This window comes from Actinocorallia herbida, from assembly GCF_003751225.1.
In the GTDB taxonomy this organism is placed as follows: domain Bacteria; phylum Actinomycetota; class Actinomycetes; order Streptosporangiales; family Streptosporangiaceae; genus Actinocorallia; species Actinocorallia herbida.
Genome location: NZ_RJKE01000001.1, coordinates 6636041 through 7540602, shown reverse-complemented (window position 1 = coordinate 7540602; position 904562 = coordinate 6636041). Strand labels below are relative to the sequence as shown.

At 72.2% G+C, this 904562-nt stretch carries 829 protein-coding genes, 8 tRNA genes, 3 rRNA genes, 1 other RNA gene, 2 pseudogenes and 1 riboswitch (2 of these 844 running past the window's edge); of the genes and pseudogenes, 445 read left to right on the top strand and 398 right to left on the bottom strand.

Going from position 1 to position 904562, the window contains the following annotated elements; genetic code table 11:
• The 3 genes from EDD29_RS34390 to EDD29_RS34380 all read left to right on the top strand — a co-directional run.
• Positions 1–2009, top strand: partial view of a helix-turn-helix transcriptional regulator gene (locus EDD29_RS34390; RefSeq protein WP_246053149.1) — the 3' portion only. It extends 832 nt beyond the left edge of the window; only the last 2009 of its 2841 coding nucleotides appear in the window; the start codon falls outside the window, past its left edge; the stop codon is at positions 2007–2009.
• 139 nt (positions 2010–2148) lie between these two features.
• Complete coding sequence (locus EDD29_RS34385; protein WP_123668424.1) at positions 2149–3231, top strand: alpha/beta fold hydrolase; 1083 nt, start codon at positions 2149–2151, stop codon at positions 3229–3231.
• Positions 3232–3236: 5 nt separating this feature from the next.
• On the top strand, positions 3237–5570 hold the full coding sequence (locus EDD29_RS34380; RefSeq protein ID WP_123668423.1) for a GMC oxidoreductase: 2334 nt from the start codon (positions 3237–3239) through the stop codon (positions 5568–5570).
• Positions 5571–5576: 6 nt separating this feature from the next.
• Here the strand turns inward: EDD29_RS34380 and EDD29_RS34375 are convergent, their stop codons facing one another.
• The 3 genes from EDD29_RS34375 to EDD29_RS34365 are packed head-to-tail and all read right to left on the bottom strand — an operon-like array spanning position 5577 to position 9635.
• Positions 5577–6695 (bottom strand): hypothetical protein, encoded by a 1119-nt coding sequence (locus EDD29_RS34375; RefSeq protein ID WP_123668422.1) that lies wholly within the window; start codon positions 6693–6695, stop codon positions 5577–5579.
• A gap of 33 nt (positions 6696–6728) precedes the next feature.
• Positions 6729–7826 carry a hypothetical protein gene (locus EDD29_RS34370; RefSeq protein WP_123668421.1) on the bottom strand — a complete coding sequence of 366 codons (1098 nt, stop codon included), beginning with the start codon at positions 7824–7826 and terminating at the stop codon, positions 6729–6731.
• 42 nt (positions 7827–7868) lie between these two features.
• The gene (locus tag EDD29_RS34365) at positions 7869–9635 is read right to left on the bottom strand and encodes a RelA/SpoT family protein (protein WP_246053148.1); all 1767 of its coding nucleotides are present in this window, start codon (positions 9633–9635) and stop codon (positions 7869–7871) included.
• 284 nt (positions 9636–9919) lie between these two features.
• Between EDD29_RS34365 and EDD29_RS34360 the strand changes: the two genes are divergently transcribed.
• Positions 9920–11011, top strand: a complete 1092-nt coding sequence (locus EDD29_RS34360; protein WP_123668419.1) for an alpha/beta fold hydrolase — start codon at positions 9920–9922, stop codon at positions 11009–11011.
• Between the two features lie 94 nt (positions 11012–11105).
• On the opposite strand, the gene EDD29_RS34355 is transcribed toward EDD29_RS34360, so the two are convergent.
• On the bottom strand, positions 11106–11483 hold the full coding sequence (locus tag EDD29_RS34355; RefSeq protein ID WP_123670850.1) for a DUF6191 domain-containing protein: 378 nt from the start codon (positions 11481–11483) through the stop codon (positions 11106–11108).
• A 137-nt stretch (positions 11484–11620) separates the two neighbouring features.
• Here EDD29_RS34355 and EDD29_RS34350 point away from each other — a divergent pair, with 137 nt between their 5' ends.
• The 4 genes from EDD29_RS34350 to EDD29_RS34340 all read left to right on the top strand — a co-directional run bounded on the left by EDD29_RS34350 (position 11621) and on the right by EDD29_RS34340 (position 14694).
• Complete coding sequence (locus EDD29_RS34350; protein ID WP_123668418.1) at positions 11621–12424, top strand: Nif3-like dinuclear metal center hexameric protein; 804 nt, start codon at positions 11621–11623, stop codon at positions 12422–12424.
• Positions 12421–13164: a zinc ribbon domain-containing protein gene (locus tag EDD29_RS47335; RefSeq protein ID WP_246053147.1), complete on the top strand. Its 744-nt coding sequence runs from the start codon at positions 12421–12423 to the stop codon at positions 13162–13164. Before EDD29_RS34350 ends, EDD29_RS47335 begins: the two co-directional genes overlap by 4 nt.
• Positions 13161–14273, top strand: a complete 1113-nt coding sequence (locus EDD29_RS47330; protein WP_246053146.1) for a bifunctional RNase H/acid phosphatase — start codon at positions 13161–13163, stop codon at positions 14271–14273. Before EDD29_RS47335 ends, EDD29_RS47330 begins: the two co-directional genes overlap by 4 nt.
• A 97-nt stretch (positions 14274–14370) precedes the next feature.
• Entirely contained in the window at positions 14371–14694 is a 324-nt protein-coding gene (locus tag EDD29_RS34340; protein ID WP_123668417.1) for a hypothetical protein, read from the top strand.
• Positions 14695–14775: 81 nt separating this feature from the next.
• Here EDD29_RS34340 and EDD29_RS34335 read toward each other — a convergent pair whose 3' ends face one another.
• The 3 genes from EDD29_RS34335 to EDD29_RS34325 are packed head-to-tail and all read right to left on the bottom strand — an operon-like array spanning position 14776 to position 19108.
• The gene (locus EDD29_RS34335) at positions 14776–18459 is read right to left on the bottom strand and encodes a Scr1 family TA system antitoxin-like transcriptional regulator (RefSeq protein WP_123668416.1); all 3684 of its coding nucleotides are present in this window, start codon (positions 18457–18459) and stop codon (positions 14776–14778) included.
• Positions 18450–18743 carry a helix-turn-helix domain-containing protein gene (locus EDD29_RS34330; RefSeq protein ID WP_148086188.1) on the bottom strand — a complete coding sequence of 98 codons (294 nt, stop codon included), beginning with the start codon at positions 18741–18743 and terminating at the stop codon, positions 18450–18452. The genes EDD29_RS34335 and EDD29_RS34330 overlap by 10 nt, the downstream gene beginning before the upstream one ends.
• Positions 18740–19108, bottom strand: a complete 369-nt coding sequence (locus tag EDD29_RS34325) for a hypothetical protein (RefSeq protein WP_148086187.1) — start codon at positions 19106–19108, stop codon at positions 18740–18742. Before EDD29_RS34325 ends, EDD29_RS34330 begins: the two co-directional genes overlap by 4 nt.
• Before the next feature lie 512 nt (positions 19109–19620).
• Here EDD29_RS34325 and EDD29_RS34320 point away from each other — a divergent pair.
• The 3 genes from EDD29_RS34320 to EDD29_RS34310 all read left to right on the top strand — a co-directional run bounded on the left by EDD29_RS34320 (position 19621) and on the right by EDD29_RS34310 (position 21411).
• Positions 19621–20133 (top strand): SigE family RNA polymerase sigma factor, encoded by a 513-nt coding sequence (locus tag EDD29_RS34320; RefSeq protein ID WP_123670848.1) that lies wholly within the window; start codon positions 19621–19623, stop codon positions 20131–20133.
• Positions 20130–20699, top strand: coding sequence for a permease-like cell division protein FtsX (locus tag EDD29_RS34315; protein WP_123668413.1), 570 nt, complete (start codon positions 20130–20132; stop codon positions 20697–20699). The genes EDD29_RS34320 and EDD29_RS34315 overlap by 4 nt, the downstream gene beginning before the upstream one ends.
• 172 nt (positions 20700–20871) lie before the next feature.
• The gene (locus EDD29_RS34310) at positions 20872–21411 is read left to right on the top strand and encodes a hypothetical protein (protein WP_148086186.1); all 540 of its coding nucleotides are present in this window, start codon (positions 20872–20874) and stop codon (positions 21409–21411) included.
• An 85-nt stretch (positions 21412–21496) separates the two neighbouring features.
• Here EDD29_RS34310 and EDD29_RS34305 read toward each other — a convergent pair whose 3' ends face one another.
• Positions 21497–21775, bottom strand: a complete 279-nt coding sequence (locus EDD29_RS34305; protein WP_123668411.1) for a hypothetical protein — start codon at positions 21773–21775, stop codon at positions 21497–21499.
• A gap of 156 nt (positions 21776–21931) precedes the next feature.
• On the bottom strand, positions 21932–22735 hold the full coding sequence (locus EDD29_RS47325) for a pentapeptide repeat-containing protein (RefSeq protein ID WP_148086185.1): 804 nt from the start codon (positions 22733–22735) through the stop codon (positions 21932–21934).
• Positions 22736–23356: 621 nt separating this feature from the next.
• Between EDD29_RS47325 and EDD29_RS45035 the strand changes: the two genes are divergently transcribed.
• Positions 23357–23794 carry a hypothetical protein gene (locus tag EDD29_RS45035; RefSeq protein ID WP_148086184.1) on the top strand — a complete coding sequence of 146 codons (438 nt, stop codon included), beginning with the start codon at positions 23357–23359 and terminating at the stop codon, positions 23792–23794.
• A 339-nt stretch (positions 23795–24133) separates the two neighbouring features.
• On the top strand, positions 24134–24442 hold the full coding sequence (locus EDD29_RS34295) for a hypothetical protein (RefSeq protein WP_148086183.1): 309 nt from the start codon (positions 24134–24136) through the stop codon (positions 24440–24442).
• Positions 24443–24687: 245 nt separating this feature from the next.
• Here the strand turns inward: EDD29_RS34295 and EDD29_RS34290 are convergent, their stop codons facing one another.
• Positions 24688–24891 carry a hypothetical protein gene (locus EDD29_RS34290; protein ID WP_123668408.1) on the bottom strand — a complete coding sequence of 68 codons (204 nt, stop codon included), beginning with the start codon at positions 24889–24891 and terminating at the stop codon, positions 24688–24690.
• A 434-nt stretch (positions 24892–25325) separates the two neighbouring features.
• Here EDD29_RS34290 and EDD29_RS45030 point away from each other — a divergent pair, with 434 nt between their 5' ends.
• On the top strand, positions 25326–27047 hold the full coding sequence (locus tag EDD29_RS45030) for a hypothetical protein (RefSeq protein ID WP_148086182.1): 1722 nt from the start codon (positions 25326–25328) through the stop codon (positions 27045–27047).
• Between the two features lie 45 nt (positions 27048–27092).
• Positions 27093–27755, top strand: coding sequence for an HAD family hydrolase (locus tag EDD29_RS34285; protein ID WP_123668407.1), 663 nt, complete (start codon positions 27093–27095; stop codon positions 27753–27755).
• On the opposite strand, the gene EDD29_RS34280 is transcribed toward EDD29_RS34285, so the two are convergent.
• Positions 27736–29007: an NsdA family TPR-like regulatory protein gene (locus tag EDD29_RS34280; protein WP_123668406.1), complete on the bottom strand. Its 1272-nt coding sequence runs from the start codon at positions 29005–29007 to the stop codon at positions 27736–27738. The genes EDD29_RS34285 and EDD29_RS34280 overlap by 20 nt on opposite strands.
• Positions 29008–29489: 482 nt before the next feature.
• Between EDD29_RS34280 and EDD29_RS34275 the strand changes: the two genes are divergently transcribed.
• Positions 29490–29753, top strand: coding sequence for a hypothetical protein (locus tag EDD29_RS34275; RefSeq protein WP_123668405.1), 264 nt, complete (start codon positions 29490–29492; stop codon positions 29751–29753).
• A gap of 351 nt (positions 29754–30104) precedes the next feature.
• On the opposite strand, the gene rnpB is transcribed toward EDD29_RS34275, so the two are convergent.
• An RNA gene (gene rnpB, locus EDD29_RS34265) (RNase P RNA component class A) lies at positions 30105–30491 on the bottom strand.
• 222 nt (positions 30492–30713) lie between these two features.
• Entirely contained in the window at positions 30714–32093 is a 1380-nt protein-coding gene (locus EDD29_RS34260; RefSeq protein WP_123668403.1) for an NAD(P)/FAD-dependent oxidoreductase, read from the bottom strand.
• A 296-nt stretch (positions 32094–32389) separates the two neighbouring features.
• On the opposite strand from EDD29_RS34260, the gene EDD29_RS34255 reads away from it, so the two are divergent.
• The 3 genes from EDD29_RS34255 (at position 32390) to EDD29_RS47860 (ending at position 37353) form a co-directional block, all read left to right on the top strand.
• Positions 32390–32971 carry a YbhB/YbcL family Raf kinase inhibitor-like protein gene (locus tag EDD29_RS34255; protein ID WP_123668402.1) on the top strand — a complete coding sequence of 194 codons (582 nt, stop codon included), beginning with the start codon at positions 32390–32392 and terminating at the stop codon, positions 32969–32971.
• Between the two features lie 185 nt (positions 32972–33156).
• Positions 33157–35040 (top strand): hypothetical protein, encoded by a 1884-nt coding sequence (locus EDD29_RS34250; RefSeq protein ID WP_123668401.1) that lies wholly within the window; start codon positions 33157–33159, stop codon positions 35038–35040.
• 84 nt (positions 35041–35124) lie between these two features.
• Entirely contained in the window at positions 35125–37353 is a 2229-nt protein-coding gene (locus tag EDD29_RS47860; protein WP_211360093.1) for a SulP family inorganic anion transporter, read from the top strand.
• Here the strand turns inward: EDD29_RS47860 and EDD29_RS34240 are convergent.
• The 5 genes from EDD29_RS34240 to EDD29_RS34220 all read right to left on the bottom strand — a co-directional run bounded on the left by EDD29_RS34240 (position 37350) and on the right by EDD29_RS34220 (position 43944).
• Positions 37350–38987, bottom strand: a complete 1638-nt coding sequence (locus tag EDD29_RS34240) for a PH domain-containing protein (RefSeq protein WP_123668400.1) — start codon at positions 38985–38987, stop codon at positions 37350–37352. The genes EDD29_RS47860 and EDD29_RS34240 overlap by 4 nt on opposite strands.
• Positions 38984–39478 (bottom strand): PH domain-containing protein, encoded by a 495-nt coding sequence (locus tag EDD29_RS34235; RefSeq protein WP_246053145.1) that lies wholly within the window; start codon positions 39476–39478, stop codon positions 38984–38986. Before EDD29_RS34235 ends, EDD29_RS34240 begins: the two co-directional genes overlap by 4 nt.
• A gap of 58 nt (positions 39479–39536) precedes the next feature.
• Positions 39537–40973, bottom strand: a complete 1437-nt coding sequence (sepH, locus tag EDD29_RS34230) for a septation protein SepH (protein WP_123668398.1) — start codon at positions 40971–40973, stop codon at positions 39537–39539.
• A 422-nt stretch (positions 40974–41395) separates the two neighbouring features.
• On the bottom strand, positions 41396–42697 hold the full coding sequence (locus tag EDD29_RS34225) for a D-arabinono-1,4-lactone oxidase (protein ID WP_123668397.1): 1302 nt from the start codon (positions 42695–42697) through the stop codon (positions 41396–41398).
• A gap of 23 nt (positions 42698–42720) precedes the next feature.
• Positions 42721–43944 (bottom strand): MFS transporter, encoded by a 1224-nt coding sequence (locus tag EDD29_RS34220; protein ID WP_123668396.1) that lies wholly within the window; start codon positions 43942–43944, stop codon positions 42721–42723.
• A 79-nt stretch (positions 43945–44023) separates the two neighbouring features.
• Between EDD29_RS34220 and EDD29_RS46570 the strand changes: the two genes are divergently transcribed.
• The 3 genes from EDD29_RS46570 to EDD29_RS34205 are packed head-to-tail and all read left to right on the top strand — an operon-like array spanning position 44024 to position 46836.
• Entirely contained in the window at positions 44024–45100 is a 1077-nt protein-coding gene (locus tag EDD29_RS46570; RefSeq protein ID WP_211360092.1) for a lytic transglycosylase domain-containing protein, read from the top strand.
• 55 nt (positions 45101–45155) lie between these two features.
• The gene (hemH, locus tag EDD29_RS34210; RefSeq protein ID WP_123668395.1) at positions 45156–46028 is read left to right on the top strand and encodes a ferrochelatase; all 873 of its coding nucleotides are present in this window, start codon (positions 45156–45158) and stop codon (positions 46026–46028) included.
• Position 46029: 1 nt separating this feature from the next.
• Positions 46030–46836 (top strand): inositol monophosphatase family protein, encoded by an 807-nt coding sequence (locus EDD29_RS34205; RefSeq protein ID WP_281280969.1) that lies wholly within the window; start codon positions 46030–46032, stop codon positions 46834–46836.
• A 38-nt stretch (positions 46837–46874) separates the two neighbouring features.
• Here the strand turns inward: EDD29_RS34205 and EDD29_RS45920 are convergent, their stop codons facing one another.
• Entirely contained in the window at positions 46875–47036 is a 162-nt protein-coding gene (locus EDD29_RS45920) for a hypothetical protein (RefSeq protein ID WP_170201695.1), read from the bottom strand.
• A 176-nt stretch (positions 47037–47212) separates the two neighbouring features.
• On the opposite strand from EDD29_RS45920, the gene EDD29_RS34200 reads away from it, so the two are divergent.
• Together EDD29_RS34200 and EDD29_RS34195 are read left to right on the top strand one after the other, a co-directional pair.
• A complete protein-coding gene (locus EDD29_RS34200) occupies positions 47213–47866 on the top strand; it encodes a response regulator transcription factor (protein WP_123668393.1) in 654 nt (217 codons plus the stop codon).
• Positions 47863–49035, top strand: coding sequence for a sensor histidine kinase (locus EDD29_RS34195; RefSeq protein WP_246053144.1), 1173 nt, complete (start codon positions 47863–47865; stop codon positions 49033–49035). The genes EDD29_RS34200 and EDD29_RS34195 overlap by 4 nt, the downstream gene beginning before the upstream one ends.
• Positions 49036–49063: 28 nt before the next feature.
• On the opposite strand, the gene EDD29_RS34190 is transcribed toward EDD29_RS34195, so the two are convergent.
• Both EDD29_RS34190 and EDD29_RS34185 read right to left on the bottom strand, forming a co-directional pair.
• Positions 49064–49612: a hypothetical protein gene (locus tag EDD29_RS34190; protein ID WP_123668392.1), complete on the bottom strand. Its 549-nt coding sequence runs from the start codon at positions 49610–49612 to the stop codon at positions 49064–49066.
• Positions 49613–49717: 105 nt separating this feature from the next.
• Positions 49718–51601, bottom strand: a complete 1884-nt coding sequence (locus EDD29_RS34185; RefSeq protein WP_123668391.1) for a serine/threonine protein kinase — start codon at positions 51599–51601, stop codon at positions 49718–49720.
• 568 nt (positions 51602–52169) lie between these two features.
• Here EDD29_RS34185 and EDD29_RS34180 point away from each other — a divergent pair.
• Both EDD29_RS34180 and EDD29_RS34175 read left to right on the top strand, forming a co-directional pair.
• Positions 52170–52466 (top strand): DUF4193 domain-containing protein, encoded by a 297-nt coding sequence (locus tag EDD29_RS34180; protein WP_123668390.1) that lies wholly within the window; start codon positions 52170–52172, stop codon positions 52464–52466.
• A 35-nt stretch (positions 52467–52501) separates the two neighbouring features.
• Positions 52502–53356 (top strand): hypothetical protein, encoded by an 855-nt coding sequence (locus EDD29_RS34175; RefSeq protein ID WP_211360091.1) that lies wholly within the window; start codon positions 52502–52504, stop codon positions 53354–53356.
• Between the two features lie 48 nt (positions 53357–53404).
• Here EDD29_RS34175 and EDD29_RS34170 read toward each other — a convergent pair whose 3' ends face one another.
• Entirely contained in the window at positions 53405–53710 is a 306-nt protein-coding gene (locus EDD29_RS34170; RefSeq protein WP_123668389.1) for a DUF4235 domain-containing protein, read from the bottom strand.
• 126 nt (positions 53711–53836) lie between these two features.
• Here EDD29_RS34170 and valS point away from each other — a divergent pair, with 126 nt between their 5' ends.
• A complete protein-coding gene (gene valS, locus EDD29_RS34165; RefSeq protein ID WP_123668388.1) occupies positions 53837–56344 on the top strand; it encodes a valine--tRNA ligase in 2508 nt (835 codons plus the stop codon).
• A 21-nt stretch (positions 56345–56365) separates the two neighbouring features.
• Here valS and EDD29_RS34160 read toward each other — a convergent pair whose 3' ends face one another.
• A complete protein-coding gene (locus EDD29_RS34160) occupies positions 56366–57328 on the bottom strand; it encodes a hypothetical protein (protein WP_211360090.1) in 963 nt (320 codons plus the stop codon).
• A 36-nt stretch (positions 57329–57364) separates the two neighbouring features.
• Between EDD29_RS34160 and EDD29_RS34155 the strand changes: the two genes are divergently transcribed.
• From EDD29_RS34155 to EDD29_RS34145, 3 genes are all read left to right on the top strand, one after another.
• Entirely contained in the window at positions 57365–58060 is a 696-nt protein-coding gene (locus EDD29_RS34155) for a PIG-L deacetylase family protein (RefSeq protein WP_123668387.1), read from the top strand.
• A 94-nt stretch (positions 58061–58154) separates the two neighbouring features.
• Positions 58155–58619 (top strand): dUTP diphosphatase, encoded by a 465-nt coding sequence (dut, locus tag EDD29_RS34150; protein ID WP_123668386.1) that lies wholly within the window; start codon positions 58155–58157, stop codon positions 58617–58619.
• Positions 58620–58648: 29 nt separating this feature from the next.
• The gene (locus tag EDD29_RS34145) at positions 58649–59452 is read left to right on the top strand and encodes a DUF3710 domain-containing protein (protein WP_123668385.1); all 804 of its coding nucleotides are present in this window, start codon (positions 58649–58651) and stop codon (positions 59450–59452) included.
• A 70-nt stretch (positions 59453–59522) separates the two neighbouring features.
• On the opposite strand, the gene EDD29_RS34140 is transcribed toward EDD29_RS34145, so the two are convergent.
• A complete protein-coding gene (locus EDD29_RS34140) occupies positions 59523–60494 on the bottom strand; it encodes a LacI family DNA-binding transcriptional regulator (RefSeq protein ID WP_211360089.1) in 972 nt (323 codons plus the stop codon).
• 99 nt (positions 60495–60593) lie between these two features.
• On the opposite strand from EDD29_RS34140, the gene EDD29_RS34135 reads away from it, so the two are divergent.
• Genes EDD29_RS34135 through EDD29_RS34125 form a run of 3 tightly spaced genes read left to right on the top strand, consistent with a single transcriptional unit; the run spans position 60594 to position 62903 of the window.
• Positions 60594–61787 (top strand): MFS transporter, encoded by a 1194-nt coding sequence (locus EDD29_RS34135; protein WP_123668383.1) that lies wholly within the window; start codon positions 60594–60596, stop codon positions 61785–61787.
• Between the two features lie 10 nt (positions 61788–61797).
• Entirely contained in the window at positions 61798–62175 is a 378-nt protein-coding gene (locus EDD29_RS34130; protein ID WP_123668382.1) for an OB-fold nucleic acid binding domain-containing protein, read from the top strand.
• On the top strand, positions 62172–62903 hold the full coding sequence (locus tag EDD29_RS34125) for a DUF3159 domain-containing protein (RefSeq protein WP_123668381.1): 732 nt from the start codon (positions 62172–62174) through the stop codon (positions 62901–62903). Before EDD29_RS34130 ends, EDD29_RS34125 begins: the two co-directional genes overlap by 4 nt.
• A 96-nt stretch (positions 62904–62999) precedes the next feature.
• Here the strand turns inward: EDD29_RS34125 and EDD29_RS34120 are convergent, their stop codons facing one another.
• From EDD29_RS34120 to EDD29_RS34105, 4 genes are read right to left on the bottom strand one after another with little or no spacing between them, the layout of a single operon-like run.
• Positions 63000–63569, bottom strand: coding sequence for a GTP-binding protein (locus tag EDD29_RS34120; RefSeq protein ID WP_123668380.1), 570 nt, complete (start codon positions 63567–63569; stop codon positions 63000–63002).
• Positions 63550–63921 carry a DUF742 domain-containing protein gene (locus tag EDD29_RS34115; protein WP_123668379.1) on the bottom strand — a complete coding sequence of 124 codons (372 nt, stop codon included), beginning with the start codon at positions 63919–63921 and terminating at the stop codon, positions 63550–63552. The genes EDD29_RS34120 and EDD29_RS34115 overlap by 20 nt, the downstream gene beginning before the upstream one ends.
• Positions 63918–64316 carry a roadblock/LC7 domain-containing protein gene (locus tag EDD29_RS34110; protein WP_123668378.1) on the bottom strand — a complete coding sequence of 133 codons (399 nt, stop codon included), beginning with the start codon at positions 64314–64316 and terminating at the stop codon, positions 63918–63920. The genes EDD29_RS34115 and EDD29_RS34110 overlap by 4 nt, the downstream gene beginning before the upstream one ends.
• Positions 64313–66673 carry a sensor histidine kinase gene (locus tag EDD29_RS34105; protein ID WP_123668377.1) on the bottom strand — a complete coding sequence of 787 codons (2361 nt, stop codon included), beginning with the start codon at positions 66671–66673 and terminating at the stop codon, positions 64313–64315. The genes EDD29_RS34110 and EDD29_RS34105 overlap by 4 nt, the downstream gene beginning before the upstream one ends.
• A gap of 287 nt (positions 66674–66960) precedes the next feature.
• Here EDD29_RS34105 and EDD29_RS45915 point away from each other — a divergent pair, with 287 nt between their 5' ends.
• Positions 66961–67590 carry a sirohydrochlorin chelatase gene (locus EDD29_RS45915; RefSeq protein WP_246053143.1) on the top strand — a complete coding sequence of 210 codons (630 nt, stop codon included), beginning with the start codon at positions 66961–66963 and terminating at the stop codon, positions 67588–67590.
• Between the two features lie 99 nt (positions 67591–67689).
• Here EDD29_RS45915 and EDD29_RS34095 read toward each other — a convergent pair whose 3' ends face one another.
• Together EDD29_RS34095 and EDD29_RS34090 are read right to left on the bottom strand one after the other, a co-directional pair.
• Complete coding sequence (locus tag EDD29_RS34095; protein WP_123668376.1) at positions 67690–68349, bottom strand: potassium channel family protein; 660 nt, start codon at positions 68347–68349, stop codon at positions 67690–67692.
• Between the two features lies 1 nt (position 68350).
• On the bottom strand, positions 68351–69019 hold the full coding sequence (locus tag EDD29_RS34090; RefSeq protein WP_123668375.1) for a potassium channel family protein: 669 nt from the start codon (positions 69017–69019) through the stop codon (positions 68351–68353).
• A 183-nt stretch (positions 69020–69202) separates the two neighbouring features.
• Here EDD29_RS34090 and EDD29_RS34085 point away from each other — a divergent pair, with 183 nt between their 5' ends.
• The 3 genes from EDD29_RS34085 to EDD29_RS34075 all read left to right on the top strand — a co-directional run bounded on the left by EDD29_RS34085 (position 69203) and on the right by EDD29_RS34075 (position 73986).
• The gene (locus EDD29_RS34085) at positions 69203–71200 is read left to right on the top strand and encodes an APC family permease (protein WP_123668374.1); all 1998 of its coding nucleotides are present in this window, start codon (positions 69203–69205) and stop codon (positions 71198–71200) included.
• Positions 71201–71219: 19 nt separating this feature from the next.
• Positions 71220–72635, top strand: coding sequence for a class I SAM-dependent RNA methyltransferase (locus EDD29_RS34080; RefSeq protein ID WP_123668373.1), 1416 nt, complete (start codon positions 71220–71222; stop codon positions 72633–72635).
• A gap of 64 nt (positions 72636–72699) precedes the next feature.
• Positions 72700–73986, top strand: coding sequence for a GH1 family beta-glucosidase (locus EDD29_RS34075; protein ID WP_123668372.1), 1287 nt, complete (start codon positions 72700–72702; stop codon positions 73984–73986).
• A gap of 232 nt (positions 73987–74218) precedes the next feature.
• On the opposite strand, the gene EDD29_RS34070 is transcribed toward EDD29_RS34075, so the two are convergent.
• From EDD29_RS34070 to EDD29_RS34060, 3 genes are all read right to left on the bottom strand, one after another.
• Complete coding sequence (locus tag EDD29_RS34070; RefSeq protein ID WP_123668371.1) at positions 74219–74677, bottom strand: lamin tail domain-containing protein; 459 nt, start codon at positions 74675–74677, stop codon at positions 74219–74221.
• 171 nt (positions 74678–74848) lie between these two features.
• Positions 74849–75067 carry a TFIIB-type zinc ribbon-containing protein gene (locus tag EDD29_RS34065; RefSeq protein ID WP_246053142.1) on the bottom strand — a complete coding sequence of 73 codons (219 nt, stop codon included), beginning with the start codon at positions 75065–75067 and terminating at the stop codon, positions 74849–74851.
• Positions 75068–75175: 108 nt separating this feature from the next.
• Complete coding sequence (locus EDD29_RS34060) at positions 75176–76015, bottom strand: phosphotransferase family protein (protein WP_246053141.1); 840 nt, start codon at positions 76013–76015, stop codon at positions 75176–75178.
• Positions 76016–76208: 193 nt separating this feature from the next.
• On the opposite strand from EDD29_RS34060, the gene EDD29_RS34055 reads away from it, so the two are divergent.
• The 3 genes from EDD29_RS34055 to EDD29_RS34045 all read left to right on the top strand — a co-directional run bounded on the left by EDD29_RS34055 (position 76209) and on the right by EDD29_RS34045 (position 78605).
• Positions 76209–76850, top strand: a complete 642-nt coding sequence (locus EDD29_RS34055) for a phosphatidylserine decarboxylase (protein ID WP_123668368.1) — start codon at positions 76209–76211, stop codon at positions 76848–76850.
• The gene (locus EDD29_RS34050; RefSeq protein WP_170201694.1) at positions 76837–77679 is read left to right on the top strand and encodes a CDP-alcohol phosphatidyltransferase family protein; all 843 of its coding nucleotides are present in this window, start codon (positions 76837–76839) and stop codon (positions 77677–77679) included. Before EDD29_RS34055 ends, EDD29_RS34050 begins: the two co-directional genes overlap by 14 nt.
• A gap of 143 nt (positions 77680–77822) precedes the next feature.
• On the top strand, positions 77823–78605 hold the full coding sequence (locus EDD29_RS34045; protein WP_170201693.1) for a dioxygenase family protein: 783 nt from the start codon (positions 77823–77825) through the stop codon (positions 78603–78605).
• Here the strand turns inward: EDD29_RS34045 and EDD29_RS34040 are convergent.
• From EDD29_RS34040 to EDD29_RS34015, 6 genes are all read right to left on the bottom strand, one after another.
• Positions 78602–79636 carry a LacI family DNA-binding transcriptional regulator gene (locus tag EDD29_RS34040; protein WP_123668366.1) on the bottom strand — a complete coding sequence of 345 codons (1035 nt, stop codon included), beginning with the start codon at positions 79634–79636 and terminating at the stop codon, positions 78602–78604. The genes EDD29_RS34045 and EDD29_RS34040 overlap by 4 nt on opposite strands.
• A gap of 10 nt (positions 79637–79646) precedes the next feature.
• Positions 79647–81251, bottom strand: coding sequence for a glycoside hydrolase family 13 protein (locus EDD29_RS34035; RefSeq protein ID WP_123668365.1), 1605 nt, complete (start codon positions 81249–81251; stop codon positions 79647–79649).
• 68 nt (positions 81252–81319) lie between these two features.
• Entirely contained in the window at positions 81320–82135 is an 816-nt protein-coding gene (locus EDD29_RS34030) for a carbohydrate ABC transporter permease (protein WP_123668364.1), read from the bottom strand.
• Positions 82132–83121, bottom strand: coding sequence for a carbohydrate ABC transporter permease (locus EDD29_RS34025; RefSeq protein ID WP_123668363.1), 990 nt, complete (start codon positions 83119–83121; stop codon positions 82132–82134). The genes EDD29_RS34030 and EDD29_RS34025 overlap by 4 nt, the downstream gene beginning before the upstream one ends.
• Positions 83122–83191: 70 nt before the next feature.
• On the bottom strand, positions 83192–84481 hold the full coding sequence (locus tag EDD29_RS34020) for an ABC transporter substrate-binding protein (RefSeq protein ID WP_123668362.1): 1290 nt from the start codon (positions 84479–84481) through the stop codon (positions 83192–83194).
• A gap of 220 nt (positions 84482–84701) precedes the next feature.
• On the bottom strand, positions 84702–85754 hold the full coding sequence (locus EDD29_RS34015) for an ROK family transcriptional regulator (RefSeq protein WP_123668361.1): 1053 nt from the start codon (positions 85752–85754) through the stop codon (positions 84702–84704).
• A gap of 137 nt (positions 85755–85891) precedes the next feature.
• Between EDD29_RS34015 and edd the strand changes: the two genes are divergently transcribed.
• On the top strand, positions 85892–87688 hold the full coding sequence (edd, locus tag EDD29_RS34010; RefSeq protein WP_123668360.1) for a phosphogluconate dehydratase: 1797 nt from the start codon (positions 85892–85894) through the stop codon (positions 87686–87688).
• A gap of 331 nt (positions 87689–88019) precedes the next feature.
• A complete protein-coding gene (eda, locus tag EDD29_RS34005) occupies positions 88020–88643 on the top strand; it encodes a bifunctional 4-hydroxy-2-oxoglutarate aldolase/2-dehydro-3-deoxy-phosphogluconate aldolase (RefSeq protein WP_123668359.1) in 624 nt (207 codons plus the stop codon).
• A gap of 140 nt (positions 88644–88783) precedes the next feature.
• Here eda and EDD29_RS34000 read toward each other — a convergent pair whose 3' ends face one another.
• Both EDD29_RS34000 and EDD29_RS33995 read right to left on the bottom strand, forming a co-directional pair.
• Entirely contained in the window at positions 88784–89320 is a 537-nt protein-coding gene (locus EDD29_RS34000) for a DUF1707 SHOCT-like domain-containing protein (RefSeq protein ID WP_123668358.1), read from the bottom strand.
• The gene (locus tag EDD29_RS33995; protein ID WP_123668357.1) at positions 89320–89934 is read right to left on the bottom strand and encodes a PadR family transcriptional regulator; all 615 of its coding nucleotides are present in this window, start codon (positions 89932–89934) and stop codon (positions 89320–89322) included. The genes EDD29_RS34000 and EDD29_RS33995 overlap by 1 nt, the downstream gene beginning before the upstream one ends.
• 388 nt (positions 89935–90322) lie before the next feature.
• On the opposite strand from EDD29_RS33995, the gene acnA reads away from it, so the two are divergent.
• Both acnA and EDD29_RS33985 read left to right on the top strand, forming a co-directional pair.
• On the top strand, positions 90323–93040 hold the full coding sequence (gene acnA / locus EDD29_RS33990; protein WP_123668356.1) for an aconitate hydratase AcnA: 2718 nt from the start codon (positions 90323–90325) through the stop codon (positions 93038–93040).
• A gap of 229 nt (positions 93041–93269) precedes the next feature.
• On the top strand, positions 93270–93719 hold the full coding sequence (locus EDD29_RS33985) for an ASCH domain-containing protein (RefSeq protein WP_123668355.1): 450 nt from the start codon (positions 93270–93272) through the stop codon (positions 93717–93719).
• A 12-nt stretch (positions 93720–93731) separates the two neighbouring features.
• On the opposite strand, the gene idi is transcribed toward EDD29_RS33985, so the two are convergent.
• Entirely contained in the window at positions 93732–94298 is a 567-nt protein-coding gene (gene idi / locus EDD29_RS33980) for an isopentenyl-diphosphate Delta-isomerase (RefSeq protein WP_123668354.1), read from the bottom strand.
• A 142-nt stretch (positions 94299–94440) separates the two neighbouring features.
• On the opposite strand from idi, the gene dxs reads away from it, so the two are divergent.
• The 6 genes from dxs to EDD29_RS33950 all read left to right on the top strand — a co-directional run bounded on the left by dxs (position 94441) and on the right by EDD29_RS33950 (position 102705).
• Positions 94441–96315 (top strand): 1-deoxy-D-xylulose-5-phosphate synthase, encoded by a 1875-nt coding sequence (dxs, locus tag EDD29_RS33975; RefSeq protein ID WP_123668353.1) that lies wholly within the window; start codon positions 94441–94443, stop codon positions 96313–96315.
• Between the two features lie 102 nt (positions 96316–96417).
• Positions 96418–97911, top strand: a complete 1494-nt coding sequence (locus EDD29_RS33970; RefSeq protein ID WP_281280967.1) for an amino acid permease — start codon at positions 96418–96420, stop codon at positions 97909–97911.
• Between the two features lie 34 nt (positions 97912–97945).
• Entirely contained in the window at positions 97946–99262 is a 1317-nt protein-coding gene (locus tag EDD29_RS33965) for an FAD-dependent oxidoreductase (RefSeq protein WP_123668351.1), read from the top strand.
• Between the two features lie 114 nt (positions 99263–99376).
• On the top strand, positions 99377–99745 hold the full coding sequence (locus EDD29_RS33960) for a hypothetical protein (RefSeq protein ID WP_123668350.1): 369 nt from the start codon (positions 99377–99379) through the stop codon (positions 99743–99745).
• 122 nt (positions 99746–99867) lie between these two features.
• The gene (locus EDD29_RS33955) at positions 99868–101037 is read left to right on the top strand and encodes a baeRF3 domain-containing protein (RefSeq protein ID WP_123668349.1); all 1170 of its coding nucleotides are present in this window, start codon (positions 99868–99870) and stop codon (positions 101035–101037) included.
• 105 nt (positions 101038–101142) lie between these two features.
• Positions 101143–102705 carry a serine/threonine-protein kinase gene (locus EDD29_RS33950; RefSeq protein ID WP_170201692.1) on the top strand — a complete coding sequence of 521 codons (1563 nt, stop codon included), beginning with the start codon at positions 101143–101145 and terminating at the stop codon, positions 102703–102705.
• Between the two features lie 65 nt (positions 102706–102770).
• Here the strand turns inward: EDD29_RS33950 and EDD29_RS33945 are convergent, their stop codons facing one another.
• From EDD29_RS33945 to EDD29_RS33915, 7 genes are all read right to left on the bottom strand, one after another.
• The gene (locus tag EDD29_RS33945) at positions 102771–103163 is read right to left on the bottom strand and encodes a DUF779 domain-containing protein (RefSeq protein WP_123668347.1); all 393 of its coding nucleotides are present in this window, start codon (positions 103161–103163) and stop codon (positions 102771–102773) included.
• A 10-nt stretch (positions 103164–103173) separates the two neighbouring features.
• A complete protein-coding gene (gene exaC / locus EDD29_RS33940) occupies positions 103174–104691 on the bottom strand; it encodes an acetaldehyde dehydrogenase ExaC (protein ID WP_123670843.1) in 1518 nt (505 codons plus the stop codon).
• A gap of 84 nt (positions 104692–104775) precedes the next feature.
• Entirely contained in the window at positions 104776–105948 is a 1173-nt protein-coding gene (locus tag EDD29_RS33935) for a sigma-54-dependent transcriptional regulator family protein (RefSeq protein ID WP_123668346.1), read from the bottom strand.
• Positions 105949–106086: 138 nt separating this feature from the next.
• Positions 106087–107565, bottom strand: a complete 1479-nt coding sequence (locus EDD29_RS45910) for an FxLYD domain-containing protein (protein ID WP_170201691.1) — start codon at positions 107563–107565, stop codon at positions 106087–106089.
• 94 nt (positions 107566–107659) lie between these two features.
• Complete coding sequence (locus EDD29_RS33925; protein WP_123668344.1) at positions 107660–108445, bottom strand: VIT1/CCC1 transporter family protein; 786 nt, start codon at positions 108443–108445, stop codon at positions 107660–107662.
• A gap of 129 nt (positions 108446–108574) precedes the next feature.
• Positions 108575–110653, bottom strand: coding sequence for a 3-hydroxyacyl-CoA dehydrogenase NAD-binding domain-containing protein (locus EDD29_RS33920; RefSeq protein WP_246053139.1), 2079 nt, complete (start codon positions 110651–110653; stop codon positions 108575–108577).
• Positions 110650–111852 carry a thiolase family protein gene (locus tag EDD29_RS33915; RefSeq protein WP_123668343.1) on the bottom strand — a complete coding sequence of 401 codons (1203 nt, stop codon included), beginning with the start codon at positions 111850–111852 and terminating at the stop codon, positions 110650–110652. Before EDD29_RS33915 ends, EDD29_RS33920 begins: the two co-directional genes overlap by 4 nt.
• A gap of 195 nt (positions 111853–112047) precedes the next feature.
• Here EDD29_RS33915 and EDD29_RS33910 point away from each other — a divergent pair, with 195 nt between their 5' ends.
• On the top strand, positions 112048–113784 hold the full coding sequence (locus EDD29_RS33910; protein ID WP_123668342.1) for an AMP-binding protein: 1737 nt from the start codon (positions 112048–112050) through the stop codon (positions 113782–113784).
• A gap of 525 nt (positions 113785–114309) precedes the next feature.
• Complete coding sequence (locus EDD29_RS33905; RefSeq protein WP_123668341.1) at positions 114310–115695, top strand: AMP-binding protein; 1386 nt, start codon at positions 114310–114312, stop codon at positions 115693–115695.
• 1410 nt (positions 115696–117105) lie between these two features.
• Here the strand turns inward: EDD29_RS33905 and EDD29_RS33900 are convergent.
• The 4 genes from EDD29_RS33900 to EDD29_RS33885 all read right to left on the bottom strand — a co-directional run bounded on the left by EDD29_RS33900 (position 117106) and on the right by EDD29_RS33885 (position 120811).
• Positions 117106–118125 (bottom strand): TerC family protein, encoded by a 1020-nt coding sequence (locus EDD29_RS33900; RefSeq protein WP_211360088.1) that lies wholly within the window; start codon positions 118123–118125, stop codon positions 117106–117108.
• A gap of 198 nt (positions 118126–118323) precedes the next feature.
• Positions 118324–118908, bottom strand: a complete 585-nt coding sequence (locus EDD29_RS33895) for a hypothetical protein (protein ID WP_123668339.1) — start codon at positions 118906–118908, stop codon at positions 118324–118326.
• A gap of 93 nt (positions 118909–119001) precedes the next feature.
• Positions 119002–120246, bottom strand: a complete 1245-nt coding sequence (locus tag EDD29_RS33890; protein ID WP_123668338.1) for a ribonuclease D — start codon at positions 120244–120246, stop codon at positions 119002–119004.
• A 4-nt stretch (positions 120247–120250) separates the two neighbouring features.
• Complete coding sequence (locus EDD29_RS33885; protein ID WP_123668337.1) at positions 120251–120811, bottom strand: DUF3000 domain-containing protein; 561 nt, start codon at positions 120809–120811, stop codon at positions 120251–120253.
• Positions 120812–121089: 278 nt separating this feature from the next.
• Here EDD29_RS33885 and hemE point away from each other — a divergent pair, with 278 nt between their 5' ends.
• The 6 genes from hemE (at position 121090) to EDD29_RS33855 (ending at position 126281) form a co-directional block, all read left to right on the top strand.
• On the top strand, positions 121090–122115 hold the full coding sequence (gene hemE, locus EDD29_RS33880; protein WP_123670841.1) for a uroporphyrinogen decarboxylase: 1026 nt from the start codon (positions 121090–121092) through the stop codon (positions 122113–122115).
• Positions 122116–122241: 126 nt separating this feature from the next.
• The gene (locus tag EDD29_RS33875) at positions 122242–122538 is read left to right on the top strand and encodes a hypothetical protein (RefSeq protein WP_123668336.1); all 297 of its coding nucleotides are present in this window, start codon (positions 122242–122244) and stop codon (positions 122536–122538) included.
• A gap of 9 nt (positions 122539–122547) precedes the next feature.
• Positions 122548–123930: a sensor histidine kinase gene (locus EDD29_RS33870; protein ID WP_123668335.1), complete on the top strand. Its 1383-nt coding sequence runs from the start codon at positions 122548–122550 to the stop codon at positions 123928–123930.
• Positions 123908–124588, top strand: coding sequence for a response regulator transcription factor (locus EDD29_RS33865; RefSeq protein ID WP_123668334.1), 681 nt, complete (start codon positions 123908–123910; stop codon positions 124586–124588). The genes EDD29_RS33870 and EDD29_RS33865 overlap by 23 nt, the downstream gene beginning before the upstream one ends.
• 112 nt (positions 124589–124700) lie before the next feature.
• Positions 124701–125387, top strand: coding sequence for a hypothetical protein (locus EDD29_RS33860; RefSeq protein WP_123668333.1), 687 nt, complete (start codon positions 124701–124703; stop codon positions 125385–125387).
• A gap of 285 nt (positions 125388–125672) precedes the next feature.
• Positions 125673–126281: a sortase domain-containing protein gene (locus EDD29_RS33855; RefSeq protein WP_211360087.1), complete on the top strand. Its 609-nt coding sequence runs from the start codon at positions 125673–125675 to the stop codon at positions 126279–126281.
• Positions 126282–126536: 255 nt separating this feature from the next.
• Here the strand turns inward: EDD29_RS33855 and EDD29_RS33850 are convergent, their stop codons facing one another.
• A complete protein-coding gene (locus tag EDD29_RS33850) occupies positions 126537–127322 on the bottom strand; it encodes a DeoR/GlpR family DNA-binding transcription regulator (protein ID WP_246053138.1) in 786 nt (261 codons plus the stop codon).
• A gap of 72 nt (positions 127323–127394) precedes the next feature.
• Here EDD29_RS33850 and EDD29_RS33845 point away from each other — a divergent pair, with 72 nt between their 5' ends.
• The 3 genes from EDD29_RS33845 (at position 127395) to hemQ (ending at position 130942) form a co-directional block, all read left to right on the top strand.
• Positions 127395–128708: an MFS transporter gene (locus tag EDD29_RS33845; RefSeq protein WP_123668332.1), complete on the top strand. Its 1314-nt coding sequence runs from the start codon at positions 127395–127397 to the stop codon at positions 128706–128708.
• 138 nt (positions 128709–128846) lie between these two features.
• Positions 128847–130253 (top strand): protoporphyrinogen oxidase, encoded by a 1407-nt coding sequence (gene hemG, locus EDD29_RS33840; protein ID WP_123668331.1) that lies wholly within the window; start codon positions 128847–128849, stop codon positions 130251–130253.
• A 47-nt stretch (positions 130254–130300) separates the two neighbouring features.
• A complete protein-coding gene (gene hemQ, locus EDD29_RS33835) occupies positions 130301–130942 on the top strand; it encodes a hydrogen peroxide-dependent heme synthase (RefSeq protein ID WP_123670838.1) in 642 nt (213 codons plus the stop codon).
• Between the two features lie 382 nt (positions 130943–131324).
• Here the strand turns inward: hemQ and EDD29_RS33830 are convergent, their stop codons facing one another.
• The gene (locus tag EDD29_RS33830; RefSeq protein ID WP_246053137.1) at positions 131325–131936 is read right to left on the bottom strand and encodes a VanZ family protein; all 612 of its coding nucleotides are present in this window, start codon (positions 131934–131936) and stop codon (positions 131325–131327) included.
• Positions 131937–132044: 108 nt separating this feature from the next.
• Positions 132045–132443 (bottom strand): peptide-methionine (R)-S-oxide reductase MsrB, encoded by a 399-nt coding sequence (gene msrB / locus EDD29_RS33825; protein WP_123668329.1) that lies wholly within the window; start codon positions 132441–132443, stop codon positions 132045–132047.
• Positions 132444–132535: 92 nt separating this feature from the next.
• On the opposite strand from msrB, the gene ligD reads away from it, so the two are divergent.
• Positions 132536–133579 (top strand): non-homologous end-joining DNA ligase, encoded by a 1044-nt coding sequence (ligD, locus tag EDD29_RS33820; RefSeq protein ID WP_123668328.1) that lies wholly within the window; start codon positions 132536–132538, stop codon positions 133577–133579.
• Here the strand turns inward: ligD and EDD29_RS33815 are convergent.
• Positions 133576–133782, bottom strand: coding sequence for a hypervirulence associated TUDOR domain-containing protein (locus EDD29_RS33815; protein WP_123668327.1), 207 nt, complete (start codon positions 133780–133782; stop codon positions 133576–133578). The genes ligD and EDD29_RS33815 overlap by 4 nt on opposite strands.
• Before the next feature lie 58 nt (positions 133783–133840).
• Between EDD29_RS33815 and EDD29_RS33810 the strand changes: the two genes are divergently transcribed.
• The gene (locus tag EDD29_RS33810; RefSeq protein ID WP_123668326.1) at positions 133841–135127 is read left to right on the top strand and encodes an NAD(P)/FAD-dependent oxidoreductase; all 1287 of its coding nucleotides are present in this window, start codon (positions 133841–133843) and stop codon (positions 135125–135127) included.
• Positions 135128–135148: 21 nt separating this feature from the next.
• Here the strand turns inward: EDD29_RS33810 and EDD29_RS33805 are convergent, their stop codons facing one another.
• The 4 genes from EDD29_RS33805 to EDD29_RS33790 form a co-directional block, all read right to left on the bottom strand.
• Positions 135149–135682 carry a hypothetical protein gene (locus tag EDD29_RS33805; RefSeq protein WP_123668325.1) on the bottom strand — a complete coding sequence of 178 codons (534 nt, stop codon included), beginning with the start codon at positions 135680–135682 and terminating at the stop codon, positions 135149–135151.
• A 153-nt stretch (positions 135683–135835) separates the two neighbouring features.
• A complete protein-coding gene (locus tag EDD29_RS33800) occupies positions 135836–137281 on the bottom strand; it encodes an aldehyde dehydrogenase family protein (RefSeq protein WP_123668324.1) in 1446 nt (481 codons plus the stop codon).
• Positions 137282–137350: 69 nt separating this feature from the next.
• Complete coding sequence (locus tag EDD29_RS33795; RefSeq protein ID WP_123668323.1) at positions 137351–137863, bottom strand: hypothetical protein; 513 nt, start codon at positions 137861–137863, stop codon at positions 137351–137353.
• Positions 137864–137965: 102 nt separating this feature from the next.
• Positions 137966–139021 carry an ATP-dependent DNA ligase gene (locus tag EDD29_RS33790; protein ID WP_123668322.1) on the bottom strand — a complete coding sequence of 352 codons (1056 nt, stop codon included), beginning with the start codon at positions 139019–139021 and terminating at the stop codon, positions 137966–137968.
• 22 nt (positions 139022–139043) lie between these two features.
• Between EDD29_RS33790 and EDD29_RS33785 the strand changes: the two genes are divergently transcribed.
• The 4 genes from EDD29_RS33785 (at position 139044) to EDD29_RS33770 (ending at position 142153) form a co-directional block, all read left to right on the top strand.
• The gene (locus EDD29_RS33785; RefSeq protein WP_123668321.1) at positions 139044–139751 is read left to right on the top strand and encodes a dihydrofolate reductase family protein; all 708 of its coding nucleotides are present in this window, start codon (positions 139044–139046) and stop codon (positions 139749–139751) included.
• Between the two features lie 142 nt (positions 139752–139893).
• The gene (locus tag EDD29_RS33780) at positions 139894–140859 is read left to right on the top strand and encodes a peptidoglycan-binding domain-containing protein (RefSeq protein WP_123668320.1); all 966 of its coding nucleotides are present in this window, start codon (positions 139894–139896) and stop codon (positions 140857–140859) included.
• A gap of 119 nt (positions 140860–140978) precedes the next feature.
• Positions 140979–141515 carry a SigE family RNA polymerase sigma factor gene (locus EDD29_RS33775; RefSeq protein ID WP_123668319.1) on the top strand — a complete coding sequence of 179 codons (537 nt, stop codon included), beginning with the start codon at positions 140979–140981 and terminating at the stop codon, positions 141513–141515.
• Positions 141512–142153 carry a hypothetical protein gene (locus EDD29_RS33770; protein WP_123668318.1) on the top strand — a complete coding sequence of 214 codons (642 nt, stop codon included), beginning with the start codon at positions 141512–141514 and terminating at the stop codon, positions 142151–142153. Before EDD29_RS33775 ends, EDD29_RS33770 begins: the two co-directional genes overlap by 4 nt.
• 148 nt (positions 142154–142301) lie before the next feature.
• On the opposite strand, the gene leuC is transcribed toward EDD29_RS33770, so the two are convergent.
• The 3 genes from leuC to purB all read right to left on the bottom strand — a co-directional run bounded on the left by leuC (position 142302) and on the right by purB (position 145976).
• Positions 142302–143699 (bottom strand): 3-isopropylmalate dehydratase large subunit, encoded by a 1398-nt coding sequence (gene leuC / locus EDD29_RS33765; protein WP_123668317.1) that lies wholly within the window; start codon positions 143697–143699, stop codon positions 142302–142304.
• A gap of 128 nt (positions 143700–143827) precedes the next feature.
• Positions 143828–144460: a TetR/AcrR family transcriptional regulator gene (locus EDD29_RS33760; protein ID WP_123668316.1), complete on the bottom strand. Its 633-nt coding sequence runs from the start codon at positions 144458–144460 to the stop codon at positions 143828–143830.
• 82 nt (positions 144461–144542) lie between these two features.
• A complete protein-coding gene (gene purB, locus EDD29_RS33755; protein ID WP_123668315.1) occupies positions 144543–145976 on the bottom strand; it encodes an adenylosuccinate lyase in 1434 nt (477 codons plus the stop codon).
• Positions 145977–146194: 218 nt separating this feature from the next.
• On the opposite strand from purB, the gene EDD29_RS45905 reads away from it, so the two are divergent.
• Positions 146195–146365: a hypothetical protein gene (locus EDD29_RS45905; RefSeq protein ID WP_170201690.1), complete on the top strand. Its 171-nt coding sequence runs from the start codon at positions 146195–146197 to the stop codon at positions 146363–146365.
• 4 nt (positions 146366–146369) lie between these two features.
• On the opposite strand, the gene EDD29_RS33750 is transcribed toward EDD29_RS45905, so the two are convergent.
• From EDD29_RS33750 to EDD29_RS33740, 3 genes are all read right to left on the bottom strand, one after another.
• Entirely contained in the window at positions 146370–147509 is a 1140-nt protein-coding gene (locus tag EDD29_RS33750) for an alpha/beta hydrolase family protein (protein ID WP_123668314.1), read from the bottom strand.
• A gap of 241 nt (positions 147510–147750) precedes the next feature.
• Complete coding sequence (locus tag EDD29_RS33745; protein ID WP_123668313.1) at positions 147751–148578, bottom strand: alpha/beta fold hydrolase; 828 nt, start codon at positions 148576–148578, stop codon at positions 147751–147753.
• Positions 148579–148764: 186 nt separating this feature from the next.
• A complete protein-coding gene (locus EDD29_RS33740; protein ID WP_123668312.1) occupies positions 148765–149100 on the bottom strand; it encodes a plasmid stabilization protein in 336 nt (111 codons plus the stop codon).
• A gap of 149 nt (positions 149101–149249) precedes the next feature.
• Here EDD29_RS33740 and EDD29_RS33735 point away from each other — a divergent pair, with 149 nt between their 5' ends.
• Positions 149250–149483, top strand: coding sequence for a hypothetical protein (locus tag EDD29_RS33735; protein WP_123668311.1), 234 nt, complete (start codon positions 149250–149252; stop codon positions 149481–149483).
• Here EDD29_RS33735 and EDD29_RS33730 read toward each other — a convergent pair.
• From EDD29_RS33730 to EDD29_RS33700, 7 genes are all read right to left on the bottom strand, one after another.
• The gene (locus EDD29_RS33730; protein ID WP_211360086.1) at positions 149450–149992 is read right to left on the bottom strand and encodes a DUF6328 family protein; all 543 of its coding nucleotides are present in this window, start codon (positions 149990–149992) and stop codon (positions 149450–149452) included. The genes EDD29_RS33735 and EDD29_RS33730 overlap by 34 nt on opposite strands.
• 14 nt (positions 149993–150006) lie before the next feature.
• The gene (locus EDD29_RS33725) at positions 150007–151353 is read right to left on the bottom strand and encodes a cytochrome P450 (protein ID WP_123668310.1); all 1347 of its coding nucleotides are present in this window, start codon (positions 151351–151353) and stop codon (positions 150007–150009) included.
• Positions 151354–151462: 109 nt separating this feature from the next.
• A complete protein-coding gene (locus EDD29_RS33720) occupies positions 151463–152725 on the bottom strand; it encodes an ABC transporter substrate-binding protein (RefSeq protein WP_123668309.1) in 1263 nt (420 codons plus the stop codon).
• On the bottom strand, positions 152722–153825 hold the full coding sequence (locus EDD29_RS33715) for a branched-chain amino acid ABC transporter permease (protein WP_246053136.1): 1104 nt from the start codon (positions 153823–153825) through the stop codon (positions 152722–152724). The genes EDD29_RS33720 and EDD29_RS33715 overlap by 4 nt, the downstream gene beginning before the upstream one ends.
• Positions 153818–154708, bottom strand: coding sequence for a branched-chain amino acid ABC transporter permease (locus tag EDD29_RS33710; protein ID WP_123668308.1), 891 nt, complete (start codon positions 154706–154708; stop codon positions 153818–153820). Before EDD29_RS33710 ends, EDD29_RS33715 begins: the two co-directional genes overlap by 8 nt.
• Positions 154705–155523 (bottom strand): ABC transporter ATP-binding protein, encoded by an 819-nt coding sequence (locus EDD29_RS33705; RefSeq protein WP_123668307.1) that lies wholly within the window; start codon positions 155521–155523, stop codon positions 154705–154707. Before EDD29_RS33705 ends, EDD29_RS33710 begins: the two co-directional genes overlap by 4 nt.
• A complete protein-coding gene (locus EDD29_RS33700; protein WP_123668306.1) occupies positions 155520–156365 on the bottom strand; it encodes an ABC transporter ATP-binding protein in 846 nt (281 codons plus the stop codon). Before EDD29_RS33700 ends, EDD29_RS33705 begins: the two co-directional genes overlap by 4 nt.
• A 191-nt stretch (positions 156366–156556) precedes the next feature.
• Here EDD29_RS33700 and EDD29_RS33695 point away from each other — a divergent pair, with 191 nt between their 5' ends.
• Complete coding sequence (locus EDD29_RS33695; protein ID WP_246053135.1) at positions 156557–157735, top strand: PucR family transcriptional regulator; 1179 nt, start codon at positions 156557–156559, stop codon at positions 157733–157735.
• Positions 157736–157966: 231 nt separating this feature from the next.
• Positions 157967–159139: an MFS transporter gene (locus EDD29_RS33690; protein WP_211360085.1), complete on the top strand. Its 1173-nt coding sequence runs from the start codon at positions 157967–157969 to the stop codon at positions 159137–159139.
• Here EDD29_RS33690 and EDD29_RS33685 read toward each other — a convergent pair.
• A complete protein-coding gene (locus EDD29_RS33685) occupies positions 159082–160020 on the bottom strand; it encodes a LysR family transcriptional regulator (protein ID WP_123668305.1) in 939 nt (312 codons plus the stop codon). The two genes, EDD29_RS33690 and EDD29_RS33685, sit on opposite strands and share 58 nt — an antisense overlap.
• Before the next feature lie 71 nt (positions 160021–160091).
• Here EDD29_RS33685 and EDD29_RS33680 point away from each other — a divergent pair, with 71 nt between their 5' ends.
• Positions 160092–161015, top strand: a complete 924-nt coding sequence (locus EDD29_RS33680) for an EamA family transporter (protein ID WP_123668304.1) — start codon at positions 160092–160094, stop codon at positions 161013–161015.
• On the opposite strand, the gene EDD29_RS33675 is transcribed toward EDD29_RS33680, so the two are convergent.
• Positions 160972–161514 (bottom strand): hypothetical protein, encoded by a 543-nt coding sequence (locus EDD29_RS33675; RefSeq protein WP_148086181.1) that lies wholly within the window; start codon positions 161512–161514, stop codon positions 160972–160974. The two genes, EDD29_RS33680 and EDD29_RS33675, sit on opposite strands and share 44 nt — an antisense overlap.
• Before the next feature lie 539 nt (positions 161515–162053).
• On the opposite strand from EDD29_RS33675, the gene EDD29_RS33670 reads away from it, so the two are divergent.
• Complete coding sequence (locus EDD29_RS33670) at positions 162054–163397, top strand: APC family permease (protein ID WP_211360084.1); 1344 nt, start codon at positions 162054–162056, stop codon at positions 163395–163397.
• A 136-nt stretch (positions 163398–163533) separates the two neighbouring features.
• Complete coding sequence (locus EDD29_RS33665) at positions 163534–163959, top strand: VOC family protein (RefSeq protein ID WP_123668301.1); 426 nt, start codon at positions 163534–163536, stop codon at positions 163957–163959.
• Positions 163960–164271: 312 nt separating this feature from the next.
• Here the strand turns inward: EDD29_RS33665 and EDD29_RS33660 are convergent, their stop codons facing one another.
• The 4 genes from EDD29_RS33660 to EDD29_RS33645 form a co-directional block, all read right to left on the bottom strand.
• Entirely contained in the window at positions 164272–164613 is a 342-nt protein-coding gene (locus tag EDD29_RS33660; protein WP_123668300.1) for a DUF5713 family protein, read from the bottom strand.
• 140 nt (positions 164614–164753) lie between these two features.
• Positions 164754–164936, bottom strand: a complete 183-nt coding sequence (locus tag EDD29_RS33655; RefSeq protein WP_123668299.1) for a hypothetical protein — start codon at positions 164934–164936, stop codon at positions 164754–164756.
• Between the two features lie 608 nt (positions 164937–165544).
• On the bottom strand, positions 165545–165997 hold the full coding sequence (locus EDD29_RS33650; RefSeq protein WP_123668298.1) for a MarR family winged helix-turn-helix transcriptional regulator: 453 nt from the start codon (positions 165995–165997) through the stop codon (positions 165545–165547).
• Positions 165994–166623 (bottom strand): DJ-1/PfpI family protein, encoded by a 630-nt coding sequence (locus EDD29_RS33645; protein WP_123668297.1) that lies wholly within the window; start codon positions 166621–166623, stop codon positions 165994–165996. Before EDD29_RS33645 ends, EDD29_RS33650 begins: the two co-directional genes overlap by 4 nt.
• Positions 166624–167152: 529 nt before the next feature.
• Between EDD29_RS33645 and EDD29_RS33640 the strand changes: the two genes are divergently transcribed.
• Entirely contained in the window at positions 167153–167917 is a 765-nt protein-coding gene (locus EDD29_RS33640) for an SDR family NAD(P)-dependent oxidoreductase (protein ID WP_123668296.1), read from the top strand.
• An 8-nt stretch (positions 167918–167925) separates the two neighbouring features.
• On the opposite strand, the gene EDD29_RS33635 is transcribed toward EDD29_RS33640, so the two are convergent.
• The 3 genes from EDD29_RS33635 to EDD29_RS45900 are packed head-to-tail and all read right to left on the bottom strand — an operon-like array spanning position 167926 to position 170043.
• Complete coding sequence (locus EDD29_RS33635; RefSeq protein WP_123668295.1) at positions 167926–169182, bottom strand: multidrug effflux MFS transporter; 1257 nt, start codon at positions 169180–169182, stop codon at positions 167926–167928.
• A 52-nt stretch (positions 169183–169234) separates the two neighbouring features.
• Positions 169235–169876, bottom strand: a complete 642-nt coding sequence (locus tag EDD29_RS33630) for a PucR family transcriptional regulator (RefSeq protein ID WP_123668294.1) — start codon at positions 169874–169876, stop codon at positions 169235–169237.
• Positions 169877–169881: 5 nt separating this feature from the next.
• Positions 169882–170043 (bottom strand): hypothetical protein, encoded by a 162-nt coding sequence (locus tag EDD29_RS45900; RefSeq protein WP_170201689.1) that lies wholly within the window; start codon positions 170041–170043, stop codon positions 169882–169884.
• A 443-nt stretch (positions 170044–170486) separates the two neighbouring features.
• Between EDD29_RS45900 and EDD29_RS33625 the strand changes: the two genes are divergently transcribed.
• Entirely contained in the window at positions 170487–170876 is a 390-nt protein-coding gene (locus tag EDD29_RS33625) for a YidB family protein (RefSeq protein ID WP_211360083.1), read from the top strand.
• Positions 170877–170965: 89 nt separating this feature from the next.
• Here the strand turns inward: EDD29_RS33625 and EDD29_RS33620 are convergent, their stop codons facing one another.
• From EDD29_RS33620 to EDD29_RS33605, 4 genes are all read right to left on the bottom strand, one after another.
• A complete protein-coding gene (locus tag EDD29_RS33620) occupies positions 170966–171787 on the bottom strand; it encodes an SAM-dependent methyltransferase (protein ID WP_211360082.1) in 822 nt (273 codons plus the stop codon).
• Positions 171777–172616 (bottom strand): alpha/beta fold hydrolase, encoded by an 840-nt coding sequence (locus tag EDD29_RS33615; protein WP_211360081.1) that lies wholly within the window; start codon positions 172614–172616, stop codon positions 171777–171779. Before EDD29_RS33615 ends, EDD29_RS33620 begins: the two co-directional genes overlap by 11 nt.
• A 101-nt stretch (positions 172617–172717) precedes the next feature.
• Positions 172718–174094, bottom strand: coding sequence for a sensor histidine kinase (locus EDD29_RS33610; RefSeq protein ID WP_123668290.1), 1377 nt, complete (start codon positions 174092–174094; stop codon positions 172718–172720).
• Between the two features lie 4 nt (positions 174095–174098).
• Positions 174099–174776, bottom strand: a complete 678-nt coding sequence (locus EDD29_RS33605) for a response regulator (protein ID WP_123668289.1) — start codon at positions 174774–174776, stop codon at positions 174099–174101.
• Positions 174777–174894: 118 nt separating this feature from the next.
• On the opposite strand from EDD29_RS33605, the gene EDD29_RS33600 reads away from it, so the two are divergent.
• Positions 174895–175527: a PepSY domain-containing protein gene (locus tag EDD29_RS33600; RefSeq protein WP_123668288.1), complete on the top strand. Its 633-nt coding sequence runs from the start codon at positions 174895–174897 to the stop codon at positions 175525–175527.
• Between the two features lie 113 nt (positions 175528–175640).
• Here the strand turns inward: EDD29_RS33600 and EDD29_RS33595 are convergent, their stop codons facing one another.
• From EDD29_RS33595 to EDD29_RS33575, 5 genes are all read right to left on the bottom strand, one after another.
• Positions 175641–176372, bottom strand: a complete 732-nt coding sequence (locus EDD29_RS33595) for an SIR2 family NAD-dependent protein deacylase (RefSeq protein ID WP_123668287.1) — start codon at positions 176370–176372, stop codon at positions 175641–175643.
• 81 nt (positions 176373–176453) lie between these two features.
• Positions 176454–176963 carry a hypothetical protein gene (locus tag EDD29_RS33590; protein ID WP_123668286.1) on the bottom strand — a complete coding sequence of 170 codons (510 nt, stop codon included), beginning with the start codon at positions 176961–176963 and terminating at the stop codon, positions 176454–176456.
• 78 nt (positions 176964–177041) lie between these two features.
• A complete protein-coding gene (locus EDD29_RS33585; RefSeq protein ID WP_123668285.1) occupies positions 177042–177656 on the bottom strand; it encodes a GyrI-like domain-containing protein in 615 nt (204 codons plus the stop codon).
• The gene (locus EDD29_RS33580) at positions 177653–178486 is read right to left on the bottom strand and encodes a MerR family transcriptional regulator (RefSeq protein WP_123668284.1); all 834 of its coding nucleotides are present in this window, start codon (positions 178484–178486) and stop codon (positions 177653–177655) included. Before EDD29_RS33580 ends, EDD29_RS33585 begins: the two co-directional genes overlap by 4 nt.
• A gap of 52 nt (positions 178487–178538) precedes the next feature.
• Positions 178539–179699 (bottom strand): metallophosphoesterase, encoded by a 1161-nt coding sequence (locus EDD29_RS33575; RefSeq protein ID WP_123668283.1) that lies wholly within the window; start codon positions 179697–179699, stop codon positions 178539–178541.
• A gap of 209 nt (positions 179700–179908) precedes the next feature.
• Here EDD29_RS33575 and EDD29_RS33570 point away from each other — a divergent pair, with 209 nt between their 5' ends.
• From EDD29_RS33570 to EDD29_RS33555, 4 genes are all read left to right on the top strand, one after another.
• A complete protein-coding gene (locus tag EDD29_RS33570; RefSeq protein WP_211360079.1) occupies positions 179909–181429 on the top strand; it encodes a class I adenylate-forming enzyme family protein in 1521 nt (506 codons plus the stop codon).
• Between the two features lie 126 nt (positions 181430–181555).
• A complete protein-coding gene (locus EDD29_RS33565) occupies positions 181556–181957 on the top strand; it encodes a carboxymuconolactone decarboxylase family protein (protein ID WP_123668281.1) in 402 nt (133 codons plus the stop codon).
• Positions 181958–182154: 197 nt separating this feature from the next.
• Positions 182155–183123, top strand: a complete 969-nt coding sequence (gene speB / locus EDD29_RS33560) for an agmatinase (RefSeq protein WP_123668280.1) — start codon at positions 182155–182157, stop codon at positions 183121–183123.
• Positions 183120–184550 carry an aminobutyraldehyde dehydrogenase gene (locus EDD29_RS33555; RefSeq protein ID WP_123668279.1) on the top strand — a complete coding sequence of 477 codons (1431 nt, stop codon included), beginning with the start codon at positions 183120–183122 and terminating at the stop codon, positions 184548–184550. Before speB ends, EDD29_RS33555 begins: the two co-directional genes overlap by 4 nt.
• Before the next feature lie 108 nt (positions 184551–184658).
• Here the strand turns inward: EDD29_RS33555 and EDD29_RS33550 are convergent, their stop codons facing one another.
• Positions 184659–185993, bottom strand: a complete 1335-nt coding sequence (locus EDD29_RS33550; protein ID WP_211360078.1) for a cation:proton antiporter — start codon at positions 185991–185993, stop codon at positions 184659–184661.
• Between the two features lie 274 nt (positions 185994–186267).
• Between EDD29_RS33550 and EDD29_RS33545 the strand changes: the two genes are divergently transcribed.
• The 8 genes from EDD29_RS33545 (at position 186268) to EDD29_RS33510 (ending at position 193425) form a co-directional block, all read left to right on the top strand.
• The gene (locus EDD29_RS33545) at positions 186268–186912 is read left to right on the top strand and encodes a cyclase family protein (protein WP_211360077.1); all 645 of its coding nucleotides are present in this window, start codon (positions 186268–186270) and stop codon (positions 186910–186912) included.
• Positions 186909–187922, top strand: coding sequence for a phosphotriesterase family protein (locus EDD29_RS33540; RefSeq protein WP_123668277.1), 1014 nt, complete (start codon positions 186909–186911; stop codon positions 187920–187922). The genes EDD29_RS33545 and EDD29_RS33540 overlap by 4 nt, the downstream gene beginning before the upstream one ends.
• A 90-nt stretch (positions 187923–188012) precedes the next feature.
• Positions 188013–189137 (top strand): extracellular solute-binding protein, encoded by a 1125-nt coding sequence (locus tag EDD29_RS33535; protein ID WP_148086180.1) that lies wholly within the window; start codon positions 188013–188015, stop codon positions 189135–189137.
• Positions 189119–189985, top strand: coding sequence for an ABC transporter permease (locus tag EDD29_RS33530; protein WP_148086179.1), 867 nt, complete (start codon positions 189119–189121; stop codon positions 189983–189985). The genes EDD29_RS33535 and EDD29_RS33530 overlap by 19 nt, the downstream gene beginning before the upstream one ends.
• Before the next feature lie 4 nt (positions 189986–189989).
• Entirely contained in the window at positions 189990–190802 is an 813-nt protein-coding gene (locus EDD29_RS33525; protein WP_123668274.1) for an ABC transporter permease, read from the top strand.
• The gene (locus tag EDD29_RS33520) at positions 190799–191821 is read left to right on the top strand and encodes an ABC transporter ATP-binding protein (protein WP_123668273.1); all 1023 of its coding nucleotides are present in this window, start codon (positions 190799–190801) and stop codon (positions 191819–191821) included. The genes EDD29_RS33525 and EDD29_RS33520 overlap by 4 nt, the downstream gene beginning before the upstream one ends.
• Position 191822: 1 nt before the next feature.
• Positions 191823–192635: an N-acyl homoserine lactonase family protein gene (locus EDD29_RS33515; protein WP_123668272.1), complete on the top strand. Its 813-nt coding sequence runs from the start codon at positions 191823–191825 to the stop codon at positions 192633–192635.
• Between the two features lie 19 nt (positions 192636–192654).
• Positions 192655–193425 (top strand): amidohydrolase family protein, encoded by a 771-nt coding sequence (locus tag EDD29_RS33510; RefSeq protein ID WP_123668271.1) that lies wholly within the window; start codon positions 192655–192657, stop codon positions 193423–193425.
• Between the two features lie 58 nt (positions 193426–193483).
• Here the strand turns inward: EDD29_RS33510 and EDD29_RS33505 are convergent, their stop codons facing one another.
• Positions 193484–193939: a cytidine/deoxycytidylate deaminase family protein gene (locus EDD29_RS33505; RefSeq protein ID WP_211360076.1), complete on the bottom strand. Its 456-nt coding sequence runs from the start codon at positions 193937–193939 to the stop codon at positions 193484–193486.
• Between the two features lie 50 nt (positions 193940–193989).
• On the opposite strand from EDD29_RS33505, the gene EDD29_RS33500 reads away from it, so the two are divergent.
• The gene (locus EDD29_RS33500) at positions 193990–194799 is read left to right on the top strand and encodes a creatininase family protein (protein ID WP_211360075.1); all 810 of its coding nucleotides are present in this window, start codon (positions 193990–193992) and stop codon (positions 194797–194799) included.
• 56 nt (positions 194800–194855) lie between these two features.
• On the opposite strand, the gene EDD29_RS33495 is transcribed toward EDD29_RS33500, so the two are convergent.
• Positions 194856–195455, bottom strand: coding sequence for a cysteine hydrolase family protein (locus tag EDD29_RS33495; protein ID WP_211360074.1), 600 nt, complete (start codon positions 195453–195455; stop codon positions 194856–194858).
• A gap of 106 nt (positions 195456–195561) precedes the next feature.
• On the opposite strand from EDD29_RS33495, the gene EDD29_RS33490 reads away from it, so the two are divergent.
• The 4 genes from EDD29_RS33490 (at position 195562) to solA (ending at position 200588) form a co-directional block, all read left to right on the top strand.
• The gene (locus EDD29_RS33490; protein WP_123668267.1) at positions 195562–196581 is read left to right on the top strand and encodes a phosphotriesterase family protein; all 1020 of its coding nucleotides are present in this window, start codon (positions 195562–195564) and stop codon (positions 196579–196581) included.
• A 67-nt stretch (positions 196582–196648) separates the two neighbouring features.
• Positions 196649–198115: an aldehyde dehydrogenase family protein gene (locus EDD29_RS33485; RefSeq protein ID WP_123668266.1), complete on the top strand. Its 1467-nt coding sequence runs from the start codon at positions 196649–196651 to the stop codon at positions 198113–198115.
• A complete protein-coding gene (locus EDD29_RS33480; RefSeq protein WP_123668265.1) occupies positions 198112–199311 on the top strand; it encodes an aminotransferase class V-fold PLP-dependent enzyme in 1200 nt (399 codons plus the stop codon). Before EDD29_RS33485 ends, EDD29_RS33480 begins: the two co-directional genes overlap by 4 nt.
• Before the next feature lie 143 nt (positions 199312–199454).
• Entirely contained in the window at positions 199455–200588 is a 1134-nt protein-coding gene (solA, locus tag EDD29_RS33475; RefSeq protein ID WP_148086178.1) for an N-methyl-L-tryptophan oxidase, read from the top strand.
• Positions 200589–200681: 93 nt separating this feature from the next.
• Here the strand turns inward: solA and EDD29_RS33470 are convergent, their stop codons facing one another.
• Entirely contained in the window at positions 200682–202217 is a 1536-nt protein-coding gene (locus EDD29_RS33470; protein ID WP_148086177.1) for an IS200/IS605 family element transposase accessory protein TnpB, read from the bottom strand.
• Between the two features lie 305 nt (positions 202218–202522).
• Here EDD29_RS33470 and EDD29_RS45895 point away from each other — a divergent pair, with 305 nt between their 5' ends.
• Positions 202523–202672, top strand: coding sequence for a hypothetical protein (locus EDD29_RS45895; RefSeq protein ID WP_170201688.1), 150 nt, complete (start codon positions 202523–202525; stop codon positions 202670–202672).
• Between the two features lie 82 nt (positions 202673–202754).
• Here EDD29_RS45895 and EDD29_RS33465 read toward each other — a convergent pair whose 3' ends face one another.
• The gene (locus EDD29_RS33465) at positions 202755–203468 is read right to left on the bottom strand and encodes a GntR family transcriptional regulator (RefSeq protein ID WP_211360073.1); all 714 of its coding nucleotides are present in this window, start codon (positions 203466–203468) and stop codon (positions 202755–202757) included.
• A gap of 608 nt (positions 203469–204076) precedes the next feature.
• Between EDD29_RS33465 and EDD29_RS33460 the strand changes: the two genes are divergently transcribed.
• The 3 genes from EDD29_RS33460 to EDD29_RS45025 are packed head-to-tail and all read left to right on the top strand — an operon-like array spanning position 204077 to position 207519.
• A complete protein-coding gene (locus tag EDD29_RS33460) occupies positions 204077–205408 on the top strand; it encodes a Rieske 2Fe-2S domain-containing protein (RefSeq protein ID WP_123668261.1) in 1332 nt (443 codons plus the stop codon).
• Positions 205401–206924, top strand: a complete 1524-nt coding sequence (locus EDD29_RS33455; RefSeq protein WP_211360072.1) for a glutamine synthetase family protein — start codon at positions 205401–205403, stop codon at positions 206922–206924. The genes EDD29_RS33460 and EDD29_RS33455 overlap by 8 nt, the downstream gene beginning before the upstream one ends.
• Entirely contained in the window at positions 206902–207519 is a 618-nt protein-coding gene (locus EDD29_RS45025) for a hypothetical protein (RefSeq protein WP_148086176.1), read from the top strand. Before EDD29_RS33455 ends, EDD29_RS45025 begins: the two co-directional genes overlap by 23 nt.
• Here the strand turns inward: EDD29_RS45025 and EDD29_RS33450 are convergent.
• A complete protein-coding gene (locus EDD29_RS33450; protein WP_123668260.1) occupies positions 207435–207806 on the bottom strand; it encodes a DUF1330 domain-containing protein in 372 nt (123 codons plus the stop codon). The two genes, EDD29_RS45025 and EDD29_RS33450, sit on opposite strands and share 85 nt — an antisense overlap.
• Before the next feature lie 169 nt (positions 207807–207975).
• Here EDD29_RS33450 and EDD29_RS33445 point away from each other — a divergent pair, with 169 nt between their 5' ends.
• The 10 genes from EDD29_RS33445 (at position 207976) to EDD29_RS33400 (ending at position 221273) form a co-directional block, all read left to right on the top strand.
• Positions 207976–209016: a LacI family DNA-binding transcriptional regulator gene (locus EDD29_RS33445; protein ID WP_342774483.1), complete on the top strand. Its 1041-nt coding sequence runs from the start codon at positions 207976–207978 to the stop codon at positions 209014–209016.
• Between the two features lie 164 nt (positions 209017–209180).
• Positions 209181–211307, top strand: coding sequence for a glycoside hydrolase family 36 protein (locus EDD29_RS33440; RefSeq protein WP_246053525.1), 2127 nt, complete (start codon positions 209181–209183; stop codon positions 211305–211307).
• Between the two features lie 64 nt (positions 211308–211371).
• Positions 211372–212685, top strand: a complete 1314-nt coding sequence (locus EDD29_RS33435) for an ABC transporter substrate-binding protein (RefSeq protein ID WP_123668257.1) — start codon at positions 211372–211374, stop codon at positions 212683–212685.
• A gap of 77 nt (positions 212686–212762) precedes the next feature.
• The gene (locus EDD29_RS33430; RefSeq protein ID WP_123668256.1) at positions 212763–213737 is read left to right on the top strand and encodes a carbohydrate ABC transporter permease; all 975 of its coding nucleotides are present in this window, start codon (positions 212763–212765) and stop codon (positions 213735–213737) included.
• Positions 213734–214591, top strand: coding sequence for a carbohydrate ABC transporter permease (locus EDD29_RS33425; RefSeq protein WP_123668255.1), 858 nt, complete (start codon positions 213734–213736; stop codon positions 214589–214591). The genes EDD29_RS33430 and EDD29_RS33425 overlap by 4 nt, the downstream gene beginning before the upstream one ends.
• 77 nt (positions 214592–214668) lie before the next feature.
• On the top strand, positions 214669–215340 hold the full coding sequence (locus EDD29_RS33420; RefSeq protein WP_425454993.1) for an L-ribulose-5-phosphate 4-epimerase: 672 nt from the start codon (positions 214669–214671) through the stop codon (positions 215338–215340).
• A gap of 26 nt (positions 215341–215366) precedes the next feature.
• Positions 215367–216857 (top strand): L-arabinose isomerase, encoded by a 1491-nt coding sequence (gene araA / locus EDD29_RS33415; RefSeq protein ID WP_123668254.1) that lies wholly within the window; start codon positions 215367–215369, stop codon positions 216855–216857.
• Between the two features lie 71 nt (positions 216858–216928).
• Entirely contained in the window at positions 216929–218572 is a 1644-nt protein-coding gene (gene araB, locus EDD29_RS33410; RefSeq protein ID WP_123668253.1) for a ribulokinase, read from the top strand.
• A 119-nt stretch (positions 218573–218691) separates the two neighbouring features.
• Complete coding sequence (locus tag EDD29_RS33405) at positions 218692–219861, top strand: FHA domain-containing protein (protein WP_123668252.1); 1170 nt, start codon at positions 218692–218694, stop codon at positions 219859–219861.
• Entirely contained in the window at positions 219858–221273 is a 1416-nt protein-coding gene (locus tag EDD29_RS33400) for a serine/threonine-protein kinase (protein WP_123668251.1), read from the top strand. The genes EDD29_RS33405 and EDD29_RS33400 overlap by 4 nt, the downstream gene beginning before the upstream one ends.
• Before the next feature lie 32 nt (positions 221274–221305).
• Here the strand turns inward: EDD29_RS33400 and EDD29_RS33395 are convergent, their stop codons facing one another.
• From EDD29_RS33395 to EDD29_RS33385, 3 genes are all read right to left on the bottom strand, one after another.
• Complete coding sequence (locus tag EDD29_RS33395) at positions 221306–221776, bottom strand: FHA domain-containing protein (RefSeq protein WP_123668250.1); 471 nt, start codon at positions 221774–221776, stop codon at positions 221306–221308.
• 86 nt (positions 221777–221862) lie between these two features.
• Entirely contained in the window at positions 221863–222930 is a 1068-nt protein-coding gene (locus tag EDD29_RS33390) for a dipeptidase (protein WP_123668249.1), read from the bottom strand.
• The gene (locus EDD29_RS33385; protein WP_211360069.1) at positions 222927–224249 is read right to left on the bottom strand and encodes an amidohydrolase family protein; all 1323 of its coding nucleotides are present in this window, start codon (positions 224247–224249) and stop codon (positions 222927–222929) included. Before EDD29_RS33385 ends, EDD29_RS33390 begins: the two co-directional genes overlap by 4 nt.
• A gap of 115 nt (positions 224250–224364) precedes the next feature.
• Here EDD29_RS33385 and EDD29_RS33380 point away from each other — a divergent pair, with 115 nt between their 5' ends.
• Together EDD29_RS33380 and EDD29_RS33375 are read left to right on the top strand one after the other, a co-directional pair.
• Positions 224365–225105 (top strand): IclR family transcriptional regulator, encoded by a 741-nt coding sequence (locus EDD29_RS33380; protein ID WP_211360068.1) that lies wholly within the window; start codon positions 224365–224367, stop codon positions 225103–225105.
• 46 nt (positions 225106–225151) lie between these two features.
• The gene (locus tag EDD29_RS33375; protein WP_123668246.1) at positions 225152–226090 is read left to right on the top strand and encodes an ornithine cyclodeaminase family protein; all 939 of its coding nucleotides are present in this window, start codon (positions 225152–225154) and stop codon (positions 226088–226090) included.
• 8 nt (positions 226091–226098) lie between these two features.
• Here EDD29_RS33375 and EDD29_RS33370 read toward each other — a convergent pair whose 3' ends face one another.
• Complete coding sequence (locus tag EDD29_RS33370; protein WP_246053134.1) at positions 226099–227547, bottom strand: serine/threonine-protein kinase; 1449 nt, start codon at positions 227545–227547, stop codon at positions 226099–226101.
• Positions 227548–227659: 112 nt separating this feature from the next.
• Between EDD29_RS33370 and EDD29_RS33365 the strand changes: the two genes are divergently transcribed.
• Positions 227660–228139: a hypothetical protein gene (locus EDD29_RS33365; RefSeq protein WP_123668245.1), complete on the top strand. Its 480-nt coding sequence runs from the start codon at positions 227660–227662 to the stop codon at positions 228137–228139.
• A 43-nt stretch (positions 228140–228182) separates the two neighbouring features.
• Here EDD29_RS33365 and EDD29_RS33360 read toward each other — a convergent pair whose 3' ends face one another.
• Positions 228183–230111: a primary-amine oxidase gene (locus tag EDD29_RS33360; RefSeq protein WP_123668244.1), complete on the bottom strand. Its 1929-nt coding sequence runs from the start codon at positions 230109–230111 to the stop codon at positions 228183–228185.
• A gap of 50 nt (positions 230112–230161) precedes the next feature.
• Positions 230162–231697 carry a gamma-glutamyltransferase gene (locus tag EDD29_RS33355; RefSeq protein WP_170201686.1) on the bottom strand — a complete coding sequence of 512 codons (1536 nt, stop codon included), beginning with the start codon at positions 231695–231697 and terminating at the stop codon, positions 230162–230164.
• Between the two features lie 329 nt (positions 231698–232026).
• Between EDD29_RS33355 and EDD29_RS33350 the strand changes: the two genes are divergently transcribed.
• Complete coding sequence (locus EDD29_RS33350) at positions 232027–232917, top strand: hypothetical protein (RefSeq protein WP_123668242.1); 891 nt, start codon at positions 232027–232029, stop codon at positions 232915–232917.
• Between the two features lie 37 nt (positions 232918–232954).
• On the opposite strand, the gene EDD29_RS33345 is transcribed toward EDD29_RS33350, so the two are convergent.
• Positions 232955–234304, bottom strand: coding sequence for a type I glutamate--ammonia ligase (locus EDD29_RS33345; protein WP_211360067.1), 1350 nt, complete (start codon positions 234302–234304; stop codon positions 232955–232957).
• Positions 234305–234645: 341 nt separating this feature from the next.
• On the opposite strand from EDD29_RS33345, the gene EDD29_RS33340 reads away from it, so the two are divergent.
• Both EDD29_RS33340 and EDD29_RS33335 read left to right on the top strand, forming a co-directional pair.
• Positions 234646–235791 (top strand): NDMA-dependent alcohol dehydrogenase, encoded by a 1146-nt coding sequence (locus EDD29_RS33340; RefSeq protein WP_123668241.1) that lies wholly within the window; start codon positions 234646–234648, stop codon positions 235789–235791.
• Positions 235792–236080: 289 nt separating this feature from the next.
• Positions 236081–237661: an acyl-CoA synthetase gene (locus EDD29_RS33335; RefSeq protein WP_123668240.1), complete on the top strand. Its 1581-nt coding sequence runs from the start codon at positions 236081–236083 to the stop codon at positions 237659–237661.
• Here the strand turns inward: EDD29_RS33335 and EDD29_RS33330 are convergent.
• On the bottom strand, positions 237658–238443 hold the full coding sequence (locus EDD29_RS33330; RefSeq protein ID WP_123668239.1) for an IclR family transcriptional regulator: 786 nt from the start codon (positions 238441–238443) through the stop codon (positions 237658–237660). The two genes, EDD29_RS33335 and EDD29_RS33330, sit on opposite strands and share 4 nt — an antisense overlap.
• A 94-nt stretch (positions 238444–238537) precedes the next feature.
• Entirely contained in the window at positions 238538–239194 is a 657-nt protein-coding gene (locus EDD29_RS33325; protein WP_123668238.1) for a TetR/AcrR family transcriptional regulator, read from the bottom strand.
• Between the two features lie 222 nt (positions 239195–239416).
• Between EDD29_RS33325 and EDD29_RS33320 the strand changes: the two genes are divergently transcribed.
• Positions 239417–240448: a class I SAM-dependent methyltransferase gene (locus EDD29_RS33320; RefSeq protein ID WP_170201685.1), complete on the top strand. Its 1032-nt coding sequence runs from the start codon at positions 239417–239419 to the stop codon at positions 240446–240448.
• Between the two features lie 4 nt (positions 240449–240452).
• Here EDD29_RS33320 and EDD29_RS33315 read toward each other — a convergent pair whose 3' ends face one another.
• Both EDD29_RS33315 and EDD29_RS33310 read right to left on the bottom strand, forming a co-directional pair.
• Complete coding sequence (locus tag EDD29_RS33315) at positions 240453–240905, bottom strand: MerR family transcriptional regulator (protein WP_246053133.1); 453 nt, start codon at positions 240903–240905, stop codon at positions 240453–240455.
• Positions 240906–241127: 222 nt separating this feature from the next.
• On the bottom strand, positions 241128–241661 hold the full coding sequence (locus EDD29_RS33310) for a MarR family winged helix-turn-helix transcriptional regulator (RefSeq protein ID WP_123668236.1): 534 nt from the start codon (positions 241659–241661) through the stop codon (positions 241128–241130).
• A 151-nt stretch (positions 241662–241812) separates the two neighbouring features.
• Between EDD29_RS33310 and EDD29_RS33305 the strand changes: the two genes are divergently transcribed.
• From EDD29_RS33305 to EDD29_RS33270, 8 genes are all read left to right on the top strand, one after another.
• Positions 241813–242706 (top strand): FAD binding domain-containing protein, encoded by an 894-nt coding sequence (locus tag EDD29_RS33305; RefSeq protein WP_246053132.1) that lies wholly within the window; start codon positions 241813–241815, stop codon positions 242704–242706.
• Entirely contained in the window at positions 242699–243211 is a 513-nt protein-coding gene (locus tag EDD29_RS33300; protein WP_123668234.1) for a (2Fe-2S)-binding protein, read from the top strand. The genes EDD29_RS33305 and EDD29_RS33300 overlap by 8 nt, the downstream gene beginning before the upstream one ends.
• The gene (locus EDD29_RS33295; protein WP_123668233.1) at positions 243208–245595 is read left to right on the top strand and encodes a xanthine dehydrogenase family protein molybdopterin-binding subunit; all 2388 of its coding nucleotides are present in this window, start codon (positions 243208–243210) and stop codon (positions 245593–245595) included. Before EDD29_RS33300 ends, EDD29_RS33295 begins: the two co-directional genes overlap by 4 nt.
• Positions 245596–245607: 12 nt before the next feature.
• Positions 245608–246267 carry an SRPBCC family protein gene (locus tag EDD29_RS33290; protein ID WP_123668232.1) on the top strand — a complete coding sequence of 220 codons (660 nt, stop codon included), beginning with the start codon at positions 245608–245610 and terminating at the stop codon, positions 246265–246267.
• Between the two features lie 166 nt (positions 246268–246433).
• On the top strand, positions 246434–247447 hold the full coding sequence (locus tag EDD29_RS33285; protein ID WP_123668231.1) for an ABC transporter substrate-binding protein: 1014 nt from the start codon (positions 246434–246436) through the stop codon (positions 247445–247447).
• A 38-nt stretch (positions 247448–247485) separates the two neighbouring features.
• Positions 247486–248355, top strand: a complete 870-nt coding sequence (locus EDD29_RS33280) for an ABC transporter ATP-binding protein (RefSeq protein WP_211360065.1) — start codon at positions 247486–247488, stop codon at positions 248353–248355.
• Between the two features lie 2 nt (positions 248356–248357).
• The gene (locus tag EDD29_RS33275; RefSeq protein WP_123668229.1) at positions 248358–249251 is read left to right on the top strand and encodes an ABC transporter permease; all 894 of its coding nucleotides are present in this window, start codon (positions 248358–248360) and stop codon (positions 249249–249251) included.
• 10 nt (positions 249252–249261) lie between these two features.
• Positions 249262–250734 carry an aldehyde dehydrogenase gene (locus EDD29_RS33270; protein WP_123668228.1) on the top strand — a complete coding sequence of 491 codons (1473 nt, stop codon included), beginning with the start codon at positions 249262–249264 and terminating at the stop codon, positions 250732–250734.
• A 67-nt stretch (positions 250735–250801) separates the two neighbouring features.
• On the opposite strand, the gene EDD29_RS33265 is transcribed toward EDD29_RS33270, so the two are convergent.
• Entirely contained in the window at positions 250802–251605 is an 804-nt protein-coding gene (locus EDD29_RS33265) for an aspartate dehydrogenase domain-containing protein (protein ID WP_123668227.1), read from the bottom strand.
• 121 nt (positions 251606–251726) lie between these two features.
• On the opposite strand from EDD29_RS33265, the gene EDD29_RS33260 reads away from it, so the two are divergent.
• The 5 genes from EDD29_RS33260 to EDD29_RS33240 are packed head-to-tail and all read left to right on the top strand — an operon-like array spanning position 251727 to position 256508.
• Positions 251727–252527 carry an SDR family oxidoreductase gene (locus tag EDD29_RS33260; RefSeq protein ID WP_123670828.1) on the top strand — a complete coding sequence of 267 codons (801 nt, stop codon included), beginning with the start codon at positions 251727–251729 and terminating at the stop codon, positions 252525–252527.
• The gene (locus EDD29_RS33255) at positions 252520–254193 is read left to right on the top strand and encodes a thiamine pyrophosphate-binding protein (protein WP_123668226.1); all 1674 of its coding nucleotides are present in this window, start codon (positions 252520–252522) and stop codon (positions 254191–254193) included. Before EDD29_RS33260 ends, EDD29_RS33255 begins: the two co-directional genes overlap by 8 nt.
• A 52-nt stretch (positions 254194–254245) precedes the next feature.
• Positions 254246–255151, top strand: coding sequence for a VOC family protein (locus tag EDD29_RS33250; protein ID WP_123668225.1), 906 nt, complete (start codon positions 254246–254248; stop codon positions 255149–255151).
• A 44-nt stretch (positions 255152–255195) separates the two neighbouring features.
• The gene (locus tag EDD29_RS33245; protein ID WP_123668224.1) at positions 255196–255720 is read left to right on the top strand and encodes a cupin domain-containing protein; all 525 of its coding nucleotides are present in this window, start codon (positions 255196–255198) and stop codon (positions 255718–255720) included.
• Positions 255720–256508, top strand: coding sequence for an alpha/beta fold hydrolase (locus EDD29_RS33240; RefSeq protein ID WP_123668223.1), 789 nt, complete (start codon positions 255720–255722; stop codon positions 256506–256508). The genes EDD29_RS33245 and EDD29_RS33240 overlap by 1 nt, the downstream gene beginning before the upstream one ends.
• 149 nt (positions 256509–256657) lie before the next feature.
• On the opposite strand, the gene EDD29_RS33235 is transcribed toward EDD29_RS33240, so the two are convergent.
• The 4 genes and pseudogenes from EDD29_RS33235 to EDD29_RS33220 all read right to left on the bottom strand — a co-directional run bounded on the left by EDD29_RS33235 (position 256658) and on the right by EDD29_RS33220 (position 259281).
• Positions 256658–257137: an NUDIX domain-containing protein gene (locus EDD29_RS33235; RefSeq protein WP_123668222.1), complete on the bottom strand. Its 480-nt coding sequence runs from the start codon at positions 257135–257137 to the stop codon at positions 256658–256660.
• Positions 257138–257180: 43 nt separating this feature from the next.
• Positions 257181–257609, bottom strand: a pseudogene (locus tag EDD29_RS33230) (YdcF family protein); the annotation flags it as partial.
• Between the two features lie 182 nt (positions 257610–257791).
• Positions 257792–258322, bottom strand: coding sequence for an NUDIX domain-containing protein (locus EDD29_RS33225; protein WP_148086175.1), 531 nt, complete (start codon positions 258320–258322; stop codon positions 257792–257794).
• Positions 258319–259281, bottom strand: a complete 963-nt coding sequence (locus EDD29_RS33220) for a hypothetical protein (RefSeq protein WP_148086174.1) — start codon at positions 259279–259281, stop codon at positions 258319–258321. The genes EDD29_RS33225 and EDD29_RS33220 overlap by 4 nt, the downstream gene beginning before the upstream one ends.
• 425 nt (positions 259282–259706) lie before the next feature.
• Between EDD29_RS33220 and EDD29_RS33215 the strand changes: the two genes are divergently transcribed.
• Positions 259707–259928, top strand: a complete 222-nt coding sequence (locus tag EDD29_RS33215) for a hypothetical protein (protein ID WP_123668219.1) — start codon at positions 259707–259709, stop codon at positions 259926–259928.
• A gap of 108 nt (positions 259929–260036) precedes the next feature.
• Here EDD29_RS33215 and EDD29_RS47855 read toward each other — a convergent pair whose 3' ends face one another.
• Entirely contained in the window at positions 260037–260705 is a 669-nt protein-coding gene (locus tag EDD29_RS47855) for an IclR family transcriptional regulator (protein ID WP_211360064.1), read from the bottom strand.
• The gene (locus EDD29_RS33205) at positions 260702–261829 is read right to left on the bottom strand and encodes an FAD-dependent monooxygenase (RefSeq protein ID WP_123668217.1); all 1128 of its coding nucleotides are present in this window, start codon (positions 261827–261829) and stop codon (positions 260702–260704) included. The genes EDD29_RS47855 and EDD29_RS33205 overlap by 4 nt, the downstream gene beginning before the upstream one ends.
• Positions 261830–261913: 84 nt before the next feature.
• Here EDD29_RS33205 and EDD29_RS33200 point away from each other — a divergent pair, with 84 nt between their 5' ends.
• Positions 261914–262999 (top strand): XdhC family protein, encoded by a 1086-nt coding sequence (locus EDD29_RS33200; protein WP_123670826.1) that lies wholly within the window; start codon positions 261914–261916, stop codon positions 262997–262999.
• 417 nt (positions 263000–263416) lie between these two features.
• On the opposite strand, the gene EDD29_RS33195 is transcribed toward EDD29_RS33200, so the two are convergent.
• Complete coding sequence (locus EDD29_RS33195; protein WP_170201684.1) at positions 263417–265012, bottom strand: pentapeptide repeat-containing protein; 1596 nt, start codon at positions 265010–265012, stop codon at positions 263417–263419.
• A gap of 243 nt (positions 265013–265255) precedes the next feature.
• Here EDD29_RS33195 and cynS point away from each other — a divergent pair, with 243 nt between their 5' ends.
• On the top strand, positions 265256–265699 hold the full coding sequence (gene cynS, locus EDD29_RS33190; protein WP_123668216.1) for a cyanase: 444 nt from the start codon (positions 265256–265258) through the stop codon (positions 265697–265699).
• A 6-nt stretch (positions 265700–265705) separates the two neighbouring features.
• Here cynS and EDD29_RS33185 read toward each other — a convergent pair whose 3' ends face one another.
• From EDD29_RS33185 to EDD29_RS33170, 4 genes are read right to left on the bottom strand one after another with little or no spacing between them, the layout of a single operon-like run.
• Complete coding sequence (locus tag EDD29_RS33185; protein WP_123668215.1) at positions 265706–266458, bottom strand: sirohydrochlorin chelatase; 753 nt, start codon at positions 266456–266458, stop codon at positions 265706–265708.
• Complete coding sequence (locus tag EDD29_RS33180; protein WP_425455016.1) at positions 266440–267156, bottom strand: phosphoadenylyl-sulfate reductase; 717 nt, start codon at positions 267154–267156, stop codon at positions 266440–266442. The genes EDD29_RS33185 and EDD29_RS33180 overlap by 19 nt, the downstream gene beginning before the upstream one ends.
• A gap of 2 nt (positions 267157–267158) precedes the next feature.
• Positions 267159–267302 (bottom strand): Insertion element protein, encoded by a 144-nt coding sequence (locus EDD29_RS47300; protein WP_123668213.1) that lies wholly within the window; start codon positions 267300–267302, stop codon positions 267159–267161.
• Between the two features lie 6 nt (positions 267303–267308).
• Positions 267309–268952 carry a nitrite/sulfite reductase gene (locus EDD29_RS33170; protein ID WP_123668212.1) on the bottom strand — a complete coding sequence of 548 codons (1644 nt, stop codon included), beginning with the start codon at positions 268950–268952 and terminating at the stop codon, positions 267309–267311.
• 568 nt (positions 268953–269520) lie between these two features.
• On the opposite strand from EDD29_RS33170, the gene EDD29_RS33165 reads away from it, so the two are divergent.
• On the top strand, positions 269521–270477 hold the full coding sequence (locus EDD29_RS33165) for a YihY/virulence factor BrkB family protein (protein WP_246053131.1): 957 nt from the start codon (positions 269521–269523) through the stop codon (positions 270475–270477).
• 30 nt (positions 270478–270507) lie between these two features.
• A complete protein-coding gene (locus EDD29_RS33160) occupies positions 270508–271452 on the top strand; it encodes a phosphotriesterase family protein (protein ID WP_123668211.1) in 945 nt (314 codons plus the stop codon).
• A gap of 277 nt (positions 271453–271729) precedes the next feature.
• Here the strand turns inward: EDD29_RS33160 and EDD29_RS33155 are convergent, their stop codons facing one another.
• The 4 genes from EDD29_RS33155 to EDD29_RS33140 form a co-directional block, all read right to left on the bottom strand.
• On the bottom strand, positions 271730–272026 hold the full coding sequence (locus EDD29_RS33155; RefSeq protein WP_123668210.1) for a WhiB family transcriptional regulator: 297 nt from the start codon (positions 272024–272026) through the stop codon (positions 271730–271732).
• A 157-nt stretch (positions 272027–272183) separates the two neighbouring features.
• Positions 272184–273011, bottom strand: coding sequence for a ferredoxin family protein (locus tag EDD29_RS33150; protein ID WP_246053130.1), 828 nt, complete (start codon positions 273009–273011; stop codon positions 272184–272186).
• A gap of 159 nt (positions 273012–273170) precedes the next feature.
• Positions 273171–274664: a glycerol-3-phosphate dehydrogenase/oxidase gene (locus EDD29_RS33145; RefSeq protein ID WP_123668208.1), complete on the bottom strand. Its 1494-nt coding sequence runs from the start codon at positions 274662–274664 to the stop codon at positions 273171–273173.
• Between the two features lie 17 nt (positions 274665–274681).
• The gene (locus EDD29_RS33140; protein WP_123668207.1) at positions 274682–275296 is read right to left on the bottom strand and encodes a TetR/AcrR family transcriptional regulator; all 615 of its coding nucleotides are present in this window, start codon (positions 275294–275296) and stop codon (positions 274682–274684) included.
• 48 nt (positions 275297–275344) lie between these two features.
• On the opposite strand from EDD29_RS33140, the gene EDD29_RS33135 reads away from it, so the two are divergent.
• The 6 genes from EDD29_RS33135 to EDD29_RS33110 all read left to right on the top strand — a co-directional run bounded on the left by EDD29_RS33135 (position 275345) and on the right by EDD29_RS33110 (position 282381).
• Positions 275345–276889, top strand: coding sequence for an FAD-binding oxidoreductase (locus EDD29_RS33135; RefSeq protein ID WP_123668206.1), 1545 nt, complete (start codon positions 275345–275347; stop codon positions 276887–276889).
• The gene (locus EDD29_RS33130) at positions 276886–277752 is read left to right on the top strand and encodes a diacylglycerol/lipid kinase family protein (protein WP_123668205.1); all 867 of its coding nucleotides are present in this window, start codon (positions 276886–276888) and stop codon (positions 277750–277752) included. The genes EDD29_RS33135 and EDD29_RS33130 overlap by 4 nt, the downstream gene beginning before the upstream one ends.
• A 227-nt stretch (positions 277753–277979) precedes the next feature.
• Positions 277980–279407 (top strand): MFS transporter, encoded by a 1428-nt coding sequence (locus EDD29_RS33125; RefSeq protein ID WP_170201683.1) that lies wholly within the window; start codon positions 277980–277982, stop codon positions 279405–279407.
• A gap of 109 nt (positions 279408–279516) precedes the next feature.
• Entirely contained in the window at positions 279517–279918 is a 402-nt protein-coding gene (locus tag EDD29_RS33120) for a YccF domain-containing protein (protein ID WP_123668203.1), read from the top strand.
• A 122-nt stretch (positions 279919–280040) separates the two neighbouring features.
• On the top strand, positions 280041–281528 hold the full coding sequence (locus EDD29_RS33115; RefSeq protein WP_123668202.1) for a metallophosphoesterase family protein: 1488 nt from the start codon (positions 280041–280043) through the stop codon (positions 281526–281528).
• 64 nt (positions 281529–281592) lie between these two features.
• Positions 281593–282381, top strand: coding sequence for an SGNH/GDSL hydrolase family protein (locus EDD29_RS33110; RefSeq protein ID WP_425454992.1), 789 nt, complete (start codon positions 281593–281595; stop codon positions 282379–282381).
• Positions 282382–282676: 295 nt separating this feature from the next.
• On the opposite strand, the gene EDD29_RS33105 is transcribed toward EDD29_RS33110, so the two are convergent.
• Together EDD29_RS33105 and EDD29_RS33100 are read right to left on the bottom strand one after the other, a co-directional pair.
• Complete coding sequence (locus EDD29_RS33105; RefSeq protein WP_123668200.1) at positions 282677–283639, bottom strand: ornithine cyclodeaminase family protein; 963 nt, start codon at positions 283637–283639, stop codon at positions 282677–282679.
• Positions 283639–284523, bottom strand: coding sequence for a PhzF family phenazine biosynthesis protein (locus tag EDD29_RS33100; RefSeq protein WP_123668199.1), 885 nt, complete (start codon positions 284521–284523; stop codon positions 283639–283641). Before EDD29_RS33100 ends, EDD29_RS33105 begins: the two co-directional genes overlap by 1 nt.
• Before the next feature lie 95 nt (positions 284524–284618).
• Here EDD29_RS33100 and EDD29_RS33095 point away from each other — a divergent pair, with 95 nt between their 5' ends.
• The gene (locus EDD29_RS33095) at positions 284619–286034 is read left to right on the top strand and encodes an aminotransferase-like domain-containing protein (protein ID WP_123668198.1); all 1416 of its coding nucleotides are present in this window, start codon (positions 284619–284621) and stop codon (positions 286032–286034) included.
• 387 nt (positions 286035–286421) lie between these two features.
• Here the strand turns inward: EDD29_RS33095 and rsgA are convergent, their stop codons facing one another.
• Positions 286422–287486 (bottom strand): ribosome small subunit-dependent GTPase A, encoded by a 1065-nt coding sequence (gene rsgA / locus EDD29_RS33090; protein WP_123668197.1) that lies wholly within the window; start codon positions 287484–287486, stop codon positions 286422–286424.
• 245 nt (positions 287487–287731) lie between these two features.
• Here rsgA and EDD29_RS33085 point away from each other — a divergent pair, with 245 nt between their 5' ends.
• The 3 genes from EDD29_RS33085 (at position 287732) to EDD29_RS33075 (ending at position 290779) form a co-directional block, all read left to right on the top strand.
• On the top strand, positions 287732–288793 hold the full coding sequence (locus tag EDD29_RS33085; protein WP_123668196.1) for a hypothetical protein: 1062 nt from the start codon (positions 287732–287734) through the stop codon (positions 288791–288793).
• Between the two features lie 75 nt (positions 288794–288868).
• A complete protein-coding gene (locus EDD29_RS33080; protein ID WP_123668195.1) occupies positions 288869–290476 on the top strand; it encodes a bifunctional 3'-5' exonuclease/DNA polymerase in 1608 nt (535 codons plus the stop codon).
• Positions 290477–290512: 36 nt separating this feature from the next.
• On the top strand, positions 290513–290779 hold the full coding sequence (locus EDD29_RS33075) for a hypothetical protein (RefSeq protein ID WP_123668194.1): 267 nt from the start codon (positions 290513–290515) through the stop codon (positions 290777–290779).
• A 20-nt stretch (positions 290780–290799) separates the two neighbouring features.
• Here the strand turns inward: EDD29_RS33075 and EDD29_RS33070 are convergent, their stop codons facing one another.
• A complete protein-coding gene (locus EDD29_RS33070) occupies positions 290800–291615 on the bottom strand; it encodes a class I SAM-dependent methyltransferase (protein WP_211360063.1) in 816 nt (271 codons plus the stop codon).
• Positions 291616–291739: 124 nt separating this feature from the next.
• Here EDD29_RS33070 and EDD29_RS33065 point away from each other — a divergent pair, with 124 nt between their 5' ends.
• A complete protein-coding gene (locus tag EDD29_RS33065) occupies positions 291740–292906 on the top strand; it encodes an MFS transporter (protein ID WP_211360062.1) in 1167 nt (388 codons plus the stop codon).
• 98 nt (positions 292907–293004) lie between these two features.
• Positions 293005–293376, top strand: a complete 372-nt coding sequence (locus EDD29_RS46565) for a hypothetical protein (RefSeq protein WP_211360061.1) — start codon at positions 293005–293007, stop codon at positions 293374–293376.
• On the opposite strand, the gene EDD29_RS33055 is transcribed toward EDD29_RS46565, so the two are convergent.
• The 3 genes from EDD29_RS33055 to EDD29_RS33045 are packed head-to-tail and all read right to left on the bottom strand — an operon-like array spanning position 293366 to position 295433.
• Positions 293366–294211: an ion transporter gene (locus EDD29_RS33055; RefSeq protein WP_123668191.1), complete on the bottom strand. Its 846-nt coding sequence runs from the start codon at positions 294209–294211 to the stop codon at positions 293366–293368. The two genes, EDD29_RS46565 and EDD29_RS33055, sit on opposite strands and share 11 nt — an antisense overlap.
• Positions 294208–295083 (bottom strand): M56 family metallopeptidase, encoded by an 876-nt coding sequence (locus EDD29_RS33050; RefSeq protein WP_123668190.1) that lies wholly within the window; start codon positions 295081–295083, stop codon positions 294208–294210. Before EDD29_RS33050 ends, EDD29_RS33055 begins: the two co-directional genes overlap by 4 nt.
• A complete protein-coding gene (locus EDD29_RS33045; RefSeq protein WP_123668189.1) occupies positions 295080–295433 on the bottom strand; it encodes a BlaI/MecI/CopY family transcriptional regulator in 354 nt (117 codons plus the stop codon). The genes EDD29_RS33050 and EDD29_RS33045 overlap by 4 nt, the downstream gene beginning before the upstream one ends.
• A gap of 134 nt (positions 295434–295567) precedes the next feature.
• Here EDD29_RS33045 and EDD29_RS33040 point away from each other — a divergent pair, with 134 nt between their 5' ends.
• On the top strand, positions 295568–296539 hold the full coding sequence (locus EDD29_RS33040) for a sporulation protein (RefSeq protein WP_123668188.1): 972 nt from the start codon (positions 295568–295570) through the stop codon (positions 296537–296539).
• A gap of 7 nt (positions 296540–296546) precedes the next feature.
• Here EDD29_RS33040 and EDD29_RS33035 read toward each other — a convergent pair whose 3' ends face one another.
• The 4 genes from EDD29_RS33035 to EDD29_RS33020 form a co-directional block, all read right to left on the bottom strand.
• The gene (locus EDD29_RS33035; RefSeq protein ID WP_246053128.1) at positions 296547–297368 is read right to left on the bottom strand and encodes an ion transporter; all 822 of its coding nucleotides are present in this window, start codon (positions 297366–297368) and stop codon (positions 296547–296549) included.
• Between the two features lie 347 nt (positions 297369–297715).
• Positions 297716–298918 carry a DNA polymerase IV gene (gene dinB, locus EDD29_RS33030; protein WP_123668186.1) on the bottom strand — a complete coding sequence of 401 codons (1203 nt, stop codon included), beginning with the start codon at positions 298916–298918 and terminating at the stop codon, positions 297716–297718.
• Between the two features lie 221 nt (positions 298919–299139).
• On the bottom strand, positions 299140–302631 hold the full coding sequence (locus tag EDD29_RS33025) for an AAA family ATPase (RefSeq protein WP_123668185.1): 3492 nt from the start codon (positions 302629–302631) through the stop codon (positions 299140–299142).
• Positions 302632–302666: 35 nt separating this feature from the next.
• Entirely contained in the window at positions 302667–304616 is a 1950-nt protein-coding gene (locus tag EDD29_RS33020; RefSeq protein ID WP_123668184.1) for an ABC transporter ATP-binding protein, read from the bottom strand.
• 169 nt (positions 304617–304785) lie between these two features.
• On the opposite strand from EDD29_RS33020, the gene EDD29_RS33015 reads away from it, so the two are divergent.
• The 6 genes from EDD29_RS33015 to ddaH all read left to right on the top strand — a co-directional run bounded on the left by EDD29_RS33015 (position 304786) and on the right by ddaH (position 308804).
• Positions 304786–305778: an LCP family protein gene (locus EDD29_RS33015; RefSeq protein ID WP_246053127.1), complete on the top strand. Its 993-nt coding sequence runs from the start codon at positions 304786–304788 to the stop codon at positions 305776–305778.
• Positions 305779–305862: 84 nt separating this feature from the next.
• Complete coding sequence (locus tag EDD29_RS45890; protein ID WP_170201682.1) at positions 305863–306021, top strand: hypothetical protein; 159 nt, start codon at positions 305863–305865, stop codon at positions 306019–306021.
• A 185-nt stretch (positions 306022–306206) separates the two neighbouring features.
• Positions 306207–306368 carry a hypothetical protein gene (locus tag EDD29_RS45885; protein WP_170201681.1) on the top strand — a complete coding sequence of 54 codons (162 nt, stop codon included), beginning with the start codon at positions 306207–306209 and terminating at the stop codon, positions 306366–306368.
• Positions 306369–306420: 52 nt separating this feature from the next.
• Positions 306421–306906 carry a glutathione peroxidase gene (locus EDD29_RS33010; RefSeq protein ID WP_123668182.1) on the top strand — a complete coding sequence of 162 codons (486 nt, stop codon included), beginning with the start codon at positions 306421–306423 and terminating at the stop codon, positions 306904–306906.
• Positions 306907–307017: 111 nt separating this feature from the next.
• Complete coding sequence (locus EDD29_RS33005; protein WP_123668181.1) at positions 307018–307914, top strand: oxidoreductase; 897 nt, start codon at positions 307018–307020, stop codon at positions 307912–307914.
• Between the two features lie 98 nt (positions 307915–308012).
• The gene (gene ddaH / locus EDD29_RS33000; protein WP_246053126.1) at positions 308013–308804 is read left to right on the top strand and encodes a dimethylargininase; all 792 of its coding nucleotides are present in this window, start codon (positions 308013–308015) and stop codon (positions 308802–308804) included.
• A 4-nt stretch (positions 308805–308808) separates the two neighbouring features.
• On the opposite strand, the gene EDD29_RS32995 is transcribed toward ddaH, so the two are convergent.
• From EDD29_RS32995 to EDD29_RS32980, 4 genes are all read right to left on the bottom strand, one after another.
• Complete coding sequence (locus EDD29_RS32995) at positions 308809–309393, bottom strand: TetR/AcrR family transcriptional regulator (protein WP_123668180.1); 585 nt, start codon at positions 309391–309393, stop codon at positions 308809–308811.
• Between the two features lie 9 nt (positions 309394–309402).
• Positions 309403–310098 carry an ABC transporter ATP-binding protein gene (locus tag EDD29_RS32990; RefSeq protein WP_123668179.1) on the bottom strand — a complete coding sequence of 232 codons (696 nt, stop codon included), beginning with the start codon at positions 310096–310098 and terminating at the stop codon, positions 309403–309405.
• On the bottom strand, positions 310095–311216 hold the full coding sequence (locus tag EDD29_RS32985; protein WP_123668178.1) for an FtsX-like permease family protein: 1122 nt from the start codon (positions 311214–311216) through the stop codon (positions 310095–310097). Before EDD29_RS32985 ends, EDD29_RS32990 begins: the two co-directional genes overlap by 4 nt.
• Positions 311217–311361: 145 nt before the next feature.
• Positions 311362–312750: an MFS transporter gene (locus EDD29_RS32980; protein ID WP_123668177.1), complete on the bottom strand. Its 1389-nt coding sequence runs from the start codon at positions 312748–312750 to the stop codon at positions 311362–311364.
• A 262-nt stretch (positions 312751–313012) separates the two neighbouring features.
• Between EDD29_RS32980 and EDD29_RS32975 the strand changes: the two genes are divergently transcribed.
• Genes EDD29_RS32975 through EDD29_RS32955 form a run of 5 tightly spaced genes read left to right on the top strand, consistent with a single transcriptional unit; the run spans position 313013 to position 316618 of the window.
• Positions 313013–314086, top strand: coding sequence for a glycosyltransferase family 4 protein (locus tag EDD29_RS32975; RefSeq protein WP_246053125.1), 1074 nt, complete (start codon positions 313013–313015; stop codon positions 314084–314086).
• Positions 314073–314807 carry a DUF2334 domain-containing protein gene (locus EDD29_RS32970; protein WP_123668176.1) on the top strand — a complete coding sequence of 245 codons (735 nt, stop codon included), beginning with the start codon at positions 314073–314075 and terminating at the stop codon, positions 314805–314807. The genes EDD29_RS32975 and EDD29_RS32970 overlap by 14 nt, the downstream gene beginning before the upstream one ends.
• Positions 314804–315889 (top strand): glycosyltransferase, encoded by a 1086-nt coding sequence (locus EDD29_RS32965; RefSeq protein ID WP_123668175.1) that lies wholly within the window; start codon positions 314804–314806, stop codon positions 315887–315889. The genes EDD29_RS32970 and EDD29_RS32965 overlap by 4 nt, the downstream gene beginning before the upstream one ends.
• Before the next feature lie 30 nt (positions 315890–315919).
• Positions 315920–316282: a hypothetical protein gene (locus EDD29_RS32960; protein WP_123668174.1), complete on the top strand. Its 363-nt coding sequence runs from the start codon at positions 315920–315922 to the stop codon at positions 316280–316282.
• Positions 316283–316294: 12 nt separating this feature from the next.
• Positions 316295–316618, top strand: coding sequence for a DUF3817 domain-containing protein (locus EDD29_RS32955; RefSeq protein WP_123668173.1), 324 nt, complete (start codon positions 316295–316297; stop codon positions 316616–316618).
• Positions 316619–316720: 102 nt separating this feature from the next.
• On the opposite strand, the gene EDD29_RS32950 is transcribed toward EDD29_RS32955, so the two are convergent.
• Genes EDD29_RS32950 through EDD29_RS32915 form a run of 8 tightly spaced genes read right to left on the bottom strand, consistent with a single transcriptional unit; the run spans position 316721 to position 324829 of the window.
• Positions 316721–317602 (bottom strand): LLM class flavin-dependent oxidoreductase, encoded by an 882-nt coding sequence (locus tag EDD29_RS32950; RefSeq protein ID WP_123668172.1) that lies wholly within the window; start codon positions 317600–317602, stop codon positions 316721–316723.
• Positions 317599–318447, bottom strand: coding sequence for a sulfurtransferase (locus EDD29_RS32945; RefSeq protein WP_246053124.1), 849 nt, complete (start codon positions 318445–318447; stop codon positions 317599–317601). The genes EDD29_RS32950 and EDD29_RS32945 overlap by 4 nt, the downstream gene beginning before the upstream one ends.
• A gap of 2 nt (positions 318448–318449) precedes the next feature.
• The gene (locus EDD29_RS32940) at positions 318450–318836 is read right to left on the bottom strand and encodes a TIGR03618 family F420-dependent PPOX class oxidoreductase (RefSeq protein WP_123668171.1); all 387 of its coding nucleotides are present in this window, start codon (positions 318834–318836) and stop codon (positions 318450–318452) included.
• Positions 318829–319845, bottom strand: coding sequence for an LLM class flavin-dependent oxidoreductase (locus EDD29_RS32935; protein ID WP_123668170.1), 1017 nt, complete (start codon positions 319843–319845; stop codon positions 318829–318831). The genes EDD29_RS32940 and EDD29_RS32935 overlap by 8 nt, the downstream gene beginning before the upstream one ends.
• Positions 319836–321515: a dipeptide ABC transporter ATP-binding protein gene (locus tag EDD29_RS32930; RefSeq protein WP_123668169.1), complete on the bottom strand. Its 1680-nt coding sequence runs from the start codon at positions 321513–321515 to the stop codon at positions 319836–319838. The genes EDD29_RS32935 and EDD29_RS32930 overlap by 10 nt, the downstream gene beginning before the upstream one ends.
• Positions 321512–322309 carry an ABC transporter permease gene (locus EDD29_RS32925; protein WP_123668168.1) on the bottom strand — a complete coding sequence of 266 codons (798 nt, stop codon included), beginning with the start codon at positions 322307–322309 and terminating at the stop codon, positions 321512–321514. The genes EDD29_RS32930 and EDD29_RS32925 overlap by 4 nt, the downstream gene beginning before the upstream one ends.
• Positions 322306–323292, bottom strand: coding sequence for an ABC transporter permease (locus EDD29_RS32920; RefSeq protein WP_123670821.1), 987 nt, complete (start codon positions 323290–323292; stop codon positions 322306–322308). The genes EDD29_RS32925 and EDD29_RS32920 overlap by 4 nt, the downstream gene beginning before the upstream one ends.
• Positions 323276–324829 carry an ABC transporter substrate-binding protein gene (locus tag EDD29_RS32915; protein WP_123668167.1) on the bottom strand — a complete coding sequence of 518 codons (1554 nt, stop codon included), beginning with the start codon at positions 324827–324829 and terminating at the stop codon, positions 323276–323278. Before EDD29_RS32915 ends, EDD29_RS32920 begins: the two co-directional genes overlap by 17 nt.
• Positions 324830–325000: 171 nt before the next feature.
• On the opposite strand from EDD29_RS32915, the gene EDD29_RS32910 reads away from it, so the two are divergent.
• Positions 325001–325474: a MarR family winged helix-turn-helix transcriptional regulator gene (locus tag EDD29_RS32910; RefSeq protein WP_123668166.1), complete on the top strand. Its 474-nt coding sequence runs from the start codon at positions 325001–325003 to the stop codon at positions 325472–325474.
• A 67-nt stretch (positions 325475–325541) separates the two neighbouring features.
• Here the strand turns inward: EDD29_RS32910 and EDD29_RS32905 are convergent, their stop codons facing one another.
• Together EDD29_RS32905 and EDD29_RS32900 are read right to left on the bottom strand one after the other, a co-directional pair.
• Positions 325542–326150, bottom strand: a complete 609-nt coding sequence (locus EDD29_RS32905; protein WP_123668165.1) for a Uma2 family endonuclease — start codon at positions 326148–326150, stop codon at positions 325542–325544.
• A gap of 39 nt (positions 326151–326189) precedes the next feature.
• Entirely contained in the window at positions 326190–326789 is a 600-nt protein-coding gene (locus tag EDD29_RS32900; RefSeq protein WP_123668164.1) for a GNAT family N-acetyltransferase, read from the bottom strand.
• 229 nt (positions 326790–327018) lie between these two features.
• Between EDD29_RS32900 and lon the strand changes: the two genes are divergently transcribed.
• From lon to EDD29_RS32885, 3 genes are all read left to right on the top strand, one after another.
• On the top strand, positions 327019–329388 hold the full coding sequence (gene lon, locus EDD29_RS32895; protein ID WP_123668163.1) for an endopeptidase La: 2370 nt from the start codon (positions 327019–327021) through the stop codon (positions 329386–329388).
• A 339-nt stretch (positions 329389–329727) separates the two neighbouring features.
• Entirely contained in the window at positions 329728–331593 is a 1866-nt protein-coding gene (locus EDD29_RS47850; RefSeq protein WP_281280965.1) for a phosphatase PAP2 family protein, read from the top strand.
• Between the two features lie 213 nt (positions 331594–331806).
• Positions 331807–333033, top strand: a complete 1227-nt coding sequence (locus EDD29_RS32885; protein ID WP_123668161.1) for a cytochrome P450 — start codon at positions 331807–331809, stop codon at positions 333031–333033.
• Positions 333034–333093: 60 nt separating this feature from the next.
• Here the strand turns inward: EDD29_RS32885 and EDD29_RS32880 are convergent, their stop codons facing one another.
• Positions 333094–333618 carry a hypothetical protein gene (locus EDD29_RS32880; RefSeq protein WP_148086173.1) on the bottom strand — a complete coding sequence of 175 codons (525 nt, stop codon included), beginning with the start codon at positions 333616–333618 and terminating at the stop codon, positions 333094–333096.
• A 114-nt stretch (positions 333619–333732) separates the two neighbouring features.
• On the bottom strand, positions 333733–334428 hold the full coding sequence (locus EDD29_RS32875) for an alpha/beta fold hydrolase (RefSeq protein WP_123668159.1): 696 nt from the start codon (positions 334426–334428) through the stop codon (positions 333733–333735).
• A gap of 331 nt (positions 334429–334759) precedes the next feature.
• Here EDD29_RS32875 and EDD29_RS32870 point away from each other — a divergent pair, with 331 nt between their 5' ends.
• Complete coding sequence (locus EDD29_RS32870; RefSeq protein WP_148086172.1) at positions 334760–335542, top strand: hypothetical protein; 783 nt, start codon at positions 334760–334762, stop codon at positions 335540–335542.
• Between the two features lie 41 nt (positions 335543–335583).
• Here EDD29_RS32870 and EDD29_RS32865 read toward each other — a convergent pair whose 3' ends face one another.
• The 4 genes from EDD29_RS32865 to EDD29_RS32850 all read right to left on the bottom strand — a co-directional run bounded on the left by EDD29_RS32865 (position 335584) and on the right by EDD29_RS32850 (position 341124).
• Positions 335584–336123 (bottom strand): GNAT family N-acetyltransferase, encoded by a 540-nt coding sequence (locus EDD29_RS32865; protein WP_123668157.1) that lies wholly within the window; start codon positions 336121–336123, stop codon positions 335584–335586.
• 133 nt (positions 336124–336256) lie between these two features.
• Positions 336257–336745, bottom strand: coding sequence for a nitroreductase family deazaflavin-dependent oxidoreductase (locus EDD29_RS32860; protein ID WP_123668156.1), 489 nt, complete (start codon positions 336743–336745; stop codon positions 336257–336259).
• A gap of 99 nt (positions 336746–336844) precedes the next feature.
• Entirely contained in the window at positions 336845–339949 is a 3105-nt protein-coding gene (locus EDD29_RS32855) for an AAA family ATPase (RefSeq protein ID WP_123668155.1), read from the bottom strand.
• Entirely contained in the window at positions 339946–341124 is a 1179-nt protein-coding gene (locus EDD29_RS32850; RefSeq protein WP_123668154.1) for an exonuclease SbcCD subunit D, read from the bottom strand. The genes EDD29_RS32855 and EDD29_RS32850 overlap by 4 nt, the downstream gene beginning before the upstream one ends.
• Positions 341125–341369: 245 nt before the next feature.
• Between EDD29_RS32850 and EDD29_RS32845 the strand changes: the two genes are divergently transcribed.
• The 5 genes from EDD29_RS32845 (at position 341370) to EDD29_RS32830 (ending at position 347712) form a co-directional block, all read left to right on the top strand.
• Entirely contained in the window at positions 341370–343919 is a 2550-nt protein-coding gene (locus tag EDD29_RS32845; protein ID WP_123668153.1) for a helix-turn-helix transcriptional regulator, read from the top strand.
• Between the two features lie 167 nt (positions 343920–344086).
• Positions 344087–344749 carry an esterase/lipase family protein gene (locus EDD29_RS32840; RefSeq protein WP_123668152.1) on the top strand — a complete coding sequence of 221 codons (663 nt, stop codon included), beginning with the start codon at positions 344087–344089 and terminating at the stop codon, positions 344747–344749.
• Positions 344750–344929: 180 nt separating this feature from the next.
• Positions 344930–345622: a RibD family protein gene (locus tag EDD29_RS45880; protein WP_170201680.1), complete on the top strand. Its 693-nt coding sequence runs from the start codon at positions 344930–344932 to the stop codon at positions 345620–345622.
• Between the two features lie 94 nt (positions 345623–345716).
• Positions 345717–346157: a cytidine/deoxycytidylate deaminase family protein gene (locus EDD29_RS45875; RefSeq protein ID WP_170201679.1), complete on the top strand. Its 441-nt coding sequence runs from the start codon at positions 345717–345719 to the stop codon at positions 346155–346157.
• A 112-nt stretch (positions 346158–346269) separates the two neighbouring features.
• The gene (locus EDD29_RS32830; RefSeq protein WP_123668151.1) at positions 346270–347712 is read left to right on the top strand and encodes an aldehyde dehydrogenase; all 1443 of its coding nucleotides are present in this window, start codon (positions 346270–346272) and stop codon (positions 347710–347712) included.
• A 70-nt stretch (positions 347713–347782) separates the two neighbouring features.
• On the opposite strand, the gene EDD29_RS32825 is transcribed toward EDD29_RS32830, so the two are convergent.
• Positions 347783–348736, bottom strand: coding sequence for a cation diffusion facilitator family transporter (locus EDD29_RS32825; RefSeq protein ID WP_123668150.1), 954 nt, complete (start codon positions 348734–348736; stop codon positions 347783–347785).
• Between the two features lie 134 nt (positions 348737–348870).
• Here EDD29_RS32825 and EDD29_RS32820 point away from each other — a divergent pair, with 134 nt between their 5' ends.
• Positions 348871–349443 (top strand): XRE family transcriptional regulator, encoded by a 573-nt coding sequence (locus EDD29_RS32820; RefSeq protein WP_123668149.1) that lies wholly within the window; start codon positions 348871–348873, stop codon positions 349441–349443.
• Between the two features lie 19 nt (positions 349444–349462).
• Here EDD29_RS32820 and EDD29_RS32815 read toward each other — a convergent pair whose 3' ends face one another.
• The 6 genes from EDD29_RS32815 to EDD29_RS32790 all read right to left on the bottom strand — a co-directional run bounded on the left by EDD29_RS32815 (position 349463) and on the right by EDD29_RS32790 (position 357094).
• The gene (locus tag EDD29_RS32815) at positions 349463–349822 is read right to left on the bottom strand and encodes a hypothetical protein (RefSeq protein ID WP_123668148.1); all 360 of its coding nucleotides are present in this window, start codon (positions 349820–349822) and stop codon (positions 349463–349465) included.
• A gap of 107 nt (positions 349823–349929) precedes the next feature.
• On the bottom strand, positions 349930–351732 hold the full coding sequence (locus EDD29_RS32810) for an ABC transporter ATP-binding protein (protein ID WP_211360060.1): 1803 nt from the start codon (positions 351730–351732) through the stop codon (positions 349930–349932).
• The gene (locus EDD29_RS32805) at positions 351729–352553 is read right to left on the bottom strand and encodes an ABC transporter permease (protein WP_123668147.1); all 825 of its coding nucleotides are present in this window, start codon (positions 352551–352553) and stop codon (positions 351729–351731) included. The genes EDD29_RS32810 and EDD29_RS32805 overlap by 4 nt, the downstream gene beginning before the upstream one ends.
• Entirely contained in the window at positions 352550–353497 is a 948-nt protein-coding gene (locus EDD29_RS32800; RefSeq protein WP_123670819.1) for an ABC transporter permease, read from the bottom strand. The genes EDD29_RS32805 and EDD29_RS32800 overlap by 4 nt, the downstream gene beginning before the upstream one ends.
• 52 nt (positions 353498–353549) lie before the next feature.
• Positions 353550–355478 (bottom strand): S9 family peptidase, encoded by a 1929-nt coding sequence (locus tag EDD29_RS32795; protein ID WP_123668146.1) that lies wholly within the window; start codon positions 355476–355478, stop codon positions 353550–353552.
• Positions 355475–357094: an ABC transporter substrate-binding protein gene (locus EDD29_RS32790; RefSeq protein WP_123668145.1), complete on the bottom strand. Its 1620-nt coding sequence runs from the start codon at positions 357092–357094 to the stop codon at positions 355475–355477. Before EDD29_RS32790 ends, EDD29_RS32795 begins: the two co-directional genes overlap by 4 nt.
• Positions 357095–357353: 259 nt before the next feature.
• Here EDD29_RS32790 and EDD29_RS32785 point away from each other — a divergent pair, with 259 nt between their 5' ends.
• Complete coding sequence (locus tag EDD29_RS32785; RefSeq protein WP_123668144.1) at positions 357354–358508, top strand: DUF3089 domain-containing protein; 1155 nt, start codon at positions 357354–357356, stop codon at positions 358506–358508.
• Positions 358509–358534: 26 nt separating this feature from the next.
• On the opposite strand, the gene EDD29_RS32780 is transcribed toward EDD29_RS32785, so the two are convergent.
• Complete coding sequence (locus tag EDD29_RS32780) at positions 358535–359161, bottom strand: DUF305 domain-containing protein (protein ID WP_123668143.1); 627 nt, start codon at positions 359159–359161, stop codon at positions 358535–358537.
• A gap of 160 nt (positions 359162–359321) precedes the next feature.
• Between EDD29_RS32780 and EDD29_RS32775 the strand changes: the two genes are divergently transcribed.
• Together EDD29_RS32775 and EDD29_RS32770 are read left to right on the top strand one after the other, a co-directional pair.
• Positions 359322–359684, top strand: a complete 363-nt coding sequence (locus EDD29_RS32775) for a BlaI/MecI/CopY family transcriptional regulator (protein ID WP_123668142.1) — start codon at positions 359322–359324, stop codon at positions 359682–359684.
• 2 nt (positions 359685–359686) lie between these two features.
• Entirely contained in the window at positions 359687–360616 is a 930-nt protein-coding gene (locus EDD29_RS32770) for a M56 family metallopeptidase (protein WP_123668141.1), read from the top strand.
• On the opposite strand, the gene EDD29_RS32765 is transcribed toward EDD29_RS32770, so the two are convergent.
• The 4 genes from EDD29_RS32765 to EDD29_RS32750 all read right to left on the bottom strand — a co-directional run bounded on the left by EDD29_RS32765 (position 360617) and on the right by EDD29_RS32750 (position 363315).
• A complete protein-coding gene (locus EDD29_RS32765) occupies positions 360617–361267 on the bottom strand; it encodes a thioredoxin-like domain-containing protein (RefSeq protein WP_123668140.1) in 651 nt (216 codons plus the stop codon). It abuts the gene before it with no gap.
• 129 nt (positions 361268–361396) lie between these two features.
• Positions 361397–362284 (bottom strand): carbohydrate kinase family protein, encoded by an 888-nt coding sequence (locus tag EDD29_RS32760; protein WP_123668139.1) that lies wholly within the window; start codon positions 362282–362284, stop codon positions 361397–361399.
• A 48-nt stretch (positions 362285–362332) separates the two neighbouring features.
• Positions 362333–362989 (bottom strand): permease prefix domain 1-containing protein, encoded by a 657-nt coding sequence (locus tag EDD29_RS32755; protein WP_123668138.1) that lies wholly within the window; start codon positions 362987–362989, stop codon positions 362333–362335.
• Positions 362986–363315 carry a PadR family transcriptional regulator gene (locus EDD29_RS32750; protein WP_123668137.1) on the bottom strand — a complete coding sequence of 110 codons (330 nt, stop codon included), beginning with the start codon at positions 363313–363315 and terminating at the stop codon, positions 362986–362988. Before EDD29_RS32750 ends, EDD29_RS32755 begins: the two co-directional genes overlap by 4 nt.
• Positions 363316–363399: 84 nt before the next feature.
• On the opposite strand from EDD29_RS32750, the gene EDD29_RS32745 reads away from it, so the two are divergent.
• From EDD29_RS32745 to EDD29_RS32725, 5 genes are all read left to right on the top strand, one after another.
• Positions 363400–363813 carry a hypothetical protein gene (locus EDD29_RS32745; RefSeq protein WP_123668136.1) on the top strand — a complete coding sequence of 138 codons (414 nt, stop codon included), beginning with the start codon at positions 363400–363402 and terminating at the stop codon, positions 363811–363813.
• Between the two features lie 162 nt (positions 363814–363975).
• Entirely contained in the window at positions 363976–365460 is a 1485-nt protein-coding gene (locus EDD29_RS32740; RefSeq protein ID WP_170201678.1) for a serine/threonine-protein kinase, read from the top strand.
• Between the two features lie 50 nt (positions 365461–365510).
• Positions 365511–366341 carry a LysR family transcriptional regulator gene (locus EDD29_RS32735; protein WP_123668134.1) on the top strand — a complete coding sequence of 277 codons (831 nt, stop codon included), beginning with the start codon at positions 365511–365513 and terminating at the stop codon, positions 366339–366341.
• Between the two features lie 91 nt (positions 366342–366432).
• Positions 366433–366618: a tautomerase family protein gene (locus tag EDD29_RS32730; protein WP_123668133.1), complete on the top strand. Its 186-nt coding sequence runs from the start codon at positions 366433–366435 to the stop codon at positions 366616–366618.
• A 102-nt stretch (positions 366619–366720) separates the two neighbouring features.
• Positions 366721–366924: a hypothetical protein gene (locus EDD29_RS32725; protein WP_123668132.1), complete on the top strand. Its 204-nt coding sequence runs from the start codon at positions 366721–366723 to the stop codon at positions 366922–366924.
• Positions 366925–366959: 35 nt separating this feature from the next.
• Here EDD29_RS32725 and EDD29_RS32720 read toward each other — a convergent pair whose 3' ends face one another.
• The 3 genes from EDD29_RS32720 to EDD29_RS32710 are packed head-to-tail and all read right to left on the bottom strand — an operon-like array spanning position 366960 to position 368556.
• On the bottom strand, positions 366960–367181 hold the full coding sequence (locus EDD29_RS32720; protein WP_123668131.1) for a hypothetical protein: 222 nt from the start codon (positions 367179–367181) through the stop codon (positions 366960–366962).
• Positions 367182–367190: 9 nt separating this feature from the next.
• Complete coding sequence (locus EDD29_RS32715) at positions 367191–368114, bottom strand: hypothetical protein (RefSeq protein ID WP_148086171.1); 924 nt, start codon at positions 368112–368114, stop codon at positions 367191–367193.
• Positions 368115–368169: 55 nt separating this feature from the next.
• Positions 368170–368556 (bottom strand): hypothetical protein, encoded by a 387-nt coding sequence (locus tag EDD29_RS32710; protein WP_123668129.1) that lies wholly within the window; start codon positions 368554–368556, stop codon positions 368170–368172.
• A 51-nt stretch (positions 368557–368607) separates the two neighbouring features.
• On the opposite strand from EDD29_RS32710, the gene EDD29_RS45020 reads away from it, so the two are divergent.
• Together EDD29_RS45020 and EDD29_RS32705 are read left to right on the top strand one after the other, a co-directional pair.
• Positions 368608–368787: a hypothetical protein gene (locus EDD29_RS45020; RefSeq protein ID WP_148086170.1), complete on the top strand. Its 180-nt coding sequence runs from the start codon at positions 368608–368610 to the stop codon at positions 368785–368787.
• A complete protein-coding gene (locus EDD29_RS32705) occupies positions 368784–370064 on the top strand; it encodes a fibronectin type III domain-containing protein (RefSeq protein WP_148086169.1) in 1281 nt (426 codons plus the stop codon). The genes EDD29_RS45020 and EDD29_RS32705 overlap by 4 nt, the downstream gene beginning before the upstream one ends.
• Positions 370065–370162: 98 nt before the next feature.
• Here EDD29_RS32705 and EDD29_RS32700 read toward each other — a convergent pair whose 3' ends face one another.
• Entirely contained in the window at positions 370163–370663 is a 501-nt protein-coding gene (locus EDD29_RS32700) for a hypothetical protein (protein ID WP_123668127.1), read from the bottom strand.
• A gap of 618 nt (positions 370664–371281) precedes the next feature.
• On the opposite strand from EDD29_RS32700, the gene EDD29_RS47280 reads away from it, so the two are divergent.
• Together EDD29_RS47280 and EDD29_RS47275 are read left to right on the top strand one after the other, a co-directional pair.
• Positions 371282–372130 carry a hypothetical protein gene (locus tag EDD29_RS47280; protein ID WP_246053123.1) on the top strand — a complete coding sequence of 283 codons (849 nt, stop codon included), beginning with the start codon at positions 371282–371284 and terminating at the stop codon, positions 372128–372130.
• Positions 372131–372147: 17 nt separating this feature from the next.
• Positions 372148–372765: a DUF1287 domain-containing protein gene (locus EDD29_RS47275; RefSeq protein ID WP_342774482.1), complete on the top strand. Its 618-nt coding sequence runs from the start codon at positions 372148–372150 to the stop codon at positions 372763–372765.
• A gap of 207 nt (positions 372766–372972) precedes the next feature.
• Here the strand turns inward: EDD29_RS47275 and EDD29_RS32690 are convergent, their stop codons facing one another.
• The 4 genes from EDD29_RS32690 to EDD29_RS32675 all read right to left on the bottom strand — a co-directional run bounded on the left by EDD29_RS32690 (position 372973) and on the right by EDD29_RS32675 (position 376638).
• The gene (locus tag EDD29_RS32690) at positions 372973–373290 is read right to left on the bottom strand and encodes a GroES family chaperonin (protein WP_211360059.1); all 318 of its coding nucleotides are present in this window, start codon (positions 373288–373290) and stop codon (positions 372973–372975) included.
• A gap of 99 nt (positions 373291–373389) precedes the next feature.
• Entirely contained in the window at positions 373390–374148 is a 759-nt protein-coding gene (locus EDD29_RS32685; RefSeq protein WP_123668125.1) for an SDR family NAD(P)-dependent oxidoreductase, read from the bottom strand.
• Positions 374149–374152: 4 nt separating this feature from the next.
• Complete coding sequence (locus EDD29_RS32680) at positions 374153–375640, bottom strand: flavin-containing monooxygenase (protein ID WP_123668124.1); 1488 nt, start codon at positions 375638–375640, stop codon at positions 374153–374155.
• A gap of 50 nt (positions 375641–375690) precedes the next feature.
• The gene (locus tag EDD29_RS32675) at positions 375691–376638 is read right to left on the bottom strand and encodes a diacylglycerol/lipid kinase family protein (RefSeq protein WP_123668123.1); all 948 of its coding nucleotides are present in this window, start codon (positions 376636–376638) and stop codon (positions 375691–375693) included.
• A gap of 156 nt (positions 376639–376794) precedes the next feature.
• Here EDD29_RS32675 and EDD29_RS32670 point away from each other — a divergent pair, with 156 nt between their 5' ends.
• Positions 376795–377817, top strand: coding sequence for an alpha/beta hydrolase (locus EDD29_RS32670; RefSeq protein ID WP_123668122.1), 1023 nt, complete (start codon positions 376795–376797; stop codon positions 377815–377817).
• Between the two features lie 77 nt (positions 377818–377894).
• Here EDD29_RS32670 and EDD29_RS32665 read toward each other — a convergent pair whose 3' ends face one another.
• The 5 genes from EDD29_RS32665 to EDD29_RS32645 all read right to left on the bottom strand — a co-directional run bounded on the left by EDD29_RS32665 (position 377895) and on the right by EDD29_RS32645 (position 386727).
• Positions 377895–379016 carry a VWA domain-containing protein gene (locus EDD29_RS32665; protein ID WP_123668121.1) on the bottom strand — a complete coding sequence of 374 codons (1122 nt, stop codon included), beginning with the start codon at positions 379014–379016 and terminating at the stop codon, positions 377895–377897.
• Positions 379017–379143: 127 nt separating this feature from the next.
• Complete coding sequence (locus EDD29_RS32660) at positions 379144–381378, bottom strand: DUF5682 family protein (RefSeq protein WP_123668120.1); 2235 nt, start codon at positions 381376–381378, stop codon at positions 379144–379146.
• A 49-nt stretch (positions 381379–381427) separates the two neighbouring features.
• Positions 381428–382510, bottom strand: coding sequence for an ATP-binding protein (locus EDD29_RS32655; RefSeq protein WP_123668119.1), 1083 nt, complete (start codon positions 382508–382510; stop codon positions 381428–381430).
• 292 nt (positions 382511–382802) lie between these two features.
• Positions 382803–384317, bottom strand: coding sequence for a DUF5691 domain-containing protein (locus EDD29_RS32650; protein WP_148086168.1), 1515 nt, complete (start codon positions 384315–384317; stop codon positions 382803–382805).
• Positions 384318–385380: 1063 nt separating this feature from the next.
• Positions 385381–386727, bottom strand: coding sequence for an SWIM zinc finger family protein (locus EDD29_RS32645; RefSeq protein WP_246053122.1), 1347 nt, complete (start codon positions 386725–386727; stop codon positions 385381–385383).
• Between the two features lie 291 nt (positions 386728–387018).
• Here EDD29_RS32645 and EDD29_RS47270 point away from each other — a divergent pair, with 291 nt between their 5' ends.
• Positions 387019–387408, top strand: a complete 390-nt coding sequence (locus EDD29_RS47270; RefSeq protein WP_246053121.1) for a hypothetical protein — start codon at positions 387019–387021, stop codon at positions 387406–387408.
• Between the two features lie 11 nt (positions 387409–387419).
• On the top strand, positions 387420–388262 hold the full coding sequence (locus EDD29_RS32640; protein ID WP_246053120.1) for a cation diffusion facilitator family transporter: 843 nt from the start codon (positions 387420–387422) through the stop codon (positions 388260–388262).
• Between the two features lie 27 nt (positions 388263–388289).
• Here the strand turns inward: EDD29_RS32640 and EDD29_RS46555 are convergent, their stop codons facing one another.
• Entirely contained in the window at positions 388290–389963 is a 1674-nt protein-coding gene (locus EDD29_RS46555) for a serine/threonine-protein kinase (RefSeq protein WP_211360058.1), read from the bottom strand.
• Positions 389964–390083: 120 nt separating this feature from the next.
• On the opposite strand from EDD29_RS46555, the gene EDD29_RS32630 reads away from it, so the two are divergent.
• On the top strand, positions 390084–391148 hold the full coding sequence (locus tag EDD29_RS32630) for a DUF6777 domain-containing protein (RefSeq protein WP_123668115.1): 1065 nt from the start codon (positions 390084–390086) through the stop codon (positions 391146–391148).
• 93 nt (positions 391149–391241) lie between these two features.
• Here the strand turns inward: EDD29_RS32630 and EDD29_RS47265 are convergent, their stop codons facing one another.
• Positions 391242–391958 carry a M50 family metallopeptidase gene (locus EDD29_RS47265; RefSeq protein ID WP_246053119.1) on the bottom strand — a complete coding sequence of 239 codons (717 nt, stop codon included), beginning with the start codon at positions 391956–391958 and terminating at the stop codon, positions 391242–391244.
• 67 nt (positions 391959–392025) lie between these two features.
• A complete protein-coding gene (locus EDD29_RS47260; protein WP_246053118.1) occupies positions 392026–392925 on the bottom strand; it encodes a phosphorothioated DNA-binding restriction endonuclease in 900 nt (299 codons plus the stop codon).
• A gap of 178 nt (positions 392926–393103) precedes the next feature.
• On the opposite strand from EDD29_RS47260, the gene EDD29_RS32620 reads away from it, so the two are divergent.
• The 8 genes from EDD29_RS32620 (at position 393104) to EDD29_RS32585 (ending at position 403706) form a co-directional block, all read left to right on the top strand.
• Positions 393104–394054 carry a hypothetical protein gene (locus tag EDD29_RS32620; RefSeq protein WP_123668114.1) on the top strand — a complete coding sequence of 317 codons (951 nt, stop codon included), beginning with the start codon at positions 393104–393106 and terminating at the stop codon, positions 394052–394054.
• 76 nt (positions 394055–394130) lie between these two features.
• Complete coding sequence (locus tag EDD29_RS32615) at positions 394131–395273, top strand: CaiB/BaiF CoA transferase family protein (protein ID WP_123668113.1); 1143 nt, start codon at positions 394131–394133, stop codon at positions 395271–395273.
• A 37-nt stretch (positions 395274–395310) separates the two neighbouring features.
• A complete protein-coding gene (locus EDD29_RS32610) occupies positions 395311–396453 on the top strand; it encodes a CoA transferase (RefSeq protein WP_246053117.1) in 1143 nt (380 codons plus the stop codon).
• Positions 396450–397277, top strand: coding sequence for an HTD2 family dehydratase (locus EDD29_RS32605; protein ID WP_170201676.1), 828 nt, complete (start codon positions 396450–396452; stop codon positions 397275–397277). The genes EDD29_RS32610 and EDD29_RS32605 overlap by 4 nt, the downstream gene beginning before the upstream one ends.
• Positions 397278–397361: 84 nt before the next feature.
• Complete coding sequence (locus EDD29_RS32600; RefSeq protein ID WP_123668111.1) at positions 397362–399188, top strand: substrate-binding and VWA domain-containing protein; 1827 nt, start codon at positions 397362–397364, stop codon at positions 399186–399188.
• A 150-nt stretch (positions 399189–399338) separates the two neighbouring features.
• Positions 399339–402365, top strand: coding sequence for an ATP-binding protein (locus tag EDD29_RS32595; protein ID WP_148086167.1), 3027 nt, complete (start codon positions 399339–399341; stop codon positions 402363–402365).
• Positions 402366–402413: 48 nt separating this feature from the next.
• The gene (locus EDD29_RS32590; RefSeq protein ID WP_123668109.1) at positions 402414–402896 is read left to right on the top strand and encodes a hypothetical protein; all 483 of its coding nucleotides are present in this window, start codon (positions 402414–402416) and stop codon (positions 402894–402896) included.
• Between the two features lie 45 nt (positions 402897–402941).
• Positions 402942–403706 (top strand): hypothetical protein, encoded by a 765-nt coding sequence (locus EDD29_RS32585; RefSeq protein ID WP_123668108.1) that lies wholly within the window; start codon positions 402942–402944, stop codon positions 403704–403706.
• Between the two features lie 198 nt (positions 403707–403904).
• On the opposite strand, the gene EDD29_RS32580 is transcribed toward EDD29_RS32585, so the two are convergent.
• Entirely contained in the window at positions 403905–404264 is a 360-nt protein-coding gene (locus EDD29_RS32580; protein ID WP_123670815.1) for an ATP-binding protein, read from the bottom strand.
• Between the two features lie 266 nt (positions 404265–404530).
• On the opposite strand from EDD29_RS32580, the gene EDD29_RS32575 reads away from it, so the two are divergent.
• Together EDD29_RS32575 and EDD29_RS32570 are read left to right on the top strand one after the other, a co-directional pair.
• Positions 404531–405343 carry a helix-turn-helix domain-containing protein gene (locus tag EDD29_RS32575; RefSeq protein ID WP_123668107.1) on the top strand — a complete coding sequence of 271 codons (813 nt, stop codon included), beginning with the start codon at positions 404531–404533 and terminating at the stop codon, positions 405341–405343.
• Positions 405340–405522, top strand: coding sequence for a DUF397 domain-containing protein (locus EDD29_RS32570; protein ID WP_123668106.1), 183 nt, complete (start codon positions 405340–405342; stop codon positions 405520–405522). Before EDD29_RS32575 ends, EDD29_RS32570 begins: the two co-directional genes overlap by 4 nt.
• Positions 405523–405568: 46 nt before the next feature.
• On the opposite strand, the gene EDD29_RS32565 is transcribed toward EDD29_RS32570, so the two are convergent.
• Complete coding sequence (locus EDD29_RS32565; protein ID WP_123668105.1) at positions 405569–406744, bottom strand: cytochrome P450; 1176 nt, start codon at positions 406742–406744, stop codon at positions 405569–405571.
• Between the two features lie 106 nt (positions 406745–406850).
• Positions 406851–407789: a LysR family transcriptional regulator gene (locus EDD29_RS32560; RefSeq protein WP_123670814.1), complete on the bottom strand. Its 939-nt coding sequence runs from the start codon at positions 407787–407789 to the stop codon at positions 406851–406853.
• A gap of 93 nt (positions 407790–407882) precedes the next feature.
• Here EDD29_RS32560 and EDD29_RS32555 point away from each other — a divergent pair, with 93 nt between their 5' ends.
• Together EDD29_RS32555 and EDD29_RS32550 are read left to right on the top strand one after the other, a co-directional pair.
• Entirely contained in the window at positions 407883–408071 is a 189-nt protein-coding gene (locus tag EDD29_RS32555; RefSeq protein WP_123668104.1) for a ferredoxin, read from the top strand.
• Positions 408068–409207, top strand: coding sequence for an NAD(P)/FAD-dependent oxidoreductase (locus EDD29_RS32550; RefSeq protein WP_123668103.1), 1140 nt, complete (start codon positions 408068–408070; stop codon positions 409205–409207). The genes EDD29_RS32555 and EDD29_RS32550 overlap by 4 nt, the downstream gene beginning before the upstream one ends.
• Positions 409208–409426: 219 nt before the next feature.
• Here the strand turns inward: EDD29_RS32550 and EDD29_RS32545 are convergent, their stop codons facing one another.
• Positions 409427–411250 (bottom strand): phosphoenolpyruvate carboxykinase (GTP), encoded by a 1824-nt coding sequence (locus EDD29_RS32545; RefSeq protein WP_123668102.1) that lies wholly within the window; start codon positions 411248–411250, stop codon positions 409427–409429.
• A gap of 484 nt (positions 411251–411734) precedes the next feature.
• On the bottom strand, positions 411735–412676 hold the full coding sequence (locus EDD29_RS32540) for a TIGR03621 family F420-dependent LLM class oxidoreductase (protein ID WP_123668101.1): 942 nt from the start codon (positions 412674–412676) through the stop codon (positions 411735–411737).
• A 78-nt stretch (positions 412677–412754) separates the two neighbouring features.
• Between EDD29_RS32540 and EDD29_RS32535 the strand changes: the two genes are divergently transcribed.
• From EDD29_RS32535 to EDD29_RS32520, 4 genes are read left to right on the top strand one after another with little or no spacing between them, the layout of a single operon-like run.
• Entirely contained in the window at positions 412755–413531 is a 777-nt protein-coding gene (locus EDD29_RS32535; RefSeq protein ID WP_123668100.1) for a phytanoyl-CoA dioxygenase family protein, read from the top strand.
• Positions 413528–414514, top strand: a complete 987-nt coding sequence (locus EDD29_RS32530; protein ID WP_246053116.1) for a phosphotriesterase family protein — start codon at positions 413528–413530, stop codon at positions 414512–414514. Before EDD29_RS32535 ends, EDD29_RS32530 begins: the two co-directional genes overlap by 4 nt.
• A gap of 11 nt (positions 414515–414525) precedes the next feature.
• Entirely contained in the window at positions 414526–415779 is a 1254-nt protein-coding gene (locus EDD29_RS32525) for a cytochrome P450 (RefSeq protein WP_123668099.1), read from the top strand.
• Positions 415776–416561, top strand: a complete 786-nt coding sequence (locus EDD29_RS32520) for an SDR family NAD(P)-dependent oxidoreductase (protein ID WP_123668098.1) — start codon at positions 415776–415778, stop codon at positions 416559–416561. The genes EDD29_RS32525 and EDD29_RS32520 overlap by 4 nt, the downstream gene beginning before the upstream one ends.
• Before the next feature lie 174 nt (positions 416562–416735).
• Here the strand turns inward: EDD29_RS32520 and EDD29_RS32515 are convergent, their stop codons facing one another.
• A complete protein-coding gene (locus EDD29_RS32515) occupies positions 416736–417938 on the bottom strand; it encodes an MFS transporter (protein WP_170201675.1) in 1203 nt (400 codons plus the stop codon).
• A 62-nt stretch (positions 417939–418000) separates the two neighbouring features.
• Here EDD29_RS32515 and EDD29_RS32510 point away from each other — a divergent pair, with 62 nt between their 5' ends.
• The 11 genes from EDD29_RS32510 (at position 418001) to EDD29_RS32460 (ending at position 428342) form a co-directional block, all read left to right on the top strand.
• Positions 418001–418357, top strand: a complete 357-nt coding sequence (locus EDD29_RS32510) for a MerR family transcriptional regulator (protein WP_123668097.1) — start codon at positions 418001–418003, stop codon at positions 418355–418357.
• Positions 418358–418461: 104 nt separating this feature from the next.
• Positions 418462–419055, top strand: coding sequence for a malonic semialdehyde reductase (locus EDD29_RS32505; protein ID WP_123668096.1), 594 nt, complete (start codon positions 418462–418464; stop codon positions 419053–419055).
• A gap of 166 nt (positions 419056–419221) precedes the next feature.
• Complete coding sequence (locus EDD29_RS32500; protein ID WP_123668095.1) at positions 419222–420094, top strand: Gfo/Idh/MocA family protein; 873 nt, start codon at positions 419222–419224, stop codon at positions 420092–420094.
• Between the two features lie 126 nt (positions 420095–420220).
• Entirely contained in the window at positions 420221–421402 is a 1182-nt protein-coding gene (locus EDD29_RS32495) for a low temperature requirement protein A (RefSeq protein WP_123668094.1), read from the top strand.
• Positions 421403–421818: 416 nt separating this feature from the next.
• Positions 421819–422259, top strand: coding sequence for a hypothetical protein (locus EDD29_RS32490; protein WP_123668093.1), 441 nt, complete (start codon positions 421819–421821; stop codon positions 422257–422259).
• Between the two features lie 140 nt (positions 422260–422399).
• On the top strand, positions 422400–422858 hold the full coding sequence (locus tag EDD29_RS32485; protein ID WP_123668092.1) for a flavodoxin family protein: 459 nt from the start codon (positions 422400–422402) through the stop codon (positions 422856–422858).
• A 103-nt stretch (positions 422859–422961) separates the two neighbouring features.
• Positions 422962–423777, top strand: coding sequence for a hypothetical protein (locus tag EDD29_RS32480; RefSeq protein WP_123668091.1), 816 nt, complete (start codon positions 422962–422964; stop codon positions 423775–423777).
• Positions 423774–424667, top strand: coding sequence for a P-loop NTPase family protein (locus EDD29_RS32475; protein ID WP_123668090.1), 894 nt, complete (start codon positions 423774–423776; stop codon positions 424665–424667). The genes EDD29_RS32480 and EDD29_RS32475 overlap by 4 nt, the downstream gene beginning before the upstream one ends.
• Complete coding sequence (locus EDD29_RS32470) at positions 424664–426898, top strand: hypothetical protein (RefSeq protein ID WP_123668089.1); 2235 nt, start codon at positions 424664–424666, stop codon at positions 426896–426898. Before EDD29_RS32475 ends, EDD29_RS32470 begins: the two co-directional genes overlap by 4 nt.
• Positions 426899–427023: 125 nt before the next feature.
• Positions 427024–427152, top strand: coding sequence for a hypothetical protein (locus tag EDD29_RS47845; protein WP_281280964.1), 129 nt, complete (start codon positions 427024–427026; stop codon positions 427150–427152).
• A 50-nt stretch (positions 427153–427202) separates the two neighbouring features.
• Positions 427203–428342 (top strand): epoxide hydrolase family protein, encoded by a 1140-nt coding sequence (locus tag EDD29_RS32460; RefSeq protein ID WP_123668087.1) that lies wholly within the window; start codon positions 427203–427205, stop codon positions 428340–428342.
• A 63-nt stretch (positions 428343–428405) separates the two neighbouring features.
• On the opposite strand, the gene EDD29_RS46550 is transcribed toward EDD29_RS32460, so the two are convergent.
• The 8 genes from EDD29_RS46550 to EDD29_RS32420 form a co-directional block, all read right to left on the bottom strand.
• The gene (locus EDD29_RS46550) at positions 428406–429983 is read right to left on the bottom strand and encodes a serine/threonine-protein kinase (protein WP_211360057.1); all 1578 of its coding nucleotides are present in this window, start codon (positions 429981–429983) and stop codon (positions 428406–428408) included.
• A 9-nt stretch (positions 429984–429992) separates the two neighbouring features.
• Positions 429993–431447 carry a zinc ribbon domain-containing protein gene (locus EDD29_RS32450; RefSeq protein ID WP_123668086.1) on the bottom strand — a complete coding sequence of 485 codons (1455 nt, stop codon included), beginning with the start codon at positions 431445–431447 and terminating at the stop codon, positions 429993–429995.
• Positions 431448–431586: 139 nt separating this feature from the next.
• Positions 431587–432198, bottom strand: a complete 612-nt coding sequence (locus EDD29_RS32445; RefSeq protein ID WP_123668085.1) for a PASTA domain-containing protein — start codon at positions 432196–432198, stop codon at positions 431587–431589.
• A 170-nt stretch (positions 432199–432368) separates the two neighbouring features.
• Positions 432369–434072, bottom strand: coding sequence for a TRAFAC clade GTPase domain-containing protein (locus EDD29_RS45870; RefSeq protein ID WP_246053115.1), 1704 nt, complete (start codon positions 434070–434072; stop codon positions 432369–432371).
• Positions 434073–434078: 6 nt separating this feature from the next.
• Positions 434079–436631 (bottom strand): GAP1-N2 domain-containing protein, encoded by a 2553-nt coding sequence (locus EDD29_RS47840; RefSeq protein WP_123668084.1) that lies wholly within the window; start codon positions 436629–436631, stop codon positions 434079–434081.
• The gene (locus EDD29_RS32430; protein ID WP_123668083.1) at positions 436631–437806 is read right to left on the bottom strand and encodes a TRAFAC clade GTPase domain-containing protein; all 1176 of its coding nucleotides are present in this window, start codon (positions 437804–437806) and stop codon (positions 436631–436633) included. Before EDD29_RS32430 ends, EDD29_RS47840 begins: the two co-directional genes overlap by 1 nt.
• A gap of 2 nt (positions 437807–437808) precedes the next feature.
• On the bottom strand, positions 437809–440382 hold the full coding sequence (locus tag EDD29_RS32425) for a SaeA-related protein (protein WP_123668082.1): 2574 nt from the start codon (positions 440380–440382) through the stop codon (positions 437809–437811).
• A 15-nt stretch (positions 440383–440397) separates the two neighbouring features.
• Entirely contained in the window at positions 440398–441981 is a 1584-nt protein-coding gene (locus EDD29_RS32420; RefSeq protein ID WP_123668081.1) for an Hsp70 family protein, read from the bottom strand.
• 109 nt (positions 441982–442090) lie between these two features.
• Here EDD29_RS32420 and EDD29_RS32415 point away from each other — a divergent pair, with 109 nt between their 5' ends.
• Positions 442091–442555 carry a helix-turn-helix domain-containing protein gene (locus tag EDD29_RS32415; protein ID WP_148086166.1) on the top strand — a complete coding sequence of 155 codons (465 nt, stop codon included), beginning with the start codon at positions 442091–442093 and terminating at the stop codon, positions 442553–442555.
• Positions 442556–442757: 202 nt separating this feature from the next.
• Here the strand turns inward: EDD29_RS32415 and grpE are convergent, their stop codons facing one another.
• Positions 442758–443300, bottom strand: coding sequence for a nucleotide exchange factor GrpE (gene grpE / locus EDD29_RS32410; RefSeq protein WP_170201674.1), 543 nt, complete (start codon positions 443298–443300; stop codon positions 442758–442760).
• Between the two features lie 127 nt (positions 443301–443427).
• On the opposite strand from grpE, the gene EDD29_RS32405 reads away from it, so the two are divergent.
• A complete protein-coding gene (locus tag EDD29_RS32405) occupies positions 443428–444057 on the top strand; it encodes an ACT domain-containing protein (protein ID WP_123668079.1) in 630 nt (209 codons plus the stop codon).
• A gap of 23 nt (positions 444058–444080) precedes the next feature.
• On the opposite strand, the gene EDD29_RS32400 is transcribed toward EDD29_RS32405, so the two are convergent.
• A complete protein-coding gene (locus EDD29_RS32400) occupies positions 444081–444863 on the bottom strand; it encodes an acyl-CoA thioesterase domain-containing protein (protein WP_123670811.1) in 783 nt (260 codons plus the stop codon).
• 263 nt (positions 444864–445126) lie between these two features.
• Between EDD29_RS32400 and EDD29_RS32395 the strand changes: the two genes are divergently transcribed.
• Positions 445127–446233: an acyl-CoA dehydrogenase family protein gene (locus tag EDD29_RS32395; protein WP_123668078.1), complete on the top strand. Its 1107-nt coding sequence runs from the start codon at positions 445127–445129 to the stop codon at positions 446231–446233.
• Here the strand turns inward: EDD29_RS32395 and EDD29_RS32390 are convergent.
• The 4 genes from EDD29_RS32390 to sbnA all read right to left on the bottom strand — a co-directional run bounded on the left by EDD29_RS32390 (position 446230) and on the right by sbnA (position 450319).
• Positions 446230–446562 (bottom strand): YnfA family protein, encoded by a 333-nt coding sequence (locus EDD29_RS32390; RefSeq protein WP_123668077.1) that lies wholly within the window; start codon positions 446560–446562, stop codon positions 446230–446232. The two genes, EDD29_RS32395 and EDD29_RS32390, sit on opposite strands and share 4 nt — an antisense overlap.
• A 20-nt stretch (positions 446563–446582) precedes the next feature.
• Positions 446583–448115: an OmpA family protein gene (locus EDD29_RS32385; protein WP_123668076.1), complete on the bottom strand. Its 1533-nt coding sequence runs from the start codon at positions 448113–448115 to the stop codon at positions 446583–446585.
• A 109-nt stretch (positions 448116–448224) separates the two neighbouring features.
• Entirely contained in the window at positions 448225–449250 is a 1026-nt protein-coding gene (gene sbnB, locus EDD29_RS32380) for a 2,3-diaminopropionate biosynthesis protein SbnB (RefSeq protein ID WP_123668075.1), read from the bottom strand.
• Between the two features lie 112 nt (positions 449251–449362).
• Positions 449363–450319, bottom strand: coding sequence for a 2,3-diaminopropionate biosynthesis protein SbnA (gene sbnA, locus EDD29_RS32375; protein WP_123668074.1), 957 nt, complete (start codon positions 450317–450319; stop codon positions 449363–449365).
• Between the two features lie 322 nt (positions 450320–450641).
• Here sbnA and EDD29_RS32370 point away from each other — a divergent pair, with 322 nt between their 5' ends.
• The 8 genes from EDD29_RS32370 to EDD29_RS32335 all read left to right on the top strand — a co-directional run bounded on the left by EDD29_RS32370 (position 450642) and on the right by EDD29_RS32335 (position 476306).
• On the top strand, positions 450642–452114 hold the full coding sequence (locus tag EDD29_RS32370) for an amino acid adenylation domain-containing protein (RefSeq protein WP_123668073.1): 1473 nt from the start codon (positions 450642–450644) through the stop codon (positions 452112–452114).
• Positions 452115–452459: 345 nt separating this feature from the next.
• On the top strand, positions 452460–461987 hold the full coding sequence (locus EDD29_RS32365) for a non-ribosomal peptide synthetase (protein WP_123668072.1): 9528 nt from the start codon (positions 452460–452462) through the stop codon (positions 461985–461987).
• Complete coding sequence (locus EDD29_RS32360) at positions 461984–469699, top strand: non-ribosomal peptide synthetase (protein WP_123668071.1); 7716 nt, start codon at positions 461984–461986, stop codon at positions 469697–469699. The genes EDD29_RS32365 and EDD29_RS32360 overlap by 4 nt, the downstream gene beginning before the upstream one ends.
• Before the next feature lie 39 nt (positions 469700–469738).
• Positions 469739–473557: a non-ribosomal peptide synthetase gene (locus EDD29_RS32355; protein ID WP_123668070.1), complete on the top strand. Its 3819-nt coding sequence runs from the start codon at positions 469739–469741 to the stop codon at positions 473555–473557.
• 44 nt (positions 473558–473601) lie between these two features.
• Positions 473602–473814 (top strand): MbtH family protein, encoded by a 213-nt coding sequence (locus EDD29_RS32350; RefSeq protein ID WP_123668069.1) that lies wholly within the window; start codon positions 473602–473604, stop codon positions 473812–473814.
• Between the two features lie 2 nt (positions 473815–473816).
• Positions 473817–474440, top strand: a complete 624-nt coding sequence (locus EDD29_RS32345; RefSeq protein ID WP_246053113.1) for a GNAT family N-acetyltransferase — start codon at positions 473817–473819, stop codon at positions 474438–474440.
• A gap of 41 nt (positions 474441–474481) precedes the next feature.
• Positions 474482–475225, top strand: coding sequence for a thioesterase II family protein (locus EDD29_RS32340; RefSeq protein ID WP_123668068.1), 744 nt, complete (start codon positions 474482–474484; stop codon positions 475223–475225).
• Between the two features lie 109 nt (positions 475226–475334).
• Complete coding sequence (locus EDD29_RS32335) at positions 475335–476306, top strand: ABC transporter ATP-binding protein (protein ID WP_123668067.1); 972 nt, start codon at positions 475335–475337, stop codon at positions 476304–476306.
• Between the two features lie 238 nt (positions 476307–476544).
• On the opposite strand, the gene EDD29_RS32330 is transcribed toward EDD29_RS32335, so the two are convergent.
• Positions 476545–477444 (bottom strand): formylglycine-generating enzyme family protein, encoded by a 900-nt coding sequence (locus EDD29_RS32330; protein ID WP_123668066.1) that lies wholly within the window; start codon positions 477442–477444, stop codon positions 476545–476547.
• Positions 477445–477485: 41 nt separating this feature from the next.
• On the opposite strand from EDD29_RS32330, the gene EDD29_RS32325 reads away from it, so the two are divergent.
• From EDD29_RS32325 to EDD29_RS32300, 6 genes are all read left to right on the top strand, one after another.
• Complete coding sequence (locus tag EDD29_RS32325; protein ID WP_211360056.1) at positions 477486–478616, top strand: sensor histidine kinase; 1131 nt, start codon at positions 477486–477488, stop codon at positions 478614–478616.
• Between the two features lie 88 nt (positions 478617–478704).
• Complete coding sequence (locus EDD29_RS32320) at positions 478705–479430, top strand: LytR/AlgR family response regulator transcription factor (protein ID WP_123668064.1); 726 nt, start codon at positions 478705–478707, stop codon at positions 479428–479430.
• Positions 479427–479807 (top strand): hypothetical protein, encoded by a 381-nt coding sequence (locus EDD29_RS32315; RefSeq protein WP_123668063.1) that lies wholly within the window; start codon positions 479427–479429, stop codon positions 479805–479807. Before EDD29_RS32320 ends, EDD29_RS32315 begins: the two co-directional genes overlap by 4 nt.
• Positions 479808–479814: 7 nt before the next feature.
• A complete protein-coding gene (locus EDD29_RS32310; protein ID WP_123668062.1) occupies positions 479815–481281 on the top strand; it encodes a sodium/solute symporter in 1467 nt (488 codons plus the stop codon).
• A gap of 175 nt (positions 481282–481456) precedes the next feature.
• Positions 481457–481777, top strand: a complete 321-nt coding sequence (locus tag EDD29_RS32305; protein ID WP_123668061.1) for a DUF485 domain-containing protein — start codon at positions 481457–481459, stop codon at positions 481775–481777.
• Complete coding sequence (locus EDD29_RS32300) at positions 481774–483408, top strand: solute symporter family protein (RefSeq protein WP_123668060.1); 1635 nt, start codon at positions 481774–481776, stop codon at positions 483406–483408. The genes EDD29_RS32305 and EDD29_RS32300 overlap by 4 nt, the downstream gene beginning before the upstream one ends.
• Positions 483409–483806: 398 nt before the next feature.
• Here EDD29_RS32300 and EDD29_RS32295 read toward each other — a convergent pair whose 3' ends face one another.
• The 3 genes from EDD29_RS32295 to EDD29_RS32285 form a co-directional block, all read right to left on the bottom strand.
• On the bottom strand, positions 483807–484691 hold the full coding sequence (locus EDD29_RS32295) for a phosphotransferase (protein WP_246053516.1): 885 nt from the start codon (positions 484689–484691) through the stop codon (positions 483807–483809).
• A 77-nt stretch (positions 484692–484768) separates the two neighbouring features.
• Positions 484769–485560, bottom strand: coding sequence for an ABC transporter permease (locus tag EDD29_RS32290; RefSeq protein ID WP_123668058.1), 792 nt, complete (start codon positions 485558–485560; stop codon positions 484769–484771).
• The gene (locus EDD29_RS32285) at positions 485557–486504 is read right to left on the bottom strand and encodes an ATP-binding cassette domain-containing protein (protein WP_123668057.1); all 948 of its coding nucleotides are present in this window, start codon (positions 486502–486504) and stop codon (positions 485557–485559) included. The genes EDD29_RS32290 and EDD29_RS32285 overlap by 4 nt, the downstream gene beginning before the upstream one ends.
• Before the next feature lie 87 nt (positions 486505–486591).
• Between EDD29_RS32285 and EDD29_RS32280 the strand changes: the two genes are divergently transcribed.
• Both EDD29_RS32280 and EDD29_RS32275 read left to right on the top strand, forming a co-directional pair.
• On the top strand, positions 486592–487320 hold the full coding sequence (locus EDD29_RS32280) for a TetR/AcrR family transcriptional regulator (RefSeq protein ID WP_170201673.1): 729 nt from the start codon (positions 486592–486594) through the stop codon (positions 487318–487320).
• 41 nt (positions 487321–487361) lie between these two features.
• Positions 487362–489536, top strand: a complete 2175-nt coding sequence (locus EDD29_RS32275) for a TerD family protein (RefSeq protein ID WP_123668055.1) — start codon at positions 487362–487364, stop codon at positions 489534–489536.
• A 590-nt stretch (positions 489537–490126) separates the two neighbouring features.
• Here EDD29_RS32275 and EDD29_RS32270 read toward each other — a convergent pair.
• The gene (locus EDD29_RS32270) at positions 490127–490663 is read right to left on the bottom strand and encodes a hypothetical protein (protein ID WP_123668054.1); all 537 of its coding nucleotides are present in this window, start codon (positions 490661–490663) and stop codon (positions 490127–490129) included.
• 134 nt (positions 490664–490797) lie between these two features.
• Here EDD29_RS32270 and EDD29_RS32265 point away from each other — a divergent pair, with 134 nt between their 5' ends.
• The 3 genes from EDD29_RS32265 (at position 490798) to EDD29_RS32255 (ending at position 493651) form a co-directional block, all read left to right on the top strand.
• Positions 490798–492339: an FUSC family protein gene (locus EDD29_RS32265; protein WP_123668053.1), complete on the top strand. Its 1542-nt coding sequence runs from the start codon at positions 490798–490800 to the stop codon at positions 492337–492339.
• Positions 492340–492362: 23 nt separating this feature from the next.
• Positions 492363–492860 carry a MarR family winged helix-turn-helix transcriptional regulator gene (locus EDD29_RS32260; RefSeq protein WP_211360055.1) on the top strand — a complete coding sequence of 166 codons (498 nt, stop codon included), beginning with the start codon at positions 492363–492365 and terminating at the stop codon, positions 492858–492860.
• 116 nt (positions 492861–492976) lie between these two features.
• Positions 492977–493651, top strand: a complete 675-nt coding sequence (locus tag EDD29_RS32255; protein ID WP_123668051.1) for a hypothetical protein — start codon at positions 492977–492979, stop codon at positions 493649–493651.
• 6 nt (positions 493652–493657) lie between these two features.
• Here EDD29_RS32255 and EDD29_RS32250 read toward each other — a convergent pair whose 3' ends face one another.
• From EDD29_RS32250 to EDD29_RS32240, 3 genes are all read right to left on the bottom strand, one after another.
• Complete coding sequence (locus EDD29_RS32250; protein WP_123668050.1) at positions 493658–494557, bottom strand: lysylphosphatidylglycerol synthase transmembrane domain-containing protein; 900 nt, start codon at positions 494555–494557, stop codon at positions 493658–493660.
• 115 nt (positions 494558–494672) lie between these two features.
• Complete coding sequence (locus tag EDD29_RS32245) at positions 494673–495959, bottom strand: ArsB/NhaD family transporter (RefSeq protein ID WP_123668049.1); 1287 nt, start codon at positions 495957–495959, stop codon at positions 494673–494675.
• A gap of 144 nt (positions 495960–496103) precedes the next feature.
• Positions 496104–496595 carry a CBS domain-containing protein gene (locus EDD29_RS32240; protein WP_246053112.1) on the bottom strand — a complete coding sequence of 164 codons (492 nt, stop codon included), beginning with the start codon at positions 496593–496595 and terminating at the stop codon, positions 496104–496106.
• 207 nt (positions 496596–496802) lie between these two features.
• Between EDD29_RS32240 and EDD29_RS32235 the strand changes: the two genes are divergently transcribed.
• Both EDD29_RS32235 and EDD29_RS32230 read left to right on the top strand, forming a co-directional pair.
• Positions 496803–497783 carry a HAMP domain-containing sensor histidine kinase gene (locus EDD29_RS32235; RefSeq protein WP_246053111.1) on the top strand — a complete coding sequence of 327 codons (981 nt, stop codon included), beginning with the start codon at positions 496803–496805 and terminating at the stop codon, positions 497781–497783.
• Between the two features lie 2 nt (positions 497784–497785).
• Entirely contained in the window at positions 497786–498451 is a 666-nt protein-coding gene (locus EDD29_RS32230) for a response regulator (RefSeq protein ID WP_211360054.1), read from the top strand.
• 18 nt (positions 498452–498469) lie between these two features.
• Here the strand turns inward: EDD29_RS32230 and EDD29_RS32225 are convergent, their stop codons facing one another.
• Together EDD29_RS32225 and EDD29_RS32220 are read right to left on the bottom strand one after the other, a co-directional pair.
• Positions 498470–499336 carry a hypothetical protein gene (locus EDD29_RS32225; RefSeq protein ID WP_123668045.1) on the bottom strand — a complete coding sequence of 289 codons (867 nt, stop codon included), beginning with the start codon at positions 499334–499336 and terminating at the stop codon, positions 498470–498472.
• Positions 499337–499588: 252 nt separating this feature from the next.
• Positions 499589–500116, bottom strand: coding sequence for an ATP-binding protein (locus EDD29_RS32220; protein WP_170201672.1), 528 nt, complete (start codon positions 500114–500116; stop codon positions 499589–499591).
• Between the two features lie 139 nt (positions 500117–500255).
• On the opposite strand from EDD29_RS32220, the gene EDD29_RS32215 reads away from it, so the two are divergent.
• The 6 genes from EDD29_RS32215 (at position 500256) to pyk (ending at position 509284) form a co-directional block, all read left to right on the top strand.
• The gene (locus tag EDD29_RS32215) at positions 500256–500492 is read left to right on the top strand and encodes a DUF397 domain-containing protein (RefSeq protein WP_123668043.1); all 237 of its coding nucleotides are present in this window, start codon (positions 500256–500258) and stop codon (positions 500490–500492) included.
• 206 nt (positions 500493–500698) lie between these two features.
• Entirely contained in the window at positions 500699–501595 is an 897-nt protein-coding gene (locus EDD29_RS32210) for a helix-turn-helix domain-containing protein (RefSeq protein ID WP_123668042.1), read from the top strand.
• Positions 501596–501994: 399 nt separating this feature from the next.
• The gene (locus tag EDD29_RS32205; RefSeq protein WP_123668041.1) at positions 501995–503839 is read left to right on the top strand and encodes an AfsA-related hotdog domain-containing protein; all 1845 of its coding nucleotides are present in this window, start codon (positions 501995–501997) and stop codon (positions 503837–503839) included.
• Positions 503836–506430, top strand: a complete 2595-nt coding sequence (locus EDD29_RS32200; RefSeq protein WP_170201671.1) for a phosphoenolpyruvate synthase — start codon at positions 503836–503838, stop codon at positions 506428–506430. The genes EDD29_RS32205 and EDD29_RS32200 overlap by 4 nt, the downstream gene beginning before the upstream one ends.
• A gap of 122 nt (positions 506431–506552) precedes the next feature.
• Positions 506553–507803: an MFS transporter gene (locus EDD29_RS32195; RefSeq protein WP_148086165.1), complete on the top strand. Its 1251-nt coding sequence runs from the start codon at positions 506553–506555 to the stop codon at positions 507801–507803.
• A 53-nt stretch (positions 507804–507856) separates the two neighbouring features.
• Positions 507857–509284: a pyruvate kinase gene (pyk, locus tag EDD29_RS32190; RefSeq protein WP_123668038.1), complete on the top strand. Its 1428-nt coding sequence runs from the start codon at positions 507857–507859 to the stop codon at positions 509282–509284.
• A gap of 106 nt (positions 509285–509390) precedes the next feature.
• On the opposite strand, the gene EDD29_RS32185 is transcribed toward pyk, so the two are convergent.
• Positions 509391–509464, bottom strand: a tRNA-Leu gene (locus EDD29_RS32185).
• Positions 509465–509559: 95 nt separating this feature from the next.
• Here EDD29_RS32185 and EDD29_RS32180 point away from each other — a divergent pair.
• From EDD29_RS32180 to EDD29_RS32140, 9 genes are all read left to right on the top strand, one after another.
• Complete coding sequence (locus tag EDD29_RS32180) at positions 509560–510168, top strand: ANTAR domain-containing response regulator (protein WP_246053110.1); 609 nt, start codon at positions 509560–509562, stop codon at positions 510166–510168.
• A 194-nt stretch (positions 510169–510362) separates the two neighbouring features.
• Positions 510363–511538: a branched-chain amino acid ABC transporter substrate-binding protein gene (locus EDD29_RS32175; RefSeq protein WP_123668036.1), complete on the top strand. Its 1176-nt coding sequence runs from the start codon at positions 510363–510365 to the stop codon at positions 511536–511538.
• 80 nt (positions 511539–511618) lie between these two features.
• Positions 511619–512584: a branched-chain amino acid ABC transporter permease gene (locus EDD29_RS32170; RefSeq protein ID WP_123668035.1), complete on the top strand. Its 966-nt coding sequence runs from the start codon at positions 511619–511621 to the stop codon at positions 512582–512584.
• The gene (locus EDD29_RS32165) at positions 512581–513795 is read left to right on the top strand and encodes a branched-chain amino acid ABC transporter permease (RefSeq protein ID WP_123668034.1); all 1215 of its coding nucleotides are present in this window, start codon (positions 512581–512583) and stop codon (positions 513793–513795) included. The genes EDD29_RS32170 and EDD29_RS32165 overlap by 4 nt, the downstream gene beginning before the upstream one ends.
• Positions 513792–514595, top strand: coding sequence for an ABC transporter ATP-binding protein (locus tag EDD29_RS32160; RefSeq protein ID WP_123668033.1), 804 nt, complete (start codon positions 513792–513794; stop codon positions 514593–514595). Before EDD29_RS32165 ends, EDD29_RS32160 begins: the two co-directional genes overlap by 4 nt.
• A complete protein-coding gene (locus tag EDD29_RS32155) occupies positions 514585–515352 on the top strand; it encodes an ABC transporter ATP-binding protein (RefSeq protein WP_123668032.1) in 768 nt (255 codons plus the stop codon). Before EDD29_RS32160 ends, EDD29_RS32155 begins: the two co-directional genes overlap by 11 nt.
• 83 nt (positions 515353–515435) lie before the next feature.
• A complete protein-coding gene (locus tag EDD29_RS32150) occupies positions 515436–516332 on the top strand; it encodes an ABC transporter substrate-binding protein (RefSeq protein WP_123668031.1) in 897 nt (298 codons plus the stop codon).
• The gene (locus EDD29_RS32145) at positions 516332–517273 is read left to right on the top strand and encodes an amino acid ABC transporter permease (RefSeq protein WP_123668030.1); all 942 of its coding nucleotides are present in this window, start codon (positions 516332–516334) and stop codon (positions 517271–517273) included. The genes EDD29_RS32150 and EDD29_RS32145 overlap by 1 nt, the downstream gene beginning before the upstream one ends.
• Positions 517273–518070, top strand: a complete 798-nt coding sequence (locus EDD29_RS32140) for an amino acid ABC transporter ATP-binding protein (protein WP_123668029.1) — start codon at positions 517273–517275, stop codon at positions 518068–518070. Before EDD29_RS32145 ends, EDD29_RS32140 begins: the two co-directional genes overlap by 1 nt.
• Before the next feature lie 4 nt (positions 518071–518074).
• Here EDD29_RS32140 and EDD29_RS47835 read toward each other — a convergent pair whose 3' ends face one another.
• From EDD29_RS47835 to polA, 4 genes are all read right to left on the bottom strand, one after another.
• Positions 518075–519271, bottom strand: coding sequence for a cytochrome P450 (locus EDD29_RS47835; protein ID WP_123668028.1), 1197 nt, complete (start codon positions 519269–519271; stop codon positions 518075–518077).
• A gap of 288 nt (positions 519272–519559) precedes the next feature.
• A complete protein-coding gene (locus EDD29_RS32130) occupies positions 519560–519730 on the bottom strand; it encodes an ROK family protein (protein WP_123668027.1) in 171 nt (56 codons plus the stop codon).
• Positions 519731–519742: 12 nt separating this feature from the next.
• Positions 519743–520285: a DUF4352 domain-containing protein gene (locus EDD29_RS32125; protein ID WP_123668026.1), complete on the bottom strand. Its 543-nt coding sequence runs from the start codon at positions 520283–520285 to the stop codon at positions 519743–519745.
• 213 nt (positions 520286–520498) lie between these two features.
• The gene (gene polA / locus EDD29_RS32120) at positions 520499–523177 is read right to left on the bottom strand and encodes a DNA polymerase I (protein ID WP_246053109.1); all 2679 of its coding nucleotides are present in this window, start codon (positions 523175–523177) and stop codon (positions 520499–520501) included.
• A 140-nt stretch (positions 523178–523317) separates the two neighbouring features.
• Between polA and EDD29_RS32115 the strand changes: the two genes are divergently transcribed.
• Positions 523318–523671, top strand: a complete 354-nt coding sequence (locus EDD29_RS32115; protein WP_123670808.1) for a PaaI family thioesterase — start codon at positions 523318–523320, stop codon at positions 523669–523671.
• 41 nt (positions 523672–523712) lie between these two features.
• On the opposite strand, the gene EDD29_RS32110 is transcribed toward EDD29_RS32115, so the two are convergent.
• Positions 523713–524483, bottom strand: coding sequence for a serine hydrolase (locus EDD29_RS32110; RefSeq protein ID WP_123668025.1), 771 nt, complete (start codon positions 524481–524483; stop codon positions 523713–523715).
• A 139-nt stretch (positions 524484–524622) separates the two neighbouring features.
• Here EDD29_RS32110 and EDD29_RS32105 point away from each other — a divergent pair, with 139 nt between their 5' ends.
• The 8 genes from EDD29_RS32105 to EDD29_RS32070 all read left to right on the top strand — a co-directional run bounded on the left by EDD29_RS32105 (position 524623) and on the right by EDD29_RS32070 (position 531928).
• Entirely contained in the window at positions 524623–525774 is a 1152-nt protein-coding gene (locus EDD29_RS32105; RefSeq protein ID WP_123668024.1) for an efflux RND transporter periplasmic adaptor subunit, read from the top strand.
• Positions 525771–526505 carry an ABC transporter ATP-binding protein gene (locus tag EDD29_RS32100; RefSeq protein ID WP_123668023.1) on the top strand — a complete coding sequence of 245 codons (735 nt, stop codon included), beginning with the start codon at positions 525771–525773 and terminating at the stop codon, positions 526503–526505. Before EDD29_RS32105 ends, EDD29_RS32100 begins: the two co-directional genes overlap by 4 nt.
• Entirely contained in the window at positions 526502–527776 is a 1275-nt protein-coding gene (locus EDD29_RS32095) for an ABC transporter permease (protein ID WP_123668022.1), read from the top strand. The genes EDD29_RS32100 and EDD29_RS32095 overlap by 4 nt, the downstream gene beginning before the upstream one ends.
• 10 nt (positions 527777–527786) lie before the next feature.
• A complete protein-coding gene (locus EDD29_RS32090) occupies positions 527787–528392 on the top strand; it encodes a hypothetical protein (protein ID WP_123668021.1) in 606 nt (201 codons plus the stop codon).
• Between the two features lie 11 nt (positions 528393–528403).
• On the top strand, positions 528404–528832 hold the full coding sequence (locus EDD29_RS46545; protein ID WP_211360053.1) for a PT domain-containing protein: 429 nt from the start codon (positions 528404–528406) through the stop codon (positions 528830–528832).
• Between the two features lie 5 nt (positions 528833–528837).
• Entirely contained in the window at positions 528838–529689 is an 852-nt protein-coding gene (locus tag EDD29_RS32080) for an efflux RND transporter periplasmic adaptor subunit (RefSeq protein ID WP_123668020.1), read from the top strand.
• A 62-nt stretch (positions 529690–529751) separates the two neighbouring features.
• The gene (locus EDD29_RS46540) at positions 529752–530303 is read left to right on the top strand and encodes a hypothetical protein (RefSeq protein ID WP_211360052.1); all 552 of its coding nucleotides are present in this window, start codon (positions 529752–529754) and stop codon (positions 530301–530303) included.
• Positions 530304–530323: 20 nt separating this feature from the next.
• The gene (locus EDD29_RS32070) at positions 530324–531928 is read left to right on the top strand and encodes a CocE/NonD family hydrolase (RefSeq protein ID WP_123668019.1); all 1605 of its coding nucleotides are present in this window, start codon (positions 530324–530326) and stop codon (positions 531926–531928) included.
• Between the two features lie 109 nt (positions 531929–532037).
• Here the strand turns inward: EDD29_RS32070 and EDD29_RS32065 are convergent, their stop codons facing one another.
• Positions 532038–532364, bottom strand: coding sequence for a PLD nuclease N-terminal domain-containing protein (locus EDD29_RS32065; protein WP_123668018.1), 327 nt, complete (start codon positions 532362–532364; stop codon positions 532038–532040).
• A 90-nt stretch (positions 532365–532454) separates the two neighbouring features.
• Here EDD29_RS32065 and EDD29_RS32060 point away from each other — a divergent pair, with 90 nt between their 5' ends.
• From EDD29_RS32060 to EDD29_RS32050, 3 genes are all read left to right on the top strand, one after another.
• Positions 532455–533171 (top strand): protein phosphatase 2C domain-containing protein, encoded by a 717-nt coding sequence (locus EDD29_RS32060; protein WP_123668017.1) that lies wholly within the window; start codon positions 532455–532457, stop codon positions 533169–533171.
• 56 nt (positions 533172–533227) lie between these two features.
• Positions 533228–533440, top strand: coding sequence for a DUF2277 family protein (locus EDD29_RS32055; RefSeq protein WP_123668016.1), 213 nt, complete (start codon positions 533228–533230; stop codon positions 533438–533440).
• Between the two features lie 112 nt (positions 533441–533552).
• Positions 533553–534158, top strand: coding sequence for a hypothetical protein (locus EDD29_RS32050; protein WP_148086164.1), 606 nt, complete (start codon positions 533553–533555; stop codon positions 534156–534158).
• Here EDD29_RS32050 and EDD29_RS32045 read toward each other — a convergent pair.
• From EDD29_RS32045 to EDD29_RS32025, 5 genes are read right to left on the bottom strand one after another with little or no spacing between them, the layout of a single operon-like run.
• Positions 534110–535222, bottom strand: coding sequence for a hypothetical protein (locus EDD29_RS32045; protein ID WP_123668014.1), 1113 nt, complete (start codon positions 535220–535222; stop codon positions 534110–534112). The genes EDD29_RS32050 and EDD29_RS32045 overlap by 49 nt on opposite strands.
• A gap of 30 nt (positions 535223–535252) precedes the next feature.
• Entirely contained in the window at positions 535253–535960 is a 708-nt protein-coding gene (locus EDD29_RS32040; protein WP_246053108.1) for an adenosylcobinamide amidohydrolase, read from the bottom strand.
• On the bottom strand, positions 535957–536718 hold the full coding sequence (locus EDD29_RS32035) for an ABC transporter ATP-binding protein (protein WP_123668013.1): 762 nt from the start codon (positions 536716–536718) through the stop codon (positions 535957–535959). Before EDD29_RS32035 ends, EDD29_RS32040 begins: the two co-directional genes overlap by 4 nt.
• The gene (locus EDD29_RS32030) at positions 536715–537722 is read right to left on the bottom strand and encodes a FecCD family ABC transporter permease (RefSeq protein ID WP_123668012.1); all 1008 of its coding nucleotides are present in this window, start codon (positions 537720–537722) and stop codon (positions 536715–536717) included. The genes EDD29_RS32035 and EDD29_RS32030 overlap by 4 nt, the downstream gene beginning before the upstream one ends.
• A 4-nt stretch (positions 537723–537726) precedes the next feature.
• Complete coding sequence (locus EDD29_RS32025) at positions 537727–538647, bottom strand: ABC transporter substrate-binding protein (protein ID WP_123668011.1); 921 nt, start codon at positions 538645–538647, stop codon at positions 537727–537729.
• A gap of 266 nt (positions 538648–538913) precedes the next feature.
• Here EDD29_RS32025 and EDD29_RS32020 point away from each other — a divergent pair, with 266 nt between their 5' ends.
• Positions 538914–540221 carry a threonine/serine exporter family protein gene (locus EDD29_RS32020; RefSeq protein ID WP_123668010.1) on the top strand — a complete coding sequence of 436 codons (1308 nt, stop codon included), beginning with the start codon at positions 538914–538916 and terminating at the stop codon, positions 540219–540221.
• A 38-nt stretch (positions 540222–540259) separates the two neighbouring features.
• Here EDD29_RS32020 and EDD29_RS32015 read toward each other — a convergent pair whose 3' ends face one another.
• Genes EDD29_RS32015 through EDD29_RS32000 form a run of 4 tightly spaced genes read right to left on the bottom strand, consistent with a single transcriptional unit; the run spans position 540260 to position 545004 of the window.
• On the bottom strand, positions 540260–541567 hold the full coding sequence (locus EDD29_RS32015) for an AAA domain-containing protein (protein WP_123668009.1): 1308 nt from the start codon (positions 541565–541567) through the stop codon (positions 540260–540262).
• On the bottom strand, positions 541554–543086 hold the full coding sequence (locus tag EDD29_RS32010) for a hypothetical protein (protein WP_123668008.1): 1533 nt from the start codon (positions 543084–543086) through the stop codon (positions 541554–541556). The genes EDD29_RS32015 and EDD29_RS32010 overlap by 14 nt, the downstream gene beginning before the upstream one ends.
• Entirely contained in the window at positions 543083–544174 is a 1092-nt protein-coding gene (locus EDD29_RS32005; protein ID WP_211360051.1) for a hypothetical protein, read from the bottom strand. Before EDD29_RS32005 ends, EDD29_RS32010 begins: the two co-directional genes overlap by 4 nt.
• On the bottom strand, positions 544171–545004 hold the full coding sequence (locus EDD29_RS32000) for a hypothetical protein (RefSeq protein WP_123668007.1): 834 nt from the start codon (positions 545002–545004) through the stop codon (positions 544171–544173). Before EDD29_RS32000 ends, EDD29_RS32005 begins: the two co-directional genes overlap by 4 nt.
• A gap of 156 nt (positions 545005–545160) precedes the next feature.
• On the opposite strand from EDD29_RS32000, the gene EDD29_RS31995 reads away from it, so the two are divergent.
• The 4 genes from EDD29_RS31995 to EDD29_RS31980 all read left to right on the top strand — a co-directional run bounded on the left by EDD29_RS31995 (position 545161) and on the right by EDD29_RS31980 (position 550895).
• Positions 545161–546765: an alkaline phosphatase D family protein gene (locus EDD29_RS31995; RefSeq protein ID WP_211360050.1), complete on the top strand. Its 1605-nt coding sequence runs from the start codon at positions 545161–545163 to the stop codon at positions 546763–546765.
• Between the two features lie 316 nt (positions 546766–547081).
• On the top strand, positions 547082–549277 hold the full coding sequence (locus EDD29_RS31990; protein WP_123668006.1) for a carbohydrate-binding module family 20 domain-containing protein: 2196 nt from the start codon (positions 547082–547084) through the stop codon (positions 549275–549277).
• 83 nt (positions 549278–549360) lie between these two features.
• Entirely contained in the window at positions 549361–549801 is a 441-nt protein-coding gene (locus tag EDD29_RS31985; protein ID WP_246053106.1) for an NUDIX hydrolase, read from the top strand.
• A 155-nt stretch (positions 549802–549956) separates the two neighbouring features.
• Positions 549957–550895 (top strand): hypothetical protein, encoded by a 939-nt coding sequence (locus tag EDD29_RS31980; RefSeq protein ID WP_123668005.1) that lies wholly within the window; start codon positions 549957–549959, stop codon positions 550893–550895.
• 9 nt (positions 550896–550904) lie between these two features.
• Here EDD29_RS31980 and EDD29_RS31975 read toward each other — a convergent pair whose 3' ends face one another.
• Positions 550905–551909 (bottom strand): Swt1 family HEPN domain-containing protein, encoded by a 1005-nt coding sequence (locus tag EDD29_RS31975; protein ID WP_148086163.1) that lies wholly within the window; start codon positions 551907–551909, stop codon positions 550905–550907.
• 86 nt (positions 551910–551995) lie between these two features.
• Positions 551996–553987, bottom strand: a complete 1992-nt coding sequence (locus tag EDD29_RS31970; RefSeq protein WP_123668003.1) for a hypothetical protein — start codon at positions 553985–553987, stop codon at positions 551996–551998.
• A 141-nt stretch (positions 553988–554128) separates the two neighbouring features.
• Here EDD29_RS31970 and EDD29_RS31965 point away from each other — a divergent pair, with 141 nt between their 5' ends.
• Genes EDD29_RS31965 through EDD29_RS31955 form a run of 3 tightly spaced genes read left to right on the top strand, consistent with a single transcriptional unit; the run spans position 554129 to position 556302 of the window.
• Positions 554129–554674, top strand: coding sequence for a hypothetical protein (locus EDD29_RS31965; protein ID WP_123668002.1), 546 nt, complete (start codon positions 554129–554131; stop codon positions 554672–554674).
• Positions 554671–554931, top strand: coding sequence for a hypothetical protein (locus EDD29_RS31960; protein WP_123668001.1), 261 nt, complete (start codon positions 554671–554673; stop codon positions 554929–554931). Before EDD29_RS31965 ends, EDD29_RS31960 begins: the two co-directional genes overlap by 4 nt.
• 27 nt (positions 554932–554958) lie before the next feature.
• The gene (locus EDD29_RS31955; RefSeq protein ID WP_211360049.1) at positions 554959–556302 is read left to right on the top strand and encodes a cytochrome P450; all 1344 of its coding nucleotides are present in this window, start codon (positions 554959–554961) and stop codon (positions 556300–556302) included.
• On the opposite strand, the gene EDD29_RS31950 is transcribed toward EDD29_RS31955, so the two are convergent.
• From EDD29_RS31950 to EDD29_RS31940, 3 genes are all read right to left on the bottom strand, one after another.
• Positions 556299–556949, bottom strand: coding sequence for an O-methyltransferase (locus EDD29_RS31950; protein WP_123668000.1), 651 nt, complete (start codon positions 556947–556949; stop codon positions 556299–556301). The genes EDD29_RS31955 and EDD29_RS31950 overlap by 4 nt on opposite strands.
• Before the next feature lie 77 nt (positions 556950–557026).
• Positions 557027–557458, bottom strand: coding sequence for a hypothetical protein (locus tag EDD29_RS31945; protein WP_123667999.1), 432 nt, complete (start codon positions 557456–557458; stop codon positions 557027–557029).
• Between the two features lie 223 nt (positions 557459–557681).
• Positions 557682–557969 carry a DUF397 domain-containing protein gene (locus EDD29_RS31940; RefSeq protein ID WP_123667998.1) on the bottom strand — a complete coding sequence of 96 codons (288 nt, stop codon included), beginning with the start codon at positions 557967–557969 and terminating at the stop codon, positions 557682–557684.
• A 145-nt stretch (positions 557970–558114) separates the two neighbouring features.
• Here EDD29_RS31940 and EDD29_RS31935 point away from each other — a divergent pair, with 145 nt between their 5' ends.
• The 8 genes from EDD29_RS31935 to EDD29_RS31900 all read left to right on the top strand — a co-directional run bounded on the left by EDD29_RS31935 (position 558115) and on the right by EDD29_RS31900 (position 566040).
• Positions 558115–558987, top strand: a complete 873-nt coding sequence (locus tag EDD29_RS31935) for a 3-methyladenine DNA glycosylase (RefSeq protein WP_123667997.1) — start codon at positions 558115–558117, stop codon at positions 558985–558987.
• 190 nt (positions 558988–559177) lie between these two features.
• Positions 559178–560017, top strand: a complete 840-nt coding sequence (locus tag EDD29_RS31930) for a nitrilase-related carbon-nitrogen hydrolase (protein ID WP_123667996.1) — start codon at positions 559178–559180, stop codon at positions 560015–560017.
• 27 nt (positions 560018–560044) lie between these two features.
• On the top strand, positions 560045–561448 hold the full coding sequence (gene hydA / locus EDD29_RS31925) for a dihydropyrimidinase (RefSeq protein ID WP_123667995.1): 1404 nt from the start codon (positions 560045–560047) through the stop codon (positions 561446–561448).
• A 46-nt stretch (positions 561449–561494) separates the two neighbouring features.
• Complete coding sequence (locus EDD29_RS31920) at positions 561495–562499, top strand: TIGR03842 family LLM class F420-dependent oxidoreductase (protein ID WP_123667994.1); 1005 nt, start codon at positions 561495–561497, stop codon at positions 562497–562499.
• The gene (locus EDD29_RS31915) at positions 562496–563320 is read left to right on the top strand and encodes an ABC transporter permease (protein WP_123667993.1); all 825 of its coding nucleotides are present in this window, start codon (positions 562496–562498) and stop codon (positions 563318–563320) included. Before EDD29_RS31920 ends, EDD29_RS31915 begins: the two co-directional genes overlap by 4 nt.
• Positions 563317–564111 carry an ABC transporter ATP-binding protein gene (locus tag EDD29_RS31910; RefSeq protein WP_123667992.1) on the top strand — a complete coding sequence of 265 codons (795 nt, stop codon included), beginning with the start codon at positions 563317–563319 and terminating at the stop codon, positions 564109–564111. The genes EDD29_RS31915 and EDD29_RS31910 overlap by 4 nt, the downstream gene beginning before the upstream one ends.
• Complete coding sequence (locus EDD29_RS31905) at positions 564108–564869, top strand: ABC transporter permease (RefSeq protein ID WP_211360048.1); 762 nt, start codon at positions 564108–564110, stop codon at positions 564867–564869. Before EDD29_RS31910 ends, EDD29_RS31905 begins: the two co-directional genes overlap by 4 nt.
• A gap of 55 nt (positions 564870–564924) precedes the next feature.
• Positions 564925–566040: an ABC transporter substrate-binding protein gene (locus EDD29_RS31900; protein WP_123667991.1), complete on the top strand. Its 1116-nt coding sequence runs from the start codon at positions 564925–564927 to the stop codon at positions 566038–566040.
• Between the two features lie 64 nt (positions 566041–566104).
• Here EDD29_RS31900 and EDD29_RS31895 read toward each other — a convergent pair whose 3' ends face one another.
• The 3 genes from EDD29_RS31895 to EDD29_RS31885 all read right to left on the bottom strand — a co-directional run bounded on the left by EDD29_RS31895 (position 566105) and on the right by EDD29_RS31885 (position 568308).
• Positions 566105–566899 carry a hypothetical protein gene (locus EDD29_RS31895; RefSeq protein ID WP_123667990.1) on the bottom strand — a complete coding sequence of 265 codons (795 nt, stop codon included), beginning with the start codon at positions 566897–566899 and terminating at the stop codon, positions 566105–566107.
• A complete protein-coding gene (locus EDD29_RS31890) occupies positions 566896–567549 on the bottom strand; it encodes an RNA polymerase sigma factor (protein WP_123667989.1) in 654 nt (217 codons plus the stop codon). The genes EDD29_RS31895 and EDD29_RS31890 overlap by 4 nt, the downstream gene beginning before the upstream one ends.
• Positions 567550–567675: 126 nt before the next feature.
• Positions 567676–568308 carry an HNH endonuclease family protein gene (locus tag EDD29_RS31885; RefSeq protein ID WP_123667988.1) on the bottom strand — a complete coding sequence of 211 codons (633 nt, stop codon included), beginning with the start codon at positions 568306–568308 and terminating at the stop codon, positions 567676–567678.
• A gap of 506 nt (positions 568309–568814) precedes the next feature.
• Here EDD29_RS31885 and EDD29_RS31880 point away from each other — a divergent pair.
• Both EDD29_RS31880 and EDD29_RS31875 read left to right on the top strand, forming a co-directional pair.
• Positions 568815–570002 carry a PucR family transcriptional regulator gene (locus EDD29_RS31880; protein WP_123667987.1) on the top strand — a complete coding sequence of 396 codons (1188 nt, stop codon included), beginning with the start codon at positions 568815–568817 and terminating at the stop codon, positions 570000–570002.
• A 76-nt stretch (positions 570003–570078) separates the two neighbouring features.
• Positions 570079–570579, top strand: coding sequence for a potassium channel family protein (locus tag EDD29_RS31875; RefSeq protein WP_123667986.1), 501 nt, complete (start codon positions 570079–570081; stop codon positions 570577–570579).
• Here EDD29_RS31875 and EDD29_RS31870 read toward each other — a convergent pair.
• From EDD29_RS31870 to EDD29_RS31850, 5 genes are all read right to left on the bottom strand, one after another.
• Positions 570539–571780, bottom strand: a complete 1242-nt coding sequence (locus EDD29_RS31870) for an ion channel protein (RefSeq protein ID WP_123667985.1) — start codon at positions 571778–571780, stop codon at positions 570539–570541. The two genes, EDD29_RS31875 and EDD29_RS31870, sit on opposite strands and share 41 nt — an antisense overlap.
• A complete protein-coding gene (locus EDD29_RS31865) occupies positions 571777–572157 on the bottom strand; it encodes a phage holin family protein (RefSeq protein ID WP_123667984.1) in 381 nt (126 codons plus the stop codon). The genes EDD29_RS31870 and EDD29_RS31865 overlap by 4 nt, the downstream gene beginning before the upstream one ends.
• Positions 572158–572234: 77 nt before the next feature.
• Positions 572235–572618, bottom strand: a complete 384-nt coding sequence (locus tag EDD29_RS31860; protein ID WP_123667983.1) for an RNA-binding S4 domain-containing protein — start codon at positions 572616–572618, stop codon at positions 572235–572237.
• Between the two features lie 84 nt (positions 572619–572702).
• Positions 572703–573539, bottom strand: coding sequence for an alpha/beta hydrolase family protein (locus tag EDD29_RS31855; protein WP_246053105.1), 837 nt, complete (start codon positions 573537–573539; stop codon positions 572703–572705).
• Between the two features lie 188 nt (positions 573540–573727).
• Positions 573728–574423: an SDR family NAD(P)-dependent oxidoreductase gene (locus tag EDD29_RS31850; RefSeq protein WP_123667982.1), complete on the bottom strand. Its 696-nt coding sequence runs from the start codon at positions 574421–574423 to the stop codon at positions 573728–573730.
• Positions 574424–574502: 79 nt separating this feature from the next.
• On the opposite strand from EDD29_RS31850, the gene EDD29_RS31845 reads away from it, so the two are divergent.
• Positions 574503–574922 carry a winged helix-turn-helix transcriptional regulator gene (locus EDD29_RS31845; RefSeq protein WP_123667981.1) on the top strand — a complete coding sequence of 140 codons (420 nt, stop codon included), beginning with the start codon at positions 574503–574505 and terminating at the stop codon, positions 574920–574922.
• Positions 574923–575233: 311 nt separating this feature from the next.
• Here the strand turns inward: EDD29_RS31845 and EDD29_RS31840 are convergent.
• From EDD29_RS31840 to EDD29_RS31820, 5 genes are all read right to left on the bottom strand, one after another.
• A tRNA-Val gene (locus EDD29_RS31840) sits at positions 575234–575308 on the bottom strand.
• Between the two features lies 1 nt (position 575309).
• Positions 575310–575383, bottom strand: a tRNA-Cys gene (locus tag EDD29_RS31835).
• 20 nt (positions 575384–575403) lie between these two features.
• Positions 575404–575475 (bottom strand) — tRNA-Gly (locus tag EDD29_RS31830).
• A gap of 78 nt (positions 575476–575553) precedes the next feature.
• Positions 575554–576345 carry a TIGR03084 family metal-binding protein gene (locus EDD29_RS31825; RefSeq protein WP_123667980.1) on the bottom strand — a complete coding sequence of 264 codons (792 nt, stop codon included), beginning with the start codon at positions 576343–576345 and terminating at the stop codon, positions 575554–575556.
• Entirely contained in the window at positions 576342–577325 is a 984-nt protein-coding gene (locus tag EDD29_RS31820) for an alpha/beta hydrolase (protein ID WP_123667979.1), read from the bottom strand. Before EDD29_RS31820 ends, EDD29_RS31825 begins: the two co-directional genes overlap by 4 nt.
• A gap of 180 nt (positions 577326–577505) precedes the next feature.
• Between EDD29_RS31820 and EDD29_RS31815 the strand changes: the two genes are divergently transcribed.
• Entirely contained in the window at positions 577506–580424 is a 2919-nt protein-coding gene (locus tag EDD29_RS31815; RefSeq protein WP_123667978.1) for an AMP-binding protein, read from the top strand.
• Between the two features lie 6 nt (positions 580425–580430).
• On the opposite strand, the gene EDD29_RS31810 is transcribed toward EDD29_RS31815, so the two are convergent.
• The 6 genes from EDD29_RS31810 to EDD29_RS48250 form a co-directional block, all read right to left on the bottom strand.
• Complete coding sequence (locus tag EDD29_RS31810; RefSeq protein ID WP_123667977.1) at positions 580431–581072, bottom strand: Crp/Fnr family transcriptional regulator; 642 nt, start codon at positions 581070–581072, stop codon at positions 580431–580433.
• Positions 581073–581078: 6 nt separating this feature from the next.
• Positions 581079–584696 (bottom strand): tetratricopeptide repeat protein, encoded by a 3618-nt coding sequence (locus EDD29_RS31805; RefSeq protein ID WP_148086162.1) that lies wholly within the window; start codon positions 584694–584696, stop codon positions 581079–581081.
• Between the two features lie 105 nt (positions 584697–584801).
• Positions 584802–585854, bottom strand: coding sequence for an ADP-ribosylglycohydrolase family protein (locus EDD29_RS31800; protein WP_123667975.1), 1053 nt, complete (start codon positions 585852–585854; stop codon positions 584802–584804).
• 15 nt (positions 585855–585869) lie between these two features.
• Complete coding sequence (locus EDD29_RS31795; RefSeq protein WP_123667974.1) at positions 585870–586301, bottom strand: NUDIX domain-containing protein; 432 nt, start codon at positions 586299–586301, stop codon at positions 585870–585872.
• A complete protein-coding gene (locus EDD29_RS31790; RefSeq protein WP_211360047.1) occupies positions 586298–586810 on the bottom strand; it encodes a hypothetical protein in 513 nt (170 codons plus the stop codon). Before EDD29_RS31790 ends, EDD29_RS31795 begins: the two co-directional genes overlap by 4 nt.
• On the bottom strand, positions 586807–589374 hold the full coding sequence (locus tag EDD29_RS48250; protein ID WP_425455015.1) for an HD domain-containing protein: 2568 nt from the start codon (positions 589372–589374) through the stop codon (positions 586807–586809). The genes EDD29_RS31790 and EDD29_RS48250 overlap by 4 nt, the downstream gene beginning before the upstream one ends.
• 511 nt (positions 589375–589885) lie before the next feature.
• Here EDD29_RS48250 and EDD29_RS31780 point away from each other — a divergent pair.
• The 3 genes from EDD29_RS31780 (at position 589886) to EDD29_RS31770 (ending at position 593120) form a co-directional block, all read left to right on the top strand.
• Positions 589886–590773, top strand: a complete 888-nt coding sequence (locus EDD29_RS31780; protein WP_246053489.1) for an amidase family protein — start codon at positions 589886–589888, stop codon at positions 590771–590773.
• A 91-nt stretch (positions 590774–590864) separates the two neighbouring features.
• Positions 590865–591491, top strand: coding sequence for a pyridoxamine 5'-phosphate oxidase family protein (locus tag EDD29_RS31775; protein ID WP_211360046.1), 627 nt, complete (start codon positions 590865–590867; stop codon positions 591489–591491).
• A 36-nt stretch (positions 591492–591527) separates the two neighbouring features.
• Positions 591528–593120: a DHA2 family efflux MFS transporter permease subunit gene (locus tag EDD29_RS31770; protein WP_246053104.1), complete on the top strand. Its 1593-nt coding sequence runs from the start codon at positions 591528–591530 to the stop codon at positions 593118–593120.
• Between the two features lie 4 nt (positions 593121–593124).
• On the opposite strand, the gene EDD29_RS31765 is transcribed toward EDD29_RS31770, so the two are convergent.
• Both EDD29_RS31765 and cobN read right to left on the bottom strand, forming a co-directional pair.
• Positions 593125–594192, bottom strand: coding sequence for an MBL fold metallo-hydrolase (locus EDD29_RS31765; RefSeq protein WP_246053103.1), 1068 nt, complete (start codon positions 594190–594192; stop codon positions 593125–593127).
• A gap of 53 nt (positions 594193–594245) precedes the next feature.
• On the bottom strand, positions 594246–597839 hold the full coding sequence (gene cobN, locus EDD29_RS31760) for a cobaltochelatase subunit CobN (protein ID WP_123667972.1): 3594 nt from the start codon (positions 597837–597839) through the stop codon (positions 594246–594248).
• A 55-nt stretch (positions 597840–597894) separates the two neighbouring features.
• Positions 597895–597970: riboswitch (cobalamin riboswitch) on the bottom strand.
• A 66-nt stretch (positions 597971–598036) separates the two neighbouring features.
• Here cobN and EDD29_RS31755 point away from each other — a divergent pair.
• Genes EDD29_RS31755 through EDD29_RS31745 form a run of 3 tightly spaced genes read left to right on the top strand, consistent with a single transcriptional unit; the run spans position 598037 to position 601578 of the window.
• Positions 598037–599443, top strand: a complete 1407-nt coding sequence (locus EDD29_RS31755) for a precorrin-3B synthase (RefSeq protein ID WP_123670795.1) — start codon at positions 598037–598039, stop codon at positions 599441–599443.
• Positions 599444–599446: 3 nt separating this feature from the next.
• Complete coding sequence (locus EDD29_RS31750) at positions 599447–600064, top strand: precorrin-8X methylmutase (RefSeq protein WP_123670794.1); 618 nt, start codon at positions 599447–599449, stop codon at positions 600062–600064.
• Positions 600064–601578, top strand: a complete 1515-nt coding sequence (locus EDD29_RS31745; protein WP_123667971.1) for a precorrin-2 C(20)-methyltransferase — start codon at positions 600064–600066, stop codon at positions 601576–601578. Before EDD29_RS31750 ends, EDD29_RS31745 begins: the two co-directional genes overlap by 1 nt.
• A 13-nt stretch (positions 601579–601591) precedes the next feature.
• Here EDD29_RS31745 and EDD29_RS31740 read toward each other — a convergent pair whose 3' ends face one another.
• A complete protein-coding gene (locus tag EDD29_RS31740) occupies positions 601592–602329 on the bottom strand; it encodes a cobalt-precorrin-6A reductase (RefSeq protein ID WP_123667970.1) in 738 nt (245 codons plus the stop codon).
• On the opposite strand from EDD29_RS31740, the gene EDD29_RS31735 reads away from it, so the two are divergent.
• On the top strand, positions 602328–603407 hold the full coding sequence (locus EDD29_RS31735) for a cobalt-precorrin-5B (C(1))-methyltransferase (protein ID WP_123667969.1): 1080 nt from the start codon (positions 602328–602330) through the stop codon (positions 603405–603407). The genes EDD29_RS31740 and EDD29_RS31735 overlap by 2 nt on opposite strands.
• A 103-nt stretch (positions 603408–603510) precedes the next feature.
• Here EDD29_RS31735 and cobM read toward each other — a convergent pair whose 3' ends face one another.
• Together cobM and EDD29_RS31725 are read right to left on the bottom strand one after the other, a co-directional pair.
• A complete protein-coding gene (gene cobM, locus EDD29_RS31730) occupies positions 603511–604254 on the bottom strand; it encodes a precorrin-4 C(11)-methyltransferase (RefSeq protein ID WP_123667968.1) in 744 nt (247 codons plus the stop codon).
• The gene (locus EDD29_RS31725; RefSeq protein ID WP_123667967.1) at positions 604251–604634 is read right to left on the bottom strand and encodes a pyridoxamine 5'-phosphate oxidase family protein; all 384 of its coding nucleotides are present in this window, start codon (positions 604632–604634) and stop codon (positions 604251–604253) included. The genes cobM and EDD29_RS31725 overlap by 4 nt, the downstream gene beginning before the upstream one ends.
• A 477-nt stretch (positions 604635–605111) precedes the next feature.
• Between EDD29_RS31725 and EDD29_RS46535 the strand changes: the two genes are divergently transcribed.
• The 5 genes from EDD29_RS46535 (at position 605112) to EDD29_RS31700 (ending at position 607650) form a co-directional block, all read left to right on the top strand.
• The gene (locus EDD29_RS46535; RefSeq protein WP_211360044.1) at positions 605112–605492 is read left to right on the top strand and encodes a hypothetical protein; all 381 of its coding nucleotides are present in this window, start codon (positions 605112–605114) and stop codon (positions 605490–605492) included.
• Positions 605461–606003 carry a DUF6879 family protein gene (locus tag EDD29_RS31715; RefSeq protein WP_342774453.1) on the top strand — a complete coding sequence of 181 codons (543 nt, stop codon included), beginning with the start codon at positions 605461–605463 and terminating at the stop codon, positions 606001–606003. The genes EDD29_RS46535 and EDD29_RS31715 overlap by 32 nt, the downstream gene beginning before the upstream one ends.
• A gap of 32 nt (positions 606004–606035) precedes the next feature.
• A complete protein-coding gene (locus tag EDD29_RS31710; RefSeq protein ID WP_123667965.1) occupies positions 606036–606893 on the top strand; it encodes a helix-turn-helix domain-containing protein in 858 nt (285 codons plus the stop codon).
• Between the two features lie 90 nt (positions 606894–606983).
• Positions 606984–607316, top strand: coding sequence for a hypothetical protein (locus EDD29_RS31705; RefSeq protein ID WP_123667964.1), 333 nt, complete (start codon positions 606984–606986; stop codon positions 607314–607316).
• Entirely contained in the window at positions 607306–607650 is a 345-nt protein-coding gene (locus tag EDD29_RS31700; RefSeq protein WP_123667963.1) for a hypothetical protein, read from the top strand. Before EDD29_RS31705 ends, EDD29_RS31700 begins: the two co-directional genes overlap by 11 nt.
• Positions 607651–607934: 284 nt before the next feature.
• Here EDD29_RS31700 and EDD29_RS31690 read toward each other — a convergent pair whose 3' ends face one another.
• From EDD29_RS31690 to EDD29_RS31660, 7 genes are all read right to left on the bottom strand, one after another.
• Complete coding sequence (locus EDD29_RS31690) at positions 607935–608378, bottom strand: hypothetical protein (protein WP_123667961.1); 444 nt, start codon at positions 608376–608378, stop codon at positions 607935–607937.
• A gap of 138 nt (positions 608379–608516) precedes the next feature.
• Positions 608517–608843, bottom strand: a complete 327-nt coding sequence (locus tag EDD29_RS31685; protein ID WP_123667960.1) for a hypothetical protein — start codon at positions 608841–608843, stop codon at positions 608517–608519.
• Between the two features lie 152 nt (positions 608844–608995).
• Entirely contained in the window at positions 608996–609847 is an 852-nt protein-coding gene (locus EDD29_RS31680; RefSeq protein ID WP_170201670.1) for a phage major capsid protein, read from the bottom strand.
• 174 nt (positions 609848–610021) lie between these two features.
• The gene (locus tag EDD29_RS31675) at positions 610022–610480 is read right to left on the bottom strand and encodes a hypothetical protein (protein ID WP_123667958.1); all 459 of its coding nucleotides are present in this window, start codon (positions 610478–610480) and stop codon (positions 610022–610024) included.
• Positions 610481–610505: 25 nt separating this feature from the next.
• Positions 610506–611348 (bottom strand): hypothetical protein, encoded by an 843-nt coding sequence (locus EDD29_RS31670; RefSeq protein WP_148086161.1) that lies wholly within the window; start codon positions 611346–611348, stop codon positions 610506–610508.
• A 301-nt stretch (positions 611349–611649) separates the two neighbouring features.
• Positions 611650–611862: a MerR family transcriptional regulator gene (locus tag EDD29_RS31665; protein WP_123667956.1), complete on the bottom strand. Its 213-nt coding sequence runs from the start codon at positions 611860–611862 to the stop codon at positions 611650–611652.
• Between the two features lie 358 nt (positions 611863–612220).
• Positions 612221–613393: a tyrosine-type recombinase/integrase gene (locus EDD29_RS31660; protein WP_123667955.1), complete on the bottom strand. Its 1173-nt coding sequence runs from the start codon at positions 613391–613393 to the stop codon at positions 612221–612223.
• Between the two features lie 990 nt (positions 613394–614383).
• Between EDD29_RS31660 and EDD29_RS31655 the strand changes: the two genes are divergently transcribed.
• Positions 614384–614764, top strand: coding sequence for a hypothetical protein (locus EDD29_RS31655; protein ID WP_123667954.1), 381 nt, complete (start codon positions 614384–614386; stop codon positions 614762–614764).
• Between the two features lie 3 nt (positions 614765–614767).
• Here the strand turns inward: EDD29_RS31655 and EDD29_RS31650 are convergent, their stop codons facing one another.
• The 3 genes from EDD29_RS31650 to EDD29_RS31640 all read right to left on the bottom strand — a co-directional run bounded on the left by EDD29_RS31650 (position 614768) and on the right by EDD29_RS31640 (position 616539).
• Positions 614768–614977, bottom strand: a complete 210-nt coding sequence (locus EDD29_RS31650; protein ID WP_123667953.1) for a hypothetical protein — start codon at positions 614975–614977, stop codon at positions 614768–614770.
• Positions 614978–615454: 477 nt separating this feature from the next.
• Entirely contained in the window at positions 615455–615655 is a 201-nt protein-coding gene (locus EDD29_RS31645) for a DUF397 domain-containing protein (RefSeq protein ID WP_123667952.1), read from the bottom strand.
• 14 nt (positions 615656–615669) lie between these two features.
• Positions 615670–616539 carry a helix-turn-helix domain-containing protein gene (locus EDD29_RS31640; protein ID WP_123667951.1) on the bottom strand — a complete coding sequence of 290 codons (870 nt, stop codon included), beginning with the start codon at positions 616537–616539 and terminating at the stop codon, positions 615670–615672.
• A 254-nt stretch (positions 616540–616793) separates the two neighbouring features.
• Here EDD29_RS31640 and EDD29_RS31635 point away from each other — a divergent pair, with 254 nt between their 5' ends.
• The 4 genes from EDD29_RS31635 (at position 616794) to EDD29_RS31620 (ending at position 618290) form a co-directional block, all read left to right on the top strand.
• On the top strand, positions 616794–617177 hold the full coding sequence (locus EDD29_RS31635; protein WP_123667950.1) for a hypothetical protein: 384 nt from the start codon (positions 616794–616796) through the stop codon (positions 617175–617177).
• Positions 617174–617482 carry a hypothetical protein gene (locus EDD29_RS31630; RefSeq protein ID WP_123667949.1) on the top strand — a complete coding sequence of 103 codons (309 nt, stop codon included), beginning with the start codon at positions 617174–617176 and terminating at the stop codon, positions 617480–617482. The genes EDD29_RS31635 and EDD29_RS31630 overlap by 4 nt, the downstream gene beginning before the upstream one ends.
• Positions 617479–617724 carry a hypothetical protein gene (locus EDD29_RS31625; RefSeq protein ID WP_123667948.1) on the top strand — a complete coding sequence of 82 codons (246 nt, stop codon included), beginning with the start codon at positions 617479–617481 and terminating at the stop codon, positions 617722–617724. The genes EDD29_RS31630 and EDD29_RS31625 overlap by 4 nt, the downstream gene beginning before the upstream one ends.
• Positions 617725–617861: 137 nt before the next feature.
• The gene (locus EDD29_RS31620) at positions 617862–618290 is read left to right on the top strand and encodes a hypothetical protein (protein ID WP_123667947.1); all 429 of its coding nucleotides are present in this window, start codon (positions 617862–617864) and stop codon (positions 618288–618290) included.
• Between the two features lie 747 nt (positions 618291–619037).
• On the opposite strand, the gene EDD29_RS31610 is transcribed toward EDD29_RS31620, so the two are convergent.
• Both EDD29_RS31610 and EDD29_RS45865 read right to left on the bottom strand, forming a co-directional pair.
• Positions 619038–620975: a serine/threonine-protein kinase gene (locus EDD29_RS31610; RefSeq protein ID WP_170201669.1), complete on the bottom strand. Its 1938-nt coding sequence runs from the start codon at positions 620973–620975 to the stop codon at positions 619038–619040.
• Positions 620972–621439 (bottom strand): hypothetical protein, encoded by a 468-nt coding sequence (locus tag EDD29_RS45865; RefSeq protein WP_170201668.1) that lies wholly within the window; start codon positions 621437–621439, stop codon positions 620972–620974. The genes EDD29_RS31610 and EDD29_RS45865 overlap by 4 nt, the downstream gene beginning before the upstream one ends.
• Positions 621440–621767: 328 nt before the next feature.
• Between EDD29_RS45865 and EDD29_RS31605 the strand changes: the two genes are divergently transcribed.
• The 9 genes from EDD29_RS31605 (at position 621768) to EDD29_RS31560 (ending at position 629093) form a co-directional block, all read left to right on the top strand.
• Positions 621768–622121 carry a hypothetical protein gene (locus tag EDD29_RS31605; RefSeq protein WP_123667944.1) on the top strand — a complete coding sequence of 118 codons (354 nt, stop codon included), beginning with the start codon at positions 621768–621770 and terminating at the stop codon, positions 622119–622121.
• Between the two features lie 5 nt (positions 622122–622126).
• Positions 622127–622606 carry a hypothetical protein gene (locus EDD29_RS31600; protein WP_148086160.1) on the top strand — a complete coding sequence of 160 codons (480 nt, stop codon included), beginning with the start codon at positions 622127–622129 and terminating at the stop codon, positions 622604–622606.
• Between the two features lie 29 nt (positions 622607–622635).
• Positions 622636–623985 carry an FtsK/SpoIIIE domain-containing protein gene (locus tag EDD29_RS31595; RefSeq protein WP_123667942.1) on the top strand — a complete coding sequence of 450 codons (1350 nt, stop codon included), beginning with the start codon at positions 622636–622638 and terminating at the stop codon, positions 623983–623985.
• A 64-nt stretch (positions 623986–624049) separates the two neighbouring features.
• On the top strand, positions 624050–624301 hold the full coding sequence (locus EDD29_RS31590; protein WP_123667941.1) for a hypothetical protein: 252 nt from the start codon (positions 624050–624052) through the stop codon (positions 624299–624301).
• Between the two features lie 14 nt (positions 624302–624315).
• A complete protein-coding gene (locus tag EDD29_RS31585) occupies positions 624316–625740 on the top strand; it encodes a replication initiator (RefSeq protein ID WP_123667940.1) in 1425 nt (474 codons plus the stop codon).
• Positions 625734–625922 carry a hypothetical protein gene (locus EDD29_RS31580; protein ID WP_123667939.1) on the top strand — a complete coding sequence of 63 codons (189 nt, stop codon included), beginning with the start codon at positions 625734–625736 and terminating at the stop codon, positions 625920–625922. The genes EDD29_RS31585 and EDD29_RS31580 overlap by 7 nt, the downstream gene beginning before the upstream one ends.
• Positions 625923–626834: 912 nt before the next feature.
• Complete coding sequence (locus tag EDD29_RS47830) at positions 626835–627032, top strand: helix-turn-helix transcriptional regulator (RefSeq protein ID WP_342774452.1); 198 nt, start codon at positions 626835–626837, stop codon at positions 627030–627032.
• A gap of 101 nt (positions 627033–627133) precedes the next feature.
• Complete coding sequence (locus EDD29_RS31565; protein WP_170201667.1) at positions 627134–628432, top strand: tyrosine-type recombinase/integrase; 1299 nt, start codon at positions 627134–627136, stop codon at positions 628430–628432.
• A 187-nt stretch (positions 628433–628619) separates the two neighbouring features.
• Positions 628620–629093, top strand: coding sequence for a hypothetical protein (locus tag EDD29_RS31560; RefSeq protein WP_148086159.1), 474 nt, complete (start codon positions 628620–628622; stop codon positions 629091–629093).
• A 21-nt stretch (positions 629094–629114) separates the two neighbouring features.
• On the opposite strand, the gene def is transcribed toward EDD29_RS31560, so the two are convergent.
• Positions 629115–629648 carry a peptide deformylase gene (gene def, locus EDD29_RS31555; protein ID WP_123667935.1) on the bottom strand — a complete coding sequence of 178 codons (534 nt, stop codon included), beginning with the start codon at positions 629646–629648 and terminating at the stop codon, positions 629115–629117.
• A gap of 160 nt (positions 629649–629808) precedes the next feature.
• Here def and EDD29_RS31550 point away from each other — a divergent pair, with 160 nt between their 5' ends.
• Positions 629809–631314: a penicillin-binding transpeptidase domain-containing protein gene (locus tag EDD29_RS31550; RefSeq protein ID WP_123667934.1), complete on the top strand. Its 1506-nt coding sequence runs from the start codon at positions 629809–629811 to the stop codon at positions 631312–631314.
• A 266-nt stretch (positions 631315–631580) separates the two neighbouring features.
• On the opposite strand, the gene EDD29_RS31545 is transcribed toward EDD29_RS31550, so the two are convergent.
• Positions 631581–632441, bottom strand: a complete 861-nt coding sequence (locus EDD29_RS31545) for an SDR family NAD(P)-dependent oxidoreductase (protein WP_123667933.1) — start codon at positions 632439–632441, stop codon at positions 631581–631583.
• Between the two features lie 118 nt (positions 632442–632559).
• On the opposite strand from EDD29_RS31545, the gene EDD29_RS31540 reads away from it, so the two are divergent.
• From EDD29_RS31540 to EDD29_RS31525, 4 genes are all read left to right on the top strand, one after another.
• Positions 632560–633084, top strand: coding sequence for a DoxX family protein (locus EDD29_RS31540; protein ID WP_123667932.1), 525 nt, complete (start codon positions 632560–632562; stop codon positions 633082–633084).
• A 433-nt stretch (positions 633085–633517) separates the two neighbouring features.
• Positions 633518–633736 carry a hypothetical protein gene (locus EDD29_RS31535; RefSeq protein ID WP_148086158.1) on the top strand — a complete coding sequence of 73 codons (219 nt, stop codon included), beginning with the start codon at positions 633518–633520 and terminating at the stop codon, positions 633734–633736.
• Positions 633737–633964: 228 nt separating this feature from the next.
• Complete coding sequence (locus tag EDD29_RS31530; RefSeq protein WP_123667930.1) at positions 633965–634159, top strand: hypothetical protein; 195 nt, start codon at positions 633965–633967, stop codon at positions 634157–634159.
• Between the two features lie 146 nt (positions 634160–634305).
• Positions 634306–635214 (top strand): hypothetical protein, encoded by a 909-nt coding sequence (locus EDD29_RS31525; protein WP_123667929.1) that lies wholly within the window; start codon positions 634306–634308, stop codon positions 635212–635214.
• Positions 635215–635218: 4 nt separating this feature from the next.
• Here the strand turns inward: EDD29_RS31525 and EDD29_RS31520 are convergent, their stop codons facing one another.
• The 3 genes from EDD29_RS31520 to EDD29_RS31510 all read right to left on the bottom strand — a co-directional run bounded on the left by EDD29_RS31520 (position 635219) and on the right by EDD29_RS31510 (position 638960).
• On the bottom strand, positions 635219–636076 hold the full coding sequence (locus tag EDD29_RS31520) for an acyl-CoA thioesterase (protein WP_123667928.1): 858 nt from the start codon (positions 636074–636076) through the stop codon (positions 635219–635221).
• A 124-nt stretch (positions 636077–636200) separates the two neighbouring features.
• Positions 636201–637592, bottom strand: a complete 1392-nt coding sequence (locus tag EDD29_RS31515; protein ID WP_123667927.1) for an amidohydrolase family protein — start codon at positions 637590–637592, stop codon at positions 636201–636203.
• A gap of 150 nt (positions 637593–637742) precedes the next feature.
• Complete coding sequence (locus tag EDD29_RS31510; RefSeq protein WP_211360042.1) at positions 637743–638960, bottom strand: CoA transferase; 1218 nt, start codon at positions 638958–638960, stop codon at positions 637743–637745.
• Positions 638961–639184: 224 nt separating this feature from the next.
• Between EDD29_RS31510 and EDD29_RS31505 the strand changes: the two genes are divergently transcribed.
• The 7 genes from EDD29_RS31505 to EDD29_RS31475 all read left to right on the top strand — a co-directional run bounded on the left by EDD29_RS31505 (position 639185) and on the right by EDD29_RS31475 (position 646663).
• A complete protein-coding gene (locus EDD29_RS31505) occupies positions 639185–640234 on the top strand; it encodes an enoyl-CoA hydratase/isomerase family protein (protein WP_211360040.1) in 1050 nt (349 codons plus the stop codon).
• Between the two features lie 224 nt (positions 640235–640458).
• Complete coding sequence (locus EDD29_RS31500; RefSeq protein WP_123667926.1) at positions 640459–642615, top strand: sensor histidine kinase; 2157 nt, start codon at positions 640459–640461, stop codon at positions 642613–642615.
• Complete coding sequence (locus EDD29_RS31495) at positions 642612–642995, top strand: roadblock/LC7 domain-containing protein (RefSeq protein ID WP_123667925.1); 384 nt, start codon at positions 642612–642614, stop codon at positions 642993–642995. Before EDD29_RS31500 ends, EDD29_RS31495 begins: the two co-directional genes overlap by 4 nt.
• 209 nt (positions 642996–643204) lie before the next feature.
• Positions 643205–643537 carry a hypothetical protein gene (locus EDD29_RS31490; protein WP_148086157.1) on the top strand — a complete coding sequence of 111 codons (333 nt, stop codon included), beginning with the start codon at positions 643205–643207 and terminating at the stop codon, positions 643535–643537.
• A gap of 114 nt (positions 643538–643651) precedes the next feature.
• Positions 643652–643723: transfer RNA gene (locus EDD29_RS31485), tRNA-Val, on the top strand.
• A 269-nt stretch (positions 643724–643992) separates the two neighbouring features.
• Positions 643993–644460 carry a hypothetical protein gene (locus tag EDD29_RS31480; protein ID WP_148086156.1) on the top strand — a complete coding sequence of 156 codons (468 nt, stop codon included), beginning with the start codon at positions 643993–643995 and terminating at the stop codon, positions 644458–644460.
• A 49-nt stretch (positions 644461–644509) separates the two neighbouring features.
• On the top strand, positions 644510–646663 hold the full coding sequence (locus EDD29_RS31475) for a galactose oxidase early set domain-containing protein (RefSeq protein WP_170201666.1): 2154 nt from the start codon (positions 644510–644512) through the stop codon (positions 646661–646663).
• A gap of 125 nt (positions 646664–646788) precedes the next feature.
• Here EDD29_RS31475 and EDD29_RS31470 read toward each other — a convergent pair whose 3' ends face one another.
• Both EDD29_RS31470 and EDD29_RS31465 read right to left on the bottom strand, forming a co-directional pair.
• A complete protein-coding gene (locus EDD29_RS31470) occupies positions 646789–647883 on the bottom strand; it encodes a sensor histidine kinase (RefSeq protein ID WP_123667921.1) in 1095 nt (364 codons plus the stop codon).
• Entirely contained in the window at positions 647876–648571 is a 696-nt protein-coding gene (locus EDD29_RS31465; protein WP_123667920.1) for a response regulator transcription factor, read from the bottom strand. Before EDD29_RS31465 ends, EDD29_RS31470 begins: the two co-directional genes overlap by 8 nt.
• A gap of 87 nt (positions 648572–648658) precedes the next feature.
• Here EDD29_RS31465 and EDD29_RS31460 point away from each other — a divergent pair, with 87 nt between their 5' ends.
• Entirely contained in the window at positions 648659–649726 is a 1068-nt protein-coding gene (locus EDD29_RS31460) for an endonuclease/exonuclease/phosphatase family protein (protein ID WP_123667919.1), read from the top strand.
• A gap of 15 nt (positions 649727–649741) precedes the next feature.
• Here the strand turns inward: EDD29_RS31460 and EDD29_RS31455 are convergent, their stop codons facing one another.
• The gene (locus EDD29_RS31455) at positions 649742–650101 is read right to left on the bottom strand and encodes a TIGR02611 family protein (protein WP_123667918.1); all 360 of its coding nucleotides are present in this window, start codon (positions 650099–650101) and stop codon (positions 649742–649744) included.
• A gap of 346 nt (positions 650102–650447) precedes the next feature.
• On the opposite strand from EDD29_RS31455, the gene EDD29_RS31450 reads away from it, so the two are divergent.
• Entirely contained in the window at positions 650448–650867 is a 420-nt protein-coding gene (locus EDD29_RS31450) for an SsgA family sporulation/cell division regulator (RefSeq protein ID WP_123667917.1), read from the top strand.
• Positions 650868–650949: 82 nt separating this feature from the next.
• Here the strand turns inward: EDD29_RS31450 and sthA are convergent, their stop codons facing one another.
• From sthA to EDD29_RS31435, 3 genes are all read right to left on the bottom strand, one after another.
• Complete coding sequence (sthA, locus tag EDD29_RS31445) at positions 650950–652353, bottom strand: Si-specific NAD(P)(+) transhydrogenase (RefSeq protein ID WP_123667916.1); 1404 nt, start codon at positions 652351–652353, stop codon at positions 650950–650952.
• A gap of 86 nt (positions 652354–652439) precedes the next feature.
• Complete coding sequence (locus EDD29_RS31440; RefSeq protein WP_123667915.1) at positions 652440–653249, bottom strand: aminotransferase class IV; 810 nt, start codon at positions 653247–653249, stop codon at positions 652440–652442.
• A complete protein-coding gene (locus EDD29_RS31435; protein ID WP_123667914.1) occupies positions 653233–654207 on the bottom strand; it encodes a chorismate-binding protein in 975 nt (324 codons plus the stop codon). Before EDD29_RS31435 ends, EDD29_RS31440 begins: the two co-directional genes overlap by 17 nt.
• 158 nt (positions 654208–654365) lie before the next feature.
• Here EDD29_RS31435 and EDD29_RS31430 point away from each other — a divergent pair.
• From EDD29_RS31430 to EDD29_RS31405, 6 genes are all read left to right on the top strand, one after another.
• Positions 654366–654437 (top strand) — tRNA-Gly (locus tag EDD29_RS31430).
• A gap of 26 nt (positions 654438–654463) precedes the next feature.
• A tRNA-Cys gene (locus EDD29_RS31425) sits at positions 654464–654534 on the top strand.
• A 12-nt stretch (positions 654535–654546) separates the two neighbouring features.
• A tRNA-Val gene (locus EDD29_RS31420) sits at positions 654547–654621 on the top strand.
• A 352-nt stretch (positions 654622–654973) separates the two neighbouring features.
• Entirely contained in the window at positions 654974–655684 is a 711-nt protein-coding gene (locus EDD29_RS31415; RefSeq protein WP_246053101.1) for a response regulator transcription factor, read from the top strand.
• Positions 655681–657174, top strand: a complete 1494-nt coding sequence (locus tag EDD29_RS31410; RefSeq protein WP_123667912.1) for a HAMP domain-containing sensor histidine kinase — start codon at positions 655681–655683, stop codon at positions 657172–657174. Before EDD29_RS31415 ends, EDD29_RS31410 begins: the two co-directional genes overlap by 4 nt.
• A gap of 45 nt (positions 657175–657219) precedes the next feature.
• Positions 657220–658569 (top strand): lysylphosphatidylglycerol synthase transmembrane domain-containing protein, encoded by a 1350-nt coding sequence (locus EDD29_RS31405; protein ID WP_123667911.1) that lies wholly within the window; start codon positions 657220–657222, stop codon positions 658567–658569.
• A 40-nt stretch (positions 658570–658609) separates the two neighbouring features.
• Here EDD29_RS31405 and EDD29_RS31400 read toward each other — a convergent pair whose 3' ends face one another.
• Positions 658610–659134, bottom strand: coding sequence for an NUDIX hydrolase (locus EDD29_RS31400; protein WP_123667910.1), 525 nt, complete (start codon positions 659132–659134; stop codon positions 658610–658612).
• A 184-nt stretch (positions 659135–659318) separates the two neighbouring features.
• On the opposite strand from EDD29_RS31400, the gene EDD29_RS31395 reads away from it, so the two are divergent.
• The 3 genes from EDD29_RS31395 to EDD29_RS31385 are packed head-to-tail and all read left to right on the top strand — an operon-like array spanning position 659319 to position 661222.
• Entirely contained in the window at positions 659319–660119 is an 801-nt protein-coding gene (locus EDD29_RS31395) for a universal stress protein (RefSeq protein ID WP_170201664.1), read from the top strand.
• A 52-nt stretch (positions 660120–660171) separates the two neighbouring features.
• Positions 660172–660780, top strand: coding sequence for a TetR family transcriptional regulator (locus EDD29_RS31390; protein ID WP_211360038.1), 609 nt, complete (start codon positions 660172–660174; stop codon positions 660778–660780).
• Between the two features lie 43 nt (positions 660781–660823).
• Complete coding sequence (locus EDD29_RS31385; protein WP_123670788.1) at positions 660824–661222, top strand: VOC family protein; 399 nt, start codon at positions 660824–660826, stop codon at positions 661220–661222.
• Between the two features lie 418 nt (positions 661223–661640).
• Here EDD29_RS31385 and EDD29_RS46530 read toward each other — a convergent pair whose 3' ends face one another.
• Together EDD29_RS46530 and EDD29_RS31375 are read right to left on the bottom strand one after the other, a co-directional pair.
• Positions 661641–662171, bottom strand: a complete 531-nt coding sequence (locus EDD29_RS46530) for a hypothetical protein (protein ID WP_211360037.1) — start codon at positions 662169–662171, stop codon at positions 661641–661643.
• Positions 662172–663076: 905 nt separating this feature from the next.
• Entirely contained in the window at positions 663077–664048 is a 972-nt protein-coding gene (locus EDD29_RS31375; protein WP_123667908.1) for a GlxA family transcriptional regulator, read from the bottom strand.
• A gap of 85 nt (positions 664049–664133) precedes the next feature.
• Here EDD29_RS31375 and EDD29_RS31370 point away from each other — a divergent pair, with 85 nt between their 5' ends.
• A complete protein-coding gene (locus EDD29_RS31370; protein WP_123667907.1) occupies positions 664134–665378 on the top strand; it encodes an MFS transporter in 1245 nt (414 codons plus the stop codon).
• Positions 665379–665385: 7 nt separating this feature from the next.
• On the opposite strand, the gene EDD29_RS31365 is transcribed toward EDD29_RS31370, so the two are convergent.
• The 4 genes from EDD29_RS31365 to EDD29_RS31350 form a co-directional block, all read right to left on the bottom strand.
• A complete protein-coding gene (locus EDD29_RS31365) occupies positions 665386–666117 on the bottom strand; it encodes a trimeric intracellular cation channel family protein (RefSeq protein ID WP_211360035.1) in 732 nt (243 codons plus the stop codon).
• 51 nt (positions 666118–666168) lie between these two features.
• Complete coding sequence (locus tag EDD29_RS47825; RefSeq protein ID WP_123667905.1) at positions 666169–666789, bottom strand: TetR/AcrR family transcriptional regulator; 621 nt, start codon at positions 666787–666789, stop codon at positions 666169–666171.
• A 62-nt stretch (positions 666790–666851) separates the two neighbouring features.
• Positions 666852–667301 (bottom strand): MarR family winged helix-turn-helix transcriptional regulator, encoded by a 450-nt coding sequence (locus tag EDD29_RS31355; protein ID WP_123667904.1) that lies wholly within the window; start codon positions 667299–667301, stop codon positions 666852–666854.
• Between the two features lie 157 nt (positions 667302–667458).
• On the bottom strand, positions 667459–668430 hold the full coding sequence (locus EDD29_RS31350) for a TIGR03557 family F420-dependent LLM class oxidoreductase (protein WP_123667903.1): 972 nt from the start codon (positions 668428–668430) through the stop codon (positions 667459–667461).
• A gap of 86 nt (positions 668431–668516) precedes the next feature.
• Here EDD29_RS31350 and EDD29_RS31345 point away from each other — a divergent pair, with 86 nt between their 5' ends.
• The gene (locus EDD29_RS31345; RefSeq protein WP_123667902.1) at positions 668517–669152 is read left to right on the top strand and encodes a class I SAM-dependent methyltransferase; all 636 of its coding nucleotides are present in this window, start codon (positions 668517–668519) and stop codon (positions 669150–669152) included.
• A 9-nt stretch (positions 669153–669161) separates the two neighbouring features.
• Here the strand turns inward: EDD29_RS31345 and EDD29_RS31340 are convergent, their stop codons facing one another.
• The 3 genes from EDD29_RS31340 to EDD29_RS31330 form a co-directional block, all read right to left on the bottom strand.
• Positions 669162–669854 (bottom strand): YqjF family protein, encoded by a 693-nt coding sequence (locus EDD29_RS31340; protein ID WP_123667901.1) that lies wholly within the window; start codon positions 669852–669854, stop codon positions 669162–669164.
• Between the two features lie 10 nt (positions 669855–669864).
• On the bottom strand, positions 669865–671142 hold the full coding sequence (locus EDD29_RS31335) for a phosphoribosyltransferase family protein (RefSeq protein WP_123667900.1): 1278 nt from the start codon (positions 671140–671142) through the stop codon (positions 669865–669867).
• 158 nt (positions 671143–671300) lie between these two features.
• A complete protein-coding gene (locus EDD29_RS31330) occupies positions 671301–671915 on the bottom strand; it encodes a TetR/AcrR family transcriptional regulator (protein ID WP_123667899.1) in 615 nt (204 codons plus the stop codon).
• 92 nt (positions 671916–672007) lie between these two features.
• Here EDD29_RS31330 and EDD29_RS31325 point away from each other — a divergent pair, with 92 nt between their 5' ends.
• Together EDD29_RS31325 and EDD29_RS31320 are read left to right on the top strand one after the other, a co-directional pair.
• Entirely contained in the window at positions 672008–672973 is a 966-nt protein-coding gene (locus EDD29_RS31325) for an AurF N-oxygenase family protein (RefSeq protein WP_123667898.1), read from the top strand.
• Between the two features lie 18 nt (positions 672974–672991).
• Positions 672992–674359 (top strand): FAD-dependent oxidoreductase, encoded by a 1368-nt coding sequence (locus EDD29_RS31320; protein WP_123667897.1) that lies wholly within the window; start codon positions 672992–672994, stop codon positions 674357–674359.
• A 49-nt stretch (positions 674360–674408) separates the two neighbouring features.
• Here EDD29_RS31320 and gndA read toward each other — a convergent pair whose 3' ends face one another.
• Positions 674409–675848, bottom strand: coding sequence for an NADP-dependent phosphogluconate dehydrogenase (gene gndA / locus EDD29_RS31315; RefSeq protein WP_123667896.1), 1440 nt, complete (start codon positions 675846–675848; stop codon positions 674409–674411).
• An 88-nt stretch (positions 675849–675936) separates the two neighbouring features.
• Positions 675937–676926 (bottom strand): hypothetical protein, encoded by a 990-nt coding sequence (locus EDD29_RS31310; RefSeq protein WP_123667895.1) that lies wholly within the window; start codon positions 676924–676926, stop codon positions 675937–675939.
• A gap of 105 nt (positions 676927–677031) precedes the next feature.
• Here EDD29_RS31310 and EDD29_RS31305 point away from each other — a divergent pair, with 105 nt between their 5' ends.
• Positions 677032–677622, top strand: coding sequence for a TetR/AcrR family transcriptional regulator (locus tag EDD29_RS31305; protein ID WP_123667894.1), 591 nt, complete (start codon positions 677032–677034; stop codon positions 677620–677622).
• 5 nt (positions 677623–677627) lie between these two features.
• Here the strand turns inward: EDD29_RS31305 and EDD29_RS31300 are convergent, their stop codons facing one another.
• A complete protein-coding gene (locus tag EDD29_RS31300; RefSeq protein ID WP_123667893.1) occupies positions 677628–678326 on the bottom strand; it encodes a type 1 glutamine amidotransferase domain-containing protein in 699 nt (232 codons plus the stop codon).
• 144 nt (positions 678327–678470) lie between these two features.
• On the opposite strand from EDD29_RS31300, the gene EDD29_RS31295 reads away from it, so the two are divergent.
• The 4 genes from EDD29_RS31295 to EDD29_RS31280 all read left to right on the top strand — a co-directional run bounded on the left by EDD29_RS31295 (position 678471) and on the right by EDD29_RS31280 (position 684365).
• On the top strand, positions 678471–679304 hold the full coding sequence (locus EDD29_RS31295; RefSeq protein ID WP_123670787.1) for a class I SAM-dependent methyltransferase: 834 nt from the start codon (positions 678471–678473) through the stop codon (positions 679302–679304).
• A gap of 136 nt (positions 679305–679440) precedes the next feature.
• Positions 679441–680340 (top strand): metal-dependent hydrolase, encoded by a 900-nt coding sequence (locus tag EDD29_RS31290; protein WP_123667892.1) that lies wholly within the window; start codon positions 679441–679443, stop codon positions 680338–680340.
• Positions 680341–680432: 92 nt separating this feature from the next.
• The gene (locus EDD29_RS31285; protein ID WP_123667891.1) at positions 680433–681197 is read left to right on the top strand and encodes a VOC family protein; all 765 of its coding nucleotides are present in this window, start codon (positions 680433–680435) and stop codon (positions 681195–681197) included.
• Between the two features lie 183 nt (positions 681198–681380).
• Positions 681381–684365 carry a glycosyl hydrolase gene (locus EDD29_RS31280; protein WP_123667890.1) on the top strand — a complete coding sequence of 995 codons (2985 nt, stop codon included), beginning with the start codon at positions 681381–681383 and terminating at the stop codon, positions 684363–684365.
• A gap of 49 nt (positions 684366–684414) precedes the next feature.
• Here the strand turns inward: EDD29_RS31280 and EDD29_RS31275 are convergent, their stop codons facing one another.
• From EDD29_RS31275 to EDD29_RS31245, 7 genes are all read right to left on the bottom strand, one after another.
• Positions 684415–685260 carry an endonuclease/exonuclease/phosphatase family protein gene (locus EDD29_RS31275; RefSeq protein WP_246053485.1) on the bottom strand — a complete coding sequence of 282 codons (846 nt, stop codon included), beginning with the start codon at positions 685258–685260 and terminating at the stop codon, positions 684415–684417.
• A gap of 147 nt (positions 685261–685407) precedes the next feature.
• Positions 685408–686091, bottom strand: a complete 684-nt coding sequence (locus EDD29_RS31270; RefSeq protein WP_211360033.1) for a phosphotransferase — start codon at positions 686089–686091, stop codon at positions 685408–685410.
• A gap of 132 nt (positions 686092–686223) precedes the next feature.
• Positions 686224–689292 carry a M14 family metallopeptidase gene (locus tag EDD29_RS31265; protein ID WP_123667888.1) on the bottom strand — a complete coding sequence of 1023 codons (3069 nt, stop codon included), beginning with the start codon at positions 689290–689292 and terminating at the stop codon, positions 686224–686226.
• Positions 689293–689557: 265 nt separating this feature from the next.
• On the bottom strand, positions 689558–690766 hold the full coding sequence (locus EDD29_RS31260) for a cytochrome P450 (protein WP_123667887.1): 1209 nt from the start codon (positions 690764–690766) through the stop codon (positions 689558–689560).
• Between the two features lie 23 nt (positions 690767–690789).
• Positions 690790–692163, bottom strand: coding sequence for an NAD(P)/FAD-dependent oxidoreductase (locus EDD29_RS31255; RefSeq protein WP_246053099.1), 1374 nt, complete (start codon positions 692161–692163; stop codon positions 690790–690792).
• Positions 692153–692374, bottom strand: a complete 222-nt coding sequence (locus tag EDD29_RS31250) for a ferredoxin (RefSeq protein ID WP_123667886.1) — start codon at positions 692372–692374, stop codon at positions 692153–692155. Before EDD29_RS31250 ends, EDD29_RS31255 begins: the two co-directional genes overlap by 11 nt.
• A 146-nt stretch (positions 692375–692520) precedes the next feature.
• Complete coding sequence (locus EDD29_RS31245; RefSeq protein WP_123667885.1) at positions 692521–692907, bottom strand: SCO5389 family protein; 387 nt, start codon at positions 692905–692907, stop codon at positions 692521–692523.
• A gap of 398 nt (positions 692908–693305) precedes the next feature.
• Here EDD29_RS31245 and EDD29_RS31240 point away from each other — a divergent pair, with 398 nt between their 5' ends.
• Both EDD29_RS31240 and EDD29_RS31235 read left to right on the top strand, forming a co-directional pair.
• Positions 693306–694346, top strand: a complete 1041-nt coding sequence (locus tag EDD29_RS31240) for an isopenicillin N synthase family dioxygenase (RefSeq protein ID WP_123667884.1) — start codon at positions 693306–693308, stop codon at positions 694344–694346.
• Positions 694347–694462: 116 nt separating this feature from the next.
• Positions 694463–695431 carry a serine hydrolase domain-containing protein gene (locus tag EDD29_RS31235; protein ID WP_170201663.1) on the top strand — a complete coding sequence of 323 codons (969 nt, stop codon included), beginning with the start codon at positions 694463–694465 and terminating at the stop codon, positions 695429–695431.
• Between the two features lie 4 nt (positions 695432–695435).
• Here EDD29_RS31235 and EDD29_RS31230 read toward each other — a convergent pair whose 3' ends face one another.
• On the bottom strand, positions 695436–695828 hold the full coding sequence (locus tag EDD29_RS31230; protein ID WP_123667882.1) for an SHOCT domain-containing protein: 393 nt from the start codon (positions 695826–695828) through the stop codon (positions 695436–695438).
• Positions 695829–695969: 141 nt separating this feature from the next.
• On the opposite strand from EDD29_RS31230, the gene EDD29_RS45860 reads away from it, so the two are divergent.
• The 3 genes from EDD29_RS45860 to EDD29_RS31215 all read left to right on the top strand — a co-directional run bounded on the left by EDD29_RS45860 (position 695970) and on the right by EDD29_RS31215 (position 699807).
• Positions 695970–697325, top strand: coding sequence for a hypothetical protein (locus tag EDD29_RS45860; RefSeq protein ID WP_170201662.1), 1356 nt, complete (start codon positions 695970–695972; stop codon positions 697323–697325).
• A 156-nt stretch (positions 697326–697481) separates the two neighbouring features.
• Positions 697482–698117 (top strand): hypothetical protein, encoded by a 636-nt coding sequence (locus tag EDD29_RS31220; RefSeq protein ID WP_148086154.1) that lies wholly within the window; start codon positions 697482–697484, stop codon positions 698115–698117.
• Positions 698118–698208: 91 nt separating this feature from the next.
• Positions 698209–699807, top strand: coding sequence for a phytoene desaturase family protein (locus EDD29_RS31215; protein WP_123667880.1), 1599 nt, complete (start codon positions 698209–698211; stop codon positions 699805–699807).
• Positions 699808–699811: 4 nt separating this feature from the next.
• Here the strand turns inward: EDD29_RS31215 and EDD29_RS31210 are convergent, their stop codons facing one another.
• Positions 699812–700276, bottom strand: a complete 465-nt coding sequence (locus tag EDD29_RS31210) for an SRPBCC family protein (RefSeq protein ID WP_123667879.1) — start codon at positions 700274–700276, stop codon at positions 699812–699814.
• Between the two features lie 419 nt (positions 700277–700695).
• Here EDD29_RS31210 and EDD29_RS31205 point away from each other — a divergent pair, with 419 nt between their 5' ends.
• From EDD29_RS31205 to EDD29_RS31185, 5 genes are all read left to right on the top strand, one after another.
• Positions 700696–701064 (top strand): hypothetical protein, encoded by a 369-nt coding sequence (locus EDD29_RS31205; RefSeq protein WP_123667878.1) that lies wholly within the window; start codon positions 700696–700698, stop codon positions 701062–701064.
• An 8-nt stretch (positions 701065–701072) separates the two neighbouring features.
• On the top strand, positions 701073–701438 hold the full coding sequence (locus EDD29_RS31200; protein WP_123667877.1) for a roadblock/LC7 domain-containing protein: 366 nt from the start codon (positions 701073–701075) through the stop codon (positions 701436–701438).
• Between the two features lie 4 nt (positions 701439–701442).
• A complete protein-coding gene (locus tag EDD29_RS31195; protein ID WP_123667876.1) occupies positions 701443–702261 on the top strand; it encodes a hypothetical protein in 819 nt (272 codons plus the stop codon).
• 156 nt (positions 702262–702417) lie between these two features.
• The gene (gene prcB / locus EDD29_RS31190) at positions 702418–703251 is read left to right on the top strand and encodes a proteasome subunit beta (RefSeq protein WP_246053098.1); all 834 of its coding nucleotides are present in this window, start codon (positions 702418–702420) and stop codon (positions 703249–703251) included.
• Positions 703252–703352: 101 nt separating this feature from the next.
• Positions 703353–704459 carry a glycerophosphodiester phosphodiesterase gene (locus tag EDD29_RS31185; RefSeq protein ID WP_246053097.1) on the top strand — a complete coding sequence of 369 codons (1107 nt, stop codon included), beginning with the start codon at positions 703353–703355 and terminating at the stop codon, positions 704457–704459.
• A gap of 234 nt (positions 704460–704693) precedes the next feature.
• Here the strand turns inward: EDD29_RS31185 and EDD29_RS31180 are convergent, their stop codons facing one another.
• Positions 704694–705623 (bottom strand): carbohydrate kinase family protein, encoded by a 930-nt coding sequence (locus tag EDD29_RS31180; protein ID WP_211360031.1) that lies wholly within the window; start codon positions 705621–705623, stop codon positions 704694–704696.
• Positions 705624–705902: 279 nt separating this feature from the next.
• Here EDD29_RS31180 and EDD29_RS31175 point away from each other — a divergent pair, with 279 nt between their 5' ends.
• The 3 genes from EDD29_RS31175 (at position 705903) to EDD29_RS31165 (ending at position 709156) form a co-directional block, all read left to right on the top strand.
• On the top strand, positions 705903–707159 hold the full coding sequence (locus EDD29_RS31175) for an ABC transporter ATP-binding protein (protein WP_123667873.1): 1257 nt from the start codon (positions 705903–705905) through the stop codon (positions 707157–707159).
• A gap of 123 nt (positions 707160–707282) precedes the next feature.
• Entirely contained in the window at positions 707283–707600 is a 318-nt protein-coding gene (locus tag EDD29_RS31170) for a hypothetical protein (protein ID WP_123667872.1), read from the top strand.
• The gene (locus EDD29_RS31165) at positions 707597–709156 is read left to right on the top strand and encodes an amidase (RefSeq protein ID WP_123667871.1); all 1560 of its coding nucleotides are present in this window, start codon (positions 707597–707599) and stop codon (positions 709154–709156) included. Before EDD29_RS31170 ends, EDD29_RS31165 begins: the two co-directional genes overlap by 4 nt.
• 12 nt (positions 709157–709168) lie before the next feature.
• On the opposite strand, the gene EDD29_RS31160 is transcribed toward EDD29_RS31165, so the two are convergent.
• The 5 genes from EDD29_RS31160 to EDD29_RS31140 all read right to left on the bottom strand — a co-directional run bounded on the left by EDD29_RS31160 (position 709169) and on the right by EDD29_RS31140 (position 714413).
• Positions 709169–710347, bottom strand: a complete 1179-nt coding sequence (locus tag EDD29_RS31160) for a PrsW family intramembrane metalloprotease (RefSeq protein WP_123667870.1) — start codon at positions 710345–710347, stop codon at positions 709169–709171.
• The gene (locus tag EDD29_RS31155; protein WP_123667869.1) at positions 710344–710934 is read right to left on the bottom strand and encodes a hypothetical protein; all 591 of its coding nucleotides are present in this window, start codon (positions 710932–710934) and stop codon (positions 710344–710346) included. The genes EDD29_RS31160 and EDD29_RS31155 overlap by 4 nt, the downstream gene beginning before the upstream one ends.
• Positions 710935–711058: 124 nt before the next feature.
• Positions 711059–711556 carry a VOC family protein gene (locus EDD29_RS31150; protein WP_123667868.1) on the bottom strand — a complete coding sequence of 166 codons (498 nt, stop codon included), beginning with the start codon at positions 711554–711556 and terminating at the stop codon, positions 711059–711061.
• A gap of 107 nt (positions 711557–711663) precedes the next feature.
• The gene (locus EDD29_RS31145; RefSeq protein ID WP_123667867.1) at positions 711664–713823 is read right to left on the bottom strand and encodes an MMPL family transporter; all 2160 of its coding nucleotides are present in this window, start codon (positions 713821–713823) and stop codon (positions 711664–711666) included.
• 14 nt (positions 713824–713837) lie between these two features.
• Positions 713838–714413, bottom strand: coding sequence for a TetR/AcrR family transcriptional regulator (locus EDD29_RS31140; protein ID WP_123667866.1), 576 nt, complete (start codon positions 714411–714413; stop codon positions 713838–713840).
• 156 nt (positions 714414–714569) lie between these two features.
• On the opposite strand from EDD29_RS31140, the gene EDD29_RS31135 reads away from it, so the two are divergent.
• From EDD29_RS31135 to EDD29_RS31090, 10 genes are all read left to right on the top strand, one after another.
• A complete protein-coding gene (locus tag EDD29_RS31135; protein WP_123667865.1) occupies positions 714570–714839 on the top strand; it encodes a metal-sensitive transcriptional regulator in 270 nt (89 codons plus the stop codon).
• An 81-nt stretch (positions 714840–714920) separates the two neighbouring features.
• On the top strand, positions 714921–716234 hold the full coding sequence (locus EDD29_RS31130; RefSeq protein ID WP_123667864.1) for an MBL fold metallo-hydrolase: 1314 nt from the start codon (positions 714921–714923) through the stop codon (positions 716232–716234).
• A 34-nt stretch (positions 716235–716268) separates the two neighbouring features.
• Positions 716269–716757, top strand: a complete 489-nt coding sequence (locus tag EDD29_RS31125) for a rhodanese-like domain-containing protein (protein WP_123667863.1) — start codon at positions 716269–716271, stop codon at positions 716755–716757.
• Complete coding sequence (locus tag EDD29_RS31120; protein WP_123667862.1) at positions 716754–717518, top strand: sulfite exporter TauE/SafE family protein; 765 nt, start codon at positions 716754–716756, stop codon at positions 717516–717518. The genes EDD29_RS31125 and EDD29_RS31120 overlap by 4 nt, the downstream gene beginning before the upstream one ends.
• A gap of 89 nt (positions 717519–717607) precedes the next feature.
• Positions 717608–718138, top strand: a complete 531-nt coding sequence (locus EDD29_RS31115; protein ID WP_123667861.1) for a PadR family transcriptional regulator — start codon at positions 717608–717610, stop codon at positions 718136–718138.
• An 11-nt stretch (positions 718139–718149) separates the two neighbouring features.
• Positions 718150–718827, top strand: coding sequence for an ABC transporter ATP-binding protein (locus EDD29_RS31110; protein WP_246053096.1), 678 nt, complete (start codon positions 718150–718152; stop codon positions 718825–718827).
• Positions 718824–720959 (top strand): FtsX-like permease family protein, encoded by a 2136-nt coding sequence (locus EDD29_RS31105; protein WP_123667859.1) that lies wholly within the window; start codon positions 718824–718826, stop codon positions 720957–720959. The genes EDD29_RS31110 and EDD29_RS31105 overlap by 4 nt, the downstream gene beginning before the upstream one ends.
• A 106-nt stretch (positions 720960–721065) precedes the next feature.
• Entirely contained in the window at positions 721066–721359 is a 294-nt protein-coding gene (locus EDD29_RS31100; protein ID WP_123667858.1) for an ArsR/SmtB family transcription factor, read from the top strand.
• An 18-nt stretch (positions 721360–721377) separates the two neighbouring features.
• On the top strand, positions 721378–722373 hold the full coding sequence (locus EDD29_RS31095; protein ID WP_123667857.1) for an LLM class flavin-dependent oxidoreductase: 996 nt from the start codon (positions 721378–721380) through the stop codon (positions 722371–722373).
• An 80-nt stretch (positions 722374–722453) separates the two neighbouring features.
• Positions 722454–723443: a hypothetical protein gene (locus EDD29_RS31090; protein WP_123667856.1), complete on the top strand. Its 990-nt coding sequence runs from the start codon at positions 722454–722456 to the stop codon at positions 723441–723443.
• A 5-nt stretch (positions 723444–723448) separates the two neighbouring features.
• On the opposite strand, the gene EDD29_RS31085 is transcribed toward EDD29_RS31090, so the two are convergent.
• Together EDD29_RS31085 and EDD29_RS31080 are read right to left on the bottom strand one after the other, a co-directional pair.
• Entirely contained in the window at positions 723449–724354 is a 906-nt protein-coding gene (locus tag EDD29_RS31085) for an MBL fold metallo-hydrolase (RefSeq protein ID WP_246053095.1), read from the bottom strand.
• Positions 724355–724709: 355 nt separating this feature from the next.
• A complete protein-coding gene (locus EDD29_RS31080; RefSeq protein ID WP_211360029.1) occupies positions 724710–725801 on the bottom strand; it encodes an FUSC family protein in 1092 nt (363 codons plus the stop codon).
• A 97-nt stretch (positions 725802–725898) separates the two neighbouring features.
• Between EDD29_RS31080 and EDD29_RS31075 the strand changes: the two genes are divergently transcribed.
• Entirely contained in the window at positions 725899–726756 is an 858-nt protein-coding gene (locus EDD29_RS31075; protein WP_211360027.1) for a LysR family transcriptional regulator, read from the top strand.
• A gap of 75 nt (positions 726757–726831) precedes the next feature.
• Here the strand turns inward: EDD29_RS31075 and EDD29_RS31070 are convergent, their stop codons facing one another.
• Complete coding sequence (locus tag EDD29_RS31070) at positions 726832–727710, bottom strand: LysR family transcriptional regulator (RefSeq protein ID WP_123667853.1); 879 nt, start codon at positions 727708–727710, stop codon at positions 726832–726834.
• Between the two features lie 179 nt (positions 727711–727889).
• Between EDD29_RS31070 and EDD29_RS31065 the strand changes: the two genes are divergently transcribed.
• Positions 727890–729041, top strand: coding sequence for an alkane 1-monooxygenase (locus EDD29_RS31065; RefSeq protein ID WP_123667852.1), 1152 nt, complete (start codon positions 727890–727892; stop codon positions 729039–729041).
• A 106-nt stretch (positions 729042–729147) separates the two neighbouring features.
• On the opposite strand, the gene EDD29_RS31060 is transcribed toward EDD29_RS31065, so the two are convergent.
• Positions 729148–729927, bottom strand: a complete 780-nt coding sequence (locus EDD29_RS31060; RefSeq protein ID WP_123667851.1) for an MBL fold metallo-hydrolase — start codon at positions 729925–729927, stop codon at positions 729148–729150.
• Between the two features lie 210 nt (positions 729928–730137).
• Here EDD29_RS31060 and EDD29_RS31055 point away from each other — a divergent pair, with 210 nt between their 5' ends.
• Positions 730138–732159, top strand: coding sequence for a HelD family protein (locus EDD29_RS31055; RefSeq protein WP_123667850.1), 2022 nt, complete (start codon positions 730138–730140; stop codon positions 732157–732159).
• A gap of 660 nt (positions 732160–732819) precedes the next feature.
• The gene (locus EDD29_RS45855) at positions 732820–733248 is read left to right on the top strand and encodes an integrase (protein ID WP_170201661.1); all 429 of its coding nucleotides are present in this window, start codon (positions 732820–732822) and stop codon (positions 733246–733248) included.
• A gap of 163 nt (positions 733249–733411) precedes the next feature.
• On the opposite strand, the gene EDD29_RS31045 is transcribed toward EDD29_RS45855, so the two are convergent.
• From EDD29_RS31045 to EDD29_RS31025, 5 genes are all read right to left on the bottom strand, one after another.
• A complete protein-coding gene (locus EDD29_RS31045) occupies positions 733412–734665 on the bottom strand; it encodes a cytochrome P450 (RefSeq protein ID WP_123667849.1) in 1254 nt (417 codons plus the stop codon).
• A 177-nt stretch (positions 734666–734842) separates the two neighbouring features.
• Entirely contained in the window at positions 734843–735583 is a 741-nt protein-coding gene (locus tag EDD29_RS31040; protein WP_123667848.1) for a polysaccharide deacetylase family protein, read from the bottom strand.
• Between the two features lie 258 nt (positions 735584–735841).
• Positions 735842–737263, bottom strand: a complete 1422-nt coding sequence (locus EDD29_RS31035) for a family 2B encapsulin nanocompartment shell protein (protein WP_123667847.1) — start codon at positions 737261–737263, stop codon at positions 735842–735844.
• A gap of 26 nt (positions 737264–737289) precedes the next feature.
• Positions 737290–738153, bottom strand: coding sequence for a geranyl diphosphate 2-C-methyltransferase (locus EDD29_RS31030; RefSeq protein ID WP_123667846.1), 864 nt, complete (start codon positions 738151–738153; stop codon positions 737290–737292).
• A 61-nt stretch (positions 738154–738214) separates the two neighbouring features.
• Complete coding sequence (locus EDD29_RS31025) at positions 738215–739315, bottom strand: family 2 encapsulin nanocompartment cargo protein terpene cyclase (protein ID WP_148086153.1); 1101 nt, start codon at positions 739313–739315, stop codon at positions 738215–738217.
• 357 nt (positions 739316–739672) lie between these two features.
• Here EDD29_RS31025 and EDD29_RS45015 point away from each other — a divergent pair, with 357 nt between their 5' ends.
• Complete coding sequence (locus tag EDD29_RS45015) at positions 739673–739882, top strand: hypothetical protein (RefSeq protein ID WP_148086152.1); 210 nt, start codon at positions 739673–739675, stop codon at positions 739880–739882.
• A gap of 54 nt (positions 739883–739936) precedes the next feature.
• Here the strand turns inward: EDD29_RS45015 and EDD29_RS31020 are convergent, their stop codons facing one another.
• Both EDD29_RS31020 and EDD29_RS31015 read right to left on the bottom strand, forming a co-directional pair.
• On the bottom strand, positions 739937–740686 hold the full coding sequence (locus EDD29_RS31020; RefSeq protein WP_123667844.1) for a Mut7-C RNAse domain-containing protein: 750 nt from the start codon (positions 740684–740686) through the stop codon (positions 739937–739939).
• 8 nt (positions 740687–740694) lie between these two features.
• Positions 740695–742080 carry an FAD-binding oxidoreductase gene (locus tag EDD29_RS31015; protein ID WP_123667843.1) on the bottom strand — a complete coding sequence of 462 codons (1386 nt, stop codon included), beginning with the start codon at positions 742078–742080 and terminating at the stop codon, positions 740695–740697.
• Positions 742081–742222: 142 nt separating this feature from the next.
• Between EDD29_RS31015 and EDD29_RS45850 the strand changes: the two genes are divergently transcribed.
• Positions 742223–742384, top strand: a complete 162-nt coding sequence (locus EDD29_RS45850; protein ID WP_170201660.1) for a hypothetical protein — start codon at positions 742223–742225, stop codon at positions 742382–742384.
• Positions 742385–742433: 49 nt separating this feature from the next.
• Here the strand turns inward: EDD29_RS45850 and EDD29_RS31010 are convergent, their stop codons facing one another.
• From EDD29_RS31010 to EDD29_RS30995, 4 genes are all read right to left on the bottom strand, one after another.
• Positions 742434–743003 carry a TetR/AcrR family transcriptional regulator gene (locus EDD29_RS31010; RefSeq protein WP_148086151.1) on the bottom strand — a complete coding sequence of 190 codons (570 nt, stop codon included), beginning with the start codon at positions 743001–743003 and terminating at the stop codon, positions 742434–742436.
• A gap of 32 nt (positions 743004–743035) precedes the next feature.
• On the bottom strand, positions 743036–743566 hold the full coding sequence (locus EDD29_RS31005; protein ID WP_123667841.1) for a copper chaperone PCu(A)C domain-containing protein: 531 nt from the start codon (positions 743564–743566) through the stop codon (positions 743036–743038).
• A 118-nt stretch (positions 743567–743684) separates the two neighbouring features.
• Complete coding sequence (locus EDD29_RS31000) at positions 743685–744374, bottom strand: acetoacetate decarboxylase family protein (protein ID WP_123667840.1); 690 nt, start codon at positions 744372–744374, stop codon at positions 743685–743687.
• Positions 744375–744442: 68 nt separating this feature from the next.
• Positions 744443–745090 carry a hypothetical protein gene (locus EDD29_RS30995; protein WP_123667839.1) on the bottom strand — a complete coding sequence of 216 codons (648 nt, stop codon included), beginning with the start codon at positions 745088–745090 and terminating at the stop codon, positions 744443–744445.
• Between the two features lie 195 nt (positions 745091–745285).
• Here EDD29_RS30995 and EDD29_RS30990 point away from each other — a divergent pair, with 195 nt between their 5' ends.
• Entirely contained in the window at positions 745286–747439 is a 2154-nt protein-coding gene (locus EDD29_RS30990) for a sensor histidine kinase (RefSeq protein WP_170201659.1), read from the top strand.
• Position 747440: 1 nt separating this feature from the next.
• Entirely contained in the window at positions 747441–748124 is a 684-nt protein-coding gene (locus EDD29_RS30985) for a response regulator (protein WP_342774480.1), read from the top strand.
• Positions 748125–748146: 22 nt separating this feature from the next.
• Here EDD29_RS30985 and EDD29_RS30980 read toward each other — a convergent pair whose 3' ends face one another.
• Positions 748147–748740, bottom strand: a complete 594-nt coding sequence (locus EDD29_RS30980; protein WP_123667837.1) for a histidine phosphatase family protein — start codon at positions 748738–748740, stop codon at positions 748147–748149.
• A gap of 307 nt (positions 748741–749047) precedes the next feature.
• Positions 749048–751390, bottom strand: coding sequence for a beta-glucosidase family protein (locus tag EDD29_RS30975; protein ID WP_123667836.1), 2343 nt, complete (start codon positions 751388–751390; stop codon positions 749048–749050).
• A 129-nt stretch (positions 751391–751519) separates the two neighbouring features.
• On the opposite strand from EDD29_RS30975, the gene EDD29_RS30970 reads away from it, so the two are divergent.
• Positions 751520–752086 (top strand): TetR/AcrR family transcriptional regulator, encoded by a 567-nt coding sequence (locus tag EDD29_RS30970; protein WP_123667835.1) that lies wholly within the window; start codon positions 751520–751522, stop codon positions 752084–752086.
• A 145-nt stretch (positions 752087–752231) separates the two neighbouring features.
• Positions 752232–752558, top strand: coding sequence for a DMT family transporter (locus tag EDD29_RS30965; RefSeq protein ID WP_123667834.1), 327 nt, complete (start codon positions 752232–752234; stop codon positions 752556–752558).
• A gap of 8 nt (positions 752559–752566) precedes the next feature.
• Here EDD29_RS30965 and EDD29_RS30960 read toward each other — a convergent pair whose 3' ends face one another.
• Positions 752567–753052: a DinB family protein gene (locus EDD29_RS30960; RefSeq protein WP_123667833.1), complete on the bottom strand. Its 486-nt coding sequence runs from the start codon at positions 753050–753052 to the stop codon at positions 752567–752569.
• A 183-nt stretch (positions 753053–753235) separates the two neighbouring features.
• Here EDD29_RS30960 and EDD29_RS30955 point away from each other — a divergent pair, with 183 nt between their 5' ends.
• Entirely contained in the window at positions 753236–754648 is a 1413-nt protein-coding gene (locus tag EDD29_RS30955) for a sulfatase-like hydrolase/transferase (RefSeq protein ID WP_123667832.1), read from the top strand.
• A 197-nt stretch (positions 754649–754845) separates the two neighbouring features.
• Positions 754846–755880 (top strand): zinc-dependent alcohol dehydrogenase, encoded by a 1035-nt coding sequence (locus EDD29_RS30950; protein ID WP_123667831.1) that lies wholly within the window; start codon positions 754846–754848, stop codon positions 755878–755880.
• A gap of 48 nt (positions 755881–755928) precedes the next feature.
• On the opposite strand, the gene EDD29_RS30945 is transcribed toward EDD29_RS30950, so the two are convergent.
• The 3 genes from EDD29_RS30945 to EDD29_RS30935 form a co-directional block, all read right to left on the bottom strand.
• Complete coding sequence (locus EDD29_RS30945; protein ID WP_123667830.1) at positions 755929–756771, bottom strand: undecaprenyl-diphosphate phosphatase; 843 nt, start codon at positions 756769–756771, stop codon at positions 755929–755931.
• Positions 756772–757027: 256 nt separating this feature from the next.
• Entirely contained in the window at positions 757028–758479 is a 1452-nt protein-coding gene (locus tag EDD29_RS30940) for an APC family permease (RefSeq protein WP_170201658.1), read from the bottom strand.
• A gap of 111 nt (positions 758480–758590) precedes the next feature.
• On the bottom strand, positions 758591–760057 hold the full coding sequence (locus EDD29_RS30935; RefSeq protein WP_123667828.1) for a PucR family transcriptional regulator: 1467 nt from the start codon (positions 760055–760057) through the stop codon (positions 758591–758593).
• 96 nt (positions 760058–760153) lie between these two features.
• Between EDD29_RS30935 and EDD29_RS30930 the strand changes: the two genes are divergently transcribed.
• Both EDD29_RS30930 and EDD29_RS30925 read left to right on the top strand, forming a co-directional pair.
• On the top strand, positions 760154–760672 hold the full coding sequence (locus EDD29_RS30930) for a gluconokinase (RefSeq protein ID WP_123667827.1): 519 nt from the start codon (positions 760154–760156) through the stop codon (positions 760670–760672).
• Between the two features lie 147 nt (positions 760673–760819).
• Positions 760820–761236: a DUF4259 domain-containing protein gene (locus EDD29_RS30925; RefSeq protein ID WP_148086150.1), complete on the top strand. Its 417-nt coding sequence runs from the start codon at positions 760820–760822 to the stop codon at positions 761234–761236.
• Positions 761237–761242: 6 nt separating this feature from the next.
• Here EDD29_RS30925 and EDD29_RS30920 read toward each other — a convergent pair whose 3' ends face one another.
• Positions 761243–762100, bottom strand: a complete 858-nt coding sequence (locus EDD29_RS30920) for an alpha/beta fold hydrolase (protein WP_123667825.1) — start codon at positions 762098–762100, stop codon at positions 761243–761245.
• 188 nt (positions 762101–762288) lie between these two features.
• Between EDD29_RS30920 and EDD29_RS30915 the strand changes: the two genes are divergently transcribed.
• Positions 762289–764949 (top strand): cation-translocating P-type ATPase, encoded by a 2661-nt coding sequence (locus EDD29_RS30915; RefSeq protein ID WP_123667824.1) that lies wholly within the window; start codon positions 762289–762291, stop codon positions 764947–764949.
• Positions 764950–765176: 227 nt separating this feature from the next.
• Here EDD29_RS30915 and EDD29_RS30910 read toward each other — a convergent pair whose 3' ends face one another.
• The 4 genes from EDD29_RS30910 to EDD29_RS30895 form a co-directional block, all read right to left on the bottom strand.
• Entirely contained in the window at positions 765177–766574 is a 1398-nt protein-coding gene (locus EDD29_RS30910; RefSeq protein WP_170201657.1) for an MFS transporter, read from the bottom strand.
• 481 nt (positions 766575–767055) lie between these two features.
• Positions 767056–767790, bottom strand: a complete 735-nt coding sequence (locus EDD29_RS30905; RefSeq protein ID WP_123667822.1) for a hypothetical protein — start codon at positions 767788–767790, stop codon at positions 767056–767058.
• 49 nt (positions 767791–767839) lie between these two features.
• Positions 767840–768280: a cold-shock protein gene (locus tag EDD29_RS30900; protein ID WP_211360025.1), complete on the bottom strand. Its 441-nt coding sequence runs from the start codon at positions 768278–768280 to the stop codon at positions 767840–767842.
• A 236-nt stretch (positions 768281–768516) separates the two neighbouring features.
• Positions 768517–769890 carry a helix-turn-helix transcriptional regulator gene (locus EDD29_RS30895; RefSeq protein ID WP_170201656.1) on the bottom strand — a complete coding sequence of 458 codons (1374 nt, stop codon included), beginning with the start codon at positions 769888–769890 and terminating at the stop codon, positions 768517–768519.
• A gap of 197 nt (positions 769891–770087) precedes the next feature.
• On the opposite strand from EDD29_RS30895, the gene EDD29_RS30890 reads away from it, so the two are divergent.
• From EDD29_RS30890 to EDD29_RS30860, 7 genes are all read left to right on the top strand, one after another.
• A complete protein-coding gene (locus EDD29_RS30890; RefSeq protein ID WP_170201655.1) occupies positions 770088–771098 on the top strand; it encodes an ATP-binding protein in 1011 nt (336 codons plus the stop codon).
• A complete protein-coding gene (locus EDD29_RS30885; protein ID WP_148086148.1) occupies positions 771095–771529 on the top strand; it encodes a roadblock/LC7 domain-containing protein in 435 nt (144 codons plus the stop codon). Before EDD29_RS30890 ends, EDD29_RS30885 begins: the two co-directional genes overlap by 4 nt.
• Entirely contained in the window at positions 771526–771870 is a 345-nt protein-coding gene (locus EDD29_RS30880; protein ID WP_123667817.1) for a DUF742 domain-containing protein, read from the top strand. Before EDD29_RS30885 ends, EDD29_RS30880 begins: the two co-directional genes overlap by 4 nt.
• Positions 771851–772423 (top strand): GTP-binding protein, encoded by a 573-nt coding sequence (locus tag EDD29_RS30875; protein ID WP_123667816.1) that lies wholly within the window; start codon positions 771851–771853, stop codon positions 772421–772423. The genes EDD29_RS30880 and EDD29_RS30875 overlap by 20 nt, the downstream gene beginning before the upstream one ends.
• Before the next feature lie 25 nt (positions 772424–772448).
• Positions 772449–773696, top strand: a complete 1248-nt coding sequence (locus EDD29_RS30870; protein WP_123667815.1) for a styrene monooxygenase/indole monooxygenase family protein — start codon at positions 772449–772451, stop codon at positions 773694–773696.
• Between the two features lie 244 nt (positions 773697–773940).
• Positions 773941–774864, top strand: coding sequence for a DUF7064 domain-containing protein (locus EDD29_RS30865; protein WP_123667814.1), 924 nt, complete (start codon positions 773941–773943; stop codon positions 774862–774864).
• Entirely contained in the window at positions 774861–775913 is a 1053-nt protein-coding gene (locus EDD29_RS30860; protein ID WP_170201654.1) for a phosphotransferase, read from the top strand. Before EDD29_RS30865 ends, EDD29_RS30860 begins: the two co-directional genes overlap by 4 nt.
• A gap of 156 nt (positions 775914–776069) precedes the next feature.
• On the opposite strand, the gene EDD29_RS30855 is transcribed toward EDD29_RS30860, so the two are convergent.
• From EDD29_RS30855 to EDD29_RS30840, 4 genes and pseudogenes are all read right to left on the bottom strand, one after another.
• Positions 776070–777812, bottom strand: a complete 1743-nt coding sequence (locus tag EDD29_RS30855) for a pyruvate dehydrogenase (RefSeq protein WP_123667812.1) — start codon at positions 777810–777812, stop codon at positions 776070–776072.
• 87 nt (positions 777813–777899) lie between these two features.
• Positions 777900–778949: a DUF3616 domain-containing protein gene (locus tag EDD29_RS30850; RefSeq protein WP_123667811.1), complete on the bottom strand. Its 1050-nt coding sequence runs from the start codon at positions 778947–778949 to the stop codon at positions 777900–777902.
• A 64-nt stretch (positions 778950–779013) separates the two neighbouring features.
• Positions 779014–779472 (bottom strand): annotated as a pseudogene (locus EDD29_RS30845) (response regulator); the annotation flags it as partial.
• A gap of 8 nt (positions 779473–779480) precedes the next feature.
• Entirely contained in the window at positions 779481–783596 is a 4116-nt protein-coding gene (locus EDD29_RS30840; RefSeq protein ID WP_123667810.1) for a HAMP domain-containing protein, read from the bottom strand.
• A 68-nt stretch (positions 783597–783664) separates the two neighbouring features.
• Here EDD29_RS30840 and EDD29_RS30835 point away from each other — a divergent pair, with 68 nt between their 5' ends.
• From EDD29_RS30835 to EDD29_RS30825, 3 genes are read left to right on the top strand one after another with little or no spacing between them, the layout of a single operon-like run.
• A complete protein-coding gene (locus EDD29_RS30835) occupies positions 783665–784846 on the top strand; it encodes a PP2C family protein-serine/threonine phosphatase (protein WP_123667809.1) in 1182 nt (393 codons plus the stop codon).
• Positions 784847–784875: 29 nt separating this feature from the next.
• Positions 784876–785175, top strand: a complete 300-nt coding sequence (locus EDD29_RS30830) for an STAS domain-containing protein (RefSeq protein ID WP_246053093.1) — start codon at positions 784876–784878, stop codon at positions 785173–785175.
• Between the two features lie 17 nt (positions 785176–785192).
• A complete protein-coding gene (locus EDD29_RS30825; RefSeq protein ID WP_246053092.1) occupies positions 785193–785627 on the top strand; it encodes an ATP-binding protein in 435 nt (144 codons plus the stop codon).
• Here EDD29_RS30825 and EDD29_RS30820 read toward each other — a convergent pair.
• Both EDD29_RS30820 and EDD29_RS30815 read right to left on the bottom strand, forming a co-directional pair.
• On the bottom strand, positions 785599–786945 hold the full coding sequence (locus tag EDD29_RS30820) for a class II 3-deoxy-7-phosphoheptulonate synthase (protein ID WP_123667806.1): 1347 nt from the start codon (positions 786943–786945) through the stop codon (positions 785599–785601). The genes EDD29_RS30825 and EDD29_RS30820 overlap by 29 nt on opposite strands.
• Positions 786946–786988: 43 nt before the next feature.
• On the bottom strand, positions 786989–787966 hold the full coding sequence (locus EDD29_RS30815) for a sigma-70 family RNA polymerase sigma factor (RefSeq protein ID WP_123667805.1): 978 nt from the start codon (positions 787964–787966) through the stop codon (positions 786989–786991).
• A gap of 159 nt (positions 787967–788125) precedes the next feature.
• Between EDD29_RS30815 and trxA the strand changes: the two genes are divergently transcribed.
• On the top strand, positions 788126–788482 hold the full coding sequence (gene trxA / locus EDD29_RS30810) for a thioredoxin (protein ID WP_123667804.1): 357 nt from the start codon (positions 788126–788128) through the stop codon (positions 788480–788482).
• A 75-nt stretch (positions 788483–788557) separates the two neighbouring features.
• A complete protein-coding gene (locus EDD29_RS45845; RefSeq protein ID WP_170201653.1) occupies positions 788558–789379 on the top strand; it encodes a putative RNA methyltransferase in 822 nt (273 codons plus the stop codon).
• Positions 789380–789424: 45 nt separating this feature from the next.
• On the opposite strand, the gene EDD29_RS30800 is transcribed toward EDD29_RS45845, so the two are convergent.
• Both EDD29_RS30800 and EDD29_RS30795 read right to left on the bottom strand, forming a co-directional pair.
• Positions 789425–790144 (bottom strand): alpha/beta hydrolase, encoded by a 720-nt coding sequence (locus tag EDD29_RS30800; RefSeq protein WP_123667803.1) that lies wholly within the window; start codon positions 790142–790144, stop codon positions 789425–789427.
• A gap of 93 nt (positions 790145–790237) precedes the next feature.
• A complete protein-coding gene (locus tag EDD29_RS30795) occupies positions 790238–790936 on the bottom strand; it encodes a nitroreductase family protein (protein ID WP_123667802.1) in 699 nt (232 codons plus the stop codon).
• A gap of 677 nt (positions 790937–791613) precedes the next feature.
• Here EDD29_RS30795 and EDD29_RS30790 point away from each other — a divergent pair.
• From EDD29_RS30790 to rrf, 3 genes are all read left to right on the top strand, one after another.
• Positions 791614–793124 (top strand): 16S ribosomal RNA (locus EDD29_RS30790).
• Between the two features lie 408 nt (positions 793125–793532).
• Positions 793533–796641 (top strand): 23S ribosomal RNA (locus EDD29_RS30785).
• Positions 796642–796771: 130 nt separating this feature from the next.
• Positions 796772–796888: ribosomal RNA gene (rrf, locus tag EDD29_RS30780) — 5S ribosomal RNA — on the top strand.
• Together the 16S, 23S and 5S rRNA genes form the textbook arrangement of a ribosomal RNA operon.
• A gap of 193 nt (positions 796889–797081) precedes the next feature.
• Here rrf and EDD29_RS30775 read toward each other — a convergent pair.
• Complete coding sequence (locus EDD29_RS30775; protein ID WP_123667801.1) at positions 797082–798122, bottom strand: enolase C-terminal domain-like protein; 1041 nt, start codon at positions 798120–798122, stop codon at positions 797082–797084.
• Between the two features lie 96 nt (positions 798123–798218).
• Between EDD29_RS30775 and EDD29_RS30770 the strand changes: the two genes are divergently transcribed.
• Positions 798219–799001, top strand: coding sequence for an SDR family oxidoreductase (locus EDD29_RS30770; RefSeq protein WP_123667800.1), 783 nt, complete (start codon positions 798219–798221; stop codon positions 798999–799001).
• A 26-nt stretch (positions 799002–799027) separates the two neighbouring features.
• Entirely contained in the window at positions 799028–800179 is a 1152-nt protein-coding gene (locus EDD29_RS30765; RefSeq protein ID WP_123667799.1) for an acetyl-CoA C-acetyltransferase, read from the top strand.
• Here the strand turns inward: EDD29_RS30765 and EDD29_RS30760 are convergent.
• From EDD29_RS30760 to EDD29_RS30745, 4 genes are all read right to left on the bottom strand, one after another.
• Positions 800163–800597, bottom strand: coding sequence for an eCIS core domain-containing protein (locus tag EDD29_RS30760; protein ID WP_123667798.1), 435 nt, complete (start codon positions 800595–800597; stop codon positions 800163–800165). The two genes, EDD29_RS30765 and EDD29_RS30760, sit on opposite strands and share 17 nt — an antisense overlap.
• Positions 800598–800636: 39 nt before the next feature.
• Positions 800637–802067, bottom strand: a complete 1431-nt coding sequence (locus tag EDD29_RS30755) for an LCP family protein (RefSeq protein WP_170201652.1) — start codon at positions 802065–802067, stop codon at positions 800637–800639.
• Between the two features lie 71 nt (positions 802068–802138).
• Positions 802139–803509, bottom strand: coding sequence for an LCP family protein (locus tag EDD29_RS30750; protein ID WP_123667796.1), 1371 nt, complete (start codon positions 803507–803509; stop codon positions 802139–802141).
• A 76-nt stretch (positions 803510–803585) separates the two neighbouring features.
• Positions 803586–805022 (bottom strand): GuaB1 family IMP dehydrogenase-related protein, encoded by a 1437-nt coding sequence (locus EDD29_RS30745; RefSeq protein WP_123667795.1) that lies wholly within the window; start codon positions 805020–805022, stop codon positions 803586–803588.
• 144 nt (positions 805023–805166) lie between these two features.
• On the opposite strand from EDD29_RS30745, the gene EDD29_RS30740 reads away from it, so the two are divergent.
• The 3 genes from EDD29_RS30740 to EDD29_RS30730 all read left to right on the top strand — a co-directional run bounded on the left by EDD29_RS30740 (position 805167) and on the right by EDD29_RS30730 (position 808928).
• Complete coding sequence (locus EDD29_RS30740) at positions 805167–806909, top strand: AfsR/SARP family transcriptional regulator (RefSeq protein ID WP_123667794.1); 1743 nt, start codon at positions 805167–805169, stop codon at positions 806907–806909.
• 180 nt (positions 806910–807089) lie between these two features.
• Positions 807090–807989 carry an Lrp/AsnC family transcriptional regulator gene (locus tag EDD29_RS30735; RefSeq protein ID WP_123667793.1) on the top strand — a complete coding sequence of 300 codons (900 nt, stop codon included), beginning with the start codon at positions 807090–807092 and terminating at the stop codon, positions 807987–807989.
• A gap of 81 nt (positions 807990–808070) precedes the next feature.
• A complete protein-coding gene (locus tag EDD29_RS30730) occupies positions 808071–808928 on the top strand; it encodes a LysR family transcriptional regulator (protein WP_123670781.1) in 858 nt (285 codons plus the stop codon).
• Here the strand turns inward: EDD29_RS30730 and folP are convergent.
• Complete coding sequence (folP, locus tag EDD29_RS30725) at positions 808925–809713, bottom strand: dihydropteroate synthase (protein ID WP_246053475.1); 789 nt, start codon at positions 809711–809713, stop codon at positions 808925–808927. The genes EDD29_RS30730 and folP overlap by 4 nt on opposite strands.
• A 166-nt stretch (positions 809714–809879) precedes the next feature.
• Here folP and EDD29_RS30720 point away from each other — a divergent pair, with 166 nt between their 5' ends.
• Entirely contained in the window at positions 809880–811010 is a 1131-nt protein-coding gene (locus tag EDD29_RS30720) for a GDP-mannose 4,6-dehydratase (RefSeq protein ID WP_211360023.1), read from the top strand.
• A gap of 66 nt (positions 811011–811076) precedes the next feature.
• A complete protein-coding gene (locus tag EDD29_RS30715) occupies positions 811077–813197 on the top strand; it encodes a CehA/McbA family metallohydrolase (protein WP_123667791.1) in 2121 nt (706 codons plus the stop codon).
• Positions 813198–813201: 4 nt separating this feature from the next.
• On the opposite strand, the gene EDD29_RS30710 is transcribed toward EDD29_RS30715, so the two are convergent.
• Positions 813202–814395: an RtcB family protein gene (locus tag EDD29_RS30710; protein WP_123670779.1), complete on the bottom strand. Its 1194-nt coding sequence runs from the start codon at positions 814393–814395 to the stop codon at positions 813202–813204.
• A gap of 92 nt (positions 814396–814487) precedes the next feature.
• A complete protein-coding gene (locus EDD29_RS30705) occupies positions 814488–815006 on the bottom strand; it encodes a PaaI family thioesterase (RefSeq protein ID WP_246053091.1) in 519 nt (172 codons plus the stop codon).
• 291 nt (positions 815007–815297) lie between these two features.
• Between EDD29_RS30705 and EDD29_RS30700 the strand changes: the two genes are divergently transcribed.
• The 5 genes from EDD29_RS30700 (at position 815298) to EDD29_RS30680 (ending at position 818333) form a co-directional block, all read left to right on the top strand.
• Complete coding sequence (locus tag EDD29_RS30700) at positions 815298–815867, top strand: hypothetical protein (protein ID WP_123670777.1); 570 nt, start codon at positions 815298–815300, stop codon at positions 815865–815867.
• Between the two features lie 27 nt (positions 815868–815894).
• Positions 815895–816440 carry a CGNR zinc finger domain-containing protein gene (locus EDD29_RS30695; RefSeq protein WP_123667790.1) on the top strand — a complete coding sequence of 182 codons (546 nt, stop codon included), beginning with the start codon at positions 815895–815897 and terminating at the stop codon, positions 816438–816440.
• A 67-nt stretch (positions 816441–816507) separates the two neighbouring features.
• Positions 816508–817503 carry a GTP 3',8-cyclase MoaA gene (gene moaA, locus EDD29_RS30690; RefSeq protein ID WP_246053469.1) on the top strand — a complete coding sequence of 332 codons (996 nt, stop codon included), beginning with the start codon at positions 816508–816510 and terminating at the stop codon, positions 817501–817503.
• Positions 817504–817533: 30 nt separating this feature from the next.
• On the top strand, positions 817534–818106 hold the full coding sequence (gene mobA, locus EDD29_RS30685; RefSeq protein ID WP_246053090.1) for a molybdenum cofactor guanylyltransferase: 573 nt from the start codon (positions 817534–817536) through the stop codon (positions 818104–818106).
• Positions 818103–818333, top strand: coding sequence for a DUF6457 domain-containing protein (locus tag EDD29_RS30680; RefSeq protein WP_123667787.1), 231 nt, complete (start codon positions 818103–818105; stop codon positions 818331–818333). The genes mobA and EDD29_RS30680 overlap by 4 nt, the downstream gene beginning before the upstream one ends.
• Positions 818334–818349: 16 nt before the next feature.
• Here EDD29_RS30680 and EDD29_RS30675 read toward each other — a convergent pair whose 3' ends face one another.
• Positions 818350–818565: a hypothetical protein gene (locus EDD29_RS30675; RefSeq protein WP_123667786.1), complete on the bottom strand. Its 216-nt coding sequence runs from the start codon at positions 818563–818565 to the stop codon at positions 818350–818352.
• Between the two features lie 103 nt (positions 818566–818668).
• On the opposite strand from EDD29_RS30675, the gene EDD29_RS45840 reads away from it, so the two are divergent.
• Complete coding sequence (locus tag EDD29_RS45840; RefSeq protein WP_170201651.1) at positions 818669–818812, top strand: hypothetical protein; 144 nt, start codon at positions 818669–818671, stop codon at positions 818810–818812.
• Between the two features lie 62 nt (positions 818813–818874).
• On the opposite strand, the gene EDD29_RS30670 is transcribed toward EDD29_RS45840, so the two are convergent.
• A complete protein-coding gene (locus EDD29_RS30670) occupies positions 818875–819633 on the bottom strand; it encodes a winged helix-turn-helix domain-containing protein (protein WP_123667785.1) in 759 nt (252 codons plus the stop codon).
• A gap of 60 nt (positions 819634–819693) precedes the next feature.
• On the opposite strand from EDD29_RS30670, the gene EDD29_RS30665 reads away from it, so the two are divergent.
• Positions 819694–820860 (top strand): AarF/UbiB family protein, encoded by a 1167-nt coding sequence (locus tag EDD29_RS30665; RefSeq protein WP_123667784.1) that lies wholly within the window; start codon positions 819694–819696, stop codon positions 820858–820860.
• A 44-nt stretch (positions 820861–820904) separates the two neighbouring features.
• The gene (locus EDD29_RS30660; RefSeq protein WP_123667783.1) at positions 820905–821555 is read left to right on the top strand and encodes a thymidine kinase; all 651 of its coding nucleotides are present in this window, start codon (positions 820905–820907) and stop codon (positions 821553–821555) included.
• A gap of 109 nt (positions 821556–821664) precedes the next feature.
• Here EDD29_RS30660 and EDD29_RS30655 read toward each other — a convergent pair whose 3' ends face one another.
• The 4 genes from EDD29_RS30655 to EDD29_RS30640 all read right to left on the bottom strand — a co-directional run bounded on the left by EDD29_RS30655 (position 821665) and on the right by EDD29_RS30640 (position 827651).
• The gene (locus EDD29_RS30655; RefSeq protein ID WP_170201650.1) at positions 821665–822828 is read right to left on the bottom strand and encodes a low temperature requirement protein A; all 1164 of its coding nucleotides are present in this window, start codon (positions 822826–822828) and stop codon (positions 821665–821667) included.
• 114 nt (positions 822829–822942) lie between these two features.
• A complete protein-coding gene (locus EDD29_RS30650; RefSeq protein WP_123667781.1) occupies positions 822943–824064 on the bottom strand; it encodes a low temperature requirement protein A in 1122 nt (373 codons plus the stop codon).
• A gap of 439 nt (positions 824065–824503) precedes the next feature.
• Entirely contained in the window at positions 824504–826207 is a 1704-nt protein-coding gene (polX, locus tag EDD29_RS30645) for a DNA polymerase/3'-5' exonuclease PolX (RefSeq protein ID WP_123667780.1), read from the bottom strand.
• A 91-nt stretch (positions 826208–826298) separates the two neighbouring features.
• Positions 826299–827651: an FG-GAP repeat domain-containing protein gene (locus EDD29_RS30640; RefSeq protein WP_211360019.1), complete on the bottom strand. Its 1353-nt coding sequence runs from the start codon at positions 827649–827651 to the stop codon at positions 826299–826301.
• Positions 827652–827807: 156 nt separating this feature from the next.
• Between EDD29_RS30640 and EDD29_RS30635 the strand changes: the two genes are divergently transcribed.
• Together EDD29_RS30635 and EDD29_RS30630 are read left to right on the top strand one after the other, a co-directional pair.
• Positions 827808–829940, top strand: coding sequence for a DEAD/DEAH box helicase (locus EDD29_RS30635; RefSeq protein ID WP_123667778.1), 2133 nt, complete (start codon positions 827808–827810; stop codon positions 829938–829940).
• A 90-nt stretch (positions 829941–830030) separates the two neighbouring features.
• Complete coding sequence (locus tag EDD29_RS30630; RefSeq protein WP_246053089.1) at positions 830031–830657, top strand: alpha-ketoglutarate-dependent dioxygenase AlkB; 627 nt, start codon at positions 830031–830033, stop codon at positions 830655–830657.
• 185 nt (positions 830658–830842) lie between these two features.
• Here EDD29_RS30630 and EDD29_RS30625 read toward each other — a convergent pair whose 3' ends face one another.
• A complete protein-coding gene (locus EDD29_RS30625; protein WP_246053088.1) occupies positions 830843–831529 on the bottom strand; it encodes an exonuclease in 687 nt (228 codons plus the stop codon).
• Between the two features lie 212 nt (positions 831530–831741).
• Between EDD29_RS30625 and EDD29_RS30620 the strand changes: the two genes are divergently transcribed.
• The 4 genes from EDD29_RS30620 to EDD29_RS30605 all read left to right on the top strand — a co-directional run bounded on the left by EDD29_RS30620 (position 831742) and on the right by EDD29_RS30605 (position 837519).
• The gene (locus tag EDD29_RS30620; protein ID WP_123667777.1) at positions 831742–832347 is read left to right on the top strand and encodes a hypothetical protein; all 606 of its coding nucleotides are present in this window, start codon (positions 831742–831744) and stop codon (positions 832345–832347) included.
• Between the two features lie 64 nt (positions 832348–832411).
• A complete protein-coding gene (locus EDD29_RS30615; RefSeq protein WP_123667776.1) occupies positions 832412–833947 on the top strand; it encodes a pentapeptide repeat-containing protein in 1536 nt (511 codons plus the stop codon).
• A 1682-nt stretch (positions 833948–835629) separates the two neighbouring features.
• Positions 835630–836157: a DUF6668 family protein gene (locus EDD29_RS30610; RefSeq protein WP_148086147.1), complete on the top strand. Its 528-nt coding sequence runs from the start codon at positions 835630–835632 to the stop codon at positions 836155–836157.
• Positions 836158–836343: 186 nt separating this feature from the next.
• Positions 836344–837519, top strand: a complete 1176-nt coding sequence (locus tag EDD29_RS30605; RefSeq protein WP_123667774.1) for a Cmx/CmrA family chloramphenicol efflux MFS transporter — start codon at positions 836344–836346, stop codon at positions 837517–837519.
• A 201-nt stretch (positions 837520–837720) separates the two neighbouring features.
• On the opposite strand, the gene EDD29_RS30600 is transcribed toward EDD29_RS30605, so the two are convergent.
• The 4 genes from EDD29_RS30600 to EDD29_RS30585 all read right to left on the bottom strand — a co-directional run bounded on the left by EDD29_RS30600 (position 837721) and on the right by EDD29_RS30585 (position 844168).
• Positions 837721–838338 (bottom strand): hypothetical protein, encoded by a 618-nt coding sequence (locus EDD29_RS30600; RefSeq protein ID WP_148086146.1) that lies wholly within the window; start codon positions 838336–838338, stop codon positions 837721–837723.
• Positions 838339–838442: 104 nt separating this feature from the next.
• Positions 838443–839036 (bottom strand): hypothetical protein, encoded by a 594-nt coding sequence (locus EDD29_RS30595; RefSeq protein ID WP_123667772.1) that lies wholly within the window; start codon positions 839034–839036, stop codon positions 838443–838445.
• Positions 839033–839347 carry a hypothetical protein gene (locus EDD29_RS30590; protein WP_123667771.1) on the bottom strand — a complete coding sequence of 105 codons (315 nt, stop codon included), beginning with the start codon at positions 839345–839347 and terminating at the stop codon, positions 839033–839035. The genes EDD29_RS30595 and EDD29_RS30590 overlap by 4 nt, the downstream gene beginning before the upstream one ends.
• Entirely contained in the window at positions 839348–844168 is a 4821-nt protein-coding gene (locus EDD29_RS30585; protein WP_123667770.1) for an HD domain-containing protein, read from the bottom strand. It abuts the gene before it with no gap.
• A 187-nt stretch (positions 844169–844355) separates the two neighbouring features.
• Between EDD29_RS30585 and EDD29_RS30580 the strand changes: the two genes are divergently transcribed.
• Positions 844356–844946, top strand: coding sequence for a Maf family protein (locus EDD29_RS30580; RefSeq protein ID WP_211360017.1), 591 nt, complete (start codon positions 844356–844358; stop codon positions 844944–844946).
• 81 nt (positions 844947–845027) lie between these two features.
• Here EDD29_RS30580 and EDD29_RS30575 read toward each other — a convergent pair whose 3' ends face one another.
• From EDD29_RS30575 to EDD29_RS30535, 9 genes are all read right to left on the bottom strand, one after another.
• Positions 845028–845771, bottom strand: coding sequence for a maleate cis-trans isomerase family protein (locus tag EDD29_RS30575; protein WP_123667769.1), 744 nt, complete (start codon positions 845769–845771; stop codon positions 845028–845030).
• Entirely contained in the window at positions 845768–846355 is a 588-nt protein-coding gene (locus EDD29_RS30570) for a hypothetical protein (protein ID WP_123667768.1), read from the bottom strand. The genes EDD29_RS30575 and EDD29_RS30570 overlap by 4 nt, the downstream gene beginning before the upstream one ends.
• A 5-nt stretch (positions 846356–846360) precedes the next feature.
• Positions 846361–847113, bottom strand: coding sequence for an SDR family oxidoreductase (locus tag EDD29_RS30565; RefSeq protein WP_123667767.1), 753 nt, complete (start codon positions 847111–847113; stop codon positions 846361–846363).
• Positions 847104–848027, bottom strand: coding sequence for a hypothetical protein (locus EDD29_RS30560; RefSeq protein WP_123667766.1), 924 nt, complete (start codon positions 848025–848027; stop codon positions 847104–847106). The genes EDD29_RS30565 and EDD29_RS30560 overlap by 10 nt, the downstream gene beginning before the upstream one ends.
• Entirely contained in the window at positions 848024–848749 is a 726-nt protein-coding gene (locus EDD29_RS30555; RefSeq protein ID WP_123667765.1) for a hypothetical protein, read from the bottom strand. The genes EDD29_RS30560 and EDD29_RS30555 overlap by 4 nt, the downstream gene beginning before the upstream one ends.
• Positions 848746–849945, bottom strand: a complete 1200-nt coding sequence (locus EDD29_RS30550; protein ID WP_123667764.1) for an aromatic ring-hydroxylating dioxygenase subunit alpha — start codon at positions 849943–849945, stop codon at positions 848746–848748. Before EDD29_RS30550 ends, EDD29_RS30555 begins: the two co-directional genes overlap by 4 nt.
• Positions 849946–850887: an alpha/beta hydrolase family protein gene (locus tag EDD29_RS30545; RefSeq protein WP_123667763.1), complete on the bottom strand. Its 942-nt coding sequence runs from the start codon at positions 850885–850887 to the stop codon at positions 849946–849948.
• Positions 850884–851687: an oxidoreductase gene (locus EDD29_RS30540; RefSeq protein WP_123667762.1), complete on the bottom strand. Its 804-nt coding sequence runs from the start codon at positions 851685–851687 to the stop codon at positions 850884–850886. The genes EDD29_RS30545 and EDD29_RS30540 overlap by 4 nt, the downstream gene beginning before the upstream one ends.
• Before the next feature lie 97 nt (positions 851688–851784).
• Positions 851785–853410, bottom strand: coding sequence for a carbon-nitrogen hydrolase family protein (locus EDD29_RS30535; RefSeq protein WP_123667761.1), 1626 nt, complete (start codon positions 853408–853410; stop codon positions 851785–851787).
• Between the two features lie 96 nt (positions 853411–853506).
• Between EDD29_RS30535 and EDD29_RS30530 the strand changes: the two genes are divergently transcribed.
• On the top strand, positions 853507–853782 hold the full coding sequence (locus tag EDD29_RS30530; protein WP_170201649.1) for a Dabb family protein: 276 nt from the start codon (positions 853507–853509) through the stop codon (positions 853780–853782).
• Positions 853783–853860: 78 nt separating this feature from the next.
• Here the strand turns inward: EDD29_RS30530 and EDD29_RS45835 are convergent, their stop codons facing one another.
• Complete coding sequence (locus tag EDD29_RS45835; RefSeq protein ID WP_170201648.1) at positions 853861–854823, bottom strand: alpha/beta fold hydrolase; 963 nt, start codon at positions 854821–854823, stop codon at positions 853861–853863.
• Between the two features lie 198 nt (positions 854824–855021).
• Between EDD29_RS45835 and EDD29_RS30520 the strand changes: the two genes are divergently transcribed.
• Positions 855022–856260 carry a cytochrome P450 gene (locus EDD29_RS30520; RefSeq protein WP_123667759.1) on the top strand — a complete coding sequence of 413 codons (1239 nt, stop codon included), beginning with the start codon at positions 855022–855024 and terminating at the stop codon, positions 856258–856260.
• Between the two features lie 137 nt (positions 856261–856397).
• Here the strand turns inward: EDD29_RS30520 and EDD29_RS30515 are convergent, their stop codons facing one another.
• The 5 genes from EDD29_RS30515 to EDD29_RS30495 are packed head-to-tail and all read right to left on the bottom strand — an operon-like array spanning position 856398 to position 862893.
• The gene (locus EDD29_RS30515; RefSeq protein ID WP_123667758.1) at positions 856398–857807 is read right to left on the bottom strand and encodes an aldehyde dehydrogenase family protein; all 1410 of its coding nucleotides are present in this window, start codon (positions 857805–857807) and stop codon (positions 856398–856400) included.
• A gap of 16 nt (positions 857808–857823) precedes the next feature.
• A complete protein-coding gene (locus EDD29_RS30510) occupies positions 857824–858951 on the bottom strand; it encodes an FAD-dependent oxidoreductase (protein ID WP_246053087.1) in 1128 nt (375 codons plus the stop codon).
• Positions 858951–860408 (bottom strand): aldehyde dehydrogenase family protein, encoded by a 1458-nt coding sequence (locus EDD29_RS30505; RefSeq protein WP_211360015.1) that lies wholly within the window; start codon positions 860406–860408, stop codon positions 858951–858953. The genes EDD29_RS30510 and EDD29_RS30505 overlap by 1 nt, the downstream gene beginning before the upstream one ends.
• Positions 860405–861673, bottom strand: coding sequence for an acyl-CoA dehydrogenase family protein (locus EDD29_RS30500; RefSeq protein WP_123667756.1), 1269 nt, complete (start codon positions 861671–861673; stop codon positions 860405–860407). The genes EDD29_RS30505 and EDD29_RS30500 overlap by 4 nt, the downstream gene beginning before the upstream one ends.
• Positions 861670–862893, bottom strand: a complete 1224-nt coding sequence (locus tag EDD29_RS30495; protein WP_170201647.1) for a flavin reductase — start codon at positions 862891–862893, stop codon at positions 861670–861672. Before EDD29_RS30495 ends, EDD29_RS30500 begins: the two co-directional genes overlap by 4 nt.
• Positions 862894–863046: 153 nt before the next feature.
• On the opposite strand from EDD29_RS30495, the gene EDD29_RS30490 reads away from it, so the two are divergent.
• A complete protein-coding gene (locus EDD29_RS30490; RefSeq protein WP_246053086.1) occupies positions 863047–863856 on the top strand; it encodes an IclR family transcriptional regulator in 810 nt (269 codons plus the stop codon).
• Positions 863857–863928: 72 nt separating this feature from the next.
• On the opposite strand, the gene EDD29_RS30485 is transcribed toward EDD29_RS30490, so the two are convergent.
• The 4 genes from EDD29_RS30485 to EDD29_RS30470 all read right to left on the bottom strand — a co-directional run bounded on the left by EDD29_RS30485 (position 863929) and on the right by EDD29_RS30470 (position 867657).
• Entirely contained in the window at positions 863929–864636 is a 708-nt protein-coding gene (locus EDD29_RS30485; RefSeq protein WP_123667754.1) for a hypothetical protein, read from the bottom strand.
• A gap of 2 nt (positions 864637–864638) precedes the next feature.
• Positions 864639–866060, bottom strand: a complete 1422-nt coding sequence (locus EDD29_RS30480) for an MmgE/PrpD family protein (protein WP_123667753.1) — start codon at positions 866058–866060, stop codon at positions 864639–864641.
• Complete coding sequence (locus tag EDD29_RS30475) at positions 866053–866853, bottom strand: cyclase family protein (protein ID WP_246053085.1); 801 nt, start codon at positions 866851–866853, stop codon at positions 866053–866055. The genes EDD29_RS30480 and EDD29_RS30475 overlap by 8 nt, the downstream gene beginning before the upstream one ends.
• A 147-nt stretch (positions 866854–867000) precedes the next feature.
• Positions 867001–867657: a class E sortase gene (locus tag EDD29_RS30470; RefSeq protein WP_123667752.1), complete on the bottom strand. Its 657-nt coding sequence runs from the start codon at positions 867655–867657 to the stop codon at positions 867001–867003.
• Positions 867658–867827: 170 nt separating this feature from the next.
• On the opposite strand from EDD29_RS30470, the gene EDD29_RS30465 reads away from it, so the two are divergent.
• From EDD29_RS30465 to EDD29_RS30435, 7 genes are all read left to right on the top strand, one after another.
• Positions 867828–869141 (top strand): WxL domain-containing protein, encoded by a 1314-nt coding sequence (locus tag EDD29_RS30465; RefSeq protein ID WP_148086145.1) that lies wholly within the window; start codon positions 867828–867830, stop codon positions 869139–869141.
• 96 nt (positions 869142–869237) lie between these two features.
• Positions 869238–870206 (top strand): WxL protein peptidoglycan domain-containing protein, encoded by a 969-nt coding sequence (locus EDD29_RS30460; protein WP_123667750.1) that lies wholly within the window; start codon positions 869238–869240, stop codon positions 870204–870206.
• Positions 870203–871324: a hypothetical protein gene (locus EDD29_RS30455; protein WP_123667749.1), complete on the top strand. Its 1122-nt coding sequence runs from the start codon at positions 870203–870205 to the stop codon at positions 871322–871324. Before EDD29_RS30460 ends, EDD29_RS30455 begins: the two co-directional genes overlap by 4 nt.
• Positions 871311–872972 (top strand): P-loop NTPase family protein, encoded by a 1662-nt coding sequence (locus EDD29_RS30450; RefSeq protein WP_123667748.1) that lies wholly within the window; start codon positions 871311–871313, stop codon positions 872970–872972. Before EDD29_RS30455 ends, EDD29_RS30450 begins: the two co-directional genes overlap by 14 nt.
• Entirely contained in the window at positions 872969–873559 is a 591-nt protein-coding gene (locus EDD29_RS30445) for a neocarzinostatin apoprotein domain-containing protein (protein WP_123667747.1), read from the top strand. Before EDD29_RS30450 ends, EDD29_RS30445 begins: the two co-directional genes overlap by 4 nt.
• Positions 873556–874185 carry a neocarzinostatin apoprotein domain-containing protein gene (locus tag EDD29_RS30440; RefSeq protein WP_123667746.1) on the top strand — a complete coding sequence of 210 codons (630 nt, stop codon included), beginning with the start codon at positions 873556–873558 and terminating at the stop codon, positions 874183–874185. Before EDD29_RS30445 ends, EDD29_RS30440 begins: the two co-directional genes overlap by 4 nt.
• Positions 874186–874286: 101 nt before the next feature.
• Positions 874287–874643, top strand: a complete 357-nt coding sequence (locus EDD29_RS30435) for a VOC family protein (protein WP_123667745.1) — start codon at positions 874287–874289, stop codon at positions 874641–874643.
• A 57-nt stretch (positions 874644–874700) separates the two neighbouring features.
• Here EDD29_RS30435 and EDD29_RS30430 read toward each other — a convergent pair whose 3' ends face one another.
• A complete protein-coding gene (locus EDD29_RS30430; protein ID WP_211360013.1) occupies positions 874701–875363 on the bottom strand; it encodes a TetR/AcrR family transcriptional regulator in 663 nt (220 codons plus the stop codon).
• A 127-nt stretch (positions 875364–875490) separates the two neighbouring features.
• Between EDD29_RS30430 and EDD29_RS30425 the strand changes: the two genes are divergently transcribed.
• The 3 genes from EDD29_RS30425 to EDD29_RS30415 all read left to right on the top strand — a co-directional run bounded on the left by EDD29_RS30425 (position 875491) and on the right by EDD29_RS30415 (position 878738).
• Positions 875491–876111: an NADPH-dependent FMN reductase gene (locus EDD29_RS30425; protein WP_123667743.1), complete on the top strand. Its 621-nt coding sequence runs from the start codon at positions 875491–875493 to the stop codon at positions 876109–876111.
• Positions 876104–877564 carry a DHA2 family efflux MFS transporter permease subunit gene (locus EDD29_RS30420; protein WP_211360011.1) on the top strand — a complete coding sequence of 487 codons (1461 nt, stop codon included), beginning with the start codon at positions 876104–876106 and terminating at the stop codon, positions 877562–877564. Before EDD29_RS30425 ends, EDD29_RS30420 begins: the two co-directional genes overlap by 8 nt.
• Positions 877565–877703: 139 nt before the next feature.
• Entirely contained in the window at positions 877704–878738 is a 1035-nt protein-coding gene (locus tag EDD29_RS30415) for a WD40 repeat domain-containing protein (RefSeq protein ID WP_170201646.1), read from the top strand.
• Positions 878739–878982: 244 nt separating this feature from the next.
• Here the strand turns inward: EDD29_RS30415 and EDD29_RS30410 are convergent, their stop codons facing one another.
• Positions 878983–880458 (bottom strand): MFS transporter, encoded by a 1476-nt coding sequence (locus EDD29_RS30410; RefSeq protein ID WP_123667741.1) that lies wholly within the window; start codon positions 880456–880458, stop codon positions 878983–878985.
• Positions 880459–880543: 85 nt separating this feature from the next.
• Here EDD29_RS30410 and EDD29_RS30405 point away from each other — a divergent pair, with 85 nt between their 5' ends.
• A complete protein-coding gene (locus EDD29_RS30405; protein WP_246053084.1) occupies positions 880544–880981 on the top strand; it encodes a MarR family transcriptional regulator in 438 nt (145 codons plus the stop codon).
• 184 nt (positions 880982–881165) lie between these two features.
• On the top strand, positions 881166–881801 hold the full coding sequence (locus EDD29_RS30400; RefSeq protein ID WP_123667739.1) for a hypothetical protein: 636 nt from the start codon (positions 881166–881168) through the stop codon (positions 881799–881801).
• Between the two features lie 131 nt (positions 881802–881932).
• On the opposite strand, the gene EDD29_RS30395 is transcribed toward EDD29_RS30400, so the two are convergent.
• Both EDD29_RS30395 and EDD29_RS30390 read right to left on the bottom strand, forming a co-directional pair.
• Positions 881933–882499 (bottom strand): Scr1 family TA system antitoxin-like transcriptional regulator, encoded by a 567-nt coding sequence (locus EDD29_RS30395; protein WP_123667738.1) that lies wholly within the window; start codon positions 882497–882499, stop codon positions 881933–881935.
• Positions 882496–882741 carry a hypothetical protein gene (locus EDD29_RS30390; protein ID WP_123667737.1) on the bottom strand — a complete coding sequence of 82 codons (246 nt, stop codon included), beginning with the start codon at positions 882739–882741 and terminating at the stop codon, positions 882496–882498. The genes EDD29_RS30395 and EDD29_RS30390 overlap by 4 nt, the downstream gene beginning before the upstream one ends.
• Positions 882742–882896: 155 nt before the next feature.
• Here EDD29_RS30390 and EDD29_RS30385 point away from each other — a divergent pair, with 155 nt between their 5' ends.
• Positions 882897–883199, top strand: a complete 303-nt coding sequence (locus tag EDD29_RS30385) for a hypothetical protein (protein WP_123667736.1) — start codon at positions 882897–882899, stop codon at positions 883197–883199.
• 135 nt (positions 883200–883334) lie between these two features.
• A complete protein-coding gene (locus tag EDD29_RS30380) occupies positions 883335–883649 on the top strand; it encodes a DUF6247 family protein (protein WP_123667735.1) in 315 nt (104 codons plus the stop codon).
• Positions 883650–884002: 353 nt separating this feature from the next.
• Here EDD29_RS30380 and EDD29_RS30375 read toward each other — a convergent pair whose 3' ends face one another.
• Both EDD29_RS30375 and EDD29_RS30370 read right to left on the bottom strand, forming a co-directional pair.
• Complete coding sequence (locus EDD29_RS30375; RefSeq protein WP_123667734.1) at positions 884003–885247, bottom strand: DUF4437 domain-containing protein; 1245 nt, start codon at positions 885245–885247, stop codon at positions 884003–884005.
• 7 nt (positions 885248–885254) lie between these two features.
• Complete coding sequence (locus EDD29_RS30370) at positions 885255–886730, bottom strand: class I adenylate-forming enzyme family protein (protein ID WP_246053083.1); 1476 nt, start codon at positions 886728–886730, stop codon at positions 885255–885257.
• A gap of 172 nt (positions 886731–886902) precedes the next feature.
• Here EDD29_RS30370 and EDD29_RS30365 point away from each other — a divergent pair, with 172 nt between their 5' ends.
• Entirely contained in the window at positions 886903–888195 is a 1293-nt protein-coding gene (locus EDD29_RS30365; RefSeq protein WP_170201645.1) for an MmgE/PrpD family protein, read from the top strand.
• Here EDD29_RS30365 and EDD29_RS30360 read toward each other — a convergent pair.
• The gene (locus EDD29_RS30360; RefSeq protein ID WP_123667732.1) at positions 888192–888821 is read right to left on the bottom strand and encodes an isochorismatase family protein; all 630 of its coding nucleotides are present in this window, start codon (positions 888819–888821) and stop codon (positions 888192–888194) included. The two genes, EDD29_RS30365 and EDD29_RS30360, sit on opposite strands and share 4 nt — an antisense overlap.
• An 83-nt stretch (positions 888822–888904) precedes the next feature.
• On the opposite strand from EDD29_RS30360, the gene EDD29_RS30355 reads away from it, so the two are divergent.
• From EDD29_RS30355 to EDD29_RS30350, 3 genes are all read left to right on the top strand, one after another.
• Complete coding sequence (locus EDD29_RS30355) at positions 888905–889588, top strand: hypothetical protein (RefSeq protein ID WP_123667731.1); 684 nt, start codon at positions 888905–888907, stop codon at positions 889586–889588.
• 210 nt (positions 889589–889798) lie between these two features.
• A complete protein-coding gene (locus tag EDD29_RS45830; RefSeq protein ID WP_170201644.1) occupies positions 889799–889957 on the top strand; it encodes a hypothetical protein in 159 nt (52 codons plus the stop codon).
• Positions 889954–890391, top strand: a complete 438-nt coding sequence (locus EDD29_RS30350) for a hypothetical protein (protein ID WP_148086144.1) — start codon at positions 889954–889956, stop codon at positions 890389–890391. Before EDD29_RS45830 ends, EDD29_RS30350 begins: the two co-directional genes overlap by 4 nt.
• Here the strand turns inward: EDD29_RS30350 and EDD29_RS30345 are convergent.
• Positions 890354–891214: an iron-sulfur cluster-binding protein gene (locus EDD29_RS30345; RefSeq protein WP_148086143.1), complete on the bottom strand. Its 861-nt coding sequence runs from the start codon at positions 891212–891214 to the stop codon at positions 890354–890356. The genes EDD29_RS30350 and EDD29_RS30345 overlap by 38 nt on opposite strands.
• A gap of 184 nt (positions 891215–891398) precedes the next feature.
• On the opposite strand from EDD29_RS30345, the gene EDD29_RS30340 reads away from it, so the two are divergent.
• The 3 genes from EDD29_RS30340 to EDD29_RS30330 all read left to right on the top strand — a co-directional run bounded on the left by EDD29_RS30340 (position 891399) and on the right by EDD29_RS30330 (position 893879).
• Positions 891399–891869 carry a cyclic nucleotide-binding domain-containing protein gene (locus EDD29_RS30340; protein ID WP_211360009.1) on the top strand — a complete coding sequence of 157 codons (471 nt, stop codon included), beginning with the start codon at positions 891399–891401 and terminating at the stop codon, positions 891867–891869.
• 82 nt (positions 891870–891951) lie between these two features.
• Positions 891952–893025, top strand: a complete 1074-nt coding sequence (locus tag EDD29_RS30335; RefSeq protein WP_123667728.1) for an NAD(P)-dependent alcohol dehydrogenase — start codon at positions 891952–891954, stop codon at positions 893023–893025.
• A gap of 5 nt (positions 893026–893030) precedes the next feature.
• Positions 893031–893879 carry a universal stress protein gene (locus tag EDD29_RS30330; protein ID WP_123667727.1) on the top strand — a complete coding sequence of 283 codons (849 nt, stop codon included), beginning with the start codon at positions 893031–893033 and terminating at the stop codon, positions 893877–893879.
• Positions 893880–893917: 38 nt separating this feature from the next.
• Here the strand turns inward: EDD29_RS30330 and EDD29_RS30325 are convergent, their stop codons facing one another.
• On the bottom strand, positions 893918–894124 hold the full coding sequence (locus EDD29_RS30325; RefSeq protein ID WP_123667726.1) for a hypothetical protein: 207 nt from the start codon (positions 894122–894124) through the stop codon (positions 893918–893920).
• A gap of 159 nt (positions 894125–894283) precedes the next feature.
• Here EDD29_RS30325 and EDD29_RS30320 point away from each other — a divergent pair, with 159 nt between their 5' ends.
• From EDD29_RS30320 to EDD29_RS30310, 3 genes are read left to right on the top strand one after another with little or no spacing between them, the layout of a single operon-like run.
• Positions 894284–895120, top strand: a complete 837-nt coding sequence (locus EDD29_RS30320; RefSeq protein ID WP_123667725.1) for a universal stress protein — start codon at positions 894284–894286, stop codon at positions 895118–895120.
• Positions 895117–895941 carry a universal stress protein gene (locus EDD29_RS30315; protein ID WP_123667724.1) on the top strand — a complete coding sequence of 275 codons (825 nt, stop codon included), beginning with the start codon at positions 895117–895119 and terminating at the stop codon, positions 895939–895941. The genes EDD29_RS30320 and EDD29_RS30315 overlap by 4 nt, the downstream gene beginning before the upstream one ends.
• Positions 895934–896830 carry a universal stress protein gene (locus EDD29_RS30310; RefSeq protein ID WP_123667723.1) on the top strand — a complete coding sequence of 299 codons (897 nt, stop codon included), beginning with the start codon at positions 895934–895936 and terminating at the stop codon, positions 896828–896830. The genes EDD29_RS30315 and EDD29_RS30310 overlap by 8 nt, the downstream gene beginning before the upstream one ends.
• Positions 896831–896837: 7 nt before the next feature.
• On the opposite strand, the gene EDD29_RS30305 is transcribed toward EDD29_RS30310, so the two are convergent.
• The 3 genes from EDD29_RS30305 to EDD29_RS30295 are packed head-to-tail and all read right to left on the bottom strand — an operon-like array spanning position 896838 to position 898447.
• The gene (locus EDD29_RS30305; RefSeq protein ID WP_123667722.1) at positions 896838–897254 is read right to left on the bottom strand and encodes a pyridoxamine 5'-phosphate oxidase family protein; all 417 of its coding nucleotides are present in this window, start codon (positions 897252–897254) and stop codon (positions 896838–896840) included.
• A gap of 33 nt (positions 897255–897287) precedes the next feature.
• Positions 897288–897704: a pyridoxamine 5'-phosphate oxidase family protein gene (locus EDD29_RS30300; RefSeq protein ID WP_123667721.1), complete on the bottom strand. Its 417-nt coding sequence runs from the start codon at positions 897702–897704 to the stop codon at positions 897288–897290.
• A gap of 59 nt (positions 897705–897763) precedes the next feature.
• On the bottom strand, positions 897764–898447 hold the full coding sequence (locus EDD29_RS30295; RefSeq protein WP_123667720.1) for a response regulator: 684 nt from the start codon (positions 898445–898447) through the stop codon (positions 897764–897766).
• Positions 898448–898672: 225 nt separating this feature from the next.
• Here EDD29_RS30295 and EDD29_RS30290 point away from each other — a divergent pair, with 225 nt between their 5' ends.
• A complete protein-coding gene (locus EDD29_RS30290) occupies positions 898673–900385 on the top strand; it encodes a sensor histidine kinase (RefSeq protein WP_246053082.1) in 1713 nt (570 codons plus the stop codon).
• Positions 900386–900532: 147 nt separating this feature from the next.
• Complete coding sequence (locus EDD29_RS30285; protein ID WP_123667718.1) at positions 900533–901381, top strand: universal stress protein; 849 nt, start codon at positions 900533–900535, stop codon at positions 901379–901381.
• A gap of 60 nt (positions 901382–901441) precedes the next feature.
• On the opposite strand, the gene EDD29_RS30280 is transcribed toward EDD29_RS30285, so the two are convergent.
• Together EDD29_RS30280 and EDD29_RS30275 are read right to left on the bottom strand one after the other, a co-directional pair.
• The gene (locus EDD29_RS30280) at positions 901442–901729 is read right to left on the bottom strand and encodes an HPF/RaiA family ribosome-associated protein (RefSeq protein WP_123667717.1); all 288 of its coding nucleotides are present in this window, start codon (positions 901727–901729) and stop codon (positions 901442–901444) included.
• Positions 901730–902020: 291 nt separating this feature from the next.
• Positions 902021–902365, bottom strand: coding sequence for a DUF3099 domain-containing protein (locus EDD29_RS30275; protein WP_123667716.1), 345 nt, complete (start codon positions 902363–902365; stop codon positions 902021–902023).
• A gap of 120 nt (positions 902366–902485) precedes the next feature.
• Here EDD29_RS30275 and EDD29_RS30270 point away from each other — a divergent pair, with 120 nt between their 5' ends.
• The gene (locus EDD29_RS30270; RefSeq protein WP_123667715.1) at positions 902486–902710 is read left to right on the top strand and encodes a dodecin; all 225 of its coding nucleotides are present in this window, start codon (positions 902486–902488) and stop codon (positions 902708–902710) included.
• A 62-nt stretch (positions 902711–902772) separates the two neighbouring features.
• Here EDD29_RS30270 and EDD29_RS30265 read toward each other — a convergent pair whose 3' ends face one another.
• Positions 902773–904119, bottom strand: coding sequence for a metallopeptidase TldD-related protein (locus EDD29_RS30265; protein WP_123667714.1), 1347 nt, complete (start codon positions 904117–904119; stop codon positions 902773–902775).
• On the bottom strand, positions 904116–904562 hold the final stretch of the coding sequence (locus EDD29_RS30260; protein ID WP_123667713.1) for a TldD/PmbA family protein. The gene runs 1056 nt beyond the window's last position; only the last 447 of its 1503 coding nucleotides appear in the window; its start codon lies off the right edge, out of view; its stop codon occupies positions 904116–904118. Before EDD29_RS30260 ends, EDD29_RS30265 begins: the two co-directional genes overlap by 4 nt.

The following is a 904562-nucleotide window of genomic DNA, read 5'->3' as shown; positions in this document are numbered from 1 at the left end:
CCGCGCAGGGCGCCGCGGTCGCCGCCGAGGAGTTCGACCCGGTCCTGGTCGCGGTCGCCGCCGACATCTCCGAGGACTTCGCGCTCGCCGCGATCGACGAACTCGTCGCGCGGGACGTGGCGCGGCCGTCCGCGCCGGGCCGGTTCCGGTTCCGGCATCCGCTGGTCCGCCAGGCGGTGTACGTCCAGGCGGCGGCGGGCTGGCGGCTCGCCGCGCACGGCCGGGTCGCCGCCCACCTCGGGCGGCTCGGCGCGCCCGCGGCGCTGCGCGCCCGGCATGTGGAGCGATCCGCCCGCTTCGGCGACCAGGCCGCGATCGAGGTGCTGGTGGAGGCCGCGAGGGCCGCGGCGGGCCCCGCCCCGGCGACGGCGGGGCACCGGCTCCGCTCGGCGCTGCGGCTCATCCAGCCGGGCGACCCGCAGCGGCTGGTCCTGCTCGTCGAGCTGGTCAGGGCGCAGCTGGCCAGCGGACGGCTGGACGGCGCCCGTCGCACCGCCAACGAGGTGCTCGGCCTGCTGTCGGAGGACGACCATGTGATGCGCGCGCACGCGGTGCGCGCCCTGGCCCTGGTGGAGCGCCAGCTCGACCGGCCGCAGCAGGCCCGTGCGGTGCTGCTCGCCGAACTGAAGCGGCTGCCGCGGCAGCAGACCTCGCTGGCGATCCCTTTGCGTTTGCGTTTGGTGGCCGAGAGCCTGCTGCGCAACGACAAAAGGGCTGCTCAGGCGGTCCTGGACATGATCCCGGACATAGGCCGCGACTGGCCGCCCGGCCTCGAGGTCGCGGTGGCGGCGCTGCGCGGGCTGCCCGCGCACGCGTTCGGTCGCACCGAGGAGGCGCGCCGGTTCATGGAGGTCGCCGCCCAGCAGCTCGCGCTCACCCCGGACGAGTACCTGCTGGACTGGATGGACGTCCTCACCTGGGCGGGCTGGACCGAGACCCTCTTCGGCCGGCCGGCCCGGGCGGTCGCCCATTTCTCCCGGCTCGTGGCGATCGCCAGGCCGCACGAGATGGGCTACGTGGTGGCGAACATGCTCGCCGGGCAGGCGCGCGGCCTGGTGATGACCGGCGCGCTCACCGAGGCCGCCGCGCTGGCCGAGGAGGCCGCCGACATCGCCCGGATGATCGGCTCGGGCATGCAGCTGGTGTTCGCGCAGACCCAGGGCTGCCTCGCCGCGGCCTGGTCCGGGGACACCGGCCGCGCGCTGGAGTGCGTGGCGGAGGCCGAGGCGACGGGGACGGGCGAGGGCGAGGTGTGGGGGTCGATGTTCCGGCACGCCCACGGGGTGGCGCTGCTCGCCGCCGGGCGGACCGACGAGGGTGTGGCGGTGCTGCGCGCGGCCTGCCGGGACTTCGACGACCCGGTGCTCGACCCGGCGACCCTGCTGTCGTGCGCGGAGCTGCTCGCCTGGGCCGAGGCGGGCCGCGGGGCCGCGGTGGAGGCGCGCCGCTGGGCCGACCGCGCCGCGGGCGCCCTCCAGGAGGACTGGGACTACGGCAGGGGGCTCGTCGAGCTCGCCGCGGCGCACGCCGAGCGGTCCGCGCGGCGCGCCCGCGAGGCCGCCGCGCTGCTGGAAGGGCATCCGCTGGAGCAGGGCCGCGCGCGGCTCACCGCGGGAGCGCTGGAGCAGGACCGCGACACCGCGCTGGCCGACCTCGCCGAGGCCGTCCGGGTGTTCGCCGAGCACGGCGCCGAGGGCATGCACGCCCAGGCCGTCCGGGAGCAGCGGGCGCGCGGCGTGCGGGTGCCGGTGCAGCGGGCCAGGGGACGGGCGGGCGGCGGCCCCGGGGGCCTGTCCCGGCGCGAGCTGGAGGTGGCGCTCCTCGTCGCGGAGGACTACAGCAACCAGCAGATCGCCGACAAGCTGGTGATCAGCGTGCGGACGGTGGAGACCCACCTGTCGAACATCTTCGCCAAGCTCGAGGTGACGTCCCGGGTGGGGGTCGCCGGGGCCGTCCGGAATCTCCCGCTGGGGCCGGGTCAGGAAGGTACGGGTTTCGCCTCCGGGTAAGGCGGATCGGTACGTACGAGGACGAACACCTACAAGCTCAGTGTTTCCCCCGATGTCCCCCGGGCCGGGTGTGCGGGAAGGTGGTCACCGGCGGGAGAGCGCCGGATCACGGGCCCGAGCGCCGCGGGAATGAGGAGAGATGACCGACCGGATACCCAGGTTCACCCTTCAGGGGGTGACGGGCACCGAGATGTCCGAGCGGCTGTTCGCCACGGAGGACGGTCTCGGGCTCAGCCTGACCCGGTTCCACCGGGCCGACTGCGACGACGTGGTCCTCCTCATCCACGGTCTCACCCTGTCCCGGGACATGTTCATCATGCCCGAGCACACCAACCTCGTCTCCTACCTGCTCGACGCCGGCTTCACCGACGTGTGGACGCTGGACTACCGGATGAGCAACCGCTTCCCCTACGACCTGGAGACGCACCGTCATACGCTTGACGACGTCGCAGCGTTCGACCACCCCGCGGCCCTTGAGGCGCTGCGCGAGGTCGTCGGGGACCGCAGGATCCACGTCATCGCGCACTGCCTGGGCTCGGTGACGTTCATGGCAAGCCTGTTCGGCGGCAAGGTCGACCAGATCACCAGCGTCGTCGCCAACAGCGTCTCGCTGCACCCTCGGGTGTCCAAGTGGGCCGCGCTCAAGCTGCGGTTCGGGCCCGCGCTCGCCGAGTACGGCCTCGGCATGCCGGTCCTCGACCCGCGGTTCGGCGACGCGCTGTGGTTCACCCGGCGCAAGGTCTTCTCCCGCGCGGTCTCGCTGTTCCACCGCGAGTGCCGGGACTCCGCCTGCCACATGCTCAGCTTCATGTGGGGCGACGGCAAGCCCGCGATGTTCGCGCACGAGATGCTGCACGAGGCCACCCATGAGCGCATGGAGGACCTGTGCGGCGCCTGCGGCGTCCACTACTACCGGCACGTGGCCAAGATGGTCGCGGCCGGGCACATCGTCCCGTTCGACGAGGCCGACACCCGCCTGCCCGACGTCATGGGCGACCTCGGCGCGGTGGAGACCCCGATCCTGCTCCTGGCCGGGACCGCCAACCATGTGTTCACCGACAGCAACATCGTCACCCATGCGGCCCTGGAGCAGGCCGCCCCCGGCAGGCACGAGCTGGAGCTGCTGCCCGGCTATGGCCATGTCGACCCCTTCGTCGGGAAGAAGGCGCATGAGGACGTCTTCCCCCGCATTGTCGAGTTCCTCAGGAAGAAGGCGGTCTGAGCCCGATGGCGCACGATCAGGTGGAGACCGTCGACGCGGTCGTCGTCGGCTCCGGTTTCGGAGGGTCGGTCGCCGCGCTCCGGCTGGCCGAGGCGGGCCTGGCCACGGTGCTGCTGGAGCGGGGGCGCTCCTACGCACCGGGTGAGTTCCCGCGCACCCCGGCCGACCTCGGCCGCGCCTTCTGGGACCCCGCCGAACGGCTCTACGGGATGTTCGACGTCTGGCGCTTCAAGGGCTTCGACTCGGTCGTCTCCGCGGGACTCGGCGGCGGGTCGCTGATCTACGCCAATGTGCTGCTGCGCAAGGACGAGCACTGGTTCGTGCACGAACAGGAGCTGCCGGGGGGCGGCTACGAGCACTGGCCGGTGACCCGCACCGACCTCGACCCGTTCTACGACGAGGTCGAGCGCATGATCGGCGTGGCGCCGTATCCGGTGGAGCATCCGCCGTACGCCGCCACCCCTAAGACGCACGCTATGCAGGACGCGGCGGCCGAGCTGGGGCTCGACTGGTTCCGTCCACCGCTCGCGGTGAGCTTCGGCACGCACACAGGGGCCGTGCCGGAGCCGGGCAGACCGCTGGCGGAGGGTCCGTATCCGAACCTGCACGGGGTGCCCCGCACTACGTGCAGGCTCTGCGGCGAGTGCGACATCGGCTGCAATGACGGAGCCAAGAACTCCCTCGACCACACCTATCTGTCGTCGGCCGCGCATCGGGGGGCCGATCTGCGGACGCTGCACGAGGTCGAGGGGATACGGACGCGGGAAGGCGGGGGCTACCTCGTCGACTACGTCCGGCACGACCCGGCGACCGGCCGCCGCGCCAAGGGGACGCTCGGGTGCGCCCGGCTCGTCCTGGCGGCCGGGACGTTCGGGACCACACGGCTGCTGCTGCGCTCGGCGTTGCCGGGCATCAGCCCCGCGCTCGGCACGCGGCTGTGCGGGAACGGCGACCTGCTCACCTTCCTCACCGGCGTCAAGGACAGCGACCGCTCCGGGCCGCTGGACGTCGCCAAGGGGCCGGTGATCACCAGCGCGATCCGGCTGCCCGACCAGCTCGACGGGTTCGGGACCGGACGCGGCGCCTACATCGAAGAAGGCGGGTACCCGGGCTTCGTCGACTTCATGGCGGCGGGCCTGGACATGCCGGGGCAGCTCACCCGCGCGGTGAAGCTGCTGTGGGAGCGGTTCACCGACTTCCTCACCGGCGACGGCGACACCAACATGTCGGCGGAGGTGTCGCAGCTGCTGTCGGGCAGGTCGCTGTCGGCGCAGGCGCTCCCGCTGCTCGGCATGGGCCGCGACGTCCCGGACGGGGTGCTCGCGCTCGACCGGGACGGGAACCTCACCGCCAACTGGTCGGTGGAGACCAGCCGGGCGTACTTCGAGCGGCTGCGCACCACGATGCGGCGGATCGGCGACGTGCTCGGCGCGGACTACGCCGACAACCCGCTGTGGCTGCGCAAGCGGGTGGTGAGCGTGCACCCGCTCGGCGGGGCGCCGCTCGGCAGGCACGCCGGGGAGGGTGTCTGCGACCCGTTCGGCGAGGTGTTCGGCCTGCCCGGCCTCTACATCGCCGACGGGGCCGCGCTGCCGGGGCCGGTCGGCGCGAACCCGTCGCTGACGATCGCGGCGCTCGCCGAGCGGATGAGCCGGCAGATGCTGCACGGGGACCTCGCGGCGGAGACGGCGGGGGCCGCCTCCCGCCGGAACGCCGCCTCGAACGGCGGACGGGCTCGGGGGAGCACGTCGCTGGCGTTCACCGAGGAGATGAAGGGCCGCTACGTCTCCGGGGCGACCGAGCCGCACGACGGCGAGGCGGGCGAGCGGCTGTCGTTCCGCCTGACGATCACCGCCGCCGACGTCGACAGGTTCCTCGCCGAGGAAGGGCATCTGGCGCGCGCCGAGGGCTGGATCGACGCGGCGTCCTTCGGCGGCCGGCGCCGGGTCGAGGACGGGTCGTTCAACCTGTTCGTCACCCCCGGCGCCCAGGCCGACCGGCGCGAGATGCGGTACCTGCTGCACTTCACCGACGTGCACGGGGAACCCCGCACCCTCGCGGGCTGGAAGGACATCCAGGTCGGTCCGCCGACCCACATCTGGCCCGACACGACCACGCTCTATTACCGGATCCTCGCCGGGCACGTCGCCGCCGAGTCCGTCGCCCCCGTCCTGGGCGCGGGCACCCTGCACATCCGCCTCGCCGACTTCCTGGAGCAGCTCACCACATTCCGCACCGACGGCCCCGACGACCTCAAGGCCCTCACCCGCTTCGGCCGCTTCTTCCTCGGCGAACTCTGGGACGTCTACGGCCCGGGAGACCCGGCCCCCGCCTTCTGACCCCGCTCACCGGTCGAGCCGCCACACATAACGTGCTCCGTCGCTTCCGTAATGGGGGGCCGCGGTGGCGAAGACCGTGCCGTCCTTGGCCACGGTGAGGCCCGGGTAGCGCAGCCCGGAGGGGTCGGCGCGGTAGGGGTAGCGGGTCAGCTTGCCCTTTTTGTCGAGGTGGACGACCGTGCTGCCCCCGTCGGGGTTCTGCTCGACCGCCCAAAGGCCGCCGGCCCGGTCGGAGACCGCGCTGTGCAGCCAGTACCGGTGGTCCTTGCCGAGCCGCTTCCACGCCTTGCCGTTCCAGTGCAGCACCCGCCACCGCGGCTTGAGCGGCTCGCCGTTCGCGCTCTCGACGGAGAGGTCATAGGTGACGAAGACGCTCTTCTTCGACGCCGCGACGATCGAGCCGTAGGAACTCGGCGGGCACTTCTTGCCGCCGCACGCCAGCACCGAGGCGGGCGGCACGACCTCGCGCCACTTGGTCCCGTCGAACCTCTGGAGTTCGCGGGGGAAGACCGGGGAGCGCTTGGACAGGCCGAGTGCCCACACGTCGTTCGGCGCGGTGCCCGCCGGGGCGAGCAGTTCGCGGCCCCGCCACGTCTTGCGCGTCGCGGAGCCGTCGCGGAAGGTCACGGTCTCGGTGCGCCCGGGCTCGCTGGAGAAGGCCCGGGCACGTCCCTTGCCGAAGGCCACGATGCCGGTGGTGATGAGCCCCGAGGACAGCCGGCCGGCCTCCGACCACGCCTTGCCGTTCCAGTGCAGGACCCCCTCATAGGAGGAGTCGGGGCTCCACACCTCGGCCCAGATGTCCTTCGCCGAGCCCGCCGAGATCTGCCCGATCAGGCCCTTCACCCGGGAGGGCACGGGGAACTCCGTCCAAGAGGCGCCGTTCCAGTGGTGGGCGCGGGGCGTGACGGACTCCGCGGCCTCCTGCGAGGCGTCGGTGAACAGCCAGATGTCGTTCCGGCCCAGCGCCTGGATCTCGGCGGGGAACCACGGGTTGTCCGCGCCGATCCTCATGAGGCGCGTCCATCGGTAGGGGGCCGCAGACGCGGGCGCGGCGGGCACGGCGAGGACGGTGGCCGACAGGGCGGACGCGGCGCAGGCGGCGACGGCGGCTCGGGACGGCATGGGTGTTCCTCGGTTCGGGGAGTGCGGGGACCGTCAGGGGGTGCGGTCGAGGCGCCAGCCGAGGAAGATCTCGCCGTCCTCGTACTTGTCGGTGTCGCGGGCGCCGAAGGTGACGACGGTGCCGTCGGGGGCGGCGGCCAGGACGCCGAGGAGGAGCCAGTCGTACTTCACGCGGTAGGGGAAGCGGACGAGCCCGCCCTTGGCGGTGTGATGGACGACCATCGCGTCGTTCGACTCGACGCCGTGGATCGCCCAGAAGCCGCCGGAGCCGTCCGGGACGAGGCTCCCGTAGGACTCGGCGCCGAGGCGGCGGACGAGGGTCCACTTCCGGCCGTTCCAGCGCACCAGGACGCCCTTGGCCGAGGACGCCTTGCGCTCGGTGACGGCGAGGGAGGCGAACACCTTGGTCTTGGACAGCGCGAGGAGTCCGGTGACCTGCGTCGTGCAGGCGGTCTTGCAGCCGAGGACGGCGCGGGACGGGGTGGTGCGGGTCCATTTCGCACCCGTCCAGCGCGCGACCGCCGAATCGGCCGATGCGGCGGAGGCGCCGCGGGCGGCCCAGGCCGTGCCGTCGCGCAGCGGGGAGACCAGGTCGATCCCGGCCGCGCTCGTCGCGCGGCTGCTCCACCGGGTCCCGTCGTAGCGCAGGATGTCCGTGCCGGTCTTGCCGCGGGCGAAGATCCGCACGTCACGCGGGCCGAACGCGCGCAGACCGTACCAGACGGCCCCGGAGTAGCCGACGGTCTTGACGACGGTCCACCGGGCGCCGTCCCAGTGCAGGATCGACGACGGCTTCTGCCCGGCGTCGGCGAGCGCCCAGAGGCCGGACGGCGAGCCGTCCACCAGCCGCACCTTCCCCGTCACCTCGGCCGGGAGCGGGACGTCCTTCCAGCGTGCGCCGTCGAAGTGGTGCGCCAGCGGCCGGCTCGGGTAGTCCGACCAGTCCTCGGTGAAGACCCAGAGGTCGCGGTCGCTGAACGCCTTGGCGGAGTCGGCGAACGTCTGCTCCTCGCCGGTCGGCTTGATCACGCGCCACCGGTAGTCGGCAGCCGCGGAGACCGCGGAGCCCGAGGCGAGCAGGACGCACGCCGCTGCTCCCGCCGCCCACAGGGCCTGAACACTTCGCCGCATCGCTCGCTCCGTCGATCGGGGGGTGGTCGCGGAGCTTAGCGATCATTCGGGCGGCGCGGAATGGTCGGGCTCGAAGTCCCTGGTGGCGAAGCGGGACAAGGCGTCGTCCAGCGGGAGGGCGCCGTCGGCGAGCGCGAGGTAGAGGGATTCCGGGCTGCTGTGGCCGAGCGACCTGGCGACGCCGAGGGAGTCGCCCGCGGTCTCGGCGGCGAGCAGGTCGACGCCCTGGGCGGCCAGTGCCGCGCTGAGCGCCTCCCGGCCGGATCGCGCCCGCTCGTCGGCGGCCTGGGCGTCGAGGAAGCCCTGGATGTGCACGCGGGCCTGGGCGGTCCGCACGAACTCCAGCCAGTCCGGTCCCGGGCAGGCGTCGGGCGCGGTGAGGATCTCCACCACGTTGCCGAGCCGCACCTCGGCCGACAGCGGCGCGAGGCGGCCGTTGATGAGGGCGCCGATGCTGTGCTCGCCGGTCTCCGGGTCGAGCGCGTAGGCGTAGTCCAGGGCGGTCGAGCGCGGCGGCAGCGGGACGATCAGGCCCTCGGGGGTGAAGATCGGCATGTTGCCCTCGCGGAGGTCGGTGCGCAGCCCGTCCAGGAACGCCGCGGACGGGGCGTCGGACTGCCACGCCAGCAGCCGGGCCAGCCAGGCGAGGTCGCGGCGGCCCGCGAACTCCTCGGCGGCCCCGCCCCCGCTGCCCTGGCGGATGTGCGCGATGAGGCCGTATTCGGCCACCTCGTGCATCCGCCGGTTCCGGATGATCACGTCCAGCATGTCGCCGTCCGGGCCGATCAGCACGGTGTGCAGCGCGCGGTAGAGGTTGAAACGGGGGATCGCGATGTAGTCCTTCACCCGGCCGGTGATCGGGTGCAGCGCCGCGTGCACCGCGCCGAGCGCGACGTAGCAGTCCTGCTCGGAGCCGTCGACGAGGACGAGGAACCGGATGACCTCGCTGGTGCGCAGGCCCGCGAGGTCGCCGGGCAGCGTCTTGTGCACGCTGTGCAGATGCCGGGGGCGCAGCTCGACCTCGGCGCGCACCCCGTTGTCGGCGAGCGCGCTCCGCAGCATCGCGGCGGCGGGGCCGAGCTCGGCCTCGACGAGCCGAAGCACCTCGCGCACCTTGGCCTGCGTCTCGCCGAACGCCTCGGGATCGAGCGTGGCGAACGCCAGATCGTCCATCTCGCGCTTGAGGACGTGGATGCCCAGCCGGTCGGCGAACGGGATGAGCAGGTCGAGGGTCGCGCGGGCGATCCGCTCCCGCTTGTGCGGCGGCTGCGCGCCCAGGGTGCGCAGGTTGTGCAGCCGGTCGGCGAGCTTGATGATGAGCACCCGCAGGTCCGCGGCGGCGGCCAGCACGATCTTGCGGAACGTCTCGGCCTCCGCGGTCTCCTTGCCCCAGCGCGCCCCGTCCAGCTTGGTCACCCCGTCGACGATCACCGCGACCTCGTCGCCGAAGTCCGCGCGCACCTCGCCCAGCGTGTAGGCGGTGTCCTCGACGGTGTCGTGCAGCAGCGCGGCGATCAAGCAGGTCCGGTCCATCCCGAGCCCCGCGAGGATCGTCGCGACCGCCAGCGGATGGGTGATGTAAGGATTGCCCGACTTCCGCATCTGGCCGCGGTGCATCCGCTCGGCGACCTCGTAGGCCCGCCGCAACTCGGCCGGATCGGCCGCCGGATGGGCCGCGCGGAACGCCGCGATGAGCGGCTCGACCGCCTGCGCGGGGCCGGATGCGGCCCGTCCCGGCACCTTGCCGAGCGCGCTCCAGCGCGTCGTGCTCGGCTCCTTCGCCGTCGGTCTGATGATCGTCAAAGACACCGCCCGGAACATGATCAGTGACTGGCTGTAGCTGTCATTATGCGCGCGACCGGGCGGCTGTGCAGGGCGGACCGGCCGTTAGGTCCGCATTCGTGACCGGGTCCGGACCTGTACTGGACCGGTCCCTCGTCACCGTCCGCGCCGGGAGGTTGATTTAACGCGGTCGACATGGCCGTGTGATAAGCGACACGGATTTGTCTGATAGGTAAGAGTAAGAGCAGGTCACAGGTGTCCGGGTTCGGTCCTTGAAATCGACTCGTGATTGGTCGTGGAATACTGTGGTGATGTTTCCCTCCCCGAAAAAGATCCGCGACGCGACAGCCAACGCCGCGCACCGTCTGCGGCACGGGGCCGTCGCCGACCTGACCCCGACCCCGTCCGATCCGGTCGGCGGCTCCGGGGCCCTGCGCCGGTACCGTCCAGCCGCCTCCGTCATCGCCACGGGACCGCCGGTCCTGCTCGTCCCGCCGCCCGTGCCGGGCGCCGCCTGGGCGTTCGACCTGCGCCGCGGCGGCAGCCTCGCCGCCCATCTCGTCGCCACGGGAAGGCGTGTCCACCTGCTGGATCTCGCCCCCGCCGACACCGCGGAGCACCCGGGCGGCCCGGCCCGCTGGATCGGCGAGACGATCCCCGAGGCGGTCCGCCGCGTCAGCCGCGACGCGGGGGGCCAGCCCGTTCAGCTGGTCGGCTGGAGCCTCGGCGGCATCCTCGCGGTCCTCGCCGCGGCGGCCGACCCCGGCCTGCCGCTCGCCTCCCTCGCCACACTCGCCGCACCCGTCGACCGCACCGCGGTCCCCGCGGGCGCCGACCCGGTCGCCCATATCGCCGGAAGCCGCGGCGTGCTCCCGGGCGCGGTGCAGAGAATTGCGCCTGAATCGCTGCTGCACGGTTATGAGACCTATGGAATAGATAAACGTCTGACGCGTCCGGTGAAATTGCTGCTGCATCTCGACGACGCCGACTTCCTGGCCCAGGCCGAGGCGCGCGAGGCGTTCGCCGCCCGCGTCACCGCCGACCCCGCCTCCGCACAGGCGGCCACCCGCTTCTTCCGCCGCGGCGACCTCGCCTCCGGCGCCGTGCTCGTCGGCGGGCGGCGGATCGCCCTGTCCGACGTCCGCGTGCCGGTCCTCGTGCTCGCCGGACGCGACGACGCCTTCGCGCCGCTCGCCGCGGTCCACCCGCTCACCCGGCTGCTCACCGGCAGCCCCGAGGTGCGGTTCGCCACGGCCCCCGGCAGCCACCTCGGCGTGCTCACCGGCCGCGCCGCCCGCGCCACCACCTGGCCGCGGCTGGGCGCCTGGCTCGACGAGGCGACCCTCCAGCACGGGCTGCGCCCCGCACGTAAGAACCCGGACAAGGTGGTCACCCGCACCTGAGGCCGCGCCGATAGAGCCGAACGCCCCCGGGACGGCCGCTGTCGGCCGATCCCGAGGGCGGGAAGGTCATGCGCCGCCCGTGAGGGCGGCCGGTTCAGCTCTCGTCGGACTCCTCGGCGGACGGGGCCCGCCGCGGGGTGATCCGGATGCGCCCGGAATCGAGATCCGGACGGGTGCTCTTGGGCGCCTTGCCCGTCTGCTCATGGTCGTCGACGCGGCGGAGCTTCTCGGCCTCCTGCTCCTGGAGCTGGATCTTCTTCGCCCCGCTGAACGCGGCGTGCAGATCCTCGAAGATCCCGGCGCCGAATCCGGCCCCCGCCTCACCGTCACCGCGCAGCGCCGACATCAGGCCGCCGCCTCCGGTGCCCTCATGGGCCCATTCGGGCACGGACATCTTGGCCTCCAGCTTGGCCTTGCGGCGCAGCTCCTCGGCCTTCTTCGACCGCTTGCGGCGGCGGAACGGTGACTTCACGAACACTCCAACGATTCCACGGCCGAGTTTGATCCCCTTGATCGCGTTCGATCCCCGTGCTCGCGGTGTCGTCCGCACGGTAGCGCTCCGGCTCGGATCCAGGAAGACCGGTGCGAAACCACGATAACCTTTCGGACGTGCGTCTCTCCGAACTGATCTGCCGGATCGAGGGCCGATACGACCCGGCCTGGGCGGAGGCCTGGGACGCGGTGGGACTCGTGTGCGGCGACCCTGAATCCGAAGTCACCTCGGTGCTGCTCGCCGTCGATCCCGTCACCGCGGTGGTGGACGAGGCGATCGCCGGCGGCGCCCAGCTCGTGATCACCCACCACCCGCTGCTCCTGCGCGGGGTCCACGGCGTGCCCGCGACCACCCCCAAGGGCCGGACGGTCCACCGGATGATCCGCTCGGGTGTGGCGCTCTACACCGCGCACACCAACGCCGACGTGGCCGATCCCGGCGTGTCGGACGCGCTGGCCAGGGCCGTCGGCGTGACCGGGGCGCTCCGCCCGCTCCAGCCCTCGCCCGCCGACCCCAGAAGGGGCCTCGGCCGGATCGGGGAGCTTCCAGAACCCGTCACGCTGCGCGAGTTCACCGCGCGCGCCGCCGCCGCACTGCCCAAGACCGCCTGGGGCGTGCGCGCCGCGGGCGACCCCGGCCGCACCGTGCGGACCGTCGCGGTCTGCGGGGGAGCGGGCGACTCGCTGATCGACACCGCGAGGGCCGCGGGCGCCGACGTCTACCTCACCTCCGATCTGCGCCACCATCCCGTCTCCGAGTCCCTGGAGAGCGGCCCCATGGCGCTGGTGGACGCCGCCCACTGGGCGACCGAGTGGCCCTGGCTGGCCGACCTCGCCGCCTTCCTCAGCCCACATGTCAAGACCTTGGTGTCCACGCTCGTCACCGACGCGTGGACCCACGCCGCCGAAGGAGTCCAGTGAAAGCCGCACCCCGAGACCAGATCCGTCTGCTCGACCTCCAGGAACTCGACTCCACCCTCGACCGGCTCGCCCACCGCCGCCGCACCCTCCCCGAGATCGCGGAGCTCACCGCGCTGGAGGGCCGGATCGCCGAACTGCGCGACAGGCTCATCGGCGCCCGCACCGAGCTCGGCGACCTCGACCGCGAGCAGGTCAAGGCCGAGCAGGACGTCGACCAGGTCCGCACCCGCGCCGACCGCGACGCCAAGCGCCTGGACTCGGGGCTGGTGACCTCCGCCAAGGACCTCGCCTCCCTCCAGTCCGAGATCGCCTCCCTCCAGCGCCGCCAGAGCGACCTCGAGGAGGTCGTCCTGGAGATCATGGAGCGGCGCGAGGAGGCCGAAGGGCGCGTCGGCGCCGTCGAGTCCGACCAGCGCGAGCTCGACGCCTCCCTCGCCGCGCTGAACGAGCGCAAGGACAAGGCCGAGCAGGAGATCGCCGGCCAGTCCTCGCTCACCGCCGACGCGCGCAAGGGCGTCGCCGGGGACATCCCGGCCGACCTCCTCGGCCTGTACGAGAAGCTGCGCGACCAGTTCGGCGGGGTCGGCGCCGCCGCGCTCACCCGCGGCCAGTGCCAGGGCTGCCGCCTGGCGCTCAACACCTCGGACCTCAACCGGATCAGGGCCGCCGCGGCCGACGACGTCGTCCGCTGCGAGGAGTGCCGCCGCATCCTCGTCCGCACCCCCGAGTCCGGCCTGTGAGCCGCAAGCTGGTCATCGAGGCCGACGGGGGCTCACGCGGCAACCCCGGCCCCGCCGGGTACGGGGCGGTCGTCATCGACGCCCTCACCGGTGAGCTGCTCGCCGAGGTCGCCGAGTCCATCGGCCGGGCCACCAACAACGTCGCGGAGTACCGCGGCCTCATCGCGGGGCTGCGGGCCGCCGCGGCACTCGACCCCGGCGCGCGGGTGGAGGTCCGGATGGACTCCAAGCTCGTCGTGGAGCAGATGTCGGGGCGCTGGCAGATCAAGCACCCGGACATGAAGCCGCTGGCGCTGGAGGCCCGGGACGCCGCGTCCGGCTTCGCCGCGATCTCCTACACGTGGATCCCGCGCGCCCGCAACACCCGCGCCGACGCCCTGGCCAACGCCGCCATGGACGCCGCGGCGCGCGGCGAGACCTGGTCGCCGTCCGCGGCCGAGCCGCCCGCCGCGCCCGAGCCGCCCCGCAAGGGGGGCTGGGTGCCCCCGAGCACCGACCCGACCCGCACCCTGCTGCTGAGGCACGGCCAGACCCCGTTGTCGGTCGAGCGGCGCTTCGCGGGCGTCGGGGACATCCCCCTGACGGAGGTCGGCGTCGCCCAGGCCGAGGCCGCCGCCCGGTACCTGGCGAACGCCGGGATCGACGTGATCGTCGCGTCCCCGCTGCGCCGCGCCCAGGACACCGCCAAGGCCGTCGCCGCGGTCACCGGCGCGGAGATCCGCACCGACGAGGGCTTCCGGGAGACCGACTTCGGCGCGTGGGAGGGCCACTCCTTCGCCGAGGTCGCCGAGCGCTGGCCCGACGACCTCGCCGCCTGGCTGTCGGACTCCGGCTACCCCCCGCCCGGCGGGGAGAGCTTCACCTCCGTCGCCCAGCGGGTCTCGGTCGCGCGGGACAAGCTGCTCGTGCGCTACCGGCACCAGACCGTCCTGGTCGTCTCGCACGTGACGCCGATCAAGACGATGCTGCAACTCGCCCTCGACGCCCCGGACACGATCCTGTACCGGGTGCATCTCGACACCGCGTCGCTGTGCACCGTCGACTGGTACGACGACGGCCCCGCCGTGGTCAGGTCGATGAACGAGACGCATTATCTGCCGTCCGCGTAAAGAGTTTTCGCCGTATTTGATCCCTGTGGGCCCCATGTCTGGTTGAGTGGCTGCCTCCGCGGACATCTCACTTGCCGCGATACGGGAGGATGAGCCCATGGTGAGCATGACGTTCGAGGCCGGGCGAGACATGGACCCGGTCGCCACGGTGAAACTCTGCGGCGCGGGCTGGGAGATCAACATCCGGGCGATCCCCGCGGAGTTCGCCCGCTTGACCGGCATCCGCGACACCGACTGGGAGACCTCCGGGTCCATCGGCGCGGGCACCTGCGCGGGCGCCCCCGCGTTCTGGGTCCAGCACGAGGGCAACGCCGTCATCCTCGTCGGCCAGGACGACGAGACCTGGGACTTCGCCGTCACGATCCCCCTCGAGACCGTCGACGAGATCGCCACCGCCGCTTCGGCCACCGTCCCGGTCTGACACCGCTCCTGAGGAGGAGCCGGTCTCTTCCGGTTCTTCTCCTGAGCGGAGGCGCCGGGAGACGGCCCCGCCCGGCCGCGGTCACAGCTCGTCGTGGATGGCGGTCAGAATGCGCTCGGTGCGCGTGTGGGGATGGGCCTCCAGGGCCAGCGTCTCCATGGCGGCCAGGTAGCTGTCGGTGTCGTGGCGCCGGTCGAGGTAGAGCGCGCTGGTGAGCTGCTCGAGATAGACGATGTCGGGCAGCTCCGGCTCGGCGAAGCGAAGGACGTTGAAGGAGCCGACCGCGGTCCCCCGCTCGCCGTGGGTGAGCGGGAGTATCTGTACGATCACGTTGGGTCGTTCGTTCAGCTCGATCAGCCGCCTCAGCTGAGCGCGCATCATCTTCCTTCCACCCCGCCTGCCGAAACCACGGCGCAGCACGGCCTCGTCGATGATCGCCCAGTAGTGCGGCGCCTGGTCGGAGACGAGCAGGCGCTGTCGCGCGGCGAGCACCTCGATCCTCCTGTCGATCTCAGCCGGGGAGATCCGGCGATCACTGAGGCGAGTGACCTGCCTCTCGTAGTCCTCGGTCCGCAGCAGACTCGGGACGAGGTGCGCCTCGTACAGGCGGATGCGGATCGCGGAATCCTCGAGGCCGATGTAGCTCTCGAACCAGCGTGGCACCACGTCTCTGTACTCACGCCACCAGTTGCGTGCGTTGGAGCGTTTGGTGAGCTCCGCCATCTCCCTGCGCTTTTCGGAGTCCGTCACGCCGTACAGGGAGAGGAGATCGACGACATCCCGGTGCCGGAAGAGCACCTCGCCGCTCTCCATCCGGCTGATCTTGGAACCTGACGCGCGGAGGGCCTGCCCGGCCTTCGCCCGGGAGATGCCCTTGGCCTCGCGGAGGCCGCGAAGCCGGGCACCGAGGAGCACCCGGAGGGCGAGCGACCCTGCGCTGGAACGCTTGCCCTGCGGAAGCGGGGAGAGCCCGGCCAGCTCCTGCCAACGGGCCAGATCCGCCCTGACGGCCGCGGTGTCGGGGTGGTCGTTGCCGAGGAGGCGGATTCGTTGGGTGAGGAGGTCTTCTGCGGTGGTGATGGCTCCTGTGATGTCCCCTGCTCTGGCTCTCCAGTGGGCCAGGTGGTGGCGGGTGGCGAGGGTGTCGGGGTGGTCGGGTCCGAGGACGTGGACGCGATCGGCGAGCAGGCGTGCGTAGGCGTCGATGGCCGCCTGGGCGTCGCCGGCCTCCCCCACCCACAGGGCGTACGCGTCGCGGCTGGCCAGGACGTCCGGATGCCTCGGGCCGAGGAGTCGCTGGCGGTCCGCCAGGAGCCGTGCGTGCCGCTCGGCCGCGCTGCGCGCGTCGCCGATCGCCCCGGTCCAGTCGGCCAGGTGGTGGCGGGTGGCGAGGGTGTCGGGGTGGTCGGGTCCGAGGACACGGACACGATCGGCGAGCAGCGTCGAGGCGAGGGAGGCCGCGCCCGCCGGGTCCCCGGTCCAGGCCGTCCAGCAGGCCAGCGCCTCGCGGGTGGCGAGGGTGTCGGGGTGGTCGTTGCCGAGGAGGCGGATTCGTTGGGTGAGGAGGTCTTCTGCGGTGGTGATGGCTCCTGTGATGTCCCCTGCTCTGGCTCTCCAGTGGGCCAGGTGGTGGCGGGTGGCGAGGGTGTCGGGGTGGTCGGGTCCGAGGACGTGGACGCGATCGGCGAGCAGGCGTGCGTAGGCGTCGATGGCCGCCTGGGCGTCGCCGGCCTCCCCCACCCACAGGGCGAGGGCAGCCCGGACGGTGAGCGTGTAAGGGTGGTCGGGAACGAGCAGGCGTTCCGCGGAGGCCACGACCTTGGCGCACTCGATGCGGGCGGCGACGGCCTCGCCCACCGCGCCGAGGCTGGCGATCAGGTGCGCGACCACGGGATGGGCGCCGTCAGGCCGCCAGAGCGCGGACTCGGCGACCGAGCGGAGCGCCACGGTGTTCTCGCGCAGGGCTTTGGCAAGGGGGTGCGCCTCGCTCTCCGGCCAAACTTCCCGTAGCGCGTCCGCCGCGACGAGCGCCGCCTCGGTGAACCGCTCCGCGGGGAGCCTTTCGCGAACCGTGCGCTGGAGGAGCCTGTGAAGCCTGATCTCGGAGTGCGGGGAGTCGGCGCCGTCGGTGATGGTGATGAGGCCGAGGCGGTGCAGGACGCGCAGCCCTTCGGCCGCTTCATCGGCATGGGGGGAGGGGAGATTCTCCGGCGCGGGGTCACGGGCGGCCAGGTGGGCGCGCAGCGCGGAGCTGCGAAGGATCTCGGTGGGGACGCCATCGGGCGCGAGCATCGCCAGGACGTTCAGCAGAGGCCCCGCCATTCCGGCGGGACGAGCGCGGTCCGCGAGATCTATCGAGGAGTTCCACACCGCGTCGACGGTGTGATGGTGATCGTCGGGGAGGGCATCCGGTGTGGGCAGCAGCTGTGCCAGGCGCAGACGGGGGTCGGCGAGCCGGGTCAGGTACGTCGCGCAGCTCTGGTCGAGATCGCGGAGCACGATGGAGGCTTGGGCGAGAGCCATCGGCAGAAAGCCCAGACCCTCGGCGAGCGCCTCCAGATTCGCCGAGGTCTCGGCACTTCCACGAACGGTGGACTGCGCCGTCAGATAGGTCTTCGCCTCGGGCAAGGTGAACACGGGAATGTCGAGGAACTGCCGCCCATACCCGGAAAGTGAGGCGTCGCGTCGGCGGGTGGTGACGATGACGCGGTGCGCGCCCGCGGCGGCGGGCCACAGATCGCGCAGATCTGCGGGGTCGCGCAGACCGTCCAGGACGATCAGGCACGGTGTCGTCGAAGCCTGCACCCATTCGAGAAAGGCATGGGAGCCCTGGTCAGGATCATCGCCGAGGCAGAGGTCAAGCCTTTGGGCGGCCGCGGCATAGCCTCCCTTGATCGTCGCGCGGCGGGAGGCGTCCACCCAGACGAGCGCCTCGAACGTTCCGCGCTGCCAGGCGCGCTTGGCGCAGGCGGCGGCGATCTGCGTCTTGCCGACCCCGCCCATGCCCGTGAGCACCTGCGTGGGCGCCGCGTCCGCCCGGGAGAAGCGCGCCTCGAGTTCGGCGTCGATCTGCCTGCTGACGAAGGCGTCGGCGAATTGCGGAAGCACGCCGATCCGAGTCCTGCTCGGCGACGACTGGGTCTTCTTCTCAGCGCGGCATTCTCGCCACAGCCGCCGCCATTCCTCGGGATCCAGCAGTAGTTCGAATTCCGGTGTCGTGTACCCACCTGTCTGGGCGTGCACCAGACCGAGAGCCCGGACAAGGGCGAGAAGCGCGCTGAGATCCGTGGGAATGGAGATCCCTCTGCGCCAATCGCTGACCCGTTGCACGCTGAGCTGCGGTTCTCGCCCGGGGGAGCGCAGGTGCTGGCTGCGTGCGATGACCGTGCGCATCGGCGGGGATCCCGCGAGAACGAACAGACGGCTCAGACGCGCGGCGAACAGCTGTCTTGGACCGTCGCTTCGCCCCGTCGTGCGCAGCCCGAACTCGTCGCGGAGCGAGCGCGCGTCGACCCAGCGTCGGTGCCAGAGCTCGAGATCGCCGGGCTCGACGGCGCACGCCCGCAGGAATCCTTCGACGATCTCCCATGTGGGCAGGCGGTCCTCTCGCGTCACCGTGGCCAGACTGGAGACCGAGCAGTTGGCCAGCCGTGCCATGCTGCGGTACGGCGGCGTGCCCGCCTTCTCGCGGACCGCCCGCAGGCCGCGCGCGAACGCGGCGACGGACCTGCGGGCGTCGGTGAATCCGGGATCCGTCACCGACATCGGTCGGCTTCTTCCCATTGGCGGTGCCACCGGGGAAGGTCGGCCTTGGGCACACCGCACGCGGTGAGATACGCCTGCGCGAGCGGCCAGATGGGCAGCTTGCTCCCGCTGGCGGCCTGGCTCAATGAAGTGACGCCGTAGTGGCAGCGGATCGACATGGCCCGGTAGGTGATCCCGGCGCGCTCCCGCTCGGCGCGCAGGCTCCTGGCGAATCGCGCGATGGGCTCGTCGCCTGTGACGGGCTTTTCTGGACGGGCCATGACGGGCTTGAAGGATCCCCTCACGCGGCGAAGACCGTGAGGGGTACGACGGTTGCGGGGGTGGTGAGTCGTCGGGCGGCCCCGGCCACCGCGTCGGCGGTCGCGAGGAGGCCCAAGACGACGATGAGAGGCGGGAAGCCGGCCACGATGAGTCCGACCACGAGCACGAGGATCAGGATCACGACCGCGATCCTGATGCGGACCCACGGCAGAGATCCGGTGACACGGCGGGAGACCTCCACGCCGCCGACCAGGGTCGCCATGACGATGATGAATGCCTCGCCTAGCGGTGTTCCCGAGAGGGTGAGGGTGCCACCGGCCACCGTCGCGAGGACCAGAAGCCCGAAATGGACCTCGGGCATGAAGGCAGAGCACACCGATGTGCGCACGAATCTGCTCCTTTGCAGTTCATTGAGCCGGACATTCAGTGACTTTCTGGTACAGAAGCGATTCCCGGACAGTTGGCGCTGTCCGGCTTCTGGAGCCCGGACCCAGGATCCTCTGAAACCTCACCAGAACCAAATCAAGCAGGAGATACCGAACAATTATCGTCTTGTGTTTTCCTGCGGAATCCGATCCGGAAAATGTCGAACATTCTCCCTTGCCCCTGTTGAGGGCTCCATCCGGACGATGAGATGGCGGCTACCGCACGCCGCGATTCGTGGATGGCACCGACGAGAAGCACAGTGGGGGTGGCCCCGCGCTCTTGCGGCGGGGCGGCGACGCACGTCTGTTGAGCCGGACGCCGTCACTCGAGAAGGCCCTCCTGTTGGCGCAGGGGGCCTTCTCCCCTTCGCCCCCAGTGCGGAGGGGCCGGTCGCCGAGCTCCGCCCGAGCCCTCCGTCTGCGAGAATTCCGCTCCGGGGAGGCAACCTCCGGGGCGGTGCGGCGTCTCTGGGACATGACCACTGAAACGACGGCCCCCCGCCGCGCGGACGAGGGGTCGTTCTCCTCGCTCTACCGGGAACACGCCTTGGGGCTCACCCGGATGGCGTTCCTCATGGTCGGCGACAGGGAGGCGGCCCAGGACGTCGTCCAGGAGGCGTTCCTTGGGCTCTACAGACGCTGGCCGTCCTTGCGGGACCCGTCGAAGGCCCTCCCTTACGTCCGCTCCGCGGTCCTCAACCGGTGCCGTTCGCTGCTGCGCCGAAGACGCCTCCCGTTCCTCGGCGCGCTGGAGCCGCCCGTCTGGTCGGCCGAGTCCGAGGCGATCCTCGGCGAGGACCGCCGCGAGGTGCTCGCCGCCCTTCACCGCCTCGCCCCGCGCCAGCGCGAAGCCCTCGTCCTGCGCTACTTCCTCGACCTGTCGGAGGAGGAGACGGCCACCGCGATGGGCATCAGCCGCGGCACCGCCAAATCCACGGTCTCCCGCGCCCTCGCATCCCTCTCCCGCCACCTGGAGCCCCAGCGATGACCCCCACCGAGAACCGCCTCCGCGACACCCTCACGGCGACCGCCCGAACCATCGAGCGCGTTCCCGACTTCGCCGCCCCCACCACCCGCCGCCTCCTTCCCCGTCCTCTGGCCGCGGCCCTGGCCTCGGCCGCCGTGGTCGCGTCCATCGCCTATCTGGCCGCCCCCGACCCCGTTCGCACCGAGGCCGCCGCGCCTCCCGCCGGCACCTTCCAACTCACCGCTTACCTGTGCGTCCGCACGTCGTCCCAGCCCACCTGCGGCGGCAAGGACACCACCCCCGCCCAGCGCGACGCGGTCGCCGCCCGCCTGTCCTCCCTCCCGGAAGTCCACGGCTTCCGCTACGAGTCCAGCGAGGAGGCTTTCGAACGCTTCCGCGTCCTCTTCGCCGACACGCCGGGGATGATCGCCGCGGCCGAGCCCGGGGACATCCCGGACTCCTTCCGCATCCGTGCGGACCCCGCCGACGTCCCCACCATCGAAGCCGCCCTTTCCCCGCTCCCCGGCATAGACCAGATCATCAACGAGGACGAACTCCGCGCCCGACACCCCGGCACCCGCTCCTGACACCCCTCACCGTGCTGACCCGGCCTTCCGCGGCCGCGACCTGGAGTCGTCGCTCTTCGTCCCCTTGAGGCTTCCGGCCGCGACACCCGCCTACGGCCGCAACGCCTCGTGACGAACCGCGCCTCCGGGGACCCCGGCGAACCGGCGAGATGCCCGGTGCGTCCATATCTGCGTGAGTAAAGGGATCGCACGGGGCCGGGCACTGGCCAAGTACATGATGGACACGTACGACCGCGAACTGGAGGAGGCCGAAGGCGCCGTGGGCGCGGAGATCCCCGCCGCACGCCTGCACCGCGACCAGTGGCGGGCGCTCGAGGAGCCGGCGGACCTCCACCTGAAAAGCGGCCTCGTCGAACTGTTCGCCGCGGAGATCGCCGTCGCGCGGCTGCGGCACGACCCGGACCACCGCCCCTGCGTCTTCGACCCGTATCACCCGCCCGCCTCCAGGCAGGCAGTGTGGCGCCCGGCCGACGCGGCCCCCCGCCCCGTCGCCTGCTGCCCCGCCGACGCGGCCCTTCTCAACGCGGGCAAACCGCCCGCCGCCCGCAAGACACCCTCCCTGGACGGCATGACCCCCCTGTGGGACGGCACCGAGACCGACGCCTACTGGCTCCTAGGCCACCACGCCATGACCGGCACAGCCCCCCTCACAAGCGCATACCAACAGACCCCGATGGGCCGCACCCTGGCCAGGCTCCTCCACCACCGCTGACAGCCCGAGAACGACCACCCCACCGCGAACTCATTCTCCGACCCGAGCCTCTATCCGTGGTCGGCGGTGAGTCAGGTGAGCACGCTCATGCTCTAGGGGTCGTAGGTGACCGAGGGTGGGCTTCGGCCAGGTCGATCATGGCTTGGAGTGTGTCCTCGGCGATGCTCCAAGACAGGGTCAGGCCGACGTAGTAAGCGGCGAGGTCCTCGCGCCCCGACGGCTGCCGCCATCCCGGGTCGGCGGCCCAGGGAGAGATCCGGTCCGCCAGATCCGGCCACAGTCCCAAGAGCTGCTCCCGAAACCGGAAGACGTCCGGACCCGGCTTGACGGAGTCGCCCTCCTCGTCCGCCGGCTCCCCGCACACATCGCCGGGATCACCCTCGGCGCTCTTCCAGAAATAGACGTCTTACGACATGCGCTGATCTTAGGTTCGCGCAACGACGGCCAGCCGAGGCGAAGCCGTCCGGTGCGCGGCACCGTCCACGGGTTTCCGGCCGTCGGCGGGGCCGCCGACCTCGCCTCAGAACAGCGTTGAGCCGTCCGTCACCGCCACCGCCCGGATCTCGTTCGGTACTATCCCTCGCGCCGTGCTCAGATTCACGCCGCGCAGATCCGCGCCACGCAGGTTCACACCGCTCAGGTCGGTGCCGTCCAGGGTCGCGCCGCGTAGATGCGCGCCGTCCAGGGTCGCGCCGCTCAGGGTCGCGTTGCTCAGGTATGCGCCGCGCAGGTCCGCGCCTTCCAGGTTCGCGCCGAACAGGTTCGCGATGTGCAGGTCCGCGCCGCTCAGGTTCGCGCCGGTCAGGTTCGCTTCGTTCAGGTACGCGCCGTTCAGGTACGCGCCGTTCAGGTTCGCTTTGGCCAGGGAGGAGTGGGGCGCGTGGATGGCGCGGAGGTCCAGGGGCGGGTCGTCGGCGGGGTCGGTGGAGAGGTCGGCCAGGACGGTGAGGGCGGAGGCGATCTCGGGGTCGAGTGTCGGCAGGAGCCCCTCGTCGGTGGCGGGGCTGTTTTCGCGGATGTAGGCGGCCAGGGTGTCGCGGACGGCGAGCCGGTCCGGGGGAGAATCCCTGGCGACGCGCGCCAAGGCGTGGATGGCGGCGGTGCGGGTTTCGCTGCGGTCGGAGGTGAGTTGTTCGACGGCTTGGGTGTAGCGGTTGTGGGCCTCCCGGCCCGAGCTCAGCATGAAGTAGGGGGTGACCAGGATTCCCACGACGACCACCGCCAGCGTGATGCGGCTGGACCACTGACGCGGGGACCGGCGGCGATCCTGGCGTCGGCGCTCCGGCTCCGGCGCATCGGCCTGCGCAGCCCCGGGCGCGGTCACGTCGGCGTCGTGGGGCCCGTGCGCGGCGGGGCCGGGTGGCGGGGGGCCCGCGGGCCCTGACTCGTCCGGTTGGCTCACATCCGGTTGGACGCACCCGGGCCCGGCACGATCGCCTCAACCGCACGGCCGGATCCTGCCAACCGGCCCCAGGATCCGGTGAACGGCCGGGATGTACTGCCGCGTCCTGGCGGTTCAGGACCGTCCGCGCCGTCGCCGGAGTGCACCTCCTCCCACGTCGGAGACACCCTCACCGGTCTGCGCACCGGTCTCGCCAGCCACTGCCCGTCGAAGAAGCCGACGTTCCATGTCGCGCCTTCGGAGATGAATCCGGCGCTGCAGTGAAGGAGGCAGTCGCCGAAGCCGGCCGCGAGTGCCTCCCGCCGGTGCCAGAGATGTCTGAACAATCCGACATGTTCACCCTCGGCAGGTCACGTTGGTAGGCCGTGGTCCGGATGCGCAGAGGCGAGGCCGTGATTTCTGCAGCGGCTCTTGGCTCCACCTCAGCGGAATCCGGCCCACCTGGTGCAGTCCCCCCGATCTTGAAGCATCGGTCGATCCCCCCGTCCGGCTGACGCACGATCATCTGGCCCGGTGTCGATTCGGGAGCGCTACGGTCGTGCGGTGCAGCAGATCACGGTCGGCCAGGGATGGGCCCTGGAGATCTTCGGAGCCGGCGCCACCCCGGGTGCCGGGACACCCGGCCTTCCACGGTGGATCCCTGCCGAGTCTGAATATCTGCCGGCTCGGCTGAGGCGGATCAACGTGGCCGACGTCGATGCGCATGCCTGCGACCTGGTCGCGGCATGGCCCAAAGGTGTCCCTGTTCCCGACCCCGACCGGGCGGCCACGTGGACCGATGACGATCTCGCCGGTGTCCTGCTCGTTCATCCGCGGGAGGGCTTTCGCTGCCGTGTCTGCGGTGGGCGCGTCAACGCGCTCTATCCCGACGGTGGGCTGCCGTCCTGGGGCGGTCGGCACCGATATGCAACGCACTGCCCGCTCTGCGGCTCCCACGTCGATCAGGCGCGCCTTCACGCACTCGCCCTCTTCGCACCCTGAGTAACATCCCACGGCCGGACGCTGGGCAGGCGCGCCGACCACCTCGTCCGTCCAGGTGGGGTCGACACTCACGCGAACATGAATCCCCTTCAAGCCAACGAGGCCAGCGGCTGCGGGGGCCGGGAATCGCTGGTGAATCACGAGGCCGGGAACCCGGCGCCAAGCGGTGCGTCACGAGCACCGAGGGATCGGCCTGCCCTTCGATGAGGCCCAGGTCCGAGGCGGGGTCGAACACCGTGATGCGGAGGACGAACGTGCACGGGGTGCGGTGATCGGGTCAGGAAGTCCGTGTCTTCTCCTGTGGTGCTGATGGCGGGGACGCCGAGTGGGTTCCCGGGAGTGAGCCGTGCAGCCGATCCCGTCTTCTTCTGCGAAGAAGTGAGTGTGGATCGTGAGGAGAAGACCGTCGTTCTTGGGCGGCTGTGCCGGGTGCTGGCGGTGTCCGGGGTGGGGATGCAGCTGCGGGACGCGGTGCCGCGTCTCGTCGTCAATTCTGCCGGTGCGTCCGTAGGGGTCTGGGTCGGGGACGACGGGCTTGTCGCATGGGGGCCCGGGGGCGGCAAGGCCGAGCCGGACCGGGTCTACCACGTTGCCGCTGAAGTGCTCGCGTTGCTCGCCGACGACCGGGGAGAAGGCCACGGTGGGTGAGGGGCGGGGATCGACGCCTGAGTCGGGGCCGGCTGGAAGCGGGTCCGGACGGGGTGCCGGAGTCGGGAAAAGGCGGCGGACGAGGCGGCCTGTAAGCCGGGATCGGAGACCCCCGGTCGGCTGACCAGCGGAAACACCCCTTGGCCAGCCCGAACGTTCCCGTTCACTTCGGGCCAGTTCTCATCGTTTCCCGCCTCCTCGCGCCCTCATGTGCACGAAATGTGCACTGATCTTGATACGGCAACTCAGGAGCGGACGCACTCGCCGCTAGCCGGGGGAGCGTCGGAGAAGTCGTCGGGCCGTGTCTCCATGAGTCGGTCGTACCGCTCTTGAAGGGCGTCAACGGCTTCGTGGATCGTGTACCCGAACTCCTCACGCAAGATCGCGATCGCGGCGATGTTGTGGCCTTGCAGGATCTCGGCGTCGATGGAGGGCCAAGGATCGGTCATGGTCTCATCCTCACGGACGGTCTGGTTTCAGCGAGAGGCAGAGCCCGCACGGTTCGGTCCAGAGTGCTCATCCGCGCAACGGCGAGAAGCCGTGACAGAGAGCAGAGCGCGGATGAGTGCTCTGGGATGGCGGGGTCTGGGGGCGCCTGAGCCCCCAACGAGGATCTCGCGTCCGTAGTCCCCTGCGCATCGGTTCACCGGAGCTGAGACGAGCTGGGCCGCCCCCGTCCGCCGCTGAGGGACCGGCGCCCACGCCGCACGCCCGAAGCGGCGTGCGGGGGCGGCCGGCGGCGGCGAAGCCGCCGCCCTTGATCCTAAACAGCCAAACTCGGCAAGACAGTTGGGCGCGGCTACCGAAGCTAAGCGAACTCCCAAAACCCACTGGAGTGATCGCCAGTTCTGCGCCAAGATGGTCGTGACGTGGGGAGGCACTGGTGGATCTGGAAAAGGTGCGAGAATTTGAGCGGCTTCTGGATGAAGAGCTCTCATCGCAGAAGTTTTTTCGATATGAGCCAAGCGATTCGACCATAAATCTGGTTGGCTCGGTTTTGCTTAGCTACACGGACCCTAACCTGAATCCGATAGTTGGAACGGCATCGCGAAGTCTCTCCGTAGCGCTGCCCATACTTGCCAAGCTTAGCGAAGGAAGTCCCGTTGATCGCGATTACGGGAAGAATTTTTCTGATGCACTGACTTTTATGTCGCACTACTATATGATCAGGGAGTACCTGTACTATACATATAATGCCAAGGGGTCGTTTAATTGGGAGTTTGGCGAAGATTTTGTCAAGATTTCTTTTAGTGATCGATCCATTTTGCGACAATTTCATCAAGGGGGAAACGCTGCGATTGTTGCCTTGATAGACGCGCTCACGGATAGGCTTGCCATCGAGAATGAGGCGATAGCTCTTCTCTCTGGGAAAGAAGAGCTGGGAGCGGAGGAGCACGTGATTCGCGGACTTGAGCTCGCCGAACAGGAGGCCGATCTAAGAATTGCGGCGAAGTTCGAGATGCTTGGAGGTGCCAAGTCTGGCGTTCAGTTTGACGGTTACCGCTATGCAGACTTCTATGTGGTATACAGGTTTCTGCTAGCCAAGTTTATTTATCATCGATACTATGCTCGGGCAAACTCGGTAATGCCAGTATTTAGATTCTCCAAGCAGGATCTAGTTATGGAGATATCATTGAATACCGGACTCGATGAATCCATCGTCGAGCTGGTGGTGAAGGATATGGTCTATTCTGGAGACAGCCCAAAGGGAATGGTCCCTCAATATTTCGAACTCTTCTCCCATGGGAGTCTTGAAGAGTATCTGATAATTGCGGATAGCCTTATTGAAGAGGACGGATTTGCCCAGCTGCTGAGGGTGCAATCGATCAAGTCTCCAGCTCATTTTTCTCGCCACATAAGTGGGCCGCTGGGTGACGGCCTAGTGGTACGTTTGGCCGAGAGCTTCGAGAAAGCTGGATTTATCGTCCGAAAGAATGTTTCGCTGAGCGAACTCGGTGCGGATCTTCCCGATATCGACCTTTTGGTGATATCGAAAGAGGCGACTCTCGGATATTATGTCTTCGCCTGTGAAGTGAAAGCAACACTACCGGCTACTTGGGCAAAAGACTATCTTAGAGTGTTGCGAAAAGATAGCCTGCCTAAGGCATTTCTGCAGGTGGGAAGGATTATCGATGCCTTGGATTCTGAAGCAGGCGTCAGATTCCTGGCAGAGAAGGTCATTTCTGAAGATTCCTCGCCAATGCGGGAGGGTATCATTGCCTTCAGGTCGATGATCATCACATCCCAGAATTCTGGAATGTTTTTTGATCAACCATCAAACGATGTTACTGTGATCGATTGGAAAACTCTAACGTCGATTCTTGGGAGATGCGATGGGGATGTTGTATACATCCTCCATATGCTTAAGTGTATTAGGGAAATATTTGATGTTGATCCGGTTGGAGTGGAGTTTTTGATTGGAGACGTGAAAGTCGCATATGAAGTGGCTGCCGCCATTGACCCCATTGTATTTCCTCCAAATGAATGGAAGAGTTCCGGATTGGATGCTGAGGTTTCCCGGGAATTTTATGAGCAAGGAGGATCGCCGTTTGACGTTCTCATAGAGCGCGGGTCTGTTTCGAGAGAGAGTGAAACTGAAGAATAAGGTCTCCTAGAGTCTCCTCTGGAGTGGATGCTCTAAACTCTTCGCATGACTATCAGAGCAGTTGTGTTTGATGTTGGTGAGTGCCTTGTGGATGAGACGCGGGAGTATGGGACGTGGGCGGACTGGTTGGGGGTGCCTCGGCATGCGTTCTCGGCGATGTTCGGGGCGGTGATCGCTCGGGGGCTGGACTACCGGGAGACGTTCCAGGTGTTCCGGCCTGGGTTTGAGCTGTATGAGGAGCGGAAGAAGAGGGCGGAGGCCGGGCAGCCGGAGTGGTTCGGGGAAGGGGACCTGTATCCGGATGTGCGGCCTGCCTTGAGCAAGTTGCGGGAGGCTGGGCTGTGGGTGGGGATCGCGGGGAACCAGACGGTGAGGGCGGGGGGCATCCTGCGGGGGCTGGAGCTTCCGGCGGACTTCTTGGCGACGTCGGATGACTGGGGGGTGTCGAAGCCTGATCCGGAGTTCTTTCGGCGGTTGGTGGAGGTGGCGCCGTGTGAGGCGCACGAGATCTTGTATGTGGGGGATCGGCTGGACAATGACATTCGGCCGGCGGTGGAGGTGGGGTTGAAGACGGCGTTGATCCGGCGGGGGCCTTGGGGGTTGATCCAATGGGAAGACCCGGAAGCTCGGAGTGTTCCGACGATGCGGATTCACTCGCTGGAGGAGCTTCCGGGTCTGGTGGAGGCGTTTAACGCTGGAGGGTGCTGAGGGTGGTCTGCCAGCCGTAGAGGCGGTCGTCCAGGCGTTGGACGCATTCGTTGTCCTGCCAGGGTTGGAGGGCTCGGCGGACGTCGTGGATGCGCTCCATACCCGTCGCGTACCAGGTCAGGGCCAGTTGGTCGAGGGCCTGTTCGGCGTAGGTGCAGGCGGCTTCGGGGTTCTTGCGGGCGGCTTCGACTGCGGCCAGGTCGCCTAGGACCACTACGCGCTGCTTGCCGGCTTCCTCGGGGAGGTCGGCTAGGACGGCGGTCAGGGTTTCGTGGGCCTGGGGGTAGTGGCCTGCTACGAGCTGGGTGTTGCCCTTGAAGGCGGATAGGCGGACGGGGGAGAACCAGTCGAACCAGGCCGGGTCTTCGTGGTGCGGGGCGGTGGTGAGGGTCTGTTCGCCGTGGTCGATGAGACGGAGGGCCTCGCGGGGGTGGCCTGAGCGGGTTTCGCATTCGGCTTCGACGGCGTCGAGCCATGCGAGGAACTGGGCGCTGGCGTTGCCGCGGCGGGCGTAGGTGCGGGCGGCTCGCATGCGCTCGGTGGCTTCTTCGCGGCGGCCTGCCCAGCCGGGGACGAACGCGGCGTGGGCGAGGATGGCGGCGCCGAGGAGGGCGTCATCGGCTTCGCCTGCGGCCTGGAGGGCGCGGACCAAGGTGGCGTCGGCCTCGTCGGGCTGGCGGAGGTCGAAGAACTCGATGCGGCCGGCCATGAGGAGGGACTCGGCCAACGCGGTGGCGAGGATGCGGCGGGACACTCCGCTGGTCTCGCCGAGGAGCTGCGTTCCGAGACGGGCGTGTTCGGCGACGGCGGGATGCATCTGGGCCGGTTGGACCGTCCAGTAGAGGCGGCGGTGGGCGGTGGTGATGGCGGCGTAGTCGCTGCCCGCGGTGGAGGGCTGCACGCCGGTGGACGCCTGGGGGAGGGGGAGCGGGACGCCTTGGGCCGGGGCGGTATGGGGTGTCGTCATCCTGGTGCTCGTCGGCTGGGCGGCCTCGGTGCTCCACGGGGCGGTGAAGCCCAAGTCCTCGACGGGGCGTTGCAGGACGTGGACCAACAGGCGCTGATGGTCGGCGCGGGGCCACGGGGGAGTGCTGGACTCCCAACGGCGGACCTGGCGGGCGCTGATCTCCATGCGGCCGAGACCGAGTTGCGGGGCGGCTCGGGTCAGCGCATCGGCGAGTGCCTGCTGAGAGGCGAACCCGGCGTGCTGCCTGGCGGCCTTCAACCTCGTGTTGCCGACTGGACGTGACATGCGGTCCTTCCTCCGGACGTACGGGCCGTTGTTGGCTCGACTGTAGCTCTTCAACGGACTTTCAAAGGACTAACCGGACACGGGTTGCCTAGAAAGGCCGCTAAGAGTCCTCTAGATGGCCTTAAGAGGACCTTTGATAGGCCGTTTGGCTCGTCCACCCTTGACGCAACGCAGTCGAGCGTGTGGAGGGCTTGATGGCAAAGCAGGACGGCTCCGGGTCCGGGCGCTGCACGGGGTGCGGTGGTCGGGGCTGGAAGTTCGTGTCTTCGCCTGTGGTGCTGATGGCGGTGACGGTGAGCGGGGACGTCGAGTGGGTCCCCGAGCGTGAGCCGTGCTGCCGGTGCGCTGGGTCCGGCCGAGTGAAGAAGGCGGCTGCGTAATGGGTGCGGGGCCGGCGGTACCCGGTCTGGTCGGTTGCTCGCGCGGGTGCGGGTGGCTCGCTGAAGGGCCGCCGGCCTCGTCTTTTTCACTGAAGGGCGAGCATGGACCGTGAGGAGAAGACCGTCGTTCTCGGGCGGCTGTGCCGGGTGCTGGCGGTGTCCGGGGTGGGGATGCAGTTGCGGGACGCGGTGCCGCGGCTTGTCGTCAGTTCTGCGGGCTCGTCCGTCGGGGTCTGGGTCGGAGACGACGGGCTCATCGCGTGGGAGCCCGGTGGGGGACGGTCAGAGCCGGACCGGATCTACCATGTCGCTGCCGAGGTCCTTGCGTTGCTCGCCGACGGCGGGGAAGAGGACGACGGTGGGTGAGGGGGGCGATGTCGCAGGGTTCGTGTTCTTGTCGAGGGCGCTGCGGGCGAGAGGGATGAATGCCCAGATACGAACTGAACTCGGGGCGGTGTTCTTGCGGGTCTGGCATCCGCGGCTTGCCGGGGTCGGCGTCTGTGTCGGGGTTCGGCTGGAACCTGGTCCGGAGGGGGTTCTGGAGGCTTGGTTCGAGTCCGGGGGCGACTTGCTGGCGCTGTGCTCGGAGTGGGATCGGGCCTCGGGGGAGGTCGTCAAGGTGATGTGGCCGATCCTGGCGGTGGTCGCGGGGCGCTCGTGAGCGGGCTGCGGAACCACGGCGGATGAGGGGGAAGCCCCTGGTAGGAGGGGTGGCGGCGGACGAGGCGGCCTGTAAGCCGGGTTCTGTTCTGGAGGGTCGTTGCCGACGTCTCCTTGGCGGTCATCCATCTTGGGGGGCCGTTGCCGGCGCCCTCTAGCGACCTACCCGCGGACTCGGGCGGGCAGCCCTCGTGCATCCGCTGTCTGGTCTTGCTCCGGGTGGGGTTTACCTAGCCGCCCGGATCGCTCCGGGCGCTGGTGAGCTCTTACCTCACCGTTTCACCCTTACCCTGCGCTCCTGGGAGCGCGGGGCGGTCTGTTCTCTGTGGCACTGTCCCGCGGGTCGCCCCGGGTCGGTGTTACCGACCACCCTGCCCTGTGGAGCCCGGACTTTCCTCGGCGGGAGATCCGAAGACCCCCCGACGCGACCGCCCGGCCGGCTCGTCCGCCGTAGCCCGATCTTACCCTTGCGATCGTTGCGAACGTGTCCTGAGGCGCGCTCGCGCAAGAGCGTCGAGGAGTTCCGGAACGGGGACACGGGCCCGCCGCAGGAGCAGTTCGCTCAGGAAGCCCGATCTCTGGCCGCTCGAGTTCTCAAGTCCCAGGCCGCGGGAAAGGCGAAGGGGCACGGCCGGTGGCCGTGCCCCTTTCGGTCGAGGTGCCGGGTTACTTGGCGGCGCTCTTGACGATGCCGTCCGCGGCGGGGCGGTCGGTGGCGGCGGCGAGGGCGAATTCCTCGAAGGGGGCCTCGATGCTGCCGAGGGAGACGGTCTCGCGCTTGAAGAACAGGGCGAGGGTCCAGTCGGCGACGACGCGGACCTTGCGGTTGAAGGTCGGGACGCGCGACAGGTGGTAGGTGCGGTGCATGAGCCAGGCGCTCATGCCGCGGAGCTTGGTGCCGTAGACGTGCGCGACGCCCTTGTGCAGGCCGAGGCCCGCGACCGAGCCGACGTAGGCGTGGCGGTAGACCTCGAGGGCCTTGCCGCGGTAGGCGGCCACGATGTTGTCGGCGAGGACCTTGGACTGGCGGACGGCGTGCTGCGCGTTCGGCGCGCAGAACTCCGTGCCCTCCTTGGTGAGGTCGGGGATCGCGGCGTTGTCGCCCGCGGTGAAGGCCCGGACGGTGCCCTCGATCTGGAGGAACTCGTTGCCCTTGACCCGGCCGCGCTCGTCGATCGGCAGGTCGGTGGACTTGCCGAGCGGGTTGGCCTTGGCGCCCGCGGTCCAGACCAGGGTGTTGGTCGGGAACTTCTCGCCGTCCGACAGCTCGATGACGTTGTCGACCGCGGACTGCAGGAAGGTCTTCAGCTTGACGTCGATGCCGCGCCCGCGCAGCTGCTCGGCGGTCCACTTGCCGAGCTCGGGGCCGACCTCGGGCAGGATCCGGTCGGCGGCCTCGACCATGACCCAGCGCATGTCGTCGGCGCGCAGGTTCGGGTGCAGCTTGATCGCGTCGCGGGCCATGTCCTCCATCTCCGCCAGCGCCTCGACGCCGGCGAAGCCGCCGCCGACGACGACGAAGGTGAGGGCGCGCTTGCGCAGCTCGAGGTCGTCGGTCGACGAGGCGATGTCGAGCTGCCCGAGGACGTGGTTGCGCAGGTGGATGGCCTCACCGATGGTCTTGAAGCCGATGCCGTTCTCGGCGAGCCCGGGGATGGGCAGCGTGCGCGAGACGGATCCGGCGGCCATGACGAGGTAGTCGTAGGTGAGCCTCTTCGGGGGGCCCTCGACGGGCTGGATGATGGCCCAGCGCTCGGCGTGGGAGAGCTCGGTGACGCGAGCGGTGACGATGTTGACCTTCGGCAGGACCCGGCGCAGCGGAACGACCACGTGCCGCGGCGAGAGGTTTCCGGCCGCCGCCTCGGGGAGGAAGGGCTGGTACGTCATGTACGACTGCGGGTCGACGATGGTGATCTCGACCTCGCCGCGCTTCAGTTCGCTCTTGAGCTTCTTCTGGAGGCGGAGCGCGGTGTACAGGCCGACATAGCCACCCCCCACGATGAGGATGTGCGGGGCGTCGGGGTTCGCGTCAGGCCTAGTGGCCATCTCAAGCTCCTAAAGAGGTGTCACCTTGTGAAGACATTCACAATGTAGCGGACTTGGGTGGTCTAGTCCAAACCAGAACCAAGGAACTTCCGCATATATTTCTAGTTTGGTAAAACTGGATCGGTCTAGGGCCGTGAACTACGACACAAGTTCTCGATATCCCAAAACCTGACCGTCGTTAATGACCAACGTCACATCTCACGTACCCCAAGGTCCGGTGAGGCCCTAGGGTTTTGCGGGGACCGCGCGCGAGCGCGCGTGCTCGCGTACGATCTCGACCCGGGAGTGCTGATCTGATGAAGAAGACCTCGGGACGGGCCGCCGTCCTCCAAGTGGCCCTGACATCCCTGGCTGGGGCGTCCCTGATCTCGGGCTGCGGCGTCGTGGGCAGTGGCTCCGGAAGCGGAGAGCTGGCGGAGTTCACCGTCAGCAGCCCGGCGTTCAGCGACATGAAGGATATCCCCGACCGCTACGGCTGCGCCGCGCTGGGGGGGCAGGGCAAGATCCTGCCCCTGCACTGGTCCGGAGTCCCGGAGGCGAAGGCCTTCGCGGTCGTCGTCGACGACCCGGACGCGCGCGGTGGCACGTATATTCACTGGGTGCTCGCCAATCTGGACGGGACGACTGCCGACCTCGTCGAGGGCGTGGTCCCCGACCGCGGTGAGCAGGGCCGCAACTCCGCGGGAAGCGCGTCGTACCTGGCGCCCTGCCCGCCGAAGGGGGAGCGGCACAGGATCCGCTTCACGGTCTACGCGCTGTCCTCGCCCATTCCCGAGGACGAGGTGAGCGGCTTGAAGGACTCACTGCCCGCGATCGCCGAGCGCACCGTCGGACGGGGGCGCATCACCGGATACGTCGGGCCGCAGTCCGAGTCGTGAGACTTCCCGGACCTGTGGCCAAAACGAGAGAGATCGTGTGATGGTAGGGGTGCGCGAACGGATGGGCAGGGCGCGGTGACAAGCGGGACCGGGCACGTACGGCCGTACCGGCCGACACCAACGGGGCCGGTTCTGTGCGCCGGGCCATGGCACTGGGTGGAGCGATGATTATCGTTATTACGGGGTTGGTCGTACTCGTCGGTCTCGTCGTGGTGCTCGTCGCGCTCGGGATGCGGGCGCAGCGCGAGCGCGACGATGACGACGACTGGATGACCGACGACCCGAAGGCACGCAAGGACGGCGAGGACCCCGCGGGGCCCGACCGCAGGGTCGCCGGGGCGCCGCTGTCGGCGCCGACGGCGGGCGAGCCCGGCCGCGGCAGCCGCGCGGCCGCCCGTGGGGGCAAGGCCGGCGGCGACCGCATGGCCGACGACGACTACTGGGCGACGATCACGTTCGACAAGCCCAAGTTCCCCTGGCAGAACGGTGAGGGCGGCGAAGGCAAGCCCCCCGTGGCCGACCCGCTCGACTCCGTGCCGCAGCCCGAGCCGGAGCCCGCCCACGCCCAGGCCCAAGGCGGCCAGGACGACCAGTACGCGGACTCCTACGGTGGCGACCAGTACGCCGACCAGCAGTACGCCGACCAGCAGTACGCCGACCAGCAGTACGGCGACCAGCAGTACGGCGACCAGCAGTACGCCGACTCCTACTCCGACCAGCAGTACGGCGGGGACCAGCAGTACGCCGAGCAGCAGTACGGGGACCAGCAGTACGGCGCCGACGGCTACGGCTACGGCGAGGAGACCACCGCCTACTACCCCGACCAGAACGACGGGCACGGCTACGACCCCGAGCCGGTCCAGCGCCCGCTGCGGCCCGATCCGCTGGAGCCCGCGGCCGCCGACTGGCAGAACGAGCCGCTGACCCGGTTCGACCAGCCCCCGGTGCGCGGTTTCGACCAGCCGCAGTACGACGTGCCGCAGTACGAGCAGCAGCAGTACGACCAGCCTTACGAGCAGCAGCCCGCCGCCGCGGCCTACGAGGCGCCGCAGCAGCGGATCCCGCAGCCCGACCCGCTCGGCCTGCCCGACCCGTTCGCCCGTCCCGCGGCCGCGGCGCAGTCGCGCGACCCCGAGGCGACCCAGGCCTACCCGGCGGCGCCCCTCGGCGGCCTCGGCTCGGCCACCGGCCCGCTGGGCGCGGGGTCCTACGGCTCCCCGGCACCGCGCTCGACCGGCCCGCTGCCCACGCAGGGGAGCAACCCGCTGTCCACGGGGCCGTCGATCCCCGCGCCGCCGCCCGTGCGCTCCACCGGCCCGCTGAGCACCGGGCCCGCGTCCCCGCTGAGCGGTCCGCTCGGCGGCGCCGTGCCCGCGTCCCCGCTGAGCCCGCCGCTGGGCGGAGCTCCGTCCTACGGCGGCCCGGTCGACCCGCCGTCGGCGAGCGAGACCACCGACGGCACCCGCCTGCCGACCGTGGACGAGCTGCTCCAGCGGATCCAGGCCGACCGCCGCAAGTCCGACGCCCCGGGCTCCTCGGCGTCCTACAGCCCGACCCCGGCGCTGGACCCGCTGAACGACCCGCTGAACTCCGCGGACCGCGACTACGGCTCGTCCTGGTCGTCGTCCACGCCCTCGGGTTCGGACGCCCTGGGCGGCTCCTCCTACGGCTCGCCGTCCTACACCGGCTCCACCGACTACCCGACGGCCCCCACCTACGGGGCCGACCCCACCCCGGCGCGCTACGACGACCCGCTCAGCGGCTACGGCTCGAGCGGCTCCTCCACGTCCGGCACCGGCGGCTACCCGAGCGGTTCCTCCTACGGCCAGGGCGGAGAGAGCGCCGGACGCTACGGGGACTTCTCCGGCAGCAGCTACAGCGGCAACACCGGGGAGCAGCCGACCGGGACGACGGGTTCCGGCGGCTACTACCCGGGCGAGCAGGCGCCGTTCCCCGCGCCCGTCGACCCGGCGCCGCAGTACCCGACCCAGCAGTACCCGACGGCCCAGTACGCCGACCAGCCTCGGGCCACCGAGGAATGGGACGAGTACCGCGACTACCGGCACTAGCGCCCGGCACCGGCGCGGAATGGCCGTCGGTGACCGAGCGGCTGTGATTCGATACAGCATGTGACCTTCGAACCACAGAATGTAGTGACGCGTTTCATCGCGCCCGGCAGGGATATTCCCGCGTCGTTCGTGGTGTTCCTGGTGGCGGTCCCGCTCTCACTAGGCATCGCCGTCGCCGCCGGGGTACCGGTGGCCGCGGGGCTGGTGGCCGCCGCGGTCGGCGGCATCATCGTCGGTCTGATCGGCGGGGCCCCGCTCCAGGTGAGCGGTCCGTCCGCCGGGATCACCGTGATCGTCGCCTCGATGGTGCAGACCTACGGGTGGCAGGCCACGTGCGCCATCACGATAGGCGCGGGCCTGCTCCAGATCGGGCTCGGCGCCTGCCGGGTCGCCCGGACGGCGCTGGCGGTGTCGCCCGCGGTCATGTACGGCATGCTCGGCGGCATCGGCGCGGTGATCGTGCTGTCGCAGCTGCACATCGTGCTCGGCGGCACCCCCCAGGAGTCGCCGATCGCCAACCTGGTCGACCTGCCCCGGCAGATCGGCGAGAACCACTCGGCGGCGGTGCTCATCGGCGTGCTGACCGTGGTCGTGCTGCTGGTCTGGGAGCGGCTGCCGTTCCGCAGGGTGCCGGCCCCGCTCGTCGCCATCGCGGTGGCCACGCTCGCCGCCTGGGCGGGCGGCCTGGACGTCCCGCGGGTCGATTTCCCCGACTCCTTCTTCGGCGACTGGAGCACCCCGAAGGTGCCCGACGCCCCGCTGCCCGACCTGGTCGGCGCGGTGGTCGCGGTCGCGCTCGTCGCGAGCGTGGAGTCGCTGCTGTGCGCGGTGCTGATGGACCGGACGCGGCCGGTCGGGGTGGCGCGCAGCGACCTGGACCGGGAGATGATCGGCCAGGGCGTGGGCAACTGCTTCTCCGGCTTCCTCGGCGGCCTGCCGATCTCCGGCGTCGTCGTCCGCTCGGCGGCCAACGTCCGGGCGGGCGCGCTCACCCGCGCCTCGACGGTCCTGCACGGCGTCTGGGTGGTGGCGCTGTCGCTGTCGGGCGCGCTGCTCATCGAGCAGATCCCGCTGTCCGCGCTCGCCGCGCTGCTCGTGGCGCTGGGCCTGCGGATGATGGACCCCTCCCCGCTGAAGGGCCTGCGCGCGCACCGGGAGACCTGGATCTACTGGCTCACCCTGGCGGGCGTGGTCGTCCTCGGCCTCGGCGAGGGCGTGCTGCTGGGGATGGCGCTGGCGGCCTGCCTGGCGCTGCGGCGGCTGACCCGGGTGCGGATCCGCACCGAGCAGCGCGAGGGGAAGTGGCATGTCGTGGTGGCCGGGTCGCTGACGTTCCTGGGGGTCCCCAAGCTGAACGCGGCCCTGGCCGACCTCCCGCCGGGCGTCCCGGTGGACCTCGACCTCGACGTCGACTTCATGGACAACGCGGCGTTCGACACTATCCACACCTGGCGCGTTTCCCATGAAAGGCAGGGCGGTAGGGTCGATATCGATGAAATCCACGAGTCTTGGTATGAAAACGCTATGACAGGCGAAGCTGCTCCCAAGGACAAGTCGTCCGGGGGCGTCCGGTGGTGGGCGCCCTGGTCACGCCGCGAGCGCGGCCCGGTCCAGGACCTCGATGGCGTATCGCCGCGTGAGGTGCTCCTCGCGGGCGTCCGCGAGTACCACGGACGCACCGCGCGTCTCGTTCGTCCGATCATGGCCGAGCTGGCCATGGCCCAGACCCCTGACCATCTCTTCATCACCTGCGTCGACTCACGGGTGGTGCCCAATCTGATCACCGCCAGCGGGCCCGGCGACATCTTCATCAACCGCAACGTCGGCAACCTCGTGCCGCGCTACGGCTCGCGGGTGCCCGACGACTCGGTGATGGCGACCGTCGAGTACGCGACCTCGGTCCTCGACGTGAAGACGATCACCGTCTGCGGCCACTCCAACTGCGGCGCGATGGCCGGTGTGCTGGCCGGGGGCAGCGAGGTGGAGCACCTGCCGCAGCTGTCGAACTGGCTGAAGCACGCCAACTACAGCCTCGACAGGTACCTGCACGAGCCGGAGGGCGACGGCGCGGCGAGCCCGCTCACGCGGCTGTGCCAGACCAACGTCGTCCAGCAGCTCGACAACCTGCTCAGCTACCCGTGGCTGAAGCGCCGTGTCGACCTGGGCGAGATCGAACTGGTCGGCATGTACCTGGACCTGGAGACCGCCAAGGTCCACATCCTCGACCCCGACCACGGATCCTTCCTCGCGGTGCCCGACGAGGTGCCGACCGAGGAGGGCGACGGCCGCCGCGACGCCGAGGCGACCGCCTAGCCCGCAGCGCCCAGCGAGCCCGCAGGGCCCCCGGACCGCAGGTCCGGGGGCTTTGTCGTGTCCGGAGACGCGAGCCCTTCCTGGACGCTCTCGGAGGCTTCCGGGGCGTCTTCTCCGGGCCCGGACGGGACGAGGAACGGGGTGACCCAGGCCGGGGTGACGGACCGGGCGAACGCGACGGCCTCGGCCTCGCCGGCGTCGATGATCGCGTAACCGCCCTCGCCCGCCCCCACCGCGACGGTCAGGGTGGCGACGCCGCCGCGCCGCTGGAAGACGCTCTGCCGGAGCTTCCAGCCGACGACCGCACGGTTCTCGATGATCTCCTGGTGCCGGACGAGCGATCCCGACCTGACCGAGAGCAGCCGCCCGTCGGTGGCGTGGCCGAGCTGCCGGTACCTGTCGAGTCCCAGCGGGACGCCCAAGGCGGCCGCGACGAGGCCGAGCCCGACGAGCCACGGGTGCCCGGTCGCGGTGGCGGCCGCGGCGAGGACGAGGGGCGGCCACACCGCACGGGAGATCCGCCGGGTGCGCGCCGCCGGGGGATGGGCGGCGAGGGGAGCGGTGAACGGCCCGGCGATCCGTTCGATGACGTCCTCGGCGACCGGGCGCGGCGCGGTCGGCAGCAGTCTGCCGCGCTGTTCCGCGTCGCCGAGACCGGTGACGAGCGCGGTGAGCCGCACCACGCCGAGCATCCGCTCCAGCGGGTTGTCGCGCAGTTCCACGCCCCGGATGCGGCGCTTCTCCAGGGTGACGCTGCGCCGGCTGACCAGGCCGCGCTCGGCGAGCAGCGCGCCCTGCCCGCTCTCGGCGTCCCGCACGGCTCTGAGCTGGAAGTCCCAGTTGAACCAGGCGAACACCAGCACCGACGCCAGCGGCATCGCCAGCACGAACAGCAGCGCCACGACGACGCCGGCGACGGGGGAGAACCCGAGGACCCGGTCGCCGAGGTGGCTGAGGGTGCCCTCGGAGATCAGGCCGACCTCGTTGCTGAGGTTGTACAGGGTGCCGAGGAGGCTTCCGGCGAGCGCGAAGGGCGTCAGCAGGTAGGCGCCGCTCAGCGGGGCGTACCAGTACCAGGACGGTTCGGACCGGGCGATCACCTCCGGCCTGGGCGCGCCCCGGACCACCGGGCCGCGGCCCAGCAGGCGTGCCCTGAGCCGCTCGGCCTCGCCGCGGGCCACCCCGTCCAGGATGCCCTCGTCCCCGCCGGCCGCCGCGTCGATCCGGACGACGGCGAGGCCGAGGAGCCGGTGGGCGGGGCTCGCGGTGATGTCGACGCCGCGGATCCGCTCCAGCGGGATCGTCTTCACCGACCGGCCGATGAGCTGGTGGCGCAGTTCGACGCGGTCGGGGTAGAGCGTGTAGGTGAACGACCACCACCGCACGGCCTGGTGCAGCAGGCCCATGCCGAACGCGGCGAGGGTGAAGTAGACGGCGACGTTGAACCCGCTGATCAGCAGCCCGCTGACCGCCACGACGAGCAGCGCGGCGAGTTCGCGCACCGCCCCGGCGATGCAGCTGACCGGGCTGAGCCGCCGGGTGTCGGGCGCCGGGGGCGGCGGGGGAACCGGGGCGGGACGGCCCTGGCCGTCGCCCTCGGCGGCGGGGCTCTGCCCCGGCTCGCCGGTGATCATGTGGCGTCGTCCCGCAGGTCGTGGGCGCGCCGGGCGAGCCGCTCGGCCAGCGCGGTGGCGGTGCCGAGGGGCAGCCCGGTCAGCTCGGATGAGCCCTCGTGCGAGGCGGTGGTGACCTTCAGCGTGGCGAGGTCGAGCAGCCGCTCCAGCCAGCTCTGCACCGCGTCGACGGTCTGGATCCGGCTCACCGGGACCAGCAGCCACTCGCGGTGCAACCAGCCGACCGTGGTGTACACCACATCGGCGCTGACCTCCCAGCGGTGCACCCGGTAGCGCCACGGCGGGATCACCAGGAGGGCGAGCACGCTGAGCGCGCCGACCGTCCAGGGCAGCCAGAGAGGCTGGAACGTCCAGTCCGCGCCGACGGTCCAGGCGGTGAAGCCGTAGGCCACGCCGGTCAGCACCGCGCCGCCGATCAGGAGATCGGCGGCCCATTTGATCACTGCCCGGCCGGAGACCCGGTGCTCGGGCGGCCTCAGCCCCGTTGTCACGATCTCACCCTATGCGGCGGTGCGCGATAAAAGCGGGGTGCGGGCGCGCGGCCCGCCGCTAGTCGGGGCGGCGGGCGCCGAACATGATCTCGTCCCAGGACGGGACGCTGGCGCGGCGGTTGCGGGCGGGGCGCTTGCGCGGCCGGGGCTCGGGCTTGGTCGCGGCGGCGGCCGCGGCGGGCACCGGCGCGGGCTTCGGCTTCAACGCGGGGACGGGCACCGGCTCCGGCTCGGGCGCAGGGGCGGGCGCGGGAGCGGGTTCGGCGGCCGCGGGCGGCGCGACCGGCTCGGGCACGGCCGGAACCGCGGGCTCGGGCTCGGCCACCGGCTGCGCGGCGGCCGCGGGCTGCGGCTCGGGCTGCCGGACGGGCTCGGGAACGGAAGCGGTGATCGGCTCTTGCGGCACGGTGGGCTCCTCGACGGCGACGGGCTCCGGCTCAGACTGCTGCTGAGCGGAAGTCGTGTTCGGGGAGTCCTCCGGGGCGGGCCGCTCCGCGGCCAGGGCGGCCGGCCGGGGGCCGGCGGCGGGGCTTTCCGACGCGCTGTCGGCGGGGGAGGGGACGCCGGGCCGCGCGGGGGCGGCGTCGGCGGGGTCGAGGGCGGGCTCCGTGGCGGCGGGCGGCTCGGGAGCGGTCGGCGTGCCGGGCGCGGTGGCGTCCAGGAGGGCGCTGAGCGCGTCGAGGTCGGGCAGGTCGGCGCCGCGCGACTCGCGCTGGAACCGCTCGGGGGTGAAGGGCTCGGGGGACAGGGGCGGGCTGGGCGGCAGCGACGGCAGCGCGTCGGCGAGGTCGGGGCGCTGGCTGAACGGCGCGGGGACCGGCCGGCCGGCCGGGAACTCGCGCCGGTGGTCGGAGACGATCTTCATCGCCGGACGGCGCAGCGGCGTGACGGTGTCGGCGGGGGACTCCGGCTCCTCCTCCTCGCCGAGGTGGATGAGCCGCGCGGCCTCGTCGTCGAGGGCGCGCACGACCCGGCGGCGCGGGTCGAACTTCCACTCCGCGGCGTGCGGGCGGCCGGCGTCGTAGAACGACAGCCGGATCTGCCAGGAATTGTCCTCGCACTTCCAGGCGTCCCAGGTGACGTCCTCGAGGTCGGCGCCGCGACGGCCGAGGCGCTCTTCGACGAGTTCGCCGAGCGGGGGTCCGGGGGTCGGCTCACCGGGGGTGCGCACGACGCAGCGCTGGGCCTGCTGCGCCATGTACTCGCGCTCTTGAAGGACCGGGCCCTCGAACCACCTGACGCGTTCTACGGGGATGCCGGCGGACTCGGCGATCTCCTCCGCCGTCTCCCCCGCGCGGATGCGGGCCTGGATCTCCTTGGGGCGCAAAGGGCTCTCCACTTCGATCTCGAACTGACCGAGTCGGGAGAAGTGCCCACGGACGGCGGCGCGCAGCCGATCGTCCACGGGCAGGGTGAACCGGGTGCCCCGGCCGGCGGTGGCCAGCACGAGGTACGAACCGTCCTCGCTTACCGCCACGAGGCGCAGCTCCTGCATGCGTGTCCTTCCCAGCCTTGTCCCGGGCCCTGACGCCGTCGGTTGCGACAGCGGGCGCATGCGTCCCATCCCCCGGACGCTCCGCACGGGCAACCGCCCGGAGCCCTCCCAGTGTCTCGTCAGGGACACACCCGCTGCCAGCACCGTACCCGGCATGTCCGAACATCGTCGCTCCGATTCGTCCGGTGTGCTAGTGCCTGCGGGTCCTCCGCATGCGCGGTGTCACCCGGAGTACAGGACAAAGCCGTTCTCCTCCCGCGGCTAGCTTGCCTTGCGCGGAGGCCTCGCGGGGCGCCGCTGCGGGTTTCTTGTGCATCCTTTTCCCTGGCGGGCGGCTTGCGGGCCGCCCGCCAGGAAGGAAAATGGGGTTTCGCGGCTTATGTTCCGGAGGCGTTCATGTCCGGAGGGCGGAAGGGGGGTCGCTACGCTCCGAACACGCGGCGCAGGTAGGCGTTGCGGAAGAGCCGGTCGGGGTCGAGTTCGTCACGCAGCTTCGTGAAGTCGCCGAAACGCGGGTAGACCGTCTCCAGGTAGGCGGCGTCGCGCGTGTGCATCTTGCCCCAGTGCGGACGCCCCTCGAAGGCGGTCAGGATCTCCTCGACGCCCTCGAAGTACGCCTTGTGGTCGTTGCGGTGGTAGACGTGCACGGCGATGAAGGCCGAGCGCCGGTCGTGCGCCATGGACAGCCAGGCGTCCTCGGCGGGCAGCAGCCGGACCTCGATGGGGAAGCTGATCCGCCAGCCGCGCCGGTCGAACGCCGCGCGGATCTCGCGCAGCGCGGGGACGAGGTGCTCGCGCGGGATCGCGTACTCCTGCTCCTTGAACCGGACGGTCCGGGAGCTGGTGAAGACCTCGTGCGAGGTGTCGGTGAAGGTGCGCGCGCCCAGCAGCTTGGCCGAGATCCCGTTGATGGGGCCGATCGTCGAGGGCATCCTGCGGGTGAGGCCCTGGGCGACGCCGAAGACCTTGTTGGAGATGAACTCGTCGTCGAGCCACGCCTTGAACTTCGGCAGCGGGTCGCGCGGGCCCTCGACCCGGTTGTTGCGCTTGGTCAGGCAGCCCTCGCTGTGCGGGAACCAGTAGAACTCGAAGTGCTCGTTGTCGGCTTCCAGCTCGTCGACGCGACCGAGGACCTCGTCCCAGGCCATCGGCTCCTCCCGGGCGCACAGGAGGAACGAGGGGACGGTCCGCCAGGTGATGGCGGTGACGACGCCGAGCGCGCCGAGGCCCACGCGGGCGGCGTCGAACAGCTCGGGCCGCTCGGTCGCCGAGCAGGTCACGACCGATCCGTCGGCGAGGACGAGTTCGAGCCCGGCGATCTGCGAGGCGAGGCCCGCGTGGTCTCGGCCGGTGCCGTGGGTGCCGGTCTGGCTGGCCCCGGCGATCGTCTGCTCCTGGATGTCGCCCATGTTGGCGAGGGCCAGGCCGTGCTCGGCGAGGATCTGGTTGAGCCGCCAGAGCGGCAGCCCCGCCTCGGCGGTGACGAGGCCGGTGGCGGTGTCGATGGACCGCACCCCGGTGAGCCCGGACGGGCGCAGCAGCACGCCGTCGGTGAGCGCCACGCCGGTGAAGGAGTGCCCGGTGCCGGGCATCCGGATCGCCAGCCCGTCCGCGGCGGCCGCGCGGACCGCCGCCGCGACCTCCTCGGTCGAGCGGGGGGTGACGACGCGGGCGGGGACGGACTTCTCGTTGCCCGCCCAGTTGCGCCAGGTTTCCACAGACATGGAAGGAGGGTAGTGGACGCCGATTATGAAGAAAGTTCGCGTTTGCCGTCGTTATCGAACCGTGACACGGTTTTCAGCCGCGCCACGACGGCGAGGCCCATCAGGGCGCCCGCGATCCCCGCCGCGAGGGCGAACGCGAACGCCGGGCCCGAGCCGTGGGAGTCGATGATCGCGCCTGCGGCCGACGCGCCTCCCGCCACGCCCAGCCCGACCGCGGTCGACGCCCAGGTCAGCCCCTCGGTCAGCCGGCCCTCCGGCACCAGGCGCTCCAGCACCCCGTAGGCCGGGATGATCGTCGGGGAGATCGCGAGCCCCGCGAAGAAGATCACCGCCATCATCACCGGCAGGCTCTCCACCAGGGTGACCGGCACCAGGCCGAGCGCGAACAGCCCGAGGCCCAGGCGGAAGCGCCGCGCGAGCGGCCACACCCAGGTCCGCGCGCCGTACCAGAGGCCCGCGACGCCGCTGCCCGCGGCGAAGCACGCGAGCACGAGGCCCGACAGGCCCTTGCTGCCCTGCTCGTCGGCGAAGGCGATCGCGCTCACCTCGACCGCGCCGAACACGAGGCCCAGGGAGAGGAAGACCAGCGCCATCCCCGGCACGCCCGGGTAGGCCAGGGCGGTGCGCCCGCCGCGCCGTCCCGGGGAGGCCGGAGGCTGGGTGCGGGTCTGGACCGCGAAGGCGAGGCCCCCGACGAGGGTGAACAGCCCCGCCGCGACCAGGCCGCCCGCCGGGACGACCCCGGTCGCCAGCGCCGTCGCCAGCGGCGGACCGGTGATGAAGACCAGCTCGTCCAGTACCGACTCCATGGCGAAGGCGGTGCCCAGGGGCGGCCTGTTCTCCGGGGCCAGCAGGTGCGACCAGCGCGCCCGGACCAGCGCCCCCATCGACGGCGAGGTCATGCCGACCAGGACGCCCGTCGCGAACAGGGTCCAGGCGGCCGCGCCGAGTTCGGCGCAGAGGATCAGCCCGGTCATCGCGACCGCGTTCGCCGAGACCAGCGGCACCAGGACGCGGCGCTGCCCGTGCCGGTCGATCAGCCGGGCGATCATCGGGGAGGCGATCGCGTAGGCGACCTGTGTGGTCGCCGCCACCGCGCCGGCCAGCGCGTAGCCGCCGTGCGTGCCTGTGACCATGAGCACGATGCCGATCCCGAGCATCGACATGGCCATCCGGCCCACAAAGCTCGCGGGCACGAATGATCGCGCGCCGGGCAGTTCGAACAGCGCCCGGTACGGATTGGCCATGAGATACACCCCCGAATCGGAAACCGTACCTGTCGTCCGTAAATGCCATGTGGTCGCCCTCCGGCGCTAGCCTTCCGGGGTGCGCAAAGACCGCCTGGTGACCGCCGTGGCCTCCGTCGCCGTCCTCGCCGTGACCGCCGTCGCGGTGTGGGCGGCGATCCGGCTGGGGGCCGTCGAGGAGCCGTCAAGCCCCGCCGCGCTCTCCGCGGGGGCGCCCTCCGCCCCCGCCGCGCCGGTCGTCGCCGCGCTGGAGCGGGTCGTCGTGCCCGACGTCCTGGCCGTCGTGCCCGCAGGGGCCGGCGCCGCCCAGGTCGACCGGATCAGGAAGATCGCCAAGGTGGCCGACGTGATCACCGTGGCGGGCGGGGCGGTCACCCTGGAGGGGAAGCGCGTCGACGTCCTGGCGGTGGACCCGTCGGAGTTCCGGTCCTGGACGCCGCCGGTCACCGCCGAGAGCCAGGCGCTGTGGACCGCCCTGGCCGGAGGGAGGTTCGTGGCCGCGTCCACGGCGGCCGACGACCTGGGGCTCTCCCTCGGCGCGACCTACCGCCTCGCCGGGGGCGAGGCGCCGTCCGTCGCGCTGGGCGGCACCGCGCCCCTGGGCCTGCCCGGCGTGGACGTCCTGGTGCCGCCGGAGACCGGGACGAGGATGGGCCTCGTGCCGTCCGTCGCCGTGCTGGTGAACGCGCCGGGCGTCAAGCCCGCGACGCTGGTGAAGAAGATCCGCGCGATCCTCGGCAAGAAGGCCGAGGTGATGAACCTGCACACCGCGGACCGGGCCGGCACGGCGGGCAGCTACCTCGACCTGTACAAGCGCGCGGCGACGGCCTGCCCCGGCCTGTCCTGGACGGTCCTCGCCGCGATCGGCCAGGTGGAGAGCGACCACGGCACGAACGTCGGCCCGTCCAGCGCGGGTGCGCTCGGCCCGATGCAGTTCATGCCCGCGACCTGGCAGAGCTACGGCACGGACGGGGACGGCGACGGCAAGGCCGACATCATGAGCCCGTTCGACGCGATCCCCGCGGCCGCCGGGTACCTGTGCGCGGCGGGCGCCCAGAAGGACCTGTACAAGGCCGTCTTCGCCTACAACCACGCGGACTGGTACGTCCAGGAGGTCCTGGCCCTCGCCGACGCCTACGCCAGGAAGTTCGCCTAGGCGGGCCCGGCCGGGCCGGTCCGCTCCCCGGCGGCCGGTCTCATAGGCTGATCCCATGGACGCGTTGCTGCTGGTCTCCTTCGGCGGCCCGGAGGGCCCCGAGGACGTCATGCCCTTCCTGGAGAACGTCACGCGGGGTCGGAACGTCCCGCGCGCAAGGCTCGAGGCGGTCGCCGAGCACTACCACCTCTTCGGCGGCGTCAGCCCGATCAACGGCCACTGCCGGGAGCTGAAGGCCGAGCTCGAGAAGCTCGTCGACGTCCCCGTCTACTGGGGCAACCGGAACTGGGCGCCCTACCTCGCCGACACCGTCGCGGAGATGAAGGCCGACGGGATCACCTCGGCCGTGGCGTTCGTCACCTCCGCCTACAGCGGCTACTCCTCCTCCGGCCAGTACCAGGAGGACATCGACCGCGCCCGGGAGGCCGTCCCCGGCGCGCCCGAGATCACCAAGCTGCCCCCGTACTGCCTGGAGCCGGGCTTCGTCGGCGCGTTCACCGAGGCGACGGGGAAGGCGCTCGCCCAGCTCCCCGAGGCGCGGCTGGTGTTCACCGCGCACAGCGTCCCGCTGGGGCAGCCTGGCCGCCCGGACTACGAGGCGGAGCTGCACGAGGTGGCCCGTCGCGTCCACGCCGCGTCCGGCGCGTCCGGTGATTTCGATCTCGTCTACCAGAGCCGCAGCGGCCCGCCCACCCAGCCCTGGCTGGAGCCCGACGTCCTGGACCACCTGAGGGCGCTGCACGCCCGGGGCGTCACCGACGTCGTCCTCGTGCCGATCGGCTTCGTGTCCGACCACATGGAGGTCCTCTACGACCTTGACGTGGAGGCCCGCGACCTCGCCGCCGAACTGGGCCTGCGCCTCGTCCGCGCGGCCACCCCCGGGATCGCGCTCGCACCCCTCGCCCGCGACCTGCTCGAAAGGCTCTGACGTGACGGCGGACCCGGATCACCTCGCGCTCCTCGACCTGGCCGTCGCCACCGCCCGCGAGACCGGGCGGATGCTGATCGACGAGCGCCCGGCGGGCGGCCCCGACGTGGTCGCGACCAAGTCGAGCGCCACCGACGTCGTCACCCAGATGGATCGGGCGGCCGAGCGGCTCGTCCGTGCGCGGATCGGCGCGGCCCGGCCCGGGGACGCCTTCCTCGGCGAGGAGGAGGGGGACACCGCGGGCTCCACCGGCGTGCGCTGGGTCGTCGACCCGATCGACGGGACCGTCAACTACCTGTACGACCTGCCGGACTGGGCGGTGAGCATCGCGGCCGAGGTCGACGGGGCCGCCGTCGCGGGCGTGGTCGAGGTGCCGCGCCGCGGCTGGACGTTCACCGCGGTCCGCGGCGGCGGCGCCTTCCTGAACGGCGAGCCGATCCGCTGCACGTCAGGGGTGCCGCTCCAGAAGGCGCTGGTGGCGACGGGCTTCGGCTACGAGGCCGCGCGGCGGGCGGCCCAGGCGCGGGTGCTGGCCGGGGTGCTGCCGAACGTCCGGGACATCCGCAGGAACGGGGCGGCGGCGATCGACCTGTGCCAGGTCGCGGCGGGCCGGCTCGACGGGTACTACGAGCGCGGCGTGCACCACTGGGACATCGCGGCGGGGAGCCTGATCGTCATCGAGGCGGGCGGCCGGGTGGGCGGCCTCGATGGGGCCCCCGCGGGGAACGAGCTGACGATCGCGGCCGGTGCCGAACTGTTCGGCCCGCTGCACGATCTGCTGGCGCCGCTCGGCCCCGCGAGGGACTGAGCCGTCCCGTGACCGGGAGGCTCGAGGGAACTGGGGGGTCAGCGAGTGGGGAGGTCGTGGGCGTCGGCGATGCGCCGCAGCTCGTCGATCTCCGATTGGCGCAGGTCGGCGAGGTAGACGTCACCGTCCCTCGTGGCGGCCTGGAGGGAGGCGTAGGCGTCCTTCAACCGCTGCTGGATCGTCTCGTTCAGCTCGCTCATGGGCATGGTCCTTCCGGGTCAGACCCTCCCTACCCCCCGGCAAGACTGGTCTAAACCTTTACCCACAGAGAATTTCAGCCTCGGTCATCGGGGCTTCGCTTACCGGTCGCTTACCGGGTCTGTGGCATAACGGAGAGGTCGCGGCAGGTCGCGGCGGGGAGAAAGAGGAGCCGAAGGTGCGAGTGCTGGTCGTCGAGGACGAACGGGTCATGGCCGACGCGATCGCCACGGGACTGCGCCGTGAGGCGATGGCCGTCGACATCGCCTATGACGGGGCGGGCGCGCTGGAACGCGCGGGGATCAACGAGTACGACGTGATCGTGCTGGACCGGGACCTGCCGAAGGTGCACGGCGACGACGTGTGCCGCACCCTCGTCGCCGAGCGGTACGGCGCCCGGATCCTCATGCTGACCGCGGCGGGCGAGCTGGAGGACAAGGTCGACGGGCTCAACCTCGGCGCCGACGACTACCTGCCCAAGCCGTTCGCGTTCAAGGAGCTGATCGCCCGGGTGCGCGCGCTCGGCCGCCGCGTCGCCACCCCGGTGCCGCCGGTCCTCACCCGCGCCGGGATCGAACTCGACGCGGGCCGCTTCACCGTGTCCCGCGACGGCCACCCCGTCGAGCTGACCCGCAAGGAGTTCGCCGTCCTCGAGGTGCTGCTGGCCGCCGACGGCGTGGTGGTGAGCTCCGAGCAGCTCCTGGAGAAGGCCTGGGACGAGCACATCGACCCGTTCACCAACGTGGTGCGCGTCACCATGATGACGCTGCGCAAGAAGCTCGGCGACCCGCCCGTCATCGAGACGGTCCCGGGCGTGGGGTACCGGCTGTGACGTCCCCGAAGACCCTGTTCAAGGACCTGCGGGAGCTGCCGAGGCGGGTCAGCGTGAGGCTGCGGCTCACCTTGCTCTATGGCGTCCTGTTCTTCTTCGCGGGCTGCCTGCTCATGGCGGTCACCTACGTGTTCGTCGGCCAGTCGTTCAGCGACGTGCTCCGGCCGGGCAGCGACCTCACCTACCGGTCCGCGGACGGGTACTCCTACACCACGGTCCCGGTCGACGACCTGCGCACGGGCATGCTGGCCCAGCTCGTCAAGCGGATGGTGTTCGCGCTGTTCGGGGTCGGCCTGATGGCCCTCGTCCTCGGCTACATCGTCGCCGACCGGGCGCTCGCCCCGCTGCACGCGATCACCGCGGCCGCGCGGCGGCTCTCGGAGAGCACCCTGCACGAGCGGATCGCGCTGGAGGGCCCCGAGGACGAGATCAAGGAGCTCGCCGACACGTTCGACGCGATGCTCGTCCGGCTCAGCGAGGCGTTCGACTCCCAGCGCAGGTTCGTCGCCAACGCCTCGCACGAGCTGCGCACCCCGCTGGCGATCAACCGGACCCTGCTGGAGGTCGCGCTCACCGACCCCGAGGTGTCCCCGGACATGATGACGGTCGGCAAGACCCTGCTGGCCACCAACGCCAGGCACGAGCGGCTCATCGAGGGGCTGCTGCTGCTGGCGCGCAGCGAGCGGGAGCTGACCACCCGCAAGGTCGTCGACCTGAAGGAGGTCGCCGACACCGTCCTCGAGTCCGTCCGCAAGCGCCCCGAGGCCGAGCGTCCGGACGTCACCCTGAACACCGAGCTGACCTCGGCGGACACCGTCGGCGACCCCGTCCTGCTGGAGCATCTGATCGCCAACCTCGTCGACAACGCGCTCAAGCACAACGTCGAGGGCGGCGAGGTCTTCCTGCGCACCGGGGTGCTGGACGGCGCCGCGGCCTGCCAGGTGGAGAACTCGGGCCCGGTGATCCCCGCCTACGAGATCGACCGGCTCTTCGAGCCTTTCCGGCGGCTCAACAGCGACCGGATCGAGTCGGCCAAGGGCGCGGGGCTCGGCCTGTCCATCGTGCGCTCGGTGGTCAACGCGCACCGCGGGACCGTGGTGACGAGCCCGAGGCCGGGCGGCGGCCTCATCATCACCGTGCGGCTGCCGCTCCAGCCCCAGCCCCGCTGACGCGGCCGGGGCCCCGGGCGGCCCGCGGTCAGGCCGCCGCGCCCGCCTGGCGCTTGAGCTCGCCGATGGCGTTGTGGTCCTCGTCGGCGTCGGCGGCCGACTGGTTGAAGTAGTTCTTGTAGTACATGCCGTCGCTCGCGCCGCCGCTGTTGTCGGGGTCGGGGAACAGCGTCGAGTACGAGATGGCGTCGCAGGTCGCGCCGCCCTGGTTGTCGGTGATGCTCTCCTGGACGACCGACTTGAACTCGTACTTGGGCGTGTGGTGCAGGAACGTCAGGGTCCCCGAGCAGGAGAACGCGGTGTTCGCGCCGGGCTCGCTGGTGACCTTGATCGTCGCGGTGGGGGAGCCTTCGGTGACCACGACGACCACGAGGTACTTCGCCGAGCTCGGCTTGATCTGGATGACCTCGCCGGACCAGGTGCCCGCGTAGTCGGCCTCGAAGCCCGCCGCGGCGGGCCCGGTCGGCGTCGGCGTCCCGCCGCCCTCGTCGTCGCGCGTGAGCAGGACGACGAGGACGGCGGCCATGACGGCGATGACGGCGACCGCGGAGCCGAGCACGACCAGGACCGGTGACACCCCGCGCCTGGGCGGAGGCCCCTGGAACGGGGGCGGGGAGCCGTACGGGGGCTGTCCAGAGGGCGGAGGGTACACGCGGCGTCCTTCGGGCGGGGGGACGGGACGTTACTGGCGGGCCAGCGTACCGATGAAGACGAAGTCGCCGCTGCCGTCGGTGGCCTCGGCCTCGGTGTTGAACTTGGTGAGGAACATCTCGGTGCCGTTGTCCTTGGGGAACAGCTCGTTGTAGGTCTGGTCGGGGCACTTGGCCGCGTTCTTCTCGGTGATCTGCTCCCGGACGACGGTCTTCCAGACCGAGCCGTTCGGGTGGTGCAGGAAGGTCAGGGTGCCCGAGCACGACCAGGTGGTGTCGTCGTTGGGACCGTTGCTGTAGGTGATGCTGCCGGTGGAGGAGCCCTCGTCGATGGTCAGCCGCACGTTGTACGTCGCGCTCTCGGGCTTGGTCTGGTTGACCTGGCCCGTCCAGGTGCCCGCGTAGTCCTTGCAGAAGGTCGTGTCGGCCGTGTCGCCGCAGTCGACGTCGCCGGTGGAGGTGTCGCCCGAATCGGTGTCGGTGTCGGTGTCGTCGTCCGTGCCGGGGTCGAGCGGCGCCTGGCTGGTGGGCTGGACCGTCGGGGTGGTCGGCTCCGAGTCGGGCAGCGCGGCGATGATGATCGCGATGGCCAGGATCAGGATGACCACCACCGAGCCCGCGATCGCGGCGATCACCGCGCCGTTGGACTTGCGCGGCGGGCCCGGGTACGGCGGCGCGGGCGGGAAGCCCGGCTGGGGCGCGAAGCCCTGCTGCGGGGCGTAGGGCCGCGGGACCTGCGGGGACTGGGGGTACTGCGGCGGCGGCGTGAACGGGCCGCCCTGCTGGGGGTAGCCCATCGGCGGTTGCTGCGGAGGCTGCTGCGGCCCCTGCTGGAGGCCGGGCTGGAAGGCCGAGTGCTGGAGCGGCGGCGGGGTCGGCGGGCCCGGCTGCGCGCTGATCGCGCCCGGGTAGGACTGCGGCGGCGGCGTGTAGGCGGGCGGGCTCGCCGGGCCGGGAGCCGCCGCGTAGGGCTGCGCGGGCGAGACGAACGGGGCGGGGGTCGGCGTGCGCGGGGGCGGCGGGGCCGGGAGCTGCGCGGCGATCCGGGTGCCCTGGTTCAGCAGCTCCTCGCGCTGGGTGGCCGAGGCGGGCGCGGCGCCGGGCTGCGGGACCAGCTCCAGCAGGGCGTCCAGGGCCGAGGGCCGCTGGGTCGCGTCCTTGGCCAGGCAGCGGCCGATCAGCGGGCGCAGCTCGGGCGGCAGCCCCGACAGGTCCGGCTCCTCGTTGAGGATCCGGTTGATGATCACCGGCAGGGTCTCGGCCTCGAAGGGCGACTGCCCGGTGGCGGCGAAGACCATGGTGGCGCCGAACGCGAAGATGTCGACCGCGGCCTGCAGCGGCGCGCCGGTGAGCTGCTCGGGCGCCAGGTAGCCGGGGGTGCCGACGACCATGCCGGTCGCGGTGACCGCGCTCTCCTGGGAGTTGACGGTCCTGGCGATGCCGAAGTCGACGACCCGGGGGCCGTCGGCGGCGATCAGCACGTTGTTGGGCTTGAAGTCGCGGTGCACGATGCCGACCTCGTGGATCGCGGCGAGGGCCGTCAGCATGCCGATCGCGAGGAGGTTCAGCTCCTGCGCGGGCCGGGGGCCGCCCTGGGCGACCAGCTCGTGCAGCGACGGGCCCTCGATGTACTCGCTCACCACATAGGGGGAGTCGCCGTCGACCTGCGCCTCGATGATCCTGGCGGTGCAGAACGGCTCGACCTTCTGCGCGGCGGCGACCTCCCGCACGAATCTGGCGCGAGCCTGGGGGTCGGTGTTCATCTGGGCGTGCAGCAGTTTGATCGCGACGAGGTGGCCGTCGGTCGTGCGGCCCAGGTAGACGGCGCCCTGCCCCCCGGCTCCGAGGCGTCCGACCACCTCGTAGGAACCGAGCGCGGTCGGGTCACCCTGCTCCAGTGGAGCGTACTTCGGCATGCGACCCCTCCCAGGTCAGCTCAATCCCCACGCGCATCGGCGGCGGCGATGCGGCGACGATATCGCGTGAGTCAGAACTATGAGATCTCTCTGTACTTCTGGCCCTTTGCAGGGGTAGAGGACGAGTGGGGCCGGGACTTCGGTCTCACCGCCGTCCCGGTCGCCGCGCGCCTCTTTACTGGTCTCCGATGGCCGGATCCTGGGTGTTGTTCGCCACATACGGTGATTCGCAGGGAGTTTTTCTCCCTGGATGGTCACGTCGTGACTCATGGACCCGTTCTTCCCAGGTATGATCCCGCCCGCGGTGGGCGCAGCCACGGGGACTATCCGTAGCTGCCGACCGTTCTTCCGGACGGGAGTCGGCGGAGGCGCTCACGTCGTGCGCTGCCGCATCGGAGTGGCGGTAGCGGCATGTGTGTCGGAGGTCGCAAACCGTGACAGAATTTCCCGCCCGGATCGGGCACAAGAACGGCGTCCCGTGCGTTACTTCCGCGCGACGGGGTGCATATAGAGGACTACGGAGCCTCCGGGCGGGAGCCCGGTAAGGCCAAGAGGGGGATGGAGAGAGATGGCCACCGACTACGACAGCCCGCGCAAGACCGACGACGACCTGGGCGAGGACAGCCTCCAGGAGCTCCAGGCCCGGCGGACCGACAAGTCCGCCGGCATCATCGACGAGGACCTGGACGCCGGCGAGGTCGCCGAGCTGCCGGGCGCGGACCTGTCGAACGAGGAACTGTCGTTCAAGGTCGTGCCCAAGCAGGCCGACGAGTTCACGTGCAGCAGCTGCTTCCTGGTGCACCACCGCAGCCAGCTCGCCAAGGAGAAGAACGGCGAGCCGGTCTGCACGGAGTGCGCGGCCTGACCCGCCGCGGACGGACCCGAGGAGGAGAGGACGGGATGACCAGCGAGGGCGACCGTCCCGAGCCCCCGCAGGGCGAGGAAGAACACGAGATAGGTGAGCTGATCGGTCGTCTGTCCGGCACGGAGGAGCTGGACAAGACGACCAGGGGGCGGCTGCTCGGGCGGCTCGCCCAGCTCCTGGGCTCCAGCGCGAGGCGCGCCGGGGTCAAGGGGCTCGCGGGCGGGCGCTGGCTCGCCGACGTGTTCGCCGAAGTCGCCCCCCGCATCCCGATGCGCGACCTGGAGACGCTGCGGGCGCACCATCCGGGGCTCAGCGCCGAGGCGCTGGCCGACGAGCTGGTGCGCGGCGCGGTGAACCGGACGACGGCGGTGGGCGCGGCCGGCGGCGCGCTCGCGGCCGTGCAGTTCGCGGCGCCGCCGCTGCTGCTCACGGCGCCCGCCCAGATCGTCGCCGAGACCCTCGTCGTGGCGGCGATCGAGACCAAGATGATCGCCGAGCTCCACGAGGTGCACGGGGTCCAGGTCCAGGGCGGGACCTCCGAGCGGACCATGACGTACGCGCTGGCCTGGGCGAAGCAGCGCGGCGTCAACCCGATGGACTCCGGCTCGCTCAGCGTCGGGCTCGGCGGCGCGGCCAAGGCCGCGCTGCGAAAACGGATGCTGGGCGTCGTGGGGAGGCACATGACGACCCTCGGCCCGTTCCTCACCGGAGCGGTCGCCGGAGGGACGCTCAACCGGGCGGCCACCAAGAAGCTCGCCGAGAAGGTCAGGGACGACCTGGCGCGCTACGGGACCCTCGCGAGGGGCGTGCCGCGCGAGCCGCACAAGCATCTCGGTGGCGGGCATCCCCAGCTTCCGCCGCCAGGCCCCCCTCCCGGGGACGAGGACTAGGAGCGCGCGGGTACGGGCGGCACACCCGTCCCGCGCGGACCGTGCCGGTCAGTCGTTCGTCAGCTCGTCCTTGAGCTTCGCCAGGTGGGCGGGGAGCGCCCCGGTGGTGTGCTCCCACTGCCTGACCGCGAGCCGGGTCACGAGCACCCGGGTGACCTCCATGCCGACACCGATGAGCACGGCCCAGCCCAGCGCCTCGGCGAGGCCGACGTCCGGGGACTCGGGGTTGACCGGGGGCTTGCGCCCGGTCCCCTTGCGCCAGATCAGCTCCAGTGACTTGCGCGCCGCAAGTCCGCCGGCCATCCCCGTGATGCCGGCGAAGATCTTCCAGCCGACGTCCGGCTTCTGCGCCATCGTCGCCCCTTCCTCGCTTGTGCGGCGTCGTCCGCCGCGGTCCCGACGCTATCGCGATCGCGGGCCGGGCCCCAGGGCTGCGGTAATCAACGCGCCTTCTCCGCCCGGCATCCCTATCCTTGGCGGATGACCGAGACGCCACGCACCCGCGCCATCCCTGAAAGGGCCACCCTCGACGGCCTGGAGGACAAGTGGGTAGCCGTCTGGGACCGCGAGGGCACCTACGCGTTCGACCGGACGAAGGACCGCGCACAGGTCTATTCGATCGACACGCCGCCCCCGACCGTCAGCGGGTCGCTGCACGTCGGGCACGTGTTCTCCTACACGCACACCGACACCGTCGCGCGGTTCCAGCGGATGCGCGGCAAGGAGGTGTTCTACCCGATCGGCTGGGACGACAACGGCCTGCCGACCGAGCGCCGGGTGCAGAACCACTTCGGGGTGCGCTGCGATCCGTCGCTGCCCTACGACCCGTCGTTCGAGCCGCCGGAGAAGCCCGGCAAGAACCAGATCCCGGTCAGCCGCCGGAACTTCATCGAGCTGTGCGAGCGGCTGACGGAGGTGGACGAGAAGGCGTTCGAGGAGATGTGGCGCCGGGTGGGCCTGTCCGTGGACTGGAGCCACCTGTACACCACGATCGGCACTCGGGCCAGGGCCGCGTCCCAGCGGGCGTTCCTGCGCAATCTGAGGCGCGGGGAGGCTTATCTGTCCGAGGCGCCGACCCTGTGGGACGTGACCTTCCGGACCGCGGTCGCGCAGGCCGAGCTGGAGAACCGCGATCAGGCCGGGGCGTTCCACCGGCTGGTCTTCCAGGGGCCGGAGGGCCCCCTGCACGTCGAGACGACCCGGCCGGAGCTGCTGCCCGCCTGCGTCGCGCTGGTCGCGCACCCCGATGACGCGCGGTTCCAGCCGCTGTTCGGCAAGTCCGCGCGCACCCCGCTCTTCGACGTCGAGGTGCCGGTCGTCGCGCACCGGCTCGCCGACCCCGAGAAGGGGTCCGGCCTGGTCATGGTCTGCACGTTCGGCGACACCACCGACGTGGTCTGGTGGCGCGAGCTCGACCTGCCGATCAGGGCCGTCGTCGGACGGGACGGGCGGATCGCGCCCGAGGCGCCCGCGGGCGTCCCCGTCGGGCCGTACGCGGAGCTGGCGGGCAAGACCCTGCACGGCGCGCGCGAGCGGATCGTGGAGATGCTGCGCGCCTCCGGCGACCTCGACGGCGACCCCAAGCCCGTGACGCGCCCGGTGAGCTTCTACGAGAAGGGCAGCAAGCCGCTCGAGATCGTCACGACCCGGCAGTGGTACGTGCGCAACGGCGGCCGCGACGAGGAACTGCGCCGCCGCTTCGTCGAGGCGGGCCGGCGGATCTCGTGGCATCCCGCCTACATGCGCACGCGGTACGAGAACTGGGTCGAGGGCCTGAACGGCGACTGGCTGGTGTCGCGCCAGCGCTTCTTCGGCGTGCCGATCCCCGTCTGGTACCCGCTGGACGACGCGGGCGAGCCCCGCTACGACACGCCGCTCGTGCCGGACGAGGCGCTGCTGCCCGTCGACCCGTCCACCGACGTGCCCGAGGGCTACGAGGCCGGGCGGCGCGACGTGCCGGGCGGCTTCACCGCCGATCCCGACATCTTCGACACCTGGGCGACGTCCTCGCTCACCCCGCAGATCGCGGGCCGCTGGACCGACGACGCCGACCTGTTCGCCCGCGTCTTCCCGTTCGACCTGCGGCCGCAGGCGCACGACATCATCCGCACCTGGCTGTTCTCGACGGTCGTGCGCAGCGAGCTGGAGTTCGGCTCGCTGCCCTGGACGAACGCGGCGCTGTCGGGCTGGATCCTCGACCCCGACCGCAAGAAGATGTCCAAGTCCGTGGGCAACGTCGTGACGCCGCTCGGGCTGCTCCAGCAGTTCGGCTCCGACGCCGTCCGGTACTGGGCGGCCAACGGCAGGCCGGGCACGGACACCGCGTTCGACACCGCGCAGATCAAGGTCGGCCGCCGGCTGGCGACCAAGGTGCTGAACGCCTCGAAGTTCGTGCTGGGGCTGCCCGGTGAGGCCGATCCCGAGGCGCTCACGCCGCTGGACCGCGCGATGCTGACCGGCCTGGCCGACGTCGTCGCCGAGGCGACCGCCGCGTTCGAGGACTACGACTACACGCGGGCCCTGAACGTCACCGAGCGCTTCTTCTGGCAGTTCTGCGACGACTACCTGGAGCTGGTCAAGCAGCGCGCCTACGGCGAGGGGCCGGCGTCGGCCGCCGCGCGCTCGGCCCTGCGCAGCGCGCTGGACACCCTGCTCCGGCTCTTCGCCCCGTTCCTGCCCTTCGCCACCGAAGAGGTCTGGTCGTGGTGGAAGGAGGGCTCGGTGCACCGCGCGCCTTGGCCGGAGCCGGGCGAGCGCGGCGGCGACGTGCGAGTGCTCACCGCCACCGCCGAGGCGTTGTCGCAGGTCCGCAAGGCCAAGTCGACGGCCGGGGCGTCGATGCGCGCCGAGGTCGCGGGAGCGGTGCTGCGCGGCGCCGACGCCGGCCTGGTCGCGCGCGGCGACCTCGCGGCGGCGGGCGTCATCACCGACCTCTCCGTCGCCGAGTCCGAAGGGGAGGGCGTGACGGCCGAGGTCGTGCTCGCCTAGCGGTCAGGCCCGTTCGACACCTCACAGGCCCTTGATGAGTTCCTTGGTGAGCTCGGTCAGCCGCCGGCCCGAGACCCGGTAGGACGCCCCCGCCGGGTTGAGGGTCAGCACGACCACGATGTACCGGGACTCGGCGCCGAGGGTGCCGGTCGTGTGCAGGACCGGCCTGCCGAGCCCGAGGTCGGGCCCGGCGGCCGGGACGAAGCGTGAGCCGTTCGCGCACGGGTAGGGCGGGGTGAGCCCGAATCCGGACCAGCCCTGCTTCACCGCGTGCGCGCGCTTGGTCGCCGACGGGATGCCCCAGCTCTGGTCGAACCCGTCGGTGCCGCACTTGGTGGACTTGCCGAGGTGGCCCATGACCGTGTCGCGGACCTTCGGCGCCGCCTCGTCCAGCAGGAACCGGTAGGTCGCGGCGATGTCGGCGGCGCTGATCGCGGTGTAGCCCCAGTAGCCGGGCTGGCTCGCGGGCGGCGGCGCGGAGTCGGCGAGGCCGATCTTCTTCTTCATCCGGGTGACGATCGCGCCCTTGCCGCCGAGGTTCCAGAAGAACGTCGCGCTGTCGTCGTCGCTGGAGCGCAGCATCTTGGCGAATCGCGCGGCGTGCGCGGGCTCGACCTTCCCCTTGCGGCGGCCGAGGTAGTCCAGCGCGATGAACAGCTTGACCACCGAGGCCGACCGCAGCGTCTTGTGCGCGCCGCTCTTGCTGAGCGTCCTGCCGGTCCGCCGGTCGAAGACCACCCAGCGGGCGGAGACGCCGGGCGCGGGCTTCGGCCGCGCGGCGGGCGCGGGCGCCTCGGCCTCGGGGGCCGCGGGGGAGGAGGGCGCCGCGCCGGAGCCCGCGGCGGAGCCCTGCGGGGAGTCCGCCGCGGCGGAGGGCGCGGCGGGGGCGGGCACCGGCCCGGCGCCGCCGCAGGCGGTCGCGGCCGTCGTCAGCAGGGCCAGGGAGGCCGCGACGAGCACGCGGCGGGCGGGCAGGTGGGTCATCCGGGAAACCCTAGTCCCGCCGTCTAGGGTGGGTTCATGGAGCCGGTGGAGGAGGACTGGGCGTCGGCGCTCGCGATCGTGGCGCACCCCGACGACCTGGAATACGGCGCGGCCATGGCGATCGCGCGGTGGACGGCGCAGGGCAAGAAGGTCGTGGAGGTGCTCGCGACCCGCGGCGAGGCGGGGATCCAGACGATGCCGCCCGAGGAGGTCGGCCCGCTCCGGTCCGCCGAGCAGGTCGAGGCGGCCAGGCTCGTCGGGGTGGACACCGTGGAGTTCCTCGACTTCCCCGACGGGATGCTGGAGTACGGCCTGCCGCTGCGCCGCGCCCTCGCCCAGGCGATCCGGAGGCACCGGCCCGAGGTGGTCGTGTCGCTGAACTTCCGGGAAACGTTCGGCCCCGGCACGTACAACATGGCCGATCACCGGGTGCTCGGGCGGGCTGTCGCCGACGCGGTGCGGGACGCGTCGAACCCGTGGGTGTTCCGCGACCTGCCCGAGCCCGCGTGGCACGGCGTCAGGTTCGCGCTGTTCGCCAATTCCCCCGCGGCCGCGCACTTCGTGGACGTCGGCGACCACCTGGAGACGGGTTTGCGCGCGCTCGCCGCGCACCGCGTCTATCTCGCCCACCTGGAGGGCGCGCCGGACCAGGGCGAGATGGTCACCTCGATCGTCGCGGCGGCGGGGCGGGCCGCGGGGGTCGCCCACGCCGTGCCGTTCGAGCGGCTGTGACGCCCCGGCGGCGGTAGGGTTTCCGCCTGGACGCAAAGCCGGCTGGGAGGACGACGGGTGGAACACGGGGCTCACGCCGCAGAGGAGGCGCACGGTGCGCGGTGACGTCGAGGTGCTGATCAAGCGGCTCGATCCGGAACTGCCCGCCCCGTCCTACGCCCATCCGGGCGACGCGGGCGCGGATCTGCACGCGGCCGAGGACGTCGTGCTGGAGCCGGGCGAGCGCAAAGTGGTGCCGACCGGACTGGCCATCGCCCTCCCGAATGGCTTTGCCGCTTTTGTCCATCCGCGTTCCGGTCTGGCGGCTACGCTGGGTGTCACGATCGTCAACGCGCCGGGCACGGTCGACGCCGGATACCGGGGCGAGATCAAGGTGACGCTGCTGAACACCGACCGGCACGGGACGGTCCGCCTCGCGCGCGGCGACCGGATCGCCCAGCTGGTGATCCAGCGGGTGGAGCGGGCGGCTTTCGTGGAAGTCGCGGATCTGCCGGGATCGGCCCGCGGAGCAGATGGTTTCGGCTCCACAGGCGGATACGCTCAGCGGGCGCACTCCTAAGCGCGCATTCGAACGAAGGAGTAGGGAAAGTGGCTTTCGGACGTCGTCGTCAGGACAAGCAGTCGTCGGCGGAGCAGGCCGAGGCCGCCCCGGTCGAGGAGACCGAGGCCGTCCCCGCGACGGGTCCTTGGGACTCCATCGAGGGCACGGCGACCGAGCTGGAGCGGCTGGACTTCGGCGCCCTCCAGGTGCCGATCGGTCCCGGGCTGGAGATCCAGGTCAACCTGGAGCCCACCGAGGTCGACGCGCAGGGCAACCCGCTCAACGGCAAGATCGTCGCGATCACGGTGATCGCGGGGCAGAGCAGCATGCAGCTCCAGGTCTTCGCGGCGCCCAAGCGCTCCGGCCTCTGGGACGACCTGCGCAAGGAGCTCACCGAGGAGCTGACCCAGAACGCGAACGCCGAGGTGCAGGAGGGCGAGGGCCCGTTCGGCACCGAGATCCGCGCGATGGTCCCGGCCCAGCTCACCGCCGAGATGCTCGAGCAGATGCCCGACGAGGTCCGCGCGCAGATCCCGCAGGAGGTCATCGACCAGGGCTTCGCCTGGCAGCCGCTGCGCTTCCTGGGCGTCGACGGCCCCCGCTGGTTCGTGCGCGCGCTGGTCGCGGGCGAGGCGGTGCAGGACGACGAGGCCTTCCAGCCGCTCGGCGCGGTGTTCAGCGAGCTCGTGGTGGTCCGCGGCGATGAGCCGATGCCGCCGCGCGAGGCGCTGGCGCTGAACCTGCCGGCCGAGGCCAGGAACGCCATGGGCGAGCAGGCCGCCGAGGCGGAGGACACGGACGACGACTTCGACCCGTTCGAGCCCGGCGTCCACATCACCGAGACCCGCTGACGGGTCGCTCGGCCCCACGCCCTGTCCCGAGGGCGCGTCCGGAGTTCCCGGCCGCGCCCTCGGTGTCGTCTCAGCGCCGGCCGGGTGCGCCGGTGGACCGCCGGAGGACGAGTTCCGCGGGCAGGAGCGCCGGCTCCGCGGGGCGGCCCTCCAGGACGTCCATGAGGTGGGCCATGGCGAGTTCGCCCATCCGCTCGGCGGGCAGCCGGACCGTCGTCAGCTCCAGCGCCTCGGCCAAGTAGAGGTCGTCGAAGCCGGTGATCGACACGTCGCCGGGGACGTCGAGGCCGAGGTGGCGGGCCGCCTTGTGGGCGCCCGCCGCGAGGGTGTCGTCGTCGCAGACGAGGGCGGTGGGGCGGTCCGGGGAGGAGAGCAGCCGCAGGGCGGTCTCGAACCCCGCGGCGATGCTGATCGCGGCGCGTCCGGTGACCAGTTCCGGCACCTGCTCGGCGAGCCGGAGCGCGCGGCTGCGGAACGTCCACACGTTGATGTCGGCGGCCAGGTGGCCGATCCGGGTGTGGCCGAGGCCGCGCAGGTGGGCGACGATGTCGCCGATCGCCCCCGCGACGTCGAAGTTGACGGTCGGGGCCGGGCCTTCGGGATCGCTGTCCACCATGACGAGGGGGACCGGCCGCCGCATGCCCGCCAGGGAGTTCTCGCCCATGGAGGAGGCGAGCATCCCGTCGATGGCCTCCTGCGGGCCGCTGAACGGCCCGTCGGCCTCCAGGGGCCAGGGGAACACCACGAGGCTGAACCCGTTCTCCACCGCGACCTTCGCGGCGCCGGTGTAGACGGCCGCGAAGAACGGCGCGGTGATCGCGGGGACGACGAGCATGATCGTCCGGGTGCGGCCGAGCCGCAGGTTGCGGGCCGCGGGGTTCGGCCGGTAGCCGAGGCGCTGGGCCGCGTCGCGGACGTTCTGGGCGGTGGCTTCGGAGACGCGGCCTGGCCATTTGCCGCTGAGCACCATCGAGACCGTGGACTGGGAGACACCGGCCGCGGCCGCCACGTCCTTGCTCGTAGGCCGACTGTGTGCTGGCATCACGCCCCTTAGAGTAGATCCGTCGGTGCCGCCCCCATACGTATCACTGATTCTAGTGATACGTATAACCGACGGGTGCCCGGATTTTTTGGGAGAATCATGCGCGTCTATCGCAGTCTGCTGCGAGCCCCCCACGCCGTCCGCCTCCTCGGCGGCACCCTCCTGGGTCGCCTCCCGAACGGGATGGGCGTGCTCGCGATCACGCTGTTCACCCGCGACGAAGGCGGCAGCTGGGCGCTCGCGGGACTGCTGGCCGCCGTCCACGGCCTCGCCGCCGCGTTCGGGCAGCCGGTGCTCGGCCGGCTCATGGACCGGCTCGGCCAGCCGCGGGTGCTGGTGGCCGCCGCGAGCCTGGCGGGCCTCGGGTTCGTCGCGTTCGCGTGGACCGGGATCGGCGCGGTGCCCGCGGCGCTCGCCGCGGTCGCCGTCGCGGGGCTGTTCACCCCGCCCCTGGAGCCGGGGCTCCGCGCGCTGTGGCCGGAGGTGCTCAAGGAGCCCGACCAGGTCCAGGCCGCCTACGCGATGGACGCCGCCGCGCAGGAGCTGCTCTTCACTTTCGGGCCGGTTCTGGTCATCGTCTCCGGCCTCGTCTCCGACACCGCGCCTCTGTACGCGTGCGCCCTCCTGGGGCTGGCGGGCACCCTCATCGTGGCGCTGTCCGGGCCGTCGCGGGCCTGGCGGGGAAGCCCGTCGACGGGGGACTGGGCGGGGGCGCTGCGCTCGCCCGGCCTCGTGGTGATCGGGATCTCCCTCGGGTTCATCGGGCTCAGCCTCGGCGTCTTCAACGTGGGGATGGTCGCCTACGCGGAAGGGATCGGCAGCGAGTCCGCGTCCGGCTGGCTGATGGCCGCCAACGCGCTCGGGGCCCTGACCGGCGGGCTCGTCTACGGCGCCCGGACATGGCCGGGGCGGCCCGCGCGCCGCATCCCGCCGATGCTCGCCGCCCTGACCGCCGGGTACGCGCTGCTGCTCCTCACCCCCGGCCTGCCCCTGATGCTGGTCCTCGCCTACGTCTCCGGGGTCTTCCTGGCGCCGATCCTGGCCTGTGTCTTCGGTCTCGTCCCCGACCTCGCGCCGGAGGGCACCGTCACCGAGGCGTTCGCCTGGATCGTCGCGTTCATGACGGTCGGCGTCTCGGCCGGATCGGCGCTCGCGGGGAAGATCCAGGACGAGGCGGGCACGGTCGCCGCACTGTCGGGCTCCGCTCTCGGGGGGCTCGCCGCGGTCCTCGTGTGCGTCGCCGGCGGATGGCTGCTGACCGTCCGTTCCCCGGTCGGGCCGCGTTTGCCGTAGCCTCTGGAATATGGACGAAGCGCCCGGCAGCGGGCTGCGCGGCTTCCTCCGCCGCCTCGCCTCGAGCAAGGCCGAGATGGAAGCGGAAGAGCTGCGGAAGGACACTGGCGCGGAGGGGGCGACACCCATCGCCTCCTGCGCCGAACGCCGGCGCGCGCATGTCGCGGGTACGCTACGGACGGTGACATTGCGACCGCGAGGCGGCGCCCCCGCTTTGGAGGCCGAGCTCTACGACGGTTCGGACGTGGTGAACCTCGTCTGGCTCGGCCGGCGCAGGATCGCCGGCATCGAGCCGGGCCGAAGGCTCAGCGCCGAAGGCCTGGTGAGCCTCCAGGACGGCCGCAAGGTCATCTTCAATCCCCGCTACGAACTCCGAGGATCCACGTGACCGAACAGGCGGCCAGGGAAGCGGACGAGAACGCCAGGCAGACCGTCGAGGCGGCGGTCCGCACCCAGCTCGCCAAGGCGCTCGGCGGCGGCCGCGGCATCGCCGAGGGCGCGGTGCCCACCGTGCTGTTCACGGTGGCCTGGCTGATCAGCCACAACCTCAAGCTGGCCGTCGGGCTGGGCGTCGGCTCGGCCGTGCTCCTGCTCGTGGTCCGGCTGCTCCAGCGCTCCACCGTGCAGTTCGTCTTCAACAGCCTGGTCGGCATCGGCATCGCCGCGTTCTTCGCGCTGCGCACCGGCAAGGCCGAGGACGCCTTCCTCCCGGGCATCCTCTACAACGCCGTCTATTCGGTCGTGCTCATCGGCTCGATCGTCGCGCGCTGGCCCGTCGTCGGGTTCATCATCGGCTCGGTGACCGGCGACCCGACCGCGTGGCGGCGCGACCCGGCGATCGTCAGGCTGTGCGCGAAGCTGACCTGGCTGCTGGTGCTCCCGTGCGTCCTGCGGGTGGTCGTGCAGTACCCGCTCTACCTCGCCGGGATGGTCGGCTGGCTGGGCACCGCCAAGATCGCGCTGGGCTGGCCGCTCCAGGTCGCCTCGTTCGGCGCGATGGTCTGGGTGCTGGCCCGCGGCCGCACCCCGCTCCCGGGCGACGAGAGCGCCCAGGACGTCGCGGCGCATCTGGAGGGCACCGGGGAAGGCCGGAACCGGGAGAAGCCCGCAGAATGACGCTGAGCCCCCGGGGCGGCCGGAAGCCGCCTTGGGGGCGCGCCGAAATGGCGAACGGCCGCCCTCGGCGGCCGTTCAGGTCAGGGGGAAATCTCCCTAGCGGCGGGCCATCGCCGTCATGACATGGCCCATCAGGCTGATGAGCGTCTGGCGGGTCGACTCGCGTGAGCGCGCGTCGCAGCTGACGACCGGGATCTCCGGGTCGAGGTCGAGGGCGATCCGGATGTCGTCGGCGGTGTAGGGCTTGGCGCCGTCGAAGGTGTTCACCGCGATGATGAACGGCAGGCCGCGCCGCTCGAAGTAGTCGATCGAGGCGAAGCAGTCGGCGAGGCGGCGGGTGTCGACCAGCACGACCGCGCCGAGGGCGCCTTCGGCCAGCTCGTCCCACATGAACCAGAACCGGTCCTGGCCCGGCGTGCCGAACAGGTAGAGCACCAGTCCGGTCCGCAGGGTGATCCGGCCGAAGTCCATCGCCACCGTGGTGGTGGTCTTCCGCTCCACACCGTCGAGGTCGTCGACGCCGATGCTGCGCTCGGTGAGCTGCTCCTCCGTGCGCAGCGGGCGCATCTCGCTCACCGAGGCGACCATCGTGGTCTTCCCGGCGCCGAACCCTCCCGCCACCAGGATCTTGACGGCGAGCTCGGCCTCAGAGGGCCTGGAGTCCATGAATTACCTCTTCGATGATTCTGGTGGTGGGGATCCGGCTGACGGCCGAGGGGGCGCGCACCGTGATCCGACGGTCGGTCAGCAGATCGCCGAGCAGTACTCGCACGACACCGACGGCCAGGTCAAGGGCCGAGGCCAGTTCCGCGACCGTGAGCGGCTGATGGGCGAGCTGGAGAATCGCCTCGTGTTCAGGGGACAGAAGGAGCGAACCGTACACCGGTTCGGTCGTGCGCACCACGAGTGTCATGAGATCGAGATCGGTCCGGTTGCCGGACTCGGTCCGGCCACCCGTCAGCCAGAAGGCCCGGACGATGGGTCCGGCCTCCTCGTCAAGCCACTCGTGCCCCGTCACGGAAGACTCACCGTCCGGGGCTTGGCCGACAGATGCAGGCCGACCCGCGTGACCAGCATCGCCATCTCGTAGGCGATGACGCCCACGTCGGCGGCGGCGTCGGCGAGGACGGCGAGGCAGGCGCCCTGTCCGGCGGAGGTGACGAAGAGGAACGCCTCGTCCATCTCCACGATGGTCTGCCGGACCGCGCCGCCCTTGAACTGCTCGCCGGTGCTGCGGGCGAGGCTCTGGAAGCCCGACGCGAGCGCCGCCATGTGCTCGGCGTCGTCGCGCTGCAGGCCCCGCGAGGCGCCCACGACGAGTCCGTCACTCGACAGGACGACCGCCTGCTTCACCTGCGCGACGCTGTCGACGAGGTTGTTGAGCAACCAGTTGAGATCGCCGGGTTCGGTCATGAGTGCTCCTCGGAGTGCTGAAGGTGATCGTCACCGGACTCGGCGGACTCGACCCGGCCGCGCTCCCAGCCGCGCTGCATGGCCGACATCCGCAACCGGAGGTTATCGGGCGACCGCTCCGGCGGCTCCGGCGCCGCCGTGTTGGCCGCCGCACCGGTGGGCGGCATCGCCGCGGAGGTCGAGACGAGGTCGGCGGGAGCCGCGGGCTCGGCGGGCGGGTCGGCGGGCTCCGCCCCCCGGTTCTTGCGCCGCCGCCGGGGCAGGTCGAGGTGCAGCCCGAGGCTCGGGTCGGCCTCGGCGGCCGGCTCGGCGGGCACGTCAGGCAGGTCGGGCACCGCGTCCTCGGGTAGGGCGGGCGGGACCTCTTCGCGCACGACCGCGACCGGCCGCGGCTCCGCGCCCTGGGCGCCCGCCGCGGCGAACACCCGCTCGGCGCGCAGCGCGGGCGACGGCTCGACGGTCGTGCCCTCCGGGACGTCGGGGGCGAGGAGCTCGCGCGGAAGGAAGACCACGGCGGTGGTGCCGCCGTAGGGCGAGACGCGCAGGGACACCCGGATCCCGTGCCGCTTGGCGAGCCGGCCGACGACGAACAGGCCGAGCCGCGCGGTGTCGGACAGGGTGAACTCCGGCGGCGCGGAAAGCCGCTCGTTGAGCTGCTCGATGACCTCGGCCGGCAGGCCGAGCCCGCGGTCCTCGATCTCCAGCACGTACCCGGCCGCGACGCCCTGGCCGGAGACCTCGATGGCGGTGTCGGGCGGGGAGTACTGGACGGCGTTCTCGATGAGGTCGGCCAGCAGGTGGATGGTGTCGGCCACGGCGGGGCCGACCAGCGCCACGCGCGGCATGGGCAGCACCCGCACCCGTGTGTAGTCCTCGACCTCCGACGCGGCGCCGCGCACGACGTCGACGAGCGGGACGGGCGAGCGCCAGCCTCGGCCGGGCGCCTTCCCGGCGAGGATGACCAGGCCCTCGGCGTGCCGCCGCATGCGGGTCGCCAGGTGGTCGAGCTGGAACAGCCTGCCGAGCTGGTCGGAGTCGTCGGCGTCCCGCTCCATCTCGTCCAGCAGCGAGAGCTGGCGGTGCAGCAGCGCCTGGTTGCGCGAGGCGAGGTTGACGAACACCTCGCGGACGTTGGCCATGGTCGCGGCCTCGTGCAGCGCGGCCTCCAGGACCGCGGCGCGCGCGGAGGTGAACGACCGGAAGATGCGCTCGATCTCGGTGACGCTGAACTGCACGCCGGGCTCGATCTGGTCGCTGTCGACGCGCTGGCCGTTGCGGACCAGCTCGGCCATGACCGGGAGCTGGTCGCGGGTGAAGTCCCCGACGGTGTCGGCGAGGGCGCGGCTCTCGCGGATGAGCCGCCGCGAGACGCGCCAGGCGATGACGATCGACACGACGATCGCGCCGAGGCCGAGGCCGCCCGCGACGCCGATCTCCAGCAGGACCCCGATGGCCACCTTCTCGGCGCGCGAGGTGATGCCGCCGAGCATCTGCTCCTCCAGCGCGAGCAGGCCGCTCTGGACCTTCTCCGCGTTGGCGTCCCAGGCGACCTGCCCGACGGCCCCGGCGGCGCCGCCGCGGGTGATGCGGTCCTCGAACTGCTGGAGGCGCTGGTACTCGATGGTGTTGAGGAACGCGGTGTAGCGGTCGCGGTCGGCCGGGCGCAGCCGGGACAGGGTGTCGGTGTACAGCAGGTCGCGCGCGCCGACGGCCCGCGCCACCTCCTTGCGGTCCCAGGCGCTCACCTCGCCGCCGAGCCGGCCGGCCAGCACCGCGTCCATCCGCGAGAGCTGCTCGCGGGCCATGCCGAGCGACGTCAGCGTGGACACGTCGGCGGCGATGTCGAGGTCGGGCGGCGAGACCGAGCGGTAGATCGCGTACCCGTGGTCGATGTAGGTGCTGAACGAGGTGAGCACCTGCGGCCGGCTGCGCTGGGCGCCCCCGTCGACGACGCTGCGCAGCAGGTCGAGGCCGCCGAGATCGCGCGAGAAGGTGTCGAGCGCGGTGCGGATGTCGCTCTCGATGCCGTCGCGCAGCCCCTGGTCGGTGGTGTTGTGCTCGAAGACGGCGCGGGCGTCGTCGACGGCCTGGCGCTGGAGCGCGAGGTCGTCGGTCGCCCCGGCCTGCGCGCCCGCCAGGACCGCCATCGACGCCATCCGCTCGTTCTGGAGCGCGGCGATGAGGGTCTGGGTGGGGCGCACGACCTGGCCGTCGAGCGACTGCGCGCGGGCGAGCAGCATGCCGTCGCCGAGCGAGGAGAAAGCGGTGAAGGCCCACAACAGCACGAGGGTGGTGAGGGGGACGGCGATGAGCGAGACGATCGCGGATCTGATCGGCTGGCTGCGGGAACGTCGCATGCCCGGCAGTCCTCCGTGGGTTCCGGCGGGGTGGTTCGAAGTACGGCGCTGGGGGGTACGCCGGAGCCTACTACGGGGTGATCTAATGCGCTTCCCCGTGCATATGGCACAAAGTCAGCACGTTACGGGACTACCCTTGCCCCGTGACCGAACTCCCCGATGTGACTCCCGACTCGTTGCCCACCCGGCGCCGTGCCGGTCGTCGCGGCGGACGACACCGCGGCGGCTCCTTCACCTTGCCCTCCGACTCGCCCGCCGTGGTGCTGACAGGTGCGTCGACAGAGGTCATGTCCGAGCTGGCCGACCTCATCGAGGCGGCCCACCCCGGCATCCCGGTGCACGCGGGCGCCGACGAGACCCTCGGCGAGCTGGTGGGCGACCCCGCCGCCGTGGTGGTGCCGCTGCTGCTCGGCCCCGACCGCTCCTTCGAGACCGCGCTGCGCCAGGGCCTGTCCGCACTGCCCGTGCTGGTCTCCGAATCGCTCGGCCCGCACCCGCTGCTCGCCGAGGCGCTGCACCTGCGGCTCGCCGAGGCCGGCCTCGCCCGCGCCGACCGCATCCGCATGATGAGCATGGTGACCGCCGCCGACGGCGTCGTCCTCGGCTGCCGCGCCGCCGACGAGAGCGCCGAGATCACCTCGGTGCTGCTCGCCTCCCGGCTCGCGGTGCCCGTCGTCGCCGCGCCCATCGAGGACCCCGCGGCGCTGGCCGCGGCCGCCGGCGCGCTGCGCGCCAACGGCGCCCAGCGGATCGCGTTCTCCCCGTTCGTGTTCGAGGCCGCCGCCGACGAGCTGGCCAAGGCCGCCGAAGCCGCGGCCGCCGAACCCGCCGCGCCGCTCGGCGGGCACTCCTCGGTGGCGCAGCTCGCGGTCCTGCGCTACGTCGAGGCGCTCGAGGCCATCTACACCGGCGAGTGACGGCCTGACTCGCGCGCCCGGCCTGAGGGCGCGCGGACAGACGGGAGCCCCGGCGCGCGACGCGCGCCGGGGCTCCGTCGTCCTGTCCCGCGGCCCGGCCTAGCGCGAGCTGAGGAGGTCCGCGAGCTCGTCCTCGACGTCCTGGCTGGCCACGAACATCAGTTCGTCGCCCGCCTCCAGGGTGTCGTCGGGAGTGGGGACCAGCACCCGGCCCTCGCGCAGGATCGCCACGAGCGCGGTGTCGCGCGGCCACTGCACCGAGCCGACCCGCTGCCCGTTGAGCGGCGCGTCGTCCGGCAGGGTCAGCTCCACGAGGTTGGCGTCGCCCTGGCGGAACGTCATCAGGCGCACGAGGTCGCCGACGCTCACCGCCTCCTCCACCAGCGCGCTCAGCAGCCGCGGCGTCGACACCGCGACGTCCACGCCCCACGAGTCGTTGAACAGCCACTCGTTCTTCGGGTGGTTGATGCGCGCGACCACCCTCGGCACCCCGTACTCGGTCTTGGCCAGCAGCGACACCACGAGGTTCACCTTGTCGTCGCCGCTGGAGGCCACGACCACCTGGCAGCGCTCGAGCGCCGCGTCGTCCAGCGAGGAGATCTCGCACGCGTCGGCGAGCAGCCACTCGGCGCGCGGCACCATCTCGACCTTGATGGCCTTGGGGTCCTTGTCGATGAGCAGGACCTCGTGCCCGTTCTCCAGCAGTTCCTGGGCGATGGACCTGCCCACCGCGCCGGCCCCGGCGATCGCCACCCGCATGTCAGTCTTCCTCCCGCACCCGTTTGGCCAGCGCCTCGGTGATCTGGTCCATGTCCGCGGCGCGCGCCATCACATGGACGACGTCGCCGTCCTGCACGACGGTGTCGCCGGTCGGCACGACGGCCTCGCCCATCCGGTTGAGGAACGCCACCCGGCAGCCGGGGGCGGCCCGCTCCATGTCGGCCACGCGCGCGCCGATCCACGCGACGTCGGTCTGCACCTCGGCGAGCTTGACGTCGCCGGTCGGGTCGCGCCACAGCGGCAGCGCGCCGTCCGGCAGGAGCCGCCGCAGCATCTGCTCGGCGGTCCAGCGGACCGTGGCGACGGTCGGGATGCCGAGCCGCTGGTAGACCTCGGCACGGCGGGAGTCGTAGATGCGGGCGACGACGTTCTCGACGCCGAACGTCTCGCGGGCGACCCTGGCGGAGATGATGTTGGAGTTGTCGCCGCTGCTCACGGCCACGAACGCCGACGCCTTCTCGATCTGTGCCTCGACGAGCACGTCACGATCGAACCCCATGCCGATCACCCGGCGGCCCTTGAAACCGCCGCGCAGCCGACGGAAGGCCTCGGAGTTCTGGTCGATGATGGCGACCGAGTGCCCCTTGTCCTCCAGGATATGGGCCAGGGTCGAGCCGACCCGGCCGCATCCCATGATGACGATATGCACGACCCGTCCCGTTCTTTGGTCTGGCGTTTCTCTGGTCTAGGCGCTGGATGCGCAGGCTGTAGGGGACAGTATCCCCCTGATCGCGGGAAGCACCGGTCTGGCGACCACGCGGAAACCGGTCGTTCTTCCCGGCGGGGGGAGCCGTACGGAACTCCTGGACAACGGCCGTTAGAGTGGCCTGCTGTGTCCAAGGCCTCTGACGTCCTGAAGCGCGTTTTGCTAGGGCGTGCCCTGCGCAGCACTCAGGCGCACCATCAGCTTCTGCCCAAGCGCATCGCCTTGCCGGTCTTCGCGAGCGACGCACTGTCCTCCGTGGCCTACGCGCCGCAGGAGATCCTCATCACCCTGGGGATCGCCGGTCTCGCCGGGTACGCCTTCACCCCCTGGATCGGCCTGGCGGTGGTCGTGCTGCTGGTCGTCGTCGTGGCGTCGTACCGGCAGAACGTCCGGACCTACACCAGTGGTGGCGGCGACTTCGAGGTCGCCACCACCAACCTCGGCGGGAACTGGGGCCTGGTCGTCGCCAGTGCGCTGCTCGTCGACTACGTCATGACGGTCGCGGTGTCGATCTCCTCGGCGGTCTCCAATCTCTCGGCCTTCACACCGCTGATCGCCGAGCACCGGGTGCTCGTCGCGGTCACCCTCGTGGTGCTGCTCACCGTGCTGAACCTGCGGGGCCTCAAGGAGTCCGGCATCGCCTTCGCGATCCCGACCTACCTGTTCATGTTCGGCATCTTCAGCATGATGGCGTGGGGTTTCATCCGGATGGCCGGCGGTGCGGACCTGGAGTCCGAGTCCGCCCACCTGGAGGTCCACGGCACGGGCGAGGACATCGCCGGGCTCGCGATGATCTTTCTCCTGCTGCGCGCGTTCGCCTCCGGCTGCGCCGCGCTCACCGGCGTCGAGGCGATCAGCAACGGCGTCCCGGCCTTCCGCAAGCCCAAGGGCCAGAACGCCGCGACGACACTGCTCATGCTCGGCGTGGTGGCCGCCACCATGTTCGCCGGGGTGACCGCCCTGGCCTACGTGACCGACGCCAAGTACGCCGACCCGCTGCACGGCAGCCACCTGATCGACCCGGCCACCGGCCGGGACGTCTCGGGTGAGCAGCACACCGTGATCACCCAGGTCGCCGAGACCGTCTTCAGCAACTTCCCGCCGATGTACGTCTTCGTGACGGTCATGACGGCGCTGATCCTGGTCCTGGCCGCCAACACGGCCTACAACGGCTTCCCCGTGCTGGCCTCGGTGCTCGCCCAGAACCGTTATCTGCCCCGCCAGTTGCACACCCGGGGCGACCGGCTCGCCTTCAGCAACGGGATCATCATGCTCGCGGGCGCGGCGATCATCCTGATCTACGCCTTCGAGGCCGACGTCACCAAGCTGATCCAGCTCTACATCGTCGGCGTGTTCGTGTCGTTCACCGTCAGCCAGACCGGCATGGTCCGGCACTGGAACCGGCTGCTGCGGACCGAGACCGACAGCACGGTCCGGCGCCAGATGAAGACCTCGCGGATGATCAACTCGGTCGGCCTGCTCATCACCGGCGCGGTCCTGGTGGTCGTGCTGATCACCAAGTTCTCGCACGGGGCCTGGATCGTCTGCATCGCGATGCCCGCGCTGTTCATCCTCATGCGCGGCATCCGGGCGCACTACGACAGGGTCGCGCGAGAGCTGGAGCCGGACGGCGCGGAGACCACGCTGCCCTCGCGCACCCACGCGATCGTGCTCGTCTCCAAGATCCACAAGCCGACCCTGCGCGCGCTCGCCTACGCCAGGGCCAGCCGCCCGTCGATCCTCGAGGCGGTCAGCGTCGCGGTCGACGCCGACGAGGCCGAGCGGCTGCGCGACGAGTGGGACGCCCTGGACCTGCCCGTCCCGCTCAAGGTCCTCGACTCGCCCTACCGCGAGATCACCCGCCCGGTCCTGGAGTACGTGAAGAACGTCCGCCGCAAATCCCCCCGCGACGTCGTCGCCGTCTACATCCCCGAATACGTCGTCGGCCACTGGTGGGAGCACATCCTCCACAACCAGAGCGCCCTGCGCCTCAAGGGCCGCCTCCTCTTCCAGCCGGGCGTCATGGTCACCAGCGTCCCGTGGCAACTCGCCTCCTCCGACCGCCTCAAGGGCCGCGTCGAACGCCCCGCCCCCGGCGCCGTCCGGCGAGGGGACCTGGAATAGCGCACTAGAATCGCGGAACGTGACTGCTACGGATCTCCTCGAACTCGAAGTCGGCAACGTCGGCCATGGTGGCTTCTGTGTCGCCCGGCATGAGGGGAAGGTCGTTTTTGTTCGGCACGCCCTTCCCGGGGAGCTGGTGCGGGCCAGGGTGACCGAGGAGACCAAGACCTTCCTGCGGGCCGACGCGGTGGAGATCATCAAGCCGTCTCCCGACCGTGTCACGGCGCCGTGCGAGTACGCGGGGCCCGGGCGGTGCGGCGGCTGCGACTGGCAGCACGCGGCCCTGCCGGCGCAGCGCGTGATGAAGGGCGAGGTCGTCGCCGAGCAGCTCCGCCGGCTGGCGGGGATCGACCGGCCCGTCCACGTCGAGGAAGTGGCGGTCCCCGCCCTGTACACCGAGGACGGCGAGCCCCTCGCGGCGCCGCCCGGACTCGGCTGGCGCACCCGCGTCCAGTTCGCGGTCGACGCCGACGGCGGCGTGGGCCTGCGCAAGCACCGCTCGCACGAGCTCGAGTACATCGACCGCTGCCTGATCGCGCACCCCGGGGTGGAGATGATCGGCATCGAACGGCACATGTGGCCCGGCGCGTCCGGCGTCGAGGGCGTGGTGTCGGCCGGGACCGGCGACCGCCTCGTGGTGATCTCCGAGCCCAAGGGCAAGCGCGGCCGCCCCGTGCGGGTGCCTCAGCTCGACGTGCCCGTCCGGGTCGTCAAGCCCGAGCGGCCGCAGTTCCGCCAGCAGGAGCGCCCGCAGCCCGGCGCGCGCCGCCCCGTCGTGCCGTTCGTGCGCGAGGAGGCCGCGGGACGCCTCTGGCAGGTCACCGGCAGCGGCTTCTGGCAGGTCCACCCCGCCGCCGCCGACACCCTGGTCAAGGCGGTCATGGACGTCCTGGAGCCCCGGCCGGGCGAGATCGCCCTCGACCTGTACTGCGGCGTCGGCCTGTTCGCCGGGGTCCTCGGCGAGGCGGTCGGCCGCGACGGCCTGGTCGTCGCGGTCGAGACCGGCAACCAGGCGGTGCGGGACGCCAAGTTCAACCTCAAGGACCTGACGAACGTCAGCGTCGAGCAGGGCAAGGTCGAAGAGGTCCTGCCGACGCTCGAGTTCGGCGCGTCCGCCGGGCCCGTCAGGCCCAAGCCGGGCAAGGCGCAGCCCAAGCGCGGCGCCGCGCAGGGCCACCGGGGCGGCTCGCGGGTCCGCGGCGCCGACATCACCGTGCTCGACCCGCCGCGCGCGGGCGCCGGGGAGAAGGTCGTCGACGAGATCGCGCGGCGCACCAACCGGAAGATCGCCTACGTGTCGTGCGACCCTGCGACGCTGGCCCGCGACCTCAAGTACTTCTCGGCCCGCGGCTGGACCCTGGAGAGCCTGCGCGCCTTCGACCTGTTCCCGCAGACCAGCCACGTCGAGTGCGTGGCGTCCCTCGTCAGGGACTGACGAGAACGGCGGCCGCCGGAGATCGGCGGCCGACGTGCGCTCCCCGACCCCCAGGAGGGCTTGGATGAGACGGTTTCCCGACGGGTTCGTCTGGGGCGCCGCCACGGCGGCGTACCAGATCGAGGGCGCTGTGGCCGAGGACGGCAGGGCGCCCTCCATCTGGGACGGCTTCGGCCCGATCCTGAACGGCGACACCGGTGAGACGGCCTGCGACCACTACCACCGGTACGCCGAGGACGTCGGGCACCTCGCCGACCTCGGCGTCGGGTCGTACCGGTTCTCCGTCTCCTGGCCGAGGGTGCTGCCCGACGGCAGGCCCGAGCGGCGCGGTCTGGACTTCTACTCCCGCCTGGTGGACCTCCTTCTGGAGCGGGGCATCGCCCCGGCCGTCACGCTCTACCACTGGGACCTGCCTCGCGCGCTTGAGGAGCGCGGAGGCTGGCTGAACAGGGACACCGCGCACAGGTTCGCCGAGTACAGCGCGCTCGTGGCCGACACCTTGGGCGACAGGGTCGACACCTGGATCACCCTGAACGAGCCGTGGTGCGCGGCCTTCCTCGGCCACGGGTCGGGCGAGCACGCCCCGGGCCGCCGTGACTCGGCGTTCGAGGCGGCCCACCACCTGAACCTCGCGCACGGCCTGGCCGCCCCGCTGCTCCCCGGCCGCAAGGGGATCACGCTGAACCCCCACGTCGTCTGGGGCCCCGACGAGGCGGCCGTCCGCCGTGCCGACGGGATCTCCAACGGCGTCTTCGAAGGTCCGCTCCTGGGCGGGGGCTACCCCTCGAGCGTGATCGCCGACACCGCCCACCTCACCGACTGGTCGTTCGTGAAGGACGGCGACGAGGCGGTCATCAAGGCGCCGGTCGACTTCCTCGGCGTCAACTACTACTCCGTGACGGTCGTCGAGCCGGGCGGCAAGGGCAAGCCCTCGTGGCCGGGCTGCGAAGACCTCAAGTTCTCCTCGGCCCCGGGCGAGCGCACCGACATGGGCTGGTCGATCGTCCCGCAGGGCCTGACCGAACTCCTGCTGCGGCTGTCCCGCGAGAACCCGGGCCTGCCCCTCGTCGTCACCGAGAACGGCGCGGCGTACCCCGAGCCCGTCCACGACGACCGCCGGATCGCCTACCTCCACGGCCATCTGGCCGCGGTCCTCGACGCGATCGACGCGGGCGCCGACATCGGCGGGTACTACGTCTGGTCCCTGCTCGACAACTTCGAGTGGGCCTTCGGCTACGCCAAGCGCTTCGGCATCATCCACGTCGACTACGCGACCCAGGAGCGCACCTGGAAGGACAGCGCCCGCTGGTACCGCGACGTGGTCGCCGCGGGAGCCCTGCCCGGCGCCTGAACCCCGGACCGCGCGGGTCCCGGGTGTCGGCGGCCCCGCTCACGCGGGCGCGGCCGCCCGCCCGCCGACAGGTTCGCGCGGATCACCGCGCTGGTCCCCGAGCCGACCGCGGGGGAGAGCGCGGAGCGCTTCGAGTTCGGCCTCGAGGTCTTCCTGCGCGGCCTGGAATCGTCCATCCGCCGGTGAGCGCCCCTTTTCGTGCGAAAGGAGGCGCGCACCGGCCGGGGCGCGCTCAGCAGCGCTTGAAGTCCGACTTCGCGTTGTTCCAGGTGCAGCCGTCGACCCGTGCGTTGGACGGGTCGAAGAGGTAGGCGGCGCCCTTGGTGTTGGGCCAGGTGTGCTTGCGCAGGCCCTGGTAGACGTACTTCACGGTCTTCTTTCCTTCGCCCATGCGCATGGTGACGCTCTTGCCGGGCTGGACCCAGACGCCGCGGGCCGGGAAGTAGAAGATGTACTTGGAGTCGCCGAGCCGGGAGGTCTGACCGAGGGTCCAGCCGGCGAGGTTGACCTTCTTGCCGCTCTTGTTGGTCACGACGACGTACTCGCCGTTGACGTTCTTCTTGGTGTCCTTGCCCTGGGCGTCGTACCGAACGTAGGTGATCTGCACGTTCGGGGCGGCCTCGGCGGGGGCGGCGAGCAGCGCCGCCAGCGGGAGGGCGACGGCCAGGGCACCGATCAGGGGCGTGCGCATCGGCGGTTCGGCTCCGATCTTGTCCGGGGGATTCAGCAGACTAGCGGCAACGTAAGGGAAATGTCGTCCATGGGGTGGGATGTTCACCGGGACGCCGAAGGGGCGGCGCGCCGTGCGCGCCGCCCCTTCCGGGAGCCGACTATGGTGCTCCGAGCCGCTGAGCGGGGGTGCTCAGGTGGAGAAGAGCATCCCGAACAGGCTCGGTCCGTGGTGGTGCCGGTGCGGGGCGTGGTGGGCCCCCCAGCCGGGCTGCGCGACGGGCGGGGGCGGCGACTGGCGCCACTGGCTCTCGATGCGCGCGAGGGTCTCCAGCTCGCCATAGTCGAGGAAGATCCCCCGGCACATGTCGCACTGTTCGATGTGGACCCCGTTACGGTCGAAGGTCCGCATCGTGCCCCGACACTTCGGGCACTGAAGCATGTTCCGCCACCTTTCCCTCGCGGCTCTGGCCGCTACAGGCGTCTTTGCGCAGCTTGATTGTGAGGGCACCTTACGCCATCAAGCATTGCGTGAGCTGCTAATTCGGTCACAAGCGTCGATAAGGGTCGTCTCGTACTCGTTGAGCGTCCGTCCCTCGTCCACAGCCTTTGAGACGCACCGGGCGGCCGTTTGGATCGCCAGAGCTTGCGCGGGAATGTCCAATCTGGCCCACGGGTCAGGTCCGAGGTCGGTACCGCCGGCGGACAGATAGGCGTGCAGGAACCTCGACCACACCTCGTCGGGCAGCACCCCCGCGGCGAACAGGGCGGCGGGACGGGCCAGGTCCCAGACCGGATCGCCGTGCCCGAGGTCGTCGATGTCGATCAGCCGCCAGCCGCCGCCGCACCGCACGAGCTGGCCGAGGTGGAAGTCGCCGTGGACCAGCCGCGCGGTCCCGGGGGCCTCCAGGACGTCCGGGAGGGTCGCGTAGGCCCGCAGGATCGTCCGGGCCGCGGGGGAGTCGGGCAGCGGCCGGGTCAGCACCTCCCGCACTCGCAGCGGCGCGCCCTGCGGGGGCAGCCCCGCCGGGACGGGCAGCGCGTGGAGGCGGGCCAGGAGCCGTCCGGCCTCCTCCCAGGGGGCGCCGAACGGGTCGGCGGGGTCGACCGGCTCGCCGGCGGGCCAGACCGACACGGTCCGCCCGTCGACGGGGTCGGGCACCCGGATCGGGGGGAGCAGGAGCCCGGGGTGCCCGGCGGCCACGGCGGCCCTGGCGGGCAGGTCCGTCGTCTCGGCCCGGTGCGCCTTGGCCACGACCCCGCCTACCCTGACGACCAGGACGTCGCCACGCGCGTAGAGCACCGCCGCCTCGCCCGTTCCGCCCGATTCGCGGGCGAGTGCGGTGAGCTGTTCGATCACCGGGTGAGTCAATCACCTCATCCCGCCTTGCGGGAGAAGTAAGGAGAATGCGGGTGATCGCGGGAATTTCGCGCTACGTTGAACAGATCGCGCCGAATACCCGTCGGGCCGCAGTCCGTCGGTTGGTGTGACGAGCCTCGCATTGAGTAAGCTCGCTCGAACGCTGCACCCTGCCCTAGGAGTTGAAGAGACAGTGCCCGGTCCCCACGAGCCGGAGGCGGAGACCCTCACCCTCGCGCGCGGCGCCGGACCCTGGCTGGTTCCCGGACTGGTGGGTGCGGCGGGCGCCGTCCTGCTGACCCGGCGGTCACGGTACCGCGGCCTGGTCGCCGCCGCAGCCACGGCGACGGCCGCAGGCCTGACCTGGTTCTTCCGGGACCCGCCGCGCAGCGGCGAGGGCCTGATCCTCTCCGGCGCGGACGGCGTGGTGCAGAGCATCACCCCGTGGCCCGACGGCCGCACCCGGGTCGCGGTCTTCATGAGCCCGCTGGACGTGCACGTCAACCGGGCGCCGATCGCGGGCAAGATCCTCTCGGTCGACCACATCGAAGGCGGGCACGTCCCCGCCTTCAACAAGGACAGCGACCGCAACGAGCGCGTCGTCTGGCGGTTCGACACGGCGGTCGGCGAGATCGAGTGCGTGCAGATCGCGGGCACCGTCGCCCGGCGGATCGTGCCCTACCTCGAAGAGGGCGTCTCGGTGGAGCAGGGCGAGCGGCTGGGCCTGATCCGCTTCGGCTCGCGGTTCGACACCTACCTCCCGGCCGGGCTCGTCCCGGCGGTGGCCGTCGGTCAGAAGACCCGGGCCGGTGAGACGCACCTTGTCTGCGGCTGAGAGCGAGACCGCCGGTACGGAGCGCCTGTCGCCCGCCGACTTCCTGACGCTCGGCAACGCCCTCTGCGGCATCGCCGCCCTGCGCAGCATCATGGTGCAGGGCAGCTTCTCGGGCACCGAGAGCCGGCTGTTCGCCGGTGCGGTCCTGCTCATGCTGATCGGCGCCGTCTGCGACCTGTTCGACGGGCGGATGGCCCGGCGCTGGCGCAGCACCCCCTACGGCCCGCACCTCGACAACCTCGCCGACGTGATCACCTTCGGCCTCGTCCCCGCCGCGATGACCCTCGCCTGGGTCGGTTTCGACGACGACTGGGCGATGCCCGCGATGGTGGCCGCCGCCGGGTTCTTCCTGGCGATCGTGGTCCGGCTCGCCCGGTACGTCACCGCGGCTCCCGAGCCGGGGATCTTCCGCGGCATGCCCGCCCCGCTGTGCGCCTTCACGGTGGTCTCGATCATCGTGCTGGAGCCCCCGGTGCCGATGGCCCTCGCGGCGATCGCCTGTGTGGCGCTGCTCGCGGTCAGCCGCCTGCCGTTCCCCAAGCCCTCCAGCCGGTCCCTCGCCGGGATCATGGTCGTCTGGGCCGCCTGCGGCGCCCTCTCGATCGTCGCCTGGGCGGCGGGCCTGCCCGGCGGCACCACCGGCATGCGCTTCACCGCGGCCTCCGAGCTCTTCGCCGCCTGCCTGATCCCGCTGATCATGCTCAAGCTCCGGCACACCATGCGGGATCAGTTCGCGCCGCATGCCACCCGCCGCCGCACCCTGCCCCGCCCCCGGCGCGTCTCCGTCCGCCGCCCCGGCGCGCAGCGCCGCGTGCGCATCAGGCGCTAGTCCCGGCTCCAGGAAGCCCCGGCCATCGGCCGGGGCTTTTTTCTTTCGCCGGGCGGGCTCCCGGAGGAATAGTGGTGCAGGCAGGTTTGTTCATGGTTGAATAGTTGAACGTTCAAACTTGAGTTCCGGGTAGGGGATGCGCGATGAGCGACACGCAGACGACGTCGAGGATGCCGGCGCTGTACCTGAGCCACGGGGCGCCGCCCCTCGCCGACGACCCGCTGTGGCCCGGCCAGCTCGCCGCGTGGGCCGCGGACCTGCCCCGGCCCGAGGCGGTGCTCATGGTGTCGGCGCACTGGGAGGACGCGCCCCTGGCGATCGGGGCGACCCGGACGGTCCCGCTCGTCTACGACTTCTGGGGATTCGACCAGCGGTACTACCAGGTGCGGTACCGAGCGCCCGGCGCCCCCGGGCTCGCCGCCCGCGTGCGCGCCCTGGTCAAGGGCGCCCAGGACGTCCCGGACCGGGGCCTCGACCACGGGGCCTACGTGCCGCTCGTGGAGATGTACCCCGACGCCGACGTGCCCGTGCTCCAGATCTCGCTGCCGACGCTCGACCCCGCCGGCCTCTATGAGATCGGCCGGAAGCTCGCGCCGCTGCGCGACGAGGGCGTCCTGATCATCGGAAGCGGGTTCTTCACGCACAACCTGCGCGGGCTCGACCCAGGTCTGGGCGTCGACCAGGCCCCCGGCTGGTCGAAGGAGTTCGACGCGTGGGGCGCCGAGGCCCTGGCCGCCCACGACGTCGACGGCCTCATCGACTTCCTGCACAAGTCGCCCGCCGGCCGGCTCGCGCACCCCCGCACCGAGCACTTCGCGCCCCTGTTCGTCACCCTCGGCGCCGCCGCCGACGAACTCGACACCCAGCGCTCCACCATCGACGGCTTCTGGATGGGCCTCTCCAAGCGCTCGCTCCAGGTCGGTTAGCCGTGCTCTCGGCCCCGCTGAGCGCTCGGGGCGCGGCTCGTGGAGCGGCGGACGACGAGTTCGGGGCGGTAAAGGAGTTCGGTGCGGGGGACGCGGTTGCCGCCGATCTCCTCGAGGAGCTGGCCCGCGGCGGCGATCGCCATCTCCCGGACGGGCTGGCGGATCGTGGTGAGGGCCGGGTCCAGGTAGGGGATGAGGGGGGAGTCGTCGAAGCCGACGACCGAGACGTCCTCGGGGACCCGCAGGCCCCGCTGGCGGACCGCCCGGATCGCCCCGATCGCCATGATGTCGCTGCCGCAGCAGATCGCGGTGCAGCCCCGGTCGAGTAGCTGCGCCGCCGCGGCCTGGCCGCCCTCCAGGGTGAACAGCGAGGTGGCGATCAGCCGCTCCGGCTCGGTCTCGCCCAGCAGCGCCTTGACGGCCCGCGCGAACCCCTCGGCCTTGCGGATCGACGGCACGAACCTCGCCTGTCCGACGGCGAGCCCGATCCTGGTGTGGCCGAGTGAGACCAGGTGCTCCACCGCCATCTCGACCGAGGCGACGTCGTCATTGGAGACGAACGGGGCGTCGATCCCGTCCCGGTACCCGTTGACCAGGACCAGGGGCAGGCCCTGGTCGGTGAGCCGCTTGTAGCGGCCGAGGTCGGCGGTGGAGTCGGCGTGCATGCCGCTGACCACGATGATCCCCGCGACGTCACGTTCCAACAGGAGCTCGGTGTAGTCGTCCTCGCGGACGCCGCCGGGCGTCTGGGTACAGAGCACCGCGGTGTACCCGGACATGACCAGCGCCGACTCCAGGGTCTGCGCGAAGACCGGGAAGACGGGGTTGGTCAGTTCGGGGAGGATGAGCCCGATCAGCCCGGCCCGCTGCTGGCGCAGCCGGGGCGGGCGGTCGTAGCCGAGGACGTCGAGCGCCCCCAGCACCGCCTGCCGGGTGCCGGGGGATACGCCGGGTCTGCCGTTGAGCACGCGGCTCACGGTCGCCTCGCTGACCCCTGCCTGAGCCGCGATGTCGGCCAGCCGTGTCGCCATGATCCGTAATTTACCGTTCGCCGAGGTCGGCGCGGACTTCCGTCCACCAGATCGCCGCGTCGGACGGCAGCGTCACGTGCCCGTCCTCGACCGTCAGGGGGACGCTGGAGACCGCGATCCCGCCCGCCACCGGGATCCGGACGGGCGCGGCGCCGAAGTTCACCGCGCAGCCGAAGCCGGGCTCGCGACGGAGCCGCAGGACGCCTTCGGGGGCGTCCTCCCACACGAGGGCGCCGTCGCCGAGCGCGGGGGAGTCCCGCCGGAAGGCCAGGGCCGCCCGGTACAGGGCGAGGGTCGAGGCCGGGTCGGCCTCCTGCGCGGCGACGGACAGACCCGACCACGAGGCCGGGATGGGCAGCCAGGTGCCTTCACCCGTCCCGAACCCGAACGGCGGCACGTCGCCCGACCACGGCAGCGGCACCCGGCAGCCGTCGCGTCCGGCGTCGTCGCCCCGGCCGAGCTGCGGGTCGACCAGGAACTCCGGTGGCAGGTCGAGGACCTCGGGAAGACCCAGCTCCTCGCCCTGGTAGACATAGGCCGATCCGGGCAGCGCCAGCATGAGCAGCGCCGCCGCCCTGGCCCGGCGCAGGCCGAGTTCGCCGTCGCCGAACCGGGTGACGTGCCTGCGCACGTCGTGGTTGGACAGCACCCACGTGGTAGGCGCGCCGACCGCCTCGGAGGTCCCGAGCGAGACGTCGATGACGTCGCGCAGTGCCGCGGCGTCCCAGCCGGTCCCGAGGTAATGGAAGTTGAACGCCTGGTGCGCCTCGTCCGGCCTGACGTACCGGGCCAGCCGCTCGGGCGTCGACGCCCACGCCTCGGCCACCGCGATCCGCTCGCCCGGGTAGGAGTCGAGCAGCGCCCGCCAGCCCCGGTGGATCTCGTGCACGCCGTCCTGGTCGAAGTAGGGCAGCGGATCGGTGCCGAGCATCCGGGACTGGTCGCCGTGCCCGACGTCCGGGAGGCCCGCCTTCTTGACCATGCCGTGCGCGACGTCGATCCGGAACCCGTCGACGCCCAGGGCCAGCCAGAACCGGAGGATGTCCTCGAACTCGGTGTGGACCTCCGGGTTCTCCCAGTTCAGGTCGGGCTGTTCCGGCGCGAACAGGTGGAGGTACCACTGGCCGTCGGGGACCCGGGTCCAGGCGCGGCCGCCGAACACCGACTCCCAGTCGTTCGGCGGCTCGGCCCCGTCGGGGCCCCGGCCGTCGCGGAAGTGGTAGCGGGCGCGCTGGGGCGAGCCCGGCGCGGCGGCGAGGGCCGCGGTGAACCAGGCGTGCCGGTCGGAGGTGTGGTTCGGCACGACGTCGACGATGATCCGCAGGCCCAGGCCGTGCGCGTCGGCGATCAGCGCCTCGGCGTCGGCGAGGTCGCCGAACAGCGGGTCGACCTCGCGGTAGTCGGCGACGTCGTAGCCGAAGTCCGCCATCGGCGAGCGGTAGAACGGCGTGAGCCACACCGCGTCGACGCCGAGCGCCGCGAGGTACGGCAGCCGTGCCCGGATGCCGGGCAGGTCGCCGATGCCGTCGCCGTCGCCGTCGGCGAAGCTGCGGACGTAGATCTGGTAGATCACCGCGTCGCGCCACCACCGCGTGGCGACCGTGGAGCCCTGCATGGTGTCCCCCCAAGGACGATGTGTGCGGGTGTGGAGAGCGGCCGCGGCGTCGCCGCCGCGGCCGCGGGCTACTTGACGCCGCCGGCCGTGAGGCCCACGACGATCCGGCGCTGGAAGACCAGCACGACGATGACCAGGGGGACGGTCACCACGACGGCCGCGGCCATCTGGGTGCCGAACGGCTGGTCGAAGCCGCGCATGCCGGTGAACTTGGCGATGGCCACCGTCGCGGTCTGCATGCTCTTCTCGTTGACCATGCTGAACGCGATGATGAACTCGTTCCACGCCATGAAGAAGACGAGGATCGCGGTGGTGAACACGCCGGGAGCGGCGAGCGGAATGATGATCTTGCGGAAGGCCTCGCCGCGTGTGCAGCCGTCGGTCATCGCCGCCTGCTCCAGCTCGAACGGGAGCTGGCGGAAGAACACGGTGAGGTTCCAGACCGCGAGCGGCAGCGCGAACCCCAGGCTCGGCACGATCATCGCCTGGTAGGTGTTGATCCAGTCGATGTCGATGAACAGCTTGAGCAGCGGCACCACCTGGGAGATGCCGGGGAACATCGACGTCGCGACGATCACGCCGAGCACCGCGTTCTTGAAGCGGAAGTCGAGCCGGGCGAGGGTGTAGGCGGTGAAGACCGCGACGAGCAGGGTGAGGGCCGTGGTGACGCCCGCGACGAGCAGGCTGTTGGCCAGCGCCCTGCCGAACATGTTGTCGGGGTCGAAGACCGCGCGCAGGTTCTCGGTCGACCAGGGCGCGGGCCACGGGCTCGAGTCGAACTGGTCCTGCGGCCTGCGGAAGGCCGACACGACCATCCAGTAGAACGGCGCGAGGCAGAAGACCGCGACGAAGGCGAGGCCCGCGTAGTTCAGGACGCGCTTCATGCCTTGGCCCCCTTCTTCCCGGTCGTCTTGCGGACGCGGGCCTCTCCGATGACGTCGGCGCCGGCCAGCTTGATGAACGCGTAGGCGATCAGCGCGATGTAGACGAACAGCAGCGTCGCGTAGGCGGTGGCCACCCCGTACCTGAGGTTGCCGGCCTCGGACCAGGCGAGCATCGACAGCGTCTCCACCGACTCCTTGTTGGCGCCGATGAGCACGAACGGCAGGTCGAACATGCGCAGGGTGTCGAGCAGGCGGAACAGGACGGCGACGGCGAGCGCGGGCTTGATGAGCGGCAGCGTGATCCGGCGGAACTGCTGCCAGGCGCTCGCCCCGTCGACCCGCGCCGCCTCGTAGACGTCCTGCGGGATCATCTGGAGGCCCGCGAGGGCGAGGAGGCCGATGAACGGAGAGGTCTTCCAGACCTCGGCGATGATCACCGCGACCTTCGACTGCCAGCCGTCGGCCGTCCAGAGGATCTCCTGGTGCAGGAGCGTGTTCGCGACGCCGTCGGGCTGGAAGATCCAGCGCCACAGCAGGCCGGACATCGCCGTCGGCACGGCCCACGGCACCAGGACGCTCGCGCGCACCAGGCCCCGGCCGCGCAGCGCCTGGTGCATGATCAGCGCCAGGCAGACGCCGATCACCGTCTCCAGCACGACGGCGGTCGCGGTGAAGAACGAGGTGTTGAAGAACGCGTTCCAGAATGCGTCGCCCCGTTCGCCGCGGAACAGCGCGGTGTAGTTGTCGAGGCCGACGAACCGCTCGCCCTCGGTGACGAAGCCGTCGACGAGGACTTCGTCCTTGTTGTACAGGGACTGGCGGATGCCCGCCAGCACGGGGTAGCCGACGATGAGCGCCAGCACGAGGAAGGTCGGGGACAGCAGCAGCAGCGCGAAGCGCCGGGACGAGCGGGCGCCCTGGCCGCGGGCCTTCGCGCCGGGACCCGGGACGGCGGTGGCCGTCTCGGTGGTGGTGGGGGTCGCCATTCTCTTCTCCAGGTTCCTCTCCAGAGCGCCGGGGAGGGGCCGCGGAGCACGGCCCCTCCCCGGCGGGGGCTCACTGGGTGAGGGTCTCCAGCTTGGCCTGGAGCTCGCTCAGCGCCTGGTCGGTGGGCTTGTCACCGTTCAGCGCCGCGTAGGCGGCCTCCTGGATGGCGGTGGTCACGTCGCCGTACTTGACGACCTTCGGACGGCCCTGGGCGTTCTCGATCGCGGTCTTCAGGGACGGCATGTACGGGAACTTCGCCACGATCTCCGCGTCGTTGTAGAGCGCGGCGACCGACGGGGCCTTGCCGATGACGAGCGCGTTGGCCTTCTGGACCTCCGGGGACGCCATGTACTTGATGAAGTCCAGCGCGGTCGCCTTGTTCGGGGCGAACGCGGAGATGGCGAAGTCGTGCCCGCCGAGGGTGGAGACGCCGGGGCCGTTGGAGCCGGGCAGCGGGGCCACGTCGAACTTGCCCGCGACCTTCGACTCCTCCTTGTTGCTGGCCGAGGCGTACTGGTAGGGCCACTGGCGGTGGAAGAGCAGCTTGCCGGCGTTGAAGTCGGCCCGGCCGAGCTCCTCGGTGTAGGTGATGGCCTTCTTGGCGATGTGGCCGTCCTTGAAGGCGTTCACCAGGACGTCGAGTCCGGCCTTGGCCTCGGGGGTGTTGACGGTCGGCTTGCCCTGCTCGTCGACGACGGCGCCGCCCGCGGCGTTGATGGCCTCGGAGGCGTTGACGGTGAGGCCCTCGTACTTGTCGAACTGGCCCGCGTAGCAGTCGATGTCCTTGGCCGAGGACACCTTCTCCTTGACGGTGTCGCACGCCGCGAACAGCTCGGTCCAGGTCGTCGGGGCCTTGTCGATGCCCGCCTCGGTGAGCAGGTCCTTGCGGTAGTAGAGCAGGCCCGCGTCGGAGTCGATCGGGACGCCGTAGAGCTTGCCGAGGTACCGGCCGGTGTCGACGGTCGGGGCGAGCAGGTCGGCGATCGGCAGCTCGGCCTCGGGCAGCTCGACGACCCAGCGGTTGGCGGCGAACTCGGCGGTCCAGACGACGTCGAGGTTCAGCACCGTGTAGGCGTCGGACTTCACCTGGGCGTTCTGGACCATCTGCTGGCGCTGCTCGTCGGCCTTGTCCGACAGCTCGATGACCTTGACCGGTTCATCGGGATGGGCGGCGTTCCAGGTGTCGATCTGCTTCTGGAGGTTGCCTGAGGTGTCCTTCCCGGTGACGAAGGAGATCTCGCCGCGGCCCTCCAGGGCCGTGGACGCCTTCGGATCGGTGTCGTTGTCACTTCCGCCGCCACAGGCAGCGAGCACGAGGGCGAGGCCGGTGATGGCACCGATCATGGGGATGCGCCGCATGTGCTTCCTCCTAGGGGGTCATCTCGCGATGACGGGGTAGATGAGGGGAACCGACCCCGGACGCTAGTCCAGATGTTGCAAGAATGTAAATAGTCTTGCTGAAAGATTTCTGCAAGAGCTTGCAAGTCTTGCGAGGCCTGCGCAGGAAGGGGTTGCGCCGGACACCGAAAAGGCCTCTCATAGAGAGGCCTGTGTCTTGCGGGGCTTACGGGGGAAGCGCCTACAGCGCGGCGTCGACGGCCGCGGGCGCGAGGATGTGGTCGAGGATCATGGTCGCGCAGCCCAGCAGGCCCGCGTCGTCGCCGAGGACGCTCGGCTCGATCCGCAGCCTGCGCGTCGCCATGGCCGCGGCCCGCTGGTAGACGCTCTCGCGGACGCCCGCGATGAGGTTCTTGCCGGAGAGGTCCCCGCCCAGCACGACCACCGCGGGGTTGAGGATGTTGACGGCGGCGGCGACGACCTCGCCGATCCTGCGGCCCGCCTCGCGCAGCACCGCGACGGCCTCCAGATCGCCCGCGCGGGCCAGCGCGGCGAGTTCCGGCAGGTCCTTGGCCCGCCCGCCGAGCTGGGCGAGCAGCGCCGCGCCCCCCGCGACGGTCTCCACGCAGCCGACCGTGCCGCAGCCGCACAGCAGGCCGTCGGACACGGGGATGTGGCCGATCTCCCCGGCGCCGCCGTACGCGCCGCGCTGGAGACGCCCGCCGGAGATGACCCCGGCTCCTATCCCGGTCGACGCCTTGACGAACAGCAGGTCGGAGACGTCGTTGCGGACCCGGTGCTCGCCCAGGGCCATGACGTTCACGTCGTTGTCGATGTGCACCGGTACCGGGAAGACCTCCCGCACCGCCTTGACGACGCGTTCGTCCTCGTGGGCGGGGCCGGGCAGCGCGATCCCGACGCCGCGTACGGCCCCGGGGCCCATCCGCTGCCAGCCCTCGATCGCCGACTCGATGCCGGCGCCGATCCGCACCGGCTCCTGGCGCAGGATCGTCCCGGAGAGGTCGCACACGGCGAGGTGCCCGTGGGTGTGGCCGAGAGAGGCCACCAGGACCCGTCCCCCCGCGCCGTTGAATTCCAGCCGCGCGGCCGGGCGGCCACCACTGGACACGCCGGGCAGTTCGACGACGAGACCCGCGTCGATCAGCTCGGTGACCCGCTGCCCGATGACGGGACGGGACAGGCCGGTCAGCCTGGCCAGGTCGGCCCGGGTCTGCACCTCGTCCTCGCGGATGAGCCGCAGGATCTCCCCGCTCGTGGCCGCTGATCTCGACATGTCACCAGTCTTCCACGATCTCTTGGCCCGGTTGTTTCGGATGATCGGTGACTTTTGTCATCTTCCCTACAGAAGTTTTCATGATTTCCTTGCTAAGGTATCCCCCAGGTTCGCCGATCTCTTCCCGGAGTTGTCCTATGACGGCCGTCCACCCGGTCCTCGACCGTGTCACCGCCCGCATCACCGAGCGCAGCGCCGCGTCCCGCGCCGCCTACCTCGCGCGCGTGGCGTCGGCTCAGGCGCAGGGTCCGGTGCGCGGCGCGCTCGCCTGCGGCAACCTCGCGCACGGCTTCGCCGCCAGCTCGCCCGAGGAGAAGGTCGCGCTGCGCGGGAACACCCGGCGCAACGTCGCGATCGTGACCTCCTACAACGACATGCTGTCGGCGCACCAGCCGTTCCGGACCTACCCCGAGCACCTGAAGAAGGCGATCCTGCTGGCCGGGGGCGTCGCCCAGGTCGCCGGCGGGGTCCCGGCCATGTGCGACGGCGTCACCCAGGGCCGTCCGGGCATGGAGCTGTCGCTGTTCAGCCGCGACGTCGTCGCGATGTCCACGGCGGTCGCCCTCGCGCACGACATGTTCGACGCCGCCCTGATGCTCGGCGTCTGCGACAAGATCGTGCCCGGGCTCGTCATCGGGGCGCTGTCCTTCGGCCACCTGCCGACCCTGCTCGTGCCCGCCGGGCCGATGGGATCCGGCCTGCCGAACGCCGAGAAGGGCCGCATCCGCAAGCTGTACGCCGTCGGCGAGGTCGGCCGCGAGCAGCTCCTGGACGCCGAGGCCGCCTCTTACCACTCGCCCGGCACCTGCACCTTCTACGGCACCGCCAACAGCAACCAGATGCTGATGGAGGTCATGGGCCTGCACCTGCCCGGCGCCAGCTTCGTCTCCCCGAACACCCCGCTGCGGGCCGCGCTTACCGCCGAGGCGGGCCGCCGCGCGGTCTCCGGCGAGGTCGCCCCCGTCGGCGAGATCCTGGACGAGCGGGCGTTCGTCAACGGCGTCGTCGCGCTGCTGGCGACCGGCGGCTCCACCAACCACACGCTGCACCTGCCCGCGATGGCCGCGGCCGCGGGGATCGAGCTGACCTGGGACGACTTCGCCGAGCTGTCCACGGTGACCCCGCTGCTCACCCGGATCTACCCCAACGGCGGCGCGGACGTGAACCACTTCCACGCCGCGGGCGGCACCGGCTTCCTCATCCGCGAACTGCTGTCCGCGGGCCTGCTGCACGGCGACGTCAAGACCGTCGCGGGCGACGGCCTCGCGCACTACACGCGGACCCCCTCGCTCAGCGAGGACAACGTCCTGTCCTGGGCCGACGCCCCGGAGTCCTCCGGCGACGAAGAGGTGCTGCGCCCCGCGTCCCGGCCGTTCTCCGCCGACGGCGGGCTGCGCATGGTCGAGGGCAACCTCGGCCGCGGCGTCGTCAAGGTCTCCGCGGTCAAGCCCGAGCACCGCGCCGTCGAGGCGCCCGCCCGGGTCTTCACCACCCAGGAGCAGGTGCTCGACGCCTTCAAGGCGGGCGAGCTGAACCGCGACATCGTCATCGTGCTGCGCTACCAGGGCCCGAAGGCGACGGGGATGCCCGAGCTGCACAAGCTCACCCCGCCGATGTCGGTGCTCCAGGACCGGGGCTTCCAGGTCGCCTTCGTCACCGACGGAAGGATGTCGGGCGCCTCCGGGGCGGTGCCCGCCGCCATCCACCTGACGCCGGAGGCCGCCGCGGGCGGCCCCCTGGCCCGGGTCCGCGACGGCGACCTCATCCGGTTCGACGCCGACAGCGGCAAGCTGGAGATCACCGCCGACCTCGCCGCGCGCGAGCCCGAGGGCGCCGCGCCGACCGCCGAGGAGTGGTCCGGCACCGGCCGCGACCTCTTCGGCGCGTTCCGCGCGTCGGTCGGACCCGCCGAGAGGGGCGCCTCGGTCTTCTAGAGACTTCCTCACGGGCCCGCTCCGACGCGGAGGGGCTGACGGGCGGGCCCGCGAGGAGAGAACTTCCTCGCGGGTCCGGGAACGGCGGAGGGGCCGGACCCGGACCCGTGAGGAGAAGCACTTCCTCATGGGCCCTGGAGATGGCGGAGGGGCCGGACCCGGGCCCATGAGGACTCCCGCTTCGCGGGACCGGCCTCCGGCGGAGGGGCCGGTCGCCGGTCCCGCGAAGGAAACGTCCCCGGGGCGGCGCAGGCGGAGGGGCCTGCCGCCGGCCCCGGGGAAACCCCGTCCGGGGGAACGACAAGAGCCACTGCCAAGGAGAGAGACCCTGATGCGCGCCGAAGACCTCATGAACCTCGCCCCGGTGATCCCGGTGGTGGTGCTGGAGGACGCCGACAGCGCCGTGCCGCTGGCCCGGGCGCTGGTCGCGGGCGGCCTGCCCGTCATCGAGGTCACCCTGCGCACCGAGGCGGGCCTCGAGTCGATCCGCCGCATCGCCGCCGAGGTCGAGGGCGCCGTCGTCGGCGCGGGCACCGTGACGGGGCCGCAGAACGTCAAGGACTCGGTCGCGGCGGGCGCGAAGTTCCTGGTCAGCCCCGGCTGCACCGACATCCTGCGCACCGCGATGAGCTACAGCGGGGTGCCGTTCCTGCCGGGCGTCGCCACCGCGTCGGAGGCGATGGGCCTGCTGGAGCAGGGCATCACCGCGATGAAGTTCTTCCCGGCGACCGCCTCGGGCGGCACCGGCTTCCTCAAGGGCCTGCACGGCCCGCTCCCCGACATCACCTTCTGCCCGACCGGCGGCATCAGCCCGGCCAACGCGCCGGAGTTCCTGGCGCTCCCGAACGTCGCCTGCGTGGGCGGCAGCTGGCTCACCCCGGCCGACGCGATCGCCCAGGGCGACTGGGTCCGGGTCGAGAAGCTCGCCGCGGAGGCGGCGGCCCTGCGCGCCTGAGACGTCACGTCCCCCCGCCGCGACGGGTGATGCGGGGACGTGCCGGGGACCCCGGACGCGACACCGTCCGGAAGGTCCCATGCGGCGTCCCGCTCCGGGTGGGGGAGCGGGACGCCGCCCGTATTCCTCCTCGCGTCCCGTCAGCGGCGGGAGCGGCGGACCATCTTGGCGATGAAGACGACGAGTCCGATGATGAACAGCACGCGGACCGCCGCGAAGACCGCCACTGCGCCGCCGCCGAAGAAGATCAGCGGCAGGCCGACGACGAGGAACAGCCAGAGCGCGAGGGCGGCCCGGTGCGGACGGCGGCGTTCGCGCGGCCGGTAGCCCGGCGCGTGCTGGTGCGGGACGCGCGCCTCCCACGGGTGCGGGCCCGGCAGGTCGTCCATGAGGCCGCGAAGGTCGCCCTCCGTCTTGGCCGACAGGGCCCGGCCCAGCCTGTCGTCGAGTTCGACGGAGTCCAGGCGGCCTTGGGCGAAGTGCTCCTGCAGCGCGTCGGCGACGGCGCCGCGCTCGGTGTCGCCCACCCGGAGTCTGCTCGTGTCGGGAGCCGAGGCAGAGGCGGAGGCCGCGGCCCAGCCTTGCAGCGCGGTGCGCCGGGCCAGCTGCGCGGCGCGGCGCGCCTCGTGCGCGAGCTGATGGGCCTGCCTGCGCTCATCGCGGGACATGCCGGACATCAGGCCTCCTCCTCGCGGATGTCGGCGGCCAGGATGCCGTACAGCCTGCGGCGGGTGTCGCCGAGCACCTGGCGGGCCTCGGCGACCTGTCCTGGCGAGCCCGCCTGGACCACCTGGACCAGCGCCTTGCCGAGCTGGGCCATCTCGCCGAAGACCGCGGCGGTCTCCCCGACCGGCCAGCCGGGGCCGTCGCCCTTGGACCGCTCGCCCGTCCTGTCGCTCCAGGGCGCCTCCGGCGGGTTCTCGGTGACGTACGTGCGGCCCGCCTCCGTCAGTGCGTAGGTCTTGCGCCCGTCGGCCTCCTCGCCGCGGATGAGGCCCTCGTCGGAGAGCTGCTGGAGTGCCGGGTAGACCGCGCCGGGGGAGGGCTTCCAGCCGCCTTCGGTGCGCTCCACGACGTCCTGGATGATCTGGTAGCCGTTGCGCGGGCCCTCGGTGAGCAGGACGAGGATCGCGGCCCGCACGTCGCCGCGCTTGGCCTTGGCGGGCGGCGGGCCGAACGGGAAGCCGGGCTGTGCCCAGGGCGGGGCGGACTGCTGGGCGCCCCCGCCCCCGCCCCAGCCGAAGAGGAAGTCGGGGCCCGGCCCCTGCCATCCGTGCCGTCGTCCATGCATGGCGGCGTCCCTTCAAGATCGGTCGAGCACTGTTCTCGATAGTCTTGACGATATATCTAGAACACTCTTGTTGAAAGGGCCGGCGCCTCACCTTCCGTCGCGCGCCGAGTGAGGTTCCTACCGATGGGTAACTTGATGTCAAGACAAATCGGCGTTACCTTGACGTCGAGAGAAAAAGTGACGGAAGTTAGGCCGACCTGAGTTCAGGCATGCTTCCGGACTAGGGCAGGATTCTGTGTGGAGGACCGGAAGCACCGGACCGCGAAGGCAGGCAGCGCATCGGTGTCCTCCCGCAGCGCCCAGGTAGACAGAGGTATGGCGCGCCTCAGAGAGCCGGCAGTATCGGTCGGCCGGTCGCGAGATCGGTTCATGTAGGAGGAGACGGCAAGTGTCCGCGAACAGCTTCGGCAGCAAGAGCGAGCTGCGGGTAGGCGAGAAGACCTACGAGATTTATCGGCTGGACGCGGTCGAGGGCTCGGCCCGCCTTCCGTACAGCCTCAAGGTTCTGCTGGAGAACCTGCTGCGCACCGAGGACGGCGCCAACATCACCGCCGACCACATCAACGCCCTCGGGCAGTGGGACCCGAACGCGCAGCCCGACACCGAGATCCAGTTCACGCCCGCCCGCGTGATCATGCAGGACTTCACCGGCGTCCCCTGCGTCGTGGACCTCGCCACCATGCGCGAGGCGGTCCGCGACCTCGGCGGCGACGCCTCGAAGATCAACCCGCTGGCGCCGGCCGAGATGGTCATCGACCACTCCGTCATCGTCGACAACTACGCCTCCCCGAAGGCGTTCGGCCTGAACATGGCCGTCGAGTACGAGCGCAACAACGAGCGCTACCAGTTCCTGCGCTGGGGCCAGACCGCCTTCGACGAGTTCAAGGTCGTCCCGCCCGGCACCGGCATCGTGCACCAGGTGAACATCGAGCACCTGGCCCGCGTCGTGTTCGACCGCAACGGCGTCGCCTACCCCGACACCTGCGTCGGCACCGACTCCCACACCACGATGGAGAACGGCATCGGCGTCCTGGGCTGGGGCGTCGGCGGCATCGAGGCCGAGGCCGCGATGCTCGGCCAGCCGATCTCCATGCTCATCCCGCGCGTCGTCGGCTTCAAGCTGACCGGTGAGCTGCCGTCCGGCACCACCGCCACCGACCTCGTGCTCACCATCACCGAGATGCTGCGCAAGCACGGCGTCGTCGGCAAGTTCGTCGAGTTCTACGGCGCGGGCGTCGCCGCCCTGCCGCTGGCCAACCGCGCCACCATCGGCAACATGAGCCCCGAGTTCGGCTCCACCTGCGCGATCTTCCCGATCGACGACCAGACCCTGAACTACCTGCGCCTCACCGGCCGCTCCGACGAGCAGGTCGCGCTCGTCGAGGCGTACGCCAAGGAGCAGGGCATGTGGCTCGACCCCGAGGCCCAGCCGGACTTCTCCGAGCACCTCGAACTCGACCTCGCGACGGTCGTCCCGTCGATCGCCGGCCCCAAGCGCCCGCAGGACCGCATCGAGGTCTCCAAGGCCAAGGACACCTGGCGCCGCGACGTCCAGAACTACGTCAAGGACGCCGACGAGGCGGGCCTGGAGTCCTTCCCGGCCTCCGACGCCCCCGCCGAGTACGACGGCGGCGACCGCCCGCACAAGAAGGTCCAGGTCACCCTGGCCGACGGCACCTCCTTCGAGCTCGACCACGGTGTGGTCACGGTCGCGGCGATCACCTCCTGCACCAACACCTCGAACCCGTACGTCATGGTCGGCGCGGGCCTCCTGGCCAAGAAGGCCGTCGAGAAGGGCCTCACCCGCAAGCCGTGGGTGAAGACCTCCATGGCGCCCGGCTCCCAGGTCGTCACCGGCTACTACGAGCGCGCGGGCCTCACCCCGTACCTCGACAAGATCGGCTTCAACCTGGTCGGCTACGGCTGCACCACCTGCATCGGCAACACCGGCCCGCTCGAGCCGGAGATCTCCAAGGCGATCAACGACAACGACCTCGCGGTCACCGCGGTCCTGTCGGGCAACCGCAACTTCGAGGGCCGCATCAGCCCCGACGTGAAGATGAACTACCTGGCCTCGCCGCCGCTGGTCATCGCCTACTCGCTCGCGGGCACGATGGACATCGACATCCTCAACGACCCGATCGGCCTCGGCTCCGACGGCCAGCCGGTCTACCTCAAGGACATCTGGCCGGACCCGGCCGAGGTCTCCGAGGTCGTCGAGGCCTCGATCTCCCAGGACCTCTTCGTCAAGGACTACGCCGACGTCTTCGCCGGCGACGCCCGCTGGCAGGGCCTGAACATCCCGACCGGGAACACCTTCGAGTGGGACCCGGCCTCCACCTACGTCCGCAAGGCCCCGTACTTCGACGGCATGCCCGAGACCCCCGCACCGGTCTCGGACATCACCGGCGCCCGGGTCCTCGCCAAGCTCGGCGACTCGGTCACCACCGACCACATCTCGCCCGCGGGCAACATCAAGCTCGGCACCCCCGCCGCGCAGTACCTCGAGGCCAACGGCGTCGCCGCCAAGGACTTCAACTCCTACGGCTCGCGCCGCGGCAACCACGAGGTCATGATCCGCGGCACCTTCGCCAACATCCGGCTGCGCAACCAGCTGCTGGACGGCGTCGAGGGCGGCTACACCCGCGACTTCACCCAGGCGGACGCGCCGCAGTCGTTCATCTACGACGCGTCGGCCAACTACATCGCCGCGGGGATCCCGCTGGTCGTCCTCGCGGGCAAGGAGTACGGCTCCGGCTCGTCCCGCGACTGGGCGGCCAAGGGCACCGCGCTGCTGGGCGTGAAGGCCGTCATCGCCGAGTCCTACGAGCGCATCCACCGCTCGAACCTCATCGGCATGGGCGTCATCCCGCTCCAGTTCCCCGAGGGCCAGAGCGCCGAGTCGCTCGGCCTCACCGGCACCGAGACCTTCGAGATCGTCGGGATCGAGAAGCTCAACGACGGCGCCACGCCCAAGACCGTCAAGGTCAAGGCCGACGGCAAGGAGTTCGACGCGGTCGTCCGCATCGACACCCCCGGCGAGGCCGACTACTACCGGCACGGCGGCATCATGCAGTACGTCCTGCGCAGCCTCATCGCGAAGTAGGCCGGGTTCCTCCGAAGCCGCCGTCCGGATCCCGTCCGGGCGGCGGCTTCGCCGTTGTCAAGATCTGGTGGCAAGGGCGGAAGGTGTGCCGCTCGACACAGCGGGTTTCCCGGCCGTAGGGGCTTGATTAACCCTGTCGAATCCTCATAATCCGCCTTAAGCAGGATTCGCATGGCTCCGCGGTCGAGTAAAGATGAGTGTCAGACGACGCCCATGGGGAGGGAACCGCATGCAGGCGATCAGCGTGAAGCAGCCGTATGCCTGGGCCATCGCGCGCGGGCATCAGCCTCTGGTCAACCAGGAGGGGGCCACGGACCACCGTGGAACGGTCCTGATCCACGCCGCCATGCGCGTCGACCTGGATTCGACGGTGCTGCCGCAGGTGCGCGCCTCGGGCTGGTCGCCCGCCGACCCGCTGGCGACCCTGGGCGCGGTGATCGCGGTGGCGGACGTTGCCGGGGTCTGCTCGCCGGGATCCTCGTCGTGCGAGTGCGGCCCGTGGGCGGTGCGCGGCGACCACCACTGGACGCTGGCGGACGTCCGGCCGCTGCGGCGGCCGATCGTCGCCGTCGGCTACCAGGGGGGCCTGTGGACGGCTCAGCCGTCCCTGGTGGCCGAGGTGAGGGCGATGCTGCCCGCGCAGCCGCCCGCGCCGCTGGAGCGGCTTCTCACGAGCTGAGGGGGACCGCCGTCACCAGGTGATGGCAGGGGGGAGCAGCCGCTCGTCGGCCTGCGTCCAGGTGAGGGGCTCGCCCAGGGGGACGAGGTGGACCATCTGGTCCAGGAACCAGGGGGAGGCCTGCGGGTCTTCCCGGAGCGCCTTCACGCCCTCCCAGTCGCGCCACTGGATGTCCTCGACCTCATCGGGGTCGAGCACCGGCTCGGCGTCGACGAAGGCGCGCACCACCGGGCACCACTCGTGCTCCACGACGCCGTTCATCTCGGCCCGGTAGACGAACTCCGGCAGGATGAGAGTGATGTCACTCACGGTAACGCCGAGCTCACTTTTGACGCGGCGGGCGACCGCATCGCGCAGGGACTCGCCGGGGGCCGGGTGGCCGCACGCGCTGTTGGTCCACACGGAGGGGAAACTCGCCTTGTGGTGGGCCCTCTGGCTCACCAGGACCCGGCCGGAGGCGTCCACGAGGTAGGAGGAGAAGGCGAGATGGAACGGAGTGGTTTTGTGGTGACTCTCCGCCTTCGGTGCTGTTCCTATGGCATGTCCTGCTTCGTCCAGAAGTACTATCTTCTCTCCCATATGAAACTTCTTCTCCTTGCTCTCCGTGTTCGGCGAAGCGGCATTAAACTCTGGGCAACCATAAGCCGCAGGGGCCTGCCTCCGGGAGGCGTTCGAGTGACCGCTCGTCACAGGCCTCGGTTCGCAGAGGAGATGACCCAGCTTGAGCCTGCTTGAGTCGATCAACGGTCCGGACGACCTCAAACGTCTGGATGCCGCGAGCCTCCCCGAACTCGCGCGCGAGATCCGCGAGTTCCTGGTCGACGCCGTCTCCAAAACCGGCGGACACCTCGGACCCAACCTCGGCGTCGTCGAACTCACCGTCGCCCTGCACCGGGTCTTCGACTCCCCGCGCGACCGCGTCCTCTTCGACACCGGCCACCAGGCCTACGTGCACAAGCTGCTCACGGGCCGCAAGGACTGGACCGGCCTCCGCCAGAAGGGCGGCCTGTCCGGCTACCCCTGCCAGGGCGAGTCCGAGCACGACATCATCGAGAACTCCCACGCCTCCACCGCCCTGTCCTACGCGGACGGCCTGGCCAAGGCCTTCGAGGTGCGCGGCGAGACCGACCGCCGCGCGGTCGCCGTGGTCGGCGACGGCGCCCTCACCGGCGGCATGTGCTGGGAGGCCCTGAACAACATCGCGGGCGCCGAGCGCCCCGTGATCATCGTGGTCAACGACAACGGCCGCTCCTACTCGCCGACGATCGGCGGCCTCGCGAGCCACCTGGCCGACCTGCGCGTCACCCAGGGTTACGAGAGGGCGCTCGACCTCGTCAAGAAGACGGTTCCCAAGGTACCCGTAGCCGGGGAGTTGGCTTACGAGGCGCTGCACGGCATCAAGAAGGGCCTGAAGGACATCCTCCAGCCCCAGGCGATGTTCGAGGACCTCGGCCTCAAGTACATCGGCCCCATCGACGGCCACGACGAGCAGGCCGTGGAACGCGCCCTGCGCAAGGCCCGCGCCTTCGGCGGCCCCGTCATCGTGCACGCCATCACCCGCAAGGGCGAGGGCTACGGTCCGGCGCTGGAGAACGTCGAGGACCACATGCACGGCGCCGGGTCCTTCGACCCGCTGACGGGCAAGTCCGCGCCCTCCTCCACCCCGGGCTGGACCAAGGTCTTCTCCCGCGAGATGGTCGAGATCGGCGCCGAGCGCCCCGACGTCGTCGCGATCACCGCGGCCATGCTGCACCCCGTCGGGCTCGCGGCCTTCGCCGACGCCTACCCCGACCGGATCTACGACGTCGGCATCGCCGAGCAGCACGCGGCCACCTCCGCCGCGGGCCTCGCCCTCGGCGGGCTGCACCCGGTCGTCGCGATCTACGCGACCTTCCTGAACCGGGCGTTCGACCAGGTCCTCATGGACATCGCGCTGCACAAGCAGGGCGTCACCTTCGTGCTGGACCGCGCGGGCGTCACCGGCAACGACGGCGCGTCGCACAACGGCATGTGGGACCTGTCGATCATGCAGCTCGTGCCCGGTATGCACATCGGCGTGCCGCGCGACGGCGCCCGCCTGCGCCGGCTGCTGCGCGAGTGCCTGGAGATCACCGACGCGCCCTCCGCGATCCGTTTCCCCAAGGGCCCGGTCTTCGAGGACCAGCCCGCGATCGGCTCGCTCGGCTCGATGGACGTGCTCGCCGAGGGCGCCGACAAGGACGTGCTGCTCGTCGCGGTCGGCTCGATGGCGGCCTGCGGCGTCGACGTCGCCCAGCGCCTCGCCGCCTCCGACATCTCCGCCACCGTGGTCGACCCGCTCTGGGTCAAGCCGCTCGACCCCGCGCTGGCCTCGGCCGCCGCGGCGCACAAGCTCGTGGTCGTCGTCGAGGACAACGGCCGCACCGGTGCCGTCGGCGACGCCGTCGCCCGGCTGCTGCGCGATTCCGGCGTGGACGTCCCCATCCGCACGTACGGCATCCCGCAGGAGTTCCTCGACCACGCCGGCCGCGGCGAGATCCTCAGCGAGATCGGGCTCACCGCGCCCGACCTCGCCAAGGAGATCACCGACTCCTTCGCGAAGGTGACGGGAAGGTGACGCGGAAGGCAAGGTGACACCGAAGCCGACGCCGCGTTGACGCGTCGGAGGGCCCTCGCTTGTTACGGTTCGTGTTTGTAGTAACACGAATCGTGATGAGGGGTGCCGGTGGCCGCAAGCGTGTTCCGCACGAAGACCGTCGAGCAGTCCGTTCGGGAGACGAAGGAGCCGGGCCACCGGCTCCGCCGCGACCTGTCGGCGCTCGACCTGGTCGTCTTCGGCGTCGGCGTCATCATCGGCACGGGCATCTTCGTGCTCACCGGCAGGGTCGCCCGCGAGTACGCGGGACCGGCGGTCGCCATCTCCTTCGCGATCGCCGGGCTCGTGTGCGCGCTCGCCGCGCTCTGCTACGCGGAGTTCGCCTCCACCGTGCCGGTCGCGGGGTCCGCCTACACCTTCTCCTACGCCACGCTCGGCGAACTGCCCGCCTGGATCATCGGCTGGGACCTCATCCTGGAGATGGCCCTGGCGGCCGCGGTCGTGGCCGTCGGCTGGTCGGGGTACTTCGCCTCGCTGCTCTCGACGATCGGGCTCGACCTGCCCCCGGATCTCGCCGGGGAGACCGCCGGGTTCAACATCCCGGCGATGCTGATCGTGCTCGTCGTGACCGCGGTGCTGGTGGCGGGGATCAAGATCTCCTCGCGGATCAACGCGATCATGGTGACGATCAAGGTGGCGGTGGTCCTGCTCGTCATCATCGCCGGGGCGTTCTCCATCAAGCTCGCCAACTACAAGCCGTTCATCCCGCCCGCCGTCACCACCGAGACCGTCGAGGGCGTGCGGGCGCCGCTCATCCAGGTGCTGTTCGGCGTCACCCCCGTCGCGTTCGGCTGGTTCGGCGTCTTCGGCGCGGTCGCGATCGTCTTCTTCGCCTTCATCGGCTTCGACATCGTCGCCACGACCGCCGAGGAGGCGCGTCGGCCGCAGCGGGACCTGCCGATCGGCATCCTGGGCTCCCTGGCGCTCTGCACGCTGCTGTACGTCCTGGTCTCCCTCGTCATCGTCGGGATGCAGCACTACAGCGACCTGAGCGAGGCCGCGCCGCTCGCCGACGCCTTCCGCGCGGTCGGCCAGCCGTTCTTCGCCGGGCTGATCAGCGTCGGCGCGATCTTCGGCCTCACCACGGTCGTGCTCATCCTGCTGCTCGGGCAGAGCCGCGTCTTCTTCGCGATGAGCCGGGACGGGCTCCTGCCCGAATGGCTCTCGCACGTGCACCCGCGGTTCGGCACCCCGGCCCGCTCCACGATCTTCATGGGCGTCGTCGTGGCGGTCCTGGCCGGGCTCATCCCGCTGTCCGCGCTGGCGGAACTGGTGAACATCGGGACCCTGTTCGCGTTCGTCGTGGTGTCCGCGAGCGTCATGGTGCTGCGCCGTACCAGGCCCGACCTGCCGCGCTCGTTCCGGACCCCGCTCGTCCCACTGGTGCCGATCCTGTCGATTCTGGCCTGCTTTTTCGTCATGTTGAATCTGCCGGCCGAGACCTGGATCCGGTTCGTCGTCTGGATGCTGGTCGGCGCCGTCATCTACTTCGCGTACGGCAGGCGGCACAGCCGGTTGGCACGATCCACCGCCTCCAACGGCGCTTCAGTGATCTAGCTCACATGGTCGTATGCGATGGGTCGTGTGCAGAATGCCCCGTGTGACCGACTTTTCTGTCGCCGTCGTAGGCGCCGGCCCCGCGGGCCTGTACGCCGCCGAGGCATTGACCAAAGGCGGCGTCCGCGTGGACGTCTTCGACCGGCTTCCCACCCCTTACGGGCTCGTGCGCTACGGCGTCGCGCCCGACCACAAGTCGATCAAATCCATCGCCCGGTACCTCCAGCGCGTCCTGGAGCATCCCGGGGTGCGGTTCTTCGGCTGCGTCGAGCTCGGCGGCGACATCACCCGGGAGGAACTCCTCGGGTGCTATGACGCCGTCGTCTACAGCACCGGGGCGATGGTCGACCGCCGCCTCGGCGTCCCGGGCGAGGACCTGCCCGGCTCGATCGCGGCCACCGACTTCGTCAACTGGTACTGCGGCCACCCCGACGCCGCGGGCCACTCCTTCGACCTGTCCGTCGAGGAGGTCGCCGTCGTCGGCGTCGGGAACGTCGCCGTGGACGTCGTGCGCATCCTCGCCAAGACCGCCGCGGAGCTCGCCGAGACCGACATCCCCGTCGCCGTCCTCGACGAGCTGAGCCGCAGCCGGGTCAAGCGCGTGCACCTCATCGGGCGGCGCGGTCCCGCGCACGCGAAGTTCACCACCAAAGAGGCGCGCGAGCTCGGCGAGCTGCCCGCCGCGTCGGTGTCGGTGCGGCCGGAGGACCTCGAGCTGGACGTCGAGAGCGCCGCCCTGGAGGCGGCCGACCGGCACGTCCGGGGCAACCTCGCGGCGATGCGCGCCTGGGCGGGTGAGCCCGCGGAGGGCCGCGAGCGCCACATCGACCTGAGGTTCTGGCGCGCGCCCGTCGAGATCCTCGGCACCGACCGGGTCGAGGGCCTGCGCGTGGAGCGCACGGAGCTCGTCGACGGCAAGGTCCGCGGCACCGGCGAGTACGAGACCCTCCCGGTCGGGATGGTCGTGCGCTCGGTCGGCTACCGCAGCGTGCCGCTCGACGGGGTCCCCTTCGACGAGCGGGCGTCGGTGATCCGCAACGAGAAGGGCAGGATCGCCGAGGGCGAGTACACCGCGGGCTGGATCAAGCGCGGTCCGTCCGGTGTCGTCGGCACGAACAAGTCCGACGCGGCCGAGACCGTGGGGGTCCTGCTGTCCGAATTGGGCAGCCGGCCGAGGCCCGTAACGGACATCGAGTCGGTCCTCAGGGCAAAAGGTGTCGAATTCGTCACCTACCAGAGCTGGTTGGGTCTGGACGCGGCGGAGATCGCACTGGCAAAGTCTCTTTCGCGAGGAGAAAGGGTCAAGTTGGGCACTTGGGACGCCATGCGTGCCGCCTGTCCACCCCACTGACCACACGGCGATTCGCACGACCATCGGGGCACAACTGAACACGCGCCTTTGACACTGGTCGAATCAACCGGGAAGTGGTGAAGTATGTCCCTTTTGGACACCAGGTTTCCCGCCATGACGGGCGGACCGCGGCTCTGGGGCTTCGCCCCTCCGCAACAGGTGCCACAGCTGGGCTGGCTCGGCGCGGACTACTCCGCGCAGCTCGTGCACGACCTGTCCCAGGGGCTGCTCCGCCAGGACCCGGGCACCCATGTCATCGCCGTGAAGTGCGAGGGCGTCCCCCTGCTGAAGAGCGGCGGCGTCGACGCGAGCGGAGCGGTCCGCGCGCACGACGCCGCCTTCTCGCTGGAGATCCTGCTCTCCGACGGCGTGGGCCGCTCGTGGCGGCTGCGCGGCCGCTGGACGTACGTCGGCAGAGAGCTCGGCACTTTCAGAGCGCAGATCACCCATTACTGGGAGTTGCGTACGGCCGAACAGGTCTAGCGAAAAGATGTCGGTTGTGTTACCTGTCTATCTTTCGGTAAATGACCGACCAACGGAATCTTTCCCCCGGTTGTCTGTTACTTAGGCTGAAACGGTCACCGGCTTCGGACTGGGGGATTTTCGTGGACGCTGCGCAGCTCGCCCGACTGCACGAGGTGCGGCCGTTCCCGGCCGTCTCGATCATCATGCCGACGCACCGCGCGAGGCCTGAACGCCAGCAGGACCGCATCCGCCTCAAGGTGCTGCTCGACGAGGCACGGCAGCGGCTCGCCGGTTACGAGCTGGACCACGGCGTCGCCGACGAGGTGATGCGCAACCTGGAGAAGGCCGCGGAGCAGGTCGACTTCGAGCGCACCGCCGAGGCGCTCGTCCTGTTCGCCGCGTACGGCGGCGAGACCCACGCGTTCGTGCTGCCCGGCGTGACCGTCAGCGAGCGGGTCATCATCGACGACACCTTCGCCACCCGCGACCTGCTGGCGATGCTGGAACGCACCTGGAACTACTACGTGCTGGTGCTGTCGGAGCAGCCGACCCGCCTGTTCGCGGGCGAAGGCGAGCGCTGCGCCGAGGTGAGCAACGCGCTGTTCCCGCTCAACCTCGCCGACACCGTCCCCGAGGAGCAGGGCGGGCCCACCGCGGCCAACCGGGTGCAGAACCGCATCCAGGAGGACCGCAGGCAGCAGTTCGTCCGCCAGATCGACCGCAACCTCACCGAACTGCTCAAACGCGGCAGCCGTCCCGTCATCGCCGTCGGCGTCCAGCGCGCCCTGACGTACCTGCGCGAGAACTCCAACGGCATGCTGCGCGACGCCCTCATCGGCACCGTCGAAGGCGGCTACGAGAAGGCGACCCCCGCCGAGATCGCCCGGCTCGTGGCGCCCGTGCTGCACGAGGAGATCGCACGCGTCCGGGAGGAGGCGCTCGCCGGGATCGACGACGCCAGGTCCGGCCGCCGCTTCGCCGCGGGCCTCGAGGAGTGCTGGGAACTCGCCCATCAGGGCCGCGTCCAGCACCTGCTCGTCGAGGACACCTTCTTCGCGCCCTCCCGCACCCACGAGGGCCGCCTCCAGGTCATGTCCGCCGACGGTCCCGCCGAGAACGGCTCGGCCCCGGCGCCGGCCGAGATCGGCGTGAACGAGGAGGCCACCGACGCGGCCTTCCGCGGCAAGTTCGTCAACGACGCCGTGGACGACCTCATCGAGACGGTCCTGCGCAACGACGGCCGCGCCACCTTCGTCCCCGACGGCTCCCTCACCGACCACGCCAGAGTCGCCGCCATCCTCCGCTACTGACCGCCCGGTTCCGGTTCCCGTCCGCTATCGGCCATGCGGGAGCGCCGCCACCCGCCCTTGCGTCAGGGTGCCCGAGAGAAGATCACGGGAGATCCGGGGGCGGGTGTGGCGGAGACGAGGGTCGCCGGACGCTTCACGCTGCGACGTGAACTGGGCCGCGGGGGCATGGGGGTCGTCTGGCTCGCCGACGACGAAAGACTGGCGCGCAAGGTGGCGCTCAAGGAGATCCTCACCCCTGCGGGGATACCGGAGGAGGAGGCCGCGGAGCTGCGCGAGCGGCTCCTGCGCGAAGGGCGAGCCGCCGCCCGCGTCGTGCACGCGGGCGCCGCCGCGGTCTACGACGTGCTGCTCGAGGACTCCAGCGTCTACATGGTCATGGAGTACGTCGAGGGCAGGTCGCTGGACGCGCTCGTCACCGAGTCGGGGCCGCTGCCTCCCGAACGGGCCGCGCGGATCTGCCTGCTGCTGCTCGAGGCGCTCGCCGCCGCGCACGCGTGCGGCGTCGTGCACCGCGACGTGAAGCCCGCGAACGTGCTCGTGACCGCCGGTGACCGGGTCAAGCTCGTCGACTTCGGCATCGCCCTCGCCGAGGGGGACACCCGGCTCACCCGGTCGGGGGCCGTCATCGGCTCGCCCGGCTACATGGCGCCCGAGCAGCTGCGCGGCACCGAGGCGAGCGCGGCCTCCGACCTGTGGGCGCTCGGCGCGACCCTGTACTTCGCGGTCGAGGGCCGTGACGCCTTCACCGGCCCGACGTTCACCGCGATCGTCGCGAACATCCTCGAAGGGGCGCCCGCCGCGCCGGCGCACGCCGGACCGCTGGAGGGTCTGCTCGCCGCGCTGCTGCGCAAGGACCCCGCCGCGCGCCCGACGGCCGCCGAGGTGCAGCCCGCGCTCGCCGACGCGGGCCGCGCCCCGGCCGAACCCCTCCCGGCGCCCGACCCGCGCACCCTCGTCCTTCCGGCCGCGCCGGCGCCGCGACCCGCCTCCCCGGACGGCCCGTTCGGCCCCCCGGGCCAAGGCGGGGCCTACCCCTGGCAGGAAGGCGTGGCGCAGCCGAACCCCGGTCCGTCCGGACCTCCGGTGCCGTGGCAGGCCGGCGGAACGCAGGGCGGGATCGGGCGGCCGGTCGCCGGGGGCCCGCCCGGATACGGGGCGTCCTGGCAGAGCGGCTGGCACCGGGGTCCGGTCGCGCCGTTCACCGCGGGCGTGCGCGCCTGGGCGGTGCTCCGGCACGGGTGGTCGCGGCTGGTGCGCGCGGCGCTCATCTGCTTCATCGGGCAGGCGGTCCCGGTCGTGCTGCTGCGCGGCGACGACGACGCGGACCTCGAGGCGTTCCCCGTCGTCGCGCTGCTGGTGTGGGTGGTGTGGGCGGCGTTCATCCTCCTGGCGATGCTGGTCCGGCTCATGCGCACCCGGCGGTTCCAGGTCGGACCGCAAGGCATGTCCGTCCTGTGGGGAAGCAAGACCGAGGTGTTCGACTGGCGGTGGCTGCACGCCGTCGGCGTCCGCCCGCACGGCTTCCTGCGGGCCCGCGCCGTCATGGTGCGGCGCCGCGCCCGCTCATGGACGCCCGTCTGCTACCTCAGCGACCTCGACGCCGACCCCCTGATGGTCCAGGAGGCCCTCGCCTACTTCGCCGGGCCCCTGTGGACGCAGGGACGCTGACCGGGCTCCTCGGGCTCCCCGGAGCCCCGGGCCGTTCGAAGGCCCGGGGCGGGGTGGCCCGGGATTCAGGGCGGGTCGTCGCCGGTGGGCGGCGGGGGACCGGCTTCCAGGGCGGCGAGTTCGGGTTCGGTGAAGAGGCGGGAGCGCAGCAGGAAGCGGATGCCTTCGGGAGCCTCGACGGAGAAGCCGCTGCCCCGGCCCGGGACCACGTCCACGGTCAGATGGGTGTGGCTCCAGTAGGCGTACTGGGCGGCGCTGATCCAGAAGGGGATCCCGTCGCCGACCTCGCCGAGCAGGAGGTCGGCGGCGCCCACCTGGAACTCGCCGCGCGGGTAGCACATCGGCGAGCTCCCGTCGCAGCAGCCGCCGGACTGGTGGAACATCAGCGGCCCGTGCGTCTCCGCGAGCCGCCGCAGCCACCCGGCGGCCTCCTCGGTCACCGTGACGCGTTCGGTCATGCCCGGCTCCTCAGAAGAAGCCGAGCCGCTGTGGGGCATAGCTGACCAGCAGGTTCTTGGTCTGCTGGTAGTGGTCGAGCATCGCCCGGTGGTTCTCCCGACCGATCCCCGACTGCTTGTACCCGCCGAACGCGGCGTGCGCCGGGTAGGCGTGGTAGCAGTTCGTCCACACGCGGCCCGCCTTGATGGCCCGCCCGAGCCGGTACGCGGAGGCGCCGTCCCGGGTCCACACGCCCGCGCCGAGGCCGTACAGGGTGTCGTTGGCGAGCCGCAGGGCCTCCTCGGTGGAGTCGAAGGTGGTGACCGACACGACCGGGCCGAAGATCTCCTCCTGGAAGATCCGCATGTCGTTGGTGCCCTGGAAGACCGTCGGCTCGATGTAGAAGCCGCCCTCCAGGCCCTGGACCGTGCGCGGCCCGCCGCCCGCGAGGACCTCGGCGCCCTCGGCCCGGCCGATGTCGAGGTAGGACAGGATCTTCTCGTACTGGTCGTTGCTGGCCTGCGCGCCGACCATGGTGGCCGGGTCCAGCGGGTCGCCCGCGACGATCGCGCGGGTCCGCTCCAGCGCCCGCTCCATGAAGGCCTCGTAGATCGAGGAGTGGACGAGCGCGCGGGACGGGCAGGTGCACACCTCGCCCTGGTTCAGCGCGAACATCACGAAGCCCTCGATCGCCTTGTCGAGGAAGTCGTCGTCGGCGGCCATGACGTCGGGCAGGAAGATGTTCGGGCTCTTGCCGCCCAGCTCCAGGGTGACCGGGATGATGTTCTGCGCGGCGTACTGCATGATGAGGCGGCCCGTGGTGGTCTCGCCGGTGAAGGCCACCTTGGCGACGCGCGGGCTGGAGGCCAGCGGCTTGCCGGCCTCCACGCCGAAGCCGTTGACCACGTTGACGACGCCGGGCGGCAGCAGGTCGGCGATCAGCTCCACCAGCAGCAGGATGGTGACGGGGGTCTGCTCGGCGGGCTTGAGCACCACGCAGTTGCCCGCGGCGAGCGCCGGCGCGAGCTTCCAGGTGGCCATGAGCAGCGGGAAGTTCCACGGGATGATCTGGGCGACGACCCCCAGCGGCTCCTGGAAGTGGTAGGCGACCGTGTCGTCGTCGAGCTGGCTGATCCCGCCTTCTTGGGCGCGGATCACCCCCGCGAAGTAGCGGAAGTGGTCGATCGCCAGGGGCAGGTCGGCGGCGAGGGACTCGCGTACCGGCTTGCCGTTCTCCCAGGTCTCGGCGACCGCCAGGTACTCCAGGTTCTCCTCGATGCGGTCGGCGATCCGGTGCAGGATCAGCGAGCGCTCGGCGACCGAGGTGCGGCCCCACGACTCGGCCGCGGCGTGCGCCGCGTCCAGCGCCAGCTCCACGTCGGCCGAGCCCGAGCGCGCCACCCGCGTGAACACCTTGCCGTCGACCGGGCTCGGATCGTCGAAGTACCTACCGTCGACCGGCGGCACCCACTTGCCGCCGATGAAGTTGTCGTACTGCGGCGCGAAACGCACGAGCGCCCCGTCCCGACCGGGATGCGCAAAAGCCATGAAGCCCTCCTCGACATCTGTGACGGCGCTCACTCTCCACTCCCCGTGTTGGCGAAACGTTGGCGCCGCCCACCGCGTCCGGAGTCAGTCCGCGGCGGCCCGCGCCCGGGCGACCGCGACGGCATGGCGCGGATCGGCGGACGGCAGCAGCGCCGCCGCGTGCTCGTGCACGGCGAGGTCCTCCGGGTGGTGCGCGCCGTAGGCCAGGGCGGGCTCCGGCCGGGGATCGGCCAGGACGGCCTCGCGCAGCGCCACCTCGATGTGGTCGCGCCAGCGCACCACCCCTGGAGCCTCCGACAGCGGCAGGAGCGGGCCGCCGTAGCCGTCCAGGGCCTCGGTCAGGCGTCCCGCGTGCAGGTGCGCCAGGACCTCCGCCGCGTCGCACGACACCTGCCCGGCCAGTGCGTAGGCCCGGGTCGACAGCGCCCCCGCCATGACGCGCCGCAGATGCGACACCTCGGCCCGCAGCGTGACCGCGCTGACCCGGCGCTCGCCGTAAAGGCTGTCGTGCAGCCGCTCCGGCGGCAGGGCGCGGCCCTCCAGCGCGAGCAGCGCGAGGATCTCCACCTGCCTCGGCCGGATCGCCACCGAGACTCCGTCGCGGCGCAGCGACGCGGCGCCCAGACAGCGCAGCCGCCAGCCCGAGCCCGCCGCCTTCCCCAGCCTGCCCTCGATCGCGGCGGCCAGCCCGCGGACCGTCGGCAGGCCGAGCGGATGCGATCTGTCCCAGGTGCTGGAGATGTCCAGGACGCCCAGCACCGCACCGTCCGGGCCGTGGAGCGGCGCGCAGTAGCAGACCCATCCGTGCAGCGCCTCGACCAGGTGCTCCGCGGAGAACACCGAGCTCGGCACGCCGGTCTCGAGCGCCAGCGCCAGCGCGTTGGTGCCCATCGACGCCTCGTCCCACCGGCCGCCCTGCGCGAAGTTCACCGCGCCCGCCCGACGGCTCATCACCGCGCCCCCGCACGTCCACAGGATCGTGCCGCGCTCGTCGGTGACGGCCGCCACGAACCCCGCGTCCTCGGCCACCGCCCGCAACTCGCCCGACACCGCCTCCACCGGCGCGCGCAGCGGCGAGCGCGCCCAATCCGCCTCCGCCGCCAGGGGCGCGCACCCCAGCGCCGGATCGACCGCGCGGATCGACCGCCGCCACGACGCGCCGATCTCCGCCCGGACCCCGGGCGACCCCCGCCCCGCCAACCACCGCGACCACTCCCTGCGCAGCGCCTCGCGCCGCACACCCAGCTTCTCGTCCATAGGCTCGTCCTCGAACCCTTCGGGCCGGGCGCTCGGGACACCCGGCTCGCCCCATGTAAACACGAAGAGCCCGGTCGCGGACACGCCTCGTGGGCAGCCTGTGGAAAACTCCGGCGACGGCCGGGAGACCCGTCGGCGTCAGCCCTGGAGGGCCGTCTCCCACGGGTTCGGGTCGGACCAGGGCTGGGCCATCAGATCCAGGGACACCACGGGCCCTGGCGGAGCGGAGACCGTCCCCTCGATCTTGAACGGCGCGGTGCCGTCCGCGGGCAGCCCCTGCACGAAGCTCATGTCGCCGCCGATCAGGGTGCCCCTGCCGTCCCGGAACAGGGCGACGAGCGCGACCTCCTCGACCGCCTCGTCATAGGGGTTGCGGATCTCGCCGGTGACCTCGCAGGCGCCCTCGGGCACGGCCATGGAGACGTTCTCGTAGGTGAACGGGGGGAAGTCCTCGGGTCGCGCCTCCGTCGGGTACCAATCGGCCGGACGCGGCGTGATCTCCAGGGTGTGCGGGCGGTTCCCGTTGACCTCCAGCAGGCCCGCCCAGGCGATCTTGGTGCGCGGGGGCAGCACGGTCAGCACCTGCTCCTCCGAGCCGATGACGTTGCCGTACGCGTCGCGCACGGTGACCTGCACCGTCGGCAGCTCGCACCAGTACAGGGTGTTGGGGTTGTGCAGCACGGTCGCCCACCGGATCCAGTACTCGCCCGGCACCCACTCGCTGGCCTCGGCCGTCCACCCCGTCTCGGCGACGGTGAACTGCACGAGCCGCCCGGGGTCGGGGTCGGGCCCGGGTTCCGGGCGCGGCCGGGCCTGTGGCGGCGCAGGAGGCCGCAGGGACCCGGTGTCCAGCACGGTCACCATGGGGGAGTGCGACGGCGCCCCCTCGACGTCCTGAGCGGGTTCGGCGGTCTCGGCGGCCGGGGGCCCGACGGGCTCGGCGGTCTCGGCGGGCTCGGTGGGCGAGGAAACGGGCTGCGGAGGCCACGGAGGCATCGGACCGGACGGCGGCCCGGCAGGACCCCCGGGACCGGGCGGCCCGGACCGTCCCCCGGGGCCGGGCGGCGCGGCGGGACCGGGCAGGGCCTGCGCGGCGGCTCGGGCGGTGAGGATCAGCGGCTCGGTCGGATTGGCCGGCCGGGCGGGCGCGAGCCCGGACCCGCCCGCCTGGATCGGCTGGGCGCGGCCGGGGTCGAGGCCGAGCTGCCCGATCGCCCACCGGACCGCCGACTGGTCCGCCTGGTCCTGCGGCCCGTGGATCTCCAGCGCCGGGGCGAGCCCCGGCCCTTCGACGAAGCGGAACTCGATCGCGTGCAGCTCCCACGCCTCGCGCAGGATCTCCTGGCGGCCGGTGACCCGCAGACCGAGACCCTCGAGGATCTCCAGCGCGGCGTCGAAGTCGTTCACCAGGACCTCGCGGACCGTCCGCTGGTCGCGCATCAAGGTGAGCACATGCCTGTCGCCTTCGGAGTGCAGGCCGGCCCAGGCGCCGTTCTGCCCGGCCAGCGCGACCCGCTGGATCAGCCTCCGTGGGCGGTGGCACCGCGCGCCGAGCCCGCGCAGCCGCTCCCGAGCGACCCCGATGTCGAGATCGAAGTAGCGGACACCGAATCCCACGTCCTCCCCCAGAACTCTCGCTGCGGGCTCCTATGGTGTCCTAACGGACAACTCTCATCAATATGCCGCGCCGCCCCTCTCTCCCGGGCGGGCGTCAGACCGAGGTTCCCGCAAGCATTCCTAGCACGTAAGTGACCGCGGAGGCTCCGGCGACGATCGCGAGCTGCCGCAGCGCCCCCGCCCACACCGGCCGGTCCGACTGCCCGGCGAGATACCCGCCGACGAGGAGGCTCGCGGTGCCCGTCAGCGCGGCCGACAGGACGACCGCGGTGACGCCCTCGGTGAAGAACCACGGCACGAGGGGGATGAAGGCGCCCACCGCGAACAGGACGAACGAGCTGACGGCGGCGGTCATCGGCGACCCGGTCGTGTCCGGCGTCACGCCGAAGATGACCCGTCCCGCGACCGTCACGGGCTCGTCGCCGAGCGCGACCTGCTCCTCGGCCTGGCGCGCCGTCCGCCGGTCGAGCCCGAACCCGCGCAGCGCGCGGGCGAACCGCGCGAACACCACGGGCGGGCTGTGCTCCCAGGCCCGGCGCAGCGCCCCGTCCATGCTCTCGGCGACTTCGAGCTGGCTGCGGACCGACACCCACTCCCCGGCCGCCATCGACAGCGCCCCGGCCAGCAGGCTCATGAGCCCGGTCAGCCGGACCGTCGCGGCGGGGGTGGCCGCGCCGACGACGCCGAGGATGAGGCAGAGGTTCGTCACCAGGCCGTCGTTGCCGCCCAGCACGGCCGCCCGGATCCCGCCCCCGGCGACCCGTTCCGCGGTCCGCTCGGCGGCGTCCAGCTCGTCCCCGGCGGCCTGCGCGTCGCCGGGGGTCGCCTTGGCGGGGTCCCAGTGCGGTGCGAGCCTGGACCAGTCGGGAGGTTCGTTCATCGGGCAAGGGTGCCCGTCGGGCGCGGCGGGAAAACGAAAAGCGCCCCGTGTCTTACGACACGAGGCGCCTCCCGTTAGCCGGCTCGGTAACCCCCCAGTCCCGGGGCCGGCTGGTCTTGCGGAATACCCCTATCCCACCTGTGCAACGCCTGGGGCGAGGAATCGGTTCCCCGTACGGGAAGAAATTCCTGTCCGGTCCAGGTAGGGCGTGATGCCCCCCAGGTGGAACGGGTAACCAGCACCGAGGATAAGGCACAGGTCGATGTCCTCGGGCGCGGCCACGACCCCTTCGTCCAGCATGAGACGAATCTCCTCCGCGAGCCCGCGCATGGCACGGTCCAGGACCTGCGCCTCGGTGGACGGGTCGGCGCCGCCCTCGAAGATCTCCAGCGCCTCGGGGTCGAGCGAGAAGTCCGGAAGGTAGACGCTCTTCTTGCCGGACGCCACGAACTTCCGGAACTTCTCCGACACCGGGAAACGCTCGGGGAAGGCCTCGTGCAGCGTCTCGTTGACGTGCAGGGCGATCGCCGGGCCGACCAGGCCGAGCAGCATGAACGGGCTCATCGGCAGGCCGAGGGGCTGCGCGGCGCGCTCCGCGGTCTCCACCGGGGTGCCCTCCTGGACGGCCCCGATGATCTCCGCCAGCAGGCGCAGCAGGATCCGGTTGACCACGAACGCCGGAGCGTCCTTGACCAGCACGGACGACTTCTTCAGCTGCTTGCCGACCCCGAACGCGGTGGCCAACGTCACGTCGTCGGTCTTGTCCGCGCGGACGATCTCCAGCAGCGGCAGGACCGCGACCGGGTTGAAGAAGTGGAAGCCCACGACCCGCTCCGGGTGCTGGAGCTTCTCGGCCATCTCCGACACCGACAGCGACGAGGTGTTGGTCGCCAGGACGCACTCGGGCGAGACGACCGCCTCGACCTCCGCGAACACCTGCTGCTTGACCGACATCTCCTCGAAGACCGCCTCGATCACGAAGTCGGCGTCCGCGAACGCGTCCTTCGTGAGGGAGCCGGAGATCAGGGACTTGAGGCGGCTCGCCTTGTCGCCATGGACACGGCCCTTGGCGAGCAGCTTGTCGACCTCGCCGTGCGCGTAGGCGACGCCCCTGTCCAGGCGCTCCTGGTCGAGGTCGGTCATGACGACCGGGACCTCGAGGCGCTGGGCGAACAGCAGGGCGAGCTGCCCCGCCATGAGGCCGGCGCCGACGACGCCGACCTTCGAGACCTTGCGGGCCAGGGACTTGTCCGGGGCCCCGGCGGGCCGCTTGGCGCGCTTCTGGACGAGGTCGAAGGCGTACAGGCCGGCCCGCAGCTCGTCGGACATGATGAGGTCCGCCAGGGCCTCGTCCTCGGCCGCGAAGCCCTCGTCGCGGGTGCGGTCCTTGGCCTGCCGGACGAGGTCGAGCGCCCGGACGAAGGACGGGGCCGCGCCGTGCAGCTTGCCTTCCAGCACGAACCCGGCCATGGCGACCGCGTCGTCCCAGCCCTTGCCCTTGTCGACCTCGGGCCGCTCGACCTCGACGTCGCCCTTGAGGACGCGCGCGGTCCAGGACAGCGACTCCTCCAGGAAGTCGGCAGTGTCGAAGATCGCGTCCGCGATGCCCAGGTCGAAGACCTGCTCGCCCTTCATGACCCGGTTGTTGGCCATCGGGTTGTCGATGACGACCTTGAGCGCCTTCTCCGCGCCGATCAGGTGCGGCAGGAGGTAGGTGCCGCCCCAGCCCGGCACGAGGCCCAGGAACGCCTCCGGGAGGGAGAACGCCGGGACGCCCTTGGACACCGTGCGGTAGGTGCAGTGCAGGCCCACCTCGACGCCGCCGCCCATGGCCGCGCCGTTGTAGTAGGCGAAGGTCGGCACGTCCAGCTCGCCGAGGCGGCGGAACACGTCGTGGCCGAGCCTGCCGATCTGCAGGGCGTCGGCCCGGTCCTGGATGAGCGGGATGCCCTTCAGGTCGGCGCCGACGGCGAAGATGAACGGCTTGCCGGTGACGCCGACGGCCACGATGTCGTCGCGGGAGGCGACGGAGTCGATGGCCGCGTCCAGCTCGGCGAGGCCGCCCGGCCCGAAGGTGGTCGGCTTGGTGTGGTCGAAGCCGTTGTCGAGCGTGATCAGCGCGAGCTTCCCGGCCCCGTAGGGCAGCTCGACGTCACGGACGATCGCCTTGGTGACGACCTCGTCCTTGAAGATGTCCGCGATGCTCACTTCGCGCCCTCCCAGTTCACGTTCTCCCAGAGGACGGTTCCGCCCATGCCCATGCCGACGCACATCGTGGTGAGGCCGTAGCGGACCTCGGGGTGCTCGGCGAACTCGCGCGACAGCTGCGTCATCAGCCGGACGCCGGAGGAGGCCAGCGGGTGGCCGACCGCGATCGCGCCGCCCCACGGGTTGACCCGCGGGTCGTCCTCGGCGATGCCGAAGTGGTCGAGGAACGCCAGGACCTGCACGGCGAACGCCTCGTTGATCTCGAACAGGCCGATGTCGTCGACGGACAGGCCGTTGCGGGCCAGCAGCTTCTCCGTCGCCGGGACCGGGCCGATGCCCATGACCTCGGGCTCGACGCCCGCGAAGGAGAAGTCGACCAGGCGCATGCGCGCGGTGAGGCCGAGCTCTTCCGCGACGTCCTCGGCGACCAGCAGGCACGCGGTGGCGCCGTCGTTGAGGCCCGCGGCGTTGCCCGCGGTGACGTTGCCCGCGACGCGGAACGGCGTCTTGAGGCCCGCGAGGTCCTCCAGCTTGGTGCCGGGGCGCGGCGGCTCGTCCTGCGTGGCGAGGCCCCAGCCCTTGGCGGCGGAGCGGATCGCGGTCGGCACGAGGTCCGGTTCGATCTTGCCCGCGGCCTGCGCCTCGGCGAACTTCGCCTGGGAGCGGACGGCGTAGGCGTCGCACCGCTCCTTGGTGATGGCCGGGTAGCGGTCGTGCAGGTTCTCGGCGGTCAGGCCCATCACCAGCGCGGACGGGTCGACCAGCTTGTCGGTCATGAACCGCGGGTTGGGGTCGACGCCCTCGCCCATCGGGTGGCGGCCCATGTGTTCGACGCCGCCGGCGATGACCACGTCGTAGGCGCCGAAGGCGATGCCGGACGCGGTCGTGGTCACCGCCGTCATGGCGCCGGCGCACATGCGGTCGATCGCGAATCCGGGCACGGACTTGGGCAGCCCGGCCAGGACCGCCGCGGACCGTCCGATGGTCAGGCCCTGGTCGCCGATCTGGGTCGTCGCGGCGATGGACACCTCGTCGACGCGTTCCGGCGGGAGGGCCGGGTTGCGGCGGACGAGTTCGCGGATGGCGCGCACGACGAGGTCGTCGGCGCGGGTCTCGGCGTAAAGGCCCTTGGGGCCTGCCTTGCCGAACGGCGTGCGTACGCCGTCGACGAACACGACATCACGTGCGGTGCGAGGCACGATCAGGTCTCCCTCTGCGCTCAATGTGCGGACGCCGACGGGCCGACCGCAGGGGCCTACTCGCCGGTAACAAAGGATTCTACTCGTCAGTAACCACTGACGGCCGCGTCCGCCGCGGTGTGTCGCCCTCTGCCACTTGTCGTATCCGCCCTGTCTCGTTAGCGTTTGCCGGAAATCGCCGGTGGAGGTAGGCCCGTGGTACACGCCAGACCCGCCTACCGGCCCGGCCTCCGACGCCGGTTCGGGCACTCTCTCGACTACCTTCATGTCCTGGGCTCGGGCGCGCTACGCCTCTCCCGACCCCTCGCCGCCCTCCGCGGTGTGGGCGAGCTCCAGACCTGGGGGACCACCCTCGGCGGGCTGGTCAAGGCCGCGGCCGCCATGCAACCGCGCAAGACCGCGGTGCTGGACGACACCGGCTCGCTCACCTACGCCGAACTCGACGAGCGCACCGACCTGCTGGCCGCGGCGCTCCCGCTGGACGGCCCGCGGCCCAAGGTCGCCGTCATGTGCCGGAACCACCGCGGACTCGTCGAGATCCTCGTCGCCTGCGCCAAACGCGGGGCCGAGACCGTACTGCTCAACACCGGGTTCGGGCTCGGCCAGCTCCGCTCGGTCCTCGACGAGCTGCGGCCCGCCGTCGTCGTCGCCGACCCGGAGTTCGCGCGGCTCCTGGGGGACTGCCCCGCCGCGCTCGCACCCGTCGTCGTCTGGGCGGGGCCTGAGGCACAGGGTGAAACGCTGGACGCGCTCATCGAGCGCGCGCCGCGCGGCGCGCTTCAGCCCCCGCACACCGACGGCCGGACGATCATGCTCAGCTCCGGCACGAGCGGCCGGCCCAAGGGCGCCCGCCGGAAGCCGCGTCCCGGCATGGGCCCGCTCGCCTCGATGCTCTCCCGGATCCCGCTGCGCTCGCGGCACACCTTCCTCATCGACGCGCCCGTCTTCCACACCTGGGGTCTCGCCGCGCTCCAGATCGGGCTCGCCCTGCGCGCGACCATCGTCCTGCACCGCAGGTTCGACCCCTCGCTCACGCTCGGCGAACTGGAGCGGCACAGCCGGGTCGCGCACTTCGCCGTCCCCGTCATGGTGCAGCGGATCATGGAGCTCCCCGAGACCGTCCTCGACGGCTACGACACGCGCAACCTCCGGCTGACCGCCCTCAGCGGCTCGTCCCTGCCCGGCGATCTCGCCGACCGCTTCATGGACGCCTTCGGCGACCGCCTCTACAACGTGTACGGCTCCACCGAGGCGAGCTGGGTGAGCGTCGCCGGCCCCAAGGAACTGCGGATCAACCCCGCCACCGCGGGCCGCCCTCCGCGCGGGACCTCCGTGCGCATCCTGGACGCCGAAGGCAAGCCGGTGCCTCGGGCGACCATAGGCAGGATCTTCGCCGCCAACGAGAACGTCTTCGAGGGGTACACCGGCGGCGACCCGACCGAGGTGCGGGACGGGCTCCTGTCCACCGGGGACCTCGGCCACCTCGACTCCCACGGGCTCCTCTACGTCGACGGACGGGAGGACGGCATGGTCGTCTCCGGCGGCGAGAACGTCGTGCCCCGCGACGTCGAGGACGTGCTCGCCCGCCTCCCCGAGGTCCGCGAGGTGGCCGTCACCGGCGTCGCCGACCCCGAATACGGCCAGCGCCTCGCCGCGTACCTCGTGCTGCGCCCCGGTGCGGACCTCACCGAACAGGAAGTTCGCGAACACGTCCGCACCCGCGTCGCCCGCTTCGCGGTCCCCCGCGACATCGTCTTCATCGACGAACTCCCCAGGAACGCCACGGGCAAGATCGTCTACCGCTGGCTCTCCGGCCTGGCCTCCGGCCGCACCCACCCCCCGGAAGGCCGGGTCCACTTCTGGCACACCCCGAACACCCCCGCCACCGCCCGTCCCTCCCCTCCCACCACGGCCACCGACGCCGCCAGCTGACCCCCACCTCCCCGCCCGGCCCTTTCCGCCGAAAGCGGGCGCCGACGCAGTAACCGCAGGTTCCGGGCAGGGGGATCGGCGCAGCCCGCGGAAGAACGGGTGCCGACGCGGTGAGCCCGGTTCCGGGCCTGGGGCGGTGTCCTCGCGCGGGGTGTCGGCGGCGGCGGTGCTGCCCATCGAGGGGTCCGCACGGGGGAGGGGTGCCTGGCTTCGGGCCCAGAGTGGTGTCCTCGCGCGGGGTGTCTTCGGCGGCGGCGGCGGTGCTGCCCATCGAGGGGTCCGCACGGGGGAGGGGTGTCCGGCTTCGGGCACGGGGTGGGGCGGCGGCGTCCGGGGGCGTTCGGCCGGGCTGCGCACGATGATCCGTCCGGGGCGGTGGTTCACGGAAGGTGCGCGGGGTGCTCGACGGGTGCCGGGCTTGACCGCCTTTGGTCATGTGACGGTAAAGGCAGGGTAACTCTCCGGTATTACCGTGGTTCCGCCGGGTGGTCGCCCGGATGCGGAACGAAGGTCGGAGGGCTGCTCATGGTGTTCGGCAGAATCGGGGGACTGGTCTACGCGGCGGCGCAGGTCCCGCTCGTCCTGGCCCGCAGTGGGCTGCTCACCCCCGGAACCCCTGCCGCGACCGTCAGGCAGGTCGCCGCGTTCGCGCGCTGGGGCGACACGCTCGCGGGCCACACGGTCGCCGGGGCCGTCCGCGACCCCGACCGTCCCGCCCTCGTCGACGAGGACGGCGCGCTCTCCTACGCCGAGCTGAACGCCCGCACCGACGGACTCGCCCGCGCACTGGAGGCGACCCCGCGCGTGGCGCTGCTGGCCCGCGACCACCGCGCGGCCGTCGAAGTGCTCGTGGCGTGCAGCAAGCTCGGTGTGACCCCCCTCGTGCTCGACACCGGGCAGGCGACCCCTGACCGGCTCGCCGGCCTGCGCGGGGTCGACGCCGTCGTCGCCGACGGGGAGTTCGCGCCGCTGCTGGCCGCCGCGCCGCGCCGGGTCCGGCGCCTGGTCACCGAGCGGCTCCGCCCGGTCCGCGACGCGCGGCCCCTCACACCGAGCCGCGGCGGCCGCACCGACGGGCGTGAGCGGCTCACCGCGGTCCTCTCCCGGATCCCGCTGCGGGTGCACGAGACGGCCCTGCTCGGCGTCCCCCTCGCGCACCGCTGGGGCCGCGCCTCCCTGCACCTCGCCCTGTCGCTGCGCTCGACCGTCGTGCTGACCCGCCGCTATGACGCCGCGGGCGTGCTCGCCGCCGTCGACCGGCACGCCTGCACGGCGCTGCTCACCGCGCCCTCCCTTCTCGACGCGATGCTCGCGGTGGACCCCGCGGTGCGCGCGGCCCACGACCTGACGTCCCTGAGGGTCGTCGCCGCGCACGGCGGGACCCTCGACCCCGCGACCGCCACCGCCTTCATGGACGGCCACGGCGAGATCCTCTACACCGTCTACGGCGACGCCCTCACCATCGCCACCCCGCGCGAGCTCCTGGAGCGGCCGGGCACCGCGGGCCGCCCGACGCCGGGCACCCACCTGGAGGTCCTGCGCGAAGACGGCACCCGCGCCCTGCCCGGCATGCCGGGCCACGTGCACGCGGGCTCCAGCCCGACCCACACCGTCGGCCACCTGGACCCCGAGGGCCGCCTCTTCGTGCCGCCTCCCCGCGAGGAACTGGTCTTCACCGCCGGCGAGCCCGTCGAGCCCGCGGCCGTCGAACGCCACCTCGCCGCCCACCCCGCGGTCTCCGCCGCCTCCGTCACCAGCCTCCCCGACCCGTCCCGGGGCCGCCGCCTCACCGCCCACATAGTCGCCCGCGCCCCCCTGGACCCCGAAACCCTCCTCTCCTGGCTCCGCCGCCGCTTCACCCCCCTCTCCATCCCCGACCTCCACTTCGTCCCCACCCTCCCCACCCCCTGACCCCTCCCACCGCCCCAACCCCCGGCCCACCCCGTCCCGTCCTGCCCCGCACCGGCGACACCGCACCCCCTCGGCCCCGCTCCGGGAGCGAACCGATACCGAACCCCACCCGAGGTCCCTTCCCACCGAGCACGATCAGACGCCTGACGGCCCTCCTCCCGGGGAACCCCAGCCAAGCCCCCACCTACCCAGGGGCGGCGCCGCGAGGCCCGCGGTCCCGCTCCGGTGCGGAGCACGACTGAGCCCGCAGACCCACTCAAGTCTGGCCGTGCCCTGCTGACGTCCCGCGGCCCTCGGCCCGGCTCCGAGAAATGAGAGATACCGTGCCTGCGGGCGCGGTCGGACGCCTGGCGGCCCTCCTTCTCGCTCTCAGAGGAGCGCAACGGAGCGCCGCACTCGCGGTCTCGTCTACCGGCCACGGGCGGCGCCGCGAGGCTCGCGGTCCCGCTCCGGTGCGGAGCACGACTGAGCCCGCAGACCCGCTCGAGTCTTGCCGTGCGCGGGTGACGCTTCGCGGCCCTCCGCCCCGCTTCCGGGGAGGAGCGATGCCGAGGCCCGGGGAGCGGTCGCGTCTTGTCCGGGTGCGGGCGGATGTCTCGCTGCCGTCGGCGAACGGGGCCGAGTCGTGCGGAGGTCCTGTCCTTACGGGTGCGGGCGGATGTCTCGCTGCCGTCGGCTGGCTGCGGGGGAACGGGGCCGAGTCGTGCGGAGGTCCTGTCCTTACGGGTGCCGGCGGACGCTTCGCGGCCCATGGCCCTGCTCCGGGGGAGGAGCGGTGCCGCGCCTTGCTCCAGTAGGCGACGACGTTCGCCGTCGCCCCGGTTTTCGGGCGGAGCGCAGGGGCGGCCTCTCCGGCGGCCTGGATCTCCGACCCGTCTTCGCCCTCGAACCGGGCTCGGCCTTTCCCACCTGAAGGCCGCGAGCCGACGATCCGTCGAGTCGTGCCCGCCGGACCCGGATCGTGTCCCTCCCACTGGAACGCGACCCCCGGCCGTTCTCGCGTGGACCGGTGAAGGCCCGCGCCAGGACCGAGGCCGCGACCTGGTCGAGGTCGGGTCCCGGCCCGGGCGCGCCCGTGGCCTTGGCCGTCGGTCGGGGAGTCCGCTTCGGCTGAGTGAGAGCGTGCCCGTAGTGCCACGGCAGCCGTCGTGCCGCTGGGCGGTAGGCCCCGCGTCGCCTTCGCCCGCGTGAGAGCCGTCCCCGCACGGTCCGGCCCGGACGGTTTCGGCGTCGAGCGCGCCTGGCCGGACAGGACGGCGGAGCCGGAGCCGAGGCCGCTCCGGTGCCGCCGGGCCCCTGCCGCCGGGTCCTTCGGCCTGCCCGGTCCAGGGCAGGAGCGAGGCCGAGGGCGCCTCGCGGCCCCGTCCGGCCCCGGGAGACCGGCGTGCGGCCCTTGCGGGTCGGGACGGGTCAGGCCCGGGGTGCCTCGTCCTCCGGGGTGCCTGGTCGGTCCTTCTTGTGGCCCATGACGGTGGCGGAGTGGGCCTTGGCGGAGGGATCACGGCGGGATTTCATGAGGCTGGCGATCGTGGTGACGGCGAGGACGACCACGATGACGGCCAGGGAGAGGGGCGTGCTGATCTCGGGGGCGGCGGGCCAGATTCCGTGGGCCCAGTGCAGGACGAGCTTCACGCCGATGAACGCCAGGATGATCGCCAGGCCGGTGGCGAGGTAGACCAGCCGGTCGAGCAGGCCCGTCACCAGGAAGTACAGGGCCCGCAGGCCCAGCAGGGCGAAGGCGTTGGCGACGAAGACGATGTAGGCCTGCTCGGTGATCCCGAAGATCGCCGGGATCGAGTCGAGCGCGAACAGCAGGTCGGTGCCGCCGATCGCCAGCAGGACCAGGAAAAGCGGGGTGACCGCGCGCTTGCCGTCGACCCGCGTGGTGAACTTCGCGCCGACGTACTCATCGGTGACGGTGAACAGGCGGCGCGAGGTCCGCACCAGGACGTTGTCGGCGATGTCCGGGTCCTCGTTGCGGTGCCGGTAGACCTGGAGGGCCGTCCACAGCAGCAGTAGACCGAAGATCAGGAACATGAAGGTGAACATCGACAGCAGCGTCGCGCCGACCGCGATGAAGATCGCGCGCATGATCAGGGCGAGCAGGATGCCGATCGTGAGGACCTTCTGCTGGTACTCCTTGGGCACCGCGAAGGTCGTCATGATGATGACGAAGACGAAGAGGTTGTCGATCGACAGGCTCTTCTCGACGATGTAGCCGGTGAAGTACTCGCCGCCGTAGCCCCAGCCGTACTGCATGCCGAGCACGAGGCCGAACACCACGGCCACCGCGATGTAGAACACCGACCAGACGGTCGCCTCCCGGAAGCCCACCGCGTGGGGCCGCAACGCGCCGACCGAGAGGTCGAGCACGAAGAGCGCGGCGATGACCGCGAGAGTCACCGTCCATCCGAGTGTCGTGACCTCCATCAGTGTTCCTCCACGAACCGTTGTGCCGGACCTGCCGTTCCCCCCTTAACGGGAGTTCCTCGCGGGCGGTTCCGTCCCCCGCGCCCGTCCACCGCATCTCATCCACTTCGTTACCCGCCTACCCCGCCACTCCACCGTCACCCATGCCCCCGCCGCCACAGCCCCGCGCCCCGCGTGCCTGCGCGAACGCGCTCGACGTCAAAGGTGGCGCAGCGGGGCGAAGAAGGCGTCCCAGGTCGGTGGGAGGCGGTCGAGGGTCGCCGCGAGGTAGTGCTGGACGACGAGCCAGGCGTCCGGATGGGCCTCGCGGCCCTCGGCGCGCAGCAGGCTCAGGCACTCGTCGACGCACTCGGCGACATCCTCTGGGTCCCGCCCGAGGCGCTCCAGCAGCGGCAGGGCCTCGGCGGGAAGGGCGCACTCGCGATCGTCGTGGTCCAGCGCGGTCGACAGCAGGTAGAGCAGGTGGCCGCCTGGCGCGGGCAGCGAGGCCATCTGCTCGGTGGTGAAGACGCAATCCTCCTCGTACGCGAGCCCCGAGGAGGTCGCGGCGTACTCGACGAGCTCGGCCCAGTACGCCGCGTCGTGCGCGCCCGTCGTCTGGCGCAGGTGCTCGGCGGCGAACCGCGCCATCGCGGCGGGGTCGTCGATGAGGGGCGAGACCACGAGATCGTCGGAGTAGTCGTAGCCGAAGTACAGGCGCCGACCATCGAGCGTGATCGACTCGATGCCCGCGATGTGGCCGACCCGCCCGGCGAGGGGGGCCGGAATGCTCTGCTGATCCATGCCCGCGACCCTAACCCGCACCGGTGACATTCCGCTCGGCACCCGGTCACAGCCTGTGGACAACTCCCTGGGCCGATCTCAGGGCCGGCCCCGTCAGGCCAGCTCGCCCTTGGTCTCCATCCGCGTCCAGGCCTTGGCGACGGACACCGAGACCAGCGCGGCCTGCCACGGCCGGGCGCCCAGGCGCCGCAGTTCGGCGCGGATCGCCTCGGGCGTCGGTTGCTCCGGGGGAGCCCAGCACAGCCGCCGGATGAAATCCGGCTGGACGAGGTTCTCACTCGGCAGGTTGTGCGCGTCGGCCAAGGCCGCCACGACGGTCCGGGCCGACGACAGACGGGCGGCGGCCTCCGGGTCGCGCTCGGCCCAGCGGTGGGCGGGCGGCGGGCCGTCACCCGGCAGATTCTGCTCGGGCAGTCCCGAGTCCGGAAGCTGCCGTCCCTTGGAGACCGCGCGCAGCCACTGCGTGGTGTACCGGCGCGCGTTGCGGCCCTTGACGGCGGCGATGGTGAACAGCTCGGCCATGGTGCGCGGCTGCGTCACGGCCATGTCGACGATCGCGGTGTCCGGCAGCACCCGGCCGGGGGACAGGTCGAGCTCCTGTGCGATCCGCTCCCGGGTCTCCCAGACCTCCCGCACGATCGCCAGCGCGCGGCGGTTGCGCACCCGGTGGATGCCCGACGTCCGCCGCCATGGATCGGTCCTCGGCTGCTTGGGCGGAGCCTCGGCGATCGCCTCGAACTCCTCGAGCGCCCACTCCAGCTTGCCCGCCTCCAGCAGCTCGGCGTGCAGCGCGTTCCGCAGCTCCACCAGCAGTTCGACGTCCAGGGCCGCGTAGCGCAGCCAGTCCGTCGGCAGGGGGCGGGTCGACCAGTCGGCCGCGGAGTGCCCCTTCTCCAGGCTGAACCCGAGGACGGTCTCGACCATCGCGCCGAGGCCCACCCGCGGATAGCCGAGCAGCCGTCCGGCCAGCTCGGTGTCGAAAAGCCGGCGCGGGATCAGGCCGATCTCGGCCAGGCAGGGCAGATCCTGGTTGGCCGCGTGCAGCACCATCTCGGTGTCGGCCAACGCCCTGTTGAGGTCGTTGAGGTTCGGGCAGGCGACCGGGTCGATCAGCGCGGTGCCCGCGCCGCGGCGGCGCAGCTGCACAAGGTAGGCGCGCTGGCCGTACCGGTAGCCCGACGCGCGTTCGGCGTCGACGGCCACCGGGCCGGAACCTGCCGCGAACGCGGCGATGACGCGATCCAGCCCCGCGTCGTCGGCGACGACGGGCGGGATGCCCTCACGCGGTTCCAGGAGCGGCGATGGCGCCGTGCCTCCCGTGTCCCCACCTGCTTCCACTCAGCTACCGTACGTCCTTCAGATCGCGGACTCCTCGCGGGGGGAGTCCGGCAGCCATGCACATCACCTCGGTCCAGGCCCGGACATGCGCACGCAAGTCGGTCCCGGCGGGTGACCATGATGCCCTGAGTTCGAGCTCCGTGGTGGCCGGTTCGTCCTCCTTGCCCCCGAAACTCTCGCTGACGGCCCGGGTAATCGTCCCTGATTCGGCTGAATATCCCGCCTCTTCCAGGGATTCGATCAGCCAGCTCCACGCGACGGTGCCGATCAGGGGGTCGTCGGCGATCTCCGGCTCTAGATCCGCCCGGATATAGGCGACAAGCCGGAACTGTCCGTCCCAGCCGGGTCTGCCCTGGGGGTCGTGCAGCAGGATCAGGCGCCCGACGGCGAGTTCGGCGTCCTCGCGCACCACGGCCGCGGACAGCGCCGCCGAGAACGGGGCGAGACGCTGCGGGGCGGGCATCTCCTCGAACTCCAGCTCGGGACGCTCGGAATCGCCTGTGAGCGCCTCATTGAGGGTGTCCAGGGCTTCTCGGAAACCGGGTGCCGAGTGCGGGGGTGTCATCTCCCGAGAGTAGATCTCCGGCCGTGGGAGGCGGGGGGTTGCCACGCCGACGCGGTCGCGGGCGGTGGTGCGGGGGGTAGGAGGCACCGGTGGACCTCTGCTCGTTCGTGAGCTGATCGCTCGTTTGCGATGTCGATAATTAACGAAAATGCCAGTGGCTTCGGTGATCTTGTGGGACATCGGGCGGCGTGTCACGAAAATCTCTGAGGGAATCTCCGGGGCGCGCCGAACGGGACCCCGGGACGCCGTAGGCGCGGAGGCATGGGACCATCGTGTACATGCCCGCTGAAGACCCGGTGTTCCTCCGTGCCTGCCGCCGCGAGCCCGTCTCCCACACGCCCGTGTGGTTCATGCGCCAGGCCGGGCGTTCCCTCCCCGAGTACCTGCGGGTACGCGAGGGGATCCCGATGCTGGAGTCCTGCGCGAATCCCGATCTGATCATCGAGATCACGCTCCAGCCGGTCCGCAGGTACGCGATCGACGCCGCGATCTTCTTCAGCGACATCGTCGTACCGCTGAAGGCGATCGGCATCGACCTCGACATCAAGCCGGGCGTCGGCCCCGTGATCGCCGACCCGATCCGCGACAAGGACGCCGTCTCCCGGCTCCGCCCGCTCGCCTCCGACGACGTCCCCTACGTCACCGAGGCGGTCAAGGGCCTGGTGGCCGAGCTGGGCGACATCCCTCTGATCGGCTTCGCGGGTGCCCCCTTCACCCTCGCCTCCTACCTCATCGAGGGCGGGCCGTCGAAGAACCATGACCGCACCAAGGCGCTCATGTACGGCGAGCCCGACATCTGGCAGTCGCTGATGAGCGCCCTCACCGAGATCACCATCGGCTTCCTGCGTACCCAGGTGGCCGCAGGCGCCCGGGCCGTCCAGCTCTTCGACAGCTGGGTCGGCGCCGTCGCACCCGAGGACTACACGCGCTACGTGATGCCCTACAGCGAGCAGATCTTCGCCGCGATGGCGGACGTCCCGCGCATCCACTTCGGCGTCGGGACGGGTGAGCTGCTCGGCCTGATGGGCGAGGCGGGCGCGGACGTCGTCGGCGTCGACTGGCGCGTCCCGCTGGACGACGCCGCGCGGCGCGTCGGTCCGGGCAAGGCGCTCCAGGGCAACCTCGACCCCTCGATCCTGCTCGCCCCGTGGGAGGTCGTCGAGCCGCGGGCCCGCCAGGTGCTGGCGCAGGGCCGCGTCGCCGAGGGTCACATCTTCAACCTGGGCCACGGCGTGCTGCCGAACACGAACCCCGACCAGCTCGCCCGCCTGGCCGACCTCGTCCATGAGGTCTCCGCGCGCTGAGGTCCCACCGAAGGACGGCGCCCGTTCGGGTGCCGTCCTTCGGTGATTTCGCCGAGTTTCGACTGATGAGAGGTTTCTCATCGCTTTACGGCGTTCGCCACCTGCGGGAGTGCCTACGGTGGGCGCATGAGAATCCGCGGCCCGCTGCTCGCCGTGGTGGGGGCGGTGCTCCTCACCCTGGGCGCCGTCTACGCCTTCGTCGCGGCCGCGCGCGTCGCACCGCCGGCCCTCGGGCCTCTGGTGGTCGTGACGGCCACCCCCGGCCCCTCGGCCACGGACGAGCCGGAGACGGCGCACCCCGTGACGCCTCCGCCTCCCCGTGACGCCGACGACCATGGCGGCGACGACAAGGCCGACGACCACGGCGGTGCCGACGACGGCGTCGAGCCCGGTGACGACCACGGTGGCGACGATGCCGACTGAGACCCGCCCATGAGCGCCCACTCCAGGATCGTCGCCTGGGTCCTGCTGGTCGTCGCGCTCGCCCTCACCGTCGCCGGATCGGCCACCTGGTCGCTGCTGGTGAACCGTCTCGACGCGCGGGTGGCCGAGGAACTGGCCAATGAGGCGGAGAAACTCCGTACCTTCGCGGCGAAGGCGGGGCCGGTCACCGATGTCCGAAGCCTGCTCTACGACTACCTCAGCCTGACCGCGCCGGACAGGCACGAGACGTACGTCAGCGTCGTCAACGGCAAGGTCGACCAGTTCACCGGCAGGCCGTCCGACGGCGAACTCAAGATCGACGACGCGCTCATCGCCAAGGCGAGCGGCGCGAGCGAGCCCGAGACCGGTTGGGCCTCCAGCGATCTCGGGAAAGTGCGCTACCTCGTGATGCCGGTACGCGTCACCGGCGACGAGCGTAAGGCGGCGCTCGTAGTGGCCGTCTTCTACGACGTGCAGCGCAGCGAGGTCACCGACGTGATGCGCTCCCTCGCGCTCACCTCCGCGCTCGCCGTCGGCGTGGCGGGCGCCGCCGCGTGGCTCGTCGCCGGGCGGGTACTCCGGCCCGTCCGGCTCGTCCGGACCACCGCCGAGCGGATCAGCGACTCCTCGGATCTGAGCCGCCGCCTCGACGTCCCCGGCGACGACGACATCTCCGCTCTCGCCGGGACGTTCAACCGCATGCTGGACAGGTTGGAGCGCGCTTTCGCCACCCAGCGGGAGTTCCTCGACGACGCCGGGCACGAACTGCGCACCCCCCTCACGGTCGTCCGCGGCCATCTGGAGCTGATGGGCGAGGAGGACCGGGAGGAGACCGTCGCGCTCGTCCTCGACGAACTCGGGCGGATGAACCGGATCGTCGACGACCTGCTGCTGCTCGCGCGCTCGGAGCAGCCGGGATTCCTCACCGTCGGCGAGGTCGCGGTCGCCGAACTGACCGTCGACGTGCTGGCCAAGGTGCGGACCCTGGCCGACCGGACCTGGCGGCTCGACGAGGTCGCCGACACCCATGTCCTCGCCGACGGCCAGCGGCTGACCCAGGCGCTCGTCCAGTTCGTCGCCAACGCGGTCCGGCACACCCGCGACGGCGGACGGATCTCCGTCGGGTCGGCCCTGCGCGGGCCGGAGCTGGAGCTGTGGGTCCGCGACGACGGCCCCGGTGTCCCCGCCGACCAGCGCGACCGGATCTTCCGGCGCTTCGTCCACGGCGCGCAGACCGGTACCGGCCTCGGGCTCGCCATCGTCGCCCGCATCGCCGCGGCGCACGGCGGCCGCGCCGAGGTCCGCGACGCGCCCGGCGGCGGAGCCGTCTTCCTGATCGGCATTCCGGCCTACGAGACGGGCGAGCCTGGTGAACCGTATTCTGATAGCTGAGGATGAAGCTCGCATCGCTTCCTTTCTGGACAAGGGGCTCCGGCGGCACGGCTTCGTCACGACGGTCGTCGAGGACGGGCTGAGCGCCCACGAGCTGGCGCTCAGCGGACAGTTCGACCTGCTCGTCCTCGACCTCGGCCTGCCCGGCCGCGACGGGCTCACCGTGCTGCGGATGCTGAGGGAGGCACGGGTGACCCTGCCCGTCGTCATCCTCACCGCGCGGGGCGGCGTCGCCGACACCGTCACCGGGTTGGAGAGCGGCGCCGACGACTACCTCGCCAAGCCGTTCGCGTTCGAGGAACTGCTGGCCCGCATCCGGCTGCGGCTGCGGCCGGAACGCGCGCCCGAGGCGACCGTGCTGACCGTCGGGGATCTCGCCCTCGATCTGCGCACCCGCCGTGCTCGCGCGGGCGGCCGTACCGTGGAGCTCTCGAGCCGGGAGTTCGCTCTGGCGGAGTTCCTCTGCCGGCACCCCGACCAGGTCCTCACGCGTGAGCAGCTCCTCAGCCACGTGTGGGGCTTCGACTTCGATCCGGGCTCCAACGTCGTCGACGTCTACATCCGGTACCTGCGGCGCAAGCTGGGCGCGGCACGCATCGAGACGATCCGCGGCACCGGCTACCGGCTCCGCCCCCTGGGGCCGGAAGCGGGCGCGTAGGCCTCCCCGCGGATGAGAGGGCTCTCATCGCGGCCTCATCCACGTTCCACGGCTCGACCGGAACCTGGAACCAAGCCCGGAAGGACCGGGCGGAGATCCAGGGAAGGCCACCGTGACCCTTCTGTTCCAGCGGGCGTTGCTCGCCCTCGCCCTCACCTTCGGGCTGACCTCGCTCGGCGCGGTCCTGCCCGCCGGACCGTCCGCCTTCTCGCCGCTGTCCGCCTCCGCCGCCCACGCGGACGACGGTGACGACGACGATGGCCGACACGACGACCGAGACGACGACCGAGACGACAGCGGCGATGACCGCGGCGACGACAAGGGCGGCGAGGTGGACCGCGACGACCGCGATGAGCCGGGAGACGACCGGGACGACAGCGGGGACGGACGAGACGACAGCGGGGACGACCGCGGCGACGACAAGGGCGGCGAGGTGGACCGCGACGACCGGGACGAGCCGGGAGACGACCGGGACGACCGGGACGACGACCAGAGCGACGACCGCACGGGCGGCGCCTCGACCTCGCCGAGCGCTCCCGCGACGTCCGGCGGCGCCGCGACCGGCGGAGCCCCGGCCCAGCGCGGGGCTGGCGATGACGGCGGCCGGGGCGCGGACGATGACGGCCGGTCCGGCGACGACACCGACGACCGGGTTCCGGTCGGCGGCGTCGACACGGGCGCCGGCGGCACCGCCTTCGACTTCACCAGCGCGGGAGTCCTGGCCCCGCTCGGGCTGAGCCTCGTCCTCGCAGCGGGCGTCGGCGTCTACTTCCTGCGACGTTTCACCGGAACCTCCTGACATGTGCGATCCCCGCCGGGGACGGAGCGGCCGCATCCTGACTGCGGCCGCTCCCGCTTTCCCTCATCCGCCCCCTGAGCCGAACGCTCCCGCCCTCCGGGCCTCCCCTCCCGACGCCATGTCCTGTGTGTCGCGCGGGACCGACCCGGCACATCTGGGCCTTCTCCCGTGGGCCTCGGACGAGGTCGAGGGATCCCCTGCCGGCGGGACGGGCCGCCCGGCCCCTGCGCGACGGCGCCCACAACCGGGTTGCGGGGCCCGGCCGCCCGGACAGACGGCGACGCCGTGACGGTGCGACGACGGGTACGACGGGTCCTGCGGATCTGGGCCGCGGTCGTCTGGGCGGTGCCGCTCGCCGGGTGCGTGCCGATGGGCGGCAGGGCCATGGAGAAGGGACTCGCGGCCCCTGCCGTGCGGTCCGAGGCCGGGGCGCCCACCTCCGCCCCGAAGGTCGGCGACCCGGTGCGGTTGCGCATCCCGGCGGTCGGCCTGTCGACCTCGCTGATCCCGCTGCGCCTGGACCGGCGGCACCAGCTCATCGCTCCCCGGCGCTTCGATGTCGCGGGGTGGAATCGCGCCGGCCCGGAACCCGGCGAGCGCGGCGCGGCGGTCATCGCCGGACACGTCGACTCCGCGTCCGGCCCTGCCGTCTTCTACCGGCTGGCCGACCTCACCCCCGGCACCCGCGTCTACGTCGACACCGACCAGGGCCAGACGGTCTCCTTCACCGTCCACCACCTGGAACGCCACCCTAAGACCGACGTCCCCGACTCCGTCTACCGCCCCACCGCAGCCCCCGAGCTCCGCCTCATCACCTGCGGCGGCACCTTCGACCACACCCGCGGCTCCTACCGCGACAACGTCATAGTCCACGCCGCCCTCACCCCCCGCTGATGGCCCTCGGCCCTGCTCGGCGTCGACTGCCGCAGCCGACCCTTGCTCGCCGCACCCCCGCCATCGACGAACACGCCATCGACGAACATCCCGCCCCTGGAGAAACGGCATTACTACGTAAAGCCCGTGCCCGGCCCAGGCCGGCCGGCCCCCCGGAAAGGGCGGGCCGAAGCCACATAGCCCAAACCCCTCCTCGCTTCCAGGACCCTTCCGGGCAGGCACAGCTCTTTCCAGGCCTGACCGGATCCTTCTCGGTCAAGGAGAGGGGGAAGGGGCGCGGTGGACGGAGATGCCTGCGGCGGCGAGGGCCGTGCCGGTGTCTTCGGGGAGGGTGTCGTCGGTGACGACGGCGTCGAAGGCCGTGATGGGGGCGACATGGGCCAGGGCGGTGCGGCTGAACTTGGTGGCTTCGGCCGCGGCGATGACGCGCCGGGAGGAGGCGATGGCGGCGCGCTTGACCGCTGCGTCGGCGAGGTCGTGGGTGGTGAGGCCGTCGGTGGGGGAGATGCCGCAGCAGCCGATGACCGCGGTGTCGAAACGGAGGGCGGCGAGCGAGGCCTCGGCCAGCGGGCCTGTGAGCGCCAGTTCCGCGGGGCGCGGCTCGCCACCGGGCAGCAGGAGGTGTATCGAAGCGGCCCCGGTGAGCGCGTTCGCCGCGTGCAGGGAGAGCGGCATGATCGTCAGGCGGCGTGGCTCGAGCGCCCGGGCCACCTCTAGGCATGTGGTGCCGCTGTCGACCACGACGGACTCGCCATCGGCGATCAGCCCGGCGACGACGGCCGCGATCGCCCGCTTGGTCTCGACGCCCTCGCGCTCGCGCATGCCGAAGGGCGGCTCCTCACCGCGCAGGAGCAGGCTGCGGGCACCGCCTCGGAACCGCGTGAGGACACCGCGGCCCGACAGCACGTCGAGGTCGCGCCGGATCGTCATCTCCGAAGCCCCTGTGAGCAGGGCGAGTTCGATCACGCTGACCTCGCCCGAGGCGCGGACCGCCTCGACGATCCGGCTCAGCCGCTCGCTCATCACACCGTCTGCCGCCATGGCCTCATTGAACATCATCACCGTGCGGAAATCAACTTTTCGAACACTCTCTATGTTTGTTATGTTCGCGTCATGAACAGAACGCTCCGGGTCGGCAGGGCGGCGACCTTCGCCTATTTCACGCTCAACGGGTTGCTCCTCGGCATGTGGGTCGTGCACATTCCCGCGGTGCAGGACCGCACCGGGGTCGGGCACGCCGCGCTGGGCTGGCTGCTGCTGCTCCTCGGCGCGGGGGCGTTCGTCGGCATGCAGATGGCGGGGCCCCTGGCCGACAGATTCGGGCCACGCCGGGCGGTGCCCGTGAGCGCGGTGCTGTGCGCACTCGGTCTCGCCCTTCCGGCGCTCGCCGGAGACGCCTGGGGCCTCGGCGTCGGCCTGCTGCTGTTCGGCTTCGGCAACGGCTGCCTGGACGTCACGATGAACGCGCACGCGGTCCAGGTCGAACGGGGCTATGGCCGCCCGGTGATGTCGGCGTTCCACGCGCTGTTCTCGGTCGGCGGCGTCCTCGCCGCGCTCGCCGGCGCCGCCGTGCTCGCCCGGGGCTGGGCCCCGGGGCGGACGCTCCCGGTGGTCGCCCTGGCGGGGGTCCTGATCGCGCTGGCATGCGCACCCGCCCTTCTGAAGACCGATCCCGCCCGTTCGGCCGTCCTCCCGCCCCCTGCGGAAGGCGCCGAGTCGGCCCTGGCCCGGCCAGAAGCCGGCTCGGGCCACGGCACCGACCTCGCCGCCGAACCCGCCGGGGCCGGGGCCGAAGCGGTGGGCGGGCTTGCCGTGAAGGTGGGGGCCGGGGAGAAAGCGCGAAGGGATCCGGGGCCTTCGCGGCGGGTGTGGGCTTTGGGGGGACTCGCTCTGTTGCTCATGTTGTGCGAGGGGGTGGCGAACGACTGGAGCGCGCTGCATCTGCGGGATGTGCTCGGCTCCTCGGACGGGGTGGCCGCGCTTGCCTACGGCGCCTTCTCGACGGCGATGACGGCGGGGCGGCTGTGCGCCGACCGGGTCGCGGCCCGCTTCGGAACGGTGTTCGTGTTGCGGTGGGGGTCGGTCCTGGCCGCGGGAGGCTGGATGGTCGTGGTGCTCTCGCCCTGGGCGGGGCTCGCGCTGCTGGGCTGGACGGTGGCGGGCCTGGGGCTCTCGGGTTGTGTGCCGCAGCTGTTCAGCGCCGCGGGGCACGTCGATCCCGCCGCCGCGGGGGCCAACGTGTCCCGGGTCGCGGGGCTCGGCTACCTGGGCATGCTCGCCGGTCCCGCGATCATCGGTCCCCTGACGAACTTCGTCCCCCTGAACGTCGCGTTCCTCCTCCCGGCCCTGTTCTGCGGCGCGGCGGTGGCCGCGGCCCGGATCGCCCGTCCGACCCCGCTCCCGTCCGCCTCCCTCCGACCAGCCTGATCGTGTCCGCGCCTCCCGGCGGGTCCTTCGGAGGGGGAGGCGCGCGGGGAGGGAAGGGGCGATGGTCCTTGGGGAGTGACTGTGATCTCACACCTGGGGGCGGACGGGGCACGGGAGTGGTTCTGCCATGGTGGAGGGGTGAAGTCGAAGCATGTGGTGGTCGTCGGCGGCGGGATCTCGGGGCTGGGCGCGGCCTGGCACCTGAGCCGGGCGGGCCTGCGCGTGACGGTGCTGGAGGGCGGGCCCCGGGTCGGCGGGAAGCTCAAGGTCAGCGAGCTGGCCGGGGTACCGCTGGACGAGGGCGCGGAGTCGATGCTGGCGCGGCGGCCCGAAGCCGTCGGGCTGGTGACGGATCTGGGCCTGGACGATCTGCTGCGGCATCCGGGCACGGCGTCGTCGGCGATCTACAGCCACGGCGGCCTGAAGCCGTTCCCGGCGGGGCAGGTGATGGGGGTGCCGTCCGATCTGACGGCGCTCGCCCAGTCCGGTGTCCTCGACGCGGCGGGCGTCGCGCGGGCGGCCCTGGATCTCGCCCGCAGGCCGACGCCGCGCGGCGGTGACCTCTCGGTCGCCGACTACGTGGGCGACCGCCTCGGCCGCGAGGTCGTGGACAGGCTCGTCGAGCCCTTGCTGGGCGGCGTGTACGCGGGGCGGGCCGAGCTGCTGTCGTTCGAGGCGACGCTCCCGCAGCTCGCCCATGCCAGCAGAGGCCGGCGCTCTCTCGTCCAGGCCGCCAAGGCGATCCAGGAGGCGGCCCCGAAAGACCAGGGCCCCGTCTTCGCGACGATGCGGGACGGGATGGGCTCCCTGCCGGTCCTGCTCGCGGAGATCCTCGTCAAGAACGGGGTGGAGATCCGCACGGAGGCGATGGCGCAGGAGCTGCGCCGTACGCCCGACGGATGGCGGGTCGTGCTGGGCCCGAAGACGGCTCCCGTGCCGGTGGACGCCGACGCCGTCGTCCTCGCGGTTCCGGCGGCCCCCACGGCGCGGCTGCTGGCCGCGGAGGCGCCCGCCGCGTCGGCGGAGCTGGCGGGCATCGAGTACGCCAGCATGGCGATCATCAGTCTCGCCTACCGTGCCTCGGCCTTCCCCGAGCGGCCGCGAGGCTCGGGCTATCTCGTGCCGCCGGTGGAGAACCGCCAGGTGAAGGCGGTGACGTTCAGTTCGGTGAAGTGGCCGTCCCTCACCGAGAAGGACCCCGACCTGGTGCTGGTCCGCGCCTCGATCGGCAGGTTCGGCGAGGAGCGGACGCTCCAGCGCTCCGACGGGGAGCTGAAAGCCGCCGCGATGGCGGAGCTGGCCGACACCTGCGCGGTCGGCGAACTGCCCGTGGACGCCAGGATCACCCGGTGGGGGGGTGGTCTTCCGCAGTACAACGTGGGACATCTCGATCGTGTGGCGAGGGCCCGGAGCGCGCTGGCGGGGCACCCCCGGCTGGCCGTCTGCGGGGCGGCCTACGATGGGGTCGGCGTCCCAGCCTGCCTGGCCACCGCCAAGGCGGCGGCCGTCCGCATCATTGATCAGCTGAGGGAAGTGCAACCGTGACCGACAAGCCCAAGGCCCGCGACCTCAACCAGGTCATCCGCTACACCATGTGGTCGGTGTTCAAGGCGAACGGCCTGCCCGAGGGAGACCGCAGCGCGGTCGCGACCGAGGTCCAGGACCTCCTCGACGGCTATGCGGCCAAGGACGTCACGACGCGCGGCCTGTACGACGTGGCGGGCCTGCGCGCCGACGCCGACTACATGTTCTGGTGGCACGCCGAGAGCAGCGACGACCTCCAGGAGGTCTACCACCGTTTCGGCCGCACCGAACTGGGCCGCAACTCCACCCCGGTGTGGTCGAACATGGCGCTGCACCGTCCGGCGGAGTTCAACAAGAGCCACATCCCGGCGTTCCTCGCCGAGGAGGAGGCCCGCGCCTACGTCTGCGTGTACCCGTTCGTCCGCTCGTACGAGTGGTATCTCCTGCCCGACGCCGAGCGCCGCCAGATGCTCGCCGAGCACGGCAAGATGGCCCGCGGCTATCCCGACGTCCGCGCGAACACGGTCTCCAGCTTCGCCCTCGGCGACTACGAGTGGATGCTCGCCTTCGAGGGCGATGAGCTGTACCGCATCGTCGACCTGATGCGTCACCTGCGCGCCTCGGAGACCCGTCGCCACGTCCGCGAGGAGATCCCGTTCTACACGGGCCGCCGCAAGTCCGTCACCGAACTCGTGACCGAGCTGCCTTAAAGGTCATCCCGGAACCATCCGGCCGTGCCGCACCATGCGGCGCGGCCTCTGTCTTTCTCGGGGAATGTGAGAGTGCGGTATCCGGTGCGGATCGCCGCTGTGAAAGTCATCGAATCACCGGGAGCCGGGGGAGGAGCCGACGACCGGGTAAGTCCCCCGCGACCTTCTCCAGGAGTTCCTCCCGGCCACGATGGGTGTGCTGCTCGAGCGTTTCCCCGGCCTCAGGGTCGGCTGGTCCGGAACCGTCCGCCACGCCGGGATCGCGGCCCGCGGTGCCGACGACCTGCCCGTGGTCCTCGACAAATGACCCGACGGGTCCACGCTCTCCGCCCCGGGCGTGGACCCGCTCGTCGAGGCACGAGGGCTCGCGGTCGGCCGGCCGTCACCCGCGGCGGAGGATGCGGGCGGTCAGGGTGGGTTTGCGGCCGTGGACGAGGCGGGCGGCGCGGCGGCCGATGAGGAGGTAGGCGAGGAGGACGCCTACCGAGTTGAGGATGATGTCGTCGACGTCGAAGGTGCGGCCGCTGACGGCGAAGTGCTGGACTATCTCGATGCCGAAGGAGAGGACGGCACCGACGATGGTCAGGCGAAGGGGGCCGCGCAGCGACTTGAAGAGGATCGGGAGCATGACGCCGAGGGGCGCGAGCAGGGCCAGGTTGCCGCCGATCGCGTGGACGGCCTCCTTGATGCTGGGCCGGTCCAGGTAGAAGCGCAGGGTCTTGCCCGGTTCGCCGTTGCCGACGGCCCAGCCGTTCGGATCGGGGACGGGCGTCAGGGTGAACCGGTACGCCCAGTAGCAGAACACCACAAGAGCCGCCAAGGTGATGACTCCGGTGAAGAATCGAAGGATCCGCCGCACGATGCCGCGACCCTTCTTGCCCGGCGCCTTGCTCCGCGCGGCCGGAGGCTTCGCCACCGGGGCCGTCTCCGTGGGCTTGGACCGGCCGAACCAGGTCCGTCCCGTGCCCGTCACCTTCGCTGTCTCGCCGCTCACCGTAGGCCTCCCGGAAACGCTCATTCCCGGCCGGGCAGTGCAATATTCGATGAACGGGAGGGTCAAGGTGTGTCCGGGCCCGGTCAGGACAGGGCCCGGAGTCGTGCGTCAGGCCTCTTCGAGGCGGAGCGAGACGCTGTTTATGCAGAACCGGTCGTCCGTGGGCGTCCCGTAGCCCTCGCCGTGGAAGACGTGGCCGAGATGCGAATCACACGCCGCGCACAGCACTTCCACGCGGCGCATGCCGAGGGTGTCGTCCTCGCGCAGGATCACCGCGTCGGAGTCGGTCGGGGCGTAGAAGGACGGCCAGCCGCAGTGGCTGTCGAACTTGGTCTCCGAGCGGAACAGCTCGGCCCCGCAGGCGCGACAGTGGTACACGCCGACGGTCTTGGTGTCGGTGTACTCGCCGACGTAGGGGCGCTCGGTCCCCGCCTGGCGGAGGACGCGGAACTCCTCGGGGTCGAGGATCGCCCGCCACTCGGTCTCGGTCTTGTGGACTTTCTCCATGCCCGGCACGCTACTTCCCTTCTCGGCCAGAGGTTGCCATCGGGTGCAACCTTCTGCGGGTTGCGGGTGTTCCCGGGGGGTAAGCGTGGACCATGGCCTTCCTCGAACTGCCGGTGGGCGACCGGATCGTCAAGGTAACCAACCCTGACAAGCCGTACTTTCCCCAGGCGGGGCTGACCAAGCTCGACCTCGTCTCCTACTACCTGTCGGTCGGCGAAGGCATCCTGCGCGCTCTGCGGGAACGCCCGACGACGCTGGAGCGCTGGCCAGGAGGGGTGGTGGAGGGCGCCGTCATGTCCACCCGGGCCGACCCGAGCGGGGGCGACGCGTTCTACCAGAAACGGGTCCCCAAAGGCGCGCCCGACTATGTTCGTACGGCGAAGATCGACTTCCCCTCGGGCCGTTCCGCCGACGAGGTGCGCCCGACGGAGCTCGCCGTCGTCGCCTGGGCGGCGAACCTCGGCACGATCACCTTCCACCCGTGGCCCGTGCGCGCGGCCGACGTCGACCACCCCGACGAGCTGCGGATCGACCTCGACCCGCAGCCCGGCCGCGACTTCTCCGACACCGTGCGGGTCGCGCGGGAGGGCGTGCTCCCCCTGCTGGACGAACTCGGCATGACCGGCTTCCCCAAGACGTCAGGGGGCAGGGGTCTGCACATCTATGTCCGGATCGAGCCGCGGTGGAGTTTCACCCAGGTCCGCCGGGCCGCGCTGGCGCTCGGCCGTGAGCTGGAGCGGCGGATGCCCGACACCGTGACGACGAAGTGGTGGAAGGAGGAGCGCGGCGAGACCGTCTTCGTCGACTACAACCAGAACGCCAGGGACCGGACGATCGCCTCGGCCTACAGTGTCCGGGCCCGTCCGAACGCGCCGGTCTCGGCGCCCCTCTTCTGGGACGAGCTGGCCGACGCCGACCCCGCCGACTTCACCGTGAAGACGATGCCCGCCCGGTTCGCCGAGGTCGGCGACAGGCACGCCGCGATAGACGACGCCGCCTTCTCCCTGGATTCCCTGCTGGACATGGCCGACCGCGACGAGAAGGACCATGGCCTCGGTGACATGCCCTATCCACCGAACTATCCGAAGATGCCCGGCGAGCCGAAGCGCGTCCAGCCGAGCAAGGCCAAGGATTAGGCCCGGCGCAGCGCCTCGGGTCGGTGGACGGCCGTGCCGCCGGAAGCCTCGCTGCGCACGAGGTACTGCGGCTCGTCAGGGGAGGCGCGGACGGTCCGGCCCGCCTCGTCGGTGTCGGAAGTGATCTTCTTGAGGACGGTGCCTTCGGCGGTGGAGCCGTGGGAGTTCCACCTGACGCGGTCGCCCTTCCTGAACTCGGTCATGGGGAAGTCGTACCCGAACAGGGGAAAACGGCGGGTTGTCCGGGGGTAAGCGCACGGTATGACGGATACGGATGTGCTGATCATCGGGGCGGGCATGGCAGGGCTGGCCGCGGCGCGGCGGCTGCACCGGTCGGGCCGCCACTTCCTGCTGCTGGAGGCGGCCGACCGGATCGGCGGGCGGGTCGCCACCGACACGGTGGACGGCTTCACCGTCGACCGCGGGTTCCAGGTGGTCAACACCGCGTATCCGCGGCTGGCGTCGCTGGTCGACCTCGCGTCGCTGCGGATGGGCTTCTTTCGGGCGGGCGTCCTGGTGCGGCACCGGAGCGGCCTCGTCCGGTACGCGCATCCGCTGCGCGATCCCGGGGGCGTTCCGGGGATGCTCCAGGGCCTCGCCGCGCACCGGATCGGCTCGGCCGCCGACCAGGCCAGGCTCGCGGCGCTGCTGGCCCGCTACGCCGGGCTCCCGCCGGAACGCGTCCTGGCCGAGCCGGAGCGCACCGCGGCGGCCGCGCTCGCCGGGCTCTCCCCGGAGATGATGGACGGGCTGGTCCGGCCCTATCTCGCGGGCGTCTTCGGCGATCCGGACCTGCGCGTCTCCGAGCACGTCCTGGCGATGGTCGTCCGCTCGTTCGCGCGCGGCAGGATCGGGCTGCCCGAGGCGGGCGTGGCCGCCGTGCCCGAGGCGCTGGCCGCGCCGCTGCCGGTCGGCTGGATCCATCTGTCCCAGCGGGTGGAGCGCCTGGACGGCACGGCTGTCCAGACGTCGGCCGGCCGGATCACCGCCCGCGCCGTCATCGTGGCGACCGATCCGCGGACCGCCGCGGCCCTGCTGCCGGACCTCCCGGCGCCCCGCATGCACCCGCTGACGACCGTTTACCACTCGGCTCCGCGCTCTCCCGCGGTCGAGCCGATCCTGTACGTGAACGGCGATGGACGGCGGTCGGGCGGCGGCGTCGTCAACACGGTCGTGGTGAGCGACGCGGTCCCGTCCTACGCGCCGCCCGGCCGCTCCCTGATCGCCTCGACCCTCGTCGCGGCCGACGCCGACGAGCGGGCCGTCCGGATCGAGCTGGCCCGTGTCTACGGCGCCCGGACCGCGGACTGGGAGCACGTGACGACGATCCGCATCCCGGAGGCCCTGCCGGACGCGTCACCTCCGACCCACCGCCTCAGGCGTCCCGTCCGCGTCGCCGACGGGGTCTACGTCGCCGGCGACCACCGCGACAGCCCGTCGGTCCAGGGCGCACTCACCAGCGGCTGGCGTGCCGCGGCCCTCGCCGAGTCCGATCTCGCCGCCCACGACGGGCGGCGCCTTCCCGTGGGAGGGCGTTCCGCGAGCTGATCCGCGGGCCGCCGCCGACGGTCAGGCCGCGCGCGCCGGGACGCGCAGGACGGTCCAGCCGCAGCCGCCGAGGAGCACGATGCCCGTGCCCACCCCGGACGTCAGCGCGACGGCGTCGCCGGACGCGCCCGCCGCGGCCATGGCGACGCCCACCGCGCCGAGGACCGCGGCGGCCCCGCCGACCCAGCCGATCGACGGCTCCCGCCACACCCGGGCGAGCGCGACGAAGTGCGCCCCGACCACGAAGGCGATCCACGCGGGCACCGCGTCCGGCAGGTCGAGGGGCCCGTTGAGCAGCGCGTTCCCGCCGAGGAAGGCGGCGAGTTCGACGGCCAGCACCAGCCGGTAACCAGGGCCGAAGCCGGGCCTGCCCGCCTCGTCCGGCGCCGGCGTCTTCCGCGCCCGCCACAGCCCGCCGAGCACCGCGAGGAAGACGACGGCCCCGCCGATCCGCAGCACCAGATCGACCGGCGCACCCGCGGCACCCGCGTTCACCTCCACCCACACCAGTCCGAAGACCGCCCCGACCAGCACCCCGATCCGATCCGGCGTCATCCCGCCTCCCCCCGCCCGACCGGCCGGGCCAACGACCCGAGATGTCCCGATCATGCGAAGTGCAGCATTATCAACCGTTTTCGGAGGTGCGGCCAACCGCGAACGCCGCACCGCTGTCCAGGCGGCGCGGCGTCCCGTCGGGAGGCTCGAGGGCTAGAGGTCGAGGACGACGCTCTTCTCCCGGGTGTTGTCGAGGAGAGCGTCGTGGCCGTAGCCGCTGTCGTTCCAGCCGCCGAAGGGGAGGCCGGGGGCGACGCGGCGGAAGGTGTTGACCCAGACGTAGCCCGCCTGGATGTCCTGGGCGGCGCGCTGGGCGGTGGCCAGGGACGTGGTCCAGACTCCGGAGGCGAGGCCGTAAGGGGAGTCGTTGGCTATCGCGATGGCCTCTTCGTAGGTGTCGAAGGGCAGGACGACGGCGACGGGGCCGAAGATCTCCTCTTGGCAGACGCGCAGGGAGTTGTCGGGGGTCGCCAGGAGGGTGGGCTCCACCCAGTAGCCTCCGGCGAACTCCTCGGCGACGAGTTCGGCGCCGTGGCGGCCGCCGTAAAGGAGTTCGGCGCCCTCCTTCTGGCCGAGCTCGATGTAGGAGACGACGCGGTCGTACTGCTCACGGGAGACGATCGGGCCCATGGTCGTCTCGGGCGACTGGGGGTCGCCGAGGCGGATCGCGGCCATCCGCTCCTTCACCTTGGCGATGAGCTCGTCGTAGACGGGCCGCTGGACGAGGATGCGGGAGCCCGCGAGGCAGGCCTGGCCCGCGTTGCCGGTGAAGATCGCGCGGGTGGAGACGCCCTCGGCCGCCTTGTCGAGGTCGGCGTCGGCGAAGACGATGTTGGGCGACTTGCCGCCGAGCTCCAGCGCGAGGGGCTTGAGCGCGTCGGTGGACGCGCGGGTGATGATCTTCGCGGTCTCGGTGGAGCCGGTGAGGCTGACCCGGCCGACGTCCTTGTGCCGGACGAGCCGGTCGCCGACCTCCTCGCCGAGCCCGGAGACGATGTTGAGCACGCCCTTGGGCAGCACGTCCTTGAGCAGTTCGGCGAGCCGCAGCATCGAGACGGTGGCCTGCTCGGCGGGCTTGATCACCACGGTGTTGCCCGCGGCGAGCGCGTAGGCGGCCTTCGCGGAGAACGTCGAGATGGGGGAGTTCCACGGGATGATCCCGACGACGACGCCGTAAGGCTCGCGCCGGGTATAGCCCATGCTTCCCGGGCCGAAGATCACCGACTTGCCCTCGACGGCCTGGGCGGCCTCGCCCGCGGCGTTCTGCCACAGGTAGGTCATGCCGGGCAGGTCGAGTTTGGAGGTCTCGTTGATGATCCGGCCGTTGTCGCGGGTCTCGAGTTCGGCCAGCTCCTTGGCGTTCGCGGTGAAGACCTCGGCGACCTTGCGGAGCATGAAGGTCCGGGCCGCCGCGGACATCCCCGACCACCTCGGGAACGCCTTCTTGGCCGCGGCGACCGCGTCGTCGGCGTCCTGGGCGGTGCCCCGGGGAATGCGCGCCCATACCTGTCCGGTGGCCGGATCGACCGAGTCCAGGGTCTGCGCCGAGGTGCGCAGTTCGCCGCCGATCAGGTGCGCATAGGTCTTGATCTCGGTCATCGGTTCCCTTCCCGCGAGATAGCGGACCAAGCGTACGCTTGTTTGTGAGGGGAAGGGAACCCTGGGACGTCAGTCGGCGATCGCCTCGTAGTTCACCACGCGCCAGCCGGTGGCCGGATAGGGGTCGACCAGGTAGTGGTTCGAGCCGCCCTCGTACCTCCGGTAGCAGTCGAAGGCGTAGCTGTAGCCGTGTTCGCTGCCCGCCACACAGCCGTCGAGCTCGTCGGAGAGCGGCGCGGCGGTGGCGAAGACCTTCTCCACCGTGCGGGGTCCCGCCGCCGTCAGCGCGGCGGTCTTGTCGTCCGCGATCCGCGCCCTGAGCAGGATGGTGACGGCCTCCCTGGCGTCGGCGAACATGACCGCGGTGGGCGAGCTCGCCGCCGGGACCGGTTGCGGGCCTCCGGACTCGGCGATGCCGGCGGGGTCGGCGCTCTCGGGGGCGGCGCTCTCCGGGGAGGCGTCGCCCGAGGCGGACGCGGACGTCGAGGGATCGGGCAGGAGTCCGCCGTCGGAACCGGTCACGGTGCAGCCGGTGAGGGCGAGCGCCGCGACGGCCGCGGTGAGGACAAGCAGACGGGGCAAGGGGCCTCATCTCTCTCGAGGGGATGCCTGGTGTGACGCGCCCCGCTCCGCCCCGGTTCGCCCCGACAGCTCCTGGACCTCCGGTGAACCCGCAGGTGGCGGCTAGGTCAAGATCTGGTCGAGGTCGAACTCGACGGGAACCTCGAGCTGCTCGTACGTGCAGGACTCGGGCGTCCGGTCGGTGCGCCAGCGGCGGAAGCGGGCGGTGTGCCGGAAACGGTCGCCTTCCATGTGCTCGTAGGCGACCTCGCAGACGAGTTCCGGCCGCAGCGCCACCCAGGACAGGTCCTTCTTGCCGGTCCAGCGCGACACCGCGCCCGGCATCCGGTCCGCTTCGCCCTGCGACGCCCACGCCGACCAGGGATGCCCGGAGACATCGGACATCCGGTAGGGCTCCAGTTCGGCGACGAGCTCCTCGCGCCGCTTCATCGTGAACGACGCGGCGACGCCCACGTGCCGCAGGGCGCCGTCGCCGTCGAAGAGGCCGAGCAGCAGCGAGCCGACGATCGGACCGCTCTTGTGCCACCGGAACCCGGCGACGACGCAGTCGGCGGTCCGCTCGTGCTTGACCTTGAACATCAGCCGTTTGTCGGGCGCGTAGGGAAGGTCGGCGCTCTTGGCGACGACGCCGTCGAGTCCGGCGCCCTCGAACTCGTCGAACCAGCGCGTGGCGACCTCGAAGGAGTCGGTGATCGGGCTGAGGTGGACGGGCGGCCGGGCCTTCGCCAGCGCCCGCTCCAGCAGGGCGCGCCGCTCCTTGAACGGGGTCTCGAAACAGGTCTCGTCACCGAGGGCGAGCACGTCGAAGGCGACGAAGGAGGCCGGGGTCTGCTCGGCGAGCAGCCGGACCCGGGACTCGGCGGGGTGGATCCGCTGGGACAGGGCGTCGAAGTCGAGCCGGGAGCCGCGCCGGATGATCACCTCGCCGTCGATCACGCAGCGCTCGGGCAGTTCGGCCTTGACCGTCTCGACGAGTTCGGGAAAGTAGCGGGTGAGCGGTTTCTCGCCCCGGCTGGACAGGACGACGTCGTCGCCGTCGCGGAAGACGACGCAGCGGAAGCCGTCGAACTTCGGCTCGTAGTAAAGGTCTCCCCGCGGCATGGTCTTGACCGCCTTGGCCAGCATCGGCGCGACGGGCGGGCTGATCGGCAGGTCCATGCCCCAAGATAACCTGGGTCGCATGAGGCGTCTGCTGCCGGAACCCGAAGAAGGCGTGGACCCGTACTACGAGTACGGCGTCGCGGGCGACTGGCTGCGCGTGCACATGGTGGTGAGCGCCGACGGCTCGGCCACCGACGAGGACGGCTGGTCCGACGGCCTGGGCGGCGCCGCCGACTTCCGGGTCTTCCGTGCGCTGCGCGCCCTCGCCGACGGGATCATGGTCGGCGCGGCGACGGTCCGCACCGGCCGGATCAAGCCCGCGCGGCTCACCAAGGAGATGGCGGCGCGCCGGGGCCGTCCGCCCGCACCGATCATCGTGGTGAGCCGGTCGCTGGATCTCGACTGGGAGGCCGCCCTGTTCGCCGAGGGCGAGCCGATCGTCGTCACCTCGGACGGGGCGCACTCGCCCGCGCCGTCGCATGTGCGGGTGGTCTCGGCGGGCGACGGCGACGTGGACCTGCGCCTGGCCGTGCGGAGGCTGCGCGAGGAGCACGGCGTCCGCCACCTCCTGTGCGAGGGCGGCCCCGGACTCACCACGTCGGTGCTACGCGAGGGCCTCGCCGACGAGTTGTGCCTGAACATCGCGCCGACGCTGCTCGGCACCCCGCACCACACCAGGCTCGTCGGCGATCTGGACGGCCGCCGCGAACTCGCGCTCGACGCTGTCTATGAGGACGAAGGGGTACTTTTCCTTCGCTATCGCCCAGAGGGCCGACCGACTGCTTGACACCACCGCCGTGGAAACAGAGTCTCCATGACAAACATGGACAACATGTCCATCACAGGCCACTCACCGATCTTGATCTTGAGTGTCCAAAACGGAAATCTCTGATCATCCACTTCCGCACGGTGTGTCTTAGGAGTACGTCTTGTCCAAGGCCCTCTCGGTCCTTGCCGCCCCCCTTCTCGTCCTTGCCCTTGTCTCTCCCGCCCAGGCCGCCGCGCCACCCGAACTGGTGCAGGGCGCGGAGGAGGCGGTGACCGAAGCCCTGCCCGGTGTGGAACTGACGGGGCAGAACACCCATACCGTGCCCGGAGACATCGCGGGCGGCGGCGCGGTGAAGGTGGAGACCGCCGAGTTCCACGGTGCGAAGACGGTGGCGGTCACCCGCGCGGTGGGCGCGGTCTACGAGGTGTCACCCGACACCGTTTCAGGGCGGGTCGTGCAGACGACCACCGTCAAGCGCGCGAAGGCGGGCAACCGGAAGCTCCGTTTCGTGCACACCGGTGTGCCAGGCGTGTCCGGGCTCCTCGGCGCCACCTGGACCGAGCGGAGCGGCGTCAACTACAGCGTCGTGGCCCGCGAGCCGGTGAGCCGCGGCGAACTGCTGAAGATCGTCAAGGCGCTGCCCGCCGACACCGCGCGGGTCCCGGCCAAGGTGCGCAGGCTCGTCGAGAAAGCCGAGCCGCCGAAGCGCTCGGCGGAGCGCTCGACCTCCAGCCTCTTCGTCGACGGGGCGAACGCCTCCGGCGACGACTGGGGCGACGAGGCGACGCTCTGCAACGGCTGCGCCTACTCCACGAGCAACTACACCTGGCTGTGGCAGAAGGTGGTCGCCGCCGACGGCATCTCGATCGGCATCGACTGCTCCTTCGGCCCGGCGACCGCGACCGCGACCCGTGCCTGGCAGAGCAAGTGGGGGCTCGGCGTCGACGGGATCGTCGGCGCCCAGACCCGGAACGCCGCCGACGACGGCCTGTGGCTGAACACCCAGGTGGACGTCGTCTACGTGGGGTCGAGCTCCTTCGTCTACTTCCAGCGGCTGACCTCCAACGCCTACTACAACTACAACGGCACGAAGAAGATCGCCTACACCTACAGCACCCTCTGCTGAGCCGCGGGGCCCCGAGAGTCCGCGGGTGCCTCCGAGTCCGCCGGGATTCGGGGGCACTCGCGTGACAACCTCCAGAGGCCCCAGGACGTGTAAGGGGTGTCGGCCGGAGGGAGGGGCATGTGAACGAGACCGAGGCGGACTTCACCCGGTTCGTCAAGGATCGCGGCACGGCGCTGCTCCGGTTCGCGACCGCGCTCACCGGCGACCGGCACCACGCCGAGGACCTCGTCCAGGCGGTACTGGAGCGGGCCTTCCCGAAGTGGAAGCGGATCTCCCGGCGCGGCGATCCCGAGTGGTACCTGCGGCGCTCGATCGTCAACGCGGCCAAGGACGGCTGGCGGAGCGACACCCGGGCGCTCACCTTGCTGGAGCGGGTGGGCGGTGAGGAGCCCGTGGCGGTGCCGTTCGACGACTACGTCCGGCGGGACGCCGTCCGGAGGGCGCTGCACGAACTGTCGCCGGGACAGCGGACGGTGATCGTCCTGCGGTACTGGGAGGGCCTGTCCGAGGCCGAGACCGCCGCGCTGATGGACGTCACCGTCGGCACGGTGAAGAGCCAGACGCACCGCGCCATGCGCGCGCTGCGCGGATCGGTGGAGCTGGCGGACGGTCCTCCGCCGGACGCCGAGAGCGAGATGGCGGGAGGAAGGCGATGACCGCGGAAGACGAGTTCGCCGCGCGCCTCGCCGCGCTGGTCCGTGAGAGCGTCGAAGAGGATGTGTGCGACGTGGCGGCTCCCCATGACCTCGCCGCGCGGGTGCTGACGGGGCGGCGCCGCAGGGGATGGCCCCGAGGGATCACCGTCTCCTTCGCGGTGATCGCGACGGCAGCGGCGGCCGTCACCGTTCCGGTCATGTCGAGAGTCCCCGGCGAGGAGCCCCGCCCGGCGCCGGCGGACACCGTGCTGGAGGCCCTGGACCTGCGGTCGGTCCCCGGGAACCTCCCCGAGGGCATGGGAGTGGCGGACGCGGGCCCGGAGGTCGCCGAAGTCGAGAAACACCCCCCGGCCGGCTGGACATGGCGGATCTGGCATGTGCGCGATGCCAAGAGCGGACGGCGGGCGCAGGTCACCGTGATCCAGGGCGTGTCGCTCCAGGACTATGCCGAAGAGACCCTGCTGGCCGCCGACGCCGACTCGGCGCAATGGGCGGGCTGCGGATACAGCGTCGTGAGACGGAAGGTCGCGCGTGCCGTGTGCGAACAGCAGACGGGTCTGCTGGTGGAGGTCCTCGGGGCCGGGATCAAGCGTGAGAGAGCAATCGAGATGGCCGCACAACTGGAGGTAGTCCGATGATCGGCAGGATCCACTTCACCAAGAGCAAGGCACAGCAGGAGGACGAGGAGCGGAACTCGGACTGAGGTCCTCCGGGACTTCGGAACACAGGCTCCGCCGCCGGCGCGCGGCGGCGGAGACGGGGGCGGCCTGCGCGGGGCCGCCTCCGTCAGAGGTCGGCGGGGGCGGCGAGCCGTCCCCGGACGGCCGTCGCGGCGGCGACGGCCGGGGAGACGAGGTGGGTGCGCCCGCCCTTGCCCTGCCGGCCTTCGAAGTTGCGGTTGGAGGTCGAGGCGCTGCGCTCGCCGGGGGCGAGCCGGTCGGCGTTCATCGCCTGGCACATCGAGCAGCCCGGGTGGCGCCACTCGGCGCCCGCGCCGGTGAAGACCTCGTGCAGGCCCTCCGCCTCGGCCTGGAGGCGGATCCTCGCCGAGCCGGGGACGACGAGCATGCGGGTGCCCTCGGCGACGCGCCTGCCGCGCAGTACCTCGGCGACGACGCGCAGGTCCTCGATGCGCCCGTTGGTGCAGGACCCGACGAAGACGGTGTCGATGGCGACGTCGCGCAGCGGGGTGCCGGGCGCGAGGTCCATGTAGGCGAGCGCGCGCTCCGCGGCGGTGCGCTCGGCCTCGGTGGGGAACGACGCGGGGTCGGGGACGGCGGAGCCGAGCGGGGCGCCCTGCCCGGGATTGGTGCCCCAGGTGACGAACGGGGTCAGCGCTGAGGCGTCGACGACGAGTTCGGCGTCGAAGACCGCGTCGTCGTCCGTGCGCAGGGTCCGCCAGAACTCGAGGGCCCGGTCCCATGCCGCTCCGGCCGGGGCGTGCGGGCGTCCCTCGAGGTAGGCGAAGGTCGTCTCGTCGGGGGCGATCATCCCGTAGCGGGCGCCCGCCTCGATCGTCATGTTGCAGACCGTCATCCGGCCCTCCATGGACAGCCCGCGGATCGCCGCGCCCCGGTACTCGATGCCGTATCCGGCGCCGCCGCCCGTGCCGAGCCGGGCGATGACGGCGAGCACGAGGTCCTTGGCTCCGACGCCCGGCGGCAGTTCGCCCTCGACGGTGACGGCCATCGTCTGAAACGGCGGGGACGACAGCGTCTGGGTGGCCAGGACGTGCTCGACCTCGGAGGTGCCGATGCCGAAGGCCAGGGCGCCGAACGCGCCGAGGGTCGCGGTGTGGGAGTCGCCGCAGACGATCGCCATGCCGGGCTGGACGACGCCGAGCTGCGGTCCGATCACGTGGACGATGCCCTGGTCGGGGTCACCGAGGGAGTGCAGGGGGATGCCGAACTCGGCGCAGTTGGCGCGGAGGGTGTCGACCTGGGCGCGCGAGAGCGGGTCGCTGATGACCGTGGGGTCGTCGGTGGGGACGTTGTGGTCCTCGGTGGCGAGGGTGAGGTCGGGTCGGCGGACGCCCAGGCCCGCCGTGCGCAGCCCGGAGAAGGCCTGCGGACTGCTCACCTCGTGCAGCAGGTGCAGGTCGATGTAGAGCAGGTCGGGCTGCCCCGCCGCGCGGTGCACGGCGTGCGCGTTCCAGATCTTCGTCGCGAGGGTCAGGCCGGCCATCGACGCCTCCCAGGGTCTGCGCCGCTCAGGAAGACGGCGCCGGGGGTGAGGGGAAACGTCGTATCGCCTTGCGAAACGACGTTTCCGCAAGGCTAACCCACCGGATGGCGGTGCCGAAAGGGGAGGGATCAGGCGGAACCGGCGGTGGCCGCCGAGATGAGCGTCGCCATGATCAGCGCGGTGCAGCGCTCGACCAGCTCGGGCCGCTCGGCGGACAGGTCGCCCTGGAGCCAGTCGGTGAGGATCTCGCTGAAGCCGCCGACGATGAAGCGGGCGGCCATCATGATCTCCCGGCTGGGATCACTGTGCAGGATGGGCTCGCCCGTCATCATCTTGGCGAACATCTGCGAGGTGGCCAGGCGCCGCTCGGCCAGCACGGGGCTGGCCATCGCCTCGGCGAGGACGAGCCGTCCCTTGCGCGGGTCGTCGCCGTAGAAGTCGATCACCGTGGTGACCACCGCGCGCACCCTGTCGGTGGTGCGGTCGGGCGCCGCCAGGAGCGCGGCCATGGCCGCCTCGCGCAGGTCCGCGACCACCCCGTCGTAGACGGCGGTGATCAGGGAGTCCAGGTCCTGGAAGCTCTCGTAGAAGTAGCGCGGGGTGAGCCGCGCCCGCTCGATGACGCCGCGGACCGTGGTGCCGCGCAGGCCCTCGGTGCCGAGGAGCGCCAGGCCCGCCTCCAGGAGGCGGGCCCGGCGCTCGGCGACGCGGACCTCGGGGCTCGCGCCGCCATAGATTCGGCGGCTGGGCACGGCATTCATGCCGACATCCTGACAGAACGCCTGTCCCGAGAAGGCATCTCCGTGGAAAGACTGGAACAGTCGTTGTCAAATGTGTGGGAGTTCACAAGATCGCGCCGGGTGCGTAGGCCGCCGCGGCCGGGTGCCGCTTGACGACCTCGGCGATCCGCTCGGCGACCTCGGCGACCTGCGCCGCGGCGGCGCCGGTGAAGGACAGCCGGTCGGCCATGAGCGCGTCGAGGTCGGCCCGGTTCAGCGGCAGCCTGTCGTCGGCGGCCAGCCGGTCCAGGAGCTGGTTGTCGGCGGCGCCCTGCTCGCGCATGGCGAGCGCGGAGGCGACCGCGTGCTCCTTGATGGCCTCGTGCGCCTCCTCGCGGCCCACGCCCGCCTTGACCGCGGCCATGAGCACCTTGGTGGTGGCCAGGAACGGCAGGTAGCGGTCGAGTTCGCGGGAGACCACGGCGGGGAACGCCCCGAACTCGTCGAGGACGGTCAGGAAGGTCTCGATCAGGCCGTCGAGGGCGAAGAACGCGTCCGGCAGGGCGACGCGGCGGACCACCGAGCACGACACGTCGCCCTCGTTCCACTGGTCGCCGGCCAGCTCGGCGGTCATCGAGGCGTAGCCGCGCAGGATGACCATGAAGCCGTTGACGCGCTCGCAGGATCGGGTGTTCATCTTGTGCGGCATCGCCGAGGAGCCGACCTGGCCCTCCTTGAAGCCCTCGGTGACCAGTTCGAGCCCGGCCATGAGACGGATGGTCTTGGCCAGCGACGACGGCGCGGCGGCCAGCTGGACCAGGGAGGACAGCACGTCGTGGTCCAGGGAGCGCGGGTAGACCTGGCCCACGCTGACGAACGCGGAGCCGAAGCCCAGGTGCTCGGCCACCCGGCGCTCCAGGTCGGCGAGCTTGGCGGCGTCCCCGCCCAGCAGGTCGAGCATGTCCTGGGCGGTGCCGACCGGGCCCTTGATCCCGCGCAGCGGGTAGCGCTCGATCAGGTTCTCCACCCGGGCGAGGGCGACGAGCAGTTCGTCGGCGGCGCTGGCGAAGCGCTTGCCCAGGGTGGTGGCCTGCGCGGCGACGTTGTGGGAGCGGCCCGCCATGACCAGCTCGGAGTACTGGGCGGCCAGCGAGCCGAGCCGGGCCAGCACGGCGACGGCGCGGTCGCGGACGTGCACGAGGCTGAGCCGGATCTGGAGCTGCTCGACGTTCTCGGTGAGGTCGCGCGAGGTCATGCCCTTGTGCACGTGCTCGTGCCCGGCGAGGGCGTTGAACTCCTCGATGCGGGCCTTGACATCGTGCCGGGTGATCTTCTCGCGGTCGGCGATCGAGCCGAGGTCCACCTGCTCCAGCACCCGCTCGTAGTCGGCGAGTGCCTGCTCGGGGACGTCGATCCCGAGCCCGGCCTGGGCGCGCAGGACGGCCAGCCAGAGCTGCCGCTCCAGCTTCACCTTCTGCTCGGGCGACCAGAGGACGGCCAGCTCCGGGGAGGCATAACGGCCGGCGAGGACATTGGGGATGCGGGGCTTGGTGGTCACGTTCGCCGAGTCTATCGGCCCCCGCGGAGAGTCAGCAGGTCAGGCCCTCGGGCGGCGGTCGCGCCGTGGAGGGGGAGCGGGCGCGGGTGTTGTGCGAATGTCCATTGAAGCCGGGGCTCAGATCATCAACACTGGTGTCCCGAGATAGTCGGATAAATCTGGCTGTTTCGGGACCCCTGAACACCGGCCGATCTCCCCGACCCCCCCGCGGAGCGCACATGTTCAGCACCTCGCTCGCCTTCCTCGGCGCCCTCGCCGCCTCCTGGCTGCGCGCCATGGGCCACGCCTACGCCGGGTACCTCGACCCCTACTGGATCGCGGAAGACCAGCTGGAGGCCGAGAACTGGGATTGGAGCATCCCCTACCGCTGGTACGAGGCCTCCCGCTGACGCCTCAGCCCCGCAGCAGGCCGCGGACGAACGGCAGCGTGTCCGGCAGCGAGGCGAACATGTTCCCGCTGTGGTCGGCGCCCGGGTAGAGCTTGAAGGTCACCGGGGCGCCGTTCCGGCGCAGGTCCGCGGCGAGCTTCAGCACCAGCAGCGCCGGGACGTCGGTGTCGCGCGCCCCGTGGGCGACGTAGAAGGGCCGCGGGTAGCCCTTCACGGGGATGGCCAGGGATTCCCGGAGGGCCTGGATGAGGCGCCTGTCGACGAGCCGGCGGGAGAGGATGTCGCCGATGCCGATCCCATCGGCCTTGATCTCGGCCGACAGCTCCGGGTAGCACAGGCGCAGGGCGTCGGCCATGACGGCCTTGCCGCGCGGGGTGAGGAACCTGTCGATCTCCAGGTCGGGCCGGTTCGCGCGCAGCGCGGCCATCACGTAGGAGAAGTAGGTCGTCAGGCCGTGCAGGGGGAGGTCCGGGAGGTACGGTCCGGCGAGCGGGACGAGGTTCTCCAGGTTGGCCGAGACGCCGGTGGCGACCCCGCCCCGGAAGTCGAGTTCGGGGGCGTGCCCGGCCGCCGCGTGCAGCGTGAACATCGCCGCGTGCCCGCCCTGGGACTGGCCGACCACCACCCACTTGCGGGCGAGCGACGGGACGATCGCGCGGGCGGCCCGGACGGAGTCCGCGACGTTCTCGGCCTCGCTCGGCCCGTCGACGTAGGCCGCGACGCCCTTGGTGCCGAGCCCGGCGTAGTCCGTCGCGACGATCGCGTAGCCCTCGCCGAGCCAGCGCGACAGGTAGCGCACGTCCCGCTCGGAGAAGCCCGTCCGTGAGGGCGCGCAGCCGTCGCCGATCCCTACCGTGCCGTGCGCCCAGGCGACGACGGGCCACCCGCCCTCGGGCGCCTCGCCCTTGGGCAGGTGCAGCATTCCGCTGCTCACCGCGGCCCGGCCGCGGGAGTCCCGGGTCCAGTACCGGAACCGCTTGGCCGCCCCCGCCTCCGGCAGCCACAGCTCCCTTTTCAGCCGCTCGGCGGCCACGACCGCCCCCGGCCCCGTCCGCCGCTCCTCGGCCCGTGCCGGCGCCGTGAACCCCGCCGAGACCAGCCCTGCCGTGACGAACAGGGCGGTGGCCCTCCGGAAGATCCTCATCCCGTCGTTGTACCGTCGCCCCCGGCACCCCGACAGGGCCTCCGCTGTCCGCTACCGGTCCTGCGCCGCCTCAAGGGGAAGCGGAGTCCTGCGGCCGCCCTCGACGAGGCGGGGAGCGGGCCATGGCCGGCGCGGTGGACCTCGCGGCGCTCGGCCTCCGGCGGGCGGGGCGGGCCTGCCCGGGCGCCTCCGGCAAGGCGAAGACGGGGCCCGGAGAGAGCCCCGCCTCGTCGCCGCGGGTTCAGCCGCGCAGGAAGTCCAGGAGGTCCTGGTTGAACTTCTCCTTGTCACCGGGGACCAGGGCGATGCCGTGGGAGCCGCCCGGGTAGACCTTGAGCTCGGCGTTCGGGATGAGCTTCGCCGACTTGCGGGCGGTCGCGTCGATCGGGACGACCTGGTCGTCGTCGCCGTGCACGATGAGCGTCGGGATGTCGAACTTCTTCAGGTCCTCGGTGAAGTCCGTCTCGGCGAAGGCGGTGACGCAGTCGACGCCGGCCTTGATGCTCTCCTGCATCGCCATGTACCAGAAGGCGTCCCGGTTGCCTTGCGTCACCCGGTTGTGCGGGCGGTTGGCGCTGAAGAAGCCTTCGGACGTGTCCTTCCAGAACTGCGAGCGCTCTTCGAGGATGCCGCGCTTGATGTCGTCGAACACCTTGTTCGGGACGCCCTCGGGGTTGTCGGAGCTCTGCAGCATCAGCGGCGGGATCGCCGACAGCAGGACCGCCTTGCCGACGCGTCCCGTGCCGTGGCGGCCGATGTAGCGGGCGAGCTCGCCGCCGCCCATGGAGTGCGCGACGAGGACGACGTCGCGGAGGTCCAGGGCCTCGATGAGCTGGGCCAGGTCGTCGGCGAAGGTGTCGAAGTCGTAGCCCTTCCACGTCTGGGTGGATCTGCCGTGGCCGCGCCGGTCGTGCGCGATGCCGCGGAATCCGTTCTCGGCCACCACCTTCATCTGGTCCTGCCAGGCGTCGCCGTTGAGCGGCCAGCCATGGATGAACACGACGGGCTGGCCGGTGCCCCAGTCGTTGTAGAAGATCTCGGCTCCATCGCGCATCGTCACGAAGCCCATGGACGTCCCCTTCGTTGTGGCTGCTGTGCTGCCTGACGGATTCGACTGAACCAGGAGATCTTTCAAGTCAGGGGAGATCAGCCACCAAACCTGGACAGCCGGACGAGACCTTTCCCCACCGTGAACCCGCGAGGCCACTGATTTGGCACCCTTTTGTCCACGCGCCGGGAACTTCTGGCCTGGGCGCTAATCCGAGGCGCCGAGCGCCTTCTTGAGCTCGGCCTTGGTCATTTTCGACCTGCCCTCGACGCCCTTCTTCTTGGCCTCGGCGTAGAGCTGGTCCTTGGTGCGGCCCTTCTCCCGGTTCGTCCCAGAGCGCTGCCCGCCGCGCTTCTGCGGCGAGGTGTCCTCGCGGGACAGCCTGCTCGACGTCTTGGCCTCGCCCGCCTGGGCGCGGTTCTTGTTCACCGTGCGGGCCGCGATCTCCTCGGCGCGCCGCTCGCCGCGTCCCTGCTTCCGCTCGGACTCCTTGATGTGCTCGTACTGCCGTTCCCGCTTGTCGCTCCAGTCCTGACGGGGCATGCCGCCTCCTTCTGTCGTCTGCTTCCGTCAAGGCCCTACCCCGAGAAGTGCCGGCGATAGGGGTGATCTGCAGATGTTCGGTGGCTTCCGATGGGGAAGGTCGGTAATGAGGGGCGCGCCGGACGATCCGGCGCGCGGAGGGGGAAGACATGGGGACCAAGGTCGAACCGGAGCCGCCGCCGGAACCGGAGCCCGAGCAGGAATCCGAGAAGGCCGCCCGCCGCGTCGCGCGCGGCCTCGCCCAGGGAGTCCCGCCGGAGGAACTGGACCAGGCGGACGCCGAACGCGTCGCGGAGACGACGTCTTCGCCGCAGCCGCCGCTCGACGAGCGCAAGGAGAGGCCGCGCCGCTACCCTCCGCGGCCGCCGTCCGCGGAGGACTGATCGCCCGGCCCCGTCCGCGCGCGCCGGCGACCCCAGAAGACCGGGGCGAAGTACCAGAAGAAGATCAGCACGGCGAAGGCGGCGGCGGCCAGGCCCGCGGCCCAGCCGAGGCCGAGGACGACGTCGGTGACGACGAACAGGGCGCCGGACATCGCCAAGGCGAGGGCGGCGAGTCCGGCGAGCGCGAAAGACGAGGCCGCGTGGACGAGATCGCCCTTACGGCCCTGGCGGAAGACCCTGCGGTGGAAGCCCACGGGCGCTATCAGCAGGGCCGTGGCGACCGTCGCGCAGAGCAGCGTGAGGATGAAGACCGTACGGTCCAGCCCGGACGTCTTGGTGAAGCCGTACTGGAAGGGCAGCGTGAGCAGGAACGCGAAGAGGATCTGCACTCCGGTCTGCGCCACCCGCAGCTCCTGGAGCAGTTCCTCGTAGTTGCGGTCCAGGCGCGCGCTCTCGGTCTCGTGGCGGTCGTCTCCGTCACGGGGCGCGGGTCGTGCGGTCGCGGGCACCGGCGGACGCCTCCTCAGGGCCCGCCGACGGAGAATCTCAGCCGGTACGGGCTGAGGCTTCCGGGCAGCGGCAGTTCGGGCGTCGGCCTTCGACCTCCGGTCTGCCGGAACACGCCGCCCGCGAGCAGGGAGGCGAGGAAGACGGTGGAGGCGAGCATGACCACGTCCTGGCCCGGACAGGCCGCGGGACCGCCGCTGAACGGGACCACCGACCAGTCGGCCCCGGCCGTCCCGTCGAGCCACACGTCGGGCGTGAAGGCGTCGGCGTAGGGCAGGGCCTCGGAGTCGCGCTGGGTGAACACCGCGGGGATGAGCACGCCGGTCCCTCCCGGGAGGACGTCCCCGCCCCAGGCGACGTCCCGGGTGGCGTCGCGGAGGATCGCCGGGGTGGTCGGCCACAGCCGCACCGACTCAAGGACGCACGCCCGCACATACCCGAGGGCGACCGGGTCCTGTTCGATCGCCGTGCGCGCGCGGGCCTCGTGCACGGGGTGCGAGGCGAGCAGCGCGAGCGCGCGGAACAGGACGAGTCCGGCGGAGTCGAAGGCGAACAGCCACTGGGGCACCTGGTCGTAGGGCGCGGTCTCCGGGCCGTACGGGGTGCGCGCGACCACGGCGGCGAGGCTGCCTTCGTCCGCCCGGCGCAGGTGCGCTTCGAGCCTTCCCCTGAACTCCTTGTACGTGCGCTCGCTGCGCGGCGCGTATCCCCAGTTGGCTTCTCGGCGCAGCCTGAACAGGGTGTCGGTGACGGCGTGGTCGTCGCGTGCCTTGTCCCCGAGGACGATCCGGCGCAGCACCCGCGCCCAGGACACGCGCATCTCGTCCCAGCGCAGTTCGCCGCGCTCCTTGGCGAACTCCAGCAGGACCGCGGCCTCCTCGCGGGCGACGCGTGCGAACGTCTCGGCCTGCCGGGGCAGCCCCCGGCCGGTGTCGAGCACCTCTTCGTTGAACAGGCGGCGGGCCCTGCGCTCAGGCCCGGACGAGACGAGCACCCCCTTGGGCTGGAACCTCCCTACGGCGTGCCGCTTCTCCAGGTTGGCGACGGTGAAAGGCTCAGGCTCGCCTTCCAGGACCCGTCGCACCCCTTCGGCGTCCAGGACGAGCGCGAGCCGCCGCTTCGGCAGCCGCAGCAGCAGCACCCGGCCCCTGCCGTATTTGGCCCGCATACGCCGCAGAACCCGCACCGACACCCGGTCGGCGTCCACCAGATCCCCGAGGTCCACCATGAGCGGCCACCGCGCGAGCAGACCGCGGGCGACCAGCGGTACCAGCACGGTCCCGCAGATCAGCGCCGCGTCGGTGGGCGACACCCGGGCCACCCCGTCGGCCCGTGTGCGCTCCCGTGCCCGGATCGCCACCATCGCCTGCCCCCTAGAAAGTGGACAAACCTCCCATTCCTCCCCTTCCCCTCCCGTTCCGTTCTACGCCGAAGGCCGGCCCCCCAGGGGACCGGCCTCGTAGCGGGTGAGATCAGCTCGCGGTGACCGGGTAGGACGCGGCGAGATCGGCGGTGAAGCGGTCCTTGTGGATCTTCAGACCGCCCAGCGCGTCGGCGTCGGGCTTGAGGATGAACGTGCTGCGGGTCGGCGGCTGGCTCGGGTCGCTGAAGTCGTAGGTGGAGCCGAATCCGCCGTCCCAGGCCTTCTGGGAGCGGTGCGCGGAGATGATGCCCGCGCGGCTGAGGTCCTTGTTCTCGCAGGCCTTCTTCAGCGCGTCGCCGATGACCATCGAGCCGGTGTAACCGGCCATGACGCCGTTGTCGAGGCCGTCCTGCGGGTACTTCGCCTTGTAGCCGTCGATGATCTTCTTCATGATCGGCAGGTCCGCGCTGAGCGGGCTGGACGCCTGGAGCACGTAGAAGTCGCCGAGCAGGGCCGGGCCCGCCGGGGTCGCCAGCAGCTGCGGCGCGAACGCCGAGTTGCTGCCCAGCATCGGGACCTTGAGGCCCGTGGTGGCCGCGACGCCCACGAAGGAGGCGGTCTGCTTCGGCGCGATCGACAGGATGACCGCCTTGACGCCGGCCTCCTCCATCGTCGACACCTGCGAGCTCATGTCGGCGTCGGTCGCCTTGACCTTCTGCTCGACGACCGTCATGCCGAGCTTCTCGGCCGCGTACTTCGACCCGGCCAGGGAGTCGTCGCCGTAGTCGCCCTCGACGTAGATGTGGCCGATCTTGTCGCCCGCCTTGAGGCCGCGCTCCTTGACCAGGAAGTCCACGCCGTTGACGACGTCGACCGCGTACGTCGTGCCCGTCATCTGGATGGACTGCGCGCCGAGGATGCTCGGCGCCCAGGCCAGCGCGAGGGTCAGCGGACCGCTCGCCTCGAGCTTGTCGCGGACCGAGGCGACCGTCGCCGAGCCGATGAACTGCGGCAGCGCCGCGACCTTCGGCTCGAGCTCGGTGTAGGCGCTCACCGTCTTCTGGACGTCGTAGGACATGTCGCGCACGAGCGGTTCGACCTTGCGGCCGCAGATGCCTCCGGCGGCGTTGACCTCCTCGAAGTAGAGCCGGCCTGCCTGGCTGATGCTCTTGCCGAGGGGCGCGTACGGCCCGGTCAGGTCGGTGATCATGCCGACGGTGATGGTGTCGTCGGTGACGCCGGGGCCGTGCTTGACGCCGTCGGCGCCGACGGCCGCCTCGCCGTCGACCGCCTTGTCACTGGCGCACGAGGTCGCGGCGAGCGCGAGGATCACGGCGCCCACGACGCCGGCACGGAGACGGAACCTGCTCAAGGAGCACTCCTAGAGGGGGTGGAGGGGTGGGGGAGACCGCCCGGGAGGCGCTGGCGGACGCGCTGGGCGAGCCCCAGCAGTCCCGCGGGCAGGAACAGGACGACGGCGACCACGACGGACCCGTAGAGGATCCGCGCGGCCTCGGCCGGGGAGAATCCGCCGCTCGTGCCGGGCTGGGCGACCAGCGGGAGCGAGTCGCTGTACCGGGTGAGCAGTTGGGGGAGGAGCGTGACGAGGAAGGCGCCGAGCACCGCGCCGCCGACGGACCCGAGACCGCCGATGACGATCATGGCCAGGTAGTCGAGGGCGAGGACGATGCCGAAGTAGTCGGGGACCGTCCGCTGGAAGACCAGGGCCAGCAGGACCCCCGCGAGCCCCGCGTACATCGACGACAGGACGAACACGCCCGCCCGGTACCGGGACACCGGGACGCCCATGACGCCCGCGGCGGTCTCGTGGTCGCGGATGGTGTTCATGGCGAGGCCCGGCCTGCCCGTCAGGACGCCCTTGGCGAACCAGGCCGCCGCGATCAGGACGAGGACGGCGAGGTACCAGAGCCGTTCCAGGGCGCCGAACGGGATGCCCAGGACGATGAGCTCGGGGGTGTCGGCGAAGGAGAACCCGAACAGGGTGAGCGGCGGGACCGCCCGGCCGTTGTACCCGCCGGTGACGGCCTCGGCGCCGTGCATCAGGTACTGGCCGAGGAAGATCAGCGCGAAGGTGGCGATGCCGAGGTAGGCGCCCTTGAGCCGCGCGGAGATCGGGCTGAACAGGCCCCCGGCCAGGCCCGCCGCGAGGATCGCGCCGATCGCGGCGACGCCGGTCGGCAGGCCGAGCCCGGCGAGGTGGTCGTCGGACTCCGACGACAGGTACACGTAGGTGTAGGCGCCGACCGCGAGGAAGAACGCGTGTCCCATGGACAGCTGGCCCGTCGCGCCGGTGAGGAGGTTGAGGCCGATCGCGCCGACCGCCGCCGACATGGCGAACAGCCCGGCCATGAGCCAGAACCCGTCGAGGTAGAAGGGGATCAGGACCGCGGCGGCGCCCGCGGCGGCCCACAGGGCCAGGCGGAACAGCCGCGCGTTGCGGGAATCAGACACGGGTCAGCTCCCTCGTCCCGAAGAGTCCCGCCGGGCGGATCAGCAGCACGATGATCATCACCAGGAAGGGCGCGACGTCGCCGAGGCCCCTGCCGAGCGAGCCCATCTCGCCCTGGTAGCCGCTCATCAGCGCCTCGGTGACGCCGATGATCAGACCGCCGACGAGCGCGCCGGTGGTGGAGTCGAGGCCGCCGAGGATCGCGGCGGGGAAGGCCTTCAGCGCGATCATCCCGGTCGTCCGGTCGAGTCCGGGGGTGGGGAACACGGTGAGGAAGAGCGCCGCGACGGCGGCGAGCGCCCCGGCGACGGCCCAGGCGCTGAGCGAGATCCGGCCGAGCCGGACGCCCATGAGCGCGGCGGCCTCCTGGTCCTCGGCCGAGGCCCGCATGGCCACGCCCCACCCGGTGTACTTGAAGGCGAGCAGGAACGTGCCGATGAGGCAGCCGGCGACGATCAGCGCGACGAGGCGGGTCTCGGGGATCGACACCTCGCCGAAGTGGACGACCGCGTCGCCCCACGGGTCGCCCATCGCCATCACCTGGGTGCCGATCCTGCGGGTCAGCTCGGTGGCGAGGATGATGTCGACGCCGATGGTCACGATCGCGAGCACGCTGTGGTTGGCCGCCCGCGATCTGCGGATGATCGCGAACTCCACGAACGCGGCGGCGAGCGCGGCGCCCGCGGCCCCGGCCAGCAGCGCGGGCCAGAACCCGATCCTGCCGTGCAGCTCGGCGATCAGGAACCCGCCGATGAGCAGCAGCGAGGCGTGCGCGAAGTTCACGACCTCGCTGGCCTTGAAGATGATGACGAAGCCGAGGGCGATGAGCGCGTAGACCGAGCCCATCGAGATCCCGGTCAGCAGCAGTTCGGCGAAGTGCGTCACGCCGTTTCCTCCTTGAGCGGCGCAGAGTCGTCGGCGGCCGCGCCCAGGTAGGCGCGGATGACCTCGGGGTCGCGCTGCACGTCGGCGGGGGCGCCGTCGGCGATGCGCTTCCCGAAGTCCAGGACGGTGACGGCGTCGGCGAGCCGCATCACCATCCCCATGTCGTGTTCGACCAGGATGAGAGAGATGCCGAGGTCCTCTCGGATGGCCGAGATGAGCCGGGCCATCTCGACGCGCTCGCCGCCGTTCATGCCCGCGACGGGCTCGTCGAGCAGCAGCAGCCGCGGCTCCATGCACAAGGCGCGCGCCAGCTCCACCCGCTTCTGCACGCCGTAGGGCAGCAGTCCGACGGGCTCGTGCAGCCGGTCGGCGATCCCGGTGAACGCGGCGATCTCGGCGACCCGCGCGGCGTGCGCGGCGCGCTCACGGCGCGCGTGCGGCAGCCGCAGCCCGGCCGAGACGAATCCGGCACGGGTGAGCCGGTGCCTTCCGAGCATGAGGTTCGCCGCGACGGGCAGGTGCTGGGACAGCGCGATGTTCTGGAACGTGCGGGCCACGCCGAGCGCCGCGATCCTGTGCGTGGGCAGCCTGGTGAGCTCGGCGTCGCCGAAGCGGACGCTGCCGGAGGTGGCCCGGTAGACGCCGGACAGGACGTTGAAGCAGGTGGACTTGCCCGCGCCGTTCGGGCCGATGACGGCGTGGACGGAGCCGGGCTCGACGGTGAAGCTGACCGCGTCCAGGGCGACGAGTCCGGCGAACCGGACGGTGACGTCCTCGACGTGCAGCCGGGGCGTGGACGGCTCGGGGAGCTTCATCCGGCCCACCTCGTCAGGACGGGGCGGGGCGCGGTGTCGGCCTCGGCGGCCTCGTCCGCGTCGCCTTCGCCGAGGTAGCGGCGGCGCACCTCGTCGCTGGCGGCGAGATCGGCCGCGGGACCGTTCATCGCCACCTCGCCGACCTCGAGCACGTAGGCGTGGGAGGCGAGGGCGAGGGCCGTCGCGGCGTTCTGCTCGACGAGCAGGACCGTGGTGCCCTGGGCGTTGATCTCGGTGATGGTCGCCGCGATCTTCTGCTGCATGAGCGGGGCGAGGCCGAGGGTCGGCTCGTCCAGCAGCAGCAGCGAGGGCCGGGCCATGAGCGCGCGGCCGATGGCGAGCATCTGCTGCTCACCGCCCGACAGGAGGCCGGCCCGCTGGCTCGCGCGTTCGGCGAGCACGGGGAAAAGGTCGAGGACTCGCGCGCGCGCTTCGGCCGTGGCCTTGCGGCTCGCGCCGCCGAGGGCGCCTGCGCGGAGGTTCTCCGCGACGGTCATCCGGCCGAAGATCCGGCGGCCCTCGGGTGCCTGGGTGACCCCGCGCGCGACGACGGCGGCGGCGTCGAGGCCGGTCAGCGGGGCGCCCGCGAACTCGACGGACCCCCCGGTGATCGCGCCCTTGTGATAGCGCAGGGTGCCGGAGACGGCCCGCAGGAGGGTGGTCTTGCCGGCGCCGTTCGCGCCGAGGACGGCGACGACCGAGCCCTGCGGGGCCTCCAGGGAGACCCCGCGGAGGGACCGGACCCGCCCGTAGGCGACCTCCAGTTCGTGGACGCGCAGGCCGGGGGCGCCGTGGGGTGGTGCTCCGGTGCGGTCGGGCGGCAGCTTGGCGGCTGCGTCCATTCGGTGTCCTCCCGGTGAATGTGCGATGGCTCACACAAACCGGCCCGGCCGCCGGACGTCCAGACCGGGAGTCGAAGTGGTGGCGGGTGCACAAGGGACCAGGGGGAAGAACTCGGCAAGTGTGTGCAAACGCACATTCATCCGATAACGTGCGTTTGACGTTGAAACCGCTCGCTGGTGGGGGTGGGGCCTTGCCGGGTGCCTCGAAGACGGACCAGGACGGCGCCGTGCTCATGCGGCGCGTCGCGGGCCGGTTGATGGATCGGGTCCCCGACATGGCGGGGAGGCTGCTCACCGCCCTGCGCGTCGATGAGGACGCCTACCGGGTGCTTCCCGAGGCGGATCTCCGCGGCGACATGGAGCGGAGCTTCGCCGCGGGCGTCGCCGCGATGTACCAGGAGCGCACCGAGCGCCGGGACGTCGCCATCGCGTCGGCCACCGCCGCCCGCCGCGCCGAGCAGGGCGTGCCCTTGGACTCGATGCTCCGCGGCTACCGCCTGGCCACCCAGATCACCTGGGACACCATGGCCGAGGTGGTCGCCCGCGAGCACCCGGACGCCGCGGTCGCCATCCTGCACTCGGCCGGACGCGTCTGGCAGGGCGTCGACCGGCAGGCGATCGCCGCGGTCACCGCCTACCGCCGCCGCGAGGCCGAACTGAGCAGGCGCAGCGCCGAACGCGCCGAGGCCCTGCTCGACGCCCTGCTGGAAGGCAGGGCGGACACCGACGTGGTGCGGGAGGCCGCCGGTGCTCTCGGGGTGCCCCAATACGGCGGCTACCTGGTCGTCGCCTGCCGTCCGGAAGCCACCTCGCCGTCTTGCCCGCCCGCCCGGCTCGGCGCCCTGCGCGTGCTGCGGCGGCCCCGTACCGACGGGGACATCCTCGTCGTCTGGCTGAACGGCGCAGACCCCGCCGCCGCCCTCGCGGCGCTCACCCCGGAACTGCCCGGACCCGCGGGGGTCAGCCCGCCCCTCGAAGGACTCCTCGGCCTCTCCGAGGGCCGCAGGCTCGCCATGACCGCACTGCGCACCTGCCGGGGCGCCGAGGTCGTCCGGCTCGACGAGAGGCTGCCCGCCGCGCTCGCGGTGAGCCGCCCCGACCTCGCGCAGCGCCTCGTCGGCGCGGTGCTCGGCCCCGTCCTCGCCCTGGACGCCCCGGAGCGCGACACCCTGCTCCACACCCTCGCGTCCCTCCTGGACTGCGACGGCTCGGTCACCCGGACCGCGGCGGTCCTCTACTGCCACCGCAACACCGTCTTCAACCGCCTCCGCCGCATCGAGGCGCTCACCGGACGCTCCCCCGACCGCCCCCGCGACGTCGTGGAACTGGCCCTCGCCCTGGAAGCCCACCGCCTGGCCGCCATGACCTGACCGCCCCGGCCACCGGCGCGTGCCCGGCTTTCCCGCGCCCGCAGGGCCCGGGACGATCAGGGCGGCCTGCGCGCGGGCGCGGGGCTCCGCGGTGTGGTGCAGGGCTCCGGTTGACGTGACCGGGTCGTGCGGTCCGGGACGGTGGTCGGGTGGTTCGGGGCTGATGCGGTGTTCGTCCTGTTGGTGCGGGATGATGCGGCGGTTCGGTGGTTCGGCGTAGGGGAGTGCTCGGTGGGGCTGCGCGGTGGGCCGGTGCTGCTGGGGCACGCGGTGCTCGTGCAGCTGATCACGTTCGTGCTGCGGCCGACGATGTCGTACCGCGCGCTTGAACTCGACGTACCGGCTGCCGCCCTCGGTGTACTCGCCGCGAGCTTCGCCTTCGCGCCGCTGGTCCTCGCGCTCCCGGTCGGGCAGCTCACCGACCGGATCGGGGAGCGGCGGGTGGCGCTCGGCGGAGCCGTGTGCACGGCGGCCGCCGCCCTGGTGCTCACCCTTCTGGGAGACGGACTCGGCGGGCTGCTCTGCGGGAGCGTCCTGCTCGGGATAGGACACCTCGGCTGCGTCGTCGGCCAGCAGGCGCTCGTGGCGAACACCTCTGCGCGCGCAGGCTACGACACGGCTTTCGGGCACTACACGTTCGCCGCCTCGCTCGGGCAGTCCCTCGGGCCCACCTTGATCCTGCTGTTCGGCGGCGACCAGCAGATCCCGCACACGGACCGGATCTTCGCCGCATGCGTCGGCGCGGCGGCCCTGCTCGTCGCCCTGTCGTTCGCCCTCCCCGACAGCCGCAGGACGGCCTCCGCGGCCGAGACCGGCGACGAAGGCGGGTTCGCGGAACTCGTCCGGCTACCGGGCCTCGTACGGGCGCTGACGACGAGCTGCATCGTGCTCGCGGCCGTCGACATCACCCTCGCCTACCTGCCCGCGCTCGGCGCCGAACGCGACCTGGCATCCGGGACCATCGGGCTGCTCCTCACCGTCCGTGGGCTGGCGTCCATGGGGTCCCGGTTCTTCCTCGGCCGCATGGCCGCCAGACTCGGCCGCCGCGTACTGCTCACCACCAGCACCGCGGCCTCCGGGCTGGCCATGGCCGTCCTCCCCTTCGACCTGCCCTTGCCGGCGCTGCTGTCCGTCATGGCCGTCGCGGGCTTCGGGCTCGGCATAGGGCAGCCCCTCACCATGTCCTGGCTCGCTGAGGCGTCCCCGCCGGGCCTGCGCGGCCGGGCGATGGCCCTGCGGCTGGTCGGCAACCGGACCGGCCAGCTCGTCATCCCGTCGGCCGCGGGCGCCCTGGCGGCGGGCCTGGGAGTCGCCGGGGTCCTCTACGCGACGGCCGCGGCCCTCGGCTACGCCTCGTTCTCGGCACGGGCCCTGCCGGCCGACCCCCGGGCCGCCGAAGGCTGACGTCCCAGCAGCTCGCCGAGGAACGCCGCGACGGCCGGGCGGACGGGGCCGACGCCCGGCTCCCGGGTCAGCGCGTAGATCGTCCGCGCGTGCGCGGTGGGCGCGGTGACGACGCCCTCGGGAAGGTCGCGCAGGCCCAGCCCGGGGATCAGCGCGACGCCGAGACCTTCGGCGACGAGGTCGAGGGCCAAGGCGAAGTCCATGACGGAGTGGCGTACGTCGGGGGAGAAGCCCGCGTCATGGCAGGCCTGCCGGGTGGAGTCCCCGCACGGGGTGCCGGGCGCCGCCGCCATCCACCGGGCGTCACGCAGGTCCTCCAGCGACGACGCCCCCGCGAGCGGCCCCGACGCCGGTACGCAGAGGTGCAGGGGGTCGCGAATGAGAGCGTGCCGGACGAGTCCCGTAGGGAAGTCCACCGGGACGTGGTCGTACTCCTGCGCGATGACAACGTCGACGGCGGCGAGCCTCAGATCGGCGAGGCCCTGGCCGTCCTCGCCCTCGCCGACGCGCACGTCGAGGTCCGGATGGCGGCGCAACGTACGCGCCACCGCGGGCGCGACCAAGGCGCGGGCCGCGCTCGGGAAGGCGCTCACCCGGACGGTTCCGCCGATCCCCTTGCGCGCCGCCGCCAGAGCGGCCTCCGCGCGGTCGAGCGCGTGCAGCACCTCTTCGGCCGCCGACGCGAGGGCTCGTCCTGCCGGGGTCAGCGCGACGCCGCGGCCGACCCGCTCCACGAGGTCGCAGCCCGCCTCCCGCTCCAGAAGGGAGAGCTGCTGGCTGACCGCGGAAGGCGAGACGCACAAGGTGTCGGCCGCGGCGGTCACCCCGCCCCGGACCGCGACGGTGTGCAGGACACGGAGGCGCCGGGCGTCGAGTTCCATGAAGTGATACTACAAAGTCATTGAAGTTAATTTAACTTGTCCTGAAATGTTGGCCTCGGCAGGCTGGAGCCGTGTCCAACCGTCACCGTGCCCTCGCCGTCCTCGTCGCCGCGATCTGGGGCGTCAACTTCGTCGTCATCGACCTCGGTCTGCGCGAGGTCCCCCCGCTCCTGCTCACCGCGCTCCGCTTCCTCGCCGGCGCGATCCCGCTCGTCTTCCTCGTCCCCCGGCCGACCTCGGCCGCGCGATACGTGATCGCCTACGGCGTCGTCCTGGGCGTCGCGAAGTTCGGCCTGCTGTTCACCGCGATGGCGCACGGCATGCCCGCCGGGCTCGCCTCCCTCGTCCTCCAGGCCCAGGCGCTGTTCTCGGTGCTGCTCGCCGCGACCGTGCTCGGCGAGCGCGTCCGGCCCGGCCAGGCCGCGGGCGTCGCCCTCGCCTCGACGGGGATCTTGCTGCTCGCCGTGCACCGGGGCGAGCACGCCGCGCCGGCCGTCCTGCTGCTGACGCTCGGCGCCGCGCTGTCCTGGGCCTGCGCCAACATCATCGTCCGCCGCAGCGGCGAGCGCCGCCCGCTGTCCCTGCTCGCCTACTCCAGCCTGGTGCCGCCGCTGCCGCTGCTCGGCCTGTCCGCGGCGATCGAAGGCACGGACGCCACCGTGCGCGCGCTCACCCACTTGTCTTTGGCGAGCTTGCTGGCCGTCGCCTTCATCGCCTACGCCTCCACCATCCTCGGCTTCGGCCTGTGGAACCGGCTGCTCGCCGACCACGGGGTGGCGAGGGTCGCCCCCTACAGCCTCCTCGTCCCGATCTTCGGCATCGCGGCGGCCGCGGTCGTCCTCGGCGAATCCATCACCCCGACCGTCGTCGCCGCCTCGGCCGTCGTCCTGCTCGGGCTCTTCCTCGTCGGCCGCACGCCGCGTCCCGCCGGAGGCGACGGCGCAGCCGAGGTCAGCCCGCGGATTCCGGACGCGTCGCGGGCCAGCGGAACGTGACCGCGCCGCCCACCGGCAGCCCCCGCCACCGCTCGGCGAACGCCTCGACCGCGGGCATCAACCGCTGGACCAGCGCCTCGACCTCTGGGTCCGCCGGGCGTGGCGGGGCCCACTCCGGACGCCTGGCGCCGCGCGCCCGCCGCCAGGCGAGATCGACGGCCGCCGCGAGATCCTCGGAGAGCCCCATCTCGTCGCCGCTCGCGTGGTCCCGGGCGCGCAGCGAAGCCTGCTTGCGCTGCTGCCTGCGGATCGCCCGCCGCCGCGCCTTGGGGTCCTCCCCGTCGCGGACGGCGATGGGCAGCTCTCCGCCGCCCCGCGCGATCCGCCCGTAGAGCCCGCCCATCAGCCCCAGCTCCGCCTCCACGAGGTAGTGGACGGCGTCGTGCGGGATCTGCTCGTCGTAGCCGGGGGCCGGATCCATCGCCTGCGCGGGCCGCCCCGGCGGCTCGGCTATCACCGCGTACCTGCGCTCACCCGTCCGTCGGAACGTCACGTCCATCCTCCGACGGTAGGACACCCGCGCGGGCCGGGTCATCTGGTTTTCCGGCGCCCGAGGCATAGGCGGACTCCTGCCCATCGGCCGCTGACGGGCCGGCGGTCTCGCCGTCGGTCCGGACCCTCGTATAGACGCGGAGCCGCCCGCCCCGAGCCCGGCGCAGGCCTCGGCGAAAGTGCGCGACCCGGCTCCGGTACCCGCCACCCCGCGGATGCCCGCTGACGGGGCGGATCCAGGGGAGGAGGCGGCCAGGGCCGTCGACGTGGAGGGATTCGCCGAGCGTGGTTTCGTGAAGACCGAAGGCGCACCGCGCGGGAGGGCCTCGATGCTCCTGCGGTGTGGCGGCGTCGATCCAGGGCGGCCGGTGACCTGGACGAACCGGGACGAACCTCTCGACTCGGCGGCGCGCCGACCCGACGTGCGGCCGGGGTCCGTCGTATCCCGCCGGTACTCGCCCGGTTCTTCCCCATGCGGATGTCGGAGCCGCGGCATAGGCTCAATGCGGAGGGTCGTCGGACGGGTACGGAACGGGGTGGGCGGTCGTGGCGAGAGCGGTGCTCGGGCAGCCGGAGGAATCCGAGCTCAAGAGGGTCATCGGGCGGAAGGTGCTGCTGCTCTTCGTCGTGGGCGACATCCTCGGCGCGGGCATCTACGCCCTCGTCGGACAGGTCGCGGGCGAGGTCGGCGGAGCGATCTGGCTGCCGTTCCTCGTCGCGTTCGTCCTCGCGTCGCTGACGGCCACGGCGTACGCCGAGCTGGTGGGCAAGTACCCGAAGGCGTCAGGCGCGGCGCTGTACACGCACAAGGCGTTCGGGCTGCCCTTCGTCACGTTCATGGTGGCGTTCACCGTGATGATGAGCGGCGTCACCTCCGCCAGCGCCGCGGCACGCGCCTTCGGAGGGCGGTACCTCGCCGAGTTCATCACGCTGCCCGTCATCGTCGGGGCGCTGGCGTTCCTCGCCCTGGTGACGCTGGTGAACCTCGCGGGCATCTCCGAGTCCATCAAGGTGAACGTCGTGCTCACCGCGATCGAGGCGTTCGGGCTGCTCGTCATCGTCGTGATCGGGATCTGGGCGCTCATCCAAGGGGACGGCGAGCCGGCCCGCGCGCTGGAGTTCCACCCGCAGAACGGCGCGATCCTCGGCGTCCTCGGCGGCACCGCGCTGGCGTTCTACGCGCTGCTGGGCTTCGAGGACTCCGTCAACCTCGCCGAGGAGGCCAAGCACCCGCAGGCCGACTTCCCCCGCGCGCTGTTCGGCGGCCTGGTCTTCGCCGCGGTCGTCTACCTGGCCGTCGCCTTCACCGCGACGATGCTCGTCGACACCAAGACGCTGGAGAGCTCGACGGGTCCGCTGCTGGAGGTCGTCAAGGTCGCCGGGCTGTCCTTCCCGCCCAAGCTGTTCGCGCTCATCGCGCTGCTCGCCGTGGGCAACACCGCGCTCATCAACATGATCATGGCCTCGCGCCTCGTCTACGGGATGGCCCGCGAAGGCATCGTGCCGTCGGTGCTCGGCAAGGTCGCGCCGGTCCGCGCCACGCCGTGGACCGCGATCCTGTTCACGGTGGCGGTCGCGGTGGTCCTGGTCAGCACCGGCGATGTCGGGGGCCTCGCCGACACCACGGTGCTGCTGCTCCTGCTGGTCTTCGCCCTGGTCAACGTGTGCGTCCTGCTCCTGCGCCGCGATCCCGTCGAGCACGCCCACTTCCGTGCGCCGTCGTGGATGCCCGCGCTGGGGGCGATCGTCTGCCTGCTGCTCGCCTCACCGCTCACCGGCCGTGACGCCGAGGTCTATGTCCGCGCCGCGACCCTCATCGTCATCGGTGCCGCGCTCTGGCTGGTCAACTACCTTTTCACCCGGTACCGGAGCGGCCGCCTGCCGCACTGACCGTCCGGCGGAGAACGACCTTTCTCGCGAACCGGTGGAAGGCGGACCGGGTTGTCCACAGATCGCGGGCGACGGCCGGGAAATGTCGGTGCGGTGCCGCATGATGGGGGTGCCGGAACGGACACGGGAGGTAGTCATGACCGAACAGAACACGCACGCGACCCGGGCCGGGGTCGTCACCGCCGCGCTGCCGATCGCCGACAGGGGCGTCTCCTACCGCTTCTACCAGGACGTCCTCGGGTGGGACGCCCCCGGGCCGCCCGCCGAGGACGGCGTGCCCGAACCGCTGGAGTTCGCCGTCAACGCGGGGCTGCGGGTCATGCTCGTGCCCACGGGCGGCTTCGGCTGGGTCATCGGCGACCACGAGGTGGCCGAGCCGGGCCGCAGCGAATGCGTCTTCACCCTCGCCCGGCCCACCGACGCCGAGGTCGACGCGCTCATCGAACGCGCCCGCGCGCACGGCGCCCGCGTCATCGTGGAGCCGTCCCGTCTTCCCTGGGGCTACACCGGCACCTTCGCCGACCCCGACGGCCACCTCTGGTCCCTGCTCACCGCCCCTTGAAGAGCCCCACACCCCGCGCTGCACCACCCCGCGCTGCACCACCCCGCGCTGCACCACCCCGCGCGGATCCGACCGGCTCCCGCCCCGGTCCGCGACCTCGCCCGTGACCCGAGCCGGGCGAGCCGACGGGCCTCCGCGGACCAGGTCTGGTCGCCCCGCCATCTCCCCCGGGATTCCGCGGGGAAGCGTGCGCCGGGTTTCGTGGGGAAGTGCGCGAAGGGCTTCGCAGGGGATGATCCGCGGGGCTCTGCGGACGACCGCGCGCCGGGTTCTGCCGGGGACGCCCCGCGGGGTGCGGTGGGGGAGCGCGCGTCACCAGTCGCGGGGTGCGATGAGCTCTTCTCGATCGGCGTCCGGAAAGCCGTAGGCGGTGGCGATGAACGCGACGTCCTCGCTGATCTCCTCACGCGCCATCGTCTCGATCTCGCTGTCCGCCGCCTGGAGCTCGTGGTCGAGCGCGTTGAACTCCTCGGTCGCGGCGTGGGTGAGGACATAGAGCGCGGCGAGGTCCCCGGGCCGCTCCCGCTCGATCCGCTCGCACAGCCGCAGCAGGATCGCCTTCCCCTTGTCGACGAGCGGGTCGGGGAAGTAGTCGTCCTCGTACAGCTCGGGCAGGAACTCATGCGCGAGAATCCGCTCGTTCGCGAGAGGCACCGCGGTCTCCGTTCGTCGTACCGGGATCATCCCGGCCATCCTGCCGCCCCCCACCGACACTTCCCCCGCACCGCCCACCCACCACCATGCCGCCCGAACCGGGGAGGTGCCCACGACCCCGGCCCAGGCGGTCTGCGCGGTCAGGAGGGGAAGCACCATTGGCAGGGGGTGCGCTTCGGAGTGAAGCGGGCTGAGCTCTGGGTCGTCTTGCGCGGGGTGCGGATCTCGTTGCCGCGGCGGAGATCGCGCGCCTGGTGGTCGACGAGGCCGACACAGTCGGCTACGAGAGGGAACGCGTCGCCCTTCTCGGTGACCCGGACCATGCGCGGAGAGCGGGGGTCATCGGCCTGGAGGCACGGGCTACGGCGTTCCGGGAAACGGCCATGTTCGCACTTCTGCGGCATCACCCAGTGAATGTCGACTTATCGGCCGATCTCTCTCAAGAGAATTCCATGATGAAGAGGGTTCGGTGCGGTCGGGCGGAGTGGGTGGGGGCCGCCCTGCCCCCTGTGGCGCGGCTGGCCGCAGCCCGTACGGGCCCGGCCTCCGGGCCACGACCCGAACGGGGAACGCCGCCCCGGCTCTGGGGCGCGGTATCGGATATGTCGGCCCGGGGGAGGGGCCGAGCGCGATGAGCGGGAAGGCGGCCGTGGGCCGTTTCTGGCCGGGAGGGCTGCTGAGAAGAAGGGCGGCGGTTCGGTGGGCGAGATGGTGGCGCGCGGCTTGCGGGGCCGCGGACGGGCCCGGTCGCCGTGGGCCGGGCTGCTGTGCGGAGGCGCGGCGAGGTAGTGGGTGAGGTGGTGGCTTTACGGCGCTGGACGGGCCCGATTGCTCGGGCGGGTTGCTGGGGCGGGTTGCTGGGGCGGGTATGACGTGGGCGTGGGTGGATGGGTGCGGGAGGTCGTGGGGTGGGCCGGTCGGGTTACGAGGTTCAGGGGGCGGGAGGGGCGGCGGGGTGGAGAGCGGCCATGGCGGTGGCGAGGCGTTGGAGGGAGGTGAGGACCGAGGGGTGGTCGGGGCCCAGGGCGGTGGTGAGCGCGTGGGCCAGGGCTGCGTGGTCGGGGTCGATGCGGCGGAGGGCGGCGTGGCCGCGGTCGGTGGGGCGGAGGAGGTGGGCGCGTTTGTGGGAGGGATTGGGCAGGTATTCGGCGAGGCCGTCCTCGACGAGGAGCGCGGCGACGCGTTGGACGCTCTGCCGGGTGATGCCCATGGCGCGGGCGATGTCGGAGACGGTCAGGGGGGAGGAGACGACGGCGCCGAGAACCTGCCAGCGGGCCGCGGTGAGGCCGACGGGGGAGGCGAGCCGTTCGGACGCCTCGAGGAACAGCCCGTTCAGGCGGAACACGGTCAGGGCCGTGGCCGAGAGGAACTCCTGCTCGTTCATCCGGCCGCCGCCATGAGGACGGGGTAAGCGGACGCGTCGGAGTGGGCGAAGAGGCGGAACCAGGCGTCGAGCACCGCGGGTTCGTAGAGGCCGAGTCGCGCGAAGATCTCGCGGGCGAACGCGACGGGCTCGGTCGGGCCCGCGGTGATGACGTTCCCGCCGGTGACCGCGTCGGCCTCGACGTAGTGCGCGCCGCCCTCGTAGCCCGTGGCGGCGAGGTATTCGGCGACGGCGCTCGTGTGCGCGCGGTCGTCGAGCAGTCCCGCGCGGGCCAGGCCGGCGGTGGCTCCGCAGATCGCCGCGACCGGAACTCCCGTGTCCAGGAAGCGCCGGGCGAGGTCGGCGAAGGGGTCGAGCGTGCCCGGCTCGTCCCACCCGTCGGCACCGGGCAGGATCAGCAGCGCGGAACCCTCCGGGCCGACTTCTCCGAGCACCGCGTCGGGCACGATCCGGATCCCGCCCGCCGTGGTGACCGGCCCCGCCGTCGCCCCGACCGTCCGGACCCGGTACCGCCCGGGCTCCCGCTGCCACTCCGCCTTGGCGAGGTGCGCGATCGCGTGCCCCGCCTCCCAGTCCGCCCATCCGTCGTACACCGCGACCCACACGTCCCGCACCGAGTTCTTCATGTCAGCATCCTGTCGAAACGACAGCCTGCTGTCAAACTTAGGACGCCCGAACGGACCCCGAGCGCATGGCAAACGGGTGGATTGACCTCCCTGATGCGGCCTCGAGTGCCGCGCCGGATTCCGCCCTTCCTTGCTCCCGGCCTTCCTTGCTCCCTCCCGCCCCTGACTCCCTCCCGCCCCGGGAGGTGTCGGTGTAGGTGCCGGGTCGGTGTGCGGCGGTGTGCGGCGGTGTGCGGCGTGCGTGGCGGTGTGCTGCGGTGCGTGGCGGTGTGCGGCGTGTGCGGTGGTGTACGGCGGTACGTGGTGGTACGTGGTGGTGCGTGGTGGTAAGTGGCGCGTGCCGGGTCGGGTGCGGTGGTGGTGGGGCGGGGCGGGGCGGGGATGCTGGGTGGCGCGGTGGTGTCGGGGTGGGGTGATGGGTGGGGGCGGTAGGTCGGTGGGTGGGGGCGGGTGCTCGGGTGTGGCGGGCGGGCGGGGGTGGGGAAGGGGGGAGGATTGGGGGGTTGGTGGTCTAGAGAGGGGAATCGGGATGGGGTATCTGCGGGAGCTGTTCGGGCTTGAGGGGAAGGTCGCGCTGGTCACCGGGGGGAGCTCGGGGATCGGGCGGGGGATCGCCGTGGCGTTGGGCCGGGCCGGGGCGGATGTGGTGGTGGTGGCGCGGAAGGAGGAGGGGCTGCGGGAGACGGTCGCGGAGCTGGAGCGGTACGGGTGCCGGGCCGGGTGGGTGAGCGCGGACCTGGGGGAGCGGGGGGCCGTGCAGGAGGCGGCTGAGCGCGCGGTGGGGGTGTTCGGGGAGGTGGATGTGCTGGTGAACTCGGCGGGGGTGAATCCGCGGCCGCACATGGACGAGCTCACCGAGGCCGAGTGGGATCTCACGATGGCGGTGAACCTCACCGCGCCGTTTCTGCTGGGGCAGCGGTTCGGGCCCGCGATGGCGGGACGCGGCTGGGGGCGGATCCTCAACGTGGGGTCGCAGCAGGCGTTCCGGGCGTTCCTCAACAGCGGCGGCTACGGGGTGTCGAAGGCCGGGGTCACGGCGCTGAGCCGTTCCCAGGCCGAGGCGTGGTCGGCGCGGGGAGTCACCGCGAACACGCTGGTGCCGGGCTTCGTCCGGACTCCGCTGACCACCCATGTCACCGAGGAGGGGCTCGCCGAACTCGCCGCGGGCACCTCCGTCGGGCGCAACGGCGTGCCCGAGGACTTCGCGGGCGCCGCGGTCTTCCTCGCCTCCCCCTCCGCCTCCTACATCACCGGCCAGACCCTCTTCGTCGACGGCGGCCTCAGCACCCACTGATCCCGGGGTCAGCGGGCGAGGAGGGGGTCGGGGAGCCGGCGCCAGGGGCGGAGGAAGGAGAGGAAGGCCAGGTGGGCCAAGAGGGAGAGGGCGAGCATCGCGAGGGACATGGGGAGGGCGGAGGAGGTGTCGCCGAGGCCGGTGAGGACGGGGGAGACGCCGGCGGTGCCGAACTGGGCGGCGCCGAGGAAGGCCGAGGCGGTGCCCGCGGCGGTTCCGGCCCGGTCCAGGGCGAGGGTCGTGGTGGTGGGCAGGATGAGGCCCATCGAGGAGGTGCAGCAGAACAGGAGGGCGGCCACCCAGGGGAGGGGCGCCCCGGTCTGTGAGGCGGCGATCAGCCCGGCGGCGCTGAGGGTCAGCGCCGTGAGGCCGCCGCCGAGGACGGTGTGCGCGCGGAAACGGCCGAGCAGGAGCTTGCCGTTGATCTGGCCCGCGACGGCGAGGCCGATGGCGTTGAGCCCGAACAGAAGGCTGAACGTGGTGGGCGAGACGCCGTAGGCGTCCTGGAGGACGAGGGAGGACCCGCCGATGTAGCAGAAGACCGCGGCGAAGCCGAGGGCGCCGGTCAGCATGTAGCCGGTGAAGGCGGGCCGGCGCAGCAGTGCCCAGCCCGCGTGCAGGCTCGCGCCGAGGCCGCCGGTGACCCTCCGGTCGCGCGGCAGCGTCTCGGGGATGACCAGGACGCATCCGGCGAGCATGACCGCGCCGAAGGCCGCGAGCACCACGAACACGCCGCGCCACACGGTGAACTCGAGGATGACCCCGCCGAGCACGGGCGCGATGACCGGCGCCAGCGCCGAGACCAGCATCAGCGTGCTGAAGAACCGGGCGGCGGCCAGGCCCTGGAACATGTCGCGCACGATCGCGCGGGCGATCACCAGTCCCGCGGCCCCTGCGAGGCCCTGCACCAGCCGTGCCCCGATGAGCGCCTCGACGCTCGGGGCCAGCGCGCACGCGAGCGTCGCCAGCAGATAGGCGGTCATCCCGATCACCAGGGGCCGCTTGCGCCCGAAGGCGTCGCTGAGCGGCCCGGCGACGAGCTGGCCCGCGGCGAGCCCGATGAGGCAGGTGGTCAGGGTGAGCTGGACCAGGCCGCCCGACGTGTCGAGCCGCTCGGCGATCTGCGGGAAGCCCGGCAGGTAGAGGTCCATCGACAGGGGCCCGAGCGCGGACAGCGAGCCGAGGGCGAGGATCAGGGCGAGGCGGGGCCGGTCCCCGGCGGGCGGGGCGGCGGGCGGCGCGGAAGGCGAGGGCGGCGAGGTCATGCGGGAGGACTCCGGCTCGGGAGGAGAGAAGGTGCGGGTCGGGCTGCGGGTGTCAGCCGAAGGGCGGGTCCCCGGTGATCTGCAGCATGTCCAGGGCCAGGGTGATCCGGGCGATGTCCCGGTAGGACCGCAGGTCGAGTCCGGTGACCTGCTCGATCCGCTGGATGCGCTGGTGCAGCGTGTTGACGTGGATGGACAGTTCCGCGGCCGTCTCGGCGACCTGGCCGCTGTTGGCGACGAACCGGCGCAGCGTCTCCAGGAGGCTCGATCCGCGCTTCAGGTCGTAGGCGCGAAGCGCGCCGAGGGTCGTGGTGACGTACTCGGTGAGCTGTTTCGGCGACAGGGCCGCGGCGACGTTGCCGAAGGAGCCGAAGTCGTCGTAGTAGGCGATGCCGCGGCCCGCGGGCGCGACGGAGGCGGCCATCCGGGCCTCCTTCAGTGCCTCGGGGAGCCGGTCGAGGCCGGTGAACGCGGCGCTGAACCCGGTCCGCTCGGCCTGCGGGCTCATCGCTGCGAAGCGGCGGGCGGTCGCCCGGTCGGGCTCCGCGCCGTGCAGCAGCACGAGGACGTCGGCGCCGTCGGCGGTGGCGGCGAGCCAGCGCCATCCGGCGGTGCGCAGCGTCTCGTCCTCGGGGCTGAGCGGCGGGGTGAGGACGAGGGAGCCCTGGGCGGCGGGCGAGCGGAGTCCCTCCATTCTGATCACCGTGCGGTCGGCGCCGTGGCCGCGGTGGCGCCGGCGCCGGGGGAGGTGTCGTCCGCGCACGCGGACAGCAGCGGGGCGGCGCCGAGGACGGCTGCGCCCGACGGTCCGAGGCGCAGGAGGTCGCGTCGGGACAATGCGGGAAGGCGGTTGGAAGTCATTGCGGCTCTCGTCACGGCTTCTGTGCGACCGCCCCTGGGGGAGGGTGCCTGGGGAGGGCGCCTGGGGCCTGCCGCGGGGGCGGCGGGCCCCGGCATGGGGGACGGATCTCGTCAGGAGGATTCCGACTCCTGTCAGGGTCGGAGTGTTCCCGAGGGATGCCCGTCCTCTTAAGGAGCTGTTCATATGGTGGGATATGGTCGCGTCCATATAGCGAGGCCGGCATCTATGGAGGCCCGCATTGCCGGGGTTCCTCCTGGCTGGTGGGGACAAGTGGGCGCTGCTCGTGCGCGCTTTGCGGGCCGGGCCCTCGCGCTCGCCGGGGGATTCCCGGGGCGCGGGAGGCCGGGTGATCGGCCGGTCCCTTGGGTGTTCCTTGGGGCGGGATTGGGTGGTGCCCGAGAGATCGCTCTCTAGCGTGAAAGTACGTCTAGGGAGGAATTCCATGGATCTGTCGCAATTGATGAAGCTCGCCCAGGACCCGCAGGTCCAGCAGATGGTGAAGTCGGTGCTGAGCGGTATCGGCGGCTCCGGCCAGGCCGGGGCGCAGGCCGGGGGCAAGGCCGGGGGCGGCGGCCTCCAGGACCTCCTCGGGCAGCTCGCCGGAGGCGGCCTGTCGAAGCAGGTCGACTCCTGGGTCGGCACCGGCGCCAACGAGCCCGTCACCGGACGTGACGTGGAGCAGGCGCTCGGCCCGGACGCCGTCCGGCAGGCGGCCCAGGCCGCGGGCGTGGCTCCCGAGAAGGCCGCCGACGACCTGGCCAACGTGCTGCCCGGTCTCGTCGACAAGGCGACCCCGGCCGGCTCCGTCGACCCCGGCACCGCGGCACCCTGACCCGCGCCGCCGAGGGCCGTCCTCGAGGGGGCGGCCCTCCGCGTACGCGCGAGTCGTGCGTGCCCGAACGCCGCGGCCGCCGCCGTGCGCTAGGGCTTGCGGCCCACGGCCGCCCACATCCACGGGTGGCCGCCGGGGACGTCGGCGACGGGTCCGTCGGGGCGCCAGCGGGAGGCCTGGACGACGCCGGGGTCGACGAGGTCGAGGCCGGTGAAGAACCGCCCTACCTCGGCGCGGCCGCGCGCGGACATCCGGGCCGAGGCCTTGTCGTAGGCCTTGCCGCCTTGGGCCGCGCCTACGGGGTTGAAGTCATGGGTGAAGTGGGTGAGCGCGAGGTGGCTGCCCGACGGGACGGCGTCCAGATAGGTCGCGACGTGCGCCCACGGGTCGTCGGCGTCCTCCAGGAACTGGAGCACCGCGATGAACAGGACGCCGACGGGCTTGCCGAAGTCGATGAGGTCACGGGTCCGCGGGTGCTCCAGGACCGTCGCGGGCTCGCGGAGGTCGGCGCGCAGGGCGGCGGTCCTGCCTTCCGCGCCGAGGAGCGCGCTGGAGTGCACGAACACGATCGGGTCGTTGTCGACATAGACCACGTGCGGGTCCTTGACCACCTCGCGCGCGGCGTCGTGGGTGTTCGGCGAGGTGGGAATGCCCGTGCCGATGTCGAGGAACTGGGTGACGCCCTGCGCGGCGAGGTACCGGACGGCCCGGAGGAGGAAGGCGCGGTTCTGGCGGGCGCCGAACCTGACGCCGCCGCGCGTCGCCTCGATCATCTTCTCGGCGGCGTCCCGGTCGGCCTGGTAGTTGTCCTTGCCGCCCAGGTAGTAGTCGTACATCCGGGCCGAATGCGCCAGCGTGGTGTCTATCTCTTCGCGGCCGGCGTCCCGGTCCGTCGTGCTGTCATCGGACATGTCCGACATTTACTGTGCCGGGGGGTGAAGTGTCCGGCATTCGGGAGAATTGCGAGTGGCTTCCGCGCAGGATCGTCATGGCGACGCGGTAGGGGTCGTCGCCCATCGGCACATGGCCGCAGCCGGGCAGCAGCACGTGCTCGGCGTGCGGCAGGAGCGCGCGGGCGGTCTTCGCCTGGTGGACGGGCAGCACGATGTCCCGGGTCGCCCACGCGATGGTGACGGGCACCTCGGGCGGCACCTCGGCGTTGAACGGCGCGTTCTCGGCGAAGAACTCCCCCACCTCGGGACGGGCCCGCAGCAACCCGCGGAAGTCGCCCAGGGCCGCCTCGGGCGCCGCCCACGTGGGGTGGCTGTTGATCCAGAAGAACAGCGCGGCCCGCCCGGCCCGGGTGCGCAGCAGCGGCGCCGCGTAGGGGTCGAGCACCCCGGCGAGCGCCATGACGGTCCGGAACAGCGCCACCGTGTACCGGAACTCCGCGCCGGTCCGCCAGAACCCCGCGGGCGACAGGGCGGTCACGCTCCGCGCCGCGCCCCGCGCCGCGAGTTCGAGGGCGAGCCGCCCGCCCAGGGAGTTCCCCGCGACATGCGGCCGGTCCAGCCCCAGGTGGTCGAACAGGTCGAGCAGATCGGCCACCATCCGGTCTCCGGGCGGCTCGGTCCCCGCCCGCAGCCCCGGCGACTCCCCGTGCCCCGGCAGGTCCACCAGGAAGATCTCCCGGTGCTCGGCGAGATGGTCCGCGACGGGCAGCCACGCCTGTCGCCGATGCGTGATCCCGTGCAGCAGGACGAGCGGCTCGCCCGCCCCCATGCGCTCATGAGCCAGCATCGAAGCACCTTCCGTGGTCCCGGTCCTTGGAGGCAAGTCCATCGCCTCGGGCCAGGACGAATCCACTCACCCACCGACGGATTACCCCGGTATCCCTTTGATCACGGAGCGGGAGGAACCACCGGAAAGCGCAGCACGAAGTCCGCTCCGGGGACGCCGGGGGCGGGGCAGGTGAGGGTGCCGTGGTCGGCCTCGGCGAGTTCGCGGGCCAGGGGGAGGCCCAGGCCGGCGCCGCCCTCGTCGGTGGCGCGCGCGGCGTCGAGGCGGACGAAGCGCTCGAAGATCCGGTCCCGGTCGGCGGGCGGGACGCCGGGGCCGTCGTCGTGGACGGCGAGGACGGCACGGGGGGCGGGGCCGGGCTCGGCGGAGACCGTGACGGTGACGCGGGACGCGGCGTGGCGCTGGGCGTTGTCCAGAAGGTTGCCTAGCGCGCGGGTGAGGTGCCGGGGGCGCACCGAGACCCACGGGTCCGCGAGCGCCCGGTGGACGACGGGGACGCGGTCCGTCGCCGGGCGGGCGGCGAGGGTCTCGGCGACGAGGTCGGCGAGGGAGACCGGGACGGCGGGCGGGCCGGGGTCGGCGGCGTCGAGGCGGGCCAGGAGGAGGAGGTCGGCGGCGAGGTGCTGGAGCCGGTGGACGTCCAGGATGGTCCCGTCGAGGTCGAGCAGCCCGGGGTGCTCGCGCGCGATCTCCAGCTGGGCGCGCAGCGACGCGATGGGGGTCCGCAACTCGTGCGAGGCGTCCGCGACGAACCTGCGCTGCCGCTCCGCCGAGCGCTCCAGCGCCGCGAGGGTGCGGTTGGTGGTGGTCGCGAGCCGGGCGATCTCGTCACGGGACGCGGGCACCGGCACCCGCGCGGCGAGGTCGCCCGCCGCGGTGATCCCGGCGAGCCTCGCCCGGATCGCCTCGACGGGGCGGAGCGCCCGGCGCGTCACCAGCCAGGCCGCGGCGGCGGTCACCAGCAGCACCGGCGGCAGCCCGAGCAGCAGACCGCGCACGGCGGTGGCGACCGCCTCGCGGGCCTCCCTGAGCTCCGCGCCGCCGTACACGACGGCCGAGGACCCGTCCGGGCCCGTCACGGCGACGGCGGCGAACCGGTAGGCGGAGGGTTCCCCGCCGAACACCGCGGTCCGGGTGACGAACCCGGTCTCTGGATCGGTGTCGTCGTCGTCATCGGCGGCGCCGGGCGGGACGGTCGGCAGCCCGTCGAGCACGAGTCCCGGGCTCTGCGCGAGGACCCGCCCGTCGAGGTCGACGACCCGCACGGGGCCCGCCTCGGGCAGCCGCAGCGCGGCGGGCGCGATCCCGGCCGTCCACTGGGCGGCGACCCGCTGCGCGGACGACTCCGCGGCCACCGAGACCCCGCCGAGCAGTTCGGCGCGCAGCGCCAGCACCACCGGGACGCCCGCGGCGATCAGCGCGAGCGCCACCACCGCGGTCGCGGCGAGGGAGGTGCGGGCGCGGACCGAGCCGAGCACGTCCTCACACCTTGCCCGCGGTGAGCCGGTAGCCCGATCCGCGGACCGTCTCGATCGACCGTCGGCCGAAGGGCGCGTCGACCTTGCGGCGCAGCGCGCTGACGTGCACTTCGACGACGTTCGGATCGCCGTCGTAGGCCGAGTCCCACACGTGGTCCAGGATGCGCCGCTTGGAGACGACCTCCTCGGCGTGCGCGGCGAGGTACTCCAGCACGGCGAACTCCCGGGACGTCACCGCGACCTCGGCGGGGCCGCGGTGCACCCGCTGCCCCGCCGGGTCCACCCGCAGGTCGCCGATCTCGATGACGAGCGAGCCCGCCCGCTGCCTGCGCCGCAGCAGCGCCCGGATCCTGGCGCGCAGGACGAGGTAGGAGAACGGTTTGGTCAGGTAGTCGTCGGCGCCGCAGTCCAGGCCCTCGGCCTCGTCGTACTCGCCGTCCTTGGCGGTCAGCATGAGGATCGGCGTCTGCACGCCGTCCCGCCGCAGGGTGGAGGCGACCCGGTAGCCGCTCACGCCGGGGAGCATCACGTCGAGGAGGATCAGGTCGTAGTCCTCCTCGCCGGCCCGGAAGAGCCCTTCTCGCCCGTCATGGGCGACATCGACGGAGTAGCCCTCGGCCCGCAGCCCGCGGGCCAGGGACAGCGCGAGCCGGCGCTCGTCCTCGACGATCAGCAGCCTCATACCTTCACCTTTTGCCGCATTCATGCTGAAGCACCCTTCAGGAAGGTTCAGGGCTTCTTCAGGACCGGCAGGGCAGCGTGGGCGCTGATCGACAGTCGTCGCCCGTGAAGGAGCACCGATGCCCGCCAAGACAGTCCTCGCCCTGGCGTTCGCCGTGACCGCGGCCGGGGGAACCGCCGCGGGCGCCGCTTTGGCGTCCGCGTCCGCAGACGCAGGCCCGCGCGTCCCCGTCGCCGCGGTGACCGAGACACCGGCCACCGACACCCCGACGGACGAGACGCCGACCGACGACATGACGGAGTCGCCGGCCAGCCCGTCCGCGGCCCCTGCCGTCACCTATGACCAGGCCATGAACAAGGCCCTGGAGAAGGCGCCCGGCCTGGTGGCAGGGGCGGAGCTCGACGACGAGGGGGAGAAGCCCACCTGGCAGATCGACGTCCTCACCGAGGACGACAAGTGGCGGGAGATCACCGTCGACGGCGCGACCGGCGAGGTCACCCAGGACCAGGAGTCCTCCGGCGACACCGACGAGGCCACCGCCATCCGCGCCGCCAAGGTGACCGCCGCCGACGCGGTCAAGAAGGCGACCGAGACGCAGCCCGGCACCCTCCAGTCCCTCGAGTTCGAGAACGAGGACGGCAAGCCGATGTGGAACGTGGACATCAAGTCCGACGACGGCACCGAGCACGAGCTCCAGGTGCCCGCCGACAACGCCGACGCGACGCCGACCCCGTCGCCCACGTCCTCCTGACCCGGCCTGGCCGGGCGCTCCAGGACTCCCGTAGCGCGGGCCGGACCGCGGTCGCGGAGGCGTTCAGCACGCGGGAGAGGCCGCACGAGCGGCCTCTCCCGCGCCGTGCCGGGTCAGGACATGAGCTCGGCGCAGATGGCCGGGATCGCCTCGCCGATCGGGGTGCGGATGACCGCGGTGGCGCGGTCGTCGTAGGGGGTGGGGTCGCGGTTGACGATGACGACCCGGGCGCCGAGATCGGCGGCGAGGCCGCACAGGGACGCGGCGGGCTCGACCTGGAGGGTCGTGCCGATCACCAGGAACAGCTCGGACGCGGCGGCGATCCGGCGCGCCTGGCTCAGCACGTCGGAGTCCAGGTATTCGCCGAACATGACGATCGACGGCTTGAGCGGCCCGCCGCAGCCGCACAAGGGCTCGGTGGGGAGCTGGGCGAGGGCCGCGTCGGCGGTGGTCCGCTCGCCGCAGTCCAGGCAGGACGCGGTGGTCAGCGAGCCGTGCAGCTCGATGACCTTGCGTGGGGAGGATCCGGCCTTCTGGTGGAGGCCGTCGACGTTCTGGGTGACGATCCGCACCGCCTTGCCCGAGGCCTCGAGGTCGGCCAGCGCGCGGTGCGCGACGTTCGGCCGTACCTCGCCCTGCCTGCCGGAGAAGACCTCCCAGAAGCGGCGGCGCACCGTGGCGTCGGCGAGGAATCGGTCATAGGTGAAGATGTCGGCCGCGGTCGGGTCCTGCGTCCACAGGCCCTGTGGCCCCCGGTAGTCGGGCACGCCCGAGTCCGTCGAGATTCCGGCTCCGGTGAACGCGGTGATCCGCTGCACGCCCCTGGCCCAGGAAAGGTCCTCCATAGCGTGAAACATAGGGGCAGTGCCTGTGCGGGGCAAAAGGGATTCCGGGCCCCGGCGCGGCCGGGACCCGGAAAGGGCCCGTCAGCGCGGGATGAGGCTGCCGAACAGGCCGCTCAAGGGGCTCCCGAGGGGGTTGCTCTTGCCGCTCAGCCCGCCGCCCCTCTTCTTCCGCTTCTTGATCGCCTGGACCTTCTTGACGCTGGTCGCGGTGTGCAGGCGGACCCCGGCGGCGTTGTGCAGCTGGGTGGTGATCGTGGCCATCGAGCCCGGGACGAGGGGCCCGTCGCGCATGACCGGGATCTGGATGGTGTGGCGGCGCAGGGTGCCGCACTCGACGTCCTCCTTGACCTTGCCCGAGACCGCGGCCCGCGCGCCTGGCTTCGCCTCGGTCTGCGAGAAGGACGCGGTGAGGACGGCGGTCTCGTTCTTCGGTTCGCACGAGTACAGGAGCAGGACGTCCAGGGCCTGGCCGCTCGCTTCGACGGCCTTGATCGGGACGACCATCCCGGAGGTGGCGACGGGTGCCGCCGAGGCGGCGGTGGCGGGCAGCGCGAGCAGCGCGGCGGCGGCGAGAGCGCAGAGAGAACGCATAACCGCACAGGGTAGTGATCCGACCACCTTGAGTCGCCGCCCCTTTCCAGCGGTTTTACCCAGTCGAGCCCCGGCCGGTCACCGGGCGGCGACCGGATAGCGCAGGATCGTCCGCAACCGCTCGGGGGCGGCGCGCCGGAAGTCCGACAGGTAGATCTCGTGGTGCCGTCCGGTGATCTCCAGGCCCTGCGCGGCCAGGTGGGCGTAGAGCCGCTCCAGGGTCGCGGGCTCGTCGGCGAAGGGGCCCGTGTGGAGTGCCTGCGCGCAGCGCCCTTCGCGCCAGGCGGTGAACCGCAGAGCGTCCACCGGCAGGCCGGGCTTCCGGCGTGCCGCGGCCGCCAGAGCGGTGCGGACGAGATCGGCGGCGGCCTGCGGCGGCTGCATGATCATCATGGTCCAGTGCCAGCGCTCGCGATCGGACTCCTCGTACCGCTGTCCGTCGCCGGGCCACCACAGCCCTTCCAGCGGCATGACGGGGTACTCGACGGTTCCGGCGGCCTTGAGCGCACCGCGCACGGCATAGGCGCCCGTGTACAGGGCGGCCACCGCCGCGGACCACGCCTCCCCCTCGGGCGCGCCGACCCCGTCGACCATGAGGAACCCCAGCTCGGGCGCGTCCACCAGCGCGGGCGCGGACCGCGCGGAGTACAGGTCCCGGTGGGTCTTCTTGAAGTCTTCCCGCGGCGTGCTCATCGCTTCTCCAGGTCGGTCGTGATCTCGTCGGCAGGGGTCTTCGGGCGCGGTCCGACGGGGAGGGCGACCCGGGTCAGCAGGTCCGCGGGCTCCGCCTCGTCCGGGCCGACCAGGTACTCCTCCCGCGCGTGCCCGTGCGCGGCGAGCCCCCGCTCCCCGGCCCAGGCCAGCAGCGCGTGGTAGGCCAGCGGGATCTCCGTGTAGGGGCCGCGGTGCAGGGTCCGCACGACGGTCGCGGCGGGCAGCGCCAGCGGGACGGTCCCGGGCGGGTCGCGGTCGGCCCGCACGCCGACCGCGACGGCGGCGGGCTCGGCGAGGTCCAGGGGGAACACCCCGTGCAGGGGCGCCGTCCACGGGCCGCCCGCGAGTGCGGCGAACAGCGCGGCGACGCACTCGCCGACGCCCTTCCCGAGGTCGGCGGCGGAGTACCGGGCGCGCACCGCGGTGAGGCGCAACGCCGGGACGTCGGCGAGGGCGACCTCGTAGGCGGGTGTCCGCCCTTCGGCGAGCCGGTCGAGCACCGCGAGCCGCGCCCGGTCGCGCTCGATCCGGGCGGCGACCCGGTCCCGCGCCGCGCCGAGGAGGCGGGCCCGCTCGTCGCCCGCCGCGGCGAGCACCGCGGCGATCGCGGGGAGGGGGACGTCGAGGTCGCGCAGCAGGGCGATGGTGAGGGCGTCGGGGACCCGGTCGGAGGCGTAGTACCGGTAGCCGGTGGCGGCGTCCACCCGGTCGGGCGGCAGCAGGCCCAGGTCGGCGTAGTGCCGCAGCCGCTTGACGCTGAGGCGGCACAGCAGGGCGAAGCGCCCGATGGTCAGCAGGTCTTCCGGCATGCCCCCATGCTGGACCCTCCCACGGGGGGAGAGTCCAGCCCCGGCGGGCGGGTCAGGCGCCGCGCAGGGTGAGGAGGGTGATCTCGCTGGGGGCGAAGACGCGGAAGGGAGGGCCCCAGAAGCCGGTGCCGCGGCTCGTGTAGATCTGGGTGCGGTCGGTGCGCCGGGACAGGCCCGCGACCTCGGGCTGGTCGATCCGGACGAGGTGGTGGAACGGCCAGATCTGCCCGCCGTGGGTGTGCCCGGACAACTGGAGGTCGACGCCTGCGGCCTCGGCCTGCGCGACCTGCTTGGGCTGGTGCGCGAGCAGGACGACGGGCAGGTCGGGGTCGGCGCCCGCGAGGGCCGCGGTGAGGTCGGCCCGGTGGCCGGGATGCCCGGAGTGGTGCGCGGTGGCGTCGTCGATCCCGGCGAGGACGAGGCGGTCGCCGCCGCGCTCGATCACCACGTGGTGGTTGCGCAGCGGCTGCCAGCCGAGGTCGGCGAGGTGCGCGACCCAGCCGAGCGGGTCGCCGTAGTACTCGTGGTTGCCGGTGACGTAGACGCGGGCGAGCCCCGCCTCGATGTCGGCGAGCGGAGCCGCCTGGTCGCGGCGCCGCGCGACGGTGCCGTCGGCGATGTCGCCGGTGTGCGCGACGATGTCGGGCCGGAGGGCGTTGACGGCCTCGGTGACCTTCGCCGACCACGCGGCCCGGTTCGTCGGGCCGTAGTGGGTGTCGGTGAGCAGGACCAGCTTCGTGCCTTCCAGGCCGGCGCCGAGCCGGGGCAGGACGACGTCGACCTTCTTCACGCGCGGCACCCGCATGGCCTCGCGGTAGCCCCAGACGAGCAGGACCGCGGAGACGCCCGCGACCCAGGCCGCGGTGATCCTGGCCGCCTCGGCGACGCCCGCGGCCTCCAGCCCGAGCCGGACGACCAGGGCGATGACGGACTGGCTGAACAGCACCCAGGCCATGCCGAGCACGACGCTTCCGGCCACCGACAGGCGGTCGCCGCCCTCCCGCTGCCCGGCGAACATCAGGAAGGGGAGCGCGACCGCCGCCGCGCCGAACAGCGCGGAGCCGACGACATGGCCGGGCCCTTCCCAGCCGGGCGCGGCCACGAGGGTCCACCAGGGCACCCCGAACAGCAGCCCGATCACGGCGATCAGCGCGCCGCCCACGAGTACCGGGCGCAAGGCCGAAGGCCGCCGCGCCGCCGAGTCCACCGCCATACCGCACACCTCTTCCGCCGGGATCTTCCCGATGCGGCAACGATCGCCCGGACCGCCCTGTTCCCCGGACACGCGGCTTTCACCACGCGGATAGCCAAACTTGAGCGGATATGCCGGATTACTGCACCGGAGACCTCTGGATTCGTCCCACGGCGAAACCTATGCTCCCCGGCATGCCGATGATTGAGTTTTCTGGTGGTTTGTGGGGTTTGGTAGCGGCACGAGCGGAGGCGACCCCGTTCGCCGAGATGCTGGTGGACGAACATGGCAGGGCGCTGGATTTCAGGGCGTTCCGGGATGCGGCGGAACGCACCGCGGGCTGGCTCGCCGCCCGGGGCGTCGGCGCGGGCACCCCGGTGACCTGGCGGCTGCCGACCACCGTCGAGGCGCTCGTGCTGACCGCGGCGCTCGCCCGCGTCGGGGCCGTGCAGAATCCGGTGATGCCCGTACTCGGGGCGCGCGAGCTGCGCTTCGCCCTCGTGCAGACCGGCGCGCGGCTGCTGGTGTCGGCCGCGACGGCAGAGCCGGGCCGCGACCTGGCCGGGGAGGCGTGGGAGGCCGCCGAAGGGCTGCCCGGTCTGGACACGGTGATCCTCGACGGCGGGCTGCCCGAGGCCGAGCCGCTCACCGGGCCCTCTCCCCTGGAGGACGACCCCGTCCGCTGGGTCTTCTACACCTCGGGCACCACCGCCGATCCCAAGGGCGCCAGGCACACCGACTCCTCGGTGCTCGCCTCGTCCCGCGCGATGGGGGAGCGGATCGCCTGCGCCCCGGAGGACCGGGTCGGCATGGTCTTCCCCGTCGCGCACATCGGCGGCTGCGGCACGTGGCTCGGCGCCTGCCTCCTGTTCGGCTGCACCCTGATCCTCGACGCGGCCTTCGACGTCGCGCGCAGCACCGAGCTCCAGCGGCGCGAGGGCGTCACGCTCGCGGGGTCGGGCACCGTGTTCATCCAGGCCTACCTGGCCGAAGCCCGCAGGGAACAGGGGGCCGGGCGGCTGTTCCCGCAGGTCCGCGCGATGACGGCGGGGGCCGCGCCCAAGCCGCCGACGCTGCACGCCGAGGTGAGGAAGGTGCTCGGCGGGGTCGGGGTGCTGTCGGGCTACGGGCTGACCGAGGCGCCGATCCTCGCGATGGGCGGGCCGGCCGACCCCGACGACGCGCTCGCGCGCACCGAGGGCCGCGCCACCCGGGGCGTCGACCTGCGCGTGGTGAACGCCGAGGGGCGGGTCCTGGGGCCGGGGGAGGAGGGCGAGCTGCGCGCGAAGGGCCCGCAGGTCATGCGCGGCTACACCGATCCCGCTCTGGACGCGGCGGCCTTCGACGCCGACGGCTACCTGCGCACCGGCGACCTGGCCAGGATCGACGCGGACGGGCACGTCACGATCACCGGACGGCTCAAGGACATCGTCATCCGCAAGGGCGAGAACATCAGCGCGCTGGCCGTCGAGCAGGCCGTCGCGGCTCACCCGGAGGTCGCCGAGGTCGCCGTCGTGGCGCTGCCCGACCCCGCGCGGGGCGAGCTGGCCTGCGCCGTCGTGGTGCCCGTGCCGGGCGGCCCGGTCCCCGACCTGACTGCCCTGACGGCCTTCCTGGCGGACGCGGAGGTACCGGTCCGGCTGTGGCCCGAGCGGGTGGAGGCGGTCGCCGCGCTGCCGCGCAACGCCACGGGCAAGATCCTCAAGGCCGAGTTGACGGCCCGCTACGCCGCCGCACCGGCGGAATCGTGACGCGCTGAGGCGGTTCGTCCGGGAGACGGCGGCCCGGTCCCGCGAGAGATGCGTCACACAGCGGCCACTTCCCGACTCGAAAGATCATTTCGGTGAGAATCTCACAGGGAATCTCTGGGAGGTGGAATGTCGCGCGAAGAGCGTTACGCACGCGGCCTGGAAGTGATGCGGCGGATCGACACGGGCGAGGTGCGCGAGGCCGTCACGTCCGTGGCCGACGTCTCCCCGGAACTGGCGCACCAGATCATCGCGTGGGCCTACGGCGAGATGCTCGCCAGGCCCGTGCTGGCCCCCCGCGACCGGCAGCTCGTCACCCTCGGCATGCTCGCCGCCCTGGGCGGCTGCGAGCCCCAGCTCGAACTCCACGTGGGCGCCTCGCTCAACGCGGGCCTCTCTCCCGAGGAGGTCGTCGAGGCCCTCCTCCAGTCCGCCGTCTATTGCGGCATGCCCCGCGCGCTCAACGCCGCCGCCGTGGCCCGCAAGGTCTTCGCCGCCCGGGGCATCGCAGCCCCCGACCCTGCTTGCTGACCCGCCGCGCTCCCCGGGCCGGACCCGCCTTGCCGGGTTCGGCCCGGGATGTTTCATCCCGGCCCATGCTCACCCGGGATGAAACATCCAGTGAAGATTCCTGTCGGCGACTTTAGGGTGAAATCGCTGCGGATTCTCGTGACCGTCCGCCGCCGGTTTCCGTCCGTCGTCGTTTCGTCCGGAAGAGAGCACCTGGCATGTCCCACACGCCGCCGTCGGCCCCCCTCGGACCCGTGGACAGCTCACGCGTCCCGCGCTTCGCGGGCCCGGCGACCTTCGCCCGGCTGCCCCGGCTGGACCAGGTGCCCGCCGCCGACATCGCCGTCGTCGGTATCCCCTTCGACACCGGCGTCTCCTACCGGCCCGGCGCCCGCTTCGCGCCCGCCGCGATCCGCGAGGCCAGCCGCCTGCTGCGGCCCTACAACCCGGCCCTGGACGTCTCCCCGTTCGCGTCCGTGCAGGTCGCCGACGCCGGGGACATCGCGGTCAACCCGTTCGCCATCGGCGACGCCGTCGAGACCGTCGAGCACGAGATCGGCGCGCTCATGGACACCGGCGCGTCCATCGTCACCGTCGGCGGCGACCACACCCTCTCGCTGCCGCTGCTGCGCGCCGCGGCCCGCCGCCACGGCCCGGTCGCGCTCCTGCACTTCGACGCCCACCTCGACACCTGGGACACCTACTTCGGCGAGCCCTACACCCACGGGACGCCCTTCCGCCGCGCCGTTGAGGAGGGACTCCTGGACACCGAGGCGCTCTCCCACGTCGGCACCCGCGGCCCGCTGTACGGCAAGGCCGACCTCACCGACGACGAGCGGCTCGGCTTCGGCATCGTCACCTCGGCCGACGTGATGCGGCAGGGCGTCGACGAGGTCGTCGCGAGGCTCCGCGACCGGATCGGAGACCGGCCCCTGTACGTCTCGGTCGACATCGACGTCCTCGACCCGGCGCACGCGCCCGGCACCGGCACCCCCGAGGCCGGCGGCCTCACCTCCCGCGAGCTGCTGGAGATCCTGCGCGGCCTCAACGGCGCCGCGCTGATCGGCGCCGACGTCGTCGAGGTCGCCCCGGCCTACGACCACGCCGACATCACCTCCACGGCCGCCGCGCACGTCGCCTACGACCTCGTCAGCCTGCTCGCCCTCCGCAAGGGAGCCACCGCGTGACCACCCCGACGACCCTGCACGCGGTGATCGCGAACGCGCCCGCGCTGGCCGCCGACGGCCGTACCCTGGACCTGGTGAACCCCGCCACCGGCGAGGTCTCCGGCAGGTCCGCGCTGTGCGGGCCGGCCGAGGTCGACGCCGCCGCCCGCGCCGCCGCCGCGGCGTTCCGCACCTGGCGCAGGAGCACCCCCGCCGAGCGGATGACCGCGCTCCTGCGGATCGCCGACGAACTCGAGGCGCGCGCCGAGGAGTTCGCCGACGCCGAGTGCCGCGAGACCGGAAAGCCCCGGCGCCTCGTGCTCACCGAGGAGATCCCGCAGAGCGCCGACGCGCTGCGCTTCTTCGCGGGCGCCGCCCGGGTGCCCGAGGGCCGCGCGACCGGCGAGTACCTGCCCGGCCTGACCTCCTCGATCCGCCGAGAGCCGCTCGGCGTCGTCGCCCAGATCACCCCGTGGAACTACCCGCTGATGATGGCCGTGTGGAAGATCGGCCCGGCCGTCGCGGCGGGCGACACCACGGTGCTCAAGCCCGCGGAGACCACGCCGACCTCGACCGTCCTGCTCGGCGAGGTCTGCGCGCGGCACCTGCCGGCCGGGGTCGTCAACGTGGTCACCGGCGACCGCGACACCGGCCGCGCCCTGGTCGAGCACGAGGTCTTCGCCATGGTGTCGATCACCGGGTCCACCCGGGCGGGGGCGGAAGTGGCCAGGTCCGCCGCGGGCGCGCTCAAGCGCACCCACCTGGAGCTGGGCGGCAACGCCCCCGTGCTGGTCTTCGCCGACGCGGACCCGGTCGCCTCCGCCGCGGCCATCGCCGACGCCGCCTACTACAACGCCGGGCAGGACTGCACCGCCGCCGCCCGGGTCCTGGTCCACGAGGACGTCCATGAGGCGTTCACCGCGGCCCTCGCCGACCGAGCGAAGGCCGCTCGCACCGGCCTCGCGCCGGAGGAGGACGGCGACTTCGGTCCCCTCAACAGCGGGTCCCAGCTCACCCGGGTCCTCGGCCTGATCGAGCGGCTGCCCGCGCACGCGACGGTCCTGGCGGGCGGTGCCCGGGTCGGCGAGCGCGGCTACTATCTCGCCGCGACGGTCGTCGACGGCCTCCGCCAGGACGACGAGATCGTCCAGGAGGAGATCTTCGCCCCGGTCGTCACCGTGCAGACCTTCGCCGCCGAGGCGGAGGCGGTCGAGCTCGCCAACGGCGTCCCGCAGGGCCTGGCCGCCTCGGTGTGGACCGCCGACCACGGGCGCGCCGTGCGCCTGTCGGCCGACCTCGACTTCGGCTGCGTCTGGCTGAACACCCACGGCCCGCTCGCCTCGGAGATGCCGCACGGCGGCTTCAGGCAGTCCGGCCACGGCAAGGACCTCTCGGCCTACAGCCTCGAGGACTACACCCGCGTCAAGCACGTGATGACCGCGCACTGAACCCGCCCCGCGGCGTCCGGAAAGGCCGGGCCGCCGCGCGCACGGTCCCGCGCCTCCGCGGGACGTCCCGGCCCCCGTCCCGCGCGCGCCGCGGGACGGGGGCCGCGGTCACTCCGCGCCCTTGCGGTCGGAGGCGACGGGCTCGGGGTCCACGGCGAAGGTCTGCTCGCGGATCTCCTCCTCGGCGGTCAGCTCCACCCGGCGCATCGCGTGGCGCAACAGCGGCGGGGCCATGAGCGAGGTGACGATGGCGACGAGGACGACGATCGTGTAGGTGGCGGTGGTGAGGATGCCGAGCCGCAGGCCCACCATCGCCACCACCACCTCGACGACGCCGCGGGCGTTCATGCCCGCGCCCAGCGCCAGCGCCTCCCACTTGTCGAGACGGCTGAGCGCGGCGCCCACGAACGCGCCGGCGAACTTGCCGATGATCGCGATCGCCAGGATCGCGAAGGCGGCGCCCAGCACCGAGGAGTCGGTGAGCGCGGTCAGGTCCATCCGCAGGCCCGCGGTGGCGAAGAACAGCGGGGCCAGCACGTACAGGACCATGGTCCGCAGCGGGGCGAGCCGGGCCGCGGTGATCTCGCCCGTGGTGGCCATGACGGCTCCGGCCACGAACGCGCCGAAGATCGCCTCGAGCTTCAGGGCGTGGGTGGCGGCGGCGCTGAGGATCATCACCACGACCATCACCGAGACGGTGAGGCCGGTCTCGTCACCGGTCGCGCGCAGCAGGCGGCGCAGCACCGGCCGCAGGGCGGCCGCCGCGACGAGCACGAGCACGAGATGCCCGATCGAGGCGGCGACCGTGCCCGTGGTGACGCCGACCGTGGCCATGGCCGAGACGATCGAGAGCAGGAGCCAGCCGACGGCGTCGTCGAACATCCCGGCGGCGAGGGTGAGCTGGCCGATGTTGCGGTGCAGCAGCCCCATGTCCATGAGGGTCTTGGCGATGACGGGGATCGCGCTGACGCACATGGCGACGCCGAGGAAGAAGGCGAAGACGTGCCGGTCGGCGCCGTCGCCGAGGAGGCTCGCCGGGAGCAGCAGGCCCGCCCCGACGCCCAGGGCGAGCGGCACGATGAGGCCGAACAGGCTCACCTTCACGGCGGTCACGCCCCGTCTGCGCACGAGGCCGAGGTCGAGTTGAACCCCGGTGACGCCGACGAGGAGGAGCACGCCGAGCTGCGCGGCGGCGTCCAGCAGATGGAACTGGGCGGGGTCCTTGGGCAGCAGCCAGTCGGTGAAGCCGGGGAAGAGGTGGTCGGCGACGGACGGCCCGAGCAGCACGCCGGCGCACAGTTCGCCGACGATCGCGGGCATGCCGAGGCGGCGGGCGAGCCTGCCGAGGCCGACGGCCAGCGCGAGCAGCAGGCCGACCTGGAGCAGGAAGGTCAGGAGTTGATCTGCGGGCAGCGTGGCCACGGGGGCGGCGGCTGTCGACAAGCGGACCTCCAGGGGGAGCGCGGGACCTTGGGGGAAGGCGGCCGAAGCGAGTGGGGACGCACATGAGGGGTGCATGTTATTTAGGTAAGGCTTACCTAATTTGATCACCGGTGGCAAGGCCCCCTGTTCGGTGGCGCACGTCACGCCCGGCGCCCACGCGCGGGCTCGCCCGGGCCGGGATCGGCCGGTGTGAAAGTGTGTGTAACACCGGCGACACACGAGATCGTTACTGTGGATCCACAAATGCTCTTGTTGTATCCATAGGAGGGTCGCCGTGGATCTTTCCGGTGCCATCGACGTGTCCGTGCCCATCCACCCCGGCATGCTGCACTGGGGACGCCGCCCCGAGGTCGAGGTGGTCGAGGCGAGGGCGGACGGCTTCGCCTCCAACGTCTCCCGCTGGCGGATCGGCGCGCACACCGGCACGCACATCGACGCCCCCGCGCACTTCATCGACGGCGGGGCGACCGTCGACCAGATCGACCTCAACGATCTCAACGGCGCCGCCCGTGTCCTCGACCTCACCCACGTCGAGGACCAGATCACCGCCAGGGACCTGGACGAGGCGGGCCTGGGCGCCGAGGGCCGTGTCCTGCTCAAGACCTCCAACTCCGCGACGGTCCTGCGCTCGCCGTGGAAGTCCCCGCACTGGGTCGGCCTCGCCCCCGACGGCGCCGAGCGGCTCATCGAGGCCGGCGTGCGCACCGCGGCGATCGACTACCTCTCGATCGAGGCGGTCGCGTACACGAAGCACTGGGAGACCCACCGGCTCCTGTGCGGCGCGGGCGTGCTGATCCTGGAGGTCGTCGACCTCCTGGACGTCGCGCCCGGCCCCTACGGCATGCTCTCGCTGCCGATCCCGTTCCAGGGCGCGGAGGGCGCCCCGTCGCGGACCCTGCTGCTGCCCCCCGCGGCATGATCGAGACGGTCCTCGGCCCGGTCGAGGCGACCGCGTTCGGCGCCGCCTCGATGCACGAGCACCTGCTCAGCGACAGCACGGTGCTGCACGCCCCGGCCCGCGAGCCGCTGCCCGCCGATCCGCGCGTGACGATGGCGAACCTCGGTTTCGTCCGCTGGAACCTCCTCGCGCTCGAGGACAACCTGCGGCTCGACGACCCGGCGATCGCCGCCGCCGAGCTCGCGCCGCTGCCCGCGCTCGGCCAGCGCGGCCTGGTGGATCTGACGAGCTGGGGCCTCGGCCCCCGCTACGCCGATCTGCCCGCGCTGTCCCGCGGGTCCGGCGTGCACATCGCGGTCGGCTATGGCGCCTACCTCGGCAGATCCCACCCTTCCTGGCTGGCCGAGGCGTCCGAGGACGCGCTGGAGGACCTGTTCTTCGCGGCGCTCACCGAGGAGATCTCCGGCTGCGGATACCGCGCCGCGCTGCTCGGCATCCTCGGCACGAGCAAGGAGCTCCAGCGCGGCGAGGTCAAGGTGCTGCGGGCGGCGGGCCGCGCCGCGGCGCGCACCGGGGCCGCCGCGACGGTCCGGCTGGACCCCGCGGCCCGGCTCGGCCCCGTCGTGCTCGACCTGCTGGCCGCCGAGGGACTGCCGCCGGACCGCGTCGTCTTCGGCAACGTCGACGAGTTCATCGACGGCCCCTACCTGCGGGAACTCGCCGACGCGGGCGCGACGCTGGAGTGGTGCTTCGGCAACGAGGCCTACTACCGCGACGGCTACAAGGACGCCACCGACGCCGAGCGCCTCGACGGCCTGGGCGCCTTCCTCGCCGACGGTCACGCCGACCGGATCGTGCTCGGCTGCTCGGTCTGGACCAAGAGCCAGCTCAGCGCGTTCGGCGGCATGGGATACGGCCATCTGCTCGGCCGGATCGTGCCCGTGCTGCGGGATCGGGGGGTTTCGGACGGACAGGTGGACGCGATGCTCGTGGCGAATCCGGCCAGGCTGCTGGACCGTCCACCGGTTTAACATCCGCGAAACCAATGATTGGATTCAAAGTTCTAGATTATGGATCCAAGGTAGTCATCGCTCAGAGTGTGGCCCAAGGAGAAGTCCGTCATGTTCGAACGTTCCACCCTCTCCCTGACGCGCAGGAACTTCCTGCGCGCGGCCACGATCGGCGCAGGCGCCGTGGCGGCCCCCGGTCTTCTGACCGCCTGCGGCTCCGGCGAGGAGGCCGCCGTGAGCGCCCCCACCTCCGGCCCGCTCTCCGGGATCAAGAGCAAGCAGGTCGTGTACGCCGACTTCGGCGGGACCACCCGTGAGGCCCGGGTGAAGGCGTTCTTCGACTCCTTCACCAAGGAGACCGGCGTCAAGGTCGTGCCGACGATGACCGTCGACGCGGTCCAGGCCAAGATGCAGGACGGCGAGAAGGGCGACTACGACGCGCTGCCCGCTGGCGTCTACGAGCTGTACCGCTCCCTGAAGCTCGGCCACATCGAGAAGCTGCCCGCCGACGTCACCCGCAACGACTCCCTCGACAAGGACGCCCAGGACTACGCCTGGGGCACCTTCATCGTCGCCAACACCCAGGCCTACCTGGACAAGGCGTTCCCCGGCGGCACCGGCCCGCAGAACTGGAAGGACTTCTGGGACGTCGAGAAGTTCCCCGGCAAGCGCGGCTGGCCCGGCACCGGCTACTCCTTCGAGGGCACCATCGAGTCGGCCCTGCTCGCCGACGGAGTCCCGATGGACGAGCTCTACCCGCTGGACTGGGAACGCGGCTTCGCCAAGCTCGACGAGCTCCGCGAGCACATGGTCTTCTACACCGAGTTCCCGCAGGTCCAGCAGTTCATGGTCTCCGGCACGGTGTCGGTCGCCAAGGCGCCGTCCGGCCTGTTCTTCGCCCTGAACAACAAGGGCGAGAAGACCCACATCGTGATGAACGAGGCGTTCCAGAGCGCCAACATCTCCATCACCGCCTCCGGCTCCCCGGACAAGGACGCGGCCTTCGCGCTCGCCCACTGGATGTCGGACGGCAAGCGCCAGGCCGAGTTCGCCAAGCTCACCGGCTATGGACCCGGTAACCAGGCGGCGTTCGACTTCATCGAACCCGAGCTGGCCAAGCAGATCGTCAACAGCCCCGAGAACGACGCCAAGAGCCTCAAGGCCGACAACCACTACCTCGGCGAGGTCTACGACGAGTACGTGGAGAAGTACACGCAGTGGCTGTCCAAGAAGTGACCCTGCCTTCCGTCCGCCGCCCGCGTCTGCGGGTGGCGGACGGCAGCGGCCTGCGCTGGCTGCTGCTGCCCCCGATCGCGGTGCTGGCGCTGCTGCTAATCGGGCCCGTCGCGATGCTGGCGCAGACCGCGTTCAGCGGCGAGGAGAACGCCTTCGCCTCCCTCGTCGGCGACCAGGTCTTCTACGACGCGGTCCAGCACACGATCGTGATGACGGTCGTCGTCACCGTGTGCGCGGTCGGCTTCGGCACGCTCTACGCCCTCGGCATCTCCGCCGCCCCGCGCTGGGTCGCCGGACTGCTGCTCGCCGGGCTCTTCCTCACCATGTGGACCTCGGTCCTGGTCCGCACGTTCGGCTGGATGCTGCTGGAGCTGCCCGCGGGCGCGCTGTTCTGGGCGCTCAACGAACTGGGCCTGCGCGATCAGCCACTGGAGATCTACCAGACGTCGCTCGCCGCCTACCCGGCGATGGTCCACGTGATGCTGCCGTACGCGGTCCTGCCCGTCTGGATCGCGATCGGCCGCCTCGACCACGCGCAGATCCAGGCCGCGCAGGTCTTCGGCGCGCGCCCGCTGCTGGTGCTGCGCAAGGTGGTCCTGCCGCAGCTGCGCCCGGCGATGATCTCCGCCGCGGTGCTCATCTTCCTGATGTCGCTCGGCTTCTACGTCACGCCGCTCATGCTCGGCTCGCCGAGCGAGCTGACCGTCGCCGGCTACATCGACCAGCAGTTCAACGGGTCGGACAACCCCGAGCGGGCCGCCGCCATGTCGGTGCTGCTCCTCGGCGCGGTCCTGGTGCTCTACACCGCGGCCGACCGGCTGTTCCGCGTCAGTGAGAAGTGGGGGTAGACCGATGGGCTCGCGCATGGCACTCGGCGCGTACCGGGTCCCCGTGGTGGCGTTCGCCGCGCTGCTCGGCCTTTTCCTCATCGCGCCCTTCGCGGTGCTGCTCGCCACGTCCTGGACCGACGGGGAGTTCCTCACCTTCCCCCCGCAGGGCTTCTCGCTGCGCTGGTACACCGGCCTGTTCGGCGACACCGAGTGGATGGGCGCCTTCTGGACGTCCATCGGGGTCGCGGGCCTCGCCACGGCCGTCGCGACGGTCCTCGCCGTCGCGGCCGCGCTCGGCCTGACCCGGCTGACGGGCGCGGGCCGGATCTTCCGGTCGCTGTTCGTCCTGCCGATGGCCATGCCGGTCATCGCCTACGCGCTCGGCCTGTACGACACCGTCAACCGGGTCCCGGTGCTCGACGACTCACTCGTGCCGCTCATCCTCGGCCTGGTCTGCCTGGCGTTCCCCATGGTCTTCATCCTGGTGAGCGGCGCCATCTCCGGCCTCGACCCGGCGCTGCGCCCGGCCGCCGCCACCCTCGGCGCGCGCTGGCCGACCATCGTGTGGAAGGTGGAGCTGCCGCTGCTGCGCGGCGCGATCGCCGCGGGCGCCCTGTTCGGCTTCAACCTCGCGTTCGACGAGGTCGTGCTGTCGATCTTCCTGATCCCGCCGGGCACCGCCACCACGCTGCCGCTCCAGATGATGAACGCCTCGAGTGAGGCGATCTCGCCGGAGCTGACCGCCGCGTCGACGCTGGTCACCCTCCTGTCCCTGCTCCTGCTCGGCGGGGCGAACCTGATCTCGCGGCGACGCGGAGAAACGAGGAAGTCTTGACGGTCTCGGTCCGCCTCGACGACGTGCACGTCACGCTCGGAGGCAACCACATCCTGCGCGGGGTCTCCCTCGACATCGCCCAGGGCGAGTTCGTGACCCTGCTCGGTCCGAGCGGCAGCGGCAAGTCCACCACGCTCAACGTGATCGGCGGCCTCACCGACACCTCGGGCGGCGACGTCATGTTCGACACCGAGCGCGTCAACGACGTGCCGCCGCACAGCCGCGACGTGGGCGTGGTGTTCCAGTCCTACGCGCTGTTCCCGCACCTGAGCGTCGGGGAGAACGTGGCGTTCCCGCTGCTGACCCGCCGCCGCCCCAGGAAGGAGCGGACGGAGACGGCGCTGCGGATGCTGGAGCTGGTCCAGCTCGGCGAGATGGCCGACCGCAAGGTCGCCTCGCTGTCCGGCGGGCAGCGCCAGCGCGTCGCGATCGCCCGCGCGCTCGCCGCCTCGCCGCGGTTGCTCCTGCTGGACGAGCCGATGGCCGCGCTCGACCGCCAGCTGCGCGAGACGATGCAGATGGAGATCAAGCGGCTGCACGCCAGGCTCGGGCTCACCACGATCGCGGTCACCCACGACCAGACCGAGGCGCTGACGATGTCCGACAAGGTCGCCATCATGAAGGACGGCCTCATCGAGCAGTACGGCACGCCCGAGGACCTGTACCACCGGCCCGCGACCCGGTTCGTCGCGACCTTCCTCGGCGAGGCCAACCTCGTGCCGGTCGAGGGCGGGCGGCTCGCCGGGTTCGGCGCGCCCTACGCCGCCTCGGGCACCGCGGTGCTCCGGCCCGAGGACCTCTGCCTTGTCGGCGACGGCGACGGCGGCGACGGCATCGACGGCGTCCTGCGGCTCAAGGTCTTCCAGGGATCGCGGTTCCGGCTGGAGGTCGACCACCCCGAGGCGGGCACCCTCATCGTGAGCCTGCCTCCGTCGGTGGACGCCTCGGGGCTGACCGAGGGCGGCAAGGTCAGGATCGGGCTCAGCCACGCCGCCCCGCGTCATGTGATCGGGGACTGAGATGGCGGGGACCTCCGTCACGCGGGTCATCCCGCTGACGCTGGGCTGGGAGGAACTGCCCCGCTGGTGCTCGGTGCACGAGGGCGGCGACGAGGTGCTGCGCGAGCCTGTGCCGGCGGTCCTGGTCGAGCACACCGGGGGGCTCCTGCTGCTCGACACCGGCTTCAACACCGCGCTGCTGCGCGACCCCGCCCTGCGCGCGCGCTTCTACGCCGCGCCCTTCTACAAGCCGCACCTGCCGCCGGGCGAGGGCGAGCCCCTGCTGGACGCGCTCGCCGCGCACGGGTTCGCGCCGGAGGACGTCACCGAGGTCGCGATCAGCCATCTGCACTGCGACCACGCGGGAGGGCTGAAGCACTTCGCCGGGCGCGTCCCGGTCCACATCCAGCGGCGCGAGCTGGAGTACGGCCTGTCGGGCGACCCGTCGGTCGAGAAGAACGTCGTCTACCGGATCGACTTCGACGACCCGCGGCACGACTGGCGGCTCCTGGACGGCGACGCCGAGCTCCTCCCCGGCGTCACGGCCCTCGACACCGCCGGGCACACGCCCGGCCACCAGAGCTTCGCGGTCGAGACCGCCGGGGGCGGCGGATTCGTCTTCGCCTTCGACGCGGCCGACCTCACCGCGGTCATCGAGGAAGAGCTGCCGATCGGCTTCGGCGTCGGGGTCGCGCCCGTCGAGACCGTCGCGCCGGTCCGCCGCCTCAAGGCCCACGCCGCGGCCCGCGGCCTGCGGCTGGTGCCGGGTCACGACCCGGTGGCCTGGCCCGCGCTCACCGCCGAACTCACCCACACCGAACCTCCCACCCGCTAGCGAAGCACGGGGAAACAGCATGATCATCGACGCCTACAACACCGCCCAGAACGAACGGGGCCGCTCGGACTACCTCACCGGGGTGCGTCCCGGCGAGGACCCGCCGCCGCACACGCCGTTCGACCCGCGCCGCATCCTCGACCGGATGGACGCGGCGGGCGTCGACATGGCGATGGTCTGCTCTCTGGCCCAGCGGATCGAGAACGACTTCCTCATCGACCTCGTCCAGCGCCACCCCGACCGGCTGTTCGGCTTCGGCCAGGTGATGCCGCAGGACGACGACGCGCTCGCGGAGGTCGAGCGGATCGCCGAGGCCGGGATGCTCGGCCTGAAACTGCACCCGACCCTGCACGGCTACTTCTTCTCCGACCACGGCCTGCTCGACCCGGTCTACCGGATCTGCCGCGAGGCCGGGATCGCCGTCCTGGTGAACGCGCTGGACGACCCGTTCTGCTCCCCGTTCATGATCGAGGAGATCGCCAAGGGCTTCCCCGAGGTCCCCACGATCATCGCCCACATGGGCGCCGTCTGGAACGTCCCCGACGCCATCCTCGTCGCCGAGCGCAACCCCAACGTCTACCTGGAGACATCCGCGACCCTGCTATCGGATGTCCGCCGCGCCTACGCCCGCCTGGGCCCGGAGAAGATCGTCATGGGCACCGAGTGGCCCGGCCACGACTTCGACCTGGAACGCATGAAGATCGGCAAGGCCATCACCGACGACGCCGACCGAGCCCTGGTCGAGGGCGGCAACATCGCCCGCATCCTCGGCATCTCCGTCCCGGCGTAGAGACGGCGCGGCCCGGACTCCGCGCGGAGGTCCGGGCCGCGGTCTCCAGGCCGGCGCGTCACCAGCGGCGGCGGGTCTTGTAGGGCATGAGGTCGGAGACCGGGAGGCGCAGGGCGGTGCCGGGTTCCCAGCCGCCGCCGGGCATGGTGCCGTCGGGCAGCTCGCCCGCGGGGGGCTCGTAGACGTAGACGTGGGCGTCGGGGCAGTAGTCGAACATCAGGTCGCGGCAGACCCCGCAGGGGGCGATGACGCGGAGGCGGTCGGCGGGCTTGTAGTGCACGGCGACGATCGTGGTGATGTCGCGGGCGCCGGCGGTGATGGCCGAGCCGAGCGCGATGCCCTCGGCGCAGATGGAGGTGCGGCGGGCCGAGCCCTCCACGTGGACGCCGGTGTGGATCCGGCCGTCGGCACCGCGCATGGCGGCGGCGACCTCGTGCCGTCCGGGGGTGTGCGCCTCGGCGAGGAGCCGGGTCGCGGTGGCGAGGAGGTCGGCGTCGGCATCAGGGAAGTTCATAGCCATAGGATACCGTAGAAGTGATTTTGGATCCAAACATGGAGGTTGGGATGCGGACTGTGGTGGGCATGCGGACCCCGGAGGTCTCCGTGGAACTCGCCGCCGAACTCGGCGGCACCGGCGAACCCGTCGCCTGGGAGCGGCTGACGGCGCCGGAGGCGGCCGACGTCGTCGAGCGCACCGACGCGGTGCTCATCCCGGTCGGCGCGACCGAGCAGCACGGGCGGCACATGGCCCTGTGCGTGGACACCCAGATCGTGCACCACGTGGCCCTGGGCGTCTCCGCGCTGACCGGGGTGCCCGTCGTGCCGCCGCTGCACTACGGCGTCTCCGGCTCGCACGGCGACCTGCCCGGCACCATCGCGCTCCGCCCGGAGACGATGATCATGATGCTGGAGGACGTCGTCGGTTCGCTGTACGCGCGCGGCTTCCGCCAGTTCATCCTGCTCAACGGGCACACCTGGAACGGCGGCGCGCTCGACGTCACCGCCGAGAAGCTGCGCACCCGCTACGACGACGCCCGCGTGCGCTACCTGGCCTACGTGACCGCCTACCCGGGCCCCGAGGTGGACGGCAAGGTGACCTACGGGCGCGCGCTCATGCACGCCAACTACTTCGAGACCTCGCTGATGATGCACATCGACCCCGGGGCCGTGCACCTGGAGCGCGCGGTCTCGCTGGAGGACCGGGACTCCTTCTGGGACTACCGCACCGACCAGGTGTCGAAGTCGGGCGTGTGGGGCCGCGACGTGCACGAGGCGACCGCCCCGCACGGCGCCGACGAGGCGCGCCGCTGCATCGAGACGACGGCCCGGGTCGTCGCCCAGGGCGTGGCCGAGGCATGGCCGGTCCCGCGCTGAGCACTCGCCGCCCGCCCCTGCGCCCGCGCGGTCGAGGCCGCGCGGGCGGGCGGCGGTCAGGCGCCGCGGCGGGCGTCCAGCCAGGCGGTCACGTCGGCGGCGGTGACCAGGGCGTCGCGCTGGAGGTAGGCGATCGCGTTCAGGGCGGCGTCGTGCGCCTCCCGAGAGGAGCCGCCGACGCAGTCGGTGAGGACCTTGACGTGGTAGTCGTGCTGGTGGGCGTCGACGGCCGTGTAGTGCACGCACACGTCGGTGAGGCCGCCGATGAGCAGGACGGTGTCGGCCTTGTACGCCTTGAGCACGATCTCCAGCTCGGTGCCGAAGAACGCCGAGTAGCGGCGCTTGCGGATGAGGAACTCCTCCGGGCGCGGCCTGATGTGCGGGGCGAGCTCGGTCTCCGGCCAGCCCTCGACGCAGTGCGGTCCCTCGGCGCCGTCGAGTTCGCGGCCGATGTCGACCAGGGACGGCTTGTGCACCTCCTGGATGAAGACGACGGGCACGGCCGCGGCCCGGCAGTCGTCGATGAGCCGCTCGACCCGTGCGGTCCTGCTCTCCCTGCCGCCCATGTAGGCGATCTCCGACCGGGACTCCTCGTGCGGCACGTCTCCGCCCTGGATGTCCACCACGATCAGCACCGCGTTGCCGATGACGTCCACTTTCCGGCCTCCGGTCTCTCCCGCGCCGCCCGCCACCGGGCGATCGCTCAGCTTGGATACTAGATGATCCTGATAGGATCCAAAATAATTCTCGGAAGGCGGGATCATGCCGATCCATACCGTGCTGGGACCCATCGAGCCTGACGAGCTGGGCCCGACGTCCATGCACGAGCACCTGCTCAGCGACCTGCGGATCTGGAGCCGGCCGAGTGCCGAAGAACCCCCTTCCGGCGTGCCCATCGGCCCGGAACTCCTCGGCTACCTGCGCTGGAACGCGCTCTCGGTGCCGGAGAACCTCGTCCTGCACGACCCGGACACGGCCGTCGCAGAACTGCGGGACGCGCGGGCGGCGGGGGCGTCGGCGGTGGTGGAGCTCACCCTGGAGGGAATGGGCCGCAGGCTCGCCGAGCTGCCGGAGATCTCGCGCCGGAGCGGCGTCCACCTCTGTGTGGGCGGTGGTTTCTACGTCGACCAGGTCCACCCCGGCCGGGTGCGCGCCGCCGACGTCGACGGGGTCGCCGAGATGCTGCTCGCCGAGCTGCGCGACGGGATCGGCGGCACCGGCATCCGTCCCGCGCTGCTCGGCGAGATCGGCACGAGCTGGCCCGTCACGGACGGCGAGTGGAAGGTGCTGCGCGCGGCGGGACGGGCGGGCGCGGAGAGCGGGGCCGCCGTCTACGTGCATCTGTCGTTCCGCGGGAAGCCCGCGCTCCCCGTGTTCGAGGCGCTGGTCGCCGAGGGCATGGACCCGTCGCGGATCATCATCGGCCACCTCGACGAGTACTTCGACCCCGGCTACCACCGCGAGGTCGCGCGGACCGGGGCGGTGCTCGCCTACGACACCTTCGGGTCGGACTTCCTCTACGGCGGCCCCGAGCAGCGCAACCCGACCGACGCCGAGCGGATCGCGATGGTCGAGTGGCTGCTGGAGGAGGGGTACGCGGGGCAGCTCATCATCGGCGCCGACGTCTGGACGCAGGCCAACCTCAAGCGCAACGGCGGGTACGGCTACGACCACCTGTTCCGGCGGATCGCCCCGGCGATCACCCGGGTCGCCGGTGGGGACGCCTCGGTCGTCGAGCGGATCCTTGTGACGAATCCCCGCCGGTTGCTGAACCGACCTTGACTGGATTTTTGGATCCAATACTTCTAAGTTAGTATCCAGCTTGATCGTGAAGGGAAGGGGACGAGCCATGAGTACGACCGCGGCAACCGGCGGACAGGGCGCGCTGCGCGAGGAGGAGCCGTTCCTCATCGACGGCGTCTGGATCGCCCCCGGCGACCGCGCGATGATCGACGTCGTCGACCCCGCGTCCGGCGCCGTGCTGACCCGGGTCGCCCAGGCGACCGCCGCCGACGTCGACGCCGCCGTGGCCGCCGCGGCCCGCGCCCACGCCGACGCGCGCTGGCGCGGCCTGCCGCCGCTGGAGCGCACCCGCGTCCTTTCCCGGATCGCCGACCTCATCGAGGCGCACGCCGAGGAACTCGCCGTCCTGGAGACGCGCGACAACGGCAAGCCCATCGAGCGATCCCGCGCCGACGTGGCGAGCAGCGCCAGGACCTTCCGCCACTTCGCCGGCGCCCCCGGCCGCCTCACCGGCTCGGTCATCCCGATCGAGGGGCCTCATCACGCCTACACGGTGCGCGAGCCCGTCGGCGTGGCCGCCCTGGTGCTGCCGTGGAACTTCCCGATCATGACCGGTTGCTTCAAGATCGCCCCGGCGCTCGCCGCGGGCTGCACCGTGGTCGTCAAGCCCGCCGAGCAGACCCCGCTGACGATCCTGCGCGTCGCCGCGCTCGCCGCCGAGGCGGGCCTGCCGGACGGGGTGCTCAACGTGCTCACCGGCGACGGCGCGACCGGCGCGGCGCTCGTCGCGCATCCGGGCGTCGCCAAGGTGTCCTTCACCGGGTCCACCGAGGTGGGCAAGGCGGTCATGGCCGCCGCGGCCCCGCGCGTCGCCCGGCTCACCCTGGAGCTCGGCGGCAAGAGCGCCAACATCGTGTTCGAGGACGCCGACCTCCACGCGGCGGTGCTCACCGCGATGCGCGCGTCTTTCGGGCATTCCGGGCAGATGTGCACGGCGGGGAGCCGCCTGCTCGTCCAGGAGTCGATCCTGACGGAGACCCAGGAGCGGCTCATCGCCGCGGTCGCGAAGGTGCCTCTCGGCGGTGGGCTGGACGGCGGCGTGACCGTCGGACCGCTGGTGTCGGAGGAGCAGCGGCAGCGGGTGCTGTCCTACATCGAGATCGGGCGGGCCGAAGGCGCCGTGCTCGCGGCGGGCGGCGGCGTGCCCGACCGGCCCGGCTACTTCGTGGAGCCGACGCTCTTCACCGGGATGCGGAACGACATGCGGATCGCCCGGGAGGAGATCTTCGGGCCCGTCGTCGGCGTGATCCCGTTCAAGGACGAGGCCGACGCCGTCGCGATCGCCAACGACTCGGACTTCGGTCTCGCCGCCGGTGTCTGGACCCGGGACCTCTCCCGCGCCCACCGGATGGCCGCCGCCCTGCACGTCGGGACCGTCTGGGTGAACACCTACAACGTGTTCGACCCGGCCCTGCCGTTCGGCGGCGTCCGCGACTCCGGGCTCGGCCGCGACCTCGGCGACGAGGCGCTGCACGCGTTCTGTGAGCCCAAGAGCGTCGTGGTGGCCCTGTGACCGCGTCTCCCGGCGCCGTCGCGGGCGGCATCGACGACGCGCTGTCCGCCGCCGCGCGGTCCTCGACCCCAGGGGCCGCGCACGCGCGGCACCTGAACGCGGCGGGCGCGTCGCTGCCGAGCACGGCGGTGCTCGACGCCGTCATCGGGCATCTGCGGCTGGAGGCCAAGATCGGCGGCTACGAGGCGGCCGAGGCCGCCCGGCCGAACACCGAGTCGGCTTACGCGCTCGTCGCGGCGCTGCTCGGCGGCCGGACCGAGGACGTCGCCCTCACCGAGAGCGCGACGGTGTCGTGGCAGCGGGCCGTGGACGCGCTGCGGCTCGGGCCCGGCGACCGGGTCGTCGCGACCGCGTCCACCTATGTCAGCTCGGCGCTGAACCTTTTCGAGCTGCGGCGGCGGCACGGCGTGGTGATCGACGTGGTCGGCACCGACGAGACCGGCGCGGTCGACCTCGCCGGGCTGCGCGCCGCGCTGCGCGCCCCGGCCGCGCTCGTCACCGCCGCGCACGTGCCCACCTCGTCCGGGCTGGTCGAGCCCGTCGCCGAGATCGGCGCGATCGCACGCGAGGCGGGCGTCCCGTTCCTGCTGGACGCCACCCAGTCCGTCGGGCAGCTCCCGCTGGACGTCGCGGCGCTCGGCTGCACGCTGCTGGTCGGCACCGGCCGCAAGTTCCTGCGCGCCCCGCGCGGCACCGGCCTGCTCTGGGTCGACCCTTCCCTGGGTCTCCGCCCCCTCGCGCCGGACGTGCGCGGCGCGGTCTGGATGGAGGACGACTCCTATGTCCTCGCCCCCGGCGCCCGGCGCTTCGAGACCTGGGAACACGCTCACGCGCTCCGCCTAGGACTCGTCGCCGCCCTTGCGGAACTCCAGGCCGCGGGGCCCGACCGCGTGTACGCCCACATAGCCTCCCTGGGCTCGCTGGCCCGCACGGGTCTGGCGGAGGTGCCCGGCGTCCGCGTCGTGGATCCGCCCGCCGCGGGCGGCGGCATCGTCACCTTCGTCCGCGAAGGCGAACCCCCCGCCGACACCGTCCGCGCCCTGCGCGGCCACGGCCTCCACGTCACCTCGGTCCCCGCCTCCCACGGCCGCTGGGACCTCTCCCGCCGCGGCCTCCCCGCCGTGGTCCGCGCCTCCGTCCACCTGTACAACACCCCCGACGACATCACCGCCCTGACCGCCGCGCTCCACCCGTGACCCTCGGGGCAGGCGGGAGCGGGGCCGGAGCGGCCGGGACCGAAAGCTCGAACGGGTCGCCTCGGGCGGCCCCCGTGACGGGTCGGGCGCGGTGGCGCTCGGGCCGGGCAGTGCCGAAGCAGAACGTCGAGAAGAAGGTGGACATGTCCGAGCGAGTTGAGGGGTTCGCCTCCGACGGGTACGACGCGATCGTTGTCGGGGCCGGGGTGCACGGGTCGTCCGCGGCATGGCGGCTCGCCGCGCGCGGGGCCCGGGTGCTGCACCTCGAGCAGTTCGAGGCCGGGCACGCGCGGGGCTCGTCGCACGGGCCGACCCGGATGATCCGGCGGGCCTACCCGTCCGACGTGTGGGACGGGCTCGTCGACCGGGCCTACGCGGCGTGGGACCTCCTCGAAGCCGAGTCCGGCCGCGAACTCGTCACCCGGACGGGCGGGCTCTACGCCCGCCCGGTGGGGGAGGAGGCCGCGGGGCTGCGGGGGCCCGACTGCGAACCCGTCGACTTCAAGCGCGCGGCCGAGATCTTCCCCGGCCTTTCGCTGGGCCCGGAATTCGGTGCCGTGTTCGACCCGAACGCGGGCGTCATCGACGCGGCCGGCTCGCTGACGGCCCTCGCCGACCTGGCCCGCGCCCACGGCGTCGAGCGCCACGACGGAACCCCGGTCCTGTCGTTCGCCTCCGACGCGACCGGCGTCACCGTGCGGACCCCCAAGGGCTCCGCGAAGGCCGCCCACCTCGTGATCTGCGCGGGCCCCTGGACCGCCGGCCTCCTCCCCGAGTTCACCGACGTCCTCCGCGTGATCCGCATCGTCAACATCCACGTCGCCTCGGCGAACGAGCCCCTGCTCGCACCCCCGTCGCTGGGCAGCTTCTCCGTCGACGTCCCCGGCATCGGCCTCATGTACGGCATCCCCGCCTTCGACGGCAAGGCCGTCAAGGTCGGCCTGGACCTGGGCCCCGACGACGACCCGGCGGCCTCGCCCGCCCCCGTCACGGCCGAGGAACGCGAGACCCTCCACGCCTTGGTCCGCCGCTTCCTCCCCGCCGCCGACGGCCCCATCACCGAAGACCTCGCCTGCCGCTACACCATGGCCCCCCGCAACCGCTTCGCCATCGGCCCCCTCCCCACCCGCCCCCACGTCCTCGTCGCCGCCGCCTGCTCCGGCCACGCCTTCAAATTCGGTCCCGCCATCGGCGAAGCCCTGGCCGACCTCGTCCAAGGCGCCCCCCGCCCCGACCTCGCCTTCCTCCAGCCCTCCCACATGCTGCGGCCGGTGTAGCGCCACACCGTTCCTGAGCACTGTCCAGGAGTGTTCCCCCTGGGATCAGTGCGTCTGTCCCGAACGGTGCTGGACAGACTGGCCCCCTCGCTTTCACGCGCCCGGTGGAGCGGCGGATCGTGTCCGCCCTCCGGTCCGGGCCGGGCGGGGTTCCTCACGTCCGGGGTCGTGGTGCCGGGCCTGGGCGGTCCGATGCCCCGCATCATCACTCCGGTGATGCGGGGGCGGTGCCGTCCGACGCCGGGCGCCATGGCCCTGGGCGCGCCGTCCGATCACGAGGCTCGCGGCCTCATGACGGCTGGTCTTGGTCTTGCGTGTGCTGGTGGCCTGCTGCCAATACCGCGCTCCCCACCGGCTGGTGTAAGCCGCATCCACCGCCACCAACGCGATCCCCTGCTCAGCGGCCATCGACACCAGCCGGGCCTTCAGCCGGCCCGTCGGGATCCCGTGAACGACCCGGCGCAGACGCCGCCCGCCGTGCCTCTCGCGGGACTTGACGTCACCGAAGTCGAGATCCTCGATGGCGATCGCCGCGACACCGAGACGGCGCGCCCAGTGCAGGAGCCGGGTGAGGGCGTGGCGGAGCTGCGCGTCCCGATGAGAGGCGCTGCCCGACAGGTCGTAGAAGAACCGGCGGGGCCTGCCGATCGGGTTGCCGTGCGTGTCGAGGTGCCAGGCGGCGAGGTGGTCGGCATTGGTGTCGACCCCGACCACACCAGCAGCCAGAGCGGCCTCCAGCGGGATCGTCTGCACGGGCGTCCGCTGCCAGGATGCGTCCACGTACCAGCGGCCCCGTGCGGGGTCCAGGTGGATGCGGTAGGCCACCGCCCGGTCCGCCTCGACCCGGTCCGCCCACTCCCGGCCCCGATGGGCGAAGCAGGCGCGGGCGGCCAGCGTGTACCGGCCGTGGGGGGCGTTGGCGAGACCGGCCAGGGGGGTGGGCAGTTTGATCGACACCTGCCCATCGGGAGTGACGCGCAGGGTCTCGTTGCCGTACCGCTTGCCGGTCTCACCGTCGGCGGACAGGAACCAGCGGGCCGCCTCCCACCGCTCCCGCCACTGCTTCTCACTCATCCTGGCGGCCTCCAGTTGATGCCGGCCACGAGCAAGGCTCTTTCCGCCCCGCACGACGCGCACCCTGCCCCCGGCCCGGTCCGCTGCGACCTGCTGCCGGCGCTGCTTCAGCACCCTCAGGCGACGGGACTTCCCGAACCACTCCATAGCCGACCGGTACCCGCCCGGCACACCCCGAGCGCCTTTCTGCCCGACCGGCAGGGCGAGACGGTGGCTGATCGTGGTGATGGCGGTGTCGAGGGTCGTGATGTGGGCGGTCTGGGAGCGGCGGGCCAGCGCCCACTGATCGTGGGAGGCCTTGGTGATCGCGCCCGCCCACCTCGATGACGATCCCCCGGTCAACTCCCGCTTGCGCTCCGCCCACCGCTGTGCGCTGTGGCCAAGCCCGTCACCGCAGCGCGCCTTGAGGTCCTGGGACGCCAGCGATCCCAGATGTGCGCCGACCCGGCGCAACACCTCCTCGTCGGCCGCGGTGAGGTCTTTCAGGCGGGTCCGCACCGACACCCCGCAGGCCTCCGCAACCAGAAACGGCGCGGCCATCGACCGCAGCGGCATCGACCCACCCACAGCAGACGACCCCCTTCACCTGGCCGAAGTCACCGAATGTGATCGGATGAGAACCTACTCCCGATGTCAGGGTCATGTCCGGGGAATCGGACAACACACAGTCCACGCCATGCTGCCGGAACCAGCGGCCACACCCCGACCAGGAGACACGACGACCAGCACCACCAGCACCACGGACACCACGGATACGACCTTGTGGGCGCTTCCGAACACTCCTGAACACTCAGCGGGCAACAGTTCAATACCCCGCATCGGAGCAAGGCCCGGCCTCGAGGCCGGGCCTTGCTCCGCGCGTGTTCGCCGCCCTGCGCGGACGCGTCCCGGCCGTCGTCGACGGCCGGATGAACGCCGTCCAGACCTTTGTGTTCGGCCGGCTGAGGCCGGCCTGGGCGGCCGCCCGGATCTCGGAACGCGCGCTGCGCCCCTCGGCCACGCGCTCCTGAGCCGGCCCGCGCCTTCGGCTCGTCCGTTGAGCGGAACGTGAAAGCGCCCGGCCGGGGAGGGCGGGCGCTTTCGGGGGAGGGGTCAGCCGCGGAAGACCGTGGCGGTGCGGCGTTCGTACCAGCGGGCCAGTTGCTCGCCGGCGGCGAGGACGTGGTCGCGCATTTCGCGGCGGGCCAGTTTGGGGTCCTCGGATTCGAGGGCGGCGACGATGCGCTCGTGTTCGTGGAGGTTGTCGGCCTGGTGGCGGTGGTCGTCCTGGAGGACGTTGGCGGAGACGTTGCGGGGGAAGGCCTCGTTGATCTCGCGGATGGTGCGGGTGAGGCGGTCGTTGCCCGCGATCTCGTGGATCAGGGTGTGGAAGCGGTCGTTGGCGACCGTGGTCGGCGACATCGGCTCGCCGGGGCGCGGCGGCTCGGCCGGGCGGTCGTTGGCGCGCAGCACCTCGTTGGTGGCGCGCAGCTCGTCGAGCAGGGTGCGGGTGACGCGGCGGACGGCCCGCTCGGCGGCCAGGCCCTCGAGTTCGGCGCGCACCTCGTAGGCCTCGCGCACCTCCCAGGGGGACGGGACGCGCACGACCGCGCCGCGCCGGGGCAGCACCTCGATGAGCCCGCCGGCCTGGAGCTGGCGGAGCGCCTCGCGGATGGGGGTGCGGCTGATGCCGAGCTGTGCCGCGAGTTCGGCCTGGCGGAGCTGCGCGCCGATGGGGATCTCGCCCGACATGATGCGGGCGCGGATCGCGGCGGCGGTCTCGTCCACCAGGGCGCTGCGGCCCAGGGAGGTCGCGTCGGAGTCCACGGTTGGGGACCTTTCGGAGGGCGGCCCGCCCCCGCGCCGCGGTACCGGCCTCGGAGCGAGTCGCATGGATCCAAGAAATCGCTTCTGGGACGATGATACCAAGCCGTCCTGGACGCGTCTCCGCGCCCTGCCGGGGGGATTCGGACCACCTGGGGCCGAAAGCCGGGGATTTGGGATCCTGAAAGACTTGTTTGGGATTCGAAAGTGAGGATCTTCCTCGGGCGGCGACGGGTGCGTGCGGGACGCGCGATGCGAAGGGCGGTTCCGGATGTCCGGGACCCGTCCCGGTGCGTTCCGGGCTCCGTGTGCGGGACCGCCGCCCCGAATACGGCCCGGTGCGTCCTCGGGTTTCGGACGTGACGGGTTCGGGGCGGCGCGTCCGGCACGCCGATGTTCCCGCAGGTGGCACCCGGGGAAGCGGCGGTCTTGGTCTGGAATCGGCCCGGGGGCCCAAGATTGTACCGCCGTCCATGCTTGCGGTACGAATTCGGTGATCGGATGACTCGTATCAGCCACATCCTCCCGATATTGGATCCAAACTTGCGATTCTGAGATCCATGGTGAGATATTTGGGATCGTCAGAGCATCCGAGCCGGAAGGGGCCTGCCGTGCTGAAGCACGAGGACAATGTGAAGCTCACCCGAACCGGTCCGGACACGCCGCTGGGCCGCCTCATGCGGGCCTACTGGCAGCCCGCCGCGCTGGTCTCGGAGATGCCGGAGGACCGGCCCGTCAAGGCGGTCCGGTTGATGGGCGAGGATCTCGTCCTGTTCCGCAACGACGACGGCACGTGGGGTCTGATCAGCAGGTTCTGCGCGCACCGAGGCGTCGACCTGTCTTACGGACGCCTGGAGGACGGCGGCCTGCGCTGCCTGTACCACGGCTGGCTCTACGGCCCCGACGGACGCTGCCTGGAACAGCCCGCCGAGCCCCCGCGCAGCGGCTTCGCCGACAAGATCCGCATCCGCAGCTACCCCTGCGAGGAGCGCAACGGCATCGTCTTCGCCTATCTCGGCGCGGGCGACCCCCCGCCCTTCCCCGCGTGGGACTGCTTCACCGCCCCCGACGAGTACACCTTCGCCTTCAAGGGCCTGTGGGAGTGCAACTGGCTCCAGGGCGTCGAGGGCGGCATCGACCCGAGCCATGTGTCGTTCCTGCACAGGTTCGTCGGAGACGACCCGCGCGAGGTGTACGGGCAGCAGTTCAGCGAAGAGGTCGACGGGACGGGGCAGAGGCTCTCGAAGCTGGTCGGCGACCATTACCGTCCGGACATCGAGGTCGAGTCCGCCGAGCACGGGCTGCGCGTCTTCGCGGTGCGGCGGCTCACGGAGGAGATCAACCACGTCCGGGTGACGAACCTGCTGTTCCCCAACGCGTTCGTGGTGCCCTTCGGGAACAGCAAGGTCTTCGTCCAGTGGCACGTGCCGATCGACGACACCAGCCACTACTGGTACATGATCTTCTATGACTTCGCCGAGAAGACGGACAAGGAGACCCTTCTCGCCCAGCGGCTGAAGGAGGTGACGCTCCCGGACTACCGGCCGATCCGCAACAGGGCGAACGACTGGGGCTTCGACCCGGCCGAGCAGCGCGACCTCACCTACACCGGCATGGGCCTCGACATCAACGTGCACGACCAGTGGGCGGTGGAGAGCATGGGCGCGATCCAGGACCGGACCGTCGAGCGGCTCGGGGTGTCCGACCGGGCCGTCACCGCGAACCGGCGGCTGCTGCTGAAGGCGCTGGACGCGTTCGAGTCGGGCAACCCGCTTCCGGCCCAAGCCTTGGACGCCGCTTCCGCGGCCCGTCTTACCGGACCCGTCGCGGTGGACATGGTGAGTGCTTCCGAGGGGTGGGAAGGCAAGTGGCTGCCTCACGATGCCGCCCGGCGCGCCGCCTCTCCGTGGGCCTCCTCGGATGAGGTTCCCGCCGATGCGTAATGTGGACGAAAGGCCGGTCGCGGAAGGCGGCGGCGGACGTGTGGCGATGCCCTCCCTGGCGTGGGGGAGCGGCGGGTTCGTCGAGCGGCACGGGCTGTGGAGCGACGCGCAGTACGCGGCCGCCGCCCAGATGCGCAGGGTCGTCGACGAACTCGGCATCGACCTCGTCCGGGTGTGCTTCGTCGACCAGCACGGGGTGCTGCGCGGCAAGGCGATCACCCGTCCGGCGCTGCCCGGCGTGCTCAAGAACGGGCTGACGGCGCCGTCGTCGCTGCTGCTCAAGGACCCGTCCGGAAAGTCATCGTTCGCGGTGTTCGGGGCGCTGGAACTCGATGGGTACGCCGGATTCGCGGGCGCGGGCGACGTCGTGCTCGTGCCCGACCCGGAGACGTTCCGGGTGCTGCCCTGGTCGGAGCGGACCGGCCTGCTCCTCGCCGACCTCCGCTACCCCGACGGTGGAGCCGTCCCGTACTGCACGCGCGGCATGCTCCGGCGCCGGCTCGCCGCGCTCGCCGACCGGGACCTCGCCCTCACCGTCGGGCCCGAGCTGGAGTTCCACGTCTTCGCCCGCGCCGCCGACGGGATGGACACCGCGAGCGTCGGCAGGCCCGGCCGACCGGGCGCGGCCACCGCCGTGCGGCCGCTCACCCCCGGCTCCCAGCTCCTGCACGTCGAGGCGCTCGACGGCCATGACGGGCTCGTGCGCGCCCTGCACGACGGGCTCGTCCGGCTCGACCTGCCGCTGCGCTCGGTCGAGCTGGAGTTCGGCCCGAGCCAGTTCGAGATCACCCTCGACGCGGGCGACGCCGCGCTCGTCGCCGACCAGGTGGTGCTCGCGCGGACCGCGATCCGGCAGATCTGCCGCCGCCTCGGCCTGCACGCGACGTTCATGTCCCGGCCGCAGGGCGCCGAGACCGCCTCGACCGGATGGCACCTGCACCAGTCGATGTGGAGCCTCTCCACGGGGGAGCCGGTCTTCGCCTCCGCCGACTCGTCTCGGGTCCTGTCAGACGACGGACTGCACTACCTCGGCGGTCTCCTGGAGCACGCGACGGCCGCCGCCGCGTTCACCACCCCGACCGTCAACGGATACAAGCGCTACCAGCCGTTCTCGCTCGCGCCCGACCGGATCCTGTGGGGCCTGGACAACAAGGGCGCGATGGTCCGCGTCGTCGGGACGGGCGGCGACCCCAACGCCCATCTGGAGAACCGGTCCGGCGAGCCCGCCGCGAACCCGTACCTGTACCTCGTGTCCCAGCTCGTCAGCGGCCTGGACGGCCTGGACCGCAAGACCTCGCCCGGCGAGCCGACCGAATCCCCCTACGCCGACGAGGCCGTCCGCCTGCCGAGCACCCTGGGCCACGCCGTCGACGCCTTGGACGCCTCCGCCCTGTTCCGCCGTGCCCTCGGCGACGACGTCGTCAACTGGTACGTCCACCTCAAGCGCGCCGAGTTCGCCCGATACCTGGCGGAGGTATCGGACTGGGAGCAACGTGAGTACTTCGACCTGCTCTGACCACGTCCCGGCCCGAACCCTCCTCGGCAGAACGGGCGCGACCCTGACCGTCGCCTGCGCCGCGGCCCACCTCCCCCTCCTCTTCGGCGACATCGTGCCCGACCTCCCGCGCGTCCTCGTGATGGTCGTCGTCACCGCGGCCTGCCTCACCTGCGCCCCCGTCCTCTGGCGGTCCCCTTCCCCCCACTGCTGGACCAAGACCGCCTTCCTGGCCGCCGCGATGCTCACCCTCCACCTGGGCCCGCACACCGCCACCTCGGGCAGCGTCGTGCCGTCCGCCGCTCACCCGCACTCCACGTCCGTCCTCCCCTCGCTCCCCATGAGCGCGCTGACAGGACTCTCCCTCGCCCAACTGGCCCTCGGCCTCACCGCCCTCGCCCTGATCCCCCTCCGCCGCCGCCGCGCCCCGTCCCTCGCGTCCCGCAGCCCCTACGCGCCCCCGCCTCTCGAACCACCCCAGGACCCCCGCGACCCGGCGGGCGAGCCGTGCCGCGGCGGCCTCGACGTGGGTCAGGGGCTGGAGGGCCAGGCGGTCGTGGCCTGGAGTACCGCCTCGGAGAGGGCGCGGGTGCGGAGGGGGGTGATCTCCTGGTAGCCGGGGTCGGCGATCATCTGGAGGAAGGCGTCGCGAGTGGGGTAGCGGACGACGAGGATCGCGTCCCAGGTGTGGTCGGGGGAGGTGACGAGGGGGGTGGAGTACGCGCCCGCGTACAGGAGGGTGCCTCCGTATTTGGCGAGGAAGGGGGCCGCGCGCTTGGAGTACTCGGCGTACAGGGCGGCCCCTTCGGGGGCGAAGCGGAGCAGGTTGAGCATCACGACGGGTGCCCCGTCGTCCTCGGCGAGGAGCCGTTCGAGGTCCTGCCGGGTGGGATCGACGGCCATGCCCGTCCTCCTCGGTGTAGGTGGCGCCGAGTGTAAGCAGCGGCCCTGTCTGCGCGCACGGCCTCACCGTGAGCTCTGTGCGCGGGCACAGCGCCGATGGGGCGGGGAGTAGAGTTTCGGGGCGTTGGCGGGGCTCGCGCGCGTTCGGGGAGCGCCGGCGGGTTCCGGGGTGCGGGGCCGGGAGGTTCGCGCGGGGGTGAGGGGTGCGGTGCCGAGTATTCGGGATGTGGCGGCGGCCGCGGGGGTGTCGTATCAGACGGTTTCGCGGGTCCTGAATGACTCGCCGCGGGTGCATGCGGAGACCCGGGCCCGGGTCGTCGAGGCGATGGAGCGGTTGGGGTACCGGCCCAGCCGGGCGGCTCGGGCGTTGGGGCTGGGACGGGCTCGGGCGGTGACCGTGGTGACGTCGAACACGACCCTGTACGGCTACGCGTCGGTGTTGCAGGGGATCGAGGGGGAGGCCAGGGAGCGGGGGTTCTCCGTCGGGGTGCGGGTGATCGAGTCGGCCCGGGAGGGCGACGTCCGGCAGGCCGTGGAGTACGCGAGTGATCCGACGGCGGGCGGGGTCGTGGTCGTGGCGTTCGACGAGGAGGGGATGGCGGCGCTCAGGCTGCTGCCGGAGGGCGTGCCCGCCGTGGCGGCGATCGAGCCCGGGGCGGTGCCGGAGACGGACCGCACGGTGATCTGCCTGGACGAGGGCCCGGCGGCGGTGGACGCGACGCGGCATCTCCTCGCGCTGGGGCATCGGACCGTGCACCATGTGGCGATCCCGTCGGAGTCGGGGACACGGGGGCGTGAGGCGGGCTGGCGGCTGGCCCTGGACGGGGCGGGCGCGCCGGTCCCCGAGGTGGTCCCGGCCGGATGGGACGCGAGGTCGGCCTACGAGGCGGGCCGGACCCTGGCGCAGGATCCGGAGGTCACCGCGATCCTCTGCGGCAACGACGACACCGCCCTCGCCGTCCGGCGCGCCCTGTACGACGCGGGCCGTGACGTGCCGGGCGAGGTGAGCGTCGTCGGCTTCGACGACGTGCCCGGGTCGGCCTACTGGACGCCCGCGCTCACCACGGTCCGGATCGATTTCGCCGCCCTCGGCAGGGCCTGCCTGACGGCCCTCGCGGCCGAGCTGGACGGGCTTCCGGCCTCGCCGGCGGTGCTCCCGGTACCTCATCTCGTGGTCCGCGAGTCCACAGCATCGCCGGCCCGACAGTAGGTTAAGTTCCGGTAACAGAACGGCGAACACATCTTCCCATTTGGTGATGTGAACGGTCACACTCCACAATGTGACCGGTCACACGACTGATCGAGGCTGACGCCGACCCCCCACGGACGAGCCGCCACCCCCGACTGATCATGAGGAGCCTGGACTTGAACGCAGTGGACGCCGCGCAGCGCCTGGTGTGGGGGCATGCCGCGCTCACGGTCGCGATCGACACGGCCCCCGGCCGTCCGGTGAGCGTGCGCGCGATCGCCGCGGCCCCCGCCGACGCCCCGCTCACGCAGACCGGTGCGACCGCGCAGCCGCTGGTGGAGATCCTCACCCCCGGCCAGGGCAGGGGCCACGTCTCCGGCCGCTTCTCCGAGACGACGATCGGACGCCGCCTCGCCTTCACCGGCGGCGAGTCCGGCCGTGACGGCGTCTGGCACACCCTCCGGATCGACCTGCGCGACGCCGTCACCGGCCTCGTCGCCCGCGTCCACCTCCGCTCCGCCGACGGCGTCGCCGCCGTCCAGGCCTGGACCGAGGTCGTGAACGAGGGCGCGGAGCCGGTCCTGCTGCTGGGCGTCACGTCCCTCGCCGCGGGCTTCCACGGCCTGCCCGTCCAAGGCCTCGAAGTGGTGCGCGGCGAGGGCGAGTGGCTCGGCGAGGGCCGCTTCACCACGACCGCGCTGCGCGAGGGCCCCGCGGTCGAACTCGACCTGCCCGCGCACGGCCCGCAGCACGGCCGCGGCCGGTTCGCCGCGATCAGCACCGGCGCCTGGTCCACCGGCGGCGCGCTGCCGACCGGTGCGCTCCTCGATCCCGCGTCCGGGCAGGCCTGGGCCTGGCAGGTCGAGCAGAACGGCGCCTGGCGCTGGGAGGTCGCCGAGCGTCTCGACGGCGCCTACGCCGCCTTCACCGGCCCGAACGACATCGACCACCAGTGGTCGCAGCGGCTCGCCGCTGGCGCGTCCTTCACGACCGTGCCGGTCTCCCTCGCCACCTCGGCGACGGGTTTCGACGGCGCCGTCGCCGCGCTCAGCGCGCACCGCCGCGCGATTCGCCGCCCGCACCCCGACACCGCGGCCCTCGCCCTGGTCTTCAACGACTACATGAACACCCTCATGGGCGACCCGACGACCGAGAAGCTGCTCCCGCTGATCGACGCCGCAGCCGAGGCGGGCGCGGAGATCTTCTGCATCGACGCCGGCTGGTACGACGACACCGGCTACTGGTGGGACGGCGTCGGCGCCTGGGAGGCCTCGACGACCCGGTTCCCCGACGGCGGCCTGGAGAAGGTCGTCGCGCACATCCGCGAGCGCGGCATGCAGCCGGGCCTGTGGCTGGAGCCCGAGGTGATCGGCGTGCGCAGCCCGCTGGCCGACGAGCTGCCCGCCGAGGCCTTCCTCCAGCGCGACGGCGTCCGCGTCGTCGAGCACGGCCGCTACCACCTCGACCTGCGCCACCCGGCCGCGATCGCGCACCTGGACGCGACCGTCGACCGCCTGGTCGAGCAGTACGGGGTCGGCTTCTTCAAGCTCGACTACAACATCGACCCGGGCGCGGGCACGGACCTGGCCGCCGACAGCGTCGGCGCCGGCCTGCTGGCGCACAACCGGGCGCACCTGGCCTGGCTCGACGGCGTCCTGGACCGCCACCCCGAGCTGATCCTGGAGAACTGCGGCTCCGGCGCGATGCGCATGGACTACGCGCTGCTCTCCCGGCTCCAGCTCCAGTCGACCACCGACCAGCAGAGCTTCACGCTCTACCCGCCGATCGCCGCCTCGGCGCCACTGTCGGTGCTGCCCGAGCAGGCCGGCAACTGGGCCTACCCGCAGCCGGAGATGACGCCCGAAGAGGCCGCGTTCTGCCTCGTCACAGGCATGCCCGGCCGTATGTACCTGTCCGGCCACCTGGCCCGGATGACGGACGCGCAGCTCGCCTCGGTCCGCGCGGCCGTCGCCGTGCACAAGGACGTCCGCGCCGAGCTCGCCCGGTCCGTCCCGGTCTGGCCGCTGGGTCTGCCCGGCTGGACCGACCCGTGGACGGCGGTCGGCCTCGTCGCCGGAGAGGTCACCTACGTGGCGCTCTGGCACCGCGGCGGCCCGGACTCCGTCGAGCTGTCCTTCCCGCACCTGGCGGGCCGCGATGTGGTGTTGGACACCCTCTACCCGCGCGACCTGCCCCCCTACGAGGCGTCCTTCGACGCGGAAACCGGCGTGCTGTCGGTCTCCGACCCCGTTGAGGCGCCCTTCACCGCACGCTTCCTCCGCATCCGATCTGTCGCCGAGCGCACACACTGAGCAGTTAAGTTTGTCTGTTCCGTGCCGTAAAGCGATCTCCCCCACCCGAGAAAGAGATCAGTCAGTGAAGAAATGGAAGGTCATCGCCGCAGCGGCGTCGCTCGCTCTCGGCGCGGCGGCCTGTAGCGACCCCGGTACGAGCACCTCGACCGACGACGCCGCGGCCATCACCTGGGCGGACCCCACCGCCAAGCTGGACGGCCAGAAGCTGACGATCTGGGCCGCCCAGAACAGCAACACGGTCCCCGAGAAGGTCGTCAAGGGCTTCGAGGCGGCCACCGGCGCCAAGGTCGAGATCGTCACGATCCCCGACCCGTACGAGCAGGGCATCCAGACCAAGGTCGCCACCGGTGACAAGCCGGACCTGGCCTTCTGGCAGCCGACCGCGTCGATGCTGACCGCGATCAACGCCAAGACCAACCTCCAGCCGCTCGACGACGCCCCGTGGCTGTCCGAGCTGTCGCCGGACGTCAAGGACCTCACCGGCCTCCTGAACGACACCCGCTACGCCGCGCTCGTCACGAGCCCGGCCGTGCAGGGCGTCTACTACAACAAGGAGGTCTTCGAGAAGGCCGGCGTCAAGGCCACCCCGAAGAACTTCGCGGACATGGTCGAGACCGCCCGCGGCCTCAAGAGCAAGGGCGTCACGCCGTTCTACGAGATGGCCGCCGACCGCTGGGGCACCCAGTGGTGGGTCCAGGTCCAGCTCGCGGACGCCGCCAAGGACGGCCTGTGGGACAAGGTGAACGCGGGCGAGACCAAGTTCACCGACCCGGTCATCCTCGACACGATCAAGAACTACAAGTCCCTGATCGACGAGGGCCTGTTCAACAAGGACATCAAGACCGCGACGTTCGAGGACCAGGGCAAGGCCCTGCTCAACGGAGACGCCGCCATGGTCGTCCAGGTGAACTCGTTCTTCGGCCAGCTCCAGGCGCTCGCCGAGACCCCCGAGCTGAACGAGAAGATCGGCTTCTTCCCGATCGCGCCGTCCGGCAACGTCGGCACGTACATCCCCGACCAGGCCAACGCCCTCGTCGCCTTCAAGACCGGTGACGCGAAGCGCGAGGCCGCGGCCCGCCAGCTCCTGTCCTACTGGATGGGCCCCGGCTACGCCGACTTCGTCGCCGACCAGCAGACCGTCTCGCTGAAGACGTCCGTCGAGAGCCCCGCGGGCGTTCCGCAGGCCCTGCTCGACGCGCACGCCTCCCTCGGCGACGCCGCGGGGTCCATGCAGGCCCTCGCGATCGCCAACCCGGACCTGTACATCAACCTCGCGGACATGATCACCGGCCAGATGACGCCGGAGCAGGTCGCGAAGGCCACCCAGGACCAGTTCGCCCAGCTCGCCCAGGCGGCCGGAGCCTCGGGCTTCTAGGCCCGAGACGACGACCGCGCGGCCGGACGTCCCGGGCCCACCAGCCCGGGCCGTCCGGCCGGCAAGGAGCCGCCCCTATGCAGACGATCAATGAAACGGCCTCAGGGCCGGAGCCGGAGTCGGCACAGCCCGTCCGGCCGCACCGCGCCACGAAGAAGGCGTCCCAGAAGAAGCCGCGCAACCGCGTCATCAAGCGCACGCACCCCATGTGGTTCCTCGCGCCCGCGTTCGCGATCCTGCTCGTGTTCTTCTTCCTGCCGACGGTCTTCAACTTCATCTACGCCTTCACCGACTGGTCGAGCTTCAAGGCCGAGATCAACCCGGTCGGCACGGACAACTTCGCGAACCTCGCGTCGAACGGGACCCTGTTCCGGGCGCTCCGGATCACGATCGTCTACGCGGTGCTGGTGGCGGTCTTCCAGAACCTCTTCGGGTTCCTCCTCGCGGTCCTGCTGGAGCGCGACACGAAGATCAACCGGATCGCCCGGGTGTTCTTCCTCATCCCCGTGATGATGTCGGCCCTCGCGGTCGGCTACATCTTCCAGGCGCTGCTCAAGCCGGAAGGCAGCCTCAACGGGCTGCTCAGCACGCTGCTGCGGCACGACATCGACTACGCGTGGCTCGCCGACCCGACCTGGACGATCGGCACCGTGGCGGTCATCCACGCCTGGAAGTGGATGGGCCTCTCCATGCTCATCTACCTGGCCGGCCTGAAGACGATCCCGTCGGACGTCCTGGAGGCCGGGAAGATCGACGGCGCGTCCCGCTGGCTGATGTTCTGGAAGATCCGCTTCCCGTTCCTCGCCCCGGCGATCACGTTCAACGTGGCCACCTCGCTGCTCGGCTCGATGAACGGCTTCGACATCGTCCAGGCCACCACCGAGGGCGGCCCCGCCCGGACGACGGAGATCCTCAACATCTTCATCTACCGGACCTTCGGCCAGGGCCTGTTCGCCCAGGCCACGACCATGAGCCTTGTGCTGTTCCTCATCGTGGCGCTCATGGCGTTCCCCGTCATCGGCCTGCTGCGCAAGAGGGAGCAGATCCTGTGAAAGCGACCTCCCCGGGCCGTCCCGGGCTCAGTGACTCCAAGATCTGGACCCGTCTCCAGCCGGTCTTCACCCCGCTGCTGACGCTCGTGGTGATCGGCGTGCCGCTGTGGCTCGTCGTCGCCACGGCGGGCAAGTCGCGCGGTGAGGCGCTCCAGCCGGACCTCTCGCTGCCCTCGAAGTGGCAGCTGTGGGACAACCTCAAGGCGGTCTGGACCGACGGCGGCATCCCGGCGGGCTTCTTCGGCAGCCTCCTCGTGGTGATCCCGTCGGTGATCGGCGTGCTGATCGTCGGCTCGATGGCCGCGTGGATCCTCGCGCGCCGCGCGTCCAAGCTCACCGCCGCGCTGTACGCGCTGGCGATCAGCGGGATCGTGCTGCCCCCGGCCGTCGTCACCCTCGTGCTGCTGCTGCGCCAGCTGGGCCTCGCGGGCAGCGCGGTCGGGATGATCGGCGTCTACATGGGCATCTACCTGTCGACGGTGATCTTCTTCGTCACCGGGTTCGTCCGCACCATCCCCGCCTCCCTGGAGGAGGCCGCGCAGATCGACGGCGCGGGTCCGGTGAAGGTGTTCGTCCGGGTGGTGCTGCCGCTGCTGCGCCCGGTCCTCGCGACCGCCACGATCCTCGTCTGCCTGTACGTCTGGAACGACGTGTTCTACGCGTTCTTCGTCGTCGGCGGACGGCTGGAGACCCTGCCGCTGAACCTGTTCCAGGTGGCGAGCGCGGGCCTCTACCTCAACAACTGGCATCTGATCTTCGCCTACGTGATCCTCATGAGCCTCCCGCTCGTCGTGGTCTTCGCGATCGCGCAGCGGAAGATCATCTCCGGTATCACCAGCGGCGCCGTGAAGTAGCCGCCCCGGGCGGCCCCGCGCCCTCGCCGAAAGACCCGGGCCCTGCGGGGCCGCCGAATGTTAGCGCTAACAAGAAGGTGAGCAAGGTGACGAGCCCTGCCGTACTGTCCGACGTCCGCCGCGAGCTGGCCGACCTGCACCAGGCCCTCATCGAGTCCGGCCTCGTCGTGTGGACCGCGGGCAATGTGTCGGCGCGCGTGGACGATGAGCACTTCCTCATCAAGCCCAGCGGCCTCGCGTACGAGGAGCTGACGCCGGAGTCCATGGTGCTGTGCGACATGGACGGCGAGCCGGTCGACGCCGACGCGCTCAAGCCGTCGTCCGACGTGTTCGCGCACGCCTACGTGTACCGGCACCGCGCCGACGTCGGCGGCGTCGTGCACACCCACTCGACCTACGCGACGGCCTGGGCCGCCCGCAACGAGGCGATCCCCTGCGTGCTGACCGCGATGGCCGACGAGTTCGGCGGGGAGATCCCGGTCGGCCCGTTCGCCCTCATCGGCGGCGACGACATCGGCCGCGGCGTCGTGGAGACCCTCGACGGGCACCGCAGCCCGGCCGTCCTCATGCGCAACCACGGCGTGTTCACCATCGGCGGGTCCGCCCGTTCGGCGGTCAAGGCCGCGGTGATGTGCGAGGACGTGGCCAGGACCGTGCACATCTCCCGGCAGCTCGGCGCGCCGCTGCCGATCGCGCAGCCGGACATCGACTCCCTTTACGACCGCTACCAGAACGTCTACGGCCAGTGAAGGCCCAGAGTGAGAAGGAGGCCGCCGTGGCCGAGCGTGAGATCTGGTTCCTGACCGGAAGCCAGGGCCTGTACGGGGAGGACACCCTCCGGCAGGTAGCCGACCAGTCCAGGGAGATCGCCGACCGGCTCGGCGAGGCCCTGCCCGTCCGGCTGAAGTGGCTGCCGGTCCTCACCGACGCCGCCGCGATCCGCCGGGTCTTCCTCGAGGCCAACGCGGACGACGCCTGCGTCGGCCTGGTCGCGTGGATGCACACGTTCTCCCCGGCGAAGATGTGGATCTCCGGTCTGGACGCGCTCGCGAAGCCGTTCCTGCACCTGCACACGCAGGCCAACGTCGAGCTGCCCTGGGGCACCATCGACATGGACTTCATGAACCTGAACCAGGCCGCGCACGGCGACCGCGAGTTCGGGTTCGTGCAGGCCCGGTTGAACGTGCCGCGCAAGACCATCGCGGGTCACGTGTCCGACCCGGTCGTGGCCGCGCGCGCCGAGGCGTGGGCGCGGGCCGCGCTCGGCGTCGCCGAGCTGCGGACGCTGCGCCTGGCCCGGTTCGGCGACAACATGCGCGACGTCGCCGTCACCGAAGGCGACAAGGTCGAGGCCCAGCTCAAGCTGGGGGTCTCGGTCAACACCTACGGCCTGAACGACCTGGTCGAGGTCGTCGACGCCGTCGCCGACGGGGAGATCACCGACCTCGTCAAGGAGTACGAGGACCTGTACGACGTCGCGCCCGAGCTGCGGGCGGGCGGCGGGCGGCACGCGTCGCTGCGCTACGGGGCCAGGATCGAACTCGGCCTGCGCGCGTTCCTGACGGCCGGCGACTTCGGCGCGTTCACCACCAACTTCGAGGACCTCGGCGGCCTCCGCCAGCTCCCCGGCCTCGCCGTCCAGCGGCTCATGGCCGACGGCTACGGGTTCGGCGGCGAGGGCGACTGGAAGACCGCGACCCTGCTCCGCACCCTCAAGACCGCGGCGACGGGCCTCGCCGGTGGCACCTCCTTCATGGAGGACTACACCTACAACCTCGTGCCCGGCTCCGAGCTGATCCTCGGCGCGCACATGCTGGAGGTCTGCCCGACGATCGCGTCGGCGAGGCCGTCGCTGGAGATCCATCCGCTGGGCATCGGCGGCCGGGAGGACCCGGTCCGGCTGGTGTTCGACGCCGACCCCGGCCCGGCCGTGGTGATCGGCATGGCCGACATGGGGGACAGGTTCCGGCTCGTCGCCAATGAGATCGAGGTCGTCGCCCCGCCCGAGCCGCTGCCCGCGCTGCCCGTCGCGCGCGCCGTGTGGAAGCCGCTGCCGAACCTGCGCACCTCCACCGAGGCGTGGCTGACCGCGGGCGGCCCGCACCACACCGTCCTCACCCGCGCGCTGGACGCCGAGACGCTCCACGACATGTCCGAGATGCTCGGCGTGGAGCTGCTCACCATCGACGCCGACACCACCCCGCGCAGGTTCGCGCAGGAGATCCGCTGGAACCAGGCGTACCACCGCCTGGCCCAGGGCTTCTGACCCCTCGCAGACTCCCCGGGGCCGCGCTCAGTGCCCGAGCGCGCGCCCCGGGGTTCCAGGAGACAACACACATGAGCACCCAGCCCCGTTACACCGTCGGCGTCGACTACGGCACCCTGTCCGGCCGGGCCGTCGTCGTCCGCGTCTCCGACGGCGCCGAACTCGGCTCGGCCGTCCACGAATACAAGCATGCCGTCATCGACCGGGCCCTGCCCGACGGCACCCCGCTCGGCCCCGACTGGGCGCTCCAGTCGCCCGCCGACTGGCTCGAGGTGCTGCGCACCGCCGTGCCCGAGGCCGTCGCCGCCTCCGGGGTCGACCCCGCGGACATCGTCGGCATCGGCACGGACTTCACGGCCTGCACCGTCCTGCCGACGACCGAGGACGGCACCCCGCTGTCGGACCTCTTCCCGGGCCGCCCCCACGCGTGGCCGAAGCTGTGGAAGCACCACGCCGCGCAGAGCCAGGCCGACCGGATCAACGCGCTCGCCGCGGAGCGCGGCGAGGCGTGGCTGCCCCGCTACGGCGGCAAGATCTCCTCCGAGTGGCAGTTCGCCAAGGGCCTCCAGCTCCTGGAAGAGGATCCCGAGCTGTACGCGCGCGCCGACCGGTGGATCGAGGCCGCCGACTGGATCATCTGGCGGCTCACCGGCGTCGAGTCCCGCAACGTCTGCACCGCCGGATACAAGGGCATCTACCAGGACGGCTATCCCTCGGCGGACTTCCTGTCCGCGCTCGACCCGGGCTTCGCCTCCTTCCCCGACAAGCTCGCGCACGACCTCGCCCCGCTCGGCGGCCTGGCCGGGCGGCTCACCGCCGAGGCCGCGGCCTGGACGGGCCTGCCCGAGGGCATCGCCGTCGCGGTCGGCAACGTCGACGCGCACGTCACCGCCGCCGCGGCGGACGCGGTCCGCCCCGGCCAGATGGTCGCGATCATGGGCACCTCGACCTGCCACATCATGCCCTCGGACCGGCTCGCCGAAGTGCCCGGCATGTGCGGCGTCGTCGCCGACGGGATCGTGCCCGGCCTGTGGGGCTACGAGGCCGGCCAGTCCGGTGTGGGCGACATCTTCGCCTGGTACCTCGACAACCAGGTCCCCGCCTCCTACGCCGAGGCCGCGCGCGAAGCCGGGATCGGCCTCCACGAGCACCTGACGAACCTCGCCGCCGCCCAGAAGGTCGGCCAGCACGGGCTCGTCGCGCTCGACTGGCACAACGGCAACCGGTCGGTCCTCGTCGACCACACCCTGTCCGGGGTCATCGTCGGCCAGACGCTGGCCACCAGGCCCGAAGACGTCTACCGCGCCCTCATCGAGGCCACCGCCTTCGGCGCCCGCGTCATCGTGGAGACCTTCGAGAAGTCCGGCGTCCCCGTCGAGGAGTTCATCATCGCCGGCGGCCTGACGAAGAACACCTTCCTCATGCAGACCTACGCCGACATCCTCGGCCGTCCCCTGTCGGTCATCGGCTCGGCCCAGGGCCCCGCCCTCGGCTCCGCCATTCACGCGGCGGTCGCCGCGGGCGAGCACCCCGACATCGTCGCGGCGGCCACCGCCATGGGCCGCCGAGACCAGGCCGTCTACATCCCCGACCCCGCCAACGCCACCGCCTACGACGACCTCTACGCCCTCTTCCTCAGCCTGCACGACACCTTCGCCGACGGCGCGGTCATGCACCGCCTCCGCGCCCTCCGCGCCGCGGCGTTCACCCGCTGACCCGAGGCCCCACCCGGCCCGGTCCCGCGCTCTCGCGGGGCCGGGCCGAAGCATTTCCCCATAGGTCGCCTTTTCGGCTTTCTCCGCTGCACGGGAATGAGTCGTTTTAGGATGCGGCCATGGCGCTGGACCATCTGACGCTGGACATCGAATCCGCGGACTTCATCGTCGACCTGTCCAACGTGGTGCGCAACACCTCGCTGGGCCGGGGGGCGGCGCGGCTGGACAGGTTCGACGGGCTGATCGAGGGCCTGCGGAGATTCGCCAGGGACACGGAGGTCTCCGTCTACGCGGTGGCAGACCGGGCCCTCCTGCACGACCGGGACCTCACCCCGGGGGAGCGGGCGGCGCTCCAGGAATGGGCCGCGGCCGGGCTGATCGAGGTGCGCCCCGTCGCCGACGACCGCATCCTGGAGATCGCGGACCTCGCCGACCGGATGATCGTCACCGACGACAACTACAAGGAGTACCACCGCGCGTATCCGTGGCTCACCGGCAACCGCGACCGCTTCCTCGGCCCCCGGCCCGACCCGCGCGAGCCGGGCGCGGTGACCGTCCGGCGGCGGACCATTCCCGAGCCCCCGGAATGGGAACTGTCCCTCAGCGAGGAGAACCGCGAGATCAAGGACGCGGGATTGCGCGGAAAGGACGCCGAAAGGCTGCGGCGCACCCTTCTGGGCCGCCGCTGGGAATGCCCGGAACCGGGCTGCCCCCTTTTCGGCAGGCCGCGGCGCGGCGGTCAGCCGCTCGCCAGATTCACCCGGAAGGGCGCGGTGTGCCCCACCCACGGAGGCCCGCTGGCCGACCGGGGCAGGGCCCCCCGGCGAGCCCAGGTCAAGGTGCTGATCGAGGGGACCGTCGTCATCCGCTTCACCCTTGAGGAGGGCGCGACGACGCCCGTCGGCCGCGCCCCCCTCGGCGGCGGCATCCCCCTGGCCTCCTGGCTGGGCGCGGGTGCGCTCGCGTCGATGAGCCGCAGCCACGTCGAGCTGATCTGCGCCGCCGAAGGCGTCTTCGTCCGCGACATCAGTAGCAACGGGACGAACCTTCGCAACGGCGACACCCTGACCCGGCTGACCCCGGGCAGACGCCACACGTTCGGCCCCCGCCAGGAGGTCGTGCTGCACGAGAGCGTCGCGCTGACCCTGAGCGGCCGGCGCTACTTCAGCGGCGAGGACGACGAGCCGCCGCCCACGCCGCCCGCCCACGCCGACCCGACGATGCGGGAAGGCCGCGACGGCCGCGTCACGGGCACCACCCGGGGCGGCCGAAGGAGAGGACGCCGATGAACCGTCCGCTGGAACACGGCACGCTGCTCGAAGACAGGTGGATGCTCGGGGAGCCCCTGGGCGAGGGCGCCTACGGCGAGGTCTTCCGCGCGGTGCAGGTCAGGCTGGGTCGCGAGGTCGCGGTCAAGGTGCTCAAGGTCGAGGACATGGGCGACCCGTTCAAGGCGCTCGCCCGGTTCGATCGGGAGGCGCGGGCGCTGAGCACCCTGGAGCACGAGAACATCGTCAGGATCTTCGACCGCGGCGTGCACGACGGACGGCCGTACCTGGTGATGGAGTTCGTGAACGGCCCGACGTTGAAGAGCCTCGGGCAGGGGCCCACGCCGCTGCCGCTCGACCGGGCGCTCGGCTGCACCCGGCAGCTGCTCGCCGCGCTGGCCTACGCGCACGGCCAGCCCCATCCGGTCGTGCACCGTGACATCAAGCCGGAGAACATCCTGGTCGACCGGGACGGCAGGCTGAAGGTCTGCGACTTCGGCATCGCGCGGCTGCCCGGCTCGGGCGTCACCCGTCTCACCTCGATCGGCGCCCGGATGGGCACCCCCTCCTACATGGCGCCGGAGCAGTTCGAGGGCCGTCCCGCCGAGACTCCCAGCGACGTCTACGCCGCGGGCGTCGTCCTGTACTGGCTCCTGTCCGGCCGGAAGCCGTTCCCGGACGGCGAACTCGACGTGCTCTACCGCAGGATCATGGCGGGCGGGCCCGATCCTCTGAACCGGCCCGGCGTGCCCATCGAGCTCGAGCGGCTGGTCGGGCACATGATGGCCAAGGACCCCCTGGCGCGGCCGACCGCGGTGGCGGCCCTGCGCGTCGTCGAACGGGTCATCGAGAACCGGGCGGCCCGGCTCGAGCAGGAGCGCGACGCCGCGACCCTCGGGCCCGGCGCCGTCCGTCCGGAGGCGCCGCCCCCGTCTCCCGCACCGCCCACGAGGCGGCAGGACCCCGTGAAGCCCCCGGCCGAAGCCCCCGCGAAGGCCGCGGCGAAGGCGGCGAAGACCACGACGCCGCAGGCCAAGGCCGCCGCGAAGCCCGCGAAGAGGGCGGTCGTGAAGCAGGCCGCGAAGCCCGTCGTGAAGGCGGCCAAGCCGGTGCCGGGCTCGGCCGCGCTGTCGGACGCGAAGGTCTGGCAGCGGCTCGAAGCCGCCGAGAGGCATCTGGTGAACGGCCGCTACGCCGCGGCCGACACGGGTTTCCGCGCCCTGGTCGTCGACCTTCAGGACCAGCGCGCCAACAAGCACCCCGGCTGGGTCGCCGCACTGTTCGGCAGGGCCAGGGCCCGCTACCACCTCGGCAAGAAGACCGAAGCGCGAACCCGGCTGAAGAACCTGAAGCCCGTCGCCGAGGCGCAGCTGGGCAGGGACCACGCGCTCGTGGCGGCCATCTCCGGTTGCCACCGGGAGTTCCAGGACTGATCGGCTCCGGGACGGGCTGCGGAGTCACCTCGTCATCGGGCGATGAGCCGGACCACGGCGTGCAGATCCTGGGCGAACCGCACCGTGTCACCGTCGTTGAGCGGATGCGGCTGCCTCGGGGGCAGCATCCGGCCGTTCACATAGGTGGCGTTGGTGGAGTTCTCGTCGCTGATCCAGGCGGAACCGTCCCGGCGCAGTTCCAGTTTCGCGTGCCGTCCCGAGACCGTGCCGAACGTCGCGAAGAACCGGGAGTCCGCCGAGAATTCGGGGTCCCTGCCCAGGCCGCGGGTCTCCCCGGGGGCCAGGGACAGCGTGCCGTCGGCGAACTCGAGGGTGAGGCTCCGGCGGCGCACCACCACGTGTTCGGTAGGGGCGAACCGAGCCTTCACCTCGCGGGCCTTGCCCGCCCCCGTCTTCGCCTTCCCGAAGGAGAAGGGGGTGAGGCATTTCTTGCACACGAGCTGATCCGCGGCGTCCGCGCGCGCCCCGCACGAGCACAGCACAAAGCCCTCCCCGTCTTCCAGATCCCCGTTGGTGGATCAATATGGTCACATACGCAGGAGGTGGCGAGGGGGCTTTTGCGGTTCGATCAGCCCCAGATGCGTTCCGCGTAGCCGAGGAAGTTGAGGCCGAGGAGCTTCTCGACGCGGGTCGAGGAGAAGCCCTTTTCTTCCAGCAGGCGGACGAGCGTGCGGAACTGGTCGACGCCGCGGAGATCGATCACGAACGGGAAGGTGTCGGGGCCCTCTCCGGTGGCGGCGACGCCGGCGGCGGCTCGGGCGGCGGTGTGGTCGGCGAGCCGGGCGCGGTACGCATCGAGGTCGTCGTAGGTGGTGACGGAGCCGTCGGTGCCGATGCCCACGGCGTCCTCGCCGCAGATGCGCACGGCGTGCGCGAGGTGTTCGACGACGTCGGCGGCGCGGGCCTGGCCGTCGGGGGCCAGATAGGGCATGAAGTAGATGCCGACGAAGCCGCCCCTTGCGGCGACGAGGCGGAGTTCCTCGTCGGTCTTGTTGCGGGGGAGGTCCGTCACGGCGCGGCAGCCGGTGTGGTTGATGGAGACGGGTGCGGTGGAGGTGCGGGCGGCGTCCAGACAGGTGTTCTCGCCGCTGTGGGAGAGGTCGACCATGACGCGGGCGTCGTTGAGCGCGGCGACCGCCTCGCGACCGAAGGGGGTGAGGCCGCGGTTCTCGGGGGCCATGGAGCCGTCGCCGAGGTGGTTGGCCCGGTTGTAGGTGAGCTGGACGACCCGGACGCCGAGGTCGGCGAACTCCTGGGCGCGCGAGAGGTCGTCGCCGAGCTGGACGGCGTTCTGGAAGCCGTAGATGACGCCGATCTCGTCGTTCGCGCGGGCGTCGGTGATGTCGGCCGCGCGCACGACCTTGCGGAGGTCGCCGGGGTGGTCGGCGATGACGCGGTCCCAGTGGGCGATCTCGGCGAGGGTGTGCTCGTAAGGGGGCAGGTCGCCCATGACGTACCCGAGCGTGACGTTCACCGCGGTGAGACCGGACGCGTGGGCGTCGGCGATCGCGCGGGCGTCGACGGTCATCTCGTCGCTGTTCTGGATGAGCGCGTTCGCGGCGGCCAGGGACGTCTCGGCGTTGGGATTGTCCAGCGCGCCGAGCGCGTTGACGATCAAGGGCAGGTCGGTGCTCATCGGTCGGTTCCCTTCGCGGCGGGGGAGAAGTCGGCGCGGTCGAACCACGTGCCGCGCTTGAGGGTGCCGACGACGGTCCGCAGCGCGGCGATGTCGGCGTAAGGGTCTTCGGCGAGGACGACGAGGTCGGCGAGCTTCCCGGGCTCGACGGTGCCCCGCACGTCCTCGGCGTCCATCGCCTTGGCCCCGACGAGGGTCGCGGAGCGGATCGCCTGCGCGGCGGTGAACCCGCACCGCGCGACGAGGAACTCGATCTCCTCGATCAGCGACGGGTAGGGCGTGTCAGCGTCCGTCTCGTAGTCGGTGCCCGCGCAGATCTCGACGCCGGCCGCGTGCGCCTGCCGGGTGAGGTGGACGGCGAGTTCGGCCGTCTCGGGGCCGTGCGGGAAACCGGGGTCGTCCTCACCGGGCTCGGCGAGGACCGAGTACAGGGCGGCGGTCGCGTCGAGGATCGTGCCGCGCTCGCGCATCAGCGCGAACAGCCCGGCCATGACGGGGTCGTCCTCGCCGGTGAACCGCGCGAAGTCGATCGGAGGCTTCTCGGCGTAGCTGGCGCGGCCGTTCTGGGCGGACGCCTCGTGCGCGAGGAGCGTCGCGTGCGAGACGACGTCGACGCCCGCCTCGACGATGTCGCGCGGGGTCGCGGGGAAGACCGCCGCGTGCGCCCACACGTGCAGCCCCTGCCGGTGCGCCTCCGCGGTGAGCTCGGCGACGAGCCGGGCGGGCAGATCGGCGTAGATCTTCAGTGCGACGGCGCCGGTGCCGCGGGCCAGCGCGACGGCCAGGGGGAGGTCGGTCGCGTCGGTGATCGCCTGCATGTGGGGGATCGCGCCGGGGGCCGCGCCGCGCGAGACCTCCCAGGTGCGCGGGTCGGAGAAGAACCCGGGGCCCGCGGTGAGGGCGGCGTAGCCGAGGTCGGGGCCGGGGATCTCGCCCACCAGGGTGGCGCGGGCGAGGTCGGAGATCTGGCGCAGGTCGTCGGCCATGTCGCGGATCGCGGTGACGCCGCCGTACACCTGGCGGCGCAGCGCGAACTCGGCGACGGTCCGGTCGGGCGGGGTCGCCAGGTGCTGGTGGGTGTCGATGAGGCCCGGCACCACGAACCGGCCGGTCAGCTCGACGGTCTCGGCGTCGGCGAACGCGGCGGGGAGTTCCGCGTCGGGCCCGACGAAGGCGAGCACCTGGCCGAGGACCGCGATCGAGGTGCCGGGACGGGACGGGCCGCCGTGCCCGTCGATCAGCGTGGCCCCCCGGTAGACGGTGACCGCGTCTTCCGGCGCCGGGGCGTACGGCGTGGGTGCGCCCGGAAACTCCAGCACGCGGCACCTCCTGTCCAGGCTTGTTACGTAGTATGTAACAATCGTTGTATCAGTTGTAATCCAGAGGACACGGTAGCGCGCTTTACAGCGGTTTGCCCAGGTGGGGAGGGGTCCGGTGCCCAGATCGGCGAATTCGGCGGTGGCCAAGGCCCTCGACGTCATCGAGATCGTCGCCTCCGCAGGTCGGCCGCAGCGGCTCAGCGAGATCGCCGAGGCGGCCGGGCTGCATCGCGCGACCGCGCACCGGGTGCTCGCCGATCTCGTCGCGAGGGGCTGGATCCTGCGCGCCGGAGACGCCTACCTGCCCGGCGCGGGCATCCTCCGGCTGGCCCGCACGCCCGTCGGCGCCTCGCTCGCGGCGCTGGCCCGGCCCGTGCTGGAGGGCCTCTCCGCCCGGACGGCGCTGATGGTGAACCTCCAGGTCCCGCAGGCCGACACGTCCCTCGTGCTCGACGCCGTCCGGCCGCCCCGGCTGCACATGATCACCGACCTGGTCGGCGAGGCCCTGCCCGTCCACCGGTTCGCCGGGCCGCTCGCCCTCGTCGCCGCCCTGCCGGAAGACGCCCGCGCGCCCTACCTGCGCGTCGCCGAGGCCGACGGGACACCCGCCGCGGCCCTGGCGGACGCCCTCGCCGAGGCCGAGCGGACGGGCTTCGCCGTCGAACACGGGCGCGAGGACCGGATGGTCGCCTCCCTGAGCCGCGCCGTCCTCGATTCCGAAGGGCGCCCCGTGTGCGCGCTCACCCTCGTCGGACCGGACGCCGAGTTCACGACCGAGGCGCTGCCGGTCCTCGCCGCCGCTCTTCGCGAGGCGGCGGAATCCCTAGCCGCAGTCATCTCAGGAGCCGCACCTTGAACCGCCCCGATCATCTCCGCCGCGCTTCGTCCCTCGAAGGCCTCCGATGAACGGGGCACGTGTCCTCGACGCGCGGGCGACCGCCGCCGCGCTCGACCCGGAGGCCGTCGTCGCCGCGGTGGCCGTCGCGCTCAGCGCGATCAGCGACGGGACCGCGTCGGCGCCACCCCGGGTCGCGGCCTTCGCACCGGGCGGGCTCCTGGGCGCGATGCCCGGATATGTTCCCGGCCTTGGCCTCGGCGCCAAGCTCGTCTCCGTCTTCGCCGACCCCGGGCACGCCGGGCGCAGCGCTCATCGGGGCGTGGTCGTGCTCTTCGACGAACGCGACGGGAGCGTCCTCGCCGTCATGGACGGCGAGCCGATCACCGAGGTGCGCACCGCCGCCGTCGCCACCGTGGCGATGCGCGCGCTGGCCAGGCCCGGCGCCCGGCGCGTCGCGGTGATCGGCACGGGCTCGCAGGCCGCCGCCCAGGTCGCCCTGCTCGCCGCGCTGCACCCCGACCTGCCTTTGATGGTCGGGGGCCGGCGGCCGTCCGCGGCGGCGGCCCTGGCCGCCCGCCATCCGAACGGCACGTCCGCGGGGATCGAGGACGCGGTCCGCGCCGCCGAGATCGTGCTGTGCTGCACCGATGCGAGGACCCCCGTGCTCGACCACTCCTGGCTCGTCCCCGGCGCGCACGTCGGCTCCGTGGGCGGCTTCCACGGCCCCGAGATCCCCGCCGACACCGTCGCCTCCGCGACCCTCTTCGCCGAATGGCCCGGCGCCGCCGCCTCCCCCCTCCCGGCCGGCGCCCACGAACTCCAGGGCGTCCCGCCCGAGCGCGTCACCCTCCTCGGCGACGTCCTCGCCGGCCGCCACCGCGGCCGCGTCTCGGAATCGGAGATCACCTTCTTCAAGTCGACCGGCCACGCCGCCTTTGACGTCGCCGCCGCCCACGTCGTGCACACGCGCTCCAGGGAGGAGGGGTCCGGCCTCCTGCTCTGAGGCGCGGGTCAGGACGGGTCGGTGAGGGTCAGGCCCTTGACCTGGCCGCCCAGGACGTCGCCGAGGGTGCCCCATTCGAGGGTGAAGGGCTCGGTGAGGTCGGGGGAGACGGGGAAGGTCGCCCATTCCCGGTGCGGCGTCCCGGCCCGGACGGGCCAGGTCTCGCCCTCGTGCTTCCCGCAGAAGGTGCTCCGGGCGGGCACCGACCTGCCGTCGGCGAGGACGAGGGCGACGTTGACGCCGGCGTTCCTGAGGCAGATGAGCTCCCGCGTGCCGGACCTCCGGGAGATGACGATGCGCGCGGTGGCCGTGGCGCCCTCGACCTCGATCCGGTCGAGTTTCACCGTCCACTCCATGTCCCGGTAGACCTGCCGGTCGAACCGGTAGGTGCCGGAGGCGGGCGGCGCGGGCGACGGGATCGTCGCGGTCGCGCTGGGCGAGGGGGCGGCGTCGGCCTTCTCGGGGCCGCCGGGCCGCAGGATGACCGCGGCGGCGACGACCGCCCCGGCGAGCAGGACCGCCGCGCCGAGCACGCCCGCCGAGGCGGGGAGGCGCCTGCGGGCCTCCGGCTCGGGCTCGGGCGGCCGCGCGTAGGCGTCGAGACCGGTCTCGACGCCCTCCGGCAGCCAGTCGACGGTCGTGGCCGACGGGTCGGCCGCCAGCGCGTCGATGACCTCGCGCACGGACGGCCGGGCGTCGGGGTCCTTGTCCAGGCAGGACCGGACGAGGGGGAGGAGGTCCTCGGGGCAGCCGGAGAGGTCGGGCTCGTCGTGCAGGACGCGGTAGAGCACCGCGGCCGGGTCGCCCTCGCCGAACGGAGGACGGCCGGTGGCGGCGAACAGCACCGTCGCGCCCAGGGCGAAGACGTCCGACGGCGCTTCGGCGGTCCGGGCCGCGGCCTGCTCGGGGGACATGAAGTGCGGTGAGCCCATCCGGGCGCCCGTGCGGGTCAGCGGCGTGGTGTCGGCGGCGCGGGCGATCCCGAAGTCGATGACGCGCGGGCCGTCGGCCGACAGCAGCACGTTCCCCGGCTTGAGGTCGCGGTGCACCAGGCCCGCCGCGTGCACCGCGTGCAGGGCCTCGGCGACGCCCAGCGCGAGCACCCGCGCCGTCGCGGCGGGCAGCGGGCCCTGCTCGGCGACCGCCGCGGCGAGCGACGGCCCCGGCACGTAGGCGGTCGCCAGCCACGGCGGCGAGCCTTCCGGGTCGGCGTCCACGACGGGCGCGGTGTAGATGCTGCGCACCCGGTCGGCGGCCTCGACCTCGCGCCGGAACCTGCGCCGGAAGTGCTCGTCGTCGGCGTACTCCGGCCGGATCACCTTGATCGCGAGCAGCCGCCCGCTGCGCGTCGCGCCGAGGAACACTCGGCCCATGCCGCCGGAACCCAGCACCGCCGAGATCCGGTACCCGCCGATCTCGCGGGGATCGCGCGCCCCGAGGGGCTGAAACGGGATCACGCCCGGCAGGATAGCCGCCGGCGATCTCTCTTATCGGAGATTTCCCCATCTGCTGTGCGATGCCGGTGGCATGCATGATCGAAGTGTCGGCGGCACTCGGTAGGTTCCCGGCATGACCACCGTGGAGATGAGCGCGTCGGAGGCGTCGGACCTGGCCGGGTCCCTGCGCGGGATCGTCGACGACCATCCCTCGGGCGACCCCCGGTGGACGCTCCAGGACTGCGCCGACAGGCTCGCCGCCGCCCCGGGCGGTCCGGGCCGCGCCGGGTTCGTCGTCATCCTGAGCGCCACGTCCTGGTACGCGGTGTCGGGCCGGATCGGCTCCGCCGGCCTCCTGACCGACATGGCGGCGGCGTTGCGCGCGGCGGTGGCGACCCTCGACCCCGCCCCCTGCTCGCACGGCGACGCCCACCCCTGGGCCGTCACCGGGCAGCGCGACCGCCCGGCCTCCCTCACCGCCCTCTTCGACCCCGAGCCCCCGCCATCGCCCGAGGCCCTGGCCCTGTGGTCCTGTCCACGCGACCTCGCCGACCTCACCGAAGAGTGCCTCTCCGACTTCGGCGACTGGCGCACCATGCACATGTACGGCTGACCTCGCCCCTGAGCCCCGTGCCCGGGGCTCAGGTGAGCGGCGGTCAGCGGCAGCAGGAGCCGCCGTCGGACGCCTCCGCGGGGGTGCGGTGGCGCTTGGGGGCCGGGAGGTCGAGGGAGGGGTTGCGGTCGAAGAAGCCGTCGGGTTCCAGGCGCATGCCGATGCGGTGGACGGGCATGATGGGCCATTCCTCCGGGCGGGGCGCGTGGTGGACGCCGACGACGGGCCAGAGGACGAGTTCCGCGCCGTCGAGCGAGCGGTCGGCCTCCTGCCAGGCGTGCACGCCGTCGGGGTCGCCGAGCGGGGCCTGGTTGGGGTACTCGCCCGCGATGAAGCGCTGGGTGCCGTCGTAGGCGGTGGCCCACAGGTGCTTGGCGACGAAGGGGGCCTTGCGCTCCACGACGCTGCCGGGCTTGGCGAACAGGTTCGTCGTGTTCTGGAGGAGGACCTTGTAGGCGGTCTTGTCCCCGAACCGGTTAAGGGTGCCGTCACTCTCCACGAGCCAGTGCAGCGCCCGTGACGGGTCGCCCTTGCGCGCGGCGTCCTTCTCCGAGAGCAGCGGCGTCCGGACGGTCCTGCAGGCGTTCCCGTACGGGTTGAGCGCCTCGTCCTCCTCGACCTCGGAGTGCACCTCGTAGAGGCGGTTCACCGGGCCGTCGACGCCCATGTCCAGGCGCAGGCCGAAGTAGTGCTGGTGGTTGGGCGCCTGCACGTTCGGGGAGACGATCCTGCCGAACGGAGGGGTGACGCCGTCGGCCACGCCCGAGACGGACATGACGCCCGTCAGCTTGATCTCCAGCTCGATCATGCCGTCCTGGTGGAACGACCAGTAGAAACCGTAGTCGTAGTTGGCGACGGTCGCGAAGAACGAGACGACGAAGCGGCGGGCGCGGCGCACCTCGGCCTCGCCGGTCCGGGTGTTGACGTGCTTCCAGAGGATCGAGAAGTCCTCCTCGTGCATGCAGATCGCGTTCTTGATCGTGCGCGGCTCGCCGTGCCCGTTCAGCACCGCCGCGTCGAGGTAGCGGATCTCGCCGAGGCAGTCGCAGCCGAGCTCCAGCGACGCGGTCAGCGGGCCGGCGCCGTACTCGCCCCAGTCGAAGAAGTTCTTCCGGTAGGCGGTCGGGTCGCTGTCGAGGTAGGGCACGTACATCTCATTGACGGACGCCCGCTTCATAATGGGACGTACCTTGTCGCCGTCCCTGTACCGGATGTCGTGCAGCACGAGGCCCTCGCGGTGCGTGAACCCGACCCGGAACGACCAGTTCTGCCACTCGATGAGCTGCCCGTCGACGGAGAAGCCGGGGCCGTCGGGCTGAGTGATCTCCAGCGGGGCGACCTCCCGGTCCGGTCCCCAGGTGCCCGACCGGTAGACGCCGGTCTCCGACGCCATCGGGATCACGCCGTGGTCCTCGATCCGGACGACCTCGAGGGTCTCCATGTCGATGATCGGCACGAGCCCGGAGACCGGACGGGCGTAGCCGTTGTCGTCGGCGGTCTCCCGGTGCCACACGGTGCCCCAGGACAGGCGGCGGTCCTTCAGGTCGGCCGGCTCGAACCCGGTGATCGACTCGGGGTCCACCCAGACCAGCGACACATCGTGGATCCCGCGCTTGGCCAGGGCCTCCTGCACGCCCCTGTCCTCCCGGCAGGCCTGCGCGACCATCCGGGCCTCCTCACTGGACACGCCGGGGCGCCGGGCGTCCACCGGGAGCCAGGCGCCGAGCGACGCCACGCGGTCCGTGCCGGCCGTCCAGGCCGCGATCTCCCAGGCGGCGTGCGCGTCGGGGTTCATCACCACGAGCCGCACCGGGCGGCCCTGCCCGGCCGCGAGCCCGCGCGCCAGCGACTCCTCCACCGCCACGCCCCAGAACCTGGGCCGCTCCCCGATCCGCGGATCCGCCTTGACCAGCGCGACGACCTCGGCGATCTCGGCTTCGGTGAGGGGATCGGTCCAGTGTGCGGTGCTCATCGTGTGCTCCTGTCGGATCGGGAGGTCTGCGGGTCGGAACGTCGGGGGCGTCAGGGGTGCAGGACCGCGGCGGCGCCGTCGGCGCGCGGGTCGGTGGCCGCGTCGAGGCGGCCCGCCGCGCGCCGCGCGACCTGGACGTGCCCCGCCTCGTCCTGCGGGCCGTCGCGGCGGTCCACCGGGACGCCCAGGGCGGAGGCGGCGTTCACCGCGCCCGCGGTCCCCGGCTCGCCGACCAGCGTCGGCACGTCGTGCCCGAGGTCCTTGGCGCCGACGACCCAGCGGGGTCGGGCGAGCACTGCGGCGGGGTTCGCGGAGGGCTCGGCGAGGTCGGGCGCGGCCTGGGCGAGGATCCACGGCTGGGCCCGCCCGCCCTGGCAGCCGACGGCCGCGGTGAGGCCGGGCGCCTGGACGATGAGCGGGCACAGCGTGTGCGGCGGCCGCGACCCGTGCGCGATCCGCGCGGGGCTCGCGGGGTCGGTGCTGAACGACGCGCCGCGGTTGTGCAGCACGATGCCGGTGGAGCGCTCCAGAAGGCCGGCCCCGAACGTCTGGAAGACGCTCTGGATCAGGGTGACGGACAGGCCCGCCCCGTCGACCGCGGTGACCGCGACGGTGTCGCCGAGCGCCCGCCCGGACGGGGGAGCGGGCTCGGTGGAGGAGACGCGCAGATCCGTCATCGCCCTGACGTCCACGGGGGCGGTGCGCGGGTCGCCGAGTTCCCGGTCCCGCACGTCCATGCCGCGCAGGCTCGCCTCGACCAGCCCGGCCTCCCGGCCCGACGCGGCGGCCTCCAGCGCGGCGGGCAGCACCCCGAGCAGCAGCGCGCCCTGCGACGGCGGAGGTGCCACCCACCAGTGGACCCCGCCGAGCTCCCGGCCGAGCGCGGGTACCGTCTCGGCCTCGTGCGCGGCGAGGTCGGCGGCCGTGTGCGCGCCGCCCAGCCCTGCCAGCCCGGCGGCGAGCCGGGCGGCGACGGCGCCCGTGTAGAAGGACGCGGGGTCTTCGGCGAGTTCTTCGAGCGTGGCGGCGAGCGCGGGCTGGACGAAGACGTCCCCTTCGCCGAGCGGCTCTCCCTCGGGCGCGAAGACCTCGCGCAGCCCCGGATCGGCCAGCACCGCCTCGCGCTGCGCCTCGATCGCCCGCGCGAGCCCGGGGGAGACCGGCGCGCCCTTCGCGGCGGTCCTCGCCGCGGCCCGCAGCGCCTCGCCGAGCGGCCGCGCCGCCCCGAGCGCGGCGATCGCACGCCACCCGGCGACGGCCCCGGGCACGGTGACGGTCTCGATCCCGCGCCGCGGCATCGGCGCCCCGGCCAGTGCTTCCAGGTCAAGCCCGGCGGGCACGGTCCCCGCCGACAGCACCGCGACGGGTCCGTCACCCGACCGCTCGTCGTGTACGAGCGCGATGAGGTCCCCGCCGAGCGAGCACTGATGCGGATAGACGACGGTGAGCGCCGCCGCCGCGGCGAGCGCCGCGTCGATCGCGTTCCCCCCGCCCCGCACGGCCTCTTCCGCGGCCTCCACCGCGGCCGCATGCGGCGCCGCGACCGCCACCCGCCCTGCGGCCCCCTCAACACGCTCAGAACCCACCGGGCACCTCTCCCGCAGCCGCGATCCAACATCTGGGATCCAAAACTAGCATGACGGGATACGAGATCGCTTTCCCCAGCCCCCTGTCCCCCGATCCGCTGTGTCCATCCTCAATCCACCCACCCATGGACGCATCCTCCGGACGCGCAGGGCCGCGGCGACGCCCGCCCCGCCTGGTCCGCGCGCAGTCGGCCGCTCCGTCCTCCCCGCGGCATTTCCGCTAGCCCGGACATATGTAGTCAACTTTGATCAGTGCGAGCGCACCTCACTTGTGTGGGTAATTCATTAAACCGGTGAAACGTCAGGAAACCCCTCGGTACTTTTCCGGCATGCCCTCACCCCGTCACGACAGCCTCAACAGCATCTTTCGTCGTCGCCCGGAACTGGCCCTGGAGATCCTGCACGACCTGTGCGGCGCCGCCATAGACAGCACGGTCCTCGCCCGGGTGGAGTCCAACGACTTCAACACCCGCCCGTCCGACGACTTCACTCCCGACACCGTCATCGTCGCCGGACCTCCGCAATCGCCCACGCTCGGAGTGATCGTTGAGATCCAGTACGAGAAGAGCGAGCGCAAGCGGCGCCAGCTCGCCCGCTACGCCATGCAGCTCTGCCTGCTGCTCGACCGCCCCGCCCACGTTCTGGTGATCGCGCCGACCCGGTCCGCCGCCGTCTTCTACGAGACCCCCCTCGTGACGATCCTCCCCGGCTACACCTTCCGCCCGCACGTCGTCGGCAGCGAGACGATCCCCGTCATCGCCGATCCGGCCGAGGCCGCGGCCCACATAGATCTCTCCGCCCTCAGCGTCATGGCCCACGGTGCCGGCAACAGAAAAGTCGTCACCGCCTTCATGGCCGCCATTGAGTCCATTCCGCGCGAGAAGGGAAACTCCTACACTGAGCACTGCTGGAACATCTCGCCCCTCCCCGTCCGGAAAATCATGGAGGAAATCATGAAAACCAATGAATGGCCCGCTTTCTCCCCTTTTGCCCGTGAGCACTTCGGCAAGGGCCGTGCGGAGGGCCATGCGGAGGGGGAGGTCGACGGGCTGGCGCGGTCGATCCTGCTGGTGCTGGACAGCCGGGGCCTCGCGGTCGACGGGCAGGTCAGGGCGCGGATCGAGGAGTGCCGGGAGGCCGAGGTCCTGGAGAAGTGGCTGATGCGGGCGGCGACCGCATCCGTGGCCGACGAGGTGTTCGCCGACGATCCGCTCGGCTAGCCCGCTCGTCTCCGAGGCCGTCCGGTCCGGTCGAGGGTCAGTGGCGCCAGCGGGTGCGGGTGACGATCTCGTCGGGGGAGGCGTCGGCGAACAGCGCCGTCTCGGCGGTGCGGACCGCGGTGACGGCTTCGGCCATGGGGGCGCCCAGGGCCTCGGTGAGGACGGGGTCGGCGGTGAAGGCGGCGACCGCGTCGGGGAGGGAAGAGGGGAGGCGGGAGGCCGTCGCGTCGGTGGGGGCGCCGATGACGGGGTCGGGGAGGGTGGTCTCCGAGGTGAGGCCGGCGCGGGCGGCGGCGAGGAGGGCGGCGAGGGCGAGGTAGGGGTTGGCGGTGGCGTCGAAGCACTTGATCTCGACGTTCGCGCAGCGGCCCGCGCCCGCGGGGCCGGTGATGAACCGGACGGCGGCCTCGCGGTTCTCCAGGCCCCAGCAGGCGTACGCGCCGGCCCAGCGCTCGGGGACGAGCCGCAGGTAGCTGGCGACGGAAGGGGAGCCGATCGCGAGAAGGGCGGGCAGCCGGGTCAGGACGCCCGCGATGAAGGAGGCGCCCTCGGTGGTCATCCCGTACCGGAGCGGCCCGCCCGACATCATCGGCACATCCCCATGCCACAGGCTCAAATGGACGTGTCCCCCGTTCCCGACAAGGCCGGGTGCGGGCTGGGGCGCGAACGTCGCGCGCAGCCCGTGCGCCGCCGACACCGCCCGGACGGTCTCGCGCACCAGAACGGCGGTGTCCGCGGCCCCGACGGGGTCCTCGGCCGCGGTGGACAGCTCGAACTGGCCCGGCGTGTACTCCGGATGGAGCTGTTCGACCGCGACCCCCGCCCGGCCCAGCGCCGTCAGCACCTCAGCGGTGTAATCCCCTAGCGCGCTGAGACGGGACATCGCGTATGCGGGCCCCGTCACGGCGGGGACGAACTCCTCGCCGGCGCCGCGCGAGACCGTCCACTCGACCTCGATCCCCGCGAGGACCCGCCACCCGTCCACGGCGAGCCGCAGGCACTCCCGGCGCAGCAGCGCGCGGCCGTCGCGGGAGTGGGTGAGGCCGTCCTGGTCGTAGCGGTCGCCGGGCGCCCACGCCCAGCCGGGCAGCGCCGTGTGGGGGACGAGACGGTCGAGATCGGGGTGCAGCCTGAGGTCCCCGACGGGCGACGCGCCGGGCGCGGCCGAGTCGTCCAGCAGGAACAGGTCGAACACCGGCGACGCTCCGACGCCCCAGCCCGCGGCGTGCCCGAGCCGTCCGACGGGCACGCCCTTCATCCGGGTGATCCCGCTGGTGTCGACCCAGGTGACGGCGACGCCCTCGATCCCGTCGCGCACCAGATCCTCGGCGAGCGCCCTGCCCCGGGCCGCGCGCCGCGCCCGCTCCTCGTCAGCCAACCGTTCCACGGGTGATCACCCTAAGTGATCGAAGGTCCCGCACCGTGACACGAGGTCGGTGCGGCGGCACAGCAGAGCGTCAAGGCGGCTGTGCGACGGCCCCTTTTCGATATTGTCCGCGGCATCCGATACGTGACATGCTGCGTGGCGAAGGCCTCCTGCCACCCCCTTCGGAGGTGCCGAAATGTCACAAAAGCGGAAGACGGGACCGCAACCCTGCCACGGGCCGGTCAGGGCGCGGCGATCCCTCCTGCAGTGAGGACCGGAAGTAAATCGACCGCACCTGTCGGGAAGCCGCGTCAAGGCGCGAGCGCGACTGCCACGACGGTCCGACCCCCAAAGGGGAACACATGCAGACTCGGGCAGCGATCCTGTGGGAACAGAACGGCGCCTGGAGCGTCGAGGACATCGAGCTCGACGACCCGAAGGCCGGCGAGGTCAAGATCAAGCTGGTCGCCTCGGGCCTGTGCCACTCCGACGAGCACCTCGTCACGGGCGACATGGTGCTCGGGCCCGACATCTCGGAGCTGATGGGCGTCCAGCAGTTCCCGATCATCGGCGGCCATGAGGGCGCCGGCGAGGTCGTCGAGGTCGGCCCCGGTGTCACGACCCTGAAGGAGGGCGACCATGTCGTCCTGTCCTTCATTCCGGCGTGCGGGCGCTGTCCGTCCTGCGCGATGGGCCGCCAGCACCTGTGCGACCTCGGCGCGTTCATCCTCGCGGGCCGCCAGATCACCGACATGACGGCCCGCCACCACGCGCTGGACGGCACCGACCTCGGCATCATGGCGTGCACGGGCACCTTCGCGCCGTACACGGTCGTCAGCGAGACCTCCTGCATCAAGATCGACGACTGGATCCCGATGGACAAGGCGGCCCTGATCGGCTGCGGCGTCACCACCGGGTGGGGTTCGGCGGTCAACGCGGCGAGCGTCCGCGCGGGCGAGACGGTCGTGGTCATCGGCCTCGGCGGCATCGGCATGAACGCCGTCCAGGGCGCGGCGCTGGCCGGCGCCCGGCACGTCGTCACGATCGACCCGGTCGAGTGGAAGCGCGAGAAGTCCTTCGAGTTCGGCGCGACCCACGCGGTCGCCTCGGTCGAGGAGGCGTTCGCCAAGGTCGGCGAGCTGACCTGGGGCGCGATGGCCGACAAGGCCATTCTCACCACCGGCGTGGCCTACGGCGACCTCATCGGCCAGATGATGTCCCTGATCACCAAGGGCGGCCGCGGCGTCGTCACCGCCGTCGCCCCGATCATGCAGGAAGACGTCAAGCTCAACCTCTTCGACCTCTCCATGCAGCGCAAGGAGCTCGTCGGCTGCCTCTTCGGCAACTCCAACCCGCGCCGCGACATCACCCGCCTCCTCCGCCTCTACGAGGAGGGCAAGCTCAAGCTCGACGAACTCATCACCACCACCTACACCCTGGACGACATCAACCAGGGCTACCAGGACATGCGCGACGGCAAGAACATCCGAGGCGTCATCAAGTACTGACCGGTACCGACCGACCGCCTCACCCCGGCCCGGCCCGGCGTCCACTCCGGACGCCGGGCCGGGCCGTCCGCGTTCACGGGACACGGCGGCGGACGTCGCGGCGGTCCCCGACCGCGAGGACGCGATGAGCCGCTCGCGTCGGGGAGGTGTGCCGTTGTGCGGCACGGAGTGTGTCGGGCGGGCCGGGGGCGGGAGTCGAATGGGCGGGACCCCCGTGTCGGCGACCGCATGGATGCGGGGCGCGACCGGCTTCGGCGCGGGGCGCGGACCTGACCGATTGAGGAGCGCGATGACCACCCCGAATTCTGCGAACTCCGGTGCCGATGTCGATGTGAACCCCGCGGGGGCGGTGCGGCGCCGGGCGCGGGTCGCACCCGATCATGTGGTGGTGCGGTACGAGGGCGGCGACCTCAGTTATGCGGGGCTCGATGAGCGGGCGGCGCGGCTCGCGGCGGTGCTGGCGGAGGGCGGGGTGGGGGAAGGGGAGCGGGTCGCCTATCTGGGGCTGAACAGTTCGTCGTTCCTGGTGACGATGCTCGCGGCGTTCCGGCTGGGGGCGGTGTTCGTGCCGTTGAACTTCCGGCTGACCGGGGTCGAGACCGGCTATGTCCTCGGCCGCAGCGGGGCCGTCGCGCTGGTGTGCGAGGACGGGCACCGGGCCGTCGCCGAGGCCGCGCGCGAGGGAGTGGACCTGCGGCTCGCCCTGCTCGTGGACGACGACCCGGCGATCCCGGTCCAGGGCGAGCCCGGTCCGGCGTGGGCCCCCTGGTCCGGCCCGCTCGCGGAGGCCGACCCGCACCCGGAGATCGCGAGCCGGGGGTTCGCGGACCCGGCGATCCTCATGTTCACCTCCGGCACGACCGGTCGGCCCAAGGGCGTCCTGCTCACCCACGGCAACGTCTGGTGGAACTCCGTCAACGTCGACACGATGCTGGACACCCGGCGCGGCGACACCACCCACGCGGTGGCCCCGCTGTTCCACATCGGCGCGCTCAACAGCTTTGTGATCCGCACGCTGGTGCGGGGCGGCACGGTGATCGTCCGGCGGACGTTCGACCCGGCGAGCACGCTCGCGGACCTCACGGCGCACCGCGTCAACTCGACGTTCATGGTCCCCGCGATGCTGGCGGGGCTGAGCCGGGTCGAGGGGATCGCCGAGGCCGATCTGTCGGCGCTGCGCTCGGTCGTGGTGGCCGGGGCGCCGGTGCCGCCGTCGCTGATCGAGCAGTTCGCCGGGTACGGCGTGCTGCTCCAGCAGGCGTGGGGGCTCACCGAGACCGCGCCGTTCGCGACCCATCTGCCCGCCGAGTCGACCATGGCCAAGCTCGGATCCGCCGGGCTGCCGATGCCGCACACCCGGGTCCGGGTCGTCGACACCGAGACCGGGGAGGCGGCGGCGCCGGGCGTGGCGGGCGAGGTGCTGGTGTCCGGGCCGAACGTGACGCCGGGCTACTGGGAGAACCCCGAGGCGACGGCCGCCGCGTTCGACGCCGAGGGCTGGTTCCACTCCGGCGACATCGGCTACCTGGACGAGGACGGCTACCTGTTCATCGTCGACCGGCTCAAGGACATGATCATCAGTGGTGGGGAGAACGTCTACCCCGCCGAGGTCGAGCGGGTCCTCACCGAGCTGCCCGGCCTCACCGACATCGCGGTGATCGGCGTCGGCGACGAGCGGTGGGGCGAGCGGGTGGTCGCGGTCGTGTCGCTGGCCGAGGGCGTCGAGCTGACGCTGGAGGAGCTGCGGGCGTTCGGCGAGCGGCGGCTGGCCCGCTACAAGCTGCCGCGCGAGCTGCGGGTGGTCCCCGCGCTGCCGCGCAACGCCTCGGGCAAGCTGGAGAAGGTCGCCGTCCGCGCGATGGTCGGCTAGCGGACCAGGCGCAGCCGGGAGACCTCGCGGGAGGCCGCGGCGGCGACGCGGCGCAGGGCCGAGGCGTGCGCGCCCGCCTCGAGCCTTCCCGCGGCGCCCGCGACGGACAGGGCGGCGACGGGCCTGCCGGTGCGGCCCATGATCGGCACCGCGATGCAGTGCAGGCCGGGCTTGGCCTCGCCCTCGTCGTAGGCGATGCCCTCCTGGCGTACCCGCCGCAGCTCAAGGGAGAGGTCGCCCGGATCGGCGAGGGTGGTGGCGGTGAAGCGGCGCAGCGGGGCGGTCAGCGCCTCCTCTGCGGCGTCCTCGTCGTAGGCGAGCAGGGCCTTGCCGACGGCGGTGCAGTGTGCGGGCATCCGGCCGCCGATCCGCGACGGGACGGGCAGGTTCCGGTGCCCGTAGAGCTTGGCCAGGTAGACGACCTCGGTGCCGTGCAGCACCGCGAGGTGGACGGTCTCGCGGGTCATTCCGTACAGGTCGGTGAGGAACGGGATGAGCAGGTCCCGGACGTGGTCCTGGCCCGGGGCGTAGACGCTGGTGCCGAGCTCGTGGAGCCGTTCGCCGAGGCGGTAGCCCTTGCCCGTGCGCTCGACGACCCCGTTGCGCTCCAGCATGCCGAGGACGCGGAAGGCCGTGGACTTGCTGAGGCCGGACCGCCGGGCGAGCTCGCTGACGCCGACTCCGGTGCTGGCCTGCGCGCCGAAGGACGTGAGCAGGCTGACCGCCTTGTCGATCGCCGCACGGTCGTCGCGGACCGGGGCGGCCGGAGAAGCCACGGACATGAGTGCACCTCAGACCCAGATCGTCACTTATATCGTGCCAAAACTGTACCTTTCATTAGACGGATATGCGAATGGATCTTCCGGTTAATCGTGATCAAGCCGCGGGCGGCGGTCCGCCGGGGCTGGTGAGGTAGGCCAGCGTCATGTCGCGCAGGTGGACGGCGTAGACGTCCCAGGGGAGGTCGTCGCGGATGCCGTCGGGCATGGTCGCGCGGTGGATGAACGCGCTGGTGATCGTCTGCCAGGCGAGGGTGAGCGCCGTCTCCGGGTCGGCTCGGACGACCTCGCCGACGTGCGGGTCCGCCGCGGCGCGGAAGAGGGCGCGGGTGGTGCGCAGCGCCTCGTCGCCGCGCTCGGCGAGCGCCGTGCCGGGAGCGCCGCCCAGGAGGTCGGGGAAGACCCGGCGGCCCGCCGCGAAGGACTCGGCGTAGCCCCGCACGAACGCGTCGACCACGCCGGCGAGGTCGGGCCGCGCGTCCCTGAGCCGGCCGGCGACGCCCTCCTCGAGCCGGGTGAGCAGGAGGTCCTTCACCGCGGCGAGCAGGGGTTCGCGCCCCTCGAACCTGCGGTAGATCGCGCCGACGGACACCCCCGCGTCCGCGGCGACCGCGGCCATCGTGAAGTCGGCGAGGCCCCGCTCCCCGAGGACGTGCTCGGCCGAGGCCAGGACCCGGCGCAGTACCTCACGGCTGCGCTCCTGCCGCGGCGGCAGGAACCCGTCGCGCCCTTCGTGCCCGGAGCCGGAATCCATCCTCCCAATTTACCGGGGCCTCGGCGACTTTCTGAGATGGTCCCCATTTATGTTTCGCCAGCATTTCGTTGTCTCGTCCTTTCTCATTCCCCGGACGCTTTACAGAAGCCCGACCTCTGTCGAGGTCGAAGACCTTGCGGGGAAGTTTCACCATTCGATGTGATGCAGATCACTCTTGGGGAAAAGCGGGTTCGTCAAACCACTTCAGTACATTTGCTCGCTATGACCGCAGAGTCCGAAGCCCGCGCCTATTACACGCCGGAGATCGCCAAGGGGGTCGCCAGGTTCTTCGAGCCCCGGCGCACCGAGTGCGTCTGGTGCGGCTCGCCCGACCTGGAGGTCCGCGCCGTCACGCCCGACATCGTCCAGCACAAGCCGGGCACCTTCACCCTCGAAGGGTGCCGCGCGTGCGGGCATGTCTTCCAGAATCCCCGGCTCACCGGAGAAGGACTCGACTTCTACTACCGGGACACCTATGACGGTCTCGGTGAGGCCTCGACGGAATTCGGATTCGGTCTCGTCGCCGCCGATTACCGGCGCCGCGCCCGGACCCTTCTGCGGCACGCCGAGCAGCCCAAGCGGTGGCTGGACGTCGGCGCGGGCTTCGGGCACTTCTGCAAGGCGGCGCAGCGCATCTGGCCGGACACCGAATTCTCCGGACTCGACCAGGGCGCGGGGATCCTCAAGGGCCTCGCCCGGGGCTGGGTCGCCGAGGCGCACCGGGGCTCGTTCACGGATCTCGCGCCGGAGCTCGCCGGGCGCTACGACGTGATCAGCATGCACCACTACCTGGAGCACACCACCGAGCCGTTCGCCGAGATCGCGGCGGCCGCCCGGGCGCTCGACCCCGGTGGATTCCTCCAGATCGAGGTCCCCGACCCCGAGTGCGCGTTCGCCAGGCTGTTCGGCGGCCGCTGGTTCCAGTGGATGCAGCCCCAGCACCTGCACATGTACCCGTCGGGCAACCTCGCCAAGGCCGTCGAGGACGCCGGGTTCGAGGTCGTCGAGGTGGTCGGGGGCAAGGCCGACCTCGGGCACGACTTCGTCTTCGCGGCGCTGGTCGTGCTCAACGCCTTCGGCCCGAAGCCGTCACGGCCCTGGGCGAAGCCGACCTTCCGGGCGCGGGTGCGGCACTACGCGGCGGTGCTCGCCGCGATTCCGGCCGTCGCGGTCGCGTTCGTGCTGGACCACACGGTCCGCCACCTCGTCCCCGGCCACGCCAACGCCTACCGGCTGATCGCCCGCCGCCTCTGACGGCTCAGCGAGGGGGCGGGGACGTGTCGGGGAACTCCGGCGTGAACTCCTCGCCCGCAAGGATCGCGTCGACCCTGGCCCGGATGTGGGCGCCGGTGACGGGGCAGGCCAGCGGATGGTCACGCGGGCAGTCCAGCAGGTGGTTCAGCACCCGGGCGGACCGCTCCAGCCGGTAGATCCGCTCGCGGGTGGCCGCCAGCTGGGCGGCGATCCGCTCATGCCGGTCGGCGGCCTGCCGGGCCTGCATGGTCGCCATGGTGTCGGCGAGCGTCATCATGCCGTCGTCGCGCCAGAGCTGGGCGTAGGCCAGCCGTTCCAGCGCGGCGCGGTCGTAGTGCCTGACCCTGCCGCGCCTCGCCGAGGACGGCAGGAGCCCGATGTCCTCGTAGTAGCGCAGTGTCGGCACGGAGACGCCGAAGAGCTCCGACACCTCACTGATCGAGTACAGCCGTGTCAATATGGGCCCCCGTAACACTTGCCCCTTGTACTCAAGCGTACTTGAGCACGCACACTGAGAAGCGTCGAAACCGGACATCGCGCATCTCCGGGCCTGGCCGGCGCCTGCCGCCCCCTCGCCCCGGCCCGCGCCCGGACGGCTCGACCGACCGGGCGCGCGAGCGCCGCCGAACACGGTGCGGGGCAGGGGGTACAGGGCATGAACGACGGCATGCGCGCCGGGTCAGCCGTCGGCGGGGCGGGCGCCCTGCGCGACCGAGGCGCCGAGCTTGCGCAGCAGCGCCGAGAGCTGGGCGATCTCGGCGGGTTCCAGCAGGCCGAGCATGCCCTGCTCGACCGCGAGGTGCTCGGCGAACACCTCGTCGATCTTGGCGAGGCCGAGTTCGGTGAGTTCGGCGTAGACGACCCTGCGGTCCTCCAGCGAGCGGCTGCGGCGGATCAGGCCGTCGGCCTCCATCTTGTCGAGCCGGAAGGTGATCCCGCCCGAGGTGAGCAGGGATGACTCGGCCAGTTCACCGGCGGTCTTGCGGTGCGGGGCGCCGGAGCGGCGCAGGTTGGCCAGCACGTCGAAGGCGGCGAGGGTCAGGCCGTGGCGCTCGTGGACCTCGCGCAGGATCGCGCGCTGGGTGAGGTAGGTCCGGGTGATCCGGCCGAAGACGCCGATCGCGTCGGGCACGACATCGGGGCGCTGCTCCCGCCACTGATCGACGATCTCGTCGACCTCGTCGCGGAAGTTCTCGTCCAGCTCGGTCGTCATGCGGATCTCCCCACCCGGAGTCCAGATCTCTCTGGACTGAACATCTTTGGACTAAGCAAACAATCTCAGTATCAAGACTTCTAGTGTACGGGGCCGTGGGCGCAGCGCCGGGAAGTCCAGGAGAGGAACCCCCAATGACCACACACGCGAGGTGGCGGCAGTGAAGCCCGCGCCGTTCACCTACCGCAGGGCCGCCACGCTCGGCGAGGCCGTCGACCTGCTGGCCGCCGACCCGGACGCCAAGGTCATCGCGGGCGGGCAGTCGCTCGTGCCGATGCTCAACATGCGGCTGGCCCGCCCCGGCACCCTCGTCGACATCGGCGCGCTCAGCGCCCTCGACTACGTCGACGTGGTGGCCGGGCGCCTCGAGGTCGGCGCCACCGCGACCCAGGCCGACGTGGCCGCGCACCCGCTGGTGCGGGCGCACCTGCCGGTGCTGGCCGCGGCGATCGCCCGGATCGGGCACTCCCAGATCCGCAACCGCGGCACCGTCTGCGGCAGCATCGCGCACCACGATCCGTCGGCCGAACTGCCCGCGGTAGCGCTCGCGCTGGACGCCGAGATCCTGGCGTTCGGGCCGCGGGGACCCGTCTCCTACGCGGCCGCGTCCTTCTTCACCGGGACGTTCGACACCGCCCTCGCGGCCGACGAGATCGTCACCGCCGTGCAGTTCCCGCTGCCCGCTCCGGCCACCGGCTGGGCCTTCGCGGAGGTGGCCCGGCGCAGCGGCGACTTCGCGCTCGTCGGCTGCGTCGCGCTCCTGCGCACGGACGCCGCCGGGACGGTGGAAGAGGCACGGCTCGCCCTGTTCGGCGTCGCCTCCACCCCCGTCCGGCTGCCCGAGGCCGAGGACCTGCTCACCGGCCGGCCCGCCACCGCCGAGGCGTTCGAGGAGGCCGCGCGCGTGGCCGCCGAGCACCTCGACCCCGGCTCCGACAGCCATGCCTCCGCCGACTACCGCCGTGAGGTCGCCGCCCACCTGGTCGCGACCACGCTGGCCGACGCGTTCGCCAGAACCCCAGCCGGGAGCACCGCCGATGCCTGAGATCACCCTTCACGTCAACGGCCGGGAGCACCGCCTCGACGTGCCCGACCGGATGCTGCTCACCGACGCGCTGCGCGACCGGCTCGGCCTGACCGGCACCCATGTCGGCTGCGAGCACGGCGTGTGCGGCGCCTGCACGGTGCTCATGGACGACAGGCCCGTGCGCGCCTGCCTGACCCTGGCCGTCCAGGCCGAGGGCCGCCGGATCCGCACCGTCGAGTCCGTCGCGCCGTCCGAGGACGCGCTGCACCCGGTGCAGCAGGCGATGCGCGACTGCCACGGCCTCCAGTGCGGCTTCTGCACCCCCGGCATCGTGATGAGCCTCGTCGCGCTGCACGAGCGGGCCGAGGGCGCCGGGACGGTGGCCGAGGAGGAGATCGACGAGACCCTGTCGGGCCACCTCTGCCGGTGCACCGGCTACCGCAACATCACCGCGGCCGCCCGCCGTGCGCTGGGCGCGGACACCGCCCCGTGCGAGCACGCCCCCGAAGGAGCCGACCGATGAGCGCAGCCCCCGCGACCGGCGGGACCGGCCTGATCGGCACTTCCGTCCTGCGCAAGGAGGACGACGCGCTGTTGCGCGGCAGGGGCCGCTTCCTCGCCGACCTGCGGCTGCCCGGCGCCCTGGAGATCGCCTTCGTGCGGAGCCCGCACGCGCACGCCGAAATCACCCGGATCGACTGCGCGGCGGCCCGCGCGCTGCCCGGCGTCGTCGCCGTCTACTCCTGGGACGACATCCGCGACACCGTCTCGGCGCTGTTCCTCGAAGCCGAGATGCGCATCCCCGACCAGGTCCGCGAGGCGATCAAGCCGTTGTCCCGGCTCCAGCCCGTGCCGCTGCTCGCCGACGGCCGGGTCACCTGCGTCGGCCAGGCCGTGGTGATGGTCGTCGCCGAGGACAGGTACCTCGCCGAGGACGCGGTGGAGCTGGTCGAGGTCGGCTACGCGCCGCTGCCCGCGCTGGTCGACCCGCTGGACGCGCTCGCGCCGGACGCCCCCGCGGTGGTCCCGGGCACCGAGGACAACCTGGCCATCTCCGTCGAGGGCAGGGTCGGCGACGTGGACGCGGCGCTCGCCGAGGCCGCCTTCGTGGTGACCGAGCGGTACCGGTCGCACCGGTACGTCGCCTCGCCGATGGAGACCCGAGGGGTCGCGGTCACCCTCGACCCGCGCGACAGGTCCCTGACCGTCTTCGCCTCCACCCAGACGCCGCACCGGCTGCGCGAGGTCATCGCGGGCACCCTGCGGGTCGATCCCGACCACGTCCGGGTGACCGCGCCCGACATCGGCGGCGGCTTCGGCCAGAAGGGCGTCCAGTACGTCGAGGACGTGCTCGTGCCCTACGCCGCGCACCGCCTGGGCCGCGCGGTCCGCTGGATCGAGGACCGCACCGAGAACCTGACCTCCTCCTCGCACGCCCGCGAGCAGGTGCACGACATCACCCTCGCCGCCGACGCCGACGGGAGGCTCCTCGCGCTCCGCGACGACGCCGTGCTCAACCTCGGGAACGCCAACCTCACCGGGCTGGTCGTCCCCTACAACACGCTGACCCACGTCATCGGCCCGTATGTGATCCCCGCGCTGGACCTCCGTGTCCGCGGCGCGGTCACCACGACGATGATGGCGACGCCCTACCGCGGCGCCGGACGCCCCGAGGCGGTCTTCGCCATGGAACGGGCGATGGACAGGCTCGCCCGCAAGATGGGGATCGAGCCGCACGAACTGCGCGCCCGCAACCTCGTCCGGCCCGAGAACATGCCGCACCGCACCGGCCTCATGTACCGCGACGGGACGACGCAGACCTACGACTCGGGGAACTTCCCCGAGCTGCTGCGCCGCGTCGTCGGGCATCTGAAGATTGACGAGATCCGGGAGCGGCAGCGGACCGGGGACGTCGCGCCCGGCAAGCGGCTCGGCGTCGGCCTCGCCCTCTACATCGAGGGCACCGGCCTCGGCCCGTTCGAGAGCGGGTCGGTGACGGTCCTGCCGACCGGCCGGATCAGGGTCGCGACCGGCGCCAGCTCCCAGGGCCAGGCGCACCAGACGGTGTTCGCCCAGGTCGCCGCCGACGCGCTCGGCGTCCCGATCGACCGGATCGACCTGCGCGAGGGCGACACCGGCGTGATCGGCCACGGCGTCGGCACGATCGCGAGCCGGAGCATGGTCACCGCGGGCAACGCCATCCACCTGGCCGCGCTGGCGGTCCGCGAGCAGGTGCTCGCCGACGCGTCCGGGCTGCTCGGCACCGCGCCGGAGGACCTGGAGATCGTCGACGGGATCGTCCGCCCGGTCGACGAGCCGGAGGCCGGGATCGACGTCGCGGTCCTCGCCGCCCGCCGCGCCCCGCTGCTCGTCCCGGGCACCAGCACCGGCCCCGGCGCGGTGATCAGCGAGACCACCTTCTTCAAGCCGCCGACCGTGACCGTGGCCAGCGCCGCGCACGGCGCGATCGTCGAGGTGGACGAGCGGACCGGCAAGACCGAGATCCTCTCCTACGCGATCGTGCACGACTGCGGCCGGGTGGTGAACCCCATGGTCGCCGACGGCCAGGTCACCGGCGGCGTCATGCAGGGCATCGGCGGCGCCCTGTACGAGGAGATGGAGTACGGCCCCGACGGCCAGCCCCGTTCGGTCACCTACATGGACTACCTGGTCCCGACGGCCGCGGAGGCGCCGCCGTACGTGCTCGACCACATCGAGACCAGATCCACCCTCAACCCCCTCGGGGTGAAGGGCCTCGGCGAAGGCGGCGCGATCGCCCCGCCCGCCGTCATCGCCAACGCCGTCGAGGACGCGCTGGGGCCCGACCACGTCCACATCACCCGAGGCCCGCTCACCCCGAGCCGGGTCAAGGACCTTCTCCGCGCGGCGTCGTCCGCCCGGCACTGAAAGGCGAAAGCAATGGAGCTTCAGCACTCCTTCACCGTGCCCGTCCCGCTCGCCGAGGCGGTGGACGTCCTGCACGACGTCACGCGGCTCGCCCCGTGCATGCCCGGCGCGGTCCTCGAAGGGTTCGACGGCGGCGAGTTCACCGGCCGGATGAGCGTCAAGGTCGGCGCGATCACCATGTCCTACCGGGGCAAGGGCAGCTTCCTGGACGGTGCCGCGGACACCGTGGCGCTGCGGGTGGAGGCCGCCGAGACCAAGGGCGCGGGGGCGGTCTCCGCGGACGTGGTGTGCAGGCTGAGCGACGAGGCGGGGGCGACCCGGGTCGTCGTGGACACCCGCGTCGACATCTCCGGACGCGCCGCGCAGTTCGGGCGCGGTGTCATCAGCGAGGTCGGCGACAAGGTGGTGGCGGCGTTCGCGGCCAACATCCAGGCGGCGCTCACCGACGGCGGGCAGGGCGCGCAGGCCGCCGCCGCGGCTCCCCGGGCGGTGGCCGCCCCCGCGGGACGGGCGCCGGCCACGCCGCTCGCGGCGGCTCCGCCGCTGGACCTCGGTTCGGTGGCCGGGCCCGTGCTGGCCAGGAAGGCCGCGCCCTTCGCGGTCGTGCTCGGCGTCCTGCTCGCGTTCCTGCTCGGCCGCCGCACCGCCGGATACCGGCTGACCCGCGGCTGAGGTCCGCACAGATAGCGCAGATAAGCGGGTCAATGCCGTATTTGCCTGGCATGTGCGGTGTGACCAGCGGTTTAACCCGATCGTTACGGCAAGAGTCTAGGCATCAAATTTCTTAGTACTAATAATTCAAGTACTAAGAAGTCATGATCTGAGAGAAGGATCTCCCATGTCGAAGAAGCTTCTGGCCTCCGCCCTCGCGGCCACGGCCGTGTTCGCTTCCGCCTGCGGCGGAGACGACCCGGCGACCGCGTCCGGCGACGTCACCGTCGCCCTTCCGTTCGCGAGCTGCCTGTCCTGGTACCCCCTCTACGTCGCCGAGGACAAGGGCTACTTCGACGAGGAGGGCATCAACGCCTCCTTCGAGGCGACCGACGGGTCCGGCGGCGCCGTCCAGGCGACGCTGACCGGCAAGGCCGAGCTCGCCGCGGCCGCGCCCAACGCCTACCTGTCGGCCACCTCCACCGGCGCGGGCCTCCAGGCCTTCTACGCGCTGTACCAGAAGAGCACCTTCGCGGTGATCACCCCGACCGGCTCGGGCATCACCGACGTCGCCGGCCTCAAGGGCAAGACCGTCGGCATCAGCGCCCCCGGCGGCGGCGACGTCATCTACCAGGAGTGGCTGGCCTCCCGGGCGGGCCTCACCAAGGACGCCGACTACAAGCAGCTCGCGGTCGGCGACGGCTCCTCGGCGGCCACCGCGCTGAAGAAGGGCACCGTCGACGCCTACGCCGCCTCGTTCTTCGACGAGGAGGTCATCAAGGGCGGCGACCTCGACTTGACCGCGCTGCACGTGGCCGACGAGCCCCAGCTCGTCGACAACTTCCTCGTCGCCACGAACAAGTGGGCCGCGGCCAACGGCGAGACCGTCGACAAGTTCGGCAGGGCGCTCGCGCGCGGCACCGAGTGGGGCCTCGCCAACCCCGACGGCGTCATCGAGATCTGCGGGAAGCACGCGCCCGAGGAGACCGAGGACCCGGCCTTCGCCAAGGTCATCTACGACCGGGTGAGCGACCTGCTGACGCTGCCCGCGAGCGCCGGGGGCGAGTACGGCCACATCGACACCGAGGGTTTCACGGCGTTCGCGGGGCAGCTCGCGGACCTGAAGCTCATCGAGTCCGCCGACGGCGCCCAGGCCGTCACCAACGACCACGTCGAAGCCTGGAATTCGAGCGGCAAGTAGCACCCGGCGCCGTAGCGCCGGGTGAGCGAGAGGGAAGCATGCCACAGCACCGAATGACCGCGGATCTGCCCGCGGCCGACCCGAAGAACTCCGCGGCCGACGGGCCCGCGACTGGGGCGTCCGTCCACGTCCACGACGTCGTCCGGACCTTCACGCGCGACGGGGAGACCGTCCACGCCCTCGGCCCGGTGTCCCTGGACATCGAGCCCGGGGAGTTCGTGGCCCTGCTCGGTCCCTCGGGATGCGGGAAGAGCACCCTTCTCAACATCATCGGCGGCCTCCTGCCGCAGACCTCGGGCGTCGTCCAGGTCGGCGGCACGGACGTCGACGGGGTGCCCGACGAGGTCGGGATGATGTTCCAGAAGGCGGTCCTGCTCGCCTGGCGCACGATCCGGGAGAACGTCCTGCTCCCGATCGAGATCTCCCGGGGCCGAAAGGCCGCCAAGGCCGCGACGCCCCGGGCGGACGAGCTGCTCGACCTCGTCGGCCTCGGCGCCTTCGCCGACAAGATGCCGAACGAGCTGTCCGGCGGCATGCAGCAGCGCGCGGCGATCTGCCGCATGCTCATCCAGGACCCCGGAGTCCTCCTGCTCGACGAGCCGTTCGGCGCGCTCGACGAGTTCACCCGCGAGCACATGAACGTGGAACTCGCGCGGATCTGCAAGCTGACCGGCCGCACCGCGGTGTTCGTCACCCACGCGATCAGCGAGGCGGTCTTCCTCGCCGACCGCGTCGTGGTGATGAGCGCCAGACCCGGTCGCATCGCCGGCATCGTCGACGTCGACCTGATCAAGCCGCGCGACCCGGAGGTGATGACCTCAGCTCCGTTCCAGAACTACGTCCGCGAGGCCCGCGACCTGCTGAAGATCGGCTACGACGCGGCCTCCTCCGGCACCGAGGAGCACTGACCATGACGCAGCCCCCCACCGTCCTCGCCGGGGAAGGCACGGCCCCGGCGGCCGCGCCGGCCGGCAAGGGCCCGGCCGCGCCGCGCGCCAAGGCCGCCAAGCCGCTCATGGAGCGCATCCCCACCCCCGTCCTGCTCACCGCGGCGCTCGCCCTGCTCGTCGCGGTCTGGCAGGGCGCCATCTCGCTCGGGTGGGTCAACGAGTACGTCCTGCCGACCCCGTGGGACACCGCGACGGCCCTGTGGGACGTCACCGCCGACCTGTTCACCGGCGGCCCGGTGTTCGACAACTTCCTCATCTCCGCCCAGGAGACCCTGTACGGCCTGCTCATCGCGGCGGTCGCCGGCATCGTGCTCGGCGTGCTCATCGCCGAGACGGTGATCGGCCGCCGCGTCCTCCAGCCGCTGATGATCGCGCTGTACGCGGCGCCGAAGGTCGCGCTCGCCCCGCTGTTCGTCGCCTGGTTCGGCTTCGACATGGCGCCGAAGGTCGTCATGGCCGCGGTGATCGCGTTCTTCCCGGTCATGGTCGACACCGCGGCGGGCCTCGCCGGGATCGACGAGGACGAGGACAAACTGTTCAAGTCGCTGCGCGCCAACGCCTGGCAGCGGTTCGTCAAGCTCAAGCTGATGAACGCCCTGCCGTTCGTGTTCGCCGGTCTGAAGTCGGCGTCGGTCCTCGCCGTCATCGGCGCGATCGTCGCGGAGTTCCTCGGCGGCGGTGAGGGCCTGGGCGTCATGGTGAAGACCGCGTCGGTGGGCTTCGCGCTGGACCGGGTGTTCGCTTTCGTCATCCTGCTGTCGGTCATGGCCTTCCTGGTCTACCTCGCGGTCGATCTCATCGAGCGCAAGGTGATCTTCTGGCGCCAGACCGGCTTCCTGCCGACCGAGTCCTGAGGAGCCGAACATGGCACAGAACCCCCTTCCGATCCTGATCGGCGGCGTCCTCCAGGACGGCCGAGGCAAGCCGATCACCAGCGTCGACCCGGCCGAGGGCACCCCCGTCGCGACCGTGGCGGCGGCGTCCGAGGAGGACGTGGACCTCGCCGTCGAGCGCGCGGTCGCCGCGCAGTCCGACCCGGCCTGGCTGCGGATGCTGCCGCACGTGCGGGCCCGGCTCCTCACCAGGACGGCCGAGCTGATCGAGGCCCGGCACGAGGAGCTCGCGGTCCTCCAGTCGCGCGACAACGGCAAGCCGATCACCGAGACGCGGGCGCTGGTCGCCAGCGCGGCGGGCACCTTCCGCTATGTCGCGGCGGTGCTGGAGAGCTCCGACGAGCGGCTCACCGTCCCGCGCGGGCAGTACCTCACCCTGTCGGTGCACGAGCCGATCGGCGTGGTCGGCGCGATCACCCCGTGGAACTCGCCGATCGCCTCCGACGCGCAGAAGCTCGCCCCGGCCCTGGCCGGCGGCAACGCGGTCGTCCTCAAGCCCGCGGGCTGGGCGCCGCTGATCTCCCTCAAGGTCGGCGAGATCCTGCTGGAGGCGGGCTTCCCGCCCGGACTCGTCAGCGTCCTGCCGGGCGCGGGCGGCACCGTCGGCCAGCGCATCGTGGACCACCCCGAGGTCGGGCACGTCTCCTTCACCGGCGGCACCGACACCGGGCGCGGCCTCGCGGCCTCGGCGGCGCGCAAGCTCATGACGACCTCGCTGGAGCTCGGCGGCAAGTCCCCGACGATCGTGTTCGACGACGCCGACCTCGACGTCGCCGTGAACGGCGTCCTGTACGGCATCTTCAGCTCCCAGGGGCAGTCCTGCATCGCCGGGTCCCGGCTCTTCGTGCAGCGCGCGGTCTTCGACGAGGTCGTCGCCCGGCTCGCCGCGCGCGCGGACGCCCTGCGGGTCGGCCACCCCCGCGACGAACGCACCCAGATGGGCCCGCTCATCACCGACCGGCACCGCACCTCGGTCGAGGAGTACATCGGGCTCGGCACCGCCGAAGGCGGCAAGGTCGTCGCCGGGGGAGTCCGGCCGGACGATCCCGCCCTGGCCTGCGGGACCTACCTGCGGCCGACGATCATCACCGGGGTGGGCAACTCCTCCCGGATCGCCCAGGAGGAGATCTTCGGGCCGGTCCTCGTGGTGATCCCGTTCGAGGACGAGGCGGACCTGATCGCGCAGGCCAACGACACCGTCTACGGTCTCGCCGCGGGCGTGTGGACGCGCGACTTCCCCAAGGCGTGGCGGACGGCCCGCGCCCTCAAGGCCGGGCAGGTGTGGATCAACACCTACAAGCAGTTGTCCGTCGCCACGCCGTTCGGCGGGTTCAAGGACTCCGGCTCCACCCGGGAGAAGGGCGCGGACGCCATCCGCGCCTACCAGCGGCAGAAGAGTGTCTACGTCGACGTCAGCGGGATGCCCATCCCCTGGGCCGACTGACCGACCCCCGAAAGCGCCGAAAGGCCGCGGATCCTCGGGTCCGCGGCCTTTCCGGCGTTCCGGGCTGCTACAGCGCGTCGCGCAGCGTGCGCAGGACGGCGTAGGGGACGACCCGGCTCGTGCGGGGGTTCTCCGGAGACGGCAGGTTGCGCACCTCGAACCGGTAGGAGCCGACCGGACCTTCGGCCGAGACCACATGGGTGACGACGTCGGCGGCCGGGTCGGCGACGAGCTCCACCTCGACCGGGGTGCCGGGCAGGGCCAGGGCCAGCGTCGCGGCGACGTTGAGGGACCTGGGGAACAGTCCGGCGGCCTCCTCGGCGGGGCCGCGGAAGACGGTGAGCGGCGCCGTCGCGTTCGTCAGCTCGGCCTTGCGCGCGTCGTCCATCCAGTCCTGGACGAGCGCCCGCGGTGTCTTGGTGGTGGTGAGCCGCACCGAGGTGAACGGGGCGGCCGAGGCGGCCGCGGCGAGGAGGTCGAGCCCGCCGAGCGCGCCCGTGGTGAGGAACAGCCTGCCGGGACCCGCCGCGCGCAGGCCGTCGTACAGCGCCTTGTCGGTCAGCGCGCCCGCCGAGGAGACGACGAGGTCCACCCCGGCGTTCAGGGCGGCGAGGCCGTGCGCGGCGAGGGCCGCGTGCCCGGCGCACTCCACGAGCACGTCGGCCCGCGCGATCGCCTCCTCGGCGGTCACGACCGGCACCGGGGTGTCGGCGCCGTCGAGGCTGACGACGCAGTCGAGCCGCGCTCCGGGGATCGCCCCGGCGAGCAGCCTGTCGCAGACGACCGAGCCGATCGCGCCGTACCCGAGGACCGCGACGGCCTTCCCCTTCACGGGTGCCTGGGGGCGAGGCGCCGTCGTCGCTTGCGACATGTGTGCTCCTTCTGGGGCGGATCGGATCCTTGCCCTGAAGTATCTCAGGGCTGGTTGACTCAGGGCTAATTACCCAAGACTAAAGATACTTAGTACTGAGATTTATGGTAGCGTGCCGCTCATGGAACTGGAACTGACCGGGCGTACGGCCCTTGTCACAGGGGGGAGCTCGGGCATCGGGCTCGCCACCGTGGCGTCGCTGCTCGCCGAAGGGGCGAACGTCGCGACCTGCGGCCGCGACCCCGAAAGGCTCAGGACCGCCCTCGCCCCGTTGCGCGAGCAGTACGGCGACCGCCTGTACACCGGCACCGCGGACGTCACCGATGCCGAGACGACCACCGCGTTCGTCGCCTCCGCCGTCGCGCACTTCGGCGGCCTCGACGTCCTGGTCAACAACGCGGGCCGGTCGCACACCTCGACCTTCAAGACCACCACCGACGACGCCTGGCGCGCCGAGGTCGACCTGAAGTTCTTCGGCGTGATCAACCCGACCCGCGCCGCGCTCGAGGCCCTGCGCGCCTCCGACGCCGCCGCGATCGTCAACCTCAACGCCGTCCTCGCCCGCCAGCCCGAGCCGCACCTCGTGGCGACCTCGGCCGCCCGCGCCGGACTGCTCAACCTCTCCACGTCGATGGCCGCCGAGTTCGCCGCCGACGGCATCCGCGTCAACTCGGTCTGCGTCGGCCTGATCGACACCGGCCAGTGGCGCCGCCGCTACGACACCGCGGTCGAGGAGGGCCGGTCGCCCGGCTCGTACGACGAGTGGGCGCGTTCCATCGCCGCCAACCGCCGGATCGCCGCAGGGCGTTTCGGCACCGCAGAAGAGGTCGCCGCGGCCGTCGTGTTCCTCGCGTCGCCGCGCGCTTCCTATGTCACCGGCACCCAGCTCGAGGTCTCCGGAGGAGTCGCCCGCTATGTCTGACCAGACCCCCGCCCCCCGCCGCGCCCTCGACGTCGTGAACGGCGGTGACCTGCTCGTCGCGCTCATGGAGGCGCTCGGCGTCGACACCGCCTTCGGCGTCGTCAGCGTGCACAACATGCCGCTGGTCGACGCGATCTCCGAGAGGCTGCGCTTCGTCCCCGTCCGGCACGAGGCCGCCGCGGTCAACGCCGCCGACGCCTACGGACGCGTCCGCGGCACCGTCGGCATCGCGCTCACCAGCACCGGGACCGGCGCGGGCAATGCCGCGGGCTCCCTCATCGAGGCCCTCGCCACCGGGTCGCGGGTGCTGCACGTGACCGGCCAGATCGAGAGCCGGTACCTCGGCCAGGGCCGCGGCTTCATCCACGAGACCAAGGACCAGGCGGGCATGCTCGCCGCGGTCAGCAAGGCCGCCTACACGGTCGAGGACGTCGCCGGCGCGCCCGAACTGCTCGCCCGCGCCGCCCGCGAGGCCGCGACCGCCCCTTACGGGCCGGTCAGCGTCGAGTGGCCGATCGACCTCCAGTACCAGCGGCACGAGATCCCGGCCCTGGACGTCGCGCCCCGCCCGGAGGCGGCCCTGCCCTCCGCGTCCGCGCTGGACGAGGCCGCCGCGCTGATCGCCGCGGCCGAGCGCCCGCTGCTGTGGGTCGGAGGCGGCGCGCTCGACGCCCGCGACGAGGTGCTCGAGCTGCTCACCAGGACCCGTGCCGGGCTCCTCACCAGCAACTCCGGGCGAGGAGTCGTCGGTGAGGGGCACGGCGCGTGCATCGGCAACTTCGCGATGAACCCGGCGGTCGCGCCGGTCCGCGAGCGCGCCGACCTGCTCGTCAGCATCGGCACCCACTTCCGCAGCAACGAGACCGGCGACTACGCGCTCGAGCTGCCCGCCGCGCACGTCCAGATCGACCTCGACCCCGCGGCCATCGGCCGGGTCTACGCGGCGAGCGCCGGACTCGCGGGCGACGCCGCCGCCGTGCTGCGCGCCCTGCTCGACCGGCTGCCCGAGCGCACCGCCACCGACGGCACCTGGCTCACCGAGATCGCCGCCGCCCGGCGCGGCGCCCGGCAGGGACTGCGGGCCTCCATCGGCTGGCAGGCCGAGATCTGCGACGCCGTCCGCTCGGCCTTCCCGCGGACCGCGGTCCTCGCCCGGGACGTCACCATCCCGTCCAGCATGTGGGGCAACCGGCTGCTCGCCGTCGAGGACCCGTCCGTCAACGTGTTCCCGCGCGGCGGCGGCATCGGCCAGGGCCTGGCCATGGGCATCGGCGGCGCGCTCGCCCGGCCCGACGTGCCCTCCCTGATCCTCGCCGGAGACGGCGGCTTCGCCGTCCACCTCGGCGAACTCGGCACGCTCGCGCAGGAGAACCCCTGGGCCGTCGTCCTGCTGTTCAACGACGGCGGCTACGGCGTCCTGCGCAACACCCAGGACGGGTTCGTCGGGCGGCGCTCCGGCGTCGACCTCGCCACCCCCGACTTCGGCCTCCTCTCCCAGGCGTACGGCCTGCCGTACTGGAAGGTCAAGAGCGTCGACGAGATCGAGGGCGCGCTCGCCGCGGCCCTGTCCGTCCGGGGGGCCGTCTTCGTCGAGGTCGACGTGGACGCGCTCGGCCCGATCCCCAAGCCGTTCACCCCGCCGGTCTCGATCCCCGGCGTCGACTAGCCGCGCGAGACCGTCCCCCGACCTTTCCCCATCCGATCCGAGAGGACAGCCGATGAGCACCCCGGCACCCCCCAAGATCAGGGCCCTGCGCCACGTCGCGCTGCGGACGACGGCCCTCGAGGAGTCCGTCGCCTTCTACAGCGGGCCGTGGGGGCTGGAGGTCCAGGAGCGCACCGACGACGCCGCGTACCTGCGCGCCGCCGGACCCGAGCACCACGTGCTCCAGCTGCACGCGGCCGACCGCAACGCGCTCGACCACCTCGCGTTCGCGCTGCCGACCCCCGAGGAGGTCGACGCCGCGGCCGCCTGGGCCGCCGCCGAGGGCGCGACGATCCTCGAGCCGCCCGGCCGGATCGACAGGCCAGGGGCCGGCTACGGGTTCCGGATCCTCGACCCCGAGAACCGGGTCCTGGAGATCAGCGCCTACGTGCACGCCGTCGCCGAACGGCCCCAGGACGTCCCGGTCCCGCGCAAGGTCGCGCACTGCGTGCTCAACACCACCGACATCGACGCCCTCACCGCCTGGTACACCCGGGTCCTCGGCCTGCGCGTCAGCGACTGGTCGGAGCACCAGATGGTGTTCCTGCGCGCGGTCGGCGACCACCACGTCATCGCCTTCAACCAGGCCGAGTGGGCGGCGCCCAACCACGTCGCCTACGAGGTCGCGAACCTCGACGCCTGGCTGCGCAGCATCGGCAGGCTGAAGGTCGCCGGGCACGAGACGGCCTGGGGCCCCGGCCGGCACGGCCCCGGCGACAACGCGTTCGCCTACTACGTCGACCCCGCCGGGCTCGTCCCGGAGATGACCGCCGAGGTCATGCAGATCGACGAGGACACCTGGATGCCGCGCGTGTGGCCGCGCATCCCGGAACTCTCCGACCTCTTCCGCACAGCGGGGCCGCCCAGCCCGCACATCCGCGAGCACATGGGCGGAGTGCCGGACCCGGGCTGGGCCTGAGCACGTCCTCCGCAGCAGTTCCCTGAGATACCGAAAGGCGCATCATGACCGAGACCACGACCTCCACCGGCACGCCCGAGCTGGAAGCCCTCATCGACAAGTGCCTCGCCACCAGCGCGACCCGCACCGCCGACTTCGACACCCTGAAGTTCCAGACCAAGGCCGGCGAGAAGTTCCGCCGCGGCCAGGTCCGCTACATCGGCTCGGGTGCGACCGGTAACCACGAGGGCGACCAGACGATCATCCCCTCGGACCACTTCACCTTCTCGAACATGATCCTTCCCGCGGGCTGCGTCGGCCCCGAGCACACCCACCCGGACGTCGAGGAGGCCTTCTTCGTCCTCGAGGGCCGGGTCGAGTTCTCCGTGCACGACGTGGAGGACGGCACCAAGACCGCCAGCCGCGTCCTCGGCAAGTACGACCTCCTCTGCGTCCCGGCCGGCGTCCCCCGCAGCCTGAAGACGGTCTCCGAGGAGGACGCCCGCATCTGCGTCATCATCGGCACCCGGAAGCCCGCCATCCCGAGCTACCCGGTCACCTCCGAGATGCACGGCGTCACCCGCGACTGATGACCGCTTTCGACGCCTCCGCCGCCGCCCGTCTCCTGCACACGCGGGAGGCGGGCGACGGCCCCCTCCTCCTCTGCCTCCACGGCATAGGCTCCAGCTCCGCCTCCTTCGCCCCGCAGCTCACGGCCTTCGCCGACCGCTACCACGTCGTCGCCTGGGACGCCCCCGGCTACGCCGCCTCCCCGGCCCTGCCTTCGGCCCCCGGCATGGACGGCTACGCCGACCTGGCCGCCGTCCTGATCGCGTCGCACGGCGCCCCGGCCGTCGTCCTCGGCATGTCCTGGGGCGGCGTCATCGCGATGCGCCTGGCCCAGCGCCACCCCTCCCTGGTCCGCGCCCTGATCCTCGGTGACAGCACCCGGGGCTCCGCCGCCACCCCCGAAAAGGCCGCCGCCATGCGCGCCCGAGGCCCCGAGCTGTCTTCGACGGGCCCTGAGACGTTCTCCGCCGTGCGAGCCCCGCGCCTCCTGCGCGCGACGGCCCCCGCCGCCGAGGTGGAGGCCGCCGCGAAGGCCATGGCCGCCGCCATCCGCCTCCCCGGCTACGCCCACGCCGCCGACTCCATGGCCGCCACCTACCTGGAGGGCTCCATGGGAGACATCACCGCCCACGCCCTCGTCCTCTACGGCGAACACGACCGAGTGACCGGCCGCCCGGAGAGCGAAGCGATCGCAGCCCAGATCCCCGGCGCCGCGCTGGCCGTCGTCCCCGACGCCGGCCACCTCGCCAACCAGGAGAACCCGGAAGCCTTCAACAAGGAACTCTCCGCCTTCCTGAGCACCCTCTAGACCCCGTGCCCGCCGAAAGGCGGGCACGGCTCCAACCAGGGCCGGTCCTTGCCAACGTCGCCAAGGACAAGCGCCCAGCCAAGGCCCCGGGCCTGTCAGCGCCGACAGGACCGGGGCCTTCCTCTTGCCCCCGCCGTTCAGATGCCCCGTCAGCGGCGGGGCTCGAAGGGCCGCCCGTGCTCCAGATAGAGCGTGCCGCCGGTGGCCCGCGCCACGCCCGCCTGCTGAACGCGCCGGGCCAGCCGCGCGATGGTGAGGGTGGGCACCTCCGAGAGGGGGTGGAACGCGATCGCGGCGATCTCACCGGGATCCAGCCGGATCTCGGAGATCAGGTCCGCACCGATCCGCCCCCCGTCGAACACGTAGAGGACCTTGTCGCCTTCGACGTCATCCGGCGCCCAGTCGGTGACGAGCAGCCGCCCGATGGGCGGGCTGATCCCGAGTTCCTCGCGGACCTCACGTACCGCCGCCTCCCAAGGCGTCTCCCCGCCCTCAACGTATCCGCCCGGAATATCCAGGTCGTCCTTGTAAGTGGGAACGACGAGCAGCACCCGATCCCACTCGTCGAAGAAGAGGACCCCGGCCGCGACGAAGGGCCGAGAACGCCCCGCACCCCAATCGGTACTCACGGCTTCGACCTTAGGCGGGCAGGGCACCCCTTCGCGGCACGCATCAGATCCAGGCTCCGCCGTCGAGGCCCACGGGCACGGTCGCGCGGTCCAGTTCGGCCCTCTCGCGCAGGACCCGCCGCTTCCCGTCGGGAACGTCCGGCCACGCTTCCCGCGTGACGGTGACGCCCCGGTAGACGGGCTCCCACCCGAGACCGTGGAACGGGCCCAGACCAGGAGCGTGCTTCTTGAGCGCGTGGAGGGACCGCCGGTGGAACCACTTGCTGACGGCGGTGATCCGCAGCCCCGCGGACAGCGCCTCCTGAACGTGCGGCGCGGCATTCTCGACGTTCTGCCAGGTGTTCGCGGAGACGTCTTCCACTCGGATCGCGGTGGCCGGGACGCCGCTCTCGACGAGCCTGCGACGGAACTCCTGTCCTTCGACGATGCCGGTGTGCCGGTTGACGCCGCCCGTCACGATGATCAAGGGGGCGAGGCCGAGCCGATGCCTCGCGGAGACGAGCGGAACGACGACGTCCGACTGATCGGTCCCGAAGACGAAGTGGGCTGTGGGGAGGTCGTCGGGGGGGCGGGGCGTGGATGTCGACCTCGGCGGCGATGACGGCGGCCTGGCCGGGTGAGATGTCGTCGGCGGTCATCGTGGGCTCCGGGCGGTCAGGGTGCGGGCGTGATGGGGGAGCTGCCGTGCTCCAAGGAGAGGGTGGTGCCCGTTGAGCGGGCGGTCTGGGCGGCGTGGAGGCGGCGGGCCAGGCGCGGGATGGTGAGGGTGGGGGCCGCGGAGATGGGGTGGAACTCGATGGCGGCGATCTCGGCGGGATCCAGATGGATCTTCGCGAGGTGCTCGTCGGTGAGGCGGCCCCCGTCGAAGATGTAGAGGAGCTTGTCGCCTTCGGCCTCGTTGGGGGCCCAGTCGGTGATGAGGAGACGACCGATGGGCGGGGTGATGCCGAGTTCTTCGCGGACTTCACGTACCGCCGCTTCTGACGGGGTCTCGCCGTGTTCGACGTACCCGCCCGGAATCTCGCGATAATCCTTGTAGCTGGGGACGACGAGGAGCACGTGGTCCTGCTCGTCGAAGAAGAGGACTCCGGCGGCGACGACGGGACGCGAAAAGCTCGCGGTCGGATCGGTGGTCACTGCGGCGATGGCGGCCGCGCGGTCCGGGGTGATGTGATCCTCGGTCATCGGCTGGGCTCCGTGGGGGATTCGAAAGCGTGCCTCAGCTCCTGGTAGCGCGTGGAGTAGGTGGTGGTGGAGGCATTCGGGCCCGCAGCAGTGAGGGCTTCGGTGAGTTGTGCGGCGAGTTTGACGGTGGGCCAGGTGGGGTGGCCGGTGGTCAGGGCGGTGAGGCCGGTGTCGGCGGCTTGGCAAGGGTCGCCTGCACCGGCTTGAGCGAGGGCGAGGATGAGGAGGGAGCGGGCGTAACCGGGGAGGTCGCCGCCGTGGTGGTGGCCGGTGAGGAGGAGGGATGTGGCGGTGTAGGGCGGGTCCTCTGACGGGGTGATGGCGTAGACGCCGCTCTCGGGGACGCTCGTGGGGAGGGCGCACATGGCGGCCACGGCCTGTCGTCGGGCCTTGGCGGTCGCGGCTCTGTCCCCGGTCACGGCGGTGGCGCGCATGTACTGGGCGGAGAGTCTGGCGTGGGCGACGCTGCCGAGGGGCGCGTACCGCCGACCCTGGGCGGCGAGGTCTGCGGCCTGGTGGGGGAGGCGTTGGTAGTGGGCGATCATCGAGCGGGTGAGGTGGGACCAGCCCGTGAGTTCGCGGTGCCCGGCCTCGTCGCCGCGGCGTTCGGTGTCCGAGCACCAGAGGCGGGCGGTCGCGTGCTGCCCGAGGTTCTGTGCGGCGATCGCCAGGAGGCCGGACAGGCGCCCGCACTGGAGAGCGAGGTCGGCCTTGCGCGGGGTCTTTGTTCGGTCGAGGACGGCACCGCTGAAAGAGCGGATGGCGAGGAGTTCGTCGTAGGCCCCCGCGGGCGGGAGCGAGGGCAGCGCTCGGGCATAGTGCTCGACGAGTTCACCGAGGCTGTCGGCGATGGTCGAGGGGTTCCCGTCGCCTATGACGTCCAAGGCGTGAAGAACGGGCGGCAGAGCCGTCAGGGCGGCGGTCTTGGCGAGGAACTCCCGGCGCAGCACATCACTCACCTGCTCCCGTGGGCCCTGTGCGTCCTGGCAGGACTGTAGACCCGGCCCGAAGGCCGACGCAGGAGCCTCGCACAGGTGGCTGACGTCGATGCCCAGCGCGTGGGCCAGCGCGTCGAGCCAGGCGGTAGGGGTGCGTGCACCGCGTTCCAGCGACTGATTTCGTGCCGGGTGAGGGTTGTGACCCCGGTGATCAGGGAGAGCCCGGCGGCGAGCTGACCTTGTGAAAGCCCGGCTCGCTTCCTGTGGGCCACCATGCGTTCTGCCGAGAATTTGGTGTTTTCATGCACTTTCCGACCTCTGGCTCGTGGCCTGTGGGCCAGGTAGGGGCCAACGTCAGGGCGATGCGAGGCCCCTCCCATCGTGCCCCGATCACCGGTTACGTGACAGGTGAATCACCCAATGTCGCGACGAAACCGGGAGGACGCATGGGGCAAGCGCTGGAAGACCTGAGGCGAAAGTACGAGTCGCTTTGGGAGATTCGGGAGACGCGGGACTTTCTTACGGCTCGGCGGAGGGCGGGGCTTACGTGGGCGCAGATGGGGGCCGGGCTGCTGGCCACGGTCGTGGCTCCGACGCCGGAGGAGCTGGGGGAGTCGCTGGGAAGGCAGGATCGGATCGCGGAGGGGTTCGAGCGGGGCGTGTTGTGAAACCGGGCCCGCACCCGTGGGGGTGCGGGCCCGGGGGCTCTTCGCCGGGGTGGGTGGCGGGCGTCGTCGGCCGCCTGGGGCGTGGCGCGGCGAAGAGGTCGGGGGCTCCTAGGAGCGGGTGGTGGTCAATAGGGCTGCCAGGTCGTAGGCCGCGGTTCGGAGGGCTTGTTCTACTTCGGTGCGGCGGGCCGGGGTGGGGTCCAGGACGCCGGCGGGGGCGGCGAGGCTGATGGCGGCCACCGGGGAGCCGGGGGCGGGGACCACGGGGGCGGCTACGGAGTCGATGCCTGGTTCGTAGCCGGAGTGGCTCCAGGTGCAGGCGTTGTCGCCGGTGCGGGCGGCGGCGATGGCTCGGCCGCCGGTGGTGGCGTCCAGGGGGACGACGGTGCCTATTCCGATGTGGGAGACGAGGGGGGTGTCGGGGATGGAGCGGAGAAGGTAGGTGAGGTGGGTTTCGTTGGCTACGACCAGGTAAGCCGAGACGCCCAGGGTGGTGCTGAGGGCATCGAGGGCGCGTTGGCCCAGGGAGGTGAGGTCCTGGCCGGAAAGGGCGGAGGCGGCCAGGCGGAGCAGACGGGAGCCCAGGCGGTGGTCGGAGCCGGTGCGCTCCAGGACGCCGAGGTCTTCCAGGTCGGCGACGAGGCGCATGGCGGTGATGCGGTTGAGGCCGGTGGCGCGGGCCAGGTCGGAGAGGTTGGCGGTGCCGCCGCCGTCCGCGACGTGCTCCAGGAGGGTGAGGACGCGGGCGGCGGCGGAATCCTTCGGCGGCGTGGTCACGCGACCGGGACGGTCCAGGCGTCGTAGCCGTAGACCCAGTCGCCGGTGCCGGACTCCTTGAGCCAGGCGTTGTCGCGGGAGGAGATCTGGATGCGGGCGGTGCGCTCGCGGCGGGCGGCCTCGTAGGCGGCGAAGGCGGCGGGGAAGGCGTCGTGCGCGGCGATGGCGCGGGCGAGGACGACGCCGTCCTCGATGGCCTGGCCGGCGCCCTGGGCCATGAACGGCATCATCGGGTGGCTCGCGTCGCCCATCAGGGTCGCCCGGCCGACGGTCCAGGACGCCAGCGGGTCACGGACGTAGAGGGCGGACTTCAGGACCTCGTCGCAGGCCGCGAGGAGCTGCCGGGCCTCGGGGTGGAAGTCCCGGTAGAGCTCGCTCAGTTCGGCGACGTTGCCGGGCTGGGTCCAGGACTCCTCGTGCCACCCCTCCTGCGGGATCGTCGCGAAGATGAAGAGATCGCGGCCCCGGTTGAGGGGGAACGTCACGATCTGGGTGTCCTTGTCGGGGCCCCACCACTTGGTGAAGGCGTCCAGGTTGTCCACGCCCGCGAGGGTCTCGACGGGCACGACGGCCCGGAACGCGACGACACCGGTGAAGTCGGGGCTCTCCTTGCCGAACAGCGCGGTCCGGACGGAGGAGTGGATGCCGTCCGCGCCGATGACGGCGTCGTGCCGGGCGGTGGTGCCGTCGGCGAACTCCAGGGTGACGCCCTCGTCGTCCTGGGTGAGGCCGGTGACCTTGGCGGAGAACCGGATGGCCGAGGCGGGGACCGCGGCTTCCAGCGCGGTCATGAGGTCGGCGCGGTGCATGGTGAGCTGCGGCGCGCCGTACTGCTGCTCGGCGATGTCGCCCATCGGCAGCCGGGAGGTCTCCTCGCCGGTGTCGTAGGTGCGGCTGATCCGGTGGGTCGGGCGGGCCGCGGTCTCGCGGAGCGCGGCGCCGACGCCGAGGCCGTCGAGGGCGCGGACGGCGTTCGGGGTCAGGTTGATGTCGGCGCCGACCCGGGCGAACTTCGGGGCCTGCTCGTAGACGACGACCTCGTGGCCGAGCGCCCGCAGCGCGATCGCGGCGGCGAGGCCGCCGATGCCGGCGCCGCTGATGGCGATGGATCCCTGAGCGGTCATCCTGTTCTCCTTTGAACGCTTTGTTCAAAGAATGTTAGGACTAAGGTATCTTCCTATGCAAACCGGACGAAAAGGGGGATGCGGATGCGGGAGATCGTCGAGCGGCTGGCGGCCTGGCACCGGGCCGGTACGCGCTACGCCCTGGCCACCGTCATCGGCACGGGCGGCAGCGCTCCCCGGACGCCCGGTGCCGCCATGGCCGTGGCCGAAGACGGCGAGGCCGTGGGCAGCGTCTCCGGCGGATGCGTAGAGGGCGCCGTATACGAGCTGTGCCTGCGCGCTCTGGAGACGGGGGAGCCGGCCCGGGAGACCTTCGGCTACTCCGACGACACCGCTTTCGCCGTCGGCCTGACCTGCGGCGGGACCATCGAAGTGCAAGTCCAGCCGACGCCCCCCGCCCCCGTCATCGCCGCCGTCGAAGCGGCCCTGGCCGTAGGCCGCCCCATCGCTGTCGCCCATCTCCTCGACGGCTCCGGGTCGACCCTCGCCATCACGGCGGACGGGTTCCACGGGACCACCGGCGAGCCCGACGTGGACACGGTGATCGGATCCGAGGCCGCCGCCATGCTCGACGCCGGCGCCACCGGCATCCGCGATGTCCGGTGCCGTCCGGGTCTGGAGGTCTTCGTCTCCTCCTTCGCCACCCCGCCCAGGCTCCTGATCTTCGGCGCGATCGACTATGCCGCGTCCGTCGCCTCCCTCGGCCGCTTCCTCGGCCACCGTGTGACGGTCTGCGACGCCCGTCCCGTCTTCGCGACCCCCGCGCGGTTCCCCGACGCCCACGAGGTCGTCTGCGACTGGCCGCACCGCTACCTCGCCGCCACGGCGGTGGACTCCCGGACCGCCGTCGTCGTTCTCACCCACGACGCGAAGTTCGACCTCCCCCTGCTGGAGGTCGCCCTGCGCCTGCCCGTCGGCTACGTCGGCGCGATGGGCTCGCGCCGCACCCACGCCGAGCGCCTCGCCCGGCTGCGCGAGGCGGGCCTCACCGATGACGAGCTGGCCCGCCTCCGCTCGCCGATCGGCCTCGACCTGGGCGCCCGCACTCCCGAGGAGACCGCGGTGTCGATCGTCGCGGAGATCGTCGCGGCCCGCAGGGGCGGCCCTGCCCTTCCGCTCACCGCCACCACCGGACCGATCCACCGGGATCGGCTCGCCACGGCGCACTGAGTTCTCGCATGCTTCCAGTCGGCTTTGCGGGATCGGCCAGGAAAGCATGGCGATCTGGTGCAAATTGCCATGAACGTGGAGAAAGCCGATGACGCAGACGGTGCCGTCACTCGGGGTCTTTCGAGAACGACGTGCGGAGCCGCTGGGACCTCCTGGGCCGGCACACCCTCCGCCGCCTGGCCGACGGCCAGGCCCCTGCGAACTGCTCGGCGTGCGTCCCCTCGGCCCCGTCCTCGGCGCCGCGAGCACGCACCCCGGCCAGTACGCCGAACTGCCGGGCGACCGGGTGTGCTGCAAGGACGGCTGGAAGACCGTCACGTGCCGCGCGACTTCGACGTCGAGAGCCGCCTGGCCTACGCGGTGGGCGAGAGCGTCCTGTTCGCGGATGGTGACCGGTACCGCGCCGGGACGGGCGCGTCAGGCCGGGGGAGGGGCCCAGTTCGGGGACGGGTGTAGGCCCGGGATCGGGTCGGCGGGAAGGGTGGACGGGCGGGGGCCGGTCGTCCGGGTGAAGTCGAGGGTGGTGCCGCCGAAGTCGGTGCCGGTGAAGACGAGGGACTGGTCGGTGAGGGAGGCGTCGGGGAAGTCGAGGGAGCCGGCGGTGAGGGACGCGCGGCCGAAGTCGGCGGTCCCGCCGGTGAAGGCGGCGCGGCGGAAGGCAAGGGAGGCACCGGTCAGGCGGGACTCGTAGAAGGTGACCTTGCCTCCGGAGAAGACCGCGCGGGAGAAGTCCAGGACGCCGCCGGACAGGTCGGTGTCCCAGACGTTGACGTCACCGCCCGAGAAGCGCGCGTCCTTGAAGTCCACCAGGCCGTCGGTGACCGCGGCCTTCCCGAAGTCGGCGAGCCCCCCGGTGAAGGCGGCCCCGACGAAGCCGACGACGGCCCCGCCGAACGCGGCCTCCCAGAAAGTGATCTTTCCCCCCGAAAGGAGCAACCCACCGAAGTCGACGATCCCGGTCCGCAGGTCGGCCTCCCACAGGTTGATCGTGCCGCCGGAGACCTCGGTCTCCTCAAAGGAGAGGGTTCCGCCGGTGAACTTGGCCTTGCCGAGGTCCACGAGCGCTTGGCCGCTCACCCGCGCGCCCTTGAACTCGACGATCCCGCCCGCGAACTCCGCCTCCCAGAACGTGATCTTCCCGGCGCTTGCCTCGGCCCCGCCGAAGTCGATCTCCCCGTCGAGGAAGCGGCTCGCCCAGAGGTCCACGGTGCCGCCGGTGAACCGGGCGTTCCACAGGTTGACGGCGGCGCCGGAGAACTCGGCATGGGTGAGGGAGACGGTGCCGGACGCGAACTCGGCGTTCTGGAACGTGACCGTGCCGCTCGAGAAGACCGCGCCGGACAGGTCCCCGCCGTCGAAGACGACGTCGGTGAAGTCGAAGTCCCTGCCCTGCCAGGAGCGCCGGTCACGGGCGGGCAGCCGCAGGTGCGCGCCGACGAGCCGGATGACCGTGTGCCGCACCTCCCGTTCCGCCCGGTAGGCGCGGTGCGCCCGCGCGTCGGACGGGTCGGGCTCCGGCTCGTACGGGAGGCGGAGGTAGGCGCAGAGCACGTCGATGCATGTCTGGCGCAGGTCCGGCGCGTCGTCGGCGATCCCGGCCAGCGCCTGGACGGCCCCGAGGCGGACCGCCGTGGACGCGTCCCCGAGCTGGGCGACCGCCGCGGTGAACCGGTCGTTGGTCTGCCCGCGCGCGGCCAGTTCGACGTTGTCGGCGGCGGCCTGCGCGGTCCGTCTCGCCGACGCGGCGTTGGCCGCCGTGTAGTAGACCGCGACGACCGCGAGCACCCCCGTCGCGAGCCCTACGATCCGGCTCCGCGCCTTGTCGAACGCCTCGAGCTTGTCCTTGTCCGCCTCCGACACCAGATCCTTGTCCGTCACGTCCACCCCGTACAGGTGCGCCAGCACCCACCCGGGCTCCAGCAGCGCCGCCACCATCGCGACGAGCCCGACCACCCCCACCACCGCGAGCCCCCACCGCCCCCACCGCCACCCACCGGACTCCGCTTCCACCATAAAAACCAACGATAAAGACAGAACCCCCCGCCCGTCCCGCACCACTCCGCACCATCCCCCCGACCGCATCCGGCCGCGCGCCACCGGCCCGGCACGCGGACGCCCCGGCGAAGCCGGGCTCGTCAAGTGGCCGGGTGGCGGGCCCGATGAGGACGACCCGGTCCAGCGCCGGGCGGGGCTCACGGGCGGTGGGTGTGACGTGCATTTCACGTGGGTGAAATCGGGGGGGCCTAGTTTGCGATCATGGACAAGATGCGTGCGATGGAGCTGGTGCTGGAGGCGAAGTCCATGAAGGGGCTGACGTTTTCCGAGATCGCGGAGGCGGTGGACCGGCACACGGTGTGGACGACGTCGGCGCTGCTCGGGCAGCAGCAGATGAGCATGACCGAGGCGGACGCGGTGGTGGACCTGCTGGGCCTGGACATGGACGTCGCGCGGGCGCTCCAGGCGCCGGCCGACAAGGGGTCGCTGGACGGGCCGGTGCCGACCGATCCGCTGATCCACCGGTTCCACGAGATCGTGCAGGTGTACGGCACGACGCTGCGGTCGGTGATCCAGGAGGAGTTCGGCGACGGGCTGATGAGCTCGACCGACTTCCGGATCGACGTCGAGCGGATCGCGGACCCCGCCGGAGATCGCGTACGCGTCATCCTGGACGGAAGGTTCGAGCCCTACCGGAAGTGGTGAAACCCGTCAGGAGTGGCTGAGCGCGTGGCGCGGGCCCGAGGCGGGACGGGTGAGGGCCGCCCGATAGCGCTGCACGATGATCTCGGCGAGCTCCGGAGCCGCCCCGAGCACGGGGGAGACCGCGCAGGCGCCCGCCTCCTCCGCCGCGGTGCGCACCTTGTCGGCGAAGTAGCCGGGCGCGAGGAAGTACGACGCGACCGCGACGCGCGGGGCGCCCGCGTCGTATAGCGCGCTGATCGCGTCCGAAGGGGTCGGCGCCGTGGCCGAGGCGTAGGCGGGCCGCACGTCGTACCAGCCGCGCCGCCGCCAGTCCGCGGCCATCGACGCGATCACGGCGTTCGCCGACGGGTCGGACGACCCCGCCGAGACCAGCACCACGGCCGTGTCGGGGGAGGGCGTGACGTCGACCTCGGCGAGCCGCCGCTCCAGCGCGTCGCACATCAGCGGGTGCGGCCCGAGGGTCCCGGTGACGCGCACCGACAGGCGCCGGTTGCGCCGCCGTGCCGTCTCCAGCACGCCGGGAATGTCGATCTTGCTGTGATAAGCCTCGGTGAGCAGCAGCGGCAGCACCACCGCCGAGTGCACGCCTTCCAGCACGTGCACGGGCGACGGCGCGGCGTGGTCCAGGTAGGACGCCCGGACGTTCACGCCCCGCGCGCGCACGAGGTCGAGGAGGGACTCCACGGTCGCGGTCGCCCGCGGGTCACGTGACCCGTGCGCGACCGCGACCAGGGGAGGCCTCAGAGATGAATGCCGCATTCGACCTTGCCAAGACCGGCCCAGCGGCCGCTGCGCGGATCGGCGCCCGGCTCGACCCGCGAGGTGCAGGGCTCGCAGCCGATCGACGGGTAGCCGTCGTAGTGCAGCGGGTTGACGAGGATCCCGTTGTCGGCGATGTAGTTGTCGACCTCGTCCTCGGTCCAGTTGAGGATCGGGTTGACCTTGACCATCTGCCGCCGCCGGTCCCACTCGACGACCTTCATGTCCTTGCGCGAGCTGGTCTCGTCCCCGCGCACCCCGGTGAACCACGCCATGTAGCCCTCCAGCGCCCGGCCGAGCGGCTCGACCTTGCGCAGGTGGCAGCACAGGTCCGGGTTGCGGCCGTGCAGGCGCGGCCCCAGGTCCCGGTCCTGCTCGGCGACGGTCCGCGACGACGTCACATTGATGACGTTCACCGGATAGACCGCCTCGACGGCGTCGCGGGTGCCGATCGTCTCCACGAAGTGGTAGCCGGTGTCGACGAACAGCACGTCCACGCCCGGGCGGACCTTGGAGACGAGGTGGATGAGGGCCGCGTCCGACATCGAGGAGGTGAGGCAGATCCGGTCGCCGAACGTCGCCGACGCCCACTGGACGATCTCCAGGGCGGAGGCATCGGCGAGCGCGGCGGCTGCCGAGTCGACGATGTCCTCCAGGGACAGGGAGGGGCGTGCGTCGACCTTCGCCTGGTCCAACACCGTCACTGGGGGGCTCCAATCCCGAGGAAGCTCAAACGGAACTTGCGGGCACAGGCCCGGCAGTGCCAGGTCCCGTCCCCCTCGAAGGGAACAAGGTCTTCTTCACCGCAGTACGGGCAGTAGAACGGGGCCGCTCGCTCGCTCATTCCCGCCTACTGAAGATCTGCTTCGTCGGCGTGCTGCACCCACTGGGCGAAGGTCTCGCCCTCGGTGCGCTGGTCGTCGTACTTGCGCACGACCCGCTCGACGTAGTCGGTGAGCCCGGCGGAGGTGGTCTTCAGGCCGCGCACCTTCTTGCCGAAGGTGGTGCCCAGCTGGCCGCCGAGGTGGATCTGGAAGCCTTCGACCTGGTTGCCGTCCTCGTCCAGGACGAGCTGGCCCTTGAGGCCGATGTCGGCGACCTGGATGCGGGCGCAGGCGTTCGGGCAGCCGTTGACGTTGATCGTCAGCGGCTGGTCGAAGTCCGGCAGGCGCTTCTCCAGCTCGTCCATGAGGTCCATGGCGCGCTGCTTGGTCTCCACGATGGCGAGCTTGCAGTACTCGATGCCGGTGCAGGCCATGGTCTGGCGGCGGAACACCGACGGGCGGACCCGCAGGTCGTGCGCCTCGAGCTCGGCCGCGAGCGCCTCGGTGTTCTCCTCCGGAACGTCCAGGATGACCATCTTCTGCTCGGCGGTCGTCCGGGTGCGGCCCGAGCCGTACTTCTCGGCGAGGCTCGCGATCACGTGCAGCTTGTCGCCGTTGACCCGGCCGACCCGCGGCGTGAAGCCGACGTAGAAGTTGCCGTCCTGCTGGCGGCGGATGCCGACGTGGTCGCGCTGCGCCTTGGGCGCGGCGGGCGCGGGGCCGTCGGGCAGGGCGTAGCCCAGGTACTCGTCCTGGAGGACCTGGCGGAACTTCTCCGCGCCCCAGTCGCTGATCAGGAACTTGATCCGGGCGCGGTGCCGCAGGCGGCGGTAGCCGTAGTCCCGGAAGACCGAGATGACGCCCTTCCAGACCTCGTGGACGCGCTCGGGCGAGACGAAGACGCCGAGGCGCTTGGCGAACATCGGGTTGGTGGACAGGCCGCCGCCGACGAACAGGTCGTAGCCGACCTCGCCCGCCTCGTTGACGACGCCCACGAACGCGATGTCGTTGATCTCGTGCACGGTGCAGTGCGAGGAGCAGCCGGAGATCGCCGACTTGAACTTGCGCGGCAGGTTCGAGAACTCCTTGGACCCCAGGTAGCGGTCCAGGACGTCCTGGATCTGCGGCTGGCCGTCGATGATCTCGTCCTCGGCGATGCCGGCGAGCGGGCAGCCGATGATGACGCGGGGGGAGTCGCCGCAGGCCGTCATGGTGGACAGGCCGACGCTGTGCAGCTTCTCCCAGATCGCCGGGACGTCCTCGATGGCGATCCAGTGGTACTGGATGTTCTGCCGGTCGGTGATGTCGGCGGTGCCGCGCGCGTAGTCGTTGGAGATGTCGGCGAGCACCCGCAGCTGGGCGGCGCTGAGCTGGCCTCCGTCGATGCGCACCCGCATCATGAAGTACTTGTCGTCGAGCTCTTCCTCTTCGAGGAGGCCCGTCTTGCCGCCGTCGATCCCGGGCTTGCGCTGGGTGTAGAGGCCGTACCACCGGAACCGGCCGCGCAGGTCGGCCGGGTCGATCGAGTCGAAGCCGCGCTTGGAGTAGATGTCGATGATCCGACTGCCCACGTTGAGCGGGTCGTCGTTCTTCTTGCTCTCTTCGTTTTTGTTCAGCGGCTCGCGGTATCCGAGGGCCCACTGGCCCTCACCACGCTTACGGGGTGGCACGGCGCGCGTCTCCCAGAGGTCGTTTTCATTGGAGCGGAGGAACGCATGGCAGGCCGGACGTGCTCGACATTGAGCGAAAAAGAGGTCGCCGGTAAGCCACGGTCCCGGAATGAGTCGTCGGGCGTGGTCTGGGCGTTACCGACAGATGGCGCTGCGGACCCGGAGGAAGTCCACGTGCCGGCGAGTCACCAGCAACGGGTCGGAGGCAGCAGTCATGCCATGACTTTGACACGCGGTAGCGGCCGTTGTCCAGCCGCGTCCGGCATGTGGACAGGCGAGAACGATCATCTTCACCCCTGCCTGACCCAGTTCAGGGGTGCTTCGTCGACGGGTTCCGCGGGGGACTGGTGCTGGCAGTCGCACCAGGTTCCACCGGGGCAATCCTCGTGGTGACGGTTTCGGCACTGAGGGCAGATCATGCTCTAGTGTCACCTATCGTGACGAGTGTCCGATACCACAGTGGTGTGTCGGACATCATAGGCCGCCAGGCGGCCGAACCCGCGGCACGAACGATCGAGTTAGAGCGAGAGCGAATGATCCGGGTACGCGACCCCCTACGGTGTTGTCCGTGACGTCAGCCGTCCCGCGGGTGGTGGAGTCCCCCGCGTCCCCGCCAGCCCGCCGCGCCACCGCTCTGCTGCGCGTGCTGTGGCTCCTGGTGAAGGGGACGTCGGTCACCGCCTTCAACTACCGGATCACGGGTCTCGCCGCGGAGGCCGCCTTCTGGGCGCTGCTGTCGCTGCCGCCCCTGGTCCTGGGCCTCATCTCCAGCGTCGGCCACATGCGCGGGCTGCTGGGGCCGGAGACGGTGGGGGAGATCAGCAACTGGATCATCGCCAAGTCGCGCGCGTTCCTCACCGAGCCCGCCGTGGACAGCGTGGTGGAACCCCTGGTCGACGACGTCGTGCGCGGCGAGAAGATCGCGATCATCTCGGTCGGCTTCCTCACCTGCCTGTGGGCGGGATCGCGCGCGATGAGCGTCTACGTCGACACGATCACCATCACCTACGGGCTCGACGGCGTCCGCGGCGTCGTCCGGACCCGGCTCCAGGCCTTCCTGCTCTACATCGTCGGCCTCTTCGTGGCGGTGCTGGTGATCCCGTTCATGATCCTCGGTCCGGCGCTGGTGCGCAGCACGATCCCGGCGAGTTCCCGGCTGCTCTCCTTGCTTTACTGGCCTTTCACCGTCCTCCTATTGATCCTTTTTCTCGCGCTGCTCTACCACCTGAGCGTCCCGGTGCGCACGGCCTGGTGGCGCGAGATGCCGGGGGCCGTGGTGGCCATGGTCTTCTGGGTCGCGGGCAGCGTCCTTTTGCGGATCTACCTTTCCGGGACCGTGAGCGGGGTGTCGGTGAGCGCGTCCCTGACGGCCCCGATCGCCTTCATGGCCTGGTTGTACGTCACGGCGTTCGCCGTCCTGGTGGGGGCGTGCCTGAACGCCGAGGTCGACAAGCTCTGGCCCAGCGTCAGCACGTCAAGGGCCCGCGCCGCGGCATTGGTAAAGAATTCGGGCCCCATTCACTAATCCGGCAAAGTTCGCTTAACCTTGCGTTTTATGACGGCCCTCCCTCTCCATGCCCCTACCGGCGAAGCCCGTATCCGCACGGTCACGGGCCCCGCCCAGCTCTCCGCCCTGACCGGCCGCGTCCTCTCCCGCGAGCACCTGCGCATGGACCTGCGCTGGCCGGTGCGGGCGGAGTCCGACCCGCACCGCTGGCTCGACGAGGAGCTGCACGTCGCCGCCGAGCTGACCGCGCTGCGCAAGGAGCACGAGCTGGGCCTGGTCGTCGACCTCACCTGCCTCGGCATGGGTCGCGACGCCTCCGCGCTGGCCCGCATCTCCGCGGCCAGCCGGGTCGCGGTCGTCGCCTCCACGGGCTACTTCGCGGACCCGTTCCACCCCGTCGCCATGGCCGACATGGACCCCGAGCAGATCGCCGAGCGGCTGATCGCCGAGATCGGGTTCGGCATGGACGGCACCAGCGTCCTGCCGGGCGTCATCGGCGAGGTCGGCGTGTGGGGCGAGATCCCGACCCCCGGCGAGGACAAGGCCCTGCGCGGCGCCGCCCTCGCCGCCCTGGAGACCTCCCTTCCCATCGCCACCTACGGCCGGCCCGGGCTGGCCCAGCTCGAGGTGCTCCTGGACATGGGCGTCGCCCCCGAGCGGATCGCGATCGGCCAGCAGGCCGACGGCGCGGACCCCGCGGTGCACCGCAAGATCGCCGAACTCGGCGCGTACGTGTCGTTCGGCGACGTCGCCCACTCCGGCGACGCCTCCCTGCGGCATGCCCTGGAGCTGATCGAGGCGGGCCACGCCGACCGGCTCCTGATCGGCTCCGGCGTCACCCGGCAAAGCCACATCGCGCACTACGGCGGTCCGGGTTTCGGCGCGGTCCTCACCGAGTTCGTGCCGGCCCTCCGCCTGTGCGGTGTGGACGACGCGACCCTCGGCCTGCTCACCCGGGAGAACACCCTGCGCTGGCTGTCCTCGCGGCTGTAGCCGCGCGGGCGCGCCGCGGAGTGCGGAATCCGTTTCTTTCTCTCCCGCGGATGTGTCCCCGCGATGTGAGCGCGACCACGAGACGTGTAACACAAAAGGCCCTCCGATGGAGGGCCTTTTCGCATTTCCCGAGTCCCACGTCACAGATCGTTGTGCGAAGAACCAAGGGTCAGGGGAACGGCGGCGCGCGCCGATCCGTGGCGTGGAACGCAAACGGCCTCGCGCAATGCGAGGCCGGAGGCGCATCTGTGGTGCCGGGGTTAACGGCGGCCGATCTTTACGCGGCGTTGGCGCGACGCATGCGGCGGCGACGCTCGGAAGCGCGCTCGTCCTCGTTCAGTCCGCCCCACGTGCCGTACTTCTCCGGACGGGAGACGGCGTAGTCCAGACACTCCGAGCGGACGGGGCAGCCCATGCAGACCTGCTTCGCCTTGCGCTCTCGGATCTCCCGCTCGGGCTGACGCTCGCCGTCGGGGCCGAAGAAGAGCACAAGGTCTTCCCCCCGGCACGCGGCGGCGTCCTGCCAGCCCCAGCTGGGACGGGGGAGGTTAGCCTGCCGACGTACCTGAGCCATGAAACACCCACCTCAGTTGATTTCTGAGCAAATAAGGACATAGACGTTGCCGACGCTTGGTAGCGTCAAAATTTTCAACGTCCGGAGTTGCCGCTGTGTTCCCTATGATGGGTGAGCCCGCGGCGCAGCATCCCCACTGAATGGGGCCTCGCAGAGATTACACGAGGGCCGCCTCGCTGTGAAGGGCCAGGTCCCTCATTTGGTATGTCTCGACCGTCTCATCGCAGTCGTGACCGCAGCCACCGAGGCTGCTCACCAGTTCAACCGTGCCGTACCACACGTTTCCGGCGGCTGTGACCCTCGTCATATAGGGGCCGGTACCGGTGACGGATATTACCCTGACTTGGTCCAGACCGAGCAATCCGGTGTGCGCCCGGACGAAGTGCTCGGCGGCCTGGGCGGGCTCGGGGATGCCCGCGCGGCCGCGCAGCCGGTCCAGCACGACCTCGCCGCGCAGGTAGGCGTCCACGGCCTCGCGCGCGGTCTCTCCGTCCAGGGCGCCGTAGTAGATGCCGTGCGGCAGGCACACGAGGTTGGCCGCGTACCTGTCGCCGCCCACGTGGCTCGTCTCCCAGACCAGGTCGCCGTATCCGGCCGCGAGGCCGCGAGCGAGCGGGGTGCCCGTCCGGGCGCAGCACGCGTTGCGCTTGGCGTGCGTGCACACCAGCAGCAGCGGCTCCAGGGTGGGTTCGCCGAAGCCGGGACGACGGCCGAGCGCCACCGCGGCGAGGTCGAGATCGTCGAGTTCGGCCATGTCGGAGACCACGCGGGTCTCCAGCCACGGGTTCTCCCCGGACCAGCCGACGTAGACGCGCAGGGGAGGGGTCTGGGCGCGGCGGCCGCTGCGGCGGATCAGCTGCGGGCGCACGCCGTGCGCGATCGCCCGGTCGATCACCGGCAGGCCCAGCTCCTCGATCTTGCGCGGCCAGGGGCCGGAGTGCTCGATGAGGAGCCAGGAGTTGGCCTTCGTCGTCGCGCTCGCCAAGCAGGGCTTCTGTCCCAGATGACCGCCTGGGCAGTGCTCACACGAGACCGAGCGTGACAAAGGAAGGACCTCCCCCGAGCAATAGTTAGGACACCCTAACCTAACTTGTCCTTCCCCTGCCACCCCCGGTGACACACCTCCGCGGCTTGGAAGTTTCGTTCAGAAATACGCCCTGGCCAGCGGCAGGGCTCGCGCGCGATCGGCATCGGACAGACCCAGCCGGGTCCTGCGGTCCACCAGGTCGGTCGGGTCGAGCGCGCCTTCATGCCGGACCGCCCACGCCCACTCGATCCGCAGATGGGGACGCCCCGTGACGATCGGCTCCAGCAGCGACGGGTCCGAGGCGGCGAGTTCCGCCATCGCCGACGCCTCCGCGCCGTACCGGCGGACGAGCCGCGACGGGGCCTTGATCCTGGCGAGCTCGCCGAGGGAGGCGGCGCCGACGAGGGGCAGAGAGGCCGTGGGGGAAGGGGTGGCGGTGAGCCCGAGGGCGTCCACGGTGTCCTCGGCCATCCTGCGGTACGTCGTAAGCTTGCCTCCGACGACCGTCACGATCCCTTCTGGGGACTTCAGGACCGCGTGCCTGCGGGAGATGTCGGCGGTGGTGCCTTCGGCGTCGAGGAGCGGCCTGAGGCCCGCGAAGGCCCCGAGCACGTCGGACCTCCGGACCGGGACGTCGAGGACCGTGCCGAGGAGGTCGAGGAGGAACCCGATGTCGGACTCGGGCGCGGTCGGGACGTCCGGGATGTCGTCGACGGGCTCGTCGGTGAGGCCGACGTAGACACGGCCGTCGTCCTGGGGGAGGACCAGGGCGAACCGGTTCAGGGTGCCCGGGATGGGGAGGTGCATGCCCGTCCGCATCCCGCCGAAGACCAGCCCGTCCAGGACGAGGTGGGTGCCGCGAGACGGGCGCAGGGTGACGCCCGGCACGAGCGATCCCGCCCAGACGCCGGCGGCGTTGACCACCCGGCGGGCGCGCAGGTCGTGCTCGGCGCCGGTCAGCTCGTCCCGCACACGGACGCCCTCGCCCGTCGCCTCCAGCGCGCGGCAGCGGGTGATGATCCGGGCCCCGTGCCCGGCGGCCGTGCGGGCGATGGCGGTGACCAGGCGGGCGTCGTCGTGGAGCTGGCCGTCCCACGACAGGAGGCCGCCGCGCAGCCCCGCGGGGCGCAGCACGGGCGCGGTCCGCAGCGTCGCGGCGGCCGACAGCCGGGACGGGCCGGGCAGCACGCCCCGGGGCGTGCCCGCGCTCATCCGCAGCAGATCGCCCGCGCGCAGGCCGATCCCGGTGAGCAGCTCGCTCCGGCGCGAGACGAGCGGGGTCAGCGGCAGCACGAACGGCATCCGGCGGGTCAGATGCGGGGCCGTGCGGGTCATGAGGATCCCGCGCTCGATCGCGCTCTCGCGGGCCACGTCGACCTGGCCGGAGGCGAGGTAGCGCAGGCCGCCGTGGACGAGCTTGGAACTCCACCGGGAGGTGCCGAAGGCGAGGTCGTGGGCGTCGATCGCGGTGACCTTGAGGCCGCGCGCGGCGGCGTCCAGGGCGACGCCCGCCCCGGTGACGCCGAGGCCGATCACCAGGACGTCGGCGACCTCGCCGGAGGCCGCGGCGAGGTCGCCCGCGCGTCGGGCGGCGTTGAGGGAAGTGCTCATGGGGTGCTCGCTCAAGGTCAGGGCGCCAAGGTGCGGTCGAGGATGCGGCGGAGTTCGGCGTCGAAGGCCGCCGGGGAGAGATCGCCTTCCCCGGCCATCGTGGGGAGGGACAGCGCGAAGCCCTGGACGACCAGGAGAAGCGCGCGCGCTTGGAGCGGCGTGGAGCCGGGGCGTATGGAGCCGTCCGTGTGCCCGTGCTCCAGCGCGTCCTCTATGAGGTCGAGGAACGCCTCCTGGCTCGCGCCCGTACGGGTGAGCAGGTAGGGGAGCAGGAGTTCGGGATCCACTTCGAGGATCTTGCGCAGCAGCGGGTGCGCCCGGAAGGCGACGGTGCCGCGCACGAGCGTCTGCACGAGACGGCTCCTGGCGTCGCCGGACGGGTCCGCCTCGAGCACCGAGGCGGCCAGCGCCAGCCATTCGCGGGTCATGAGGTCGCCGACGATCGTCCGCACGTCGGGCCAGCGGCGGTAGAGCGTCATCCGGGAGACTTCCGCGCGGCGCGCGATGTCGGTGAGCGTGGTGCGGCGCACCCCGACGGCGAGCACGCAGTCCCGAGCCGCGTCGAGCACCGCGTCGTTGGTGGGCGCGGCCCCGGAGGCGCCGTGGCCGGTGTTGTGACGAACTGACGTCATGTGTCACAGTGAACCACATCCGACGGTCCCGGCGAACGAGGAGCGAGCATGTCCGAACCTGAGATCTCCTGGTCGGGATGGGGCGACCCGGCCCAGGCGGCGCCGCTCCCCGAGAAGATCACGACCCTGCTGCGCGATCTCCTGGGCGTCAAGCCCCGCGAGGCCGCGCCCGTCGCGCTGGCGGACCTCGCGCCCCGGCCGTCGCGGCTCTCCGCGGCGGCGCTCCGGGCACTCGGCGAGGTCGCCGTCGTGCGGACCGACGCGGAAAGCCGGGTCAGGCACACGCGCGGCAAGTCGACGCCCGACCTTCTGGCGCTCCGGAGCGGCGACGTCTCGGCCGCGCCGGACGCGGTCGTGCTGCCCGACGGGCACGACGCGGTGGTCAAGGTGCTGGAGCTGGCCACTGAGCACGGGTTCGCGGTCGTCCCCTTCGGCGGGGGAACGTCGGTGGTGGGCGGGCTCGCCCCGGACGACAGCGGATTCGCCGGATTCGTCGCCCTGGATCTGCGGCGTCTCGACCGGCTCGTCGCCGTCGACCCCGTCAGCCGGACCGCGACCCTGGAGCCGGGCCTGCGCGGCCCGCGCGTCGAGGAGCTGCTCGCCGAGCACGGGTTCACCCTCGGCCACTTCCCGCAGTCGTTCGAGTGGGCGAGCGTCGGCGGGTTCGCCGCGGCCCGCTCCAGCGGCCAGTCCTCCGCCGGATACGGGCGGTTCGACGAGAACGTCGTCGGGCTGACCGTCGCCACGCCCACCGGGACGCTCACCCTGGGCCGGGCGCAGAAGTCGGCGGCCGGGCCCGACCTGAGGCAGCTCGTCCTGGGCTCGGAAGGGGCCTTCGGGGTGATCACCTCGGTCACCGTCCGGATCCGGCCGGTTCCCGAGGTGAAGAAGTATGAAGGGTGGCGGTTCGCGGACTTCGCCACCGGGTCGCGCGCGCTGCGCCGGATCATCCAGGACGGGCCCGTTCCCACGGTCCTGCGGCTGTCCGACGAGACCGAGACGCTGGTCAACCTCGCCCAGTCCGGCGCCATCGGGGAGGAGGGCGGCTCAGGGTGCCTCGCGATCGTGGGGTTCGAGGGCGAGCCGCGAGACGTCGCCGATAGGCGGGCCCGCGTACGGGAGATCCTGATCGAGGAGGGCGGCACCGACCTCGGCGAGGGCCCCGGCGACGGCTGGGCGCACGGCAGGTTCGCCGCCCCCTACCTGCGCGATTCCCTGCTGGACGTCGGCGCGTTCGTCGAAACCCTGGAGACGACGACCTTCTGGTCGAACATCCCGGCCCTGTATCAGGCGGTGCTGGGGGCATTGCCGGGCCATCTGGTGATGTGCCACATTTCGCACGTGTATCCCTCGGCAGCCTCGCTGTACTTCACGATCGTCACCCCCGACATCGACTGGGACACCGCCAAGCCCGCGGTGAACGCGGCGATCCTGGCGGCAGGCGGCTCGATCAGCCACCACCACGGCGTCGGCACCGACCACCGCGCCGCGTACGCCGAGGAGATCGGCCCGCTCGGCGTCGAGATCCTGCGCGCGGTCAAGGCGCGCGTCGACCCTGCCGGGGTGCTCAACCCGGGCGTGCTGATCCCGTGAGGTCGTTCACCGCGGTCGTGAACCCGACGGCCGGAGGCGGGTCGTCGGCCCAGGCGCTGTTCGGCCTCGCCCGCCTCCTGCGTGACGCGGGCGCGTCCCTCCAGGTCGACTACAGCCGGGACCTTCGGCACGCCGCGGACCTCGCGAGGCAGGCCGCGGCCCGGGGCGACACAGTGCTGGGCGTAGGCGGCGACGGCATAGCCGGGACGGTAGGGGGAGCCCTCGTAGGCACCGGTGCGGAGTACGCCATCGTCCCGGCCGGACGCGGCAACGACTTCGCTCGTCAGCTGGGCCTTCCCACCGAGCCTTCGAAGCTCGCCGAACTGCTGCTCCACGGCGAGGCGCGGCCGACGGACGCCATCGAGGCCGGGGGAGAGGCCGCCCTGGGCAGCGTCTACGCGGGTGTGGACGCGCTGGCGAACGCCCACGCGAACAGGACATGGCTCAAAGGCAAGGCGTCTTACACGTGGGGCGCCGTCAGGGCTTTCGCGTCATGGAAGCCCGTCACCTACACCGTGACGGTCGACGGAGAGCGGCTGGAACGCGGGGCCTACACGGTGGTGGCCGCCAACTCCGGCTACTACGGCTACGGCCGGAAGATCGCCCCCATGGCGTCGGTCGACGACGGGCTCCTCGACATCGTCATCATCAAGCACGCCTCCCGGCGGATGTTCCTGACCGTCATGCAGGAGCTGGAGAGCGGCGCCCACATCCGGCGGCCCGAGGTGGAGACCCTTCGCTGCGCCGAGATCCACATCGCGTCCTCCCGGCCGCTGCCTTACGGGTGCGACGGCGAACTCCCAGGCTGGCTCCCCGTCACCGTCCGCGCGCTGCCCTCCGCGCTCAATATCATCCGGCCGTGAATCCGGCGTGTCCCACATGGTGGGACGGCGTCGCGCGTCAGAGGGCCCGGCCGGCCGTCGGCGGTCGCGCAGCTCCACGCCGCGGACCGCCGGTTCGCGTCTCACATATCGAGACGTTCGGGTCTGGGTGCGGCCGCGTGCCCGCGGTGCCGTGAAACACGGTTGTTCCTTGAAGTTTGTACGATCCGGGCCCCGGCGCGATCCATCAGCCGAGAGGAGCGGATCCCTTGACCGACACGCACGACAAGGCGCCAGAGCCGCCGACGGGGTCCACCGCCCCGCGCGGAGCCACCGTGGAGATCCCCGTGTTCCCCAAGCGCCCCGCGCGCACGGTCGACCTGGACAAGGCGGCGCCGCTCGGGTGGTGGCCCGCGGTCGTCGTCGCGCTCGTCGCGTTCATCGACCGGATCGAGATCAACCTCATCTCCGGGGCGCTCCCGGCGATCCAGGACCACTTCGGCTTCAGCGACACCGCGGGCGGCGCGATCCCGACCGCCGCGAGCATCGCCGCGGCGCTGCTCCTGCTCCCGGCCGGGCGGCTCGCCGACCGCGCGCCCCGGGTCGCGACGATCGCGATCGTGGTGCTGATCTGGTCGCTCTGCTCGGTGCTCAGCGGCCTGGCGACGACGTTCGTCATGTTCTTCGGGGTCAGGGTGCTGCTCGGCGCGGCCGGGCAGCTCTACAACCCGCCCGCGTCCAGCCTGCTCGCGGACTACTACCCGGCGAGAAGCCGGGGCAAGGCGTTCGGCTTCGAGCGCGCGGGCTATTACATGGGCCTGCCCACGGGCGTCATCCTCGGCGGCGCGGTGGCCGAGGCGCTGGACTGGCGCGCGGTCTTCTTCGTGGCCGCGGTCCCCGGCCTGCTGGTCGCCCTGCTCGTGCTGACGGTCAAGGAGCCCATCCGAGGGCTGGGAGACGCCTTCGACAGGCTCCGCGACGCCCCGGTGAGCCCGGACGCCGCAGCCGAGCAGGCTACAGAGGGCGCCGAGGGCGTCTCGTTGATCGCGGAGGCCCGCTCCCTGCTCCGTGTCCGCACCCTCAAGGGCATCATCCTCGGTCAGGCCCTCCTGTCCCTGGCCGTGGCGGGGCTCTTCTACTGGCTCCCGACCTTCCTGGAGCGCACCGAGGACCTGGCTTACGACGCGGCCTCCGGCCTGGCCGGGGGAGTGGGCGGCACCGGAATCGTCGTCGGCATCCTGATCGGCAGTCGCATGGGCGACCGCCACCACGGCCTGCGCCCCGGCTGGCGCATCAGGGTCGCCACGGGCTTCCTCTTCATCGGTGCGGTGTCCCTCACCGGCGCGGTACTGCTCCCCGGCCTGGGGCTCCGCATCACCCTCGTCGCCGTCGCCTGCGCCGGCTTCGCCGCCGCCATCCCCAATCTCACCGCGGCCTCCGCCGACGTGGTCCCTTCGGCCCGCCGAGGCATGGGCTTCGCCCTCCTGACCTTCCTGGTGACCCTGGGCGGCGCCCTGGGGCCCCTGCTCATCGGCTTCACGTCCGACCGGATCGCCGCCACCGGCTACTCCGGCGAACCGCTGGCCCTGGCCATGCTCGTCCTGGTCCCCGCGATGTTCCTCGCCGTCCTCTCCCTGCTCTGGATCCGCAACACCTTCGACCGGGACGCCGCAGACGCCGCCGCCCCCGCCTCCTGACCCCTCGGGGGCGATCCGACGGCTCGCCCCCGAGGTCCCGGACCCCCTAGGGGTCGGCTCCCTCGTGTGAGGGAGGTGGGGGCGGACGACCGCGAGTTAGGGTCGAAGCATGCGAACTCTGCTGAACATCATCTGGCTCGTCCTGTGTGGGTTCTGGATGGCGCTCGGCTACTTCGTGGCCGGGCTCATCTGCTTCATCCTGATCATCACGATCCCGTTCGGGGTCGCCGCTTGGCGCATCGGCGTCTTCGCACTCTGGCCTTTCGGCAAGAAGATCACCCAGAAGGAGTCGGCCGGGGTCGGGTCCGCGATCGGCAACGTCATCTGGATCATCGTGGCCGGAATCTGGCTGGCGATCGGGCACCTCATGACCGGTATCGCCCTCTGCATCACGATCATCGGCATCCCGTTGGGCATCGCGAACTTCAAGCTGATCCCCGTCTCCCTCACCCCGCTGGGCCGGGAGATCGTCTCCGCCGACGACCCACGGGTTCCCGGCCAGGGTTTCTGACCCCGCACGGTGCCTGACTTGGGGTGTTTCGTGAGGGTGGAAGGTTGCTGACCGGCATATCCGTCACGAAAGATCACTGCGGGCTCTTGATCCAGAGCGGTGCGGCGTGGTCGCCTTGAAGGGTGACCTCCCCCCGAAGTTCACAGCAGCTCTCCCGATGGGACTGTGCGGAGCCCGGCGTCTACCCCGATCTCGGTCCGCGGCCCGCGCTCTCCTGGATGCGGCCGTCGGTGCTGTGGCGCTCGCGCAACGACGTCATCGCCAAGTGGTTCGGCGATCCCGTCGACGAACTGCGCCGCCGCTGGGTCGGGGTGCCCGACGAGACCCCGATGCGCGCCGAAGGGGAGGAGTTCTCCTTCCTCGTCCTGGGCGACCCGGGCGAGGGCGACTCCTCGCAGTACGCCGTCGTCCCCGGCATGCTCAAGGCCGGGCAGGGCACGGACTTCGCGGTGTTCGCCAGCGACGTGAACTACCCCGTCGGGTCGATCAACGACTACGCGCAGGTGTTCTTCAAGCCCTACCAGGCCTACCCGGCGCCCATCTACGCGGTTCCGGGCAACCACGACTGGTACGACGGGCTCGAAGGGTTCATGCGCGTCTTCTGCGACCGCATCGGTGACGGCGCGCCCGGCGCGTCGTGGCATCCCCGGTGGGGACCGCTCGCGCGGCGGCTGTGGCGCAGGCCCGAGCCCACGGACGAGTCCGCGTTCGCCGCGGCCCGCGCGCTGCGCGCCCAGCCCGCGCAGCAGGCCAAGCAGCCCGGCCCGTACTGGTACATCGACAGTCCGCGGCTGCGCGTCATCGGCCTCGACACCGGGATCGGCGGCGGCATCGACCGCGAGCAGGCCGAGTGGCTGCGCCGGGTCTCGGCCGATCCCAAGCCGAAGGTCCTCATCACCGGCAAGCCGATCTACCGCAACAACGAGTACCGGCCGTGCCCGATCGAGGGCGGCGGCACCGTCGACGAGATCGTCAGGTCCACCGGATACGTCGCGGTGATCGGCGGCGACATCCACAACTACCAGCACTACCCGGTCGACGTGGCGGGCCGGCGGATCGACTACCTCGTCGCGGGAGGCTCCGGGGCGTACATGCACGCGACCCATACGATCCCGGCCGTGGACGTCAAGCGCGACGGCGTCACCCTCGTCGGCGAGGACGACTTCGTCTGCCACCCGCTGCGCGGAGACTCCCTGGTCTTCTACAGCCGCCTGTACGGGCGGCGCCTGCGTCGTCTCGGCCTTCGCCGGTTCTTCGAGATCGACTACCCCCAGGCCGCCGCGGCGGTCTCCCGCCGGCTCGGCGTCCCGCCGACCCGGCCGGAGGCCCACGGCGTCGTGCCAGGGCTGCGCGCCCGGATGATCGCCTCGCTCCTCGCCGTCCCCGACGGGCGCAAGCGCAGGCCGTGGCTGCGGCTCCCGGTCAACAAGCCCTACCACCGCATGTTCTCCGAGGCCTCCGACACCGACAGCGCGCCCTTCTTCAAGAGCTTCCTGCGCCTCGACGTCACCCCCGGCGAGCTGCGGATCCGCTGCTTCGGCGCGACGGGCTGCCGGGCGCAGGAACTGGAGCCTCCGCTGGAGCACGAGTTGCGTATTCCCCTGCGCTGACGTGGCGGTCATCACCGCTTCTTACGGTCGCGTAGGGCAATGTGCATGATGCACTCTTTATGCCGTGAGTGGTGCGGTGAAGAAGGAAATTCGATCTTTTGTGGCCCTCGGTGACAGCTTCACCGAGGGGTTGAACGACCCCTACCGGCCGGACGAGTTCCGCGGTTGGGCCGACCGGCTCGCGGGGCACCTCGATGCCGCCCGGCCCGGTCTGCTGTACGCGAACCTCGCGGTGCGGGGCAAGCTGCTGCGCCAGATCGCCGAGGACCAGGTGCCGCGGGCCGTGGAGATGCGGGCCGACCTGTACACGATCTCCGCGGGCGGCAACGACATGATCCGCCCCGGCGCCGACCCCGACGAGATGGCCGTCGTCTACCGCGACGCCCTCGCCGCGCTGCGCGGGACGGGCGCCGAGGTCGTCGTGTTCACCGGGTTCGACCCGAAGTTCCGGGGCCTCAACGGCCGCGCGAGCGACGGGCGCTTCCGCGGGAAGGTCGCCACCTACAACCTGCACATCCGGTCGATCGCCGATCGCCTCGGCCTGACCGTCGTCGACCTGTGGTCGATGCCCGTGCTGAACGCCGACCCCGCCTGGCACGAGGACCGCCTGCACCTCACCCCCGAAGGCCACAGCCGTCTCGCCCTCGCCGTGGCCGAGCGGCTCGGCGTCCCCGTCGAAGGCGACTGGCGCGCCCCCTGGCCCCTGCCCTCCGCCAAGACCTGGCAGGACGCCCGCCGTGAAGACCTCCACTGGGCGCGCGCCTACTTCGCCCCCTGGGTCCAACGCCGCCTCAAGGGCATCTCCTCCGGAGACGGCCGCGCCCCCAAACGCCCCGACCTCAAGCCCCTCTAGGCCCCCGCGACCACCTCCGGCACGAGGGCGCAGCAACGCTGCCCGTCGGGACCGCGCCTCCACGGCCTTGACCCACGCCGAAATCGCCGCGCGGCACCTCCGGAACCCGCCCCGCGGCGGCGTCGGAGCCTCCTCGCCGACGCCTCGGGCACGGATCCGCCGATCTTCCGAGGACGGCCGCGGCACCCCACCCCGAGCGCTCCCGCAGGCCGCCTGGCGACCCGGGTCGGCGGTGGCCTTCTGGGAGCGGCGCGTGCTCGCGGAGGCGCGGCCGATGTCCGCTGCGCGGCCGGGGTCAGGGGGTGAGGAGGGCGACGGCGGTTTCGGCGGCGGCCAGGTCCTGGGGGCCTATGCCGATGAGTTTGGCGAGCGTGATGTCGCTGGACGTGCGGCGGCCGGGGGTGCGGCCGGACAGGACTTCGCCGAGTTCGCCGGTGATGCGGTCGGGGGTGATCTCGCCTGCGGCCACGGCGGCGTGCACGTCGCCGTAGCGGAGGTTCAGGTCGCGGCCGTCCACGAAGATCCGGGTCGCGCGGGCGAAGACTCCGGCGTCCAGTTCGCGCTTGTGCTCGTCGTCGGCGCCGAGCGCGGTGATGTGCTGGCCGGGGCGGAGCCAGTCGCCCCGGAGGACGGGAGAGGTGCCGGCGGTGGCGGTGATGATCACGTCGGCGTCGCGGACGGCGGCCTCCGGGTCGGCGACGGCTTCGACCGGCAGGTCGGGGAGGTCTTCGCGGAGCTGCCCGACGAGGCGGGCCGCGCCTTCGGGGGTGCGTCCCCAGACGGTCACGTGGTCGATGCCGCGGACCCGGGTGAGCGCGTGGGCCTGCAACCGCGCCTGCCTGCCGGTGCCCATCACGGTGACGCGGGAGGCGTCGGGGCGGGCGAGGGCGCGGGCGCTGACGGCGCCCGCCGCGGCGGTCCGCAGATCGGACAGGTGGTGCTCGTCCTCCAGCACCGCGGTGACGGTCCCGGTACGGGCGTCGAGGAGGGCGACGAACCCGCCGCCTTCGGGCAGTCCGAGCGCGCGGTTGGCGGGGAACCAGGTCGCCACTTTGACGACGAAGTGCGGCATCCCAGGCAGGTAGGCGGCCTTGAGGTGGGCGTCGCCGCCGTTCTTCAGGGGAAGCACCGAGATCGGGGCCCTGGCCCCTTCCACCGTGCTGAAGGCGGCGAGCGCCTCGGCCACCGGCTCCAGGAGGTCGTCGACGCCGACGGCCGCGCGGATCTCCGGGGCCGTGTGGACGGGGAACGCGGGCATCAGGACTCCTCGGTCTTCGCCGGAACCGCGTCGAGGGTGCCGCGGGCCGTCATCGCGACGGCTCCGGAGACGCGGATGTTCTCGAGGTCGTCGGGGGAGCCCTCCGGGAGGACGCCGATCCTGCTCGGCCGGCCGGTGAAGCGGCCCTGCCGGAGGATGAACTCCCGCCCGGCGGGCACGACGCCGTGCCGCGCCAGGTAGGCGCCGACGCATCCGGCGGCGCTTCCCGTCGCCACGTCCTCCATGACGCCGTCGTTGTTCCAGTGCCTGCCCTCCAGGCCGTCGACGTCGAGCAGGTACGCGAACTGCGCGCCGTGCCGGGCGAGCAGGTCGGCGAAGTCCTGGCGGACGATCCGCGCCTCCACCAGCCGCCCCCGCACGGGGACGACGAGGTAGCGCAGGCCGGTCGAGACGACCTCGAGGGGCAGATCGGCGAGCGCCCCGGAGGGGAGCCGCAGCGCCTCGGCGATCTCCGCCCTGCCGTCGGGGGGCACGGTGCCGAGGAACTCGGGCCTGCCCTGGTCGAGCGCGGCCTGGAAGTGGCCCTCGGTGTGACGCGTGGTGACCTGGACGGTCTTGCGCGGGAGCCGGAACCGCCACTCCCGAGTCCCGGCGCCCCCAGCCCGCTCGTGGAGGACGGCGGCGGCCCCGAGGATCGGGTGCCCGGCGAAGTCCAGTTCCTCGATGAGGTCGAACACCCGGGCCTCGAACGCGTCCGGCGCGTCGGTGGGCCGCAGGAAGATCGTCTCGAAGTGGCGCAGCTCCTGGGTGACGGCGAGCATCTGGGCGCCCGTCAGGTCGGGGCGGTCGGGGAAGACGGCGAGGCTGTTGCCGGTGAACGGTTCGGCCGCGAACACGTCGACGTGCCGGTACTCGAGTGACATCTGGTTCGGCTTTCTCGGGTTGGTGCCTGCTCTCTTGCCGAAGGTAGGTGGCGGCGAACCTTTAGTAATGGTCCAATTAGAATAAATTGGACCATATGGTCGACGTGCGACAGGTCTCCGCCCTCGAAGTGGCCCGGCTGCTGGGCTCGTGGCGGGACGGCGAGGGCAGCGCGGCGGGACTTCTCGCCGACGCCGTCGAGCGGGCACTCCACGACGGCCGGCTCGCGCTGGGCGTCCGGATGCCCGCCGAACGGCGGCTCGCCGAGGTGCTCGGCCTGGCCCGGGGCACCGTCGCGAGCGCCTACCGGGCACTGCGCGCCGCCGAACTGATCACGACGCGCACCGGATCCGGCAGCGTCACCGCACTCCCGCCCGGGTTGCGGGGCGGCCTCGCCCCCTGGCCCGCGGGCCTCTCCCTCACCGGCGGGCGCGAGGCGGCCCTGGACCTGACGGCCGCGGAACCCGCCGCGCCCTTCGACGCGCTGCACGCCGCCGTACTGGGCGCGGCGGACGGCCTCCCGTCCGCGCTGGCCCCCGACGGGCCCGCCGCGCACCTGCGCGCCGCGATCGCCGCGGCCTACACCGACCAGGGCCTGCCCACCCGGGAAGGCCATGTGCTGCTGACCGGCGGCGCGGACGCGGCGCTCGCGCTGCTCATCGCCGCCTTCGTCCGGCGCGGCGCACGGGTCGTGACGGACTCGCCCACCTACCCGGGAGCGCTCGCCCTGTTCCGGTCGGCAGGCGCCAGGCCGGTCGCCCAGCCCCTGACCGGCGACGGCTGGGACGTCGCGGCCCTGGGCCGCACCGTCGCCGCGGCGGGCCCCGCGCTCACCTACCTCGTCCCGGACTTCCACAACCCGACCGGGCTGCTCATGGACGACGAGCGGCGCGGTGCCCTGCGCCGCCTCCTGTCCGCGCAGGACACCCTCGTGGTGGTGGACGAGACCCTGCGCGACCTCGACCTGCGCGCGGCCGCACCGCCGCCCGCGCGGATCGCCGCGCCGGGCGACCGGCGGACGGTGACGATCGGCTCGCTCAGCAAGTCCCTGTGGCCGGGGCTCCGCGTCGGCTGGATCAGGGCGCACCCCGCCGTGATCGCGCGGTCGGCCGCGCTGCCCGTCGCGCACTCCCTGGCGCCTTCCCCGCTGGACCAGCTCGTCGCGCTCCGGCTCCTCGACGTCCGCGCCGAGATCCTCGACGAGCGCAGACGCCGCCTCAGGACCCAGCGCGACCACCTCGCGGCCCGCCTACGCGACCTCCCCTGGTGCCGCTTCGCGCTCCCGCAAGGCGGCCTCTCCCTCTGGCTGGAACTCCTCGACACCGACGCCGACCGCCTGACCTCACGCGCCGCGGCCCTGGGCCTGGCCCTCACCCCAGGCCACCGCTTCTCCCCCGAAGGCGCCCACCACCGCCACCTCCGCCTCCCCTTCACCCTCCCCCCGGACCTCCTCGACGCCGCCGTCGACAAACTCACCCGAGCCCACGACACCCCCCACCCCGACCCCTCCTAGCTCGAACCCACCCGAACCCGACAAAGCCAGACCACCACCCGAACCACCCTGAACCCCCAGCCCACCCAACCCGCCCGGCCTGCCCTCCCAGCCCACCCAACCCGCCCGGCCTGCCCAACCCGCCCGGCCTGCCCAGCCGACCCAACCTGCCCGGCCCACCAGGCCCGGGACCCACCCGCCCGTCCCGAGGTTCGTGGGACCGGCCTTTGGTGTGGGGAGCCTCCGTCGGCGCGGCTCGGCCTGGGACCTGTTCGCCTGTGCCGAGGTTCGCGGGGTCGGTCTGTGGGCGGGGTCCGGTCGGGGCACTCGGGAACGGTGCTCGGGCCCGTGGGCCGGGCCGCGTTGGGGCGGTCCGGCCCACGGGTGGTGCGTTGCGGTGGGGCGCGGTCAGGGGCGGTTGCGGCCTCGCATTTCCTTGTGGATGGACTTCCAGCGGTTCTCGCGTTCGGCGCGGAGGCGGGCGTCGGTGCGGGAGGCCGCCCATTCGGCTTCGCGCTGGAGTTTGCGCCAGGAGGCCAGCCGGCGCTCCGGGAGGGTGCCGTCGGCGACGGCCCGGGTGACCGCGCAGCCCGGTTCGGTGGTGTGGGCGCAGTCGGTGAAGCGGCACTCCTCGGCGAGTTCGGCGAGGTCGGCGAAGGTGCGGGACACGCCCTCGCCGTCGGCCTGGAGGCCGATCGAGCGGAGTCCGGGGGTGTCGATGACCATGCCGCCGCCCGGCAGGAGCAGCAGCTCCCGGTGGACGGTGGTGTGCCTGCCCCGGCCGTCGGCCTCGCGGATCTCGCCGGTGGCCATCGCCTCGCGCCCGGCGAGCGCGTTGACCAGGGTGGACTTGCCCGCGCCGGAGCGGCCGAGCACGACCGCGGTCTCGCCCGGCAGGGGCGCCAGGCCCTCGAGACCGGTGCGGGCGACCGAGGAGACCGCGACGACCTCGGCGCCGGGCGCGGCCCTGACCACCTTGTCGAGCTCGGACTCGGGCAGCACGGTGCCCGCCAGATCGGCCTTGGTGATCAGCACGACGGGGCGGGCGCCGCTCTCCCAGACGAGGGCGAGCAGCCGCTCGATCCGGCCGAGGTCGATCTCGGGCACCGCCGGCTCGGCGATGTAGACGATGTCGACGTTGGCGGCGAGCACCTGGCCCGCGGAGACGCCGGGCGCCGCGGCGGCCCGGACGATCGCGGTGCGGCGAGGCAGGATCTGTCGGACCACGGCCTCCCGGCCGGACGTGACGCCCGCCCAGTCGCCGACGCAGGGGCGCACCGGCTCGGCGAGCCGGTTGACGGCCTGGCGGGTGCCTCCGGCGGTGACGACGACGCAGGCGCCGCGATCGACCCGGACGACCCGGCCCGGTTCGAGCCCGGATTCGAGATGCGCGGCGAGAGACGCGTCATAGCCGAATGCCTCAAGGGACTCGTGTGACGGAAGTGAACGAGGTGAAGGAAATCCCGATGCCACGGGTGGCGCCTTTCTGGAATCCGGCGCCGGCCTGCGTTGCGGTCAGGCGGGCGCCGCGAGGTAAGGGGACGAAGTGGTGCCGCGCACAATGACCTTCTTCACAAGGTTCCTTCCGAGCCGAGGGCGCGCTGACCAGGCCGCACGCCGATTCCGATCACCATAGGCCGGTCGGCCCCGCACACGCCACCGATTAAATTCCCGTGGATCTTGTGGCGAAAAGTTGGGGTTTGTCGCATAGTCGTCCGATGCGAAAACTGGTCTCGGTGTCCCCGGAGCCCTACACCCTCCACCGCCGCACCGGGGGGCTCGCCGAAGGCGCGGCCCGGCTCGCCGAGGACCTCAAGGCGGTCCCCGTCGCGAAGGTCCTCGCGGGGGCGAACCGGACCGCCGTGCGCAAGGGCGCCACCACGGCCTTCAACGGCATGCGGCCCGGCCCCGCCGACTGGTTCACCTTCGAGGACGGCGACGACGACACCCGCGACTGGTACCCGCAGGGGCTCACCAGCGCCTCCGACGCGGGGATCAGCGATCCGGCCTTCATCGCCTCCTGGTACTGGAAGCCCGAGGTCGACACCGAGGAGCGCGGCGTCCGCCTCACCTTCCTCGACCCGCAGACGGCCAAGTACCGGCATGTGCTGTGCGTCATCGCCAAGGCCGACGGTTCGTACGCCCCCGTGGACATCCACGCGGGAGGCATCGCCTGGTACGGCGACCTCCTCTACATCGCCGACACCACCCGGGGCCTGCGCGTGTTCGATCTGCGCGGCATCCTCGACATCCGCTCGGTGCAGGACGACGTCGGCGACCACACCAAGTTCGGCCGCAGGGAAGGCAAGTACCACGCCTACGGGTACCGTTTTCTGCTCCCGCAGACCGACTGCTGGAAGCTCACCGCGACCGGCCCCGTCTTCTCCTTCGCCTCGATAGACCGCTCCAGCGCCCCCGACCGCCTCGTCTCCGGCGAGTACACCGACGTCCAGGGCGACGTTGGAAGACTGGCCTGCTGGAACCTGGAGGAGGACGGCACGCTGGCGGCCGACAAAGGCGTCGCCGTGCCCTGCGAGGCCTACCGTGCACCCGATTTCAAGATCCAGGGCGCGGCCTGCCACAAGGGCCGGTGGTACCTCAGCCAGGCGGGCACGGGAGCCGTCCGGGGCAAGCTACTCGAGGCCGAGCCCGGCGCGGTCCCCGAGGTGCGCGACTACCCCTTCGGACCCGAGGACCTGACGGTGTGGCGAGAGAAGAAGCAACTCTGGAGCCTTACCGAGTTCCCCCGGCGCAGAGCGATCTATGGGGTGCCCCTGTAACAAGGCACCCGGCCAAGGCGGACCCCGTTGAAGCGCCCCGTCAGGACTGTCACACCAGGTGGGCACAATGGGCGGGTGAACATAGCGGTGGCCTGGGGCGAGGACGAAGAGGGCGACCTCCAGGTCCTCGAAGGCGCCGTGCCCGTGGGGCCTCCCCGCACCGTGCCCGATCTGGCCGCGGAGGTGGCCCGGCTGGAACGCGCGGAAGAACCCCGCTGGGTGTGGGAGTCCTCCGCGCGGGATTACGCCCGCCTGCTCGCGTCCGGCGTGCGCGTGGCCCGCTGCTACGACCTGGAGCTGATCGAGGGCCTTCTCCTCGCCCGGGAGAACGGCTTCGGCGAGCCGAGGTCGGCCGCCGCGGCGCTGGCCCGCAGGCAGGGCCTCCCCGCACCCGCCGAGCACCGTCACGAGGCGCAGCCCTCGTTGTTCGGGGGCGCTCCGGCCACCCCGCTGGCCGACGTGGTGGCCGTCCACCGCGCCCAGGAGGCGGAGCTGGGCCCGCTGCGGCTGCTGGCGGCCGCCGAGTCCGCGGGCGGCCTCGCCGCCGCCGAGATGAGCCGCGAGGGCGTCCCCTGGCGCACCGACGTCCACGACGAGCTGCTGACCGGCCTCCTCGGCCCCCGTCCGGCCCCCGGCATGCGGCCCCGCCTCCTCCAGGACCTCGCTGACGGGATCAGCGCCGCGTTCGGGGGACACCTGAACCCGGACTCGCCCAAGCAGCTCCTGAAGGCGTTCGCGGCGGCGGGCCACACGGTCGCGTCCACCCGGGCCTGGGAGCTGCGCGGGGTCGATCACCCGGCGGTGGCCGCGGTACTGGAGTACAAGGAACTGGCCCGCCTCTACACCGCGCACGGCTGGTCCTGGATGGACTCCTGGGTGCGCGACGGAAGGTTCCGGCCCGAGTACGTCGTCGGAGGCGTGGTGTCCGGCCGGTGGGCGAGCCGGGGAGGCGGCGCCCTCCAGATCCCCAAGGTGCTGCGCCGCGCGGTCGTCGCCGACCCGGGCCATGTCCTGGTCGTCGCCGACGCCGCCCAGCTCGAACCCCGGGTGCTCGCCGCGCTCGCCGACGACGCGGCCTTCGCCGCGGCCGCCGCGCAGGGCGACCTGTACGCGGCGCTCGCCGACGCCTTCCCCGAGGCACCGGACGGCCCCTCCCCCCGCGACAAGGCCAAGATCGCCATGCTGTCGGCGATGTACGGCGGCGGCACCGGCGAGGCGGTCGCCCTGCTCGCGGTGCTGCGCGGGCGCTTCCCCGCGGCCTTCGGCTACGTGGAGGCCGCGGCGCGGGCCGGCGAGCGCGGCCAGGCCGTCAGCTCCCTGCTCGGCAGGGCGAGCCCGGCGGGGGACGCCGCCTACCGGGAGCTGATCACCACCTCGGCGGGCCGGTCGGCGGCGCTGTCGCGCGGGCGCTTCACCCGCAACTTCGTCGTGCAGGCCACCGCCGCGGAGTGGGCGCTGGCGTTCCTCGCGCTGCTGCGCGGCAGGCTGCTCGCCGGGCCCGCCGAGATCGTCTTCTTCCAGCACGACGAAGTGATCGTGCACACGCCGGAGGCCGACGCCGAAGCCGTCGCCGCGGAGGTCGAGGAGGCCGCAGAGCAGGCCAGACGCCTTCTTTTCGCCGACACCCCCGTCGTCTTCCCCCTGCACACTTCGGTGGTCGACTGCTACGCCGACGCGAAGTAGCGGATGCGCCTTGGACGCACGGGGTAGGGGAGACCCATGACGCAGAACCTCGACGACCTCACTTCCCCCGAACTGCACGACAGGGCCGTCAAGCTGGCCAGGGAACGCCACGACATCGGCTTCCTCTGGGAACTGCTGCGCGCGATCCCCGCGGCCGAGGCCGCCTCCGGCGACCTGGAGCGCAGCGAGACCGACATCATGCGGGTCTTCGGCCTGGTCACCGATCTCATCGGTTCCGGCGAGGAGCCTTTGGCCGATGCCCTGCGCCCGCTCTATCTGGACTACCTGAAGTCCCACTCTTAACGGCGCGGACGCGCGTCCCCCTACTCCGGGCGGATCGCCGTGGTGATCCGGACCGACGTGCGCAAGAAGATCCCGCCGCCCGGGCCGACCGCGGGATCCATGGCGTCATAGGCGATCGCCCTGGCCTCGTCGAGCCGGTCGGCGGGGATCCGCTCGAGGACCGCGCGCATGCCGTGCGACCAGAACCAGTCCCATAGCGCGTCCTTTCCGGCGAACGGCGTCTCGAACGTCTCCACGGCGAACGCGACGGCGTCCCAGTCGCCGAGCAGCGCGCCGATCGAGGCGGTGCCGGTGAACCTGTCGACGGGCCGCTCGACGGGCCCGCCCGGCAGCAGCGGGGTCAGCGCCTTGACGACGGCGCCCAGCAGCGGGTCCTGGGCCGCGAACGTGGTGAAGGCGAGCCGCCCCCCTGGCCGCAGCACGCGCCGGTAGGCGGCGAGCGCGTCCTCGGGCGCGGGCAGGAAGAAGATGACGAGCCCGGCCAGGACCGCGTCGAAGGAGGCGTCGGGAAAGTCCGGATCGGCGGCGTCGCCGAGCGCGACGGACACCCACGGCAGGTCCGCGACGGCCGCGGCCGCGCGTTCGATCATGCCGGGCGCGAGGTCGATGCCGACCGCCGCGCCGGATGGTCCGGTGGCCGCCGCGGCGGCGGCCAGCACCGCGCCGCGCCCGCATCCGACGTCCAAGACGCGCGACCCGGGGGAGATCCCGGCCCGGGAGACCAGCGCGCGGCCCATCGGAGCGAAGTACTCGCCTTCCAAGCCTTCGTAGGTGGCGGACGACCTGTCGAACATCGCCGCGACGGAGGCCTTCGCTTCCGCATCAGATGCAGTCATGTCGGGATCTTCCCACCAAGGGACGGAAAAGCAGAGGTATATCCATCGCCCGAGGCGCCCCGCCCGCGCGTGGGCGGCGCGAAGACGGCATGATGCACGGTCGGCGACGCTGCGAGGGAGAGAAATGCACCGGAACCGAAGGATGTGGCCGCTGTACGCGGCCGGGTTCACCACCGCTTTCGGAGCGCACGGCATCGCCGCGAGCCTCGGCGCGGACGACGCGGTGACGTCGCTGCTCGTCCTCGGCGGCCTGCTGGCGCTGTACGACGCCGCCGAGGTCGTGCTGAAACCGGTGTTCGGCTCCCTCGCCGACCGGATCGGCGCCCGGCCCGTCCTGCTCGGCGGGCTCGCCGCCTTCGCCGCGTCCTCCGCCCTGTACGTCGTGGCCGACGGGCCGGCCTGGCTGTGGGCGGCCCGGCTCGGGCAGGGCGCGGCGGCGTCGGCCTTCTCCCCGGCGGCCTCGGCGCTGGTCGCCCGGATGACGCCGGAGGAGGAGCGCGGCAGGGCCTTCGGAGGCTACGGCTTCTACAAGAGCCTCGGCTACACCCTCGGCCCGCTGCTCGGCGCGGTCATCCTGTGGGCGGGCGGGCTGCGCGAGCTGTTCGCGGTGCTCGCCGTGCTCGGCGCGGCAGTGGCGCTCTGGGCGGCGCTCGCCGTGCCGGCGCTGCCGCCGCTGCCGCGCGCCCGCCAGACCGTGCTCGACCTGGCGCGGCGGCTGTCGGCGCCGGAGTTCTGGCGGCCGACCGCCGCGCTCGCGGGCGCGACCGCGGCGCTGTCCGTCGGCGTGGGCTTCCTCCCGGTCTCCGGCGCCGCGGCGGGCCTCGGCCCCGTGGCGACGGGCGCCGCGGTCTCGGTGCTCGCCCTGTGCGGCGCACTCGTCCAGCCCCGCGCCGGACGCGCACTCGACGAGGGCAGGCTCTCCGCGTCCCGCGGCCTCGGCACCGGTCTCGCGCTGACCGCTGCGGGCCTGGCCTGCGCGATGCTGCCGGGCGTCGCGGGGGTGCTGCTCGCCGCGGTGCTCATCGGCGTCGGCACCGGCCTCATCACCCCGCTCGGGTTCGCCACCCTCGCCGCGTCGACCCCCAAGGAGCGGCTCGGCCAGACGATGGGCTCGGCCGAGCTCGGCAGGGAGCTCGGTGACGCGGGCGGCCCGCTGCTCGTCGCCGTCGTCGCCACCGCGGCGTCCCTCGCCTACGGCTACGGCGCCCTTGCCCTGCTGCTCGCGGTGGCGCCCGCGGTGATGCTGGCGCGGTCGCTGCGGGCGCGCCCCGCGACCGACCCCGGCGCCTGACGGCCAAGGGACGGTCAAGGTACGGTCCGGTCTCGCCCATGCGGGCTGCGGCGGGCGGTGCGGTCCCGAGATCCTTCGAGGTGTCGAAGGGATGTGCGATGAAGACCGCCCGGACGGCCGCCGCGGCCGTGCTCCTCGCCCTGCTCGCCGGGGCCGCGCCCGCCCATGCCGCGCCAGGCCCCCCGACGGGTGCCTCCGACGGCCTGGTCTCCCAGCTCACGGAGATCGTGGATCAGTTCTTCTGCACGATCTTCGACAACTGTCCGAAGACCGCGCAGGGCAAAGGCGGTAAGGGCGGTATGGGCGGCAAAGGCGGTAAGGGCGGCAAGCCGGGGAAGGGCTACAAGCCCGGCGAGCACTACGACCCGTCAGGCAATCCCTACAAGCCGAAGAAGCGCGACGCGGGCGAGCTCCCCGGCTACGGCCCCTCCCCATGGACCTGGCCCTACGACTCGCCCGTCATCGGCTAGGCACCTCCCGGAGGGCCTCGCCGCCGTCCGTGCTCCCGCGGACCGTCGCACGGAGGTCGGCCATCTCGGCACGGAGGCGCCTCAGCTCCTCCAGGACGAGGGCGTCGGTGGACTGCTCGCGGCGCTCCAGCTGGTCGAGGCCCTCCTGGAGGTCGCCGAGCACCTGCGGTTCCATCGCGCTGACGGTGATGGCGATGAAGAGGTTCAGCACGACGAACGTCGAGATCAGGATGTAGAGCAGGAAGTACGCCCACGCCCACGGGTGCACGTCCATGATCGGCCGGGCGATGTCCGACCATCCGTCGCCGGTCATGATCTGGAACAGGGTGAACGCCGACGCGCCGAGGTCGCCGAAGTGCCCGGGGTCCACCGCGGCGAACAGCCGGGTCGCCATCACCGCGGCGACGTAGAGGATCAGCCCGAGCAGCGCGGTGATCGACGCGAGGCCGGGGATCGCGGTGAGCAGCCCGGAGACGACCCGGCGCATGCTCGGCACCACCGAGATGAGCCGCAGCGCCCGCAGGATGCGCAGCGCGCGCAGCACCGACAGCCCGCCCGACGCAGGGATCAGCGACACCGCGACGACGCCCGCGTCGAAGCAGTTCCACGGGTCGCGGAAGAACGCCAGGCGGTAGGCGTGGAGGCGCAGCACGAGCTCCGCGACGAACAACGCGAGGGCCGTCCGGTCGAGGAGGTGCAGGAGCCCGCCGAACCGGTCGAGCAGGTACGGCGAGGTCTCACACCCGAGCGTCACCGCGTTGACGACGATGACCGCGGTGACGAACCGCTGGAACGTCCGGGACTCCACGGCCGCGCGTACTCGGTCGCGCGTCACAGGAAGGTCAGGCGGAAGGCCTGGTCGAGTTGGAGGGCGGTGAGGGCGAGGGCGGCCGTGGTGAGGCCGGTGCCGAGCAGGACGGCGGGGCCGCTGATGCGGTTGCGGTCGGGGGCGCGGACCAGGAGCGCGCGCACGCGCCCGACGACGCCGGAGTCGGCGAAGGCGAGGAGCGGGCCGGGGGCCGGAGGGCGTTGCAGCAGGGCGACCCGGGCGATGGTCCTGGCCACCTGCTCGCGGTCGCCGACGGCCTCGGCGGCCTCCTCGTCGGCCCAGCGCTCCAGCGCGAAGCGGAGCCGGGACCGCAGCGGCCGCAGCGGCGGCACGCACGCGGCGGCGAGGGCCGCGACGGCGAGGTAGCGGTGGTGCGCGTACCGCAGATGGGCGCCCTCGTGCTCGAAGACCACCCGTAGTTCGCGCGGGTCGAGGGCGGCGAGGAGGCCGCGCGAGGCGAGCACGCCGCCGTTGCGGCCGGGGACGGCGACGGCGATGGGCACGTCGGTCTCCAGGATCGCCCGCGCGTCCGCGGTGGCGCGGCGCACCTCCGCGGCCGAGCGCAGTGCGACGACCGCGGCGGTGAGGCAGAGCGCGCCGAACAGCACGGTGGCCGGGACGCCGAGCGTCGCGGGGATCGGCCGGTCGTCGCCGATGAGCGCCCATTCGGGGAGCCGGTCGACGGCCTGCGGGTGCAGGCTCGCGCCGTAGTTCACCATGACGAAGAACAGGGTGCCCGCGGTGGCGAGCAGGGTCGTGGCGGCGACGGTGCCGAGGATCCTCGCCGACCACATCGGGTGCAGGGGGAGCGGCGCGAGGCCGAGGACGACCGACAGCGCGAGCGTGAGCGCCGTGGGGAGGAAGGTCCAGGCGTTCACCCGTCCTCCAGGATCCGGCGGAGCGCCTCCTCCTCGGCGGGGCTGAGCGTCTTGACGAACTGGCTCAGCACGTTGAAGGAGTCGCTGGCGTAGCGCAGGTGGTCGTGCATCCGCCCGGCGACGAGCCGGGCCTCGTCGACCGCGATCCGGTAGCGGAACGACCTGCCGTCGCGTTCCCGGGTGACCAGGCCCTTGTCGTGCAGGCGGAACAGCACGGTGTTGATCGTGGTGTAGGCGGGATCGCCCGGGATGCGGGCCTGGAGTTCCGCGGTCGACAGCGCCCGGTCCGGCGTTTCGGACAGGGCGGCGAGGACCTCGGCCTCCAGCTGCCCGAGCTGGCGTCTCTGCACGGACGGCTCCCGGAGGTTCGTGGGCGGGACGACTTACTACAGCTGTAGTTTGTCGGTGAGAACTACGGGTGTAATAGTAGCCCGGTCCATGCTCGCCGGACGCGCCGTTCCGCCGGCGCGGGGGAGGAATCTTCGTGATCTTCAAGAGAATGCTGGGCTCACTGGGGATCGGCGGTCCGACCGTCGACACCGTGCTGCACACGCCGTCGTGTCCGCCAGGGGGGACCCTGCGCGGCGAGGTGCGGGTCCAGGCGGCCGACTACGACGTGGAGTTCCAGCGGATCGGCCTCGGGCTCGTCACCCGGATCGAGGTCGAGCACGGGGAGGGCGAGGCCACCGGCGACGCCGAGTTCTTCCGGGCGGACGTCTCGGGCGGCTTCCGGCTCGCCGCCGGGCAGCGCACCGCGATCCCGTTCGAACTCGCCGTCCCGTGGGAGACGCCCGTGACGTCGTTCTACGGCACGCCCCTGCGCGGGATGGCGATGGGCGTCCGGACCGAACTCGCGGTCGCGGCGGGCGTCGACAAGGGCGACCTCGACGCGTTCGAGGTCACCCCGCTCCCGTCCCAGGCCGCGGTCCTCGAGGGCTTCGGCGCGCTCGGCTTCGCGTTCAAGGGCGCCGACGTCGAGTACGGCGCCCTGCACGGCGTCGACCAGCGGCTGCCCTTCTACCAGGAGATCGAGTTCCACCCGCCGGCCGGCTACCGGGGCCGGGTCGACGAGGTCGAGCTGACGTTCGTCGCCGATCCGTGGAACCTCACCGTCATCCTGGAGGCCGACAGGCGCGGCGGCCCGTTCGGCGCGGGCGGCGACGCGCTGGGCCGCTTCGCCCTCGCGCACGACGAGGCGGTGCGCGCCGACTGGCCGTCCGTCCTCGTCCAGTGGCTCGACGCCGTCGCCGCGGGAGGGTTCCCCGGCGCGTCGCACGGGCACCACGACCCCTACGCGCACGACCCTTACGCGCACGGGCACCACGGGCACGGGAGCGGAGGGCCCGGCTGGGCCGGCGTGGCCGCGGGCGTCGCGGGCGGCGTGGTCGCGGGCATGGTCGCCGGGGAGCTGCTGGACGAGGTCTTCGAGGACGACGAGGAGGAGTCCGAGGACTGACCTCGCGTCACCGCTCGCGGAGGGCGGCGACCTCGGCGCGCAGCGCGCGCAGCTCTTCCAGGATCAGGGTGTCGGACGCCTGCTCGCGCTGCTCGAGCTGTTCCAGTTCGTCCTGGAGGTCGCCCAGGACCTCCGGTTCCATCGCGCTGACGGTGATGGCGATGAAGAGGTTCAGCACGACGAAGGTCGAGATCAGGATGTAGATGAAGAAGAAGATCCAGGCGTAGGGCTGGATCGGCATGATCGCCCGTGCGATGTCCGACCAGCCCTCGCCGGTCATGATCTGGAGCAGGGTGAACGCGGACTTGCTGAGGGTGCCGAAGTGCTCGGGGTCGATCCGCGCGAACAGCTTCGTCGCCATCACCGCGGACACGTAGAGGATGAGCGACAGCAGGCCGGTGATGGAGACGATCCCGGGGATCGCGGTGAGCAGCGCCGAGACGACCCGGCGCATGCTCGGCACGACCGAGATGAGGCGCAGCGCCCGCAGGATGCGCAGCGCGCGCAGCACCGACAGCCCGCCGGACGTCGGCAGCACGGCGATGCCGACGATGAGGGCGTCGAAGCAGCTCCACGGGTCCTTGAAGAGCGCGAGCCTGTGGGCGTAGAGCCGCAGGGCGAGCTCCACGCAGAAGACGCCGAGCGCGACGTGGTCGAGCAGGTGCAGCACCGTGCCGTAGCGGTCGAGGAGGTAGGGGGAGGTCTCGCAGCCGAGGGTCGCCGCATTGACCAGGATGACGAAGGTGATGAACCGCTGGGCGGCGCGGGAGTCGACGGCGGCGCCCACCCGGGCGCGGAGCGGGGCGGGGCTCGCTGCGGCCCCGATCACCGGGCGCGGGCATCGGGGACGAGCTGACGCGGCACGGACGCATCTCCTTCACGAGAAACGGCGGACGAGTCGGAACGGCGATGGACGGCGCGGGTGGGGGCATGCGGAATGGGGATCCGCGGTGCGGCGCTCAGGGGAGTGGCGGGGAGATCCGGTAATGGCGTTCTGCGATGGGAAAGTCCTGGACGGCGCGGCAAAAACCGTACGCAAGGGACGCTAAGTGGTTCACCGAAGGCTGTCAAGCATTCAAATCATGATATGCCGTACAGGTAGTACATTCACGGCCGACGTCCATTAGTGCTTCGTGCTATTTCTTTGAGGGGAATGGTATTTGCGGCATTTGTTCCCTACGGCTCGTCGAGGAGGGGTGTCTCCTGGGCGTCGGCTTGGCCGAGGAGGACCGCGCGGGACAGGGCGGACCGGCCGAACCTGGCGTGCACCGCGTCCAGGGCCGGGTCCAGGGCGCCGTGCGGGACCTCGCCTTCGAGGGGCAGTGCGAGCTGTACCGCCGCGTCGTCGTGCAGACCGCCGAGCGCCACGCCGAGCAGGGTGATGCCGCGTGCGCCGATCAGCGGCAGCGCGTCGCCGAGCAGCCGACGCACGGCCCGCAGGATCGCGTCGGTCTCCGCGGTCGCCTGCGGGAGGGAACGGCTGCGGGTGGCGCGTGTGTAGTCGGCGAAGCGCAGCCGCAAGGTGACGGTCCGGGAGACCCGGCGGGCCTTGCGCAGCCGGCCGGTGAGCCGGTCGACCAGGCCGAGCGCGATCACGTCGAGCTCCTCGGGGGTGCGCGGACGCCGACCCAGCGCGCGCTGGGCGCCCATCGAGCGGCGCCGCACCCCGGGCGTCACCGCGCGTGGGTCGCGGCCCAGGGCGAGGGCGTGCAGATGCCTCCCGGAGGAACGGCCGAGCACCGAGACCAGGACCGGCTCCGGCAGCGCGGCCACGTCGCCGACCGTTCGCACGCCCAGCCCGCCGAGCCGGGCCGCGGTGATCGGCCCGACGCCCCACAGTCGGCCGACCGGCAGGGGGTGCAGGAACTCGAGCTCCCGGTCGGGCCGCACCACGAGCAGGCCGTCGGGCTTGCCGACACCGCTCGCGACCTTCGCCAGGAACTTCGTGCGGGCCACCCCCACGGTGATCGGCAGCCCGGCCTCCTCCCGGACGCGCCGGCGCAGCCGCACCGCGATCTCCTCGGGCGTCCCGGCGATCTCGCGCAGGCCCCCGACGTCGAGGAACGCCTCGTCGATCGACAGGCCCTCCACCAGCGGCGTGGTGTCCCGGAAGAGCGCGAAGACGGCACGGCTGGCCTCGGTGTAGGCGGCCATCCGGGGCGGCACGACCACGGCCTGCGGGCACAGCCGCCGCGCCTGACCGCCGCCCATCGCGGTGCGCACGCCGAACGCGCGCGCCTCGTAGCTGGCGGCGAGCACCACCCCGCCGCCGACGATCACCGGCAACCCGCGCAGCCGCGGGTCGTCGCGCTGCTCGACCGACGCGTAGAACGCGTCGAGGTCGGCGTGCAGGATCGTCGCGCGCGCGGATTCGAACATACCATCGGACACGAACACATGTTCGCAGAAGATCGTCCGTACCGACGGGCAGGGTACAGCCCGGAGACGGGCTCCCCGGCGAAGCCGGGTTCTCCATGAGCCCGTTTCCGGGCTCATGGGTACAGCCCGGAGACGGGCTCCCCGGCGAAGCCGGGTTCTCCAAGCGCCTGTCTCCGGGCTCATGGGTGCAGCACAGCCCTGCGCCGCCGCGTCGGCGCAGGTCAGAGGTATTGGCCCATGGGGATGTCCGCGGGCTTCGCCGGGTTGTCCGGGAGGTCTTCCAGGAGGAGCCGCCGGACGTCCGCGAGCGGCTCTCCGGTGGTGATGCGGCGCGCCTGGAGTGAGCGGGCCCGGTCCAGGAGGTTGCGCATCAGGCGGGCGTTGCCGAACGAGGACCCGCGCGGGGTGAGCCGCAGGATCTCCGCGAGCCGGGCCGGGATCGCCTCGTCCAGGGTGAGCCCGGACTGCTCGGCCATGAACGTGAAGATCGCGACGAGGTCGTCGTCCGAGTAGTCGGGGAAGGCCAGGACGGTCGGGAAACGCGAGGCGAGGCCCGGGTTGAAGTCCAGGAACCGCAGCATCTCGCCCTCGTATCCGGCGACGATCACCACGAGGTCCGACCTGTGCTCCTCCATCAGCTTGAGCAGCTCGGCGACCGCCTCGTGCCCGTAGTCCTGGTAGGAGTCGGCGGGCGTCAGCGAGTAGGCCTCGTCGATGAACAGGACTCCGCCGAGCGCCCGCTCGACGGCGGCGCGCACCCGCGGCGCGGTCTGCCCGATGTACTCGCCGACGAGGTCGGCCCGGGACACCTCGACGAGGTGGCCCGACGACAGCAGCCCGAGCTTGGCGTAGACGGCCGCGATGAGCCGGGCGATGGTCGTCTTGGCGGTGCCGGGATTGCCGGTGAAGACCATGTGCCGGGTCGGTGAGGTGATCGGGATGCCCGCCTCGCGGCGCAGTTTCTCGGCCTTCGCCTCGGCGACGAGCAGGTGCACCTCCTGCTTGACGGCGTCCAGGCCGATGAGCCCGTCGATGTCGGCGAGGGGGTCGCCGGGCAGTTCGATCCGGCCCGTGGAGGCCAGCGTGTTCGGCAGGTCGTCCGGCAGGATCTCGTCCAGCGACTCGGTGTCGTCGACGACCCCGTCCTCCAGCACGCGCCGCGACTGGAGCGCGATGGCCCGGTCGAGCAGGCTCGTCATCAGGCGCGCGTTGGTGCCGCGCGGACCCGCCTTGACCAGCGCCCGGACCTGGTCCAGGACGCCGTCGGCGAGGGCGAACCCGCTCTCGGCGGCCTTGACCCGGAAGACCTCGACGAGTTCCTCCGGGGTGAGGTCGGGGAAGCGGACGATCTTGGTGAAGGAGCGGGAGAGGTCGGCGTCGCCCTTGAGCAGGCCGTTGATCGCCGCGTCCGGGCCGGACAGCACGACCACGAGCTCATCGGTGTGCGCCTGGATCGAGGTGAGCAGGACGTCGAGGGCCTCCCGGTCGCGCGGGGACTCCGAGGAGCCCAGGGTGTGCGCGTCGGCCACCAGCAGCACGCCGCCGAGCGCCCGCTCGATCGCGCGCCGGACCTTCGGCCCGCTCTCGCTGGTGTACTCGCCCACGAGGTCGGCCCGGTCGACCTCGACCAGATGGCCGGTCGACAGGACGCCCAGCTCGGCGTAGATCCGGCCGAGGATGCGGGCGACGCGGCTCTTGCCCGTCCCGTGGTTGCCGGTGAAGACCAGGTGCCTGGGCCGCGCGGGCACGGCCATCCCGGCCTCGCGGCGCATCTTGGCGGCCTTGGCCTCGGCGACCAGCGCGGCGATCTCCCGCTTGACCGGCTCGATGCCCACGCAGGCGGCGAGTTCGGCGAGCGGGTCGACGGCCGAGGCGTCGCCGGGCACGAGGCGCTGCGGCAGGTCCTTGGCGGTGACCCGGCCCGCGCGGCGCGCCGCGGCGGCGGCCACCGCCTGGTCGGCGAGGAAGTCCACCAGGCGGGCGTTGCGGAGGTTCAGCATCGGCGGGGTGCGCGACAGCAGCACGCCCGCGGTGGCCGCGACGGTCCGCGCCACGTTCATCTCGCGGGCGCGGACCGCCCGGACGAACAGCTCGGTGTACTCGGGCTCGCCGAAGTCGCGGGTGTGCGCGATCCGCAGCGCCCGGACGAGGCCGGGGTTCGCGGCGAACAGCCGCTCGTCGCCGCCCGGCCGGGCGAACGCCAGCACGTGCAGGTTCTTGTTGCGGGCCATGAGCCGGCGCAGCTCCTCCAGCACGGAGGGGCCGGACCGCTCGTAGGACAGCAGCTTGTCCAGGTTCTCGATCACGAGGAGCTGACGGCCGTCCAGGCACTCCTTCACGCGCGCCTGGAGCCACAGGACGCCGTCGGAGAGGGTCAGGGAGGGGAAGACCTGGTCCGACACCCACAGGGCCTCACGGATGCGCCCGGACTCGATGAGGGCCTTCTCCAGCACCTCGGCGCCGGTGCCCTTGCCGGTGGCCTCGGGCCCGGCGACGAGCATCCGGACCGGGCCGTCGCCGTCCAGGGCCGCGCCGATCGCCTTGACCAGCTCGGGCTGGCCGACGAGGGCCTTGCCCGGGACGTCATAGGGCTCGGGGAGGTCGTCCTCGGCGCCGGTGATGACCGGGACGTCCCGGCGGAGCTTCTCGGTGAGCGCGTTCGGCACGACGGTCCGGCGGCCGAACAGGCGCCGGAGGTCGGCCTGGAACCAGCGGACGGGCGTGTGCATCGCGGGGTGTGCGGCGGCCTCGGGCAGGCCCTGCACGCAGCCGGTGACCCGGACCGCCATGTCCAGCCAGGCCCGGCAGGCGTCGGCCTCTCCGGCGACGAGCAGCCGCGACAGCCAGGACCGCAGCCCCTGCTGCCAGGGTTCCAGCGCCCATTCGGGCTGGAGCGCGGCCATCCGTTCCACGACGTTCTCGTACCGGGCGGTGCCGAGCGCGATCGCGAGGTCGGCGGGCGGGGCGGTCTGCCCGGCCTGGAGCAGCAGCCTGGCGAGCGCGGTCTCGACGGGGTCGGTGGCGAGGGTCCCGCTCAGCCGCTCGTGCGCGGCGATGAACCCCTCGGCCGACCACTGGAGGTAGCCGACGGTCCCGGCCAGCTCCGGCACCAGCGCCAGCTCCTCGGGGGTGGCCCGCGCGGCCCAGATCCCCGTCAGCTCCCCGACGGGCACCGCGGCGTCCTGCGCGGTCTGCTCGGCGTCGCGGCGGTCGTGCAGGGCCATGAGGGCGCGGCGGCGGGCGTCCAGCGGCTCGAGCCCCTCGAAGACGTCGAGGGCCTCGCGGGCCAGGGTGAACATCAGCTCGCGCTTGGCGGGGTCGTGCGCGGCGGGGTCGGCCAGCCAGAGGGTCGGGGGCCGCCACCGGCCGGACTGGCTGAACCAGGCGACGGTGTCGCGGACCGCGGGTTCGGGGTTGGCCAGGAACGACAGCAGCAGCTCGTAGTCCATGTCGCCGCGGACGCCGGCGCGCACGGCGGAGGCGCCCATCAGGAAGGTGATCAGCGAGAACAGCTCCGCGCCGAGGACCGAGGTGTCCTCGGCGTAGAAGCTGGTGAGCGACTGGGCGAGTTCCTTGCCCCGATCGTCGGCCGCGAACGCCTTCGCCCGCGCGGTCAGTTCCTCGATGAGCCCGTCCGGCACGCGCCACGGACCGTGCGCGTAGACGTCGAAGACGGGCTCATCGGTGACCAGCAGTTCGAGGTGTTCAGGCAACCGGGGGATTGTCACTTGCTCACCCTACGCCCGGTTCACGGAGGTGTGGACGCGTGATAAGCGCTCGCCTGAAGCGTATAGAGATCGGCGTAAAGTCCGCCATCGGACATAAGGCTGAGATGGTCCCCGTGTTCTACGATTTCTCCTTTTTCTAGGACATAGACGCGGTCGGCCATCCGGACGCTCGCGAGCCGATGCGTGATGAGAAGCACGGTCCTGCCTCGGGCGTGCGAGCGGATCCGTTCGAAGAGCGCGTGCTCGGCCCTCGCGTCCAGCGCCGCCGAAGGCTCGTCGCAGATGAGCAGGGGCTCGTCGCGGTAGAAGCCTCGCGCGGCCGCCAGCCGCTGCCACTGCCCGCCCGACAGTTCCGCGCCTCCGTCGAACCTCCGGTCCAGGAGGGTGTCGTAGCCGTGCGCGAGTTCGGCGATCACCTCGTCCGCGCCGGAGGCCGCCACCGCGGCGTCCACCGCGGCCGCCACGTCCGGCCTGCCCATGATCACGTTCTGCCGCGCGGTCATCGGCCAGTGCGTGTGGTCCTGGGCGACGACCGCGATGCGCTCGCGCAGCTCCTCGGGGTCGACCCTGCCCAGCGGGACCTCGTCCCACAGGACCCGGCCGGACTGCGGGAAGTACAGCCCGGCGAGGATCTTGGCGAGGGTGGTCTTGCCCGAGCCGTTCTCCCCGACCAGGGCGACGATCTCGCCCCGGCGCAGCTCGACCGTCACCCCGCGCAGGGACGGGGCGTCGGCGCCGGGATAGGTGAAGGTCACGTCCTCCGTCCGGATCACCCCGAACCGGGCGGGCGGCGTGAGGGGGGCCTCCTCCAGGACCGGGAGGCGGGTCTCGGCGATGGCGCAGAACCGGAGGTAGTCGGCGAAGTAGAGGCCCTCCTCGTAGCACCGGTTGACGGCGTAGACGAGGTTGGCCAGGGAGGTCCGGCCCGTCCTGATCGCCAGGACGGCGGCTCCGGCGACGGCCAAGGGCACCGCGCCCCGCCATAGGAGAAGGCCGAGCGCCACGTACACCAGGGTCCCTGCGATCCCCTGGAGGGCGTCCCCGAGGACCCTGGTGGCGGCCTGCCTGCGGGTCAGGTCCAGTTCGACGTCGCGCTCGTGCGTGGCGAGGTCGTGGTACTGGCGCAGGAGGAGATCGCGGACGGTGAACGACCGGACCTCGGCGGCCTGGACCCGGTTCGTCATGAGGTCCGACAGGATGCCCCGGCGGCGCCGGCTGGCGACCAGAGTGAGGATGGTGATGTAGCGCATCCGGGCGGTGCGGACCGAGGCCCAGGCCAGCGGCACCGCGGTGAGCAGCAGCAGTGGCAGCAGCACCGGGTGCAGCACGCCGAGGGCGCCCGCCGCCGCGATCACGCCGACGAGCCCGGTGATCAGGTCGATGGTGTGCCGGACCATGGTCGGCGCGGCGAGCATCCCGCGCATCTCGGCCCGCTTCAGGTCGTCGAGGAAGTCCGGGTCGTCCAGCGCGGCGAGGTCGATCCCGGTGCTCAGCCGGTACAGCCGCATCTCCACGATCCGCTCGATCTGCGGCTCCAGCCGGGCCTGCGCCCAGCCCGCGCCCGCCTGGAGCGCCCCCTGGAGGGCGAAGGCCGAGGCCACGAGCACCAGTGAGGGCAGCGCCTCGCGGACCCGGTCGGGGGTCGGCCCCGCGGAGAACAGGGCGGTGAGGACGCCCGTGGTGGCCAGCAGGCCGAAGGCGGTGAACAGCCCCGCCGCGATGTTCAGGCCGACGGCGGCGGCGGTGTCGCGGCGGTTGGCCCGCCAGGCCAGGGACATCGCCTGGCCGATCAGGGCGGGTAGTCTTCGGGCGACCTGGCGCACGCCGGTCTGGGCGAGTTCGGCGGTGTGCGCGGTCCAGCGGTGCTCGGAGAGCTTCGGCTGGTCCGGGGGCTCGGGCCGGTCCGCGGCGGGGGCGGCCTGGGGTTCGGCGGGTTGCTGGGGCTCGGGAGATCGCGGTCGGATCCGCATCGTCCTCCTGACTTCCGGGTTCCGTGGTCCCAGTGTCACCCGCCGGAGTGACGTGGACCGTGTCGCGTCGTACGGAAGAGGGTCATGTAACCGATCCGCCAGGTCGATGCGCGGAGTTCGCCCTCTCTCATACCTTTGGACCAGCACAGACCACCCGAGGAGACCGCAGATGGTGTACGCGCCCCCGTCAACGGCCGAAGAGCCGCAGCCCCCGCGCCGCCGCCGCGGCCGCAAGCGCCGGATCGGCGTGGCCGTCCTGGTCGCGCTCGCGGTGCTGCTGGGCGTCGGCTACGTCTCGTTGGACGGCCGCCTCCAGAAGGAGGACGCCCTGCCGGACTACACGGGCAGGATCGAGGACACCCCCGGGACGAACTGGCTGATCGTCGGCTCCGACAGCCGCGAGGGCCTGACCGCCGAGGACCGCAAGAAGCTCAAGACGGGCAAGGCCGAAGGCAAGCGCACGGACTCGATCATGCTGCTGCACTACGGCGAGGGCGGGACGACCCTGCTGAGCATCCCGCGCGACTCCTACGTGGAGATCCCCGGCAAGGGCATGAACAAGATCAACGCCGCCTACGCGTTCGGCGGGGCCGCGCTCCTGGCCCAGACCGTCGAGAAGGCCACCGGGATCTACATCGACCACTTCGCGGAGATCGGCTTCGGCGGGTTCGTCGGGGTGGTGGACGCGGTCGGCGGCGTCGACATCTGCGTGAAGAAGCGGCTGAAGGACGTCAAGGCGGGCCTGAACCTCAAGAAGGGCTGCCAGACGCTCGACGGCGGCCAGGCCCTCGGCTACGTGCGCACCCGGCAGTACGCCAACGGCGACCTGGAGCGGATCAAGAACCAGCGGGAGTTCTTCTCGGCCCTGATCGAGAAGGCCACCTCGCCCGGCACCCTCCTCAACCCGTTCCGCAGCGTTCCCCTCGCCTGGAACTCCACGGGCAACTTCACCGTGGACGAGGGCTCGTCCCTGTTGAACCTCGGCCGGATGATGTGGGCCATGCGCGGTCTCACCGGCGGTGACGGCCAGACACTCAGTGTGCCGTTCGGCAGGTTCGGATCAGGTGCGGTGGGAAGCTACGTCGTATGGGACGAGGCCAAGTCGGAAGCCCTGTTCGCGGCGCTTCGTAAGGATTCCCCCGTTCCAGACGGCCTCAAGTGATTTTTTAACATTACGGGTGGGGTAACCGGCTACGCACGGGGCATCACTCCGGGTGACCGTGTGTGGACCGAAGGTGTGGTTGTCATGATCAAGAAGTATCTCAAATGGGGAAGTATCGCGTTCCTCGTCTGGTACGTCGTCAATCGACCGGACGGTGCCGCCGGAGTAGTCCAGGGGACGCTCAACGGACTCGGTGGTGCAGCCGACTCGCTCTCGACGTTCATGACGAGTGCGATCCCCTGACACGACATAATCGACGGGGCCCCGGGATCTTCGGATCCCGGGGCCCCCAACTTGCCGTCCACGTCTTACGATGGGCCCGGAAACGGGTGGCGAAGAAGCCACACGAAAGTCTCTTTGCGGACATCCATCGGTGGGCACAACTGAATCGGGTCAGTCGTGTCACAGCGTACTTAGGGACGGCACGCATGTTGAACAATAGGAACGTCCGACTGGTGGCGATCGCCTTCGTGGCGTTCTACTTGCTGAGCCAGCCCGCGGCCGCGGCCGAGGTGGTGAACAACGCGTTCTCGGCGATCGGTGACGCGGGGACACAGCTCGCCACGTTCGTGAACAGGCTGGGCACCTGACACCTCACCCCCGACACCTCGCCATCCGGGTGGAGGTCCGTAAGATCGCCGCATGAGTGCTCTCGATGTGGAGATCGGATCTCTCCAGGGTGGACCGGCCGATCTGGCCCGGTACAAGGGCAAGGCCGTGCTCGTGGTCAACGTCGCCTCCAAGTGCGGTCTCACCCCTCAGTACGCGGGGCTGGAAGAGCTCCAGAAGAAGTACGCCGAGCGCGGTTTCACCGTTCTCGGCGTGCCCTGCAACCAGTTCCTCGGCCAGGAACCGGGCACCGCGGAGGAGATCGCCACGTTCTGCTCGACGACGTACGGCGTCTCCTTCCCGCTCACCGAGAAGGTCGAGGTGAACGGCCCGGACAGGCACCCCCTGTACACCGCCCTCGTGGACGTCCCGGACGCCACCGGCCACACCGGTGACATCCGCTGGAACTTCGAGAAGTTCCTCGTCGCTCCGGACGGCTCCGTCACCCGTTTCTCCCCCCAGACCGAACCGGACGACGACACCCTCGTCGCGGCCGTCGAAGCCGCCCTGACCGCTTGATCCCCGTGCGGGTGTCCGCCGCTCTTGCCCTCCATGGACCGCCGGTCTAAGTTCACGTCCCAGGAACAATCGAGCGCTTGGTCGGTCGAGCGCGCGACTCGGGAGTGTGCGATGGGTTGGACGGCGGCGGACATCCCCGACCTTGCCGGCAGGCGTGTGATCGTCACCGGCGCCAACAGCGGGATCGGGCTCAAGACCGCGCTGGAGCTGGCCCGGCACGGCGCCGACACGGTGCTGGCCTGCCGGAGCGCGGAGCGCGGTGAGGCCGCGCTGGCCGGCATCGCCAAGGCCGTGCCCGGGGCGCGGGTCTCCCTCGGGATCGTCGACCTCGCCGACCTGTCTTCCGTCCGGGCCTTCGCCGACGCGCAGGTGAAGGAACCGCTCGACGTGCTCATCAACAACGGCGGCGTCATGGCGATCCCGCGCGCGGTGACCGCCGACGGGTTCGAGCGGCAGTTCGGCACGAACCACCTCGGCCACTTCGCGCTCACCGGTCTGCTGCTGCCCGCGCTCCTGCGGCGCGAAGGCGGCCGGGTCGTCACGGTGACCAGCCTGATGTCCAACGCGGCCCGCAGCATCGACTTCACCGACCTCCAGGGCGAGCGGAACTACTCCAAGTGGCTCGCCTACGGCCGTGCCAAGCTCGCCAACCTCGTGTTCGCCAAGGAACTCGGCCGGCGGGTCCCCGGCGTCGCGAGCCTCGCCGCGCACCCCGGCTACGCCGACACCGAGCTCACCGCGAGTTCCGCGAAGTCCAGCGGGAGCCGGGCGGAGGCCGTGACCTACACGCTCGGCCGGGTCCTCGCCCAGTCCGGCGCGGCGGGCGCGCTGCCGACGCTGCGCGCGGCGACCGACCCAGCGGCGCGCGGCGGCGAGTGCTACGGCCCCCGGCTGCTCGCGCGCGGCGCGCCCGTCCGGACCGCCCTGCACCCGCGCGGCGACGACCCCGAGCACGGCCGCAGGCTGTGGGAGGCGTCGGAGGAACTGACGGGCGTGCATTACCCCTGAATGATTCGCTGTCCAGCCCATCGATCACGCAATGATTTACGGGTAGAACGCATGATCGACGCATTGGTTCGCGCCTTTCCGCTTTCTACAGTTGCGGCATGGCCCACTACCTCATGTGTCGACCCACCCACTTCGACGTCACTTACACCATCAACCCTTGGATGGATCCCGCGCGCGGCGCCGACCCGGCAAGGGCCGTTAAGCAGTGGGAGGCCCTGCGCGCGGTCCACCTCAGCCTGGGCCACACCGTGGAGCTCATCGAACCGGAGCCCGGACTGCCCGACATGGTGTTCGCCGCCAACGGCGCGACGGTCGTCGACGGCCGCGTTTACGGCGCCCGGTTCGTCCACCCTGAGCGCGCGGCCGAGGGCCCGGCTTACGAGGCGTGGTTCCGCGCCCACGGCTATGCCGAGGTACGCAGCCCCCGCGAGGTGAACGAGGGCGAAGGCGACCTGCTGACCCTGGACGACGTCATCCTCGCCGGTACGGGCTTTCGCACGACCCTCGCCGCCCATCGCGAGGCCGAGGACTTCCTCGGCCGCCCCGTCTTGTCGCTCCGCCTCGTCGACCCGCGCTTCTACCACCTGGACACCGCCCTGTTCACGCTCGGCGGGGACAACATCTGCTACTACCCGGGAGCCTTCGCCACCGAGAGCCTCGCCCTCCTCCGCGAGCGCTTCCCCAAGGCCGTCGAGGCGGCCGAGGCCGACGCCGTCGAGTTCGGCCTCAACGCGGTCTGCGACGGCGAGCACGTCGTCCTCACCGCGGCCGCGACAGATCTCGCCCGCACCCTCGAAGCCGAGGGCTACCAGCCGGTCCCCGTCGACCTCACCGAACTCCACAAGGCCGGCGGCGGCCCCAAGTGCTGCACCCTCGAACTCCGCCCCTGACCTCTCACGGGGTGAGGCGCAGGTACGGGCCGAGGAGTTCGCGGACGAGGCCGGAGGCGGCGCGCTCGTCCAGGCCCTCCTCGATCATCCTGCCCGCGCGCAGCACGATCGAGTGCAGGAGGTCCGCGGTCTCCTCGGGCCGGGCGGCCCCGTGCGCGGCGAGCGCGGCGACCAGCGGCCCGCGCAGTCCCTCGTGCAGCGCCCCGCTGGAGCGCATCACCACCTCGCTGTCGGCGAGGGTGGCCAGCGCCTGGACGATCGCGTGCTCGCCGCTCGCCACGAGGTGGAGGTTGGCCTCCACGTAGGCGAGGATCTTGGCGCCGTCCCCTTCCGCCTCGTCCATCCGGGCGTTCACGAAGGCCGTCCACTGCGGGAACATGTCCTCGATCAGGGCGGCGAGCAGCGCGTCGCGGGACTTGAAGTACTGGTAGACGCTCGGGCGCGCCAGGCCCGCGCGCTCGGCGACCGCCCCGAGACCCGGCGGCTCCTTGCCGCCGGTCTCGGCGAGGATGGCCCGGGCCGCGTCCAGCAGGGCACGGCGCCGAAGGGCGCGGTGCTCGGCGACCGTGGCCGCCTGGATCTTCGGCACGGGCCCCCCTCACTGTGCGCGTGTCAGCCTCCCGTCAATCATCTCGTAGACGGTGTCGCAGTGCGCCAGGACGTCCAGGTCGTGCGTCACCATGACCGCGGCGACGTTCCTGGCCCGAGCCTCGCGGGCCAGCAGCGCCACCACCTCGTGGCTGCGGGCCCGGTCGAGCGAGGCCGTCGGCTCGTCGGCCAGGACGAGGCTGGGCGCGGTCACGAGCGCGCGGGCGATGCCGACGCGCTGGCGCTCCCCGCCGGACAGCCGGTCGGGCCGCCGGTCGGCCTTGTCGGCGAGGCCGAGGTCGGCGAGCAGCGTCCGTGCCCCGGGTCCCCGGCGCCCGCCGCGGCCCGCCCAGCGGGTGGGCAGGACGAGCTGCTCGGCGGCGGTGAGCGCGGGGATGAGGTTGCCGGACTGGAACACGAACCCGATCTCCTCGCGGCGCAGCCGCGCCCGGTCCCGCCGGGAACCGGCGAGCAGGTCGCGCCCCGCGACCGTCACCGTGCCCGAGGTCGGCCGGGTGAGCCCGCCCGCGACCGCGAGGAGGCTCGACTTGCCCGCGCCCGACGGGCCGACGACGGCGGCGAACTCGCCGCGGGCGACGGTCAGGTCGACCCCGTCGAGGGCCTGGACGTACTCCTCGCCGTCGCCGAGCCGCAGGGACACACCCCGCAGGGCGAGGCCGTCCGGGGTGGTCGAGGTGGCGCTCATCGGGCTCCTCCCAGCGCGGTCAGCGGATCGACGGAGGCGATGCGCAGCACGGCGAGGAGGGCGCCCGCCGTGCCGAGCGCGACGAGCAGGGCCGCCGCGCCCGCGACGGATCCGGCGGCCAGCCGGAACGGCACGCCGCCGCCGTCCATGAACGCGCCGAGCCCGACGCCGACCGCGACGCCCAGGGCGACGAAGGCCAGCAGCAGGATCAGGGCCTGGGCCAGGGCGTCCCGCAGGAGGTGGCCGGTCGGGGCGCCCATCGCGCGCATCACGGCTATCTCGGGCTTGCGCTGGATCGTCAGGACGGTGAAGAACGCCCCGACGACGAGTGCGGAGATGGCGTACAGGAACACCTCGATGAGCAGCAGCGTCGAGGTCTCGGCGCGGTATCCGGGGGAGGCGTCGAAGGACTCCTTGAGGGTGAGGCTCTCGGTGCCCGCGGCCTGGTCGGCGGCGGCGAGGTCCGCTCCCTCGCCGCGGACCGCGATGGCGGTGGCCTGCTCGTAGACGCGCGGGGAGGCGTTCTCGCCGGGGCGCAGCCCCGCGTGGACCTCCTGCCAGACGCGCAGTGGGAGGTAGGCGACGTCCACGTGGCCGAAGGTGTGCTGGGCGTCGAGCACCCCGACCACCTTCAGGCGGGTGCCTATCCGATCGACGGTGACGGTGTCGCCGAGAGCCAGTCCGTCGGCGAGCGCGGTGGGGCTGACGACGATGCCGTCGGGGGAGCCGAGGCCGGTGCCGCGGGCGGCGGCCGGGGCGAGGAACGACCCGGCCTCCACGCCGAACAGCGCCAGGTCGAGTTCGACGCCGCGGTCGCTCTCGGTGTTGGCGAGGGACAGGCCGAACGGGGCGGCGGCGGTGACGCCCGTCCGTCCGGTCCAGGTCGCCGCGTCGGCGGTGTCGACGACGCTGCGGGTGAACGCGGCGTCGTGCTGGACGCCGCTCTCGAAGGCGAAGGAGGTGACCGGCAGGCGCTTCAGGCCGGAGACGCCGTCGTCCACGAGGCCGTCGGCGAGCCCGGACAGCAGCACCATCAGTGCGGCGATGAGCGCGACGACGGCGCCCATGAGACCGAAGCGGGCACGGGCGAAGCGCAGTTCGCGCAGGGCTAGGAACATCGGCCGACCTCCGTGCGGAGGGGTTTTATCGACAACATGTCGGCATGATATCGACGCATTGTCGGGATCTTTCCCGGGGTCCGGGAACGGCGAAGCGGCCCCGTCCCGAGGGGGAGGGGGCCGCTTGGCGGGCGGTGCCGTGAGATCAGGTGAGCAGATGGCCTGAGGAGCCGCTGGGAGGGGGCCAGGCGGGCGGCAGCGTACCGGTGGGGGGCGCGGGGGCCGGCGGGGCCGGTGCGGGCGGCATGGATCGCATGGATCGCATGGATTGCGTGGACTGCGCGGCCGGGGCGATGCGGCGGGCCAGGAGGAGGGCGGTGGCCATGGGGAGGGCGAGGACGAGGAGGGTGCCGGGCAGGACCGTGTAGGCGTCGGCGGTGACCAGGAGGCCGGCCACCAGGACGCCGACGGCGGCCCCGGCGTTCATGAGGAGGTCCGACAGGCCCTGGACCGAGGGGCGCAGGTCGACCGGCACGGACTCGGTGAGCAGGGCGGACCCGGCGACGAGACCGCAGGACCAGCCGACGCCGAGGAGCACCAGCGCCGCCCCGGACTGCGCGACCGCGCCGGGCGCGGCGAGCCCCGCGGTGAGCGCGGCGAGCACGAGCAGCACCTGGCCGCCCAGCAGCACGGGCACATGGCCGAGCTGGTCGGCGCACCACCCGATCAGCGGCGACAGCACGTACATGCCCGCGACGTGCAGGCTGAGGACGATCCCGAGGTCCGCCGCGTCGGCGCCGCCCCGGTCGAGTTGCAGGGAGGTCGCCGCGAGCAGCGCGAGGGACGCGGTGTGGCTCACCGCGATGGCCATGACGGACACCCGCGCGCTAGGGGAGCGGCCGAGGACGCCCAGGGCCGAGCGCAGTGACCGCTCGGGGGCGATCGCGCCGCGCGCGCTGCCCTCATGGGCGACCTGGAGCGGGTCGGGGCGCAGTCCGGCGACGATCCCGACGGCGGCCATCGCGAAGACGACGGCGGTGAGCGCGTAGACACCGAGGTGGCTTCCGGTGTCGTCCACCTGCCCGGCTATGAGCGGCCCGGCGACGGACCCTCCGGTGGCCGCCCAGACGACGATGCTGAGGTCGCGGGCGGGGTGCCCGGGCCGGGACAGGTCGGTCGCGGCGAACCGCGCGGCGAGGCCCGCCGCGGTCGCGCCGCCGAGCAGCACGAGCCCGGCGAGCAGGAGCCGCCACGACCCGGCGGCGACGGCGCCCGCCGCGACCAGCGCGCCGAGCAGGCCGCAGCCGTATCCGAAGGCCAGGGCGGGGCGGCGGCCCCGGCTCGCGGCGAGCCGGGCGACGGGCACCGCCGCGAGCGCTGCGCCCAGGAGCACCCCGACCTGCGCGAATCCGGCCACGGTGTCGCTGCCGGACAGGTGCCGGACGGCGAGCGTTCCGGCGGCGGCCCCGGCCGCGGCGCCGATTCCCGCGACGACCTGGACCGCGGTGAGCACGAGGAGGACCCGGCGCTGGACCGCGGCGCGATAGGCGGAGAGCTGGGATGTCCAGGCCCGCCCGGAACGAGTGGTGGTCATCGGCGCACCCCTTGGGGGTCGGGGAGGTGGTCGGGGAGGTGGTCGGGATGCAGTGACCAGGACCGCGGACCACCCGGAATGGGGTGATCTGCCTGGTCGAGTGCGCGTCAGCATAGTGACGAAGGGTCACGGTGCGCGAGTGTTCGTCTGCTGTTTTCTCTTCCGGTTCCCGCCTGCGGTCCATCGGTCGTCCCGGTTCGTCACCCTCACACCCGTGAAGGTGGCAATCGTGGCGGAATCATTCCTGCCGAGGGTGAACGGTGTGACCAATTCGGTCTGCCGGGTCCTCGAACACCTGGACGCGCGCGGGCACGAGGCACTCCTCGTCGCCCCGGCACCCGGCCCGGACAGCTACGCCGGAACCCCCGTCGAACTGGTGCCCGGGCTCTCCCTCCCCGTCTACAAGTCGTTCGTCGTCGGCATCCCCGGCCGTCGCGTCGAGCACGCCCTGCGCGCGTTCCAGCCGGACGTCGTGCACCTCGCCTCCCCGGTCGTCCTCGGCGCGGCGGGGGCGACCGCCGCGAAGCGGCTCGGCATCCCGTCGGTCGCGGTGTTCCAGACCGACATCGCCGGGTTCTTCCGCGGTTACGGCTTCCGCGGCACCGACGCGGTGCTGTGGTCGTGGCTCCGCCACGTCCACGCGAAGGCGGACCGGACCCTTGCGCCCTCCCGGCCGACCCTCCAGGAGCTGGAAGAACGCGACTTCCCCCGGCTCGCGCTCTGGGGCAGGGGAGTGGACCAGGACGGCTTCCACCCCGACCACCGCTGCGCGGACACCCGCGCGGCCCTCGCCCCGAACGGCGAGATCCTCGTCGGCTACATGGGCCGCCTCGCGCCGGAGAAGCAGGTGGAACTCCTCTCCGCGCTGGACGGACTGCCCGGCGTGCGCGTCGTCGTCATCGGGGACGGCCCCGCGGAGGAGAGCCTGCGGAAGCTGCTGCCGGAGGCGGTCTTCACAGGGTTCCAGAGCGGCCCCGACCTCGCCCGGCTGCTGGCCTGCCTGGACATCTTCGTGCACACCGGGGCGAACGAGACCTTCTGTCAGGCGCTCCAGGAAGCCCTGGCGTCCGGGCTCCCCGCCGTCGCACCGGCCGCGGGCGGACCGCTCGACCTGGTCCGCCCCGGCGTCAACGGGCTGCTGTTCAAGCCGTCCGACGGGATGGCCCTGCGCGCGGCGGTCGCCTCCCTCGCCGCAGACGCCCCCACCCGGGAGCGGATGGGCCGCGCGGCCCGCAACTCGGTCCGCGCCAACACCTGGGAGGCCGTCTGCGACAGGCTCCTCGGTCACTACAGCGAGGTCATCTACGGGACGGGGGCCGACCGTGCCGTCGCGTGAGGCGCGGCTGGTCGTCTCCGTCCACGACGTGGCGCCCGCGACCGCGGCCGCCACCGAGACCTGGCTCACCGACCTCGAAGCGCGCGGTGTCCCGGCGAGCCTGCTCGTCATCCCCGGACCGTTCGCGGGAGGACGCGGCCTGGCTACCGACCCGGAATTCGCCGGCCGCCTGCGCGCGCTGGACGGGAGGCACGAGATCTCCCTGCACGGCCTCACCCACACCCGGGTACCAGGCGGCGCCCCTTTGCGTCAGTGGGCCAACACCGTGCTGGCGCGCGGTGCGGGCGAGTTCTGCGCGCTCGACGCCGGGGAGGCGCGCCGCCGCCTCACCGCGGGGCTGGCGATCATGGAGACGGCGGGCCTGCGCGTCGACGGGTTCACCCCGCCCGGCTGGCTCGCCTCGCCCGGCACCCGCGACGCCCTCGCCCGGCTCGGATTCGGCTACTGGACCAGCCAGACCGGGGTGCACGACCTGCACCGCCGCCGCGTCCTGCGCGTCCCCGCGCTGTCCCACCGCCCCGGCGGCACGGGGGAACGGGCGGGCGCGGCGCTCATGGTCCGCGCGGCCCGCGCCCTCGCGTCCTCCGGCAGGTCGCTGCGGATCGCCCTGCACCCCGCCGACCTCGACCGCCCCGGCCTGCGCGAGGCGGCCCTGACGGCGATAGACACCGCCCTGAGGGCCGGAGCGCGGCCCGTCACCTACCGCGCGCTCATCGCATGAGGATCGTCCAGCTCGCCAACCTCTACAGTCCCGTCTCCGGAGGGCTGCGCACCGCCGTGGACGAACTCGGCAGGGGATACGCCAAGGCGGGGCACGAAAGGTTCCTCGTGCTGCCGGGGCCCGGGAGGAGCCGCCGGGAGACCGAGTCCGGCACCGTGATCACCGTGCCCGGGCCGTCCGTGGCGCCCGGCTACCGGCTCGTCCTGGACCCGCGCCCCGTCCTGCGCGCCCTCGCGGAGATCGGGCCCGATTCCGTGGAGGTCTCCGACAAGGCGACCCTCACCGTCGCGGGCCGGTGGGCGCGTCGGAGGGGGATCCGCTCCGTGCTGTTCTCGCACGAGAGGCTCGACGCGATCCTCGCCCCCCGCGTCCCGTCCTGGGTGGCCCTCGACAAGGGGGCCGACCTCTGGAACAGAAGGCTCGCCGGAGCCTTCGACACCGTCGTGGCCACCTCGGAGTTCTCCGCCGCCGAGTTCCGCAGGATCGGCGCCCCGTCCGTCGCGCTGGTCCCGCTCGGCGTCGACCTGGACACCTTCCGGCCCCGGCCCACACCCCCGCATGAAGGGGTCCGCCTCGTGCTCCTCGGGCGGCTGTCCAAGGAGAAGCACCCGGGGCTGGCGCTGGCGGCCCTGCGGGAACTGCTCGCCCAGGGCCATGACGCGCGGCTCGACGTGATCGGCGACGGCGCCCTCGGCCCGGCGATGCGCCGCGCGTCGAAGGGGCTGCCCGTGGAGTTCCACGGGCACCTCGGCGTGCGCGCGGAGGTGGCACGGCTCCTGGCGACCGCCGATGTGGCGCTCGCCACCTGCCCGGTGGAGTCCTTCGGCCTCGCCGTGCTGGAGGCCCTCGCCTGCGGCACCCCCGTGGTGTGCGCAGACTCCGGCGCGACCCCGGAGCTGATGGCCCCCGGCGCGGGGGAGGCGGTGCCCGCCCACGGCGCGGCCTTCGCCGCCGCGGTCGCCCGGCTGCTCGCCGTCCCCGCAGCCCAAAGGCGGGCCGCCGCCCGCGCGCAAGCCGAGCGTTACCCCTGGAAGACGGCGGTGCGCGGCCTCCTGGACGTCCACGGCGGGGGCGGGGACTGATCGCGCCGGAGCGGCGGTAGTGTCAGGGACGTGAAACGGTTCTTCACACCCGGCTGGCTGGGCATCCACCTCATCGCGATCGTGCTGTTCTTCGCGTTCCTGGCGTTCGGTTGGTGGCAGTTCGAGCGGGCGCAGGCGGGCAACGCGCGAAGCTGGGGCTACACCTTCGAGTGGCCCGTGTTCGCGGGATTCGTCATCGTCATGTGGATCAAGATGATCCGCGACGAGCTCAAGGCGGCCAAGGCCCCCCCGGTGGACCCCAATGCAGCCCCCGCCGTCCCCGTCCGTGTCCTCACCGAAGCTCAACTGATCAAGGAAGCCGAAGCGGAGAACCCCGAGCTGGCGGCCTACAACCGTCGCCTCGCCCGGCTCGCCGCGCAGAACCGGCGCTAGAAGGGAAACCCTGTGGAAGCGGCCATCACCCGGTATCGCGTGCTCGCGACCCTCGTCGGCATCATGCTGCTCCTGCTGTGCTTCGTGGCCGTGCCGCTGCGCTACATCTGGGACAACCCAGGCCCGTCCGGGATCATCTCCCCGATCCACGGCTTCCTGTACATGGTCTACCTGGCCATCTCGTTCGACCTCTACAGCAAGGCCGGGTGGCCCCTCAAGAAGATGGCCGTCATGGTCTCCGCCGGCCTCATCCCCTTCCTCGCCTTCTTCATCGAGCGCAAGATCGTCGCCGAAGCCCGCGAGACCCTCGCCACCCAGGGCGTCGCCAAGGCCTGACGCCTCCGCTCCTCCCGCAGCCCTTCTCCTCGCGCCCCTCGTCGAGGAGAAGGGCTGCGTGCTTTCCCCGCCCTCCGCCGCCGGGCGGAGGGCGGGGACGGCTCAGGCCAGATGATCGCGGACGCGGGGCAGGACCTCCTTGGCGACGAGTTCCTGGTCGGCGACCGTGGGGAGGCTGAGGAGCTGGGCGGTGAAGCCCGCCCTGGCGATCTCGATCAGCTGGCCGGCGACGGCGCGGGGCGTCCCCGCGACGAGTTCCGGGGTGGGGGTGCGGGACGGGTCGACGCGGACCAGGAGATTGGTCGCGCAGGTGAGGGCGGAGGGGTCGCGGCCCGCCTTCTCGGCGGCGGCGTGGACGCGGGCACGGCGGGCCACGGCTTCGGTGAGGCCGATCCGGCCCATCGAGGGCAGCCAGCCGTCGGCGAGTTCGCCGGTGAGGGCCAAGGCGCGGGGGCCGTACGAGCCCAGCCAGATCGGGATCGGGTGGGCGGGCAGCGGGTCGATGCGGGCGCCGCGCACGGTGAAGTGGGCGCCGTCCAGGTCGCCGGGGCCGCCCGCCCACAGGTCGCGCATGATCCCGACGGCCTCGCGCTGGGCGTCGATCTTGCCGCCGGGGGTGCGCTCGGTGAGGCCGAAGGCGGTGAACTCCTCGTCGAAACCGCCGCCGCCGAGGCCGAGGACGAAGCGTCCCCCGGAGATCGCGTCGAGGGTCTCGGCGGTCTTGGCGAGCACGGCGGGGTTCCGGTAGGGCAGGCCGAGGACGTTCGTGCCGATCTCGATCCGCTCGGTGCGCGCCGCGATGGCGGCGAGCGCGGTCAGCGGCTCGACCGTGGGCCTGGTGCTGTGCAGGTGGTCGCTCAGCGTGAACAGGTCGAAGCCGAGTTCGTCGGCGCTGCGGGCGAGGTCGAGGGTCGCGGCGGCGGTCAGGCCGGCGACGGCGCCGCCCGCGCCGAAGACGAGCCGCTGCCCGAGGATGGAGCTCATGGTTCCCCCTGCGTGGAATCGGTGGACGTGGTGACGGCACGGCTCAGGTCGGCCGACCAGGCCGACCACGAACCGGGGTAGAGCGCGGTGGAGGTGAGGCCGGCGCGTTCCAGCGCCAGCAGGTCGTGGCAGGCGGTGACGCCGCTGCCGCAGTAGACGATGACGTCGGTGTCCGCCGCGATCCCGGCCGCGTCGAAGCGGGACCGCAGGACGTCCGGGGCGTGGAAGCGCCCGTCCTCGTCGAGGTTGGCGGCCCACGGCGCGTTCCGCGCGCCCGGGATGTGCCCGGACCGCGCGTCCGAGGGCAGGACCGCCGCGCCCGAGTAGCGGTCGGCGGCGCGCGCGTCCAGGACGACGGCGCTCCCGGTCCGGACGGCCTCGGCCACCTCGTCGGCGTCGCGCAGCGCCGACCGGGGCCAGGGCACGGCGGTCCGGACGGCGGGCGCGAGGGTCTCCTCGCCGGTGGCGAGGGCGCCCGGCCAAGCGGCGAGGCCGCCGTCGAGGAGCGCGGCGGGCGCCCCGATGCGCCGCAGCAGCCAGACGAGACGGGCCGCGTAGCCGCCGCCCGCGTCGTCGTAGGCGATGACGGGCGTCCGGTCGTCGAACCCGAGCGCGCCGAGGGACTCGGCGAACGCCTCGGGGGAGGGCAGCGGGTGCCTGCCGCCCGCCTCGGTGGGCGGGCCTGCGAGGACGGTGTCGAGGTCGACCCAGACCGCGCCGGGGATGTGCCCGGCGAGGTAGGCGGCATGGCCGTCGCTCCCGTCCAGGTACCAGCGCACGTCGGCGAGGCGTCCGGCGGAGACGATCGGGTCGTCGGCCGCGACGACAGGGGGCAGCTCGGGCAAGGTCAGTCCTTCCGGTACACGCGGTCGGGGAGGATGCGCAGCAGCACGCGTTCGCCGTCGGTCGGCCGGACGACGTCGGAGCCCGTCCACTTGGTGAAGGCGGTGCGGGCCACGGCGAGCGCGGCCTCACCGGTCACCAGGTCGACGACCCGGCCGCGGACCTCGATGTAGCGGCGCGGGTCGACGCCGTCGAGCAGGAGCAGCGCCACCCGCGGGTCCGCCGCGACGTTGCGGTACTTGCGCCGCGCGGTGCCGGTGGTGACCAGCAGGTGCTCGGCGTCGGCGTGCGGCCAGACCGCGCTGCTCTGCGGCCCGCCGTCGGGCATCAGGGTCGTGAGGATCGCGAGGGTCCTGGCCTGGGCGAGTTCGCGGACGTCGGCGTCAAGCACGCGCCAGCCCCCGCACCTGCGGCAGCACCTGGTCGCCGAGCAGTTCGGCGGTGTCGCGCACGAGGTCGTAGGGGAGGCCGCCGATGTCGACCGCGAGAAGGTGGAGGTCGTGGCCCCACTGCTCGCGGAGCCGGCCGAGCCGGTCGACGACCTCGTCGGGGGAGCCGCACAGGGCGGGGCCGTCCGGGCCGACGTAGGCGTCGAAGTCGAAGTCGCGCACCGGCGAGCCCGGCACGTTCACGTAGGCCTCGACGTACTCCCGCCACACCGCGCGGGCTCGCTGGGAGGTCTCGGCGACGAACACGTGGCTCGCCGCGCCGAGCCGTCCAGGAGCTCCGCCGCGTTCGCGGGCCCGATCCCGGTAGGCGTCGAAGACCGGGACGAAGTCGGCGGCGGGCCGCGCGGTCGTGCCGAGGATCAGCGGCAGGCCGTGCTCGGCGGCGAGCTCCACCGACTCGAGGCCGGTGCCGCCGCTCATCCACAGCGGCGGGCGGTCCTGGAAGAGCCGCGGCTGGAGCCGGACGTCCTCCAGCGGCGGCCGGAAGCTCCCCGACCAGGTGACGCGCTCCTCGGTCCACAGCCGCAGCAGCAGTTCGACGTTCTCGCGCTTGCGGGCGGCCTTGCTCTCCGGCTCCTGGCCGAACACCCGGTAGGGCTCGGGGAAGAACGAGCCGCCCGCGACGATCTCCAGCCGCCCGCCCGACAGGAGGTCGAGCGTGGCGTAGTCCTCGGCGACGAGCACCGGGTCGCGGTTGGCGACCAGCGTGGTGCCGGTCGCCAGCCGGATCGTGGAGGTCTCCCGGGCGAGGGCGGCCAGCACCAGGGCGGGGGAGGAGATGACGTCCCGGTCCCCGAAGTGGTGCTCGCCGACGGCGTACCAGGAGAAGCCGAACTCCTCGGCGTCGCGCCCGCCGCGGATCACGTCCTCGATCCGCGCGTGCTGGCTCGCGGTGGCACCGGTGTGCGGGTCGGGCAGCAGGCTGCCGAAGGTGATGAGCCCTAGCTCCATGTCACGTCCTTCATGAGATCGTCGCGGGCCCGGCCGCCGGGGACGGCGGCGAGCAGTTCCCGCGTGTAGGGGTGCTTCGGTGCGGTGAACACGCGGTCGGCGAGCCCGGATTCGACGATCCGGCCCTCCCGCATCACCGCGACCCGGTCGCAGACCTGCCGGACCACGGCGAGGTCGTGCGAGATGAACAGATAGGTGAGGCCGAGGTCGCGGCGCAGCTCGGCGAGCAGGTCGAGGACCCGGGCCTGGACCGTCGCGTCGAGCGCGGACACCGGCTCGTCGCAGACCAGCAGCGCGGGGCCGGGCGCGAGCGCCCGCGCGATCGCGACCCGCTGCCGCTGGCCGCCCGACAGCTCGCCGGGCCTGCGCCCGGCCAGCGCGGCGGGCAGCGCGACCGCGTCGAGCAGCCGCCGCACCTCGGCGGGGCGGCCGGGCCGTGGCACCGTCGCGAAGCCGGCCAGCGGCTCGGCGACGATCTCCGCCACCGTCATCCTCGGGTTCAGCGACGCGTACGGGTTCTGGTAGACGAGCTGGACCCGCCGGTGCAGCTCGCGCAGCCCGGCCCGGTCGAGCCCGCCCACCTCGATACCGCCGACCCGCACCGTCCCGGCCGTGGGCCGCGCCAGCCCGACGACGATCCGCCCCGTCGTCGTCTTGCCCGACCCGGACTCGCCGACCAGCCCCAGCGCGCTCCCGCGCTCGACCGTGAAGCCGACCCCATCGATCGCGGTCCTCCCGCCGAACTCCTTGCGCAGCCCGCTGACGACCACCAGCGGCTCCGCCGATCCATCGCCGTCACGGGAGATCCCCGTGCCCGGCTGCTCCCGTTCTGTGACCGCGAGCCGCACTACCGCCTCCGTGCGTTCAGGCTCTGCCGGCCGGAGCGCCGCCGACGGGCGCAGGGCGGGGGCGTCGGCGAGGAGGGCGCGGGTGTGGGGGTGGGAGGGGGCGGCCAGCACCCGTGCGGTCGGGCCGGACTCGACGAGGCGCCCGGCCGCCATGACGGCGGTGCGGTGGGCGCGGTCGGCGACCACGGCCAGGTCGTGCGTCACCAGGAGGACGGCGATGCCGGTCGAGTCCACGAGCTCTTCGAGCTGGTCGAGGATGCGGCGCTGGACGGTGACGTCGAGCGCCGAGGTGGGCTCGTCGGCGACGAGCAGCCGGGGCCGGGCCGCCGTGGCGACCGCGATGAGGACGCGCTGGCGCATCCCGCCGGACAGCTCGTGCGGGTACTGCCGGGCCCTGCGGGCGGCGTCCGGCAGCCCTGCCCGGTCCAGCAGCTCGACGGCCTGCTCGCGAGCCGCCCGGCCGCGCGCCAGGCCGTGCAGCCGCAGCACCTGCGCGACCTGCCGGCCCACCCGCTGCACGGGGTCGAGCGCGACGGCGGGATCCTGCGGGATCAGTGCGATGTACCGGCCCCGGATCCGCCGCCAGCCGCGTTCGGTGAGCCGGGTGAGGTCGCGGCCCTCGAACTCCAGGGCGTCCGCGCTCATCCGCGCGCTCGGCGGCAGCAGCCCCAGGACGGTGTGCGCGAGGGTGCTCTTCCCGGAGCCGGATTCGCCGACCAGCGCGGTGATCCGCCCGGCCTCGACCGTCAGATCGATGCCCGCGACGGCTTCGGCGCCCGGGTAGGAGACCCGCAGCCCGCGGACGGTGAGGAGCGCGCTCATGCCGCCCGCCCCCCGTCCTGCAGCGCCCGGGAGACACGGCCCGCGGCCACCACCACGGCCGCGACCGTCAGTCCGGGCAGGACGGTCAGCCACCAGGCGGTCGCGAGGTGGTCGCGCCCGCCCGCGACCAGCGCGCCCCACTCGGGGGCGGGCGGCGGCGCGCCGTACCCGAGGAATCCGAGCGAGGAGACGGCGAGGACGACCAGGCCGAAGTCCAGCGCGGCGAGCGCGAGGACGGGCCCGGCGGTGAACGGGAGCACGTGCCGGAGCAGGATCCGCGTCGGCCCGCCCCCGGAAAGCCTCGCGGCCTCGACGTGCGGGGACGTCCGGACCTGGAGGACGCGGGCGCGGGTGACCCGCGCGAACGTCGCGATCCCGGTGACGCCCACGGCCAGGCCGATCTCCGCCGTCCCGAACCCGAGGACGCTGATGACGGTGAGCGACAGCAGCACCGGCGGGATCGACAGCGGGATCTCCACGGCGCGCATGACGAGCGTCTCGGGCAGGCCGCCGAAGAACCCGGCGAGCAGCCCGAGCGCCACCCCGACGGACAGCCCCAGCGCGATCGCCAGGACGGCGGCCTGCACGGACGGCGCGGTCCCGTGGACGACGCGCGCGAACACGTCGCGGCCGAGCTGGTCGGTGCCGAACAAGTGCCGGGGGCCCGGCGGGCGGAACCGCTCGGCCCCGGTGCCCTCGACGGCGCTCTGCCCGGTGAACCAGCCGGGCCGGACGGTCCAGCCCGCGACGAGCAGCAGGACCGCCACCGCGAGAAGGGTGCCTGGCCGCCTCATGCCTTCACCGCCCTGAGCGCCCCGGAGGGCCTCCGCACGGTCCGTACCCGGGGGTCGAGCACCGGATACAGCAGATCGACCGCCAGGTTCACGCCCGCGAACCCGACCGCCGCGACCACCACGACGCCCTGGACCACCGGAAGGTCCTGGGTCGAGACGGCGAACTGGACGATCCGGCCGACCCCCTGCCGGGAGAAGACCGTCTCGACCACGACGGCCCCGCCGATCAGCCCGCCGGTGAGCACGCCCGCGACCGTCACGGCGGGGATCGCGGCGTTGCGCAGCCCGTGCCGCAGCACCACGCGGACCGTACTGGCGCCGGTCGCGCGCAGCGTCTCGCAGTAGGGTTCGCGGAGCGTTTCGGCCAGGCTCCGGCCGAGGACCTGCGCGACCAGGGCCGCGCCGGGTATCGCCAGGGTGCAGGCCGGCAGCACCAGGCCGGGCAGCCCCGACCCGCCGAGCGACGGCAGCAGCGGCCAGCGCAGCGCGAACAGCTGGATCAGCACGAGCCCGACGAGGAAGGACGGCAGCGAGACGGCGAGTCCGGGCAGGGCCCGCAGCGCGCCGCCGTGCGGCAGGTTCGCGGCGACCGCGAGCAGCGTCCCGGCCGCCACGCTCAGCGCGAGCGCGGTCAGGCCGAGCGTGAGGGTGGCGGGCAGCGCCTCGGCGAGCATCGCCGCGACCGGGCGCCCGGTCTGGATCGAGGCGCCGAAGTCGCCGCGCACCGCCGAGACCGCGGCGTCCAGGTACTGGACCGCGACCGGCCGGTCGAAGCCCAGCTCGGCCCGGACCCGGGCGACGTCCTCGGGCGGCACGGCCTCGAACCCGTTGCGCCCGCTCAGCATCAGCTCCACCGGATCGCCCGGCACCAGCCGCTGGATCGCGAACACGACGGTGAAGGCCGCCCACACGACCACGGCGGCCTGGGCGAGCCGCCCCGCGACGTAGCGCGGGACGGCCCGGCGATCAGGAGAGCTCGACATCGTGCAGCCCCAGCCGGGCGGAGGCGTCAAGGCGGAGGCCCTTCACCTTGTCCGACACGGCGTGGACCAGGGAGTTCTCGTACAGCGGGACGGTGTCGGCGTGGTCGAGGATCCAGGTGACGGCCTTGTCGACGGCCTCCTGGCGGGCCTTGCCGTCGGTGGCCGACGCCTGCTGGTCGAGGAAGGTGTCGAGTTCGCTCGAGGGCAGGTGCCACAGGTTGGCGCCCTTGGTGGAGAAGATGTTGCGCAGGACGTCGGGGTCGGCGCGGGTGACGGCGACGGCGGTCAGGTCGAACTCCCCCTTCTGCTGCTGCTCGACGTACTTGGCCGGGGGCACCGCGCGCAGTTCGACGTCGATGCCGAGGGCGCGCAGCTGCTGCTGGACGAGTTCGTTGACCGGCGGGGTCGGCGCGGGGATCAGCCAGACGAGCTTCAGCGGCGCGCCGTCCTTGGCGCGGATCCCGTCGGCCCCGGGCTTCCAGCCCGCCTCGTCGAGCAGGGCCTTGGCGCGGTCGGGATCGTGGCGCAGCCGGTCGGCGCGGTCGGCGTAGAACGGGGTGGTGGATGACAGCACGCTCGTCGCGGGCCGGAACTGCGCGCCGAGGACCGTGTCGACCAGCGCCTGCCGGTCGACCCCGAGCAGCAGCGCCTCGCGGAGCCGCCGGTCGCCCAGCACGCCCGCGTGGTTCAGGGACAGCGGTGGCACCAGGCCGGGGACCGCCTTGGTGAGCAGCTGGAATCCGCCGCTCTGGAACCGGGCCCGGTCGGCCTCCTGGATGTTCTGCGCGACGGCCACCTGGCCGGAGGAGAGCGCGCCGGTCCTGGCCCCGGCCTCGGGGACGAACACGAACCGAGCCCCGGCGACCTTGGCCGCGCCGTCGTTCGCGGCCAGTGAAGACGGCCAGGCGTAGCCTTCACGGCGCTTGAGGACGACCTCCTGGTTGGCCGTGTAGTGGTCGAGGACGAACGGTCCCGAGCCGACGAAGGAGCCGCGGCAGCGCTCGGCGGGGTCCGCCGCCGCGGTCTTCGGCGACAGGATGCCGAATCCCGCCCCGGACGTCGCCTGGAGGAACTGCGCGTTGGGGGCGTCGAAGGCGACCGTGAAGTTGCGTGAGTCGGCGACCTTCGTGCCCTGGTAGCCGCGCAGGTAGGCGGGGGCGCCGTTGGCCGGGAACTTGATCAGTCTGTCGAAGGTCGCCTTGACGGCTGCGGCGTCGAGCGGGGTGCCGTCGCTGAAGGTGACGCCCTCGCGCAGCACGAAGGTGAAGGACCTGCCGTCGGCGGATGCGGTGAACTCCTGCGCGAGCCAGGGGACGATCTCGCCGGTCTCGGGGTCCTGGTCGGTGAGGGTGTCGACCAGGGAACGCGACACGTCGAGGGCCGCGAGCTGGCCGGTCTGCTGGGGGTCCAGGCAGCCGGGGTCGGCGGGCAGCGCGATCTGGAGCACCGCTTCGGCGGCGGGGGAGGAGTCGGCGGCGCAGGCCGGGAGGAGCAGGAGGGGCGCGAGCGCGGCGAGAGCGCGGGCAGATGCTGGCACGGGGAGGGTCTTTCTGGTTCGACACGCAGGATGGGGTCGGCGCGCGCGATAAAATTCGCAGTACGGAAGTTTCGCCAAGCGGAAGGTTCGCACTGCGAAAGATTCGCTGTGCGAAGCACGTTAGGTCGCGCCGGATATATCCGTCAACTACGGTAGGAAAAGGAGGTTGTGATGACCGGGACGACCGAGCCGATCGGCCCGGCCGAGGCGCTGGTCCGGCTGTCGCACATGGTGCAGCACGTGTTCGCCGATGTGAGCCGCGCGCACGGCCTGACCCCGCAGCAGACCCAGCTGCTCTGCCGGCTCGCCCGCGGCCCCGTCCCGATGGGCACCCTGGCCGCCGCCCTGCACCTGGAGCGATCAGGCCTGTCCGGCCTGGTAGACCGGGTCGAGCGCCGCGGCCTCCTGGAGCGCGTCCGCGACCCCCGCGACCGCCGCATCTGGCACGCCGCCCTCACCCCGCCCGGCCAGGAGGCCGCCGACGCCGCCCATCAGGAGATCATCGCCCGCCTCGACACCTTCCTCCTCGACCTTCCCCCCGACGCCCGAGCCCTGCTCGCCCCCACCGTCACCACCCTCCTCACCGCCCACACCGCCACCACCGGCATCCCCTGGCTGGTCCCCACGGAACCCACCGCCTTCTGAACCCCGCCTCGCCACACGCTGGGGAGGCATCGGCCGAAACGGTACGCAAGGGCGGCGGGCATCCCGCCTAGTTCAGCTCGAGCTCGGTGAACGAGACGTCGATCAGCATCCCCTCGGGCAGGGAGGTTCGCAGCGCCTCCCGGTGCACTGCGGCCAGCTGGTAGTTCCGCTTCGACCAGTCGAGCCGGTACTCCTCGACCGAGTGGATCCGGCTCTCGGCCATGACGACGATCAGATAGACCTCGATCCCCTGACGGGCGTACTCGGCCTTCTTGTCCGCGAAATCCGTCTCGGTGTTCGTGCTGCTGATCTCGATCGCCACGAACACATCCGCCGACGTCATCCGCGCCCTGGGCTTCAAGCACCACAGCACGCTGACATCCGGTCGCCGCAACGTGAAGTGCTTCCCCTCGGCGCTCTTGCGCACGTTCGCGTAGACGTACCACATGTCGGTGTCCTGGAGCACCGCCACGCAGGGCCCCTTCGGCCGAGCGCCCTTCAGCGCAGCGGTGAGGTTGAACGACACGGTCCGATGCTCCGGGGTGGGCGACTGACAGAAGATCACCCGTCCGTCGACGACCTCGATCGTGCGTGCGATGTCCGCAGGCAGCGCTTCGTACTGCTCCTCGGTGATGAGCATGCTGGCCGGGTCGGTGGCCCACACAGGTAGACGCATGCTCGGCCTCTTCCTTGTCCGGATCTCGGTTCCGTCAGCCTAGCGCCGGGCCGTGTTCCCGCGGGGCGGGCCATGGGGAAGGGCGGCGGTGGTCCAGATCAGGGTGCGGCCGGTTTCGGCGGGGGCTTCGGGGGTGGTGGGGCGGGTTTCGGCGAGGTGGTAGCCGAGGCGGTGGGGGACGGCGGCGCTTGCGGTGTTGGCCTCGTCGCAGTGGATTTCGACGCGGGAGATGTCGGGGAGGGCCAGGGCGGCGGTGGTGAGGGCGCGGACGGCGCGGGTGGCCAGGCCGCGGCCGGTGTGGCCGGTGCGGAGCCAGTAGCCGATCTCGATGGCGCCGGGGCCGACTCTGCGGTGCATTCCGAAGCCGCCGAGGGCGGTGCCATCGGGGGCGAAAGCGCCGTAGAGGTAGGCGTCGCCGTTGCGCCAGTTGTCCTGGGCCGCGGCGATCATCTCGAACTCGTCGTCGAGGGTCAGCGGGCGTGCGGCCCAGGGCATCCACGGGTGCAGTTCGGCGAAGGACGCGTTCACGGCGTCCAGCAGGACCGCCGCGTCCCCTTCCCGCGTTCGCCGGAGCACCGCGTCGCCGAGTTCCAGCGACTCCGGCGGATCCGCGGGCCCGGCCGATCCGTCCACGCCCATGGCCGCCCCTCTCGTGAGAAATATGCCCATTTCATGCTGTTTGTGACCTTAGGGACTGCCGGGTGGGGCGCGGGGAATGCGGGGAGGGGGTTGGGGGTTTCACCGCAATCTTCGCTTCTGCGGGGTTCGCCCCGGTTGATCGCTGTGAGCGAACAGGGGTGGGGAATGAATCAAGGCTCTGGTTTCTTGAGTGTGAGTGACTCAAGAAAATCCATGACTGGGGAGTGAAATGAGCGAGAGACTGACGGTGCCGGTGCTGCCGCTCGACGACACGGTCGTGCTGCCCGGCATGGTGGTGCCGCTGGAGCTGAACGACAGCGAGGTGCGGGCGGCGATCGAGGCGGCGCGGGCCGTGGCGGCGGGCAAGCCGCGCGTTCTGCTCGTGCCGCGCGTCGACGGGAAGTACGCGGCGGTCGGTGTGCTCGGCGTCGTCGAGCGCGAGGGAAGGCTGCCGGGCGGGGAGCCGGGCGCCGTGGTCCGCGCCGTGAGCCGGGTCCGCATCGGCACCGGGACGACCGGGCCGGGCGCCGCGCTCTGGGTCGAGGGCGACACCGTCGACATCCCGGCGGCCGGACCCGAGGCCGCCAAGCTGGCCAAGGAGTACAAGGGCCTGCTCCAGGCGATCCTCCAGCACCGCGGATCCTGGCAGCTCGTCGACATCGTGCAGCAGATCGACGACCCGTCGATCCTCGCCGACCAGGCGGGCTACGCGCCCTACCTGAGCGTTGAGCAGAAGATCACCCTGCTGGAGACCGCCGACGCCGTCGAGCGGCTGGAACTGGTGACGGGATGGGCGCGCGACCAGCTCGCCGAACTCGACGTCGCCGAGACCATCCGCAAGGACGTCCAGGACGGCATCGACAAGCAGCAGCGCGAGTTCCTGCTCAAGCAGCAGCTCCAGGCCGTCCGCAAGGAGCTGGCCGAGCTGAACGGCGATGCCGAGGAGGGCGAGGAGGAGGACTACCGCGCCCGTATCGAGGCGGCGAACCTGCCGGAGAAGGTGGAGAAGGCGGCGCTCAAGGAGGTCGACAAGCTGGAGAGGTCCAGCGACGCCTCGCCTGAGGGCGCCTGGATCCGCACCTGGCTGGACACCGTCCTGGAGATCCCGTGGAACGAGCGTTCCGAGGACTCCTACGACATCGAGGGCGCCCGGGCCATCCTGGACGCCGACCACGCCGGCCTCGCCGACGTGAAGGACCGGATCATCGAGTACCTGGCCGTCCGCAAGCGGCGGTCCGATCGCGGCCTCGGGGTCGTCGGCGGGCGCAGGTCCGGCGCGGTCCTCGCGCTGGCCGGTCCTCCCGGGGTCGGCAAGACCTCGCTCGGCGAGTCCGTCGCGCGGGCGATGGGCCGCGAGTTCGTCCGGGTCGCCCTTGGCGGCGTCCGGGACGAGGCGGAGATCCGCGGCCACCGGCGCACCTACGTCGGCGCGCTGCCCGGCCGGATCGTCCGGGCGATCAAGGAGGCCGGTTCGATGAACCCGGTCGTCCTGCTCGACGAGATCGACAAGGTCGGCGCCGACTACCGGGGCGACCCGACGGCCGCGCTGCTGGAGGTGCTCGACCCGGCGCAGAACCACACGTTCCGCGACCACTACCTGGAGGTGGAGCTCGACCTCTCCGACGTGCTGTTCCTGGCCACCGCCAACTCGCTGGACACCATCCCCGGCCCCCTGCTCGACCGCATGGAGCTGGTGACGCTCGACGGCTACACCGAGGACGAGAAGGTCACGATCGCGCGCGACCACCTGCTGTCCCGCCAGCTCGACAAGGCGGGCCTGGAGTCCGGCGACATCGTCTTCCCGGACGAGGCGCTGCGGCTGATCGCGGGCGAGTACACCCGCGAGGCGGGCGTCCGCTCCCTGGAGCGGTCGATCGCGCGGGTGCTGCGCAAGGTCACCGCCAAGGCCGCGCTCGGCGAGGTGGAGCTGCCGGTCGTCATCGACGACCTGACGGACTACCTGGGCCGGCCCCGGTTCACCCCGGAGGTCTCGCTCAAGGAGTCCGAGCGGCGCACCGCGGTCCCCGGGGTGGCGACGGGCCTGGCGGTGACGGGTGCGGGCGGCGACGTCCTGTACGTCGAGGCGTCCCTGGCGGACGCCGAGACCGGCGACACCGGAGTGACGCTGACGGGCCAGCTCGGCGACGTCATGAAGGAGTCGGCGCGGATCGCGCTGTCGTACCTGCGCTCGCGCGGCGCGGAGCTGGAACTGCCCGTCGGCGACCTGAAGGACAGGGGCGTGCACGTCCACGTCCCGGCCGGCGCGGTCCCGAAGGACGGCCCGTCCGCGGGCGTGACCATGACGACGGCGCTGGCGTCGCTCCTGTCGGGCCGCCCGGTCCGGCCGGACGTGGCGATGACCGGTGAGGTCTCCCTCACCGGCCGGGTCCTGCCCATCGGCGGGGTGAAGCAGAAGCTGCTCGCCGCCCACCGGGCCGGGATCACCACGGTCCTCGTGCCCAAGCGGAACGAGCCCGACCTGGACGACGTGCCCGCCGAGGTGCTCGCCCAGCTGACCGTGCACGCGGTGTCCGACGTCCGCGAGGTTCTGGCGATCGCGCTGGAGCCCGCGACCGCCGCCACCTCCTCCGCCGCCTAGGCGGTACCCGGCACAGGGGGCCGGTCCCACCCGGGACCGGCCCCCTTTCCTCGTTCCGGACGAGCATTGGGAAAGGGGGCCGGGCCTTCCGAGGTCCGGTCCCCTTTCTTCGAGAGGGGGCACCGGGCCGTCGATTCGAGCGCCTGCGCGCCGGGCGGTGCCGCAGCGCTCGCGCCGGGGGCAGGTGCGGAGCCTAGCGAGGGGCGCACGGGCGGAACCCTGGATATGAGTGATCTTCATGTTCCTGGTCACGGTCGTTCACGCGGGGTTCCCGGGTGCGTAGCGCGGTCCGCTGAGACTCGGCGGGGCCGCCGAGGTGCGGCGGCCGGGAAGAAGAGCATGCAGACGAACTCGATCAACCGCCGCGCCCTGTTCAAGCGGACGGGCGCGGTCGCCGCGGGCGTCGCCGCGGTGCACGTCGTGCCCGCGTGGGCGGTCCCCGCCGCGGCGCGGGCGGAGGCCGCGGCGGCCCTGCCCTTCGTCGACGACTACCGGTCCAACGTGGCCGCGAACCTGACCGTCGAGACCAACGCCGCGGTCCGGATCCTCTCCGGCATGCTGGCGCTCTGGCGGCCCGGCACGGCCTGGAACACCGGCGAGGTGCTGCGCCGCGGCGTGCTGCGCGACAACATGCGCTACAGCGCCGCGGTCACCCGCCACCGCACGGCCGCCGAGGCCAAGGAGGCGTTCGTCCTCGACCGGCAGCACCAGAGCTACTCCGCCATCGCCGGCCTCGGCCCGCTCGCCGCCGCCTACAAGGCCGGTGCCCTGGCCGTCACCGGGATCACCGGGGCGCCCGACGGGACGCCCGCCACGACCGTCAGCGACGCGGTCCCGGCCGGGGCCCCCGCGGGGTCCGCGCTCGGCGCGGGCGCGCCGGCGTCGGCGCTGGGCAAGGTCGTCGACCTGGTCAACACCGTCCGCGGCTCCTACTCCTCGGGCAACCCGGCGAAGGCCGCCTACCAGTACCCGCGGCCGTGGCGGACGACCGAGGACGGCGTGGTCGCCGACACGGGCAAGACCGACGAGTTCGGCTTCCCCGTCTACGCCTCGGACGTCGTCGTCGCCCCTCAGCTGCTGCGCCAGCGCAGCACCAACCCGGCCGACGACGGCGGCTACGTGAGCGGCCACACCAACGCCGCCTACCTCGCCGCGCTGGCCTTCGCCTACGCCGTTCCCGAGCGGTTCCAGGAGCTCGTCGTGCGGGCGGCCGAGGTCGGGCACAGCAGGATCACCGCGGGCATGCACTCGCCGGTGGACGTGGTCGGCGGCCGGGTCCTCGCGACCGCGCTGGCCGCGGCGATCCTCGGCGACCCGGCGAACGCCGCGCTCAAGGCGGCGGCCCGCGCGCAGGCGGCGGCCTACCTTCAGGCGGCCACGGGCACCGACGCGAACACCCTCTTCGCCTACGCCCACGCGGCGGACCGCGCCGAGGACCCGTACGCCGACCGCGCCGCCAACCGGCGCGCCCTCGCCCCGCGCCTCACCTACATCCTCCCCAAGACGGGACGGCGGGGCGCCGTCGTGCCGAAGGGCGCGGAGGTCCTGCTGGAGACCCGGCTGCCCTACCTCGACGCGGCGCAGATCCGCGAGGTCCTGCGCACGACCGCGCTCGACGGGTTCGCGCTGCTCGACGGGCCGGAGGAGTGGGGCCGTCTCGACCTGTTCGCCGCCGCCGACGGTTACGGCGCGTTCGACCGGGACGTCGCGGTCGTCCTGGACGCCGCGGCCGGCGGCTTCCACGCCGCCGACGCCTGGCGCAACGACATCGGCGGACGCGGCGGCCTCACCAAGTCCGGGACGGGCGTGCTCACCCTGTCCGGCGACAACTCCTACCGGGGCGGCACCACCGTCCGCGCGGGCGTCCTCGTGGCCGCGTCGCGCGACGCCCTCGGCGCCGGCGACGTGGCGGTCGACGGCGGGGCGCTGCGCGTCTCCGCGTCCGGCGCGCGCGTCCGCGGCGATCTGGCCGTCCGGGGCGCCCTGGAGCTGACCGCGGGACGGCGGAACTCGCCCCTCGAGGTGTCCGGCAAGGTCACGCCCGCCCGCGGGTCGGTCCTGCGGGTCTCGCTCGACGGGGCGAAGGGCGGCACCGTCCAGGTCATCGCGGGCCGGGTGACGGGCCGGTTCGGGTCCGTCGAGGCCGACGGCCGCAGGGTCGTGCCCGTCTACTCCGCGCGCGGACTGTCGCTGCGACTTTCCTGAGCCTTTTCCACCGCGTCCGCGCGCCGAACGTCCGGTCGGCCCCGTGCCGGCCGGACGTTCGCGTGTCCGGGCGGGGGTGATGAGACATGGGTCGGGTCTGTGGTCGAGACGCGTGACTAGACTCACGTCTCATTCCTCTTGAGCGGGTCGGTCCCGGGGGCTGTACTGGGCCTTGAGGCGAGGAGCCGACGACACCCCACGAGGAGGCCGCCCATGGAGAAAGTCGCCGTGCCCGAAGGGTTCGACTTCACCGATCCGTCACTCATCGAGCAGCGCATTCCGGCGCCGGAGTTCGCGGCGCTGCGCCGTGCCGGGGGACTGCGGTGGAACCCGCAGCCGCGCGGGGTCTCCGGCTTCGACGACGACGGCTGCTGGGTCGTCACCAGGCACGCCGACGTGATGGAGGCGTCGCGCGACCACGCGGTGTACTCCACCCACGCCGACACCGCGCTCATCCGCTACAACGAGCAGATCGGCCACGCCGAGATCGACATGTTGAAGAGCACCCTGCTCATCAACCTCGATCCGCCGGAGCACTCCAGGCTGCGCACGATCGTCTCGCGCGGGTTCACCCCGCGCGTCATCGAGCGGCTGCGCGACGCGCTGCGCGACCGGGCCGAGCGGATCGTGGCCCGGGCCGTCAGGGAGGGCACCGGCGACTTCGTCACGGACGTCGCGGTCGAGCTGCCGCTCCAGGCGATCGCCGAACTGCTCGGCGTGCCGCAGGAGGACCGCGGCAAGCTGTTCACCTGGTCCAACCAGATGCTCGGCTACGACGACCCCGAGCTGAACGCCGACATGACCGGGGCCGCCGCGGGCATCCTGGAGTACTCCATGGGCCTCGCCGAGGCCCGCCGCGCGGAGCCCGCCGACGACATCGTCACCCGCCTCGTCCAGGCCGGGGACAGCGGCGGCCTCACCGACGACGAGTTCGGCTTCTTCTTCATCGTGCTCGCCGTCGCCGGGAACGAGACGACGCGCAACGCCATCACGCACGGCATGATGGCCTTCCTCGACCACCCCGAGCAGTGGGCGCACTACCGGGCCGAGCGCCCCGCGACGGCGGCCGACGAGATCGTCCGGTGGGCGACGCCCGTCATCGCCTTCCAGCGGACCGCGCTGAGCGACACCGTGCTCGGCGGCACGGAGGTGAAGGCGGGACAGCGCCTCGCCCTCTACTACTCCTCGGCGAACTACGACGAGACGGTCTTCACCGACCCGTTCCGGTTCGACATCACCCGCTCGCCCAACCCGCACCTGGGCTTCGGCGGGACCGGTCCGCACTACTGCATCGGCGCGAACCTGGCCAGGCTGGAGATCGACATCATGTTCCAGGCGATCGCCGAGGCGATGCCCGGCATCCGGCGGACGGGGACGCCGCGGCGGCTGCGCTCGTCCTGGATCCACGGGATCAAGGAACTCCCGGTCTCCTACGCCTGACCCCGTGCTCCGCGAGGCGGGCGACCGGCCCCGTCCGCCTCGCGGCCCGGCGTGCGGGCCTCAGCCGTCGAGGCGGTCGAGGTAGGCGCGCGCCAGGTGGTCGGAGGCCGCGCGGATGTCCTTGACGGACCTGCCGCCGACGCCCGCCCGGACCACGACGTCGTCGACGATGATGACGAGCTGGCCCATGCCCGTCCGCAGTTCGGGGTCGGTGCCCGGGGGAGCGGGCAGGCGGAAGATCGCCAGGTAGGCCTCCCTGCCGAGCCCCGGATAGGGTTTCCCGTGGTGCCTGAGCGCGTTGCGCCGCGCGCGCTCGGTGCCGCTCTCCTTCTTGGTCTTCTTGAACCGCTCGGCCTGGAGGTTCACCGAACCGCCCGCCGGCGTGCTCATGTACTGGCACTCCGTGGAGCGCCGCCCCATGTCGTCGTTGCTGAGGACCGACGGGCCGAGCACCCCCGCCGCGAAATCCCCGGTCAGCACTTCGCACGCGCGGACCAGCGGCACCCCCTCGAACCAGTGCGCCCCGACCCCCGCCGCCAACGCCGCGGCGAGACCGACCCCCGTCACCACAAGCCCCCGTCTCATGATCCCATTCAGTCAGACGGGCCCCGTCTCACGGAAGACTTCCGCGTAAAGGGCGGGGTGTCCCGGCCAGGAACGGTGCTCGAGCGCCGCCGGTGCCCGCGGCGTCCGCACGGGCTAGGCCACGTAGGAGAGCAGGGCCCGGGTCAGTTCCGCAGGCCGGGCCAGGGCCGGAAGGTGGCCGCAGGGGAGTTCGTCCGGGGTGATGCCCAGTCGGGAGCGGACGAGCGCGCGGAGGAAATCGGCGGGGAAGAGCCGGTCGTCGCGGCAGAGCAGGAACCGCGTCGGCACCGCCGGCCAGGCCGGCAGCGGCCAGGGATCGTCGAGGACGCGCCCGGTCTGCCCGCGCGTGTGGTGCGCGGAGGCCGCGGCGATCTCTTCCGGCACGTCGTGCAGATAGGTGACGACGGGATCGCCGGGCGCGTCGGGATCGCGGCCCTCGGCGAGGTCGAGCGCCCGCTGCGCCTCCCCCTGGCCGGTGGCCGACCACCACCGGCCGCCGCTCTCGCCCGGCGCGGGGACCATCGCCGCCACCATGACGACCATGGCGACGCGTTCCGGCAGGCGGGCCGCGACGAGCGGCGCGACGAGGCCCGCGAGGGACTGCGCGACGAGCACCACCCGGGTCCGGTCGCCGACCGCCGCGACCACGGCCTCGGTGTACGCGTCGAGCCCCGCCTCCTCGTCCTCGCAGGGAAGGTCCACCGCGACGACGTCGTGGCCCGCCGCACGGAGCCCCGGCGCGACGAGGTGCCAGTACCAGGAGTCGGAGGCCGCCCCGTGCAGGAGGACGAAGGTCACCGGGTCGTTCATGCCGTCTCCTAGCGGGGACGGTGCCGGGCCCGTCCCGGGTCTGCGCCACCCCCGGCGGAGCACCGAGCCTAGCGAGGGGCGCCGACGGAATCCGGGCCGCGCGCCGGGCCGTCCGCGTCCTCCCGGCCGGAAAGCGTCCGTTCCGGGCGGATCCCTCTGCCGTCGCCGGACTTCGTGATATGAAAAGTGGGCCGGACCGGAGAATTGCCGGAAGGCGCCGCCAGCCGCGTCACGACATCCCCACCGGCTGCGGCGCATACCGTTCCGGTGGTAATTCCCGGCAATGCATAAGGGTCCCGAGGTATTCCCCCCGTACGTTCGGAGACAGGCGATGAGCGAACCGGAGATCCCGTCGGAGGACGCAGGGCGAAGGGCCCGCGGAAGACGTTATGCGGCATTGATCATCGCTTTGTCGGCCGTCGTCATCGGGCTGTGCACGGTGGTCGGCGAGGCGCTGATCCCGCGGACGCTGCCGCCGCGCGACGGCCTCGGCTGGCTCGCCTTCCTCGGTGCGGTGTCCCTGTTCACGGCGGTCTTCGCCGCCACCGCGGCGGTCACGGGCTCCCTCGGTTCGATCTCCCTGATCCTCGCGAGGCGGCCCCTGCGCGAGCGGCTCTCCCGCCTGCGCGGCAGGCTGTCGAGGGTGGGCGGCGCGGCGCTGTTCATCGCGGTCGTCGCCACCGTGATGTGGCAGCTCGTCGACCCCGTGAAATTGGTGAAGGACACCGAGGTCGGCGGTCTGGACTTCGGTAAGTACTGCAAGTCCTATGGCTACTCCGCGAACGACGACGAATTCTGCTCGCTCGGCGTTCCGCTGGCCAAGGCGTGCGACTGGCAATACGGGTCGGAGGGTCACACGTTCGTCATGACGTCCGGCCCCTACAGCGGGCGGTGCTTCGACGGAAAGAAGAAGTACGTGGGCGGCATCAAGGACATGGCGGGCTACTGCCGCGAAAGGTTCGCGCCGAGCCCCGAGGTCGGTACCGCTCTCATCGACGGGACCACCTGGGCGTGCCGGACGAACATAGACAAGGACCTCGCTTGCGCCTGGCAGTACCAGCAACGCGACCTCGCCGCGCGCGAGGAGGGCGGCCTCTGGCTGTGCTACCGCTGACCGGGCGGGCGGCGGGCGGCGGTCGGTCGGAAGGCGGGTCGTCAAGGGCGCGTCGTCCGGACGCGGAGAGGGAGGACGTACAGGTAGTAGAAGGGCTGGGCCTCTTCGGGGCCGCCGGGGACCCGGCCCACGAGCCGCCATCCCCAGCGCTGGTACATGCGCTGGATGTCGGGCTTGTCGGGGGCGGTCGCGAGGGTGGCGCGCTCCTCGGCGCGGTAGGCGAGCAGTCCGTCCACGAGGCGGCGGCCGGTCCCGGTGCCCCGGTGCGCGGGCAGCACCCCGAGATCCAGGACGGCGAAGGTGCGGGCGCCCGTCTCGGTCGTCCAGGACGGCGGCCTGGCCGGGCGGAGCCCGTGCCACCAGGTCGTCGGGGCCTGGAGCGGCAGCCCGCACGCGAAGCCCACCAGCCTGCCCCGCTCGCGTGCGGTCACGGTCGCGAAGCCGGGGGACGCCGCGGCCTGCCCGGCGCGCCGCGCGTGCCCGGTGAGCGGGTGGCCGGGGAACGCGGCGGCGTAGACCCGCTGGATCTCGGCGAGGACGGCCAGGGTCGAGGGGCCGTCGAGGCGCGCGAAGTCCGGCATGCACCCGTGCTAACACGGTGCCGCCCGCACGACCAGGGACGCCGTCGCCACACTTGCCTGAGACCGGGCGGCCGACGGGTGCGCGGAGAGCGCGGCCGAGGGGCGTTCGTGCCGAGGCCCCTCCCGGCCGGGGTCAGACGGGGGTGAGGCGGAAGAGACGGAGGTCGCGGTCCACGCGGGACTGGTAGCGGTCGAAGACCGGCCACATGGCGTTCAGCCGGGTCCAGGTGGCTTCGCGGTCGGCGCCTTCCAGGAGGGTGCCGGTGACCTCGTAAGCGCGCTTGCGGAACTCGACCGTGGCGCGCGGCTCCTTGAGGAGATTGCCCGTCCAGGCGGGGTGCTTCTCTTGGCCGAAATTGCTGCCGACGACGATCCAGCCGCCGTCCTCGGGCATGCACAGCAGCGGCGTCACGCGCGGCTGCCCCGACTTCGCGCCGGTCGTGGTCAGGTAGAGCTGCGGGATCAGCGCCTGGGCGAGCATCACCCGGCCACCCGTCATCCGGTGCAGTCCCCGGTCGAGCGCGGGCACGAGCTTCGGCCCGACCTTGGCGAACCAGGGCGACCCGGAGATGCTCTGGAACAGCGGGCGGAACACGCGCTGCACGGGCGTGGGCGCGGACATCGGCGGCTCCCGGCGTCGAGGCGGACGGCTACGGAAACAAACTAGCGCTTGGTTCGCCTCGCGTCAGCATGCGAGGCGGATCCGGGTTCGCGCGGGCCGTCAGAGCGACGTCGACAGACGGGATCCACGGCGGGACTTGGTGAGGCGGAGCTGGGTGGGGATCCGGGTGCGCAATTCGGCGACATGGCTGACGACGCCGACGGACCTGCCGCCTCCCCGCAGGGAGTCCAGCACGTTCATGACCTCGTCCAGGGTGTCCTCGTCGAGGGTGCCGAAGCCCTCGTCGATGAAGAGCGTGTTGATCTCCGCGCCGCCGGCCTCGGCCGTCACCACGTCGGCGAGGCCGAGCGCCAGGGCGAGGCTGGTGACGAACGACTCGCCGCCGGACAGCGTGGCCGGATCGCGTTCCTGGCCCGTCCAGGAGTCGACGACGCGCAGGCCGAGCCCGCCGCCCGCGCGCCTGGTGTCGCCCGCGGCCCGCTCGTCGGTGCGCAGCAGCAGGTAGCGGCTCTGCGACATGGTCGACAGCCGGGCGTTCGCGGCGGCGACGACCTGGTCGAGCCTGGCCGACAGAACGTACGCCGACAGGCGCATCTGCACCGGGTTCGGCGCCTGGCCGTTGACCAGGGAGGCCAGGCGCGCCGTCGTCGTGTAGATCTCCTGGGCGGGAGCCCAGGCGGTGTGCGCGCGCTTCAGGTCGGCGGCCAGTTCGGTGAGGCGGCCGCTCACCTTCCGGGCCGCGTCGTGCGCCGAGACGAGCGCCGTGTGCGCCTCCTCGGCCTCGGTCGCCGCGGTCCGCGCCTTGTCGGCGTCCGGCTCTTCGGCGGCTGCGGCGGCCCGGAGCTCGGCGGACTCCAGCCGGGCGCGCACCGTCGCGTCGGCGTCGTCGAAGCCGCGGATCTCCGCGGTCGCCGCGGCGCGCTCGTCGTCGTGCAGGAGGGCCTGCCGCACCGCGTCCACCGAGGCGAACCCCTGCTCGCGCCAGGCCGCGTCGAAGGCGGACTCCGCCTGGACCAGTTCGAGCCGGGCCGTCTCCGCCCGCGCGTCGGCGGCGACCGCCGCGTCCAGCAGGGCGGTCTCGGCGGTGAGGCGGGCGATCCTGGCCCGGAGCGTGGGGTCGGCGCCGCGCGCGCCCTCCAGCTCCGCGCGCAGCACGCCGGCCTCCTCGGTGAGCGCCTGCACGGCCGCGGTGGTCTCCGCGACCGCTCTGCCCGCCTCGCCCTGCGCCTCGCGCGCTCCCTCGAGCAGCCGCTCTCCCTCGCGCACCCGCGCTTCCAGGGCCTCCACGCGGCTCGTGTCGTCCAGCCGCTCGCGCAGCGTGGTCCGGGCGGCGGCGAGCACGTCCATCAGGGACTCGACCGAGCCTTCGACCCGGTCGGCCAGCACGTCGAACTCGACGCGGATGCCGTCGGCGCGCCGGGCCGACTCCTCCCGGTCGCGCTGGCACGCCTCCTGGACGGCGGCGGCCCGCTCCTCGTCGGCGTCGGTGGGCACCGCGTCGGCGCCGGGCGCGGGGGCCGGATGCTCGGCCGATCCGCAGACCTGGCAGGGCTCGCCGTCGCGCAGTCCGGAGGCCAGCAGCGCGGCCATGCCCGCGAGGCGCGCGCCCCGGATCGCCTGGAGCGCGTCGGTGGCGGCCTGCGCGCGGTCCACGCTGCCGCGGTGCGCCGCGTCGGCCTTGGCGAGATCGTGGCCGAGCTTGTCGCGATGGCGCGCGTCCTCGACGGCCTGGGCGGTGTCCTTCTCGGTCTTGTGCGCGGCCTCCACCTGGGACGCGCCGATCCTGGCCTGCTCCAGCGCCCGCCGGTCCGCCTCGATCACCGCGGGCAGCCGCTCGGCCTCCAGCCGCGCCCGCGCCTCCTCGGCGGCCTGCTGCACCCCGCGCTCCCGTAGCCTCGCGGAATCCCGCGTGACCTCCTCCAGCCGCGTCTCACGCCCGCGCAAGCCCGCCAGCCGCGCCACCTCGTCCTGCCAGACCCGCCGGGCCCTCTCCACCCCCTCCACGGACGTCTCGGCCCCGAGCGACCCGCACCGGCACCCGATGGCCTCCTCGACCCCGTCGCACGCGCCCCCGGGAGCTCCGGTCACGTCCGGGGACGGGACGGCGAAGAGCACGATGCCGTCGGGGGGCGGGCAGGCGCAGGGCAGGGGGACGGGCGGGATCAGGGGGGTGAGGGAGCGGCGGGCCCGGCGGGAGGCGGTGGCGGCCGATTCGGACTCGCGGCGGCGGGTGGTGAGGGCGGTGCCGTAGGGGCGGACGCGTTCGGCGCGTTCGGCGGCGGCGAGGCGGTCGCGCAGGAGGGCGACCTGCGGGGCGCGCTCGTCGAGTGCGGCGCGGTGGCGGACCGCCTCGGCGTGCTCGCGGCGCAGGCGGACCAGCTCGGTGGCGGCGGCCGCCGCCTGCTGGGCCGCGGCCACGGCGGCGCGGGACGTCTCCAGGGCCTCGGCCGCGCCGCGCAGCCGGGCGCCGTGCCCGACGGCGAGGCCGTCGGCCCACGCCAGGAGCGCCTCCGCGGTGGCGTCCTCCGGCGGCTCGGCGGCGGCGACCTCGGCGACGAGCCCGGCCGTGGTGGTGAAGGCGGCGTGCAGGGCGTCGGCCTCGCGGTGGGTGCGGGCGCGCTCCTCGGCCAGCCGCTTCTCGACCGCGGCGTAGATCTCGGTGGCGAACAGCTTCTCCAGCACCTTGCGGCGCTCCTCGGCGCCCGCGCGCAGGAAGGCCGCGAAGTCTCCCTGCGGCAGCAGCGCGACCTGGCTGAACTGGGCGACGTTCATGCCGAGGGTCTTCTCGACCTGGTGCGCCGTCTCGTCGATCCGGGTCGACAGCGCCCGCCAGCCGCCGTCGGCGCGCTCCTCCAGGATGACCGAGGCCTGCTGCTTCGTCGTGCCGGTGCCGCGCTGCTTGGGCCGCTGCCACTCGGGCGTGCGGGTGAGCCGGAACACCCGGCCCGAGATCGCGTACTCCAGCACGACCTTCGGCTCCGAGCCCGGGTCCGCGTGATCGCTGCGGAGGTTGCGGACCGCCCTGCGCGGGCCGGGGACCGTGCCGAACAGGGCGAAGCACACCGCGTCCAGGACGCTGGTCTTGCCCGCGCCGGTCGGGCCCTGGATGAGGAACAGGCCTGCGTCGGCCAGGGCGGTGAAATCGACGGCCTCGGTCCCGGCGAAGGGTCCGAACGCGCTGACGCTCAGCTTCCGCAGCCTCATCGGGACACGCCTTCCCGCGCCGGGGCGCGCTGTGCGGGGACGGGGGCCTTCTCTTCGAGCCGGCAGTACTCGAACGCGTCGTGCAGGAGCGCCCGCTCGTCCTCGGTGGCGCCCTCGCCGGTGACCTCCCGGACGAACTCCCCGGCCATCTCCGGCGCGGTGCGGGTCGCCAGCAGTTCGGCGCGGCCCGGGCCGTCGCCGGTGAAGGACTCGGTGGCGAACTCCAGGACGAGGGCGTGCGGGAACCGGGCGCGCAGCCTTTCCATGGCCCCGGCGACGCGCCTGGTGTCGGTGAGGGTGGCCTTCACCCAGTCGTCCTCGTGCCGGGTGTGGGAGGGATCGGAGAGCAGCTCGTCCAGGGTGCCGGTCAGATGGGCGAGCCGCCTCGGGACGGGCGCCTCGACGAACTCGGCGGCGCGCAGGCCCGAGCCGTCGAGATCGACGAGCCAGGAGCCCTTGACGTGCGTCAGCTCGGAGAAGGAGTAGGCGAGCGGCGACCCCGAGTAGCGGACGTGCTCGCGCAGCGCCCGCCGGCCGTGCAGATGGCCGAGGGCGACGTAGTCGATGCCGTCGAAGACGCCCGCGGGGACGATGCTCGCGCCGCCGACGGAGATGTCCCGTTCGCTCTCGCTGACGACGGGGGCCTCGCCCGCCGAGACGAAGGCGTGCGCCATGACGACGCGGGGGCCGCGGTGGCCGTCGGCGTGGATCCTGCGGACCGCCTCGGTGAGGGCCGCGGTGTGCGACCGCTCCGCCAGCCCCCAGGGCTCGCGCACGAGCTCCGGCTCAAGGTAGGGGATCGGGTAGATCGCCACGTCCCCGACGACGACCGGGCGGGCGGGCTCCTCGGGGGGCGCGGTGCGCACGTGGACGTTCGCGGCCTCCAGCAGGCGGGAGCCCACGCCGAGGCGGATCGCCGAGTCGTGGTTGCCGGAGATGATCACGATGGCGGCGCCCGTCGCCTTGAGCCGCGCGAGGGTCTCGTCGTAGAGGCGGACCGCGTCCACCGGCGGGATGGCGCGGTCGTAGACGTCGCCGCTCACGACCACGCAGTCGACGCGCTCGGCGGCGACGGTCGCGACGAGGTGGTCGGCGAAGGCGCTCTGGGGCCCGAGGAGGTCCTCCCGGTGGAAGGATCGGCCCAGGTGCCAGTCGGAGGTGTGCAGGAGTCTCATGGCACGACCGACCCTAGACCGAGGCACTGACACTTCGGCCCCGGAAGCGCGCTCCGGTATCGAGATTCACACGGGCGAACCACGCGACGGTGACGCGGTGTCGCTGGAACGTCACCGATGTCCGCATTGTGCACTCGCACAATCGGCCGTCCCCCAGGGGTGTGCGAGCCCACGCCCGCCGTGGGACCCTGGACGGTCCGACGGCGGCATGCTGTAGTGACGGCGGCTTCCTGGGAGGTTCCGCGATGGGCGTCCACGGTCGTGACAGGGAACTCGATCTGCTCGACCGCCTTGTGGTGGAGGCGCGCGCAGGCAGGGGCGGCGCCCTTGCCGTGCGCAGCGGGCCCGGACTCGGCCGCAGCACGCTGCTGCGCTGGGCGGCCCGCCGGGCCTCGCCCGACTTCCGGGTGCTGAGCGTGCCCGGGGTCCGGGTCGAGGCGGATCTGCCCGGGGCGGCGCTCGGCCGCATCCTGCCCGGCGGGTCCGAGGACCCCCTGGAGGTGCACCGGCGGCTCGTCGAGCTCGCCGCCGACCGGCCGCTGCTGTGCGTGGCCGACGACGCGCACTGGATGGACGCGCCCTCGCTCGCCGCGCTCGCCTTCACCGCCCGCAGGGCCGAGACGCTGCCGATCCTCATGCTGTTCGGCGCGAGCGACGGCAGGGTGCGCGGCGCGGGCCGCGACAGGCTCGCCGCCATCCCCGACCTCCCGCTGCCGCCGCTGGACGACACGGCTTCACGGCTCGTGCTGCGCGAGTGCGTCGAAGGCATCCCCGCCGAGGTGGAGTCGGTCCTGGTCGAGCTGGCAGGGGGGAACCCCCGCGCGCTCCGCGAACTCGGCAGGGCGCTCACCCCGGGACAGATCTCAGGCATCGAGCCGCCCCCGGCGACCCTGCCTTCTGGCAGTGAACTGCGCGCCACCTTCCGCAGGCGTTACGACCGCCTTCCCGAGGACGCCAGGAGCCTGCTCGCCTTCGCCGTCGTGGAGGAGCGCCTGGACATCGTCACCCTCGGCCGGGCCGCCGCGTCGGCCGGCCTCGACCTCGCCGCCCTGGAGCCGGCCCGGAGCGCGGGCCTGCTCACCGTGGACCGCGACCATGTCAGCGTCCCCAGCGCGCTCATGCGCAGCGTCCTTGAGGCGGATTCCCCACTTGCCGCGCTGCACACCGCCCATCGGCTGCTCGCCCAGGTGATGGACCGGCCGGGCCAGCGCGCCCGCCGGATCATGCACCGCACCGCGGTGGCCCGCCGCCCGAGCGACCTCGCCGAGCTGCGCGCGGTCGCGGCGGGGGCCGAGCCCGCCGAGGCCGCGGGGATCTGGGCGCGGGCCGCGGAGCTGTCCGGCGACCCCGCCGACCTGCTCGGCGCGGCGGCGGCGCATTGGCGGGCGGGCGCGCCCGCACGGGCGAAGGTGCTCGTGCGCCGCGCCCTGGCCGATCCCGCGGTCCCGCCCGGCGAGGCCGAGATGCTGCTGGGCGAGATCGAGCTGTTCGACGGGATGCCGGAGAAGTCGCGGACGCTCTACGCCACGGCGGCCGACCTGCTGCCCGAGGCCGAAAGGCTGGACGCGCTCGCCCGCGCGGGAGAGGCCGCCTACCTGGCCGGCGACATCATGTCCTACCTGGACCTCGCGGAGCGGGCCGCCCGCACGCCCGGCTCGGATCTGCTCACCCTGCACTTCCAGGGGATCGCCGCCGCGTTCGTCGGAGAGGACTTCAGCCATGCGCTGCGGCGGGTGCTCACCCTCCCCGAGAGCTGTCTCGACCACCTGTGGGCGAGCACCGCGGCGTCGCTGCTGGGCGACGACCTCGCCGCGCACGAGCTCGCGGGCGGCGCGGTGCGGGCCGCCCACGGCGGCAACACCGCGCTCAAGCCCTGCGCGCTGCACCTGCTCGCCCAGGCGGAGCTGTGGAGAGGACGGTTCTGCGAGGCGGTGGAGGCGTCCAGGGAAGGGCTCGCGCTCGCCGAGGCGACGGGACAGGGCAACGTGGCGGTCGACCACAGGGCGCTGCTCGCCCTGGTGGCCGCCCTGCGCGGCGACCGTGCGGAGAGCCGAAGGCAGGCGGGGATGGCCGCGGCCACGGCGCAGGGGCGGGGACTGAGCCGTCCCGAGGCGTTCCTCAGCTGGGCCGAGGCCGCGCTCGACCTCCTGGCCGACCGGCCCGCCGAGGCCGCCGCCCGGCTCCGGATCATCACCGTGCACCCCGTCGTGCGCGTCATGTCGACCCCGCTGTACGTCGAGGCGGAGGTGCACTCCGGAGGACGGGAGGCGGCGGCGCGGTCCCTCGCCGTCTTCGACGGATGGGCGAAGGCCACCGCCAATCCCGCGCGCCTGGCGCTCTCGCGGCGCTGCCACGCGCTGCTGTCCGAGGGACCGGTGGCCGAGGAGCACTTCAGCGCGGCGCTCGCCCTGCACCGCCTGGGCGGCTCCCCGTTCGAGCTGGCGCGCACCGAGCTGCTGTTCGGCTCCTGGCTGCGCCGCTCCCGGCGGCCCAGCGACGCCCGGGCGCACCTGCGGCACGCGCTGCACCTGTTCCGGCACTACGAGGCCGAGGCGTGGGCGGGCCGGGCCCGCGCGGAGCTGCGCGCGGCGGGGGAGACCGCGGCAGGGGGCGAGCCCGCCGCCGAGCTGACCGCCCAGCAGGAGCAGATCGCGCGGCTCGCCGCCGAGGGCGCGACGAACCGGGAGATCGCCGCCCGGCTCGTGCTCAGCCCCCGGACGGTCGAGCACCACCTGCGCAACGTCTTCACCCGTCTCGGCGTCCGGTCGCGGGTCGAGCTGGCGAAGTTCTTCTGAGCCGCGCCGGACCGCCGCGAGAACCGCGCTGAGCAGGGGTTCTCTGGTCGGGGCGCGGGTCGTTGGATCGCTCCAATCCGGGTGCGGGAGGCACCGGTGATGTCACCGATGCGGGGTCCGCGGGCGCTGGGCAGACTCGACCTCACCCCACCCCCCGAGGAGAGAACATGCTCCGCAAGATCGCCGTCGTGATGGCCGCGCTGGCGGCCGTCCTGGCCGGCTTCACCGCCCCCGCCCACGCCGCGAAGACCCCCGTCGTCTTCGTCCACGGCTACACCGGCAGCGCCTCCAACTGGGTGACGGCCATGTCCGTCTTCCGGTCCGGCGGATACGCGAGCTCCGAGCTGTTCGCCTACGAGTACAACTCGTACGGCAACAACATCACCAACGCGCAGGGTCTGGCGACGTTCGTCGACAAGGTGCGCGCCCAGACCGGCGCCTCCCAGGTGGACATCGTCAACCACTCCATGGGCGGCCTGGTGAGCCTGTGGTACCTCAAGCAGCTCGGCGGCAACACCAAGGTCCGCCACCTCGCCTCGATCGCGGGCGCCAACCACGGCACCACGTTCGCGAGCGCCTGCCTCATCTATGTGACCTGCCAGCAGATGTATCCCGGTTCGTCCTTCATCAACACGCTGGGCAGCGGCGACGAGACCCCCGGCAGCACCAAGTACGGCACCTGGTACTCGCCCTGCGACGGGGTCATCCTCCCCTACACCAGCACCCGCCTGGACGGCGCGACCAACAACTACGTCGCCTGCCAGACCCACATCGGCTTCCTCACGGACACCTCGGTGCTCTCCTCGATCCGGACGTTCCTCGGCACCTGACGCCGGCGTCCGCGCGGCCCGGCCCCCTTGTGCGGAGGGGGCCGGGCCCTTTTCGGTGTGCCGGGCGGGCTCCCCGGCGAAGCCGGGTTCTTCGAGAGCCCGTCACCGGGCCCATGGGTACGGATCGGTTGTCCACAGGCCGGAGAACGGCGGGTGGCGGTTCCGGGTTATGTTGCCTGCATGAACGACCGCCCTTATGTGCTGCTGAGCTGCGCGGCGTCCGTCGACGGGTACATCGACGACGCCTCGCCCGAGCGGCTGCGCCTGTCCAACGAGGCGGACTTCGACCGGGTGGACGCCGCGCGCGCCGAGGTCGACGCCATCCTCGTCGGCGCGACCACGATCCGGCGCGACGACCCGTCGCTCCTGGTGCGCTCGCCGGAACGCAGGGCCGCGCGGGCCGCGCGCGGCCTGCCGGAGAACCTCGTGAAGGTGACCCTGACGGCGAGCGGCGGGCTCGACCCACAGGCGCGGTTCTTCACCACGGGGGCCGAACCGAAGCTCGTCTACACCACGGATCAGGCGGCGAAGGAGCTCCGCGCGGAACTCGACGGCGTCGCGGAGGTCGTCGCCCTCGGGGAGAAGGCCGATCTCGCCGCGCTGCTCGCCGATCTCGCCGCCCGGGGGGTGCGGCGGCTCATGGTCGAGGGCGGCGGCGGCGTCCACACCGGCTTCCTCACCGCCGACCTGGTCGACGAGATCCACCTGGCCATCGCGCCCTTCTTCCTCGGCGATCCCGACGCCCCGCGCTTCACCCACCCGGGCCTCTTCCCCCAGAGCCCCTCCCGCCCCATGCGCCTCGCCGAGACCAGCGCCCTCGGCGACGTCGCCTTCCTCCGCTACCTGATCGGAGACGCCTCCCCACCCGTGTGAGCCGCTGTCGGCGGTGGACGATCGGCGGGGACACGGGCAGGCGGGAAGAGCGGAGAGAGCTGTGCGTGAAGAGACGGGTCGAGCGGGGGACGGCATGAGCGACGTGGAAGATCTGCGGTGGCTTGAGGTGGCCTGCGAGCTGGCGTCTTCGTGTCCGCCCTCGGAGACGGCGTTCTCGGTGGGTGCGGTGATCGTGGGGGCCGACGGGCGGGAGCTGGCGCGGGGGTTCTCGCGGGAGACCGATGAGAAGGTGCACGCCGAGGAGGCGGCGCTGGCGAAGATCCCGGGCGTCGAGCTCGCGGGGGCCACGGTCTACAGCTCGCTGGAGCCATGCGCGCGGCGGCTCTCGCGGCCGAAGTCGTGCGCGCGGCTCATCGTCGAGCGGGGCGTTCGCCGGGTGGTGTTCGCCTGGCGCGAGCCCGTGCTGTTCGTCGAGGGGGACGGGGTCGAGCTGCTGGAGGACGAGGGCGTCGAGGTCGTGGAGGTCCCCGCGCTGGCCGCGCGGGCGAAGCTGCCGAACGCCCATCTGCTGTGACCGGCCGGGCCTACCGGCGGTAAGTATTCACCGACCCTGGAGATTGAGACTCGGGTCTCGCCGTCATATGCTGCGCCCAAGCAAGCACTCGGTGGGTTGCGGAGGGTTTTCCATGCACGAGCACAAGAGCTTCTTCATCGGCGGCGAATGGGTCGCCCCGGCGGGGACCGGGGTCATCGACGTCGTCTCCCCGCACACCGAGGAGGTCATCGGGCGCGTTCCCGACGGCTCCGAGGCCGACATCGACGCCGCGGTCGCCGCCGCGCGCCGCGCCTTCGACGAGGGGCCGTGGCCGCGGATGACCCCGGCCGAGCGGGCCGAGATCGTCGGCCGGCTGTCGGCCATCTACGCCGCGAACGTGGAGCCGATGGCCCAGCTCGTGACCGCGGAGATGGGCTCCCCGGCGCTGTTCTCCATGTTCGCCCAGGCCGCCATCCCGCAGATGGTGCTCCAGTACTACGTCGACCTCGCCGCCACCTACACCTGGGAGGACGAGCGGCAGGGCATGCAGGGCCCGGTCTCGGTCGTCCGCGAGCCGGTCGGCGTCGTCGCGGCGATCGTGCCGTGGAACGTCCCGCAGTTCACGCTGATGCTCAAGCTCGCCCCGGCGCTCATCGCGGGCTGCACCATCGTGGCCAAGCCGTCGCCGGAGACCCCGCTCGACACCTACCTCCTCGCCGAGTGGATCAAGGAGGCGGGCATCCCCGACGGTGTCGTCAACATCGTGCCCGCGGGCCGCGAGGTGGGCGCCCACCTGGTCGCCCACCCCGACGTCGACAAGGTGTCCTTCACCGGCTCCACCGGGGCCGGGCGCAGCATCGCCGCGGTCTGCGGCCAGCAGCTCAAGCGGGTCACCCTGGAGCTCGGCGGCAAGTCCGCGGCGATCATCCTGGAGGACGCCGACCTCGCCTCCACCATCGAGGGCTTCAAGCTCGCGTCGCTGATGAACAACGGCCAGGCCTGCGCAGCGCAGACCCGCATCCTCGCGCCCCGCTCCCGCTACGACGAGGTCGCCGACGCGCTCGCCGCGATGGTCGGCGGCCTCGCGGTCGGCGACCCGGCGGACTTCGGCACCGAGGTCGGCCCGCTGGTCGCCCAGCGCCAGCAGGAGCGGGTCGAGGGCTACATCCGGATCGGCCAGGACGAGGGCGCCAAGGTCCTCGTCGGCGGCCTGGACCGGCCGCAGGACCGCGGCTGGTACGTGGCCCCGACGGTGTTCGGCGGCGTCACCAACGACATGCGCATCGCCCGCGAGGAGATCTTCGGCCCGGTCCTCGCGCTCCTCGCCTACGACGACGAGGAGGAGGCGATCCGCATCGCCAACGACAGCGACTACGGCCTCGGCGGCTCGGTCTGGACCGCCGACGAAGAGCACGGCGTCGCCGTCGCCCGCCGGATCCGCACCGGCTCCTGCGGCGTGAACCTCTACAGCATCGACCCCGCCACCCCCTTCGGCGGCTACAAGTCGAGCGGCCTGGGCCGCGAGCTCGGCCCCGAGGGCCTCGACGCCTACCTCGAGCTCAAGTCCATCCCCCGTCCCGCCCCCAAGGTCTGATGTCCCCACCGAGCCCCCGGACCCACCCCGTCCGGGGGCTCACCGCTGCTCCGGGCCCGTCCCGCCCGGGTCAGGCGGGCGGGTCGGTGGTGGTGGGCGGCGCGGTGTGCAGCGGGGCCGACGGGTCGGGGTCCAGGCCGGTGTCCTGGTAGGAGAGGGGGTCCTCGATCGCCTCCAGGTGGGTGAAGACCGAGGCGTGCGGAAGCGTCTCGCGAATGGCGGTCTCGACCTCGGTGGCGGTGCGGTGGCCGTGGAAGACGGTCCAGGTGCCGGGGACGAGGACGTGCAGTGAGACGAAGGAGCGGCTGGCGGCCCGACGGGTGCGCAGCGCGTGGAAGACGATGCCGTCCTCCCGGAACGGGCGCAGCGCCTGGTCGATGAGGCGCAGGTCGTCGTCGGGGAGCGCGCGGTCCATGAGGCCGGAGCCGGAGCGCCGGACGAGCTTGCCGCCGGTGAAGGCGATGTTCGCGGCGACGGCCAGCGCGATGAGCGGGTCGAGGACCTGCCAGCCGGTGAGCGCCACGACCGCCACGGCGGTGATGACGCCGACCGAGGTCCACACGTCGGTGAGCAGGTGCTTGCCGTCCGCCTCCAGCACGATCGACCGGTTCGCCCGTCCCGCCCTGACCAGCAGGAGGCCGACCGCGAGGTTGATGAGCGAGGCGACGGCCGACACCGCGAGCCCGAGCCCGACGTCCTCGACGGGCTGCGGCGACAGCAGCCGCCCGACCGCCGCGACCACGATGGTCACCGACGCGATGAAGATCATGATGCCTTCGGCGCCCGCCGAGAAGTACTCGGCCTTGGTGTGCCCGTAGGCGTGCTCGTCGTCGGCCGGCATCGACGACCACCGCAGCGCCCCGACCGCGATGAGCGCCGCCACGAGGTTCACCACCGACTCGGCCGCGTCCGACAGCAGACCCACCGACCCGGTGAGCGCCCATGCCGTCGTCTTCAGCGCGATCGTCGCCACCGCGGCCGCCACCGACAGCCACAGCAGCCGCCCCAGCTTGTCCGACCCCACTCCGCCACCTTCCGTCTTGATCTTCTCCACTATGCCCGTCCAGGTCGGGCCGCGCGGACGGCGGGGGCCTCGGCGGGCGCGGACCCGCGAGGACAGGGCATCATTGGGGGAGCGGAAGGAAGGGCGGGCGGGCGTTGAGCGAGGTCGCGGAGTTCGGGGAGCCGGGCGGGGTGCCGGTGCGGGACGTGGTCGCGGGGAACGTGCGGCGGATCCGGTTGGCGCGGGGGATGAGCCTGCGGGAGCTGGCGGAGACGACCGGGGTGAGCAAGGCGCTGCTGTCGCAGATCGAGCGCGGGGTGGCGAATCCGACGATCGACGTGCTGTCCCGGGTGGCGGCGGCGCTGGGGGAGAGCTTCGTCGAGCTGGCGCGGCCCCGGATGGCGGGTCCCGAGGTGCTGCGGGCCGAGCCCGGCGTGCGGGCCGAGCAGGCGGTCCGGACCCTGTTCGGGTCGTGGGAGCGGCGCCGGTTCGAGATCTCCGAGGGGTACATCCCGCCCGGCACGCGCAGCGTGAAGAACGCGCACGGCCCCGACACCGTCGAGTACGCCTACCTGGTGTCCGGGTCGGTCACCGTGGCGGCCGGGGACTGGTCGGTCGAGCTGGCGCCCGGCGACGCGATCAGGTTCGGCGCCGAGCACGACCACGTCTACACCACGGCCGGGCAGCCCGCCCGCGTCCTCACGATCCTGTCGTTCGACGAACTCTGAGCCTTCGCCGACGCTACGGCTAAGGCAGCCAGGGGCCTTCGCAGGCTCCGTCCCGGCGTTCCAGGTCGGTCTCGGCCTGCCGCCCGCCGAGACCGGAGAACCGGACGAGGAAGCAGTAGCGCCCGTCGACCCGCGGGCCGATGCCCTGCGAGACGCCCCGGGCCGAGACGGTGACCTCGGCGCCCCCGGTGACGTCCCGGTAGGCGTGGACGGCGAAGAAGGGCAGATAGTCGCGGGCCTCCTGCTCGGTCACCTTCCCGTCGGCGGCGAGCACGTCCGCGTAGTTCTCCACCTCGTGCCGGGCGTCGGCGGCCGCCCGGTGCCGGGCGTAGAGGTCGGTCGCGGGCCGGTAGAGGAACGCGGCCGCGACGACGACCAAGATGGACAGGCCGAGATACCGCGTGACCCTGGAGATGCCGCCTCCCCTGCCGCAGTGCCGCTTGCGCGGCGATCCTGCCAGAAAGGCGGGCTTCGCGGCGGGCCGGTTCAGGCCGGGCGGCGGGCGGGGTCGGGGACGCTCGCGAGGAGGCGGCGGGTGTAGGGGTCGGCGGGGGCGTCGAGGACGCGGGAGGTGGGGCCCTCTTCGCGGCGGGTGCCTTCGGCGAGGACGTAGACGCGGTCGGTGATCTGGCGGACGACGGCGAGGTCGTGCGTGATGAACAGGAGCGCCATCGACAGGGAGGTCCGGAGCTCGGCGAGGAGGTCGAGGATCTGGGCCTGGACCGAGACGTCGAGGGCGGAGACCGACTCGTCGCAGATGAGGAGCTTCGGGCGGCCCGCCACGGCTCGGGCGATCGCGACGCGCTGGCGTTCGCCGCCGGACATGCCGGAGGGCGGCCGGGCCGCGACGGCCGGGGCCAGCCCGACCAGGTCGAGCAGCGCCGCGACCTCGGTCTTCCCGCCTTCGCGGCCTGCCGCGCGCAGCGCCTCGGCGAGGACCGCGCCGACCGAGCGGACGGGGTTGAGCGAGGAGTACGGGTCCTGGAAGACCATCTGGACGCCGCGCAGCACCCGGGCCCGGTCGCCCTTCGGCAGGGCCCGCAGGTCGGTGTAGGAGGTGCCGTCGAAGGTGATCGTGCCGCCGTCGGGGCGTTCCAGGCCGACGACGCAGCGGGCGAGCGTGGTCTTGCCCGAGCCCGACTCGCCGACGATCCCGACCGCCTCGCCGGGGGCGACCCGCAGGTCGATCCCGCCGAGCGCGGGCCGCTTCGCGCCGCGGAAGGTCCGGGTGATGCCGCGGATCTCCAGCAGCGCGGGCGCCGCCGGGTCGGACGGGGCGGGTTCGGCCGCGAGCGCGGGTTCGGGGGTGAAGGTGAGGGCGACCTCGTCGGCCCTGACGCACGCCGAGCGCCGCCCGGGGCCCGCGGGGCGCAGTTCCGGCGTGCCTGCGCGGCAGGTGTCCGAGGCGAGCGCGCAGCGGTCGGCGAAGCCGCACCGGCCGGTGACGGCGTCGTGCGCCGGCACGTTCCCCGGCACCGAGGGCAGGACCGCGAGCCTGCGGTCGAGCGGCGGCTCGGCGGCCAGCAGCGCCCGTGTGTAAGGGTGCCGGGAGCCTTCCCGGACGGCGTCGGCGGGGCCGGTCTCGACGGTCCGTCCCGCGTAGAGGACGAGGACGTCGTCGCACATCGAGAACGCGACGCGCAGGTCGTGGGTGATGAGCACGAAGGCCATGCCGCGCTCGCGCTGCACCCGCCGGATGAGGTCGAGCACCTCGGCCTGGGTGGTGACGTCCAGGGCGGTCGTGGGCTCGTCGGCGACGAGGACCTGAGGGTCGTCGGCGAGCGCGCAGGCGAGGCCGACCCGCTGGCGCATCCCGCCCGACAGCTCGTACGGGCGGCGTTCCGCGACGTCGGCGGGCAGTCCCACTTCGGCGAGCCGCCGGGCGACCTCCGCCGCCGTGCGCTTGCCGCGCGGAAGCCCGTCAGAGATCTGCTTGCCCACCGGACGCAGGGGGTTGAGCAGCGTGAACGGGTCCTGGAGGAGGAGCGAGACGGTCGTGCCGCGTAGGCGCCGCAGCTCCTTGGGCTTCTCCGAGACCCGCACTCCCGCGAGGTCCACGTTCCCGGACGCCTTGAGCCCGGAAGGCAGCAGCCCGAAGAGCGCGCGCACGGTGAGGGACTTGCCTGAGCCGGACTCCCCGACGATCGCCAGGGAGCGGCCCGCCTCGACCGCGAAGGACACGTCGGAGAGGAGGGTCCGTCCGTCGGCCGCGCGATGCACCCGCAGCCCGTCGACCTCGACCAGCGGCCGTGCCTCCCGCGTCATGGCGGTCTCCGCCATCGCCGTCATCGCGCCAGCCTCCGCTGCTCGGCCCGTTCCTGGAGCCAGTCGCCGACGACGGTCACCGCGGCCGCCGTGATGATGATCGCCAGTCCGGGCGCCACCGCGGCCCACGGGTTGGCGAAGAGCTGCCCCTTGTTGTCCGCGAGGGTGCGGCCCCAGTCCGGCGAGCCCGCCGCGACGCCGAGGCCGAGGAACGACAGCGACGCCAAGGACACCAGCGCATACGCGAAGTTCAAGAACGCGTTCGCCAGGGCCACCGGAAGGATGTTCGGCCAGATGTGCCGCGTCATGATCCGCCAGGACGACAGGTTCTGGAGCCGCGCGGCCTCCACGTAGGCGCGGGAGCGCTGCTCCAGGACCGCGCCGCGCACGACCCTGGCGTCGGTGGGCGCGAAGAGCACGACGAGGACGACGACGGCGAGCCCGTACCCGCCGCCCATGACCCCGGCGACGACGATCGCGACGAGCAGGGCGGGCAGCGAGAGCACGAGGTCGGCCCAGCGCATGGCGAACGCGTCGGTCCTGCCGCCGAGGTATCCGGCGGGCAGGCCGATGAGGTTGCCGAGGATCATCGATCCGGCGCTGACCGCGATCGCGCCGAGCACCGCGGTGCCCGCCCCGGCGATGAGGAGCCGGAACACGTCGCGGCCCAGTTCGTCGGTGCCGAGGGGGTGGCCGGGTCCGGGGAAGGTGATGCCGGTCGCGAGGTCCTGGCCGGTGGCGCCGGGGACGATCAGCTTCCCGAAGACCGCGCAGACCCCGGCGACGGCCAGGACGAGCAGCGCGACGGCGACGGCGGGCGCGGGGACCCGGAAGGGAATCCTCATCGCTCCTCCCCGAAGCGGATGCGCGGGTCGGCGACGGTGTAGGCGACGTCCACGAGCAGGTTCACCAGCGAGATCAGCAGGGTCAGCAGGAGCGCGAGCGCCTGCACGACGGGCATGTCCTTGAACGTCACCGAGTCCACGAGCAGCGAGCCGAGGCCGGGCAGCGCGAACGTCACCTCGATGAGGACGGTCCCGGCGAGGGTGCTGGTGAGGATCAGGCCGACGGCCGTGAGGATCGGGATGAGGGAGTTGCGCAGGGCGTATCCGGCGATGCGCAGCGGGGACAGGCCGCGCGCCCGCGCGAAGACGATGTAGTCCTGGTCGAGTTCGCGGACGAGGGCGGTGCGGGTGAACCGGACGAGCAGCCCGGCGGCCCCGACGGCGAGGGCCACCGAGGGCAGAGTCAGGTGGAGCAGCCTGCCGGAGAAGCCTTCGCCCGCCCCGTACACCGGGAACCATTGGAGGTAGACGGCGAACGCCATGAGCAGTACAAGGCCCGCCGCGAAGGGCGGCGCGCTCATTCCGGCGACGGCGGTGACCGCGGCGGCCCGGTCCACGGCCTTGCCCTTGCGGAAGGCGCCCACGATCCCCAGCGGCAGCCCGATCAGGACGGCCAGGGCGGTGCCGTAGCCGGTGAGCTGGAGGGTGAGACCGAGGCGGGAGCCGATGGCCTCGGTCACGGGCATCCCGGTGCGGATCGAGGTGCCGAAGTCGCCCTGGAAGACTCCGCCGAGCCATCGCAGGTACTGGGAGACGACGGGCTCGTTCAGGTGGTAGCGGGCCCGGATGGCCTCCAGGGCCTCCGGGGAGGCGGGGCGGGTGCCCAGCAGGGTCCGCTCGACCGTGCCGGGCGCGAGGTAGAGCAGGCCGAACACGCCGATCGACAGGATCGCCAGGACGGCGAGGGTGCCGAGCGCCCGCCGCGCCAGGAAGCCCGCGGTCACGCTGCCCCGCCGGGCGCGGGCGCGCCCGCGCGCGGCGGGCGGGCGGTGGCGGTCATGCGCGGTCTCCGGCTGGGACGGTGGGGGCGGCGGACGAGGTGAGGACACCGTGGCCGGTGAGCCAGCCGAGGATCCGGTCGCGGGCGTCGGCGCAGTTCGCGGGGTCGGTCAGCTCATGGCCCTCGTGAGGATATGTCACCATTTCCACGGTCGTACCGGCTCTGACCAGGGCCTTGTAGAGCCGCTCGGCCTCGCCGAGCGTGGTGACCCGGTCCTCCGCGCCGTGCAGGATCAGCGTCGGCGTCGTCACCGAGTCCGCCGCGTAGAGCGGCGAGCGGTCGGCGAGGAACTCCCGGCCGTCGAGGGTCGCCGGGTCCGCGCCGCCGTGGTAGACGACGTCGTAGCCGCCGCCGATCGCGCTCGTCGTGCGGAAGCTCACCCAGTCGGGGACGCCCGACATGACGACCGCGGCCTGGAAGCGCCCGGTCCTGGTGATCGCCCTGGCCGTCAGGTAGCCGCCGTAGCTCAGGCCCGCGATGGCCTGCCGGTCGGGATCGGCGATGCCCGCGCAGATGAGCAGGTCGGCCCCGGCGAGCAGATCGGCGAGGTCGGCGCCGCCGAAGTCGCCGATCACCGCGCGGGCGTGCTCCTGGCCCCGGCCGCTGCTGCCGCGCGGGTTGGGCAGCAGCACCGCGGCCCCGGCCAGCGCCAGCGGCAGCGCCATCAGGTTCGACTCGCCCGGCGCGAAGGACTGCGCCCAAAGCCAGGTCGGCCCGCCGTGCGCGAGGACGACCAGCGGGAACGGGCCGGGCCCTACGGGGCGCAGGACGAGGCCCTCGATCACCCGGCCGTCGTCGGCCTCCCAGCGGTGGACCTCGCGGACGAGGCCCTCGGCGAGCCGCGCGAGGCCGGCGTTGAAGTCGGTGCGGGGGACGAAGCCGCCGCTGCCGAGGGAGCCCACGGCGACCTCGGGCGGGCTGTCCGGGGCGTCCCAGACCGTCACCGCCCGGCCGGGGCCGCAGGGGACGAGTGAGGGCTGCCCGTCGCGTCCGCCGAGCGCCGCGGGGGCCGTCCAGCGCGAGACGACCGTGCCGTCGGCCTTGACCAGGCCGCCCTGGACGCCCGTGCCGGCCCAGCCCGCGAACCAGAGCCGCCCGGCGTCCAGCCAGCCCAGGTCGGTGACGTCGTCGAGGGACTCCCAGCACGTCGCGCCGCCCGAGGCGAGGTCGACGCGCAGGACCCGGCCCGACACGATGGACAGGCCCTCCACCACGACGGCGCAGGAGCCGTCGGGGGACAGCCGCGGACGGGCGAGCTGCCACGGCGTGGTCAGCAGGGTCCGGACGGAGCCGTCCCGCACGTCCACCTTGACGAGCCGGGGCGCGTAGTACCCGCTCGGAGACGGGTCCGCGGAGACGACCGCGAGGGCCGTCGCCGCACCGTCCCAGTCGGCCTCCCACACGGTGAGCCCGCCCAAAGGCACCGGCTGGAGGCCCTCCCGCCCGGCCTGGGCCAAGAAGAGGCGGCGCAGGCGGGTGCCGGGGGAGTCCACGTAAGGCCCGTCGGGGGCCGGGACCCGTAGGCCGAGATGCATGCCGTCCCGGTCGCTACCGGGGTCGGCGACCCGTACGAGCAGGGCGCCCCCCGCCGCCGCGATCACCTCCTCCACCGCGCCGTCCACCGCCTGCGACCAGGCGATCGCGCCCGTCGCGGCGTCGATCTCCTCGATCCAGCCGAGATCGGACGTCACCGCGACGAGCCGCCCGGTGCCGGGGATCCAGCGCGGCATGACGTGGTCGGTGCCCGGGAGCGGCCGGGCCCCGCCCGTCCCGTCGGCGTCCAGGACGTGCAGGACCATGCCGCCGTCGGACGGCACCGTGAAGGCGATCAGGGAGCCGTCCGCGGTGACGTCCGACGGGACGCGCGCGGCCGTCAGGGCGGCGTGGGCGGCGCGGGGGTCGGCGGTCCCGCCCCATCGACTCATTTGGCTGCGACCTCCGCGGCCCAGGGCGAGATGAAGAAGTACGGGCCGTAGCCGTCGGCGGTGACCTTCGGGCCGAACGCGGTGGCCGACTGGCCCCACCACAGCGGCTGGTAGGGAAGGTCCGCGGCGGCGAGCGTCAGGGCCCGGCCGATGAGGTCGGTGCGCGCCTTGTCCTCGGTCGTCGCCTTGGCCTGGTCGAGCAGGGAGGTCACCTTGGCGTTGGCATAGGAGGCGATGTTGGTGCCGCCCGCCGCCGCGTTGGCGCCGTTGAGGAGCTGCTGGGTGAACTCGGCGGGGTCGCCCGTCGTGGCGAAGTACCAGCCGTACAGTAGGCCCGACTTGCGCTCGGTCAGCTCGGCGATCCACGCCTCGAGCGTGATCTCCTTGACCGTCAGCTCGATCCCGAGGCCCTTGAGGTTCTCGGCGAGGGTCAGCGCGGCCTTGCCGAGCTGCGAGCCGCTGTTGGGGTAGGTCAGGGTGGCCTTGAAGCCGCCCGGCACCGAGGAGGCGGCGAGCTCCTCCTTGGCCTTGGCGAGGTCGAAGTCGACCTGCGGGATCGCGGCGTACATGGCGGCGACGTCGGCGGCGGGCAGGCCCGCCCACTGCGCGGAGGAGGGCAGGGTCGTCGCGACCTCGGCGTGCCCGCCGAGGATGCCGTCCACGATGCCCTTGCGGTCGACGGCGTGCCCGATCGCCTTGCGGACGCGCAGGTCGTCGAACGGCTTGACCGCGGTGTTGAAGGCCAGCGCGACGAGCGAGCGGTCGGTGGTGGTCTTGACCTCGACGCCGTCCAGGCCCTGCCACTGGGCGAGCTGCTCCAGCGGCACGTTGAGCGCGATGTCGACCTCGCCCTGCCGCATGGCCAGCAGCCGGGTGGAGTCCTCGGCGATGAACTCGAAGCGGATCTTGGCGATCTCCGCCTTGCCGCCCCACCAGGCGTCGTTGCGCTCCAGGGTGACGTGGGAGTCCGGTGCGAACTCGGTGACCTTGTAGGGGCCGGTGCCGAGGATCTTGACGTCCGGGGTGCCGATCTTGTCGCCGTTCGCGAGGAACTTCGCGCTGGTGACGAGCAGGGTGCCGGGGGAGACCGTCCAGGCGAAGGAGCTGTCGATCTGGTCCAGCTTGATCGTGATCTCGTGCTCGCCGGTCGCCTTGACGGACTTCACGCCCGCGTAGGCGTAGGCGAACGCCGAGGTGGAGCCCTTCTCGGTGTTGTACTCCAGGCTCGCGACGATGTCGGCGGCGGTGACGGGGGTGCCGTCGGAGAACTTCACGTCCTTGCGGAGCCGGTAGACGAAGGTCTTCGCGTCGTCGCTCTCCCAGGACTCGGCCAGCGCGGGCACGAGGTCGCCGTCGGGGCCGACGCCGACCAGGGCCTCCTGGCACAGGAGCGCGACCACGTAGTTCATGATCCCGGCCTCCTTGCTGGCGTCGAGCGAGCTCAGCGAGGACGGGAGGGCGACCCTCAGCTCGTCCAGCGTGCCGCCGCCCCCGGCGGTCTCCGGCGCGTCCGGGGCGCCGCACGCCGTGAGGAACCCGGGCACCGTCGCCACGCCCCCGGCGATCGCGACCGCCCGCAGGAACGACCGTCGCGACACCCGCTCGAAACCGCCCATCCGCCACCTACCCTTTGCTCACTATGGCGTTCACCAGCGGCGTCTACCATATCTACCCGATTGGGCAGTGACACTAGTTAATCCCGACCGAAACAGTCAAGAAGCCCGTTCCGCCATGAAGTGCGTCCTTCGTCACGTGCTGTCTAGTGGCCACGGCAACAGGTCGAAGGCCGGGGCCTGTCACTCCCGCCGCTAGGCGCGGCGGCTCCGCGTACCCAAGGTGGGCTGTGACGCGGGACACAGCGGTGGAGGGGCGGTCATGCGGTTCAGGCGGGACGGAGTGACGCGGCGGCTGCTCGCCGTCGGGCTGCTGGCGGGGCTGGTGGGCGGGCCGGCGCAGGCGCCCTCCGCGGCGGGGGAGCCCGCGACGGTGTGGCTGTGCGCTCCCGACCTGGCCTCCGACCCCTGCCAGGGCGGCCTGCCCACGACGGACGAACGGACCGGCAAGACCACGACCGTGCCCGAGAGCCGGCCTGTGGACTGCTTCTATGTGTACCCGACGGTCTCCCAAGAGCCGACACCGAACGCGAGCCTCAAGGCGACCCCGCCCGTCACGTCGATAGCCAGGCACCAGGCCGCGCGCTTCTCCGACGTGTGCGAGGTCTGGGCGCCCGTCTACCGGCAGCGGACCCTCACCGCGCTGGCCGTCGGCGGCCTCTACGGGCCGGAACTCCAGGCCGAGAGCGCGCGGATCGCCTACGGCGACGTCGTGGCCGCCTGGAAGGAGTACCTGGCCCGGAGCGAGGACGGCCGGGGCGTCGTCCTCATCGGGCACTCCCAGGGCACCGGGGTCCTGCGGCGGCTCATCCGGGAGGAGATCGACCCCGACCCGGCGGCGCGTGCCCGGCTCGTCTCCGGGCTGCTGCTCGGCGGCACCGTCGCGGTGCGCAAGGGGACCGACCGGGGCGGCGACTTCCAGCACGTCCCGCTCTGCGAGGCCGAGGACCAGACGGGCTGCGTCCTGTCGTACGCCTCGTTCAGCAAGGAGCCCGGCGAGGACACGCTGTTCGGACGGGTCCCGGCCGAGGACAACGGCAGCGGCTTCCCTTCCGGGCCGGACTACGAGGCGGCCTGCACCAACCCCACGTCGCTGCGCCACAACCTGCCGGGCGTCGCGAAGACGATCCTGCGCACCGACCCCGTCCCGGGACTCCTCGGGATCGCCGCCCTCATCACGTACGGGGGGCGGCCTCCTACGGCCGCGACCCCCTGGCTCGTCCCGTCCGACAGGTACGTCGTCCGGTGCGTCCACGAGAACGGCGCCCATGTCCTGCGCGTCACGGGCCTGCCCGGATCACGCGCCCTGCACGCGGCGCCTCTGCCGACGTGGGGCATTCACCTGCTCGACGTGAACATCGCGCTGGGCGACCTGCTCCGGATCGTGGGGAAGCAGTCGGCCGCTTACATGGCCTGACGCGCGGCGTGATCAGGACCGTGTGATCAAGACCGCGAGGAGCCGCCGCGCTCGTCCAGGAGATCGGTCAGCACCTTGATCTCCGCGGTCTGGCTGCGCACGATGCTGGCCGCGAGCGACCTGACGTGCTCGTCGTCGGCGAGCGGGAGGACCGCCTCGGCCATCGCCACCCCGCCCTCGTGGTGGGCGATCATGAGGGTGAGGAACAGCACCTCGGCGTCGCGCCCCTTGGCCGCGCGCAGCTTCGCGAGATCCTCCTGGGAGGCCATGCCGGGCATGGTCGTGGCGTCGGCGACCGCGGCGCCGCCGTGGTGCCCGGCCATCCACTCCATCGGGCGGCGCGCGCCGGTCAGCGGCAGGTCCCACTGGATCAGCCAGTCCTGCATCCTGCCGATCTGGTTCTGCTGGGTGAGCAGCATGTCCAGCGCGATCGTCCGCAGCGTCGGGTCGTCGGTGCCGTCGCGGATGATCAGCGCCATCTCCACCGCCTGCGTGTGGTGGATCGTCATGTCCCGGCTGAACCCGGCCTCCGCCGAGGTCTCCACCGGCCGGTCCGGCGCCGCGACGAACGCGCCGAGCAGCCCGGCGGCGACGAGCAGGACCAGGCCGAGCAGGACGCGGGGAATCCGTGCGGCGGGCCGCGGCGAGGTCATCGGGCTTCCTTCCGAGGGGCGGAACGGGGGCGGGGCGCGAACTTCTACCGACAATAGAAGACCGTCGGGGGTCGCCCGACCCGGGTCCGCCGCGGCCCGGCGGAACCGTCCGGACCCCGCGCTACCCTGACGTCCGGACGTCTGAAGAGGGGGGACGGGCGTGCGCCTGGGAGACCTGGAGCGAGCGGTGATGAACGAGCTGTGGGCCCGGCCGGGGGCCGGTGTGCTCGCCAAGGACCTCGCCGAGTCCCTGCCGTCGCACCCGGCCGTCACCACGGTGCTGACCATCCTCGACCGCCTCGTTCGCAAGGGCCTCGTCACCCGCGAGCGGGAGGGCCGCGCGCACCGTTACCACGCGCTGCACAGCAAGGAGGCCCACGTCGCCGAGACGATGAACGAGGCGCTGGCCGCCGCCGACGACCGCGAGTCGGCCCTCAGCCACTTCCTCGGCACCGTCTCGCCCGACGACGTCGCCGCCCTGCGCCGCATTCTGGCGGCCGCGCCCGACGGGGAAGGGTCCTAGCCGTGGCCGGGGTCTGCGTCGCCGCAGGGCTGCTCGCGCTCGGCGCCGTCCTCCTCGGGCCGCTGCCCGCCCTGCTCGCCCGCGCCGCCTGGAGCGACCGGGCCCCGCGCGCCGCCCTCGCCCTCTGGCAGGCGGTCACCGGCGCGGCGGCCCTCAGCGTCGTCGGCGGGCTGCTCGCCGTCGCGGTCGCGCCGCTCGCCGCGACGCTGCACTGCAGCCTGCGGGTCTTCGCGGCGCAGACCCTCGAAGGCGACCCGCTGCGCGGCATGGGCGCGGCCGAGATCGTCGCCCTGGCATGGGCGGCCGCCGTGGTCGGCGGGATCACCGCGGTCTTCGGGCACGCGTTCGCGCGACAGGTCCGGGCCCGGCGCAGGCACCGGCACCGCGTCGACCTCGTCGCCGTCGCCCGACGCGACGGGGCGCTCGTCGTCGAGCACGCGGTCCCCGCGGCCTACTGCCTTCCCGGTTTCCGGCCGCGCGTCGTCGTCACCTCGGGGCTCCTCGCGCTGCTGGAACCCGCCGAACTCGCCGCGGTCCTCGACCACGAGCGCGCGCACGCCAGGGGCCGTCACCACCTGCTGCTCCTGCCGTTCCACGCGCTCGCCGCCGCGCTGCCGCGGTTCACCGCCTTCCGCAGCGCGCACGACAGCGCCGCGCGGCTGGTGGAGATGCTCGCCGACGACCACGCGCGGGCCAGGCACGGCGGCCGGACCGTCGCGTCGGCGCTGGTCCGGCTCGCCGCGGGGCGCGCGGAGGCCGCGTCGGTCCCCGCGCCCGCGCTGGGCGCGGCGGAACGCTCGGTCGTCGCTCGGGTGCGCCGCCTCACCGCGCCCGCGGCCCCCATGCCGGGCTGGCAGCGGGCCGCGGTGTACGCCGGTTCCGCGGCGCTGTGGGCGGCGACGCCCGCGGTGCTGGGCGGCTGCCTGCTGTGATCAGGCCTCGGGCGTGCCGGTGCCGTTGGTGCACGGCGCGCCGGGCTCGGGGGCGTTCTGCGACTGCGCGAACTCGGTGATGAACGCGGTGAGCTTGGCGTCGGCCGGGTCGGTGACCTTCAGCTGGGCGCCCCACGCGCTGGCGAAAATCCCGTCGGTGACGCCCTCGTGCGGGCTGAGCAGGAGGTACGGCTTGCCCCGGACGAGGTCGCGCAGCCGCGTCACCTGGTCTTCGGCGAGGCTCTCCGCGTAGGTGATCCAGACGGCCCCGTGCTCCAGGGCGTGGACGGCGTTCTCGTCGCGGAGCGGGCCCGGGTAGATCCCGCAGTTCTGCCAGACGGCGTCGTGATCGCCGCCGACCGGCGGGGTCTGCCCGTACTGCATGTCCTTGGTGACGTGGTCCGCCGTCAGGCCCTCGTAGATCGTCACCCCGTCCGCGCGCACGCTGGACGTCACGGGCGCGGCCTTCGTCGGGGGCGCGGACTCCTGCTGGGCGACCATGAACACCAGGCCCGCGACCACGCCGACCCCCGCCACCGCGGCGGCGGAGATCCCCAGGATCTTCTTGCGCCGCTCGCGCGCCTGCTCCCGCGCGCGCATCTCGGCGACCCGCTGCCGCGTCTCGCGCGCCGACTTCTGACTGGGGGACATGGGACTCCTCCGGGGGAACGCCGCGCTCGGGGGACCGGCGACACGTATTTCTACGGAACGTAGAAAAATATAATCCAGCCCGCCCCATGATCGAACCGTCCTGCTTCCTCCCGGTCCCTCCCCGGGTCGTCAGAGCCGGTCCCGCAAGGTGGCGAGCGTGATCGGGTCTGCATGGGTGCCCTGCGAGGTGCAGGCGTGGTGGCCTGCGACGGCGCCGTAGCGGAGGGCGGTCTCCAGGGGAAGGGCGTTGAGGCGGGCGTAGAGGAAGCCGGAGACGAAGGCGTCGCCCGCGCCGTTGGAATCGACGGCCGGGGCGCCCGTGGCGGGGGCGTAGGGGCGGACTTCGGGGGCCTCCCGGGTGAGGTACATGCCTCCGGCGGCGCCGTCGGTCGCGATGACGGTGTGCGCCCGGCCGCGGTCAAGGACCCTGCGCATGACGTCCGGCGTACGCCGCCCCAAGGACGCCGCGCTCAGGAAGACCAGGTCGGACGAGTACGCGAAGTCCTCCTGATAGGCGGCCTCCCCGTCCCAGGCGTGCAGATCGGTGGACGTGGAGACGCCTTCCAGCAGCGGATAGACGTGCCGCGCGAAGTCCATGATGGACACGTGGACGTGACGGGCTCCCCGGAGGAGGCCGCCCATCACCTCCTTCGAGACCCGCATCTCCGGTGTGTCCTCCCCGTCATAGAAGGACATCCGCCTCCCCGCCGAATCCACGAAGTTGACGGCCCGCCGCGTCCGGGAGGCGGGCAGCGCGCTCAGCACGACCCCGCCCCGCGCGAGCCGCCGCCGCACGAGATCCCCCTGCGGATCGTCCCCCAGGAACTCGACGAGCCGCGCGCCGAGCCCCAGCGCCGCGCACCCGAGCGCCACCCCCGCCCCGGTGTGCCCCGCGTGGTCCGCGATCCCCGGCGCCATCACCGAGTCGACCGCCTCCGCCGGGAACCGCTCGACCCGCACGATGGTGTCCACCCCGGCCCCGCCGACGACCAGCACGTCACAAGAAAGATCTTCCATTCCCCCACCTTCGTCCCTCCACGGGCGATCCGTCGAGAGCGCGAAGCCTCAGGCGGGCGCGAGGCGAGCGCAGTCGCGGCAGCGGCGGGCGGAGGCGGCGACCTTGCCGTGGCCGAGAAGGGCCGCACCGACGGCGAGGGCGAGCGGGGGGCCGTTCGCGGCGGAGACGCACAGGGCCGCCGTGCCGAGCGCGATCGCGGCGGCCGCCGCCGTCCCCGCCCAGGCCATGGCGCGCGGAAGGAGCGCCGCGGAAGGCAGGCGGGGCGACGATGGGCCCGTGGTGGCGAGCACGAGGAACGCGAGCACGGCCGCGCAGCCCGCGGTGGCGGCCGAAGGCACGGCGAGCAGTTCGACGGCGTGCCCGGTCGGCCAGAGCGGCGACCAGCAGGCCAGCAGCACGGGGACGGCCAAGGCGACGGCCTTCGCGGTGTGCCTTGCCTGGGCGACGGTCAGCTCTTCTTGGCAGGCCGCCGCGATCTCCGTCACGGGCCCGAACTCCCGGACGGCCTCGGCGCCCGCCTCCTCGGCGGGCATCCCTTCGCCGACGTGAACCGCGACGGTCTCGGCCAGGTCGCCGCGCATCTCCTCGACCAGCCTCTCCCGGGCGGTCCGGGGGCCGCGGAGCGCGGCGGAGAGGTCGGCCAGGTAGGCGCCGACCGCGTCGGCCTCCGGGGGAACGGCCGACGGGCGATTCGCCCGGGTCATGGCGCCGGCGACGGGTTGAGCACCGCGTCGATCGCGGTCGTGAACGCGCGCCAGGAGGTGCGCTCCTCGGCGAGCGTGCGGCGGCCCGCGTCGGTCAGCTCGTACCGCCGCCGTCTGCGCTCCCCGGACGCCTCCCAGGCGCTGCGCAGCAGCCCCAGCCGCTCCAGCCGGTTCAGCGCCGGGTACACGGTCCCCTTGCGCAGTTCCAGCGCCCCGGCGCTGCGCTCCTCGACCGCGGTGATGATCGCGTACCCGTGGGCGGGGCCCGCCTCCAGCGCCGCGAGCAGCAGGGCGTCGAGGTGCCCCCGCACGGAATCCGCCTTCATGGGTAGGCAGCCTACCCAAGACCGTCCGGGCGTGGTAGACAGGTTGGCAGCCAATCCATCGACGCACGCCCCGGAGCCCGACCCATGACGGAACTCCTGCTCACCCTCCATGTCCTCGCCGCGCTCCTGGCGATCGGCCCCATGGCGGTCGCCTCGTCCCTCTTTCCTCGCCAGGCCCGGGATCAGGCGCCCACCACGGCCCTCCTTCACCGCATCTGCCGGGGCTACTCCCTGGTCGGTCTCGCCATCCCCGTCTTCGGCTTCGCCACCGCGCTCGCCCTCGACGTCCTCACCGCCCCGTGGCTCCTGGTCTCGATCGTCCTCACCGCCCTCGCGGCGGGAGTCCTGGCCTTCGCCGTCCTGCCCGCTCAGCGACATCTTCTGGACGTCCCGTCCGACGCCCCCGGGACGGCCGCCCGGCTGCACATGACCACGGGGATCTTCAACCTCCTCTGGGCCGCCGTCGCCGTCCTCATGGTGACCCGCCCCGGGGCCTGATCGCGCTCCCCGGCGACGCGTCGAAATCCGCTTCAGGTCGGGTCCCGGTGTCCGAAATCCCGGTCCGCCGCTCCACGCCGTCGACCGTGTCGGCCGGGGGGACGACGGGGTCGCAGACCCTCTTTGCCGGAGCATATGGACAATGACGTCTTTCGTGGCACCATGAGTGGCTCGTCGGTGATCAAGGGGGGCGGGGTGGAGGACGGCTCGGGTCCGAGCGTCGGCCGGGAACTCGGCGGCAGGTACCGGCTGGAGTCCCTGATCGGGCGCGGCGGGATGGGCCAGGTGTGGCGCGCCATCGACCAGCGGCTGCGCCGCGCGGTCGCGGTGAAGGTGCTGCCCACGGAGATCGCCGTCGCCGAGGGCGGCCTCGCCCGGTTCGAACGGGAGGCGGAGGCCACGGCGGCGCTCCAGCATCCCGGCATCACCGTCGTCTTCGACATCGGGCAGGACGAGGACGGCCTCACCTACCTGGTGATGGAGCTCCTCGAAGGCGAGGACCTGCGCACCGTCCTGGGGAGGTACCCCGACGGGATGCCGGTGCCCCGCGCCGTCGAACTCGCCCTTCAGCTCGCCGACGCCCTCGCCACCGCGCACGCGCAGGGCATCGTGCACCGCGACATCAAGCCCGCGAACCTGTTCGTGCTGAAGGACGGACGCCTCAAGCTGCTCGATTTCGGCATCGCCGGCCTCACCGTCGAGGCCACCAGGCTCACCCGGGACGGCGGCTCGCTCGGCACCCCGCTCTACATGGCCCCCGAGCAGTTCCGGGGAGACCCCGCGGACTTCCGTTCCGACCTCTACGCGCTCGGCGGCGTCCTGCACGAGCTCCTCACCGGGCGCCCGCCCTTCGCGTCGGAGACCGGCCTGCCCGGACTGCTCTACGCGCATCTGAACGAGCCGCCCCCGCGCGTCAGGTCGCGCCGGCCGGAGGTGCCGGAAGGACTCGAGGACCTCGTTCTCGCGCTGCTGGCCAAGTCGGTGGACCAGCGTCCGCCCAGTGCCGCCGCCGTCGCGTCCTACCTTCGGGAGCTGCCGCGCGAGGGCGCGCCGACCGGGGGCGCCTTCCCGAGTCCGGCTCCGCCGCCGTCGGCCGGGGCGAGCACACCGCCGCCGCCCCAGTTCCCCGCACCGACCATGCCGCCGCAGCCGCCCGCGCGCGGCTGGGAGCCGTCCACCGCGCTGACGGTCGGGGCGGTGCTCCTCACGCTCACCGTGACCGGCCTGGCCGTCCTCTTCGCGGTCAACGGCCTGCCGGGCGGCGACCCGTCCGCGGGCCGGAGCGTGTCCCCGGTGACGGCGTCCTCGCCGGTCCGGCCGGTCACGCCGGAACCGCCGAAGACCCCGGACAAGCGAGAGATCGTCTACACGCTGACCGGCCACGCGTCGAACGCGCGCGTCATGTACATGTCCCCGACCGGCGGCTCCTCCTCTGGGACGGTCAAGCTCCCCTGGACCAAGAAGTTCACGGCCGACCGCTTCACCTTCCTGACCGTGTCGGTCAGCGCGGGCCCCGTCACCAGCAAGCTCCGCTGCCGCATCACGGTCGACGGCGAAGTGGTCCAGGACGGCACCAGTGAGAACGGCGACTACGTCTCCGTGAGCTGCACCTACTCGCCCTACATGACCGGCCTCCCCACGCCCTGACGGCCCGTCCGCCGGTCGCGACCGTGCCCGCGCGCGGGTTGAATGGGCGGGTGGAACTGAGGGAACTGCGCTGCTTCGTGGCGGTGGCCGAAGAGCTGCACTTCGGCAGGGCCGCGGCACGGCTGCACGTGGCGCAGCCCGCGGTCAGCCAGCAGGTGCGGCGGCTGGAGCGGGAACTCGGTGTGCCGCTGTTCGACCGGACCTCGCGCCGGGTGCGCCCGACGCCGGAGGGCGTCCGGTTCCTCGCCGAGGCGCGCGCCGTGCTCGCGGCGGTCGAGCGGGCCCGTGCGTCGGTGGCCCCGGTCCGCAGGCTCAGGCTCGGGACGAGCGCCGGTCTCGGTCGGCATCTCGACCGCGTCCTGGACCGGCTGCCCGGCGTCCGGGTCGACCTGGACGGCGGGCCGCGGCGGCTCGACCGGGTCGCCGCCGGCGCGCTGGACGCCGCGTTCGTGCGCGGCGTCGCCGACCACCCCGGCCTCGACCTCCACCCGGTCTGGGAGGAGCCACTGCTGGCCGCGCTGCCCGCCGGGCACCGGCTCGCCGAGGCGGGCGCCGTCCGGCTGGCGGACCTTGCCGCGCTGCCGCTGCGGCTGGCCGACCGGCGCCGCAACCGGCCGCTCGCCGATCTGATGGAGACGGCGAGCCCGGGCCAGCGCGTCGTCGCCGAGCCCGCCTCCCTGGACGACGCCCTCGCGCTCATCGGCGCGGGCGAGCCTTTGTGGACCGTGGTCTACGCCGCCCACGCCGAACGCCTCCACCGGCCCCGCGTCGCGGTCCTCCCGATGGAGCCGCCCCTGGCGCTCACGACCTACCTTGCCGTCCGTCCGGACTGCTCCTGGACGTCGGAAATCCTCCTGGCCTGCGGCGATAAGGAACCGTGATCGCTGCGGGAACGGATCGGCCCTTGGTCGCGGAGCCGCCGTCCGATGGACTCTCCCCGTCAGCACGACCCTCGTGAACGGAAGAGGCCCCATGCCGATCGTCACCATCAAGCAACTGCCCCGCGACGTCACCCGCAAGAGGCGGGCGGCCGAGGCCGTCACCGCCGCCCTGGCCGCCGCCTACGACTGCCCGCCCGACCTCATCAAGATCTTCTTCGCCGAGTACCCGCCCGACTCCGTCGCCTTCGGCGGCGAACTCCGCTCCGACGCGCCCTGACCCCACCCCGGTGCGGGACCCCCGATCCCGCACCGGGCCGGTGACCGCTCTCATGGCCCATTTCTGCGACCCGCCGACTTCTTCCCCGCCCTGGGCATCCTGATGAACCGCCTCTTCCCGGGCCAGGACAGCGCCTGGCAGCCGGGCCGGCTGCGGGCCCTGCGCACCGCGGCCCGCACCGTCGCCTACCTGGCGGTCGTGCCCCTCGCCGTGGCGTCCTTCGCGCTGGACCTCGCCCTGGCCGCCCGGATCACCCGCACCGACAAGGGCGCCAACACCTACCGCCTCCTCGCCCGCAAGACCTGACCCGCACCGCGAACGGTCCCCGGCCGTCGGCCCTGTCAGGGGTTGTCGGTCCGGGCGATCGCGCCGACCGGATCTCCCTCGACGTCGATGGTCCCGGCCCGAAGCAGGGACCTGGTCCCGGGGATCGCGGCGAGGTGGCGGGTATGCAGCGCGGCGGTGTCGGAACCGCTGAGCGGCTCGGGGGAGACCGCGGTCCGGGTCCAGACGCCGGACGACGAGCGGTGGAACAGGGCCCGCGACTCGTCGCTCCAGTTCACACCGATGAATCAGAGACCTCCGTCGCGGGCGGAGACCGGTTCCCCCAGGTCCCAGCCTCGCGCGAGGGAGGGCCTCTCGGCCTTCCACGACGAGCCGTTCCAGGCGACGAAGGTGCCGACCGACACCGTCTGGGCGTTCTCCTTCAGGCAGGTTCCGACCGGCTTGCCCTGGTGCGTGGTGAGCAGGGTCGCGCCATGGCAGGCCGGGTCGGACAGACGAGTCCAGCGCTTGCCGTCGAACCGCAACGCGGCGGGCGCTCCGCCGCCTTCCGGGAGGTTCTTGGAGGATTTGTAGCCGGTTGCAAACGTCCTCCCCTCGGGTCCCTTCGTGACCGCGGCCACGACGTAGGGGACCGAACGCTCCTTCCACCCCTTACCGTCGTAGTGCAGCGCCACGGACTTGAAGCCGCCTTCGGCGACCCGGGAAGCGAACACCCAGATGTTCTTGCCCCCGAGCACGGCCATGGATCGGACCGAGTACCCCTGCCACTTCTTCATGACCGCCCACTTGGTCCCGTTCCACCGCACGAGGGTGGAGGAGTAGTGGCTTCCGCGAGGCGGGGAGGGAGCCTCCGGACGCTGGAAGACGGCCACGGCGAACACGGACTTCCGGCCCGCCGCGCCGACCGGACCGAACCCGTTGCCGAGTTCGGCCGGCAGTTTCGTGTGCCGCCAAGCCGCTCCGTCGAAACGGTACGCCAGCAGATCGCTGGTCGGCTTCGCAGAGAACTCCGCGCCGTTGCCCTGACCGAAGGCGAACGCGCTCTTGGGGCCGAGCGCGAGCACCTGGTCGAACCCCGAGAATCCCTTCCCGTACCTGGGCTCCACCGTCTTCACGAGGCGCCACTGCGCCGCCTGACCGGTGCCGGCCGCCGCCGACGGAACGGCCACCATGACCGCCACCGTCGACGCCGCGGCACCCGCTGCTCTCATCATCCGCATTCTCGCTTCCGGGGGCGTTGACTCAACATGTCCGCACGATCTTCGTCTACCAGCCCACCCAGAAGAAGGGGCGCACCTTGTAATAACGGTCGTTGTTCTGGCCCAGTTCGTAGGCCTTGGTGCCATCGGCGTTGAGTACCTTGGCGCGGTCCTTGGTGCAGTACTCCTCGTTTTTGATCCCCTGGCAGACGGCGTAGCGCCCGTCGGTCCAGTTGCTGAAGCTCTTCACACGGGTGATGTTCGGCCAGTTGCCCGAACCGAACACCTTGAGCGGCTTCTCACCGGAGGCGGTGGCCTTCTTCACCGTCCCGACACGCCATTCGGTCCACAACATCAGATTGCTCTGGCCGGTCGCGCGGCTCTGGAAGAGATCCTGCCCGGACGAAGCGGCATTGGGCAGCGCGACGATCTTGTCGACCTTCGGATATCCCATGCTGTCGTTCAACTTGTAGGCGCGGGGCCCTCTCCGCTCGGTGAGGGGACCGTGGACGGCGGACAGCGCGTCTCCCTTCGGGTGCCCACCTACCTGATCGAGCCGGGCGATCCCTACACCTGGCAGATGGAGTCGTGCGCGGAGTCGACCTGCTCCCCGCGCACCGCGGCCCAGCCGCTCACCTGGGGCGAGGCGCCCCCCCCGCCCCCATCCCCGCCTCGCTGGCCGTGACAGCCGACAAGCTCACCCTCGACACCGCACCGATCGGTGCCACCGCCCGCGCGGGCGTGCCCTGCGCGCTGCCGCTCGCGACCGGAATCCAGCTGGGCGGCACGGACGACGCCGAGACCGTCACACGGCTGCGGGTCGACCTCTCCCAGGTGCCCGTCGGCGCCGAGATCGTGTCCACGACGCTCACCCTCACCGGTTGTGCGGGCGACTGCGCCGCGAGCCGGCAGATCACCGTGCACCAGATCGAGCCCATGACCGTGCCGGCGACCGGTCCGCTGGTCGTGAGCGCCGGCCTGGCCGACGCCCTCGGCCAAGGCCCGGCGAACGGGGCGGCGATCCAGCTCGGCAGCGCGCTGGACGACCGTGCCGCTGCGGCCGACACAGGCGTGCTGCTGCGCTCCCCGGGGACCGGCTCCACCTCCTTCACCGGTCTGTCCCTCACCATCGGCTACGCGGTCGCCGAGGCGCCGGGCGGGGTCTCGTCGGTGAGCGCACGGCCGGGAGACGGCGGTGTGCTCGCGAGCTGGGAGATCGAGGAGGCCATCGACGCGGAGTCCTACGAGGTCGAGATCCTGGACCCGGGCGGCGCCCTCGTGGAGACCGCCACCACCATGGACACTTCGGTGATCATCGACGGTCTCACCAACGGCCAGGCCTACGGAGTCCGGGTCCGAGGCGTCAACCCGGCGGGCCCTGGCCCGTGGACGACGACCTCGGCACCGGTCACCGCCGTTGCGGCTCCGGGCGGAGTGCAGGACTTCGTCGACGCGGTCCAGCAGTTCGGAGAAGCCCAGCAGGGTCTCGTCGACGGCACCTTCGCGGACGTGGCCGCCGCCCTGACCGCGAGCGCGCAGAGTTCGCTGTTCTCGTCCGCGCTGGCGGTCACCGGGGATCCCCTCCTGGCGGAAAAGGCAGAACTCGTGCTCCAGGGCATCGACCGGGAGAGCGACGTACCCACCGTCGAGGAAGCGCTGGTCAGCTATGACGCGGCGGCCAACCGGGTCACCGTCCGCGCGGTCCTGTCCACCCGGACCACCGACACCTACACCGACTCCACCTACATCGACCCCGACACCGTGGGCCCCGCCGAGGCCGTGACCGAGGAGACGGTGACCGTCGACTACGTCTTCGCGCTCCCGGCGACGACGCAGCCGTTCTCGGCCTCCTTGCTCACCGGACCGACGCTGACCGTCCTGAAGGACGGTGCCGCGGTCGACGCGGTCGACACCTCGGCCAACGCCGTCGTCGCCAGCGTGGCCGAGGACAACACCATGTAGCGCGGCACCACCCGATCACGGGAGCCCGGCGGACCGCTCCGCCGGGCTCCTTCTGCTCTTTCACGCTGTGGACACGGCCCGAGAGCACCCGTCGGAGGTCAGGGGTGTGAAGCGGGGCCCCAGAGGGACTCGGATTCGTTGAGGGCGTCGCGCAGGTCGGTGGGGCTGATGGCGTCGATCGGGGCGCTCAGCCGGATATGGCCGTGCTGCAGCGAGTGGACGTACTCATGGAATCCGCCGCCAGACCGGTAGAGACCCTTGCCGTTGTCGACGCACTCGACGGGGGCGGCACTGTCGGCGTTGGGGATCGGGGTGGAGGCGCACGATTCGGCGGTGAAATCGACAGGGTGGACCTGCAACTCCGCGTGGTCGTCCGAATTCGAATCCGAAACATATCTCATGCGGAAGCCGCCACCGTCGAGGGGTTCTACCGTCTTCTCCTCGGCGGTGAATCCGGGCACCTCGGCCCGGAAGATGAAATCGGGATCCACGCCCTGCTCCGTCAGTCGCCGCACTGTCGCGTCATCCATCGCGGGAGCCTCGCATCCCGAGACGCACAACCCGGCGGACAATACGGCGACCGCGATCCGCAGCATCATGCAGCGACCGTACAGTAAGGAAGTCCTGGTATTCAATATCCGTCCATCGCCTTCCTGGGTCGCCGGTCCGGAAGGGCGCACACAGCGCGGGCATGCCGAGATTCATCCAATGCGGTCAGGTTTTCGTGGGTGTCATGCCCAGGCAGGGACGGAATCTCCCTCAGGTGCCCGTGGCGGCTTGGGGAACGTCGAAGTCTTCACGCGGCACCCTGCCGAATCGAGTAATAATCCCTGTCGCGAACACTCGAATCGAATTTATTGGGCAGTGATCAAGTACCGACTCCCAGTCATGTCCATTGACAATTATTTGGCGTTCTTTAACCATTCTTTCTATCAAGATCATCTCTACTGGAATGGTGAAGGAGTGTCCGCAGAATTTTCTAGTAGGAAACGGTTCTGGGAGCGTTTCGGATCCGTCCTCGTGGCGTTCACCGTCCTGCTCTCGACCGTGGTGGGGATAGCGCCGCAGGCGGCGGCTGATCCGGCGCCGGGGGGGGGCAGTACTTCCCGGAGCGGCATCGGATCGCGTCCAACACCGGGATCGCGGCGGGTGGAACCGTCACGGTCACGGTCGCCGGCGCCGTGGGCCTGCCCGGATCGGGGATCGGCTCTGTCGCCTTGAACGTGTCGGGGAAGGGCAACTCGGCCACCGGCGCGCTGATCGTCTACCCGTCGGGTGCGAGCCAGCCGACATCCGTCGCGCTCAGGTACCGGACCGCGACCTTCCTGCACAACATGGTCTTCGCCAAGGTCGGCGCGGACGGCAAGATCAAGGTGACGAACACCGGATCCGCCCCCGTCAAGATCAACCTGGATGTGCTGGGTTACACTCCCGGTGGCATCGGGAACTCCTCCGGCAGCACCTATGTGCCGCTTTCCTCCACCCAGATCCTCACGAACCAGTTCCTGGGCGCGCTTGCGAACCACGAACTCACCGTGCTGGGGCAGGGCGGCGTGCCCTCGTCGGACGTCGAGGCCGTGGCCGTGAACGTCCGTGCCACTTCGACCAGCACCGGAGCGCTCCGGGTGTACGCCGCCGGTGAGACCCTGCCACTGGACGCCACGATCGACTACAGCTCCGCCGCCGGGCAGAACCTCGCCGTGGTCAAGCTCGGCACCAACGGCAAGATCAACCTCCACAACCAGGGGCTCTTCTCGGCCAAGATCTGGGTGGACGTCGTCGGCTACTTCACCAAGTCCGGCCCCGACCCACCTACCGTGGGCTCCAGCCGACGGACCTGGCGACGAACGTCAGCATCCCCGCGGGGTCGACGCACACCCTCACCGTGTCCGGGCAGGCCGGTACTCCCACCACGGGCGTCAAATCGGTCTCTCTCAGCATCGACGCGCTCAGCACCGTCACTGGAGCGCTCCGTGTCTACCCGGCGGGCGCCACCGACCCCGGCCTGCAGACACTCGGCTTCGACGCCAACGCCGCCACCACCGGCGCCACCCTGGCCGAGCTAGGCACGAACGGGCAGATCGTGCTGAAGAACACCGGCACGGCAGCCGTCACGGTATCGGTCGCGTCCTACGGCTACTTCCGCAAGGGCCTGACATTCTCCGAGCTCACCGCTGGGCCGAGCGACAAGCAATGGGGCACCAGCGTTCGGGTCAACAGCACGACTCCGACGCTGACCGCCGCCGCCTCCTCGGTCGCGGCCGACCCGGTCGGCTACACCTTCGAGGTGGCCGCCCTGCAGTCCGACACCCCTGTCGCGTCGGCGATCTCCTGGGGCGGCGGCTACAGGCAGTACCGGCCCGACGCGATCAACAGCGTCACCAAGCGCTGGGACAGGTACCGGTTCCGCCGGAAGGCCAAGGACAACTCCTTCACGTGGTCCGCCGTCGTCAATCACCACAAGCACTTCGAGGGGAACAAGAAGCGCTTGACCTGGCGATGGTCGTACGCGGACGTCCAGGTCGGAGACATCATCTACTTCGGCGAACCGGGTGACCTCTTCCACATGGCCGTCGTCACCAAGAAGACCTCGAACAGCAGGAGCGGGATCTTCTACAGCCATCATGGAGGGGCGCCGGCCCGCGACAAGTCACTCGCCAAGACGAGCTCCCGGGCGTCCTTCGCCAAGGTCAACAAGTAGCGGGCCGATAGGACCGCGGGTGAGGCCTGCCCCTGCCGCCTCGCGCAGGGGCAGGCGACACCCGAACGGTCATGGAGATCGCTGAAGGTGCGGCCCACGAGGGTCGTCACCCGACGCGACGGCACCCGCACCTCCAGGTGCGGGTGCCACGTCGGGTGGCGTGGGACTGCGACAGGTCCGCTACCAGATGACCACGAAATCGGTTCGTCAGAGGTACAGGCCGGTGCCGTGTTCCGGGCGCTCGCTGGCGACCGCGTGGAGGTCTCTCTCGCGCATGACCAGGTACTTGACGCCCTGGAGGTCCACCTCGAGCTGGTCTTCGGGGTGGAAGAGGACGCGGTCGCCGACCTTGACGGTGCGCACGTGGTGGCCGGTGCCGCAGACCTCGCCCCAGGCCAGGAGGTTGCTGGAGTCGGCGGTGGCGGGGATGACGATTCCGCTGCTGCTGAGCCGCTCGGCCTCCTTGTCGGCCTTGATCATGACGCGGTCGTGCAGCATCTGGACTTCGAACTTCGGGTCGGGCACGGCTGGATTCTATCGAGCGGGGCGGCTGCCGGGGCTTGTCCTGACTTTCCCGAAGGGACGGACGGGCGGGCCGCCGGGGGAGCGGCCCGCCGAAAGGCGTCAGTCGTAGCGGCGGGCGGTCTTGGCGGAGATCCTGCCGATCAGGCCCTTCGGGATGAGCTTCGCGGCGCCCACGATCGCCTTGTACCGGGGGTCGGGGACGCTGACGGCGCGGCCCCGGCGGAGGTCGGTCAGGGCGGTGTTCACGACGGCGTCGGCGTCGAGCCACAGAAGGTCGGGGGTCCCGCTCACGTCCATCTTGGCGCGCTCGTGGAACTCGGTGCGGACCAGTCCGGGGCACAGGGCCATGGCCTGGACGTTGGGTTCGGAGATCTCCTGGGCGAGTGCCTCGGTGAAGCTGACGACCCAGGCCTTGGACGCGCCGTAGGTGCCGCGCGTGAGGAAGGCCGCCACGGACGCGACGTTGATGATGCCGCCTTTGCCGCGCCGGCGCATGCCGGGGAGGGCGGCGTAGGTGAGCCGCAGGACGGCCTCGCAGTGCACCTTGAGCATCCGCAGTTCGTCCTCGACGGGGACGTTGAGGAACGTGCCCTGGTTGCCGAAGCCCGCGTTGTTGACCAGGAGGTCGACGCCCTCCTCGAGGCGCTTTTCGACCCGCTCGATCCCCTCGTCGGTGGCGAGATCGGCCTGGAGGACCTCGGTCCGGACGCCGAACCTGCCGTGCAGTTCCGCGGCGGAGGCCGTCAGCCGGTCGGTGTCGCGGGCGACGAGGACGAGGTCGAGCCCGTCGCGGGCGAGGCGCCGCGCGAAGGCGGCGCCGATGCCGGCGGTCGCGCCGGTGATGAGTGCGGTAGGCATGTCCTCACCCTAGGTCCTGTGCCGCCGCGCCACCGGGTACGGCTGGGTCGGGCACGGCGGCGGCCCTGGGCGCGGGCAGCACCTGGAAGTCGGCGGGGTCGGGCCGCCGGGTCGCCCTTCGGTAGGCGAAGGTGTAGCCGGGCCAGTTGTTGGTGTTGCGGCCGTCGGTGAGGTACCAGCTCTCGCAGCCGGCCGTCCAGACCGACCGCTTCGACCGCTCCCGCATCGTGGCGGCGAACCGGCTCTGCGCCTCCGCGCGCACTTCCAGGACGCGCCCGGAGCGGACGCAGCCGAGGATGTAGGCGATCTGGCTTTCGATCATGTAGACGATGCTGCTGTGGCCCAGGTTGGTGTTGGGGCCGTAGAGCAGGTAGAGGTTCGGGAACCCGTGCACGGCGATGCCGTGGTGCGCCTCGGCCCCGTCGCGCCACGCCTCGTCGAGGGTGGTGCCGTCGCGTCCGGTGACGCGCATCGGGGCGAGGAACTCGGTGGCGCGGAATCCCGTCCCGAAGATGAGGGTGTCCGCGCGGCGCAGCGTCCCGTCGCCGGTGACGATCCCCTCGGGCCTGACCTCCTTGACGGCGTCGGTGACGACCTCGACATGGGGCCGCCGGACCGCCGGGTAGTACTCGTCGGAGATGAGGACGCGCTTGCAGCCGAGGGGGTAGTCCGGGGTGAGCTTGCGGCGGAGCTCCGGGTCGGCGATCTCCTCGCGCAACCGCTTGAGCGAACCGCGCTCCATGGTCTTCAGCAGGCCGGGCCAGGACACGAAGCCGAGCGCGCGCGACTCCAGCAGCGTGTACATCAGGGCGCGGTTGAGGTCCTGGACGGCGGGGACCGCGGCGAACAGGCGGTGCTCCCATCGCCCGTACGTCCGGTCGGACTTGGCGACGACCCACGGCGCGGAGCGCTGGTAGACGGTGAGGCTGCCGGCCTGCTCCGCGACGTGCGGGACGAACTGGATCGCGCTGGCGCCTGTGCCGATGACGGCGACGTCGCGTCCGGTGAGGTCGTGCGCGTGGTCCCAGCGGGCGGAGTGGAAGGCCTTCCCGGCGAACGTCTCAAGGCCCGGCAGATCGGGCACCGCCGGACGGTTGAGCTGCCCGGTCGCCGAGACGACGACGTCGGCCAGGACCGTTCCCGTCGACGTGGTGAGGAGCCAGCGCCCGTCCTGGAAGACGGCTTCGTGCACTTCGGTGCTGAGCCGAGGCTCGATCTCGTATTTCTCGGTGCAATGCCGCAAATAGTCGAGGATTTCCGTTTGCTCACCGAAACGGCGGGACCAGTCGGGCTTCCGCTCGAACGAGAACGAGTACAAATGCGACGGGACATCGCAGGCCGCGCCCGGATAGGTGTTGTCCCGCCAGGTGCCGCCGATCCCGTCGGCCTTCTCCAGGACCAGCACGGGGCCGATCCCTTCCTGCCGCAGCCGGATGGCCAGCCCGATGCCGCCGAAACCCGCCCCGATGATCGCCACCCGCACATGTTCCATGCCCGCATCCTGACCCCGCGGATGGCGGCCGTCCAGGGCCCGCTGTCCCACTACGTGTCGGGAAAATCCTGCTTCACTATGACGCGCAGGGCGTTCGGCAGCAGCGTGACCGTCATCGGAGTGCCCGGGTGCAGTTCGCCGTCCACATCGGCGGCCATCGGCGGGTCGGTGACGATCTCGACCCGGCCCGTCGTCAGGAACGGCGGCTGGGTGATCGTCCGGAACTGCCCGGTGAGCACATGCCGCGCGGTGGCCGACAGCAGCCTGATCCGGCCCGCCCCGCCGAGCGGGTAGACCGCGAGCAGCCTGTCGTCCGGGCTCGCGTCCCTGGCGATCGGCCTGCCGCTGTGGTGTGAGCCGTTGGCGATGTTGAGCTGGTGGGTCTCCAGCGTGTGCACCTCGCCGTCGACGGTGAGCGTCGCGGTGAACGCGCGGTCCAGGGCGAGGCGCGCGATCGCGGTCAGCGGATAGGCGTTGCGGCCCAGATAGCGCTTGAGCAGGTGCGGGACGTTCTCGGCGACCTGCACCGAAAGACCCATGCTCAGCATGTTGGCGAAGATCTCCGGTGGGGAGCCGTCGGGGTGGGAGATCTCGGCGAGGTCCACGTCCGCGACCTTGCCCTCGGCGATCACCGCGACGGCCCCGGCGAGCTTCAGCGGCAGCTGGAGGCCGCGCGCGAAGTTGTTGGTGGTGCCGAGCGGCAGCAGGCCGAGCGCGATGTCGCGGTGCGCGAGGTGCTTGACGGCCTCCTTGAGCGTGCCGTCGCCGCCGCCGACGACCACGAGATCCGGTTCGAGCTCGAGCGCCTCGGCGAAGACCTCGGCCAGCTTCTCCGGCTCGGTGACGGGGAAGAGCCCGACGAAACCGATCCGCGCCGCCAGCAGCAGCCGCAACGCCTCGGTGTACTCGCGGCGCCCGCGGCGCGACCGGGTGTTGACGATGAGGACCGCCTTGCCGCCCGCGCGGATGGACGCGCCGAGTTCGGCCTTGCTGCGCATCACGCCACCCCGTCGCCTGTTCTCGCTTTACACCATCGGGTACTCATACGTCTTCCTGTTGACCTTCATCTTATAAATCTTTGCGGACAGGTGCGAACTGCCTTTCCGCCGGGCAGAAAGCGATTACCAGAACAAGAATCTCACTGTGAGGCGGCTATGCGGAGGGCTGCTCGGTCTGTCATCGGAACCTTCTCCCTGGTCTCGGCGGTCCTCAGGACCGTCGCGACCATCGCACCCGGCGGCCCCGCGCGGGCGCGGGTGCCCTCGGCCGACGACGGCGCCCGGGTCGTCGGCGAGCGCAGGCAGGGCCGGGTGCTCGACCTCACCGTACGTTCGCCCGCCCTCGGCGAGGACCGGCGCGTCCGGCTCCTGCTGCCGCCGGGATGGGCGCGTGACGCGGCGCGCACCTGGCCCGCGCTCTGGCTGCTGCACGGCCCGGGCGGCGACCACACGAGCTGGACGTCCCACACGGATGTGGCGTCCCTGACCGAACAGGACGACTTCCTCGTCGTCCTCCCCGAAGGCGGCGCGTGCGCCGCCTACACCGACCCGCTCCGGCCGCGCCGAGGCGGCGCGCGCTGGGAGACCTTCCATCTCGCCGAACTCACCCAGATCCTCGAACGCGGCTACCGCGCGGGTCCGTCGCGGGCCGTCGCGGGCTGCTCCCAGGGCGGACGCGGCGCGCTCGCCTACGCGGCCCGCCATCGTGGAACGTTCCGCGCGGTCGCGGCCTTCAGCGCCCCCGTCGACACCCTCCACCACTCGGCGTCCACCCTCGACGGACCCGACCTCATGGAACTGACGGCGGCGGTGGCCAGGGTCGACTGGGCGAACGTCTGGGGGGATCCCGCCGAGCAGCGCGCCCTGTGGAAGCGGCACAACCCCTACGACCTCGTCACCCAGCTCACCGGGGTGCGGCTGCACCTGGCCTGTGGCACCGGCGCCCCCGGACCGCTCGACCCCCTCCCGCACGCCGGTCCCGATCCCGTCGAGACCCTCGTGCACACCGTCAACACCCTCTACGCCGCCAAGCTCCAGCAGCTCGGGGTGCCGGCCACCACCCGGTTCCACCCCGGCACCCACAGCTGGCCCTATTGGTCGCGAGAGTTCGAGCGGGCCCTGCCCGTCCTGCGCGAGGCCCTGATCCCACCCCCCGTGAGCGGCGAACGCGCCGCCTGAGCCCACCGACCAGCCGTATGGCGGCCGCGAACGGCGGCCGCCATACGCCCATGAGCGACGGCCGCCGGACGGGGTGTTCATGCGCCGGGCAGGGGCTGCTGCTGGAGTGCCGCCGCCAAGAGGTCGGGGAAGGCGTCGGGGGTGCAGGCGAACGCCGGAACGCCCAGCGCCGCGAACGCCTCGGCGGTGTCGTGGTCGTGGGCGGGCGCGCCGTCGTCCGACAGGGCGAGCAGGGCGATCATCTGTACGCCCGACCGGACCAGCGCGGCGGCCCGCGCGAGCATCTCCCGGCGGTCGCCGCCCTCGAAGAGATCGCTGACCAGCACCAGCACCGTCCGCTCCGGGCGGGTGACCAGCCCCTCGCAGTACGCCAGGGCCCGGTTGATGTCGGTGCCGCCGCCCAAGGTGGTGCCGAACAGCACCTCGACGGGGTCGTGCAGCCGCTCAGTGAGGTCGACGACCGCCGTGTCGAACACGACGACCGAGGTCCGCAGCGCGGGCACCGAGGCGAGCACCGCGCCGAACAGGCCCGCGTAGACCACCGACGACGCCATCGACCCGCTCTGGTCGACGCAGAGGATCACCTCCCGCTGGACCGCCCGCCGTCTGCGGCCGTGCCCGACGAGGCGCTCCGGGACGACCGTGCGGCGGTCCGGCAGATAGTGCCGGAGGTTCGCCCGGATCGTCCGGTCCCAGTCGATGTCGGACGGGCGCGGCCGGGAGGTCCGCGCCGCCTTGTCGAGCGCCCCGCGGACGGCGGCGCGGGTCCGGTCGGCGAGCCGCCGCTCCAGCTCCGCGACGACCTTGCGCACGACCGCCCGAGCCGACTCGCGTGCGCGCTCGGGCAGCACCTTCGCCAGCGACAGCAGCGTCCCGACCAGCCGCACATCCGGCTCGACGGCGTCGAGCAGCTCCGGCTCCAGCAGCAGCCTGGTCAGATCGAGCCGCTCGATCGCGTCCCGCTGCATCACCCGCACCACCGAGGCCGGAAAATACTCCCGGATGTCCCCGAGCCACCGCGCCACATTCGGCGCGGACGCCCCCAATCCTCCCCGCCGCCCCTCCCCACCGCCGTACAGCGCCTCCAACGCCTCGTCCACCCGCCGATCCCGCCCCTGAACCTCCACCCCGGTCCCTTCGGTCCCCTCCGCCCCCAGGACCAACCGCCACCGCCGCAACCTCTCGACGTCCCCGCTCATCTCTCCTCCTCCAGCTCATCCCGGCCACGCCGCTTCACGCGGCCCCGATCCGTCCGAGGCCCGTCTGCACTCGCGGGCCCCCGCGTTTCCGCCCGCGCCGGCGGCTTGTCCGTACTCGTCGGCCCTCTCATGGGGTGGGGGTGCGGTGGTCGAGGAAGGTGAGGACGGTGGCCATCGCGGGGGCCGCGCGGGTGAGGTCCAGGTCCTGGTGCTCGCGGCTGCGTTGTGCGGCAGGGCGGCGGACGGCGGAGGCCAAGGCGCGGCGTTCCGGGGAAGCGAAGCCGGAGAAGGCGCGCCGAAGGAGAGGGAGGGCGGTGTCGAACGCCGTGGGGGGCAGCGCGGCGAGCCAGGAGTCCAGCAGGGACAGGAGGATCTCGTCGTGCAGGAGGACGAGGGCGCCATCGGACAGGAAGCCCTCGATCCAGGCGGCGGCGCGGTCGGGCGGCGAGCCCGCCGAGACGGCCCGCGACATGCGCTCGGCCGGATCGGGGAGCCTGCCCGCGTCGAGGAGGAGCCGGGTGAAGCGGCCCGCGAGGACCCCGTGCAGGGCGGGGGCTTCCGCGAGGGAGGCCAGGGCCGTCAGCCAGCGCTCGGTGTGCGCGGGATCGTCCAGCAGCGCGAGGGTCTCGTGGACGGTGCCGACGAGTTTCAGCATCGCGGCCGCCGCGTCGTCGTCGAGCGCGGAGACCGCCGAGGGCAGACCCACGCAGAACCGGATGACGAGCCCGTCCACGACCGCGCGCAGCGGGCCCGTCGGGGTACCGCGCACGTCGCCGTAGCGCAGCGACCGGACGAGCGGCGGCAGCGCGGCCATGAGGCGGGTCGAGTCGCGGTCGGTGGCGGCGCGGTCGGCGAGCGCGCGCATGACCTCCGGGAGGGCGTCGGCGAGATCGGCGAGGAGGCAGCGCTCGGCCAGCGCCGTCAACTCGGGCAGTTCGGGCGCCGTTGCGGCCGCGATCACCCGCGTGCCCGCCGCCTCTTCCACGGTCGTGCCCAGCGCCCCGGCCTCGATCAGCCGGAGGTCGAACTCCGGCTGCCACCGCAGGGTCCAGGTCTCCTTGAAGGTGCCCTTGCCGCGTTCGGCCCCCGCGGGCTCCCCCCACCCGACCTCCAGGACGCGCAGCCGGTGCAGCAGCCGGCTGCGCCCGAGATCGAGCTCGGTGCGCAGATCGAGGACCTGCTCCCTGGCCTCGGCCGACGGTCTGAGCCGCAGCCGCCGCTGCGCCGCGGCGAGATCCCGCTGGAGCGGCACCATCGGGGTCCCGGCAGGCACCGCGCCGAGCCGCTCGCCCACCACGAGCCGCCGCTCGACCAGCGCGACGGGCAGGTCGGCGCCCTCGCAGAGCACCGCCCGGACCGCCTCGGTCAGTTCCTCGAGGCCCGGCAGCGGCCGTCCGCGCAGGACGGCCAGGGACTCGGCGAGCCTGACCGCCTCGATCACATGCCCCGACGAGGCGGGCAATCCCTCCGCGCGCAGCACCCGCGCCGCGGCGGTGAGCCACCGCTCGACCGGCCGATCGGGCACCTCGAACAGATGGCCGTACCAGCCGGGCGAGGAGACCCCGGCGCCGTATCCGGACGCGCGGGTGAGCCGCCCGTGCGTCCACGGCACCCAGGTCATCGCGACCTTGGCCTTGGGCAGGCCCTTCAAGGCCGCGGCGTCCCGGGTCGCCGTCACCCGGGCGCGCGCCTCGTCCACCAAGGCGGGCACATGCCATGCGCCGCAGACCACGGCGACGTTGGAGTGCCCCTCCTTGAGGGCTTTGCGGATCGCCTGCCTCATGGCGGCTTCCCTGCGTTCCTCCCGAGGCGTGAAAGCCGAGTCGTCGCCTTCGCGGAGCGCGGCCATGGCCTCGGCGACCGCCGCGAACCTGTCGGACCCGCCGCGCAGCTCGATCACGTCGTCCCACCAGCGTTCGGCGTCGTCGTAGCCCGCCGCCTCGGCCAGGACGCCGAGCGGATCGGATCTGACGCGATCCCGCCAAGGATCTTCCTCTTCGTTGGGTTTTTCCGGCTTCTCCTGATCTTCCGGGGCGTGCTGCCCGGCGAGGGTGTGCGCGGCGGGCAGGTCGATGAACCGCACGGGCACGCCGCGGCGCAGCGCGTGTTCGAGCGCCCGCCATTCCGGGCTGAACGCCGCGAACGGCCAGAAGGCGGCCCGGGCGGGAGCGTCGTCGGCGGTGTAGGCGAGCAGCGCGACCGGCGGGACCATGCCCGGGTCGGCGGCCAGCGGGACCAGCGCGTCGGCCTCGGGCGGACCCTCGACGAGCACGATGTCGGGACGCTGGACGGCGAGGGCGTCGTCCAGCGCGCGGGCCGAGCCCGGGCCATGGTGGCGGATGCCGTAGACCTCGACGGTCATGGGGACTCCCGAGAGGAAGCGGTGGGGAAGGATCGGGACGCGGGCGGCCTCAGGCCGGGACCTCGCGGCAGGCCCGGTAGAAGTCCGCCCACTCTGGTCGCTCCCGGACGACGGTCTCGACGTACTCCTGCCAGACGACCCGGTCGGACACCGCGTCCTGCACGACGGCCCCGCGGACGCCCGCCGCGACATCGGAGGCGCGCAGTTCGCCGTCGCCGAAGTGCGCGGCCAAGGCGATGCCCCCGGTGATCACCGAGATGGCCTCGGCGGTGCTGAGGGGCCCGCTCGGCGTCTTGACCTTGGTCCGGCCGTCCTCGGTGAGACCCGCGCGCAGTTCCCGGAAGACCGTGACGACGCGGCGGATCTCGGCGAGGCCCGTCGCGGCCTCCGGCAGCTCCAGCGCCCGGCCGAGCTGCGCGACCCGCCGCGCGACGATCTCCACCTCCTCCTCGGCGGAGCCCGGCACGGGCAGCACGACGGTGTTGAACCTGCGGCGCAGCGCGCTGGACAGCTCGTTCACGCCGCGGTCCCGGTCGTTGGCGGTGGCGATGACGGTGAAGCCGCGGTGCGCCTGCACCTCGGTGTTCAGCTCCGGCACCGGCAGCGTCTTCTCCGACAGGATCGTGATGAGCGCGTCCTGCACGTCGGACGGAATGCGGGTCAGCTCCTCGATCCGGGCGACCGAACCGAGCCGCATCGCGCGCATCACGGGGCTCTCCACCAGGGCTTCGGGCGACGGGCCCTCGGCGAGCAGCCGCGCGTAGTTCCAGCCATAGCGCACCGCCTCTTCCGGGGTGCCCGCCGTGCCCTGGACCAGCAGCGTCGAGTCGCCGCTGATCGCCGCCGCCAGATGCTCCGACACCCACGTCTTGGCGGTGCCCGGCACCCCGAGCAGCAGCAGCGCCCGGTCGGTCGCCAGCGTCGCGACGGCCACCTCCATGAGCCTGCGCGGCCCGACGTACTTGGGCGTGATCACCGTCCCGTCCGCCAATTCGCCCCCCATCAGGTACTCCGTGACCGCCCACGGCGACAGCCGCCACCCGGGCGGCCTGACCCGCTCGTCCACCTCGGCCAGCCGAGCCAGCTCTTCCGCGTACTCCTGCTCCGCATGCGGCCTCAGCACCTCGCCCATGACCCTCTCCTCCTGCTCCCGACGACCAACGAAATCCCTTACCGCCCAGCCCTCACCCGCCTGGACGACACCCCATCACACCCCTCTGACATCCCGCCCCGACCCGAACGACGCCCCGACCCCCGGCACCGCACTGAGTTCGGCACGCCGCCGACCGCGCAGGGTTCCGTTCCCCGGGCCCTGGACCGTGCCGGGTCCAGCGCTCGTGTGCGGGTGCGGGTTCCGCGCGGTGAGGCGGAGGGCATGGGACCTTCTCTCCTTCGGGGTTTCGGGTGTTCCCGGGGAGGAGGGTTCAGGGAGGGGCGAGGTCGCGGAGCATGCGGCGGCGGAAGGCGAGGGTGTCGGCGAGTTCGGCGAGGGGCCAGGTGGGGTGGGCGGCGGCGAGGGAGTGGACGCGGGGGGCCGCGTCGGGGGCGAGGCGTTCGTCGGCCAGGCGGCACAGCTGGGCGACGAAGCGGGGGGCGTCGGGGTCGTTGAGAGAGCCGGCGAGGGCATCGAGGACGGCGTCGGTGAGCGCGCCCGTCCAAGGCCCCGGGATGTGGGCGAGCAGCCGGAGCCGGTGCGGGTGGTCCTCGGCGGCCGCGAGGAGCGCGGCGGCCTCCGCGGCGCGGTCTTCCTCGGGAAGGAGGGCCAGCAGGCCCGTGGGCGACTCGGCCTCGTCGATGATGAAGCCGTCCCGCAGCAGCGCGCGGGCCCAGGGCGCCGAGCCCTGCCGCAGCGCCGCCCGGCACCAGCCGAGGTGGACGTCCCGGGCGAAGTCATCGGCGACGGGGAGCATGACCGTCTCGTGCGGGCTCAGCCCGAGGTGCTCGGGCCACGTGTCGAGCGGCGCGCGCGAGAGGATCTCGCGGAGCCACGCGGCCCGGACCCCGGTGCGGGCCGCCGCCGGGTCGAACGACCCTGCCGGGTGGAACGGGATGCCGTCACGCGCCATCGCGTCGTCGTGCTCGGCGGGCAGGGTCACGGTCAGGTGCCGCCGCGCGGGCGTGCCCGAGAGCCGGACGAGCGACCGGGCCCGCTCGGCCATCCGCCGGGCGTAAGCGGTGCCGGGCACGAGCGCGAGCAGGTCGGCGGCCCCGCGCCGGACGTCCTTGCCGCGGTCGTCCAGGGCGCGTTCCAGGAACTCCTCATCGTCGGGCGACAGGCCGTGGGCGAAGGTCGCGAGGAACGCGGCCCGATCGGGTGCGGACTCCCGCGGCCAGGTGCGCAGCAGCAGTTCCCGCGCCTCGGCCGGGTCGGCCCTGCGGGCCGCGGTGAGCGCGGCGACCCGCTGCCCCCGGGTGCCGTGCGCCCAGTCCGCGACGGGTTCGGCCGCGGCCCCCGACTCGGTCAGCAGATACGCCCAGTCGGTGTTCCGCAGCGCGAGCCAGGCGCCGCGCCGCCCCGCCGCGCGCGCGATCAGCGGCCGGAGCGCGCGGTCGGCGCGGCCCCGGTCGAGGAGTTCCGGCAGATGGCGGGCCGGGACGCGGTAGCCGAGATCGGCGGCGGCCGCGAGCCATTCGGGCAGCAGCCGCACCCGTTCGCCCTCGAGCAGCGCCGTGAGCCGGTCCCGCGCGGCCGCCGGGACCTGCGGCGCGTCCTCGGCGGGAGCGGGCGCGACGGCTTCCGCCGTGCCCGGCTTGAGCCCGGCGCGCCGCCCCACCGCGAGCAGCCCCGCCTGGTCGAGCAGCCGGGCCGCCGGATCCTCTTCCGCGAGCTCCGCCTCGGCCAGCTCGGGCACGCTCCGCCGCCGGGTGCCGAGCAGCGCCACGGCCACATGCTCCTGCCACACCTCGGGCCACGACGCCGCCCCCTCACCGCCCGTCATGACGACCCCCCGTCACGGCCGCCGCGGCGCCCCGTCCACTCATCCTGAGCCTCCCGTGCCTCGCCGACGAACCCCGTCCGTTCCCGCCCGCCCCGTTCCCGTCCCGTGCTGGGCCGGACTCCTCGCCCCGCACGTCGGCTTCCCGACCGCGAAATCCCAACGATCCCGTCATCTGCCCTCCACCTCTCCCATCTCGCCCACGGGATCCGCCACCCGAGTCGCCCACGCGCCGCGGTCCCCTTTCATCCCACCCCCACCTGCAGGTCTTCGCCCTGTCCCGTGCCGGTGCCTCGGCGAGCGGCTCTGACGGTCTCCGTCGTTCGCCTCGCGCGGCCGTCGGCTCTTGGCCGCCTTCCCGGCGGCCCCCGACGGGCGGATCCCACCTGCCGCGGTTCCGCTCGTGCAGCGGTACCGGCAGCCCGTCCGGGTCGGCCCGCGCCGCCGACCGCGACGATCTGGAGGACCTCGCGGGGTGCAGCCGGTCGTTGACGGCGGTGGCGCTCGCGCCGGTCTCCGGTGCTCGGCCGGTTCGTCGACGCGAGCGTTCTCCACCGATCCGCCGTCCGACGCGCTGCCAGGGGCGCGGTGCCGGGAATCCGAGCAGCGCCGTGTCCACCGCGCTGCTCGATCGATGTTCACCGGGAGGAGAGCCGAGCGCCGTTGCGCGCGCCACGGGTGGGCGTTCGGATGTCCGGTCCGTGCCGTCCCTGTCGGCGCGTTCGATCGCTCGTCGTTCGGGGGACGCGCCGAGTGCGGCTGCGCCCGCCCGGAGTGCGGTGTCCGGGTGGTTTTGATCTGTGCTGCCCGAATCGGCGTGCTTGATCACTCCGTGCCCGGGGATATGCCGGGTGCCGTCCCGCTCATGCGGAGGCCGGCCTGTGGGCGCGGAGGCGGGCGGCCCCGTCGTGGCTCTGGAGGGTTCCGGTACTTCGGAGGGCGGAGCGGGTCCCGGTCGAGGGGAGAGGTCTTCGGGTGCCTCGGCGGGGTGCCGCCGTCGGGGGCGGAGCTCGGAGGGCGAGGTGGCGGAGGGGGCGGTCATGATGGGGCCTTTCGCGGCGGGAGGTCAGGGAAGGGTGAGGAGACCCTCTTCTGGGTGGTGGGCGGTGAGGGGGCGGAGGCCGGTGGGGGTCCATTCGGCGGTGAGGGTGAAGGGAGCGCCGCCGGAGAGGGCGAGCAGGTGCCAGGGGTCGGCGGTGAGCAGGGGAAGGGCGTGGCCCGCCGGGTCGACGACCTGGAGGGGGTCGGAGTGGGCGAGGCGCACGTCGGCCAGGCAGGCGGGCCATCGGTCGAGCCAGGGATCGCGGGTCAGGGCCGCGGCGTATTCCTCGAGCAGAGCCATGACGGTGCCTCCTTCGGGCGGGGACGGCTCGGGCGCGGAGTGCTGCTCGACGACCAGGGCCCGCAGCGGCTGGGCCGCGGGATGGAAGGCAAGGGACGCCTCGACCTGCGTTCCGGGAGGCAGCGCGGGTTCCAGGGAGCGGCCCGTCGGGGCGAAGGCGAGCAGCAGCGCGGGCCTGCCCGTGCGCCGGCCGCGCAACCAGGTGCGGCGGGTCGTCAGCGCGTCGGCGGCGGTCTCGCGCGAGCCGAGCACCTGCCAGGCGTCGCGGAGGTGCGGGCCCGCGAGGACCTCCTCGCGCGGCGTCGGGAAGCCGATCCGGGTGCGGACCGTCTCGCGCAGATCACCCGCGAGCGCGGTGCCCTTGGTGTGCGCGCGGACCAACAGGTGCAGCAGCCCGTACTCCTCCAGCAGGCGCTCCGGCCAGTGCTCGCCGCCGCGGGGGAGCGCGGCGAGTTCCTTCACTCTTCCGGCCAGCGTGCCCGCCTGCGCGTCGACCAGGCGCCGCGCCGCCTCGTCCCACAGGGAGTAGGGGGCGCGCTCGGCTCCGGCGAGGCCGCGGGACACCTGGTCGCGCAGCCAGCGGCCGAACTCCGCGACGCCGTCGTCCACCCGTTCGGCGCGGCGCCGCGCGGTGGCGCTCTCGCTCGCCGCGCCCGGCGCGTTCGGTTCGGCGGCGGCCTCCTCCGCGGCGATGACCCGGGCGGCGGCGCGTTCTCGCCGAGCGGCCACCCATTCTTCGGCCCAGGCCGGGCGCGCCTGCGCCCCGGTCTCGGGCACCGCGCCGTCGCTCCAGCGCAGGAGCAGGCCGAGCGCGTGCTTGCAGGGGATCTTGCGGCTCGGGCAGGAGCACCGGAACGCCGGGCCTGCCAGCTCGACGGCCGTGGCGTACCTGCCCTCCGCCCAGACCAGCGCGCCATCCGAGCCCGACGCGCCTTCCGACCGCCCCGCCAAGGCGTCGGCGGCCTTGCGCGAGGCGGCGTCCGGCGCGAGCGCCAGCACCCGTTCCCTGCCCCACCGGACGGCAGGACCGCCATCCTCCGGACCCGCCGTTCGTTCCCGCCGCTCGTCCACGTCCGCACCTCCCTCCGCTCGGCCGGCCCGCGCCTGCGCGGCGGGCCGACCGGTTTCATTCGCTCACATTGTCGAATCTAGCGACCGCCACCGACAGAATCGGATCGTCCACAGGTCGGCCCGCGCGAACGCGCGAGATACGCCAGAGTGTGCACGAGAGGCGTGCCCGCGACGGGCGCGCGCGGCGCGGAATCCCAGGTCGGCGGGGTCGCTCCGGGCTATTGTGGCCGGTCAGGGGGTGTGGGCGGATGGGCGCGGGGGCTGAAAACGAACACAGGCACGACCCGGAACGTGCGCACGAACGCGGGCAGGGGAACGGCCGCGGACGGCAAGAGGAGCACGGGAGCGGGCGCGGACGGCAAGAGGAGCACGGGAGCGGGCGCGGACGGCAAGAGGAGCGCGGACGGCAAGAGGAGCACGGGAGCGGGCGCGGACGGCAAGAGGAGCACGGACGGCAAGAGGAGCACGGGAGCGGGCGCGGACGGCAAGAGGAGCACGGACGGCAAGAGGAGCGCGGGCGCGGACGGGAACGCGGGCATGGACAGCACGACGGGCGTGAGCGTGAGCGCGGGAACGGGCGAGAGCAGGGGAAGGGACGGGAACGCGGGCATGGGCATGGGCATGGGCATGGGCTGGGGGCGGACGCGGATCGGCGGTTCCTGCGCGGGGCGCTCGCGCTGATCGTCGTGTTCATGACCGCCGAGGTGGTCGTGGGGATGGCGTCGGGGTCGCTGGCGCTGCTGACCGACGCGGGGCACATGCTCACCGACGCGTTCGCGGTGGCCGTGGCGCTGCTGGCGATGCGGATCGCGGCGCGGCCGCCCACGGGCCGCTTCACCTACGGGCTGAAACGGGTGGAGATCCTTTCCGCGCAGCTCAACGGGCTGACGCTGCTGCTGCTCGCCGCGTACTTCGCCGTCGAGGGCGTGTCCCGGATCATCGCACCGCACCCGGTCGAGGGCGGGCTCGTCGTGGCGACGGCGCTGGCGGGCATCGCGGTGAACCTCGCCGCGACCTGGCTCTTGCGCCGAGCCGACCGGTCGAAACTCCATGTGGAAGGGGCATACCAGCACATTCTCAGCGATCTGCTGGCGTTCGTGGCGACCGCGATCGCGGGGTGCGTGGTGCTGGTGACGGGCTGGAACCGCGCCGACGCCGTCGCGTCCCTCGTCGTCGCCGCCCTCATGGTGAAGGCGGGCACGGGCCTGGTGCGGGACGCCGGGCGGGTGCTGCTCCAGGCCGCTCCGGACGGGATGGACGCCGCCGAGATGAGCGCGCTGGTGCGGACGGTCCCGCGGGTCGCGGGCGTCGACGCGCTGCACGTGTGGGAGGTGACCTCCGGCCATCCGACGCTGTCGGCGCACATCCTCGTCGCGCCGGGGGGAGACTGCCACGCGGTGCGCAGGCAGGTGCGTCTGCTACTGCGCGACGCGTACGGCATCACGCACACGACGCTGGAGGTCGACCACGCGGAGGGCGCCGACGTGCGCTGCGCGTCCCACGCCCTCCCGGAGGCGCGGGCGGTCCCCGTCTGAAGGACGGGCGGACGCCGCCCCGCGCGGTCAGCGGCGCCGGGAGTCGTCCCGGCCGAGGTAGAGCCCGGCGAGGAGGAGGACGATCACGACCACGGGCGAGACGGTCTGGAGCACGAGGGTGAGGTCGTGCGGGGGGACCTGCCCGAGCGTGAGGATCCAGGTCCCGGCGCGGGCGAGGCGGACGGCGATGATGGTCCACACGCCCGACCGGTAGCCGCGCCAGGCCGCCGCCACCCCGAAGAGGGTGATGACGGCCAGCGACGTGTAGGCGGTGGCCAGGACGAGCGTCCACTGCTGCCTGGTCTCCACGACGGGTCCGCCCGCCACCACCGACAGCGAAGCCATGTCGAGCAGCGAGACCGCCGTGACGAGGAGCAGCCCGAGCGCGAGCGGCCAGGTCCGCCGCAACGGTGCCCGGCCGGCCTCCTCCTCCGGCTGGGCAGGCGTCTCTTGGGCACGCCGGACGAAGACCCTCCGACCGCCGAGGTCCTGGGTCGGGTCGTCCGCCGACACCCGGCCGGGCGGCCGCCCGCGCCGCACCGCCCCCACCGGCCGCGCCGCGCCCTCCCACGCCGTGACGCCCTCACCCGCCCCCTCCTTCGGCGCGAAACCCCGCCCGCCCTGCCCCGGCACACCCCGCCCGCCGGCGTGGTGATCCCACGCGTGGTGCGGCGGGCCTTCGTGGTGCCCTTGGAAGCCGGATGGGCCCGGGGCTCCTTGCTCGGGGCCGGTGGGGCCCTGGGGAGGGGGGGTCGGTGCGGAGCGCGGGTCGGGGCCGTCGTTCGGGGCGGTTCGCGGGTGGTTCGGGTGAGGTGGGGGGAGATGAGCGTAGTCGTGGGTGACGTCGTGGGCGTCGGGCGGGGGCGGGGCGGAGGTGCTCTTGTAGGGGCGGGGCGGTGGAACAAGGGTGAGGAGGGTCCAGAGGAGGTCTTGGGAGGTGGGGCGGGAGGTGGGGTCCTTGGCCAGGCAGGCCTGGAGAAGGGGGAGGAGCTCGGGGGGGACGCCTGCGAGGTCGGGCTCGGCGGTGCGGATGGCGTGGATGAGGGACATGAGGGTGCCGGAACCGAAGGCGTTGCGGCCCGTCGCGGCGAAGGCGACGGTGTGCGCCCAGGCGAAGAGGTCGGCGGCGGGGCCGACGGACGAGCCGGCGAACTGCTCGGGCGCCATGTAGGCGGGGGTGCCGACGAGCTGGCCCGTCATCGTGCGCATGCCCGCGTTGTCCAGTGCGCGCGCGATGCCGAAGTCGATGACCCGGGGGCCGTCCGGGGCCATGAGGACGTTCGGCGGCTTGAAGTCGCGGTGCACCACGCCCGCGCCGTGGATGGCGGCGAGCGCGGTGGCGGTGCCGACGGCGAGCCGCATCAGGGCGCCCTCGGTGCGGGGCCCCTCGGCGAGGACGAGCTCGCGCAGCGACGGCCCCGGCACGTACTCGCTGACGATGTAGGGCCGGTCCCCGTCGAGGTCGGCGGCGTGCACGCGGGCGGTGCAGAACCCCGCGATGCGCCGCAGCGTGGCGAGCTCGCGAGCGAACCTGGCCCGGGCGACGGGGTCGTCGCTGAGCCGGGCGTGCAGCAGCTTGACGGCGACCTCGCCGTGCGGTCCCCGGCCCAGGTACACCGTCCCCTGGCCGCCTTCCCCGAGCCGCCCGAGCAGGTCGTGCCCGCCGAGCCTTTCGGGGTCCCCCGGTTGGAGCGCGCGCATGATGTCGTCCCTCCCCGGCCATGCGCAGGAATTGTGTATTTCTCACTTCTATGAGACATCAAAGACGAAGAACTTACAGAAATCCAGACGGGGGTCGGGATGGGAACAAGGGCGAGAGCCGTGGTGCTTCTCGTTCTCCTGCTCGTCATCGGGGCGGCGGGGTGCGGGGACGCGGGGACGGTCATCACCCGCCTGGCGGTGGGCGATCCGGGTCCGGACGCCTACACGATCGTGTCGGGCACGGACAAGGAGGACGTGGGGAGGCTCGCGGCGGCCGGGGGAGCCAAGCCCGGCGATGAGCCGGGCCTGTACGGCGGGACCAGGCAGGACGCGGTGTGCGACAAGGAAGCGCTGGTGGACTTCCTGGAAGGGGACCCGGCGAAGGCGACGGCATGGGCGGCCGCGCAGGGCGTCCCCCCGGGAGGGATCGCGGAGTTCGTCGACACGCTCACCCCCGTCCTGCTGCGCGCCGACACCCTGGTGACGAACCACGGCTACCGTGACGGAAAGGCCACGAAGACACCCGCGGTGCTCCAGGCGGGAATTGCGGTCATGGTGAACGCAAGAGGCGTTCCGGTGGTGAAATGCAATTGTGGAAATCCGCTCTCGGAGCCGGAAGTGGACGTGCGCGAAAGTGACTTCACCGGTGCTTCGTGGACAGGGTTCTCTCCCGACAAGGTGACGGTCGTCCGTCCGCCCGCGGCGGACGTCGAGGAGCTGATGCTCGTCGACACCGAGCAGGACACCGCCTTCGACCGTCCCGTCGGGACCGAGGGCGAGTCCGACGGCGCTCCCGAGCCGGTGCCCCCGGCCGCGGCATCCGAGCCGCCCTCCCCGCCCTCGGACGGGCCGTCCACCGGCACGGACGGCACGGGAGGCACCGGCACGCCTGGCGCCACGACGCCCGCGCAGCCGCCGACGGACGAGCAGACCGCGGCGCCGACCGCGACCGAGACCGGGGAGGCGGGCGGCACCCTTGAGCCGACGGGCACCGCCGACCCGTCCGGCGCCCAGTCCGCCGCCCCCGGGGAGCCGGATCCGGCCACGGGACAGCCCGCCGACCCGCCCGCGGAACCGCCGCCCGCGGCGGAGGCGACCCAGCCGCCGGAACCAGAGGTCCCCGAGCCGGAACCGGAGCCGGAGGAGGACGGCCCGGCGCCCACTGAAGCCGGGACGACGGGCTGAGCCGCCCGCCAGGCCCGCGGGCAGGGCGGGGCAGGGCCGTGCCGGGGTGGCGCGCGGGGAGCCCCGCACGGTGCCCGTCAGGCCCGTGCGAGGTCAGCCGGTGAGGGTGATGGTCCACTCCGGAGGGAGCAGGAGCCAGCCGCCCAGGCCGAGTGAGGCCAGTGCCACGAGCCCGAACACGCCGACCCAGACCGCGCCGGGCACCCCGGTGAGGTGGGCGAGTTGGTCGGCGTCGGAGCTGGGCGCCTGCCGCCGCGCGCGCAGCCGCTGGAGTTCGATCACGGGGCGGATCCCGGCCAGCAGCAGGAACGCGGCGCCGAACGCGGCGAACGCGCCCTGGATGGCGGCCGAGCCGAACCAGGAGACGGCGAAGACGACGGCGCCGGTGGTGACGACGGACACGACGCCGAACACGTTGCGGATCATCACGAGCATCCCGGCGAGCAGGAGGAGGGCGAACCACAGCATGAGGGTGATCCGGCCGATGCCGAGGAGCCACGCGAACAGCAGCCCGAGCACGGACGGCGCGGTGTAGCCGGCGAGCGCGGTGAACACCATGCCCGCGCCGTCGGGCCTGCCGCGCGAGACGGTGACGCCGGAGGTGTCGGAGTGCAGGCGGATGCCGTCGAGTTTGCGGCCGAAGACCAGCGCGACGAGCGCGTGGCCGCCTTCGTGCGCGATGGTCACGACGTTGCGCGCGATCCGCCATGCAGGCCCGTACCCGACGAGGATCAGCGCGGCGAGGGCCGCCAGGCCGGTGATCCACAGTTCGGGAACGGCCTGGGTGTGCCACAAGTCGCTGAACTTCACCTGATATCCGCCCTTCGGAGTGCGCCAAGGGTATGACGCCGGGACCGGTGCCGGTGTTCCGTGGAGTTCACGCCAGTGCGGGCCCGCGGAAGACCTGCCTGCCGTGCCAGGCGATGTTGCGGGTGTCGGGTCCGGCGAAACCGGGCTGCGGCGGGTGGAAGGCGCGCCCGGCGAGGTCGGTGACGAGGCGCCGGGAGGTCTCGGTGGTGCCCACGAACTGACGGGAGACCATGATCCTGCCGAGCGGGCTGAGCCCGAGGACGCCCTTGTCGAGGAGCTTGTGATGGAGGGTGCACAGGCAGACGCAGTTGGTCGGGTCGTCCTGGCCGTCGAAGGCCCACCAGCGCAGCCGGGCCGCTTCGAGGCCGATGACGGTCGTGCCGATCCAGCCCTCGAACCCGCAGAAGGCGCAGCGGCAGTCGTAGGCGAGGAGGATCTTCTGGCGCAGGATCGGGTCGCGCTCGGTGCGCGGGAGGTCGCCCTTGCCGTAGGGGGCGACGGCCGCGGTGCGCGCGAGTTCGGGCATGAGGCCGGCCGCGGCGCAGACGTCGGCGTGCAGGCCGCTCTCGAAGTTGGTGTCGAGCAGCAGCCTGACGATCTGGGCCAGCAGGGCGGGTTCGGCGAGGAGATCATGGGCGAAGGCCGGGGGGAGCCTTCCGTGCACGTCCTCGGCGAGCATGACCGCCCCGTCGGCTGACGGGCAGGCCCCGCCGGAGCCGGTGGCGACCTCCCAGAGCCCGTCGGAGGCCAGATGGTGGAACGGGTACGCGGCGCCCGCGGGGCGGGGCGGCCCGAACTCCTTGAGCATCCCGTTGAGGAGGGATTCGGCGTCGCGGTACCTGATGTTCTTGTGGCCGACGCGCTGGAGCTGGCCGATCGCGTAAAGGAGAAGGAGCGCTTTGTGCGGATCGCGGGTTCCGTTGTCGGTCCGGCGGCGCAACCTCAGGATGAGCTCCAGCCACTCCATGCGGCAATCGTAAAACCTCTTCACCACTCATTGTCGTGTTAACAGCGGACATCGTCCCTGGCGGAGCCAGCTATCGTCCGCGCTGCGGTAAACGAAGCGCCAACCTCCCCGTGTCGGCTCGGCCCCGTTCCTAGCCTCTGACCGTTTCCAGTCCCCGGGACAGAGAGGTTTTCCACCCATGCCGGACTTCGGCGCCGACAGGCGGTACCGCGAGCTGGTCAGGCTGTCCTACCTGGTGCTGCCGGGCGGGCGGGCCAACGAGGTGCGCCTCGCCCTCGCGCGCAGGATCGTCGAGCGGGCCCTACCGCGCCGCCCGATCGGGGGCAGCGCCTACGCCGAGGCCCGGCGGGCGGTGCTGCGCCAGTCGATGCGGCCGCCGCGGCGGCTGCGCTGGCGGCTCGTGCCGTGGCTGCGCGGGCTGCCCGCGCAGATGCCGGACAATCCGGCGCTGGCGGCGCTGCGCCCGGAGGAGCGCGTCGCCTACGTGCTGTGCCGGGTGGTCGGGATGCGCCGGTACGCGGCCCGCGACGTGCTGGTCGACCTCGCCGTCCCGAACGCCCACGACCTGCTGGAGCGCGTCGCCGAGATGCCCGAGCTGAACGTCGTGACGCCCGGCCCGGTAGGCGCCAGGAACTCCCGCCGCTCCAAAGCCCCACTTGCCGTCGCCCTACTGGTGACCTGCGCGGCCGGGGGAGCCTTGGCCGTCGAGGAGGGAGGTTTTCTCAACGCGCAAGCGGGCGCCCACCACGCCTCCGCCCCCACGGGCACCGCGAGCACGGTGAAGACCCCTGTCCAAGCGGCCACCCCGACCCCCGAGGAAAGGCTCCTCTGGGAGGGCACCCTCCCCGGACGGGGCGGAAGGGGCAAGCTGATCTGCCATGTCGTCACCGACCCCCAGGGCACCATCCACCATGAGGGCCTGCTCGCCGTCGAAGGCCGGTCGCACAAGGCGAGGGACTGCACGGACGGCCGTACGGGCCTGTGGTGGCGGGCTCCGAACCGGCACTGGTACTACCTCGCCGCGGGCCGGGGGGTGGCCCTCGAAGGGGCGCGCCAAAGGGCGGGCCTGTCTTACGTGAAGGGCGAACGGGCGAAGCACGCGCCGCAGCGGGCGGTTTCCCTGGACTGACCCCCACCCGGTCAAAAGCGCTCACTTACATTCGTGGCACACTGGTGGGCGAGTCCTTGAGTGAGGGGTGTTCCTTATGGCTGGTCCGCTTTCCGGAGTGCGTGTGATCGAGCTGGCGGGCATCGGTCCCGGCCCGTTCGCGGCGATGCTGCTCGCCGACCTCGGCGCCGAGGTGATCCGGATCGACCGGGCGGGAAAGGGCGGCGGCGGTGGCCCCGTCGCCGAGAAGGACATGACCAACCGCTCCAAGCGCTCGGTCGCGGTGGACCTCAAGAGCGAGGCGGGGCGCGAGGTCGTCCTCCGGCTCATCGAGCGGTCCGACGTGCTCCTCGAGGGCTTCCGGCCCGGCGTCACCGAGCGCCTCGGCCTCGGCCCGGACGACTGCCTGGCGCGCAACGGCAGGCTCGTCTACGGCCGGATGACGGGCTGGGGCCAGGAGGGCCCGCTCAGCCACACCGCCGGGCACGACATCGGCTACATCGCGATCACCGGCGCCCTGCACGCGATCGGCCGGGCGGGCGGCCCGCCGCAGGTGCCGCTGAACCTGCTCGGCGACTTCGCGGGCGGCAGCATGTACCTCGTGGTGGGCGTGCTCGCCGCGCTGCTGGAGTCCAAGGTCAGCGGCCGCGGCCAGGTCGTCGACGCCGCGATCGTGGACGGCACCGCGCACCTCACCACGTTCATCCACGCCTTCAAGGCCTCCGGCCTGTGGAGTGAGAACCGCGGCACCAACATGCTCGACACCGGCGCCCCCTTCTACGACGTGTACGAGACCGCCGATGGCGGGCACATGGCCGTCGGCGCGATCGAGCCGCAGTTCTACGCCGAGTTCCTGAAGCGCCTGGGGGTCGCCCCCGAGGAGGCCCCGCAGTACGACATGGCGAACTGGGCCGGGCAGAAGGAGCTGTTCGGGGCGAAGTTCAAGGAGAAGACCCGCGACGAGTGGGCCGAGATCTTCGTGCCGTCCGACGCCTGCGTGGAGCCGGTGCTCAACCTGACCGAGGCCGCCGAGCATCCGTGGAACACCGCGCGCGAGGTGTTCGTGCCGGGCGTCGAGGGCGTCCCGCAGCCCGCGCCCGCGCCGCGCTTCTCGCGCACGCAGGGCACGATCACGGGCCCGCCGTCGGTCGCCGGCGCGCACACCCGCGAGGTGCTGACCGACCTCGGTTTCAAGGACGTCGACGACCTCCTCGCCACCGGTGCCGTCGTCCAGCGCTGATCCGGCGCGGCCCGAAGACATGTGGCAGGCTCAGGGCATGCTGAGCGGTCTGCGGGTCCTGGAGATCTCGAGTTTCGTGGCTGCGCCGCTGGGCGGGATGACCCTCGCCCAGCTCGGCGCCGACGTGGTGCGGGTCGATCCGATCGGAGGCGCGACCGACACCACGCGGTGGCCGGTCACCGAGGAGGGCGCGTCCATCTACTGGACATCGCTCAACAAGGGCAAGCGGTCGGTCATGGTCGACCAGCGCACCCCCGAAGGCCGCGACCTCGTCCTGCGTCTCGCCGCGCAGGCCGGGGTCGTCCTGGCCAACACCCCCAAGCCGGCTTACGAGGATCTCGCCGCGGCGCGTCCCGGCCTGATCCACGTGCTGGTGCAGGGGTATCCCGACGGGCGTCCCGCGGTGGACTACACGGTCAACGCCGAGACGGGCTTCCCGCTGATCACGGGGCTCGGCGACGCCCCGGTGAACCACGTGCTGCCCGCCTGGGACGTCGCGTGCGGGCTGTACGCGGCGGTGGCGATCCTCGCCGCCGACCACCACCGCCTGCGCACCGGCGAAGGCAGGTCGGTGAAGATCGCCCTGTCGGACGTGGCGCTGGCGACGGCCGGGAACCTCGGGTTCCTCGGCGAGGCCGAGCTGAACGGGGTCGACCGGCCGCGCATCGGCAACCACCTGTTCGGCGGGTTCGCCCGCGACTTCGCCGTCCGGGACGGCAGGTTCATGATCGTCACGCTGTCCCGCAGGCACCTCGACGACCTCGGCAGGGCCACCGGCGCGACGGAGAAGATCGCCGAGTTGGAGAAGCTGGTAGGCGCCGACTTCTCAGACGACGGCGACAGATACCGCCACCGGGAGAGCCTCGCCGCGCTCCTCGAACCGTGGTTCGCGGGCCGCACCGCCGCCGAGGCCGCCGAGACGCTGGCCCGCACGTCGGTCCTGTGGTCGAAGTACGGCACGTTCCGCGATCTGGTGGCCCGCGACCACGCGCTGCTCGCGGAGATCGACCAGCCGGGGATCGGCCGCCTGCGCGCGCCGCGCACCCCCATCCGGGACGGCGCGCCGCGCGAGCCGCGGCCCGCCCCCGTGCTCGGCGCGGACGCCGTGGACGTGTTCGGCACTCTGGGCCTGACCCCCGGCGACGTCGCCGGGCTTCGTGCGAAGGGAATCGTCGGATGACGGGAGAGCAGGGCATGAGCTGGGCGCCCGGACCCGTCGAGACCGTCGACGTCATCGCCGAAGGGCCGGTGCGCGCGCTCGCCGGGCTGCTCGACATCGACCCGCCGGCCGAGGCGCTGCCGCCGCTGTGGCACTGGCTGTTCCACCTCGACCGGTATCCGCAGGCCGCGCTCGGCCCGGACGGCCACCCGCGCGACGGGCACTTCCTGCCGCCGCTGCCCGACCGCCGCCGGATGTTCGCCGGCGCCCGCTTCACCGCGCACGCCCCGATCCGGATCGGCGACGAGGTGGTGAAGCACTCGGCGCTGACCTCCGTCGCGGAGAAGGAGGGCCGCAGCGGCAGGCTGCTGTTCACCACGGTCCGGCACCGGCTGCTGCGCGGAGGCGAACTGCTGGCGGTCGAGGAACAGGACATCGTCTACCGCTCCGGCGACGCCCCGGCGAGCGCGGAGCCGCCGATCCGCCCGGACGGGAAGGGACTGCGCCGTACCGACGAGCGTGCTTTCGCGCTGTCCGCGGATCCCGCTCTGCTGTTCCGCTTCAGCGCCCTCACTTACAACGCCCACCGCATCCACTACGACTTCGCGTACGCGACGGAGGTGGAGGGCCATAGGGGTCTCGTCGTGCACGGGCCGCTGCTGGCGGTCCTCATGGCCGAGCTGGGACGGACCGCGCAGGCGAGCCCGGAGGCGCTGTCGTTCACGCTGCGCCGACCGGTCTTCGCGGGAACGAACGCGACGGTCGAACGCACCGATGACGGGGCGAAGGTGACGAATGAGGCCGGGGAGACAGCAGCCGTCATGACGTTCACGTCGGGTGTCTGACGAACCGGCTGTATAACTTTGGCGTCAGACCCCAAAACCCCCTGAACGGCCGGACCCAGTCCCGCCCTTGGTCTGGAGGACTTCTTGTACAGCCCCCCGCCGTACACTCCGCCGCCTTACTACACGCCCCCGCCGCCGCCTCCCCGGCGCAGCAAGGGCCCGCTGGTGCTGGGGCTCGTCGCCCTCCTGACCGTGCTGGTGGTCGCGGGCGGCGTCGCCTTCTACGTGCTGGGCTCGGGCGGTACCTCCTGCGGTTCCGACGGGGTGACGCTGAACGTGTCGTCCTCGCCGGAGAAGTTCGGCGTCATGCAGGACCTGGCCGAGGAGTACTCGGGCACCGAGGTGAACGGGGCCTGCGCGCAGATCGCGGTGCAGTCCAAGTCGTCGGGCGAGGCGATGGCCGCGCTCGTGCGCGGATGGAACCCTGAGGGGGACAAGGCGCCGCAGCCCGACGTGTGGACGCCCGCGGCGTCGACCTGGGTGAGCCTGCTGCGCCAGCGGCTCACCGACGGCGGCAAGATCGACTTCCTGCCGCCGGAGACCCCGGGCGTCGCGGTGTCGCCGCTCGTCATCGCCATGCCGCGGCCGATGGCCGAGGCGCTGGGCTGGCCGAACAGCGCTATCGGCTGGTCGGACATCCTCAAGCTCTCGCGCGACCCGCAGGGCTGGGGCTCCTACGGGCACCCCGAGTGGGGCCAGTTCAAGCTCGGCAAGACCAACCCGAACTACTCCACCTCCGGCCTCAACGCCACGGTCGGCGCGTACTTCGCGGCCACCGAGAAGTCCGCGGACCTCACCGCGGACGACCTCGACACCCCCCAGGTGAAGTCGTTCGTCCGCGACGTGGAAAGCGCGATCGTCCACTACGGCGACACCACCCTGACGTTCCTGTCCGGCCTCCAGCGCGCGGACGACGCGGGCCAGGCGCTCGGGTACGTCTCGGCCGTCGCGGTCGAGGAGATGTCGGTCCGCTACTACAACGAGGGGAACCCGACCGGCGACCGGGCCACCGCGGGCAAGCACGCCGCGCCGAAGATCCCGCTCGTGGCGATCTACCCCAAGGAGGGGACGATCGTCTCGGACCACCCGTATGTCGCGCTGAACACCATGGACCCGAGCAAGAAGGCGATCGCCGATGCCTTCCTCGCGTTCCTGCGCGGCCCCGACGGCCAGGCCAGGTTCGCCGAGGACGCGTTCCGCGGCTACGACAACAAGGTCACCGACCTCATCACCCAGGACAACGGCCTGCTGCCCAACCAGCCCGCCAAGATGCTGGCGCCGCCGGAACCCGCCGTCCTGGACAAGGTCCTGCGCGGCTGGGAGTCGCTGCGCAAGCGCTCGAACGTGCTGTGGGTGGTCGACGTGTCGGGGTCGATGGTCGAGCCTGTGCCGGGGACGGGCAAGACCCGGATGGAACTGGCCAAGGCGTCCCTCGGCAAGGCGATGGACCAGTTCATCGGCGTCGACAGGGCGGGTCTATGGGAGTTCGCCACCCGTATCGACGGGGCGAAGGACTACCGCCAGCTCGTGCCCATCGGACCCGTCTCGCAGAACCGGGCCGAGCTGAAGTCCGCCGTCGCCGGACTCCAGCCGAAGTCCGACACGGGCCTGTACGACACGGCCCTCGCCGCGTTCAACACGGTCCGGGACGCCAAGGTCCCCGATGCGATCAACTCGGTCGTCCTGCTCACCGACGGCGTCAACGACGACAAGGGCTCGATCTCGCTCGACGCCCTGCTCGGCAGGATCGACGGCGAGAGCGGCGTCCGGCTGTTCACCATCGGGTTCTCCTCGGGCGCCGACCTCGAGGGCCTCAAGAAGATCGCCGAGGCGACCGACGCCAAGGCCTACGACGCGAAGGACGCCGCGGCGATCGACGCGGTGATCTCCGCCGTCACATCTAATTTCTAGATTTTCCCAGCACAGGACGTGCCTGTCTGATTACCTTGAGGAGTCGCCGCGTGGTGGCCGGGGGACTCGGCTCCGGCGGGAGACGGAGGAGACGTGCGCGGCGCCTCCTCCGCCTCCCCTGGGGCCGAGCACTCCGCTCCGCGGATCATCATGGCCGATTCGGTAACACCCCCTTCGCCTGCTCCCGCCCCCGCCCCGTCCCTGTCCTTCCGGATGCTCGGCCCCCTCGAGGTGCTGCGCGACGGTGTCCCCGTCGACCTCGGGGGCCGGCGCCAACGCGCGCTGCTCGCGCTCCTGCTGGTCCGCCCCTCGGCCTATGTCGCGGCGGGCGATCTCGCCGATGAGCTGTGGTCGGGCGCGCCGCCCGCCGGCGCGGTCGCCACGCTGCGCTCCTACATCTCGGTGCTCCGCCGCGAGCTCGAGTCCGGGCAGCCTTACCGGGTCCTGGTGAGCCGGGCGGGCGGCTACGCGCTGGAGGCCCCGGAGTCCGACGCGCTGGCCTTCACCGGCCTCCTGGAGTCCGGTGAGGCGGCGCTCGCGGGCGGCGGGCACGCGGCGGCGGCAGCCGACTTCGCCGCGGCGCTCGGGCTGTGGCACGGCCCCGCCCTCGCCGGGCTGCCCGACCTCGCGCCGCTGCGGCTGGAGGCCGACCGGCTCGCCGAGCTGCGGGTGCGCGCGGAAGAGGGCCTGATGACGGCCCAGGTCGGCCTGGGCAGGCACGGTGAGGCGGTGTCGGGGCTGCGCAGGCTGGCCGCCGCCCACCCGCTGCGCGAGACGGCCCACCGCCAGCTCATCCTCGCCCTGTACCGGACGGGCAACCAGGCCGAGGCGCTGACCGCCTACGAGACCCTGCGCCGCACCCTCGCCGCCGAACTGGGCATCGACCCGTCGCCGGAGCTGCGCGCGCTGCACGGGCGCATCCTCCAGCAGGACCCCGGCCTCTTCACACCGGTCGAGGCGCCCCCGCCTCCGGCCGCCGCACGGCCCGCCCCCGAGGCGCGCCGCCCGTACGTCGGACGCGCGGGGGAGCTGGCCTCCCTCATGGAGTTCGCCGAGTCGGGCGAGGGCATACGCGTCGTCACCGGACCGGGCGGGATCGGCAAGACCGAGCTCGCCGAACGCGTCGCCGCGCACGCCGCCTCGCGCGGGGTGCCCGTCGTGTGGGGACGCAGCCCGGACGTGGGCGACGCGCCGCCGTTCTGGGTGTGGGCGCAGGTCGCGGGCGCCCTCGCCGAGGCGCTCGCCGACCCCGCGCTGTGCGCCGAGCTCTCGGACTGCGCCGAACTGCGCGAGCGGCTCGGCGAGGCGGGAGGGGGGCTGCTCGCGCCGGACGAGTCCGTCGGACGGTTCCGGATGTACGAGGGCGTCACCCGGCTCCTGGCGCGGATCGCCGTGCCCCGCGGCCTCCTGATCGTGCTCGACGACCTGCACGCCGCCGACGCGGACTCGGTGCTGCTCCTGCGCTATCTGGCCAAGGCGCGCGCGACGGGGCTGCGCTGCCTCGTCCTGTCGCGCAGGCCCGTCCCCCTGGACGCGGCGCCCATCGAGCTGTCCGGCCTCTCGCCCGTCCAGGTCGCCGAGCTGACCGGGGACGCCGAGGGCGCGCCGCTGCTCCACGCGGCCACCGGCGGCAATCCGTTCCATCTCGCGCAACTCGGCAGGGCCCCCGCCGACACGACGCTGCACGCGGTGATCGCCCGACGGCTCGCGGAGCATCCGCCGGACACGTGCGAACTCGTCGAGCTGCTCGCGGTCGCGGGCCGTCCGGTGGAGCCCGCGACGCTGGCCTCCGCCTGGGGTTCGGACGTGGTCGGCGCGCTCACCGCGCTCGGCCCCGCGTTCGCCTCGGGCATGGTCGCCGAGCGAGGCGCGTCGCTGCGGCTGGCGCACGCGCTGCTCGGCGAGGCGGTGCTGGCCGGGCTGCCCGTGGTGCGGCGGGCCGCGCTGCACGCGGCGCTGGCCGCCGCGCACCTCGCCGAGGGCAGCGGCACCCCCGCCGAGCTGGCGTTCCACTACGAGCAGGCGGCGCCGCTGGGGTACCGCGCAGAGCGGATCACCTGGCTCGCCAGGGCCGCCGAGGCCGCCTCGCGCGCCTTCGCCGACGCGGACGCCGCCGACTTCCTGCGCCGCCAGGCCGCCGTGCACGCCGCCCGGTCGGCGCTCGACCCGCAGGAGGCGGCCCGCGAAATGGACGTGCTGGCCCGCCGGGCGTCCCTGCTGTCGGGCCTGGACGGCTACAACGCGCCGGAGGTGGGCGCGAACAACGCCCGGATAAGGCAAGTGCTGGAGCTGGTGGCGCCGGACGCGCCCGGGGTGGCGGCGGCGCTCGCCCAGCTGTGGGAGCACGCCAACACCAGCGCCGAGTACGCGGGCGCGGAGGAGTACGCGCGCAGGCTCACCGTGCTCGACCCCGTGGCGGGCGCCTACGCGACGGGCTGCACCGCCGTCATGCGGGGCGACCTCCACCTGGCGAAGGAGCGCCTGGAGGCGGCGGTCGCCGGAGACCTGTCAGGGCCGCCGGGCTCCTTCCGCCCGCGCGCGGCGGTTTCGGCGCGGACGTTCCTCGCGCTGGCCCTGGCCACCCTGGGGGAGACCGAGGAGGCCCGCGCGGTCGAGGCCGAGACCGAGCGGTTCGCCAACGCGACGGGCGACCCCTACGACCGGGCCTCGGCCGTGCACTTCGGCGGCTGGACCGCCTTCGTCGAGCTGGACCGCGCGCGGGCGCGCCGTCTGTGCTCCCGCGCCGTCGACCTGTGCGCGGAGGGCGGTTTCCTCCAGCTCGGCCGACTCGCCGAGTCGCTGCTCGCGTGGAGCACGGCCGAGGACGCGGCGGGCCTCGCCCTGCTGCGGGAGCGGGCCGACCACGCCTACTCGGCCCTGTCGATGCGGGCGACCGGCACCGTCATGCGGGCCGAGCTGGCCGAGGCCGCGCTGCGCCTTGGCGACCCGACGGCGGCCCTGGTGGAGGCGGACCGGGGCCTGTCCTTCGCCGACGCCACCGGCGAGGGCTACTTCCGCGCCGAACTCCTGCGCCTGCGCGGCGCGGCGCTGGCCGCTCTCGGCGACCCGGCCGGGGCTGTGCCCGTCCTGTACGAGGCCGTCGCGCTCGCCCGCCGCCAGGGCGCCGTCCTGTTCGCCGCCCGAGCCGCCGAGACCCTCGCCGCCATCGACCCCTGACCACCGGTCTCCAAGCCGATCCCAACGCGCGTCTCGCATACTCCGGGTATGGGAAACATCGTGTTCACGGTGCGGCGCGCGCTGGTCGCGGCCCTCGTCACAGGGGTGCTCTGCGGGCTGGCGGCCCGGGTGCTGATGCGGGCCGTCGCCGACGTCACCGCGCAGGTGCTCTCGTTCACGCCGCAGGGGACGCTGGGCATCATGCTGGCCGTGGTCGTGCTCAACCTTCCCGCCGCGTTCGCGTTCGGGCGAGGGTGGAAGAGCGTGGGTCATGTCCTGGCGGCCGCGGCTTGGACGCCACACGTCTCCGAGGCCGTCACGGTCGTCCGCGGGATCTGGTGGTGGCCCTGGACGGCGGGGCGGTACGCGTACCTGGCCGCCGTGCTGGTCGCCTACGTCCTGGTCCTCGCGGCCGGCTGGTGGGGGCTGTACCGGCTGACGGCTCCGGCGCGCGCGGGCCGGAAGACGGAAGGGGGCGTCGCCGTCCCCGCGGCGTTTTCGGGGCTGGGCCGGGAGCGGTCCGCAGGTTAGGCTTGCCGAGCAATCGCTTGGTTGATCTACCGCCGGAGGACCCGCGTGCGGCGAGGCATCTATCTGCTCGAAGAGGTCGAGTTCAACCCGATGAACTCCAGGAAGCCGCTGGAGTATCTGACGTGGCTCACCGGATACAAGAACGAGGACGCGGCGGCTTATGAGGAGGGGGAGTCGGAGCTGACGGCGGGCAAGTCCGTCCGCTCCAGCGACATCGACCTCGTCGGCGCCTTCTACGCCGTCGGGATCACCGGCCACCGCCAGTTCAAGGCGGTCACCCTGTGGGACTGCAAGGGCGGCTGGGAAGGCGGCTGGAAGCAGATGATGGACATCTACGCCGGCGTCGACGAGCGCCTCTTCCTCTCGGACATCGACGACCTCCGCCACGCCGCCTACTCCCGTCCCCTGGGCGCGTCCCCCGGCAGCCCCGCCTTGGCCGACGTCGTCGAAGAGGGCTACGCGGCCCCGTTCTACGTCTTCGAAAGCGCCACCGTCAGGCCGGGCGCCGCCTTGGACTACCTGGCGGCCGTCACAGAAGAGCGCGCTCCCGTCCTGGCCGAACACGGCCAACGCCTCATCGGCTCCTACGAGGTCCAGTTCTGCGACACCGAGGTGGTCACCTTCTGGGGCACCACCCTGGAGGACCACCTCTCCCTCCAGCGCTCCCGCGACGCCGCCCTGGGCCTGGACGACGAGGCCACCCCCGACCCCCGCCTCACCGCCTGGCAGTCCCGCTCCCGCGAGTTCCTGACGGGCACCTGGCGCGAGAACCTCCTGGCCCCCTTCCCCGGCTGCAAACTGGCGCCCTGAGCCCGGCCCCGGCGGGACGAGCGCGTCGGCGGAATCAAGCACGCCGAGCGCCGGTCGGCCGAGGGCGCGAGGCGACATCTCCTGCTCGTGTCGGGCAGTACCAGGATCTCTCGACCGACACCGCCGCGCTGCGCACCGCGGCCCTCGTGGCGCCGGAGGGGTTGACGCCACCCGCCCCCCGGCGTCGGTCCTTCCGCGTCACATCAGGGCCCAGACGACCTTGCCCCGGCCCGTCGCGGCGGGCCGGAGGCCCGCGCTACGCGAGTAGGCCGCGACGATCGGAAGCCCCCGGCCGGACTCGGCGGTGACGGGTGCGTCGGTGAACGTCGGCAGGGCCGGCGCGGGGTCCCAGCATTCGAGCAGGGGACGGCCCTCGTACCGGGTGATGCGCACCCTGATCTCGTGCCCCCGCGCCGCGTTGACGGCGTTGGTGACGAGCTCGCTCATGACGACGCGCGCGTCATGGACGAGGTCGGGACCGAACGCCCACCCGTCGAGCGCGTGCCGGACCATGTCGCGCGCGAGCACGACGGAAGAGGGCTCGGCCAGGAGGGTCATGCGGAGGTCTTCTTCGGCGTCCCACCGGCCGGTCTCGGTCCAGCGGGGCTCCTCGGGCGTGGCTCTGCGGGGCGATGCGTCTGGAACGCGGTTTTCGCGGTGGTCGGAGCTCCCCCGCGTGAGGGAGGCGGGCTGCTGCTGCGCAGTGATGTCCTCGGGGTGCATGACACCGTCCTGTGAGGTTCATGGAAAGTGCCCTCACTGTCCGCGACCGAGGATTGACTTGGGGTGGATTCCAGGCGGTGCGATACACATCTGGGGGTGGCATGAGCGTCCGTGAATCGATCGATCCGAACTCGTCCCTGTGGTCCTGGTTGGCCTTCGACCTGTGGTTCTACCGGGATCGGCGCGGGCTTTCTCTGGCGCAGACGGCTTTGCCGTTGCACGTCACGCGCGCGACCGTATCCAACTGGGAGGCAGGGCGGCTGCGGCCGGCGGACAAGCACATGAGGCGGCTCGACGAGGTCTGGAAGACCGGCGGGCACTTCGAGCGGCTGCACATGTTCGCGTGCAACGGCCACGACCCGGACTGGGCCAAGCAGTACGTCAAGTACGAGGAATGGGCCGAGGACGTCCGCGCCTATCACGGCAAGAACGTCCCTTTGCTCGTGCAGACGGAGAACTACGGGCGAAGCATGCTCCTCGCGGCGGGGCACGGTCGCGAAGTCGAAGGGCTCGTGGAGGCACGGATGAAGCGGCAGGAGATCCTGGGCCGGGCGGACGCGCCACGGCTATGGGTGATCTTCGACGAGGAGGTCTTGAAATGCCCGATCGGCGGCGCAGAGGTGATGCGCGAGCAGTGTGAGCACCTTCTGGCGGTGTCGGAGTCTCCCCAGGTGAGCGTCAGGGTCGTGCGCACGTCGGCAGGCTGGCATCCGGGCCACGACGGCCCCATCCAACTGCTGAAGGTGCGAGGACGCGAGGTGGCCTACGCAGGTGCCCAGACCGGGGGACGCCTGATCGAGGCCGGAGCCGAGGCCGAGACCGTTGCAGTACTGTTCGATCAGATCGCGGCGCTCGCCGAGTCCCGCGATGCATCACGGCAGTTGATCGACGCGGTGCGGAGGACGTACACATGACCATCTGGCGTAAGAGTTCGTACACAGGCGGCGGAAACGACCAGCTTTGTGTCGAGGTCGCGCGGCTGGGGCGCGGAATCGGTTTGCGGGACTCTAAGAATCCGGCCGGAGCGCGGCTTGAGGTGTCTCGGGGCACGCTCAGCGAGCTGTTCGGAAGGGTGAAGCACGGCGGGGCCTGAAGCCGCCGAACATGTGCGTAGTCCCGTGCTCGGCGGCCCCGCGGGTTTAGGCCGGGTCGACCGACAGGACCGGGAGGGTGTCGTAGGCGCGGGTGGTGTTGTTGATGCGGCGGGTGCCTTCGCCGACGGTGTAGGAGCGGAGGCGGCGGGCGAGGGACGCGATGACGGCGAAGGACTCCAGGCGGGCCAGTCCCTGGCCTGCGCAGCCGTGGGGGCCGTAGCCGAAGGTGAGGTGGTCGGCGGGGTTGCGTTCGACACGGAAGGACTCGGGGTCCTCGAAGTGGCGGGGGTCGCGGTTGCCGGAGGCCATGAGCAGGGCGGCCTGAGCGCCCGCGGGGATCGTGACGCCGTCGATCTCGGTGTCGCGGGTGACGAGGCGGCCGATGGCGGGCAGCGGGGACTCGTAGCGGAGGACCTCGTTGAACGCCGACGGGATCAGGGACGGGTCTTCGCGGACCAGGGCGAACTGGTCGGGGTACCGGGCGAAGAGCTCGATCGCGTTGCCGATGGAGGCGATCGTGGTGTCCATGCCGGCGGCGACGTACTGGTGGATGATCATGCCGCAGCTCTCGTAGGCGATCTCGCCGCGTTCAGCGGCGGCGAAGATGGCCCGCCCCATGCTGCCTTCGGCGAGGTCGTCGGCCTTGCAGTGGTGGGTCCACTCGAAGAGCTCGCCCGCGACGGGGAAGCTCGCGATCGCGCGCTCGTTCATCGGTCCGAGCACGTTGAAGGCGGCGTAGCCCCAGTCGAGGATCCTGCTCCGGACGTCGGGATCCCGGACGCCGATGAGGTCGATGACGACGGCGAGGGGGAGCGCGCGGGCGAGGTCCTCCATGGCGTCGAAGGAGCCGCGTTCGACCAGGTCGGCCACCATGGCTTCGGCCTTGGCGTCGATCCCGGCCTTGAGCCCGCGGACGGCGCGCGGCGAGAGGTTCTCGGTGAGGGCGGCGCGCAAAGCCTGGTGGTCCGGCGGGTCGGTGGCCAGGGAGGTGCCGACGAGCGCCGCGTTCATCTGGTCGTTGAAGGCGACGGCCTTGGAGGAGAACGTCGCGGGGTCGCCGAGCGCCTCACGGATCGGCGCGTAGCGCGTCACCGCCCAGAGGCCGGTCTTCTCCAGGTGGACGACGGAGGCCGTCTCCCGCAGTTCGGCGTAGTACGGGTAGGGGCTCAGCAGGACCTCGTCGGAGAAGAGATCGAGATCGGAAGCCGTCTGTGCGGCCATCGGTGCACCTCGCGCGGTGGGGTGGGATCGGTCTCCGCATTCAAGGCGACCCACATCACATGTGACAAATGAATGTTGCGCATAAAACACATGTGCGGCGCGAATGTCACAAGGTGGGGGCCGGGTCCAGGGTCGCGGCGGCGTCGCGCAGAAGGTCGCGCAGCCAGGTCCGGAAGGCGTCGTCGTAGAGCCACGGGTTCCACACCAGGTCGATGCCGAGGGGCGGCAGCGGGAAGGGGAACTCCTCGATGAGCAGGCCGAGGGAGTCCTGGAGCACGCGGGCGGGCCGGAACCTGTGCACCGCGACGCCCCCCGACCCGGCGACGAGGAAGGGGATCAGCAGGTTGTCCGAGACCCGTTCGCGGATCCGGTGGGCGACGCCCTGCTCGTCCAGGACGCGGTAGGGCAGGGAGCGTGGCTCGGGCGAACCGTCGAACACCACGTGCGGCAGTGCCGTCAGCAGCTCCAGCGCGCTCGCGCCGGAGGGCGCCCCGGCCGAGGCGATGACGACCCAGCGGTCGTCGTACAGGCGCTCCCTGGCGTGCTCGGTGGGGGCGCCCTCCGTCAGCAGCATGACGTCGGCGCCCTCGTCGGTGAAGACCGCGTCGGACACCGCCGTCATGGGCCGCAGCCGCAGTACCGCGTGCGGCGCGCGCTCGGCGAGCAGCCGGGACAGCGCGCTCCCGATCACCAGCGCCTTGCTCGTGGTCATCGCGACCGTGATCGTCCGGTCGTCGGTGGCCGGGTCGAAAGGGCGGGAGTCGACGATGCGGGCGGTCTGGCGGAGCGCGCGGCGCAGTGGCACGAGCAGATCCGCGGCGCGCGGCGTGAGGATCATGTTCTTGCCGTGCCGCACGATGAGCTCGTCGCCGAGCAGCCGCCGCATCCGGCGCAGTGCGTGGCTCATCGCGGGCTGCGAGAGCCCGACGCGGGCCGCCGAGTGGGTCACCGACTGCTCTTCGAGGAGTGCCAGCAGCGGCACGAGCAGGTTGAGGTCCACAGAGGCGAGCCTGGCCAGATCGGTGTCACTATTCGTGTCGTGCATGTGAACGATCATAATCATTCATTTGATTCTCATGTGCCTCCCGACCAGGCTGTTCGCGGGCCGTTGTGCCCTGGATCTCACCCTGGAGGAGCCATGCAGATCATCCTGGACCGGCCGCGCTGCGAGGGCCACGGCCTGTGCGAGGAGGCCGCCCCGCACCTGATGCACCTGGACGACGAGGGCGAACTCGTCCTCGATCAGGAGACCGTCGAAGGCCCCGACGCCGACGCCGCGAAGGCCGCCGTGCGCATCTGCCCCGTCGCCGCGCTGCGCCTCGCATGAGCGGCGAACGCGCCGTCGTCCTGGGCAACGGCATCGCCGGGCTCACCGCGTGCGACACCCTGCGCGACACGGGGTTCGACGGGGAGATCGTCCTGGTCGGCGACGAGCGCCACGGGCCTTACAGCCGTCCCGCGCTGTCCAAGGCCGCGCTCCTGGACGCCGGGGAGATGACGTCCCACCGGCTGCCCGCGCCCACGCACGAGGCCGTGGAACTCCTCGGTGTCGCCGCCGCGCGCTTGGACCCCGACAAGCAGACCGTCACCCTTACCGACGGCACGGACCTGCGGTACGACGGGCTCGTCATCGCGACGGGCGCACGGGCCCGCCGTCTCGCCGAGGACTCGGCCGAACTGACCGTGCGCACCCTCGACGACGCGCTGGCGCTGCGGGCGCGGCTCGCCGCACGGCCGTCCGTGGTGGTCGTCGGAGATGGCCCGCTCGGCATGGAGGTCGCCTCCGGCTGTCTCGCGACGGGCTGCGCGGTCACCCTGGTGACGCTCGGCCGCCCCCTGCTGGCGCAGCTCGGCCCGTTCCTGTCGGACGTGTTCGTCACCGCGGCCAGGCAAAGCGGTCTGCGGCTGGTGACGGCGGGCTCTATGGGATTCGCCGAGGAAGGCGGGAGCCCCCGGGTCGTGCTGGACGGCGGCGGGGCGCTGGAGGCCGACCTGGTCGTCACCGCGATCGGCGACGTCCCGAACGTCGCCTGGCTGGCGTCGAGCGGCCTGCTCACCGGCGGCGCGCTCGTCGCGGACGCCCGAGGCCGGATCCGTCCCGGGATCGTCGCGGCCGGGGACGTCGCGACCGTCCCGACCCGGCGCGGCCCGCGCAGGGTCCCGCTGTGGACGAGCGCCATAGATCAGGCCAAGACGGCCGCCGCGGCCCTCCTCAAGGGTGATGAGATCCCGCCGCTCGACCTCCAGCCCTACTTCTGGACCGAGCAGTTCGGCCGCTCCCTCAAGGCGAGCGGCTTCCTTCCCGGCGAGGGAACCCCCGAGACCCTGCCCCTGCCCGAGAACGCCAAGGGCGCCCTCCTGCGCTGGACCCACCCCGACGGCACCGCCACCGCCGTCGCCCTCGACCACCGCATCCCCGTCCCCCGCCTACGCCGCCTCACCCGGCCCGCGGCCGCCGTCTGAGCGTCCCCGTCATGCCCGTCCCGGCGTGGCGGGGACTCGCGTTCCCGGGAACGGCGTCGGCCCGCCCGGGAGGTGGGTCCGGGCGGGCCGAATGCCTCGGGGAGAGGCGGTGGGGGTCCCCGGCGTCGTTGGCGGGGACCCGTTACGGGGCGGCTCCATGAGGCGGGGCCGGTCCCGTCATCCGGGGCGTCGGAGGGAACGTCCCGGAGTGCGACTTCCTCAGAAGTCGTCGTTCAGGCGGGCGACGAGCGCGTTGTACTCGTCCCACAGCTCCTTGGGCAGGTGGTCGCCGAAGGACTCCAGGTGCGCCGGCATCAGGGACGCCTCGCGCTTCCAGGTCTCCTTGTCGGCGGACAGGAGCAGGTCCAGGTCCTTGCCGTCGATCTTCAGGCCCTGGAGGTCGAGCGCCGCGGCGGTCGGGACGTGCCCGATCGCGGTCTTGACGGCGTCGGCCTTGCCCTCGAGGCGCTCCACGATCCACTTGAGGACGCGGCTGTTCTCGCCGAATCCCGGCCACAGCCACTTGCCGTCCTCGTCCTTGCGGAACCAGTTGACGTAGTAGATGCGCGGGAGCTTCTCGGCGTCGGCGGCGGCGCCCAGCTTCAGCCAGTGCGCGAAGTAGTCGCCCATGTTGTAGCCGCAGAACGGCAGCATGGCGAACGGGTCGTAGCGCAGTTCGCCGACGGTGCCCTCGGCGGCGGCGGTCTTCTCCGAGGCGACGTTCGCGCCGAGGAAGACACCCTGCTGCCAGTCGAAGGACTCGGTCACCAGCGGCACCGAGGTGGCGCGGCGGCCGCCGAACAGGATCGCCGAGATCGGCACGCCGTTCGGGTCCTCCCACTCCGGCGCGATGGTCGGGCACTGCCCGGCCGGCGTGGTGAAGCGCGCGTTCGGGTGGGCGGCGGGCGTGCCGGACTCGGGAGTCCAGTCGTTGCCCTTCCAGTCCGTCAGGTGCGCGGGCGGCTCGTCGGTGAGGCCCTCCCACCAGACGTCGCCGTCGTCGGTCAGCGCGACGTTGGTGAAGATCGAGTTGCCCCAGAGGGTCTTGATCGCGTTGGCGTTGGTGGACTCGCCGGTGCCGGGCGCGACCCCGAAGAACCCCGCTTCAGGGTTGATCGCGTACAGGCGGCCGTCTTCGCCGAACCGCATCCAGGCGATGTCGTCGCCGACGGTCTCGACCTTCCATCCGGGGATGGTCGGCTGGAGCATGGCGAGGTTGGTCTTGCCGCAGGCGCTGGGGAAGGCCGCGGTGATGTACTTGGACTCGCCGCTCGGCGGGGTCAGCTTGAGGATGAGCATGTGCTCGGCAAGCCAGCCCTCGTCGCGCGCCATCGTCGAGGCGATGCGCAGCGCGTAGCACTTCTTGCCCAGCAGCGCGTTGCCGCCGTAACCCGAGCCGTAGGACCAGATCTCACGGGTCTCGGGGAAGTGCGAGATGTACTTCTCGGTGTTGCAGGGCCACGGCACGTCCGCCTGGCCGGCCTCCAGCGGCGCGCCCACGGTGTGGACGGCCTTCACGAAGGAGCCGCGCTCCTCGATGAGGCGCAGCGCCTCGGCGCCCATGCGGGTCATGATCTTCATCGAGACCGCGACGTAGGCGGAGTCGGTGAGCTCGACGCCGAGCTGGGAGATGTTGCCGCCCAGCGGGCCCATGCAGAACGGCACCACGTAGAGGGTGCGGCCCTTCATGGCGCCGTCGAAGATGTTCGCGAAGGTCGCGCGCATCTCGGCCGGGGCGATCCAGTTGTTGGTGGGACCCGCGTCCGCTTCCTTCTCGGAGCAGATGTAGGTCCGGTCCTCGACGCGCGCGACGTCGCGCGGGTCGGAGGCGGCGTAGAAGCTGTTCGGGCGCTTGTCAGGGTTGAGCCGCTTGAAGGTGCCCTGCTCGACGAGCAGGTCGGTCAGGCGTACCCACTCCTCCTCAGAGCCGTCACACCACACGACGTTGTCGGGCTTGGTCAGCGCGGCGATCTCGCCGACCCAGTCGATCAGTTCCTGGTTGCTGGTCGGTGCCGGTTTGAGCCCGGGGACCTGGTCAGACACGCCTTACTCCTCACACCTGCTTTGGGGTTGTACGCATCGTGAACGACACCTACAGGTTTTGGCCAATTGGTCTGAGCCAATGCGTTACTTTGAGGAAACATCACCTCACGCAGAAAATCTTTCGGACTTCTGCGACGCAGACCACAACCTGGCCGAAGAACGCCAGGTCATCCAGCGGTGTTCGCGGTGGAACGTCCATTTCCCCAGGTCGGCGGCCCGCGGCGGAGTGTGGCGCAGATCTCATGGGGGCTCCGGGAGTGGTCTAGCGGATCGTGAACGGAGGCGCCGTCCGCGCATCTGTGCCGGACCCCGCCGCGCGTGCTGAGCCGCAGGCCGGGGCCGGTAAACGCAGGGTGACGCCTGGGGGAAGCGCGGGCGGTGAGCGGTTCGGGCCCCGGTCGCCCGCTTTCGCGATTGGTCCAGACCAATGGGCGATGGGTCGCCGTTCCGCCCCGGAACCGCGGTTCCGGGGCGGATGTCCGGATCAGCTGCCCGAGAGGCGGGCGACCACCTGGCGGAACGACGGCAGGTCGTCCTCGTTGTGCAGGACGAAGTAGGAGATGCCGAGGTCCTCGCGCCAGTGCCGCAGGGCGTCGCAGATGTCGTCGAGGGATCCCGCGAGCACCTGGGGCGTGCCCGCCTGGGCCGACGGGTTCGCGGCGCTCCACGCCTCGGGCTGTGCGCCGAGGCCCAGGCTGAGGACCGACGTGCCGAGCTCGATCTCCTCGAAGCGCGGTCCCGCGGCGGCCTCCAAGGTGGCGAGTTTGCCGCGGAACTGGTCGATGCCGCTGTCGCGCAGGTCGGGGCCCGCGCCGTCGGCCCGCACCCGCATCGTCAGGTTGACGATGTCGGCCTCGCGGGCGGCCAGCGCCAGCATCTTCGGGCCGCCGCCGCCGAGCATGATGCGCGGCCCCGGCTTCCGGGCAGGAAGGGGCTCCTGCTCCAAGCCGGAGACCGTGTAGTGCGCTCCCGCGAAGTCCACGGGGCCGCCCCTCCAGAGCGCCTTCATCACCCTGAGCGACTCGTCGAGGCGGGCCACCCTGACGCCCGGGGAAGCCAGCTCCATGCCTGCGGCGTCGTAGTCGCGGGCCATCCACCCGGTGCCCATGCCGAGTTCAAGGCGGCCGTCGGAGAGCAGGTCCATGGTCGCGGCCTCCTTGGCCAGGACGGCCGGATGCCGGAAGTCGTTCGCGAAGACCAGCGTGCCCACGTTCAGCGTCTCGGTCGCGCAGGCCGCGGCCGTCATCGCGGCGACGGGGCCGAAACGCGGTCCGACGAGGTGGTCGGGGACGAGCAGGGTGCTGAACCCGTCGTCCTCCAGACGGCGCGCCTTGTCGGCCCAGGCGCGGCCGGACTCGGCGAGGCGCAGGACGGCGCCGAAGCGGAATGGGCGGTACGGACGGTCCTTGCGGTCCTGGCGGGACACAGGGGGCTCCTCCCGGTCGGGGGGCTCGGTTCAAACCAAGCGCTTGCTTTACCATGCCGTGCGTTCGACACTTGGGCAATGTCCCTCGCAGTGCGTCCCGCGACCGACGACGAGGTCGCCTTCTTCCGCGAGAACGGCTGGGTCCATCTGCCCGGCCTCGTCCCGCCCGAGACCGTCGCCGCCCTGCGCGCGACGGCACTCGCCCGTCTCGCCGAGCGCGACCGGGCCCGCCGCAGCGCCGTCGACGAGGCGTTCGGCCAGTCCCGCGACATCGCCGAGACCGATCCCCTGTTCCGCTCGCTCACCCTCGACGGCACCCTCGGCGAGACCGCGGCCCGGCTGCTCCAGGGCGTCGCCAGGGTCCGCGTCCAGGTGACGAACCTGCTCGTCAAGGAGCCGGAGGGCACGGGCGGCCACGGTGCCACCGTGTTCCACCAGGACTTCCCCTGGATGCCGATGGACCGCTCGGAGATGCTGACGGTCTGGCTGGCCCTCGGCGACATCCCCGCCGAGATGGGATCCCTGCGCTTCTACACGGGCTCCCACAGGTACGGGCTCCTCGGCCGGAGCTTCACCCGCGAAGGCGACGACCAGCCTTCGCAGCACCCGTGGCTCACCGCCCTTCCGCTGTCCGACCCGCTCGACCTCTCGGCGGGCGACGCGACGGTCCACCACGCCCTCACCGTCCACGGGTCGGGCGCGAACCTGAAGGAAGAGCCCCGGCTTTCGTTCACCGTCACCTACTTCGATTCCGACGCCCTCTACACCGGCACCCCATACGCGCAGACGGACGGGCTCGGCCTCACGGTCAACAAGCCGTTCGACCATCCGCGCTTCCCGGAGGTCACCCCGTGACACAGCGAGAACGAGCGATCGAGACCGTCCGGGGGCCCGCCGGCGGCCTCGGCGCGGTCCTCATGCACGAGCACATCTTCGGGCTCAGCCCCGAGATCCTGTGGAACTGGCCCGACGTCCCCGAAGGCTGGGACCTGGAGCGGTGCGCCGCCGACGCCGCAGCCAAACTGGACGCCGTGCGCGCGCTCGGCATCGACACCGTCGTGGACCTCACGGTGATCGGCCTCGGCCGCTACGTCCCGGCCGTCCAGCGGGTCGCCGAGCTGACGTCCGTGAACATCATCGTGGCCACCGGCCTGTACACCTACGACGATCTGCCCGCCTACTTCGGCAACCGGGGACCGGGCAGCCTCTTCGGCGGGGAGGACAGGCTCGCGGAGTTCTTCATCCGGGACATCACCGAGGGCGTCGGCCGCACCGGGGTGAAGGCCGGGATGCTCAAGTGCGCCACAGGCAAGCAGGGCATCACGCGCGGCGTGGAGCGGGTCATCCGGGCCTGCGCGAAGGCGCACCGCGAGACGGGCGTGCCCATCACCACCCACAGCGAGTCCTCCGTGCGCAACGGGCTCGACCAGCAGAAGCTCCTGCGCGAAGAGGGCGTCGACCTCACGCGCGTCGTCATCGGCCACGCGGGCGACTCCACCGACCTCGACTACCTGCGCACCCTCGCCGACAGCGGCTCCTACCTCGGTATGGACCGCTTCGGCATCGAGTTCACCTCCTTCGAGGACCGGGTCGCCACCGTCGTGGCCATGTGCGAGCTGGGCTACGCCGAGCGGATGGTCCTCGGCCACGACTCGTACTGCTTCAACGACAGGTTCGAGTGGGACGTCATCGCCGAAAGGCATCCGAACTACCACCTGCGGCACATCTCGTCCGACGTGCTGCCCGAGCTGCTGGCGCGGGGCGTCACGCAGGCCCAGATCGACCTCATGCTCATCGACAACCCGCGGCGGGTCCTTTCGCCCGTCGCTCCCTACTGAGGGAGCCCGCCATGTCCGTCCACCCCGCCGCGCACCCCGGCGCCGCCGCAGACGCCGCGGACTTCGACGTCACCGCCGCCTGGCACGTCGCCGACCCGTACCCCTTCCTGCGCCGCCTCAGGCACGAGCAGCCCGTCTTCTGGAGCGAGCACCTCAAGATGTGGGTGCTCACCCGGTACGAGGACGTGCGCGCCGCCTACCGCGACAACGCGACCTTCTCCTCCGTCGGCTCTCTCACCATCTCCCGGACCCTCACCGACGAGGTCCGCCGCGCGCTAGGCGAGCACCAGTCCTTCCTCGACAACTTCGCCGCCAACGTCGACCCGCCCCAGCACACCCGGATGCGGCGGGCGATCTCCAGCGCGTTCACGCCCCGGGCCGTCGCGAAGCTCGGCGAGGCGTTCCGCGCCCAGGTCGACGGGGTGCTCGACGACGTCATCCCGCAGGGCGGCACCGACCTCGTGCAGACCATCGCGCACCTGCCGTCCGCGCACCTCGCCGCGATCTTCATCGGAGTGCCGCCGGAGGACGAGGAGGACGTCAAGCACTGGGTGACGTCCTGGTTCCAGCTCTTCCTGTCCCCGCAGACCCCCGAGCGGCAGGTGGAGCTCGCCCGGGACTTCCTCAAGTACCTCGACTTCGTCGACCGGCTCGTCACCGAGCGGCGCGAGAACCCCCGCGACGACTTCGCCTCGCTCATGGCCGGGCTCATCCCCGACGAGCTGTCGCACCGCGAGGTGGTGGAGACCATCAGCGCGCTCCTGCTCGGCGGCAACGACACCGTGCCCAACGCGCTGGGCAACGGGATCCTTCGGCTCATGCGCGAACGGGACGTCTGGGACGAGATCGTCGCCGATCCCGCGCTGATCCCCGGCATGATCGAGGAGTCCCTGCGCCTCGACGGGGCGAGCCTCGGCAGCTTCCGCATCCCGACCAGGCCCGTCACCCTGCACGGCGTCACCATCCCCGCCGGGGTCGAGGTGCTCATCAGCACCGACTCCGCCGCGCACGACGAGACGGTCTTCCCCGACCCGGAGCGGTTCGACATCCGGCGGCCCAACGCCCGCGACCACCTGGTCTTCGGGTACGGCATCCACCACTGCGTGGGCGCGGCGCTGAGCAGGCTCAAGATGGAGATCGCGTTCGAGCAGATCGTCCGGAGGATCCCCTCGCTGCGGCTCGTCGAAGGGGAGCCCGCCGAGTACCGGCGCAGCCTTGTCGGCCGGGGGCTCGCCGGCCTGCGCGTCGAATGGGATGAGCGGTGAGGTTCGCCGGGAAGGTCGCGATCGTCACGGGCGGCGGATCGGGCATCGGCAAGGCCACCGCCCGAAGGCTCGCCGCGGAGGGGGCGGCCGTAGTGGTCGCCGATCTGGATCCGCGGGACACCGCCGACCTCGTCGTCAAGGACGGGGGTGCGGCTTCGTCGTTCGCCTTGGACGTCTCCGACGAGGCGGCCGTGCGCGCGCTGGCCGAGTCCGTACGGGCCGAGCACGGGCGGCTCGACGTCCTGCACAACAACGCCGCGGCGCTCGGCCGCGACGTGTACGGGCGCGACCTCGACCTCGCCGATCTCGACGTCGCCGTCTGGGACCGCACCCACGAGGTCTCGGTACGGGGCGCGATGCTCACCTGCAAGCATCTCGTCCCCCTCATGTCGAAGGGGGCGGCGATCGTGAACACCACGTCCGTCAGCGCCCTCGTCGGGGACACCGACCACGCGGCGTACGGGGCGGCCAAAGCCGCCCTCATCTCCTTCACCCGCTACGTCGCCACGATGTACGGAGACAGGGGGGTGCGCTGCAACGCGGTCGCTCCGGGACTCGTCATGACCGACGTCGCACGCCGCGTCATGACCCCGGAGATGCTCGCGGAGAAGGCCGCGGAAAGGCTACTCCCGTGGGCCGCGGAACCGGAGGACATCGCCGCGCTGGTGGCCTTCCTCGCCTCCGAGGAGGCCCGCTGCGTCACCGGGCAGACCGTCGTCATCGACTGCGGCACCACCGTCCACCGGCCCGAGCACGCCATCCGCAAGGCACGCGCCCAGTGAGCCCGGCCCGGTGGCAGGCTCCCCGGCGAAGCCGGGTTCTTCGAGGGCCTGTCACCGGGCCCAGTGGGTGCGGCCTGGTGGCAGGCTCCCCGGCGAAGCCGGGTTCTTCGAGGGCCTGTCACCGGGCCCAGTGGGTGCGGCCCGCCGCGTGCGCGGAGGCGGCGGGCCGGCTCGTCAGCGGACCCTCCGGCGCAGGACGGCGCCCGCGAGGAGCAGCCCGGCCAGCGCGAAGACCGCGCCGAACAGGCCGTTGAAGCGCAGCAGGCCCGCGCCGACCGAGATCCCGCCCAGCGCCGCGCCCAGGGCGTTGGCCAGGTTGAACGCCCCCACGTTGACCGCGACGGACAGCGTGGGCGCGCCCTCGGCGTGGCGCAGCAGCACGGTCTGCAGCGGCGCGATCGTCGCCGTGGACAGCACGCCCAGCGCGCCGACGGCGAGTACCGCCGCCCACGGGACGGGCGCGGCGAGCGGCAGCAGCGCCATCACCACGACCGTCGCCGCGAACACGCCGCGAAGGGTCGCGCCGAGAGAGGCGTCGGCCAGGCGGCCCGCCAGCACGTTGCCGGTGAACCCTCCGACGCCGTAGGCGAAGAGCAGAGCGGTCACTGCGCCTCCGGTGAACCCGGAGACGTCCGTCAGCAGCGGCACGAGGTAGGTGAAGACGACGCCGACCCCCGCGCAGCCGACGGCCGTCGTCGCCAGGGAGAGCAGGACGGGGCCGCGCCGCAGCACCGCGAGTTCGGCGAGCGCGCCCTTCGCGGGGGCCGCCGTGCGCGGCATCGCCGAGGCGATGAGGACCGTCCCGGCCGCCGCGACGATCGCGACCACGACGAAGGGGACGCGCCAGCCCGTCGCCTGCCCGGCGTACTGGCCGAGGGGCACGCCGAGCACCGTGGCGACGGTCAGCCCCGAGGTGACCGCGGCTACGGCCCGGCCCGCCCGGTCGGGGGAGACCACCGAGGTCGCCACGACGAGCGCGATGGCGAACAGTGTCGCCTGGGCGGACGCGGCGACCACCCTTCCGGCGAGGAGCAGGGGGAAGGACGGGGCGAGCGCCGAGAGCAGCGTGCCGAGGCCGAACAGGACGCTCAGTGCCAGGACGAGGCCCTTGCGCGGGAGCCGCGCGGTGGCGATGGTCACCAGGGGCCCGCCGAGTGCGACGGTGAGCGCGTAGGCGGTCGCGGCCTGGCCCGCGACGGGGACCGAGACGTCGAAGTCGGCCGACAGCTGGGGGAGCAGCCCGGAGACGAGGAACTCGGCGGTGCCGGTGCAGAAGACGAGGAGGATGAACCCGCCGAGGAGGATCGAAGGGTGCCGGGCGAGGGCCGGAGCGGCCGGGCCCGCGGAAGGCCCGGAACGGACCTGGTTCTGCGTCATGGAGGATACTGTCAACATTGACATCCATGTGAAGGCAAGGCGCGGAAGGCGGGGTCGCGGGCATGCGGATAGGGGAACTCGCACGGCGCACCGGGGTGAGCACCCGGTTGCTGCGCTACTACGAGGAGCAGGGGCTGCTCGAGCCGCGGCGGAACGCCAGCGGCTACCGGGACTACTCCGAGGAGGATCTCGCCGCGGTCCTGAGGGTGCGCCGCCTGCTGGCGGCCGGGCTCCCCACGGTGACGATCGCCTCGGTGCTGCCCTGCCTGCGCGAGGACGGGACCGCGCTCGTCCCCACCTGCCCCGACCTCCTCGCCGACCTGCGCCGGGAGCGTGACAGGATGGAGCGCGCCATCGCCGATCTGACGGCCTCGCGCGACGCCCTGACCAAGGTCATCGCCGCGGGGGCACCCGGCTGACCGACCGGAACGTGACGTACGTCATCATCCGATCGGGCAGAAGTTGAGGGTTCAAGTTTGTTCTCTCTCCGGAAGCGAGACCCCCATCAGGAAGGTGACCACCCATGAGCCTCGTTCTCGACGCCGCCGCGCAGGACCTGCTGTTCCGCGAGGCGCGGACCGCCAACACGTTCACCGACGAGCCGGTGAGCGAGGAGCAGGTCCAGGCGATCTACGACCTCGTCAAGTACGCCCCGACGGCGATGAACGCCCAGCCGCTGCGCATCACCTTCGTCCGCAGCCCCGAGGCGCGCGAGCGCCTGGTCGGCCACATGGCCGAGGGCAACAAGGCCAAGACCGCCTCCGCCCCGCTCGTCGCGATCGTCGGCTACGACACCGACTGGCACGAGGAGCTCCCGAAGGTCTTCCCGCACGCCCCCGGCGCGAAGGAGAACTTCGACAACGCCGCCGAGGTACGCCACGGCATGGGCTCCTTCAACGCCTCCCTCCAGATCGGCTACCTGATCATCGCGATCCGCGCGGCGGGGCTCGCCGCGGGCCCGATGGCCGGCTACGACGCCGAGGGCGTCAACAAGGACTTCTTCGGCGACGGCGCCCACAAGGTGCTCGCCGTGATCAACATCGGCAGGCCCGGCCCCGACGCCTGGTTCCCCCGCAGCCCGCGCCTGGAGTACGACGAGGTCGTCACCACGGTCTGACGTACCCGGCGCGCCCGAAGACCCCGGTCCGGCCACAAGCCCGAGGGACCGGGGTCTTCGCACGCCCGGACCCGGTGCGCCGCGGCGGCGGGCGGCCGGGCCGCGCCGGAGAGTCGTCCACAGGGGCGATTCGCGAGGTGGCGGGCGGAGTGGAAAACTTGCGGGCATGAGCGAAACCGTTGCCGTCGGACTTGTCGGAGCCGGGCCCTGGGCCAACATGGTGCACGCCCCCGCGATCGCGGCGGGGCCGGGCACCCGGCTCGCCGGGGTGTGGGCGCGGCGGCCGGAGGCCGCGGCGGAGCTGGCGGGCGCGCACGGCACGTCGGCCTTCGACGGCCTGGACGAGCTGCTCGACTCCTGTGACGCCGTGGCGTTCGCGGTGCCACCGAACGTGCAGGCCGAACTCGCGCTGAAGGCGGTCGCCGCGGGCAAGCCGGTCCTGCTGGAGAAGCCCCTGGCGATGGATCTGGAGGGCGCCAGGCGGCTCGCCGACGCGGTCGCCGAGGCCGGCGTCGTCTCCCAGATGGTGTTCTCGCTGCGCTACACCGAGGCGGCCCGGGCGTTCCTGCGCACCACGGCGGAGCTCGAAGTCCTCGGCGGCTACGGCAGGTTCGTCTCTGCGGGCCTGTCCGGCGGCCCGTTCGCCACCCCATGGCGGCTGGAGCGCGGCGCGCTGCTCGACCTCGGCCCCCATGTCCTGGACATGATGGACGCCTCCCTCGGCCGGATCACCTCGGTGCGGGCGCACGGCAACCCGCTCCGCTGGCTCGGCCTGCTGCTGGAGCACGAGACCGGCGCGGTCAGCGAGGTCTCGCTGTCCATGGCCGGCACCGACCCGCAGCAGTCCGCCCACGTCGAGGTCTTCGGCCGCAAGGGCGAGGCCCGCATCGACTGGCAGGTCGGCGACGACGACTTCGCCCGGATGATCGCCGAGTTCGCCGAGGCCGTCCGCACCGGCACCGACCACCCGTTGAACGCCGCCCACGGCCTGCACATCCAGACCCTCCTCGCCGAGGCGGAATCCCAGCTCGACCTCTGACGCCCGGCGCACCCGCGCACCGCCCCGGCGGCGCGCGGGTCCGGCACGGGCGCGCCGCTGACGGACCGGTCGTCGGCAGCGGATGATCTATCGCTGTCGGATGGTTATTGTCGCTATTCTCCCGTCATGGCAGAGGATGCACCGGCGGTCTCGGGCCTTGAGGAAGCGGAGCCCCTGATCCGGGTGTCCACCCTCGAGCTGTTCTTCGACCTCGTCTTCGTGTTCACCTTCACCCAGCTGACCAGGGCGCTCGTCCACCACCTCGACGCCGCGGCCGTCGTCCAGGCGATGCTGATGTTCGGCCTGATCTGGTGGATGTACGGCGGCTACGCCTGGCTGACCAACGCGATGGCGCCCGACAGCGTGATGCGCCGGACGCTCTTGCTCGTCGGCATGGGCGGGTTCCTCGTCGTCGCGCTCGCCGTGCCCGAGGCGTTCGGCGCCTCCGGGTGGGCCTTCGGGGCCGGGTACCTCGTCGTGAGCGTCATGCACTCGCTCCTGCTCCACCGGGCGAGCGGGGCGGGGGCCAGGGCGGTGCTGACCCGCCTGGCGCCGATCAACCTCACGTCGGCGCTGCTCGTCCTCGTCGGCGGCCTGCTGCCCGGATGGCCCCGGTACGCGCTCTGGGCGGTGGCGCTGGCCCTCCAGATCGCGACGCCCTACCTGCACCGGATGGAGGCGCACTCGGTCAACGCCGGGCACTTCGTCGAACGGCACGGCCTCGTCGTCATCATCGCGATCGGCGAGTCCATCATCGCGATCGGCATGGGCTTCGAAGGGCTGGAGCTGGACTTCGGCGCCATCGTCGTCGCGCTCCTCGGGCTCGGCACCGCGTACTACCTGTGGTGGACGTACTTCTCCCTCGACCAGGAGCGGTCCGAGCACGCGCTCCAGGCCGCCGCCGAGCCGCGGCGCCGCTCATTGCTGGCGCTGTACGGCTGGGGCTACGCCCACTACCCGCTGTTGTTGGGCGTCGTCTTCCTCTCCGCGGGGACCAAGAAGACCGTCGGGCACGCGTTCGAGCCGCTCGCGTGGGGTCCCGCGACGGTCCTGGGCGCCGGGGCGGCCATGTTCCTCCTCGGCCACGCCTGGTTCCTGCGCGTCCTCGCGCTGGACGGCGCCCGCTACCGCTGCGCGGCGGCCGCCGGCGTGCTCCTCACGATCCCGCTCGCCCACGTGGTGGCGGTCGCCCAGCTCGTCGCCGTTCCCATCGTGATGGCGGCCTCCGCCATCACCGAGGACTCGCTGCGCATCCGCCGCACCCGCACCAACCCGTTCACCTCCTTCGGCCGCACCGCCTCTCACTGACGGGGCCCGCTGTCCCTTTTCTGTTTCACTCTGTTACGGGTGTGGATTTGAGAATTCCCTATCGGGAATTTCGGAGATGGTGGCGAGGTCGTCCGTTCGGACGTTCCGGGGGCGCGGTCGAAGGGGCGGGTGAGGTGTCCCGGGGCGGCTGTTTCAGGGTGTGGAGCTGGTGGTTCGGGATGCGGCCCGGCCGCGGCGCGATCCGGCCAAACCAAGCTAGCGCTTGCGTGTTGCCGGGAGAGTCAAGGCGATTTACGGTCAAGGAGAACCCGCCCACTCAGGGCGGCGCCAGTTGATTACGGCCGATTCCCGGCGAGGAACCGTCACCGCCCACCCGACATGGGCGGATCCGGAGCACGGGGCGGCCGTCCCACCCCTGGGCGTTTTTCGGGCGCCCTGCCTTGGAAAGAGGACCCATGTCCCGCATGATCAAGATCGCCACGCTCGGCGCGGCCTCGGCCGCCGCGGCCGCCATGATGGCGGCCCCGGCCCACGCGGCCCAGCTCGCCTCCGGCACCGTGGTGGTCAAGCTGAGCAACGGCACCACCGCCGCCAACTGCGCCTCGACCCTCGACGGCACGAGGAGCGGCAGCGCGATCAACGTCACCGGCGCCACCGCGACCAGCTGCGGCGTCACCGTCACCCCCGTCGGCCTGCCCTGGACCGGCAACATCGCCGCCCCGGCCACCATGTTCTTCTCGATGAAGGCCCTCGGCTGCACCTACAGCGGCACCCTGTCCGGCGGGACCGTCGCCGCGGGTGACGTCGTCACCTGGACCAACCAGCCCGTCACCGGAAGCGGCAGCATCCTCTGCGTCAGCGGCGTCACCGTCACCGCGGTCTACGACTTCGTCTGACCGACCCCGTCGGCCTTAGGCCGGCGGCGATCCTCACCCCCCGTGCCTCCGGTGGCGTCCGCGCCCCCGGAGGCACGGCCCTTTCCACGACCACGCGCCGCCACGGCCCTCCACCCCGCGAAGGTGAGAGGCTGCCTCCCGTGAGCCGCCTCCTGATCGTCCACCACACCCCGTCGCCCGCCCTCCAGGAACTCCTGGAAGCCGCCCGCTCAGGCGCCTCCACCGACGAGGTGAAGGGCGTGGAGATCGTCACCCGCCCCGCCCTGTCCGCCTCCATCACCGACGTCCTGGAAGCCGACGCCGTCCTCCTCGGCACCCCCGCCAACATCGGCTACATGTCCGGCGCCCTCAAGCACTTTTTCGACGTTGTCTACTACCCCTGCCTCGAGGCCAAGCCCAAGATGCCCTACGGGCTCTACGTCCACGGCAACCTCGACACCACCGGCGCCGTCCGCGCCGTCGAGTCCATCACCGCGGGCCTCTCCTGGCGCCCCGTCCGCCCGCCCGTCACCGTCACCGGCCCGATCACCAAGGCCACCCGCGAAGCCTGCTGGGAACTGGGCGCCCTCCTCGCCGCCGAAATCGGCGAACTCGCCTGACCGTTCACCGCTGATTGGGCGGATGTCCGGAGGCGTCAATCGCCCCTGCGGTGCGATAAGGGGGCTGTATGGTGTGGTTCCTGGCCTTTCGGAGGGACGGTCTGTGGGGCACCGGTTCGGGCTCGTCGCGGTGTTCGGGTTCCTGCTGCTCTGGCCCGGGGACGCCGCGGCGTGGGACGCCGCGAAGGACGCTCAGCTGGTGTTCTGTCTCAGCGGGGACCATCGGCAAGGACTGGCGGACGCGGCGGGGATCCTCGGATTGGCGGAGCCCCGAGGCACGCGGGTGGTCGTCGGCGGCCGAGAACTGAGCCTGGAAGAGTGGCGCGAGAAGAAGCCGACGGACTTCGAGCGGGCCTGCGCGGCACTGGTGTCGGCGAGCGCCGAGACTCCCGCCGCGGGTAAAGCCGATTCGCCGTTCAGCCTCGCGGCCTTGGCGGCCGTGCTCGTCCCCGTGGTGGTCGGCGCCGGTCTCGCCTGGTCCGCCTCGGAATGGCGGGCCTCGGTCGACGCGGGACGCGCGAAGGCCGACGAGTTCCGTGCGGCTGCGCGCGCGTTCACCGAAAGCGTTCGCGCGTACGTGCAGGAGGAACTCCGGTACACCGTGGGCAGGCGTCCCGACGCGGACGCGGTGGATCGTGACCGCATGTCCTTGGACACCTGGCTTCAGCGGGTCGCGCTTGCCGAGCCGAAATGGCGGATGGTCCAGGACCTGCGCGCCGCGCTCGGCGGTGACCTCGGCGAGATCCTCAGCGAGGGCTGGGACGAGCCGGGCGGCGCGCAGGAGAAGACCGGGCGCGCCAAACGGATCGAGGCGGATCTCGCCGTCCTCGAAGAGGGCTGCGAACGGATCGCCCTGGCGCTGGAGCGGCCCGGCCGCCTCCATTCGGGCCTCAAGAGAGATGCGGGGACACGCACGTGACCAATCCGTTCGTTGTGCCCGGAGGCGTCCTCGGCGGCCACGGCCCGCTCCGCCCCTGGGAGATCGCGGAGCAGGACGACTACTACGCGCCCGTGGACAACACGCAGTGCTCCTTCGAGGAGTTCAAGACCGCGCTCGGCGGGGGCGCCTCTCTGGCCGCCAAGGGACGCACGGTCCTCGTCTCGGGCGGCGGCGGATGCGGGAAGACCTCGCTGATGCACCGCTGCGCCCATTGGCTCAAGCAGTCGGGCGGCCCGAAGGCCACGATCTTCGACCTCACCGAGGACGGGCTGGACGGGGCCGACACGCCCAGCCGGATCCGGCACGTGTGCGGCAGGCTCGTCGACGAGCTGGAACTCGACGGCAGCCTGGACGAGGTGCCCCTCACCGGGTTGCAGGAGCGCCGCGACGACCCCTCCAAGGCGTTCCCGTACCTGTCCAAGATCTTCCAGAAGTCTCAGCGCGCGGCCGTGGTCCTGCTGCCGCCCTCGGAGGTCTTCGAGGAGGTCGCGCGGTACGCCGAGCTGGCCCGCAAGAACATCCTCCTGCTCGCCGAGACGTCCTACCCGACGGTCGCCGACACGTGCCGGGCCCGGCTCGGTCCCGGCACGGCCTCCCAGGTCCTGGTCCTTGAGGTCGGCATGCTGCACCCGGGGGACGGCTGGCGCCTCGTCGCCGACCGCTACGCGCGCGCCGGCGCGGAGCTCCCGGAGATCAGCGAGGACACGATGCTGACCTTCATGGAGAAACGGATCGCGGGCACCCGCGGGACGACGATCCACGAGCTCCAGATGGTCCTCCAGGAGGTCTTCGAAGAGGCGGCCGGCAAGGAGAGGCTGGACTACGCGGACTTCGCCGACTACTACCTGAGGAAGGCAAGGCTGCTGTGACCGGGCCGCGCAGGAACCCGTTCCCCGCCGCGGCCGTCGCCCGCCTGTCCGTCGACCCCGGCGATCTGCACGCGACCATCCCGACACCCGCCGTCCGGCGTGCCCTCGACTACACCGACGCCTACCTGGCCGGTCCGGGGAAGACGGGCAACGTCATCGCGGTCGTCGGCGAGTACGGCACGGGCAAGACCCATCTGGCGCTCTCCCTGCGCGCGCGCCTGACGCGCGCCGGAAACGGGCACTCCACGCGGACCCTGTACCTCGACGCCCCTGCCGACACCTTCGTGGCCCTGTACCGGCAGCGGTTCGTGGTGGAGCTGCGCAAGTCCGACGTGCGGGAAAGGGTGAGCGACTACTACGCCGACATCGTCGCCGACTCGCTCGCGGACTCCGAGCTGACGGCGGAGGCCGCGGAACGGCTCCGCACCCGGGACGTCGACCCGCATTCGGCGGTCCGTGCCTTCGGCCTCATGGAGAGCGCCCTTCTCCAGGAACTCCAGCGCCGTCTCGGCGTGGTGACCGAGAACGCGGCGTTCGGCACCGCGCTCGGCCTCTTCCTGCGGCCCGAGTTCGAGGACGCCGTCTGGGAGTGGCTGCGCGGCCACGCCCCGGACCCGGCGCTGGCCGAGCGGGGTATCACCGAGGCCATCGACACCGACACGACGGCCCTGGAGGCGATCGGCGTGTTCGCCCTCCTCCACGGACGGCAGGGCCACCGCTTCGCCCTCGTCATCGACGAACTGGAGAAGATCCTCTCACCGCCGCACGTACCCGGCGCGGGGTCGGTCCTGGCGTTCAAGAAGCTCCTGGAGGTCTTCTCCGGTGCCGGCGCGTTCCTGGTGCTCTCCGGGCTGCCCGACTTCCTCGAGGCGCTGCCCGAGGACGCCAGGCAGCGGATCGGCTGCATCGTTAAGCCGTCCGCGCTCTCGGTGGCGGACACCTTGACCTACGTCAGGGACGCCAACGCGCGCGAGGGGCGGGGACAGGCCCTGGACCCGTTCAACGAAGAGGTCGTCGAGTACCTCGTCGATCTGGCGGGCGGCAACGCGCGCAAGATCATCAAACTGCTCTTCCACGGGTTCCAGAGCGCCGTCGCGGCGGGCACCGACGTGACGACCGCGATGGTCCGGGAGGTCGCCCGCGACCAGTTCGAGCTGACCACCGGCGACGACGTGCGCGCCGAGACGGCCAGGGTGCTCGATCTAGCCGGGTTCGCCTTCGAGACCGGGCACCGGTTCCCCGACGGAGGCCGGGCCGACTTCTGGATCCCCGTGGGCGAGTCCGGGGGCTGCGCGATCCTGATCAGCGACTCCGTCCTGCAGCCCGGCGACGTCCGGGCGCTTCGCGAGGCCGCCGTGGACCTCCGTGCGGGGCGCCAGGACACGGCGGTGCTCCTGGTCGTCAACGGCTACCTGGCCGAGGGCTTGAGCGCGAGCCTGGCCGCCGCCTTCGACCGCGAGCCCTTGACGCACAGCCTCCGCCACTTCGCCAAGGACTTCGACGCCGCGGTCAAGGGCGCCGTCCAGAGGCTGGAGGACGCCACCCGCGAGGACAACCTCTCGCTGCTGCGCGACCAGGTCGACCGCCTGGGACGCCAGCAGTCGAGGATGCTGGAGACGCTCCTGAAGTTCCAGCGGGATCAGGAGATCCGGGCCGAGGAGGTCGAAGACTCCCTGCGGAGTATCCGGGACAGGGAGTCGTCGGTCATCAATCACGTGACCAACAATCACGTGAACCGGTTCGACGGCGGACCTCCTCCCGCACCGCCTTTGCCGGGTGAGCTGGACCTGATCTTCACGGGGACCCTGGAGGCGCTCGATGTCGCGGAGATCCTCAGGCGGGAGGCGGCGCAATCACTGGGCGGAGACTTTCCCAGTGGCGCGTTCCTCGAGTCGTCCACCCTCGAAGCGCTTGGCACGGCTCTCTGGGTGAGGACGCTCGTGGAGGAGTTCCGGCTGTCGATCAGCGACTGGTTCACCACTGCCCGATCGGCTGGTTTCTTCAGCAAGACGGACCTGAACAGAAGGTGCGAGCAGTTCAATCTCGTGCTGACGGCGACGCTGAACCAGCGACGGGTCTCGCTGTCCTTGCGGATCCTGGGTGACTTCGAGTGGGGGAGAGCACCGCAGAGCGACTTCGTCGACCTGCTCTTCCATCTCCCCATAAGGGTGGAGCGGAGCGCGCAGATGGAGGCCGCGCGGAGCGGCCTGCCCAGGCGCGACGACGAGTGATCGGATATGTCTCCGCGGCTCCGATTTCTCGGGTGGATCCGGCCCCCTGTGCGATCGCCGACGGCCCTGCGGCTACGATCCTGGGCGGTGCGAACTGAGATCTTCGCAGGTCCGAGGGGGTAACGGTGGCCGGGGAGAGGCTGAGCGCGGTGGAGATGGCGGTGATCGACGCGGCGCTGGTGGAGGAGCTGGTGGATCTGCTGGAGCTGGCGCCGGAGCTGCTGGAGCGGTACCGGGAGCAGGTTCAGGGGTGATCTCGGGGGTTCCGGGTGCGGCGGGGCGGCTCGGCGGGTAGGTCTCGCTCATGGGCGAGGTGCGGGAGTTCCGGATCCGGGTGGGGCGCGAGGAGGTCGATGACCTTCGGGAGAGGTTGGGGCGGACGCGGTGGGGGCCGGAGGAGCCCGAGGTGGGGTGGGAGCGGGGGGTGCCCGTGTCCTATCTGAAGAGGCTCGTGGGGTATTGGGCGGACGGGTTCAACTGGACGGCGGCCGAGGTGCGGCTGAACCGGATGCCGCAGTTCGTCACCGAGATCGACGGGCAGACCGTGCACTTCGTGCACAGGCCGTCGGAGCGGGCGGGGGCGGTGCCGCTGCTGCTGGTGCACGGGTGGCCCGGGTCGTTCGTGGAGTTCACCGAGGTGCTGCCGCAGCTCACCGACGCGTTCCATCTCGTCGTGCCGGACGTGCCCGGCGTCGGGTATTCGGGGCCGCTGCGCGAGACCGGATGGACCACCGGACGGATCGCCGACACGTTCCTGGAGCTGATGACCCGGCTCGGCCATGCCGAGTTCGGGGTCCAGGGCGGCCGCAGCGGTGCCAGGATCGCGGCCGAGATGGGCCGCCGCGCGCCCGGCCGGGTGATCGGCGTCCACCTGAACGGGCTGGTCACCCCGCCCGCGGACGAGCCGACGGCCATGGCGGGCCTCACCGAGGTCGAGAAGGAACGGCTCGCCCGTCTCGCGGAGTTCCACAGCGAGGGGTACGGGTTCGCCGCATTGCAGCAGACCCGTCCGGCGACGCTCGGGCACGCGCTCCTCGACTCCCCGGCCGGGCAACTCGCCTGGACCGTGGAGAAGCTGTGGGCGTGGACCGACGCGAGGTCGGCGCTCCCGGAGGACGCCGTGGACCGGGACCTCCTGCTCGCCGACGCGTCCCTGCTGTGGTTCACCCGCACCGCCGCCTCCGCCGCCGCGCTCTACTACGAGGACGCGCACGACCCCGGCGAGGTGCCGCCGCGGCCGCGCGGCCCGGTGCCGACGGCGGTCCTGGCGACGGGCACGACGGATGTGGCGGTCCGGCGGTTCGCCGACCGGGAGCACAACGTGACCCGGTGGACGGAGCTCGAGCGCGGCGGGGCGTTCCTCGCCCTGGAGCAGCCCGCGGCGTTCGCCGAGGACGTCCGGGACTTCTTCGCCGCGGTCCGCACGGGCCGCTTCCTCGGCTGAGGGGATCCACGGGAAGGCCGCAAACCGGGTCCATCCGGCCGCCGAATCGCCGACGCGGCCTCGTCAGGGCGTCAGGGAGAAGGTGCTGAGGAGGTCTTCCGCGGTCTCGGCCGAGCAGTGCGCGGGCGCGCAGAAGTAGACGAGGAAGGCGCTCGACGCCACCGGGCGCGGCACGACCAGCGCGGTGATCTCCAGCCGGTGCGCGGGGTCGGCGGGGTCGGCGACCGAGCCCTGGAAGCGGTCGGCCCGGACGCCGCCGGCCGTCACCTGGGTGGCCGCGCCGAGGCTGACCTGGCCGGGCAGCAGCGCGGGCAGGCTCGTCGCGACGGTCGCGGCGTTGTCGAGGGTGTCGCTCACCCCGGCGAAGACGCCCGTGGCGTCGTCGCCGTCGAGGCCGGCGATGGGCGCCCAGTCGGCGGCGACGGGGGTGGCGAAGAGCTGCTCGAACAAGGCGGCCTCGGGGGAGGCGACCATGGACACGTCGGAGTGGGTACGGTCCTCCCACGAGGCGGGGTAGGCGAAGCTGAACGGGGCCGCGGCACTGCCCGGGTACGTCGCCGTGCCACCGCGCATGAGAAGAGCCGCCGCCGCGCCCGCCGCCACGAGCACCGCCAGCGCGGCGCCTATGAGCTGGACGGGACGACGTCCGCCTATCCGTGCCGACGGGGTCGTCAGACGGGTGAGGGAAGGCGGGACGGTGTCGGCTCGGCGAAGCCCCGGGGGAGGGGTCTGCTCGCCGGGCGGGGTGTAAGGCACAGAGCGCAGGGACGGGTCGGAGACGACCTCGCCCAGGGCCTCCCGTAGAGCACGGACGAATACCAGGCAGGTGGGGTAGCGGTCGCCGGGGGACTTGGAGATGGCCCGCGCGAGAACGGCGTCCACCGCGACGGGCAGGCCGGTCCGGTGCGAAGAGGCGGGAGGGGCCTCCTCCGACACGTGCGCGTACAGGAGGCCCATCTGGTTCTCCCGCACGAAGGGCGGGGCGCCGCACAGCATCTCGTAGGCGACGCAGGCGAGCGCGTACTGGTCGCAGCGGCCGTCGACCACGTCGCCGGTGATCTGCTCGGGCGCGATGTACCGGGGCGTGCCGACGAACTGGCCCTGGCTGGTCAGCCCGGACGCCGACGTCGCCGACTTCGTCAGCCCGAAGTCGGTGAGGTACACGTGCTCGTCGCCCGGGGACTGCCCGGTCGCGACCAGGACGTTGGCGGGCTTGACGTCCCGGTGGACCAGCCCGTGCTCGTGCGCCGCGTCGAGGGCCGCGGCGATCTGGCCGAGCACGCGGGCGGCCCGCTCGGTGGCGAAGGGCCGCTGCCGCGCCATCCGGACGCGCAGGTCCTCGCCGCCGACGAAGCGCATGGCGATGAACAGGAGGCCGTCGGCCTCGCCCGCCTCGAAGATCGGGATGATGTAGGGGTGGTCCATCCCGGCGACGGTCCGGGACTCCCGGACGAACCGCATCCGGAAGCGCTCGTCATAGGTCAGGTGCGGAGCGAGGATCTTCAGCGCGACGATCCTGCCGAGCCGGTTGTCGCGGGCGCGGTACACCTCGGCCATGCCGCCGCGCCCGACGAGGTCGAGCACCTGGTAGTCGCCGATGACGCGGCCGGAGAGGCCGGGGCGGGAGTCGCCGGTGTGCAAGGGGTCTCCTTAGGCGGGGTGTCCGCAGTAGCCGCAGAAGCGGTGGGCGGGGCCGCGCCGCATGCCGCACCGGGTGCAGTAGGCGGGCCGGTCGGCGGGTCCCGGTTCGCGGGGCCCGGGGTGGGCGCCGCCGCTCGGCGTGCTCGGCGTGCTCGGCGTGCTCGGCGGGCCGGGGCGGCGCGGCGGCACCTGGCCGGGGTCGGACCTGTCGACGGTGGTGAGCGGGGCGGCCGGGAGCGGGACCGAGCCGACGAACGCGGTGACCGCCTCGTCGGGGGAGGGGCCGCGCGGTTTGCGCAGCAGGAGCACGCCGAGGCCGAGGGCGGCCAGCAGCAGCACGGCGGCGCCGATCGTCCATGGGGTGAAGAAGGCGGGGCCGCCGCCATCGGCGTCGGGCCGCTTGGCCTCCTTGTCGGTGCCCTTCCAGGCGCGTGAGTCGCGCAGGTGGCTGAGCGCGACGGCGTGGTCGGGGCGCAGCTTGAGCACCTGCTCCAGGACGGGGATCGCCAGCGAATAGGAGCGGTCGTGGTAGTGCGCGAGCGCGGTCTCGAAGACGACGTCCAGGGGGCCGCGGTGCGCGCTGACGTCGGCCGACTCGAGGGCGGCGAGGATGTCCTCGACGGTCGCGAACCTGGTCTCCGCCCCGGTCAGGCTGACCAGCCCGATGACCTCGCTGTGCGCGTCGTCGATGACCGCGCCGCCCGTGCCGTCGGCGGTGATCTGGCGGGCGATGCGCTCCCGGTCGTCCTTGAGGAGGGTGCGGGAGCCGGGCGGGTCGAGGTGGGCGACCTCGACGGTCGGGGTCACCTCGATCGACGGGCGGCCCTTGTAGGTCATGATGTCGAGCGCTTTGATCTCGCCGCCGTAGGCCTTGGCCAGGGGCAGGGTCGGCAGGTCGACGTCCTTCGTCCCGCCGGTGACGCGCAGGACGGCGGGCGCGGACGGGTCGGCGCCGGTCTTGAGGATCTCGGCGGGATATCCCTCATCCGAGGGAGGATCGAGGAACGGGAAGACCCGTACGGTCGGCGTGACGACGGCGGTGCAGGTGGAGTCGCTGCGTTCCGGCGGGTAACAGGATTGGAGGCGGAAGTCGAGGTCGCCGGTGCCCGCGGTGTGCCGCGCGAAGTCGGCGGGGATCTTCTGCTCGTAGTACTCGGCGAAGACCCGGTTGGCCGCGTAGACGGCGGGGTCCTCCTCGCTGTCGACGGTGCCGGTGGCGGTGACGATGACGCCGTCGGGGGTGACGGTGAAGCCGCTGCCCGCGCCGAGGGTCACCTCGTAGCTGCGCTTGAACCGCTTGAGCGCCGCCCTGTCGTCCAGCAGGGTGACGTCGACCTTCGCACCGACCTCGACGCGGACCGCGCCGGGGGTGACGCGGTCGGTGGAGCCGTGCGGGTGTTCATGTGCCTGGACGGGCGGAGCGAGCAGGAGGAGCAGGAGCATGACGGGCAGGAGAGTGCGCATCGGGCGGCTCCGGGCGGCGCGAGGGCCGGGTCGGCGGACGTCTGTGTCAAGCATCCGCCTATTCGGCACAGGAGAACTGCGTCGTATGACGGGAAAGCTCAGGGTTAGTGAGATCTCACCTATCGGTAAATGTCGGGATCTATGGCGTGGGTTCAGAGCCCGGACCGGCAGGCTCCCCGACGGCCACCCGGACGGCGCTGCCCCCGGCGACCTCGGTCCCCGGGGCGGGGTCCTGGCGGGTGATCGGCCCCCGGGATCCGGCCGGCTCCAGCCGCAGGTCCATCTTGCGCAGCACCCGCGCGGCGTCCTCGGCGTCGACGCCGAGGAGGTAGGGCACCGCGGCCCGGGAGGGCGTGGCGTCCTCTTCGCCGCTGCCGTTCGACACATAGAGGGTGACCGGGGAGCCTTCCCCGACGGGGGCGCCCGCGCTGGGCGCGGTGTAGACGATCACCCCGGCGGGCAGCGAGGAAGGCACCCGCGCCACCCCGCCGACCGCCAGCCGCCGCTGCGCCAGGGCCTGGGTCGCCTTCAGCAGCGTCAGCCCCTCGACCTTGGGGACGGTGCCCACTCCCGGAGGCCGGTCCGCCCCGCCCGGCCCGTCGACTCCGACGAGCAGCGTCACGCCCAGGATCAGCGCGACGCACACGCTCATCGCCCCGGCGAGCAGGACCATCGTCTTCTTGGACATCTCGGCGGGCGCCTGTTCGGCGGGCGCCTGCTGCTCGGGCACCGGATCGGTCTCGGCGGACATGGCAGTCCTTTCCCGGACTGGGTCGGGGAGCGGGGGCAAAGAGGACCTCGCCCTGTTCGACTCCCCTCCGCCCCCTTCGGTTCACATCCCCCCGGCGTCCCACCCCCGCCGCCCCGTCCCGATCCGGACGCACCGGCGGGCGCTCGGTCGGAACCCTGTCGGGACGGGGGTCAGGGGAGGAGGTGGTGGAGGGTGAGCAGGGAGGTGGCGAGGGGGATGAGGGAGAGGGTGGTGAGAAGGGTCCAGCGGCCGGCCTGGTGGCCCAGGGGGACGAAGTCGGGGGTGCGGCCCTTGGGACGCCAGGGGTCGCGGAGGGGGAGGGCGGGGGGAACCTCGGAGAGGTCGGGCGGGAGGTCGGGGATGAGGGCGCCGCGGGCGGAGAGCGTGAGGCCCGCGACCCAGCCGACGAGGTCGGCGAGCGCGGAGATGGGGGCGTCCAGACCCGAGGGGAAGACGCGGACCTCCTCGGCGAGCTGGTCCAGGGTGCGCAGGGTGTTGCCGAGTCCGAGGGAGTCCAGCCACGCGCGCGGGTCGGCCCGCACGTCGCGGCCGACGGACGTGCCGAGGAGCAGATCGGTCTTGGTGACCACCACGGCGACCCGGCGCTGCCTGCCCCGGTCCTTGCGGGAGCGGAGATCGTTCAGCACCCGCTGGAGGGTGTCGGAAGGGTCCTCGTCCGACGGCGCCTCGCCGGAGGTGGTGCGCAGCCTCGCCCGTTCGTCCTCGGTGAGGGAGCGCTGCACCTCGGGCAGTGCGAACGGGTCGAGCACGAAGACGAGGGCCTCGCTGTGGTCGAGGTAGCGCAGCGCCTCCACCGAGGCGGCGCCGGTGAACAGCTCGCCGGCCGGGTCGAAGAGGTAGAGGATGCGATGCTCGTGCGGGAGCTCGGCGTCGACCATGGTCGCGAGGGGAAGCTCGGGCCCGGTCTTGGCGAGCCGTCCGCCGCGCGCGAACTCCGCGACCGCGCCCGCGTACGCCTGCTGGTGGCGCTGCTCGACGAACGCGACATGACCCTCGATCTCGCGGGACCGCGCGTGCAGCGCCCGGATCGCCAGGAACATGAAGGTCGTCTTGCCCGCCGCGGGGCCGCCGATGAACGGCACGGGCTCGACCCTGACCCGGCCGATCCGGTCCGGAAGTCGTCCGGCGCAGTGCGGGCAGTGCGCGGTGAGCCGGTACCTGCCGAGCGCGACGGTCGTCGGCAGCCTGGCCCCGCACGCGCAGACGTGCCGGAACGCCCCGGCCGTCGAGGGGACGAGCCTGCCGTGCCGCCGGGTGCAGCGCGGGCAGACATAGACGGGCAGGCCGATCCGCCGGTAGCAGCTCGGGTGCGGGCAGGTCTGGAGAATCCGGCCGCGGATCGACAGCAGCCGGTCGAGCCCCGCGAGCAGCGCCACGCACACGAGCCACCCGGCGAGCCCGATCGCGGCGACGACCGCGTACAGGACGGTGAGGGCGGCGCCGATCAGCACGACCGGCACCGCGGCCAGCACGATCCCGCCGCACAGGGCGGCCCAGACGGGAAAGAGGAAGAACCCCCACCAGCCTCGGAGCAGCACCGTGGTGAGCCGCCGGACCGAGGCGTCGGCCATCCGGTGGACGCGCGGGCCGACCTCGCGGACCAGCGCCAGCCAGTCCCGCCAGACCTGGCCGACGAGGTAGTGCCGGTATCGGCCGTCCGACGGCTTCACGGGAGACAGGCCGGCGGCTCCGGCGGGCACCAGGGCCCGGCAGGCGATGACGTAGTAGTAGCCGAAGGCCGCGACGGTGACGACCGCGAGGGTGATCCCGAACAGAGGAGGAAAGACGTAGACGAACCCGGCCCACATCACGGCGGTCCACACCACCGCGGCGAGCACATAGAGGATCGGCACGCTTATTTACCCCCGCAGGTCTCGCAGTGCGGCTCGGAGTGTCTGATCGTCCCGGAAATAGGTCTCCAGCTGCAACATGGTGAGCCGTTTGCGTGTCAGCTCACGTGCCCAGCCGTCCAGCGGGGTGCCGGGGGAGCGCAGCGCGACCCCGACGAGGTCGAAGCGGCGCGCCCGGGTGCCCGCGGTCTCGATCCAACGGTGGACGAGGAGGTCGCGGACGCGGTCGCCGAGGGAGGTGAGGAGCGCGGCGCGGAAGCGGGGGGAGCGTTCGGTGAGCGCGTCGGCGACGGCCAGGAGGGTCGGTCCGGCCAGCGCGCCGTCGACGCGTTCCAGCGCGCGGGCGGCGGCCCGGGGGTCGCGGCCGGTGGCGACGTGCCGGGCGGCGAGGACGCCATCGGCGGCGCGGCTTCCGGGCAGCCGCTCGGCGAGCGCCAGGGTGGGCCCGCCGTGGATGCCGTGGCGGGCGGCGAGCGAGCGCAGCAGGTGCAGGGACACCTCGGACGCGGCGGCCAGGGGGATCCGGTCGGCGCGGGCCGCGAGGGCGTCGCAGACCTGGCCGGTGAGGACCTCGCGGCGCAGCAGCGCGCCGCCCCGTTCCAGCGCCTCGACGACGCCGGACAGCAGCGCGGGAAGCGCGCTGTCGCAGACCCGATCCAGCGCGCTCAGGACCGCCCGGTCGTCGGCGCCCTCCAGGGTGAGCCTGTGCGCGCCGCGCCGGGTCAGCTCGCCGACGACGGGGATCGCCAGCCGCTCCGCGATGACGGTGAGGTCGGCGAGCACGGTCAGGTCGGCCGCCGCCGCGAGTTCCCGCGACAACCGCACCGACAGCTCCGCCGGGTCCTCAAGGGTGAACTCGCCGAGCCGGTCGCGCAGCCCGGGGGAGGTGAGCACCAGGTGCGCGCAGCGGTCGCCCGCCGCCCGCGCCGCCCCGGGGTCGGGCGCCAGCCGGTTGACCGCGGCCGCCAGATCGAACCCGAGCAGGTCGGTCCGCAGCCGCTCCCACACCCACGAAGGCAGGTCCGGACGGCTCAGCAGCGGCAGCACCAGCAGCTGCGCCGCCTCGTCGACCCCGCCCGAGCCCACCCCCGCACCCGCGCCCTCTTCCCCCACATCGGTGACCCGCCCTCCGAGCCTCCCCGCACCACCCGCGGCGTCGTCCCGAGCGGACCGCCCTCCATCATGCTCCGGCCCGGTCGTTCCGTCCTCGCCGGAGGTCCAGCCGACTCGTCCTTCGTGGTGCTCCGGTCCGGTCGCGCCGGGGGCCCATGCGGACGGTCCTTCACGCGTCTCGGGTTCGCTCGCGCCAGGGGTCCGGGTGGAGCGTCCTTCGGGGTGTTCCGGTCCGGTGGGGTGAGCCGTGCCGGGCGCCCAGGCGGGTTCTTCGCGCTTCTCCGGCCCGGTCGGCCCGGTCGCGCCGGGGGGCCATGCGGACGGTCCTTCACGTGTCTCGGGTTCGGTCGTGCCGGGGGTCCAGGGGGTGGGTCGTTCGTGGGGGGCGGGTGCGGTGGTGACGGTGGGCCAGGTGGGCTGGGCCCTGTGGGGGGCGGGGGTGGGGCGGGTGGTGGTTTCGGGGGTCCAGGCGGTCCATTCCGTGGGGTGGTCCGAGCCTGGTGAGGGGGCGGTGGGGGGATGGGGTCCGGCGGGTTCCGGGGCGGTCGGGTCGGGGGTGTCGCGGGGTTCGGCGGGTTCCGGGGTCGGGGGGGTGCAGAGGGAGGTGAGGATGGCGGCGGCGTCGGGGGTGGCGGGGGTGAGGCGGGCGAGTTCGGAGAGGGCGTCCAGGCCGTCGAGGTCGTGGGCGCGCCAGAGGGCGGTGACGGCGGTGGCGTAGGGGGTGGGGGTGTGGGGCGGGGCGGGGCGGTCGAGGGGATGGGCGGGGTGGTCGGTGCGCTGGGAGGCCCAGACGTCGGGGGTGGTGCCGACGAGGCGGTGGGGGGAGGTGACGGGGTCGGCGGTGTAGGTGGTGAACGAGAGGGCGGCGGCGGTCTCGACGGGGAGGGAGTAGGCGAGGACCGCGAACCAGCGGACGATCTCCTCGACGTCCGGGCAGACCAGGATGATCCGGTCGGCGGAGGTGTCGAGCAGCCAGGCGAGCCGGGCGTAAGGGTCGTGGTCGAGGGCGGCGAGCCAGTGGCACAGTGACTCGGGGTCCAGGGTGTCGCCGGGGGGCGGGTCGTCCAGGACGGGCAGGGCGCCCGCAGGGGCGGCGGCCCAGAACGGCGCCCGCCAGAACTCGATCGGCCGTAGCCCTTCGAGTTCGTCGGCGTCGGCGAGGACGGCGTGCGCGAGGAAGTTCCCGAAGCGGCCCGAGTAGTCGCGGCCGAGGTAGCGCGACAGGACGAGCAGCCGCCTTCCGCCGATGACGTCGTAGCTCAGCGCCTCGGGGAAGCCGGCGATCTCGGCCGCGTCCGGGGCGGGCGGCGCGTCGGGCGGCGGACGGTAGCCGAGGTAAGGCGAGACGGCCGCTTCCGCGCCCGGAGGCAGCCCCGGGGAGGACGCGGTGAACTGGAAGCCGGAGCGGGCCGCCGAGCGGGCCGAGGTGTAGTGGAGCTGCCAGGCCATCAGCCGTCCAGCATTCCGAACCGGTGCAGCAGCCACAGCAGCGGGTCCTCGACCCGGTACGGGCGGACCCCGCCGGGCGCGACCTCGTCGCCGCGCGGCGCGCCGCCGAGCGCGGACACCCCGAACAGCCCGTACTCGGCGTAGTGCTGCTCCAGGTACCTGTCGAGGTCGCCCGCGCCCCAGGTGTCCAGCAGCGCCCGCACATGGGCGTCGACGGCCTCCCGGTCGTCGGCGTCCAGCGAGCCCGAGCGGACCCGGGACCGCTGGAGCGCCGAGGAGGCGGGCAGCTCCAGCTCGTCGATCTTGGTGAGCGCGACCGCGATGGGCGTGCGCAGCCTGTCCTTGACGTCGAGGCCGTGCCGCTGGCGCAGGGGTTCGGTGACCCGGGCCAGCACGTCCAGCGGCTCGCTCTCCGCGCCGCCCGCGACGAGTTCGAGCGGATCGGCGAGGAACACGATCGCGTCGGCCGCCTCCAGGTAGCGCAGGTGCAGGTCGCGCACGTCGCGGCTGCGCAGGTCCTCGCCCGCGGTGTCGAACAGCACGAGGGTGAGCGCCTCGGTGCGGCTGCCGAACCTGCCCTTCACCCGCCGCGTCAGCAGGTAGACCAGGGGTTCGCGCGGCGCGGTGACCGCGCTCGGCGTGGTCGGCAGCAGCCGCTGCTGGTCGAACAGCGGGCGGGCGAAGTCGCGCTTGTACCGGTCGATGGTCCGGTCGTCGCAGGCCACGAGCGAGGTGCCGAGTTCGGTGCCGACCCGGTTGCGCAGTTCGTGCAGGAGCACCGCGATATAGGTGCTCTTGCCCGCGTTCTTCGCGCCGACGAGTGCGACGATCCGGCCGGGCGTGTCGCAGTAGGCGGGGGCCAGCTCGTGATGGCATTCGGGGCATACCCGGCGTCCGCTCTCCCGGCCGCAGTCCGGGCAGGACGCCCGCGCGCCGCGCCCGGTGAAGACCGGCGGCAGCATCGCGCCCGCCTGGCCGCCCTGGTAGGCGGCGAGCTCCATGTCGAGCACCGGGTCGCAGCCGACGCCGCGCCCGGCCCGGCCGAGGCAGCGGTAGGCGATCCGGTCCCTGCCGAAGAGCGCGAAGCAGTACGGGCAGGTCACGGCGTCCTTGGCGCGCGGCGGACGGCCCTTGGCGGGCCTGCGGTGCGCGCCGCGCACGCCTTCGGTTCGCATGTTCAGGCTCCCTGCTGGAGGCGGCGGACGGGCGGGTCGGCCAGGTCGACGGCGTCGCCGGTGAAGCAGCGCAGCCAGTGCGGGCCGCGCCGCCTGGGCAGCGGGACGCGCAGCACGGTCTCGCCCGGCAGATCCAGATCGTGCCACGACACGAGGTTCTCCCCGTCGCCGGGCGCGTGCGGCATCACCTTGCCGTCCCGGACGACGAGGTCGAGCCGGCCGAGCCGGACGGGCCGGTCGGGGGTGAGGGTGAGCACGAGTTCCCGCTTCCACGGCGGTCCGGAGGGCGCCAGGTCGTACCGGACGACGGTGCGCGCGCCGAGCGCGATGGTCGCGGCGGGCCCGGTGAGCACCGCCCCGGCGTGGTCGGAGGTGCCCGCGACGCCGATCCGCACCGCGGCGGTCTCCGGCACCGCGAGGTGCACCCCGCCGGCGGCGGTGTAGGCGGCCCGGGTGACGGCGACACGCTGGGCGCCGGAGTCGCCGATCTCGTAGGTGACGGCGACGGCCGCGGCGTCGCCCGGCCAGGCGAACCCGATCCGCACCTCGTCGCCGCGCCGCGCCGCGGTGAGCCCCTCGGGCACCGGGAGGTCCACATGGCGGCGGTGCGCCCCGATGGCCGCGCTCGCCCCGGCGACCGTCACCAGCAGCAGCACCCCGCTCGCGCCGGGCCGCACGACGAGGCCGCGCGCGTGCGGGGTCGAGTCCACCCGCTCCCCGCGCAGCTCCCGGACGGGCACGAGCGCGCCCTTCGGCCAGGGCGGGTCGCCGTCGAGCAGGAGCGCTTCGACGAGCCCGTGCTCGGGCAGGGCGAAGCCCAGGAGCAGCCGGTCCTGCCCGTGCGGTTCCGCGGTGAACTCCGGGACGGGGTCGGGCAGCGGATGCGGCGTCGCGGTGAGCACCAGACCGGGGGTCGTCGTCTCGATCTGCCCTTCGGGGTAGACGGCGTGGATCTCGTACCGGTGGGTCGCCCCGTTGACCACGGCCCGGTCGGTGAACCCCTCGCGGCCGACGGGGATCGGTACGCCGTCGCGGAACACCGCGACCCGGGACGCGCCGGGCGGGCACACCCAGCGGCCGGTGACCGTGCCGTCGCCCGCGGCGAGTTCGACGTCGGACGGCTCGGGCCGCAGCAGCACCGGCGCCGCCGCCGCGCCCGTGGACACCGCTTCGCCGCGCTTGGCGAACACCGCGTAGTACAGCGGCACGTTGACGGGCGGGGCCGGATCCGCCGCGGGCACGGGGTCGCCGTCGGCGGGGTCGGCGGGCGGGCGGCCGGCGCGCCGGACCACCTGGTGCGCGATGTCCCCGGCGCGGGAGGCCGAGGGCGTCCAGGTGACGCGGACCCGCTCCCCGTCGGCGGCGGCCCGGACCCCGGTCGGCGGCAGCGGCGGCAGCGCCCGGCGCCGCTCGCGCAGGCCGGGCAGGTCGGCGGCGAGCGCCGCGGCGTCCTCCAGCTTCCGCCAGGCGGCGTCGGCGTCGCCCCGGTCGGCCAGGTCGCCTGCCTCGGCCAGCAGCCGGGCGGCCGAGGCCACCCGGCCCTGCGCCTCGGCGGTCTCGGGCAGCGTGTCGCCGTCCGGCATGCTCTCGGCGAGCAGGGCCGCGGCGTGCGCCTCCCCGGCGTCCAGCAGCTCGCGCAGCCGCCCGCCGGGGCCGACGGGCGCGCCCCCCTCGCGGCCGATCGCGAACACCAGCCGCCGCGCTTCGCCCGTCTCGAGGCCGAGGCCGCGCACCGCGGCGTCCATGAGCGCCGCGTCGGAGGCGCGCTGGGCGCGGCGCTCGCGCAGCCGCGCGACGAAGTCGTAGGCGAGGAGGTCGTGCAGGAACCCTTCGCGCAGGGCGGCGCGCAGCGCGATGAGGACGGTCTCGGCATGGGTCGCGCTGGTGTCGCGCGGTCTTCGCGCCCACTCCCCGGCGACCCGCTCCAGCGCGCGGCCCGCGCCCGCGGGGTCGATCGGGACGCCGCCCGCCGACACCCCGCCGAAGAGCCGGACGCCGCCGATCCGGTCGCTGCCGAGCAGGAACGCCAGCAGATGGCGGCTGCCCAGGACGTGCAGGGACTCCCGGGCCTTGGCGTAGCCCGGGTAGGGCGCGGCGGCGGGCAGCGGGTCGGGCTCGTGCACCTCGACGCCGTCGATGCGCAGGAGCTGGTTCAACTCGGCGGCCGAGATCCCGCCCGCCTTGCCGATCGCCTCGCACTCGGCGGGCGACAGCAGCTTCAGCGTCCCGGCGGCGTCCAGCAGGCGGGTGCGCACCTCGGCGCGGCGCTGCGCGTTGCGCTCGTCGCCGCCGCGCAGCCGCTGCCGCAGCGGCCCGAGGTCGCCCTGCTCGGCCGCGGTGAACACCCCGGCGAGCTGCCGGTGCTCGGCCTCCAGCCGGTCGATGAGGCGGCGGTACTTGAGCTGGCCGCGCGAGCGCCGCCAGCACTGCCGCACCTCCTTGACCCGGGCGGTGACCGCCTCGGGGGTCAGCGGCTCGGCGAGCGCGTACCTGGCCCGCAGATCCTCCGGAGGCTGGTCCCCCGCCGCGCGGGCGGGGTCCAGCACCCGCTTCTTGTAGTCGTCGTCGAACGACACCGCCCGCGCGCCCGGTCAGCTCACCTGGACGCGGGACAGCGCCGCGCGGGAGGCCTCGACGTCGTCCTCGGTCATCCTGCCGACCTCCACCTGGAGGTCGAGGCGCTCGCCCGTCTCCTTCTCCTCGGCCGTCACGTGCAGGAGGCCGGAGGAGTCGAGGGTGAAGGTGACGGAGATGGGCCAGCCCGCCTGCTTGCCCGACGGGACGCGCACCGAGCCCGTCGCGATCTCGGTGTTGTCCGACGGCTCGGGCGACTCGACCGCGCCCGCCTGCTCCATCACCCGGACGTCGGCGGTGGTCTGCTCGTCGTGCACCGTGAAGAAGTCCGAGGTGCGGCCCGCGGGCAGCTCGTCGTTGGCGTGCACGAGGTGGATGACCTCCTCGGCCTGGGTGTCGCGGTTGAGCACCACGATCCCGAAGCCGCGCGAGGCGACGGTCTTGATCTTGCGGGCGGCTATCTGGCGCTGCTGCTCGGCCGACAGGCCCGCGCGGTTCGCCATCTCCTCGGCCTCCTCGCGGGCGCCCTCCTGGAGCAGCCTCCGGAAGGTCTCCTCGAAGGCGTACAGCGCGGCGCCCTTGGCGACGGCGAGGTCGGGGTCCTGGAGCTTGGGTTCGAGGTCGAGTTCGGCCGACAGCCGCGCGGAGACCGCGGGCATCTTGGTCGAGCCGCCGACGAGCACCAGGTCGTCGTAGTCGGTGACGCCCTTGTTGCGGGCGACCTCGAGGGTCCGGCCGGTGATCTCGATCGTCCGGTCGAGCAGGTCCTTGGTGATCTCCTCGAAGACCTCGCGGGTGATCTCCAGGGTGGCGACCCGGCCGCCGTGCATCACCCGGACGGTGTGCTGGGTGCGCGCGGTCAGCGCCTTCTTGGTCTCCTCGGCGTCGCGCCGCAGCTGCTGCTCGGTGATCTTGTCGTCGAGCGGGTCGCCCGCGTCGGGGTGCTCGGCGGTGAAGCGCTCGGCCAGGTACTCGACCAGGCGGGAGTCCCAGTCTGCGCCGCCCAGCTCGTGGTCGCCGTCGGTGCAGATGACCTCGATGTGGCCGCCGCGCAGCGCGATGACCGTGGTGTCGAAGGTGCCGCCGCCGAGGTCGTAGACGAGGATCGTGCGGTCCCGGTCGGGGTTGAGCACCCCGTAGGTGACGGCCGCGGCGATCGGCTCGGAGATGATGTCGATGACGTTGAGGCCCGCGAGCCTGCCCGCCTTGCGGGTGGCGTCGCGCTCGGCCGCGCCGAAGTACGCGGGCACGGTGATGACGACGTCGCGGGCCACCTCGCCCGTCACCGTCTGGGCGTCGTTGGCGAGCTTCACCAGGACGAACGCCGACAGCTCCTCGGGGTTGTAGCTGAACCCGTGGATCTCGCGCGGCACGTCGCGGCCCATGTCGCGTTTGATCAGGCTGACCACGTTGTCGGGGTCGATCACCGCGGTGTCCTTGGCCGTCGCGCCCACCGCCACGTTGCTGCCGGACTCGAAGTACACGACCGACGGCGTGGTGTCGGTGCCCTCGAGGTTGCGCAGCACGGTCGGCCGGCCCACGTCGTCGATGCTCGCGATGCAGGAGTACGTCGTGCCCAGGTCGATCCCGTATACAGCCATGTCCTTAAGTGTCCTCCGAGCCTGTCGATCAGTTGATGGGTTGAGATGCGCGGTCCGGGTTCCAGCGTTTCGATGACATGTTCGAGTTGCGGTGTGTAGCGTGACGGTCATGTCGCGGATGGTGGCGTTCTCGTTCACGCTCACCCCCACGGCCGCTCAGGAGAGCCTGTTGTGGACCGCCGGGGGGGCCGCCCGTGCCGCCTGCAACAGGGTCTTCGCGCTGGTGAAGGACCGGCTCGCCGCCCGCGGGGATGATCCCGCCGTGGTGGCGCCGTGGTCGCGGTTCGATCTGATCGACGCGGTGAACGCGTGGAAGCGGGAGGTCCTGGGCGCCGAGGGCCGTACCTGGCATCGGGATGTGCCCGCGATGCTGTTCGAGGAGGCCGTCACGGACCCGGCCGCCGGTCCGGTGGCGTTCTCGGCGTCCCGGTCGGGCGGCAGGACGGGGCCGCGGGTGCGGTTCCCGGTGTTCGAGAAGAAGAACCGCACCCCCGACGGCTTCCGGATCCGCAACAACGCCGCGATCAACCTCGCCAGGCAAGGACCCCACCTCCACGACCCTTCAAGGCCCTGAACAGGGCCCCGGACCTGCCGGCAGCGGGCCGGGTCATCAACGCGCGACCCGGGCCCCCGAACGACCGTCCCTCCTCAAAGGGCGCGGGCGCTGTCCGGGGATCGTCAACGGCGCGAACCCCCGCCGCCGTCTGAACCGGACGGCGAGTGGAGGACCCCCGAGAAGGGGGCCGCGCGCAAACGATCAGTTGGTACACAGGCCGTCAGTCTTCCCTGTACTTGCCGACGCGGACTTGCGCTCTGCGCACGACCACCTCCCCGCGGGCGAAGCCGTCCCGGCAGACCTCGACGACCCGGCCGTCGAGTCCTCTGTCGGTGACGGGTTCCACGCCGAGCGGGCGGTGGCGTGCGGAGTCATAGGGTTCGCCGAACTCGACCTCGAAGATCTCGACGCCGGTGCGGCCGAGTGCCTCGGCGAGCTCGTCGCCGATCATGCCGAGGAGGGGGGCGACGTGGGGGCCTTCGGGAGGCTCCAGCTCGGCTCGCCGCACGAGGTCGTACAGTCGATAGAGAGCGGCTCTGACGGGGTCGTGGAGCTGGTCGAGCTCGCCGCGCCGCAGGCGCTCGTTGTCCCGGTGCAGCCGGTCGATGATCTCTTCGCGGTGCCGCGCCCGCTCGTGCTCGCGCCCGATGTTCGCGGACAGCCCGGAAAGGGCCGCGCGGAGGTCGGCCAGGGTGGCCTCGGGCTGGCCCTCGGACTCGCTGTCTGGCGGCCTCTCGCGGGGGGCACCGGGTGTACTGGACACGTTGGAAAACCTTAACGGTCGGTTACCCGCCACGATAGGGCTTCTTGAAGAAGTGACACGTTCGGGTAACAGCACCGAAACGCTCATAGTGCAACAATAAGGGACGGAACGCTTACTGGAGGTGGCCATGCTGCTGCGCATTCGCGTGCGGCTCCCGGATCGGCCGGGATCGCTGGGCAAGGTCGCGCGCACCCTCGGCGCGGCGGGCGCCGACGTCGTGCAGCTGTCCGTGCTGGAGCAGGACGGCGGAAGGGCGCTCGACGACTTCACGGTGTCCTGGCCGACCGGCCTTTCGGCCGACCGGCTCATCGCGGGGCTCGACGCGGTTCCCGGCGTCCAGGTCGAGGGCCTGTGGCCGACGCTCGAGCCGCAGGGCCTGCACCCCGACGTGGCGCTCATCGGGCAGCTCGCGGTCACCCACGCCGACGGCCTGATGATCCTCGCCGACGCGCTGCCCGGGATCCTGTCGGCCGACTGGGCGGGCGTCGTGCACGTTCCGTCGGGCAAGCTCGTGCACGCCAGCCCCGGCGGCGAGACCGCCGAGGCTCCGGCCGACCTTGAGCCGCTGCGCCTGCGCGCCTTCCAGGCCGCCGACGGCACCCAGTTCGGGTTCGTGCCGCTGCCCGCGATCGACATGGCGGTGCTGGTGGCGCGGTCCAACGCGCCGGAGTTCCACACGTCGGAGATGTACCGGCTGGAACAGCTCGTGCACGCGGCCCAGGCCGTGCTCGGCGACCGGCTCTCGCTGCTGGGCTGAGCGGCCCGGCGGGAGCGCCCGGGTCAGGACCGCATCGGCGCGTTGCCGATCGCGGTCGTGTTGCTGTGCCCGATCGGGCCCTTCGCGTCGTAGACCACGCAGTGCCCCGCGGCGATGCCGTCGGCCGAAAGGTGGCCGCCCGCCTCCAGGCCGATGACGTCGCCCTCGGGCAGCCGCGCGAGGTGCAGCGTGTAGTCGGCGTTGATGAAGGCGAGGTCGCCCGCCCCCCAGTGGGTGAGGGGGCTGGCGAGGTCCGCGGCGAGGACGGCCCGGACGAACGGGCTGAGCGGCTCCGCGTCGACCAGGGCGCGGATGTCGCGGACCCAGGCCCGGCGCGGCGCGGCGCCGGAGGACTGCCAGGAGCCCTCGTCGGCGGGCCACATCTGCATCGGCATGGGCGTCCCGTCGAGCGACGGGCCTTCACCGGGCGGCGGCACGTCCCAGGCGGGGCGCTCCCAGCCGCCGCCCGCCGCGGGCTGGGCGCCCGCGCGCAGCAGCACGCAGCTCGCCCGGGCGACGGGTCCGGCGGGGCCGCTGACGACGGCGTCGACGACCCGGATGCGGCGGCCCTCCCGGACGGGGGTGGCGGTCACGCGCAGCGGGACGAAGCCGGTGTTCTTGAAGAGGTCCACGGTGACGCGGGCGGGCCGGAGGCCTTCGCCGAAGCCGGCGCGCTCGATCGCCCGGGCGGCGAGGCCGCCGAGGACGCGGCCGTGCAGCATGTCGGCCGACCAGGGGCTGCGGGCGGGGGGCAGGGGCAGCAGATCGTCGCCTGCGGTGCTGAAGAACGGTTCCACCCGGGCCATCATGCCCTGACCGAATGCGATTCGGGTAGTGCTGTGGTTCGGGTAGTGCGGGTGTCCGTGAAGCGGGGATTTACGGCCTCCGGCGCCACCGCGCCGCGGCGCCGGATGGCCGTATACCCGAGAACCTACGGGCTCGGGGTGATCGTTTCCGTTTCTCTGCGGTGAATTCGCGGTTACGTGACCAATGGGAGACATGGGCGGTGGCTGTTAAGCTGTCGGCCAAGCGCTTGCTAGGTCAGTGGAATCGCCGATGGAGGTCACCGATGGACTGGGCGGTCACCGAGGAGCGGCGGGAGCTCGCCGCGGTCGTGCGGCGGCTGCTCGCCGACCACGCCCCCGACGCGGTCGTGCGCGGGCTCATGGAAGGCCCGACCGGGCACGCCCCCGCCCTGTGGGCGCGGCTGGCCGATCTCGGGCTCCAGGGCCTCGCCGTCCCGGAGGAGCACGGCGGTGCCGGATGCGGTTTCGCCGAACTCGCCGTCGTCCTGGAAGAACTCGGGCGCACCCTGCTGCCGTCGCCGTTCCTGCCGTCGGCGGTCCTCGCCGTGCAGGCGCTGCTGGCCGCCGACGACGCCGAAGCGGGCGCCGCGTACCTGCCGGGCATCGCCGACGGGAGCCTCATCGCCACGGTCGCGCTGCCGATGGGCGACGGGACGGGCGCCGGGATCGAGGCGGAGGCCGCCGACGGGGGAGCGTTCCTGCTCACCGGGACCGCGGACCTCGTCCTGGAGGCCCAGGTCGCCGATCTCGTCCTGGTGGCCGCGCGGACGCCGTCCGGGCCGTCCCTGTGCGCGGTCCGCACCGGTGCCCCGGGCGTCACGGTCACGCCGCTGCCCACCCTCGACCAGACCCGCAGGCTCGCGCGCGTCGGCCTCGACCGCGCGGAGGCCGCGCTGGTCGGCGCGGAGGGGGAGGCCGACCGGGTGCTCGCCCGCGTCCGCGACCTCGCCGAGATAGCGCTGTCCGCCGAGGCGCTCGGCGGCGCCCAGCACTGCCTGGACTCCTCGGTCGCCTACGCCAAGGTCCGCCACCAGTTCGGCAAGCCGATCGGATCCTTCCAGGCGATCAAGCACAAGTGCGCCGACCTGCTCATGATCATCGAGTCGGCCCGCTCGGCCGTCGCCTACGCCGCGGGCACCGCGGACGCCGCCCCGCCCGCCGACCTCGCCGTCACCGCCTCCCTCACCAAGGCGCACACCGCCGACGCCTACTTCACCGCCGCCTCCGAGATGATCCAGATCCACGGCGGCCTCGGCTTCACCTGGGAGCACGACGCCCACCTGCACTTCAAACGCGCCAAGTCCACCCAGCTCCTCTTCGCCACCCCCACCGCACACCGCGCGCGACTGGCCGAGCACCTGGCGCTCTAGGGCCGGGGCGCGTACATGATGAGGGTGACGCCGGCGAGGCAGACGAGGGCGCCGGCCAGGTCGTAGCGGTCGGGGCGGAAGCCGTCGAAGGCCATGGCCCAGGCGAGGGAGCCGGCGATGAAGACACCGCCGTAGGCGGCGAGGACGCGGCCGAAGTTCTGGTCGGGCTGGAAGGTGGCGGCGAAGCCGTACAGGCCGAGCGCGAGGATCCCCGCGCCCGTCCACAGCGGCCCGCGGTTCTCCCGCACGCCCTGCCAGACGAGCCACGCCCCGCCGATCTCCGCGACGGCGGCGAGCAGGAACAGGACGATCGAGCGCACGGTGGTCATGGGCGCGGAGTCTAGGACGGTCAGTCGATGGGGACGTCCTTGAACGTCCCGAAAGGCCCGGCGTCGAAGGTGACGGACGTGGTGGCCGCCGGAGGCGTCGGAACGTAGAAGAACCCCCGGTTGGCGGTGTCGGGGGCGACGAGGAAGGCGGTCTCCCCGGGGTCGGCGAAGAGCGTCCGCACCGGGCTCTCCGGGCCGAGGCGGACGCTGCCGTACCGCACGCCGGTGGACGGGTCGAGGACGGTGAACCCGCCGAACTCGCCGCCGTTGACGCCCCAGTAGCTGTTCAGCGTCTCCGTGAGGGGGTCCGGGCCGAGGTTGGTGATGTCGAAGACCGCCACCAGGTAGGCGCCGTCCCGGTAGAACGGCTTGACGTCGATCCTGCGCCGCGTCTTGAAGCCGAGCACGTCGACGTCGGCCTCCCTGGACGCGACGACCGGGCCGTCCACAGCGTGGAAGGGCGCGTTGACCGCGGGGGGCGGCTCCTGCGGGCGCAGGTCGTAGGAGACCTCGACGCGGCGGTTGCGGGCCCGCGCCTCGGCGGCGGCCGCCCCGCTCGGCCGCACCGCGGGGTCGGTCTCTCCCACGCCCTTGGCCAGGTACTTCCAGCCGTCGCCGAGCCGGTTCTTCAGCTCCTTGAGCACGGCGTCGGCGCGGCGCCGCGACAGGTCGAGGTTGTGCGCGGGGGCGCCCGTGTCGTCGGTGTGGCCGGTGATCGAGAGCTGGACGTCGGCGCGCGCCTCGATCTCGGCGGCGACGTCGTCGAGGATGTCGCGGGCGCGCGGTGACAGCTTCGCGGAGTCGATGGTGAACAGGACGTCGGTGCGCAGGCCCACCTCCTCGCCGTCCGGGCCCTTCCTGGTGGACTTGACGTCGGTCTCGGTCAGCCCGACCAGCGCGCGGGGCTCGGCGTTCTCCGGCTCCCCGGTGCCCTCGCGCAGCGGGAACGCGTACGTCTGCCCGCCGACCTGGTCGGTGGGCAGGGCAGGGGCGGGCGGGGCACTCGGTCCGGGCGTCCCGGCGCCGTCCGCGACGGGGATGCCGGTGAACTCCCCGGCCGTGGTGTTCGTGAGGACCGTCAGCGCGTCCAGGTCCGCGGGCAGCGCGGGGAAGGCGAGTACGTGCTCGTAGCGGACGCCCGGCCGGTAGAGGGTCTGCCGCGGGTCCGAGCCGAGCTGGAGGCCGCGCGCGTCGCGCAGCGGAAGGTAGGCCTGCCCGCCCACGGGGTCCAGCAGCGTCAGCGACATGTGGGCCCGGTTCGCGATGGCCGCGGCGAGGTCCGGGAACGCGGGCCGCTCCGTCAGGTTGGTGACGTAGAAGCGCAGCAAGGACCGGTCGGCGTAGCGCTCGACCGCCCCGACCTCCAGCCGGATCCGGACGGGGTCCACCGGCCCCGTCCACCCCTCCTTGGCGTAGACGACCGGCGCGGGGGAGGCGGAGGCCCCCGGCGCCGCCTCGGACGTCCGCGCCCCCTCGGGCTCCCCTCCGTCACTGCATCCGGCGACGACCAGGGCCACGGACAGGACGAGGGCGGTCTTCCGAAGGGAGCGCACGAGCCACAGCGAACCATTACGTTCCGCGCATTTCAACCATGCGGCCGGCTTCCGCACCGATCGGTCCGCCGGCGGCCCCGCGTCGAGGCGGGGCCGCGGGACAGAGGGGTCAGCCGTAGCGCTTCATCTCGTGGAAGAAGTTCGGGATGGTGGTGAGGTCGCCGGAGGCGGTGACCTGGGTGTGCACGTAGCGGGCCACCGCGAGGTCGAGGACGCCGAGGCCGAAGGGCGAGAAGATCACGGGGCGGTCGGCCGGGGGCGTGGTCTCGCCGGTGAGGACGTCGTAGAGGGTGCCGTCGACGAAGTCGCGGTTACCGGTCCGCTGCTCGGCCAGGTGCGGGGAGGTGTTGGCCTTGAGGCAGTGGTCGACGTCGTCGACGATGTTGTAGGCCGACAGGATGATCTCCGGCGAGAAGTCGCGCAGGGAGACGTGCAGGACCAGCGGGTTGTGCGCGAGCAGCGCGGGGTCGAGGATGTGCGGCTCGCCCGCGACGGTCGCCAGCACGATGAGGTCGCTGGAGGTCAGCAGGGACTCGACGGTGTCGTGGATCGTCACCTGGCCCTTCTCGGTGCGCTCCAGGTAGCCCTTGAACCCCTCGGCGTGCTCGGCCGACAGGTCGAAGACGCCCAGCTCGTCGAACTCGAGGCCGTTGCCCACGAGGTAGGTGTGCAGGTAGCGGGCGATGAGGCCGACGCCGACGAAGCCGACCTTGCGCGGGGTCACGCCGCGCTTCTCGGCGAGGGTGACGGCGGCGAGGGCGGCGCTGGCGGCGGTCCGCGCCGCGCTGATGATGCTGCTCTCCAGGCAGGCGAACGGGTAGCCGGTCCGCGTGTCGTTGAGGATGAGCACGGCGCTCGCGCGCGGGATGCCGTCGGCGACGTTGTCGGGGAAGCTGGAGATCCACTTCATGCCGTGCGCGTTCACCTCGCCCTTGACGCTGGCGGGCAGCGCGATGATCCGGCTGTTGGGCCGGTCGGGGAAGCGCAGGAAGTAGCTGTCCGGGTTGACGGTCTGGCCCTCGCCGTGCAGCCGGTAGGCGGCCTCGATCATGGCAGTCACCTGGCGCTCCCGTCCGTGGAGGGCGTTGTGTACCTGCTCCCCGGAGATGACGGAGAACTGGGGGGTCTGGCTCATGCGGAGGGCTCCTAGGAGATCGAAGGGGACGGCGCCGGGGAGGCGGTACCGGGGGAAAGGAGAAGGCGGGTTCCCTGGGGGGAGGGGAACCCGCCGGTCTGGGGGAGGAGGTTCAGGGAAGGTCGAGGGTACCGAAGTACTCCTTGAGCCAGCCCTCCTCGTAGATGGAGTCCAGGTAGCGCTCGCCGAGATCGGGCGAGACGGCGACCGCGATGGGCTCCTCACCGGGGTACTTCTCGTTCAGCCAGTGCATGGCCCCGCTGACGACGGTGCCGGTGGAGCCGCCGAACAGGAAGCCGGACCCGGCGAGCCGGTGGCAGGTGCGGATGGTGTCGGGCTCGGCGACGTGCACGACGTCGTCGATGTAGGACTCGTCGACGAGCGCCGGACGGGTGCTCGTGCCGAGGCCGGGCACCATGCGCCGTTCCGGGATGCCGCCGAAGGTGACCGACCCGACCGCGTCGATCGCCACGATGGTGACGGGCCGGTTGTGCTCCTTGAAGTAGCGGGCGCAGCCCATAAGGGTGCCGGTGGTGCCCGCGCCGACGAAGAGCACGTCGAGGTCGGGGAAGGCGCGCGCGATCGCCGGGGCGGTGTGCCGGTAGTGGGCGCGCCAGTTGTTGGGGTTGGCGTACTGGTTGAGCCAGACGTAGCGGCCGCCGGACTCGACGAGACCGCGCACGTAGCGGATCCGGCTCTCCAGGTAGCCGCCGTTGGCGTCCTTCTCGTCGATGACGCGGACCTCCGCGCCGAGCGCGCGCATCACCTGCTGGGACGTGGTGTTGCAGCGCGGATCGGTGACGCACAGGAAGCGGTAGCCCTTGGCCGAGGCGATCATGGCGAGCGCGATGCCCAGGTTGCCCGACGACGACTCCACCAGCACCGAGTCCGGCCCGATCAGTCCGCCGCGCTCCGCGGCGGAGATCATCTCCGCCGCGGCCTTGAGCTTCACCGAGCCGGCGAAGTTGAACCCCTCGCACTTCAGGAACAGCGGGGCACCCAGCACGGATCGTAGATCGACGTACAGGTCCTCGACGTTGAACTCCTGCGGGGAGCTGATAATAGGCACGTTGCCGACACCCTCTGTATGACAACTAACCGAACGTTGGTGGACAGTGACTGCCGTCCCCGGGGTGACGGGCCTTGCTCGAATCCGGGCCGCGCGCCTTCAGCCGAAATTCTCTGGCCATTCATCCCCGTGGCTGAATTAGCTCAGACCTGCCCTTGGTCTGTGCGGCATTCGGAGAATCCGGGCTCCTTAGAATCTTTCGGTGACTCCCATCACCATGGCCGTGATTACCGTACAGTAGGGCAAGTTGGCAGGCAAGCCCAGACTGTCCACTAAAGTACTCAAAATCGGCTAATGACGCACGGGATGTAGGAGCGGATTCGTGACGATCTTGGATGGTCTGCTCGAACTCGAAGCACTGCCGGAGCTGAAGATCTCCTCGGCCGAGATCGACCGGGCGCGCAAGCTCGCGCTGAGCCGTGCGCACGAGGTCGACCTGGCCGACGCCGTGATCACCCGGGTGGAGCGCATCGCCGCAGGCGGTGACCGTCCCGCGGTCCGCGACGAGGTCCGTGCGCTCAGCTACGCCGAACTCGCCGTGGAGGCCCGGCGGATCGCCGCGCTGCTGGCCCGCGAGGGGGTCGGCCCGAACCAGGTCGTCGCCGTCGGCGGTGTACGCAGCGTGACCGTCATCGCCGCCTTCCTCGCCCTCGAACTGCTCGGCGCCCAGTACGTCCCGGCCGACACGACCTGGCCCGCCAAGCGCGTCGCCGACGTGCTGGCGCAGGCCGGCGCGGCGCTGCTGTTCAACACCGACCGGGGCGAGGTCACGCCCGTGCTCGCCGAAGGCGCCGCCGCGGCCGGGGTCCGCGTGGTGCGCGCGCACGAGGCCGCGGGCGTCGCGCCGTGGGAGGGCGAGGCCCGCCTCGACGGCCTGGCCCAGCCCAGGTACGTACTGTTCACCTCGGGCTCGACGGGCAAGCCGAAGGGCGCCGTGGTCGAGCATCAGGGCATGGTGAACCACCTGTGGGCCAAGATCGTCGACCTTGACATGACCGACCGGGACGTGGTCGCCCAGACCGCCCCGCTCGGCTTCGACATCTCGATCTGGCAGATGCTCTGCCCGCTGGTCAACGGCGGCCAGGTGCACGTCATCAGCGACGAGGTGTCCTATGACTCGGTGGCCTTCGCCGCCGCGGTCGACGGCCAGGGCATCACCATCGTCGAACTGGTCCCGACCATGGTCAGGCTGCTGCTGGACGACCTGGCGGCGGCCGACGCCGAGGGGGGCCTCGCGGGCCTGCGCTGGATGCTGGCGACCGGCGAGGAGCTGCCGACCGAGGTGGCCCGCCGCTGGCTGCTGGAGATGCCGCAGGCGGGCCTGGTCAACGCCTACGGTCCGACCGAGTGCTCCGACGACGTCACCCACCACATCGTCACACTGAGTGATCTTGAGCTGCTGCGGCTGCCGATCGGCACCCCCGTGGTGAACACCGACCTGTACGTCCTGCGCGCGGAGGACGACGGCTGGTACGCGTGCGAGCCAGGGGAGACGGGCGAGCTGTTCGTCGGTGGCCACGGGGTCGGCCGTGGGTACCTCGGCGACCGCGAGCGCACGTGTGACGCTTTCTTTCGATCTCCTTTCGGCACGTCTCTGACCAGCCGTCTCTACCGGACGGGCGACGCGGTGAAGGTCCTGCCGCAGGGGGCGCTGCAGTACCTGGGCCGGGTCGACCGCCAGGTGAAGATCGCCGGGGTCCGGATGGAGCTGGGCGAGATCGAGGCGGTGCTCCAGCGGCACCCGAGCGTCGGCGCGGTGGCCGTGGTGGTGCACGACTTCGGCACGGCGCGGTAACGGCCCGATAGCCGTCCAGAGAAGCCTTGTCACCAGTGGATCGCCCGGGCCGTAACCGGGCGGTCACGTTCCCCGTTTCTTGTCACGGAGGTGAGCAACCGTGCCCGTTAAGTTCCGCTTATGGGAGGATTGCGAAGCATGGGATGCCCTGGTTGACTGTGCTTCCGCTACTGAAAAGTAGTGCAACAAGGGGGCTTCACGGGCGCGTGCGATCGTCGGCGGGCAAAGACGGGGATCGCAGGAGCATTGTGAGACGTTGCGGGAAAGGGGCCGGCACCCGGTTTTCTGATTGGTAATTCTGTGTCTTGAGAACTCCACCTCCCGCGCCTGCGAAAGCCATTCTTCATGTCGTCTTCAGAGTTCCTCCCCCTGTCCGCGGCACAGCAGTCGGTCTGGTATGCGCAACAACTCAGCCCGGAAACTCCGATCTGCGTGGCGCAGTACATCGAGATCGAGGGCGACTTCGATCCGGAGTTGTTCGACAAGACGGTCAGGATCGGCGCGCACGAGGGCGAGGCGCTGTGGTTCCGGCTGGTGGAGAAAGACGGAATTCCCTATCAGGCACTTGACGCGGCGCCCGAGGCGATGCGGCAACTCGATTTCAGCGGCGAACCCGATCCCCGGGCCGCCGCCGCGGCCTGGATCGACCGGGAGGTGCACAGCCCGTTCGACCTGATGGGACCCGAGCTGTACGTCAGCCGGGTCCTGCGCCTCGCGCCCGACCTGCACTGGTGGTTCATGCGGGGCCACCACATCATGATCGACGGCTACACGGGCGCGTTCCTCAACCGCCGAGGCTCGGAGGTCTACGCGGCGCTCGCCCGGGGCGAGGAGTACGTGCCGCAGAGGCACGGGGACTACCGCGCGCTGCTGGCCGAGGAGGAGGCCTACCGCGCGTCGGAGAGGTTCGCGGCCGACCGCGCCTACTGGACCGAGCGGTTCGCCGACCGCCCCGACGTCGTGGGCCTCACCGAACGGGTCGCGGCCCCCACCGACCGGTACCTGCGCCGGACGGTCATGCTCGGCGAGACCGAGACCAAGGAGGTCGCCGCGGGCGCCCGGCGGCTGCGCACCGCGACCCCGGGCCTGGCCATCGCCGCGACCGCCGCGCTCGTCGCCAAGACCACCGGGGCCGAGGACGTCGTCCTGGGCATCGCCGTGTCCGGCCGGGTGACGAAGCTGGCCCGCGAGACGCCCACCCACATGGCGTCGATCCTGCCGCTGCGGGTGACCGTGCGGCCGGAGATGACGGTCGAGGAGCTGACCCGGCAGGCGTCCCGCGCCACCGCCCGGCTGCTGCGCCATCAGCGGTACCGGCGCGAGGACCTCGTGCGCGACCTCAAACTGGTCGGCCGGCGCATCCACGGGCCGGTCGTCAACATCATGCCGTACGACTACACGGCCGACTGGGGCGGACTGCGCGCCACCCAGCACCCGCTGAGCAACGGCCCCGTCGAGGACCTCGCCATCGCGATCTTCGACGCGGCCGACGGCAGGGGCGCCAGGATCGACTTCGACGCGCACCCCGAGCTGTACACCGACGCCGAGGTCGCCGCCCACCAGGACCGGTACGTCCGGCTGCTCAAGGCGATGGCCGAGGTCGACCCCGGCACCCGCATCGGCGCGCTCGACCTCCTCGACGAGGCCGAGCGCGACCTCGTCCTGCGCGGGTGGAACGACACCGGCCTCGAGGTCGCCGCGTCGACCGTGCCCGCCCTGTTCCGCGCCCAGGTCGAGCGGACCCCGCACGCGACCGCCGTGAGCGACGCCGCGTCTTCGCTGACCTACCGCGCGCTGGACGAGCTGTCCGACAGGCTCGCCAGAAGGCTCCGCGCAGACGGGGCCAGGCCCGGCTCCGTCGTGGCGATCTCGCTGCCGCGCACCGCGGACCTCGCCGTCGCGGCCCTCGCGGTGCTCAAGGCGGGCGCCGCCTACCTGCCCATCGACCCGGCCTACCCGGCCGACCGCATCGCGTTCATGCTCGCCGACGCCGCGCCCGCCGCGGTCATCGCCGAGACCGCGGCGCACCTGCCCGAGGGCACCGCGATCCTCGGCCCCCGTGAGGGCCTCGACGGCGCGGATCTGGCCGGCCCCTGCCCGCACCCGCTCGACGCCGCGTACGTCATCTACACCTCCGGCTCGACCGGCCGGCCCAAGGGCGTCGTCGTCACGCACGCCAACGCCGTCGACTTCTGCGCGTGGGCGGCCCGCGACTTCGGGCCCGCACGGCTGCGGCACGTGCTGTGGTCGACCTCGCTCAACTTCGACGTGTCGGTCTTCGAGTGGCTCGTGCCGCTCACCGTCGGCGGCCGGGTCGAGGTCGTCCGGGACCTGCTGGAGCTGGCCGAGCGCGGCGGCTGGCGCGGCTCGCTGCTGTCCGGCGTGCCGTCGGCGATGGCCGCGGTGCTGTCCCAGGGCAGCCTCGACCTCGCCGCGGGCGACGTGGTGCTCGCGGGCGAGGCACTGCCGCCGCAGCTGGTCAAGCGGCTGCGCGCGCTCGTCCCGGACGCGCGGATCTCCAACATCTACGGGCCGACCGAGGCGACCGTCTACACGGTCGGCTGGTACGACGACGGCAACCCCGAGGGGATCGCGCCGATCGGCAGGCCGCTGGCCAACACCCGCGCCTACATCCTCGACGCCGGGCTGCGGCCGGTGCCCGTCGGCGTCGCGGGCGAGCTGTACCTCGCGGGCGAGGGCCTCGCGCGCGGCTACCTGAACCGGCCCGCGCTCACCGCGGACCGGTTCGTCGCGTGCCCGTTCGGCGACGGCGAGCGGATGTACCGCACCGGCGACCTCGCGCGCTGGAACGCGGCAGGAGACATCGAGTACCTCGGCAGGCTCGACCACCAGGTCAAGGTCCGCGGGTTCCGGATCGAGCTGGGCGAGATCGAGGCGGCGCTCGCCGCGCACCCCGAGGTCGCGCAGGCCGTCGCGGTCGCCCGCGAGGACGCGGGGCACACCCGGATCGTCGGCTATGTCGTACCGGTGCCCGGCGCGGCGCTGGACACCGGGCGCATCCGCAGGTTCGTCGCGGGACGGCTGCCGGAGTACATGGTCCCGGCCGCGATCCTCGCCCTCGGCGCGCTGCCGCTCAACCCCAACGGCAAGCTGGAGCGGGCCGCGCTGCCCGCGCCGGACTTCACCGCCCCCGCCAAGGAGGGGCGCGGCCCCCGCGACCGCACCGAGGAACTGCTCTGCGGGGTGTTCCGCGAGGTGCTCGGGGTGCGCGAGGTCGGCATCGACGACAACTTCTTCGAGCTCGGCGGCGACTCCCTCCTCGCGACGCGGGCCGTCGCCAGGATCCGCGCCGCGACCCGCTCGGAGCTGTCGATCCGCGCGATGTTCCACGCGCCGACCGTCGCCGAGCTGGCCGCTCAGCTCGGCCGGGCCGAAGCCGGGGCCGCCGAGCGGCCGCCGCTCACCGCGGTCCTGCGGCCCGAGCTGGTGCCGGTCTCCTACGCCCAGCAGCGGCTGTGGTTCCTCGCCCAGCTCGAAGGGCCGTCGGCGACCTACAACATGCCGATCCCGCTGCGGCTCACCGGCGCGCTCGACCTCGCGGCGGTCCGCGCGGCGCTGCGCGACGTCGCCGACCGGCACGAGTCGCTGCGCACGGTCTTCACCGAGCGGGGCGGCGCGCCGTTCCAGCGGGTGCTGCCCGGCGCCGAGGTGCCCCTGACCGTCGCCGAGGCCGACCCCGACGAGCTGGTCGGCCTGCTCTACATGGCCGCCACCCGCGGGTTCGACCTCGCCGCGGAGATCCCGCTGCGCGCGCACGTCTACCGGCTCGGGCCGCAGGAGCACGTGCTGCTGCTGGTGATGCACCACATCGCGGGCGACGGCTGGTCCCTGGCGCCGCTGGCCAGGGACGTCATCACCGCCTACGCCGCACGGGCGGGGGGCGCCGCGCCGGAGTGGGCGCCCCTGCCCGTCCAGTACGGGGACTACGCGCTGTGGCAGCGCGAGCTGTTCGGCAGCGAGGACGACCCCGACAGCCTCATCTCCCGGCAGATCAGGTTCTGGACGCGGGAGCTGGCCGGGCTGCCCGACCAGCTCGTCCTGCCGACCGACCGGCCGCGGCCGGAACGCGCCTCCTACCGGGGCGGGCGCACCGCGTTCACGGTGTCCGCCGAGACCGCGGCGGGCCTCCAGGAACTCGCGCTGTCCGCGCACGGCAGCCTCTTCATGGTCCTCCAGGCGGCATTGGCCGCCCTGCTCACCCGGCTCGGCGCGGGCACCGACATCCCGCTCGGCTCGCCCATCGCCGGCCGCACCGAAGAGGCGCTGGACGACCTGGTCGGCGTGTTCGTCAACACCCTCGTACTACGTACCGACACCTCGGGCGACCCGACGTTCGCCGAACTCCTGGACCGCGTCCGCGACGCGGACCTCGCCGCCTACGCCCACCAGGAGCTGCCTTTCGAGCGGCTCGTGGAGGTGCTGAACCCGGCCCGCTCGCTGGCCAGGCACCCGCTGTTCCAGGTGATGCTGACACTCCAGAACAACCCGGCGGCCCGGGTCGAGCTGGCCGGGATGACGGTCGAGGTCGAGGACGTCGACCCGGGCGTCGCCAAGTTCGACCTGGAGTTCCTGCTGGAGGAGGCGCCGGGCGGCGGACTCACCGGCACCCTGGAGTACGCCCGCGACCTGTTCGACGCCGACACCGCCGCCGACCTGTGCCGCTGGTTCCTGCGCGTGCTCGACGCGGCCGTCGCGGATCCGTCGGCGCACATCGGCGCGGTCCGGCTGCCGGAGGCCGACGCGCTGCTGCTGCGCACCCCCGCGCCCGCGCCTGCCCGGCCCGCCGCCGGGCAGGACAAGCGGCTCGTCGCCTACGTGGTGCCCGCGCCCGGCCACACGATCAGCTCCGAGGAGCTGCGCGCGTTCGTGCTGGAGCACCTGCCGAAGGCGATGGTCCCGGCCGCCGTCATGGTGATGAACGAGCTGCCGCTGACCGCCAACGGCAAGGTCGACACCAAGAACCTGCCCAAGCCCGAGCTGGGCTCCGGCGCCGTCGCCTACCGCGCGCCCGCGAACGAACGGGAGAGGGTCCTCGCCGGGATCGTCGGGGAGCTGCTGGGGGTCGCGGACGTCGGCGCGGACGACGACTTCTTCGCGCTCGGCGGCAACTCGCTGCTGGCGATGCGGGTCGTCGCGCGGGCCAGGGTCGCGTTCGGCGTGGAGCTGTCGGTGCGCGCGCTGTTCGAGGACCCGACGGTCGCGGCGCTCGCCCGGCACGTCGAGAAGGCGGCTCCGGCGCGGGCCGCGCTGGTGCCGGCCGCGCGGCCCGCGGAGATCCCGCTGTCCTACGCCCAGCAGCGGCTGTGGTTCCTGGCGAAGTTCGAGGGGCCGTCGGCGACGTACAACATGCCGCTCGCGCTTCGGCTCACCGGCCGGATCGACCCCGCGGCGCTCCAGGACGCGCTCACCGACGTGGTCGCTCGGCACGAGTCGCTGCGCACGATCTTCCCCGACTCCGGCGGCACCCCGAGGCAGCAGATCCTCACCGCCGCCGTCGCCCGGCCGCAGCTGGAGACGGTCGCGACGACCGAGGCCGCGCTGCCGATGGAGCTCGCCCGGGTCGCGGGCCGCCCGTTCGACATCTCGGCGGAGCCGCCGCTGCGCGCGCACCTGCTGTCGCTGTCCGCGGAGGAGCACGTCGCGGTCCTGGTGATGCACCATGTCGCGACCGACGGCTGGTCGCTCGCGCCGCTGGCCAGGGACGTCATCACCGCCTACACCGCACGGGTCTCCGGAGCGGCCCCGGAGTGGGCGCCCCTGCCCGTCCAGTACGCCGACTACACACTGTGGCACCAGGCGCTGCTGGGGTCCGAGGACGACCCGGCGAGCCTGCTCTCGCGGCAGCTCGCCTATTGGAAGGACACCCTCGCCGGGCTGCCCGACCAGCTCGACCTGCCCGCCGACCGGCCCAGGCCGGAGGAGGCGACGTACCGGGGCGGGACCGTCCGGTTCACCCTCCCGGCCGAGGTGCAGCGCGCGGTCGCCGACCTCGCGGCGGCGACCCAGGCGTCGCCGTTCATGATCGCCCAGGCCGCCTACGCGGTCCTGCTGTCGCGGCTCGGCGGGGGCGAGGACATCCCCGTCGGCTCGCCGATCGCGGGACGCACCGACGAGGCGCTCGACGACCTGGTCGGCATGTTCGTGAACATGCTCGTGCTGCGCACCGACGTCTCGGGCGATCCGACGTTCCGGGAGCTGGTCGGCCGGGTCAGGGAGACCGACCTCGCGGCCTACGCCCACCAGGACGTGCCCTTCGAGCGGCTGGTCGAGGTGCTGAACCCGGCGAGGCACATGGGCCGCCACCCGCTGTTCCAGAACGGGCTGACCTTCCAGAACAACCCCGAGGCGAGGCTCGAACTCGACGGTTTCACCGCGGAGCCCGAGCCGCTGCACGCCGCGGTGTCCCGGTTCGACCAGCTCCTCATGCTCACCGAGAAGTTCGGGCCGGACGGGTCGCCCGCGGGGTTCGACGGCGAACTCGAGTACGCGCTCGACCTCTACGACCCGGCCACGGCCCGCACCTTCGTCACCCGGTTCGAGCGGCTCCTCACCGGTCTCCTCAGCGCCCCGGACGCGCCCATCGGGGACGCGCCGCTCCTGGCCGCCGACGAACCGGCGCTCCTCGACCTCTGGGCGGGCGGCGACCTCGCCGCGGACGGTGCCACGACCCTGCACGCGGTGTTCGAGCGGCGCGCCGCCGAGACGCCGGACGCCCCGGCCGTCACCTACGAAGGCGCGACGCTCACCTACGGGGAGCTGAACGCGGCGGCCAACCGGCTCGCGCACCGCCTCATCGCGCTCGGCGCGGGCCCCGAGCGGTTCGTGGCGCTGCGCCTGCCGCGCTCGGCGCGGCTCGTCGTGGCGGTCCTCGCGGTGCTGAAGACCGGCGCGGCCTATGTGCCGATCGACCCGGACTACCCCGAGGAGCGCATCGCCTACACGCTGGAGGACTCCGCCCCGGTCTTCACCGTGGACGAGGAGCTGCTGGCCTCCGCGGATCTTGAAGGGTCTTCGGCTGAGGCGCCCTCGGGGAATCCGCGCGTGGAGATGTCCCCGGACCACCCGGCGTACGTCATCTACACGTCGGGTTCGACGGGCGAGCCGAAGGGCGTCGTGGTGCCGCACCGCAACGCGGTCCGGCTGATGCGTTCCACGGAGCACTGGTTCGGGTTCGGCCCCGACGACGTGTGGACGCTGTTCCACTCTTACGCGTTCGACTTCTCCGTCTGGGAGCTGTGGGGGCCGCTGCTGTACGGCGGCCGCCTCGTCGTGGTGCCTTACGCGGTCACCCGCTCGCCCGGCGAGTTCCTCGACCTGCTCGCGGCCGAGCGCGTCACCGTGCTCAACCAGACGCCGTCGGCGTTCTACCAGCTCATGGCCGCGGACGACGGCCGTGATCTGGCGTTGCGCCATGTGGTGTTCGGCGGCGAGGCCCTGGAGCTGAAGCGCCTCGCCGGCTGGTACGCGCACGGCCGTCCCGCGGTTCTGGTGAACATGTACGGCATCACCGAGACGACCGTCCATGTCTCCTATGTCGCCCTGGACGCGGAGTACTGCGCGACCGCGCCCGGCTCCGTCATCGGCACCGGCATCCCCGATCTCGGCGTCCGGGTGCTCGACGCGCGGCTGCGGCAGGTCCCGCCCGGCGTCGTCGGCGAGCTGTACGTGTCGGGCGCGGGCCTGGCCCGCGGCTACCACGGACGGGCCGGCCTGACCGCGTCCCGGTTCGTCGCCGACCCGTACGGGCCGCCCGGTACCCGCATGTACCGCACCGGCGACCTCGCCCGGTGGCGGACGGGAGGGGCCCTGGAGTACCTGGGGCGCGCCGACGACCAGGTGAAGATCCGCGGCTTCCGCATCGAACTGGGCGAGATCGAGGCGGTGCTCGCCGCGCACGGGGCGGTCACCGACGTCGCCGTGGTCGTCCGCGAGGACAGGCCGGGCGACAAGCGGCTCGTCGCCTACGCGGCCGGAGACGGCGTGGAGGCCGCCGCGCTGCGCGCGTTCGCCGCCGAGCGGCTGCCCGCGCACATGGTGCCCGCCGCGGTGGTCCCGCTGGCGGCGCTGCCGCTCACCGGCAACGGCAAGCTCGACCGGCGTGCGCTGCCCGCGCCCGTCATCGAGGCCGGCGCGGGCCGCGCCCCGGCGTCCGAGCGCGAGGAGGTCTTCGCCGACCTGTTCTCCGAGGTCCTCGCCCTGCGTGCCAGGCCCGGCGCCGACGACGGCTTCTTCGACCTCGGCGGCGACTCGATCATCGCGATCCAGCTCGTCTCCCGGGCCCGCCACCGCGGCCTCGTGGTGACGCCGCGCGAGGTGTTCCAGCACCAGACCGTCGCGGCCCTCGCCGCGCTGGCCCGCGACGCCGCCGACGACGACACCGTCGAGACCGAGCCGGAGGGCGCGGGGATCGGCCCGGTGCCCCTGACCCCGATCATGGCCTGGCTGCGCGAGCGCGGCGGTGACATGTCCGGATTCCACCAGGCGTTCGCGCTGCGCGTGCCCGGCGGACTCGGCGAGGCGCACCTCGTGCGCGCCCTCCAGGCCGTGCTCGACCGGCACGACATGCTCCGGCTGCGGCTCGACGACTGGCAGCCGGTCGTCCGCCCGGTCGGCGAGGTCGGCGCCGCCGCCCTCGTCCGCCGCGTCGAGGTCGCGCCCGCCGCCGACTACCGGGCCGAACTCGACGCCGCGGTCACCCGCGCCGCCGCCGAACTCGACCCCGAGGCGGGCGAGAACGCCCGGCTGGTCTGGCTGGACGCCGGACCCGGCGCACAGGGCCGCCTCGTCCTCGTGCTGCACCACCTCGTCGTGGACGGCGTCTCGTGGCGTGTCGTCATGCCCGACCTCGTCGCCGCCTGGGGCGCCGCCGCGAACGGGACCGAGCCCGCCCTGGAGCCGGTGCCCACCTCGTTCCGCAGGTGGGCGCAGAAGCTGCTCGCCGAGGCCGCCGACCCCGAGCGCGCGGAGGAGCTCGACACCTGGTTCGACCTCGCCGAGGGCCCCAACGCCAAGCTCGCCGCGCGCGCGCTCGACCCCGCGGTGGACACCGCCGACACCGTCCGGCGCCTTGACCTCGTCCTGGACGCGGCCACCACCGAGGCCGTCCTCACCGACGTGCCCGCCGCGTTCCACGGCCGGGTCAACGACGTCCTGCTCACCGGGCTCGCCCTCGCCGTCGCGCAGTGGCGGACGGGACGGGGCGGCCGGGGGACGGGCGTCCTGGTGGACCTCGAAGGGCACGGCCGCGAAGAGGTCGTCCAGGGCGTCGACCTGTCCCGGACCGTCGGATGGTTCACCAGCCTCTACCCCGTCAGGCTCGACCCCGGCCAGGCCGACTGGGCGGAGATCACCTCCGGCGGCGCGGCGGCGGGCCAGGCGCTCAAGCGGGTCAAGGAGCAGCTGCGCCAGGTGCCCGACAACGGCATCGGCTTCGGCCTGCTCAGGTACCTCAACGAGACGACCGGCGAGGAGCTGGCCGACCTGCCGCGGGCGCAGGTCGCGTTCAACTACCTCGGCCGGGTCGCCTCCGACGAGGGCGACTTCAGCCCCGCGCCCGAGCAGCTCCCGCCGGGCGAGGACCCGGGGCTGCCCGCCGCGCACACGCTGGAGATCAACGTGATCACCCACGACAGGCCCGGCGGTCCGGAGCTCGCCGCGACCTGGTCGTGGCCCGGCGGCCTGCTGGCCGAGGACGACGTGCGGGCGCTCGGCGAGGCGTGGTTCGCGGCGCTGCGCGGCCTCGTCGCGCACGCCCGCGGCGCGGACGCGGGCGGCTTCACCAGCTCCGACCTGCTGGTCGAGCTCGACCAGACCGAGATCGACACGCTTCAAGCGGCTTGGAGGAACAAGTGAGCACGGGCCGGGATCTGGAGGACATCCTTCCGCTGTCCCCGTTGCAGCAGGGCTTCTTCTTCCACGCCAAGTACGACGAGCAGGACGTCTACACCGCCCAGCTCGTGCTGGACATGGAAGGGCCGCTGGACGTCGCGGTCCTGCGCCGGGCCGCCGAGACCCTGCTCAAGCGGCACGCCAACCTGCGCGCGGCCTTCACCGACGAGGGCGTGAGCCGCCCCGTGCAGCTCGTCCCCCGCGCGGTGGAACTGCCGTGGGAAGAGGTCGACCTCGGCGAGGAGGAAGCGCGCGCGCTGGTGCTCGCCGAGCGGACCCGAAGGTTCGACCTCATGGAACCGCCGCTGCTGCGCTTCGTCCTTGTCCGCTTGCCGGACGGCGGGCTCGGCGGAGACAGGCACCGGCTCGTCTTCACCAACCACCACATCCTGCTGGACGGCTGGTCCACGCCCGTCCTCGCGACCGAGCTGTTCGCGCTCTACCTGGCGGGCGGCACCGACGAGGGCCTGCCCCGCCCGACCCCGTACAAGGACTACCTGCGCTGGCTCGCCGGGCAGGACCGCAAGGCCGCCGAGGCGGCCTGGCAGGAGGCCCTGGACGGGCTGGAAGACCCGACGCTCGTCGCCCCGCAGGCCGCGGACCTGCCCGCGGTGGTCCCGCACCGGGCACTGCTGGAACTGGACGAGGTGGTCAGCCGGAAGCTGACGCGCGCCGCGCGCCGCCACGGCGTCACGGTGAACACCCTGCTCCAGGCCGCCTGGGGCGTCGTCGTGGGCGCGCTCACCGGCCGCGACGACGTGGTGTTCGGCGCGGCGGTCTCCGGCCGTCCCGCCGACCTCGCCGGGGTCGAGCAGATGATCGGCCTGTTCATCAACACGCTGCCCATCCGGGTACGGCTGACCCCGTCGGACACCCTCGCCGAGGTGCTGGAGCGCCTCCAGGAGGAGCAGACGGACCTGCTGGCCCACCACCACCTCGGACTGACCGAGATCCAACGGGCGACCGGGCATCCCGTCCTGTTCGACACCATGACGGTGCTGGAGAACTACCCCTTCGACCCGTCGACCATGGACGGGATCCTCGGCGGGCTGCGGCTCACCGGGTTCGAGTCCTACGACGCGACGCACTTCCCGCTGTCGTTCGTCATCATCCCGGGCGACCGGCTGTCCATGCGGCTGCACTACCGGCCCGACCTCTTCACCCCGGACTCGGCCGAAGCCCTGCTCGGGAGGGTGAGGGCCTTCCTCGACGCGGTGCTCGAAGACGCGGAGCAGCCTCTCGCGGCGCTCGACCTCCTGTCGGACACCGAGCGCACCGCCCTCGACGCGCGGTCCGGCCCGGTCGGGGAGCCTTCCGCCCCGTCCGTCGTGGACCTCCTCCAGGCGCGGGCTTCGGCCGACCCCGACGTCACCGCCCTCGTCGCGGTGGACGCGACCCTCACCTACGCCGAGCTGAACGCCGCCGCCAACCGGATCGCCCACACCCTGCTGTCCTCGGGCGTCAAGGCCGGGGACAGGGTCGCGCTGCGCCTTCCGCGCACCGCCGCCCAGGTCGCCGCGATCTTCGGCGTGCTCAAGACCGGCGCCGCCTACGTGCCCGTCGACCCCGAGTACCCGGCCGACCGGATCGCGCACATGCTCGCCGACTCCGCGCCCGTGCTGGAGATCGCCCCGGACTGGCCGGGCCTGACCGCCGACGCGCCGGCCCACGACCCCGGAATCGCGGTCCACCCCGACGCGCCCGCCTACACGATCTACACGTCGGGCTCGTCCGGGCTGCCCAAGGGCGTCGTCGTCCCGCACCGGGGCCTCGTCAACTACCACGACGGGCACCGGGAGTCCTTCTGGGCGCCCGTCGTCGCCCGGGCCGGCCGCCGCGTGCGGTTCGCGCACACCGCGTCGTTCTCCTTCGACACCTCCTGGCACGGCCTCGCGCTCATGCTCTTCGGCCAGGAGCTCCACGTCCTGGACGACGCCGCCCGGCGCGACGGAAGCGCCCTCGTCGCCTACGTCGGCGACCACGGGATCGACCTCGTCAACACCACCCCGTCGCACTTCCAGACGCTGCGCGACCTCGGCGTCCTGGAGGCCGGCGCCTCCACGGTGCTGCTCGGCGGCGAGGCCGTCTCGCAGGGGCTGTGGGACGAGCTGGCGGAGCTGCCCGGCCTGGAGGCGCGCAACTTCTACGGGCCGACCGAGGCCAGCGTCGACTTCTTCAACGGGCCCCTGATCGCGGGCGCCGCGCCCAACATCGGCACCGCGTTCCGCAACAGCCGGCCCTACGTGCTGGACGGCGCGCTGCGGCGGGTGCCCGACGGCGTCCCCGGCGAGCTGTACGTGGCCGGTCCGATGCTCGCGCACGGCTACCTCGAGCGGCCCGGCCTCACCGCGGAGCGGTTCACCGCGTGCCCGTTCGGCGCGCCCGGCGAGCGCATGTACCGCACCGGCGACCTCGTGCGCTGGCTGCCCGACGGCACCCTGGAGTACCTGGGCCGCGCCGACGACCAGGTGAAGATCCGCGGCTTCCGGATCGAGCCGGGCGAGGTCGCCTCCACCCTGGAGCGGCATCCCGCGGTCTCGCGGGCCGCGGTCGTCGTCCGGGAGGACAGGCCGGGCGACAAGCGGCTCGTCGCCTACGCGGTGGCCGCCGAGGGCGCCTCCGCCCGCGACCTGCGCGCGTTCGTCGCCGGGACGCTGCCGGAGTACATGGTCCCGCTCGTCGTGCTGCTGCCCGACCTGCCGCTCACCCCCAACGGCAAGCTCGACCGCAAGGCGCTGCCCGCGCCCGACCTCGGTCTCGGCGGCGGACGCGGCCCGCGCACCCCGCAGGAGGAGATCCTCGCGGGCGTCTACACCGAGATCCTGGGCGTCGGCAGGGTCGGCGCCGACGACTCGTTCTTCGACCTCGGCGGCGACTCCCTCACCGCGACCCGGCTGATCAGCAGGGTCCGCACCGTGCTCGGCGTCGAGCTGCCCATCCGGGCCCTGTTCGAGGCCCCCACGGTCGCGGGGCTCGCCCTGCGCGTCGCCGCCGCCGAGGGCAGCGTCAGACCCGCCCTGGCCCGGCAGGAGCGGCCCGCCGCGGTGCCGCTGTCGCCCGCGCAGCAGCGGCTGTGGTTCCTCGGCCGCTTCGAGGGGCCGTCGGCGACCTTCAACATGCCGGTGCCGCTGCGGCTGCGCGGCGCACTCGACCTGGCCGCCCTGCGCGCGGCGCTCGCCGACGTGGTCGGCAGGCACGAGTCGCTGCGCACGGTCTTCCCCGACGCCTCCGGCACCCCGCGCCAGCTCGTCCTGGACACCGCCGCGGCGCTCCCGCGCGTGACCGTCACCGAGACGACGGAGGCCGGGGTGCCCAGCGCGCTCGCGGCCGTCGCGGGGGAGGGCTTCGACCTGTCGGTCGAGCCGCCCTTCCGGGTCGCGCTGCTGCGGCTCGGCGCGGACGACCACCTCCTGGTGCTGGTCCTGCACCACATCGCGGGCGACGGCTGGTCGATGGCCCCGCTGGCCCGCGACGTCGTCGCCGCCTACGACGCGCGACGGCGCGGCGAAGCCCCCGCGTGGGCTCCGCTGCCCGTCCAGTACGCCGACTACGCGCTCTGGCAGCGCGACCTGCTCGGCGACCCCGAAGACCCGGAGAGCCTGCTCGCGCAGCAGACCGCGTACTGGGTCGAAGCCCTCGCCGGGCTGCCCGACCAGCTGGAGCTGCCCGCCGACCGGCCGCGCCCCGCGCAGGCCACCCAGCGCGGCGCGACCCTCGACTTCACCGTGGACGCGGGCGTGCACCGGGCGCTGCTCGACCTCGCCCGCGACTCCGGCGCGAGCCTGTTCATGGTCGTGCAGGCCGCCTACGCGGCGCTGCTCACCCGGCTCGGCGCGGGCACCGACATCCCGATCGGCTCGCCCATCGCCGGCCGCACCGACGAGGCCCTGGACGACCTGGTCGGCATGTTCGTGAACCTGCTCGTGCTGCGCACGGACACCTCGGGCGACCCGACGTTCCGGGAGCTCGTGGGCCGGGTCAGGGAGACCGACCTCGCGGCCTACGCCCACCAGGACGTGCCCTTCGAGCGGCTGGTCGAGGTGCTCTCCCCGGCCCGCCACCTGGGCCGCCACCCGCTGTTCCAGGTGTGCCTGTCGTTCCAGAACAACCCGGAGGCGCGCGCCGAGGTCGACGGGCTCACCGTCGAGGCGCTCGACCTCGGCGTCGGGGCCGCCAAGTACGACCTGTCCCTGTACCTGGAGGAGCACCACTCCTCCGACGGCTCGCCCGCGGGCCTGTCTGCGGGGCTGGAGTACGCGCTCGACCTCTTCGACCCCGCCACGGCCGCCGACCTCGTGACCCGCCTCACCAGGTTCCTGACGGCGGTCGCCGCGGCCCCGGACGAGCCGGTGAGCGCCGCCGCCGTCCTCGCCGACGACGAGCGGGAGACGATCCTCCGGGAGTGGTCGGCGGGGCTCACCTCGCCCGCCGCCGGACTCCCCGCTCTGCCCGACTCCGGGGGCCTCATCCACGCGGCCGTGGAACGGCAGGCCGCCGCGACGCCGGACGCGCCCGCCGTCACGTTCGAAGGCACGACGCTCACCTACGGAGAGCTGAACGCCGCCGCCAACCGGCTGGCAAGGCACCTCATCGAGAAGGGCGCGGGACCTGAGGAGTTCGTGGCGCTCGCCCTGCCGCGCTCTCCGGACCTCGTGGTGGGCGTCCTCGCGGTGCTCAAGACGGGCGCGGCGTACGTGCCCGTCGACCCCGACTACCCGGCCGACCGGATCGCCTACATCGTCGCGGACGCCGCGCCCGTCATGACCGTGGACGCCGAGCTGCTGGCGTCGGTGGATCTCGCCGGGTATCCGGCGGAGACCCCCCTGGGAAACCCGTGCGTGGAGATGTCTCCGGACCATCCGGCGTACGTCATCTACACGTCGGGCTCCACGGGGCGTCCCAAGGGCGTCGTGGTGCCGCATCGCAACGCGGTGCGCCTCATGACCTCCACCGAGCACTGGTTCGGGTTCGGCCCCGACGACGTGTGGACGCTGTTCCACTCTTACGCGTTCGACTTCTCCGTCTGGGAGCTGTGGGGCCCGCTCATGAACGGCGGCCGCCTGGTCGTCGTGCCCTACGCGGTGTCCAGGTCGCCCGAGGACTTCCTCAGGCTCCTCGCCGAGGAGGGCGTCACCGTCCTCAACCAGACGCCGTCGGCGTTCTACCAGCTCATGGCGGCCGACGCGGCGAACCCCGGTACGCCGCTCGGCCTTCGCTACGTCGTCTTCGGCGGCGAGGCGCTGGAGCTGGGCAGGCTGGAGGACTGGTACTCCCGGCACGCGGACGACGCGCCCGTCCTGGTGAACATGTACGGCATCACCGAGACGACCGTGCACGTCTCCTACCTGGCGCTGGACCGCGCCTACTGCCAGGAGGCCGCCGGCTCCGTCATCGGCGTGCCCATCCCCGACCTGCGCGCCTACGTCCTGGACGACCGGCTCCAGCCCGTCGCCCCGGGCGTCGTGGGCGAGCTGTACGTGGCGGGCGCAGGGCTGGCGCGCGGCTACCACGGCAGGCCCGGCCTGTCCGCGTCCCGGTTCCTCGCCGACCCGTTCGGCGCGCCGGGCACCCGCATGTACCGGACCGGCGACCTCGGCCGCTGGCGGCGCGACGGCTCCCTGGAGTACCTGGGCCGCGCCGACCAGCAGGTCCAGCTGCGCGGGTTCCGGATCGAGCTCGGCGAGATCGAGGCGGCCCTGGTACGGCACCCGGCCGTCGCCGACGCCGCCGCGATCGTCCGCGAGGACAGGCCGGGCGACAAGCGGCTCGTCGCCTACGTGACCGCCGCCGCCGGGGCGGAGGCGCCCGACGGCGCCGAGTTGCGGCGCTTCCTCGGCGCGGACCTGCCGGACTACATGATCCCGGCCGCCGTCGTCGCGCTGGCGGCGCTGCCGCTCACCGGTAACGGCAAGCTCGACCGCGGGGCGCTGCCCGCCCCCGACTTCGCCGCGAACGTCACCGGCCGGGCCCCGCGCGACGCCGCGGAGGAGACCGTCGCCGCGCTGTTCGCCGAGGTGCTCGGGCTGGAGCGGGTCGGCATCGACGACGGGTTCTTCGACCTCGGCGGCGACTCGATCATCGCGATCCAGCTCGTCGCGCGGGCCCGCCAGTCGGGTCTGGCGTTCACGCCCCGCGAGGTCTTCCAGTACCAGACGACGGCGGAACTCGCCGCCGTGGCCAGGCCCGCCGACGAGGACGTGATCGAGGCCGAGCCGGAGGGCACGGCACTCGGCGCGGTGCCCCCGACGCCGATCTTCCGCTGGTTCGAGGAACTGGAAGGGCCGACATCGTCCTACAGCCAGCGGACCCTGCTGCGCGTCCCGGCCCACCTGGACGTCGCCGCTCTGACCGCCGCCTACCAGGCGGTCCTCGACCACCACGACATCCTCCGCCTGCGCGTCGCCGACGGCGTGTACGAGGTGCGGGACAAGGGCGCCCGCACGGCCGAGGTCGAGGTGGTCGACATCGCGGGCCTCGAAGGCGCCGACCTGGAACGGGTCCTCGCCGAGACCGGCAAGGCGGCCCGCGAAGCGCTCGACCCGGCTTCGGGCGAGATGACGCGGCTGCACCTCCTGGACGCGGGCGACGCCTCCGGCCTGCTGTTGTTCACCGCCCACCACCTCGTCGTGGACGGGGTGTCGTGGCGGATCCTGCTGCCCGACCTCGTCACCGCGCTCGGCGGCGCCCCGCTCCAGCCCGTCGGGACGTCGTTCCGGCGCTGGGCGCAGCGGCTCACCGCCGAGGCGTCCGAGCCCGCGCGCACCGCGGAGCTCGGCTTCTGGACCGAGATCGCCGCGACGCCGGAGCCGGTGCTCGGCTCCCGGCCTCTGGACCCCGCCCGCGACACCTTCGCCACGGCCGGGCATCTCACCGTGACGCTCGCCGAGGACGTCACCGAACCCGTCCTCACGACGGTCCCCGCGGCGTTCCACGGGCGCGTCAACGACGTCCTGCTGACCGCCCTTGCCCTCGCCGTCGCGGAGTGGCACGAGCGGCGAGGCAAGGCGGCTCCGGCCGTCCTGGTGGATCTGGAGGGCCACGGGCGCGAGGAGGTCGTGCCCGGCGTCGACACCTCGCGCACGTCCGGCTGGTTCACCTCGATCCACCCCGTCAGGCTCGACGCGGGCCGGCCCGCCTGGTCCGAGGTGCTCGCGGCGGGCCCCGAGGTCGGGACCGCGCTCAAGCGGGTCAAGGAGCAACTGCGCGAGGCCCCCGACAACGGCCTCGGCCACGGCCTCCTGCGGTACCTCAACGCCGAGGCGGGCGCGGCGCTCGCCGCGCACCCCGCGCCGCAGCTCGCGTTCAACTACCTCGGCAGGGTGTCGGCCGGCGCGGACGCCGACTGGTCGCCCGCGTCCGCCGCGCTGAGCGACGCGCTCGGCGGCGGCCACGACCCGGCGCTGGCGCTCCCGCACGCGCTGGAGGTCAACTGCCACACCGAGGACGCCCCCGCCGGGCCGCGCCTGTCGGCGACCTGGTCGTGGGCCTCCGGCCTGCTCGCCGAGGCCGACGTGGCCGAACTCGCCGACCTGTGGTTCGCCGCGCTCGGCGCGCTGGCCGGGCACACCGCGACCGACGGCGCGGGCGGCTTCACGCCGTCCGACATCGACCTCGTCGCGGTCAGCCAGGACGAGCTCGACGAGTTCGCCGCCGACCTGGACGACTTCGATCTGTGACCTTGAGGACTGCGACGTGAACACGGAAGGGAAGGGGCGATGAGCGGCAACCTGGAGGACGTGCTCCCGCTGTCGCCGCTCCAGCAGGGGCTGTACTTCCACGCGGCCTTCGACGGCGAGGCCGATGTCTACAGCGCCCAGGTCGTCCTGCGGCTCGACGGGCCGCTGGACGCGGCGGCGTTGCGGACCGCGGCCGAGGCGCTGGTCACCCGGCACGCCAACCTGCGCGCGGCCTTCCGGCAGCGCAAGACGGGCGAGCCGGTGCAGCTCGTGGCCAAGACCGTCAAGGTGCCGTTCGAGGAGACCACCGGGGACGTCGGGGAGGTGGCGGCCCGGGAGCGGGCGCACCGCTTCGATCTGGCCCGGCCGCCCCTCCTCCGCTTCGTCCTGGTGCGGGACGAGGCGCCCGACGTCCACCACCTCGTCTTCACCAACCACCACATCCTGCTCGACGGCTGGTCCACCCCGCTGCTCCAGACCGAGCTGTTCGCCCTGTACCTGACGGGCGGGGACGCCTCGGTGCTCCCGCGCGTCACGCCCTACAAGAGCTACCTCGCGTGGGTCTCCCGGCAGGACAGGGGAGCGGCGGAGGCGGCCTGGCGGGAGGCGCTGCAAGGCGTCGAGGAACCTACTCTGCTGCGTCCTACCGCCGCGGGCGGCGTCGCCGTGGAGCCGCGCAAGCTGGACCTCCTCCTTCCCGAGGATCTGACCGCCGCGCTCACCGCCCGCGCGAGGTCCGCGGGCGTCACGCTGAACACTGCGCTCCAGCTCGCCTGGGGCCTCGTGCTCGGCGCCGAGACGGGCCGCACCGACGTGGTCTTCGGCGGGGTCGTCTCCGGCCGCCCGGCCGACCTGCCCGGTGTGGAGCAGATGGTCGGGCTGTTCATCAACACCCTGCCCGTCCGCGTCCGCGTGACGCCCTGGGACACCCTCGACGGGGCGCTGCGCCGCGTCCAGGGCGAGCAGGCCGACCTGCTGGCCCACCACCACCTCGGGCTCGCCGAGATCCAGGGCCTCACCCGGCTCGGCGCGCTCTTCGACACCGTGATGGTGCTGGAGAACTACCCGTTCGACCCCGACGCCGAGGCGACCGACCTGAACGGCGTCAAGGTCTCCGGCGTCAGCATGCACGACGCCACCCACTACCCCGTCGCGGTCGCCGCCGTGCCGGGCCGCGAGCTGGGCGTCCGGTTCGACTACCGGCCCGACCTGCTCACCGAGGCCGAGGCCGAACGCCTGGCGGGAAGGCTGCGCCGGGTCCTTGCCGCGATCGCGTCCGCCCCGGAGACCCGGATCGGCGCCCTCGACCTCCTCACCCCCGGCGAGCGCACCGCCGCGAGCGCGCTGGGCACGGGCCCCGTGATCGGGCGTGAGGCGGCGACGGTCACCGCGCGCTTCGCCGCGTCCGTGGCGGCCGACCCCGATGCCGTCGCCCTCAGGTACGCGGGCACGTCGATCACCTACGCGGAGCTGGACGAGCGCGCCACCCGGCTCGCGCGGCGGCTGCGCGCGGCGGGCGCGGGCCCGGAGACGCCCGTGGCGATGCTGCTGGAGCGCGGTCCCGACGTCGTCGCGGCGACCCTCGCGGTGCTCAAGACCGGCGGCTACTACGTCCCCATTCACCACAGCTACCCTCCCGAGCGGCGCGCGTGGGCGCTCGAGGAGTCCGGCGCGCCCGTCCTCCTCCTCGACGAGGCTTTCGCCGACCCCGGCTTCGTCCCTTCCGTCCGCACCCTTCGGGTGGACCTGCCCGGCGAGGAGGGCGACGCCGACCTTCCGGGGCCCGCGGGCCCGGACTCCCTCGCCTACGCGATCTTCACCTCGGGCTCGACCGGCCTGCCCAAGCGCGTCGGCGTCGCGCACCGCGAGGTCGCCGCGCTCGCCTCGGACGGCCAGGTCGGCGAAGGCCATGAGCGCGTCCTGGTCTTCTCCGCGCACGCGTTCGACGCTTCCACCTACGAGATCTGGACGCCGCTCCTGAACGGCGGGACGGCCGTCATCGCCCCGCCCGGCGACCTCGACGCCGCCGGGTTCGCCGAGATCGCCGCCGCCGAGCGCGTCACCGGCTCGTTCGTCACCACGAGCCTGTTCAACCTGCTCGCCGCCGAGCGGCCCGAGGCGTTCGCGCCCCTGAGGCGCCTGCACACCGGAGGCGAGGCGGGCAACGCGCGCGCCATGCGCGCGGTCATGGCCGCCTGCCCCGACCTCGAACTGGCCAACGTCTACGGGCCGACCGAGACGACCACGTACGTCGCCTTCCAGCCGATGCGCGACCATCTCGGCGACCGGGCCGCGCCGCCCCTCGGCGGGCCGATGGACGACACCGTCCTGCACGTGCTCGACGCGGCCCTGCGGCCCGTCCCCGAGGGCGTCACCGGGGAGCTGTACGTCTCCGGCGCGGGCCTCGCGCGCGGCTACCTCGGCCGCGCCGCGCTCACCGCGGAGCGGTTCGTCGCCTGCCCGGCGGGGCCGCCCGGCGCGCGCATGTACCGCACCGGCGACCTCGTGCGCTGGCGCGACGGCCTGCTCGAGTACGTCGACCGGGCCGACTTCCAGGTGAAGATCCGCGGCTTCCGGATCGAGCTCGGCGAGATCGAGGCGGCGCTGGGCGCGCATCCGTACGTCGCGCGAGCCGCCGTCCTCGCCCGCGAGGACGGCCCCGGCGGCAAACGCCTGGTCGCCTACGCCGTCCCGCACGAGGGCCTTTCTCCCGAGCCGGACGACCTGCGCGCCTACCTCGCCGCGCAACTGCCGTCCTACATGGTCCCCGTGGCCGTCGTCGTGCTCGACGCCTTCCCGCTGAACGGCAGCGGCAAGCTCGACCGCGCCGCGCTGCCCGCCCCCGGCTTCACCCTCACCGGACGGCCCGCCGCCACCCCCGACGAGGAGCGCCTGTGCGCGGTGTTCGCCGAGATCCTCGGCCTGGACACGGTCGCCGCGGACGTCGGGTTCTTCGACCTCGGCGGCGACAGCATCGCCGCCCTGCGCCTCGCCTCCCGCGCCAAGGAGGCGGGCTTCGACGTCACCCCGCGCATGGTCTTCACCCACCAGACCGTCGCGGGCCTCCTCGGCGGGGGCGACCCCGAGCTCGGCCTTGACGTCCTGCTCCCGATCCGCACCGGAGGCGAGGGAGCCCCCCTGTTCTGCGTCCACCCGGCCGCAGGGCTGTCCTGGCCCTACTTCGCTTTCCTGGCCCATCTTCCCGGACCTCTCTACGGCCTCCAGTCCCGGGCCCTGTCCGAGCCCGCGTACCGGGCGGCGTCCGTGCGGGCGATGGCCGAGGACTACGTGGCCGAGATCCTCAAGGTCCGTCCGGAGGGCCCGTACCACCTGCTCGGTTGGTCGCTCGGCGGGCTCGTCGCCTTCGAGGCGGCCCGGATCCTGCACGAGCGGGGCGCGGAGATCGGGCTGCTGTGCCTGCTCGACTCCTTCCACTCCCAGGACCTCGCCGCCGACGAGCGCGAGGTGATCCCCGAGCTGCTCCAGTCGATCGGCATCGACGAGAAGATCGTCGGCGACCCCGCGAACCCCGACGTCGCGGCGATCATGGCCGAGCTGCGCTCCCGCGGCGACGCGTTCGCCACCCTGGAGGAGGACCAGCTCCTCGCCGTCTACAGCACCTACGAGAACGGGCTCAGGATCGTCGACGGGTACCTGCCGTCCGGCCTCGTCCCGGCCCCGATGGTGTTCTTCCGCGCGACCCGCGGCCTGCGCCCGGACTCCCCGGCGCCGCAGACCTGGGCGCCCTACACCGGGGGACTCGAAGTCCACGACCTCGACGTCGAGCACCACTTCCTGATGGAGCCCCAGGCCGTCGCGGAGATCGCCGCGGTGCTCGCGGACCGGCTGCGGAACTAGCCACTATCCTCACTCTTCACCCCCGACCGGAAGGATCCCCCGAGATGGCCACGAACCCCTTCGAGAACGACGAAGCGACCTACCTTGTCCTGGTGAACGACGAGGGCCAGTACTCGCTGTGGCCGACGTTCGCCGAGGTCCCCGCGGGCTGGACCGTCGCGAAGGCCGCCGACACCCGGCAGGCCTGCCTCGACCACATCACCGAGCACTGGACCGACATGCGGCCGCGCAGTCTCGCCCGCGCCATGGACGCCTGACCTTGGCCGCCCCCGGGGAACCGAGGGAGATCACCGTCACCGAGTGGGCCATGGAGATGCGCGACCCCGGCGCCCTCCGGCCCGGCCCCCTCCCGTCGGGAGAGGTGTCGTTCAGCCTCGCCTGCGTGCCGTCGCCGGACTTCAACCGGGCGATGTACGCCGCCGTCGGCGCGCGCGTCTGCTGGACCGACCGCTTCTCCTGGACGCACGCCGACTGGGCGAAATGGGTGGACCGCCCGGAACTCGCGACCTGGCTCGCGCTCGCCGAAGGGACCGTCGCGGGATACTTCGAGCTCGAGGCGCAGCCCGACGGCGACACCGAGGTGCACCTCGTCGGCCTCGTCCCGGCGTTCGTCGGGCGCGGGTTCGGCGGCTACCTCGTCGAGCAGTGCGTGCGGCGGGCCTGGCAGCGCGGCCGCCTGTGGGGCGACGGGCTGGGGCCGACGCGGCGGGTATGGCTGCGCACGAGTACGCTCGATCATCCGACCGCCAAGGCGAACTATCTGCGGCGCGGCTTCTCCGTCGCGCGGGAGGAGACCGGGGTGAAGGCGGTGCCCGATCCCAGGGTGGCGCCGTGGCCCCTGCCCGACGACCCCCGCGGCATCCGGCCGGGCTTCGCCGAGTAGGCCCGGACCCGCGAGACCCGGACGAGTGAAAGAGGAAGACCGTGAGCTGGCTGCGCTGCCCCGACCCCCGGCCCTGGGCGACGACCCGACTCGTCTGCTTCCCGCACGCCGGAGGCTCCGCCGTGTCCTTCCGGCCGTGGGGCAAGGCCGCGAGCCCGGCACTCGAAGTGCACGCCGTGCAGTACCCCGGCCGCGCCGACCGGATGCGCGAGCCCGTGATGACCGACCTGAAGCAGGCCGCCCGGCTCGTCGCCGCCGCGCTCGCGCCGCTCACCGACCGGCCGCTCGCCCTGCTCGGGCACAGCATGGGCACGCTCGTCGCCTATGAGACCGCGCTGATCCTCCAGGCCAAGGGCGCCGCCCCCGTCCACTTCTTCGCCTCGGGCGCCAAGCCGATCCACCGGCGGACCGACACCGAGGACCGGATCTCCGAGCGGGACGACGACGGGCTCGTCGCGGAGCTGACGAAGCTCGGCGGCACCGACACCGCCGCGCTGGCCGATCCGGAGCTGCGCGAACTCGTCCTGCCGTACGTCCGGGCCGACTTCAAGGCGATCGAGCGGTACCGGCGGGACCCGGACGCGCCGAAGCTGGCCAGCCCGCTCACCGCGCTCACCGGCGAGGCCGACCCGCACGTCACGGTGGAGGAGATGTACCGCTGGGCGGAGGTGACGACGGCGTCGTGCGAGGTCAGGGCGTTCCCGGGTGGTCACTTCTACCTCAACGACCAGCTCCCCGAGGTGCTCGCCGAGATCCACAAGGCCCTCGGCATCCCCGCCGCCTAGGGTTTTTGGGCCCTCTCAGATCTTTCGTTCCGACATACCTTCCGGGCAGCGGGGCCGTCTCAGACTGTGCGGGACCGCCCGCCGCCCGGCCCCGGCGGGGAGTGCCGCCATGGGCGTCGAGATCCGGGTGGAGGGCCTGCGCAAGTCGTTCGGCCGCCAGGTGATCTGGGAGGACGTGTCGTTCACCGTCCCCGCGGGCCAGATCTCGGCCCTGCTGGGGCCGTCGGGAACGGGCAAATCCGTCTTTCTGAAGAACCTCATCGGGCTGTTGCGGCCCGACCGAGGGCATGTGTGGGTGGACGGGCAGGATGTTCCCGAGCTGCGCGAACGCCGGCTGTACGAGATGCGGCGGCGCTTCGGCGTGCTGTTCCAGGACGGCGCGCTGTTCGGCTCGATGAGCGTCTTCGACAACGTCGCGTTCCCGCTGCGCGAGCACACGCGGCTCTCGGAGTCGAAGGTCCGCGCCAAGACCCTGGAGAAGATGGAGATGGTCGGCCTCTCCGGCGCGGAGGACAAGTTTCCGGGGGAGATCTCCGGCGGGATGCGCAAGCGCGCCGGACTGGCCCGCGCCCTCGTCCTGGACCCCGAGATCATCCTGGCCGACGAACCGGACTCCGGCCTCGACCCCGTCCGGACGTCCTACCTCAGCCAGCTCTTCGTGGACATCAACCACGAGACCGGCGCGACCATCCTGATCGTCACCCACGACATCGGCACCGCCCGCGTCCTGCCCGACAACATGGGCCTGCTCTTCCGCCGCGGCCTCGTCGCCTTCGGCCCCCGCGAGATGATCCTCACCAGCCGCGACCCGGCCGTGAACCAGTTCTTCAACGCCCGCCGCGAAGGCCCCATCGGCATGGCCGAGGAGAAGGACCTGGCCGACCAGAGCCTGGAGACCTACCACGACCCGGCCCCGGCCCCCATCCCGCCTCAGATCATGCCCTCCGACGGCCGCCCCCGCCGCAACCAGACCCCGCCCGGCACCTGGCTCCGCGCCCACGGCCTCCAGCCCCCACCCGGCTCTTTCATAGACGCCGAAGGCCGTAACTGGCAACAAGACTGGCCCCGCCTCACCGCCTGACCCACACCGACCCAGACTTACTACGTAAAGGCCGCCCCTTGATCACGCAGAAACCCACGACGTCCCGCAGGGGGTAGAACCGCGCCCAGACCGCATCGGGCAAGTCGCACGCCGCAGGCCCCAGGGACCGAGGACCGGTGATCGGGCGCCCCGGCGCCGCCCCGTAGGCCCCCTGGGGCCGGAGGGGTGGCGCCGGGATCTCAAGCGCCCGATCACGCGCCGCCGGAGGCGGCGCAGTTCAATACGCGCAGCGGAAGCCGATGTTGCCGGTGGAGGAGTCGGGGGTGTTGGCGGTGCGGGCGGCCACGCGGTAGCGGTTGCAGTAGGAGTCGTGGCAGAGGTAGGAGCCGCCGCGCATGGCGCGGCGGTCCTGGGCGGGGTCGAACCAGTCGGCGGTCCACTCCCAGACGTTGCCGACGGTGTTGTAGAGGCCGTGGCCGTTGGGGCGGAAGGAGTCGGCGGCGACGGGGCCGATCTGGCCGGTGTGGTGGGTGGGGAAGTCGCCCTCCCAGATGTTGGCGCGGCGCTGGCCGCGCGGGTACAGCTCGTTCCCCCACGGGAAGGTGGCCTGGTCGAGGCCGCCCCGGGCGGCGTACTCCCATTCGATCTCGGTGGGGAGGCGCTTGCCCGCCCAGGCGGCGTAGGCGGCGGCGTCGGTCCAGGAGACGTGGATGACGGGGTGCTTCTGGCGGCGGGTGATGTCGGAGCCCTCGCCTTCCGGGGTCCGCCAGGTCGCGCCGTCGATCGCCCGCCACCACGGGGTGCCTTCGGGGGACCGGGTGCGGGCGGCCACTTCGGGGGAGAGCAGGCCGTAGAAGACGAACGACCATCCGAAGGTCTCGGCCTCGGTCACATACCCGGTGTCCTTGATGAACCTGGCGAACTGGGCGTTGGTGACCGTGGTCGGGTCGATCCTGAACGGGGCCACCTCGACGTCGCGGACCGGGCCCTCGCCGTCGAGCGGGTTGGCGTTCTCGTCCTCGTTGCCCATCCGGAAGATCCCGCCGGGCAGCGAGATCATGCCCTTCGGGGGCTGCGCCGCGGGGGCGGCGGGAGGCGCCGGCGACAGCGACAGGGTGACCGGAGTCGGTTCCGACGCGGGACGGGAGGCGGCACAGCACGGAGGCACTTCGGTCATGACTCCCAGATTATCGGCGTCCGCCCCATACCTTGGATCGGGTGGAAGCAGCCCTCCTCTTCTTCGCGGTCGCGTTCGCCGCCGCGGTGCTCCTGCTGGTCCGGCTGCGCCGCCGTGATCTGGGCGGTCCGGCCGAGCGGGCGGCTTTCGAGACCCTGCACAAGGCCTCCTTGGCCGCCCCCGCCCTGCGCCGAGGGCTCACCCGGACGGGAGCGGAGAAGGCGGCACGGCACCTACGGGAGCTGCTGGACGCCGACGACCTGGCGATCACCGACCGGGAGGAGGTCCTGACGGGTCCGCGCGACGGCGTCATGGCGCTGGCGGCCCACTCCCTGGAGACGGGCCGGGCCCGGGTCGTCGAGCTGCCGGGGGGCGGGGCCGCGGTGGTGGTGCCGCTGGCGACGGGCGCGGGGGTGGCCGGGACCCTCGTGGCGTTCGGCGGGCAGGCGTCGGCGGGCCTGGTGCGGGCGACGGAGGAGGTCGGCCGGTGGGTGGCGACCCATCTGGAGCTGGCGGAGCTCGACCTGTCGCGGGAGCTGCTGGTGGAGGCCGAGGTCCGGGCGCTGCGGGCGCAGATCTCCCCGCATTTCATCTACAACTCCCTCACCACGATCGCGTCGTTCGTCCGGACCGATCCGGAGCAGGCCAGGGAGCTGCTGCTGGAGTTCGCGGACTTCACGCGCTACTCGTTCCGGCGGCACGGGGAGTTCACCACGCTGGCCGAGGAGCTGCGCAACATCGACAGGTTCCTCATGCTGGCCCGCGCCAGGTTCGGCGAGGAGCGGCTGCGGGTGACCTTGCGGATCGCGCCGGAGGTGCTGCCGGTGGCCGTCCCGTTCCTGTGCCTCCAGCCGCTGGTGGAGAACGCGGTGCGGCACGGCATCGAGGGACGTCCCGGGCCGGGAAGGATCACGCTGCTGGCGGAGGACGCGGGGGCGGAGTGCAGGCTGATCGTCGAGGACGACGGGGTGGGCATGGCGCCCGAGGAGATGCGCAAGGTCCTCGCGGGGGAGGGCGCCACCGGGACGGGTATAGGCCTGGCGAACGTGGACACCCGCCTACGGCAGGTCTACGGCGACGCGTACGGCCTCGTCGTGGAGACCGCGGAGGGCGCCGGTGTGAAGATCACCCTGAGGGTGCCCAAGTACCACCCCGGCGTGACGGCGCGGTGAGGGCCGGCGACGCTCCGGGTCCGAAAACGGCCGAATATCGGGAAAGTCGACCTTTGACATCCTTTGTGATGGTCGTCACGCTTTGGAGATGCGCGTGCTAGCCGTGGACGACGAACTGCCCGCCCTGGACGATCTCGTGTTCCTGCTGCGGGCCGACCCGCGCGTGGCCGACGTCGACGGCGCACGGGACGGCGCCGCGGCGCTCCGCGCCCTCGACCGGGCCATCGCCGCCGAACGCCCTTACGACGCGGTCTTCCTCGACGTCAGGATGCCGGGCCTCGACGGGATCGTGCTGGGCCGGCTCCTCGCCCAGTTCGCGTGCCCTCCCCGGCTCGTCTACGTCACCGCGCACGAGGAGCACGCGGTCCAGGCGTTCGAGGTCCAGGCCGCCGACTACCTCCTCAAGCCGGTGCGGCCGGAACGGCTCGCCGAGACCGTCCGGCGGATCAGCGACCCGGCCGACGAGGCCGCGCCCTTCCTGCCCGAGCCCGAACCGCTTCCGGTGGAACTGTCGGGAGTCACCCGATTCGTCCACCCCGCGGAGGTGCACTTCGTGGAGGCGCGCGGAGACTACGCCAGGCTGCACACCGCGTCCGGGGCGCATCTCGTGCGGATCCCGCTGACCGTCCTGGAGGAGCGGTGGCCCGCACTGGTCCGGATCCACCGCAGCCACCTCGTGGCGGTCCCGCACATCAGCGAACTGCGCCTGGACGCCGGGCGCTGCACCGTCGTCGTCGCCGGGACCGAGCTGCCGGTGAGCCGCCGCCACACCCGGCAGCTGCGCGACCTCCTGCTGCGCAGGCCCCGCCCGTGACCGCGCGCTCCGGCCGTCCCTCCCGGGTGGCGGTGACCAGCCCGCGCACCGCGGTGCCGCGGAGGCGGCCCGGCCCCGGCACCCGCGAGATCGACGAACAGACGCGACTCGGCGAGGTCTACATGGACGCGCTGATACGGTCGCAGCTCAGGCTGTCACTGTCGGTGTGCGTGCTGCTCGTGGCCTTCGTCGGGGGGCTGCCGCTGGCGTTCGCGCTGGTGCGTCCGATGCGGGAGGCGCAGGTGTTCGGGGTCCCCCTGCCGTGGCTGCTGCTCGCGGTGGCCGTCTACCCGGTGTTCGCCGGGCTCGGCTGGTGGTACCGGCGGCAGGCCGAGGCCGCGGAGCGGGACTTCGCCGAGATGGTGCAGCGCGGGTGAGGGCCGGGTGAACGCCGCGGCCGTCGCCGCGGTCGCGGTCGCGACCCTCCTCGCGGGCTTCTACGGGCTGCGCCTCTCGCGCACCACCTCGGACTTCTACGTGGCCTCGCGCGGGGTGTCGCCGCTGGCGAACGCGTCGGCCATCGGCGGCGAGTACGTCTCGGCCGCCTCCTTCCTCGGCATCGCGGGCCTCGTGCTGGCCGGCGGCGTCGACATGCTGTGGCTGCCGGTCGGCTGGACCGGCGGGTACCTCGTGCTGCTGGTGCTGGTCGCGGCCCCGCTGCGCCGCTCGGGCGCCTACACCCTGCCGGACTTCGCCGAGGCGCGGTTGGAGTCGATGGCGGTGCGGCGGGCGGCGAGCCTCCTCGTGGTGCTCATCGGCTGGCTGTACCTGCTGCCGCAGCTCCAGGCGGCGGGCCGGGTGCTCGCCTCGGTGACGGGCGGGCCGCCCTGGGCGGGCGGCGCGCTGGTGGCCGCGGTCGTGATCCTCGGCGTGGTCGCGGGCGGAATGCGCAGCATCACCCTCGTCCAGGCGCTCCAGTACTGGCTGAAGCTCACCGCGCTGGGCGTCCCGCTGGTGTTCCTGCTGGCCGCGTGGCGCGGCGACGGCGCCCCCGGCATCGCCGACACGTCCTGGCTGCTGCCCGGCGACGACGGGCTGTACTCGACGTACTCGCTCATCCTCGCGACCTTCCTCGGCACGATGGGGCTGCCGCACGTGCTCGTCAGGTTCTACACCAACCCGGACGGGAACGCGGCGCGCCGCACGACCTCGGTCGTCCTCGGCCTGCTCGGGCTGTTCTACCTCCTGCCCGCCGCCTACGGGGCACTCGGCAAGATCTACGCGGCCGACCTCGCGGCGGGCGGCTCGCCCGACACCGACACCGTGGTGCTGGAACTGCCCGGCCGGATCGTCGGCGGGACCCTCGGCGAACTCCTCGGGGCCCTGCTCGTCGCGGGCGCCTTCGCGGCGTTCCTCTCGACGTCCTCGGGGCTGACGGTGTCGGTCGCGGGCGTCATCGCGCAGGATCTGTTCCGGGGCGGGGTGCGATCCTTCCGGGCGGCGACCGTCGTGGCGATCGGGGTGCCGCTGGCGCTGGCCCTGGCGGTCCCGTCGTCGCTGCCGGTGGCGACGATGGTCGGGCTGGCGTTCGCGCTCTCGGCGTCGACCTTCTGCCCGCTGCTCGTCCTCGGCATCTGGTGGCGCGGCCTGACCGCGGCGGGCGCCCTCGCGGGCCTGGCGACCGGTGGGATCCTCGCGGGCGGGGCGGTCGTGTGGACCGTGGCGACCGAGCGGGCCGACGGCTGGGTCGCCCAGCCCGGCGCGTGGACCGTCCCGCTGACCTTCCTGGTGATGGTCGCGGTCTCCCGGCGCACCGCGCGCCCGGCGCACACCGCGCGCACGATGGTCCGGCTGCACACCCCGGAGGGCGTGGAGCTTGATCGCGGTGACTGGCGGCCCCGGCGTATCTGACGGGCGCGCCTCCCCGTTCACCGCTTCAGAACGACCGTTCACCGCAGCCGATCTAGAACGGTCGCAGGCTGAACGCGGCTCGCCGATACACCTCTCCTCGGGATCATCTGCGCGGCTTACGTTGTGTGCGCGTCCACCCACAGTGACCCCCATCACATCGGCAAGGAGGTCCCGCATGAGCACGGCTCCCGAGGGATTCAGCGTGTACGAGGAGGTCCGGGCGACCCCGGACTTCGTGCGGCTCAGACACAAGTTCCGGTCCTTCGTCTTCCCCCTGACCGTCGCGTTCCTCGCCTGGTACCTGCTGTACGTGGTGATGTCCGCCTTCGCCCGCGACTTCATGGCCGTTCAGCTGGTCGGCAACATCAACGTCGCGCTGGTGTTCGGACTCCTCCAGTTCGTCTCCACCTTCGCCATCGCCTACTTCTACGCCAGGCACGCCGGGTCCACCTTCGACCCGCTGGCGGAGAGGATCCGGGAGGAGGCGCAGCGATGAGCAACCACACCCTCGCGATCGTGCTGTTCCTCCTCTTCGTCGGCTTCACCCTCTTCCTCACGATCCGCGCCTCCCGGCAGACCAAGGACGCCGCCGACTTCTACGCCGGAGGCCGCTCGTTCTCCGCCGCGCAGAACGGCATGGCCATCGGCGGCGACTACATGTCCGCCGCCTCGTTCCTCGGCATCGCCGGGATCATCGCGCTCAGCGGCTACGACGGATTCCTGTACTCGATCGGCTTCCTCGTCGCCTGGCTCGTCGCGCTGCTGCTGGTCGCCGAGCTGATGCGCAACTCCGGCAAGTACACGATGGCCGACGTCCTGGCGTTCCGGATGCGGCCGCTGCCCGTGCGCACCGCCGCGGGCGTCTCCACGATCGTCGTGTCGATCTTCTACCTGCTCGCCCAGATGGTCGGCGCGGGCGCCCTCGTGGCCCTGCTGTTCGGCCTGACGAGTGAGGCCGCCAAGGCGCTCACCATCGTCGGCGTCGGCATCCTCATGATCGTCTACGTGGTCGTCGGCGGCATGAAGGGCACCACCTGGGTCCAGATCGTCAAGGCGGTGCTGCTCATGGGCGGCGCCACCCTGATCACCCTGCTCGTCCTCGGCAAGTACGGCTTCAACGTCTCCAACCTGCTCGGCGACGCGGCAGAGCAGAGCGGCAAGGGGCAGGCGTTCCTCGAGCCCGGCCTCAAGTACGGGACCGAGGCGCAGGGCCTCGCCGGCAAGCTCGACCTCATCAGCCTCGGCCTCGCCCTGGTGCTCGGCACCGCGGGCCTGCCGCACATCCTCATCCGCTTCTACACCGTGCCGACCGCCCGCGACGCCCGCAAGTCGGTGCTGTGGGGCATCGGCATCATCGGCGTCTTCTACCTGCTCACCCTCATCCTCGGCTTCGGCGCGGCGGCACTCGTCGGGTCGAAGACCATCGCGGAGTCCAACGCGGCGGGCAACACCGCGGCCCCGCTGCTCGCCGAGAAGATCGGCGACCTCCTCTTCGGCGGCGTCGGCGGCACGATCCTGCTGGCGTTCATCGCGGCGGTCGCCTTCGCCACGATCCTCGCAGTCGTCGCGGGCCTGACCCTCGCGTCGTCCTCGTCGGTCGCGCACGACCTGTACGCGCACGTCATCAAGAAGGGCACCGCCACCGAGAAGGACGAGGTCCGGGTCGCGAAGATCTCCGCGTTCGTCATCGGCGCGGTCGCCATCGTGCTCGGCATCTTCGCGCAGCGCCTGAACGTCGCGTTCCTCGTCGCGCTGGCCTTCGCCGTCGCCGCCTCGGGGAACCTCCCCGCGATCCTCTACAGCCTCTTCTGGAAGCGGTTCAACACCGCGGGCGCCGTCGCCGCCATCTACGGCGGCCTCGGCTCGGCGGTCTTCCTGGTGATCTTCTCCCCGGTCGTCTCCGGCAAGGGCGTCGCCCCCGACGGCAAGTCCCTGTCCCTCCTCCCCGCCGACATCGACATCTCCTGGTTCCCCCTGGAGAACCCCGGCCTGGTCTCCATCCCCCTCGGCTTCCTCTTCGGCTACCTCGGCACCATCCTCAGCAAGGAACACCGCGCCGCCAAATACGCCGAAATGGAAGTCCGCTCCCTCACCGGCCTAGGCGCCGAAAAGGCCACCCCCCACTGACCCCCTCTTTCCACCCCGGGGCCCGGCCGACACCGCCGTCAGCCGGGCCCCGGCATTTCCCGGACAATCCCTTCTAAAGCCTTACCGATATCTGCAAACCTGGATGCCTACTCGTCGTCGTGTTTCTGTCACGCCACCCTCGGTAGTCGCACGCCCGTCGGCACCGGCACCGGCACCGAGCCGCTCGTCTCCCGCAACCGCGCCGAATCCGAAGCCCGAGGCAAGGCCGAGGGCAGGGCCGAGGAGGTCCGGGCTCGGATCCCGGGATGCGCGGAGGTCGCGCGGCCGAAGGTCCGGCTGGAGCGGGCGATGGATGCGGCGACCGGTGAAGAGTTCCTGCTCTGATCTCCCTGCCGGTGAGGCGCCTGGTCCGATGCGCGGGCCGGGCGCTTCGGGTTTCAGCGGGTCGCGCGGGGGATGGCGGTCAGGGATTCGGTGCGTTGGGTGGGGGCGGCGGGGGAGGCCGAGGCGGCGAGGATGGAGCTCAGGGTGATGGCGAGGACGCGGGCACGGTGTTCCTGGGCGGGGGTGATGGGGCCGTAGGCGGTGAAGAAGGCGGCGCGGGAGGAGCCGGAGAAGGCGGCGTAGGCGAAGGAGAGGTCGATGGAGGGGTCGGCGGTGCAGAGGTCGCCCCAGTCGATGACGCCGGTGGGGGTGCCGTCGGGGGTGACGAGGAGGTGGCGGAGGTGGAGGTCGCCGTGGGTGAGGACGCGGGTCTCGCCGCCGGGGTCGTGGGCGGAGTCGAGGAGGGACGTCACCGCGGGGTCGGGTTCGTAGAGACCCTGCTTCTCCAGGGCGGTGAGGGTCTCGCGGGCCATGCGGGCTCGGAAGACGGGGTCGGCGCGGCGCATCGGGTCGTGGGGGAGGCCCGGGGGAGGGGTCAGGGAGTGCAGCGTGGAGAGGAACGTGCCGAGTCCCTCGGCGGCCCGCTCCCGCTCCCGCTCGCCGAGTCCGGCGAGGACGAACTCTCGGCCGGCGATGAGCGGGCCGCCGGTGAACGGCCAGGGCGGGTCGCCGCCGTCCTCGCCGACGAACCTCGGGTAGGGGATGGGAAGGGGGAGCCTCCCGGCGAGGGCCGGAAGGAAGGCGATCTCCTTGCGCATCAGGTCGAGGGCCAGCCGTCGGTGCGGGAAGCGGAACGCCCAGCGGCCGTCCACCGAGAAGACCGCGTTGTCCCATCCGGCGTTCAGGAACGCGACGTCGCGGGCCTCGACCTCGGGGAAGCGCCCGACGAGCAGCCGTCGAGCCTTTTCTACCGAGATCTCCCTTTCTGGCGTCCACATCGCCACGGCGTCCCCTCTCCTCAGTGCCAGCGTAAGGCGGGAGGGCCCGGCCGTCGGGGAGACGGCCGGGCGAGGGGTCAGCGTTCGCGGCGGTTGTAGGCGCGGACGGACAGCGGGACGAAGACGGCGAGGAGTACGCCCGTCCACAGGAGGGTCGCGGTGACGGGGTGGGTAAGGGGCCACGCGGAGGAGGGGGCCCCGGGGTTGCCGAACAGGTGGCGCAACGCGGCGACCAGCGCGCTCACCGGGTTCCATTCGGCGATCACCCGCAGCCACGCGGGCATGCCCCCGGTCGGCACGAAGGTGTTCGACAGCATCGTGACGGGGAAGACGAGCGGCACGAACGCGTCGGCGGTCTTGTCGTCCTTGACCGCGAGCCCGAAGAAGATCCCGGCCCAGCCGAGCGCGGTCCGCATGAGCAGGAGCAGCCCGAAGCCGGCGAGGGTCCGCAGGGCGCCTTCGTGCGGGCGCCACCCGACGACGAACGCGCAGCACAGGAGGGTGACCATCCCGGGCAGCGCGATGACCAGGTCGGCGGCGGACTGCCCGAACGGCATGGCCCACCGGGCGATGGGCAGCGAGCGGAACCTGTCGACGACGCCCTTCGTCGCGTCGGTGGCCATGAACATGGTGTTGGCCATGACCGCGGTGAAGGCCACCATGCCGAACATGCCCGGCATGAGGTATTCGCGGTAGTCGCCCCCGCCGGGCACCTGGATGGCGCTGCCGAACACATACCCGAACAGGACGACCAGGACGATCGGCACGATCAGTCCCGCGACGAGCTCGCCGGGCCGGCGGCGGACCTGGGAGATCCGGCGGCCGAACATCGTCATGCCGTCGCCGATCGCGGCGCCGAGGGCGGTCATGCGGGGACTCCTTCGCGGTGGTCGGTGAGCTTGAGGAAGACCTCGTCCAGGGTCGGACGGCGCAGCGTGACGTCGGCGGCGGCGATGCCGGCGGCGTCGAGTTCGCGCACGGCCTCCAGGAGGGTCACCGCGCCGACGGGGAGGCTGAGCCGGCCCGTCTCGGCGTCGGCGTCGGGAGCGCCGGATCCGGCCCAGGCACCGAGCAGGGAGGCGGCGCGGGCGGTGTCGGCCGGGTCGCCGAGGACGACGTCGAGGCGGGTGCCGATCTCCGCCTTGAGCCGGTCGGGGGTGCCGCGGGCGATCACCTTCCCGTGGTCGATGACGGCGATGTCGTCGGCGAGCTGGTCGGCTTCGTCCAGGTACTGAGTGGTGAGCAGGACCGTGGTGCCGTCGGCGACGAGTTCGCGGACGGCGTCCCAGATCTCGCCCCGGCTGCGGGGGTCGAGGCCGGTCGTGGGCTCGTCGAGGAAGAGCACCTCGGGCCGGACGACGAGGCTGGCGATGAGGTCGAGTCGGCGCCGCATCCCGCCGGAGTACCCGCCGACGGGCCGGTCGGCGGCGTCGGCGAGGCCGAACCGCTCCAGGAGTTCGTCGGCGCGGCGCCGGGCGTCGCGCCGGCTCAGGTGGTGGAACCGCCCGAACATGTGCAGGTTCTCGCGGCCGGACAGGTACTCGTCCACGGCCGCGGCCTGCCCGGCGAGGCCGATCCTGCGGCGGACCTCGGCGGACTCGCGCACGACGTCGAATCCGGCGACGCGGGCGCGCCCCTCGGTCGGGTCGGCGAGGGTGGCGAGGATGCGGACGGCGGTGCTCTTGCCCGCGCCGTTGGGCCCGAGCACGCCGCACACGCGGCCGCGTTCGATCTCCAGGTCGAGTCCGCGCAGGGCGTGGGTGTCCCCGTAGCGCTTGTGCAGTCCTTCGGCGATGACGACGGGGTCGTCCATCGATCCCTCCAAATGGGTACGGGGTACGCAGTTATAGGGCCGACTGTAGTTACTGGGTACGATGTACGCAAGTGGAAGGATGCAGGAATGAGCGAGGACAAGGCGAAGCAGATCATCTGGGCCAGGCCCGCCCGGTCGACGCGCGGCCCGAACCCGTCGCTCACCCTCGAGCGGATCGCGCGGGCCTCCGTCGCACTCGCCGACGCCGAGGGCCTCGACGCGCTCACGATGCGCCGCCTCGCCAAGGAACTCGGTACCGGGACGATGAGCCTCTACCGGTACGTCGAGTCCAAGGACGACCTTCTCGACATCATGAAGGACATCGTCCTCACCGAGATCCCGCGGCCCGCCCACCCCGACTGGCGGACCGGCCTCGGCTGGCTGGCCCACCAGATCCGCGCCCAGACCCACCGCCACCCCTGGCTCGCCCAGACCGACGCGCCGTTCCTCTTCCTGAGCCCGCACGGCATCGAGTACGTCGAGTACCTCTACGGGATCATCGACGGCCTGGGGTTGTCGGCGGACGCGATGATGAACGCCGTCTCCACGGTCGTCGCCTACGCCACGGGCGCCGTCCGGCAGGAACTCGCCTCCGCCCGCCGCGCCGCCGACGCGGGAGTCACCGAGGGCGAGTGGATGCGCGCCCACGGCCCGTACCTCGCAACGCTCCTGGCGACCGGCCGCTACCCGCTCATGAAGCGGGTCGTTTTGGAGGCCGATACCCCGCACCTCAGCCCGGAAGAGGGCTTCGAGCAGGGACTCCAGGGCGTCCTGGACGCCGTCGCGGCCGGGCTGCCCGGGGCGTCGGCGCGGTAAATCGGGAGACGCCGGGCAGGGCGGAATGCCACCATCAGGGCATGAGTCGTGATCATGTGGTCGCCGAGATGGTGCTGCGCAAGCGGCGCCGCGTGCTCCTGCCCGACGCGCCCGCGGGAGACGGCCGGGCCGCCGCGCGGCAGGTCGACGCGGTGCTGATGTCCGCGGGGTTCAAGCTGTCCGGGGAGGCCTTGGAGAGGCTGGGCGGCTTCGCGGACGGGATCGTCATCGACCTGGGCGCCGAGATCCTCGACGTCGTCCGGCGCGAGGTCGGCGATCATGTGGCGCACAACGCGTACTTCCGGGACTTTCCGGCCGGAGTGCCGGACACCGTCGAGTTCTGGCTCGACTGCGTCCTCGACGCGCTCGGCGCGCGCACCGTCGAGGAGCTCATGGTCGGCGAGGCAGTGAACCTCCTCGCGCTCCCGAAGTACGGTCGCTATCAGCACGATTACACCGAGATGGTGGCGGCGCACGCGGCGTTCCTGCCTTCGGCCGGCGACCGCCTGACCGTCCTGCGCCTCGGGGGAGACGCGCGGGACGAGGCGCGGGAGCTGTACTTCGCGCTCGCGGGCAGCGCCGTCCCCCTCAATGAGGACGACCTCGTCGATCTCGCCTTCCTCGCCGTGCACTGCGCCGCCGGGCCGCAGCCCGCGGCGATCCCCGTGCGGGAGAACCGCGCGGTCGTCGACCGGGTGCGGCTGGCCGAGGGGCTGCCGCTGCTCGCCGACACCGTCACCGACGTGCTGCGCCTCGCCTGCGCGCTGTCCGACGGCGACGTCACCCTGGAGACCCCGACCCGGTTCCACGGCCTCCGGCGCGCGACGCGGCGCGGCCTCCTCGCCGCGCTCGACGCGATCGTCTCCGCCGCGCCGGGCAAGCTCGGCGACGTGCACGCCCACCGGGAGCCGTGGAAGCGCCTCGGCGAGCGGCTGCACCCGCACGAGTTCCCGCAGTGGCCTTACGCGCAGGACGTGTTCGCCGTAGCCCGCGGGGACAAGCGGGCCACTTCCCTTGCGGGCCGGGTGGAGGCCGCGTTCGCCGCGGACGATGTCCCCGGCGCCCTCGCCGTGCTGTCCACGGCTCCCGGCATGCTGTTCCGCGCGCTCGACCGGCTCGTGCGCACCGCCGCGTCCGCCGACCTCGTCGGTGGCGAGGGCGCCATGGTCGACGCCGTCGTCGCGGCGGTCGCCGAGGCGGCCCCCCGGGTCTCGGGGAGGGTGCTGCTCGGGGTGCGCGAGCACCTGGTGAACCGGCCGCGGGCGCTGGAGCGGCGCGTGTTCGTCAACCGGAAGGGCGGCGCGCACGTCCGCCCCGAGGACCGGGCGCCGCTCCCTCCCGAGGCCGTCGCCCGGCTCCGCGAGATCCTCGACGACGAGGTCCGCGGCAGGCTCCCGATCGCCGGTCCCGTCCTGGTGGACCCCGACATCCTCGACGTCGCGCTCCCGCTGAGCGGCAAGGCCGCCCCGTCGGGGTTCGGGGTGCTGCCGCGCGGCTCGGAGTCGAAGGTCGACGCAGGGCTGCTCCGGTTCTTCACCTACTGGCGGCAGGCCGAGGAGGACACCGACTACGACCTGTCGGCACTGTTCTTCGACGCCGCTTGGGAGAACGGCTCATGGGTGTCCTACACGAACCTGTCCGACGGCGGATCCGTCCACTCGGGCGACGTGACCGAGGCCCCGGAGGGCGCGTCGGAGTTCATCGACATCGACCTCGCCGGGACCGAGGCCGCGCGGATCGTCCCGCAGGTGCACATCTTCAACGGCGAGGGCTTCGCCGAGGTCGCCGAGTCGTTCTTCGGGTTCATGCTGCGCGAGCCGGCGCAGGAGGGCCTGCCGTTCGAGCCGGCGACCGTCCGGATGAAGTCGGAGCTGCGCGGCGGCGGCCGGGTGGCGCTCCCCCTGGCGTTCCTCCGCGACGCCGACGGCTCGTGGCGCGCGAAGTGGCTCCACCTCCACCTCAAGGGCATGCCGTTCGCCAACGCCGTCGAGAACTCCCGCGTCAGCACCGCGACCCTCGTCCGCGCAGTCACCGACCGCGCCCAGACCACCGTCCGCACCCTGCTGGACCTGCTCCCACCGGACACCGTCACCGTCGACGACGGCACCACCCCGGCGGTCCCCGTCACCTACATCGGCCTGGAGCGCCCCGACCACCTGCCGGAAGGCTCCACCGCCTACACCCTCGACCGCCTCGCCGCCCTGATCCCCACCTGACGCCACCACGCAAAAACCCCACGACGCCGGAGATCTCCCCCTGCTACCGTGATCTACGGCGAGGCCATGAGAGCGCTTCCTTCTCCCCTTTCCTTGCAAATGAAATCGCAGCGCTCTCGCCTTCCTCGCCGCCCCGCCTGCCCCGGGCTTCGCGCCCGGGTCCGGCCTCCGGCGTACCCGCCGCTCTGATCGTGCGGGCGAGGCCATGGGCGCGCTTCCTTCTCACCACTCAGCGCCCCCGCTTCCCTCGCCCGCCCCGGGAATCCGCCCAGAACTCCCTGCTAACGTGATCCCGCGGCGAGGCCATGGGCGCGCTTCCTTCTCCCATCGCTTCGGACGATATGCAGCAGCGCTCCCGCCTTCCTCGCCGCCCCACCCCCTTCAAGGCCCTTCACCCGGGCCGAGCCCAGCCGCCGACGCACCGCGCTGAAGCCCGCCGGCGATCCCCGCAGATCACCCGGGATCCGGACGACGGCCACTGCGAGCCGCCCGGCCGCGCCGAAATCCGATCCGGGTGACGACGCCGGCGACCGAGGCCGGAGCCCGATCGGTGACGCGGCACGGGCGCGGGCGGCCGGGCGTAGGCGGGGTCAGGGGGTGTTCACGGGGGATTCGTCCATGCGGAGGTACCAGCGCATGGTGGGTGGGGCCTTGACGCCGAGCATGAGGGAGCCGGTGCCCAGGGCGTTGGTGCGGAAGTTCTCGCCGTCGGGGGAGCTGGTGCGGAGGCGGGTGCGGAGGGGGCCCTTGGCGCAGGGGAGCGAGGTCGTGTCGGTACCGGCGCCCTGGTCGCGGGAGCCGCCGTCACGGGTGTCGACGCGAGTCCAGTGGGTCAGGCGGAAGGCGCCTTTGCCGGCGCAGGTGAGCTGGAAGCTGACCCATTTCTCGTGCACGGGGATCGGGCCGAGCAGGGCGTCGCCGGTGCGGAGGGAGGTGCGGACGAGGGTGGTCCAGCCTTCGGCCCGACGGGCGGGGACGGGCCACGGCTCGATCAGCGGGCGGGTCGGGGTGGGGTCGGCGGCGGGGAGCGCTGCCCGCGGTAGCGCGGGACCCGATCCGTCGGTGCAGGAGGACAGGGCGGCGACGGTGATGAGGGCCGCTGCCGTGGAGACCGTCCGCACGCGCATCAGCCACCGAGCCTTAAGGGTAGAAGAAAAGGTCAAAGAGGGATGAATCGTACAAGGGGGTAGGTGGGTCGGGGTGGTGGGGGCCACATGAGTTTCAAGTGTTTTACTAGTAAAACACTTGGTAGGCTTTGGGTATGGTTCTGGGAGTGTTGCGGCCGAGGTTCCCGCTGTCCGGGGTGTTCCGGGTGGGGCGGGTCGACGAGATCTGGTGGAAGCGGTCGGTCAGCGCGGTGATCGCGCTGGGCGCGCCGTACCTGGTGCTGCTCGCGCTCGGCCGGCTGGATCTGGCGATGTACGTCTCCGCCGGGGCCATGTGCGCGCTCTACACGCATGCGCTGCCCTATCCGCGACGGGCCAGGGTGCTCGCGTGGATCGGTCTGGCGATGACCGCGACCGTGGGCGCCGCCGCCGTGGCGGCCTCCCTGACGGACTCGGCGGTCGTGCTCGTCGTGGTCGCCGCGCTGCTGGCGGCGGTCCACAAGCTCTTCGGCGAGGCCGCCAAGATCGGTGCTCCGGGCAATGTCATCCTGACCTTCATCGGCGCCGCCGTCGCCTTCGTTCCCACGGAGACGGGCCAGATCCCCGGGCACACCGCGCTCGCCGCGCTGGGCGCCCTCATCGCTTGGGCCGTCGTCATGGCGCCCGCCCTGGTCCGTCCTTACGGGCCGGAGAGGCGGGCCGTCGCCGCGGCCTTGGAGGCCGCCGCCCAGATCACCGACGCGCCTTCCCGGCACCGCGCGGCCGCGGCCGTGAACGCCGCCTGGCGGGCCGTCCTCGCCGCCCGGCCTTCCGGGCTGGACAGGCTGCTCGTCCAGGCCGAGGAGGCCCTGTCCAAGGCGCCGGAGACCGCCCGCCTGAACTCCCTGGCCCGTCGGCTGCGCGCCGGGACCGTGCCCGAGGTGGGCCTGTCCGACGCGCAGGTCGCCGAACTCACCGGGCTCGCCGCGGAGCGGCACACCGCCGTGCCCCGGTCCGTGCTGCTCCAGGGGCTGTGGCCGGTGGTGCTGCGGGTGCTGGTCTCGGCGGTGCTCGGGGGCTGGATCTCGCTGCTGCTCGGCGTCGGCCACCCCTACTGGGCGGTGGTCACCGCGGCCGCGGTCTGCCAGGCGAGCGCCGACCTGTCGTGGCGGCGGGCGCTCCAGCGGGCCTGGGGGAACTTCGCGGGCCTCGCGGTCTTTGCCCTGCTGCTCCCGATCAGCCGGACGGGCGCGGTCGCCCTGGTCCTGCTGATCCTCGCCTGCCAGTTCGTCACCGAGGGGATGATCACCCGCAACTACTGGCTCGGCACCGTCTTCGTCACCCCGATGGCCCTGCTCATGACCGAGTTCGCGGCACAGGAGCCGGGCGGAGTCCTGGTCCTGGACCGCGCGCTGGACACCGTCGTCGGGGTCGTCACGGGGCTCGTCGCCTGCCTGCTGGTCACCAACCACCGCGCGGCGCGGCGCACCGAGAGCGCGTTGGAGCGGGTCGACCAGGCCCGCGCCCACGCTGCGGAGGCCGAGCCCGCGCCCGCCGCGGCCGAGCTCGCCTCGGCGCTGGTCGGGCTGCGCGAGGCCGCCGACATCGCGCACGGCGAATGGTGGCGGGGCGGCCTGCCCGAGGAGCGCATCGTGGTCGCCGAACGGGAAGGCCACCGGGAGCTCGCCGCACTACAGTCGGGTGGTCGTCCGGAATAGCCCGGGAGGAGAGGGGGAGACCGGTGGAAGACGTCGTGGCCCGGGTGATGCGGCAGTGGCGGGAGGTCCGGCCTGAGCTGGACCCCGAGCCGATGGGCGTGATCGGCAGGCTGAACCGCTGCGCGCTGCTGCTCCAGCAGGCCGAGGAGACCCCGCTCGCCAGGTTCGGGCTGACCCGTCCTGAATTCGACATCCTCACCGCGCTGCGCCGGGTCGACCACGAGATCACCCCCGGCCGCCTCGCCCGCGAGACCTTCGCGTCCGGCGCCGCGGTGACCAAGCGTGTGCGGGCGCTGGAGGAGCGCGGCCTCGTCGCCCGACGCCCCGACGCCAGGGACCGCCGCGTCGCCCACCTGTCCCTCACCGACGAGGGCGGCGCGCTGATCGACGAGGTGCTGCCCGCCCAGCTCGCCCACGAGGCGTCCGTGCTGTCCGCGCTCGACGACGGCACCCGCGCCGACCTGGCCGACAACCTCTCCCGGCTGCTGATCGTCCTCGAAGGACGGCTCGGCGGTCTCTGACTTCGCCCCGAACGCCCGGTACCTGGTGATCCACTCGCCGAAGTCGGGGAGATTGTTCGACCGCCGGTCACCGGAGATTCCGGATCCGCTCCCGGAAGGTGACCTAGGGTGAGGGGATGGGGGAGATGCACAGCGTGGAGCTGGCGGCGGACGCCGAGCTCGCCTACACCGGTGTCTGGATGAGCGGCCTGCGCGGCCAGCGGATGTTCCGTGAACTCGACCTCGCCGACGCCGATGACGCGGTCCTCGGCGAGGTCGCCGAGATGACCTGGCTGCGGGTGCTGAAGGCGCGCGGACCGTTCACCGACGAGGGCGTGCGGCGCCTGACGGGCCTGCGCGAACTGTTCGACCTGTGGCTCGACTCCGATCGGATCGAGGGCGAGTTCACCCCGCCCGACAGTCCCTTGCGGGTCATGTCGCTGAGCGGCGCGGCCCTGGAAGACAGGTCGCTGAGGCTGGTCGGCCGTTACCCGGACCTGCGCGTGGTCCGCTGGTCGTCGGACACGGCCACCGGCGACGGTCTGGGCTGGCTTCCGCTCGGCGTCCGGATGCTCTACCTGCGGCTGCCGCGCCTCGACGTCGAACGCCTCACCACGCTGGCGCAGCTTCCGTACCTGGGCACCCTGACGTTCTCGGGAACCGCCCCCACGCCCGAGCTGTCCGCCCTGCTGGCGGGCCTCGGCGGTGAGCTGTCCCGGGTGGACTTCCTCGGGGTGGAGCGCCCGGAGCCCGCGGCGATCCGCCCGCTGGCCGAGGCCGGGATCAAGGTGAACACGGCCCAGCCCGTCTGATCCCGGTCAGCCGCCCTGCCGACGGGTCAGCGCCAGCCGCGACGCGGCGATCCCGACCGGCACGGGCGCCCAGTAGGTGATCAGCCGGAACACCAGGACGGCCTGGAGGGCGGGCAGCGCGGCGATCCCGAGCAGGACGAGCGTCCCGGTGAACGCGGCCTCGGTGGTGCCGACCCCGCCCGGCACGGGCACCGCCGCGCCCACGAAACTGCCGACGAAATAGGCCCCGACCAGCACGCCGAACTGCTCCGCGTCGGTCTCGGTGCCCGGCACCGCGAGGACGGACAGGCCGAAGGCCAGCGCGAGGACCACGGCCACGGCGACCGAGGAGGCGAGCACGCCGAACAGGTCGCGGGGCCGCCGGGCGAGGTCGCGCAGCGCCTCCCAGGACTCCCGCAGCGTCTCGCGCGGCGTCTTCCCGCCTCGCCGACGCGCCCTGCGCACCGCCCAGACCCCCGCCCCCGCGATGGCGAGGGCGACGGCCCCCGCCGCGAGCGCGATCCGCGGATCGGCGAGCCCCGCCGCGAACCCCCCGATCCGGTCGGCCACCCCGTCGAGCGCCTCGAGGTCCCCGGTCAGCGCGATCACCGCGAGCACGACGAGGATCCGGCCGATTCCGAGCCCCGCGGCGTAGGCGGTGACGGCGGTCGCGGCGGCGGGCAGGGCCATCCCACAGACCGTCAGATAGCGGGCGTTCACCGCGATGCCGCCGAGGCCGCCCGGGGTGATCCGGGCCGCCGCGGCGGCGGTGAACTGGGTGAGGGTGGTCCGGCCGAGCCCCAGCGGACGGCCCGCGGCGGCGCGCAGGGCGGTGGCCTCGAACACGTAGTGCAGGACGGCGAGCAGCACCAGCACCGGGACGACGCCCCAGTGCATCGCCCGCAGCGCCGCGATGACCGCCTCCATTTCCAGGAGTATCCCCGGTGCCGGATATGCGGACTGTCAGCTTCCGGGACGGGTGCGGCAAAAGGGCCGGGTGGGACGCCGGTCCCGCCCGGCCCCGCCGGACCGCCCGAGCGGGTCAGGCGAGCACGAAGTACCTGAGCCAGACGTACGCCCAGGCCATCGCGGTGGTCATCAGGGTGACCAGCAGGCCGTACTTGGTGAACTGCCAGAAGCTGATCCGGTGCCCGGTCCGCGCGGCGATGCCGATCGCCACGACGTTGGCGCTGGCGGCGATCGCGGTGCCGTTGCCGCCGAAGTCGGCGCCGAGCGCGAACGCCCACCACAGCATCTCGCCGTCGCCGGGGGTGGCCGCGACCATCTGCTCGACGATCGGGGCGACGGTGGCGACGTACGGGATGTTGTCGAAGAACGCCCCGAAGACGGCGGAGCCCCACAGCAGCACGCTGGCCGCCGCGAAGGTGTCGTCGGCGAACGTCGCGGAGATCCACTCGCCGATGGTGGCGATGACCCCGGTGTGCACGAGCCCGGCGACCATCGCGAACAGGCCCATGAAGAACACCAGCGTCGGCCATTCGACCTCGGCCAGCACGTCGTTCACGTCGGTCCTGGACACCAGCAGCATCACCCCGGCGCCGACGAGCGCGACGATCGACGGCTCGACGTGGAACACCGAGTGCAGGGAGAACCCGGCGATCACGAAGCCGAGCACGACGAGGCTGCGCACGAGGAGCTTGCGGTCGGTGATCGCCTTCTTCTCGTTGAGCGCCATCACCGCCGCGACGTGCTCGGGGTGGTACTCGAAGGACTTGCGGAACATCACCCGGGTGAGCAGCACGAACACCACGAAGATGATCACGACGATCGGCGCCATGTGCACCAGGAAGTCGTTGAACGTCAGGCCCGCGCGGCTGCCGATGATGATGTTGGGCGGGTCGCCGATCAGGGTGGCCGCGCCGCCGATGTTCGACGCGAGGATCTCGGCGATCAGGTACGGCTGCGCCGGGATCCTCAGCCGGTCGCAGACCACGACCGTCACGGGCGCCACGAGCATGATGGTCGTGACGTTGTCCAGGAACGGCGAGGCGATCGCGGTCAGCCCCATGAGCATGACCATCAGCTTGTAGGGCCGGCCTTCGGACTTCTTGGCCGCCCAGATCGCCAGGAAGTCGAACAGTCCCGTCTGCTTGATGATCCCGACGATGATCATCATGCCGAAGAGCAGGAAGATGACGTTCCAGTCGATCCCCTCGTGCTCGGAGAAGAAGACCTCGGAGCCGGGGATGATCCCGAGCACGACCATCAGGCCGGCCGCCACGAGGACGACCTTGACCTTGTGCACCTTCTCGCTGGCGATCAGCCCGATGGCGATCGTGAAGATGGAGAGTGCGACGATTCCGGTCACCGGGCGTACCCCGGGGGTCCGGCGCCTTCCGAAGTCCTATTTTTCAGGCATGGAAAGTCGAGATAGTAGGACATCAGATCTCCCAGTATTGAGGAAAGGTGGGGACACGCCGAAGGCGGCGGTCACGCCGCCGCCCGGGTCCTCTTACTCGCCGGTGTCGCCGGGTCCGAGGACGGCAAGGCTGGTGAGCAGCCGGTCAAGGGTGATCGCCCCGATGAGGACGCCGCGCTCGTCCACGACCGCGGCCAGGGGGCTGCGGGTCCGTGCCATCAGCGCCGCCACCTCGAGCAGGTTGGTGTCGGGGGTGACGGTGGTGGGACGGGTCGGCGCCTCGGGGAGGCAGTCGCCGACGGTGCGCTCGCCGAGCTCCTGCCAGAACAGGTCGGCGTGGGCCTCGTCGACGGTGCGGGCGAGCGCCGGGGTCTCCCGGTAGGCTCCCGGGATGGCCAGCCGGAGCACCTGGGTGCCCGGCAGGACCGACCAGGGCTTCCCCCGGTCGTCCACCACGATCAGGCCCGGGAGCTGGCGCACGGCCATGAGCTGCACCGCACGCATCACCGAGTCGTGCACCGTTACCGTGGGCAGGTTCGCGGTGATGTCGCGCGCTCGCATTCCACCATCCAGAGTGATTCTCATGGTCATAAAGACCTCCTCGCCCCTCCATTTTGGGACGAAAAGGACAATCTCACCATCGGGCCGGACCCCCAGATTCGGATGGGGGCGCACCCCCATGTCGGCCCGCCGAAATGGGGGCCGGACCCGATTGACCGACCCGCGGAGCCTGAGGACGCTGGAGTGATGCCGGGAGGACAGGGCCGCCGTTGGGCGGAGCGAGCGCGTGAGGTGAGGGGACCGGGACAGTCGCTGTTCTGGCGGCTCTTCCTCAGCAACGGCCTGGTGTTCGCGGGCGGGACGCTGGTCCTCGCCCTGTCGCCCGCCACGGTATCCGCCCCGGTGGTGTGGAGGGAAGTGCCCGTCCTGCTGGTCGGGCTCGCGCTGATCCTCGCGCTCAACGGGTTCCTCCTGCGGCGCAGCCTCGCCCCGCTCGACCAGCTCGCGACCGTCATGCAGCGGGTCGACCTGCTGCGCGGCGGCGACCGGCTGCCCGACCAGGGCAACGGCGACCTCGCGCACCTGATCGACACCTTCAACCGGATGCTCGACCGGCTGGAGACCGAGCGGACGGCCAGCGCGGGCCGCACCCTCGCCGCCCAGGAGGCCGAGCGGATGCGCATCGCGCGCGAGCTGCACGACGAGATCGGGCAGAGCCTGACCGTCGTCCTGCTCGGGCTCAAGCGCACCGTCGACCGGGCCCCCGACGAGCTCGTGGCCGACCTGCACACCGTTCAGGAGGGCGTCCGGGCCAGTCTGGAGGAGGTCCGGCGGATCGCCCACCGGCTGCGGCCCGGCGTCCTGGAGGACCTCGGCCTGCGCAGCGCCCTCAAGTCCCTCATCAGCGACTTCTCCCGGACCAGCGGCCTGCCCGTGACCCGGCTGATCGACCCAGAGCTGCCCGAGGACCTCGGCCAGGACGTCGAACTCGTGCTGTACCGGGTGGCCCAGGAGAGCCTGACGAACGTGATGCGGCACGCCGGGGCGTCTCGGGTGGAGATGGGCCTGACCCTGCGCGGACGCGACATCGTGCTGTCGATCGCCGACGACGGCAGGGGCGGCGAGCACGTCGAGGGCGCGGGCATCCGGGGCATGCGGGAGCGGGCCGGGCTGATCCGGGCCCGGCTGACCGTGGCGGCCCGCCCGCAGGGAGGCACCCGCGTCACCCTGACGGTGCCAGGACAGGCCGTCGAGGCCGGGAAAGAGAAGTGACCGTGGAGACCACCCGGATCCTGCTGGCCGACGACCACGCCCTCGTCCGCCAGGGCCTGCGCATGATCCTCGACTCCGAGCCCGACCTCGCGGTGGTCGCCGAGGCGGCCGACGGGGCCGAGGCGGTGGAGTCCGTCTGCGGCGGGGGAGCGGAGCCGGGCGGGGTGGACCTCGCGGTGCTGGACATCGCGATGCCCCGGATGACCGGCCTCCAGGCCGCCAGGGAGATCTCCCGGCGGGCTCCGCAGGTCCGGATCATCATGCTGTCGATGTACGACAACGAGCAGTACTTCTTCGAGGCGCTGAAGAGCGGCGCGAGCGGGTACGTCCTGAAATCGGCGGCCGACCAGGACCTCATCGAGGCGTGCCGGGCGGCGATGCGCGGCGAGCCCTTCCTCTACCCGGGCGCGATGACCGCGCTGATCCGGGACTACCTCCAGCGCGAGAGGCAGGGGGAGCGGCTGCCCGACAGCATCCTCACGCCGCGTGAGGAGGAGGTCGTCAAGCTGATCGCCGAGGGCAACTCCACCAAGGAGATCGCCGAGACGCTGTTCATCAGCGTCAAGACGGTCGACCGGCACCGCTCGAACATCCTCGCCAAGCTCGGCATGCGCGACCGCCTCGAACTCGCCAGGTACGCGATCCGCGCGGGCCTCGTCGAGCCCTGAGCCCGGCGGGCGGGGGCCTCAGGACGTGCCGACGAGCCAGTCGGGGTCGGCGCCGAGCCAGGTGCCGGGCAGGGGGGTGGAGGTCCAGCGGCGTCCGTCGAACACCGCGACGCCGTCCGCGCCCGCGCACTGCACGCCGGTGCGGTCCGGGGCCAGGGCGTTGACGCGCAGGGGCGCCTGCTCGCGGGCCCACTTGCGGCCCGTCCAGTGCAGCAGGGCGTCTCCGGCGGCGGCGTAGGCGGTGCCGCGCCAGCACGCCAGCGCGGTGACGGGTCCGGTGCGGGTGTGCCACTCGCGCCAGGTGCGGCCGTCGTGGTGCAGGATCAGGCCCTCGCGATCGCGCGCGCCGGCGGCGAGCAGGTTCTCACCCGTGACGGCGAGGGTCAGCAGCTTGGCGGGACGGCCGGGCACCTCGACGGGTTTCCAGACCGCGCCGTCATGGCGCAGGACGACGTTCGCGGGGAAGCCGTGGCCGACCGCCCAGGGCCCGCGCACGCCCGTCAGCACGTAGGGGAAGCCGAGTTCGGGCGGATCGTCGTCGTGCCATCCGGAGGGGCCGCGGCGCAGCAGCAGGGGGACTTCGGCGAGGCGGAGCCGGTCGAACGCGCCGCCCGCCGCGACCGTGCCGTCGACCGCGGTGAGCACGGCGCCGTGCAGGGCCGCGTCAAGGGGAGGCAGGGCCTCGGTGGTCCACGCCGTCCCGTTCCAGACGAGGACCAGCGGGCCGTGGCCGCGGGCGCCGACCGCGTAGGGCTCGGACACCGCGTGCAGAATGAAGTCGCCGCCGGGATCGGGGACCGGCGTGCGGTGGAAGCCGTCGGCTTCGCGCCGTGCTGCGGCCCCGCGCACCGTCCGCGCCGCGGCGACAGGTCCCCCGACGTTCATGGCGCGAGAATATAGGCGGATGTATCGGTCATGTGCCCTCACCGCCCCGGAACTCTGACCTGCTTTCCTGTTTACCCACAGTAGGTCGGGCTGACTCGGGAAAGGGCGGTTTCGGCATCCCCCGACTCCTCCTGGTCCCGTCCGTGTGCGCGGCGCCGTGCGGCGTCGCTCATAGCACAGAACGGAGGGGAGATCGTCGATTGTTCCCGGGGCCGTGCGGACCCGGGTGGCGGTCGGGGAGGAGAATACGGGTCAGACGAGGGCGAACGACGACCAGACCGCTTTGCCGCCGGTCGACAGCGGTGCCCAGCCCCAGGCCTCGGCGAGGCCCGCGACGACCTGGAGGCCGCGGCCGCTCTCGGCGAAGTCCTCGGGCTCGGCGAGCACCGGCGGCTCCGGGTTGGGGTCGGTGACTATCGCGAGCACCCGCCGCTCCTGGGCCATGAGGATCAGCTGGATCGGCGCGCGCGCCACCCGGTGCCGTCCCGGCAGGCCGTAGCGGACCGCGTTGGTGACGAGTTCGGAGACCACCACCGCCGCGTCGCCGAAGACGCACGAGAGGTTCCAGCCGCGCAGTGTCTCCCGGGTGAACTCGCGGGCGGAGCCCGGCGATCCCGGATCACTGCTGAGCGGGCGCCTGACGAGCCGGTCGGTGCCCGAGGAGGGGGGCGTGGGCCAGTGCGCGGCTTCGAGTGTCGGCAGCATCGCAGGCCATCTGCCCTCGTCGGCGCAGGAGAGCCGACGGCTGTGGATCATGCGAGGAGCCCGCTGAAGGGTCATGGAATGTCCTGTCACGACCGGATGATGCGTCGGGTGGGTGTCCGCTATCTTTCCCTTCGACGCGTGCAGGTGCAAGAGCTTCTGCACGTGCATCTGCCCTTGCGGCACAGAAAGATCGTTGTTGGAACGGAGCAAAGTCATGGGGGAACACGCACTGAAGCCGTCCCTTCACGGACAGGCGCCCGGGGGCTGGCTGAAGAGCCGGCGGAGCAACCCCAGCGGCAACTGCGTCGAGTTGAGCGAGCTGCCCACCGGGGAGATCGCCATGCGCAACTCGCGGCATCCGGACGGCCCCGTGCTCGTGTACACGCGCGCGGAGATAGAGGCGTTCATCGGAGGGGCCAAGGACGGTGACTTCGACCATCTAGTCGCCTAGGAGTCGCGGGGCACACGAAGGGCGCCGTTCGGCGGCGCCCGGCCCCGTCACCGCGGTCGGACCGTTCGGAGCGGTTACTCATGTCCGAAATAGGGATGGGTGGAACGCGCCGGTGTGCCGTGGGATACTCGCGTGTTCCGGCGTATCGGACCTCTCGGGCCCTATGCCTCAGCCTTTCGGAAGACCCATGGATCAGGGAGCCCTGGATGGTCCCACCCGCACCCGCCACCGTGTTGGACATCTCGGCATCGGCCGGCGGCGGGCCCACCGTGCTGCGCATCCTGCTGGGCGCGCAGCTGCGCAGGCTGCGCGAGGCCAAGGGCATCTCCCGCGATGACGCCGGATACGCGATCCGCGCCTCGGACTCCAAGATCAGCCGTCTGGAGCTCGGCCGCGTGTCCTTCCGGGAGCGCGACGTCGCCGACCTGCTGACGCTCTACGGCGTCCAGGACGAGGAGGAAAGGGCCAAGGCGCTGAGCCTGGCCCGGCGGGCCAGCCGCAACGGCTGGTGGCACCGCTACAACGACGTGCTGCCCAAATGGTTCGAGAACTACATCGGCCTGGAGGAGGCGGCGAGCCGCATCCGCTCCTACGAGGTGCAGTTCGTCCCCGGCCTGCTCCAGACCGAGGCCTACGCCCGCGCGGTCACCCTCCTCGGCCACAGCGCCGCGCCCGCCGAGGAGATCGAGCGCCGGGTGGAGATGCGGATGCAGCGCCAGGGCCTGCTCACGGGCGAGGACGCGCCCCAGGTGTGGACCGTGGTCGACGAGGCGGCGATGCGCCGTCCGCTGGGCGGCCGCACGGTGATGCGCGAGCAGCTCGCGCGCCTCATCGAGCTGTCGGAGGCGCCCGGGGTGACGGTCCAGGTCGTGCCGTTCGCGCGCGGCGGCCACGCCGCGGCCGGGGGCCCGTTCAGCATCCTGCGCTTCGCCGAGCCCGACCTGCCCGACATCGTCTATCTGGAGCAGCTCACCAGCGCGCTGTATCTGGACAAGCGCGACGACGTCGAACGCTATCTCGCGGTGATGGACCAGTTGTGCGTCGAGGCCGAGCCCGTCTCGGCCACCGCCGATGTTCTGACCGCCATCCGCAACGAGCTGTAACGCCCTTCGAGCGCCCGGCCCGGTCCTGTGACCTGCGGCCGGGCGTTCCGCGTTGCCGGGGGGAGGGGGTGCCGCCTGGGGCCGGGGAAAAAGAGAATGGCGTTGTTGCGCAATTCACCGGGTGTGTTGACTGCGGTCCGAAATGTCATGTTGACTCCAGTTGGCAGAGCGAGATCCCTTACCAGGCAGGGATTCTCGGCGGTGCAGTGACCTGCGACACTCCCGAATGGGACGCCCTGTTAAAGGTGTGTGAACGTCGGCGACGTCGCCTGTGTCGATTTGACAACAAAGATCAGATCATCTTCTATGGCCTTTCTTGGAGGGATATTTCAGGACGGTTCGTGATCGGTCCGGTGCACTGCGCGTCCGGACCGGGGACGCCGTGGGGAGAGGGCGGGCATGACCGGGACGACCGCACTGGCCGGGGCGAGCGAAGCACCCGCCGAGGCACCCGAGATGACCATCGGCGGGGAGCACGCCGAACCCGTCCCCGCCGCGCTGTCCGCGCTCCCCGGCAAGCGCGCGCTGTTCGCCGTCGACAGCTACTTCCGCGACGGCTGGGACGACCTGATGGCGACCGCGCCCGACCCGTGGACCCTCCTCGACGTGCACGCCACGGTGCTGCTCACCCCCGACGCCGTCGCGGGACGCCGACTGGAGGCCGCACTCGACTGGCTGCTCGCGCAGGACGCGGTCGTCGTCGCCGCCGAGGCGCTGCGGCTCGACCGGCACAGCACCCGCGCGTTGTGGTGGTACCAGTGGAACGTCGCCACCCGCGAGCACCGCGCCCTCACCGACCTCCTCGCCACCGCGGGCGAGAGCCTCCTGCTCGTCGCCAGGCTGCCGCGCGCGCCCATCCCGGCGACGCTGCGGATCAGCCAGCGCAAAGGCAGCGCCGACCCCTCCCGGCGCGAACGCTGGCAGCTCCGCCACCTCCTCGCCGGACTGGGCGAGCCGGTCAGCGGACTCGTCACCTTCGCGCACACCGCCGACGAGCCCGCCGACCTCGTCCGCGAGTTCGGCATCCTCCTCGACGGGCCCGACCGCCGCCGCGTCTACGCCGACCTCGTCGCCGGGCGGGACCGCGAGACCGAGGCGCGCGCCCTCATCGCCGACCTGTACCGGCGCACCCCCGCCGACGACCTCTCCCGCACCGCCGCACGCGAGCGCGCCGAACTCGGCACCCCCGCCGGCCCCTGGGACGGAGTCGTCCTCGGCGGCGCCGCGGCGACCCCGTGCCTCTCGGACAAGGCGCCGCTGGTGACCGGCGTGACCACCGCGCAGTGGGAGCATCTGAAGGCCCAGCCGTGGCGCCCGCTGCGCTTCGACCGGACCCTGCCCTACCGGCTCGTCCACAAGGCGGGGCCCGCGGGCGTGCTGCTCACCGACCAGGTCGCCGCGCCCGACGGGGCGGTGCTGCTCGCCGGCGAGCTGCCGACCGCGCACCGCTACCTCAACGACGTGCCGCGCTCCGGCTCCGGCCTCGACCTCGCGCCGATCCTGGAACTCGCCGGGCAGAGCGCCTACGTCCTCGCGCACGCCCACCACGGCGCGCCCGACGACGCGCGGTTCGCCCTGCGCGGGCTGCGGGCCGCGCTGGTCCCCGGCGCCTGCGCGCACCGGCGCGTCCGCATCGAGGCGACCGTCACCGAGGCCCGCCGCGACGGCCTGGACCTGGCTTTCGGGTTCTTCGGCCTCGACGAAGGCGCCGACGGCGTCCCGCTGGCGACCGCGACCCTGTCGTTCTCCTGGATGAGCGAGTCCGCGTGGCAGGCGGAACGCCTCGAGGGCCGGGCCAGGCACGGGCTCGGCGCCGAGATCGGTGTGCCCGACATGAGCGGGACGTTCCCCTCGGCCCGCGCCGTCGGCCGCAGCCACGACGACAACGTGGTGCTCGCCGACCCGCTCTGGCGGCCCGGGACGATGACCGCCCGCGTCGTCGTCGACCCGGCCAACCCCGGGCTCTTCGACCAGCCGCAGGACCATGTCCCCGGCGTCGCGCTCATGGAGGCGGCGCGCCAGGCCGCGCTGTGGGCGACCTCCCGGCATCTCGCGCTGCCCGCGGGCCAGCTCGCCGTCATCGTGCTCGACAGCGGCCACCCCGGCGTCGGCGAGCTCGACACCGCGCTCAGCTGCACCGCGCGCATCGTCGCCGACCGCGGCGGCAAGGTCGCGGTCGCGGTTTCCTTCGCCCAGGACGGCATCGAGGTCTGCGCGGTCACCGCCGAGGTGGTGCGCGCGTGATCGGCGGTAAGGCCGCACACCTGCGCCGGCTCGCCGACGCGGGCTTCAGCGTGCCCGAGTGGTCGGTCCTCGGCCTCGACGTGCTGCGCGACTTCCGGCTGCGGTCCGGGCTCGACGCCGAGATCGCCGCCCTGCTCACCGGGCTCAATCCCGACACCGCCTACGACACCGCGGAGCGGATCGCCAAGGCGTTCTCGGTGACCCCGCTGGACGGCGCGGCCCTGTCGGCGATCTGGCGGGCCTACGACGCGGTCGGGCAGGGCACCGTCGCGGTCCGGTCCTCCGGCGCAGACGAGGACCTGCCCAATGTGTCGTTCGCCGGGCAGTACTCCTCGTTCCTCGGGCTGAGCGGGTTCGACGCCGTCGCCGAGCACGTCAGGGAATGCTGGGCGTCGGCCTACTCCGCCCGGTCCCTGGTCTACCGGTGGCTGCACGGGCTGCCGACCGACCGGATCGACCTCGCCGTCATCGTGCAGCGGATCGTCCCGGCCGAGGTGTCCGGGGTGATGTTCACGGCCCATCCCGTCACCGGGGACCGCGACCAGGCGCTCATCAGCTGTGTCTATGGGCTGGGCGAGACGCTCTCGTCCGGGGCGGTCGACCCCGACACCCTCACCCTCGACCGCACGAGCGGGGTCGTCGGCGACGCCGTCATCGGGGAGAAGGCCGAGCGGCTCGACCCGGGCCCGGGCGGTCCCGTGCTCAGCCGGGTCTCGAGCCACCACCGCGTGCGGTTCGCGCTCAGCAACGAGCAGGTGGGCGACCTCGGCGATCTCGGCGCCCGGGTGGAGCGGCTGTTCGGCTGCCCGCAGGACATCGAGTGGGCGTTGCACGACGGCGCCTTCCATGTCCTGCAGGCCCGGCCGATCACCACGCTCCGGGAGGCCGAGGGCGAGCTGCGGGTGTGGGACAGCGCCGACATCGACGAGGACTTCGGCGAGGTCACCGCGCCCCTGACGTTCAGCTTCGCGCGCCTCGCCTACCAGAAGGTGTACCGGGACCACGTACGCGCGCTGGGCGTCCCGGAGAGCGACATCGCCCGGATGGACGAGTGGTTCGGCGACATGCTGGGCTACTTCGACGGGCGGGTCTACTACAACGTCCTCAACTGGTACAAGGTCATCCGGCTGCTCCCGGGGTACAAGCTGCACCGGCGGGTCCTGGAGCGGGCGCTGGGGGTGCGGGAGACCTCCGACGAGCTGGCCGAGGCCCAGCACCCGATCGGCTCCGCGGGACGGCAGCGGCTGGTCCGGTTCCGGGTCGCCGCCCGGTTCGTCCGGATGTTCATGGGGGCGCGGCGCTCGGTCGCCGCGTTCGTCGACGACTTCGCGGAGGCGTCCGCGGCGTTCGAGGAGGTCGACTACGCGGACCTGCCGGGGCACGAGGTCAACCGGGAGCTGTACCGGCTCGAGGACCGGCTGCTCACCCGATGGGGCCCGACCGCGGTCCTCGACAACGTCCTGATGCTCTCCTTCGGCGTGCTCCAGAGCCTCAACCAGCGCTGGTTGCCCGACGCGCCGCCCTGGGTCGTGTGGGAGGCGGTCCAGCCCGGCGCGGAGGCGCCCCCGCCCGCCGCGCGGCTCGCCGCGATCGCCGCGGACCTCGCGGGGCGCGAGCGCCTGGCCGTCGAGATCGCCGCACGCCCCGCCGCCGACCTGGCCGGGTGGCTCACCGACGCGCGCGGCGACGACGCGGCATGGCTGCGCGCCGCCCTCAGCGACTACCTCGCCGAGTTCGGGCACGTCGCGAGCGGCTCGCTGAACCTCGAGGAGCCCGATCTGCACGCGGACCCCGCGCGGCTCATGGCGCTGCTCCAGGAAGCGCTCCAGGGCGTCGCGGGAGCCGCCGAGGAGGCCGTCGCCTCCGCGAGCCGCCGAGCGGAGGCGGACGCCTACCTCGCCGCCCATCTGAGCGGCCCCAAGCGGTTCGTCTACCACCTCGTCCGCACCAAGGTCCGCGAGGCGCTGCGCGAACGCGAGCGGGTCAGGCACGCCCGCGTCCGCGTGTTCGGCGTGGCCCGGCGCATGTTCCAGGCGATCGGCCGCGACCTGGAGTCGGTCGGCGCGCTCGGCGACCGCCGCGAGGTGTTCTTCCTCAAGCTGGAGGAGATCCGGGCCGCCTACGCGGGCACCCTCGATCACCGCGAGCTGCGGCCCCTGGCCGAGCTGCGCCGCGACCAGCAGTCCCGGCAGCGCCTCATGCCCGCCCCGCCGCCCCGCTTCACCACCCGCGGCAGCGTCTACTGGAGCCTGCGCAGCCCCGACCCCGGCGACCCCTCCGGCGACGTCCTCCGCGGCATCCCGTGCGCCCCCGGCATCGTCACCGGGGTGGCCCGGCTCCTGGACGCCCCCGCCGACGCCGAAGGCGGCGTCATCGTCGCCCGCCGGACCGACCCGCGCTGGGTCGCCGCGCTGCCCACCGCCGCCGCGCTCCTCATCGAACGCGGCGGCCCGCTCACCCACGCCGCCACCGTGGCCCGAGAACTCGGCATCCCCGCGATAGTCCGCGTCCCCGAGCTCACCACCCGGATCAAGGACGGGATGACCCTCTCCGTCGACGGCACCACGGGCCTCATCCGCATCCTGAAGTAGCGGGAAAAGGGCGAACCCGGATCGTCCCCGTAAAATCACCCCCGACCGCATGGCGGCCGTTCCCGGTTCTCGGGCGGTATCTACCCCGGTCTCAGTGTCGTCGAGACGGAGGGGTCGGGGCTTTGCGGGCGTATGTTGCGGTTCTGGGAACGGCTGGAGCGTGGCGGTTCCTGCTGCCGGGGATCTGTGCCCGGCTGCCGCAGGCGATGTTGCAGATCGGGACCCTGCTGCTGGTCGAATGGGCGACCGGGTCCTACGGGTGGGGCGGGCTCGCGGCGGCCTTCGCGGCCGTCGCGCAGGCGGTCGCGGCGCCGCAGACCGGACGGCTGGCCGACCGGTACGGGCAGCGGGCGGTGCTGGTGCCGCAGGTGCTGGTGCACGCGGTCGCGCTCGGCGCGCTGCTGGTCGCCGCGCAGACGGGCCTGCCACCGGTCTGGCTCGTGCCGCTCTCCGGCCTCGCCGGGGCGACGATGCCGCAGGTGGGGTCGATGGTCCGGGCGCGCTGGGCGCATCTGCTGCCGCGCGGCAGGACGAGCACGGCGTTCGCGGTCGAGGCGGTCACCGACGACCTGATGTTCACCCTGGCGCCGGTCGTGCTGCTCGCGGTCGCGACCGCGGCCAGCCCGGTGTGGGCGCTGACCGGGGCCCTCGTGCTCGTCATCGCCGGGACGCTGGTGTTCGCCGCGGTCCGGACCGGCAGGCCGGAACCGGCGCCCGCGGCGGTGTCGGGCGGGACCCGGGTGCTCGCGATGCGCGGCGTCGCGGTCGTCGCTGGGGCGCTGCTGGGCGTCGGCACGGTGTTCGGGGCCCTCCAGGTGGCGATCACCTCCTACACGGCGCAGATCGGCGATCCGGGCGCTGCGGGCACCATCTACGGGACGTTCTCCGCGGGCAGCCTCCTGGGCGGCCTCGCCTTCGGGGCGCTGCGCCTGCGGGGCGCCGCCCCGGGCCGTCTGGCGGTCCTGCTGGGGGCGCTCGCGGTCGCCCTGCTGCTGCCTCCGCTCGCCTCGTCCACCGGTCCGCTGTACGCGGCGGCGGGCGCGGCCGGGCTCGTCGTCGCGCCCGCGCTCATCACCGGCTACACCGTCCTGGACGGCCTGGTGCCCGCGCACGTCAAGACCGAGGGCTACACCTGGCTGACGGGCGGGACGGGCCTCGGCATCGCGGCGGGCGCGGCCCTCGGCGGACAGCTCGCCGACCGGTTCGGCCCCTCGACGGCCTTCCTGCTCCCTCCCGTCACGGTCGGCCTCGCCGCGGTCCTCGTCGTGTGCCGCCGGGCACATCTGGCGGCGCGCCCGGCGGACCCCGCGGAAACCGGTCCGGAAACCGTTGGTCTAGACCACTCCACGAAGTCCTTGATGAACAGACGGTGATGTCTAGCTGCTGTTTTGCACCTACTGTCGGGTAACTACCTAGGCTGTACTCCGTGAGTCGTCGAGCGAAGATAGTCAGCACCATCGGACCAGCGTGTTCCAGCCGCGAGCAGATCCTCGCCCTTGTCGAGGCGGGCATCGACGTGGCCCGGCTGAACATGTCCCACGGAAGCCACGAGCAGCACGAGGAGGTCTACCGCTTCCTGCGTGACGCGGCGGAGTCGTCCGGGCGGGGCGTCGGCATCCTCGCCGACCTCCAGGGCCCCAAGATCCGCCTCGGCCGGTTCCCCGACGGCCCGGTCCGGCTCAACGTGGGCGACGAGTTCACGATCACCACCGAGGAGGTGCCCGGCTCCCGCAAGGAGGTCTCCACCACCTACAAGGGGCTGCCCGGCGACGTGAGCGAGGGCGACTACGTCCTCGTCGACGACGGCAAGGTGTCCCTCAAGGTGCTCGGGGTCGAAGGCGTCCGGGTGCGCACCGAGGTCGTCGTCGGCGGCATGGTGTCCGACAACAAGGGCCTGAACCTCCCGGGCGTGGCCGTCAGCGTGCCCGCCCTGACCCCGAAGGACGAGGCCGACCTCCGCTGGGCGCTGCGCATCGGCGTCGACATGGTCGCCCTGTCGTTCGTGCGGAACGCCGCCGACGCCCAGGAGTGCTACCGGATCATGGACGAGGAGGGCGTGCGCGTCCCCCTCATCGCCAAGATCGAGAAGCCCCAGGCCGTCGCCGCCCTGCCCGAGATCGTCGACGCGTTCGACTGCATCATGGTCGCCCGCGGCGACCTGGGCGTGGAGCTCCCGCTGGAGCAGGTCCCGATCGTGCAGAAGCGCGCGATCGAACTCGCCCGCGACAAGGCCCACCCGGTGATCGTCGCGACCCAGATGCTGGAGTCGATGATCAGCGCGCCGCGGCCCACCCGCGCGGAGGCCAGCGACGTCGCCAACGCGATCTTCGACGGCGCGGACGCCGTCATGCTGTCGGGGGAGACCGCGGTCGGCCAGTATCCGATCGAGGCCGTCGAGACGATGTCCAGGATCGCCGCCGCCGCCGAAGAGGCCCACCTCTACGCCGCCCACTCCCTGGACCGCAAGCCCACCACCACGGGCGGCGCCATCGCCCGCGCCGCCGCGGAGGTCGGCGCCATCGTCGGCGCGAAGGCCCTCGTCGCCTTCACCATGTCCGGCGAGACCGCCCGCCGCCTGGCCCGCTACCGCAGCCCCATCCCCCTCCTGGCCTTCACCGAGGTGGAACGGGTCCGCAACCGTCTGGCCGTCTCCTGGGGCGTCGAGACCTTCCTCGTCCCGCACGTCGACCACACCGACGAGATGGTCGCCCAGGTCGAACAGGCGCTCCTGGAGCTGGGCCGCTGCCAGAAGGGCGACAAGGTCGTCATCGTCGCCGGCTCCCCTCCCGGCACCACCGGCTCCACCAACGCCCTCCGCGTCCACCGCATCGGCGACGCCATCGCCCACAGATAGCCGCCGCGCGCCCGCCCCGCCGCCCGCCCGGCGGGGCGCGGGCCGGTGTTCCGGGGGCCGGAAACGCAGAACCGCCGTCCCCTGCGGGGGCGGCGGTTCTCGTCGGTGCCTCGGGTGGGAGTCGAACCCACAACAAACGGGTTTTGAATCCGTCTCCTCTGCCAATTGGGATACCGAGGCGGGTGTCGGGCGGAGCCGGCCAGATGGTGCGATGTCCGGCACCGGGGTCTAGCCGACCCGGGACAGGCACCAGGGTACAGGTTCCCGGTAGTCTCGTGCGCGTGAGCGAGAGTGCCAAGCGAGTTGTGATCGCCGAAGATGAGGCCCTTATCCGGCTCGACCTCAAGGAGATGCTGGAGGAGGACGGCTACCTTGTGGTGGGAGAGGCCGGTGACGGGGAGACGGCTGTGAAGCTCGCTTCGGAGCTGCGCCCGGATCTGGTCATCCTGGATGTGAAGATGCCGATCCTCGACGGCATCTCGGCCGCGGAGCGGATCGCGGGGGAGCGGGTGGCCCCGGTCGTCATGCTGACCGCGTTCTCCCAGCGGGAGCTGGTCGAGCGGGCGCGCAGCGCGGGGGCGATGGCCTACCTGGTGAAGCCCTTCACCAAGGCGGACCTGGTGCCCGCGATCGAGATGGCCGTGTCCCGGTACGACGAGATCCGCCAGCTGGAGTCCGAGGTGACCACGTTGAAGGATCGCCTGGAGACGCGGAAGGTCGTGGATCGCGCCAAAGGCCGCCTCCAGACCCAGCACGGCTGGACGGAACCGGAGGCTTTCCGCTGGATTCAGAAGACGTCCATGGACCGCCGTCTGACCATGCGCAAAGTCGCCGAAGCGGTGCTGGAGAGCGCGGTCGAGTCGGATGTGGAAACAAAGGAATAGCTAATCGCCACTTTTGCGGTGTTACATCCCGGTTTCGGATATTTGCCGTTGGTAGCGGTGAGGTCACGACTGTGCATCACGACGGATGGGAAACGGCTCTGGCCTGGTGTTCCTGATCGGCGTTCAGTACGTTTCCGCCAATCAGTCCCACGTGGGTCGTCGCTGCGCGCCGGCCCGGTGAAGGAGCCAATGGCATGAAACTTGGAACGTCAGCTCTCCGCCTCATCGCGGTGGCCGGTGTCGCGAGCCTCGCTCTCACCGCCTGCGGCGGCGGTGACGACTCCAGCGGTGGTGGCGATGTCTCTGAGGTCACGATCGGGATCATGGGCGACCTCACCGGGGAGAACTCCGGCATCGTCATCCCGATCCAGAAGGCCGCGAAGCTCGCCGTCGACGAGTACAACGCGACCAACCCCGAAGTCAAGATCGTCCTCAAGGACTACGACAGCCAGGCCAAGCCCGAGCAGGCCGTCGCCCTGGCCAAGCAGGCCGTCAAGGAAGACAAGATCGTCGGCCTGATCGGCCCGGCGTTCTCCGGCGAGTCCGCCTCCGTCGGCCCGGTCCTGGAGGAGGCGAAGGTGCCGAGCGTTTCGGCCTCCGCCACCAACGCCGACCTCGCCGAGAGCGGCTGGAAGTACTGGCACCGCGTCATCGCCGACGACGACGTCCAGGGCGCCGGCATCGGCGGCTTCATCGCCACGGGCCTGGCCGCCAAGAAGGTCTTCGTCATCGACGACAAGTCGACCTACGGCCAGCCCCTCGCGGCGACCGTGAAGTCGGCCGTCGAGTCCGGTGGCGCGACCACCGAGACCGACTCGATCGACGCCAAGGCCTCGGACTACTCCTCGACCGTCAACAAGGCCAAGGCGTTCGCCCCCGACGCGATCTTCTTCGGTGGCTACTACGCCCAGGGCGGCAAGCTGATCAAGCAGCTCCGCGAGGCCGGCGTCGACGCCAAGTTCCTGTCGGCCGACGGCTCCCTCGACCCGGGCCTGGCCAAGGGCGCGGGCGGCACCAACGCCGACGGCGCGCTCATCGGCTGCCCCTGCCTGATCGACCCCGAGGGCTCCGCGGGCGAGGCGAGCAAGAAGTTCGCCGCCGCCTACAAGGCCGCGTTCAGCTCCCCGACCGCGATCTACTCGGCCGAGGCCTACGACGCCGCGTCGACCTTCATCAACGCGATCAAGGCCGGCAACGTCACCGCCGAGGACATCAACACCTGGATCTCCTCCGCCGACTTCCCCGGTGTGAGCAAGCAGATCAAGTTCCAGGCCAACGGTGAGATCGCCGCCGACGACGTCTACATCTACAAGGTCACCGGCGAGACCCTGCCGCTGCTGGGCAACGCCAAGACTGCCAAGGACGAGTAGCAGTCCGGCATCGGCACGTGTAGGGGCGGGAACGCGGTGACCCCGGGTTCCCGCCCCTTCCTCACGAAGGTGTGACTTCCTTGCTCGACAACTTTCTGACCCAGTTCTGGCCCTCTACGGTCGACGGCCTGGCCTTGGGCTCGATCTACGCGCTGATCGCGCTCGGCTACACGATGGTGTACGGCGTCCTGCGCCTCATCAACTTCGCGCACTCCGAGATCTTCATGATCGGCACGTTCGCGTCCCTCGCGGTCGTGAACGGATTCGGGTTCACCCAGGTCGGCGGCATCGCCCTCGTCGGCGTCGTCTTCATCATCGCCCTCGCGGGCGCCGCGGCCTCCGCGGGCAGCGCCGTGGCCCTGGAGTACCTGGCCTACCGGCCGCTGCGCAAACGCGGCGCGTCACGGCTCGCCGCCCTGATCTCCGCGATCGGCGCGTCGCTGTTCCTCCAGCAGCTCTTCGCCCGCGTCCTCATCCCCTGGTGGTTCGACGTCCCCAAGGAAAAGGGCGCCCTGCCCGTCCAGGGGCACTTCGTCGAGCGCTCCGACGTGTTCGCGATCGGGGACTTCGTCGTCCGCAACGACAAGCTGATCGTCTTCTGCGGCGCGGTCCTCATGATGATCGCCCTCGACCAGTTCGTCACCCGGACCAAGCTCGGCCGCGGCATCCGTGCCACCGCGCAGGACCCCGAGACGTCCGTGCTGATGGGCGTCAACATCGACCGGATCGTCACCGCCACGTTCGCGATCGGCGGCGCGATGGCCGGCGCGGCGGCCGCCCTGTACTTCATGCGGTTCGAGGAGACGAACTACTTCGTCGGCTTCCTGCTCGGCATCAAGGCGTTCACCGCGGCCGTCCTCGGCGGCATCGGCAACCTGCGCGGCGCGCTCGTGGGCGGCCTCGTCCTCGGTCTCATCGAGATGTACGGGTCGGCCTTCTTCGGCTCCGAATGGAAGGACGTCGTGGCGTTCTCCGTCCTGGTCCTCGTCCTCATGTTCCGTCCCACCGGCATCCTCGGTGAGTCCCTTCAGCAGGCACGCGTATGAGCACTTACGAAAAGGCCGAGCCCGCCGGCAAGGGCAAGCAGCAGCCTCTGCGGAGGGCCCGGGGCGCCGTCGGCGACGTGCTCGACGGGATCCGCGACTGGTGGGACGCCCAGCCGGGCGCGATCCGCTGGACGGTCTACGCCGCGCTCATCGTCGGCGCGCTCCTGCTCCCGCACGCGGGCCTCGGCGAGTTCATGTCGCCGCACTCGGACTGGCAGAGCATCCTGTTCTACCCGATCGGCGGGTACATCCTGCTGGCGATCGGCCTGAACGTCGTCGTCGGGCAGGCGGGCCTGCTCGACCTCGGCTACGTCGCGTTCTTCGCGGTCGGCGGTTACACCATGGCCGTCCTCGGCAAGATCTACGGCTGGACGTTCTGGGAGATCATCGTCATCGGGATCCTCCTGGCGGCCCTGTCGGGCATCCTGCTGGGCGCCCCGACGCTGCGGCTGCGCGGCGACTACCTGGCGATCGTCACCCTCGGCTTCGGTGAGATCATCCGGATCACCGCGACGAACACCGACGCGATCGGCGGCCCGAACGGCATCGCGGGCATCCCGCACCCGCCGAACCTGACGGACTGGGCGGTCCCGACCAACGCGCTGACCGAGGCCCTCGACCTCGACGGGATGACCCCCTTCACGTACGGCGCGCTCGACTCACGCCCGTACTACTACCTGCTCGTCGGGGCGATCGTCCTCACGATCGTCTTCGCCAAGCGGCTGGAGAAGAGCCGGGTCGGCCGCGCGTGGGCCGCGATCCGCGAGGACGAGGACGCCGCCGAGCTGATGGGCGTCCCGACGTTCAAGTTCAAGCTCGCGTCCTTCGCCATCGGCGCCGCGTTCGGCGGCCTCGCGGGCGTCATGTACGGCTCGCAGGCGACGTCGATCATCCCCGAGGACTTCCCCTTCATCCTGTCGGCGACGATCCTCGCCGCGGTGGTCCTGGGCGGCTCCGGGAACATCCCCGGCGTCATGCTGGGCGCGTTCCTCATCGCCTGGATCCCCGAGCGGGTCCGCGGCGTCGGCGAGTACCGCGTCCTGGTGTTCGGCGCGGCGTTGGTGATCATGATGGCGTTGCGGCCGGAAGGCATCCTGCCGTCCCGGCAGCGCAAGGCCGAACTGTCCGAGGGCTCGGGCGGCATGGGGTCGCTGGGCGCCGAGGTCGGCGGACCCGGCGGCGCCGACGTGGAGATCGAGGTGCAGAAATGACCGAGAAGTCCCTCGGGGCCCCCGCGCCCGCGCCACTGCTGGAGATGCGTGAGGTCCTCATGCAGTTCGGCGGCGTCACCGCGATCAACAAGCTCGACCTCACCGTCACCGCCGGCGAGATCTTCGCGCTGATCGGCCCGAACGGCGCGGGCAAGACGACGGTGTTCAACGTGATCACCGGTGTCTACCAGCCCACCGCGGGCCAGGTGGACTTCGCCGGGAAGCAGCTCACCGGCAAGAAGCGCTACCAGGTCACCAAGTCCGGGGTCGCCCGGACGTTCCAGAACATCCGGCTCTTCCACAACATGTCGGCCACCGAGAACGTCATGGTCGGCGCGGACGCCCACCACAGGACGGGGCTCGCCGGCGCGGGCCTCGGCCTGCCGTGGCACCGCAGGGAGGAGCGGGACGGCCGGGCCCGCGCCGCCGAACTCCTGGAGTTCGTCGGCATCGGCGGGCGCAGCCACGAGGCGGCCAAGAACCTTCCGTACGGCGACCAGCGCAGGCTGGAGATCGCCCGCGCGCTGGCGACCCGGCCGAAACTGCTGCTCCTGGACGAGCCGGCCGCGGGCATGAACCCGGCCGAGAAGGTCGCCCTCCAGGACCTCATCCGCAAGATCCGGGACTCGGGCGTCACCGTCCTGCTCATCGAGCACGACATGCGCCTCGTCATGGGCATCAGCGACCGCCTCGCGGTGCTGGACTTCGGCACGAAGATCGCCGAGGGCCTGCCCCGCGAGGTCCAGGACGACCCCCGGGTCATCGAGGCGTATTTGGGAGCTCCCGCCGATGCTTCTTGAGATCGACGACATCCGCGTCCACTACGGCAAGGTCGAGGCGCTCAAGGGCATCTCGCTCCAGGTCGGCGAGGGGGAGATCGTCACCCTCATCGGCGGCAACGGCGCGGGCAAGACGACCACGCTGAAGACCATCTCGGGGCTGCGCAAGCTGTCCGCGGGGCGGGTCCGCTTCGACGGCGCCGACATCTCCAAGATGCCCGGCCACAAGCGGGTGCTCGCCGGCATCGGGCAGGCGCCCGAGGGTCGCGGCGTCTTCCCCGGCATGACGGTCGAGGACAACCTCCTCATGGGCGCCTACACGCGCAAGCGGGGGCAGGCCAAGGAGACCGCCAAGGACCTCGCCGAGGTCTACGAGCTGTTCGAGCGGCTGGCCCAGCGCAAGGACCAGATGGGCGGCACCATGTCGGGCGGTGAGCAGCAGATGGTCGCCATCGGCCGCGCCCTCATGGCCAAGCCCAAGGTCCTGCTGCTCGACGAGCCGTCGATGGGCCTCGCGCCCATGCTCGTCCAGCAGATCTTCTCGATCATCGAGGAGATCAACCGGCGCGGCACGACGGTGCTGCTGGTCGAGCAGAACGCCCAGCAGGCGCTGAAGCTCGCCCACCGCGCGTACGTGCTGGAGACCGGCAAGGTCGTGAAGTCCGCGCCCGCCGCCGACCTGCTCGACGACCCCGAGGTGCGCGCCGCGTACCTGGGCGGCGAGCTGTCGGCCGACGAAGAGGAGGCCGCGACGGCCGAGGCGCCTGAGCAGGCCTGAAGGCGGGGCCGCCTCCGGGCGGCCCCTTCGAACGTTCCAAGTCCCCGTCGTACGTAGTACCTACCCCTCAAGGAGAGCGCGCCGTGAGATCCTCCACCAGCCGCCGTACCGTAGCCGCCGGGGCCGTCGTCCTGGCCGCGGCCGTCGGCCTCACCGCCTGCGGTGACGACACCGACACCGCCCCCACCGACACGCCCCCGGCGGCCGCGTTGGCCGCCGACAAGGCCCTCGCCGACGCCGTCCCCGCCGACGTCAAGGCCGACGGCAAGATCGTCATCGGCGTGGACTCCTCCTACGCCCCCAACGAGTTCCTCGACGAGGACGGCAAGACCGTCACCGGCTGGGACGTCGCCCTGTTCGACGCCGTCGCCGCCAAGATCGGGCTGAAGACCGAATGGGTCAGCAGCAGCTTCGACGGCATCATCCCCGGCATCGGCTCCGGCAAGTACGAGGTCGGCGTCTCCTCCTTCACCATCAACCCCGAACGGCTCCAGGCCGCCTCGATGGTGAGCTACTTCAGCGCCGGCACCCAGTGGTTCGGCAAGGCGGGCGCGACCATCTCGCCCGACGACGCCTGCGGCAAGAAGATCGCCGTCCAGGCCTCCACCGTCCAGGTGGAGGACATCGAGGCGAAGTCGAAGGCGTGCAAGGACGCGGGCAAGCCCGAGATCACGATCGACCAGTACCAGGGCCAGGACGAGGCCACCGCGGCCGTCGTGTCCGGCAAGGACGAGGCGGGCCTCGCCGACTCCCCGATCGCGGCCTACGCCGTCAGCAAGGCCCCCGGCCTGCAGCTCCTCGGTGAGATCTACGACGCCGCCCCCTACGGCTACGTCGTGAAGAAGGGCTCGCCCTTCGGGAAGGTCCTCGCCGACGCCACGAAGGCGCTCATCGCCGACGGCACCTACACCAAGGTGCTGTCCGAGTGGGGCGTCGAGGGCGGCGGCATCACCGACCCGGCGGTGGACCCGGCCTCCTGATGACGAACCCAGGTGACGGACGGGCCCGGCCCGAAGCCATCAAGGCCGTGCCCGTCCGGCGCCCGGGACGCTGGGTCGCCATCGCGATCCTCCTCGTCCTCGGCGCCCAGTTCGTGCACATGCTCCTCACGAACGAGCAGTTCATGTGGGGCTACATCTACGACCACGCCTTCACCCCTCCGGTCCTGGAGGGCGTCTGGACCACGCTGCGGCTGACCGTCGGCGCCATGGTGCTCGGCATCCTGCTGGGCGTGCTCCTCGCGGTGATGCGGCTGTCGGACAACCCGATCCTCAGCGGCGTCTCCTGGCTGTACACGTGGTTCTTCCGGGCGGTCCCGCGCATCGTGCTCGCGGTGCTGTTCGGCAACATGGGCGTCCTGTACGCCCACTACACGCTCGGCCTGCCGTTCTCCGGGCAGATCGCCGACTTCCTCGGCGTCGACCTCGACGGGACGCTGTTCTCCGTCGACGCGAACACGCTCCTCGCGCCGCTCTTCGCGGGCCTGCTCGCGCTGGCGCTGTCCGAGGCCGCCTACATGGCCGAGATCATCCGCGCGGGCATCCAGTCGGTCGACCCCGGGCAGGCCGAGGCGGCCGAGGCGCTCGGCATGTCCCGGCCGCTGCTGATGCGGCGGATCGTGCTGCCGCAGGCGATGCGCGTCGTCATCCCGCCGACCGGCAACGAGACGATCGCGATGCTCAAGGACACCGCGATCCTCGCGGCCGTACCGGTGACGAACGAGCTCTTCTTCCAGCTCAGGGCGATCGGCAACCGGGAGTTCCGGCCGTTCCAGATGCTGGTCGCCGCCTGCCTGTGGTACCTGGTGCTCACCAGCGTCCTCATGGTCGGCCAGTACTTCCTCGAACGCCGCTTCTCCCGGGGCCACTCCCGCACGGGGCAGGCGAGGACGCGGCTGCGCATCCTCGGAAAGGACCACTGATGTCAGACGAGGGGGCCCCGCCCGAGGCGGCGCAGGACGGGCCCATGGTCCTGTCCGAGGGCGTGCACAAGAGCTTCGGGCGGACCGAGGTGCTGCGCGGCATCGACCTGGCGGTGGACCGCGGCGAGGTGATGTGCGTCATCGGGCCGTCGGGCTCGGGCAAGTCGACGTTCCTGCGCTGCATCAACCATCTGGAGAAGATCAACTCAGGCCGGCTGTCGGTCGCCGGGCAGCTCATCGGCTACCGGGAGAAGGGCGGCAAACTGCACGAACTCCCGGTCCGGGAGATCGCCGCGCAACGCCGCCGGATCGGCATGGTCTTCCAGCGCTTCAACCTCTTCCCGCACATGACGGCGCTGGAGAACGTCATGGAGGCGCCCCGCAAGGTCAAGCGCCTGCCCAAGGACAAGGTCCGGGCCGCCGCCGCGGCGCTCCTCGACCGCGTCGGCCTGGCCGACCGGGCCGGGCACTACCCGTCGCAGCTGTCCGGCGGCCAGCAGCAGCGCGTCGCCATCGCCCGCGCCCTGGCGATGGAGCCCGACCTCATGCTCTTCGACGAGCCCACCAGCGCCCTCGACCCCGAACTGGTCGGCGAGGTCCTCGACGTCATGAAGACCCTCGCCCGCGACGGCATGACCATGATCGTCGTCACCCACGAACTCGGCTTCGCCCGCGAGGTCGCCGACACCCTCGTCTTCATGGACGAAGGCGTCATCCTGGAGCAGGGCGACCCCGCCACCCTCCTCGCCTCCCCCTCGCACCCCCGCCTCCAGGAGTTCCTCTCCAAGGTCCTCTGACCCGTCACTCGACCCCGTCGGCCGGCTGCTCCCAGGTGAGGGGGAGGGTGTCCAGCCCTAGGAGGCCGAAGGTGTGTTCTCGGGGGGCGTCGGGGTGGGGGAGGCGGTAGGAGGGGATGGCGCGGTGCCATTCCTCCAGGGCGATGCGGAGTTCGGCGCGGGCCAGGTGGGAGCCGAGGCAGCGGTGGGGGCCGGCGGCGAAGCCGAGGTGGCGGTTGGGGGAGCGGCGCAGGTCGACCGTGGCGGCGTCGGGGAAGGCGGCCGGGTCCCGGTTGGCCGACGGTAGGGGCAGCATGACCATGTCGCCCTCCTTCATCGGGCAGCCCGCGAACTCGGCGTCACGGGTGAGTTTCCGGCCGGGCAGGACCACGGGGTAGGCGCGCAGGAACTCCTCGACGGCCGACGGGATGAGGCCGGGCTCGTCCCGGAGCGTCCGCTGGTCGGCCGGATGCGCGGCCAGATGCCAGACCGCGTAGGACAGCTGGGACGTCACGGTGTCCAGGCCCGCCATGAAGAGCAGGAGGCAGAACGCCAGAAGGTCGTCGTCGGGGATCGGCGCGCCGTCCAGGGTCCAGGTGAGGGCGTCGCTGAGGAGGCCGTCGCGGAGACGGCCGCCGTGCGGGTCGGCGCGGCGTTCGGCGATGAGCTCGGCGAACATGGCGGTGACCCGGCCCATCGCGGCCATCCGCCCCGGGTTGGTGGAGGGCGGCCCGTGCAGGATGGCCCGTGCCCACGTCAGGAACTCCTCGAGCCGCTCGACGGGCAGCCCCATCAGCTCAAGGAAGATCACCGACGGGAACGGCGTCGCGAAGTCGGACACGAAATCGCATTCCCCGCGCGCCGCGATCGCGTCGATCAGCGCCCGGCAGTGCTCCCGGACCCGAGGCTCCCGCGCCTTCACGGCCGCCGGCGTGAAATGCGGCGCCAGCAGCCGCCGCCATCCGGTGTGCTCCGGCGGATCCAGCATCTCCGGAATCCACCGGTACCGCGGCTCCGGATCCAGCGCGTTCACCGACGCGCTGGAGAACAGCCCGGGATCCTGGAACGCCGCCTGGACGTCGGCGTACCGCGTCAGAACCCAGAACCCCTTGCCGTACGTGGAGTAGAACGCGTCCTGCCCTTCCCGCAGCCCGTCGAACACCCCCGCACTCGTCCCCACCGGGCACCCGCCCGCCAACGGACTGAACTCGATCTCCCGCATACGCCACTCCCCGGGGGTCGGAGGACCAGATCAACAATCCGCTCACATGCTCGCAGCAGCCCACCCGAGCTTCCACCCTTGAGAATTACTTCCCCGGAAACCGCCCTTTCCGGACCGTCCAGAAGGCTCAGGTCCGGTGCCGGCCCGGCAGGGAGGGGGTGCGGCGCCTCCCCGGGCCGCCGCGTCACCAGGGGAGGGCCGATCCGAAATGCAACTGTTTTGCGGAGCGGGTGTGCGGCACCGCCACCGTGGAGAACATCGGGTGCGTGATACCTCGCGGTGGGAGACCTAGAAGCCCACGACCGTCTCCAGGCATCCGCGTCCGCCGCACAGGCGGTAGGAACCCTCGCTCCGCACCCGCAGATGGCCGATCTCGCCCGCCGCCCCGTGGGCGCCGCGGAAGACCTTCCCGCCGATCACGATGCCCGAGCCCTGGCATCCGGAATGTGGGAATTCCACCCCGAGAACGGATCAAGCAGGCGGGAGGGCGAGGTGGACCGCGGGAGGCGGGGTGGTGGAGTAGGGGGTGGTGCCCTGGAGGACGGCCTTGACGGGGACGGCGGCGGCGGGGATGTCGTACCAGAGGTCGAATTCGAGGCGGGACTGGGCGTAGAGGTCGGGGGTGAGGGGCTGGCGCTTGAGGGACATGGTGGGGAGGTCGGGGGAGTAGGCGGTGCCGTCGGAGGTCTCGACGCGCTGTGCGGCCAGGGGGAGGGTGGCGGAGGTCCTGGCGGTGTTGGTGACCAGGAGGTGGAGGCGGACGTACTGGCCGTTCACGGCCGGGACCTCGATGTGGCTGCCGGGGGTGGCGGGCATGCCCGCGGTGTAGCCGAGGAGCTGGAAGTGCTCGTCGCCGCTGGTGCCCGAGACGCCCCGCAGCACGGTCTCGCCGGACCGCGCGGGGGCGGGGGTGATGTCGTAGAACGCCGGGGACGGCTTCGTCGGCGCGGGCCCGGAGCAGGCCGCGGAAGCCACGGCGGCGGCGAGGAGGGCCAGGGTGGGAGAGCGGCGCAAGGCGGGCTCCCGAGGGGGAGAAGGAGTTGGGGCCTGGAGACGCCTTTGGGACCGCATGTTCATGCGTTTTCTACTCGGCGTTCCAGGCCCGTTGGTCAACGGTAGCGAGCGGGGTGGGTCCGCGCAAAGGCGGTGACGCAAGGGTGACCTGCGACACGGTGAAAATGGACGGACAGTGACGCCGGGACCGTCCGGCGGCCCCGGCCGTCACCGTCAGTGGGCGGCGTCGAACCAGGTACGGCCGGTGCCCATGGAGACGGCCAGGGGGGCGCGCAGCGCGTAGGCCCCGTCCATCTGGGTGCGGACGAGTTCCCGGAGGGCGTCGGTCTCGCCGGGGGCGACCTCGAAGATGAGCTCGTCGTGCACCTGGAGCAGCATCCGCGAGGACAGGCCGGAGGAGCGCAGCGCCTCGTCCACCCGGATCATCGCGACCTTGATGATGTCGGCGGCCGAGCCCTGGATGGGGGCGTTCAGCGCCATCCGCTCGCTCATCTCGCGGCGCTGCCGGTTGTCGGAGTTGAGGTCGGGCAGGTAGCGGCGGCGGCCGAGGATGGTCTCGGTGTAGCCGTCGCGGCGGGCGTCGGCGACGACCTCGGCGAGGTAGTCGCGCACCCCGCCGAACACCTCGAAGTACTCCTCCTTGAGGCCGTGGGCCTCGCCGGGGCTGATCCGCAGCTGCTGGGACAGGCCGAAGTCCGACAGGCCGTAGGCCAGCCCGTAGTTCATCGCCTTGATCTTGCTGCGCAGCTCCGGCGTGACGCTGGCCGGATCGACGGAGAAGACCTTGGCCGCGGTGATCGTGTGGAAGTCCGCGCCGGAGGCGAACGCCTCGATGAGCGCCTCGTCGCCGGACAGGTGCGCCATGATCCGCAGCTCGACCTGGCTGTAGTCGGCGGTGAGCAGGCACTCGTAGCCGGGGCCGACGGTGAACGCCTCGCGGATCTGGCGGCCCTCGTCGGTGCGGGTCGGGATGTTCTGCACGTTCGGGTCCGTGGACGAGAGCCGGCCGGTGGCCGCGACCGTCTGGTTGAACGTGGTGTGGATGCGGCCCGTGTCGTCGGCCAGCGGTATCAGCGAGTCCACGATGGACTTGAGCTTCGACACCTCGCGCCAGCGCAGGATGCGCTCCAGCACCGGGTGCTCGTTCTTCTCCAGCAGGCCGGTGAGGGCCTCGGAGTCGGTGGTGTACCCCGTCTTGGTGCGCTTGGTCTTGGGCAGGCCCAGCTCGTCGAACAGGACCTGCTGCACCTGCTTGGGGGAGCCCAGGTTGAACTCGTGGCCGACGGCGTCGAACGCGTTCTGCTCGACCTCCTTGGCCTGCCCGCCGAGCGTGGCCGACAGGTTCGCCAGGTGCTCGTGGTCGATCGCGATGCCCGCGCGCTCCATGCCCAGGAGGATCGGGACCAGCGGCTGCTCCAGCTCGGCCAGCAGCCGGGCCGCGCCGCGCCGCTCGAGTTCGCCGTCGAGCGCCTCGGCGAGGTCCACCACCGCGCGGGCGCGGACCGCGAGCTCCTGGGCGGCGTCGTCCTCGTCGGAGCCGTCGAGGGTGAGCTGGCCGGACTGCTCGGCCTCCTCGCGCAGCTCTCGGTGCAGGAAGCGCAGGACCTGCTCGCCGAGCTCGTAGGAGCGCTGGTCGGGGGCGACGAGGTAGGACGCGAGCCCGGTGTCGGTGACCCCGGCCAGGGTGAGGCCGCGGGCGGCGAAGGCGAGGCCGGGCCCCTTGGCGTCGTGCATGGTCTTGGGCTTGGCCGGGTCGGCGAGCCAGGCGGCGAGGGCCCGCTCGTCCTCCGGGGCCAGCCCGGCGGGGTCGAAGTGGACCGCCGCGCCCTCGACGTCGGCGAGGGCGATCGCGGTGAGATCGCCGCCGCCGCGGCCCCAGCGCCCCGCCACCGCGACGCCGACGCGGCCGGAGCGGGCGGCGAGCCAATCGCCGAGGGCGCCGGGCGAGAGGTCGGCCAGCTCGACGGTGAAGCCCTCTTCGGCCTCGACCACGTTCTCGGAGATGGTGTTGAACAGCCGCTCGCGCAGCTCGCCGCGGAACTCCAGGGTGTCCAGCAGGGCCTGGATCTCCGCGCGCTCCCAGTCGCCGATGGTGAGCTCGGCCGGGGCGGCGTCGAGCTCGACCTCGGTGTCCAGCTTGTTGATCTGCTGGTTGCGGATGACCTCGCCGAGGTGCTCGCGGAGACTTTCGCCGGCCTTGCCCTTGATCTCGTCGACCCGGGCGATGAGGTTGTCCAGCCCGTCGTAGGCGGCCAGCCACTTGGCGGCGGTCTTGGGGCCGACGCCGGGCACGCCCGGCAGGTTGTCGCTGGTCTCGCCGACGAGCGCGGCGAGCTCCCGGTACCGCTGCGGGGAGACCCCGTACTTGGTCTCGACGGCCTCGGGATCCATCCGGGCCAGCACCGAGACGCCCTTGACGGGGTAGAGCACCGTCGTGTTGGCGTCGACGAGCTGGAAGGCGTCCCGGTCGCCGGTGACGATCAGGGTGCGCATCCCCTCACCGGACGCGCGGGTGGCCAGGGTGGCGATGAGGTCGTCGGCCTCGAATCCGGACACCGACAGGTGCCTGATGCGCAGCGCGTCGAGCATCTCCTGGATCAGCTGGACCTGGCTGCGGAACTCGTCCGGCGTCTTGGCGCGGCCCGCCTTGTACTCGTCGTAGGCGGTGTGGCGGAACGTCGGCTCGGAGCGGTCGAAGCAGACGGCGACGTGGGTGGGCTTCTCGTCCCGCAGCACGTTCACCAGCATCGAGGTGAAGCCGAACACCGCGTTGGTGTGCTGCCCGGTGGTCGTCGAGAAGTTCTCCACCGGAAGGGCATAGAACGCCCGGTACGCCAGGGAGTGCCCGTCGAGCAGGAGCAGGGTCTGAGGGGTCGGTTCCGCGATAGCCACGTGCAGAGCCTAGTCTCGACCGGTGACAGTTTCCGGCAACGGCCGGAACCGAGCGGCGGGAGTTCAACGCGGTGGACGCTGAGACAACGGGGTCGCTGGAGGCCTTCTTCGCCAGGGGCGGCGGAGATCTGGGCGACAAGATGGGCATCGAGATCCTGGAGGCCTCGCCCGACCGGGTGGTCGGGAAGATGCCGGTGAAGGGCAATACGCAGCCTTACGGTCTGCTGCACGGCGGCGCGTCCGTCGTCCTGGCCGAGACGCTGGGGTCGGTCGGCTCGGCGCTGCACGCGGGCGAGGGCCGGATCGCGGTCGGCATCGAGATCAGCGCGACGCACCACAGGTCGGCGACCGAGGGCTTCGTCATCGGCGTGGCGACCAAGGTCCACGGCGGCAGGAGCCTGGCGACCTACGAGATCGTGATCACCGACGACGCCGGCCGGCGCGTCTGCACGTCGCGGCTCAGCTGCATGCTCCGCGACGCCCCGAAGGGCTGAACGCCCCCTCCGATGGGAACGTTCCCAGGGAGGCCCCCGGCTCAGGCGATCCCCCGGGCCACGGCGCGCGCGACGTGCTCGACCGTGGCGATCCCCTCCGGCATCGAGGTGCTCCGCTCGGAGATCACCGCGATCAGGTAGTCGTGCCCGTGGCCCGTCACGCGGCCCACGCTGTTGACGGTCCACAGGCCGCCGTGCACGGGCCGGGGGAGCCATCCGTTCTTGAGCGCGACCTTGTCCCCGGTCCTGGCGGCCGCGCTGACGCCCCAGGCCTGGCTCGCCGTGACGTCCCCCATGAGGCCGAGCGCGTAGGAGCGGCTGGTCTTGGTGAGCCTGCTCGTCCGGGAGACGAGCGAGGTGAGCAGCCGCACCTGGTCGTCGGCGCTCGTGGTGGTCGCGCCCCACGCGGAGGAAGGCGTCGTCTGGGTGAGGCCGAGCCTTCGGTTGGCCGCGGCGAGGCCCGCCGCCCCGCCCACCGAGGTGAACAGCGACGTCGCCGCGGTGTTGTCGCTGAGGGTGATCATGTTCTTTGCGAGGGCCTCCTCCCCGGACGTCAGGGCGCGGTCGGCGTCCTGGGCCTTGAGGAGCAGGGTCTCGAGGATGTCCAGCTTGACGATGCTCGCGGTGGCCGTGCGGACCTTCGGGTGGTACCGGTAGGTCTGCCCCGTCTCCAGATCGGTGACGGCGGCCGACACGGTTCCGGAGCGGTCCGCGAGGTAGGCGTTGAGCTTGGCCGTGAGGCCCGCCGCGGTGTTCATCCCCGTCACCTGCCCCAGAGCGAGCACCGCCGACAGCACAATGGGCGGAATCATGCCAAGGACGGTGGCTTACCCGGATGAGTCATTTCTTAACCGGAAATCGGACGTTAGATGAGTGTGCGGCGGTGGATCTCATCTGACTCTCACGTGGGGATCACCGGCGGCCCAGAAGACCTCGGCAGCCTCGGCTCTCATGAAATCCCTCATCAAGCGCCGGGCCGTCGTGGTCAACGGCACGCTGGGCGTGCTGCTGGTCGGCGGTGTGGGCGTCGCCTATCTCTCCCTCGGGGATGGAGCGCTATTCGGAGAGGACGAGCCGGCGGCGGCGACCACCCGGACGGTGTCGGTCTCGCGCGGCGACCTGACGGCGTCGGTGTCGGCGTCCGGCTCCGTGGAGAGCGCCAAGTCGAGCGCGCTGTCCTTCTCCGGCTCCGGCACCGTGGACGAGATCTACGTCAAGGTCGGCGAGAAGGTCGCCAAGGGCGAGAAGCTCGCCGTCCTGGACCAGACCGAGGCGCTGGAGAACCTTGAGGCGGCCCAGGCCAACCTCGCGGTGGCCGCCGACGGCGACACCGACTCCACCCAGGGCTACGCCCAGTACGTCCAGGCCAAGAACTCCGTGCAGAGCGCCCAGCGCGCCCTCGACGGCACGATCATCTACGCGCCCTTCAAGGGCACCGTCACCGCCGTCAACGGCGAGGAGGGCGGCTCGTCCTCGGGCTCGTCCGGCTCCTCCTCCGGGACGGCCGGCTCGACCGGCTCGACCTCCTCCTCCGGCTTCATCGAGATCGCCAACCCCAGCAAGCTCAAGGTCGAAGGCAGCTTCACCGAGTCCGACACGACCGACATGAAGGTCGGCCAGAGCGCGACCGTCAGCTTCAACGCGCTGAGCGACGTCACCGCCGAGGGCAAGGTCACCGCGATCGACACCGAGCCGACCACGACCAACAACGTCGTGTCCTTCTCCGTGACGATCACGCTGACCTCCAAGCCCGCGAAGGTCCGCATCGGCCAGACCTCGACCGTCACCGTGGTCACGTCAGAGGCCAAGGACGTGCTGTACGTCCCGGCCGCGGCGATCAGCACCGCGGGCGGCCAGAGCACGGTGACCGTCGTGAAGGACGGGCAGACGTCCATCGTCACGGTGGAGACGGGCGTCACCGGCACCTCGGGCACCGAGATCACGTCGGGCGTCGAAGAGGGCGACCAGATCCAGGTGACCAGCACGACCACCGGCTCCACCACCACCGGCGGCTTCCCCGGCGGCGGCACCTTCCCCGGCGGCGGCACCGGCGGCTTCGGTGGCGGCGGCACCGGTGGATTCGGCGGCGGTGGCGGCCGATGACCCCCCCTGTCCTCGACGTCCGGGGCGTGACCAAGGTCTACGGCCAGGGCGAGACGACCGTGCACGCGCTGCGCGGCGTCACCCTCCAGGTCGAGCGCGGCGACTACGTGGCGATCATGGGCCAGTCCGGGTCCGGCAAGTCCACGCTGATGAACATCCTCGGCTGCCTCGACGTGCCGACCGCGGGCCGCTACCTGCTGGACGGCACCGACGTGGGCGTGCTCCAGGAGGCGCAGCTGTCGATCCTGCGCAACCGCAAGATCGGGTTCATCTTCCAGTCGTTCAACCTCATCCCCCGGATGAGCGCGCTTGCCAACGTCGAGCTTCCCCTCGCGTACGGCGGCGTGAAGCCCGCGGAAAGGCGCCGTCGCGCCTTGGCCGCGCTGGAGATGGTCGGTCTCTCCGACCGCATCGGGCACGAGCCGAACGAGCTGTCCGGCGGCCAGCAGCAGCGCGTCGCCGTCGCCCGCGCCCTGGGCACCTCGCCGTCGCTGCTGCTCGCCGACGAGCCGACCGGCAACCTGGACACCCGCTCGACCCAGGACGTCCTGGACATCCTCGACCGGCTGTCCGACGCCGGGCGGACCATCGCCATCATCACCCACGAGGACGAGGTCGCCGCGCGTGCCAAGCGGGTCCTGAAGCTCGTGGACGGCGACATCATCGAGGACCGGCGCCAGGCGCCCGTCCAGGGTCCGCCGCCCGCCCTGCTGGCCGGAGGAGCCCGGTGAAGTTCTACGAAGTCCTGCGGTTCGCCCTGCGCGGCCTCGGCGCCAACAAGCTGCGCAGCGGTCTGACGACCCTCGGCATCCTCATCGGCGTCGCCTCGGTCATCCTGCTCGTCGCGGTCGGCAACGGCTCCTCGGAGGCGATCAAGAGCAGCATCAGCTCCCTCGGCGCCGGCTCCCTGACCGTCTCCTCGTCCACGACGGGACGCGGTGGCGGTGGCGGTGGCGGTGGCGGAGGGTTCCCCGGCGGCGGCCAGTCCTCGACGTCCAGCGGCCCGCGCACCCAGGCCAAGCAGCTGACGATCGACGATGCCAAGGCGCTCGTCGACCCCGACAAGGCCCCGAGCGTGGAGAGCTCCTCCCCGGTGGTGAACGCGAACTCCGTCACCACCACCTATGAGACGACGAGCCACGACATCAGCCAGTTCATCGGGACCTACCCGGGCTACTTCAAGGCGGCGAACAAGACCGTCGAGAAGGGCGCCGGATTCACCCAGGCCCAGGTGGACGCCCGCGCGAAGGTCGTCCTCATCGGGCAGACCGTCGCCGATGAGCTGTTCGGCACGGTCGACCCGCTCGACAAGAAGATCAACGTCGACGGCACCACCTTCACCGTCATCGGGGTGCTCGCCGCGTCGGGCTCGTCCTCGACCGGCTTCCAGGACGCCGACGACGTGGCCATCGCGCCGATCACCGCGGTGCAGGGCAGCCTGACGAGCTACGGCTCGCTCAGCCAGATCGTCGTGCAGGCCAAGAACGCCGACGTGGTCGACGCCGCGCAGAGCGAGATCACCGAGATCCTCAACCAGCGGCACGAGATCACCGGCTCCACCGCGGACTTCACGGTCTACAACCAGGCCTCCGCGCAGGACGCCGTCGCCGACTCCAGCAAGACCTTCACGGTGCTGCTCGCGGCGGTCGCGGCGATCAGCCTCCTCGTCGGCGGCATCGGCGTCACCAACATCATGCTCGTCACGGTCACCGAGCGGACCCGCGAGATCGGCATCCGCAAGGCCATCGGCGCCCCCAAGAGCGCGATCCTCGGGCAGTTCGTCGCCGAGGCGACGATCCTCTCGGTGCTCGGCGGGATCCTCGGCGTCGTCGTCGGGGTGGTCGGCAGCCGGTTCGAGATCGTCGGGGTCAAGCCCGTGATCATGCCGTCGTCGGTCGCGCTCGCGCTCGGCGTCTCGGTCGCGATCGGCCTTTTCTTCGGCAGTTACCCCGCCAACCGCGCGGCCAACCTGCGGCCCATCGAAGCCCTGCGACACGAGTAGAGGACGGATCATGAGCAAGGCACGACGCGCGGGCGAGGGCGACCCGTCCGCGACCCGGACCGACGCGGCACCCGTCGTGGAGACGGGACCGGCGGTCCTCGACGGCAGCCCCTTCGAGGGCGACCTCGAAGCCGACCTCGCGGCCAAGCCGGGCCGCGCGAAGCCGCGGCCCGCGACCTACCTGGTCGCGGGGATCATCGCGGTCGCCGGGTTCATCGGCGGCGTCCAGGCGCACAAGACCTGGGGCGCCGAGGAGACCGGGACGGGCGGCATGCCGACCGCGTCCGGGCAGCGCCAGGGCGGCGGAACCGGCGGTTTCGGTGGCGGTGGCTTCGGCGGCGGGGTCACCGCCGGGACCGTCACCAAGGTGAAGGACGGCGTCATCACGCTGAAGACGTCCGACGGAGAGAGCGTCGAGGTCAAGACCAGCGGCGACACCACGATCACGCTCAGCGAGAACGGCGAGGCGGCCGACCTGAAGTCCGGCGCGAGCGTCGTCGTGCGGGGCGAGACCGGTGAGGACGGCACGGTCACCGCCACGTCCGTCAGCGAGGGGTCCGGCACGTCCGGGTTCCCCGGCGGCGGTGGCGGCCTGCAGGCACCCAGCGGAAACTGAGGAGACCCCCCATGAAGAAGATCGTGCGTATCGCCGGCGGCCTCGCGCTCGCCGGGGTCCTGGCCTGCACCGCGGCCTGCGGCGGTGACGAGGCGACGGACGGCGGCACCCAGAACGGCGGGGACTTCACCGCCTTCCAGGAGTGCCTGGAGAAGAACGGCGTCTCGATGCCGCAGGGCGGCGGCATGGGCGGGGGCGGCCAGCGGCCCTCGGGCGCGCCGACCGGCCGGCCCTCCGACCGGCCCACCGACATGCCGAGCGGCCAGCCGACGGGTCGGCCGTCGATGTCGGCCGAGCAGCAGGCGGCCTTCCAGGAGTGCTCCTCGCTGATGCCGCAGGGCGGTGGCGGCGGGGGCTTCCCCGGCGGCGGCCAGGGCGGTGAAGGCGGTCAGGGCGGCGGCGACGGCGGCCAAGGCGGCGGCGACCAGAACGGCAGTTGAGGACCATGAAGTTCGACAAGACCACGGCAGCCGCGCTCGGCGTTCTCGGCGTCCTGCTCGCGGGCGGCCTCACCGGCTGCTCCGGTGACGGCGACGGCGCGGACGCGGCCGAGCCCGCGGCGTCGGCGAGCGCCTCGGCGTCCCCCGCGGCGCCGGCCGACGCGGCCGCGGAAGGGACGGTCTCGGCTTCCGGGACCGTCGAGAGCGCCCGCGTCACCTCGCTCTCCTTCGCGACGGGCGGCATCATCGCCGACGTCGACACGAAGGCCGGCAGGAAGGTCGCCAAGGGCGACCTGCTGGCGACCGTGGACGCGACCGTCCCGACCGAGTCCCTGAACGCCGCCTACACCGCGTACGTCGCGGCGCAGGACAGCTACGCGGACGCCGAGAAGGACCAGAAGAAGCAGCTGTACGCCTCGATGATCCAGGCGCGCAACACCTACCGGAAGGCCCAGCGGGAGGTGGACGGCACCAAGATCTACGCGCCGTTCTCCGGCACGGTCACCTCGGTGACCGCCGTGGTCGACGCCGAGGCGTCGGCGGGCTCGGCGATGATCACGCTGACCGACATGAAGGACCTGCGGGTGACCGCGGACTTCACCGAGGCCGACGCGATCCTGCTCAAGGCGGGCCAGAAGGCGTCGATCACCTTCGACTCGCTCGGCAAGACCGTCAAGGGCAAGGTGACGACCGTCGCGCCGACCCCGGTCAGCGCGGAGAGCACGACCGCGGGGGGCGGCGGCTTCCAGCAGTCGTCGACCACGGTGGTGCGCTACGAGGTGCTGGTGTCGCTGTCGTCGCTGCCCGCGAAGATCCGCACCGGCATGCCGGTGACGGTGGAGGTCACCACCGGCTGATCTCATCGTTCTCTCATCGGAGCCTCACCGATCACCCAGACGGCGGCCCGATGCTGCCACCCATGTCCGAGCCCATGAGCCCGCAGGAACTGCTGGAGACGTCCCCGTACGAGGAGACGCTTGAAGAGGCTCTCGCCGCGCACCCGCCCCGGGCCAAGCTGCCCGTGGCGACCCTCGTCCTCGGGGCGGGTGTGGTGGCCGTCGTCGGTTTCATCGGCGGCGTCTACGCAGACAAGCAGTGGGGTGGAGCCGACGCGTCCACCGTCGCGCAGGGGCCGCAGCGCGGTTTTCCCGGCGGAGGCCAAGGCGGTTTCCCCGGCGGAGGCCAGATGGGCGGAGGGCAGAACGGCCAGGGAAGGCCGGGCGGCCAGACCGGCGGAGGCGGCGGGTTCGGGGGCGGCGGGTTCGGGGGCGGCAACGTCACCATGGGGACCGTCGGGAAGGTCTCCGGGAACACCGTCGAGGTCAAGACCGCCGACGGCCGGACCGTCAAGGTGCAGATCGGCGACCAGACGACGGTCACCACCACCAAGACCGGTACCGTGAAGGACCTCGAGCCCGGTGTGACCATCGTGGTGCGCGGCGACCAGATCTCGGTACAGCCCGGCGGCTGACCGGCGGCTAGGCTCGCGGCATGCCGCCGCTCAGCCGCGTCGCCGCCCGCGTCCTCGGGCTGCCCCCCGCGCTCTCCCGCGACATCGAGGTGCGCAGGGGCGTGCCCGTGCCGTCGTTCGACGGCACGGTGCTCCGCGCCGACGTCTACCTGCCGCGCCGGGTGCCGGACGCGCCGACCGTCCTCGTGCGCAGCCCCTACGGGCGGCGAGGATGGGTCGCGCAGGCGACCGCCTGGCCGTTCGCCGAGCGCGGCTACCAGGTCGTCGTCCAGGCGGTGCGCGGGACGGACGGTTCAGCAGGCGAGTTCAGCCCGTTCGACGAGCGCCGCGACGGCCTCGCCGCGCTCGACTGGGTGGAGCAGCAGCCCTGGTGGAACGGCAGGACCGTGACGTTCGGGCCGAGCTACCTCGGCCTCGCGCAGTGGGCGATCGCCGCCGAGGCGGGCGGAAGGCTCGCCGCGATCGCGCCGTTCGCCAGCGCCTCGCAGTTCCGCGACCAGACCTACCTCGGTGAGGCGTTCACGCTGCGCGGCAGCCTGTCATGGGCGGCGGGCATGGCCCGGCGGACCGGCGCGGCGCCCCGCCGGCCGGGGTCGGCCCGGCGCCTGGCCCGCGCCTACGCGACGCTGCCCCTCGCGGACGCGGACGTCGCCGCCGCGGGCGTCCCGATCGGCTGGTACCGGCAGTGGCTCGCGCACGCGGAGCCCGGTGACGCCTACTGGACGGGCTCGCGCGACCACCGCGCGACGGTCGCCGACGTGACCGCCCCCGCGACGCTGGTCACCGGCTGGCACGACATCTTCCTCCAGTCCCAGCTCGCCGACCACGAGGCGCTCGCCGCGGCGGGCCGGACGACCCGGCTGACGATCGGCCCGTGGCGGCACACCTCGCCCGCGCTGTTCGGCGCGGCCGCGCGCGACGCCCTCGACTGGTTCGGCGCGCACCTGCGCGGCCTGCCTCCCGAGGGCGACCCCGTGCGGCTCTACCTCCAGGGCGCCGATGAGTGGCGGGGCTACGCCTCCTGGCCGCCGCCCGCCGAACCTCGTGCTTTCCACCTCCAAGGCGACGGCACCTTGCGGGACGAGCCTTCGACCGAGCCTTCGTCCTCGTCCTTCACCTATGACCCTTCGGACCCGACTCCGGGAGAGGGCGGCCCGCTGCTCGGCTCGGGAGGCGGGCCGCGCGACCAGCGCGCGGTCGAGACCCGCTCTGACGTCCTGGTCTTCACCTCGCCGCCGCTCGCCCGCGACCTCGACGTCGTCGGCCCGGTCCGCGCCCGGATCCACCTGCGGTCCGACACCGCGCACACCGACCTGCTCGTCCGGGTCTGCGACGTGGACCGCGCGGGCCGCTCCACCGGAGTCTGCGACGGCCTGCGCAGGCTCGTCCTCGAAGGCCCCGGTCCGCACGAGGCCGACCTCGACCTCTGGCCGACGGCCCACCGCTTCCGCGCGGGCCACCGGATCCGGGTCCACGTCGCGGGCGGCTCGCACCCCCGGTTCTCCCGAAACCCCGGCACGGGCGAACCCCTCGGCACGGCCACCAGGCTGGTCAGGCAGCGCCACGAGATCCTGCACGGGCCCGCGCACCCGTCAACGGTGCTGCTGCCCGTCACGTCGGGCTGAGCCCCCGGGAGGCCGGTCGGGGAAGGCCCGGGGCGGGCGGCTGGGGAGCACGCGGCGGCCGAGGACGATCAGGCCCGGGGACCGGTGACGCGCCGTGCCCGTCGACCGGTCAGGTGTCGTCGCCCTGCTGCTGCTCGCGGGCCTTGCGGCGCTGCTCCTCGACGCGGGCCTGGAGGCCGCGCAGGAAGTCCTCGTCGTCGTCCGGCGCCGAGGCGACGGTCGCGGGCGGCCGCCGCCACAGCTCCCACGGCGGACGGGGCCTGCCGAACAGCACCCACAGGATCGAGCCGATGTCGGGCAGCAGGAGGACGATCACCAGCCAGAAGAGCTTCGGGAGCGCCCGGGTCTCTTGCGCGTCGGTGGTGAGCACATCGAAGATGCAGAAGATCCAGAACGCGAGCAGGATCAGCCCGAAGCCACCGAAGAGCAGGAGCATGGGTCTCGTCCTTTCCGAAGACGGGTCGGTGAAAACGGTAGTCGAACAATGGACGTCCGGTGGGCGTCCGGCGGGGACCGGGAGGCATCCATGAAGGTGAGTTGGGCGACTCGGGCCGTTCCGAACAGGGACTGGCCCAACGAGGACTTCGTCGCCGCGGCGGACGGGGCGGTGGTGGTGCTCGACGGGTGCAGCCTCCCGCCGGGCACCGACCTCGGCTGCCGGCACGGAACCGCATGGTACGCCCGTACGCTCGGCCTCGACCTGCTGGGCCGGATGCTGGAACCCCCGGTGGCCCCGATGGATCGCGGCAACGCGCTGCGAGCCTGCCTGGCGGACGCGATCGAGGCGGTCGCGCAGCGCCACGCCGGCACCTGCGACCTCCGCCATCCGGCGACGCCCGCCGCGACCGTCCTCGCGCTGCGCGAGCGCCCGGAGGGGGTGGAGTACCTGGTGCTCGCCGACTCGGTGCTGCTGCTGGACTCCGGCGACAGCGTCGAGGTCGTCTCCCGCGAGTACGCCCGCACCTACGCCGCCGCCGATCCGGCCGCGGCGGCCCGCGCGATCACCGGTGCCCGGCCGCCGGGGGCGCTGCGCAGGGCCGCGCTGCTCACCGACGGCGCGTCCCGCCTCGCCGACCGCTTCAAGATCCTCGGCTGGCAGGAGCTGCTGACCCTGCTTGTCGCCGACGGTCCCGAGGCCCTCATCGACCAGACCCGCTCGGCCGAGGACGCCGACCCCGACTGCCAGCGCTGGCCCCGCGCCAAGCGCCACGACGACGCCACGGCCGTGCTCTGCGTCCTGTGACGTCCTCCCTCGGGCGAGGGAGGCGGGCAGCGCGGCGAAGGGGCGATGATGGAGGTATGTGCAGGAGCATCAAGACGCTGAGGCCGCCGTTCACCGAGGACGCCACGGAGGACGACGTGCGCGCCGCCGCCCTCCAGTACGTCCGCAAGATCTCCGGGTTCCGCCAGCCCGCCGCGCACAACGCCGCGGCCTTCGAGGAGGCCGTGGCGGCCGTGGCCGAGGCCACGGCGGTGCTGCTCGACCGGCTCGAGATCCGCGGCAGGGCCTGACGGGGAGGGCGGACGGGCGCGGCCCGCTGATCACCGGTCAGGAAGTCTCCGGGCGGGGTGTGCCGCGGTAAGTCTTGTGCGGGAGCCGCCGTTGACCCCACGATAGGTGACCATGGGTCATAGTCCGGGTTCCGGTCCGCACGAGGCACAGGAGGCGTTCCGTACGGAACTGGCGGGCCGTGCCGTGTGGAAGCTGCTGGTGAAGAGCCTGGATCTGTACCTGCCCGGGCACAAGCCCGTGCCCGGTGACGTGCGGTTCTCCTCCCGCCCCGGGCCCGCGCCGGTCTTCGCCGACGCGAGCGGGTTCGGTTTCCAGTTCCCGCGCGGCGTCGCGCGGCGCGAGGTGGACCGGGAGATCTTCGTGCGCGGCGACCGCGGCCGCCTCACCGGCATCGCCATCCGCGGCCCGTACGCCGCGGTCGGCAGCCGCGTCGTCGACGCGGCCTCGCTCACCGCCTACGCCCGCAGGCTGACCTACCAGACCCTGTTCGACCCGCACGACGCGGACACGGCGGGCTCGGCGGTGCGGGCCGCGAAGTCGCTGAGCGACGTGGTCTTCCTCGACGACGAGAAGGGCCTCGGCCTCGGCGTGGAGCTCGACCGCGAGACGGGCAGGCCGCACGCCCGGCTCCTGGTCCGGATGACCGGGGACGGGGTCGTCGTGCAGGCCTATCCGGAGGCGGGGCGGACGGCCCAGGCCGTCAGATCCCAGAACTGATGCACGGCGAGCTCGCGCAGCCGGGCGGTGGCCGAGGCGGGGTCGGCGAGCAATCCGCGCCGCTCGAACTCGGCGCTCTGCACGTGTGAGAGCACCCCGCAGACCAGGGTGTCGGTGGTCCGGCTGACCACCAGCGGGCCGATCTTGGCGACCGCCCCCGCGGACTCGTGCAGCGCGCGCAGCAGCGCCCGGACCGAGGCGGCGTCGCCGCCCGCGCCGTGCCGGGTCGCCGCGAGGCCGGTGTCCATGGTGAGCGACAGCAGCAGCGAGGTGTAGCCGCCGCCCAGCTCCTCCAGCATCCGGCCGGTCAGGTAGTAGCGGGTCAGGTTCTCCTCGACGCTGCGGAACCTGATGTGCAGGCCGCTGCCCTCGACGCAGCGCTCGTAGACGTCGGCGAGCACCTCGCGCAGCGCCGGGTCGGCCGACATGAGCGAGCCGCCCACGGTGGTGAGAGGCTCGGTTCCGTCGTCGAGGGTGCTGGTGATCGCGTGGTCGAGCTCGCCGGAGGCGTAGCCGAGCAGGTCGGCGACGACCTCCTCGATCTCTTCCAGGGTCGAGGACAGGTCGCGGTGCAGCTCCATCACCCGGCCCCGGTCGGTCTCCAGGTCGGCGATCCGCGACAGCGCGGCCTCCATGCGGGCCTCGCCGCTCGCGCCGGCGACCGCCGGAACGGCGACGGGCGGCTGGGCCGACTCCATGTCCGAGAGCCTGCCGCGCAGCTCGGCGAGCACCTCGCGCTGCTTCTCCAGCTCGTGCAGCCGGATCGCCTGGGCCCGGATGTACTCCTCGGCGCGGTGCAGCAGCGACGACATCTCGTCGATCCGGCCACCGTGCTGGCTGACCCGGAAGCCCAGGTCGGGCAGCATCCGCTGCTTGACCTCGGTGATCTCCTCGTTGAGCTCCCGGCCCGTCGTCTCCAGCCGGTTGTGCTGGCGCAGCACCAGGTCGTGCAGGTCGCGCACCCTGCTGACGAACGCCTCGGCCTGGTACTTGGACTGCCTTCCGGCGTAAAGCTCCAGGACCCCGACTGCCACGCAGAGCAGAACGAGGACGACGGTCACCATCGCGCGCTCCTTGATCGGTTTACCGCGACTTTAACCCAACGTGCCCCGGTCCGGCCGCCCCGTGGACGCGATCAGTCCCAGTCTGCGGCGGTAGTCGAGCGCCCCCGCGAGGACCGCCGCGTGCACGGCCCGCGCGATCCTGGCGCCCCACACCGAGCGCGGCCCGGCGAACGGCTCGGGCTCGCCCAGGGGCGGGGCGGCGACGCACACGGCGTCGCTCGCCGTGCCCGAGCAGTCGTATCCGGCTTCCAGCAGGGCCTGCGTCTTGGCCTCGGTGACGGTGAGGACGGCGTTCACCAGCGCCGCGTCCGACAGCGCGACGGGCACGTCGACGACGATGTTGATCGTCCCGGGCCGGTAGCCGGGCGTCACCATGGGAGCCAGCTCGGGGTCTTGCGCGCCCTCCTGAGCGGCCGCCCATGTCGGGACCCTGAGACCGACGGTGGCGACCGCGTGAACGCCGCCGTCCCGGCCGGTCTCGTGGGCGTTCACCTCCGCCGCGGTAAGGAGGCCGACCCCGGGGCCGTCGAGGCCGAAGCCGGAGGCCAGTTCTCCCAGGTGCGCCACAGGGTCCATCCGCGAGTAGCCGCCCGGCACCTGGGCGTTGAGCACCCAGCCGCCCTCGGCGATGCCGCCGCCGACCATCCCCGAGGAGATCATCCGCCGGGGCCCGGACCGCCAGACCAGCGCGGGCAGCCGCGCCCCGTCCTCGTCCCGCCACGCGGTCTCGATGTTCACGGCCGCTCCAATGCCAGCAGGGGCCGGCCGTCCGGCCCGTCGGTGACGCGCACGCGCGCGCCGAAGTGGGCGGCCACCAGGTCGGCGGTGAGCACCGCGCCGGGCGGACCGGAGGCGGCGATCCGGCCGCCGGACACCAGGGCCAGTTCGTCGGCGTACTGCCCGGCGGCGCCCAGGTCGTGCAGGGTGGTGACGACGGTCAGGCCCTCCTCGGTCCGCAGTTCGTCGAGGAGTTCCAGCACCTGCTGCTGGTGGCCGAGGTCGAGGGCGGTCGTCGGCTCGTCGAGGAGGAGGACGGGCGCCTGCTGGGCGAGCGCGCGGGCCAGCACGACCCGCTGCCGTTCTCCGCCGGACATCCGGCCGAGCCGTCTTCCGGCGAAGCCCGTCAGGTCGAGTCGCGCCAGGGCGGCCTCCGCGACCGCCCGGTCTCGGGCGGACTCGCGGGCGAAGTAGCCGAGGTGGGGGGCGCGTCCGAGGAGCGTGTAGTCGAAGACCGTCAGATCCTCGGGGAGCACGGGGTTCTGCGGCGCGTAAGCGATCGTCCTGGCTCGCTCGCGTCCCCGGAACGCCGTACGCCCGGCAAGGGCGACCCGTCCGGAGTAGGGCAGAAGCCCAGCGACGGCTTGGAGCAGTGTGGACTTGCCCGCCCCGTTGGGCCCGACGACCGCCACCCACGCGCCCTTGCCCACGGTCAGCGAGACGCCGTCCAGGACGCGCCGCCCGTCGCGGTCGACGGACAGGCCGGCGACCTCGATCACGAGGACCGCCCCCGGGACGAGCGCAGGACGGCGAGGAAGAAGGGCGCTCCGACGAACGCGGTGACGACGCCGAGGGGCAGTTCCGCCGGGGCGACGATGGTCCGCGCGAGCAGGTCGGCGAGGACGAGGAAGGCCGCCCCGCCCAGGAACGACAGCGGCAGCACGACCCGGTAGGAGCCCCCGGCCAGTATCCGCACGAGGTGCGGCACGACGATGCCGACGAACCCGATCAGCCCGCTCACCGCCACCGCCGACGCGGTCGCCAGCGACGCGGCGGCCAGCACGGTGAACCTGACCCGGGCGGCCCGCACCCCCAGGGCCGCGGCCTCGTCGTCGCCGACCGCGAGGAGGTCCAGGAGCCGTCCGTGCAGCAGCAGCACGACCGTCGAGACGAGCGCGTACGGCGCGACCATGCCGAGGGTCTGCCAGGACGCGCCGGACAGCCCGCCGAGGATCCACGTGTAGACCTGCTGGAGGTCCTCCAGCCGGCTCTGCTGGAGGAACGTCTGCGCGGCCGACAGGAAGGACGAGACCGCCACACCCGCGAGGATCAGCGTGCCGGTCCCGGGCCCGGCCGCCCGGCCGAGCGCATAGGCGAGCGCGACCCCGGCGAGCGCCCCCGCGAACGCCGCGAGCGGCACGCCGAGGCGCGGTGCGACCGGCACGTACAGGATGACGAGGGTCGCGCCGACGCCCGCGCCCGCCGCCGACCCGAGCAGGTACGGGTCGGCGAGCGGATTGCGCAGCACGCCCTGGTAACCAGCGCCCGCGAGCGCCAGCAGCCCGCCGACCAGCGCGCCGAGCAGCACCCGGGGGAGGCGCAACTCGAAGACCAGCGCCTCCTCCATGGCCGAGAGCCCCGAGGGCAGCCCCGCGACGGCCCGGAGCACCGCGCCGGGCGGCAGCGCGATCGCGCCGACGAGCAGCCCGGCCGCCAGGGACGCCAGCAGCACCGCGAGCGTGACCGCCAGCGGCACCGGGCGGAGCCGGGCACGGGAACGCATAGGGCTAGGCCGCGGCCTTCTGGACCGCGGCGGAGACCGCCTCGATCAGGTCGGGCAGCCGCGGGCCCCAGCGGGAGGCGATGTCGTCGTCGAGCGCCACGACGCCGTCCTCCTTGACCGCGGTGAGCCCCGACCAGCCCGCGCGCTCGGAGACCGTCTCGGCGGACTGACCCGCGCCCTTGGCGTCGGCCAGGAAGATCAGCCGCGGGTCGGCCTTGAGCACGGCCTCTGCGGAGAGCTGCGGGTAGCCCGTGCCCTGCTTGTCGGCCCCGTCGGCGATGTTCTCCAGCCCGAACAGGCCGTAGATCTGGCCCATGAAGGTCTTGGAGGTGATCGTGTAGAGGTCGGTGGTGACCTCGTGGAAGTACGTGAGGCCCGAACCGTCCGGCACGGCCTTCACCGCGGCGTCGATGCGGTCGCGCATGGTCTCGACGACCTCGGTGGCCTCCGCGGACTTGCCGGTGGCGGTGCCCAGGTCGGCGATCTGGTCGTAGGAGTCGTCGAGGACGGTCGCCGCGGGCTCCTGGATGACCGGGATCTTCAGCTTGCCGAGCGCGCCGACGATCCCGTCCATGTCGTCGGAGAGGACGACGAGGTCGGGCTTGTACCCGGCGATGGCCTCGGCGTTCGGCTTGAACCCCGACAGGTCGGTGCGCGGCGCCTCCTCGGGGTACGTCGAGTAGTCGTCCACCGCCACGACCTGGCCGCCCGCGCCGATCGCGAACAGCATCTCCGTGGTGGTCGGGGACAGCGAGACGATCCGCTCGGCCGGGCCCGGCAGCGTCACGGTCCCGTTGGCGGCCTCGACGGTGACGGGGCCCGCCGAAGGAGAGCCCGTGCCCTCGGCCTCGCCGGAGGACGTGGAGAAGCCGCAGCCTGCGGCGAGGGGGAGAAAAAGCACAAGAGCGCCCAGCGCGCGTCGCATTTCCGTGGCCTTCCTGAGGGGCCGGCGGCCGACGAGCGCCCGGCGGGGGACGGCCCGCCCTTCCACCGAGGGTTCGGTTACGCCTGCGCGGCGAGGCGGCCTGGCTTCGCCCGAGGGCGATCACAGTTGCGGGACAGCGCCGGAATCACACCGGACTTCGCTCACCTGCGCAGCTCGCACGGTATCGCAAAGACTTGACCAGGTCGGCGACGGGGTCGGCCCGCCCGGTGATCGGCTGGCTACGCTCGCGCCGGGGGAGGCACGGGTTGCAGGAGCGCACCGAGGAGCAGGCCGCCTATCTGGCGATGGAGCTCGCGCTGCGGGTCGGCGAGTTGATGCTGGCGGGCGGCGAGTCCGCCGAGAGCGTCGAACGGGCGGTCTCCCTGTTCGGCCGCGCGCTCGGCATGCCCGCCCGCTCGGAGGTGAACGTCACCCTGTCGGCGATCTCGGTCTCCTACCTGCCCGGCCACGGGCGGCCGCCGGTCACCGGGGAGCGCACGATCCGCCGCAGGGTCCCGGACTTCACCCGGGTCGTCGCGGTCGACCGGCTCGTGGCGGAGACCGAGCGCGGCGAGATGACGATCGAGGAGGCCGCCGAGGGGCTGCGCCGGATCATCTCCGGCCCCGGGCCCTATCCGTGGTGGGTGCACGCGCCGACCCTGGCCGTCCTCGCGGGGGCGGGCGCGGTCCTGGTCGGCGGCGGGTTCCTGTCCGCGCTCGGCGCGTTCGGCGCGACCCTCGCCGGCGACCGGGTCGCGGCGCGGCTCGGCGCTCGCGGCGTCTCGGAGTTCCTGCAGACCGCGTTCGCCGCCGCGCTCGCCGCGACCCTCGCCGCGCTGCTCGTCTGGCTCGACGCCGAGGTGCGCGCCGGGGCGGTGATCATCGGCGTGGTGATCGCGCTGATCCCCGGACGTGCCCTGGTCGCGAGCCTCCAGGACGGCATCGCGGGCGACTACGTGACGGGCTCGATCCGCCTCATCGAGGCCCTCTACATCATCGCGGCGATCCTCAGCGGCGTCGGTTTCACGATCTACGTCGCGGCCCGCCTCGGCGTGCCCATCTCGCTGGAGCACCTGCCGCTCGCCCGGCTCACGGCCGGGAGCTCCGTCATCGCGGCGGGGGTGATCTCCGCCGCGTTCGCCGTGCACGTCGTGGTGCCGCCGCCGTGGGTCGCCCCGGCGGCCGTCGGCGGCATGGTGAGCTGGACCCTGTTCACCCACCTGCTGCGCCAGGACGTCGCGGCCCCCGCGGCGACCCTCCTGGCCACCCTCGTCGTCGGCCTGTTCATGACCGCGCTCGCCCGGTACCGGGGCGTTCCCCCGATCGTCGCGGTGGTGCCGTGCGTCGCGCCGCTCATGCCGGGCTCGCTCATGTACCGGGGCCTGCTGGAGATGACGACCGGGCACACCCAGACCGGGCTGGTCACCCTGATCGAGGCGCTGTCGACCGCGCTCGCGCTCGGCGCGGGCGTCATCCTGGGCGGCGAGCTGCTCCGCGCCATCCGGCCCGTCCAGCTGACCGCCGCCCAGCTCCTGTCGCCCGTGGCCCGCCGCAGCCGCCGAGTCCGCCGCTGACCCGGGCCGCCGCTGACCCGGGCTTCGGACGGCGGCCGTCAGACGGTGACCTTGTAGCCCTCCAGGTGGGCAAGGACGGACTGGTTGGCCTCCCAGCCGTCCGGGAACTTCACGGGCAGGCCGAGGTGGACCGGGCCCGTCGAAGGGTGGGCGTCGAGGAGGTCGGGGATGCCCGCGCGGGCGACCACGACGCAGGCGTGGCGGTGCCGGGAGGCCAGGACGCACAGGCGGCCCGCCTGGAGGTGGAACTCGGTGGCGTCCCGGCGGCCCGACAGCGGATGCAGCACGACCGTCACGTCGTATTCACGGCCCTGGAGGCGGTTCGCGGTGTCCACCGTGATGCCCGTCCCGGCGAGCTGCGCCTTGATCGCGGCGACCTGGTCGCGGTGTGCCGCGCCGACCGCGATCCGGTCGGCGGTCACGGGCTTCTCCGTGCCGTCGGAGGTCGCGATCGCACCCCGGTGCAGCACCCGGGTGGCCAGCTTCGCCGTGGCGGTGACGGCCTCGGCGTCGGTCCGGATCGTGTGCCTGCGGGGGAGCTCGTACAGGCTCCAGCCGGACGCCGCGGCGATGTCGAGCGCGTCGTCGTAGGCGCCGATCCCGGCCGCGCCGAACCGCAGCAGCCGGTCGCCGTGCTCGGTTCCGGCGCGGAACCCGGTGTAAGGGTAGAACGCGTCCGAGACGACCGGGGCGGCCGACGCGGGCAGCCGCCACGACACCGGGAGCCGGTGCACCGGAAGGTCGGGGTTGTGCGCGAGCAGCACCGAGACCGCCGACTGGGTCGGGTCCCACGACTGGCCCGCCCAGCGCCCCGCGTCGACGGTCGAGAACGGGTCGAGCTGGCCGGGGTCGCCCACGAACAGGGCGCGTTCGAACCGGGCCGCGATCCGCAGCAGCGCGTCCGAGCGCATCTGGTACGCCTCGTCGACGATCGCCCACGACCAGGTGCCGTCGGAGACCGTCGCCCACTTGGCCGCGGTCGCGATGACGAGCGGGACCCCGGCCAGCGCGTCGATCTTCGGGCTGATCAGCACGTTCGGCAGCTTGACCCGGTCGCTCGGCTGGTAGTCGCCCGCCGACAGCCGCCCGATCACCAGCTCGGACGTCTTCGCGCACAGCCGCTCGACCAGGTCGTCGACCTGCTCGTTGGTCTGCGCCACGATCATCAGCCGCTCGCCCGCACCGGTGAGGTGCAGCGCGGCCTTCACCACGAGCGTGGACTTGCCCGCGCCGGGCGGGGAGTCCACGACGACGCCGCGGTGGCTCCCGTCGGCGAGGTCGGCGAGCACCCCGGCGACCGCGGCGTCGGCGAGCGCGCCAGGCGAGCGGAGGTCAAGCGCGCTCATGGGTCATCTCCTCGGCGGTCGTCTCGTTCGGCTCCAGGAGCAGCGCCTCGGGCGGGCCGCCGTGCGTCCACGGGGTGTCCTCGGGCTCGGGCAGCGATCCGCCGGGCCGGAACTCGTCGGCGAAGGAGGTGAAGCACATGGCCTGGCCCTCCTCCGGGATCGAGCCCGGCAGCGGCTTGCGCGCGTTGCCCATCCCGTTCTCGATCCGCAGGGTCACCCTGCCGAACGCGACGTCCAGCACCTCGGCCTTCTGGGTGCGCGCCGTGTTGTGCACGATCGCCCCGGGCTCCAGCCGCATCCGGTCCTTCGTCCGGATCGTCACCAGCGGGCGGCGCAGGCCCTTCTCGTTGACGTTCTCCGGATCGACCGCCTCGACCTCGCCCTGGAACGCCTCCCCGGTGAGCCGGTACTCGGCCATCACCAGGGGGTCGTCGAGCGCGCGCTGGACGGAGTACCGGGAGGCCGCGGCCTCCAGCGAGGCGAGCCTGCGCGCCGCCGCGACGGCCCCGTCGTGCCTGGCCTGCGGGACGCCCTCGTCCAGGGACTCCTCGAAGTTGGTGAAGGACTGCCGGTCGCCCTCGAAGCGGTTGGGCACATGCGGGGCCTCGGGCAGCTCGCGCAGCAGCCCGACCGCGTGCCACATCAGCCGCCAGGTCGGCTCCATCTGCTCGGCGAGCCGCTCGCGCAGCAGCTCCTCGGCGTGCTCGCGGGCCGGGCCCTCGGGCGCGGTGTCGTAGGCGGTGATCATCGGCGCGAGGATCTCGTTGTCGAACGTCGGGTCGGTCGCGGGCCCGGCGGGCGGCACCGTCAGGGGGTCTTCGGCGAGCTCGGCCATGTCCCGGCCCACCAGCGTCCTGCCGGGCGCGGGCGCGCCCATGAGCGCGGCCAGCGAGGGACCGGGGTCGATCCAGCCGAGCAGCGCCGCGAGGTTCCCGTCCTCCATCGACGACTGCCCGGACGCCCAGTGCGCGCCGAGCAGTTCCGTCATCGCGCACAGGGCGCTCGCGCCCGGGTAGTCCGACCGGTCGGCGAACCAGGTGAGCCAGCGGCCCAGCACGGGCACCTCGGGCGCCACCGGCCACTCGCCGTCGGTCTGCCGGAAGCGCGTCGCGCGCCCGGCCATCCGCAGGAAGTCGATCGCGGCCCGGTTCGGCACGAGGATCTGCGGCGCGTCCAGGTACCGCTCGTAGGTCTCGCCCTTGCGCTCGCCGCGCTTGATCTCGATCGTCTCGGCCGTCGCGGTGGCCGCGGCGACCTCGCCGAGCACGATCCGGCCGAGCTCGGCGAAGAACGCGAACCGCAGGTCCCGGTTGCGCGGCTGCGGCACCAGCAGCACCCGCGCCTTGTCCGGGTGGTTGCCGACCATCGCCGCGAGCGGCGCGGCGGCCTCGCCCGCGAGCTTGAGCGGGATGAGGACCAGCGGGTCCTCGGCGAGCCGCACGTGCCGGACGCTCGCCAGCGGCACCGCGCGGCCGTCCCGCAGCGCCTTCATGCGCGCCACCGCGCCCAGGACGCTCATCGGGCGATCTCCGCCAGGAGGCGGTAGGCCTCCTGGAGCTCCCCGGCGACTTCTTCCAGCGCCTCGTCCTCCGGGTCCGCGCCGCGCGCGATGTCCAGGGCCTTGTCGACCCGGGTGATCCCGCCGAGCTGGTCGCCGATCTGCCGGCCGAGCTGGTCGGTGGAGCCGCAGGCGCGGGCCTCGGCCCGGCAGTACAGGGACAGGTCGCAGTGGGTGCGGCAGCCCGGCTCGTACCGTGCCTCGATCCGCTGGACGGACTCGCCGAGCCCTTCGTCCATCGCGAAGGTGACGTCCTCGGGCAGCGCGTCGAGGAGCTCGTCGATCCGCTGCATCCGCTGGAGCTGGCGCCGGATGACGCCGAGCTGCTGGCGCACGTCCACGAGGGTCGCGGTGGGGCGGTTGGTGAAGTTCTCCGGGCAGACCAGGACGACCCGGTCGGCGACGAGGCTCTCGTCGTAGCCCAGCTCGGTCATGAGCAGCCGGAGCGCCAGCACGTAGACGGCCGACTGCCGGGCCGCCGCGGCGACCTGCTCGGGGTTGGCGCGGCCGTCCACGATCGGGAACGACTTGATCTCGATGATGTGGAAGGCGCCCTCGAACCGGAAGGCGATGACGTCGGGCTCCAGGTAGACGGGGTGGCCGCCGACCTCGATCCGCAGCAGCGGATGGTCGAACAGGGTCCCCTCGCCCTCCACCGCGCGCTTGAGCAGCTGCTTGGTGCGCGCGTAGCGGACCTCCCGGCTGACATTCCCGCCCACTTCCTCGAGGTCGGCGTACTCCGACTCGGGGACGGGCAGGCCGAGCTTGTCGCGGAGCAGCCCGTACAGGGGGGCGCAGCCGTCGGACTTGACCGTCGCCTCGAAGGCGTTGCCGCGGGTGATGGCGAACTGGGACTGTCCGAAGTGCGGCGGATGCCCGAGGAACCGGGCGATCTGCGCCTTGTCGGCGCCCGCGGCGTCCAGCAGGGCGCGGCGCTTGCAGCCGGGGTTGGTGGTCAGCGCGGCGATGCTGCGCGCGTCGTGGTTGCGGGGCGGGGCGTCCCCGCGCATCCTGTCGAGCCGGGCGTCCACGGCCTCCAGCGCGCTCACGAGCCGACCCCGAGGGCGCGGGTGCTCTGGAGCCGGGCGCCGAAGAGCTGGGCGACCTGGTCGAGCTGGCGGGCGGCCCGCTCGGCGGCCTCGGCGCGGTGCGCGGCGTCGGCCTCGCGGTGCACGTCGAGCTCGGCGTGCGCGGCGGCGCGGACCGCGGAGAGGTCCACGGTGCCCTGGACGCCCGCGGCGCGGGGGATGCCCGCGGCGAAGCGCCACAGCAGGCGGCGGGCGGCCGGGCCCGGCTCGGCGTCCAGCCGCTCCAGGTGCTCGGTGACCCGCACGGCGGAGGTCAGGAAGTCCACCCGGGGGCTGAGCGGGCCGACCATCCGGGTGGCCGCGGGCCAGGTGCTCACCGCGAGCAGCCCGCGCGCGGGCGCCAGCAGATCGGAGGTGAGCGCCGCGCACAGATAGAACGGCCGCGTGTGCGGGCCGGACCGGAACGAGCGCTCCTCGTCGCGGCGGAGGCTGGTGAGCTGCCCGGCGTTCAGGGGGCCGGAGTAGAACGCCTCGTGGACGCTCTGGATCAGCTTGGGCGCCGCGGGCACGCCGAGCAGGGTGAGCGCGTGGTGCACCTGGTCGCGGACCGGGATCAGCCGTGCGGGCTCGGCGGGCTCGGGGGCGGCGGGCGCCATGACCGCGGTGTCCCAGGCCTGCTCCAGGCGGCGCAGCTCGGCGCGCAGCACCCGGGCGGCGGCCCGGTCGCCGCGGCCCACCGCACGCCGGACGTCGGTGCGCAGGGCGGCGATGCGCTGTTCGAGACGGTCCGCGGATTCGCCGGGCGCCGAATCGCCTGCCGCGGGGTCGGGGGAAGGGTCGTCGTGCGACATGCAGCGGAGGCTACCGGAAGTTCCCTGGAGTTCCAGGGTTTTCCAGGGACATCACGCGTGTCGTGTCGTCCCTGGCGAAAGATTCGGTGAACGGGACATGGCCTTCTGCGGCCGTGCCTATTGTCAGTTTCGTCACGCTGATTACCTTCGGCGCTTGTGACCCACCTCAATCGCCGCGACGCACTGAAGCTCGGCGGCACCGGAGCCGCCCTGGCCCTCATGGCCCCGGCCGCCGCGTCCGCCGCCCCCGACCCCCTCTTCGCCCACGGCATCGCCTCCGGCGACCCGCTTCCCGACGGCGTCGTCCTGTGGACCAGGGTGACGCCGGTCCCCGAAGCGCTCCCCGGCAGCGGTGCCGGACCGCAGATCCAGGTCTCCTGGCAGATCTCCGAGGACCCCGGCTTCGCGAGCCTCGCCGCCTCCGGCGTCTTCGCCACCGGACCGGACCGCGACCACACCGTCAAAGTGGACGTCCGGGGACTCGACCCCGGGACCGCCTACCACTACCGCTTCGCCTACGCCGGGACCTATTCGCCGACCGGGCGCACCCGCACCGCGCCCGCCGCCGACGCGGCCGTGGACTCCCTCGCCTTCGGCGTCGTGTCGTGCTCCAACTGGGAGGCGGGCTACTTCTCCTCCTACCGCCACCTCGCCGCCCGCGAGGACCTCTTCGGCGTCATCCACCTCGGCGACTACATCTACGAATACGGCACGGGCTCGTACGGCGCGGGCGACGTCGTCGTCCGCAGGACCGCGCCCGAGCACGAGATCATCACGCTGGCCGACTACCGGATCCGGCACGCCTGCTACAAGACCGACCCCGACCTCCAGGCCGCCCACGCCAGGCACCCATGGCTGATCGTCTGGGACGACCACGAGGTCGCCAACGACGCCTGGGCCGATGGCGCGGAGAACCACGACCCCGCCACCGAGGGCTCGTACGCGGCCCGCAAGGCCGCCTCCCACCGGGCCTACCAGGAGTGGATGCCCGTACGGTTCTCCCCGGACGGCGCCATCTACCGGTCGCTGAAGTTCGGCTCCCTCGCCGAGGTCGTCCTCATGGACCTCCGGTCCTACCGCTCCCTCCAGCAGGGCGGCCTCGCCGTCGACGACCCCGCCAGGACGATGACGGGCGCGCCGCAGATGGCGTGGCTGAAGGACACCCTCGCGGCGAGCACCGCGCGCTGGAGGGTCGTCGGGACGTCGGTGATGATCAGCCCGCTGGTGCTGGGCTCGCTCACCGCCGAGGCCCTCGGCCCGATCGCCGAACTGCTCGGCCTGCCCCAAGGCGGTCTCACCCTCAACCCCGACCAGTGGGACGGCTACACCGCCGACCGGGCGGAGCTGCTGGGCGCGCTCAACGCGCGCGGCACGGGCGACACGGTGTTCCTCACCGGCGACATCCACACGAGCTGGGCCAACGAGGTCCCGCTCAAGGCCGGTACCTACCCGATCAGCCCGTCGGTGGCGACGGAGTTCGTGGTCCCGTCGGTCACCAGCGACAACATCGACGACATCCTCGGCACCGCCCCCCGCACCACCTCCCTCGCCATCGAGTCGGCGGTCGGGGTCACCAACCGGCACGTGCGCTGGCTCAACATGGACGACCACGGCTTCGGCGTCTTCCAGATCGGGCAGTCCCAGACCCGGATGGACTGGTACTTCCTGTCCGACCGCAAGAACCCCGCGGCGACCGCCCGCAAGGCCGTCTCCTACACGACCGCGCACGGCACCGCGAAGCTCAAGCGCGCCTGGGGCTAGCGCCGTCCGGGCTCCCCGAGGATCGTTCGTCCCGGGAGACCCGTCAAGGGCCCCTGCAAGTTTTCAGAAAGCTTGCAGGGGCTGTCTCGTTCAAGCCGGGCGAAACCTCTGAATCCTTCCACTTGGACATCTTGCTTCCTGGTGGACGACCGTCCATATCTTCTCGGATATCTGGAACGATCCAGTAATGACCAGGTTCTTTCAAGTTTCCAGTCTTCTTGCGCAAGTTCTTGACTTGTTTTCATAGCTGATTCATTCTCGCTGCGTGGACGGCCGTCCCACCCCCCATCAGACCGGCCCTCCGAGGAGGCATCCCATGCAGACGAGAACAGGACGACCCCGGCGCCGGTGGCGCGCGCCGACCATGGCGGTGGTGCTCGCCGCGGGCCTGCTGGCCCCGATCGCGGCGCTCACCGCGGGCGCCCCCGCCACCGCCGCGGCGCTCAACGACAGCGACGTCACCGCCAACCTGTGGGAATGGAACTGGGACTCCGTCGCGGCGGCCTGCACGGGCCACCTCGGCCCCGCGGGGTTCGGCGCGGTGCAGGTCGCGCCGCCGCAGGAGTCGGTCAGCCTGCCATCCAGCAGCGACGGCGCCCACCCGTGGTGGGAGGTCTACCAGCCGGTCTCCTACAAGCTGGAGAGCCGGCTCGGCACCCGCGCGGAGTTCGCCGCCATGGTCCAGGACTGCCACGCGGCGGGCGTGCGCGTCTACGTCGACGCCGTGGTCAACCACATGGCGGGCACCAACAACACCCACACGACGGGCTACGCGGGCAGCTCGTTCAGCCCGACCGGCTACACCTACCCCGCGGTGCCCTACGGGTACGGCGACTTCCACCACCCCGGCAGCGGCTGCGGGACCACCGGCGGCATCGGCGACTGGAACAACGAGGCCCAGGTCACCGGCTGCGAGCTGCTCAGCCTCGCCGACCTGCGCACCGACGACGCGGGCGTGCAGGACAAGATCGCCGCCTATCTCAACGACCTCATCGGCCTCGGCGTGGACGGGTTCCGGGTGGACGCCGTCAAGCACATCGCCAAGGGCGACTTCGCGGCGATCCTCGGCAAGCTGAACGACACCACCGCCGAGAACAAGCGCCCGTACGTCGCCCAGGAGATCTTCGACGGGGCCTCCAACGCCGCGCTCAAGGCCGCCGCCTTCACCGGCAACGGCGACGTCCTGGACTTCGCCTACGCCAAGGGAGTCAAGGCGGCGTTCCAGGGCTCGATCTCCGGTCTCGCGAACGTCGGGAGCTGGGCCCTGGACGCGCCGAGCGCGAACGTCTTCGCCATGGTCACCAACCACGACCTGGAGCGCGACGGGGTCGTCCTGTCGTACAAGAACGGCGCCGACTACGTGCTGGCGAACTACTTCACCCTCGCCTACCCGCACGGCAAGCCGTCGGTCTACGACAGCTTCGCGTGGTCGGCGCGGGGCCAGTCGCCCCCGGCTGACGGGAACGGCTTCGTCACCGGCACGGTCTGCGGCGCCGCGTGGAACTGCCTCAGCCAGACGACGGGCATCAAGGGCATGGTCGGCTGGCACAACGCCGCGAAGTCCGTGTCGACCGTCTCGAACTTCACCGTGACGAACGCCAACGTGATCGGGTTCAGCCGCGGCGACAAGGGCTGGATCGGCATCAACGACTCCGGCGGCGCCTCGACCGCGACCTACGCCACCGGCCTCGCCGACGGCGTCTACTGCGACGTCATCACCGGCGGCCCCGACGACGACGGCTGCACCGGCTCCTCGGCCACCGTCTCCGGCGGCTCCGCTACCGTGACGATCCCGGCGAACAGCGCGTTCGCGCTGCACCTCGGCGCGAAGTCCGGCGAGGGCCCGGAACCGACCCCGACCCCGACCGGCCCGACGCCCACCCCGACACAGACCCCCACCGAACCGCCGACCACCCCCGCGACGGTCGCCGCCGCCTTCAACGTCTACGCCGAGACCGTCCCCGGCGAGGACGTCTACGTCGTCGGGAACACCCCGGCGCTCGGCTCCTGGGACACCGACGACGCGGTGAAGCTGTCGGCCTCCGGCTACCCGGTCTGGACGGGCTCGGTGGCGCTCCCCGCGAACGGCACGGTCGAGTACAAGTTCCTCAAGAAGACCGCGGCGGGCAGCGTCACCTGGGAGAGCAACCCCAACCGGACGGTGACCACGACCACGGCGGCGGTGACGGTGCACAACAGCTGGAACGTCGCCGACGCCGCCGCCACCTCGGTGACGTTCCAGGTGACCGCGACGACGAGCCCCGGCACGAACGTCTACGTCGTGGGCTCGCTCGCGTCGCTCGGCTCGTGGAACCCGGCGCACGCGATCCCGCTGTTGTCGGCCGGCTACCCGGTCTGGAGCAGGCTCGCGATCGTGCCGAAGAACACCGCGTTCCAGTACAAGTACCTCAAGAAGGATGCGAACGGGACCGTGACCTGGGAGAGCGGCGCGAACCGCTCGTTCAGCACGGGTTCGGGCGGCGCGCACACCGCGTCCGACACCTGGAAGTGATCGGCGAGGACTGACGTACGGACAGGGCGGCCGGGTCCGGGGACCCGGCCGCCCGAGCGGTCGCCGGTGAAAGACTCGGGTCCGTGGACGATGTGATGAAGAGAAGGCTCAGGGTCGCCGCGTACGCGGTCGTCGTGGAAGACGGACGGATACTCCTCGCCCGGTTCATCGGCGGGGAGCGGCCCCGCTGGATCCTGCCAGGCGGTGGCCTGGAGCACGGTGAGGACCCCGCCGACGCGGTGCTGCGCGAGCTCACCGAGGAGACCGGCTACACCGGCCGGATCATCCGCCTGCTCGGCCTGCACTCCTTCCACTGGCCCGACCGGGACTGGGACGGCGAGGTCGTCGACTTCCACGGGCTGCGGGTGCTGTACGAGGTGGCGCGGACCGGCGGTGAGCTGCGGTACGAGACGGACAACTCCACCGACCGGGCCGAGTGGTTCGCGCTGGACGAGCTCGCCGGACTCGACCTCATGGACCAGGTCCAGATCGCGCTCCGGATGTGGCGCGAGCACGGGCACTGACGCGCCCGAACATCTATGCGATGATAGAACAGAATATCGAGCTGCCACGGGCTCGCGGCGTCAGGCGCCGACGCCGGTCGCCCCCGAGCCCATGGACACGGGAGTCCCCCGGGACCCCGTGTCCAGGCCCCCGCCCAGCCCGGTGAAGGAGCGCCATGACCTCCGTCCTGGAACTGCTGACGCACCCGCGGCCCGCCGAGCCCGCCCGTCCGGTGCCCGTCATCGAGGCCGACCGCGCCCGTGAACTCGCCCTCGACGCCTGGCGCGAGGCCGGGCTCACCAGCACCTCGGGCCGTGTGCACTTCCTCGGCACGGTCGACGGCTGGCTCGCGCGCGGCTGGGGCGTCGCCTTCTACGGCACGGGCGCCGCGGTCACCCTCTACAGCTGCGGGGAGCCGGGGTCCTGGCTGCCCGGGGCTCCGCCGCGCCGCCTCACCCGCCCGCGCGGCTCCGGAAGGCTGCTGGGCGTCTACGCCGGGGAGCCCCTGTTCCCGGGAGACAAGTCCGACTACCGCCCGCCGGACGTGCCGGGTACAACGCTCGTCCAGGCCGCGCCCGCCCAGGGCGCGCCCGCCCAGGCCGAGCTGGCGCTCGGCGTGTTCGGCCCGGACCTCTACCTCATGGACTACGCCGAGGCCGAGGCCGGCGTGGCCCGGCTGGACGCCGCGTTCAGCGCCCGCACCTATGGCGAGGCCCGCTCCTTCGGCCTCGAGGTCGACGACCGGCGCCGCTGCCTCGACTACTACGTCGAGCTCGTCTGCCGTGCCCACGAGGACGTCGACGTCGACCATCTGCGCGCCAGGTCCACCAGCGACCTGTGGCAGGCCGTCCGCCCGGCCGACGACCAGCCGTTCGACGTCGAGGAGCACCCGTGCTTCGGCGACAGCGGCTGGCGGCCCGTCCCGACCGTCCGCGGGCCCTGGGCGGACACCGCGTTCCGCGAGCGGTTCGGCCCGATCGAGCGGGAGTGGCCGTCGGGCCGCGAGCACCTGCCCGCCCGGCACGTCAACGCGGTGCTCGCGCACCTGCGCGGGCACGGCTGGTCGGTGTCCCGCGACGACTCCCTGTACGCCGCGTTCTGGCCGGACGCCTGAGGACGCCGGTCAGTCCTGCCGCTCGCCCTTCCAGACCCGCAGGTCGAACGTCACCTTCCGGGGCTTCGCGCGGACGCTCTGCACGGTGAGCAGCGCGACCGCGCCCCGGTCGGTGACGACGCAGATGCGCCGCCCCTTCTCCAGTTCGTCCTCGGCGACGGTGAGCCAGTCCTTGATCCCGGCGCAGTCGCCGAAGCCCGGCTTCCCGTCGTCGGGCAGGATGGCGAGGCGCTTGTCGGTGGCGTACAGCGCGCCCGCGGTGAAGTAGACGTCGCCCTTGAAGGAGCCGTCATGCGGCTTGCCTTCCAGCAGCACGACATGCTTGCCGTCGGACAGCGCGACGTCCTTCTTACTAACGAGCTGGTCGCCGACCTTCCGCTCCGCCCATTTGCCCTCATAGGGGTCGTCGGGGGAGGAGTCATCGCTGATGAACTGGAGCGCGACGAGCACGACGAGCGCGCCCACCACGAGCGTCGTCAGCCGTATCTGGCTGGATCCCGACTTGCCGCCGCCCTTCTCCGCGGCCTCGGCCGCCTTCTTGCCGAGCACCGCCCTGCGGACGAGCTGCGCGTTGTTCCGGCGGCGGGGCAGCGGCGGGGGAGGGGGCTTGATCATCTCGTGCACCTCCCCGGCGAGCTTGCGCGCGCCGATGAGCCGCAGCATCTGCGCCATCGTGCGCAGTGCGTGGTCCTCCTCGGCCGGGGTGAACGAGCCGCCATCCAGGCGGCCCGCCACCCGCAGCAGGATGCCCGCGACGCGGACGCCCGGCTGCGGGAGCACCTTCTGCTCACCGAACACCGGGTCCTCGGTGATGATCCGCAGCATCAGCGGGGTGTCGTCGAGGGAGTGCTCGACGAGCTCACCGCGCCGCGCCGTGTCCTCCTTCGACCGCGCGGCGAGCCACTGCGGCCCGTGACGCGCGCGCATCTGCTTGTCGACGTAGGGCGCGAGGCCCTTCCCCACGAGGGCGAGTCCGTCCGCCACCCGCTGGTGATTGCCCGGAACCGGCGTCATCCCGGCAGCGTAGCGCTGCCGCGCCCACCACGTCCGCAACCGACATGTCCCCTTTTCATAGGCATTTTGTCCCGAGGGGGCGGGGGTCAGTTCGTCCGGGTGTTCGGGAGGTGGTCGCCGACGTAGCCGACCCAGATCCGGCCGGTGGCGCCGCCCGCGTCGTCGAGGAAGTGGATGCGCGGCGCGGGGGTGCCCGCCTTGCGCAGCTTGATGTGCGCGGGCATGAACACCCGGCCCGACGGATCCACCTCGGCCGGGACGGCGAAGGTGCGCACCGCCGAGAACTTGTCCCGGCCGGTCACCGAGTCGGACTCCTTCATCGCCAGGAGGTTCGCCGAAATGACCCGGCGGCCGCCGGTCTCGGCGAGGCACCAGTCGCGGAACCCGCCCTGGAACTCCCCGCACGAGCGGGCCTTGGCGTACTCGTCCAGCGCGCACAGGGCGTCCCAGGCCTTGCCCGCCCACACCCGGCGCAGCGTCGGATGGGCGAGGTCGAGCAGGCCCGCCTCGTGCATGGTCTCGCCGATCACCACATGGGTGAGCGACTCGGCGAAGTGCAGCGCGTCCACCAGCGAGGCGGGCGACTCCGGGGTCTCGTCGGCGATCTCGACCGGTCCCGCCGCCTTGGCCAGCTCGCTCTCCAGCCGCCGCACCCGCACCGCGAGGCGGCGCTCGCGCGCGGTCGCCTCGGCCAGGTCGGTCTCCAGCCAGCGCTGCTGGGCCACCAGCCGCTCGATCTCGTCCTCGAGCCTGGCCGACTCCGACTCGGCCTCGGCCCGCCCGGAGTCCGCGCGCTCCCGGCCCTCGCGCGCCTCGCTCAGCTCGCGGGTGAGGCTCGCGACATGGCTGGTCATCGTGCGCATGTGCCGCGCCAGCTCCTGCGGATCGGAGGTGACGAGGTCGAGCATGCTCTCCAGCTCGCCGTGCATTCCCTCGGTGACCGCCTTGGCGACGGTGTCACCGAGATGGGACAGCCGTTCGGCGACCCGTTCGGCGACGGTCCTGGCCAGCAGGTCCAGGTCGAGCTCCGGCGCCGCCGGCTTGCCGTTCGCGGCCGCCGGGGCGGGCGCGGGCTCGGGCTCCGGGGCACGCGGAGCGGGCAGGACGGACAGCGGAGGGCGCGGCTTGGGCGCGGGCGGGACCGTCACCGCCTTGGCCATGTCCATCATCTTGCGGTACTGCTCGGGGTCGATGTAGGCCGATCTGACGGGCTGCGGGCGGGCCGCCTCGGCCAGCGCCTCGGGCTCGGCGTCGCCCTGCACGATCCGGCCGACCACCCGGTACGGCTCGCGCAGCTCGTCCGGCAGCTTCAGCCCCGCGGTCTCGCCGATGATGTATCCGGCGGCACGGTCCAGCGCGGGCGTTCCCTCGGCGCGGACCATCTTGCCGCCCATCACCCGGTGCCGGTCGGCCTCCTCCTCGCCCGGCCGGAAGCCCGCGAGATACGTGCGGATGCCTCCGCCGTAGACGGCGAGGTCGTCGCCGACGGTGTCGTTGAACCTGTCCTGCGCGCGCAGGTCGGCGAGCCAGACGACCTGGGCCGCGCCCGCGACCCGGTCGGCGAGGTACTCCGCGTGCACCCGCCCGGACCCCGTGCCGCGCCCCTCGACCGCGACGACCACGACGGGGACGCGCCTGCGCCGCTCCGACAGGTCGCCCAGCAGGTAGACGATGCCGTCCTCGTCGTGCTCCTCGGCCCGGCCCGTCAGGTGCACGCCGCCGTCGGTGACCCGCTCGGTGGCCAGGTAGTCCGGCAGGAAGCCCGGCGCGAACTCCTCGGCGGGATCCCCGGCGTACTGCTCGACCGTCACGACGACCCAGCCCGTCATCCGGTCCATGGTCTGGGCGTAGGTGACGCGGGTGCGCAGCCTGCCGTCCTCGACGGTGAACCTGCCGCAGCCCCTGGCGGCGTCCAGACGCGCGCGGGTGCCCTTGACCGAGGCGGTGAAATGCGGGCTGATCGGCACCTCGGGGAAGCCGCGGCCCATCAGCCAGGTGCTGAACGCGCGCCGCAGCCGCTTGGCCAGCGTGGGGCCTGGGTCGCGCAGGACGGCCTGGTAGAGCCTCGTGGTCGGCATGACTTCCGCGGGTGTCGTCGGACGTGGCTTGCGGTGAATCCTATGTCGTTTCCCGTGACCGCACCCGGAGTCGGCAAAGATTCCCGGCCCCCCGCACGTCCGCCCGCCATCGTCGTCCGTTGGTGCCTAGCCTCCTGCTTTATGGCTGTCCGTGAGGAACCGGGCTTCAGCATCCGACTCTTCGGATACTCCCGGCGTGAGGTGGACGATTTCGTCTTCGAGGTGCGCCGTGAGCTGCGCGCGCAAACCGAGTCGCCCGGCGGTGCGTCCGTCGCGCCCTCCGAGGGGGCGGTGACCAGGGTGCTGCGGCTCGCGGCGGAATGCGCCGATCAGCGCAAGGCCGAGGCCGCAGGCCAGGCCGAGCGCACGCTCCTGGGCGCGCGTGAGCTGGCCGACCTGATGGCCGCGGAGGCGCGCGAGCGGCTCGCCGCCGCGACGGTCGACGCCGAGCGGATCCTCGGCGACGCCCGCCAGCGCGCGATGGAGCTGGAGGAGCGGGTCAGCGCGTCCCTGGACGTGGAGGTCGGGTCGCGGGTCACCGAGCTGACGCGCGCGCACGACCGGCTCGTCGAAGGGCTCGCCAGCGTGCGCGACGCCCTGGCCGACGTGCTGGCGCGCGACTCGGAGCGGGGCCCGGTCAACGCCGAGGACTTCGTGCCGCGCCAGCAGGAGGTCGGCAAGGGATGACCGCCGCCCTGCCCGTCACCGAGAGCACGGTGCTGCCGGTGCTGTTCATGGTCGTGGTCCTGCTCGCCACCGGCCTTGTGCTGCTGGCGCGCCGGATGCTCCCCGACAAGCCGGCCCCGGTCGTCCGGCAGGAGCCGGACTGGCTGCGCGCCGACCGGGCGATCGCCCGGCTGCGCGCGGCGGGCCTGGACACCGACAGGCTGCTCGGCCCGTGGCTGGCCGAGGTGCGCCGGGGCGAGAACCGGGACCTTACGTAGGCCGATCCCGCGTGCGATAGTGACCCGGTGGCCGACACGCTTCCGGGGATCTCCTCGCCGCGGGCGCTGCTGCGCCTCGCCGCCATGCTGGCCCGCGATCCCTACGAGGGGCTGCTCGCCGCGCACGACGCGGGCGGTGAGGCGTCCGGCTTCGGCTGGGGCGCCTTCCGCTACGCGCTGCTGTTCGGGCCGGAAGCCAACGCCTTCGTCTTCGCCGGTTCAGCCGACCTCACCGTCCGGGAGGCGTTCGACGTCCTCGTGCCGGTGAACGGTGAGACGGCCCTCATCGTCTCCGACGGCGCCGCCCACCGGCGCCGTCGCAGACTCGTCCAGCCCGCGTTCCACCACCGCAGGATCGACTCCTACGTGGCGCGGATGGCGGCCAACGCCGACGCCCTGATCGACACCTGGCGGCCCGGCCAGACCGTCGACGTCTACACGGCGTTCCGCGAGCTGACCCGGCGCACCACCGTGCAGCTGCTGTTCGGCGACCGGCTCGCCGCCGACGAGGCGCTGCTCTCCGGCCCGCTCCAGCGTGCGCTGGACGCGATAGACAAGCCCTACACCCAGCTCGTCCTCCTGCGCGCGCTCCCCGAGGTCTTCCAGCGCCGCACGGCCGCGGCCCGCGCCGAGGTCGTCGCGCGGATCAGCGCCGAGATCGCCGCGCGCGAGGAGGCCGGCGACCTCGGCGGCGACGTCCTGGGGACCCTCGCCGCGGCCCGCGACGACCACGGCGACGGCCTCTCCGACACCGAGATCCGCGACCAGGTGATGAGCCTCATGGCCGCGGGCTACGAGACGACGAGCGCGGCGCTCGGCTGGGCCTTCCACCTGATGCTCACCACCGACGGGGTGTGGGAGCGGGCCCGCGCGGAGGTCTCCGGCGTCCCGCTCACGCCGGCGGCGCTCGCCTCCTTCACCTACCTGGACCACGTCGTCAACGAGACGCTGCGGCTGTTCCCGCCGGTGGTGATGACGGTCAGGACCGCCGCGCGCGAGCTGGAGTTCCGGGGCCGCAGGATCCCCGAGGGCACGACCCTCATCTACAGCCCTTACGTCACGCACCGGATGGCGTCGGTGTGGCCGGACCCCGGCGTGTTCGACCCGGACCGCTGGGACCCCGGGGCGCCGGGCCATGTCCCGGCGACGCCCGCGACGTTCCTGCCGTTCGGCGGCGGAAACCACCGCTGCATCGGCTCCGCGTTCGCCACCACCGCGCTCAAGGTCGCGCTGGCCAGGCTGCTCGACCGGGTGGACGGCGTTCCGCTGCCCGGCCCGGTCGTGCCGCGCAGCATCACCGCGATGCGGCCGAAGGACGGGGTCCCCGTTCGGCTCGCGGAGGTGCGGCCGGGCTCCGCCTCGCCCGTCTAAGGGTGCTTGCGGGCGAGGGTGACGCCGTCGCGCAGTGGCAGCATGACGGAGGCCACCCGGTCGTCGGCGGCGATCGCGTCGTTCAGGCGCTTGACGGCCAGGTCGGCGGGCTCCTGCGCGGTCGGGTCGACCACGCGGCCGTCGCGCAGCACGTTGTCCAGGGCGATGACGCCGCCGGGCCGCAGCCGGGGGAGGATCGCCTCGTAGTAGTCGGGGTAGCCGGTCTTGTCGGCGTCGATGAAGGCGAAGTCGAACGACGGGGTCTCCGGCAGCGCCCGGATGCTGTCGATCGCGGGGCCGATCTGGAGCGTGATCCTCTCCGCGATCCCGGCGCGCAGCCAGTACGCCCGCGCGATCGAGGTGTACTCCTCGTTGACGTCGAGGGCCAGCAGCCGTCCGTCGGCGGGCAGGCCGCGGGCGATGCAGATCGAGGAGTAGCCGGTGAACACCCCGACCTCCAGCGCGTCGCGCGCACCCGAGAGCGCGACGAGCATGGTGAGGAAGAGGCCCTCGTCGTGGGAGACCTGCATCCCGGCGAAGTCGGGGAGCGCCCGCTGGGTCTCGGCCGCCAGATCGAGCAGGATGTCGTCGGCGGGTGAGCAGTGCGCGGCCACATAGGCGTCGACCACGGGATCCAGGAAGGTCATGGCGGCGAGCCTAGCCGCCGCCCCCGCGCCGTCCCCGGCTGTGCGCCCGCGTGTTCGGGTTCGGCCTCGCCCGCCCGTCAGGCGGAGGCGCCGGTCAGCGCGGCCCGCCAGGCCCGGCCGGCTGCCCGGCCAGAGCCGATCTCCCCGGCGATGCCCGGCACGTCGTACAGCTCGGCGGGGAGCCGGGTGTTCTGCGGCTGGAGGAAGGAGAAGCGGTACGGGTTGCCGCCGACCGACAGCTTCATGCCGCCGCCGAAGTAGTACCAGGGGAACTTGACCTGCGAGGCGGGGCCGTCGAACAGCGAGGCGACGCCGCCGTCGCCGAGGTGCCGGGCGAGGCCCGGCGCGTTGCCGCGCTGCTCCAGGGCGCGCAGCTGGCCGAGGGTGAGGGCGCCCCTGCCGTGCGCCTCGAACGCCAGCCGTCCGTGCGTGAGCCGCAGGACGCCGGGAGCGCTGCCGGTCGAGCCCATGATGAGCCAGGCGAGGGTCTGAAAGGAGGTGGTTCGCATACCGACGACGGTAGGCGCGGGGGCGTCCCGGACGGCAGGGATCGGTGTCCCGTGCGCGTTCCGCCGTCCGGGGATCACGATCTCGCCGAGGCTGTCGAGTGCGCCGGTCCGGCCGCCCGTGATGGTGCGGCCGGGTCCCGGCGGCCGCCCGGGCAGGGGGCCGCGGGGGCCGGGGTCCCGCGGTGCGCGGTCGCGGGACCCGCGGCGTCCTGAGGCGGGCCGCTCAGGCCGAGCGCAGCGCCTCGTCCGGCCCCTCGCTCAGGTCCCGCGCGGCGCCGGGGCCGTGCCCGCACAGGTCGTCGAAGAGGCCGCGCTTGGCGCCCGCGACGAACTGGGCGAGATCCCCGGCGCCGAAGATCAGCGCCGGTCCGTCCACGTGCTGGGCACTGCGCACGGCGATCTCCCCGTCAGGCAGCGCCGCGACCTCCAAGGCCCCGCCCGGGTCGGCGGCACGCCACTCGACTTCCGGAAGCCACTGGGCCGGCATCCCGTTGAAGGCCCGCAGGATCATCTACGCTCCTTGGCGTTTTCGGCTGGCCGCCGCGGCCGACGCCGTCGGGGGGACGGTGCCGGGACGGCGCGTGCACGTGCAGGTGCTCGTGCATTCGTTTGTACCAGGTGCGGGCGCACCGCGCAGGCTCTCCTAACATGCGTGCATGGCACAGGTTCTCGGCACCGTTGTCCCCGCGGGCGTCTGGCGGGCTCGCAGGGAGGCGCACCGCGCCCGGCTGGAGGGCATGATCGGCGGCTATCTGGCGCTGCGGCGGGCCGGGAGGTCCCATCCCGTCGAGGACTTCCTGTTCACGTACTACGGGCACCGGCCCGGGCGGCTGCTGACCTGGCACCCCGGCGCGGGCGTCGTCCTGGAGGGGGCGCGGGACTTCGGTCAGGCCTACCGGGACACCCCCGAAGGGACGACCCTCGACCTGGAGGCGCTGCTGCCCAAGCGGGCGAAGTCACTCGCCTGGACGCGCGACCTGCTCGCCGCGACGGCCTCCAGGCAGCCCCACCTCGGCTGCTTCGGCATGCACGAGTGGGCGATGGTGTACCGGCTGGGGCAGGAGGAGGTCAGGCACGCGGCCTGGCCGCTGCGGCTGCCGCCCGGGGAGGTCGCCGCGGTGGTCGAGCAGCGCGGCGTGCGGTGCAGCCACTTCGACGCCTTCCGCTTCTTCACGCCCCCGGCCCGTCCGCTCAACGTGCTCCAGCCGACCCGGGAGGGCCAGCGCGACCAGGAGCAGCCGGGCTGCCTGCACGCCAACATGGACCTCTACAAGTGGGCCTACAAGCTGTCGCCGCTGATCCCCGCCGAACTCGTCGTGGACTGCTTCGCCCTCGCCCGCGAGATCCGCTCGGTCGACATGCGGGCGAGTCCGTACGACATGGCGGCGCTCGGCCATCCGCCGATCCGGGTGGAGACCGCCGAGGGCCGGGCCGAGTACGCGGCCCGTCAGCGTGACTTCGCCGCGCGGGCCGAGCCGCTGCGCGCCGCGCTCGTCGGCCACTGCGACCGGCTGCTCTCCCTTCTTTAGTACTTCCTCCTATTCGCGGATAAATCACACACCTCCCCTTTGGCCGACCCTCCACTGACGGCCTGTGCAAGAGCACGTCAGTAACGCCCCTGGAACGATCATGAAATCCGGGTGTCCCATTGCGGCCATAGCTTCCGAACTCTTAAAGGGCAGGGGATATCGCTGTTACGGCTTCGATAAGGGGAGTGTGATGTCCGAAGTCATCCGCGCGGCCCTCGTCCAGACGACCTGGACGGGCGACAAGGAATCCATGATCAAGGCGCACGAGGAATACGCGCGCCAGGCCGCCGCACAGGGCGCCAAGGTCATGTGCTTCCAGGAACTCTTCTACGGCCCGTACTTCTGCCAGGTGCAGGATCCGGCCTACTACGAGTACGCCGAGTCCATCCCGGGCCCGACCACCGAGCGCTTCCAGGCGCTCGCCGCCGAGCTCGGCATGGTCATGGTGCTGCCGATGTACGAGCAGGAGCAGCCCGGCGTGCTCTACAACACCGCGGCGGTGGTCGACGCCGACGGCAGCTACCTCGGCAAGTACCGCAAGACGCACATTCCGCAGGTCAAGGGCTTCTGGGAGAAGTTCTACTTCCGGCCCGGCAACCTCGGCTACCCGGTGTTCGACACCGCTGTCGGCAAGGTCGGCGTGTACATCTGCTACGACCGGCACTTCCCCGAGGGGTGGCGGGCACTCGGCCTGAACGGCGCCCAGATCGTCTTCAACCCCTCGGCCACCAGCCGCGGCCTGTCCTCCTACCTGTGGAAGCTGGAGCAGCCCGCCTCGGCCGTCGCCAACGAGTACTTCGTCGGCGCGATCAACCGGGTCGGGATCGAGGACCTCGGCGACAACGACTTCTACGGGACGTCCTACTTCGTCGACCCCGAGGGCAAGTTCGTCGGCGAGGTCGGCGACGGCAACGAGGCGGAGCTGATCGTCCGCGACCTCGACCTCGGCCTGCTCGCCGAGGTCCGCGACCGCTGGGCGTTCTACCGGGACCGCAGGCCCGACGCCTACGGCGACCTCACCGCCCCCTAACTGCCACGTATCCAAGGAGGCATACGTATGACCACACTCCTGGTCAAAGGCGGCAAAGTCATCGGCCCGGCGGGCGCGATCGACGCCGACGTCCTGGTGGACGGCGAGCGGATCGTCGCGCTGTCCCTGCCCGGCTCCATCACCACGGCCGACACCATCGTGGACGCGACGGGCAAGTACGTCATCCCGGGCGGCGTCGACGCGCACACCCACATGGAGCTGCCCTTCGGCGGCACCTTCGCCAGCGACACCTTCGAGACCGGCACCCGGGCCGCGGCCTGGGGCGGCACCACCACGATCGTCGACTTCGCGGTGCAGCGGACCGGCGAGCGCGTCCAGGACGGCCTCGCCGCCTGGCACGCCAAGGCCGACGGCGAGTGCCACGTCGACTACGCCTTCCACCAGATCCTCGGCGGCGTCGACGAGGACGCGCTGAAGGCGATGGACCAGCTCGTCGCCGAGGAGGGCATCACCAGCTTCAAGCTGTTCATGGCCTACCCCGGCGTCTTCTACAGCGACGACGGCCAGATCCTGCGGGCCATGCAGCGGGCGCGCGAGAACGGCGCCATGATCATGATGCACGCCGAGAACGGGCCCGCGATCGACGTCCTGGTCGCCCAGGCGCTCGCCCGCGGCGAGACCGACCCGATCCACCACGGCATCACCCGTCCCGCGGCGCTGGAGGCCGAGGCGACGAGCCGGGCCATCTACCTGGCCGAGGTCGCCCGCGACACCCCGCTCTACATCGTCCACCTGTCGGCGAGCGGCGCGCTCGCCCGCGTCGCCGAGGCCCGCGACAACGGCCGCAACGTGTTCGCCGAGACCTGCCCGCAGTACCTCTACCTGACGCTGGAGGACCAGCTCGGCGCGCCCGGCTTCGAGGGCGCCAAGTGGGTGTGCTCGACGCCGCTGCGCTCCAAGCACGAGTCGCACGGCCGCGACCTGTGGCGGGGCCTGCGCACCAACGACCTGTCGGTCGTCTCCACCGACCACTGCCCGTTCTGCTTCAAGGACCAGAAGGAGCTCGGCGTCGGCGACTTCTCCAAGATCCCCAACGGGATCGGCGGCGTCGAGCACCGCGTCGACCTCCTCTACCAGGGCGTCGTCGACGGCCAGCTCAGCCTGGAGCGCTGGGTGGAGACCATCGCCACCACGCCCGCCCGGATGTTCGGCCTCTACCCCCGCAAGGGCGTCATCGCGCCCGGCTCGGACGCCGACATCGTCGTCTACGACCCGAACGGCCGGACCCGCATCAGCGTCGAGACCCACCACATGAACATGGACCACTCGGCGTTCGAGGGCTACGAGATCGCGGGCAAGGTCGAGACCGTCATCAGCCGCGGGACCGTGCTGCTCGAGGACGGCGTCTACCGGGGCCGCAAGGGGCACGGGCAGTACCTGCGCCGCGGCCTCAGCAGCTACCTGGTCTGACGGGTCCGGGCGCACCGGCGCCACCATCGAGGGGGAGAAGAATCAAGTGGACATAGGTGTCGTCTTCCAGCTTGACCCACCGGCCTCGGCCGTCGTGGACCTTGCGGTGAAGGCCGAGCAGGCGGGGTTCAGCCACGTCTGGAGCTTCGACTCGCACCTGCTGTGGCAGGAGCCGTTCGTCATCCACAGCCAGATCCTGGCGAAGACCAGGAAGGTCGTCGTCGGGCCGATGGTCACCAATCCCAAGACCCGGGACTGGTCCGTCACCGCCTCGCATTTCGCCACGTTGAACGAGATGTACGGCAACCGGACGGTGTGCGGCATCGGCCGCGGCGACTCGGCCGTGCGCACGCTCGGCCTCAAGCCGACCACGATCGCCGAACTGCGCGCCTCGACCATCGCGATCCGCGACCTCGCCGAGGGCAGGATCGCCGACGTGCGCGGCCAGGACATCCACTTCCCGTGGGTGGACGGCGGCGCGCTGCCGATGTGGATCGCCGGATACGGGCCGCGCGCCCTCGCCGTCGCCGGAGAGGTCGGCGACGGGTTCATCCTCCAGCTCGCCGACCCCGACATCACCGCCTGGACGATCGGCGCGGTGAAGGCCGCCGCAGAGAAGGCCGGCCGGGATCCCGACGCGGTCACCTTCTGCGTCGCCGCGCCCGCCTACGTCGGCGAGGATCTCGCCCACCAGCGGAACCAGACCCGCTGGTTCGGCGGCATGGTCGGCAACCACGTCGCCGACATCGTCGCGCGGTACGGCGACGGCGGCGGCGCGGTGCCGAAGGCGCTCACCGACTACATCAAGGGCCGGACGGACTACGACTACGCCGAGCACGGCCGGGTGGGCAACACCCACACGAACTTCGTGCCCGACGAGATCGTCGACAGGTTCTGCCTGCTCGGCCCGGTCGAGGACCACCTCGCCCGGCTGAAGGAGCTGGCCGACCTCGGCGTCGACCAGTTCGCCGTCTACCTCCAGCACGACGCCAAGGAGCACACCCTGTCCGTCTACGGGGAGCAGATCATCCCCGCGGTGGCGGACTGGTGAGACGGCTGCTCGGCTCCCTGGCCCTGGTGGCGGTCGCCGCCGGGGCCTGGGAGTCCTACAAGGCGCTCGCGCCCGACGACGGGGTCTCGGCCTTCGGTGTGCGCGTCCTGCCGCGCGCCGACGACCAGGCGATGCCGCACCTGTGGGCGGTCCTCGCCCGGCTCGGCGAGCCGGAACTGCGCGGCGGCGCCCCGATCTGGGAGGTGCTCTTCGAGGCGTGCCTGACGACGTTCGGGATCGTCGCGGTCGGCCTGGCCGTCGGCGTCCTGGTCGGCGCGCTGCTCGCGGTGCTCATGCAGCGGTCCGGATTCGCCGAGCGCGGCCTGCTGCCCTACGTCGTGCTGTCGCAGACCGTCCCGCTCGTCGCGCTCGCCCCGGCGATCGCGGGCTGGGGCGGCGCGATCATGCCGCAGTGGGCGACGGTCTCGGTCATCGCCGCCTACCTGGCGTTCTTCCCCGTCGCGATCGGGCTGCTGCGCGGCCTTCAGTCGCCCGCGCCGGAGGCCGTCGAGCTGATGGACTCCTACTCGGCGTCCTGGTGGGCGACCCTGGTCAAGCTGCGGCTGCCCGCCTCACTGCCGTTCCTGTTCCCGGCGCTCAGGCTCGCCGGGGCCGCGGCGGTCGTCGGCGCGGTCGTCGGGGAGATCTCCACGGGCACCGGGGGCGGCATCGGCCGCCTCGTCATCGAGTACTCCCGGGAGGCCACGACCGACCCGGCGAAGGTCTACACCGCGATGCTCGGCGCCGCCCTGCTCGGCCTGGCCGTCACCGGCCTGCTGACGCTCGGGCAGCGCCTCGCGGCGAGGGGAGCGACACCATGATCGGACTTTCCGGAGTCACCAAGATCTTCAACGCGGGCCGGCCGGGCGAGGTCACCGCGATCGCGGCCGCCGACCTGGCCGTCGCGCGCGGGGAGTTCGTGTCGCTCATCGGCCCGTCGGGCTGCGGCAAGAGCACCCTGCTGCGGCTCATCGCCGACCTCGCGCCGCCGACGACGGGACGGGTGACCGTCGCGGGCAAGCCCGCCGCGCAGGCGCGCAAGGACCGCTCCTACGGCATGGTGTTCCAGAAGGCCGGCCTGTTCGACTGGCGGACCGTGCGGCGCAACGTCGAGCTGCCGCTGGAGCTGCGCGGCGTCGGCAAGGCGGAGCGGCGCGAGCGGGCCGCGGCGATGCTCGACCTCGTCGGGCTCACCGAGTTCGCCGGGCACTACCCCGCGCAGCTGTCGGGCGGCATGCAGCAGCGCGTGTCGATCGCCCGCGCCCTCGCCGACGGACCGCCGCTGCTGCTCATGGACGAGCCGTTCGGCGCGCTGGACGAGATGACGCGCGAACGGCTCCAGGGGGAGCTGCTGCGGATCTGCGCCGAGACCGGCACGACCGTCGTGTTCGTCACCCACTCGATCGACGAGGCGGTGTTCCTGTCCGACCGGGTCGCGGTGATGTCGGCGAGGCCGGGCCGGATCACCGAGGTCGTGTCCGTCGGGCTCGGCGCCCGGACCGAGGACGTCAGGCAGTCGCCGGAGTTCTTCGCCGCGGTCACCGAGGTGCGCCGCGCGCTGCGCGCCCCTGACCGGGCCGTGCCCGCCCCCGCCCCCGCGGAGCCGAAGTGAGGGCCCGCGCGTTCCTGGCCCCGGCCCTGGTCGGCGCGGGCGCGCTCGTCCTGTGGGAGCTGTTCGTCCGGGTCGGCCGGGTCGCGCCGTTCGTGCTGCCCGCCCCGTCGGCGATCGCCGGGGAGTTCGGCCGCTCGCTCGACGTCATCGTGCGGACGGGCGCGGCCAGCGGGCTCAACGCGTTCACCGGACTCGTCGCGGGGACGCTCCTCGCCCTCGCCGCCGCGCTGCTCGCGTCCCGGTTCCGGCTCCTCGGCGAGGTCTCCGCGCCGATCGTCGCCGCGGCCGGGGCGCTGCCGATCATCGCGCTCGCCCCCGTGCTGAACAACATGTTCGAGTCCACCAGCAGCATCCCGCGCCGCGCCGTCGTCGCGCTCGTGGTGTTCTTCCCGGTCTATCTCAACACCCTGCGCGGGCTGCGCGAGGTCGATCCCACGCACACCGAGCTGATGGACTCCTACGCGGCGAGCCCTTGGGCGTTCAACCGGAAGGTGCGCCTGCCCGGCGCGCTGCCCTTCTTCTTCACCGGACTGCGGCAGGCGGCCTCCCTGGGCGTCATCGCCGCGGTCGTCTCGGAGTACTTCGGCGGTCTCCAGAACGGCCTCGGCTCGCGCATCACCTCGGCGGCGTCCAGCACGGCCTACCCCAGGGCCTGGGCGTTCGTCGTCGGCGCGTGCGCGCTCGGCCTGCTGTTCTACGCCGCGGCCCTCCTGCTGGAACGGATCGCGACGCCCTGGAGACGCGTCTCGTCCTCCTGAAGCCTCCCGCCCCGGAACCCCTCCCATCCCCCCTCAACCCCCGGAGGAAGAACCAGTGAAGAAGATTTTCGGCGTGCTCACCGCAGCCGCACTCCTGCTCACCGGATGCGGCACCGCCGACACCGAAGAGGGCGGCGGCCAGGGGTCAGGCCCCACCAAGGTCAAGCTCCAGCTCCAGTGGTTCGTGCAGGCCCAGTTCGCCGGCTACATCGCGGCGGCGGACAAGGGCTTCTATGCCGATGAGGGCCTGGACGTGGAGATCCTCGAGGGCGGCGTCGACATCGTGCCGCAGACCGTCCTCGCCCAGAACCGCGCCGACTACGCGATCTCCTGGGTGCCCAAGGCCCTCGCCTCACGCGAGCAGGGCGCGGCCATCACCGACGTCGGCCAGATCTTCCAGCGGTCCGGCACCTACCAGGTCGCGTTCGCGGGCAGCGGCATCAAGGAGCCCGCCGACCTCAAGGGCAAGAAGGTCGGCAACTGGGGCTTCGGCAACGAGTACGAGTTGTTCGCCGCCCTCACCAAGGCCGGGCTCGACCCGGGCAAGGACGTCGAGCTGGTCCAGCAGCAGTTCGACATGCAGGCGCTGCTGCGCGGCGACATCGACGCGGCCCAGGCCATGTCCTACAACGAGTACGCGCAGCTCCTGGAGGCGGAGAACCCCAAGACCAAGAAGCCGTACCAGGCGTCGGACTTCACCGTCCTGGACTGGAACGACGTCGGCACCTCGATGCTCCAGGACGCGGTGTGGGCCTCGACCGAGCGGCTGGACGACCCCGCCTACCAGGAGACGACCGTCAAGTTCCTCACCGGGACGATCAAGGGCTGGATCTTCTGCCGGGAGAACCCGGAGGAGTGCCGTGACCTCGTCGTCGCGCGCGGCTCCAAGCTCGGCGCGAGCCACCAACTCTGGCAGACCGTGGAGACCAACAAGCTGATCTGGCCGTCGCCCGCGGGCATCGGCGTCATCAACGAGGCGGACTGGAAGCGGACCGTCGACCTGTCGCTCGGCACCAAGAACGCCGACGGCGACACCGTCATCACCAAGCAGCCCGAGGGCCTGGCCTACACCAACGACTACATCGAGAAGGCCCTGGCCAACGTGGCCGAGGACACCAAGGGCACGTCCTACAAGCCCGAGGCCGTCAAGGTCGAGCCGGGCGGCAGGTAACGGCGCGAAGTCCGGCGGCCCGGGGCGGGGTACCCGGGCCGCCGGACGGTTCGGCGGGGCAGGGTCAGCCCTGGCCGCCGCCGGATCCGTCCGCAGGAGCGCCTGCGGACGGACCGGTCTGCTTGCCGGGCTTACCGCCCGGCTTGTTCTCGGTGCCGGGCCTGCCCGACTGGGCGGGCTTACCGGTCGGGTGCCCGCTCGGCTTGCCGGGCTTGTCCGGCTTGGGCCCGTGGCCGGGCACGAGCGACGCGCAGTAGGCGAGGATCTTCGCCTCGTCCTCGCCGCCCGCGGCCTGGACCAGCGCCTCCCAGGCCTTGATGTCCTTCGGCTTGAACTTCGCCTTGTGCTTGAGCTCCTTGGGGCCCTTGCCGGGCTTGTCGGGCTTGCCGCTCTGCCCGGGCTTGGCCGGCTTGCCGGGCTTGCCGTCGGCCGGGTTCTCGTCGTCGACCGCCTTGAGGATGCGGACGCACAGCGCGACCACATGCCCGGGCGGCGTGGCGGGCGCGGCGGTGGGGGTGCCGGTCGGGGCAGGGCCGGTGGGCGCCGACTTCGGGTGGTGCGCGGGGGCGTGGTGGCCCTTGTCGTCCTTGCCCTTGTCGTCGGCCAGCGGGTTGCCGCCGGCCGCGAAGGCGACGCCGCCGAGCGCGGTCACGCACAGCACCGCCACGCCGGTCTTGAGCGTCAGCAGTTTGGCCAGGGTGCTTCTGTTCACTTCTTGTCTCCCGATCACCGGTGACGGGTCGGCCGCGGCCTCCCGGAACGCCGCCAAGGCCAGGTCCCTGCCCGTCAGCTCGGCGTCGTGCGCCGGGGCGGCGAGCGCGGCCAGTACATGGGCCAGCGGCGTGTCCTCTGCGTTCATTTCAGATCCTCAAGCGCCACCGACAGCACGGCTGTCACGGGTTTTCCGGAGTTTTCTGGATTTTCCGGGCGGGGGGTGGTCGGCCCGGAGGCGGAGCGCGTGGGGAGCGCGCCCAAGCGCTTGGCGAGGTTGCGCAGCCCGCGGTGCGCCGCGGTGCGCACCGCGCCGGGCCGCTTGCCGAGGACGCGGCCCGCGGCGGGCGCGTCGAGGCCGAACACCACGCGCAGCATCACCGCCTCGGCCTGGTCGGGCGGCAGCGAGCCGACGAGCCCGAGTGCTGCCTCGGTGGCGAGGGAGTCCAGCACGAGCGACTCGGTGCTCTCGGCGCTGACGAGGTCCACGAGCCGCTCCAGCGGGACGGGCTCGGCGGGCCTCCGCTGTCGCTGGCGCAGCAGGTCCATCGCGCGGTTGCGGGCGATCCGCGCGGTCCAGCCGCGGAAGCCGGCGGAGTCGCCGCTGAACCTGCGCAGGTCGCGTGCGATCTGGAGCCAGGCCTCGGCCGCCGCGTCCTCGGCGTCGTCGCCGACGAGGGTGCGCAGATAGCGCAGCATGCGGGGCTGGACGTCGACGTAGAGCGCGTCGAAGGCCGCCACGTCGCCCTCCTGGGCGCGCCGGACGGACTCGGCGAGGTCGGGGTCCTCGGGTTCCACGGTGAGTCAGCGCCGCCCCGGGGCGGGAACGTCACGGGGTCATCATGTGAGGTGGGTCACATAACGCCCCTTCTGGGCGGGGGACGCCGCCCAGAAGGGGTCTCGCGGGGAGGTGTTACGTATGACTCAGCAGTAGCCGAGCATGGTCGTCAGCGCGGTCTTCTCGGTGCTCTGGACCTTCAGGGCCCAGTAGGACTTGGTGGCGATCCAGGACTTGGCGTAGGTGCACCAGAAGCCCGTGAGGGACGGCTTCCAGGTCGAGGGGTCCTGGTCGCCCTTGGCCTGGTTGACGTTGTCGGTGACGGCCCACAGCTGGGGCCGGGTGAGGTCGTTGGCGAAGGACTGGCGCTTGGCCGTGGTCCAGGCCGAGGCGCCCGAGCGCCAGGCCTCGGCCAGCGGGACCATGTGGTCGATGTCCACGTCGGAGGCGGCGGTCCAGGTCGCGCCGTCGTACGGGCTGTACCAGCTCCCGGACGTCGCGGCGCAGGCGCTGCTGGTGACGACGCCGGAACCGTCGCGCTTGAGCACGGTCTCGCGCGTGTTGCAGGTGCCGGAGATGGTGATCCAGTGCGGGAACAGGTCGCGGTCGTAGGTCGAGGCGTTGGCCTCGGCCGCCACGGTGAGCCCGGCGAGCTGGCTCTGCGCGGTGGCGAGGCTGGGGATGCCGGGCGGGGTGGCCGCGGCGGGGGCGGAGGTGGCGAGGAGGGCGAGGGGGGAAAGGGCGACCGCGCAGGCCGCCGCGGTGAGGACTCGCTTCACGAGTCTTCCCTTCTGCCTTCATCACCCGGCCAGATCGGGGGGAATCTGGACGAAACGGGTCATGATTGGGCAAAACAAAAGATCTCAAAAGCGACCTACAACACGGAAGCCCGGCATTAAGTGGCAATGAACACGGCGTGGATAATACGTATGACGTTTATGACCCGAGAAACGGGGGTTCCCTGTGTCATCGGGGACGGTGCGGCCGCGTCCGGACGGGTGCGCGGTTCGGGGGCGCGTTTCGAGCATCGTCACAAGATCGGACCCCGGCGGCCCGGTCGGAACGGCCCTGGACCGTTCCAGGATTGTGCGGGCACCACAGGTGTATCCCTGGTCTTGGGCCCGGCGCTCCGCGCGCACGGGACCGGTCCCATCCACGTCGGCGCAGGTCGGGGCGGGTGTGCCCGGCCACAGTCGGGCGGCACCGGTGTGGCCGCGGCCACAATGCCCCCTTGCGCGCCCCGGAACGGGCTGGGCAAGCTGAGGGCCGTTGCAGGGAGGGCAAAATGGGCGCACTCGGACTCATCGAACGGAACCAGACGCATCGTGAGGTCGTCGGCATGGCGGCACGGCGGCTCAGCGACGACACCCCGGAACTCGCCGCGCGGCTCCTCAAGCGCATCCGGGCGCACTGCCCGGCGGCGGCCCGGCTCGTGCCCGAGGCCGAGCAGTTCGAATCGGTCAAGCTGGGCCTCTCCTACGGCCTCGCGACGATCCCCGAACCCGGCCCGGAACGGCGCGAACTCGTCCAGGCGGCGAGGACCGGCCGCCGCCGCGCCGCCCAGGGCGTCCCCCTCGACGAGGTCGTGAAGTCCTACCACCTGTCCGTCCAGCTCGTCTGGGACGAACTCGTCAGGATCGTCAGGGAGGACTCGCCGCAGCGGCTCGACCTGCTGATGCGCAGCAGCATGCACATCTGGGCCGGGATCGAGCGGCAGGCCGACGTCGCCGCCGAGGCCTACCGCGAGGCCCAGGCCGACCAGGTGCGGTTCGCCGACGAACGGGCCCGCCTTCTGCTCGGCGAGCTCCTGGAGACGAACGCGCCGGAGCAGCCCCTCATCGACGCCGTCCGCGACACCCTCGGCCTCGAAGAGACGGGTTCGTACGCCGTCGCCGTCACCCGGTACGCCAGGCTCCGGCGCGGCGCCCGCCAGCCCGACACGATGGCGGGCGCCCGCGTCGTCTGGTCGGCCGGGACCGACGGCGACATCGCGGTCGTCGCGCTGCGCGGCGACGGCCTCGGCAAGGTCGCCGAAGCACTGGAGGCCGCCGTGCAGGGGCCGGTCGGGCTGAGCCCCGCCGTCACCGGGCTCACCTCCCTGGCGTTCGCGCGGCGCCTCGCCGAGACCGCGCTCGCCGGGCGCAGGCCCGACCAGCGCGGGGTCGTCGCCCTCGACGACCACCTGCTGCGCTCGTTCGTCAAGGCCGCGCCCGACCTCGCCGAGCTGCTGCGCCGCCAGATCATGACCGACGTGCTCGCGCTGCCCTCGCACGAGTCGACCGCCCTGCTCGACACGCTGGCCTGCTGGCTGGAGGTCGGCTCCACCGCGGAGGCCGCGCGGCGCCTGTACTGCCACCGCAACACGGTCCTGAACCGGCTGCGCCGCCTGGAGCAGGTCACCGGCCGCAAGCTCGACGAGCCCCGCGACGTCGTCCTGCTGGCGCTCGCCCTGGAGTCGGTCAAGTCCCGCTGATCTTCCCGCCGCCGCCCGCCGCGCCGCCCGCCCGGCGGTGCGACGCGCCTGGTACCTCCTGCGGAGGAGGTGGCCGATGGCGGTGAGCGTGCCGCGCAGGGTACGGGTGTGGGGCGAGGCGTTCCTCGCGTTCTTCGGCGGGGCGATCGTCTATTTCGCGGTGCCCGTCAAGCCCCAGGACATCGAGTCGGGCTTCGTGCTGCGCGGGATCCTGCTGTTCCTGTCGCTCAGCCTGGTCACCGCGGTCCTCATCCGGCAGGGCCAGAGGGTGACGCGGGAAGGGCGGCTCCCCGCAGAGCAGATCGCGCTGCTGCTCAGCATGGTCGACCTCGTCATCGTCTTCTTCGCGCTCATCTACTACGCGCGCTCAGCGGAGTTCAGCGGCATCGCCACCCGTCTCGACGCCCTCTACTTCACCGTCTCGACGCTCTGCACGGTCGGCTTCGGCGACATCGTCCCGATCGGGCAGTGGGCGCGGATCATCACCACCGTTCAGATGATCTTCGACCTGGTCATCGTGACCTCGCTCATCACCATCATCCTGGCGCACGCCCGGGGGCGGATGCGGGAGCGGTGACATCGACGCGCATCTCGGGCCGCCCGGTGGCGATCAGCCAGGCGGGCAGGATCGCCACGCACAGCACCGGCACCAGCGCCACGCTCCCGCCGAGCACCACCCCGAGGAACAGGCTCAGCCACCCGCTGCGCGACACCGCGACGCACGCCCCCATCGAGCCCGCCGCGACCGCGAGCGCCAGCGGCATGCCGGGCCACGGCAGCGCCGCCGCGAGCACCCCGACCGCGACGCCGATGAACGCGCTCGGGAAGATCCGGCCGCCGCGGAACCCGGCGGACGCCGCGACGAGCAGCGCCAGGCACTTCACGACGATGATGAGGACGAGCTGCGGCATCGAGTAGGCGCCAGGGTCCGACGCGAGCTGCTTCATCTGGTCGAGCCCCTTGAACAGGGTGATCCGGCCGCCGATCACGCCGAGGACGCCGAGGACGACGCCGCCGAGCGTCAGCAGCAGCACGGTGTTGCGCGCCGAATGCGCGATCCGGTGGAAGTGCGGGAACAGGTGGACCATCCCCATCCCGATGAGGCACGCGACGCACCCGACGACGGAGGCCGTGACGAGGTCGCCGGCCCCCGGCGCGTAGGCCGGGACGTCCAGGGTGAACTCCATCGAAGGGTTGAGGAAGCGCACCGTCAGCGCGCCCGCGGCGGCGGCGAGCAGCGGCGCGGCCATCCGGTCCCACAGCGGGGCGTCGCCCTCCTTCGAGGGCACCTCCGACAGCAGCAGCGCGGCGGCGATCGGGGTCGCGAACATCGCGCCGAGCGTTCCGGCGAGCGCGAGCCCGACCCAGACCGCCACCGGCGCCTTCGGCATCACCCGCTTGCCGAACCAGGCGGCCAGCGCGACGTTCGCGGCGATCGTCGGAGCCTCCGGGCCGAGGCTCACCCCGAACGCCAGCGTGACGAACAGGGCGGCGAGCACGCCCGGCACCGCGGACACCGGCAGCGGGGGAGCCCCGGCCAGTCCCTCGGTCGCCGGGTCGTGCCCGGCGTGGCCCGGTGTGAAGCGCACGATGAGCCCGGTCAGCAGGCCGCCGGCGGTCAGGACCACGACGGTCCACCAGGCCCCCTGCGGCTGCCACAGCCAGTGCTCCAGCAGATGCGCGAGCTCGGTCGCCCCGATGAGCACCACCGCGCTCACCACCCCGACCAGGATCGCGGGCGGGAGGAGCGGGAGCAGCCGGCGCGCGGCGCGGGTCACCGCCGGTCGTCGGGGTCGAGGAAGAGGCTGAGCAGCCAGCTCACGAGGCTGATGATGATCGCCGCCCAGAACGCCGGCCAGAAGCCCGACACATGGAACGGCAGGTGGAACTGCTCGGCGACCCAGCCGGTGAACATCAGCAGGCAGGCGTTGACGACGAGGGCGAACAGGCCGAGCGTCAGGATGTAGAAGAGGCAGCCGAGCACCTTGATGACCGGCTTGAGGAACGTGTTGACCAGGCCGAAGATCAGCGCGACGACGGCGAGCGTCCACACCTGGGACCAGGTGTCGTGCCCGGTGAGGTCGACCCCGCTGACGATCCAGGTCGCCACGAGCAGCGCCACCGCGTTGATGACGAGACGGATCAGAAAATTCACCCGGGCCCCCCGAAGCTCGTGATCACCGGACCACTACCCAGAGTGACGTCCGGTTAACGTGGGGGCCTTCCGTCAGGTCACTGGGTGGTTCGTCCGAAGAGCTTCTCGATGCTGCGCCGCTCCCGCTTCGACGGCCGTCCCGTGCCCCGGTCGCGGATGCCCACCGGGCCCGTCATCTCCTTCGGCGGGGGAGGCGGCGACTTGTCCTCGTAGCACTCGACCGCGACGGGCGCCCCCACCCGCTTGACGATGAGCCGCCCCACGATGACGATCCGCTCACGCCCCTCGACCTTGACCCTGACCTCGTCGCCGACCCGCACCGCCTGCGCCGGCTTCGCCCGCGCCCCGTTCACCCGCACATGCCCGCCCCGGCACGCGTCCCCCGCCGCCGACCGCGTCCGCAGCAACCGCACGGCCCAGATCCAGCTGTCGACCCGGACCGTCCCAGCCTCACTTCCCATGCCTTCACCCTAGCCACCGTCGCCACCGCTTTTTGAACCCGAAGGAGGCCGTCCCACGGGGGAGACGGCCTCCTTGCAGCGCGCTTAAGACAGGTTCTTCTGGCGGACGTCCCAGGCCGTGCCGCAAAGGCCGCAGTTCGGGCCGACGAAGAGGGACTTGGCCGCGGCGTCGCCCTTGAGCCGCCACTTCAGCCAAGCTGAGCCGACCCTGCCGAACTCACCGCCGTTCGGTTCCGCGTAGGTGGCCATGTGGCCTACGTCGAGGTTGCCCATGAAGGCGGGCAGCCCTGCGGGGAGCCGCGCCCAGTCGTCGAGCGCGTTGGGGTAGGCGATGTCGTCGGGGCCGCCGACGAGGTAGACGATGGGCCCGTGCAGGCGGGTGAGCCGGACGTTGTCGGCGTCGTCGAGCATGCCGCTGTTGAAGATGCCGGTGGTGGTCACCCTCGGGTCGGCGGAGGCCTCGTAGGCTTCCAGACCGCCGCATGACTGGCCCATCACGGCGACTTTCGTGGTGTCGATCTTGCCCCGGTACCTGCTGCCGAGGCGGGTGTTCTCGGCGACGGCCCAGTCGATCGCGTCGATGAGCATGTCGGCGTCGGTCTGCCCGAACCCGCCGGGCCGTCCGTTGGCGATCACCAGGAACCCGTGCGACGCGAACTCCTTCAGGATGTTCTCGAACCACGTCCCGTCGGCTCGGCACGCCCCGTTGCCCCACGCCACGATCGGCAGCTTCACCCCCGTGGGCAGGCTCGCGGGCCGGTACACGGTGTGGCCGGGCAGCCTCAGTGTCGTCTCGTAGTCCGCGGGATAGGGCCCCGACCCTCCGGTCGCCGCCAGAACGGGCGCTCCGGGCAGGTGAATCCCCACCAGCACCCCGAGCACCAGGGCGATCCGCCCCGCCGCTCTCCACGCTGCTCGCATCTCGGCCTCCGCACCGCGCCGGCGGCCCTCTTCCGGGTCCGCCTCTCACCGCCGATGCTCCGCCGCCCCCGGCCCCCTGCCATCCGCGAAACCACCGGCCGTCCCGCCGCCCGTCCCGGACCGCTCCAGGCACCCGGCACCCCGCCCCGGCCCGGCCCGGCAGGGCGCCGGGGCGGGGCGGCTGCTGGTCAGAAGCCGACGGTGGCCTCGAAGGCGTCGCGGGCCTGGAAGAGGCGGTACCAGCGGTCGGCGAGGGCGTCCGGGTCGCCTTCGCCGCCGCCGGGCACGATCGCGACGCCGACGCACAGGTGGCCGACGTAGACGCCTTCGGCGGCGAGGTCCCCTTGGACGGTGTTCGCCCACTGGCGCAGGCCCGCCTGGGCGATGGCGGCGTTGCCGAGCGCCGGGATCGGGAGGAACGTCGAGGCGCCCGTGGTGAACAGCAGGGCGCCCTCCCCGGCCTCGCGCATCGCGGGCAGGACCGCCGCGGCGGCGGTGAGCGCGCCGCCGACGATCAGGTCGAACTGGGCGCGGGCCGATTCCGGGGTGGTCTCCAGCGCTGCGGTGTACCCGAGCGCGGCGGTGTCGGGGAGCCCGCCGCCGTCGTGGGTCCAGGTGGCGGCGGGGCTGTAGGACAGGACGCCGATCGGGCCGAGGTCGGCGGCGGCGGACTCCAGCGCGCCGGTCAGGGCGGAGGCGTCGGTGACGTCGGCCGGGTAGACCCCCGCGGTGATCCCCTCGGCGGCCAGGGAGTCGGCGATCGGCTGGAGCTTGGCCCGAGTCCGGGAGATCAGCGCGACCGGGTGGCCGGCCGCGCCGAACCTGCGGGCGATCGCCCGGCCCAGGCCGGGTCCGGCACCGACGACGGCGATGGTGGAGGACATGCAGCTACCCCTCATTCGTTACGATTGGTAAGTATCCGCACCATAAGCACTCGTCAGGACCCGTACAAAAGGCACATCAATGTTCGCAAGCCAAGATCCAGACCCGCGCCTGGCAGCGGCCCGTACCGCGCCGCACCCCTGCGCGTCCTGGCCCGACAACGGCCAGGGCATCCGCGACACCATCGACCGCGTCGGCGACAAATGGTCCATCCTCGTGATCGGCATCCTCGGCTCCGGCCCCCTGCGCTTCGGTGCCCTCTACGAACAGGTCCCGGGCATCTCCCAGCGGATGCTCACCCTGACCTTGCGCCACCTGGAACGCGACGGCCTGGTCACCCGCACCTCCTACCCCGAGATGCCGCCCCGCGTCGAATACGCACTCACCCCCCTCGGCGAGGGCATGCGCGAGACCGCCTACGCCTTCGTCCAATGGGCCACCGACCACAACCCCGAGATCGAAGCCGCCCGCCTCGCCTATGACACGAGAACCACCAGGTAGGCGCGGTGCCGAACCCATGAACACTCAACGGGCAACAGTTCGACACCCCTGAAAGGCGCGGCGAGGCGGTGGGTCGGGGTCGCCGGTCGGCGTGCTGCGCCGACCACGGGGCCGGGCTTCAAGGCGCGGCGAGGAGGGCGGTCGGTCGGGATCGCGGGACGTGTGCCGCCGGTCACGGGCCGGGCCTTCGCCAAGGCCCGCCTCGTGCTGCTCCGCACCGCTGAGGGCCGGGAAGGGGGCTGGAAAGCCGAAAGCCCCCGTTGGTGAACGGGGGCGGTGCGGAACCCGGAGGGTGACCGTTAAGGCTTGGCTGGTGGACGATACTGGGATTGAACCAGTGACCTCTTCCGTGTCAGGGAAGCGCTCTCCCGCTGAGCTAATCGTCCTTGGAGGTGGAGACGGGATTTGAACCCGTGTGGACGGCTTTGCAGGCCGCTGCCTCGCCTCTCGGCCACTCCACCGCGAGGCGATGGCCTCTCCGAGCGGAAGACGGGATTCGAACCCGCGACCCTCACCTTGGCAAGGTGATGCTCTACCACTGAGCCACTTCCGCTTGTCCGACCTTGGGTTTCCGTTCCGTTTCCGGCCGGTTCCCCCTGGCGACATGGATAACCCTACAGGACTTCTGGACCTAGTGCGTACTCGATTGCGCCGGGGCGGCGCCGAGGGGCGTGCGGCCCGGACCGGGCGGCCCGGCGTAGGCCTGGACGACGTCGAGCCAGCGTGACGCGTCGGGGCCCGAGGCGTTGAGGGCGACGTCGTCGCGGTGGCGGCGGCGGACGGCGAGGAGGCAGAAGTCGAGTGCGGTCCCGGTGACGCGCTGGGCGGCGGTGCTCGGCCCCCAGGTCCACTGCTCGCCCGACGGCCCGGTCAGCACGACGTAGAACGGTTCGGCGGGCGGGGCCTGCCGGTGGACGGAGAAGGCGTAGTCGCGGGCCCGGACGGCGATGTGCGCGACGTGCCGGAGCCGGTGGGTCGGCGCGGGGGCGACGCCCAGGGCGTCGGCGACGTCGAGGCCGTGCGCCCAGGTCTCCATGAGGCGGGCGGTGGCCATGCTCGGGGCGGCCATCGGCGGGCCGAACCAGGGGATGCGCTCGCCGGGCGGCACGTCGCGCAGCGCGGCGACGGCGGCGTCGCGGGCTTCGCGCCACGCGGTGAGCGGGGTGCCCGGAAGGTACTGGGCGGGGTCGGCGCCCTGTTCGAGGAGGTCGGGGGTGGCCGAGCGCAGAGCCGCGATGAACCTTTCCGGGTCGGTGGCCGACAGGAGGGCCTGCCGGTCGGTCCAGGCGAGGTGCGCGATCTGGTGGCCGACGGTCCAGCCGGGCGCGGGGGTCGGCAGCGCCCACTGTTGGGGAGTGAGCGCGCTGACGAGCGCGTCGAGCGCGCCGTATTCGTCCCGAAGGTCGTTGAAGATCTGGTTCACGAGGCGGCCTCCTCCGCGTCGGCGACGGTCCGGGCGAGCGCTTCGCGCACCCAGCCGCCGTAGGTGGCGATCGCGGCCTTGGACTCCGGGAGGAGCCCGCCGAACATGGGGAAGACGTGGAGCTGGCCCGCCCAGGTCTGGAGGGTCGCCGGGACGCCGGCGTCGGCGAGCCGCCGCGCCATCACCTCGGCGTCGCTCACCAGCACCTCGCTGGAGCTGCAGCAGATGTAGGACGGGGGCAGCCCGGTGAGGTCGGCGTTGATGGGGGAGACCGTGGGGTCGTGCGGGTCGAGGCCGCCGAGGATCTCGGTGACGAAGACGTCGAGGAGCGGCATGACGCTGAACGCGTCGAGCGCGGCGGCGGGGTGGGCGGCCTTGGCGGTGAGGTCCATGTCGAGCATGGGCGACAGCGCGATGAGCGCGGCCGGGAGCGGCAGCCCCGCCTCACGGGCGAGGAGGGCGGTCGCGAACGTCATGTAGCCGCCCGCGGAGTCGCCGGAGAAGACGACGTTCTCCGGGGCGACGCCCTGGTCGAGGAGCCAGGTGTAGGCGGAGAGGCAGTCGAGGGCTTCCTCGGCGAAGGTGACGTCGGGCAGCATCCGGTAGTCGACGGACAGGGCGGGGATCCCCGCGGCCTCCGATAGGCGGGCGACCATACGCCGGTGCGTGTTGAGCCCGCAGGAGATCCAGCCTCCGCCGTGGAAGTAGAGGATCACTTTCGACCTGTCCCGGCCGACGCCCCTGCCGTGCACCCATTCGGCGCCGAACCCGTCGAGTTCCACCCGGTCGACGCGGGTGCCCCTCGGCGGCGGGACCTTCCCGGCGAGCCTGTCGATGGCCGCCGCGCGCTTGAAGTCGATGGGCCCTACCGGCACGCGGGCGAGCAGCCGTGTGGAGACGGCGCGCGCGCTCGCGTTGACGGCGCGGGCGCGCAGGCTGGCCTGCGCGTGCCGTTCGATGAGCAGCGTCACGCGATCCATGGGGTCTCCTCGGCCCGGGGTAGGGCGATGCTCGCATGCCGCTCCGGCGCTGCCTAGCCGGATGTGATGTAAATAACTACTTACCTCAGTGGCGGCCGTGCGGGACCCCGGTGGAGCCGGGGCATCGAGCGGCGGGCGCGCCGGGCGGGGCGTTGACCCGGGCGGGGTGGAGCGACCACGATGGCCGGTGTGACGTCCCTGTTCAAGGCACCGGCGCCCAAGGACCTCGCCCGTTTCGGGACGCGACTCGCCCGCGGGCTGACCGCCACCGCGCAGAATGTGCTGGAGGTCGCCAGGTTCGGGGGGTTGCGCACCGACGAGCAGGCGTCACCGCACGAGATAGCCGCCGAGCAGCGCGTCTACCGCCTGCGCAGGTACTTCCCCGAGGCGATGGGCGACAGGCCCGTGGTGCTGCTCGTGCCCCCGCTGATGCTCACCGCCGAGATCTACGACATCGCCCCCACCGCGAGCGCCGTCGGCGTCCTGCACGACCTGGGCGTCGATCCCTGGGTCGTCGACTTCGGCCACCCCGAGGACGAACCGGGCGGCCTCCAGCGCGACATCAGCGACCACGTCCTGGCCATCAGCGACGCGATCGACCGGATCCAGGAGATCACCGGCCGGGACGTCCACCTCGGCGGGTATTCCCAGGGCGGCATGTTCGCCTACCAGACCGCCGCGTACCGTCGCAGCCAGGGCATCGAGTCCCTGATCACCTTCGGCAGCCCCGCCGACCTGGACGCCGCGAACCCGTTCGGCGTCCCGACGTGGGTGCCGCGCCAGCCGTTCGTGGACCTGCTCGGCAGCCTCCCGGACCTGTCGATCCCCGGCTGGGTGACCCGCGTCGGCTTCCAGGTCCTCAGTCCCACCAAGTCGGTGCGCAACCGGCTGGAGTTCCTGCTCCAGCTGCACGACCGGGAGATCCTCGCGCCGCGCGAGCGGCAGCGCAGGTTCATGCAGGGCGAGGGCTGGGTGGCCTGGCCCGGCCCGGCGCTCGCGGAGTTCCTGCGCCAGTTCGTCGCGCACAACCGGATGCTGCGCGGCGGGTTCGTCATCGGCGACCGGCTCAGCTCCCTCGCCGACATCACCTGCCCGGTCCTGGCGTTCGTCGGCGAGGTCGACGAGATCGCGCCGACCGCGATGGTCCGCGGGATCGTCCGGGCCGCGCCGCGCGCCGAGGTGTACGAGGCGGCCCAGCGGACCGGACACTTCGGGCTCGTCGCCGGGTCGCACGCGGCGGGGACGACCTGGCCGATCGTCGCCTCCTGGGTGCACTGGCGCTCGGGCGAGGGGATGATCCCGAAGGAGATCGGCCCCGTGCGGGACGAGGAGCAGGGCATGCGCGGCAAGGTCGGCTACGGCCTCGAACTCGCCGTGCAGGTCGGCACCGGGGCCGTCAGGTCCGCGGCCGGGACCCTGGCGACCGCGGTGCACGCGCTCGTCGGGCTCGGCGAGGAGGCGGCCGAGCTGCTGCCGCGGCTGCGCAGGCTGGAGCGGATCGAGCCGGACACCCGCATGTCGTTCGGCCTCCTGCTGGACGAGCAGGCGCGCAAGCGCCCCGACGAGGTCCTGTTCCTGTACGAGGACAGGGCGCACACCAGGATCGCGGCGGAGCGCAGGATCGACGCGGTCGTGCGCGGCCTGCTGTCGCTCGGCGTCCGCCAGGGCGAGCACGTCGGGGTGCTCATGGCCAACCGGCCGAGCGCGCTGGCGCTGGTCGCGGCGCTCAGCCGGCTCGGCGCGGTCGCGGTGATGCTGCGGCCCGGCGGCGACCTCGCGCTGGAGATGGCGCTCGGCCAGGTGCGGCGGGTCGTCGCCGACCCCGAGCACGCCGGGCTCGTCGACGGAGCCGAGGTGTTCCTGCTCGGCGGCGCCGAGCGCGGCCTCGACGACACCGAGATCGCGGCCGACCTCGACAAGCTGGAGACCGACCTCGTGGAGGTCCCCGGCTGGTACCGGCCCAACCCCGGGCGGGCGGGCGACCTCGCCTTCATCCTCTTCGGCGGTGACGGCAAGGACACGAAGGCCACCCGGGTCACGAACCGCAGATGGGCCCTGTCGGCGTTCGGCACGGCGTCCTCGGCGGCGCTGTCCCCGGCCGACACGGTCTACAGCCTCGCCCCGATCTCGCACCCGTCGACGCTGCTCATGAGCATCGGCGGCGCGATCGCGGGCGGCGCCAGGATCGCGCTGGCCAGCGGTTACGACCCCGCGACGTTCTGGGACGAGGCGCGCCGCTACGGCGTCACCGTCGCGTCCTACACCTGGACGCTCCTGCACGGGCTCGTCGAGGCGCCGCCGCATCCGGGCGAGCGGCACCACTCCGTGCGGCTGTTCATCGGGTCGGGGATGCCGCGCGGCCTGTGGCGGCGCCTGGAGACCAGGCTCGCGCCCGCGCGCGTCCTGGAGTTCTACGCGGCGACCTCGGGTGAGGCGATCATGGTGAACCTGACGGGCAAGAAGCAGGGCGCGGTCGGCCGTCCGCTCCCGGGCAGCGCCCCCGTCCGGATCGCCAGGTACGACGTGGAACGCCAGGAACTCGTGTCCGGCTCCGACGGGTTCGTCGCCGAATGCGGTCCGGACGAGACAGGCCTCCTGCTCGCCGCCGGCGACTCCTCGCCCGACCCGCTGCGCGGCGTGTTCGAGCCGGGCGACTCGTGGATCGCCACCGGCGACCTGTTCCAGCGCGACGCCGACGGCGACCACTGGATGGTCGGCCGGACCGCCGAGGTGGCCAGGACCGCCGCGGGCCCGATCCCGTGCGGCCTGATCCGCGACACGATCGGCGACGTCCCGGGCGTCGACCTGGCCGTCGCCTACGGCATCCCGACGGGGCGGCACGACCTCCTCGCCGCGGCCGTCACGCTGCGCGCGCCCGTCGCCGCCGCCGACTTCACCGCGGCCTTCCCGCAGGCGGGGCCCGACCTCATCCGGATCGTCGACGAGATCGCGGCCAACCCGTACGCGCGCCTGCTCACCGCGGGGCTCCGCGCCGAGGGCGTCCCGGAGGAGAACGGAGGCATCGCCTACTACCGGGACGTGGCGGGCGAGTACCGGCCCCTCACCGACGCCGCCCGGGAGATCCTCCGGGCCCGCTAGACCGTCTCACAGGTCGTCGTCGGGCTCCTCCAGGCAGGCGCGGCGGATCAGCAGCCCGTCCGGGCGGAACTGGACGCCCGCGCCGAACGCCCTGGTGACGATCTTCCCGCTGGCCGCCGTGGTGAGCCGGGCCCAGCTCGCCAGCAGCGTCCGGGTGATCGGGATGGCGACGTGCACGAACCCGTCGGGCGTGGGCCTGCCGTACCGGTCGGCGAGGCGGACCAGCAGGACGCGCAGGCGCTGCGTGCCGTGGTGCGCCATCCGCAGCGCGTGCTCGTCGCGGAATTTCAGGGTGATCGCGTGCGCGAGCGCCCGGTAGACCTCGGGGTTCCGCTCGGCGAGCGCCTTGAACCGCTCGGGCTGGACGGCGGTCGCCCGGACGTCGGTGAGCGCGGTGATGTAGCAGAGCTGGCTCTGGTCGTCGGCGAGTTCCAGTTCGCCGAGGATCGTGCCGGGGCCGAGCAGGTCGAGGATCTGCTCCTGGCCGTCACGCCGCGCCCACACCTTGACCCAGCCGGAGTCGAGCACGCGGACCGCGTCCAGGACGGTGCCCTCGCGCATGAGGTTCTGGTTGCGCCGGTAGAAGACGCTCGAACCCACGTGGTGGATCTCGTGCTTGACGTCCTCCGACAGCAGCGACAGGAACATGGGGGATCAGCCTCCGGGGAGCTCGGGCCGCGCCAGCCATCGGCGCAGCTCGTGGGCGGTGCGGCGGCACCGGTCGGCCTCGTCGAGACGGCCCAGGCGGGTGTACGAGCGCGCCTGCGCGAGCAGGACGTCGATGCGCCCGCCCTGGTCGTCCACGTCGACGAGGACGGAGTCGGCGTGCCGGAACTGCTCCAGCGCCGCCTCATCGTCCTCCTTCCGCCCGAAGTGCTGCCGCTGCCGGATCAGGCCCAGTACGAGGCGCGCCTCGGCCTCGGCGGCCCCGTCGCCCAGGTCCTCGGCCCTGCGCAGCCCGTCCACCGCCTGCTTGTGCGCGTCTCCGAACCTGCGCAGTTCGAGCAGGATCGCGGCCCGGACGAGCAGCGCCGACGCCAGCGGGAACGGGGCTCCGCCGCTGCGCATGAGGGGCAGGGCCTCCTCGATGACCTTCAGCGCCCCGGCGTGCTCGCCCATGTGCAGGAGGATCCGCGCCCGCGTGTCGGCGACCCGGCCGAGCCCGACCCGGTCGCCCAGATGGTCGCGCAGCGCCTCGGCCTGGTCGCACGCGGCAAGGGCAAGGTCGATCTCCCCGGCGAGCAGGTGGATGCGGGCGAGCCCGCCGTGCGCGGTCGCGGTGCCGTGCGGGTGGCCGAGCCGCCGCCACGCCGCGAGGGCGGCCTCGCCGAACGTCCGCGCGTCCATCAGCTGGCGGAGGCGGCGCAGGGTCGTCGCCATCTCCTCCAGCGCCTGCGCCTCGCCGCTGCGGTCGCCGATCCGGCGGGCCAGCGACAGCGCCTGCTCCAGCTGGCTGCGCGACTCGTGCAGGCGGCCCCGCTGCTGGAGCACGATCGCGATCGCGGTGCGGGCGGAGACCTGGCCGCGGGGGTGGTCGATCTCGATGTGCGCGAGCAGGCCCGGATCGAGCTGGGCGAGCGCCCCGTCGAGGTCCGCCTCGTCCAGCAGGGTCCAGCCGAGCCAGATCCGCGCCCAGCCTTCCGCCTGGCGGTCGCCCGAGGCCAGCGCGAGGTCGACGGCCTTGCTGCCGTGCTCCCTGCCCTCCCCGTGCAGGCGAAGGTGCCGGCCGACCTTCGCCAGGATCGTGTGCGCGCGGGCCTCGCCCGTCGCGTCCTGGATGTCGCGGCTGAGCGCGAGTGCCTCGGTGGCGTCCCGGTGGGCCGGCTCGTGGTCGCGGCGGCCGTGCCGGATGTTCGCGCGGATCCGCAGCGCCTCGGCCTCGCCCCGCCGGTCGCCCGACGCGCGGTGCAGCGCCAGCGCCCGCTCGGTCTCCTTGAGCGCCTCGGGGTACCTGCCGAGGGTGCACAGGCTCTCGCCGAGCCGCAGCAGGACGTCGCCCTCACCGCGCCGGTCGCGGGTGCCCCGGTAGCGCTCCAGCGACCGCCAGGCGCTGCCGATCGCCGCGTCGTGCTGGTCGAGGAGCTGGTGCACGGCGGCGAGGTCGCCTTCCACGACGGCCTGGCCGTGCAGGTCGGCGAGGTCGGCGAACGCCCGGCCGGCCATCTTGGCGTACGCGAACGCCTCCATGTACTCGCCCACGGCCAGGTGGACGACGCCGAGGTTGCGCAGCATGTGCGCGACGGCCCTGGGGTCGTCGGCGAGCCGGGCGGAGCGCAGCCCGATCCGGTGCATGTCGATCGTGCTGCGGCCGTACCTGCGCAGCTCCAGGAAGTCGAAGCACGCGTCGGCCAGGCCGTAGGCGGCCTCGTGGCGGCCCGCCTCGGCGGCCTGCTTCGCCGCGGCGACGAGTCCGCGCAGCTCCCGTTCGAACCAGGCGAGGCCGTGCTCGCGCAGGTCGGAAGCGGGTGCCTCGGGACCCGGTCTGCTCTGGTGGAAGGCGCGCCGGTGCCTTCCGAGCAGGTCGCCGTGCTCGCGGGCGCCGTCGAGGAAGTAGGTGAGGACGCGGTCGACCGCCCCGTCCCGTTCGTCCTGGGCGTTCTCCAGCCGGACCCGGTCCAGCGCGAACTGCCGCAGCAGCGCGTGCCACCGGAACCGTCCGGCGTCCGCGCGGGCCACCAGTCCCGCCCCGACGAGTTCGGCGAGCACCTCGCGGACCTGCTCGACCGGCGCGTCCACCAGCGCGCTCAGGGACTCCTCGGAGAAGTCGGCGCTGGGCGTCAGGGAAGCGAACCGGAAGACACGGCGGTGCTCTTCGGACAGGCCCCGGTAGGCCACCATGAACGCCGACCTCACCCCCGCGGCCTCCGAGCCCGCCTGAAGGTCCGCCAGGCCCTCCGGCCTCGCCGCGGCGACCCGCACCGCGAGCGGGTTGCGCTCGCACAGCCGGGCCAGCTCCACCCGGGTCTGCGCCGGGGCGGCCGGCGCGATCCGCCCGACGAGGTCGGCCGCCTCGTCCTCGGTGAGCGCCCCGACCGGGATCTGCCGCCCGCCGAGGTCCGGCAGCGACCTGCCCGACGTGACGACCACCGCGCACGACGGCGTCAGCGGGAGCAGCTGCCGGATCTGGTCCTCGCCCTCGGCGTCGTCGAACACCAGCAGCAGATCGCGGTCGGCGACGATCCTGCGGTACAGCTCGGACAGCGCCTCCGCGCTGCGCGGCACGGTCTCTCCGGGCAGGCCCAGCGCGCGCAGGATCGCGCCGAGCGCCGTCGCGGTGGAGCGGCCCCGGACGTCGACCATGACCCGGCCGTCGGGGAAGTGCTCCTGCGCCGCGTGTGCGAAATGCGCGGCGAGCGCGGATTTGCCGGAGCCGCTCGGGCCGTGCAGCACCGCGATCCGGTGGCCCGGGGTGTGCAGCAGCTCCTCGCGCAGCAGGGCCAGCTCGGCGGCGCGGCCGGTGAAGTGCGGCACCTCCGGCGGCAGGACGGGCGGGCGTGGCCAGCCGAGTCCGGGCGGCAGCGTGGTCCGGCGCGACCTCGGTTCCGCGGGCTCGCCCAGCAGCGGCCTGCGGTGCGGGGTCACCGACCACAGGTCGTCGAACGGCTCGGCGATCCGGCGCAGCCCGGGCAGGTCGGTGATGCGCCGCCAGTGCGCGTCGAGCAGGCCCTTCTGCCGGAACCTGCTGAGTGTCCGGTTCGTCCGCGCCCGCGTCACACCGGCGTATCTGCCCAGATCCTCCTGAGTGAGGCCGATGTCCAGGAGTGCGCCGCCGCCGTGCGGGCGGCCGAACCGCTCGGCGAGCTCCACGAGATGGGCGGCGAGCTTCTGGTCGGCGCCGACCTCGGGGGCCAGCGCGAGCGCCAGGCGCAGGCCGTCATGGGTGCTGCGGTCGTCGAGGGTGCGCAGCACGGCGGTGGTGAACACGCGGTGCTCCTCGGCGAGCTGCCGGAACCGCGCCTGCGGCACCCGCAGCACCCGCACCTGGCCGCGCCCGACCGCGACGACGTCCGCCCGCTGCGGCTGGCCGGCGAGCAGCGGCAGGCCCGCGGCGTCGCCGGGGCCGAGCACGCCGAGCACCGACGCCTGGTTGGTGAGGGTCGCGCGGCGGATCTCCAGCGCGTGCCCGTCCCGCACGATGAGGACGTCCTCGGCCAGCCTGCTCTGCAACTGGAGTTCCGCGTGCGGTCCGTGCACGACGGTGCGGTGCTCGGTGTCGAGCCGGCGCTGGAGGTCGGCGGGCAGGCGGTCCCAGAAGCTCACCGGAGCGGTCATGCCACAAAGGAAGCACTTACCCTGGGCGAGGGGTGTGTCACCGGGCACGTCTGAGGGTGTACCCGTGGGCATATCGGATAATTCTGGGCGTCCGGCGGATAATTCCTACGACGAGAAGTGCGTGGCGAAGGCCGAGGAGATGCCCTCGATCGTCGTCCTGCCTTCCAGCGCGTTGAGCCAGACGTCGGGCAGGGCCGCCCGGCCGTGGCGAAGGCCGAGGAGGTTTCCGGTGATCGCCCCGGTCGAGTCGCTGTCGCCGGAGTGGTTGACGGCGAGGAGAAGGGCCGCGGGCAGGTCGTCGGCGTGGACGAGCGCGCAGTAGACCGACATGGCCAGCGCCTCCTCGGCGACCCACCCTTCGCCCAGCGACTCCAGCCGTTCGGCCGAAGGCGCGCCGTTCGACGCCGCGGCGACGGCGCCCACGATCGCCGACCGGGTCTCGCCGCCCTGCGGGTGCGCCTCCAGGAGGTCGAGGGTGTGCCCGACGGCACGGGCCACGTCGTCCCCGGAGAGCAGATGCCGCACGATCGCCGCGAAGGCCGCGGCGGCGAGGTGGCCCGTCGGGTGGCCGTGGGTCTGCGCGCCGCACTCGGCGGCGAGCGCGAACGCGCGCGCCGGACTCCAGGCCGGGACCAGGCCGAACGGAGCCGACCGCATCACCGCGCCGCAGCCCTTGGAGTCCGGGTTCGCCGGATGCCCGGGCGTGCCGCGGCGCGGGGAGGTGAGGCCGGAGAGGCAGGCGTTGCCGGGCGCCCTCTGCGCGTAGAGCCATACCGCGTCGGAGAGGCCGCCGTCGAGGTCGACGGTCCCGGCGTCCGGCAGGGTGACGGGGCCGCGGCCGGGGCCGCTGAGGCGCTGGGTGGCGTACCAGCGGCGGTGCGCGCGGTGCACGGACTCGGCGATCTCGCCGTCATCGGCTCCGGCACTGGCTCTGAGCAGGCCCTCGAGGGTGAAGAGGGTCATCTGGGTGTCGTCGGTGACGACCGCGCCGTCGACGCCGTAGCAGGGGAGCGGACCGGCGACCCCGTCCGGCCCGTGCGTCCCCCGGATCTGCGCGAGGGACTGGAACTCGACGCCCGCGCCGAGCGCGTCCCCGATCGCTCCGGCGACGACACAGCCGAGCACCTGCTCCTGATACGTCACGCTCTCACCGGTCATGGGTGCCGATGGTACTCAGCCGCGCGTCCGGTAGGCCGCGACGTTCTCCACGGTGATCCGGGAGAGCGGACTCGGGAGGGCGTCGAGGCCGAACCACCCGATCTCCGAGCATTTCTCCGGCTCACGGATCGCCGGCTCCCCGCCCGTGTGCTCGGCGAGGAACGTCGCCGACACCCAGTGCTGCCCCTCGTCGGCGAGGATGTGGTCGAACACGCCGAGCAGGTCCGTCGGCTCGATCTCCATCCCGTACTCCTCGGCGAACTCCCGCTGGACGGCGTCGGCCATCCGCTCCCCGAACTCCACCCCGCCCCCGGGGAACTCCCACGTCCCGGCCTCGTTCCGCGCCTTGGCCCCCCGCCGCGCGAGGAACACCCGCCCGCCGGCGTCGAACACCATCCCCCCGACCCCGAACCCGACGTAGTCGACCCCGGCCGTCGGCCCGCTCACTTGATCGCCGGCAGCAGCAAGTTCGTCGTGTACACCCACAGGAAGACCGTAGACCCCCCGATGAACAGAACGACATACGTCTCATACCACCGGTACGCGGCGGCGATCCGCGGCTGCTTCCGGAACCCCGGCCTGACCAGCTCGTCCAGCAGCTCGCACTCCTCCCGCCGATAGTCCAGCCACGACAGCACCCCGATCACGACGAGCAGCATCGTGAACCCGGCCACGAACGTCTCCAGCCACAGCAACCCCTTGAGCGCCCCCCGCGCCACCTCAGGCCCGACGTCCCACTTGTCATGCCCGAGGAACACCGAGATCCCGGCCCCGACGATCGCGGTCGCGAGCGTCTGATAGATCGCGAGGAACTTGTACACATTCTCATTCAGCGTATGAATCTGCTGAAGAATGTACTTGTACCTCTCCACGGCCAGCAGCTGCGCCGTATCCGGCACTCCCTGGACCTGAGGCACCTGCACGGGCGGTCCCTGGGCGGGAACGGACGCGCTCATGCGCACTCCTCCTTCGGCCGATGGAACCGCAGGGCCTCGAGGGCGACGCCCTCTCCCTCGTGGGATTCCAAGACGAGTCGTTGGTCGGCTTCGGTGGTCTGTGAGAACACTTCGACCCCCTCGAAAAGGCCGTCCAGATCGGTGCCCCAGATATCGGCGAGTGCGCTGATCAGCAGGCCGATCGGTCCGTAGTGGGCGCGTTCGTACCACCAGGTGAAGGGTTCGAAATCCGGAGATCGTCGGATCTTCTCCGCGAAAGGCTCGTAGGTCGGACGGGGATGAATCTCTTCGGGGAATATCCACGATGGGTAGAAGGAACTGATGAAGGCGGCCGGGGGAAGGGTGACCTCGCCGCCGTTGTAGCTGAAGAAACGAAACCCGTCCCCGTAGCTGAAGATCCACATTCCGCCCAGTGCGATCAGCATGACCTCGTCGAGCCCCTCCGCCACCGCGCGGAAGGCCGCGAGATCGAATGACCGCTCGGCGTTGAGGGCGCAGGGAAGGTTCTCGGAAGTGGCGCCGAACCCTGCGGCGATGTCGGCTATGTTCCATAGTTCCGAGGTGTTGGCCCAGCCCTGGTCGACCCCGTTCTCGACCTGGACTTCGATCCACTTCTGTAGATTCGTGACCCCGCACGAGGGGAACGCGGTGAACCTGGCGGCGGTGGTGGGCTCCGCGGTCAGCGCACCGGTCACATACGCGAGATCGCTGGAGTGAAGTCCGCCGACATAGAGCTGTGCCTTCTCGTACCCATGGTTCCAGTGAACGGTGATGCCTCCTGAAGGGGCCGTCATGGCCCTGCCGCTCAGTCGTCCGGCATCGTCGTAGATGCGCGTCTCGTGAGCGGCGAAGAGCTTCGCATACCGTTCGTACACCGACCGTTCCACATAGCGTTCGGTCCCCTTCCAGTACAGCCTGCGGAACAGGTCCTCGGCGGGCAGGTCCTCCCAGTCGCGACCCCTGATGACGATCGTCGGGCTCGGATCGTCGGGTCCTTGGACGGCGATGTCCACCTCTGAGAGGGCGCACATCTTTTCGACGAGGGCGTGCAGACGTTCGTTGTGCGTCCGCAGCGGGCTGTCCGTGCGGAAGATCCCTTTCGTGCTGCGCGGGTCGTCGCGGAGCTTCAGGCGCACCTTGGTGCCCGACTCGCGCAGGCGTTCGAGCGGTTCGGCCTTGCGCAGGAGGGGCCGGCCCCGGACGCCGTTGCGGAACTCCAGGACGTGGGTGGAGCTGGACGCCTCCTCGTGGACGCGGCTGGAGACGTGGACCTCGTCGGCGACCATGAAGACGGCGAAGAACCCGATGCCGAACCTGCCCGTGGGGCGGAATCCGCTTCCACTGAGGCCCGGGTAGTCGCGGGTGGTGGCGGAGGAACGCCAGTGGGACTGTCCGAAGTCGGTGAGCGCGGCGACCATCCTGCTCGCCGACATGCCGATGCCCCTGTCGTGGACCTCGAGCCACCAATCGCCGTCGTGCTGCTCCAGAGTCACCGTGACGGGCTTGGCGGGCACGTCCTCGTAGGAGGTGAGCATCAAGGTCGCGTCGGAGGCGTTGGCGATGAGTTCGCGCAGCGCCACGTCGGGCCGCTGACCGTACATGTCGGTGCCGCCGATCTTCGCGATCACCTGGATGGCGTCGGACACGCGCAGGCTCGCGTCGATGGGGCTCCAGCGGTCGCACGGAAGGTACTGGGAGAGGCGTTCGGGTGACTCGGCCCCCGCCACCGAGCGGACGGCGAACCTCGGCAGGCGCAGGTCGGCGAGCAGCGCGTCGACCTGGCGGAACTCCTCGTTGATGAGCTGGATCGTCTCGAAGGCGAGCCACCAGGCTTCGGCGTCCGCACGGGTGAAGGAGGACGGCGAGGTGAACAGCATCCGGTCGTCGTCGATGAGCGGCCGGGTGAGCATGGACTGGAACTTCCAGTGCTCGGCGGACACGCCCGTGGGCCTGCGGAACGCGTGCAGGTAGAGCGGTGCGCGGCGCTCGTCGATGTGCGCGGCGTCGGCGAGGCGCAGCAGGCAGGCGATCTTGAGCTGGTCCACCTCCCACTTGCCGGGCAGGAAGGGGCACGCGCCCAGTTTCCGGTTGAACTCGTCGGCCAACCGCGATACCGGCCACCAGTGGCTGTGCGCGATCCGTCCGATGAGCGCGCCGAAGAAGCGGCGGAGCTCGGGGTCCTGGAGGAGGTGGATGCTTTCGTCCTTCGGACCGGCGAAGGGCTCCCGGACGATGGTCTCGGCCTGCTCGGCGTGGCGCAGCCTGAGGAGTTCCGAGACCGCCTCCTTGCGGGCCGAGTCCTGCACGAAGCCGTCGTCCGCGGATTGGTCGGCGGTGCGGATCCGGGCGGACGCCTCGGCGACGAGGTCCGGGAACCGCGGATCGGCCGCGAGGTTCTCCTCGCCGTCCGGGTAGGACGCGAGGGCCATGCCGAGGTCGTGCAGCAGGAAGGCGCAGCCGAGGACGAAGGCTTCTGCGGGGTTGAACTCGACGGCGTCGCCGCAGATCAGGGATCCGATGTCCCACAGGGCCTCGGCGTGGGCCAGGCCGTGGTCGGTGAACATCGGCAGGGTCCCGCCGATCGACTCGGCGAGGGGTCCGGCCACCGCACGCATCTGCTCGTAGGCGACGCGGAGCTTTTCCCTGGCCGCGCGGTCGGGGTCGTCGGGGCGCGGGGTGAACGCGCGCTTCCAGAGGTCGGTCTGCTCGTGCTCCACTGACCCTCCCAGCACGTGGCGCGCGGTGATCGGTTCCCCGGGAGTCTGATGCTCCCGTTCCGCCGTCGGTTCCGCGGGGGGAATTGGGAATTTCGTTCGGCGATAGGTGGGTCTGGTGGACGCGCGGGAGTACGTGGGGCTGAGCGCGCTGGAGATCGCGGGGCTTGTGCGGGGGAAGGTGGTGTCGGTGGGGGAGGTCGTGGGGGCGGCGCTGGAGGTCATCGGGGCTCGGGATGCCGGGGTGAGGGCCTTCTGTGAGGTGTTCGGCGGAGTGAGCGGGAGTGGCGAGGGGGTTTTGGCGGGGGTGCCGCTGGGCGTCAAAGGGAGTGAAGGGGCGGGGTCGGAGCAGGGGCGGCGGATGGTGGCGGCGGGGTGTGCGGTGGTGGGGGAGACCTCGGTGCCGGGGAAGGGGACCTCGTGGCGGACGTGGGGGTGGACGGAGCGGGGGGCGACGCGGAATCCGTGGTGTGCCGGGGTGACTCCGGGCGGGTCGTCGGCGGGGTCGGCGGCGGCCGTGGCGGCGGGGATGGTGCCCCTGGCGACGGGGAGCGACGGGGCCGGGTCGGTGCGGATTCCGGCGGCCTGGTGCGGGGTCGTCGGGTTGAAGTTGACGAACGGGCGGCTTGCCGCGCGGGATCGGGCCGGGTTGAACACGCCGGGGCCCATCGCCTGGCGGGTGGGGGACGCGGCGGCGGCCTATGACGTGCTCGCGGGGACGCGGACGCGGTTGGACGGGCCGCTCGAAGGGGTGCGGGCGGGGTGGTCGGCGACGCTCGGGTTCGCGGAGGTGGATCCGGAGGTCGCGGGGGTCGCGCGCCGGGCCGCGGAGGCGCTGGAAGGACCGCTGCGGGTCGCGGAGGCCGGACTGCGGTTGCGGGACCCCTCCGAGGTCTGGACGCGCCTGCGGAGCGGCTCCGGAGGCGCGCGCGCACTCAACGACGGGGCGCTCGCCGCCTTCTTCCGGCGGGCGGATCTGCTGCTCACCCCGACCGTCCCGTTTCCGCCGCACGGCCACGACGGGCCGGGGGAGCGGATGAACGTGGCGCTCACCTGGGCGGTCAACCTCAGCGGGCATCCGGCGATCTCGATCCCTGCCGGGTGCACCGCGCGAGGGCTGCCCGTCGGGTTGCAGGTCATCGGACGGCACGGACAGGAGGAGACCCTGTTGCGGGTCGCGGCCGAGGCGGAACTGCGGACCCCGTGGCCGCGCTGGACGCCGCCCGGCCGGCCCACGAGTCTCGGATGAACGCCTACGGATCGGACAAAAAGGATGATCGGGAACGCCGGGTCTGTAAGATCGGATCCCTTGTCCGTCGGAGAGGAATCGGGGAGCGCGCGTGCACGACGGGGTGGAGTTCATCGCGGATGTCGCGGCGCTGACGGGCCTGCTCGGCGACCCGTACGAGTCGGTGATCCGCAAGGTGCAGCCGCGGCTCGAGGAGCACGCGCGGAACTGGATCGCCGAGTCACCCTTCTGCCTCCTGGCCAGCTCCGACGGCGCGGGCAACGCCGACGTGTCCCCGCGCGGAGACAAGACCGGTTTCGTGAAGGTCCTCGACGACCGCACGATCGTGGTGCCGGAACGTCCCGGCAACCAGCGCTACGACACATTGCGCAACCTCATCGTGAACCCCGCGGTCGGGATGCTCTTCCTCATCCCCGGCCGGGAGGAGACCCTGCGCGTCAACGGCCGTGCCCGGCTCGTCGCCAAAGCGCCCTTCATGGCCGATCTCGCGGTCGACGGAAAGCTCCCGAAGGCCGCGATCCTCATCGAGATCGACGAGGTGTTCTTCCACTGTGCCAAGGCTTTCCGCCGGTCGGGACTGTGGCGGCACGAGGAGTGGCCCGACCGCGACGTCGTCCCGTCTCTGGGCGCGATGATGCGCGACATCCTCGCCATCGACGTGACCGCGCAGGTGATCGACGACGACCTCGAAGCCGGGTACCGGGCGACCCTCTACTGATCGCGGCGGTCCGGTAGGGGGCGTATCGTCTCCGCCGTGACCTCGCTGCTCGGCCGCTGGCGCGGCAACCCCTGGGCGATCCTGCTGACGCTCTCGCTCGGGTTCTTCATGACCCTCCTCGACCTCACGATCGTCAACATCGCGATCCCGGACATGCTGGTGCATCTGGACGCGTCGTTCGATGAGGTCCTCTGGGTGGTGAACGGGTATGTGCTGATCCTCGCGGTCCTGCTCATCACCTGCGGACGCCTCGGCGACCTGCGCGGGCAGCGGCCGATGTTCGTGATCGGCGTCACGGTGTTCACGCTCGCGTCGCTGCTGTGCGGCATCTCCCAGGAGGCGTGGCAGCTCATCGCCGCCCGGGTCGTGCAGGGCCTCGGCGCGGCGATGCTCATGCCGCAGACCATGGCGCTGATCATCGCCACGTTCCCGCCGCAGCGGCGCGGCGCGGCGATGGGCATCTGGGGGTCGGTCGCGGGCCTGGCGACGATCGCCGGACCCACCGTCGGCGGCCTCCTGGTCACGGTGCTGGACTGGCGGTGGATCTTCTTCGTCAACGTGCCGATCGGCGTCGTCGTGCTGGTGCTGGCGTTCTCCGTCATCCCCGACGTGCGGCACTCGGCGCGCGTGCCGCTCGACTGGACGGGCGTGGCGCTCGCCTCGGTCGCGCTGTTCTTCTTCGTGTTCGCGCTCACCGAGGGCCAGCGCTACGACTGGAACGGCTGGATCTGGGCGTCGTTCGCGGTGGCGGCGGTGGTCTTCGCGGTCTTCCTCACCCAGCAGCGGCGCAGGCAGGACAATGGCCCGCTGGTGCCCTTCTCGCTGCTGCGCAACCGGAACTTCAGCGTGCTGAGCCTCGTCGGCGTGACGGTCTCGATCGGCATGATCGGGCTGTTCCTGCCCATGTCGATCTATCTCCAGTCGGTGCTGGGGTACTCGGCGATCAAGGCGGGCCTCGTGATGGCGCCGTCGTCGATCGTGTCGATGTTCATCGCCCCGTTCGCCGGGCGGATGTCCGACCGCCTCGGCGGCAAGCGCATCCTCATGTTCGGCATGGTCACCTACGGGATCGGGCTGTCCTGGCTGGTCTCGACGGTCGGCCCGCAGACGGAGTGGCAGACGTTCCTCGGGCCCTTCATCGTCGCCGGGATCGGCATCGGCTGCGTCTTCGCGCCCATGTCGACCGAGGCGATGCGCACGGTGCCGCCCGCGCAGGCCGGCGCCGCCGCGGGCGTCAACAACACGCTGCGCCAGCTCGGCTCGGTCCTCGGCAACGCGACGGCGGGCGCGATCCTCCAGAACCGGATGGCCGCCGCGCTCGCCGACACCGCCAGGTCCGCCGCGGCGCAGGTGCCCGAGGCGAATCGGGAGGAGTTCGTGCGGAGCTTCGCGGGCGCGGCCCGGGCCGGTCTGGAGCTGGGCGCGGGTCAGCACACCGGACCGGCGAGCGCGCCGCCGGAGGTCCAGCGGCTCGCCGCCCGCGTCTTCACCGACGCGTTCGTCACCGCGGTGCGGCCGACCATGATCTTCCCCGTGGTGATGATCTTCGTCGGGGCCGCGGCCTGCCTGCTGGTCCGGGACGTCACGGGCCTGGGCGCCGCGCCCGCGCCGAGCGCCGAGAAGTCCTGACCGCTCAGGCCAGGGTCTCCCACCATCCGTCCGGCTCCTGGGGCGCGGACACGTCGATCCGCTCGCCCGGCCGGGGGACGGCGAGGCGCACCCCGTGCAGCTTCGCCTCGGCCTTGACGCGGTTCGGCGGGTCGTTCCAGGCGTGCGGGGCGAGCACGAAGGTGCCCCAGTGCACCGGGATCATCAGCTCGCCGCGCAGGTCGCGGTGGGCGGTGACGCCCTCCTCGGGGGTCATATGGATGTCCGGCCAGGATGCGCTGTAGGCGCCGACCTGGATGAGGGTCACGTCGAACGGGCCGTGCGCGGCGCCGATCCCGGCATAGCCCTCGAAGTAGCCGGAATCCCCGCTGTAGAACACCTTTTTATCCGTGCCCGCCACCACATAGGAGCACCACAGCGTCGGATTCCGCTTGAGCGCCCGGCCCGAGAAGTGGTGCGCCCCCGTCGCGGTGATCCGCAGGCCGGCGACGACGGCCGCCTCGTCCCAGTCGAGTTCGATGATCCGGGACGTGGGCACCCCCCAGCGCTCCAGATGGGCGCCGACGCCGAGCGGGACCACGAACGGGGCGTCCTGCGCGTGCAGGAGCGCCCGCACCGAGGCCACGTCGAGGTGGTCGTAGTGGTCGTGCGTGATCGCGATGACGTCCAGGCGGGGCAGGCCGGTGACCGTGACCGGCACGGGGTGGACCCGTTTGGGCCCGACGAGGGAGCTGGGCGAGCAGCGCTGGGAGAAGACCGGGTCGAACAGCACCCGGCGGCCCTCGATGTCGACCAGCGAGGTGCCGTGCCCGAGCCAGTGCACCGTCAGCGCCTCGGGGTCGCCGAACCTCGGCGTCATCACCGGGACCGGGGTGAGCGGGGTCCGCTGCTCGCGCCGCGCGTACTCGCGGGCGGCCCGCACCGGCTCGGTCGCGGGCGGCTCGTCCCGCAGGTTGTGGAAACTGCCGTCCCGGAAATGCGGCGAGCGCAGGACGCGCGGGCCCGGTTTCAGTGCGCCGAGGGAGCGCGGCACGTCCCGGAAGGCGAGGCCGACCAGCCCAACGGCCGCCGCCGCACCGAGTTCGATCTTCACTGTGACGCCTCCTCGGAGTAGATCCGTCACACGGAGACCTTAACCGGATTCCGTCACTCCATGCCGGACTCCAGGTCGCCCTCGGTTTCCAGGTAGGCCTGGCGGACGCCGGCGAGGACCTCGGGGTCGGGTTCGGCCCACATGCCGCGTGAGGCGGCCTCCAGGAGGCGTTCGGCCATGCCGTGCAGGGCCCACGGGTTCGCCTGGTCGAGGAACGCGCGGTTCTCGGGGTCGAGGATGTAGGTCCGGCCGAGCCGGTCGTACATCCAGTCGGCCACCACGCCGGTGGTGGCGTCGTAACCGAAGAGGTAGTCCACCGTGGCCGCCAGTTCGAAGGCGCCCTTGTACCCGTGCCTTCGCATCGCCGCCAGCCAGCGGGGGTTGACGACCCGGGCGCGGAAGATGCGTGACGTCTCCTCCGTGAGGGACCTCGTGCGGATCGCCTCCGGCCGGGTGCTGTCGCCGATGTACGCGGCCGGAGCCCGTCCGGTGAGCGCGCGCACGGTGGCGACCATGCCTCCGTGGTACTGGAAATAGTCGTCGGAGTCGGCGATGTCGTGCTCGCGGGTGTCGACGTTCTTGGCGGCCACCGCGATGCGGCGATAGGCGGACTCCATGTCGGCGCGCGCGGGCACCCCGTCCAGGTCGCGGCCGTAGGCGAAGCCGCCCCAGACGGCGTAGACCTCGGCGAGGTCCGCTTCGTCACGCCAGTTGCGGCTGTCGATCAGGGGGAGGAGGCCCGCGCCGTAGGCGCCCGGCCGGGAGCCGAACACCCGGAGGGTCGCACGGCGGGCGTCGCCGTGCTCGGCGAGATCGCCGCGCACATGGGCGCTGACGTAGTTGGCCTCGTCGGGCTCATCGAGGTGGGCGACCAGCCTTACGGCGTCGTCCAGCATCGCCACCACGTGCGGGAAGGCGTCCCGGAAGAAACCGGAGATCCTTACCGTCACGTCGATGCGGGGGCGGCCCAGCTCGTCGGCCGGGATCACCTCGAGGCCGGTGACGCGGCGGGACGCGTCGTCCCAGACGGGGCGGACGCCGAGCAGGGCCAGAACCTCGGCGACGTCGTCGCCCGCGGTCCGCATCGCGCTCGTCCCCCACACCGACAGGCCCACGCTCGCCGGCCACTCGCCGTGCTCGGACCGGTAGCGGTCGAGCAGGGAGTCGGCCATCGCCTGGCCCGTCGCCCACGCCAGCCTGCTCGGGATGGCCTTGGGGTCGACGGAGTAGAAGTTCCGGCCCGTCGGCAGCACGTTCACCAGGCCGCGCAGCGGCGACCCGGACGGTCCGGCCGGGACATAGCCGCCGTCCAGGGCGTGCAGGACATGCGTCATCTCGTCGGTCGTGCGGGCCAGGCGCGGCACGACCTCGTCGGCGGCGAACCGCAGCACGGCCTCCACCGCGGCGTCCGCACGGCCCAGCACGTCGCGGACGGCGCCCGCGGGGTCGAGCCAGCCCCCCGCCTCGGCCGCGCGCACGAGACGGGAGGCCAGGTCTTCGGCGGCGTCGGTCTCGGCCCGTCCCGCGGAACCGTCCTCGGCGAGGCCCAGAGCCTCGCGGAGGCCCGGCAGCGACTGCCTGCCCGCCCACATCTGCCGGGCCCGCAGGATCGCCAGGACGAGATTCACGCGGGCCTCGCCCTCGGGCGCCTCGCCCAGCACGTGCAGGCCGTCGCGGATCTGCACGTCCTTGATCTCGCACAGCCAGCCGTCGACGTGCAGGAGGAAGTCGTCGAACTCCGCGTCGTGCGGCCGGTCCGCCAAGCCCAGGTCGTGGTCGAGCTTCGCGGCCTGGATGAGCGTCCAGATCTGGGCGCGGATCGCCGGGAGCTTCGCCGGGTCCATCGCCGCGATGCCCGCGTGCTCGTCGAGGAGCTGCTCCAGCCGGGCGATGTCGCCGTAGCCGTCGGCGCGCGCCATCGGCGGGACGAGGTGGTCCACCAGGACGGCGTGCGCGCGGCGCTTGGCCTGGGTGCCCTCACCCGGGTCGTTGACCAGGAAGGGGTAGATCAAAGGGAGGTCGCCGAGAGCGGCGTCCGGGCCGCAGTCCGCAGACAGGCCCGCGCCCTTGCCGGGCAGCCACTCCAGGTTGCCGTGCTTGCCCACATGCACGATCGCGTGCGCGCCGAAGGAGTCCTGGAGCCATCGGTAGGCCGCCAGGTAGTGGTGGCTGGGGGGCAGGTCGGGGTCGTGGTAGATCGCGATGGGGTTCTCCCCGAACCCCCGCGGAGGCTGCACCATGACCACGACGTTGCCGGCGGTGAGCGCGGCGAGCACGATGTCGCCGTCGTGCACGAACAGGCTCCCCGGCGCCTCGCCCCAGTGCTCGGTCATCGAGGCGCGCAGGTCCGCGGGCAGGGTGGCGAAGAACCTTCCGTAGTCCTCGCCGGAGATGCGCACCGGGTTCGCGGCCAGCGTCTCCTCGGTCAGCCAGTTCTCGTCCTGGCCGCCCGCCGCGATGAGCGCGTGGATCAGCGCGTCGCCGTCCTGCTCGGCCACGCCCGGCAGTTCGCCGACCCGGTAGCCCCGCTCGTCCAGCGCGCGCAGCATCCGGACGACGCTGCGCGGGGTGTCCAGGCCGACCGCGTTGCCGATGCGCGAGTGCTTGGTCGGGTAGGCCGACAGCATCAGCGCGACCCGCTTCTCCGCGGCCGGCACGTGCCGCAGCAGCGCGTGCCGGTGCGCGATCCCCGCGACGCGGGAGGCGCGCTCTTCGTCGGCGACGTAGACGGTCAGGCCGTCCTCGTCGATCTCCTTGAAGGAGAACGGAACGGTGATGATCCGCCCGTCGAACTCGGGGATCGCCACCTGGGAGGCGGCGTCCAAGGGGGAGAGGCCGTCGTCGTTGGCCGCCCACTCGGCGCGGCTGGAGGTCAGGCACAGGCCCTGGAGGATGGGGATGTCGAGGGCTGCGAGCGCGCCCACGTCCCACAGCTCGTCGTCGCCGCCCGCGGACACCGCGCCCGGACGGGTGCCTCCCGCGGCCAGGACCGTCACGATGAGGGCGTCGGCGGAGGCGAGGACGTCGAGCAGGTCGGCAGGGGCCGACCGCAGGGAGGCGCAGTAGACGGGGAGGGGCCTTGCGCCCTTGTCCTCGAGCGCCGTGCACAGCGTCTCGATGAAGGCGGTGTTCCCGGCCGTGTGGTGGGCGCGGTAGTACAGGACCGCGACGACCGGGCCGTCCGACTCGCGCGACGGGCGGTCGAGGACGCCCCACACGGGTGTCTCCCGGGGGGACTCGAAGCCGAAGCCCGTCAGCAGGACGGTGTCGGACAGGAACCGGTACAGCTCGCCGAGGTTGCCTTCGCCACCGTGCGCGAGGTAGGCGTGCGCCTGCGCGGCCACCCCTGACGGGACCGTGGACAGCTCCATCAGCTCGGCGTCCGCGGCCTGCTCTCCGCCGAGGACCACGACCGGGATCCTGCCGGCGAGGAGGGCGTCCAGGCCCTCCTCCCACGCCCGGCGGCCGCCCAGCAGGCGCACCACGACCAGGGAGGCGCCCTCGGTGAGGGCGGGCAGATCGGCGGGGGTGAGACGGGCCGGATTCCCGAGCCTGTAGTCGGCGCCGCAAGCGCGCGCGCTGAGCAGGTCGGTGTCAGAGGTCGAGAGCAGCACGATCGTGCCGCTCTCGAAAGCGGGCGCGCCCATGGCGACGGTCCTCCCTCGGGGTCCGCGCCCCGGTCGTCGGTCGGTCGACGGGCGGGAGTGTCTGACTCTCGGGTGCCTCGCGGCTTCCGATCACAGTTGCGGGACAGCACCGGGTTCGCACCGGTTTCCTCACACGACTCGTCTCAGGTGACATTACCGGTTTCGGGCGGTTCGCTGGCAAGTGGCACCATGGCGCCATGACCACCCGACGTGACCGTCCGGACGCCTGCCCCGGCGCGCTCCGACCGCACACCGCCGCCGACGGCGCCCTCGCGCGGGTCCGGCTGCCGGGCGGTATCGCCACGTCCGCGCAGGTCCGGGCACTCGCCGAGGCCGCCGGCGAGCTCGGCTCCGGCGAGCTCGAACTGACCTCGCGGGCCAACGTCCAGGTGCGCGGCGTCGACCCCGACCGGGTCCCCGAACTCGCCGCCCGCCTCGCCGCGGCGGGCCTCCTGCCGTCCCCCACCCACGAACGGGTGCGCAACATCCTCGCCTCCCCCCTGAGCGCCCTCGGCGTTCCCGCCGGGCCGGGCGACCGCGGCTTGCGCGAAGAACCCGGCGGCCTCATCGGCACTGGCGGACCGGGCGGTCCTGGTGGCCTCACCGGTCCCGGCGACCGCGGCTTGCGCGAAGAACCCGGCGGTCGCCACGGCTCAGGCGGCCCCACCGGTTCCGGCGGTCTCCCCGGTCTCGGTGGCCAGGGTGGGCGCGGAGGCGTCGGCGGCGGGGGTTTCGCCGGGGGAGGGCGGGCCGATGTCGGGGTGCTGGTGGGGGCGCTGGACCGGGCGCTGTGCGCGACGCCCGGCCTGGCGGAGCTGCCCGGCCGGTTCCTGTTCGCCCTGGACGACGGCGGGGACCACCGGCTCCCGCGGGCCGACGTCTCGGCCCGCGCCCTCGGGCCGGACACCTTCGTGCTCCACCTGGCCGGAGCCTCCACCGGACTGGCGGTCGGCGCTGCGGACGTCGTGCCCGCGCTGCTCGCCTCCGCCGAGGCATTCCTCGTCGAGCGGGCGGTCCTGGGATCCACCGCGTGGCGGCTCACGGAGCTGCCCGAAGCCGTCCCGGGCGTCGTGCGCGCGCTGGGAGACCTGTCCTTCGTGACGCGTGGGCTTCCCGAAGACCCGGCACAGAGCGCGGACGCCGGGCCGGTCCCGGTGGGCCGCGTGGCCGACGGCGTCTGGGTGGCCGGAGCTCCCCTCGGCCGCCTTTCCGTCGCCCAAGCCGAGGCGCTCACCGCGTGGGAGCGGATCGTCGTGACGCCTTGGCGCAGCGTCGTCGTGACGGGCGGACCTGAGATCGTCGAAGAACTCGCGCGTCACGGGTTCGTCGTGGACCCGCGTGACGCCCTCGCCGGGGTGACCGCGTGCACGGGACGTCCAGGTTGCGGCAAGGCTCTCGCCGACGTCCGGGCCGACGCGCTCGCGGTCATGACCGCGGGCCGGGAGCGGGTGCACTGGTCCGGATGCGACCGCCGCTGCGGAAGGCCCGAGGGCTCCGTCGTGGACGTCGTCGCGGTGCCCGATGGCTACCGGGTGTCCGAAGGGCCGGTACTGTCCTCGCTCGTGACGGCGGGGGCCGCCGTCACGGCGGCACGAAGGGGCTGAGTGATGGACTACATCCGCGACGGCGCGGAGATCTACCGGCGGTCGTTCGCGACGATCCGCGCCGAGGCGGACCTCGCGGGGCTGCCGGACGACGTGGCCCGCGTCATCGTCCGCATGATCCACACCTGCGGCATGACCGACCTCGTCGGCGACGTCGCCTGGTCGCCCGGCGCGGTCGCGTCCGGCAGGGCCGCGCTGCTCGGCGGCGCGCCCGTGCTCTGCGACGCCAAGATGGTCGCCTCCGGCATCACCCGCCGCAGGCTGCCCGCCGACAACGCGATCGTCTGCACGCTCGACGACCCGTCCGTGCCCGCCCTGGCCGCCCGCCTCGGCAATACGCGCAGCGCCGCCGCACTCGACCTGTGGGGCGACCGCCTGGAGGGCGCGGTCGTGGCCATCGGCAACGCGCCGACCGCGCTGTTCCGGCTCCTTGAGCTCATCGAGGCGGGCGCCGGACGGCCCGCCCTCGTCATCGGCGTGCCCGTCGGGTTCATCGGCGCCGCCGAGTCCAAGCAGGCGCTCGCAGCGAGCGACCTGCCTTACGTCGTCGTCCACGGAAGGCGCGGCGGCAGCGCCATGGCCGTCGCCGCCGTCAACGCCATCGCCAGCGAGGAGGAGTGATGCGCACCGGCAAGCTCTACGGGGTGGGCCTGGGGCCGGGAGACCCCGAACTGGTGACGGTCAAGGCCGCCCGGCTCATCGGCTCGGCGGAGGTGATCGCCTACCACGCCGCGCGGCACGGGCGCAGCATCGCCAGGTCCGTCGCCGCCCCCTATCTGCGGCCCGGCCAGGTCGAGGAGCTCCTGCTCTACCCCGTCACCACGGAGACGACCGATCATCCCGGCGGCTACAGGGGCGCGCTGGAGGAGTTCTACGAGGAGTGCGCCATAAGGCTGGCCGCCCATCTGGACGCCGGACGCGATGTCGTGGTGCTCGCCGAAGGAGACCCGCTCTTCTACGGCTCGTACATGCACCTCCACAAGCGGCTCGCGCACACCTACGAGGCCGAGGTCGTGCCCGGGGTCACCTCCGTGAGCGGCGCCTCCGCGGCGCTGGGCAAGCCCCTGGTGGAAGGCGAAGAGACCCTGACGGTCCTACCGGGCACCCTGCCCGAGGACACCCTCGCCGCGCACCTGTCCGGCGGCGACGCCGTCGCGGTGCTCAAGCTCGGCAGGACGTTCCCCAAGGTCCGGGCCGCGCTCGAGCGCGCCGGACGGCTCGACGAGGCCTGGTACGTGGAGCGCGCGACCACCGGGGCCGAACGGATCGAACGCCTCGCCGACGTCGACCCGGCCTCCGCCCCGTACTTCTCCCTCGCGCTCCTGCCCAGCCCGATGAACGAGCACGTGCCCGTCCGGCAGGAACTGACGCCGTCACGCGCGGCCAAGGGCGCCGGCGAAGTCGTCGTCGTAGGGCTCGGGCCCGCAGGACGCCCGTGGCTGACCCCCGAGGCGCAGGACGCGCTCGCCGCCGCGGACACCCTCATCGGCTACGGCCCCTACCTGGACCGCGTCCCCCCGAACCCGAGGCAGCGCCGCTTCCCGACCGACAACCGCGTCGAGGCCGAACGCGCGGCCCACGCGCTGGAACTCGCCCTCGAAGGCGCGCGCGTGGCCGTCGTGTCCTCGGGCGATCCGGGCGTCTTCGCCATGGCGAGCGCCGTCCTGGAGGTCGCGGAGGAGGAGCGGTTCGCGGGCGTGCCCGTCCGGGTCGTGCCGGGCCTCACCGCCGCGCAGGCCGTCGCGTCCCGCGTGGGGGCGCCGCTCGGCCACGACTTCTGCGTCATCTCGCTGTCGGACATCCTGAAGCCGTGGGAGGTCGTCGCGGAGCGACTCACCGCCGCGGCCCGGGCGGACCTGGTCGTCGCGCTGTACAACCCGGCGTCGAAGACCCGCCGCGAGCAGATCGAGAAGACCCGGGCGCTGTTCCTCGAGCACCGCGCGCCGACGACCCCGGTCGTCCTCGGCAGGGACGTCGGCGGCCCGGGGGAGCGCCTCACCGTGACCACCCTCGCCGACTTCGTCCCGGCCGACGTGGACATGCGCACCCTGGTGATCATCGGTTCGTCGACGACCCGCGCGGTCGACCGGCCGGGCGGCCCCGTCGTCTACACGCCGCGCCGCTACCCGGCCTGAGCACCGGCGTGGGTCAGCTCCCGCGGACCCACGCCGCCGCCTCCTCCACGGTGGAGACGACGGGCAGGCCCTCGGGCAGCGCAGGACGGCGCACGAGCAGGACCGGCAAGGAGAGCGCCCGGGACGCGGCGAGCTTCGCCGACGTCATGGGCCCGCCGCTGTCCTTGGTCACCAGGACGTCCACGCCGTGCTCGCGCATGAGGGCGAGCTCGCCGTCGAACGTGAAGGGCCCGCGGTCCAGCACGACGTGGAGGCCGCGCGGTACGGGCGGGGCGGGGGCGTCCACCGAACGGGCGAGGAACCACAGGTCGTCCAGGTGGGCGAACTCGCCGATCGTCTGGCGGCCCGTGGTGAGGAAGACCCGGCTCCCGAGGTCCGGAAGCATCCTGACCGCCTCGGCGACGTCCGCCGCCCAGTGCCAGCGGTCGCCCTCCACCGGGTGCCATCCGGGCCTGCGCAGCACGAGCAACGGCACGCCCGTACGGGCGGCGGCCTCCGCGGCGGAAGCCGTCATCCCCGACGCGAACGGGTGGGTGGCGTCCACGACGAGGTCGATGCCTTCGTCCCGCAGCCAGGCCGCCAGCCCGTCCGCGCCGCCGAACCCGCCGGTCCTGACCTCGCCCGACGGCAGGGCCGGTTGGGCGACCCGCCCTGCGAGGGAGGACACTGTCCGCAGGCGGGGCACGGCGGAGAGCACGTCAGCCAGCCGCCTGGCTTCGCCCGTTCCACCGAGCACGAGTACGGATCTCATGTCCTCAACCCAATCAGGCCTGCGCTACGGATGGACCACCGGAGCCTGCGCCACGGCCGCCACCACGGCGGCGTACACGGCGCTGCTGACCGGGGAGTTCCCCGACCCGGTGGAGATCGTGCTGCCCCGGGGGCAGCGCCCGGCGTTCGCGCTCGACCGCGAGGAACTCGCCCCGGGCCGGGCGATGGCGGGCGTCGTCAAGGACGCCGGAGACGATCCCGACGTGACGCACGGGGCCGTCGTCATGGCCACGGTCCGCCTCGGGGAGCCCGGGACGGGCGTGCGGTTCGCGGCGGGACCCGGTGTCGGGACCGTCACCAAGCCGGGGCTTCCGCTGGCCGTCGGCGAACCCGCGATCAACCCCGTGCCGCGCAAGATGATGACCGAACACGTCGCGGAGACGGCCGCCCGGTACGGAGGCACGGGGGACGTCGAGGTGGAGGTGTCCATCGAGAACGGCGAAGAGATCGCGCGCAAGACGTGGAACCCCCGGCTCGGCATCCTCGGCGGCCTGTCCGTGCTCGGCACCACGGGCGTCGTCGTGCCCTACTCCTGCTCGGCCTGGATCGACAGCATCCGCCGGGGCGTGGACGTCGCCCGCGCCCTCGGCCACGAGCACGTCGCGGGATGTACCGGGAGCACCTCCGAGCAGGTCGTGCGCGGCCTCTACGGGCTGCCCGACGAGGCGCTCCTGGACATGGGCGACTTCGCCGGAGCGGTCCTGAAATACCTGCGCCGCCACCCCGTCCCGCGCCTCACCATCGCGGGCGGCATCGGCAAACTCGCCAAACTCGCCGACGGCCACCTCGACCTGCACTCCAGCCGCTCCCAGGTCGACAAGGACTTCCTCGCCCGCCTGGCCGCCGACGCCGGCGCCACCGACGCCCTGGCGGCCCGCCTGACCCACGCCAACACCGCCCTCGCCGCCCTCCAGCTCTGCCAGGAGGCCGACATCCCCTTGGGCGACCTCGTCGCCCGCCACGCCCGCCGGACCGCCCTCTCTGTCCTCCGCGAAGCCCCCGTGGCCGTCGACGTCGTCGTCATCGACCGAGCCGGAACCATCGTGGGAAGAGCCTGAGCGTGCTTTTCGGCCCCGTGTTCGGCCCCGTGTTCGGCCCCGTGTTCGGCGGGGTGTCCGGCCAGGGCTGCGGCGGAGCCGTGGCCGGACGCGGCCGGGGCGGTCAGTGGCGGGGGCGGGCGGTCGAGTACAGGTGGCTGTCGGGGAAGTCGTGGGCGGTGAGGACCTGGCCGACGATGATGACGGCGGTGCGCTTGATGCCCGCCTCGTGGACGAGGGCGGGCAGGTCGGCGAGGCGGCCGCGCAGGATGACCTCCGCGGGGCGCGAGGCGTGGGCGACGACGGCGGCGGGGCAGTCCGGGCCATAGGAGGGCACCAGGTCGGCCACCACCTCGTCGATCCGCTGCACGGCGAGGTGCAGCACCATCGTCGAGCGGCTGCGCGCGAGCGAAGGCAGGTCCTCGCCTTCGGGCATCGGAGTGGCGCGCGCGGAGGTCCGCGTGAGGACGACGGTCTGGCCCACGCCGGGAACCGTCAGCTCCCGGCGCAGGGAGGCGGCCGCCGCGGCGAACGCCGGTACGCCCGGCACGACCTCATAGGGGACGCCCGCGGCGTCGAGGCGGCGCATCTGCTCGGCCATCGCGCTGAACACCGAGGGGTCGCCCGAGTGCAGGCGGGCGACGTCCAGTCCCGCCGCGTGGGCGGCGGTCAGTTCGGCGAGGATCCGGTCGAGGTCGAGATCCGCGGTGTCCACCTTGCGCGCCCCGTCCGGGCAGTCCTCCAGCAGCTCCGGCGGCACGAGAGCCCCCGCGTACAGGCAGACCGGGGCCTTCGCGATGATCCGCTGGGCGCGCACGGTGATGAGGTCGGGCGCGCCGGGCCCTGCCCCGATGAAGTAGACCGTCACTTGACGGTGCCGATCACCCGGTCGATCGCGATCTCGATGACCACGCGGTTCGGGTTCACGCGCGGTTCGCGGTAGCGCTCGGTGTAGCGGCGCACCGCGTCGGCCACCGCGGCCCCGTCCGCCAGAACCGAGGAGACGCCCTCCAACGTGGTGTACCTGCCCTTGTCGACCTGGCAGACGACGGCGCGGGCACCGGGCAGCGCGGCGTTGCGCGCCTTGCGCGATCCGCCGTCGCAGATCACCCGGGCGACGCCCGCCTCCGGGTCGAGGGTCACGCCCACGGGGACGACGTGAGGGGTCCCGTCCGGCCGCAGCGTCGTCAAGGTGCAGATGTGGTACTCCCGCCAGAACTCGACGGCCTCCGGACCGAACTCGACCACGTTGCGAACCCCCTGCGACTGAACCTGCTCTGCTGCCGCGGACCTCGCCGCGGACGCGTCACACCCTAGCTTTCCTCGGCTTCCGGGTGCCGGGCGCCTCCCCGGCCGGGCGGCGCGGGGCGACCGGCGAACAGCGCGGCCGACGATGACTTCCTGTGCGAGAAAGACCGCAGAAAGTTATCCACAGTTACCTAGGGGCGGGGCCCTGGCCTGGAGCTGGGCAAACGGGCCCAGCTAGGGGCGCACGTTAGTGCACACGGGTGCACGGTGACCAACGTGCGTGCACGGGGGTGGGTGTAAGGGTTACACCGCCGTACATGTGCGCGGCCCGTCACCTGGTGACCCTGCTCTCACCTGGGGTGACCTTCTACTGGGGTGACCGCCTGCGGCCATGTGTGCTTTTGGGTTTGCGTGTTGGGGCACTAGGTGGGTGCTGGGTAAGCAATCCAGCGCACACCTTCGGCGAAGGGGGCGGCGATGCCGCTACGGTTCCTCGGAAAAGAGACGATCGACGGTGGGTCGCCGACCCTCTACGACCACGGAGACACCTGGGTGATTCAGGGCTATATCGTCCTGAACATGGCGGCCCTGGCACACTTCGAGCTAGAAGACGGCGAAGCTCTGGTGGAAGTGCACAAGACGCTGATGGACCATCTGCCGGACGGCGTGCGCCTGCGGCCCGGCTGCCACATGCTGTTCGACACCGGGACCATGTACGTGTTGAAGGGGCCGAAGGTCACCGACCCCGCCGTCTTGGCGCAACTCCACCTGCCCGACCACGAGACCGTCATCGAAGTGCCCAAGGACGACCTCACGGAGGCAGTTGATGGAGTGGACCGCAGGACCGCCCACGTTTGAACAGTGGACCCAGATGTTCCGCGAGTGCACCAGGTCGGCCGTCCACTTGGAGATGCGGGACACCTACTGGGTGTCCAGCGAAGACGCCCTGTTCAACGCTTGGAAGGCCGGGCACCGCGACGACCCGGAAGACCGGGCGTCTTGGTGGCGGCCCTGGCTCGGGTTGGTCGAGGAGGCCGTCAGCAGGGGCGTCGAGGTGCGGCGGGCGCGCATCGTGTCCGAACCGGTCACCGAGTACATCCGATTCGAGTACGACATGACGTTCACCAACGTCCTGGCGGGCGAACAGGTGCGCTGGCTCCCTCGGCGAAAGGCCGCTCCGCTGGCGCTGCCCGGCTGTGACTTCTGGCTCCTCGACGGCGAGCGCGTCATGTTCAACCACTTCAACGGCGTAGGCGACTGGGCCGGGGTCGAGTGGACGAAGGACCCGGAGATCACCGACCTGTGTAGTTCGGCGTTCGACGCGGTCTGGCATCTGGCTACGGCCCACGAGGAGTACCGGACCGCTTGAAGCCAGCTCCTCTCCGTCCCCGCCGGCCTCCGGTGACTCCGCCCTCGTCCGCCGTAGAGCGCGCCCGCAGAGCCCTCGGCGCGCGCCTGCGCGAGATCCGAACCGACGCCAGCCTGTCAGGCCGCGACCTCGGCCGTCTGGCAGGCTGGCACTCTTCCAAGATCAGCAAGATCGAATACGGCAGGCAGGTACCCAGCGAAGCCGACCTTCGCATCTGGTGCCTGCACTGCGGCGTGGAGGACCAAGCGGCCGACCTCGTCGAGTCGCTGCGCGCCATCGACGAGATGTACACCGAGTGGCGCAGAGTTCAGCGCACGGGGATGCGCAAGCACCAGCAATCAGCCGTCCCCCTGTACGAGCGCACGGCCCGGTTCCGCATCTACGAGCCGTCGCTCGTCCCCGGCCTGTTCCAGACCCGCGAGTACGCCCACGCCCTCATGAGCGCGGTCATCACGTTCCGAGGCATCCCCGACGACGCCGACGAAGCGGTCGCGGCCCGTATGGATCGCCAGAAGGTCGTCAAAGCCGGAGTCCACAGGTTCGCCGTCGTCCTCGAAGAAGCGGCCCTCCGTGCCCGCATCGGCGGTGCTGACGTCATGGCGGGGCAGCTCGGCCACCTGCTCACGCTGGCCTCTCAACCGAACGTCAGCCTCGGCATCATCCCGGCGAGCATCGACCGCGTCATCTGGCCCATGTCCGGCTTCTGGATCTTCGATGAAGGGCGCGTCCTGGTCGAGACGCCCTCCGCCGAGCTCGCCATCACCCAGCCCCGCGAGATCGGCATCTACACGAAGGCGTTTGCCGAGCTAAGCGAAAGCGCGGTCTACGGGCCGCGAGCTCGATCCCTGATCACCGGGGCTTTGGAGGCATTGGACGCCCCGCCGAATTGACGAGCAAACTGACGCACACTGCTGGGACCAAGCCGACCACGAGACCTAGCTTGCGGGTAAGCCAAAGTGCCTACCGTCAAGGAGATCCCCGTGACGTTCTTGGACAGGCCGCTGGAGCGGCCATCGACCAACCCGCGCGGAAGCAGCGACCTCGCCAGGCTCGGTGTTCTGCTGCAGGACGCGGGTCTGATCATCGAGCTGGGGGAGCGTGAGGGGGCTTCCAGCCTGCGCGTGCATAACCCGAAGCGGCCCGAGCTGTCCTGCCGGGTCGTGGTGCGGGAGCACCCGGAGCAGGGAGCGTCGTGGTTCTGGTACTCCTCGTGGAACGGCTCGATCTGCCCCGTGGGCAACCTGGAGGCGGCCAGCCGGGACGTACAGGGCTGGTTGTTCCAGAACCGGCAGGTGGCTGGCCGTGGCGCTTGACCGCAGACGAAGCCGCGAGGCGCTGGACGGGACGGTCGTCCCGGGGGACCGGCCGGATGAGACCGTTCCCATGGTCGCGCCTGAGGCCGCTGCGCTGTTCCAACTCGGGAACCTGCTGGAGGGCCAAGGGTTCGTGGTCCGGCGGATGTCCAAGGGGCTGATGGTCGGTCCCCCGGGGGCAATTCCGCCCGTGGTGGTGGAGGTCTGGTGCGGGCCTCGTGCCGACGACGGCGGTAGGTTGTGGTTCACCTTCGCCGGGGGCAAGCCGCTCGCTGAAGCCGAGGACGTCACCGGCGCGCTGATGGCGATCAAGGCAGCTCTTGGGGGCGAGTGATGAGCCCCGGCGAGGTCACCGCGTGGTTGGCCCGGCTGCGGGACCGCTTCACCAGTTGGGGGATCATCTACGACCCGTGGCGCGGTGACTGGCTGGCCGTCCGGGGGCGCAGCGAGTTCTATCGTGCGACTGCTCCTCAAGACCTTCTCGGGGTGCTGGAGGCTTCCCCGTCGGGAGGAGAGGCAGGGCGGTGGTCGGGCTCTTCCCTGGCTGCCTGAACATCGTCCCGGTGCGTTCGGCGGCCCGGCTCCCAGGTGGGAAGCCGGGCCGCCGACTGCGTGGGGCTACTCCTGCTCGGTGGGCTTGCAGGTGCCACACCAGTCGGCTGAGGACTTCGCCGCTGCGTACGCCTGCGCGTAGGTGGCGAAGTGCTGGTGCTGCTCGTGGGTGACGCACCGGGCGGCGTAGTTCAGCGGCTTGCCGTCGCCTTCGGCGGGGGCGATGGCGTCGGCGGGGGCGTCGGCGGCGCGCAGGTCGAGGACCTGGACGCGGCTGCCGGTGGCGCGGCGGGTGCGGTCCTTGCGGATGTAGGGCTGCGGGGCCTTGACCGTGGCGGCCGGGGCCGGTGCGGTGGGGGTGGCCTGGTCGGGCGCGGGCGACCCCGTGGCGGCCGGTGCGGGGGCGGGGGCGGCGGCCGGGGTGTTGGCCTTGCCGGTGGTGGTGCGCGGGGCCTGCGGGCGCTTGGTGGTCGCGGCCTTGGCGGTGGTGGTGCGGTTGGTGGTGGCCATCGTGGTGCCTTTCGTCGGGTGGTTGGTGCGTGACCACCCTCAATCCAGGCATCGGGCACCTCCAAGAAGCCCGCCATCGGCGAAGACGCCGCAGCGGGCGGGCATCCTCGCCGATGGGGTCCGGGTTCACCCCGCCGGCTACACCGGTGAGGCGTGCGCCACATTGCCGCGGAGCAGGGCGGCTAGATCGGCGTGTGCCTGGTCGCGGCGGGCGCAGGCGTCTTGCCATTGCCGCACGTCGTCCTCGGGGGTGCCGATCAGCCCGGCCAGCGGGTCTTGCCCGGTGACCGCCGCGTGCCAGGCCGACACGGCGCGCTCGGCCCGGCGAAGCCGCCTGCGCGCGGCCCGGATGTTCTGCTCGGTGCGCCGCTTGCACGCGGGCGAGCAGTAGCGGCGGGGCCGTCCCGTCGCCGGTTGGACGGCCGGGTTGCCGCAGGTGCGGCAGGGAAACGTTTCACCGGTCACTTTCGCCTCCTGGCGGGTCTTCAAAGGCTTGGCACGCACATGCGGGCCTACCCGCCGGTGAGCCAGCAGGACGAGGAGGGGGTGACTCCCCACCCCTTCGCAGGGGCATCGCCGGGGGTGGTGCCTGGTTGCCGGGGGTGGGGATGCGCGGGTCAGGTGCCGTAGGTCAGCTTGACCACGCGGGCGGGGTCGAGGACGGCCCAGATGGCGCGCAGGGTGGTGCGGACGGCGATGCTGTCGGAGTCGAAGTAGTGGTCGTTGGAGACAGCGATGGTGGCGTCTTCGCGCAAGACGGTGACGACGGCGGTCTTGTCCCACAGGCCGATGGTGTCGGGCGGGCAGACGGGGTCCAGGGTGACCGGGACGCCGTGCAGGGTGCGGGCGAACGCGGAGGCGGGGGCTTCGGCCGGTGCCCCGAGGAGGCTCTGGTTGGACCCGGCGGCGGTCTTGAGCTTGACCAGCGCGGAGAACGTCTTGGGTGCCATGACGAGCTGGCTGGCGTTGCCGCCCGCGTCTTGGACGGTGGCGATGGCGTCGGCGAGCGGGTCGAGGTTGCCGGTGATCTGGCCGCCGTCGATGATCCCGGCGGTGGCCAGGACGCCGCGCGGGGGAAGGCCGGTGCCGGGTGCGTTGAGGAACGCGGTGTCGAGGGTCTTGCGGACGCTGCGAGCGATGGACTGGCCGACGAGTTCGACCGCGCCGGGGGTGGAGTCGCCTGCCAGCTCGCGCGACAGCTTCGACAGGGCGGCGATCTTGACCGGGCGGAGCTTGAGGGTGAGGACCTCGGGTTCTCCGGTCGGCAGTTCCTCGCCCTCGGCAACGAATGCGGTCGGCACGTCAGTGCCCAGGTAGGGGACGTGGGTCTCGGCGGTGTTGGTCCGTAGGACGGTGGCGGTGGTCAGGGCGGTGGAGATGCGTTCCAGCGGGCCGAGGACGAGCGCGGCCTGACCGGACGGGGTGAGGGAGACGCCGGTGGGCGCGGAGGAGGTGAGCAGCGGAGCCAAAGGAGGGGCCTCCAGGCGGAGGCACACGCGCCGCGCACGAGGGGGCGGTGTGCACTGCGGAGGCGGGAGAGCGCTGCTCGATCCCGCTGGCCCGCCTGGGGCCCGGTACGTGAGGGGCGGGGTCCGGCACGGCCGGAGGACACCGCCCTCACGTACCAGGCTACCGCGTGCCGATCACTGCGCTGACCTGCGGATGAACGAGGCGAAATCGGCGACCGGATCGGGGTCGTTCCCGGCTCCGCCGAGCCCGACCTCCCTCGCGGTCGGGATGACCTGCCGCTGCCAGTGCGGGTGTTCGGCCAGGACGGCTTCCACGGCGGTGGAGACCTTCGCAGCGTCCACGGTTCCGTTGTCGGTGAGCATGTCAGCTACCGTCAGCGTCCCGGCCCGCCACAGGTCGGCGGGGTCGGCCAGCCGTTCGCCCGCGAGCCGGGCGACTTCGGCGCGCTGGAGTGCTTCGACCTGCCCCGTCAGGCGCTCGCGGTCGGTCTCGGCCTCGCGCAGCGCACGCCGGTACCGGGCGGCCTCGCTGCGGAGCTTGTCCGGACCACCCGTCTCGGGCACGGCCTCAGGCGCGCCGGCCGGTTCGGTGACGGTCTCGGTGATGGGTTCGGGGGTGGGCGCGTCGGTCATCGTTCCTGCTTTCGCTGCGTACTGATCATGAAGTGGGTTCGTAGGCGGTCATGCCGCGTCGGCACAGCGCGCACTCGGCGGCGTTGGCCGCTCCGTGCCCGCACTGTCCCGGCGCGATCGCCTCGGACGGCGGACGTTCGGACGGGCGGACGGCGGGCGGCGCGTACAGGGCGGGGTCCTTGCGGATCGCGGTCGTGACGTACCGGAGCGGGTGCCGTACCTCGCGGCCGTCGAGGATCTGCCTGCACACCTTGCGGGCGTGCTCACGGCTCGCGGGCCGCCCGCACACTTCGCCGATCACCTCGGCAACCGCCGCTATCAGGTCGGTCTCGTCGTGCCGCGCAGCAGGATCGTCCTCCCGTCCATCCGGCTCCCCCCGGTCGGTGGGGGGTGAGGGGGGAGGATCGTCCTTCGGACTGGAAGAGGAACCGGAAGAGGAAGAGGTATCCAGGACACCGGCGGGACTCCCAGAGGGCGTCCGGGGTGCGTCCCCCGGGGCGTCTCGGCGGGTGTCCCCCGGGGACACATCCGGGGCGTTTTCGCCTCTGGCCTGCGGCTTCTTGTCTCCTCGCTGATTTTCCTTCTTGGCTCTCCACGCCGCGCGCTCGCCCTCGACGTCCTTCTTGAGTTTCTGCGCGGGTGCCCAATGGATGAACTTGTAGCCGTCTCTGGTGCGCTTCCACACCTTGCGGCGGATCAGCTCCTCGACGGCGCGCTCGGGGTCCTCGCACAGCCGCGAGGGCATCGTCTCCGGGACACGCCCGTCGGTCAGTTTCTCCGCGCACCACGAACCGGCCTTCACCCACAGCGCGACCGCGCAGTCAGGGGCGTCGAACATGTCGAGGCTGGAGTGGAAGCCGTCATCCACCCTGAACCAGACCATCAGCAGCGGCCCGCATGGCGGGGACCGGATACGCTGGTGGGGAGCATCGTGTGAGGGGCCGTCCGGGATGTGGGTTCCGGGCGGCCTTGTCGTTGAGTCATGCGTTCCTCGTGCAAGAGCAAGGGTGCGGCACCCGAGTCCCGGGGCCGACCCGGCGTGCGAGTTGGCTGGTGTCTCGGGCTCCGCACCCCTGGTGCGCTCCCCGTGGCGGATGAACCCCCGCGCGCCGCCTGGACTACGCGGGCCGCCAACGACAGATCGTGAGTTGTGAGTCGAGCAGAGGAAGTCAGGCCGCGTCGCGGCGGCTGGCCCACTGGGTCGCGAAGACCTGCTCGATGCGGTCCAGGTCCGCGCGCCGGTAGACGTAGCGGTGCCCGAACTTCAGCCAGCCGGTCAGCTTCCCGGCCCGGCGCAAGGTGCCCAGGTAGTTCTGGGACACCCCGAACCGCTCGGTCAGCTCCTTCTCGGTGATGTACAGATCCGGGTCGGGCAGCGGCATGGAAATCTCCTTCTCAACAGATCCCGGGCAGGTCGGGAGGGGCCGCCCTGGGGGTCCTTCGGCAGCGACTCGATATCTGCCGGGAACAGTTCTAGAACATCCGAAACCTCCTGTCACCTGCGACTTTGCAGGTTTCATCCCCTTCATCCCCCATTCTTTGCGAGGTAGAAGCCTAGAAAGTCGTCAACCGCTTACTGACACAAGCCACGACGACACAAGGGATCCGGCGATTTCACCCTCAGACCAATGTCAAGGAAATGGCTTCATCGGCCGAGCCGGAATTCCGGGCCAAATGTGACTCAGCTCACATAGATAGGGTGCGGGGTCGAGCAGGCCCCGCACCCACACGACCAGCCGGTCAGGCCGCCAGAGCGAGTTCCGAGGCGCGCCAGCACATCCCGCCCACGTACGGGCGGATGTTCTCGACCTGCTTGGCGGTGAGCTTCACGTACGCCTTGGTCGCGCCGGTGTGGCGGGCATGGCCGAGCAGGAGCTTCAGCGAGCGCTCGGGGATCTCGCGGTCCTCCATGGCGGTGGCGAACCCGCGCCGGAACCCGTGGAACCCGAACTGCTCGGCGTACCCGTGAAGCTTCTTGGCCAGCTCCAGCGTGTGACGCAGGAGCCGCCGCGCGACCGAGCTGTAGACCCTGCGGCCCGCGCCGGTGACGAACAGCGGCTCGGAAGCGAACCGGCCCCGGGTCCGCGCCCGCAGCATCACCACCAACGGGTCGTCGTCGGCGGCGGGAAGCGGGATGTCGCGGAAGGCGTACCGGGACTTGCCCTTGTCCTTCGCGACGCCCACGTGCAGACGGATCACCTGCTTGACCACAACCACGCGCCGCTTCCAGTCCACCGACCCCACATCGAGCGCGGCGGCCTCCTGCCAGCGCAGACCCGTCCCGTACAGCAGGGTGAAGAAGTCCCCCGCCAGCCCGTCCGGGTCGAGAACCTTCCCGTCGTCGTCGGGCTCGGCGATCGCGTAGCCGCAGTCCAGGAACATCGGGGCGTCATCGGGCAGGAGCGCGCCCTGCTCGCGGGTCTCCTGGGACAGTTCCTGCGCGGTGATCTCGCAGGGGTTCGCGCGCTCGCGCCACTCGTTCCCGATCGCCCACTTGAAGATCGGGTACAGAACGCTGGAGTGCATCTTGCGCAGCGACCCAGGCGTACGCCGCTTCCCTGCCCGCTCCAGCACCGCCCGGATGTGCGGGGGCCGCACCTCGTTGATGTCCATGCCGCCGATCTCCGGCAGCACATACAAGCGGAGGTCACGCTCGTACCCCTCGATGGTGCCCGGCGCCAGCCCCTTCTTCTTCTTCATCACTATGTAGTCGTTGGCGACCTTGCGGAACGTCCGGCCTCCCGCCACCGGGGCCACGACCGCACGCGGGTCCACCATCCCGCCCGCCAGCAGCGCCGCCTTGAACGCCACGACTTCATCACGGGTGTCGGCGGTGAACGACTTGGAGCCGTTGTTCCACCGCATCCGCCACTTGCCGTTCGGCAACTTGTTGATCTTCGGGTCCTGCGCCACTCCGGCCTCCTAGCCAACGAGCGGGCGACCCCTCCCACACCACATACTCCCAGCTCAGGCGGGTTATCCCGAACCGGCCGGTGTACGCGCGGTGTAAGCAAGGCTCGCCCACTTACGTAAGGCCAGGCCAGGGCCCCGCAAGCGGGTTATCCACAGATAAACGATGACTCCCAGGCGGCTCCGGATGATCTCCGGGGCCGCTTCCTCGCTTCTGGGGGGTGGTGCTGACCTGCGGATTCGGGTCGTGGTGGCGTGATCTTGTCCGGTGGCGTCCGGCTGGTGATGGTTGTGATCAGCTGTTCGGGGGCCATAGAGGGGCCAATGGTCAGGGCGTTTTGCCTGGTCAGCGGACGCGTGGTGCACGAGTTTCGATCACTCGCCCGGGTGGTGGGGAGTCTTTTTCTGGCGTCTGTGGTGGAGAGGCCGGCAGAGCCGTGATCTTGGGCTCTGCCTGCCGTCGGGTGTGTGCCGGGGCGCGCTGGGTGGGGTTGGGCGCGCTGGATGGCGCGTTGGTGCGGGGAGGGTCGCGCGCCCGGTCCCTGAGTGGGTAGGCGGCCGAATGGGCCGGATGTGGGGCCGGGGGTGCGGGGGCGGGAGCCCCTGCTGGTGGTCGGATTCCTGTACCGGTGAAGGGTGCGCGGTGGTGTGGTGCGGGTGCGGGCTGGGCGGCACCCGGTGACCGGTGGGAGCGCCTGGAGCGGTCCGCCTATCGGTAAACCGGAGCCCCCTCGGGCTGCGGGTTGTGGGATCGCCCTGGCCGTCGCTGCGGGGTGGTCGTCGGCGATCCCGTGGGGTGGCGGGTGCGGCGGCGGGTGCGGCGGCGGGGCGGGCGTCGCGTGCCGGGCGGCCGCTCGCCATCGCTGCCTTGGGGTCGGGTTCCGTTGATCGCTTCGGGGGACAATCGGGGGTGTGCCTTGGCGCGGTTGTTGCGCTGGGCGGTGGTCGTGGTTCGCCAGTGGAGACCGGTGGTTCGTCGTCTCGGAGGTGGCAGTGTCGTCGGAGCAGGAGTTCAGGGTGATGTTCAAGGGCCCTCAGTGGGTGGGGGGTGAGCAACTGGTGCATGGGGCGGTGCGGCTGGATCACGTGATCGGGTTGAGGGGCGGTGAGCGGGTCTTGAACGTCGCGGCGTCGGATCTGTCGATCCTGACGAGCGGGGACCTTCCGGCGAACCTCGTGGCGGCTATCCGGACGGTGCAGCCTCGGGCCTATTCGGCGTGGACGGCCGATGAGGAGGCGGCGTTGCGGGAGATGTGGGAGCGGGGTGCGGAGATCCCGGCGATGGTGTCGGCGCTGGGGCGGCGGTGGTCGGGGATCAAGGCGCGGGCTAAGAAGCTCGGTCTGCCGCCTAGGGCCGGTTCGGGGACTCCTTGATTCTTAGAAGGGATTCGTCACACGCTCGCCGGATGCTTGAAGGAGGACCACCAGGGACTCGGCGTGCCCGGTTTCAAGCAGGAGGACGGCGGTCATCTCCCAGTCCTCGGGAGTGGTCAGGCGGCCCACCGCGTAGGCGAACCACTGCGGGTTGGTCGGCTCACGCAGGACGGCCGCGTTGCACGCGGACCTGACGTTGGTGGGGAGACTCATGGTGCCCTCCTGGTGTAGTGGATGAGCTCCGCTCAGCCCAAGGAGGGACCGGAGTCCAGGATGAGCGAAGCTCACCGCGAAGCGGCACAGAATGTGTCCTTGACGCAGGGAGTGAGTTGGGCTCGCCTCGGCGATCCACGTAGCCGGGAGGGCACCATGATCCCCGCCGAGTCAGGGCCGTGTGCAATGCGGTCGTCCCACCTTGCGTGAGTCGATCAACCCGCGATGGTGAGCCGGAGCGGTGGGCCGCCTGGCCACGGCTGGGAGATGACCGCCGTTCTCCTGCGACAGGGCGCGCCGTGGCCCTGGTGGTCCTCCGGCCGGTGAGGGGGTGATGAAGCGCTGCTGAGGATCGACCGCCGTGAGCGGTGGCCCGAACAGCACAACGGGCGTCCGGCGCTTGCGCCGGACGCCCGATTGGGCGTTGTTCGGGACCGCCGCGTAGCGGCGGTCCCCTCGATCTCTAAGGGAAAGTCATCACGCTAGATCATGCCGCCCGGCTTTCACCTGGCTGATGAGACGGCGGAACGCAGGGGCAGCGACCCTGAGGTAGGGAAGGCGGGGGTTCTTGCTGTCCCGAACCCCGATTGCCGATGGGATCTCGGCGACCTCGACGCACTCGCCGTTGCCACTGCTCCGGCTGCTCGCGCGCCATCCAGGGGAGATGTCCGCTGTCATCGGATCTCCTTCGTTCACACGGCCTTGCGCATCTCCTTAGCGAGCGCACGAAGGAGCCTCGTTGACTCGATAGGAGACAGCGCGGACGCTCTCAAGTGGTCGAATGTCAGTCTATAGGTCCCGACCTCGGCTGGTTCCTCCACGAACAGGGCACTGGTCCCCGCATCGATGTAAACAACGTCGGGATCTGGGTCGTTGAAGGCCAAGACCACGAACGATGAGGCCATCGCGGCGTGCTCTCCAGCGCTGTAGGGCATCACTTGAACGTGAATACCCGGTCGATCGGCAACTTCGGCGAGCCAATCGAGCTGTTCGGCCATCACATCCGGGCCACCGACCATCCGCCGCACTGCGCCCTCGTCCAAGATGATCCACGGACGCAAGGGATCGTCACCGGCAAGGACTCGTTGGCGATCCATCCTCAGCTCGACGCGTCGCTCGATGGAGGCTGCATCATCATCTGGTCGAGCCGCCCTGATAACGGCTCGGGCATACCTCTCGGTTTGAACGATCCCGGCAACAAGCTGCTGTTGATAGCTCAACAGGACGTTGGCCTCGGTCTCCAGCCCGATGTAGGTGCTGTACTCCGACGGGAGAACATCCCCGTACGCCTGCCACCATCCACGCTGCCGAGCCTCGCGGGAGAGGTTCAGTAGGACCTCCGCCGTCTCATCATCTACTTGGTACACACCAAGCAGGCTCTTGAGGTCAGCCGGTTGGATTCGCCGGTCGCCCACCTCCCAGCGGGCCAGGGTGCTGGGGCTCCAGCCGTTCCCCGCCCGGGAACAAACCTGCTCAATCGTCTGACCTGCTTCTTCCCTGAGCCGTCGTAGCTCTCGGGCCAACCGCTTACTTCGGACGGTAGGACTCGGCCTCACAGACATCGATGATCATCCCCTCAGATGTTTTGGCGAATTGCCAATGGGGTGTTGCCAAGAAGGCGGTGGTGCTTCATTCTGGGATCAGATTGGCACGTTGGGTAGCAGGTGCGCGGCAGGAACGCGAGAAACTGCCTAGTTTCCCGATGGCGAAACGCCAGAGCGAAAGCAGCCCCGGCCGGTGTACTTGGCAGAGCACCGGGCGCGGGGCCTGATCGGAAATCGAGGTTCCGACTGTGGGCAAGGGTAGTGGCAGGAGGGTGCGGCTCATCGCCGTCTCCCTGGTGTTCAGCCCGTACTGGGCGTTGATGGTGCTGCGGGTGCCGCTGGCCCTGGTGGGGGTGGTGACGCGTCTGCGGTGGGATGGGCCGATGCCGTATCTGGTGGCTGTCCGGCGTGGCGGCTCGGTGGGTACGGAGGTGGTCGCGCGGGCTCGGCATGGGCAGCGCGTGTTCTATGTCGGGACGTCCCTGCGCGTGGGCGGTCGGGCGTGGGCGCGTTGTCGTGACGTGCTGGGCGTGGTGGACCTGGTGCGGGAAGAGACGTCCGAGGCGGGCATGGTCAGGGCCGTGTCGGCGGAGCTGACGGAGTTTCACGGGGGCTCGCGCCTGGTGCCGCTCTTCTTTCCTGAGTCGGCGTCATGAGCGCGGAGCGGGACACGGTGCGGGTCAACCTGCTCTTGCCGCTGATGCGGATGCTGGAGGTGGTGGGGGTTGAGTCGCATCTCGACCTGAGCACCGATGCCGATCCGTTCCTGAGCGCGGGCCGTCCGTCATCGGCGGTCCGGGTGCTGGTGCGGGTGGAGTCGGGGCCGGACGGCTTCGTGTTCCTGGTCCGGGACGCGGTGTGTCCGTGCGAGGACCTGCGGGCCCTGCTCGGTCTGCTGGTCTGGGAGACGTCGGCTGCTGCGGCGGCGAACGCCTACGTCCGGCGGGAGGGGGGTTCGTGATGCTGCTGCTCAGCAGGGACGCGAACGCTCGACGCGAGCGGGACGTGACGACGACTGCGGCCTATCTGGCTGCGCTGCTGCCGGGCTCGATGGTCTGGTGGGGCGAGGCCACCAAGGCATGGTGGGCCTACATCCCGGACGGCGGGATCGGCTTCCTCTTGGAGGCGCAATCGCCGGGCGGCATGGCACGCGCGTTGCGGTCCCACGCTGCTCCGGCCGCTGCGGGGAGCCGAGCGGCGTGATGGCTTATCTGAGGGCCTGTCGGCTGCGCTCCTGCGCGCGGGAGTGACGGTTCCACAGGCCATCGGGTGCGGTCGGTCGGTCACCTTCCCCAGACCGGCCGCACCCCCTTCACCGGTCCGATGCGAAAGGGAGTGACATGGAACTGATCAACGACGCCGGTTCGGGGGTGTCTGCCGTGGACGGCCACCGGGTGACGGTGGACTGTGAGGTGGTCTGCCTGGGTCTGCCGCTCCGGGTCGTCAGCGCCCTGAAATGGGAGAAAGTCCTGTCCGTCCAGATGCTGTTGGCCACGATTTACATGGGTGACCTGGAGCGCCTCCGCGACATCGGCACGGCTGCGGCCCGACTCATCAGCGAGCGGTTGCAGGCTCATGGGTTGCCGTCGTCCCAGCAGGAGATGTGCGACGGACCTGCGGCCATGGCGCGGGAGTCGGCGCTCGCGGCCCGGCAGATCCGGGCGTTGTATGCGGAGAGGGAGGAGCTGAAGCGCGAGTTGTCCACCTTGCGTGAGAGGCTGCGGCGCTTCGAATCGGCCCAAGCCCCCAAGCCCGCGAACCCTGAATGACCTGTCAGTGGCGCTCTCCTGCATGGGCGTGCCTGGTGCGGGTTTCCAACTCGTGCCATCCCTGACAGGGGGTGCGGCTGGTCTACTTCCCCCTCGGGCCAGCCGCACCCCTTTTAACGAGAGGGCCGAAGTGGATGAGTTGGCGGTGCGGCTGCGGGCTCTGGGTGCTGATGTGCGGGTGCGGGAGGGTGCACGCGGGGTCTATCTGAACGTCCGGCGTTCCGGGTCGGCCTTCGGGGTGAGCGTCCGCCGTAGGGACGGTGGGTTCTGGGTCGCGGGTCCTGGGGAGGCGGATATCGGCCTGGGCGGCGACCCGGATGCGGTCGCGGCGTCGGTGATGGCCCTGTGCACGGTGGACGGGGTGCGGGCGCTGCTCCGCTACGTCCGGGGGGTTGAGGCGGGGCGGACGGGTGCGCCTCCCGTTGAGGTCTGGATCGACTGCGAGAGCTACGGAGCATCTGTAGTGCGGCCTGTGTCCTGGCTGGGGCGGCCCTCGCTGCGGACATGGCGGGCGGCGTGGTGCCAGAGAGGCAGAGAGCCGTGGTTCGGCGATGTCGCGATGGGGTGAGGTCCGCGCCTGGGGAGCGCGCCGGCCACCTCGCCCCGCACCAAGATCATTTGGTGCTGGCTGAGGTGGCCGGTCCAGCGGAGCGGGGCGGGTGTGCCCCTCCGGGATGGGAAGGGCCGCGGCTGTCAGGGAGGGCACGACTGTGCCGGGTAAGCCGCTGCCTGAACGAGGGGCGGCGGTCAGGTTCCGGAGTATGAGGTGAGGCCGACTCGGCATCCGATGGTGTACGGCCGTGCTTTGGCTGGGCTGGATGCGGGGGAGACCACTGCCCATGTTTTCATGCGATCGGTCGTCAGGGTGTTGGGGTAGAAGATGAAATGCTTGTGTTTGTTGGCGGTAAATGGGGGGCCGTACGTCCACCCAGTCTTTCGGATCTTCCTGCCGGTCTGGAGCAGGGAGGTACTGGCCCATACGAGTGCCGAGTCTCGTGTTTTCAGCGCGTATACCGGCTCTCCGGTTGGCCGTGCTTTGGAGTCGAATTTCCATCCTGTGACCGATAGGGACGCGCCTGCTGTCGCATCCTTCGGGGTTTGGGTGCGGATCGTGCAGCGGGTTTCGCCAAGGGTGTCCTCATCATCCTCGGATTTCAGGATCAGATCTGGGATGCCCTGAGGCGGAACGGTGTAACCGGTTGCGGCGTCGGCTAGCTCGGTGGCGTACCCGTCTTCATCAAGGACCGGGGCGGGGTATTTCCCGTCTACGGGGCCATTGATGGTCATGACGACTTTCCACGACCCGCCTTCCATGGAAAAGACCATGGTGCCGTGGCTAAAAATCGCGGACAAATTCGGGTCGCTCAAGCTGGTGCCGTTGGCGAACATCCAAGGAATCGCTGACCCCTCCCCGGCTTCCACGACAAACCATTTGTGGCCGTTGGTGAATTCTCGGGGTATCCAGAAAGTGGGTTCGCGAATGTCGATTGTTCCAGCGGGCCGGTGCCTGTGTTCTCGCGCGTACTTGTAGTACGTGGCGGCAATATCCATTTCCGGTCCGGACTGGACGGACTTGAGTTTTTCGGTGTCAAGGCTCTTCGCTGCGGCGTTGGCCGTGGCGATGTAGTGGGCTAGGGCTTGCCGAGCCTCGGCGTGGGTGATCGCGGGAGCGGGGTCCCGAAAGACGAGAATCGCGGCTGCGGCGATGCCGATTCCGGCGACGGATGCCCCGGCCGCCTTCGCTCTCGCCCCGACGCGCGTGCCCTGAGCTGTGATGGAGGCGATGACATGGGGTGCTAGGACGGGCAGCGTCATGAGTGCGACGGTTGCGGCGGTCCTCAGAGCGATCCGTCCAGCCTTTTCCCAGTCAGGCCCGTAGGCGGCTACGGCGACCATTTCCAAATGGTCGATAAATGCGTCGGCATTGGTCGGCCGGCTGGCTGGCGATTTCGCCATTCCCGCCATTACGAGAGAGCGTAGTTTGCGCGGAATTCTGCGCGTGGGAATGCGCGCCCTCGTGTGCTGAGCCTCAAGGGTGCGGGTCCCTGATCGCGTGGTGCGCGATTCGTAGGGGCGGTGCCCGGTCACGCACTCATAGAAAACACAGGTGGCGGCGTAGACGTCGGTAGCAGGTGAGGCGGGGCCGCCTTTCCATTGCTCCGGCGCCATGTATTCCGGCGTGCCCAGATATCCGGCCTCGCCGGAAAGTGCGGCGATTCCGAAGTCAATGAGCTTGGACGCCCCGGTGTCCTTGACCACAATGTTCTTCGGTTTGTAGTCGCGGTGGACAAGGCCAGCCTTGTGCGCGGCGGAAAGACCTTTCAGTGAGCCTTTAAGGATCGTCAGTGCGGCTTGTGGGGTCAGCCCTTTAGGATGGCCGTGGTCGAGAATATGCCGGAGAGTCGCACCCTGTACATATTCCATGACGATCGCCGCGCCGTGGTCGTCTTCGACGTACGCTTTGATGCGTGCGATGTTCGGATCGTCCAGCCGGGAAAGGATTTCGGCTTCGGCTCGGAAAAGGTCGGCGAATTGTGTTTCGAGTAGACGGGGCTCGATGTATTTGATGGCGGCGAGTTCGTCGTCTTCGTCCCGTGCGAGGAAGACGATTCCTTGTCCGCCTCTGCCGAGTTCTCGGATTTCTGTGTATCCGGGGACGCTCCACCGGGTGATGGTGTAGCTCATGCCATGCGCCCTCGGGCCGCGAGGATGCGGTATATCTCCATGAGGAGTATCCGCATGATTCCTTTCTCGTATTTGTCGGTTTTGACGAATGTCTCGACGGATATGCCGAAAATATCTGCGCACATTTCGCGGCGTTCGGAAAGGGAGAGGCCGGATGTGCCGGGGGCGATCTGGAGCAGGATCTCCATGGCCTGGCCGTGGGTGCCTCCTACGGCGGCGATGGCGGTGGTGACGATCTCCTCGGCGGCGATGGCTCGGCTGCCTCCGTAGGGGGTGTCTCCGGCTGCGCGGGGGGCGATGAGATCGACCCATGGATGCACACCCGCCGGGGTGAGCAGGTGGCCCATGCGCGCTCCGGAGTAGAGGAGCTGGGCAAGCCCTTCTTGAAGCGTCGTGGTGTCGAGACGGGTGGGCTGCTCGGGGGTCGGGGTGAAGGTGCGGAGAATGCGACTGCGTCTGGCCATGACACTCCTCTTGCGGTTCGCGTTAACGGTCTGATCGCGACGCCGATTCTGTGGTCGTGGGAGGGATCATGCCGTGGTTGCGGCGCGTATTTCGACCGTCCGGCGTGTGATTTCCGGTAGTGGCACGATCCGGCCACGGCGGTTCACCGGCCCGCTGAACGTGGGCTCTGAGCTGCGGTTTACCGCTAATCCCCCCTCTTACGCACCCTCTTACGCACCCCCTTATGACCCCTCTCACCACCCCTGAAATGTGGGTGGTTACCGCACTTGTTACGCACCCCCACCTTTGGCGGAGCATTGCTGTCACAAGCAATCAGGAGGTGGTGGCGTGAAGATCCCTCTGGATCTGAACGAAGCGAAGTTCTTGGTGCTCGGAGCACCGAGAGAGCGGGTCGATTTCGAGACGAAAATGCCGGTCGTGAAGGACGGCGTGCAGGTCATGAGTGTGGAGCTGGCGCTGTTGGACGGCGCGGAGTGGCTTCCGGTGCGTGTGAGCGTGGCGGGCGATCCGGGTGTGGTGCAGGGGCAGATCGTGAAGCCCGTGGCCCCGGCGCTCAACATGACGAGCCGTCGCGGTGAGGTCATGACGTGGTGGACCTGCGACGGGTTCGAAGCGGACGGCGATGCGGCGGCGGCTCCGGCTCCGGCTCCGGCGCGCGGTAAGGCCGGTGGTGCTCAGTGACGGCGGTGAGCGGGCCGCCTGTCTCGGGCGGGGCGGAACTGCGGCTGCTGGGGGTGCCGGACTTCACTCTGTCGATCGCGCTGCCGGTGATGGGTGCGGTGGCGGGGTCGGTGGTGACGGTGTCGGCGTCGGGTCCGTTGCGGTTGATGTACCAGATCACGGCGGACGGTCGGATGCACCTGGACCGGTGCTCGGTGGGCGATGCCGCGCGGTTGGCGCTGTGGGCGTCGGCGACGGCGTCGGGCCTGCCGGACCGGGGAGCGTCGTCCCTGGAGCCTCGGCAGACGTGGGGCCCGTGGGTGATGGTGATGGTGGACGGGGTGCGCCGGTGGGGCGCGCTCGATGAGGGCGGGTCGTGGGGCGGCTGGGGGGTCGTCGGCGACGTGGAACGGCTGATCGGTGAGGAGGTGTGGGAGCGGATCTCGGCTCGTCGGATCGCGGCGGGTCTGAACGCTCCTCGTCGGCGGAGGGGTCGCCGGTCGTGAAATGGCGAGCTTCGGCTCAGGTGCCGGGGGTGGGCGTGGGCCTGCCCCCGGTCCGTGAGCTTCCCGATATCCCGGTGCGGGCTCCTCGGACGGCGGGCGCGTGGCTAGCGATCCTGGTCATCCGTCCGGCGTGGCTGTGGAGGCGCGAATACCTCCTCGGTCTGGTGCTGGTCGGGGCGGGGGCGGCTGGCTGGTGGCGGCTGGGCCTGGTCGGGCTGGGTCTGCCGCTGGTGCTGCTGTCGTCCCTGGCGGTGCCGGGCACGCGGGCCCTGCTGGGCGGCTGGCTGGCTGGTGGCCGTCTCAAGCGGCGGTGGGACCGAGGATGTCGGTTCGCCGGGCTGACCACGTCCAATGACCGGATACCGAGAGTGCTCAAGATCCAGCGGGTTCCGGTGGGTGAGCGCCTGCGGGTGCGGATGCCGCGCGGCTCGACTGTGAGCGAGTTGGAGGCTGCTACGGAGCAGTTGGCGGCGGATCTGCGGATCCGGGGTGTGGAGGTGCGGCGGGAGCCTTCACGGGCGGATCTCGCGAGTGTGCTGCTGCGGCGGAGGGACCCGTGGGAGTCGGCGGGTCCGGTGCCGTGGCCGTGGCTGGAACGCCCGCAGTCCCGGCTGTGGGAGCCGGTGCCGGTCGGTTTGGATGAGGTTGGCGACCTGGTGACGCTCACGCTGCCGGGGCGGAATCTGCTGCTGGGCGGGGAGCCTGAGGCGGGCAAGAGCGCGGCGATGACTCAGCTCATCGCGGCGGCGGCCCTGGACCCGTGGGTCACCCTCGTCGGCCTGGATGCGAAGAGGCTTGAGTTGTCGCTGTGGCAACCCTGCTTCGATCAGGTGGCGTTCGCGAAGATGGACGACGCGATAGCGCTTCTTGAGTCCGTGATCTCGGACATGGACTCGGTCTATGAGCGGATGGCGGCGGAGCGCCTGCGCAAGGTGCCGTCCTACGCGCGGTTGACGGTCGTGGTGGTGGATGAGCTGAGGTTCTACACCGCGCACCCAGACCGCGTGGCGCGGGAGCACTTCAACGGCTTGTTGATCGATCTGGTCGCGCGCGGCAGGGCGGCCGGTTTTCCCGTGGTGGCGGCGACTCAGAAGCCGTCGGCGGACGTGGTGCCCACCTCGCTCCGGGATCTTTTCGGGTACCGCTGGGCACTGAGGTCGAACACTCGGGACGCGTCAGACACGATCTTGGGCGCGGGCTGGGCGTCGCTGGGGCACTCGGCCGCAACGGTCCCGGTGGGCACTCGCGGGGTCGGCCTCCTGCTGGGTGAGGGTCAGGCAGAGCCGGTCAGGTGCCGGAGCTTCTATCTGTCGGATGGGGAGGTGGAGGGGGTGGCGGCTCGTGGTGCGGAGCTGCGGCGGGGTGTGCGGCGGGGCTGACGGTGGTGTCGCGGTGGTGGTTGGTGGTGCGTGCGCCTGGTGGGCGCTGAAAGGAGAAATGCGGATGAGCGGGATCAGGAAAGCGGAGTGCTTGTGTGTGGTGCGGACGGCGGGTCGGGAGTATCCGGTGGAGCGGGATGCGGTGGGCGCTGGTCGGGTGGGTGACGGTCTGGTGCGGGACGTGGCCGATGTGCTGGCCGCGCACGGCTGGCCGGTGATTGAAGGGGAGTCTCCCGACTGGTACGCGCTGATGTGGGTGCTGGTCCGGTTCACGATGGGCGCGCCGGTCGGCAGGGTTCGGGATGGTCTGCGGTGAGCGGGCCTCGGCCGGTGGGCGCTGCGGCGCAGATGATGGAGCGTCGGCTCCGGGAGGACTTCCCCGCGTGGGAGGGGCTGGTGGAACGGGCCGGGTGGTGTGTGCGGCCGGTTCGGGTGATGGGCGGTGCGGCGGCGGTGCATCCGGGAACGGGTGAGGTGCTGGCGGCGTACGACTCGCAGGGGGAGCCGGACGGGTCGCTTCTGATCGCGTGCGGTGATCGCCGGGCGGGGGTGTGTCCGCCGTGTTCGGCCCGGTACCGGGCGAACCTGTGGCGGATCATCGTGATGGGCCTGGACGGGTCGGCCGGTGCGGGCTGGCCGGTGCGGGTGCCCGGTTCGGTGAGCGCGCATCCGGCGGTGTTCGCGACTCTTACGGCTCCTTCGTGGGGTCGGGTGCATCGGGTCCGGTCGCAAGACGGGGCGTGTCACCCGTCGCGCGGGCGGCCGGTGTGCGAGCACGGTACGGCGCGGTGGTGCAACCTGGTGCATGCCGATGGTCGGCAGGTCGGCGACGCGATGTGCGTCTCGTGCTACGGCTACACCGATCATGTGCTGTGGCACGCGTCGATGCCTGAGCTGTGGCGGCGGACGGTGGTCGGTCTGCCTCGGGCGCTGGCTCGCCAGTCGGGGCCGGTGACGGGGACGCATCGGACGGTGAAGGAGATCACCGCGCTTCTGCGGCCGCGTTTCGCGCGGGTGGTGGAGTGGCAGCGACGGGGCGCGCTTCACGTTCACGCGGTGGTCCGGCTGGATGGCCGGTCGGACGGGGATGTAGCGGCGGCTCCTCCGGCTTGGGCGGGGCGTGACCTGCTGGCGGCGGCGGTGCGGGATGCGGCGCTGTCGGCGTCGGTGTCGATGCCCGCTCCAGACGGGGTGGCGCGGTCGGCGGTGTGGGGATCACAGCTCGACGTCTCACCGATCACGAACCCGTCTGCGGCTGCCCGGTACCTCGCGAAGTACTCGACCAAGGTCGCGGGCGACACGTTGCCCGGCTGGCCGATGCGGGCGTTCGGCCCGTTGGAGATGGACAGGATGCGGGCGCGCGGGGTGTCGTGGCATCTGCTGATGCTGGCGGGGACGTGCCTGCGGCTCGCGCGGCGGTATCCGGATCTCTCCCATTTGGCGGAGAGGGTTCACCAGATGGGGTACGGCGGCCATTACGCGAGTAAGAGCCCGATGTACTCCATGACGATGCTGGCGCTGAGTGAGGCGCGGCGGTCGTGGCGGGCGCGCCGGTCGAACGGCGACGTGTGGGCGGATCTGGGCGCGGTGGTGGTGGGTGATTGGCGGCTGGTCGGCCTGGGCTACCGGACTGCGGGCGATGCGGAGGTGGCGGGTCAGCTCTACCGGCAGGAACAGCAGGTGCGGGCGGCTCGGCGGGTGCATGACGTGGCGGTGGTGCGGTTGGTCGACGGTGAGGAGGAGGCGGGATGGTAGCGATTTTTGCGGTGCTGTTGTCGCTGTGGCTGATCGGGAAAGCGGCGGGTGTGACGCTGAGGTCGCAGTCACGGGCGCGGGTCGGTGGTGAGGGCGGCGGGGTGTCGGGGCTGGTGCTGCTCCTGGGCGTTCTGACGGCTGTGGTGTGGGTCGTCGCGGCGGTCACGGGGCACGCGTGGTGAGGCGCACCCCGATCGGGCGGGCGCTGCTCGACACCCGGTTCGACACGTGGATCACCCCTCTGATCATCCGCACGATTTACCTGCTCACGCTGTGGGCGGGCGGCCTGCTGGTCCTGGTCGCGTTCATGTGGTGGATCTGGCTCGCGAGCTGGTTCGGGTGGATGTGGTACTTCATGCTGCCCGTAACGCTGGCGGGGGGTCTGGGCGGCCTGCTGGCGGTGCGGGTCTGCGCGGAGATGGTGCTGATCCGGTGGGTTCGGACGGGGCCTCGGCCATCGGGTGACACCCGGCCGGACGTGCGACGGCAATCGGGGTCCCCGGCCTCTGGCGCAATGCCACGAAGTGGCGAGATCTGGGGGGCGGGGGGCGGGGGCTTGTGGGATGGCACGCCGAACGGAGACAGCCCCTTGCGCACGGACGGGGTCGGTGCGGCGGGAGTGCGCGCCCCGGAAGGTCAGCCGCGCAGCGACCGATCTAGCCGGGCCAACGGCCCCATGGGCACAGACCCGCGTAGCGGGCCCTCAGAAGGGGCGGGGGGCGGGGGTTTGTGGGACGGCGCGGGTCACCGTGAGCCGTGGCCGTGACCGCCCCGACCCTGTGCCCGGAGGGTGGCCACTGGTGCGCATCGGGGAACGGGCCGGCGGCCGCGCACAGCGCTGACCTGCACCGTCATCCCGGCGCGCGGCTGCCAGCCAGTGACACGGGCGCTCCTGCCCCGGCGCACCGCGTCCTGTCGCTGAGGTGAGGGCCGCGGCTCCCCTGGCATGTTCTGCCGGGGAGCCGCTGCCCGTAAGCTCCGCGCATTCGTCAACCATTTCTACGCAATTCATAGGGCCGGTTGTGGTCGCGCGTCCGGCATTCTCGGCGCATTTATCGGGTGCGCCTGAGGGCTCCTGAATGGCTCCGTGAGGGGTGGTGGTATCGGTGGGGAAAGCGTATCTGACGGTCGCTGATGTGGTCTCTGAGCTGGGGATAGCTCGCTCCACGCTGTATGTGTGGCTGGCGACTGGGAGGGGTCCAAAGTTTATTCGACTGCCCAATGGTGGCATTCGATTTCGCGAGTCGGATTTGAAAGAATGGCTACACAAGCTCGAAAGTGAGGAAAGGTAGACATGGAAGCAATCTCGGTGAGTTTCGAGCGGCCGATCAGGGTTCGGCCTGACCGGCGGCAGAAGTACGAGGTTCGATGGACCTGCAACGGGCCCGGTGGCATGAAGTACGAGCCGTCGAAGTCCTTCTCAGAGAAGGCGCCTGCGGAGATCCACCGGGGCTCGCTGATGAGGGCGTACCGGAAGGGTGAGGCGTTCTCGATGCTCACCGGGCTGCCGGTGAGCTGGGCGCAGGACAACGAGTCTGTGTATGTCCACCTGCGGGTCTACGTCGGGAACCGGTGGAAGGACGGCCTTGCGGCCTCTTCCCGCAAGTCCCTGGTCCTCGCCCTCATCCCGGTCGTGGAAGCGACGCTCAATGAGCGAAAGCGGGGCCGTCCGGAAACCAAGCTCCTGCGGACGGCGCTGCGCGACTGGGCGCTCTACCCGCCCTCGTGGGACAAGCCCATGCCGGAAGACATCGCGAAGACGCTGGCATGGGTCGATGCGGCGTCCCGTCCGATCGGCCACCTGACCGACGCGTCCGTAATCCGGGCCGTCTTGGCCGCGCTGGCGACGGGAACAAAGGGGCAGACGTTGGGCAATGCCTCGATCCGGCTCCGACGCTCGGCGCTGTACGGGGCGCTCGACCACGCGGTGGAACGCAAACTCCTGTCCACCAACCCGCTGACGGGAGTCCGGACGTCCCGGCGTCGGCGCGTCGTTGATCAGGTGGACCCCCGCACCGTGCCGACCCTCGAACAGTCCCGGTCCCTCCTGGCGGCTGCGGCCAAGCTGGCGCACAACCGGGACAAGCACCTTCACGCCTGGTTCGCCGTCATGTACTACGCCGGATGCCGTCCCGGTGAGGTGCGGCGGCTCCGCTCGGAGGACTGCCACCTTCCCGCCACGGGGTGGGGTCAGCTCACGCTCGGCGGGGCGCTCGCGGACGTCGGCGGACAGTGGACCGAAGACGGCGGACGCTTCGACGACAAAGCGCTCAAGCACAGGGCGAACGGGGAAATCCGGCCGGTGCCCATCCCCCCGGCGCTCGTGACCATCCTGCGCGACCACATCGCCCTGTACGGGACGGCACCTGACGGGCGGCTGTTCTGGGCCTACGACAGCAGCGACCACGCGCCCGTCACCGCGCAGCAATACCGCGCGACCTGGAAGCGTGTTCGCGCGTCGGCCTTCGGTAAGGCGGCGGACGCCTCCCCGGTCGCGCGGCGGCCCTATGACCTCCGGCACGGCTGCGCTTCCCTCATGCTCACCAAGCGCATCCCCGTAGCCGAGATCGCCCGTCGCCTCGGCCACAGCATCCAAATGCTCCTCACCACCTACGCCCACTGGCTCACAGATCAGGCAGAAGCGGCCAACCTCGCGCTCGATGACGTCTACGGCGAGCCGGAAGCGGCCTGACCGGCCCTCGGAAATCCGGGGGCCATACGGGGGCCGAACCCTCCGAAGACCGGACAGAACACACAAAGTGCCTGGTCGCAGGCATGAAAAGACACCACCTGCACCAATCCACAGAATGTGGTTCGGTCGGTTCGGGCGGGTGCGAGGCGGCGAGGATGGGGGCGGTCGAGCCGAGGAAGGGATCGAGATGAAGCATGAGAGAGCCGAACGAGAGTCACGGGCGGTGCGGGGCGCGCTCGGCCTGCTGCGGCCCGCCGAGCGGCCTCCGGCGCCGGGCGATCCGGCGTACGCGCTCGGGCGGCTGCTGGCCACCGTCGAGCAGCTCGCCGGGCCCGGCGGGATGTACCGCGACTGGGCGCGCTTCGACGCGGGCTACCGCTCGGCGGCGCCGCCGGGCCAGCACCCCACGATGGTGCTCAAACGGCTGATGCGCACGGTGCGCCAGCTCACCGAGATGAGGGGCGGCATCGCGCGCGGCGCGGCGACGGGCGTCCTCGCCGCCACCGAGGTGCTCTTCGCCGAGATCCTGCTCGCCGATGACGACGCGCCGATAGGCGCCGCCCTGGAGCAGCTGGAGGAGGCGCGCGCCCTGTTCCAGCAGTCGCTGGAGCGGGTCGAGGGCCTCACGCGGATGCTGCGCGAGACCCTTTCGCCCGGCTGAAGGGCACGCGCCTCGAAGGGCTCAGGAGGCCGCTTCGGCCTCGGCCTTGCGCGCCTCGTACTCCCGGATCACCTGCTTGCGCGCCTTCGCCGGGATGCGGTCGACGTAGAGCTTGCCGTCGAGGTGGTCGGCCTCGTGCTGGAAGCAGCGCGCGAGCTGGCCGGTGCCGTGCAGCGAGATCGGGTTGCCCTCGAGGTCGAACCCGTGGCAGTGCACGTGGTCCACGCGCGCGACCTCGGCGTACGGCCCCGGGACCGAAAGGCAGCCTTCGGAGTCGTTGTCCAGCGTCCGGTTGCGGTCGGGGAACTCGATGGTCGGGTTCACCACGACGCCCTTCTGCTGCTCCCCGTGGTCGTCGGTGCAGTCGTAGACGAAGATCCGCAGGTCCACGCCGATCTGGTTGGCGGCGAGCCCGACCCCGTTGGCGGCGTACATGCTGGCGAACATGTCGTCGGCCAGCTCCCGCAGCGCGTCGTCGAACTCCGTCACCTCCTTCAGCGACCGGTGGAGGACCGGGTCCCCGATGAGTGTGATCGGCCGTGCGTTCCCCGACATTCCATCCCCTCCGTGGGCTTTTGCTTCCGCCATCGTATGGCAGCGGTCCGGAAGGCAGGGAAAGCCGGAGTCCTTCGAGAGATTTCCATGATCCCTGTCCGAATGGGGGTGCGGTGTCCTAGATTGCGTGCGCTGAACTTCTCAGAGCCGGAGGTCCGACGTGCGGTGGCTGGCGATCATCCTGGGCACCCTGCTGCTGGCGGGTACGGGCGGCGGCCTCTACCTGCACCTGCGGGTCAAGGGCGACCCCAAGGAGCTGGCGGCCTCCTATTTCGCCTACTGGCAGGCCGGGGACTTCCAGGCGATGCGGAGTCTGACGGCGGCGCCGCCCGCCGATTTCGTGGAGCAGCACCGGGCGTTCGGCAAGGCGCTCCAGGTCTCGGCCCTCGACCTCCTGCCCGAGCCCGTCGTCCGGCCCACCGAGACCGAGGCGAGGGCGGACTTCACGGCCGAGCGCACCCTGCCGCCCGGCAAGTGGACCGTCGAGGCGACCCTGCGGATGAAGGTCGTCGACCGCCGCTGGCGGGTCGTCTGGACCCCGGCGACCCTCGCGCCGGAACTGGCGAACGGCGGTCTGCTCCAGCTGCGGGAGACCTCCGCCGGCGCGGTGGGGGCGGTCACCTTCGCCGACGGCACGGAGATCCCCGGCACGTCCGGGGCCAGGCAGTACCTCGACGCGCTCGGCGGGCAGTACACCTCGGGCGAGGCGAAGCCCGGCTGGGGGATCTTCCTCGACGACACCCCCGTCAAGGTCTTCAGCGAGGCGACGGCGGCCGCTCGGCCGACGACCCTGGAATCCGGGCCGCAGGCCGCCGCGGACAAAGCCGTCGCGGGTGCGGCCAAGCCCGCGGTCCTGGTGGCGCTGAAGCCCTCCACCGGTGCGATCGTGGCCATCGCCGACCGGGTCGGCTCCCGGGCCGCCAGCCATGGCGTCTACCCGCCGGGTTCGACGTTCAAGATCGTCACGGCGGCGGCGCTCATCACCTCGGGGCTGGCCCCGTCCTCCGGGGTCTCCTGCCCGGCCACCGTCCTGCTCGGCGAACGCACCATCCCCAACCACGACGGCCTCGCGCTCGGCTCCACCTCGCTCCAGACGGCGTTCGCGAAGTCCTGCAACACCACGTTCGCCTCCCTCGGTGTGAACCGGGCGAAGGCCGCGGGCATGACGACGGCCGCCGAGCTGTTCGGCTTCAACAAGCCGTTCGCGGTGAACGCGGAGCGGCCGGGTTTCCCCGCGCCGTCCGGCACCGCCGACCTCGCCGAGGCGAGCATCGGGCAGGGCAGGGTCACCGCCTCGCCGCTCAACATGGCGGCGGTGGCCGCCGCCGTCGCCTCGGGAACGTGGCGCTCGCCGGTGATGTTCCCCGCCGCGTCCTACACGGCCAACGGCGAAGCGGTCCCCGCCCCCCGCCCGCTTCCCCAGGCCGTCCTCACCGCGCTGCGCCCGATGATGGCGGCCGTGGTCGCCTCGGGCACCGCCGCGTCCGCCGGCCTGCCCGCGGGCACCTTCGGCAAGACCGGCACCGCCGAGACCGGCTCCAGCGGCACCCACGCCTGGTTCATCGGCTACCGCGCAGACCTGGCCTTCGCCGTCCTCGTCCCGGGCGGCGGCGACGGCGCCACCGCCGCCGCCCCCATAGCCGCCGCCTTCCTCAAATCCCTCTGACCCGCCCACCCGTCATCCGCCACCCCGAACCCACCCACCCCCGCAACCGAACCGTCCTCCATGTCATGGTCCCCGGCCCGTGACCGCCGTGCCCGGTGGCGAGGCGGTGGCGCATGCCGTCGCCATCGCCGGAGTGGGGCCCCATGGCGCCATCGGGCGGGCCGCCGCCTTCACGGGACCGGGGCATGGAGTGGCCCAACCTGACGGCGCCTTCGCAGGCGCGGGGCCGCGGTGCGATCGGGCGGTGTCTTCGCGGTTGGGGAGGGTCAGTCTCGGGTGGGTTGGGGGGTGGTGAAGGGGGCGTCTTCGGTGGCGGCGAGGGCCAGGGCGTGGGGGAGGGTCGGGGGGAGGGAGGCTTCCAGGACGCGTTGGGCGATGGCGCGGAAGGGGAGGAGGGGGGCCACCCAGCGGGGGCAGCAGATGGTGCGGGAGCGCCAGGCGATGCCGGATTCGAGGGCGTCGATGGCGACGGGGAGGGGCGTGACGCCGGAGAGGACGGAAGTGGGGGTGCGCAGCAGGGAGGCGGCCTCGGTGCCGAAGCCTCGGTGGGTCATGTCGGTGTCCAGCTCGGCGAAGTAGGCGACGCCGACACGGGCGCCGGTAGGGGCCAGTTCTTCGCGGAGGGTGTTCCCGAGGGCTTCCACGGCTGCCTTCGAAGCGCTGTAGGCGCCGAGTAGAGGGGCGTGGACGGCGGCGGCGAGAGAGGAGACGAGCAGGGCGTAGCCGCGCGGGTGGGAGAGGTGCGGGATCGCGGCCTGGAGGGTGTGCACCGTGCCGAGGACGTTCACCTCGAGTGTCTTGGCGAGGATCGCCGGGTCGCCTTCCGCGACCGGCCACTGGCGGGCTATTCCGGCGTTGGCCACCACCGTGTCGAGGCCGCCCAGCGGGCCCGCGAGGTCCGCGACCGCCTCGGCGAGGTCCTCGCGCGCGGTGACGTCGACGGGACGGAAGGGCGCGTCGCCGCAGGCCGCGGCGACCTCGGCGAGCGGTCCGGGTTCCAGTCCGGCGAGGACGACCCGTGCCCCGCGCTCGTGCAGCCGGAGCGCGAGTGCCGCGCCGATCCCGCGCGCCGCGCCGGTGATGAGCACCCGCCGCCCGCGCAGCGAGGGTGTGCGTCGCTGTCGCATGCGCGCGACGCTAACACCGAGGCCGGGGGCCGTAGAAGGGCCCCTGGCGGGTTCGGCGTAATCTGGATCACGTTCGCCCGCGCTGACCCATCCGCCTTCTCCCCCCGAACGAGGTCACATGGAGAGCATCGACCTTGCGTCCGCGATCCTCAGGGCAACCCTGGGCATCGTCCTCATCGCACACGGCTGGAACCACGCCTTCGGCGGCGGCAAGCTGCCCGGCACCGCCGGCTGGTTCGAGTCGATGGGCCTGCGCCCCGGCATGCTGCACGCGCTCGCCGCCACCGGCACCGAACTGGGCGCCGGGCTCCTGCTGCTGCTCGGCCTGCTCACGCCGCTCGCCGCGGCGGGCGCCGTCGGCACGATGGCGGTCGCGCTGATCACCGCGCATCTGCGCAACGGCTTTTTCATCTTCCGTCCCGGCCAGGGCTACGAGTACGTCGCCGTGCTGATCCTCACCGCGTGCGCCCTCGGCGTCCTCGGCGGCGGCGCGTACTCCCTCGACTCCGTTCTCGGCGTCGAGGACGACCTGTCCGGCCCGATCGGCCTGGCCATCACCGCGGGCGCCGGCGCCGTGGGCGCCGCGGCCCTCCTCGCCGTCTTCTGGCGTCCTAAGGCACCCGCGGAGACCCCCGAGTCCTGACCGGCCCGGGGCGGGCGGTCCCGCCGCCCGCCCCGGCCTCCCACGCCTTTCACCGGCTCGGTCACCGGAACGCCCCGTTCCGGCGGACTTCCGCCCGAACACCCGCATCCTTGGCCCCTGTGATCGTTTCCGCCTGGCCGCCTGGCCGCCTGGCCGCCTGGCCGCCTGGCCGCCTGGCTGCGGGCGGAAGCCTCTGCGCGTCCATGGCCGTGTGGATGCCTCTTGTTCCGGGGCGGCCGAACGGGGTTCGTCCGGGGTGCGGGCGGGTCGGCGGAGGGCAACGGGAAGGGGGGTGTGCTGGGCGATATGCGTGGTTTGTGGCAAATACGGCTTATGTGGTGGTTTGGGTGGTTCGTTTTGCTTGTGTTGATCACGGGGCGTCGTGTGACAGTGGAGGTGATGGTCACTCCAAGTGATTTGAGGAGGCTTAGTGATGAGTTCATCGCGCTTCGCTCGCGGGTTGGCTGTCGCGGGCGTGCTCGTAGGCGGGGCCATGGTGGCCGGGCCGGCCGCTTCCGCGGCAGCGTCGGTTTCGACGGCTCCGACGCACGACGGCCCGTACTGGTGCGACGACGGCTGGGGGGACTCCTACGACTGCGACTTCGGTGACTGGTGGTACGGCGACGACGGTTGGGGCTGGGGCGGCTGGTGATACAGCGCCCTTCCTGAACGAGGGCCGCCGGTGCGCCTGAGCGTCATGCACATCGGTGTCGCCCTCCCGGACCCCGGTCTCCGGAGACCGCACCCCGAGAGTGGGAAAACCAGAAAAGGCCCCTCCCTCAAGGGAGGGGTTTTCTGCTGCCCGGGGGCCGCCTCCGACAATGCGGAAGCGGGTGACATACTGACCGCAATGGCCACTCTGTGTAATGGAGGAGTTTCAATGCGTAGTGCGCGTAGGGGCCGCCGGATCGCGGCCGGAACGATCGTCGCCGCCGGTCTGTGGCTCGGACTGCCCGCCGCCTCGGCGTCCGCCGCTCCGGCCGCGGCCACCGGCGAGTGCTCGTTCGTCTTCCCGCCTCTGCCGGGCTGCCACGACCAGGACGCCTTCACCGGCTGGGGATTCGACGGCCACTGAGCCCGCGGCGTGCGCCGCCTTACCCGCCGGTCACCCGGGCGCGGCGGGGGTCCCCGCCGGGGATCTCCGCCGCTGGGCCGGGCCCGGGACCGGGCATGGCGGGGAAGGGAGGCGGCCATGACGCGCCGCGGTCTAGCGTGCGACGTATGGGATTGCTGACCGAGACCGTGCTCGAGAAGGCCGCGCGCTTCCTGTGGACGTCGGGCCGGGTGCTGGAGCAGCGCAGGTTCGCCCACCTGTTCGGGTCGGGCACCGCCTCGGGCGTCCTCGCCGCCCTGGACGCCTACGCGGACGAGGAGGGCGGCTACGCGTTCGGCCTCGAGCCCGACATCCGTGGTCCCCTGGGCCAGCCCATCGCCGTCCCGGCCGCGCTGCGGGTGCTGGAGGAGGCCGGGCGGATGGTCCCGGAGCGGCTCGTTCCGCTCTGCGACTGGCTCGCCGAACGAACGGACCCCGATGGGGGAGTGCCGGCGGTCCTGCCGAGTCTGCGGCCCTTCCCGCACCCGCCGTTCATGCCCGTCGCCGACGACCCCCGGGGCGATCTGCTCACCACCGGGCAGATCGCGGGCCCGCTGCTGCGACACGGGACCGAGCATCCCTGGCTGCGCGCGGCCGAACGGTTCTGCCGGGCCGCGATCGAGGCGCTGGAGGAGACCCACCCGTACGAGGCGGGCGCCGTGGTCGCGTTCCTGGACGGGGTGCGCGACCGGGCCTGGGCGGCACGTCAGGGCGTCCGGCTGGGCTCTCTCGTGCGCGAGCAGCGGATCGTGCTCCTGGACCCGGAGAAACCAGGGGAGGCCCGTCCGGCGCCCGGGTACGCACCGGGCGAGTTCCATCTGCCGCACGACTACGCGGCCTCGCCCGGGAGCGTCGCGCGCGCCTGGTTCACCGACGCGGAGATGGACCGGAGCCTCCAGCACTTGGTGGCCGTCCAGGAGGAGGACGGCGGATGGCCGCTCCCCTGGGCGCAGTGGTCTCCGGCGACGGCTTTCGAGGCGCGTCCAGGCGTCACCCTTGCCGCCCTGCTGACGCTCCGGGCCTATGGTTCCGCCTGACGGCTCAGCCCACGGGACGGATAAGCCCCTCCTGCACGACGCTCCCGATGAGCCGGTGGGACCGGTCGGAGAGGGATCCGCGGCACAGGGCGCGGGCGCCTCCGGCCCACATGCCCTCCTGGTCGTAGAAGATCCAGTCGTCGGCGCGCGGGACCCCGTGCAGCCACAGGGTGTGGTCGAGGCTGGCGAACTGGAAGTCGCCTCCGTCCAGGGTCCTGGCGTGGGGTGCGACGGAGCTGCACAGCAGCAGGAGGTCCGAGGCGTAGGCGACGGCGCAGGCGTGGAGCAGGGGGTCGTCCTCGGGGAGCGTCTCGTGGGTGCGGAACCAGAACCGCTGGATGGGCGGGGCGCTTTCTCCGCGCAATGCCGCGAACCTGGGCAGTTCCTCCGCGAACCGGATCTCCAGGGGGCTGTCGCCATGGACCCGGTCGAACCACTCGCGGGTGGCGGGGTCGGCGGCGGCGATGACCTCCTCGCCCGGGAGCAGGTCCTCCGGCTCGGGCCGCTCGGTCTTGGGCGGCTGGTGGGAGTAGCCTTCCTCCGGCCGGTGGAACGAGGCCGACAGGTGGAAGATCGGCTTGCCGTGCTGGACGGCGACGGTGCGGCGGGTGGTGAAGCTGCCTCCGTCGCGGATCGGGTCCACCTGGTAGACGATCGGGCTGCCGGGGTCGCCGGGGCGCAGGAAGTAGGCGTGCAGGGAGTGGACGTGCCGGTCGCCGGGCACGGTGCGGCCCGCGGCCATGAGGGCCTGGGCGGCGACCTCGCCGCCGAAGACGCGGGTGTTGCGGGTGGCGGCCGAACCGCTCCGGAAGAGCAGGTCGTCGAGCCGCTCGAGATCGAGGGTCTCCCGCAGTGCGCCCATGTAGGCCCCCTCGCCTTCTCGCCTGTCCCGATCGGCCGCGGTGCCGTACGGAACGCCTGTCTTACGTCTGCGACCCTAGCCAAGAGATAAGCGGTGATTTGCTGCTGGGTGGGGTGTTTGTTGGCTACTGGGTGCGATGCCCGTCCAGGAACACGGCATCGACCGGCGAGGCGGGCAGCGCGGCGAGCGCGTCGGCCAACGGCGTCCGCAGGATCAGCAGGTCGGCCGGCTCGCCGGGCCTGACGCGGCGGGGCGGGCCGCCGGGGTCGTCGGAGGGCGCGAGGTAGCGGTCCAGCGCGTCACGGGCGCCGAGACGCTCAGGGGCCCCCGCCACGGCCCCCGCGCGGGTCCGGCGGCGGACCGCGGCGTCGATCACCGTCCAGGGGTCGAGCGGCCCGTACGGGGCGTCGCTGGACAGGGCCAGGGGGATGCCGGCGGCCGTCAGGGAGGCGCAGCGGTAGAGGTCGGCGTGGTCGGCCGAAGGGATGTCGCGCAGGTAGTCGTCGCCCCGGTCGGCCAGGAAGCCGGGCTGGGTGACCACCCGCAGGCCGAGCCGCCGGATGGTGCCGAGGAGGTCGGCCGGGACGAGCGCGGCGTGCTCGATCCGGTCGCCGGGCAGGGCGCCCGCGGCCTCGATGGCCACAAGGAACAGAACGAGAGCCGCATAGGTGACGCAGTGGGCGGCGACCGGGCGTCCTGCGGCGTGGGCCGCGGCGATCCGCGCCGTGAGGGCGTCCAGCGAGGGCAGCGCGGAGTCGGCGATGACGATCTTCTCCGGTCCCGAGGTGAGCCCGCCGGGCAGCGGCCCGGCCGCCCCGAGCAGGCGGACGCGCTGCGGAAGAACGCCCGTCGCCCTGGCCCGCGCGAGCAGGGCGACCGCCTCGGGCGCGAGATCGGGCGTGGCGTCGGTGACCGAGGTGATGCCCGCCGCGGTGAGCGCCGCGCCCACCTCGGCGAGCTCCGTGCCGCCCTCGTCCGGCAGACGGGTGCGCAGCCACCCGTCGGCCCGCCAGAGCCGCCCGGTCGGGGTGCCCCGATCGTCCCGTTCGATACCGGGATGGTCGCCTGACGCCAGGCCCGCGGCGCGGACCGCCGCGGAGTTCAGCGTCCACAGCGCGCCGCTGCGGTGCTGGAGCCGGACGGGCACGTCGGCGCGGAACCCGTCGAGTGCCGCCGCGTCGAGGTCGCCCGCGACGGTCTCGACGTATCCGACGCCGCGGATCCACCCGTCCCGGCCGGGGGCGGCGGCGCCGAGCGCCGCCCGCAGGGCCGCCGGATCGCCGACGCCCGGCGGGCCGCAGGCCACCGAGCGCCGGGCCGCGGCCAGGGCGAGGAGATGGACGTGGTGGTCGCAAAGGCCGGGGATGAGGGCTCTTCCGCCGCAGTCGACGACCTCGTCGCCGTCCCGCGCGAGAGCGGGCCCGACCTCGTGGACGAAGCCGTTCCTGAGCCGCACGTCCGCGTGCCGGAGCCCGTCGACCTCGGCGTCCCGCAGCAGCGTCCCCCGCCCATCCACGCGTTCACCTTACGGGCAGGCACCGCACGCCGCGTCCGAGCCCGCCGCGTGCCGCGCGTGCGGGCCGGTCCTGAGCGCCCCGCTCGTCAGGAAAGCCGGGAGGGCGGAAGGTTCTCACCGACGGAGCCGGACAGGCGGGCGCCTCATGCGTCAGGGAAGGGCGATCCCCAGAGAGCCGAGGACGGAGGCGGTGTCGGCACCGGACGCGGAGGCGGCCCCGGTAGGGCCCGTCCGCCGGGCGGGCGCAGCCACGGGGACCGGACCGTCGGGCGTCTCCACGACCCATCCCGAAGAGGTGGAGACGGCCTGCGGGGAGAGGCCGGTAGGCGACTCGGGCAGGGTGGACGCGACGACGTCCGTCATGGACAGGTCCCAGAGAACCCCCGCACCGGCGGGCGGCTCCGACGCGGCCAAGACGGCGGCCGTCAGCCCGGTCAGGGGGTCGGCGAAGGCGTCGCCCACGAAGACGGGACCGGAGGGGTCACGTGCGACCAGGCCCGCGGAGGCCGCGACGTCATCGCCGAAGCCCACCCGGTCCGAGGCGCGCCCGTGCGCGGTGATCGACACCCACGTCTTCCCCGACGCGGCGGCGGCCTCGGCGTCGAGCCCCCAGCGGGCCAGCGCGCGCGGCCGTGAGGCCTCGATGACGATGTCGGCGGCGGCCACCAGCGCGGCCAGGGCGCGTCTCCCGCCGGGGGTCTCCGGATCGAGCACCACCGACGAGTGCCCGGCATGGAGGAGGCCGTAGAAGGCCGCGTCGCCGCCGCGGGCGCCGTCCGGCCGCGTAGGGGTCTCGACCTTCACGACGCGGGCGCCGGCCGAGCCGAGGAGGTGAGCGCACAGGGGCCCCGCCCAGAGCGCGCTGAAATCCACCACGAGCATGCCCGCCACGGGCCGCGGCCTTCCCGCCTCGGGCAGGTGCGGTGCCTCCGGGCGGGCCACCGCGCCCGCGGCGACGCCGAGGAGCGCGGCCCGCGCGTCGAGTTCCCCGCCGGTGTGCCCGCGCAGCCAGCGCGCCGTGGCGGTCCAAGGGTCCTCGCCGGGCTCGGCGAACGCCAGCGCGCCGAGCAGCGCCGGGTCGTCGGCCCGCGCCGACGAGACCGCGGCCCAGCCGTCCAGGCACGGCAGAAGACGGCAGCTTCCCCCGGCCGAGACGCTTCCGCGCCGTCCGGAGCCGGTGTAGGCGGCCCGCTCGGACAGCAGCCGCCCTCCGTCGACGGCCACTCCGGTCGCCTCCGTGAACCGCCTTCCGAGCGCGTAAGCAGTCCGGGCGCCTGTTCCGGGCGGTACCAGCGGAACGTTCCGGCCCGTCAGGGCGACCACGCCGCTGCGCGCCCAAGCCCCGACCTCATCTCCGACGTCCTCCACACGCACCTCCCTGACAGCCGAGCCTTCGCGCCCCTCGCGGGATCGTGCTGACGACCCCGTGGGGCGAGCCGAACATGCCCCTTGCCCTGCGGGTATCCGAAGCCGCGCGGAGCATGGCGGTGAGCCTAACGAGATCCTTCCCCGGTGAGCGGGGCGGACCGCCAGAAGGTCCGCGCGGGCCCGGCGCTAGACTCGGCCGCGGCGACGATCTTGAGGGAGGGTCCATGGTCGGCGCGGTCATGTCCGTGGAGGAACTGGCCGACGGCGCGGCGGACGCCGGGGTGCTGGGGGAGGACGGGATGCCCGTCTCCCCGGTCGTCGGCGTCGACCTGGACGGCCCGCGCAAGCCGGGCGCGCTCGGCAGGGCCGTCGAGCGTCTCGCCGCGCATGACCGGGTCCTCGTCGGCCTCATCGAAGGCGCCACTCCTCTGGAGACGGCCCGTGTGCTCGCCCCTTACCTGGACCTCACGCTCGTGCGTTCGGGACGTGCCCTTCCCCGTCCGTACGTGGGGGTGCCCGACCCGCGCGCCGAACTCGCACTCCTTCAGGAGCAGGCTGAGGCGAACCCGCAGGCGGCGTTCACGCTGGGCGGCGTGCTGCGCGCGGGCGCGCACCTGGACGTCCGGCAGGCGCTCGACCTCGAGTCGTTCGCCTACTCGACCCTTCTCTCCGGACGTGAGTTCGCAGCGTGGCTCGCCTCCAGGGGAGCCGCCCAGGCACCTCCCGAGGTGGCCGAGCCCGTCCTGCTCCGTAGGGAAGGCGACCGCCTCTTCATCACCCTCAACCGTCCAGAGCGGCGCAACGCCTACGGCAGCCGGCTCAGGGACGCCTTCGTCGAGGCGCTCACCGTCGCGGAACTCGATCCGACGGTCCGCCGCGTCCTCGTGACGGGAGCGGGTCCCGTCTTCTCCGCGGGCGGCGACCTCGCCGAGTTCGGCACCGCCCACGACCTGGCCGCCGCTCACTTCCTGCGTACGCGCGCGGGTGCGGCGCTGCCTTTGCACCGGCTGCGCGACCGCGTCACGGTGCAGGTCCACGGCACCTGCGTCGGCGCGGGCGTGGAGCTTCCGGCGTTCGCGGGCACGGTGCTGGCCGCGCCGGGGACGACGTTCCGGCTGCCGGAGGTCGCCATGGGCCTGATCCCCGGCGCGGGCGGCACGGTGAGCCTCCCGCGCCGCATCGGCCGCTGGCGGACCCTGCACCTGGCGCTGTCGAACGCCCCCGTGACCGTGGAAACCGCGTTGGCCTGGGGACTTGTCGACCGTCTCACTTGATGCACGAAGATCTAATTTTGCTTTCGATTTAGGGTTAAGTCGGGCAAACCGGTGGTCCAACGGCCGTCCGAGAACTACGTTGCCTCGTACAAGAATGCGCTTCTAAACGGAGGACGGGGTACGAGGTGCGCGGTAGACGTTCGTCGGCGAGAGGGGGGAGTGCCCCCCGGGCCCTCCCTGTCAGTGGAAGACTCGCCATCCTGCTTGCCCTGCCGCTGGCGTCGTTGATCCTCCTGTGGGCCTTCGCGGCCACCACGACACTGACGGCGGCGCTCAAGAAGTTCGACTTCGACACCCAGTACGACAACATGGGCCTGCAGACAGCCGCCGTCCTCGACGCGATCCAGAAGGAACGCACCGCGGCCGCCGACCACTCGCCGAAGTTCGCCGAGCAGACCCAGTACACCGACGGCACGGTGACCGCGTTCCGCACCGCGGCGTTCTCCGAAGAGACCCAGGACGCGATGGACGACCTGTCCAAGACCCAGGTCAGCGCGCTGGACGACGCCTTCGGCACCCTCACCGGGCTGCGCGGCAAGGTCGCCGCCGACGCCTCGAGCGTCCAGATCATCGACGAGTACAGCACCATCGTCGACACCGTCATCCAGCTCCTCAGCGGCATGGTGAGCGTCGACGACGTCTCCGCCTACCGCAACAGCAACGCGGTCATCCACGTGCTCAGCTCGCACGACCTCATGCTCCGTGAAGCCGCCCTGATCGGCGCGCTGCCCACCGGCGGCAAACTCGACAACGCCGGCCGCATGGCGTTCAGCGGGTGGGCCGACAGCCGCGACAAGTTCTTCCGCCTCGGCATCGCGACCCTGGACGAGGACCTCCGCGCCAAGGTCACAGAGTTCGCGGACTCCGAGCCGTTCGGCCGCTATGTCCAGCTCGAGGGCCAGATCCGGAACGGCGGCATCAACGCGGGCAAGACGGGGGCGACCTCGGCCCAGTGGCAGCAGGCCGTCGCGAACGTGGAACCCGCCTGGTACGCCAACATGGGCGCGGTCAGCGTGATGCTCGACGAGCAGATCGCGCCCGTCGGCGACCAGATCATGCTGCGCTTCTACGCCGCCGGAGGCATCGGCCTCATCGCCGTGATCGCCTCACTGCTGCTGTCCGTCCGCTTCGCCCGCAGCATGACCGGCGACCTGCGGGTACTGGAACGCGCCGCGCACACACTCGCCGACGAACGCCTGCCCGAGGTGGTCGCCCGGCTGCGCGCCGGCGAGAACATCGACGTCTCCCTCGCCGAACAGCCCCTGCCCGGCGGCGCGCGGACCAAGGAGGTCGGGTCCGTCGCCGACGCCTTCGCCACCGTCCAGCACACCGCGGTCGACGTCGCCATCGGCGAGGCGAGGCTGCGGCGCAGCATCGGCCGGGTCTTCGTGAACCTGTCCTGGCGCAGCCAGGGCCTCCTGCAGCGTCAGCTCCAGTTGCTGGACACCATGGAGCGGCGCGCCTCCAGCCCCGAGGAGCTGGACGACCTGTTCAAACTCGATCACCTGACGACCCGGATGCGGCGACACGCCGAGGGCCTGGTGATCCTGTCCGGGGAGCCGACCGTGCGTGCTTTCGACCATCCCGTCCCCATCGAGGACGTCGTCCGCGCCGCCATCGGCGAGGTGGAGGACTACACCCGCGTCGAGCCCGCGGTCGCGCGCTCGTCGTCGGTCACCGGCGCGGTCGTCGCCGACGTCATCCACCTGCTCGCCGAACTGATCGAGAACGCCACGGTGTTCTCCCCGCCCGGCACCGAGGTACTGGTCAAGGCGGAGGCCGTCGCGAACGGGCTCGCCGTGGAGGTCATCGACCGGGGTCTCGGCCTCTACCCCGACCAGCTCGCGGAGCTGAACCGCCGCCTGGCCGAGCCGCCCGAGTTCGACCTCGCCGACTCCGACCGGCTCGGCCTCTTCGTCGTCGCGCGGCTCGCCGCCCGGCACGGTATCCGAGTCGCCCTCCAGCCCTCCGCCTACGGCGGCACGACCGCCGTCGTCCTCATCCCCTCCGGCTTGACCGTCCAGGACGCACCGTCCCGGCCCGCCGTCAACGCGCCCCGCTCCGCGCCGCCCCCTTCCCCGGCCGTCATGGCGGCCCCGGAACGGCGCCCCGTCCCGCTCGCCGCCCCGGCGCGCGCGGCCGACAACCGCTTCGAACCGGACGCCACCCCCGAGCAGGCCGGACGGCTTCCACGCCGCCGCAAGCAGCAGAGCATGGCCCCGCAGTTGCGCACGGAGACCACGCCGCCCCCTGTCGAGGACGACTTCGAGGAACCAGACCCCGAGTCCAGCCGCGCCCTCATGTCCTCGCTCCAGTACGGCTGGGCGCGCGGACGCGACGGCCAGGGCGACGACCCGACTGACGAACGGAACAGACCGTGACCGGCGAACTCAACTGGCTGCTCGACGACCTGGTGGACCGGGTGATCCCCGTCCACCACGCCCTCCTGCTCTCCCGCGACGGCCTCGTCATGGCCGCGTCCCGCAACATGTCCTCCGAGGACGCCCAGTTCCTCGCCGCCCTGTCGTCGGGCTTCCACAGCCTGGCGCGGGGAGCCGCCGAGCATTACTCGGCCGAGCGGGTCAACCAGGCGGTGATCGAGCTGGACGACAGGCTCTTCTTCGTCCTGCCCGCGGGAACCGGCACCTGCCTCGCCGTGCTCAGCGACGCGGGCGCCCAGGCCGCCCAGGTCGCCTACGAGATGGCCCTCCTCATCAAGCGCGTCAGCCGCCACCTCACGGCCGCGGCCCGCACGACCTGATCCGGGTCACCGTGGAGCCGCGTTCCCCGCAGGGGGCGCGGCTTCGCCGTTCCAGGATGGATCCGCGTGATCCACGTGATCTGTCAAAGGGGATGGAAGCTGTGGAAGCACCACGATCGGGGCGCCGGACCGGATCTCTCGATTTTCCTGCGAGCAACGCCGCGAAACATGATGGACCGGGGAGCCCGCGCGCCTCTACCGTCACCGTTATGAGCATGGACATCACGGAGGCCGCGGAGCCGCCGGCCCCCGGCTCCCCCGACCCCGGTACGGCCCACCTGGCGGCGCTGGCCCAGGCCGTCCGGCGCGGCTGGCCCGAACTGCGCACCGAACTCCTCCCCCCCGAAGCGGGCCGCCCAGAACGTCTCGCGGTCACCCGCGCCGACGCCCGGGAGGAGGTCTCCTGCCGCCTGGATCCGGAGGCCGGCTGGCACTACCTCTGGCTGTGGCCCCACCCCCGCCGCCTGGCCCCCGTATCCGCCGCCGCCTCCGCGGCCCGCACCCTGGCCTCCGCCCTGGGCTGCCGCACCCTCACCGTCTAGCCCGGAAACACCCGGAAACCCCGCCTCCCCGCCCCTTCCCCAATCGATGTGCGAACCACCCCCGAAACACGCTAGTCTTAACCCCGTTGCCGGGGCAGCCCGGGACGATCACCCGGGCGATTAGCTCAGTGGGAGAGCGCTTCGTTCACACCGAAGAGGTCACTGGTTCGAACCCAGTATCGCCCACCCGGATTGATCAGCAGGTCAGAGGCCGGTTTCCGTCAAGGAAACCGGCCATTGGCGTCTCTGGGGGGCGGAGGCGGCGACGTCGCCTCGACCTTCCTCGGGTTCGCCGGTTCGCGAGCCTACGGCGGCTTCTCGGCCCTGCCGCGGCCGGGTGATAACGATAATTGACTTAACAATCACGATCTCCCGGGAGCCGCGCGGGCCGGTGCTAGCATCCGGTGATCATTGGGCATGCCTGGAACTTTCACGGCATTCTGGCGAAGTTGGGCTTGATCACGACAATGGGCACCAAACGCGTTCGCATCGCCGTCGCGGCGGGCGTCGTGGCACTCGGCATCACGGGCACGGGCGTCTATCTCGGCACGCAGCACGCGCTTCCCGGCCAGGAGGGTCCCGCCAAGGCGGACGCGCTCCTCGCACCGGACGACGGGGAGGGCATCGTGCCCACGCCGCCGGAGACGACACCGACGGCCGAGGCCGTCACACCCCAGGCGACGGACCTGCGCGAGACCCGACTCCCGTCGACCTCCCCCAAGGCCGACGGGACATCGAACGACGGGTGCGACCCCGCTTACGGGGAGCCGACGCAGTGCGTGCCGTGGGTGTTCCCCGACGGCATCACCGCGTACTCCGATAAATGCCTCTGGCTGAAGATCAACGGGTTCGGCGAAGTGCGGGTCGTGGGCACCGACCGGCAGCGCCTCGATCCCGACAAGAACAAGATCGCCTGCGACTAGCGGGCCCCCAGAATTCCCCGGAGCCATGATGAAGACGCACAATCCGCGAGTGCGCGCGCTGCTGTCCGGTCTGGCGGTGGCGGTGACCGCCACCGTCCCGGCGGCGATCCCCGCGCCGGCGAGCGCGGCGCCGAACCTCGTCCCCAACCCCAAGCTCGAAACGATGGCGGGCAAGCTCCCCAAATGCTGGACGACCTGGTCGACCGGGCACAACACCGCCAAGACGAAGGTCGTCGCGGGCCGCTCAGGCAAGCGCGCCGTCCAGATCGACATGAAGGTGCGGGTCTCGGGCGCCCGCGCCCTGGTGCAGACCCCGGCCTGCGCGATCAAGACGACGGGCGGCAAGCGGTTCGACCTGTCGTTCTACCTGAAGAGCGACACCGCCAAGATGAAGGTGGTGACCTTCCGCAAGGACGCCAAGGGCAAGTGGCACAAGTGGAAGGACCTCGCGGTCGGCGGCGCCTCGGCCAAGTGGAAGCGGGTGGAGGTCCGCACGCCCTTCGCCCCCGACGGCACCACCGCGATCCGCTTCGGCCTCGCCGTCGAGGGCAAGGGCAAGATCACCACGGACGACTACACGGCGGTTCGGGCTCCGGGCGTCACCGGCGTGTGCACCGACCCGAACGGCTGCACCCAGGGCAAGTGGGCGGTCCGTGAGTTCGGCGACCCCGTCCCGGACGGCGAGGGCGACACGGGAGACGGCGGCACGGGCCTCAAGAAGGGCGTGCGCGCCATGCACGCCGTGCTCCTGGTCACCGGCAAGGTCCTGCTCATCGCCGGATCGGGCAACAACCGCGCCAACTTCGACAACCGCCTGGAAGCCGGCCGGCTCGTCAGCTGGCTGTACGACCCGATCAAGAACACGTACAAGAAGATCGGCACCCCGTCCGACATGTTCTGCGCGGGCCACGTCCAGCTCTCGGACGGCCGCGTCCTGGTGATGGGCGGGACGAAGAAGTACCCGGACTACGTTCCCCAGGAGGACGGCTGGCTGGGCGAGGAGCGCTCCTACCTCTTCGACCCGTTCGACGAGAAGTACATCCAGACGAACGACATGAGCGACGGGCACTGGTACCCGTCGGCGACGGTCCTGGGCAACGGCGACGTCTACACCGTCGGCGGTTACGCGGGTGAGTACGCGGGCGGAAGGCAGCAGATCTCGCGTGTCACCGAGCTGTTCAAGTACGACAAGAACTCCAAGACCGGCGGCAAGTGGCTGCCCGAGAACCAGGTCGTGCAGACCGGGATCAACTGGGCCACCTACCCCTCGCTCATCCTCACCCAGGACAACCGGCTCTTCTACACCGGCGCCAGCGTCTTCGGCCACCCCACCGGCAACAACGACGGCAACAACTACTCCGACGGCGAGCCGTTCCTCGGCCCGGGCTTCCTCGACATCAAGACCAAGAAGTGGACCCCGGTCGGCGGGCTCAGCCAGGACCACGCCCGCGACCAGGCCGCCAGCCTGCTCCTGCCGCCCGCCCAGAACCAGAAGGTCATGGTCCTCGGCGGCATGAACTTCAACGGCACGGCTCAGGGCCAGCAGGACGGCGCGCACCAGCACACCGACATCGTCGACCTCGACGACGCGGGGGCGGGCTTCAAGCGCGGCCCCGATCTGCTGACGCCCAAGGTGTACCTGTCGGCCGTCATCCTCCCCGACGGGAAGGTCTTCGAGACCGGTGGCTCCCGCGGCAACCGCGCCGGATACACCCACGAGGCCTCCGTCTTCGATCCGAAGAAGCCCGGCCAGTGGACGCCCATGGCCGCCGATCCCGTCGGCCGGACCTACCACAACTCCTCGATCCTGCTGCCGAACGGCGCCGTCATGGCGCAGGGGTCGAACCCGGCCAGTAACTTCTACGACACCCGGATCTCGATCTACAAGCCGCCCTACTTCTTCAAGGGCCCGCGCCCGAAGATCACCGGGGTCGGCACTCGGTACTGGGCCTACGGCAACACCTACACCTTCAAGACCAACCGGAAGATCAAGACCGCCTGGCTGATCCGTCCGGCCGCCGTCACCCATTCCTCCGACCCCAACCAGCGCGCCGTCGCCCCGGAGAAGCTCACCGTCACCGGCAAGACGGTCAAGTTCAAGCTCACCGGCAAGAGCAGCATCGCCCCTCCCGGCTGGTACATGCTCTTCGCCACCGACGCCAAGGGCCTGCCCTCCGTCGCCAGATGGATCCACGTGGGCTAGTCCTCGACAGCGCCGCCCGCAGCGGTCGCAGCACCTCCCCGGAGAGCGCTGCGACCGCTGCGTTCCGTCCCGGGTACAGGCTCGCCGTCGCCGGTGGAGGGCCGCGGAAGTGTGCTCCCGCAGGGTCAGCCGTCGGGGTGCGCGGTCGTCCGGGGGAGCTCGACGGTGACGCGGATGCCGCCGGAGGGACGGGGGAGCAGGGTGAGGGTTCCGTCGTGCGCCTGGGTGATCGTCTTGACGATCGCCAGGCCCAGGCCGACGCCCGCGTGGTCGGTGTGCAGGCGCTCCGTGCCACGGCGGAAGGGCTCGGTGAGCGTCGCGGCCAGCTTCGGGGCGACCTGCTCGCCGGTGTTCTCGACGGTGAGGACCACCGTCCCGGGGCGGACGCCGGTGCCGACCCACACGGTGCCCCGCGCCGGCAGGTTGTGGATGATCGCGTTGTGCACGAGGTTCATGGCCAGCTGCAGCAGAAGGGCCGGTGATCCGCTCGTGGGGGCGATGTCGCCGGAGGTCTCGATGGCGACGCCGTGCTTCTCCGCGAGGGGGAGGAGCGTCTCGGTGGCCTCTTCCGCCATGAGGGACAGGTCGACGGGCTCGCGGGCGAAGGACCGCTGGTCGGCCCGGCCGATCAGGAGCAGTGCCTCGGTGAGGTCGATCGCCCGGGTGTTGACGTTGCGGAGGCGCTCGATGACCTCGCCGGTGTCGTGTGCCGGATCGGCGCGGGCCACGTCGAGGAGCGCCTTGGAGATCGCCAGCGGGGTGCGCAGCTCGTGGGAGGCGTTGGCCGCGAATCTCCGCTGTTCCGCGACGTGCGCCTCGAGCCGGGTGAGCATCGTGTCGAAGGCGTCGGCGAGTTCGCGGAACTCGTCGTTGCGGCCGGGCAGCCGGATCCGGTGGGACAGCGATCCGTTCGCGGCCGCGCGGGTGGCGTCCGTGATCTGGGTCAGCGGGGCGAGCATGCGGCCGGCGAGGATCCATCCCCCCGAGAGGCCGAACACCAGCAGGAACGCCATGACCGCGGCCGCCGACGGCGCGAAGGAGCGCAGGAGGCCGGCGCCCGGAACCGCGAAGACCAGCCCCTGCGCGTCGATCGCCCGCCGCTGGAATCCCAGGAGGATCACCGACCAGGCGGCGAGCAGCAGGGCGCCGGCGAGCAGGAGGAATCCGGTGTAGCTGAGGGTGAGTTTGAGGCGAGCGCTGAGCCCGGGGGCCCTACGCACCGTCTCTTCCCTCGTGTCCGGTCCCCGGTCCCGTGTCGATGCGGTAGCCGACGCCCGGCACGGTGGCGATGATCCAGGGTTCGCCGAGGCGCTTGCGCAGCGCCGAGACGGTGATGCGCACAGCGTTGGTGAGCGGGTCGGCGTTCTCGTCCCACGCGCGTTCCAGGAGTTCCTCGGCGCTGACGACACCGCCGTCGGCGGAGACGAGGACTTCGAGCACCGCGAACTGCTTCCTGGTCAGCGCGACGTAGCGGCCGTGCCGGTGGACCTCTCGGCGGAACGGGTCGAGCCGCAGCCCCGCGATCTCACGGACGGGCGGTCTGTGGTGGGCCCGCCGGCGGTCGAGCGCTCTGAGCCTGAGCGCGAGTTCCCGGAGCTCGAAGGGTTTGGTGAGGTAATCGTCGGCGCCGAGCCCGAATCCTGAGGCCTTGTCGTCGAGCCGGTCGGCCGCGGTGAGCATGAGGATCGGCATACCGCTGCCGGACGCGACGATGCGCTCGGCGATCTCGTCGCCGGACGGCCCGGGGACGTCGCGGTCGAGGACGGCGATGTCGTAGGCGTTGACGCCCAGCAGTTCCAGAGCGGTGTCGCCGTCGCCCGCGATGTCGGCCGCGATCGCCTCCAGGCGCAGGCCGTCACGGATGGCCTCCGCCAGATAGGGTTCGTCCTCCACGATCAGCACACGCATGTCGTCAAGGCTACGAGCCCGCGCGTATCGTCGGCATATCGCCGACCGCATACACCCCGGCAACACCCTGTCGGCTTGACTTGCCGGATGACCAGAACCTCGACCCGAACCACCGGACAGGGCGGCTCCGACCTCCGGGAGACCGGCTCCGGCGCCCGGCTCGCGCGCGTCCGCCGGGTGACCAGGCCGGCGGCCTGGAGGCGCGGCCTCGTCCTCGCGGCGTCGGCGTTGCTTCTCGGCCTGGTGATGCTGCTGCACGCGGTGATCCCGAACCGGATCTGGAGCCTCGGCAGCCTCGTGGAGACCTTCCTGCCGTGGTTCGGCCTGCTCATCCCGGTGCTGCTGGCCGGGGCGCTCTGGCGCCGTTCCGTCTCCGGGACGGTCGCCCTTCTGCTGCCCGTCGTGGTGTGGCTGAGCCTCTTCGGCGGGCTGCTCGGCGACCGGTCCCACCCGGGCGGCGACCTCACCGTGGTCGGCCACAACGTCGGCGCGGGCAACCCCGACCCGGCCGGTACCGCCCGCGACCTGGCGGCCTCCGGAGCGGACGTGCTGGCGCTGGAGGAGCTGGCCCCGCAGGTCCTGGGCACGTACGAGAAGGAGCTGGCGACCGCGTACCCGTACCACACGGTGCAGGGCACGGTCGGGCTGTGGAGCAGGCTGCCGCTGTCGGACACCCGGCCGGTCGACACCGAGATGGACGCGGGGCCGCTGGGCGACGCCAAGCCCGCCGACGTCAAGCTGACCTACAACAGGGCGCTGCGCACCACGGTGGCCACGGCGCAGGGGCCGCTGGCGGTGTACGTGGCGCACCTGGGGTCCGTGCGCGTGAACCCACGGGAGGGGTTCTGGACGGCCCATCGCGACCGAGGGGCCCAGGCGCTCGCCGAGGCGCTCGCCGCCGAGCGCAACGACCGCGTGGTGCTGCTCGGCGACCTGAACGGCACCATGGACGACCGCGCGTTCGACGGCGTCACCTCGCGGCTGCGCTCGGCCCAGGAGGCGGCAGGCGACGGCCTCGGCTTCACCTGGCCGGCGAAGTTCCCGGTGGTGCGGATCGACCAGATCCTGGTCCGGGGCGTGGCACCGGAGAGCGCGTGGACCCTGCCGGCCACCGGCAGCGACCACCTGCCGGTGGCGGCCCGCATCGGCTGGTGAGCACCGCGGGCGGCGTCACCGGGTGTTGATGCTGCTCCAGTCGGCGTTCCAGGGGAGTTGCAGGCCGATGACATAGAGGTAGGCGACGACGAGGGCCGCCACGAGGATGCCCGCGATGATCGCCAAGATGAGGTTGCGGCGGCGGGCACGGGGGTCGAGGGCCTTCTCCTTGGCGCGTTCCGCGGCGGCCTTGGCCTTGCCGAGGGCGCGCTGGGCCCAGACGAACTCCGTCGCGAGGATCGCGAAGCCGACGATGATCGCGAGGATGCCCGGTCCTGGGAGGACCATCATGAGCAGTCCCGCGATGAGGACCGCGACGCCGACGGTGAACACACCGACGCGCCAGGTCGTGTAGAGCAGGGGGTTCGAGCGCATCACCGCTCGGAAGCGCTCGAGGCGGCCCCCACGGCCCTCGAGGTCATTTTCCTGGTCAATCGCCACGGTTTCACCCTACGTGAAAAGTCCTTCCCGCGACGGCTGATCCACGTCCCGCCGGGTGACAAACCTTACTCGGGAGTCAGACTTCCCAGCCCCTGCCCGTAGGCGTTCTCGCAGGTCAGAGTGGTTTTGGTCACGTTCGGTCAGGGTCTCTCGTGGCCTGGTGCTGGGAATGTTCTGACGTGTTCTCGCAGTTACGCGTCATAGATCAGGGGGACACCCGTCATTGAGGCGCAGTCCTCATCTCATGCTCGAGCAACGGGCCCGACGCGAAGGAATGGCGATGAACGGCAGCACCACCGTCTCCGCGGAGCTGGGCCTTCGGCTTGTTGTGCCCGATCGCTCCACAGTGCCACTTCTGGCGACCCTGGAGTACGCAGCCGACGACCCCTACGCGATCAGGATGTCGTTCCATGTGGGCAATGACGACCCCGTCGAATGGATCTTCGCGCGGGAACTGCTGACGATCGGCATCGAGCGCCGGGCGGGCGACGGCGACGTCCAGGTGTGGCCCGCGGGACCGGAGAACGACCGGACCTTGCATCTCGCCCTGTCGTCGCCCTTCGGCAACGCGCTCTTCGACGTGCCGCTGACGCCGATGGCGGACTTCCTGCACAAGACCTACGACATAGTGGCCGCCGGCCGCGAATCGGAGTTCGTCGACATGGACGCCGAACTCGAGCATCTGCTCTGGTCGTCCTGACACCTCCCGCTCTGACCGTGGAGCCCTGCGCCGGCCGCGACCACACCCGGCTCGCGCGGGGCTCCACGCATCTCACAACTCATCAGATCTCGGCGTTGAGCCGCTCGATCGCCCGCATCTTGTTCATCGCGTCCAAGGCCGCGACCTTGTAGGACTCGGCGAGCGTCGGATAGTTGAACACCGTGTTCACGAGGTAGTCGACGGTGCCGCCGCAGCCCATCACCGTCTGGCCGATGTGGACGAGCTCGGTCGCGCCGGTGCCGAAGACGTGGACGCCCAGGAGCCTGCGCGTGTCCGGGGACACCAGGAGCTTGAGCATGCCGTAGGAGTCCCCGATGATCTGGCCGCGCGCCAGCTCGCGGTAGCGGGAGATGCCGACCTCGAACGGGACGCGTTCGCGGGTCAGCTCGTCCTCGGACTTCCCGACGAAACTGATCTCCGGCACGGTGTAGATCCCGATCGGCTGGAGCTCGTGCATGTCCGCGACCGGTTCGGCGAAGGCGTGCTGGGCGGCGAGGCGGCCCTGCTCCATCGAGGTGGCCGCGAGGGCGGGAAAGCCGATCACGTCGCCGACCGCGTAGATGTGCGGGACCTCGGTGCGGTAGTGCTCGTCCACCTCGATGCGGCCGCGCGGGTCGGCGGCCAGGCCCGCGGCGTCCAGGCACAGCTCGGCGGTCTTGCCCTGCCGTCCCGCCGAGTACATCACGCAGTCGGCGGGGATCTTCTTGCCGCTCTCCAGGACGGTGATCGCCCCGCGCGGCCGGCGTTCGACCGCCGCGACGCTCTCCCCGAAACGGAAGGTGACGGCGAGGTCGCGCAGGTGGTACTTGAGCGCCTCGACGATCTCCAGGTCGCAGAACTCCAGCATCCGCTCGCGCCGCTCGACGACGGTCACCTTGGTGCCGAGCGCGGCGAACATGGAGGCGTACTCGATGCCGATGACGCCCGCGCCGACGACGACGAGGGTCTCGGGAACCCGGTCGAGGTGGAGGATGGCGTCGGAGTCGATCACGGTGCGGTCGTCGAACTCCACGCTCGACGGCCGGGCGGGGGAGGTGCCCGTGGCGATGACGATCTTCTCGGCGGTGACCTTCTTCTCCTCGGCGCCCGACACGCCGATGGTGTGGGCGTCGAGGAAGCGTCCGGTGCCCTCGAACAGGTGGACGTGGTTGCGGCCGAGCTGGCTGCGGATCACCTGGATCTCGCGGCCGATGACGTGCTGGGTGCGCATGCCGAGATCGGTGACGGTGATCTCGTCCTTGACCCGGTAGCTCTGCCCATAGAGTTCGCGCTGGCTGAGGCCGGTCAGGTACAGCACGGCCTCGCGCAGGGTTTTTGAGGGAATTGTCCCGGTGTTGATGCAAACGCCGCCGAGCATGTTCCTTTTCTCGACGACGGCGGCCTTCTTGCCGAGCTTGGCGGCGGCGATGGCGGCCTTCTGGCCGCCCGGTCCTGATCCGAGCACGAGGAGATCGAAGTCGTACACGGCATCAGTCTGAACCCGGGGCGGCCGCCGGAATAAGGCATTTCGTGTAACAAGCGGGAGGTCCCCGAAGAACGTCCCTTTACGGATCAGGGATCGACCTTTTCGGCCGACCGGATCGCGAACTCCCGGGCCGCGGCACGGGTCAGCTCACCGACCGGAAGCTCCCGCCCGTCGATCCAGGTGATCGGCTGGACGTCCCGGGTCGTCGACGTGAGGAACGCCTCCTCCACCGTGCCGAGCGCCTCGAAAGGCACGTCGGCTTCTTCGGCGTCGGTCCACTCCAGTACCAGCGCGCGCGTGACGCCCGCCAGGCAGCCGCTCTCCAGCGTCGGCGTGATCAGCCGCCCGCCCGCGACGACGAAGATGTTCGAGCCTGTGCCCTCGCAGAGGTTCCCCGCCAGGTTGCCGAAGATCGCCTCGTCCCCGCCGACCTCCGCGGCCTTCGCCAGCGCGATGACGTTGTCGGCGTAGGAGGTGGTCTTCAGGCCCGTCAAAGGACCCCGCTCGTTACGCGGCCACGGGACGGTCGCCACCCGGGACGTCGGAGCGAACGGCTTCTGCTCGCTCGCGATCACGATCGTCGTGGTGCCCTGGTCGCCGCGCGAGGAGCCGAGCGGCCCGGGGCCGCCCGTATAGGTGATCCGCACGCGGCCCAGCTCCCACGGGTCCGCCTCGGCCAGCACCTCCTCGACGCCCTTGCGCACGAAGCCCTCGTCCGGTTCGGGAAGGCCCAGGCCGCGGGCGGAGAAGGCGAGCCGGCGCAGGTGCCGCGTCAAGGCGAACGGGACTCCCCGCACGAGCTTGATCGTCTCGAACACGCCGTCGCCCACGGTGATCCCGTGGTCGACCACGCTGACCTGATCGCGCCCGAATTCGCCGTCAGTCCAGACCAGCATCCGCCACCTCCAGTAGCCGTTCGGCCTTCAACTCCGTCTCCCGCCATTCTCGCGCGGGATCGGACCCCCAGGTGATGCCGGCGCCCGTGCCGAAGCGCACGAGGCCGTCCTCGATCCAGAACGTCCGGATGCCCACCGCCAGGGAGGCCGCGCGCCGGTCGGCGTCCACCCAGCCGATGGCGCCGCAGTACGGGCCGCGCGCCACGGGCTCCAGCCGCTCGATCAGCTCCAGGGCCGACGCCTTGGGCGCGCCCGTCACGGATCCGGGCGGAAAGGTCGCGGCGAGGATCTCCGGCCAGCCCGCGGGCGTCCGGGCGCGGACCGTCGAGACGAGGTGCACCAGGCCCGGATGGTGCTCCACCGCGCACAGCGCCGGGACCTCCACGGTGCCGGGCAGCGCCACCCGTCCCAGGTCGTTGCGGACCAGATCGACGATCATGACGTTCTCGGCGTGGTCCTTGGGGAGAAGGTCGGCTTCCGTCCGTCCGGTGCCCTTGATCGGCCCGGAGGCGATGACGTCGCCGTCACGGGAGAGGTAGAGCTCCGGGCTCGCGCAGGCGACCTCCAGGCCCGGCAGCTTGAGCGTCATCGCGTACGGGGCCGGGTGGGCGTCGGCGAGGCGGCGGCCCAGTCCCGTGATCCCGTCCTGAGCCGGTGCGGAGAGCACCCGGCACAGGTTCGCCTGGTACACGAGGCCGTCGGCGATCGCGGCGCGGATCTCCGAGACGCCCCGCTCGTAGGCGGAGCGGTCCAGCGAACTGCGCCACGGGCCCGGCGGCCGCCACGGCCCGTCCGGGTGCGGAGCGGGACGGACGTGCTCGAACCGGGCGCACGTCACCTTGCCCTCGTAGGTGACGGCCACAGCCCACCAGCCGCGCCCGTCGAGCACGGCGGGATCGGAGGAGACCTCGGCCAGGTCTGTGGCCAGAAGACCCCCCACGTGGGCGAACGCATCCATACCCCTAGTTTCACCCTCGGAACCCACCACTCGCACCCGGATTCACCAGGCCCTGGACCCTCTCCGCGGCTCCGGTTTGGCACTAGGCCCGAGAGTTGGCTATGGTTTTCCACGTCGCCACGGACCGGCCGGGAAGCCGGAAGGGCCGGGGAGGACACGCGGAAGTGGCTCAGTGGTAGAGCATCACCTTGCCAAGGTGAGGGTCGCGGGTTCGAATCCCGTCTTCCGCTCGGAGCGGCCCTGGAGGGTCGATCACGGTGGAGTGGCCGAGAGGCGAGGCAACGGCCTGCAAAGCCGTGTACACGGGTTCAAATCCCGTCTCCACCTCGCATTTCCCCCGGACGATTAGCTCAGCGGGAGAGCGCTTCCCTGACACGGAAGAGGTCACTGGTTCAATCCCAGTATCGTCCACCACCAGCACGGCCCCCGGCGGATTCCGCCGGGGGCCGTTCTTGTTTCTCCTGGTTCTTCGGCAGGCGAGGCCGGAGCCGTCGGGAAGCGCCCCGGCGAGTGCCCGCCGCCCGCACGTGCGGCCCGGGTGGAGGCCGGATACCACGATCGCGGTAGTCGGGAAATGCTGCGATCGGACGATGCGGGATGCGGCCGCGGGCGCTTAGCGTGGTCCCTGATCACGTGGAGTGATGCAGGGGAGGGGCTGTGCGGGGTGGACGGCGGTGGCCGGTCATGGGCGGGGGGGAGAAAGCGTGCGGGGTCGTTCGTTCGTATCTCTCGGTGGTCGCCCGGGGTCTGGGTGGCGAAGGAGCGGATGATGCGGATTCTGGTGGTGGACGACGACACGGCGGTGCGGGATTCGCTGGCGCGAACACTGCGGTTCGACGGCTACGAGGTGGTGACGGCGCCGGACGGGGAGGCCGCGCTCGTCGAGGTCGGCGCGCGCGAGCCGGACGCGATGATCCTCGATGTGGGGATGCCGCGGCTGGACGGTCTCGAGGCGTGCCGGCGGCTGAGGGCCGACGGGCGGACGCTGCCGGTGCTGATGCTCACCGCGCGCGACAGTGTGGGAGACCGGGTGGCGGGGCTGGACGCGGGCGCCGACGACTACCTCATCAAGCCGTTCGCGCTGCAGGAGCTCCAGGCGCGGGTGCGCGCGCTGCTGCGCCGCACGGCGCTGGGGAACCGGGCGGGAGAGGCGTCCCCGGCGGCGCGCGAGGGCGTGCTGGAGTTCGCCGACCTGAGCCTCGACCCGCGCACCCGCGAGGTGACGCGCGGGCCGCGCCGGCTCCGGCTGACCCGCACCGAGTTCTCCCTCCTCGAGGTGTTCCTGCGGCACCCCAGGCAGGTCCTGACCCGGATCGTGCTGTTCGAGCAGGTGTGGGGCTACGACTTCGGAGAGGCCTCCAACGGCATCAACGTCTACCTCGGGTACCTGCGGCGCAAGCTCGAGGCCGAGGGCGAACCCCGGCTGCTGCACACCGTGCGCGGCGTCGGCTTCGTGCTGCGCGAGGAACCGCTGTGAGAGGGCCGTGGCCGAGGCCCGGCGCCGCGCGGCGGGCGTCGGCGCGGTGGCGGCGGCGCGGGACCCTGCGGTCCCGCCTCGCGGTGCTGGTCACCGGCGCGGTCGCGGTGGCGGTGCTGGGGTTCGCCCTGGTCTCCTGGGCCTCGGTGCACGTCATCATCGACCGGCAGTTGGAGAGCCAGCTCGTCACCAGCGCGCAGACCATCGCCGGACGGCCCGACCAGTGGCGCTCGGCGCCGGCGCGTCCGCCGCAGGAGGACGGGGGAGGCGCGGGAGGCGCGGGAGGCGAACACGGACACGGACACGGGCACGACCTGGGCACGCGTTGGCAGCTCCTGACCGCGAAGGCCGAGGTCGACGGTGAGTCCTCCGATCCGCTGCCGGTCACCGCGGGCGCCCGCGCCGTGGCCGAGGGGCGCAGCGAACGCGTCGAGGAACAGGTGGTCCTCGCGGGCGACGCGTACCGCATGATGACCGTGCCGCTGGAGGGGGGCGGCGCGGTCCAGGTCGCGGTGAGCGAGCACTTCACCGGCCGGATCCTCACCGCGTTCGCGCTGCTCCTGTTGTTCGGCGGTGCCCTCGGCGTCGCGGCCGCTGCGCTGCTCGGGTGGGCGGTGGCGCGGGCGGGGCTGACCCCCGTGCGGGAGCTGACCGAGGCGGTGGAGGAGGTGGCGGTGACGATGGACCTCGGCCGGCCGATCCCCGCCGCCGGGTACGACGAGATAGCGCGGCTGGCCCGGTCGGTCAACACGATGCTCGCCGCGCTCGACACCGCCCGGCGCGCGCAGCGCATGCTGGTGGAGGACGCGGGTCACGAGCTGCGCACCCCGCTGACCAGCATCAGGACCAACATCGAGCTGCTGCTGGCGGTGGAACGCCGACCGGAGCTCGCCCACCGGCTGCCCCCCGAGGAGCGGGCGCAGCTCCTGTGCGACCTCGACGCCCAGATCGTCGAGCTCACCACGTTGACCGCCGAGCTGGTCGAACTGGCCCGCGAGGAGGCGGCCCGCGAAGCGCCGGAACCGCTCGACCTCGCCGAGGTGGTCGAGACCGCGATCGCCAGGGTGCGCATCCGCGCGCCGGCGGTCTCGTTCCGCACCGACCTCTGGCCGGTGCAGGTGGAGGGCCGCCCCGGCGAGCTGGAGCGGATGGTGCTGAACGTGCTGGACAACGCGGCCAAGTGGAGCCCGCCGGGCGGGGAGGTGCACACCCGCCTCAGGGCCGAGGGCCCCGGTCTCGGCGTCCTGACGGTCGCGGACGGCGGTCCGGGCATCGACCCCGGCGATCTGCCCCATGTGTTCGACAGGTTCTACCGGGCTCCGGCCGCCCGCGGCACCCCCGGCTCGGGCCTCGGCCTCGCCATCGTCGCGCAGACCACCGCGCAGCACGGCGGCACCGTCACCGCCGGGCCGAACAGCCCGAACGGCACCGTGGTGACGGTCCACCTGCCGTGCCTCCCGCCCCACCCCGATCTCTTACCCGTCTCTTAACCGGGCCCCCCGGTCCCTCTTAAGCGCCGCCGCGATCTTCGCGGGATGGGAGACAGGAGCAAGACGAACGTGCGACTCCGTCCACGGGCACGGCCCCGCCCGGCCGCCGCCCCCCGCCGGTTCCCGGCCGCCCACGCCTGCGCCCGCCTGCAGGCCCGAGCCGAAGCCCGGGACGGCGCGCGGGACGATGCCGCCCGAGCCGACGGGCGCGGCGAAGCGCGCGAAGGCGGGCGCGGCGGTGACGGGCGCGGCGGCCTGTCGGTGCCGGCCGCCCGGGGTCCGGGACGGGTCGGCCCGGCGGAGACGGGCGGCGCGGCGGGTGGGACCGGTGCGCGGGGAGCGCGGCTCGGTGTACTGCGGGAGATCTGGGAGAGGGCGCGGCAGGGGGTCGGGCGGCGGGTTCTGCGGGGGGTGGGGCTGCTGGGGAGCGTGGTGGTGGCATGGATGCTCTTGCGGGGAAGCCTGCCTGGCGCGGGGGCGACCTGGGCGGCGCTTCGAAAGGCCGAGCCGGCGTGGCTGGTCGCCGCGGTGGGCTTCCAGGTGGGGTCGGTGGCCGCGTTCGGGTTGCAGCAGCGGAGGCTGCTCGCGGTGTTCGGGGTGCGGGCGCCGGTGCGGTGGGCGGTCGGGCTCGCCTATGCGCGGACGGCGATGGCGATCGCGCTGCCCGCGGGATCGGTGGTCTCGGCGGGTTACGCGTTCCGGCAGTTCCGGGGGCGCGGGGCGGAACAGGACGTCGCGTTGGCCGCGATGACCCTTTCGGCCGCCGCGTCGACCGCGGGCCTCGCGGTGCTCTACGCGGGAAGCGCGGCCGTGTGGGCCTTCGCACCATGGCCGGTGCCCGTCGCGGTCGCGCTGCTCGCCGTGGTGGCCGTCGTCGCCTTCCTCCCCCTGGCGGCGCGCCCGCCCGCGCCGCACAGGGCACCGGATGAGCGCTCGGCTGCGGAGGCGGAGGCGGGGCCGGGCGCGCGGGAGTGGGTGAAGGGGATGGTGCGGCGGGCGGCGGGGGCGGTGCGGGGGGCGGCGGGGCAGGCTCGGACGGTCGGGGCGGCGCGGAGCGGGGGTGTGCTGGCCCTCGCCGTGCTCAACTGGCTGGCGGATCTGGCCTGCCTGGTGGCCGCGGTGCGGGCGCTCGGGCTCGAGGTGTCGGTGCCGGCCATGGCCGGCGCTTACCTTGGCGTCCAGTTCGCCCGGCAGATCCCGACGACGCCGGGCGGCATCGGCGTCATCGAGGGTGCGCTGCTGCTCGCCTTCACCACCGTGGGGGTCGCGGCGGCCCCGGCGGCCGCCGCCGTCCTCGTCTACCGGCTGCTGTCGTGCTGGCTGCTGCTCCCGGTCGGGCTGCTGTTCTGGGCGGCCCATCGGACCGCGCCCCGCCCAGGCGCGCCCGGAGCCTGAGGGGAGGGCTCCGGGCGCGGGAACGGGTCCTGGCGGCGGGTCAGGGCCGGGTGAGGTGGAGGAGGTGCCGGACCGTCGCGGCGAGGCTCGGCTTCGCCGGGTCGCCGCGTTCGATGCGGGTCAGCAGGTCTTCGGGCGTCAGCCAGGTGAACCCGGTGAAGTCCGCCGGGTTGTAGCGGGGGGCGGTGTCGGTGGCCAGAAGGTAGAGGGCCTGGAAGAAGGGCTTGCCGGGGGCCGGGGGGATCTTGGCCAGGTAGGTGAGGTCGGCGGGGGTGACGGTGAGGTTCAGTTCCTCGGCGAAGCCGCGGACCGCGGCGGCGGGGTAGTCCTCGCCGCTGAGGACGTGCTCGCCGACGCTGTAGTCGAGGCCGCCGGGGGCGAGCCTCTTGTCGAGGGCGCGGCGTGGGATCCACAGTTCGCCGCGGTCGTTGCGGAGGAAGCAGTCCACGACGCGCAGGTGGCCTCGGCCCTCCCAGCGCGGGAAGTCGCTGCGGGCGATCTGCCGGATCACCGTGTCCCGGCCGTCGACGAGGTCGAGGATCTCGGTGTCGTGGGGGTGGGTCATCGGGCGGCCTCCAGAGGGTCGGCGGGCGTGCGGGTCGGTGCTCCTGAGGATGGAGGCTACGGCGGCGCACGCGGGGGACGGGGTCCTGCCGCGCGGGGCGGCGCAGGTCCTCGGCCGAGGGGCGGCGGGTGTTCGGGGGCGGACGGATGGGCATGGGCGGGATATGGGGGATAAACGGGACGGGGTGGTACTCGTCGGGACCGACGGGTCGGCGGTGGCGGCGAACGCGGTGCGGTGGGCCGCGGGGGAGGCGGCGCGGCGGGGGAGCAGACTGCGCGTGCTGCGCGCCTGGGACCCGTGGGCGCCTTGGCCGACCCGGGAGCCGCCGGCCCGCGATGCCGCGGGACGCGAGCGCGACCTCGTGCTGCGGGCCGCCGCCGCGATGGTCGCCGGGCGGGGCCTGCCCGTCGAGACCGAACTGCTCGACGGGCCCGCGATCCCGGCGCTGCGCGCGGCCGCCGACCTCGGGGACGTGCTCGTGCTGGGGCACCGCGGCGCGGGCCGGGTCTCGGAGTTCCTGCTGCTCGGCACGACGAGCCTCGGCGTGGCCGGGCACACCGCGCGGCCCGTCGTCCTGGTCCGGGGCCACGACACGGGGGCGCGGGGCGCGGTGGTCGTCGGCCTGTCGCCGGGGAGGCAGGGCGAGGCCGAGGAGCTCGCCTACGGCTTCGCGGCCGCCGACCGCGCCGGGACCGTGCTGCGGGTGGTGCGGGCGAGGCCGCCGCGCGACGACGACGGCGCCGCCGACCCGCTGGAGGTCCTGGAGGGGCTGCTCGCGCCATGGCGGGAGCGGTACCCGCTGGTGCGGGCGGTGCCCGTCCTGCACTTCGAGGAGCCGCAGAGCGCGTTGCTGGAGGAGTCGAGGTCGGCCGACCTGCTCGTCATCGGGCCCGGCCGCCGCACGGACATGCGGCCCTACCTGGGGTCGGTGAGCGGCGCGGTGCTGCACCACGCGGACTGCCCCGTCGCGGTCGTCACCCACTGACCGGGGCGCACGGCCGACGGCCGGAAGTGGCCGACCCCGTAGCATTGACGGGGTGAACGGAGCCGCACGGACCAGTACCAGGGACATCGCCCGCGCGGCGGTCAGGGCGGAGCTCGCCCAAGTGGCCTTCGACCTCTTCGCCCGCGACGGCTTCGACAACGTCACCGTCACCGAGGTGGCCGAAGCGGCGGGGGTGTCGCGCAGCACGTTCCTGCGGTACTTCGAGAGCAAGGAGGACGCCGTCCTCGACGCCCTCGACGCCCAGGGCAGGGCCGCCGCCGACGCGCTGCGCGCCCGTCCCGCGGACGAAGACGACTGGACCGCCCTGCGGGCCGCGCTCGGCACCTTCATCGAGCCGTACACCAGCGATCCCGAGCGGACCGCCGCGCTGACCCGGCTGCTGCGCGACACCCCGTCGCTGCGGGCCAGGCAGCTCGAGCGGCAGCACGCCTGGCGCCCGCTGCTCGCCGCGGCGCTGGCCGAGCGGTCCCGGGCGCGGACCCCGCGGCTGCGCGACTCGGCGCGCGCCGGCGCCGCCCTCGCCTGCGTGAACACCGCGCTGGAGGCCTGGATGGACGGGGCGCCCGAGCAGGATCTCCTCGCGCTGCTCGACGAGGCCTTCGCGGCCCTGTCGGTGCCGCGCCGCCGCCGCGTCGGCTGACGCCCGCGGCATGGCGGGCCGCGGCGCGGGGAACGAAGTCCGCGTGCGGATCTCCAGACTCGACCATCTTGTGCTCACCGTCGCCGACGCCGAGCGGAGTGCGGCCTTCTACCGCGACGTCCTGGGCATGCGGGAGGCGCCCGCGGAACCGGGGCGGCACGCCGTCGCCTTCGGCCCCAGCAAGATCAACTTTCATGAGCACGGGCACGGGTCCGCGCCGCACGCGCAGGCGCCGACGCCCGGCGGAGCCGACTTCTGCCTCGTCCTGGAGGGGACGACCCTCGGAGAGGCGAGGACGGAGCTCGCCGCGCACGGGGTCCCCGTCGAGGAGGGCCCCGTCACCCGCGTCGGCGCCCTCGGCTCGATGACGAGCCTCTACCTCCGCGACCCCGACGGCAACCTCATCGAACTCGCCGTCTACGCGGGCGAAGACGACGACTGACCGTTCCTGAGCACTGTCCAGGAGTGTTCCCCCTGGGATCAGTGCGTCTGTCCCGAACGGTGCTGGACAGACTGGTCCCCCGGCTTTCACGCGCCCGGTGGAGCGGCGGATCGTGTCCGCCCTCCGGTCCGGGCGGGGCGGGGTTCCTCACGCCTGGGGTCGTGGTGCCGGGCCTGGGCGGTCCGATGCCCCGCATCATCGCTCTGGTGGTGCGGGGGCGGTGCCGTCCGTCGCCGGGCTCCATGGCCTTGGGCGCGCCGTCCGATCACGAGGCTTGCGGCCTCGTGGCGGCTGGTCTTGTGTGCGGGTGTGCTGGTGGGCTGCTGCCAATACCGCGCTCCCCACCGGCTGGTGTAGGCCGCGTCGACCGCCACCAGCGCGATCCCTTGTTCGGCGGCCATCGACACCAGCCGGGCCTTCAGGAGGCCCGTCGGGATGCCGTGGACGACCTGCCGCAGACGGCGTCGGCAGTGCCTCTCGCGGGTTTTGACGTCGGTGAAGTCGAGGTTCTCGATGGCGATCGTGGTGACGCCGAGATGGCGGGTCCAGTGCAGGAGCCGGTGAGGGCGTGGCGGAGTTGGGCGTCGCGGTGCGAGGCGCTGCCCGTCAGGTCGTAGGGGAACCGGCGTGGTCTTCCGATCGGGTTGCCGTGAACGTTGAGGTGCCAGGCGGCGAGGTGGTCGGCGTTGGTGTCGACCCCGACCACACCGGACGCCCGGTCCGCCTCGACCCGATCCACCCACTCCTCACCCCTGTGCGCGAAACAGGCGCGGGCGGACAGTACGTACCGGCCGTGGGGGGCGTTGGCGAGACCGGCCGGCGGGGCGGGCAGCTTGATCGACACCTGCCCATCGGGAGTGACGCGCAGGGTCTCGTTGCCGTACCGCTTGCCGGTCTCGCCATCCGCGGACAGGAACCAGCGGGCCGCCTCCCACCGCTCCTCACTCATCCCGGCGGCCTCCAGTTGATGTCGGCCACGAGCGAGTGCCTTTCCGCCCCGCACCACCCGTACCCGGCCGTCGGCCCTGTCCGCTGCGACCTGCTGCCGGCGTTGCTTCAGCACCGTGAGGCGACGGGACTTGCCGAACCACTCCGCTGCTGACCGGTACCCTCCCGGCACGCCCCGAGCGCCCTTCTGTCCGACCGGCAGAGCAAGCCGACCAGTGATCGTGGCGATCGCGGCATCCAGGGTCGTGATGTGGGAGGTCTGGGAACGGCGGGCCAGCGCCCACTGATCATGGGAGGCCTTCGTGATCGCACCCGCCCACCTCGATGACGATCCCCCGGTCAACTCCCGCTGACGCTCCGCCCACCGCTGTGCGCTGTGGCCCAGCCCGTCACCGCAACGCGCCTTGAGGTCCCGGGATGCGAGGGATCCCAGATGTGCGCCGACCCGACGCAACACCTCCACATCGGCCGCGGTGAGGTCTTTCAGGCGGGTCCGCACCGACACCCCGCAGGCCTCGGAGACCACGAACGGCGCGGCCATCGACCGCTGCGGCATCGACACGCCCACAGCAGACGACCCCCTTCACCTGGCCGAAGTCACCGAACGTGACCGATCGAGAACCTAATCCCGATGCCAGGGCCATGTCCGGGGAATCGGACAACACACAGCCCACGCCATGCTGCCGGAACCAGCGGCCACATCCCGACCCGGGGACACGACGACCAGCACCACCGACACGACCTTGTGGACGCTTCCGAACACTCCTGAACACTCAACGGGCAACAGTTCAATACCCCCGGCATCAGGAGGGGATCCCGGCAGCCGGGAAGGTCGGCGGTGGCGGGCCTGCGGGTGGGCGAGGGCGAGGGCTGAGCGTCTGGTGACGATCGGCCCGAGGGCGGTGGTCAGGGGGGAGAGAGGTGGGGAGGGGCGGGGGTGGGGAGGCCGCGGTGGGCGTGGCGGTAGGCGGAGGGGGTGGTGCCGGTGGCGGTGCGGAAGCGGCGGCGGAGGTTGGTGGCGGAGGCCAGGCCGGTGCGGAGGGCGATGGTCTCGATGGGGAGGTCGGTCTCTTCGAGGAGGGCGCGGGCGTGGGCTATGCGGCGGTCGAGGAGCCAGCGGCCGGGGGAGACGCCCAGGCGGTCGGTGAACCTGCGGCTGAGGGTGCGCTCCGACAGGCCCATGCGGTCGGCCATCTCCGCGACGGTCAGGGGACGGGCCAGGTGCTCGGTGATCCAGTCCAGGAGAGGGGCGAGCGGGTCGGCGGCGGGCCCCGAGGTCGGCAGCCGCGGGTACTGGCGCTGGCGGCCCTCGCGGTGCGGGGCCGCGGCGATCTGGCGGCCTATCCGCAGCGCGAGGGCGGCGCCGTGGTCGGCCCGCACGAGGTGCAGGCACAGGTCGATGACGGTCGCCGAGGCGCCCGCGGTCACCACGTCGCCCTGGTCGATGTAGAGCACCGAGGCGTCCGGACGCACCCGGGGGAACCGGCGGGCGAGCTCCTCGGCCAGCTCCCAGTGGACCGCCGCGCGCCTCCCGTCGAGCAGGCCTAGCGCGGCGGGGACGAACACCCCGGCCCAGACCGTGATGAGCCGGGCGCCGCGCGCGTGGGCGGCGCCGACGGCCTCGAGGACCTCCGGTGACGGGTGCGGCCGCCAGTCGGCGAGCAGGATCGTGTCGGCCTTGGCGAGCGTTTCGAGGCCGTCCGTGACCTCGAGGGCCGCACCGAGCGTCGTCGGAAGGGGTCCAGGCCGCTCCGCGCAGAGCCGGAAGGAGTACCGGCGCGGAATGTCCGGTCCGTGGTTGCCGAACACCGCGGACGCGCAGGTCACCGGGTACAGCTCCTGCCCGGGGCTGACCAGGGCCACCACACGATGCCGCATGGCAGGAATGTATCGGATCGCGTCTTTCCGGACACCTGTGCGGGGCCCCGCGCGCGCCCAGGATTGGCGCCATGGAGAACCCCCGATGACCGCGACGCAGGAGCGCGCGGCGCGCCCGGCCACCACCGCCCCCGGCCTGTGGACGAGGAATTTCACGCTGTACTTCGGGGCCCGGGTGGTGTCCCTGTTCGGCGACGCGATGATGCCCGTGGCGGCGGCCCTGGCCGTCGGGCGGCTCTACGGGATCTCCGGGGTCGGGTACGTCATGGCGGTGTGGACCGGGTCCGTCGTCCTGTTCCTGCTGGTCGGCGGGGTGCTCGCCGACAAGGTGGGCGCTCGCGCGATGATGGTCGGGGCGGACGCCGTCCGGTTCTGCGCGCAGGGCGCGGTCGCCGTCGCGTTCCTCACGGGCACGCCGTCGATGGGGCTGCTGCTGGCGACCTCGCTGCTGTCGGGGGTCGCGACGGCGATGTTCCAGCCGGGCGTCAACGGGATGGTGCCGCTGGTCGCGGCCGACCCGCAGCGCGCGAACGCGGTGCTGAAGATCGCCGACGCGGGGGCGCAGGTCGCGGGGCCGGTCCTCGCCGGGACGCTCATCGCGCTCACCGACGCCGGCGTCGCCTACACCGTGGACGCGGCGACGTTCCTGATCAGCGGGCTCTTCCTCGCCCTGATCCGGGGGCTGCCCGCGGCCGCGAAGCGGGTCTCGGCGTTCCTGCCCGACCTCCGCGAGGGCTGGCGGGAGTTCCGCGCGCGGTCCTGGATGTGGTCGGTGATCATCATCTGGGTGTTCTTCGGCCTGCTGGTGTTCGGGCCCTCGGTGCCGCTCGGCGCCCGGCTCGTCGGCGACCGGCTCGGCGAGGCCGCCTACGGGTGGGTGATGGCCGCGCTCGGCCTCGGCACGGTCGTCGGCGGGCTCACCGCGATGGTGCTGCGCCCGGCCAGGCCGCTGGCCGCGGGCGGCGTCGCGCTCTTCGGCTACACGCTGGTGCCGCTGACCCTCGCGCTCCAGCCCGCGCTGCCGTGGCTCATGGCGGGCCATCTCGTCGGCGGCGCCGCGTGGGCGTTCTGGTCGGTGATGTGGTCGACGAGCGTGCAGACCCAGGTGCCGTACGCCGTCCTGAACCGGATCACCGCCTACGAGGTCGCGGGCTCGGTCTCCGGGCTCGCGGTCGGCCAGGCCCTCGTCGGGGCCTACACCCTGGTCCTGGAGCCGCGGGACCTGCTCCTCGTCTCGGCGGTGACCACGCTCGCCGTGGCCGCGGCGGTCCTGCTCACCCGGCCGGTGCGCCGCCTACGGGCCGTCCCGGCGAAGGCCCCTGAAAGCTGAGCCTTCCTCAGCCCCCGTCGTCGGGCCCCTCGCCCACGTCCTTGCGCCCGAGCCTCCGCGCCCGGTTGCGCGGGGGGCGCTCCCGGGGGGTGCGGCGGACCCGGCCGAGGACCTCCCGCGCCTCGTACGGCATCCCGCTCGGCAGCCCCCAGCCCCGGCGATAGGCCAGCAGCCGCATGAGGGTCCCGACGACGATCCCGAGGACGGTCCCGACGACGACCGCCCCGAAGGCCGAGCACACGACGTAGAAGGTGGCGACCACGATCGCCACGGACGCGTACAGCTCGTTCCCGCCGAAGACCGTCGGGACGCGCTGGACCAGCAGGTCCCGGATGGCCCCGCCACCGACCGCGGTGAGCGTGCCCAGCAGGATCGCCGGGACCCAGGTGAGGTCCGCGGCGAGGGTCTTCTGCGCGCCGGCGATCGCCCACACGCTGAGCGCGAGCGCGTCGAGGCCGAGGAACACGCGGTTCCAGTCCTGCTCGGTGAAACTCAGGAGGAAGGCGACGGCGGTTCCGGCGAGGGCCGTCGGCACGTAGAGGGGGTTGGTGAGCGCGACGGGCGGGCCCTCCATGAGCAGCACGTCGCGGACGACACCGCCGCCGAGTCCGGACACCACGCCGATCACCGCGAAGCCGAAGAGGTCGAAGCCGCGGTTGCGCGCGACCACCCCGCCGAGCAGTCCGTTGATGCAGACGCCGATGAGGTCGAGCACCGTCGTGATGGTCGCGATCTCCACGAGGAAGATCGTAGGGACCCCTGGCGCGTCCCGTACGGGGCGGGTGGGCCGTCAGGGCGGTCCGGGGGCCTCGCCGGCCCTGGCGGCCAGGACGAGGTCCTGGAGCCGGTGCATCTGGGCCCGGAAGATGCGGCGCGCCTCGGGGTCGTCGGGGTCGAGGTGGGTGCCGTCCTGGAGGGCCACGCCGCCGTTGAGGAAGCCGTACAGGCTCCAGGTGACGACGTTGCCGATCATGAGGAGGTCGGGCTCGCTCAGCAGCTCGGGGCCGATGATCTCCGCGCCCCGCTGGAAGACCGGCATCCGGTACCGGTGGTCGATTTCGGCGAGGTCCGCGGCGTCGTTGAGCCTGCGGTGCAGCCAGAGCGCCATGGCCTCGGGGTTGTCGAGGTAGAAGTCGAGGACGCGGGCCAGGAACGTCCGGGCGCTGTCGGCGTCGTGGGCGTAGGCGTCGGAGAGCTCGTCGAACAGGGCGTTCTGGGCGGCGAAGAACTCCGCGATGATCCGCTCGTAGATGCCCGCCTTGCCGCCGCGCGAGTGGATCTCGGTGAGGTCCACGTCCGCCGCGTCGGCGATCATCTGCGTGGTCACGGCGTCGTAGCCGATCCCGGCGAACAGCCGCAGCGCGACCGCGATGACCGGGTCGGGCGGCGGATCCTGCGGACTGACGGCCATTCCACCATCCTAAGACGGCCGTACGTTAACGATCTGCCGCGAAACGGGAGATCATCCGCAGGTCACGGGCGGGGCCAGGGCCGTCCGCTGAGCTGTTCGATGTCGGTGTTGAAGCGGCGCAGAAAGGCGGCGAACGCCTCGACCTCGGCCGCGGACCAGTCCGCGACGATCTTCGCGACGCTGGTGACGGTCCGGGTCCGCTCGTCCTCAAGCTGCTGGGCGCCCTCGTCGGTGATCTTGAACTGGCGGGCGATCCCGGCGTCGGGGTCGGCGATCCGCTCGACGAGCCCGGCCCGCAGGAGCGCGGAGGTCTGCCGGTTCAGGGTGGACTGGTCGAGCCCGAACGCCTCACTGAGCTGCCTGATGGTCATCGGGCCGTTGAGGAGGATCCGGCTGAGCAGGACGTAGGCGCTGCGGTCCATGCGGTCGCTGTGCCGCCCCTGCGGGCCGAGCACCTGGTTGTGCCGCCAGAGCAGCATCATCTCGTACTCGACCTTCTCCGCCGGTCCCATCGCCTTCTTCCGTCCCGTCCGCGTGCGCGCCGCCCGCCGGGGCGCTCGGCCTGAAAATCTATACCACCAGGGTTATGTACACTGCACTCTATATGCATCATGCATATGACATGCAGGGCGCATATGTCCCGGCGCCGGCGCACGCGGGCGCCCGAGGTCACACCTGACCGGGCAGGGCGCGGAGCCGGGCGTCGAGTTCGTCGGTGTAGTAGTCGAAGAAGAAGTCCGGGTCGGGGCCGCAGTTGAGGATGGCCAGGCGGTCGGTGCCCGCCTCGACGTAGGCGCGCGCCCGCGCCACGACCCTGTCCGGGTCCGGGCCGCACGGGAAGGCGGCCGCGACGTCCTCGTCCCGGACGGTCGTGCTGGCCGCCGCGAAGCTCGCCGGGGTCGGCAGTTCGGCCAGCACCTTCCAGCCGAGCACCGCCCAGCGGGTGGTGGCCCGCGCGGCCTTCACCGCGGTCTGCTCGTTCTGTGCGTAGGCCATCGTCATCTCGCCGTAGCGCGGGCCCTGGCCGCCCGCGTCCCGGTAGGCGCCGACGAGGGCGGCGTCCGGCTCGGTGAAGAAGAGGGCGTCGCCGACCTCGGCGGCCAGCCGGGCGGCGCCGGGCCCGCCCGCGGCGACGGCGATCGGCACGGGCTCGTCGGGCAGGTCGAAGATCCGGGCGCGGGCCACCTCGAAGAACTCACCGCGGTGGGAGCGGTAGCCGCCCTGGAAGAGCAGCCGGATGACCTCGACCGCCTCGCGCAGCATGTCCTGCCGCTTCTTGGGCGACTCGGGGAACCCGTCCCCGACGATGTGCTCGTTCAGCCGCTCCCCAGAGCCGACACCGAGGGTGAACCTGCCCTGGGACAGCACCGCGAGCGTCGCCGCGGCCTGCGCGATCACCGCGGGGTGGTACCGGACGGTCGGGCAGGTGACGCCGGTGAGCAGCTTGATCCGCTCGGTCCGCGCCGCGATCGCGCCGAGCACCGACCAGGCGAACGGCGCGTGGCCCTGCGCCTCCAGCCACGGATGGAAGTGGTCGCTGATCTCGACGAAGTCGAATCCGGCCCGCTCCGCCCGGACCGCCTGCGCCACCAGGTCGATCGGGCCGAACGCCTCGGCCATGAGCTTGTATCCGATCTCCATGTGCTCCCCCGGACGGTCGATGCCCCTTCTGTGGCGCTACCCAGGGATGCCTTTCGGCTATCTCCCAGCGCGCTAGGGTCACCGCGATGGATGAGACGCCGCAGTTCACCGCCACGGCCGCCGCCTACGACGGCATCGCCGAGACCTACGCGACCTGCTACCGCGACAGCCTCGCCACCCGGCCCCTGGACCGGGGCTTCATCGCGGCGTTCGCCGACCTCGTGCGCGGGCGGGGGCCCGTGCTGGACGCCGGATGCGGCCCCGGGCACGGCACCGAGCACCTGCGGAGGCTCGGCCTCGACGTGGCGGGCGTGGACCTCGCGCCGCGCATGGTGGAGCTGGCGCGGCGGGGCTACCCCGAGATCGCGTTCGAGCGGGCGTCCCTGACCCGGCTGCCGCACGCCGACGGGGCCTTCGCGGGTGTCATGGCCTGGTACTCCCTGATCCACCTGCCCCCCGCGTCGATGCCGGTCGCGCTCGCCGAGCTGCGCCGGGTCCTCGCGCCCGGCGGCCATCTCGTCCTCGCCTTCCAGGCGCACGACGATCCCGCGACGGCCCACGTCCCGTTCGACCACAAGGTGACGCCCGGGTTCCGCTGGTCGCTCGACGGCCTGGGCGCGCTCGTCGAGGAGACGGGCCTGGTCGAGGCGGCCCGGCTGATCACCGCGGCCCGGGAGGGCGAGCTCTACAAGCGGGGCCACCTGCTGTACCGCAGGCCCTGACGGCCTCCGCTACCCGCGCAGGACGACGGGCGCGCGCAGCCGGGTGGGGACGCCGGGGGAGTACAGGACGCTGTCGGGTGGTCCGGGCAGGGCGGGAAGGCCGGACGCGGAGAGCAGGCCGTCGTCGTGCCACTGAAGGAGGCTCGCCGAATACAGAGGCCAGGGGTCGTGGTCCACGGGAAGCCGTAGGGCGGGCCCGTACCAGCGCTGGTAGAGGAACAGCCTGTCGGTGAGGGAGAGCTCGGCCGGGGAGGGGTCCGCGAGAGGGGAGCCGACGGACACGCGCAGCCGTACCCCGGCGCGTCCCGCGTCCGGAAGGAGACGTCTGGTGGCGTAGGAGACCCGGCCGCGCGTATGGGCGAAGCGCATGGACGCCCAGGTGTACGGCAGCCGCAGGGAGGCCCGGGAAGCCGCGGCGAAGACCGGGTCGCTCGCCTCCATCGCGCGGAAGACGACCCCGGGACGTCCCTCGGAGTCCCGTCCGTACAGGCGCACGTTCAGCTCGAGGAACGACGGATAAGGCACCCCGCCGAGCGTCAGCGCGGTCATCCGCAGCCCGATGACCCCGATCCAGGCGGCGCCGTCCACGAGGTCGGGCACGACCCCGTCGGGCAGGTGCGGGGCCACTTCGGCGGGCGCGACCCGCCAGTGCAGGAAGACCACGTCCCGCCATGTCTGACCGCCGAATCCGCCCCGCGCCATGGGGCCGAGCCTAGGGCAGGTGCTCGCGGAACCAGGCGGCGGCGAGGACGCAGACCGCCTCCAGCGCGCCGGGCTCGGCGAACAGGTGGGTGGCGCCGGGCACGACGTCGAGCCGGTTGTCGCAGGCCAGCCTGCGCTGCGCGGCCCGGTTGAGCTCGAGGACCTCGGCGTCGGCCCCGCCGACGATCAGCAGGGTCGGCGCGCGGACCGCGGGCAGGCTCTCCCCGGCGAGGTCGGGCCTGCCGCCGCGCGAGACGACGGCCCGCGCCGTCGAGACGCGCGAGGCCGCGGCGTGCAGCGCGGCGGCGGCGCCGGTGGACGCGCCGAAGTAGCCGATGGCGAGGTCCGGGGACTTGCCGAGCAGCCACCGGGTGGCGCCTTCGAGGCGTTCGGCGAGGAAGCCGATGTCGAAGGTCCGGTCGGCCTCGGACTCGCGCAGCAGGTCGAACAGCAGGGTCCCCAGGCCCGCGTCGTTCAGGGTCCGCGCGACCCTGGCGTTGCGCGGGCTGCACGCCCCGCTCCCGCTCCCGTGCGCGAACAGGACGACGGACCGGGCGCCGGGCGGGACCGTCAGATGGCCGGGCAGCTCCTCCCAGCCGACCAGCACGTCGTCGTCGGCCTCGGGGGCCTCCCGGGCGGCGGCGAGCGCGAGCAGCACGTCGACCTCGGCGTCGGGGGTCTCGCCGAAGTCGGTGTACCAGGCGCCGACCGCGGTGAACGACGGGGGCCGCAGCGGGCACACCAGCGTGTCGGCGACGGCCGCGACCGCCTCGGCGGAGTCGGGGGCGGCGACGGGGACCGCGACCACCACGCGGGCCGCGCCCAGCGCGCGGGCCACCGCGCAGGCGGCCCGCGCCGTCGCGCCCGTCGCCAGGCCGTCGTCGACGAGGACCGCGCACCGCCCTTCGAGAGGGATCCGCGGTCGCAGCGCGCGGTACCGGTCCGCGCGTTCCTCAAGGAGCGCGCGTTCGCGCACTTCGAGTGCGGCGAGTTCGGCGCGGCCCGTCGCGGTCTGGCCGATGAGGTGCTGGTTCAGCACCATGACGCCGCCCTCGCCGACCGCGCCGAGCGCCACCTCGGGCTGGGCGGGCAGGCCGAGCTTGCGCACCACGATCACGTCCAGCGGCGCGTCGAGCGCCGCGGCGACCCCGGCGGCGACGGGCACGCCGCCGCGCGGCAGCCCGAGCACCACGGGCCGCTCGGCGGCGAACCCGGCGTCCGCGAGGAGCGCGCCGAGGCGTTCCCCGGCCTCCGTCCGGTCCCGGTAGCCCCAGTCCTGGAAGACCATGCCACCTCCGCTCCCGGCTGGAGGGAACTTCTTCCTTCCAGTGTGGGCGAGCCGGGCCGCCGCGCCAATGGCCGGGGCACGATGGTTGACGGGCCTTGGCACTCGGCCGGGACCGAGATGCGGCCGGGGCCGTCCGTTGACCCGGGCTTTGCGCGGGCTCAGCGGGCGGCGGGCAGCCCGGTCAGGAAGGCGAGCGCGGTGCGGAGGTAGGCCCGCAGCACCTCGGGGTCGTCGAAGTCGTGCCGGGTGTCCACGATGACCGCGGAGATGACGACCCGGTACAGCGCGTCGACGAGGACCGCGATGTCGACGTCGGGCATCCGGCCCGCCTCGATGTGGCCTTGCAGGACCGGGGTGACGAACTCCTCGATCCGGTCGACCTGGACCCGGGCGTGCAGGGTGAAGACCGGGAGGATGAGCTCGGGCACGTCCCGCAGGGCGGCGCTGAGGAGCGGGTGGCGCCGGGCGTAGTCGATGACGAGGACGAGGAGGTCGGTCAGGTAGTCCGGCGTCCAGGCGATCTCCTCGAAGGCGGGGGAGATGTGCCCGATGAACGCGGCGAGCTCGCGTTCGACCAGGGCCTCTTTGATGTCGTCGACCGTGCCGCCGTACTTGTAGAGCGTCGGACGGGAGATGCCCGCCTTGCGGGCGATCGCCGACAGCAGCCGGCCGGAGGCGAATCCGCCTTCGACGAGGCATTCGCCCGCGGCGTCCAGGATCAGCGCGCGGAACTCCTCGGGAGTGCGGCGTGAGGGGCCCTCTGTCACGCACATCACTCTAGGGCCCCCGCGGGGAGGCCCTTGACCCCCCGGCGGCACACGTTTACAGTCACCGCAGTAAGTGTAAACGGACTGCGGAGGCCGTGATGATCGAGCAGGACTACCGGGACATGCTCCAGACCCTTTCCGAGGGGTCGGTGCACCGCCGGTTCGACCCGTACCTCGACATCGACTGGGACGCCCCCGAGATGCGGATGGACCCGAAGGACCCGCGCTGGGTCCTGTCGGAGCACACCGACCCGCTCGGCGCGCACCCCTGGTACCGGGCCCTGCCGCTGGAGCGGCGGATCGACATCGGCCGCTGGCGGATGGCCAACGTCCAGAAGGTCGGCCTGAGCTTCGAGTCCGTGCTGATCCGCGGCATGCTCCAGTACGTCATGCGGCTCCCGAACGACTCCGCGGAGTTCCGCTACTGCCTCCACGAGATGACCGAGGAGTGCAACCACATCCAGATGTTCCAGGAGTTCGTCAACCGCACCGGCGCCGACGTGCCCGGCATGCGCGCGCTCTACCGGAACACCATGGCGACGTGGAGCCTGTTCGCGAAGTGGCCCGTCGTGTTCTTCATCGGCATCCTCGCCGGGGAGGAGCCCATCGACCACATCCAGAAGAACCTGATCCGCGAGGGCAAGGACTGCCCGCCCGCGATGCTGCGGGTGATGGAGATCCACATCGCCGAGGAGGCAAGGCACATCTCCTTCGCGCACCGCTTCCTGCGCGAGCACGTCGCGCGGCTCGGCCGGATCGAGCGCGGGATCACCTCGATCGTCTACCCGCTGGTGATGCGCTGGCTCGGCGGCGCGATCGTTGTCCCGCCGCCGGAGTTCGCCAAGCGGTTCGACATCCCCCGCGAGGTCATGCGCGAGGCGTTCTGGAAGGCGCCGAAGTCGCGGGCGATGCTCCGCGAGTGCTTCAACGACGTGCGGATGCTCGCCGACCAGCTCGAGCTGATGAACCCCGTGTCGCGCGCGGTGTGGCGGTGGTGCGGCATCGACGGCCCTTCCTCGCGTTTCCGCGGCGAACCGCACCGCCCCGCCCGGAACGCCGCCTGACCCTGAGGAAAGACCCCCATGCCGCACGTCGTCACCCGATCCTGTTGCAACGACGCCAACTGCGTCTACGCCTGCCCGGTCAACTGCATCCACCCCACCCCCGACGAGCCCGACTTCGCCACCGCCGAGATGCTCTACATCGACCCGGCGGCCTGTGTGGACTGCGGCGCCTGTATGACGGCCTGCCCCGTCGGGGCGATCCGCCCGCACTCGGTGCTCGCACCCGACCAGCTGCCCTTCCTGGAGATCAACGCCGACTTCTACAAGGGCGGCCGGGACCGGGGCCCGGTCCTCGCCCGGGTGCCCGCCCCCCTCGAGGTCGGCGAGGCGGCCCCGCCCCGGGTCGCGATCGTCGGTTCCGGGCCCGCCGCGATGTACGCCGCCGACGAGATCCTGACGATCCCCGGCGCGTCCGTCGACCTGTACGAGCGCCTCCCGGTGCCCTACGGCCTGGCCCGTTTCGGCGTCGCCCCCGACCACGCCGACACCCGCCGCGTCGCCGGCACCTTCGACGTCATCGCCCGCCAGGACGGCTTCCGCCTCCACCTCGGGGTGGAGATCGGCCGCGACCTGACCCACGCGGACCTCCTGGCCTCCCACGACGCCGTCGTCTACGCCGTCGGCGCCGCCTCGGACCGCCGGCTCGACCTGCCCGGCGCCGACGGCCTGGGCACGGCGACCGAGTTCGTCGGCTGGTACAACGGCCACCCCGACCACGCCGGGCACGCCTTCGACCTGTCCCACCGCCGCGCCGTCATCATCGGCAACGGCAACGTCGCCCTGGACGTGGCGCGCATCCTCACCCTCGACCCCGAGGACCTGGCCGCCACGGACATCGCCCCCGCCGCCCTCGCGGTCCTCCGCGAAAGCCGCATAGAGGAGGTCGTCGTCCTGGCCCGCCGGGGCCCCGCCGACTCCGCCTTCACCTCGAGCGAACTCCTGGGCCTGGCCGCCGCCGTCAACGTCGCCGTGGAAGGCGACCTCACCGACCCCGGCGGCCTCGACACCGCCGCCGCCCGCAAACTCGCCCTCCTCGCCGGGCTCACCGCTCCCGGCCCCGGCGCCCGCGTCGTCCTCCGCTACCGCAGCGCCCCCACCGCCATCACCCCCGACGGCGTCCTCATCGGAGACGACCTCTTGGAGGCGGGCCTGGTCCTCTCCTCCATCGGCTACCACGCCCGCCCCGTCCCCGACCTCCCCTTCGACGAGGCCACGGGCACCGTCCCCCACGAGAAGGGCCGGGTGACCGGGACGGACCGCACCTACGTCACGGGCTGGATCAAACGAGGCCCGAACGGCTTCATCGGCACCAACAAGACCTGTGCCCGCGAGACCGTCCGCACCCTCGTGGCCGACCTCGCCGCCCGGGTCCCGGCCCTCTCGTAGCGGCCGACGCCGAGAGCCCCGCCGCCCAGGGCCGCGGGGCTCAAGCGCGCTAGGCGTCCGTCTCCGTGCGGTCGGCGGACCAGAGGGTGTGGAAGGAGCCTTCGCGGTCGGTGCGGCGGTAGGTGTGCGCGCCGAAGAAGTCGCGTTGGGCCTGGGTCAGGGCGGCGGGGAGGCGGGGGGAGCGCAGGGCGTCGTAGTAGGCGAGGGCGGCGGAGAAGCCCGGGATGGGGACGCCTTGGAGGGAGGCGGTGGCGACCACGTCGCGCCAGTCGCCCTGGGCCGCGGCGATCTCCCGGGCGAAGCCGGGGTCGGCGAGCAGGAGCGGGAGATCGGGCTTGGCGTCGTAGGCGGCGCGGATGCGGTCGAGGAAGGCGGCGCGGATGATGCAGCCCGCGCGCCAGATCGAGGAGATGGCGCCCAGGTCGAGGTGCCAGTCGTACTCGGCGGCGCCCGCGGCCATCTCGTGGAAGCCCTGGGTGTAGGAGACGATCTTCGAGGCGTACAGGGCCTGCTCGACCTTGGCGGCGAACGCGTCGGCCTCGGCCTTGGGCAGCGGCGTGGGCCTGGGCCCGGCGAGGCCCTCGGCGGCCGAGCGCAGGTCGGCGTGGCCGGACAGGGAGCGGGCGAAGACGGCCTCGGCGATGCCGGAGACCGGGACGCCCAGGTCCAGCGCGATCTGCACGGTCCAGCGGCCGGTGCCCTTCTGCTCGGCCTGGTCCAGCACGACGTCCACGAATGGCGCGCCCGTCGCGGCGTCGGTGTGCGCGAGGACCTCGGCGGTGATCTCGATGAGGTAGGAGTCGAGGCGGCCGGTGTTCCAGGAGCGGAAGATCTCGGCGATCTCGGCGGGGGAGCGGCCCCCGATGTCGCGGAGCAGCTGGTAGGCCTCCCCGATCAGCTGCATGTCGGCATATTCAATGCCGTTGTGCACCATCTTCACGAAGTGGCCCGCGCCGTCCGTCCCGATGTGGGTGACGCACGGGGATCCGTCCCCGGCCTTCGCCGAGATCTTCTCCAGCATCGGACCGAGCGACTCGTACGACTCGGCCGAGCCGCCCGGCATGATGGACGGGCCGTTGAGCGCGCCCTCCTCGCCACCGGAGACCCCGGCCCCGACGAAGTGAACGCCCTGCTCGCGCAGCGCCTTCTCCCGGCGGCGGGTGTCGAGGAAGTGCGCGTTGCCGCCGTCGATGATCATGTCGCCGGGCTCCAGGAGCGGCGCGAACTCCTCGATCACCGCGTCGGTCGGCGCGCCCGCCTTCACCATGATCATGACGCGCCGGGGCCGCTCCAGGGCGGTGACGAGGTCCTGCGGGGTGTGCGCCGCGATGAACTCTCCCTCCGCCCCGAACTCCTCGACCAGCGCCTTGGTGCGGCTCTCCGTGCGGTTGTGCACCGCCACGGTGTAGCCCTGCCGCGCGAAGTTGCGCGCGAGGTTCCGCCCCATCACCGCGAGGCCGCTGACCCCGATCTGCGCCGAACCGCCCATGCCGCGTGTCCCCCTTGAAAACGGTGCCGATGAACGAGCCCTACCCTGCCGGCGGCTCGGCTACCGGCAGGGCGAGGGAAACGCCGGATCAGGCGGCGGCGACCAGCGTGTCGTCGGAGGCGGGGCGCTCGGGCGCGGCGGGCCCGCGGCGGCCGCCGAGGACGAGCAGCACGACGCCGGCGAGCGCGAAGCAGGCGAGGACGGCCAGGGGACGGGCGGCGCCCGCGCCGTCGAAGTAGGCGACCGAGCGCATCAGCGTGGCGGCGGCGCCGGGCGGGAGGTACTGGCCGATCGTGCCCCACGGCTGCGGGAGCAGTTCCGGTGCGCTTCCGGCCGCCGAGAACGGGTTCCCCAGGAGGAAGGTCGCGGCGGCGCCCAGCCCGAACCCGGGCCGGCCGAGGAAGACGCCGAGCCCGCCGATCGCGGCGGGGACGGTGAAGGTGACCAGCGCGCCGACCGCGGCGACCTTCCCGTAGGCCGAGGACGGCATCAGGCCGAGCCACGTCACCGACACCAGCGTGGTGAGCAGGCCCGCGCCGACCGCGAAGACGGCGAGCGCGGTGAACCGCTGCCGGGTGGAGGTGAGCAGGAAGGACAGCAGGGCGGACGCGGCGATCCCGGAGATCACCAGCGGCAGGATCATCATGGCGAACCCCGTGCCGCGCGCGTCGTCGGGGTTGTTGGCGACGACGTCGGTCACCTGCGCGGCCGGCGGTGCGGCGGCGGCCAGCTGGTTCGCGGCCTCGGTGAGCAGCTGGGCGACGGCGGGCGAGGCGGCCGAGGCGACGAGCAGGCGCGGGGTCTGCCCCGTGACCACGATCGCGCCGTAGACCTCGCGGTCCTCGATGGCGGCCTTCGCGGCCGCCTCGTCGGCGAAGGCGGTGATCTCGAAGCCGCCGGGGCGCGCGGTCTCCAGGGTCTGGGTGATCCGGGTGACGGCGGGCGCGGGGCCGGCGACGCCGATCGGAAGGTCGCGGGGGGCGCTCTGCGTGGGCGCCCAGGAGAAGGCGACGACCAGCAGGGCTTGGAGGAAGGCGAGCGCGACGCCGAACACGATCGGCATCCGTGACTGCGGCATGGGGGGCTCCAGGACGGTTAAAGCGAACATCCGTTTTCTTTGATCTCAGTCCAGCACGGTGCCGTGCGGTTTGTCAAAAGCGAATGTCCGTTTTATTTTGGGGGCATGCCCAAAGTGAGTGACGAGCACCTCGAGGCGCGGCGGCGCCAGATCCTCGACGCGGCCACCCGGTGCTTCGCCCGACAGGGCTTCCACGGCACCTCGATGCAGGACATCTTCCGGGAGTCCGGGCTGTCCGCGGGCGCGGTGTACCGGTACTTCCCCGGCAAGGACGACATCGTCAAGGCGATCGTGCTGAACAAGCGGGAGCTCCTCGTCGAGCACATGGCCGCGATCCTCGCCCTGCCGGAGCTGCCGCCCCTCGAGGAGATCTTCGGCGGCTTCGCCAAGACCGTCGAGGAGATCGCCGAGATCGACGTGCTGGGCCTGATCCCGCAGGCCTGGGCGCTGGCGACCTACGATCCGGAGGTCGGGCCGACCATCCGGGGGCTCTTCGGCTCCCTGCGAGAGCACTGGATCGCCATCGCCGTCCGGCTGCGCGAGGAGGGAAAGCTCGCTCCCGACGCGGACGCCGACGCCGTCGGACGTGTGCTGTTCGGCCTCATGCCGGGGTTCATCCTCCAGAACGCCTTCTTCGGCGACGTCCCGGCCGGCCTCCTCGCCCGGGGGGTGGCCGGGCTGCGCACGCTGAGCTGAACCCGTCAGCCGGGCAGGAGGGCGAGCAGCTCCTTCGCGAGCGGTTCGGCCGACGCGGGGTTCTGCCCGGTCAGCAGGGTGCGGTCGGCCACCAGGTGCGGCCGCCACGGCGCGCCCTCGTCGAACTCCGCGCCGAGATCGACGAGGCGGTCCTGGAGCAGCCAGGGAGCCTTGTCGGCGAGCCCGCCCTGTCGCTCCTCCTCGTCGGTGAAGCCGGTGAGCCGGTAACCCGCGACGGCCGGCGCGCCGTCCGCGCCCCGCGCGGCGAGCAGCGCGGCCGGGCCGTGGCAGACCAGCGCGAGCGGCCTCCCGGCGTCCAGTTGCGCGGTGATGAGGGCGCCCGAGGCGGCGTCCACCGCGAGGTCCTCCATCGGGCCGTGCCCGCCGGGGTAGAAGACCGCGGCGTAGTCGGCGGGATCGACGTGCTCCAGCTTGAGCGGGCTCTTGAGGCCCGTCATCTCCCCGAGCCCTTCGGCGACGGCACGGGCCCCGTCCTCGTCGCCGTTCGCGCCGACCGTCAGGCTCGCCTCGTCGGGCACCGGGACGGCTCCGCCCGGCGACGCGAACACGACCTCGTGCCCGGCCCCGGTGAGCACCCGCCAGGGCGCGACCGCCTCTTCGGCCCAGAAACCGGTCGGGTGCGCGGTGCCGTCGTTGAGCGTCCACGAGCGCGCGCCCGTCATCACGAACAGGACCTTGGCCATGGGGATCTCCTCGCGGGTCGGGCGATGTGCCGTTCCGGACCCTGTCCCCTCCCCGGTCGGGGGAACCTCCGCTCTCGGCGAACCCCGCGCCAAGCCCGGAAACCCGGTTCTCCGACGGGCAGCGCGGGTGCGATGCTCAGGGCCATGACGGACGACGGGAAGAGCGCGCGACAGGCAGGCACGGACCTCAACCGGGCTCTGTGGGACCAGAGGGCGGAGATCCACGGGACGACGGAAGGCGACAGGTTCTACGACGAGGAGTCCTTCGTCGCCGGGCGCCGGACCCTGGGCCCGATCGAGACCGGCCTCGCCGGTGACGTCGAAGGCCGCGACCTTCTGCACCTCCAGTGCCACTTCGGCATGGACACCCTCGACTGGGTGCGGCGCGGGGCAAGGGCCACAGGCGTCGACTTCTCTCCCGTGGCGATCGCGCGGGCCAGGCGCCTCGCCGAACGCGCGGGCCTCGAAGCCGAGTTCGTCGAGGCCGACACCCAGGCGCTGCCGAGCGGCCTGGACGGAAGGTTCGACCTGGTCGTCGCCACCATCGGGATCCTGTGCTGGATCGGCGACCCCGCGGCCTGGATGCGCGGCGCCGCGCGGGCGCTGCGGCCGGGCGGCAGGCTCGTCCTGGTCGACCTGCACCCGGCCTGCCAGATGGTCGCCTCCCTCGACCCGCTCGTCATCGACTGGCCCTACGGCGGGGGCGAGCCGCACCGGGAGGTCAACGAGGGCACTTACGCGGATCCGTCGGTGCGGACCGAACCGCGCGAGACCGTCGAGTACCCGCACTCGCTCGGCGAGATCGTCACCGCGGCGCTCGGCGCGGGCCTCACGCTCACCCATCTGGGCGAGCACGTGGCGGCGGACTTCGACCCGCGCGGCTTCCTCGCGCGCGGCGCGGACGGTCTCTACCGGCTGCCCATCGGCGACTCCCACCTGCCCGTCCTCTACTCACTGAGCGCCGAGAAGCCCCGATGACCAAGGGGGACCCACGCCGACGGCCCGATCCGGCCGCACCGCGTGGCGTTCCCGGGGAAACGGAAAAGGGGATGCCACAATGCGGGGGCGTCTTCGGCGCGTCCCCCGGCATCCCCGCTAAAGGAGTCCCCGTCCCATGATGGGCCGCACCCACGCCCTGTCCGGAGCCGCCCTGTTCACGGCCGGTGCGATCCCCCTGAACCTGCCGCCGGACCAGATCGTGCTCGGCGCGGTCGCCTGCGCCGGGGCAGCGGTCCTGCCGGACATCGACCACCACGGCTCGCACATCGCCCGGACCTTCGGCCCGATCACGCGCGGCTTCGCCTGGACCATCGGCAAGGTGGCGGGCGGGCATCGCAACGGCACGCACTCCGCGCTCGGCATCGGGCTCGTCGCGGCCCTGGTCTTCTTCGCCTCCGCCATCTACACCCAGGACGAGGAGACGCTGTACACGGGCCTGGCGATCACCGGCGCCATGCTGGTGTTCGGCCTGTTCTTCGGGCTGCTGCCGTCCAAGGGCAAGGGCCGCGCCGCCTACCGCAAGCCCTGGCACGGCTTCCTCGCCATCATGGCGTGCGCGCTCGCCGCCGCCGGGATCGGCACCGCCGCCTACCGCTACGGGCAGGAGGCGGGCGTGGTCCTGGTCGGCGCGGTGCTGATCCTCGTGCTGGCCGCCGCGATCCGCCCGCTGAACATCAAGGGCATCTGGGACGACCTGTCGCCGATCCCCATCACCATCGCGCTGCTGTGGTTCGAGGTCGACCTGACGGTCCTGCCGTACGCGATCGTCGTCGGCGTCGTCATCCACATCCTCGGCGACATGGTGACGCGCGGCGGCTGTCCGCTCGGCTGGCCGTGGTCGCAGACCATGTTCGGCCCGAAGTGGTTCAAGACCGGCGACAAGACCGAGACGCGCCTGGTCTTCCCGGCCCTGGTCCTCATCCTCGCCGTCTCGACCGGGGTCCACGTCGGGCCCTATGTCATCGACCACGCCGACCAGGTGCGCCAGACCGTCGACGACGGCTCGGGCACCTGAGGCACCTGACGGTCCGGGCAAGGCCGGGCGAAAGCGGGTAAAGGTCTTGCCTCGCCGGGTTCCCGAGAGGAGCGCGGGGTGACGATGAAGGTATGCCGCGAAGTGACGGGGTGCCGCCGGGTGCTCCCTGCTGGCTGGAGTTGACCGCCCGGGATCCCCAGGAGGCCGTGCGCTTCTACGGCGCGCTCTTCGAGTGGCGTCTGGAGTACGACGAGAAGACCGGCTACGGCAGGTTCCTGCGCGGCGGCGCGACCGTCGCGGGGCTCTGGCCGGAGCCGACGTCGGCCGGGGCCGCCGGCTGGACGGTCCTCTTCCACGTCGAGGACGCCGAGGCCACCGCGGGCCTGGTCCGGGACGCGGGCGGCCATGTGGTGGTCGAGCCGCGCGCGGTCGACGTGCTCGGCACGCTGGCGGGCTGCCTTGACCCCGAGGGCGTGTTCTTCATGCTGTGGCAGCCGGGCACCGAGGGCTGCGTCGAGCTGACGGGCGTGCCCGGCACCTGGGCGTGGACCGAGCTGTTCACCCGCGACCTCGAGGGAGCCGAGGCGTTCTACTCGCGGGTGTTCGGCTGGGGCCGGCTGCGCGAGGGGCCACGGGTGCGCTGGACGGCCGGGGACCGGGTGGTCGCGGGCATGCGGACGATCCGGCCCGAGATCCCGCCGGAGGCCCTGGCCGCCTGGCTCCCGCACTTCGCCGTCACCGACGTGCAGGCCACCGTCGACCGGGCGCTGGCGCTGGGCGCGGTGTACGTGGCCGAGTACGAGGATGCGATCTACGGCAGGGCGGTCTCGATCAGCGACCCGCAGGACGGCCAGTTCGTCCTGATAGCCCCTCCTTCCCCGGGCGTCCCATCGTAGTAAAACGTGTAAATCGGGGCGAGTCCTCTGATCTGCTCTTGACGCTAGATATTCCTCACATCTACCGTCGATCCGCAACCACAACTTAAAACGTTTTTCATCTCAGTGACACAGACCCACCCCAGGGACCCAGGCCGCCGCACCGGTCCGCCGTGTCCCGCCCCCTGAGTTCGAGGTAGACGCATGACGGCTCAGCCCAGCCACCCCTTCTCCCGCCGCCGCTTCCTGCAGGCCGCCGCCGTCACCGGCGCGGCCGCCGCGGTCTCCACCGGGTGGGAGGGCCTCCCCGCCACCGCCCACGGCGCCGCGGGCAAGGGCGCGAAGTTCCCCGACCTGACCGCCGCGGTCCGCCCCCGCTTCCGCTGGTGGTGGCCGGACGGACTCGTCGACCCGAAGGAGATCGCGCGTGAGATCGACCAGATCGCCGACGCCGGCTTCGGCGGCGCCGAGATCGCCGGCGTGCACCACAGCGTCGCCGACAAGTCGGTGCTCGACACCGCCCACCACGGCTGGGGCAGCGCGTCCTGGATCGCGGGCGTCGAGGCCGCGCTGGAGCGCGCCGACCGCCGCGGCCTGGTCATCGACCTGACCCTCGGTCCCGCGTGGCCGTCCGCGGTGCCCACCATCACCGCCGACAACGGCGCGGCCAGCCGGGAACTCGCCTACGGCGCCGTGCTCGTCGCCGCGGGCCAGACCTACACCGGGCCCGTCCCGGCGCCGGTCATCGCGCACGAGACCGAGCACACCCTGCGCGGGGTCAACGCGTTCCGCGTCAACGCGGCGAACACCACGAAGAAGGAGACCGGTCTGGAGGAGGCCACCGCGACCGACCTCACCGGCTCGGTGTCCGGCGGAAACCTCACCTGGACCGCTCCCGCGGACGGCGACTGGTACCTGTTCTCCTACTGGGAGCGCGGCTCGGCCCAGCAGCCGGAGTCCGGCCCGCACACCGCGACGCCCGCGTACGTCGTCGACCACTTCAGCCAGGCCGGCACCAAGGCGCTCATCGCCTACTGGGAGAAGGACCTGCTCACCCCGCGCATGCGCAAGCTGCTGCGCCGGGTCGGCGGCACCCTGTTCGAGGACTCCTTCGAGCTGGAGACCGAGGCGCTCCAGTGGACGGCGAACATCCCGCAGGAGTTCAGGAAGCGCCGCGGCTACGACCTCTTCCCGGTCCTGCCCGCGATCCTGCTCGCCAAGGAGAACACGGTCTTCGCCTTCGAGGCGGTGCGCACCCGGCAGATCCGCCACGACTACTGGGAGACCGTCTCCGAGCTGTTCGACGAGAACCACTTCACGCCGCTGCGCGACTGGGCCCACGGCCTCGGCATGAAGCTGCGCGCCCAGCCCTACGGCCTCAACACCGACGCGATCGCCACCTCGGCCATCCTCGACAACACCGAGGGCGAGTCGCTCGGTTTCAAGAACCTCGACGACTACCGGGTGCTCGCGGGCGGCCGCGACATGGGCGGCCACACCGTCATGTCCAGCGAGGCCGGCGCCTACCAGGGCGGCGCGTACGCGACCCCGTGGAAGAAGATCCTGCGGACGATGTCCGGCGCCTACGCGGCGGGCCTCAACCAGACCTACATCCACGGCTTCTCCTACGCGACGATCCCGGGCGTCAACTGGCCGGGCTTCGCCGCGTTCACTCCCTACGGCGGCAAGGTCGGCTACTCCGAGTCGTGGGGCCCGCGCCAGCCCGCCTGGACGCACACCCGCGACGTCGCCGACTACCTCGCCCGCGTCCACGCCGTCACCCAGGCCGGCCGGATGCGCGCCGACATCGCGGTGTTCCGCCAGACCGGTTACTCCAAGACCGGCCTCGGCGCGACCTGGTTCACCGCCACCGGCATCCCGCTCGGCTGGACCCACCAGTTCATCAGTGAGCCGATCCTGGCCCTGAAGTCCGCGAAGGTCCGCGGCGGGCGCTTCGCCCCCGACGGTCCCGCCTACAAGGCGATCGTCATCGAGGGCGACAAGTTCTACTCCAGCGCGCCGACCGTGTCCGTCGAGGTCGCCGAGAAGTTCCTCGGCTACGCCGACGCCGGCCTGCCGATCGTCTTCATCGGCGACTGGAGCGCCGCGACGACCTCGGGCGTCGCGATCGGCACGGAGGCGGCGCGCCTCGGCACGCTCCTCGGGCGGCTCTTCGCGCACCCGAAGGTCCGCAACGTCACCGCGGCCGACGGGGTCCCCGGCGCGCTCGCCGCCCTCGGCGTCACGCCGGACGCGTCCTACCCGACGTCGTCGCTGCTCAACCTGCGCCGTGTCGAGGACGACATGGACCTGTACTACCTGGCGAACGGCAAGCACGCCGACAGCGCCAAGGGCGTCGTGGCCATCGACCACGCCGTCACGCTGACCCGCGGCGACCGCCGCCGCGTGCCGTTCCTGCTCGACCTGTGGACGGGCGAGATCCGCCGCGTCGCGCAGTACAGCGAGTCGGGAGACACCGTCACCTTCCGGGTCGCGCTCCAGGTCAACGACACCGTCGCGGTGGTCTTCGCCCGTCCCGAGCGCTTCGGCGAGGGCGGCAAGGGCAACGGCAAGGACGCCTACGCGACCGCCACGACGGCCGACGCGGTCTTCTTCGACGGCTCGCGCCTCGCCGTCCGGGCCAAGGCCGCCGGAACGTACACCACGACGCTGTCCACCGGAAAGACGGTCACCTCGAAGATCGGCGAGGTCCCCGCGGAGATCGTCCCGGCGGCGTGGACGCTCGACGTGGAGTCCTGGCTGCCCGGCGCGACCGCGACCGAGACCGTCAAGGAGAAGGTGCGCGTCTCCCTCACCGCCCTGACGGCCTGGTCGGCGATTCCCGAACTCCAGGACGTGTCCGGTGTCGGCCGCTACACGACCACGGTCGAACTGCCCAAGACCTGGTCGGCCGACCACGGGGCGGTCCTGTCGCTCGGGGAGGTCTTCGACACCGCCCGCGTGATCGTCAACGGCAAGGCGCTGCCCGCGGTCAACGTGATCACCCCGGCGCTGGACGTCTCGGCGCACCTGCGCCCGGGCCGCAACACCCTGGTGGTCGAGGTGACCACCACGCTCAACAACCGGCTGCGGCTGGCCGATCCCGGCGTCTACGGCGGCAACGCCCGTCAGGCGTACGGGATCACCGGCCCCGTCCGGCTCACCCCCTACCGGACCGCCCGCCTCTGACGGGCCCGCCGCGGCCGCCCGGAGGGGGGCGGCCGCGGCAGGGGTGGGATCAGCCGCGGTGGTGGGAGCCTCCGCGCGGCAGGGTGAGGTCGGCGACGACGGGAAGGTGGTCGGACGCGTCCGCGTCGGCCATGACCTCGACGGAGTCGACCCTCACCCTGCCGGACACCGTGATGTAGTCGATCCGCTGGTCCGGGGACCCGGCCGGGTAGGTGAGGCCCGGGCCCGATCCGGCGGCCGCCCAGGCGTCGGTGAGCACCGGCCACAGCGGCGCGAGTTCGGGGGCGTCGGGTGCGGCGTTGAAGTCGCCCATCAGGATCCGGACGGCACGGAGTCCGCGGTCCCCGGCGAGCACCTCGAGCATCTCGGCGACCTGGATCCGGCGGACGGCGGGGTCGGGGCGGAAGTCCAGATGGGTGGAGTACACGTGCACCGGGATGCCGTGCACCCGCACCACGACCTCGGGCAGGCCGGGTCCGGGCGCCGCGACGGGCGCCGCGGTCTGCGTGGACAGCCGGGTCATCGTGTGGTTCACGCCGGAGACGATGGGATACCGGGACAGGATCGCGTTGCCGTACTCGCGGCGGGGCGCGCCCTCCGCCGGCGGGTCGAAGCTGTAGATCGGTCCGGCATAGGAGCGCATGCCGAGGGCGGCGCCCAGCGTGCCGGCCAGATCGAGCCAGCCGCTGCGGTCGCCCCAGTGCACGTCGACCTCCTGGAGCCCGATGATGTCGGCGTCGAGCTTGCGCAGTGACGCCGTCAGACGGGGCAGGTCGAAGACCCCGTCGGCGCCCGCTCCGGCGTGGATGTTGTACGTCGCCACCCGCAGGTCGGCGCCGTGCGGACGGGCCGCCGCCGAAGGCGTCGGCAGCAGGGAGAAGGCATTGAGCAGCACAGCGAGCAAGCAGAACACGGCACGTGCGTGAACGCCAGCCACTTCACGGTGTCTTGAAGCCACCCGCCATGATCGTCGGAAGCCGCCGTCGCGGACCGGGCGTTCCGATGACGTCCGCGCGGCGAAGGGCTTCCGGGTCTCGAGCCGTCAGGGGAGGGCCGCGGTGAGGTCGGCGGCGTGCGCGCGCATCCACGAGGCGAGGTCGGCGAAGACGGCTTCGGCGGCCGTGCGGCCCGCGGCGCGGTGGGCGTCGCGGGTACGGGTGAAGCGCGCGGTGATCTCGGTGAGGACGGCGGCGGGGTCGTCCCAGCCGTAGGCGGCGCAGAACAGGGCGGTGCGGCGGGCCTGCTCGGCGATGGCGCAGCCGGGGTCGGCGACGTTCGCGAAGCACCAGACGGCATGGCCGAGGTCGTGCAGGCGGGCGCCGGGGGCCAGCTCGTCGTCCCAGTCGATGAGGCCGATCGCGGTCTCGCCGTCGAACACGGTGTTGTGCGGGCCGAGGTCGCCGTGGCAGACGACCTCGCCGCCGTCGGCGGCGGGGGAGCCCGCGGTCGCGTCGTGGAACGCGCGGATCAGCCGGGCCGCCGACGCGAGCCGCGCGTCCGATACCGGCGCGTCGTCCTGGACGGTCTCGCCGGGGATATAGGTGAGGATCTCGCGGCCGTGCTCGTCCTCGCCGAGCAGCCTGGGCGAGCCGGGGAACTCGGCCTTCTCCAGATACAGCAGGACGTCGCGGACATAAGGGCTGCTCTCGTGCACCGGGCGGCGGACGGTGTCCCCGACCCGCACCAGACCGAGGGTGTTGCCGCCGGCCAAACTCTGCTCGTCCATATTCCCGCCACCCAACACCCGCCGCCGCGGCCCCGCAACCGCTGTGATCCAAGAGTGATCAAGGAAAAAGCCCCGCCCGGAAGGCTTCCGGGCGGGGCGGTCGATCAGCGCCGTGCGGTCAGGACCGCGCGGCTAGCGCAGCAGGTGCCGCAGCGACCTCTTGACGAGGTCGGCCCGCGTCGCCGCGGAGCTGAGCCCCTCCAGACCGAACCCGAGGTACACGGTGTCCTTCGTGGAGATGCCCGCGCCCTCCTCGAAGGCCAGCGCGGTCCGGACGAAGTCGTTCGCGGACACCGCCGAGCCCTCGGGCGGACCGGCGATGGCCCAGCCGCCCAGGTCGTCCTCGAAGGACGTCTCGGCGATGGTCGCGCCGCCCGCGGTGACCTTGGTGTCGTCGACGAACACGCCGATGCCCTGGGTGCCCCAGTCGCTGACGTAGGAGATCGACACCTCGACCTTCTTGCCCGCGTAGGCCGTCAGGTCGTACGACTGCTCGTGCCATCCGCCGGACTGGCCGGAGGAGGCGTTCCAGGTGCCGGTCGTGCCGGTCGGGGAGCAGTCCGCGCCCTGGTAGTGGTCCAGGTGCGGGTGCAGCAGGCGCCAGCCGGACGCGCAGCTGGAGCCGGTCTCCTGGCTGGTCGAGCCGCCCGTGTCGGGCAGCGTCGTCCAGTCGTCCAGGCCCTCGGTGTGGGCCTCGACGAAGAAGTAGTCCCAGTCGGCCTCGGTGTCGAACGACGCCTGGAACGACAGCGTGCCGTCGGCCTGCCCGGTCAGGTCGATCGTCCGGGTGAGCCGCTTGTAGGACACGTCGGCGTTCTGGCTGTAGACGTACTGGCTGCCCGTCTTGGGGTCGAACGGCCCGGCGCCGGGCCGGTCCCACGCCAGTGCGGTGCCGGTGGAGAACTGCGGGAAGTCCGCGGCGGGCAGGAAGCTCGACGTGGTGAGCAGCGAGGCGGTGTGGTCCTGGTTGCTGGGGGAGTCCCCGCCGTTCAGGACGCCGGAGAACCCGGTGAACCTTCCGCCGTCGCCCTTGATCGCGTACGGCGCGCCGTTCTCGTCGGACCCGGTCCCGCTGACGTAGGTGAACGCGCCCAGGTAGTACTGGAGGAAGTCGTTCAGCAGCGGCAGGCAGGGCGGCTCGGACGGCACCGTGCACTCGGGGTCGGCGGCGTCGGGCTCGTAGAAGTAGGCGCCGTTGGCGGCCTCGGCGAAGCCCGCGTACTTGCCGCTGTAGAGCAGCTTGCCGCCTTCGTTGAGGTAGTCGCGCACGGCGAGCTGCGTGGCAAGGGTCTTCTTGGAGGCGGTTCCGGGGACCTGTCCCTGGGCGCGCGGGATGACGTCGTCTCCGGTCTCCCAGATGACCGCGTCGTAGTGCGACAGCACGCCGAGCGGGTGCGGCGAGGCGCCCCAGACGTCCTGGTCGTAGACGTCGGAGGAGTAGCCCGCGGCCTTCACCGCGGCCTCGTAGGAGCCCGCGTACTTGGCGGTCGCGACGCCCTGCGCGGGGCTGAGGCCGGTGACGTCCTCGGCCGAGAGGACCAGGACCTTCCCGCCGATGTCCGTCGCCACCGTGTAGGTGAACTTCTCGCTGGCGACGTCCTTGCCGTCCTTCTTCGCGGTGTACCAGGCCTCGACCTTGTCGTTCGGCTTGGCCTTCACGCTCGCCCGGTACTCGGCGTAGTAGATGTCGTTCTCGTCGCCGTACTTCTCGCCGCCCTTCCATTCCTTCGGGTCGGCCTGGCGGACGGGCCCGCCGTTGATCCGGTAGTTGAGCCGGAGCTTGGCCAGGGCCCGCTTGGCCTCGACGGCGACGGGCTGGGTCGTCCCGTAGGAGACCGGGAAGGAGTCGATGACGAGGTCGGGCGCGGTCCTGCCGACCACCGAGACCGGGTCGTCGGGGTCGTGCGCGGACTTCGCGGTGGCGAGGGCCAGCGGCAGGTTCTTCTCGAACTCCTGCTGGATCAGGCTCTCGTCGTCGGGGAAGTTGAAGACGCTCTCGCAGGCCGCGGGCTCCCAGGCGTCGGCCGGGTCGATGTTGCTCGCGGTCTCGCAGGTCGACATCTCGGGCGTCAGCGTCAGCGCGCCGTAGGCGTTGGCGAACTGGCCGTCGGTGTCGCCGTTGGTGATGTAGAGCTCGGCGCCGAGGTCGGGGTCGTAGCCGGGGACGGCCGGGTGCGCGTCGTCGCCGAGCAGCGCCTCGAACACGCGGTCGTCGGGCGTCGGGGTCTGCTGCTGCCAGCCGTTGCCGTAGAGCAGCAGCTCGGCGGCCGAGTGGTAGTTGATGACGAACTTCGGCTGGATCTTCTTGATCCAGGCGTTCTGCGCCTTCGTCTCGGGCTCGGACGCCGGGCCCGTGCCGCGGAAGGTCTCGCTGTCGATCGCGGGGGAGGAGCCCTCGTTGTCCCAGCCCCACTTGTACGGGTAGTTCCGGTTGATGTCGACGCCGTCGAGGGTGGTGATCACCCCGTCGCCGTCGTTGTCATGCAGGTTCTTGCGCCACAGGCGGTTGTCGGCGGTGAAGGTGTGGTCGTAGCCGTCCACGTTGACCACCGGCAGGAACCAGATGTCGGTCGTGTCGACCAGCTGGGTGACCTCGGCGTTGGTGCCGTACTGGGCGAGGAAGTACTGGAGCTGGCGGCGCACGTTCTCGGTGGTGATCCACTCGCGGGCGTGCTGGGTGCCCTGGAAGACCACCGAGGGACGGGAGCTCTTGAGCGGCTGCTTCTTGACCCCCTTGGTGACGCGCACCGCGGTGATCGGCTTGCCCTGGACGCTCTTGCCGAGGTCCACCGCGTCGGCGATGGCCGGGTACTGCGTCTCGGTCGCCAGCAGCTCCTCACGGAGGCCTCCGGTGCCGCTGTAGGGCCGGTAGACGCCGTCGCCCGCGGCGGCGGCCCTGGCCTTCGCGACCGGCTTCGGCGCGATCGGCACGCCCTTGGCCGCGAGCGCCTCGCCCTTGCGGGCGCTCATGACGACCTCGACCTCTACCTTGTCGCCGTCCTGCGCGCCGAGCGCGATGTCCTCGTGGTCGAGCCCCAGCGCCCGCAGGCTCTGCAGCTGTTCCGGGGTGACTTTTCCGGTGAACACCTGGATCCGGTCCGCGCCTGGGTCGGGGGCCGCGGCGGCGGGGGCCATCGCGGCCACCACCGCCGACGCGCCCACGACGACCGCGGCACAGGCCGAGATCAGCGTGCGCCTCATTGCGTCTCCTGTCTTGGGGGGTCATCCGGGGAGCACTCGAAGCACACGAGTCACCCCGTGAAGCAACTCTCAGATTCGCCTCGTCCCGCACTCCGGTCAATGGCAGAACTTCCGGTTTTGACTGGAGTAAGGATGTGGAAATTCGCCGAAGATCCTGAAGCCGGGACGTGCGGTGGCGCGGGCCCCGGCCGGATTCGGCCGAGGTCCGGAAAAGTTGACGGTGAGTAAAGAGGACGATCGGAATTCGCGGGGCGAAACCCGTCGATCAGTCCTGCATCGCGCTGAAGGAGACCTCGAGATGACGGGGCCCGCGCAACACCGGATTGGGCCGGTAAGGCGGCGGATCCGCGACGAGTTCGGGGTCCTTCAGCCGGCGGGCGAACTCCGTCAGAGCGAGCCGGGTCTCCAGCCGGGCCAAAGGCGCGCCGAAGCAGTAGTGGATGCCGTTCCCGAAGCCGAGGTGCTGGACGTCGGGCCGGTCCGGCACGAACCGCCCGGGGTCGTCGAACCTGCGCGGGTCGCGGTTGGCGGCGGCCAGCATCAGGTTCACGTCGGTGTTCTTCGGGATGACGGTCCCGGCGACCTCGACCTCGTCGAGGGTGCGGCGGTTCGGCAGGTACTGCACGGGCGGCTCGAACCGCAGCAGTTCCTCCACCATCGGGAGGGCGAGGCCCGGGTCGTCGCGGAGGCGTTTGAGCGCCTCGGGATGGCGCAGCAGCGTGAGCACCCCGTTGGTGATGAGGTTGACGGTCGTCTCGTGGCCCGCGATGAGCAGCAGGAAGGCGTTGGCGACGAGCTCGGGCGGGGTCAGCCGTCCGTCGGGGCTGTCGTCGGTGGCGAGGGCGGAGAACATGTCGCCGCTCGGCTCCCTGCGGTGCCGGTCGAAGAGCTCGGCGAGGTAGCCCGCCATCTCTATCTTGGCGGTCTCGCCGTCCATGAGGTGGGGGTCGGGCGTCTCCCCGGTGCCCAGGTCGGCGTTGCCGAGCAGGGACTCGGTCCACAGATGGAAGCGCGGCTCGTCCTCGATCGGCACGCCGAACAGCCGGCAGATCACCGAGATCGGGAACGGGTAGGCGAACTCGTCGACGATGTCGACCCTGTCCTTGCCGGCGAACCCGTCGAGGAGGCGGCCGACGGTCGCGGCCATGTCGGCCTGCATCTCGAACACCCGGCGCGGGGTGTGCGGCGGCCCGAACGGCCGGGTGACGATCCGCCGCACCCTGTCGTGCTCGGCCGGATCGAGCCGCAGGAAGCTCTTGGACGGTCCCGGCGTGCCCACGACGGGCGGCCGGGTCTCCGAGCTGATCCGCGGATCGTTGAGCAGCGAGCGCACCTCCCAGTAGGTGCTCACCGTGTAGACCCCGTCCGCCTGCCGGACGACGGGGGTGCGGCGCAGCTCGTCATAGAGCGGGTAGGGGTCGGCGCGGTTCGCGGGGTCGGCGATGGCGCGCAGGAGGCTGTCGGCGGTCGTCATGGGTCCTCGTCGTCTGGCCGGGGCTAGGCCGGGGCGGGCGTGAAGGTGATGCGGCGCTCGCTGGGCGCGTAGCCGCTGACGGTGACGGTCGGCCCGTGGCTCGGCACGGACGGGTCGGGGAAGCCGGCGGAGACCGCGGTCGTCCCCGGCGGCGGCCGGTCCACCCCGGTGAAGACGGGCGGGAACGGCGCGGCGGACTCGATGAGCCCGGTGTAGTGGTCGAGCCAGCGGCCGTGGTCGAAGCTGACGGCGGCGATGACCCGGCCGCGGTGCCCGTAGACGGCGGCGAACCTTCCCTCCTCCAGCGAGCCCTGGGTGACGACCACCTCGTCGCCCATCGTCGGCACGCCCACCGACTTGATGCTCACGCCGAACTGCGACGACCAGAAGGCCGGGATCCACAGGTGCGGGCGGCGGTCCGGCCCGGCGGCGAGCATGTTGTGGGCGGCGAGCCGCGCCTGCTCTACGGCGTTGCCCCAGTGCTCGAGGCTGAGGAACTGGTAGCCGAACAGGGCGTGCGGCATCCGGGCGACGTCCCCGGCGACGAAGATGTCGTCGGTCGCGATCCCGTTGTGGTCGAAGGCCCGGCAGGCGGCGTCGGCGGCGATCCCGCGCGGCCCGGCGGCGAGGCCGGAGCCTTCCAGCCAGCCGGTGTTGCGGAGCGCGCCGAGCGCGATCACCGCGACGTCGGCGTCCAGGACCGTGCCGTCGGACAGATGGGCGCGACGGAGCCTGCCCGCCTCGTCGCCCTCCAGGGAGGTGACGGTGACGCCGCACCTGAGGTCGACGCCGTGCGCGCGCTGGAGGCGGGCCGCGACGTCGCCGACGACCCCGCCGAGCGCGCCGACGAGCGGGGCCGCGCCGCGTTCGGCGACGGTCACCTCGATCCCGCGCTCCCGGCAGGCCGAGGCGATCTCCGAGCCGGTGAAGCCCGCGCCGACGACGACCACGCGGCGCGGGCCCGCGTCGAGCAGCCGGGACAGGTGCTCGGCGTCCTCGGCGGTGCGCAGGGTGAGGACGCCTTCGAGCCGCGCCTCGGCCTCGTTGATCCAGGGCCGGGCACGGGTCCCCGTGGCGATGAGCAGCCTGTCGAACGGGACCTTGGTGCCGTCGGCGAGCAGGACCGTCTTGCGCGACAGGTCGAGGCCGGTCGCCGCGACGCCGAGCCGCCACCGGGCGTCGATGTCGCGGGTGTGCGGCAGGGCGGTCGCCTCGGGCGCGACCTGGCCGAGCAGCACCTGCTTGGACAGCGGCGGCCGGTCGTAGGCGGGCACCGCCTCGTCGCCGATGAGCGTGATGCGTCCGGTGAACCCCTCGTCGCGCAGCGCCTCGGCGGCCCGCAGGCCCGCGAGGGACGCGCCGACGATGACGACGCGGTCGATCCCCTCAGCCGACAACGGGATCGACCTCCCGGAGGCCGGGCGCGTCCACCAGGATCGCCTGGACCGGGCAGGCCGCCGCGGCGGCGAGCACCTGCGGCCGCCGGTCCTCGGGCACGACCGGGTCGTAGAGCAGCGCCTCCTCCCCGTGCATCCGGAACACGTCCGGGCCGAGGAACGCGCACTGCGCGTACCCCTGGCACCGGTTGAGGTCGACCACAAGCCTCATCCGTACCGCCTCTCGCTGCCGGCCCCGTCGCCGCAGCGGAGCGATACCCAGCCCGTCCCGCGTTCCCGTCCCCCTGCCCGAACCTTGGCCCGCCCCCGACCCATCCCAGACCCGGCCGTCCCTGGCCGGGACGGCCGGGCGCGGCGTCAGCAGTCGACGAACTCGGGGAACTGGTTCAGCAGCTGCGCGCGCGGCGAGGTGAAGCGGGCCAGCGCCTCGGTCGCCTCAGGCCGGAACGCCGCGACCCGGTGGCAGTTCTGGAACGCCAGCCGGACGCCGAAGTGGCGTTCCAGCGCGCCGCGCATCGCGTCGCTGGCGAGGACGCGCAGGAGCTGTCCGCGCGCGGCCTCGTCCGGCGGCGGCACCTGGTTGTCCGCGAACTCCGCGGTCCCGCCGCGCAGCTCCCCGACGACCCCGTCGATCAGCGTCCACGCGTACGGGAGCGAGTCCCGCACGCACGCCAGGAACGCCGCGTCGTCGACGTCCCCCTCCTTGGCCCGCTCCACCAGATCCGCGGGCACCGTAAGCGACATGCTCTCTCCTTCACTCGGCCGGAAACCTCCCTCGGAGGCTCCCAAAATGAAAACCGTTTTCATTATTGGCACGCGGCGGCCCCTGGGGCAAGCGCGCCCCGGGAAAGGCGGAGCTTGTGGAGGGATATGCGAAGAAGGTCGGGCGAGACCGTCCCGGCCCGCGGGACGGCCCGGCGCGTCGGCGGTGATCCGGTGAGTACGGACATGACCCGTCCGCAGCGCGACGGCGCAGCGCGCGGGACCGTTGCGGAAGCCGAGTCCGGCAGCATGACGGGTTCCTCACCTTGGCTTTCGGGCGCTGACGGGAGGGTTTACGCGGGCGCAACCCGCCGGGGTGCTTCGGCGGGTTGACTTGGGGTGGGGCGTGGCGCGGGTGCGCGGCCGTGGAAGGAACGGTGATGGGCGGCTTTTCGGTGCCTGTGGTGGACATCTCGGCGTACGTGGGGGAGGGCTCCGCGGCGACGCGCGGGGAGACCGCCCGACGGCTGGACGACGCGTGCCGGGAAGTCGGGTTCGTGCAGGTCGTGGGGCACGGGGTGCCCGAGGCCGTGATCGACGGGCTGAAAGGGGCCATCGACGCGTTCTTCGGGCTCGACCTCGACGTCAAGAAGGGGTTCCGGGCCCCGCCGCGGATCAACCGGGGGTACACGCCGCCGCGGAGCGAGTCGCTGTCGCTGAGCCTCGGGGTCGAGGCGGCGGACCGGATGAACGACTTCTTCGAGGCGTTCAACGTCGGGATTCCGGCGTCGGCCTATCCGGGGATCGAGCTGCCCGCCGACGACTACGCGCCCAACCTGTGGCCGGAGGGGCTGCCGGAGTTCCGGCCTGCCGTGCAGGCGTACTTCGCGGAGGCGGCCCGGGTCGCCCGGACCCTCACGGGGATCTTCGCCGACGCGCTCGGACTTCCGCCCGGATACTTCGCGGAGTTCACCGGCCACTCCCTGGACGTCCTCCGGATGAACAACTACGCGCTCCCGCCCGGCGAGGTGGTCCTCGACGGGGACCTCACGGGCATGGGCGAGCACACCGACTACGGGATCGTCACCGTCCTGTGGGCCGACCGCGAGGCGGGCCTCCAGGTGCTCGGCCACGACGGCGGCTGGCACGACGTCATGCCCGCGGAAGGCGCGCTCCTGGTGAACCTCGGCGACCTCATGGCCCGCTGGACCAACGACGCCTGGCGGTCCACCCTCCACCGCGTGAAGCCCCCCGTCGTCGACGGCTCGATCCGCCGCCGCCGCTCGGCCGCCTACTTCCACGACGGGAACATCGACGCTCGGATCAGCACCCTCCCGAACCACACCGGTGAAGGCACCCCCTACCCGCCCATCACGGTCGCCGAGCACATCCGGGCCAAACTCGCCGGCTCCCGCGAAGGCCGCAGCAACCCGTACGCGGACCGCGAAGCCGCCCGCGTACGCGCCGCCGCGGACGCCTAGGCGCGCACGACGTACGCGGAGCGGCGAGAAGGCGGCTCGTGTCCTCCGCGGGAGGGAGCGGCTTCTCGTGATCGGGGAGGATGCGGGCGCGTCCCGGGCGAGGGCATGCTCCGAGGGTGGACGAGAAGCTGACGGCACTGGCCCGCACGACCGCCGAGGATCTGGGCCGCAGGCGCGCGGGGGTCGCGGTCGCGGCGGTCGTAGGCGACCGCACCGGGATCGCGACGGCGGGCCCGCCCGGCGACGTGTTCGAGATCGGCTCGGTGACCAAGGTCCTCACCGCGCTGATCCTGGCCCGGATGGTGGTGGACGGCAGGGCCGGCCTGGACGAGCCGGTGGCCGACCTGCTGGGCGCCCCGGTGCCTTCGCGGGACGGGGAGCCGATCCGGCTGCGGCATCTGTCGACGCACACCTCGGGCCTGCCGAGGCTGCCCAAGGGGAAGCTACGGGAGGCGGTGCTGCACCCGTACGAGGCCGACCCCTACGCGGACTGCACGGCCGAGGCCGTTCTCGAGGGTCTTGCCCGCACCCGCCTGCGCGCCAGGCCGGGCCGCCGGGTCAAGTACTCCAACCTGGGCGTCGGCCTGCTCGGACTCGCGCTGGCCACCCGCGCGGGCACCGACTACGCGACCCTGCTGCGGGCCGAGATCTGTGATCCGCTGGGCCTGGAGCGCACCGGCGTCGACGTGCCCGGACTGCGCCAGGGCCACCGACCGCGGGGCCAGGAGGTGTCGCCCTGGAACATGGCCGCCCTCGCCGGGGCGGGCGGGGTGCGCGGCACCGCCGCGGACCTCGCTCGGCTCGTCCGGGCCCATCTGGACCCCGCCTCGACGCCCCTCGGCCCGGCGATCGACCTCGTGCTGCGCACGCGCCGGCCCGGCGCCGCGGCCTGGGGCCATCTCGGCTGGTTCGGCACGAGAAGACCGGCCGGCCCGCTGTTGTGGCACAACGGCGGGACAGCCGGTTTCACGTCTTTCGTTGGGATCTCACCGGAATGTGGAGTCGGTGTCGTCGTCCTTTCCGACACGCGCCGGATGGTCGACGGCGGAGGACTCGGACTGCTCACCGTGCTGGAATCCCGGTGACGGCTCAGGCCGCGAGGATCTTGGACTTCGCGCGTTCGTACTCCTCGGTGGTGATGATGTTCCGATCCTTCAGGTCGGCGAGTTTGCCGAGCTCGTCGGCGGAGCTCGCGGGCGTCTGCGCGGTCTCCCGCACGTAGGAGCGGAACTCCTCCTCGCGCCGCTGCGCCTCGGCGAGGTCGCGCCGGGCCATGCCGCTGCCGCGCGCGATCAGGTAGATGAGCACGCCGACCATCGGCAGGACGATCACGAGGACGGTCCAGCCCGCCTTGGCCCAGCCGCTCAGTTCGTGGTCCCGGAACAGGTCGGCGAAGACCCGGAACAGCAGGAAGATCCAGATGATCCAGCAGAAGAAGATGAGCATCGTCCAGAACAGGTTGAGCATCGGGTAATCGTCCATGTCTCTGCTTAACCCGACCGGCTTATCGGACGAAATGACCAAGCGTTAAATATCCCTTCAAGGAAGTCGAATGACCGCCTAAGAGTGCGGACTTCCAGGAACACCTACCGCAGAGACTCGAACGAGGCGCGGGGGTGCCGAATGTCCGAACCTGTAGGGGAAGGGGAGCCGCCGGAGCCGCCGGAGCCGTCTCAGCGGCCCGAGCCGTCCGGGGCGTCGGCGTCGGAACCGGCCTCGGCGGGGCGGCTGGACGCGGCGGAGCGCGCCGAGCTCGCCCGGCTGCGCACCGAGGTGGCCGAGCTCAAGGCGGGGCGCAGGACGCCCGGTCACACCGCGCGGGCCGTCGGGGCGGTCGTGCTCATCGTGCTCGGCTGCCTGCTCGCGCCGCTCGCCGTCGTCGCCGCCTGGTCGGGCGGCCAGATCGCCGACGCCGACAGGTACGTCGACACCGTCGCGCCGCTCGCCGAGAGCCCCGCGGTGCAGAACGCCGTGGCCGACCGGGTCACCACGGAGATCGTCGACCGGCTCGACGTGCCGAAGCTCGTCGACGAGGCTCTGAACGCCCTCGAAGGCAGGGGCCTGCCCGCCCAGCTGGGGGACCGGCTGAACGGGCTGTCCGGGCCGCTCGAGAACGCGCTCACCTCGTTCATCCGCGACAAGGCGCTCGACTTCGTCAAGAGCGACACCTTCGAGACCCTCTGGGTGCGCGCCAACCGGCAGGCCCACACCCAGCTCAACGCGGTGCTGTCCGGGCAGGGGAGCAAGGTGCTCAAGACCGAGGGCACGACGGTCTCGCTCGACCTCGGCCCCGTCATCACCGAGGTCAAGCAGCGCCTCGTCGCCCGCGGGCTCGGCGCGGCGGGGGCCATCCCCGAGATCCATCCGACGTTCGAGGTGTTCGACTCGCCCGCCCTGGTCAAGGCGCAGCGCTGGTACCAGATCCTCGGCGCGCTGCGGTGGGTGCTGCCCGTCCTGTCGCTCATCCTCATCACCGCGGGCGTCTACACCGCGCGCGGCCACCGCCGCGCGCTCATCGCCGCGGCCTTGGGGGTCGTCGGGGCGATGCTGCTCCTCGCCCTCGCCCTGCTCGCGGGCCGCGCCTACTTCCTCGACGCGGTCGCGGTGCGGGGCCTGAACACGGCGGCGGCCGGGGCCATGTACGACGCCCTCATCACCTTCCTGCGCTCGACGCTCCGGATGGTCGCGGTCGTCGCGCTGGTCGTCGGGGCCGGGGCGTTCCTCACCGGCCGGTCCGCGGCGGCCGTGCGGACCCGGGAGACGCTCTCGGCGGGGCTGGCCAGGCTGCGCGGCCGCGACCACGGCAGCCGCTGGGTCTACGACCACCGCAGGCTGCTGCGCACGGGCCTCGTCCTCGTGGCGATCCTCGTGTTCTTCTTCTGGAACTATCCGACCGGCCTCGTCGTCCTGCTGATCACCCTGCTGGTGCTGCTGGCCCTCGCCGTCGTCGAGGCGCTGGCCCGGCCCCCGGACGGCTGAGCCGCCGCGCGTCCCGGAACAGGGGAGGGCCGAGGGCCCCGATTGTCCCGGATCGGCCCAGGGACACCGGCCGTGCCCCGCTCCCTGGCGGCTTGGGACGCGCCCCCGCGACCGTGGAGGCACGGGGGCAGGGCGCCGCCGGGAAAGGGGACGGCGGTGTCCGTCGAAAGAGGTACAGGGCAGAGGATTCACCCTCCGACGCCGGGGGCGGCGGCGGGGCCCGGCGACGGGATCGTGCGGCTGGCGGGGCTGGCGCTGGCGGCGGGCCCGCTCATCTGGGCCGCGGGCCAGTTCACGAGCGGGGCGCCCGACCCGACGTCCGACGAGGTGCCGCCGATCGAACTCGCCGCGGGCTGCGCGTTCATCGTGGGCCTCGCGGCCCTGGCGGGGCTGATGCTCGCCACGCGGGCCACCGGGGACCGCAAGGGCAAGGCGCTGCCCATCATCGCGCTCGTGCTCTTCCCGTTCGCCATCGCGACGAGCCTTGGCAGCCTTCCCTACGAGACCTACTCCGAGACGCCCCTGTGGGTGCAGGCCACCGACCCGGCCTGGCCGCTCTCCCAGATCACGATGCTCGCCTGCGCGATAGCCGTCATCCGGGTCGCGCGCTGGAAGGGACCCCTGCGGTTCCTGCCTCTCGCCGGATCCCTCTGGCTCCTCGTCTCCGGAGTGGGCGAGGCCGTCACCAGCGTCCAGACCGGCACCTACATCTTCACCGCATGGATGGCCTTCACCTACGTGGCCGCCGGACTCCTGCTCCTCACCAAGCCGGGCGCGGCCCGCGGCCTCTGAGCCGTCCCGACGCGCCGAGTCCCGTCCCGTCCCGCGTGAGCGGCCTCGGGGCGGGTAGGCGCATTCCAGAGGCACTCGGGGGAGGGCGGCCATGGCGGACGCGGTGGTGGTGGGCGCGGGGCCCAACGGGCTCGTCGCGGCGAACGTGCTGGCGTCGGCCGGCTGGGACGTCGTCGTCCTGGAGGCCGCCGGCACGCCGGGCGGGGCGGTGCGCAGCGACCGGGGAGCGCACCCGGACCACGTGAGCGACGTGTGCAGCGCCTTCTACCCCCTAGGGGCGGCCTCCCCGGCCATCAGCGCGCTTGAACTCGAGCGGTACGGGCTCGAGTGGCGGCGGTCCCCGGCCGTCCTTGCGCACCCGCTGCCCGACGGCAGGTGCGCGGTGATCGAGGAGGAGGCCGAGCGCACGGCCGAGGGCCTCGAGGTCTTCGGGGCGGGCGACGGCGACGCGTGGCTGCGGCTGTGGGGGCTGTGGCAGGAGATCGGCGACGACCTGGTCAGGGCCCTGCTGGCGCCGTTCCCACCCGTCCGGGCCGGGACCGCGCTCGCGCTGCGGCTGCGGGCGGCGGGCGGGCTGCGCGCGTTGCGCTTCCTCACCCTCCCGGTGCGGCGCCTCGGCGAGGAGGAGTTCACCGGTCCCGGCGGGCCCCTGCTGCTCGCCGGATCGGCCCTGCACACCGACCTGTTCCCCGAGGCCGCGGCGTCCGGCGCGTTCGGCTGGCTGATGGCGATGCTCGGCCAGCGGCACGGCTGGCCGGTGCCGCGCGGCGGCGCGGGCGCGCTCACCGCGGCGCTCGTGCGGCGGCTGGAGTCCCTCGGCGGGACGGTGCGCTGCGGCGCCCGGGTCACCGAGATCGTGGTCAGGGACGGACGGGCGCTCGGCGTCCGGACCGCCGACGGCGATGCCGTCCGGGCCACCCGGGCCGTCCTCGCCGCGGTGTCGGCGCCCGCCCTGTACGGCGGGCTGGTCGACTGGGCGCATCTGCCCGCGAGGCTGCGCGACGACATGCGGCGCTTCCAGTGGGACCACGGCACGTTCAAGGTCGACTGGGCGCTGTCCGGGCCCGTCCCGTGGGCCGCGCCCGGCGCGCGCCGCGCCGCGACCGTCCACCTCGGCGACGGCATGAACGACCTCACCCGCTACAGCGCCCAGCTCGCCACGGGGACGGTGCCGGCCCGGCCGTTCGCGCTCGTCGGCCAGATGGCGACCGCCGACCCCGACCGCTGCCCGCCCGGCACCGAGTCCGTCTGGGCCTACACGCATGTGCCGCGCGAGGTCACCGCGGACGCCGGAGGCGACGGGATCACCGGGTCCTGGGACGGAAGGGAGGCCGAGGCCATGGCCGACCGGCTCCAGGCCCGCCTGGAGCGCTACGCCCCCGGTTTCGCCTCGCGTATCGTCGGCCGCCGCGTCCTCACCCCGGACGCCCTGGCCCGGCTGGACGCCAACCTGGACGCCGGCGCCACGAACGGCGGCACCGCCTCCATCCACCAGCAGCTCGTCTTCCGGCCGGTCCCCGGCACGGGCCGGGCCGAGACCCCCGTCCGCGATCTGTACCTGGCCTCGGCCTCCGCGCATCCCGGGGGCGGTGTCCACGGGGCGTGCGGGGCGAACGCGGCACGTGCCGCCCTGCACGGCCGCGCTCCTCTGGCCTTTCTCCAGCGCCTGCTCTCCGGACCTCGCCTCTGACGGATCAGGGCCGGACGACGCCCGTCCGGCGGGCCTCGGCGGCGCGGAGCGCGACCTTGGCGAGGTTGTCGAGGGCGAGCCGGTTGCGGAGGTTCAGGAAGAGCTCGGTGGTGGGGCTGTGCAGGGTCGCGCCGATGCCGCGCAGCGGGTGCTCGTCGAGGACGACGACCGTGCCGGCGCCCCATTCGATGAGCTGCAACGCTGCCCGGATCGTCCCGAACCGTCCTGCGTGGATCTCCAGTTCGAGCCGCTCCGGCGGCCTGCTGACCCGCACGACGGTCCGGTCGTGCAGCGCCCAGGGCCCGTACCCCGCGGTGAAGTGCAGTTCGGCGCCCACGGCGGGCCAGGCCGGATCGACCGACCGCACCTCCCGGGTGCCGACGACCCACTCGGCATAGGCGGTCCCGGTCGCGAGGACCCGCCAGACGCGCTCCCTCGGGACCTCGATGTAGACGTCGCGTACGGCCATTCCGAAGCGCTACCCGGCGGTGTCCCCGGGGATGGCCCGCCCCGGGGCAAGACTCGCCCAGGACGGTTCCGGCGAGGGGGCCGCGCTTTTCCCACGCCATTTCAGGGGGCGCGTGACACCAGTATCTGACGCGTCAAAGATCACCATAAGAGGGGTGTCCTTCCGTCAATGAATCACGGTGCGGCGGCCGCGGCACGGGGTGTCCAGGGCGCGTCCAAGCAGGTGGAGCGTGTCACTGCCCGGCGGTGCAACTCTTATATTTCGCACTCATGGCCTTAGAGATGAATTCTTCTCATGAAATCATCTCAATTTTGAACAAAGTTCCTAATTGCGTTAGGCTCCCCGAATCCAGCGGATCTTGTCACTGTCGGGCATCTACCGGACGGTCACTTTCGCGTGTCTTTCAGCAGGGAGCAGCCATGAGCCAGACCATCGAAACGGCACTCAAGGAGGTCATGGCCCTCGACGGAGCCGCGGGCGCCTCGCTCGTCGACTACGAGAGCGGGATGCCGCTCGGCATCCAGGTGACCGGTGAGATCGACCTGGACGTCGCCTCCGCGGTGACGACCGACATCGTCCGCACCCAGGTCAAGGCGTTCAAGGCGCTCCAGATCGAGGACTCCATCGAGGACATCCTCATCTCGCTGGACACCCAGTACCACCTCATCCGGGTCATCGACCGGGGCCAGGACCGGCTGCTGATGTACGTCGCGCTGGAGCGGGAGAAGGCCAACCTCGCGCTCGCCCGGCTCACGCTGCGCAGGATCGCCCGCGAACTCGGCGTCTGACCCGCGGCATGGACAAGGAAGCGGTACTCAAGGAACTCACCGCGCTGCGCGCCGACGTCCCGGGCGTCACCGAGACGGCGACCGCCTCCGTCGACGGCATGCTCCTCGTCGCCGACACCGACGAGGCGAGGCCCGACGTGCTCGCCGCGCTCGCCGCCACCACCCTCGGGCTCGGCAAGAGCACCGGCCACGAGACCGGGATGGGGGAGCTGCGCGAGGTCGTCGTCCGGTGCGCCGGAGGGCACATCGTCGTCTACGCCGTCGGCAAGAAGGCCCTGATGGTCGTGCTCGGGGACGAGGGCCTGGACGTGGCGCGGCTGCACGTCAGGTCGCGCACGACGGTCCAGAACCTGGCCGACCTCGTGGAACCGTGAGGCCATGACCGAGATCCCCGATCCCACGCGCGGCAGACCCGCCGGAGTCCTCCTCGCGGGCATCGACCGCAGGGCCAAGGAGGGCTTCACGGGCGTCCTGCGGGCGGACGGCCCGGTGTCCGGGATCGTCGTCCTGCGGGAGGGGAAGGTGGTCGCGGCCGCGACCCCTGAGGCACCGGGCCCCGAACCGCTGCTGCTGCGCTCCGGGCGCGTCGCCGAAGCCGACTGGACCGCCGCGTTCGCCGAGGGGGCCCCGCACGGGCGGCTCGCCGAGGCGCTCGTCGCCCACGGCGCCCTGGGGGCACTGGGCGTCGAGGTCGTCGCCGCGACGGCCCTGGCCGACGCGGTCTTCGCCCTCGCCCTGCGCGGGGTGCAGACCTGCGTCGCCGCACCGCTGGACGCGGCCGAGACGGGCCCGCTGCTGTTCCTCGACCCGGGGCTCGCGGCCGACGACGTCGTCCGGGAGGCCCAGCGCAGGCTCGCCATGGCGGCTGAGTGGCAGGAGCGTGGGCTCACCTCCACGGCCGTCCCGGCGTCCGCCGCTGCCGGGTCCGCGACCGACCCGCTGCTGGCCGCGGTCAACGGCAGGCGCAACGTCCGGGGCCTCGCCTTCGCCCTCGGCCGCGGCCTGTTCGCCACGATGCGGTCCCTCGCCGACCTCATGGACGCGGGCGCCGTCACCGTCTCGGCCGAGCCGGGCCAGGCCGGCCCGCCCACCTCGCAGGACGCACCGCACGAGCCCGCGCCGCCCGAAGGGCTGCCCAAACGGCTGCGCGGCGCGAGCGACGTCATCCGCGTCCTGCCCTTTCGTCCCGATCGCTGAGGCGCGCGGCGGTCGGGCGGCCCTCCCCGGCGGCGCGGCCGGGGAGGGTGTCTTCCGGGGCGCCTGGCGCAGTGTGGTGCGAAACGCCATTCAATTCCTCGGTTCGGTATGAAAGCCTCGTTCGAAGCGTGCTCCCGAGCGAAGGGCGGGTCGATCGTGGGTGACGGGATTGCGGGGCTCGGGGACGAGCTGGGGCGGGAGAACTCGTTCGCGCGGGTGCTCGCGCAGGTGGCGCCGGAGCTGCTGCCCTGGAACACGAAGGCCGACGGGCCGGTGGCGCCTTTGCACCTCGCTCACGGGACGACGATCCTCGCCGTGGTCCACGCGGACGGCGTCGTCATGGCGGGCGACCGGCGGGCCACGATGGGCAACGTCATCGCTCAGCGGGACCTGGAGAAGGTGGCACTCGCCGACGAGTTCTCGGCCGTCGCCTTCGCCGGGACGGTCGGGCTGGCCACCGAGATGGTCCGGCTGTTCCAGCGCGAACTCGAGCACTACGAGAAGGTCGAAGGGCAGCCGCTGTCCCTGGACGGCAAGGCACGGCGGCTCGCGACCCTCGTCCAGGGGAACCTCGCGCAGGCCGTGCAGGGGCTCGCCGTCATCCCGGTGTTCGCCGGGTACGACCAGAGCAGCGGCCGAGGCCGGATCTTCTCCTTCGACGTCACGGGCGGCCCGTACGAGACCGCCGACCACTACGCCGACGGGTCGGGCTCGCCGTACGCGCGCGGCGCCTTGAAGAAACTGTGGCGTCCCGGCCTTTCCCTGCGCGACGCGGTCTTCGTCTGCGTTCAGGCCCTCTACGACGCGGCCGACGACGACTCGGCCACGGGCGGCCCCGACCTGACCCGGCGGATCTTCCCGACCGTCTCCGCCGTCACCGCCGAGGGGTACCGGGCCCTGCCCGAATCGGAGATCCGGGAGATCGCCGAAGCCGTCGTCGCGGCGCGCATGCAGGCGCCCAACGGCCCCGTCGCCTCCCTGACGGGCTGACGGTCCCGCGCCACCCGGTGTTCGACGGCGCGGTGCCGGGAATTCGGGCGGGGGCCACGGCACCGGCATAGCTTCCGGGCAACCGATCTTGGAGGTTGTCCGTGAAGGTTTCGCTGGGGAAGAGGGCGATCGTCGCCGGTCTGGGCGCGGGCGTCGTCGCGTCGGGCGTGGTGCTGGCGGGCGCGGCGCAGACGGCGGTCGCCGCGCCGGGCCGGGACAGGGCGGAGCCGATCGTCGTGGCGCACCGGGGCGCGAGCGCGTACCGGCCGGAGCACACGCTCGCCGCCTATGAGCTGGCGATCGCGCAGGGCGCCGACTACATCGAGCCCGACCTCGTCCTCACCAAGGACGGCGTGCTCGTCGCCCGGCACGAGAACGCGCTCGGCGGCACCACCGACGTCGCCGCCCACCCGGAGTTCGCGGGCCTGAAGAAGACCAAGACGATCGACGGCGTCACCTCGACCGACTGGTGGACCGAGGACTTCACGTTCGCCGAGCTGCGGACGCTGCGCGCCAAGGAGCGCATCCCCGCGACCCGGCCGGAGAACACCGCCTTCGACGGCCGGTTCCTCATCCCGTCGTTCGACGAGGTCGCGGAGCTGGCGAAGCGGAACAACGTCGGCGTCTACCCCGAGACCAAGCACCCGACCTACTTCGCGTCGATCGGGCTGCCGTTCGACGAGCCGCTGCTGAAGGCGCTGAAGAAGCACGGTCTGACGAAGCGGTCCTCGAAGGTGTTCGTGCAGTCCTTCGAGCCCGGCATCCTCCAGCGCCTCGACAAGCGGACCGACGTCCGGCTCGTCCTGCTCCTCAACGGCGCCGGGCAGCCCTACGACTTCACCGTGTCCGGCGACAAGCGCACCTACGCCGACCTCGTCACCCGCGACGGCCTGCGCTGGACCGCCTCCTTCGCCGACGGCATCGGCCCGGCGACGAACTGGATCATCCCGCTCGACGCGGCCGGCGAGACCCAGGCGCCGACCACCCTCGTCAAGGACGCCCACCGCGCCGGCCTCACCGTCGTCCCGTGGACCTTCCGCCCGGAGAACTCCTTCCTCCCCGCCGACTTCCGCCAGGGCGACCCCGCCTCCCCGGCCTACCCCCGCGCCCAGGGCAACGCCGCCGCCTGGCTCAAGCTCCTCCTCGCCCAGGACATCGACGGCATCTTCGCCGACGACCCGGCCCTCGCGACCGCCGTCGTCGAGTAGCCGTGCTTTTCGCGCCGCCTTCGGTGTCGCGGTGATCGGGCGCTTGAGATCCCGGGGCCTGCCCCGGGGCGCCCGATCACACCGGCGCGGTTCCCCGTCAAGGCCCGTGGCAGGGGGCTGGGCCGCAACCCCCTCTGGGGGCTCCTCGGCAACGCTCGTCGCGAGTGGCTGAGCTGGAAACCTTCCGGGGTGGTTCCTTCGGAACCCCCGTGGGACGGCCCTCGTGGGGGTGGGTCAGAGGGCGAGGATGGTGTCGAGGTCGTAGGCGCCCGCGTCGGTGCCGAGGCCGCGGGCGACGCGGGAGGCGGTGGCGCAGCCCAGGTGGGCGGCGGCCTCGAGGTCGCGGCCCAGGGAGAGCGCACGGAGGAAGCCCGCGGAGAAGGCGTCGCCGCAGCCGGTGGTGTCCACCAGCTCTTCGGGCGGGATGGGGAGGGCGGGGACCTCGAAGACGCGGTCGGGGGTGGCGACCAGGGCGCCCTTGGCGCCCTGGGTGACGGCGACGCAGCCCGCGCCGTGGGCCAGCAGGGCGCGTGCGCCGGCGGCGAGATCGGCGGCGCCGGTGAAGCCGAGTACCTGCTCGTCGTTCGGCAGGAGGTAGTCGGTGTGGGGGAGGGCGTCGGCGATCCAGGCGAGCATGTCCGGGTCGCCGGGTGCGAGGACGTCCACGGAGGTGGTCGCACCGAGGGAGCGCGCGTAGGCCAGGAGTTCTCCTGCCGCGGGACCGCCCAGGAACTCGGGGCCGCCCAGGTGCAGGTGGGTGATCCCGGAGAGCGCGGCCCGGTCCAGGTCGTCGAGGGTGAACGCGCCGTTCGCGCCGATGCAGTGCCACGCGGGCCGGTCGCCGTTGGGCCGGACCGGCAGGACCGAGGCGGACGTCTGGTGCCCGTCCTTGCGGACGATCCCGGCCGTGTCGACGCCCTCGCGGTCCAGGAGGGACAGCAGGGTCGTCGCGATCGGGTCGGCGCCGACCGCGCCGAAGCTGCGCACGTCCGCGCCCAGCCGCGCCAGCACCAGCGCGGTGCCGCCCGCGGTGCCCGCCGCGGAGAACCGGATCGTGTCGACGATCTGGCCGTCGGACCGCTCGGGGATCCCGCTGATCCCGATGACGTGCGTGTCCAGGACGTGCACGCCGACCGCGGCGACCGTCATCGGGGGGTGGCTCATACCGGTTTCTCCGTCTCCGCGCCGCAGCGCCTGGGGGTGGGACGCGGTGGCGTGCCTTCGCGGCCTGTGAGTGTAGACGAGCCAGACCCGAATGTCTCTCATGTTCTCCCCGGGCATCTTGGGTGCTCGGTGAAGAGCCGGAAAGGGGGTGATCCGACGCTCGTGCCGCCAGAAAAGGGGGAGGGGTCAAGGGGAAATTTCGGTGCTTTTCTTTTTTGGGGATGGGGCCTAGGTTGTGATCCGGGTAACACGGGACTCCCGGGTGGTAGGTGGGTGGCGATGGCCGAGATCGTGCTGGACGGGGTCAGCAAGTCCTTCGGGAGCGGGCAGCGGGTGGTCGACGGGATGCGGCTGCGCATCCGTGACGGCGAGGTGTTCGTCCTGCTCGGGCCGTCCGGCTGCGGCAAGTCCACGGTGCTGCGGATGATCGCGGGCCTTGAGGAGATCACCAGCGGCGACCTGTGGATGGACGGCAGGCACGCCAACGACCTGGAGCCGCGCGACCGCGACGTCGCCATGATCTTCCAGAGCGGCGCGCTCTACCCGCACATGTCGGTGCGCCAGAACATCGGCTTCCCGCTGCGCCTGGCCAAGGAGGAGCCCGGGGAGACCGCCGAGAAGGTGACGGAGATGGCCCGCGCGCTCGGGCTCGACGGCCTCCTCGGCCGCAAGCCCGCGACCCTTTCCGGCGGGCAGCGCCAGCGGGTCGCGATGGGCCGGGCCATGGTCCGCGAGCCGAGCGTGTTCCTCATGGACGAGCCGCTGTCGAGCCTCGACGCCGGGCTGCGCACCGAGCTGCGGATGGAGATCGGCGGCATGGTCCGCTCGCTCGGCGCGACCACCGTGTACGTCACGCACGACCAGATCGAGGCGCTCACCCTCGCCGACCGGATCGGCGTCATGCGCGACGGGGTGCTCCAGGACGTCGGCACGCCCCAGCAGGTCTACGACGATCCCGCGACGGTGTTCGTCGCGGCGTTCCTGTCGAGCCCGCAGCTCAACCTGCTCGGCGGCACCGCCTGGGCCGTCCGGGACGAGGGCATCGTCATCTCCCTCGGCGACCAGCAGATCACGCTGCCGTGGAGCGACCCGCGCGCCCACGCGTTCGTGCCGCACCACGGCCGTCCCGTCATCGTGGGCCTGCGGCCCGAGTCGCTGACCCCGGTAGCCGAGCCGTCCGGCGGGCCCGTCCTCGCCGCGCGGCTGCGGTCCGCGGAGTTCCACGGGCACGAGTGGATGGCGTTCGCCGAGGTGAACATCCCCGGCGTCGACGTGGACGCGGTCGGCGCCCGGCCGAAGCCGCGCCCGGAGGAGGAGCGGACGGACCGTCCGTGGCGGGGGCTGCTCCGCCGCCGCCCGGCCGCGCCCGTCGAGGAGCCCCGGCACGTCGGCCAGCGCCGCCGCACCGACCTGCTGTTCCGCGCGGGCGAGACCCGCTCGATGGTCCAGGGCGCCCGCGTCAACCTCGCCGTCGACCTCGACCGCGCGCTGTTCTTCGCCGCCAACGGCCGCCGCATCGACACCCCCGCCCGCTGACGCCCGGGGGAATCTGACTTTTCGGTCATAGACGTAACGCCTCTCGAACCCTTCCGAAATCACCGGGAAACCGGATGGCGGTGTGATCACCGGTGCAGGAAGATCGAGAAAGGACGTGCTCCGGTGGCCATCCCCTCCGACGCAGAGCTCGACACCCTCATCAGGGCGCGCCTCGCCCTCGTGGGCGTCGACCTCGACCAGCTCCCCGAGACCGCCGACCCGGCGACCGGGTCCCCGACGCGCGCCGCGGCGATGGAGTCGCTGCGCACGTTCCTCGCGGGACCGAAGGTCAACGGCGTCCGGCAGGGCGGCCGGCCCGCGGCCCTGTCGTTCTGGACCCCGCCCGCGACCGGCGCCGACGCCCTCGCCAAGGCCCAGCAGGCCGCACCACCGCTGCTCTACCCCTCGATCACCGAGGCCTGGACGGAGGAAGGCCGATGAGCCGGGAGTACTCACGCCGCGTCTTCCTCGCGCAGACGAGCGCGGCGGCCGGGGCCGCGGCGCTCGTGGCCTCGCCCGCCAAGGCCGGGGGCAGGCCGCTCGCGCCGTCCCTGCCCGACGTGGACGTGCGCAAGGCCGCGCTGGACGACCCGACCGAGGCGACCCTCGCCGAGGCCGCCGCGCTCATCAGGGCGCGCAAACTGAAGCCGACCACGCTCGTCGAGGCGCACCTCGCCCGGATCGACGCGTTCGAACCCACCTACAAGGCGTTCAACGCGGTCACCCGAGACGCCGCGCTCGCCGCGGCCAAGGCGCAGGACCGCAGGCCGACCGGGGTGCTCGCGGGCATCCCGCTGTGCGTCAAGGACAACTACTTCACCAAGGGCGTCGCGACCACCGCGAACTCCTTCGTCTTCGCCGGCTTCGTCCCCGACGAGGACGCCACCGCCGTCTCCCGGCTGACGTCCGCGGGCGGCATCGTGCTCGGCAAGGGCCAGATGGGACCGCTCGCCACGACCCGCGCGACGACCCCGAACGGCGTCGTCACCACCGTCAACGCCTGGACCCCGACGAACATCGCCACCGACCCGGGCGGCTCGTCCACCGGACCGGCCACGGCGGTCGCGGGGCGGCTCGCGACGTCGGCGATCGGGACGCAGACCGGCGGCAGCATCATCCTGCCCGCCAACCAGCAGAACCTGACGGGCCTGAAGCCGACGATGGGCCGCACGTCCCTGTACGGCATCATCCCGCTGTCGTTCACCCGCGACCACTCGGGCCCTATCGCCCGCGACGCCCTCGACGCGGCGATCATGCTGACGGTCATGTCCGGCCCCGACGAGAAGGACCCCCGCACCCAGGGCCTCCCGGACCTGCCCGACCTCGTCAGGGCGGCGACCCCCGTCCTGCGCAAGGGCAAGCCCAAGATGCGCCGCACGACGGTCGTCGGCGTTCCCGCCGACTACCTGACCGGGAGCGCCGCGACGCTGCGCAAGGACTTCCTCGCCGTGCTCGCGGGCATCGAGGGGATCCGCCTCGTGGACATCGCCTACCCGGACGACTGGGCGCTGCTCACCGGCACGTTCAACGACGCCCGGCTCGCCGAGCGCACCGAGCCGTTCCGGCCCTACCTCCAGCAGGACCTCAAGCTGTTCGGCGTCTCGGTGCTGAGCTGGCTCCAGGGCCTGCTGCTGTCGGGCGACGAGTGGATCACCGCGCAGCGCGCCAAGGCGCACCTGATCCGCGAGGTCCTGGACGGCCCGCTCGACCGGTGCGACGTCGTCCTCCAGACGAGCGTCGTGCCGTTCGACATCCTCGGCCTGCCCGAGATCGGCTTCCCGATCGGCTTCAACGCCTCGGGCGTCCCCGTCGGCGCGATCCTCGGCGGCCAGCCTTACGAGGAGGACCGGCTGCTGGAGGTCGCCGCCGCCTACCAGGCCGCGACCGACTGGCACCTGCGCCGTCCGGTGGACCCGCCGCAGGCCGGCGCCGCGGCCCGCGCCTTCGCGGCCCCGCTCGTCCTCACCGCCGAGGAGGCCGCCGCGCAGAGCGCCTGACGCGTGTCCCCCTCAGGGGGCCGCGGGTAAGCCGGTGATCGCCGTGAGGTCCGCGCGCAGGGCGCGGACCTCCTGGGCGGCCCGCCACGCCTGCGGTCCCGGGCCGCCCTGCCCGCAGACGCGCAGCAGGTGCAGCTGCGCGCGTTGCAGGCGGCGCAGCGTCCGGGCCGCGGGCCTGCCGTGCCGGAAGCGGAGCGTCTTGCGGGCCGCGCGGCGGTCGCGGAAGGAGGCGAGCGTGCGGATCTCCTCGGGCGCGACGAGGGTCTTGTCGAGGTAGGACTCGGTGATCGCGCGGACCCGCAGTCCCTCCTCGCGCTCGGCGAGGTACCAGACGGCGTAGCCGACGATCAGGACGGGCACGCCCTTCACCAGCGCGAGCACGATGACGCCGCCGCCGAGGCCGCGCAGCAGGGGCGAGTCCCAGAAGAAGTGCGCCGACCAGGCGAGCAGGAAGAACGCGACCGCGACGGCGATCCGCCGCACGAGCGGACGGTCCGGCCGGGCGACCAGGTAACCGAGCCCGAAGCAGGCGATCGAGGTGTACAGGGCGTGGCTCCACAGCCCGCCGAGCAGGCCGCGCACGACGAGCATGACGACGACCGGCGCGATCTGGTTGGTGCTGGGGAACTGGATCGCGGTGTTGGCCGTGTAGACGAGGTCCTCCATCACCTGGAAGCCCAGCCCGACCGTCGCCCCGGTGACGACCACGGACAGGATCGTCGGGAACTGGGTCCGCGCGACCATGACGAGCAGGACCACGCCCAGGTACTTGAACAGCTCCTCGTTCGTCGGCGCGGCCAGCGCAGGGCCCCAGCGCGCGGCGAACTCAGGGCCTCCGAGCTTGGCGGCGAGCGACTCCACCGCGTCGTTCACCGGGATCACCAGGTGGACCGCGCCGAAGCCGCCCCAGGCGAACGCGAGCGCGAACCCGAGCGGGGAGTGCTGCTCGAAGACGTCGAGGGACCGGAGGAACCACAGGAAGGGCACCGCGTAGAGCGTCCACACGAAGGCCCCGACGAGCACGGCCGTCGGCACGATCTCGTAGCTGAGATGGATCTTCGACAGGGTGGAGAACGCCCCGACGACGAGGAAGAACAGCAGCAGCCAGAAGGCGGCCCGGCGCGGCTGGAAGAACCCGTCGACGCCGAGGGGGGCCTCCTCCGGCGCCGGGTTCGTGCGCAGCGCCGTCATGTGCCGGTGCCGATCCGGACGCTGTCCACCATCTCGTCGAAGTCCGGGAGATGGCGCTGGAGGGTGCCGTGCGGGCTTTCCGCGCGCACGGTGACGACGGTCTTGGCCGTGGGCTCCCAGCCCATCCACACCAGGCCCTCGCCGCGCACCCCCGAGTAGTAGAAGTGGATGCCGCTGAGCCCGTTCTCGGTCTGGAACGACTGGTCGCCGCCGAAGACCCGGGCGCCCGACGCGGTCCGGAGGATCCGGCGCTCCTGTTCGACCTTGGCGTCGAGGTGCTCGGTCCACGGCGCGAGCCGCACGGTGAACGCGCTCGATCTCCGGGTGACCGTCGCCTGGCTGCCCGGCGTGGTCTTGCCGCGCGACAGCGACCAGGCGTGCGCCGGGACGAACGACACCGCCTGCGACACCTGGACCGCCTGACCCGCGGCGACCTCCTCGCGGCCGGGCACCAGGGCGTCCCAGCCGAGCCAGAACCCCTCCCACAGGCAGACGAACCCGAAGAGCAGGAGGGAGCCCTTCCAAGTGCCGTAGCGCTCGCGCCGGGCCACCGAGGGCAGCCGCGAACGCGTCCGTCCGTCGATCACGGCACTTCCCCTTCGTCCGCCCATCACCACTGACGTGAATATCGTCACTTTCGGTGATATTCACACTACTTTTTGGCGGTTTATCCCGGTCGGGGGAGGGGTCCGTGTCCTCGTCGGGAGGGCGTCAGCGGGTGGCGGGGCGGAGGGCCTCGGTGTAGTGGCCGAGCACGGCGACGGTGTCGTAGAAGGCGTAGCCACCGTCGCCGTACGGGCCGAATCCGGTGAGGGACTGGACGAGCGGGAAGCCCGCCCGCTCCATCAGGGCGGTCTCCTCGGCCAGGGAGTCCACGAAGACCGCGAGATGGTGGACGCCGTACCCGCGCGTCTCCAGCCAGGCGCTGTAGACGCTCGGGCCGGACACCGACTCGATCAGCTCGATCTCCGGACCGGCCCCGCCGAACGCGAGCCGCACGGCGAACTCCCCTGGCTCGCCCAGATAGGACGTCCCGGGCATCGGCCCGCCCGGCTCGACCCGCCGCCACTCCCCGGCCGGGCAGAACGCCGCGTACGAGGCGACCGCCGCGTCGAGGTCGGGCACGAGAATGCCGATCTGGCAGATCCGCCGGCCCGCGAGCAGCGGCACTGAGCCCGCGGCGGAGGAAGGGGGAGGCGTGGCGTTCACGCCCGCACCCTACGACCACGGAACATCCCGGCGTAAGGCATGTGCGGGCATGGAAAGCACAAAAGCCCCGGAAGACGATGCTTCCGGGGCCTTCATGAACGAGTCCGTCAGCCGACGGGCTGCGGGGTCTTCACCTCGGGGGCGGGGGCCTCGGGGGCGGGCAGCCGCGCGCCCTCGATGTCGAGGTCGGGCAGCACCTTGTCGACCGGCTTCGGCAGCCACCAGGCGGCTCTGCCGAGCAGCGACATGGCCGCGGGCACCAGTGTCATCCGGACCACGAACGCGTCGATGAAGACGCCGACGGCCAGGGCGAACCCGATCGACTTGATGATCGGGTCCGGGATCAGAACGAACCCGCCGAACACCGACATCATGATGAGCGCGGCCGCCGTGACGACCCGGGCGTTGTGCCCGAGCCCGTTGACGGTCGCCTGCCGCGGGGTGTCGCCGTGCACGTAGTCCTCGCGCATCCGCGAGACGAGGAAGACCTCGTAGTCCATGGCGAGCCCGAACAGGATGCCGATGAGCAGGATCGGCAGGAAGCTCACCAGCGGCCCCTGCGTGTCCACGCCGACGAGCGACGCGAGGTGCCCTTCCTGGAAGACCGCGACGGTGATGCCGAACGTGGAGCCGACCGTCAGCAGGAAGCCGAGGGTCGCCTTGAGCGGCACGAGGACCGAGCGGAACACCAGCATGAGCAGCAGGAGCGACAGGCCCACCACCAGCAGGAGGTAGACCGGCAGCGCGTTCGACAGCTTCTCCGACACGTCGATGCCGATCGCGGTGACGCCGGTGAGCGCGATGTCCGCGCCCTGGAGGTCGGCGACCTTCGCGCGGATCGCCTGGACGGCGTCCTCGGTGGCCGCCTCGGTCGGCCCCGTCTTGGGGACGACGGCCAGGAGCGCCGCCGTCCCGTCGGCGTTGAACTGCGCGGGCGCGACCGCGAGGACGCCTTCGGTGCCCTGGATGAGCCCCGCGGCCTGCTGGGCGGCGCTCTCCAAGGCCGCCTTGTCGTCCGCGGTGAGGACCGCGATGAGCCTTCCGTTGAAGCCGGGCCCGAAGCCCTCGGACGTCAGGTCGTAGGCGTCGCGGGCCGCCGTGCCCTCGGCCTTGGTGCTCGCGTCCGGCAGGGCCAGGCGCATGTCCAGGACGGGCAGGGCCAGCCCGCCCAGCGCGAGGACGCCGACGAGCAGCACGGGCACGCGGGCCTTGGTGACCAGCCTTCCCCACCGGAACCCGAACGCCTCCTTCTCCGGGGCCGCGCCGCCCTTGCGCGTCCTGCGGTGCAGCACCCGCGGCCCGGCGAAGCCGAGCACGGCGGGCAGCAGGGTGAGCGCGACGAGGACGGAGAGCGCGACGGTGCCGGCCGCGGCGAGGCCCATGATGGTGAGGAACGGGATGCCGACGACGGACAGCCCCGCGAGCGCGATGACCACGGTGACGCCCGCGAAGACCACGGCCGATCCCGCGGTGCCCGTCGCCCGGCCGGCCGCCTCGCGCGGTTCCGCGCCCTCGGCGAGGAACTGCCGGTACCGCGAGGTGATGAACAGGGAGTAGTCGATGCCCACCGCGAGGCCCAGCATGAGCGCGAGGACCGGCGCCGTGCTGTTGAGCTCGACCAGCCCGCTCAGCGCGAACAGTCCGGCCATGCCCGCGATGACGCCGACGAGGGCGTTCGCGAGCGTCATGCCCGCCGCGACGAGCGAGCCGAACGTGATGAGCAGGACGACCGCCGCGACGGCCACGCCGATGACCTCGGTCGAGCCCATCTCCGAGGCCTCGCTGCTCATCACCTCCCCGCCGTGCTCGACGCGCAGCCCTTCGGCGTTCTCGCCGACCGCCTCGAAGGCCTCGCGCTGCTCGGCGGTGACCTCCTGCGCGGTGACCTCGAACTGCACGTTGATGAGCGCGTACTCGCCGTCCTGGGAGACGGCCTGGAACTGGAACGGGTCCATCGCGGCCGTGACACCGGGGACCTTGGCGGCCTCGGCGACGAGCGGTGCGACCTTCCGCGGCGTCAGCGGAGTGCCGTCGTCGGAGGCGACGACGATCGTGCCGGTGCCGCCGCCGGCCTGCGGGAACTCGCGGTCCAGGGTCTGCATCGCCCGGTAGGACTCGGTCCCGGGCATGGTGAAGGCGTTGGTCGTGGGCCCGTGGAAGGCGGCGGCCGCGCCGCCGAGCGCCGCGAGCAGGATCAGCCAGACGGCCAATACGCGCCCACGTCGGTGAAAGCAGAACCGGCCGAGCCGGTAGAGCAGAGCTGCCACCCCGAAGAACCTCTCTATGTCGCCGTGTCGGTCGGGGCCCGTTCGCGCCCCAGGACCCGCAGGGAGTCGTGCACCAGTTGCTCGCGCATGGGTGCGGCGGGCAGGTCGCGCGAACTCGCGCACGCGACGGCGACCCCGCCGAGGACCATCGCCGCGCGCACCCTGTCGGCCGGGTCGGACGACCTGCCGGAAAGCGCGCTGAGCAGGGCCTCGGTGACCGAGGGCACCGCACCGTCGCCGCCCCACTCCTTGACGGCCCCCGCCTCGGCGAAGTCCGAGAGCAGGAGCGTCATCTCACCGCGGTACCGCAGGGAGAGGTCGACCAGTCCCGCGACGGCCTCGGCGGCGACGCTGTCGTCGGGCTCTTCGGCGAGCCTTTCGCGCAGCAGGGTGACGGAGCGGACGGCGGGGGCGAGGACCTCGTTGAGGATCGCCGCCTTGCACCCGAAGTGGTACACGAGCGACGCCTTGGCGCACCCCGCGTCGACGGCGATGTCGTGCAGCGAGGTGCCGCGGTAGCCGTGTGCCACGAACAGCCGCAGCGCCGCGTCCAGAAGCCTTTCCCGCAGTCCTGAGGGGGAACGGGCCATGCGGATCACGATAACTGTCCGATCGGTTAGGAATCGGTGGCAAGCCCGTTATCTCGGATGATCTGCATCACAACGTTCCAAAATCTGAGATGTCTGGGTCTGGTGCAACAGGTGGTGGATTTGGAGGTTCATACCCCTAGGGGTATGTTTCGTGGCATGCAGATGAACCAGGAGCTGGCCGGCGACGCGGTCGCCCGGCTACGGCGGGCGAACGGGCAACTCGCCGCGGTGATCGCGATGATCGAGGAGGGCGAGGACTGCGTGAAGGTCCTCACCCAGCTCGCCGCGGTGTCCAAAGCCCTCGACCGGGCGGGCTTCAAGCTCGTCGCGACCGGCCTCAAGCACTGCCAGGCCGCCGCCGCGCGCGGCGAGGAGGCGCCCATGGAGATCGCCGATCTGGAGAAACTGTTCCTGGCTCTCGCCTGAGCCTCGAGTCCGCATCACCGTCATCGGGCCCGTTCCGCGGGCCCCCTTTTTTTGCAGGTCACATACCCCGGGGGGTATCCCATGGAGATCATCGACTTCCGGACGCCGGGACTCGGCGACCAGTCCTATCTCGTCGCGCACGAGGGGCACGCCGTGCTCGTCGACCCGCAGCGCGACGTCGGCAGGTTCCTGGAGGCCGCCGACGAACGCGGGCTCGAGGTCAGGTTCGTGCTGGAGACCCATCTGCACAACGACTACCTGTCGGGCGGGCGGATCGCGGCGGCCAGGACGGGCGCCGAACTCGTCATGCCCGCGGGGGCCGCGCCCGTCTACCGGCACACCCCGGCGTTCCACCTGGAGGACCTGCCCGGCCCGGCGGGGATGACGATCCGGCCCGTCCACACGCCGGGCCACACCCCCGAGCACACCAGCTACGTGGTGCTCGTCGACGGCGAACCCGTCGCGGTCTTCTCGGGCGGAAGCCTCCTCGTCGCCTCCGCGGGCCGCACCGACCTGCTCGGGCCCGAGCGCGCCCGCACCCTCGCCCGCCTCCAGTACGGCTCGGTCCACCGGCTCGCCGGGCTGCCGCGCGAGGTCGGCCTCTACCCGACGCACGGGGAGGGCTCCTTCTGCACGGTCAGCGGCGCGGGCCGGCACACCTCGACCATCGGCGCGGAACGCGACACCAACCCGCTGCTCGCGCTCCCCGGCGCCGAGGAGTTCGCCGACGGCCTGCTCGCCGTCCGCCCGCCGATCCCCGCGTTCTACGCGCACATGGGCCCCGGCAACCTGCGCGGCACCGGCGAGCCGCCCGCCGCGCCGCTGCCCGAACTGACCGCCGCCGACGCGCTCGCGCTGCCCGGCGTCCACCTGGTCGACGTGCGCCCGCGCGCAGCGCAGGCCGAAGGCTTCCTGCCCGGTTCGCTCGGCATCGAACTGGGCGACGACTTCGGCAGCTGGGCGGGCTGGCTGCTCCCGTACGGGGCGCCGGTCGTGCTCGTCGCCGACCGTGCCCAGGACGTCGCCGAGGCGCGGGTCCAGCTCGCCCGGATCGGCTTCGACGACGTCCGCGGCGTCGTCCACGACCTCGGCGGCCGCGCCACCGCGCGGTTCACCCTCCTGGACCTGGACGAGGCGAGGCCGCTCGTGCCCGGGACCCAGGTCCTCGACGTGCGGATGCCGCAGGAGCGGGCCGACCTGCCCCTGCCCGGCGCGAGCGAGCGGTTCGTGCCCGACCTCGTCACCGAGGGCGTGCCGGACGGGCTCGATCCCGCCCGTCCCGTGCTCGTCGCGTGCGGGTCGGGCCGGCGCGCCGCGATCGCCGCGAGCCTGCTCGTCCGGGAGGGGTTCACCGTCCTGGCGCTCACCGGCGCCGCGGCCCCCGACCTCGCCTGACCACCCGTCCCTCGCACCACCTGGAAGAAGGACCATGCACATCCTCGACCCCGCCCGCGTCCGCGCCCTCGGCTCCGGCGCCCTGCTCCTCGACGTGCGGACGCCCGCCGAATTCGAGTCCGCGCACCTCCCCGGCTCGGTCAACGTGCCGCTCGACACCCTCCCGTCCGCCCTCGCCTCGATCGAGGCGCAGGCGGCGGGCCGTCCCGTCGTCCTGGTGTGCCGGTCCGGCGCGCGCGCCCGGCAGGCACAGCGCCTCGTGCCCGGCGCGGTGCTGGAGGGCGGCGTCCAGGCCTGGGAGTCCGACGGAGGCTCCCTCGTGCGCGGAAAGCAGACGTGGAGCCTGGAGCGGCAGGTGAGGTTCGCCGCGGGGGCGCTGGTCTTCGCGGCGGTGCTCGCGAGCCTGGCCTGGCCGCCCGCGCTCGTCGTCGCCGCCTTTGTCGGAGCCGGGCTGGTCTTCGCCGGCGTGACCGACACCTGTCTGATGGGCAGGGGCCTCGCCCGCCTGCCCTGGAACCGATGACCCTCGCGCTGACCCTGCTCGGCGCCGCGGCCGTGGGCGTGACCCTCGGACTCCTCGGCGCCGGCGGGTCCATCCTCGCCGTCCCGGTCCTCGTCTTCCTCGCGGGCCAGCCCATCACCGTCGCCATCCCCACCTCGCTCGTCGTCGTCCTGCTCTCCTCCTCGGGCGCGCTGATCCCGAGGCTGCGCTCGGGCCTCATCCGCTGGGAGGTCGCCGCGGTCTTCGCCGTCGGCGGCGTCCCCGCCGCGCTCGCGGGCGCGCGACTCGGCGGCGCGCTGCCCGCACGGATCCTCATGCCGGTCTTCGCCGCCCTCATGGTCGTCGTCGCCGTCCGCATGCTCCGCGACGCCTCCCCCCTGGGCGGCGCCTGCCGCACCTCGCCCGGCGCGCGCCCCGACCGCCGCCGCTGCATGCCGAAGGCGCTGCTGGCCGGTGCGGGCACGGGCGCCCTCACCGGCGTCTTCGGCGTGGGCGGCGGCTTCGCCGTGGTCCCCGCCCTCACCCTCCTCCTGGGCCTCACCGCCGCCGAGGCCGCGGCCACGTCCCTCGTGGTGATCATCGTGAACTCGGCGGCGGGTTTCGCAGGGCACCTCGGCGCCCACCTCGACCCGGGTCTCATCACGGCCTTCGCCGCGACGGCGATCACCGCCTCCCTCCTCACCGCCCGGATCGCCCGGCGCGTTTCCCCGGACCGGACCCGCCGCACCTTCGCCTGGACCGTCCTGGCCCTCGCCCCGCTGATGGCCTTCGGCGCGGTCTGAGCGGGCGCGGGCCTGGTCCCGGGGAGGGAGGGAAGGTCATTCTTGAGAGGGATCTAGCTGGCTATACATCATGCGTATAGTCACCGAGCATGGACAACGGGAAGACGCTACTCGGGCTGCTCAGCCGGGAAGCCGGCTACGGGTACGACCTGAAGCATTCGTTCGACCGCTACTTCGGCGGCGAGAAGCCGCTGGCGTTCGGGCAGGTGTACGCGATGCTCGCGCGGATGGTGCGGGACGGGCTGATCGTGTCGGTGGGGGAGGAGGCGACGGGGGAGGCGCCCGACCGGAAGAAGTACGAGATCACGGCGGTGGGGCGGGAGCTGCTGCTCGGGTGGATGTTCACCGCCCAGCCGCCGTCGCCCGCCGCGCGGCACGAGCTGTTCGCCAAGACGGTGATCGCGCTGCTCGTCGACGAGGACGCGCAGCGGCTGCTCGACGTGCAGCGGAGCGCGCATCTTGCCCGGATGCGCGAGCTGACCCGGGCGCGGCGGGAGGCCGGGCTGCTCGACGTGCTCGCGTTCGACCACGCGCTGTTCCACCTGGAAGCCGACCTGCGGTGGATCGACCTGGCCGCGGCCCGGCTCGACGCGCTGCGTGCGGAGCTCACGAAGCGATGAACGGACCCCTGATGAACGAACCCGCGCTCATCACCGCGCGCGGCCTGCGGAAGTCCTTCGGGCCGACGGAGGCGCTGCGCGGTGTCGACCTCGACGTCCGGCGCGGTGAGGTCCTCGCCGTCATGGGCCCTTCCGGGTCTGGCAAATCGACGCTCCTGCACTGCCTGGCCGGGGTGCTCGTGCCCGACTCCGGCACCGTCGAGGTCGCGGGCCGGAGCGTCTCCGGCCTGGGCGAGGCGGCCCGCAGCAGGCTCCGCCTCACCGAGTTCGGCTTCGTCTTCCAGTTCGGTCAGCTCCTGCCGGAGCTGACCGCCGCCGACAACGTCGGCCTGCCGCTGCTGCTCAACGGGACGCCGAGGGCCCGCGCGCGCACGGCGGCCGGTGCCGCTCTCGCCAGGCTCGGCCTCCAGGACGCGGGGGAGAAGCACCCGACGGAGCTGTCCGGCGGGCAGGCCCAGAGGGTCGCGATCGCCCGCGCGCTCATCACCCGGCCGAAGGTGCTCTTCGCGGACGAGCCCACAGGCTCCCTCGACTCCTTGGCGGCCGAGAACGTGCTCACCGCGATGCTCGACCTCGTCCGGGAGGACGGCACGACCGTCGTCCTCATCACGCATGATCCCCGCACCGCGGCGTACGCCGACCGCGAGGTCATCGTGCGGGACGGGCGGATCGGCGCGGTGGTCGCGTGAACCTCTCGGCAGCGCGGCTCGCCCTCCTCGGCAGCCGCGCCTCCCTCGGCCGCCTCCTCGGCATCGGCGCGGGCATCGCCCTGGGCGTCGCGGCGTTCCTCCTGCTGTGGGGCGCGGGCGGCGGTCTGGAGGACCGCGAGCAGCGCACCGCCTGGCTCTACACCCAGGGGTCGGAGGAGGCCAGGGCGCTCGGCGCGGGCGAGGCGCTCTGGGCGCCTTCCACCGATTACCACCGGGGCGTCCCGATCACCCGGCGGGACATCGCGGCAGGTCCCGGAACGCGGGTGACCGTGCCGGGTCTCGGGGCGCCGCCTTCCCCGGGCGCCTACTACGCCTCGCCCGCGCTCGCCGAACTCGTCGCCGCGACGCCGTCCGCCGAACTGGGCGACCGGTACGGCGTCCTCGCCGGGACGCTGCCCCCGTCCGCCCTGCCAGGCCCGGACGCCCTCGTCGCCGTCAAGGGCGCGGCGCCGGAACGCGTGGCGTCCCTGGCGACCGCGACGGTCATCACCGCCCTGGACACCCAGGCCGCCCAGCGCGGCGGCTCCTACCGGACCGTCATGCTCATCGGCGGCGTCGCGGTCTTCTTCCCGGTGCTGCTGCTCGTCGGGATCACCACCCGGCTCGGCGCCGCCGCGCGCGCCGAGAGCTTCGCGACGCTCCGCCTGATCGGCGCGACGCCGGGCGCGCTCGCCCGGCTCGCCGCCTGGGAGATGGGCACGGTCGCGCTCGCCGGCGGCGCGGCCGGGGTGCTGCTGGCGTGGGCGCTGCGCCCGGTCGCGGCGCTGCTGCCCGTCGGCGACGGCAGGCTGTACGCCACCGCCCTCGCGGTCTCCCCGGCGACGGCCGCCCTCACCGTCGGGGTGACCGCCGCGGTGGCCGCCGTCGCGGCGGCGTGGCGGATCCACCGCGCTGGGATCGGCCCGCTCGGCGCGGCCCGGCAGCGCCGCGAACGCGTCCCGACGGCCTGGCGGGCGCTGCCGCTCGCCGCGGGCCTCGCGGTCATGGCCACCGCGACCCTGCGGGGCGACGCCTTCTCCTCGGCGACCCGCCAGGTGCTCCTCTTCGGCGGGTTCGTGCTCACCACCGCGGGCATCGCCGTCGTCGGCCCCTGGCTGACGCTGCTCGCGGGCCGCCTCCTGGAGCGGCGGGCTGGGGGCGCGGCGGGCGCCATCGCGGGCGGCCGGATCAGGGCGACGCCCGGCGCCGCGTTCCGCTCGGTCGCCGGCATGGTCGTCGCGGTGTTCACGGTGAGCGTCTTCGCGGGTTCCGCGAGCTCGGTCGACCGGGTCACCACCCCCGACACCGGTCCCGGCCGCTCCCCGGTGCACAGCCTTTTCGCGGGGATCGCGTCCGGGGCCGCCGAACCCGGGGTGCTGCGCGCCGCGGCCTCGGGCGCACAAAGGCTCATCGTCGCCTACGGGCCGCCCGAGCGGGAGTTCCTTGCCGTCTCGGCCGACGATGCCCGCGCGCTCGGGTTCCCCGTCGCCTCCGGCACCCGGTACCTGCGGTTCGAACCCGGGTCGTTCCTCGCCGCCAGGTCCGACGCGCCCGCCGCGTCGCGTCCGATCCCGGGTCTGCGCGGGCTGGCGCCGTCGATGGCGTTCGCGTTGACCGACGGCACCCCCGCCGGGCTGGAGCGGGCCCGCACCGCGCTGGACTCCTCGGGCCTGACGACGGTTCCGGCGCTCAGCCGGGGCGACCTCGCCGACCTCGGGCTGCGCGGGGCCGTCGGGAACCTCGCGCGTCTCGCCTACCTCGGCGTGTTCGTGGCGATCCTCGTCGCAGGGGTCTCGCTCGCGGTCTCCACCGCGGCCGCGATGCTCGACCGGCGCAGGGTCCTCGGCCTGATGCGGCTCATGGGGATGCCGCCCGGGGTGCTGCGCCGGGTGATCGCCTACGAGACCGCGGTTCCGCTGGCCGCGGTCGTGCTGCTCTCGTCGGCCGCGGGTTTCGGCGTCGCCTGGCTGATCCTCGAAGGGCTCACCGCCGACCGGCTGACCATGGGCGCCCCGGATCCGGTCTTCTTCCTCACCCTGGCCGTCGGCCTGCTGCTGACCGCGGCGGCCACCGGCGCCGCGGCCTCGCTGGTCGGCCGCGGCACCGGCGCCGCGGCCACCCGCTTCGAATGAGCCGTCCGCCACCCCGGCCCGGCCGGGGTGGCGGCGATCACGTTCCGGCGGGTGCGGGGGCCGCATAGTATTTCGTTAATCAGCGAAATGCCGAAGGGGCGGTGTCGTGCTCGACGAGTGCAAGGCCCTGGCGAACGAGACCCGGCTGCGGGTGCTGGAGTGGCTGAAGGACCCAGAGGCCCACTTCCCGATCGCCGACGACTGCACCGCGGCGCTCGGCGTCTGCGTCGGACTCCTCCAGCGCAAGGCCGGGACCTCGGCGTCCACCATGTCGGCGCATCTCGCGGTGCTCCAGCGCGCCGGATTCGTCACGGCGACGCGGCGCGGCCAATGGACGTACTACCGGCGCGACGAACAGCGCATCCGGGAGTTCGCCGAACGCGTCCACCGCGATCTTTAGGAAAGGTAGTCAGAGCTCATGACCGCACTGTCCATTCTGGACCTCGCCCCCGTGGCCAAGGGCCAGACGGCCCGGGAGAGCTTCCAGGCGAGCGTCGAACTCGCCCGCACCGCCGAGCGGGCCGGGTACAAGCGGGTCTGGTACGCCGAGCACCACAACATGGCCTCGATCGCCTCGACCGCGACAAGCGTTCTCATCGGGTACGTCGCCGCTCATACCGAGTCGATCCGGCTCGGATCCGGCGGCGTCATGCTGCCCAACCACTCCCCGCTGGTGATCGCCGAGCAGTTCGGCACGCTGGAGACGCTGTACCCCGGCCGGATCGACCTCGGCCTCGGCCGCGCCCCCGGCACGGATCAGCAGACCATGCGGGCGCTGCGCCGGAACAACACCTCGGCCGACAGCTTCCCCCAGGACGTCCTCGAGCTCCAGGGCTACCTGAGCGGGAACTCGCGGGTGCCCGGCGTGCAGGCGGTGCCGGTCGCCGACCGGCCCGTGCCCCTGTACATCCTCGGCTCGTCCCTGTTCGGCGCGCAGCTCGCCGCCCAGCTCGGCCTGCCCTACGCGTTCGCCTCGCACTTCGCGCCGGACGCGCTGCACGAGGCGGCCGGCCTGTACCACGACACCTTCAAGCCGTCCGAGCACCTGGCCGAGCCGTACCTGATCACCGCCGCGAACGTCTTCGCCGCCGACGACCACGACACGGCCGTCGAGCAGAAGACCGTCGCCTACCGGGCCCGCGCCCGGATGATGATCGCCCGCGGCCCGTCGGGCACCGCGGACTTCACCGACGACCAGATCGACGCGTTCCTCGCCTCCCCGAACGGCAGGCACCTGTCCGCCATGACCCGCTACACCGCCGCCGGCACCCCCGACGAGGTCCGCGCCTGGCTCGAGGACTTCGCCGCCTCCACCCGCTCCGACGAGGTCATCGTCACCCACCAGGCCCCCGCCCTCCCCGACCGCCTCCACTCGGTCGAACTCACCGCCAAGGCCATGTCCCTTTCCGCCTGACCCCTTTCCCCCGGTTCCGCCCCTCATCTGTGGATCTTCCCGCTACCGTCAGGTGGCCACGAGGGGCGGAGGGGGAGCACATGCGGATCAGCCGGGCCATCGGGCCCTTCGCGGCGGCGATGTTCGCGCTGGGGCTGCTGTCCACGGTGTACGCCGTCGCGGACCGGCCCCCGCCCGCGCTGCGGTTCGACCCCGACGGCTGCCCGCACCGCCCGTTCGAGAAGGAGTTCCAGGGCAGGTCGGGAACCGGGCCGTGGCCCCTTTCTGAACTTCCCGCCCACCGCGACCTGGCCCCGGACGGGGCGGTCTCCGCGGTGCTCTGCGACCGGGCCTATGACGCCTCGGAGTGGCCGGAACCGATGCGCCTCACCCGCCTCGTCGGAGAGCTGGAGCAGGTCCTCGACGGGTTGCCGATCACCAGACCCGGCGGCCCCTCGACGTTGGTCGGCTTCTCCGACCTCAACCTCGTCCTGCACTACCCGGACGGCACCGCCATGCCGATGTCGTTCGAGTTCAACCGCGACGAGGTGACCAGCAGGGTCGCCGTGCGCGGCGGCGCCGCCCTGCTGACCGAGGAGTTCGCCCGGCTCTGGAGCGCGGAGAACGCCTCGCCGCACCCGGAGCGGATCACTCCGGTCGCCTGCCCGCGCCGGGCTCCCGACACGAGGGCGATCTGGTTCCTTCCGGCGGACCAGGCGATCCCCAAGGGGATCGACTTCTTCCGGCGGGCCCCGGACGGGCCGCTCCTGCCGGTCGAACTCGCGGTGGTGAAGGCGTGCCGCTACACCGCCGACGACCGCGGCAGGCTCGTGCTGCGGGACTCGGCCGAGACCCGGACCGGCCTGGCGCCCCTGCGCGCGGCGGTGAACGCGCCACCGCGGCCCGGCGCGCCGAAGTGCCGGAAGAAGACCACGGCCATGGACGTCCTGATGCTCACCGACGTCACGGGCCGCGCCCTCCCCTTGCGCCTCGGCCTCGCTCCCTGCGAGAACGAGCTCGCCGGGCGAAGGACGGGGACCTGGCCGATCACGCCGGAGATCAGGGCCTTCACCACGCGCCTGCTGGGCTGACGGGGTCAGCGCCAGCGGCCGAAGGGGTCGACCTCCTGCCAGGCGGTGGGGAGGACGAGGGTGACGCGGTCACGGCGGCAGGCGTGTTCGAGGAAGTCCAGGGCGGGGGTGACGTCGTCCATGAAGAACGGCATGGGGCGCAGGGGGCGGTCGAGGGGGAGCATGAAGTCGTCCCAGTGGATCGGGAGGACGGTCTTGGCGCCGGTGGCGAGGACCGTCTCGTGCCAGTAGGACTCGCGCTCCTGCGCGGACTGGGCGCCGAGGCGGCCGATGCTGAGGTAGGCGGTCTCGGCGTGGAAGGACGAGAGCTTCCCGGGGATGTGGTTCGCGCTCGGATGCACCAGCAGCGACCCCGCCGGGTGGCGCAGGAAGAACGTGTAGCACTGGCCCGACCGCCACGCGGTGTACCGGGCGGGGGGGACCAGCGGTTCGGTGACGGCGCCCTCGGCGATGTCCCCCGGGCTGTGCAGGGCGTGCACGGGGGTGACGCGGAAGTCGCCGAACGCGAAGACCTCGCCGTCCTTGGCCGTCACCAGGAGATCAGAGGGGAGCCCGTATCCTTCGCCCACCTTGACCGCCGAATCCGACCCGACCAGGGGCGCCCCGTACTTGCGGGCGATGACCGGGGCGTCGAGGGCGTGGTCGTAGTGGGCGTGCGCGCACAGCACCGCGTCCAGGGAGGTGACGCCCGCCCGTTCCAGGCACGCGTCGATCGTGCGGAGGTCCGGCGCGATCTTGCTCGTCGCGATCCGCCACAGGGGAGGCCGGGAGAAGAAGCCGTCGATGAGCAGGGTCGTGCGGGAGTCCCGGACGAGCAGGGTGCTCGTGCCGAGGAACATCGTCCGCACCCCCGAGGCGCCGGGGGCGTCCGGGGCCGGGCCGCGCGTGGCGAGGCCCGCGTACAGGGTCATGCTCGGACGGGATAGCGGGAACCTCATCCTCGCGCGCCTCCCCGGCCGGTGCCTCCGGCCGTGGTTCCGGGGGCTTCCACGACAAGCCTGAGGGGGGTCGCTGAGACTTGCATCACAGCATCGTACGCCTGTGAGATACCCCTCGCGCCCCCATCGGCGATCATCCCCGCCGTGTCCACCCCTAAGGGGGACGAACGTCCCCCGATCGGGTGGGAAGGACCCTGCGGTACGCCCTGCCGGGCGGCTCGACCCGGCCGCCCAGGGCGAACTCCGCGGCTCCCTCGGCCCGTCCTGGGCGGCGCAACGGCGTCAGGGCCGCCCCCGGGCGGAGGCGGCCCTGACGGCGGAAGCGCTCTCAGGAGGCGCGGGTGGCGGCGCGGTGGGGGAAGGCGGCGAGGGCTTCGGCGTGCTGCTCGCCGGTGGCCTCCAGCAGGTCGACGGCCAGGGAGCGGAGCTGGGCCAGCACGACGTGCGCGGAGAAGCCCAGCGGGGGCAGCGGCACCGGGTCGAGCCGGGCCGCGGCGCGGCGCAGCGCCTTGCGGGTGAGCAGGGGCGGCGTGCCCGCGGCGAGCTCCTCGCGCAGCCGGTCGGCGGTCCCGGCCAGCTCCGCCATGCCGTCGGCGAGAAGGTCGGGCGCCGCCTCGCCCTTCTCGATCATCGCCACGGTGTGCCGGAGCAGCACCCGGGCGTTGCGCAGCGCGTGGTCGAGCGGTTCCGCCGCCGTCGCGAAGGCCTCGAGCCGGTCGCGGCGGGCGCGGTGCAGCGGCGACAGCGCGGCGATCTCGTGCGCGGTGAGCAACGTGTCCCGGTACTTGTCGACCGTGCCCTGCGAGCCGCGCGCCCGCTCCAGCGCCTCGGCGGCGCGGGCCGGGTCCCGGTCGCGCAGGGCCGTCGCGGCGGCTTCCAGCGCGGCGGACAGCTCTTCGAGCAGCTCGCGGATCGCGCGGGTCGCGAGCGCCGCGGGGTTGGCGGGCAGCAGCGCCACCGCGACCAGCCCGACCAGCCCGCCGACCAGGGCGTCCACCATCCGGTCGACGCCGCCGGTGCCGCCCGGAGGCAGCAGCGTCGCGACGAGGACGGCCGACGATCCGGCCTGGAGCGAGATCAGCGTGCCGCCGTCGAGCAGGACCGACACGGCCATCGCCAGCGCGACGACCAGCGCGATCTGCCAGGCGCCGCCGCCGATCATGGAGATGAGCAGGTCGCCCACCCCGACGCCGACGCTGACGCCGGCCACCAGCTCCCACACGCGGCGGCGGCGTGTGCCGAGGCCCACCCCGATGCAGAGGACGACGGCGATGGGGGCGAAGAAGGGACGGTCGTGGCCGAGCAGCCGGGTGGCGATGATCCATGCCAGGGCCGCGGCGACCGCGACCTGGACGATGGGCAGCGCCATGGTGCGCAGCCGGCCGGTGCGGGCCCGGAAGCTGTCTGCGAACGCTGTCATGACGTCTACGATCTCCGGCGGGCTGCCATACGTCAAAGACACGGTATGAACTTCGGGTATAGGCGATGTTTATATTGATGCCTTTAGGATGGTCCGCGTGAGCTTCCGGCAGATGGAGTACCTGGTCACGGTCGTGGAGGAGGGTTCCTTCACCGCGGCGGCCGAACGGCTCGGCGTGACGCAACCCACGCTCTCCCACCAGGTCAGGGTGCTGGAGCGGGAGGTCGGGGTGCCGCTGCTGGAGCGGTTGCCGGGGCGCGTCCTGCTGACCCCGATGGGCCGCGAGTACCTTCCGCACGCCGTGGCCGCGCTGCGCAGCGCCCGGCTCGCCCTCGGCGAGGGCACCGGACGGCCCGGGCCCGTTCACCTGCGCATCGCGACCATGTACTCGATCGCCCTCGGCGTGGTGCCTCCGGCGGTCCGGGCCTGGCTGGCCGCCGAGCCGGGCGCCGAGGTGGAGGTCGTCGAGTTCGCCTCGGGCACCGCGCTCGAACGGCACGTCGCCGCGGGCGGCGCCGACCTGGGCGTGGGCCCCCTCCCGGCGCGCTGGGACGGACCCCTGTACGAACTGGGGGAGGAGGAGCTCGTCCTCGTCCTGCCCGTCGGCGATCCCCTCGCCGGCCGCGCCGACCTTCCGCTCCGCGAGCTGGCCGACCGCCCCTGGGTCCTGTACGACGCGGGCAACGCCCTCGCCCCGCTCGTCGCCGCGGCCTGCGCCGACGCGGGCTTCGAACCCGTCGCCGCGGTCCGCACCCACCACAGCGCCACGGCCGTGCAACTTGCCGCCTCCGGCCTGGGCCCCGCCCTGGTCCCCACCGGCGTCCTGGAACCCGGCCTCCCCGTCGTCGCCCTGCGCCCCTCCCCGCCCATCCGCCGCACTCTGGCCGCCTACCTCCCCGGCCCCCCTTCCCCCGCGACCTCCCGCTTCATCACCCACCTCCTTCCCGGGCCCTGATCCAACGAACGTTCGTGCGAATGGCGGCGAGGAGCTGGGCGGCCAACGCTCGCGCGGAAGCCCAGGCGGCTCGGTTCAGGGGGTGGGGCGGGCGTGGGCGGCGAGGAGGTCGGCGAAGGCTCGGGCGGCGGGGGCGGGGTCGTCGCGGGTGAAGGCGACGAGGCGGCGGAGGATGGGGGCGGCGGGGCGCGCGGAGTGCCCGGCGTGGCGGGCTCCGATGACGTCGGCGGGCACGAGGGCGGGGCCGAGGCCCGCGGCGGCGAGTTCCACGGCGGTCGCGGTGTGGTGCACCCGGGCCGCTGCGCGGGGGACGAAACCGGCGTGGGCGAAGACCTTGGCGAGGAGCGGGGCGAGGCCGAAGTCGGCCGCGTAGAGGACCCAGGGCCGGTCGGCCAGCAGCTCCAGCGGCACGCCGCCGGGCCTGCGCAGCAGCGGGTCGTCCGCCGGGAGGACGAGCATCAGCTCCTCCTCGCCCAGCACCCGCAGTGGCCCTGACCAGCCGGCGGGCTCGGTGCCGACCCCGATGTCGGCGTCGCCGTGCGCCATCGCCGCGGTGAGGAGGTCGATGTGCGCGTACTCGGTGAGCGCGACCCGCACCGCGGGATGCGCGAGCCGCCAGGCGCCCAGCGCGGGCGGCACCAGGCCCATCGCCATCGAGTGCAGCGCCGCGACCCGCAGCTCCCCGCCCTCCAGCCGGGCCGTGTCGCGCGCCGCCGCGACCGCCGCGCGCGAGGCGGCGAGTGCCGCGCGGGCGTGCGGCAGGAACCGCTCGCCGTGCGGGGTAAGCCGCGCCCCGTCCGGCCCGCGCACGAACAGCGGGCGCCCCAGCTCCTGCTCCAGCGCCTTGACCTGGTGGGACAGCGCGGGCTGGCTCACCAGGACGGCCCGCGCCCCCTCGGTGAACGACCCCTCCTCGGCGACCGCCACCACGTACTCCAACTGCCGTGGCCTCACCCCCGGCACCTTACGCGCCGCCCCGCCCGGGGCCCAGCGCGACGGGCTCCCACGCGGACGGGGAAGCCCTGCGCGGTCGGGCTTTTCGCGTGCGGGGGCCGTTGACAGCGCGCGGGGGAGCGTGTGACGCTTACGTACACCGTAAACAACTGTAGATCGTACGTACGAGGTGGTGACACATGACCGCTGAAGCCGCGCCCCCGCGCGACCTCGGATGGGTGGACCGCAAGAAGTACCTCTGGATCCTCGGGCTCGCCGTTCCGGCCGCCCCCTTCGCGTCCTATTTCCTCGTCGAGGCGACGGGCTGGGGCGTCCTCTGGCTCCTCGGCCCGTTCCTGCTCATGGGCCTCAGCCCGATCCTCGACACCGTCTTCGGCAAGGACGAGCGCAACCCTCCCGAAGCCGTCATGGCCTGGCTGGAGAAGCAGCCCTACTACCGGTGGTGCGTGCGGGCGTACCTGCCGCTGCAGTACGGCGGACTCGTCCTCGCCTGCTGGACGTGGTCGCGCGACGACGTCGCCGGCTACGAGAAGGCCCTGCTCGTCCTCGCCACGGGGGCGGTCGGCGGCATCGCCATCAACGCCGCGCACGAGCTCGGGCACAAGAGCGAGGCGCTCGAGAGGTGGCTGTCGAAGATCGCGCTCGCGCAGACCGCGTACGGGCACTTCTTCGTCGAGCACAACCGGGGCCACCATGTACGGGTCGCCACTCCCGAGGACCCCGCCAGCGCCCGGCTGGGGGAGAGCTTCTACCGCTTCCTGCCCAGGACCGTCGTGGGGAGCGTCCGCTCCGCGTGGCGCCTTGAGGCCCGGCGGCTGACCCGTCGCGGAAAGGGGACGTGGACGTTCCGGAACGAGGTGCTCAACGCCTGGGCGATGACCGTGGTCCTCTACGCGGTGCTCGCGGGGGTGTTCGGAGCGGGCATCCTTCCCTACCTCGCCGTCCAGGCCGTCATCGGGTTCGCGGCGCTGGAGGTCGTCAACTACGTCGAGCACTACGGGCTGCTGCGCGAGCAGTCGCCCTCGGGGCGCTACGAGCGGGTCCAGCCTCGGCACAGCTGGAACAGCGACAGCCTCGCCTCCAACATCCTGCTCTTCCACCTGCAACGGCACAGCGACCACCACGCCCACCCCGCGCGCCCCTACCAGGTGCTCCGCCACTTCGATGAGGCCCCGGAGCTCCCCGCCGGCTACGCCAGTATGACCCGCCTCGCCTACATCCCCCCGCTCTGGCGCCGCGTCATGGACCACCGCGTCATCGCGCACTACGGGGGTGACTCCTCCCGCGCCAACCTCGACCCCGCGACTCGTCACCGCTACCTCCCCGCCTGATCCGTCCCCGCTCGGTCACGGGAGCTCGAGCGACAGGTCACCGCGCCCGTCCGGCAGCACGTCGCCGGACGGGCGCCGTCGTCTGCGACGGGAGCCGCCGACGGGTTCAGGAAGGGGCCTGCGCGGCGGCGAGGAGCGACGGGTCGTGGGAGGAGACGATGCGGAGGTCGGGGGAGCCTTCGGCGTGGAGCGCGGCCAGGCGGGCCTGGTTGCGGCGGACCTGCCCGCCGTCGAAGGCGACGAGGGTCTCCTGAGCCCGCAGGACGAACGGGATGCGCGAGGAGTCGAGGGCGCCCCGGTGGTAGAAGGCGTCACCGCAGTGCAGGACCCAGCGGTCGCCCGCGTCGACGGCGACCGCGGCGTGGCCGCGGGTGTGCCCGGGAAGGGGGACCAGCACGATCCCGGACGCGATCTCCGTCAGCTCCCGCGCCGCCGCGAAGCCCCGCCACGCCTCCCCGCCCGGCCCGTGCTCCACGAGCCGGGGACCGTGCGCCCACTGCACCGGCCGGTACCGCACCCGCTCCCGCAGCGAGGGCGCGTGCACCGCGCCCTCCGCCTCGGCGGCCGTGACGTGCACGCGCGCTTCGGGGAAGTCCGCGAGCCCGCCGATATGGTCGAGATCGAAGTGCGTGAGCACGATGTGCCGCACGTCCTCCCGCCGGAACCCCAGCGCCTCGACCCGCCGGACCGCGGTCTCCTCCTCGGCCAGCACGGGCCGGATCACCCGGCGCATCGGCCCCAGCCGCCCGGGTTCCGCCACATCCCGCAGCCCGAACCCCGTGTCGACGAGCACCAGCCCCGCGTCGGTCTCCACCACCAGCACATGGCAGACCAGCGGCGCCGTGGGCATCCGCATCGACCCGCAGTTCACATGGTGGATCTTCACCCGCGCCCCTCCCCTCCCAGACACCCAAGATCCATCATTCTCCCCAAACCCTCACTTTTCGCCCTCTGTGACACGCTGGACCGCCCCGTGAACCCCTCCCACAGCCGGTCGGCGCGGGCGGAGGTGCGCCGGGGCGGGAATCGGGATCGGGCGGTGGGGAAGGCCGGTAAGCTTGACGGTTCGCCCAGGTGGACCGACAGGAGTAGACGCATGTCCGGAGAGGCCGACGTAGCGGGGACGTTGGAGGCCGAGAGGGCCCATCTGGAGGGGGCGCGGACGGCGCTGCGGCGGATGCGCGAGCACGCCGAGTCCCTGTCGGCCGACGCGGCGGGCGACTGGGTGTCCGCCCAGATCCTGGAAGCGCTGCTCGACCAGCGGATCCAGGCGCTCGCCGACCACCCGGACACACCCCTGTTCTTCGGCCGCCTCGACCACCTCCCCGGCGACCTCCCCGAGACCGTGTACGTCGGGCGGCGGCACGTCCACGACGACGGCGGCGCCGCCCTCGTGCTGGACTGGCGCGCGCCCGTCTCCCGCTCCTTCTACCAGGCGGGGCCCAGCGAGCCGATGGGCGTCGCGCGGCGGCGCAGGTTCGGCTACCGCGGCGGCGACCTGACCGCCTTCGAGGACGAGCACCTCGACGGCCGGGAGCTCGGCGAGTCCCGGCTGCTCACCGAGGAGATCGAGCGGCCCCGCACCGGCCCCATGCGGGACATCGTCGCGACCATCCAGCCCGAGCAGGACGTCATCGTCCGCGACGACCTGGCCAAGACCGTCTGCGTCCAGGGCGCGCCGGGCACCGGGAAGACCGCGGTCGGCCTGCACCGGGCCGCCTACCTGCTGTTCACCCACCGGGAGCGGCTGAGCAGGTCCGGTGTGCTGATCGTCGGACCGAACCGGGCGTTCCTCTCCTACATCGCCGGGGTCCTCCCGGCTCTCGGCGAGGTCCGCGTCGACCAGGCGACCGTCGCCGACCTCCTCGGCGGCCCGACCGGCGTCGAACCCGACGAGCGGGCCGCGCTCAAGGGCGACGCCAGGATCGTCGACGTGCTGCGCAAGGGCCTGTGGCTGCACGTCACCAAGCCGGCGGAAGGGCTGCTCGTCGTACGGGGCGGCGCGCGCTTCCGCGTCCCCGACCACGAGGTACGCGAACTCGTCGCCGAGCTGCGCGGCGCCACCCGGTACGGCACGGGCCGCGAGGCGCTCGCGCGGCGGCTGGCGCACCGGGTCCTCGTGCTCATGGAGCAGCGCGGCGAGGCCCCCGACGACCGGGTGCACGACGCGGTCGCCCGCAGCCGTCCGGTGAAGGCGCTGGTCGACCAGGTCTGGCCGAAGCTCACGCCCCAGCAGGTGCTGTTCCGGCTCCTCTCTGACGCCGAGTTCCTCGCCCGCGCCGCCAAGGGCGTCCTCTCCGAGGAAGAGCAGGCGCTGCTGCGCTGGGACAAGGCGCCGCGCTCGGCCCGCTCCGCCCGCTGGACCGACGCCGACCTCGCCCTGCTGGACGAGCTCGGCGACCTCATCGAACGCACGGCGTCCCTCGGCCACCTCGTGGTGGACGAGGCCCAGGACCTGTCGTCGATGCAGCTGCGCGCGCTCGGCCGCCGCTGCGCGACGGGCTCGGCGACCGTACTCGGCGACCTCGCCCAGGGCACCACCCCGTGGTCGGCCCGCACCTGGACCGAGGTGCTGCACCACCTCGGCCGGGAAGGCGAGGTCACCGAGCTGACCGTCGGCTTCCGGGTGCCGCGCGAAGTCCTCGACTACGCCACGCGCCTCCTCCCGTCGATCGCGCCCGGCCTCGCCGTGCCCCGCTCGCTGCGGCCCGGCCGGGGGTCCCTCACCGTTCGCGAAGTGCCCGACACCGCCAAGGCCGCCGTCGCCGCGGTCCGCGACCTGCTGTCCCGCGACGGCTCGATCGCCCTCGTCGCCGCCGACTCCGAGGTCGCCTCCCTGGCCGCCCTCCTCGAAGCCGAGGGCGTCCCGCACGCCGTCCTCACGCCCGACAGCGCCGGCACCGACCGCGTCCAGCTCGTCCCCGCCCCCCTCGTCAAGGGCCTCGAATACGACCACGTCGTCGTCGCCGAGCCCTCCGCGATCGTCGCCGCCGAACCCCGCGGCCTGGCCCGCCTCTACGTCGCCCTCACCCGCGCCGTCACCTCCCTCACCGTCCTCCACACCACCCCCCTCCCTTCCGAACTCACCCGACCCACCCCACCGCCCACGACCACCTGACCGCCAACAGCCCCACCCGTCCCTAAGGCCCCGCGCCCGCCCGGCCCTGCCGAGTGCGCCTGACGGTTCGACCGGTCCCTAAGGCCCCGCGCCCGTGTTGCCGAGTGCGTCTGACGGTTCGACCTGTCCCCGGGGTCCTCGCGCGCCCGGCCTTGCCGAGTGCGCCTGACGGCGGCGGCCGCCGCGGGCTCCGAGGGAACGTCCCGAGCCGCGGTCCGCCCCCGCGCCGCGCCACCATGGCGTCCCCGACGGTCGGTGGTGGGCCTTCGAACCCCCGGGCCCGACACCCCGCCGTCACGTGGAGGCCCGCTCGAGCCCACCTGACCGTCCGCCGCTCGCCCGACCTCGGGAGCGGCGGCGGCTGAGGGGCGCGAACGGGCGGCCCGAGCTGCGTCCGGGTGCCGCCGTGGCGGCCGGAGATCGGTCTCCGGTGACAGGTGGTGGGGTGCGCCGGCCCCGTGAGGCGGTGTCCGGTCTGTACGTGAAGGTCATCGCATCGCCGGGGCGCCTGCGGGTCGCGGAGGCTGTATCCGCTGCTCGGCGTGCCCCTTCGGTGCGGGGTTTCCGGTGGTCGGGGTCGGGTGGGCGGAAAACCGGGTGCCGTTTCGGGGGGCTTGCGCGATCATCGGCGGGCGGGACGGCACGACGGGAGGAGCAGGGATGAAGACGAGGCTGCGTCGGCTGCGGGTCGGCGAGCGGGATCACCTGTGGACGGTGGGCATCGGCCACGTTCCGGGTCCGTCCGACTGCCACCGCTGCCTCAGGCTGCGGGTGTGGGGCGGCGGGAAGAACAGCAGGCCCCTGGCCGTCGACCTGCTGTCGGTGACCGGTCCCTCGCCCTGGAGCGCCTGCGCGACCGACAACGGGTATCCGACCACGCGGGACGTGCGCGCCGTCATCGAGCGCGGGCTCGCGCTGGGGTGGCCCGTGGACGACCGCGGCGGTGCGTTCCTCCTCTCCGAGCACGACCTTCCGGACTGGGATCTCCCGGGCTTCGTGGTGACGGATCGGCTGCGCGACCCCGGCGCCGCCGATCCGACGCTTCGGGTGGCCGCCGCGTACGCCCGCCGCCTTCCCGTCGCGCCCTGACCGGAGCCGCGGAGGGCTCCGCCGGACAGCGCGGCAGAGCGCCGTCGCCGAGCGCCGGACGCGCTCACCGCGGGCAGGCGCTGCCGGGTCGGGTGGAGGCGCGGCCGACGGTCGGCCGCCGCCGCGCGTCTTCGAGGCTGCGGCACGGGCCGGGTCGGACGCTTCAGGTGAGGGTGTAGCGGATGGGCAGGTGCTTGAGGCCGCCGACGAAGGTGGTGGCGGTCCATTCGGGGGTGCCTGCGAGTTCGATGGATTCGAGTCGGGGGAGGAGCGCGGTGTAGAGGGAGCGGATCTCCATGCGGGCGAGGGCGGCGCCGAGGCAGTAGTGGACGCCGAAGCCGAAGGCGAGGTGGCGGTTGGGGTCGCGGCCGATGTCGAAGCGGAAGGGGTCGTCGAAGATGTCCTCGTCGCGGTTGGCCGACGGGTAGGACAGGAGGACGGATTCGCCTTCGGCGATGGGTACGCCGCCGACCTGGGTGTCGCGGGTCGCGGTGCGCATGAATTCCTTGACGGGTGTGACCCAGCGGATCATCTCGTCGGTCGCCAGGGGGAGCAGGTCCGGATTCTCCTTGAGCCGGGTCAGTTGGTCGGGGTGCTCGATGAGGGCGTGCAGGCCGCCGGAGATGGTGGAGCTGGTGGTGTCGTGCCCGGCGGTGGCGATGATGACGTAGTAGGACGTGGTGTCCACGTCGGAGAGCCGCGTGCCGTCGACGCGGGCGTTGGCGATCGCGGAGGCGAGGTCGTCGGTGGGATGCGCGCGGCGGGCCGCGGTGAGCTCACCGAAGTAGGCGAAGAACTCGGTCAGGGTCTGGAGCTGCTCCGCGGCGCTCGCGCCGCGCCGGAGCTCGGAGTCCTGGCCGCCGAACAGCTCCTGGGTGAGCTTCAGCATGCGCGGGAAGTCCGACTCGGGCAGACCGAGCAGCGACAGGATCACGTACAGCGGGTAGTGGACCGCGATCTGGCGGACGAAGTCACACGAACCGTCGAGTTCCGCCATGCGGTCGACGTACCGGTGGGCCAGTTCGTCCACCCGCTCCTGGAGCCGCCGCATCGCCTTGGGCCGGAACCAGTCGGCGCCGATCGCGCGCACGACCCGGTGCTGCGGATCGTCCATGTGCACGAGGGTGCGCAGGCCGGTGCCCGCTTCGCGATGCCGCCGCTGGAGCGCGTCCATCTCGGAGGTGGCGAGGATCGGGCGCGGGGCGCTCAGGAAGTCCTCGTGCCGCCGCTCGACGTCGAGCACGTCCGCGTGCCGCGTCACGGCGAAGAACGGGTCGAACCCTTCGGCCTCGACCAGGCGCACCGGATCCTCCCGGCGCAGGATCCGCAGGGCCTCGTGCAGCCGCCGCTCGTCCGCGTAGGACTGCGGGTCGGCCACGGCGAGGCCCGCCTCGCGCACTGACATCTGGGTGCCCATCTCGCCCTCCGGTGGGGGGTGGAACCGCGGGTGGACGCCCGGCTCCGACGGCCGGGCGCACACTCCTTTCTAACACCCCGGCGACACTCCGTGGTGGGTTGTCCACAGGCGGCGATGAGACGGGTTCCCGGCGAGACTCCCGGCGTGGCGGGAGGCCCGCACGCCGGGGAGTTTCTCCTACCAGTGGGCGGCGACCGCGTAGAAGGTGGTGCCCGGCCACGCTTCGACGGGGTCCTCCGACGGGACGATCTTGCCCGCGCACAGGCCCCGGTCGGCGAGACCGGAGATGATGTCGGGGAGGGCGTCGAGGGTGGTCTGGTAGCCCTCGTGGAGCAGGATGATGCCCCCGGGGGCGACGGTCAGCGCGTTGGCGGTGATCTGCGCCGCGGTGATCCCGTTGTAGTCCAGGGAGTCGGTCGTCCACAGGGTCTCGGTCATGCCGAGGGTGGTGGCGTGGCCCCGGATCGTGCTGTCCGTGCGGCCGTAGGGCGGACGGAAGAGGGTCGGCGCCACCCCGGTCTGGGAGAGGAGGATCTGGTTGGTGCCGAGCAACTCGTTGAACACGTCGGTCGAGCTGAGCGTGTCGAGGAACGGGTGCGAGTAGGTGTGGTTGCCGATCCAGTGGCCGTTCTGCGCGAGCAGGTCGACGTAGGAGGGGTGGTCGAGGGCGTTCGCGCCGGTGAGGAAGAACGTGGCCCGGACCCAGCCCGCGTCGTGCAGCGCCTGCACGTAGTCGGGGGTCAGGGTGGTGGGGCCGTCGTCGAAGCTGAGCGCCACATAGCCGTTGGCGCAGGGCTCGTCGGCCGCGGCGGGGGCCGCGGAGGCGCCGACGACGGTGCCGAACGCGGCGGTCAGCGCGACGAACGCGGCGGTCAGACGGGATCTGGCGGAACGCCCGGAAAGGCGTGATGCGGACATGGGGGTCCTCCGGGGGAAGGGGTCGAGAGGCGTCCGCGCGGACCACCCCAGCCCGAGGGATGCGCCGGCCGACGGCCGCCCAAATCCTAACCTTCACATTAGGTGAACCTCAGGACATGGCGCCCGAATGACACCCTTCTGGTACTTCGCATGAGATTTTCCCGCCCGTGCCCCGCCCCGTAGAGCATGCCGGGGCCCTGTGGCGGGATGGCTTCCCACCACAGGGCCCGGTCGCCGTTTCCTTCCTCGGTCCGGCCCCTAAACGCGCGGGGCCGCGACGTCCACGCACTCCAGGACCCCGAGCGCGTCGGGGACCAGGACTGCCGCGTTGAAGTAGGCGCTCACGAGGTAGCGGGCGATGGCCGCCTCGGTGATGCCCATGAAACGGACGTTCAAGGAGGGCGCATACTCGTCGGGCAGCCCCGTCTGGTGCAGCCCGACGACCCCCGCGTCGTCCTCACCGGTGCGCATCGCGAGGATGGACGTGGTGTGGTCGGGCCCGACGGGGATCTTCCCGCACGGGTAGATCGGCACCCCGCGCCACCCGAGCAGCCGCTTGTCCCCGTCGACGATCTGGTCGGGCGCGACGCTCCGCCGGGTGCACTCCCGGAAGAACGCCGCGATGGCCTTGGGATGGGCGAGGAACAGGCGGGTGCCGCGCCGCATCGCCAGCAGGTCGTCGAGGTCGTCGGGAGTGGGTGGGCCGGACCAGGTGGAGATCCGCTGGGTATCGTCGGCCTGGTGCAGCAGGCCGAAGTCGGGGTTGTTGACCAGCTCCCACTCCTGCCGCTCGCGCAGCTCCTCCACGACCAGGCGGAGCTGTTCCTCCGCCTGGTTCATCGGCCCGTTGTACAGGTCGCCGACCCTGGTGTGGACGCCGAGGACCGTCTGGGCGACGGCGAGCTCGATCTCCTGCGGGTCGGGGTCGTAGTCGGCGAACGTCTCGGGCAGGCGTGGTTCGCCCCGGTGTCCCGCCGCGAGCCGGATCTCGGCCTCGCCCCTGCGGTTGGCGGGGGAGGCGGCCGCGGCGCGGTGGGCCGCCAGGTGCGCGCGCAGCTCCGGGCTGACATCGCGCAGTTCGGCGAGGGCCGCGCGCGGCAGCGCCAGGACGGTTCCCGCGGTGGCGGCCCGCAGCGTCTCCTTCCAGACGGGGCCGTCGGACCCGGCCGCCAGCAGGTCACCGCCCGCGTGCCGCCCGTCGGTGAGGACGCCCAGCATCGCCGGGCCGCCGTACCGGCCGGTGCCGATCCGCTCGACCCGGCCGCGCGCGACGACCAGGACCTCCGTCACCGGTGCGCCTTCGGCGGCCAGGACGTCGCCCGGCTCGACGTCGCGGGCGGTGAAGCGGCCCGCGAGCTCGGAGAGCAGCATCCTGCCCCGGGCGGTGCCTCCGAGCCCGTGCAGGGCGGGGACGCCGCCGAGCGAGTCCGGCGCCACCCGCACGCCCGAGGCGCCCCACCGGAAGGTGAGCAGCCCTGGCCGTGCGGTGGTGGTGCGGCGGCGGTTGATCCGGTAGATGCCGCCGCTGACCTCGACCCAGGGGAGTTTGCGCAGCAGCCATCTGGAGGAGATGGCCTGCATCTGGGGCGGGGTCTTGGTGGTGGTCGCCAGCAGGCGGGCCGCCTCAGTCGCCAGGCTGAGCGCGGGCGGGTCCGCCAGGGCCTCCTCGATGGGGGGCATCGCCTCTCCTTCGTCGGTCCGGGCGGTCAGACCCGGTCGGCGGCGATGAGCAGGTAGTGGAAGCTCCCGCCGGTGTAGGCCTCGAGGAAGGCGTCCTCGATGCCGGTGACCAGATGCGGGGAGCGGGCGCGCATCCGCCAGTACGGGATGGTCGCCTCGGTGAGGTCGATGACGTTGATCGGCACGAGGCCGTTCGCCGCCATCGCCTTGAAGTAGGCGCTGCGCGGGTGGATGTCGCAGATGTAGTGCGAGTTGATCTCGCTGACGGCCCGGGACGGCAGCCCGTACACGTCGTTGTAGCAGCCGGTGATGGTCACATACCGGCCGCCGGGCTTGAGCAGCCTGCTGTGCTCGGCGAAGAGGTCGTCGAGGTTGACGTACATCGTGGACTCGTTGTTCCAGATGCCGTCGAAGGCGGCCGTCTCGAAGCCGGTCGCGAGCATGTTCCGGAAGGAGAAGCGCGCCGAGTCGGCGACGCCGCGGCGTTCGGCCTGCTCGTTCGCGAACCTCACCTGCTCCTCGGAGATCGAGATGCCCTCCACCTGCGCGCCGAAGCGCTGGTTGGCCATGAAGCTCGTGCCGCCGCGGCCGCAGCCGGCGTCCAGCAGGCGGCCGCCGACCGGAATGGGCGCCAGATGGTCCAGCAGGAAGGACGCCTGAGCGGTCTCCAGCCTGTGCAGTTCCTCGATCGTCCGCTGCTCGCGCGTGTCCTCCGGACCCTCCAGCACCGACCAGTCGGGCTCGCCGATGCCGTAGTGGTGGTGGTAGGTGCCGCTCACGTCGCCGAGCAGCAGGTTGACCGGGTTCCGTTCGGCGTTCCAGTAGTCGGCGACCGAACGCTGGTAGAGGCTCTTGAGCACGGGGGCGGTGGCGGTGGTGGTCGGGGACATGGCCGTTCCTCTCATTCGGTGATCACTCGGTGCACTCAGGACGGGTGGACTCGGGAGGGGTTCACTCGGTGCGGTAGCGGGCGTTGGTGGCGTGCCATTCGAAGCCGCCTCCCATCCACGCCCGGACCCCGCGCAGGAACCACTGGAGCTGCGGGGAGGGCACGGCCGACAGTTCGGCGTGCGCGGCCTGGAACCCCCGGACGAGGTCGTTGTGCAGCTCGACGACGGCCTCGGTCGCCGCTTCGACGGAGCAGTCCCGGTCGGCGGCGACGAGCAGGACCATGTTGCAGACGGGCTTCTCGTCCGCCGCGTCCTTGGCGACGGAGAAGAGGTCGTTGAGCATGACCGAGGCGGTGCCCGCCTGGAAGAGCGCGTGGCGTACGCGCTCCTGGTAGTACAGCTCGGCGGGCACCTCGTAGCCGCCGACGGCGTCGACCAGCGTCATCGAGGTGTAGAAGCTGTCGTGCTGGCGGGCCGAGAGGTACTCCCAGGCGGGAGGACGCTTGTCGGTCTCCCGCCAGGCGGCGTAGGCCGACCAGCTCACGAACATCGCGAAGGTGGAGTAGCAGACGCGCTGGACCTGGGCGGCGCTGCCGCGGGCGGCCAGGTGCTCGGTCGCCGAGCGCAGCATCCGCAGCACGAGGTCGTCGGCGAGCGCCTCCTCCAGCGGGGGCGTGAAGTCCCCGGTGAAGGGCGGCGGGTCCATCGCGGACATGGCCAGGGCCAGCCGGGGCGGCAGCAGTTCGGGGACGGCGCCGAGTGAGGTGTCGTCGGCGTAGTAGTCGTCGGCGGCCCACCATGCCGCGTTCAGCTTGGCCGCGGTGAGCAGGGCCTCGGGGTCGTCGGTGTCGGGGTGGGTGAGCATCGCGAGCCTGCCGAAGCCCGCCGCCGCCATCGCGTCGAGCTCGTCGTCGCGGAAGCCGAGCCCGGCGCCCCAGACCCGCAGCCGCGCGTCCACCTCGGCGCCGAGCGCGGCGTCGATCCGTTCGACGGCCGGGACGTACAGGGGCGGCGCCGATCCGTCGCCCCAGGACCGGTGGGTGTACACCGGTGGTGTTCCCACGGTCCTGTGCACCGCCGCGGCGCCGGTGCCGAGCCCCGTGGGGCCGGGCATGCGCCACGGGACGCGTTGCGGCGCGGCTTCGCCAGATACCTGGCCCACACCCATGATCCACCTCCGCGCGATCTCGTGTTCGGCAAGAGACTGTCACGTTTGGTGAGTGCGTGGATACGATATGTGCCTTCCGGGAAAGTGATGGATCACCGTCGGTCTGGCTATGGACACGAAGCGCGACGGGTGGTACGCGCGGGGTGGGCGTGCCTGATGCGTCGGATGGGGCGGGGAAGCCGGTAAAACGCCCACACCCGGGCTTTCTCCCTAATCCCGGGAGGGGGTGTGGGGAAATGTAGGAATGTTACATCTATGCGGTAAATGGATACTTAGAGTGATGATGGGAGTGCTTTCCGTGCTCCCGGAACTCGATCCGGCGCGCGCCGCCGGGGACGGAAGGAGCCTTCCGTGAACCGCAGTCCCTTGTGCTCCCGGAGCCGTCGTCGGCTGACGGCCCCGAGGGCGCTGGCCGTGGTCCTGGGCCTCACGGCGACCGGCGTCTCCGCCGCGCTCGCCGGGGCCGCTCCGGCCGAAGCGGTCCACACGCCCAGCGACGACCCGGTCGTCACCGGCACCGAGGACTTCGACGACGTCGTGGACCTCGACCTCCGCTGGTAACCCCGCACCCCGTTCGTGCCCGGAGGACTCCCGGCCCCTCCGGGCACGCCCCTCTCAGTTCCCCGGCGTGGTCCCCGCGCCCGTCGCGCGCAGCGCCGTCGCGACGAGTTCCTCGAGCCGGTCGTGGTGGGCGCCCTTCCAGTACAGGTGCGCGCAGCCGGTGCACGCGGCGTACTCGTCGAAGGTCCGGGAGGTCCCCGCGGGGAGCGACTCCAGGACGTCGGCCTTGGCGACCCGCCGGAGCGGGGCGTTGCACGCGGGGCAGCGCGTCCAGGGCGCGAGGGGAGGCGCGAAGCGGTGCAGGATGTCGGCGAACTGGGCGTCGGGGTCGTCCCCCAGGACGTGCGCGCCGAGCCAGAGGGCGCGGCGCCGCAGCAGCCCCCGGTCGCGGGTGAGCAGGACGCGGCGCTCCGCGTTGGCCAGGACGACGAGCTCGGGGTCGTCGAGTGACGGCTCGTAGGCGGTGTCGAGCCCGACGAGCCGAAGGCGCCGGGCCAAGGCGCCGAGATGCACGTCGAGCAGGAATCTCGCCGGCGAAGGGAGCGGCTGCGGCCGGCGGACGGGGGTGACGAGCACGTCATCGCCGCCGCTCGGGCGGTAGGAGGGATCGACCCGCCTCCCGGCCACTTCCAGCCCGCCGACCTCGGTGAGCGGTACCCCTGCGGCCTCCACGAGGTGGCCGAGTGAGGAGGTCCCGTCATGGGGCACGCGCACGACGAGCCCCGCGCGGTCCCGGGGACGGAGGAACAGGCGGAGGTCGGGGGCGAAGGACAGGGACAGTTCCGCAGTGCCGCTCGTGCTCATGCCGACGCTCACGCCGACACGGCCGGAACGATGTTCTGGTTCACGTGAAGGATGTTGTCGGGGTCGTAGAGGGCTTTCACGGCGGTGAGACGCTCGTAGTTGCCCCGGTAGGAGGCCCGGACCCGGTCCTGCCCTTCGTCCATCATGAAGTTGACGTAGGCCCCGCCCGCCGACGTCCCGTGCAGCGCGTCCCAGTACTCGCGCGCCCACGCCTTGATGGCCTCGGCGTTGGCCGGGTCCGGGTCGACCCCCACGATGACGCCCGACCAGCCGCCGTCACGGTAGGCGAAGGCGGTCGCGTCGGAAGGCACGCGCGACACCGCGCCGTCCACGGGGTACAGGTGCATCGTCGACTGCGGGGTCGGCAGCCGTTCGGCGAAGGCGCGGTGCACCTCGATGGCCTCGTCGGTGATCTCGGTGAAGAAGTCGGCGCGCCAGTACCACTGGTGGCCGGGAGGGTAGAGGGCGTCGAACGCGCTCTGCAGGGCGGTGAAAGGCATCGCCTGGAGGCCGACGAGGAGCGGGTACCCGAAGGCTCGGACGGGGGACAGCACCTCGTCCGCCCGGTCGCGCGGCCCGCTGTAGCACCAGATGATCCCGCAGACCTTGCGCCCCCACAGGGACTCGGGGAAAGGCGGCGCGGGAGGGACGGTGATGAGGGCGAACCATCCGTTCAGGTCCTCGGGAAGGGTCGGGAGGATCTCCCGGTACCAGCGCAGGACGTCGCCGGTGTCGGCGAGGTCGTAGAGGACGGGGCCGCCGACGATGAGCCCCTTGTCGCCGATCTCGTGGCAGCGGAAGGTGAAGGAGGTGACGATGCCGAAGTTGCCCCCGCCGCCGCGCAGCGCCCAGAACAGGTCGTCATGGGAGGTCGCCGAGGCGCGGATGAAGGCGCCGTCCGGCAGGACGACGTCGGCGGACAGGAGGTTGTCGATGGTGAGCCCGCAGCGCCTCGACAGGTGGCCTATGCCCCCGCCGAGGGTGAGCCCTCCGACGCCCGTGGTGGAGATGATCCCCGAAGGGGTCGCCATGCCGAAGGCCGCCGTCGCGTGGTCCACGTCGCCCCAGGTGCAGCCGCCGTCCACCCGGACGGTCCTGCCCTGCGGTTCGACCGAGGTGCTCCGCTGCGCCGACAGGTCGATGACGAGCGCGTCGTCCCACACGCCGAGGCCGCCCGCGTTGTGGCCGCCGCCCCGGACGGCCAGGGTGAGCCCCTGGGCACGGCCATGCCTTACGCAGGCGATGACGTCGGCGACGTCCCGGCAGCGCGCGATGGCCGCCGGATGCTTGTCGATCATCGCGTTGTAGACCGCGCGGGCCGGGTCGTAGCCGGGATCGCCGGGCAGGATGAGGTCACCGCGCAGCGCCGTGCGCAACTCGTCGAAGGCTCTCATGGGTCCGCCATCCCCAGCAGCGCCTCCCGATACATACCTAGATGTTCCTTTTGTAGCTAGATCTATGGGTGTATCCGAGGGGTGAACGTGACCTTTGCCACGAAAAGTACTGATCCTTGCACGCTAGGGAATGACAAGAGGCATGAAGTGGTTCCGCAGGCATCCCGAGTCCGACCACCGTCCGACCGCCCGAGAGCGCGCCGCGGCCGCGCGCACCGCCCGCGCCGAAGCCGACCTTCGCGCCACCGAGGCCGAGATCCACGCCCTCGCCGCCCGCGCCCGCCGCGCGGTCCGCCGCACCTGACCCCGCGCCCCGCGCCTGGCGCCGGGGCCCGCCCGGCGCCGGCGCTCACTCACACGAAGAGCGCGTCCACCAGCGTGTGGACGTGCGCACGGAACCGGGCCCTCTCCCTCGGACCGCCTCCCGGCGTTCCGAGGGGAGAGCCGGCCACCGTGTGCATCTGGATGGTCCACACCAGCGTCAGCAGGGTGAGCTCCGCATCGACGCCGTCGCGCGCGATCGCGGCGAGCGCGGGAATCAGCCGCTCCGTCTGCGGCTTGGCGTAACTCTGTTCGACGTCGCGGATGTCCGTGGCGTCGTTCATCCACCGCTGGATCCACAGGGCCGCGAGATACGGGCTTCCCTCGATGGAGTCGATGTAGTCGTCGATGAGCCGGTGGTAGTCGTCCCGGGTGAAGCCGGGCCGCATGTGGTCGGAGACGAGCTGGAGGTCGTGGCTCTGCGCCTCCTGATAGACCGCGAGGTAGAGGGCGCGCCGCCCCCCGAACTCGCTGGCGATCTCCTCGACGGGGACCCCCGCCGCACCGGCGATCAGCGTGCTCGTCGTCTGGTCGTAGCCCAGCTCGGCGAACAGCCGTGCGGCGGCGTGGAGGAGCCGTGCGCGGGATGTCTGCTCCGTCATGGTGTCCGCCACCTCCGGCCGGTCCGCGCGGTTCAGGGTGCGGGGGAATACGTGGTGAGGGTCTCCTGCCGCGACTGCACCGGGGCGCTGAGCGTGCCCTTGCCCGCCTTGACGAACGTGAAGGTCAGCTCGACGTTCCCGCCGCTCGGCAGGGCCGCCGTCAGATCCTTCAGGATGATCTTCGCCTCGGGCCCGACCCGGACGTCCTCCCCGGCGGGCAGCGTGATCGGGCCGCCGACGATCTCGGCGGAGGCCGCGGCGGGCGACGTCACCGACTGGAGGACGTCGGCCTCGGCCTCGGTCCCCGAGGTGTTGTCGACCTCGCCGCCCGCCGGGTGGTTGACCATCGTCAGGTAGACCGCGGCCGATGCGCCCTTGGCGAGCTCCGCCCCGTCGTCGCCGCCGAGCACGAACACATCGCGCAGATCCACCTGGCCGACCTGCCCGTCCACGCCCGCCTCGGGGGACACCGAGCCCGAGTCGCCCGCCTCGTCGCCGTTGCCGCACCCGAACAGCAGCGTCCCGCCCAGCAGCGCGAGCGCCGCGACCGAACCGATCCTCATCGTCCCCCCAAGACTCAACCCTCCCTGTGGGGATGCCAGAGATCCGCTCCCGCCAAAACACCCCCCACCCCATGCGACCGCAAAGCCGCGAGGCGGCGCGGGGGCGGGAGCGGGCGCGTCAGCCGAGGGGGACGGCGTCTTCGAAGGTCATGCGGAGGTGGGAGACGGTCGTGGTCGTGAGGGCGGGGAGGCGGTCGAGGCCCAGGCGGCGGAGGTCTTCGGCGACGGGGTGGGGGCCGAGGAGGACGGTGGCGCCGCCGGGGCGCATGCGGACGCCGGAGGGGTTCATCACCCAAGGAGTGCGACGGGTGGCGCCGTCGATGCAGGAGTAGGCGTCCACGGTGGTACTGCCGGCACCGGCGGGGACAGGGAGGCCGGGCTTCACCTGGAGGGAGACGGCGAGGGCGCCCTTCTCGTGGACGGCCGCGCGCTGGGGGCCGGTCCAGTCGATGGGGAGATGGGTGATGACCTTGGGGAAGCCCCAGATGGTGCGGCCGGCCTCCAGGGTGAATCCACCGTCCACGGGGAGCCAGTGGATGAAGGCCCCGACGGGGGAGACTCCCTCGCCCTCCCCCTCGACGAGGAACGCGACGGCGAACTCGTGATAGGGCCCGAGGTCTCCGTCGATGTACTCGATGAAGGCGAGGGTGCACACCGCGAGGCCGGGGGCGGGCCGCAGCACGCGCAGACCGCTGTAGCCGATGACGCTCTGGGCGGTGCGCGCCGGAACGGCCCACATGGCCGAAGCCACGCGGGCCTTGCGGATCTCGACGGGCATGGCGATCTGTCGTCCCTGGATCTCGTGCATGCCTCAAGTAGAACAGGTTCTAGATCGGAGTCTCAAGCCCGGCCCCCCGAGGCCGGGCCCGGTTCCGGTCACCGCCGGGTGAGCTCGGGGCGCAGCGCCAGCAGGACGCCGAGGGCGCAGTAGCCGACGAGCAGGTGGACGCCGCCGACCCAGCCCGCGATGTCCTCGCCGAAGATCCCGTAGGCCGGTACCGAGACGATCGCCCAGCTCTCGGCGACCAGCGGCCACCCGCGCAGGACGCCCCGCCAGCGGCCCGCGAAGGCGAGCTTGACCGCGATGATCGCCATGCCGAGCATGGACAGCGGCCAGGTCAGGTCGAGGACCGCCAGCCACCCCGACTCGGCCTGGGCGTCCGGCAGCACCCCGTGCAGCAGCGACCAGACGCTCGCCAGGCCCAGGACGACCGCCTCGAGCTTCAGCGCGAACCGCGCGGCCCGCGACGTGCCGATCGCCATGGTGCGGATCTGCACCCACAGCAGGCAGAACACGCCGAGCTGGAAGGCGAGCCCGGTCAGGTCGATGATCCGGCCCTCGGTGCCGGTGCCGTCGCTGCCGTAGGCGATGATCGCGACGGCCCAGGTCAGGGCGCCCGCGGTCAGGCCGAGGCCCGCCCGCCTGATCGCCTTGGCCGACGGGCCGGAGTCGGCCGCGGGGCCGGTCGGCGCGGCGACGTCGGTGCGGGCGCGGGCCCGCTCGTTGGTGTAGCGCGTTTCCATGGTCTTCCTCCGTCGCGGCGCCCGGCCGCGGTCCTCGGCTCACCGCGGCGGTCACCGCGACGTGCTTCACGATCCGCGCCCGCCGTCCCGAGCCGGCAGGGCCGGTCATCCCCGATCGGCGCCCGGATCGACGCCGGGCGGTCCCGGGACGCGCGTCCCTGGGAGGGCGCCCGGGAAAAAGCGACAATGGGCCGTGTGACCGATGTGCCCCCCGCCGGGAAGCCGGCCTCAGGCGACCCACCGCACCCGAATCCCGTACCCACCGCCGCCGCGCGCTTGCGGCGGCCCGCCCTTCGCGGCCTGGCCCCGGCCGCCGCCCTGCGGGCCGCGCTGCCCGCGATCCTCGTCGCCGCGGCGCTCGCGTGCACGGTCGCCACCGCGGTGCTCGAGCTGCGGAACGCGGGTGCCGAGGTCCCGCCGAACACCGGGGTGGACGGCACGAGCCTGCCCGCGTCGCTGTGCGGCCTCGTCCAGGCGGTCTCCGCGGCGCTGCTGCTGCGCCGCCTGCCCCGGCATCCGGTGGCCTGGGTGCTGATGGTGTCCGGGCTGCACTGGGCGCTGAACGGGCTGGCCGGGGCCTGGATCGTGCACGGCGTCTACGTCGATCCGGGCGCGCCGGGCGTCGCCGCGGCGTTCTGGCTGTACACCAGGCTCGGCGCGGCGCTCCTGCTCGGGCTGCCGCTCCTGCTGCTGATCTTCCCCGACGGAAGGCTGCCCGCCGCCCGGTTCTGGCGGGTTCTCTCGGCGGTGGGCCTCGGCCTTACCGCGCTGCTGCCCGTCGTCTGGGCGCTCGTGCCCTCCTCGGTCGTCGCGGCCATGGAAGGCCCGCCGCCGCCCGAGATCGCCAGGCTCGACCTCGACCCCCTGAACGCGCACCTTCCGGACGCCTTCTGGACCGTCGCCGTCCACGGGGCACAAGCCATCACGCCCGTCACCCTCCTCATCCCGCTCGCGGTCCTCGCGCACCGCTACCGCGCGGCGGGGCCGGAGGGCCGCGCCCAGATCCGCTGGCTGCTGTGGGCCGCGCTGGTCAACGCGTGCGTGCTCGTCCTTCCTCTGCTCTTCTCCGCCGAGCTGACCGCCCTCCTTCTGTACGCGGGCATCTGCCTTGCCTGCGGGGCGATCCTTGCGGCCGTCGCCAAGTACCGCCTCTACGACATCGACCGGCTGCTTCCGGCGACGCTCCTGTACGCCGTCCTGGCGGTGGTGGTGGTCGGGCTCGACATCGCGGTGTTCACCGTCGCCGGAAGCGTCCTGGGCGAGCGGGACTCGGCCCTCGCCGCGATCGCGGTCGTGGCCATCGCGTACGCGCCCTTGCGGACGTGGCTATGGCGGCTGGCCCGTCGTCTGGTGCACGGCTCCCGCGACGACCCCTACGCGATGGTCTCCACCCTCGCGGCCCGCCTCGACCAGGCGAGCGGCCCCGAGGAACAGCTCGCCGCGCTCGCCAGGACCGTCGCCGACGCGTTCCGCCTCCCGTACGTCCGGGTGGAGATCGAACGGCCGGACGGGGTGCGGTCGGTCGTCGAGCACGGCGTCCCGCGCGGCCCGTCGGTGTCGCTGCCCGTCGTCTACTCCACCGACGCCGTGGGCAGGCTCGTGCTGTGCCGGGCCGAGCTGACCGAGCGCGACCAGCGGCTGCTGGGCGACCTCGTGCGCCAGGCGGCCGCCGCGGCCCGGTCGAGCGAGCTGAGCACCGACCTCCAGCGCATCCGCGCCCAGCTCGTCGCGGCCCGCGAGGAGGAGCGCCGCAGACTCCGCCGCGACCTGCACGACGGGCTCGGGCCGAGTCTCGGCGCGGTCGCCCTGCGCATCGAACTGGCCCGCAACCTCGCCCGCAGCGCGCCCGAGCGGTCCGACCGGATCCTCGAGCAGACCGCCGCGGAGGTCTCCGGCGTCATGGCCGACGTGCGCCGTCTCGTGCACGACCTGCGCCCGCCCGCTCTCGACGAACTGGGCGTGCTGCGCGCCGTCGAGCAGCACGCCGACCGGCTGCGCTCGGCCGCGCTCCAGATCATCGTGGTCGGCGGCGCGGGCCTGGACGGGCTCCCCGCGGCCGTCGAGGTCGCGGCCTACCGGATCGTCTCCGAGGCGCTCGCCAACGTGGTGCGGCACTCGGGCGCGGCCCGCTGCGAGGTCACGCTCGCCGCGCGCGGCGCGGTGCTGGAGGTCGAGGTCCGCGACGACGGTTCGGGCATCGGCCCCGACACCGCGGCGGGCGTCGGCATGCTGTCGCTGCGCGAGCGGGCCGCCGAACTCGGCGGAGACTGCGCGGTCACCTGCCCGGACGACGGTGGCACACTGGTGCGCGCGAGACTTCCGCTGGAGATGGAGACCGCCGTTGCCTGAGGTGCCGGTGCCCGACGAGCCCCTGCGCGTCCTGCTCGCCGACGACCACCCCGTCTATCGCGACGGGCTGGCCATGCTGCTCGGCTCGGTGCCCGGCATCGACGTGGTGGGCACCGCCGCGTCGGGGGCCGAGGCCGTCGCGGGGGCCGCGGAGCTCCAGCCCGACATCGTGGTGATGGACGTCGGCATGCCCGGCATGGACGGGATCGAGGCGACCCGCCGGGTCACCGCGGCGAGCCCGCACATCGGCGTGGTCGTGCTGACCATGGCCGAGCAGGAGGCCACCCTGTTCGCCGCGATGCGGGCCGGCGCGCGCGGGTACCTCCTCAAGGGCGCGAACCAGACCGAGATCGTCCGGGCGATCCGCGGGGTGGCCGCCGGGGACGTCATCTTCGGACCATCGGTGGCGCGGCGGGTCGCCGACTTCTTCGCGGGCCCGGAGGAGAGCGGCCGATCCACGCCCCCGGAACCCGCCGAGTACGTCTTCCCCCAGCTCACACCCCGCGAGCGCGACATCATCGAACTCGTCGCCGCGGGCCGCTCCAACGCCCAGATAGCCGCCGCCCTCTTCCTGTCCCAGAAGACGGTCCGCAACAACGTCTCCAACATCTTCACCAAACTGCACGTCGCCGACCGCGCCGAAGCCATCGTCCGAGCCCGCGACGCCGGCCTGGGCCGCCGCTGACCCCCTCCCCACCCTCAAGGAGTCAGGGGAGAGGCGAGTTGTAGCGGAGGAGGGAGGCGTGGGAGGGGTGGAGGCGGATCTCGGTGAGGGCGGCGTTGTCCAGGGCGGGGAGGCGGCGGCGGTAGTCGGCCAGGGGGATGCCGAGGAGGTGGCAGAGGGCGAGGCGGATCGCGGTGGTGTGCGCGACGACCAGGACCCGGTCGCCCTCGATCTGCCTGAGGCAGGACACGAAGCGGTCGGCGGCGGCGCCGGGACGTTCCCCGCCTGGGAGCGGGTGCGCGGAGGGATCGGCCTCGAAGGCGGCGCGCGCGGCCGGGAACCGAAGGTTCATCTCGGCCTTGGTGAGGCCCTCGCCGAGCCCGAAGTCCAGCTCGCGCAGCCGGGCGTCCACCCGCAGGCCGACGCCGGCGGCCTCCGCGCTCGGCGTCGCGGTGATCCTTGCCCGGCTCAGCGTCGAGCACCACACCGCGTCGAGCGCCGCGCCCTTCGCCCACGCGGCGAGCCGCTCGGCCTGCCGCACCCCGGTCTCGGTCAGCCCGATGTCGCTGACCCCGGCGTACCGGTTCTCCGCATGCCACACGGTCTGCCCGTGCCGCACCAGCACGAGATCCGTCATCCCGCCCTCCCCGACTACCGCCTCGGCGCCAGAACCCGAAAAGATCATCTCACCGTCCGTCCGCCCGCGCGTGGCCTCGAGCCCCGCGCGTCCCGGGCGCCCGGCCTCGCCCCGCCGCACCAGGCGCGCTCGGGCGGGTCCGAGGACGAGCACGGGCGCGTGGCGGCCGGGCTCCTGATCGGCTCGATGCTCCTGCGCGAGGAGGCCCCGGAGCCCATGGCCCGGTTCAGGGGCCTCCGCGCGCGGCGCCGCCGACGGCCGGACGGGTCCGATCGGTGGATCCCGTGCTCTCCCGCATGGGCGTGGGTCAGGGGTGGTGGACGAGGGTGGTCAGGGGGGTGTCGGTGAGGGAGTGGCCGGTGTGGAGGAGGTGGCGGCCCGGATTCGGGTTCCAGGCGCCGTCGCGCCAGGTGGCGTAGGCGCGGGCGGGGACGCCGATGGCGACGGTGGTGGATTCGCCGGGACCGGCTTCGGCGATGGCGAAGCCGACGAGTCGGCGGGCAGGGCTCTCGGGGTCGGGGTCGGCGGGGGACAGGTAGACCTGGACGACCTCGCGGCCGCTGCGCGTTCCGGTGTTCCGGACGGTAACGGTGAGGGTTCCACCGGCATGCTCGGCGCTCTCGTAGGACCAGGTGGTGTAGCCGAGGCCGGAACCGAACTCGAAGGCGGGGGCCGTGCCGGCGCGCTGCCACGCGGGGTAGCCGACGAAGACGCCTTCGGCGTACTCGATCACCCCGTCCTTGGGGGTGACGTCCACGACGGGGCAGTCCTCGAGCACGGCGGGCCAGGTGGTGGGCAGCCGTCCGCCCGGTTCGAGCGCGCCGGTGAGCACGTCGGCGAGGGCGTGGCCGCCCTCCTGCCCGGGGAACCAGGTGAGCAGGAGCGCCGCGACGTCGTCGCGCCACGGCATCTCGACCGGCGATCCGGCGTTGACGACGACGATCGTGCGCGGGTTGGCGGCGGCCACCCGGGCGACGAGTTCGTCCTGGCGGCCGGGGAGCCGCAGCGACGTGCGGTCGAATCCCTCGCTCTCGACCTCCTTGGACGTGCCGACCACCACGACCGCGACCTCGGCCGACGCCGCCGCCTCGACGGCCTCGTCGAGCAGCGCGTCGGGGTCCGGCCGCGGCTCGCGGTGCAGGAGCGCGAACCCGAGGAACGGGACGGGCCCCGCGGCGCGCGCCACCCGGTGCACCACCTCCACCTCGACGGGCCGCCCCGCCTCGAGGACCTTCGGGAGCACCGTCTGCGGCGCGACGAACAGCGCGGCGAAGGGATCGCCGCTCGCCGGTGCGACCGTGCCGTCGAAGAGGACTTCGCCGTCCGCGGTGAGCCGGAACGTTCCCGCGCCCTCGACGCCCAGCAGATGCCCGCCGGACTCGCCGGGGGTGAGCGTGCCGCGCAGCACGACGGAGTCGAGCGCCGCCGGGTCGATCCCCTCGGGCAGCTGCCCGAGCCACTGGATGACGCCGTCGGGCTGGTCGAACTCGGCGAGGACCGCGCCGTCGGCGGCCAGCGCGGTGACCCGCACGGTGACGGCCGCGGGCAGCAGCCGTTCGCTCGGGTCCGCGCCGCGCGCGTAGCGGACGTCGAGTCCCGCGGCGGTGAGCCCGTCGAGCGCGGAGACGACGTGGAAGGGCGTGACCTGGGCGCTGCCGCCGCCCATCACCCGGGCGTCCTTGGCCGGGCCGCCGATGAGCGCGATCCGTGGCGAACCCTCGAGCGGCAGGACGCCGTCGTTGCGCAGCAGGGTCGTCGCACGGGCCGCCGCCACGCGCGCGAGCACCGGGCCGTCGAAGTGGCCGGGGGCGGTCGGTCCGGAGGTGCGCCCGGCCAGGCGCAGGACCCGCGCGGCCTTCTCTTCGAGGACTTTCCGCGGCACCTCGCCTTCGCGGACCGCGGCGGCGAGCGGGGGGCCGTAGGGGGAGGCCATGCCGGGCATCGCCACGTCCAGCCCGCCCAGGGCCGCCGCGACGGTGTCGCGGGCGCCGAACCAGTCCGAGACGACGAACCCGTCGAAGCCCCACTCCTCGCGCAGGACGCCGTTCAGGAGGGCCGCGTTCTCGCTCATCCGCACCCCGTTGACGCCGTTGTAGGCCGCCATGATCCCCCAGGGCCGCGCCTCCCGGACCACGATCTCGAACGGGCGCAGGTACACCTCGCGCAACGCGCGTTCGGAGACGGTGACGCTCGCCGTCATCCGCTCGGTCTCGAAGTCGTTGGCCACGAAGTGCTTGACCGTGACCGCCACTCCGCACTCCTGGACGCCCTGGACGTAGGCGGCGGCGATCAGGCCGGTGAGCAGCGGGTCCTCGGAGAAGCACTCGAAGTGCCGTCCACCGAGCGGGGAACGCTGGATGTTGACCGTGGGGGCGAGTAGCACCTGCACGTCCTTGCGCTGCGCCTCCTGCCCGAGCAGCGCTCCGAGGGTGCGGACGAGGGAGACGTCCCAGGTGGCGGCGAGCGCGGTGGGGCTGGGCAGCGCGATCGACGGGTCGCCGGTCCACCGCACGCCGCGGACGCCGATGGGCCCGTCGGACATGGTGAGCCCCCTGAACCCGAGTTCGGGCACGGCGGGCAGGGACCACATGTCGGCGCCCGTGAGGAGGCGCGCCTTGGCGTCGAGCAGGGCGTCGTCGTTCGCGGTCATGGGTGGCTCCTCGGGCACGGGAGGGTCAAGGGGCGGACGTGCGGGGTCCCGTTCCGGCAGGATAGGGACTCCTACCGAGTACTCGGTAGGTCTCGTTATATTTCCGTTATTGAACTAGGGTGGGCCGCCATGAACCGACGCGAGGAGATCCTGCTCGCCGCGCTCGACGTCTTCGCCGAACGCGGCTACACCGGGGCGTCCATCGCGGCGGTCGCCGAGCGGGTCGGGCTCAGCCAGCAGGGCGTCCTGCACTACTTCCCGAGCAAGGACCGGCTGCTCGCCGAGGTGCTGCGGCTGCGCGACGAACGGGGCCTCGACGTCATCGCGCTGCCGGGCGCCGACGGCCGCATCACGCTCGACACGGTGGCCTCGATCGTGGAATGGAACACCGAGCGGCGCGGGATCGTGCAGTCCTTCACGGTGCTGGCGGCCGAGAGCGTGCTGGAGGGCCATCCGGCCGCGGCGTTCTTCCGCGAGCGCTACGGCAGCGCCCGTGGGTGGATGGCCGAGGTCGTCCGGGCCGAACTCGGCGACGCGCTGCCCGGCGGGGTGACGCCCGAGCAGGCCGCCCCTCTGCTGTTCGCCGTCATGGACGGGCTCCAGCTCCAGTGGCTGCTCGCCCCCGACGAGATCGACATGCCCGCGCTCTTCCGCGCGTTCCTCGCCCTGCTGGGCGCGGCCCGCCCCGCGGGGTGACCGCGGGCGCGCGCGGCACGTCCCCGGTGCGCGGAGGATCCGTACGGCAGGGTTCACCGGTTCGGCGCGGTTCACCGATTCAACATCGAGCCGGACTTCCGGTACCTCTGTACCGGTACGCAGGTGTGGCACGACGGAGGCCCCGATGGTGATGTACCTGTTCCTGGCCGGCGCGATCCTCAGCGAGGTGATCGCGACGAGCCTTCTCAAGAGCACCGAGGGCTTCAGCCGCCTGCTGCCCACCCTCGTCTGCCTCGCCGGGTACGGGCTGTCGTTCGTGCTGCTCGCGCAGGGCATCGCGCGCGGGCTCCAGGTGGGCGTCGCATACGCCATCTGGGCGGGTGTCGGCACCGCGCTGATCGCGGCGATCGGCGTGCTCTTCCTGGACGAGCCGGTCAACGCGGCCAAGGTCGCGGGGGTCGTCCTGGTGGTCGCCGGAGTGGTCACCCTGAACCTCTCGGGCGGGCACTGAGGCGCCCTTCAACCCATCGTCTTCTGCCCGTCGACGGTCTCGCGCAGGATGTCCGCGTGCCCGGCGTGCTGCGCGGTCTCGGCGAGGATGTGCAGCAGGACGCGCCGGACGGTCCAGGCGGTGCCGGGTTCGTACCAGGGCGCCTCGGGCAGCGCGTGGGCCGCGTCGAGGTCGAGTTCGGCGAGCAGCGCCTCGGTCTCGGCGGCCACCTCGCCGTAGAGGTCGAGCAGCGATTCCAGGGTCTCGCCCTCGCCCATCACGAACTCCAGGGCGCGAGCCGCCGGATCGAAGGCCGGCCCCTCGGCGCCGTGGACGGCGAAGCGCATCCATCCCCGTTCGGTGAGCGCCACGTGCTTGACGACGCCGCCGAGGGTCAGCTCGCTCACCGTGCTCCGCCGCACCGCCTGGTCGTCGGTCAGGCCCTTGACGGCGAAGCGCAGGAACTCCCGGTGCCGCCGCATCGCCGCGCGGAAATCAGCTCGTTCCGTGTTCATGCCCTCACTGTAAGACGCCCCTCTGACATTTCCCGGCCCGCACCGGGCCTTGCCCGGAGTGCCCGCACCTGTCCCCATCAGGTATTCCGACACATTCGGTAGAAAAAATTGACCAACGTCTGGTCCGTGGGGCTTGATCATGGTCTACTGACGATTCCTAGTTTTCCTATCGAAGGGGTTGGGATGTCGTCGTTGTCCCGTCGTGCGTTCGCCGGACTCGTCGGAGGGGGAGCCGCGGGCGCGGCCCTGGCGGGTCCCGCGTTCGCCTCGCCGTCGGAGCCGCGCGAGGGGGAGGCCGAGTTCAGGGCCGAGGGCAAGGGGAAGAAGCCGCGGCCGCCCAAGCAGCCCAACATCCTGGTGATCATCGCCGACGACCTCGGCGCCTCGGACGTGTCGAGCTACGGCGCCCCGCACATCAAGACGCCCAACCTGGACAGGCTCGCCGCGCAAGGCGTCCGGTTCACCCAGGCGTACTCCGGCTCGGCCACCTGCTCGCCCACCCGGTTCTCCCTCTACACCGGCCGCTACCCGGGCCGTCTTCCCGGTGGTCTGCTGGAGCCGCTGAACGCCCGGGGCGTCGGCCTGCCCCCCGAGCACCCGACCCTCGCGTCGCAGTTGAAGAAGGCGGGCTACGACACCGCGCTCATCGGCAAGTGGCACGCGGGCTACCTTCCGGAGTTCAGCCCCACCAAGAGCGGCTGGGACGAGTTCTTCGGCAACTTCGGCGGCGCGCTCGACTACTTCTCCAAGATCGGCACGCAGGGCGAGTACGACCTCTACGAGGGCGACGCCACCTATGAGGACCTGCGCTACTACGAGACGATCCTCACCGAGCGCGCGGTGGACTACGTGGGCCGCCGCCACGAGAAGCCCTGGCTGCTGAACCTCAACTTCACCACCCCGCACTGGCCCTGGGAGACCAAGGACGACAAGGCGGTCAGCGACGCGATCACCGCCAAGATCCAGGCGGGCGTGAACCCCACCCAGGCCCTCCTGCACAACGACGGAGGCTCCGTCGAGATCTACGCCAAGATGGTCGAGTCCCTGGACGCGTCCATCGGCAAGGTCCTGGCCGAGCTGCGCAAGTCGGGCCAAGAGGACAACACCGTGGTGCTGTTCTCCAGCGACAACGGAGGCGAGCGCTTCTCCTACAACTGGCCGCTGACCGGCAACAAGGCGAGCCTGTACGAGGGCGGCATCCGCGTCCCGAACATCCTGCGCTGGCCCGCGGCGCTCAAGGGCAGGCAGTACAGCGCCGTGCCCGTCTTCAGCCCCGACTGGACCGCGACCCTCCTGGAGCTCGCCGGCACCGTCCCGGACCCGGCCTACCCGCTGGACGGCAGGAGCCTCGCCGGGTACCTGCTGCGCGGCGAGACCGTGCCCGAGCGCGACCTGTTCTGGCGGACCCGCGGCTACCGCGCGCTGCGCCGTGGCGACTGGAAGTACTTCCGCGGCACCGGCGGCGCCGACCAGCTGTTCAACCTCGCGGTCGACGAACGCGAGGTGAGCGACTACGCGAAGCTGGAGCCCGCCAGGCTCGCCTCGTTGAAGCAGTCGTGGGAGGCCATCGCAGGCACCCTGCTGCCTTACAGCTGAGTGAAGCCCCGGCTTCCGGGGCGGCGGAGCGCGGCGCGGCGGGTCCAGACGATGGGCCCGCCGCTTCTGTGCCTTTATGACCCGCCTGTAGGGCAGATTTCGGCCTGTCCATAAAATCGCAGGCAGGGATCGGTGCCGGGGGGCGCCGGCCCTGGCGGGCGCGCCGACGACGGCCGCCCGCGGAAAGGCGCGGGAACATGACATATCTGACCGTCTCCGGTCCCTATCAGCTCGACGTGACCCAGCGGGAGGAGCCCTACCGGCCCGCCCCTGACGGCGTCGTCGTGGACATCGTCTACACGGGCATCTGCGGGACCGACGTCCACGGCTACACCGACGGGCACATGCTCCCGCCCGCCGTCTTCGGCCACGAGTGGACCGGCAGGATCAGCGCGGTAGGAGCCGCGGTGAAGGGGCTGCGCGTCGGGCAGCGCGTGGTCGGCGGCGTGGGACCGGCCTGCGGGCACTGCCCCCAGTGCCGCGCCGGGCACGCCCGCCAGTGCGACACCGCTTTCGCCGAGGCCAACGGCGTCGACCCCGCCGCGCCCCCGCACGGCGCCTTCGCACACCGCGTGGCGGTCGCGGCCCGGCGCGCCATCCCGGTGCCCGACGCGCTGACGGACGTCGAGGCGGCCCTCGTCGAGCCCGCGACGGTGGCCTTCCACGCGGTCCGTCGGGCGGCGATCGAGTTCGGCGCCCTCGCCGTCGTCCAGGGGGCCGGGCCGATCGGGCTGCTCACCGCGCAGCACGCGCGCAACGCGGGGGCCGGGCGGGTCATCGTCTCCGAGCCGTCGCCCTCCCGTCGCGAGACCGCCCTGCGCCTCGGTTTCACCGACGTGGTCCCGCCCGAGGACCTCGCCCCGCTGCTCGCCGCCGCCTCCGGCGGCCTGGGCGCGGACGTGGTGTTCGAGTGCGCGGGCGTCGCGTCGCTGTTCCAGCCGTCGGCCGAGCTGGTGCGCCGGGGCGGCACCCTGGCCCTGCTGGGCTTCCCGCTGACGACCTCGACGGTCAGCTACGGCGACTGGCAGGCCCGTGAGCTCACCGTGATCGGCTCCCTCGCCTACAACCACGACGACTTCCTCGCGACGATGCAGGCGATCGCGTCGCGCCGCCTCGACGTGAAGGCGCTGCACACCGCGACGATCCCGCTCTCGGGCCTCCGCGAGATGCTGGAGGAGCTCGACTCGGGCGCGAGTCCCCAGACCAAGGTGCTCGTCGACCCCAACGCCTGACGCGCGAAGGCCCCGGCACACCGGTGCCGGGGCCTTCGGAAGCCGTGCCTAGCCGAGGCCGCCCTCGGTCGGGGTCAGGACGCCCGCGATGATCAGGCCGAGGATCAGGAAGCCGAGCAGGACCCGGTAGACGACGAACGGCATGAACGTGTGCGTGCTGATGTACTTCAGGAACCAGGCGACGGCGGCGTAGCCGACGACGAACGCGATGAGGGTCGCGACGATCGTCGGCCCCCACGCGGGCGAGGGGCCCTCCCCGATGTCGAAGAGCTCGAGGACGCCCGAGGCGAGCACGGCGGGCATGGCCAGCAGGAACGAGAACCGCGCGGCGGCCTCGCGGCTGTAGCCGAGGAACAGGCCCGCGCTGATGGTGCCGCCGGAGCGCGAGACGCCCGGGATGAGGGCGAGGGCCTGGGCGAAGCCGTAGCCCAGCGCGTGCGGCAGCGTCAGCTCGCTGATGGGCTTGCCGGGCGAGTTCAGCCGGAGCCGGTCGGCGGCGGCGAGGATGAGGCCGAAGAGGATCAGCGTGGCGCCGATGATCCGCAGGTCCCGCAGGGCGGTCTCGATCGTGTGCTGGAAGGCGAGCCCGAGGATGCAGATCGGGAGCGACCCGGCGATGATGAACCAGCCCATGCGGGCGTTGGGGTCACCGCGCATGTCCTTCTTGAACAGCGCCAGCACCCACGAGCGGACGATGGACACGATGTCCTTGCGGAAGTAGATCAGGACCGCGGCCTCGGTGCCCAGTTGGGTGACCGCGGTGAACGCGGCGCCGGGATCCTCCCAGCCGAACAGCGCGGAGAACACCCGCAGGTGCGCGCTGGAGGAGATGGGCAGGAACTCGGTGAGCCCCTGGATCAGCCCGAGGACGACGGCTTCGAACCACGACATGAATCAAGCGCTCCGATTCGGAGACGACGGGAGGACGATCGCGAAGCCGATCATGACCCCGCCCGCCGAGATGTTACTCCGCGGCGGCCGGGCGGACCTCCCAGTCGCCAATCGTTCATCTAACCTTCTTCCTGGATTTTTCCTACCTTTATCCCAGGAGGGAAGGGCGAGGCACCCCGCGCAGGTACGGCCGCCTCCCAGAGCGGCCGTACGAGCGCGGAGCGCCGCCATAGGGCGAGAGGGCCCCGGGCCTCGCTTACACGGGCTCCGGCACGGCGCTCTCGACCTCGGCGGCGGACAGCGCCGCGTAGCGCTCGGGGGCGCGGCGGCGCAGGGAGATCGCGGAGATGACGCCGCCGGCGAAGGCCGCGACGGACAGGATCAGCAGCACGGTGTTGGTGGTCGTGCCGCCGCCCGTCAGGAGGCCGAAGTTCGCCAGGACGAGGCAGAGCACCACGATGAGGGCGACGGCGCTGAGGCCGGGGGCGACGGTGCTGCGCCAGAGGCCCACCTCGGGGTGGTTGCGCCGCAGGTAGACGACCACGGCCACGGCGCACAGGGCCCAGAGGGCGATGATCCCGGAGAAGCCGAGGGAGCTGCCCCACAGGAGGAGGCCGAGGTAGGGGTCGAGGGAGAACACGGCCCAGACGACGATGACGATCATCGCGACGGCCGTCTGGAGGTTGCCCGCGACGTGCGGGGCGAGGGTGCGGGGGTGCGTCTTGCCGAACACGGACGGCACGAGCCCTTCGCGGCCCAGGGAGAACAGGTAGCGGTTGGCGGCGTTGTGCAGCGCGAGGAGGGCGGCGAAGGCGCTCGTCAGGAGGAGGATCTCCATGACCGCGCTGACGGGGCCCGGCGTGAACGCCTCGTAGACGCCGATGACCAGGCCCTCGAGGTCGTTCTCCGCGGCGGCCGAGATCTGGTCGGCGCCGACCGCGTACACGACGATCCAGGTGCAGAAGGCGTAGAACACCGCGATGAACCCGACCGCGATGTAGGTCGCGCGCCGGACCGTCCGGATGCCGCCGCGGGCCTCCTCGCTGAAGATCGCGGTGGCCTCGAAGCCCATGAAGGCGCCGAAGACCAGCGCGAACATCGCGCCGTTGCCCGGGGTGAGCACCTCGCCCGGGGCGAAGGAGCTGAAGCTGGTGTCTCCGGAGCCGCCCTTGGCGATCACGAAGACGGCGAGCACGACCAGGATCGCGATCTCGGCGAGGAGCAGGACGGCGAGGACCCGCGCGCTGGTGTGGATACCGCGGAAGCCGAGGTAGCCCACGAGGGCCGCCCCGGCGAGGGCGAACAGCCACCACGGCAGGTCGAGGCCGGTGTACCGGGCGAAGGAGTCCGCCGCGTAGAGGCCGAGCGCTCCGTAGCAGCTGATCTGGAGGCCGTTGTAGGCCAGCAGGGCGAGGGTGGCGGAACCGGAGCCGAGCGGCCTGCCCAGACCCTTGGAGATCATGGCGTAGAACGCGCCGGCGTTCCGGACGTAACGGGCCATGGTCATGAAGCCGACGGCGAAGAGCGTCATCACGATGCCGGCGACGATGTAGCCGCCGGGGACGGCGGCGCCGCCCTTGAGGAAGTGCAGTGGGGCGAGCGCGACGACGAGGGTGAGCGGCGCGAGGGCGGCCAGGACGGTGAAGACGAGATCTCTCGTCCCCATCGCGTCCGCGGCCAGCCGGCCGGGGCCGGAACTGTCTGCCATGGTCATTCCTCCGGGGGTCTCACGTGTTCCGCACACGGTATGGACCGTTCCGGGGTGTGTGAACTGGTCGAATCGTCCTGGGAGTGCTTTCGATTTGTACGAACCGTCCTGTCAGCCGCCGCGAGCCCGCCAGCGCAGGGCGAACCACAGCTCCATCCGGACGTCCGGATCCGCGAGATCCAGGTCGAGCAGCCGGGCGGTCTGGCGGATCCGGTGCCGGACGGTGTTGCGGTGCACCCCGAGTTCCGCGGCGGTCCTGTCCCAGTTGCCGTGCTGGGCGAGCCAGGCGCGCAGCGTGCCGAGCAGCACCGGCGCGTCGCGGGCGGCGTCCAGCGGGGCGAGGAGCCCGGCGGTGTGCCGGGCGGCCTCCGCGGGCTCCAGCAGGCCGAGGAGGCCCTCGGCCGGATCCTCCGCCACGACGGCCGCGCCCTTGATCCTGGAGCCGTTCAGGGCGGCTTCGGCCTGCTCGCGTGCCTCGGCCAGGTCCTCGGCCCGGTGCGGGCGGCTGATCCCGGCGAAGATCCCCGCCTCGTCCAGCGCGCGGGCCTGGTCCGCGGGCGGCCTGTCACCCGGCACGAGGGCGGTGAAGGCGTCGCCATCGGGCACGACATAGGGGGTCGCCAGGACTTCGGCGAGCGTGTGGGCGACGGCCCCCGGGGGGCCGGGCAGGCCGGAGGGCAGGCTGCGGACGACCCGCCACGTGGTGTCCTCGGGCAGGTCGAAGGGGGCGGCCAGGACCGCCTCCCAGGAGGGCGGCCGCAGGAGGCCCGCGACGGCGGCGGCGCCCAGCGTGTCGGAGGACGCGATCTCCGCGGGCGCGGTGAACAGCAGCGACAGCGCGGAGGCCGCCACCGCGATGAGCCCCCGGTCGGCGACGGTGAAGGGAGCCGCGCGGGCCACCGCCATCGCGTAGCCGGACGGGGAAGGGCCGATCAGGCGCTGGATCTCCACCTGCTGGTCGGCGGCGTTCAGGGCGGCGCTGAGGGGCGTGCGGCTCGCGCAGGCCCGGTTGAGCGCCTCGCTCACCCGGCGGTCGGCGCGCACCGGCCCGGCCGCCCAGGTCCGGTCCCGGTTGTGGTCGACGACGAGGACCCAGCCTTCGAGCAGTTCGGCCAGCCGGTCCACGACCGCGCGCAGCGGGCCGGGGCCGCCCGCCGCGCGGATCAGCACGCCCTGGCCGTCGGAAAGGCGGCGCAGCGCCAGGGTCTCGCCGCGGACGAGCTCGGCGTGGTGCGCCTGGGAGAGCGCCGCGAACGGGACCTCGGGAGGGATCTCCAGCAAGGTCATCCGGGCCTCTTCACAGGCCGCGATGAGGGAGGCGGGGACCTCGTCGAAGACCGGGGTCAGCCCGAAGCCGACGGCGATGACCCCCGCGGACGAGAGGCGCGCCACATACGCGGCGCTGTCCTGTGGCCGGAAGTCGATCCCGGCGGTGAGCAGCAGTTCGCCGCCGGACAGGAAGGGCACGGGATCGGCGAGTTCGCTGACGTGGACCCAGCTCACCCGCCGGTCCGCCGGGTCGGCGCCGCCGAGGACGCGCAGGCCGAACCGGTCGACGAAAAGCCGGAGAGGTACCACGCGTCAAAACTAGCCGGTCACTCCTCGTGGCCGGTCCACCGGCCGGGCTCACCGCGTCACCTTGCGGGACGGCGCCATGGGCCCCAGTCTTTGATCATGCACCGTTCCGCGCCCCTCGTCGTCGTCATGGGGGTCTCAGGCTCCGGCAAGACCACGATCGGGCAGTTGCTCGCCGAGGCGCTGGACGTGCCCTTCGAAGAGGGCGACGCCCACCACCCGGAGGAGAACATCGCGAAGATGGCCTCCGGCGTCCCCCTGACCGACGAGGACCGGGAGCCCTGGCTCGACATCCTCGGCGGCTGGCTGCGCGACAACGCGGCGAGCGGAGGCGTCATGTCCTGCTCGGCGCTCAAGCGCTCCTACCGCGACCGCCTGCGCGACTCCGCCCCGACGACGCGCTTCCTGCACCTGCACGGCCCGAAGGAGCTGCTGGCGTCGCGACTCCAGGACCGGACCGCGCACTTCATGCCGCCGTCGCTGCTCGACTCCCAGCTCGCCGTCCTCGAGCCCCTGGCCGCCGACGAGGCGGGCGCGACCCTCACGATCGGCCCGCTCCCGTCGGTCCTGGCGCACCGGGCGCTCGTCGTCCTCGGCCTCGCACCCGAGACCGGCTGAGAAGGCGCGCCGCGGACCGTGCTCGATCCGCCCGCTTTCCGGACAAGGGGTCGGAGATCGGGTACCGCGGATTTCCCGGGCGGCCGGAAATTTGTCGGCGGCCCCGCGTAGTGTCTGGCCAGGAAACAGCGGTTGGAGGGGAACACCATGGGCGCTTGGGATTACGGGCCGTTCGACAACGACAGCGGGCTCGACTTCGCCGCGTCGGTCAGCGACGCGCCGGACGCCGCGGCGGAGACGATCCGGGGGGCGATGGCCGACATCGTCCGGGGCACGGACTACCTGGAGGAGCACGAGGTCTCGGGGGCCCTGGTCGCGGCGTGCTTCGTGGCCGAGCGGCTCGTGCCGGGCACGATCGAGGACGTCAACGGCCGGGATCATGCCGCGAAGCTGGAGTTCGCGCCGTCGCCGGAGCTCGTCGGGCTCGCCGTCGCCGTCTTCGACCGGGCCTTCGAGGCGCGCGACAACGAATGGGCCGAGCTGTGGGACGAGGCGGAGGCGCTGGACAAGGTGCGCGCCGAGCACGCCGCGTACGAGGCGGTGCTGCGCGCGGCCGTGCCCTGAAGGGCGTCAGCGCGCGGCGGTGCGCAGGATCTCCGCGGCCACCGTCGCGGGGTCGGTGAACATCACCATGTGGCCGGAGACGGGGGACTCGACGAGGCGGCCGTTCCGGTGGGCGGCCGCCGTCAGCCGATGGGCCTCGGTGAGCGCGGCGCGGTTGGCCCGGTCGGCGCGTGGCTCCTTGGTCCCGGAGATGACAGAGAGATCGAGGCCGCCGAGCGCGGGCGGGGCTTCGCGCACCGCCCGCAGGTCGGCCAGGCCGCCCGTGCCCTCGTCGCGCAGGCCCCGTGCGGCGCGCACGGTGAAGTCCTCGGCGCGGTGGTCGGCGGCCACGTCGGCGGGCTGGGCCTTGCCCGGCGACAGCGCCCCGAGCAGGCGGTAGAGGCCGATCCTGGCGAGCAGCACCGTCGTCCGGCCGCCCTTGGCGAACCGCCGCTCGGCGGCGGGCGTGAAGTACAGCGGGCAGTTCTCGTCGGTCGGGTCGACCAGCACCAGGCCGCGGATCCGCGCCGGCCGCGCCGCGGCGACGGTCCGCACGACGAGGCCGCCCCAGCTGTGGCCCACCAGCACGAACGGGCCGGGGCCGAGCGCGTCGAGCAGCGCCGCGAGGTCGGCGGCGAGCCGGGCGAGGGTGCGCGGCGCGGTGTCGTCGTCGCTGCGCCCGAGGCCCGCCCGGTCGTAGACGACGGTCCGGGCGCGCGTCGCCACCTCGGGCACGACGAGCCCCCAGCAGGACCGCGAGAACCCCATTCCGGATTCGAACACCACGGTGACGCCGCCGGAGCCGCGCGTCATGTAGTGCAGCCGCCGTCCGCCGCCCACCTCGGCGAACCGGCTCACGCCGAGGGTGTGCCCCTGCCCCGCCATCCGCCACCGTCCCTGCCGAGCCCACGAGAACTGCGGCAACCCTAACCTCCCCTGCCTCTTTCCCGGCATTCCTCCCGAACGGTGTGCGCCGTCCGGGTCGAGGCGCGGGGTGAAGGGAAGGGCCGGGGAGGTTTTGCGGGGGCGTGGGGCTGGGGGGAGCGGCCGGATGGAAGTGACGGAGACAGGGGGTGGACGTGGACGAGGCGCACCGGATCGGCGCGGCGGAGGTCGCCGGGCTGCTCGGCACCGATATCGCGGCGGGGCTGGACTCCCGCCGGGCCGCGGAGCTGCTGGCCGCCGACGGGGCCAACCTGCTGTCGGCCGCGCGCGGCAAGAGCGCGATGCGGCGCTTCCTCGAGCAGTTCAACAACGCGCTCATCTATGTGCTGCTGGCCTCGGCCCTGGTGACGGCGCTGCTCGGCGAGGTCGTCGACACCGTCGTCATCTGCGCGGTGGTGCTGGCGAACGCCGTCGTGGGATACCTCCAGGAGGCGAAGGCGGAGAAGGCGCTGGCGGCGCTCGCCGCGATGGCTCCGGACGAGGCGGTCGCGGTCCGCGACGGCGAACGGGTCAGGCTGCCCGCCGCCGAGCTGGTCCGCGGCGACGTCGTGGTGCTGGGCGAGGGCGACAAGGTGCCCGCCGATCTGCGGGTCGCCGAGGCGCACCGGCTGGCGGTCGACGAGTCGGCGCTCACCGGCGAGTCGCTGCCGGTCGGCAAGGACCCGGCCGCCCCACCGGGCGAGGCGCTCGGCGACCGGAAGAACATGGCCTACGCCGGGACCCTCGTCACCGCGGGCAGCGGCACCGGGATCGTCACCGCCACCGGCGACGCCACCGAGCTGGGCAAGGTGAACCGGCTCGTCGGCGCGGCCACCGCGGTCCGCACTCCGCTCACCCGCAAGATCGACGCCTTCACCAAGGCGGTGACGGTCGCGATCCTCGTGCTCGCGGTGTTCACCTTCGCCGTAGGGGTGCTGCGCGGCCAGGAGATCGCCCAGATGGTGACCACCGCGGTCGCGCTCGCGGTCGGCGCCATCCCCGAGGGGCTGCCGGCGATCGTCACGGTGACGCTGGCGTTCGGGGTGTCCCGGATGGCGGCGCGCGGCGCGATCGTGCGGCGGCTGCCCGCGGTGGAGACCCTGGGCGGCACCACCGTCATCTGCACGGACAAGACCGGCACGCTCACCCGCAACGCGATGACCGTGGTCACCGCTTCCGCGGGCGGCGTCCCCTACGCGCTTTCCGGCGGCGGCTACGACCCGGCCGGTGAGGTCCGCGACGCCGCCGACCGGCCGGTGGACGCCGGGGCGCTCCCGGCGCTCGCCGAGCTGTTCACCGCGGGCGCCGCCTGCAACGACGCCGGTCTGGCGCCCGACGCGGACGGCGTCTGGCGGATCATCGGCGATCCGACCGAGGGCGCGCTGCTGGTGAGCGCGGCCAAGGCGGGCGTGCCGGAGCCGCCGGAGCGCGTCGACGTCATCCCGTTCTCCTCGCGCGCCCAGTACATGGCCACCCTGCACACCGACGGCACGGTCTATGTGAAGGGCTCGGCCGAGCGCGTCCTCGCCCGCTGCGCCGACGCCCTGGACGCCGAGGGCCGCACGGTCGCCCTCGACCGGGCGGAGGCGGAGGGGGAGGCGGCCGCGCTGGGCGAGCGGGCGCTGCGCGTCCTGGCGTTCGCGCGGGCGCGGGGGCACGAGGGCCCGCTGGAGGAGCTGCCGCCGCTCACCTTCCTCGGCCTCCAGGGCATGCAGGACCCGCCGCGCCCCGAGGCCGTCGCGGCGGTCGCGGCCTGCCGCACCGCCGGGATCGAGGTCAAGATGATCACCGGCGACCATCTGGCGACCGCGCGGGCGATCGGCGGGGAGATCGGTCTCGGCGGCGGCGCCGCGGTGAGCGGCACGGAGCTCTCCTCCTGCGCGGAAGAAGAGCTGCCCGAGCTCGCCCGGCGCGCCTCGGTGTTCGCCCGGGTCTCGCCCGAGGACAAACTGCGGCTGGTGAACGCGCTGCGCCGGGACGCCCAGGTGGTCGCCATGACGGGTGACGGCGTCAACGACGCCCCCGCGCTCAAGCAGGCCGACATCGGCGTCGCGATGGGCGTCACCGGCACGGAGGTGGCCAAGGAGGCCGCCGACATGGTCCTCACCGACGACGACTTCGCCACCGTCGAGGCCGCCGTGGAGGAGGGTCGCGGGGTCTTCGACAACATCGTGAAGTTCATGATCTGGGCGCTGCCCGCCAACCTCGGCCTCGGTCTGCTCCTGGTGGCCGCGGTCGTCCTCGCCACCGACCTGCCGATCGAGCCCCTCCAGGTGCTGTGGCTGAACATGACCGCGGTGCTGATCCTCGGCCTGCCCTTCGCCGTCGAGCCCCGCGACCCCGACGTGATGCTGCGCCCGCCCCGCCCGCCGGACGCCCCGCTCGTCGAACGCCCCTATGTCCTGCGGATCCTGCTGGTGTCGCTGATCCTGCTCGCGGGCTCTTTCGGCCTGTTCCACCTGGAACGCGCCCAGGGCGCCTCGCTGGCCGTCGCGCAGACCGTCGTGGTGAACGTCTTCGCGCTGACCCTGCTGACGTACCTGTTCGCCTGCCTGTCCCTGAACCGGCCCGTGCTGTGGGGCGGCGTGCGCCGCAACCCCTGGGTGGGCGTCGGCGCCCTGGCCCTCGTCGCGATCCAGCTGCTCTACACCTACGTGCCGTTCATGCACTCCCTCTTCCGCTCCGCGCCCCTGACCTGGGCGCAGTGGCTGCCCGTCCTGGCCGTGGCCGTCCTCGCCTACCTCGCGGTCGAAGTGCTCAAGGCGATCCAGCGGCCAAGGCCGCTCACGCCCGCCGAAGAGGGGGCGTGAGCGCCTGCGGGGGCACGCTCGGGCCGACCGGAAGGAGGTGCGCGGCGCCGGTGCCGCGTGCTCGATCATGAGATGCCGGGCGGCCGCGTGGTCCGTGAGGGACTTCTGGCTCATCCGGGCCCGGCGCGGTGGACGTGCCGGGCGCCGCTCGGGTAGGCGCGGCTGGACCGTGAGTCGGGCGGGGCGGTTCGCGTCGGCCGATGGCCTGGGGCCGGGCTCCCGCGGGGTCAGTCCTTCCCGGGCAGGTCAGGACCACCCCGCGCGACGGCTGCGGCGGCGTCCCCGTCGTAGTGCTTGCGGCCGGTGAAGGTGATGGCGGTGCCGATCACCAGGGGGATGAGCAGGACGGCGAACGCGCCGCGCAGCGAGCCGGTGAGGTCGGAGGCCGCACCGACCAGGAGGGGGCCTGCCGAGCCGCCGAGGGTGATGAGGAACTGGAGGACGGCGAAGCCGAGGCCGCGCCGGTCGGTCGGAACGACGTCGGCGTTGGCCGCGGTCAGGTTGGGGATCGCGATGCTGAACCCGATGTTCGACAGGCAGTAGAAGACGGTCTGGACGGCGAGGAAGTCCGAGAGCAGGACGGTCCCGGCGAGGCCGACGGTGCCGACCGCGACGCCGATCGCGCCGAAGTGCACGCGCCAGCCCGAGGACCTGCCGTGCAGCCGGTCGCCGTACCGCGCGCCCAGGAGGGTGCCGATGATCATGCCGAGGAGGCCGACGCCGCCGGAGATGCCCGCCGCGGCCCCCTCCGCGAGGCCGTGGGTGCGCTCGTAGTAGCTCGGCATCCAGTAGTAGAGGCCGCCGAGGCCGAAGAACAGGACGGTGAGGCCGAGCACGACCGAGCGCAGCGTCCTGATCGCCAGTAGGCCGCGCAGCTGGTCGAGCAGCGGTTCCTGCGGCCCGGCCGGGCCCTCCTCCGGATCGGGCGCGGACTTGACGGTCCGGGCCGCCTCGATCCGGTCGCCGAGGCCGCGGACGGGTTCGCGCACGGTGAGGCAGGCGAGCGCGATGAGGACGCCGGGGATCGCGATGACGAAGAACATCGCGCGCCAGCCGATGGCCTGGGAGAGCAGGCCGCCCGCCATGATGCCGAGGGGGAGGCCGGAGAAGTAGGCGAACCGCTCGAGCCCGTAGGCGCGGGCGCGGCTGCGGCCGGGGTAGTAGTCGGCGAGGATGCTGGAGCCGGAGGGGTTGTAGAGCAGGCCCGCGCCGCCGAGCAGGACGCGCACCGCGAAGAGCGTCGCGTACGACTGGACGAGGCCGGACCCGATGGTGAGCAGCGACCAGACCGCGACGACCAGCGCGACGGTCCAGTTGCGGCGGCCGCGGTCGGCGAGGCGGCCCGCGGGGATGAGCAGGACCACGCCCGCGACGGCGGCGGCGGTGGCGATCGCGCCGCCCGCGGTGTCGGAGAACCCGAACTCCGCCTGGATCTTGGGCAGTGCCCCGGCCACGAGGTTGGCCTCGACCCGGTCGATGAGCGCGACGAGCGCGATGACGATCGCGGGCCACCACCCGAACGGTGCGGTCCGATCGGGATCGACGGCCACCGGAGGCCTCCCCGGATAGGCCGTGATCTCCACGGTACGGGTCCCGGGCCGGGGCGGGTCGCTGACGGCGCTCATGCACATCCCGTTCTACACAAGGAAACGACGTTTCCTTAGCGAGGATCGGGCATGCGCCGCCGCCGAACAAGCACGACCAGGTAAATCCCCAGAAACGTGCGAGCGGCCGACCGCGCCGGCCGCGAGACCAGCGCCGGCGGGAAACGGGAAGGCGGCACCGAGGCGGGGTTCGCACCCCGGGAAGACCCCACGGCCAGGAGGGAAACGGGAGGGAGACGCGCCGGGGAACGGGCGCTCCAGGCGGGGAAGCCGGACGGGAACGGGGCGCCGGGAGGGAGGCGCGGTGGGAAACGGGCGCTCCGCGCGGAGAGCCGGACGGGAACGGGATGTCAGGAGGGGGCGCGGTGCGAAACGGGCGCTCCAGGCGGGAGAGCCGGATGGGGAAAGGGGTGCGGGGAGGGAGGCGCGGTGGGGAACGGGCGCTTCGGGCGGAGGCCACGGGGAAGCGGGGGCCGTGCACGGCGGGACCGCGGATGCGGGGTCAGGCGGGTGGGACGTCGCCGGACGGGATGGTGATCCAGGTCGCCGCCGCGGAGGCCAGGAGGGCGCCTTCCGCGTCGTACAGCGCCGTGTGGCTGAGGACCTTGCGACCCAGGGGCGGCGCGGAGGAGGCGACGACCACGTAGGGCTCGCCCGCGCGGGGGAGGGCCGTGATCTCGGCGGCCATGCGGCCGAGGACCATCGGGTGGGCGGCGAGGTCCTGGGTCCAGGCGCCGGGGCAGTCGAGGGCGGCCCACACCAGGGGCGCGCCGATCTCGCCCGCTCCGTCGGCGAGGTCCGCGGCGGGCTCCCAGGCGCACGCCACCGTCGCGGCGCGACCGGGGACCGCGCCGGGCTCCAGCGCGAGGCCGTCCCGGGCGGGCCGGCCGGGGCCGCACACGAAGCAGCCGGGGAACGGGTGGAACTCATGTCCCCGGTAGCGGCGCTGCGCCTCCCGCGCGGTCGCCGGAGGGACGGCGGGCGGCACGGGCCAGGCGCCCGGCCCCGTGGGGCTCGGCGCCGCCTCTGCCACCAGGGTCCCACCGTGCAGGATCCGGCCGCCGTCCCCGTCGTGCTCGACCGTCAGTGCCGTGTCGAGCGGCGGCGGAGTGCGCAGGGTCACCACCGCGCCGCCCCTGTCGCCGCCGGTCACGGCGCGCGCGAAGACCGCGCAGGAGTAGCCGCCGTTGCCACTGGCGGCGGGCCCGTTGAAACGACCCGGGATCACTACCGCCATGCGCGGCCGCTCCTGTCCGTCGAGAACCGCCCTGTGCCGGGCGGCTCTGTCAGTCCTCGACCCAGCCGTGCTTCTTGGCCACGGTGAGGATGCTTTCGCGCAGCTTGATGATCTGCGCGCCGGTGAGCTCCGGAACCGAGGAGAGGAACAACTCCGTCAGTTCGCGGTTCAGCTCTCCCGGCGTCAGCACGTCGCACAGGCTGTCATCGTCACCCGACCAATCGCGATCTGGCAGGTCGAACGGCGCGTCGAGGTCGTCGGCGTAGGAACCGTTGCCCTTGGGCCGGTCCAGCAGCCGGACGGAGAAGGCCTTCGGGCCCCGCTCCCCGTCCATGACCTCGAACTCCACCGGCGTACCGGCCTTGAATGTGCCCTTGTCGGCGTTCAGCTCATTGGCGTGGACGAACACGTCAGCACCGCCCCCGTCCGGGGCGATAAAGCCATAACCACGCACATCGTCGAAACGCAGGATTCTTCCCGACAGCGCCACAGAAACTCCCCGAGCACCAACCATCGAACGGCGCGCTCGCCGTGATCTCCCGCGATGGCCGTTTCCCCATCCCCCGGCGGATCGTGGTTCGGTCCACCCGGAAGCGATCTCGGACGGAATGCCCGGATCCCCTTGGCCGTGGTCGTCGGTCGTGATCTCAGCACGCGCCTACCTTGACCTTTTGACGATACCCGCTCCGCGGACCGCATGGGACGTCAAGGCCCGGCGTGTCCCGGTCAGGCGGCCGGGGACAGCTCCGCCGCGAGGTAGTCGCGCCATTCCCGGACCAGCGGATGGCCCCGGTGCGGGGTCAGCGAGCGGGTGAAGGACCGCAGCAGCGACAGCGCCCGGTGCGAGGACAGCTCGTTGGCCATGGGCACCGCGGGCCGCGCCACCGACAGCGCCTCGTCGAGCGCGCCCTGGCCGTGCAGCGCCTGGGCGTGGTGGACGACGTTGAACTGGGCCGAGCGGGGATAGGAGGCGCCGAACCCGGCGAGCGCGGTGCGCGCGCACGCCGCGGCGCGCACGTGCTCGCCGATGAGGCGCCACGCGCACCCTGCCTCGGCGGCGATCTCGGCGGGGCCGAGGTTGCTGATCCAGTGCGGCTCGGCGTCGCCGGGGGCGGCGCGCGCGAAGGTCGTCTCGACCTCGCCCAGCAGCAGCTCGACCCGGCGTGCGCCATGCCGGTCGGGGGTGTCGCACAGGGCGGCCTGGAGCGCGGTGGCGCGCGCCTCGCGCAGTGCGAGCGCGGCCCGGACGCGCGGGGGCGCCCCGGCGGCCCGGCCCGCCTCGCGGGCCGCCCTGGCGAGCCGGATCGCCCAGACGGGCTGGGCGAGGTCGATCGCCTGCTGCGCCATGACGGTGAGCACCCAGGCCGCGGTCGTGCCGTCGTCCGCGGCCTTGGCGAGTTCCAGCGCGCGCCCGTACAGCTGCTGGGCGAGCCCGTCGTGGCGCAGGTCGTAGGCCTCCCAGCCGGCGAGTCCCGTCATGGTCGCCGCCGCCGACAGGAGGGCGGCGCCCACGGCGTCGTCATAGGTGCCCGCCAGGAGGGGGGCCACCCTGGCGTGCAGGAAGTCGACCACCGCGGGACGGACCATCCCGCCGCCGTACTTGCGGTCCATGGCGGCGAAGGCCCTTGTCGCCTCCTGGATCCGGGCGATGTCCGACGGCCCTACGCGCACCCGCCTTCCGACTCGCGAAAGGGTCCCGGGGCCGGGGTCGAGCGTCCAGTGCAGGAGCCATTCCGGCCAGGCCGAGGCGTCCACGGCGAGATCGGTGAGCGCGGCCCGCCGGGTGAGGTCGGCGTCGGCCCGCCACAGCGCGACGGCGTCGGCGAGGGTGCCGTGCAGGGAGGCGGGGGGAGGGGCGGCGGGGGCCTCGCAGGGCGTTCCCGCGCCCACCCACCGGGCGACCTCCTCGGTGGCGGCGTTGAAGACCTCCGCGAGCCGCGCCCGGTGCGCGGGGCGCACGTCCTGCACGCCGCGCTCCCACCGCGACCAGGTGGAGACCGAGACCCGGACCGCCTCCGCGGCGTCCTCCTGCCCCCAGCCGTAGCGTTCCCTCGCTGCCTTGAGGGCCCTTCTGGGCCCCGCTCCCTGCTTGGCGTTCACACCCGCCTCGCTGTACGTCGATTCTGAGATTTCCGGTTCTGATTCTGGTCCCGCCGGGCGAGTGCACCCGGCGCTTTGCCGGAAAACGCTTGGTAAACGCCCAGCGCATCGCGAACGCCCGCTGAAACGCTCTTCACATCCGGTCGGGACGGATGTGGGGTGGGTCGCGGTGATCTTCGGAACGAGGTGGACTGCTCTTGGGCTTGTGGAAGCGGCGCACGGCACCTGTCCCCCAGGCGGCCCCCGCGTCCGGCGCGGCGCCCTGGCCGCCCGACGTGGCGGGCGCGCTGGCACTCCGGCTGCTCGGCATCGTCGAGGAGCAGCGCGAGGCGCTCGACGCGCTCCAGCAGGACGAGGACGATCCCAAGGTCCTGGAGCAGCTCTACCGGATCGACCACGGCAACGCCCGGGTGCGCAGGCTCGTCCGCGGCCTCCAGGTGCTCAGCGGGTCGTCCGACGGCTACGGCGGCCCCGCCGCGACGCTCCAGGACGTCATCGCGGTGGCGACCGGCATGGTCGGCCAGTACCAGCGCGTGCGGGCCGAGGAGACGGGGGAGCCCGCAGGGCTGCTCGCAGCCCCGCACTTCGCCGACGACCTCGCCCTACTGCTCGCCGAACTCCTCGACAACGGCACCCGCTATGGCGGCGCAGTCACCACCGGCGTCTACCGGCTGGAAGACGGGTCGGTCGCCGTCTACGTGCGCGACACCGGCACCGGCTGTCCGCCCGACTGGATGGCGCGCGTCAACGCCTGGCTCGCGGGAACGGTCCAGCCCGTCATCGCCGAGAACGGCAGGCACAGCGGCCTCACGATCGTGCACCACCTCGCCCGGCGGCACGGCCTCCAGGTCAACGTCTCGGTCGCGCCGCCCGCGCAGGACGCGCCGGGCACCGTCGTCACGGTGTTCGTGCCCGCCGGGCTCCTCCGGCCCGTGCCCGCCGCCGGCCGGGCCCGTCCGGCGGCCCCGGCCGCCCCCCGGCACGCGGCGGAGCCCCTGGGCGCCGCCGACCTGCCGCGCCGTGTCCCGGGCGCCGCCTACGACGGCGCCGCGAGCGCCTCGCCGGAACAGTCCTCCGGCCACGCGCCCGCAGGGCCCGCCCCCGGTACGGGGTCCCCTTACGACCAGAGCCCTCCATTCGGCCAGGGCGCCACCCTGGCCGACCTCGCAGCCGCCTTCTCCACCGACCCCCGGGAGCGACCACAGTGACAGGACCGTCCCGTCTGCCCGGACAGGCAGGCGCCGACCTGAGCTTCATGATCGACGACTTCGCCCGGGTGCCCGGCGTGCGTCATGTGGTGCTGCTGTCCATGGACGGCCTGGCGATGCTGTGGTCGTCGGGGCTGGAGCGCGACTCGGCGGAACGGCTCGCCGCGCTCACCTGCACGGCGCTCGGCACCGGCCGGGCGCTGGCCAAGGAGGTCGGCGAACGCGACGGGCGCGGCGGCCAGCTCATCTGCCAGTTCCCCTCCGGCGGCCACTTCGTGGTGGGCGCGGTCGGCGTCACCGCGGGCATCGGCGTCGCGGTCGAGCCCGGCGCCCCGCTGCCCGGCGTCGTCAACGAACTTCAGCGGCTCATCGGCGCGGTGGGCGCGCGGCTCGCTCCGTCGCCGCTGATGGCCGGGGGCGGGATCGCGTGACCCCGCCACCGCGCCACCCCTGGGTCCGCGCCTACGTGCTGTCCGGGGGCCGGACCGGCACGCAGTGGCGGATGCTCATGCACACCCTGATCAGCGGCACGGGCAGGCTCCCGGCCGCCGCGGCGGGCCCCCAGCCCGAGGCGCAGGCGCTGTACCTGCGGGTCTCGGCGGGTCCGCAGACCGTCGCGGAGCTGTCGGCGGCGTGCGGGGTGCCGCTCGGCCTCACCCGGGTGCTCCTCGGCGATCTCGCCGGGCGGGGCCTGGTCACCGTGCACGCCGACCTCGATCCGTTCAACCCGCTCATCCTGGAAAGGCTGCTCGATGGCCTCCGCGCACTTTGACGTCCCGGCCTCGGCGAAGATCGTGGTGGCCGGCGGCTTCGGGGTCGGCAAGACGACCTTCGTCGGCGCGGTCAGCGAGATCGAGCCGGTGAACACCGACGCGTGGATGACCGCGGAGGCGCTCGGCGTGGACCCCGGTCGTCCGGGGAAGGTCCGCACGACCGTCGCGATGGACTTCGGGCGCGTCTCCCTGTCGACCGGCCTGGTGCTCTACCTGTTCGGCACGCCCGGCCAGCCGCGGTTCTGGCACATGTGGGACGACGTCGCGCGCGGCGCGAGCGCGGCGGTCGTCCTCGTCGACACCCGCGACCTGGAGTCGTCCTTCGCGGCGGTCGACTACTTCGAACGCGACCGCGCGCTGCCGTTCATCGTCGTGGTGAACCTCTTCGACGGCCTGGCGACCCACTCGATGGACAAAGTGAGGGAGGCGCTCCAGATCTCCCCCGACGTGCCCGTCATCGCCGCCGACGTGCGGATGCGGGGCCAGACCGTCAGCGCGCTGGTCACCGCGGTGCAGCACACGCTGCATGCGACCCGTTCCCACTCCCGGTAATCCCCTTCCCCTTTCGGAGCACCCTTTGCGCAAGATCCTCATCATCGGCGCGGGCCAGGCGGGCCTCCAGCTCGCCCTGACGCTGGTGGACCACGGCGGCTACGACGTCACCCTCATGACCGCGCAGACGCCCGAGGAGATCCGCGGCGGCCGGATCACCTCGACGCAGTGCATGTTCCACCCCGCCCTCCAGATCGAGCGGGACGCCGGACTGAACGACTGGGAGGACAAGACGCCCTGGATGGAGGGCCAACGCGTCACGCTCGGCGCCCCCGGCGGGCAGAAGATCCTGGACTTCTACGGCATCTGGGACGCCCCGTCCCAGTCCGTCGACCAGCGCGTGAAGATGGCGGGCTGGCTGGAGCGCCTGGAGCGCTCGGGCGGCAAGGTCGTGCTGCACCCGGTCGCGACGAGCGAGCTGGAGTCCCTGGCGGCGATGTACGACCTCGTCATCGTCGCCGCGGGCAAGGGCCCGCTGGTGGAGCTGTTCGAGCGCGACGACGCCCGCTCGCCCTACGACCACCCGCGCCGCAGCCTCGCCGCGATCTACCTGCACGGGGTGGCGCCGTGGCCGGCGCGTCCGGTGCCGCAGGTCCGCATCAACGCGGTGCCCGGCGTGGGAGAGATGTTCCTGATGCCCGCGCTGACCAACAGCGGGACGTGCGACGCGGTCCTCATCGAGGCGGTGCCCGGCGGCCCGCTCGACGCGTTCACCGACCGGCGCATCACCCCCGACGAGCACCTCACCCGGCTGCGCGCGCTGCTGTCGGAGTGGATGCCCTGGGAGTACGACCTGTTCGCCCAGGCGGAGCCGACGGACGCGAAGGCGACCCTCTACGGCTCCTACGCGCCCTCGGTCAGGCGGCCCGTCGGCCGCGTCGGCGCCCAGAAGGTGCTGGGCATGGCCGACGTGGTCGTGCTGAACGACCCGGCGGCCGGGCAGGGCGCCAACAATGCCGCGCACTGCGCCAAGATCTACCGGGACGCCATCGTCGCGCGCGGCGACCTGCCGTTCGACGAGCGGTGGATGCACGAGACTTTCGAGCGCTACTGGGACTACGCGCAGTGGTCCACCGCGCTCACCAACGCGCTCATCTCCGACGGGCTGCCCGAGCACGTGCAGCAGATCTTCGGCGCGGCGACGCAGGACGACGAGGTAGCGAGCCGCTTCGCGCGGGGCTACTCGGTGCCGCCGAGCCTCGCCGAGTGGTTCTTCGACCCCGCGGCGGCCGGGGCCTACCTGGCCTCCCGGCAGGCGGCCCAGCGGGTCTGACGCCGGCCCGATGGCCGGGCGCCCCGGCGAAGCCGGGTCCTCAAGCGCCCGGCCATCGGGCGGATGGACAAGACCCGATGGCCGGGCGCCCCGGCGGAGCCGGGTCCTCAAGCGCCCGGCCATCGGGACGATGAACAAGGCCATCGGGCCGGACGAACTGTGTGCTGGACCACATGGGTCTTGCGAACCTACACTCGGGCGGATCGAAGACTGAACCGAATTCGGATTCAGAGGAGCCACCGCATTGAAGATCGTCGACCACGGCACCTGGCCGCTCACCCCTGCCGACGAGTCCCTGCACACCCCCGGCGCCGAACCCCTGTGGAACGAGTCCTACTACTACGATTTCGCCGCTCCTGACGGCTCCTACGGGGGCTATGTGAGGCTCGGCCTCTACCCGAACTGGAACCGCGCCTGGTACTGGGCCTGCATCGTCGGGCCCGATCGGGAACCGCTGATCCTCGTTGACGACTTCGCGCCGCTGCCGTCGGAAGGCACCGACCTCAAGACCGAGGCCTACCGGGCGACGCAGACGCTCTCCCCGGACTTCGCCAAGGCGCACATCGTCCTGGACGGCGTCACGGCCTCCGGCACGCGCCTCGCCTTCGACCTCGAATGGACGACGGAAGGCGGCGTCTACCCCTACAAGGACCTCCCGCGCTACGAGGTCCCCTGCAAGGTGACCGGCACCGTCACGGCGGGCGAGGAGGTCATCGCCGTCGACGCCTCCGGGGAACGCGACCACTCCTGGGGCGAGCGCGACTGGTGGGGCGTCAGCTGGCTGTGGACTTCCGGGCGCCTGGACGACGGCACGTACTTCCACGGGATGCAGGCCAACATAGGCATCCCCCTGGCTTGGCCCTGTTTCCAGGTGTCCCCCTCCGGGACCCTGGACCACCTCGACGGCTTCAGCGCCGAGACGGTGTTCGGAGCCGACGATCTGCCTGCGTCGTCCCGTCTGCGGGTGCCGGGCGCGCCGCTCACGGCGGTCCCCTTGGCGTTCGCCTCCGTGGACGTCACGTCGCCGACAGGGCAGGAGGCGGTCTTCCCGCGCGCGTTGTGCCGGTTCACCGCCGACGACGGACGGGTCGGCTACGGCTGGGCGGAATGGCATCAGCCTCCGGCCTGGCGGGACCACGGCTGGTCGTTCCTCGGGGAGGAGCGGTGACGGTCCCCGCGGCGACCGCCGCCGACCTCACCCCCGCCTACCTGACCGGGGCGCTCGGCCTCGACGGCGCCGCGGTCACCGCGGTCGAGTCGGCCCCGATCGGCACCGGCCAGGTCTCCCAGACCCTGCGCCTGACCCTCGCCTACGACAGGCCCGACGCCGGGCCGCGGACGGTCATCGCCAAGATCGCCTCGCCCGACCCGACGAGCCGCTCGGCCGCCAAACTGATCCGCACCTACGAGGTCGAGGCGGGCTTCTACCAGGCGCTCGCCCCTCGCCTGCCCGGGGCGAGCGTCCCGGTGTGCCACTTCGCCGCGCACGACCCGGAGACCGACGACTACACCGTCCTGCTCGAGGACTTCGCTTCCGCGCAGCCCGGCGACCAGCTCGCGGGGCTCGCCACCGCCGACGCGGCCTCGGCCGTGAAGGAGATGGCCGTCCTGCACGCCGCCGTCTGGGAGGACCCCTTCCTCGGCGAGCTGCCCTGGCTGAACCGCGATGACCCCGAGTCCCGCGCCTTCACGGCGGCGCTCGTCACGTCCATGTACGAAGGCTTCCGCGAGCGGTACTCCGAGCGCATTCCGGCCGACGGTCTCGCGCTCATCGAGGAGTTCCTGCCTTCGCTGGAGAAGTACCTCGCGCCCTACGACGCGCCCGCCACGCTCGTCCACGGCGACTTCAGGGCCGACAACCTCCTGTTCGGCCCGGCCCGTCCGGCCGTCCTGGACTGGCAGACGTGCTCCCGGGGCGCGGGCGTCTCGGACCTGGCGTACTTCCTGTCCTCCAGCCTGCCCGCCGATGTCCGCAGAGCGGAGGAGGAGTCACTGGTCCACCTCTACCATGACACCCTCACCGCCGAAGGCGTCTCCTACCCTTGGTCGTCCTGCTGGACGGCGTACCGGCGTCATGCCTTCACCGGCATCGTCATGGCCATCGGCGCCTCGATGCTCGTCGAGCGCACCGAGCGCGGCGACGACATGTTCTGCACCATGACCGTCCGCCACGCCCGGCACGCCGCCGACCTCGACGCCCTCGCCCTCCTGCCCTGACCCCCGGCCCCGCCCGGCTCCCGGGCGGGGCCGTCCCGGTCAGCGGCGGACGGGCACCGGCGAGAAGCGCACGTCGAAGCGAGCCGTGGAATCGCGGGGAAGATCACTAACGCGTCGATCGTCATCAGTCGCCCTGTTCTGGGCACGGCTGAATCCTTAGGGGCGCGGGATGTTGCGCAGGTTGCTGCGGGCCAGATGCAGCATCCGCCCGACGCCGCCGTCCAGCACGAGCTTGCTCGCCGACAGGGCGAAGCCGGTGAGCTGGTCCGCGGTGATCTTGGGCGGGAGCGACAGCGCGGCGGGGTCGGTGACGACGTCGACCAGCGCCGGGCCGGGATGGGCGAACGCCTCCCGCAGCGCCCCGCGCACATCGGCGGGCCGCTCCACCCGGACGCCGAACAGGCCCGCCGCCCGCGCGATCGCCGCGTAGTCGGTGTGCTGGTAGGTCGTGCCGTGCGGGCGCAGCCCGGCGACCATCATCTCCAGGTCGACCATGCCGAGCGCCGAGTTGTCGAACACCACGATCTTCACCGGCAGTTCGTGCTGGACCAGCGACAGCAGATCGCCGAGCAGCATCGACAGACCGCCGTCGCCCGACAGCGACACGACCTGGCGGCCCCGGTCGGCGCACTGCGCGCCCAGCGCGTGCGGCATCGCGTTGGCCATCGACCCGTGCGTGAACGACCCGATGACCCGGCGGAGCCCATTGGGCGTCAGATAGCGCGCGGCCCACACGTTGCACATGCCGGTGTCGACGGTGAAGACCGCGTCGTCGGCGGCGACCTCGTCCAGGACGGACGCCACGTACTCGGGGTGGATGGGCACGTGCTCGTCCACATCGCGCGTGTAGGCGTCCACCACAGAGCCGAGGGCCTCCGCGTGCTTGCGCAGCATCTTGTGCAGGAAAGACGCGTCGGCCTTCTCCGCGACCCGGGGGATGAGCGCGCGCAGGGTCTCCCGGGCGTCGCCCCACACGGCGAGGTCGAGCTTGGACCGCCGCCCCAGCCGCTCCGGGCGCACGTCCACCTGCGCGATGCGCACGTCGTCGGGAAGGAAGGCGTTGTAGGGGAAGTCGGTGCCCAGCAGGAGGAGAAGGTCGGCCTCGTGCATCGCCTCGTAGGCGGCGCCGTACCCCAGCAGGCCCGTCATGCCCACGTCGTAGGGGTTGTCGTACTGGATCCACTCCTTGCCGCGCAGGGAGTGCCCGACGGGGGCCTTCACCTTGTGGGCGAACGCCATGACCTCCGGGTGCGCCCCCGCGGTGCCGCTGCCGCAGAACAGGGTGACGCGCCGGGCGGCGTCCACGAGCCCGGAGAGCGCGTCGAGTTCCTCGTCGGCGGGCCTGATCGACGGCCTGCGCGTCACCAGGGCGAGTTCGGCGCCCCTGACCGGCGCGTCCTGGCCCGCGACGTCGCCGGGCAGCGCCACGACCGCCACGCCGCCCCGGCCGACCGCGTGCTGGATCGCGGTCTGGAGCACCCGCGGCATCTGCGACGGGTGGGCGATCAGCTCGCAGTAGTGGCTGCACTCGGTGAACAGCCGGTCGGGGTGGGTCTCCTGGAAGTAGCCGGTGCCGATCTCGCTGCTCGGGATCTGCGCGGCGATCGCCAGCACCGGCGCCATGCTCCGTTGCGCGTCGTACAGCCCGTTGATCAGGTGCAGGTTCCCCGGCCCGCAGCTCCCCGCGCAGGCCGTCAGCCTCCCGGTGACCTGAGCCTCGGCCGCCGCCGCGAACGCCGCCGTCTCCTCATGCCTGACCTGCACCCACTCGATCCCGTCGGCCCGCCGCACCGCGTCGGTGATCGGATTCAGGCTGTCGCCGACGACCCCGTAGATGCGCTCGACCCCCGCCTGCACGAGGATCGCGATGAACTGCTCAGCAACGGTCTGCCTGGCCATGCGACGTTCCCCCGATCGTCGGCCTCCGGCCCTTCGTCGCTTACCTGCCCTTTCGTCGCTTTCCTATGCGTATGCCGCGTTGTGGCGTCAGGGCCGGGGGAAGAAGTCGGCGAGGATGCCGCCTGCCTCGGTGTGGCGGGTGGCGGCGGGGCTGTCATAGACGACCAGGAGGGAGTCGTCGATGACGGCGATGCCTTCGGCGTGGTCTTCGCCCTGGCCGTGGGGGAGGTCGCCCAGACGGTCCAGGTCGGGCACGAAGGCGGGGGCGGTCGCCCGGACCGCGTCGCGCCAGCGGAAGAGGCGTACGGGGCCGCTCAGGGCCATGGAGGGCCCGGCCAGCACCAGGAGGTCGTCACCGTCGGGGCACAGGTCGCGGATGCCCAGGCCGTCGAGGTCGAGGAAGTGCGTGTGGTAGTGCTCGCCGTTGAGCGCGCGCAGCCGCATTCGTCCGGGGGATTCGGGGTCGGACTCGGGCCAGACCTCGACCAGCGCGGCCCAGCCGCGCAGCACCGGGCCGCGGAACCCCACGTAGATCCGGTCGCCGTGCAGCGCGACGCCCTCGACGTCGACCCCGTTGTCCTTCGACGGGATCGCGAAGAACGGCCCGAGGTGCGGATCGTCGGCGAGGAGTTCGGCGAGCGAGTCGTCGCGGCCGCCGAGCACCTCGGCGCGGCGCCCGTCGGCGGCCTTCCGGACCGGCGTCGGCAGCCCGTCCGCGTCGGTCTCCAAGGGGATCCGCACGAGGATGTACCGGTTCTCCTCGCGCACGACGGTCGCGAGGCGTTTGCGGGACTTGGCCGGTGAATGTCCGAGCTTGACCCGCTTGCGCTTGAGGCTGTGCGACCCGACGGCCCACAGCCAGCCGTCGCCGCTGGCCAGCCCCTCGAGGTCGGCCTCCTCCTCCGGCCCCGCGGGCAGGTCGACGAAGTCGGCGAGCCGGTAGGTGACCTGGCCGTCGTACCCGGTGACCGTGCCGTCCGGGCCGCGCACCTCCGTCAGCCGCTCGATCGTGGCGGTCTCGTCGCCGGCGAGCCACAGGCATCGGCCGTCGTGGCGCACCGCGGACAGGTTGACATGGGTCTCGGCCGCCCGGCTGTCGGTGCCGAAGACGAGCTCGATCTGACGTGCTGCGATCACAGGACGATGCTTCCATACCGAAAAATCAGCGAACAAGCGGTTCGCCCTACTGTTCCGCGCGTCCTTCGTCACCCAGCCGCCCCCGCAGCAGCGCCGCCTGCTCGCGCAACTGCGCGGCCTGGCGCTCCAGCTGCCGGTTCTTGTTGTGCAGTTCGACGAACACCGACACCTTCGCGCGCAGCACCCACGGGTCGAACGGCTTGGAGATGAAGTCCACCGCCCCCGCCTGGTAGCCGCGGAAAGCGTAGTCCGGGTCGCTGTTGACCGCGGTGAGGAAGATGATCGGCACGTCCCGGGTGCGCTTGCGGCGCTTGATGTCGCGCGCCGTCTCGAACCCGTCCATCCCCGGCATGACGACGTCCAGCAGGATCACCGCGTACTCGTCGGTGAGCAGCGCCTTGAGCGCCTCCTCGCCCGACCGCGCGCGCACGAGGTCCTGGTCGAGCGACGACAGGATCGCCTCCAGCGCGATGAGGTTCTCCTCCCGGTCGTCGACCAGCAGGATCTTGACCTTCTCGTTCAGCCGATCGGTCACTCACTCGCCTCCGTGCGCTGGAGCCACGTGCGCATCACGCCCAGCAGATGGTCGACGTCGACGGGCTTGGGCACATAGTCCGACGCGCCGGAGGCCAGGCTGTCCTCCCGGTCCCCCTGCATCACCTTGGCGGTGATGATGACGATCGGCAAGTCCGCGAACTGCGGCATCTCCCGGATGGCCGCGGTCGTGGCGTACCCGTCGAGGCCCGGCATCATCACGTCCATGAGGACCAGCGCCACGTCCGCGTTGTGCTGGAGCACGTCGATCCCGGCCTGCCCGTCCTCGGCGTAGAGGACCTCCATCCCGTAGCCCTCGAGGACGCTCGTGAGAGCGAAGACGTTGCGCACGTCGTCGTCCACGATGAGCACCTTGCGCCCGGTGAGGACCACGTCGTTGTACTCGGCGGGCGCCTCGTCGTCGGGGAGCCCCGCGAGGACGGGCGCGGGAGTCCGCGGCAGGAAGGCGGGCGGGACCGGGGGCAGCGGAGGCAGCGCCTCGGGGATCTGCCCGTCGAACTCCACGGGCAGGTACAGCGAGAACGTCGAGCCCTCGCCGGGCCGGCTCACCACCCGGATCTCGCCGCTGAGCAGCCGCGCGATGTTCCGGCTGATCGACAGGCCGAGGCCGGTGCCGCCGTACCTGCGGCTCGTCGTGCCGTCGGCCTGCTGGAACGCCTCGAAGATGAGCTGGAGCTTGTCCTCGCTGATGCCGATGCCGGTGTCCGCGATCCGGAACGCCAGGAGCCCTTCGGCGCCCTGGAGCGTCGGCGAGGCGACCTCGGACGGGGACGCCTCCTCGATGACGAGCTTGACCTCGCCCTCCTCGGTGAACTTCACCGCGTTCGACAGGAGGTTGCGCAGCACCTGCTGGAGGCGCTGCTCGTCGGCCACCAGCATCTGCGGCGTGCCCGGCTCGATCCGCACGTCGAAGCCCAGCCCCTGGTCGACCGCGAGCGGCCGGAAGGTCGCGTCCACGTACTCCACGAGCCTGCGCAGCTCCAGCGGCTGCGGATGCACGTCCATCTTGCCCGCCTCGACCTTCTCCAGGTCGAGGATGTCGTTGATGAGCTGGAGCAGGTCGGTGCCCGAGTCGTGGATGGTCCGCGCGAACTCGACCTGCTTGGCCGTCAGGTTGCCCTCGCCGTTCTCCGACAGCAGCTTGGCCAGCACCAGCAGGCTGTTCAGCGGCGTGCGCAGCTCGTGGCTCATGTTCGCCAGGAACTCCGACTTGTAGCGCGAGGACACCGCGAGCTGCTCGGCGCGCTCCTCCAGGGTGCGCCGCGCCTGCTCGATCTCGAAGTTCTGGATCTCGATCGCGCGGTTCTGCTTGGCCAGCAGCGCCGCCTTCTCCTCCAGCTCGGTGTTGGAGCGGCGCAGCTCGGCCTGCTGGCGCTGGAGCTCGTCCGAGCGCTCCTGGAGCTCGCGGGTGAGCCGCTGCGACTCCTCCAGCAGCGCCGCCGTCCGCGTGGTGGCGATGATGGCGTTGATCGTGACGCCCATCGTCTCGGTGAACTGGTCGAAGAAGTCCAGGTGGACGTCGGTGAACCCGTCGAACGTGGCGAGCTCGATCACGCCGAGCAGCTGGTGCTCGAACACCACGGGCATGACGATCACGCTCGCGGGAGGCGCCTCGCCCAGCCCCGAGGTGATCCGCAGATAACCCCGCGGCACCTTGTGCACGAGGATCGCGCGGCGCTCCTCGGCGACCTGCCCGACGAGCCCCTCGCCGACCTGGAACCGGCCCCTGCCCTCGCTGCCCGCCGGAAGCCCGTACCCGGCCGTCAGCACCAGCTCGGCGTCCTTGGCGAGGTACAGCGCGCCGAACTGGGCGCCGACGGTCGGCGTCAGCTCGTTGACGATGAGCTGGGCCACCTGGAGCAGGTCGCGGTGGCCCTGCATGAGACCGGTGATGCGGGCCAGGTTGGTCTTCAGCCAGTCCTGCTCCTTGTTCGCCCGCGTCGTCTCCCTGAGGTTGGCCACCATCAGGTTGACGTTGTCCTTCAGCTCCGCGACCTCGCCGCGCGCCGCCACGTCGATCTCCCGCGTGAGGTCGCCGCTGGCCACGCCGGACGCGACCTCGGCGATCGCGCGGACCTGCGTGGTGAGGTTCGACGCGAGTTCGTTGACGCTCTCGGTCAGCCGCTTCCAGGTGCCCGACACGCCCGCGACCTCGGCCTGGCCGCCCAGGCGGCCTTCCGAGCCGACCTCGCGGGCCACTCGGGTGACCTCGGAGGCGAACGACGACAGCGTGTCGACCATCGTGTTGATGGTGGTCTTGAGCTCGAGGATCTCGCCGCGCGCGTCGACGTCGATCTTGCGGGTGAGGTCGCCGTGCGCGACGGCGGTGGTGACCTGCGCGATGTTGCGGACCTGGCCGGTGAGGTTGGTGGCCATGTTGTTGACGTTCTCGGTGAGGTCCTTCCAGACCCCCGAGACGCCCCGTACCTGCGCCTGGCCTCCGAGCCGTCCCTCGGTGCCGACCTCTCGGGCGACGCGGGTGACCTCGTCGGCGAAGGCCGACAGCTGGTCGACCATCGTGTTCAGGGTGAGCTTCAGCTCCAGGATCTCGCCCTGCGCGTCGACGTCGATCTTGCGGGTGAGGTCGCCCTGCGCCACCGCGGTCGCCACCTGCGCGATGCTGCGGACCTGGCCGGTGAGGTTGGTGGCCATGTTGTTGACGTTCTCGGTGAGGTCCTTCCAGACGCCCGAGACGCCGCGTACGTTGGCCTGCCCGCCGAGGTTGCCTTCGGTGCCGACCTCTCGGGCGACGCGGGTGACCTCGTCGGCGAAGGCCGACAGCGTGTCGACCATCGTGTTGACGGTGTCCTTGAGCTCCAGGATCTCGCCCTGCGCGTTCACCGTGATCTTCTTCGACAGGTCGCCGTAGGCCACGGCCTTGGTGACCTGGGCGATGTTGCGCACCTGGTAGGTCAGGTTCGTCGCCATGAAGTTGACGTTGTCGGTGAGGTCCTTCCAGACGCCCGAGACGCCGCGCACCTGGGCCTGCCCGCCGAGGTTGCCTTCGGTGCCGACCTCTCGGGCGACGCGGGTGACCTCGTCGGCGAAGGCGGAGAGCTGGTCGACCATCGTGTTCAGGGTGAGCTTCAGCTCCAGGATCTCGCCCTGCGCGTCGACCGTGATCTTCCGGCTCAGGTCGCCCTTCGCCACCGCGGTGGCCACGCCCGCGATGCCGCGCACCTGGCTCGTCAGGTTCGACGCCATGTTGTTGACGTTGTCGGTGAGGTCCTTCCAGACCCCCGACACCCCGCGTACGTTGGCCTGGCCTCCGAGCCGTCCCTCGGTGCCGACCTCTCGGGCGACGCGGGTGACCTCGTCGGCGAAGGCCGACAGCTGGTCGACCATCGTGTTGACCGTGAGCTTCAGCTCCTGGAGCTCGCCCGCGGCCTCGACCGTCACCTGGCGGGTCAGGTCGCCCTTGGCCACCGCGGTCGTCACCACGGCGATGTCGCGGACCTGCGCCGTCAGCCGCCCGGCCATCGTGTTCACCGCGCTGGTGACGTCCCGCCAGCGGCCCGACATCCCGCGCAGCGACGCCTGCCCGCCCAGCCGGCCCTCGATGCCGACCTCGCGCGCGACCTGCGTCACCTCGGAGGTGAACTCGTCGAGCTGATCGACCATCAGGTTCACCGAGCGGGCCATCCGCAGCAGCTCGCCGCGCAGCTGCCGGCCGCCCCAGCGCAGCTCGACCTTCTGCGACAGGTCGCCCGACGCGACCGCCTCCACGACCCTGGCCATCGCCGTCGACTGGCCCGTCAGCGTGTCCAGCAGGGCGTTCGTGGCGTCCACCGAGCCCGCCCACGACCCGACGCCCGTGCCCTGCGCCAGCCTCTCCTCGATCCGGCCCTCACGCGACACCTCCTTGCGCACCCGCACGAGCTCGTGGTGCTGGTGCGCGGCCCGCTCCCGGATCTGGTCCACCAGCAGCATCCCGGCCGCGATCGCGCCGTCGGCCCCCGCCACGGGCGCCGCGTGCTCCCGGAAGTCCCCATCGCGCAGCCGGGTCAGCGCCAGCAGCAACGGCTCCAGATCGGCGTCGCTGTACCGGGGGTTCCGGTCGAGCCGTGAATCCAAAGCGGTGGTCCGAGGCATAGGCTGAAGCTCCTAAGAAGTCCAGTTAGGCAGTCTGCCACTGATCGAGTCGACGACGGGACCGAACCATGACGACATCGGCGGAACTCGCCGACCGGACCTGGCGCGGATGGATGACCTACGTCGCCGAGGCCAGCGAACTGCTCGCCGGGACCCTCGACCCCGGCGGAATCGTCGCCCTCACCGCGCAGATCGTCGTGCCCCGTCTGGCCGACTGGTGTGCCGCCTACACCACCGAAAGTACGTCGCCGGTGTACGTATGGCATACCGATGAGGACCAGTCCGACGCGCTCAAAGAGCGGCTGGCGGCCGAAGGCCGCCCCGCGGAGGGGCCGCCCGTGCCCTGGGGGAACACGGATCTCGCCTGCACGATACCCCTGGTCGCGCGCGGTAGGACCCTCGGCGCGATCTGCGTCGGGCGTGCCGTCAAGTTCCCGCCCGACCACTACGACCTGGCCGAGGAGATCGTCCGGCGCGCCGCGCTCTCCCTCGACAACGCGCTCCTGTACGCCGCGCAGAAGGCGACGAGCCTCGCCCTGCAGCGCAGCCTCCTGCCTCCGGAGCTGCCCGACCTCCCCGGCTTCGACCTCGCCGTCGGGTACCGCCCCGCGGGCGAGGGCGTCGAAGTGGGAGGCGACTTCTACGACGTGTTCTCGGCCCCGCCCGGCCCCGACGGCGAGGCCCGCTGGCGCTTCGCCATCGGCGACGTGTGCGGCACCGGCCCCGAGGCCGCGGCGGTCACCGGCCTCGCCCGGCACGCCCTGCGGATCCTCGGCGGCGAGGGGATGGCCCTGCCCGACGTCGTCGGCCGGCTCAACCAGCTGATCATCGACGAGGGCAGCCGCGGAAAGCTCCTCACCCTCCTGCACGGCGAGCTGACCGCATCCGGCGCCCTCACCCTCGTGTGCGCCGGGCATCCGCCGCCCCTGATCCTCGCCCCCGACGGCACGGTCACCGACCCGGCCACGCCCCAGCCGCTCCTCGGCGTCATCGACGAGATCGAGTTCACCGCCGACGTCCTGGAGCTCAGGCCCAACCACGTCCTGTTCTCCTGCACCGACGGCGTCACCGAGCGCCGCGACGGAGACGTCCTGCTGGGCGACGGAGACGGCCTGGAGCGTCTCCTGTCGTCCTGCGCGGGCCTCAGCGCGGGCGCGGTCGCCGCGGCCGTGGAACGGGCGGTCGACGGCTTCTCCGCCGAAGCGGGCCATGACGATATGGCGATCGTGGTTCTGCGCGCCAACCGCTGAAGGGATATGTTGGTGCCGTGGGTTTGGCCTTGCAGACGACACGCACCGACGACCGGGCACTGGTGACCGCGCGCGGCTCGATCGACCTGCACTCCTCCGAGAGCCTGCGCGGCTGTCTGGTGGAGCTGGTCGACGCCGGGCACACCGAGATCGTGCTGGATCTCACCGCCGTGGACTTCTGTGACTCCTCGGGGCTGAACGTGCTGGTGCGGGCCTATAAGCACGCCCGCGCCGTCAACGCGGCGCTCACCGTCACCGGCGCTTATGGGCGCGTGGAGAACGTGCTCCGCACCACCGGCCTGGATCGTTTCCTCATCCGCCAGAGCTGACCTGAGGAGGCATCCGCATGCCGACGACGGAGACCAGCCTTCGCGCCGCGCCGAGTACCGAGGCGGTCGAGCTGACCCGGCGGCTAGCCGCGCGCACCATGCGGTCGTGGAATCTGCTCAAGGCCGAGGAAGCGGTCACCGCGATCGTCGCCGAACTCGTCGCCAACGTCGTGCAGCACGCCTGCACCCCGCTGGAGCTGCGGCTCGCGCTGCTCGACGGCAAAGTGCGCATCGAGGTCCGCGACCGCGACGACAGGCTGCCGGTTCCCAGGACCGCCGACATCCTCGCCGAAGGCGGCCGCGGCATGTTCCTCGTGGAGGTCTACTCCACCCGCTGGGGCGCCGAGGGCGCGCCCGGCGGCGGGAAGGTCGTGTGGGCCGAGGTCGATGTCGACGGCGACCCGGGCCCACACGGTCCACACCTCAGCCGCGGTACATCTCCGCGACCATGAAGGCCAGGTCGAGCGACTGCTGCCGGTTCAGGCGCGGGTCGCAGGCCGTCTCGTAGCGCTCGTGCAGGTCGCTCTCGGCGATCTCGTGCGCGCCGCCCACGCACTCGGTGACGTCGTCGCCGGTGAACTCCAGGTGGACGCCGCCCGGGTGGGTGCCGAGCGCCCGGTGCACCTCGAAGAAGCCCGCGACCTCGTCCACGACGTCGTTCAGATGCCGCGTCTTGTGGCCGGAGGGCGCCTCGAAGGTGTTGCCGTGCATCGGGTCGCAGATCCACGCGATCGGCGCGCCGGACCGGGTGACCTTCTCGACGAGCTCCGGCAGCACCTCGCGGATCTTGCCGGCGCCCATGCGGGTGATGAACGACAGCCGTCCCGGCTCGCCCTCGGGGTTCAGCTTGTCGATCAGCGCGAGCGCGTCGTCCGCGGTGGTGGTCGGGCCGAGCTTGACGCCGATCGGGTTCTTGATGTGGCGCAGGAACTCCACGTGCGCGCCGTCGATCTGACGGGTGCGCTCGCCGATCCACAGGTAGTGCGCGGACACGTCGTACGGGTCGCCGGTGCGCGCGTCGATCCGGGTCAGCGCCCGCTCGTAGTCCAGCAGCAGCGCCTCGTGGCTGGAGAAGAAGTCGACCTCGGAGAACTCCTCCGGCTCGATCCCGCACGCCTTCATGAACGCCATCGCGCGGTCGATCTCGGCCGCCAGCAGGTCGTAGCGGCGCCCGGCGGGGCTCGCCGCGACGAAGTCCTGGTTCCAGGCGTGGACCTGCCGCAGGTCGGCGTAGCCGCCCTTGGTGAACGCGCGGGTGAGGTTCAGCGTGGTCGCCGCCGAGAAGTAGGCCCGCAGCAGCCGCTTGGCGTCGTTGCGCCGGGACTCGGGGGTGAACTCGAGGCCGTTGACCATGTCGCCGCGGTAGGCCGGGAGGGTCACGTCGCCGCGGGTCTCGGTCGGCTTGGAGCGCGGCTTGGCGAACTGGCCGGCCATGCGGCCGATCTTCACCACCGGGACACGCCCGGCGTAGGTGAGGACCACGGCCATCTGGAGCAGGGTCTTGATCTTGTTGCGGACGGCGTCGGCGCTCGACCCCTCGAAGGTCTCCGCGCAGTCGCCGCCCTGGAGCACGAACGCCTCGCCCCGGGTGACGGCGCCCAGTCTCTCCTTGAGCTGGTCGCACTCACCGGCGAACACCAGCGGCGGCTGGGCCGCGAGCTCGGCGGTGACCGCGTCGAGTTCCGCCGGGTCGGCCCACTCCGGCTGCTGAAGTGCTGTCAGTTTCCGCCAGGCGTCGAGGTCGGGCGGCGGGGTGCTCTGAGTGCTCACCGCCCCAGGTTAGATCAGGGTCGGCGTGCTCGTCACGGCGGCGCTACGCCGCAGCGGCGGTCTTGGCCTCGACATGGCGCTCCAGGGTCGAGTCGAGCACGAGCTGGCGGAGCCGCCGCAGCGACCGGTCGGTGATCTGGCGCACCCGGTTGTGGCTCAGCCCGTACCGCGCGCCGATCTGGGCGTAGGACTGCGGCTCGCCGTTGTCCATGCCGAACCTGGCGCGCAGGATCGCCTGCTCCCTGGCCGGAAGGCGCTCGAGCATCTTGGCCAGGCCGTCCAGGTCGTCGGCGGCCACCACCTCGGTCTCGGGGGTGATCGCGTCCGGGTCCTGGAGCAGGGTGCCCATCGGGGTCTCGCCCTCGTCGTCCACGCTGGCGTCGAGGCTCGCCGGGTCGCGCCGCCAGCCGAGCAGCTCGTCGACGTGCTCGGGACTGGTGTCCAGCGCGCCGGCCAGCTCGTCGCGGTTCGGGTCCCGGCCCAGCTCACGGCCCAGGGTCCGCTCCGCGCGACGCAGCCTGGAGAGCTCCTCCTCGACGTGAACGGGCAGCCGGATGGCGCGCGCGGTGTGGCTGAGCCCCCGCCCGATCGCCTGCCGGATCCACCAGGTCGCGTAGGTGGAGAACTTGTAGCCGCGCCGATAGTCGAACTTCTCCACCGCGCGCATCAGCCCGAGGTTGCCCTCCTGGATCAGGTCGATCAGGGGAAGCGACTCCGTGGGGTACTTGCGGGCGATCGAGACGACCAGCCGGAGGTTGGCCTCCACGAAGCGCTGTTTGGCCACCAGGCCCTGCTCGGCGACCTGCTGGAGCTCCTCCAGCTTGACGCCTTCGGGCAGCGCTTCGCCGTCGATCAGCACGCCGTCGATCAGCTGCTGGGCGAAGAGCCCTGCTTCGATGGCCTTGGCCAGCTCGACCTCTTCGACCGCGTCGAGGAGGGGGCGGCGCCCGATCCTGTCGAGGTAGGCGCCGACGAGGTCCTTGTCGGGGGTGTCCACTGTCGCGCCACGAGTTGCAGCCATCCCGGCCCTTCTCTGCTTCTGGGTTCCCTACACTGCCAACGTTAATTACGGCTCTGTGATTCCCGTTTTCGTCAGGGAATAGCCAAGTGCCGTACCGCTGCTCTACGGGGTGCCCACTGACAGGGCCTTCCAATACCGCCCAGAACGGGAGAACACACCATGGCGACGGTTCAGCTGACCGAGGCCACCTTCGACGAGGTGGCGCAGCGCGACGGCATCGTGCTGATCGACTTCTGGGCCTCGTGGTGCGGCCCGTGCGTCCGGTTCGCCCCAGTGTACGAAAAGGTGGCCGGCAAGCACGAGGACATCACCTTCGGCAAGGTCGACACCGAGGCGGAGGAGGCGCTCGCCGCCCGCTTCGAGGTGCGGTCCATCCCGACGATCATGGCCGTGCGCGACGGCGTCATCGTCTACGCCGAGCCCGGCGCGCTCCCCGAGGACGCCCTGGAGGACATCATCCGCCAGGTTCGCGACCTCGACATGGCCGACGTCAAGAAGCGCCTCGCCGAAGGCTGAGGACCCCGGGCGGGCCGAGCACGCCGGGACGTCCTGCGGGAGAAGACCACGTAGGACGGCCCTAGCCTTGTCGACGTGCTGAGCGACGTCGTTGACCTCCTGGCCTGTCCGATCTGCGCGGACGGCCTCGCCTTGGACGGGCGGACGCTGCGCTGCCCGTCCCGGCACTCCTTCGACGTCGCCAAGCAGGGCTACGTCAGCCTGCTTCCGGGCGGCGCCCACACCGGCACCGCCGACACCGCGGCCATGGTCGCCGCCCGCGCGGACTTCCTCGACGCCGGCCACTACGCGCCCCTCGCCACGGCGCTCGCCGGGCTCGCCTCCGGCACCGTCGTCGACGCGGGCGCCGGGACCGGCCACTATCTGGCCGCCTGCCTCGGCGACCGCTCGGACGCCGGCTCCTCGGGCCTGGCGCTGGACCTGTCCAAGCACGCGATGCGCCGCGCCGCCCGGATCCACCCCCGGGTGGGCGCCGTCGTGGCCGACCTGTGGAAGCCGCTGCCCGTACGCGACGCGGTGGCCGACACCCTCCTCAACGTCTTCGCTCCCCGGAACGCCCCCGAGTACCGCAGGATCCTGCGCCCCGGAGGCCGCCTTCTCGTCGTGACCCCGGCCCCCGACCATCTGGCCGAACTCGTCGGTCCCCTCGGGCTGCTTTCCGTCGACCCCCGCAAGGACGAACGCCTCGCCGAGTCACTGCACGGCTCGTTCACCCCCGCCGACGCGACGGAGATCACGATCCCGCTGACGCTCACCCCGGACGAGGCGGTCACGCTCGTCGCGATGACCCCCAGCGCGCACCACATCCCCGAGGGCGCCCTTCGCACCCGTCTGCCGGACGCCGACACCGTCACCGCCACGGCGCACGTACGGATCGGCGTCTACGAACCCGTCTGACCCCGTGGTCCCCGGGGCCGCGCCTCGCCCCGGGGACGAGCCGCCTCAGGCCCGCGCTATCTCCAGGAGCACGTCGGCGACGGCCCGGGGTTCGGTGAGCATGAGGTCGTGGCCCGTGTCGATGTCCCACAGCCTGCCCTCGGCGCGCGCCTCGGCGATCAGCTCGGGGCCGCGGGTGGGGATCGTCGAGGTGCAGACGACATGGAACTGCGGGATCGCGCGGAACGCCGCCTCGTCGGTGAGCGTCAGCGGCTGCTCGAAGCACTTCCACGGGTGGCCGGTGAGCCTGTCGTCCATCCACGCCACGGTCTCGGGATCGGTCACGCCGTAGAAGGCGCCCGCGCCCGGCGCGGGGAGCAGTACGAGCTCCACGCCGTTCACCACCTCGCCGAACGGCCGCGTGCTCTCGATGATCGGCCCCGCCACGTCGACGAGCGACTCGCCCGCGGCGGGGGTCGCCGCGTCGAGGTAGACCAGCTTCCCGACCCGGTCCGCCGCGCGGTCCGCGGCGCCGGTCACCACCATCCCGCCGTAGCTGTGCCCGACGAGGACGACATCGCGCAGGTCCTCGGCGTGCAGCAGCGCGCGGACGTCTTCGATGTGCAGGTCGAGGTCCACGTGCGGCCCGACCAGGTGGGCGCGGTCGGCGAGCCCGGTCAGGCTCGGCGCGTGCACCTCGTGCCCCGCCTCCCGCAGCAGCCGCGCCACCGGCCGGTAGCACCATCCGCCGTGCCCGCCCCCGTGCACCAACACATACGTGGCCACAGCCGCCTCCCGGGTTCTATGAGAACGCCATACTCTCCACCGAGAACCACAATTTCAACAGATCGGGAACGCCTGGCGCATCGCGGAACCGCTTCACCGTGTACTGCGGGCCAGCTCCAGTACGAGCTGGGGAACCTCGCCGGGAGAAGCGGTCGGAGGGTGGGGCAGCCGGGTGAGGTCATAGACGAAGGACAAGGAGACCGAGCGGATGAGCGCGTTGAGCAGAAGGCTCTGGAGAGACTGACCGGCCCTCAGCCAAGACTGCGGGCCGTCCGAGGCGGCGGTGAGGACCGCGGTCCGGGGGCCGCCGCTCTGCGGGAGCAGGTGGAGGGTGGTGCCCTCCAGCCTGGCCGCTTCGGTGAGTTCCTGGAGGACGGGTACGGGGGGGTGCTGGTCCCCGTAGGGGTGCCGCATGGGGAGGGGTTGAAGGCTCGCCGCGTAGAGAAGGCGCTCCTCCGGACGCGACCGGTGCGGGCCCGTCAGCCGGAGCGTGGCCAGGAGCGTCGGGTGACCGCGGTCGGGCAGGAGGCGCACGGCGGTCGCGCAGCCGACCTGTGCGGCGGACAGGCGGAGGTTGTAGAGGGCTGCGCCCGCGCTCAGGTGAAGGGCGCGGCCCCGGGGATCGGCCCCGGCGGGGATGCGCGACCTGTCGGCGTGGACCTCGACCGCGCCGGGGAGCGCGACGAGCCGGGCGCCCCGGATCTCGGGGAGCGCGGGGGCCAGCGCTCCGGCGACCACGAAACGGCTGGCGTTCCGCTCGTTGAGCGCGCCCGCGACGGCCGCCGACGACACCGCGACCCCTCTCCCCGCCGGACCGACGTCCGCACGGACCCGGATGACGGCACCACGCGGGTCCGGCCCGCGCCGAGGTCATCGCGATGTACTCGCCCTGTCCCCGGGCACCTGGTCCACGGGACGAGGCAGAAGGTACAGAATCGGATGTGTCGGGCGCCACCCTCCGCTGGTTTGACCCATCGGGCGGGGCTGCGTAAGCTCAGCGAGCCGATCCGGAAAAACCTGTGCGAGCCTTGCCGTTCGCGGGTTACTCTGGTCCGGTCGGCCCGTTTGCGGGGATGCAGGACGCCGAGAGGCGGCCGGCCCCGGTGGGACTCCACTCCAGTACGAAATCGCGAACTCTTCGTAGTTCGGGGTTGCTGCTGCGTGTGGGAAATGGGCTGAAGTGTGAAAACGGCGGAAAACGCGCCGGTTTGACACTCCGAAAGGACCTGCTAAATTAGAGACATCGCCGCAAGGGAAACGCCGAAAGGCGCGGAACGAACGGCGAGTCCGTTTCTTGAGAACTCAACAGCGTGCTAAAAGTCAGTGCCAAATTAGGCCAGGACTTCGGTTCTGGTCATCCTCGTCTGAGGATTTCTTTGAGGCAATCGACAAGGTCAGCCAAGACCTTGTTCTTGCCAGTTTCAACACCACAAGGTTTGGCTCCTGCTTCGGTGGGGGTCGTTTTGACCTTAATGGAGAGTTTGATCCTGGCTCAGGACGAACGCTGGCGGCGTGCTTAACACATGCAAGTCGAGCGGAAAGGCCCTTCGGGGTACTCGAGCGGCGAACGGGTGAGTAACACGTGAGCAACCTGCCCCCGACTCTGGGATAAGCCCGGGAAACTGGGTCTAATACCGGATACGACACCGATCGGCATCGGTTGGTGTGGAAAGTTTTTCGGTTGGGGATGGGCTCGCGGCCTATCAGCTTGTTGGTGGGGTAGTGGCCCACCAAGGCGACGACGGGTAGCCGGCCTGAGAGGGCGACCGGCCACACTGGGACTGAGACACGGCCCAGACTCCTACGGGAGGCAGCAGTGGGGAATATTGCACAATGGGGGAAACCCTGATGCAGCGACGCCGCGTGCGGGATGACGGCCTTCGGGTTGTAAACCGCTTTCAGCAGGGACGAATCAAGACGGTACCTGCAGAAGAAGCGCCGGCTAACTACGTGCCAGCAGCCGCGGTAATACGTAGGGCGCAAGCGTTGTCCGGAATTATTGGGCGTAAAGAGCTCGTAGGCGGCTTGTCGCGTCGGGTGTGAAAGCCCACGGCTTAACCGTGGGTCTGCATCCGATACGGGCAGGCTAGAGGCAGGTAGGGGAGAACGGAATTCCCGGTGTAGCGGTGAAATGCGCAGATATCGGGAGGAACACCGGTGGCGAAGGCGGTTCTCTGGGCCTGTACTGACGCTGAGGAGCGAAAGCGTGGGGAGCGAACAGGATTAGATACCCTGGTAGTCCACGCCGTAAACGTTGGGCGCTAGGTGTGGGGACCTTCCACGGTTTCCGCGCCGCAGCTAACGCATTAAGCGCCCCGCCTGGGGAGTACGGCCGCAAGGCTAAAACTCAAAGGAATTGACGGGGGCCCGCACAAGCGGCGGAGCATGTTGCTTAATTCGACGCAACGCGAAGAACCTTACCAAGGCTTGACATCGCCGGAAAACTCGCAGAGATGCGGGGTCCTTTTGGGCCGGTGACAGGTGGTGCATGGCTGTCGTCAGCTCGTGTCGTGAGATGTTGGGTTAAGTCCCGCAACGAGCGCAACCCTCGTTCCATGTTGCCAGCACGTAATGGTGGGGACTCATGGGAGACTGCCGGGGTCAACTCGGAGGAAGGTGGGGATGACGTCAAGTCATCATGCCCCTTATGTCTTGGGCTGCAAACATGCTACAATGGCCGGTACAGAGGGCTGCGATACCGCAAGGTGGAGCGAATCCCTTAAAGCCGGTCTCAGTTCGGATTGGGGTCTGCAACTCGACCCCATGAAGTCGGAGTCGCTAGTAATCGCAGATCAGCAACGCTGCGGTGAATACGTTCCCGGGCCTTGTACACACCGCCCGTCACGTCACGAAAGTCAGCAACACCCGAAGCCCGTGGCCCAACCCGCAAGGGAGGGAGCGGTCGAAGGTGGGGCCGGCGATTGGGACGAAGTCGTAACAAGGTAGCCGTACCGGAAGGTGCGGCTGGATCACCTCCTTTCTAAGGAGCACGAGCTCAAACAGACCGGGCCACAAGGTCCGGCAGATAGAGCTGCTCGTTAGTTCGTGGAGCACTGACTATTCGGTCGACCCCGGTCGCCGCATCGCAAGTACTCCCCTTCGGGGAGTGGAACGGGATGTCTCTGGGGGTCGAGGTCGATCGAGCACGCTGTTGGGTCCTGAAGAAACGGGCGACCGTGTCTTCGGATACCGCGGGCCGGGCCGCGAGCCCCCATTTTGTGGGGGTTTCTCAACGTCTGGCGCCGTCTGTTTTTTGAGAACTGCACAGTGGACGCGAGCATCTTAAGCAATTAAGAGCCTGAAATATCTGTTGCCGGACCCGTTGGGGTTCGGCGTCTGCAGAGTTTTTCAGTTCACATCTATGTCTTGGTATGGGCCAATTGTGTTTGGTCAAGTTTTTAAGGGCATACGGTGGATGTCTTGGCATCAGGAGCCGATGAAGGACGTGGGAGCCTGCGATATGCCTCGGGGAGTCGGCAACCAGACTTTGATCCGGGGATTTCCGAATGGGGAAACCTGGCACCTTTCATGGGGTGTCGCCGCCTGCTGAATGTATAGGCAGGTTGGTGGGAACGCGGGGAAGTGAAACATCTCAGTACCCGCAGGAAGAGAAAACAATAGTGATTCCGTGAGTAGTGGTGAGCGAAAGCGGAAGAGCCTAAACCGATCGTGTGTGATAGCCGGCGGGCGTTGCACGGTCGGGGTTGTGGGACCATCCCGTTGCCTCCGCTGGGGTAGCAAAGAGTTACAAAATCTCGTGGTAGTCGAACGGCATGGGAAGGCCGACCGTAGACGGTGAGAGTCCGGTAGACGAAATTGCGAGGTCTCTTGGGTGTGTTCCCGAGTAGCACGGAGCCCGTGAAATTCCGTGTGAATCTGCCACGACCACGTGGTAAGGCTGAATACTCCCTGATGACCGATAGCGGACAAGTACCGTGAGGGAAAGATGAAAAGTGCCCCGGTGAGGGGTCGTGAAATAGTACCTGAAACCGTGTGCCTACAAGCCGTCAGAGCGTCTCCAGTGGCTTTTGCTGCTGTCCGTGATGGCGTGCCTTTTGAAGAATGAGCCTGCGAGTTATGGTGTGTGGCGAGGTTAACCCGTGTGGGGGAGCCGTAGCGAAAGCGAGTCTGAATAGGGCGAACTTTAGTCGCATGCTGTAGACCCGAAGCGGAGTGATCTAGCCATGGGCAGGTTGAAGCGCCGGTAAGACGGTGTGGAGGACCGAACCCACCAGGGTTGAAAACCTGGGGGATGACCTGTGGTTAGGGGTGAAAGGCCAATCAAACTCCGTGATAGCTGGTTCTCCCCGAAATGCATTTAGGTGCAGCGTCGTATGTTTCTCGCCGGAGGTAGAGCTACTGGATGGCCGATGGGCCCTACAAGGTTACTGACGTCAGCCAAACTCCGAATGCCGGTGAGTGAGAGTACGGCAGTGAGACTGCGGGCGATAAGGTTCGTAGTCGAGAGGGAAACAGCCCAGATCATCGACTAAGGCCCCTAAGCGTGTGCTAAGTGGGAAAGGATGTGGAGTTGCGATGACAACCAGGAGGTTGGCTTAGAAGCAGCCACCCTTGAAAGAGTGCGTAATAGCTCACTGGTCAAGTGATTCCGCGCCGACAATGTAGCGGGGCTCAAGCACACCGCCGAAGTCGTGGCAATCAGTCTTATGGCTGGTTGGGTAGGGGAGCGTCGTGCAGCCGGTGAAGCCGCAGCGTGAGCTAGTGGTGGAGGCTGTACGAGTGAGAATGCAGGCATGAGTAGCGAATGAGCAGTGAGAAACTGCTCCGCCGGATGACCAAGGGTTCCTGGGGCAGGCTAATCCGCCCAGGGTAAGTCGGGACCTAAGGTGAGGCCGACAGGCGTAATCGATGGACAACGGGTTGATATTCCCGTACCCGCTGGTACGCGCCAACGCTGAACCAGTTGATGCTAACCACGCAAGCCGCCCAGCGGATCCTTCGGGTGAAGTTGGTGTCGGGGAGTCTGGGATCCGATTCTGTAGTAGGTGAGCGATGGGGTGACGCAGGAGGGTAGCTCAGCCCGGGCGATGGTTGTCCCGGGGTAAGGATGTAGGGCGAGGGATAGGCAAATCCGTCTCTCATGTGCCTGAGATCTGATGCCGAGCCGTTTTAGGCGAAGTGAGTGATCCCATGCTGCCGAGAAAAGCCTCTAGTGAGTGTACCGGCGGCCCGTACCCCAAACCGACTCAGGTGGTCAGGTAGAGAATACCAAGGCGATCGGGTGAACTGTGGTTAAGGAACTCGGCAAATTGCCCCCGTAACTTTGGGAGAAGGGGGGCCTTGAATGGTGATGGGACTTGCTCCTTGAGCTGTTCGGGGTCGCAGATACCAGGGGGAAGCGACTGTTTACTAAAAACACAGGTCCGTGCGAAGTCGTAAGACGCTGTATACGGACTGACGCCTGCCCGGTGCCGGAACGTTAAGAGGACCGGTTAGACCCGTGAGGGTCGAAGCTGAGAATCTAAGCGCCGGTAAACGGCGGTGGTAACTATAACCATCCTAAGGTAGCGAAATTCCTTGTCGGGTAAGTTCCGACCTGCACGAATGGCGTAACGACTTCCCCGCTGTCTCAACCACAGGCCCGGCGAAATTGCACTACGAGTAAAGATGCTCGTTACGCGCAGCAGGACGGAAAGACCCCGGGACCTTCACTATAGCTTGGCATTGGTGTTTGGAATGGCTTGTGTAGGATAGGTGGGAGACTGTGAAGTCCGGACGCTAGTTCGGGTGGAGTCATTGGTGAAATACCACTCTGGTTGTTTCGAATGTCTAACCCGCGCCCCTTATCGGGGTGGGGGACAGTGCCTGGTGGGTAGTTTAACTGGGGCGGTTGCCTCCCAAAGAGTAACGGAGGCGCCCAAAGGTTCCCTCAGCCTGGTTGGTAATCAGGTGGCGAGTGCAAGGGCACAAGGGAGCTTGACTGTGAGACCGACGGGTCGAGCAGGAGCGAAAGCTGGGCCTAGTGATCCGGCACCTACGTGTGGAAGTGGTGTCGCTCAACGGCTAAAAGGTACCCCGGGGATAACAGGCTGATCTTCCCCAAGAGTCCATATCGACGGGATGGTTTGGCACCTCGATGTCGGCTCGTCGCATCCTGGGGCTGGAGTAGGTCCCAAGGGTTGGGCTGTTCGCCCATTAAAGCGGCACGCGAGCTGGGTTTAGAACGTCGCGAGACAGTTCGGTCCCTATCCGCTGCGCGCGTAGGAGTCTTGCGAGGATCTGTCCCTAGTACGAGAGGACCGGGACGGACGGACCTCTGGTGTGCCAGTTGTTCTGCCAAGGGCACGGCTGGTTGGCTACGTTCGGAAGGGATAACCGCTGAAAGCATCTAAGCGGGAAACCTGCCTCTAGATGAGGACTCCCTCCACCTTACGGTGGGTAAGGCCCCCAACAGACTATTGGGTTGATAGGCCGGAGATGGAAGCACTGCAAGGTGTGGAGTCGACCGGTACTAATAGGCCGAGTGACTTGCCTACAACACATCCATGCTGCAAGACGTAACATGTGTGCTCGCGTCCCTGTGCGGTTCCCGGAAAACAGCCGGCCGAACCGCAACACAAATAAGAGAATACTTTCGCTGACCGTTTGTGTCCGCGAGCTGAGGCTTGCGGCGGTTATGGCGGAGGGGAAACACCCGGTCCCATCTCGAACCCGGAAGTTAAGCCCTCCAGCGCCGATGGTACTGCACGGGAGACTGTGTGGGAGAGTAGGACACCGCCGCAATTGTTGTGAGGAAAGGCCCCGAACCACAGGTTCGGGGCCTTTCCGCATTTCATCGCCGATCGGATCGGTGCGCCATGCGCTCGCGGCGCTGCCGGGTGAGTCCGGCGTCGAGCCCGAGCGCCCTTTCCAGGGGGTCTCCCTCATTCGGGGGAGGCGGTCATCGGTCGGCCGCACGACCGGTGAGGCCGGTGGGTCAGGCCTTCATGAGAAGTTCGTCGGTGGCCAGGCGGATCAGGCGGTCGCCGTCGATGTCGTGGCCCAGGCCGGGTTGGGCCAGGGGGACGGCGACGACGCCGCCGGTGGAGCGCAGTGGCGGGGTGAGGTATTCGGGGCCGCCGACGAATTCGGTGATGTCACTGGGGAGGGAGCAGCCGGGGAGGCTGGCCAGGGCGACCGAGGCCGCCTTTCCGATGCCGAAGACGCCGGAGCCGCCGCACCAGATGTCCCAGCCGGAGGCGTAGGCGAGGTCGTGGGCGGCGCGGGCGGCGGTGAGGCCGCCGAGGGTGCCCACCCGGAGGCTCAGGGCGCGCCCGGCGTCCAGGTCGATGGCGGCCTGGAGCGCGGCGAGGTCGGTGATGTCGGGGGCGACCGCGGCGCGGACGGCGCGTTGCAGCCGGGCGTGCGGCGCCAGGTCGGCGAAGGGGCGTTCGATGGCGACGAGGTCGTAGCCGTCGAGTGCCTCGAGCGCGTCGAGGTGTTCGGGGGAGTCGGTGTAGGAGCGGTTGCCGTCGACCTGGAGGGCGAGGGCGGGATAGGCCTCGCGGACGGTGCGCAGAGGCTCGATGTCCCAGCCGGGCTTGACCTCGAGGGTGATCCGGCTGAATCCGCCGCCGATGTACCGGTTGACGAGGGTCGGCAGGATGTCCGGTGTCGCCTGGAGGGGGATGCGGGCGCCGGTGACGACCGAGGTGCGGGTGCCGCCGAGCGCGTGCGCGACGGGCACACGGTGGAGGCGCCCCCACAGGTCCCAGGCGGCGATCTCGGTGGCGGCGGTGGCACGGGGCCCGCCTAGCGCTCGGAGGCCGCCGAGGTCTTCGGGGTGGTCCCAGTCGAGGCGCAGGAGCGCCGGGCCGATGCGTTCGCGCAGGTCGGCCCAGGTCTCGTCGTCGAGGAGGGCGCATTCGCCCCAGCCGACGGTCCCGTCGTCGGCGGTGAGCCGGACGAGGACGCTCTCAGGGCGCCGCCCGCGGTGCAGGGCGACGCGAAAGGCCCGGAATTCCCGGATCGACGGCACAGGTCACCCCTCTCGACGGCGTTGTCTTCCCGCCCATGATCTCATGCCGACCCCCGCCCCTCGTGAACCAAGCAAGTGCTTGGTAAGCTGCCCGGCATGACGGTTCCCCAGTACCCGGCCCCGCGTGGCCTGCTCGAAGGCAAGGTCGTCGTCATCACCGCAGCAGCGGGCGCGGGGATCGGCGGCGCGACGGCCCGCCGGTGCCTGGAGGAAGGCGCCCGCGTGGTCGTGTCCGACGCGCACGAGCGGCGCCTCGTCCAGTCCGCCGAGGAGCTCGCCAAGGAGTTCGGCGCCGACCGCGTCAGCGCGATCCCCTGCGACGTGACGTCCGAGGACAAGGTCCAGGCGCTCTACGCGCACGCGGTGGAGGTCTTCGGCCGGATCGACGTGGCGGTGAACAACGCGGGCCTCGGCGGCACCGACGCGCTGGTCGACATGCCCGACGAGCGCTGGGACCGGGTCCTGGACATCACCTTGAACGGCACCATGCGATGCACCCGGGCGGCGCTGCGCCGGATGCGGGACCAGGGCCACGGCGGCGTGATCGTCAACAACGCGTCGGTGATCGGCTGGCGGGCGCAGAAGGGCCAGAGCCACTACGCCGCGGCCAAGGCGGGCGTGATGGCCCTGACGCGCTGCGCCGCCCTGGAGGCCGCCGAGTTCGGTGTCCGGATCAACGCGGTCGCGCCGTCACTGGCGATGCATCCGCATCTTGTGAAGGTGACGAGCGAGGAACTGCTCGCAGAACTCACCTCCCGCGAGGCTTTCGGCAGGTATGCCGAGCCGTGGGAGGTCGCGAACGTGATCCTTTTCCTGGCCGGCGAGTACTCGTCCTACATGACGGGCGAGGTCGTCGCGGTCAGCAGCCAGCACCCCTGAGGGCCCCCGAGCGAGGAGAAACAGCAATGGCAGAGGCCTATATCGTCGACGCGGTCCGCAGCCCCGTCGGACGGCGCAACGGCGGGCTCGCGGAGGTCCATCCGGCCGACCTCGGCGCGCACGCGATCAGCGCGCTGATCCAGCGTACGGGCATCGACCCGGCGGCCGTGGACGACGTGGTGTTCGGCTGCGTCGACACCGTCGGGCCGCAGGCCGGCGACATCGCCCGGACCGCCTGGCTGGCCGCGGGCATGCCCGAGGAGGTCCCGGGGACGACGGTGGACCGCCAGTGCGGGTCGTCCCAGCAGGCGGTGCACTTCGCGGCCCAGGGCGTCCTGTCGGGCACCCAGGACCTCGTGGTGGCGGGCGGCGTGCAGAACATGTCGAAGATCCCGATCGCGTACGCGATGACCGCGGGCGTCGCGCTGGGCTTCGCCGGGCCGTTCGCCGGGTCGGTGGGCTGGGAGGCGCGCTACGGCGGCCAGGAGGTGTCGCAGTTCCGGGGCGCTGAGATGATCGCCGAGCAGTGGGGCATCACCCGGGAGGCCATGGAGGAGTTCGCGTACTCTTCCCACCAGCGCGCGATCCGGGCGATCGACGAGGGCAGGTTCGCGAAGGAGATCGCGCCGCTCGCAGGGGTCGAGCACGACGAGGGGCCGCGCCGCGACAGCACGCTGGAGAAGATGCGCGGGCTGAAGACCCTCGTCGAGGGCGGGCGGCTCACCGCGGCGCTGGCCTCGCAGATCTCCGACGGGTCGGCGGCCCTCCTCATCGCCTCCGAGCAGGCGGTCCGCGACCACGGGCTGACCCCGCGGGCGCGCATCCACCACCTGAGCGTGCGCGGTGAGGACCCGGTGCGGATGCTGAGCGCGCCGATCCCCGCGACGTTCCACGCGCTGAAGAAGTCCGGCATGTCCATGGACCAGATCGACGCGGTGGAGATCAACGAGGCGTTCGCGTCGGTCGTCCTGGCGTGGCTGAAGGACACCGGCTACGACCCGGCGAAGACCAACCCGAACGGCGGCGCGATCTCCCTCGGCCACCCCCTCGGCGCGACCGGGGCGCGGCTGATGACGTCGCTGCTCGGCGAGCTGGAGCGGACCGGTGGAAGGTACGGCCTCCAGACGATGTGCGAAGGCGGCGGCCAGGCCAACGTGACGATCATCGAGCGCCTCTGAACCGGGCGCCTCTGAGTCTTCGCTTCCGGTAGCCGCCGTCCTCCAGCCCTGCGAGCCGTTCGAAGGGGTTGTAGGACGCCCAGTCGCCGCACAGGGCGAACGACGCCATGACGCACGCCAGGTAGGGGAGGAGCATCACGACGCCCAGGCACCACGAGTACTGGGTGGCGTGCCTCCCCTCATGGGCGAGGAGCCTCGGCCTGCCTTCCAGCAGGCGGAGGTCGCGGAACACTATGACGTTGCCGAGGGTGAAGGCGGGGGCGACGGGCAAGGGAAGCCGGTAGCCGTCGGCGAGAAGCAGCCCGTCGGGGCCGCGCCGTACGACGCCGTGCCCTCCGGCGCGCGCGAGCAGGAGGCCCAGGGGCGTCGACAGGTTCACGATGTTGACGACCTGCCTCAGCCGGTACTTCGCGCGCATGCTCTCAGTGTCCGCGGGCGGGGCGCCGGGCGTCCACCATCAGGACGGGCATGTGGCGTCGAGGGAGGTCGCGGCTCCGTCGGCGGGTGAAGGCGCGGCGCCTCCAGAGGAGGCGTCGTCCACGTTCGCCTTCCGCGCCGCCGCGCTCCCCTCGGCGGTGCCGTGCAGGGCGTCGGCCGCCTTGCGCGACGGCGAGGCGAGCGCCTGGGCCGAGAGCCGCTGGATGAGGGCCCAGTCGGGCGCGGAGGTGTCGATCAGCGGGGGCGTGAACTGGAGGCTGGTGATCTTCCCGCCGTCCTTGACCCGGCCCGCGAGCTTGAGCAGCGAAGGCAGCATCTTCTGCGGGACGTCGGTCGCGATCGTGTGCCGGGCCGCCACCGCGAGCTGCTCGAACCGGGTGAGCACGCGGCCCGGGTCGGCCTGGCGGGCGATGGCCCGGAGGAGGCACTTCTGCCGGGCCATCCGCACGTAGTCGCTGCTGAAGGTGCGCGACCGCCCGTACCAGAGGGCCTCGGTGCCCGACAGGCGCCGGTATCCGGCGGCGAGGCGGCCCTCGTCGTACTTGCCGAAGGTGATGTCCTCGGGGATGCGCAGCCACACCCCGCCCATGGCGTCGACGAGCTGGGCGAAGCCCTTCATGTCGGCGAGGACGTAGTAGTCGACGGGAAGGCCGAGGACTCCGGCGACGGTCTGCTTGATCAGCGCCGGGCCGCGCTTGCCGTCGGGGACTCCCGGGACCATCTCCGGGTGTTCTTCCGCGTACTGGTAGACCTCGTTCAGGAGGCCGGGGGTAAGGGCTCCGTCGCCGGCGAAGCCATCGGGGAACCGCTGGCGGGCCGGGCCCTGGGGCATCGGCACGTGTTCAAGGTTGCGCGGCAGCCCTAGCAGGACGGTGTCGCCGGTGCGGGTGTCGACGCTGGCGAGCGTGACGCTGTCGGTGCGCACACCGAACCTGTTGCGGCCGGAGTCCCCGCCGAGCAGGAGGACGTTGAGCCGCTTCTTCCCGGCGAGGACGCGTCCGTCGCCCTTGTCGGCGTGCCCGCCGAAGATCGCCGTCAGGGTGTCGCGGGCGACCAGGGTGTTGTGCGCGGCGAACGCGAACGGCGCGGCGATCACCAGGCACAGGCCGGTGACGGCGCCGACGGCCAGGATCCGGGACGGGGCGCCGAGGCCCTCCGGACGGACGAGCCGCCACGACACCGCGATCACCAGGGTCCAGCAGACCGCCAGGACCAGGCAGCCGATCATCATGAGGGTCAGCCAGTCGGGCTGCACCGCGAGTTCGGCGACATGCCCTCGCCAGCGGGTCGCGCACAGGCCGATGCCCATGAAGACCACCGTGTAGGCGGTCGCGAGGACGCCGCCGGTGAAGCGGCGGCCTGTCGCCAGATGGGCGACCCCCCACAGCAGGGCCGAAGCGAGGGTGAGCGCGAACGCCCTGACCAACTGCCTGCCCTGCCCATGCCGCATGGACCCTCCCCCGATCTCGGCCCCATGGAATCTGAGGGAAGGTGTGCCCGTGATTCGCGCCCGCATCGCGGTCAGGAGCAGGTCCTGCCCAAATCATGGACGGCGCTGACCCGCCCGCGACCGTCGGCGGCGAGGGTCCGCGCCGCGGTCCGCCGGATCAGGCCGTAGTCGGGCGCGCCCGGCCGGACGAGCGGCGGCTTGAACTGGACGCTGACGACGGGGGCCTTCCGGACGCGTCCCGCGAGGTCCAGGAGACCCGGCAGGAGGCCGCGCGGTAGATCGGTGTGGACGGACTCCCGGAACGCCCTGGCGAGCCGCTGGAAGCCGCGCAGGACCTTCAGGGGAGTGGCCTGGCGGGACAGCTCCCACAGCAGGCACTTCTGCCGGTCCATCCTGGCGTAGTCGCTGCTGCCGGTGCGCGAGCGCCCGTACCACAGGGCCTCCCGGCCGTTCAGCTTCGCGCAGCCCGCGGGGATGACGCCCGCGGCGATCTGCTCGCGAGGCACCGGGACGGCTTTCGGGGCGCAGACGCGCAGCCCGCCCAGCGCGTCGATGATGCGGCGGAAGCTGCGCATGTCGATGAGCGCGTAGTGGTGGATCGGCAGGCTGAGCACGTGGGAGACGGTCCGCTTGAGCAGTTCGGCGCCGGGCCGCTCGGCGCCCGCCGGGATCCGGTGCCGCTCGCCGAACTCGTAGACGGCGTTGAGGAGCTGCTCGCGCGGAAAGGGGATCTCGCGGGAGCCGTCCCAGACCGGGACGTGCTGGAGGTTGCGGGGAAGGCTCAGCAGCACGGTGGAGCCGTCGCGGGCGTCGATGCTGGCGACGGTCACGCTGTCGGTGCGGACGCCGGTGCGGCCCACGTCGGCGTCTCCGCCGAGCAGGAGGACGTTGAGACGGTCGGGGCCGGTCCAGCGCGCGTCCTCGGCTTCGGGGGCGCCATCGCCGGTGGCGCCATCGCCGGGGGAACTCGAGAAGACCCCGTTGATCAGGTCGCGCTGGACGTCGCCGTAGTGGGCGAGCGCGAGGGGAGGGGCGGCGACGAGCGCGCACAGCAGCCCGACGGCCACCGCGCCCACGAACCGCACGCCCGCCGAAGGGGCCATCGGCCGGACCGCCGCGTAGGAGGCGATGACGAGGCCGGTCCAGGCCATCGCGACGAGGACCGACCCGCAGATGACCGCGGTGAGCCATCCGGGGCTGACCGCCACCTCGGCGGGCGAGGGCGCGGCCACCGCCAGGACGAGCAGCACGGCCGAGGTGGCCGACACCCAGCCGACGAGCAGCAGCCGCCCGGTCCGCACCCGGCCCGCCCGCAGGTGGGCGAGACCGGGCACGAGCGCCGAGACCGCCGTCGCCAGCAGCGCGGCGCCGAGGCCCGACGCGCCGAGCGGCCGCCGGGCCGCGCGGAAGGTGGGGGCGGCGCCGAGCAGGTGGTTCTCCATGGCCGAACATGATCACAGCACCGCGTTCCATGATCACGTAGCCGGACCGTCGGATGGCGCGCCCATCACCGTGCCGTCACCAGCTCGTGGAAAGCGGCATCCCCTCGGCGTACCCCGCGGCGCCCTGGACGCCGACGACGGACTTGTCGTGGAACTCCTCGATCGTGGAGGCCCCGGCGTAGGTGAACGCGCTGCGCACGCCCGCCACGATCACGTCGATGAGGTCCTCCACGCCGGGCCGCCTCGGGTCGAGGTACATCTTGGACGTGGAGATGCCCTCCTCGAACAGTGCCTTCCTGGCCCGTTCGAAGGGGGTGTCCTCAGCGGTGCGCAGGCGGACCGCCCTTGCCGAGGCCATCCCGAAGCTCTCCTTGTAGAGCCTGCCGTCGGCGTCCCTCTGCATGTCGCCGGGGGACTCGTAGGTGCCGGCGAACCATGAGCCGACCATGACGTTGGAGGCGCCCGCCGCGAGGGCGAGGGCGACGTCCCGGGGGTGGCGGACGCCGCCGTCGGCCCAGATGTGCCGGCCGAGCCGCCGCGCCTCGGCCGCGCACTCCAGGACCGCCGAGAACTGCGGCCGTCCGACCCCGGTCATCATCCGGGTCGTGCACATCGCGCCGGGCCCGACCCCGACCTTGACGATGTCGGCCCCCGCCGCGACGAGGTCGCGCACCCCCTCCGCGGTGACCACGTTGCCGGCGACCAGGGGGACCGAGGGCCCGAGCGCCCGGACCGCCTCGAGCGCGGAGATCATCTTCTCCTGGTGGCCGTGCGCGGTGTCCACGACGAGCACATCGGCTCCCGCGTCGAGGAGCGACTTCGCCTTCCCGGCCACATCACCGTTGACGCCTACGGCGGCCCCGACGCGAAGGCTGCCTTCGGCGTCGACCGCCGGGCTGTACAGGGTGGCGCGCAGGGCGCCCTTGCGGGTGAGGACGCCTACGAGCAGCCCCTGCGGGTCGACCACGGGGGCGATCCTGTGGCCGCGCGTGTGGAGGACCTCGAAGGCCTCCTGCGCGAGCACGGTGTCCGGGAGCGTCACCAGGTCGCGGGACATCACGTCGCGGAGCTGGGCGAACCTGTCGACGCCCTGGCAGTCGGCCTCGGTGACGATCCCGAGCGGCCTTCCGTCCTCCTCGACGATCACCGCGTTGTGCGCGCGTTTCGGCAGAAGGCTGAGCGCCTGTCCGACGGTGTCGCCGGGGCCGAGCCGGATCGGGGTGTCGAAGACCAGCGAGCGCTTTTTGACCCAGGAGATGACATCCGCCACCACGTCCGCCGGGATGTCCTGGGGGATCACCGCCAGACCGCCCCTGCGTGCCATGGTCTCGGCCATCCGGCGGCCGGAAACGGCGGTCATGTTCGCCACGACCAGCGGAATCGTGGTCCCGGTCCCGTCCGAGACCGTCAGATCGACGCCCAGGCGCGATCCGACCGCCGATCTCGACGGGACCATGAAGACGTCGTTGTAGGTGAGCTCGTGAGCGATGCGCTCAGCGTTGAGCAGCCGCAAGATGGCGCCAATCGTCCGGGGAACAACTCCGCTCCGCTTCCTACCCACCGTCGCAACGGTGAAATTCCCCCGGTGCCTCTTGACATCCTTTGTTAGATCATTGAAGTTTTCTCACAGGGCCTTGGCGGGGAGGAGAACGAACCTATGCAGGTCAGGCTCCTGGGCCCCGTGGAGCTACGCGACGGGGAGCGCGGCGCCGTGCCGGTCGGTCCCCGGGCGCGGGCCGTGCTGGCGGCGCTCGCGCTGGAGGCGGGGCGGCCGGTGAGCGTCGCGCGGCTGGTCTGCGCGGTGTGGCCGGGCGATCCTCCGGCGACCTCCACGACCCAGATCCACGGCTGCGTCTCGGCCCTGCGCCGCGCGCTGGGCCCGGACCGCGGCCTGCTCGTCACCCGTCCGCCCGGCTATCTGCTGCGACTCGACGCCGAGGCAGTGGACGCGCTCGGATTCGGCGCCCGGGTCCGCGAGGCGCGCGCCGCCGACCGGGCCGGCGACGCCGAGCGGGCCGCGCGGCTGCTGACCGAGGCGCTGGGCGGATGGTCGGGTCCGGCCCTCGCGGGCGTGCCCGGCCTGCACGCCGAGGCGGCGCTGCTGGAGGAGCAGCGGCTGCTCGCGCTGGAGGAGCGGATCCGCGTCGATCTGGCGCGCGGGGCCGCGGCCGACCTGGTGCCGGAGCTGACGGGGCTGTGCGCCGGGCATCCGCTGCGCGAGCGGTTCCACGCGCAGCTCATGGTGGCGCTGGCGCGATCGGGCCGCCGCCCGGAGGCGCTCGAGGTCTACGGGAAGGCCCGCCGCGTCCTCGTCGCCGAGCTGGGCCTGGAGCCGGGTCCCGAGCTGCGCCGCACCCACCTCAACGTGCTCACCGGGCCGCCGTCGGCCGAGACCACGCTGCCGCACGACCCCGCCGACTTCACCGGCAGGGAGACCGAGCTGGCGCGCGTTCTGACGGCGCTGGGCGGGCCCGGGGCGCGCGCGGCGCTGCCGATCGTCGCGGTGAGCGGCAGGCCGGGCGCGGGCGCCACGGCGCTCGCGGTGCGCGCCGCCTACCGGATGCGCGCCCGGTTCCCCGACGGACGCCTGTACGTCGACCTGCACTTCACCGCGGACCCCGCCGAGGTCCTGGGCAGGCTGCTGCGCATGCTCGGCGTGGACTCCCCGCCCGCGGGCCTGGCCGAGCGCGCCGAGCTGTACCGGGCGCGCACCCACGGGCGGCGGCTGCTGATCGTCCTCAACGACGCGGGCGGCGAAGGCCAGGTGCTGCCGCTGCTTCCGGGCGGCGAGGGCCCCGCGGTCCTGGTGGCCGGCCGGGCGAGGCTGAGCGCGCTGCCCGGCGCCGTCCACGTCGAACTCGCCCCGCTGCCCGTGGCCGACGCGCTGCTGCTGCTCGCGCGGATCGCCGGCACCGAGCGGGTGGCCGCGGAACCAGGCGCCGCGGCCCGGATCGTCGACCTGTGCGACCGGCTGCCGCTCGCGGTGCGCGCGGCGGCCGCGCGGCTGGCGGGCAAGCCGCACTGGCGGCTCGCCGACCTCGTGCGGCGGCTGAGCGACGAGGACGGCAGGCTCGCCGAACTGGCGCACGGCGACCTCGACGTGCGGCCGGGTCTGGCCGCCACGCACGCGGGTCTCTCCGCGCCGGCCCGGCGGGCCTTCGCCAGGCTCGGCGACGGATCGTTCGACCGGGAAAGCCCGGGGAACCGGGACGGTCGGGATCACCGGGACAGCCGGGAGAACAAGGACGCCCTCGAGGAACTGGTGGACGCGCGGCTGCTGGAGGCGGTGCCCGGTCCGTCCGGTCATGTCGGCTTCCGGCCTCCGGGTCTCGTCCGTTGCTTCGCCCGAGGGCTCACCTTGCGGCCAGAAGTGGGAAACGCCACCGAGGAATGGGGCTGATCACCGGTGCTGTTCCGACGTGCGAGGCCGGTCCTCGGCCGTTCTTTCGGACATCGAAGGGGGCCGCACCGCCGGTTCCTGTGCGGTGGAACGGGGCAAACACGAGCAAGATCAAAATTTCCCACTTCCGGCTGGAAAATGTAAGGATCTTGCGAACCCCATTCGACAGGAGGACTCCCCTTGCTGGACGCAGTGGACTCCGTGCTGGTCCGCGAACTCCAGCGGGACGGCCGGGCGACGTTCCAGGCTCTCGCGGATCGCGTCGGGCTCTCCCGCACGGCGGTCAGAGCCCGGGTGCAGAGCCTTCTCGAACACGGCGTCGTCCGTGTCGTAGGCATCGTGCACGCCCGGGTCATCGGGGCCAGCGCAGTCGGTCATCTCGCCGTCACCAGCGCAGGCCCCGCCCGTGAGACGGCGCGCGAAGTGGCCAAACATCCCGCGGTCTGCTTCACGGGCCTCACCACCGGAGAGCGGTCGGTCCTCGCCGAGGCGCGGGCCCGCGACGACGTCGCGCTCGCCGACGCCGTCGACGAGATCAGACAGCTCCCCGGCGTGGCGGCCGTGGAGGTGTTCCGCTCGGCAGAGGTCGTCAAGGACGCCCACTCGGTCGTGCGAAGACTCGGCGACGTCGCGCTCGACGACATCGACTGGCGCCTCCTCCAGGAGCTGCAGCGCGACGGCCGCGCCCCCTACACCCGGCTCGCCGGGATCATCGGACTGTCCCAGGCGGCCACCAGAGCGCGTGTGGTCCGCCTGATGCGCTCGGGGGTGATCCAGGTGACGGGCCTGGCCGATCCGGCCGCCCTGGGCAGCCAGGAGCTCGCCGCGTTCGGCGTCGTGGTCGGCGGGTCGGTGCGGCGCGCGGCCAAGGAGATCGGCGCGCTCGACGGGGTGCGGTACCTGTCGGCGGGTTTCGGCAGGTTCGATCTCATGGGCCGGGCCGAGGCCGGCTCGGCCGTCGGACTCGTCGACGTCCTCGACGCGGTGCGGGCCATCGGGCACGTCCGCGAGCTGGACTCCTGGCAGGTGCTGGAGATCGTCAAGGAGTCGTACGCGGCGGAACTGCCGGACCGCGCGTGAATCGTTGGCGTAACTAGTTACAACCGGTGGCTTTCCGTCATGTTCGAGAACGGCGGGCCCCGGTGCCATACCGTCAAGGGCATGAATCTGCGGCAGCTGCGCTACGTCGTGGCCACCGCCGACCACGGCACCATGACGTCGGCGGCACAGGCGCTTTACGTCGCTCAACCAGCTCTCTCCCGGGCCGTGCGGGAGCTGGAGCGTGAACTGGGGATCGAGCTGTTCGCCAGATCGGGACGGGGGGTGGTGCTGACCGCCGCGGGGGAGCAGGTGGTGCGCCAGGCGCGCATCGCGCTGGAGGCGGTCGACGCCATCGAGGCGGTGACGCGCGGGCAGGGCCGGGGGTCGGAGCTGCGCATCGCCGCGACGCCCACGCTGGAACCGGAGCTGACCGCCCGGCTCCTGCCGAGGTTCGCCCGCGACCAGCCCGCGGTGAAGGTGCGGGTGGTCCGCTGCGACGGGCGCGAGGCGGTCGGCGCGGCGGTGCGGTCCGGGCAGGCCGACCTCGCCGTCACCGACCTGCCGGTGCCGGGCGATCTCGCGGCCCACCCGTTCGACCAGCGCGAGGTGGTCCTCATCTCGCCGCCCGCGCTGAAGCTGCGCGACCCGGTGTCACCCGCGGCGATGGAGGGCCTGCGCCTGATCGTGCCGACCCGCGGCACCGCGAGACGGGCCGAGCTGGACGCGATGCTCGGCGCGATCGGCGCGAACGTCGTCGTCGCGGTGGAGTCCGACGAGCGCAGCGCCTGGCCCGGCTGGGTGCGCGCGGGGCGGGGCTCCCTGCTGTGGTACCGCAACCAGGTCGAGGACACCGAGGGCCTCGTGGTGCGCTCCCTCATGCCTCCCGTGACCCGCACCATCGGCCTGGTCCACGCCCACCGCCCCCTCCCTCAGGTGGCGCGGGAGTTCCTGGCCTACGCCAAGGAGCACGGGAGCTAGGGGCGCGGGGCGAGCCCCAGCGCGACCACATGGTCCAGGGCCTGGCGGGCCCCGGCCACGTCGTGGACGCGGAACATGCGGGCGCCGAGGTGGGCGGAGACGCCGAGGACGGCCATCGTGCCCACCCCGCGCTTGTCCACGGGGCGGCCGAGGGCCTCGCCGATGAAGTCCTTGTTCGACACCGCGACCAGAACCGGCCACCCGGTGGCCACCATCTCGTTGAGGCGGCGGCTGATCTCCAGGGACTGGCGGGTGTTCTTGCCGAAGTCGTGGGCGGGGTCGATGAGGATGCCGTCGGGCCGCACGCCGAGTCCGACGGCACGCTCCGCCTCGGCGGTCACATGGGCGATCACGTCGGCGACCACGTCGTCGTAGGCGACCCGGTGGGGCCGGGTGCGGGGCTGCTGGCGGCCCGCGTGCGCGCAGACCAGGCCGAGGCCGTGCTCGGCGGCGACGGCGGCGAGCTCGGGGTCGGGGCCGCCCCAGGTGTCGTTGAGCAGATCGGCGCCCGCGCGCGCGACGGCGTCGCCGACCTCGGCCCGCCAGGTGTCCACGCTGATCACGACCGACGGGTGCCGCTCCCGGACCGCCGCGACGGTGTCGACGACCCTGCGCAGCTCCTCCTTGACGTCCACCTCGTCGCCCGGACCCGCCTTGACACCGCCGATGTCGATCACCTCGGCCCCGTCGGCGACCGCCCGGTCCACCGCGGCCATGGCCGCGTCGAAGCCGAAGGTGGCGCCCTTGTCGAAGAACGAGTCGGGCGTGCGGTTCACCACGGCCATGACCGTGGGGCCGTCCAGTGTCCGTCCGCCCAGCCGCAGTGTCACCGTGCTCCCCTTCCCCCGGCTGATCTGTGCGATCTCCCGGCGAGCCATCCTAGGTTCCGCCGTGCCTGGGGTGGGCCAGGGGCGAATCGGATTCGGTCGAAACCCTCCCCGGACTACTCAGATGGACACGGAGGTAGATAACCTCTTCTTTCACACAATTAGTTGTGTTGTTCTTGACGGTCCGTGCCTCCGGGCACATCAGAGGGGGGTTCCGCTGACCAGGCGAGCGCTCATCACCGGCATCACCGGGCAGGACGGGTCCTACCTCGCCGAGCACCTGCTCGAGCAGGGGTACGAGGTCTGGGGTCTCGTGCGCGGCCAGGCCAACCCCCATGTGGCGCGGCTCCGCAAGCACATAGGAGACGTCAAGATCACCACGGGTGACCTGCTGGACCAGGGATCGCTGATCTCCGCGGTCGAGCGCGTCCAGCCGGACGAGGTCTACAACCTCGGCGCGATCTCCTACGTCCCGATGTCCTGGCAGCAGGCGGAGCTGACGGCCGAGGTCACCGGGATGGGTCCGCTGCGCGTGCTGGAGGCCATCCGGGTCGTCAGCGGGATCAGCTCCTCGCGGACCACCGAGCCCCGGGCGCAGATCCGCTTCTACCAGGCGTCCTCCTCGGAGATGTTCGGCCAGGTCCGGGAGACGCCGCAGAGCGAGCTGACCCCGTTCCACCCGCGCAGCCCCTACGGCGTGGCCAAGACCTACGGGCACTTCATCACCCAGAACTACCGCGAGTCCTACGGCATGTTCGCGGTCAGCGGGATCCTGTTCAACCACGAGTCGCCGCGGCGAGGGGCCGAGTTCGTCACCCGCAAGATCAGCCTCGGCGTCGCGCGGATCAAGCTGGGCCTCGCCACCGAGCTGCGCCTGGGCAACCTCGACGCGCGGCGCGACTGGGGCTTCGCCGGGGACTACGCCAAGGCGATGCGGATGATGCTCACCCAGGAGACGCCCGAGGACTACGTGATCGGCACCGGCGTCACCCGCTCGGTCCGCGAGCTGGTCGAGCTGGCGTTCGGCACCGCGGGGCTGGACTGGGAGCGGCATGTCGTCCTGGACGACCGCTACACCCGGCCCGCCGAGGTCGACCTGCTGTGCGCCGACCCCAAGAAGGCGCGCGAGCAGCTCGGCTGGGAGCCCGACGTGTCCTTCGAGCAGCTCGTGGCGATGATGGTCGAGTCCGACCTCGAACTGCTGTCCTCCTCGAACCGCCCCGACGAGGAGCCTTTCAGCCCCGACCACTGGTAGTCCGCCGGCGGCCCGGAATCGGCCAACGGCTTGTGGGGCGGGCGGGGCCGCCGTCAGCGTGGGGGCATGCCCGACGATCACCTGTGCGACGACCACTGCCTGCCCGGCGGCCTGCCCGCACCCGTGGCGGCCGCGCTCGCCCTCTACCGCGGGATCGTCGCGCGGGAGGGGGCGAACTGGAACGAGTCGGCCCTGTCGCTGTACGGGCCGCTCGTGCCCTATCTACGGCATGTCTCGCATGTCGAACTGCTCGCCTCGCCCGTCCTCGCCGGGCTGCGCGCGGGCCTCTCCCTGGACGACGCGATCGACACCGCGCCGACGCGCGACATGCCCGCGGCGTTCCGCGACGCGCTGGACGGCAGGGTGCCGGACGGGGTGGCGGTCCTCACCCTGACCGATGAAGGGGTGCGCTTCCTCGGGCCGGAGACGCCGCAGCCCGTCCTGTCCGGAGAGCCGTTCGCGCTGCTCGTCGTCGTGGAGTCGGCGGTTTCGGAAGCCATAGAGGTGGCGCCGCTCGGGACCGTCCAGCCGGGAGGGTGCCTCGCGGGGACGCTGGACGCGCGCGAGGGGCCGCTGCTCGTCGGGGGGCGGGAGGTGGCGCTGCCGGAGACCGTCCGGGAGACGGCCAAGGCTCGGCTGCGCCTGCGGTCGCCGGAGCCGTGCCGGTGGAGCGTGCTCAGCCCTGAGGGGCGGGGCTGGTTCCCGGAAGGCATGCTGCGCAAGTGGGACGCCCACGGCCGCGCCTACTTCCACGGCTCGGACGTGCTCCTGGACGTCCCGGCCGAGGAACTGACGGTGATCGCAGCCCGAGGCATGGACTTCTCTTCCGCGACGGCCAGGGTCTCGCCCTCCGAGGGCGAGACCCTGCTCGTGGAACTCGATCCCGCGCCCGCCCGGGACCCCGCGGCCGCCGGATGGTACGGCGGCGACCTGCACCTGCACCTCAACTTCGCGGGCGACCAGGTCGCCGGGCCCGCCGACGCGGCCCGGATGCAGGCCGGGGAGGCGCTGCACGTGCTGAACCCGCTCGCGGCCAACGCCACCACGGACTTCGTCTTCGACCGGGAGGCCCTCACGGCCTGGGCAGGCCGCGACCTGCCCTGGTCAGCGCCGGAGGGCCCGGCTTCGCCGGGGAGCCCGCCACGGCGTTGTGTTCAGGGGCCCGGTGTCGGGCTCTTGGGCAGCCCGCCACCGGGCCGGATCGCCCGGATGGGCGCGGAGTACCGGAACGACCTCCTCGGGCATGTCGCGTCCTTCGGCGCGGAAGGCGAGCCCTCGCACTACTACTCGGGGCACCCCGCGTCGGGGCGGCCCGCCGACCGGCCGTCGGTCACCGCGATGTGCGCGGAGATCCACGCGCGCGGCGGAATCGTCACCTGGGCGCACCCGCTCGGATCCGACACGCCCGACCCGCTCGACGCGCTCTTCCAGGGGGTGCGGTCGTGCGCGGCGCGGGAACTGGTCGTGGCCGCCGCCCTGGGCCTCGTGGACGGCCTCGACGTCCTGACCCACCTGTCGTGCACCGGGACCGCCCGCATGTACCGCAGGCTCCTCGGCGCGGGCGTGCGCCTCGCCGTCACGGCGGGCACGGACGTGATGCTCTCCTACGGTCGGCTGGCGACCTACTCCAACCCGCCGGGGTGGGCCCGCGTCTACGCCCGCCTGGACGGCCCGCTCAGCCTGCCCGCCTACCAGGACGCCATACGCGCGGGCCGCACCTTCGCCACGAACGGCCCGTGGCTGGCGCTCGACGTCGCCGGACACGGGCCGGGGGAGAGGGCCGCCGCGGAATCGGGCCACTGGCTGAGGGTCCGTGCCACCGTGACGGGCCCGCGCAACAGAGTCCGGATCTACGACGCCGAAGGAGTCGTCGCCGAGGGGGAGGGAGAGGTGGAGGTCGCCTATGACGTCCGCCATCCGACTTACCTGGTCGCCGAAGCCGAGGGCCCGGCCGTGCCCGAGATCCTCGACCCGCGAGGCGCCTACGCGCACACCAGCCCCGTCCACGTGGACGTCTCGGGCCGGACCGTCGCCCGGGCCGAGGACCTGCGCTGGTGCCTGCGCTGGATCGAGCGCCTCGGGGCGCTGCTGGCCGAGCGGGCCCGCGACCCCGACCCGGCCCTCCCCGCACTGCTGGAGAGGGCCGCGTCGGTCTATCGCGACCGCCTGCCGGGACTCGGCCCCTGAAGGCTCAGCCCTTGATACAGATCAGCTGCCGAAGATGCGCCACGACCTCCACGAGATCGCTCTGCGCCGCCATGACCGACTCCAGGTCCTTGTAGGCGCCCGGGATCTCGTCGATGACGCCGGAGTCCTTGCGGCACTCCACGCCCTTGGTCTGCTCGGCCAGGTCCTCGACGGTGAACCGCTTCTTGGCCTGGTTCCGGCTCATCCGCCGGCCCGCGCCGTGCGACGCGGAGTTGAACGCCGTGGCGTTGCCGAGGCCCCGCACGATGTAGGTGCCCGTCGCCATCGAGCCCGGGATGATGCCGAGATCGCCCCGGCCCGCCCGGATCGCCCCCTTGCGGGTGACGATCACCTCGACGCCGTCGTACTCCTCTTCGGCGACGTAGTTGTGGTGGCAGGAGATGGGCTCCTCCCACCGCACCTTGCGGCCCCGGAACTGCGCGACCACGGCGTTGACCGTCAGTGCGAGCATCATCGCCCGGTTCCGCCGGGCGTATTCCTGCGCCCAGAACAGATCGTGCCGGTAAGCCGCCATCTTGGGGGTTCCGGTAAGGAATACCGCGAGGTCCGGATCGGGTAGATCCTGGTTGTGCGGGAGGTTTCGGGCCGCCTCGATGTGCACTTCCGCGAGCTGGTTGCCGATGCCGCGCGAACCCGAATGCAGCACCACCCAGACCGCGCCGGCGTCGTCGGCGCACAGTTCCCAGAAGTGGTTTCCGCCGCCGAGCGAGCCCATCTGCTTGCGGGCCCGGCCCATCTCCCGGCGCACGGCCGGGTGGAGCTCGTCGAAGGACTTCCAGAACTCGTACCAGCCGCGCTCGCGCAGGCCCGCGATCCCGGAGGGATCGACCTCGCCGCGGTGCATCCCGCGCCCGACCGGAAGGACCCGCTCGACCTTGGCGCGCAGCGGCCCGAGGTCTTCCGGCAGGTCCTCCACCGTCAGGGAGCTCTTGACCGCCGTCATGCCGCAGCCGATGTCCACGCCGACCGCGGCGGGCGACACCGCACCGCGCATGGCGATGACCGAGCCGACCGTCGCGCCCTTTCCGTAGTGGACGTCCGGCATGACCGCCAGACCGTGCACCCACGGCAGCGCCGCGACATTCCGCAATTGCTCCAGCGCCTGCTGCTCGACCGTTTCCGGGTCGGCCCACATGCGGATCGAAGCGGATCCGCCGGGAAGCGTCGTGAATGGCATCACCATCTCCTTTTCCTCGTCCGATTCGGTGGGCGCCGGGATCGATCAAAGCCGAAAGAGAGGGGGAGATCAAACCATTTTCCGGCGACCGCTCACAGATCCGGGTCGTGCGGCTTCGCGTCGGCGACGGGGCGCAGCGACGGGCGCAGCGGCACGATCATCATCGAGAAGTCGGCGGTGGCCACGATGCGGTCCTCGGGATCCTTCACCCGGCACTCCACGATGACGAGCTGGCGCCCAGCCTTGATCACCTCGGCGTACGCGAAGACCGTGTCGCCGTTGGGCCTGCCCAGGTACCGCACGTGCAGATCGGCCGTGACCAGGCTCTGCTCGCCCGGCCTGAACCCGCTGCCCCGCGCCGCCGCGGTGCCCGCCGCGACGTCGATGAGCGTGGCGATCGCGCCGCCGTGGAGGTTGCCGGTGCTGTTGAAGGCCTCCTCCCGGACGGGCATCGACACCACCGCGTGCCGCGCCCCGATCTCCACCACCTCCAGGGCGAGGAGGTGGTGCAAAGGGGTGTTGCGGCGCAGTTCGTCGCGGATGAAGGCCCGGTCGGCCTCCGGGAGGTCGGCGACCCTGATCACCCCGTCGCCCGACATCTGCTCGCTCATGCCTGCTCCCCTCTTCCCCCGGCACGCTTCGCCCGTCGCGCGCATCCCCGTGCGCGCGACGACCTATTATCCGAGGACCCCTGCGCCGACTCCGGTGAGGGGTGCCGCGCGCGTCGACGGCCCACTTCGATAACTCCCAGTATTCACCCGACTGCAAATCTGTGCTGATGGGGGCCAAAGTTCTTCGTCGCCGTAACACACGTGATAAACCGGTGCAGCGCCCACCGAAACCGGTGCCGGCCGACCGGGATGTCTTTAGGTGAGTGTTCAGTGTTCGAGGAGGGTGTGCCGATGAGGCACGCGCGCGACGGGGCGACGGCGGCGATGAACGCGGCCTCCCAGGTGCTGGCCGCCCGCGGCAAGGCCGAGCCACAGGAGTTCGACAACGCCGACGTGCAGTGGGCCACCCGCGCGCGCGACGGGGTCTGGGCGCCGACCCGGGACCGCCAGCGCATCCACGTCGGCATCGACTGCCCGCCCGACCGGGCCGCCACGGTCCTGCGGCCGAGCCTGCGGGTCTTCGTCGGCATCGACGTCGACACCGACATCGTCGCCCAGACCACCGCGGACGGCATCCGTCTCGTCACCGTCGTGCACGGCCCAGAGGCGCCCACGTCCTTCCGGTTCCCCGTCGGGCTCGCCGAGGGACTGGCCCTGGAGGCGATGCCTTCCGGCGGGTTCGACGTGGTGAACCTGCGTTACGGGGCCACCGTCGGGCGCTTCTACACCCCGTGGGCCTGCGACTCGCTCTTCCGCCCCCTGGCCGCGCGCTGGGAGCTGGACGGAGGCGCGATCGTCATGCGGCTGCCGCACGAAGGGGCCGCCTACCCGGTCGTCGCCGATCCGCACTACGGGATCTGAGCGCGTGCAGGGCACTACACTGCCCCCATGATTTTCACCCACGACACCGAGCACGCCCTCGACGTCATGGTGGATCTGGTCAACAGCGCCGCCGACGGCGCCGAGGGACTGCCCGACCTCGCCGCGCTCGCCGTGTTCGTCGACGGCACGGGGGCCAGCGACGTGCCGCCGCTGACCGCGGCCGACCTCGCGGAGGTGCGGGCGCTGCGCGCGCGGTTCCGGGAGATCTTCGACGCCCCCGAGACCGCGCGGGTGGTTCCGCTGATCAACGGGCTCCTCGCCGAGGTGCGCACCGCGCCCTACCTCACCGACCACGACGGGCACGGCTGGCATGTGCACTACTTCGCGCAGGGCTCCCGGATAGGCGAGCACCTGGCCGTCGACTGCGGGATGGCGCTCGCCTACGTCGCGGCCGCGGGCGAGCTCGACCGGCTGAGCTCCTGCGCGGCCGAAGGCTGCGACCGGGTCCTGGTGGACCTGTCGCGCAACCGCTGCCGCCGCTTCTGCGACAGCCGCACGTGCGGCAACCGCGCCCACGTCGCCGCGTACCGGGCGCGCCGTCGCGCGGGATAGCCGCTGTGCCTGCGCCTTGCGCAGCCGCCTATGCTGGGGTGATTCGCGGGTGAGGGAGTTGAGACGGGTGCTGCTCGACGGGCACGGCAGGCAGGCCACCGACCTCAGGGTCTCACTCACCGACCGGTGCAATCTGCGCTGCTCGTACTGCATGCCGCCCGAGGGGCTGGACTGGCTGCCCAAGGCCGAGGTCCTCACCGACGACGAGGTGGTCCGGCTCATCACGATCGGCGTCGAGCGCCTGGGCATCACCGAGGTCCGCCTGACCGGCGGGGAGCCCCTGCTGCGCCGCGGGATCGTCGACATCGTCGCCAGGGCCGCCGCGCTGACGCCGCGCCCGGAGGTCTCCCTGACGACCAACGGCATCGGCCTGGCCAAGGTCGCCGGCGCGCTGCGCGAGGCGGGCCTGGCCCGGGTCAACGTCTCCCTGGACACCCTCGACCGCGACGTCTTCCGCAAGCTCGCGCACCGTGACAGGCTTTCCGACGTCCTCGACGGGATGGCGGCCGCCGCGTCGGCCGGGCTCACGCCGGTCAAGGTCAACGCGGTGCTCCTGCGGGGCGTCAACGAGGGCGACGCGGTCCCGCTGCTGCGGTACTGCCTGGAGCACGAGTACGAGCTGCGCTTCATCGAGCAGATGCCGCTGGACGCCCAGCACGGCTGGCAGCGGGAGACCATGGTCACCGCGGAGGAGATCCACGCCCGGCTGGAGACCGCCTTCACCCTGACGCCCCTGCCGTCGGCGGACCGGGGGAGCGCGCCCGCCGAGCGGTTCGCGGTCGAGGGCGGAGGGCTCAGCGGGCGCGTGGGCGTCATCGCCTCGGTCACCCGCCCGTTCTGCGGGTCCTGCGACAGGGTGCGGCTGACGGCCGACGGCCAGATCCGCAACTGCCTGTTCGCCCGCGAGGAGTCCGACCTGCGGGCGGCGCTGCGCGGCGGCGCCTCGGACGCCGAGATCGCCGAGCGCTGGGCGGCCGCGGTGCGCGGCAAGAAGGCGGGCCACGGGATCGACGACCCGTCCTTCCTCCAGCCCGACCGCCCGATGTCCGCGATCGGCGGCTGACCGGCCGGAGATCCGGGAAGGGGTGCTCCCGTGAGCACAGTGCAGACGGACGGCGCGGGAAGTCCCGGCGCGCCCTATGACGCGGTGATCTTGGCCGGCGGGGCCGCGCGAAGGTTCGGCGGACAGGACAAACCAGGCGCCCTGGTCGGCGGTGTGCCGCTGATCGAGCGGGTGGCGAACGCCGTCGCCGACGCCTCCCGCACGATCGTCGTCGGACCCGTGCGGCCCGGCATGGAGGCGGTGTTCGTGCACGAGGACCCGCCGGGCTCAGGACCGGTGCCCGCCCTGCGCGCGGGCCTCCAGATCGTCTCCGCGCCCCGTGTGGTGCTCCTGGCGGCCGACCTGCCCTTCCTCACCGCCCCGGTCGTCGCGGGCCTCCTGGCGCACCCCAACGCCGTCCTGGTGGACGCGGGGGGCCGGGACCAGTGGCTGACGGGCGCGTGGGAGACCGACACGCTGCGGACCGCCCTGGAGACGTACGGGGGCGGCTCGTTGAGGGGCCTGCTCGACCCGCTCTCCCCGGTCCGGGTCACGGCCGACGAACACTGGTCGGACTGCGACACGCCCGAGGACCTGGCCCGGGCCGAGGAGAGGCTGCGTTGAACGAATGGCTGGCCGAGGCGAGTTCGGCCCTGGGCCTGGATCCGTCGGTCCTGGACCGCGATCTGGTGCTGGACCTGACCAAGGACGTGGCCCACGCCGTCGCCCGCCCCGCCGCTCCGCTCACCGCCTACCTGCTCGGCGTGGCCGTCGGGCGGGGCGCCGATCCCGTGGAGGCGGCGGAGCGGTTGAGCGCGCTCGCGCGGGCTCGTGAGGGCGCCGAAGGCTGAGCCGGGCCTGGTCCGGTCAGCCGTCGGTGGGGGCGAGATCCCCGACGGGGACGACGTCCTTGAGGAAGTCGCGGCGGTCCAGGAACTCCGAGAGGCTCACGCGGTGTTCGTCGCAGGCCGTCCAGACCTTGCGCCGCTCGGGCGTGTGCAGCTTGGGGTTGTTCCAGCGCAGCGCCCACACGCCTTCGGCGCGGCAGCCCTTGGCGGAGCAGATGATCTCGGGGTTGTGCACCGTTTGTCCGTTCTTTGTCTGCTGTGGATGTCGTTTCGCCGGGATTCCCGGCAACGTGGACCTTGCGCCTGAAATCGGGCGCCCCAGAGATCGGGGGACCATCATGGGTGACAGGAAGAAGCCGGCCAAGACTTCCGGTAAGGCGAAGAAGGCCGCGCTCAAGGCTAATCGCACCGCGAAGCAGGAGAAACGCCAGGCCCGGGACGACCGCCCGATGGCCATGCCTCCGGCGCACCGGGAAGAATAACCGGCGGTCTGAGGGCCGGGGCGCGGACGCGGCAAGGCGTCCGCGCCCCGGCGCGTCCGCGGTCAGGCGCGCAGCGCGGTGCCGCCGGACCCGCGCAGCCGCGTGGCGAACCTGTCGCCGACCTGGCGCAGCCGCAGCTCCAGCACGTCGTCCAGCAGGTCGAGCTCGGCGGTGGTCGGCACGACGCCGCCCGCCCAGCCCGTCACCAGGGTCCGCCACAGCAGCACATGCCCGTGCTGCCCCGCCGGGTAGTGCGCCGCCGCGGCCTCCGGGGCCTCGAGCAGGATCTCCGCGACGGAGTTGAGCAGCGCGATCCGGACCGGGCGGGCCGCGGCGGTCGTGAACGCGCGGGCGATGGCGAGCTCGGCGCTCAGCAGCGCCGCGGGGGCCGCGCCCGCCGCGCTCAGCTCCTCGAAGCGGGCGAGCGCGCCCACGGCCGCGGTGTGATCGTGCGCGCCGGGCCTCGCCGCGACGAGGCGGGCCGAGCGCGTCAGCACGTCGTGGTAGAGATCCAGCGTCCCGGTGAACACCGCCACCGCGGTGTCGGGGAGCCGCGCGGCGTGCCGCAGCACCACCCGGCAGATCTCCAGTCCGCCGTCGCGGCCGAGATCCCGCACCACGAAACCCTTGCCGCGGCGCGCCTCCACCAGCCGCGCCGCCTCCAGCCGGACCAGGACGAGCTGGGCCGTCGCGCGGTTCACCGAGAACTCCTCGGCGAGCTGCCTCACCGACGGAGCGAGCGTCCCCGCCGGGTACGCCCCGGCGACGATCCGGCCCGCCAACGCGTCGGCCATGTCGGTGACGACCGTCGGTGCACCCACGTCTCCACCCTCCCGCAAGTCCGTGTCCGGGGAAGTTTAGACGGGTATATTCCTAGCGCGATGCGCGACGACGATCTTCAGGAGAGGATCACCCGGCATCTGTTCGAGGTGCTGAGCGAACTGCGCGTTTGCGTCACTCGGATGGCTCGGGTCCTGCCCCTGTACGAAGAGCTCCTGCCGGAAGGCGCAGGGCCGCCCTACCGCGCCGCGCTGACCCGGTTGCGGGGCGCGGCGCCCGTCATGCTGCCCGGCGCCGTCCACCTGGAGATGGCGCGCGACCTCGGCCCCGACTGGTCCGGGCTGTTCCGGATGTTCACCGACCGGCCCGTCGCCCTCGCCACCCACGGCCAGGTCCACCGCGCCGTCTGGCACGATGGGCGCGAGGTCGCCGTCAAACTCCAGTTCCCCGGCGCCCGCCAGGCCCTCGAGTACGACCTCGGCCAGCTGGACCGGCTGTCCCCGCTCACCGCGGTCCTGCTGCCGGGCGCCGGATCGGTCTCCGCCGGACTGCTGGCGGTCCTCGCGCGGGAACTCGACACCGGACGCGAGGCCGAGGGGCAGCGCGCGTTCGCCGCGGCCTTCGCGGGCGACCCCGACTTCCGGGTCCCGGCCGTCGTCGCCCAGGCCGGATCCTGCCTCGTCACCGAATGGCTCGGCGGGCGTCCGCTCGTCGCCGTGGCCCGCAGCGGCACCCGGACCGAACGGGACCGCGCGTCCCTCCTGCTGTTCCGGTTCGCCCTCGCCGCGCCCGCCCGCTGCGGCCTCGTCCACCTCGACCCCGATCCCGCCAACTTCCGGCTGCTGCCCGACGGTCGGCTCGGCGTCCTCGACTTCGGCGCGGTCGGCGCCCCCCACCCGCCCGCGCTCGGCAGGCTCACCCGGACGGCGGCGGGCGGGAGGCTGCCCAGGATCGTCGCCGCGGCCCGCAGCCACGGCCTCGCGGCCGGCGGCACGGACGCCGACCTGAGGCCGTTCGCCGCCCTCCTGCGCTCCCTGACGGCGTTCGTCCGGGAGGACACCTTCACGTTCAGCCCGCGCTGGGTCGCCGACCGGGTGAACGAGGCCACCACCCCGGCGATGCTCACCGCGGCCCGCCACCTCACCCTGCCCGCGGACTACCGGCAGACCGCGCACGTCCTGCCCGCCCTGCTCGCCGTCCTCGGCGCGCTGGGCGGCAGCGGAAGGTTCCGGGACGAGGCGGCGGCCCACCTGCCGGGTTTCGCCTGAACCCGAGTACCGGGCATCGGCCGTGCGTCATAGACTGACACCCCGTGAGTGATCTGTCGGCATTGTCATCGGTTCCGCCCGCGGGAGTGAGCGGCCTCCACCGCGACGCGGTGCTCAAGTTCTTCTATGGGCCGATGGACTGCGGCAAATCCACCCTCGCCCTGCAGATCAACTACAACCACCGCAGGCAGGGCAGGCGCGGTCTCGTCCTGACCAAGCACGACAGGTCCGGCGGTCCGCGCGTCACCAGCCGGATCGGCCTCGACGGCGACGCCTACGAGGTGAGCGACGACTGCGACCTCGGCGAGCTCGTCCGCCGCGCCCAGCCCCGCCTCGACTACGTCGTCTGCGACGAGGTGCAGTTCTACACCGTCGCCCAGGTCGAGCAGCTCGCCGACCTCGTCGACGACTGCGACATCGACGTGTACGCCTTCGGCCTCGCCTCGGACTTCCGCGCCGAGCTCTTCCCCGCGGCCCGCCGCCTCTTCGAGCTCGCCGACGAGGTCTCCCGCCTCCAGGTCGAGGTCCTGTGCTGGTGCGGCCGCCCCGGCCAGCTCAACGCCCGCACCGTCGGCGGCGAGCTCGTCCGGGCCGGCGAACAGGTCGTCATCGCCGACACCGACGACTCCACCGAGGTCCGCTACAAGGTCCTGTGCCGCCGCCACCACAGAGCGGGCGACCTCGGGCGGCTCTGAGGTCGCGGTCCGCCTCACCCGTGCCAGGCCCCCGGCGGGGCCGTGATCGGCCGCCTCCGAGCAGCCGTCCCGCTTCCGGCCTGCGCCTTCTCAGGGGTGCCCTCGCGGGTCAGGCGGGTTCGGGGTCGAAGGCCGGGACGGGTCGCGCGCGGGCGGTGCGGACCTCCTTGTAGGCGACCAGGGCGGCCAGGCAGAGGGCGGTGAGGGGGACGGCCGCGGGGGTGAAGGTCGAGGCGGCGAGGAAGCCGATGGTGAGGACCAGGGGCAGGTAGGGCTCGGTGCGGTGGTGGTGCAGGACCCACAGGGCGAGGAGGAAGACGGCGACCGGGAGGGTGACGGAGGCCGCGGCGACCGTGTCGGAGACGTGCGTCTCGTGTTCCAGATGGGCGGCCGAGACCGACAGTCCCGCGCCGACGGCGGCGCTCGCGGCGAACACCGCGTAATGGCCGTAACCCCAGATGAACCCGGCGCGCGAGTCCGTCAACCTGCCGGAGGGGTCGCGTGAGAAGTACAGCCACCACAGCGCGCTCATGATGACGACCCCTCCGAGGCCCGTCACGATGAGCCGGACGCTCACGCCCGCCTCGAAGGCCGCCTTGAACGCGAGGGTCGCCGCGGCCACGGACTCGCCCAGCATGATGAGGGTGAACAGCCCGTACCGTTCGGCGATGTGCCGCGGATGCCAGCTCGTCCGCCCGGCCCGCTCGGCGACGACGGGTACCCCGGCGTCGAGAACGGCGAAGGCGATCCACGCGGGGACCCGGTAGGACTCGGGGAGGAAGAGGAACGCCACCCACAGCGTCTGGACCGCGAACAGGCCGCCCGCCATGCGCAGCGCGGTCGTGCGGCCCGCCGGGTCGGCCGCCGCCGCGCGCAGCCACTGCCCGATGAGCGCGGTGCGCATGACCACATAGCCGACGATCATGATCGTGAAGTCGCCGTCGTCGAAGGCGCGCGCGACCCCGGCCGCCACGATGAGCGACCCGGTGATCTGGATGAGGACGGCGAGCCGGTACGGAACGTCGTCGGTGTCGTACGCGGAGGCGAACCAGGTGAAGTTCATCCAGGCCCACCAGATGGCGAAGAACACCATCAGGTAGGCGCCCACCCCATGCGCGACGTGCCCTTCGCCGACCGCGTGGTGCAGGGACGTGCCGGCCTGGGCGACGGCCACGATGAAGCACAGGTCGAAGAACAGTTCCAGGGGGGTCGCGGCCCGGTGCTCCTCGGCGAGGTCCCGGGCCCGCATCCGCTTGTGCCACGCATAAGCCATGAACGGGCATCTTAGGCGCGCCACCCTTTGCTCGGGAACCTCCCCTTCAAGGTGGCACGCCCTCGCCGGCGCGGTCTCCGCCCGTGCCGGATCCCACGCGCGGCGGGGCGCCCCTCATGCGGCCGGGGCCGGCTCCGCGCGGGCGTGCTGGATCTCCCGGAGCGCGACGAGCGCGGCGAGGAGCAGTCCGGTGACGATGACGGGCGTGGGCGTGAACGTCGCGGCGAGCACCAGGGCCGCCGCGGCGAAGGCGGGCACGGCGGAGCCGCCCGCGCGCCGGTGCAGGAACCACAGCACGACCACGAACACCGCGACGGGCACCGTCACCGAGGCCGCCGCGAGAGCGGCCGGGATCTCCGCCTCGCCCTCGGCCCGCGCCGCCACGACCGCCAGTCCGGCCCCGACCGCGGCGCTGGCCGCGAACACCAGGTAATGCCCGTAGCCCCACACGAACGACGCGCGCGCCGAGGTGAGCAGCACCGCGGAGTCCCGCGAGAAGTACAGCCACCAGAGCGAGGCCATCACCAGCACCCCGCCGAGCGCGGTGACGACGAGTTCGGCGGTGCGGCCCGTCGCGAACGCCGCCTGGAACGCCAGCGTCGCCGCCCCGACGGACTCGCCGAGCACGATCAGGGTGAACAGCCCGTACCGCTCGGCGATGTGCTCCCGGTGCCAGGACGTCTCGCCCTGTGAAGCGACGATCGGGACCGCGAGGTCCAGCAGGGCGCACACCACCCAGGCATATCCGACCAGTCCGTGCGGCACCCACAGGAAAGCGACCCAGCAGCACTGCACGAGGAACAGGCCCGCCGCGCACCGCACGGCCGTGGCCCGCCCCGCCGGATCCTCGACGGCCGCACGCAGCCACTGGCAGATGAGGGCGGCCCGCATCACCGTGTACCCGATGACGACGACGGTCCAGTCCTCGGACTCGAACGCCCGGGAGACCCCCGCCGCGATGATCAGCGACCCCGTGATCTGGACCAGCACCGCGAGCCGGTAGGGAACATCGTCGGTGTCGTACGCGGAGGCGAACCAGGTGAAGTTCATCCAGGCCCACCAGATCGCGAAGAACACCATCAGATAGGCGCTCACCCCATGCCCGACATGTCCTTCGCCGATCGCATGGTGCAGCGCCGCACCCGCCTGCGCCACCGCCACCACGAAACAGAGATCGAAGAACAACTCCAACGGCGTAGAAGCCCTGTGCTCCTCCTCCGGATCCCTACCGCACATCACCCGATGCCACCTCTGCGCCATGCCCGGCGATCCTAGGCCGCCCCCTCCCCGCCCCTTCGCATCCACCTGGCCACGGCGGGTCACCCCACCGGTGCCCTCCCCGGACAAGGCCCCCACCCGCCTCCCCTGGTCCGACCCGGGGCGGCGCCGCGCGGCGCTCGTCGAGCATCGCCGCCCCGTCTCGTCGTCGCCCGTCATCATGGCGAGCGCCGGGGAACCGCTTCACCTCCGCGACGTGGACGCCGGGATCCGCGCGTCGGGTGAGCCCGGCACGCGTCAGGTGACCGGGCGGCCGGCCGAGCTCCGTCGGGTGCGGCCCGGGGGCGGACGAGCCCCTGCCGTCGGTACGGCGGCAGCCGGTTCGGGCCGTGGACGGACGGGCGCCCGTCGTCGGTCCGGCGGCTGCCCGTGCGGAGCGGGCGCGGGGCGCCGGTCCTCAGGTGGGGGCGGCCAGGTGGGCGAGGAGGCGGTCCAGGGGCCAGGCGTTGATGACGTCGTCGGGGGTGAGGGCGGCGCGCTGCGCGATGCCCACGCCGTAGTGCTGGTTGCCCAGGTGGGGGACGGCATGGGCGTCGCTGTCGATCGAGAACCTGACGCCGCGGTGCTTGGCGCGGCGGACGAGGTCCGACGGGAGGTCGGCCCGGTCGGGGAAGGAGTCGATCTCCAGCACGGTGCCGGTGCGGGCCGCGGCGTCGAACACCGCGTCCCAATCGGCGTCGACGGGTGGGCGCTTGCCTATCTTGCGGGTGGTCGGGTGGCCGATGATGTGCACGCCGGGGTTCTCGCAGGCCGCGATGAACCTTCGGGTCATCTCCTCGCGCGGCTGGGTGAAGTGCGAGTGGACGCTGGCGACGCGGACGTCGAACCCCTCGAGGACCTCCAGCGGCCAGTCGACCGAGCCGTCGGGGCCGATGTTCAGCTCGGTGCCGTGCAGCAGCCGCATGCGCGGGTACTTCGCCTGGAGCGCCTCCAGCGCGGCCCGCTGCTCCAGCGCCTTGTCCAGCGTCATCCGCTGCATGGCGAGGTCGGGCGCGTGGTCGGTGACCGCGTAGTAGGAGTGGCCGAGGTCCGCCGCGGCGGCGACCATCTCCTCCAGGGACGCGACGCCGTCGGTGAGGTTCGTGTGGGTGTGCAGGTCGCCCTTGAGGTCGGCTCTCTGTACCAGCTCGGGCAGCTCGTGCTTGAGCGCCGCCTCCACCTCGCCCATGTCCTCGCGCAGGGGCGGGGGCACCCACTGCATGCCGAGCGCCGCGTAGATGTCCTCCTCGGTGGCCGCGGCGATGACGCGCTCGCCCTCGAACAGTCCGTACTCCGACAGCTTCCAGCCCTTGCGCACCGCGATCTCGCGCAGCCGCACGTTGTGGTCCTTGCCGCCGGTGAAGTACACCAGCGCCGCGCCCCAGGACTCCGCGGGCACGAGCCGGAGGTCGATCTGGAGCCCGCGGTCGGTGCGGACCGAGGTCTTCTTGTCGCCCGCGGCGACGACCTCGGTGACGAACGGCTGCGCCCGCAGCGCCTCCATCAGGCCGGGCGAGCCGACCGCGAGGATGTCGATGTCCCCGACGGTCTCGCGCATCCGGCGCAGCGACCCGGCGTAGGCGATCCGCTCGGGCGGGCTCGCCTGGCCGCCGAGCACGGCGATCACCTGCTGGGCGAGGTCGAAGGCGATCCCGCGATGCACCCGCCCGCCGGAGCTGCGCAGCTGCTCGATGCCCGCGAGCAGGTTGTCGACGGTCTTGGGGCCCATGCCCTTCACGCCCTTGAGCCGGCCCGCCGCGATCGCGTCGGCCAGCGCCTCGGCGGAGTCGATGCCGAGCTCGCGGTAGAGGAACAGGGCGGTCTTCGGGCCGAGGGAGGGGATGCGGGTGAGGCGGCGCACCCCGTCGGGCACCTTGGCGCGCAGCGCGTCGAGCTGGCGGAAGCCGCCACGCGCGAGGAACTCCTCGACCTTCTTGGCGATCGCCTCGCCGATGCCCGGCACGTCGCGGACGGAGATCTCGCGCAGGTCGCGTGGATGCCCCGCGATCGCCTTCGCCGCCTTCTGGTAGCTGCGCACCCGGAAGGGGTCGCCGCCGTCGAGGGCGAAGAGTTCCGCGTATTCGTTGAGCGCTTCGGCCGCCGCCTCGTTGGATCGAGCCATGGATCCACACTATGACCAGGGTCCGACAGTTTCCGGAAACGCCGCCGCCCCCGGGGTTCCGGGGGCGGCGGGCCGGTCGGGCGGACCGGGATCAGGGCTTGGCGGGGACCTTGCCGCCGCCCGAGCGGGTGAACACCACGACGGAGTTCAGTTCGTAGACCGAGAACGCCAGATCGTTGCGGCGGTCGCGGTCGAGGTCGGCGACGATGGCGCCGCCGGCCTGGCCGTGGCCCTCGGCCAGGACGTGGGTGGCGAAGGAGCCGTCGCCGCGCTGCTCCAGCCAGAACAGGCGCGGGTCGCCGTCGCCGGACACCGCGATGTCGAGGTCGCCGTCTCCGTCGATGTCGCCGTCCCCGATGACGCCGGGAGCGGCCTGGCCGGGCCGGGGCCGGGCGGTGATGCCCTCGGAGATCGAGGTGGGCGTCCAGGCCTGGCGCGGGTCCTTCGGCACCGCGTAGGTGACGACCTGGGACACCGGGTCGGAGGAGCCGGGAGGGAACGCGGTGTTGGTGTGGTTGGAGGCCACCCAGACGTCCCTGCGGTCGCCCCGAAGGTTCCGCACCAGCTTGATCTGGATCGACCTGCCCTGGGTCGTGTCGATCGTGTGCGTCGTGTACCGGCCTCCGCCGAGGTTCTCCAGCCAGACGTAGGAGGCGCCGGACTGGAAGTACTGGGCGCTGGCGACGTCGAGGTCGCCGTCGCGGTCGATGTCGGCGACCTCGGGGAGGGCGCCGCCGCCCGCGCCGAGGGTGACCGGCTCGGTGGCGAACCCGCCGCCGCGCTTGCCCCTGAACACCTGGACCCAGGCGTTGGAGGGGGCCCGCCCCGGCAGCAGCGCCACCGGCGCGGGGAAGGACTCGCCGATCGTGACGAGGTCGAGGCGCCCGTCGCGGTCGAAGTCCACGGGTACGGCGCCGTGGTAGAAGAGCGGCTGCGTGCCGGGGGCGACGAGATCGTGCCGCTCCCAGCCCTTGCGCGTCTGCTCCCACCAGGTGAGCGAGCCGCACTTGGCGGGCGCGCACTGGAAGAAGCCTCCGGGGACGGCGATGTCGGCGTCGCCGTCGCGGTCGAAGTCGGCCGCGGCGGGCTCGTTCGGGTAGGCGATGCCCGCTTCGGGGCCGAAGACGCGTTCCTTGGCCCAGGTGTCGATGTCGCGGCCCATCTTGTAGACCGCGACTTCGCCGGACGGGGCGGGCCCGCCGGGCACGATCGTGCCGAAGCCCGTGGCGACGATCTCGGGACGGCGGTCGCCGGACACGTCGGAGGCGACGGAGAAGGCCGCCCCCTGTAGGGCTCCGTCCACTACATGCCGGGTGAAGGCGGCTGGCTTGGGCGGGTCGGTGGGCTTGAGGGCCGGGCGGGATCCTCCGGCCGCGGCCGGGAGTGCCGCGCCGCAGGCGAGCCCCACCGCGAGCGGCAGGGCGAGACGGCGTATGGAGCGCAAGGGCGCCACCTCCATGAGGGGGATGAGGAACGTCGCACCTGAATACCACACGTTTCGCACTACGGAATAGCGTTTCTTTAGTGGTAACAGTTGACGTTCGGACGGTCAGGCCGCGGAAACGCCGAAGGATCGCGTGGAATGTGAATAATCAGACGCATGGCGGACGGCTGGCCCCCGGCGGGCGAGATCAAGGCGATCTTCGACACGACGGGCCGGACGCGGGCCATCGCCAGAGGGCTGCTGGAAGACCACGACCGCGCGCTGGCGGAGGTGCACAGCGCGCTGGCTCCCTTGCGGGAGGAGAAGGCCCGGGGAGAGCTCGCGGGCATCCCCGTCACACGGCTCAAGGACGTCACCGAGGGGCGGCTGCGCCTGGGCGGCTTGGAGGACGCCGGATACACGACGGTCCTCGACGTCCTGGAGGCCGGCCCGTACGACCTCCAGCAGGTGCCCGGCGTCGGGGTGCAGACCGAGCGGCAGATCACCGCGGCCGCCAGGCAGGTCGCGGCGGCGGTCGCCGAGAGCGTCGCCGTGCGGATCGACGCCGACGCCCGCGACGCCCGCGGCACGGCGCTGGTCACCGCCCTGCACCGCCTGGTCGCCGCGGGCCCAGGACTCCCGGGCGCGGTGGAGACGGCCCGCGCGCTGGACCGTGACCTGGGTACCGCGCTCACCGACGCGGCCCCTGCGCGCGGGCGGCTGCGCAGGCTCTTCGCCGGAGCCGGGCGCCGCGACCTCGCCCGCGTGGCGCTGGCCGGGCTCGCCGAGGCCGCCGCCGACCGGGACGCGCCCCGGCTCGTCGCCGACGCGGCCCTCGACCTCGCCCGCAGGCCCGCGGACGCGGCGGCCGCGTGGATCGACTTCGAACTCCAGTCGCCCGCCTACTACGCGCTCCTGGCGGAGCTGACCGGCGCAGCCCCTGACCGGGCGCGTGCGGAGGGCTTCCTTCCGCACGAGATAGCGGCACGCGTCAACGCCCAGCCCCTGGACGCGGCCCACCGCAGGGTCACGCTGCGCGGCTACCAGGAGTTCGGCGCCCGCTTCGCGCTCGCCCAGCGGCGGGTGATCCTCGGCGACGAGATGGGCCTCGGCAAGACCGTCCAGGCGATCGCCGCCCTGGCCCATCTGCGCGCCGAAGGCGCCGGGCACTTCCTCGTCGCCTGCCCGGCGAGCGTCCTGATCAACTGGACCCGCGAGATCGCCAGGCACAGCGACCTGAAGCCCTACAAGGCGCACGGCCCGGGGCGCGCGGAAGCCCTCGCCGCGTGGCGGAAGGCCGGGGGAGTGGCCGTGACCACCATCGACGGCCTCCACGCCCTTTCCGCCGAATCCGTGGCGATGCTCGTCGTGGACGAGGCGCATTACGTCAAGAACCCCGTGACGCGGCGGGCCAAGGCCGTCGCGTCCTGGGCGGACAAGGCCGAGCGGGTTCTCTTCCTCACCGGGACGCCGATGGAGAACCACGTCGCCGAGTTCCGCAGCCTCGTCACGATGCTCCAGCCCGAGCTGAGGCTGGACGCCGAGGACGCCGTCGCCGGAGCGCAGGCGTTCCGGCGCGCCGTCGGGCCCGCGTACCTGCGGCGCAACCAGGAGGACGTGCTCACCGAGCTCCCCGAACTGCTGCACACCGACGAATGGGAGGAGTTCAGCGCCGCGGACCTGGCCGCCTACAGTACGGCCGTGCAGGCGGGGAACTTCATGGCGATGCGACGGGCGGCGTATGCCGAACCGGCGAGGTCGGCCAAGCTCGAACGGCTCAAGGAGATCGTCGCCGAGGCCGCGGAAGGAGGGCGCAAGGTCGTCGTCTTCTCCTACTTCAAGGACGTGCTCGCAAGGGTCGGAGAGGCGGTGCCGCGCGCGACCGGCCCGATCGCCGGAGACGTCGCGGCGGCGAAGCGGCAGGAACTCGTCGACGCGTTCACCGCGGCGGACGGTCACGCGGTCCTGCTCGCTCAGATCCAGGCGGGCGGGATCGGGCTGAACCTCCAGGCCGCGTCCGTCGTGGTCCTGTGCGAGCCGCAGGTCAAGCCCGCGCTGGAGAGCCAGGCCGTCGCGCGGGCGCACCGGATGGGCCAGGTCCGCACGGTCCGGGTGCACCGGCTGCTGGCCGCGGACTCGGTGGACGAACGGATGCTGGCGCTGCTCGCGGGCAAGGAGGCGGTCTTCGACGCCTACGCCCGGCGCAGCGACGTCGCCGACGCCGCGCCCGAGGCCGTCGACCTGTCCGACGCCGACCTGGCCCGCCGGATCGTCTCCGACGAGCAGCGTCGGCTGGCCGCTCCGCCATGAGCCTTCGGCGGGCCGTCTAGCGCGCTGAACTGCGATAACAGATCGAACATGTGTTTGCTAGAACTGGTGTTCGGGATTAGTGTGGGTCGCATGATGCTTCAGGGTTCCCTTTTCGACCTGGCGGATGAGCCCCGTCCGGGCGAGCTGGGCCCCGCGGTCCGGCGCGCGGAGCTGGCCCACGGGGCTTGGATCGACGTGCGTCCCGGCTGGCTGTCGGGCGCCGCCTCGCTCTTCGAGGAGCTGGAGTCCGCGGTGCCATGGCAGGCGGAGGAGCGGGTGATGTACGAACGGGTCGTCGCCGTGCCCCGGCTCACCCGCTACTACGGCGAGAACGAGCGGTTGCCGCTGCCGGTCCTCGCGGACCTCCGTGATCGCCTGTCCGCCCACTACGCGGCGGAGCTCGGCGAGCCGTTCCGCACCGTCGGCCTCTGCTACTACCGCGATGGCCGCGACAGCGTCGCCTGGCACGGCGATCGCATCGGCCGGGGCAAGACCGAGGACACCATGGTCGCCCTGCTCGTCCTCGGCGCCCCACGCCCGCTCCTGCTCCGCCCCGCCGATCACAGCGGTCCCACCCTGCGCCACGATCTCGCCCACGGCGACCTCCTCGTCATGGGCGGCTCCTGCCAGCGCACCTGGGAACACGCCGTCCCCAAATCCGCCCATGCCTCAGGCCCCCGGATCAGCGTCCAGTTCCGACCACGCGGGGTCCGCTGAACATCTCACGACCCGTCCCTGCCTCGCAGCAGGGATATCCGGCGGGAGGGTGTGGGAAAGCGGCGTTCCTGAGCCTGTGCGGGACCCGCGCTGCTCCGGACGGGGCGCGGAGTTCGGGTCGGGCTCCTTGGCGGGCCGCACACCTTGCGGGATGGACGCCGCCTCGGTCCCGGGCCCGGCCGTCGCTACCCGGTCTCGTTGCCGGCCGGGACCGTCGGAGCGGGGGCGGTCGGGGTGGGCGCGGTCGGGGTCGGGGCGGTCTGCGCGCGGTGGTGTCGGGCACGGGCTCGGCGCGCGGCGTCGAGGGCGGCCTCCGTGCGCTCGGCGCGGTCGGCGAGGATCGCCTCGAAGACCGCGGCGAGCTCGGCGGCGTCCTCGCCCGCGTGGTGGGTGTGCGGCAGGCCGGTGATCTTCAGTTTCTGCTTGATGACGCTCTTTCGGGTGCTCACCCATTCGTCGCCGGTGAGGCCCATCCAGTAGCTGCGCAGGTCGATGCCCGCGCCGCTGGCGTTGAACGGGCTGCGGCCGAGGAACCGCACGAAGTACCAGTGCACGTACATGCCGTCGAAGACCGCCGGGCCCGCCAGGAACACCGGCCGCCCCTCCTTGCGCAGCCCGTTGATCCACGCGGCCGCCGCCGCCATCGCCTCCTCGGCGGCCGGTGCCTCGCGCAGCAGCCGATCCCGGTCCAGCCCGCTGACGGCCAGCGCCGCAGGCTCGAACTCCGCTGAAATCGGCCGGATCTCGGTATAGAACCTCAGATCGGGCCGCCCCACCACCGCCATCCCCAGCGACAACATGCTGTAAGGCCCCGGAATGGGACCGTCCGCTTCCACATCCACGGCGACATAGAACTCCGGCAACTGCGGCATCCCGCCAACCTAAGCCGCCCTCTCCCACCCCCGCAAAGCCTTTTGCCCGACGCGGGTCCCCTCGGGCGCGTCGTCGGTCGCGGGTCTCTGGTGGGTCTGGGACGGTCGGTCCTTCGGGTTCGGTGGAGGTCCGGGATCGCGGTGGGAGCGGCGATCGGATCGGCGTGCGCCTGCTGGTGGTGAACGGTACGGTGGGGGTGGGAGGCGTACGGATGTTCGAAGTGATGTCGGTGGGGAAGGCCGAGGACGCCTATCGGCTGAGCGCGGATTTCGGGTTTCCCTATCCGGGACGGCGGGCCGAGGAGATCCGCTGCTTCGTCGGGGATCTTGAGATCGGCGACGACCTGGTGTCGGACTTCGTCGACCATCCGGTGCACCACGTCGTCGTGGACGGGGACCTGACCGTGCTGGGCGACCTCGACTGGGCGGCCGACGGGTTCGGGGTGTTCTTCCTCGTCACCGGGAGGCTGCGGGCCCGCAACGTGCTGCTGCACGGCGGGCCGGAGGTCGCGGTACGCGGCGCGCTCGAGGTCCGGGGCGCGGTCGCGGGCGCGCACGACGGGCCGGGCGGGGGCTTCCTGCGCGTGCACGGCCCGGCGTCGTTCCGCCTCGCGGTGGCCACCGCGGACTTCCTCCTGGACTTCCGCTCCCCGGTCTCGGGCGCCGTCGCCGTTGCCGCGGGCGCGACGGTGCTGGGCGTGGCCGACCCGATGGAGGCCGAGACCCTCCTCGCCCCCGAACTGCTCGACGCGCACGCCCGCCCCCTCGGCCACGAGATCGCCGACTCCCTCCGCTCGGGCCGCTCCCTCTTCGCCTGAGGCGGCGTCCGCTCCGGCGCCGCCCCGACGGAGCGGCGGCCGGGGTCCGCGCGTCACAGGGGATGTGAGCGAATCCGCGATGGCCGCGCAGTCCTGGAAGAAGCCGCTGGCATGGGCCGTCGCCGTGATCGGCGCCGCAGCCGGCCTGGCCGTCCTGTTCACGCTGTTCGGGCCGGGCGCCGCGTGGTGGGTCGAACACGTCGACGGGGTGCCGCTGCGCGGCGGCGGCGCGCTCCAGGGCAAGGATCGCCAGGAGGTCCTCGACAGCGCGCGGGGAAGGCTGACGGCCGTGGGCACCGGACTGCTGGCGGCGGCGGCCATCTACTACACGGCGGCGAACGCGGCATCGGCGCGGCGTACGGCGAGAGCCGCCCAGGAGACCGCCACCGCCGCCCAGGCCAGCGTCCAGGCGGCGCAGGACGGCGTCGACGTCGCCCGTGCGGCCGCGGCCGCCTCGGAGGCCGCCCAGCTGAGAACCGTCGCCCTCACCGAGCGGGGGCACCGTGAGATGCACGAGCTGGCAGAGCGCGGCCAGCTCGGCGACCGGTTCACCGCCGCCGTCGCGCACCTCGACGGGGCGCCCGCGCTGCGGCTCGGCGGCGTGTACGCGCTCGCCGGGGTCGCCGACGACGCCCCCACCCGGGCGCTGCGCCAGACCTGCGTGGACGTCCTGTGCGCCTACCTTCGCCTGCCGTACGAACCCGACCCCGGGGCGGAGGCCGATCCCGCCGCCGTCCGGGAGCACCGGGCGCTGCGCGAGGTCAGGCGGACGGTCCTGCGCCTCATCGGCGTCCATCTGCGGCTCCCCTCGGACGATCCGCGCTCCTGGCAGGGCCTCGATCTCGACCTGACCGACGCGGTGCTGGACGGCGGCGGCCTGGAGGGCGCGCACTTCACCGCGGGCAGGGTCTCCTTCAACGGAGCGGTCTTCGCCGGGGAAGGCTTCTCCTTCGCCGGGGCGCGGTTCCTCGGCGGGGTCGTCCACTTCGTCGGCGCGCGGTTCGAGTCGGACCTGGTGAACTTCCGCGGAGCGCTGTTCGACGGGGCGGAGACGAGCTTCGTCGGCGCGCGCTTCGACCGGGGGACCGCGAGCTTCCGCGACGCGCGCTTCGCCTCGGGGTCCGTCTCCTTCTCCGGAGCGGTCGTCGACGGCGGGACCGTGAGTTTCCGCGGCGCCCGGTTCGAGGGGCGGCCCGGTCCGCCCGGGCGGCCGCCCGGTGCGGTGAGCTTCGCCGGCGCCCGGTTCCTCGCCGGGATCGTGAGCTTCCGGGAGGCCCGGCTCATCGGCGGGCACGTCGACCTCCGCGACGCGGCCTTCCGCGGCGGCGCGCTGATCTTCCGCAACGCCTCCTTCGCCGGGTCGTTCGTCGACTTCCAGGACAGCCGCCACGACGGGGCGGTCCTCGACTTCGGCGCCGCCTCCTTCGCCTCCGGCCGCCTCGACTTCACGGGCGCCGAGGGCCACCGCCCGGCCAACCTCCCCGACACCCCGGTCCCACAGATCGTCGGCCTCCCGCCCGACTGGCGCCCCGCCCGCCCCGAGGCCGCCCGGCCCGGCGGAGCGACACCACCCGACACGGCGCAGCCGAACTCCGACTAAGCCCGCCTCCCTTCCCCGCGACCCGCGCCGGGCCGCGTATCTGCCCGGGCCGTGTGCCTCCCCGGGCCGTGTATCTGCCTGGGTCGTGTATCTGCTTGGGTCGTGTGCCTCCCTGAGCCGTGTGCCTCCCTGGGTCGTGTGCCTCCCTGAGCCGTGTGCCTCCCTGGGTTGTGTGTCTGCTTGGGTGGTGTGTCTGTCTGGGTGGTGTGTCTGCTTGGGTGGTGTGTCTGTCTGGGTGGTGTGTCTGCTTGGGTCGTGTACCTGCTTGGGTCGAGTACCTGCCCGGGGTCGCGTACGCGTGTCGGTTCGCGTAGCGGACCGGGGTTCGTGCATCTGGGCCGAGCGGCGCCTTATGGGCCTGGCCGGGCGGGTCGCCTGGCGCGGGGGTCTCTGCCTGTTTGCCGGGCGGAGTGTTCCAGATCGGGGGAATGATTCGGCGTCCTGACGGGTCGCGTGTGCTCTCGGGGTGGCGTGTTCTGGGCGCGTCGGAGGGTGTGGAGCTCGTGGCGGGGGTGCTGGAGCTGCTCGGATGCCGCGGGTTCGGGGACCGTGTTGTCTTGATGCGGTCTCAGCGGTCGGTGATTCGTGCGGTGACGAGCCGTTCGCCGCACTGCCGGTGCGGGGGACGCGGTTGTCCTTCGGCGGTGCGGTGGCCGTGGTGTGCCGTGCGTCGGCGCGGTCGGAAGCGAGGCGAAGAATGGGCAATCTCGGGACCTTTCCGGAATCAGTCACTCCTTTAACAAAAAGGACATGGCTTGCTTAAGGTGACGAATGCCCAGTCTGGTGGTTTGCGTTAAGGGTCTTCGTGGGGAGCTCGATCGGGGTGGTTTTTGGGGGTTGGGTCGGGAAAGGCGGTGTCGGGGCGATCGGGCATGGATCATCAGATGTGTGGTTCGGAGGGGGTGATGGGGCTGGGTGGGCGGAAGTTCGGTCTTCGGGTGGGGCGGCCGCCGACGCGATGGATCGGTGGTTCGGACGGGGTGGAGCGGGTCGTGCGCGGTCGTGGCACGGTGCGGGGCGCACCGGCGTGGCCGGGGGAAATGTTCTGTGGCCGCGCGGGGCCGTCGCGAAAAGTGTTCCGGCCGTCACGGGCGGAGGTCGGAGGAGCGCGCGGTTATCGGTGGGTTCTTTCGGTGGAAGTCATCATGGGTAAGGCGTTTTCGTGACGAAGGGGTCGCGGGCGGTTCGGGACGCATCGCGCACGGTGCCATTCCTCGGCGGCGTGGCGCCGGGCCGGTTTGCGCCGCAGAAGGCTCCGCCGGCGGATGGGGGTGGTGAACGCCGGGCCGCCGTTGTGTCTGGAGGATTACCGGTTTTGACGGGTTTGTCGGTGCTGGACCAGGCCGGGGGAGCCGCTGGGCGGCTCCGCTCTTGACGTCGTCGAGGTGTTTCTGCAGATCGGGTCAGGGTGGTCAGGGCCGTGGCGGAATGGGCGGTGCCGCAATGGGGGGAGTGGACGTGGCCGCGGCCCTCCGAGAAGGCTGATCGATGCGGAAAGATCATGGTTTTGCGGATGTTCTTCTGGGTGAAACTTTGGAAGCATGGGAGGCGAATAGTTCGCTTTTACCGCATGATGCTGAAGTGCGGACAACAGAAAAGGCGTTAACGCAAAAGTGGAGTGGTCGTTCATGTGCGTGGACGTGTAAATGCTGGGCGCGGTCGGGCGGAGCGGGAAGGTGCCGATGAGGGGAACGGTCCGACGCCCGCATCCGGGGCTTCCCGCGCGGGCGGTGCGCGACGACAGGGCCGCCGCGATCTGGCTCGTCGGCTGCCACGGCGGGGCCGGGGCGACGACGCTCGCGGCGCTCATCGGGGTGCGAGACGCGGGCCGGTGCTGGCCGGTCCCGCGGACGGGGCGCGCGAACGTGGTGCTGGTGGCCCATCCGGACGCGCCGGGCATGCGGGCCGTGCACGTCGCGGCCCGCCAGCACGCCGAGTACCCCGCGCTGAGCGCCGGGATCAACCTCCTGGGGCTGGTGCTCAATTCGTGGGCGCCCGGCCGCCTGCCGCGCGATCTGCGGCAGCTGCGGGAGTCGCTGGGCGCGGCGGTGCCGCAGGTCTGGGAGGTGGAGTACATCGAGGCGCTGCGGCTCGGCAGGTCCCCGTCCGAGGTGGGCCGGCTGCCGCGGTCGCTGCGGGTGCTCAGGCGCGACCTCGTGAACGAGGGCTGGGTCAGCTCGCTCCAGCGCATCAACCGCGAGGGCGACTGACGGAGGGGCCCTGTAGGGTGCCGGACATGGCCGGTCCTGAGGCATCCAGGGTGGGGGCTTTCGGTCACCCGTCAGCCCCCTGACACGAAGCGGACGATCCCGTCCCGGCGCTGAGGCGCGGGGGCAGGGCGCTGACCGCGGTGACGAGACGACGGTTCCTGTCTCTTCTCACCTCGGGATCTTTTGATGCCTTTGTCGCTTTACCTGCTCGCTGTGGCGGTGTTCGCCATGGGGACGTCGGAGTTCATGCTCGCCGGCCTTCTTCCGGATATCGCGGACGATCTGGGAGTCCCGGTCGGGGAGGCGGGCCTGCTCACCGCGGCCTTCGCCGTCGGCATGGCGGTGGGCGCGCCCCTGATGGCGGCCCTGGCCCGCCGCTGGCCGCGGAGAACCGCCCTCCTCGCCTTCCTCGGCCTGTTCTTCGCGGCGCACGTCGTCGGAGCCGTCGCCGACGGGCTTCCCGTGCTCCTCGGCACCCGCGTCATCGCGGCGCTGGCGAACGCGGGGTTCCTCGCGGTCGCGCTCACGACCGCCGCCGCGCTCGTCCCTGCCGACCGGAAGGGCCGGGCGCTGTCCGTCCTGCTGGGCGGCACCACCGCGGCGACGATCGCCGGGGTGCCCGGCGGCGCGCTGCTCGGGGCGCTGCTCGGCTGGCGCGCCGCGTTCTGGGCCGTCGCGCTCGGGTGCGCGCCCGCGGCGCTCGGCGTGCTGCGCGGAGTCCCCGGCGGACGGGGCGGCTCGCGCTCGTCGGCGGACCCACGGCTGCGCGCGGAACTCGCCGAACTGCGACGGCCCCGCCTCGCCGTGGTCATGGCGGGCACGGCGCTCGTCACCGCGGGCACCTTCGGGGCTTTCACGTTCCTCGCCCCGGTCGTCACGGAGGTCGCGGGACTCGGTCCTTTCTGGGTTCCCGTCGCCCTCGTGCTGTTCGGGGTGGGTTCGCTGGCCGGTGTCACCTTCGCGGGACGGCTGTCGGACGCGCGTCCCGGAACCGTCCTCGCCGTCTGCGGGCCGCTCCTTCCGGTCGGATGGGCGGCGTTCGCGCTGGCCGCGCCGCACCCGGTCGCACTGCTCACGATGACGCTCGTCCAGGGCGCGCTGGGGTTCGCGGTAGGGAGCACGCTGATAGCGCGTGTCCTTTATGAGGCTTCGGGGGCGCCGACCATGGCGGGCTCCTACGCCACGGCCGCCCTGAACGTCGGCGCGGCGGCGGGCCCCGTCCTCGCCGCCGCCACCCTGGACGCCTCGGCGACGGGCCCGGCCTGGACCGCGGTGGCGCTCGCCGTCGCGGCCCTGCTCTGCGCCCCGGTCTTCCGAGCTCTGGCCGTCCGCGGCATCCTCGTCGAAGGAGCGGGGCGGTAGGACGTCCTGCGAATTCGTGCTCGGGACGGCCGGGGAGGGGAGGCGGGCTCCCTGGCCGTCCCGCCTTCGGCGGTGGCGCCGACCGGACCGGCCGCGGCTCGGCGCGGTGCGGAGGCGCGGTGCGGGCCGCCGAGGTCCGTCGGCCGCGGGGGCGATGGCTCGCGCCGCGACGCGCAGGCCGCCCGCGGCCCTTGGCAACGGTCAGGCGGTGTCGGGGGAGGACTTGCGCCGTGACGGGAGGGCGATGCGCCGGAAGGGCGACGGAGTCCGGGAACCGTCGGCCGCGCTCTGGACGGGCGGGGTCCGCGCCGCGGACAGCGCCGCCGTGTTCTGGGTGACCGCCGCGTGCGTCGCGGTGAGCTCCGCCCGTGCCGTGTGCACCGCGTGGTGCAGGGCGGCGAGTTCGCGCCTGAGCCTGTCGGTCTCCAGGACGAGGTGCAGCGGCTCCGCGCCGCCGAGGTGCGACACCCACGCGCGCAGGTGCGCGTTCTCGGCCTCCAGCTCCTCGATCCGCGCCCGCCGCGAACCCCACGAGGCGGGCCGCCGCGCCACCGCCGTGGCGGCGGGCCACGGCGCGAACGGCTGCGCCGCCCGGTAGGGCACGTACTGCACGGTCGCCGGGTGCAGCGGCAGCGGCGCGGGCGGGGCGGTCCCGGGCGGGGGCCCGCTCTCCTCCGCACGGGCCTGCGCGCCCTCGGCCGCCGGCCGGAACTGCACCGCCGTCGGCGGAGCCGCCTTCTGCGCGCCGCGTTCTGCGACGCCGTCGATGTCCGGCTCGCCGCTCACTCCGGCGCCGGAAGAACCTTGTCGGGGGGACATGCCCACAACATAGTCGCCCGCAGTGACTGAGTGGCCACGAAAAAAGATGATTCTATGGAGAATCTCGCGACCGATACCGTTCTGTCACCCAGGCCGTGACTCCGTCAGGGGCATTTTTCGACGGTCTCCATCGCGGTGACGGCGTCGAGAGGCAGGACCCGGAGGGTTCTCCCGATCTCGACGACGATCACGCCGTCCCCGGCCCGCACGAGGCGACCACAGTGCAGCGCGGAGCCCGCCCGCACCTCCAGCAGCGTCCCCGCCGGCTTCGCCGACGGCGCGAACCATGTCACGCCGACGGCCCCGGCCACGAGGATGATCCCGGCCACCGTGGCACCTAGCGCGAACCGGAGGCCGCGCCGGACGCGCATGACCTCCCTGCCCGTCCAGCTCTCCAGGTCTTCGCCTGTCAGCAGGATCTCCCCGCTCGGCGAGCCGGAGGCGGCCGACAGCGCCCGCAGCGTCGCCGCGACGAGCAGCGCCAGCCCGGCGGCGAGCAGCGCCGCGACGATCCAGCGGAACGGATCGGCGAGATCGGCGAACCCCTCCCGGCCCTTGACGACGAGCACCGCGCCGAGCAGCGCCGTCACTCCCGCGAGCCCCGTGCGCCACGACTCTGCCTGCCGCCGCACCACCTCAAGCTGCTGGAACCGCAGCTGCTGCGCCTTCTGGTCCCACCGGTACCGATCGAGGCTCACGGCAGCTCGACCTGCCAGACCGCCCCGCAACCCTTGTCCCAGTTCTCCGGCGGCCGCTCGGCATGGGTGTGCCCACAGTCGCACGTGATGGTCCGCGGCCCGCTCTGCACCTGGCTCTTCTGGCGCCCCCATCCCTTGGTGCCGACGGCCCCGAACGACCACCGGACGCGCACGAGCGCCCCGCACCCCGGGCACACCCCGGCGACGTCGAAGCCGCCCTCCACCTCCGTCACGGTGAACCCGCCCGGCTGGAGCCCGTGGTCGAACAACCGGTACTCCACACCCCGGTGCGCCTCGATCGGAGCGCCCACTCAGCCCTCTCCTTCCATCCTGTATCCGAAAAGCCCCTGGTATTTGCGCAGCCGCCCCCGCACGGTCTCCTCGTCTTCCTCCAGGTCCTTCGCGGCGCGCGCGACATGGTCGGCCCCGACGACCCCGCTGACGACCGGCGGCTGCCCGTCGAGCCAGTCGGTGATGGCGAGGAGGTCCTGCCAGTAGACGATGCCGTCGGGAACCGCGTCTTCCGGATAGGAGAGCGTAAGCCCGAGGGGCTGGAACCGCGCGAACCGGTCATGCGCCTCCCGCAGCGTCCAGCCGTAGCGCCCGGCGGTCTTGACGAGCCGGAGAGCGTCCACATCCGTGATCGGCTCCGCCACCGCGAACTCATCGTTGGAGACGGTCAGGATCGCCCTGTCGTACTTGTCGGGTGCGTACCCGTCCAGCGAGCCTGAGACCGCCTCGTCCAGGACCGGGATGGGAGCGCCGAGAGCGCGGAAAGGCTCAAGAAGCCTGATGAACTCCTGGAGCGTCAGATGGCTCTGGTAAGCGCTGTTGGCCAGATGCCAGGGCGTGAGTCGCCAGGACGGGTAGCCGCGGAGGTGTTCGGCACGGCTGCCCGTCATGGCGCTGAGCTCCTGGTATCCGTGGCAGCGCAGGTCGGATTCCGCAGCGGCGTCGGGAAGCAGGGAGAGATCGGCGGTCTCGGGGAAGAAGACGCGATAGTGGGCTATCGCTTCGCTCACGGTGCAGCTCAGCGAGGATGCCATGCCGAGGACCCCTGGCGCGGTCAGCGGCACGCGAAGGTCGGCGAGGTCGAGGATCCGCCGGTACTGCGTGAAGCGCCTGGCGAAGCCAGGGCTATCGTGATGCCCGATCTTGCTCAACACCGCGTGGAGAATGTTCCAAGGGGACTTTCCGATGTAACTGACTCCCTGATCCCGCAGAATCCGCGCGACGTACGCGTTCCTGAGGAGTTCGGTCTCCACTTCGTCGGCGGGGTCTTCCGGGATCAGCGAGTGCTCGGGCAGGAGGAGGAATCCCGTGTCGGTGAGCCGTCGGAGCTGGTCGGCGTAGGCACGAGCCGACACTCCCTTCTCCGCGGCGAGCGCGAAGAGGTCGATCGGGGAGAGCCGCATGCCGAACTCCCTGACGAACTGAAGCGCGTCCATCTCCGCCGTAGTCAGCGAAGCCGGATAGGACGTTCGGCCTTCCACACGGCAGCCAAGAGCGGAGAAAGCATCGTACATTTCGAGGACCGATGCCAGAGGCAGGGCGAGCCACGAGCTCACCTTGGCGACCTCGCGTGGAGTCACCCTCCAACCGGTCTCCTGTTTCACGTCCTCCGGGCGCGTGCGGAGCAGCCTCACCTCCGCGGTGGAGAAGGTGTGGTCGAGCATGGGGCTCAGATCGAAATCCAGGGTTCCGGCGGCACCAGGAGCGTAACCCTCGACGCGCCGGAGGACATGGCGTACGGAGATCTTGAGTTGGGCGGAGGTCTCGGCGAGTTGCCACACGACGCGCCAAGGCCTGGCTGTGCTCTCCGGGCTCCAGACTGTCAAGGCGTGGCTCAAGGGCTGGTCCTCTTTGCTGAGGCCACGCCTGAGATGGGGGATGCCGCGGATCTGGGAGCAGTCGAGGCCCAGCACGGCGAGCCGCCGCAGGCGCTTCAGATCGCTGACGGGATCGCCTTCCGTCCGAGCCGCGATCCGGGGAATCCGGTCGAGTTCGATGGCCTCGGCATTGTTGTAGTTGGGGAAAAGCTCATCGATGATCGCGGCGTCACATGGCTCGGCCACCGGCGCTCCGGCGGGGTTCTGCATGATGAGCTGGTATCGGCTGGTGACCGTCCCGGTGGTCTGCCACGCGCCCATCCGCCAGGAATGAAGCCAGTCGTTGGAGGGAAGAAATGTCTGCCTACTCAGAATCCGCTCGTCCAGGGGCAGACAGCCGATCAGCCTCGCGGACACCGACTCGGACTGGGTCCACTGGCCGCCTAGAGGGATGGCGACGTCGTCCTTGGCGAGTCGGGTGAAGATCTCCTGGGCGATCTCCGGCGCGGACTCGGTGACCCCCCAGAGCCAGGTCAGAGAGAAGCCCGCCCACTCGCGCAGCGCGGGCAGAGACTCCCGGATCTCCGCGGTGATCCAGTCCTTGTCCCAGTCCTGGAGTGTGTTCCGGTCGACGGTGAAGCGGGGCCGGTGCTTCCCGCGCAGGTTCACGACGAGGCCGTAGATCTCCTCGTTGGTGCGGATGCCGTCGGCGACGATGCCGCCCTCGCCCGCGACCCACCAGAGGTCGCGGCCGTGCTGGAGGGGCTCCACCGTGGTCTCGGGGTGGCGCAGGGTCTCGGGTAGCCATTGCTCTGAGCCGTCGGCGCCTTGCTCCACCTCTACGTGGAACTCCGAGTGCCACAGGAGCTGGCGCATCGTCCTGAGGACGGAGATCCCCTCGTCTCCCGTCAGGTAGAGCCGGACGCAGGTGCCTCCGCCGGGCTCGTCGTAGGGGGCCGCGGTGATCTGGAAGAGGCTGCCGCTGCTGGCGATGCGGACGCGGTGGCCCGGTCCGCGGACCTGGTCCTCCTCGTCGACGGCGCGGGTGGTGATCTCGATCTCGTCGGCGATCATGAAGTAGCTGAAGACGCCGATGCCGAACTGGCTGTTGGGGATGAGGCGGAGGGAGGGGTCCTTCTCCTGCCAGCGGGCCTGCTCGTAGCGGAAGTCCTGGCGGTAGACGAAGCGCTCGCCGGCGTTGGCGAAGGTGTTCTTCAGGGACTCCACGGTCATGCCGACGCCGTTGTCACGGCACTCGATGTACTCGCGGCCGGTCTCGGGGTCCACGTCCTGCTTGAAGGTGATGCGGCCCTCCCAGGGGAGGGGCGGGTGGCCGCGCAGGTCGCGGTAGCGGCGGCGGGTGCGGCGGTAACGGCAGGCGTCGAGGGCGTTCTGGTAGAGCTCCCGGATCGCCAGCGAGGGGTCGCCGTAGAGCTGGCGGCCCATGAGCAGTTCACGGATCTTCTCGTCGGACAGCCGGAAGGCCAGCAGGGGCGTCTCGTAGACGGCTTTGCCGTCGCGGTATTCGGGGCGGAGGCCGGTCTGGGAGAGCCGGTCGGGCACCGCGCGCAGGAGCGCGGTGTCGAGGCCGGGCAGGCCCAGTAGGGATTCCCTTGCGTGTTCGGCGCGCTGCGCGATGTGGTCGAGGGCCTCGTGGATGGCCGGGTGGTCGCAGATCGCGACGAGGTCGAGCGTGTCGCCGGCCCGTTCCCACGAGGCGAGTTCGACGGCGCGGCGCAGGGCGCTGATCTGGAGTTCGTCGCCGATGCCGAGGTGGTCGACGACGACGGTGGGCATGCGCCGGGTGTCGAGGGCCATGGTGCCGGCGAGGGCGAGCAGGACGGCCAGGGACCGGCGCTGCGAGGTGAAGTCGTGCCCGGCGAGCCGTTCGGTGAGCCGCTGGTCGTCGGCGCCGGTGCCGACCGCGTGCATGAGCACCCTCGCCACGTCGGCGAGTTCGCGGGCCGTCAGCCCGGCGGTGCCGCGCGCGTCCGGCAGCGCGGTGGCGAGCCGTCCGCTCACCTCCTGGGCGGCCGGGCCGTCCCAGAGGCGGGGGCGGGCGACGAGCCAGCGGTGGACGAGCCACATGGCGAGGGCGTCGCGGGCGTCGGCGCGGCCGCGGCGGACGAGTCCCTCGGCGCGGCGGCAGACGTGCTCGTGCATGGCGTGGGTGAGTTCGAGGTCGTCGCGCAGGCCCTCGGAGAAGTGTCGTTCGAAGTCGGTGGGGCCGATCGCGGCGGCCTCCCGGACGCCCGCGGCCATGACGGCCTCGCGCAGGAAGGGGACCGCGACGAGGAGGCCGATCTCGCGGGCGGTGAGGCGGGCGTCGCCGGCGAGGCAGAGGTCGAGGGCGTCGAGGATGCGGGTGGGGTAGCCGTGGGAGGACCACGGGTCGGCCAGGTGCGCCCTCTTGGCGAGGACGTCGGTCGCGCGCATGCAGTCGTCGGCGCAGGTCTCGACGACCCGGATGACGGCTTCGCGGACCCGTGCGGTGTCGGCGTCCGAGCAGACGGCGCGGTTCCACAACGGGGTGCTCTCGATGGCGCGGCGCCAGGCGGTGCTGATCTGGTCGCCCTCGCAGACGGGCAGATCGCGGGCGCGGTCCGGCTCGGCCCAGGTGATCTGGGCGGTCTGGGTGGGGGAGTCGGTGTGCGCCATGCGCCGGGCGAGCTGCTGGCCGGTCTCGGCGAAGACCTCGGGGAGGGTGCGGGCGGAGTTCCGGCGGGCCAGGATCTCCGAGAGGGTCTGGGTGAAGTAGCTGCCGGACTCGTCGTAGCCGCTGGTCTCGCCTGGCTTGCAGCTGGTGACGAGGGCGAAGGCCCCGTCGGGCGGGTAGCGGAGCTGGCCGCCGACGGAGATCGGGCCGGACTCTCCGGGGGTGTCGCGGCAGGCGTCCACGATGAGGACGACGAGCTTGGCGCGGCACCTCTCCAGCGCGCGGGGGACGAGGGGGATGAGGCTGCCTTCGTCGGGCGTGCCCTCGTCGTCCACGTCGGGGTAGACGTCGGACGGTACGAGGAAGCTCTTTCCGTCGAGCATGACGCCGTGCCCGGTGAAGTAGATCAACAGGACGCCGTCTTCGGGGGCGTCGCGGCAGGCGTTGAGCAGGGCGTTCTGTACGGCGCCGCGGGTCGGCTGCACGCATCCGTCGCGGCCGGGTGCGCAGAAGGTCACCTGGTAGTCGGACTCTTCGAGCGCGCCGGCCATGCGGTCCAGGTCGGCCTCGACGGTGCCGGTGAGGGGGCTGAAGAGCCCGGCTCCATAGGTGGGCACCCCGATGAGGAGTGCGTGACGACCGCTCAAAGAGCCCTCCGCAGTGCCGACCGTCCCAAGCGCCCCGAATGATCCATTATTCAGCGCCGGAGTTTGGATTGCACTGATGTCGGGCGTTCACCGGGAGAATTTCGCCGCCGCGGGGACCGGCCGAGGTCAGCGGCGTGCCTCGGCGATGGAATGCTCGGGGGACCAGTGGACGAGAAGAGGAGCGGGGATGCGCAGGGTGGTTCTGGGGTCGGCGTCGAAGACGCGGCGGGGGATTTTGGAGAGGGCCGGGGTGGGGGTCGAGGTTTTCGTCAGTGGGGTGGATGAGGATGGGGTGGAGGCGGGGAGTGTGGCGGAGCTGGTCGAGGTGCTGGCGGTGAGCAAGGCGCGGGCCGTGGTGAAGGAGGTGGGGGACGCCGTGGTGATCGGGTGCGACTCGTTGCTGGAGTTCGAGGGGAGGGGGCTGGGGAAGCCGAAGAGCGATGAGGAGGCTGTGGGGTGGTGGTTGGAGAGGCGGGGGAAGAGCGGGGTGCTGCGCACCGGGCACTGTGTGATCGACGGGGCCACGGGGAGGGAGGCCACGGCGGTGGGTTCGACCGTCGTCAGGTTCGCGGAGCCCACGGAGGCGGAGATCCGCGCGTACGTGGCGTCGGGGGAGCCGTCGGCCGTCGCGGGGGCGTTCACCATCGACGGGATCGGGGCGTGGTTCGTGGAGGGGATGGACGGCGACAGCAACAACGTGCTGGGGCTGTCGGTCGTGCTCCTCGGGGGGCTGCTGCGAGAGCTGGGGATCGACCACACGGAGCTCTGGAGCAGATAGAGGGGCGGTGGGCCTCCGGGGGGCGTGGAGGAGCCCACCGCCGGTCTTCGGGTGCGCGCCTGTGCGGGGCGTGCGGGTGCGTCAGTGCTCGCGCAGGAGGCGGCCGGCGCCTTCGACGCGGTCTTCGATGCCGTTCTCGCGCAGCGCCATCCACCAGGTGGCGGCGTTGATGGCGATGACGGGAAGGCCGAGCCAGCGCTCGGCCTCGTCTGCGAGGCCGACCATGGAGAGGTTGGTGCCGCACTGGATGACGGCGTCGACGTCGCCGGAGGCGAGTTCCTGGATGGCCGCGCGCAGCTCGTCCTCGGTGACGTGCGCGATCGACACCGCGGTCGGGCACTTGAGGCCGATGATCTTGTCGACCTCGAAGCCCAGCTCGGAGAAGAACGTCCGCACGTTGGCGTCGCCGACGGGCTGGTAGGGGGTGACGACGCCGATGCGCCGCGCCCCGTACAGCTTCAGGGCCCGCTCGCAGGCCTCCGCGCCGGTCGCGACCTGGAGGCCGGTGAGGTCGTGGATCTGCTTGACGAACTGGCGGTTGCCCTCGACGCCGCCCCAGAACGTCTCGGCGGACATGCCCATGACCATGTAGTCCGGCTCGCAGGTCATGACCCGCTCGCAGGACGCGCCGATCTCGTCGCGGATCTGGTCGAGGAGGCGCTCCATGCCCTCGTCGCCGGCCATGTTCTGGTCGCGGATGTGGATCCGGGAGAAGTGGGACGTGACGCCCGGGACGCCCATCCGGTAGAAGTCGGGCTCGACGATGGTGTTGGTCGAGGGCGCGATGACGCCGAACTTGCGGCGCCAGCCCAGCGCGTCGGTCATGCCGGGGTCTCCTGTCTCTTTCGCTCTTGGAGGGTGAGCACGCGCCAGGCGGCGAAGGCGAACACGGCCTGGGACGCGGTGTTGATCGACTGCTCGATCCACTGGAGGGCGATGGTCTGGTGCTCTTGGCCGCCGAGGGGGCCGAGCGCGTACTGCCCGGCGATCCACAGCAGGAACAGCTTGTGCCGCCGGAAGAGGTACACCGCGACGGCGGTGCTGACGCCGATGGTCAGGATGAGCATCGGCAGGGTGTCGCCGATGGCGAACGACGTGCCGAGCGCGGCCATCCAGAGCCCGGCCGCGGCGGCGATGGGCAGCCGCGGCTCCAGCGCCTTGACGAGGGTGAGGAAGCCCGCCGACAGCAGCGGGAACAGCAGGAGCGGCATCACCCACAGGTCGATGTCGGTCGAGGCGATGAGGAGCTTCCAGCCGCACTTGGCGAACCCGCCCAGCCCGAGCAGCAGTGCCGCGGTCCGGACCAGGCGGGTGTCGAGGTCGTCGACCTTGGAGAGGAGCAGCACCCCGGTGACGGTGAGCGCCACCGGGACGAAGTCCTCCATCGCCAGGACGACGGGGTAGTCCATGCCGCTCACGAGAAGAGGTCCCGCTTGCGGAAGCCCGCCGTGGCGAACCGGAAGGCGATCTTGCCGCCGGTCAGCCACGCGACCCGGCCGCCGTTCTTGACGCCCTTGAGGATGCCCTCGGCGAGGAACGGCGTGACGGTCTCGACCTTGTCGGCGAGGATGTTGAAGATCTTCTTGGTCTTCTCCAGTTCCTCGGGCGCGTAGTCGTGGGTGAGCAGGTCCGTCAGGACCATGCCGGGCGACAGGTGCGCGGCCTTGACCGGGGTGCCCTTCAGCTCCTTGGCGAGGCTGTCGGTCACGTAGGTCACCGCGCGCTTGGTGGCTCCGTAGGCGGTCAGGTTGGGCATCGTGCGGCCGTCGCTGCCGAAGCCCTCCATGTTCCACACGGTGCCCGAGCCCTGCGCCAGCATGTGCCTCACCGCGACGGCGCTGCCGTTCATGACGCCGAGGAGGTTCGCCGAGACGACGGTCTCCAGTTCGGCGACGGGCAGGTCGGCGAGGTGCTTGCGGGAGGTGGTGACGCCCGCGTTGTTGACCCAGTGCGCGACCGGGCCGAGTGCGGCGGCCTTCTCCCACAGCGCCTCGACCTGGGCGCGGTCGGTCATGTCGCACACGACCCCGGTCGCGCCGAGTTCGGCCGCCGCCTCGTCCACGCCGGAGCGGCCGCAGATGACGACGGTCGCGCCGCGCGCGATGAGCTCCTTGGCCATGCCGAAGCCGATGCCGCGGGTGCCTCCGGTGACGACGACTACCGCCATGTCAGCACCCCGTGGATGACGCCGGACAGGCGGTTGCCCTCGAACACCTCGTAGTTGACGGCGAGGGTCTCGCCCGCGCTCATCCCCGGCGTCGCGTCGATCATGAACTCGCGGCCCTTGATCTTGGTGACGTCGGTGAAGTGCACGCTGGGGAAGTTGGCCCGGCCGAAGGCCTGCGAGTTGCCCCACGCGTCGGGGCCCTCGTAGAACATCTTCGTGCCGTCACGCCGCTGCTCGACGGTGTAGGACCGCTCGATCGCGCCGGACCAGGTGACGTGCGCGCGGGTGCGCAGCAGGTCGATCGGTTCCAGCTCCAGGGTGACGGTGACGTCGCCGATGAGCTTCTGGTCGGCGCCCCACAGCTCGCACACGCCCGTGTACCCGCCGGTCTGCTTGGTCGGCAGGATGAACGGGACGGGCCCGTTGCGGGTCTCGGCGGCGAGGTGCCCCGGGATGTCGTAGTCGGGCGACGACGGGCGCTTGTACACGCCGTTGAAGCAGCCGACGACGGTCCAGCCCTGGTAGAGCACCGAGGAGTACACCTGGGTCTCGCCGTCGGGCAGGTTGTGGTTCCAGGTGTTGAGGTCGACCTGCCAGCCGGGCCCGTAGTAGTGGGCGTCGACGAAGCCGCCGTAAGGCTGGCCGGTGCCGTAGAAGTCCGGGCCGGTGTAGACCCGGTCGGCGTCGGAGTCGATGACGCCGAACGCGAAGGGCGCGCCGAGCCGGAACTGCCCGGCGAGCTTCCCGCCGCCTTCGAGGCCGCCGTCCATGTAGTACATGGTCTTGCCGTCCTCGAACACCGAGGAGCGGCGAATGTCCTCGTACCCGCACCACACGCCCTGGCCGTCGAACAGCGACGGCCGGCCGTGCCACTCGCCGGCGATGCGGGTCTGCCACTCGCTGGGTTCGCTCACAGATCGACCTCGTTGCTCATGAGGTGCGCCCGCAGCCGGGCCGACGCCTCCGCGCCGACGAGCCGGGTGACGTTCGCCCACACCGGGTCGACCTCGGGGCTGAACAGGTAGGAGCGGTTGAGCGCGTCGCGGGCGGCGAGGTCGGTGTCGTGGAGGGTCGCGAGGACGTCCTTGGGCAGGCCGTTCTCGACCAGGCCCTTCCAGTGGCCGAAGTAGTCGTCGACGAACGCGTCGACCTGCTCGAACTGCTCGGCGTCGGCGCGGTGCACCAGCATCCAGGGCGACATCATCGCGTACTGGCGCGGCCCGATCGCGGCGCGCGAGGCCCCGAAGAGCTCCCTCGACCGGTCGAACGCCGGGGTCAGCGGCTCGAACGCGGCGTCCAGGTAGCCCAGGTGGGAGGCGAGGTCGGCGCGCGGCACGAGGTCGAGGTGGAAGGCGAGCTGCCCGCCCGCCTCGACCGAGTCCAGCGTGAAGTGCGGGATCGGCGACCCGCCCGGCAGGAACGCGAAGATCATGTGGCTGTCCATGCCGATCTGCGGCACGACGAGCCCGATCGAGACGACCTTCGCCAGCTTCGTGCCGGTCCGCACCTCGAGCCTGCCGACGGGCTCGGGCCCGAACGAGCCGGACAGGTCCTCGCCGAGCACGAGCTTGAGGTCGTCGATCTCTTCGATCTTGGCGAGGGTCCGGTCGAACAGACCCTTCGGGAGAGAGGTCATGACTGCCCTTCCTTGGCTTCGGCGTCGCCGGCGAGGATGGACTCGTCGACTCGGGGGTGTTCGCCGCGGGCCTTGTGCACCCAGGCACGGGCGAGCGCGGGGTTGTTCTTGCGGGCGGGCGAGGCGATGACGGTCGCCTCGCGGCGCGGCACGTCGCCCACGATGCGGTCCTCGTCGCCGAGCAGCCAGCCCTTGTCGGCCAGCTCCTGGCGGCGCCGCCGGTAGTGCACGGCGATGAGGTCGGACTTCACGTGCAGCTCGGCCGCGAGGTCGGCGGGCAGCAGCTCGGGACGGGTGCCGTCGACGACCGGCGCGTCCTGCTCGAAGATCCGGTAGATGCGCTTGAGCGCGTTGGCGTCGGCCCAGTCCGCGGTGAAGAAGTCGCGCAGCGCGACGAACTTCACCAGGGTCTGGGTCTCGCTGATCGGCACGTTGCTGTCGTAGATGATGATGTTGCCCATGGGCAGCCGCACGTGCAGCTTGATCATGTTGGGCAGCATCCAGCCCGCGCTGGTCTCGACCGGCGGACGGTCCTCGAGCTTCTTGTTGTTGCCGCCGGTGATCTTGCCCCACAGGCCCTTGGGCCGGGGCGGGTAGAGCCGGACGGTCGCGAACGCCGACCACTCGTCCGGCATGTTCACCTCGTACTCCTCCACCTCCGGACGCTCGGGGTTGCCGAACGCGCCCGCGTGGACGAACGGGGTGTGGGAGATGTCGCAGCCGTTCTCAAGGATGCGCTCGTAGTTGGAGTTCCAGAGGTACTCCCCGTAGACCGGCTTCCACCGGCCGCCGTTCTTCTTCAGATCGTCGAACTCCGGCCACACCGGGATCGGCGGGCGCTCCTCCTCGGGCAGGTCGCCGAGGAACGCCCAGACGAGCCCGTACCGCTCCTCGGTCGGGTAGGAGTCGACGCGGGCCTTCTTCGGGATACCGCGGCCTTCGAGGTTGGCCGGGATCTTGGTGCACTCGCCGCCCGGCTCGAACTCCCAGCCGTGGTAGGGGCAGACCACGCAGTCGCCCTTGGTCCAGCCGCCCGACAGGGCCGCGCCGCGGTGGGCGCACAGGTCGGACAGGCAGACGACCTGCCCCTTCGACGTCCGGTAGACCACGAAGTCCTGGCCGAGGCAGGTGATCTTCTTGGGCTTCGTCGTGATCTCGTGCGAGAACTCGACCGCGTACCAGAAGTTCTTCAGCATCTATCGCTCCAGCAGTTCTACGGAGCCCGGCGGGTTCTTCCGCACTCGCTCCATCGGTTCTGGGTCGTCCCGGAGCAGGGCGTCCAGGAAGGCGGTGAGCACCTCCAGGTAGTCGCTCCTGCTCTCGGCCGGTTCCCTTGAGGGCTCCAGGTCGAGGAAGGCCCGCGCGGCGGTCGGATCGACGGGGTCGGCGACCGCGAAGTGGTTGGCCCCGTTCAGGACGGCCAGGAGGTGGCCGGTGCCGGGGAGCGCCTCGGTGAAGGTCCGGCTGACGGGGTCGGCGCTGCCGTCCTGCCCGTAGCGGTCGCTGCTGCCGAGGATGACGCCGTCGCGGTCGCCGACGGCGAGGAAGACCGGCGTGTCGACCTGGGCGGGCAGCACGGTCCCCGCGGGCCAGCCGAGCATGGTGGCGACCATGGTGTGCGTGCCGTAGCCGAACACGGCCTTGACGCCGGGGAAGAAGCGGGCGGACTGGAGGGCGACGGTGCCGCCCGCCGAGTGGCCGCCGAGCGCGACCCGGTCGAGGTCGATCGAGTCCTTGAGCAGGTCGATCCCGGCGAGCGCGTCGAGGATGGCGGGGACGGCCGGGCAGGTCGGCCGGGTGCCGTAGACGCCGGGCTTGGCGGCGTCGAGGTCGACGCCGGGGGTCAGCCCGACCTGGCCGCCGAACAGTTCGGCGACCCGGTCGAAGGTGACGACGACGTAGCCGGCCTTGGCGATGTCGACGGCCCAGGTCCGGTAGGAGTCCTGGGCGACGTTGACGCCGGAGATGATGACGACGACGGGGAACCTGCCGGGCGCGGGCGGGAAGACGCCCGTCAGCCGCTCGGTGTCGGTGCCCTCGGCGACCGCCGGGTAGTAGACCTTGAGGTGCGCGGTGTCGAAGGGCGACTCGCCGTGGGTGCGGGCCGCCGTCCAGAGGGACCTGATGAGGGTGCTCACGGGCGGGGCAGTTCCCGGTCGCCGCCCCACAGGGCGCGGACGAGCTTCTCGGTGAGCTCCTCGCCGAAGAAGCGGACGCCCATGGAGTTGGCGGGGTCGCGCTCGGCGATGTTCCGGCGGATCGTCAGGTCGGTCTCGCGCAGGGCCGCGCGCTCCTCCTCCGGCACCTCCTCGGCCTCGTCGACCCAGGCGAGCCAGCGGTCGACGTGCTCGCGCGCCCACTTCTCGACGGCCTGGAGGTTGTCCTCCGACAGCGGGAAGGAGTAACACTGGGCGGTGGGGGACAGGCTGGTGCGGATGAACGCGGCGGGGCTGGTGAACCAGGTGAACTCGGGGTTGTCGTCCTTGAACTTCAGCCACGGCTCGTTGACGGGCGCGTAGTACTTGTCGTAGTACTCGCCGTCGATGACGAGGGAGACGCGCGGCACGGAGTCGACGTAGAACCAGCCCTCGGGCCACACCAGGAGGGCGATGCCGAGGTGGGGGACGCGGATGTGCGGGCCGAGCCAGACCGTCAGGTGGAGGTTGGCGAAGCTGGCGGCGGGGTTGCCGAGCCAGGAGTGCACCATCCAGTCGATCTCGGGGCCGGAGTAGGCCGAGACGCGTCCGCCGGGACCCTCGGGGTAGGTGCCGTACGACTCGAGCTCGAGGGTCGACGGGTCCCGCGTGGTCTCGAAGCGCGCGTCGATCTTGGCCTTGAGCTCCAGTAGCAGGGCCTGGTAGCGCTCGAACGTGACCGTCACGTCGGTGACGGGCCGGCTGTCGAGCATCTGCTCGACGGACTGGATGGTCTCGCTCATCGGGTTCGTCCGTCCTGGTTCGGAGGGGTTTGGTTCGCTAGGGGAAACACTGTTTCCATTCTTGGGGTGCGGGCGTGGGCTGTCAACGTTCCCGCTGTTACGGCGCGGTTTCGGTGAGGCCGGCCAGAGCCTGCCAGGCCCTGCCGTTCACCAGGTCGGTGTTCTTGGAGACGAACCGGTTGACGGCCTGCGCGGGGTGCACGACCGCGTAGGTGACGCCCGGGCCCGCCTCGGTGACGATCGGGTGGCTGATGCGTCCCGTGAACGGGCCCTCCCAGGCCGTCCAGAGGGTGAAGTCGCCGGTGAGGTCGAGGACCTGGCCGCCTTCGGCCCAGGTGGAAACGATGTTCAACCGGTTCTCCGCGGCCCTCTCGGGCAGGCCGAGCGCCGTTTCCCAGGCCTCGCCCGCGGCGCGCGGCACGGCCACCACGTCGGCGTCGGCGATCGCGGCGAGCCGGAACGTCTCGACGGTCACCGCGTCGTCGCCGACGACCACGGCGAGGCGGCCGAACGGCAGGGTGAAGATCTCGACGGCGGCGCCGAGCCGGGTCGCCCACGGGGTGCGGGCGCCGGCGTGCAGCTGGAGCTGGGCTCCGGCCTCGCCTTCGGCGGAGACCACGAGGCCGACATGGGCGTCGCCGTCCCGCGCGCTGGTGACGGCGTGGGCGGAGGTGCCGGACAGCGCCTTGCCGAGGATCGCGACGACCTCGGCCCGCTCGGTGTCCCCGAAGGCGAGTTCGGGGAGCACGATCAGCTCGGCGCCCGCGGCGGCGGCCTCGGCCGCGCCCGCGAGCGGGTCGGCGGAGGCGACGACGGCGACCTTGGCCGCGTCGGCCCCGGGCGCGGCGGTGCGCGCGACGGGCGCGGAGGCGATCGGCCCGTACAGCTCGGGGCGGCGGCGGGCGAGGATGTCGGTGCCGTCGCCGCGGACCTTGAGGTCGGCGGCGGAGACGTCGATGTCGGCGACGGCCACGGCCTCGCCGGTGCGCGGCGCCCTGGCCACCACGGTGCCGTCGGGCGCGACGATCTGGCTCTCGCCCGCGCCGTGCAGCCACTCCTCCGGGACGCCCAGCTTCTCGGCGATCGCGGGCAGGTGCGCCTCGGGGAGCAGGGAGCCGACCTTGTTGGCGGCGACGACCCACACCTTGTTCTCGGCCGCGCGCACCGGGATGTGCAGGCTCGCCTCGTCGGTGGCGAAGGAGTTCAGGCTGTTCAGCAGGAGCTGCGCGCCGCGGACGGCGAGGTCGCGGGTGACGTCGGCGGTCACGCCCTCCATGCAGGCGTACAGTCCGATGCGGCCGACGGGCGTCGCGACGATCGGGCCGGGGGCCTCGCCCGGGTTGAGGTGGTCGCCCTCGGCGCCCATGAGGGTGAGCTTGTCCGACTGGCCGAGGAGCTCTCCCCGGGGGCTGTAAAGGAGGCTGGTGGCGGTGGTCCGGCCGCCTTCGCGGGCCAAGGTCACGTTGAGCTTGACGTACGCGCCGTGGCGGGCCGCGCGCTCGGCGATCGCCCGGAGGAACGGGCCGTCCAGAGTGCAGGCTTTACGGTGAGCCGTAACTCGGCTTTCATACCAGGACAAATGATTGCAAAACTCCGGTAGCACGATGAGTTCCGCGCCCTCGGCGGCTGCGGCGTCGATCATGCGCAGACAGGCCGCGAGGTTGGCCTCCACGTCTTCGCCCGCGGCGAACTGGACAGCTGCGACCCGCAACTTGACCGACATCTTGAGGCCTCCTGGTTCCTCTAGCGAAACGCTGTTTCCAAAACATACAATCAGCGCCACCCGATGGGAAGAGATTCCGGAGAGCGGAGAGCCGCCGTGCTGACCCATGTCGTCCTGATGAAGTTCACCGACCCCGCCGACGCGGCCGAAGCGAAGGAGCTGCTGGAGGGACTCGTACCCGGCGTCCCGCAGATCCAGAAGCTCACGGTCGGCGTCGACGTGGTGCGGGCCGCGGTCTCCTGGGACCTCGTCCTGCTCACCGAGCACGCCGATCTGGAAGGGCTCAAGGGATACCAGGAGCACCCGTCGCACCTCGAGGTCGCCGGATGGCTCCGGCCGCGCCTCGCCTCGCGCGCGACCGTCGACTTCTGACGGGCCCGGCCCGGTCCGGGCAAGGCGGAAGGCCGCCGCGGTGCTTCACCGCGGCGGCCTTCGCGTGTCCGGCGCGGGTCAGGACCCGGCGAGCGTCTGGAGCTCCCCGGAGGCGATCTTGGCGTCGTAGTAGGAGCCGCCCGGGTAGTACGCGGCGGTGGTGGTGCCCTCGAACTGGTCGACGAGCCAGGTGACGGCGAGGCTCTGGAGGATCGCGACGTTGGCGGGGTCGGAGGTGCCGCAGGCCAGGGTGCCGATCGCGTCGGTGCTGGCGCCCTCGGCGTCGACGTGGCCGCCGGTGGTCAGCCGGGCGCCGACGAACGGCCGGTCCAGCTCGGCCTGGACGAGGTCGGTGCCGGAGCCGGAGCTGTTGCACAGGCCGTCGGCGCCGGAGACGGTGAGGAGGGGCTTGGCGGTGGTGTTGAGGCCCTGGAGGCCGGTCTTGAGGTTCGAGCCGATCGCGGCGTTCACCGGGTCGAGCAGGACCAGCCCGCGGAGGTTCGCGAAGGTCGAGGGGTGGTCGGTGCGCAGGCGGTTCGCCACGTAGGTGACCGCCTCGCCGCCCGCGGAGTGGCCGGAGAAGACCAGCTTGGCCGGCAGCGCCAGCTCGGGCCGGTTCGCCGACGCCTTGGCCTTGGCGAAGCTCTTGGCGAGCTGGCCGCCGGAGCTCGACGCCTGGGCGAAGAGCTTGCCGACGTTCGCCATGAAGTCGGTGTTGTTCCCGAGGTTCTGGAGCGTGCAGCCGAAGAGGTTGGCGGCGGGCAGGCTGGGGGCGAACGCGACGTAGCCCTGGGCGGCGTACTTGCCCGCGAGGTCGGCCACGGCGTTCTTGGAGCGGGAGAAGCCGTGCTGGAGCCACACGAGGCCCTTCGGCGTCCCCGCCGGCAGGTACCAGTCCGCGGGCTGGTTGATCGTGGTGAAGGCGCAGCTGATGTCGACGTTCGTCTGGACCCGGGTCACCGCGACCGCCGAGGCGGAGGACGCGGGCACCAGGACGGCCGCGGCGAGGGCGGCCGAGGAGAGGAGGGCGGCCAGGCGCATGAAACACACTCCCATTGTTCCGATGTGCGAAACGATGTTGCCGTTATGCCGTCTCATTAGCGCCTGGGGTGACCCGGTGGTCAACCCGGGCCGGGAGCGCGGTTCGGTAACGATGGGGTCAGGGCGACGCGAGAGCCTTGGACGCGAGGTGGGCTCCGCTTAGTTGACTCCGTGTGATCGGATGGAAACGCTGGAGTCATGACGACGCAGGCAGGGCCGGTCACCGATACCGCCGCCGACGAACTGTTCAAGAGCGTGTTCACCGCGCCGCCCGACGACCCCTACCCGGCCTACAAGCGGCTGCGGGAGGCCGCGCCCGTCCTCCGCTCCGGCGACGGCGCCCTGGTGCTGTCGCGGTTCGCCGACTGCGACGCGGCGCTGCGGCACCGCGCCTTCGGCAAGGGTGAGGAGCAGCTGGGCTTCGGGATGGCCGCCGAGATCGGGGAAGAGGTCCGCAAGGCCCGCCAGCGCTACGGCAGGACCATGCTCATCACCAACCCGCCCGAGCACACCAGGCTGCGCCGCGCGGTGAGCGCCGCCTTCACCAACCGGCACGTGGAGGAGCTGCGCCCGCAGATCGCGCGCCGCGCCGACGAACTGCTCGCAGGGCTGGCCGAGCGGCCCGGCGCGGACTTCCTCGAAGGGCTGGCGCTGCCCCTGCCCGTCAACGTCATCTCCGACCTCCTCGGGGTGCCGGAGGGGAACCGCGAGCCGTTCACCGGCCGGGTCCGCCGGATGCTCGCGATGATGGAGCCCGACGAAGGCATGGACGGCTTCCGGGAGGCGATGCGGGCCAGGGAGGAGCTCGGCGACTACTTCGGGGAGCTGCTGGAGGCCAAGGGCGCCGACCCCGGCGACGACCTCCTCTCCCGGCTGGCGACCGCGCCCGAGGGGGAGCGCCTCACCCGCGACGAGATGATCTCCACGGCGCTGCTGCTGTTCACCGCGGGGTTCGTCACCACGACGAACCTGCTGGGAAACGCCGTTTCCGCCCTGTTCGCCCACCCGGAACAGGAGGCGGCCCTGCGCGCGGATCCCGGGCTCGTCCCATCGGCCGTCGAGGAGTTCCTGCGGTTCGACTCGCCCGTCCAGATCGACCTGCGCGCGGTCCTGGAGGAGACGGACTTCGCCGGGACCAGGATGCGCCCCGGGGAGGTCGTCGTCACCGTCATCGGCGCCGCCAACCACGACCCGGCGATCGCCGACGATCCCGACTCCCTGGACGTCCGCCGCGAGGCCCCCGCACACCTCTCATTCGCCTCAGGCGTCCACTTCTGCCTGGGCGCGCATCTGGCCCGGGTGGAGGCCCAGGTGGTCCTGGAGCGCCTCTACAGCCCCGCCTACCGGTCCCTGCAACCGGCCGGCTCCCCGGTCCGAGCCCCCGCCTTGGCCCTCAGGGGTTTCAAGCACCTTCCCGTCACCCTCACCCGCGCCTAGGAACGGGGAGGCCCCGGGGGCGATGAGGCCGCCGGCCCGGGGCAGTGGTGTCCGGTGCGTCCTCCGCGGGGGCGGAGGACGCACCGGACTTCCTCACCGTCCGGGCGCGTTCGGACGGATCGGTCTTCGGGGGCGGGTCAGGCCGGGTAGGCCGCCGCGCCCATGCCGGCGCCGCCCGCGCGGAACGCGGCGGGGAGGTGGACGGCGCAGGTCTGGGTGTACTCGGTGATGCCCTCCTCGCCGTACTCGCGGCCGAAGCCGGAGCGCTTGACGCCGCCGAAGGGGGCGCGCAGCGCCATGCCGGTCCGGCCGTGGGTGTTGACGAAGGTGAAGCCCGCCTCGAAGCGCCGGGCGAACGCGAACGCGCGGTCCTCGTCGGCCGACCAGACCGAGGCGCCGAGGCCGAGCTCGCCCGCGTTCGCCCGCGCGAGCACGTCCTCTTCTTCCCGGTAGGTCAGGACCGGCACCACGGGCCCGAACTGCTCGTCGGCGACGACGGGGGAGGCGTCGTCGAGTCCGGTGAGCAGGGTCGGGCGGACGTAGTGGCCGCGCGCGAGGTCCACCGCGACCCGTCCGAGCGGGACGGGCTCGCCGAGCGCCGCGAGCGCCCGCAGCCTTTCCGCCGCGCCCGCGCTGATGACGGGGCCGACCGTGGTGTCCGGCGCGAGCGCGTCGCCGAGGACGACGACCCGGGCCGCGGCCGCCACGTACGCGTCCCGGAATTCGGCGAACCGGGCCTCGGGCACGTAGAGCCGCTTGGCGGCCATGCAGACCTGCCCGGCGCTCTGGAACGACCCCATGACGAGCCGGTCCATCGCCGCGTCGGAGAGGTCGGCGTCGGCCAGGAAGACCGCGGGGTCGTTGCCGCCGAGCTCCAGCACCGCGGGGGTGATGGCCTTCCCGGCGAGCGCCCCGATGGCGCGGCCCGCGGCCTCGCCGCCGGTGAACGCGACCTTGCGGACGAGCGGGTGGGAGACCAGCGCCGCGCCCGCCTCGGCCTCGCCGTGCACGACGTGCACCAGCCCGTCGGGGAACCGCGCGAGGATCCGCGCGATCGCCAGCGGGGCCAGGGGAGAGGGCTTCACCACGATCGTGTTGCCCGCCGCGAGAGCGGGCCCGACCTTGAGCAGGGTGAGGATGATCGGCGCGTTCCACGGGGTGATCGCGCCGACCACCCCGAACGGCCGCCGCCGCAGCAGCAGCCGCCCGGACGCGTCGTCGGTGTGCGCGTCGGCCAGCACCCCGGCCGCGCGAGAGGCCGCCCACCGCAGGTAGACGCCGGCGAACCGGATCTCCCCGCGGCAGTCGCCGAGCGGCTTCCCGCTCTCCCGCGCCAGCAGCTCGGCGAGCGCCTCGTCGTCCTCCAGGGACCCCGCGACCCGTTCCAGCACCGCGATCCGCTCGGCGACCGGCAGCCCGCCGAACGCGCGCTGCGCCGCGCCCGCCGCCCGCACCGCGGTGTCGACCTGCGCGGCCGTCGCGACGGGGACCTCCCCGACGACCTCGCCGATCCGCCCCGGATTCTCGACCGCGATCGAGCCGCTCACCGCTTCCTCCGGTCGGTCATACCGCGCCTCCGACAGGGCGCAGGGAGGCGATCATGGAGGTGCGCAGCAGGTGGGCGCGGGCGCGCACGGGGTCGGCCGCGAGCTCCCGGAGGCCCGCCTTGTGGGCCTCGGGATTGCGCAGCTGCTCCCAGTTGGAGTGGGTGATCTTCTGCACGTACGACCGGGCCACGTCGCGGCGCTTCGCGCACGCGGCGTCCAGGGCCGACACGTCGCCGAGGGCGGCGGAGACCGCGACCGCGTCGTGGACGCCGCTGTTGAGGCCCATGCCGCCCAGGGGGTTGTTGACGTGGGCGGCGTCGCCGATGAGGACGGCGCGGCCGGTCCGGAAGTCGGCGGCGACGCGCTGGTGGACCCGGTAGAGGGTCGAGTGGGCGACCTTCCACTCGGTGTCGGCGACGCCCCGCAGCCGCTCGGGCAGCCGGGCCAGCTCCATCTCGTCCGGGGTGTCCTCGGGCGTGGGGAACAGCACCCGCCAGTGGTCCGGCGTGCGGAGCAGGACCAGCCACTCCTCCGGGTCGAACACGTAGTTCACCGCGGCGATGCCCGGGATGAGCGCCTCGAGGTCCTCCTCTGTGGAGGCGACGAGGAACCGCTCGGGGTAGGTGATCCCCTCGAAGGGGACGTTCAGCGCCTTGCGGACGCGCGAGCCGGCTCCGTCGGCCCCGATGAGCCAGTCGCCGGTGTACCGGGTGCCGTCGGCGGTGATCGCCGTCGCCGTCTCGGCATCCTGCGCGACGTCGACGACGGGGGCGTCGAAGACGACCTCGCCGCCTTCCTCGCGGAGCAGGTCCAGGAGGATCGGGGTGAGCTTGCTCTGCTCGCACTGCACCCGGTACGGGTACGGGGTGTCGTCGGCGAGCAGGCGCAGATCGAGCTCCGCGACGACGCCGCCGCGCCGCTCCCGGTACTGGAACGTGTGCGACACCAGGCCGCGCGCCATCAGCCGGTCGAGCGCGCCGAGGTCGGCGAGCATCTCCAGCGTCGGCGGGTGGTAGGTGGAGGCGCGGGACTCGCCCGCGAGATCCGGCCCCGCCTCCAGGACGGTCACCGCGAACCCGCGGCGGGCCAGCCCGACGGCGGCGGTGAGCCCGACGGGCCCCGCCCCGGCGACGACGACGCGCATCACGCCTCCCGGGAGTGCAGCGCGAAGCCGCCCTCGGCGCCGACGACCCGGGGGTTGGTGAAGAACCGCAGCGTCTCGGCGGTGCCCTCCTCGCCCAGGCCCGACCGGCCCCAGGCGGGGCGCGGGGCGAACAGGTGGAGGCTCATGATGCTCGAGCCGTTCACCTTCACCTCGCCCGCCCGGACCTTCCGCGCGACGGCCAGGGCGGCCTCCTCGTCGGGCCCGAACACGTAGGCCTCGAGCCCGTAGGAGGTGCCGTTGGCGAGGGCGAGGGCCTCCTCGACCGTCCCGTAGGCGTGGACCGTCGCGACCGGGCCGAAGATCTCCTCCACGGCCTGGTCGGCGGGCACCCCGGTGACGAGCGCGGGAGACAGGAAGTTGCCTTCTTCGGCCACCTTGAGCGCGGTGTGCACGGTGCCGCCGAGCGCCGCGCGTTGGGCCTCGACGGTGCCGCGGTGCGCGGAGTGGACGAGCGGCCCGAAGTCCGTCGCCTCGTCCAGCGGGTCGCCCGGCTTGAGCGTCGCCAGCCGGTCGAGCACGGCGGACACGATCGCGTCGTGGTCGTCGGCCGGGACGATGAGCCTGCCCAGCGCGCGGCACCACTGGCCGTTCAGGGTGGTCAGCAGGTCGACCGCCGCGCGGGCGGCGGTCGCGGTGTCGGTGCCGGGCAGGATGATGAGCGGGTTGTTGCCGCCCAGCTCCAGCTGGACCGGCTTCACGCCCGCGCCGCACGCCGCGGCCACCGCGGCGCCGCCCTTGGCGCCGCCGGTGAACGACACCGCGCGGATCCGCGGGTCGAGGGTGAGCCTCCCGCCGACCGAGGCGTCGCCCTGGACGAACTGGAACACCCCGTCCGGGACGCCCGCCGCACGCAGGGCGCCGTCGATGACCTCGGCCATGAGCTGGCTGCCGTAGGGCACGAACTCGCTGGCCTTGAGGATCGCGGGGCAGCCGGCGGCGAGCGCGTTGGCGACCTTGTGCGCGCCCATCGGCGCGGGCGCGTTCCACGGGGTCAGGCACAGCGCCGGCCCCCACGGCAGCAGCAGCACCTCGGTCTCGCGGCCGTCCTCACGCCGGAGGCCGCGGGTCAGCCAGCCTTCGCGGAGCTGGCCCGCGGCGAGCAGGAACGAGCCGGTGATGATCATGCCGAGCGGCAGGGTCTGCCGGATCGGGACGCCGGTCGCGAAGGACTCCAGCGCCGCGATCTCCGCGACGCGCGGCTCCAGCGCGGCGGCGACGGCCTCCAGGGCGCTCGCGCGCTCCTCGGGCGTGGTCGCGGCCCAGGCGTCCTGGACGGCGTCGGCCGCCGCCAGGGCCTCCTCCACCCGCGCGGGGGAGGTGGCGAGGGCGGGGCCCAGCGCCTCACCGGTGAGCGGGTTCTCCCGGACGAGGGCGAGTTCGACCTCGGCGTCCCGCCACCGTCCGGCGACGAGGTCGCGCAGGGGGGCCGGGGTCACTTGTTCACGCTCGCGAACAGCTCGTTCTCGCGGTCGTCGGTGATCATCGAAGCGGCCTCCAGCCTGCCCCGCTCGGGCGGGAACGTCATGACCAGCGCCATCGACAGGTCGCGCAGGCCGCGGCCGATCACGCCGTCCATGGTGGCGGCGGAGGTGCCGCAGGCCTTGAACGCGCCGACGACGACATCGAAGCAGGCCTCGGAGATGCTGCCCTTGGCCATGCGCCACTGACGGTACACGTCGGCCTTGGGCAGCAGCGGCGGCTCGGAGGTCTCCAGCTCCAGCTGGCGGCGCAGCCAGTGGTAGGCGGTCTCCAGGCGCTCGGTCATCTCGCCGATGATCACCTGGTGCATGGGGGAGCTGGCGATGGACTTGCCGGAGTCGGCGAAGCGCTTGCTGGTCAGCCGCTCCAGCGCGTAGTCGTAGACGCCCTGGGCCGCGCCGAGGTAGTTCGCCATGATCGCGAGCTGGTTGCCGACGAAGCTGCCGCGGCTCATCTGGAGCATCTTCACGAACGAGCCGGGGACGGTCAGCGCGTCCTCCGCGGCGACGAACACGTCGGTGAGGGTGATGCCGTCGTTGGCCGACGCGCGCATGCCCAGGCCGTTCCACTTGTCGCGGGAGGCGACGCCGGGGGACTCGCGCTTGACCAGGAACAGCGACAGGCCGTTCGCGTCGGTGGTGCCCGCGATCTTCGCCGTCACCAGGTAGATGTCGGCGACGCCGGTGGCGCAGCCGAACGACTTCACGCCGTTCAGCTTCCAGCCGCCCTCGACCGGCTCGGCCGTGGTGGCGATGGCGATGTTGGCGCTGGAGCTCTTGACCTCCTCGCTGGCGAAGTTCGCCAGCCAGGTGCCGCCCGCCATCAGGGTGAGGACCTTCTTGGCGAACGCCTCGACGACCGGGTTCTCCTCTTCGGAGAACAGCCCGGCCTCGATGGCCTCCAGCGGGAGCAGGCCGCGCGACGCGCTGGTGTTGTGGAAGAAGTAGGCCAGCGCCGTCGACGGGCAGGCCGAGCCGAGCGTGAAGGTGGCCCCGGCGAGGTCGCGCAGGCCGCCGCCGAGCCCGCCGAACTCTTCGGGCACGATGAGCCCGAGGATGCCCGCCTCGCGCATGAGCGCGATGTGGCCGATCGGGAACTCGCCCGTCTCGTCGGCCTTCGCCGCGGCCTCGCGCAGCGCGGGCAGCACGCTCTCCACCTTCTCCATCCGGGCCTTCTCGGCCTCGGTGAGAGTGGTGAGCAGCCTTTCGGCGATGAGTGTCATGAGGAGGTCCTTCCGAGTCGATAGGTACGGCCGGGCAGGGGTGACCCGCACGCCGTCTCCAGTTCGGCCGCTGCCGCGACCAGGGCTTCCCGGTCGGCGGCGCTCGCCACGTCCAACCGGGTCGCGAGGAAGAGCACGTCGATGGCGCACAGGCCGTCGTCGAGTCCGCCGAGAGTGACGTCGAAGTGGCGCACTCCGCTTTTCATGGCGGTGAGCGCGTTGGCCAGGCCGAGCCCGGCGTGTTCGGCGAGCCGCACCCGCACGGGCACGTCACCTGCCACGGTGACGGCGTCGCGGAGCAGTTCGCGGAGGTTCAGCGGTGAGGCGGGTTCGCCGCCCTCGTCGAGGGCGATCTCGTCGCAGCCCGCGGCGACGAGCGCGGCCACCGCCTCGACCGCGGTGTCACGGCGGTCCGGGGCGAAGGCGTCCTGGACGCGGCCGACGGACTGGGCGCCCTTGGCCCGCGCGGCGCTCACCAGCCGGCCCGCGCCGTCGGCGTCCCGGAACAGGAACTCGACGGTCGCGGCGTCGGGGAGCACGGCGGAGGCGTCCAGGTCGTCGGTGAGGACCGCGCCGTCCACCAGCGCGGAGGCCGCGGAGGTGTCGGGGTCGGCCGGGCCGACCCTGGTGCGCAGGCCCGCCTCGCGGACGGCCCGCAGCAGCTTCGCCGACGGGAGCCCGCGCCGTTCCAGCGCCGCGGCCAGGCCGGTGTCGGCGAGGCCGATCTCGGCGGGCAGCGGGTCGGCGAGCTGGCCCCACGACCGGGAGTGGAAGAGCAGCGGGCCCGTCGTGCGCGGCGTCTCGGCGGCCAGCACCTCGCCGACGAAGATGGTGTGGTCGCCGCCCGCGTAGGCGTGCGCCACCCGGCAGTCCAGCCAGCCCAGCGCGTTGGCCAGCACGGGCGCGCCGGTGACGGCGGTCGCCCAGTCGTGGCCCGCGAACCGCTCCTGCGGGGCGGCCCGCCCGGCGAACGCCTGCCCGAGGTGCGCCTGGTCGCGGCCGAGGATGCTGATGCCGAACAGCCCGCTCTCGGAGATGAGCCGATGGCTGTACAGGCCCTTGTCCAGGCACACCAGGACGAGCGGCGGATCGAGGCTCACGCTGGAGAACGAGCTGGCCGTCATGCCGTGCCAGGTCTCACCGGCCGTCGTGGTCACCAGGACCACGCCGGTGGGCCACTGGCCGAGCACGGATCTGAAGGTCTCGGCGTCGACCGCCACCTGAGCCCCCCTCGTTTCGCTTATGGAAACACTGTCCCGCAGAAGGTAACAACGCTGGCGAGTGGGTGTCAACGCGTTTCCCGTGACGTTTCCCATAAGGAAACGTTCTGGCCTACACTGCCTCCGTCGGATCTTCTGAGGAGGAGTTGAACCGTGCCGAGGACCGCGTCTAAGACCGGCGAGGAGCCCGAAAGCGGCCAGAGCCGCTCCATCGCCGCCGTGGAGCGGGCGATGGACGTGCTGCTGCTCTTCGGGCGCAGCACCCGGCCCGACCTTGGGGTCACCGAGATCGCGACGGAGCTGGGCCTCACCAAGGCCGCGGTCCACCGCATCCTCACCGCCCTGCGCAGCAAGGAGCTCATCACCGTCGACCCGGTGACCCGCCGGTACGCGCTCGGCCACGCCGCCATCTCGCTGGGCCGCGCCTACATGGCGCGGATGGACCTGCGCGCGATGGTCGGGCCCGAGCTGCGGCTCCTGTCGCGGCAGACCGGCGAGACCGCGACGCTCTCGGTGCGCCGCGGCGACACCCGGATGTACGTCGACCAGGCGGTGCCCAACCAGGAGCTGCGGATGGAGGTCAGCCTCGGCATCCCCTACCCCCTGCACGCGGGCAGCTCCTCCAAGGCGTTCCTCGCCTTCCTCGACGAGGCCGAGGTCGCCGGGTACCTCTCGCGCCACCCGCTGAACGCGCTCACCGACAAGACCATCATCGACGAGGAGCTGCTGCGCGCCGAGCTCGCCAACATCCGCAGGCGCGGCTACGCGACCTCGCTCGGTGAGCGCCAGGAGGGCGCCGGCTCCATCGCCGCCCCGGTCTTCGACCACGACGGGCGGGTCCTGGCCGTCCTCAGCGTCTCCGGCCCCGCCACCCGCTTCAAGGGCCACATGCGGGAGTACGCGCCGATCCTCATCGCCGCGGCCTCCCGGGTCTCGGCCCAGCTGGGCTTCCCCGAGCACTGAGCCGCACCTGCCGTGCCGCGGCGCGGCGGGCGGGAGTTCCCGCGCCGCCGCGCCTCCGGTTCCGCGCACCGGTCAGAGGTTGGCGCCCGGCTTGAGCACGCCGAGCACCGCAGCGACGAGCACGCTGCCCCAGATCCCGAACACATAGGGCAGGCAGCCGTCGATCGAGCGCTTCAGCGCCGACTCGGTCTCCGGGGTGCTGCCGTGCTGCATGAGCGCCCCGAACGCCGGGCCGAACGGCCGCAGCGTCAGCCGGATGCCCAGGCCGCAGGCGATCGCCAGCGCGTAGAAGAACACCTTGCCCGCCAGCCACTTCGGCTCGGTCGTGACGCCGAACGGCTCAGCGGCGAAGAACGTGTAGGCGGCGGTGCCGAACAGGGCGAGGATCAGCGTGATCCGGATCGTCCAGTCGGTCCTGCGCACCCACGGGAATCTCCCGTGCGTCCGGTGGTCGACGATCGTCGCGGCGAGCCAGCCGAACGCGAAGAGCCAGGTGAGCACGACCAGCGGCCAGACGAAGATCTCGTGGCCGCCGATGTTCGCGCCGTGCGGGTCCATCGCCATCAGGGTGACGCCGGACGGCAGGAACAGCACGAGCGTGATCTTCGGCCCGAGGTCGAGGCCGCTCATGATGTTCAGCGCCGTCGCCCGGGACGCCGGGGCGAGCTCGGGCTTGAGCACGAACCTGCTGGAGTAGTACACCCCGAGGTCGCCGCCGAGCCAGAACACGAACAGCACGATGTGCAGGACGATCCACCAGCCGTACGGATGTGGTCCCATGGTCAGTCTCCGGAGGTGAGGGGGCCGACGCGCGGGGTGCCGCCGAGCCCGGTGACCGCCGCGGCGAGCGCCTCGGCCGCGGGTTCGCCGACCGCGCGGGCGGCGTTGAGCAGGAACTTCACGCGCAGGTCCGCCGCGGGCAGGGGGTGGCCCGGCCCGCCGCGCGAGGAGTCGACCCGGTGCTCGAGCACCGCGCCGCCGCGGGTGGTGACCCGCAGGACCGCCGCGAAGGCGTTGGGGAAGATCTCGCTGGCCCGCTCGTCGGCGAAGCACGTGACCTTGGCGGCCAGCGCGAGCCGAGCCGGGTCCTCGTGCGCGCCCTCGGCGAAGTCGTCGAGGTAGACGCCGAGACCGCCTCCGCCGAGCAGCGCGGTCGCGACGGTGAACGGGCCGGAGAACTTGCCGTGGTAGGGCGAACGCGGCCGTGCCTTGTCCTCGGGCGGCTCGGCGACGGTGCGGAGCGTCGGTGCGGGGAAGCCCGCCTCGATCGCGGTGATGTCGGCGGGGTCGAGGCCCTGCGCGCGCAGCGCGAGGGCGCAGTCGATCGCCGGGTGGGTGAAGTGGTTGGTCGGGTAGGGCTTGTAGACCGTGCGCGTGGTCTCCCAGCGCTCGCCCAGCCCTTCGAGGAGTGCGGCGGCCTCGTACTGGCCGCTCAGCCACGCCTGGAAGAACCCGAACCTGCCTTCGATGACGGTCGGCGGGCCGGTCACCCCGGCCGCGGCGAACCCCGCGGCGGCGACGCCCCCGTGGGCCGCCCAGCCGCAGTGGATCCGCTTGACCGTGCCGCCCGTCCGGTTGGCCTCCAGGACGCCCGAGCCCATGCTCGCGGCGATCCCGACGGCGTCGGCGACGCCGCCGGCGTCCAGTCCGTAGAGGAGGGCCGCCGCGGCGGCGGCGCCGAGGGTGCCGCAGATCGACGTGGCGTGCTGGCCGCGCTCGAAGAAGACCGAGTTGCGGATGCCCTTGTCGTAGGAGGCCATGCCGAGCCGGTCGGTGATCTCGATGCCCGCCGCGACGGCGGCCAGCAGGTCCCGGCCGCTCGCGCCGACCTCCTGCGCGACGGCGAGGGCCGCGGGCACGACCGACGCGCTCGGGTGCAGCACCGACGGCAGGTGGGTGTCGTCGAAGTCCAGCGCGTGCGCGTAGGTGCCGTTCACGAGGGCGGCGTTGGGCGCTGGCAGGACCGCGCCGGTGCCGAGCACCTCGGACGCGCCGCCCGTTCCCCAGCGGGAAACGGTGCGGAGGACGGCGTTTCCCGGGTCCGTTTCCGCCGTTTCCTCGGCACGGCCGGCGAGGCAGTTGCCCACGACGTCGAGGATGCGTTCGGAGACGTCCCGGGCGACCTCGGCGGGGACGCCCTCGTCGCGGCAGGCCGCCGCGAACTCGGCGAGCGCCTGCACGTGGGTCCGCGGAGCCTCAGGCACCGGCCACCGCCGGGAGCACCGCGAGCGGACGGACGGGGGCGCCGGTCGCGCCGACGATCGGCAGCGGGTTCAGCACCAGCAGGAACTCGCGGGCGCCCGACTCCAGCAGCGGCAGCAGCCGCATCGTCTCGATGATGTTGATGCCCGCCTCGACCAGCAGGATGCGGTGCACCGGCAGCAGGGCGTGGCCCTTGCCGGGCGCGAGGTGCTCGAAGGCGATGGTCTCGCCGCCCGCGGCGCGCACGCCGAGCCCGGCGAGCCACTTGCCCGCGGCCGCCCCGGGTCCGGGGACGCCGTCGCGGGCGCCGATGAACCGCTCGGGTTCGTCCCAGTGCCGGGACCAGCCGGTGCCGATGAGCACCACGTCGCCCGGGTGGATCTCCAGGCCGGTCGCGGCCCGCTCCAGGTCGTCGACGGTGACCTCGTAGCCCGCGGGCAGTACCGGCACCCCGTGCACGGCGGCGACGTCGAGGAGGACGCCGCGGCCGACATACGGGGTGAAGGAGTCGATGCCGCCCTCGGTGAAGCCCCGGTGGTCGGCCACCGCGGGGGTGCCGCCGTGCACGAGGCCGTCTTGGGAGACATGGGCCAGCGCGTCGACATGCGTGCCGACGTGCCCGCCGGTGATGATGATCTCGTTGGCGGCGGAGCCGCCGTCGGCCCGGACCATGTCGCCGTGACGGCGTTCCAGCAGCATGCGGAACGGGGGATGGTTGGGGGACTGGGGCATCCCCGTCTTCATCGGCTGAGCCAGGTCGAGGACCGTGGCGCCGGCCAGGTCGTTCCACAGCACTGTCGGTCGGCTCCTTATCGGCGGGGTGGGGCGGACGCCGGGGGCGTCCCGGACCGCGAATGGAAACGACGTTACACGGTGGGGAACACGTTGCGGAAGGTGAGTGGGGTCTCCTAGGGGTTTCGGGGCGGTCTCGCCTCGGTTTCCTCAGGCGGACGCGCGGGGTTCGGTGCGCGCGAGCTCGGCGAAGATGACGAGCCGGTAGGCCGCCGAGTACTTCGGGTGGCAGGTCGTCATCGTCAGATAGGCCTTGGACGGCTTCGCGCCGGGCTTGCCCGGGACCGGCGCGATCACCGACAGGTCGCTCGGCAGCACGATCTTCGACCCCGTCACCCGGTACACGTAGGTCTTGGTCGCGGTGTCGATGAGGACCTGGTCGCCCGGCACCAGCTCGCCGAGCCGGTTGAACGGCGCCCCGTAGGTGGTGCGGTGGCCGGAGAAGACGCTGTTCCCCTTCTCGCCCGGCATGGGCGTGCCCGGGTAGTGCCCGGGGCCCTTGGCGAGGTCGGCGTTGGTGACGCCCTCGACGGCGGCGTACCGCCAGTCCTGGAAACGGGGGATCCGCAGCACGGCGAAGGCGTCGCCGCGGTCGGGCGCGGCCGCCACGAGCTTGGGCTTCCCCGGCTGCTGCGCGGCGGCGACGGTCGTCTGCTTGCGCCACAGCGCGTCGAGGTCGTCGTTGAGTCCCTTCTGGGCTCTGCGCGTGTAGTCGTCGGTGCCCCAGACGAGGTGCGCGACGAAGAGGGCGAGGATGAGGCCGGCGGTGACGCAGAGCTCTGCGACCAGGCGTACGACGGTGCGCATGTCGAGGGACGGTAGCCGGATGTCCCCCGAATGGGAAACGGCGATCCGTTGAATGAAACGTTTGCGTTTCGCCTTGGGGTCCGGCCTTGACACCGATCCCTTGACAGCGGTTCGCTAGGGCGCACTTGCGAAACTTCGTTTCCCCCAGCGAAACAACGGAGCCCATTGCCGTGATGAAGAGACAGGCCGCGCTGCGGGCCGTCATGGCCGGGGCGACAGCGGTGGCGGCGGCCGCGGTCGCGGGCGAGCCCGCCATCGCGACCGACGGGACCGTCACCTACCAGTGCAAGATCTTCAACGACACGTTCACCTATGTCGCGGAGATCAAGGCGAGTGGTCCGCCGTCGCCGGCCGGGGTCGGTGACACCGCAAGGATAGAGGCGGACTTCTCTCCGCTGCCAGCCGTGGCCCCCCTTGACATCGAGAGGTGGAGCACGTCCGTCAAGCTGCTGGCGTCCGGCTCGCAGACCGGCTCCTACGACATGACGGGCGGGCAGCACAAAGGCCCGGTCCGCAAGGGCCAGAAGCTGCCCATCGGCGAGGTGTCGGCCGACGTGCCGCTCTCCGCGGGCGGCACCGTGAAGTTCAAGCCGGGCAAGCTCGTCATCACCGCCACGTCCTTCGGCCTCAGTGTCGACATCAACTGCGCGCCGAAGAAGACGGCCGTCATCTACAGCCTGAAGGTCCGCGGCCAGAGCGCCCCGGTGACCCTGCTCGCCGACCCCGTCACCGTCGCGCCCGGCACGCCGATCACACTGAAGGGCTCCGGCTGGAAGAAGGGCCCCGTCGAGGTCCACCTGTGCGACGCCCAGGGCAAGGACTGCACGGGCGAGCGCCTCACCGACGTGACCGCCTCCATCGACGACGCGGGCGACCTCCTCGGCTCCGCCACCGTCGCCGCGGGCACCGCCGACGGCGGCTACAAGCTGAAGGTCGTCCGGGACCGCACCGCCAAGTACGTCGCGATCCAGGTGAAGAGCGCCGAGGTGCCCGTCGACCCTTGCGCGGGCAAGGAACCCGACCAGTGCACCACCCAGGACGTCAACGTGACCGTCACCGGCGGGCCGCTCACCCTCGCCAAGGAGCAGGGCGAGGTCGTGCTGACCCCGGTCACCCTCGACGGCACCAACAAGACCGCGACCGGAGCTCTGCGCGCCGTCACCATCGCCGACGCGCGCGGCGCCTCCACCGGCTGGACCCTCATCGGCACCCTCACCGACTTCACGGGCCAGGCCGGCGCGAGCATCGCCGCGGGCAACCTCACCTGGACCCCGCGCTGCGCCGCCCAGGCCGGGTCGACCCCGGTCGTCGCCGGCAGCCCGGGCGCGCTCGGCGAAGGCGGAGCTCTGCTCTGCTCCACCGCCGACAGCACCGCGGGACCGATCGGCGGCACCTACGAGGCGGGCGCCGACCTGTCCCTGAACGTCCCGGCCGCGACGGCGGCGGGCGAGTACGACGCGATCCTCACGCTGACCCTTTCCTGACCCGAAGCCGGACCCCCTGACCCCCTGCCCCCCGAGACTCCCCGCCGGGCGAACGCGCCCGCCTGGCGGGGTCGAGCCACAGAAGGGAGTGACCCCATGAAACGCGTGATCGCCGCCCTCCTCGGCCTGTGCGCCGCGCTGCTCCCGGGAGCTCCCGCGCACGCCGAGCCCGCCCCGACCGGAAACGGCGCCTGGGCGGTCGGCCCCGCGACCACCAGCAAGACCCTGACGCCCCGGCTGTACTTCTCCCTGGAAGGCCGCCCCGGCGACGTCATCCGCGACACCGTCCGGGTCTGGAACCACACCGCGAAGAAGATGACGTTCCAGGTGTATCCGGCGGACGGGTACAACACCCCGCGAGACGGCGCCTTCGCCCTGCGCACCCCCGAAGAGGCGCAGGCGGGCGTCGGCCTGTGGACGAAGGTCGGCGGCGACGAGATCAACGTCCCGGCCGGCGAAGCCGTCGACGTCCCCTTCACCGTGACGATCCCCGACAACGCCACCCCCGGCGAGCACATCGGGGGCGTCGTCGTGGCCAACAAGGCGATCGAGCGGGCCGAGAACGCGGGCGGTGCCAACATCGGGCTGCGCCGCGCCGTCGGAGCCCGCGTCTACCTGCGGGTCAGCGGCACCCTCGTGCCCGGTGTCCGGATCGACGGGCTGCGGGTGGAGAACACGAAGCCGGAACTGCCCTGGGGCGGCCCGAAGGGGACCGTCATCAAGTACACGATCGCCAACGTCGGCAACGTGCGGCTCACCCCGTCGATCCACGTCAAGGCGACCGGCCTGTTCGGGCGCGTGCTGCGCGACTTCTCCGAGCGGGCGCTCCCCGAACTGCTGCCCGGCCAGAAACTCGACCTGGAACTGCCGTGGGCGGGCGCGCCCCCGGCCGACAAGGTGACGGTCACGGCCGAGCTGTCGACCCGCACGGGCGTCCAGTCCGTCGCCCGCACCGGTTACTCCACCCTGCCCTGGCAGACCGTCCTCGCCGTCACCGTCCTGGCGCTCGCAGCCCTCCTGCTCGTCCGGCTGCGCCGCCGCCTCACCGCTCGGAGAAGAGCATGACCGGGCCCCGCCTGCTCGCCGCGCTGGCCGCGAGCGTCCTGACGCTGCTGACCTGCTGGGCCGTTCCGGCCTCGGCCGATCCCGGCGGCAGCGCGTCGCCGGGCGAGGGCGCGCCCGGCACGATCGTCCAGGTGACGGGAGCGGGCTGGCCCGCCGGGACGTCGGTGCACCTCTCGGTGTGCGGACGCCTCGCGGTCAACGGCTCCGTCGACTGCGACGCGGCCGGCGCGGTCACCGCCCCGGTCGGCCCCGACGGGGTCGTCACCGGCGGCCTCACCATCGGGGCGCCCCCGGTGGACTGCCCCTGCGTGATCCGGATGGCCACCCCCGCCAAGGCCGACCGGATGATCGTCGACGTCCCCTTCACCGTGCTCGGGCATCCGACGTCCGCGGTGGTCAAGGACGCCCAGCCCGTCCGGATCGACCTCGTCGACGCGCAGCTGCGCGGCGGCGGGTCGTGGAGCGAGCTGTTCGGCTGGAAGACCCGCAGGACGCTCGTGCTGACCGTCCGCAACAACGCGCCGGATCCGGTGAAGGACGCGCCCCTCGTCGTCGGCTGGGGCGCGGACAAGAAGGCGGACATGCCGCTCACCGCGCCGCCCACCGGCACGATCGAGCCCGGCGCGACCGCCACCTTCCGGGTGCCGATCGAGCTGCCGCCCGCCTCCTACGGCGACTTCGTCGTCGGCGGCAGGTTCGCCGGGCAGACCGACTTCCAGGTCTCCTTCACCACCTACCCCTACCTGCTCTTCGGCCTGAACCTGCTCGCGCTGCTCGCCCTGATCGCCGGGGTGCGCGCCGCGATCCGCCGCAGACGCCCCCAGACCCGCGGGGCCGCTTCCGCCTCGCCGCCCCCGGCCTCGGCTCCGGCGGCCCCGCGCCATCTCGAGCGGGCGGCGCTGCTCGCCCACCTCGACGGCACCGCGAGACCGGGCACCGGCGACACCCTCGTGATCGACCGCGCCTCCCTGCTCACCTACCTGGACGGGCCGCCGCTGCTCGACCCCGCGGCACTCGACAGGTTCCTCGCGGTCGACGACGCCACCGCGCCGCTCCCGCCGCCCGACGACCTCTCGTACCCCTCGACCCCCGAAGGAGGCCCCGATGAGCCGCGCTGATCGCCGCTCCCGGCTCGTCGGCTCGGCGGCCGTCGCCCCGCTCGGCCTGGCCTCGCTCGTCCTGCTCGGCGACGGCCTCGGCACCGAGGTCGGCATCCCCGGCCAGGTCGTCGGCTACATGGCCGCCACGGGCCTGCTCCTCGGCATGGCGCTCGCGCCGCTCCTGCTCAAGGCCAAGCACCGCGCCGGGTTCCGGCACACGGTCGCGCTGGTGCCGGGGCTCTCGCTGCTGCTCATGGCCGTCGTGCCGGAGATCCCGGTCTTCGCCACCTTCGTCATGGTCGTCGCGGCCTGCGCGCCGACGCTCCTCGCGCTCACCCGCGGCGGGCCCGGCCGGCGGGCGGGCCACGCGGGCCTCGTCGGCGTCGCCTTCGCGGTGGTCATCGCCGCGGTGTTCGCCACCGACCCGCTCAACGGTCTCGGCGTCGCCGGGGCGCTCGCCCTCGTCGCCGGGATCTTCGTGCCGGGGGCGCCGCCCGCGCCGTCGGACTCGCGGCCGGTGCGGCGGATGCTGCCCGCCTACGCGGCGGTCGGCTGGGCGCTCGGCGCGGTCATCCTGCCCGCCCTGCGGCTGTGGATGTTCCGCTTCGAGCTCTTCGGCACCGACCAGATGGTGGCGCTGCTCGCCGCCGTCGCCGTCGGCTGCGCCCTGGCCTACCCCCTCGGCCGCGCGATCGGCGACATCGCGTCCCTGCTCATCCTCGCCGCGGGCGGCCTCGTGCTCACCGCGACGGGCCCGAACGCGCCGCTCCTCGGCGTGGGCGTCGCGGTCGCCTTCGGCGCGTCCATCGCGGCGCTCGCCGTGCTCGACCGGCAGACCGCGGGCCGCGGCGCCGCGCTCACCGCGTCGTTCGCGCTGCTCGGCGGCCTGCTCGCCTACGGCGCCGACCCGCTGCTGCGGACGTTCGCCGGATCGGGCACCGCGCTGACGCTCTGCGCCCTGCCGATCCTCGCGCTCGCCCTGCTCGAACTGCGCCTCACCCCGCCCGCCGAGCAGGACGGGCCGCCCCTGCTGATGTGGCGGCTCAGCGACCGGGACCGCGCGATCGACGGCATCAGCCTCGCCGCCCGGCCCGGCGACGTCCTCGCCTTCTACGGCAAGGGCTCCCGCTCGATCCTCGGACTCGTCGCCGGGACCGTCCCGGCCGGAGGCGGCAGGCTGCTCTCCGACGGGGCCGACCTGACCCGGCTGCCCGCCGCCCGGCGGGTCGACCTCGGGCTCGCCCACCGGGCCCCGGTCGTCGCCGACGGGGACGGGCGGACCGTCGCCGAACGGCTCGCCGACGCGACCGAGCCGTGGCGGGCCCGTCAGGTCCTCGAGGTGTTCCCGGCGCTCGCCGAGCGGCGCGACGAACCCGTCGCGGGGCTCGACGGGATGGCGGGCCTCCTGCTGGGCCTCGCCGAGGCGCTGCTGCGCGAGCCGCGGGTCCTGCTCGTCGACGCCCAGTACTGCGCGCCGTCGCTCGGCCCCGTGCTGTCCGGCCTCGCCGCCAAGGGCGCGGTCGTGGTGCTCGCCGAACCGCCGGTGCCACTCGCCGCGGGGCTCGGCGCGCGCACGCACCTGCTCAAGAAGGGCCGTGTCGACGCCGAACTCGTCGCGCCGACCGAAGAAGAGCTCACCGAGAGCCTGGACCAAGGACGATCATGAGAAGCATTCCGCTCCTCGCGCTCGTGGCCGCGCTGGCGCTGCCCCTGACCGGACCCGCCGCCGCGGCGGAGGGCGCCAAGCTGACGGTCAGCGCGACCGAGGGCCTCACCGAGGGCCAGACCATCACCGTGGAGGGCAGCGGCTTCAAGCCGGGCCTCCAGGGGATCGCCGTCGGCCCCTGCATCGAGAACTACACCAACGGCCTCGACCACTGCGACCTCGACCACGGGGCCAAGTTCGTCACCGCCGACGCCAAGGGAAACCTCGAGAAGATCACCCTTGAGCTGCACACGCAGTTCAAGGACTTCGACTGCCTCAAGCAGCAGTGCGTCATCGGCGCCGGGCCGATCCCCGACCAGGTGCCGTCGAGCGTCTACAAGGCCAACATCGTGAAGGTGCCGCTCATGTTCGAGGGCGCCACGTTCACCCCCACCGAGGCGGCGCTGCCAGGCGCGTCTGACGCTGCCGAATCAGACCCGGACGGCGTCGCCGGGCCCTCGGTCCTCTTGTGGGCGGTCACGTTCCTCGCGCTCGTGGCCGTCACCGTCGTCGCCGCCAGGAACCAGTCACTCAGGAGGATCAAATGAAGATCAGCAAGCTCGCCGCGCTCACCGGCGCGGCCGTGCTCCTCTTCGCGCCGAGCGCCTCCGCCGCCGCGGCGCAGTTGAGCATGAGCAAAACGACGGGCCTCGCGGTCGGCGAGGTCATCACCATCAACTCACTCACCGGCCTCGAGCCCAACCTCGCCTCGGTCGCCGTCGGCCAGTGCCTCACCGCGGTGAAGGGCCCGAACGACTGCAACCTCAGCGGTTCGCTGCTCGGCAAGGCCGACGCGAGCGGCAAGTGGGTCGCGCCCGCCAAGGGCAACAAGATCACTCTGGTGAAGTCGGTCGGCGGCAAGGACTGCACCGTCGCCGGCACCTGCATCATCGGGGTCACCAGCCTGATGAACCCGAGCCAGATCATCACCAAGGTCTCCCTGACCTTCGGCGGCGGCTCCGGCACGGGGACGGGCAACGGCACGGGGACCGGCACCGGCACCGGCACCGGTACGGGGACCGGCACTGGTACGGGGACCGGCGACGGCACCCTCCCGCAGACCGGCAGCCCCGACGGCATCCCCACCTTCGCCCTCGCCGCCTCCGCCCTCGTCATCGGCGGCGCCGCGCTCCTGTTCCTCCTCCCGCGCCGCCGCACCTCCGCCGACTCCTGACGGCTCCTCCGCTCTCAGGAAACGAGGCCCCGATCCCACCGGGATCGGGGCCTCCCCTTCTTCCGCACCGTCTCCTTCGGGGGTCCTGGCAGGATGGCGGTATGGAACGTGTGCTGGGAATCGGTGGATACTTCCTGCGGGCCGCCGATCCGGAGACCCTGAGCGCCTGGTACCGCGACTGCCTGGGCCTGGACGCCGACGAGCGATCCGGCCTGTGGCGTCAGGAGGCCGGGCCGACGGTGTTCGCGGCGTTCGCGTCCGACACCGACTACTTCGGGTCCCGCACCCAGGGGAGCATGCTCAACTTCCGGGTCCGCGACCTCGACGCGATGCTCACCCAGCTGCGCGCCAAGGGCGCCGACGTCGCCGCCGAAACCCAGGACATGGAGGGCGTCGGCCGGTTCGGCTGGGTCACCGACCCCGAGGGCAACCGCATCGAGCTCTGGCAACCGGCCTGACCGCCCTCTCCCGGTTCGGTCCCATCCGGAGCGCCCGGCGCGATGCCGGGGCGCGGGTCAAGGAGCGTAGGCGCGCAGGAAGGCGCGGACGCCGGCGGTGATGACCTCTGCGGCCTCGGCTTCGGGGAGGGGGGCGGAGCCCCAGAAGGTGAGCTGGGAGAGCTCGCCCGAGGTGAGCAGGGCGAAGTGGCGGGCGGTGCGGGCCGGGTCGCCGTGCGCGTCGAGCAGGCCGTGGCCGGCCAGCGCGGCGAAGACCCGGGAGGACTCGCGCACGACGGTGCGGGGGCCTTCGTCCTGCCAGGTCTCGCGGACCTCGGCGGGGATGTGCCCGATCTCCGCCTGGATCTGGCGGACCATGGCGAAGTGCGCGGGGAAGCGCGTCATCAGGGCGGTCCAGGAGCGGGCGAGGAGGATCAGATCGCGCTCCAGGTCCGCGGGGCGGGGCGGGCGCTCGGGGTCGAGGTAGCGGTGCAGCAGCGCGAGCTGCTCGTCCCGGACGCGGGCCGAGCTCCAGGCCATGACCGCGCCGAACAGCTCGGCCTTGCCGCCCGCGAAGTGGTTGTAGACCGTGCGCGTGGAGACCCCCGCCTCGGCGGCGATCGCCTCCATGCCCGCGCGGGTGTAGCCGTCCCGCCCGAAGACCTCGCACGCCGCGTTCATCATCGCCTCGGCCTTCGCCGCCCGGCCCCGGCGCGGCGCCTGCGTCTCTCCCGTGCTCATCCCGGCATCGTCTCCCATCCTCGGTGCGCGTCGCTAACTACAATAGCCATTGCATTTTCTGCAATGAACATTGTACTTTTATGACGTGGGCCGCCGAGGCCCACCCGAGAACCGAGGGGGACCCTCCATGCCCGAGACCACCGGGCCAGGCGCGGACGCCGTGCTCCGCACCGTCGTCATCGTCGGCAGCGCCCGCGGCGGGCGCTCCGGCCCGTCCGTCGCCGCCTGGTTCACCGAGCACGTCGGCGCCCGCACCGACCTCGCCCTGGACGTCATCGACGTCGCCGACCTCGACCTGCCGGCCGCCATGCCCGGCTGGGACGGGCTGCCCGAGCACCCCGAGGAGACCCGCGGCGCGCTCGCCGCCGTCCGCGCCCGGCTGGCGGCCGCAGAGGCGTTCGTCGTGGTGACGCCCGAGTACAACCACAGCTTCCCGGCCGCGCTGAAGAACCTCATCGACAGGTTCCACGGCGAATGGCAGGCCAAGCCCGTCGGCTTCGTCTCCTACGGGGGCCTCAGCGGCGGGCTGCGCGCCGTGGAGCAGCTGCGCCTGGTCTTCGCCGAACTGCACGCGGTGACCGTGCGCGACTCCGTCAGTCTGCACGGTCCCTGGTCCGGGCTAGGCCCCGACGGTCTCCCGAAGGACGCCCAGATCTGCGAGGGCGCGGCCAAGGGCATGGCCGACCAGCTCGTCTGGTGGGGCCGCGCGCTGCGGACCGCCCGCGCCGAGCGGCCGTACGGTGGCTGACCGGCGCGGCCTGGGCGGGCTGCTCACCGTCGTCGTCATCGGCTCGATCATGGCCGTGCTCGACGTGACCATCGTCAACGTCGCGATGTTCCCGCTGGCCGAGGCGTTCGACGCGCCCGTCCAGGACGTCCAGTGGATCGCCACCGGGTACACGCTGGCCCTGTCGGCCGCGGTGCCGCTGACGTCGTGGGTCATGGCCCGGTTCGGCGCCCGCCGCGTCTACCTGACCGCGATCGTCCTGTTCGCGTGCGGCTCCGGGCTGGCCGCCCTGGCGCCGTCGGTGCCCGCGCTCGTCGCGCTGCGGGTCGTGCAGGGGCTGGGCGGCGGCCTGCTCGTGCCCGTCGGGATGGCCATGGCCATGCGGCTGGCCGACCCGGCGCGGATGGGCCGGGTGATGGCGGTGCTCGGACTGCCGGTGCTGCTCGGGCCGGCCACCGGCCCGGTGCTCGGCGGCTGGCTCATCGACGCCGCGTCGTGGCGCTGGATCTTCCTGGTGAACCTGCCGGTCGGCGTGCTGGCCTTCGTGCTGGGCCTGCGCCTGCTGCCGCGCGACACCGCGCGGCCCGACCGGCCGCCGCTGGACGTGCCGGGCCTGCTCAGCCTCTCGCCGGGGTTGGCCCTGCTCATCTTCGGCCTCGCCGAGGGCGGCTCCGGCGGCGACTTCACCCGGCCGCTCGCGCTGCTGCCGACGGCGGCGGGCATCGTGCTCGTCGCGCTGTTCACGGTCCGAGCGCTCACGGCCCGGCATCCGCTTCTGCGCCTCGACCTCTTCCGAGACCGCACCTACGCGGCCGGCATGGCGACGGTGACGCTCTTCCCCTGCGCCTACTTCGGCTCGATGCTGCTGGCCCCGATGTACTTCCAGAGCGCGCGCGGGCTGAGCGCGACGCAGGCCGGCCTCCTGGGCATCCCGCTGGCGCTCGCGGTGGGCCTGTCCATGCAGGTCGCCACGCGCCTGGTCGACCGGGTCTCGCCCCGGCTGCTCATCGCCTCGGGCGCGCTCATCGCCGCCTCGGGGCTCGCCCTCTTCGCCGTCCGGCTGGGGCCGGAGACCCCCTATCCCGGCCTGTGCGCGGCCCTCATGCTGATGGGCGTCGGCGTGGGGATGGTGCTCATGCCGACGAACACCACGGCCGTCCGCGGGCTCGCCCCGGCCGACATGCCCTCGGGCAGCACCACGCTCTCCATCGTCATGCAGGTCGGCTCGGCCTCGGGCACCGCCCTCATGTCGGTGCTGCTGGCCTCGCGGGCCGGCGGGGAGGTCGCCGCGGCCGGTCCGGCGGACTTCCGGCACGCCTACTGGTTCGCGGTGGCGCTGCTGGCCCTTGCGGTGATCCCCGCGCTGTTCCTGCCGGGCCGCCGCGAGGCACCGCCCGCAGAAGGAGGGCGCACGGGAGCTCCGGAGCAGCCGGAGGGGAGACCGTCCGTCCTCCCGACGGGACACGCGTCCTGAACCGCGCAGGGACCGGGCCCCGGGTCCGGTCCCGGAGGCCATGGGACCGTGGGCCCTGCCGGGCGGGTGCCCCCGCTCCCTAGCGTCGGAAGCATGTCTTGGCGCCCGCCCGGCGCTTGTGTCCGCACTGCGAGGTCCGATGCGTCCGCCCGTCGTCTCCCGCCGTTCCGTCCTGCTCGGCCTGGGCGCGGCGGGACTGTCCGCCGTGACGGGCTGCGACGCTCCCTGGTCCGGTGACGAGAGCCCACGATGGGAGCGGACGCCGGTGCGGGTGAACGCGCTCGCCGGGCACACCGGCAACGTCTCGTGCACGGCCTTCAGCCCCGACAGCGGGCTGCTGGCGACCGGCGGGTGGGACGGAACGGTTCTCCTGTGGGACGCGGTCACGGGAAAGGCGAACGGCGCGCCGATCACCCTGGGGGGTACGGTCTTCGCCGTCGAGTTCAGCCCGGACGGCGCGACGCTCGCCATCGCCAGGGGAGAGGGTTACGACGTCGAGTTGTGGGACGTCGCCCGGCGCGCCCGGACCGGCGAGCTGAGCGCCGCCTGGTCCCGCGCCGTCGTCTCCCTGGCGTTCAGCCCGGACGGCGGAACCCTCATCACCGGCGATGAGGACACCAACGCGCGTGTCTGGGATCCGGCGAGCGGAACGGACTCCGGCTGGGCCCTCCACCACGCGAGCCCCCTGATCGAGGTGGGGTTCCGCCCGGACGGCAGGACTCTCGCCACCGCGACTCCGGACGGCGTCCTTCTGTGGAACACCGCGGACCCGCGCCGTCTCGCGGTCCCGGCAGACCCCGGGTTCGGCCCCCTCGCCACCTGGAAGGGCTCCTCCGACGTCGCGGCGATGTCGCTCGCCCTGGACGGCGAGACCCTCGCCGTCGCCACCGCCACCGATGTCGTCCTCCTCGATCCCGCCTCGAACCTGCGCGAAGTCCGCTCCATCGAGACCGGCGACGATCCCGCGTCGGTGGCCCTCACGCCCGACGGGAGGACCCTCGCCACCGGCTTCGCCAAGGGTCGGCTCCGCCTCTGGAACACCGAGACGGGCGCCCCCGCCGGAGCCCTGCTCGAACCCCACACCGACACCGTCAGGGCCGTCGCCTTCAGCCCCGACGGAACCCGCCTGGCCACCACCTCCCACGACGGCACGGCCACCCTCTGGCGACCATGACCAGCCGACCAGCCGACCAGCCGACCAGCCGACCAGCCGACCAGCCGACCAGCCGACCAGCCGACCAGCTGACCAGCGTCAGGGAAGGACGACCGCCGGTCCTGCCTCCGGGGAAGGAGGATCTCCTGCCTTCCGGCGACGACGCGCATCCTGAAGCGCTCGGACGCCTTCCCGCGCTGCCGGCAGACGGCCGGCGGGGAGCCGTCCGCGTGGAACGGCCCCCGCGAGGGCGCGGCTCATCGGCTCATGGGACCAACTCCAGCTCCCGGACCCGCTCTGGCTCGGCCTCGGCGCGGGGCGCCGGGGACCTGAGCCAGGCGCTGAGCGCCGCCGTCAGTCCCAGCACCACCGCGGCGATGACGAACAGCAGCGCCGGACGGAAGCTGGAGGGCAGCACGTGGGGCTCGATCGGAGTGCGCGAGACGACCGCGCTGGTCACGGCCAGCACCACCGCGCCGCCGATCTGGAAGGAGGTCTGCACCAGGCCGGAGGCCAGGCCCTGCTCGTCGTCCGGGACACCGGTGGTGGCCTGGGCGTTGAGCGAGCTGAACGCCAGGGCGAAGCCGAAGCCCAGGAGCACCGCCGTGGGCAGGATGACGGTGCCGAGGTCGGGCTCGGCGCCGGCCCGCAGGAACAGCGTGTAGGCCAGCACGAAGGCGACCATGCCGAGCGGCACCAGGCGCGTCGGGCCGTACCGGGTGATGAGCCGGCCCATGACCGGCCCGGACAGCGCCACGATCAGGCCCGCGGGCAGTAGCGCCAGCGCCATCTCCAGCGCCGACCAGCCCAGCACCGTCTGGAGGTAGAGGGCGGCGAGGAACTGGAAGGCGGCGTAGGAGCCGAAGACCGTCATCGCGGTGAGGTTCGCGCGGACCAGCAGGCCGTTGCGGAAGATCGACAGCGGCACCAGCGGGTGGCGCACCCGGCGTTCGGTGACCACGAACGCGACCGCCAGCGCGACCACCAGGGCGAACGAGCCGAGCGTGCGGACCGAGAGCCAGCCCGCCTCTGGCGCGCTGACCAGGGTGAACACCAACAGGAGCAGCGCGGCGGTGGCGGTGACGGCGCCGAGCAGATCGTGGCCGCCCTCGGCGCGCTCGGCGGAGCGCGGGATCAGCTTCCAGCCGGCCACCAAGGCGATCAGCGCGATCGGGGCCGGCAGCAGGAACACCGCGCGCCAGTCGAGGGTGGACAGGACGCCGCCCAGGATCAGGCCGGAGGAGAACCCGCTGGCGCCGAAGACGGTGTAGATGCCCAGCGCCTTGTTGCGCACCGGGCCTTCGGCGAAGGTCGTGGTGAGGATCGACAGGCCTGCGGGCGCGGTGAACGCGGCGGCCAGCCCCTTGATGAAGCGGGTGGCGATGAGCACGGTGCCGCTGTCGGTGAAGACGCTGAGCAGTGACGCGGCGGCGAACACGGCGAGCGCGACGAGCAGCACGCGGCGGCGGCCGAGGAGATCGGCGGTGCGTCCGCCGAGCAGGAGCAGGCCGCCGTAGCCCAGGACGTAGGCGCTGACGATCCATTGGAGCGCTGAGGTGGACATGCCCAGGTCGGCCTGGATGGCGGGCAGCGTGACGCCGACCATCGAGGTGTCGAGCCCGTCCAGGAACAGGACCGTGGACAGGACGAGCAGCACGCCCCACAGGCGCGGGGTGAGCCGAGGGGAGTCATCGGAGGAGTCGGGCACGGCCGTGCGGTGCACGGCGTCGGTAGCGCTCATGCCGAGGAAACTACATGCGCGCGCATTGAATGCGCAAGCATTTAATGTGTTTGCATAAGATTCTGGCGCATGGTATGGTCGCGGCGTGAGCGAGGTAGTGGAACCGGTTGCAGAAGCAGCGGCGGAGCCCGTCGCCGAGCCCGTCGCGGAGTGGCGTGAGATGGCCCGCCGCGTCTCCGGCGCCTCCTGCCGCCTCGACAAGGTGCTCCACGAGGGCTACGGCGTGGGCATGAGCGAGTTCGAGATCCTCGACCGGCTGGCCGAGCGCGCCGACGTGTGCATGAAGATGCAGGAGCTCGGCGAGGCCGTCCACCTCACCCAGAGCGCCCTGTCGCGCGCCGTCGCCCGCCTGGAGAAGGAGGGCCTGGTGGAGCGCTCGATGTGCAGCGAGGACCGCCGCGCCATCTCCGTCCAGCTCACCGACTCCGGTCGCACCCGCTGGTCCGACGCCCGCCCGGCCCACCGCTCCGTCGTCGAGGAGTTCTTCGGCCAGGCCCTCGCCGCCCTCCGCCCCACCCGCTGACCCGGACGCGTCCCGGAAGCCCGGGGACACCGGGCCCTGCCGGGCGGGAGGCCGGATCCCTAGCGTGGGGGTACGCGCCTCGCCCCTGTCGCGCGGGACGGCACGGCGATCCCGTGGCGGCCCTGATCTCGGGATCATTCGAGCGCTCGCGGCGCCTCGGCGCATCCCCTGAGAGGAGCCCGCGATGGGCTGGGAGGACGGCGTGCCGTGCCCCGTGTGCGAAGACGGGCGGGTCAAGCGGCTGTTCTTCCAGAGCTACCCGGCGATCGTCGTCCCGCCGCCCGGATACGTCTCCGCGGGCTGCTTCCACGGCGAACTCGAGCGCTGGGGATGCGACGTGTGCCGGACGCGCTTCCTGAGATATCCGGACGGGGGCAATCGGTGGGGTCCCCTCGTCGCAGGAATGCCGGTCCCCATCACCGTCCTGCACGGCGGCGCCCTCAAGAACGCCGAGGTGACGGTGACCGGAAGCGATCCGTGGACGGTGACCTTCCAGCTGGAATCCGGCTTCCGGCACCGTCCCACGATCCTGGCCCTCGGCGACGACCTCTTCGGCGCCTTCCAGCAGCTCTGCCGAGCCGCCGCCAGGCAGGACCTCCGCCTCCTGGTCAACGGCGCCCGCCGCGACGTCCACCGCTGCCGCCCGTCCCTCCCCGACACCCGCCACCTCGTCGTGATCCTCCGCCCGGGAAGCCCCGTCTCCTCCGACGACTTCCTCGACCTGCTGGCCGCCGCCGACCCCTCCGAAATCGGCACCCCCGACGACCAGGACACCCACCTCACCCACTGGCTCCAGACCATCGACCCCCGCCTGAGGTGAGCACCTGTTCCGCCTCCCCTCAAGGCGGAACGACCTGAAGGCCCGGCCGTCGCGGACGGGCCCGGGTCGCAGGAAGGGACGAGGCGAAGGCGATCCGGCTTCGCACCGGGTACCCCCTCAGTGGGGGACGGCTATCCGTCGAGCAGACCTTTGCGCACCGCGTTGAGGAGGGAACGGCTCGCGGCCGGGGCGAGGGTCAGGTGGCCGTTCTGGGGATGCTTGCTGTCACGGGCCAGAACGGAACGCGGAGCGCGGGCTAGTTCCAACAGCGGTTGTCGCCGTCTCACGCGAGCCTCGACCATCTCGTCGAGGTCGGCGGGGTGGTTCCCGCTGCGGAGGACGATTCGCGCGTAGTCGGGAGTCTGGAGGAGCCCCGGGATGAGCAGTGGCTCGAAGGACCAGAAGGACGACGCGCTTTCCTCGATCTCCATCCAGCGGCCGAACCATTCGATGGGGACCGCGGCGTCGATGACGTCGGTGAGGAGGCGGGTGAGGATGCCGCCGGTGCCGAGGACGTTCTCGGCCAGGGCGAGGGTGTCGGGATTCGGGAGGCGGCGGCCCTTCTCCCAGGAGCGGACGAGGCTTTCCGAGACGAACAGCGGTCTGCCCAGCGCTTCGGGGGTGAGGCCCTTCGCCTCTCGGGCCCGCCGGAGCTCGCGGGCGAGGAACAGGCGGGGCGTCAGGCGGCTGCCGCTCATCGCTCGTACACCTCCGTACAGGTTCGGGAGAGGGCGGCCTCGTCGGCGCGACCCGCCGCCGCACCCTGACCGTCGCCGAACTCGAGGCCGACCTCCACACCACCCTCATCGAGGACGACCTCGACGCCCTCCGCGTCCAACTCCGCGAGCAGGCCGAACTCGAGTCCCGCATATGACCTTCGCCCTGGCGGGAGCCTCCTCGCAGCCGCCGCCGTCCCCCTCGCCTGCGCCCTGCTCCACATGTCCCTCGCCCCCAGACGAGGCCGCCACCGCGACAAGAATGGGCCGGGACGATTCCCGGCCCTCTTCCTTTCCCCCGGCGCGGCCTGGCCCCGAAGCACCGCCCTGCCCCCGCACTCATGAGGACAGAACGGAACGAGCCTGCCACCATGGGCTGATGTCAGACCAGCCGGTCTCCCTCAGCAGCCTCCGTGCGGCGCTCGATCTGCTGTTGCGCCGGATCGAGGCGGCGAACGGCGGTGACGCGGTCGAGTTGGACGTCGGCTACTTCTGGTCGATTCCTTTCGACGCGATCTACGACGTCGCCGACCCACCGGCCACCGGGGACCTCACCCTCGGCGACCTCTCCGAGTCCTGGGACCACATCAGGAATCTCCTGGAGAACCCCGACGACGCCATCCCCTACCACCTCGTCTGGCTCGCCGACATTCTCCGCGCCCTGGGCCACCGCCACATCTGAACGCGGCTTCGGCGAGTTTCGCCGAGTCCGCTGGGACGCGCCGTCCGGGAAGCCGTGAACACCCTGAAAGGTTCGTCGGGATCGGAGTTCGGAGGAGGACCTGCCCCGGTGCGGTCGGCGGCATAGACTCGGGGCATGACCGCGGCTGCCTCGGAGCCCTGCGCTTCTCGTCCTCCGGAGAAGGACCTGAAGTCGATCAGGGCCGCACTGCTCCCTGAGGATCTCGGGGAGTTCGATGCGGGCCTGCGGCGTGCGATGAACCGCGCCGCAGATCACCTCGACCTGGCGCCCGTTCACGAGTTCATCGAGGCCTGGTGGCGCATCGCGGTGTCGTCGGTCGACCCGCAGGCCCACAGGTCCGCGCTCCGCGCGTCTGAGGCGCTGCTCCGCGGCGAGCCGGTCGCCACAACCGACGCCCGACATGATCAGGCGTCGTCTCTCCGACCTTGAAGCGGACTCTTGATCCACGGGGTCGAAGAGACCGACGAGGTTCTGGCGGATCTCGGGGATCTTCCGCCGCAGCGCTCAGCGCCTACCTGAAGCTCAGAACGGTCCTGGAGCTTGCGCCGTGGAGCGGAGATCAGTTCAACCCGGACAACCCGGCGGGTGCCGCCATGCGCACACGTGCATTCGGCAACGGACGCGGTTTCGCCATCCACGTGATCATCGATCACCCGGAGATCGACGAGTACCGGGTCGTCGTAACGCGTGTCGCCTGGATCTGATCCATCGGCCGTGCCGGGGAAAGGGGAAGGCCCCGGCGGTCGAGCGCCGGGGCCTTCCCGTGGGGGAGGGAAATGTGGCTACATGCCCTCGCCGTCCCAGCGTCCGGTGGAGCGGGAGCGGACGGGGAGGGTGGAGAGGATGGGGGCGGGGATGGGGTCGCCCTGCTTCCAGGCGCGGCCGGCGCCCCAATTGTGGCTGAGGTGGTCGGTGCGCTCGTCGGCGTGCTCCAGGGTGGAGGGGGCGGGGCCGAACGAGAGGGCGGGGATCTCGACCTCGTCGTGGGAGTGCGCGTGGTCGTGGTCGTGGTCGTGCGAGTGCGCGTGGCCGTGGGTGTCGTGGCCGCCCTGGAGGGCGGCGGCGTCGAGGGCCTTGGCGATGGCGATGAGGGACTTGTCGGTGCCGGTGCCGTGCGGGAAGAACGGGGCGTCGACCTCGCCGACCGAGGCCTGGTAGGCGACGGAGGCGCGCAGCTCCTCGAAGTCCTTCTCGGAGCGCTTGGACGGGCCGAGGTCGTGCGAGGACGCCGACCAGGCCATCCGGCCGCCTTCGGGCGAGTAGTTGACGGCCTCGCCGCCCCAGCGCAGCCACTCGCTCTGGGTGTACCAGTTCATGAGCTCGCCGTCGGAGCGCAGCAGCCAGGTGGCGCCGCCCTCCTGGGTGGTGAAGTGGCCGTGCTTCACGCGGGCGGGGCGGAAGAAGTAGGTGCCGAGGTCCAGGGTGCCGAAGTTGTACTCCATGTGGCCCTGGGTGGTGTACGCCTCCTCGTAGCACGGGTGGTGGGCGAGCCGGTGGTCGGTCCAGCCCTCCTGGGCGTGCACGAGCCGCGTGTAGAACCCGGTGACGGGGTCGACGTGCAGGTACTTGATGAACAGGCCGGGCATGGGGCCCGCGTTCGGCACCGCGTCCCACTGCATCGCCTCGGTGTCGAGGACGATGACCTCTTCACGGGCGTCGTCCCAGCGCTTGGCGGCGCCCGCGTCGAAGCCGGCGTCGCCGTACTCGCGGTAGTGCAGCACCTTGCTGCCCTCGGCGAAGACGAGCGACTCGGCCGGGACGCCCTTGGGGACGTACAGGTAGGCGCCCTTGCCGTATTCGCGTCCGCCGTAGGTCATGGACCCTTCGAGGACGTGGAACTCGGTGTTGGCGTGGTGGACGCCGGGGCCGCGCCCCCACCGGGTGTGGAAGTCGACGCGCAGGGAGCAGGAGCCGTCTTCCTCGTCGACCGAGAGCCGGCGCTCGCTGGCCCGGCCCTCGCCGCCGGGCAGCTCGGCGCCGTGCCAGACGTAGTCGTTCTCCTGGATCAGTTCGACATGAGGCCGCATGATCGGTTCAGTCCTTTCGCAGCTCGCGCTTGAGGATCTTTCCTGCCGCGTTGCGCGGCAGGACGCTGAGGAACTCGACCCGGCGGGGCACCTTGGGCCCGGCCAGGACGGTCCGGCAGTGCGCGACTATCTCGTCGGCGTCGGGGGAGGCGCCGGGCAGGGCGACGACGAAGGCGGTGACGGACTCGCCCCACCGCTCGTCGGGCAGGCCCACGACGGCGGTCTCGGCGACCCCGGGGAAGGCGTTGACGACCTCTTCGACCTCGCGGGGCGCGATGTTCACGCCACCGGAGATGATCATGTCCTTCTTCCGGTCGACGATGGTGACGAAGCCGTCGTCGTCGCGGACGGCGATGTCGCCGGACCGGTAGAAGCCGTCGGCGGTCATGGCGGCGGCGGTGGCCGCGTCGTCCTTGAGGTAGCCGTTCATGAGGAAGGGGGAGCGGGAGCACAGCTCGCCCGGCTCGCCCACGCCCACTTCGACGTCGGCGTCGTCGAGGAGCTTCAGTTCGGTCATGAACCAGCCGGGGCCGACCGACCCGGGCTTGGTCCGCGCGTACGCGGGGCGGCAGTCGGTGACGATCCCGCCTTCGGTCGACCCGTACAGCTCGTGCACGCCGACGCCGGGGAACGCCTCGAGGACCCAGTCCTTGAGCGTGGTCGGCAGCGCGGCGGCGTTGAAGTAGATGGTGTCGAGCGCCGACAGGTCGTAGTCGCCGACGAGCCCGGAGGCGCGGAGCTGGTGGGCGTGGGTCGGCACGAGGAACACGCTCTGCGCGCGGCTTTCGGCGAGGCCCGCCAGTAGCGCCTCGGGTCCCGGCGCGCCCAGCATGGAGACGGTGCCGCCCGCGAAGACCGGCGTGTAGCCGAAGGCGAATCCGGCGCCGTGGTACATGGGCGCGACGGCGAGGCTGGTCCGGCCGGGGCCGAGGCCCCATTCGAGGGCCGAGCAGTAGAAGGTGAGCGCGCGGGAGCGGTGGCTGATGAGGACGCCCTTGGGCCGTCCGGTGGTGCCCGAGGTGTAGACGATCGTGAAGGGGTCGCGTTCGCTCACCGCCACCAGCGGGTCGTCGGCGGACGCCCCGGCGAGCGCCTCCTCGTAGCCGTCGCCGATGAGCCGGACGACGGGCGGCGGCGTGGTGACGCCGCCGAGGAGCGGGGCGTCGGCGATGAGGGCCCGCGCCTCGGAGTGCTCCAGGATGTAGGCGTTCTCCGCGGCCGTGGAGCGGGTGCCGAGCGGGACCATGACGAGTCCGGCCTTGGCGAGGCCCGCCGCGATCTCGATCCATTCGGCGCGGTTGCCGAGGAGGACCGCGACGCGGTCGCCGGGGGCGAGTCCGGCGGCGAGGAGGTCCTGGCCGAGCCGGCTGGAACGCTCGTGCACCTCTCGGAAACGAAGTCTCCTCTCGCCGTCGATGACGGCCACCGAGTTCGCGGCGCTGACACCGAACTCCCTGATCCCGCCGGCGATCGACAGCTGCACCCGGTCCTCCGCATGTTTCCGTTCGGCATGTTTCCCGGACGAGGTTGTTTCGTATCGAGAAACAGTGTTTCATTCTTAGCGAGTAAGCATGGTCGCCGCGAGGCGGCCCCGTCAAGCGGTCAGGGGGCGCTGTGAGATCACATCGGAACGGCGTTGCACGGCGGAGGACCACGTGATCTCCCGTGCGTTCGCGGAGTGGGCGCCCAAGCCGCCGCCCGAGATCGTCACCCGGCTCCTCGTCGACGGGCTGGGCTGCGCCGTCGCGGCGGCGCGGGCCGGCGAGGGGCAGCCCGCGCTGACCGTCGCGCGGGCGCTCGGCGGACCGCCGGAGGCGACGGTCCTGCCCGGCCCCGCCCGGGTCTCGGCGCCCGCCGCGGCGTTCGTCAACGGGGTCCTGGTGCACGCGCTCGGCCGCGATCCTGTGCACGGATCCGGGCTCGTCCATCCGACCGCGGTCGTGCTGCCGGTGGCGTTCGCGGTGGGGGAGGAGGTGTCGGCGTCCGGCGCGGAGATCGTCGCCGCGGCGGGTGCGGGCATGGAGCTGCTGTGCCGCCTCGGCGCGGCGGTGCCGCCCGAGTTCCACCGGCGCGGCCTGCACGCCACCTCGGCGTGCGGGGTGTTCGGCGCGGCGCTCACCGCCGCGCGCCTGTACGCGCTCGATCCCGAGACGACCCGGCACGCCCTCGGCATCGCCGGGAGCCAGGCGGGCGGCCGGGTGGAGCGTGCGCGGGGCGGGACGGTCGAGCAGGCGCATCCGGGGTTCGCCGCCCAGTCGGGCGTCATCGCCGCGCGTCTGGCCGAGGCGGGCCTCACGGGTCCGCGCGATGTGCTGGACGGAGATTTCGGGCTGTACCGGGCGCTGCTCGGGGAGGTGCCCGACGCCGCGGCGGTCACCGAGGGCCTCGGCGAGGTCTGGGAGATCGAGCAGGTCGCGGTGAAGCCGTACGCCGCCTGCCGGATGGTGCACGCGGCCCTCGACGCGGCCGCGCTGGTCCGGCGCGGGCTGCCGGCGGTCCCGATCGTCTCGGTGGAGGTCGAGCTGCACCCCGTGGCGCTGCCCCTGGTCACCGGGCGGGCGCCGAGCACCCCGCACGAGGCGCGGCACAGTCTCGCCTGGAACGTCGCCGCGGTCCTGCTGGACGGCAAGGCGGACCCGGCGCACGACATCGACGTGCGCAGGCCGGACATCCGGGCGCTGGCCGCGCGGGTCACCGCCAAGCCGGGGCCGGGGGACGCCGCGCGGTCGGTGGCCGAGCAGCCCGCGCGGGTCACCCTCCGGCTGGCCGACGGCACCCGGCACGAGGGGTTCGTGCCCAGGCCGTCCGGAGGTCCGGCCGATCCGGGGCTCGACGGGCTGGTCCGGGCCAAGGCGGGGCTCGGCCGCGCCGCCGACCTGCTGGCCGATCTGGCGGCGCTGCCGTCCCTGCGCCCGGTCCTGCGGGCGCTGGAAGAGGAGCAAGGCTAGGCGGTCGGGAGGCCCTGGAGCAGCTCCACCGCCTCGCCGATCGAGACGACCTCGGCGTACTTGTGCTTCAGGTCGAACAGGGCGGCCTCATGGGGGCGGGGGTCGCGGTCGCCGCAGGCGTCGGCGACGACGTAGGGGACGAACCCGTGCTGGAGCGCGTCGACGCCGGTGGCGCGCACGCAACCGCTGGTCGACAGCCCGCAGATGAGCAGGGAGTCGACGCCGAGCGCGGTGAGCGTGGCGGCGAGGCTGGTGCCGAAGAACGCGCTCGCGTACTGCTTGGTGACGACGACGTCGCCCTCCGCCGGGACGAGTTCGGGCACGAACGCCCCGTATTCCCCGCCCTTCACGAACGCGGCCAGCGCCGGGACCTTCCGGAAGAACAGCCCGCCGTCGGTGCCCCCGGGCAGGTATTCGACCTTCGTGAAGACGACGGGCACGTCGGCGGCCCGTCCGGCGGCGACGAGTTCGGCCGCCGCCTCGACCGCCTTCTCGACTCCGGCATAAAGGGGTGACTCGGGCACCAGGTACGCCCGTACCATGTCCACCACGAGTACCGCGGGTCGCTTCCCGAACGGAAGGCTCCCGCCGAACCCGGCAGCCTCGTAGTCCTGTTCCAGATCCATTACGCCTCTCCCGTCCCATTCCCGGTCTGTGCCGAGAACTGTATCCTCTGCCGAAACATTGTTTCCCGATAAGGGAGTTGTCTATGCGACAGCGCACAGGGCGGGTCCTCCTCGCCCTGGGACTGGCGGGGGCCGCGGCCCTCGTCACGGTCCCGGCGCCCGCCGCGGCGGCGGGCTGGGTGGACGATCTGTGCACCCGCGCCCAGAAGCAGACCTCGCAGTTGAACGAGGCGAACTTCACCGCTGCGGGCGGCAGCATCACCAACGTGGACTACGCCGACTTCGAGGCGTTCAAGGAGTCCAAGCCGCAGGCGCAGCCCTTGACCATCGGCTCGTACATCACGTACGAGGACGCGGCCAAGACGCAGCCGAAGCAGGTCCGCTGCAAGACCAAGACCTCCGACCACATCAAGACGGTGTACGGAGCGAACGCGGCGGGCGCGGAGCAGGAGTGCAAGGTCGTCAACGCGGGCACCGTCGACGAGGTCTTCGCCTCCCTGACCGCCGAGGAGCAGGCGAGCCTCGTCTACCCCCGCAACAAGGTGGTCATCGGCTTCGACTGGCCGTCCTTCACGGGCGCGGACTGGCTGTGGGACTTCCCCACGGCCTTCAAGGGCTGGGACGGCAAGCTCAACATCCCCTCGCGCAACCTCAACGTGCCGTGGGCCTGGGCGATCTTCCCGGAGAACTTCCGGGGCCAGCACTACTGCACGCTCATCGCCCCGCAGTACCTCAAGCGCCTCATCCTCGGTCAGGCCCAGGTCTGACACCCGCACCCCTCGGCCCGGTACACGAAAGGTGTGCCGGGCCTTGTACATCTGGGCCCGCCACGCGGCCGCTTGGGAGCCCGGCTTCGCCGGGGCGTCCGCGCGCCGGGCCACCGCCGTTCCCCGGACCCGTCAGGTCCGGGTAAAACGCCGGTCCCGCGCGGTGTCGCGGCCGCGTCACCGCAGGTGGGCGTGCACATACTGTCGGTCATGCGGGATGGTTATCTCTCCGGTCACGGGGCGTTGCCCGATCTGACCGACGAGCGCATCGACCAGGTCCTGGCGCTGCTGGAAGGCCCCTCCGTCCCTGAACGGCCGGGTCCGGCCGCGGCGCCGAGTCCGCCGCCCGAGGGGGCAGACACGGAGTGACGTGGGTGCGGGCGGGCACGAGCGCGCTGGTGCTGGGGTCGGGCGCGTTCGTCCTCGGCCTCTGCGTCTTCGTGCTGCTCAACTACCCGCTGCGGGAGTCCGAGAACGGCGCCTCGGTCGACGCGAGTTCCCTCGTGGTGTTCCCGCTGCTGCTGTCGGCCGGGTGCTTCACCGGCCTGCTGCTGGTGTGGGCCGGGCTGCGCGGCGCGCGGTCGGCGGGAGACCCGGCGCGGTGGCGGCGGCGTCAGCGCGGTTCGCTGGCGGCCTGCCTGGTGGGCGCGCTCGCCGCGGTCTTCGTCGTCTTCGCCGCCGACAGCCCCTGGGCCGGACTCTCGCAGGACGCGCGGATCGTCGGGCTCCAGCTGCTGGTGTTCGCCGGCCTCCTGGCCTTCATGATCATGGTGCTGCTGTCGGCCGAGGGAGGCGGGCGCTGACCGGAAGCTGGTCGTAGCGCAGCACCGGCCCGTCGGCGCAGACCCGGACCGGGCCCGCCGCGGCCTCCACCCGGCAGCCGCCGCACCTGCCGCTGCCGCAGCTCAGGAGTTCGTGCGCGGCGATCTGGATGCGCTCGGCGGGCGTCCCCTGGGCGTGCAGCGCGACGGCGGTCGCGGTGGCCTCGGCGAGCGGCCCGGCCAGCAGCGCGACGGTCGCGGCGGGGTCGAACCGCAGCGCGGGCGCGTCCGGCCCGCCCGGCGTGAGCCGTCCCGAGGGAGCCGTCGCGGTAGGCGCGGCCGTGCCGGTCGCCGACCAGACGGCGCCCGCGGCCCACACCCGCAGCTCCCGGTACCGCGCCGACTCGGCGAGGACGCGCTCGACGACGGGGCGCAGCAGTCCGAGTCCGCGCTCCCAGCCGACGACGAGCAGGTCGAGCCCCGTGGCGGCCTCCAGGTTCCAGCCGAGCCCGCGCGGCCCGGACAGGCCCACCACCTCGCCGATCCGGCAGGTGCGCGGTCCGCACGGCAGCCGCAGCGCCCGCACCTCGACCAGGGAACTCTCGGCGGTCGTGCCGTCGGAGTGCAGCCGCCGGGCGGACACGTCGGCGGCGGGCAGCCGCTGCCCCGTGGCGGTGTGCAGCACCCAGAAGCGGCCCGCGGCCGACGGGACGGGCACTCGCGCGTCCGTCCCGTCCGCCCCTTCCGGGCCGTCGGACCCCTCGGGGGCGAGGACGAGTGTCAGCTCGCCCGGCGCCTCGGCGTACCGGTCCACGATCCGGTACCTCCGCGGCGCCGTGCTGCGCGTCCGATACCTCCCGGCCAAGGGCCCGCCTCCTCGGCTCCGATCCATCGCGTCAAGCTTCCTGCGGGGGTCGGTACCCACTCCAGGGCCGAAGGTCCCGCCGATGGCCGGATCCGTCCTCGGCCGTGGGGACGTGCGCCCCTGACGGGAAGGGGCCGCCCCTGGTGGGCTGGAGGCAAGACACGAGAATTCCGGGAGGCCGGTCATGGGCGTGGACACGAAGCTGCTGGCGGGGCACGAGTTCTTCCGCGGGATGCAGGGAGGCCAGCTCAGCGTGCTGGCCACGACGGCGACCCCCGTCACCATCCCCGAGGGGCGGCGGATCTTCCGCGAGGGCGGCAACGCTGATCGGTTCTGGGCGGTGCTGTCCGGACAAGTCCGATTGGACCTGCTCACCCCGGGTAAGGGGCACATAGCCGTGGAGTTCTACGGGCGCGGCTCCATCCTGGGATGGTCGTGGCTCTTCCCGCCCCGGACCTGGCGGTTCGGTGCGGTGGCCACGATGCCGGTGACCGCCCTGGAGTTCGACGCGGCGCTCGTCCGCACGCACTGCGCCGCCAATCCGGGCCTGGGCACCGAGCTGAACGGGAGGTTCACCCAGGTGATCCTCGGAAGGCTCCAGTCGACGCGGCTGCGGCTCATCGACGCCGCGGCCCACTACGAGGAGGCCGTATAGGCGCGGCCGTGCAGGCGTGGGCAAGGCGTCGGCGCGAAAGCGCGGGCGCGGGCAAGGTGCGTTGCGACGAATCGGGGGCGATATGCGCGCATTGAAGCTGACGGCGTGGAAGACCGAGCCGGAACTCGTGGAGGTGCCGGACCCGGTGCCGGGTCCCGGCGAGGTGGTGGTCCGGATCGGCGGGTCTGGAGCGTGCCACTCCGACCTGCACCTGATGCACGACTTCGAACCGGGCGCCCTGCCGTGGAACCCGCCGTTCACCCTCGGCCACGAGAACGCCGGATGGGTGCACGCGCTCGGCCAGGGCGTCCGCGGCCTGGAGGAGGGACAGCCCGTCGCGGTCTACGGGCCCTGGGGCTGCGGCACCTGCGAGCACTGCGCGCTCGGTATCGAGACCTACTGCGAGAAGCCCGCCGAGGCGCCCGTGCCCGGCGGAGGCGGCGGCCTCGGCCTCGACGGCGGCATGGCCGACTACCTGCTCGTCCCGTCGCAGCGGCTCGTCCTGCCGCTGCCCGAGGGGCTCGACCCCGTCGTGGCCGCGCCGCTCACCGACGCGGGCCTCACCCCGTACCACGCGATCCGCAGGTCCTGGCCGAAGCTGACGCCCACCGCGACGGCCGTCGTCATCGGCGTCGGCGGCCTCGGCCACATGGCCGTCCAGATCCTCAAGGCCACCACGTCCGCCCGGGTCATCGCCGTCGACACCCGCCCGGAGGCGCTGAAACTCGCCGAGTCCTTCGGCGCCGACCTGGCGCTGATCTCCGGCAAGGACACCGCCGCCGAGATCCGCAAGGCGACCCCGAACGGGCGCGGCGCCGACGCCGTCTTCGACTTCGTCGGGGCCGACGCGACCCTCGCCATCGCGGGCGCCGCCGCCCGGATGCTCGGCGACGTCACCGTCGTCGGCATCGCCGGAGGCAGCCTGCCCGTCACGTTCAACTCGCCGGCCTACGAGGTGTCGGTGCAGTCCACCTACTGGGGCAGCCGGCCCGAACTCGCCGAGGTTCTCGACCTCGCCGCGCGCGGGCTGCTCGTCCCGGAGGTCACGACCTTCCCACTGGAAGAAGCGGTGACCGCCTACCGCAGGCTCGCCGCAGGCGAGCTGACGGGCCGGGCCGTCATCGTCCCCACCGGTCTCCAAGGAAAGGGAGCCTGATCCACATGACCGAGTCCCTCGGTGTCCTCGTCGGCTATGACGGTTCGGAGGGAGGTGAGCGCGCCCTCGCCTGGGCGGCCGAGGAGGCCGCGGCGCGGCGGCTGCCGCTGACGATCTGCCATGTCTGGCAGGTCGTCTACCCGGGCTTCGTCATGATGCCGGTGGACGCCCTGGAGAAGTCCGCGACCGAACTCGTCGAGGCCGCCGCGGACAAGGCGCGCTCGACCCATCCCGGCCTGACCGTCACGACCCGGACGATCAGCGGTTCTCCGGCGTTCAACCTCGTCGACCAGGCCCGCGACGCCGCGCTGACGGTCGTCGGCAGCGTCGGGATGGGCGCGTTCCGGCGCGCCCTCATCGGCACCGTCGGCAGCCAGGTCGCCGCGCACGGCAGCGGCGTCATCACGGTCGTGCGGGGTGAGGACAACCCGGCGGGCCCCGTCGTCGTCGGCCTCGACGGCTCCCCGCTCTCGGCCGCCGTGCTGCGGGCCGCGCTGGAGGAGGCCAAGGCCAGGACGGCCAGGGTCGTCGCGCTGTGCGTCTACCCCGAGAGCGCGGAGGTCAAGGACGCCCCGTTCGTCGAGGAGGACCGGCTGCGGGACATCGCGCGGGAGCGGTTCGAGGCCGCCGTGCGCGCCGGCGCCGAGGACTTCCCCGGCGTGGAGGTGCAGCCCAGGTTCGTCGACGGGGACCCCGTCACCGAGCTGATCACCGCGAGCGAGGGGGCGAGGGTCCTCGTCGTCGGCGCGCGCCGGGGCGGGTCGCTGCGCAAGCGGCTGCTCGGCTCCTCCAGCGAAGGAGCGGTCCATCACGCGCTGAGCCCGGTGACGGTCGTGCACCCGCCTGAGGCGTGAAGACCGTGGGGCGCCCGCCGCGCGGGCGCCCCGGCCGGTCACGGGCGGTCGGCCGACAGCAGGGTCTCGGCGGCCAGCCTGATGGCGTCGGCCCGGACCTCGGGCGGCGCCTGCTCGAACGCCTCGGCGACCGCGATCAACGACTCGGTGATCCGCGCGGTGCGCGCCTCCAGATCACCGATGAGGACTTCGAGCTGTGACGTGTTCACCGGGGGTAGCGACCCGCTGGTGACCTCACTGGACATTTCTCTCCTCGCCTCGGTTCCCGGAACCAGTCTCGTCCCGGGGCGGCCCGGGCCTTTAGGGGCGAAGGTCCCCTCACCAGAAGTCCTTCGCAGCGGGGGCGAGAGCCGAGACCCGAACCCGGGTGAGACCGGTCGAGCACGGAGGGTGACACTGGAGTCATGGAACCGAACACCGGACCGGTCGCGGTGGCGACCGACGGGTCCCCGGCCGCGGGCACCGCGGTCAGGTGGGCCGCACAGGAGGCGGCCCGGCGGCGGCTGCCCCTGCACATCGTGCACGTCCGTGAGCCGCAGCCCAGGTTCGGCGAGGCGATACCGGAGGGGGAGTCCGGCGCCGACGAACGCGCCAGGGTGATCCTGGCCGCCGCCCGCGCCTCGGTCACCGGCCTGTTCCCCGGCGTCCCCGCGACCACCGAGGAGCTGCGCGGGCACGCCGCGCCCGTCCTCATCGACCTGTCGGCCCGCAGTTCCCTGCTCGTCGTCGGGCACCGCGGCACCGGCAGGTTCGCCGGGCTGCTGCTCGGCTCGACCGGCCTGCGCGTCGCCGGCCGGACCGTCTGCCCCGCCGTGGTCGTGCGCGGCGACGTCTCGGGCACCCGGGGCGCCGTCGTCGCGGGCCTCGACCTGGAGCGCGACAACAGCGGCGTCCTCGAACTCGCCTTCACCGAGGCGCGGGCGCGCGGGGCCGTCCTGCGGGCCGTGCACTCCTGGGACACGCCGGACCTCACGGTCCTCAGCGCGGGGCCCCTGGAGCGCATCGAGGCGCTGGTGGAGCCCTGGGCCGAGCGGTTCCCCGACGTCAAATGCACCGGGGACATGCCGTTCGAGCACCCCGTCGCCGCGCTCACCGGCGAGTCGCGCAACGCCGACCTGCTCGTCGTCGGGTCGCGCGGGCTCGGCGGCTTCAAGGGCGCGGTGCTCGGCTCGGTGTCGCACGGCGTCCTGCACCACGCCGACTGCCCGGTCGCCGTCGTCACATCCCGAGGAGAGCCATGAGCGAGATCGTCGTCGGCTACGACGGATCGGAGAGCAGCGAGCGCGCCATCCGCTGGGCGGCGCGCGCGGCGGCCCTGCGCGGCACCGACCTCGTGGTCTGCCACGCCTGGCACTGGGCCTACGCCGACCCGATGCACGCCGCCTCCTATGAGACGGTCCGGCGGTTCGCCGACCTGGAGCTCGGCAAGGGCGTCCTCATCGCCGAGACCACTTCGCCGCGGGTGAAGGTGCGCAAGGCCCTGCTGCGCGGCCCCGCGGCCGCCACGCTGCTGCACGAGGCCACCGACGCGGCGATGCTCGTGGTCGGCGCGCGCGGCGCGGGCGGCTTCCCCGACCTGGCGTCGGGCTCGGTCGCCCGGCAGGTCGCCGGGTACGCCCTGTGCCCCGTCGTGGTCGTCCGCGAACCCGCCGCCGACGGGCCCGTGGTCGTCGGCGTCGACCTGTCCCGGGCGGGCGGTGCCGCGCTCGCCCTGGCCTTCGAGGAGTCCGCGCTGCGGCGGCGCGAGCTCATCGCGGTGCACGCCGCGGAGCCGCCCGCCGACGGCGACCTCGAGGAGTTCCGCAGGGAGGCGGGCGCCCGGCTCCAGCGGGAGATCAGCGCGTGGCGCACCAAGCACCCGACCGCCGACGTCACCGTGCGGCTGGTGCACGCGCCGCCGCGCGAGGTGCTGCTGGAGGCCGCGCAGGGCGCTTCGCTGCTCATCGTCGGCGACCGCGGCGACACCGCGCACCCGAACATGCGGCTCGGCGCGGTGAGCGGCGCGGTGCTCGACCTCGCCCCGTGCAACGTCGCCGTCACCCGGCCCTACCGCGATGAGTGAGCGCAAGCCCGTCGTCGCCGGGGTCGACGGTTCGGAGCCCGCCTACGCCGCGGTGGAGTGGGCCGCGGCGGAGGCGGCCCGCAGGCACCTGCCTCTGCGGCTGGTCTACGCGGTCCCTTCCCGGCTGCTGGAGCACAGTTCGGCGCCCGGCGCCGAGGCGGTCCGGCAGGACCTGCGCGACGGCTGCCTCCAGGCGCTGCGGCGCGGCGCCGACCGGGCGACGGCGACGGACAGGACCGTCCGGGTCGAGAGCGAGCTGATCCCGGGCGGGGCCGCCGCCGCGCTCGTCGGCGAGGGGGAGCGGGCCGCGCTGCTCGTCGTCGGGGGACGCGGCCACGGGGAGCTCACCGGGCTGCTCCTCGGCTCGGTCACCGGCCAGGTCGCCGCGCACGCGCCCTGCCCCGTCGCGGTCGTCCGGCACGTCGAGCCGCCGACGCACAACGAGGTCGTCGTCGGCGTCGACACCGCCGAGAGCGCGCAGCCCGCCCTGGAGTTCGCCTTCGCCGAGGCGGCCGCGCGCGGGGCCCGGCTGCGGGCCGTGCACGCCTGGACCCATCCGGCGGGCACCGGGCACGGCGAGATGCAGCCCGTCGTGTTCGATCCGGAACTCGTCGCCGAGGAGGAGGGGCTCGTCCTCGCCGAGGCGCTCGCGGGCTGGCGGGCCCGCCACCCGGACGTCGAGGTGATCCCCGAGGTCGTGCGCGGCAGGGCGGTCCGCGCCCTGGCCGGGGCGTCGGCCTCGGCGGACGTGCTCGTGGTCGGCAGCCGGGGCAGGGGAGGGTTCCCCGGGCTCGTCCTCGGCTCGGTGGGGCGGGCGATGCTGCACCACGCGCACTGCCCCGTCATCGTCGCGCACAGCCCGCACGGCGCCCCCTGGACGCCCGGGTGAGGCCGCCTCAGGCCGCGGCGGCGCGGAGCCGTCGGCCCGAGAGGTACCGGCCCGTGATCCGGAGGTAGTGGTCGCGCCTGCCGCCCGCCCAGACCCGCAGCGGCAGCGCGTCGAGCCGCGCCAGCTCCGCCGGGTCGGTGACCGTGCGGGACTCGCCCAGCACGGTCACCGTCCACCCGGCGTGCGTCACCGGATCGAACGCCCCGGCCTCGAACGCGACGACAGCCCGGCGCATCGCGATCGCCAGCTTCGAGCCGTGCCCGGTGCGCAGCACCACATCGGTCCCGTCCATCACGAAGTTGACGGGCTGGATCGCCGGCAGCGCCCGGTCGGTGAAGGCCACCCGGCCGACCGGCACCGTGGCCAGCAGGGCCAGGCACTCGTCCGGCGCCAGGATCTCCGGTGCGCGTCGCTCTCCCGTCATGGCGCCCATCCTCCCGGCCGGGGCACCGCGACGTCAGGGGCGAAGGTCCCGGACGCGGCGGCCCGACAGGATCTCCGGCACGATCCGGATGTACTCCTCGCCCGGACCGTCCGTCCAGGAGCGCAGGCCCAGCCTCCGCAGCGCGGCGACGGCCGCGGGGGAGTCCTCCCGGCGGGCCCGGCCGACGACCACGACCGACCACCCCGTCCGGCTGGGCTCGTCGTAGTCGTCGATCTCGAACGCCACCACGGCGTCCTGCGCGGCGGCGGCGACCTTCGACCCGCCGGGCACCCGGATCACCACGTCGTCGCCGTCGAGGGCGTAGGAGACGGGCTGGATGCGCGGCAGCGCCTGGTGGGTGAAGACGATGCGGCCGATCGGGACGCTCTTCAGCAGGACTCGGCAGGTCGCCTCGTCGAGGGTCTCCAGGGGGGCCGGATCAGCGTGCATGGCCGCATCCTCGCGAGGTTCGCGCGGCGAGCCCAGGGGCGAAGGTCCCCGCATCGGGCTCAGCCCTCGCGGTGCTCGTGCCCGGCGTCGGCCTTGAGCCGGGCCGCGAACGCCGCGGCCTGGGTGCGGCGGCGCATGTCGAGCTTGGCGAAGAGGTTCGAGACGTAGTTCTTGACGGTCTTCTCGGCGAGGAACATCCGCTCGCCGATCTGCCGGTTCGTCAGCCCCTCGCCGATCAGCTCCAGGATCTGCCGCTCCTGCGCCGACAGCGCGGCGAGCGGGTCCTTGCGGGTCTCCCGCTCGCGCAGCCGCTGGAGCATCTGGCCGGTCGAGCGCGGGTCGAGCAGCGACTGGCCGGACGCGACGGTGCGGACCGCGCCGACGAGGTCGGAGCCGTGGATCTGCTTGAGGACGTACCCGGACGCGCCGGCCATCACCGCGTCGAACAGGGCGTCCTCGTCGGAGAAGGAGGTGAGCATCAGGCAGTTGACGTCCGGGTGCGCGGCCCGGATCTCCCGGCACACCGCGACGCCGTCGCCGTCGGGCAGCCGCACGTCGAGGACGGCCACGTGGGGCGCGGCGGCGGGGATGCGGGCGAGCGCCTGCGCGGCGGAGGCGGCCTCACCGACGATCTCGATGTCGCCCTCGGCCTCCAGCAGCGCCGCGACCCCCTTGCGGACGACCTCGTGATCGTCCAGCAGGAAGACGCGGATCGGCTGATCCCCGGGGTGGTCGGTGCTCATCTGGTCCTCCCGGAGCGGCGCGGCGGTGCCTTACGAAAGTATCCGGGGCGGGCGGCCCCGGCCAAGTCGCGAATGGCAGGTTCACCCGGGACGAAGGTCCCGGTCAGGTGCGGTTCGTCCTGCCGTGTCGAGGATGTGACCTGTCGGCACCCCGCTTACGGTGGACGCCATGACTCCGGCAGGATAGGCAGTCGACCAAGGGAAAACGCCAAGGGGAGGCACGCGGTGGGAACGGAACCCAGGCCCGGGGCGGACCGGGCCCGGCTGATCCTGCCCCAGCTCCAGCTGGACGACCTGCTGACCGAGCTCCAGGCCCGGCTGGAGACCGTCCGGTCCACGCGGGACCGGGTCCACTCGCTGCTGGAGGCGGTCGTCTCCATCGGCAGCGACCTGGACCTGGAGACGGTGCTGCGCCGGATCACCGAGGCCGCGGCCACCCTCGTGGACGCCAGGTACGGCGCACTCGGCGTGATCAGCAGCGACGGCGAGCACCTCGTGCAGTTCGTCACGATCGGCGTCGGCGACCCGGAGATAGCCGCGATCGGGCACTGGCCGCACGGGCACGGCATCCTCGGCCTGCTGATCAAGGAGCCGGTGCCGCTGCGGATGCACGACATCGCGGCGCACCCCGAGTCCGTCGGGTTCCCCGCGGGGCATCCGCCGATGCACAGGTTCCTCGGCGTGCCGATCCGGGTCCGCGACGAGGTGTTCGGCAACCTCTACCTGACCGAGAAGAACGGCGGCGGCGACTTCGACGAGGAGGACGAGGTCGTCGTCTCGGCGCTGGCGACCGCGGCCGGCGTCGCGATCGAGAACGCCCGCCTGTACGAGGAGACCCGGCGCCGCGAGCGCTGGCAGCAGGCGCTGACGGAGATCTCCACGGCGCTGCTGTCGGGCACCGCGCCCGAGGAGGTCGTCGGGCTGGTCGCCGACCGGGCCAGGGAGATCTGCGAGGCCGACCTCGCCCTGGTCGCCACCGCCGACGAGGTCGCCGGGGAGTTCCTGGTGGAGGCCGCCGCGGGGCAGGGCGCCGACCTCGTCGCCGACCTGCGGATGCCGTTCGACGAGGCCTTCGGCGCCGTCGTCTACGACACCGGCGAGTCCCGGCTGATGGGCGACGCGAGACCCGCCGCCGACCTCGCGCGGATCTCCCCGGACGTCGCGATCGGCCCCGCCCTCCAGGTTCCGCTGGGCAGCGGCGGCTCGGCCCGCGGCGTCCTGTCGGTGATCAACGCGCCGGGCGGCCAGCAGTTCGGCGAGCTGACCCAGCGGCTGCTCGAGGCGTTCGCCGCGCAGGCCGCGGTCGCGCTGGAGCTGGCCGCGCGCCGCCGCGACCTGGAGCGGCTGTCCCTGCTGGAGGACCGCGACAGGATCGCCAAGGACCTGCACGACACCGTCATCCAGCGGCTGTTCGCCACGGCCATGACCCTGATGAGCGCGGTCAAGCTCGCCGACAAGCCCGACGTGCAGCGCCGCATCCAGCGCTCGGTCGACGACCTCGACGAGACGATCCGGCAGATCCGCTCGACGATCTTCGCGCTCCAGGTCGAACCGGACGCCGAGAGCCTGCGCAGCCGGGTGCACACCGTCGTCGACAACGCCGCGGTGCTGCTGGGCTTCGCGCCCTCGATCCGGCTCGACGGCCTCCTCGACACCTCGGTGGAGCCCGAGACCGGCGAGCAGCTCCTCGCGGTCGTCACCGAGGCGCTGTCGAACGTGGTGCGGCACTCCGGCGCCCAGCGCGTCGACGTGGTCCTCGACGTCCGCGACGACCTCATCCTGCGGGTGGAGGACGACGGGTCGGGCATTCCGGAGGGGGGCCGCCGCAGCGGGCTGCGGAACATGGCGGAGCGGGCCGAGGCGCTCGGCGGGACCATGGAGATGCGGCCGCGCGACGGCGGCGGGACCGTCGTGTTCTGGCGGGTCCCCCTGCACTGACGACCCGGCTCCGCCGGGGAGCCCGACACCGGGCCGGTTCAACGAAGGGGCACGGGTCGGCCCGGAGACGGCAGGGCCCGGCCAAGGTCGGCGCGCCGCCCCGTCGCGGCCTTGCCGGGCCACCGCGGTCCGGCGCACGATCGGGTTATGAGCGAGGAGCCGACCGGGTCGGTCATCGTGGCGACGGACGGATCACCGGCGGCGGCCGTCGCGGTCCGCTGGGCCGCCGACGAGGCCGTGCTGTCCCGCCGCCCGCTGCGCGTCGTCCATGTGCAGCCGTCGGCGACGTTCGGGCTGCCCGACGTCCCGCCGCCGCAGGCCGAGGAGGCCCGCTCGGTGGAGGCCCGCCGCATCCTGGACGAGGCGGTGGCGCAGCTCTCGACGCACTCGGGCCTGGAGGTCACCACCGACAACATCCTCGGCGAGGTCCCGAGGGTGCTCCGCGAGCTGGCGAACCCCGGTGACCTGCTCGTGCTGGGCCGGCGGGGCCGGGGGAGGTTCGCCGAACTCCTGCTCGGCTCGACCAGCCTCAAGGTCGCGGGGACCGCCAAGGGACCCGTCGTGATCGTGCACGGCGACGGGCACGGGCCGCGCGGCGAGATCGTCGCCGCCGTCGCGTTCGACATCGACCAGACCGCCGCGCTGGGGTTCGCGTTCGCCGAGGCCCGGCGGCGCGGCGCGGTCCTGCGCGCGGTGCACGCCTGGGACACCGGAGAGATCTTCTCCCCCTACGCCGAGACCGCGCCCGTCGTCGTCGACCCGGCGAACACCCTGTCGGAGCTGATGGAGCCCTGGCGGGAGGCCAACCCGGACGTGAAGGTCGCCGAGGAGGTCGTCGGCGACCACCCGGCCGCCGCCCTCAGCAAGGCCTCGGAGCGCGCCGACCTGCTCGTCCTCGGCACCCACCACCGCGGCGCCCTCGGCCAGTTCGTCTTCGGCTCGGTCGGCCACGCGGTCCTCCACCACGCCCACTGCCCGGTCGCCATCATCCCCTGACCTCCGCCGCGGCTCGGCGGCGGTGATCGGTGCTTCCGCTCGTGAGCCCGCTCGGCGGCCTCAACCGAGGCGGAGGAGCCGTTCGGCCAGGCGGGCGCGCATGAGTTCCACGGCGCCGTGCGGGCTGGCCGCCTGGGCGTGGGCGCGGACGCGGCGGCCGCGCAGCCGGACGCTCACGCGGGCGCGGGCAGGCCGGGGGAGTCCCCGGTCGGGCAGCACCGACAGCCGGACCGTGGCGTCCAGGACGGGTTCGCCGAGCCCGTCGAGCAGTTCGGCGACCCGCGCCTCGGCGTGCGCGGCCATCGCGGGGGTGATGCGGTTCCCGGGATGGACGGTGACGGGGCCCATGATCCTCCTTCGCTCGGACGGATCTCAGCCTCCCGGGCGGCGCCATGGGCGGGCCAGGGTCGTAAGACGCGGGGGAGGGGGACCTAAGACCTTCGGGCCCCCGGCGCGCACGGGTTCCGAGCTGCGCAAATGAATAAGCGGCGCAGGGAGGATACGGGGGCAACCCTCCCTGCGCCGCACATCGGTGTTCCGACGGGGGCCCGGAACACCGGCAAGGGACGCCCCGACGGGGGACCGGAGCGTCGAGTACAAATCGTACACCGAAACCCCCCGGGTTGAGTCAAGAGATTGTCACGGAGACATTTCTTCGTCATACCCGGAATCTGCGTCATCTCCCGACTCGAGCATCCGGCGCGTGCTCACTCCGTCCTCTAGAGTGACGGCCTTCTCGGGGGTCCGGCCGCCGTTGGCCCAGATGACGCTGACATACGGCAGCACGATCGCGCCGACCAGGAGCAGGGCGCCGATCACCCAGTGGACGTGGTGCCAGAGCAGGACCGCGAGCACGAAGCACACCGTGCGTACGGCCATGGAGATCAAATAGCGCTTCTCACGGCCCGCCACGTCCTCCGACAGGGGACGGGGGGCTTCGGTGACGGTGTAGACCGGTGCCTTCCGGCGGGAGCGAAGCCTCACCCCTCCACGTTATGCCCGGTACAAACGAGACGCCATTCGCGGTGCCGTTTCGCCGTGGAGGGTGCGCAAGGCCCCATCGGGGAAAAGCTCAGGGATAGCCGAAAATGGGGGGTAATCGTCATGTCCGACCGTACCTACCGCGTCACAGAGATCGTCGGCACGTCTTCCGAGAGCGTCGAGTCGGCCATCCGCAACGGGGTCCGCCGCGCCTCCTCCACCCTGCGCCACCTGGACTGGTTCGAGGTGCTGAACGTGCGCGGTCACCTGGAAGAAGGCGAAGTCGCCCACTTCCAGGTGACCATGAAGGTCGGCTTCCGTCTGGAGGACCCGGACGAGACCCCCTGACCGCCTCCGGCCGCACGGCCCGGGACGGCCGACCGCGCTCGGCGGCCCCGGCGCCGGGCGGCTCAGGAGGCCTTGCTGACCGTCGACATGTTGTAGTCGGCGACGCGCAGCGGCGGCATCGAGGCACGGGTGAAGTAGTCCGACCACTCGCGCGGCAGGGTCGGGACGGCCGCGCCGGTCTCGGTGACCCGGGACAGGAGGCCGACAGGGCTCTCGTTGAACCTGAAGTTGTTGACCTCGCCGACGACCTCGCCGTTCTCCACCAGGTAGACGCCGTCGCGGGTGAGGCCGGTGAGCAGCAGGTTCTGCGGGTCGACCTCGCGGATGTACCAGAGGCAGGTGAGCAGCAGCCCGCGCTCGGTCCGGGCGACCATGTCCTCCAACGACGCCCCGCCGGGCGCGCCCTCCATGAGGAGGTTGTCGATCTCCGGGGTGACGGGCGCGCCGGTGAGGCCCGCCGAGTACCGGGTGGAGATCAGCGAGGAGACCTTCCCGTCCCTGACCCAGTCGGTCGAGCCGAGCTCCAGGCCGTTGTCGAACACCGAGGAGTTCGAGCCCGACGCCAGGGCCGTCACGAACGGGGTGCACTCCAGGCCGGGCGCCGCCGGGTCGCTGTAGAGGCGGAGCGGGAGCTTCGACAGCTCGGTCCCGACGGGGTGGGAGCTGAAGACCGTCCGGCCGTCGTGGGCGTCGCGGGCCCCGGCCGTCCAGTACAGGTAGATCATCAGGTCGGCGACCGAGCTCGGCGGCAGCAGGGTCTCGTACCGTCCCGCGGGCAGGTCGATGCGGCGCTCGCCCCAGGAGAGCCGGCGGCCGAGTTCGAGGCCGAGGCCCGGGACGTCGAGGTCGGTGAAGTCGCGGGTGCCCGCGCCCACCCACGCCGAGCTCCCGGCGTTCTTGGCGTTCAGCTCCAGCTTGCCCGTCGGCTGGTCGTGCCGCATCCGCAGGCCCGCGGACGAGCCGAGGAACACCGACGACATCTCGTGGTGGGCGAACCCGTACAGGCGGTTCCCCGCCTCCTCGGCCTTGGCGAACTGCTCGCCGAGCGCCGGGGCGAAATCGGAGAAGACCGAGATGTCGGTGATCACGGGTTCGGCGTCCCAGTCGCCGTGCGTCCCGGTGCGGAGCGGCGCGGCGTCCTCGGCGGGCTCCCCGGCCCGCGCGATCTCCTCGGCGTCCTTGACGATCCGGGCGATGTCGTCGGGTCCGGCACCCGCCCGGGACACCACGCCGACGGCGCCGTCCTGGATCGCGATGACGGTGAGGCGGCGCGACCTGCCGACCCCGTTGGTGGTGAGGGTGTTGCCCGCCCAGCGCAGGTTCGCGTCGCTGGACTCCTCGGCGACGACGACGCAGTCGGTGGTGGTGGACAGGGCGAGGGCCCGCTCCACGGCTTCCTGGGGCCTCACTTGCCCGCCTCCTTCAGCGCGTTGAGGATGTTGACGCCGCGGAACAGCGCGGACGGGCAGCCGTGGCTGACCGGCGCGACCTGGCCCGGCTGGCCCTTCCCGCAGTTGAACGCCCCGCCGAGCACGTAGGTCTGCTCGCCGCCGACGGCCTCCATGGAGTTCCAGAAGTCCGTGGTGGTCGCCTGGTAGGCCACGTCCCGGACCTGCCCGGCCAGCTTCCCGTTCTTGATCTTGAAGAACCGCTGCCCGGTGAACTGGAAGTTGTACCGCTGCATGTCGATCGACCAGGACTTGTCGCCCAGGATGTAGATCCCGTCCTCGACCCGGGAGATCAGCTCGTCCGTCGAGGGCGCGCCGGGGGAGGCGTCGGCGGCCAGCGACACGTTCGCCATCCGCTGGATCGGGGTGTTGCCGGGGGAGTCGGCGAACGCGCAGCCGTTGCT

Bases quoted from the DNA above. Each gene is read 5' to 3' on its own strand.
- EDD29_RS34385 (WP_123668424.1), top strand. From the start codon at position 2,149: ATGACCGACCGGATACCCAGGTTCACCCTTCAGGGGGTGACGGGCACC.
- EDD29_RS34380 (WP_123668423.1), top strand. From the start codon at position 3,237: ATGGCGCACGATCAGGTGGAGACCGTCGACGCGGTCGTCGTCGGCTCC.
- EDD29_RS34375 (WP_123668422.1), bottom strand. From the start codon at position 6,695: ATGCCGTCCCGAGCCGCCGTCGCCGCCTGCGCCGCGTCCGCCCTGTCG.
- EDD29_RS34370 (WP_123668421.1), bottom strand. From the start codon at position 7,826: ATGCGGCGAAGTGTTCAGGCCCTGTGGGCGGCGGGAGCAGCGGCGTGC.
- EDD29_RS34360 (WP_123668419.1), top strand. From the start codon at position 9,920: ATGTTTCCCTCCCCGAAAAAGATCCGCGACGCGACAGCCAACGCCGCG.
- EDD29_RS34340 (WP_123668417.1), top strand. From the start codon at position 14,371: ATGGTGAGCATGACGTTCGAGGCCGGGCGAGACATGGACCCGGTCGCC.
- EDD29_RS34335 (WP_123668416.1), bottom strand. From the start codon at position 18,459: ATGTCGGTGACGGATCCCGGATTCACCGACGCCCGCAGGTCCGTCGCC.
- EDD29_RS34320 (WP_123670848.1), top strand. From the start codon at position 19,621: ATGACCACTGAAACGACGGCCCCCCGCCGCGCGGACGAGGGGTCGTTC.
- EDD29_RS34315 (WP_123668413.1), top strand. From the start codon at position 20,130: ATGACCCCCACCGAGAACCGCCTCCGCGACACCCTCACGGCGACCGCC.
- EDD29_RS34290 (WP_123668408.1), bottom strand. From the start codon at position 24,891: ATGACCGATCCTTGGCCCTCCATCGACGCCGAGATCCTGCAAGGCCAC.
- EDD29_RS34285 (WP_123668407.1), top strand. From the start codon at position 27,093: ATGACTATCAGAGCAGTTGTGTTTGATGTTGGTGAGTGCCTTGTGGAT.
- EDD29_RS34280 (WP_123668406.1), bottom strand. From the start codon at position 29,007: ATGTCACGTCCAGTCGGCAACACGAGGTTGAAGGCCGCCAGGCAGCAC.
- EDD29_RS34275 (WP_123668405.1), top strand. From the start codon at position 29,490: ATGGACCGTGAGGAGAAGACCGTCGTTCTCGGGCGGCTGTGCCGGGTG.
- EDD29_RS34260 (WP_123668403.1), bottom strand. From the start codon at position 32,093: ATGGCCACTAGGCCTGACGCGAACCCCGACGCCCCGCACATCCTCATC.
- EDD29_RS34255 (WP_123668402.1), top strand. From the start codon at position 32,390: ATGAAGAAGACCTCGGGACGGGCCGCCGTCCTCCAAGTGGCCCTGACA.
- EDD29_RS34240 (WP_123668400.1), bottom strand. From the start codon at position 38,987: ATGATCACCGGCGAGCCGGGGCAGAGCCCCGCCGCCGAGGGCGACGGC.
- sepH (WP_123668398.1), bottom strand. From the start codon at position 40,973: ATGCAGGAGCTGCGCCTCGTGGCGGTAAGCGAGGACGGTTCGTACCTC.
- EDD29_RS34225 (WP_123668397.1), bottom strand. From the start codon at position 42,697: ATGTCTGTGGAAACCTGGCGCAACTGGGCGGGCAACGAGAAGTCCGTC.
- EDD29_RS34220 (WP_123668396.1), bottom strand. From the start codon at position 43,944: ATGGCCAATCCGTACCGGGCGCTGTTCGAACTGCCCGGCGCGCGATCA.
- hemH (WP_123668395.1), top strand. From the start codon at position 45,156: ATGGACGCGTTGCTGCTGGTCTCCTTCGGCGGCCCGGAGGGCCCCGAG.
- EDD29_RS45920 (WP_170201695.1), bottom strand. From the start codon at position 47,036: ATGAGCGAGCTGAACGAGACGATCCAGCAGCGGTTGAAGGACGCCTAC.
- EDD29_RS34185 (WP_123668391.1), bottom strand. From the start codon at position 51,601: ATGCCGAAGTACGCTCCACTGGAGCAGGGTGACCCGACCGCGCTCGGT.
- EDD29_RS34180 (WP_123668390.1), top strand. From the start codon at position 52,170: ATGGCCACCGACTACGACAGCCCGCGCAAGACCGACGACGACCTGGGC.
- EDD29_RS34175 (WP_211360091.1), top strand. From the start codon at position 52,502: ATGACCAGCGAGGGCGACCGTCCCGAGCCCCCGCAGGGCGAGGAAGAA.
- EDD29_RS34170 (WP_123668389.1), bottom strand. From the start codon at position 53,710: ATGGCGCAGAAGCCGGACGTCGGCTGGAAGATCTTCGCCGGCATCACG.
- valS (WP_123668388.1), top strand. From the start codon at position 53,837: ATGACCGAGACGCCACGCACCCGCGCCATCCCTGAAAGGGCCACCCTC.
- EDD29_RS34160 (WP_211360090.1), bottom strand. From the start codon at position 57,328: ATGACCCACCTGCCCGCCCGCCGCGTGCTCGTCGCGGCCTCCCTGGCC.
- EDD29_RS34155 (WP_123668387.1), top strand. From the start codon at position 57,365: ATGGAGCCGGTGGAGGAGGACTGGGCGTCGGCGCTCGCGATCGTGGCG.
- EDD29_RS34140 (WP_211360089.1), bottom strand. From the start codon at position 60,494: ATGCCAGCACACAGTCGGCCTACGAGCAAGGACGTGGCGGCCGCGGCC.
- EDD29_RS34135 (WP_123668383.1), top strand. From the start codon at position 60,594: ATGCGCGTCTATCGCAGTCTGCTGCGAGCCCCCCACGCCGTCCGCCTC.
- EDD29_RS34130 (WP_123668382.1), top strand. From the start codon at position 61,798: ATGGACGAAGCGCCCGGCAGCGGGCTGCGCGGCTTCCTCCGCCGCCTC.
- EDD29_RS34120 (WP_123668380.1), bottom strand. From the start codon at position 63,569: ATGGACTCCAGGCCCTCTGAGGCCGAGCTCGCCGTCAAGATCCTGGTG.
- EDD29_RS34110 (WP_123668378.1), bottom strand. From the start codon at position 64,316: ATGACCGAACCCGGCGATCTCAACTGGTTGCTCAACAACCTCGTCGAC.
- EDD29_RS34105 (WP_123668377.1), bottom strand. From the start codon at position 66,673: ATGCGACGTTCCCGCAGCCAGCCGATCAGATCCGCGATCGTCTCGCTC.
- EDD29_RS45915 (WP_246053143.1), top strand. From the start codon at position 66,961: ATGTCCGAGCTGGCCGACCTCATCGAGGCGGCCCACCCCGGCATCCCG.
- EDD29_RS34095 (WP_123668376.1), bottom strand. From the start codon at position 68,349: ATGCGGGTGGCGATCGCCGGGGCCGGCGCGGTGGGCAGGTCCATCGCC.
- EDD29_RS34075 (WP_123668372.1), top strand. From the start codon at position 72,700: ATGAGACGGTTTCCCGACGGGTTCGTCTGGGGCGCCGCCACGGCGGCG.
- EDD29_RS34070 (WP_123668371.1), bottom strand. From the start codon at position 74,677: ATGCGCACGCCCCTGATCGGTGCCCTGGCCGTCGCCCTCCCGCTGGCG.
- EDD29_RS34065 (WP_246053142.1), bottom strand. From the start codon at position 75,067: ATGCGGACCTTCGACCGTAACGGGGTCCACATCGAACAGTGCGACATG.
- EDD29_RS34045 (WP_170201693.1), top strand. From the start codon at position 77,823: ATGAGCGACACGCAGACGACGTCGAGGATGCCGGCGCTGTACCTGAGC.
- EDD29_RS34040 (WP_123668366.1), bottom strand. From the start codon at position 79,636: ATGGCGACACGGCTGGCCGACATCGCGGCTCAGGCAGGGGTCAGCGAG.
- EDD29_RS34035 (WP_123668365.1), bottom strand. From the start codon at position 81,251: ATGCAGGGCTCCACGGTCGCCACGCGGTGGTGGCGCGACGCGGTGATC.
- EDD29_RS34030 (WP_123668364.1), bottom strand. From the start codon at position 82,135: ATGAAGCGCGTCCTGAACTACGCGGGCCTCGCCTTCGTCGCGGTCTTC.
- EDD29_RS34025 (WP_123668363.1), bottom strand. From the start codon at position 83,121: ATGGCGACCCCCACCACCACCGAGACGGCCACCGCCGTCCCGGGTCCC.
- EDD29_RS34020 (WP_123668362.1), bottom strand. From the start codon at position 84,481: ATGCGGCGCATCCCCATGATCGGTGCCATCACCGGCCTCGCCCTCGTG.
- EDD29_RS34015 (WP_123668361.1), bottom strand. From the start codon at position 85,754: ATGTCGAGATCAGCGGCCACGAGCGGGGAGATCCTGCGGCTCATCCGC.
- edd (WP_123668360.1), top strand. From the start codon at position 85,892: ATGACGGCCGTCCACCCGGTCCTCGACCGTGTCACCGCCCGCATCACC.
- eda (WP_123668359.1), top strand. From the start codon at position 88,020: ATGCGCGCCGAAGACCTCATGAACCTCGCCCCGGTGATCCCGGTGGTG.
- EDD29_RS34000 (WP_123668358.1), bottom strand. From the start codon at position 89,320: ATGTCCGGCATGTCCCGCGATGAGCGCAGGCAGGCCCATCAGCTCGCG.
- EDD29_RS33995 (WP_123668357.1), bottom strand. From the start codon at position 89,934: ATGCATGGACGACGGCACGGATGGCAGGGGCCGGGCCCCGACTTCCTC.
- EDD29_RS33985 (WP_123668355.1), top strand. From the start codon at position 93,270: ATGCAGGCGATCAGCGTGAAGCAGCCGTATGCCTGGGCCATCGCGCGC.
- idi (WP_123668354.1), bottom strand. From the start codon at position 94,298: ATGGGAGAGAAGATAGTACTTCTGGACGAAGCAGGACATGCCATAGGA.
- EDD29_RS33965 (WP_123668351.1), top strand. From the start codon at position 97,946: ATGCCCCGTGTGACCGACTTTTCTGTCGCCGTCGTAGGCGCCGGCCCC.
- EDD29_RS33960 (WP_123668350.1), top strand. From the start codon at position 99,377: ATGACGGGCGGACCGCGGCTCTGGGGCTTCGCCCCTCCGCAACAGGTG.
- EDD29_RS33945 (WP_123668347.1), bottom strand. From the start codon at position 103,163: ATGACCGAACGCGTCACGGTGACCGAGGAGGCCGCCGGGTGGCTGCGG.
- exaC (WP_123670843.1), bottom strand. From the start codon at position 104,691: ATGGCTTTTGCGCATCCCGGTCGGGACGGGGCGCTCGTGCGTTTCGCG.
- EDD29_RS33935 (WP_123668346.1), bottom strand. From the start codon at position 105,948: ATGGACGAGAAGCTGGGTGTGCGGCGCGAGGCGCTGCGCAGGGAGTGG.
- EDD29_RS33925 (WP_123668344.1), bottom strand. From the start codon at position 108,445: ATGAACGAACCTCCCGACTGGTCCAGGCTCGCACCGCACTGGGACCCC.
- EDD29_RS33905 (WP_123668341.1), top strand. From the start codon at position 114,310: ATGGTGTTCGGCAGAATCGGGGGACTGGTCTACGCGGCGGCGCAGGTC.
- EDD29_RS33900 (WP_211360088.1), bottom strand. From the start codon at position 118,125: ATGGAGGTCACGACACTCGGATGGACGGTGACTCTCGCGGTCATCGCC.
- EDD29_RS33895 (WP_123668339.1), bottom strand. From the start codon at position 118,908: ATGGATCAGCAGAGCATTCCGGCCCCCCTCGCCGGGCGGGTCGGCCAC.
- EDD29_RS33885 (WP_123668337.1), bottom strand. From the start codon at position 120,811: ATGACACCCCCGCACTCGGCACCCGGTTTCCGAGAAGCCCTGGACACC.
- hemE (WP_123670841.1), top strand. From the start codon at position 121,090: ATGCCCGCTGAAGACCCGGTGTTCCTCCGTGCCTGCCGCCGCGAGCCC.
- EDD29_RS33875 (WP_123668336.1), top strand. From the start codon at position 122,242: ATGAGAATCCGCGGCCCGCTGCTCGCCGTGGTGGGGGCGGTGCTCCTC.
- EDD29_RS33870 (WP_123668335.1), top strand. From the start codon at position 122,548: ATGAGCGCCCACTCCAGGATCGTCGCCTGGGTCCTGCTGGTCGTCGCG.
- EDD29_RS33850 (WP_246053138.1), bottom strand. From the start codon at position 127,322: ATGGCGGCAGACGGTGTGATGAGCGAGCGGCTGAGCCGGATCGTCGAG.
- EDD29_RS33845 (WP_123668332.1), top strand. From the start codon at position 127,395: ATGAACAGAACGCTCCGGGTCGGCAGGGCGGCGACCTTCGCCTATTTC.
- hemQ (WP_123670838.1), top strand. From the start codon at position 130,301: ATGTGGTCGGTGTTCAAGGCGAACGGCCTGCCCGAGGGAGACCGCAGC.
- msrB (WP_123668329.1), bottom strand. From the start codon at position 132,443: ATGGAGAAAGTCCACAAGACCGAGACCGAGTGGCGGGCGATCCTCGAC.
- ligD (WP_123668328.1), top strand. From the start codon at position 132,536: ATGGCCTTCCTCGAACTGCCGGTGGGCGACCGGATCGTCAAGGTAACC.
- EDD29_RS33815 (WP_123668327.1), bottom strand. From the start codon at position 133,782: ATGACCGAGTTCAGGAAGGGCGACCGCGTCAGGTGGAACTCCCACGGC.
- EDD29_RS33810 (WP_123668326.1), top strand. From the start codon at position 133,841: ATGACGGATACGGATGTGCTGATCATCGGGGCGGGCATGGCAGGGCTG.
- EDD29_RS33805 (WP_123668325.1), bottom strand. From the start codon at position 135,682: ATGACGCCGGATCGGATCGGGGTGCTGGTCGGGGCGGTCTTCGGACTG.
- EDD29_RS33800 (WP_123668324.1), bottom strand. From the start codon at position 137,281: ATGACCGAGATCAAGACCTATGCGCACCTGATCGGCGGCGAACTGCGC.
- EDD29_RS33790 (WP_123668322.1), bottom strand. From the start codon at position 139,021: ATGGACCTGCCGATCAGCCCGCCCGTCGCGCCGATGCTGGCCAAGGCG.
- EDD29_RS33785 (WP_123668321.1), top strand. From the start codon at position 139,044: ATGAGGCGTCTGCTGCCGGAACCCGAAGAAGGCGTGGACCCGTACTAC.
- EDD29_RS33770 (WP_123668318.1), top strand. From the start codon at position 141,512: ATGACCGCGGAAGACGAGTTCGCCGCGCGCCTCGCCGCGCTGGTCCGT.
- leuC (WP_123668317.1), bottom strand. From the start codon at position 143,699: ATGGCCGGCCTGACCCTCGCGACGAAGATCTGGAACGCGCACGCCGTG.
- EDD29_RS33760 (WP_123668316.1), bottom strand. From the start codon at position 144,460: ATGAATGCCGTGCCCAGCCGCCGAATCTATGGCGGCGCGAGCCCCGAG.
- EDD29_RS45905 (WP_170201690.1), top strand. From the start codon at position 146,195: ATGTTCAGCACCTCGCTCGCCTTCCTCGGCGCCCTCGCCGCCTCCTGG.
- EDD29_RS33750 (WP_123668314.1), bottom strand. From the start codon at position 147,509: ATGAGGATCTTCCGGAGGGCCACCGCCCTGTTCGTCACGGCAGGGCTG.
- EDD29_RS33745 (WP_123668313.1), bottom strand. From the start codon at position 148,578: ATGGGCTTCGTGACGATGCGCGATGGAGCCGAGATCTTCTACAACGAC.
- EDD29_RS33740 (WP_123668312.1), bottom strand. From the start codon at position 149,100: ATGCCCCGTCAGGACTGGAGCGACAAGCGGGAACGGCAGTACGAGCAC.
- EDD29_RS33735 (WP_123668311.1), top strand. From the start codon at position 149,250: ATGGGGACCAAGGTCGAACCGGAGCCGCCGCCGGAACCGGAGCCCGAG.
- EDD29_RS33725 (WP_123668310.1), bottom strand. From the start codon at position 151,353: ATGGTGGCGATCCGGGCACGGGAGCGCACACGGGCCGACGGGGTGGCC.
- EDD29_RS33705 (WP_123668307.1), bottom strand. From the start codon at position 155,523: ATGAAGCTCCCCGAGCCGTCCACGCCCCGGCTGCACGTCGAGGACGTC.
- EDD29_RS33700 (WP_123668306.1), bottom strand. From the start codon at position 156,365: ATGGACGCAGCCGCCAAGCTGCCGCCCGACCGCACCGGAGCACCACCC.
- EDD29_RS33685 (WP_123668305.1), bottom strand. From the start codon at position 160,020: ATGGAACTCGACGCCCGGCGCCTCCGTGTCCTGCACACCGTCGCGGTC.
- EDD29_RS33675 (WP_148086181.1), bottom strand. From the start codon at position 161,514: ATGGACGTGACGTTCCGACGGACGGGTGAGCGCAGGTACGCGGTGATA.
- EDD29_RS33665 (WP_123668301.1), top strand. From the start codon at position 163,534: ATGACCGAACAGAACACGCACGCGACCCGGGCCGGGGTCGTCACCGCC.
- EDD29_RS33655 (WP_123668299.1), bottom strand. From the start codon at position 164,936: ATGGTCCGGGTCACCGAGAAGGGCGACGCGTTCCCTCTCGTAGCCGAC.
- EDD29_RS33650 (WP_123668298.1), bottom strand. From the start codon at position 165,997: ATGAACGAGCAGGAGTTCCTCTCGGCCACGGCCCTGACCGTGTTCCGC.
- EDD29_RS33645 (WP_123668297.1), bottom strand. From the start codon at position 166,623: ATGAAGAACTCGGTGCGGGACGTGTGGGTCGCGGTGTACGACGGATGG.
- EDD29_RS33640 (WP_123668296.1), top strand. From the start codon at position 167,153: ATGGGGTATCTGCGGGAGCTGTTCGGGCTTGAGGGGAAGGTCGCGCTG.
- EDD29_RS33635 (WP_123668295.1), bottom strand. From the start codon at position 169,182: ATGACCTCGCCGCCCTCGCCTTCCGCGCCGCCCGCCGCCCCGCCCGCC.
- EDD29_RS33630 (WP_123668294.1), bottom strand. From the start codon at position 169,876: ATGGAGGGACTCCGCTCGCCCGCCGCCCAGGGCTCCCTCGTCCTCACC.
- EDD29_RS45900 (WP_170201689.1), bottom strand. From the start codon at position 170,043: ATGACTTCCAACCGCCTTCCCGCATTGTCCCGACGCGACCTCCTGCGC.
- EDD29_RS33625 (WP_211360083.1), top strand. From the start codon at position 170,487: ATGGATCTGTCGCAATTGATGAAGCTCGCCCAGGACCCGCAGGTCCAG.
- EDD29_RS33620 (WP_211360082.1), bottom strand. From the start codon at position 171,787: ATGTCCGATGACAGCACGACGGACCGGGACGCCGGCCGCGAAGAGATA.
- EDD29_RS33615 (WP_211360081.1), bottom strand. From the start codon at position 172,616: ATGCTGGCTCATGAGCGCATGGGGGCGGGCGAGCCGCTCGTCCTGCTG.
- EDD29_RS33605 (WP_123668289.1), bottom strand. From the start codon at position 174,776: ATGAGGCTGCTGATCGTCGAGGACGAGCGCCGGCTCGCGCTGTCCCTG.
- EDD29_RS33600 (WP_123668288.1), top strand. From the start codon at position 174,895: ATGCCCGCCAAGACAGTCCTCGCCCTGGCGTTCGCCGTGACCGCGGCC.
- EDD29_RS33595 (WP_123668287.1), bottom strand. From the start codon at position 176,372: ATGGAGGACCTTTCCTGGGCCAGGGGCGTGCAGCGGATCACCGCGTTC.
- EDD29_RS33590 (WP_123668286.1), bottom strand. From the start codon at position 176,963: ATGCGTTCTCTCTGCGCTCTCGCCGCCGCCGCGCTGCTCGCGCTGCCC.
- EDD29_RS33585 (WP_123668285.1), bottom strand. From the start codon at position 177,656: ATGAGCACGCCGCGGGAAGACTTCAAGAAGACCCACCGGGACCTGTAC.
- EDD29_RS33580 (WP_123668284.1), bottom strand. From the start codon at position 178,486: ATGCCGGAAGACCTGCTGACCATCGGGCGCTTCGCCCTGCTGTGCCGC.
- EDD29_RS33575 (WP_123668283.1), bottom strand. From the start codon at position 179,699: ATGGCGGTGGACTCGGCGGCGCGGCGGCCTTCGGCCTTGCGCCCGGTA.
- EDD29_RS33565 (WP_123668281.1), top strand. From the start codon at position 181,556: ATGTCGCGCGAAGAGCGTTACGCACGCGGCCTGGAAGTGATGCGGCGG.
- speB (WP_123668280.1), top strand. From the start codon at position 182,155: ATGTCCCACACGCCGCCGTCGGCCCCCCTCGGACCCGTGGACAGCTCA.
- EDD29_RS33540 (WP_123668277.1), top strand. From the start codon at position 186,909: ATGATCGAGACGGTCCTCGGCCCGGTCGAGGCGACCGCGTTCGGCGCC.
- EDD29_RS33535 (WP_148086180.1), top strand. From the start codon at position 188,013: ATGTTCGAACGTTCCACCCTCTCCCTGACGCGCAGGAACTTCCTGCGC.
- EDD29_RS33525 (WP_123668274.1), top strand. From the start codon at position 189,990: ATGGGCTCGCGCATGGCACTCGGCGCGTACCGGGTCCCCGTGGTGGCG.
- EDD29_RS33515 (WP_123668272.1), top strand. From the start codon at position 191,823: ATGGCGGGGACCTCCGTCACGCGGGTCATCCCGCTGACGCTGGGCTGG.
- EDD29_RS33510 (WP_123668271.1), top strand. From the start codon at position 192,655: ATGATCATCGACGCCTACAACACCGCCCAGAACGAACGGGGCCGCTCG.
- EDD29_RS33505 (WP_211360076.1), bottom strand. From the start codon at position 193,939: ATGAACTTCCCTGATGCCGACGCCGACCTCCTCGCCACCGCGACCCGG.
- EDD29_RS33500 (WP_211360075.1), top strand. From the start codon at position 193,990: ATGCGGACTGTGGTGGGCATGCGGACCCCGGAGGTCTCCGTGGAACTC.
- EDD29_RS33490 (WP_123668267.1), top strand. From the start codon at position 195,562: ATGCCGATCCATACCGTGCTGGGACCCATCGAGCCTGACGAGCTGGGC.
- EDD29_RS33485 (WP_123668266.1), top strand. From the start codon at position 196,649: ATGAGTACGACCGCGGCAACCGGCGGACAGGGCGCGCTGCGCGAGGAG.
- solA (WP_148086178.1), top strand. From the start codon at position 199,455: ATGTCCGAGCGAGTTGAGGGGTTCGCCTCCGACGGGTACGACGCGATC.
- EDD29_RS33470 (WP_148086177.1), bottom strand. From the start codon at position 202,217: ATGCCGCTGCGGTCGATGGCCGCGCCGTTTCTGGTTGCGGAGGCCTGC.
- EDD29_RS33455 (WP_211360072.1), top strand. From the start codon at position 205,401: ATGCGTAATGTGGACGAAAGGCCGGTCGCGGAAGGCGGCGGCGGACGT.
- EDD29_RS33450 (WP_123668260.1), bottom strand. From the start codon at position 207,806: ATGGCCGTCGATCCCACCCGGCAGGACCTCGAACGGCTCCTCGCCGAG.
- EDD29_RS33430 (WP_123668256.1), top strand. From the start codon at position 212,763: ATGCAGACGATCAATGAAACGGCCTCAGGGCCGGAGCCGGAGTCGGCA.
- araB (WP_123668253.1), top strand. From the start codon at position 216,929: ATGAGCACCCAGCCCCGTTACACCGTCGGCGTCGACTACGGCACCCTG.
- EDD29_RS33405 (WP_123668252.1), top strand. From the start codon at position 218,692: ATGGCGCTGGACCATCTGACGCTGGACATCGAATCCGCGGACTTCATC.
- EDD29_RS33400 (WP_123668251.1), top strand. From the start codon at position 219,858: ATGAACCGTCCGCTGGAACACGGCACGCTGCTCGAAGACAGGTGGATG.
- EDD29_RS33390 (WP_123668249.1), bottom strand. From the start codon at position 222,930: ATGAGCACCGACCTGCCCTTGATCGTCAACGCGCTCGGCGCGCTGGAC.
- EDD29_RS33375 (WP_123668246.1), top strand. From the start codon at position 225,152: ATGAACGGGGCACGTGTCCTCGACGCGCGGGCGACCGCCGCCGCGCTC.
- EDD29_RS33365 (WP_123668245.1), top strand. From the start codon at position 227,660: ATGACCACCGTGGAGATGAGCGCGTCGGAGGCGTCGGACCTGGCCGGG.
- EDD29_RS33360 (WP_123668244.1), bottom strand. From the start codon at position 230,111: ATGAGCACCGCACACTGGACCGATCCCCTCACCGAAGCCGAGATCGCC.
- EDD29_RS33350 (WP_123668242.1), top strand. From the start codon at position 232,027: ATGCCCTCACCCCGTCACGACAGCCTCAACAGCATCTTTCGTCGTCGC.
- EDD29_RS33340 (WP_123668241.1), top strand. From the start codon at position 234,646: ATGCAGACTCGGGCAGCGATCCTGTGGGAACAGAACGGCGCCTGGAGC.
- EDD29_RS33335 (WP_123668240.1), top strand. From the start codon at position 236,081: ATGACCACCCCGAATTCTGCGAACTCCGGTGCCGATGTCGATGTGAAC.
- EDD29_RS33330 (WP_123668239.1), bottom strand. From the start codon at position 238,443: ATGTCCGTGGCTTCTCCGGCCGCCCCGGTCCGCGACGACCGTGCGGCG.
- EDD29_RS33325 (WP_123668238.1), bottom strand. From the start codon at position 239,194: ATGGATTCCGGCTCCGGGCACGAAGGGCGCGACGGGTTCCTGCCGCCG.
- EDD29_RS33320 (WP_170201685.1), top strand. From the start codon at position 239,417: ATGACCGCAGAGTCCGAAGCCCGCGCCTATTACACGCCGGAGATCGCC.
- EDD29_RS33310 (WP_123668236.1), bottom strand. From the start codon at position 241,661: ATGACGACCGAGCTGGACGAGAACTTCCGCGACGAGGTCGACGAGATC.
- EDD29_RS33300 (WP_123668234.1), top strand. From the start codon at position 242,699: ATGCCTGAGATCACCCTTCACGTCAACGGCCGGGAGCACCGCCTCGAC.
- EDD29_RS33295 (WP_123668233.1), top strand. From the start codon at position 243,208: ATGAGCGCAGCCCCCGCGACCGGCGGGACCGGCCTGATCGGCACTTCC.
- EDD29_RS33290 (WP_123668232.1), top strand. From the start codon at position 245,608: ATGGAGCTTCAGCACTCCTTCACCGTGCCCGTCCCGCTCGCCGAGGCG.
- EDD29_RS33285 (WP_123668231.1), top strand. From the start codon at position 246,434: ATGTCGAAGAAGCTTCTGGCCTCCGCCCTCGCGGCCACGGCCGTGTTC.
- EDD29_RS33280 (WP_211360065.1), top strand. From the start codon at position 247,486: ATGCCACAGCACCGAATGACCGCGGATCTGCCCGCGGCCGACCCGAAG.
- EDD29_RS33275 (WP_123668229.1), top strand. From the start codon at position 248,358: ATGACGCAGCCCCCCACCGTCCTCGCCGGGGAAGGCACGGCCCCGGCG.
- EDD29_RS33270 (WP_123668228.1), top strand. From the start codon at position 249,262: ATGGCACAGAACCCCCTTCCGATCCTGATCGGCGGCGTCCTCCAGGAC.
- EDD29_RS33265 (WP_123668227.1), bottom strand. From the start codon at position 251,605: ATGTCGCAAGCGACGACGGCGCCTCGCCCCCAGGCACCCGTGAAGGGG.
- EDD29_RS33260 (WP_123670828.1), top strand. From the start codon at position 251,727: ATGGAACTGGAACTGACCGGGCGTACGGCCCTTGTCACAGGGGGGAGC.
- EDD29_RS33255 (WP_123668226.1), top strand. From the start codon at position 252,520: ATGTCTGACCAGACCCCCGCCCCCCGCCGCGCCCTCGACGTCGTGAAC.
- EDD29_RS33250 (WP_123668225.1), top strand. From the start codon at position 254,246: ATGAGCACCCCGGCACCCCCCAAGATCAGGGCCCTGCGCCACGTCGCG.
- EDD29_RS33245 (WP_123668224.1), top strand. From the start codon at position 255,196: ATGACCGAGACCACGACCTCCACCGGCACGCCCGAGCTGGAAGCCCTC.
- EDD29_RS33240 (WP_123668223.1), top strand. From the start codon at position 255,720: ATGACCGCTTTCGACGCCTCCGCCGCCGCCCGTCTCCTGCACACGCGG.
- EDD29_RS33225 (WP_148086175.1), bottom strand. From the start codon at position 258,322: ATGACCGAGGATCACATCACCCCGGACCGCGCGGCCGCCATCGCCGCA.
- EDD29_RS33215 (WP_123668219.1), top strand. From the start codon at position 259,707: ATGGGGCAAGCGCTGGAAGACCTGAGGCGAAAGTACGAGTCGCTTTGG.
- EDD29_RS33205 (WP_123668217.1), bottom strand. From the start codon at position 261,829: ATGACCGCTCAGGGATCCATCGCCATCAGCGGCGCCGGCATCGGCGGC.
- EDD29_RS33200 (WP_123670826.1), top strand. From the start codon at position 261,914: ATGCGGGAGATCGTCGAGCGGCTGGCGGCCTGGCACCGGGCCGGTACG.
- EDD29_RS33195 (WP_170201684.1), bottom strand. From the start codon at position 265,012: ATGGTGGAAGCGGAGTCCGGTGGGTGGCGGTGGGGGCGGTGGGGGCTC.
- cynS (WP_123668216.1), top strand. From the start codon at position 265,256: ATGGACAAGATGCGTGCGATGGAGCTGGTGCTGGAGGCGAAGTCCATG.
- EDD29_RS33185 (WP_123668215.1), bottom strand. From the start codon at position 266,458: ATGCGGCATTCATCTCTGAGGCCTCCCCTGGTCGCGGTCGCGCACGGG.
- EDD29_RS47300 (WP_123668213.1), bottom strand. From the start codon at position 267,302: ATGAGCGAGCGAGCGGCCCCGTTCTACTGCCCGTACTGCGGTGAAGAA.
- EDD29_RS33160 (WP_123668211.1), top strand. From the start codon at position 270,508: ATGACGGCCCTCCCTCTCCATGCCCCTACCGGCGAAGCCCGTATCCGC.
- EDD29_RS33155 (WP_123668210.1), bottom strand. From the start codon at position 272,026: ATGGCTCAGGTACGTCGGCAGGCTAACCTCCCCCGTCCCAGCTGGGGC.
- EDD29_RS33145 (WP_123668208.1), bottom strand. From the start codon at position 274,664: ATGAGCACTTCCCTCAACGCCGCCCGACGCGCGGGCGACCTCGCCGCG.
- EDD29_RS33140 (WP_123668207.1), bottom strand. From the start codon at position 275,296: ATGACGTCAGTTCGTCACAACACCGGCCACGGCGCCTCCGGGGCCGCG.
- EDD29_RS33135 (WP_123668206.1), top strand. From the start codon at position 275,345: ATGTCCGAACCTGAGATCTCCTGGTCGGGATGGGGCGACCCGGCCCAG.
- EDD29_RS33120 (WP_123668203.1), top strand. From the start codon at position 279,517: ATGCGAACTCTGCTGAACATCATCTGGCTCGTCCTGTGTGGGTTCTGG.
- EDD29_RS33105 (WP_123668200.1), bottom strand. From the start codon at position 283,639: ATGCCCGCGTTCCCCGTCCACACGGCCCCGGAGATCCGCGCGGCCGTC.
- EDD29_RS33100 (WP_123668199.1), bottom strand. From the start codon at position 284,523: ATGTCACTCGAGTACCGGCACGTCGACGTGTTCGCGGCCGAACCGTTC.
- EDD29_RS33095 (WP_123668198.1), top strand. From the start codon at position 284,619: ATGGTCGACGTGCGACAGGTCTCCGCCCTCGAAGTGGCCCGGCTGCTG.
- EDD29_RS33085 (WP_123668196.1), top strand. From the start codon at position 287,732: ATGCGAAAACTGGTCTCGGTGTCCCCGGAGCCCTACACCCTCCACCGC.
- EDD29_RS33075 (WP_123668194.1), top strand. From the start codon at position 290,513: ATGACGCAGAACCTCGACGACCTCACTTCCCCCGAACTGCACGACAGG.
- EDD29_RS33070 (WP_211360063.1), bottom strand. From the start codon at position 291,615: ATGACTGCATCTGATGCGGAAGCGAAGGCCTCCGTCGCGGCGATGTTC.
- EDD29_RS33065 (WP_211360062.1), top strand. From the start codon at position 291,740: ATGCACCGGAACCGAAGGATGTGGCCGCTGTACGCGGCCGGGTTCACC.
- EDD29_RS46565 (WP_211360061.1), top strand. From the start codon at position 293,005: ATGAAGACCGCCCGGACGGCCGCCGCGGCCGTGCTCCTCGCCCTGCTC.
- dinB (WP_123668186.1), bottom strand. From the start codon at position 298,918: ATGTTCGAATCCGCGCGCGCGACGATCCTGCACGCCGACCTCGACGCG.
- EDD29_RS33020 (WP_123668184.1), bottom strand. From the start codon at position 304,616: ATGCGGATCCGACCGCGATCTCCCGAGCCCCAGCAACCCGCCGAACCC.
- EDD29_RS33015 (WP_246053127.1), top strand. From the start codon at position 304,786: ATGGTGTACGCGCCCCCGTCAACGGCCGAAGAGCCGCAGCCCCCGCGC.
- EDD29_RS45890 (WP_170201682.1), top strand. From the start codon at position 305,863: ATGATCAAGAAGTATCTCAAATGGGGAAGTATCGCGTTCCTCGTCTGG.
- EDD29_RS45885 (WP_170201681.1), top strand. From the start codon at position 306,207: ATGTTGAACAATAGGAACGTCCGACTGGTGGCGATCGCCTTCGTGGCG.
- EDD29_RS33010 (WP_123668182.1), top strand. From the start codon at position 306,421: ATGAGTGCTCTCGATGTGGAGATCGGATCTCTCCAGGGTGGACCGGCC.
- EDD29_RS33005 (WP_123668181.1), top strand. From the start codon at position 307,018: ATGGGTTGGACGGCGGCGGACATCCCCGACCTTGCCGGCAGGCGTGTG.
- ddaH (WP_246053126.1), top strand. From the start codon at position 308,013: ATGGCCCACTACCTCATGTGTCGACCCACCCACTTCGACGTCACTTAC.
- EDD29_RS32990 (WP_123668179.1), bottom strand. From the start codon at position 310,098: ATGAGCGCCACCTCGACCACCCCGGACGGCCTCGCCCTGCGGGGTGTG.
- EDD29_RS32985 (WP_123668178.1), bottom strand. From the start codon at position 311,216: ATGTTCCTAGCCCTGCGCGAACTGCGCTTCGCCCGTGCCCGCTTCGGT.
- EDD29_RS32980 (WP_123668177.1), bottom strand. From the start codon at position 312,750: ATGACCACCACTCGTTCCGGGCGGGCCTGGACATCCCAGCTCTCCGCC.
- EDD29_RS32965 (WP_123668175.1), top strand. From the start codon at position 314,804: ATGAGGATCGTCCAGCTCGCCAACCTCTACAGTCCCGTCTCCGGAGGG.
- EDD29_RS32950 (WP_123668172.1), bottom strand. From the start codon at position 317,602: ATGAGCTCCATCCTCGGGCAGCGGCTCGTCTTCGGCGCGGGCGGCGCC.
- EDD29_RS32935 (WP_123668170.1), bottom strand. From the start codon at position 319,845: ATGGAGCTAGGGCTCATCACCTTCGGCAGCCTGCTGCCCGACCCGCAC.
- EDD29_RS32930 (WP_123668169.1), bottom strand. From the start codon at position 321,515: ATGAGCGCGCTCCTCACCGTCCGCGGGCTGCGGGTCTCCTACCCGGGC.
- EDD29_RS32925 (WP_123668168.1), bottom strand. From the start codon at position 322,309: ATGAGGCGGCCAGGCACCCTTCTCGCGGTGGCGGTCCTGCTGCTCGTC.
- EDD29_RS32920 (WP_123670821.1), bottom strand. From the start codon at position 323,292: ATGTCGAGCTCTCCTGATCGCCGGGCCGTCCCGCGCTACGTCGCGGGG.
- EDD29_RS32910 (WP_123668166.1), top strand. From the start codon at position 325,001: ATGACCGGGACGACCGAGCCGATCGGCCCGGCCGAGGCGCTGGTCCGG.
- EDD29_RS32905 (WP_123668165.1), bottom strand. From the start codon at position 326,150: ATGCGTCTACCTGTGTGGGCCACCGACCCGGCCAGCATGCTCATCACC.
- EDD29_RS32900 (WP_123668164.1), bottom strand. From the start codon at position 326,789: ATGGGCGTGGACGGATCGGCCGGGCCCGCGGATCCGCCGGAGTCGCTG.
- lon (WP_123668163.1), top strand. From the start codon at position 327,019: ATGAGCGAGAGACTGACGGTGCCGGTGCTGCCGCTCGACGACACGGTC.
- EDD29_RS47850 (WP_281280965.1), top strand. From the start codon at position 329,728: ATGCAGACGAACTCGATCAACCGCCGCGCCCTGTTCAAGCGGACGGGC.
- EDD29_RS32885 (WP_123668161.1), top strand. From the start codon at position 331,807: ATGGAGAAAGTCGCCGTGCCCGAAGGGTTCGACTTCACCGATCCGTCA.
- EDD29_RS32880 (WP_148086173.1), bottom strand. From the start codon at position 333,618: ATGAGACGGGGGCTTGTGGTGACGGGGGTCGGTCTCGCCGCGGCGTTG.
- EDD29_RS32875 (WP_123668159.1), bottom strand. From the start codon at position 334,428: ATGAACGACCCGGTGACCTTCGTCCTCCTGCACGGGGCGGCCTCCGAC.
- EDD29_RS32870 (WP_148086172.1), top strand. From the start codon at position 334,760: ATGAGCGAACCGGAGATCCCGTCGGAGGACGCAGGGCGAAGGGCCCGC.
- EDD29_RS32865 (WP_123668157.1), bottom strand. From the start codon at position 336,123: ATGCCGGACTTCGCGCGCCTCGACGGCCCCTCGACCCTGGCCGTCCTC.
- EDD29_RS32860 (WP_123668156.1), bottom strand. From the start codon at position 336,745: ATGTCCGCGCCCACGCCCGTGCAGCGCGTGTTCCGCCCGCTGTTCCAG.
- EDD29_RS32855 (WP_123668155.1), bottom strand. From the start codon at position 339,949: ATGAGGCTGCGGAAGCTGAGCGTCAGCGCGTTCGGACCCTTCGCCGGG.
- EDD29_RS32850 (WP_123668154.1), bottom strand. From the start codon at position 341,124: ATGAGACTCCTGCACACCTCCGACTGGCACCTGGGCCGATCCTTCCAC.
- EDD29_RS32845 (WP_123668153.1), top strand. From the start codon at position 341,370: ATGGGCGTCCACGGTCGTGACAGGGAACTCGATCTGCTCGACCGCCTT.
- EDD29_RS32840 (WP_123668152.1), top strand. From the start codon at position 344,087: ATGCTCCGCAAGATCGCCGTCGTGATGGCCGCGCTGGCGGCCGTCCTG.
- EDD29_RS45880 (WP_170201680.1), top strand. From the start codon at position 344,930: ATGAACGACCGCCCTTATGTGCTGCTGAGCTGCGCGGCGTCCGTCGAC.
- EDD29_RS45875 (WP_170201679.1), top strand. From the start codon at position 345,717: ATGAGCGACGTGGAAGATCTGCGGTGGCTTGAGGTGGCCTGCGAGCTG.
- EDD29_RS32830 (WP_123668151.1), top strand. From the start codon at position 346,270: ATGCACGAGCACAAGAGCTTCTTCATCGGCGGCGAATGGGTCGCCCCG.
- EDD29_RS32810 (WP_211360060.1), bottom strand. From the start codon at position 351,732: ATGACGGCGATGGCGGAGACCGCCATGACGCGGGAGGCACGGCCGCTG.
- EDD29_RS32805 (WP_123668147.1), bottom strand. From the start codon at position 352,553: ATGAGGATTCCCTTCCGGGTCCCCGCGCCCGCCGTCGCCGTCGCGCTG.
- EDD29_RS32795 (WP_123668146.1), bottom strand. From the start codon at position 355,478: ATGAGTCGATGGGGCGGGACCGCCGACCCCCGCGCCGCCCACGCCGCC.
- EDD29_RS32790 (WP_123668145.1), bottom strand. From the start codon at position 357,094: ATGGGCGGTTTCGAGCGGGTGTCGCGACGGTCGTTCCTGCGGGCGGTC.
- EDD29_RS32785 (WP_123668144.1), top strand. From the start codon at position 357,354: ATGCGGTTCAGGCGGGACGGAGTGACGCGGCGGCTGCTCGCCGTCGGG.
- EDD29_RS32780 (WP_123668143.1), bottom strand. From the start codon at position 359,161: ATGACCTCGCCGCGGCCCGCCGCACGGATTCCCCGCGTCCTGCTCGGC.
- EDD29_RS32765 (WP_123668140.1), bottom strand. From the start codon at position 361,267: ATGTCCCCCAGTCAGAAGTCGGCGCGCGAGACGCGGCAGCGGGTCGCC.
- EDD29_RS32760 (WP_123668139.1), bottom strand. From the start codon at position 362,284: ATGGAAGATCTTTCTTGTGACGTGCTGGTCGTCGGCGGGGCCGGGGTG.
- EDD29_RS32755 (WP_123668138.1), bottom strand. From the start codon at position 362,989: ATGACCCGGGCGAATCGCCCGTCGGCCGTTCCCCCGGAGGCCGACGCG.
- EDD29_RS32750 (WP_123668137.1), bottom strand. From the start codon at position 363,315: ATGAAGGCGGATTCCGTGCGGGGGCACCTCGACGCCCTGCTGCTCGCG.
- EDD29_RS32745 (WP_123668136.1), top strand. From the start codon at position 363,400: ATGACGGAACTCCTGCTCACCCTCCATGTCCTCGCCGCGCTCCTGGCG.
- EDD29_RS32740 (WP_170201678.1), top strand. From the start codon at position 363,976: ATGAGTGGCTCGTCGGTGATCAAGGGGGGCGGGGTGGAGGACGGCTCG.
- EDD29_RS32730 (WP_123668133.1), top strand. From the start codon at position 366,433: ATGCCGATCGTCACCATCAAGCAACTGCCCCGCGACGTCACCCGCAAG.
- EDD29_RS32725 (WP_123668132.1), top strand. From the start codon at position 366,721: ATGAACCGCCTCTTCCCGGGCCAGGACAGCGCCTGGCAGCCGGGCCGG.
- EDD29_RS32715 (WP_148086171.1), bottom strand. From the start codon at position 368,114: ATGAGAGCAGCGGGTGCCGCGGCGTCGACGGTGGCGGTCATGGTGGCC.
- EDD29_RS32710 (WP_123668129.1), bottom strand. From the start codon at position 368,556: ATGGGATATCCGAAGGTCGACAAGATCGTCGCGCTGCCCAATGCCGCT.
- EDD29_RS32700 (WP_123668127.1), bottom strand. From the start codon at position 370,663: ATGATGCTGCGGATCGCGGTCGCCGTATTGTCCGCCGGGTTGTGCGTC.
- EDD29_RS32685 (WP_123668125.1), bottom strand. From the start codon at position 374,148: ATGCCTACCGCACTCATCACCGGCGCGACCGCCGGCATCGGCGCCGCC.
- EDD29_RS32680 (WP_123668124.1), bottom strand. From the start codon at position 375,640: ATGGAACATGTGCGGGTGGCGATCATCGGGGCGGGTTTCGGCGGCATC.
- EDD29_RS32675 (WP_123668123.1), bottom strand. From the start codon at position 376,638: ATGCGCAGCAAGGCCGAACTCGGCGCGTCCATCCGCGCGGGCGGCAAG.
- EDD29_RS32670 (WP_123668122.1), top strand. From the start codon at position 376,795: ATGCGGAGGGCTGCTCGGTCTGTCATCGGAACCTTCTCCCTGGTCTCG.
- EDD29_RS32665 (WP_123668121.1), bottom strand. From the start codon at position 379,016: ATGAGCGGGGACGTCGAGAGGTTGCGGCGGTGGCGGTTGGTCCTGGGG.
- EDD29_RS32660 (WP_123668120.1), bottom strand. From the start codon at position 381,378: ATGACCGTCGAGGTCTACGGCATCCGCCACCATGGCCCGGGCTCGGCC.
- EDD29_RS32655 (WP_123668119.1), bottom strand. From the start codon at position 382,510: ATGGGCGAGGTGCTGAGGCCGCATGCGGAGCAGGAGTACGCGGAAGAG.
- EDD29_RS32650 (WP_148086168.1), bottom strand. From the start codon at position 384,317: ATGACGGGCGGTGAGGGGGCGGCGTCGTGGCCCGAGGTGTGGCAGGAG.
- EDD29_RS32640 (WP_246053120.1), top strand. From the start codon at position 387,420: ATGACCGCCGAGGTGGTCGTGGGGATGGCGTCGGGGTCGCTGGCGCTG.
- EDD29_RS46555 (WP_211360058.1), bottom strand. From the start codon at position 389,963: ATGCGCGCGCTCCAACCGGGGGACCCCGAAAGGCTCGGCGGGCACGAC.
- EDD29_RS47260 (WP_246053118.1), bottom strand. From the start codon at position 392,925: ATGGAGTGGCTGGAGCTCATCCTGAGGTTGCGCCGCCGGACCGACAAC.
- EDD29_RS32620 (WP_123668114.1), top strand. From the start codon at position 393,104: ATGCCGGACTTCGGCGCCGACAGGCGGTACCGCGAGCTGGTCAGGCTG.
- EDD29_RS32615 (WP_123668113.1), top strand. From the start codon at position 394,131: ATGGCTGGTCCGCTTTCCGGAGTGCGTGTGATCGAGCTGGCGGGCATC.
- EDD29_RS32610 (WP_246053117.1), top strand. From the start codon at position 395,311: ATGCTGAGCGGTCTGCGGGTCCTGGAGATCTCGAGTTTCGTGGCTGCG.
- EDD29_RS32605 (WP_170201676.1), top strand. From the start codon at position 396,450: ATGACGGGAGAGCAGGGCATGAGCTGGGCGCCCGGACCCGTCGAGACC.
- EDD29_RS32595 (WP_148086167.1), top strand. From the start codon at position 399,339: ATGGCCGATTCGGTAACACCCCCTTCGCCTGCTCCCGCCCCCGCCCCG.
- EDD29_RS32590 (WP_123668109.1), top strand. From the start codon at position 402,414: ATGGGAAACATCGTGTTCACGGTGCGGCGCGCGCTGGTCGCGGCCCTC.
- EDD29_RS32580 (WP_123670815.1), bottom strand. From the start codon at position 404,264: ATGACCCTCCTGGCCGAGCCCTCTTCCGTCGTGCTCGCGCGCGACATG.
- EDD29_RS32575 (WP_123668107.1), top strand. From the start codon at position 404,531: ATGAGCGTCCGTGAATCGATCGATCCGAACTCGTCCCTGTGGTCCTGG.
- EDD29_RS32570 (WP_123668106.1), top strand. From the start codon at position 405,340: ATGACCATCTGGCGTAAGAGTTCGTACACAGGCGGCGGAAACGACCAG.
- EDD29_RS32565 (WP_123668105.1), bottom strand. From the start codon at position 406,744: ATGGCCGCACAGACGGCTTCCGATCTCGATCTCTTCTCCGACGAGGTC.
- EDD29_RS32560 (WP_123670814.1), bottom strand. From the start codon at position 407,789: ATGCACGACACGAATAGTGACACCGATCTGGCCAGGCTCGCCTCTGTG.
- EDD29_RS32555 (WP_123668104.1), top strand. From the start codon at position 407,883: ATGCAGATCATCCTGGACCGGCCGCGCTGCGAGGGCCACGGCCTGTGC.
- EDD29_RS32550 (WP_123668103.1), top strand. From the start codon at position 408,068: ATGAGCGGCGAACGCGCCGTCGTCCTGGGCAACGGCATCGCCGGGCTC.
- EDD29_RS32535 (WP_123668100.1), top strand. From the start codon at position 412,755: ATGTCCCTCGCAGTGCGTCCCGCGACCGACGACGAGGTCGCCTTCTTC.
- EDD29_RS32525 (WP_123668099.1), top strand. From the start codon at position 414,526: ATGTCCGTCCACCCCGCCGCGCACCCCGGCGCCGCCGCAGACGCCGCG.
- EDD29_RS32515 (WP_170201675.1), bottom strand. From the start codon at position 417,938: ATGACGCAGAACCAGGTCCGTTCCGGGCCTTCCGCGGGCCCGGCCGCT.
- EDD29_RS32510 (WP_123668097.1), top strand. From the start codon at position 418,001: ATGCGGATAGGGGAACTCGCACGGCGCACCGGGGTGAGCACCCGGTTG.
- EDD29_RS32505 (WP_123668096.1), top strand. From the start codon at position 418,462: ATGAGCCTCGTTCTCGACGCCGCCGCGCAGGACCTGCTGTTCCGCGAG.
- EDD29_RS32500 (WP_123668095.1), top strand. From the start codon at position 419,222: ATGAGCGAAACCGTTGCCGTCGGACTTGTCGGAGCCGGGCCCTGGGCC.
- EDD29_RS32495 (WP_123668094.1), top strand. From the start codon at position 420,221: ATGGCAGAGGATGCACCGGCGGTCTCGGGCCTTGAGGAAGCGGAGCCC.
- EDD29_RS32490 (WP_123668093.1), top strand. From the start codon at position 421,819: ATGTCCCGCATGATCAAGATCGCCACGCTCGGCGCGGCCTCGGCCGCC.
- EDD29_RS32460 (WP_123668087.1), top strand. From the start codon at position 427,203: ATGGGCGAGGTGCGGGAGTTCCGGATCCGGGTGGGGCGCGAGGAGGTC.
- EDD29_RS32450 (WP_123668086.1), bottom strand. From the start codon at position 431,447: ATGCGCACTCTCCTGCCCGTCATGCTCCTGCTCCTCCTGCTCGCTCCG.
- EDD29_RS32445 (WP_123668085.1), bottom strand. From the start codon at position 432,198: ATGTCCGCCGAGACCGATCCGGTGCCCGAGCAGCAGGCGCCCGCCGAA.
- EDD29_RS47840 (WP_123668084.1), bottom strand. From the start codon at position 436,631: ATGGCCTGGCAGCTCCACTACACCTCGGCCCGCTCGGCGGCCCGCTCC.
- EDD29_RS32430 (WP_123668083.1), bottom strand. From the start codon at position 437,806: ATGCGAACCGAAGGCGTGCGCGGCGCGCACCGCAGGCCCGCCAAGGGC.
- EDD29_RS32420 (WP_123668081.1), bottom strand. From the start codon at position 441,981: ATGGCTGTATACGGGATCGACCTGGGCACGACGTACTCCTGCATCGCG.
- EDD29_RS32415 (WP_148086166.1), top strand. From the start codon at position 442,091: ATGTCGCGGATGGTGGCGTTCTCGTTCACGCTCACCCCCACGGCCGCT.
- EDD29_RS32405 (WP_123668079.1), top strand. From the start codon at position 443,428: ATGCTGCTGCGCATTCGCGTGCGGCTCCCGGATCGGCCGGGATCGCTG.
- EDD29_RS32400 (WP_123670811.1), bottom strand. From the start codon at position 444,863: ATGGCCCGGGTGGAACCGTTCTTCAGCACCGCAGGCGACGATCTGCTG.
- EDD29_RS32395 (WP_123668078.1), top strand. From the start codon at position 445,127: ATGGACTGGGCGGTCACCGAGGAGCGGCGGGAGCTCGCCGCGGTCGTG.
- EDD29_RS32390 (WP_123668077.1), bottom strand. From the start codon at position 446,562: ATGACCACCGTGCGCTCGATCGTCCTGTTCCTGCTCGCCGCCGTCGCG.
- sbnB (WP_123668075.1), bottom strand. From the start codon at position 449,250: ATGAGCCAGACCCCCCAGTTCTCCGTCATCTCCGGGGAGCAGGTACAC.
- EDD29_RS32365 (WP_123668072.1), top strand. From the start codon at position 452,460: ATGTCGTCTTCAGAGTTCCTCCCCCTGTCCGCGGCACAGCAGTCGGTC.
- EDD29_RS32355 (WP_123668070.1), top strand. From the start codon at position 469,739: ATGAGCGGCAACCTGGAGGACGTGCTCCCGCTGTCGCCGCTCCAGCAG.
- EDD29_RS32350 (WP_123668069.1), top strand. From the start codon at position 473,602: ATGGCCACGAACCCCTTCGAGAACGACGAAGCGACCTACCTTGTCCTG.
- EDD29_RS32335 (WP_123668067.1), top strand. From the start codon at position 475,335: ATGGGCGTCGAGATCCGGGTGGAGGGCCTGCGCAAGTCGTTCGGCCGC.
- EDD29_RS32330 (WP_123668066.1), bottom strand. From the start codon at position 477,444: ATGACCGAAGTGCCTCCGTGCTGTGCCGCCTCCCGTCCCGCGTCGGAA.
- EDD29_RS32320 (WP_123668064.1), top strand. From the start codon at position 478,705: ATGCGCGTGCTAGCCGTGGACGACGAACTGCCCGCCCTGGACGATCTC.
- EDD29_RS32305 (WP_123668061.1), top strand. From the start codon at position 481,457: ATGAGCACGGCTCCCGAGGGATTCAGCGTGTACGAGGAGGTCCGGGCG.
- EDD29_RS32300 (WP_123668060.1), top strand. From the start codon at position 481,774: ATGAGCAACCACACCCTCGCGATCGTGCTGTTCCTCCTCTTCGTCGGC.
- EDD29_RS32295 (WP_246053516.1), bottom strand. From the start codon at position 484,691: ATGTGGACGCCAGAAAGGGAGATCTCGGTAGAAAAGGCTCGACGGCTG.
- EDD29_RS32290 (WP_123668058.1), bottom strand. From the start codon at position 485,560: ATGACCGCCCTCGGCGCCGCGATCGGCGACGGCATGACGATGTTCGGC.
- EDD29_RS32285 (WP_123668057.1), bottom strand. From the start codon at position 486,504: ATGGACGACCCCGTCGTCATCGCCGAAGGACTGCACAAGCGCTACGGG.
- EDD29_RS32280 (WP_170201673.1), top strand. From the start codon at position 486,592: ATGAGCGAGGACAAGGCGAAGCAGATCATCTGGGCCAGGCCCGCCCGG.
- EDD29_RS32275 (WP_123668055.1), top strand. From the start codon at position 487,362: ATGAGTCGTGATCATGTGGTCGCCGAGATGGTGCTGCGCAAGCGGCGC.
- EDD29_RS32270 (WP_123668054.1), bottom strand. From the start codon at position 490,663: ATGCGCGTGCGGACGGTCTCCACGGCAGCGGCCCTCATCACCGTCGCC.
- EDD29_RS32265 (WP_123668053.1), top strand. From the start codon at position 490,798: ATGGTTCTGGGAGTGTTGCGGCCGAGGTTCCCGCTGTCCGGGGTGTTC.
- EDD29_RS32255 (WP_123668051.1), top strand. From the start codon at position 492,977: ATGGGGGAGATGCACAGCGTGGAGCTGGCGGCGGACGCCGAGCTCGCC.
- EDD29_RS32250 (WP_123668050.1), bottom strand. From the start codon at position 494,557: ATGGAGGCGGTCATCGCGGCGCTGCGGGCGATGCACTGGGGCGTCGTC.
- EDD29_RS32240 (WP_246053112.1), bottom strand. From the start codon at position 496,595: ATGAGAATCACTCTGGATGGTGGAATGCGAGCGCGCGACATCACCGCG.
- EDD29_RS32225 (WP_123668045.1), bottom strand. From the start codon at position 499,336: ATGAACGTCGGGGGACCTGTCGCCGCGGCGCGGACGGTGCGCGGGGCC.
- EDD29_RS32220 (WP_170201672.1), bottom strand. From the start codon at position 500,116: ATGACCCTTCAGCGGGCTCCTCGCATGATCCACAGCCGTCGGCTCTCC.
- EDD29_RS32215 (WP_123668043.1), top strand. From the start codon at position 500,256: ATGGGGGAACACGCACTGAAGCCGTCCCTTCACGGACAGGCGCCCGGG.
- EDD29_RS32210 (WP_123668042.1), top strand. From the start codon at position 500,699: ATGGTCCCACCCGCACCCGCCACCGTGTTGGACATCTCGGCATCGGCC.
- EDD29_RS32205 (WP_123668041.1), top strand. From the start codon at position 501,995: ATGACCGGGACGACCGCACTGGCCGGGGCGAGCGAAGCACCCGCCGAG.
- EDD29_RS32175 (WP_123668036.1), top strand. From the start codon at position 510,363: ATGAAACTTGGAACGTCAGCTCTCCGCCTCATCGCGGTGGCCGGTGTC.
- EDD29_RS32165 (WP_123668034.1), top strand. From the start codon at position 512,581: ATGAGCACTTACGAAAAGGCCGAGCCCGCCGGCAAGGGCAAGCAGCAG.
- EDD29_RS32160 (WP_123668033.1), top strand. From the start codon at position 513,792: ATGACCGAGAAGTCCCTCGGGGCCCCCGCGCCCGCGCCACTGCTGGAG.
- EDD29_RS32155 (WP_123668032.1), top strand. From the start codon at position 514,585: ATGCTTCTTGAGATCGACGACATCCGCGTCCACTACGGCAAGGTCGAG.
- EDD29_RS32145 (WP_123668030.1), top strand. From the start codon at position 516,332: ATGACGAACCCAGGTGACGGACGGGCCCGGCCCGAAGCCATCAAGGCC.
- EDD29_RS32140 (WP_123668029.1), top strand. From the start codon at position 517,273: ATGTCAGACGAGGGGGCCCCGCCCGAGGCGGCGCAGGACGGGCCCATG.
- EDD29_RS47835 (WP_123668028.1), bottom strand. From the start codon at position 519,271: ATGCGGGAGATCGAGTTCAGTCCGTTGGCGGGCGGGTGCCCGGTGGGG.
- EDD29_RS32115 (WP_123670808.1), top strand. From the start codon at position 523,318: ATGGGCATCGAGATCCTGGAGGCCTCGCCCGACCGGGTGGTCGGGAAG.
- EDD29_RS32110 (WP_123668025.1), bottom strand. From the start codon at position 524,483: ATGATTCCGCCCATTGTGCTGTCGGCGGTGCTCGCTCTGGGGCAGGTG.
- EDD29_RS32105 (WP_123668024.1), top strand. From the start codon at position 524,623: ATGAAATCCCTCATCAAGCGCCGGGCCGTCGTGGTCAACGGCACGCTG.
- EDD29_RS32100 (WP_123668023.1), top strand. From the start codon at position 525,771: ATGACCCCCCCTGTCCTCGACGTCCGGGGCGTGACCAAGGTCTACGGC.
- EDD29_RS32090 (WP_123668021.1), top strand. From the start codon at position 527,787: ATGAGCAAGGCACGACGCGCGGGCGAGGGCGACCCGTCCGCGACCCGG.
- EDD29_RS46545 (WP_211360053.1), top strand. From the start codon at position 528,404: ATGAAGAAGATCGTGCGTATCGCCGGCGGCCTCGCGCTCGCCGGGGTC.
- EDD29_RS32080 (WP_123668020.1), top strand. From the start codon at position 528,838: ATGAAGTTCGACAAGACCACGGCAGCCGCGCTCGGCGTTCTCGGCGTC.
- EDD29_RS46540 (WP_211360052.1), top strand. From the start codon at position 529,752: ATGTCCGAGCCCATGAGCCCGCAGGAACTGCTGGAGACGTCCCCGTAC.
- EDD29_RS32070 (WP_123668019.1), top strand. From the start codon at position 530,324: ATGCCGCCGCTCAGCCGCGTCGCCGCCCGCGTCCTCGGGCTGCCCCCC.
- EDD29_RS32065 (WP_123668018.1), bottom strand. From the start codon at position 532,364: ATGCTCCTGCTCTTCGGTGGCTTCGGGCTGATCCTGCTCGCGTTCTGG.
- EDD29_RS32060 (WP_123668017.1), top strand. From the start codon at position 532,455: ATGAAGGTGAGTTGGGCGACTCGGGCCGTTCCGAACAGGGACTGGCCC.
- EDD29_RS32055 (WP_123668016.1), top strand. From the start codon at position 533,228: ATGTGCAGGAGCATCAAGACGCTGAGGCCGCCGTTCACCGAGGACGCC.
- EDD29_RS32050 (WP_148086164.1), top strand. From the start codon at position 533,553: ATGGGTCATAGTCCGGGTTCCGGTCCGCACGAGGCACAGGAGGCGTTC.
- EDD29_RS32045 (WP_123668014.1), bottom strand. From the start codon at position 535,222: ATGGTGACCGTCGTCCTCGTTCTGCTCTGCGTGGCAGTCGGGGTCCTG.
- EDD29_RS32030 (WP_123668012.1), bottom strand. From the start codon at position 537,722: ATGCGTTCCCGTGCCCGGCTCCGCCCGGTGCCGCTGGCGGTCACGCTC.
- EDD29_RS32025 (WP_123668011.1), bottom strand. From the start codon at position 538,647: ATGCGACGCGCGCTGGGCGCTCTTGTGCTTTTTCTCCCCCTCGCCGCA.
- EDD29_RS32015 (WP_123668009.1), bottom strand. From the start codon at position 541,567: ATGAGCGCGCTTGACCTCCGCTCGCCTGGCGCGCTCGCCGACGCCGCG.
- EDD29_RS32010 (WP_123668008.1), bottom strand. From the start codon at position 543,086: ATGAGCGTCCTGGGCGCGGTGGCGCGCATGAAGGCGCTGCGGGACGGC.
- EDD29_RS32000 (WP_123668007.1), bottom strand. From the start codon at position 545,004: ATGTCGCACGACGACCCTTCCCCCGACCCCGCGGCAGGCGATTCGGCG.
- EDD29_RS31990 (WP_123668006.1), top strand. From the start codon at position 547,082: ATGCAGACGAGAACAGGACGACCCCGGCGCCGGTGGCGCGCGCCGACC.
- EDD29_RS31980 (WP_123668005.1), top strand. From the start codon at position 549,957: ATGACCTCCGTCCTGGAACTGCTGACGCACCCGCGGCCCGCCGAGCCC.
- EDD29_RS31975 (WP_148086163.1), bottom strand. From the start codon at position 551,909: ATGACGCCGGTTCCGGGCAATCACCAGCGGGTGGCGGACGGACTCGCC.
- EDD29_RS31970 (WP_123668003.1), bottom strand. From the start codon at position 553,987: ATGCCGACCACGAGGCTCTACCAGGCCGTCCTGCGCGACCCAGGCCCC.
- EDD29_RS31965 (WP_123668002.1), top strand. From the start codon at position 554,129: ATGGCTGTCCGTGAGGAACCGGGCTTCAGCATCCGACTCTTCGGATAC.
- EDD29_RS31960 (WP_123668001.1), top strand. From the start codon at position 554,671: ATGACCGCCGCCCTGCCCGTCACCGAGAGCACGGTGCTGCCGGTGCTG.
- EDD29_RS31950 (WP_123668000.1), bottom strand. From the start codon at position 556,949: ATGACCTTCCTGGATCCCGTGGTCGACGCCTATGTGGCCGCGCACTGC.
- EDD29_RS31945 (WP_123667999.1), bottom strand. From the start codon at position 557,458: ATGCGAACCACCTCCTTTCAGACCCTCGCCTGGCTCATCATGGGCTCG.
- EDD29_RS31940 (WP_123667998.1), bottom strand. From the start codon at position 557,969: ATGATCCTGCGGGCCTTCAACGGGATGCCGGCCCAGTGGCTTCCGGAA.
- EDD29_RS31935 (WP_123667997.1), top strand. From the start codon at position 558,115: ATGGCACAGGTTCTCGGCACCGTTGTCCCCGCGGGCGTCTGGCGGGCT.
- EDD29_RS31930 (WP_123667996.1), top strand. From the start codon at position 559,178: ATGTCCGAAGTCATCCGCGCGGCCCTCGTCCAGACGACCTGGACGGGC.
- hydA (WP_123667995.1), top strand. From the start codon at position 560,045: ATGACCACACTCCTGGTCAAAGGCGGCAAAGTCATCGGCCCGGCGGGC.
- EDD29_RS31910 (WP_123667992.1), top strand. From the start codon at position 563,317: ATGATCGGACTTTCCGGAGTCACCAAGATCTTCAACGCGGGCCGGCCG.
- EDD29_RS31895 (WP_123667990.1), bottom strand. From the start codon at position 566,899: ATGAACGCAGAGGACACGCCGCTGGCCCATGTACTGGCCGCGCTCGCC.
- EDD29_RS31880 (WP_123667987.1), top strand. From the start codon at position 568,815: ATGGGCGCACTCGGACTCATCGAACGGAACCAGACGCATCGTGAGGTC.
- EDD29_RS31875 (WP_123667986.1), top strand. From the start codon at position 570,079: ATGGCGGTGAGCGTGCCGCGCAGGGTACGGGTGTGGGGCGAGGCGTTC.
- EDD29_RS31860 (WP_123667983.1), bottom strand. From the start codon at position 572,618: ATGGGAAGTGAGGCTGGGACGGTCCGGGTCGACAGCTGGATCTGGGCC.
- EDD29_RS31855 (WP_246053105.1), bottom strand. From the start codon at position 573,539: ATGCGAGCAGCGTGGAGAGCGGCGGGGCGGATCGCCCTGGTGCTCGGG.
- EDD29_RS31850 (WP_123667982.1), bottom strand. From the start codon at position 574,423: ATGTCCTCCACCATCGCCGTCGTCGGTGCCGGACCCGGCCTGGGCCGG.
- EDD29_RS31845 (WP_123667981.1), top strand. From the start codon at position 574,503: ATGTTCGCAAGCCAAGATCCAGACCCGCGCCTGGCAGCGGCCCGTACC.
- EDD29_RS31820 (WP_123667979.1), bottom strand. From the start codon at position 577,325: ATGGATCGCGTGACGCTGCTCATCGAACGGCACGCGCAGGCCAGCCTG.
- EDD29_RS31815 (WP_123667978.1), top strand. From the start codon at position 577,506: ATGGCCGGTGTGACGTCCCTGTTCAAGGCACCGGCGCCCAAGGACCTC.
- EDD29_RS31810 (WP_123667977.1), bottom strand. From the start codon at position 581,072: ATGTTCCTGTCGCTGCTGTCGGAGGACGTCAAGCACGAGATCCACCAC.
- EDD29_RS31805 (WP_148086162.1), bottom strand. From the start codon at position 584,696: ATGACCGCTCCGGTGAGCTTCTGGGACCGCCTGCCCGCCGACCTCCAG.
- EDD29_RS31800 (WP_123667975.1), bottom strand. From the start codon at position 585,854: ATGACCGGTGAGAGCGTGACGTATCAGGAGCAGGTGCTCGGCTGTGTC.
- EDD29_RS31790 (WP_211360047.1), bottom strand. From the start codon at position 586,810: ATGAGCGCGTCCGTTCCCGCCCAGGGACCGCCCGTGCAGGTGCCTCAG.
- EDD29_RS48250 (WP_425455015.1), bottom strand. From the start codon at position 589,374: ATGTTCACCGACCACGGCCTGGCCCACGCCGAGGCCCTGTGGGACATC.
- EDD29_RS31780 (WP_246053489.1), top strand. From the start codon at position 589,886: ATGGTGGCGGCGGGGTGTGCGGTGGTGGGGGAGACCTCGGTGCCGGGG.
- cobN (WP_123667972.1), bottom strand. From the start codon at position 597,839: ATGGGCGCGCCCGCTTTCGAGAGCGGCACGATCGTGCTGCTCTCGACC.
- EDD29_RS31755 (WP_123670795.1), top strand. From the start codon at position 598,037: ATGACCACCCGACGTGACCGTCCGGACGCCTGCCCCGGCGCGCTCCGA.
- EDD29_RS31750 (WP_123670794.1), top strand. From the start codon at position 599,447: ATGGACTACATCCGCGACGGCGCGGAGATCTACCGGCGGTCGTTCGCG.
- EDD29_RS31745 (WP_123667971.1), top strand. From the start codon at position 600,064: ATGCGCACCGGCAAGCTCTACGGGGTGGGCCTGGGGCCGGGAGACCCC.
- EDD29_RS31735 (WP_123667969.1), top strand. From the start codon at position 602,328: ATGTCCTCAACCCAATCAGGCCTGCGCTACGGATGGACCACCGGAGCC.
- EDD29_RS31740 (WP_123667970.1), bottom strand. From the start codon at position 602,329: ATGAGATCCGTACTCGTGCTCGGTGGAACGGGCGAAGCCAGGCGGCTG.
- EDD29_RS46535 (WP_211360044.1), top strand. From the start codon at position 605,112: ATGCCGCTACGGTTCCTCGGAAAAGAGACGATCGACGGTGGGTCGCCG.
- EDD29_RS31715 (WP_342774453.1), top strand. From the start codon at position 605,461: ATGGAGTGGACCGCAGGACCGCCCACGTTTGAACAGTGGACCCAGATG.
- EDD29_RS31690 (WP_123667961.1), bottom strand. From the start codon at position 608,378: ATGGCCACCACCAACCGCACCACCACCGCCAAGGCCGCGACCACCAAG.
- EDD29_RS31675 (WP_123667958.1), bottom strand. From the start codon at position 610,480: ATGACCGACGCGCCCACCCCCGAACCCATCACCGAGACCGTCACCGAA.
- EDD29_RS31665 (WP_123667956.1), bottom strand. From the start codon at position 611,862: ATGCCGCTGCCCGACCCGGATCTGTACATCACCGAGAAGGAGCTGACC.
- EDD29_RS31650 (WP_123667953.1), bottom strand. From the start codon at position 614,977: ATGAGTCTCCCCACCAACGTCAGGTCCGCGTGCAACGCGGCCGTCCTG.
- EDD29_RS31645 (WP_123667952.1), bottom strand. From the start codon at position 615,655: ATGACAGCGGACATCTCCCCTGGATGGCGCGCGAGCAGCCGGAGCAGT.
- EDD29_RS31640 (WP_123667951.1), bottom strand. From the start codon at position 616,539: ATGTCTGTGAGGCCGAGTCCTACCGTCCGAAGTAAGCGGTTGGCCCGA.
- EDD29_RS31630 (WP_123667949.1), top strand. From the start codon at position 617,174: ATGAGCGCGGAGCGGGACACGGTGCGGGTCAACCTGCTCTTGCCGCTG.
- EDD29_RS31620 (WP_123667947.1), top strand. From the start codon at position 617,862: ATGGAACTGATCAACGACGCCGGTTCGGGGGTGTCTGCCGTGGACGGC.
- EDD29_RS31610 (WP_170201669.1), bottom strand. From the start codon at position 620,975: ATGAGCTACACCATCACCCGGTGGAGCGTCCCCGGATACACAGAAATC.
- EDD29_RS45865 (WP_170201668.1), bottom strand. From the start codon at position 621,439: ATGGCCAGACGCAGTCGCATTCTCCGCACCTTCACCCCGACCCCCGAG.
- EDD29_RS31590 (WP_123667941.1), top strand. From the start codon at position 624,050: ATGAGCGGGATCAGGAAAGCGGAGTGCTTGTGTGTGGTGCGGACGGCG.
- EDD29_RS31580 (WP_123667939.1), top strand. From the start codon at position 625,734: ATGGTAGCGATTTTTGCGGTGCTGTTGTCGCTGTGGCTGATCGGGAAA.
- EDD29_RS31565 (WP_170201667.1), top strand. From the start codon at position 627,134: ATGAAGTACGAGCCGTCGAAGTCCTTCTCAGAGAAGGCGCCTGCGGAG.
- EDD29_RS31560 (WP_148086159.1), top strand. From the start codon at position 628,620: ATGAAGCATGAGAGAGCCGAACGAGAGTCACGGGCGGTGCGGGGCGCG.
- def (WP_123667935.1), bottom strand. From the start codon at position 629,648: ATGTCGGGGAACGCACGGCCGATCACACTCATCGGGGACCCGGTCCTC.
- EDD29_RS31545 (WP_123667933.1), bottom strand. From the start codon at position 632,441: ATGCGACAGCGACGCACACCCTCGCTGCGCGGGCGGCGGGTGCTCATC.
- EDD29_RS31540 (WP_123667932.1), top strand. From the start codon at position 632,560: ATGGAGAGCATCGACCTTGCGTCCGCGATCCTCAGGGCAACCCTGGGC.
- EDD29_RS31535 (WP_148086158.1), top strand. From the start codon at position 633,518: ATGAGTTCATCGCGCTTCGCTCGCGGGTTGGCTGTCGCGGGCGTGCTC.
- EDD29_RS31530 (WP_123667930.1), top strand. From the start codon at position 633,965: ATGCGTAGTGCGCGTAGGGGCCGCCGGATCGCGGCCGGAACGATCGTC.
- EDD29_RS31525 (WP_123667929.1), top strand. From the start codon at position 634,306: ATGGGATTGCTGACCGAGACCGTGCTCGAGAAGGCCGCGCGCTTCCTG.
- EDD29_RS31520 (WP_123667928.1), bottom strand. From the start codon at position 636,076: ATGGGCGCACTGCGGGAGACCCTCGATCTCGAGCGGCTCGACGACCTG.
- EDD29_RS31505 (WP_211360040.1), top strand. From the start codon at position 639,185: ATGGTCGGCGCGGTCATGTCCGTGGAGGAACTGGCCGACGGCGCGGCG.
- EDD29_RS31490 (WP_148086157.1), top strand. From the start codon at position 643,205: ATGAGCATGGACATCACGGAGGCCGCGGAGCCGCCGGCCCCCGGCTCC.
- EDD29_RS31465 (WP_123667920.1), bottom strand. From the start codon at position 648,571: ATGCGTGTGCTGATCGTGGAGGACGAACCCTATCTGGCGGAGGCCATC.
- EDD29_RS31460 (WP_123667919.1), top strand. From the start codon at position 648,659: ATGACCAGAACCTCGACCCGAACCACCGGACAGGGCGGCTCCGACCTC.
- EDD29_RS31455 (WP_123667918.1), bottom strand. From the start codon at position 650,101: ATGCGCTCGAACCCCCTGCTCTACACGACCTGGCGCGTCGGTGTGTTC.
- EDD29_RS31450 (WP_123667917.1), top strand. From the start codon at position 650,448: ATGAACGGCAGCACCACCGTCTCCGCGGAGCTGGGCCTTCGGCTTGTT.
- EDD29_RS31440 (WP_123667915.1), bottom strand. From the start codon at position 653,249: ATGCTGGTCTGGACTGACGGCGAATTCGGGCGCGATCAGGTCAGCGTG.
- EDD29_RS31435 (WP_123667914.1), bottom strand. From the start codon at position 654,207: ATGGATGCGTTCGCCCACGTGGGGGGTCTTCTGGCCACAGACCTGGCC.
- EDD29_RS31415 (WP_246053101.1), top strand. From the start codon at position 654,974: ATGATGCGGATTCTGGTGGTGGACGACGACACGGCGGTGCGGGATTCG.
- EDD29_RS31405 (WP_123667911.1), top strand. From the start codon at position 657,220: ATGGGAGACAGGAGCAAGACGAACGTGCGACTCCGTCCACGGGCACGG.
- EDD29_RS31400 (WP_123667910.1), bottom strand. From the start codon at position 659,134: ATGACCCACCCCCACGACACCGAGATCCTCGACCTCGTCGACGGCCGG.
- EDD29_RS46530 (WP_211360037.1), bottom strand. From the start codon at position 662,171: ATGAGTGAGGAGCGGTGGGAGGCGGCCCGCTGGTTCCTGTCCGCGGAT.
- EDD29_RS31375 (WP_123667908.1), bottom strand. From the start codon at position 664,048: ATGCGGCATCGTGTGGTGGCCCTGGTCAGCCCCGGGCAGGAGCTGTAC.
- EDD29_RS31370 (WP_123667907.1), top strand. From the start codon at position 664,134: ATGACCGCGACGCAGGAGCGCGCGGCGCGCCCGGCCACCACCGCCCCC.
- EDD29_RS47825 (WP_123667905.1), bottom strand. From the start codon at position 666,789: ATGGCCGTCAGTCCGCAGGATCCGCCGCCCGACCCGGTCATCGCGGTC.
- EDD29_RS31355 (WP_123667904.1), bottom strand. From the start codon at position 667,301: ATGGGACCGGCGGAGAAGGTCGAGTACGAGATGATGCTGCTCTGGCGG.
- EDD29_RS31350 (WP_123667903.1), bottom strand. From the start codon at position 668,430: ATGGAGATCGGATACAAGCTCATGGCCGAGGCGTTCGGCCCGATCGAC.
- EDD29_RS31345 (WP_123667902.1), top strand. From the start codon at position 668,517: ATGGATGAGACGCCGCAGTTCACCGCCACGGCCGCCGCCTACGACGGC.
- EDD29_RS31340 (WP_123667901.1), bottom strand. From the start codon at position 669,854: ATGGCGCGGGGCGGATTCGGCGGTCAGACATGGCGGGACGTGGTCTTC.
- EDD29_RS31335 (WP_123667900.1), bottom strand. From the start codon at position 671,142: ATGGTCTTCCAGGACTGGGGCTACCGGGACCGGACGGAGGCCGGGGAA.
- EDD29_RS31330 (WP_123667899.1), bottom strand. From the start codon at position 671,915: ATGTGCGTGACAGAGGGCCCCTCACGCCGCACTCCCGAGGAGTTCCGC.
- EDD29_RS31325 (WP_123667898.1), top strand. From the start codon at position 672,008: ATGATCGAGCAGGACTACCGGGACATGCTCCAGACCCTTTCCGAGGGG.
- EDD29_RS31320 (WP_123667897.1), top strand. From the start codon at position 672,992: ATGCCGCACGTCGTCACCCGATCCTGTTGCAACGACGCCAACTGCGTC.
- gndA (WP_123667896.1), bottom strand. From the start codon at position 675,848: ATGGGCGGTTCGGCGCAGATCGGGGTCAGCGGCCTCGCGGTGATGGGG.
- EDD29_RS31310 (WP_123667895.1), bottom strand. From the start codon at position 676,926: ATGCCGCAGTCACGGATGCCGATCGTGTTCGGCGTCGCGCTCGCCTTC.
- EDD29_RS31305 (WP_123667894.1), top strand. From the start codon at position 677,032: ATGCCCAAAGTGAGTGACGAGCACCTCGAGGCGCGGCGGCGCCAGATC.
- EDD29_RS31300 (WP_123667893.1), bottom strand. From the start codon at position 678,326: ATGGCCAAGGTCCTGTTCGTGATGACGGGCGCGCGCTCGTGGACGCTC.
- EDD29_RS31295 (WP_123670787.1), top strand. From the start codon at position 678,471: ATGACGGACGACGGGAAGAGCGCGCGACAGGCAGGCACGGACCTCAAC.
- EDD29_RS31290 (WP_123667892.1), top strand. From the start codon at position 679,441: ATGATGGGCCGCACCCACGCCCTGTCCGGAGCCGCCCTGTTCACGGCC.
- EDD29_RS31285 (WP_123667891.1), top strand. From the start codon at position 680,433: ATGCCGCGAAGTGACGGGGTGCCGCCGGGTGCTCCCTGCTGGCTGGAG.
- EDD29_RS31280 (WP_123667890.1), top strand. From the start codon at position 681,381: ATGACGGCTCAGCCCAGCCACCCCTTCTCCCGCCGCCGCTTCCTGCAG.
- EDD29_RS31270 (WP_211360033.1), bottom strand. From the start codon at position 686,091: ATGGACGAGCAGAGTTTGGCCGGCGGCAACACCCTCGGTCTGGTGCGG.
- EDD29_RS31265 (WP_123667888.1), bottom strand. From the start codon at position 689,292: ATGAGGCGCACGCTGATCTCGGCCTGTGCCGCGGTCGTCGTGGGCGCG.
- EDD29_RS31260 (WP_123667887.1), bottom strand. From the start codon at position 690,766: ATGACGACCGCCGACAGCCTCCTGCGCGCCATCGCCGACCCCGCGAAC.
- EDD29_RS31250 (WP_123667886.1), bottom strand. From the start codon at position 692,374: ATGAGGCTTGTGGTCGACCTCAACCGGTGCCAGGGGTACGCGCAGTGC.
- EDD29_RS31245 (WP_123667885.1), bottom strand. From the start codon at position 692,907: ATGTCGCTTACGGTGCCCGCGGATCTGGTGGAGCGGGCCAAGGAGGGG.
- EDD29_RS31240 (WP_123667884.1), top strand. From the start codon at position 693,306: ATGGGCGGCTTTTCGGTGCCTGTGGTGGACATCTCGGCGTACGTGGGG.
- EDD29_RS31230 (WP_123667882.1), bottom strand. From the start codon at position 695,828: ATGGACGATTACCCGATGCTCAACCTGTTCTGGACGATGCTCATCTTC.
- EDD29_RS45860 (WP_170201662.1), top strand. From the start codon at position 695,970: ATGTCCGAACCTGTAGGGGAAGGGGAGCCGCCGGAGCCGCCGGAGCCG.
- EDD29_RS31215 (WP_123667880.1), top strand. From the start codon at position 698,209: ATGGCGGACGCGGTGGTGGTGGGCGCGGGGCCCAACGGGCTCGTCGCG.
- EDD29_RS31210 (WP_123667879.1), bottom strand. From the start codon at position 700,276: ATGGCCGTACGCGACGTCTACATCGAGGTCCCGAGGGAGCGCGTCTGG.
- EDD29_RS31205 (WP_123667878.1), top strand. From the start codon at position 700,696: ATGAGCCAGACCATCGAAACGGCACTCAAGGAGGTCATGGCCCTCGAC.
- EDD29_RS31200 (WP_123667877.1), top strand. From the start codon at position 701,073: ATGGACAAGGAAGCGGTACTCAAGGAACTCACCGCGCTGCGCGCCGAC.
- EDD29_RS31195 (WP_123667876.1), top strand. From the start codon at position 701,443: ATGACCGAGATCCCCGATCCCACGCGCGGCAGACCCGCCGGAGTCCTC.
- EDD29_RS31180 (WP_211360031.1), bottom strand. From the start codon at position 705,623: ATGAGCCACCCCCCGATGACGGTCGCCGCGGTCGGCGTGCACGTCCTG.
- EDD29_RS31175 (WP_123667873.1), top strand. From the start codon at position 705,903: ATGGCCGAGATCGTGCTGGACGGGGTCAGCAAGTCCTTCGGGAGCGGG.
- EDD29_RS31165 (WP_123667871.1), top strand. From the start codon at position 707,597: ATGAGCCGGGAGTACTCACGCCGCGTCTTCCTCGCGCAGACGAGCGCG.
- EDD29_RS31160 (WP_123667870.1), bottom strand. From the start codon at position 710,347: ATGACGGCGCTGCGCACGAACCCGGCGCCGGAGGAGGCCCCCCTCGGC.
- EDD29_RS31140 (WP_123667866.1), bottom strand. From the start codon at position 714,413: ATGGCCCGTTCCCCCTCAGGACTGCGGGAAAGGCTTCTGGACGCGGCG.
- EDD29_RS31135 (WP_123667865.1), top strand. From the start codon at position 714,570: ATGCAGATGAACCAGGAGCTGGCCGGCGACGCGGTCGCCCGGCTACGG.
- EDD29_RS31130 (WP_123667864.1), top strand. From the start codon at position 714,921: ATGGAGATCATCGACTTCCGGACGCCGGGACTCGGCGACCAGTCCTAT.
- EDD29_RS31125 (WP_123667863.1), top strand. From the start codon at position 716,269: ATGCACATCCTCGACCCCGCCCGCGTCCGCGCCCTCGGCTCCGGCGCC.
- EDD29_RS31120 (WP_123667862.1), top strand. From the start codon at position 716,754: ATGACCCTCGCGCTGACCCTGCTCGGCGCCGCGGCCGTGGGCGTGACC.
- EDD29_RS31115 (WP_123667861.1), top strand. From the start codon at position 717,608: ATGGACAACGGGAAGACGCTACTCGGGCTGCTCAGCCGGGAAGCCGGC.
- EDD29_RS31110 (WP_246053096.1), top strand. From the start codon at position 718,150: ATGAACGAACCCGCGCTCATCACCGCGCGCGGCCTGCGGAAGTCCTTC.
- EDD29_RS31095 (WP_123667857.1), top strand. From the start codon at position 721,378: ATGACCGCACTGTCCATTCTGGACCTCGCCCCCGTGGCCAAGGGCCAG.
- EDD29_RS31090 (WP_123667856.1), top strand. From the start codon at position 722,454: ATGCGGATCAGCCGGGCCATCGGGCCCTTCGCGGCGGCGATGTTCGCG.
- EDD29_RS31085 (WP_246053095.1), bottom strand. From the start codon at position 724,354: ATGACCCTGTACGCGGGCCTCGCCACGCGCGGCCCGGCCCCGGACGCC.
- EDD29_RS31080 (WP_211360029.1), bottom strand. From the start codon at position 725,801: ATGACAGCGTTCGCAGACAGCTTCCGGGCCCGCACCGGCCGGCTGCGC.
- EDD29_RS31065 (WP_123667852.1), top strand. From the start codon at position 727,890: ATGACCGCTGAAGCCGCGCCCCCGCGCGACCTCGGATGGGTGGACCGC.
- EDD29_RS31055 (WP_123667850.1), top strand. From the start codon at position 730,138: ATGTCCGGAGAGGCCGACGTAGCGGGGACGTTGGAGGCCGAGAGGGCC.
- EDD29_RS45855 (WP_170201661.1), top strand. From the start codon at position 732,820: ATGAAGACGAGGCTGCGTCGGCTGCGGGTCGGCGAGCGGGATCACCTG.
- EDD29_RS31045 (WP_123667849.1), bottom strand. From the start codon at position 734,665: ATGGGCACCCAGATGTCAGTGCGCGAGGCGGGCCTCGCCGTGGCCGAC.
- EDD29_RS31040 (WP_123667848.1), bottom strand. From the start codon at position 735,583: ATGTCCGCATCACGCCTTTCCGGGCGTTCCGCCAGATCCCGTCTGACC.
- EDD29_RS31035 (WP_123667847.1), bottom strand. From the start codon at position 737,263: ATGCCCCCCATCGAGGAGGCCCTGGCGGACCCGCCCGCGCTCAGCCTG.
- EDD29_RS31030 (WP_123667846.1), bottom strand. From the start codon at position 738,153: ATGTCCCCGACCACCACCGCCACCGCCCCCGTGCTCAAGAGCCTCTAC.
- EDD29_RS31020 (WP_123667844.1), bottom strand. From the start codon at position 740,686: ATGAGCACGAGCGGCACTGCGGAACTGTCCCTGTCCTTCGCCCCCGAC.
- EDD29_RS31015 (WP_123667843.1), bottom strand. From the start codon at position 742,080: ATGAGAGCCTTCGACGAGTTGCGCACGGCGCTGCGCGGTGACCTCATC.
- EDD29_RS45850 (WP_170201660.1), top strand. From the start codon at position 742,223: ATGAAGTGGTTCCGCAGGCATCCCGAGTCCGACCACCGTCCGACCGCC.
- EDD29_RS31010 (WP_148086151.1), bottom strand. From the start codon at position 743,003: ATGACGGAGCAGACATCCCGCGCACGGCTCCTCCACGCCGCCGCACGG.
- EDD29_RS31005 (WP_123667841.1), bottom strand. From the start codon at position 743,566: ATGAGGATCGGTTCGGTCGCGGCGCTCGCGCTGCTGGGCGGGACGCTG.
- EDD29_RS31000 (WP_123667840.1), bottom strand. From the start codon at position 744,374: ATGCACGAGATCCAGGGACGACAGATCGCCATGCCCGTCGAGATCCGC.
- EDD29_RS30995 (WP_123667839.1), bottom strand. From the start codon at position 745,090: ATGGAAACGCGCTACACCAACGAGCGGGCCCGCGCCCGCACCGACGTC.
- EDD29_RS30980 (WP_123667837.1), bottom strand. From the start codon at position 748,740: ATGACGGATCTCGTGCTGGTGCGGCACGGGCAGACCGTGTGGCATGCG.
- EDD29_RS30975 (WP_123667836.1), bottom strand. From the start codon at position 751,390: ATGACCGCGAACGACGACGCCCTGCTCGACGCCAAGGCGCGCCTCCTC.
- EDD29_RS30970 (WP_123667835.1), top strand. From the start codon at position 751,520: ATGAACCGACGCGAGGAGATCCTGCTCGCCGCGCTCGACGTCTTCGCC.
- EDD29_RS30965 (WP_123667834.1), top strand. From the start codon at position 752,232: ATGGTGATGTACCTGTTCCTGGCCGGCGCGATCCTCAGCGAGGTGATC.
- EDD29_RS30960 (WP_123667833.1), bottom strand. From the start codon at position 753,052: ATGAACACGGAACGAGCTGATTTCCGCGCGGCGATGCGGCGGCACCGG.
- EDD29_RS30955 (WP_123667832.1), top strand. From the start codon at position 753,236: ATGTCGTCGTTGTCCCGTCGTGCGTTCGCCGGACTCGTCGGAGGGGGA.
- EDD29_RS30950 (WP_123667831.1), top strand. From the start codon at position 754,846: ATGACATATCTGACCGTCTCCGGTCCCTATCAGCTCGACGTGACCCAG.
- EDD29_RS30945 (WP_123667830.1), bottom strand. From the start codon at position 756,771: ATGTCGTGGTTCGAAGCCGTCGTCCTCGGGCTGATCCAGGGGCTCACC.
- EDD29_RS30940 (WP_170201658.1), bottom strand. From the start codon at position 758,479: ATGGCAGACAGTTCCGGCCCCGGCCGGCTGGCCGCGGACGCGATGGGG.
- EDD29_RS30930 (WP_123667827.1), top strand. From the start codon at position 760,154: ATGCACCGTTCCGCGCCCCTCGTCGTCGTCATGGGGGTCTCAGGCTCC.
- EDD29_RS30925 (WP_148086150.1), top strand. From the start codon at position 760,820: ATGGGCGCTTGGGATTACGGGCCGTTCGACAACGACAGCGGGCTCGAC.
- EDD29_RS30920 (WP_123667825.1), bottom strand. From the start codon at position 762,100: ATGGCGGGGCAGGGGCACACCCTCGGCGTGAGCCGGTTCGCCGAGGTG.
- EDD29_RS30910 (WP_170201657.1), bottom strand. From the start codon at position 766,574: ATGAGCGCCGTCAGCGACCCGCCCCGGCCCGGGACCCGTACCGTGGAG.
- EDD29_RS30905 (WP_123667822.1), bottom strand. From the start codon at position 767,790: ATGGCGGTAGTGATCCCGGGTCGTTTCAACGGGCCCGCCGCCAGTGGC.
- EDD29_RS30875 (WP_123667816.1), top strand. From the start codon at position 771,851: ATGGCCTCCGCGCACTTTGACGTCCCGGCCTCGGCGAAGATCGTGGTG.
- EDD29_RS30855 (WP_123667812.1), bottom strand. From the start codon at position 777,812: ATGGCCAGGCAGACCGTTGCTGAGCAGTTCATCGCGATCCTCGTGCAG.
- EDD29_RS30840 (WP_123667810.1), bottom strand. From the start codon at position 783,596: ATGCCTCGGACCACCGCTTTGGATTCACGGCTCGACCGGAACCCCCGG.
- EDD29_RS30835 (WP_123667809.1), top strand. From the start codon at position 783,665: ATGACGACATCGGCGGAACTCGCCGACCGGACCTGGCGCGGATGGATG.
- EDD29_RS30825 (WP_246053092.1), top strand. From the start codon at position 785,193: ATGCCGACGACGGAGACCAGCCTTCGCGCCGCGCCGAGTACCGAGGCG.
- EDD29_RS30815 (WP_123667805.1), bottom strand. From the start codon at position 787,966: ATGGCTGCAACTCGTGGCGCGACAGTGGACACCCCCGACAAGGACCTC.
- trxA (WP_123667804.1), top strand. From the start codon at position 788,126: ATGGCGACGGTTCAGCTGACCGAGGCCACCTTCGACGAGGTGGCGCAG.
- EDD29_RS30770 (WP_123667800.1), top strand. From the start codon at position 798,219: ATGACGGTTCCCCAGTACCCGGCCCCGCGTGGCCTGCTCGAAGGCAAG.
- EDD29_RS30765 (WP_123667799.1), top strand. From the start codon at position 799,028: ATGGCAGAGGCCTATATCGTCGACGCGGTCCGCAGCCCCGTCGGACGG.
- EDD29_RS30760 (WP_123667798.1), bottom strand. From the start codon at position 800,597: ATGCGCGCGAAGTACCGGCTGAGGCAGGTCGTCAACATCGTGAACCTG.
- EDD29_RS30755 (WP_170201652.1), bottom strand. From the start codon at position 802,067: ATGCGGCATGGGCAGGGCAGGCAGTTGGTCAGGGCGTTCGCGCTCACC.
- EDD29_RS30750 (WP_123667796.1), bottom strand. From the start codon at position 803,509: ATGGAGAACCACCTGCTCGGCGCCGCCCCCACCTTCCGCGCGGCCCGG.
- EDD29_RS30740 (WP_123667794.1), top strand. From the start codon at position 805,167: ATGCAGGTCAGGCTCCTGGGCCCCGTGGAGCTACGCGACGGGGAGCGC.
- EDD29_RS30730 (WP_123670781.1), top strand. From the start codon at position 808,071: ATGAATCTGCGGCAGCTGCGCTACGTCGTGGCCACCGCCGACCACGGC.
- folP (WP_246053475.1), bottom strand. From the start codon at position 809,713: ATGGCCGTGGTGAACCGCACGCCCGACTCGTTCTTCGACAAGGGCGCC.
- EDD29_RS30720 (WP_211360023.1), top strand. From the start codon at position 809,880: ATGGACACGGAGGTAGATAACCTCTTCTTTCACACAATTAGTTGTGTT.
- EDD29_RS30715 (WP_123667791.1), top strand. From the start codon at position 811,077: ATGCCCGACGATCACCTGTGCGACGACCACTGCCTGCCCGGCGGCCTG.
- EDD29_RS30710 (WP_123670779.1), bottom strand. From the start codon at position 814,395: ATGCCATTCACGACGCTTCCCGGCGGATCCGCTTCGATCCGCATGTGG.
- EDD29_RS30705 (WP_246053091.1), bottom strand. From the start codon at position 815,006: ATGAGCGAGCAGATGTCGGGCGACGGGGTGATCAGGGTCGCCGACCTC.
- EDD29_RS30700 (WP_123670777.1), top strand. From the start codon at position 815,298: ATGAGGCACGCGCGCGACGGGGCGACGGCGGCGATGAACGCGGCCTCC.
- EDD29_RS30695 (WP_123667790.1), top strand. From the start codon at position 815,895: ATGATTTTCACCCACGACACCGAGCACGCCCTCGACGTCATGGTGGAT.
- EDD29_RS45840 (WP_170201651.1), top strand. From the start codon at position 818,669: ATGGGTGACAGGAAGAAGCCGGCCAAGACTTCCGGTAAGGCGAAGAAG.
- EDD29_RS30665 (WP_123667784.1), top strand. From the start codon at position 819,694: ATGCGCGACGACGATCTTCAGGAGAGGATCACCCGGCATCTGTTCGAG.
- EDD29_RS30655 (WP_170201650.1), bottom strand. From the start codon at position 822,828: ATGGCTTATGCGTGGCACAAGCGGATGCGGGCCCGGGACCTCGCCGAG.
- EDD29_RS30650 (WP_123667781.1), bottom strand. From the start codon at position 824,064: ATGTGCGGTAGGGATCCGGAGGAGGAGCACAGGGCTTCTACGCCGTTG.
- polX (WP_123667780.1), bottom strand. From the start codon at position 826,207: ATGGCTCGATCCAACGAGGCGGCGGCCGAAGCGCTCAACGAATACGCG.
- EDD29_RS30635 (WP_123667778.1), top strand. From the start codon at position 827,808: ATGGCGGACGGCTGGCCCCCGGCGGGCGAGATCAAGGCGATCTTCGAC.
- EDD29_RS30630 (WP_246053089.1), top strand. From the start codon at position 830,031: ATGATGCTTCAGGGTTCCCTTTTCGACCTGGCGGATGAGCCCCGTCCG.
- EDD29_RS30625 (WP_246053088.1), bottom strand. From the start codon at position 831,529: ATGCCGCAGTTGCCGGAGTTCTATGTCGCCGTGGATGTGGAAGCGGAC.
- EDD29_RS30620 (WP_123667777.1), top strand. From the start codon at position 831,742: ATGTTCGAAGTGATGTCGGTGGGGAAGGCCGAGGACGCCTATCGGCTG.
- EDD29_RS30610 (WP_148086147.1), top strand. From the start codon at position 835,630: ATGAGGGGAACGGTCCGACGCCCGCATCCGGGGCTTCCCGCGCGGGCG.
- EDD29_RS30605 (WP_123667774.1), top strand. From the start codon at position 836,344: ATGCCTTTGTCGCTTTACCTGCTCGCTGTGGCGGTGTTCGCCATGGGG.
- EDD29_RS30600 (WP_148086146.1), bottom strand. From the start codon at position 838,338: ATGTCCCCCCGACAAGGTTCTTCCGGCGCCGGAGTGAGCGGCGAGCCG.
- EDD29_RS30580 (WP_211360017.1), top strand. From the start codon at position 844,356: ATGCGCAGGGTGGTTCTGGGGTCGGCGTCGAAGACGCGGCGGGGGATT.
- EDD29_RS30575 (WP_123667769.1), bottom strand. From the start codon at position 845,771: ATGACCGACGCGCTGGGCTGGCGCCGCAAGTTCGGCGTCATCGCGCCC.
- EDD29_RS30570 (WP_123667768.1), bottom strand. From the start codon at position 846,355: ATGGACTACCCCGTCGTCCTGGCGATGGAGGACTTCGTCCCGGTGGCG.
- EDD29_RS30565 (WP_123667767.1), bottom strand. From the start codon at position 847,113: ATGGCGGTAGTCGTCGTCACCGGAGGCACCCGCGGCATCGGCTTCGGC.
- EDD29_RS30555 (WP_123667765.1), bottom strand. From the start codon at position 848,749: ATGACCTCTCTCCCGAAGGGTCTGTTCGACCGGACCCTCGCCAAGATC.
- EDD29_RS30550 (WP_123667764.1), bottom strand. From the start codon at position 849,945: ATGCTGAAGAACTTCTGGTACGCGGTCGAGTTCTCGCACGAGATCACG.
- EDD29_RS30540 (WP_123667762.1), bottom strand. From the start codon at position 851,687: ATGAGCGAGACCATCCAGTCCGTCGAGCAGATGCTCGACAGCCGGCCC.
- EDD29_RS30535 (WP_123667761.1), bottom strand. From the start codon at position 853,410: ATGTCGGTCAAGTTGCGGGTCGCAGCTGTCCAGTTCGCCGCGGGCGAA.
- EDD29_RS45835 (WP_170201648.1), bottom strand. From the start codon at position 854,823: ATGCGCCTGGCCGCCCTCCTCTCCTCGGCCGCCCTCGCCGCGGCCGTC.
- EDD29_RS30520 (WP_123667759.1), top strand. From the start codon at position 855,022: ATGACGACGCAGGCAGGGCCGGTCACCGATACCGCCGCCGACGAACTG.
- EDD29_RS30510 (WP_246053087.1), bottom strand. From the start codon at position 858,951: ATGCGCGTCGTCGTCGCCGGGGCGGGGCCCGTCGGGCTCACCGCCGCC.
- EDD29_RS30500 (WP_123667756.1), bottom strand. From the start codon at position 861,673: ATGACACTCATCGCCGAAAGGCTGCTCACCACTCTCACCGAGGCCGAG.
- EDD29_RS30485 (WP_123667754.1), bottom strand. From the start codon at position 864,636: ATGGGACCACATCCGTACGGCTGGTGGATCGTCCTGCACATCGTGCTG.
- EDD29_RS30470 (WP_123667752.1), bottom strand. From the start codon at position 867,657: ATGCGCACCGTCGTACGCCTGGTCGCAGAGCTCTGCGTCACCGCCGGC.
- EDD29_RS30460 (WP_123667750.1), top strand. From the start codon at position 869,238: ATGAAACGCGTGATCGCCGCCCTCCTCGGCCTGTGCGCCGCGCTGCTC.
- EDD29_RS30455 (WP_123667749.1), top strand. From the start codon at position 870,203: ATGACCGGGCCCCGCCTGCTCGCCGCGCTGGCCGCGAGCGTCCTGACG.
- EDD29_RS30450 (WP_123667748.1), top strand. From the start codon at position 871,311: ATGAGCCGCGCTGATCGCCGCTCCCGGCTCGTCGGCTCGGCGGCCGTC.
- EDD29_RS30445 (WP_123667747.1), top strand. From the start codon at position 872,969: ATGAGAAGCATTCCGCTCCTCGCGCTCGTGGCCGCGCTGGCGCTGCCC.
- EDD29_RS30440 (WP_123667746.1), top strand. From the start codon at position 873,556: ATGAAGATCAGCAAGCTCGCCGCGCTCACCGGCGCGGCCGTGCTCCTC.
- EDD29_RS30435 (WP_123667745.1), top strand. From the start codon at position 874,287: ATGGAACGTGTGCTGGGAATCGGTGGATACTTCCTGCGGGCCGCCGAT.
- EDD29_RS30430 (WP_211360013.1), bottom strand. From the start codon at position 875,363: ATGAGCACGGGAGAGACGCAGGCGCCGCGCCGGGGCCGGGCGGCGAAG.
- EDD29_RS30425 (WP_123667743.1), top strand. From the start codon at position 875,491: ATGCCCGAGACCACCGGGCCAGGCGCGGACGCCGTGCTCCGCACCGTC.
- EDD29_RS30415 (WP_170201646.1), top strand. From the start codon at position 877,704: ATGCGTCCGCCCGTCGTCTCCCGCCGTTCCGTCCTGCTCGGCCTGGGC.
- EDD29_RS30410 (WP_123667741.1), bottom strand. From the start codon at position 880,458: ATGAGCGCTACCGACGCCGTGCACCGCACGGCCGTGCCCGACTCCTCC.
- EDD29_RS30400 (WP_123667739.1), top strand. From the start codon at position 881,166: ATGGGCTGGGAGGACGGCGTGCCGTGCCCCGTGTGCGAAGACGGGCGG.
- EDD29_RS30395 (WP_123667738.1), bottom strand. From the start codon at position 882,499: ATGAGCGGCAGCCGCCTGACGCCCCGCCTGTTCCTCGCCCGCGAGCTC.
- EDD29_RS30390 (WP_123667737.1), bottom strand. From the start codon at position 882,741: ATGTGGAGCAGGGCGCAGGCGAGGGGGACGGCGGCGGCTGCGAGGAGG.
- EDD29_RS30385 (WP_123667736.1), top strand. From the start codon at position 882,897: ATGTCAGACCAGCCGGTCTCCCTCAGCAGCCTCCGTGCGGCGCTCGAT.
- EDD29_RS30380 (WP_123667735.1), top strand. From the start codon at position 883,335: ATGACCGCGGCTGCCTCGGAGCCCTGCGCTTCTCGTCCTCCGGAGAAG.
- EDD29_RS30375 (WP_123667734.1), bottom strand. From the start codon at position 885,247: ATGCGGCCTCATGTCGAACTGATCCAGGAGAACGACTACGTCTGGCAC.
- EDD29_RS30360 (WP_123667732.1), bottom strand. From the start codon at position 888,821: ATGGATCTGGAACAGGACTACGAGGCTGCCGGGTTCGGCGGGAGCCTT.
- EDD29_RS30355 (WP_123667731.1), top strand. From the start codon at position 888,905: ATGCGACAGCGCACAGGGCGGGTCCTCCTCGCCCTGGGACTGGCGGGG.
- EDD29_RS45830 (WP_170201644.1), top strand. From the start codon at position 889,799: ATGCGGGATGGTTATCTCTCCGGTCACGGGGCGTTGCCCGATCTGACC.
- EDD29_RS30340 (WP_211360009.1), top strand. From the start codon at position 891,399: ATGGGCGTGGACACGAAGCTGCTGGCGGGGCACGAGTTCTTCCGCGGG.
- EDD29_RS30335 (WP_123667728.1), top strand. From the start codon at position 891,952: ATGCGCGCATTGAAGCTGACGGCGTGGAAGACCGAGCCGGAACTCGTG.
- EDD29_RS30330 (WP_123667727.1), top strand. From the start codon at position 893,031: ATGACCGAGTCCCTCGGTGTCCTCGTCGGCTATGACGGTTCGGAGGGA.
- EDD29_RS30325 (WP_123667726.1), bottom strand. From the start codon at position 894,124: ATGTCCAGTGAGGTCACCAGCGGGTCGCTACCCCCGGTGAACACGTCA.
- EDD29_RS30320 (WP_123667725.1), top strand. From the start codon at position 894,284: ATGGAACCGAACACCGGACCGGTCGCGGTGGCGACCGACGGGTCCCCG.
- EDD29_RS30315 (WP_123667724.1), top strand. From the start codon at position 895,117: ATGAGCGAGATCGTCGTCGGCTACGACGGATCGGAGAGCAGCGAGCGC.
- EDD29_RS30310 (WP_123667723.1), top strand. From the start codon at position 895,934: ATGAGTGAGCGCAAGCCCGTCGTCGCCGGGGTCGACGGTTCGGAGCCC.
- EDD29_RS30305 (WP_123667722.1), bottom strand. From the start codon at position 897,254: ATGACGGGAGAGCGACGCGCACCGGAGATCCTGGCGCCGGACGAGTGC.
- EDD29_RS30300 (WP_123667721.1), bottom strand. From the start codon at position 897,704: ATGCACGCTGATCCGGCCCCCCTGGAGACCCTCGACGAGGCGACCTGC.
- EDD29_RS30295 (WP_123667720.1), bottom strand. From the start codon at position 898,447: ATGAGCACCGACCACCCCGGGGATCAGCCGATCCGCGTCTTCCTGCTG.
- EDD29_RS30285 (WP_123667718.1), top strand. From the start codon at position 900,533: ATGAGCGAGGAGCCGACCGGGTCGGTCATCGTGGCGACGGACGGATCA.
- EDD29_RS30280 (WP_123667717.1), bottom strand. From the start codon at position 901,729: ATGGGCCCCGTCACCGTCCATCCCGGGAACCGCATCACCCCCGCGATG.
- EDD29_RS30270 (WP_123667715.1), top strand. From the start codon at position 902,486: ATGTCCGACCGTACCTACCGCGTCACAGAGATCGTCGGCACGTCTTCC.